The following is a 922,746-nucleotide window of genomic DNA, read 5'->3' as shown; positions in this document are numbered from 1 at the left end:
GTCGTAGTCTGGACCCGCATCCCAGCCGTCGTCATTTTCAATCACAAAGCCATTACTTTCATAACCAAAACCGATGGCAAGGAAGCTGCTTTTTGGCGTGGGTCTTTCAAGTATGTTTTGAACATAGCTATGTGAACTGGGATCAAGCTCAATCACTTCAGTAATGGAGCGAGCGAGATCCTTCTTTGCATTCATTTCTGATTGCACAGTGTTACCAACACTGGTCAATATCTCGTTGACACTTGAGTCGATTTGCTCCTGAGTTTGGGAGCGGATGGTCATAACTTGTTGTGTCGACAATAACGACACGGTAATTAGCAGCAAAAATGAAGAGGCTGTGACAACCTTATGTCTGAATTTCATGAGCTTTCCTCTGATTCTCCCGGTTGGTTCCACTTTGCTTTCGCCTCTTTTAAACCGAGCGAATTGGGCATAAAGAGAAACCTATTGTGTTTGGTTATATTTTTATCGACATCTTTGTCAAAAACATGAACTCATTTGTCGTCTTTTTTAACTAAATTTAAACAAAACGATAGTTTACGTTAAAACTTGTGAGTGTGATCATGTTTGCGAGCTCGATTAATGAAATCGTCATAATGAAAAGAATTGCTTAACAAACAGTGGCATTAACTGGCTTTACAGGTGAGGTGATGAAAATTTTGTTGGTGCTGAAAGGTGTTTTGTTGAAGTTTTGTCTTCGTAAATTATGAGCTTTTTACTAAAAGCCTAATGTGGACGGAGTTTTAGGTATAAAAAAGGCCCCGACGATGCGGAGCCTTTGTTAATTGACGTCTCGATTTTAGAAAATAAGATGAGCAACGCCAGCAATCACAGGTAACGTGATTAACGTACGTAAAATGAAAATTACGAAGAGCTCTACAATGTTTACTGGAATTTTGCTGCCTAATAGTAGGGCACCTACTTCCGACATGTAGATAAGCTGAGTTACTGACATTGCTGCAATAACAAAACGTGTCATTTCGTTATCGATTGAGGCCGCTAAAATTGCTGGAATAAACATATCTGCAAAGCCAACAACGATTGTCTGTGATGCTGCAACAGCTTCAGGGACTTGCAGTAGCTCTAGGTATGGGATAAACGGTTGACCCAGAATTGCAAATACAGGCGTGTATTCTGCAATCACCAATGCGACGGTACCAAGACCCATCACTACAGGTAGTACGCCAAATACCATGTCGACTGCGTTGTGTACGCCTTCTTTAAATACAGACTGAACCGATGTGACTTGACCAGCACGCTTAAGAGCTAGATCCATACCCCAAGAGAATGTGGTGTGGCCTTCTGGCACTGCATCTGCGTCTTTATCTGGGTTGCTGCCGTCAATGTAGCGATCTTTCTTCAGACTAAGCGGAGGCAGGCGAGGAATGATAATCGCAGCTACGATACCAGCTAGACAGATAGCGCCGTAGAAAGGCAAAAATAAGTGCTCTAGTTTTACCTGAGCGATAACAACTAAGCTAAACGTGATCGATACTGCTGAGAAAGTGGTCCCGACAACAGCCGCTTCACGCTGAGTATAGAACTTATTTTCGTATTGCTTGCTGGTTAGCAAGATACCAACACTTCCGTCGCCTAACCAAGATGCCATACAGTCAATTGCACTGCGGCCAGGTAGGTTGAATACCGGACGCATTATTTTACTGAGTAACGCACCAAATAGCTCCAGAAGACCGAAGTTCAAAAGAAGCGGAAGCAGTAAACCCGCGAAAATGAAAACGGCAAACAGAGTAGGTAGGAGACCAGTAAGAACAAGCCCGCCAGTGTTCTCTTCCCAAATTGCTTTTGGACCCACTTGGAAAAACGTCATTAACACGGCAGCGCCGCCGATTAAACGAACAACGAGCCAAAGTGGAGATGGGTTGAAGAGACCGTTTAAAAAACCATTACGTAAAATTGCAGCTGGCTTAAAAATTTTGCAAAGAACAGAAGCAACGGCCATGAAAGCGATGATACTGGTGACGATAGCAATCAAGGTATCGCCTAACACCGCTGGGATGACTTTTGCCATCACTGCAACGGGAATGGTTAGGCCGCCATCGTAAGAGATCGGAGCCATAAAGAGTAGAAGACCAATTAGGGAAGGGATGAAAAACATCCAAAAGTTGCCCTTAGGAGCTTCAGTAGCATTAGTGGTGTTATGCATAGTTGTCTCGTGTTACTACTAGTCAATACTTGCCATTTCCATGACATAAATATTCACTAAACATCCGTATTTAATCACAGTTTTGCGGAGGGTATCCGCAAACTGCATCCATTGCAATACTATTCATTAAATACATCTAGTTATTCAGCCGATTTGTCGGGTAATTGGTCAAATAACGTCTAAGTGTATGCGAATATGTTGCTTGTGTTAGAAAATTGTAGCACGAGAGGCGAATTGCGCAGTGAATTATGGGGCGCATTGTGACTGGAATAATAAAATGGTAAACAAATGTGATTTTGATCTGACTAACTTCTTAGCCAGAAATTCAGTTAGCCTTATCTATTCTAAGGTTTTTAGTGGTGTCAAAATACCGTTCAGCGTTTCTTGTACCGTTGCAGTGTGAACCTATTGAGCCAAATCCGATTGAAGCATGTCGCTTCAATCGGATCGAAATTTTATGCTTTTTGTTGACGGCTAAGTATGTATAGGTAACTCCAGTAAATCAGAGCCGTAGAAAAAGCCAATATTGCTGGGAAAACCAGCGTATATAAACCATATACCGTAAATAGAGCCGCTCCCGCGACGCCGCCAAACAAAAAGCCAAAGAAAATGAATAGGAATAATTTTGCTTTACGTCGGTCAAATTGACGACCTCTCAAGCTCTCTCCAATCATAATCCCTAGATCGGTGATGATTCCGGTCATATGTGTGGTTCTGACTACTGCGCCGCTAAACGTGGTGATCATTGCGTTTTGTAATCCACATGCTGCTGATGCTAGATATTGGCCGTACAAATCCCCTTGCACCAAAAAGCCCAAGCTGAGTAAGAGCAAGCTCCCTTCTATGCACAGTGCAACACCATATCTTCGCCCTAGTTTTAACGCACTGCTTTCAATAAAAAAGCCGCTAAAGGCAGCGCCAATCAAAAAGCTAAATACGATGAAGAGCAGGTGAATGGAGCTATCCACACCTGTTAGCAAGCTGTTCCCTAGCTGAGTTACGGTTCCCGAAAGATGAGTTATCGCTTGGTGTTGAAAGCCGAGAAGACCAACGGCGTTGACGCAGCCCGCGAGAAGAGCTAGTAGAAACGCGCCATATTCCACCCAACGAGGAAGTCTGGAAATCACAATAAACCCCCACCAAATATTAGGAGCCGATTATAACGCTCACACCGAGTTACGAAACCCTTTACAGTAAAACTCGATTGATCATTCTCAAAAAAATCTCACTTATAGGGCGGTTGTCCGAGCCAAAATAAATACGTGAACGCGGATTGCTCGCTAGCAGATGTGTTCCGTTGTGCATTCGAAACTCACCCACCCGTGTTTCATTTGTTCATAGACTGAAACGGTAGGTTGGTGGAACTCTTTATCGGTAAATAGACCGACGGGAATGATCATGATTTCTGGGTATGCAGAAACAAACAACCTCATTGTTGTGCCGCAGGATGGACAAAAGTCATACTGAACCTCACCGCCATCATCGCCAATTCGGGTATAGCTAGTGACTTCACCGTTTAAAGTGACGTGCTCTTTTTCAAAGCGAGCTTGTACCCCAAAAACACTGCCAGTTCGTTTTTGGCACTCGAAGCAATGGCAGACAGACGTATGGGTGGGCTCTCCCTTACAACGGATCTCAACTAAACCGCAGGCGCACTCGCATGTATGAATGGTTTTTGTCATCGTGATTACCTATTTGTCCCAATACACCAATAGACCTAGAGCACAGAGCTTATGTCACTAGCTCGTTATGAGCTCTGGACTTGAAACTATTTGGATACAATCAGTTTAGTTTAATTTTGAAACACTTGAAGAGGTGAAATCATTTGGGTATACAATGGTATACTCGCTTTTCGTTTATACCTTGAAACAAGGAAGTCTTCATGACTCACAAAAAAATCCTGCCGATACCACTTATTCTACTTATTCCAATCGTTTTATTGGTTGTGGTTGTGATCGCGGGTGTTTATCGCTTTAGTTTGTCTGATGACGAGATCATGGCTAAGTTTCCTCAAACAAAAGTAGAAACGAACGTTATTGTGCAAGAGACGCTTGGTATCACTGCACGTAATCCTTGGACGATCCAAGTCCCCGAGCAGGGTGCGGTCACTTTTCTTGATGAGTGGGATAAAGAAAACGGCTATTTGATAGGTGACTATGATGCAGGTGTGACGAAAGGTCAGGTACTTGTTCCAACTGCGTCGATTAGTCAGCGTGAGATTGAAGGTGTTTCATGGGTTGTTGCACCGATGATTGTAACGACACAAGGTAGCGGTTCGTTTAACTATGTTGGCTTGCTCAAGTTTGACCCCTTGCCGAGCCGAGTTGTCCTTTTAGACAGTATTTTTGTTGGTGACCGCGTGAAATTTACTCAGCTCGAATGGAAAAGTGATACAACTATCACGCTTTCATATTTAGCGCACGGTGACGATCAAGCAATGGCAGACACGCCAAATCAATTCAATTCATCCACATTACAGCGTGTAGGGAATAACTTACATATGCAACAGTGATGAATTTTTTTTGAGTTCTGTAAAAATTCAGTATTTTCTGCGCTAGATCTCGAAATTTCCTAGTGATTTCTTATTCGGGAATGCATAAGCTATGAGCCTTGTTTGAAAGGAGATAGTAATTCCCGTGTCTACAAATGAAATTACAAGACGGTTGCCGAATCTGACAAGTCGTAGAGCGCTGCTGTTATACTCCTTGCCAGTTTTAGTTGCGATTGGTGTTTCTCACTCTCTCAAAGAGTCATCTTTAACCAAAACCATCGCATTGAACCTACCTGAATCTCAGGTCGTTGAAAAAATTCTTGATGCGACAACTGCCGAAGTTGTCACTCCCCCGAACTTCGAATATCAAATCCAAACAGGTGACAACCTAAGCACTATTTTTAGTCAGCTCGGTTTCGGTTACAGCTCGTTAATGAAAGTAATGGAAACGGATTTGAACTACTTGGCACTTGATACACTTAAGCCGGGCAATACGCTCCGTTTCTGGCGTGATGATGCAACAGGCGAGTTAGCGAAAATGGAACTGCAATTTTCTATTGCAGATAAAGTGGTCTACAAGCTGAATAGTGATGGTAGCTATGACTTTACTGATATTTCCATTCCTGGCGTGTGGAGCCAAGAACCTTTAGTTGGCGTTATTCAAGGCAGTTTTTCTTCTTCTGCCAGTCGTTTAGGTTTAACGTCGGCGGAAGTGAGTCAAGTCGTAAGCTTACTCAAAGAACAACTTAACTTTGGACGTGATCTTCGTGCAGGTGATCGATTTGAAGTTGTTCGTCGCTCACAAAGCATCAATGGTGTACCAACAGGTAAGAACGAAATTGAGGCGATTAAGATTTATAATCGCGGCCGCGAGATCACCGCTTACCTTCATACTGATGGTCAATTCTACAATGCCAAAGGTGAAAGCTTACAGCGCGCATTCCAGCGTTACCCTGTAAGTAGCCGTTGGCGTATCAGTTCTGGCTTTAATCCTAATCGTTTACATCCAGTAACGGGGCGTGTTGCGCCGCACAACGGCACTGACTTTGCTGTACCAACCGGTACACCAGTCGTTTCTACTGGTGATGGTACAGTGATCATGACTCGTAAACACCCTTATGCGGGTAACTACGTGGTTGTTGAGCACGGCAGCAAATACAAAACCCGTTACTTACACCTAAGTAAGATTTTGGTGAAGAAAGGGCAAAAGGTTTCTCGAGGCCAGCGTATCGGTCTTTCTGGTAAAACAGGTCGAGTGACTGGGCCACACCTTCACTATGAGTTGATTGAATACGGCCGTCCAGTTAACGCTATGCGAGCAAATATCCCAATGGCGAGTTCTGTTCCTAAGAAAGAGATGGCTACTTTTGTCGCGAACAGAGATGAAATGGATAAACTATTACGCGATAAAGAGAAAGCAGTGCTGTAATAAAGTACTTCGCTCAAAAAACAAAAAGAGACTAAGCATAGCTTGGTCTCTTTTACTTTGTGCATTAACTAGATTTGAATTCTAGGACAGCAGTCTGTTCAGTACGTTAGGCACTCCGTACTTCACGTTCATTTATCAGGTGTACGATTTCTTCAACACTGTGTGGACGAGAGTAAAAATAACCTTGGATGTAGTGGCAGCCCATTTCAATTAACTTTTGTAGTGCTCTATCGTCTTCTACGCCTTCGGCAATCAAATCCACATCGAGCAGCTCTGCCAATTGCGCTATCAAAAACACTACTTGTTCAGAGGTTGTATTTGAGAGCATGTTCTGCACAAAGGTAGCATCGATTTTGATGCTATCAATCGGATAATTGTGTATATAGTTCAAGCTTGAGTATCCCGTACCAAAATCATCCAGTGCGACTTTAAAACCCAAGTATCGCAACGAGTTAAGTACCATCTGTTCACGGCCACTTTGTGAGAGTAAGACGGTCTCGGTGAGCTCTATAACAAAGTCTTTTGCTTCGTGCTGATACTTTTCAACCATGTTGGTTAAGTGATTAATATAACGGTTGGAATCAACCAACTCATACGCTGAGCAATTGATGGAGAGTTTGACTTTATAGCCTAGGTTCGCTTCGAGTTCTTGCTTTGCGATACACGCGAGTTCAATAATCCGTTCTCCTAACTCGATAATCAGGCCTGATTGTTCGGCAGCTTCAATGAACTCCGCTGGAGAGATATTTCCATAGATATTGCTATTCCAACGAGTCAAAATTTCAAAGTAATTCCAGCGGTCGCTCGTGATATCGACGATCGGTTGAACCACTACATACAACTCATCGCTGTCTTGTATATCAGTACTTAGCTGGATTCGCATTGCCTCAATAAGCTGCGTCCTACGGTGGTATAACGCACTAAGGTGTGTGTCGTAATGCTGAATCCGTGTATCGCGGTGTTTTTTACAATCTTTGAGAGCGAGACTGGCATTCAAAATCAGCTCATCGCTGTTCAACATATGTACTGGGGCACGCGCAATGCCAATACTAACGGTGAAAGAAATCCGGTTAGATTTGTCGCTGTAGCCACTTTCAATTTTGTCGAGTACTTCCTGACACACGGCTACAGGATCTTCGTCGTACGTGATGAAGGCGAATTCATCTCCTGCGACACGGAACGCATTGTTTGGCGACGACAAACTCTGTTGAATGGCGTTAGCTGTGAACTTAATGATTTGGTCGCCGATATAGTTTCCGTTGATATCATTGATCGATTTGAAATTATCGATATCAAGATACGCCAAACTGAATGGACGAGTCGCTTGCTGCGTTAATGTCTCCAAGGTATCAGCTAAACAGCTACGGTTGAGCAGTCCAGTTAGGTTATCATGCGATACCTCATAGCTAAGCTGATTAAGAAGCTTATCTGAACGTTCACTGACCCACTTTTCACGTAAGCTATGAATAATGACATTGGCATAAAATCGGTGGAAGTCGAGGATATCTTGCGCTTCTTTCGCGTGGATGCTTCGGGTAAAGGTAGACAGTAAAATTCCCAGAACTTCGCCATTTTGTGTCTTCAATGGCAGGCCAATGTAAGCTTGAATGCCATCTTCTTGAAACATCTGATCTTCAGGAAAACGCTTGTATACCTGGTCTTGATAGAAAATATGTTCGCCAATGTCTTTCGCCACTTTTTCACAGGGGGTGCCTGAAAGGTGGTAGCTTAGGTTGTCTGTAATTTTTCCATTGCTGGCGAAGGAAATGGTATGAGCCGAATGCTGAAGATGCGCAACTTCTACAACGCAAGTGCAATGGCTCTGCAAGTGTTGATGAATATCTAACGTGACTCGGTTTAGCTGAGCCGTGCCGTTTAGCTTCAATATCTCATCAATTTTGTGGAAACTGATTTGTACCTGACCCATCGAGCATTTCACCTAGCGTTGTTATTAACATATCGTGTAAGACACGACGAATTATTATTTGATATGCATCAAATAAACTATCGGTTACTAAGGCAGATTTTTCAAATTTTGTGAACGAACAAATCATTATTTTCATGTTTTTATGCTTGAACCTTTTAAAGGTATAGCGATAAAAACGCTAAGCTAGGCGCGCTTCTCCTCTTCTAATCGTGATTTGAGATAATCGAGGAATAGCTTAGTCCGGGTATGCTGATAATCCAGCTTTGGATAGTAGGCATATACAGTGGCTTTATCCGCTGTGATATCGGGCAGGATAGGGACTAACGCGCCGGATTTGAGATCATCTTTGATCATGACGTTGTTCGTCATCAAAATACCCATGCCTCTTTTGGCACCATGAAACAGCGCTTCTGGGTTGGTCGTGGCAAAGTTACCGGACAAGCTGATACGCTTACCTCGATTTGTTTTGATTTCTCGTGAGGGTTTTTCTCCCCAAATCAGGACATTATGCTCTGTCAGATCCTCAACGCATTGCGGTGTTCCATATTTTTTTAGGTAACTAGGCGCGGCGTAAAACTGTGCTTTATGTTCGAAAAGCGCTGTGGCTTTGAAACTTAGAGAGTTCAGTTGCTCTAATTCCCGGCTAATAAACAGGTCTAAGCTTAGCTCTGGCAATTGGCCTGGTAGCGTTGTTGTTAATTGAAGTGTGATGTCTGGATATTTCTCAAGAAAATCATCAAGATAATGAACTAGAAACTTGGATCCAACGGCCAGCGTTGCCCCAATTTTTAATAGCCCTGCTGGTGATTGGTTGACTGAGCGAGTCTCATCTAATACCGATTGCCATGAATCAAGCTGACTTTTTGCTCGTTGATAAAACAGAGCACCAGCTTCAGTTTGGCTAATTGAGCGGGTCGTACGTTTGAGTAGTTGAACGCCAATTTTATCTTCTAGCCATTGAACTCGCTTACTGATAGCTGAGCTGGTGGTATTGAGTTTCCGCGCTGCTGCATTAAAGCTACCTTCTTCGACCACACGAATATAACTCTTCACGCTTTGAATCCAGTCCATTGTATCTCCTTGGGAATTAATTCCTTTCCAACTTAGCTGATTATCATCTTTGAGTATCAAATATACACTGTTTGCCATCAATCTGTCACAAAGTAGGAGGAACGTTTGCGTAAAACACCATTGTTATTAGCGATGATGATCATTGCCACAGGCCAAGTTGGCGTTAGTATTTATCTTCCTTCTTTGCCATTGATTGGTCATGACTTGAATTTGCCGCAACATTCGATTCAGAATCTCGTCACGCTATTTCTCGTTGGCTTCGGTATCTCTCAGCTTTTTTACGGCCCATTGTCTGATGCGATTGGTCGTCGGCCAGTGTTTATTCTGGGGCAAAGTGTATATCTAGTTGGTACGGTTATTTGCATCGCGTTTTCGGACAACATTGTTGCCCTTGAAGCGGGACGGTTACTGCAAGGCCTAGGAGCGGGCAGCGCTTCGGTACTTGGTCGGTCAGTACTGCGTGATAGTTATGACGGTATGCAATTAACCAAAGCGCTATCTTATATTTCAGTCACGGCATCTGTGATGCCAATTATTGCTCCGCTGTTTGGTGGCTGGATCGCTTTTCACCTGAGTTGGCATGCTGTCTTCGTGTTTGTGCTGATTTATTTAATGGCAATTTTTACACTTGGTTTATTGGTGCTGCCAGAAACGCTGCCTTATCCGAAGAGAAAATTTAAAGTAGGCGAAGTAAGCGCGAACTATTTGCGTCTGTTAACGAATACACAAGTGATTGGTAGTGCGAGCTACAACTGGCTTAGTTATTTATCGGCTCTGGTTACGCTCTCCTTGTATCCATTTTTAATGCAACAAGAGTTAGGATTAACGGCGGCAGATTACGGCTCTTTGATGATCATACCATCAGTTGGTTTGCTGACGGGTAGCTTAGTGCTGAATTTGATCAATGCTCGTTACAAAGCTCAGCAAATCTTGCTGATGAGTTTCGCGATTGTTGCTGTTGCTGGCTTCATGTTGTTGGTTACCCCCTTCAGCGTATTTTCATTGCTGACGGCATTCACGTGTTTAAGTTTTGCTCAAGGAATGTCATTCCCGGTATCGATCAGTTTGCTACTTTCACCACATAAGCAACAGGCAGGCGCGGTTTCTGCGCTATCTGGTTCTATTCAAATGTGTTTAGCAGGTTTGTTTGGTGGGTACTTAGTAGACTCATGGGTTACGAATCAGCAGCAGCTTGGGGTGTTTTATTTGTTTATTGCGTTACTTTCTTGCTTTGTTCTTGTACTAAGCCAATTTCGTAAAGTTCCAGAAGGGACGGTTCAAGCAGAAACTTCCATCTGAATATACTTGCAACCAGAAGGTCGGCTTTCTAAAATGCGCAGCTAAATTAAGTCTGGCCTGTTGTGTATACTGAATGACTTGGTTTGAAAGGAAGAGGGCGAACCTTGATACTTCTCTCAAGCTTGGAATACATTTCTGCCCAATGGCTATCCGATCTCTAATCGTTAGGTGAAAGAATGCAACAAAACGAATTTGAAACACTGGTAAAAGAAATTACTCAGCAAGAAAGCATGCCAAAGGCACTTGAAATCTTCAAGGCGTGTGAGGAAGAAGAAGTTGCACAAACGGCGCAATCCCTAACGGGTCAGTTTGGCCTTGCAGAAGTTGATGGTGAGAAACGTATTTACCATATTACCACTCAAGAAGATGAATCCGGAGAAGAGCAAGAATACGTAGAGCACGTCATGAATGAAGGCGATCACTTGATCAAGTTTGCTGCGTGGTTCTTTGAAACATTCTTTGAAATCAAACAGAAAGATACGTACGTCGCAGCGGGTAAAACATACCAACAACCTAAGCGATAGACGCTCATTTCAAGAAATCCACGAAAATCAAACTGAAAGTTAATTACAAAATAAATGTGACTGGAGTCTTGTTTTTATCTAATTGTGGTGTAAAATTACTACATAGTTAAGTCAATACATTCAGGAGAAGGTCATGGGTAACGAACTTGGTGGTGCTTATATTGGCCAGATGATTGCAAAAGACGCGATGCACAAAGCGCTTTACGGTAAAGCGAAGAAGAAAAAAGCTTCTGTTTTTGCTCGTGTTATTAAAAAACTGGCGAAATAATTTAAAAAGCCCTGATTGAAAAATCAGGGCTTTTTGCTTTTCTCTGTTTTGTTGTTAGTAAGTAGCCAACATATTGCACAACATTGGCAAAACGCTACTCAAAGATTGATGACATTTAAATCTAGAATTACGCGGATTGGCTTGGTATCTCCACAACATTGTTAGGCACTTTATCTAGCCCCTTTGCTGATAACCACTTTTCTAAATCGTCAGCGCCTCCAATATATTTTCCATCTAACCAAATTTGCGGCACTGTTACCGGTGTTTTTTCGCCAATGATGGCTTTTACTTCAGGAATCATGCGGTATAAGGCGGCGCTGTCTTTAACTACATCATGGTACTCATACTGAACGCCAGCCTCGTCAAGTAATTGTTTGGCTTTGACACAGTAAGGGCAAGTTGCTTTACCATAAACAATGTTGCCTTTTAGCTCATCGCGTTTTACCCACTCAGCAATAACAGACTGTACAAGCACACCCCGATTCAATGCTTCTCCTTGGCTGATAACTTTCCCTTCGACAAGAAGAATGGGTGCATGCCAAGCACCAGCTTTTAATGGTTCCCACCAGTGCGATAACCAATCTTTTACTTCAAGTTCAACGGGCACATCGGCTAGTTCGTTTTCAAAAGTATCCTTTAAAATATCTTTGGTTAATGTACATTCACCACAAGGAATATTGACTTTGAATGGGCCCCAACTACCAGCCCAGCGATACAGTGTAATTTTGATTGGTTGACTCATATGGGTTCCTCATTTCCTTTCCTGAAAATATAGAACTTTTAAATTAGATTTTTCTTTCAACTAACTTTGTCTTTTTCGCTTCCCAATGCGTAATAAACGCAATAGATGCAATAATAATCGCAGCACCTAACCATAAACGACCAGGTGGCACCCAACCAAACACCAACCAACCAGCAACAACATTCAAAGGCAGTTTGGCGTGATCAAATGGTTGCACAAATGAGGCGTCTGCTACTGCATATGCTTTAACGATAGCCCATTGAGCGAGTGCTGTAAGTGCACCTGCGGCTAAAAGCACACCCCATATCGTCCACGTATCTGGCATAGTAAACGTCGGTATCGCTAACAAGATATTAAATGGTGTTATCAGCAGCAATAAATAGACAACCATGGTTGATGGCGGATCGTTTACCGACATTTTTTTAACCATTAATGAATACGCTGCCCAGAAAAATGCGGCGCCAACAGGGAGCAGGGTCGCCCATGTAAATGAGTCTGCCCAAGGCTCAAGAATGATCATGGCACCAACAAACCCCGTCAATGTCGCTAACCAGCGTGCAGTACCTACTTTCTCTTTGAGTAACAAGCCAGAACCAACTGTGGCAAATAACGGGGAGGTCATGAGAAGTGCAATACCTTGCCAAATTGGAACTGGGTAAGCGAGAGCCCATAACCAAAGTTGAATCCCGATAACAGAGAGAAAAATGCGGAATGCATGCCAGCCAAAGTGTTGGGTTCTTAAAGAACGTCTAATCCCAAGTGTACGTAGGTAGGGCAGAATAACAAATAAGGCGATTGCATATTGGAATAACGCAAATGTGGTGGAAGAGACACCAAAGTTGATGCTAGCAATTTGGGCGAAGCTGTTCACTATGGCGAATGCCAAGCCAGCTGTTAGCATCCAGGACGCACCTTGAACAGGATGATGATTCAATTGAAAAATTCCAGTTTGATAGAGGTGGCGGGATCATACGTCCTATTGTTTTTCGCGCCAATAAAAAAATGCCTCCCAGAGGGAGGCGACATTACCAATTCAAAGGACGTGCCTGTTATAACAGGTACAAAGAACGAGAAGCACAAACGCTGCCATGCATTTGCATAAATAATATTGCAGAACACGTGCCAACTTTTATCTGTTTGATTTTAAATGTTTTTTTTGGTTTTTCTATGTTGTCGATTAGATCAAACGCACTAACTTAGTGAGCAATCGCATTAAAAGAGGGCAGAAGTAGGCGTCGTTACGGTCGTTTTTCATTGCTGAGCGATGCTTCGATAGTGTGAAAACTTATCGAGTTGTGTTGGGTTACATAAAAAATGGCCAGCAAAGGTGCTGGCCAAGTGGACTCGCTCTTAGGACAAGAGTGAATTAGAAATCGTAACGTACGCCTAGGCGCAGTGTATCTTCGCCTTCTGTTACTAGACCTGTTGTTGCATCTTTTGCTTCATCAAGTTGGTTGATGTAGTAAGACAGGTAAGTACGGAAGTTGCTGTTTAGTTTGTAGTAACCAACAAGCTCGATACCTTCAACGGTGTCGTACTTTGAACCGTTGTCTGGATCATTCTCTTGAGCTGTGTATAGAGCTGCAAGCGTCACTTTGCTTGCTACTTTGTAGCTTGCGACTAGCTCGTAAGCCGTAAAGTCTTCAGAGTCAGTCAGGGAACCTTGAGAATAAGTACCTGCTAGGTATAGGTTATCCATCGAGTAAGCGATACCACCTAGAATTTGATCTTCAGAGTTATCTTTATCTACATCGCCACCAGAGTATGCAAGACCAAAGTCGAGGCCCATTGGTAGTGAGTACATTCCAGAGATGCCGTATTTATCTTCGTTATCGCTAGAGTTTGCTTGGTAGGTTGCTTGAAGTTGTAGTGCATCAAACGCACCACGGTATGCGAAAACGCTGTCTTGCTTATCAGAAGACGAATCAATAACTTGCTGAACACCAGAGAATTCAGTGATATCCGTCATGTCAGAGATGATGACGGCAGCCATGTCTTGACGACCTACAGAGAAAGCACCGATATCAGAGTCGACGCCTGCATACATGTAGCGGTTTTTGAATTCACTCTTGCCCGTTTTTTGTTCGGCTTCGTAAACACCGAAAGCAGAAAGGCCGTTGCCGATGTCTGTTTTACCTTTTAGGTTTAGACGAGCACGGCTTTTATCTTCCATGGAACCTTCAACTTCAGCACCGTCTGAACCGATGAAGTCACCACGAAACTCAACGCGGCCGCCAACTTTTAATTCAGTACCGTCGTTTTTGTATACAGTTGCTGCGAATGATGGTGCTGATACCAATGCTGTAAGAATTGCAGTAGTTAGTGCTGCCTTTTTCATTTTCTTATTACCCTAGTTGTAATCGATGGGCTTTCTTGCCCGATGTGTTGATGACGCTAAGGTAAAGGCTGAAAATGAAAGATAGATTTCTGTTAAGTTATGATTTGATTGCACTTTTATTGCTGGAAAGAATAAGTTCCCCTTCTCATACCACTTATAAAAAGAAAGGTTTATCTTTTTTGAGGTTTTTTCCTCTCCGTTAAAGACTGTGTTTTTTTCAAAAAGTTCCTGAATTGCTTCTTGACCCTAAATGTAAGTAAACATTTCAATTTGGCAGGGAAGTTTGGCCTAAAAATAGCGAATCATCAGCTATTTGTGAGCTAACTCTCTCTAAAGCATTTCTTATTGTAAGGTTTTTATTTCTCGATTTCTTAAAGACTAAGTAAACGATTGCTTTTTAGGTTTTGTCTGAGATCTTTTCACTCGGTTGTCAGGAACTAATCAAATAAAGTGTCGGCAGTTGTTACACAAAGGTAAAAGTAATCTGGTGGAAACGATGCCTCGGATAGCCTTTGTATTCCTCTCTTTGTTCATCATTTCGTTTTTACGAAAGTGAACCAAAGCCGGGTCTAAAACTGACTAACCAACTAATAAGTAATGGATTTAGAAATGAATAAAAAATTATTAGCAGCGGCAATCGCGGCAGCAACCTTCGGTACTCAAGCAGTTGCAGTGGAACTATATAATAACGATGGCACAACATTTTCGATGGGCGGCCACGTTTCTGTTAATTTAAATGGATCAGAGCAAGGTGACACGGATGTGGGTACTAACTCTCCTCGTATCAATATCTCTGCGACACAGGATTTGGGTAATGGCTTCACCGCAGACGCACGTGGTGAATGGGCGCTAAACTACTTAGACGGTGGTGAAGAGTCGTTTAAAACCCGTCTAGGTTACTTAGGTATAACACATGAGGTTTATGGTCGTGCAGTAGGTGGTACGCAATGGTCACCTTACTACGATGTCGCAGGTATTGCAGATATGCCAATCGCGTTTGCCAACGACTTCATCTATGACGATCATGGAAACCTTGGCACTGGCCGTGCGGATAAAATGCTTTCTTACCGTAATGCCATCGAGCTGGGTGAAGCGGGTGTGATCAACTTTGGTCTTGGTTGGCAGGGTGCAAACGATGATTACACGCGCAACGATGCTGGAGTTATAACTGGCGGTGCTAAATACGATGACCGTGTGCAAGCTGCGCTTTCTTACTCAATCATGGGCGCTAAAATCGGTTACTCTTACAATGGCGGTGATTTCCAGCACCCTGCATATGCAGGTAAGCACACGGCGGAATCACACGTTGTATCAGCATCTTACGGTGCGTACGGCCAAGGCCTATTCCTTGCTGCAGTTTATGGTTCAAACGAAAACATGAACTTCAGTGCAAAAGGTGACCGTTTAGAAGAAAGTGATGCGTACGAGGCGATCATCGCATACGCTCTGGCGAACAGCCTAAACTTGAGTGTTAACTATGAGATGGTGGAAGGTAAAGAGTTTAAGAACTCTAAAACAGAAACTGCTCGTGAAGAAATGGCACTACAAGCAGAATACAACTTCACGCCTAAATTTGTTGGTTACGCGGGTTACCAGTTTGACCTAAATGACGACAATGGTCGTGAAACTGATGACAAATGGGCGTTAGGTGCTCGTTACTACCTATAATAGGGTTTAGCGAGAACTATTATTCAAGCTCATTGATCTAAAGCCAGCCTCGTGCTGGCTTTTTTGTCTATTTGTTTTACAAATACTTTGCTGTTTCAATTAGATGATACAAAACTCAAAACGGGGTGAATGTCTTATTTTTTACACTAGAGGTTGCTATTTAGTGTCGTTAAGTCAATAGGTTAGATTATGATGGGATTTTTGTTTTGCAGGGAAGAATGATGAGTGTTATTCAAGTTGAAGAAAAGAAAGTAGAAGTGGGTAAAGTGCTTTGTGTTGGACGAAATTACGTTGAACACATTCATGAGCTTAATAATGCAATGCCTGAGCAAATGGTTGTATTTAATAAACCCGCAACTTCCGTATCAACAACTCTGCGTTCATTCCATCAAGAGCCCCTTCATTATGAGGCTGAAATCTGCTTTTTGATCAAGGATGGACGTTATTCAGCGGTTGGTTTGGGATTGGATCTGACCAAGCGTGGTTTGCAATCCTCGCTTAAAAATCAGGGGTTGCCGTGGGAGCGAGCTAAGGCATTTGATGGCTCTGCTGTGTTTAGTCGGTTTGTCTCTTTGGATAACATTGATATCAATGATCTTAACCTTGAGCTCTTAATCAACTGTGTTCGTGTACAAAAAGGTCACGTTAACCAAATGCTCTATCCGCCGCTAACTATCCTGGATGAATTAACCAGTTACACAACACTTCAAGATGGCGATGTAGTGATGACTGGTACACCAAAGGGCGTTGGTGAGGTACATGAAGGTGACATCTTCCTTGGTCGATTAAAGTGTGGCGATGTCACCTTGTTGGAGATTGAGTGGTTGGCGGATTAAAGCCAAATTCGTAGAACGAGAAATACCACCATACTGATAACCGTCGTTAAAAGAACATTTTTAGTAAAATACGCGATTAAAGCAGCCAGTACGGCAGCCAGTAAAAATGGGTTTTGCACATTGACGCTGAGCTCCCCATCGGGAATGAAAACGATCGGTGCCCAGATCGCAGTCAGTACTGCGGGGCTAGCGTAATTGAGTACTTTTTGAGTGCGCGTCCCTAATCGCAATGGTAGCTTGGGTTCTAAAAACAAGTAGCGGCTGGTGAAAACAAGTACCGTCATCAGCAAAATAGCCAACATGATCATTAGCGTTTCTCCTTTACTTGTTCCACAAAGTAACCAGTAAGCATGGCTAAAATGCTCGAAATCATCAAACTTCCCTCAATTTGATAATAGGTTAGGGCAACTGAGCTCACCAAAGCCACAATAACACTCGCGAGCACCGCTGCATTTTTAATGGTGGGTACTACTATCGCGATAAAAGTAGCGGCTACAGCAAATTCCAAACCCATTTCGTTCAGTTCAGGGATTAGACTTCCCGCAATAATGCCCGTCAATGTCGCGACATTCCAAAACAGGTAAAAACTCAGACCAGCCCCAAGTGCATACCAGCGATTAAATTGTTTATCGGAATGGTGGCCTACAATCGCAAACAGCTCGTCAGTAAGTAAGAAGCCGAGTGATAATCGCCATTTTAGAGGGAGCGGTGCAATTTTACTGCGCATCGATACACTGTAGAGGAAGTGTCGAGAGGTGATAAAAAACGTTGTCAGTAACATGGTCACTAGACCTGCTCCCGTTTTAATCATACCCATCGCGACGAGCTGTGCAGAACCTGCGAACAGAATGGCGGATAGTGCTTGTCCTTCCAAAGGGTGAAGCCCAGTATCAATTGCGAATGAGCCTGCGAGTAAGCCCCAAGGGAGCACTGCGATACTCAGAGGCATCATCGCAAGTGTACCTTGCCAAAATAGCGTGGCTTTTGATTCTTTTTGTAACGGCAAAGTGTGGTCCATAGTTTCTTCTTATTTATTCCTAAATCAGATTACCAAGATAGCTCGGTAGTCGCATAACGCCTTGTACAATATTGCTGCTTTAGCTGTGACGGACGTATTGGCCGGGAGTGACGCCCATGGCTTTTTTAAAGTGTCGATGCAGATGGCTTTGATCATGGAAGCCGCATTCTTGTGCCACGTCTGAAATTTTTTGTCCCATTTTTAGTAGCTTCTTCGCCATACGTAAACGTTGCTGAATTTGATAGGCATGAGGCGGAAAGCCAAATTGCTTTTGAAACTCTCTCAGCAGATGAAAAGGGCTTAATCCAGACAGTTTGGCGAGTTCTTCTAGTGAGACGTCCGTTTGTGGAAAGTCTTCCAAAAATTCTCTGACTAGCTGCACTTGTCGCTGAGCTCTGGTTGACTCTTTCAGTGGTGCCCGATGAGTGCTGTGTTTACTGGCTAGCTTGATCAACGTGCCGTAAACCAAAGTTTCTCTCAATAAACGGTTGTCTGATTGTTCTAGTGTTTCAAATACCAATCGTAACTGACTAGCCAGCTCAGGATCGTAAACCACAGGTTGAGGGAAATAGGGCAGAGCTACATTTGGTGAACCAAGCTCTTGTCCTAAAGTTTGAAACTGCTGAGGTACAGGGTACATTGCTTTGTATTCCCAACCGCCTTCCGAGGCTGAATGCCCGTTGTGTACTTCATCTGCATTAACAAGGATGATGCTGTCCTGTGGCGCGATATGATTCCCGCCCGTCCTAAAAAATTGTTGTGCCCCTTTTTCGATGACACCAATAGTGTAACCTTCGTGGCTATGGCGTGAAAAATTCTGCTTCTCATACTTTGCATCGAGAAGTTCTAAACCGCCGAGCTCTTGAGCTATCTTGAAGGTAGCGATTTCCTTATTCTTTTCTTTCATCTTTATCCGGTCTGCTCAAGAAAATCATTTTAGAAGTGTAACGGATCCATCGTGCTTATTTTTGTACAAAATTGCTATTCGATTTTGATAAACAGGCGAATTGATTGCTACTTTTCAACTGGGCAAACTATGATTTTTATTTTTTGACTTATCTTGGCTATTTTGGGCTGGATGATGTTATTTTGTTGGTATAACATTCGCCGCCTTGTTGTAGAAAAGCGGTTCCATCATGATTGATTTATCTGTACTTCCTGTTTATCTCACCGCAGTAGTGGCTTTGTTGCTGTTACCAGGGCCCGATATGTTGCTGATAGCGAGCTCTAGTATGAGTTACGGTAAGAAGGTCGGTCTTTTTGCTAGCTTAGGCAATGCGACGTCTGGTGTTATTCTTACTTTGCTTGCTGCGATGGGAGTATCTACCCTGATTGCCATGAGCCCAATAGCCCTTAAAGTCCTTCATCTACTAGGTGGCGCTTACTTGTTAAAAATGGGTTGGGACTGCTTACGAGCTGAGGCATCTTCGGCTCCAGAGCTTGATGGTCAAAACAAAATGGCATCAACTTATTATCAACGTGCTTTGATGAGTAATTTGCTCAACCCTAAAGCCTTGGTCTTTTTTGTAATGTTTTTGCCGCAGTTTGTCTCAAGCAATATCACGGCATCTTCCGGTGAGCAGATGCTAGCGCTAGGGTTATTGTTGAACGTTCTTGGCTTGTCATTCAATTTATTACTTGTTGGGTTAGCAGGCACATTGGGCAAAGGGCTGCTCGAGAACGAAAAATTCCGCACGTATCAACATAAACTAATGGGGTTAGTGTTTGTTATTCTGGCGTTGTGGATGCTGAGTAGTTTCGCCTTGTAAAGTTATCATATTCCATCAGAAAGCCAGCAATTGCTGGCTTTTTGTTTTAGGATATTGGTGTTTCCTAAGGAGAGGATATATGAAGCTTGAATTTTGTTTAAATCCAGATCAAACAGACCTTGATTTTGTTCGTGAAGGTATTCGATCTTATAACCGACTGCATTTACCTGAAGGGGAAGTGCATGCTGTAGGCTGTTTCGCAAAAGATGAGAATGGCAAGATCATGGGTGGCTTGACTGGCGAAATGTTTAAAAATACGGTGTTTGTGGAGTTTTTGTGGGTAGACGCTGAAAGTCGAACCTCTGGTCTCGGTAGTCAATTAATGTCGATGCTAGAACAAAAAGTAAAGCCTCATGGGGTTACCCATGTTTATTTGGATACCTACAGCTTTCAAGCTCTTGAGTTCTATCTCAAATTGGGTTTTGAGAAAGTGGGGCAGTACTCAGGCTATCCTGCAGAGGGCATCCACAAGTACTTTCTACAAAAGGAAATTGTAGGCTAGGGAAAGCACGGGTTAGCTTGACTTGTTCTAGTGAAAATCAAAAAAGAGGCGCGAATTTGCGCCTCTTGTTGTATCAAATATCTATGTTTCTCTTTGACTTACAAACTTTGCTGGTGCGCGTCGATAAGTTCGTTCATCTTCGCTTCTGCTGCTTGCTGTGCTTGCTCATAGCTCATATCCGCAGGGAAGAGGTTGATGACTTCGTAGTAACATTTTAGTTTTGGCTCAGTACCAGAAGGACGAACAATCACGCGTGATTGATCTTCTAGGTGATAAATCAATACGTCACTTGCCGGTAAGTCAATGGATTCTTCAGAGCCGTCGTCAAACATGCGAACCGATGTTTTTAGATCTTCGGTTACTGCAACTTTTTTACCAGCAATCTCTGTTGGTGGATTTGCTCGGAGTTTGTCGCCGATTGGTGGAGAGTTCGGGTCGAGAGCGATGCTGCGTTGTGCGTTGAAGTAGAAACCGTGCTCGCGGTACAGCTCTTCCAGTTTATCCCACAGTGTTTTGCCTTGCGCTTTAAGCTTGCCTGTTAGCTGTGAAAACGCGACGATTGCAGATAAACCATCTTTATCCCACACCTTGTTACCCACGGTATAACCGAGCGCTTCCTCATAAGCAAACAAGAATGGGTTGGTTTCTGTCTCTTGTTCCATGGCAACGTTAGTAAGCCATTTAAAGCCAGTTAATGTTTGATAGTATTGTGCGCCATGCGCCTTAGCGATGCTGCTCAGCATTCTTGAGGATACGATGGTGTTGCCAACCAAAGCGTTAGGTTGCTGTTCCAACAAGTAATCGCCAAACAGTGAGCCCACCTGATCACCCGTTAGCATTTGATACTCGCCATCTGGGCGTTTAACTGCCACGGCAAAACGGTCCGCATCTGGATCGTTAGCGCAAGCGATATCGGCATCTACGGACTTACCTAACGCCATCACCATATCCATTGCACCGGCTTCTTCAGGGTTTGGGAAGTTGACGGTTGGGAAGCTTCCATCAGGTTCGCGCTGTTCCTTAACACTTGCCACTTTTTGGAAGCCTGCGTCGGCAAGTAGCGTTTCCGCCATATTCGCGCCAACGCCATGCATCGCAGTGTAAGCGATAGAAATATCGGTGTTGTTGTCAGGAGTAAGCAGCGCGTTTTCATTCATTGTCTTACGGTAAGTTTGGTAGTAGTCGTCTTCCAACCAAACTAACAAACCGTGCTGTTTTGCATCATCGAGAGACATTAAAGGTAATGGCTTCGTTGTTGCGTCATCAATTTTCGCTGCGATTCCAGAGTCGTGCGGAGGAATAATCTGTGCGCCATTCTCCCAATATACTTTAAAGCCATTGTATTCTGGTGGATTGTGACTGGCAGTAACAACAACAGCGGCCGCCGCATTCAATGTACGGACACCAAACGCGACAATTGGGGTTGCTGCAACGTCATACGTTAGGTAAACCTTGATACCAAGGGCCGTCAGTACGGATGCGGTATCATGCGCGAATTGTTTTGAATCGGGACGACCGTCGTAGCCAATAACGACACCACGACTCGCGGCATCTTTGACTTGCTCAAGCAAATAGTGCCCTAAACCAGTGGCGGTCTCTTGAATCACCAAGCGGTTCATTCGGTTTGGACCTGCGCCCACTTTGCCACGTAAGCCTGCAGTACCAAAGGCAAGGCGTGAGCCAAAGCGATCAGTAAGTTCTTGTTCATTGTTCGTATCGACGAGGTGTTGTAGCTCTTCACGAGTCTTAGGATCAGGGTCTCGTTCTAGCCATTGCGTAATTAGTGCTGTCATATCAGTCATTCCTTAGTAGGGGGAGCCTACTTTCTTGGACACTTCGTTTGGTAAGTATCTCAATGTTTTCTTTTAAATCAATGTAAATGGTTCTCAATTACATTTCAAAGAGGGCAATCGATAAACCGAATTAATTTTTCTTATCCGAACAAAATTTAATCATATTTAATTTCTTGAAGAACCTTGGAACTATAACTAGCCTTTTAACATAAATATAACAAACCGTGTCGAAATCGTAGTTTTTGTGATTTTTCGTAAAGTTGTTCGATATTTGCATCGGGACGCAAGGAAGCTCGCGTAGGCGTAGCGGCTGAGCAGAGGAGAGATCTTTTGAAAAGATTAACGACTACTCTAGCCTTATCACTGAATGTGATTTTAATCACATTTTCCTCTTTTGGTTGGTCAAAGGAAAATGACTACAACATGACAAAAGGGGTCACAGAGATAAGTGGGCAAGTGTATGAATTACATATGCTGATTTTCTATATCTGCTGTGTAATTGCTTTGATTGTTTTTGGTGTGATGTTCTATTCCATCTTCCGTCATCGCAAGTCAAAAGGAGCAGTTGCCGCACATTTCCATGAAAGTACAAAAGTGGAAATTATTTGGACGGTCATACCCATCATCATTCTTGTCGCTATGGCGATTCCCGCAACGAAAACTTTAGTCGCAATGGAAGACACAAGCCAATCGGATATCACGGTCAAGATCACAGGCTCGCAATGGAAATGGCATTACAGCTATTTTGGCGAAGATGTTGAGTTTTTTAGTTTGCTTGCCACCAGCCAAAAACAAATTGATGGAATCGAAGCTAAAGGCGCACATTACTTACTGGAAGTAGACAACCCTTTGGTGTTGCCTGTGAATCGCAAAGTGCGTTTTTTGATGACTTCTGATGATGTCATTCACTCTTGGTGGGTACCGGACTTTGCCGTCAAGAAAGACACCATTCCAGGTTTTATTAATGAAGCATGGACAAGAATTGATGAGCCAGGCGTATATCGCGGCCAATGTGCGGAGCTATGTGGTCGTGCACACGGATTTATGCCAGTGGTGGTGCATGCGATGGAAGAAGAAAAGTTCGATGAATGGCTAGCGAGTAAGAAGCAAGAACTCGCACTTCAAAAAGCGGCGGCACAAGAAGCGCTCTCTCAAGACTTATCTATGGACGAATTGATGTCGCAAGGCGAATCGATATACACGGCGCGTTGCGCTGTGTGTCATCAGGCAAATGGTGAGGGGATTCCGGGTGCATTTCCCGCGATTAAAGGCAGTCCTATTGCAACCGGAGATGTTACAGAGCACATAGATATTATTGTCAACGGTCGCCCGGGCACCGCAATGCAGGCTTTTTCTAATCAGTTAAGTGACAAAGAAATTGGCGCGGTTATCACATATCAACGAAATGCATGGGGCAACGATACTGGCGATACAGTGCAAGCATCCGATGTGAATGCCTTTAAGGCACAAGGCAGTGCTAAGGAGGAAATATGAGTAAGCCAATAGATAAGGCAGTGAAGTCTGCGCCAGCAGAAGCCAGTGCGAACAGTACCATTGCGATCGATGATGGTCACGAGCATCATGCACCCCAGGGCATCACTCGTTGGTTGTATTCTACAAGCCATAAAGACATAGGCACCCTCTACCTTTGGTTTAGCTTTGCGATGTTTCTAACAGGTGGTGCGATGGCAATGATCATTCGTGCCGAACTGTTCCAGCCAGGGCTACAGCTAGTCGATCCGCAGTTTTTTAATCAAATGACCACGGTACACGGTTTAGTGATGGTATTTGGTGCGGTGATGCCAGCATTTACGGGTCTTGCTAACTGGATGATCCCGATGATGATCGGCGCTCCTGATATGGCGCTGCCGCGCATGAACAACTTGAGCTTTTGGATCTTACCTTTTGCATTTCTTATTTTGTTGAGCTCGTTGTTTTTACCTGGCGGCGGTCCTGATTTTGGTTGGACGTTTTATGCTCCGCTGTCCACGACTTATGGACCAGATAGCACTGCGCTGTTTGTATTCTCTGTGCATATCATGGGTATCAGCTCCATTATGGGCGCGATCAACGTTATCGTGACGATCGTAAATATGCGAGCTCCGGGAATGACTTGGTTCAAGTTACCAATGTTTGTTTGGACTTGGTTAATTACCGCTTTCTTGTTGATCGCGGTTATGCCGGTACTAGCGGGTGCAGTGACCATGGTTCTTACTGACAAATATTTCGGGACTAGCTTCTTTGACGCAGCTGGTGGTGGTGACCCGGTAATGTTCCAACACATCTTTTGGTTCTTTGGTCACCCAGAAGTGTACATCATGATTTTACCGTCGTTTGGAATCATTTCCGCCATTCTGCCTGCTTTCAGTGGTAAGAAGCTGTTTGGTTATCATTCGATGGTTTACGCGACGTGCAGCATTGCATTGTTATCTTTCCTTGTGTGGGCGCACCACATGTTTACCACGGGGATGCCAGTTTTTGCTGAGCTCTTCTTCATGTATTGCACTATGCTGATTGCGGTACCAACGGGGGTTAAAGTCTTTAACTGGGTTGCCACCATGTGGCGTGGAGCTCTGACATTTGAAACGCCAATGTTGTTTGCCATTGCCTTTATTGTGCTTTTTACTATTGGTGGCTTCTCGGGACTGATGTTGGCGATTGTGCCGGCGGACTTCCAATATCATGACACTTACTTCGTAGTTGCCCATTTCCATTATGTGTTGGTATCTGGTGCGGTATTCTCGATCATGGCAGCGGCATACTACTGGCTACCTAAGTGGACGGGTAATATGTACGACCACAAGCTGAGTTTATGGCATTTCTGGTGCTCAATTATTTCCGTCAATGTCCTGTTTTTCCCAATGCACTTCCTAGGCTTAGCGGGCATGCCAAGACGCATACCGGATTACGCCATTCAGTTTGCTGATGTTAATCAAATAGTATCAATTGGTGGGTTTGCATTTGGGTTGTCACAACTGATCTTCTTATGGTTGGTGATCAAGTGTATTCGTGGCGGGGAAAAGGCTTCTGCAAAACCGTGGGAACGTGCGGAGGGCTTAGAGTGGACAGTGCCAAGCCCTGCGCCACATCATACGTTTACTACACCGCCTGAGATTGACTAGCAAAGAGTGGGGTGAGTGACATGAAACCGAATCCATCAAACAAGAAGCTCACAGTGAAGTTACTTTTGGCGACCCTGTTAATGTTTGGCTTCGGCTATGCACTGGTCCCACTTTATGACGTGATGTGCGACGCATTGGGAATCAATGGAAAGACAAGTGAAGTGGCCGCTATTCAACCGACAGGTATGCAGCCGGACATGAGCCGAACTATTCGCGTGGAGTTTATGGCGCATGTAAGCCCAGATATGCCTTGGGAGTTTAGACCCAAAGTGATTTCGATGGATGTTCACCCAGGTGAAGTTGTGCAAACTGAATACCTTGCATTTAATGAAAGCGGGCAGAAGTTGGTGGGGCAAGCCGTTCCTTCTGTTTCTCCCGGGACTGGAGCTGCTTACTTCAATAAGATTGAGTGTTTTTGTTTTAACCAGCAGCCTCTGGATGGTAAACAGCAAGCTCAAATGCCGTTGATTTTTTATATCGAACCGGACTTGCCTGAGTCTATACACACGTTAACGCTGTCTTACACACTCTATAAACTTCCCCCTCCTACAGGCTCTTAGCCACTCAGGGAGAGAGATACAGACCAAGGTTGGTCAGTAAGGAGAGAAATTATGAGTAACAAGCCAGGAACATATTATGTTCCCGCTCAAAGTAGCTGGCCGATCATCGGTGCATTTGCTCTGTTTTTGGTTGCTGTTGGCGCGGGCATGACCGTCCAGGGGACACAAAGTGACGGTGCAGTGGGAACCATTGGTGGCATTGTGCTAGCGGTGGGCTTCTTGTTCTTGCTTTACATGTTGGCTGGTTGGTTTAGTAATGTGATTACTGAATCACTGAGTGGAAAATACAGCTCGCAAATTACTCGTTCTTTTCGCCAAGGAATGAGCTGGTTTATCTTTTCTGAAGTGATGTTTTTTGGTGCCTTTTTTGGTGCCTTGTTCTACGCCAGAATGATTTCTGTGCCTTGGTTAGGTGGGGCAGATAATAACTTCATGACTAACGAAGTCCTGTGGCCAACCTTCGAAGCGATGTGGCCACTCACACTGACACCGGGAGGAGAAACAACACAAGCTATGCCGTGGCAGGGCATACCCCTTACCAATACTATCTTGCTGCTATTGTCGTCTATTACGCTACATATGGCGCATATAAGCCTTGAACAAGACAAAAGAACGGCACTGATTGTTTGGTTAGAGATAACCATCGTACTTGCTGGCTTTTTTCTATATTACCAAGCGGTTGAGTATGTTCATGCTTATCAAGACATAGGGCTCACGTTGCAGTCCGGTATTTACGGTAACACGTTCTTCATGTTGACGGGGTTCCACGGTTTACACGTTTGTCTTGGGACTATCTTCTTGATCGTGCTGCTGTTCAGAATCGCTAAAGATCACTTTTCGCCAAAGAACCATTTTGCCTTTCAAGCCGGCAGCTGGTATTGGCATTTCGTGGATGTGGTTTGGTTATGTCTGTTTGTGTTTGTTTACGTACTTTAGGCGCAGTGTGAACTCTTGGTTCGACTAATAAGGGCGAGGGTTTGGTGCTAGCCAACCCGAGCTGAGCGCAATAAGCAAAAGGACGACCACCAAAGCTGAGAACATGACTCGACGGCCTAAGTAATGACTCATGGGTTTGTCTCTTTTTTCAGGATTATCTGGGTCTTCACGAACCATTTCGATAAGCGCTTTTGCGAGGTTGAAGATAATGAAAAGCAGCAAAAGGACAAGCGTCAGTTTGAATAGAAATACGGTGGACATGGCACCTCCGGTTTCATCATTGTTGTTATCAAGACAATTATGGCTATCGAAACGGTTTTGGGTTGCAGTTGGTTTAACTGTGGTTGTGTTTTCTCTTTTGGTCAAACTGGGTTTTTGGCAGTTTGAGAGAGGGCAAGAAAAACAAGCATTGGAACAAGCCATTCTCGCGCGTGCGGATAGTGCGTACCAAGCACTAAGCGTCGTTCTTGAAGACAACGACTGGCGAGAGGAAAGTATCCTCGGGAAAAAAGTGGAAGTTAATGTTGTTCCTCAGGCGTTTCCCGTAATTTTGTTAGACAACCAAACGCATCAAGGCAGTGTGGGATATTTAGCATTTCAGATTGTATTGACGAGCGATGAGCCTAGTACCTATGCGTTATTGGAGCTTGGTTTTGTCGAGGGAAGAGCAGATCGCTCAATGTTACCAACGGTCACCAAACTCGATAATTCGATTTTCATCACAGGACGCCTGTACCGAAAATCTACTAATCCACTGAGCTCAGAGTTAATGCCGGAAGTTGGCGATGTTATTCGCGTGCAAAACCTAAACATCGCGCAATTGAATCAGCTACTGAATATTGAACTTATGCCCGCAGTCTTGCAGCCAGACAATTTAACTCGTTGGCCCTATGACTTTCCTTGGAATCCATTACCACTCAATAGTGCCAAACATTTTGGCTATTCGATTCAATGGTTTTCGATGGCAGGTGTTTTCTTAATACTGACTTTAATTGTTTTTGTTCGTTGGCAAAAAAAGTTGCGTCACATGGAGGTGAAGCATGACATCTAAAGTAACCAAAGGACGACTAATGTTGATTGCGCTGGTTTGTACGTTCGCGCTTCCCGCTGTCATTGCAAAAGTCATTCTCACACAAGGGTGGTATCAAAGCGGAGTGACCAATAGAGGCGAGTTAGTCGAACCATACACGACGTTAGAGCAGCTTGGTCAAGAGTCACCTCTCAAAGACCATGGTTGGCAACTCGCTTATGTATTGCCTAACGAATGCACTGAACAGTGTAAACAGCAGCTTTACCTGCTTCAGCAAAGTCATGTTGCTTTAGGTAAGTATCAAGAGCGAGTAGTGCCAGTCGTTTGGCAGACTGAGCATTCAGATCCCATGGAAGTATCGATGTTAGCGATGCAAATGAATGAATTGGTTACCTCTAAAGTGAAACCTGGGCAAATGTTGATCGTTGATCCTCTTGGGCAGCTGGTGATGTCTTACTCGCCGAAACCAAATGAGGACTTAGTCCTATTGAATAAAGGTATGTTGGCGGACTTACGCAAGCTCTTAAAACTGTCACGAGTCGGTTAGAGGAAGTGCATATGAAATTAATTCAGTTGGTGAGATTCAGTTTGCTCCTAACTCTCGTGGTGATCATGTTAGGGGCATATACTCGCCTTTCAGATGCAGGGTTAGGTTGCCCGGATTGGCCTGGTTGTTATGGGCACTTTTCTGTGCCGCATCAAGAAGAAGACGTCATACGTGCTAACCTGAACTTCCCCGAGCGGGCAGTAGAGCATGAGAAAGCATGGCTTGAGATGATTCATCGCTATTTTGCAGGAACGTTAGGTTTAGTCATTTTTGCGATGGCAGCGATATCAGTAAGGTCTGAGCGTGTAAATTCAACCATTCCGATGTTGCTAAGCGTATTGGTGATTGGGCAGGCACTTTTGGGAATGTGGACAGTTACTCTTAAATTAATGCCCGTCATCGTGATGCTTCACTTGCTCGGTGGTTTTGTTTTATTGGCGTTACAGGCGATTTTTTACTGCCAATTAAAAGCGCAAAACAATCTCTATTTCTCTCCATCTTCTAGCTCTCTGAGAGGCTTTTCATTGTTGGTTTTCCTGGTTGTTTTGGTGCAAGTGCTCCTTGGAGGATGGACTTCGTCAAATTATGCTGCGCTGATGTGTACCACACTGCCGATTTGTGAGGGAGACTGGATGAGCCATCTCTCATGGAAAGAAGCGTTTTCTTTCTGGCAAACTGGATTCGAGAATTATGAATTTGGTGTCTTGGAGTATCCGGCAAGAATGACTATACACGTCACTCATCGTATAGGCGCTATTGTTACCGCCACCGTGGTATTGGCTTATAGTATTGGGCTTATGAGGCAAGATTCTCATCATTCACAGAGAATCGGAGGGTGGTTGTTATTCACTCTGGTGTGCCAAATTATGCTGGGTGTAAGCAACGTAGTATTTCAACTTCCTATCTATGTCGCGGTGGCGCACAACCTTGGTGCCGCTGTTATGTTGAGTCTCGTTTGTGTTAGCCAGTTTTACTTGTGGCAGGGTAAAACGGCTTGGAATTACACCGCGAAAGGAGTTCGCTATGAGTAAAGAAATCGCGCTGTCGTTAAATGGGCGAAAGCGACTAAGTTCCGTTTATTTGAAGTTAACGAAACCTAAAGTGGTGGCGTTAATGTTGGTGACGGCAGTAGTAGGGATGAGCTTAGCCCCGGTTGATGATTTCCCCTGGTTGCAGGCGGTAGTTGGCCTAACGGGGATTGGTCTGATGGCAGGGTCTGCGGCAGCGTTTAATCATCTAATTGACCGCCGAATTGATGCGAGAATGGCACGTACACACAAACGACCATTGCCATCGGGTGAGACTAAACCATCATCGGTGATAGCCTTCGCTACAGTTTTAGGTGTCTTAGGGTTTGTACTTCTCTATGCGATGGTCAACCCGCTGACGGCATGGTTGACTTTGATGAGTTTGCTCGGCTATGCGATGGTATACACAATGTACCTCAAACGTGCTACGCCCCAAAATATCGTCATTGCAGGGATTGCCGGTGCGATGCCGCCTCTTCTCGGTTGGACTGCTGTAACAGGGCAATTACATGCGAATGCTTGGCTGCTCGTAATGATCATTTTTATCTGGACGCCACCACATTTTTGGGCTCTGGCTATTCATCGTGTCGAGGATTACCGCAAGGTAGATATTCCCATGCTGCCAGTGACACACGGCATTGAGTACACCAAAACTTCTATTCTGTTGTATACGGTGCTATTGACTTTGGTTTGTGTCCTACCGGTTTTGGTTGGTATGGTCGGCGTGGTGTATCTTTTTGCCTCGCTACTACTCAATGCTGGCTTTATGTACCATGCATGGAAGCTAAAATATGCACCAGAGCCAAATACCGCGATGGAGACGTTTAAATTCTCTATCTATCATCTTTTGGCGTTGTTCATTGCATTGCTTTCGGATCACTATATTGGTTTTTAACCTCTCTTAAAACAGAAAACGCCGCGTGGTTCGCGGCGTTTTTGGTTTTGATACTTTGGCTTTAAGACAAAGCTTTCTAGATTTATTGAATTTCTAGCAGTTCAACATCAAAGATCAAAACACTTGCTGGTGGAATTGGGCCAGAGCCACTCTTACCATAGCCAAGCGTGCTTGGTACGAAAAGGCGGATTTTCTCACCTTCTACCATGTATTGTAGACCTTCTTGCCAGCCTTTAATGACTTGGTTAAGACCAAATGAAATCGGCTCACCACGATTAACAGAGCTATCGAATACCGTGCCATCAATCAAGGTGCCGTGGTAGTGTACTTTTACTTTACTTGTTGCCGTTGGGTGAACCTCACCTTCGCCTTTTTCAAGAACCATGTATTGAAGGCCACTTTCTGTTGTGATGACGCCTTCTTTTTTCGCATTTTCTAGTAAGAATGCTTGGCCTTTGGCAAAGTTTTCATCTGCTACTTTATGGTTTGTCCAAGTACGGTAAATGAAAAAGCCCGCCAAAATAAAAATAATAAGAGGAAACAAAAATTTAGACACGTAATCTCCTTGTCTATTTAGGTTGTTTTAGCAAAAAGTTGATGGTTTCTGCCATGGCTTCAACGCTGTCATGACCACCAGTAATCACTTGATATTTTCCGTTTACGATAAAGGCTGGAACGGAGTTAATTTGGCCGCGAGTCGTGATCGCTTCTGCCTTAGTGATGTACTCAAACAGCGCTTTTTGCTGTGCTTCATCTAAATGGTAAGGGCTGATAAGGTTGCGAGACTCAAAGGCTTTCTCTACGGCGATTTGGCGTTCCTCAGCCGTTGCATCGGCACCCATTTGCACAGCAGTAAAAAGATCCACCATAAACGCTTTATCTGGTGTTGATTCAAGCTGCATTACGGCAGTATAGAAGATGATGGCGCTCACTTGTGCACTTTCATTGAACGTTACATGCATTTTTTCAACGCTTTGATCGGTCAATGATTCAATTTGAGGGACAAACTCTTCCATTGAGCGGCAGTGGCCACAAGTTAAAGAGAATGCTTCAGTCAGGGGAGCTAAATCATATTCTTCAAGGGATACTGGCAAAACTTCGTATTGTTTGCCTTGCTGAGGCTGACTCTTGCCGCTATCGCATGCCGACAAAGCCATTACGGCAACAACAACAGCAAAGCCTTTCGATATGGTTTTTAACATAGTAGTGCTCTAAATGAGAAATTTGCGTTAGTTTATCGGTTAACGATAGTGACTAAAACCATTAAATAACAATAAAGTGAGACCATTGGTAACAGACTTAGCCTGACGTATGGGCTGCAAGGGTAGGGTATTTTAGTGTTGCGTTTTATTTGAGAGATGATTTTGCATTGACTCCAGTGGCATGAACGCTGCATAGACAAACCAATCGGTGGACAAAAGCGCTAAAGATTCGGCGTGTTTTGTCGACACAATGAACAAGAGTTTTTCTACGTTGGTAATGGTATGAAGCATTGGTTTTTAATTGTTTGTGGCATTCTGGCCGGGTGCAGTAGCCTCGATCAAGATATGGTCCCAGGTGGGGACATTTTAGATACAGCTCCTAAATCAAACACAGAGCTGAGACACCCAGAATGGGGATACCCGAGCGCATCCAATGTGGCTTCTTCCCCTCGTTCATATCAAACGGCGAGGGCGTCAGTAAAAAAGTCGCAAAACGTGACCTCTCTGGAAATGTTCCTGAGCAGGCATAACATTCCTCACGAGACGCTCAGTGGTGGTCACCTGATGATACGTTTGAAAGAGCAAGTGCATTTTCAAACGGGTTCTGCACGGTTATCGGCTCAATCTCAAGACTGGATTCGAAACATTGGTCACTATCTGGCGGGAAGAACTGATGTTGATGTCGTGATTGATGGTCATGCGGATAGCACGGGAGCTGAAAGCTTCAACGACACGCTATCTGAAAAGCGAGCTCGTGAAGTAGAAAAACAACTATTGGCGACGAGTATTCCACGTCAACGAGTGTTTTCTAGAGGCTTCGGAGAGTATGTACCGAAGTGCAGCAATGCGACAGCAAGTGGTAAAGCTTGCAATCGGCGCGTAGAGCTAACATTGATCGTGGATGAATAACGCAGACGTTGGGCGGTAATCTTCGTTGTGTTGTTCTCGCATACTCGTTATTTGCTTAATGGAGTTTAAGTTCGGAGTTGAGCAAGAAGACTGAATAAGGAAAGCTCGCACGGCAACATTTAGCTAGAAAAAATAGAAAAGAGGCACCGTTAGGTGCCTCTTTTACATCCGCCAATGTTCATAGGGGGAACTTAGGCAAATTCTTTTTCAACGTAAGCGACGATGTCAGATGACTCGTATAACCACTGTGTTTCGCCATCTTTTTCGATACGAAGACAAGGGACTTTAACTCGCCCACCACCTTGCTCTAGTTCAGCTCGATGAGTCGGGTTATTTTTTGCATCACGTAGCTCAATGTTCACCGATTGACGCTTCATTGCACGGCGGACCTTTACGCAAAAAGGGCAGGCTTCAAATTGGTAAAGTGCGTATTGTTTCGCTTTTTCATCAATACGTTGCTGTTCTTCTGCGGTGCGCTTAATACCACGAGGTGAGAACACCGCGTTCAGCAATAAGATAAACTTGCCTAAAATCCAACGGATAAACTTCATAATGATCCCTTGATGTTCATTGGGTAATTGTCCTTTAAGAATGCAATCATGATGCTTGTTGCACTGAGCGTGAAGTCTATCAGTTGTTTGAAATGGATAAAACCATGTATTTTATGAGGAAAATAGACGTTTAAACCAACCCCAAAAGCCACTTGCTGAAGCCGGACGGGCTTCTTTACCTTGATAAAAACTTTGCATGAGTTCGGTTCTGAATCCATCAACGTCCATGCGTTTCATGACAAGCTCATGCTGCAATGTATTTTGAGTCTGCTCGGCATGATCGTGCGCCAAGCTGAAATCCATATTTAAATAGCCTTGCGTGTATAACCAAAGGTGGGTGACTAAGATTAGGTCTTCAGCAGATTGGTTAGTAAACTTATCCGCGTGCTCATTACCCAAGGAGTCAGTCAGAACTTGCTGCATACGCTGGGTAGAGTGAGCATGTTGCTCGTAGTTAGCACTTGCTTCAATATGTGATTTGGTCAAAAGGCCAAGCAGGTGAAGAGTAGGTGCTGTTGTGGGTTTGTTCTCACAAACTTTTGTAAATAGTTGTGACTGTTCTTTTAACCAACGTCGCTTTGCTGCTTTATGTTCTTTAACAAAGGGGATTTCTTCAAATCCCATCTCTTGACTCAGTTCACTAAGAGACGTCATGGTTTTTTAGTTCCTTCACCGTTACTTCGATATGTTGATCATTGATATCAACAAAAATTGAGCTGCCAGTAATCATAACAGAAAGGCTAGTACCTCGGTCAAGGTGCTGACAAATCAAGTCGATAGCGTCATAGTCAAAGCTCTCTACGTTGACGGGAAGCATTGAGAACTTTCCTGACATTTTGTCCCACCAGACAGCCGCTTTGGTGTTATAAGTGTAAACTTTTACATGCTTTGCTAGGCGAGAAGCTTTCTTAATTCTGTCTGGTTCTGGTTCGCCAATTTCAATCCAGTGAGTAATGCTTTGATCATCGCCAACATGCCATAAATCAGGCTCTTCAATCGTAGAGAGTCCTTTTGTAAACTCCAGATTGCTTTGAGCATTTAAACAGTAAGCTAGAATGCGAGCCAACATTCGTTGCGGCTTTTCAGAAGGGTGAAGGGCGATAGTTAGATTTTTAGAATCGTAATAGTCATTATTCATATCGGAAATGGCGATACGAAATTTGTAAATGGTTGGTTTAAGAGCCATAGATTTATATCGTTTTGTTGGCAAAATAAGTTTTAGGCAAAAAAATAGCCAGCTTTAAAAGCTGGCTATCGTATCAAATTCTTTAAGAATTAAAGTACTTTGATTTGCTCTGCTTGAGGGCCTTTTTGGCCTTGAGAGATAACAAATTCTACTTTCTGGCCTTCAACTAGAGTACGGAAGCCGTCACCAGTGATTGCAGAGAAGTGAGCAAATACGTCAGGACCGTTTTCTTGTTGAATGAAACCGAAGCCTTTAGTTTCGTTGAACCACTTAACTGTGCCAGTAGCTGTGTTAGACATGTCTATTTCCTAAATATCTAAATAATGTAATCTTTCGCCTCAACGGCGCTTATAGCGTGGAAAAATAAATTGCTATTGCGTACCACAGGACGACGGGTTACAAGTAATCCAACGAAATGTGAAAACAAAGAACTTTCTTTCTAGCCGTGTTTGAGTCTAGGTTAATTCCACGAAGAGTCAACATATATTAGTGCTTTATGGACAAATATTTGTATTTAGTCACTATTTAACCAGCATGTTTTTGATTAAATTTCAAATAAATGACGGTGATGTGAAGTTTTTTAGCATAAAATTCAACTAAATCTATAAATTTGACTTATTTATATAATTATTGTCCAATCTGGTTCGACCATTAAGGAGGATTTATGGCAAAGCGTAAAATCAGTCCTCAACCGAGTGGCTCACAACATGAGACCGACTTCGGCAGAGGTGAAATCAAAGACAACGCGTTAAAAGCGGTTGTTACCAGTCAGCTGTTCCAAACACGAGTCGTTAAAGCGAAAAAAGGTAAAGGTAGCTTCAGCCGTAAAATGAAGCATAGAGGCAAAGAGCCCTATTCAAAGTTCTCCCCAAGGTGGATTTTGAATAGGGCTTTTTTATTGGTACTAGGTGTTTGCAAAACTGATGATATTCAATTTTTTAGTACCAGATAAGTTATTCCTAATTTATCATGTACTGCTTCAACTGCTTCAACTGCTTCAACTGCTTCAACTGCTTCAACTGCTTCAACTGCTTCAACTGCTTCAGCGAACCAGGCGTTGAAAGTACCAATTAAGTACTAAAACTTACTAAGTTAGATTCATATCAATAAGCGTCACTTCCTGTCTTATGCAACTCTACTATATCTTTAGTCTAATCAAACAGCCGAGATTATGGTTTAAAAAGACTGGTGAGAAGTAGGTATGTCATCGACGAGTTATGGTACTTATGGTTGCAAATGTAAAAAAGCGTGTGCTTCTTTATTACTACTGTGGCTGTCCATTTGTCCGATGGCGCATGCGCACAAATCAGAGTCTCATTCTTTAATTGTTGCTAACTCCAAAGCGTGGAAGCCGTTCTCTTACCTTAGCCCAGATGGTGAACCTAAAGGTATTTTAATCGACTTTTGGAAAGAGTACGCGGCGAACAACCAAATTGACGTTCAGTTTCTCCTTTTGGATTGGGATGCTTCTTTGCAAGCCGTAAAAGAGGGTAAGGCTGACTTTCACGGAGGACTTGTCTACTCGCCCGAAAGAGCGAAGTATATGGACTTTGGCGCCGTCATAATGCCTATCCAAACCAAATTGTACGTAAATAAAGATGTACTTTCGGTTGATATCAGGAGTGTTTTAACTGGCGAAATGACGATGCCAATTGGCGTTGTTAAAGGAAGTTACGAGTCTGAGTTTGTTCAGACGAATTATCCGAATGCACCTATCGCAGAATACATTAACAATGATTCGATGATACAAGCCGCCGTCGATAAAAAGGTGCTGTACTTTGTTGCAGACCTGCAAGTTGCTAACTTTTATATGGCAACCACGCCGGGAGCGGGTATGTTTGTCCCGACAATTAGCTTATATAGTAAAGATCTTCGGATTGCAGCAGGAATGCACAGTGCAACTTCCATTTTAGAGGTATCAAGAGCGTTTGAAAAAGTCATCGATACGGATCGTGAGCGGATCCTCACCCGTTGGAGTGTGGTGAAAACGGTTTATCCACTTTATCTTTTCCCTATTGCTATTTTCATTATGGCGATTGCAACGCTTTATCATATTTTTGCCCTCAAACGTATGGTTGCTCTTCGGACAAGGCAATTAACGATTGCCAATCAGCAATTGCTGGAGATGACGTTGACGGATTCTCTCACAAAGCTATACAACCGTAGACACCTGATTGAGCAATTGGCGCTACTGAATCATTTGAAGCGAAACTTAACGGTGATGGTGTTTGATATTGATGATTTTAAATCAATCAATGATCGATATGGCCACCTTGCTGGAGACCGAGCAATAGTTGCCATCGCAGAAGCCGCTAAGTCGATGACTGATGACCGAATGACATTGGCGAGAATTGGAGGAGAAGAGTTCGCACTCGTTACGTCGTCTCTGTCAGAGCGAGAAGCGCTCAATTTTGCCAATATGCTTTGTAAAGCCGTTTACGATCAGCCTGTTATACTGGGTGGACAAGCAATTCATTTGAGTATCAGTTTGGGCTGTGCTTACTATCCTGAGTTTACCCACATCGTGAGCTTGCAAGATGCTGACGAGTTGATGTATCAAGGTAAGTCTGAAGGAAAGAATCGTGCAGTTTTCCAAGTTATAACAGACTGTCAGCTTCAACCTGCGCTTCGTCAAGTGAATTAGATCTCGCTAATTCAACTGATGCTTCAAGCCATCCTCAAGCCTCAAAGTTTTAGTCAGAGTAACGTGGTAAGCGTTGACGATCACGTTGCGTTGTTTTCTTTGAGGCCAATTTGCGTACAAATACTATCACTTTCATATATATAACCCCCCGCCTGCTCACGTTTTTATCATAGAAGCAGTAATTGTTTTAAAGTGATAAGTGATTTCTTGGTAAAGATCAGAACCCCTGTCTACACTCAGTGTAAAGTAATGCATATAAAGCATGATGCATACAGTGTTGTACAAAAACAATTAAAGAAGATAAGAAATAAGTTGGCTTGAGAAGGACGGGGAATGAACAACGAATGCTTTGCTAGGTTCCGAGCTGTCACGGATGAACTGTCAATGAAAGAATCGTTGTCAGTTGGGAAAGACCCTTATGCTCACTATCTCAAAGATATTGTGGGGATTGATTTGTTGTCTCGTGAAGAGGAGTTGCATTACGCCAAACTTAATCGAGCTGGTGATGAAGAAGCGCGCGAAATGTTGATTGAGTCTAATCTTCGACTTGTTGTGAAAATCGCAAAAGGCTACCTCAAACGGCCAGGCAATAACTTTACTCTGCTCGATTTAATAGAAGAAGGTAATATTGGTTTGATAAAAGCGGTCGATAAGTTCGATCCTGAGCCAGGCTACCGTTTTTCTACTTATGCGGTATGGTGGATTCGCGAGAATATAGAAGCGGCATTAATGAACAATGGCCGCACGGTACGTTTACCTGCTCATGTGTGCAAAGAGATAAATAGCCTGGCTTTAAAAAAGCTCGATGCGTCAAAAAGTGAGAGCAAGGAGTTGTCTATTTCTGAACTCTCACGCTGCTCAGGGGTGAAAGCAGAGCGTATAGATGAACTTGTTGCGCTTAGTGGCTTTATTGATGTATCGACCACTGCGGACCTACATCGCGTTCCATTTGTTCTTGAACTGTGTGAAAGTGAGTATACGCCAGATCCACAACAAGACTGTGAAAATCAGTGCTTTACTCAAGCTATTGAAAATATTATTAAAACCTTGCCAACTAAGTTGCAAAAAGTCTTGATCCATCGATTCGGATTATTTGACCAGAGAGTGAAAACCTTGTCGGAAATAGGCCTGTTGTTAAACGTGTCTAACGAGCGTGTTCGTCAGATGCAGATAGAGGCGGTTGAACGCGTGCAGAAACGTCTCCGATTCGATGGTTGGGTTTAAGATTTTTAGCCCCTTATCCTAGCCGATTAATTTACTGGCTTGCTACTCTGTTCTTCCGTAAGTAACAGCAGCTCAAGCTGTGCTTTAGCTGCTGCCTCCAATCTCCATACACTCAATAATCGGTTAAGTGCTGCGCGATAAGCACGACTTTTGAGTAAAAAAGCGAGCGTACTTGTGTAGTTGTTTACGACTTGCGCTTGTGTCTCGACTAATGAGGTTTTGTTTTCGATGTCGATGTGTTGAAGGTTAAAGTCAGGAAGAAACGCACACTCATACCATACCTCTACAATTTCACGAATTTCGAGTTCTTCTTCAGGCACATCGAAGTCTTGTAACTGGTAGTTTTCTGGTATTGTTGATAAATAAACCACATCCAATTTGTCTGCAACAAATGTATACATCGGATTCCTTAGTGTACGCGCTTACAGAGTAAATAGTCTCATCGTTTACATTTTTGTCAATGACCGTGCTCAAGTATGAATGATGAACCACACCACATTCCGAACTTAACTTAGACTTTTTAAGTACTTATCGGTTAACCCGAAATATTTCAGGTTGCCATCTGGCTCCAAGACTAAGCTCATATTGGATGTAGAGATCATGCCCGGATCATTCGTTGAGAAAATAACGGTCTTATTGAGTAGTTTGTCGCTAAATAACCGCTTGAAATAGTGGGAGTTTTCTTGCTCTGCACCATTAAATGGCTCGTCAATGATAATCAAAGATTGTTCGCAGTTGCCTAGCCCTAATGCGAGCCGCAGTCTTTGTTGAATACCATTTGGTAAACTTTTACAGATATCAACGCTCAATTGAGTGTCCAGGCCTTGTGGTAACCATGTATCGAGCTCAAAGAAACTCACCATTTCACGCATTTTTTCTGTTGGGATTAATCCATTATGCAAGATGAAGTTAGTCTCCAAGGAGCCTTCAAAAATATGCAAATTAAACGGGATGTAGTTAATCGAGGTTCGGTAGCGATAGCTGTTGAACTGTTTGATGTTGTAACCGTCTACCGACACTGCGCCTTGGTATCTATCTTCTAAACCCGCAAGGATGGAAATTAGCGTGGTTTTGCCGCAACCAGTCGGTCCACAAATCACCACCTTCGCCCCTGGGGCAATTTTAAATCCGAGATTGGTTAAGCCCGTTGCTGCGCCAGTGTAGCGATGGCTTACACCGCTGCCGACAATGCTGCCTTGGAAGAGGCGAATAGGGGGGCTTTTCTCCAACGTTAGCTTGTCATCATTCATCGCCATAAGGTTGTTGATTTGCGCAGAGGACGCCTTAATGGATTGGAATTTGGAAATGGAGTTGTAGATACCCATTATCGGACCTAACGCCTTCCAGACTAGAATTACGGTTGCAAGCATGGCACCGGCATCAGATGTGCCATCCATTACGCCGATAACCGCAGTCACGATACTTGCGGTACCAATAACCTGAATCAAACTTCCGCCTGCTGCCTGAACCCTGCTATTAGTCACTGAAACATGTTCTGCATCGTTGGTGCTTTGTAAATGCGATGCGCTAAAGCGGGACTGGATAACACGCAACAATGGCAAGCCTTGGATGGTTTTTATACCACGAAGAATCTCATTCCATTGGTAAGAAACCATGGCGTTGGCGCGAGAGCTCTTGGACGTGGCTTGCGAGTAGATGTAACGAGAATAAACACAGAACACCAACATTAGAATCAACCCCGCCATAACGACTAGCGCTGCGGTACCAGACATAAGAGCAATGGCAATAATGAATACGATAACAAACGGCATGTCGAAGTAGCTTAATGTTGACTCTGCGGTTACCAAACGGCGGAAAGTGTCGATGTCTTTCAAACGTGCTAACTGAGAAGAGACACCAGCGGTAGATGTCATCGAATAAGGAAGCCACAACAGTTTGGATATTACGTTTTGAGAAATATGCACCGCCAAATCCTTCCCTGATGTGGCGATGATGTTGACCCGCATTTTCTTGAAAAAGTATTCCGAGAACCCAACAATCACAGCAAATAACGTGAGCCAATAAAGCGTGGCTTGCGAGCTAGAGGTTAAGGCGAAGTTGTACACACTCATAATAAAAAAGGGCTGGAGTGCGCCGAGAATACTGACCACGAAGCTGAGGATAATCAGGCTCTTGAGTTCATTGTTGTAGCGATAAAACGCGTATTTAATCCAGTTACTGCGGTCTTGAGATTCAGGTGGTGGCTCTCGGAACAAGCGCGAGTATTCGCTGATAGAGACCAACAAGCATGGCTTTTTGCAGAGCGGGTATTCAATGGTGTTGTTATTGGTGTAATCAAACAGGATCAGCTTGCCGTCTTTGGTGCCCAAGAAAATCGCAGTGAGGTTTTCTATCTCGATAAAACAAGGATGAGGGTGCCCCTCGATGTGCTCCAACGTTTTTAGTTTGGTGACGTCACAACGGTAACCAAGGCGTTCAATCGTAGCGATAAAACTGTCGCTGTCTTTTGGTTTAGGGATAAAAGCGTCGCTGAGGATAGAAGGTGTGCCTTCCCATTCAAGCGCTATGAGGGTGTAAGCTAAACCACGAATCAAAGGTGACTCATTGTATCGCTCGTCATAACTGCGAGCCTCAAAGTCCAACAAGCGCTGAGGGACATTATTAAAATCAACCAAAATACTCATTGGTCACCTCCGGTAAGTTTGACGCGTTTGAGGCGATGATTGAGTTTGTCCATCTTATTGCTGACGATGATGAGTATTTTGTCGTTGGCGCGATAAGCAGTACTGGTCAAAACCAATCGAGCAAAGTCGTCATCATAAACACAGTCGATGTCGTCGAAGATCAACACACGTTTGTTTGCGAGTAAGGCACGCACCAACAACAAGGCATAAGCGACTTGGCGCGAGAATGGGTTGCGTAAATGCCCTTTAAGCTCGGTGTAAAAACCAGCGGGAAGGGCATCGATTTGTGCTTTGATGTTCATGGTTTCGCAAAGCGCAAATGCCGTGTTATTTAAGCTTGGGCGGAAACAAGTCAAGTTGTCGATGATGGTGCCTTCGACGAACGAGCTGGTTTTGTCGACCATCAGCACGCTATTACGCCAGACGTTGTAATTGACGTCATCGAGCGGTGTCTCGTTGATTTGGATATCGAGCTTGCTGTCGGTGTTTTGCCGTGTAATGCAATTGGCAAGATGGGTTTTGCCTGCGCCGCTTTTCCCCGTTAGCAAGTAAGCCTGACCGCGTTCGAACTCGATGCGTTGTTTTTCCGAATACTTCACCGAGATGCGCTCGACTTCTGTCGTGTCATTTTGTTGTTCTACAGACGCAGCAAGCTCAAGCAACTCGGCGATTCGTTGAATATGAAGCTTGTTCAACTCCCAGCGACTCACCGTGCGCATCACTTGCTGGTATGGGGCGAAGTAGCGGTTGGTAAGCATGATGATGGCTGCCATGATGCCTTGGCTAGATTGCATGTTGATAACTGCCGTTGCTAAAACCACCACCACACAAGCGATGGAGAGCTGTTGTATGAGCGACAAGATAAGGTTGAAGTTTGATTCGATTTGCTCGTATTTGATGTTCTCGACTTCACGTTCTTCCACCATTTGTGTCATCAAGCTCTCGACGCGATATTCCATATTGCGTGCTTTGATATCGAGTGGGCTAGAGATGATCTCGATGATTTTCGAAGTGGTTAAGCCTTCGATGTCGGATTTGTTTTCTAGGCTGTTGATTTTTTGCTTGGAAAGACTGAGTGCGAACACCGCTAAAACTATGGAGGCGAGCAAGATGGTCACTCCCGCCCAAATGTTGATCAGACCGATAATCAGAATGGTCAGTATGCTGATGGCAAGGTTGATCAATGCCCGAACAGATTCTCCGCCAAAGAAGGATTTAATCTCTGGAATGGTGGCAATACGTTCTAGGTATTCACCGGGTTCTAGGCGACGAAACTTCGATATCTCAGCCAAACAGATGGATTGAAACACCTTGTTGGTTAGGTTGGTTTCGAACTGCTTCATGATCACCGACGAAATCTTCTCTTCCTGATTCTTTAAGTGATAGTCGAGGAAGATGGTGATCAAGATAATGGCAAACAGAAGAAACAGCGTGTCTTTGGCTTGGTTAGGTAAAACTCGGTCAAAGATAATCAGAATCGAAAAGGGCAGTACTAAACCAAACAGCGTCGAGATGATCGTTGAGAAAGTCAGGTAACACTTGTCAGCAAAGTTAATCCTTTGGGAAAAATGCTCAGTTTGCATTGCGACCTCCTTTCTTAATCGATGGTTTGGAGAGAAGGTGTTTTGGAACTAAGTCTTGATTGCTTCTGCCTTCGATATCGCTCATCAATTGCATGATGCTTTCGATGGACTGCACCGACAGCATGCCTTTGATTTGCTCAAGATTGATTGATTCAATGATGTAGTCATAACGCGCGCTCTCGTAATCACGTAGCGCGCTAAACAGTTTACTCTCCGCTGCCAGTAAGTCGGTAATGGTTCGCGTGCCAAGCTGGTAAGCGCGTTGAATGCCTTTGTAGGAAGCGTAGTTTGCACGAATGATGTTCTCGTAACTGCTAATAGCGCGGGAGAAGTCATTAATGTTGAGTACCGAGGTGTTAACGCTATTGCGCGTAGTGAACAACGAATCTTGGTAAAGTAGCTCGGTTCGCTCGATAGCAGTTGAAGATTTTTGATAACCGTAATAATCCGAACCGCCGGAGAAAATCGGCACATTCAAGTTCAAACCGACGCTGGTGGAGTTACTGTCCCCTGTTGCGGTTGGGTCGGTTCGGTCATAGTTGTTCGCATCGTCGTAACGGTAACTGGCAGAGAGCGACACGGTCGGCACAAAGTTTGAACCGCTTTCTTTCAAGCCTCTTCGGCTTCGTTCTACGGTCTTCTTCGCAACCAATAAGTCGTTATTGAGCTTCAAAGCTTGTTCAAGAATCGCGCGTTGTTCGGATTCGCTGATTTCCGCCAAGGGCACGCTTTCGTAGATGTCCTGCGATGGGGTGACCGGGTATTGAACTTGAATCTCTAAACCGTTCAAAATCACACGTCGGTCTTTCTCTAAGGTTCTTAAGCGATTGGCAATGCCTTCTTTCTGAGCAATCACCTCATACAACTCGCTCGCCGCAGTGTTACCAAGCTCCACGTTGCGACGCATTTGGCGTTCACGCGTTTCAGAAGATTTAAGCTCGACTTTGGTGGCTTTGATTTGCGCGTTGTTTTTCAGGTACTCGAAATATTGAGTCGCGATTTCAGAAATGGTGCTCTGGATTTTGTTCTCGTGTTTGATTTCTTCAATGTTGAAATCAAGCTTCGCGGTGCCGTATTTGAAGATGTCGCCAAGGTTAAACACCGATTGAGATAAAGACACGCTGTAGCTGTTTGAGTTGTAGCTAGAACGCGTATCCGGTGTTCCCGTTAATATGGTCTCGTTTTCATTCCATGTGGTATCAGCGGCACCGTTTAAAGAGGGCAGGAACTTAGAACGGCTAATGTCGATGTTGTATTCGTTTTCTTCCACGCCTTTGTCACTAGCGCGCAGAGATAAATTGTTTTCCAAGCCGAGTTTGACCGCCTCAAGCAAGGTGGTCGCCATTGCTGAAGGAGCATTGCTCAATGTAAGCGCTGCCAATACGCAGCTAGTTAAGTTTCTGTACCGCCACATACTTGTTGATCACCTTGATGATTTCGTCGTTTTTATAAGGTTTGCTGATCACGTAATCCATTCCAGCTTCGATACAAGCTTGGTGTTCATTACTGCTGGTCAATGCTGTCGCACCTATGATGGTGCAAGGGTTTTGTCCGCTCTCTTGTTCGTATTGTCGAATGCGTTTGGTTGCTTCAATGCCGCCCATACCCGGCATGATGCAGTCCATAAAAATGATATCCGAGCGCTGGTTCATGAAGTGCTGAACAGCGTCTGCGCCATCGCCAACGGTGTCGGCTTCGTATTCTTGCTTGCTCAAAATACGTTTGAGTAGAATCTGTTGAACACGGTCATCCTCAACAATCAGGAATGAGCTGTTCTCCATCTGATCTTCAGAGGCTTCCGCTTCCATGATTGCCAATAGGTTAGGGATGAACTCATACGGAATCGCAGGAGAGTTCAGAATCTTGTCGACAAAGGTATGGCTCTCTTGTGCTTGCTGAGTGCTAGTGACTGAAAGCAGCAATTTAGTATTTGGGTGATTGCGCAGTTGCGATTTCACCGTTTTGCTCAGTGAGGGCAGCTTGTTTGGCTCGAACGTGTCAGTCAGCATGATGGCATCGTATTCGCCAAAGGTTTTTGCCGCAGAGAAGAGCTCGTTTGGTGTGCGAATTGGCGTAATCTCTAAGCCCAAGTTGACTAACATTTTGTTCATCACATCAATGCGCAGCTGAGAGTTGGCACACAGTAATAGGCGCTTATTATCGAAGCGAGTTTTCTCGGTGTGGAAGCTTTTGGCTTTCAAATCGAGCTGAATTTGAAAACGTTCCTGATTGCCCGATTGATACCAATGGCTCTCGTAATAGCCGTAATCTTTCAGTACGCTTTTCGCCAAATCGTCTTTGGTTGCGGTGTGCTGTTTATGGTCGCTCCAGTGTAGTGTATTGAGCTTGGCAAACGGCACATCCAGTGTGGTTAAGAAGTTTAGATTGATGGTCAGGCGAGTGTTTTCAATGTCTGACGCTGCGCCCGATTCAATGGTGACAAACAGTTTTTTGTCGGCTTTGAGTTGGATGGCATTCGATAGCTGTAGGAACAACACCCAGAATAAGCTGGTGGATTGCCCTTCAACACGGTTTGGTAAGTTATCCGAGATAAAGCAGTCTAGCTCACCTTCATTTCGCTGCACTTTTGAACTGATGTGAATCATCAATTCAGACAGCACATTAAGCAGTGAAAACTCTTTCGATTTGCTCTCGGTCCCTTGTGAAATGAGTCGGTTATAGTTCTCTGCCAATTCAGACAGGGTATTGGCAGCCGAGGTTATATCTTGCGCCATCAACACGCCGCTCTCATCGGTCTCTTGAACGAGATATTGCACGCCGCCGTTAATAGTGTTGGTGATGCCACGAATCTCGTAACCAATCAGAGCATAGAGCTGCTTGTAGAGATCGTTATTACGTTTTTGCTCTTCGAGTTTGCTGAAAATCAGTTTTAGGTGAGAGTAGATCTGACGCTGCTTCGGATTGATGCTCACTTCATTGAGCAACTCTTCCAACCTCTGTAAATCCAGTTGTTTGAGTTCTTGATAAAGCCCGTCGAATTCTTGATCAATGTCACGCTCATTCGAGCTGGATTTTTTCAGTTTAAGGATTGCCACCAAGTTCGATAGCACTGCGATACCAACCAGTACGACAACGACCACAAACAACCAAATGAAGAACTCGTTTTTCTCCATCATTAGGTCGCTCGCATGGTTGTTAAATATGGTCCTGTAGTTGTCGTCCATTTGTAGGTAGTTATTGGTGAGCGAGAGGTACAGTGCCAACACATCGTCGCGTGTTTTTTGGCTGTCTGAGAACCGATTGATTGCCAGTTCAAGCTGCGTGTATTCGGTCGCGCCCACCAAGCTAAACTCGGTTTTGTTGAGTGACGCGAGCGACTTAAATTGGTCAATTTCGTCTTTCAGAACCTCAAAATCAAGCTCTGTTGTACTGCAATAACGTGCGCTTAAACAGCGTTGAAGCGTTTGAATATCAAACTCGATAGTTTGGTTGAGCTGTTGAGCTTGAACCAAAAGAGGCGCGTTTTGCACTTTCTCGACTGAATCCACTTTTTCCCAAGAGATATACAAATAAAAGGCGAGGGCAGCCAGCATCAAGCTGAAAGCGATGCTTAGGCGCATAACAGGAACGGAAATATTGTAAGAAGGTTTGCTACTCATCCATCACCTCTCATCGAATGCGTCTTCGATAGCCGACATAACCGGCTTCGCTGCGTATTCGATCACCCGGCGTGAACCTGTTTTCACGTCTGCGGTAAACTCCATATAAGGGGACAGCTTGTATTGTGTGCCTCCGCGCTCTAGATAGTTTTGACTGATTTGGATTTCCGCGAGGTAGAATTCAGCGTCTTCTTCTTCATAAGAAGAACGGCTGATCGATGCAATTCGACCTTCCAAAAATCCGTATTTGGCAAAGTTGTAGGTATCCATCTTCACTTTGACCGCTTGTCCGATTTCTACAAAACCCATGTCTTTACGCGGGATCTTCGCCTCTCCGTGAAGGGCGTTATTGATCGGTGCAATGTCCGCGATGCTTTCACCTGGCGGTATCACAGCGGAGCGGAAGTTGAAGTGCACTTTATCTACTACACCGTCAATAGGGGCGTAAACCACGAGGCGATCCACTTTATCTGAGTGTTGAGGACGTAATATACGTTTCAACTTTAAGTCCTTGTTTGCTTGAATGATTTGTGCTTGATACTCGGCATTACGATTCTCCACCAAGTCTCGGTACTGCTTCTCTAGTTTGTCGAGTTGGAAGCGCTCATTCATGACCGACTCATCAAGGTTTTCTATCTCACGCACCATGTTTGACTCTTGAACCTGCATATTCAGAACATCGACGTAAGACGCCATTTCCTCTTTGTACAAGGTGTTCTTAATATTGAGCTGCTTGCGTATCAAGGAGAGCTGGTTCTCGGAGCTTTTACGGCGCTTGAGCATTGAATCAATAAGCGAATTCTTATGTTGGATATCGTGAGTGATCAACTCTTCATTGGAACGGTTTTTAGAAAATTCTTGCTGCCAGGTATTCATGTTGACTTGCACTAATTCTGGGTACTTTTCGATGTAGGAAGAAAAATCGGGTTCCACCATATCGCGCAGGCTTTCGTAACGAATCTTGTCTAGCTCAAGCTGAATGATCTCTGTGTTTACCGTATCAAGTTGAGTGTTTCTATCCAGAGAGCGAAGGCGTGCAATAGGTTGACCTTCATAAACCACTTCGCCTTTGCGCACTAGCATTTCTTCTAGAATACCGCCTTCAAGGTGTTGCACTTTTTCGATGTCAGATTCGAGCAATAGCTCACCGCGCACCGACACCACAATGTCGATACGAGCCTGAGATGCCACGGCGATAGCCACCATGGAAAGCAAAAAGATAACCAGCAAGGTTTTGTGTACGCTGGTCATTGCACTTGCTAGCACGATTGTATCGTCTGCTGTTACCTTCGAAGCTTCGTTGTTCGAAACAAGCGCCTTTTTGAGGTGATGTTCTATTTGCTTATTACTCATGAGCCACCCCTATGATTCACTACCTGTGCGGCTATCGATTGAATTTTCGATTTTTAACAGCTGGCTAATTTGTTTGTTTACGTTGTTAAGCTCGGTTTTAACGTCCTCGATCAATTCATTAGGAGCAGGGAAATGGTGTTTGTTTAAGTGTTCAAGCTTTGCCAATTTTGGTGGTAAGTCGTCATCACATAACAAGACGAGAATGGTCTTTAGTCTTTTTGAATAACATCTGAGTGCTTCAAAACGGTTTTGTTTATGCAGCATCTCAATATCAATCCCTGCATCACTGAAATCTTGGTAAAAATCGCCTAATAGCAATTGCAGCCCTTTATGGCTGTTGTCGACTGAGCGCAACAGATTTGTCATATTTATCATTATCCCACCGCACTAATTGCTTTAATGACAACAAGTAAGGATCTTTATACTGGGTTTTCAAATTTTTTTGTTTTTATAGAACTCGAAAGGTATGAAAAAAGTTGTATAAAAAAGTTGGTTTCTAAAAATGGTGTCCTTTACTGCCTCTAAATACGATCAGTTAGCTAAAAGCAACGGAGGCTGTAATGGCAGGCGACACTAATCAAGAAAAAGACAATGAAAAGCTTAACGATGCGGTAGAGCAAACAGAAACGAAGGATACGGGGACAAAAGAAGAAAAACAGCAGTCGACCGTCTCTTCGACTGTAGCGACCGGTGCTGAAAGTGCAGATGCTGTTGATGAAGCCAATCGTGCGATGGGAGAAAATCCTAGTGGCGCGGGTACGGAAGAAGAAGCAGTGAGCTCGGGTGGCGCAGTTCAAGAAGAGGATACTGAAAGTAGCAGCGACTCTGACGCTGCACAATCCAATGTTGTTGATAGTGTAGCTTCTAGCGGAGAATCAGGTGACCAGGCTCTGGGCAGCGGTGGTTCGGATTCTGGGGCGGGTGCCCAAGCGGTCGGTGGTGGTGATGCCTCTGGCTCTGAAGGTGGTTCGGACGCAGAAGGCAATGAAGCGCAAGGACAAGCGGTACAAACTTCATCTGCGCCAAGTGCTTCTTCAGACTCTGAAGGTTCTCAAGGTGGTGACGAGCTAGATTCAGAAACCACTGAAGAGAGCTTCGCGGTGGATGTACAAGACACCAGCGAAGAAACCACGACGCAAGTAGAAGACGATTTCGACTCCGAAACTACGAGCGAAACGTTCCAAATTAAAGTCGAAGGTGAAAATGACGCGCCAGAAGTAGGGCAAGATCTGGCATACATCATGGATGAAGATGGCACTATTACCTTCACTCAAGAACAACTTCTCGGGTACGCGAGTGATGTTGATGGCGATGATCTTGCCGCATTCAACGTGCAAGTGGGTGCTAATGCATCCGTTGTGGATAATGGTGATGGCACTTATACCGTCACACCTGATACAGATTTTAATGGTGAACTCGACTTAACGTTTGATATCAGTGATGGTCAAGAAACCATTTCTAGCTCGATTGATTTAACTGTTCGTCCAATCAATGACGCACCAGTGCCTGAAGATAAAACCTTTGAGATTGAAGAGGATGGTACGCTGACCTTCACCGATGCTGACCTGCTTGCTGGCGCAACGGATATTGAAGGCGATAACCTCACAGTTGAAGGTGTAAGTTACGATGGTGGCGACGGCATCCTGACCGATAACGGTAATGGGACTTACACTTTCGCGCCAAATGAAAACTTCAATGGCGATGTGAACTTCAGCTTTGATGTGTCCGACGGTACAGATACGGTTTCTGCCAACATTGATGTTAGTGTTACGCCAGTCGATGACGCACCAGTATCTGGCAATCTTGCTTACTCGGTGGATGAAGATGGCTCGATTCGTTTGAGCCAAGAGCAGTTGTTGTCGCAAGCTTCCGATGTGGAAGGCGATGCACTGACGGCGTCTAACCTTTCGGTAGATGGCAATGCGACGGTGACTCAAAAATGACGATGGTAGCTTCACCATCACGCCGGACGCAGATTTCAACGGTGATATCGACATCAGCTTCGATATTTCCGATGGCACGAACACCGTTCAAGCAACCGCTGATCTAACCGTTAACCCAATAAACGATTTGCCGGTTCCTCAAGACCAGCAGTTCAGCGTGGAAGAAGATGGCACGCTGATCTTTACGGACGCTGACCTGCTTACTGGTGCTACTGATATTGAAGGCGATAACCTCACCGTTGAAGGTGTGAGCTACGACGGTGGCGATGGCATCCTGACCGACAACGGTAATGGGACTTACACTTTTGCGCCAAATGAAAACTTCAATGGTGATGTGAACTTCAGCTTTGATGTGTCCGACGGTACGGATACGGTTTCTGCTAACATTGATGTTAACGTTACGCCAGTTGATGATGCGCCAGTATCTGGCAATCTTGCTTACTCAGTGGATGAAGATGGCTCGATTCGTTTGAGCCAAGAACAGTTGTTGTCGCAAGCTTCCGATGTGGAAGGCGATGCACTGACGGCATCTAATCTTTCGGTAGATGGCAACGCGACGGTGACTCAAAACGACGATGGTAGCTTCACCATCACGCCGGACGCAGATTTCAATGGTGATATCGATATCAGCTTCGATATCTCAGATGGCACGAATACCGTTCAAGCAACCGCTGACCTAACCGTTAATCCAATCAACGATCTGCCTGTTCCTCAAGATCAACAATTCAGTGTGGAAGAGGACGGCACTCTTCAATTTACTGATGCAGATCTGCTTGCAGGTGCTACCGACATTGAAGGCGATGACCTTTCTGTAACGGGAATCAGCTATGAAGGCACCGACGGCGTTCTAACTGACAATGGAGATGGCACATATAGCTTTGCGCCAAATGAGAACTTCAATGGCGATGTGAACTTCAGCTTCGACGTATCTGATGGCACAGATACAGTTTCAGCGAATGTAGATGTGAGCGTTACGCCGGTGAATGATCCTCCGGTGGCTGGTTCAACGTCTTACACGGTTCACGAAGATAACTCTATTACCATTTCTGACGCGCAACTGTTGGCAAACTCTTCGGATTTAGAAGGGGATGTCTCGATTGATAGCGTGAGCTACTCTGGCAGCGATGGTGTGTTGCAAATCAATGGTGACGGTACGTACACCTTCTCTCCAAATGAAAACTTTAATGGTGAAGTGACGCTTGATGTTGTCGTCGCTGATGAAGAAGGCGCAACGGATGTCACCACTGCCGGCATTACAGTAATGGAAGTGAACGATCCACCAGTCGCAGGACCAACTTCTTACACCATTGATGAAGATTCTGTTCTGACCTTTAGTGAGTCGCAAGTGCTGTTGAATGCCTCTGATGTGGAAGGCGACGTAGAGCTTGTTGGCATTAGTTACGATGGTCCGGATGGCATTTTCACCGTTAACGATGATGGCACGTGCAGCTTCGCGCCAAACGAGAACTTTAACGGACAAGTTCAACTTGATGTGACCATTCGAGATGAAGATGGAGCAGAAGTTGATACCGTCATCAATGTGAATGTATTGCCAATCAATGATGCGCCAGTATCGGGTGATTTGGCTTATAGCGTTGATGAAGACGGTGCGATTACACTCAGCCAAGAGCAGCTTCTTTCTCAAGCGTCTGATATTGAGGGCGATGATCTGACTGCTAGCGATTTGACTGTCGATGGAAACGCAACCGTTACAGCGAACGATGATGGCAGCTTCACGATTACACCAGATGCGGACTTTAATGGTGACATTGATATCCAATTCAACATTACGGACGGCACAGACACTATCCAAGCAACGGCGGATCTAACGGTTAATCCGGTTAACGATCTTCCTGTTCCTCAAGACCAGCAGTTCAGTGTTGAAGAAGATGGCACGCTTCAGTTTACCGATGCAGACTTGCTTGCTGGCGCGACCGATATCGATGGCGATAACTTAACGGTTGATGGCATTAGCTACACAGGCAGCGATGGTGTGCTGACTGACCACGGTGATGGTACTTACACCTTTGCACCAAATGAAAACTTCAACGGCGATGTCAGCTTTAGCTTTGGTGTTTCTGACGGCACTGAGACCGTACCTGCCAATGTGGATGTGAGCGTCACTCCAGTGAACGATCCTCCGGTTGCGGGTTCAACGTCTTACACGGTTGATGAAGATAATGCGATTACGATTTCCGACGAGCAGCTTCTGGCTAACTCTTCGGATGTGGAAGGCGCGGTGTCCATCGATAGCGTGACCTATTCAGGCACCGATGGCGTATTCCAAGACAACGGTGACGGTACTTACACCTTCATGCCGAATGAGAACTTCAGTGGTGATATCAGCCTTGATGTGATTGTGGCGGATGAGCAAGGTGCGATTGACGAAACGACCGCAGGCATTACGGTCATTGAAGTGAATGATCCTCCAGTTGCCGGTCCAACGTCTTACACGGTTGACGAAGATTCAGTACTGACATTCAGTGAGTCACAAATTCTTGCCAACGCATCTGATATCGAGGGTGATGTAGAGCTTGTTGGCATCAGTTATGAAGGCTCGGATGGTATCTTTACCATCAATGGCGATGGTACTTGCAGCTTTGCACCAAACGAGAACTTCAATGGTCAAGTTCAGTTGGATGTGACCATTCAAGATGAAAATGGGGCAACCGTTGATACGCACATCAATGTCGACGTATTGCCAATCAACGATCCACCAGTATCGGGTGATTTGGCTTACACCATCAACGAAGACAGCTCAATCACGCTAAGCCAAGATCAGCTGCTTGCCAAAGCGGGCGATATTGATAGCGAGAATCTTGAAGCCATCAATCTATCGACAGATGACAACGCGACAATTCAATACAACGATGATGGCAGTTACACCATCACACCGGATGAAAACTACAACGGCGACCTAGATCTGACCTTCGATATCATTGATAACGATGGTGGCTCGGTACAAGTTGGTCTGGATATTACGGTTAATCCTGTGAATGACTTGCCACAAGCGCAAGATCAACAGTTCACGGTAGAAGAAGATGGCACCTTGCTGTTCACGGATGCAGACCTATTGGAAGGCGCATCGGATATTGATGGCGATGATCTGTCTATCGAAAACGTACTCTACACAGGTGCGGACGGTGTGCTTACCGATAATGGTGATGGCACTTATAGCTTCGCGCCGAATGAGAACTTCAACGGTGATGTTCAGTTCACATTCGATGTGTCTGACGGCACAGGTTCAACACCTGCATTCATTGATGTCAGCGTGACACCAGTGAACGATCCACCGGTGGCAGGTTCTACGTCTTACACGGTTCAAGAAGACGGTCAAATCACCATTAGTGACGAGCAGTTGTTAGCCAACTCTTCTGATGTGGAAGGCGATGTAGCCTTGGCGAATGTTAGCTACTCTGGTAACGACGGTAGCTTCGTGGACAATGGCGACGGCACATATACCTTCACGCCAAATGAGAACTTTGACGGTAACATTTCGCTCGACGTTACAGTTATCGACCAAGATGGTGCAACGGATACAACAACCGCAGGCATCGATGTTATCGCGGTGAACGACGCACCTGAAACATCAGGCATTCAAGCTGAAGTGGATGAAGATAATGCCATCACCATTACACAAGAACAGTTGCTTGCGAATGCGACAGATATTGAAGGTGATGACCTTGTTGCCAGCAATCTACAAACCAATGACCCAGATGCGACGATCGTAGCCAATGACGATGGTTCATTCACCATTACGCATACGGAAAACTTTAACGGAGAGTTGGACTTCACTTACAACATCAGCGATGGCGAAAATGATGTTCTGACCACGCTGGATCTGACCGTTAACCCTGTCAACGATGCGCCAGAAGCGGGCGACGAGATATTTATTCAAGCGGAAGAAGACCAAACCGTGGGTGTTTCTCTGCGTGAAGAGCCTGCGTTACGTCTCGACCAAGCCCCTGAAAACGGCATCATTGAAGCGAATCTAAATGACGAATGGGTACAGCTAGAAGTCGGGCAGGAGGTTCCTGCAGACACGGAAGTGCGCTTCATTCCAAACGATGATGCATTGGCGAACGGTACGCATACGAGTAAAATTGGTACCTTTGATGACAACGCTAGCCTCGATGATTGGGGTACAGCTGTTGACCCTTACACACGTGAGTTTGTTGATGGCGATTTGAAAGTTACTGTTCAAAGTAATGATGACCCACTCGGTGCGTGGAATGGTAAAACACACATCGGTCACGGTATTGGCGATACTGACCGCCAAGGCTTGAGCGGTGATGAAAAACTGACTGTGACCGTTGAAGGTCAAGACATCAACGAAATCAGCTTCCACCTAGATGGTCTAGGCGGCTGGTTTATGGAAGAGTCTCGCCACTTTACGGAAGTCGAAATTCGCGCATTCAACTCTGATGGTGACTTGATCGACTCGATGACTTATCACAAAGAAGATCGTGGTAGCTATGAGACGGATTACACCCTAACGGTGAACGAGCCTGTATCTTACTTCGAACTAGGTACGATTCAAGGTAACGGTACATACGTGGTTCAAAACATGACGGTTTCGCAAACTTGTCATGATGAAGCGGTGTTCACATCTATTGGCGTGGACGGCACGGAAATCACGGAAACGGTAGAACTGAATATCCGAGAAGGTGACAGTGAAATCGAACTGACGGCTGATCTGCCAAATGTGACCATTGATACCGAAGGTTCTACGCAGTTTGCCTCTGTGGTTATCACAGAAGAACAGCTTTTAGCACAAGCGAGTGATATCGATAGCGATGTTCTTGATATTCAAAACCTTGAGCTGGTGGGGGATAACGCGGAGCACGCTACGTTAACCGACAACGGCGATGGTACATGGACAGTCACACCAGATGAGAACTTCTACGGTGAGATTGAGCTTGGTTACCAAGTTACAGATGGTGAACTAACTGACGACAACATCATCAACATCAACTTCGAAGCAGTAAACGATGCGCCAATTGTTTCTGGTCCGATTGTGTTGTCGACTGATGAGGATGTGGGCATTACGTTTAGCGCGGACGATCTGCTTGCCAATGCAAGTGATGTGGAAGGCGATGCGCTGTCTATCTCTGATATCTCTTACAGCGGTGATAACGGTGAGCTTGTCGATAATGGCGACGGCACTTACACCTTTATGCCGAATGAAAACTTCAATGGTGAAGTCGATATCGATTACAAAGTCTTCGATGGCACCGATGAAGTCGATACTCATCTAGACCTGACCGTTATTCCGGTCAACGATGTGCCAGTTCCTGGAGCACCGCTGCATACTCAAATGCTAGAAAACGGCACCATCATCATCGAAGCAAAAGACCTGTTATCAGGTGCGACCGATGTGGATGGCGACATTCTTCATATCGAGAATCTACTGCTTGTTGACCAGTCACAAGGTACGTTGACAGACAACGGCGACAACACCTTTACCTTCGAGCCAACTTCGAACTTCTACGGTGAAGTGAACCTGACCTTCGACATCAGCGATGGTCAAGCAAGCGCACCAAGCACTGCGAAGATCGATGTTGAGATCGTCAACGAAGGTCCAGAGGTAAGCGGGCCTGTTGATGCGGTCGTCGATGAAGATGGCTCAATTACCATCACTCAAGAAGACTTGTTGGCGAACGCGACGGACGTGGATGGTGACAACCTTGAAGCGGTGAACCTGTCGACCAACGATCCTAATGCAACCATCGTTGAGAACGCTGATGGTAGCTTCACGATTACACCGAGCGAAAACTTCTTTGGTGAAATCGAATTTACTTATGACGTAACTGACGCGATTGAAACCGTCGCTGCGGATCTAAACCTCACCGTTAACCCAGTGAACGACCTGCCAGATGTACCTGATTTGTCCTTCACCACAGAAGACGGCGAAGCCATCACGATTACTGAAGCAGAGCTGCTGGCTCAAGCGACGGACATCGAAGGCGATGACTTATCTGTTGTGAACGTGACGAGCTTAAGCGATACGGTTCAAGTGACAGACAATGGCGATGGCACTTACACATTAACGCCAGAGCAGGGCTTCTTTGGTAATGTTGACCTCACGTTTGATGTGAGCGATGGCACCGATGTGGTGGCGGCAAACATCGACTTGAAAGTTGAGTTCGTCAACGACGCACCAGAAGCAGCGCCAATCGTGGCAGACGTGGACGAGGATGGCTCTATTCTCGTGACACAAGAAATGCTGCTTGAAAATGCCAGCGATCAAGATGGTGATGACCTATACGCAACGGCACTAGAAACCAATGATCCTAATGCCTCTATCGTGGATAACGGCGACGGCACCTTTACCGTTACGCCTTCACAGAACTTCAACGGAGACATCGAGTTTACTTATGAAGTGAGCGACGGTGAATTGAGTGTTGCCAATGAAATGACATTGACGGTGAACCCAGTCAATGACATTCCAATTGTTGCGCCTGGCATGTACCAAATTGAAGAGGATGGCAGCATCCTGTTCACGCAAGAAGATCTGCTAAGTGGTGCGATTGATATTGATGGTGATGACCTCACTGTTACGAGCATTAACTACTCGGGTGATGAAGGTACTGTAACGGACAACGGTGACGGTACATTTAGCTTCGTACCAGAAGAGCACTTCAGTGGTGACTTACAGTTCAGCTTTACGGTTTCTGACGGTACGGATGAAGTTGAGCAAGACATTAATGTCCATATCGAAGCCGTAGCAGATGCGCCAGACCTAGTCATCACTGATGGCGACGGTCGAAACGTGGATGACCAAGCGATCTTGGTTGAGCCAGGCGGTATTGTTGAAGTGAACATCGCCGCAGCATTGGTTGACCAAGACTTGTCAGAAACGCTGACTGTGACCGTTGATGGTGTTCCAGAAGGTTCGGTGATCAGCTACGACAACGAAGGGGTACTTAACGATCAAGACAACGGTATCACCAGTTTCAATGATACTGAAATCACGGTTACCTTTGAAGGTGAAACCGCGGGTTACCAAAACGCAGCTGGCTATTACAAAGTTGATGAAGACGGCAATATCACGGGCGTTGAAGTGGTGTACGAAAACGCCTCTCAAGTTGGCGGAGGCGGTGACCTCATTCCGGGACAAGATCAGTTCAGCTTCCAAATCTCGGAAGGGGAAAGCTTCAACCTATTCTTGATTCCTAACGGTCATAACTTCAATGACTTTGCGTCCATGCAAGATGGTCAGTATGAGTTCCGTGCGGCAGATGGCTCTCCTGCGAACATGGATACGGTCGACCCACAACTCGTGTTTGTGGGTGCTGATGGTTCTGAAACCGTGATTCAAAGCCAATTTGGTGATGCAGTCTTCCATGGCGGCACAAGCTCAGAGCTCAACCAAGATGGCATTGAACATACTCGAACTACTGTGAACGAAGACGGTGAACTGGTTTACGGCTTTGAAGATCTCTACGGTGGCGGCGATGCCGATTATAGTGACTTCAACTTCACCATTGATGTAGGTGAAGTGAACAGCCAGATCTACAGTGGTGAAGTAACAGTCGGTCCAGATGGTTCTGTAACGCTTCCAACCACAGCAATTGAACAAGAGCTACAGATTCAATTGCCAGAAGACTTTAACCAACAGCTAGAAATCAATGTAACGGCAACGGCGACAGAGCTATCAAATAATGATTCTGAAACCGTTTCTCAAACCATCTACGTCAATGCAACGGGTGCTCACATTGAACATACGCCTGAAGCATTGCCTGTTTCTGCTGTGGTTGAAGAAGATGGTTCAATCCTAATCACGCAAGAAGATTTGCTCGCTAATGCGCGTGACTTGGATGGAGACCAACTGACAGCACTGAACTTGGCAACGGATGATGAAAACATCACCATCACAGACAATGGTGACGGTACTTACACCTTAACGCCAGATGCGGACTTTAATGGTGACATCACCTTTACGTTCGATGTGTCTGACGGCGATGATGTTGTCTCAACCAACCTTGAGTTATTGGTGTCACCAGTTAACGATGCGCCTGAACCACAAGATCAAGCGTTCACCATTGGTGAAGATGGTGTGCTGACCTTTACTGATGCGGATCTCCTAACAGGCGCTACCGATATTGAAGGGGATGACTTATCTGTTGAGGGCGTCACTTACACAGGCGCAGACGGTGTTCTTACTGACAATGGCGATGGCACATATAGCTTCGCACCGAATGAGAACTTCAATGGCGACGTGAACTTCACTTTCGATGTTTCCGATGGCACGGATACCGTGACGGCGAATATCGACGTAAGCGTGACGCCGGAGAACGATCCACCGGTTGCAGGCAGCACGGCTTACACCGTTCATGAAGACAATTCGATTACCATTAGTAACGAACAGCTGTTGGCTAACTCGTCTGATATAGAAGGCGAAGTGGCGATTGATAGCGTGAGCTACAGCGGTAACGATGGCGTGCTGGAAATCAACGGTGATGGTACTTACACCTTCTCACCAAACGAGAACTTCAGCGGCGAGGTGAGCCTAGATGTTGTCGTAGTCGATGAAGAGGGTGCAACGGACTCTACCACTGCAGGCATTACTGTGATTGAGGTAAATGACCCACCAATCGCAGGTCCTACCACATACACTATCGATGAAGACCAAGTTCTAACCTTCAGTGAATCGCAAGTGCTACTGAATGCTTCCGATGTTGAAGGGGATGTCGAGCTAGTTGGCATCAGCTACGACGGTCCAGATGGTATCTTCTCAGTAAACGGTGATGGAACTTGTAGTTTTGCACCGAATGAAAACTTCAACGGTCAAGTACAGTTGGATGTGACCATTCGCGATGAAGATGGCGCAGAGGTTGATACTTACATCACAGTCGATGTCTTACCAATCAATGATGCACCTGTATCTGGTAACTTGGCGTACAGCGTTGACGAAGACAACTCAATCACGTTGAGCCAAGAGCAGCTTCTTGCTCAAGCATCGGATGTAGAAGGTGATGCGCTGACTGCGTCTAACCTAGTGGTTGACGGTGATGCAACGGTTACGGCAAACGACGATGGTAGCTTCACTATCACGCCAGATGCGAACTTCAATGGCGACATTGATATCACGTTCGACATCAATGATGGCAGCGACACTATTGTTGCAACGGCGGACCTAACGGTTAACCCAGTTAATGACTTGCCGCAGCCAGAAGATCAAGCGTTCACCATTGGTGAAGATGGTGTGTTGACCTTCACTGATCAAGACCTGCTGGATGGTGCAACGGACATCGATGGCGATGACCTATCGGTAGAAGGTGTCACTTACACAGGCGCAGATGGTGTCCTAACTGACAATGGAGATGGTACCTATAGCTTCGCACCGAATGAGAACTTCAATGGCGACGTGAACTTTACCTTCGATGTTTCCGATGGCACGGACACCGTGACCGCGAATATTGATGTGAGTGTGACGCCAGAGAACGATCCACCGGTGGCAGGCAGCACCTCTTACACTGTGCATGAAGATAACTCGATCACCATCAGTGATGAACAGCTACTAGCGAACTCATCGGATATTGAAGGTGATGTATCGATTGATAGCGTTAGCTACAGCGGCACAGATGGTGTGTTCCAAGACAATGGTGACGGTACGTACACCTTCTCGCCAAACGAGAACTTCAATGGTGAAGTGAGTCTAGATGTTGTCGTGGTCGATGAAGACGGTGCGACGGATTCAACTACCGCAGGTATTACAGTACTTGAGGTGAACGATCCACCAATCGCAGGCGCGACCAGCTACTCAGTGAACGAAGACGAAGTCATCACCATTAGCTCTGAGCAGTTATTGGCGAACGCTTCTGACGTTGAAGGTGAAGTTGCGATTGATAGCGTAAGCTACAACGGCTCTGACGGTATCTTTACTGATAACGGTGACGGCACATTCAGCTTCGCACCAAACGCCAACTTTGATGGCGATGTTAGCCTAGATGTTGTGGTTGTTGATGAAGACGGTGCAACTGCGGCAACTAACGCAAACATCGATGTATTGCCAATCAACGATGCGCCAGTATCGGGCAACTTGGCTTACAGTGTCGATGAAGACAATTCAATTACGCTAAGCCAAGAGCAGCTTCTTGCTCAAGCATCGGATGTAGAAGGCGACGCGCTAACCGCATCTAACCTAGTGGTTGACGGTGATGCAACGGTTACGGCAAACGATGATGGCAGCTTTACCATTACGCCTGATGCGAACTTCAATGGTGACATTGATATCACGTTCGACATCAATGATGGCAGCGACACTATTGTTGCAACGGCTGACCTAACGGTTAATCCAGTTAACGACTTACCACAGCCAGAAGATCAAGCGTTCACCATTGGTGAAGATGGCGTCTTGCTGTTCACTGATGAAGATCTGCTTGATGGTGCAACGGATATCGATGGCGATAATCTATCGGTTGAAGGTGTCACTTACACAGGTGCAGATGGTGTCCTAACCGACAATGGTGACGGCACTTACAGCTTCGCGCCAAACGAAAACTTCAATGGCGACGTGAACTTTACCTTCGATGTTTCCGATGGCACGGATACCGTGACGGCGAATATCGACGTAAGCGTGACGCCAGAGAACGATCCTCCGGTTGCAGGCAGCACGTCTTACACCGTGCATGAAGACAATTCGATCACCATCAGTAACGAGCAGTTATTGGCTAACTCGTCTGACGTCGAAGGCGAAGTCGCGATTGATAGTGTCAGCTACAGTGGCGCAGATGGCGTGTTCCAAGACAATGGTGACGGCACTTACACCTTCTCGCCAAACGAGAACTTCAATGGTGAAGTGAGCCTTGACGTTGTGGTTGTCGATGAAGACGGTGCGACGGATTCAACCACCGCAGGTATTACGGTACTTGAGGTGAACGATCCACCAATCGCAGGCGCGACCAGCTACTCAGTGAACGAAGATGAAGTCATCACCATTAGCTCTGAGCAGCTATTGGCGAACTGCTTCTGACGTTGAAGGTGATGTCGCGATTGATAGCGTCAGCTACAGCGGCTCCGACGGTATCTTTACTGACAACGGCGACGGTACATTCAGCTTCGCACCAAACGAAAACTTCAACGGTGATGTTAGCCTAAATGTTGTCGTTGTTGATGAAGACGGTGCAACTGCGTCAACCAATGCAAGCATCGATGTATTGCCAATCAATGATGCGCCAGTATCAGGTGATTTGGCATACAGCGTGGATGAAGACGGTTCTATCACGCTAAGCCAAGAGCAGCTTCTTGCTCAAGCCGGCGACGTGGATGGCGATGACCTAACTGCATCCAACCTCACTGTTGACGGCAATGCGACCGTTGTTGCGAATAATGACGGCAGCTTCACTATCACACCGGATGCGGACTTCAATGGCGACATTGATCTGAGCTTCGACATTACGGACGGCGATGCGACCATTCAAGCCACTGCCGATCTGACTGTGAACCCAGTGAACGACCTACCAACGGTTGGTCAGCCACAGTTCGTCACGCAAGAAGACACAAGCTTCACCTTCACCGAAGAGCAACTGCTGCAAAATGCAGGTGATATCGATGGTGATAACCTAACGGTTGAAAACGTTGCTTCTGACAGCGGTACTTTGGTTGATAACGGTGACGGCACGTACACCTTCGCTCCGAATGAAAACTTCGATGGCAACGTGAACGTGACGTTTGACGTCAACGATGGCACCGCAACCGTGCCAGCAGAAGCGAACATTGATGTTCAATCTGTGGTTGATATGCCAGAGCTGTCTATTGCTTCAGACTTGGTGATTGCCTCTGATAACTTCGAGTCTGGCTCGAACGGTTGGAACGCGAATACTGAAAGTTCACAAGGTTTCGAAACGGGCGATATGCTGGGTCGTATTGGTGGCACTGGCGGTGATGAAGCGGTCAGCAAAACCTACGAGATCCCAAGCGATGTCAATGAAGTGAATATCTCATTTAGCTTCTACGAAATCGATTCTTGGGATGGCGAGTCGTTCCAAATCTTTGTCGGCGGCGAACAACTAACCACCTTGGAAAACTCCGCGTTCCGTACTCAAGATGGCACGACAACGCTTTACGACTCAGATGGTAATGAAGTGGGTGAAGTGATCCACGGAGCCTCTCAACGTGAAGGCTTCAGTGGTTGGAACGACCAAGCTCACCAAATCAACCTGACGGTTCCTGTCGAGGATGGTGAACTGCAACTCGGCTTCGGTTCAACCTTGAATCAAGACGTTTGGGATGAATCGTTTGGTATCGACAACATCGAAATCACGGTAGCGGACGCGGATTACCAAATCATTGGTACCGAAGATACACCAGTGCCACTTGATATCGATGCAGCGTTAACCGATACAGATGGTTCAGAAAACCTCGCTATCTTGATTGAAGATGTGCCAGAAGGCAGCGCACTATCAGCAGGTGTTGATAATGGTGACGGCACTTGGTCACTACAACCAGGCGAGCTAGAAGGGCTAGAGTTTATTCCTTCTGCGGACTTCAATGGCGATGTGACGCTAACCGTGAACGCAACCTCTACGGATGTGGATACTGGAACCACGGCGACAGCGACGCAAGATGTGACGATTCATATCTCGCCAACCAATGATGCACCAGAAGTGACGGGTGATATCACTGCGGTAACCGCCGAAGACAACAGCATTACGCTGACTCAAGAGCAGTTACTGGAGCACGCTGTTGATATTGATGGTGACGACCTAAGCGCAATCAACCTAAGCACCAATGATGAAAATGCGACGGTTGAAATGAACGAGGATGGCAGCTTCACCATTACTCCGAGCGAGAACTTCTACGGTGATATCGAGTTCACCTACGATGTGACTGACGGGGAAGAAGTGGTCGCGGCTGGTCTCGACTTAACAGTAACACCAGTCAATGATGCGCCAGAGCCACAAGATCAAGCGTTCACAGTGGGTGAGGACGGTCTTCTTACCTTCACTGATGCGGACTTGTTAACAGGCGCGACAGATGTAGAAGGTGACAACCTAACAGTTGAAGGCGTGACTTACACTGGCGCGGACGGTGTCCTAACCGACAATGGCGATGGCACGTACAGCTTCGCACCGAATGAGAACTTCAATGGCGATGTGAACTTTACGTTCGATGTGTCAGATGGTACGGATACGACCTCTGCCAACATTGATGTGAGTGTGACGCCAGAGAACGATCCACCAGTTGCGGGCAGCACGTCTTACACTGTGCATGAAGACAACTCGATCACCATTAGTGATGAGCAACTACTGGCTAATTCGTCTGATATCGAGGGTGATGTTGCGATCAGCAGCGTGAGCTACAGCGGTAACGACGGTGTGCTAGAAATTAATGGCGATGGTACTTACACCTTCTCACCAAACGAAAACTTTACAGGCGATGTTAGCCTAGATGTTGTCGTGGTTGACGAGGACGGCGCGGTTGATACAACAACAGCGGGTATTACCGTTCTTGAGGTGAACGATCCACCAATCGCAGGCACAACCAGTTACACCATTGATGAAGATGAAGTCATCACCATCAGTGCAGAACAGTTGTTGGCAAACTCTTCCGATATTGAAGGTGAGGTAGCACTAGATAGCGTGAGCTACAGTGGCAGTGAAGGTATCTTTACCGACAATGGTGATGGTACGTTCAGCTTTGCACCAAACCCAAATTTCAATGGTGAAGTGAATCTTGATGTTGTAGTCGTGGACGAAGATGGTGCGACCGCTTCGACGACGGCAAACATTGATGTTCTGCCAATCAATGATGCTCCGGTATCGGGTGACTTGGCTTACAGTGTCGACGAAGACAACTCAATCACCCTAAGCCAAGAACAATTGTTGGCACAAGCAACGGATGTAGAAGGTGATGCACTAACTGCATCTAACCTAGTGGTTGACGGTGATGCGACGGTTACGGCTAATGACGATGGCAGCTTTACCATTACGCCTGACGCGAACTTCAATGGCGACATTGATATCACGTTCGATATCAACGATGGCAGCGATACTATCGTTGCAACGGCGGACCTAACGGTTAACCCAGTTAATGACTTACCGCAGCCAGAAGATCAAGCGTTCACTATTGGTGAAGATGGTGTGTTGACCTTCACTGACCAAGATCTGCTCGATGGCGCAACGGATATCGATGGCGATGACCTATCGGTTGAAGGTGTCACTTACACAGGTGCAGACGGTGTTCTCACCGACAATGGCGATGGCACGTACAGCTTCGCACCGAATGAGAACTTCAATGGTGATGTGAACTTTACCTTCGATGTTTCTGATGGCACGGACACCGTGACCGCGAATATCGATGTGAGTGTGACGCCAGAGAACGATCCACCGGTTGCGGGTAGCACGTCTTACACAGTGCATGAAGATAACTCGATCACCATCAGTGACGAACAGCTACTAGCGAACTCATCGGATATTGAAGGTGATGTATCGATTGATAGCGTGAGCTACAGCGGTAACGATGGTGTGCTGGAAATCAACGGTGATGGCACGTACACCTTCTCGCCAAACGAGAACTTCAATGGCGAAGTGAGTCTAGATGTTGTCGTAGTCGACGAAGATGGCGCGACGGATTCAACTACCGCAGGTATCACGGTACTTGAGGTGAACGATCCGCCAATCGCAGGTCCAACTGCGTACACCATCGATGAAGACCAAGTTCTAACGTTCAGTGAATCACAAGTGCTTCTGAATGCTTCGGATGTCGAGGGGGATGTTGAGCTTGTAAGCATCAGCTACGACGGTCCAGATGGCATCTTCTCAGTAAATGGCGATGGCACTTGTAGCTTCGCACCGAATGAGAACTTCAATGGTCAAGTATCGTTGGACGTGACTATTCGTGATGAAGATGGCGCAGAAGTCGATACCTATATCACAGTGGATGTATTGCCAATCAACGACGCGCCAGTATCGGGCAACTTGGCTTACAACGTAGATGAAGATAACACCATTACATTGAGCCAAGAGCAATTGTTATCTCAAGCTAGCGATGTGGATGGCGATGACCTTGTTGCTGAAAACTTGCTTGTAGATGGTAATGCGACAGTGACTGCTAACGACGATGGCAGCTTCACCATCACGCCAGATGCGAACTTCAATGGTGACATTGATATCACGTTTGATATCAGTGATGGTTCTGACACCTTGGTCGCAACGGCAGATCTAACGGTTAATCCAGTTAACGACCTACCACAGCCAGAAGATCAAGCGTTCACCATTGGTGAAGATGGCGTCTTGTTGTTCACTGATGAAGATCTGCTTGATGGCGCAACAGATATCGATGGCGATGACCTATCGGTTGAAGGCGTGACTTACACAGGTGCAGACGGTGTTCTCACCGACAATGGTGACGGCACTTACAGCTTCGCACCGAATGAGAACTTCAATGGCGATGTGAACTTCACTTTCGATGTTTCCGATGGCGCGGATACCGTGACGGCAAATATCGATGTAACAGTTACGCCAGAGAACGATCCACCAGTTGCGGGCAGCACGTCTTACACAGTGCATGAAGACAATTCGATCACCATCAGTAACGAGCAGTTATTGGCTAACTCATCTGACGTCGAAGGCGAAGTCGCGATTGATAGTGTCAGCTACAGCGGCGCAGATGGCGTGTTCCAAGACAATGGTGATGGTACGTACACCTTCTCTCCAAACGAGAACTTCAATGGCGAGGTCAGCCTAGACGTTGTAGTTGTCGATGAAGAGGGTGCGACAGACTCAACCACTGCGGGTATCACAGTACTTGAGGTGAACGATCCACCAATCGCAGGTGCGACAAGTTACTCTGTCAATGAAGACGAAGTCATTATCTTCACGGAAGAGCAACTGCTAGCGCAATCAAGCGATGTGGAAGGCGACGTGAGCCTAGAAAGCGTCTCTTACAGTGGTAGCGACGGCATTCTAACTGCGAATGATGATGGTACTTATAGCTTCGCACCAAATGAAAACTTCAATGGTGGCGTAAGCCTAGACGTAGTCGTCGCTGATGAAGACGGTGCAACTGCGACAACCAACGCGAACATCGATGTATTGCCAGTCAACGATGCTCCGGTATCTGGCGACTTGGCTTACAGCGTCGATGAAGACGGTTCAATCACATTGAGTCAAGAACAGCTACTGGCTCAAGCGGGTGATGTAGACAGCGATAATCTAGAAGCGGTGAACTTAACCGCGGTAGCCAATGCGACCGTTGTTGAGAACCAAGATGGTAGCTTCACGATTACGCCTGATGCGAACTTCAATGGTGATATCGACCTAAGTTTCGACTTGATTGATAACGATGGTGCGAGCGTGGAAGTGGGCGTTGACCTAACGGTGAACCCAATTAACGATGCGCCGCAATCAACGCCAGTGAATATTGCTGGCACCGAAGATACCACCATTCTTATCACGCAGGACATGTTGCTTGCTAACGCGACAGACATCGACAACACCTATGACGAACTGTCTGCTGTCGACCTAGTGATTGATGAGCAATACGGTGACTTGCTAGACAACGGTGATGGTACTTGGTCATTCACTCCAGCTGAGAACTTCAATGGCGATGTGCCAATGTCGTTCGGTGTCAGCGATGGTGATTTAGTTACGCCGGTTGAAGGCAATCTAAACATCGAAGCGGTTAACGATGCACCAGAAGCGCCAACCATCCAGATGCAAGGCGAAGAAGATGTGGTCATGGTGATTGACCCAGCTTACATCGCTGATCAAGTTACGGATCTTGATGGGGACGAAATCAGCGTAGAAAGCATCACGGTTCGTGCGCCTGCAAACGCGACATTAACTCAGCAGCCAGATGGTATGTACCACTTGGTAACCACTCAAGACTTCAATGGTTTGGTGGAACTGGGCTACACCGCGACAGATGGTGAAGAAGTGGTTGAAGGCTCGTTGAATGTGGATGTCATTCCAGTCAACGATGCTCCATTCAATGTGGGTAATGCCTTTATGGCAACCGACGAGGATGGCGCATTCACCTTCGACGCTGGCGACCTGATGAACTTGTTCGGCGATATCGACACTGAAAACCTAGTCGTATCACGCATTATCACCGCAGAAGGTGAAGATGGTGGTGAGGTAACAGACAACGGTGACGGTACTTGGACATTCACACCGACTGGCGATTTTGCAGGGGTTTCTGACTTACAAGTTGTGGTAAGTGACGGTGAGTTTGAGACGGTACTTGATGTACCAGTGTTTGTTCGCCCTGTTGCGGATGGCGCGGTCATCACAACCGACCATGATGGTCCGTTAGTCTTCGGTGAGGACGAAACGGGTCACCTAGGCTTGAATGTCGGTCTAATCGACGACTCAGAAACGTTAAGTAACCTAGTGATGACTGGTTTCCCTGTTGGCTTCGAAGTTACGGATGGTGTGAACACCATTACCATTACGGAACCGGGTCAATACATCGATTTGAACGAGTGGGATATTTCAGACCTGCAAATGACGCCTCCGGCTGACTTTAATGGCGAGTTCTTCGTAACCGTGACCGCAACAACGGTGGATTATGGTGACGAGCCAGAAGAGTTCGAAGATGGCATCGATTCAGGTGACTTCGAAACCCTAGCGGGTGAACCCGTTCTCCTAACCGCTGATGACCTAATCGGATTGGCAGAAAACGTAGACGCTGACGCGGGTGATGAAGTGAAATTCGTTCACCTAGCTGATCGCAGCCAAGGTGAGATTGTCGATAACGGTGATGGCACATGGACATTCAATCCAGCACCAGGCTTTACTGGTGAAGCGGATATCGCTTACGTGATTGATAAAGACGGTGTGCTTCATGATGAGCAAACAGGCGTGGTCGTGAAAGAAGACGCACCACAAGAGAATGCTTCACCAGAAATCGACAGCATTTCTACCACAGAAATGGCAGCGGATGGCTCCTTGTCGTTCACCAATGATGACATGCTATCGACCTTGAGCGATGCAGAAGGCGACAGCTTGAGCATTGAGTCAGTGAGCCTAATGGAAGGTCAAGGTGTGATAGAGACCGATAACCAAGGTAACTACCAATTCACACCAGCAGAAGGCTACACCGGAGATGTTCAAGTTGGCTTCATTGCAACTGACGGTGAAAACCGCATTGAGAGCTTCTTTAATGTCGACATCCAAGGTGAAGGTGAAACTACTACCAGCGAAGGCTACGCACTCGCTGATGATGGTTCACTAACACTAACGGAAGCACAGTTGATTGATGAGCTTGGCATTAGCCCTTCAGCAGAAGTGTTGGATGTCGCCGATGCAAACGATGCTGGTTTCTTCGCGAAATCAGGTGATGAAGAGTGGACATATTGGCCGAACGATGACTTCGATGGCAATTTGGCTATGGATGTTCAGGTCAACGATAACGGTGAAGTATCGACTCAGAATCTGAGCATCCAAGTTGCGGACGATTCAGCGCAAAGCGACGAGCCACAAATCCAAACTGCTCAAGCATCAGCAGAGCAGCAAGTTGGCGAAGCGCAACAACCTGAAGAGCAAGCAGCAAACGGTGCAGACAGTGAAGAGGAGAGCGCAGCTGATGTGACTGCAGCACCAGGCGATACCATTTCTATCTCGGTTCCAGATGAGGTCAGTGGTAACGAATCGGTGGATTATGCAGAAATGTCCGGTCTACCTGATGGTGCATCAGTAAGCAACGCACTGGATAATGGCGATGGCAGCTTCACATTAAGTGGCAACCTGAACCAACCAGTATCGGTTGACTTACCACAAGGTTACGAAGGTACGAGCGAAATCCAATTCCAAGGTTACGATGAGTTGGGCAGCGCAGTAGAAGGTGCGAGTGGCACAGTTGAAGTTGAAGTCGATGATCAATACACCATGCAAGGTTCTGCTCAAGATCAGCAACCAGACATGGCGGGTATGGAATCTGGCGGCAGCGACTGGACAAGTGCGGGAGGTCAAGATCAAGGTGTTGACTTCACGGATGACTCTGGCAGCTTCGACTCGGATACTCAAACAGGTACTGACCAAGGCAACGATTTCGATCAAAGCTCAATGTAACCAGTCCTAGACGAGGGCAGTGTCATTGCTGCCCAAACCCAAGCCATGCAGGGCCTACTTTGCATGGCTTTTTTGTTGGGTTTCTTTCTATGAGCTGTAGAAAAAAAACTTGGAAATTGAAAAAAGTATTCTTAGCTAGTTTATACCCAAGTAACCTCGAGATGTTAGGTTCAGCGAGAATGGCTTGGTTTGTAGACGCGGCGGCGATTTAAAGGTCTAGTGGGTCTAAATCAAGAATCGACAACAAAGTATACAAACCAAGACAGCTCGCCCTTCGGGAGCGTGTCATTGACTCGGCTTCTGTGTCAAACAACTTGGAAAGAGCTGACTATTACGCTGCGTTGTTTTCCTTGACCCCGAATCAATGACAACGCTCTGAATCTTGCATCTTGAAGTCACTTGGGTATAAGAGTCATTTATAAGGAGGAGCGACATGTACCGTTATGTCAGTTCGCCAAAAGCATCGAAGTACATAGTGCCACCACCACAGCATCGTGAGTTGTCGAGTATCGATGTGCCAGAATCGGAACTTGAGATGCGTGAAATTCTGAACAATTGGTTTGCCGATGGATTGGCGCCCATCATTCAGAATGAAGACAATTACATTTCTGCTAATGAGCAGCAGCGCTTTGAGCAGCTCAGCCGTACGGTGGGCGTGCTACTGCGTAACAAAGATTACTACTTCGCCACCAAGCGGATTCTTTCGTTGTGGGAGCAAGACTGCTTAGAAACCACTTACGTTAATTATCTGATTTTACGTAGTGAGCGCATACCATACTTCGAATAAGTCCCATTTCTTAGCTTGAAATAGTCGTTTACATGGTTTTCTTAGTAACTTTTGATACCTGTATTTAACATTTTTGTAAACATCGTTATATTTAAGGCTCATCGTTGTCAGGAGTTTATGGATGAACCTTACGATATCAGGGAAGTTGCAGCTCAGTTTTGTGCTGCTAGCCGTACTTTTTATGGCATCAGCGGTATTCACGTATCGCAACGTCACCACCGTAGAGCAATACGCCTCTTCGTTACTTAAATCCGATTTACCGACCGTAGACACCAGTCGCGGTATCCAACAGTCCGTTCAAGCGTCGCTGTCTTCTATTCGAGCCTACATGTTGCTAGGTGGGGATGAAGAGGCGAGCGCACGTCTGAGTGAGGACGTACGCAATATCATGGCGTCAACAGACGAGTCGCTTCCGACGCTGCAGGCTTTGATCTCTGAACAGGATTTTCAAGCGATTCAAAGTCAGTGGGACGCGGTAAAAGTCTCTTTAAACAAGTTGATTGAACTCAGCCACAGTGACGAGAACTTGCCCGCGCACAACCTCTTTATTAACGAAGCGGCACCCATTGCAGAAGTGGCACTTGATCAGCTTCAAAGCTTAATCAATGAAGAGTCAGGAAACCCATTTGGTGGAGACAGAAAACGTCTGTTTAAAGTCTATGCCGACAGTTATACCTCCCTCGCCAATGCACTGTCTGCTTTGCGAGATTTCCTGTTGTACGGCCAGCAAGATCATCTGGACAAATACCACGACTTGATTAAGTACCACAATCAGTCCGTGGCGGAAATCGACAGTAAACTCGACAGACTGACTGATAACGACCAATCATTGTGGTCCCTGTTTAAGGAAATGCAGCAGCTGTACTTTCCTTTAGCAGAGCAGGTAATTGCATTGCGTCAATCGCCAGAGTGGAACGAATCAAACTTGCTGATGGCGAACGAACTGTTGCCAGCAGCGGATGCACTAGACCAAAGCTTAGAAACGATCGTATTGGCTCAGCAAAGTCGTGCTGATCAAAGTGGACAGGGTATTAATCAGTCGATCAAGAACGTACTCACCACTATGTTGATTGCTGCGGCATTGGTTTTGATTGCCGCAGTAGCGATTTCAAAATACATGGGCAATACCATTGGTCGCCGAGTGAAAAACTTATCGGAGCGTGCAAAGACGATCGCTTCAGGAGATGTTTCTCAGCCTCCGTTAACTGTTGTTGGGAAAGATGAATTGGCAGACCTTACCGATTCGATTAACCGCATGAACCAATCGTTAGCGAGCATCGTGGCTGGGGTGAGCGAGAAAGCGCACCAAGTGGATACTAGCATGGGGGCTTTGTTGGAATCGGCGCAAGTCACCTCATCGAATGTAGAAAAGCAACAGGCCAGCATTGTTGAAATGGGAAGCCAATTGGATGAAATCGCTTTAGCCGCGCGTAACACTCTAGATCAAGCCAATCAATCGGTGCAGAAGCTTTCTGATTCAAAAGGCGAGATTGAACAAGGTCGCGATGCACTAGAGCAAAACAAAGTCACCATGGAAAGCTTACATGGCAGCATTGAAACCGCGAGCACGCAAGTGACGCAGTTAAGCAAAGAGAGCGAAGCCATTGGTCGAGTGACGGAAGTGATTGAAGGTTTGGCAGAGCAAACTAACTTACTGGCATTGAATGCCGCGATAGAAGCAGCGCGCGCAGGTGACCAAGGGCGAGGCTTTGCGGTTGTGGCGGACGAAGTGCGTATGTTAGCGACTCGCACTACTCAATCGACGACGGAAATCAACGGCATTATCAACGCGATTCAACGCTCGACCAATTCGGTGGTTGAGGAGATTGAACACAGCCAATCACTTGCGGAGCAGGGCGCTGAGCACATTGAAAAAGCGGTAACTCGTTTGCTTGTCACGACCGAGCAAATTGGTTCTTTGAATGAACAAATGGCAGAACTTGCGGCAGCGGCAGAGCAGCAATCTCATGCGACCAATTCGATCACTGGATTGATGTCTGGTATTACTCAATCAGTGGATGAGGTTTCGAATAACAGCCAACGCGCATCAGAGACATCATTGCAAGTAAAAGAGCAAGTTACCGAGCTGAATCAACAGATGGCAACTTTTAAAACGGCGTAGATAAGATTTACGTCTGTTCATCTACTTTTGAACGCTAACCAAATAGTAAAAAAGCCAACCCTTTTTACACAAAAAGGGTTGGGGCTTTTTGTTGGATGATACGCCGATATTCGTCTACTTGCTCATTGGATTTGGCTATTTAAATCATAGCTAAAACCAAATTCTCTTCGCCGAGCCGGAGTCGTAATATGACTCCATCGGCAGCAAATACTGCAAAAGAATTTTTAAACTTTATACCAATCCCGGTAAGAGAATCGTTCGTTACTACGATTGGTATCATCCTTCTAGGAGCAAGATTATGAACAAACAAGTAAGCCTAATTGGTCTAGACAGCGAACAATCAGCACAACTAGCTCAACAGCTCAATCAACTGCTAGCGCATTACCAAGTGTTGTACATGAACTCTCGCGGTTACCACTGGAACATTAAAGGTGCGCAATTCTTCGAACTGCACGTAAAATTTGAAGAGATTTACACTGATCTACAAACAAAAATCGATGAGCTTGCAGAGCGTATTCTAACTTTGGGTCATACGCCAGCGCACGCATTCAGCAACTACTTGGAAGCAAGTGAAATTAAAGAACATCAAAACGCGACTTCTGGTGAGGAGTGTGTACAAGGTCTGGTTCAAGGCTTTAGCGTTCTACTTCTAAAACAGCGTGAGATTCTACAAAACGCGGGTGAAGCAGATGACGAAGGTACAGCGGCATTGATGGGTGACTACATCCGTGAGCAAGAAAAATTAATGTGGATGCTTAACGCTTACCTACAAGGCTAAGCAGCGCATCACCCAAGCAATCCTTGGGAACGCATGAAACAATCGGGAATAAGTCATAAGGGGCACGTTGGTGCCCTTTTTTTGTTTTCAGCCCTAAACCACCTACTTCAGTAGGTGGTTATCATCCGTTTCGGCTTTGCCTGTAAAACTACTCATGCTAAATGCGTCTTTGATTTTTCCAGAAGTCAAAGAGGACAAATAACATGAGTAGATACAATCAAGCTTCCCACGTATTTTGGCGTTGTCAATACCATATAGTGTGGACGCCAAAGTATCGATTTAGGATCTTGAAGAACAATATAGGTAAAGAAGTTTATCGATGTATTTATGTTTACTGTAATCAACTTGGATGTGAAGTCGTAGAGCTAAACGTACAAGTTGACCACGTACATTTAGTTGTAAAGGTCCCACCAAAGCTTTCGATATCCAAGTTGATGGGGGTATTGAAAGGCAAAATAGCCTTAAAGCTATTTAGCAAGTTTCCTCACCTTAGGAAGAACAGGCTTTGGGGTAATCACTTTTGGCAAAGAGGCTATTTTGTCGATAGTGTTGGAATCAATGAAGAAATAATACGCCGATATGTAAGACATCAAGAGAAGCAAGAGCGAGTAGAGCAGCAGCAATTGGCGCTGGACTAAACAAAGGCCCCCTTTTAGGGGGCTCACACAAAGCCACCTTCTTTAGAAGGTGGTAATTTACTTGCGTATTTTATATGTGTGCTTTATTTGCGTGGTAAGGATTCGAAACGGCTCAATAAATCACTGAGTTCATTAAGCGCCAATGAGGCTGAATCATTGAAGGTTTCTTGATTACCGTGATGAACAAGGCAAGAGGGCATCTGCGCGTTATACGCTGCCTGCAAGTCGTAAAGGTAATCGCCGACATAAAGCACTTCATTAGGCATCAAACGCCACTCTTTCGCCAACACCTGCAAAGACAATGGGTCTGGCTTGGGCGGGAAGCATTCACGAGTGATGACTCGTTCCACTGAGATTTGGTTGTGCTCTAGTTTGCGCTGCGTGGCGATTTGGCAGTTGCGCGTCACGATAGCGGTTTTGATTTCATTTTGATGCAAGTGGGCGAGTAATTCATGGCAGCCAATCATTGGAGCAGACTGCTCAGCATCAGAAATCTCGTAATCAAATATCACGTTATGAGCGTGCTCTCGATGATGAGGGTGCTCAAGTGCGTCGACAAAATCCAATAGATCTTCACTCTGCGGACAGCCAAGCTGTTGTCGCAATTCGCCGAAGTTCATATCAGAACTCACCTAAGGTGTTGTCTAAATCAAACACCACGGCTTTAATTTTATCGAGCTGTAAAGGGAATGGAATCATAATGACCTCGTACAACTTAACCGAACTATCGTTTTAAAAAACAAAAGGTTATTTGTTAAGTTTAGATTCTTCTGCTTGGATTGTACGAAAATAAATCACTAGTACGTCACAAATTAAATAGTCTTAACGATTTTAGTGTTTGATTACCTTTCCTCAAGACGAAAGATTTTGCCGCTGTCGGTAGAAAAGTAGATATAACCATCGGGGCTGATGGTTATATCTCTTACTCGCTCACCAAGATTCTCCATCAATCTTTTTGATTCGGTGAGCTTGCCATTCTCAATAGAAACTACGTTGATGTGCGCCAGTTTCAATGCACCGGCGAGGATTTTTCCGTCCAATTCAGGGTACTTATCGCCACGGTACAAAATCATGTTACTTGGTGCGATAGAAGGGATGTATACCAGTTTTGGATCTTCCATTCCCGATAACGACTTAGCTTCCCCGACGTCCAACGGACCCCAATACTCTTTACCATGAGAGACTTTTGCCCAGCCGTAGTTCGCGCCTTTCTTGATTAGATTAATTTCATCGCCACCCCGTGGTCCATGTTCAATCGACCACAGCTGTTTTGTTGCTTCGTCGTAAAACATACCTTGTGGGTTACGGTGCCCGTAACTCCATATCTCATGACGAGCTTCGGAAGGTTTGAATGGGTTGTCTTGCGGAACCGAACCATCAAGATTAAGGCGTAGAATACTGCCAGCATGGGTTTGAGTGTCTTGTCCATTATCACGTTCGCCACGGTCACCGATTGAGAAGTAAACTTTATCGTCTACAAATGAAATTCGACTGCCGTAGTGGCGACCTGTATCGGTGAAGGCATCAGCAACAAAGAGATCTTTCCAACCTACAAGCTGATTGTTTTGCAATTGCGCCGTCGCTAACGCCACCGTATTGCCTTTACTCGTTCGCTTGCTGTAGGTAAAGAAGAGTTGCGGGTTTTGCTTATCGGCATTCGGTGCGAGCGCGACATCCAATAAGCCGGCTTGTCCACTGGTGTTCACATCGGGAACGTTAAACAGCTTTTGAGGTTTGCCTGTGGTGATATCCAGCAACGAAACCGTACCGTTCTTTTGATTGACGATAACGCGTTGATTATCTAAGAACTCGATCCCCCAAGGGATCTGAAATCCACTCGCCACTTCGTTGGCGCGGTATTCGGCAGTGTTGGCAGAAAAGGATAAACAAGCGAGTAGGGTAGCAGCAATCGTTCTCATGGTTCCTTCCAATATGAATCGTGTTAATACTTAAAAGCTAACACTAAAAGACTATGTTTGGCAGAGATTCACTTGTATATGAATGTAAAAAATCCCCGATACGAGATCGGGGATTGAATTAAGGCTAGAGAATTGTTTATGTAGCGAGATTACATCGCTTCTTCGAAGATCTTAGAGATTTCTTCGTGAGTTGCTTGTTTAGGGTTAGTGAAACCACAAGCGTCTTTCAGTGCGTTGTCTGCTAGTGTTGGGATGTCTTCTAGTTTCGCACCAAGCTCTTTAATACCTGCTGGGATACCCACATCTTTCGCTAGAGTAACGATAGCGTCGATTGCTGCCGCTGCACCTTCTTCAGCAGACATGCCTTCTACGTTTACGCCCATTGCTTTTGCTACGTCACGTAGACGCTCAGGACATACTTGCGCGTTGTAACGCTGTACGTGAGGTAGAAGAATCGCGTTACAAACACCGTGTGGAAGGTCGTAGAAACCACCTAGCTGGTGTGCCATTGCGTGTACGTAACCTAGAGAAGCGTTGTTGAACGCCATACCCGCCATGAACTGTGCGTATGCCATTTGTTCACGAGCTTCTAGATCTTCACCGTTTTTCACTGCTGTGCGTAGGTAAGCTTGGATAAGCTCAATCGCTTTGATTGCTACTGCATCAGTGATTGGTGTTGCCGCGATAGATACGTAAGCTTCAATCGCGTGAGTTAGGGCATCCATACCTGTTGCCGCAGTTAGCGAAGCAGGTTTAGCGAGCATTAGCTCTGGATCGTTTACCGAGATAAGCGGTGTTGTGTGCTTATCAACGATAGCCATCTTAATGTGACGCTCTTCGTCAGTGATGATGCAGAAACGCGTCATTTCAGATGCAGTACCCGCCGTCGTGTTGATCGCGATAAGTGGCATCATTGGTTTTGCAGATTGGTCTACGCCTTCGTAATCTGCGATTTTGCCGCCGTTAGAAGCAACAAGCGCGATACCTTTCGCACAGTCGTGTGGTGAACCGCCGCCTAGAGAGATAACGAAGTCACATTCGTTATCAGTAAGAAGTGCTAAGCCGTCGTTAACGTTGCTGATAGTTGGATTTGGTTGAGTGCCATCAAACACAACGGTTGCTACATCGCGCTCAGTGAGAAGGTCTTGAACTTGTTTGACTACACCGATTTGGTTAAGGATCTTATCCGTAACGATCAAACCTTTTTTAAAGCCTTGAGATTGGATGCTGTCTGCTGCGTCTTTCAAACAACCAGCGCCCATTAGGTTTACCGTAGGGATAAAAAATGCACTTGTCATATTGGATAGCTCCGTCGTTATTTTTAATAATCTTTCTTAATTTGCCATTTACTGTCGCACATTCGTTTCCAGATTGAAGTTGATCTAAAGCAAGTTTACCCACTTAGAGGTACTTGCAAGAGAAAAACTGTGACAGTGATCTTGTTGCACTGCGTATAAGTGCAACACTGATATAAAGTAGAACAAATATGAAACTATGGACGCAAACGATTGGCAGAAATTGACTTCTGACGCGGATATATCTCTAAATTCGACTAAAGTATAAAAAATCCCCATTAATAACTTAATTATCAATGGGGATAGGGAAGTGTTTTATAAGCTAACTACTAATAATTAAGCTATTTTAATCAGTTTTGATACTAACTTTTCGATACCTGAAGCCGCTTGAGAGATATTCTCTGCCAACATGTAAGCAGGGGTTGAAAGTACGAGGTGTTTTTCATCAAAAACGATGTCTTCGACAGGGCACGTGGTGTGTTCACCCCCCATTTGATTAAATGCTATTGAGACTGCCTCATCGTTGCCTACCGTTCCTTTCACGCCTTGCTCATAAATCATCGGAATAATGACAGGAGAAATACACAGATAGCCAGCTGGTTTTTTCGCATTAGCAAACGCGCGACAAGCTTGAGCTACGTGTGTGTTAATGGAGCACTCCGCACCCGAAACAGCGAAGTCGGTTAAGTTTTTCGCGGCACCAAACCCACCTGGAAGCAGTAGGGCATCGTATTCATCGACGTTAAGTTTGGCGACATCGTCAATATTTCCGCGTGCAATACGAGCTGATTCGATCAATACGTTACGTGTTTCATCCATTTCGTCACCAGTTAGGTGATTGATGACGTGGAGTTGGTCAATGTTAGGTGCAAAGCAGTGCCAAGTTGCACCTGCCTTCTCGATGGCGTAGAGCGCCAACACTGCTTCGTGGATCTCAGAACCGTCGTAAACGCCTGAACCACTTAAAATGACTGCGACTTTTTTCATGTTTGGATTCCTTTACTCTGAACGTTCCTTAGATTGCTCTTCGCTATCTAGACCATGCGTTTCCGAATGTGTTTTAACGTTTTCACTCTCGTTGTCATCTTCATCATAGTAGCGCACAACAAAGGGTGTAAGCATAACACTAGAGGGCAGAAAATGTTTCATATCAACTCCAACGGCTTAATAGAATGATTTTTATACTGATTTTTATAAAACAGTACGTTGAACCTGATCATTTTTGAGTTAAGCTGACGTTTCCTTTGGCATTCGTGAGTGGTAGGTCACATGAAATCAGTGCAATTTCGTTTCACACTTTATGGTTGTATCGCGATTCTCTCTTGGAGTTGTCTGCTTGGCATCGCGAGGTTGGTTACGGAGAGTTTAGGTCCTGTAGGCGGGGCAGCCATGTTGTACTCTCTTAGCTCTGTTTTCCTTCTTATCGTGGTCGGTATTCCAAAGTTGTCTTACTTTTCTCCCAAGTATCTTGCGCTTGGTGGTGCGATGTTCGTCTGTTATGAAATATTTCTCGCTCTATCTTTGGGATATTCCAACTCGCGCGCGCAGGCAATTGAGGTGTCGATTGTCAATTACCTTTGGCCCGCACTGACGGTTTTATTTGCGGTCCTTGGCAGCAATAAAAAAACAAACTGGTTGCTTTATCCCGCAGTTACGCTGGCGTTTGTTGGGGTTGCTTGGACTGTGAGCGGTGAGAATGGCTTATCCATAACTCAGATCATGTCCAATGTTAGTAGTAACCCTCTGGTGTATTTTATGGCTTTCGCTGGCGCGGTTATATGGGCTTTTTATTGCAACTTAACCCAAAGGCAGCAATCTAAACATAATGCGATTACCCTGTTTTTTATTGCAACAGCTGTTTCGCTTTGGGTCAAATACGCGTTTACGGATGAGCCACCAATGACATTCAGTTGGGAAGCGATGGGGTACTTAGTGGCCTCTGCGGCTTTAATGGCTGGTGGTTATGGTTTATGGAATATCGCGATCGTTGGCGGCAATATGGTTTTTCTCGCCACCTTGTCTTACTTCACACCCATTTTTTCCGCTTTATTTTCTTCCATTATTCTTGGCGTAACTCTGAGCCATAGCTTTTGGCAGGGCGTTGTGATGGTAACGGTGGGCTCGCTGATGTGTTGGTTAGTCACCAAAGAGAAGCGCGAAGCGGCTGGGTAAGTTACCAACGAGATCAGAGAATTTAAGTGAGCAACGAACAGATCTCCCTTGCGAGCTGTATTCGAATACGAAGAAACTAAATCGAAAAAATTAAAAAAGCTCCCGAGATTGGGAGCTTTTTATTGAGTTTTAACGGCTCTTTGGTGGCACTCTAATAAGCGACGTTCAAGTGTAGTTGAAGCTTGAATCTGTGCTTCGACAGTCGCTTTATAAGCTGCTTACGAGTGTGCTCTAGTGTATCAAGCTCCAATGTGTCGTCATCAATATGTACGTCCACATTTACTCGTAGCTCTTGGCCCACCTTCGTTACGCCAGCCAGTTTCAATTGATGCTCAGTTACTTTTTCAATCTCAAGAACATCTTTGCCAACGCTCTGACACAGCTCTTTGCTTGGTGCCATCATTAGTAGTTCACGTAAGGCACCTACTAGCATATCGAACGGTACTTTGAGGAAGTAAAAGCCCATTAAAACCATCATCATGGGGTCGGCATATACCGCATACTCAGAGAATGGCGTTAGTGAAACAGCCCAAGCCGAGATAAATCCTACGGTCACCGCCACACTCAACAAAGTATCCATTTGCCACTGTTTTTTCTCCGCTTCAATCAAGCCTGATGAGAAGCGGCGGCTGCGTTTCGCCATAAGCCACCAAGCGTAACCACAACCGATAACATTCACGATGCCGAATAAGGTCGCAATAGAAGCATCGACCTCGCGACCTCCAGACATCAATGCTGATATCGCAGAGTAGAGAGAGAAGCTTACAACCACTAAAATGACGGCTGCTTTTATCGCAATAACGATTGGTTCTAAGACCGCTTTTCCAAATGGGAATACAGATTTTGAAGGCTTGTTAATATAGTAAGAAGCGGCCAGTGACAATAAAGTTAACAGTAAGCTGACCAAAGAGTAAACACCGTCAAACACGATGACAATTGATCCTACAAGCAAGCCAAGTACCATACCACCAGCAGCGAACCCAGATGCCAAAAGGGCTGAAATGGTTAGAATACGGTTTTCGTTTTTGCTTGTCCTGTCACACATAAAAGATGCCTTTGAATTTTAATACCTTACTATTCTTCGCTCATAAGGTAATTTAGGCAACCACAAAGTGACCAGTAACTAATCTAAAAAATTGCGTTTTTATTTATATTCCTATAAAACAATGGCTTACTGTGATTTTTTGGTGTCAGTAAAATTGACGCTCACTGATAAAATGTTTAGAAGTCAAATAAATACTCGCTCAATTTATCTGCTAACCACGTCATTGCTGGATGCTCAGTATGGCCGTTAGGTGAAAACATACAGTAGTCTTCTTGCGTCAATCCGTATGTGTGTTTGATAACGGCGAGCTTCTGCTGACGAAGGTAATGGCGGATTAATGGTTCTGGAAGCACGCCCCAAGCGTCTTCTTCTAAGATGGTGTTCAGCATGTAGTCAAAACTCGAAAAACCAATATATCGAGTCGAGAAAGGTTGCAGTTCAGGGTTGTCTTTCTCATTTAGGTACACCATTAGTGCTTGCATCTGACTACGTAGATCTTCGTCTGAGACACGGCGCATCTTACTTAGGCGGTGTTCTACACTGCATACTGACATCATACGTATCTTGCCTAATGGGTTATATACGATACGAGGATCGTCTACTCGCTCATAATCAACGCCGAAAGCAAAATCTACTTGGTGGGTACTGACCAAGTTGGCTAAGTCGCCACTGGATGCCAAGATTAAGTTGAAGGTTGTTGAAGGAAAGCGGTTATTCAATGTATGAGATAATTCTTGCCAGAGATCATCAGGTAAGGAGTCGTCACGTGCTACCCAAACTTCCGCGTTAAACCCTTCCGAGATTTGAGCGCAGGTCTTTCTGACCCGTTGTGCGATGATAAGTAGGTGTTCGCAATCTTTGTAAATGGCTTTCCCAGCTTCAGAGAGGGTGAGCTGGTTGCCAGTTCGGTTAAACAATTCAACGTCGAGATCTTTCTCTAATGCCTTAATCGACATACTGAGTTTGGTACGATTGCAGTCGAGTTGCCTTGCCGCTTCAGAAACAGAACCACACTCAGCGATGGTGCAGAAGGCTTCTACTTGAGTTAAGTTCATGATTTGACACAACCAATAAATGAATTCAAATAATTTGGGTATTATGCAGATGCGCTCCCAAAGCCATGAAAGATTATCGAAAAAAACGCGAATCCGCCAGATAAGTCTATGGTCTTTTAACGGTTTTGCGGTAATCTATGTGGGTTACAAAAAGTGAACATGGAGGCCACGATGGCACAAGATTGGGACGGCTTAGCAAAAAACTGGGAATCAAATCCAGCAACAGAGCAATTTGCGCAGTCGGTGTTTGAGCAGTTACAACAGCTAACTCAGCTTGATGGCATTAAAGTACTAGATTTTGGATGCGGAACAGGGCAGTTAAGTCAACGATTGTCACCGATGGTTAAAGACATCGTAGCATTAGACGCATCGGAAGCCATGATTGAGGAACTCGATAAAAAAGAGCTCGTCAACGTAGAACCTGTGGTAGATGCATTATCTCGCGGCTTGGTCGCTCAGCACCCTGCGTTTCGTGGACAGTTCGACTTGGTGGTTGCATCATCAGTTTTAGCGTTTGTGGAAGACTTAGACGCGTCATTAACGATCTCGCATTCTCTACTTAACCACGGCGGCTATTTTGTTCATTTTGATTGGATTGCAGAATGTGAACAAGACGGTTTTACCCTTGCGAAGTCTGAGCGTGCACTGAAAGAAGCGGGTTTTACTGAAGTTGAATCGCAACACGTTTTTGACATTACATCTGATGGTAAAACAATGTCGGTATTAATGGGGCTTGGTCGTCGCTAATACCGCTGAATAAAGAACAAAAAATGACAAAAGCGAGCTAACAAGCTCGCTTTTTTCTTATCTGCTGAGGATATATGTAACTTCACTTGCTCTAAACAAGCGTCGTGGTGCAGGCAAGGACATACTCGAACAACTTAGTCTTCGGAGGTTATTTTGAGATGACTATCCTGCGTATCTCCTCCAGCACTTCAGGGTTGGCTATTGCGCCTAAATTTTCGACGCTTCGGTTGTTAACGACTTGCTTAACGGCTAACTCGACCAGCTTTCCTGAGCGTGTCTTAGGTATATCGCTTATTGCGTAAATTGCACTAGGTACATGCCTTGGAGAACATGCAGACTTTAGCTGTGCTTTGATGGAAGCGATCATCTCGTCATTGAGCTCTACCCCTTTGACTAATTGGACAAACAGCCATATTTGTTCGTTGCGATCGACTTCTTTTCCTACTGCGATCGAATCTAGAATACCGTCTATACAGTTCACTTGCTGATAGATTTCGGCCGTGCCGATTCTTACGCCACCAGGATTCAACGTGGTATCACTTCGACCATAAAATACGTATCCCCCAACGCGGGTCTGTTCAACATCATCGCCGTGGTGCCAAATATTGTCGAATTTATCCCAATAAGCACGATGATATCTCTCACCGGTGTCGTTCCAAAAGCCAGCAGGGAAGTTGGGTAATGAATTGGCACAAACCAACTCACCGCGCGCTCCCATTACGCTATTACCTTGTGGGTTAAAGACTCGGACATCGACCCCTAACCCTGCTGATTGGCACTCTCCCCGATAAACGGGAGAAATAGGGTTGCCCAATACAAAGCAGCCACAAATGTCTGTTCCGCCAGAAATCGAGGCGAGGTGTACATCTTCTTTAATGCGCTGATAGACATAATCAAACTGTTCTGGATACAGAACAGAGCCCGTTGAGCAAATGGTTTTCAGACTTGGAAATGCATCACTTTTCTGCGGAGAAAAAGGTGCTTTTTCCAGCGCCTCTAGGTATTTTGCTGAGGTTCCAAACAGCGTCACTTCGGCTCGTTCTGCGAGGTCCCAGAGCACATTATGAGTGGGGTAAACAGGGCTACCATCAAAAATCACCAAACATGCACCGCTCGCGAGTGAAGAAACGTGCCAGTTCCACATCATCCAACCGCAGGTCGTGTAATAAAACACTCGGTCGTTCGGTTGGATATCGCAATGCAGTTGATGCTCTTTCAAGTGATTAAGCACCGTTCCGCCGACGGAATGAACGATGCATTTCGGTTTGCCTGTTGTGCCTGAAGAATAGAGCACAAATAGCGGATCGTTAAAATTCACACGAGTAAAAGTCAGCGCTTCGGGGGTGTATTGATTCAGGACATTTTGCCAATCTTGGGTGCAGACATCGCATTCAAAAATGTGTGGTTTAAGGTAGCTAATTTGGCAAACTTGTTTAAGACCATCAAGATGATCCGCAATATGCTGGTTTTTCTTAGACATATCGAAAGTTTTGCCATTGAATGTATAGCCATCACAAGTAAACAGGATTTTGGGTTTCACTTGACCAAAGCGCTCCAAAACGCTTTCAACGCCAAAATCAGGTGAGGTAGAAGTCCAGGTTGCCCCTAAACTGGTGGTTGCTAACATGGCTATCACCGTTTGAGGTAGGTGAGGTAAATAACCAGCGACGACATCACCTTGCTTAATTCCACATTCTTTCAACCATTGCTGCACACTCGAAACTTCTTCGCACAATTGTTTCCAGGTGTAGGTCTGTTTTTCTTCACGTTCATTTTCAAACCAAATCGCGAGATCATCGGGTTGGTGACACGCGTAGGTTAGCAAATTTTCGGCGTAGTTAATTTGCGCGTTTGGGAACCATTTTATATCCCTATTTTCAACAGGTTGCTGCCAGCGACTTTCTGCTCGCTCTTTTATGGTCTCTCCCTGAGTGCCAATGACGTCGCAGAATAGCCAAACTTCTTGCCAAAATTTTTCTACATGATCGAGTGACCATTGATGCAGATCAGCGAAGCTTTCAAGGGTATTTCCTTGTCGATTAATGTGTTCAATAAACTGTGTAATGTTGGCTTCTTCGATACGACTTTCGCTCGGTTGCCATACTTTGCTGCTCTCGCGCATAGGTCCCTCTATAACAAAGTGATAACAGGTTTTAGTTTGAGAGGAATACACGATAAAGTCAAACAAGCCAGAGATTATATCGTGTCATAAAAATCATGCAGTTACGATGCATTGTAAACAATATGTTACATCGGGATGGTGCTGAGAAAATCGCGCAGGGATTGGAAGCTCTTAAGACTGAAGATAGGCTTAATGTAAAGGATTTGTTAATGGAGATGTGCCATGACTCAGTATCGTTCTAAACCCGTAAACCAGGAAGGCAGGGTTGAATGGAGCCGTGAAGAAGACGCCATTTGGCGAGATTTGGTAACACGACAAATGGGTGTGATCCAAAACAGAGCTTGTAAGGCTTATTTACACGGTTTAACGCTGCTTGATTTACCTCAAGACCGCGTTCCTCAATTGCCAGAAATTAATCGTGTCCTGATGGAGACAACAGGTTGGCAAGTGGAGCCCGTTCCTGCGCTTATTGACTTCGACCGATTTTTTAATCTACTCGGTAATAAGCGCTTTCCCGTCGCCACATTCTTGCGTACCAGAGAAGAGTTCGATTACTTGCAAGAGCCGGATTTCTTCCATGAAATATTTGGTCATTGTGCGATGTTAACCAACCCAGATTTTGCTGCATTTACCGAACATTATGGTCAACTAGGGCAAGCCGCTACCCCAAAACAAAGAGCCTATCTCGCTCGCCTCTACTGGTTTACCGTAGAGTTTGGCTTGGTGAAAGAAGGGGACAAAACCAAAATTTACGGTGGTGGTATTCTCTCATCTCCTGGCGAAACCCTCTACGCATTAGAGAGTGATGTAGCAATTCGCGACCCATTTGAATTACAAACTGTGCTGAGAACGCCTTATCGTATCGACATCATGCAACCGAAGTACTACGTGATTGATGACTTTTCTCAGCTCTTTAAAATCAGTCAGTTAAATTTATTGAAACAAGCCGATCTAGCGATTGAAGCTGGACTGCTTCCTCCACTTTTTGAACCAAAGGAACCTGCTCATGTTGAATGAACAAAAATGCGAAGCTTGTAGTATCGATGCCATTGCACTAAGCAAAGAAGAGCAACAGTCTCTGCTTCTGCAATTGTCTGATTGGCAGATCATTGAAAGAGAAGATATACCTCAACTAGAAAAGGTGTATAAATTTAAGAACTTCAAACAAGCATGGGCTTTCAGTAACAAAATCGCGGAACTGGCAGAAGATGAGTTCCACCATCCTTCTATTTTGTTGGAATGGGGTAAGGTTACCGTAACGTGGTGGAGTCACTCTATCAAAGGTCTGCATAAAAACGATTTTATCTGCGCATCAAAGTGTGACGCGCTAGCATCGGCAGAGTAGGACATTACCTCATACAAAAAAACGCCCGGCTTACGTCGGGCGTTTTGGTTCTAAATGACTTTTACATTACTTTATAGATTGATTCGGAAGACGGATGTCGTGCCCGATACCTCATTGCCAACGGCGATAAAATGACCACCATTACGGGTAAAGTAATTAATGGATTCTGGACCTAAATCGCCTGCTTTTGGATTGTATGTGTCGTTCATGCATTCGCCATCTTCGACTTCTGTACATACTGGCTGATTGTAATCACGGCGGTTGACGTAATGCATAAACTGCGCTTGTTTCGGGTCTGTGATGTCATAAATCATGATACCGCCTTGACGCTCCAAGCCAATAAACGCGTAATGACGACCGTTAATTTGTGCTACTTCAATCGCCTCTGGCTCAATACCTTTATCATCACTTCGGTCATCGCCACTATTATTGTTATCGTTGGTGCTGTTGAAGTTCTTGCCTTCATTCAGCAGCGCGATAGTCGCGAAATCGTCACCACTATCGAAGACCAACTTGCCGTTTTCATCCCAAATCGAGAATGAACGCGCGCCAAATGATTGAACATTCTCTTGTGCAGAAAGCGTTTGTTCCGGCTTAATCACTTTTAAACGCGCGAGTTGTTTGTTGTCTTTTAGTGCCTCTGCCAATGGGTGTTCTGCTGCCACTTTCAGCTTCTTACCGCGCACTTCATCAATATGGCTTAAACAGGTTCCTTGCTCAGATGTATATTCATCTGTACCGAGGTAATCGTCTTCATCCCACATAAAGCCAGCTTTGTCGCACAGTTCTTGAGTGGTTGTGAATCCGTACTCACGCCCGTCGCCTTCATTTGCAGATACGATGTAAGTACTCCCATTCACTGAGTAGCTGTCGATGGTGTCAGGCATAAATAAGCCAACCAGTTGTGGGTAGCTTTTCAAGTTCCCAATGATTTTGTCTTTGTTGGATGCATCGAGTTTAGCGCCCGACCAAGACTTCTCACCTAAGCCAACAATTTTTTCTACCGATTTGCTCTCTGGATTGACGATTGCCATGGCGTTATTTTCTTGTAGCGCGACATAGATTTTACCGTTATCTGCAAAAGTGAGGTATTCAGGCTCTAGATCTTGTGCGACGGTGGCGTTTGGCCCCGAAATACGCACATTCATTGGGAGCTCTGCTTTTCGTGAACCATCAAATTCGTTAAAGCCAATTTGTGTCACTTCTGCTTGAGTAACACCAAGGCTCAGAGCGATCAAAGTGATACTACCTTCAGGGTCAATGCTGTAATCGCTGTTTGGCTCTCCTTCATTAGCGGTTGCGATGTATCGGCCATCTTTCGAGAAGCCAACCATGTCTGGCAATGCGCCTGTTGGAAACGTCATGACTAATGACAAATCGTCGGAGCGGTACAAGCCAACAATACCATTCGCTTGTTTATTACTGTTTTCAATCGCAACTGCTACCAAACCATTGAATACAGCGACACTGTTTGCTGCGCCAATTTCAATGCCCGCTGCTTCGCCAGCGCTGTTGAGATCGATGAATGCGCTTTGCGTTGGTACGCCGTTGTCATCCATAGACATTACATCGACACGTTTTGCTTGAGCATTAACCACATAGAGCTTATCTGTACAGGCGTCATAACTCACGATTTCAGCTGCCGATGTGTCGAATGGTGCATCAGCAACGGATGTTCCGATAAAAGTTAAACCTTGAATTGACGTTTCCCCAGTAACGGGTGCAGTGGTAGGCTTGCATTGTGTAGCGAATGAAGCCACGGTATCTTCGGGTTGTGATGAACACGCGATGGCAAGTGATGACAATGCGAGTGCACCGATTGCCTTTAAAGGGGTGATCATGATATCTCCTTATCAATCCGATAGGTTGTCAATCAGCATGGGTTTTATGCTGCTGTCCATTTCCGCAACTGGAATGATAGAGCGCTGAATGACGTGTGATTTGGTAAGGCTCTGAATATATGTATGATTGATGACTCTTATATTGGCTTTTTATGAAACTAATGTGTCATCAATATGATGAAGTAGGGATAGAGGAATAATGGAATTAAAATCGTTTTTAGATTTATTGGCAGCGTCACCAGAGCAGGTCGAATTTGAAGCAACGATGGCGGTGATCGAAGATAACTATACGTTTGAGCCAACCGCTTTTGTAAATGGTGAGACACAAAACAATGCAGGCGAGAACAACGGTTCGTGTAAGATCTTCGCTTTCGGTTTGCTAAACAACCTAGACAAAGAAGCGACGCTAGCCTGCTTTGGCCGTTTTTATCGTGAAGATGTATTGCAGCATCCAGAGAACAGCGATCACCAGAATATTCGTAATTTTATGGTGACAGGGTGGGAAGGCATTAAGTTTGAAGCGTCCGCTTTAACCGCTAAATAAACACCAGTCAGAAAACGATGATCAGTAAGCCAGTCGTATTACGCGACTGGCTTTTTTTCTAGACATTTTCGGCACAAACACAGCTGGTTAGCGCTTGGCTTGGGTAAATTACGGGTTTCAATAGTAAAGCACCAGCATGTCTCTTTGCCTGCGGCGATATCACAATGGGCTTGAGTCCCGCATTCTGGACAACTGTGCGTTGAATCTTCTCCTGCGATTTGTTCGATAATCGCATCTCGTTGGAGATCGGTTTTGTCTTTCCATTGGATGATTTCATCCATCGTTCGGTGACAACCAGAGCATATTCCGGCGTTATTTTTACATGCTGCTCGACAAGGTGACTTCATTGCTTTCTCGTTCTCATTTTTTATGCCGCGTACTCTAGCATAAAGCGAGTCAAGGCCGCCAAAAATAAACGTGACTGCGATTTGCTGGTGAGGAGGGAGAACCAGTGTTACCCTTGGGCGAGTTACCTTAACTCTCTGTCACTTATGTTAGAAAAAGAAAACCTCATTAAACTCGCTAGAATGCAAATGCCATTTGGGAAATATGCAGGGCGAGTGTTAATCGACCTGCCTGAAGAATACTTACTGTGGTTTGATAAAAAGGGCTGGCCAAGCGGCGAGCTAGGGGATTTGCTCAAGCTATGTTTAGCGCTCAAAATTGAAGGCTTAGATAGTGTCGTGAAGCCTTTGAAGCGTATGTAACTAGCCACAGAAACTCCCACTCTTAATGAAAAGACTTATTATGAATTTTGATATCGATGCACTGAAACACCACCAATTGGTCGAAGATGGTAAACTAGAGGGATGTTACATTCATCAGCCAGCTCAAGGTAGCCAGCAAGATGACAAAGCTGTTTTGGCAGAGCGCCAAGCGTTGGAAAAGTTGGGATATAAGGTAATACAGGTTAAAGCTAAAGGCGGGACAACAACGTTTGCCGAGGCGATGCAAAAGCTAGCGAAGGAAACTGGTCACCTGCCTAAGGAGTAAGTGAGTGTAACCTGCCACAGACTTACAAGTTCTCCCACCAGACTATTTTTTCATTCAAAAGAGCCAGACCGTTAGGCTAACTCTTTATTGCCCCAAAAAAGAACTGGAATAAATACTCTACAAAATTTGGTTCGTACGTTTTACCCTACGAAAAGTTATCCGATTGAATGTAACTCAACACTATTGAGCCTTCATTGTGCTTGTTTGATTAGTCAAACTGCCTATTTAATTGGTTAAATCATCATGCAATCTTGTTGGGGATGATAAATCACTGAAAATATTGTTATTATCCTTTTTATTTATCAGTAAAACCGACTCCCATGAGATATGAATCCTCTCCTGTAGCCCCAGAAGAAAGACAAGAAACCACTAGAGAACGAGCAGCACGTCAACGCCGAGAACGTCAGGAAGAGCTGAGATCTACCGCGAGCGATGAGAAACGATGGACTGAAAATAGAGAGCGCGTTCTTGCTGAACGCAAAGCGGACCAACAAGCTTACGACCTAACAGAAAAAGAATGGAACGATGATTTACAAAAGCAAGCTAAAGAATATCAGTGGGACACCTCTCAACAAGAGAACGTGAGTATTGCGGTACTGACTGTTGAAGAAGGTAACGAGTATTTAGACTTGCTCATCAAAGACTCGCATGGACAACTTTCGAACGGCAAGGACTACACTGGCGTAGGCATGGGGCTTAAAGGCGCTTATGAGGTCGCTAAAGAGCTTGGCGCTTGGGGGGCAACCGCTAAAGCTGTCAATATCAATGGTGTAATGAATATTGTGGTTGAGAACTACAAGCCTAAATATTTAGACCTAGGTATCCGTTGGCAAGAAGCAACACCACAAATGCTTAAAATTGGTCATGCTCTAAATACTGTTCAAGGCAATGTCAGTTTCTTGAAAGGCAACATCTATGTTGAACTTGTGTTTAGTGGTGCGGTTAATGCGGTTGACTACATTCTACATGATGAAAAAACGCTAGGTGAAGTGGTCGGCCAATTTACAGCGGATATATCTAAGGGCATTGCCGCAGGAGTTATCGCTCAAGGAATAACTATTCTGGGAGTCGCAACATTAAGTACGGTACTTGTTGTGCCAACCGCTCTAACACTTGGTATTTTCGCTGTTACTGCGTTTATTGTAGGAAAGGAAATATCTAAACTAGATGACCAATTTAAATTCACGGAACCGATGAAGAATCAAGTAGAGAAAACTATTAATGATTTCTAATGAAAAATTTAACCGAAGACTAAAGATAAAGCGTTGGCTTAAAGTGATGGCTAGTTGGCCTCTTATGGTTTTTATGGTGTGGTTGAGCTACAGCTCAATTAATGAGTTAATTAGCATTAACAACTCAATCGGTATCATTCCTAAAGTAAAACTAGCAGGTTTAGTGAACAATGTTGCTTCTTTTGTAGGCCTTCTAATATTTGGTTTTATAGCGATCATTCCCATAGCTATGCTACACAGGTCAACAGAACTATTACTAAAAGTACCATTTTCGACAAAAACAGGGCTATATTCTATAGCGATAATAGTATTAAGTTCTATTGCCTCTGCCATATGGTTAGATAACAACACGAGAGAAAAAATAAAGCAATATGACTATATTGAATGTACTTCTGAACAAGAACTTACATTAAAATCCTCAAGTCGGACGTATGTTTTAGACCCTAGTTCGTGCGATTAAATCATCTTTCAAGCTCTTGGTACAAGCACCCTGCTAGCGTATGTACATGTCATGCGCTAGCTCTCAATACTTGAAGTTATCCATTAGTTGCTAATATTCTATTTGTCGTAACGCATTTTTGTCCAATTATAAGCTATAGGGTTTTCTCAAGCTGTATTTTGCTTTACAGGAGTCAGAGTGCCTGACTCCTTTTCCCTTTGCTTGTCGCGAACGCTACCATCTTGGTCGTAGAGTATTGGTTATCGAAACCGTTAACTCATGTTAGTGAAAGGAAATTCCTGAACTCTATAGTGCTTCTTTCACCAATCTTCTGTTTGGGCCATTATCTCTAACATCCAGACGCGAAATAGCATAAGATACACGGCCTTTACTAGCACTGAGCCACTCATCGTAATGACAGATAAAACACAGCAAGCGACATTTGCCGATCTTGGCCTGATTCCAACCTTAGTCGAGCGACTAGAAGCGTTAGAATACAGCCAACCGACGCCCATTCAATCCCGTGCTATTCCTGATATCCTTGAAGGGAAAGATATTATTGGTGGTGCCAATACGGGTTCTGGTAAAACCGCTGCTTTTTCGCTGCCAATCCTGCAAAAAATTGTTCAGCAAGACGGATCAAACAATCGCCGTGGTAACTTCGTTTCTCACCTGATTTTAGTTCCAACTCGTGAGTTGGCATCACAGGTGGCGTACAACGTCAAATCTTACTCATACCATCTTAGAGATAAGATCAAAACGGTTGCCGTATTTGGTGGTGTATCGGTGAACCCACAAATGCTAGCGCTTCGCGGTGGCTGTGACATTATCGTAGCTACGCCGGGTCGATTACTTGATCTGGTATCCAGTAACGCGATTAAGTTGAACCAAGTAGAAACGCTCGTCCTTGACGAAGCCGACCGAATGTTGAGCCTCGGATTTACCGAAGAACTGAATAAGATTCTTGCGTTACTACCAGAGAAGAAACAGACGCTGTTATTTTCTGCTACTTTCCCTGATAAAGTCACGACGCTGGCTCAGCAGTTGCTCCGCGACCCTGTTGAAGTTCAGTTGCAGAGCGCAGAAGCCAGCACTTTGGTGCAGCGCGTGTTTAGTGTAAATAAAGGTGAGAAGACGGCGGTACTCGCGCACTTAATCAAACAGCATCAGTGGCGACAGACTTTGATTTTTGTGAATGCTAAGAATGCCTGTAATCATTTAGCTCAAAAGTTGTCAAAACGCGGTATTACCGCTGAAGTTTTCCATGGTGATAAAGGGCAGGGCGCTCGTACTCGTGTCCTTGACGGTTTTAAGTCTGGCGAGATTCAAGTTCTTATTGCCACCGATATCGCAGCACGCGGCCTTGATATAGAAAAACTTCCAGTGGTGATTAACTTCGATCTTCCGCGTAGCCCTGCTGATTATATGCATCGAATCGGTCGTAGTGGTCGTGCTGGTGAAGTAGGTTTAGGGTTATCTCTTATCGATTACGACGACTACCACCATTTCAAAGTGATAGAAAAGAAAAATAAGTTCCAACTTGAACGCGAGCAGGTAGTCGGTTTTGAAGTGGAAGACGATCAGAGTGAAGTCTACTTTTTACCAATGAAGCCGCGAGCGAAGCCGGCAGGTACGGGTAAAAAGAAGAAAAAGCGTAATCAATAGAAAACGTAAACCACATGTGAGTTTACTTACGGGAGTTGTTAGAGAAAAGGAATGCTCACTAGCTTGAGTCTTCGCTTCTAGCCATTCCTTTAAAGAACAATAGAGCCCTGCTGGAGCTACCAGTAGGGCTCTATTGCTTTTCAAGATAGTGTTATTGGCGACGAGCAGGGCGTCCGCGAGGTGAACGCTTTTTAAATGCAGACGCTGCTTTGGCTTGTGACTTAAGAATAGAGTCAACGGTTAGCGGCATTGGCTCTTTAGGTTCAAGGCCATGAGGGAAGGTACGAGCTCTTGGTGGTAAGTTGTATTCTTCTTCGCTCGCGCGTGGCATGCGCTTAAAGCGATAAAGGTAAAAGTTTTCTAATTTTTCTCTCGCCCATTCGGTTTTCTTTAAATACTTCACGCTACTTGCAATCGAAGGCTTAGTGTTAAAGCAATTAAAACGCATTGCTGTATCTAGAATGTCCCAGCCGTAAAAATCCACTAACTCTTGCAACATAGTCTCTAGCTTTAATCCGTGCAGTGGATTGTTCTGTTGCAGCTCGATTCTCTCTTCGTCAGTCATCATTTTTAAGGGCCTTACTCATTAAAGGGCGGAGTTTAACAAAGTATACAATGTAGAGATATCGATAGTTACTTTGCGATGGATGCGAGCACAGTGCTCTCTACCTTGAAAGTATAAATCGGAATTAGCCGTTCTACTTGGCTCTCTGCTCAAAAATGACTCATAAAAGTTCAAGCGTCCTAGCTCGATGTTAAATTATTGTGTAATAAGTGAGATTTTTGTTGTTCTTTTACTAATGTCTAATATTCCTACCCATAGCAACACATGCTTAATAAGATCAAAATCAAAATTGGTTCATGCCGCTTTCTTAGTATGGCCTAGAAGTTTGATGTGGGTGTTGTCTCGTATTGGTCGAAGGCCTGTCTACCAAGCGAAACTCTAGTTGACGTAGTTCAACGTTGAAACATAAAAGGATGACTCAATGTCTGACAAAAGTAAGACTTTTTACAGGGATGTGCGCAAAAAACCGCATGAATTTGAAAACCGAGAAGACTTTCTAAATCATGATTTAACCGTCATGAGTTTCCGTCGCTGGGGAATTCATTTGCCCTCACGTGATTACAGTATTGAAATCGAAGACTGGGTACCGGCATTAGCAGCAACCATTGGTAAAGTGGTTATGGTCACTGCCATGGTTTCCGCTTTTGCTGCTCAGTTTGGTTTATCTCCGGAATTCATTGCAGAAAACGTGCGTTACGAATTACTTATCGCTGGAGCCCTGTTCGTCATCCTGTTTTCTGCCATACTAAACCCGAATGCAAACTTAGCGGGAACCCATGGCCCAATGATACCGCTGATTCCTATGATTGCAGCTGCAGGAGGGCACCCTCTCGCGCTAGGTTTGATGGTATGTGTTTTTGGGTTAATTCTCGCCTTAACCAAAGGTGGCTCTAAACTCATGACTCTGACTGGTATCGGGGTTCGAGGAGGGTTGTTGATCTACCTTGGTGCTGTTGGGTTGCTCGGGCAAATTAATAAGACGGAAGCGTGGGCTGCAAGTACGGACCAAGGTTACATTTCGTTTGTGGTCATAGGCCTAACCGTTATGGTTTACGCTTACTTAGCCAAGATCAATAAACGTTGGCTCGCTATCCCATTGTGCTCTGCACTCGCGGGTATTGTTGCTTATTTGATGGGCGCTGAGTTTGCCTTTACCACAGAACCGGGCCTGCCTAATTTCAGTCCATTCTACTGGTGGGGTGAAGATACAGGCTGGCAGCTAGGCTGGCCAACCCTAGAGCACTTTATTGCCGTGACTCCATTTGCTCTACTGGCAGTCGCTATGTGGTCCCCTGATTATCTCGGCCATCGTGTGTTTCAAGAACTTAACTACCCAAAAGAAGCGAAAGGTGTACTCATGGATGTCGACGACACGATGGTCGGAGCATCTGTTCGTCAGGGGGTTGGTTCACTCTTAGGGGGCGGAAACCTAGCTTCTTCTTGGGGAACGTACATGATTCCTGCCGCAATTGCCAAGCGTCCTATTCCAGGTGGCGCTCTGTTGACGGGTTTCATGTGTATTGCGGCGGCGGTAATTGGCTACCCAATGGATCTAGCAATGTGGGAACCTGTTCTGCGCGTTGCTTTGATTGTGGGTGTATTCTTACCACTCCTTGAAGCGGGTATGCAGATGATCCATAAGCATAAAGATTCACTCAGTGCAGGTATCTGTATTTTTGCCTGTGCATTCGTTAATCCAGTCTTCGGTTGGGCAATCACGATGCTGTTGGATAACCTCGGGCTTATCGGCGACCATGAGCGTGCTAACGAACTATCGCGCAAAGATAAATATCTGATTCCTGGCACTGCGTTTATCGTTTGTGCAGGCTCCCTTGCTATTGTTGGTCAGCTTCCAGGCATTCCAGCTCTTATCGGTTAATCGAATTATGCTCTAAAGGTATAGTGAGATCAGTGAGTAAAGGGACTTGCTTCTTAAAATAGTAGACAAAAACAAAAAGCTACCTAGTACCAGGTAGCTTTTTGCATGTAGGGTTAGGCTACGGAGTTAGGCTATATGAGTGATTCAATGCCGTATTTTGCGCCGTAGTGTTCAACGACAAAATCAATGTCTTTGTCACCACGGCCTGATAAGTTGATCAAAATCGAGCCGGTTTCTCCTTGCTGTGCGAGTTTAATTGCGTAAGCGACAGCGTGTGAGGATTCAATAGCAGGGATTATTCCCTCTTCACGAGACAGCTCAAAGAAGGCATCAATCGCTTCGTCATCACTGATTGAGCCGTAATTGACACGGCCAATGTCTTTTAAGTAACTATGCTGAGGCCCAACCGATGGGTAATCCAAGCCACTTGCTACAGAGTACACTTCCTGAGGTTCGTCTTGCGCATCTTTAAGCATGTAAGACTTAAATCCGTGCATGATTCCTGGCTCACCGAGTGTGAGTGTTGCAGCATGCTCGCCAACCTTTTGCAAAGAGCGGCCCGCAGGTTCAACGCCGTGAATGGCGACTTGTTCATCCTCTAAGAAAGCAGTAAATAGCCCCATCGCGTTAGAACCACCTCCAACGCATGCGACGAGATTATTGGGTAACTTGCCGGTCATTTCTTTGAATTGAACTCGTGCTTCGTTACCGATAATTGATTGGAAATCTCGTACCATTTTAGGGAATGGGTGAGGGCCAACGACAGAGCCTATCGCATAAAGTTGTGTATCAGGATCTTTCAGATAAGCTTCGAATGCAGAATCTACCGCTTCTTTGAGGGTTTTGCGCCCATGAGTGGCAGGAATGACATTAGCACCAAGGATTCTCATGCGGACGACATTCGGATGCTCTTTGGCGATATCAACTTCACCCATGTAAATATCGCATTTCAAGCCAACCAATGCCGCGGCTGTAGCAAGCGCAACACCGTGTTGCCCTGCGCCAGTTTCTGCAATTAGTTTCTTCTTACCCATCTTTTTAGCGAGAATGGCTTCCCCTAAGCAGTGGTTAATTTTATGTGCGCCTGTATGGTTTAAGTCTTCGCGCTTTAGGTAGATGTCTGCTCCGTATTTTTTAGACAAGTTTTCCGCATGGAAGATTGGGCTAGGTCGTCCAACAAAGTGCTTATACAGGCGAGCGAGTTCCGCTTTAAATTCAGGATCTTTGCTGCATTCCTCATAAGCTGCGTTGATGTCATGCATGATTTGTTCAAGCTCAGGTGGAACAAAACTACCACCGTATTCACCAAAGTATCCTTCTTCGTTGGGCATAGTGAGATCAAACGAGTTTTTCATTATTTACATCCTAGTTAGCGAAAGTATTGATACTTTTATACCCAAAATTTAGAAGTGGTTGTGTGATCAGTTGCTTAAATCAGAGTTCGCGATCTAGTGCACTAGTTAAAAAGTACAGCTTGTGTAGGGGATAATAGTTGTGATGTAGAATCAGGTGGTTTGAATAGGTGCAAAAAAGCCTCGAGAGATCCTAGGCTGTCATAAGAACCTCTCGAGGCAAACAGAGTGCTGGAAATACACTCTGCGATGGTGTCTGGAAACAAAAATTAGATTCGTTTCCTTTGTCAGATATTAGGGTTTTAGAATGAGTCGATGTCAGCGAAATGTCACAAGTTAATTGCGGTATTAAAAGCTTATTTTTTATTTTTGATTAATGGATTAGAAAGTAACCTAAAACAGACTAACCTACCGTGTGTTCTGCATCTTTTAAATTGAACATGATCTTTCTTTGTTTCGAATCGACGTTTTTAACCAATACGTGCACTTTAGTCCCTAAAGTAAACGTGGTGCTCTGGCTAGAAATTTTTTGTTTGACTGCATCAAATTCGAACTCACCATTTTGGAAACTTGATAAAGGAATGAGACCTTCGGTTCGGTTCCTCTAACTCAACAAATACCCCGAAGTGTGTGACTCCACACGCTGTCCCTATGAAGTGTTGTCCGATAAATGGCTTCATGTAATGACATTTCAGTGCTGACTCAACCTCTCAGCTAGGGATTATGTGCTCGTAGTTATTAGAATTTATTGATTGAGCAGATATGTTTAATTTCATTTTTTCTCTTATATTCGCCAATCGCTTTTATTTTATAAACTTTATTTTTATGAGCAAAGCATGAGGCGAAGTGATTCAGATATGAATGAGATTAATTTAGTTCCAAACTGGAATTGCAAGGTAGGCGGTGTGATTACCTAAAGATGTATACCAAAGTGACTTTATTGAAAGTGATTAATGATGGTGTGGGAGAGGTAAGTGATTTGGGTATATAAACTTAGATAGAGAATAGTAAGGGCAGTAATAAGTGGAAGGGGATTGTGGCACCAACAACATTGATGCCACACAAAGAATTACAGTGCAGTTACTTCAGCTGCTTGTAAACCTTTGTTACCTTGTTCAACAACGAACGATACTTTTTGGCCCTCAGTAAGAGTTTTGAAGCCTTCAGAAACAATAGAACGGAAGTGAACGAATACGTCATCACCGCCATTGTCTTGAGAAATAAAACCAAAACCTTTAGTTTCGTTGAACCATTTTACTGAACCAGTTAATTTATTAGACATAGATACCTCTATATTTGATTGTTTTAAATATTGAATTTTTAGCTAATATCAAGTGCTACTATATGATTTTAGAGATAACTATTTTGTCGCAGGAACGTAAACGAGGAATTCGATGTGGAACTGAGAGAAACTTTGATCTTTAATTACATTAATAGCTCTTTCCGTAAGAGCTGATGTGCAGTATACCGACAAAATTAATAAAGGCTAGCCTTTTCTTTTTATTTTTTGAGTACACCAAGCGCATTGCTTTCAAAGCATACGCTTGGTGTATAAGACGGCGTGATGTTATAGGTGGCGTCGAGCGCTTAGTGTTTTCTGGTTGGGCCGTTACGAACGATGTCTTTACCATTGTCATATACGTGCTGCGAAACCCAGCGACCGAGGAGCAATTGGTGCTTTTCTCCTAATACGGCAACAAATGGACGGCCATCGGTATTAGAGGTGGCTAGCGCAACGCCAGTGACACCTTCAAGACCCAGAGCGCCGCTTTCTACTAAATGCAGAAATGCCTCTAACTCTTCAATCGTTTCGATTACATGGTTATCAATATTCATTGTATTCAATCTCTTCGAATTGCATTGCGGTCGCGTACTCTACCTAAGTTAAGCGTGGAAACCAAGCTTCTACGTGCGTCATGTAATGAGAGAACCTTGCCCTGCCACTAATCATCAATAAGTTAGTCTCGATAGTCCGGAACTTGCCTAGATTCAATGAGGCAGAAAACACTCTCTGGTTAGACATGAGTCACATAATGTTGTCTGGTTTATCTCATCAATACTTTTGCTATTGGATGGGGTGAAGGGGAGTGCAATAATTTGTGAAACTCTTTTCCTAAAGGCTGTTATGAAGAAAGTCCTGATTACCGGTTTTGAACCTTTTGGTGGTGACGCCATTAACCCCGCCTTAGAAGCGGTCAAGCAATTAGAGGCCGCGGCCATAAAAGGAGGTGTGATAGTTACTTGCCCAGTCCCCGTAGTTCGATATGACTCGGTGAAAGTCGTTATTGAAGCAATAGAAGCGCACCAGCCAGACTGTGTGATTACTGTAGGGCAAGCGGCCGGGCGTAGCGCGATAACCCCAGAGCGTGTCGCAATCAATGTCGATGATTTTCGTATTCCAGATAACGCTGGTCATCAACCGATTGATGAACCCGTGGTGGCTGATGGTCCTGATGCTTACTTCTCGACACTACCGATAAAGCGTGTTGTGCAAACATTGCAAACGCAGGGTATACCTAGCCAGATTTCCAACAGTGCTGGAACATTTGTATGTAACCACCTTTTTTATGGCATCCAACATTACTTGAAAGACAATCCGATTCGTCACGGGTTTGTTCATATTCCATTATTGCCAGAACAAGCAGCAGATGGCAGTCAGCCTTCTATGTCTCTGGAGATGATAGTCGAAGGGCTAAGGCTGGTGGCGCAAGTTTGTATTGCCAATGAAAACGACATATTGGTCAGCGGCGGGTCGATTTGCTAGTAAGTGTTTTAAAATCCAGTAAGTATATGAAAGATAATAATAAGCTCGTCGTTTGATGTTGTAGTAAATGTTAGCTTTGTCAAATTTCACAAGTAGCGAAAGGAGTAGCATTGAATAGTCAGGTTGGATGTTGTTCAAACTGGCATTCCTCTAGTACAGGAGGTGTTAGGGGCTAACTTTACGAAAGGCGAGTTATTATGAAAAGCAACAAAAGTAAGTCAATCGCACTTATCTCTGTCGTTGTTTTCGCGTTGGCTATTGCTGCGCTTAAATTCGAAAACACGCTCGGAGTTCTTCCCATCGTAGTCGCTATTATCGCGTTTTTTACTTGCGTTATTTATACCAGTAGATACCTGTCTGATATGAAGCGTTCAGAGTTGATAAGTCAACCCAAACAAGCTCGAAAAATGTGTTCCAACGCATCACGCAATGAGCTTGATGCGTGCGATAAAAAGCGTTGAAGCGAGTCACATTCTCCGTATACTTTGCTGGAGCATTAATGCACTAACGTGTCGGAGATAAGCATGTCAAATCGAGTACCAACCAACATACTGACCGGATTTTTGGGTGTCGGTAAAACGACCACGATTTTAAATCTACTGAAGAACAAACCGGAAAAAGAAAACTGGGCGGTTTTGGTCAATGAATTTGGTGAGATTGGCATCGACGGTGCATTGATGACCGACCAAGGCGCGCTGATTAAAGAAGTGCCGGGTGGTTGTATGTGCTGCACTGCGGGTGTGCCGATGTCGGTAGGTATCACCGCATTATTGCGTCAAAAACCGGACCGTTTATTGATTGAGCCGACAGGCCTTGGTCATCCAAAACAGGTTATCGCGACGCTTACCTCACAGCAGTATGAACCTTACGTTGATCTTAAAGCGACGATTGCCTTGGTTGATCCGCGTAACTTAAGTGATGAAAAGTATCTTTCTAACCAAAACTTCGTGGACCAGTTAGACAGTGCAGATGTGGTTATTGGTAGTAAGGTTGACCTATGTTCCAGCCACGACCTTGATGTGTTTAATGACTGGGTGACGGACCAATCCCCTTCAAAAGTATTCAGTAAGCTTATTCATGACGGTGAGTTGCCGATAGAAGTCTTGGATATTGAGCGGGTTTACGGCAGCGCTTCTTCCCATATCGAGTCACATCATCATGACCACGCTCATCAAGAGCCTCAATTCCAATTGGCGCCTGGTGAAGCCTTTGTGCGCAAAGAGAACAAAGGGCAGGGTTATTTTAGTTGTGGGTGGTTGTTTGGGGCAGAGTATAAGTTTGATTTTGAAAAGCTTTTCTCTATGCTTTCGGACTTGACCGCAGAGCGTGTTAAAGCAGTGGTCAATACGGATCAAGGTTGTTACGCGTTTAATGTTGCCAACCGAGTCGTGTCGGTGAATGAAATCAGCTTAGAAGGCTTTGAATCACGATTAGAAGTGATAGATTCTCAGCTGTTGCCATGGGATGAGCTTGAGCGAATTCTCCTTCAGTTATCTGGCATCAAACATTAAATCGCGCAAAGGTTAAACGAAAACGGTGAACCACTAATATATCTGTGCTCACCGTTTTTTCTTTTGTAGGATTTCAATGAGAAAAGTGAGATAAATCACTCAAATTCGGGTATAGTGCACGGCTAAATTTTTAAAGCTATTTTTAGTGGTTTGTTTAAGGAATACGCTCAATGTCATTTTCATCTCAAGGTTTTGCGCCAGAAGTGGTTAAAGCACTGGCAGAATGCGGTTATGAAAAGTTAACGCCAATTCAACAGAAGGCGATTCCAATGGCTCGCAAAGGCCATGATATTTTCGCTACAGCACAAACAGGTACTGGTAAAACGGCTGCGTTTTCTCTGCCTATGATTCAGCAGTTGCTAGACAGTAACCGTAGCGCTTCTCGTAAGACTGCTCGCGCACTTATCTTGGCTCCAACTCGTGAGCTTGCTGAACAAATTGCTGACAACATCAAAGCTTACACGAAGTACACGAACCTGTCGGTGGCTGCGATTTTCGGTGGCCGTAAAATGTCTTCTCAAGTAACGGCATTAGAAAACGGTGTAGATATCCTAGTGGCTACACCAGGTCGATTGGAAGAGCACATTGAACAAGGTAATGTCTCGGTCGCACACTTAGAGTTTTTAGTGTTTGATGAAGCAGACCGTATCTTGGACATGGGCTTTATTCACGCAGTACGTAAGATCATGCTAGATGTGGATACTGATCCGCAAATTATGATGTTTTCAGCAACGACTTCGAGCCAACTAAATCTGTTAGCAAAAGATATCCTGCGTAAGCCTAAGCGTATTGAAGTTGAGCGAGCGAATACGACAGCACAGACAGTTGCTCACGTGTTATATCCAGTTGATCAAGAGCGAAAAACGGAACTGCTTTCGGAGCTGATTGGTCGTAAGAACTGGAAACAAGTGTTGGTATTTGTGAACTACAAAGAGACCGCAAACGAAGTAGTAAAAGAGCTGAAACTTGATGGTATCAAAGCGGTGGTTTGTCATGGTGACCGTGCTCAAAGTGCTCGTCGTCGTGCGTTAGAAGAGTTCAAGTCCGGTAAAGCACGTGTCATGGTGGCTACCGATGTCGCTGCTCGAGGTCTAGATATTGAAGATTTACCTCACGTTGTGAACTATGACATGCCTTTCCTAGCGGAAGATTACGTTCACCGAATTGGTCGTACAGGCCGTGCAGGTAAACAAGGTCATGCCGTTTCATTTGTAAACCGAGATGAAGAGCTCACGGTTGTTCAGGTTGAAAATCTAATCCAGCAGCGAATTCGCCGTATTGAGCTTGCAGGCTATGAACCAAAACAGCGTGAATCTTACATTGAAAAGCTGCACTCAAAACCAGCGTTTAAGAATCGTCAAGGTCGTCGTAATAACCCGAACCAGTCGGCAACAGACCAAGGGTCGGCAGAGCGTCGTCTTGCTATGGTGAAGCGCCTGAAAGCGCGTCGTGGCGCAAAGTAAATTACATCCGTTTTAGATGAAAAGAGCCCCTCAATATAGGGGCTTTTTTTGTTTTGTCGTTTCGCGTTAATTTAGGCCAAGCATATTTGGCTCACCACGATAAATAATGCGATCGTTTCCTCGGTGAACACCAAACGTAACTGTAACAGGTGGATTTTCCTCTTCACTTGTCGTGTTATCCCAATCGTATTTCAGCCAAGGGATGCGATTACCTGAGCCGTCTAAATCCAGGTGGAATTGTATTTGCTCGCGTGCTGAGTCAATTTGGCTTGCAACGATATCGGTCATTCTGCCAATACTCATCGTTCCAACGCCAGAAAGCAGGGCGTTGTTTGCTAGCGCATGAGACCAAATTGGCGTGCTGAAGTAATATTCACCACTCGCCGTTGTTGAGCTGTCATCGAAGTTAGTCGTAAATCGACCGTTTTGCCAAATTTCCACATCAAGTGGCACTTTGATCACCATGCCTTGGTTGCCACCTACATCTTGAAAGTTCAAACGACCGAATCGAATGTCTGGTTGTTTTGTAAGCACTTCGCTATCGTCGAAGAAGTTTACCTCATCAACGGCTTTAGTCGTGACTAAACCTATTTGGCTGCTGTCACTGTTAGTCCCTTTATTAAATGGGCCATCAGGGTATTGTTTATCTGTCGTGTTCTTTTTCCAACATGGGCTATTGTTACAAGTCGCATTGGTCGAGGGCTTCTCGATCACAAACGTTCCAACACTCGCGCTACCCAGTAGTTTCCAGTCTACCTTCTTAGGCTTAGGCGGCAAAAACCGATCGGAGTATGAGCTTAGCTCGCCTAAGTCGAAATGTTGTTGAAGGTTAGATGAAAAGTGGACGTAGTTCTTCACGTTTTCCTTATTCGCATTGAGTGCGACAACATCGTAAGTGACTTTCTCAAAAGGTTGATTCATGTAAGCAAAAGTTTGGCCATGTGGGTAGTGCCATTCTTGGTCTTGCACTTGAAAATATTTTGGGTAAAAACGACCGATGTAACGATAGCTTTCGTTAACAGTCATACCTAGATATTTACTTTCTAGGTTTGCTTTTACTCTCAAGCTCCCGACTTCTTCCCAATATAATCCATTAAAGACGAATTGATCATTCTTGGCTGAATTATGCGCCTGAGCCAGTGAGTCACTACTTTTTAGCAATTTTGAGGTTTGGTTCGCTGTCTCTGATGGCGTATGTTGCTCACTCGACAAGACAACCGATGCTGCTGGAGCGTCATCAAGCATAAAATTACGGGTGATAGAGGCATCACAATAACGTGCTGATTCAACAGAACCACTTACAGAGCCGTCAGTTTGCCAAATGATCGGCTTCACTGTTAGAGAGAAAAGTTCTCCGGCGGCAATAAACCCATCTCCTTGTTCAGAGGTGCCAGAAGGCAAAGCACGTTGGTTGTCACAGATAGCGAATGTCCATGGTCGCGAGTGCACATTAAATGTCCCTTTCACTTCCACTCTGCCTTCTTCAGGGCACTCTTCAAATCCCTCACATTCAAAATGATCGGACAATGTCACTTCAAATATGCCGGACTCGTTCGTGACAAGACCATGTTCAGACAAGCCGTCTTTAAATTCCGCTGAATAGCTAAAGTTTCCTTCACTTCCTCCTAATGGTTGAACCAATGGATGAAAAACCTTAGGCGTACCATTGTAGTTGCTTGCGACTACAGGTTCGCCGGTGGAAGCACAAGCAAGCAATCGCGTATGCACGTTTTCTGGTTTACCTGCAATAACGCGTATTTCATTTAAAGTGGCGCTTTTCGTCTTTGAGTAGGCCTCAAACATAAATGGCGTAAACATAAAGCGAACAGTTTGATGCTTGCTGGTGTCTTCTGCCATAGTGAAAGTCAGCGTGTAGTTAGTACCTAACGCGATGGTATCAATATCGTTCGGGACCACTCGAACAACGAGCTCACCATTGTCGTCAGACATAAATTGGTTTGCTTTTAATGTCTGCTGACCTTTGATCACCTCTAAAGTGAACAAGTCAGGGTGTGATAGGGCTGCACTGACTTCTGCGCTTACAACTTCTCCATTATTGGTTGTCATTGCTGTAAATTGCGGAAGATCGTCGCCGCACATCAGTGCCATGTCGTCCGATGGTGTGACGCTTAGGTCGAAGTCGTTCTCTGATGGTGGCTGCATGCTGCAATTCGGAACATCTTGAGGGGTGATTGGACAGACTTGGGAAGAGTAGTGACAATCAGCCTCGCCCAATCCACAGTATTGCGTGTATTTGTTGTCTTGTGCTTTCGTTTGTGCACTTCCTGGCGTTTGTTGGATTTCACCACAAACTTGACTAGGCTGATTTGGAGCGTTGTTGAAGTTCAATGTTTGGAAGTATTTAATTGCTGCGGTGGAACTATAGAATGAGCCACTTAATGTAGCTGACGATCCTACAGATTCAGCCGTACCATAGATCGACATATCTTTTATAATCAGAGAGTTGTGCGCAGAAACATCACCGACGACAAAATGGTCTTGTAAAGGATGGTTTGTTTTTAGGTGTAGTGTTTCGCCTTGTGATTCGACCTTACCACAGATGTTTGTATTAAATATATTGGTCGTGCTGTGAGTCAAAATGTCACCAATAATGGTGTTGTACTCACCATTAATATGAAGGGCCTCACCTGTTAGCTCTATATCCCCATCGATGAGAACGTTATGCAGCTTTGTTGGATAAGCCGATAGAAGATCACCATAGATAACAGTGTGCTTGTTTTGGTAATCGTCGAGGTTTGATGCTTTCTCATTGTTAACCGTTAATCCGGTAGCGAGGGCGTGTAGAGAGATACGTTTATTGGGTTCACCAATTGTATTATTCCCCTCTAACACAATTCCATAATCTGCTTTTAATGTTATCTCTTTTTCCGGTAATGAGGAGACAATTTTATCACCAGCGGGTAGGACTAGTTTCCCTGTACAGCGATAAGTCGTGCCATCGCTTTCGATACTAAAACTCTTGTGTGAGCAAAGTTGACCTAACTCAGATAGATCTTTTACGTCATAAGTGGTGGCGTGTGAGGTTAGCGGTAAAAAAAGAACCGCAGTGAAAATACTGCAAAGACGCATCATCAAATGTCCTAATGAGTGGAACAAGATGGCATCAAGCGAGCGTGAGCAAATGCTCACTGAAATTGGAATAGCTGCGGTACTTTTTTGTTCTGAAGCCGCTTAGTTATTGAACTTTGGTTATTTTTTATTTCGTATGTCATACCAAAGTTTAGCGGCCTTATTACAACGTAAGTGTCAGGTTAGTTCAAGAGGCAAGTGTGATGTGTGTCGATTTATATGTGTAACTATTTGTTAGTTAAGGATAATAAGTAAGCATGTTGGTTCAGAATCAGGAAGGACGCGATCCTGATTCTGAACGTTTATAACGCTAGGCAGCGTGAACGATGAGTGGAGCCATCTGATATAACTCTTCTAGTATGGCTTTCGTTTGTCTCGAATACACCAGACAATCTCGATCGCCAACGAGCTGAATTGCTCTCACTTTACCTGCAACCAAACATTGCCTAATCGTGCGTAGAACCATTTGGATATCAATTTCTGACGCGCCATCAAGGCTGTTTTTGGTTTTTAGAGATCCAAGGTCGATACTAATGATTATTTGGTCGCAGTGGTCTAGGTAATTGCCGATCTGTTGCTTAACGTTATTGCGATGACGAAAAGAAAACTCTTTATCGGTTACCCAGTCACAACCTTGATCCTCCGCGTATTCCCACGTTTCTTGCTTTGTATCTTGTTCGCTAACACCAGCAAAAAATAATCGCACGTTTTGATAGCGAGAAAGAGCAAAATGGAATGCCGAGTCTAAACGTGGTTCAAGTGTTGGTTTCAAGTTCATGTCATGTCCAATATTTACCACACCCACTTCGTCTCGATAGGACACGACCACAGGTAACATGGACAAGATTGCCTCGGTACAGTTAGTGACTAAAACAGGAATTGAGTGGCGAGAAAGCGAAAGGCTTAATGCTTCCTGAAACTCGCCATTTTCCAGCTTGTCGTGGTTGAAGTGCCCAAAGTTTTCAGCGGTTTCATGATCATGCTGTTGGTATAGCCAATCGCTAGCATTTTCCAAACTTTGATCAGCTAATTCAAACGCGCCCTTAGACATGGGTGGCAAATACTCACACACTGTCATAAAAGAAAAAGGGTAATGCTGCGGCTGTTTCACGGTGTGGTGGAGTTTATAGCGTTTGAAAAAGCTTAACATGATGAATTACCTTTCTGGTGGTAGTGCCCTTGCCGCTTGCAGTACATGTAAAATAATGCGCTGCTTATCCTTTTCGACTCGGTGGGCCGGAGCCATCACCGAGACTGCGCCAATCAGTTTGCTTCCTTTCATTACCGGTGCGCTAATACCTGAAACACCAGGGTCAATCTCAGAAGTACTGACGGCATATCCGTGTTTACGGATGGTTGTGAGCTCTTTTTCCCACTCGTCACGTCGGTGATCTTGATTAAAATATCTCAAGATTTTCTCGCATCGACTTTGAGGCATAAAAGCGAGCATCACTTTAGATGAGGCACCGCGCAGCAGAGGTTGACTTTGACCCTGGACGAAGCTGCAACGCAGCGCCTGCATACTTTCTTTCTGTCTGACACAAAGCGCACGATAACCAGCTGGTACCATATAAGCGGCCATTTCCCCGGTTTGTTGTACCAACCTAGCCAGTATGGTTTCGACCATGTCGAGCCCATGTTGCGCGGTCTCATAGCTGTGCATGAGTAACAATGCCGCCGGACCAACGACAAATGTCTTGTCGTGAACGCTTTCTTCGATCAAGTTCCACTCTTTAAGCAGTTTTAAGTGTCGGTAAAGGCTGCTTAGAGGAACGTTCAATTGCTCGCTTAGCGTTTTCGCAGAAACTGGGAACGGACTAACTGCAACTTGCATTAACAACTGCAGTGATTTTTCGTTTACCTGGTTAGCATTAGCTTTGTTTGTCGTCATGAGAGTGTTGTAACGTGTTGTAGGAGTTACGACAAATATAATTCTTAATCACTGAGAAAAGAAAAATATTTTTAATGGGTAATTCTTACATGATGAGAAACAGACAGGTAAAGACTTTCGCAAGTACCGATAGACATAACATGGTGTCGAATTAAAGTCTCAGGTTTGAGGCGCTTGATACTAAATTGGAACAGGAGTGAATAAGACATTGTTTAGTTTGCGGTATTACTCAGCGTTTCGCATACTGAGTTAATCCAAACAAATAATGTTAAAAAACGTGAGTTGCTAGCGGGTATCGGAATCGAGGTACCATCTCAGTAAATCGGTTTTATAAAAGGTTACTTTTATATGCTGAATAAGGCGATTTTTAAAAAAGCCATCATTTTTCTTCTGCCTATTCCCTTGGTTATTGGAGAGGTTTTGTATTTAGCTCGTGAAAGCGTGCAAAACAATCTCAATCATTTATTAGAAAAAAATGTGCAAATTGCAGATGAAATTTTATTCCAAATAGAGACAGAAAACCGCACGGCGCTGCTACACCCTGAGCGATGTGAAGAGCTCCAGCAAAGCTTAATGTTTGAACGAGATATTGAAGAAATGCTCATTGTGAAAGAGGGAGTCATTACTTGTTCTTCGAAATTGGGAAGTATCTCTAAACCGTTAGCTGAGCACATCACCTTTCCCAAGGGACAAACGCTAGCGCTTGGTAGTGTTGATAGCTTGTACGATCAGTTCTTGCTAGTGGTAACGGAAGGAGAGCGGGGTTATCAAGCCGTAACGATTATCGATCATGACTACTTTAATGCGACAATAGGGTTTAACAACGATTTACGCCTAAAACGCTCTGCGCTGTTTATCCATGATCAAGTTTCACCAGAAGGAGCATTAAGAGCGGGAAGTAATCCTATCGGTATCAAATCGTCGCAAATGTTTGAGTATGAAGCTTTGAGTGAAGCCAGCGATCTTTTCGTCAAACAGAGAACACTTTCCTATTTTTTGTACTCAATTCCAATTATTTTCGTGATCTACCTTTGCTTGTATGCGTTGAATAAGTTTATTGATCCTCATCGCAATTTGATACTGGATCTTAAAAGAGCGATAAAAAGAGGAGAGTTGACCCTGTATTACCAACCGCAAGTTAACGTTGATACCGGCCAGTTATTCGGGTTTGAAGCGCTAGTGCGATGGGAGCATCAAAGTAAGGGGTTCATTTCTCCGGACGAGTTTGTCCCTGCGGCAGAGCAAAGTGGATTGGTTTTTTTACTTACTGATTTCGTTCTGGATAAAGCGGCAGAGGACTTCAGTAAATTAGGCTTTGATCAGCCTGTCCACCTTGGTATTAACGTGCCGCCTGGTTATTTAGTCGGACCAAACGCGATCAGAAAAATTCAATTGCTCGACAGACAGTTGAGCCGAAACAAAGTCTCATTAGGGGTAGAGATAACGGAGCGTCAGCTCATTGATTCAGAGGCGAGAAAATGCATTGCAGCGCTGCGAGTGCATGGTATTGATGTGCTGATCGATGATTTTGGAACTGGCCAAACCTCGTTAGCATTTCTACAGCACATGCGCATAGATTACTTAAAAATCGATAAGTGCTTTGTCGAAACCATTGGTATTCCTAGCCTTAGTGCTTCTGTCTTAAAAGCGATGGTTCACTTCGCGGAAGAATTACAAGTACAATTGATCGCTGAAGGCGTGGAAACCATAGCGCAAGCTGAACACTTAAAGCAGATGGGAGTGAGATATCATCAGGGATACCTGTACTCCAAACCATTACCTTATGAGAAGCTTGCGCAGCGAAGTCATTATGATTGGTAGACGTTAGCTCTATAACACTGAGCATTTTCATCAAACACAAACTCTAACTCATTTTTGATGCTATCTAAGCGGTCTTCTTGGTAGTGAGACACATACAATAGTTGGCTTAAATTCTCTCTAGCGATGAGTTCAAGTGTGTTCTTAACTAACCGTCTACCCAAAAAATCTAACCCTTGATACGGCTCGTCCAAAATCAATAATGTGGGTTGTTTCACGATGGCTCTTGCAATCAGTAATAGTCGCTGCTGACCGTACTCTAATTGCTTGAATGAGGTTTTTTTGTACTGGCTCATATGTAAGATATCGAGCCACTCGTTTGCAATATTCATCTCTTTGCGAGTTGGCTGGTTATACAACCCAATCGAATCGTAAAATCCTGACAAAATGACTTCTAATGCGCTGCAATTGACTCGATATTGGAGGTGTAGCGCTGAAGACACCATGCCGATATGCTGCTTAATTTCCCAGATTGTCTCGCCAGTACCACGCTTTTTACCAAAAATATCAATGTCATTGCTGTAGCATTGCGGATGATCGCCAAAGATCAATCCAAGTAAGGTACTCTTTCCACAACCATTTGGACCTTTGACCTGCCAATGTTGGCCCTTGTCTATGCGCCAGTTCAAGTCAGTAAAAATCTTCTTATCGGTGTATTCGACAGCCCCATTCTTTAGTTCAAATATTGGGTTGTTGAATGGAGTCGAGTGCTTATGCTGACGTATCAAGCTCATCATTTCTTCACTCTGTTGCTTTGACTGAGATTTAATTTGTCCAATGATTGGATGATTATCCCAACTGGACTTATCCATTGTACTATCAAGCTTTCCTGCACTGAAAAGCGCGATGCTATTGAGCCACTCAGGCATGTCAGATTCGCGAGAGAAGGTTATGAGTAGTTGCACATTTTGAGAAAGCGAGTGTAAATAGCGAGCGAGGGCAGCTCGGTGCGCAATATCTAAGCCAGTAAATGGATTATCGAGTAATACTAAGTCAGGTTGTGTGGCTAAAGCTCGGGCGAGCATTACTCTTCTGGTTTCTCCGGTAGAGAGAACGCGGAAGCCACTATCTTTAAGATGACTTAGGTCGAGATCATTAATTAGCTGTTCAGTTAAGTTGGTGTCTTGGCTCTGCTCTAGGATTAATGAATAAACAGTGCTTCCTTGGTCGATACGATCAAGAAAATCCGTATCATCCTTTTCTAATTCTCTTTCCAGTAATCGCTGTTGCTCTGATAACGACACTTGCGCAACGGACAGCCCATTTAGCTCAATTTCCCCACTATCTGGTGACATTTCATCACAAATAAGGTCTCCAAGCAGAGAGCCAATATCTCCATCCGCGCTGAATATCCCCCAAGACTGCTGAGTGTTAATTTTCCAATCGTCAATAAACAAGTGTGTCGTGTTTCTCTTGGCTGCAAGCTGACGAAAGTGAATAGTCATTGTGTTTGTCTTCCTTGTTTTCGCTTTAGTGGATTACTTATAACAATTTACGAACTCAGTACGGAAGCGCTTTTGTGTATTAATTTTGAACAGCACTCAGTCTTGTGCATATTAACGAAGCCTTGTATTAGAGGATAAAAATGCGACTAGAGTCATTAAGTAACAAGTAAACCTATCAATAATTTTGTTTTATTTTTGAATCAACCTATCATTATGCATGTAAATGTTATGCTGATAAATTCATATTTGCCGTTTGTTAATTAATCAATGTTAGGACACATGTTTATGAGTGAAACGGAATACGATTACCCTTCGAGTTACAGCCTAGTTTCCATTACCGATACCTCCAGTTACATCAAATATGCCAGTGAAAACTTTAATGAAGTAGCGGGGTTTGATGAAGGGGAGCTTATCGGTAAACCCCACAATGTTGTGCGTCATCCTGATATGCCAAAACAGGCTTTTAAAGATTTATGGACTCACCTGAAAACTGGCAAACACTGGATGGGAATGGTCAAAAATCGACGTAAAAACGGTGGCTATTATTGGGTTGACGCGTTTGCTTCTCCTATAAAATCTAATGGTGAAGTTGTGGAATACCAATCAGTGAGATTTAAACCTGAGCGCATACACATCCAGCGAGCGGAAAAAGCGTATTCGAAGCTTCGAAATAATCGTAAGCCGTGGAAAATGTATCTTCCTCGTACACGTTTGTGGATGAGATCGGCCTTCTTCCTTTTAATTTCAAACCTTCTTGGCTTACTCACTCTACAAATGAATCAATCACCAGTGATAGCGTTTAGCGTTGTTGCGTTACTTTCCGTTTTCTCTATTTATGTATTAACCAGACCAGTTGAAAAGCTCGCTAAACAGGCTAGGCAAGACTTCAACAATCCACTCATGGAATATATTTATTGCGGAAGAATCAACGATCTGGCTGAGATTGAGCTGGGTATGAAGATGCGTAAGCAATTTGCCAATGCGCTATTGGGGCGCGTTGGCGTGTCTGTAAAAGATTCTTGCGAAGAAACGCGCGCAAGTGCTAACAGTGCTGCGACAAATAGCCAGCAAGTGACGGAGAATTTAAGCGCACAGAAAGTGGAGATTGACTCGGTCGCAACAGCGGTCAACGAGATGCAAGCCTCTTCATCTGAGATATCAAATAATGCTCAAGCGACCGCCGAGGCTACGTTAGAAGCGCAAAATACGATGATAGACAGCCGTAGCGTTATCGATAATGTTAACCAATCGGTACTAGAGCTGGTGGGTGAGCTCGGCGAAATATCTAAAGTGGTCATACGGTTGAACCAACAAACCGAGCAAATTGGAACCGTTGTTGAAGTCATCAATGGTATTGCCGAACAAACTAATTTATTAGCGTTGAACGCTGCAATTGAAGCCGCGAGGGCAGGCGAACAAGGCAGAGGGTTTGCCGTTGTAGCAGATGAAGTGAGAACCTTAGCTAAAAGAACTCAGGAATCGACAACAGAGATTAAATCGGCCATTGAAGGGATTCAAAATGGGAGCAAATCAGCGGTTTCTGCGTTAGAGAAAGGTAACGAAATGTCGACCGGAACGGTAACATTGCTGGGTACTGCTTTGGATAGCATTCAACAACTGGAGTCCCTTGTTCAGGACGTCGTCGAACGAAACCAACAAATTGCGGTCGCGATAGAAGAGCAGGTTTATGTAACGGATGAAATAAATGAAAACATCCAGTCGCTTAATTTAAAGTACAGTGAATCGTATGAACTGATGACTGAAACGAATCATATGAACACCAAAGTGCAAAATTGCACCAATGACCTGTCTGAAATGATTAAGAAGTTTGCTTAAACTTTAGAAAATCGGAGTTAAAAGCCCGCTAAACATTAGCGGGCTTTTAACTGGAATATAGTGAAGTGCCGGATTCGTTTACGATCGAGGATTTCTAAATCTCGTTTTTGTAAGAGCTAAAACGACGAAAGCTCGCAATAAATGCGAGCTCTCTAAATAAGTGGCGGAGAGATAGGGATTTGAACCCTAGATACGCTATTAACGTATGCCGGTTTTCAAGACCGGTGCTTTCAACCACTCAGCCATCTCTCCGTTGTGGGCGGTATAATAAGGAGCATAGTCCGACTTGTAAAGTGCTGAATTATAATAGAAGTACTGTTTGCTTGTTTTATGATCACTGATGTGATGTTGGACAGTTTGAAAACGGAGTGAAAAAGGGACAAAAAGTACCAATTTATAGAGTTTTTACTTTATATTGGTGCACGTCAATAAAATGGTGTTTTATTGTTATCTTGCTGATATATAAGACATAACATGCTTTTAGGGTACATGTGTTCGCCCGAAAGTATTTGCAAGACTTTGTGAACTAATTCAAAATTAACTGGTATAGCCAGTTGTGCTTAGAATTCTTAAGGGTGTTTATGAAGGTCACAAATCTATTTAAAGACAAAGTTGATGCGATTTCTGCTCATCAATCCGAGTTTATGAATTGGATGTCTCCAACGTTACGCGATTATTGGAGTGACTTTTTGGGGAAAGCTCAAAATAGCTTTCTTTTCTCAAAAGTTCGTGATCACCAGCAACCAGCCGTCAACGAAGAAGTTGCACCTCAACCTGCACCGATCGTAATGGCACCTGAGGCTCAAAAGCTTTATGACGAGTTAAGTGAAAAAATTGGCGAAGTTATTCACACTGGTGATTGGGTTCATGTGTCTCAAGAACGTATTAACCAATTTGGTGCGGTAACGGAAGACATGCAATGGATTCATACCGATCCAGAGCGTGCTTCAACTGAATCTCCATTTAAGACAACTATCGCTCATGGCTTTTTAACATTAGCATTGCTGCCTAAACTGACGGATTCAGTCGATCCAGACAAGCCAATGTTCCCAACAGCTAAAATGGTAGTTAACTTGGGTTTAAACCAAGTCCGTTTCCCTTACCCTGTCAAAGCAGGCAATAATGTTCGTGCAGTCAGCACGTTAACAAAAGTAACGCCAATCAAAAAAGGTTTGGAGATTGAGCGCGAAATTAAAGTGGAAATTGAAGGTATTCGTCGACCTGGTGCGGTTGTGGTCTCTGTAATTCAACTGCATTTCTAATTCCGAAACCGGATAGAACACGACATAGTAAAAGAGAGCATCAGGGTGCTCTCTTTTTCATTTTTACTGATTAAAGTTTTTTACTGGCGTATAACCGTAATCTGCAATCGCTTTTTGTCCCTGCTCTGAACGAAGGAAAGCGATAAAACCTTTACCTGCATCGCTAATCTTATCTACTTTGTATAGCACTAGGAATGGTCGCGCCAACTTGTACTTATGATTGCTAATGTTTGTCGAGGTTGGGTCAATACCATCTAACTGAATCGCCTTGATCGAGCGATCTACTGACCCTACAGAGATAAAACCAATGGCGCGAGTGTTATGGTTAACAATGGTTTTTACCATGCTGTTGCTGTTTACAACCAAGTTGTTTGGGCTGATATCCGAGACAAGGCGATCATTAACGATTTTGGTCAGTCCCAGCAAGCTTTCGAAGCTGTAACGTGAACCTGAAGACGCTTCTCTAGTAACCACCGCGATAGGCTGATCTGCGCCCCCGACCTCTTTCCAATTCTTAATCTTACCTTTGTAAATATCAAACAGCTGTTGCTGAGAAAGGTTTTCTACAGAGTTGGTACGGTTTACAACAACAGCGAGGCCATCATAAGCGATAGGGTATACATTGAGATCTTCACCTTTTTCGCTTTCAGTCAGATAGCGAGAGCTCATGCCTATTTCGGCTACTCCTTTATTGACCATGGTGATACCAGCACTCGAACCAATGCCCTGAACAGCAACGTAATCGTCTGGGTGTGTTTTGTTGTATTCCTCAGCAAGTACATCCATCACACGAGCAACCGACGTTGAACCCGAGATGTTGATTTCTTTTGCAATGGTAGGGAGGGAGACTGCTATGGCCAATAACGTCGCCACAGTAAAACGTAACATATTAAACTCCATATACGGGATAAAGCAGAGTTTATGATATTGCGTTCAGGTTACACTTTTGTGAACTGTTAGCGCTAAACAGGGGAATTGTTTCTAGTCAAGAGGTGATGGAGCTAGCGTTTCCAAGTGGACTGAGATGATAATATAGCTATCTTATACTTGAGTTAGGTAGATAACTACCATCGGTGATGATGTAAAGGTTATATACTAGGATCGACAGCTCTAACTATCATCCATCGGGAGAACGTTGATGTCAGTGTCCCAAATGGCGACAAGTCGTTTATACAAATCAGTTCAATCGCTCTGCTCTGCGCGTAATGCTAACTTGCCTGTCGAACAGGGCAAGTGCCTCTATGAGCTAGTAGAAAATGGCGTTGAGCTTCATCGGGCGCATTTTCTCCTCGACTCCCAGCATAGCGAGTATACTTCTCCCGTCGCGAAGATCATGTTTGATGAGGAAAACCAACTTTGGTATTTCTATGTTCCCACATATCACAACGAGCTGTTAAGGTGGGTGCCTTATAAGCCACTTCCATTTAGCCGAATGCTTGAGGACTTACTCAACGAGTTGGAGCGCGATCCTCAAGCGTGTTTTTGGGAATAGGGCGAGCCCAACGGATGCGAATGCCGACATGATTTATACTTTAGGCCTAACAACTTGGTTTCTAAAGTCTTTGGGGGTCATGTTGTAAACGGATTTAAATGCTGTACTGAAATGCGCTGCACTTTTAAAGCCAGACTCAAACGCTATTTCTGTTATTGATTTTTCTGACTTGCGCAGTTGGGTTGCTGCGAAGTTTATCCGTTTCACCTTTAATATCTGAGAAAACGAAAGATCATCTGCGGCGAGGCGACGTTTTAAGGTTGCGATGGACATGCTCATATGAGCCGCTAAGCCTTCTAGCGTGATGTCTTTTTCAATATTACCCTCAATGTACTTAATGGCTTTTTGAGAGTCGCTCAGGCTACTTGCATCATCTATGATAGATAGGATGTTTGGCTCTACCTCAACCATCAACGACAGCAATGCCATTGCGATATGGCTTTGTGTGTAGTCTGGAGCATTGCGACTCGCTAACTTAACCAACATGTCCTTCAATTGTGCTACTTCGCTACTGGATTGCGTTGAAAAAGGATAGAAGCGCCTTTCTTCCGTTTTGGAACGTAGCATCGGGTGCGCTTTCTTAAAGTCACAGAATATATTTGGATTGAAGACTAAAGCCAGTGCTTTAAAGCCTCCGTCACTAGAGACGGCTTCTGCACTGCTCAGATCTGCGGAGTTATAGAGTGTGAAATCTCCGGCTTTAAGTTCAAATTGCTCGCCATTAGGTTGATGAACTAATAGGGCACCTTCTTCAACAATATATAACCCATTATGTGTTGCAGTGTAACGCTCACTTTTGCGCGCAGTGAAGTGATTAAAGCGAATGATCTCAATGTTCGGCATACTCTTTCTTATCGTTTTACATAACAAATAAAAAAGGCGCTCAATAGAGCGCCTTTTAACTTCATTCGGTATTACTCACTTACAGTCTGTTCTGTTTGTGCTGCTGGTTGTTCAGCGAATACCTGGGTTGGCTTTGCAACTAAACTGCGGTTTTCTTGGTTTACGTCCGTAAGGACAATTTCCAATGTATCCCCAAGTTTGTATACGATCTCTTTATCGATAGAGATGGTACCGTTGTCGCCATTGCACTCAATTCTTTCTTTATTATCAAGAATTAGTGCACCAGGAATAAAGGCTGCTGCGCCATTTTCGAGAAGTCGGACACGTGCGCCTGCACGATTAATATCGAAAATCTCACCTGTGAAACAAGTTTTCTTACTCGGCTCATCAGCAAGCGTGCGTGCATATAGCCAATCTGAGACATTTCGCTCAGCGATTTTATGATGTTTACGATGTAGAGCTAGCTCTTCGCCTACTTGGTCATCTGGTTTTTGTACGGGTTCTTTACCAAGGATGACGGCCTTCAACATACGGTGGTTGATCATATCACCGTATTTACGAATTGGTGATGTCCAAGTTGCATAGATGTCTAAACCCATTGCGTAATGAGGCAGAGGCTGATTACCCACCTCACTGTATGCTTGGAACTTACGAATGCGGTTATCTAGATAAGACGTTTCTTGAGCTGCCAACCAGCGGCGCAACGCAGCAAAGCCTTCTAGCGTAGCAATAGACTCCGCTGTGAACTCCAACTGGCCTTCTGGATTGACAAGTTGAACCACTTCTTCAATCTTCTCGTTCTTGATACCTGCATGCGTATTGAAGACACCTGTTTCAAATTTATCGCGTAATGTACGACCTGCACAGATGTTTGCGGTAATCATGGATTCTTCAACAAGACGGTTTGCACTGCGGCGCATGTCTGCGTGGATAGCGATTACATCGTTATCTTCACTGAGCTCAAAACGGTAGTCAGGACGATCAGGGAAGACCACTGCGTTTTTCTCACGCCATTCAGCGCGAGCAAGAGAGAACTCATAAAGATCACGAACGATGGTCGCGATCTCTTCAGATGGCTGCCATGCTTCAGAGCTGCCGTTTTCTAACCAATCAGACACGTGATCGTATGCTAGGCGTGCATGTGATTTGATGTTTGCCGCGAAGAATTTAATATCGTCGCCAATCACACCATCTTTACTTACCGTTACGGTACAGCAAATAGCAGGGCGGGTTTCACCTTCAATCAGAGAACATAGGTTGTCCGCTAAATCGCGAGGTAGCATCGGGATGTTGCGTCCTGGAAGATAGATAGTATAGCCACGCTCACGCGCTACTTTATCCATTTCATCTTCAGGTGTGATGTAAGCGGTTGGGTCCGCAATAGCGATGGTGAGTTCGAAATCGCCAGATACGGTTTTCTTCGCGTACAGCGCATCGTCCATATCTTTAGTCGATTCACCGTCGATAGTGACGAATGGAACATGAGTCATGTCTACGCGTTCTAGCTCCGCGTCGTCTTTCAGTTCCCAGTTATCGATGCCTGCTGGCTCAGAGTTTGGTAGATCGTTTTGAGCAAGCGTTACCCACCAAGGCGCAATTTTATCATTCGCGTCAGTGATTTTTTCAGAAATTTCTACGAAGAAAGAGTTATCGCCTTTTAGAGGGTGGCGAATAAGATGTGCGACAACCCAATCACCTTCGGCGAACTCGTCAGGTTTTAGACCTTTCTTTAGTTTCGCTTTAAGAGATAGCTTTTTAAGCTGTGGGTGATCAGGTGCTACGTTGAGCTTGCCTTTGAACATTTTTACTCGACCAATAAAGCGAGTCACGGCTTGTTCTAGCAGCTCTTGTGGCTCTGCAACTTCGCGTTCATTTTCGGTGCGGATAATGGCGATGACTTTGTCACCGTGCATGCACTTTTTCATGTACGCAGGCGGGATGAAGAAGCTCGTCTTACTGTCCACTTCCAAAAAGCCAAAGCCTTTATCTGTGGCTTTTATTGAGCCTTCTTTTTTAGGCAGGTTTTCTTGGATTTGCTGCTTAAGCTGAGCGAGTAGTGGGTTATCTTGAAACATCTTTTCTTAAATTACCTATGGAGTTGGGCACACTATAATCATTGCGAGCTATTATTACTACCTGTGGAGCGTAATTTCGCCGTGAATTTTGCCAATTTAACCACGAGAAATTGGCTTAAATATTGATGAAATTCTCATCTGTGAGTTACGCGAATCTACGGGGAATGGTAGGGTTGGTGGAAAAATATGCTAAAAATACCATTGTTGAGAATAAATTGTGATGTAATTCAATTTTTTCTGGATTTTTTTATGCTTTTAAGGAATAATCCGCCTCCCTTAGTCGTCCCTAATGGCTTATCGCGGTTGTGTACTGTGCTGTGTTCCCGTCTGAATGGAATCAGTATCTGGATGGATCAGTATCGAATTGGAAGAGCATATGGGACTGTTTTTTTGTTTAATTAAGTAGGATCCCAATGCAAGATTCTGTTATTCAATTCAGTGATTTATCTCTGAATGATTCTATCCTTTCTGCTCTAGACGGAATGGGTTTCGTGTCACCAACTCCAATTCAGGCTGCGGCAATCCCACACCTATTGGAAGGTGCTGACGCGCTGGGTAAAGCTCAAACAGGTACAGGTAAAACAGCAGCGTTCTCTCTGCCTCTTCTCAACAAACTCGATCTAAACCAACGCAAACCGCAAGCGATTGTACTTGCTCCGACTCGTGAGCTGGCAATTCAGGTTGCAGCGGAAATGAAAAACCTTGGTAAAAACATCAAAGGTTTGAAAGTTCTAGAGATTTACGGTGGCGCATCTATTGTCGACCAAATGCGTGCTCTTAAAAGTGGCGCTCATGTAGTTGTCGGTACTCCAGGCCGTGTTCAAGATCTTATCAATCGCGAACGTCTACACCTAGACGAAGTTAGTACTTTCGTTCTTGATGAAGCAGACGAAATGCTAAACATGGGTTTCGTAGATGACGTAACTGCGATCATGGAGCACGCTCCAGAGTCAGCACAACGCGTTCTGTTTTCTGCAACTATGCCTCCAATGCTGAAGAAGATCGTTGAACGTTTCCTTCGTGACCCTGTAACGGTTGACGTTGCTGGTAAAAACCACACTGTAGACAAAGTTCAACAACAGTTCTGGGTAGTGAAAGGTGTAGAGAAAGATGAAGCAATGTCTCGTCTTCTTGAAACTGAAGAAACTGACGCGTCAATCGTATTCGTACGTACTCGTCAAGATACTGAGCGTCTGGCTGACTGGCTATCTGCACGTGGCTTCAAAGCAGCTGCACTGCACGGTGACATTCCTCAGTCTCTACGTGAACGTACTGTTGATCACATCAAACAAGGTGTTATTGACATCCTAGTTGCAACTGATGTTGTAGCTCGTGGTCTTGACGTTCCACGTATTACGCACGTATTTAACTACGACATCCCATTTGATGTTGAGTCATACATCCACCGTATCGGTCGTACTGGCCGTGCTGGACGTAAAGGTAAAGCGATCCTTCTAGTTCGCACTAACCAAATTCGTATGCTTCGCACTATCGAGCGTGTAACTAAGTCATCTATGGAAGAAATCCAACTTCCTCTACGTGACCAAGTTGCTGAAGCTCGTCTAGCTAAGCTAGGCGCTGAGCTTGAAGCAGAGAAAGAGCACAAAGCACTAGACAAATTTGCTGAGTTGGTAGAGAAACTACAAACTTCTCTAGACATCGACCCTGCAACACTTGCTGCTATGCTTCTTAAGCGTCAGCAAGGCAAACGTCCTCTGTTCTATATTGGCGAAGACCCAATGGTTGAAGCAATTGAGCGTGACAAGCAACGTCGTAAAGAGCGCCGTGAAGGTGGTCGCGACGGCGGTCGTAACTTCAACAACCAAGACTGGGATACTTACCAGCTTCAAGTTGGTCGTGAGCAAGGCGTTCAAGTTAAAGACATCGTTGGCGCTCTAGCAAACGAACTAGGTCTAGGTAAAGGTTCTATCGGTGCGATCAAACTAGCTCAAGGTCACACATTCGTACAGCTACCTAAAGCAATGACTTCAGACGCGGCGAACAAGCTAAGCAAACTACGTATCCGTCAACAAGATGTTGGTGCTGTAGTATGTGACTTCGATGATTTCCGCGAGTCTCGTGGTGGTCGCCGTGACGGTGGTCGTCGCGATGGTGGTCGTCGTGATGGCGGTGGTTACCGTGGCAACCGCGAAGGCGGCAATCGTGGTGGTGATCGTCGTGAAGGCGGTCGTCGCGAAGGTGGTTTCCGTGGTAACCGTGACGGCAACCGCGATGGTAATCGTGAAGGTGGCGAACGTCGTTTCGATCGCAACCGTGGTGGTGATCACCGTGGTGCACATCGTGGTGAACGTGGTCACGGTCGTGGCCGTCGTACAGACGCATAATCACGAGTGATTAAAGCGACGGTTTAAGTTGCTACAAAAAGAATTGAAAGCCGAGCAAAGCGCTCGGCTTTTTTATGCGCGTCTAATACGGTTTTGCTTTTCATCGTGTTTGTTTACCCAACTTATTACTTCGTCTAAGGGCAGGGCAGAACAAGTAACCCTGAATGATGTCACAGCCTCGACTTCTCAAAAAATGCAGTGTGTCCATGTCTTGAACGCCTTCTGCTACGACCGAATACCCTAATCCATGTGCTAGCGCAATCGTGTTCTCAACGATAGAGCGGGAGCCTTCAGTGCGGCTTGCTGTGAAAAGAAATTAACCAGCTTACCTTGAAACGTATTATCAATCTTTCGACGTTTTTGAGGTTATCTCATAATTTGAATCAGTCATTGGCCTTCAGGTTGTGTCATGTCTTCGATAGACTCAAAGTAGTATTTACGATAAGGGAGCCCAGTAAGAGCGTCATGGACGGCATTGCGCTTCTCTCTTTCAGCAACAGTATGAAGCTTTAATATCGAATCGTTGCTCCACTTAATCACCAGCACGACAAAGATACTGCCGCCAAAAAGTATAAGAGAAACCCCCGTTTCTAAGAGAGAAGTAATAGGTTTTTGCATGATAGCGTGCAAAAAAACGGCATAAGCAAAAATGAAACAGCTGATTAACAATAATAGGAAAGTCCACCCGGTTACGTCAGTTTTCGAGCAGATGTTTTTTGTCATCTGCCATCCCCAGCAGAGCAAAATCAAACCTAAGATCACTAATAGAAATGCAATAGTGGGCACATTATTACCCCGATTTATTGATTGGTTTGTTATTTTTGTTCACCCAATAAACAACGTAGCTTATATATCTGACTTTGTACAAATTGACCTATTCATAAATTATGTTTAACAAGTGATATTTTTTAGTCTTCAAATAAAATCAAAACTTGCTACAGATCAACAAAATTTGTTCAATCAAATCGCTTTTACTAAAAGATTGTTGAAAGATTAAAAAATTATTGAATAATAGAGGGGCAAACAAGAAGTACGCAGCGCACAAGCGCTATTACAACCTCTGCTCTACAACAGGATAACTATTTCATGTCTAATTCGTTTGTACTGGTGATCAACTCTGGTAGCTCTTCATTAAAATTTGCTGTTATTGATTCTGAAACCGGTGAAGCTTTGGTATCAGGTATTGGTGAGTGTTTTGGCCTACCTGAAGCTGAAATCAGTTGGAAATATCAGGGAGAAAAAACCGTTGAAGCAATTCCAGCTGGCGGTAACCATCATCAGTACGCTGTTGAGCGAGTGGTAAAACTACTCGAAACTCTAGGTTTGAGCTCAAAATTTGTCGCTGTAGGCCATCGCATTGTCGCAGGCGGTGAAACCTTTAAAGGAACTGTGAAAGTTGATGAAACAGTTATTCAAGAAGTAGAGCGCCTTGCTGAACTTGCACCACTTCATAACAAAGCGAACGCTGAAGGCATGAGAGCGGCAATGGCGGCGTTCCCTTCACTGCCTCAATTTGCTGTATTCGACACTGCTTTCCACCAAACAATGCCAGCCAAAGCCTTTATGTACGCACTTCCTTACGAGCTTTACGAAGAGCATAAAGTGCGTCGTTACGGTGCTCATGGCACAAGCCACTACTACGTAAGCCGTGAAGCAGCGAAAATGCTAGATAAGCCGGTTGAAGAAAGCAGCTTTATCACTGTGCACTTAGGTAACGGTGCATCAGTGAGTGCGGTTAAAAATGGCGAATGTGTTGATACAAGTATGGGTTTGACGCCGTTAGCTGGCCTAATGATGGGCACTCGCTGTGGTGACCTCGACCCAAGTGTTATCGAGTTCCTTTTCCGTAAAGGCTGGGAAAAAGACGAAGTGTTCGAGATGATGAACAAGAAGTCAGGTTTCTTAGGTGTATCTGGTGTGACAAGTGATGCTCGTGGCGTACTAGAAGCAATGGAAGCGGGGAATTCACGTGCGAAGTTGGCATTTGAGATCTTCACTTACCGCGTTGCGAAATACATTACATCCTACCTCGCGGCTCTGGATTCATTAGACGGCATCATCTTCACTGGTGGTATTGGTGAAAACTCACTACCAATTCGTCGTGAAATCTTGAAAAACCTAAAACTGTTAGGTTTTGTTGAAGATCAGAAAGGTAACGAAGATGCAAGATTTGGTAACGCAGGTGTTATTGCAACATCTGAGTTGTTAGGTGCCAAAGCTCTTGTTATTCCTACTAACGAGGAATTTGTGATAGCCAAACAATCGGTTGAGCTATTGTAATATATAACGAAAACAGAAAGTTAAAAGCGAGCCTCGTGCTCGCTTTTTTTACTTAAAGCAATTTGACAATTACTCTTTGGGTTTCAGAGCTTCGCGCTTTTCGATTAAAAAATCCATCAAGACGCGGATTTTTTTCGGCATATGCTCTCGTGAAGGTATATACAAATAAAACCCTGGAAACTCTTTGCACCAAGGTGTCAGAACTCGGGTCAATCTTCCCTCATTTATGTGCTTTTCCACCCATAAATCAATATGCTTCACTAAACCCACACCCTGTATTGCAGCTTGTAACATACTATAGTCATCATTAAAAATAGCATTGCCTTTAGGCTCGAAAACGAGGGTGCGCTTTGCAACATCTGGAGAGGTTAGCGACCAATGATCAATTGTTCCGCTAGAGGTAAAACGATAAGCAAGGCAATTGTGATCTTCTAAATCCTCAGGAGTTTGAGGTAGTCCATTTTGCCTAAAGTATTCAGGAGAGCTCACTATTGCCGTTGTTAACGGCGGAGTAATAGGGATCGCAACCATATGTTCATCTAAGCTTAATCCTAAGCGAATGCCAGCGTCAACGCCTTCTGCGACGATGTTAGAAAACCCATCATCCATGATTAGCTCTAGGCGTATTTTAGGATAACGAGAGAGGAACTCACCTAGATAGGGCTCAATAAGCAGCCGAGCAGCGGTTCTTGATACACTGATACGGATTAATCCCGAAGGCTCAAGATGAGAGTCGTTCAATTCGTTAACGACCTGCTCAATGTTCACCAATGAAGGTTGCAAAATATCAAGCAGACGTTGGCCTTCTTCCGTCAGCGACATACTTCTGGTGGTTCGATTAATTAACCGAACTTGTAGCTGTTGTTCTAACGCTTTTAGGTGTTGTGATAAGGCAGCACGGGTTACCCCCATTTCTAAGGCTGCTTTAGTGAAACTGCGATGGCGAGCAATATGTGCAAACCACGTCAGTGATGAAATTAAAGAAGGTTCTATTCTCATTTGTTAAGTATAACTAAACAGTCATGTAGATAAAACGATATTTATCCGAAACAGTGTGTTGACTAATATTACATCGAAGCTTAGGTCAGCCTGAGATGAACAGTTAACCTCTAATGGAGAATGTCGCTATGTCTAAAGTCACTTTCAAAAATCTCAATGGTCAAGGTATTGAGATTTCAGCGGTTATCAACTTCCCTACAGATTTTGATGCAAGTAAACAATATGCGGCGGTTGTTGTTTCACACCCAGGTGGTGGCGTAAAAGAGCAAACCGCAGGCCTATATGCGAGTAAACTTGCAAAAAGCGGCATAATTGCCATTGCGTTTGACCGTTCGTATCAAGGTGAAAGTACAGGTGAGCCTCGCCAAATGGAAAACCCTTACACGAGTACTGAAGACGTGAGCGCAGTCGTCGACTATCTGACAACGTTAGAGTACGTCGATAACGATAAAATTGGCGCAATGGGGATTTGTGCTGGTGCGGGCTATAGTGCAAATGCAGCGATCAATGATCGTCGAATCAAAGCACTGGGTATGGTTAGTGCCGTAAACATTGGCCAAATGTTCCGTAATGGTTGGGATAATTCGGTTAACGATGCTGACGCTGTTGGTTACTTAGAATTTGGTTCGAATGCTCGCACAACCGACACGAATGGTACAGAATTCGCGACTATTCCTCTAGCTCCGATGCGTGAAGAAGATGCCTCAAATGCAGAGCTACGCGAAGCTTGGGAGTATTACCACACACCACGTTGTGAACATCCAAATGCGCCGGGTTTTGCTCTAACTCGTAACTTAAACCAGATCATTACTTACGATGCGTACCACAAAGCGGAAGCATTCCTAACTCAGCCAATTCTTGCTGTCGTTGGTAGTGACGCAGGCAGCAAATGGATGAGTGATGACCTGATAGAACGTGCAGCGAGTTCAGATAAAACCTTGTATGCCATTGATGGTGCAAACCATATGTCGCTTTATGATGTTGCCGAATACGTCGATGACGCAGTATCCCAACTCGCATCTTTCTTCCAACGCACTCTTTAATATTCCCGATGAAAGGCTCAATTGCTTCGAGCCTTTCTGCTCTCAAGGCTTTTTACTCTTAAGGTATTGATTATGAATATGCAAAAAATCACTTTTAGAAATGCTGATATGGCTTGGGATATGTCTGCATTAATTTTATTTCCAGAAGGCTTCAATGAATCGAAACGCTACCCAACAATGATAAGCGTTCATCCTTTTGGTAGTTGTAAAGAACAAACATCCAGCGCTGTCTATGGTAAAGCCCTTGCTGAGTTAGGTTACGTCGTGATCGCATTTGACGCGAGCTTCCAAGGAGAATCGGGAGGATTGCCTCGCTACGTAGAAGACCCAAGTCAACGTGTTGAAGATATCAGTCGCGTTATCGACTATGCAGTAACTTTACCATATGTCGATGAGAATAGAATTGGTGGACTCGGTATCTGCGGCGGTGGTGGTTACATGATCAATTCAGCCCTAACCGAAAAGCGCTTGAAAGCTGTCGTAGGTATTACGCCTGTTAACTTAGGCCGCTTGTTCCGTGAAGGCTTTAGTATGTACGACCCTATCGCCAATCTTGAAGCTATGGCTGCACAGAGAACAGCCGAAGCTCGCGGCTCAGAGCTGAAAATCGATGAACTTCTTCCTCCAAATATTGAATTTGCAAAAGAAAATGGATTAACAGAACGAGACGTGTTCGAAGCTACTGAATACTACAAAACATCACGTGGACAAACCGAAGGTGGTGCAACTCGTATGCTGTTTTCACATGCACAGAAAACACTGAGCTGGGATGCCTTTGCATTTGCCGAAACGTTATTGACTCAGCCTGTTATGGCCGTGGTAGGGCAAAAAGTCGGGGCGTTTGGTGCTTATCGTGATGGGCAGGAAATTTATGGCCGCTCTGTTCAATCAAAAGACCGACAGCTGGTTAATTTGGAAAATTGGTCTCACTATGAACTGTATGACCATCCAGAAGCAGTCGGCATTGCAATGGACAAGGTTTCTGCATTCCTTGAAACACACTTAAAATAATCTAATAAGTTAGAAGCGTTTTGTAGAGTTGCAAAGCGCTTATTTTTAACAGCGTAAGATGTAGTTCGAAGCGAGTAGGTCGGTAAATCTTCGTGCGAATAACCTCATCTACAGGCTATTGACTAAATACCACTGCCAAATACTGTTTAAGACAATGTAGACTGAGACCTAATTAAAGGCGTTAGATAGGAAGGCAGTTTAATTCATGCGCAAATCAGATAAGAAGGTCGAGAATCTAATTAGAGAAGTGTTGACCGAAGTTTGTGAAGATACGCTAAAAGGCTACGATGGCTTTCTTTGGGTGACTCATACCGTCAAATTCTCTTCTTTTCCACAAAGTTTAGAAATAGTCTGTGTATTCGAAACGAAGCAAGATCGAGCTAACTTTTTTGAAGGAGAGGGCCGCCAGCATGTTTCCACAACTATTCAAAAGGCATTTAATAAGGTAGGAGTGCAACTAGAGAACGTCAGTAAGCAAATCAGTTACGATACAAAACAAAAGCATTAGCGCAGGCAGCAATGGTCCGTAATAAAATGGTGCTTGGCTACCTTGCTATAAAAATGCAAAGGGCACTGGATGGGCAATGAAGCTTCAGCTCACTTAGATATACATCGGTGTAACTATGAGTTATGGAGTTATGGAGTTATGGATTGTGAATACGGTTGGTTTTCTAATGTTGCCTTAAGAGGCCATGATTAGTCGTTTACAATGAGTAAAGTACAAACTTCTGCATGGTGGATATCCGCAGAAAATTATTGAAAAGAAAGGCTCTAGCTGGAGCGGTCTATCATTTTCTTTGGGTTACCTCGACTATGAATAGCTTAATTGCTATGTTTCGCAAAATATATGGAGAATCTCCTGCGCGTTATTTTTCTAGATGCCGTGCAGAATAATGTGTTGACCGGCTGAGGGAAAAATGAAAACCAAAATAATAATGTCGTTTCTACTCGCTACATTGTGTGTCAGTGCCAGCGCCAGTACGAATGAGCCGAAATACCATTCTGCGCTAACAATCAAAACGGGATTCAGTGAAGACAGAGATAAGCCAGTAGAAGTCTATTATTGGTATCCCACAACGAACGAAAAAAACAATTTCACGTTTGGTAGGGGGAACATTTTTAAATCAGTCGAAACGCAGTTAGATGCCCCTTTAGCAAGTGGAAAATTTCCCGTTGTGCTTTTGTCGCAGGGCGGAACACGGTCAGCGTTTTCCCACAGTGGTTGGATAGCCTCGAGCCTGGCGCAACAAGGTTATGTCGTTGTGGTACCAAAGCCTCCTGCACCGAACGAAATCAATGCAGAAATGGCTGTCGATGAAATCACATTCAGAACCAGTGATTTGGTGCTTGGGCTGAACGAATTAAGTTCGGTCGGGATACTGTCCGGAGGCGTAGATACTGATGCAGTGCAGGGGGTCGGCTTTTTTCTGGGCGGCACATCTATGCTGATGCTCTCCGGAGCGCAAATAAGCCCGGAGAAATATCGAACATCGTGTCACAACGCCACCAATGTAGACTGTCATTGGTTACGTGAAAATAACGTTGATATTACCAGCATCCCGGATCAAAAATTTCCCCGATTTCAGTCTGAAAACAAACTGAAATCGGTCGTCGTTATCAACCCTGAGCTAACGAAAACTTTTGTCCCTGAAACTCTGGCCTTGATGAACAATGCTATCACCGTGGTGGCGCTCTCTGATCGGCTATATCCCGCACTGACACCAGCTGAATCATTTGTTGCTCTTCCCAATGTGACGTTTCAAGAGATCCCCAGTGCGAGTCAGTTTAGTGCGTTCGCAGAATGTACTGAGCGTGGCATTAAAATTCTCGCATCAGAAGGGGAGGAAGCACTTTGCCAGGAGCGTGACGAGGTTTCCAGAAAGGACAATCATCAGCACATTTTGGATGTAATTCTGGCCAGGTTAACAAAGTCATAAGAGTGCAACAATGAGGAGCTTTCTTACACATTGTGTGCTTGGACCAGCAAAGCGAGAAGTAAGTTTTTGCAGGCTTATCCTTTCACCATAGTGCAAGGCCTACTAGTGACCGTGTTATTTGCTCTAACTAAGTACTTGTACCAACATTTTGAAACTTAGAAGAACACACAAAATACCAACGATTTTCTTAAGAACTTTATTTGGGAAATACTCTGCACAACGTACGCCGAGGCTAGTAGTTAAGTAGCTACTAATGGAGAAGCTGAGCATTGCAGGAAGGTATATGTATCCTAAGACTAAGTTGTTCCAATCTGTATTTTCCCATCCGTTTAACATGTAACCGAGGCTTCCTGACAGCGCGATAGGGAAACCTATCGCAGCAGAGGTTCCAATAGCACGTTTTACTTCAAAATTTTGCTGGACAAGATAGGGGATGATCAACCCCGCACCGCTTATAGAGACAAGTGCTGATACAGAGCCAATGACCGAGCCTACAGTGATATTACCGATAGCCCCATGTGGGTTAGGGTTGTACTCATTTTCAGTGTTGAGGAACATCTTATAAGCAACATACAACATGAATACGCTGAAAAAGCCTGCCAGATAGACGCCTCGTAGATACGATGCTACGAATGTGGCGCAAAATGTTCCGACTAGAACTCCGCTCAACATTTTTACTACCATTGTCGAGTCTACATTCTCTTTTTTGTAGTGAGCGCGCATGCTGCCCAATGTTGTAACAATCATCGAAGCCATTGATGTCCCCAACGCAAGATGCACTACTTCCGTATCAGCTATTCCCTGTAGTGAAAATAGAAACGCAAAAATAGGGACGGCCATTCCACCACCACCCACACCAACGAGTCCTGCGAGAAAGCCAATGCCCAAGCCTGCCGTAATGTAATAGATAATAAAGATAGGTTCGTTCATGATGGTTCTGCCTTCGATAAAATGGTCGTTGCTAAAATGTTACTCGAACGCTAACTTGCTATGGTAACGTTAAGAGGACAGAAAATAATGAATAATGGCCAAAATGGAATTGAGTAAATAAAGTGACAAACTCTGATTACAGCGAATGGAAAAATGGCGCCGCACTGATCGTTAAGGAGTGGCAGCATGAAAGGAGCGACTTCAACCATTTGGATCAACGGCCACATAATTGGCACAGTCATCATCGAGGCCAGTTACTGTGTATAGATGAAGGGCTAATTCAGGTCAAAACCGATGAAGGAACGTGGATACTACCACCTCACCGAGCTGGTTGGATCCCCCCGGGTGCGATGCACAGTGTTTATTTTTGTGGTTCTCTGAAAGGTCGTTCATTACTGTTTACTCCAGAGAGTTGTGAGCGGTTTCCAATGAGACCTTGTGTTATCCAAATGAGCGATGTGTTGAAAGCCCTATCGGTTAGAGCATCGATATGGAGCAAAACAGACGATCTATCCATACAGTCTTTACGTATTCTTGCCGTAATATCCGATGAAATCGTCAATAGCCCTCATGAGTCACTCCACATCCCGCTGCCCAGAGATCCGAGACTGCAAAAAGTTACTCAAGCAATTTTAATAGACCCAAACAGCAAACATTCTGTGGAGCATTGGGCCAATATTGGGGCAGTCTCATCTCGGACGTTAAGACGATTGATTCGAAGTGAGTTAAACATGAGTTTTAATGAATGGCGGCAACAAGTACTGCTAATACATTCATTAGAAATGATAGCTCGAGGGGAATCTGTAGGAGCGGTTGCACATGCTTTGGGTTATTCGACGCCCAGCAACTTTATCGCGATGTTTCGTCGGGTCTATGGCGATTCACCTACGCGTTACTTTTCTAATCGCGGAATATAATTTCCGTGCTCGCATGCTCATGATGTTCCCCTAATTATTTTTAATCAAAAAAGGTAAATATTGAAAAGATTAATTGTTATGTTATAACATTACTTTGTTTGGGGCTCTACAATTTGTTGTTTAAAGAATTGATCTCACAACCAGTAGTCTCCTATTGAGAGAGAGTAAACGTTGATTTCTTCACAAGCGTTGTCTGACTTGACTCTACATGGGGTGGGACTGTGTCAATATGTCCGTGAACTAGAGCGAAATCGTAACGATTACTAGGTCTCATAGCCCTAGAAAATCAACGTTATTAAAACCTTTACCTGACCTTTTTAACGCTTGGGAGGAAGATATATGAGCATTGATGTAGTTGAGAACCCGCTTCGTGTCCAAACAACATCATCGTTGGCGATATCGACAGCAGCGAACATACTTAGCGACATCTACAAACCAGAGCACAATATTGCCATATGGCAGCGAACGCTCTCGAAAGAGTTGACGAAGGACATTAATCTGATGCTGGCACAGGAGCCTAGATTGGCACTGGTACAAAGTGTCACGCCAGATGATGCTGCACAATGGGTACGAAGCAAGTTAAAGGGCTATGCGTGTGCTGATGCGCTGAGTGAAGATGTTGCTTTAATCGTCGATATGTTCTGCTGTTTGTTTGAGGTTAAAGAAGCAGGTTTGAGGCTAACTCGCCTAGACAGCCCGATGTGCCCGAAATTTCACTTTGATCGTGTGCCTTGCAGACTTGTCATAACTTATACCGGCCGAGCGACCGAATGGTTAACCAACGATACCATTGATCGCACTAAACTCGGTGCCGGTAGTCTTGGTCAACCTGATCACCTATCGGGCTTATACGACTCTGAAAGTGCCATACGACGAATGCAGCCTGGCGATGTTGCCCTGCTCAAAGGAAGTGGTTGGGAAGGCAATGAAGCCACTGGACTTATACATCGCTCTCCACATGTTGCAGACAATGAACGTCGCTTACTACTCACATTGGATTTCATCTAGAGATATGAGAAAGCTCAAAACGGTAGATGACGTCATGAAGCAGGTAGAGAAAATCTGCCTGCTGCGAGGTAAACAACTCACTACTAAACGGAAATTGATACTGACTTCACTGCTATATGCGGAGAAGCCGCTTTCTGCCTACGAACTAGTTGACTACTGCAATCACAACTTTTCTCAAAACATTCAAGCGATGTCGGTTTATCGAATACTCGATTTCCTTGAAGCAGAGCACTTTGTCCATAAGCTCAATACATCTAGTAAATACGTCGTTTGTTCTCAAATCGCGTGCGATCAGGAGCATGGCGTTCCACAGTTTTTGATTTGCTCTCAGTGTGGAAAGGTTAGTGAAATAGCGGTTGAAGCCAATGTTATTTCTAGCGTATGTGCGAAAGCCATACAAGAAGGCTTCACCGTTCTTAGCCCACAATTTGAGATTTCCTGTGTTTGCGATGAATGCGCAAACCGCCCCCTATGAGGCAGACACACGATCTCCCCTTATAGCTTCACAAGGTGACCGAGTATTGGCCACCTTTTCAAATTATCTAAAAGAATGAATTATGTCAGCAACATTGATTAAAAACGCTCGGGTGGTCAACGAAAGAGCCATTACCGAAACAGATTTACGTATTGTTGATCAAAGAATTGACAAGATTGCTACTAATATATCCGTACAACACGGAGATATTGTAATTGATGCTAAAGGGGCTTACTTACTGCCAGGCATGATTGACGATCAAGTGCATTTCCGAGAACCTGGGCTGACACATAAAGGCACAATTGCAAGTGAGTCGCGGGCAGCGGTGGCCGGCGGTATTACAAGCTACATGGAAATGCCCAATGTTAGTCCGGCTACAACGACTATTGACTCGTTAGAGCGCAAGTTCGCTCTCGCTAAAGAAAGCTCGTTTGCGAATTATTCTTTCTACCTCGGTGCAACCGAAGACAATCTTGAACAGATTAAACAACTTAACCCCAAACAACATTGTGGTGTGAAAGTATTTATGGGGGCATCAACAGGAAATTTGTTAGTCGAAGATCCGCAAGCGTTAGAGTCAATTTTTCGTGACTCTCCAGTACTCATTGTTACTCATTGTGAAAGTGGGACTGTTATTAAACAAAACCAGCAAAAGCAAAGGCTTAAGAAGCCAGGTTTCACTATCGAAGACCATCCCATTTTGCGTGACGAAGAGGCCTGTTACGCTTCATCTTCTTATGCGGTAGAACTTGCCAAAAAGTATCACAGCCAACTGCATGTGCTGCACATCACAACGGCGAAGGAGCTAGCACTTTTTGACGAGGGAGACATTCGAGACAAATCAATCACCGCGGAGGCTTGTGTTCACCATCTTTGGTTCAGCAACAAAGATTATGGCGCTCTTGGTAACTTGATCAAATGTAATCCTTCAATCAAGTTTCCTAGTGACCGCGATGCGTTGTTAAAAGCGTTAAATACGGGGCAAATAGATATCATTGCAACAGACCACGCTCCTCACACTTGGCAAGAAAAACAAGTGCCTTACGAGCAGGCTCCAGCCGGACTGCCGTTAGTTCAGCATGCGTTACTTACTCTCTTCGAGCATGTCCGTTTAGGTCATATGAGTTTGACTCAAGTAGTCGAAAAAACTGCGCACAACCCGGCCATTCGCTATGGCATTCAAGGCCGAGGTTTTATCCGTGAAGGTTACTACGCCGATTTGGTGTTGGTTGATGCTCATACCCCAACACGAGTTAGCAACGAAAACAGTTTATATCATTGTGGTTGGTCGCCTTTTGCTGGACATGAATTTTCAGCTCAAATTCAAAAGACTTGGGTCAATGGCGCGCTAGTTTATGCCAATAACAAAGTCATCGATAAACCAGCTGGAGCGATGCGTTTATCCTTCAATCGTTAAGTCGCTGACCGTAAAAAAAGAGCCATAAACAAACTGGAAGCATTATGTTAAGAAGAAACCCAACGGGCCATATGCCACAGGTGTCCTCAACAGCCTTTATCGATCCAACCGCTATTATCTGTGGCAAAGTCATTATTGAGGATAACGTTTTTATTGGACCCTATGCTGTTATTCGAGCTGACGAAGTTAATAACCATGGAGACATGGAAGCTATCGTCATCAAACGTGACACCAATATCCAAGATGGTGTCGTAATTCACTCTAAGGCAGGGGCTGCGGTGACCATTGGTGAGCGCTCATCCATTGCTCATCGTTCGATTATTCATGGTCCTTGCCAGGTTTGTGATGATGTTTTCATTGGCTTCAACTCCGTCGTGTTCAATAGCGTCATCGGTGAGAGGTGTGTTATTCGTCATAACTGTGTCGTCGATGGCCTCGATTTACCCGCTTATTTCCATGTACCACCGATGACCAATATTGGTGTCGGTTTTGATTTAGAGAGTATCTCTAAAGTGCCGCCAGAATATTCAGCTTTTTCCGAATCCGTCGTTTCTGCCAACCATGAACTAGTCCAAGGCTACCGGAGAATTGCCAATGAACTTTAATAAGCCACTGATTTCGCGAGTGCCGACTAACATCATCACTGGCTTTCTCGGGGTGGGGAAAACATCGGCAATAATGCACTTATTGACCCATAAACCGAGTCATGAACGTTGGGCTGTATTGGTCAATGAATTTGGCGAAGTTGGTATTGATGGCAGCTTGTTACAAGGCCAAAAAAACAACAAGACCAAGTGTTTATTCGAGAGGTCCCCGGGGGATGTATGTGCTGTGCAGCAGGTCTTCCGATGCAAATCGCCTTAAATCAATTATTGTCTGAAGCAAGGCCAGATCGATTGTTGATTGAACCTACAGGCCTTGGTCATCCTAAAGAAGTACTGCAAGTGCTATCGACCGAGTATTATCGTCAAATTCTCGCTTTGCAAAAAAACATTACTTTAGTCGATGCACGTAAACTATCGGATCCTAAGTACACTGAGCATGAAACGTTTAACCAGCAAATCACTATCGCAGATACAGTGGTAGGTAATAAGCGCGATCTCTATCAAGATGAAGATGAGCAAAAGCTGACGGCTTATATAGCAAAGCTCGGTCTGCGGGAAACAAAAGTGATTTTCGCTGAACATGGCGCTATCCCTTTTCATGAATGTGAGGGAGCGACTCGTATTGACGTGCAAAAAACGCCCTCTGTTCTTTATCGTGAAAGAGAGAAAAAGTCACTTGTTCCTGAGTTGCCTATGCCTGAGAGCGGCATTCTAAAAGCAACCAATCAGGGGGAAGGTTTCTACAGTATCGGTTGGCGTATATCCGCTGAAAACGTGTTCGATCATCAAAAGCTGAGATTATTGCTGCTCGACCTCAAGGTCGAACGAATGAAAGCGGTTTTTATCACGGGAAGCGGTATTTTTGGTTACAATCTAACATCAGATGGACTCACAGAGTTTGAACTAGACGAGTGTTCAGAAAGCCGCCTAGAACTGATCTCTTCCGGTCTAGATGACCAATTTGAAGATAGATTATTTCGATGTTTGGAGAAGGCATCATGATAGAAAAGAGAAAACTCTCCTTTTAACCATAATGTCTTACCTCCTTAAAATTCTAGTGGGGTTTCTTTTAAAGCTGCGCTTAGGGCACTTATGCTGCCGTATTAGGGTGGGGTTAGTACCCGTATTTTCTGCCTATGCGGTTCAGGCACAGTTTTATTCATGGGGTGAGGTATCCACGTTACACGTGGCCTAATTACTTGCTTTAAGTTACACGGAAGAAACACGTCTTTTTTTAGCGAGGGCCATTGCTATATTTGCGGTACTGTAGGCGCTCTCATTGATAAAGTGCGGGTAAATTTCCCCTTTGCCATTCCAATGGATATCATAACCAGCGAAAGTCGCTAATAAAGGTGCTCCTGGTTTGACCGCCTCAAAATCTCTGCCACAAATAGTAGGGTGTACTAGTGCTTGCCGCATACCCTCTTGATCAAGTGGAACCCTGATTTCTTCGGTGTAAAAAAACGCCTCATAATCGCTCAGTAAGCCTATTTGGTTGAGGTTGTGCTTTTCAACATAGTCCAATACTGCGGTAAGCATCTGTTTCATCAACTCCAACGTACTGTACTCTAGCGCACCATGTGCTTGCGCCCCGACCTCAATCATTATTCCATATTGCCCAGCAGTACAAAGGTAAGGTTGCTCTTGCCATTCTTTTCGCTCTTCGAAAAGGACATGTGCTGATGGCATTCGTTGTTTGACGTACGCGCCCAGTTTCCGATAAAACACATCGTTAGAAAGCAAAATCAACGTCGCTCCCATATTGCTTGTTGTATTGTGCAGGTCAACAATCAACAGTTTTTCTTGGTTTGCATATTTCTCGATAAATTGATGTGCAATCTTGCTTTCATGCAAATCAGGACAATGATTGCTATTCATTGCTGAGAACTCGCGATTTAAGTCTGTATCGATGTATCGGACGTTGTGTTTTGCTGCTTCGGAGTTCGCGATGATCGAGCAGGCTGAAAAGGTTGATCTATTGACAGAGTAACGTTTTTCTTTGATTAGTTTATGTAAATAAATACCAGAAAGTTCGTTTCCGTGTGTTCCTGCAACGATAAGTGCTGAATTGAATGTGTTCATTATTGAGCCTTCTCAAAGAGAATGGGTTGAATGACTGGTCTTCTCTTAGCCAATCCAGTGAACTGAATAAACGTTTACTAAACTGAGTAAAAACAATCCTAGATATGTTATAACATAACAATCGTTGTTATTGATACTTAGTTTCTCATGAGTCAGTTTAAATTTATTGCTTTAATCGTTGCTGTGTTTTGTTTTTCGGTCGCTTTGCTTCTACCTACAGAGGATGAGCCAAATCAAGATAGTCACAGCACTCAACTGAATCAAAGCAGTGATTCGTCACCACCTCCATCATCAAAGATAGTGGTTCCCTCAGATAGCAGTTTGACTCCGTTGCCTAAACCTAAACAAATACACTACATAGTTAAAGTGGGAGATACGCTCAGTGGTATCTTCGCTCAATTGGGTCTCCCTTACGGTATTTTGCAGCAAATTCTCTCAGTTGATCTTGATCACCTCCAGCTAGATATGATTGAGCCCGGAGAAGAGCTTGAATTAGTGATGGATGACATGGGGCAATTGAGTCGACTAATTTATCATATGAGCCTTGTAGAGAAGGCTATCTACACTAGAGAAAACGATGGCTCCTTCTCTTACGAATTTCAGGAAATTTCAGGGGAATGGCGTGAAACCTTATTTTCGGGAGAAATCAAAGGGAGTTTTTCAGTCTCGGCACATCGAGTAGGATTGGCATCAGGCCACGTCGCAAATATTACGCAGGTGATGAAAGATAAGATTGATTTTGCGCGATCTCTTAGAGCCGGTGACCGTTTCGATATATTAGTGAAACAGCAATATTTAGGTGAACACAAAACTGGCAATAGTGAGATTAAGGCTATTTCTTTTAACTTAGCGAAGGGCGAAGTCGCTGCATTTCTAGCCGAGGATGGACGGTTCTATGATAGAGCTAGTAACAGTTTGGAGCGAGCGTTTAACCGTTATCCTGTCGATAGGGCATACCGCCGAATCACCTCTGGGTTTAACCCTAAGCGTAAACACCCAGTGACGGGAAGAGTCACCCCGCATAACGGAACGGATTTCGCGACACCAATCGGTGCGCCAGTTTATTCTACTGGGGATGGAAAAGTAATTGCGGTCCGCAAGCACCCTTATGCCGGTAATTATTTAGTGATTGAACATAACAGTGTGTACAAAACTCGTTACCTACACTTGAATAAAATCTTGGTTAAAAAAGGTCAAGTTATAAAGCGTGGGCAAAAAATAGCCCTCTCTGGGAATACTGGTCGTTCAACCGGACCACATTTACATTTTGAAGTTTTAGTTCGTAATCGTCCGGTTGATGCAATGAAAGCCGACTTACCTATCGCGAAGTCGCTTCCTAACATCCAGAAACCTTCATTTTTGGCGCGAGTATCAGAGTTTGATTATCTAGTAGAAACGAAAAACTGAGTCCCGACAATTTGTTAGGGCTCAGTTATGCTATTTTGTGTTATGAGGTTGGAGCAATAGGTGAGTCTCAATATGTGTTCCTAGAAGAATAATGACTGCGATTTTTTCTTTTACGTGCGCCCACATCCGCAACATCGGACGCTTTGCAACAACCTCCGCCTTTGATCGGCCTACGTGAAAACATCACACCAATTGCGAGCATCGCAATACAACTTAGGAAAATAAGAACGGTAAGAACTAAAGTCATAACACCACCTCCTATAAATCGCTGTATTGTCATCTTTCTCCAATTTTATAAACAAAGCAATGGTCGTTTTGTAACCACTTATTATTTTTATCAATAGTCAGACCTTTGCTGGTGATGAAACGTGATGAGAAACGAAGGCGAGTTCTGAGAAATCAGCCCCTGTGATCTTTACCGATTCTAAGTTTTGGGTCTAAGACAGCAATTGGATTCCTTCTATAACTCAATACATTGTTATGTTATAACATGTGTTTATTCAGAGTTTGTAGGTCAAAGGTATGCCATCAATTCCAGTCACCATTTTGCATGGGTTTCTCGGGTCAGGGAAAACCACGTTTTTACGCAACATTCTTCAACAAGCCGATTCCTCTGGTATTGATCTTTCCGTTATTGTGAATGACATGAGTGAGTTAGACGTTGATGGCGTGCTTATCTTAAATACCGATGCGGTGAGTGAAGAGCAGGGCAACTTTGTCACGATCAGTGGAGACAGTATCAGCAGCCCGAGCGGTGTAAAGCAGCTCGATAAAGCCCTTAAAAAGCTCTGCGTAGAAAAATCGCCAGAATGGATTGTGATTGAAACGTCGGGCAGTAGTCATCCATTGCCTTTGGTTGAGTATTTCAAAAACAACGCACAATTCGCACTCAAAGACGTGATTACGTTGGTGGATGCAACTTGGTTGCGAGATGACTATCGACAAGGTTCTGCGTTAATTCCGAAGTGGCAGGAGAACGTACAGCTGGGTGTTCGCGGCGTTGAAAACTTGTTGGTAGAGCAAATCATGTTCTCAAACCGTGTCATGCTCACCAAGACGGACAAAGTGGATGACAATACCGTTCGCAACATCGCGCAGGCGATTCACCCGCTTAATGTTTACACCGAGATAATCAAAACGTCATGGGGAAACTTGGATATCCGCATGTTGAAAGGTGAGCAAGACTACAACTTCTTCCTCGTTGAGCAATTAATCGCCGAACTACGTGAGACGGTGAATGAGCCGTTGAATCTCTCTGATAAAGACGAACAAAGCCTTGTCGCGAAAGTGATCAAAGATGATCGACCTTTTCACCTTGCGCGTTTGTGGAATACCTGCCACCAGTATTTAACTAAAGGTGTGTTCCGCAGTAAGGGGTTCTTTTGGTTTCCAACTCGAGACGATGTTTCACTGCTTTGGAGCCAAGCAAGCGGCAATGTGGGGCTTGAAATTACAGGCTTTTGGCGCGCTTCGGTAATCAATGACGAATCGCAAAACTTCACTGAGGAACATCGTCAAATCCTGCAAGATAAGATAGACAGTGTTGAAAGCCGCTTTGGTGATCGTCGTTGTCGCTTAACGGTGATTGGGCAAGAAAACGAAGTCGATGTGTTTATTGATGCGCTGGAAAACTGCTTTTTAACGGATGCGGAATTGGAGCAGTGGCAACAGGGGGCAACATTTGAAGATCCTTGGCCAAAGAAAATAGCTAAGTTGAGCCAGAAGAAGACAGTTTGAATGTACTGGTGAGGATTCCCTTGGTGCATGTTTGAATCTCGGCTTGTACCAAGAACGGACTTACTGAATTGGCTCGGTATACCAAAATTGGCTCTGTGTAACGAAAAAGCCTCCCGAATGGTGGGAGGCTTTTTTGAATCTCAGTCGTTTACTGTTCCCATTCAGGGAAAGGGTCTTCCAGAGATAACCAATAGTCGAGCCCTTGCTCCATCTCATCTTCTGTTAACAAGCATTCGTTTAGACGAGCAATCAATTTCTCTTGCTCTAATCCCTGACCAATGAACACCAATTCTTGTCGCATATCGCCATAAGGTTCTTGCCAAATGTCGTTTATAGCATCTAAGTAATCTTGAGCCGTCGGCCATTCCTCTTTCGGAATTGCTTTCCAAAACATACCCGCAACACCATAACGTGCGATGCCTCCCGCTTGGCTCCATTGACCGACAAACTCTGGTCTGGTTGCTAGCCAAAAGTAACCTTTGGAACGAATCAGTTTGCCGTAATCTTTCGCATTGTGGAGGAAGTCGTAAAACTTCTCTGGATGGAAAGGGCGTCTCGCATGATAGGCAAAGCTGGAAATGCCGTATTCTTCGGTTTCAGGTATGTGCTCGCCTCGCATTTCTTTCAACCAACCTGGGGCTTGTTGCGCCTTTTCAAAACTGAAACTTTGTGTGTCGAGTACGGCATCAAGTTCTACTTCACCATTCGAGATAGGAAGAATAGTGGCCGATGTGTTTAGGGTTTTAAGAATCGCAAGAAGCCTTTCGATTTCTGATTTCTCAGCGAGGTCGGTTTTACTTATCAGGATCACGTCAGCGAACTCGACTTGATCGACGAGTAAGTCGGCGACGCTGCGTTCATCGTCTTCACCTAAGGATTCGGCTGTCTCTGTTAAGAACTTAGCTTCATCGTAATCACGCAGAAAGTTAATCGCATCAACCACCGTAACCATGGTGTCTAAACGTGCAACGTCTGAAAGTGATAGCCCGTTTTCATCAGCAAACGTAAAAGTCTCTGCAACGGGAAGTGGCTCGGCGATGCCAGTGGACTCGATAACTAAGTAATCGAATCTGCCTTCTTGCGCGAGTTTAGTGACTTCTTCAAGTAGATCTTCACGCAGGGTACAACAGATGCAGCCGTTACTCATTTCAACCAACTTTTCTTCACTGTGGTTGAGAGAAACTTCATTCTGAACAGTTGCCGCATCGATGTTGACTTCGCTCATGTCGTTGACGATGACCGCGACTTTTCTGCCTTGTCTATTGTTAAGAATATGACTTAAAACGGTTGTTTTTCCTGCGCCTAGAAAGCCGGATAAAACCGTAACAGGGAGTTTCTGGGTGTTCATGCTCATGCTCTTTATAGTGTAATGTTATAATGTAACAATTAATATAGTCGGTGATCTTAACTCTGGCATCAAGCAGTTTGTTACTGTGTCGAGTACTGCACCTTATTGGCGGCTTTATTTGTCGTTTAGTTGCACAGGTTCAGATGTCCGGAATTTAGAGATCGAACTCTTATCTCGGTGTGGAGGTTCTATGAACGAAGAGAAAAAGCATGTCATGACAGAAGAAGAAATTCTTGCAGCGCCCGAGGCGGATTATATGAATGAAGCTCAGCTCGCGTTTTTTGAAAACCGATTATTTGAGCTTTATGAATTGACGTTAGCGCATATTGAACGCGCGAAAGAAGAGATGATTGCGCCAATGGAATTCAGTGACGAAAGCGATAGGGCGTCCAGTGAGGAGCAATCTGCAATCGCATTAAGAATCATAGATAGAGAGCAAAAGCTGTTACCTAAGATTCAACGATCGTTGGCTCGCTTGAGCGCAGGGGAGTATGGCTATTGTTTAGAGTCCGGAGAACCTATCGGCATTCCAAGGTTATTGGCACGACCTACTGCTGAATATAGTGCAGAAGTAAAAGCTCAAATGGAGTCAAAAGAGCACTGGTATAAACACTAAAGCCTCACTATCTTATGACGTCGATATTCTTCTCGTTCACTTGTTTTTTTTGATGTTCTCTGAGAAGTCTAAAGCGATGGCGACTACCGTTAGGTATGGTAGTCATTACCTTTGAGATATTAATAGTTATCGATAGGATAGAAGTAAGTTCTGTATTGTAAATAACGCACCATTTTTGTTTTTCTGAATGAGCTCTCGCTATGTTAGCGTCAAACATTTTCTCTGCTACTTCAAGCTGATCTTCTATCCTTAAAGCTAAATTGGTACTGGAGAAGTAGCATGATTGACTTTGTGGCAACTTTTATCTTTTTCTTTGCTGTCATCGATCCCATAGGTACTGTGCCCGTTTTTATCGCAGCCACAAAAAGCTATGAAGAAGTGGCAAAGCGTAAGGTCGCTCTGTTTGCGACTCTATTCTCCGCTGCTATCCTACTGTTTTTTGTTGTTGCTGGTGAAATCATACTTACAGCAATGCGTATTCCCTTGTCTGCGTTTCAAATCTCGGGCGGTATCGTATTGTTCTTGTTTGCTTTGACTATGATATTTGGTGAGAGTAAACCAGCAGAAGAAATCAGAACGCTCAATAGTCATCATGATACAGCAGTTTTTCCTCTAGCCATTCCATCAATTGCTAGCCCTGGCGCAATATTAGCCGCCGTTTTACTCACAGAGAACGTGCGGTTTAATATTTGGGAGCAAGTCCAGACCGTGGCTATGATGCTGCTGGTACTATTGGTTGTTTATATCTTGCTATTAATGGCCAGCGACATACACAGGATTATTGGGAATACAGGAGCTAGTGCTGTAAGTCGGATCATGGGGTTGATATTAGCCGCTGTGGCCACGACCAACACTCTGAATGGGATTGAAAGTTACTTTGACCTTTAAGGCTTTTTCGCAAACTGAGCTGAAGGTATACGTTAAGAGCTAATTTTACGGCGAGATGACCGACCACCTGACAATCACTTTTCTGGCTGTTACTTCTAGCCGGATGTAATCCTTCAGGCTACTCGTGACGACCTTGTTTAAGAGGACCACGGAAAAGTTGAAAGTAAAATGCATAGATGTTGAGGGTATATATCAGATGGGGGAACTGGAGCAACACTTGCCCCCATTGAGCTGTGCCAATACTCAAAGATTAGCTGCTAGAAAGCAATATCGATAATTTCTCCGCCTAGGCACTACTCTATACTCTTGTAGTCTCGCAGTATATAGAGCCTAGCATGGAGGAATTTATTAGCTTCCAACGTGCTAAGACAAGACTTTTTCATGCCTTGAGAGTATCTGAAAATTCGGGAGGCTGAGAAGTTTATTCAGTATGGCTCTTATTGGGCAGTTTATGGATCAGCCAGTAACCAAGACTCATACTAAGAACTACAGCCGCAATTCCAATCAGGTACATTGGAGACAAGGTTTCAAAGTCTATAATAATGACCTTTCGGGAGATTGCCATCAGCGCGGTGGCCATGACGATTTTTACATGAATAACATTTTCTCTCAGGTAAATAGTTATATTGATGAAAATTTCAATAGCAATTAAAACGGCCATAAAAGCACCAAAAGTGGCTAGCATATCTGAAATCGTCAGAATGAGTTTAGGTGGCGTGATAAGTTTTTGATATATCGTCCATGCAACATCTATCACACCCATGACGATTACAAACAACATAACTATCGACAATACTCTTACAGACCAATGAATCACTATCTGTAATTTTTTTGTTAACTTATCATTTTTATCGACTTCCATGGCCCTGTTTCCTTCGCTTGTTTATGTTCACTTAACCTTCATATGTTGAAGCTAGACAATTGAATACATGTCGTTTAAAGCATAGTTGCTGTGGTGAGAGATAGAAGCGTCCGAGGGAAGGAAGTTATGAAACTTAGGAGTGGGCACAATGTTGGACACATAATGTAATCTCTGGTGTCATGCGTTATTACCTCATTACCTCATTACCTCATTACCTCATTACCTCATTGCCTCATTTCTGATCGTGACGAGTCGACTGGTGAGGTGGTGATTCATCACCTTCACGGCAAACTGAATGAGCGGATACCACAACGTATTGATACTGGGCAAATCGATGCGCTTGTTGCTGGTTCCTCCGTGCGCTATTAATAGAAATACAAGCGAATAAGGAGTGGGTAATCGCTCAAAAGTCGGGTGGAAAAGCGGTAAAACGGCGAAAATTATTGGAACTAAGTCAAGGCCCTTTTTTTAAATGAAAAGGCTTATTGATCTGAACACACCACTTCTCCATATAAGTATATCCACAAATACAAACCTCAAATTGGCGATAAAGAGCTTTAATATTGATAAATATATAAACAACTTGGGTGCTGAAGAAATTTCAGTATACTGCGCTTAGGTTACACTGGAGAAAAAATCGCCGTATTCCCAGCGGGGTCCTTTGATAAGAAATAGAAATCGCGTTTGAATATGCAACCAAACGATTTTGCCGCTTGCAGTTTATTCGGTATACAAATAATAAACCTTTGACTAATCCGAAGGTCGGTCAAATGAGAGAAAGTCATGTTTTTTAATAAGTCGCTTCAACAAGAAAATCAACGATTAAAGCAGGAGTTGCAAATCCTGCAGCAAATCCAAACCAGTTTAGATGAAGAGATGATCCGCTTAACATTGGATAGTAAAGGCCTCATTACTTCTGCAAATACCAAACTACAGCAAGAACTTTTCTTACATGATGATGAGATCTTAACGAAATCAATTACTGAATTGGTACCGTCAAATTCGCGCAATACAGACCACTTTCATCGAATGAAGAAAGCCGTCCAAGATAAAGTGTTCTGGAATGGGGCATTGCAAGTACGGAAAGGTAATGGTGAGGAAGCCTGGTTAAGAACGATTATCCAGCCTGTTTTAAATGAGCGCAGAGAAGTAGAAAGCTTTTTTGTTTTTGCTTCTGAACTTACGCGAACGATCAAATCATCCCGTGAGCAAGAGGACATGCTAAATGCATTAAGTCGTTCTATGGCGGTGATTGAGTTCACATTAGATGGCCATGTTTTAAAAGCCAACGATAATTTCCTAAACACAATGGGTTATACGCTTGATCAGATTCTAGGGAAGCATCATCGCATGTTTTGTGATCAGGAAGAGTCGAGCTCTCAAGCTTACCGTGAGTTTTGGCAACGTTTAGCAAAAGGGCAATTTTCATCAGAGCGATTCAAACGAGTTAACCGTTATGGTGAAGAGGTGTGGTTAGAGGCTTCATATAACCCTATCCATAACGACAGAGGAGAGCTCTACAAGGTCGTTAAGTTCGCGACAGATATTACCCAGCAGGTGATGCAGGAACAGAAAATGGCCCAGGCTGCGCAATTGGCGAACGAAATCTCCCAAGAAACTGGAACACAAACCCTGCAAGGGCAAGAGGTTATAGGCTCAACGTTAGAAAAGATGCAGATACTTTCCGAGCAAATGCAGCAAGCGAACACCGCGATTGACGAGCTTAAAGCGCACTCATCGCGTATTAGCGAGTTGGTAAATAGCATCAGTGGTATCGCTGACCAAACTAACTTATTGGCGTTAAATGCGGCGATAGAAGCGGCTCGTGCGGGTGAGCATGGTAGAGGTTTTGCCGTTGTTGCTGATGAAGTCAGACAGCTTGCTACAAGAACCAATGCAACCACCGATGAAATTGTCACAATGGTCAGTGAAAACCTACAGCGAACAGATAACGCAGTTAAGCTGATCGCTAAATGCCAAAAAGAAGCACTAGATACGCTAGAGCTCTCTGAAAAAGCAGGCAATGTGATGAATGAAATACAAGATGGCGCTAGCCGTGTTGTAGAGGCCGTGGAGCAATTTAACCGCTCGTTGTAGTCAGTTCTTCATGCCAGCACAGGCTTTTAAGTTCCTATATAATCAAATTGTTTACTAGTGCTACTCATCGCCAATCAAGCGTGTTTTGGTGATGAGAAAGCCAGTTCATTCCTTTCTTAATATTTCGTATTTCTATCTTTACGTGTCGCTATTTTACAACACTGTTAATAAAAAGTAGCGTAATTTAATCTCCTGTTAACTTGGTTGCGAATCACAGTTGGGGGAGACCTACTTGGACTTACTAAATTTCACCATAGATAACTTAGCGCTGCTAGGTACGCTTACCATGGAGCACATCTCTTTGGTTGCTCTGGCTGTTGGGCTTGCCATCTTAACTGGCGTACCTATCGGCATTCTTATCACACAAAATGAGCGCGCTGCGAAAGTGGTGCTTTACGTAGCGTCCATCATTATCACCATTCCTTCAATCGCATTGTTTGGTTTGATGATTCCTCTCTTATCGACCATTGGTCATGGGATTGGCTACGTGCCCGCCGTGATTACCGTACTGCTTTATTCTCAGCTGCCTATTATTCGCAACACTTATACCGCAATTCACAACGTAGAACCATCGCTCAGAGAGGCTGCTCGCGGTATCGGGATGACGCCTTTTCAACGTTTGAAAATGGTGGAAATTCCATTGGCGATTCCGGTGATTATGGCGGGTGTGAGAACGGCAGTAGTAATGAATATTGGCGTTATGGCGATCGCCGCGTATATCGGAGCCGGTGGGCTGGGCGTGTTTATCAGCCGTGGCATCTCGCAAAGTGATCCTCGACAACTGATCGTTGGTGCCATCGCCGTCAGCCTTCTGGCTATCATCGCGGATTACGGATTGATTCGACTACAAAAAAGATTAACGCCACCGGGCCTAACCGCTGCTCGATAAAGGACAAATAATAGGGACATTCAAATGATCAAAATTGACAAGCTAACCAAAATTTTTGAAACGCCTAATGGCCCGGTGACTGCCGCAGATCACATTGAGATGGAAGTTCACAGTGGTGAAATATGTGTGTTACTTGGCCCGTCCGGTTGTGGCAAAACCACCACGCTGAAAATGGTCAACCGAATTATTCCCGCGACATCGGGCAAGATCTATCTTGGCGGTGAAGATACTTCTGGGATGGATACAGTCACTCTGCGCCGCAACATCGGCTATGTTATTCAGCAAATTGGCTTATTTCCCAACATGACGATCGGCGAAAACATCGCGGTGGTTCCCAAGTTATTAGGGTGGGATAAGGCAAGATACATGACGCGTGCAAAAGAGCTATTGGAGATGGTTGCTCTTGATCCTAGTGTCTTTCTTAATCGTTATCCAAATGAGTTGTCTGGCGGACAGCAGCAACGAATTGGAGTTGCTCGAGCGCTAGCTGCGGATCCTCCCGTCATGCTGATGGATGAACCTTTTGGTGCGATTGACCCGATCAACCGTGAAGTAATCCAGGATGAGTTCCTTAAAATGCAGCAAGAGCTCAACAAGACCATCATGTTTGTCAGTCATGACATTGATGAAGCGGTCAAAATGGCCGATAGAATTGCGATTTTCCGCGATGGTCATCTGGTTCAGTACGATACGCCTGACGATTTGCTCGCACACCCGAAAGATGATTTCGTGAAAAACTTTGTCGGAGATGATCGCGCACTTAAACGTCTACGCTTAGTGACGGCTGAGTCCGTCATGCAGACCACCTTTGCGCACGTGAAACCTAACGAGACGCTTGCCGACGCTTTAACCAAAATTGACGCGTATGGGTATCGCGACGCCGTGATATTAGTAAATGGCCAACACCAGCCTATCGGTTATGTGCCAAAAGCTACAGCAATCAATATGAAGGGGTACTGCGGCGAACATTATGTCGGCCTGAAAACAATCGCCCGAACCACGGATGATCTGCGTAAAGTCGCGTCGAAGATGTTCACGCACGACATTGTTTGGATGCCGTGTGTTGACGAGAATGGCCGCTTAGTGGGCGAAGTCACACAGCGCGGCATTACTCATTATCTAGGCGCAACTTATCAGCGCGATACCTCTCTTAGTGAGCCACAGCCATTGCATCAGGCTAAGGAGGCATCGTGACCAATCAGCTAAAACAAACCTACTATTTCGTTTTATTGGCGTGTGTCTTTGCGTTGGGTATTTATTTACAAGGCGCGGGTACGATCGATGATTTCCTCTACTACCAAGAAGACATTGTTTATTTGACGGTTCAGCACATTGAACTGGTGCTGCTGTCTGGTGGATTGGCGATCCTAATCGCTATTCCCGTCGGCGTATTGCTCAGCCGTCCTCGTTTTCAGAAAGTCGCAGAATCGGCGATGCAGGTTTTGAATGTGGGGACCACGATTCCTACTTTAGCTATTCTTGCGCTGGCAATGAGCTTTCTTGGCATTGGCACCGTGCCTGCGGTATTTGGGCTGACGATTGCCTCGTTGTTGCCGATTGTCAGAAACACCTACATCGGGCTGAAAGAAGTGCCCGCTCATTTAAAAGAAGCGGCGTCAGGCATTGGTATGACCGAGTTACAAATGTTATTTCAGGTTGAAATTCCTAATGCGCTGTTCGTCACTTTTGCCGGTATCCGCACGGCGTTAGCTGTCAACGTGGGCACCGTGCCACTGGCCTTCTTAATTGGTGGCGGTGGGTTAGGGGAGCTCATTTTTACCGGTATTGATCTGGATGAACCCATCATGATGCTGGCAGGCGCTATTCCTACAGCGATGTTGGCTATCGCTATCGACAGTGTGGTAGGAGCCGTTTCCTATGTCACTGTACCTAAAGGCTGTAACCCTATTAGAGCTAGACAATAACAATCCTAAAAATTGAACACAGACAGGAGTCAAACATGTTAAAGCAAATTACTCGCCGCTTGCTGGCCGTTGGTGTACTGCTTTCAAGTTTTCACGCATCCGCGGAAATCGTCGTAGGTGGCAAAAACTTTACAGAACAACAGCTTTTAACGGAGATCACGTCTCAATATTTAACCAAAAAAGGCTACGACGTTGATAAGCGTTCGGGCATGGGCAGTGCGGTTTTGCGTAAAGCGCAAGAAAACGGCCAGATTGATCTTTATTGGGAATACACGGGCACATCACTGATCATTTACAACAAAGTCAAAGACAAGCTCCCAGCAGAGCAAGTGTATCAACGCGTTAAGGAACTCGATGCGAAGAAAGGCCTAGTTTGGCTTAACCCTTCAAAAGCGAACAACACCTACGCGCTCGCTATGCGCAGTGACGATGCGAAACAACGTGGCATCTCAACCTTGTCCGAGTTTGCCGAGCAAATGCGCCAAGACCCGCCAATGACCATTGCTTTGAATGCGGAATTCTATGCACGAAAAGATGGCTTCCGACCTTTACAGAAAACCTACAAATTCAAAGCTTCACGAGACCAAGTGAAACGCATGGATACTGGGTTAACTTATGATGCGCTAAAAGGGCAAGAAGTCGATGCTGCGCTCGTATTTGCAACAGATGGTCGTATCAAAGCATTTGGTTTTACCGTTTTAACGGATGACAAACAGTTCTTCCCTGATTACGCGATCACTCCTGTGGTTCGCCAAGAAACGCTAGATGCGAACCCAGACCTTGCCGAGCAAATGAACGCGCTTTCTGCGGCGATCGATGGCGATACGATGTCGACATTGAATCAACAAGTTGATGTGGAGCGACGTTCGATCTCAGAAGTCGCAAGCCAGTTCCTATCTGAGCATAACTTGGGGTAATACCATGACTATCTTGCAAGTCAGTGTGGCCCAAATCAACGCCCAGTTAGGCGATGTGAATGCCAATCTGAATACTCATCAGGATTACATAAAGCAAGCTGCGGCCATAGGGTCGCAGCTATTGCTGTTTCCTGAACTCTCCTTGACCGGATACCAGCTCCAATCCTCTGTGCGTGAAGTTGCCATGAAGCGTGATGATGCTCGGCTTAAAGAGCTTGCGCAACTTGCACCGCAGATGTCCGTGATTGTCGGCTTTGTTGAACAGGCCGCTCCGGGAGAATACTACAACGCGATGGCTTGGTTGCTCGGTGGTACGGTGGTTGCTGTGCATCGTAAAGTCAATTTACCAACCTATGGTGGGCTTGAAGAGGGTAAGTGGTTTCATTCGGGAGAGGCTACCACCAGCGTTTGTCTTGATGAAAATTGGCGAGGCTCGGTTTTAATTTGTGCCGATTTATGGAACCCACCTTTGGTTCATTGCGCGCTACTCGATAAGCCTGAAATCTTGCTCGCGCCGATCAACTCGGCCAGCAGTATTGTCAGTAAAGACTTTTCCAACGAAGACAACTGGTTAGTTAACGTTAAATTTTATGCGGTGCTCTACGGAACTCCAGTTTTGATGGCTAATCGTTACGGGCCAGAGGGCGAAGCGTGGTTTTGGGGAGGAAGCTGTATTTTGTCTCCAACGGGCGAGCTATTGGCGCAGGCAGAAGACGGTGAAACCTTGATAACTGCAACCTTGTCATTGGACGATATTGATAAAGCCAGGTTCGAGCTGCCTACCGTGCGAGACAGCAATACACCATTGATCACAACGCTATTGTCGAAGGCAAAACGCTAAAACTGGAGCAGTAGATGATGCAATCTATTCATCGATTTATTCACGAATTAACCTTTGAACAGCTTCCTGCTGACGTTATTGAACAAGCGAAATATTGCGTCTTGGATTTGTTAGGTGTCGCCGCAGCAGGTAAAGCGACGCAACTGCAAAATATGGTAGCTAAACTCGCGCAGAAGCAGTTTGCCGGTGATACGCCGATGCTGTTTTCTGATCACACGGCCAGTGGTTGTGGGGCGACTCTATATGGCGGCATGTTGATTGACAGCATGGACGCGCACGACGGCCAAGTCCTGACGAAAGGCCATGTTGGCGTCGCTGTTTTGCCGGGGCTGCTCGCCAGTATGCATGAGTCAGCGATCACGGGAGAAGAGTTATTAACGTCCCTCATCATTGGCTACGAAATTGCAACTCGCGCCGGAATCGCGCTGCATCAAACCGCTTGTGACTATCATACTTCTGGTGCTTGGAATGCGTTGGGCGTCGCTGCGGTGTCTGCAAGAAGAAAAGACTTAACGGATGCACAAACAGAGCATGCGCTCGGCATTGCCGAGTTCTATGGCCCGCGCAGTCAAATGATGCGTTGTATTGAACATCCAACCATGCTCAAAGACGGCTCTGGCTGGGGAGCGATGGCGGGCTTTGCCAGTGCAGAGCTGGCAGAAGAGGGCTTTACTGGCGCGCCAGCCGTGACTCTGCTGGACCAACAAACTCACGCTTTGTGGGCAGATTTAGGGCAGCGCTGGTATATCCTGGAGCAATACTTTAAACCGTATCCGGTTTGTCGTTGGGCTCAACCCGCGGTTGAAGCGGTGAGAGCGCTGCAACAAGAAAATAAACTAGAACCTGATGAGATTGAACTTATCGAAGTTCACAGCTTTCACCAGGCGGTGTGCCTGCATACCAAGCGCCCTGAGACAACCGAGCAGGCTCAGTACAGTTTGCCATTTTCAGTCGCGAGTGCGGTTATAGATAATACGGTCACGGTAGAAGCCGTCACCAAAGGACTGAACGATCCTGCTCGCTTGGCACTTACGGAACGGATGAAGTTAATTGAAGAGCCTGCATACAATGATAAGTTTCCAGCCGAACGTTGGGCGCATGTCGTGGTGACGTTGAAAAATGGCGACAAACTGACTTCACCTCCCTGTATTGCGCGAGGTAATCCTGAAAATCCGCTCAGTCGAGGCGAGATGCGAGGTAAGTTTCGTACTTTGGCAGAGAAAGAACTGCCCGCCTCGCACGTGTCAGCGATAGAAGAGGGCTGTTTGCAACTTGATAAAGCCAGTAAAGAGCAGGTAATTGCTTGGCTATCATTGCTTTACCAAGGCACGTTGTCCGATAAGCCGTCTGACACATCACGATGAGATCGAAGAGATTGAACTCCTTTCTCTTACTCAATCTTAAGCTAAACGTCGCTCTTCACGCGGCGTTTTTTCATAGCGTTTTTTGTAGCAGCGCGCAAAATACGATGTAGAACTGAACCCACAAGCCGTGCTGATTTGAGTGATGGACAGCATGGTTTGCAACAACAAATGTTGAGCGCGTTCTAAGCGCAATTGAAGGTAGTAATTGCCTGGTTTGTCTTGCAAGTATTGCAAAAATAACCTTTCCATCTGCCTGACCGATAATCCTACTTGTTCGCCAATTTCATAGCACTTTAGCGGCTCTTCCATGTTGGCTTCCATGATCTCTACAGCGTCGAGCAGGCGCGGGTGGCGGATGTTGTGCTTACGGATTAACGACATCCGCTGTTTATCATGCGCGGGTCGAATCGCAGGGTGAATGCATTGCTCTGCCACTTGATTCGCCAAGTCACTCCCATGTTGGTTTGTAATTAAATGAAGCATCATATCCAAACCGGCTAAGCCGCCCGAACAAGTTGGTGTGCGTGGGTCGAATTCGTACAACTCACTGGTCACGTTAATGTTTGGAAACTCCTCTGCCAGGCTGTTGGCGGACTCCCAATGCACGGTACACGTTTTGTTTTTTAACAGGCCAGCTTTTGCTAACAATACGCTGCCTGTCGAAGTCGAGCCCACGGCGATGCCTTGACGAAGCGCTTGCTTTAACCACTGATTCACCGAGCCACTCGCAGCAGCAACATGGGCGCCAATACCTGCCACAACCAGCAGCAAGTCTAAATGAGCAATGTTGTTGACTGACTGTGTTGGCGAGAATGAAACGCCATTACTGGCCGACACTTCTTTATCTTCGAATCCATAAATATCCCACTGATACAAATCGCAACCAGCGAGGCGGTTGGCCATTCGAAGAGGTTCGATAACCGCCGAAAAAGAGAGCATCGAAAAATCAGGAATAAGGAAAAAACCAATGCGATACGTGTGTGTCGTTTTCATTCTCTGTGGTCACCAAGTGGGCAGTTCATCTATGTCGTATTTCTGGATAAGAATGTCGCAATTGTTAAATTATTGCTATCAAAATTCGAACATGATGTGACTTAAGACAAGGACTTCTTTGTCGAGCATACACATTCATTTGGACGAGATAATTATGATTGAACAAAAAGCCCCAGTAATTAGTGATGGTCTACGCCTTGATGGCGCTTTCTTTACTGACGAGAACGTTAACAACCCAGACTTACCGATCGTTATTGTCTGCTCAGGCTTTACTGGGCAAAAAAATATTCACCCAGAGCGTTACGCGAGAGCCTTAACTGCGAAGGGCTTTACAGTATTCGGATTTGACTACCGTGGCTTTGGTGAATCTGAGGGTATTCGTGAGCGAGTTATCCTAGATGAACAAGTACGTGACATCGCGAACGCGGTTGCGGTTGTGAAACAGCGCGCTGACGAGGAAGGCCGCAAAGTCGTACTGGCTGGCTGGGGCATGGCCGGTGGATTAATTCTTGATGCTTACCGAGTTTGTCAAGATGCGATTGATGGCCTTATCTCCATGAACGGCTTTTATGATGCGGTACGTGTTCAGGTTGCTCAACGTGGCGAGCACGGTTGGAAAGCGTTCCGTCAATTTATGTTAGAAGAGCGTACACGTCTTGCTCTTGGTGGAGAAAAGCAGGGGATTGATCCATTTGAAATCTACCCGCTTGACCCAGTAAGCCGCGAATATGTATTCACTGAACTGGTCAAAGCACCGGGCTACGGCGTGACATCTGATCTGGATTTTGCGGATTCTCTCATCAATTTCAAACCGGAAGCCCTACTGGACGAGCGATTTGCAGACGCGCCAATCTTGATTGCGCACGGTGCAGAAAACGATCTTCACCCAGTGACCGAAGCAAAGTCGCTGTACGCGAAATACCCTGGGCCGAAATCTCTATTCTTACTGCCTGAAGGTGGTCACACCGAGTGGATGTTGGACGACGATCCTAAGTTTATTCAGTTCTCTGGCGTGATCGCGAACTGGTTGAGTGAGAACTTCAGTTAAGTCTTCAAGAGGTGCTTTCGTTGATGGCACCTCTACCTTTCTGACAGGATGATTTTCGATGAGCATAATTCCATTTTGTGAAGCGGCGGACCCATTTGTAAATAAACCAACAATCGCGATTCCTGAAGGCGCGGTTGATTGTCATGCCCACGTTTTTTCTTCACGTTATCCGTACTGTGAAACGCGAACCTACACGCCACCCGATGCCAGCGTCGGCGCGTACCTGCATTTGCACCAGCAATTAGGCATCCGTCATGGCGTGCTGGTTCAGCCGAGTGTGTATGGCAATGACAACCAGTTGCATCTTGATACATTACGGTATTTACGCCAGCAAGGTTACGACTACAAAGGCGTCGCGGTCGTGGATGCGGATGTGTCCGAGCAAACGCTGGATGAGCTACAAGAAGCCGGATTTTGTGGGGTGCGGATGAACCTGCTGTTTAAAGGTGGTATTGAGTGGCGTGATGTTGAGCGTTTAGCGGCTCGCCTTGCAGAGCGACACTGGCACCTTCAATGCTTAATTGATGTTTCGCAGTTTGATGACTTATATCAGCGATTAAGGGCTTTACCCGTGCCCGTAGTGATTGATCATCTTGGACATATGCCAACAAACAAGCTGATTTCTCATCCTGGTTTTCAAACCTTATTGAAGCTTAAGGCCGAAGGGAAAGTGTGGACAAAATTGTCGGCACCGTATCGTTTGTCGCTTCAATCTCCGCCTTATGATGACGTTTCTTCGTTTGCTCAAGCTTTGTTAGAAGCGAATGAAGAGCAATGCGTCTGGGGCTCGGATTGGCCTCATCCATGTTTTGCTGCTGAGATGCCAAATGATGGCCAGCTATTAGATACCTTGTGGCACTGGACGCAAGATACGACACTGTTTAGCAAGATTCTGGTCGATAACCCCAAGCGCCTCTACCGCTTTTAACTCCACATTCATGTTATGAACCTAAAAAGACAACCGTAAGGCACTGATTCAAATTATGCTTCCTGCACTTCCGCTACAGGTTTCCTCTGATCCTGTGGTTATCAAGTTCTTTAACACCCTTAAACAGCTTGGTTTCAAGGGGGATACTGATGCTCGCTATACCACTCGATTGAGTATGGCGACTGACAACAGCGTCTACCAGCAACTTCCGTTGTCGGTCGTCTTTCCTGCCAACCATCATGATGTGGTAATACTTGGCAAGGTCAGTGCTCGTGATGAATTTAAACACTTGACCTTTTCGCCCAGAGGAGGCGGAACGGGCACCAACGGACAATCATTGAACTCGGGGATCGTGGTTGACCTGTCTCGCTACATGAATCGAGTGTTAGAGATCAACGAGCAGGAAGGTTGGGTGAGAGTGGAAGCTGGGATAGTCAAAGATCAACTCAACGACATCGTTCGCCCTTATGGTTATTTCTTCTCGCCAGATCTGTCGACCAGCAACCGCGCAACATTAGGTGGGATGATTAATACTGATGCATCAGGCCAAGGCTCTTTGCAATATGGTAAAACCTCGGATCATGTGTTGGAGCTCAAAGCCGTATTGGCAGATGGCTCGGTGCTCGATACCGAAGCAATTCAACAAAACAAACGGTTAAACTGTGATGTAGTATCGCGAGCGTTAAAAATTACGGAGGAAGTTTGTCGAGACAAGCGTCAACAGATTCTGGATAAGTTTCCTCCTCTGAATCGCTTTCTTACTGGTTATGACCTAAAAAATGCCATCAACGACAAGAGTGAAGAGTTTGACGTCACGAGAATATTATGTGGCTCTGAAGGTACGTTAGCTTTTATTACTGAAGCCAAGCTCAATCTTACGCGAATACCTACTACGCGACGGTTAGTGAACGTTAAATACGATAGTTTTGATTCTGCATTGCGAAATGCTCCCTTGATGGTCGAAGCAGAGGCGCTATCGGTTGAGACAGTCGATGCAAAAGTACTCAACCTTGCAAGAGAAGACATTGTCTGGCACTCGGTAAAACACGCGATCTCAGACGTGCAGGGCAAAGAGATGCAAGGGATTAACTTTGTCGAGTTCGCAGGCAGTCAAAGCGATGATATTGAGGATAAAGTTGAACGCTTACTTTTAATTCTTGATAAAGAAATCGTTCATCGACGCAGTGGTATCATCGGCTATCAAGTCTGTCGCGACCCCAAAGACATCCAAGCTATTTATGTAATGCGCAAGAAAGCGGTTGGGCTGCTTGGCGCGACTAAAGGTCAGGCAAAGCCGATTGCATTCGCGGAAGATACCTGTGTGCCGCCTGAAAATTTGGCGGACTTTATCGCGGAATTTCGTACGTTGCTAGACAGCAATAACCTGCATTATGGCATGTTTGGGCATGTGGATGCAGGCGTTCTTCACGTGCGTCCAGCGCTCGATATGTGTGACCCCGAACAAGAAGCGTTGATGCATCAACTGTCCGATGATGTGGTCGCGCTGGTGGCAAAATACAATGGTTTAATGTGGGGAGAGCACGGTAAAGGATATCGCTCAGAATATGGACCTGCCTTCTTTGGTGATGAGCTCTTTACTGAATTAAGGCGTATTAAAGCGGCGTTTGACCCCGACAATAAAATGAACCCGGGCAAGATTTGCACGCCACTGAATAGCGACGCTGAAATGGTAAAAGTCACAGCGACCAAGCGTGGCTACTATGATCGTCAGATCCCCGTAGAAGTCCGAGAGTCGCTTAAGCCCGTACTGTCTTGCAATGGCAATGGGCTGTGTTTTAATTACGATGCTGATAGCCCAATGTGTCCATCATTTAAAGTGACAGCCGATCGTCGCCACTCTCCGAAAGGGAGGGCGGGGATAATGCGTGAATGGCTGCGTCGCCTTAATGACAGTGACTTCGATTTGCTCGCTAACGAACAGCAACTTCTCAATCAAACGTTATCGGTTAAGCTTTTGGCTCAGAAGCTGAGTAAGTTGATATCTCGCCCCGATCCTGATGATTTATCGCATGAAGTTTATGAGGTGATGAACGGTTGTCTAGCGTGCAAAGCGTGTGCGAGTCAGTGTCCTGTTAAAGTTGATGTGCCTGATTTTAGAGCGCGTTTTTTACACCTCTATCACTCTCGTTATCGTAGACCTCTGCGCGACTATCTGGTGTCGAATATTGAGCAACTGCTGCCGATTATGGCAAAAGCTCCCAAGCTGGTTAATCAAATTGCATCTAGTAGGCCTGTTACGCAAGTATTAGAGACATCCATCGGTTTTATTGATTCGCCAGTGCTATCGATCCCTACGTTGCAAAGTCGATGTCAGGCACTTGGAGTGAGCCCGTTTGACTTTGTGTATCTAGAATCGCTTTCCCCAGAAGTGAAGCAAAATTACGTCTTGATTGTTCAAGATCCATTTACCAGCTTTTATGAAGCCGAGTTGGTTGCGGACTTTATTCAGTTATTGCAGCGGTTAGGGAAACACCCTGTTGTTCTGCCTTTCAAACCCAATGGGAAAGCTCAACATGTAAAAGGTTTCCTTAAGGCATTCGCCAGAAATGCACAAAACACCTCGGATTTTCTCAAACAAGTTGCTGAGGTTGAAATTCCTATGATCGGTATCGATGCAGCCTTAGTGCTTTGTTATCGTGATGAATACCATCAGGTTCTAAAAGAGAAGCGAGGCGAATTTACAGTTTATACGGCTCATGAATGGCTGGTGGATACACTCAACGAATGGCCAGCTGTACGCGCATCAGATGAAGAGCCTTGGTATTTGATGGCGCATTGCACAGAAAAGACCAAAATACCGGAGACTGAGAAATCTTGGCAGTCTATTTTTCAGCACTTTGGCTTAAATCTGCAAGTCATACCTACGGGATGTTGTGGCATGGCTGGGACATTCGGACATGAAGTGGATAAGAAAAGTACGTCTGAAGCTATATATCAGCTTAGTTGGAAACCGAATATAAAGAACCTGCCCACTGAGCGTGTGTTAGCCACGGGGTACTCCTGCCGCAGTCAAGTTAAGCGTTTTGAAGGGGAGGTAGTTCGACACCCGGTACAGGTTTTAGCCAGTTTGCTTGCTGTATAGAATGCTAAAGTAATTTAGTATGCGAAAAGGCTTGCCTTAAGACTTTGCCTGCATTTAATGTATCTAGCAGCAGAACTTCAATCTGCGTGACAACAATACAGGAGAGGATCGGGCTTTCACTTTTTCGCTCGACACAAACCCCTTTCAAATTTACACAATAGCGCAGTAAAACTCTCTTGCTGCGCTATTGTGTGTTCCATATTTTGTGAGTACTTATGTTTAACTCAGAACGCAAAGCGACGGTTATTCTGGTTGCGACGACGATGATCGCTGCACTTGGCTGGATATTCTCTAAGGAAACAATACAGGGTTTACCACCTTTTGGCTTTATTGGGGCGCGATTTACTATCGCTTCGCTCTGCTTACTGCCTCTATGTTACCGACCTTTGCTGAAAGCAAACTTAAAAGATGTGCTTTCTGCTGGTGGTGTCGGGCTCCTGTTAGGCAGTGCCGTTATGACATGGATTTACGCTATTTCTATCAGTGATACTCTTGGGGAAGGCGCATTTATCATGAGCCTTTCCATGCTGTTTGTGCCGATTGTTGCATGGGTTATGTTTCGTCAACGACCACAACGAATTTTCTGGCTTTCTTTGCCTATCGCTGTATTAGGTCTTGCTTGTCTTTCTTTAGTTGGTGGCTGGAAACAATCGGCCAGTCAATTGTGGTTTCTTGGTGCAGCACTGGTTTTGGCGCTTCATTTTAATGTGAACAGCAAATACTCTCAAAAACTACCTGTGCTGCTGCTTACTTGCGTGCAACTTTTTTCAGCAGGTTGCTTAGGTTTGTTGGTTTCATTTTTTATGGAATCTTTCCCGGCTGAGGTGGACTCCTCTATTTGGTGGTGGTTTGCGTTGAGTACCTTATTAGCGACGAGCTTGCGTTACGTAATGCAAACCATGGGGCAAAAATTTGTTCAGGCAGGTAACGCTGCTCTAATTATGATATTAGAACCAGTTTGGACGGTTATTCTGAGCGTGCTGTGGTATGGCGAAGTGCTAACGGCAAATAAACTAGTAGGTTGTGTGCTTATCTTATTTTCTCTAATTATTTATCGTACTGGCGGGCGGTTTCGCTTCCCTACTCGAAAGTAGAGCAAATTAACTTGGGTTGGGAGAATTTGAGGTGCCGGATGGCCTTCTACGAAAGTGATAATACGCGGTTACGCAATGCTAATGACACTTTTGATGTAGGCTGCCGACCCAGCTCTTCGCTGATCATCCAGCCAGCTTTAGCCAGTAGCTCTAAGTCGATCCCCGTCTCTATTCCTAACCCTTGGCATAAATATAGTACATCCTCCGTTGCGACATTCCCTGATGCGCCATGAGCGTATGGGCATCCACCCAGCCCAGCCACACTACTGTCGATGGTGTTGATGCCCATACTCAGTGCCTGATAAATGTTGGTGAGAGCTTGTCCCCATGTGTCGTGGAAATGGACAGCAAGCTGGGGAAGAGGTGCAACCAACATGACGGCTTCTAGCATAGCAGCGATACGGTTTGGCGTGCCTGTACCGATTGTGTCGCCTAGAGACACCTCATAACACCCTAAATCGATGAGTGATTTGACCACGCTCGCCACTTGTTTAGGGGCTGTCGGGCCATCGTAAGGGCAGTCGGCAACGCAGGATAGATAGCCACGAACAGGGATGCCGTGTTTGGTGGCTAATCGCATTACAGGTTCGAAGCGAGTTAGGCTATCTGCAATCGAGCAATTGATATTGTGTTGGCAGAATCCTTCTGAGGATGAAGTGAAAATTGCGACCTGATTGGCGTCAGCCTCCAACGCTTGTTCTAAGCCTTTTAGGTTTGGTGTCAGGGCAGAGTAGGTAACATGATTTCGCCGTGTTATTGCTTTCATGACCTCTATTGAGTCCGCCATTTGTGGCACCCATTTGGGTGAGACAAAAGAGCCCGCCTCAATATGCGTTAACCCAGTATCAGAGAGTAAGTTGATCAGCCGGATTTTAGTCTGGGTCGCAACAGGAGATTCATTTTGCAACCCATCTCTAGGACCTACTTCGACAATCTTTACTTTGGAAGGTAGCATTACTTGTCCTGTGACTTGGTGACCCAACTTGGGCTACGTTTTTCAAGAAACGCTTGCAGCCCATCTTGACCTTGGGGTGATACTCTAATGTCCGCAATGAGCTTGCTAGTATAGTGAATCAGTTGTTGATCGATGGGGTTTTGATGACATTGATGGCAGAGCGTTTTCGCTTTACGCATCGCATCTGGGCTATTAAGTAGCAACGTCTTGATTACGCTATCGACCGCATTTTCAAGCTGTTTGGCTTCTTTCACTTCGTGCACAATACCAAACCGTTCGGCATCTTCGGCTGAAATGACTTCACCACTTAAGATATAGCGTCTAGCTTGTCTATTCCCCATCGCGCGCATGACGTAAGGCGCAATGGTCGCTGGAACTAAACCAAGCCTAACTTCACTTAAGCAAAAGTTGGCACTTTGGCTTGCGATGGCGATATCACTACAACAAATCAACCCCAAAGCGCCACCATAAGCGGAACCTTGAACAACTGCGATGGTGGGTTGAGGGAACGAATCTAATGTTTCCATGAGTCTTGCCAAGTTTTGGGCATCAACGAAGTTATCTTGCCTCGTGCTGTCGGCCATCGACTGCATCCAATTCAAATCGGCCCCGGATGAAAAATGCTTACCGTTACTTCTTAATACCAAGCACCGCACATCCGTTCGTAAAGCGAGATAATCTAGGCGGTGGATCAGCAAGTCGATCGTACAAGCGTCAAAAGCATTGTGTTTAGCTGTTCTGTTTAGGGTAATGGTCGCTACGCCATTATCATCGACATGCCAAAGAACATCATCTTGCCTTTGGGCGTTGGGAATAATGCTTGGTTGCATTTCCTGCATACTTACTTCCTTAATTCATCTTTGGATATTTACATTCTGAAGACGCCAAACTCGCTATCAGGAATGGGGGCGTTTAATGCTGCCATTAACGCTTGACTCAACACCTGGCGCGTTTTTTTAGGGTCAATAATTCCGTCATCCCATAGCCGAGCACTCGCAAAATAGGGATGTCCTTGTGTTTCATACAAGTCTATGATCGATTCTCTAAAAATGTGCTCTTCTTGCTCTGACCACGCTTCCCCCTGACGTTCCTTCGCGTCTTTTCGAACTTGTGTTAAAACGCCTGCTGCTTGTTCTCCGCCCATCACAGAAATACGCGCGTTCGGCCACATCCACATCATGGTTGGATCATACGCTCGGCCGCACATGCCGTAATTACCAGCGCCGTACGATCCACCGATGATCACGGTAAACTTCGGCACGTCAGCACAAGCGACGGCCATCACTAGCTTGGCGCCATGTTTTGCGATGCCTTCTTCTTCAACCTTTTTTCCGACCATAAAGCCGGTAATGTTTTGGAGAAAGAGAAGCGGTGTTTTCCGTTTGGCGCACAGCTCAATAAAGTGCGCGCCTTTTTGTGCCGATTCAGAAAACAAGATACCGTTGTTTGCCACAATACCAATCAAGTGTCCTTGAATACGAGCGAAGCCACACACTAGCGTTCTGCCGTACAAGGCTTTGAATTCGTCGAAATCAGAATCATCGACGATGCGGGCAATAATTTCTCGAACGTCGAATGACAGTCGTAAGTTGGCATTCACGATTCCGTAGATTTCTTCTGCGTCGTAGCGGGGAGGAAGTACGGTGTTTTCTGGCTTAACAGGTCTTGTTCTATTGGCATTGGCAATGGCTTCTCTCGCAAGCATTAGGGCATGTTCATCATTTTCAGCGTAATAATCTGCGACACCAGATTTTCGACAATGCACGTCTGCACCGCCGAGCTCTTCACCCGTCACGACTTCGCCAGTGGCCGCTTTCACCAAAGGTGGCCCCGCCAAAAAAATGGTGCCTTGCTCTTTAACCATAATGGACACATCCGCCATGGCAGGAACGTACGCGCCCCCAGCAGTGCAAAGCCCCATCACAACAGCAACTTGGGGGATGCTTTTCGCTGACATTCTCGCTTGGTTAAAGAAAATGCGACCAAAGTGTTCTTTGTCGGGGAAGACGTCGGACTGATGAGGGAGATTTGCGCCACCGGAGTCCACCAAGTACACGCAGGGGAGTTGGCAACGTTGGGCAATCTCTTGCGCTCTAAGGTGTTTTTTTACCGTGAGTGGGTAGTAGGTTCCGCCTTTTACCGAAGCATCGTTGGCGATGACCATGCATTGAATCCCCTCTATGATACCAATGCCGGCGATAACACCAGCGCAGGGGATCGCTTCGTCATACACTTGCCAGGCGGCAAACTGGCTGATTTCAAGAAAGTCAGTGTTGTCATCAAGCAAGCGCGCGATGCGTTCTCGTGCGGGGAGTTTTCCTTTTTGCCTCTGGTGCTCAATGGCTTTTTCACCGCCGCCCTGTTTGATGGTCTCGATGTGTTGATTAAGTTGAGTGACCAACGTTTCCATAACAGCTTTATTGGAAAGAAATAACTCGTCAGTTGGCTTAGTTTTACTTTTGATAATGGCCATAATGACTTCCTTGTCGTATGTTCCGTTAGCGAGATTCTTCGAACAGTTCTCGGCCTATTAACATGCGGCGAATCTCTGAGGTACCCGCGCCGATTTCATAAAGCTTTGCATCACGTAGCAAACGACCAGCAGGGTATTCATTGATGTAGCCATTCCCACCGAGCAGTTGTATTGCATCGAGTGCCATTTGTGTGGCGAGTTCTGCACTGTACAAAATCGCGCCAGCGGCGTCTTTGCGTGTTGCGTTACCTCGATCACAAGCCGCTGCGACGGTATATACATACGCTTTTGCTGCACTCATTCGAGAGTACATATCGGCGATCTTGCCCTGAACTAACTGAAACTCGCCAATGGATTTTCCAAACTGCTCTCGTTCATGTACGTACGGGACCACAATGTCCATGCAAGCTTGCATTATCCCGAGTGGTCCGGCAGCGAGGACGACGCGCTCGTAATCCAGCCCACTCATTAATACCTCGACGCCTTGATTCAACTCGCCAAGAATATTCTCTTTTGGCACTACGCAATGGTTAAATACAAGTTCGCAAGTATTCGAGCCTCTCATGCCTAGCTTGTCCAGCTTTTGAGCATGAGTGAAACCTGCGAAGTTACGTTCAATAATGAATGCGGTAATGCCACGTGAACCTGCGCTGACATCTGTTTTAGCGTAAAGCACCACTACGTCAGCATCGGGCCCATTTGTTATCCACATTTTGTTGCCATTCAGTACAAAATGGTCGCCCTTGTTCTCCGCTTTCAGTTGCATGCTTATCACGTCTGAACCGGCATTGGGCTCGCTCATCGCTAGGGCGCCAACGTGCGTACCATCAATGAGTTTTGGAAGGTATTTTTCGCGTTGAGAAGGCGTGCCGTTACGAAAGATTTGGTTGACGCACAGGTTAGAATGAGCGCCGTAGCTTAAAGCGACAGACGCAGAGGCACGGCTGATTTCTTCCATGGCAACAACATGAGCGAGGTATCCCATGCCTGCACCACCAAGCTCTTCATCGACGGTCACACCAAGCAACCCCATTTCTCCCAACAAAGGCCATAAATGATTCGGGAACTGGTTATCGCGGTCTATCTCAGCGGCGATGGGCGCGATATGTTCCGTAGCAAAGGCATTAACGTGTTCTCGGAGCATATCGATGGTATCACCAAGTCCGAAATTGAGTGGGGTATAGGTGCTTTTCATAACGTCTCCCGGTATCAGAGGTAAGGTGGAAAAGCCTGTAGCGGTGTTGCTAATTGAGTATAGCGTTTATGTCTGCTTGCTTTTGAGTGTTTGAATACAACGCTCCTTAGCGGCATTCAACTCTGCCATAACGACGCTGATGTCGTTGAGTTGTTGCTGTAGGACGGCTTGTTTCTCTTCAATGATATTGAGCATTTTCAATAACTGTCCTTCGGTTTGTTGCATGTCGTAGAGCTCGAAAAGTTCACGAATTTCTGCCAATGAAAAACCGAGTCGTTTCCCTCTTAAAATCAGTTTGAGGCGAATTCTATCCCTGCGTTGATAAACGCGCATATTGCCTTTTCGCTCTGGTTCAATCAGACCCACGTCTTCATAAAACCGGATACTGCGAGTAGTAATATCAAACTCCTTGGCGAGGTCACTGATCTTGTATTTTTCCATAACATACTTACCTCGAATAAAAATCCAGTTTCTGGAAATCGAACCTTAAATGGGAAGGCCGAACATCAACTTTGAAATATAAACGTCTGCTTGGTGTGTTTTTTCATCTCATTGTAAAGGCTAGTGCTATGCTTACGTAAACGTCAAGAAATCGCGGAATGAAAGTTTGTTAGTGAAAAAGGCGATAAAGGCTGGTGTGGCGCTTGGTGAGTAATTCTATGTAGGGTGTCATCAGTCTGCCAAGTGTTCACATATACCTTAAGGGAATGCGAATCATGGGAAAAGACATCTGGATTGTCAGCGCGAAAAGAACGCCAATTGGGCGCTTTCAAGGCAAGTTGCAAACTTACTCTGCTCCTCAATTAGGCGCACTGGCGATCAAGGCGGCAATGCACGAAGTGAATGTGACTTCGGTGGATGAAGTGTTCATGGGATGTGTGCTTCCAGCAGGGTGTGGACAAGCTCCTGCGAGGCAAGCATCTATGGGGGCAGATCTTCCTTTGGGTGTAGGGTGCACCACCATTAACAAAGTGTGTGGCTCTGGCATGAAGAGCGTCATGTTAGCGCACGATCTCATTAAAGCTGGAACGATTCGCTCTGCCATTGCTGGTGGTATGGAAAGTATGACCAATGCGCCGTATTTGCTGAGGGAGGCGAGAAAGGGAATGCGCATGGGGCACCAGTCTACGTATGACCACATGTTTCTCGATGGGCTACAAGATGCTTACGAAGGGCACTTAATGGGTGTTTATGCTCAGCAAGTCGCTGACAGGCTTAAGTTCACCAGAGAGCAAATGGATGAATGGGCCGTGATGTCGGCAAAACGTGCGTTGGAAGCTCAAGAGCGAGGCTTGTTTGCCGATGAACTTTCGCCGGTTTCACTCAATACCAAGTCAGAACAAGCGGTGCTGGACTACGATGAGCACCCTCGCTCGATTGACCTTGGTAAAATTCCTCAACTCAAACCTGCATTCGATGAAAAAGGTACGGTGACCGCTGCTAATTCGAGTGCCATTTCAGATGGCGCGGCGGCTCTGGTGCTTATGGATGAAGACACTGCGCGTCATCAGGGGCTTAAACCACTTGCGATCATCAAGGCGCACTCTACACATGCCAGAAAACCTGCAGAATTTACTTTGGCCCCCGTCTACGCAATTGAGCAACTGCTGTTCCAGCTAGATTGGTCAATTTATGAAGTGGATCTGTGGGAAATCAATGAAGCCTTTGCCGTCGTGACACAAATAGCGGTGGCGGAACTTGGGCTTGATACGAGCAAAGTAAATATTAAAGGTGGAGCCTGTGCACTTGGGCATCCGATAGGGGCTAGTGGCGCACGAATTCTGGTGACATTGATTCACAGTTTGCGTCAGCTACAAGCGCTAGGCACCAATGGTGATCTCGAAGCCAAAAAAGTGATGCGGGGTGTTGCGTCACTTTGTATCGGTGGTGGAGAAGCCACGGCGATAGGCATTGAAATACCGCTTTAATTGAAATCAGAAAGGAGTAAATGATGACTCGTTTGGTTCCCTTGTTTATTGGTGGCGAGTTTCGTGAATCTCAAACATCGGATTGGGTTGAGGTAACCAATCCTGCCACTAATGATGTCATTGCGTACGTTCCATGTTCCACAGAGCACGAGATGGAAGCCGCCATTGATAATGCGAAAGAGACATTCCAATCTTGGAAAGAAGTGGCGATACCCGAGCGTGCCCGAGTTATGCTGCGTTATCAGCACTTGCTCAAAGAGCATCATGATGAGCTTGCCACACTGCTTTCTCATGAAACGGGTAAGATTTTAGCGGATGCCAAAGGCGATGTGTGGCGTGGTATCGAGGTGGTTGAGCAGGCTGCAAACATTGCCAGCAATATTATGGGAGAAACCGTCGAAAACGTTGCCACGGATATTGATAGTTACTCAATGATTCAGCCCCTAGGTGTGTGTTGCGGCATTACGCCGTTTAACTTTCCAGCCATGATTCCGTTGTGGATGTTCCCAATCGCTATCGCTGCGGGCAATACGTTTGTGCTCAAACCCTCCGAACAAGTGCCATTGACCTCTATTCGTTTAGCTGAACTATTTGAGCAAGCTGGCGCGCCGAAAGGAGTGTTGCAGGTCGTTCATGGCCGCAAAGAGCAAGTCGACTTTCTTCTGGCTCATCCTGATATTCGAGCGGTGTCATTTGTTGGCTCGGTTCCCGTTGCCCGTTATATCTACACTACAGGGACTAAACATTTTAAACGGGTTCAAGCTTTTGCTGGTGCAAAGAATCACATGGTGATCATGCCTGATGCAAACAAAGATCAAGTGGTGAATAACCTAATCGGAGCCTCCGTAGGGGCTGCGGGGCAGCGTTGTATGGCAATTTCTGTTGCGGTATTTGTCGGCGATTCAAAACAATGGATTGCAGACCTGAAACTGGCGATGGCGAAAGTACACCCAGGGCCTTGGGATGATGAACAGGCTGCTTATGGCCCACTGATCAGTGAGCAAGCCAAGCAACGCGTATTGGACCTAATCGAAGATGGCAAACAACAAGGCGCAGTGTGTGAACTCGATGGCAGTCAGTGTGAAGTGGACGGCTTTCCCGATGGAAACTGGATTGGCCCAACCTTGTTTAGCGGTGTAACAGCGAACATGTCGATTTACACGCAAGAGATATTTGGCCCTGTTTTAGTTTGTATGGAAGTCGAAACGTTGCAAGAGGCCATTGAGTTAGTGAATCGCAACCCTTACGGCAACGGAACTTCTATATTTACCGCTAATGGCGCTGCTGCGAGAAAATATCAGCATGACATTCAAGTCGGTCAAGTTGGGATTAATGTGCCAATTCCAGTCCCTTTACCATTTTTCTCCTTTACTGGTTGGAGAGGCAGTTTCTATGGTGATTTACATGCGTATGGTAAACAAGCGGTACGTTTTTATACCGAGACTAAAACGGTGACGGCACGTTGGTTTGATGACGATATTCCGACGGGGCCCAATCTGACCATCCAACTGCGCTGAGTGAATAAAAGGAGCTTTTATGGACTTTGAACTTAATGAAGATCAACGTGCATTTGCTGATACCGCTCAGCAATTTGCCGATGAGTGTTTAGCACCGATGGCGGCGGAGTGGGATGAAAAGCAGATCTTCCCCAAAGACGTATTGAGAGAGGCGGGGGAACTGGGGTTTCTCAGTCTCTACACTCCAGAAGCGCAAGGTGGCCTAGGGCTGAGTCGCTTGGATGCTTCAATTATCTTTGAACAACTGGCCATGGGATGTACGTCCACTACGGCGTTTATGACGATTCACAACATGGTCAGTTGGATGATAGCCAGTTTTGCTACCGATGAAGCCAAAACGCAGTTCTGTCCGAAATTAGTTACGGGGGAGTGGTTAGGCTCCTATTGCTTAACCGAGCCTAATGCGGGATCGGATGCCGCTTCGTTGGCCACAACCGCGAGCAAAAAAGGTGATACTTACGTGTTGAATGGTGGCAAAACCTTTATCTCTGGCGCAGGAGAGACAGATGTTTTGGTCGTGATGGCGCGAACCGGAGAAGCGGGTGCCAAAGGCGTGTCCGCATTTGTTATTCCTGCTCACGCTGATGGTATCAGCTATGGGCGCAAAGAACCCAAAATGGGTTGGAACAGCCAACCAACACGAGCGGTTACTTTTGAAAATGTCGTTATTCCAGCTAGCCATTTACTGGGCGAAGAAGGGCAAGGTTTTGTCTTTGCGATGAAAGGGCTTGATGGAGGGCGTATAAATATTGCGACCTGTTCCGTCGGTACGGCTCAACAGGCCCTTGAACGGGCGGCACGGTACATTCAAGAACGTAAGCAGTTCGGCAAGTCGCTTGCGCAGTTTCAAGCCTTACAATTCAAATTGGCAGACATGGCAACAGAGCTAGTGGCTGCGCGGCAGTTAGTGCGCTATGCCGCCAGTAAACTCGACCGAAATGACCCGGATGCCACGGCTTATTGCGCGATGGCAAAACGGTTCGCAACTGATGTGGGCTTTCAGGTTTGCGACCAAGCGCTGCAGCTTTATGGCGGCTATGGTTACATCAAAGAGTATCCAATGGAGCGTCATTTCAGAGATGTGCGTGTGCATCAAATTCTGGAGGGAACGAACGAAATCATGCGCTTGATCATCGCGCGCCGTTTGCTCTCTGAGGAATCGGCCTTGCTGTAGCGAAGTATTGGATTTGCTCATTGAGAAAGGATTCAGATATGCCATTAACCCAAACTGCCATTCAACATACGATCGCTAATCACGTTGCGCTGGTGACGATGAACAACCCGCCAGCCAATACGTGGACAGCAGAGAGTCTCAAGGCACTGAAATCGCTGATACTCACACTTAACGATGATAACCAGGTTTATTCACTGGTTTTAACTGGCAGTGGAGAAAAGTTTTTCTCTGCTGGTGCGGATCTCAAGTTGTTTTCTGACGGTGACAAAGCGGTTGCGTCAGACATGGCGCGATGCTTTGGTGAAGCCTTTGAAACGCTCTCGGAATTTCGTGGTGTTTCCATTGCCGCCATTAATGGTTACGCCATGGGCGGAGGGTTAGAAGTGGCATTAGCTTGTGATATTCGAGTCGTTGAAGAGCAAGCGGTACTTGCTTTACCAGAAGCCAAAGTCGGACTTTTGCCCTGTGCTGGTGGTACCCAAAACCTCACAGCGTTAGTGGGGGAAGGCTGGGCAAAGCGCATCATTTTATGTGGAGAGCAAGTCAGCGCTGACAAAGCAAAAGAACTAGGCCTAGTTGAGGAGTTGGTTCCCAAAGGCGAAGCTTTAAGTAAAGCGCTGGAGCTTGCTGAATCTGTTGCGAACCAGTCACCATCTTCTGTCGCCGCATGTAAGGCGCTCATTCAAAATATGCGCTCTGCGCCACTTAAGCACGGCTTAATGAAAGAGCGAGAGTTATTTCTGAATCTTTTTGATACGGAAGATCAAGTTGAGGGTGTTCGCGCCTTTTTAGAAAAACGCCCACCGCAATGGAAAAACCGATAGGAGGCCACATGGCAGGGATGGTAACCATTAGTGAAATAGAGTGCTTAGATGGCGTGCACCGCATTGGTATCGCAACGTTAGAAAACACCGCTTCATTGAATGCATTGACGTATGACATGTTGGTCCAACTCAACGATCAGCTTATCAAGTGGCAAGATGATCCACATATGGCTTGTGTGGTACTGACTGGCGCTGGAGAAAAAGCATTCTGTGCTGGTGGTGATGTTCGAGCTATGTATCACGTCATGCATAACGAGAGTAAAGAAAAAATCGTAGAGTTCTGTACGAACTATTTCTCGTTGGAGTATGAGTGTGACTATCTCATCCACACTTACAACAAACCCATTATCGGTTGGGGAGAAGGTATTGTCATGGGCGGTGGGATGGGGCTTTTTATGGGAACCAGCCATAAAGTTGTGACAACAACATCACGCCTTGCTATGCCAGAAATCAATATCGGACTGTATCCTGATGTGGGAGGTACGTGGTTTTTAAGCCAGATAGATCCGCAAGTGGGCTTATTCCTCGGATTGACAGGTTCAATGGTAAATTCAAGTGACGCTGTCACTATTGGTTTGGCCGATTGGTTACTGTTGGAAGAGCAGTATCCCACCTTACTGGATGAGCTAAAGCGGCTCCAGTGGGGCAAAGAAGATGCGAAAGAGTTGGTAACTGCGCTACTACAATTAATGGAAGAACAGGTTATTGATAGCAAACCAACCACGCAAATTTGTCCATACTTAGATCAGATAGAGGAAGCGTGCAAAGGCTTTGATCTTAATGCGATAGCACAGCGAATCATGGCTATCGACGGGAACAGTCAGTGGATAGAAAACGCGAAACAAACGTTCGCATCGGGCAGTCCGATCACCGCGCATATTTGCTTTAGACAAGTGAAAGAGTACCACAGCTTACCGCTTGCAGATTGCTTCCGTTTAGAGTTGAGTTTGTCGGTTCGCAGTGCCTTATTAGGTGAGTTTAAAGAGGGCGTCCGTTCTCGGCTCATTGACCGGGATGGCGAGCCGAGCTGGATATTTAACAGTGTCAGTGAAGTCGATGAAGATGTTATCGATACTTTGTTTACCTCGCTTTGGTCAGATAACGAGCATCCGCTTGCTAATTTGGGTGAACAAACACTAGGTCAATAAGGAGAATGATCATGAGTACCATCGCATTTATCGGTTTAGGAAGGATGGGGCATCCTATGGCGCAAAACTTACTCGCGTCTGGATTTAACGTGCAAGTATTCGATGTCGATAGCGAAGCCGCAAAGCAACTAGTACCTTTTGGTGCGGTGGTGGCGAGCTCTATCGAAGAGGTAGTAGATGGTGCTAGCACAGTCATCACGATGCTACCAGCAGGGTCTCACGTTCGTTCCGTGTATCTTGGTGACTTACACGGTGGCGTAGGTGTCCTCAATCTTGTCTCGCCAAGTACCTTGATGATTGATTGTTCAACCATTGATCCGGACTCTGCGCGATTAGTCGCCAATGAAGCGGCAAATAAACGCGTGTTGTTTGTCGACGCGCCCGTTTCGGGGGGCGTTGCTGGCGCTAAAGCGGCGACATTAACCTTTATTGTTGGTGGTTCGGATCAAGCGTTTTCTAAAGCCAATGCGATTTTGCAGTATATGGGAAAAAATGTTTTCCATGCTGGCAAAGCAGGCGATGGTCAAATGGCAAAAATCTGTAACAACCTTATGCTCGGCATTTTAATGTCTGGTACGTGCGAGGCATTAAACCTAGGTATCGATCATGGACTCGATCCAAAAGTGCTATCAAACATCATGCTGCAAAGCTCTGGCCGAAATTGGGCATTGGAGCTTTACAATCCTTGCCCAGGCGTGATGGACAGTGCGCCAGCCAGTCACGATTACCAACCGGGCTTTATGAGCAAACTCATGCTAAAAGATCTCGGCTTGGGGTTAGATGCGGCGTTACAAACACATTCTTCGGTTCCGATGGGGTCGTTAGCGCGCAACTTATATTCTTTCCACAACGCGAGCGGCCACGGCGAGCTCGATTTCTCAAGCTTATTTGAGTTATACAAGAGTAAGAAAGGCTAGACCGAGTTTTGTGACAAACCAGCCCGAGATGGTGACGTAAAATGCGCATCATTTCGGCCAACTTAGACTGGTTGAGGTATAGAACATTACGAGCTATGGAGTGCACCAATATGGACATAAAAAGTAGTGTTATTGCCATTACAGGAGCAGGGCAGGGGCTTGGGCAAATGATGGCCATTACCCTTGCTCAAGCTGGCGCTGATTTAGCGTTATTGGATGTAAACGCCAGTGGCTTAATGGAAACACAAGAGCAGTGTCGAATGCTGAGTGCGAAAGCGTTGACATATCAAGTGGATGTCACCAACGAAATCGATGTTGAAACCACGTTTGAAGCGATTATCCAAGATTTTGGTCAACTCAATGGGTTAGTCAATAACGCTGGCGTGTTAAGAGATGGGTTACTTGTAAAAGCAAAAGATGGCGTGATCAGTAAGATGTCTTTAGATCAATTCAATTTGGTCATGAACGTTAACGTGACAGGAACATTTTTGTGTGGGCGTGAAGCTGCCGTCAAGATGATTGAGAGTGGCTCCCAAGGCGTTATCATCAATATTTCTAGTGTTGCGAGAGCAGGGAATATCGGACAAACCAATTATTCTGCGTCAAAAGCGGCGGTCGCGACCATGGCGACAACATGGGCCCGTGAGCTCGCAAGATACGGTATTCGCGCGGCGGCGGTTGCACCAGGTGTAGTACACACCGCGATGGCAGAGCAAATGAAACCCGAAGCCATAGAGCGATTAGAAAAGATGATCCCAGTTGGCAGGATGGGCGAAACAAGCGAAATCGCGCATGCAGTAAAATACATTATTGAGAGTGATTACTTTACTGGCAGGGTTTTAGAAGTGGATGGCGGTATTCGTATGTAAGTGACTACTGAAATAAGGCTCTGATAGACCTGAATAATAAGTTTCTTTCCATTTCAGCATTTTCTATGTTGTGGAGTGCCAATTCTGCGCAACCCAAATGTATTTACAACTTATGTTTGGATTTACCTTGAGAATGATTTCTCACAATCCAATAAAGAGATGTAAATACCACTCAAATATTAAGTGAAATCATTAATTTGATGTTGATCACACTTTTGGTTTTTTAGTTTCCGCTTCTCATTAAGGCTATCTGCGTAAATGAAGTTGATAGTCAGTCTCATCAATTTTAAGTTTCAACTATTTGTTTTTAAATAATTAATTGTTGAAGCACGAGAAATTCGTGTTGAGGTTAATATTCTATTTAAAGTGTGTAACTTCCATTAATGGAAGGTTAGTTTCCAGTTGTGGCTAATGAGCTTTAACTTTTTACTCCTCATAATGCGCCAAATGTAACATAGTGTTTCAAAGTGTAACAATAAACTCACACTAAGAGTGTGGTTTTGATCTCCACTCAATTCCGTTTTGTTTCGCTCTGAACCCGACGTTACTCATGCTCAACACATAAACATTCTAATGACTATAACAACTGGTTCTTGGCTTGATACCAATCGTATCGTAGCAAATAACGGTTCATTCTAGCTGGTTAAATGCTTGATGACGAAGTTGAAAAATTGTAAGTAGAATAACTACTTATCGAAGTTTCTTCTTGTTCTCATACATTACCTCTGCGCAATTTGTGAGCTCTTATTTACTTTGATTGGCATCTGTTTTGAAACCAGACAACCATCGAGAAAGTTAATGGAAGCCTCAAGATATAAACGCATCTTGTCGAGGGGAAGTTTGGCGTCCGTCATACTTATGCTCTCAGGATGTAATTCAGCTTTACTTGACCCCAAAGGTGCCATTGGTGTGCAAGAAAAAGAGTTAATTATTACTGCTCTTTTGCTGATGTTGATCGTTGTAATCCCTGTGATTTTAATGACGATTTACTTCGCTTACCGATACCGCGCCTCTAATACTGAAGAAGAGTACGCACCCGAGTGGTCACACTCGACCAAAATCGAAGTGGTGGTATGGACAATTCCAATCATCATCATTGCGATTCTTGCGACGATCACATGGCGTTCGACTCATGAACTAGAGCCATCCAAACCTTTGGAAAGTGATGTTAAACCAATGACCATCGAAGTGGTGTCACTCGATTGGAAATGGTTGTTCATCTATCCAGAGGAAAACATTGCGACGGTGAACTATGTGGCGTTCCCGAAAGACGTGCCAGTGCAGTTCAAACTGACTTCGGACAACATCATGAACGCGTTTTTCATCCCTCGCTTAGGTACACAGATCTACGCGATGCCAGGAATGGTAACCAAGCTCAACCTCATAGCGAACCACGAAGGTGACTATAAGGGTTTTGCATCGAACTACAGCGGCGAAGGCTTTTCGCAAATGAAGTTCACAGCTTCAGCAATGTCTGATCGTGCTGCGTTCCTAAATTGGGTGCAGAAAGTGAAGGCGAGCCCTGATCGTATTGAAGATTGGGAGCAATACAGCTCACTGGCAGCGCCAAGTATCGCAGAGCCAGTCACTTTGTTCTCTAGCGTTCCTCCGTTCTTGTTCACCGACGTTGTGACTCAGCATCCTGGTTCAATGAACTGTTTGCCTGAAAACCAAGGATAATCGTAATGTTTGGAAGATTAACTCTTGATTCAGTTCCATTCCACGAACCTATTATCGTCATCACCCTAGCGGTTGTGGCGCTGGTTGGTTTAGCCGTAGTTTACGCGGTGACCAAAGCCGGAAAGTGGCAATATTTGTGGAATGAATGGTTTACTTCAGTAGACCATAAAAAACTTGGCTTCATGTACATCGCAGTAGCGATGGTGATGCTTGTTCGTGGTTTTGCTGACGCAGTCATGATGCGTAGTCAGCAACTCCTTTCTTCTGCGGGTGAAGCAGGTTACTTGCCACCGCATCACTACGATCAAATTTTTACTGCCCACGGCGTGATCATGATCTTTTTTGTAGCGATGCCATTGGTCATTGGTCTGATGAACATCATCGTGCCATTGCAGATTGGTGCGCGTGACGTAGCTTTCCCGTATCTGAATAACTTGAGCTTCTGGCTGTTTGTTGTAGGTGTCATCCTAACAAACATGTCTCTCGGCTTAGGTGAATTTGGTCGTACCGGCTGGTTGGCGTATCCGCCGCTTTCAGGTATTGAGGCTAGCCCAGGAGTCGGGGTCGACTATTGGATTTGGGCGCTGCAGATATCAGGTGTTGGTACGACGTTAACAGGCGTGAACTTCTTCGCGACCATTTTGCGTATGCGTACACCGTCTATGCCAATGATGAAGATGCCAGTTTTCACTTGGGCGTCTCTGTGTGCAAACATTTTGATCATCATTTCATTCCCAATCCTAACGGTGACTATCGCTCTGCTTACGCTGGATAGATACCTAGGCATGCACTTCTTTACCAATGATCTTGGCGGCAACGTAATGATGTACGTCAACCTGATTTGGGCTTGGGGTCACCCAGAAGTGTACATTTTGATCTTGCCAATTTTTGGTGTGTTCTCAGAAGTCACCGCAACCTTCTCACGTAAAAAGTTGTTCGGTTACACATCGCTAGTTTGGGCTACCGTAGTTATCACGATTCTTGCCTTTGTCGTTTGGCTACACCACTTCTTTACGATGGGGTCTGGCGCGAACGTAAATGCCTTCTTCGGTATTGCCACGATGATCATTTCTATCCCAACAGGGGTGAAGATCTTCAACTGGCTATTCACGATGTACAAAGGCCGCATCCGCTTTACGACGCCAATGATGTGGACGGTGGGCTTCCTTATCACCTTTACTGTTGGTGGTATGACGGGCGTACTAATGGCTGTTCCGGGCGCAGATTTCGTTCTGCATAACTCAGTATTCCTTATCGCTCACTTCCATAACGTAATCATTGGTGGTGTGGTGTTTGGATGTTTCGCTGCGATCACTTACTGGTTCCCGAAAGCGACCGGTTTCACCATGAATGAAACTTGGGGCAAACGCGCGTTCTATCTTTGGATTATTGGTTTCTTAATGGCGTTCTTACCGCTTTACGCGCTGGGCTTTATGGGGATGACTCGTCGTTTAAGCCAAGACATCAACCCAGAATACTTCCCACTGTTGTCGATTGCCGCAGCAGGTACGGTTGTGATTGCGCTGGGCGTATTGTCTCAGTTCATCCAAATTTACGTGAGTATCCGTGACCGCGAGCAAAACCGTGATTTAACTGGTGACCCGTGGGGTGGACGTACTCTTGAGTGGGCAACATCGTCTCCACCGCCGTTCTACAACTTTGCGCACCTACCAAAAGGTGATGTGCTGGATGCCTTCTGGTACCAGAAACAAAGTGGCGAGTTCGATCCAACTAAAGAAGTGGAATACGAACGTATTCATATGCCAAAAAACACTGCAACAGGCATCTACGTGTCGGCTTGGTCGCTCCTATTTGGCTTCGGCATGATTTGGTACATCTGGTGGCTAGCGGCGGCAAGTTTGGTCGGTATTATCGTGACGTGTATTCAGCATAGCTATAACGATGATGTGGATTACTACGTGGAAGTTGAAGAGATCAAAGCAATTGAGGCCGAACGTCGAGCTCAGCTTGAAGAAGCGAAGAAAAACTCAGTGAAAGACAGCGAAAGTAAAGATGATCTGGAGGTGACGTATGCAAACTAATATCGCAGCACATCACGACCATGATCACCACCATGACACGAATGGCAACAAGCTATTTGGTTTCTGGGTTTACCTGATGAGTGACTGTGTACTGTTTGCGACCTTGTTCGCGACTTACGCTGTGCTGTCGAGCAATTCAATTGCGGGCCCAACAGGTAAAGACATTTTCGAACTTCCATTCGTTTTTGTCGAAACCATGCTGCTGCTGTTTAGCAGTATCACATTTGGTTTTGGCATTATCGCGATGAAGCGCAACAACGTTGCTGGTCTCAAACGTTGGATGTTAGTCACGTTCGCGCTTGGTCTTGGCTTTATCTGTATGGAGGTCTATGAGTTCCATCACCTGATTGAAGAAGGCTATGGCCCACAAACAAGTGCATTCCTGTCGGCATTCTTTACGTTGGTTGGTACGCACGGCCTGCACGTAACCTTTGGTCTGATTTGGTTAGCGGTAGCGTACCATCAACTGTCGACGAAAGGTCTAAACGACAATATGGCAATGCGCTTTAACTGCTTAAGCCTATTCTGGCACTTTCTAGATATCGTTTGGATTTGTGTCTTTACCATCGTTTACTTACTGGGGGTAATGTAATGGATCAACATGTAGAAACCAGTTCGTCAGATTACGTGAAAGGCTTTATTGCCTCACTGATTCTGACGGTAATTCCGTTCTACTTTGTTTGGACGAAATCATTACCAGATACAACGACCTATGCGATTCTATTTGGATGTGCATTAGTGCAGATATTTGTTCACTTTAAATACTTCTTGCACATGGAAACAAAAACATCCGACGGACGTTGGAACCTTGTATCACTGATGTTTACCGCCATTGTTGTACTTATCCTTATCGCTGGCTCGGTATGGATCATCTACAACATGAACGTCAACATGAAGTTGTAGGTCAAGGTATGCTGAAAAGTTATTTGTCTATCACTAAACCGGGCATTATTTTCGGCAACCTGATTTCTGTTGCGGCGGGGTTCTTCCTCGCCGCAAAAACAGAACCAGCCAGTCTAATGTTGTTCGTTACGACGTTAGTTGGTGTTGGGTTAGTCATCGCTTCAGGTTGTGTGGTGAATAATATTTTCGATCGTGATATCGACCAAAAGATGGCACGTACACGAAATCGTGAAACAGTGAAAGGCAACATCAATATCGATATTGCGTTTGTTTATGCACTTGCTTTATTGCTGGTAGGAACCGCACTGTTATTTATCCGAGTGAACCCACTATCCGCTGTCGTCGTGTTGCTTGGCTACGTGTATTACGTGTTCTTTTACACGATGTGGTATAAACGTAACTCGGTGTATGGGACCTTAGTGGGAAGTATCTCAGGTGCAGTTCCGCCATTGGTGGGTTACTTAGCGGTAACAAACTTCATTAGCTTGGAAGCGATTTTACTCTTTACCATGTTCTGTCTCTGGCAAATGCCGCACTCGTATGCCATTGCCATGTTTCGCATGCAAGACTACCGAGAAGCCGGGATTCCCGTATTGCCAGTTAAAGAAGGTATTCATAAAGCGCATCGACACATGAAAGCGTATGTCGTGGCGTTTGGAGCAGTATCGTTGGGGTTATTTTTACTAGGTGAAGCCGGGTATGAATACTTAGCGGTTGCAGCGGTTGTTTGCTTTATGTGGACGAAAGTGACCTTTCGCAGCATTGATGACAACAACTACATCGCTTGGTCAAAGTCGGTGTTTAAAGTCTCACTGCTAGTGGTGATGGGGATCAGTGGTGTGCTTGGTGTCGAGTTGATTCCTCTAGCTCTGTAACAACCAAACCTAAGCGTTTGCTAAACGCCAATATCTTTTGCTGCTGAATGCATGAATGGCCTTACCTGGAAGTAAGGTCATTTAACTTTCTATTGTCCTTTATTTTCACTGTTTTTCCTGTTCCTCCTCTAGCTTCACTATCACGTATTCATATCTAAAAGTAAAAACAACCAGTGTGTAAAACATAGTGGAGCACGTTTTTGCTGACGTGCAATAATGCCAAGAGATAGCGACTATTAAGCTAAAAAGTATAAACAGCGCAATAACTCTACTTACCATATGAGAATTCAATATCGATAGTTTGTAATGTAAACATTTGGGGTAGTGCTAGTTCCCATAGCAGCATACAAACTAACAATGTGAATGTTTAATTTGAATCACCAGCTAGCGAAATACACAAGTTTTACGACTGAAAGTGGGTGAGGAAGCATCTTAACTCCAGTGAAATGAACACGATTAAGAATCATCCTTTTACATAATCTAAAAACTCACTAAACCTTAACCCAGATTAAAGTTTTGTCGTCTCCGAGGCATTAAGGTGCGCCTGTAGTTTGCAGGTCTCAAGGATTCAGAGAAGGAACAGCCATACATCGTGTATCGCTGTTCCTTTTTCGTTCTTGTTTACTTGCGAAAAGATAAAACATAAAGACAACTTTAAGAGGACTGGTTTTGAGCATTTTGTTTTCCGAAGCCCGCATTGGCAACATGACCCTAAAGAACCGTTTTGTGCGAAGCGCAACGTGGGAGAACATGGCGACCGAAGATGGTCACATGACGGCAAAGCTTTACGATATTTACGAAACGCTTGCGAAAGGGGAAGTTGGGCTTATTGTTACAGGTTATGCCAATATCGTTGAAGAAGAGAAACCCAACGCAGGTATGATGGGGATCTACAACGACTCTTTTATTGAAGAATACAAAAAGCTAACAGAGCTAGTACATCAACAAGATTCTAAAATCGTGATGCAAATTGCTTACGGTGGCACCAAAACCACCCATAACGTCGGTGAGCGTGTCATCTTCGCTCCGAGTGACGTGCCTGAGCGTGGTACAAATACGCAAGGCAAAGCGATGACAAAGGACGAAATAGACTACATCGTAAAGGCATTCGCATTGGCGAGCAAACGTGCTCAAGACGCTGGTTTTGACGGCGTAGAGATTCATGCGGCGCACACTTATTTAATTAACCAGTTTTTAAGCCCGTACTATAATCGTCGCGAAGACGAATATGGTGGTGACTTAGAAAATCGCATGCGCTTTCTTTTAGAAATTTATTCTGAAACCAGAAAGCTGGTTGGAAGCGAATTTCCCATCCTCGTTAAACTGACGGCAACAGAGTTCTTTGACGGCGGTTTAACGTTCGATGAAACTCGCGTCGTCTGTAAGAAACTTGAAGAAATAGGCGTTGATGCGATCATCGTATCTGGCAATGTTCACGGCAAAGCAAACGAACTTGTTGGTCAAACGTTCGATGGTTACACACTACAAGAAGAAGGTTACTTTCACGAATATGGTCACGTGATCAGTCAGGACGTTAGTATACCGGTGATTACTGTCGGCGGGCTGAGCGACATTGATGCGATTGAGAAAATTGCAGAAAACACAGATATCCAGTTTTTTGCTGTGTCACGCCCTTTATTGGCTGAGCCACAGTTGATCAAACGTTGGAAAGAAGGCAATCGCGCACCAGTAGATTGTGAGCGTTGCTCAAAGTGTCGTACCAAGCGTGGTAACTTTTGCGTGGTGTATAAGAACCGAAATCGTCGCAAAAAATAGAACGAAGCGAATACACAAATACAAATTAGCCTCCACTCTGAATATGGAGGCTTTTAATTATCCGCATGTTAATCGAACCATTATTTATCTTCTTTTTGATAGTTTAAATAATGCACACAAAGATCGTGAAATGCTTTAGCTTGAGGCGAGATCGTGCGATCGGTTAACGTAAATATACCAATTTGCCTTTCAAGTGGTGGATCGATAAGCGGAATCCAAACCAAGCGTGTTTCATTGGTTGGGAAAGCAAGCTTCGGTAGGGTCGTGACACCAATCCCAAGTTCTAAGACAGAAAACAGCGAAGTAATATTTTCGACCGAATAGAGCGCTTGCTGACTCAGAGCTCTTGCTGGGGTTGGATCGAGAAGTGTACAAGTGCCGTTACGGATAAAGGGTTGTTCCAACAAAGTTTGCCACTCGACTCCTTCTGGATGACTCGCAATAGGGTTGTCCTTTAAACACACCACGCCTATTGGATCAGCTAACAGCGGCGTAAAGTCAATGCCGCCCTCATCGAGGTGAGAGGGGTTACCGAGCGCTAAGTCGACCTCACCGGAGAGTAGGCGAGCCTCGACACCAGCGGCATTATCGTCTATCAAGCTTACTTCTACATTTGGATACTGTTCGCAAAAGGCGCCCAACACGCTAGGAATGAGCTTTGCTGCAACAGAAGGAACGCTCGCAATTCGCACTCTCCCTTGCTGTCCGGCAGCGGCTGCTTTGAGATCGTTGTCTAGTGCACTGTAGATATTGAGAAACTGAACCACTTTGGGAAGACAAATTTCACCAAACGGGGTCAATTTGGTTTTGTTTCCGGGTTCAAACAGCGTTTGCCCTAGAATTTTTTCAAGCTCTTTTATCGATGTTGACAGTGCCGCCTGAGAACGATTTGCACGATGTGAAGCGGCTCGAAAGCCTCCTTCCTCGACTACCATCACAAAATGCATTAATTGTTGAAGCTTAATACTCATCCCTAATGCCTCTTAATCCCTTTATTTACGTTATTTTAAACAGAGTGATAAGTTTAATTTATCAAATGTCAAAAATTTACCGTTAGATTTATCGCTTGTCAATGTGCATCATTTAACCATATTGAAACAAAGCTGTTACAAAGGTTGAAAGGCACGTGAATACTCCTACTAAAAAACACCCAGTTAAAACCAGTCTATTTGCTTCTAAAGCGCCGCTTGAATGGGCGATAGTCAACAACGGAACCCTGTATACGGCTCAAATTCCTATTGATGACACAGGCGCGGTTGTGGAAGGCGGTATCGAAGCACAAACACGTCAAACCTTTAACAATCTCATTCACACCCTGGAGTGTGCAGGGGAGTCTTTGGACTCGGTGTTGCAGGTCCTGATTTATGTGACTGACAGAGAATACTTAAAGACCGTTAACCAAGTGTACGCGGAATATTTTGAAGCGCCGTACCCAAATCGCGCCGCCATGGTGGTTGCAGGGTTAGCGCGAGAAGAGATGTTGGTGGAGTTTGTTGTCTACGCGTCGGCAAGCCAACCAGAATAAATCCAACGAGAATAATTAGAGATCAGTGAGTGAGTGGCTTGCCATCACAAATCGGAAGAACAAGGAAAGAACCATGACTTTTATTAACAATGTTCAAGCAGAAAAATCCCTCTATATAGCGGGTGAGTGGCAATCGGGCATGGACACCATCGCCAATATTAACCCTTCTGATATCAGCGAAAACATTGGCGATTTCGCACAAGCGAGTGTGTCGCAAGTAGAGCAAGCGATTCAAGCGGCTAAATCAGCGCAGCCAGAGTGGGAAAAAACACCAATCGAGCGCAAGCAAGCAGTGCTACAAGCGATTGGTGATGAGCTCATTGCACGATGTGACGAATTGGGCACCTTGCTTTCGCGTGAAGAAGGTAAGCCATTTTCTGAAGGTCGAGGTGAGATTTACCGTGCTGGCCAATTCTTCCAATACTTTGCTGCTGAGGTTCTGCGTCAAATTGGCGATAGCGCTGCTTCCGTCCGTCCAGGTGTCTCCGTTGAAGTTACTCGCGAAGCCGTCGGCGTTATCGCCATTATCTCTCCTTGGAACTTCCCAACAGCAACAGCGGCTTGGAAAATCGCGCCAGCACTTGCGTTTGGCAACAGCGTCGTCTGGAAGCCTGCCAACCTAACCCCAGCAAGTGCCGTTGCGCTGACAGAGATTATCCATCGCCAAGGTTTACCTGCTGGCACGTTTAACCTCGTTTTGGGTAGCGGTTCGCAAGTCGGTAATACCCTTATCAATTCGAAGGATGTGAACGGCGTGAGCTTCACTGGTTCTGTGGACACAGGCCGTAAAGTTGCAGCGGCTACGGCACCAAACTTTGTACGTTGTCAGCTAGAGATGGGCAGCAAAAACGCGCTCGTAGTGGCAGATGATGCAGATATTCAAATTGCTGTCGAAGCGACAATCGCAGGCTCATTCTCGGGTGCGGGTCAAAAGTGCACCGCGTCTTCTCGTCTTGTGGTTATGGACGGAATTCACGACGCGTATGTTGAAGCGCTAATCAAACGCATGAGCGAACTTAAAGTGGGTCACGCTCTAGAAGAGGGCGTATTCATGGGCCCTGTTGTTGATGGTAACCAGCTGAATGCGAACTTTGAGTGGATCGAAAACGCACGCCAAGCAGGCGCGGAGCTGGCTTTCGGTGGTGAGCGTCTGAGCCTAGAGCATGACGGTTACTATATGTCACCAACCCTGTTCTTGAACACACAAAACAGCTGGGAAGTGAACCAAGAAGAAGTCTTTGCACCAATGGCAAGCGTGATTCGCGTTTCTGATCTGGATGAGGCAATTGCAGTCGCGAACGATACGCGCTTTGGCCTGACAGGCGGCATTATCACGCAAAGTCTGCGCAATAGCGCGATCTTCAAACAGCAAGTCCAAACGGGCTGCGTCATGGTTAACTTGCCAACTGCGGGTACAGATTATCACGTCCCATTTGGTGGCCGTAAAGAATCTAGCTTTGGCCCTCGTGAGCAAGGGCAGTACGCCAAAGAGTTCTACACCGTGGTGAAAACCGCTTATCAGCGCCCTTACTAAGAACAGCAGGGTAGCTGATGGTGTCAGTTACCCGCACTGAAAGGCTAAGAAATTGTTTAAGGAGTGGTTATGTACCAACAACGGATTGTGATTGACGGATTGCAGTACTGCAATTGGGATCGAGAGTATTTCCAAACGCTTAAGGCGAGTGGCATTACCGCCGTTCATGCCACCATCGTCTACCACGAAACTGCGCGCGAAACCTTAACGCGTTTTGCTGAATGGAACTTGCGCTTCGAGCAAAATGCGGACCTCATCATGCCTATTTATTCAATGGCAGATGTAGAAAAAGCCAAAGCAGAAGGCAAAGTCGGCATCTTCTTCGGCGCGCAAAATTGCTCACCTATCGATGATGAAATTGGTCTGATTGAAGTGATGCGCCGCCAAGGTCTGCTGATCATGCAACTGACCTACAACAACCAAAGCTTACTGGCGACAGGTTGTTACGAACAAAACGATTCCGGCGTAACTCGCTTTGGTAAGCAAGCGATTGAAGAGATGAACCGAGTCGGGATGATCATTGATATGTCCCACAGTGCAGAGCGTTCGACGTTGGAAGCCATCGATCTTTCTTCGCGTCCAATTTGTATCAGCCATGCTAACCCGACGTTTGCGCATGACGCACTGCGCAACAAGTCTAACACCGTGATCAAAGCACTGACGGAGCGCGGTGGTTTGATTGGATTCAGTTTATATCCGTTCCATTTGCCAAATGGCAGCCAGTGCACGTTGGATGATTTCTGCCAGATGGTTGCGAAAACCGCAGACATGTTTGGCGTTGAGCATTTAGGTATCGGTAGCGATTTGTGCCTAAATCAGCCGCAACAAGTGTTGGAGTGGATGCGCAACGGGCGTTGGTCAAAAGCGATGGATTACGGCGAAGGTTCAGCAAGTAACTCGGGATGGCCAGATGCGCTGCCATGGTTCTGCGGCAGCGCAGGGATGGAGAACATCTACAACGGATTAATGGATCACGGATTCAGTGAATCTGAGGCTGGAAAAATATTGGGTGAAAACTGGTTCAACTTCCTTAAAGAAGGATTAGAGCCTATTTCATAGCATTCCCCAAAGTAGGAACCGCCTGCCCACATAATAACAATACGGCAGGCGTAAAACTCACATTTGTAGCCAGTCTTTGGCTGCTGCAAAGAACCTCTGGAGCCAGAGTATGTCTGATTTAACCAATAGCATGAAAGCTTCCACGATGAGCGTGTCATCGGGCAAGTCAAAAGTAAAACACAACACATCAACAACAGAAAACACGATGGACAAATTAGGACTGAATAACCCGGCCTTTTGGTATAGCGGTGGTTTCATCGCGTTGTTCGTTGCTATTGCACTTTATGACGGCGAGCTGTTATCTACGATCGTTAACGCCGGTTTTAGCTGGGCAGTTCAGGTGTTTGGTCCATACTGGCAGTTACTGCTGCTTCTCACTTTTCTTATTGGTCTTGGCTTGGCTGCAGGGCGAACAGGCAAGGTGATGTTGGGCGGGATTGCAAAACCAGAAATGGATTCTTTCCGCTGGATGGCGATTATTTTCTGTACCTTATTGGCTGGTGGTGGCGTTTTCTGGGCCGCGGCTGAGCCTATCGCACACTATGTTAGCCCACCCCCTTTATACGGCGCGCAAGATAACCCGCAGCAAGGTGCGGTGAATGCGTTGTCGCAATCCTTTATGCACTGGGGCTTTCTGGCTTGGGCGATTGTAGGTAGCTTAACTTCGATCGTGGTGATGCACCTGCATTACGACAAAGGTTTACCACTAAAACCCCGTATTTTGCTTTACCCAGTCTTGGGCGAACGAGCACTTAAAGGCCAACTCGGTGCATTGATTGACGCGTGCTGCATTATCGCGGTAGCCGCAGGCACCATCGGGCCAATTGGGTTTCTAGGCTTGCAGGTTAGCTACGCGTTAAATGCGCTGTTTGATATTCCTGATGGCTTTACCACTCAGCTTATCATCATCTTGTTTGCGATTGCTCTTTACACCTTGTCAGCACTCAGTGGATTAAGCCGAGGCATGCAACTGCTTAGTCGTTACAACGTGATTCTGGCAATGGCATTGATGGTTTACATCCTGTTTTTTGGCCCTACGAATTTTATCTTTAACGGATACATTCAAGGTGTAGGAAGCATGTTGGATAACTTTATCCCAATGGCGACTTATCGCGGTGACGAAGGTTGGCTAAGTTGGTGGACAGTATTTTTCTGGGGCTGGTTCCTGGGTTATGGTCCGATGATGGCAATCTTTATTGCGCGTATTTCCCGTGGTCGAACTATTCGCCAAGTTATTTCCACCATCAGTATTGTGGCTCCGTTAACCACCTGTTTTTGGTTCACGATTGTGGGCGGCTCAGGTCTTGCGTTTGAAATTGCTGAACCGGGTAGCGTGAGTGCGGCGTTCGAAGGCTTTAACCTGCCAGGTGCTTTGCTTGCGGTGACTCAGCAACTACCAATGCCAATGCTGACTTCAATTCTATTTCTGATTTTAACCACGATCTTCATCGTCACGACGGGCGACTCAATGACCTACACAATCAGTGTCGTGATCAGTGGTGAAACGGAGCCGAATGCGATCATCCGTACCTTCTGGGGAGTAATGATGGGTGTGACGGCATTGATCCTGATTTCTCTTGGCTCTGGTGGCATCTCTGCACTGCAATCTTTCATTGTGATTACCGCGGTTCCGGTTTCGTTGATTCTGTTACCGTCACTTTGGAATGCGCCGCAAATCGCAATCAAAATGGCGAAAGAGCAAGGGCTATAACAATTATCTAATTCAAACAACGTGGAGCTTGTGCGGGTGTTTTCCTCCTGCATCCGCACAAACCCTAGTATTCTTACAATAACAAATAGGTGGTGAGCAAAATGGATGCACATCGTTCTACTTATACGGAAGCAACTATGCGCGATGCAGCGATTGTCATGGCAGCCGAAAGGCTTGGCGCAATGCACCAAAACCGAATCAGCTTTGTTCGCAGTCTGATTCGTAATATGGCAAGCCAAAACTGGCAAGTAACCAAGCATGAGTGGCAGCTTTGTCCTCGTGGTTATGGTCATGTGATTTACAAATTGACCACGCCAGAGCACGTTTATCATTTGGTGGTATTCTGTGATGAAATTGCCGACGACGAGCGTAATGATCGCGTAATTGCTGAAAAGTGGGACGTCACATTTGCACTGTTTCAAGGCGATGTTGATGTTACTTTGTTGGAAAGATTGCGAGAAAATGTACCGCTGCAAGAAGCGGGACGTAATCCAAACAACGTACTTGTTCTTGCTCGCGCAAACAAAAGTGTGCGCGTGTTTGAGCACATTGTTAGCGCGCTTTCTCAAGGCGAGCAGCCTGAGCCGAAAGAGTTAGCGGAAGTGGGTTATATCCTGCGTACCACAGCTGTTTATGGTAACGGAAAGTTTGGTATCGCCGATTTCAAACTGTTAGAGAACAACTCAGATTTCAGCCAGTCTTTTAGTGCGCAAATGTGTGCCGTATATATGTTGCGTGAATTCAGCCTAGATTGGGTGCACTATCTGGCACTTCAACAAGGTGGCGACAAGGCGGTGGCTTTGCATCGTGGCTTGCAGCGCTACCTTGGTGTCGGCAATGCGACTGGCTTAGGCATGGCTCCATACTTGATTCATCACCCGTGCATCGTTGACCAATGGATGACCTCTCGCGAACGTGCGGTAGCGCGAGTCTTTGCGATGCCATGTGAAGCTTCATTCCATGCTCCTTTGCAAGGATTGCTGCAAAAAGCACAGCGTCATTTAGAGCAAGTCATCACCATCAATGAACATCAAGACAGGCTCAATCATCAAGCGATAGCAGACATCAAACAACTGCTATCAGAGCTAACAACGTTAATGGCATCACATCCGAATTGGGCGAGTTTGGTCGAGCATAAGAAAACAATGAGTGTGGAGGCCCAAGAAATCCTCACCTCTTGCTTGATCGAACTCTACCCATCTTTAGTGGATGAATTTGCTAGCCAAATGAATACGGATGAAACGTTATCTATTCCGGGCGGGAAAAAGATCCAAGATTTACTGGAAGTGTTGCAAAGCAAGTACCGCTGGGCGATTGATGCGGATTACTCACTAGCCGAGAACAACTACTGGTTCTGGTATCGCTCACAAGATAAAGAAGAGCCAAGGCTTGGTGTTCGCGGGGAAGAGGCTGGAGAAGAAAAAGAACTGCCGCTTGATATCGGCAGACAAGTGAATCGCTTGTACCAGGCCTTGCTTGACTGTGATGTAGAAATGTCCGTAGCAGAGTTTCTATTGCAAAAACCGGCTTATCGTTCGATCACACGTCGCGTATGGACGCTAGGCAACCGTGCGATGGGGGATATTCAAATGAATGTGCTGCGTAAAGATGCGTTACCAATGCACTTACTGCGCTGTAAATTGGCGATCTTTGGCGCGACTAAGTTTGATCCGCGCTCGGATCGTTGGGTTCGAGTAACTTTCTTCCAAGGTGCGCCGTTGTTAGATGAAATTCACGACCCTAAACTGGCAGACACATGGATTTTCCCTAGCATGCCGCCACGTGACGAAATTGCGCAAAGTGACAATCAAAAAATCAGTGGAGGATTTGCATTATGATCGTCTCTCACAACGAATTGGTGGCCGCGGTTAATAAGGCATTTCTTGGCATGCGCCGTCACTGTGGTGAGGCGGATGTCATTGCGAACATGGTGGCGGACTTGCAAATGGTTGGCTTACATGGAGTTCGTCATTTTAATAACGCCAGTCTGTTTCTTGGGTTAGATTCAGACTGCGCCGTATCGGTGACCAACAGTACGCCGTCAAGCATAGAGGTAGAACTGCACAACGGGAGTGTAGCGTGTCATTTACCCGCGGTGTTGGATTTCGCGCTCGAGAAAATGATCAACCGTAAGTCGATTACCGTTACGTTGAAACAGTGTCATAACCGTTGGCTAGGTTTTAGTGAGTTGTTGAAGCTCTCTGCAAAAGGCATTGCGTGCCGTGCACAATGGGTCAATGGCTCTAGTCCCAAGCGAACGCTTTATGTGTTAAACCGTGGACGAATCGCGCCAGAAGTCTTTTTCTCGGATCAGTTTGATGGGCATGATACGGATTTGCATAGTATGGTTATCGAGCTCTCCGTGAACGATTTCGATATCGAGAAAAGTGCACAAGGATATACCACCCACATTGAAGGCGATGAGTTAAGCCGTACGCAACAAGCTTCTTGGCAAAATGGTATCTTTGTCGAAGACCAAGAATGGGAAACACTGAAACAAACCGCAACCGCGTTGCTGGTGGAGAACAGTGAGCGTTCTATGCTCGGTGCTGGTGGTGTGGTTTAAGCTATGAAAGGCGATGATTCCAAGTAGAAGTGATGAAGGCTGCTGTTTAGCGGCCTTTTTTGTGCGCGATGTTCAGTCACTTCTGAAGTTCAAAGACTATGATTACCGTTATCCGCAAGATGGAGCAACACAGGTAAGAAAAATGGATCTGCAAGAGAATAAAAGAAATGCCATTGCGTTTTACGAAACCGCCTATAGAGGTAACCCAAGAAAGGCAGTTGAAGACTACGTAGGTGATGAGTACATCCAGCACAATCCATTAGTTGGAAATGGCCCCGAGGCTTTTATCGAGTATTTTGAGCGGATGCAAAATGAGTATCCCGATAAAGATATTACGTTTGTGCGAGCCATTGCTGAAGGGAATTTGGTGGCACTACACACTCACCAAACATGGCCTAATGATATTGAATACGTGACGATGGATTTCTTTCGTTTTGATCACAATGGGAAGATCGTTGAACATTGGGACGCTCTGCAAGAGATACCCAAAGAAACATTGAATGGTCACACCATGTATTAACGAGTCGTTGATTAGCCTCCCATGCCGTTTATTCAAACGGTATGGGAGGTTAAATGATTTGTGGCACTCGAAGTATTAATCATCAAAGCGCTTTTTCGATTCTCACCGCGACGTCTTCAGATACCCAGCCTTTCCACAAGTCAGGGTAGGTATTAAAGAAGTAAAACATCGCTTCTTCACCGTCCGCGTAGTTATCTTCCATCCAGGCCAGCATTTCACTCATTTGCTCGTTGGTAAATCCGCGTTTCTGCAAGTACGCGAATGCTTGGGGTTCTTTGTTCGCAAATGCCTCAGTTGTTACTGTGCGAACTGGAGAAGGTGGGTACATTGTTACTTTGGGAGAAGTACAATCAGGCTGGGTGGTACAGTTGCGATACTCTTCCAGATCCGTTCCGCTACCAAAATCCACTTTGACCATATCATACTTGCCCAATACGGGTGTTGGTGACCAGTAGTAACCAAACCAAGGCATTTTGCGATCATAGGCTTTGGCGATGGTACCAGCTAGTGCAGCGCCAGAGCCTGGGTCAACCATCTCAAAGCCGTGCTCACTTAACCCTAATGCATTAAACAAGTGACCGGAGGTGATTTGGCATGTCCAACCAGCAGGGCAGCTATAAAACGCGAACTTGTCATCATCTTCTGGGTGTTCAAATAGTTTGGCGTGCTTGATGACGCCTTCTATCGTCGCGAGTTCTGGATACTGTTTTACCAGATAGGCGGGAACCCAAAACCCTTCTTCACCACCATTGACAAGCGATTCACTAGCGATGCGCAAGCGTTTATCCGCAATTCCTTTATCAAGTGCTTCTTTAATGCCGTTTGTCCATAACTCTGGCGCAACGTCAGGCTGCCCCTTTTCAATCATAGAGGTGCCCGTAGGAACGCTATCACCAGGGATCAATTCCGCATCGCACTGGTAGCCTTCATTTAAGACAAATTGGTCGATGTGCGCCATTAAGCTGGCCGAATTCCAATTCATATCCGCGATGGTTATTTTTCCACATTCATCCGCATTTGCATGAGTTGATAATGCTGAGAGCAGCATAACAGAGAGCATTGAAGGTGTCGTCTTCATGTGACTGAATTTCCTTGTCGTTGTCATTTACTTCAGTATATACATCGGTTTATAAAGATTCAGTGAACAAGTTTTTTTCAGTGACGTTGAGCATAAAAACGGCGATTTATGAAGCGTTTGGTGAGAGGGGTTTAAAGGGCGTTAATACAGCAAGAACACTCCTTCGTAGCCGCCAATCTCAATATGAGAAACATAGTCGCCGATGTTACCGTCTTGATCTACAGGTCGCATAGGCTCTGGAAGTGCGATAGTTATCCTCGGTGAGGAGAAGTAACCGATATTTTTGCCAAAAAATCAGTCCGATACAGCACTCGGCCTTTAGTGAATTCGCGGGCTAACACCATCTCCGTAGGACCATGCACCACCACCGTATCGTCTGAGTGATACGCAAAGTACGTATGGGTTGGTAACAAATCGATAGCGCCATTGGGCAAGTCAGGATGAGCCACTTTGCTCATAGAAGCATCTCCAATCACCGTGTAATCGGCAGGATAGGGCGTGCTGGTGGACATCATTACCGGAGTCGCCTGATACCCCTCTGGTATTTGATTGGCAGGCTCTCCCAAATCAACGGCAAGCAAGGTGCTAGGTTGATAAGCAATATTCTTTGGTACGCCTGCCTTCCAGAAGTTGTCACTTGTTGTGTTATTACTTCCATATAAGTAGCCATTGTTCCACTGATTAAAGTAACTGCGCTCAGGGTGATAGTTTAAGTAGAACACTGCTAGTGCAGAGTATTGGTCCTGTTTCCAATTGTCTTCTGTGTTCCCAAAGTATTGAACGCGACCATAACGCGTTGTCGCTTGATAAATCACTTTCTGGCCAGCTTTGGCGAGTGCAGAGTTATCCCAAAACTTAGCTAACCCAGCATAGCCACTAAAGCCGGTAGAAGGGAAAAGGTAGTGCTCGCGCAAGTACAAGGAGCCAGCGTCAACCAAGTGGTTTTGCCCATTACGACCGAATAAGTTTGCCGTACCTATGTTGAGGCCAATTAACGCATCTTCATCCTGCGTTGCCAGTTTATTCAAGAACGCCGAGAATTGCGCTTTGTACGCATCGTCAGCAGCTTGGCTACCCGCCACCAAACCAAGCTCACCCACTGTGCCTCCGGAATATATGTAGAACTGATTTGCACCGAGTAACTTATTCGTGTCGTCGTTGTACGCACCATTTAAACCTTGTTTCGCCCATTCAGCTTGGTAATAGTGGCGCATTGTATTGGTAAAAACGGGATTGCCGAGATTGGTCAATGCCCAAGAAGAGGTTTGATTCCACATACGACCAAGTGGAATAACCCGTGACTCCCAACGAAATCGTGCCGTTGCATTCTTATTCGAACGGTTTTTGTATTCATTCCAAGAAAGATAATTGTCTTGGTTTCGATCTGCAGATTTGTCGAAGCCACGAATTTTACGCCAGCGTTGAATGGTTTGACCTTCAGGTGTCTCCGTTGGTGCTCCTGAGATGTTGACGGCAGGGAAGCTATTTTTGAGTCGAATGTTTTCGAGACGTGGGCGGTTTTCTATGTTGTCGTCATGCCAAGTAATTTTCGCAAAGTAAAGGCGGCCGCCGTCGCGTAAAAAGGTGGAGCCAAAGTACTGACCGCCACCATAAGTTTTTCCGCTACCATCATGCGTTGTAGCGCGAACCCAATCCGAAGGAACAGACCAGTTTACTGTTTGGTCTTTGGTCATGCCCTGTGTTCTATCTTTCTTAATATCAAAGGGCTTCCACTCCGATACCTGACCAAACGAGTCGATAGCAGAAGGGTATTCAATTATGAAGTTGCCACCTTGAGCAAACTGGGAAAACGTAAGGGTTAAGCGGTCGAACTTCTCTGAGTGATAAACATAGAGGGCACCACCATTATTCGCCTGACCGAATACATCAGCATCCCATGGCGGTGGTTGATATAGCCAAAAACCGGCGTGGTCAGCACTAGCCGTATAACCAACAATCATCGGTTTTCGATTGAGCAGAGTATTCTCGCCATGGCTTGAGTCGACTTCAGCTAGGATAGTGTCTTCAGAAAAGTGGAGAAAGAAATCTTCGTAGTCAATTCCATTCAGTTCTGCTTGGTTACGTATATCGTTTTCCAGCCAACCTGAGTTAAGTTCCAGCTTTTGGTTGTACATGTAACCAAGTGCTTGTACACGCTCATTATGACTTTTACTTTCGTAAGCACCGAATAAGATATCAGCATAATCCAGTTCCCATTCACGTGTAGCCGCAGCAGAGATAGGCTTATCTTGAAGATCAATACCCTGTTCATGCAATCCAGGTAACACGATTGCTGTTCTACTCCAAACGTTGGGTATAGAAAGTAAGCTCAGAGAAGCAAGTGCAATGAGAGAAAAACAATGCGACTTCAACATGGAGTTATCTCACTCATACTTAGATGACTCAAATTAAGGGCCAGAATACAAAGAGAAATTATAGTCCATTCACAAAGTCCTAATCAGGAACCCGCCGATAGAAGGCTTTACCGGAAACCGAGGGGAGAAGCCCGGCAAAAATGAGAAGGTCTGCGTCGGGTGTAGTACGTTCAAAGACTCAAAATTCCGTCTACACAAGCACAAAAGTAACCAGAATTTTAACCTTGTTTCGATTGCCATCATATTGTTGGATTTTCATCAACAATTTCAGTTAAAACCAACTGATTAAACCAGTCATATTCTCTGTTGTATTGATTGCTCATCATACAAAAATTTAACAAAATTAATTTTTATACATTTTTATTGCATAAAAAATCCTTTTGAGTAATATAAATGCCAAGTGACAATTAATGCAGTATGGCAGCATGAGTATTCAAGTTAAAAGTATCAATAAGTCTTACGGCGATACCCAAGTTCTACACGATGTCAGTTTTAATTGTGAAAGCGGTGAAACGTTGGTGTTACTCGGTCCAAGTGGGGCAGGGAAGAGCTCTCTACTACGTGTTCTTAACCTTCTTGAAGGGGCGGATAACGGCCAGTTAAACATCGCTAATGACGCATTCGACTTTTCAACTGAAATCAAAGAGAAGCAAGGTTTAGCGCTTCGTCGTAAAGTGGGCATGGTGTTCCAACAGTACAACCTATGGCCACACATGACAGTGATGGAGAACCTGATTGAGGCTCCGGTAAAAGTCTCTGGCATGGATAAAGAAGAAGCGAAGAAGCAGGCAATGCAAATTCTCGCGACGCTGCATTTGGCAGACAAAGCGGATGCATGGCCGATGCAACTTTCTGGCGGTCAGCAACAACGTGTGGCGATTGCCCGCGCGCTGATGATGAAACCAGAAGTCTTGCTTTTTGATGAGCCTACCGCGGCGCTTGACCCTGAAATCACGAACCAAGTGGTCAAAATCATTAATGATTTAAGCGAAACCGGAATTACACAAGTAGTTGTGACACACGAAGTGGATTTCGCCAAGAAAATCGCTAGCCATGTTCTATACCTAGAACAAGGACACATCGTAGAACACGGCACGCACGACGCATTTGTTAATCCGCAAACCACTCAGTTTGCCGATTACCTAAATCACTAAATTACGTTTTTAAAGTTCAGTCTATTTAACAGATAAGCTCGGCTGTCATTGCGAGTGTCAGCCCACTAAGTACACACGGAGTATTGCAATGAAAAAGATTTTACTAGCTTCACTAATCGGTCTTGTCTCAGCAAATGCAGCAGCACAAGAAGAGATCAAATTCGCGATGGAAGCAACTTACGCACCGTTCGAATACATGGATGAAAACAACCAAATCCAAGGTTTTGATGTGGATCTGGCGAACGCACTATGTAAAGAAATGGAAGCAAAATGTACCTTCCACAACCAATCTTTTGACAGCCTGATCCCTGCATTAAAATTCAAGCGTTACGATGCGGCTATTTCTGCAATGGATATTACTGATGCGCGTTTGGAGCAAGTGAACTTTTCTGACCCTTACTACGACAACTCAGCAGCGTTTGTTTCTATCAAAGAAAAAGTGGCTGATCAAAAAGCACTAGAAGGTAAGCGTGTTGGTGTTCAAAACGGTTCAACACACCAAAGTTACCTAATTGAGCAAATGCCAGGTGTAACAGCGGTTCCTTACTCAAGCTACCAAGACGCATTCATCGATATGAAGAATGGCCGTATTGATTCTGTATTCGGTGACACAGCAGTCGTAGCAGAATGGTTCAAGAAAGAAGATAACCTAGCGTACGTTGGTGAGCACGTTACTAACCCTAAATACTTCGGTAACGGTTTCGGTATCGCAGTAAACAAAGGTAACGACGAGCTAGTGAACAAGCTGAACACGGCACTGAAAACAGTGAAAGCGAACGGCGAATACGACGTAATCTACAACAAGTACTTCGGTAAGTAATATGGCACTAACGGGTTACTCTTTATCGCTTGTTCAAGCTAGTTGGATGACTGTCCAGCTGGCCTTCACAAGCCTTTTAGTCGGTTTGATTCTGGCAGTGGTATTCGCCAGTGGTGAAATGTCTCGCCGCGTTTTCGTTAAATGGCCAATGACGGCGTTTGTGACGATTGTACGTGGTTTGCCAGAAATCCTTGTCGTGTTGTTTATCTATTTTGGTTCGACGCAGGTTCTGTTTTTAATCACCGGCGACTTTATTGAAGTTAGCCCGTTCTTGTCTGGCGTGGTGGCGTTGTCATTGATCTTCGCTTCTTATGCTTCTCAAACTCTACGTGGCGCATTAAAAGCCGTTGGAAGAGGGCAGAGAGAAGCAGCAAGTGCACTCGGCATCAGTCAAGCACACGCTTTCGTTCGCATTGTTTTGCCACAAGCAGTAAGACACGCACTACCAGGCTTAACGAACCAATGGTTGGTTTTGCTGAAAGATACCGCGCTTGTATCACTGATTGGTGTAACGGATTTGTTGAAGCAAGCGCAGCTAACATCTGCAGCGACGCATGAAGCGTTTACATGGTACGCAACTGCTGCGGCGATTTACCTAGGCATTACTTTGATTACACAACGTGCCGTCAAACTGATTGATAAGAAGTTCTCAATTCAAGGCATGAGCATGGGACAGGAGGCAACTGCATGAACGAACAACACGTTTGGCAAATGCTGGATGGCTTAGGCACTAGCCTTCAATTGACCGCCGCTTCCTTGGTTGTCGGCTGTCTCTTAGCTCTGATGATGACGCTGACTCTGATCCTACGTACTCCGGGTTTGCATTGGGTAAGTCGTGGCATCATCACCTTGTTCACAGGTACGCCTTTGTTGGTACAGATCTTCTTGGTGTACTACGGTCCGGGTCAGTTTGATGCTGTGAGAGAAAGCGTATTCTGGACATGGTTAAGCCAACCTTGGTTCTGTGCGATGTTGGCGTTAGCGTTGAATACCGCGGCGTACAGTACTCAATTGTTCAAAGGGGCGTTTAACGCGATTCCTTCCGGTCAATGGCAAGCGTGTCGTGCATTAGGCATGAACAAAACCGCCACACTGAAAGTGTTGTTGCCATACGCTATTCGTCGTGCTGTTCCGGCTTACTCGAACGAAGTGATTTTGGTCTTCAAAGGTACGTCACTAGCAAGCACGATTACGATCATGGATCTGATGGGTTACGCGCAGCGCATTAACGCACAAACTTACGATACGTTGACAGTATTTGGTATTGCAGGCGCATTTTATTTAACGGTAAATGGTGTGCTAACTCTCATTTTCCGTCAGGTAGAGAAGAAAGCATTGGCGTTCGAAGCCACATAAACTTTAAATCAACACTCATCATTTAGTTCCACAGTGCCTCTGCGAATGACTCTCTTGCAGGGGCATTTTTTATATTCGTCATGGCAAATTCCTCAAGTTCCACCAAACTTAATTCAACGCAATTGCATTGGTGGCATCATGGAAAGAAGACACTTTTTAGCGCTGTGGACATTGTTGCTCGCACCCTCTTTAAAAGCGAAAGCACCAATGCGGCCAACGCCAGCACAAACAGAAGGGCCATTTTATCCAGTGGTGGACATTCCTCTTCGTCAAAACTTGATTCTGCAATCGGAGGGCTTGCTTGGTGAACCTATTGTGCTGCAAGGCAAAGTTGTAGATACAACAGGAAACCCAGTTTCAGGCATCAAAGTAGAAATCTGGCAATGTGATGGGCAGGGGATTTACGATCATCCTAACCAGCCAAATAATGATAAGTTTGATGCTCACTTTGCAGGCTTTGGCGCAGTCGAAACTCAATCGGATGGTCGTTACTTGTTCCAGACTTTGTATCCTGTGCCTTATGCTTCTCGTCCGCCGCACATTCACGTTAAGTTGTGGCGGGATAACCAAGAGCTTCTGACCACTCAGTTGTACTTAAAAGGCAATACTGGTGATGAATGGTGGGGTGGCAAAGCCCGTGATTATCTGCAGTTTGAAACCATGCGAATCGACGGGCGGTTAACGGGAGAATTTAACTTTGTGATTGGCTAGCGAATCCGGTTAAGCTACTAACTCAACCAATTGCGCCAAGCATTCTTTGTCCAGTATTGGATGAGGCTCAACACCCGTGACCAGCACTATATCCACGGAAGGCAGTGATGGCATATCGTCTAAGATCTCGAGATCATCGCTAACGCTAATACTCCCCATCGCACCGATAGCCATGCCTGAACGTACAATTGCTCGTTGTGCAGAAGCCGTATTGCAACATGCCAGTAGTTGATAAGGAGTGCCACGTTTGGTTAATCCGTCTACTGCTGCCGCATGGTATTTACAGTCGGTTTGGAATAGGGCGAGAGGGAGAGGTTGGGCGCTCTCAATGTCAAAATCAGGATGAGCAATCCACACGCCTTTGTCGCTTGCTAGCCAGTAACCTTCCTCACTGTCCGGTGCTCTTGTCACAATAGCGGCGTCTAGCTTTCCTTCATCAAGTTTTTCTCTCAAGGTGATGCTCGGCTCACTAAAGACCTGAATCGAACATGTGGGCTCAGATTGCTGTAATACGCGGATGACTTTAGGCAAGATATTGTCGTTGTAATCTTCTGGGCAACCTAAGCGAAGAGGACGCTTATTTTCATAACGTTTCACTTGTTTCAGTGCTTGATTGTGCAAGCTAACCAATTGCTCTGCGTGAGAGCGTAGTGCTAATCCCGCTTCACTTAAGACAAGATTGCGACCTTCTTTTTCAAACAAACTGACGCTGAGTTCGTCTTCTAGCTTACGCATTTGCGCACTGAACGCGGATTGGGTGCGATTGATCTGCTTGGCTGCACGAGTGAAACTTCCCGTTTCGGCAAAAGCCAGAAAGCTGCGTAACGCATCGATATCCATATCTAAAACTCATCCATCGTTTTTGTTGAAGTGTTCCATCAAAACTATCCGTTAGTCCCCTTAAATACAATCAGATATTGTGAATGGGTACTCAAAACACAAACCGCATGGAGGCGTCATGAAACTGTTTATTGCTAATCAAAACTACTCAAGCTGGTCACTTCGCGCATGGCTGATCTTTTCTCAATTCAAACTAGATGTCGAAGTCACCAAGCTCAAATTATTCACAGAAGACTTTTATAAGACCTTGGAAGGTATTACACCAACCGCGAAAGTACCTACCTTGGTGGATGGTGACGCAACCGTGTGGGATTCATTAGCGATTTTGGAATACGTTAACGAGCAATACTTACAAGGTAAAGCTTGGCCAAGCAACTCCGCAGAACGAGCTAAAGCACGCGCCATTGCATCAGAAATGCATTCGGGTTTCTTTGATTTAAGAAACGAACTCCCAATGAACATCCGCGCACACAGAAAAGTCGACTTAACGAAGGGTGCGCTTAAAGATATTGCTCGTATTGACGCCATTTGGGCAGGGCAAGCAGAACTGCATCCAAACGGTTGGCTATTTGGAGAATGGTCGATAGCGGATGCTATGTATGCACCTGTGGCATTGCGTTTCCAAACTTACGGTATCGAGTTATCCGAAGGTGCCAAAGCTTACCAACAGAAGGTGCTAGCAAGTGAATCTTTACAGCAATGGTTGGAAGAGGCGAACCAAGAAACAGATATCGTAAAAGAGGACGAGGCAGGGGAAGAAGTATAAGCGCATCTTGCGATCGCCTGTAGCAAGGGAAAGCATGACAAAGCACGCTTTCCTCTTCTAGGATGGTTGTAGTTTCCGGCGCGTTTAAGCTAGGTGTTCAACAATCGCTCTGCCTACGCCGTGTGCGCTCGTTGGGTTTTGACCTGTGATGACTCGGTCGTCCACAATCACAAGCTCTTGCCATGGTTGCACTTTAGAGTATCGCGCTGCGCCACGAGCAAGAGACTCTTCCAACAGGAATGGGATGTCGTTGATAGTGCCGAAGTCGATCTCTTCTTCGCGAGTGAAACCTGTCACTGATTTAGACGCAAGTAGCTTCTCGCCATTGCTAAGCGTGATAGGAAGAAGAGCGCCCGGACCATGACAAACTGCTGCCACAATACCGCCATCTTCATAGTGTTTTGCGGAAATCTTGGCAAAATCTTCGTTGCTCGCTAGGTCTGAAAGAAGACCAAAGCCACCCGGATAGAAGATCGCATCATAGTTGTCACCGTTGATTTGTGATACTGGAATCGTGTTGTTGATGCGGTTCTGGAAATCATCATCCGCCAAAATTTTCTCGTTGACTGCGTCGCCTTCGATGTCGGTTCCGTACAGTGGTGCTTGTCCACCTTTGATAGAGGCAATGTCGTAATCGAAGCCTGCACCTAGTAGCTCGCTAAGGGCATGAGTGAGCTCTGGCGCGTAAGTTCCGTTTGCTTGGTCAGTTTCACCAAGAGTCGCATGGTTCGTCACAATGATGAGTACTTTCTTCATGATGGTTTCCTTTTTGGCTTACGTGTATTTGTTGAACACCTTCATACTAATTGCTAAATAAATAAGTGATAATACGATTAATTGGCAAAACATTATTGCTATATAGCAAAGGTAAGTATGGACAGTTTTGAAGGCATCAATGAGTTTGTTACGGTTGCTGAGAGCTTAGGGTTTTCTGCAGCGGCAAAACAGTTAGGTTGCAGTACCAGTCATGTCAGTCGCCAAGTCACAAGATTAGAAGAGCGATTAGGTGTCGCTTTGTTAGCCCGTTCGACAAGAATGGTGAGTCTAACGGAAGCGGGGCAAGCGTATTATCAGCAGTGTAAAGAATTGGTGATTGGGCTTCAGCAAGCCAATGAACAGCTCACCACGCAGCAAACTCAGTTGAGTGGTACGTTACGCGTGAGTGCCGCTGGTGCGTTTTCTGAGAACCATGTAGCGCCTGCCTTGATGGCGTTTGCCAAGCAACATCCTAATCTCACGGTTGAAATTAACTTCAACACCAGCATGGTCAACTTTATTGAAGATGGTTTCGATTTTGCCATTCGTTACGGCAGGTTGAGTGATTCAGGCTTGGTTGCGAGAAAGCTGGTGGATCGTCCCATGGCAGCGGCAGCCAGTCAGCGTTATCTCGATGAACATGGTTTACCAACGCACCCAGAGCAACTCAAGCGTCATAGCTGCATTATTGCCAATAAGGACGTTTGGTTGTTTGAAAAAGACGGCAAGCCTTTAGATGGCGTAAAAGTGCAGGGCAGATGGAAGAGCAATAACGCACACACGGTCTTGCAAGCCTGTGCAGAAGGATTAGGTGTGGCGTACTTACCGAAGAGTAGTTTCAACGATGCTATTTCGTCTGGTCGTTTGGTGCCAATACTAGAGCCGTATTGGGGAATCGGCAACAGCAGCTGGATTGTTTATCAGAATCGTCACTTTCTACCACTACGAGCGCGATTGGCTATCGACTTCTTGCTTGATCATTTTGTCGATTGGCAGGAGTAATGAGGCTCTGCCAATCGGTTTGTTTATCCATTTGTTAGATCGTCAACATACTAACGTATCTACATGTTTTGATAGCTTGGTCCGCCGCCACCTTCTGGTGCTTTCCACGTGATGTTTTGCGAAGGATCTTTGATGTCACAGGTTTTGCAATGCACACAGTTGGCGGCATTTATCTGAAACTTCAACTTATTGTTCACTTCCACCACTTCGTAAACCCCAGCGGGGCAATAGCGCTGACTTGGTTCGTCATACATACCTAAATTCACATCAATTGGAATGTGAGGGTAAGTCAGAACCAGGTGACAAGGTTGATTCTCTTCGTGCTGTGTTCCCGACAAAAATACCGACGAAGGCTTATCAAAACTGATTTCACCATCTGGTTTTGGGTATGCAATTGGGTGGCACTCTTGTTTAGGCTTTAACTGCTCATGATCGTGCGAATAGTCCTTGATAGACCAAGGTAACGGCTTCTTAACCAGTGGTTGCCACAGGTTGTGTTCAAAAGTCGAAAGAGCACCGCCAAGTATGCTGCCAAACTTATGAATGTTCGCGCCAAAGTTACGCGTTTCGGCGAGTTCGTCATACAACCATGATGATTCAAACAACGACTGGTAGTCTGGCTCAGAAGCTCCAGTTTGTCGGGCCGTATGTACCGCTTCTGCTGCAATGATTCCGGACTTCATTGCTGTGTGGCTGCCTTTAATTTTTGCGACGTTCAAAGTCCCCGCATCACAACCAATCAATAAACCGCCAGGGAATTGCTGTCTCGGCAGAGAGGAAAGCCCACCTTTCGCAATGGCTCTTGCGCCGTAAGCGATGCGCTGAGCACCTTTCAAATGTGGTTCAATAGCAGGATGGTGCTTAAAGCGTTGAAATTCGTCAAACGGACTCAAGTAAGGATTGCTGTAATTCAAGTCGACAATAAGCCCGACGGCGATTTGGTTGTTCTCCATGTGATAGAGAAAACCGCCGCCTGTAGTATTTGTTTCACTCAAGGGCCAGCCAGCGGAGTGGATAACACTGCCAGATACATCCTTACTGTCAGTGGGTAACTCCCATATCTCTTTTAGGCCAAGCGCGTAGTGCTGTGGTTGCTTTCCTGCGTCTAGGTCGAACCTTTGAATAAGTTCTTTACCCAGATGTCCGCGACAACCTTCAGCAAAAAGGGTGTATTTTGCCCTTAGCTCGATACCTGGTTCAAAGTTAGGTTTGGCCTGGCCGTTCTTATCTAGTCCCATATCGCTCGTGTTAATGCCTGTCACGGCGCCAGTCTGATCATAATTGATGCTTGCAGCGGCAAAGCCCGGAAAAACTTCCACCCCAAGATTTTCTGCTTGGTTAGCGAGCCAACGGCAAAGGTTGGCAAGGCTAATTACGTAATTATTCTCGCCATTTATCATTGGACGCGGTGTAAGGAAGTGGGGAACGCGAATATGGTTTTGTTCAGTAGTAAGATAAAGGAAATTATCTCGTTGAACCGAGGCTGCTAGCGGGGCCTCCATTTCTTTCCAATTGGGGAAAAGCTCATCTAAGGCACTAGTTTCAAAAACAGCGCCAGATAAAATATGTGCGCCCACTTCTGAGCCTTTTTCTACAACGCAAATTGAAAGTGCGTCACCTTCACTGTCTTGGCTGAGTTGAGCTAGCCGACAAGCGGCGCTTAAGCCTGCAGGTCCGGCCCCCACGATCACGACATCAAACTCCATGCATTCTCGTTCCATCTTTATGCTTCCTTTCTATTATCGTCATCTGCGTGACAGGTTTTGGTTTCTATACAGAAAACTATAGCTCAGTTGACGTTAACGTGAAGTGGACTAAGCTCAAGTAATGGATCTGACGTGTTATATGAGGCATGACCATGGAAGACCGACCATTAGCAACACTTGTGCTCGCAGAGCATGACAACCAATCGTTGGCTGTAGGGACGCTGTGTGCAATTAAAGCGGCATTTGAGATTAAGGATGATGATAAATCTCTTCCTGTTTCTGTGTTGCTTATTGGTTATCAGTGCCAATCAGTTTTGGATGAGTTGAATTGCGTTCAGGGTGTTGCAGAAATTATCTGGGTTGATGCGAAGGGATATGAACATGGATTAGCGGAAAATATCGCACCTTTGATCTCACAAGTAGCCAAAAACTACTCACACATTCTTTCTCCTGCCAGTACATTTGGTAAGAATGTGATGCCTCGTGTGGCGGCGTTGCTTAATGTTGGTCAACTTTCTGACGTGATGACAATCGAGTCTATCGATACGGTGATTCGTCCAATTTATGCTGGAAATGCATTGGCGAGAGTCACGTCGAATGATCCCTATAAAGTGATGACCATAAGAAGTACGGCTTTTGATGCCGCAGAGCTATCTGACACACCAGTTGTCCCTAAGCTTACTCAAGTCGACACGGTGATTATCAATAAACTTAGTGAGTTTGTTTCGCAACAAACGCCAGAAAGTGAACGACCAGAATTGCCAGCGGCTAGAGTAGTAGTGTCGGGTGGTCGTGCATTCGGGAGTAAAGAGAAGTTTGTTTTAGTAGAACAATTGGCTGACAAGCTAGGTGGAGCGGTAGGGGCGTCACGAGCGGCGGTCGATGCGGGCTATGTGTCTAATGACCATCAAGTCGGGCAAACCGGCAAAATTGTTGCACCGGAGTTATACATTGCCGTCGGAATTTCTGGCGCGATCCAGCATTTGGCGGGAATGAAAGATTCCAAGGTGATTGTTGCAATTAATAGCGATCCTGATGCGCCTATTTTTGACATTGCAGATTATGGATTGGTCGACGATTTGTTTGTGGTAATGCCTGAGCTGTTAGAGAAGCTGTAGATATAGTCTTGCTTCCTAAAACAAAAGGCTTCCGGACTGGAAGCCTTTATCATGTGATTTTTATAAGTTACTTTTCGCTCGGACGTTGCAGGTGCTCTGCAAGTACTTTCGTAAACCTTGCAGCTTCACCACCAGTACAAGCGCGATGATCAAACGTTACGGATAGCGGCATTGCTTTCACCGAAATTGCCTGACCATTTCTTATCACAACTCGGTCGAGTATTCGGCCCGCGCCTACAATAGCGACTTGTGGCGGTGTGACGACAGGTGTTGCGTAAATACCGGCAATCGCGCCGAAGTTGGAAAGCGTAATCGTCGCGTGCTGCAATTGCTCACGACCGATTTTTCTCTCTCTGATCCCTTCAACGGTTTGATCGAGCCAACGACGGACATCTTGTGGCTCGTATTCATCTGCGTGGCGCAAAACTGGTACGTACAATCCATGACGGCTATCTACTGCAATTCCTACATTGACCGTTGTGTGTACACAGCGTGTCATGGTTTCGGCATCAAACCAAGCGTTTAAAGCAGGCTCTTCTTGACACGCATGAACAATCGCTTGAACAAGGCGGATACTGATATCTTCGTTTGGCAGCCAATCTTCCAACAACGCTTCTTCCGTAATGGTTACGGCGGCAACATGTTCGTGCGACTCGGTCATAGACGATACCATGGTACGTCGAGCGCCTTTCAAAACTTCGGTGCCTGGACGCTGTTTTCCGGCTTCGTCGTAAATATCGGCATCTACGATAAGTCCGTTCGGGCCACTACCTGACACGAGGTTAAGATCTACCCCAAGTTTTTGTGCCAACAAGCGAGCCGAAGGCAGGGCGGTAACGAGGTTACTTTCTGTCGTGTTGTGGTTGCCACCAATCCAGAAATCATCAACGTTAACATGATGCGCTTGGTGAGAAACGCTACCGACGACGGTTGCGGCGTCAGCAGTGGCTTTTTTCTCTGCCGTTACTTCTCTCCCGGCACCTGTTTCATCAATCTCTAGCAGTAATGCACCAATATTGACGATTTCACCTTCCTCACCATGACGGCTGACCACACGGCCCGAATAGGGGGCAGGGACGTCTACCGTCGCTTTTGCTGTCTCTACGGTTAAGATCACTTGATCTAATTTAACCATGTCTCCGACATTAACGTGCCATTTGACAATTTCTGACTCAGCGAGACCTTCACCGAGATCGGGTAAATTAAACGTCTTCATTTCCAATCCTCCACGAGTTCGCGCGCCGCGGTCACAATGTCTTCTTCCTGAACCATGAAATAATCTTCGTTACGGTAATAAGGCATAATGGTGTCCATTCCAGTTACTCGTTTAGGTGGGGCTTTAAGTAAGCACATGGCATGTTCAGCGGTTCGAGCTAATAGCTCAGAGCCCACACCACAAGTTTTACTCGCTTCATGAACAACGAGTAAACGTCCAGTTTTTTCTAGTGAGCTGAAAATCGTCGCGGTATCAATTGGCTTAATACTCGCCAAATCAATCACCTCGACTTCAATTCCCTGACTAGACAAGGTTTGCGCGGCCTGAAGTGACTCTACGACGCATGCGCCCCAAGTAACGAGCGTGATATCTCGCCCCTTACGTAAGGTGAAGCAGGTGTCGAGTGGGAGTGCTTCGCCGTTATCGACGACTTCAGATTTAACGGTGCGATATATGCGCTTCGGTTCGAAGAACATGACGGGATCATTGCTTCTAATTGCAGCGAGAAGTAAGCCGTATGCGCGTTGTGGAGAAGAAGGAATCACCACTTTAAATCCAGCAGTGTGAGCAAATAGCGCTTCCACGCTTTCTGAGTGGTGTTCCGGAGCGTGGATACCGCCGCCAAATGGCGCACGAAAAACCGCGGGACAAGTGAGCCGACCGCGAGTTCTGTTACGCATTCGAGCCGCGTGGCACATTAAGTGCTCCATCGCAGGAAAAACGAAACCTTGAAACTGAAATTCGGCGACAGGTCGTAATCCTTGCGTTGCCATACCGACCGCAACCCCGCCGATTAAGGCTTCAGCGAGTGGCGTATCGATGACTCGTTTAAGACCAAACTCTTGCTTGAGTCCAACAGTGGCACGAAATACACCACCATTATCGCCCACGTCTTCACCTAGTACGACAACATTGGGGTCTTGTTGCATTTCGTGGTGCAGGGCAAGGTTTACTGCTTCAACCAACGTTAGCTCAGCCATGTCTGCCTCCCTGCATTCTCATTGCCTTGTTGATGAGTTCATCTCTTTGTGCATGAAGCTCTTGAGGTAGCGATTCATACAAATAATCGAAACCGGTTTCTGGTGCTTGTGGCGGTAAGCTCAGATAGCGTTCAACAGCTAACTCTACTTGCTCTTTACAGTAATCTAGCCATTGCTGTTCTTGTTCGTCGCTCCAAGCGTCTTGATTAAGGAGGTACGTTTTAAGACGTGCGATAGGTTCGTATTGCCATGCAGTTTGAACATCATCTTCTTTACGATAACGAGTCGCATCATCGGCCGTAGTGTGGTCACTCAGTCGGTAACTCACCGCTTCGATGAGTGTTGCGCCTTTCCCTTTTCTTGCTCTCTCAAGGGCGGTTTTAGTTGCATCATAAACGGCGACGACATCGTTACCATCGACAGTAATACCCGGTATACCTGCACCTTGCGCTTTTTCTGATAAGAAATCGGCGGCACATTGGAGACTACGCGGCACTGAAATTGCCCATTGGTTATTGTTTACGACGAAAACAAGTGGAATATTCCAAGTACCTGCGCAGTTTATTGACTCAAGAAAGTCCCCTTTGGATGTACCACCATCGCCGCACATGACTAGCGCAGCTTCATGGTTACCTTGAATTTTTAGCGCGGAAGCCACCCCGACAGCATGCGTACATTGCGTCGCTATGGGTACACAGTAGGGAAGGTCTCGGCTAGGAACCGGACTGCCTTCAGGAGCAAAATCACTCCCGCGCTCATCGCCACCCCAGTATTGAAGGTTCTTTTCCATGCCAATGCCACGACACCACATCGCAGGCATATCGCGGTAGTAAGGGACAAACACATCATCGGCTTTAAGTGCTCTGCCGACCGCAATGCCTATGGCTTCCGCGCCTAAGTGTGAGGGATAGGTCCCTAGCTTACCGGTGCGTTGCAAGGCAACTGCTTTGTTGTCGTAAGTGCGAGTTAATACCATATCTCGGTAAAACCCGACCAATGTTTCAGTGTCAGCCCAGTTGGGTAGTTGGCCGACTAGGTCCCCACGATGGTCGATAAACCGATGCATGGGTAATGCCTGAACGTTCATCTCAAGCTCCTTTTGACGCTGCGGGTCTTTTGGACTGCAGCTGTTCATACAAAACCAGAGTTTGTATGGGTACTCAAACTCTGATATCAGCGCAAAGGCCATACCTAAGGTTGCGTGTGCTTTCGATAGCGGTAGGCATCTGTTCGTCCCTTAAACTATTTGTCGATAACATCGCTGCGACTATTTCACCGCAAGATACAGAGAAAGGCTTTTCTGTATCTAACCCTCTAACTAAATCGTGGTATAGCCAGATACAATAAGTGTAAACAAATTGTTAAATTATGCTTCATTTTGACTTTCGCTCAGTAGTAAAGTTTTGCTTACACCCTGATTTTGCAGAGTAATATGCTGCCATTTTGTTGGTGGTATTTTTAAACTCGAATTTAATTACTGGTTAATGAAACATATTTGCAACAAAATTTGGCTGTAAAATTTGACAAAGTGAGTCATTATTAATGAATCAACTCAAACAGTTGCTATATGATGAATTGCAAATTTTTGTTGTGCTCGAAGCCTCGACCTTATGAGAATGCATAACTTCTTCCCAACTGAGTGGAATCAAGGTAGGGTGACGGCATTACAAATGTATACCCTCGGCAGTCCTTGAGCTTATCCAAAGTAGGTGGTGCTCAAGTGGAAGTGATTATGGAGAAGTTATGTACCACGCTCATGTTTATTTTCCCCTAAGAGAACAAGATAAAGCGCAAGCCTTGAACGAGATCATCCGTCAAGAGCGTCAAGATGTGCTGCGTGTGTTTCCATTAGTTGGAAGGTTAGTTGGCCCACACAAGATGCCGATGTTTGAAATTCACCTAGAATCATTGAGTGAAGAGTTCTTGGCGTGGCTTGATACGATTCGAGGCGATTTTTCTGTGCTTATTCACCCAGTAAGCGAAGAAGAGTTGCTCGATCACACAGAACGCGCGATTTGGTTGGGCAGAGAGATTGGTGTATTTGAAGAAAAGTTAGAGAAATAGTTGCTCTTCTCGCCCATGCATGACCGCTTTGAATCCTTCTCTTCTCATTGCGGTCGCAGCTTCTGCTTAACGCCTCATCTTCATTGATGGGTGAGGAATCCCTCTCTTACGCTTTGCTGTAGTTATTTTTGTGCTAAACCTAAAAGTAGGCTTTCGAACTTCACGCACAAAGCGTGAAAATGTTGCTGTTTAGCATGCCATTAAATGAATTTTGGTGGTAATAAAATAATAAGTCTTTGATAAATCAAATAGGTATAGCAGGGAAGTGCAGTTTACGACCCCAACGCCATTGGCAGTGGCGCCGATAATTTATGAGGGGGAAGGGTATGTTTTCAATACTCTTGGTTATACTTGCACTCTATATATTTTGGCTGTTGTTTCGCAACGGGCCTGCGTTTGCCGGGCGTACCGCCCCAAAAAAACGTGACTGGGTAGGGCCTACCGCCAACAAAGAAGAATGGCGAGGATTTTGTAGGGATGTATTTCAGCCGTTCAGTTCTCAAACGACTTTCTACGCTATTGCTTATTTTGCCAATTACGTAGCAGCAGCGAACGCAATATCTTGGTCAACGATATACGAAGGCGATTATCCGGTCATCATAAGCCGATTTGGTAGCTACTTCATTTTAAGCACGCATGATGCACTGGTCGTAGCTGGGTTTATTGCGCTTGCTTTCTTTATCATTAATTGGCAACTTGCCATGCGCTGCTCTGGTATTCTTAGCCAGTATCTAGTGCGGATTCTTATTATTAATCAAAAGCGCTTTGTCGCGATTAGCTTGGTGTTTTGCAGCTACTTTTCGTACCTACTGACGCTTGGTATATTCTGGCTGTTCCATGATGGGTATTCAATCTGGCATGGATTAATGCTTAGCCCTGTGTTCCTGCTGTTAGCTTTATTGGTAGCGGTTGTTGTGCCATCTGCAAAAAGAGAAAATAGTGTACCTAAGTAATCCCGAGATGGTTTGTTCAGAGGGAATAGTTTGGCTTGTAGACTAGGTAGTGATGTAAAGGTCTAGCCAGTCTAAATCACGAAGCGGCAACAAAGTATACGAGCCGAGATCTTTACTTCATCAGGTATTTGGATGGCTTTGGGGCGTTTACTTAAGCAAGGTAGGCTGCACTTTTAACTCGATCAGATTATCACGTTCTGGTTTAGCCTTATCGAATGACAAAATAAAGCTGCAATTCGATAACCCTAGACAAGATGATATGTCTTCGTAAAAGGGTGAAGTGTTCGTACTGGGAACTTAGAATTAAAAAACGCGGCCAAAGAATAGCCGCGTTTATTAGAATAAGAGATTTAACTTTCTGTCACAGGTTCAGAGGCTTGTTCAGCGCTTGAATCCACAGCTTTTACGAGTAGTAGACCAACACCTCCGACGATGGCACCACATAGAATAAACACTAAGCGCCCCCATACTGGGTTAGGTAGCAGAGCCATAAACATGACACCTATACCTGCGACCGCGATAAGTTTACCCAGCATTTGACGTTGCTTGTTATCGAGTTTTTTCTGTGCCACTGATTCCGCTACAAGAGGCGTTGATAGGTTTTCAAAGAACTTATCGACATCTGCTTGACGTTTGTCAGTTAGAGGCTTGTAGAATAGAGTCGACAACATGAAGAAGCCACCAGTTAGCGTCATGTGTCCGATTAGACCTATTGCTACTTTCACATCAGACCATTCTCGGCTAGTCAACTCCTCAAGGCCAAACGCCGATGACACCATATCAGCTGTGATAACAAACCCAACAAGGTAGGAAACGATGCCACCCACGACTAGAGTTCCCCAACCTGCCCAGTCTGGAGTTTTCTTGATAAAGAAGCCTAAAAACGCTGGAATTGTCATTGGGAATCCGATGAGCGCACCAACGTACATCATAGTGTCGAATAGACTCAGACCTTTTAGAGAGTTTATAAACTGCGCGATTAGAATAATTGCAACGCCAAATACCGCCGATGTTGCTTTAGAAACTGCGACTAGCTCTTTCTCTGATGCTTGGCCTTTACGAACGATCGGTTCATAAAAGTTCTTTACGAAAATACCTGAATTGCGGTTAAGACCAGAGTCCATAGAGGACATCGTAGCAGCAAACATTGCAGCGACCAGAAGTCCAACCATACCTGCTGGCATGTACTCTTGAACGAAGTATAGGTACGCGAAGTCGCCTGCTTTGTTACCAGCATCTGGATAAGCTGCCGCTAAATCAACCCCTTGGCCTGCAATATACCAAGAAGGCATGAACCAAATGAAAACCCCACCCAGCATCAATACACATGCTAGCAAAGCTGCTTTTTTTGCATTTTTAGAGTCTTTTGCAGCTAGGTAACGGTAAGAGTTCAACATATTGTTTGTAATAGAGAACTGCTTAACGAAGATAAAGAACGCCCAAATACTAAAGATGCTTAAGTAGTTCAGGTTGTTACCTGCAACAAAGCTGCCACTTTCTGCGACTGGGAAGTTAGAGATAATTTCAGTAACGCCACCACCTTGAACAATAGCAACGGCTGCACATGTGATCGTTACCGCCATGATGATGACCATTTGCATGAAATCGGAGGCGATAACCGCCCAAGAGCCGCCAGTTACCGACATCGCAAGTACAACTAAACCGGTAATCCAGATGGTTGCTGTCATATCAAAACCAAAAATACCTGAAGCTATAATAGCAAGAGCGTTAAGCCATACACCTGCAGAGACAACACTGTTTGGCATCGAAGACCATGTAAATACTTGTTCGTTTGTTGTACCAAAACGCATACGAATGGCTTCTATGACAGTTACGACGCGTAACTGACGAAATTTCGGTGCAAAGTAAGCGAAGTTCATGAAGTAACCAAACGCGTTTGCAAGGAAAATAATAGCGACAGCAAAACCATCATTGTAGGCTTTACCAGCGGCGCCAGTAAATGTCCAAGCAGAGAATTGAGTCATAAATGCCGTTGCTCCAACCATCCACCAAAGCATGTTGCCGCCACCTCGGAAGTAGTCGCTTGTAGTACTAGTAAAAGTTCTGAACATCCAACCTATTGCGATTAAGAATAGAAAATAGATGCCCACAATGAGAGTATTGAGTTCCATCTTTAGACCTTTGAAGTAGTTTATTGTCCCAAGTAATAGTAACGTTCGCCCCTCTTATTTGTAGTACAATAACTCAAAACCGTGACCAGTAAGGCGTAATAAACCCTTTAATTAATCATACAAGTGATCGGTGTCAGATATTGCTTTTCTCTGAAGCTGCTAAAAGTGTAGAGTTTAGGTATGGGTTCTATGAATATACTTATAAAGAATCTTAAGTCCTCTAATAAGAATGGACGCGGATTTATGCATATCTGGCAGAGGGATTTAACATCGATTGATGTAGGATTGTTAAAAAAAAGCCCATGCAAGCCTGTACTGCATGGGCCAAACGGTACTAGTACCGCGAGCTGTCGGCTGAAGTTCGCAACAGCGGCTTTACATGATTACTAACCACTGAAGATGACGTTCGAGGGGACATCACCTGAATTCGGTTGTTTATGTAACACTGCTAGATCTTCGACAATCATTGCGCACATGCAATGCTAAGCTCTCTAAAATGTAGTTATGATATGGAGCAACTAATCAGTTTACACTCGCTCTGATGTTGGCAAGTGACAATGGCTATTCGCTGCATTTTGCTAACGTCGCTCCATTAATGATATTGTATTATTAATTAAGGTAAATGCTGATGATACCAAATTGTGACAGAGAACATGTTTAGCAAATAGGCCTGTGATCTGGATGATTACAGGCTAAGCCGATAAAGGGGCCCGACTGTCGCGTTTGTCTGAGGTGCGATACGGGTTTGTTGAACTAATAGTAACTCTGCAGTTGCAATTGCATCTGCAAGTGCATTATGGCCGTTGTAAGCGGGTAACCCGTAACGTTCCCTTGTCGCTGCTAGAGTCACATCTGATTCATCGGAAGCATTGATAGCTCTTTGTAACCTTTTTTCTATTCGCAAGGTGTCTATCCAAATGAGCGGCAACTCTTTTATGTTGAAAACTCGCTGTAAATATTGATTAATAAAGCTAGTTTCGACTATACATCCGTGCGCAACAATAACTTTGTTTTCTGCTGCTTTAAAGAATGTCCGCATTGCTTCATGAATAGAGATTCCATCAGTCAGCATTTGTTGGGTAATATGGTTAACAACTATGGTTTCGGGCTTAATTTTTGAGTCGCTATGTACATAAAGGTGTTGGCTTGTTGCTAAGTCAATATGGCCTTGTCGAATCTCTACCCAGCCCATGGAAAGAATGACTTCTTCCTCACTGTCTAAGCCAGTTGTTTCAAGATCTAGAACGATGAACTCAGTGTCAAAAGCTCGTTGATTTACGTCCAGATTTGGCGAGCGAAGCAGCTTTTTAAGATAAAGAGGGATGTGCTTCTTTTTATAGTGCTTTTGTCTCTGACGATTTTTTCGTGTCAATGGATGAAAGTACTCAAGTAAGCGCTTCATTATCGGCTCCCAAAACGGAGTTTGGCGACTTCTTGTAGATCTGCAATGATGCGGAACGCGTCTTTTAAATGTTGACGTTCAAAACTACCGAACGTATTGGGGTCAATGTGGTTATTTGGCTCATCTCCACTTTTTAGTGCTTCTAATTGATGGGCAAATCGAAACGACAAGATGAATTGATATGCGTTTATTATATTTTTGTACGCGTCATGGCTGAGCAGTCCTTTTTCGTTAGCTGCTTTAAAACGCTCATCAGTTGCAGTGAGGTCACATTCAACTGCCAGACCATAAATCCTTGCAAGATCAATGATTAGATTAATCGCGTGTTTTTTTACGTCGAGCGTTTTCTTGTTCTCTCCCGATTTTTGTAATACTAGGCTATTGAATATTCCTAACGGTGGGTTTGTTTTCACCGCATCGTTAACTAACATCGTAAGGAATTCTCTATTAGCGTTGATGTTAGAGTGAAGCTCATCGCGAAGTATCTGTTCAAAGTCTTTGTTTCCATAAACGGTTCGGATTTCTAAAAAGACACTGATATTGAGGAGGCGCTCGTATTCAGGATTTGCCACCCATTTCTTATAGTACTTTTTCCAAACAGAGAGAGGCTGGCACCATTTAGGGGTCGCTGCCATAAACTTCCCTGGACACAATGGATAGTTACATTTATTCAGGCCATTACTTACTATCATTGCTAAATGTTTGAAGTAGATACGGTCGTTATCTGTTGCCGAATCATCTAATACGATGGCGCTATCTTGATCTGACAGCATATGTACTTCTTGGCGAGCATGAGAGCCTGCCACAATCCAAGAGAAGTCACAGGGAGGTGTTCCCAACTTATCAATGGCTATTTGTATTAACCTACGAGTGTACGCATCCATAATCATGGTCATCACTTTACCAATGATTTCTGGTGAAACCCGTCCTTCGACTAATGCTTCAAAAATAGCTTGGCGCTCAGACGTAAAACTAGACAAAGCTTTGACACTGCCAGCATATTTGATCTTTTCAATTAAAAATATTGCTTGGACTCGATGGTTTTGAACCAAGTGCGTTGTTGTCAAAACGCCAACGACGTTATTGTCTCTGACTAGGGGTAAATTTCTTATGTTGTGCTGCATCATAATGGAGGCTGCGTGCAGAACTAAATCGTCAGGATGAATTGTTTTAGGATCAGGCGACATGACTTCGACGACTGGTGTTGAGATGCTTAATCCTTTGGCGATGACTCGCTTTGTCATATCTCGGTCGGTAATCAGTCCAACTATTTTTTTATCACGATAAACGACAGCGCAGGGAGAGCACTTATCGATCATCTCGTTGGCGACTGACTGAATGGATTGCTCAGCGGTTACAATTGCAACTCGACCACTAGCAACTTCCTCTACACGCCGAATAAACAACCCTTTTTCTTTGTTAGACCACACGACATCTAATGCTGACTTTAGCCGTACCTGAGCTTGTGATGCAAAATGTTCAGCACATTCAGGATGAGAAGTGCACAACTTTTTCAGCGCAGCATTTGGAATTACATAAACTAATGAATTTTCGATTGCAATTGCTTTGTATTCTTTCCCGCTTTCGACTTCGTTACCAAGAAAAGTGAAGCCAAACAAATCTTCCGGACCAAGTTTAGCTCTCAATATGCCATCAGATTTACGCTGTTCGATAGAGCCAGTTCTAATAATATAAAGTGACTTTTCGTTCTTAGAAGAACATTGATCAACAACATCCCCCTTGCTTAAATAAGTGATCTTAACAGATGAAGCAAGCTCGCGAAGTGCACCTTTAGGTACCTTGTCAAACGGATCAATCTGGCTGATAAACTGTATGATATTTGGCAGTAGCGAGTCGGTCATAACACAACATTCTCAAAATACATTTGTATTACTATATATCAAAATATTGATGGTGTGCCATAAAGAATTGGAGGAAACGAAATTAAAAAAGCACGCGAGATGCGTGCTTTTGCCTAGTTATTAGATCGCCCAAGCCCTAAGCTTAACTGGCTTCGGGTAAGCGATGTTTTGACTCCAACAAGTGGTTAGCCGAAGCTTGACGTGCTTTTTCAGCATTGCCTGCCATTATTGCTTCATAAATCTCACGATGTTCTTCGATGCACGTATTGCCTTCCTCAGATGAGTGAGCAATAAAGTTAATGAACATTGTAGTCAGAACATGCCCAAACGGTAAGAAAAAGTCGTTTCCGGTTGAGTTAAAAATAATGCTATGGAAACGAATATCTACATCCATCCAGCGCGCTTTGTCCAGTTCGTCTGCTTTAGCGACTTCCAACATATCTTGGAATGCTTCTGATAGCTGAATTCGCTGTTCCGCAGTGGCATTTTTCGCTGCTAGTGCACAAGCTTCAGGCTCTATCGCGCGTCGTAACCCCAAAAATTGATGACAGAACTGATCTATCTCTGTTAGACCGTCCATCCATTCAATTAATTGTGGGTCTAAAAAGTTCCAGTACGCTCGGTTGATGACTCGAGTACCAACTTTTGGACGTGACTCGAGTAAACCTTTTGATGTTAAAAGTTTTACGGCTTCACGCAAAGCTGTGCGACTGATACCAAACTGTTCACACAGGGACATTTCTCCTGGAAGAATGGACCCTTGAGGGATCTTGCCTGACAAAATGCTACGAGCAATTTCGCGAGCTACTTGTACATGTAAGCTGCGCTTGGAACCGGAGATAGAATGAAATTCACCAGACATAAAATCACTTATCGTTAAAATTGTATTATTTAAGCTTGGACTATATCATCCAAAGTGTAGCTCACCAAGAAGATGTTTACGTAATAACAGCTGTCTTCACAAATCCATTTTGAGTCTCCGACTGCTTTATGAAGCCTTCATGATTATGATACTTAGCGTATAACAGATGAGGCCACCGATTCTTACATCATTCCTTATTTATTTGTTAGCTCAATATGTTAGTTAACTCTAGTCGCGCCTACTTATTGTACTCACTGATTTTCAATACACAGCACACAATTTGAATAGAAGATCAGGTTTCTTGTTAAATAAAGTGATATTGTATTATTATATACTAAAGATCGGTGTGCATGATGTTACTACTCGACCATTCAATATTGAGTTTGGCCAATATACCTCGCGAGTAAAAATCATATTCATAAGATCGTTAGATTTTAGACGCTAAATAACAGTGCTTTACATTTACACAGAAAGTCTCCGCCTTCAAAGCGTGTTTCATTTGGCCTTTTCTAATTATTAGCTAAACAAGTCGTTTAGGCTGCTGGCAATGAGGAATATAGATGGCAGAGTTTTCACTTCTCGGGAATTCAAATCACAAGATACATGTACAAGTAGCAAGACAGATTTCTCGCAAAATATTGTCAGGAGAATTAAGTCAAAATGAGAAGCTCCCGAGTGAAATAGAACTGTGTAAGTTGTTTGGTGTTAGTCGGACAGCACTACGAGAGTCGACGAAGTTGCTGTCTGCTAAAGGCTTAATTATCTCTAAACCAAAAGTTGGAACTACGGTACTACCAAGAAACTATTGGCATTTTCTTGATCCTCAACTCTTAGAGTGGATCCAAGATTTAGAAGATACTAAGCCGTTTCTATCTCAGTTTTTAGGATTGCGTAAAGCCATAGAACCAGAGGCGTGTGCGCTGGCAGCCCAAAATGCCAATGCTGAGCAAAGAAAGCTGTTGTCAATTGTATTTCAAAGAATGACGATGGCAGCACGATGTCACGATTATGACGAGTGGATTGCTAACGATCATTTGTTTCATCAAACGATATTCCTTTGTACCGATAATCAATTCTACGTTCCCTTCAGCAATATACTTTCGACCATATTTAAGGTGTTTATTGACAAGTCAGTTGAAGGAGGGAGGTTCTGCCTTAATGAGCACCGTGCAATTTATGATGCAATTATGGTCGGAAACTCATTTCAAGCTCGTTTAGCCTCTCAAACGCTGTTAAATGATGAGAATCAGAGGCTTTCCGACGCCGTGAATAGTTAAGAGCTTGCGTACACCTTTATTGACTAAAAAGATTTTTCTGTCGTTTCTTTTTGTCATGAACTTTGCCTAATGACCGAGCTCTTTAGTTTAAACGTTTAACCTCATTACAAAGGTTTACTAATGTTTTCCCAACCATATATAAAGAAAAATTTATCTCTTGCTTGGCCGCTCGCTCTTAATGCTTTGTTGATGCAATCAATGCTTATGATTGATACGCTGCTTGTTACGCCATTAGGTGAAGTTTCACTTGCTGCTATGGGGATTGCTACAACAATAGTTTCTTTCGTTTTAGGCATCCAAATGGCTCTAGCAAATGGGTCTCAATTGGTACTTAGCCGTGCCGTAGGCTCTGGTCATTATCTATCGTTAAATAAAGGTTTCTGGGCAGCTTTAGTTATCAACGTTCTAGTCGCATCCTTATTCTGGCTGTTGATTACTGTCTTTGATGAAGCGTTAATCAGTAAGTTGACGGATAACGTTGATCTCTATGCGGAGACAAAATGCTACCTTGCAATTGCTAAGTTCATCGTCATATTCAATGCCATTACTCAGGTTATGATTGCGGTGTTCAATGCGCTTGGACGGACCAAAGTTCCATTTAAAGGCTATTTGATTGAATTGCCAGTCAACGTGGCGATGTCTTATGTTCTGATTCACGGCCTGACTAATTTTGAAGGTATTGGCGTTCAAGGCGCCGCGGCGGGTAGTTTGGTTGCTATTAGTATTCGGCTGTTATATTTAACCATGTGCATTAAGCTTGATGATTCTATCATCTTGTCTATTAAGAAGCTTGATGCGTCATTGAAAAGCAATATACATAAGCATTTTAAAGAGATTTTCCCCGTCGCGGCGAACGTCACAATGTTACAAACTGGCGCAACGATATACATGTTGCTGTACTCGCAACTGACCTTAAATGCTTATGTCGCTATGACTATCGTGATGCCTTGGATCAAAGCGGGTACTCAGTTCATTACTGCTTGGGCGCATTCATCGGCAATCACGATTAGCCAAGCAATTGGATCAAGAAAAATGGATGAGCTGCGTAACAATGTCGATATTAGTATTGATATGGCCGTGATGATCTCGTTCGTTTCAGCATTTTTCTTTTTTGCACTTAGTTTCGTTCTTCCTGATTTGTATCCCGACTTAGACCCGAGTACTTACAAAGCGTTATCCGCGATTGCTCCACTTTACATACTGCTACCGATAGTACGTGGCTATAACACCGTTCATGGTCATATTTTGAGAGCGTTAGGTAAAACAACGGAGGTGTTTAAGATTAACTTTACCGGTCAGTGGGTAATCTCAATACCGTTATGTGCTTTGATGATTTTATACTTGGACCTTTCAGTGTTTTGGGTGTTTGCAATCATGCCGTTTGAAGAAATTGTTAAGGCATGGCCATTTAGGCATTTAGCACGTAAGTCTCTGAAAGATTTCGATATTAATAAGGCAGACAAGCTAATGTACGATTGATCCTATGACTTTCGGATTAGGTCGAAAAGATTCGTAGATGGTATGGACTAAAGAGGAGTATGTATAGCTTATCATTTTGGGGTTTATCGAGTTTATAAATTGTGATCAATAGAGCACATCATAACTTCTTTCCTCGAATCATTCCTTTGCAAACCTTATTATATGTATGACAATATTACATATAATAAGGTTTGAACATGAAACTCAATCTACTCGTAGCCGCAATGGCTGTTACCTTACCAACTCTTGCTATCGCTTCTGATTTAAATAATGGCGTTGATTATCCAGTCCCTGCCGATAAATTTGATATGCGAAACTGGAAGATCACTATTCCTTCCGATATCAATGAAGACGGAAAAGTGGACGAAATCGAGGGTGTGGCGATGCTGAGTTATTCACACAAAGACTTCTTCTTCTTGAACGAAGAAGGCAACTTGGTGTTTGAAGTGCAGAATAAAGCGGTAACGACAAAAAACTCGAAGAATGCTCGCTCTGAACTACGTGAAATGCCTCGTGGCGCTGACTTTTCTATTCAAACCGATGATTTAGCAAACCATTGGGCTTTATCGAGCCACCCTCAGGCTGCTAAACACAGTCGCGTAGGTGGAACGTTGGAAGCGACCTTGAAAGTGAACCATGTTTCTGAACACGCCAAATTTCCAGAAAAAGGGCCTGCTCATTCTGTTGTTGTCGGTCAAATCCACGCGAAAAAAATTGATGCAAGAATAAAAGAGGGTAAAGGTTATGGACATGGAAATGAACCCATTAAAATCTTCTATAAAAAATTCCCAGAACACAAAATGGGCTCTGTATTTTGGAACTACGAGCGTAACCTAGCGAAGGAAGATCCAAATCGTATTGATATTGCATATCCAGTATGGGGAAATACTTGGGATAACCTTGAAGAACCAGGCCAAGCTGGTATCGCTCTTGGTGAAGAGTTCAGCTACAAGATAGAAGTTCAAGGAACTATGATGAACTTGACGTTTGAAACAGAACGCCACGAGACAGTGAATTATTCCATAGATCTCAGTAAGGGGATTGATAGTAAGGACTTTGAGCATGGCTACGCAGAAGACATGTTCTATTTTAAAGCAGGAGCTTATGGTCAATGTAGCGTCAGTGAGTCTCACCCTGTGTGGGGTACAGGATGTGCGGGCACCGGTGATTTTTCAGTCGACAAGAAAAACGGTGACTATAACAGCGTGACATTTTCTAAGCTCAAGCTAAATCAAAATTGAAACTAATAGAAAACTAAGAGCTACTCGATTTCTACTTAAGCCTCATCGATTTGATGAGGCTTTTGTTTTCAGTGGAATTCTTTAAAAGGTAAGAAACAAGATAGAGCAAGCAATCACTGGGACTGGCTTGAATTTAGAGTATTGTGTTGAATTTTGTTCTTCTGAAGAGGTAAAAAATAAAGCCAGGCTCGAAAGCCTGGCCTAGTATCAAGTGCTACAAAATAACACTAGAGTTGCTTTGAATCGATGTTATCGAAATATGCTTTTGTTGAAGCACCACTTGTGTCCCCTACATAAATAGTCAGTTGTGATGGTGTATTCGTTGCGTCTAAGCCTGTTTCGGACTGGCTTGGCGCATCAACCGTTTTTCCATTAATAGAAACGTTAATCTCATCACCATCCCAAGCTAGGGACATTGAGTTCCAAGCGTCAGTCGTAATAGTGCCTATTTCTACGTCATCTGATCCTGCTTCGGCTTCAACTTTACCACTGCCCGAAATTCTCAATTCGTAGTAACGATCTGAGTTGTTTTTACCTGAGCCAACATTAATGTATGTAGTTTTTTCGTTGTCTGACGGAATGTAAACATCGAATGACACGCTACCGTTTGATGTTGCTCCGTTTGAAAACTCGCGCGTAACGTATGGTTTGTTGGTCGTATCTGTGTCGGATATTAGCAGAGAGTTAGCGCCGCTCTTTGATACATCATCACTTACTACAGCCACGGACGTCAAGGTGGAGGAGTCATCAGCAACCGTATTGTATTCTTTCCAACTAGAGTTTGCTGAACTGATATTTGTTCCTACTGGGTATGAGTCAAAGTTTTCACTCACGTCTTCTGACGGTTTATCAGGATTAGAACTTCCGTCTGAAATGACAACCGCTTCGCTTGATGCACTGTTGTAAATTGTCGCGAGGTCTAAGCCTGGAATGTAGTTGTCAAAATCCTCTTCTAGAACCAACACTTCAGAGCCCGAATCACTAGAGTAAATCTTCAAGTTGTCTGCATTTAATTCAAAGTTTGTAGTGTTGCCATTATCACCTAGTCTCAGTGATACATAAGTTACAGCGGTGCCATCAGCGACAGGTAACATTTCACCTATTTGTTTACCGTTAACCGAAAAAGAGAAGAAGTTTTCTACCCAACTGACTTCTATCGCGAGGTTTTCACCTAACTCAAACGTGTCGCCTGTTTCCGTCAAGTTTCCACTTGCATCGCGGTATTTGATTTTGCCGTTTTCAAATGCCACTTCGCCATGCAAGTTGGAATTCGAGGTTTTTGCTGCATAAAATGAGATGTAAGCATTGTCACCAGAACCGTCGGCTTCCTGTTCTGTTTCTTCATGATGCTGGTAAGTTAGATCTACAGTTAGTCGGCCTGTTGAAATTTCTGAAACACTCGTTGAATCAGACAGCTTGATTCGTAACTCACCGGTGTCTTCTTCTGTTCCACCTTTATTGGTATCCAAAATTTGTACGACGTTGTTATCGCCAGCGTCATTATTTGCCGCTGCAACTGCATCTTTCACCGCATCGTTTTCTGATTCATCGTTACCGGTGAAGTTTCCGTCATTTGTTCCTGAGATGGTTAACATGCCGTTTGAAACTTCATAAGTCCCTGTTAACTCGGTAGGGTTACTTAGATCGCTCTCGTCATAAAGGTTGAATGTAAGCGTCTCTGTATCTTTATCTTCGGTATAAGTTGAAGTGTAGATTGTGTAAGTACCGAAGTTATCATCATCGTTATAATACTTTTGCGTACCGTCTTCAAAGACATAGACGTTTGGCAGGTCGTGCTCATCATCGGATTTCGCCACAGTGGCTGGTGTTGAAATATCCCACATACCTTGGCTCAACTCAGACTCAGTTTCTGTTGGTGGGGGAGCCGATGGTGCATCCCTTAAATCAGTGTTACATCCGGTTAACAAACCTGTGGAAATAGCAATTGCTGCTGCAATTTTTGTTACTTGCATGGTAGGTACTCACTTCTATGTGTTTTTATTTATGTAATATTGTTAGACAAATAATTTCTGTCATCTAGATGGTTTTATCAATAGAATGATCCGACTCACACTAGATACAATGATTGCTCACTGAAGTGATGAATAAGTCACACAAAATAGTTGAATATCAACATCAATAAGAGCTGAACCTTTATGAGGTTGACAGCTTTCTTTATAGAGGAACAGCAAAAACTAAAGGTGATTTAGCAAGGGAATTTTGATTTTATGTCAAGATTTTTGGCTTTAAGTTATTGAATTTATTGTTTTTTATGTTTTTTTAATCTTCTTCTTTATCATATGAAACGAGTTAAAACATTTCTCTGTAAGTGATGTATACAAAGGTCGTTTTAGAATCAGACATAGCTAACACTTTTGAATATATAATAATACAAATTGTCAGTTGAGGGGCACTTACATGATTAATATCACAGAACTCTCATGATGAATTAACTAGTATTTGTCATACATTAATTCAATAGTGTTGAATCAAATCCAGGGATTTAAGTGGTATCCCAAAAAATATATACAGAGAGATATAATCATGAAAGCAGTTACAACAATGTCCCTATTCGTTGCTTCCACATTAATGGCGGGAGCGGTTTCCGCAGCAACTTTAGACTATCGCGCAGAATATAAGCATGAGAGTGAAACTTATGCCCAACGTATCAAAATTAGTGGTAGTTCTAAAATTAACGATCAGACCAAACTGAACTTTGGTGTAGAACAAAAATTCCATAGTTACGACAACTCGCATTTTTGGGATCAACTCGTTGCTGGTGATTCTGAGTTTGATTGGGGAGTTCGCTACCAAATAAATAAACAATGGTTTATCCAACCAGGGATGCCTATTACTTTTGGTGATGATGACGAAAAAACCACTTATAAACCACAAGTTCGTGTTGGTTACAAATCCTCTTTTGGCTTAAGTACCGCTTTACGTTACCGACACGAATTTCAAGTTTATTCAGATGGTGCAGGTAACAAAACACTAACGGATGGTACTTCGGTAAGCGTTGCTGGGAAAACAGTTGAACAAGGTAAGTGGACACTGACAGGCTCTTACGATATGCGTCAGTTTGATAACGAGTACCTTGATAACGTCAAGCTGAGCTATGAGATCAACTACAACAAAAACTATGACGAAGTGCGTTTATCTGATTGGAAAGATTCTGAGTGGGATGCTGGCTTAATTGTTGGTTACCAAATGGGAGATTTCCGTCCTTACTTTGAATTGTGGAATGTCAAAGGTAAGGATGGTTCAACCACGGATGACCGCCAATTGAGAACACGCCTTGGCCTTAAATACAGCTTTTAACCCGAGTGTTATTGCCTAATTGTTGTTACAGCAAAAGAGCTGTTAATTCATTTTTATATTGTAGGTGTTAGATTACATGAAGCATATTTTCTTCAAAAGCTTGTTAGCTTCTTCTATTTTACTTGCTGTGGGCTGTAATAGTACGGCGACCATGGTAGATCCATTTCCAAACAACCAAGAAACTGGTGCTGATATTCTGACTCCCGTTACGATAACGGCGAGTAGTCATGATGGTAATGTTCCAGAGCAGTTGTTTGACCAAGATATTATGACACGTTGGTCAGCAAATGGTGATGGTGAGTGGGCGATGTTGGATTACGGCTCGGTTTATGAGTTCGACGCAATTCAAGCCTCGTTCAGCAAAGGTAACGAACGCGTCAGCAAATTTGATGTTCAGTTTAGTACTGATGGTGAAAACTGGGTGACGGTTATTGAGGGTGCGCAAAGCTCTGGTCGCGCACTTGGCTTAGAGCGCTTCCAGTTTGAGCCTGCAGTAAAAGCACGTTATGTTCGTTACGTTGGCCACGGTAATAGCAAAAACCAATGGAACTCAGTTACTGAGTTAGCTGCAGTTAATTGCGGAATTAATGCCTGTCCGGCAAGTCACATCATTACTGATGACGTCGTTAACGCTGAAGCGGCTATGATTGCGCAAATGAAAGCGGAGCAAAAGGCACAAAAGGATTTACTCAAAAAGAATCGTAAAGGAGACTTTGGAGCACCAATCGTCCGTCCTTGTGAAACGACTGTGACGTGTGATCTTTCTAAAGCGATGCCTTACCCTACGTTACCGAAAGAGCCACTCGCTACAAATGCACCGGGTGAAAACTTTGACTTAACACGTTGGAAACTGACGACACCTTTCGACCATGACAAAGATGGTCGTGCTGATGATATTGATGAGTGGGACTTGGCTAACGGCTTCCAACACTCTGATATATTCTACACAGCAGATGATGGCGGAATGGTATTCAAGAGCTATGTGAAAGGCGCTCGAACTTCTGAAAACACTAAATACGCGCGAACTGAGTTACGTACCATGCTTCGTGCTGGTGATAAGTCTTACAGCACAAAAGGTGTAAATCCTAATAACTGGGTATTCAGTTCTGCACCAGTTGAAGATCAAAAAGAAGCGGGTGGTGTAGACGGTACGCTTGAAGCGACTCTGAAGATTGACCACGCAACCACAACTGGTCAGTCGCATGAAGTTGGCCGCTTTATTATCGGCCAGATTCATGACAAAGATGATGAGCCAATTCGTCTTTATTATCGTAAGCTACCAGACCAACCAACAGGTACAGTTTACTTTGCTCACGAAAAAACCAAAACTGGAACAGAGGATTACTACAGCTTAGTGGGTGATATGACTGGTGAAATCGGTGACGATGGCATCGCGCTAGGTGAAAAATTCAGCTACATCATTGATGTGAAAGGCAACACAATGACAGTTACGGTAAAACGTGATGGTAAAGATGATGTTGTTCAAGTCGTAGATATGAGTGACAGTGGCTATGACGAAGGTGGCAGATATATGTACTTTAAAGCCGGTGTCTATAACCAGAATATGTACGGTAATCCAGATGATTACGCACAAGCTACTTTCTATAAATTAAAACAATCTTTTGGTAAGTACCAAGGCTAGTTCTATCACTTTTAGTTGATTGAAGTCCTTTGCCCTCAGCTTTGTAGCTGAGGGCTTTTTTTTCTATAGAAGAATAAAACAGCTCAAATATTATTTTAATTGACATAGATAAATTAATTTAAAAATTTATCACCATAGATAGGTAATAATTATTGATTGCTTTTATCTTCTGACAATGTTTATTTTTAAGTGCGAATGTATATTAGAGTAGTTTAATTGGTTAAATTTAAAATAACTCAGCGTTAGGGTAGATAAATATCTCATGAAACTATAGAAGCTGTTTTTAAGCTGCCTAAGTGGAGGTTGATTTATATAATTATCGTAGAAGGAAACACTATGCGTGAAGCGAGTTGAATTGTGGTGTTCTAAAAATTTCCCGTGGCGGCAGTATGAGCTTTGTTCGTTGCTTTAGAGCAAAGTAGCAAGCCTATTGCTAAGAGATTGAAATGACTATTGATGAAGAGTGCTCAAAGCACTAAAGCTCACATCAAAGATTTCTCCTCGATATGCATTATCAGGTTTAAACTGAGGGTAAATTCCGGCTTTGAAGTAAAACGCAATATCAGGCGACGCCCATCTTTCAGTAAGAGTATAGGACTTGTTGTTAGCGGTGTCTGAGTATGCTTCTCCCCACTTCAGTGTGTGCGAGGCCATATTACTGCCATCTGCATCGTAGGTGGCTAAAAACAGTCCTTCCTTATCGGCACGGATCGTATATTGCCAGTCTTCGTTTACCGCGTAGGTACCAAGCTTAACACTGAATGCGTTGCAATCAGTACAGTCTTTGTTGTTATCAAGTTTGTAGTTATCGTTCAGAATAACTCGGACTGGCTTATTGTCACCTTCCCAAAGTAGCTTCACGAGTGCTTGGCTGATTTTCCAACCATGTATCTGGCCTACCACGACTTTTGGTAATTGACCGTCGATTTTAGGGTATTCGTTGATTCTTAGTGTTGCGTTTAGCGTATGCGAAGTTGCACCGGTACGACTATCTTCAATATACCAACTTGTCTCTTCATCGCTGGTGCTGCAATCCGGGGAGTTAGTACTGATGTAGAGCTCTCGCAACTCTGAACGGATGTAACTGGAGTTGGCCGTTGACGTGCCGTAACCCATATCGGCACGGAAATGCATGCTACCGTCAATAACATTGAAGTATGATAAATCAATCTCGCGTTGGTAAACGCTCTCTTCGTTAGACAGAGGATCTTTACTTGAATTACAACGCTCAGGCTCTAATTCAGCCGCGCTGTCACCGCCAAAACCATACCAATCATTTTTGCTTGCAGGAATGGTTAATTTCCAATCGTCAATATTCCAGGCTATTGAATCAGTATGGTCAGTTTTGGTTAGTCCTAGCTGCTTAAATTGTACCTTTGCTTCACCGTTTTCAAACTGGTTGTAAACTCCGGCTTTAAAGTAGCTCAGGAGGTGCTGCCAGTAGGATACATCTACATTTACCTTTTGCTCATCGTTCTCTTTAATGGTTAATGTGTTTTCTCCGATTTTTACTTCGAATCGCGTGAATGCGTTGAGATCGGCTTTTCCTAAATCATAACGATCATATGATGTTGCATAACAATCTGATGCGCTAGAAGGTAGACTGCAATCTATGGCATTGTTCTTTACTACCGCCCAGTAATGACCAGTGATACTGTTTCGCTCTTGTTCCCAAACGATCCGTAACAAAGGGTGTGGGATAGCACCTATACCAGAAGTATCTGTGCCTTTGTTATGAATTTGCAGGAAAGTGACTTCATCGTGGTTTGCAGGGGAGCTAGCCATTGCAAGGTTAATCTCTGGTAATCGAACATCTGCATACAAAGTTCTAAAGACGCCTTGTTCTGAAATGTTAAAGTTTTCTCGCTCACGAACTTCTGAGCGCATTTTGTAGTTCGACATTTTAAAGACAAGGTAATTGGAATCCTTTTCTGCGTAAAAGTGGTCACTCTTATAATCCGAGAATGCTCCATTTTTGACGTCACTGTTTTTGTTTCCCTCCTCCCCATTGGGATCTGATACTTGTAAATCTGAATTACTCAATATGTTTTGAAATTTTGCTATTGAGTATGGTGCTACATGCTCTTGGTGTGGAATATTTGGTTTATCATCTTGGCTTGTAGGGGAGGTATTTCCTCCACACCCTATTAATCCAAGCCCAGAGAAGCTTATTAGAAGCAATTTAGTTGATTTTATAAACACAGTAGTACGTCTCTTACACCATTTAATATTTGTAATACAATATCATTTTAGTGTTATTGGGGAGTAGTTTAGTCATAAGTTAAATAGTAAAAGTGTTAATTAAATCTCAGAAGAGTTCTATATCTATAAGTGGTGTCTTTGATAAGGCGTAAGGTTAAGTTATGTCTGTTTTTCCTAAGAGTTATTAACGGTTTTACTATGATTAAACGCTAATTGATAAGCTCATGTAGAGTCATGTAAACAATCAAAAAAAGCCGAACATGACGTCCGGCTTTGAATTAGTTCCCGATTTTTACATTAATTTTTAGTGACTAGCTAAAGATTAAATTTGTGCGAATGCGCCTTCCCAAGTGTAAGTCACACCGTCGAACTCAACGCGATGTGCGGCGTTCTGCTTGTCTTCATCTAGATTGCAGATAGCGAAGTGGTAAGCGTTGCCTGTGGTAGTTTGCAGACGAATCACGGTACCCACTTCGTTGTTGCCAACGACGGTTACTGACTCTACTAGACCACGAGCGCCAACCGATGCTTCGATAGACTCGTTGAAGTAACCGTGTGTCTCTAGAACAGAAGCAAACACGTGGTTCTGACCAGATTGACGTAAGATCAGTGCTGGTTCGCTCTTCAAGTTGAAGTCTGGATCATTTGCGCCTGTGCGAGTGAAGAACACTTTGCCGCCGTTTGTTGCGCTTGTGATTAGCGAGTAGTAGCTGTTGTCGTGCAACCAACTAACAAGCGAGCTGCCTTGAACTTGGCCTGAACCTACATTCCATAGATGTTGGTAGCCGTTGTCTTCACCCATTGGGCGCAGCGTGCTTTCTACATCGTATTCAAAATCCGTACGGATGATTTGACCAGAGTAGTGCACTGGCAGGTCGTATTGGTGCTCTTGATCTGCTTCGATGCGGTAAACATCAATCACAAGTGGTTTTTCGAATTCTGGCAATTCAGCAAGAATAATGCTGCGTTGCATGTCTACGCCATTGTAGTAACCAGAGATGCGACCGCTCATGCCTTGCAGTTTTTCGTCATCAGCTTTGAAGAAGTGCTTAGAACCGAACTTGGTTTCTGCTAGCGCTGTGTCGAAGTTGTTTTGTGTCTTTTGGTCAACCGTTACTGTGTTGTGAGCGACCGTCTGCTTACAGTAAGACTTGTTCTCTGGGATGTAACGACCGCCAAATTTAGGCTCAACGTTTACCCAGCGACCAAAGCCGTAATCGTGCAGCACTTCATGACCGCGGTTAAATACGCTCAGGTGCAGACCATCGTAGTGACCGTGGTCTAGCGCTGAGTGGTATTGGTGATCGCTGCCGTGTTGACCAAACCAGATAAGCGCCATGGTGTCGTCGTCTTGTTCATCACGGTGACGAAGAATGCTTACGCCACCTTTTTCGCCTTCAGGGCCGTCAGTAACGAATGGGCTACCCCAGTTGAATGGTTTGATGTTATCTGCGGCTGCAACCGCATCAGACAATGTTTTGCCTGAGATATGAACCCAAACGTCTTGTTGGTGGTCTGCCATGCCAAGTAGCGTTTCAGACTGCTCGTAACGGTGGAAGCATACTGACGTTGCCATGATTACGCCTTCATCGTTAATCGAAATCGTCTTCGATGAATCGTTCAATGCCGGCAAAGTACCATCTGGGAATGCCGTCTTAAATACCGCGTAAGACGTGGTCTTGATGACCGAGTCGTTGAACTCGTAAATACCAAGCTCAGGCTGACGACGTTCAATCGCTTCTGCGAATAGGTAGATTGGACGCAGCGAGAAACGGTGGTAGTAAGGACCTTCCATGTAGTAGCCATCTGGTGAGAACAGTTGGTCTAGCTGAGCTAGGAAGCCGCCGCTCACTTTGTCCAGTTTCAAGCCGTAAAGCGCTTTGTCTACTGCATCTTGATCGTTAATTGCGTAACCACATATACCGACTGCTGCTACAGCCCACAGACCGTGGTTGTGTACGATGTCAAAGTCGTGACCGTAAGTGACTACGAACAGCTCAATCATTTGTTTGAACAGATCGTTTTCAATCAGTGTTTTTTGCTCTTCTTCCAATGTGTGGTAAATGCAGCTGTACGCACAAGAGGCGTATAGCATCCACATGTTCTCGTTCAGAGTTTGGTGGAAGATCTTACCCGGAGGGTTAGAGTCACGGCTGGTGTTGCTTTCTAGCGTCGGGTAAACCTTCGCGTAAGCCGTTAGCATGTCCACGATGTAATCGCGGTATTTCTGTTCGCCAGTGATAAGGAATAGGCGACCCGCTAGATCAATGTGGATGTAGTTTTGCTTGTGGCGGTTGTGCTCGTAACCGCCGCCTTCGCCGTGACCTGGAACTTCAATGCCGACCTCGGCCATGTAAGCGTCAGTTTGTTTGATGTCACGTGCTAGTGCATTTCCTAATAGGCTATCCGTGCCAAGTGCTTTGCTTAGTTCTGCCGCTTCTTCAAAGTTCATTAATAGCGGTTGGTAAGACTGGGTTTGGTAGCTCATTATTATTTCTCCTGCCCGAATGCGTTCACTTCTAGAGAGTAGAAGCCATTCCAGCTGTAGGTTTTACCGTTCAATTCTACTTGGTGTGGGGTTTGGTCGTCAGCGCCTAGCACATTGCTGATCATCACAGTAACCAGTGATTTTTCAGTCGTGATTTCTACGATGCTGCCAACGGCGTTGTAACCCACGACGCGGATATCTTTCACCTGACCACGTGCATTCACCGATTGCTCAAACTCTTCGTTGAAGTAGCCGTGTGTTTCTAGCACAGAAGCAAATAGTGTCGATTCGCCCTTGCTGCGCAGAATGAATGCTGGCTCGCTACGTAGGTTAAAGCTTGGGTCATTGGCGCCAGTGCGAGTGAAGATCACTTCATTATCGCCGTTCTGTTTCGCGCTGCTGCTTGTGCCTAACCAAGTGTAGTAGGTGTTGTTTTGTAGCCAGCTAACCAGCGCCGTATCTTGCACTTTGCCGCTTGCTACTTTCCAAAGGTGTTGGTAACCGAAGTCATCGCCAAGCGTGCTCAGTTCACCAAAGCTTTGGTAATCAAAGTTAGTACGTACGATTTGACCATCGTATTGATGAGAGTAGTCGTACTGATGTTCGCCTTCACCTTCGATGCGGTAAAGGTCTAGCAGTAGCGGTGCTTCAAGCTCATCTAGGCTAAGCATGAACACACTGCGCTGCATGTCTGTATTTGGGTAATGGTCGTTCGCAAACGCGCTCATACCATTGATTTCAGTGCCTTCTACTTTGAAGAAGTGAGGCAAACCGTGTACCGAATCAGCGCGCTCTACATCGAAACCATTCTGACATTGCTCATCAATCGTTACCGCGTTGTGCGCGATAGTTTGACGTGCGTACGATTTGTTTTCGTCTAGGTAACGCCCGCCGAATTTAGGCTCAACGTTTACCCAGCGACAGAAGCCGTATTCACGCAGCACTTCTTGACCACGGTTGAAGAAGGTAATGCCAAGCGTATCGAAGTTACCATGTCCCATGCCGTGTTGACCGTAGTTCATCACAAGCTGTGACACATCACCGGTTTTATCCTGCATGCGGATAAAGCCTTGTGCTCCGTTGTTACCAGTTGGACCTTCGTTTAGTTCCACACTTGGCCAGAAAGGCATACCGATTTCACGGTCTGCGATGGCTTTATAGTAGGCTTGAGAAAGCTCAAGACCACAAGGGTGCATCCAAACGGCGTTTTGAATCTTCGCCATGCCTAGGATGTTGTCATCCATACCGTAGTGTTTGCTGTAAACGCTCACTGCAACTTGAACACCCATGTCGGTAATGCTCATGGTACGAGATGCGTCGTTTAGGGCAGGGAACTCACCATTCGGGTAAGCCGTTGCCAGCATCGCTTGTACTGTGTTGCCAATCACTTTGTCTTTGTGGTTGTAGATGTCTACTTCAGGCATGTGACGGTGTACTACTTCTGCAAATACACAAGTTGGACGAATCGCATAACGATGGTAGTACGGACCTTCCATGTAGTAACCAGAAGGGGCGAACAGTTGCGAGATTTGCGCTAGGAAGCCGCCAGTATCATCACGGTCTTGACCGTATACCGACATCTCTAGATATTCAGGTTTGCCAATAGCTAGACCACAAATACCAACAGCCGCAACTGCCCAGATGCCGTGGTTGTGAATACGGTCGAAATCGTGCGCGTATTTCACTGTGAACATGTCTAGCATTGGTTCGAAAATGCGCTCAACAACGGCTGTGCGCTCTTCTTCTGTCATCACTGATGCCACGCAAGAGTAAGCAAGGCTAGTAAACATTAACCAACAGTGTTCATTAAGGATCTGGTGGAAAAGACGACCTGTTGGGTTAGTGTTTTTCTGTACGTGGAAATCAAAAGTGAGGTACTTCTCTGCGTAAATAGCGAGAAGATCTTTAACGAACTGCGCGTACTTTTCTTCTTGAGTGATCAAGAACAAACGACCCGCTAAGTTCATGTAGGTATAGTTTTGTTTGTGGCGGTTGTGCTCGTAGCCACCCGCTTCGCCGTGACCTGGTACGTCTAGAGGCAGACGCATGAAGGCTTCAAGTTCCTTGCGATTCGCTTCAATGGATTTGCCCATTAAGCTCGGCTTTCCGACTTCCTTTCTTAGTAGTTCGACTTCTGCTTCAGTCAACAAAATCGGTTGTGTAGTCATTTCTTTACCACCCTCAGATGAAGTGTGTTGTTTTCTTAAACTTTCTATAAAGTAATACAATATTAAGTTTGGGTGTAGTTTTTGTGGCAAAAAGGGAGAGTGAAATCACGCGAATTTAGCTAACCCATTGATTTGTATTGTTGTGATAATCCTTGTTGTGACTGATGTTTCGGCGTTATCAATCGTTAAGTGGAATGCTTTAACGAGCACCGTTTGATGAATATCACATATTTTTAGATATATTGTATGACAATTAAAGAAGATCGGATATGCTCGTTACCAATTCGACAGCAGACCCTTTCGCTTCGCGTTTCACTTTTATCAATACGACGCTTTTTTAAGAGGACCTTTTAATAAAGCATGGTTAAGAATGAAGTGCCGTAGGGTTCGCTTTAATAGAGACTTTTTAGGAGTATGACGATGAATTCTTTCTTTGTATTAGATGAGAACCCGTGGGAAGAGCTAGGCGGCGGTATCAAACGTAAAATTGTTGCTTACACAGATGACCTAATGGCGGTTCACCTATGTTTCGACAAAGGCGCGATTGGCGCTCCGCATACTCACGAAATTCACGATCAAATCGGTTACGTGGTACGTGGCAGCTTTGAAGCAGAAATCGAAGGCGAGAAGAAAGTACTTAAAGAAGGCGATGCATACTTTGCTCGTAAGCACATGATGCACGGTGCGGTTGCACTAGAGCAAGACAGCATTCTTCTAGACATCTTCAACCCAGCTCGTGAAGACTTCTTAAAATAATCTATAGCGCAACCTCAGTTGCTAAGGTGACAACATGAAATCATTAAACATCGCGGTCATTGGCGAATGTATGGTTGAGCTACAGAAAAAGGAAGGTCAGCTAAAGCAGTCATTCGGTGGTGATACGTTGAATACCGCACTGTATTTATCTCGTTTGACCAAAGCTCACGATATCAAAACCAGCTATGTAACGGCTCTGGGTAACGATCCTTTTAGCCAAGAAATGCTATCAGCATGGCAAGAAGAGGGCATCGATACTAGTCTGGTTCTTTCCGTTAAAGAAAAGCAACCAGGTATCTACTACATCGAAACCGATGAAACTGGCGAGCGTTACTTCCACTACTGGCGTAACGAAGCGGCCGCTAAGTTCCTATTCGAACAAAACGAGTCTCCGCTATTAGTTGACAAACTTTACTCGTACGATGCGGTTTACTTGAGCGGTATTACATTAGCGATCCTTACTGAAGAAGGTAAGACACAACTGTTTGGCTTCCTTGAGCGCTTCAAGGCACAAGGTGGTAAGGTTATTTTCGATAACAACTACCGTCCTAAATTGTGGGAAAGCCGCGAGAATGCCATGTCTTGGTACCTTAAGATCCTTAAGCACACAGATATCGCACTGCTCACATTTGAAGATGAGCAAATGCTTTACGGTGACGAGCATCTAGAACAGTGCATCGAGAGAACCTCTGCACTGGGCGTGGATGAAATCATCATCAAACGTGGTAGCAAAGATTGCTTGGTTGTGGCGAATGGCGAAGCGCAATACGTGGCGTCAAACAAAGTCGACAACGTGATTGATACAACAGCGGCTGGTGATTCTTTCAGTGCGGGCTTCTTGGCGAAGCGCTTGACTGGCGGCAATGCAGCGGAATCGGCTTACTCTGGCCACTGTATGGCTGGCGCGGTAATTCAACATAAAGGTGCCATCATTCCACGTGAAGTGATGCCAGATCTTCCTTTGTAATTCTTTTGCGGAGCGTTGAGTAATCGGCGCTCCGCAGTGATTTATTGAACTCAAGTTAACGACGACGAGTACACTCTTATGACGACATTAAACGAACAATTAGCAAACCTAAAAGTAATTCCTGTTATTGCCATCAACAAAGCAGAAGATGCGATCCCTCTAGGCCGCACGTTGGTTGAAAACGGTATGCCTTGCGCAGAAATCACGTTCCGCACAGAGTGTGCTGCAGAAGCGATTCGTGCTATGCGCGCTGAGTTCCCAGAAATGCTGATCGGTGCAGGTACGATCCTAACTAACGAGCAAGTTGACCAAGCGATCGAAGCTGGTGTGGACTTTATCGTAAGCCCTGGCTTTAACCCTCGCACGGTTCAATACTGCCTAGACAAAGGCGTGGCTATCGTACCTGGCGTAAACAACCCAAGCCTAGTTGAGCAAGCGATGGAAATGGGTCTGCGTACACTTAAGTTCTTCCCTGCTGAGCCATCTGGCGGCGTTGGTATGCTTAAAGCACTAACGGCGGTTTACCCAGTGAAATTCATGCCAACAGGTGGCGTGAGCCTAGGTAACGTAGACGAGTACCTGTCTATCCCTTCAGTACTGGCATGTGGCGGCACTTGGATGGTGCCAACAAAACTTATCGATGAAGGTAAGTGGGATGAACTAGGGACACTGGTTCGCGACGCAGTAGCTCACGTAGCATAAGTGTCGTAACACCCCGATAAAACTAGCGAAAGAATGAAAAGCGAGCATCAGTGCTCGCTTTTTTGTGTTTGAAAGTTTGAAAGAGGCGAGAGTTAAGAATCGCATTCATATAAATCCTACTTTCTATCCAATTTTTTCGAAACATCTCATTACGTTTCCTTCAAAGAAATGCCGCGCATTTTTGATCTTCAGACAAAGCGCGAAGAAGAAAAATATTCCATACTCTAATAAATTTCAATTAGACAATTTGTATTACAATATGTTGAGGTGTTCTGAGTGGCAATTATCTCCTAGAAAGCCATTGGTCTAAGAAAGTAAGGGATTTGACGTGTTTTTTTCGTTGAATAACTTATGCTTTAGATCACAATTAAAGCCTATTGTAGTACAAATGGGGTTATGAGAAGAGTAGTCTAGACGTTAGAAAATGATCAAACTTGAAAGGCTGAAAAAATGACTATTGATACTCTTGTTGTTCTTGCCTACTTCTTCTTCTTAGTTGCAATTGGTTGGATGTTCCGTAAGTTCACTACCTCAACCAGTGACTACTTCCGAGGGGGCGGTAAGATGTTATGGTGGATGGTAGGTGCTACCGCCTTCATGACGCAATTTTCAGCATGGACGTTTACAGGTGCCGCAGGACGCGCGTTCAATGACGGTTTCGTTGTTGTAATCCTATTCTTAGCCAACGCATTTGGCTACTTCATGAACTATCTCTACTTTGCTCCAAAGTTCCGTCAGTTACGTGTAGTGACGGCGATTGAAGCAATTCGTCAACGTTTTGGTAAGACTTCAGAGCAGTTCTTCACTTGGGCTGGTATGCCAGACAGCTTGATCTCAGCCGGTATTTGGTTGAATGGTCTTGCGATTTTCGTGGCAGCGGTCTTCAACATTCCTATGGAAGCGACCATCATCGTTACGGGTTTAGTGCTAATGCTAATGGCGGTAACGGGTGGCTCTTGGGCAGTTGTTGCATCTGACTTTATGCAGATGCTGGTTATCATGGCAGTGACGATCACTTGTGCGGTGGCGGCATACTTCCATGGTGGCGGTATTGGCAACATCGTGTCGAACTTCCACGGCGACTTCATGCTGGGTAACAACCTGAACTACTTCAGTATCTTTATCCTTTGGGTTGTGTTCATCTTTGTTAAACAGTTCGGTGTCATGAACAACAGCATCAACGCTTACCGCTACTTATGTGCAAAAGACAGTGAAAACGCACGTAAAGCTGCAGGTCTTGCATGTGTGCTGATGATTGTTGGTCCTATCATCTGGTTCCTACCACCTTGGTACGTTGCGGCATTTATGCCTGATTTCGCAGAGCAATACGGCTCAGTAGGTGGTGATGCAGCTTACCTAGCATTCGTACAAAACGTAATGCCAGCAGGTATGGTGGGTCTTCTGATGTCAGCAATGTTTGCGGCGACCATGTCTTCAATGGACTCTGGTCTTAACCGTAACGCGGGCATCTTTGTGATGAACTTCTACAGCCCGATTGTGCGTCCACAAGCGTCGCAAAAAGAACTGGTTATCGTGAGTAAAGCAACGACTATCGTGATGGGCTTCATCATCATTGGTATCGGTCTATTCATTAACTCACTACGTCACTTGAGCCTGTTCGATATCGTACTGAACGTCGGTGCATTAATTGGTTTCCCAATGCTGATTCCTGTACTACTTGGTATGTGGATTCGTAAGACGCCGGATTGGGCTGGTTGGGCAACACTGGTTGTTGGTGGCTTTGTTTCTTACATCTTCGGTATCTCACTACAAGCAGAAGATGTAGAGCGCCTATTCGGTCTAGAGCAAGCGTTTACAGGACGTGAGTGGGCAGACCTAAAAGTTGGCTTGAGCTTAGCGGCACACGTTATCTTCACCGGTGGTTTCTTCTTGCTGACAACGCGCTTCTACAAAGGTCTATCACTTGAACGTGAGAAAGAAGTGGACCAATTGTTCGAGAACTGGAATACGCCACTTGTGGCTGACAGCGAAGAGCAGCAGAACCTAGATACAAAACAGCGCGGCATGCTTGGTAAGCTTATCAGCGTAGCGGGCTTCGGTATCCTAGCTATGGCTCTAATTCCAAATGAACCATCTGGTCGACTACTGTTTATCTTGTGTGGTGCGATTGTTCTCTCGGTGGGTGTTCTATTGGTGAACGCAGCCCGAGGGCCTAAAAGCCCAAAGTTAGCTAACGCGAAAAGCTAACCAAAGTTAAAGACTCTCAATGAAAAATCCCGCGGTGTTAAAGCCGTGGGATTTTTTGATCAAGCTGACTGAGAAAGCGTGGCGCATCGTTTGTTGTTATTCGTTGTATTGGGGAACTCCCAATAAGGTGCGACTATATTCACATTAGAGTCGTCAGCCTAAAGCGAAAAAGCAATCTAACTTTCTTTGCACGCCGTGTTTACACTTTACACCCCAAACCTGATGCTTTGTCTATTTAAATAAATATGTGTGCCTTCTTAGCAAAGAAAAAGCATTAAATCAGACGTAGCTTTAATGAGGCGTACGCCAGAAATAGGAGAGAGGTTTTGAAGTGTGAGTGGAAAATATATAAGAGAATTGGAAGAGGCTGCCCTGCAAAACTTTAAAGGAGTGGCTAGGGTATCAAGGAGTGATGAGCGTCTGGGGAAAAACAAAAAAAGCCCAGCTACATTGGTAGCTGGGCTTTTAGTTACAACTGAGTGTGACTAAGCTTCTAGCTCTGCGAAGTAATCAAAGATCACTGGTACGTCGTTTTGACCAAGACCTTGGTCCACTGCAGCTTGTAGACTCTTAGAAGTCCCTTCTGCGATAAGAGACTCAGTGCCTAGGTCTTTTACCATCTCTAAGAAGTAACCAAGGTCTTTGTTTGCGTTTGCAATAGAGAAACCAAGCTTCTCTTCGCCATCTACAGCGTAGAACTTACAGAACTGCATGAATGGTGAGTTTGATGGACCAGCAGACATGATGTCGAATAGTTGTTGACCATCAACGCCAGCACGTTTAGCAACCGCAAATGCCTGAGACATGGTCGCTACTGTTGTCATACCCATGAAGTTGTTTACTAGCTTAGTCACATGACCAGAACCTAGCGCACCAAGGTGGAATACGTTTTCACCTTGATCGTCCAGCACTGGCTTAACCTTATTGAATGTTTCGACGTCGCCTGCGGCCATGATGTTCAGTAAACCATCTTTTGCGTGGGCAGGTGTACGACCTAGAGGCGCATCAATCATACCAGCCCCTTTCTTAGCAAGGTCAGCGCCAATCTTCTTCGTTGAAGCTGGAATAGATGTACCGAAGTCGATGAGTGTTTTACCTTCTGACATGCCAGCTAGAACACCAGTGTCTCCGTAAACAACTTTTTCGACAACTTCAGATGTTGTTAGGCACAGCATCACGATATCACTTTTCTCTGCTAGCTCTTTACCTGAAGAAGCTTCAGAAGCGTTTCCACGAGCTAGTACTGCGTCAACAGCATCTTTATTGAGGTCCATTACAGCAACTTCGTAACCACGTTTCTGTAGGTTTTCAACCATGTTTCCGCCCATCAAGCCTAGGCCGATGAAACCAATGATAGGTTTAGTCATTTTAACTCCAAAAATACTATTGTATGATTATATTGCTTGTTAGTAATCATAATGACTATTGTGGCTTTTGCAATTGAAAATTATGAGCATAGCGGGCTTGGGATGGATTTTTTCTAAAAGTGAGATGTAAGTAAGGTTTGTGGGGGTTTTATTCATCAGTGTATATAAGAAAAGCGGATTCATCACGCTTCCATTTTATCGTGAACAAAGCCTTTAGGAGGCTTAAATAACGTAAAAATAAGATTTATTGTAATACAAGTGATTTTGTTTCAGCTAGAGGAATACTGTCTATACCAAAAATGGGTGAAACGTTCCAGATGGGGTGAAAGGCGAGGTGGTATAAGGATAAGCCGCAGTACAAACATACTGCGGCCGTTATCAAATCAGTACTAAAGCGTACTTACTGATAGGTAAAAAGACTTATTGGTACTAAATGCCTAAAGCTTGACCACCACCAATTTGCAGTGTTTCTGCGGTAATGAATGATGCATCTTTACTTACCAGAAAAGAGATAGCAGAGGCGACTTCCTCTGGCTGGCCTAGGCGTCCAAGCATAATACTGTCTGCCCAAGAAGCAAATACTTCAGGCTTGGTTGCTTTGATTTGAGCATGGAATGGTGTATCGATAGTGCCAGGAGATACTGCATTGACACGAATTCCAGCCGGAGCTAACTCTTTAGCTAAAGCGCGAGTTAATGTATGAACGGCGGCTTTTGATGTACCGTAAATACCTGCACCTGGACCACCTGCATTCCAAGCAGCGTTTGAAGTGAAGTTGATAATTGATGCATTATCAGACTTTCTTAGAAATGGAATCGCTGCGCGTGATACGAAGAATGCACTATCGAGGTTTAAAGCCATGACTTTACGGAAAAAATCAGTTTCCATACCTTCAATAGGACTACGACCACCAAGACCACCTGCGTTATTAACGACAACATCGATTTTGCCGTATTTTTCACCAATAGCATTGATGTTTTCATCGACGGCATGTTCATCTGTAACGTCAAAACCGTAGTATTCAGCCTCAATTCCTGCGTTATGTAGTTTGGAGACACACTCCGAACCTTTTTCATCTTCAATGCCGTTTAGAATGACCGTGTATCCATCCTGACCAAGACGCTTTGCTACTTGGAAGCCGATACCGCCAGTAGCACCAGAAATAAATGCAATTTTAGTAGACATAATGGTGTTCTCTCATGTTGTAGAGTTGGAAAGGATTTTTATTTAACATAGAGTATTATTGTAATACAAATGGTTTTAATAAACAGAGAAACACCAACAATGAGAAGTCGATCACGTACTTTCTTTAGATGCTGACTCATCCAGTGGCATATATCGACTTTTACGGTCGTGCATGATTTGTATCTAGTCAGGATAATCGGGATATATAAACAATTGAGCTTATAGCTGCGGGCTTAGCTCGTTGGGCCGAGGTTTGTTGCAAGTAGAAAGAAAGCCGATTAACAGTGGGTCTTTGTTGCCAAACTTATGATTTCATTTAGGCTTGCCAAGTGATGGTTGGAGAACTTTGTCGAGAGGTTGAGTTTTAAGCGGGTAGGGAACCTTTTTAGGATCTTAAGTCTTTCAAGGTCATTCTGAATAGTGAGGGACGAGCGTGATTTAGAATCTCTTGCCCGAGCACGCTGTTATGATATGTGACCCCGTTTCGCCGAGCGTTATTCATCACCATTATTCTGAAGAGTCGAGTTAGGATCTACCGGAATAATGATTTTGACTAAGCTGAGATAAAAATGCCCGCTAAATCAGCGGGCACTTTTGTTTACGTCATTAATGGTGCATGTGTTTTTCCATGTGACCTTGTTTTTCAACCGCCATTTCTACTTCCACTTTACCCGCGTTTTTGAATGTTAACGTCATAGGGAAGCGGTCGCCTTCTTTAAGAGTTTGTGTTGGGTTAAAAATCATTAAATGGAAGCTGCCTGGCTTAAACAACACTGAGTCATTGGCTGGAACGCGCACTTCGTCAATCTTAATCATTTTCATCACACCATCTTCTTTCTTATGCGTGTGAATTTCGACATGCCCTGCGATTGGGCTTTCTGCTGCGATCAATGCATCTTCACTGTCACCGTGGTTGGTTAATTGAAAAAAACCACCGATAACAGGTGCGTTTGGTGGCGCTTCGCGGCTCCATGGATGGTCGATATGAATTTTTCCTGCTTCATAATCGTGCGCTAAACTCAGTGGGCTAGCGATGACAGCAATAAGCGCGATAGCGGCGGTTTTTAATGATTTAAGCATGTGTTTTTCCTTTTGAATTAATAGCTTCTCTGAATGGACAACAAACAGAGTCATCGTTATTTTTGAATAAAGTTGTCAATGATTAGATGCCTGTTAGGCAGGAAAAACACTCGGCGGAGAGTGCTTAGGCGCGATGTGTTTGTAAACGAGCTTATCGCATTTTGAAAAGTGATAAGTCGTCAGTGCATACTTTACTCGGCGCAGCCAATGGATGGTTGTCAGGTAAAGCCCAATCGCAACCAGAAGAAAGAATTGAACAGCTTGAAGAAGCGGACATTCAAACTGAAAGCCGTCGTGTAAGTTAAGATCTTGGATGAGCTTAGAAGAAGATTGAGCGTTAGCCTCAATCAACGTATTGATATCCACCCATTTGAAACCATCTGCGGTACACAGTAAAACCTTTTCACTTTGGACTTTGTTGAGCCAAGTTGTGCTGTGAACTTGTGTAGGGTTAAGAGCGGCTGTGGACGCTAAATACAACTGAAACAACACCGCGATAATAACCGCAATAGCGTGCAAGCGATGGTGTTTGTGCTGTATTAGAGTGTTTTCCATACAATTGAGTGCTTATCTTCTTCGGCGCGGGATACTAACAAATTAACCAAACAATGTAATTATCAGTTTACTAAAAGGTGATGCAAGTGTGCATTATTTGTTTTATTGCCTATTTTTAACGCTTTAATGTTTTGATTCGGCTGACATTCACAACCTCCAATTCAACTTGTCAGTCTTGCCTAGTCGCTTTTGAAGATACCGAATTAATCTCTCTTATATGCCACTGAAGCTTCGGTTAGTGGGTGTCGTGGTGGTGTTTTTACGTGCTAGATTTGGCTGATATCGATTCAAAATGCACACCGAATCTTCACTTGTTTTCCATTAACGGAATTATGACAGTAATTTAATAAAGGATACGGTATTCTGCGCTCCTTTGTACATGCCAGAAACGTCCGTCCTACTTAGTCGGAGGGGCGATTAATCTTAAGAAATTTCTCAAATGAAATACGAACAACAGATTGGATATCGATACCCTAAAGGTCGATTTGCCATGGTGAGTGTATATGCATTCACCGGTGCTGCGATTTTAGCATCGACTATTTTTTCTCTATTGCTGTTTTTGTCGATCGACGAAAACCCGATGATGCAAACCTTATTTGGTGGTTTAGCGATCATTTTTGAAGCGGGTAAATTTTACGCTTGGTATGAATACGGTGAGCGCCGAGCCCATCGCAACTACACAGGAGCCGCAACCGCTCTCGTGTTTTATTTAGTCTTAGCTGCGATTTCCATTGGCGGTAGTATTGGTGGGATTAATAGTGCAACCAATAGTGCACAAAGTCATATTTCGGTAGAGCAGGCGAAAGTGGAAGCGTTTAATCGTCAGATTGCGGCAATCGATAAGCAGATTGAGCTCAACAATATGGCAGCGCAGAAATACATCGAGATGGAGCGTATCGCGACTGGTGTAACTCGCATTCAGGATCAAAACAAAGCCTTACGTGAAGAGCAGCAACGCTTGGCTATGGAGCGTGATAGTTTACCGCCGGTTACGCAAGGCTCAGTGATTGGTTTGATTGATAGCCTAGCCAACGCATTTGGTACCACCTCTCAGCAAGCTCAGCTTGGCTTGGTTGTATTTCTTTCGATTCTTTTGGACTTCTTTGCTGCATTTTTTGTTGGCTTGATTGGTGAAGAGCAACGGTTCCGATATTTCTATCGCAGAAATGAGGGCATGATATTGAAAACAGTTCGCGATATAGACCCAGCGCCTGCGGGTTATCTTCCTCATATAAAAGAGGAAGAAGAGCAAGAAATACCAGCTGCGCCGGAGCCAGAAGAACCAAAGGAACCGAAAACCTTGTTAGAGCAAGTTAGTGATGCACTTAAAACGCATCAAATTACGTGCACCAAAAAAGCCGTTGCTAAACAGTTTAGGCTGTCTGCGGAAGAGGTAGACAAGGTATTTGAAGAATTGGCAGAGCTCGGTTTAGTGGGGAAAAAAGCCAACCACCATTATCATTGGATAGGTGAAGCAGAAACCGCATAATTGGTTATCTATTAGAGTTCGGAAAGAGCGTCAATCGGCGCTCTTTTTTTTGGGAGTGTGCCGTCCTAAATAAGGTTGACACTTTCCCCCCAAAAAAATTGGAGAGTGTTATGAAATCAACAACTAAAAGAACTCAGCGCGATTACTCCCTCGCTTTTAAACTCACTGTAGTTGATGAGGTTGAAAAAGGAAGCCTCACTTACAAACAAGCCCAAGAGAAGTATGGCATCCAAGGTTGCTCTACGGTTTTGGTTTGGCTTCGTAAGCATGGTCGACTAGATTGGTCTAAAGGGACACCTAACTTTATGTCCAAAGGAGACTCTATGGCCGAGTTCAATTTACCTCCTACACCAGAGCAACGTATTAAAGAGCTTGAGAAGCAGCTCGAAGATGCTCAACTCAAAGCCGACTTCTTTGAAGCTGTCGTGAACGTTATGGAACGTGACTATGGTGTTAGAGTGACAAAAAAGCACAAAGAAGCGTTGTCCAAGAGAAAACCATAGTAGGTTTGAGCGTTACGAAGTTTTGTCAGTTAGTACAAATCTCTCGCCAAGCTTATTATAAGCAATGCCAAACTCAATCTCGTTGTGAACATCATGAGCATGCTGTCATTGGCTTTGTCCGTGAAGTCAGGCTGAAGCAGCCACGCATTGGCACGCGTAAACTGAAGTTCTTAGCAGCAACAAAGGGCATTCAAATAGGTCGCGATAAGCTCTTTGAACTTCTCAGAAAGCATCGGCTGTTAGTGAGAGCAAGACGAGCCTATCACCGAACGACTGACAGCCGTCATCGATTTTTCTGTCACCCAAACAAAGTGAAAGATGGGCTGACACCAACGAAGCCAGAACAACTGTGGGTTGCTGATATTACTTACTTGCCAACTCAAAATGGAGAGAGTTATCTCAGCTTGGTTACAGACGCTTATTCAAGGAAGATTGTTGGTTTTTATGTGGATGACAACATGAAAACTCAATCAGTTAAGCGGGCATTTATCTCAGCTCTCAGGCAACGGCAGAGTGAAGAAAAGCTAATACACCACTCAGATAGAGGCTCACAATACTGTTCGAGGGAATATCAAGATATCCATAAGAAACATAGAGTGACTTGCTCAATGACTGACGGGTATGACTGTTATCAGAATGCTTTAGCTGAGCGTGTAAATGGGATACTCAAAATGGAGCTCTTGCTGAAGAAACCGAAAGATCTGAAAGAAGCAAGGACGATGGTAGCAGAGTCCGTAGATATCTATAATCAAATGAGGCCTCATACGGCTTTAAAATACAAAACGCCCGATGAAGTACATCGAGCGTTTTAGTTAAAAAGTGTCAACCCATATCAGGACGGGTCAGAGGGGGGAGTTTCGCTATTAAAGTTAACTACAAGAAAGCGTATCAATCTTTATTGAGCTTTTTGGTTACATCTTTCACCGTTTTCTTCTCTTTTTCCGGTGTCATTGCATCAACAGCTTTACCCGCCACCCCTTCATCTGGCAATTTGTCTTTTCCTGCATCAACTGCGGTATCTTTCAGTGCCTCTTTAGGCGTACAGCGACCACCAACACCAACCACGGCTTTTGTCGCAGCGGCTTTAGCTGCCTTTTCTGCATCGCAGTCAGGATCCATAACGCTAGCTAAGCTCGTGGCTGAACCAAAAAACAAGATTAACAAAATGAGGTTGCGTTTTTTCATATTCGTCACCAATGTTGTGAAACATAGGTAAAGTGTAACGGAGAGAAAAGGCTTTGACTGAGAATTTGTTGGTTTGAGCTTGGGAAGCAAAGTAAGGTGAAAAGAACAAGTGCCACCGAAGTGACACTTTTTCTTAAGCGTAGAAGGGATTAGTTGTCGTAAACGTCTAACTCCACTTCACGGGCAATATTTTGCTCGTTAATGATCACACCTTCGACTTCGACACGAGCACCATTTAGGTTAAGTTCTTCAATGCCTTGGAAGCGTGTTTGTGCATCAATCACAACGGTGGTGTTAGTTAGTACTTGATCAGCATCATTCTCACAATGCTCGATTTCAAATGTTCTTGCTTCAGCATCGTAGTTTGATACGTATCCTTCACATTCAAATTCTTTACCTTGCCATTGGTTGTTATCGTCAAAGTCTGGTTGCTCAAACTCAATAACGGTAGCGATGCGTTTGCCATTTTTCATGACAGACGTTACTTCCACTTCTTGGCCTTGTTTTAGGTTCGCTTTGCTGCCATCTTCAAATCGTGTTGCGTTATCGATGAAGAATGCACCTCGGTAGTTTAGTGAGAACTCACTGTAGTCATTTGCAACCCAAGTGACGATGCCTTCCACATCGCTGTCATTGCTTATGACGTCGTAGCCTTCAACTTCTACCTCATGTGCCATGAAGATACCGTTTTGCATTTCACCTTCGGCTTCAATCCATTGACCAATGCTAAGCTGGTTAACGTTGTTATATGTCACCGTTACTTTTCCACCTAACTTAAATGTTCCAGCATTTGCATCGATACTGGTAATACGGCCTTCCAGTTCGTAGTCGTTATCAAGTGCTGGGTAATCGTTATCTACGTCGAGCTCGACCACAGACAACACTCGATAACCCGCATCAGCAGTTGGCAATGATGACACCATCACCCAGTCGTTGACCTCTATATCATCACTTAAATCGTCAAACTGCAGCTCTACGCCGTTTACCGTGAATTTTTTCTTCACATGATCAATTGCTGTCACACGTCCAGTAATGGTTGGTTCAAGTATGACTCGGACGCCATTGTCCGAAGTTTGCCGAATATCTGAACCCACGCGAACCACCATTTTTGGTTTTACATCGGCCAGTTGCACTTGTGTGTCGTCATAAACCACCTCAGACACACGATACGTATGTCCATTGACGGTTAACGTGCTTTCTTCAGCGTTGACCGCTTCAACAGAGCCAATCGCTACACTTGGTTTCACTGCTGGTTGAGTTGATGTGCTATCGCTATTGCTGCCACCACCTGAACCACCACAACCAGACAATGCCAAACCTACTACAGAAATAAGAGCGAGTTTTTTCATTGTATTAACCTCAATTTACGAGCGAGTTTAGGAAATTGCCTGTATCTTATTGGGCATATCGTGAAGAGATCGTGAAGAAATGTGATTTTATGAAAATTTTAATTGTAGATGACAACCATAACGTCTCGGAGACGATTGCAGACTATCTTGAGCTAGAAGGCATGATTATCGATTGTGCGTTTCATGGAGAGGCTGCGATTAAGTTAATCGAGGAAAATCATTACGATGTAATCATCATGGATATCATGATGCCGAAGCTCGATGGCATCAGTACGGTACAGAAGCTTCGACAAGATAAGTTATGTGGAACGCCAATTCTCTTCCTAACGGCAAAAGATACGCTAGAGGACAAAATCGCGGCTTTTAAAGCGGGGGGAGATGATTATTTAATGAAGCCATTTGCGATGGAAGAGCTCAGTTTGCGTGTTCATGCTTTGGCTAATCGTGGTCCAAGACAAGATATCGGAACGCTCAAATTTGCAGATATTTGTTTAGATGCGCGGACAGGAAAAGTAACGAGAAAAGACAAAGAAATTAAGCTGAGTCGAATTCAAACTAAAATTTTAAAATTGCTCCTCCAACGTGCTCCAGCAGCGGTCTCGCGCACAGAAGTGATCGATAGTGTGTGGGGAGACGAACCACCCGGAAGTGATGCACTTCGTAGCCATATTTACGGTTTAAGAACCGCGCTAGACAAAGGTTTTGAAGAATCACGATTAGAGACTATTCATGGACAAGGTTACCGACTTAAAGCATAACGAATATCCAAGCATTTATCGCAAGATCCGTTGGGGTTTTGGGGTCATGACGTTTGTGATGTTTACTCTTTTTTGGTCGCTGATTTATGTGGCAGAAAACAAACTGGAAGTGCTGAGTTTACATCACTGGCTAGATACTGAAGCTGCGCTTTATAGTGAGAATTTCGAGAAACAGGGCTGGGATGCGCCATTGCCAAACGTATTGGAATTCAACTCATATTGGAGTGAAGCACCGACACCCGATTGGTTGCTCTCTTTTACTTCACCTGGTTTTTACGAATACCTGCTTGGTGAAGAAGACAAACACTTTGTTGTATTGAACCACCCCTCAGGGAAGGGGCTTATGTACATTGTATTTCAAGATGACTCAGATGATTACTTGGACGAATACGAAAGCTCGCTGCATCAGTTTACGCTGCTGCTCGGTGGTTTGTTTTCATTTGTCATGGTTGGGTATGGCATTTACATGGTGCGAATATTGTCTCGGCCATTAGCGCAAATTGAAGACAAAATTAGCCAAATGTCACCGGATCAACCCGCTTTCCAAGTTGAAACTAAGTTCAGCGAAACACGCCAGATAGAGCAGACTTTGCTGGATAATAAGAACGATATCGCGGGCTATTTCAAACGAGAACAAGAATTTAGCCGTTTTGCATCGCATGAGTTGAGAACGCCAATCATGGTGATTAAAGGCTCAACAGACATTCTGACGCGTCTTCCTGATCAACCTCGAGTTGCGCAAAAAGCCATCACGAGGATGCAGTCAGCTTGTGACGAGATGCGTGTACTGACAGAAGCGTTTCTCTTACTTGGTAAAGAGAAAATAGAGCCTCAACATTACGGAGAGCATCAGCTTCTTACTTGTTTACAAAAACAACTGGAAGAGCTGGCTCCTTTATTTGCCAAGCAAGATTCGAACTACGCTTTGCACGAACAACATAGTGGTGTAGTGAAGGCACCAGAGAGTTTTGTGACCATTGTTATCAACAATCTGATTAAAAACGCCTTTAGCTATAGTGTGGGAGATATTGAAATTGAGTTGAAAGGTCATGCGCTTAAGATCCTAAACCGTCACGATGGCAACGAGACGTACAACGCTGGTTATGGTTGTGGGCTTGTTATCGTACAACGAATATGTGAACGGATGGGGTGGGCGTTAGTACTGGACGATGATGGTGTTCGATTTAGTGCAAAAGTGGAGTTCTGCTCTTAGCTTTGCGCGTATTGATTCAAGTGAGAATTAACGCTCTGGATTTTTCTTGTCGTACGCATCTAACCCGTAGTCAAACAAGAAAAAACTGGAATTTGAATTAGACTGAAGTTAGTGAAGCGGAAACTCGAGGAACCGTTATGCTCTCTTATCAGGTCAGCCGAAGTATTGAAATTAATAAGAATCAAAGTGAAATTATTGGCTATCTCAAGAACTTCAATAACTGGCCCAGCTGGTCACCATGGATCATTCTTGAACCAAGCTGCGAGCTGACATTCAGTGATAATCAGGGCCACGTTGGAGCTGGTTATCAATGGAATGGTCAGCGTATTGGGACTGGCGCGATTGTACTGGAAAGTACTCAAGAGCATCGATTAGATATGGAGCTACATTTCTTTCGCCCAATCAAGAGCCATGGAAAGGTGACTCTAATCGTGACGCCGTCACAAAATGGCTGTTTAGTCGAATGGCAAATGCAATCTCGCGTCCCTTGGTATCTGTTCTTTCTGAAAAGTATGTTTAAGTCGATGATAGAGATGGATTATCAACGTGGGTTACGCATGCTCAAAAGTAAGCTTGAAACCGGAAGAGTGCATTCAGACTTAGTCGAAATAGGTAACCGAACGTTGCCTCAAATTCATTACATTGGGATCAAGGGTGTGGCTAGCTTGCAGGAATTAGGTTCGGTAATTGAGAAGCATGTTCAGCAACTAGAACAGTTAATTAGTGACGAAACCCTATCCGTGAATGGTGAATTGTTTTGTTATTACCAGTCGATGGATATGCAGAAAGGTACATTCGAGTTTATCACTTGCTTTCCTCTTCATAACTCAGTACCAGCGCCTCAAGGGGCGGTTACCGGTACCATTCCTGAGAGTGAAACATTTGTCGTTGAACACCGAGGTGAATATCAGTTTTTGGGAAATGCATGGGCTTTAGCGATGAACTTGGTTCGTCAGAGTGGTATGAAAGTCAAAACCAGTCCTTTAGGAATCGAACGCTATCTGAATAGCCCGAAGGAAACCACGGAAGAAGAGCTAAGAACGGAAATTATTTTGTTTAAGAAATGACAGGCGCAGGCGAGTAGGGTGTTTAGGTATCATACTGGTTATGCGAAATGTTATTAAAGAATAATAGCCTATCTGTTCCTACCCATAAAAATGCCTCAGCAATCGCTGAGGCATGGTTTTACAGGCCAACTTCTCTTGTTAGAGAATTATTGTGCACGGTATTTACCGCTGTTTAGTTCAATTTTAGACGCTTTTACCCGGCTGTCTGCGTTTAGGTAGTCGCTAATACTTAGCAGATCTTGATCTTGAGATGCTTTTAACACCGCTGATTCCCCCTCTGCGAAGATAACTTCTAATTTTAACTCTTTGGCGACTGCTTTCGCTTCGTTAGGATTGTTTACGGTGATATAAACCAGTCCAGTGGCTTTGGATACGTTACTAAACGCATTCTTAAACACCTCATCACCCGCTTGAAGTTTTACGTCTTCAGATAGGGTTCTAATAGTGCCAGTTTGCACTTTTCGATAATCTTGGCCATTAATCTCAACCGCTTCTGATGGCACAAACAGTTCTGGTGCAGGCTGTTGAGAGAGCTGTTGCTCAGCGTATACACTCGACGTCATGATAACGAGAGCCAGCATAGAAAATGATTTGTATTTCATGTTATTGACTCCTTAGTGTCCAAATATGCGCATCGACCAGTTCTTAATAACACCGGGCTGAGCGTTGTTTGCCATCGGAACGTCATAGATGGTGGAAGAGTTGAAATATGCAATGTAAGAATAGACTTCATCGCCGTTCGTATCTATTGCTCGCAACGTCCATTCGCCTTTTGCATCTTCGCCATAAAATTGGTTAGACAACATTAATTGATCTTTGTAGCCAGTAATCGATGAATCAAGAGATTGACCAACAAGACCATTGCGCGGTGTTTGCAAAACGGAACGAGTCCCTGATGGCGAAATGAGCTCGATAGCTAAGTCGGGCAGACGAGCGTGGTCCAGTGTCAATGTCACTTGAACGGATTCTACTGTCAGCTCATCGGCAATGGCGATACTTGAAGAACCACCAACTAGACTTGCATCGGGTACACTTACTTCTGTAGCGTTATTAACCCATGGCGTAATGACTTGAGTTGGCAAAACACGATTCGTCATGCGAGCACGTTGCATCGCTTCATCTAAATCTACAGCGCCGAAGCCATAAAAAGTATGGAAATCTACGCCTGCTGCGTTTTTTTGCCAAGGGGCAATTGCCTCGTAGCTAACCTGTTCACCTTTATGGTTAGTAAATTCAAGCTGTACGCCTGGATGCGCTTTATCCGTTACTTTTGCTGTCTCCGCTAGTAAAGCACGTACATCACGAGCAGAAAGTGCGTGGTTGGTTGACATGATTGCCGCGATGGCACCCGATGTGTTCGGCGCAGCCGATGAGGTTCCGTTCATCGTACTGGTATAGTTACAGTTCGGATCGAGCTCCGTTCCGCCGTGTAACCCATTAATGCCAAGGCCATCACTGGTATTTTGCCCTTCTTCACAACCCATTAAATCAGTGGTGACCATAGCAGGGAAATCTTGCCCATATTCACCTGCTGGTGCTGCAACCCACACGTTCGAACCCACAGATGAGTAACTCGCTCGCGTACCATCCGCTCGTAGTGCACTAGTGACTAAATTGAAGTAATTGGCGTTATCATAAGACTGAGCAGAGTTGTGCATCGGTAAGCCTTGATTGTCTCCACCAGCAAAGAAGTTACTTGGCAATACGAAGAATCGCCCTGCATTGAAATAACGGTAACCATTACCTGCTGACTTTACAAATACAGCACCTCGACCCCAGGCGTTACTCTCGCTGACGTTTTTCATCACGTCCATTTCAAGTTTTAGTTGAGGGTCGCTTTCATCAAAAGTAATCGGGTTTATAGGGCTGAAACCGTAACTTTGGTTAAATACGCGAACATCACGTGTTGCTGGGTCCATGCCATGGGAGATTAACCAGCCTTCTAATGTCTGGTTGGCTAACCAGTTAAAACCGATGAGGGAAGAGAGAGAAGCGACACCGCGTCCGCCTTCACCGTTGTTGCCGACGGCGCTAATCAAACCGGCTACAGCAGTGCCATGACCATTAGTATCAACCGGATAACTTGGTGGGAATGAAGAGTCTTCGACGAAGTTTCTGCTACCTGTAACTATATTACCTGCAAGGTCGGGGTGATCGATCTGCACTCCAGAATCAATAACGGCAACTTTCACACCAACACCTGCAATCCCCATTGCCTGAGTGAGCTTAGTGTTTAAGTCGTTCCCAGCAACAGCAGGATTAGCCGCAAACGCAGTTTGCCCCGTGTTGTCTAAGTGCCATTGTTCAGAATAGAGTGGATCAAACGCCGAGACGGCAGGTGCAATGCCTACTGCCAACATAGCAGCAAATAGGCGATTAATGCGTATTTCCATTTTTGACCTCATGTCTTTGTTTGGAATTTTTTAGTTCCTGTTTCATATTCCGCTAACAGGAACAAACAAAGCTAACGACAAAGAATAAGGACGAAAACCATTTACAACTTGTTTACATTAAAAGTTCGATGGACAACATAAGTCTTTGTTAATTTACTGAAACTATGAGGTTTTTATATGTCGCATCGAGCATGCATGAAAAGTGAAAAGCAGAAAATACGAGTGTACCGTCTGCTTCAAGAGGGGGGGTTATTTAGTTGGAGCGGGTTGAATAGTTGCCATTGGTTTCTTAGGTTCGGCTTTTTCCTTAGGCAGCACGTTATCAATCCACTTTTTAATGTACAACTTATCGAATTCTTTATCACACCACTTTTTGTTTAATCCACGTCGATTGAACTCAGCACCAATCGCCACTTTGGTTTGGTTAGTTGCACGGTTGTAGTAGAGAGTTTCACATAGTTGAGTGTTACTCATTTGCTGGGCATATACGTTGACACTGCTGCTGCGCATTCCCAGTTGAGATGCTTGCTGATTACTACACGCCATAAGAAATAGAGGCGCAAAAGTAATAATGATTAGATTTTTTTTCATGTGTGCTTTTTTATGATGTAGGGTGAATGACGAACTGGTTTCTACCAGCTTGCTTCGCATCATACAAAGCTTGGTCTGCCAAGAAAAACCATTGATCCCATTCTTGTTTAATTATTTGTGCCGACAGTTTGTCCACTGCTCCAAGGGAAATTGTCGCGTTTAATGGTTTAGAGTCAACCACCAATGGCGTGTTTTCAACAGTATATCTCAATCGCTCCAAAAACTTAGCGCAATCTTCAGCTCGCTGTACTTCGAATAATAGGACAAACTCTTCTCCACCCCAACGAATGAGTAGGTCACCAGAGCGAGTGGATTCATTAAATAGCGTGGCAATATGAGTCAGCATTTTATCGCCAATATCGTGTCCATATTGATCATTAAAGGTTTTAAAATGATCAACATCTAAAACTGCTAAGGCAAATGTTCTATCTGGGCTTCTACGAGCCATTTTGTCCAGCCAAATGTGAAGATAGCGACGGTTATGCAGTTGAGTTAACGGATCGGTAGTATTTTCTTGAGTGAGTGCTTTATTAATACGTCTAACGCGCAGTACGTAACGAAAACCAACGACACCAATTGCCGTAATAGCGATAAAGTAGAACATTTCTCGATAGCGCTGCGAACGCAGTTCAGACGCTTGTAGCGCATTTTTTGTTTCTAGCAATTTGAGTTCTTTCTGGGCTAACTTAGCTTCGAGATCAAACTTAATGTTAATCATCTCTTCACCATGAATATGATGAGAAAACTCAGCCTCCAGCTCTCTTAATTGGGTTAAATAATGAAAAGCAGCTTCATAGTCATTAAGAATTTGATGAGCGTTTACCAGTACCGAAAGCATATCAATACGCTGCCGCAGCTCTAATTCACTGGTTGATTTGGTTTGTTCTAGAACGTTAAGCGCTGTTGTAATAGCTCTATCGTATTGTTTGTTTGCGAGGTAAGCCTCTGCAAATGCCTCGTAACAAGACGTTTTTAGCATTTCTAGATTTTTTGGAATGGGCAGGTCTACGCAACGTTGTGCGACCATTAATGCATCATCAATTTTTCCTACCGAGCTCAACATTTGTGAAAAGCTGGATAAAGAGTGGTGCTTGACTGTGTCCGACCCCGTTTGCATTGAAAGTCGAATGGCTTCATTGAAATAATATTCCGCTTTTTTGTTATCTCCGAGGCTCGAGTGAACGATGCTAAGGTTTGCGTAGATAACCCCCATAAAAAAGCTATTATCGTATTGATATTCGCTCTCTAGGTAAGTGTCGAGGGCTTGCGTTAGGTAGCTGTTGGCCCGAGCCCAATCTGATGCGTCGATGTAGACCGTCCCAATGTTGTTCAGTGTCATCGCGACTTGTATTTCAAATACTGTTTTTTCTAATAACTCATAGGCATTGCGATAATATTTTAGGCCACTGCGTAGTTGATTTCGAGATACTTCTAGATTGCCTAACCAGCGGTAAGCACGGCCTTCTAATGCTAGATAACCAAGATCACGGGCTGTAGAAACAACGTCATGGAGTAACAATTCTGCGTTCCAGTTATCGTCTTGCTCAATCATTGTTACAGCCTTATTGAGCTGTGCTTCAGCGACGACCCATTCCAAATGGTGCTTTTTACCGAATTCGATTAAATCGGGCATATCTTTCGGTAATGGAACGCCTTCGTAACGCTTAAGGTACTTTCGTGCAAAGTAATACAGAGCAAGAGACTCCGCTGATGCATTCTGTGGCGCATTTAACTCATCTTTTTGAATTGATCGCGGCTTACCCATCGAGCGAAAGTAGAGTTTTAACATGGGCTTGCTTTCTGCTGAAATGTGTTCTTCCAGATAAGCTTGCTTTTCGGTACTCGCCAGTACGTTGGTGGGATGCAAGAAAAGTCCAAGTGCAGTACAAAGTGCGCAAGCCAGTGTTTTAATTGAGAAGTGCATGAGCGTATTAATAAAATGTGATCTCTTAACCGAATACCAGTTAAGTCTACCATTTCTTGTTGGTTAAGTGCGGATGGATTCCCAGTGGCAAAGTGTTTTGGGAGTGAGATACGAGAAGTATCTCTATAATATTATGATTTATAAAAAAAATCTATTGAAAACTTATGTAATGATTGGAAGATGGCATAGGTAGGGTAACGATGGAAGGTAAGTGAGCATATTCGGTGGACTCAATCTAGTGGTTTAAGCCGCGGATTCATCGCTCGAAATCAGGGTGAAGTGTAAAAAATTACGTTTCTGTCATAAATATTTAATGTTTGTATGGGTTGTTAAAAAACTGGATATTAGACATAGTGTTACTAAGCCAATAAAAAATGGCTTTTATAATAAATAGGAGATTAACTATGCATAATGAAATGATTCAACCTTCGCACTTCGGCATTATCGGCCGTACCTGCATCGCTTCAGTACTTATGATTGCGGGTGTTTTCGCTCTTATTTAAGAGTCAAGGGTAACGATGATTACCTTTTAAAGAGTAAGAAAATTCAGGGAATCACCTTAACCTTGTGTAAGGTATTCCCCTGAAAATCCAAGCTAGTCTTTAGTTATTAGCTGAAGAAGCTAAAAATCAATGCACTTACCGCCACAATGCCTGCTGCTAGAACAAAGTAAGTAGAGACATTTCCTCGATATTGTTTCATCGCCTCGATTTTATACACCGCTAACATTGGCATAATAAATAAGATCATTGCAATAACAGGCCCTGACAATGCTTCCATCATACCAAGAATACTTGGGTTCATGATCGCGGCCGCCCAGATTGAGAAGAACAGTGCTGCCACGCTGATACGATCAACACGCTTCTCAGATAGGTTAAAATGCTTGTTAATTAAACCATTTAAGCTTTCACGCGCACCTAAAAAATGCCCAAGGAAAGATGAAGTGATAGCAACAAACGCTACTAAAGGACCAAGTGTTGCAATAAATGGATTATCGGTTGCGTTCGCTAGGTAAGACAATACGGATACGTTTTGTTCTTTTGCTTGAGCCAATTGTTCAGGTGACAGTGTTAGCACACAGGAAAATACAAAAATAAGAACAAAGGCAATCAGCATGATGCTAGTGCGGCGAAGAATAACTTCGGATTTGGCATCTGCCTGCTTACCGTAATGGCGACGTTGTACATTTGCAAAGCTTGAAATTGCAGCTGCGTGACTAAACGAGAAAATCACTACAGGAACTGCTAACCACATAGTGCTAGCAAAAGCTGACGCTTCTGGCACATCCATGACAGGCATGGTCCAGTTCGGTATTAAGTAAAATGATAGAAAGGCAAGAATGGCAACAAGTGGGAACACCATAATGGCAAAGGCCCGTAGCATTACTTTTTCACCCGCCATCATAATAGCAATTAGTGCAAACACTAGTACGCCAGAAAGCAAAGGTCTAGGTAAAGAAGCCATATCAGCCTGATTTACCATGAAGCTATCTACTGTGTTTGTTATTCCAACCCCATATATCAACAGGATCGGGAAGATCGAAAGAAAATACAGCAGTGAAATAGAACGGCCTGCTTTTGCGCCGAAGTGCTCTTCCACTACATCAGTGAAGTCTGCGTTTTTGATCTTAGAAGATAGTACAAAACGAGCTAAGCCACGGTGCGCAAGATAGGTCATTGGAAAAGCAAGTACTGCCATCGCGACTAAAGGCCAAAAACCTCCAATCCCAAGGTTAATTGGCAGAAACAGGATGCCTGCGCCAACGGCTGTTCCAAATAGGCTAAGAACCCAATGTGTATCATGTTTTGACCAAGCTGTGGTTGTGTTTATTTCACTAGGATTTAAGGCATTTCGAGATTCTTTCACTTTAAAACTCGCTTTTATAAAAATAATAATGCTGAAAATGGTAAAGGTTTTAGTGTTTATTATCACATGCGAAGATTGGTGAATAATGCTGTGGACTTGGGGTGGTTGTAAATTATCCAACTATGAATTTCTCAATAAACCAGAATAAAGTTCTTAATTTTAATGCGTTTAATGGTTGTATGTATTGAAATTTTCATCTTGTGTGGTTTTTGATTTTGCGGTTAAAACTTAATCACGGATGTATGTTCTAAGTGAGTTAGGCCTAATTTTCAGGAAGAATATTACATTTCTTAAGCACTTAATTGAGATGTTTGTGTCCCGTCATTTAGATGAGATTTAGGTATACTGCTGCCATTCATGTTAAAGAAGGAGTCATTGAATGGACATCTTGTCTGCGCAAAAAGAGGACTTATTTGCCATATATAAGCTCGAAAATACTTTATTTGGAGAACACGCCTATCCTCAATTTTTCTTTCGGCAAGCTTTTGATTGTTGGGGAGAGAGTTTACTGGTAGCAAAAGAGGGAGAGCAGGTCGCAGGGTATATATTGCTAACGACTAGCACAAATGCACATCAATATTGGATCATGTCATTGGCCGTCGATATTCAACATAGAGGTAAAGGTATTGCGCGTTCCCTCCTAGAAAACGTTATTGCGTCGTTGACGTTAGGCTCAAGCGTGAAATTGACTGTCGATCCTAAGAACCAACCTGCATTGTCTTTATACCTCTCCCTTGGCTTTAAAACGTTAGAAGAAGAAGCGCATTATTTTGGTGACGAAGAATCCAGGTTAGTTATGGAATTAGTAAAGTAATACTGCACGATAATGACCGAAATTTGCACACAATCAGTGCGTAGCATTACGTTGCTATAATTGGTTTTAATATAACCCGTTGTATAGTAAAGGTTTTTAATATTGGCACCTCACTTGCTTTACATAAACGTTCATCGATAACTCGATGCGCCGCTCTTAATAGCAGGCGAGAGCGGTATAGGGTATTACTTTTTGAAAATGTACTAACAGCGTTAAAGGCATTGCTGCCTCTCTCGATTCGGGAGAGGCTTTTTTTTGCTAGTAAGTTGGGCTGAATCGCACTGGAGGTGTTATGTCGCAAGGATGCAAAAAAACCACTTGTCCCTATTGTGGTGTTGGATGTGGTGTCGAGGTCAATGCGAAAGGAATCGTTGGGGATGCGTGTCATCCTGCAAATGCGGGATCACTGTGCGTGAAGGGTGTCGCGCTGGCAGAGAGTTTGAATATGCCTTCGCGCTTGTTGTATCCAAAGCTTATCACCAAGCAACGACCTCAAGGGCAAGAGGTGCAATGGCAACAAGCCACGGATCTGATTGCTGAAAAGATTCATCAAGCGAAAGCGGAGTTTGGACCGGATTCCGTCGCGATGTACGTGTCAGGGCAGTTGTTAACGGAAGACTATTACGTCGCCAACAAACTCATGAAAGGCTATGTTGGCAGCGCAAACATCGATACGAACTCGCGTTTGTGTATGTCTTCGGCGGTTGCGGCTCATGTACGAGCATTTGGTGAAGATGTCGTTCCCGTCAATTACGACGATATTGATAAGACTGAGCTATTGATCATTTGCGGTGCTAATACCGCTTGGACGCACCCTGTTTTATTCCGACGTATTCAACAAGCGAGAGAAAACAATCCTAACCTCAAGCTGGTGGTCATTGACCCGCGTGAAACGGTCACCGCACAGCAAGCGGATTTGCATCTACCGATTAAAAACGATGGTGATGTGTCACTCTTCAATGGGCTGCTCAAGTTTCTTATTGAACAACAATTGATTGATTCTGAATACATAAATTCTTATACCGACGGATTTAATGCACTTAGAGAAGAAGTTTCTGATTTGCGTTACAGTGTCGCTAATCTAACGTCTTCCATTGGCATTTCAGAGGAAAAACTCACGACATTCTTCCAATGGTTTGCGCAAAGCCCAACCGCAATCACGCTGTTTTGCCAAGGGGTTAACCAAGCCGAAAATGGTGTCGATAAAGGCAATGCCATTATTAATGCACACTTGGCGACAGGTAAAATTGCCAAGTCAGGTTGCGGGCCATTTTCTATTACAGGTCAGCCGAATGCGATGGGGGGCCGAGAAGTGGGTGGTTTGGCAAACCAATTAGCGGTTCATCGTGCTTTTGACGCAGAGTCTATCAAGCAAGTACAGGCGTTTTGGGATTCACCAGAGATTGCCACTCAGCCCGGTTTAAAAGCCGTTGAGCTGTTTGAGGCGGTAGAGCGTGGTGAGATTAAAGTTCTGTGGATCATGGCAACCAATCCGGTTGTCTCTTTGCCAGATAACCAATTGGTAAAACGTGCACTCGAGATTTGTCCGTTTGTGATTGTTTCCGATATCACAGCGGATTCGGATGTCGCGCATTACGCAGACCTGTTGCTACCCGCTGCTGGCTGGGGGGAGAAACAAGGCATGGTGACCAACTCTGAGCGTCGACTTTCAAGGCAGCGTCAGTTTCAAATGCCTCCGGGTGAAGCAAAATCAGATTGGTGGGCGATAAGCCAAGTTGGGCAAGCTCTGTGTGCATTGGAAAAGACACAAAATGGCTTTGCGTTTACTTCTGAGCGGGCGGTATTCAGGGAATATGCCGCGATGACAGGCATGAATGCAGATTCGCCATTGAAGCTAGATCTTTCTCAATACGCCAACTTAGCCGAGCAAGAATACGAAGAGTGGGTGCCGACACAATGGGGAGGAGAGCGTCCTTTTGCTGATGGAATCTATTCGCACCCAGATGGTAAAGCGCGTTTTGTCGTGACCAGTGAATCTCCAACGCGTTTAGAAAGAACAAAAGGCTGGTGGCTCAATACGGGCAGGCAACGCGATCAATGGCATACCATGACGCGCACAGGTCATATCGCACACCTTGCCGCCTCTGAGTTAGAACCAACCGTGTACATGAACACACTCTCTGCCACTCAAAATCGCTTAAAAGCAGGACAACTCACCAAGCTGTTCCAGCCCAATTCAAACACCAGTATTTATGCCAAAGTTGCCATTGATGAAGGTTTGGGTTTTCAGGAGCTGTTTATGTCAATGCACTGGGCGGGTCGATATGGCGGTGAAAGCGGTGTTAACGCGATAGTAAACAGCGCAAAAGACCCTATTTCTGGGCAGCCTGCATTTAAGTCGTCTTATGTTGAAGTGCAAGATACAGCAGTAAAAACCTACGGTATGTTCATCGGTACACAGTTTGATTCCGGCAAGTTTCTCTACAGCGCATTTCAAGCAGAAAGTAATCTGGGCATCTGGCGCTTTGCACACGATAAACGGCCAAAGAAGCAGAGTTTTTGTCGAACGGAAAAGAGCCGCAGGATTACGATAGATATTGCCCAGGGTTGGCTAGCGGTGGATTACGACCTTGTTGGAGACGTTCGTATCATTCGTTCTGTTTTAGTGGTGTCTAGTGAACCGATTCAAACCGACTACACCAACTTTACCGGCTTGATTGGCAAGCCAATGGAGCTATCGCAACTGCTTACCATCACTCAATCGCAAAGCAGTGCCAAACTGGTTTGTAGTTGTTTCCGTGTTACTGATAAACAAATACATGACGCGATGGAGAAGCAAGACTGCACTTCACTGACTCAACTTCAAAACAAACTCAAATGCGGCACTAACTGTGGCTCGTGCGTCTCTCAAATCAAACAAATGGTCGACAGCCATCAGCATCAAAAGGGCAAACAGCAAGCGAGCCAGCAAAGTCTGGCGATTCAAATAAAGTAAGTCATAAAGAGGATAAGCACATGGAAGCGCCTTATCAAAAGTCTTGGTTTAAGAAAGGACAAGCGAGTCAGAAACAAGAACGCTCGTCTCGCTTTTCTAAGCATGATCAAGCAAGCAAACTGAACCAACTTTTAAAAGACCATTCAGTAGACCTAGACGCGAGCCACAAAGGTTTTGTCTCGATTGTTGGAGCAGGGCCGCACGATCCTGACTTATTAACGGTGAAGGCAGTGAAAGCGATTATGTCGGCAGAGGTTCTGCTGTACGACCGTTTGGTTAACAAAGATATTTTGGAGTTGGCTTCGCCACAAGCTGATTGGATTTACGTGGGCAAAAGATGCGGACAACCTAGTATTGGTCAGGAAGAAATTTGTGACTTGATGGTATCGCTCGCTCAACAAGGAAAGCGAGTTGTACGCTTAAAAGGGGGAGATCCTTTTGTATTTGGCCGTGGAGGCGAAGAGGCGTTAGCACTCGTCAAACACTCAATCGCTTACGAAGTCATCCCTGGTATTACTGCTGCGATTGGATGTTCAGCAAACAGCTTGATTCCGCTGACTCATCGTGGCGTTGCTCGCAGCGTTACCTTTGTGACAGGGCAAGTGGTAACAGGCGCATTTGAAGCATGGAGTCAACTGATGCAAAGCGGACAAACGTTAGTCTTCTATATGGGGTTAGAAAAGTCATTGCAAATACAAACGGGATTAATCAACTCCGGTTTGAGAGCAGATTTCCCAGTCGCGATCATCACTCATGGTTGCAGCCCTCAACAACAAGTGCACGTTACACAACTCAATCAGCTCAATGATTTATCGATTACACTTAAAGGCGTGAGCCCAGCATTGATTGTGATGGGAGAAGTTGTCAAACTGCGCGAACAACTAATAGAAACCGTACAGTCAGTGACGGAATACGAGGGAATATGAGCAGCATTTTGGAATGTATTAGAACAGTCGGTCGTGGCGAACGTGGTAGAAAACCACTGAACTTTGACCAAGCGTTTCGAGTTATGGATGAATACCTAAACGGTGAGTGCGACGACGATCAGATGGCAATGCTGTTGATGCTGATCCGCGTACAGAACGAGACTCAACAAGAAATCGCTGGCTTTGTGAAAGCATTCCAATCCCGCATGCCAGCTATTGGTGCAGATATTGACTGGCCATGTTATGCAGGCAAACGTGAAGCGGCAGGGCAGCCTTGGCACCTGTTGGCAGCCAAGATCCTCGCCGATAATGGTCATAAAGTGCTGATGCACGGCTATCACGACCGTCAATCTGGTCGTTTGCATGCCGAAGATTACCTCGATAAGTTTTCTATCAACAAAGCGGAATCAGCAGAAGACGCAAAGCGTGTGTTAGAAACACAAAACATTGTGTATCTGCCGCTGAGTTCGTTTGCACCCCAAGCAGAAATCATGATCGGTTGGAAGAATCGTTATGGGCTTAGAACGCCGATTAATACCGTGGTTCGAGCATTGAATCCGGGGCAGGCGACGGTTGGTATTCGTGGTAGCTTCCATCCGGGATTCCAACAACTTCATGCTGAAGTCGAATACGAGATTGGTCAAACCGCTCATGCCGTTGTGTCATTCAAAGGACAATCTGGTGAGTCAGAATACAACCCGAAAGTAAGTCAAACCGTATGGTTAAGCCAAACAAGCGGCGTGACATCGCACTACTGGACGGAGCAAATGCTGTCTGAGGTGCCAATGCCTGCGAACTGCCCGTTTGGGACGTCAGAAGATGACATGAACCAAATGGCGAATACGGTTCTCGCTACGATGACAGTGGTCTTGTTTGCACAAATGCACGACAGAGAAAAAGCATTCGAACGCGCCTTCTCTTACTGGCAAGCCTATTGCGGCCAGCAATAACGAACTATTGTCAATTAATGTAAAACCAACGACGCAAAGTTGTTGAATCTGAATCCATTATCTATTGTTTGAAGAAGGTAAAAGATCCTAGCTCGCCAATGATGTGTTTCACCACCTTGCTCCGTATCAGAGTGGTGAAACCGCAGTTTTAGCCTCAATCGCGTTCGTTTCTCGCTGCGCTTTTGAGAATGAGAAATTCCCATATGGTAAGACACAGAGGACATGGATAATGGTTCTAAAGCATACCACTCCTAGTGAAAAGGCTTCTCATCCGATCCCGCAAGAAGCCTTCGATTGGTACGACGAATACGCCCACGGAAAAATCACGCGCCGTGAGTTTCTTAACAGGCTGGGTGGCCTTGCGGTGCTTGGCTTTAGCATGACAGCACTGGTCGATGCGTTAACCCCGAATTACGCACTCGCAGAACAAGTTTCATTTAACGATCCTGACATCAAAGCAACTTACGAAACCTTTCCATCTCCAAATGGGCATGGAGAAGGGCGTGGTTATTTGGTGATGCCACAGAAGAAGACCTTAAAATCGCCGACCGTGTTGGTGATTCATGAAAACCGAGGTCTGAACCCTTATATCAAAGATGTCGCAAGACGACTTGCAAAAGATGGCTTTATTGCTTTCGCTCCAGACGCACTTTATCCACTCGGCGGCTATCCGGGGAACGACGATGAAGGTCGCGCAATGCAGAAAGAGATGGACAGGGCCAAGATCGAACAAGACTTTATTGCAGCCGCTAACTTCCTTAAGCAATACGAGGGTGGCAACGGTAAATTGGGCGCGGTTGGATTCTGCTTCGGTGGATACATTGTCAACATGCTTGCCGCGGTAATGCCAGAAGATCTCGATGCAGGTGTGCCTTTCTATGGAACACCTGCTGCGCAAGAGATCCAAAAGCAAGTCAAAGGGCCATTGATGATTCACTTTGCAGGGCTCGATAAGCGTGTTAACGACACATGGCCTGCTTATGAGCAGCAATTGATCGCAACCGACGCACAGTATCAAGCGTTAATGTATGAGAACGTCAACCACGGCTTCCATAACGACTCAACAGCACGCTACGCACCGGAAGAAGCGGCGCTCGCTTGGGAACGTACACTCGGCTTCTTCAAAGAACATCTCGCCTCTAGTTAAAAGGCTTCTACTTTAGTTGGCACATTCTTTGTTATGTCTCTCTTAGTGAGTGAGATATAAACAAGGAATGTGCATGACTCAATCAACGTCAAAAACACCCATCATAGTATGCTGTGATAGCCTCCAAGAGCAGGCTCGATTGTCCGGCTTATTGAGCAAAGATTACGACAACATCATCGGCTGCCAATTGGCACAACTAGAAACGTTAATGCAACGAGAACCGTCGGCAAGCGTTGTGGTTGGATGGCAGCAACCAACCGCGGAACTGCGTTTGATCGTCGATTTCTGCCGCAGAAAATCGGCACCACTTCTTATCGTCTTAAAGCAATTATCATCCAATGATATCAATCGGTTATCAGAAAAAATGGACTATGTACTCATGCCGCACGATAGTGAATTTGCACTTCAACCTTGGATTGAACATGCGACATTAGTGAGAGCGAAATTCGAAAGTATGCAATCGGAAATTGAATCGCTGACCCACAAGATTGAAGAGCGCAAGCTGGTGGAAAAAGCCAAAGGTCTGCTGATGAAGATGCACAGCGTTGATGAAGAACAGGCTTATAAAGCGCTTAGAAATTCAGCCATGCAATCCAGCCAAACGCTCGCACAAGTTGCCAAGAATTTGATAACTACTTTGGAAGTGCTTGATTAGTTTTCTACCACTTTGGGGTTAAGGTGCGTTTTCTAACGTGGTGCGTGTTGCACTATCAGCAAGCAATAACAGGGAATTAGAAACGGTAGAATAAACTAATTCATTATATTTACAGTGAAAAATAAGTTGGCACAGTAATTGAATTAGAAGAATTGGGTTTATTGTTGAATCGCTTATCTCAATTATCAACGGCGGTAATTGTAGACTTAGCAACGGCGCTACTGCTCTTCGGAGTAGTGGCGCTTTTTTTATGGGAGCAAACCAATGAAATGGAGTTCGATGCTGAAAGTGTCAGCAATTTCGTTATCGGTATTCACCACGGTCAGCGTAAAGGCAGAGTTGGGTGAACCAGAAATTGAAGACCTGAAGTTTGGTTTTATTAAGTTAACCGATATGGCACCGCTGGCGGTTGCTTATGAGAAAGGCTTTTTTGAAGACGAAGGCTTGTACGTCACTTTAGAAGCACAAGCAAACTGGAAGGTGCTTTTAGACCGAGTCATCGATGGTGAGCTTGCTGGCGCGCACATGCTTGCTGGTCAGCCATTGGGCGCAACGATTGGTGTTGGCACAAAAGCAGAAGTAATTACCGCGTTCAGTATGGATTTGAACGGCAACGCAATCACGGTTTCCAATGATACTTGGGAACAGATGAAGCAGTACATTCCAAAACAACCAGATGGCAAACCAGTTCACCCAATCAAAGCGGATGCGCTGAAGCCTGTGGTCGACAGCTATCTGGATAAAGGCAAACCGTTCAACATGGGCATGGTGTTTCCTGTATCGACGCACAACTATGAGTTGCGATACTGGTTAGCGGCAGGGGGGATTCATCCAGGCTTTTACGCACCAGACTCAGGCGATAACAGTGGCCAGCTGGATGCTGATGTTCTTTTGAGTGTTACACCGCCACCACAAATGCCAGCCACAATGGAAGCGGGCACGATCAAAGGGTACTGCGTAGGTGAACCATGGAACCAACAAGCCGTATTCAAAGGTATTGGTACGCCAGTCGTGACCGATTACGAGATCTGGAAGAACAACCCAGAGAAAGTGTTTGGTGTTTCCAAAGCTTGGGCTGAGAAATATCCAAACACGCACATTCGCGTAGTGAAAGCCTTGATTCGAGCGGCACATTGGTTGGATGAAAACGACAATGCCAACCGCCAAGAAGCTGTGAAGATGCTATCAAAAAGCGAATATGTTGGAGCCGATGCCGAAGTTATCGCTAACTCAATGACCGGCACATTTGAATACGAGAAAGGCGACAAACGAGACGTGCCAGACTTCAATGTGTTCTTCCGTCATAACGCCACTTATCCGTATTACAGCGATGCGATTTGGTACCTGACCCAAATGCGCCGCTGGGGACAAATCTCAAGCGAGAAATCCGATGATTGGTACATGGATGTGGCAAAAGAGGTTTACCGTCCAGATATCTACCAACAAGCAGCTCAAGCGCTAATTGAAGATGGTGTGTTGAGCAAAAAAGACTTCCCAGACTTCAGCGCTGAAGATGGTTTTCGCGCGCCACAAACACACTTTATCGACAACATCGTTTATGACGGTCGCGAGCCAAATAAATATTTAGAGAAGTTCTCTATCGGGCTAAAAGGAAAAGACAAAGTTTAGGATGAGCAGTCCTACAAAAAATACAGCGGGCAGGTGAGTCTGCCCGCAATAACAAGGATGTAAATTTCTTAGGAGTGAGTATGTCTAGTAATGTCATTTCCCTTTTTCCTGCTAAGCAGGTAGTGAACCGAAGTCGGTTGGTGCTTTTGCCCGTCATTGGCTTGCTGATCTTTTTGGCAATGTGGCACTTAGCAGCGAGAGAAGTGCAAACTTCATTAGGTACGCTACCGGGACCTGTGCAAACTTTTCAGCAGTTCAGCAACCTTGTCGATGACCATTGGCAAGAACGAGAAAAGGAACAAGCTTTTATCGAGCGTCAGGAAAAACGCAATGCTGCGAAGTTAGCCAAGAATCCGGACGCGGAAGTGAAGATTCGCCCCTACACAGGTAAACCGACGTTTTTCGACCAAATCATAACAAGCTTAGTGACCGTAACTGCGGGCTTTTTGCTGGCGACGGTTATCGCGATTCCGCTTGGCATCGTGCTTGGTCTTAATCAAGGGCTGTATCAAGCGTTCAACCCAATCATTCAATTGCTTAAGCCTGTTTCACCTTTAGCTTGGCTGCCTATCGTTACTATGGTTGTAAGTGCCACTTATGTGAGTGATGACCCGATGTTTGCTAAGTCGTTCATTAACTCTCTGATCACAGTAGCGCTATGTAGCTTATGGCCGACGCTGATTAATACCGCAGTGGGTGTAACGAGCGTTGATAAAGACTTAATCAACGTGAGTAAAGTGCTTCAACTTTCGTGGTGGCAGCACATCCGCACCATCGTATTACCTTCTGCCATTCCAATGATCTTCACCGGTTTACGTCTCTCTTTAGGTATCGCTTGGATGGTATTGATTGCAGCAGAAATGCTCGCGCAAAACCCAGGGTTAGGCAAGTTCGTTTGGGACGAGTTCCAAAACGGCAGTTCGGCATCATTGGGTCGCATCATGGTGGCAGTCATCACTATTGGTTTTATCGGTTTGATGCTCGATAGAGGCATGCTGCAACTTCAAAAGTGGCTGTCTTGGAATAAACAACAAGCGTTGAGATAAGGGAAACGATCATGGAAAAAGCATTATTAGATCTAACGCGTTTAGGGATGCGATTCCCAACGCCAGATGGCGAGTTCATCGCGCTTAAGAACGTCGATTTACAAATCAATAAGGGCGAGTTTGTATCGCTGATTGGTCACTCTGGCTGTGGTAAATCAACGGTATTGAACTTAGTCGCGGGTCTGCACATGCCAACAGACGGCGGCGTAATCGTCGATGGACGAGAAGTTGCTGGACCGGGACCTGACCGCGCAGTGGTGTTTCAAAACCATTCATTATTACCTTGGCTCACCGTATATCAAAACGTTGAGCTCGCATTAAAACAAATTGCCGGTAAAAAGGGCAAAGCGTGGATTCAGGAACAAGTGAATCACTACTTGGAGTTGATTCAAATGCAGCATGCCGCGCACAAAAAGCCGGATGAAATCTCGGGTGGTATGAAGCAGCGAGTCGGCATTGCGAGAGCACTGGCACTTCAACCAAAGGTTTTATTGATGGATGAGCCATTTGGTGCGTTGGATGCGTTAACTCGTGCGCACTTACAGGATGCACTGATGAAGATTCAAGCCGAGCTAAACAACACCGTGATCATGATTACTCACGACGTGGATGAAGCGGTGTTGCTATCCGACAAAATCGTGATGATGACCAACGGACCGGCAGCGACCATTGGTGAAGTGTTGGAAGTGAATCTACCGCGTCCTCGCGAGCGTGTCGCACTGGCGGATGATGCGCAGTATCAGAAGTGTCGACAAGCCGTGCTGAAGTTCCTTTACGAGAAGCAATCCAAAGTCGAGATTCCTGCTTCGAAAGAAGACAAACCCAAAACCGCAGCGCAAACGGCATAAGGAGGCAGCGATGAACAGTCCTTTAACGATTCCAGTAAAGAACGCATTAAGCCACATCGTTGTGGTAGGCAACGGTATGGTCGGGCAACATCTCGTCGAGCAATTAGTGCAGAAAAACGCGCATTTGGAGCACAGAATTACCGTGATTGGTGCAGAGCGTTTTATCGCGTATGACCGTGTACAGTTGTCTTCTTTGTTTGCGGGTAAGTCTCATGATGATTTGATGCTGAGTAACCAAGAATGGTATGACATGCATGGCATCCAACTCGTACTTGGCAGCCAAGTAACAGGCATCGACAGAGAGCAAAAGCGCATTCTACTTGATGGTGAAGATGTGCTGGGTTACGACCAACTCGTGCTCGCGACCGGCTCGTACCCATTTGTGCCGCCAATTGAAGGTAAAGACCGCGACAACGTGTTTGTCTACCGCACGCTTGATGACCTTTCACAAATCAAAAAAGCATGTGAAGGCGCAAGAACGGGCGCAGTGATTGGCGGCGGCTTGTTGGGTTTAGAAGCGGCAAACGCACTTAAACTATTGGGGTTAGAAACTCACGTTATTGAATTTGCGCCTCGCCTGATGCCCGTGCAGTTAGACGATGGTGCTGGCTTAGTGCTAAAAGAGAAGATTGAAGCGCTAGGGCTAACCGTTCACACCTCAACGGGTACGGAACGAATCTGCGATGGTGAAACGGCTAAGCATCGTATGGTGTTTAAAGACAAAGATCCTCTCGAAGTGGATGTGATTGTCTTCTCCGCAGGCATTCGTCCTCAAGATGAGTTGGCAAGGCTGGCTGAGCTAGAAATAGGCGAGCGAGGCGGCATTGTGATTAACAACCAATGCCAAACCAGCGATGAGAACATTTATGCGATTGGCGAATGTGCCCTTTGGGAGCAGAAGATATTTGGTTTAGTCGCACCCGGTTGCACCATGGCGAGAACCACTGCCGATGTCCTGACTGGAATGCCAAGCGAAGGTTTTAAAGGTGCAGACATGAGCACCAAACTCAAGCTGCTTGGGGTGGATGTGGCGTCTATCGGCGATGCACAAATGCAAACCGAAGGCGCACAAGAAATGGTCTTGCAAGATGCGGTTGCAGGCATCTACAAAAAGTTGGTGGTTGATGCGAGTGGTACCCAATTACTTGGTGCGATTCTCGTCGGTGACAACAGTGACTACGATGCGCTTTTGCAGTGTTATTTGAACAAAACGGTCCTGCCAGATCACGCGGCGAACCTGCTGTTTGATACCGGAATGCTTGATGGAGAGATGCCAGACAGCGCCATTATCTGTTCTTGTCACAACGTCACAAAAGGTGACTTAGTTGCCGAGATACAAGCTGGCACCACCAACCTGACGGACCTTAAAGCCAACACCAAAGCCGGTACTGGCTGTGGTGGCTGTAACAATATGGTCAAGTCGGTATTGGATACTCAACTGGCAGCTATGGGGGTAGAGGTCAACAACCACCTTTGTGCGCACTTTGAGTTAAGTCGCCAAGAGATGTTCCATATTTGCCAAGTGGAACAAATCAAAGACTTCGACACCTTAATTGCACTGCATGGCAAAGGGCATGGGTGTGATATCTGTAAGCCGACAGCAGCATCTGTGTTTGCTTCTTTGTGGAATGAACACATCATGGAACCACAGCATCAATCTCTGCAAGATTCTAACGATGCCTTTATGGCAAACCTGCAAAAAGATGGCTCTTACTCGATTGTGCCTCGTGTTCCGGGCGGCGAAATTACACCAGACAAACTCATCGTGCTAGGCGAAGTTGCTCAGCAATATGATTTGTACACCAAGATCACTGGCGGTCAGCGCGTGGATTTATTTGGTGCGCAGTTAGAACAGCTTCCTGAAATCTGGCAAACCTTAATTGATGCTGGTTTTGAAACAGGGCACGCCTACGGAAAATCGGTCCGCACCGTGAAATCTTGCGTCGGTTCTACTTGGTGTCGCTATGGTGTTGATGACTCGGTCGGATTAGCTATTGAGTTAGAGAACCGCTACAAAGGATTGCGAGCGCCCCATAAGCTTAAGTTTGCCGTATCGGGCTGTACTCGCGAGTGTGCAGAAGCGCAAAGTAAAGACATTGGGGTGATCGCCACCGAAAACGGCTGGAATCTATACGTTTGCGGTAATGGCGGCATGAGACCAAGACACGCTGATTTATTTGCATCCGACTTATCCAAATCAGAGTTGATCACCATGATCGACCGAGTCTTGATGTTCTACGTCAGCACCGCTGATCGCTTGCAGCGCACGTCAGTGTGGATGGAGAACATGGAAGGGGGCCTAGATTACCTTAAACAAGTGATTTTGGATGACTCTCTGAATCTCTGTGATTCTTTGGATGAACAAATGGCGCGAGTCGTAGATACTTATCAATGTGAGTGGAAGAGTACGTTGGATAACCCTCAGAAACTGCAACGCTTCCGTCCTTTCTTGAACAGCACGTCGGGCAGTAAAGTCTTACCGTACCAACGTGTGCGCGGTCAGCGTATTCCAGTGAAACAGGAGGTGTAAATGGCAGCTTTAACCAAAGTGAAATTGTGTCAGCTTGATGACCTAATGCCGTTCATCGGTGCCACGGTGTTGATTGAAGGCGAGCATGTCGCGCTATTCTACATTCCTGATAGCGGTGTTTACGCCGTTCAAGATTGGGACCCAATTGGTAAGGCTTATGTGATGAGTCGAGGGATTGTCGGTGATATTGATGGTGAGATGTGTGTTGCATCACCACTGTACAAACAGCATTTCAGTTTAAAGAGCGGGCAGTGTTTGGAAGACGAAGCGCACTGTCTAAAAACGTGGCAAGTAACGGTTGACGATAATCAGGTTTGTTATTTAGTCGAAGAATGATCTCCGAAGTTAGCTTGCTCGATATGAGTGAATTCTTCGCGTGAGAGACATGCGAATAAAGCTCCAGAGACAGTACAGTATGGCTCTGGAGCTTTTTACTATTTGGAAGGATTCACTTGTAGTTCGGTATAGCCAGTCGAGTCGTCCATCGCCCTAGTGAACTCAAGCTCTGAGTAAGAATGGATGATCAATTCTGCGGTAGTATCAATCACTGTGCCTTCCTGCAAATGCCCACCCCAGACTTGTCCTTCACGATCAGACACTGAGATATGAACGTGCTGATGCTCAGGCGTTAGTGTCCCCATCACCGAGACGATTTCAAATGGCTCTTGTTTGGTTAACGTACTCTCTGCACCTGCCAAACGAAGGTTGAGGTCAGAGACACAGCCAACGCATGAGGCAATCGAGCCTGCTTTGATACCATGCTGCTCGACCAATTTCGCTAGGCTCAGTTTTAAGTCCATGCCTTTGGTAAGGCGTACTGCTATCACTTCAATCGACATGTTATTTCCTAATCAAAACCAGTAAGCAGGAAAGCGCGGTATCCAAGTCGGCATAACGTTTGGCTTTGCCAAGCACGCGCATGCCTTGCATGTTGTTGAGAACAAAACGAGCAAGCTCTTCTGGTTTCAGCGTTTTCGGCACTAAGGTTTCTTTTTGTGCATTGGTCAGCGCATCCGCAATGATGTCGATAAGATGGTCAAACAAAAAATGCCCTTTACGCAGTACATCATCGTCTTCACCAGCGTGCTCAATCAACGCATTTTGGATAAAACACCCACAGTTGCGTTTGCGTTGCAGCTCAGCAAAAGATTTAAGGAACGATTCCAACTCAGGTAAAGACGCATCGTCTTTTTCCAAATCATTCAGTGACGGTAGCGAGACCTTTTTTAAGTAAGTATCGAGCGCTTCGTAGTAGAGCTGTTGCTTGTCACCATAGGTGTTGTAAAGACTGAAGCGGTTGATGTTTAACTCGTCGGTGAGATCCGAGATCGACGTGTTCGCAAAGCCCTTGCGCCAAAACACATCCATAGCCACGAGAAGCTTTTCATCTCGGTCGAAGTTGGCTTTTCTTGCCATAAATTACCTGCCTGGGTCTGCTTATCGGGTAATTAAATTGCTTTGGAGGGATGGTACAGAGAACCTCTAGCGTTCGAACTGAACCAATATGATGAATACCCATCTATTCTTGGGTATCAGCCTCCAAATTCATGTGAACTCACAAACGGCATCAAAAATCTCGCTCAGCAAACAGACCCACAACTGTTTGAAAATTTTTGATAGTGAAGTTCTTGACTGATCGTTTATAAACTGGCTACAGTATATCCTAACCAATCGGTTAGAAAAAGATAAAAGGATGTGAAATGAAGCTCTATGAAACCGCAATGACTCCAAGTTGTAAGCGAGTTAGCATTTTTCTAAAGGAAATCGGTGGCGAGGTTGAGCGAATTGCGCTGAACGTTCGTGAGGGCGATAACCTATCTGAACCGTTTAAATCGAAAAGCGTGAACGGCAAAGTGCCTCTGCTGGAATTGGATGATGGTACGACGATCTGTGAAAGCGTTGCGATTTGTCGCTACCTAGATGAAGCGTTTGAAAATGATCTGGCGCTGTTTGGTGCTAACCAGCTTGAACGTGCTCAGGTGGAAATGTGGCATCGTGTGGTGGAGTTCCAAGGACTAAATGCGGCATTTCAGGCGTTTCGAAACATGACCGGAGTTTATGGAGACAGAGAACGTTGCGTTGAAGCATGGGGCGAAGAATCAAAACAACGCGTCTATGAATTTCTGCCTGTCTTAGACAAGCGGCTTGAACATAATTATTTTATCGCCGTAGACCATTTTACTATCGTCGATATAACAGGCTTTATTTTGATCAGTTTCGCAATTAAAGGCCTAGAAATTGATGTGCTATCGACGTCGCCAAACATTGCTCGATGGTATAACCAAATTTTAGCTAGACCTGCATTTCAGAGTTAATGTATTGCAGCGAGTGGATGATAGCTCGCTGCTACCACCTTACCGATTCTTAACTCAGCAGGATATTCAAATTTTTTCAGATTTTTCTTATTTTTTCTCCTATCGCCTATAATTGGAAAAACAACCTCAATTTGCTTCGTTGCGTTTTAGAGCCTTGGGCTCTTGGTCCGTAGACGCTCTCTTTCATCATGGAAAGTCTAATAATAGACAAGGAGAGGTCATGAGTATTCAAGTGAAAACTATCAATAATATTCTAATCGCCCTGTTAATGGTTTCGGTTTTTGGTCTATTCGCACTGTACCTCAATTACACACAGCAGAATGAACAGATTGAAAGGCTACAAAGTCAGTTAATCGAAAAAGAGCATCAGATACTAATTTCTAATGAAGCGTTGTCTTACACTCGATATCAACACCAATTATTAGCCGAAGACTACAGCCGTTTTAGAAATGAGCAGTCAGTGACTAGTGTTTTGCGTTAGCCAGTAAAGCAACCGTATTAAGGAGGAAGATGAAACCCATTCTTTTGGTCGATGATAGTAAAACAGTACTGCTTTACATCAGCAGTGCATTGGAAAAGCAGGGCTATGAAGTGGTTGCAGTTGAAGACGGAAGAGCGGCGCTTGAGGTGCTAACCCACCGCCCTGATATTCAGTTTGTGCTGAGTGATTTAATGATGCCTGGAATTAATGGTATTGAATTGTGTCGCCAATTAAAATCTAAAGTTAGCGAACGTTACATTTTCTTTGTTCTACTGTCTTCTAGAAATGACCAAAGTTCGATCGTGAAAGGCATTGATGCTGGCGCAGATGATTTCGTAGATAAGAAGACGTCTGTAGAGGAACTTCAGGCCAGAATCCGTGCGGGGTTTCGTACTTTAGAACTGCACAACAAACTCGTTGAGAGAAATAAAGAGCTAGATGCGGCCTATCAAACAATTCACCAAGACCTACAGTCTGCTAGTCATCTGATGGAGCAACTACTCCCTGCTGAATCAACTATCCAAAATATACAGTTTAGTTATGTCTACAAACCATGCTCCCAGATTGGTGGTGATATGTTGGGGTATTTGGAGCTCGATGAACAACATGTTGCGTTTTATGTATTTGATGTTTCTGGTCATGGTATTTCTTCAGCTTTGATGGCTTTTTCTATTCAACAGACGCTATCTCAAAGTCAGGGGCCTGATTCGATCACGATGGAGTTGAGAGATGACGGCTATTGCGTAAGTGAGCCTGCATCTGTGATTGAACGGCTAAATCGGCGTTATCAGCAAACTAGAAACAGTCAACTTTACTTTACTATGGCTTACGCCATTCTTAACACAAAATCAGGGCGACTTAGCTATTGCACGGCTGGCCACCCCAGGATCTTAGTTTGGCGAGCGAGTACGAAAACGATGGAACAGATAGGTGACGATAACTTTATCGTTGGTGCAATGCAGCCGATGGAATATATCGGTAACCAAATTAGTCTGGATGAGGGCGATGCATTGTGGCTTTATTCGGATGGTTTGATTGAAGCGAGGCAGGGTGAGGAGATGTTTTCACTACAACGATTGGCATCGAGTATAAAAGCTGTTTGCACGCTGACAGTTGAAGACCAAGTGGGAGACGTCTTTAAAAAAGTACAATCTTGGCATAGCGAAGATGAGTTTGATGATGATGCCAGCCTTTTACAGGTAAAATGGCATGGTGAGAGGCTCGATTTAAGGAAAAGAATGTCAAAGAGCGAATTTAAACGAACTTACGGGAGCTCCCTTACTCACTCACGAAGTGCGAGCAAAGACGTTGTTCGGTTTTTGATGGGTCATCAAATCCCCTTAAATGCAATTCAATCATTGGAGCTTTGTGTCGTTGAGCTCATGAATAACGCTTATATTCATTCTTACAGTGAAATAGAAGGCCTGCCAATTGAAGTGGAGTGTAGGGTTGGGGATGACCAAGTGTCCGGTTTCGTGGAACTGAGAGTCTCTGATTGCGGAGCGCCGATCAATGAAAAGACGTTCATCCAACATAAAAACAAACAGATTGAGGCACCTAACTTAATGGATGACGATAGTTGGTCCTCCTCTGGTCGCGGACTGATGTTAGTCGCTCAATTATCTGACCTGTTTAAATTGGAAAAAGGTTTCGAAAACAATACGTTTGTTGTAGTGAAAAGGAATAGGGAGAGAAACTAACAACCAAGCAAAGTCGATTTCCTTCACTTGGTCCCTAGCGTTAATCTGACGGTTGCGTTGTATATCATTGTTATTTTGTATTCGTTGTTGGTGCCGGTGATAGTAACGCCTCCAACTCTTCTGGTGTTAGAATATCACTGATGTTTAACATATTACTTTCATCATCTAGCGCCATCTTTGTACGGCTAAGTAAGTACCTTTTTTGAGTTGGTGTTAGGTCTTTGAGAGACTCAATCAACTCCCTGAAATTGCTATTATTCATTGCCATATTTCCCCCAGTTAAGCCTTGAATTTCTTTATTGCATATTCTTCAAGTAAGCGAAGATTTGTTGATTAATTGCAGCTAGCTCTTTAGTAACTATAGCTATATCTGAGCTATCTGGCGCTGTATCGTTTCTGGTTTTTTCTTCTATTCTTTGAAACGCAATGACCGCGGTGTCTTCTCCGAAACTCTCTAGAATGCCCTTTAAACTATGAGCTAATAGATAGAGTTCTGACCAACATCTGCTTGCATATAGCTCATCTATACGCTCTATATCACTCGTGTGATCTTCAAGGTATGTAGAAAAAACAGTGACGATGAGATCTACGTCGTTATCCATGTATGTATTGAGAACATCAAAATTAATCATGTATACCCCTATTAAACGTTGAGGTAGAGGAATGTTTCGGATAATGAAGGCTTAGCCGAAGGTATGAATGGCATAACCAGTATTTGAGCAGAAATAGTTTGCTTGTCGCTTGAGATAAACTTACAAAAAGAAAGTCATTGTTAAAGATATTTTGACTTATATCCAAACGGCAATGGTCGAAATGTTCCAAACGGCAATGGTCGAAATGTAGGGATGAAAAAACTTCAACTCGCGTGTTTTTAACACAAGTAGCAAAGGGGACGTTTCCACGTAAAACGCCGAGTCGGTAAGTGTCTTGCAGTCCTAGTTTAAGGCTATCGTTACATACGGACGCCAGACGTTCGCCAACTTTGACTATTCCTTCAGTCAAGGCTAACTCTCCTCATTAAGTACAAGTATAAACTAGCAATCTAGTTGCATATTGGCAAGTAATCTGCGGCAAAAAAGGGACTCGCGTCCCTTTTGTATTACTAGCTTTGCTTAGAGTCCTGTTCTATTTGCTTCATAAGCTCGTTGGCTTTCTTCATAGCGCGTCTTGCGCTTGAAGTCCTTCGCTTATTAAGTAGTATATCGGAGAAGCGTAAGTATTTATCAGCAGTTTTGAATCTTAAATCGTTAACATCCTGAAAACCAATAGGAAAGTTTTTCGAGAACAGATCCACATCCTTCACCAAGTTATCGAGATGAGTTGTCGTCCTTGCCTTTTCTAGGCGAGAATAAAAGTTTTCAAACTCTTCTTGGAACAGGATTCTAGCGGCATCTTCTGGAAACGGTAGAGGGCTGTTGGAATCTAGCGCTGTCTCATATAATTTCATTTCCAGCACTGCATCTTTCATCGCATTACTTATCTGTAAGTTCTCTTGATGCTCTTCTACGTTTGAAAAGAAGGTGTTCCCAACCTTAATAAGAGCAACAAGTGCAGCTGCGTCTTTCTTTTGGAGTGCTTCAGTGAGGTGCTGACCGAAAACATCGCTAGATAACGAACTTGGCGTGAAAGGATAACCTTGATGAATCTGATTTAACTCATCCTTGAGCTCATAGATGGATTTATTGCCGTCTTCTTTACTGTACCGAGACTTTTCAAGTTGACTGTTGATTTGCCTTGCTATCGAAAGTAACGTGGAGTGCTTGCTTGACTGAATATCTAAGGCAAGAACTTCTATTTTATGTGAGTCAGGGTAGTAGGTTTTTGCTTTATCAAGTATGGACTCAATTTCATCATAATTCGGGTAGTTGTTGGCATCAGAATTCAAAACCTGATCAATTTCAGATTCAAACTCGCTGAGAATATAGGTCTTGTGTAAGCGTAATAAGCCAGCCTTAACGACTGGATGTAAGCTTTTTTCACTATCAATCAGTGCCAAACTTTTTTCTGCTGGCGTATCAAGCTGCCACTCTTGTCCGGCAATTTGATCATTTTGCTTGCTAATAACGGTTTCCAAAGTTGCGATGGTTTCTTGTTGCTGCTGATAACCAAATACAATGCCGCTAACTAATAATATACTCGCTGCCGCGCCGCTAGCAATAGGCCAATAGCGCATATTCAATTTGCGTTTCAACTGCTCAGGGGTCAGCTCGTACGGAATGATGCCAGTTGAAAATACGCTTGAAAATATTGGCCACTTAGATGCAGGCATGTTAGTTGGTTTAGAGACCTTGATCTTCTTTTTGAGAGCTTCATTAACTGGAGTTCTTGCGTAAGGGTGTTTGCAACTCAATAACTCGTAAGCAATACAAAATAGAGCAAACATATCGTCGCTTAAGTTCGGTTCCTTACCGGATAACAGGTTGAGTGATGCATAGTTGGGAGTATAACCAAGCGTTTCAACATTTTCGGATTTACGTTTAGCCGCATATTGATCCTGCTTTAATTGATGAGTTTTAGATACACCAAAATCAAGCAGCTTAACGTTACCCTCAGACGTTAAAATCACATTAGCGGGCTTTAGGTCGGCGTGCACTACACCAAGAGAGTGAGCATATGAGAGTGCATCGAGTACCTGATTTAGGATTGATAAAGTTGCATTAAACTTCAGCCCATGGGGCCTAGAACGCTGTATTAAACTCTCTAATGTTTCTCCGTTAATATACTCCATAACTAAAAAGTATATTTCGCCATCAACACCAAAATCAAAAACCCTAATGATATTAGGGTGGCTTAACCTTTGAGTTTGTTGAGCTTCACGTATTAACATGCGTGCAGTCTCTGGTTGAGAAGCAAACTCTTTCTGTAATATTTTTAACGCAACGTAGGGTGTTTCTGAACCTGAAGATTCAAGAATCTTATCTTTAGCTAAGTAAACATCGCAAAGCCCACCATGCCCAATAACCGACTCAATTTCATACCGATTTTTAACGGTCGTTCCTATTAAGCTTTCGTTAATAACATCTTTGTTATTATTTAATGAGTCATCTTTATTGTTTTTTTTCTTATTAACTAACGGAGTGTTTTCTTTTTGAGACAGTTTTGTATTTGTTTCATTTTTATTTTTAACGGAGGTTTCATTATTAGTGAGTTTAGTTGTTTTAATTGCATTGTCTCGTTTTTGAGTCTTTACAATTTTAGTTTTATCTCCGCTTTCTTCGTTATTTATAGAATTGTTTTTATTACTGTCTTCCATCACAAGAACTCCGTATAAATGATGGGGGAATATATACCTTTCTGCTCAATGAAAAGTCATTATGTTAGAATTTCTCGGCCAAACTAACATTCGTTTTTTTATTGATGAAAGTCTAAGTGTCAAAAATTTGAACTTGGTTGGATAATTAAAATTGTTGAACAATACGTGATTGCTTTGATAAAAAAATGATTCATTATTCCGTGCATGATTTTCAATGGCAGTATTAAGGTTTTTATTAATCTTACTGTTAATAAGAAAGCGGTTAATAATAAAATTAAAAATAATATCTAGCAGGTCTTTGGCGAGGTTTACATGAAGTTGGTTTTAACCATAACAAGTTTTCACAAATTTACTCCAGAGATTGAGAGTGAGTTCGTGTTTGAATCAAGTGATGAACATGCCAAGGTTACATTTGGTAGGTCTGAACAATGTGATTGGACACTACCAGATCCTGAAAGAGTGGTATCCGGAACCCACGGAGAACTGATTAAGTTTGGTGACAAATACTTGATAAAAGACCTCTCAACGAATGGTACTTTTGTAAATAATGCTGTAACTCCTGTGGGTCAAGGAAATGAAATAGCACTAAGCAATGACGATATGGTTAGCTTAGGGGATTATCAAATTTCAGTTTCTGTTCAAACAGATACAGATGTATTCAGCCTTGAGACAAGTAAAAGTCTTTCTAGCGCCCCCCCTGAAGTAGTCTCAAGTCCATCGGAAGAGGAATTTGTTGACCTAGGCCTTAGTGCTAGTGAACTCTTAAACGAAAGTGTTCCTTCTGACTTTCAGCTAGATATTGGTTTAGTCGATGATTTTATTGATATCCCAAAGCCCAAAAAACAGAGCACCGTATCTGAAACTTTACCGAAAGTTAACCGACAATCAGAACACCTATCGACTCCCAACTTTGATACCAATGGGGGTGAACTTGCGGCTTTTGTTAGAGGGGTGGGTATAGATCCAATGATGATTCCCAGCGATAACCGAGAGGAATGGTTTGAACAACTGGGGGAGTCATTTTCTTTGATGCTAGTTGGTTTAATGGAAACACTGCATAACAGAGCAGTGTTTAAGCAAACAAATCGACTTAGTCATACCGCATTTCGTAAGTCAGAAAATAACCCTTTAAAGTTTTCTGCAAACTTAGAAGATGCGATTCATAACTTATATAACCGTCAAACGGCTAGCTTCTTAAAGCCAAATGCAGCCATTAAAGAAGCATTTAATGACATCGAAAGTCATGAGCAAGCCTTAATGAAAGGTGTTGAAGGTACGGTTTCGAGTGTTATGTCACTTGTTGAACCTACTTCTATATACTCAGATGCTTTAGCGAAAGACACGGTTATTAATAAGGTTATTCCAGCTAGAAAATATGCTCAAAGTTGGAAGAGGTTTGAGGATATTCATGAAAAGTTATCCGATGATATTATCAATAAAGAGTCTCCGTTCTATTTAGAAGACTTCGCTAAGCACTATGAATTAGCATTAAAAAACAAAGGCTAGGAATTAGGGTGATGAAAAAGTTTTACCAATATATTTTGTTATTAATTTCAATGGCTTTATTTGGGTGCTCAGCAGCGAACCTAGTTGTTGATCCATACTCAGATTTAGAAATAGCAGCAAGTCATAACATTAATCCTGATTCAAACGGCAGGCCTTCTCCTGTAGTGGTGTATGTATTTGAATTAACGTCAAATACCATTTTCGAAAGCCAGGACTTTTTTTCTATTTATGAAGAAAGTGAAAAAGTCTTAGGACCTGATTTAGTGAATAAATATGAAGTTTCATTAACTCCAGGTCAGAAAGAAACATATCAAGCAAGTATGTCTCCAAAGACAGAATATTTAGGCATTGTCGTAGCGTTTCGAGATATTGAAAACTCAAATTGGCGACAAGTCATTAAAGTGGATAAGACCGGTTACAACACATATCAAGTATTGTTAGAAGATCTGTCTTTGGTCGTTAAATAACGTTTAGTTGGCTAATTATAAATGACGCAATACTCCAAGACGGCTTGGTGCGAGGGAATGTTTTTACGTCCCCAGCACTTCCAACAACAAGAACGCGCAACCTCTCAAGAATTCAAAGGCTTACATCAGTTAGGTGGGGTTTACAATTGGGGAGTTTGCAAATGTCGAGTAAAAAAACACGCGCTAAAAGATGGTCTTATTGAACTTGAGCATCTTGAAGCTGTTTTGCCGGATATGACGTTGGTTAATACGTTAATATCCAACGATTCAGTTTCGCCTCTACTTATTGATAAAAACACTGAAAATACGTTAGTAAAAATAACTCTCCCTCTTTCAAGTGTTACAGGTAAAAACGTTTCGGATGTAAGCGAATCGATCGTCTCTCGTTATGTACTTCAAGATATCGACGTGATAGATAACCTTACAGGACAAGATGAAGAAACCATCCAAGTTGCAGCCCTCAACCTTGAGTTGAAAGCGAGTAATGACAAATTAGCGGGTTATGTGGAGTTACCTATCTTAAGGATCAAAGAGGTAACTCCTGAAGGGGAAGTTATACTAGACGATGAGTACGTTCCTCCGCTTATCAATCTCCTGAGCGATAAAGTTATGTCAGCTTATCTACGTAACGTTATCGCGATGACAAAGATGCGTGCTGACGTTATTGCGCAGCGCTTGATTAAGGGCAAATCTGCATCGGCATCTGCTGTTGATTTCATCATGCTCCAAATGTTGAACCGATATGAGGCGAAGTTAAAGCATTTCAGTGAGTTAGATAGGTTACATCCACTGGAATTAGCGACGACACTTAAAGGTTACATTGGTGAGTTAGCCACTTTTTCTAATAAAACTAAAAGAGTCCCAAGTTTGCTTGCGTATGATCACTTAGATGTATCAAGTGTTTATAGCGAGTTGAATCAGATACTCAGTCAGTACCTCAGTGTTGTTCTTGACCAAACTGCGACCAAACTTCCGTTGGAGCCTCGCCAATACGGTATTCAAGTGACGCCGCTTCCAGATAAACGCTTGCTTGAGTCATGCCAATTTGTGCTAGCAATTAAAGCAGATACCACAACAGATGAAATAAGACGCCTGGTCCCAGCGCAACTCAAGTTTGGCCCGGCAGAACAGATTCGCGATCTAATTAATAATCAGATCAACGGTATAAACGTAGTGCCGTTGAGTGTCGTCCCGAGACAGATTCCTTACCAAACGGGCTATGTCTATTTCGAAGTTGTCAAGAAAGGGCCATTTTGGATGAGGCTAAAAGATAGTGGCGGTATTGCGCTTCACCTATCAGGGCATTTTCCTAATGCTGAACTTGAGCTTTGGAGTATTAATCAATAGGCGCGCTCTGTATGGAACAAACGATAGTAAAACCAACACCGGGTGGAAGAGCACCCGCATCGAAACCACAATCAGAAAAGTTTGTGGATAATACCGTAGTTATCTCAAAAAGCCCTGAATTGGTGAACAATGATTCAGTGGTCGCTTATGGGAGTAACTCTCTACTAGCAGAGGCGAATGGCCTGTTATCTATTATCGGTCAAATTCGGTCGACAGCGACTCATTCCGATCCGTTGTTTCTAAAAGAGACATTGGCACAAAAGCTTAGAGATTATGAGAACCGATTACGTCAGCATGACGTTGATTTGGATACCATTGATACAGCTCGTTATTGTTTATGCTGTTCACTAGATGAAGTTGTCCTTAACACCAATTGGGGTGGGCATTCATTCTGGAGTCACGATTCATTACTTAGCTCCTTCTATGCTAGCAGTCAAGGTGGGGAAGCGTTTTTTAAGCATCTTGATAAGTGCATGGCGAAACCAGATGCGAACTTAGATTTGCTTGAACTAATGTATGTGTGCTTATCTCTCGGGTTTCTGGGTCAATACCGTTTAGAAAAAAATGGACTGGAATCGCACCGGAAATTGAGAAGACAGGTTATTGCTACTCTTAAGTCTTATGGGAGAGGAGTCCCTCAGGAGCTAAGTAATAGTATCGACCAACACATTTTGAATGGCTCAAAGGCTTCTGATAGAGCCCCTCTTTGGGTTGTATGTTCTGTAACGGCGGCATTATTGGTCTGCATATATATGTATTTTAGCTATGAGCTAAATAAGGCATCCAATCGCACCTTTTCTCAATTAGTCAATTTGATTCAACCGCAACAACTTAACCAAGATGCAACGTCAGAATCAAAATCAGCGCCAATTGCAGAAAAGATTTCAATGTATCTAGCAACTGAGATCGGTAAGGGGCTAATCAATGTTGAGCCGCTGCAAGACAGGGTAAGAATTTCGTTAAAGTCTCAAGATCTATTTGAATCAGGTAGTGCTGATGTTGTCGCTTACATCCAACCCGTTATTTCTAAGCTTGCGAGAACATTGGAGTCGACCCAAGGCAAGATCATTGTTACTGGTCACACCGACGATAGGCCTATTTTCACGAGTAAATATCCCTCGAACTGGCACCTATCATTAGCTCGAGCCACTGCTATGTCTGAACAACTGATCTCGAATAGTGCATTAGAAGGGCGAGTGATACCCGAGGGATTGGGGGATGCAAGACCATTAGTTGAAAACAGTAGTGATGAAAACCGAGCTATTAACCGCCGGATTGAAATCGACCTTCTTGTCGCGAATTAATAATAGGTAGATAGAGATGCGTATTAAAGAAATTGGCAGAATATTTACTCAAAGATGGTTTCTCGGTCTTATCGGTGTCGCTGCTTGTTCTATTTTCATTTGGGTTGTTGGTCCACTTATTGCGATAGCGGGATATGAGCCCCTAAAGAGTGACTTTCAACGGCTAGTCACTATTCTAGTGTTGGTGTTGCTTTGGGCGATATTTAACGTTACCAAGCAGCATAAGCAAAAGGTGAAAGAAGACGAAAGTATTCAAACGTTGCTTGAGGTTGATAGCCTATCAGATAAAGAAGCGGCAAGTGAAATTGACTTAATGCGCGAGCGTATTGAGCAAGCTGTCAAAGTAGTGACGAAAACACACAAAGGCAAGAGAAGCTTGTATGACTTACCGTGGTATGTGTTGATTGGCCCTCCTGGAACGGGGAAAACAACCGTATTAAAGCAGTCGGGGTTAGAGTTTCCATTAGGAGACAGCCTTGGCTCTGACTCTATTGCCGGTGTAGGTGGCACTCGCCACTGTGATTGGTGGTTTGCAAATAAAGCAGTTCTTATAGATACGGCTGGCCGGTATACGACACAAGACAGTCAAGAAAAGGTCGACTCTAAAGCGTGGCATGGTTTCTTAGGATTGTTGAAAAAGTATAGAACGCAAAGACCAATTAATGGTGCGATTGTTACGATAAGTTTAGCCAGCGTGATGTCTCAGACTCGAACCGAGCGAAGTCTTCATGCTCGAGCAATTAAGTCGAGACTTCAAGAACTGAAAAACCAGTTAGGCATGCAGTTTCCGATTTACGTATTGCTCACCAAAATGGATTTAGTTGCCGGTTTCAATGAGTTTTTTGCCGATTTAAGTAAGGGAGAGCGAGAGGAATTATTTGGTTTCATGTTCCCTCGTGAAGTGGATGATGAAAGAGGCGTTATTTCTCTATTCAACAAAGAATTTCATGGCATGTTGGAGCGCCTTGATGCCCGTATGCTTAGAATACTTGAAACAGAGGACGATTTAGATAAACGCGCGCTTATCTTTGAATTTCCAAAGCAATTAAGAGTGCTACAAGCTAATCTTGACGAGTTTTTAGCTGAAATTTTTGCACAAAACAGTTTTGAAGAGCCTGCCTTGATTCGTGGTGTGTTTATGTTGAGTTCGGTTCAAGAAGGCTTACCAGTCGATAAGCTGATGAATGAATCAACCAATGGACTTGGGTTAAATCGATTAGCTCTAGCAAAGAGTCAGACTGGTTCTCATAGTTATTTCGTAAAGAATCTTTTTGACAAGGTTATTTTCAAAGAGCAACTGTTAGGAACAGTTAATCGTCACTATCAAAAGCAGTCAGGTTGGATGCGTCGAGGTGTTTACATTGGGTGTACAACGCTACTGCTCGGAGCTTCTTCGCTTTGGTTTATGAGTTATAAGTGGAACTCACAGTTAATTGTCGACACCAATGAACAAGCTAGCCATATTGATGCAATGATTGGCGCTCAAAGTTTAGATTTTGAAGCAGATATTGTTTCAGCTGTAGAAACATTAGATAGGTTGATGACGCTTCCTCTCGGAAAGCAAAGCGACTACGGTGATGCCGACTCTGTAAAGAGGTTTGGTCTCTATCAGGGAGACAAAGTGTCTCAGGCGGCAAATAATGCATATTCTGATGCTTTGACCCAATATTACGCCCCTCTGCTTCTTGATAGCTTGGTGTCAGAAATGGAGAGCAATCAACAGCACCGTGAGTATTTGTACGAAACGTTAAAAACGTATTTGATGTTATTCAATCCAGACAAATATCAACAAGATGAAGTGTTGGCTTGGTTTAACTTTTATTTCGAACGTCAATATCCGGGTGAGCTAAACGCAGACTTAAGAAGACGCTTGCTACAGCACACTCAATATTTATTAGGCAACGATGGACAAGGCTTTACTTACAACACTGCTGCTGTGACGAGTGCTCGAGAAGTGTTGACTCAAATGTCTCTACCTGAACGTGCTTATCAGCGAATGAAAATACAATTTTCTAATAGTCATGTACCTTCATTTCGCTTGACTGATGTATTGGGACCTAAAGGGCTTGAGCAGTTCGAGCGAGCTAGTGGAAAACCGCTATCACAAGGCATTTCGGGTTTCTACACGTACAATGGTTTTCATAGCATTTTTCAGATTCAGATCAACCGTACAGTAAAAAGCCTAATGGAAGAGAACTGGGTTTATGGTGACGATCTTAAGGCCCATGAAATTGATCAAGATAGTGCCATCCAAGGCGTTCAGTCTCGATACTATCAAGATTATGTTAATGAATGGAAAACGTTGATCGAAGATATTCAATTGAAGCAGGCTCCGAGCCTAGAACTTGCGACAGAGCAAGCGAGGGTTTTATCTGGAGTTGAAAGACCAATCGAATCTTTGTTGAGAGCAATCCAAAAAGAGGTTGCTCTATCAAAAGTATCATTGTCAGAAAATCAAAAAGCCGCTTCTGAAGTTGCTGGTAAAGTTGCCAAAGTTAAGTTTTCAAATACGGCAGATAGACTAGACATGTATTTACCTGAAGAAAACGGTTTCAATGTTGCTCTGCCAGGTAAAGAAGTCGAATCGCATTTTTCAGAGATCTTACGCCTTGGTGAGCAAGACTTTGATGATATTCAACAAGCAATGGTTAACTTGCGTTCGTATTTAAGTGACTTATCAAGCTCTGGTAACAATCAGAAAATTGCCTACAAAAGTATTTTAGATGGAACCGTTACACAAGATGTCGCAGCTTCCTTTGCTCGTGCTAAAGAACTTTTGCCGAGACCATTTAATCAATGGCTAGGTGAGCTTTCTCAAGAGTCGGTCAAGTTTGCGGAGAGCGGTTCGAAGGATCATCTAAATCAACTTTGGGTAACACAAGTGGTGCGCCCTTATCAGCGGACTATTGCTGGCAGATATCCATTCGAGCCCAATGCGAGCAGAGAAGTCAGATTGAAAGACTTTAAGCGATTCTTTGGTTATGGAGGCACGCTTGACGCATTCTTCCAAGAATACCTCGAACCGTTTGTGGATACTTCGAAAAGTCGTTGGCGATTAGAAAAGGAAATTGGAGTTCGTCCAGAAACACTAATGGTCTTTCAAAGAGCGCAACGTATCAGGCAGTCTTTCTTTGAATCTGATAATTCCTTACGCGTAGAGTTTGGGATGAAGCCTGTTTATCTAGACCAGCACATTACTCGATTTGTCTTAGAGTTGGGTGGACAAGATTTGGTTTATAAGCATGGACCAGCAAGAGCTAAATCGTTGAGTTGGCCTGCCGGTCAAGATCAGACTCGAATTGTGTTCACACCACCTGAATCTAAACGCGAAATTGCGCATACCTATGAAGGTGAGTGGGGCATATTCAAGCTTTTGGATCAATCACTTAAAGCAAGGCCAGAATCGCGTAAAGACAATATAGTTATGATTGATTTAAAGGGAAATAAGGTGCAGCTAGAGCTTATTCCTTCTAGTGCCATTAATCCGTTTTGGTCAAATGAAATGGAGAGGTTCAGATGTCCACGAACCTTATAACATCAGGCTGGGGCTATATCGGTAAAATGCCTGCAAAAGGGGACTTTGTGAAAGATGGTTTATCACAAGATTTCTCGGAGCGTTGGCATGATTGGCAACAGGCGGTTATTGCAGTCAGCAGGGAACAACTGGGTGAAAGCTGGAATGAGCACTTTTTAACGGCTCCTGTGTGGCACTTTGCTTTGGATATTAGCTATTTAGAAGACTCAACCTACATTGGTAGCATGATTCCTAGTGTTGATGCATGCGGTAGATACTTTTTCTTTACTATAGCTCGTGCCGTAAAAGGTGAAGCTGCGCAATATTGGGGTGACAGAGCTTGGACAGAGGACAGTGCCGCTCTTGCTCTTTCAGTACTTGAGGACGACTTTGTCTTTGATGTTTGGCATAAGAGTACTCAAGAAAAAAATGACCTCGTTGCGAATGTAACAAGTGAAGTTAGGCCTCTAGAGTTTCTTTATCAAAGCCAAATATCTACAGTTTTTCATGATCACGGCAATACTGATCAAAATACGCTTTTGAATTACCTCATTAAAGAAAGATTGAGTAAACCATGTTTTTGGTGGACTGAAGGTTCAACGAAGGTTGAACCATGCATGTTCATTACTAGTGGATTTCCTTCAATTGGTCAGTTTTCAGCCATGCTTGATGGCGGCTGGAAAAAGTGGAATTGGTAGGATAGAAGAATGAATTGGAACTATTTTACCTTTGCTAAATCGCACGCAGGAAAAGTACGCCCTTATAACGAGGATGCTCTGTTGGATATGACAGAGCAGCATATTTGGGTGGTTGCCGATGGAATGGGTGGACACAGTGCTGGCGATATAGCAAGCCAGATGCTAGTGGATAGAGTCGCGCGCCACATGCAGGATGTCTCCAATACTAATATCGATGATATCCGAAGAGTGGTTCAAGAAGCGAACTTAGAAATTTACCAATACGCACAAAATCACTTAGACGGTAAAACGATGGGAACAACACTTGTTTTGTTGTTTATTCAGGATGGGTATTACCACTGTCTTTGGGTGGGGGATAGCCGAATTTACCAGCTTAGAAGTGGTAATTTTGTCCAAAAAACACGTGATCATAGTCAAGTCATGGACTTAGTGGATCAGGGCTTATTGGCATTTGAAGATGCCGAATCTCACCCTCTTGCAAATGTTATTACCAGAGCTGTTGGGGTCGACGAAAGTGTCACTATTGATCAAGTTTCAGGGCAGTTGGCTGACGGCGATCAGTTTCTACTCTGTAGCGATGGACTCTCTAAGGAACTTACGAGTGATGAAATTCATCGGACATTGTATGCAGACTCAGTCAACCAAGCTGGATTAGCGCTCATGCATTCGGCTTTGGTTCGGGGCGCAAGTGATAACGTAACTTGTGCTTTGATCAAAGTTCGCCAAGCGCAAACGGAGTGCGAAACAGTAGCTAGAGAAGACGCGACAATACCTGTCTTTCTAAGAGGGAGAGCTTATGAGTAATGAAATGTTTGATTGGTATGAACAAGCGTTGGCTCCTATATCTCAAGAAAATCCTACAGGTGTTGATCCTAGAGAGGATGTATCACCACAGTCTGCTTACTATCGGTTGAAAGATCAGCGTATGGCCGCCCGCAACGCTGAACGTAATGCTCTTATAGAAGAAGAAAGTATCTATACCCACAGTAATTTATGGCGAGTATTTATTGAAGATGTCCCAGAAATACTCACGAATCAGTCTAAAGATTTGGAATTTGTTGCCTGGCTTATAGAAGCCCTAACTCGATTGTATGGTTTTCGTGGTATGGGCGTTGGCTACAAACTCGCAACCAGTTTAATTGAGAACTTTTGGGATGATCTGTACCCAATGCCTGATGAAGATGGTATTGAGACAAGAATATCGGCGATTATTGGCCTCAATGGTATCGATAGTGAAGGAACACTTATTTTTCCAATTGCTTGTATACCATTGACTGACTTAGGCGTGGAGCAAGCTTATGCCTATTGGGAATATCAGCAAGCTATAGAGCTTGAGCGCTTAGACGAAGATAAGCGCCGAAATCGAGTCGAGCTTGGGGCTGTTGAGCTATCTGAAATTATAACTACGGTTAAGTCGACTTCTGATACGTTTTATCGAGAATTAATCACGGATTTGGAGTTCGCTACGGAATCATTTAATGAATTCAGTCAGCGATTAGATGAAGCGGTCGGTGATGTGACTCCTAGTTCTTATATATCAAAAAGACTTGAATCAATACACTCGGCATTAAGGCACCTTCTTGGAGATCGTTTTAATCAACCACAAGCAGTGATTGAAGAGCTAGAGGATCTTGATGAATCTTCTTCTGAACAACCGTTAAGTTCACAAAGTTGTGATGCATTATTAGCGACAAACATGAAATCACGAGAGCAGGCAATTAGACAATTGCAGCAAGTAGCTGATTTCTTCCGAGAGAGTGAACCTCACTCACCAGTTTCTTACTCCATCGAACAGATCATTCGTTGGTGTGGGATGCCTCTGCCGGAGTTACTGGCGGAACTTATCTCCGACGGGGATGCAAAGAAAAGCTACTTCCGTTTGGTTGGCATAGCAGAACAAAATGAAAATTAATAAAGGGAGAATGGTATGACGAGTATCCACTCGAAACTATCACGAGTACGGAAGCCTCGTGTCCACATTACCTATGATGTTGAAACTGAAGGTACAACTCTTAAGAAAGAACTGCCTTTTGTTGTAGGTGTAATGGGTGATTTCGCTGGTCAAAACACAGAAGCGTTGAAGCCATTAAAAGACCGCCGTTTTATTCAGATCGATCGAGATAACTTTGACGATGTACTCAAAAAAATGAATCCATCGGTGAAGTTTAAAGTTGCGAATAAGCTTGCGAATGACGATTCACAGTTTGAGGTCGATTTAAACTTTAAATCAATGCAAGACTTTGAGCCTGCTGCGATCGTAAATCAAGTTGATCCACTACGCCAATTGATGGAAACGCGTAATAAACTGCGTGATTTGATGACAAAAGTTGACCGCTCAGAAGAGCTTGAAAATATCCTAGAGGATGTTTTGAACAATACGGACAATCTGGCAAGACTTGCAGGCGAGTTAGATCTTGACAAGAAAGCGAAGTCAGACAGTACTGAAGGAGCGGAATAATGACGACTGAAGCTGAAAAACAGTTAGATCCAACAGTTAATGAACAGACAACTTCATTCTTAGATCAAGCTATTGGTGCGACTAAGCAGACCGAAGCTTCTCGTGCTGAGGAGCTGATTAAAACGCTCGCTGAAGAAGCAATGAAAGGGACAGTTACTTGGAACAAAAACCTAACAGTAACTTTTCGTGAAGCGATTAATTTGCTCGATAGGCAGATTTCTGATCAGTTGTCTGAAGTAATGCATCACCCAGAATTACAGAAACTCGAAGGTTCTTGGCGCGGCTTAAATTATCTAGTGATGAATTCAGAGACCAGCTCTACTCTGAAAGTTCGCATGATGAGCATGACCAAGAAAGAGCTACATAAAGACTTGAGCAAAGCTGTTGAGTTTGATCAAAGCCAGATCTTTAAAAAGGTTTACGAGTCTGAGTTTGGTAGTGCTGGTGGTGAACCGTATGGTGCATTGATTGGAGACTATGAGTTTACCAACCACCCAGAAGATATTGAGTCGTTACGCCTAATGTCAAATGTAGCGGCTTCTGGCTTCTCTCCATTCTTGTCCGCGGCTTCACCAGCACTATTCGGCTTTGATGAGTGGACTGAGCTGTCAAAACCACGCGACCTAGATAAGGTATTTGAATCACTAGAATACGCCCAATGGCGTTCGTTCCGCGAGAGTGCCGATTCGCGCTTCGTTAGTCTGACGATGCCAAAAGTCCTTGCTCGTTTGCCATACGGACAAGCTACCGCTCCAGTCGAAGAGTTTGGGTTTGAAGAGTTCGAAGTAGATCCTGTTTCAGGTATTGCTGTTAACGCTGAACATAACGACTACTGTTGGATGAACTCTTCGTATGTTCTTGGTGTTAAGTTAACCGACGCATTTTCAAAATATGGATTTTGTACTGCCATCCGTGGTGCAGAAGGCGGTGGTCGAGTGGATAACTTGCCAACGCATTTCTTCATGAGTGATGATGGCGACCCTGATATGAAGTGCCCAACAGAGATTGGTATTACCGACAGACGTGAGGCGGAGCTTGGTAAGCTTGGTTTCTTACCGCTTTGTCACTACAAAAACACCAACTATGCAGTGTTCTTTGGTGCGCAAACCTGTCAAAAACCAGCGAACCATGAATCCCCTGAAGCAACGGCCAATGCGGCCATTTCTGCCCGCCTACCTTATATGATGGCAACATCTCGTTTTGCGCATTATTTGAAAGTAATGGCTCGAGATAAAATTGGTAGCTTTATGGAAGCAGAAGACGTTGAGTCTTGGCTGAACCGCTGGATCCTAGGTTACGTCAATGCTTCTGAAGGCGGTGGTCAAGAGATCAGAGCGAAATACCCTCTAGCAGACGCTCGTGTTCAGGTTAAGGAAATTCCTGGCGCACCTGGTTCTTACAATGCCGTAGCATGGCTGAAACCTTGGTTGCAAATGGAAGAACTGACGACATCTTTGCGACTTGTGGCCAAGATCCCTCAGTCAGGTGGATAAGAAATGAATTGGCTGGTCGAAAGGCCAGCCATGACCAATCTTTATGTTCTAGATGGAATTAGCAGTGTCACTTAACTTTCGCGACCCTAGCAAGCTAAAACATGAGTTCAGTACCGGAGGCTACGCTGAACTTGATAGCCCGTGGTTGACTCGATTCAATGAATCTTCTGATCTTGTAGCGTCAGCGCGAATTTGGCTAGAAGGTACACGTTCAAGAGATTTGGACAGCTTTCGTCATAGTGTGATGAACACAATTAACCGCATTGATGAGCTATTAGAATCTCAACTAAATGAAATATTACATCATCCTGAGTTTCAACAGCTCGAAAGGGGGTGGGTTGGAGTTAGGTATTTATGTGAACAGGTTGATTCTCGTTCATCGGACTCTGTAAAAGTTAAGGTTTTAACGGCGACATGGAATGAAATCAGTAAAGATGCTTTAAAAGCCATCGAGTTTGACCAATCAGCACTATTTAAGTTGCTCTATCAAAATGAATATGGCATGGCAGGGGGAGAACCCTTTGGTGTGGTGGTTGGAGATTATCAGCTTCGCTGTGATCCTAGTAAAAATTATTTTGATAGAGATCTGTCTGTGTTGAGTAAGATCTCTCAGTCTGCAGCTGCAGCATTCAGCCCATTTATCATGTCTGCATCGCCAGAGATGTTTGGTGTTGATAGTTTCGCTCAACTCTCTGCGATAAGAGATATAGCAGCCCAATTTGAACAGGAAGATTATGCAAAGTGGCGTAGTTTGAGAGATAACGATGACGCTAAATTTATTGGTTTGACTGCACCTAACGTCTTGTTCCGTCAGCCATACAAAAGTGATGGCTCGCGGAATGATAAATTCAATTTTCAAGAACACATCTACGACTCCAACCGAGATTTGCTATGGGGGAGTAGTGCGTACTGTTTTGCTGCTGTATCAATTAGAGCATTTCAGGAACATGGTTGGTTCACGCATATGCGAGGGATTAAACAAGGCGATTACAGTCAGGGTATTATCGCCGCTCCTACAAGGAGCACGATGCGTGTTAATGGCAAGAATGATCGTGAAAGATGTCCGTTAAACTTGAAAATCACTGAGAGAAAAGAGCAAGAATTGTCTGAGTGCGGTTTTATTTCTATTTCTCCAATACCTGAGACTGATATGGTAGGGATGACCTCGAATGTATCTCTCTACAAGCCCAAACAATACGCAGAAAAGCATATTTCAACGAATGCAAAACTGACATCGATGTTGCAATACACATTGTGTGTATCGCGAGTCGCACATTATCTCAAGGTTATGGGGCGTGACAAAATTGGTGGGTATCAAGACGCAGAAAGCCTAGAGCGTGACTTTCAACGCTGGTTACATCAGTACACTACCGCATCAGATGAAGCGTCTGATGAGCTTCGAGCTAAATACCCCCTAAATGAAGCGAAAATTACAGTTCGAGAGAAAAGAGAAACTCCTGGACATTATTACTCAGTTATCCATTTGCGACCGCATTTTCAACTCGATCAAATGGTATCTAGCATTAAATTAATTACCGAATTATCACCAGAGCACATGGTGTAAGGAAATAACAATGACTCAATGGAAAAATGCTTTGTCCCAAGGCCTATTGCAACACGCTCTAGAGCAATTAATTGATGAAATTAAAGCAACCCCTAAAGATGCGAGCTTGAGAAGTTCCTTCATTGAGCTTCTTTGCATTGATGGGGACTTCGAGCGTGCGGACGCTCAGCTCATGCAATCGATTAAATTGTTTCCTGAGTATCTGCCTGGTGCAAGTCAGCTACGACATTTAGTGAAAGCAGCTCAAGCTAGAAAGGATTTTATCAATGGTGCGGCTAGTGCCAAAGTATTAGGTGATGAGGAATTAACTAAAGAGCTTGTTCGATTTAATCTTGCTCTCGGAAATCAAGAGTACGAAGAAGCGTCACGTCTATCGCATCGCATTGAAGAGCGTCGTACTATTAAAGGGTTTAACGTAAACGGCACAAACTACGAAGATGCTAGAGATATTGATGATCGTTTAGGTGGTTACATTGAACTGTTTTCTACAGCAGGTAACTATTTTCTTGTACCCATATCGAGCATCCATACGCTAGAAGTTAAAGCACCTACTTCTTTGTTAGAAAGTATTTGGCGACCTGTCGAGTTTGATATCGATGGACTTGGTGAAGGCGAAGGCCATATGCCTTTGACGTATGTCGACTCAGAGACCGATGCACAAAAGTTAGGCCGAGAAACGGATTGGAAGCAGATTGGTGAGCAAGAATCTTTTGTTGGCTTGGGTCAAAAATGTTGGTTAGTCGGTGACTCAGCGCTTCCAATCTGTGATTTGACTACATTATTAGAACAGAAACAAATAGCGTAGAAATATCATGTCGTTAACCGTTTCTCTGCTCGACAAATTGATAGATAGTGATCCTCTCACTCGAGATGAGAAAGACTTCCCTGCAAGCCAGCAACAGATGTTGAGCAGCTTACTTAGAGATCTAGAGTCGATGCTGAATAGTCGTATTGGATGGAAAAATATTCCTGATGATCTTCTAGAGGTTCGTTATTCAATATTGAACTATGGGCTGCCAGATTTTTCCTCAATGCCCTATAGCAGCCAAGAAGGGCAGAATCAGCTTTGCGACATCGTTCATGAAGCAATTAAAGAGTTTGAGCCGAGGTTAAGGAACCCTCATGTCCAGATTTCGGACGAGAAAAACGCTATTGATAGGGTATTGAGGTTACAGATAAATGCCACTTGCTTAATTGATAACAGTATTCATGAAGTGCGATTCAATTCTGAAGTAGAGCCGGTAAATTTAGGTATGAAACTGAGTAGAGCAAAATGAGTGAAGAGTTTCTCAAGTACTATAATCGCGAGTTAGCTTATTTGCGTCACAAAGGGCAAGAGTTTGGTGAGCAGTATCCCAAGATTGCCGCGAGACTTCGTATTAGTGAGGAACAGGTTGACGATCCACACGTAGAAAGATTGTTAGAAGGCTGCGCATTTCTAACAGCAAGGATTAGACAAAGCTTAGACAATAGTTACCCTCAGTTTACAGAGTCTTTGATGGGACAGTTATATCCGGATTTTCACGCCCCAATCCCGTCAATGTCAGTCATTAAAATGAGCTGTTCTAACTCCACTTCCTCTTATTTTGATGTAGAAGAAGGCGAGCGAGTTGTTATCGGTGCTACTGGATATCATGAATGCGAGTTTAGAACTTGTTATCCGGTCAGAATGTATCCTGTTGATGTGACCTCTGGCGTTTTTAAAAATGCGCCTTTCAAGCCAGTTGGCTCACGATGGGAAAGCAATGCTCATTCAGTTTTGAAAGTACAGCTCACGGCTCAAGATGAAGAGACTCCTCTTGGTGAAATGGGGATAGAACGGCTGCGCTTCTATTTAAACGGTCAATCTCAATTGACTTTTAAGCTCTACCAAATGCTGTTTCAAAACCTAATTGGTTTATCTGTTGTTGTGGATGGCAAAGAAGTTCGTCCTTTAACCAAAAGACATCTTTCTGAAGTAGGATTTTCAGAAGATGAGAAAGTTGTGCCATACAGTAAAAGAAGCTTTTCAGGAGCAAGATTACTTGTTGAGTATTTGCACTTTCCTGAGAAGTTTATGTTCTTTGATATCACCGAACTTGGATTATCTGAGCTAGATCTTGGAGAGCAAGTCGAACTGTATTTTTACTTTGATACCAACGATGACTGGCTTCCAAAGCAAGTGGACGAAGAAAGCTTAATGGTAGGTTGTGTGCCTGTAATCAACTTATTTAAAAGTATTATGGAGCCTAAGCGTATTCTACCAACTGAATACGATTACCACTTGTCTCCGCAATACCAAGAATCTGAAAGTAATGAGGTTGTCTCAATTTCTGACGTAACGTTGAGAAACTGGAACAAAACGTACCACAATTTGCCATGTTATCACGCTGGTGAGCACACGCATTATACAAACACTAGTGAGATTTATTGGTTGATGAGACGTGAGGATAAGAACTGGGCTGGTGGGTATGATGAGCCAGGTAGAGAAACTTACATTTCTTTTGTTGATAAAAAACATCAATTGTTCAGCCCGGATAGCCGGGAAAACTGGTTAATGTACGTGGAAGCTGAGTGCTGTAACCGCAACTTAGCGCAGAAACTTCCATTTGGAGGTGGGCTGCCGCAAGTATCTTTACCGGAGGTAAATGACAATTTCGAATCTGTTCGTTGTTTAGTTTCTTTATCAGAAACTATTCGGCCAGAAATGGATGAAAGCACACGATGGCAGTTAACTAAGCTTTTAACTTTAAACCATTTTACCGAGGAAGATGGTTTAGCAACTTTGAAGCAGACCCTTAATCTCTATGCATTTTCTGGGACAGCAGAAACGAAAGCGGTAATCGATGCTTTAACTAAGTTAGAGTTTGAGCCTACTACAGGAAGAATTAGTCAGAAAGGCAAAGTTGGATTTGCGCACGGTATAAAAATTATTTTGACGGTTTCTGATCAAATTTTACCTAAAGAGCAGATCTTTCTCTTAGGTAGTGTTTTATCTGTTTACTTCTCGCAATATGCTGAAATTAACATTTTTACGCAGTTAGAAATAAGAATTAAGTCCACGGGAAAGTCTTTCCACCTATGGCCCGCATTAACTGGCGATAAGGTGTTGCTATGAGCGCGGAACAATTTTATCGAGAATTAAAGCAACATCCATTGTTTGAAGCGATTCATCTTATTGAACACGAAGTTCTGCAAGCAGAGGCGCAAATAGGAACAGATGCGTTACCGAAGCATGAAAAGCTAAACTTAAAGGTTAATCCATCATTAGGTTTTGAAAATGCTCAGCTTTGTGAACTGAAAAATATAGATGACAGCAAGTTAGAGATTGAGACCAATTTAATAGGCCTAACGGGTGAGCAAGGTGTGCTTCCCCAGCACTATAGTGAATTAGCTTTACATCGCCAAAAAGAAGGCGATACGGCTATGGTGGACTTCTACGATATTTTCAATCATCGCTTATTATCTCTTTATTATCGATGTTGGCAACTGAGTCAGCTGACTGTTCAGTCTCGTGCGCATGCGCAGGGCGCGCGTTCGCCGTTAGAAAGCTGTAAATCGGCATTAACTGGGAAAGGGAGTTCACTGTCCCGGCACTATGGTGGTGTGTTTGCTTCACCAGTGAGAAGTAAAGGTGGACTGAAAAGTATTCTTGAATGTTTATCTGGATGCCAAGTAAAAGTTCATGAATTTCAAGGACAATGGTTACACCTTACGAAAGAAGAGCAAACACGCCTTGCATCCCGAACTATGCCTGAAGGGCAGTTTGCTCAACTTGGTTTAGGAGCGTCTTTGGGTTCGAAAGCATGGAACATCAACGCGGGGACAACAATAGAATTTCTGCCAAAAGATAAACAGCTAGTTAGTAAATTGCTTCCTAACCAACCCAATATAGCAATCATTAAGAACGCTGCTTATGAGTTGATTGGAAAACATAAACAACTGAAGTGGCAGCTCACCACCAAACATAGTTTGCTACCACAAGCTTGTTTATCGAAACAGCAGGGGCAGTTAGGTATTGGTTCTGTGCTTAAAAAACACGAACGTACAAAAGATCGAACTATAACAATTACTATTTAAAGGAAATGTAATGGCTTCACTCTCACTTTCAGCGTTGGTCGAAAGATTGTCTCCTCAGGCTAAGGAAACACTTGAACAGGCAGCTGCGATGGCAAGCTCCCGAACTCATCACAGTATTGAAATGTCTCACTGGTTAATGATGATTATCCGCCATCCTGACGATATTTACTCTGAAGTTTTTGACGAATTTGATGTCGATAAAATCAAGGTTGAAACCGATATTCAAAAGGCATTAGAAAAATACAAAACAGGATGCCAGTCGGTGCCTGGGCTATCAGCTCATACGGTGACTGTTATGCAAAATGCCTTGTTGTCTGCAACCATTGAATTCAATCAAGAACAGTTGGGGTGCATCCATCTTTTATTTGCCTACTTGTCTGATGATACGTTAGTCAACATGGCTGGTTCGATTAGTCCTGAACTAAACAAGATAGAACCATCTCGCTTATTGAACTTTAAAGAAAGTAATGCGCCTCAATCAAGATCGAATGACTTAGCGCAGTCAAACGCGAATTCCGCCTTGAATCAATTTACAACAGACCTTACTGAGCAAGCTAGGGAAGGTAAAATAGATCCGGTGATTGGTAGAGATAATGAAATTCGCCTAATGATCGATATTTTATTAAGACGCCGACAAAACAACCCGATTCTTACGGGAGAAGCTGGTGTTGGAAAAACAGCCGTTGTTGAAGGTTTGGCGCAAAAGATCATTGATGGCGATGTACCTCCCGCTCTGCAAAATGTGGCAATTAAGTCTCTGGATTTGGCGTTACTGCAAGCCGGCGCAGGCATGAAAGGTGAGTTTGAAAACAGGCTTAAGAACCTTGTTAAGGAAGTAAACGACGCTCCACAGCCTATTATATTGTTCATTGATGAAGCTCATGGCCTAATTGGCGGTGGTGGGCAAGCGGGCCAAGGTGATGCGGCGAATATTCTGAAGCCAGCATTAGCGAGAGGTGAACTCAGAACGATCGCAGCAACAACGTGGGCAGAGTATAAAAAGTATTTTGAAAAAGATGCAGCTTTAACTAGGCGTTTTCAAGTCGTAAAGGTTGATGAGCCTGCCCCTGAACTCGCGATCGAAATGTTACGAGGCTTACTTGATGTAATGGCACAACACCACGATGTTCATATCACTAACCAAGCTCTCAATGCAGCGGTCCAACTGTCAGCTCGATACATTAATGGTCGTCAACTGCCAGATAAAGCGGTTTCTGTTTTGGATACGGCCTGTTCTCGAGTTGCGTTAAGTCAGTCATCTACACCGGGAGGCCTAGATGCGAAAAGAAACAAACTTAAAGCAAAGCAAGCTGAGTATGAGCATCTTAGCCAAGAGAGTCGGCTAGGAGCATCTCTTGATGTGCAGCTGCAAGGTGTCCGAAAAGAGATTGATGCGCTATCTAATGACATTATTGAATTAGAAGTACTTTGGGAAAAAGAAAAAGAATGGGTAAATGAAGCTAAGTCACTTAGAACCCAAATAATCCAGGAGGGTTCTGAAACTGCTAGAGACAAGTTACAAGAGCTTGAAAATAACCTTTCCGCTAACTCACAGCCCTTAGTTTTTTCGCATGTAAATGAAGCGCTAATCGCAGAAGTTATTTCGGATTGGACCGGTATACCGCTAGGTAAACTTCAGGATGATGAAATCCAAGCAGTATTGGGTTTGAAAGAAAGTTTGTGTAAGCGAGTTGTCGGGCAGGATCACGCTTTAGAGCTCATGTCTGAAGTGATAAAAACCGCGAGTGCGCAGCTCACGGATGAGACACGACCAAATGGTGTATTTCTCCTAACCGGACCAAGCGGAGTGGGTAAAACCGAATCGGCTTTGGCGATTGCAGAGAAAGTCTATGGTAGTGAAGAAAATGTCACGACTATCAATATGTCGGAATTTAAGGAAGAGCATAAAGTCTCATTGCTATTAGGTTCTCCTCCTGGTTATGTCGGTTATGGAGAAGGAGGTGTACTGACTGAAGCTGTTAGACGTAAACCTTATAGTGTAATTCTCCTCGATGAAATGGAAAAAGCGCACCCTGGTGTTCAAGATATTTTTTATCAGGTGTTTGATAAAGGCTCAATTAAAGACGGTGAAGGTCGAGATATAGACTTTAAAAACACTATTATTATTATGACCGCGAACACAGGGACCGAAACGACGATGTCTTTGTATTCTGATCCTGATTTATCTCCTGAGCCGTCAGCACTAAAAGATGCTTTACGCGATGATTTGTTGGTCGACTTTAAACCTGCATTTTTAGGGCGTGTGAACGTATTACCTTATTTGCCTCTATCAAGAAAAGTATTGATAGAAATAACAAAATTAAAGTTGGATAAAATTACGACTCGTATTCGTAAGCACTATAACGCTGACCTGTTTTTTGATGAGGAACTAATTAATGATATTGTAGACAATAGCAATGAGTCTGGCAGTGGTGCGCGTGTGGTACAAACAACCATAGAAAATACATTGCTTCCGAAGATTTCTCATGAAATATTGCATGCAATTCTTAATGATAAGACGTTTGATGAAATTATTGTTAAAGGTACAACTAGTGGACTTGATGTCTCAATAGTTTAACATCCTTTACACTCTCAATAATAATTGGGAGTTGGTTCATATTAACTATTATTTTTTATAAAAAACGCTTAAATTAAATCTTATTTAAAGATATAACAGGGCGTATTTAAAATGAAGTTTTTGATACATTAATCACTAATTATCACCAAACGTCAGATAATTAAATTACTACGATATATGTCAATTAATAATGCTATAGGAGATTAGCATGCAGTCTAATACGTATCTTAAATACGCAGATATTAAGGGTGAGGCAACAGCCGAGCAATACAAAGATTTGATTACACTACTATCTGTAGATTGGAGTGTAGGTCGTGAGATCTCATCATACACTGGTACAGCGATGGACCGTGAAGCGAGCGCTACTCGTCTATATGATTTGACTATCACTAAACTTCAAGACCGTTCTTCTCCTGACTTATTTAAAGAAGCGACGATTGGTAAAGGTAAACCAGCGGTTTTCCATATTACTAAGCAGGGTGAGAAGGTTGAAGAGATCATGAAGATCGAACTGACTGATGCGATGATTTCTAACTACTCAGTTTCTATCCAAGACGATCGTCCAGTTGAAACTATCACAATTTCTTACACAGAAATGATGATGACAGTGACTCCTACTGACGATAAGAACAACACTTCTGCTCCATTGGTATACGGCTACAGCGGTGTTAAAGGTCAACAAATGTAATTTTCATGCGGGGGAGTATTCCTCCGCATTTTTTTGAAAGAAGTATTTAATGAAAAGAGCAACTCAAGATAACAATTTCATCCGAATTTCTTCCCCATTCGGTAAAGATGCCATCATACTAAACTCGTTTGAGTATAAAGAAGAGATCTCAGAACTTTTTTCATTGCGTGCTAAAGCTTACTTTAATGATCAACGAAGTGAGTTAAACGAAATTATTGGTAAGGAAGTTACCATTACCCTTGAAAATAATGAGGATGTTTCTTCAAATCCTCGTTATATGCATGGTTACGTTTCTGCTGCAAGATTAGAAGGGAAAAGGGTTTCTAATACACATAAAGGCGAAAATTATAAAAACATAGAATTATTAATAGAGCCTAAATTACGTTTCGCTGAATATCGAAAAAATTGCAGAATATTTCAGCATAAAGATATAAAGGAAATTATCTCTGAAGTACTATCGGAGCATAGTGTTGCCTTTAGTTTTGAGCTAACCAAGTCCTATCCTAAATACACGTACAAAGTACAATATGAAGAATCAGATCTTGAATTTGTTCGACGTCTGTTATCGGAAGAGGGGCTATCATTTTGTTTTACACATACTAAGTCTGCCCATACGCTCAATATTTTTGATGACATCAGTTTTTATAAGCCGGGTACTGAGTTTTTAGTCGATTTTGATACAGGTACGGCGAAATCTAGCCACATTTCTTCTTGGCATGAAACGCAAATTCTGACTACTAAAGCGAGTCAAAAGTCAGGCTATAACATGCTCAAGCCTTCTTCGAATCCTAAAAATACTGCAAAGGGTGAAAGTGATTTTTTTACAGTGCCTGAAAGCGAGTATTTTGAATACATGGGTGAAATGGAGAGCAATGATCAATACGCACTGAGAAACACGCATGCAATAGAAGCACTACAGCAAAATGCATATTTGTGTCGTGGCGAGGCTACGTGCAGAACATTCAGCGTAGGCAAGTGCTTCAAGTTTAAAAAACATGAAGATAAATCTCGAGTTGGCAAAGAATATGTACTGTCTTCTGTTTTTTTGTCTGCTGCTGTTTATAACCAGACTGGTCAAGGTGGCACCGGTGCGCAAGGTGTCAAAGTCTCGTTTAGTTGTGTTGACTCAAAGACAATCCTTCGTCCTTCAGTTAACTATCCGAAACCTCAGATGAAAGGTTTGCAAACTGCAATAGTTACGGGGAACAAAGATGGTGAAATTTACATAGACAAACATGGCCGTATCAAAGTTCAGTTTCACTGGGACCGTGTTGGTAAATACGATGTAAATAGTTCATGTTGGATTCGTGTTGCGCAAAATATCGCAGGTAACGGATGGGGGTCGGTGTTTCACCCTAGAGTCGGACAAGAGGTCATCGTCGAGTTTGTCAACGGAGACCCTGATCAACCAATCGTTACGGGGTCACTATATAACGGTAGTCAACTCCCTCCTTACGCTTTACCAGAGCAAAGTTCTCAGAGTGGTTATAAATCACGCTCTGTACAAAAAGGTACATCCAATTTTAATGAGTTGCGCTTCGATGATAAGCCTGGTGAAGAGCACATTTATCTTCATGCTGAAAAACTGTTCCAAATGCTAGTTGAAGACTGTGTTGATATCGCCGTTGAAAACAGTAAAACCGAAAAAGTGACCAATGATGTTAATCAAGAGGTTGGTCAGAACGCGAGCTTGAAAGTAGGTAAAAACTTTTCGAATGAAACGGGTGAAGTACTGTCTTTTAATGCAGGAAAGAGCGTCGAGATCAAAGTAGGTGGTGCTTCTATTCAGATGTCTAGCTCTGGAGAAATCAATATCAAAGGTAATAAAATATCCATTAACGGCTCAGCTATTGCTCTTAAAGCTGGGCAAATTTCATTGAACTAAGGTGATTTAAAGTGGGTAAACCAGCCGCAATTTTGGGCAGCTTTCATCTTTGCCCTAAAAAAACAGGAAAGATACCGCATGTCGGTGGTCCCGTCGTTGTTGGTTCACCAAACGTAACGATTGGCGGGATACCTGCGGCAAGACAAGGCGACAAGCTTATTTGTATCGGTCCTCCGGATAGTATCTCAGCAGGTTCTTCTAGCGTAACAATCAACGGTAAACCAGCCGCAAGAGTCGGCGATTCAACGTCTCATGGTGGCAAAATTCTATCTGGTATGCCTACGGTTTTAATCGGAGGCTAGATGCCACTCGCATTTCAAACGCATCTTCTATCCTTTAATGGCCGTTCACACACCGTTCGCGAGATAGCTGATGATTCTTTTAGATTGTCCGAGGAAATCCGACCCCCTGACTTTGCTCAATCAATAGATGAGCATATATTAAGCCTCGTGCGCTCTGAGCGCGAGAGTCTTGAGCAAGTTGATATCAAAGGGAATCTCTGTGTTCTTTTACCATCTTCGGTAGACAAAAGCTTGCTTAAAGCATTGATAAGCGAGCTTTCTATTTTCGTTGGCCAAACTGTCAATACTGAAATTTACTTTTATCCTTATGGCCAAGCTGCATTTTTGATGGCACTAAATCGGATAAATCGTGAAGTTAATGAAACGCAAGCGACTTGGATACTGGCTATAGAGGTTACGAGCGATGTAGAAGGGCATGTCGAACCTCAAAGCTCTATCATTTTAACCAAGTGTTTTTTTCGACATTCAGGTCTTGTGCCTGATGTTGTTCGAATTGATTTAGATGCCAAACAACAACGCATCGCCGTGGACAAGGTGTTTAAGCAATTAGGAGTAAGTTGTGAACATCCACTCAGTCAATTGTATTTATCCGTTAATGAGGAAGAGCCGCAATGGTTAAACTCAATGCAATTCTTGTCTCCGTGGGTGACCGATCAAACTCAGTATCAATTTGTTGATATAAAACTTGGCGGATTGGGTGCATGTGGCGGAGTTTTAAAAGCGTTAGTGATTGATGAGCTTCAAAGAAGCAGCCCCTGCCCAGACTTTCACGTTTTGCAAGCCGACATCGAGCCAGATGGCTATGCGGTAGGAGTAATATACAATTGGCGTAGCGAATAGGTCTGGCTATTGCTTTTCCTTCTAGTAGCTGAGGTTTTAGTGATGCAAATGTTATGGGGGATTGACTCGAAACTGGCCCTTTAATGATGTTTGGACAATGACTAGGCGCAGCTTGCTTTTCAAAATAGCTTTGCTCACCGCGTTTTTACAGTGTTCTTCTCGCTTTCTGATTAAATAGCCAGCCATAGAACACAAACCACATGAAAAGCTGTTCGACTCAAGATATCCTTACCGATATAAAATAACTTGAGTTTTGGCTTGTTCGAGATCCCACCCGTGACGCATTCCTTTTTATAAACGGTACATGGACTCTGACAGAAGCAAGCCTACTCATAGAATTGGCGGAAAGTGAATTCGAATGAAGTTTATCCACACCTCAGATTGGCATCTTGGTCGACAATTCCACAACGTATCACTACTCGAAGATCAACAAGCAGTACTCGAACAACTGATTAACTATATTGAACGCAACCCCGTCGATGCAGTTGTAGTGGCGGGAGATATCTATGACCGTTCGGTGCCACCAACGGTTGCAATAGAACTGTTAGATCGAGTCGTGAAACGCATTTGTACCGAGTTAGAAACACCAATGATATTTATATCTGGCAACCATGATGGTGCAGAAAGGCTAGGTTTCGGCTCAGAGCAAATGAAAAATGCAGGTCTCCATATTGTTAGCAACTTTGAAGATATGCTCACTCCCATAATCATAAAAACGGACTCTGCGGACGAGGTCGCGTTTTATGGTATGCCTTATAACGACCCTGAACAGGTCAGGTTTGCCTACAAAGCCTCGGTATCCACTCATGATGAGGCTCATCAATTGCTTGTTGAGCAAATTAAAGAGCGCTTTATCTCTAAGCAAAAGCGCGTGCTCGTGAGTCACTGTTTTGTTGATGGGGCTATCGAGTCAGACTCTGAACGACCATTATCTATTGGTGGTTCTGATCGCGTGAGTCATGAACACTTCTTAGATTTTGACTACGTCGCACTTGGTCATTTGCATCAGCCTCAAAAGAAAGGCGCAGAGCATATCCGTTACTCTGGCTCTCTCATGAAGTATAGCTTTGGTGAACAGAACCAGAGAAAAGGTTTCACGTTAGTTGAACTGGACAAGAAAGGATTCGTTTCTGCAAAGCATATTGATCTTACGGCTCCTCATGAAATGCGTATTGTAGAGGGCGAGCTGGATAAAGTTATTGAGCAAGGGAAAACAGACCCCAAGAATGAAGATTATTTGTTAGTTCGTTTGATGGATAAACATGCGATTTTAAACCCAATGGAAAAACTTCGTTCAGTGTATCCAAACGTTTTACACCTTGAGAAACCTGGCATGTTAATTGGGGTAGAGCAGGAAATGGCGCAAGCAAAGTTGGCGCGAAGCGAAATTGATATGTTCCGAGATTTTTTTATTGAGGCGCAAGATAGCCAGTTGTCTAAAGAGCAAGAGCAAGCTGTTACTGACATTATTAAGCAATTATCACAGCAATAGGGACCAAAGATGAAACCAATTAAACTAACCATGCAAGCCTTTGGTCCGTTTGCAAAAACTGAAATCATTCATTTTGAGAAGCTTGGCAGTAACCCTCTATTTTTGATTAATGGTCCTACAGGTTCCGGTAAAACGTCGATCTTAGATGCCATTTGCTTCGCCCTTTATGGTGAAACCACAGGTAATGAGCGACAAGGTATTCAGATGCGGTGTGACTTATCCGCGCAAGACTTACCAACCGAAGTAGTTCTCGAATTTTCGTTACACGGCAAACAATACCGAGTTGTTCGATCCCCTGAGCAGGAAGCGCCCAAGGCCCGTGGTGAAGGGATGACGATTAAAAAGCACACTGCGGCTCTTTATGAACTCGGTGAGACTGAAACGCTTATCACCAGCAAGACGACTCAGGTTAAAACTGAAGTTAGCAATATTATTGGCTTGAATGAAACTCAATTTCGTCAAGTTATGGTGTTGCCTCAAGGAAAATTCCGAGAACTGTTGCTTGCTAGCTCTAAAGAGCGTGAAGAAATTTTTGGCCAGCTCTTTCAAACTGACATATATAAAAAAATTGAGTACGCGCTCAAAGATAAAGCGAGTGCAATTAGTAAAGCGAAAGGCGAATTTGATAATCAAATTCGAGGTGCTTTACAAGTTGCAGAAGCGAGTTCTGAACAAGAACTATTACAACAACTGGAACAAGTAACTAAGCAATTAGAGTCTGATAAAAAGAATGAGCAAGCAGCGTTAGATAAGCTCAATACTGCTAAATCTGAATTGCAAAAAGCGGAAACCTTGAATGGAGAGTTTTCGAAACGAGAGCAAGCAGAAAGCGCACTCAAGCTGCATCTAGAACACGCAGATTCGATAAAAGCTCGTCAACAGCAATTAGAAAACGCTAAAAATGCCAATAAGATAGAGTTGCCCTACATCTCATTACAAAATGCAAAAGCTCAAACGCAAGAGCTTAGGCAAAAAATCGTAGCTTTGGAAGAGAGTCTCGAAAAAGCTAATGTCGTTGCGAGAGAACAAGAAAACTTGCAGCAAAGTGCAAAAGAGGCAGCGGCAAAGGTCCCGCAGTTAACGCAACTGCAGTATCAGCTTGAAAGTATGAAAAACAAGTTGGTCGAGAAAGACAATTTGGAAAGTAAAATAACGGCGGGTTATCAACAAAAACAACAATTTGAAGCAACGTTAAAACAGTACATAGAACTAAAAGATAAGTTAACGTTACAGGCCCAGCAGGGACAGAAGGAGCTAGAGAAAGCACGAGTTGATGTTGCGCTTATTGGCAGCATCGATGCGGAAATAAAACAAAAACAACGGCTGTTACAGGATCTACAAAAGCTGCATGATCTTACTTTAGAGCTCTCTAAACTCAATGCGCTAACTGTAGGCAAGCAGCAGTCACTACACGAAGCCAGTCAGCGCTATATGCAGCGTCAACAAGCCGCTGATACGATAGAGCTTAAGTGGCACAACGCTCAAGCGGCAGTATTAGCGCAGCGACTAAAAGCAGGTGAAGCATGCCCGGTGTGTGGTAGCGAAACGCATCCTAACCCCGCAACGTTTGTTGAAGAAGCCGTTACAAAAGAGCAAGTTCAGGCGGCTAGAGCTAAAGAGCGAGAAGCTCAAACCTTGTTGAACCAACTAAGCAATCAGCTAGAACAACATAACGTTGTCATTAGTCAGTATCAGAATCAGTGTAACCAGTTGAAAGAGGAGTTGGGTGAGTATGCTACATCTGAGATCTCGACGGTTCAAAATGATTTGCAAGCGATCAATGCTCAACTCCTACGTCTACAAGCTATTGATATTGAAAAGCTAGAAAAGAACGTTGAACAGCTTAATCAACGCTGCGTCGTGGGTGAAAATAAAATTCATGAGCTGCAGAATAAAATGGCGGCAAATGAATCAACCGTTAAAGCGAACCAAGAACAATTGGCTCAATTACAAGCTTCTATTGACCCAAAATACAGTTCCGCTGACTTGCTTGAACGTGAAATTTTGCTGACAAAAGAGCAAATTCTGAGTTTGAACACAGGCTTAGAAAAGGCGCAAACCGCTTTGCAGCAAGCGATATTGGAGAAATCAAATGCGGAAAGTCACTTAGCGACGAACAAGCAGTGGTTATCTGAGTCAGAGCAAAAACTTAGCCAAGCAGAATTAGCGTGGAATGAGGCACTACAGGCGAGTAAATTTGAGGATGAAAGCCATTATCTAAGTAGTCGAGTGGGAGATGATGAACTTCAAGCCTGGCAGCAAGAAATAGACAGCTTCAAACAGGCACAAACCAAGCTTGAGCAAACACTACATGATTTAAATCATGCATTGAAAGATCTTGAAAGGCCTAATTTAGAGTTGTTTAATGACAGGTTAACCACTCTGCAGGCGCAATATATTGAAGTAAGGAATCAACTTGATACCACACGCTCAATATTTGAACGTCTTGAAAAGGTTCGTAAAGATATTGCCGTGTTGCATGAGAAAAATAGTAAGTTAGAAGAAGAATACAAAGTCTTTGGTACGTTGTACGACGTTGCTAGTGGTAAAACAGGCAGCAGGGTTAGCCTACATCGCTTTGTTCTTGGTGTACTGTTGGATGATGTGCTGATTCAGGCCTCCCAACGTTTAAGCCTTATGAGTAAAGGGCGCTATATTCTTGCTCGAAAAACAGAGGGCTTCAAAGGTGCTGCGGGTCGCGGCTTAGATTTAATGGTTGAAGATGGCTACACAGGAAAAACGCGTGATGTTGCGACACTTTCCGGCGGTGAATCATTTATGGCAGCGCTTGCTCTGGCACTTGGTTTGTCGGATGTTGTGCAATCCTATAGTGGCGGTATTCGTTTAGACACTTTATTTATTGATGAGGGCTTCGGTAGTTTAGACCCAGAGTCTTTAGATCTTGCTATTCAAACGCTAGTGGACCTGCAACAGACTGGGCGCATGATCGGTGTTATTTCTCACGTTTCTGAGTTGAAAGAACAAATGGCGCAGAGGATTGATGTAGAACCATCAAGACTTGGTTCAACGGTGTCGATTAAATCTCAATGTCGCTTCGCTGTCTAATTCAGTGACTACTGTTAGATCAAAAAGCCCCTAATGTTGGGGCTTTCTGACTAAGTCGCTACTGTTCGCAAAAGTGGCCTTCTTTTGGCGATTGGGTAATCGCATATTCGCCATCGAGGTTGCGATAAACAATCGTGTTCCAAACAGAGCCATCATCCAATTCAAACTCAATAGCATAGTTGACGCCGCTAACGATTTGCGCGTGAACATTCAGTATTTGTTTAAACGACGCTATTGTGTCCATTTTCTTTAAAACAAAGGCCATTGCCTTTTGTGCATCAGGGGTCGCGTTAAACTCATTCCACCCACCTGGCATGTTTCCTTGTGCATTACATACATCTGCCGAGGTCGTTAATTGTGTCGTTGCGCTCGGCTTTTCCTGCTGACAACCTGCAAGTAACACCAAAAGTGCACAAACTGACACTGTTTTTAATTTCATAACAATAACCTCTGTCTATAACGCAACGTATTATAGGAGGGTGATATGCCTACGAATGTCTATGTTGTGCAAAGTTTCTATATGCATAGGGTTAAATGCTGACAAAATGTACAAGCATGGTCAGCTTGTAAGTCAAAAATAGAGCAATCTTGTTATCGATTTGCTGAGATGACGAGGTTTCGGTGTTCAGCGCGCTATTGATGATGAAGAATTGTGATGTGTACCTATGAGGGCGATGGTGCGGCTTAGTGATCGATTTGTTATCTTCTAGAGTAAAATCAATCACTAATTAAAATTTAGGTGTTGTATGAAATCGATAAAAATATTTTTACTTTTGTCACTTGCAACTTTATTTGGTTGTACTTCGAAGCCGGATGGGGTGGAACCCGTCAATAATTTCGATTTAGAGCCATATCTAGGTAAGTGGTACGAAATTGCACGCCTAGACCATTCATTTGAGCGAGGCTTATCCAACGTTACCGCTGAGTATCAGGTTCGCGAGGATGGTGGGGTTAAGGTGATAAACCGTGGATATTCCGAAGAAGAGCGACAGTGGTCAGAAGCTGAAGGCAAAGCTTATTTTGTTGAAGATAAAACGGTTGGACACTTAAAGGTTTCCTTTTTTGGGCCAATATACTCTTCTTACATTGTTTTTGAGCTAGGTGAAAACTATGACTATGCGTTTGTTTCCGGTTACAACCACGACTATTTGTGGCTATTGTCTAGAACGCCTAACGTTGATGAGAAAGTAGTGGAGCGCTTTAAGTACGTAGCTAAAGAGAAAGGTTTCGCTATCGACGAGCTCATTTTTGTTGAACAAGAGAAACAAAGACAGCTTTAAGTTCATCAGCGTGGCTGAAAAAGCGGACAGAGGGGAAGCTTCCTAATTAAGAGCTCAGTTTGTCATTTCGCTTAACAGTAATTTGTTACGGCGTAACTTAATGTGGTCAAAATGGACATAGCCCCATCATTTGTGATTACTCGTGATGGGGCTTATATAAATTTGAGTGAGCGTCGAAAGGTTGCTCTATCAACAAACGGTTATGGTTTACTTAATCAAACGAACGATCAGGGAACCTGGTGCTCGAATAGATTCAACATTGTGGCTAAGTACTGTGCCGTTTGTTGGGGCGGTGTAGCGTTTAATCTCAGCGCCAAAGCTGTCGTATTGAATCGCAAGAAGTTGGCCTTGCTCGACAAAATTCATCAAACTGACATGAGGCAGTACAAAGCCGCCGTGTGTCGCTTTCACACTGACGATTTCGTTTCCTTCCAAGCATGACGTAATAGGGTCCATATCACCTTCAACAATGCTATGCTTTTTCAGCACATTAAAAATGCCTGTTACAGTTCGACTGATAAGTTCTTGCTCGGTGTATCGCCCCATACCTACTTCAACAGTAATACTTGGGACACCATGGTTATTCCAAACCGTTTCAAGGACGCCAGCATCTCCAGGATCATTTAAAATCGCATCAGGATTAATGAGACGAGCCATTTCTAATGATTGCTCGATTCGGAAATCTGCAAACACGTAAAGTGGATAGGCCGCACCACTGGTTTGAGTGTGAAGGTCAATGGCTAAATCAGCATTTGGCTTGAGCAAATCATTCCACAATGCATATAAGTAACGTTGGGCCTCATTGCCGTTTTGGTCACCAGGAAAAAAGCGGTTTAAGTTTGCAGGAGACGCATCAGGATCTGCGGAATAGAAATCGCGGCTGTGGTTTAGCATACCTGGCATGTTAATGGTTGGAACAATAGTGACAGTACCAGCGACTTCAGTGCCGATGAGCTCTCGAGCAGTTTTCTGCGCTGCTAACACACCATTGTACTCATCACCATGAACCCCTGCGGTAATCATGATCTTCTTGCCAGGTTTTTCACCTTTGAACACTAGCACAGGTAGGTGTTGCCACTGAGAGAGAGCATTCGTTGCGATGCGAAACCAAAACTTATGCTCGCCCGAATTTAGGTCTGCTACATTGAGAGATTGAATCACTTGATGACCTTGAATCACGTCATCGAGAAATTGTGTTGCCATTAAAGTTACCACTCCAAAACCATAAGCTAATCTAAAACCTTAGCGTCGTCATACCATGAATATTAATAAGGCGAGAACATGTCTCGCCTTAATTACCAATTGGCTTCGTTTTACGCAAAACCCATAATATGAGCTGCGATAACGACGATACTTGATAGGGTAAAGAGTAATAGAATAAATCGCCAGCAGAATTTTGCCCAGTCACCCCAGTCGATACGGCAGACACCAAGCGTTGCCATGAGAGATGCCGAAGTAGGGACGATAACGTTAGTAAAGCCATCGCCAAGTTGGAATGACAAAACTGCCACTTGGCGCGTAACTCCTGCAATGTCTGCCAGAGGGGCCAGTAGAGGCATCGTTAGTGCCGCTTGTCCGGATCCTGAAGTGACGAAGAAGTTGAAGATAGATTGGAATACATACATTAACCATGCCGCAGCCACGTCAGGAAGCCCGCTAATTACGCCGCCAGCACTGTTTAGAATTGAATTCAGTACACTCGCTTCATCAGTTGTACCACCACCAAGGATCAACAATACACCTTTTGCACAACCCACTAATAGGGCAGGTGCAAGCATAATAGCTGCACCTTCTTTAAATGCATCAGCTGCGCAGTTTAGCGTCATACCGTTCAGGCGAAAAATCGTACCGATGATCGCGACAACAAAGCCCATAGTGAAAAATTGAGACGCGATTTCTGGGATGTACCATGCGTTAGCGACTACGCCCCAAACGACCCACACCGTGGTCGCAATAACCGTAAGGATAACGAGTGTGTCACCTAGGTTCCAACGAGAATCTTGATTGCCAAGCTCTTGCTGACGGAAATACTGGTCTGTGCGATGGCTGTAAGAAAGTTTAGGATTTGACTTCACACGAGCGGCGTAGATCATTGTGAAAGCGATACCGATTAACGTAAAGCCAGCCCATAACCCCATGCGTACTGTCATGCCGGATAAAACAGGTACACCCGCAATGCCTTGCGCAATAGCGACGGAGAAAGGGTTCATCCAAGAAGTAGCAAAGCCAATTTGAGTCGCAACATAGGTAACCATTACCGTAGTGATACCATCATAACCAAGGCGAACCATAAGCGGCGCGATAATAATCGCAAATGCTACGGCTTCTTCACCCATACCAAATACCGCACCGCCTAGCGAGAACAGCAAAAATAGCACTGGAATGAATAGCGCTTCGTTACCTTTGGTCTTATCGATAAGGCGCAGGATACCGTTATCGATTGTGCCTGTGCGCATTACAACGCCGAAAGCACCGCCGATAACCAACATGAACATAATCACGCCGATTGCGCTGCCCCATTTAGAGCCAGAAACTAGCCCTTCGAAAGGGAAGTTCATCAGACCAATGCCACCACCAGAAGCAAACAGGCCAACCTTGTTGTAAACCAATTCACCGTTTTCGTCGGTTGCATAAGAGAAAGAAGAAGGATCGATAACTGTGCGAGTTTTTTCTGCACCGTCGACCATGTAGGTCACCTGTTGGCTATCAAAATGACCAGCAGGAATTAAGTAGGTAAGAATCGCAGCAAGAATACCAACAATGAAGATCAAAATGAGGGTATCTGGCATCTGCCACGACTTAGGGGTAGCAACCGAGTCTGCTGGTTGCGCATGTGTGTGAGACATAACTTACTTCACGTCAAATTCAATAAAGCATGAAATATCGATAAAATAGAATAAAAAGTCAATATTAATGCTTATGTTGAACTATAAATTCATCAAATATTTGAAGTGAAGTTAATTTGATTGTTTTGTGGTCAAGTGTTGGGTTAATGTTTCAATATGCGTTGAGTTTGGATGATTCACGAGCTTTCATAGTCATCTACAGGTGATCTAATTACTTGATTTCTGTCTGTTCTGCATAAAAAGCAGCGACATCACGAAGGTCTTCATCATTTAACATTTTTAACTGTGCTGCCATCATTTCTGCAAGTGGCCCTTTACGCTCACCGGCTTGATAAGATTTCATTGCATTGTAAAGGTACTGAGCATTTTGACCAGCAAGGCTTGGATAGGTGTTGTTCGTTGCGATGCCTGTAACACCGTGACAATAGAAACAGCTAGGTGATTTGATTTTACCTTTATCAGCATCACCAAACGGCTCGGCATGGATAGCGGAAGAGAAAATAAAAGAGATTAGAAGTACAAATCTGAGCATGGAGGTTATCTATTCGCTAAAAATCATGCCGATACAATAAAGCTTCCCCTTAGGGGAAGCTCAATGATCAAAATCAAATTAAAGTAGAGATTTTATACTTGATAAGAAAGTGTCGATGTCTTTCGCTGAAATATCTTTATGAGTTACAAAACGAATTGGATTTCCAGGGGTTATCGTGATGTTTTGTTCCTTTAGTTTCGCAGCGATACTTACTATGTCCACTTGAGGATCAAGCTTCGCGAACACGATGTTCGTTTGAACAAATTCAGGGTTGACTGAAAAACCAGGCAGTTCTGCTAAACCTTCCGCTAAGGTTTTTGCGTTGATGTGATCTTGTTTTAGCTGTTCCACTTGTTCGGTAAGGGCAAGTTTGCCTGCTGCGGCAAGAATACCCGCTTGACGCATACCACCGCCGACCATCTTTCTTAAGCGACGTGCTTTTGCGATGTAGTCTTTGCTACCAAGCAGTAGCGAGCCAACAGGGGCAGCCAGACCTTTCGACAGACAGATCGTCATTGAATCAAAGTACTGACCGATCTCTTTTACCGGAACATCAAGTGCAACGGCTGCGTTAAAAACGCGAGCGCCATCTAGATGCACCTGCAAGTTATGTTTATTCACGAAGTCACGTGCTTCTGCTAAGTAAGACAGAGGTAGTACTTTACCATTAATTGTGTTTTCTAAGCTGAGAAGCTTAGTGCGAGCAAAGTGACAATCATCTGGTTTAATCGCAGCAGCCAGTTTATCAAATGGTAGCGTGCCATCTGGGTTATTTTCGACTGGTTGAGGTTGAATTGATCCCAAAACCGCCGCGCCACCAGCTTCGTATTTGTAGTTATGTGCTTGTTGCCCACATAGATATTCATCTCCCCGCTCGCAATGCGCCATTAAACCGAGCAGATTGGCTTGAGTGCCTGAAGTGGTAAACAAAGCTGCTTCGAAACCAGCAAGCTGCGCAGCAAATTTTTCAAGCTCATTGACCGTAGGGTCATCACCATAAACATCATCCCCAACGGGGGCCTTAAACATGGCTTCTCGCATGGCTTGGGTGGGCTGTGTAACGGTATCTGATCGAAAATCCATGAATGTCTCCTTGGTCAAAGTCCTAAATATATCCGCAAAGGCGCGCTTTGCTTAAGCAAGCGATCGTTTTGGCATCGGTGATCGTGCCATCGACAATCTTTTCTTCGAGTTGCTTGATTGACAAGGTGACGACCTCAATCACTTCGTCTTCATCGCACTCGTAACGGTTTGTTTTGTTGAGCTTTTCGGCAACAAATAGATACTGTATCTCATCACAAAATCCGGCAAGAGGGGTGACTTGGCCGAGAGACGTGAATTTCTCTGCACTAAACCCAGTTTCTTCCTCTAACTCTCTTTTGGCGCAGCAGAGTGGCTCTTCGTTGCCTTCCCTGGTACCAGCAGGAAGTTCCAATAGCCATTTATTAAGTGAAGGCCGAAATTGGTGGACAAGGACAATCTCACCCTCCGCTGTAATAGGGAGAATCACCGCAGCACCCGGATGATGGATTGTGGTGTGCGTAATTGCCTGTCCTGTAGGAAGCATAACGTCTTCTTCAATCAGAGAAATTTGCTTCCATTTATGAATTATCTTGCTCATGCAGTTATGAACCCTAGCTGTTACCGCATTTTTGACGTTTTTCGACATTAACCACAAATGGTGGGAAACAAAAGCAAAAAATACTGCAACACGACGAAAGCGTTTGCACTTTAAGTGAGCAATGTCTCATAAATGGAAACTTTGATTGCTTCGTCAAGAAGGGGAAAAGCATCTGCTATAAGGGGAATTCGACAAAATACATTTGTAACAAAGTCATAACAAGTGTATAAAAATGTTAACGCAATACTACTTCAGCAGCCGGAGAACGTATGACACAAACCTTATTTGCCTCAAATGCCGAAAAAGCGCTTCTCTCAGAACGCATCAATAAATTGGCGAAAGCGTTAACGGATGGCGTTTATGAGCGTGAACATACGATCAAGCTCTGCCTTCTTGCTGCACTTGCTGGTGAAAGTGTTTTTCTTTTAGGTCCCCCTGGTATTGCAAAAAGCTTAATTGCCAAACGACTCATCCAAGCGTTCGATAACAGCAGTTACTTCGAATACCTGATGACGCGCTTCTCAACCCCTGAAGAGGTGTTTGGGCCACTGAGTATCCAAGAGCTAAAAGACAACGGCCGTTATGTTCGCTTAACTAAAGGGTATTTGCCAACTGCACAAGTCGTATTTTTGGATGAAATCTGGAAGGCGGGCCCTGCAATTCTTAATACATTGCTGACAGTGGTTAATGAGAAAACATTCAAAAATGGCAGCGATATCGAGCGTGTGCCAATGCGCTTGTTGGTATCGGCTTCCAATGAATTACCCGATGAAGATAGTGGATTGGATGCGCTCTACGACCGTATGTTGGTGCGTGTGTTTGTGAATCGAATTCAGAATAAACAAAACTTTAAGTCGATGTTGACTGTGGGCACATCGCAAGAGGCACAAGTACCAGAAGGCCTAGCTATAACTGATGAAGAATATCATCAATGGCAACAACAGCTCGACAAATTGACGTTAACCGACAATGCATTCGAAAAGCTTTTCCAGCTTAAAACGATGTTAGAAGCCAAAGTTGAAGCTCAGTTTGATGATGTGGCCAAGACCGACATGTATGTCTCTGACCGCCGCTGGAAGAAAGCCGTGAAGTTGTTAAAAGCGAGCGCGTTTTTTAATGGTCGCGATGAAATCAATCCGCTTGACCTTCTACTGCTGCAAGATTGTTTATGGAACAGTCCTGAATCGCGAGATGTGGTACGTGAAGTGGTTCAAGAGTTCGCCTTAAAACATGCATTTGATCAACAAGACGCGGAGCAGGAAATTGAGTACTGCCGAGAGTCTTTGGTTGATGTTCAACATGAACTTGAAGATGCCTACCGCATGACGTTAACGTCTGAAGCGGCAACGGGTATTTTGCGTAAAGAAACCATGCGCTTTGATACCTCTAAAGCCAAGATGTACAAAGTTGGCGCAGCCGTTAACTTAGTTAAATTGGTTGTCTTGCAAAGCAACATGTCGGTTTCAGAATCAGAAAAAGGTGATAGCCGCTGGGTTTATGTACCCAAAGATGAGTTAGATCGAGTCATTAAAGAGGGAAGCGGTGATGTGTATGGTTACGTCAATCAAAACACCAACATGTGCCGTTTACGATTTGACATTGACGCGGCGAATAACCTAGCTATCCGTGATATCGCGAATCGAGGCATTTTGGTTAGCCTAGTGACTCAAGAGGGCTTGGATGTAGAGCTTTACCAAAAGTGGTTAACGCAGAGCGAAAAAGCCGTAAATCAGCTTAGTGAGGCAGAACACCATATGCGCAAGGTGAAAGCGAACTTTCATGATGCGCTTCCGCATAGCTTTGTTGATCCTGAACTACCCCGCCTAATGGAGTCGAGTCTACAACAGGTTAGTCAGAGACTTGAATCAATCCAAGCAGAAAGTGAAAAAGTTATCCAACGCTTTAAAAACTTACATCAGTTTTTCTCATAAGGAGACGACATGCTAGGTGCAGACGGACTTAACCTCGCGCTGATGGTGGCCGACTCTGGCATCATCGATAGCGCAGTTAATGATTTGATGGCGCGTTCACAAGTCATGATGATGGCAGAAAACCGAGGCGTTAAATCTTCGGTCAAAGGTCACTTGTTAAAGTGGCGAGGCAGCGTTAAAAAACGGATCACCAAGGTATGTGAGACAGAGCGTTTCCAACAAGAGCTGTCTTTATATCAAGAGGTCATTCACTGGGATGAAGAGGCGTTTTTTGAAAACATCGAAGATGTGATTAAAAAGCTGGAATGGCACTCTGCGTTTTACATGCAAGCTCGCCGAATGATGGAAAAGAACAAAGGGATGAATAACCCTATGTTCCCACATTACTTTTGTGATCAATGGTACCAAAGCCTCACCGATGCAATAAAACAAGCGCAAGTAAGCGAGCTTGAAGCCAATAAAGAAAAGGTGCTGAAAGACCTGTATCAACGTATGGAAACCATGCGTAATATGGATAAAGTCACGGAGTCGGGTGATGCTGAAAGTGTAGGGCGCCTGTGGGATATGGCATCTGCCAAGTTGAGTAAAACAGACTTAACGGTGATGAAACGCCATGCTGAGTTTCTGAAGAAGCACCAAGGCTTGCAAGAAATTGCGGAGCAACTCGGTCGTATGGCGGGGCAAGTAAATGATCCTGAACTAAATCGTGCGCCCACTGAAGAACTTCAATTGGTCGAAGAGAAAAGTGATGAGGCGACGGATGATATTGTTGGTATTCACGAAAGCGATGATCTAAATAAGCTACTTCCCAACGAAACGATGTTTTTGGCGTATCCTGAACTTGAAGTTGTGTTCTATAAACACTTAGTCGATAAACGGCTCATGAACTATCGTACACAAGGCAAATCGCGCACGTTACGTAAAGTTAAAGCTCACCGACCTGACCATAAAGCGGTAGATATCGAAAAAGGCCCCTTCATTGTTTGTGTGGACGCGTCCGGTTCCATGAGTGGCTTTCCTGAGCAATGCGCCAAAGCCATGGCTTATGCTCTGATGCAAATCGCACTAGCGGAGCAACGTGATTGCTATGTCATTATTTTTTCTACGGAACACATTACCTACGAACTAACCAAACAAGATGGTCTGCGCGAGGCGGCGGACTTTCTAACTTATAGCTTCCATGGTGGTACAGACTTAGAGCCAACTTTGATTAAATCTATCGACTTGATGAGCGGTGATAAATATAAAAACGCAGACATGGTAGTCATTTCCGACTTTATCGCGCCAAAACAACAAGACGAGTTACTGGCCAAAGTGGATGCGCTCAAAGCGAAGAAAAACCGTTTTCACGCGATTAGCTTATCGAAATACGGAAATCCTGCATTAATGTCGATGTTTGATCACACTTGGTCTTATCACCCTAATGTTGTGGGAAGATTGCTAAAAAGGGTCAGCAACTATTAAACGCCTTAATGTTTCATGGGACAAAACGAACTGAAAGCGAGATTTATATTGCTTCGTTTTAAGCCAATAAGATCGAACTTTGGTCGAATTGACTTAAAAGAAATCAAACGAACAGAAAATGAAATGTTTTTGTTTGACTATCTTCTCTCAATCCGTAAAGTAGCCACCAACGCAACGGGGTAGAGCCCTGAAGCGTAATAAAAAGGCGCCTTGGCAGAGTGGCTATGCAGCGGATTGCAAATCCGTGGACCTCGGTTCGACTCCGGGAGGCGCCTCCATTATTCTTTTGAGAGCGAATGGCTTTCGAGAATAAATGCGACACTAGCTCAGTTGGTAGAGCGCAACCTTGCCAAGGTTGAGGTCACGAGTTCGAACCTCGTGTGTCGCTCCAAATTATTCAGATATGGCCATGGCGGTATCTCGATGCCAAGTGCATCAACTTAAAACCAGCGAAAGCTGGTTTTTTTGTATCTGAAGACTGATAAATTCACACCATCTCTTTTTCATTACCTGTGAGCTTAGCAACCCCATCTCTGTCACGAGTTTCTGATATTAAGTGTGACCCGATGCTTCGCACCTCAGCCAATTTCAGTTTACAATACGGGCTTCCAAAGGATTTGACGAAGACGCATGAGAAATACCGACGATTACATCATTTTCTATCACTTGATCGAGCAAGGTTCATTCAGTGCTGCCGCTAGACATATGTCACTGACTAAATCGGTCGTCAGTAAACGGATTGCCAAGCTTGAACAAGAGCTTGGTGTACAGCTTCTCTACCGAACAACGCGAACGCTAACGTTGACTGAAGCAGGACGAGCGTTTTTTACTCATGCAAAAGCGGTTTATCAAGCAGTGGCAACGGCGGAAGAATCCATTGTGGGTTTAGGTAAAAACTTATCTGGACACATTAAAATTTCGGTGCCTACTATCTCTGGTGAATTAATTCTTCCTCAAGTGATTAATGAATTTAATCAGAAATACCCAGACATCAATATCGATATGGATCTAGATAATCGTTTCGTCGATATCATGAATGAACGTTTTGATTTGGCAATTAGAACGGGTGTGTTGCCAGATTCTAGTCTGATTGCAAGAAAGCTGGTGGATGCGAATTGGATCATTTGCGCGTCACCCCAATACCTAGCTAAACATGGCATACCTAAACAACCTCAAGCCTTGGCTAAACACAATTGTTTAGTCTATTCCTACCAAGAAACCGGAGCGCATGAGTGGGCGTTTAAAGATGGAGACGAGGTATATCAAATCACCGTCGACGGTAACCTCTGTACCAACAATTCTTCTGTATTGAGAAATGTAGCGCTGTTAGGGCTGGGAATCATCTATGTACCGCGTGTATTGGTTTATGAAGACTTAAAACAAGGCAGTCTGATTCAGTTATTTAAAGACGAAACAGCCAAATGTTTGGGTATTTATGCGGTGTATCCCTACACTCGTCAGCAACCAGAAAAAATTAAGATTTTTATCGATCATCTATACTCAAGCTTTCAAAGTCAAAACCATCGATTTTAAGCCAATAACTCAACACCGATCGTTATATTGGTGTTGAGCTTATGTTTCCATCTTCATTTCTAAGAATCCTCTTAAATTTAGGGGCTTACGCTTCTCCTCGTTTTCTTCACTAATATTGATAACAAGATACCCCGCACAACTGTTAACAAATGGTTTTGCTATTGTTTCTTTTAAGAAACGGTCTGTTTCTTACGTTAAATTTCTCAAATGTGAAAGATAAGTGACAGAAAAATAAAGAATTATTTTGTTTGTTGTTTATTGATTACGTATTGCTCGCCCGTCTGACATAGACGCAGAGAAATGGACTGCTTATAGTGGCTCAAACGCCATGCCTGCCGCTAAGCGGTGTTGTGAGCGAAGTACAATAACTAGAGATACGGATATGAAACAAAAGCAGCTGATTGAAGAATTTAAAGCCATCGTTGGGGAAGAAAATGTTCTAACCGACGAGGTTAAAACGAAATATTACCGCTCGGGGTTTCGTTCGGGTAGTGGTAATGCGCTTGCTATCGTGTTTCCTAACACTCTTCTAGAACAATGGAAGATTATTAAACAGTGTGTTGAAGCAAACTGCATCATTATCATGCAGGCGGCTAAAACAGGTTTAACAGAGGGCTCGGCTCCGAGTGGTAATGATTATGATCGCGATGTGGTTGTGATCAATATTACCAAAATCAAGAAGATTCACTTATTAGATGGCGGTAAGCAGGCGATTTGCTTGCCTGGTGCGAGCTTACACTCTTTGGAGAAAGAGTTGAAGGCAGTGAACCGAGCACCGCATTCTATCATCGGCTCTTCATCGCTAGGTGCCACTGTGGTCGGTGGTATCGCCAATAACTCAGGCGGTGCGCTAGTTAAGCGTGGTCCTGCTTATACGGAACTGGCGATCTATGCGCAGGTGGATAAGCAAGGCCAGTTACATTTGGTAAACCACCTTGGTATTGAAGGATTAGGTGAAACGCCAGAAGAAATTCTAACAAACCTGCAAGAAGGGAACTTTGACCCAGCGAAGATCATTCATGATGAGCGAATGGCGTCAGACAAAGAATACGATGAACGTGTTCGAGACGTGACTTCTGACATTCCTTCTCGCTTTAATGCCGATGAACGCCGATTATTTGAAGCCAGTGGCTGCGCCGGTAAGTTGGGGGTTTTTGCCGTTCGGGTTGACAGCTACCCAGTGCCCGAAAAAGAGCAGGTTTTTTACCTTGGCACCAATGACCCTGCGAAACTAACGAAGTTGCGAAAAGACTTCTTATCTACGTTTGATAACTTGCCTGAGATGGGAGAATACTTGCATCGAGATATCTTCAACATGGCAGAGAAGTACGGCAAGGATGTGTTCTTATCCATCGATTTGTTAGGCACAGATAAACTGCCAAAAATGTTCGCACTTAAAGCTAAGGTAGAAAATTTCTTAGAGCGCATCCCGTTTGTCAGTAAATATCTGCCAGACACCATTTTGTACTACGCGAGCAAGTTGTTCCCACAACATTTACCAGAGCGAATGCTGGATTTCCGTGACAAGTATGAGCATCACCTGGTATTGAAAATGAGTGATGGTGGTATTGCTGAAGCACAAAAATACCTCAAAGAAGTTTGGGCTGTTGAAGACGACTGTGATTTTTTCGAGTGTACGCCGGAAGAAGGTAAAAAAGCTTATTTACATCGCTTTGCAGCAGCAGGTGCAGCAATTCGTTACGAGACGATTCACCGAAAAGACGTAGAAGACATCGTTGCACTTGATATTGCATTGCGACGTAATGATGAAGAGTGGCTAGAAACTTTGCCTGAAGAGGTGAGTAAGAACCTTGTTCAAGCGCTCTATTATGGTCACTTTATGTGTTACGTCTTCCATCAAGATTACATTTTCAAAAAAGGGACTGACACGAAGTTGATGAAAAAGCTGATGCTAGAGCACCTCAATAGCCGTGGTGCCAAATACCCAGCAGAACATAACGTGGGTCACTTGTATGAAGCCGAAAACTCGTTGCAGAAGTTTTACCACGAATTAGACCCAACCAATACCTTTAACCCTGGTATTGGTAAAATGGACAAATATAAGCGCAATTGTAACTGCTGTGCGTAATGTGCTGTCTCACCATGATTAATAATCGTTGTTCATCGTTAAAATGATGAGCATAAGATAAGCCCTGATGACACTTGTGACATCAGGGCTTTGTGTTTTGGGTCTTTTATTGATGACTGGTATCGGCGTTGAAACAACGACTAAAGAGCACGTACTGCAGCGGCGGCGATGATGCCTGCTGCGATTGCGGGTAGAGGCTTTTTCACGATGAACATGACAACGGCAGTAGAAAACAGTGCTGCTCTAGCACCGTTATCACCCTCTACTGCTAGCGGAGCTAAAAGGGCAACCAATACGGAGCCTGACATCGCAGTAATGAAACGTTGAACCCGTTCGCTAATTGGAATGAATGACATAACATACACTCCGCCCCAGCGGGTTATGAGCGTGACTAACGCCATAGCGATAATGATAAGCAGTGTGCCACCTAAGGTTGTTTCGATGTTCATGCTTTCTTCTCCTTCCAACAAGCACCCAAGACTCCGCCAGTAATGGCGCCAACCACTACGTGGCTATTCTCTGGCAAATACCAATACGCCAACATAGAAGAGGCTGCTGCTATGGCCCAAATAGCAAAGATTCTTAAGTCTTTCGGCCCGGCCACCACCATAGACAGCAGGAAGCATCCCATAACCATATCGAGCCCTAGGCCCACCGGATCTTTGATTGCGCTACCAAAATAAATGCCGATCCAGGTGCCCACAATCCAAAAAGACCACATCGCTAAGCCGCCACCAACAAGCAAGCCAAAGCCTGGTTCTTTTCTACCAAATGCATTGAGTGCCATTGCCCAGTTAGCGTCTGATGCTACCAGCATTACACCGTAACGTTTTGTTGGTGGGAGTTGTCGTAACCATGGATAAAGTGTAGCTCCCATCAAGAGGTGACGAGCATTAATAGCAAATACAGTAATAAGAACTGGAATGAGAGGGACTTCTGCTCCCCACATTTCTAACGTGGCAAATTGTGAAGCACCGGCGAAGACCAGTGTGCTCATCAACATAGTGGGAAATACATCTAGTCCAGTCTGTACCGCAGCAACACCGAAAGCGAGGCCAAATATGACCACGAACATAGAGAGGGGTAAAAGTTGGGTGAAGCCGTTCCAGACGTCAAGCCGATTAAATTCGTGCAACTCAGTGGAGGAGCGTTGAAGATGTTGAGTATTTTCTGTCATAGAGATACCTAGCTAGCAGGCAAAGGGGCAGTGCCATACGAGTGTGTTTGTTATTCTTTTGTAAACTTCATGTTTAACATCAATTGGAGGGGCTTTCAAACTCTAAGTGCTATATAAAATTGAGCCATCCAAGCGGCTTTAAGAAACAGAGTGTAGAGAGTCGCGCTTGGTAGTGCTAAAGGAGAATAAAACAACAGAAATAGTAAGCTCTGTTTAATTGATAACATCACGAGCTAGTACAGATTAGTAAATAAGAAAGAAAGCGAGCACGAGGCTCGCTTTTTCGCTCTGTTACGAATAACTGAATAGGTTTATTTTACGTAGACACGAGGGTTCGCGCTTCCCCAAACCGTGTATAGTTCAGGGAAGATGACTTCTGCGTGTTTTTCCATCTCAGTAGCTGAAATCGTTTTGCCTTGTTGGGAGCCAAACAAAACAACTTCAGAACCAGGCTCAACATCTTTGATACCTGTAACATCTACCATAGTAGTGTTCATTGAAGCAACGCCCGCAACTTTTGCACGTTGGCCATTGATCAGAACTTCTGCCGTATTCCCCATTTTTCGTGGATAACCATCAGAGTAACCAACAGGAATGTTCGCCATTAAGCTTTCTTTGCTTGTTGTGTAGCTGCTGTCGTAACCGACTGTGCTATTTTTTGGCAGGTGGTGAACGGATGCCACGCGTGTTTTGAAAGACACGATAGAAGGGTACTCAGGGTTAGTTGGTAAGTCTCCGTATAAAACGCCACCAGGACGAACCATATCAAGCTGCGCCTCAGGAACATTAAGCGCGGTGTAAGAGTTTGCTACGTGCAGTAAAATGTTGTCGCGTTTTAGATTCGCTTCTTTAATCAGCCATGCAGAACTGTCTTTGAATGAAGCTAACTTTTGGCGCACGTCGTCTGCATTGTAGTTAGGGAAATGAGTCATGATACCAACAATATTTACGCCAGCTTGTTGAGCGATTTTTAGCGCTTCTTTCTTGCCCGCTTCTGTCGTCATATCAACACCATTACGTCCCATACCACCGTCGTTCAGAGCAAGGTGAGCTTTGATTTCTTTACCAGCTTTCTCGGCTAGTTTAGACAGTGCTTTAGCTTGCTCTGCTGTGCCTATCAACTCTTCGACATTTAGGTCGATTGCGGCTTCAATCTCGCCAATATCCGCTGAGCGTACACGCATAAGTTGGCCTTTAAAGCCACTGTCGCGAACAGTTTGTGCTTCGGCGTTACTTGCAACGGCAACGCAAGGAATTTGTTGTTCGATAATAGTCGGCATCAGGCCTGCGATACCATTACCGTATGCGTCGGCTTTCATCACGGCGCAGATTTTCGTTTTGCCATCCATGTGCGATTTAAACTGCTCAATATTATCGCGGAACTGACCTAAGTTTATTTCTAGCCAAGCGTTAGCACCTTGAACTTGCTCTGCTTTTGCTGCTGTATTGCTAATTTGAAGAGGAGCAGCAGTAGCTTGCATTACAGGAGCCGCGATTGCAGCAGCGATAGTCAGTGATAGTAAGGTTTTATTTAAGCGCATAAAGTCTCCGTACGCGTTTTTTGTATTGGTTATGTTATTGAGTACTTGGGGAAAGTACCTGACGAAGTAAAACGCTCCAAGTGGTGCTTTGGAGCGTTTATGAAGATAGTGATTTAATATATACCTAAATATACCTCAGTGATGACATTCAATTTAAGCAAATCGGGATTGATTTGATATCTACTAAGGTACCCACTGAGTTTAACTCAGTTTAAAGCGGCTCATTACATCTTTAAGAGAAATGGATAGCTGGCTTAGTTCGCGGCACGCCTGTGCGGTTTGCTCCGAGCCTTGCGAGACCTCTTGAGATGCCAAATGTATGTTTTCAATGCTGCGGTTAAGCTCTTCCGCAACAGAGTCTTGCTGGTTACAAGCCGTGGCGATTTGGGCACCCATGTCTGAGATGTCCGAAATCGAATGCTCAATGTCGCTCATCAGCTGTTTTGATTGAATGCCTTGTTCTGCACATTCTGAGATGCTGGTTCTAGAAAGTTCAGTAGCTGATTTTGCGTCTTTTGCAAGTGATTGTAGCTGCTCAATGATCGAAGTGATTTCACTCGTTGAATCTTGCGTACGGCCGGCAAGAGTTCGAACTTCGTCTGCAACGACGGCAAAGCCACGACCAGACTCACCAGCACGCGCCGCTTCAATGGCTGCATTAAGTGCAAGTAGGTTGGTTTGATCGGCGATGTCGCGGATAACATCCACGATCACGTTAATTTTATTCGATTGCTGTTCAAGCTCAGCTACGGTATCGCCTGCAGCGCCAATTACGTTTGAAACTTCTTGAATCGCGTCAACCATACCTTGGGTTTCACGAACACCGTGTTGTGTGCGGCGGTTTGCTTCGTTAGCTTGGTTCGCTGAGTCTTCAGTGTTACGAGCAACATCGGCTACGGCCGCTTTCATTTCTGTCATTGCTGTTGCGATGTGCGTAATTTGCAGCTGTTGATCTTTCATACCAGACGCAGAAATATCGGAGATTTGGTTCATCTCTTCGACAGCGCTGCTTAACTGAGTAACTGCAGCAATCACGTTATCGATAACTTGGCGTAAGTCATCTTGCATCTTAGTGGTCGCGTCTGCCAGTTCACCAAGCTCATCATTGCCGATTGCTTTACGGTCAATGTCACTTGATAGATCACCTGTTGCGATGGCATTTGCTTGCTCAACAACAAGTTTAAGTGGGCCACAAATTAGGCGAGTCAGCACGTATGTCATGCCTACCATGATCAGTAGAATAATCACGTTACTTGCAATTGAAGAATTACTCAATCCATTTACAGAGGACAGGATGTGAGTTTTGTTGCTGTCCATAGCTTCTTTAAGGAGACGGATTAGTTCGCCTAACTCTGAGTCAACCGCTTCGAAAGCAGACAAAGAGTTCGCCAAAATAGGGTGGGCCTTGCTTTTGTCGTTAGCTAGCATCGCTTCATTGTACTGGTCCATAGTAACCAAGTACTTTTTCCATTGACGCATAAGACGCTGGTAAGTTTGCTGCTCTTCGCCAGGCCAGATAGTTTCACCGTAAGCGTTGAGCTCTCTAGTGATCTTTTCGCGTTCTCTAATATTGTTAGAAATTTTAGTTTTGACTTGGTCTGCGTCTTCATAAGTGTACGCAGCAAATTGAGCTCGGCGCCAGCGAGACAAATGATCTCGAATCGAATCGACCCTTTCCATTGCAGGAAGCGTATCATCGGTATAGTTTAAAAGCTCAGATTTGATGCTTTTGAGCTCTGTAGATAAAAACACGCCAAATGCAATGTTGACGATGGCAATGAGTAAAAACGATAGCGATATCTTTTTCGCTATAGAAAGATTCTTGATAGACATTAGTGATATACCTTGTTTTTCTTATGTTGTGTCGCCAAAGTAAACCACATCCTTATATGTGATATATGTCCATTAAATTACTGCAACTCGTGTAACGTACCATTATTTATTGATATTTTCGATAATGAATTGAGCTTTGTTTGAAAATAAAAAAAGTCAATGATTTTATAAAGGTACGACCACATTCGATATAAAGTTATCAGTAACAAAATATGATGTTCTGTACGCAATCGTGCCAAGAGTAGGGAATTAAATTGTTACAGATGTTACAGCGGTGAAAAGATCAGCGTTCATAACGTGATAGTCGCGTGTTTACCTCGAAGCAGTTACGGACACTAGTATGCGTATGACTTCAGGGCTAATGAAAGGGAACGGGTGCTTATTGGTCTAATTGAATGCCAAATGTACTAGTCAGATCGCTTTTTAAGCACTTAAATAAAAAAGATAAAATTTATTGTTGACCAGATAAATTAATCCGTTAAAGTACGCCTCGTTCTCACGGCAAAGGTCGATGAGACAGATGGTGTCTAACCCATCGCATGATTGCGTTGCCCTGGTGGTGGAATTGGTAGACACAAGGGATTTAAAATCCCTCGGCGTTCGCGCTGTGCCGGTTCAAGTCCGGCCCGGGGCACCATCAAAATCTTTGGTGACAGAGATACAAAATCAGAAAGGCGCCTTGGCAGAGTGGCTATGCAGCGGATTGCAAATCCGTGGACCTCGGTTCGACTCCGGGAGGCGCCTCCACTATTTCGAAAGCCAGTCTTAAATGACTGGCTTTTTTCGTTTTTAATCCGCCTTTTCGTAACCCTTCGCGCTTTCCTAAAGTCTCCCATGTTTTGATCACCATTCAATATTTTTAACGCGCTAATTATTGATTTTATAAATGTTAGACAACTCAATAATTGTATAGTGTGATTGGTGATAGTTTCTCTTCGATTGTAATCCGAACTTTTTGTATTACAGGCAGCAACCTAGCTAGCGTCATAGTTAGTATCGCTTGGTGCGTATATGCAGAAAGGAGGATTCTAGTCCTTAACGTGAGAGAAAAATAATGAAAACATTCAACCTTAAACCTACACTTTTACCCTTAACTTTGCTGCTCAGTTCGCCTGTAATGGCGGCACAAAATGGCACCATGATGCAGTATTTCCATTGGTATGTGCCAAATGACGGTGCACTCTGGACACAAGTTGAAAACAACGCGTCGGCACTATCTGATAACGGCTTTACTGCGTTATGGTTACCACCCGCCTATAAAGGTGCTGGTGGTAGCAACGACGTCGGTTATGGCGTTTATGATATGTACGATTTGGGAGAGTTTGATCAAAAAGGTTCGGTGCGCACCAAGTATGGCACCAAAGATCAGTACCTAAGCGCCATCAATGCTGCCCATAAAAACAATATCCAGATTTATGGCGATGTGGTGTTCAACCATCGCGGTGGTGCGGATGGAAAGTCTTGGGTTGATACCAAGCGAGTAGATTGGAACAACCGAAATATTGAACTTGGTGATAAATGGATTGAAGCGTGGGTAGAGTTTGATTTCCCTGGGCGCAACGACAAGTACTCAAACTTTCATTGGACGTGGTACCACTTTGATGGCGTGGATTGGGACGATGCTGGCGAAGAAAAAGCTATCTTCAAATTCAAAGGTGAGGGTAAGGCATGGGATTGGGAAGTTAGCTCGGAAAAAGGCAACTACGATTACCTTATGTACGCTGATCTAGACATGGATCACCCTGAAGTGAAGCAAGAGCTGAAAGACTGGGGTGAGTGGTATATCAACATGACGGGTGTTGATGGGTTTAGAATGGACGCGGTGAAGCACATCAAATATCAATACCTGCAAGAATGGATTGATCACCTACGTTGGAAAACAGGGAAAGAACTTTTCACGGTCGGAGAGTACTGGAACTACGATGTGAATCAGCTGCATAACTTTATCACCAAAACTTCTGGCAGCATGTCTCTATTCGACGCACCGTTACATATGAACTTCTACAATGCGTCTAAATCGGGTGGTAGCTACGATATGCGTCAAATCATGGATGGTACGCTGATGAAGGACAATCCAGTCAAAGCGGTAACCTTAGTAGAAAACCATGATACTCAACCTTTGCAGGCTTTGGAGTCGACGGTTGATTGGTGGTTTAAGCCGCTCGCTTACGCATTTATCTTATTGCGTGAAGAAGGTTATCCATCCGTGTTTTATGCAGATTACTACGGCGCGCAGTACAGTGATAAAGGGCATGACATCAATATGGTCAAAGTGCCTTACATTAAAGAGCTAGTAACACTGCGTAAAGATTATGCGTATGGCAAACAACATTCTTATCTCGACCACTGGGACGTAATTGGTTGGACTCGAGAAGGTGATGCAAAGCATCGACATTCAATGGCCGTGATCATGAGTGATGGACCTGGCGGCTCGAAGTGGATGTATACGGGTAAACCAAGTGCTCGCTACGTAGACAAGTTGGGTATCCGAACTGAAGAAGTTTGGACTGATGCGAATGGTTGGGCTGAGTTCCCAGTAAACGGCGGATCTGTCTCGGTTTGGGTTGGCGTTGAATAATCCATTCCTGTGATTTTGATACAGAGTAGGCAATTCTTGATAAAACTTTTCAATGAATCAATGTGTTATTTGATATTCATTCAACAAATGAGTAACTTATATTTGAGCATAATCTAGAGGAAGATAAAGAATGGAATCTATTGCTGATGTATTGGTTGTGGCTATTGTGTTCGGTGCCATATTTGGGGGCGGGATAATAAAGTTAATCTTGAACCATCGTAAAGAAGTAAGAGCGTTGGAGATATCTGAACGTAATACGATGAGCCGAGAAGAACAAGATAACCTTAACAAGCAAATTGGTGACTTGAAGCGACGTGTTGAAGTGTTAGAGCGAATTGTCACAGATAACAAATATCAACTTGAAAAAGAAATTGCCTCTCTGTAGATCACCACTTAATCGTAAAGCCGGCGAAGTCCGGCTTTTTCGTGTCTATACTTCATACCTTTCGGATGTTTAACTCAGCGTTCATCAAAAAAGTCTTTGTCGCGAATGTATTTACTCATAAAGTGATAAGAGAACGGTCGCATTAACCAACTAAATAAGGAGCGCCCAAGCCGTATGAGCGTTGGGGTGTTCTCGTATATTCTCCCGTTATATAACCATAGCATTTTGCCTACATGCCAATACAAAAAAGGTACGGGCGGCATAAAGGTCACGATGTCGATGTCGCAACAAATCCTGTATGTTTTGTGCCCCAAACGGTAGCGTTTCTTAAACGTCCAATCCCCGACAGCGGGCTGTCCGAAAGTGACCACGCGTTTAATGCTTTTTGGGTATTTTTTCTCAATATAGTCAGCAAAAACACTGCCAATCGCGCCACCTGAAGAGTGGCCAGTAATAGTGATTCTTTTTCCCCTAAGAATGAGCGGTACAACGATACCTTCGAGGCGTTCGATCACGGTCAACCCTAACCGATCTTCATTCCGGCTCGGTAAACTTTCTTGGAACAACAGATGATAGAAACCCGCGTGAATGCGATAGTTTAGTCCCAACCTTCGACAGCTTCTCGTCCACATCGCGAAGTTCAACAACCAATCACTGATACTGTGTGAGCCTTTAATCACTACGACCACTTCACTCTGTTTTTTACTCCAGAGCACGCGAATCATAATCTTACCGTGTTCATTTCTAATGACTCGTTGCGCATTAGGATCGAATCCATATTGAGTTTGTCTGAAGACGCGAGGGTAGGCGAGATTACAAAGCACCGCATAGCGCTCGTATTGGTATCGTTTTAATGGTTTCACGTTATCTTTCTTAATGGAGCCCAACGATTGACTGTAATTAATGAATATTAAGAATACGTGAACCTTGATTTAGGGTCGGTAGAGATTTTGTGTATTGGAATCGCGAATGAAAGACTCAAACTGGCTTAAATGCGTCAAGATGGTTTGGCGAGAGAGTTCATGATGTTCGCTAAGCACGTTAATTAGCTTTTTCAAAGCCTTACGATCTTGTTTATTGAGATTTGCTGTTTCTTTGAGTTGTGCGAAAAATTCAATTTGACTTGAAGTGTCGTTAAAGTCACCGAGCTTGTCTTGCAATAGTTTTAGTTGTTTCACGTTGTTTTTGTGCTGTTGGGAAGGATAGAGCGTGGAAAATCCTTCTAACAAATAACGAAGCGCTTTGCACTTTATCCGCATCGAATGAATCACGCTGTCACGACTTTTGTCCGAGATTTTGCGTCGTGCTTTATCAACTTTTTTAAATTGAACGGAGATTTTTTGGCTTGCGAAAAGTAACGCAGGTACGTTGCTATCCACTGGTTCGTGTTGCGTACTTCGCAACATACTATTCCTGATCAAAGTGCAGTGCGTTGTGTATTCTTGTGTATCTAGCCAACGCGTAACTTTTGCTTGTTCGTAAGCACGTTCAGATTCTATAAAGCAAAAAAGTTGCTCAAGAGACGATTTGTGATTTGGGAGCATTTCAATGTATTGGTTTTTGTCCAAGATAAATACGTCCAAATCACGCAGCTTATTTGTTTTCTTCATCATTATTCTTAAATGAGGTTTCAAAATACGCTGTTCAAAAGGAGGGATCAGTTCGCGAAGTAGTGAGCATAGTGAGCGTATGCGCCTCAGTGTGACGCGATATTGGTGTGTATATTCAGGATCCAAGTCGTCGATGACTCCCTGCTCCAGAGAGCGTGCATAATCAAATTCAGTAAGGAAGAAGTGGGGCACTACGAAGTCGAGTTCGGAGTCGGCATGTAAGGGTAAGTGAAATGATGGTTTTCGAAACATGATGAGCGCTATTTTGTTCTCTGAAATACACGTTAAGTTTATACCCATACTGTTAACTTGCGCGATTTGTTGGCTCTTCATTGATATAAAATGAGAAGGTTAAAAGGCACGAAAGCAAAGCGTATTGATGATCAAATAAGCAAAATGATCGCCCTTTGTTCGTTAGAGTCGTCTTTTTAACCATTTGAATAAAAAAGACTAATTTTTTGTTGACCAGATAAATTAATCCGTTAAAGTACGCCTCGTTCTCACGGCAAAGGTCGCGAGATAGATGGTGTCTAACCCATCGCATGATTGCGTTGCCCTGGTGGTGGAATTGGTAGACACAAGGGATTTAAAATCCCTCGGCGTTCGCGCTGTGCCGGTTCAAGTCCGGCCCGGGGCACCATCAAAATCTTTGGTGACAGAGATACAAAATCAGAAAGGCGCCTTGGCAGAGTGGCTATGCAGCGGATTGCAAATCCGTGGACCTCGGTTCGACTCCGGGAGGCGCCTCCATTCTTTTACTTGTCCATGAGTTCCGATAGTAACCTGTAGGATCTCAACTTCTCAGATTGTTCAAACACCATCGTGTTTACCATAATTTCATCTGCCCCAGTGCGTTCCAAAAGTTTCTCAATTTTCTGTCTTACATATGTTTGATCACCATGGATAGATTCACGTAATTGAGTTTCAACGTGAAGCTTTTCCTGTGCTGACCATAGTGGTGCCATACTTTTCACTGGTGCGCGAAGTTTTTCGCGATTGCCGCGAATCATTTTTAAGAATTTTTGCTTCTCTGTTGTTGCGAGAAAATCTGCATGTGACTGAGTATCCGCTACGATAACGTTGGCACAAATCATCACATAGGGTTGAGCTAAATGCTCGGATGGGACAAACTCATCTCGATAAAAGTTTAGAGCACGAGACATTGCATCTGGAGCAAAGTGTGCAGCAAATGCGAAAGGTAAGCCTCTCTTAGCTGCTAAACGTGCGCTGTATGTACTCGACCCCAGAAGCCAAATCGGCAGAGATGTGTTGTTACCTGGATAAGCCGCGACTGGTTGATTTCGAGATACGGGACCAAGAAAGAAATTAAGTTCCTCCAACAGCTCTTCAAAGTCAGGATCCATATGCTCTGGTTCCCGCCTTAATGCATGCATTGTTTGGTAGTCGGTGCCTGGTGCGCGTCCTAATCCGAGGTCAATACGACCAGGGTATAATGCCTCTAACGTTCCGAATTGCTCTGCAATAACTAGTGGTGCATGGTTAGGTAACATGATTCCACCTGATCCTAAACGGATCGAGTTCGTGTGCGCTCCAATATGACTGAGTAATACACTGGTTGCGGCACTGGCGATGTCGGGCATGTTATGGTGTTCAGCCATCCAAAACCGATGATAGCCCCAGGACTCGATTGATTGAGCTAATTCAACGGAGCGTTCGAACGTTTCGGTGAAGTTTGTTCCGTCGGACACGGGTGCCAAATCCAGAACAGATAAACGAGGAAAAGACATAGGATAGTTATAGCCTGTTAATGAATCTTAACTATCATATGGTGGTGAAAGTTGACGTTTAAAAGGGGAGGATTAACCATTCACAATGGATTATTTTTCTTCAATGCCTGGAGAGCGTTTAGCTTACGAGTTTAGCTTTTGCTATGTGATAAAAGCGGCTTTATTACTGTAAGTGGCCACAGTGGTCGATGTCGTTGAATATTCGCATGTAGAACGTTTCCACAGCTACTTTAGATTAAAACATAGGCCTCTTTAACAGCGAACTGCTGTTGTCGACAATAGTGAACGAGCTAGCTTTAGAACGTTTTGACTGATACATAGACTTGTCTGCCGCTGTTAATAATTCATGTACATTCGACCCATGCTCAGGATAGAGTGCAATACCAATGCTAGCTCCGACGCATAACTCTTTACCTTTAAAATGAATTACTTTTTCTATTTCTTGGATATAGCGTAGTGCACATGCAGACAGAGACGTACCTGTTGTGTGTGAACGATGAATAATAATAAATTCATCTCCACCAAAGCGGCCTACCATGTCTGATTCGTCGATAATACTTGATAATCTACTAGCTACAGATTTTAACACTGCATCACCTGCCTCATGGCCATGGCTATCGTTAATATCCTTAAATAAATTTAAATCTATAAAAAACAAACTAAAACTATTCTCACTGCCTCTGAAATTACGCGTAAGCTGGATCAAATGTTTTTCTATTGCTCGACGATTGTAGATATTAGTTAAGGAGTCGTGCTCAGACAAAAATACCAAACTTTCTTTTTGACGATTTAGAACTGAAGTTTGATTCTCTACTTCTTCTTTAAGTTTTGATTTTGATATTGTTGTGTGGTTTAACAATGCCGCCATTTTATTGAAGTAACAAGACAGATTTTCAAATTCCGTGAATTGATTTTCTGAAGGGATTTTATAGTCAAAATTTGACCTGCTTAATTGTTTTATTCCATTTATAAACCTTTGAAAGCTTCTCTTGAACTTTATTTTTATATAAAAGCATAATAGCATAACAACCAGAGAGATAAAAATAATACCTGCTTGAGTGTAATAATTTAAATTTTGTAGTTTTGTAGACTTATTATTAAGTATTTTTTTATAAATATATATTATTTCATTATTCATATCCTGGGATACAATGTTTATTCTGGATTGTATGACAGGATTTGATTTATTATAATTTACGACTGAATCATAATGGCGATCTTTGTCTAGTAAATGATTATTTTCGTATTGAACTAAAAAATACAGTTCGAGATTCATTTTTTTTAGGTCTTTAGTAAGGTATAAAACATCTTCATTTTGAGATAATAATTCGTTTAATTTGTTATGAGAAATCATGAATTGTGTGAAATTGTTTTTTCCCCTATTTTGAGTGTAAGCCCAAAGATAACTACTTAATGACTCTAATGATATTTGTATGTCCATTATTTGGTTTAATTGTTTCTTGGCTTTATAATCTTCTATTTTTATGAAGCTTATGTATACTATAACGCTGATACATAGTATTACGCTTAGACTGAATAGTGATGCTAAATAGTGGTTTAACGAACGATGCATTTTAATCTAGACCATCAAAATATGAATTGATATAGTTTTCTTTAAATATTTTTCTGTAATTTGGAATCTGTCCTTCTACATAGTTTTGTTTTAATGCCCAATTAGCTTCTGATTGTAATGTAAATAATAAAGAATTCGTTAAATTTAATCGAAAGTTATAATCATCCCAACTCCAAGATATTTCTTCAACTGTTGTGTTAAGTTTTTGTGATAGTATTTTCATTGTTAAATGAGGGTTTTTATCCATCCAGTTAATTGAGTGATGAAGTGACTTTATTATTTTCATTACTTCTTGATCTGATTTTTCAATGTGTATTTCTTTTGATACAAGCAAAAAGTAAAGTTTATACACGCCAATAATTCCTATGTTCTTTACTTCTTCATTTATTCTATTCTTGGCCATAAATCCGTATGGCTCCCAAGTAGATATTGCATCGACGTTTCCTTGCATTAAATGATTTATAATAACCTGCGTTGTTGATGATATTTTTTCTACTTTTTCTAAATCAATGTCATTTACCTGTAGCAACAAGTCTAAGTAATATTCGCTAGCGCTCTTTTTTATTACACCAACCTTTTTTCCTGGTAATTTATCTATACTTTCTATGCCAGACCGCTTTTTAGTTAGCAGCTTAATATCATTCGTAGAAGATGCAAAAGAAGTGATTAATGCTAAATCTTTGTATTCAAAGCTTTTAAACATCAGTACGCTTTCAGAAAAAGTGGCGTAATTAACATGGTTTTCTAGAAGTAGGTTTGAACATTCGACCCCTCCAAAGCACATGATAAGTTCGACGTTTAAATCGTTTTCTTCAAACGCACCTATGTGCTCTGCAATGATAAAAGGGGCTGACAGAGGCGTCTTAGATATACCGATTGTTGTAGGTTTGTGGATAGCATTTGATACCGTTGTTAACTTTAAATAAGCAACTACTAATGCAGAAAGAACTAAAATTATGATAACTGTAGAAATCTGTTTTGTATCCATCAAAAACAACTCCCTTCATAATAGTAGTAATTAATCTATCAGTTAAATGAGTGTAGTTGCTTATTGGGTTGATGCTAGGAGAGGAGGGGATTTATTTGTATCGTGCCAAATTTATGAGTACCTAGGGGTAATTTCGGTAACTGGCTTAGATATAAAGAATTTATCTTGAGTTAGTTCAAGTTGTAGCAAATGACTGATTTCATAACATGATGATTTATGGAGAGATATCAACTTTTTAAGTTGAAAAATTGTACTCCATTTTTGCCATTTTTCTTTATCTCATACATTGCGTGATCGGCTTTTTGATACACTTCATTAAACGGTTGCTTTCCTTTGTTAAAGAGACAAACACCGATACTCATTCCTATCGTTACTTTATGTAAGTCTTGATTCATCGCTGGAATGATTGAATCTAAGAGTTGATTGCAAAGTTGGGATATTTCCTCTCGACTTGAATGCCAGTTTAAGATAACAAATTCATCGCCTCCTATGCGTCCAACTTGAGACTTGCTTGACGCAAGCTCTGTTAAGCTATTGGCGATATTGATGAGGAGGGTGTCGCCAGTATGATGGCCTAGCTGGTCGTTAACTGCTTTAAAATTATCTATATCAACAAACACTAAAGCAGACTGCTGAGACGGTTCGGTTTGAGGTTGATGATTAAAGTTTTCCTCAATTGCTTTTCTATTTAACAATCCAGTCAATGGATCACTCGAAGCCAACTTGGCCAGTTGCTGCTCATAACGCTTTTCTTTTGTAATATCGATATGAGTACCCATCATCCGTAGTGGTTCGCCATCAGAACCATACTCGACGATGCGCCCTCGATCGTAGACCCAGCTATCACTGCCGTCTTTATGAATCATGCGATGCACTACCTCATAAAGGTCGGTCTTGCCTGCTAGGTGATCTTCAAATGCACCCACCGCAAGATCATAATCTTCAGGGTGGAGATTGTTTTTCCACGTTTCAACCGTCGCGGTTAACTCATGGGGCTGATAACCTAGCATTTTTCCCCACTGCATATTGAATATCGTCAAAGTACCTGAAGGAATATGCTGCTCCCACAAACACAGTCCATTACTGTCGAGTGCAGCATTCAACTTTTCTTGTAGTCGCGCATTCTTCCGCTTCAGCTCTTCATTTTCTTTTTCTAAGCAGGCAATTCGAGTTAGATATTCTTCCATTTTGCGCATAATTTACGTCGTTTTCGGAGCGACAATATACGAAAAATACTTTGCAATTTCTATGATTGAGCTTGGAGATATAAATATTGAATATGCGGTAAATAATAAAGAATCGGTGATGTTACTTAAGAGCAGTAAAGTAAATGCTTGGAAAACAAAGAAGGAAATAGGGGGTAAGCGAGGGGCTCTCCTGGTGCAAAGTCTTAAATGGAGGCCTTTGCACCGGGACTACTGAGGGTTAGCGGTTTAGTGCACCACAACGCTCAGGTTGGTATGTGATATCGACAATTTCAATTGTCTTCACTTGATTATTTGGCATTGGCCAGTCAAGTTTTTGGCCGACAGACAAACCGATCAGTGCGCTGCCTACGGGTGCAAAAATAGAGATATCATCACTGCTTTTCAGTTCAGAAGGGTAAACCAGTGTCTTTGTCATGGTTCTATCTTCACCTGAAAATTTAAACTCTACAGTCGAGTTCATCGTGACCACGTTATCTGGCATTTGTTCTGGCTCAAGAACTGTTGCTCGGTCGAGCTCTGCTTCTAATTCCACAAGCTCCGCTGCGATGTTTGGCATTTTATCCAACAAAGCCGTGATTCGGTTCATATCTAAGCTTGAGATGTAGATAGAATTGTTTTCTGACATTTTATGACTCCCAAATAAAAGGCCGCCTCACAAAAATGGGACGGCACTCTATATGTCAATTACGGTATCAATCATATGGACGCTATTCCATATGAACTAAACCCGATTTTAGTCTTTATAGTGCGACTTAGCTAGTAAAAAATTTTTGTTGTGAAGCTTGATTTTTCTAAATCTTTCAATCACTTCAGATATTGTTCTCTGATCACCTTGAAACGGTGAAGTCAAGTGAGTGCGTCGTTTAGAAGCAAAACAGGATTTATCGTAGGTGTGCTCGGTTTCGATGGTCAGTCTTACTTCATAAAGCAAAACGGTATAGTCCGTTGCTAGCATGGCTTCGGTTATCTCAGTTTGTTAAAACTACCAATATCCGTTAATAAATTACTTTTTATTTCGCAATAGTCAGATAAATACGTTCATCTACCCCTTTAGGGTAGTTTGAAATTGTAATTGATTTACATCATGTATTAATTTTCTTTCACAATTAACAATGAGCTCAGTGATAAGAACCTAACCCTTAGGAATTATAATGAGCAAGTTGAAGCTAGTAGTCATCGGTAACGGTATGGTAGGGCACCGTTATATTGAAGACTTAGTCGAGAAAGCTGATATGTCTAATATAGACATTACGGTTTTCTGTGAAGAACCTCGTGTCGCATACGACCGTGTGCACCTTTCCTCTTACTTTTCTCACCATACTGCAGATGAACTTTCTTTAGTAAAAGAAGGCTTCTACGAGAAACACGGTATTAACATGCTGATCGGCGAACGCGCGATTAACATCAACCGTGAAAACCGCATTGTTTACTCAAGCACTGGCCGTGAAGTTCAATACGACAAGCTGATTCTTGCTACTGGCTCATTCCCATTTGTTCCACCTATCAAAGGTCACGAAAGCAAAGACTGTTTTGTTTACCGTACTATCGAAGATCTTAAAGCGATCGAAGCGTGTGCGAAGAAGAGCAAATCAGGCGTTGTTGTCGGTGGTGGTCTGCTAGGCCTTGAAGCAGCAGGCGCACTGAAAGCACTGGGTGTAGAAACGCACGTTGTTGAGTTCGCGCCAAAACTAATGGCTGAGCAACTTGACCTGGCTGGTGGTAACCAGCTTCGTCAAAAGATCGAGCGTATGGGCGTGAACGTTCACACCAGCAAAAATACGCTTGAGATTGCGGCAGAAGGCACAAACGCACGCAATGTTATGCGTTTTGCTGACGGTTCAGAGCTAGAAACAGACTTCATCGTATTCTCTGCAGGTATTCGTCCACAAGACAAACTAGCACGTCAAATGGAGCTAGAAGTGGCACCTCGTGGCGGTGTTGCTATTAACGACCATTGTCAGACTTCTGATGAGAACATCTACGCTATCGGTGAATGTGCGTCTTGGAACGAAATGTTCTACGGCCTTGTTGCTCCTGGTTACAAGATGGCGACAGTTGCTGTTGATCACCTACTAGGTAACACAGAAAGCAAATTCGAAGGCGCTGACATGTCTGCGAAGCTGAAACTTCTAGGTGTAAAAGTAGGTTCAATCGGTGACGCGAACGGTCGTACTGAAGGTTGTAAGAGTTACGTTTACCAGAACGAAGAACAAGAAGTCTACAAACGTCTTATCGTTTCTAAAGACAACAAGAAACTGCTTGGCGCGGTTATGGTTGGCGATACGTCTGACTACGGCGACCTGCTTCAACTTATGTTGAACGAAATCGACCTACCAGAACACCCAGATGCGTTGATCCTTCCTGCACACGCAGACGCTGAGAAACCAGCACTAGGTGCAGATGCTCTACCAGAAAGTGCAGTGATCTGCTCTTGTTTCGACGTAACCAAAGGCAAGATCGCACAAGCGGTTGCTGATGGTCACCACACATTGGGCGACATCAAAGCCGTGACGGGCGCGGGTACAGGCTGTGGTGGTTGTATTCCCCTAGTGACGTCTGTTCTAAATGCTGAGCTTGCTAAATCTGGTATCGAAGTGAAGAACGACGTGTGTGAGCACTTTGCATACTCACGCCAAGAGCTGTTCCACCTAATCCGTATTGAAGAGATCAAAACGTTTGATGAGCTTCTAGAGAAATACGGTAAAGGTTACGGCTGTGAAGTTTGTAAACCACTGGCTGGTTCTATCTTGGCTTCTTGCTGGGGTGAGCACATCCTTAAGCCACAACTGGTTAAGCTGCACGACACGAACGATAACTTCCTAGGTAACATCCAAAAAGACGGTACTTACTCTGTTATCCCACGTATGGCGGGTGGTGAAGTAACACCTCAAGCACTGAGTGCACTAGCGAACGTCGCAGCAGAATACAACCTATACACCAAAGTAACCGGTGCTCAACGTATTGGTCTGTTTGGTGCTCAAAAAGACGATCTTCCAGAGATCTGGCGCAAGCTTATCGACGCTGGTTTCGAAACAGGTCAAGCGTACGCAAAAGCACTTCGTATGGCGAAGACATGTGTGGGCTCTACTTGGTGTCGTTACGGTGTTCAAGACTCTGTTGGTCTAGGTTCTTACATCGAGAACCGTTACAAAGGCATTCGTACACCTCATAAGATGAAGTTCGGTGTTTCTGGCTGTACTCGTGAGTGTGCGGAAGCACAAGGTAAAGACCTTGGTATTATCGCGACTGACGCAGGTTGGAACATGTACGTATGTGGTAACGGTGGTATGAAACCTCGTCACGCAGACCTACTTGCAAGTGACCTAGATAAAGAAACGCTAATCAAGTACATCGACCGCTTCATGATGTTCTACATCCGTACTGCTGCGCCACTACAACGCACATCAGTTTGGATGGAAAACATGGAAGGTGGCGTTGACTACCTACGCGAAGTGATTGTTGAAGACAAACTTGGCATCAACGCTCAACTAGAAGCAGACGTAGCGAAGCTTGTCGACGAGTACGAGTGTGAGTGGACTGCGACCATCAACGACGAATCACAACTGACTCGTTTCGCGCACTTCATCAACTCTGACAAGCGCGATGAAAACGTCGTGTTTGTACAAGAGCGTGAACAGCACCGCCCAGCAACCTTCACGGAAAAACACCCTGAAGCGAAAGGCGACATCCTACACGTAGCGATCACTGAAGCATAAGGGAAGGTTGATTATGTCATTTGAAAAGATTTGCCAAATAAGCGACATCGTACCGGGCACGGGTGTTTGTGCACTGGTTGATGGTCAGCAAGTTGCGGTATTCCGCCCAACACAAGCAGAAGAAGTGCTGGCGATCAGCAACACAGACCCGTTCTTCCAATCAAACGTGCTTTCTCGCGGTTTGATCTGTGAGCACCAAGGCGAGCTTTGGGTGGCTAGCCCACTTAAGAAGCAACGCTTTAACCTGACAACAGGTGCGTGCATGGAAGACGAGCGTTTTAGCGTGAAAGCGTACAAAACCCGCGTAACAAACGGCGAAGTAGAAATCTCTGCGTAAGCTTGGTTTTCATTCCCTCCTCTTAGGGGAGGGAATGAACTGAAACCTAGATTTAATAGACAAAGGCTTTCCAAGCATCAACTCAGGGGAACAGGGAAGCGAGGTGTTGTAGACAGCGTTCAGGTGTCAACGGGAAGCCTTTCTCTATTAAATCTTTAACTTTTTAACTTTTTAACTTTCAATTTTGGATAAGGACACATTCATGTCTACTGATTTTAAGCCTGCAGAATTCGTGCAAACCATGATCAATGTTGGTGAAGCGAAAACCAATACAAGCACGCGAGATCTTCTGCTTCGCGGTACGATGGCTGGCGTTATTCTTTCGCTTGCGGTGGTGGTTGCTATTACCGCGATTGTACAAACGGGTATCGGTCTTGTAGGAGCACTTGTTTTCCCCGTTGGTTTCGTAATTCTAAGTGTGATGGGGTATGACCTAGTAACCGGTGTTTTTGGTCTAGCGCCTCTGGCTAAGTTTGCTAACCGTCCGGGCATCACTTGGGGTCGTATCTTCCGTTGTTGGGGGCTTGTAGGCTTGGGTAACCTTATCGGTTCTCTGATCGTTGCTTACCTAGTGGCTATCTCTCTAACAGGTAACTTCTCTCTAGAACTGAATGCAGTAGCGAAGAAATTTGTCGCTGTTTCTACCGCGCGTAGCCTTGGTTTTGAAAACATGGGTATGGACGGATGGATCACGTGTTTCGTACGCGGCATCTTCTGTAACCTAATGGTATGTCTAGGCGTTATCGGCAACATGACAGCACGTTCAGTATCTGGTCGCGTAGCAATGATGTGGTTCCCAATCTTCATCTTCTTCGCTCTAGTATTCGAGCACACAGTAGTAAACATGTTCCTATTCCCACTAGGTATGATTCTAGGTGCGGATTTTGGTATCGCGACTTGGTTGAACTTCAACCTTATCCCAACCATCCTAGGTAACATTGTTGGTGGTCTAGTAATGACTTGTATTCCACTGTACCTAACTCACGCTAAAACTGCGCCTTCTATCAATGCTGAAGAAGAAGTAAAAGCGCAACCTGCAATGGCTAAATAACCATTAACGGGTAATTCGCTTAATATGGTCCCGCTTCTGGATGGGCGGGACTATTCTCTAACTAGATTTCAATTTTTAACTTTCACTTTCGCGACATATTTTATTGATTTAGCTATAAAAAGTAATAACTCCTTAGAGTGGTTTTAGCCCTAAGTGCATAACGCGAGTGTTACTCTTTATATCTAAATTTTTCGATAGGCGTTGATATGACTACTGCTCACTCATCTTTAAACAGCGGCTTTGTTTCTCTTGTTGGTGCAGGTCCAGGTGATCCTGATTTGCTCACAGTAAAAGGCTTAAAAGCCATTCAAGCGGCTGAAGTTGTTGTATACGACCGTTTGGTGTCGAAAGACATTCTAGAATTGGCTCATGCATCAGCAGAGATGATCTACGTAGGTAAAAAATTAGACTTTCACTGTGTGCCTCAAGATCAAATCAACCAAATCTTGGTGCAGAAAGCACAAGAAGGTAAGCGTGTTGTGCGTCTGAAGGGCGGTGACTCATTTATCTTTGGCCGTGGCGGTGAAGAGTTAGAAGAACTAGCGGAATTTGGTATCAAATACGAAGTGGTTCCGGGTATCACAGCAGCAGCGGGTGCAACGGCTTATGCTGGTATTCCATTAACACACCGCGACCATGCGCAAAGCGTTCAATTCATCACTGGTCACGTACAAAAAGATGGTCGTGAGATTGAGTGGCATTCACTCGCGCAATCCAACAACACGCTTGTGTTCTACATGGGTTTGAAGCAAAGCGGCCACATTATGGATAAGCTGATCACTCACGGCTTAGATCCTGAGATGTCATGCGCCATTATTGAAAACGGTACGCGCCCGGAGCAGCGCGTGTTCCAAGGAAAGTTGAACGAGTTATCGAGCATGGCAGAGCAAGCTGTGAGCCCAGCATTGATTGTGGTTGGTAGCGTTACTCAGCTGCACAACAAATTGGATTGGTTCGCAAAGTAATACTGCCCAGAAGTGACTATATTTTACAGGGGCTTTGTTGCCTCTGCATTTCTTGCTTACGCATAGGCATTTGATCAATGAGGTTGTTGATAAACGGCCAGTCTGTTTCTGCGCCCCAACGGTGCTTTTCTAGACCATCTTTACCAAGCAAAATAGCAGTATGAGAACCTTTTTCGACCGCATAAAGACGAGCTAGCATTTTTAGGTCGAACTCTTCTTTAAGCCAAGCAGGAAAAGTATAACCTTGTTCTGTAATGACCAGTGTGACGACATCTCTGTCTTCCAACTCACACTCATTCATAAGTGTTTCTAGCAAGAATTGTTTGACGTATTCATCATTTTCCGGCGCAAAGTAGAGCACACTTCTATGTGGCCAGTATTTGGAGTGCGCTGGATAACCAAATGCTGTCGATGACAAGATACAAGAAAGCAGTATCACTAGTAACTTTCCGCCCATGACAGTTCCCCTAGAAACCCAAATAACTTTTTATACGTTAAGTTTAGTGGAATTGGCTCATTGTGCTTTTTCCAAAACTGACATAGGGTAGGCAGCAAATAAATTGAGCGTAGAAATAGATGAGTTCGGAAAGCAAACAAAAAATCGCCATTTTGGTTGATGTACAGAATGTGTATTACACCTGTCGCGAAGCGTATCGAAGCAATTTTGATTACAACCAGTTTTGGTATGTCGCCACACAAGGGAAAGAGGTGGTAAGTGCTCGTGCTTATGCCATCGCGAGTAACGATCCAAAACAACGTCAGTTTCATCACATTTTACGCGGTGTTGGATTTGAGGTGATGCTTAAACCCTACATCCAGCGTCGTGATGGCAGCTCGAAAGGCGATTGGGATGTGGGTATTACTCTCGATGCAATTGAAATTGCTCCCGAAGTTGAGGAAGTGATTCTAGTTTCGGGAGATGGAGACTTTAGTCTGCTAGTAGAGAGAATTCAGCAGCGCTTCAATAAAACGGTGACCGTTTATGGTGTACCTAAACTTACATCTCAAACTCTGATTGATTGTGCCGACAATTTTGTCGCGATTGATGACGATTTCTTGCTGTAGTTAATAGTGCAATAAAGAAAGGCGAGTCACTCAGGCTGTACGAAAACGTACAATGACTCGCCTCTAATTTATCGTTGATTTGGCTAGTTACGAAGGAATGATCATTTGCCCTAGCAAGTAACCCAAGCAACATGCACCAATCACGCCGATTAAGCCCACAGACATGAATGAGTGGTTGAAGTACCACTTACCAATCTTAGTTGTGCCCGAGGTATCGAAGTTCACAGTCGCGATATCTGAAGGGTAGTTGGGAATAAAGAAGTAGCCATATACCGCTGGCATCAAGCCGATAAGCAGCGCAGGTTCCAAACCTAAGCCGAGACCAACAGGCAGCATCATGCGAGCCGTTGCAGCTTGAGAGTTCACCACAACCGACACAATGAATAACGCAAGCGCGAATGTCCAAGGATAGTTGGTTACCATCTCTACGATGCCAGATTTAAATTGAGGCATAGCGTACTGAAAGTAGGTATCTGACATCCATGCAATACCGAAGATAGCAATCGCCGCCACCATACCAGATTTAAATACCACCCCATTTGGTACGTCACGCGGGTCAGTTTTGGTCGCAAGCAAAATGATACCGCCGAAGCAGAGCATCATCATTTGAATCACAACTGCCATGCTGATTGGCTTCGAGCCATCTACGATGGTACGAATGTCTGGCCACATCGCGATAACGACGATAACCAAGATAGAAGCAATGAACAGCAATACAGAGTTACGAGCACTTGTTGGTAGTACTTCATCAAGAGACGTTGCAGTTGTGTTGAGGATCTTTTCGCGCCACACAGGATCTTTCAAACGCTCTTGGTATTCTTTATCGTCGTCTAGCTCTTTACCACGCTTTAGGCTGTAAAGTGACATCAACAACGTACCGAATAAGGTTGCAGGCACAGTAACGAGCAAAATTGAGAGCAGAGTGATCTCGTGTTGAATATCAGAGAGTTGCGCCAAGTAGTAAACTACGGCCGCTGAAATTGGCGAGGCTGTGATTGCGATTTGAGACGCGACAGAAGCGGCAGCCATAGGACGCTCTGGACGAATGCCGTTTTTAAGCGCAACGTCGCCAATGATTGGCATGATAGAGTAAACCGCGTGACCTGTACCAAGTAGGAAGGTCATAAAGTAAGTCACGAACGGAGCAATAAGGGTGACGCGTTTTGGGTTCTTACGAAGCACACGCTCGGCAACTTGCAGCATGTATTTCAAACCGCCGGCGGCTTCAAGAATGGAAGCACATGTTACCACCGCTAAAATGATCAACATAACGGTGACAGGAGGAGAGGTTGGCGGCATCTTAAAGATGAAGACTTCAATCACCAAGCCAATTCCGGATACGACCCCAAGGCCGATACCACCATAACGTGAGCCGATATACAGCATCACGAGCAAAAATAGAAACTCAAGATACAACATGTGGATTTCCTTATTCAAAACAGAGGGCTACATAGCCAAATTACCTCTTTGTATTGTCTCGATATTCAGAAAGAAAATACTTCATGTTGTTCACAATCCGCTGGATAAGAAACAGCAATATTCAATTATTGGCAATAACTCACGCTACACAGGGAAACTGTTAACACAGTTTTATCAGGGTGTTTTTATGCTGTGTATTTTTGCGATCATGTGAGCGTTAAATGCGAAGAGGTTTAAGAGTTTGTTGCTATTCATCGCATACGTAACCAGACCTTACAGCTTCACAGAACTCGGAAATACATTCATAACTAACCCTAAGAGTGCTTCTTTGTTATGAAAACGCAAAGGATAATAGTTTGCATTACGATTGGTGCTTGGGTATAAAGGTGTCAGAATGACTACACCAACAATAAGCCATCATGTCTGAGCAATTTTTCCCGCAACTGTTTCAAACTTCGAGTGAGATTACACCTTACCTACACGGTGATATCGGCGAGATAGGGCAAGAAGCTATCCATATCGAGAATGATATCAACCCGATCATCCAAGGCCTTTACCAGCAAATCTCGGAGGCTCATCCGGAAGCGGGAAAAGCATATTGGTTGACAAGAACGTGGGATTTACTTTGTTGGCAGCCAGTTTATGTCGCATTCATCTCTATTTACGGTTACCACACGTTGCCAAACATTCGCGAGATAGCGCAGCACCTCAAACCTTGTTTTGTTTCTGGGTACCGATTCGCCGACGAAGCGCATATACATGGCGAGCCAGAAGCGTTGATAAAAGAGGCGGGGCGTCAAATCCGAGAACTGTTCGACTTCTATCAACAAGAGATGAGTCAATGGACACGCATTCGTCCTGGCTTCACCCATCAATTGATGTCGGACGGAATCATGGCTTGTTTAATTCGTCTCCAACAGCGCTTTCCGCAAATGACTAACTCGACACTTCAGGAGCATGCGGTCTTGTGGCTAAGCGCAATGGGTTTGGATGTTGATAATAGCCGCTCACTTCATGAGACGGGATCTGATCAGCCGCTAAAGTTAGTAAGAAAAAGTTGTTGTTTAGTCTATAAGTGTGAAGGCAGAAAGCTTTGTGCAGATTGTCCTCGTTTAGAGGAAAATCGACAACTTATGAGCAAGAAGGTTCTTAATTAACATTTATTTAACTTGTGTAACAGTGCTCGATTTGAGAGTGAGAATAAGTATCATTGCATGCTCTTGTTGACAACAAAAAGATAAATACAATGATGAAAAGGACGTTTTCTTTCAATCTCATCGTACTTGCGATGAGCAGTGGATACGCAGTTAGCTCAATAGCAGCAGAAGATCTTCAACAAACATCGACTCCGAGCGATGAGCAATTGGTTGTTGTAGGCAGTGTGATGCCGAAATCGATCTCCGATATTCCAGGAACGGTTTGGTTTGTTGGCCAAGAAGAGATTGCTCAGCAATATCGTGCGGGCAAGACACTGGGTGATATTCTATCTGCAACCATCCCTTCTTTAGACGTCGGCACCGGTGGTCGAACTAATTATGGTCAGAACCTTCGCGGTAGAGCAATGTTGGTAATGATTGATGGTGTCTCGTTACAGTCTTCTCGCCCGATTAGTCGTCAGTTAGACGCAATAGACCCATTCAACATCGAGCGAATTGAAGTACTATCTGGTGCAACCTCCATTTATGGTGCAGGCGCTACTGGTGGTGTTATTAACATTATCACCAAGAAAGCGTACTCGGATGACTTGTCGTTTGAATCCTACGTGAGTGGCACTACAGGCTTTAATAGCAGCGATGACTTTGATTACAAACTCGCTCAGTCTATCTCGGGTGGTAATGAGCGAATTACCGCTAGAGGTTCGGTTGTGTACACCGAGACACAAGGTGCATTTGACGCAAATGGCGACATTGTCACCCCAGACATTTCACAGGGCTCCTTGCAGTATAATTCAACGCTCGATGTTATGGGATCGACCGAGATTCAAATCTCCGATGCCGGCAAGTTAAACCTTGTCGCACAATACTATGACAGCCAGCAAGATTCGCCATACGGTTTGTACATTGTTAACAATAAATTTGTAGATGTACGAGAGGGGTTCGATTCCGACCGTGAACATGGTACAGAGCGAGTTTTCTTAAGTGCGAACTACGCTCACGACAGCGTATTCGGTCATCAACTGATAGGCGAGTTATCTTACCGTAGTGAAGACCAAACCTTTACTCCTTATTACCAAAGTGCCTCTCAACAAAAAACAGAAGTTTTTGCTGGGCGCTTAGCGTTAGCTAAAAGCTGGGAGTCATTCAAACTTGTTTATGGTGTCGATGCGTACTTAGACCGTTTTGAAAGTAACCAGGCTCTGTTCGATCCAACCATTGCGAACAGCTCTGGGAACTTAATTAATCGAACCTATGCCGAAGTGGGGCGTTACCCAGATGTTGATGTGGCGTCTTACGCAATATTTGTCCAAGGGGATTACCAAATCAATCAAGATTGGTCAGTACAAGCAGGCTACCGCTACCAATACATGGACAATAAGATTGATGATTTTGTTGCCTATAGTATACAAAAGAAGATCGCATCGGGTAATGGTGTATCAGCGGATGCGGTACCAGGTGGCAGCACTGACTACTCTGTGAGCTTATTTAATTTGGGCACTATTTATCAGCTTAACGATGAATCTCAGCTTTGGGCGAACTTCTCTCAAGGTTTCGAACTCGCTGATCCTGCAAAGTACTACGGCCAAGGTAGCTACGATGCCGCGGATGCAAATGGTCACTACGCGTTGAACAATAGCATTAATGTATCTGACTCAAAAATGTCGGGCATCAAAACGGACAGCTATGAAATTGGTTACCGATTAGATACGGATACTGTCGCACTGCAAGCGGCGGGTTACTACTCGGTTTCGGATAACTCAATCAAGTATGACAAGAAGACGCTCCTAATCACCAATGTTGATGACGAGCAACGTGTATACGGTGCCGAAGCAAACATTAACTACTGGGTAAACCGTGATATTTTGTTAGGTGCATCAGGTCACTATGTGGTTTCTGAGCTGAAAACCAACGGTAAGTGGGAAGATCTAAGCGCGGGTAAAGCAAGTACATCAAAAGCGAACGCGTGGGCGGCTTACTATCAGGATGGCTATTCAGTACGTTTACAAAGCCAGACGATGTTTGATTACGAAGATGACGCAAACAATAAACTAGATGGATACACTACGTTTGATCTTCTTGGTAACGTAACACTACCTATCGGGCAGTTAGGTTTTGGTATTCAAAACCTATTTGACGAAGACTACACAACCGCTTGGGGACAACGTGCGCAGATTCTTTATGCAGCACACTACGATGCTGCAGCGTACGACTACAAAGGAAGAGGTCGCACATTCACACTGAACTACAGTGTCGAATACTAAAGCTAACTATCTCCGAATATCAAAAAAGCCGCTTGAAGCGGCTTTTCTTTTAGGCTTGATCTGTCTGCGCTGTGTCTACAACGTTTTCCGTGTGTTCTGAAGCTTGGTTTTGTTCTTCAGCTTCCATTTTCGCGCGTTCAGCTTTGGAGATATAACGCGGCTTATTGCTCTTATGTAGCTTAGCATTATGCTTCTTCTGCTTCGCTTTCAAGATCTGATTGATTTTCTTCTTGCGGTTCATGGTGGTGGTCCTTTAATTTAGCGAGGCAGGATAGTTACTTTTTTATCAAGTTACAACTAAATAAGCGCCGGTATCGGTCGCAAAATTCAAGTACGTTCCTATGTCCAATCATCTATCGCGTTTTAATGGAGCCCAAATGAAAACACTGTACACCGAACGTTTGATACTGCGTCTTGTGAGTGTAGATGATGCACCATTTATACTAGAACTTTATAACCACCCAGACTTCTACCGTTTTGTCGGAGACAAACAAATTCGTACCGAATATGAAGCGGCGCGTTACATAAAAGAAAACATGCTACGCATGCAACAAATTAAAGGCGTGAGTTTACTCGTTGTAGAGAAGAAAGAAGATGGGCAACCCATCGGGATTTGTGGGTTGGTTAAACGTGACACATTACAACACTATGATCTCGGATATGGATTTTTACCTTCCGCTTATGGCTACGGCTACGGAACGGAGTCTGCAACCGCAGTGCTGGAATACGCTAGAGAGGAAATGAAACTCGATAATTTGGTTGCCATCACCAACAATGACAATATTCGTAGTATAAGTTTGCTCAAAAAACTGGGCTTTGAGTTTGAACGAGTTGAGCAGCAATATGATAATGGCCGCACGTTAGAACTTTACACAATGATGTTGTGATTTTTGGATAGCGCATGAGCGATATTTTACTTGGCAAACTCGCCACTGAATTTAAGACAGTAAAAGCCATGGTAGAGGTTTACTGTCATGACCATCATGGAACAAAACGTGACTTATGCTCAGAATGTCGTGAGCTGCTTGAATACGCAGAAGTGCGCCTCGACCGCTGTCCTTATGGAGAGAATAAACCGACGTGTAATAAATGTCCGATTCACTGCTACAAACCAGAGCCGAAAGAACAAATGCGTTTGGTCATGCGTTACTCTGGCCCCAGAATGTTACTGAAACATCCCATCTTGGCGGTTCGTCATTTGCTTCATGAAAAGCGAATGGTACCGGAAAAGCCTGCAGCGAACGCGTCAAACCGTCACAAGCGTTTATCTAAACAAAAATGCGAAGAATAAAAAAACGAGGGCGACATGCCCTCGTTTTCGTTGAGTAGAAGCGGCGTGGTTAGAGGCCAGCGGCCATACGCTGCTTGGTTTTGCTCGCAGCAAGTAGCATGTATACGCCCGTCGCAACCAAAGCGGCAAACAAGTAGCCTAGCAAGCCGTGTTCTTGGCCCATAAATTTATCAGCGACAACAGGACCAGCAACAGAGCCGATGCTGTAGCTAAACAGCATGACTTGTGTCGCAGAGACAATAAAGCGTTCATCAAGTCCTTCGCAACCTAAGTTGATTGCAATCGGGTACAAGGCAAAAGTAGCTGCACCTAAAAAGAATAATGCAGCAGCCAATACCACGGCTGACGAGGAAATAAACGTCATACCGATCGAAAAAATACCCAAAATACAGAAAAACGCCATTAGCACTGTGCGGCTCATGTATTTGTTTAACGCGGTCACCATTGGTTGAACTAGCATGCCACCTAGAATCACTAGCGCCATCAATGTACCAATGTCTTGATGGCTAATTTTACGGTTAGTTAACTCAACTGGCATTAATCCGTAGATCGCACCTAAGGTCAAACCTGAAACAACACAACCAATAATTGCTGCATGGTTTAGTTTGGCAATTTGCTTAAATGATAAAGCGGTTGATTCATGGCTGTTTGGCTGCTCACACTCAATGAACATTAGCACCAGCATCGCCATTAGGATCAACGTCGTGATCGCAATAAACGGAACGCCGCCACTTACGCCAAGCACGCCAATACCAAACTGGCCTAATGCTGAACCACCATAAAGCGATAGCATGTACAAGCTCAAACGTCTCGCACGCGATGCTTCGTCTCCAGACATTAGCCAAGATTCAACAATGACAAAAACACCAGCAACCGCGATACCCGCAATAAAGCGAGCGGCAAGCCACATCAATCCGTTAGCAAACACGGGTAGTGTGACGATAGTTAGCGAAAATACGGCCAAGCAACCAATAAACGCGTTACGGTGACCAACTTGACGTACGATACGTTCAATAAAAATAGCACCGGTTAATAAGCCGCCATAAAACACACTCGCCAACCAACTCGCGTAATCTGCTGAGATGTTGTATTCACCGAGCATGAGAGGGATCAAGCTCATTAAATAGCCCGAAGCCACCGCATAAAGAGACAGTGCGACGACTGGAACTGTAACTCGTGGTGATGCTGCAGGAACGACTGTGTTTTCCACTGTTTTGCGCCTATAAGTTAAATGAAATCTAAGGGTTATTCGGCGCGAATATGAGGCTAATAGTTAGGCAAGTAAAATGATAAATTTAAGTCGTTTCGACAAATAATATTTGTTAACTAGATAGGTTGATAAGTTGCATAAAAACGCCAACCTACAAACAAGGTTGGCGTGGAAGATTATTTAGTAAGTGCTTGATTTAACCATTGATCGAATTGAGTTTTAGGTAACGCACCATTGATCATATCAACGCGTTGACCATTCTTGAAAACCATAATGGTAGGAATACTGCGAATACCAAATTGCGCCGCAAGTTGTTGTTGAGCTTCGGTATCAATCTTAACAAAACGAGCCGTTCCGGCTTGCTCATGAGCAACATCAGAGAAAACAGGAGCAAAACCAACGCACGGGTTGCACCATGGGGCCCAAAAATCTACTACAACAGGCATATCACTTTGTAATAGAGCAGAAAAGTTATCTTGTGTACCTTCGATAGGCGAGCCGTCTAAAAGTGCACTTTTACATTTACCGCAAGTTGCAGATTCGGCAACGCGCTCATTAGGGACACGATTTAGACCGCCGCACGAAGGGCAGCGAGTTTTAAACGATGACATGACTTCTTCCTTTATTACGTATTGATGAAAACATGACTTACCAGTCAGCCTCATTATTTGTATACTTATTTTTTAACCTGCCGAAATAACGCAGCGCAGGTTTGTATTTGAGCCTAAGGTTCTAAGAAATTTTATTAAAATACAACAATAAATAGGTCTGCGATGACAAATTACTACGCTGAAATTACAGGTTGGGGGAAATGTGTTCCGCCAGCCGTGCTCTCTAACGATGATCTTAGCACTTTCCTCGATACTTCCGATGAGTGGATTCGTACCCGCACTGGTATCGAAAACCGCCGTATTAGTCATGTAAACACGTCAGACATGGCGACCGTTGCTGCTAAACATGCATTAGCTCGAGCAGGCGTCGATGCAACAGACGTGGATTTAATCATTGTGGCGACTTGTTCACCAGATTCATTGATTCCAAATATCGCGTCTAAGGTACAGCAGAACCTAGGTATTCGTGCAGCCGCTGCCTTTGACTTAAATGCCGCATGTACGGGATTTGTCTATGGCCTAGAAACGGGCACACGTTTGATTCAATCAGGTAACTATCGTAACGCGATCATTATTGGTGCGGAAAGATTGTCTTTCTACATCGATTGGGCAATGCGAGATACCGCTGTTCTATTTGGTGATGGTGCGGGCGCCGTTGTGTTATCAAGAACGGAAAAAGAAACGGGTTTACTACAGTCTCAAATCGGTTGTGACGCAAAAGGCCGCGATATTCTGTCCGTACCAAAGTTTGGTACTTGTATGGATCGCTTTGCGGAAGACAACGGTTACTGGGATTTCAACTTTGTAGGACAAGAAATTTTCAAACGTGCAGTAAAAGGCATGGGGCTAGCTGCGAAAACCGTACTGAAAGCATCACAGTTAACGACGGAACAAATCGATGTTGTGATTCCGCATCAAGCGAATATTCGTATTATTCAAACCTTGTGTGACCTGTCTGGAATTCCACACGACAAAGCGTTTGTTAACATTCAAAACTATGGCAATACTTCAGCTGCGACGGTGCCAATTGCATTGTGTGAAGCGGTAGAGCAAGGTCGAGTTAACCCAGGTGATAATATGCTTCTTGCTGCATTTGGTGCAGGTTTGACATGGGGTGCGGCAGTATTGAAATGGGGTGACCGCGTAACGCCAATTGGCGAAAGTGATGCGGTTCTGCCTGAATGTGAGCAATCCGCGTTAGAATTACTTGAGCGTGCCATTAAGCTGTGTAACGAACGCCGTCGCGACGAGGTGTAACGGACACTTTGCAAACATAAAATGAGTAAGGGAGCGCGAGGCTCCCTTATTTGATGATGTGTTCTACAGCTACCTGTAAAATATCTTACGACATAAAACCCAGGTTTGAATGAGTAAAATTACGGATGTTCGGGAACACGTATTCCAGTGCCGCGTTATCACTCACGCCCATCCACTGTGCTAGTGTTGAACCAACTTGATCAGCGGCAATTTTGGGTATGAGTCGGCCTTGAGAGTAATCATCGTTTCCGCCCAGTATTAGTTCCGGCCATGTACCGATAGGTTGTTTCCCATTTACCGCGCCTCCAATTAATAGTTGATGGCCACCCCAGCCATGATCGGTACCATTTCCGTTGCTCATCATCCGTCGACCGAAGTCAGACATAGTGAAAGAGGTGACTTGCTTGTTTAGCCCTAACCGTTCGACCGCACGATACATTGCTAAAAGGTTTGTCGCGAGATCCTCAAGTAACACTGGATGACGTGCCAGTTGCGAATCGTGTAGGTCATACCCAGAGTGTTTAACGAAAAAGACTTGTCGTTGCTGCTTCAATACATCTTGGCTTGCTATCAATTTGTACACGGTTTGCATCTGCTTGCCGAGCGTCGATGACGTAAACAGCGGCTCGTCAGCAATGTGGTTGAGTTGCTCGCTCAGGACACTACTCATTACCATCGACTCATCAACCATCAAATTAAAATGACCATTAAATGGATTGTCAGCTTGATGAGAGAGAAGGCGATCATAGATCCCCTTGTATAGCGGGTTATCAATCGCGGTAAGCTGAACTGCGCGATCTTTTTTCAGGACGGTTTGGCGGTGTTCCATTGCCCGTAACCAAAGCGAGTTGCCATGCACACTGTATAGCGGTGTTATTTCTGATTCAGAGTTTAATACATCCAACATTCTGCCAGCCCAACCAAGATTTTTAGACTCGCTCATTCCACCAAGTAACCAAGCGTCTGTTTGAGAATTATGAGAAAACAGTTGCTCGGGTAGTGATGCTTCACCTTGCTCAATAGCTTGTTTGGTGACGGGATGGTTGAGAATGCCACTATTGAGCACGATGCTGGCATCGCCTTGTTCGAAAACGGAAGTTAACGCATTTAACTTGGGGTGTAAGCCGAGCTTCACTGGGTGATTTGAGCTATCGACAGCACTCAAATTGATAGGGAGTATGTCTTCTTTGGCGACAGAGAGTGGCCCTCTGACTTTGGAATATTGATGATAGTGCGCCTCCGATAATGGCAGTACGGTGTTGAATGCATCGTTTCCGCCTGCTAAATACACACATATTAATGCTCGAAAGTCATTGGATGGCGCTGCGAGAGAGTAACCTGGCAGACTAAGAGAGGCTAGTGCGCCCATCGATAGCGTGCTTTGTATAAAATGTCGTCGTGAAATATCCATAATTCACTCCTAATCCTGAATATAGAATTCGTCGCCAGAAATGGCGGTAAATATCACTAGAGCGAGTTTTGTTGTTGGCACATAGTCCCCACGATAATCATTCAGGGCGGTGAGCATGAGCTCTTTCAATTCAGCAGAAGCCGTTCCAGCAAAGAAACGCAAGTTAACCAATTCGACTAAGGCACGGTGATCGTCCAGAAGAAGATAAAACTCGTTAAGATCGAAGTGGTAGGAATCACCACCTCCTCTACGAGTGCTGGTTAACATATAGTTGACCAAATCGGTATAAACAGACCAATTGAGAAGTTCATACTCTGGAGAGTTAATACCAGACTCCGTAAACTCGTTAGACGGCTGATAGTCTGGAGAGTAAAAATTAAACACGGAAGGAGAACGAAGCGGCCCTTGATTAGCGATGTTCATCATCGTTGTTGCGTCTTCGTAACGTGATCCTTTAACCGTAAAACCTGATGCTCGATGAAAATTAGTCAGGACCAGTATCGGTTCTTTCACTTTTATAGGCGGGGTATCCGTCATCCCTAATGCTTCAGGGTCGAGCAATATGGCTCGAACAACGGCGGTTAGATCGCCTTTTTCTCCTTCCCCATTGTTGTTAAATATCGTAGCAACACGCGCGACGTACTCTGGGCTTGGATTTGAACTGACCAAACGTTGGATAAGTAACTTTGAAACAAATGGAGCAACATTTGGGTGAGACATCAACATATCAATCACTTTTGAAAGCTCTTCTTGTGCGGTTAGACCCGATGGGATCACGTTCCCTAGAAATCGCTTCTCGCCGGTGTCGTGTCTTTGACTGATAACTCGCATCGGTTTCACGAATGCGATGTCGGAATTTTTCCATCCAGTTAATGCTCGCGCGAGCTCTTGAATATCAGTTTGATTGTACGTGGGGATAGGTTTGCCTGTTGCGTGGTTCAGCTTTTTACTGCCATCTAAATTGAGTTCATACAAACCGATAGTGAATAACTGCATTAACTCTCGAGCAAAGTTCTCATCGGGAAGCGTTCCTGTCGCACTATTTTCTTTTGCACTACCGAGCATAGACAAATAGCTCCCCATGACTGGATGGATGGAAACGTCATACAACAGGTCTCGGTAGTTGCCAAACGCATGCTCAACCAACAGATCGTAGTAATTCACTAACCCTGTAGGTTTGCTGGAAAGAACGCCGCCATAACGAGACACGACTACGATCTGACTCAATGCATAAGCCGTTCGCTGCCTAAGCTGATCTTCAGCAGTAACAACAATCTGATACCAAGCATTTTCTCGGTTTGACTGTAGGCCTTTAGAAAAAGGCGTTTGATAAAGTGGTTGATGGTAGGTTGCTGGCAGGTTGATTTGTTTCTGTATCCAATCCTCAAACCCGTTTTCCCTAACCTCATTAATTAACGCAGGTGTTGGTCCAAAAGAGGTTTGATAGAGAAAACGCGCAACGGTTTGATCGGATGGGGATTGCTGTATTTCTGCTGATACATTAGACACATGGCTCAGCAATAAGATAGCCAATCCTAGTACCCAAGCAGAGATTTTATTTAGCTTCTGACGTCTCATAGTTAACTCGCTTACCCGAAGTAACGATTTAAGTCCATTTAACGGGAGTTATTAAGCTCTTTTGAGCTGTTTAGTAAATTTATGAAAATCAAGCAGCTGCATAGGCGAGTATAGTAGCTATAAGTGGTGAACAAAAAACTCAAACGATGAATTTGGTACTATAGTACTAGAAGTTTTTGATGCTATTTTTTCTAAGATACTGATATTAAATATGGCCAATGAAGAGTAATAAGCAGAGGTATCGCAATGGATATAGAAGGGGGACAGCTAAAGTACTGTTAACAAGAGATTGGTATGTTTGTTAAGGCTTAAGTTAGTTTCAAGAAATTATTGAGCCAATAAATAAAGTCCATTGGTTTGCACAAGAGAAAACCACACGGATGTTCTCTTGTACAAAGCAACAAAGGTTATTTTCGGGCAAGCTTATGGTGAGCACGAGAAAAGTGATCGGCACAAAATGCGCCCACGATCGAGAGTTCGCCAGCCAGACAAAGCGCAGCTGCGACTTCGGCTAACGCTTTCGCATTGCCGTTGCCGTGCAAACCCAAAATATCCAAACATGCTTTTTGCGTTGGAAGGCCAGTACCACCACCAACCGTCCCCACCATGATGTTTGGCAAGGTCACGCACGCGTACAAGTTGCCTTGAGCGTCCACATCCATACGAGTGATTCCAATGGCAGACTCTGCAACGCAAGCGGCATCTTGACCACAAGCAATGTACAGCGCGGCAAGCGCGTTTGCGTAATGCGCGTTGACGCCAATTGTCCCGCTGAGTAAACCGCCCACTGTGGTCATTTTGCCAAATTGAACCATAGACTCCGGCGTCGTATGCAGATATTTTTCCACCAACTCAGCAGGAATGGTCACTTCGGCGGATACTTTCTTACCGCGTACCGAGCGCAGTGTGTGCGCGTTTGGTTTTTTGTCGCCTGATAAGTTGCCATCCAAGAATGCTTGAGTTGGTTTGATTGGGCTGGTCGCCAAAATATGATGGAACACTTCGTTTGTTGCGATGGTCACCATGTTTTGTCCGGAAGCGTCACCAGTCACGTATTCAAAGACCAAATAAACGTGGTTTCCTTCGATATTTACATTGATGTCTTTGAGTTTGCCATGTGAGGTGGTGGATTCCGCAATTTGACGAAATACGTCAAACTGGGTCACAACCCAACTGACGAACTGGCCGGCGTCAGCAAGGTGATTAAAGGCGAATACTGGTGTTCGGCTCACCCCTTCACTTAGTAACAATGCGCTCGCGCCACCAGCGGCGGTGATAAGATTTGCGCCACGGTTGTAGGAAGCGACTAACGCGGCTTCTGTCGTTGCGAGCGGAACCAAAAAGTCATCGTTCGCATACAAACCGTTGACGCGCAAAGGGCCTGCGATGCCGACCGGCACATTGACAGTACCAATGAAGTGCTCGATGTTGTTGGAGTAAGCGTCGCAATGTGACTGTGTGAAAGGATCAAGAAGATGATCTTTATTGGTCATTTGTTCCAATACTTGCCAACGGCGCGCCAAATGCTTATCCGATAGGCCAGGGCTTAAGCAGAGACGTTTCTCTGGCTTGTGAAACTTCGGTTCTAATGCCGATTGAATCTTACTGCTGGTTTCGATATCGGAAAGGGCGGAGCTTTGAACAGGGTTATCTTGGTTTAACTTCGGCATACAAACGTTAACTGAAAAATCGAACCAGAGATTGTAGTGATTGGGGCTTTGATTACAACGTTGATTATACGTTTTGCAACAAATACCACTGTGTGAGTGCCTTTGTTATCCAAGTAATTTGATATTGGAGCGGAGGATTTACCAGAAATAAATGGGTTTTGACAATGAATGTTGCAGTAAATGGCAGAGCCGGGGGGTTATGGCTCTTAGAGAAACTGGACTGTGAGTGTCTGGAGTCGACAAGGGATAAGCATGATTGCCTTAAAAGCGGAGAGGAATAAATTGTCTAACCCAGTCCCTTGGGTTAGACGCTAGTTTGAATCAGTTGTTCAAAAACTAGTTGAAGGCGCGAGCCACACGTCCCGCACTTTGAATACGGTAATGGCCAACGTAAGCAGGAACAAATACAGATTGTCCTTTCGAGGCAGTTAACGTCTCACCGTTATCACTGATGAGTGTCAGGTCGGCATCAATCGCCATCAAAATCTCTGCGCTATTGGCATCAACCACTTCATTGTTCGGTTGGTTAAGAATGCTGAAACTAAAGTCTGCCACTGGAACGGGGTAAAGGCTCTGGCAACCATCGGCATTGGGCTCTAGAACAAGGCTGTTAAACGGCTTAGGCACAAAGTCTGTGCATTTAGCCAGTTCTTCAACATCCATGTGTTTCGGCGTGAGTCCTGCACGCAAAACGTTATCTGAGTTCGCCATGATCTCTAATCCCGTACCTTTAATGTAAGCGTGTGGCGTTCTTGCGCTCAGGAACATCGCTTCGCCAGGTTGCAGCGTGATGACATTCAACAGCAATGGTGCAAACAAGCCGACATCGCCGGGGTATTGAGTGGATAGATCCAAGATGAGTTGGAAAACGTCGCTGTCAGTGCCATGCTCTGATTGACGTGAGGCGCAGGCAAGAAGCTGTTTCAGTGCTCGCTCTTTTGTTTCGCCTTCCATGGTCAGAATGTGCACAAAGAAATCTCGCAAACCTTGTGAGTTGATTTCGCGTTTGAATGCATCTAATGGTGCGCGTAGCTCATCGATATCACAAAGGCTAAATGCCTCAGTAATATCGGCATACGAGCGAAAACCGTTCATGGCTTGGTAACTTGTCAGTGCGTATACCAGCTCAGGTTTGTGGTTTGGATCCTTGTAGTTACGATGGCTCGCGTTTAGTGGGATCCCGGCACTTTGTTCTTTTTCGAAGCCTATTTCGGCATCTTGTTTGCTTGGGTGAACTTGAATCGACAGTGCATGTTCGGCCGCTAAGATCTTAAACAGAAAGGGCAGGTCGCCAAATTTCGCTGCGGTTTCTGCTGATAAGTAAGCGGGTTGGTTTTGTTTGATCAGTTCAGACAAAGGCAGCGTGTTCTGCTCAATCTGAACTTCAGAGCAGCCGTTTGGGTGAGTACCCATCCATACTTCTGCTTGAGGCTCATTCGTTTCGTTAGAAAAGCCAAACAAATCGTGAATAGAAGAGGTGCTTCCCCAAGCGTAGTTTTGGATTTTGTTGTTCATTTGAAAGAAGCTATGCGATGAAATAGTGTTCAAATTCATGAATTTTTCCCATAGTTAACCCTCCGAACTGAATCGGAAGAAAAATTGAGCAGAGATACGTTAAATAAGGTGGGCGAGCGCGGTTAGGTCACTCGCCAATTTGCCCGAAGGGCGATAAGTCGATTTACAACCGAGGTTTTGGTTCGAGTGGTTTTCGTGATGGTTGCGCTTGCAAAAATGGCAGCAACAAAAGGCCAATGACGGCTGCACAAACTGAAATGGTGATGAAGAAACCCGTCCAATGATATTCTTCAAGAATTAACGCCAGTGGATAACCAGACAATGCTGCGCCCATGTAGGCGAACAAGCCCACGAATCCTGTTGCCGCGCCGGCAGAATCTTTGTGAGAGCACTCCGCCGCCGCCATACCGATCAGCATTTGTGGCCCAAAGACAAAGAAGCCGATGGAGAACAATCCCGCCGCTTGGAATGCAAAGTTGGTCAGAGGCATCAGCCAAAGCGCAGAGACAGATAAGAAAATCCCAATCGCGAACAGCAAGTTCATTGGCCCACGGTTACCGCCAAAGAGTTTGTCTGAGCCCCAACCCGCAACCAATGAACCAACAAAACCGCCGATTTCAAACATCGACAGAGCAGCGTTGGCGTTAATCAGGCTATAGTGATGCTGCTCGGTCAAGTACAGGTTTCCCCAGTCATTGATTGCGGTTCGGACGATGTAAACCAACACATAACTGAACGCGAGCAGCCAGATGTATTTGTTGTTAAATACGTACGATTTCAGAATTTCTCGGTAGGTGAGGCCACGTCCATAATTTTCTTGCGCAAGTTCTAGTGCGTCGTTGCGCCATTGGCCGACACTTGGTAAACCCATTGTTGTGGGTTTGTCGCGCAATCGCCAACAAACGAATAGACCGAGCAACACCCCGATGATGCCGGGTAGAATAAAACCTTCACGCCAGCTGTAGTGCAACGTTAAATAGCCCACCAAAATAGGGATAAGCGCGCCACCAACGTTGTGTGCGGTGTTCCAAATCGCCCATAAGAAGCCACGCTCGGAACGTGAATACCAAGTGGTTAACAGCTTGGAGCATGAAGGCCAGCCCCAGCCTTGGAACCAGGCGTTTAAGATCCACAGAGTAATGAAAGCCGCGAGTGAGCTAGAAAAACCGAACGCGATATTGACCAGACCTGTCGCAATCAATCCTAATCCCATGAAATAACGAGGGTTAGAGCGATCCGAAATCGTGCCAGAAATAAACTTCGAACAGCCGTAAGTAATGTAGAAAAGTGTACCGATAAGACCCAAATCGCCTTTATCTAAGCCAAGATCGGTAATCATCGCTGGTGCGGCGTAGTTAAAGGTCTTACGGGTAAAGTAGAAACCTGCGTAGCCGATGTACATCCCCAACATAATGTGCAAACGCCAATGGTGGTAACGCTGGTCGATTTGCTCGTTGCTCAGGCTCGGTTGAGTAAATTTAGGTGAACGTAAAAATCCAAACATCTTGAGTTACACCTTAGGTAAAGTAATGCTGATTTGTGTGCCGATCACTTGATCGCTGGTGGAGTAGATAACCATTTTTCCACCTAACGCGTGCACACGTTCTTGCATGCCGCGAACGCCCATGCCTTTCATGCTGTCCTGAACTTTGAATCCGACACCATCATCGTGAATCATCAGTGACACCGCAGCTTCTCCAATTGTCAGTTCAATATTGATCAACTGCGCTTCTGCGTACTTGGCAGCGTTATTTAATGACTCTTGGCATAAACGGAATAGGGTGACTTTGAGTGTGTCACTCAGGCTGGTGTAATCGCCTTGCCAGTTCAGTTGAACAGTTGTTCCGTGATTGGCGAATTCCATCTCTCGCGTCAGTTGCTCGACGGATTCTTTTAAGTCCAAATCATCCAGCATTTTTGGTCTTAGCTTGCTTAACAGTCGCTTAGTGGTGTCGTACACGTTGAGGGAAAGCCCTTCGATCATGTCGGCGCAACCCACGCTTGTTTCGGCGTTATTTACCCGCTTAATGATGTTGGCTTGTGTGCGGATCGCCGTGATGTTCTGTCCAATTTCGTCATGTAGCTCGCGCGCAATATCGCGTCTTACCGATTCTTCCGCTTTGATAAGCTGGCGAGACAAATTCTGATTGCGTGCAAGTTCGCCGCGCAGTTTGTGATTGAGGTCTTTTGTTTCTGAACCCCTAAGCCGAGCATAATGCCGGTGATGGTTTGCGCCGAGAGAGATAATAACAAATCGGTGATTTCTAGATTTGATACGCCGCTGCGAGCCGCAATCAGCGCAATGCTGTTGAGCATGGTGGCGAGTAGAGCACCTTGCCAGCCGTAACGCAGAGCAAGCACGATGATTGGAATCGCCATACAAAACGGCGCAAATCGTTTTAACTCTTCAGGCAAACTCGTTTGCACTAGAATGCTGCCGATAAGAAGTACGGCGTAAAACACAATGTGGCGAATGCTGAACACCACAGTGTTGTTCAAAAGATGCGACGTCAGAGGCGACCATCGGCTTTGAAATAGGTAGTTCCACAGTAGGTAGCACATAGGAACCAGCATCAGCCCACCAGAAATACTGGCTAACCACACCATGTAAACAGAAGGCACGTGAAAGCCGACCGCCATTACGTTGATGAAGGCGGTAATGATGATCACAACGCCCATGACGGCTAAGTGGCGGTTTTGGTCACCGTAGTAGTATTTTTTCGCAATCAGTGTGACCGGGATACTGACAATGCTCGCAATCAGCACGGTAAGCCACTGCGGTTGACCCAGTAACATCGCAAGTGCGATGGAAAGTCCCCACTCCGAAAGGTAAATCGTCGGCCAATAAGCGGTGCGAGTGTGTAGGGTGACACCTAATCGTAAAGCGAAAGGAAACAATAAGATCGCCAACTCGGGATCATTGACAAAGTAATAGGCAATCACCCACAAGCAAAACCAGGCGCAAGCCATAACAAATAGTCCGCAAATGGTGGTAACAGCGTAAGCTCGCATTAAAAGGACTCTTGAGAAAATAGTTTGGCGAGCTCAACGTTGTTTTTCACGCCGAGTTTGTCGATGGCATTCGCACGATGCACATGCACGGTCTTGTGGCTCAAGCCAAGCTCTGCCGCGACAGACTTTACATCCAACCCGGTCGCAAGTAGCTGACATACCTCGTTTTCACGTTTTGTCAGTTGGCATAGAGAGGTGGTGTTGTCGCTAGGCGTTGCAAGTTTAAGTGCAATATCTGATGTGAGGTAACAGCCGCCAGAAGCACTGGTTCTCACGGCTTGAATAAGTTCGTCTGGGCTACAGCGTTTACTAAGATAGCCTTTTGCACCTAGCTTTAGTGATTTTTCCACCATCGCAGGGGAGTCATGCACGCTAAGCATCACGCAGGCAATGCCAGTTGGTATTTCGCTAAGAAAGTTTAAGCCGCTTTCATCTGGCATGGAGATATCTAGGATGACGACATGAGGGTGTACCGCAGGCAAGCCTTTTCGCGCTTCGGCGACAGAGCCGAATTCACCAACAACGGTAATATCACTTTCTAAATTTAATAATTGTGCGAAACCTGAACGCACGATGACGTGATCATCAACTAGAGCAACATGAATCATTATTACAACCAAATAGAGCAGACGACTAACAACAATAAGCTCCAACAGGAGCCAATAGAAAAACCTTTAATGATACTGAATTGATCAACTCATTTTAATGATCTTGCGCGCTTTACCGAAGTAAAGCGCGCAGAGAAGCTAGGCTTGGTTTTGTGCAAGTTGAAGCTTCTTCGCGTGTCGAATCTTCTTCTCTTCCGCGATAGCGACGAAAGCAAGCAAAACAATACAAATCATGGCGGAGGTATCTAGAGCTGCGAAGGTACCTTTCCAACCAGTTAAGCCGAAGATAGGTGTACCGTCTGCAATCATACCGAGACCAAGTTTCGCGAAGCTGTCACCGATTAGGTAAGCGAATGTACCTTTTACGCCGTCAGCCACACTGATTGCTTTTTTAGGGACAAAACCAACCGCGGCAACACCGATAAGAAGTTGCGGACCAAACACCAAGAAGCCCAATACAAATAGAGAGGCTAAGTACATGAACTCGCTAGTGGCGTGTTGGTAGAACTCAAGCGATACGATGATCAAACCAAGAGACACACAAGCAACCAATGCGCGGCGACCGTTTGCTAAGTCAGATAAGTAACCCCACATCAAAGTACCCACAAGCGCACCGACTTCGAACAGAGTAAAGCCAGAGATTGCCGTTTCTTTTGACAGACCAAGTTCTTGGTACGCGTATACCGTTGACCATTGGTCGATACCGATACGAACGATGTAAAGGAAGATGTTGGCAAAGCAAAGTAGCCAGATAACTTTGTTTTTAAGAACGTATTCAACAAAGATTTCTTTTTTGGTCATTTGGTTTTCTTCAGCGGCGGTGTCTTCTTCACTCACTGCTTCATCGAAAAGTTCTTCTACTTTACCTAGACCGTAAGCTTCTGGAGAGTCGCTACCAAAGCGCATACCGATAAAACCAACGATGATCGCGATGATAGAAGGGAACACGAACATGCCGATTACGTGGCCGTCGAATAGGTAGTTGGCACCGAAAAGAGCAACACCCGCTGCGCCCGCACCACCAACGTTGTGTGACATGTTCCACAAGCCTAGGTAAGAGCCGCGTTTGTTACGAGGTGTCCATTTTGTAATGGTTGAGTAACTAGAAGGGCCACCAGTACTTTGGAAGAAACCACTCAGAGCGTAGAAAGCCACCATCAAGAACAGGCTTGCACTACCGCCGCCCATGCTGAAGCTGAAACCAAGCATTGCAAGACCAGAAAGGATCAGCATAAAAGGGAGGAATTGCTTGGTGTTCTTACCGTCAGCGTAGTAAGAGACAACGGTTTTACCGATGCCGTATGTGATGGAGAAGCCAAGGCCAATAAGACCTAGGTCTGTCATGCTCAAACCGTAAGTTGAGATCATGTCGTTTTGCGCGACATTGAAGTTCTTACGAATCAAGTACATGGTTAGGTAGCCGATAAATACGACCAAGTAAGATTGGATGAACGGTTTAAACCACATCTTTCTTCTAACTTCGACAGGAAGATCGAGGGTCGGCTTCCGCACCTGTTCGAGGAATTTTAACATGATGAACTCTCTTGTAATTGTTTTAGAAACACAACGGAGGCCGTTATGCGCTCTTGTTACCTTTGACTGAGCGGAATTCTAGAGAGTGGTTTTGTGAGGCACATGAGATGGTTGCCTAGATCGGCTAGGAAAAATTCCTAGAAATGCCTAGGAAGGCGGAAAAGCGTGAAAAGAGTCACACAAAATCCTTACTAATTTATGGGTTTTTGACTGGTTTCTTATCGGATTGGAAAGCGTTCAAATGCAAGCAGGTTAATATACGCAAGCTTAGTGCTGACAAGGGGTGAGTACGTTTGGTTGGAAGAATAGTGTCTCGTTGCTAGCTATCAATCGCGAATGAGAAACAAACAACAGAGACCCAGAGGTCTCCGTTAGAAATATTAGGAATTCGGCTAGGTTGACGTGTTAAGGCGCAGGGCTGTATAGACGCGGCGAGCCGTGTTTTGGCAAGTGAATTAGGTTCAAATGGTTTCTTCTTGCCCATTCGACAGTTAACGCTGTAGGCGCAGATAAGCAAACCAGAGTGGGGATACGCGCGCGAACGGCTTTGTGGATCAACTCCAAGCTGCAACGGCTTGTCATGATTGCGAAGCCACTTTGAGGCTCGATGTGATTGTTGGTCAATGCGCCAATCAACTTATCTAGCGCGTTGTGACGGCCGATGTCCTCTCGGCACAACTTGATGTTGCCTTGTAAATCTGCAAATAAAGCGGCGTGTAACGCGCCAGATTCACGTGCGGCTTCTTGATGCAGTGCGACTTTGTCTCGCAGCCCTTCGAATACATCGGAGCGCGGAGGAAGAGACGGTGTTAGCGGTGCCAAATCAGGCAAAGCTTGTTCCAGAGCCTCTACACCACAAATGCCGCATCCGGTTGTGCCGGCAAGATTTCGGCGCTGTGTTTTTAACGCCCAGAAAGCGCGGTTGCTGATTTCCACTTCCGCATAGTGAGATTCGTGATCGCCACCAATTTCAATGTCTTTAATCTCTTTGAAATCGTGGACGATGCCTGTGCTTAGGCTAAATCCTTTCACGAAGTCTTCCAGATGGCCTGGCGTCACCATCATGACCGCTTGGCTAATGCCGTTAAAGCTGATAGCTAAGGCGGATTCACTCGCCAGCGACATTTGTTGCACTGGGCGGCCATCAATCAATTCTCGGTAATTGAACGCACTTGGTTGAGGTGGTGCTTGATTGAAATCGGACAGTTCTAAATAAGATTGAGTAGTACATCTCATGAAATCACCTCATAAGCCGTTATGTATGCCAAAAATTGACGTGTGGATTCTTGTTATCGATTGAATATGTTTTTTGCTTCTGCGAAGCACTGATCGGTTAGCGCGGAGAAGGGTTCTTGTTTTCGCTTTAACAAACCTAGCGGGGCGTGAACGGCGGCTTCTTCGATAGGGATAATGCGAAGCGTATCGTTCAACTCTTCCAATCCACAATTCAGCGGCATAATGGCGCAACAAAGGCCACTGGCTACTGCTTGGATCAAGTGAAAGGTGGAGTTACTTTCAATGACGGTTTGCGGAACCAGCCCTTTACTCACAAAGCTAAGATCAATGGAGTGGCGATAGTGCATGCCCTTCGAAAGCAGCCCTAGCGGAATGTTATTGAGTGACTCCCACAACACTTCAGATTCGGCAAAATCAAAATGACGCTCATCGAATAAAACGCCAAGTTTGGTTGAATCTAGTTCGATAACATCGAAGTAAGCGGTGTTGACTTGATCGACATAACACATCCCCAAATCAAGTTGATTGCGATTGAGTTGGTCTATGATCTGTTCGGTCGTCATGGAGAGTATTTGAAAGCGTAACTCAGGGAACTGTTGAGCTAATGGTTTAAGCAATTGCATAGGGTTTTGGCTGGCGAGTGGCACCATTCCAAGCCGAAGAGAGCCTACCAACTGACCACGGCAGTTGGCGGCTTCGGCTTGCAATCCATCATGAGCTGCTAAGACGGTTTTTGCCCAAGCTAAAATGCGTTCTCCGGCTTCAGTAAATCCTTCAAATCTTTGACTTCTTTGGATTAATTCGAGATCGAGCTCTTCCTCTAAGCTTCGGATTCTCATGGACAAAGTAGGCTGCGTAATGTGGCACAATGCGGCGGCTTGACCAAAGTGTTTGGTCTGTTCAAGTGCGATGAGATATTTAAGTTGTTTGATATCCATAATGGCTTGTTAACCTTGCGTTGTGAGTCACATGTACGGGGGAACTCCCTAAAAAGGCCACAGCACTACCGTACTTTTTAAGCGCTGGAGCGTTTTAACTGGGGAATGAAAAACCAAAACCAAGTCAAGAATAAAACCACACTCAAAATTGATCTGAATCAAGGCTATTCCTGATATTAATTAGGGTCAAATTTAAAGTATCTATAGTGTGATAGATATTATCTATTATCAAGAGTACCGATTTTATTGAGCTCGTTAAGCGAACTAGGTGGAATCGGATGGGAAAACGATTAACCTCATAAATTGTATTGATTAAAAATGTTATGACCGTCAGTGGAAAAATTCGTCATAGATTTTGTTTATCACTCGGTCAGGATTATCAATTGGACGCATATTGAATAACGACTTAATCTTTGATTTAGATCAAGACGCAACAATGCGAATTGAATCTACCAGTCTTAGAAACAGTAGGCGGGTATCCGATATCAAGAATCTAGATAAGTAAACGCTCGGACAAGCGAGAGCATGTTGAGTGGTTACTTATTTGGATTAAAAAATACATGGATTAGAAACTAAGCCCTTCAATACTTCCGCATTATCTCAATAAATAACGCGCTTGTTTTCACGGGCACCCTGCTTGCTGGTATATCTGCGAGGAGTAAAGTCGTGAGCCAAAAAGAACAAATAAAAACATACAAAGGTCCAGCTGGTGGTTGGGGTGCACTGAAAGCCGTAACCAGAAGTTGGTGGGGCAGTGAAAATGCAGTTAAAAACATTCGCACTATGCTCAAAACCAACCAAAATGGCGGTTTCGACTGCCCGGGATGTGCATGGGGTGAGTCGCCAGATAGTGGTAAAGTCAATTTCTGTGAGAATGGCGCGAAAGCGGTAAACTGGGAGGCGACTAATCGTCTGGTTGATCCTGAGTTTTTTTCCAATCACAGCGTTTCTTCTCTCTCAACTCAAACCGATTACTGGTTGGAATACCAAGGCCGTATCACGCACCCAATGCGATACGATGCTGAATCCGACCACTATGTGCCTGTCTCTTGGGATGAGGCTTTTTCTCTTGTGGCTAAACATCTCAACCAATTGGATTCACCACACCAAGCGGAGTTTTATACCTCTGGCCGTGCAAGCAACGAAGCGGCGTTTTTATATCAGCTATTTGTGCGCGCATTCGGTACCAACAACTTCCCAGATTGTTCCAACATGTGTCACGAAGCCAGTGCAATCGGGATGAAAGACACCATTGGCGTTGGTAAAGGCACAGTGATCTTTGATGATTTTGAAGAAGCCGACGCGATTTTTGTGATTGGTCAAAACCCGGGCACGAATCACCCACGAATGCTTGAACCTCTGCGCGAAGCGGTAAAACGTGGTGCTCAGGTTATCTGTCTAAACCCGCTGAAAGAGCGCGGATTAGAGCGTTTCCAAAACCCACAAATGCCGATTGAGATGTTGAGTAACGGCTCAGAGCCTACAAACACGGCGTACCTGCGTCCTGCTTTGGGCGGAGACATGGCAGTATTTCGTGGCATCGCGAAATTCTTGTTGCAATGGGAACGCGAGGCATTGCAAAACGGTGGCAAAGCGGTATTTGACCGTGAATTCATCAAGCAGCACACGATAGGTATAGATGACTATTTGGCTGAAGTGGACGCAACCGCTTGGGAACACATCACGGAACAATCGGGTCTTGATTTAAGTGAAATCGAGATGGTGGCGAGCATGTATCGACGTGCAGAACGTGTGATCATGTGTTGGGCGATGGGGTTGACTCAGCATCGTCACTCTGTACCAACCATTAAAGAAGTCGCAAACGTGCAAATGTTACGAGGTAACGTTGGTAAGCCGGGCGCGGGTCTTTCACCAGTACGTGGTCACAGTAACGTTCAGGGCGACCGTACGATGGGCATTGATGAAAAACCTTCAGATCTGTTGTTGGATCGCATTGAAAGTCGATTTAACTTTGCCGTCCCGCGCGGTGAAGGCCACAACACTGTGCAAGCCATTAAAGCGATGGAAGAAGGGCAAGCGAAAGTATTTATCGGTTTGGGCGGTAACTTTGCACAAGCAACGCCAGACACAGAACGTACGCACAACGCGATGCGAAACTGTAATTTAACCGTACACATTTCGACGAAGTTAAATCGTTCTCACCTTGTCACAGGTAAAGATGCGCTTATTCTTCCGTGCTTAGGCCGTACCGAGATTGATCAGCAAGCAACTGGCCCACAAGGCGTGACGGTTGAAGATACTTTCAGCATGGTGCATATCTCATTTGGTCAGCTAAAACCGCGTTCGGAGCATTTGCGTTCAGAACCAGCGATTATTGCCGGTATTGCCAATGCTACACTCGGGGCAAAACCAATTGATTGGTTGTGGGCGATTGAAGATTACGACCGTATTCGCGATTTGATTGCCGACACGATTCCGGGCTTTACCGACTTTAACCATAAGCTTAAACACCCGGGTGGATTCCACTTGGTAAACCCAGCTGCTGAGCGTCGATGGAATACACCAAGCGGCAAAGCACAGTTCAGCTCTAGCGAGTTGCCGAAGCAGTTGATCAGCGAAGCGATACTCGAAAAAGGCCAAAAGCCAGATTTGATCTTGCAAACCATGCGCTCACACGACCAATACAATACGACACTTTACGGCTTGAATGACCGTTATCGTGGAGTATTTGGTATGCGCGAAGTGCTGTTTATCAATGAAGCGGATATTCGTAAACTCGGTTTTGAACCGGGCGACAAAGTGGACATGGTGTCATTGTGGGAAGATGGCGTTGAGCGCCGTGTGAGCGGATTTACGCTTGTTGCCTATGATGTACCAGCAGGTCAGGCGGCGGCTTACTATCCAGAAACAAACCCATTAGTTCCTTTGGACAGTTATGGGGATAGAACGTTTACGCCAACCTCTAAGTTTATTGCGATAAAATTGGAAAAATCGACATCCGATAAGATCGCTTTGGTGGAAGCGGAATAGTGACCAAACCGGCACAACGACATTTCCGATAAGCAAACGGCTGATATTAATTATCAGCCGTTTTTAATTGCGCTCAGTCTGCATTTAGTGCGCATAGCTTGTGTATAATGTTAATGACATTATGCTGCTCGATAATAGACAGATAAGGCCGATTTGAATCTAATTTCAAGTAGTAAAACTAATAAGAAGATGCTTATGACCTTGAAAAATATAATTAAATTAACAATCAGTCACTTAGTGGCAGTTTCTATTGGCATTGCGATAGGTATCTATACTTTACCGATCCTTATTGCACCACCTGCGCCGACCGATGAACAAGTTGCTAAGAGCAAGCAAGGTGCAGAATACAGCGCAGTGTTTAAGAGGGAACTCAAAGGTAGCGATGCTTTTCATTGGGGAGAGGGAGAGATTCATTTGAGTTCTGAAGTCATTACGTTGGTAGGAAAACTCGCTCCCGGACCAGACTATAAACTCTATCTATCTCCTAAGTTTGTCGAAACGGAACAAGAGTTTAATGACCTTAAATCTGAGATGAGCTTAATTGGTGATGTCAAAACGTTCGATAACTTCGTTGTTGAGGTTCCTCAAAGCACTTCAATTTCTGAATACAATACGGTTGTTGTATGGTGCGAGACATTCGGTGAGTTCATTACTTCAGCAAAGTATCAATAAACCTTAGCAGTAGAGTGAAAGGCTTTTCTTTTCACTTTACGCTAGGATGTTGTTTCGCATCATTAGAAGGCAAAGACTCTTAAACATTCTAAATTTAAGAGTCTTTGTTTAGAGTTATTGACAGAACCATTCGACCTGTAAGTCGTTTGCACCTTTCAGGCTACGTTCTGGAAAAACAAGATTTCGAACTATTTAGAGTTATTCTCTGTTTGGCTTGTTTCGTTCGATGACGCTAATCGCAATGGCTAAAAATAGAATATCTTTTACTAAAAAGAAGTTTGTCACCAAAACCCCATCAGACACTTTCCATGTATTCGGTGTCGTAATTAGAAAGCTGAGTGTCGCAAGAAAAATAATTGCGGCGGCTATGCCAGAAAAATCAGCGACTCGTGTGTTTTTAAGGCCAACGATTAATCCAATAGCGACAATGATTTCTGTTGCGCCAATGATGTTTGATACGGCTTGAACTGACATCACATCATACAACCAACTCATCAGAAAATGATTTTCAACGAGCGGTTGTATAAGCTTGGCCTCTGTAGGTGTGAATTTATAAATACCAATCCATATTAGAACTAAAGAAACGCCGAAAACTCCGATAAGATATCCAATTGAGTCACATTGATGATGGCTTTTTACGTTTTGCATAATTAACTACATTCTCCTGTTCGTTAGCGCTTCCAACAAGACCTATAAGGTTGGTAGAAAATTTCATAGGTTTTTTTCGCTCAAACAACAGATATTAAAAATCACGTGATACAGAATTACGTGTTTGATAGAACTTAAGGATATTTCGTGGAAGTTAAAATTTTTCAGGTTGACTCGTTTACATCAGAGGTTTTCAAAGGTAATCCCGCGGGTGTTTGTATCACAGAGTCAAGCCTTGATGAGGAAACGATGTTGGCCATCGCGGCCGAGATGTCGTTATCTGAAACGGCATTTCTGTCACTCAGTACAATGCAACTTCGTTGGTTTACACCGAGGACGGAAGTTGCTTTGTGTGGACACGGCACACTTGCAACGGCGCACGTTCTGAAAGAGCAGGGGTTATATAATACTGGAGATACGATTGAGTTCGTTACGCTATCCGGGGTTTTAACTGCACAACTCGATCATGAAGAAATTCATTTGGTGTTTCCTGCTCCAACTTTAGATATGAGAGCTAGTATTAACAAAGACTTACTTCATGGCTTGGGGCTAGATGCCGCCAATGTAGCCGCCTACGCTCAGTTTGATAATAAGCAGTTGATCGTCATTAATAATGAATTTGTGCTTGAACAGCTCGACCCTGATTTTGGTGCGCTGCTTAAACAAAAAGGCCGTGGCGTCGTCATCACTGCTCAATCAAGCACTGACGCCGATTTTGTCTCTCGATACTTCGCGCCTTGGGTAGGTGTTAATGAGGACCCAGTTACAGGCTCTGCACATTGCGCTTTATGTGTTTACTGGGCTAAAGAGCTCAACAAAAAGCAACTGAAAGGCTTCCAAGCCTCCAAGAGAAGTGGGGTCGTCCATACAGAGTTGTTAAGCACTGAGCACGTTAAGCTTTCTGGAAATGCAGTAACGATATTGCGAGGATATATGAGAATCGCGTAGCGGTCCTTGTGGGAATGATTTTATTTTCGTGTTACCCAATGCTCAATAGTGAAGACGCTTGAATGCTGCTTATTTAAGTGGCTGATTTTTTTGTAAAAACACCCCTGGCACGGTGGTGTATAACGATTGGAGAGTTATATGAAAACTATCGGTCTTCTAGGTGGTATGAGCTGGGAGTCGACGCTTAGTTATTACAAATTGATCAACGAAGGAGTCAAAGAGGCGTTAGGCGGCCTAAATTCCGCAAAAATTTGTATGTATAGCGTGAATTTTTCGGAGATAGAGAAACTTCAACATCAAGGTAAATGGGAAGAAACGGCAAGCATTCTATCTGATGCTGCATCTTCAATAGAAAAAGGGGGCGCTGACTTCATTCTTATTTGTACTAACACAATGCACAAAGTTGCGCCTCAAATTGAAGCCAGTATTAATATCCCCATACTACATATCGCAGACGCGACTGCTGAGTTACTTCGTGAGAAAGGGGTTCAAAAGGTCGGACTCCTTGGTACTCAATTCACAATGGAGCAAGACTTTTATAAAGGAAGGCTTTCCGACCGTTATGGGCTTGATGTCGTCATTCCCGATCAAGACGACCGCTCTAAAGTACATAACATTATTTATAAAGAGTTATGCCAAGGTGAAATCAAAGAGGAGTCAAGGACGATATACTTGCAAATTATTGAAAAACTAAAAGAGCACGGAGCTGAAGCTGTGATTCTCGGGTGCACTGAAATTGCCTTACTTGTAAACCAAAGTCACACCGAGGTTACACTACTTGATACCACTTCTATCCATGCTCAAGCAGCAGTCCGTTTGGCAATTGAAGGTGAATGATCTACGCTTTCTTTCCTGCAAAAAAAGAGAAAACCAAGCACGTGGTTTTCTCTTTTTTATTATCAAGTTATAAGCGAGCAAATTTGAGAGTTCTGTATCCACCAATCAAGTTGCGGGCTTTGTAACCATTGTTGACCAGCTGACGGTATGCTACGTTACCGCGTAACCCAACTTGACAGTAAATCACGATCTCTTTGTCTTTAGGAAGTTCGTGCATGCGACGACGTAGTTGATCGACAGGAATATTAATTGCACCTTCAAGATAACCAACGGACTCCAATTCACCAGGATTACGAACATCAAGTAACAGTTGGTCTTCTGTCAGTGAATCCATTTCATCATAATGAATCGCGGTCGCATCGCCTTTGATGATGTTATTTGCCACAAACGCCGCTTGGTTAATTACATCTTTAGCAGAGCCATAAGGTGGTGCGTAAGTTAGCTCGAGGTGTTGCAGTTGCTCTACCGTCATACCAGCACGCTGAGCAACTGCCATTACGTCGATACGTTTATCAACACCGTCTTTACCTACTGCTTGTGCACCTAATATTTTACCTGTTACTGGATCAAACAGCATTTTGAATGACACGGTTTCTGCACCTGGGTAGTAACTCGCGTGACTTGCTGTATGCACATACACTTTTTCATAAGCGATGTTTTCACGTTTCAGCTGTTTCTCGTTTTTACCAGTAGAAGCGACGGCTAAATCAAAGATCTTACAGATCGCCGTGCCTTGCGTACCTTGGTAAGTTTCTTGGCGGCCAAGCATGTTGTCTGCTGCCATTCGGCCTTGACGGTTTGCCGGGCCCGCAAGTGGCACTAGAGTTTGCTCGCCAGTCACGAAGTCTTTCTCTTCTACCGCGTCGCCGACAGCGTAGATCGAAGGATCGCTGGTTTGCATGTATTCATTGGTATAAATACCACCAAGAGCGCCGATTTCTAAGCCAGCTTCTTTTGCTAATTTGGTCTCGGGGCGAACACCAATTGCCATAATCAGAATATCGGTGGTGAGTCTTTCACCATTGTTTAGTGTTAATTCCAATTCACCTTCTAGATGTTGGTGTTTTTCGCTCTCACCAGAGTCGAAACTTGCCACGTGCTCGTTAGGTACGAATTTCACCGACTCAAGTGCGACGCCAAGTTTAAGGTCGATGCCTTTCTCACGAATTTCAGCATGTGCGAAGCCAGCCATTTCACGGTCAACGGGCGTCATCACTTGATCCGCCATTTCAACTAATGTGGTTTTTATGCCTAGCTGGTGGAAGGCTTCCATCATTTCCAAACCGATAAAACCACCACCAACGACCGTAGCGTGTTCAACTTTGTTGGTTTCGATCGTTTTAATGATGCGATCCATATCTGGAATATTGCGCAGCGAGTGCGTTAACGGGTTATCAATACCCGGAATAGGCGGCACAACTGGACCTGCGCCAGGGCTGAGTAGAAGAAAGTCGTAGCTCTCTTGGTATTCAGAGCCATCAAGCAAATTGTTAACCGTAACCGTTTTGTCTTGACGGTTAATAGAAACCACTTCGTTCATCACACGGACATCAACATTGAAACGCGCTAAAAAGCTCTCAGGCGTTTGAAGAAGCAGTTTGCTGCGCTCTTGGATATCGCCACCAATGTGATAGGGTAAGCCACAGTTTGCAAATGACACAAATGGACCGCGTTCAAACATAATGATTTCTGCGTCTTCACTAAGACGACGAGCGCGAGCTGCTGCAGATGCACCGCCAGCAACCCCACCAATAATCACGATTTTGCTCATGGATTTCTCCTGCTGAATGATCGAAAACGCCTACACCTTACTTAAATAAATTAGCTAAGTCTAATGTTATTTAATCTACATTAGCATTGACTTAATAATATTAATTAGTAATATCTAATGAAATGTAATGTAGTAATGAAGAGGCATAAGAATGGGCGACAGTATGCTACAAAGTGCGACCGAAGCGAGTGAGCTGCTTAAAATTATGGCTCATCCAGAGCGCCTAATCGTGATGTGTAAGCTGATTGAAGGCGAGAAAGGGGTTGGTGAACTGTTTGAAGGTTCATCATTAAGCCAATCTGCTTTTTCACAACATCTCACCGTATTGAGAAAGCACGACATTATTAAAGCTAGAAAAGTTTCTCAGCAGGTATTTTATTCAATTTCTGATGAAAGAGTTGGTCCGTTGGTTGAGGCCTTTAAGCAAGTGTTCTGTAAGTAATTAGTTTGGCGGTTGCTATGTTTGAAGTTCCTTGGATGTCGCTGTTGGGCGGCATAATAGTTGGCGTATCAGCGATAACACTGATGCTATTTACTGGCAAGACTGCTGGGATCAGTGGGATCTTAAACGGTGCCGTTGAGAGCGCAGACCGCGTTTGGCGAATTGTTTTTTTAATTGCGATGGTATTAGGTGGCTTGTTTGCTGTTTATGTTCTTGGCGGGCATGTACCAGATCAGTACAGCGGTGATCTTATTTTAGTTATCGTTGCTGGCTTGTTAGTCGGTGTTGGTACGCGTATCGGCAATGGTTGTACTAGTGGCCATGGCATTTGTGGAATAGGGCGTTTCTCAATCCGTTCTGTGGTCGCGACGTGTACTTTTATGGCCACAGCCATGTTAACCGTCTTGCTAGTATCGTGAGGAATAGTGTCGTTATGAAAACTCACGTAATGAAAAGTATTAAGCAAATGTCCGTTGTTGCATTTTCTGGTGTGCTCTTTGGTATTGGTATGGTGGTCTCTGGTATGGCAGATCCGGCAAAAGTGATCGGCTTTCTTGATATTACCGGTTCATGGGACCCAAGCTTAGCCTTCGTTATGGGCGGAGCACTTGTTGTGTTCGTTCCTGCTTATCTTTTATTAATAAAGCCAAGAAGCGAATCTGTGTTTGGTGATGAGGTTGTCTGTCCGACTTCTAAAACGATAGACAAAAAGTTAGTCGGTGGTGCAGCACTGTTTGGTATTGGTTGGGGCTTACTGGGTGTGTGTCCTGGTCCTGCGGTTGCCAGCCTTTTTACTGGCAACACACAAGTTCTGCTCTTTATAGCGGCAATGTTGGTTGGGTCATTCACCGCTAAAAGAGTGGTTCGTCAATAAAGAAAGTACTTCAACGTTAAAAAGAGTACTTAAACGCTAAAAAGTGAGTGTCGTAGAAACCGGGCAATGGTCACTCAGTTTATAGTCGAGTACATCTTGTGTTTTGAAAACGGTTTGAACACCAGACGACGCCTTTAAATCACCACTCGCAATGATGTGGTCTATCACCGAGCGGAATTGGTGGGTTTTATTCGGATTACGATTAGAGCGCACTTTACATTCCGCTTTAGTGTCTTTAGTCACTAGCTTTGCACTAGTATTGTCCGATATCACGTCCCACAACCAATCTCCTTGATAACCCAAGTTGTGGTTAAAGTCGCCAAGCAGGACATAATGTTGTTTGTTGTCCTCGCGCGCCTTTATCCACTTAGCTAGTGCCTGTCCTTGTTGTTTCACTATCTTACAATCGCGGTTATTACGATACGCGCCACTGCAACCCGCTTTCAGATGTACAGAGAGTAGGTGAGTCTCGTTTTCTTGGTTTGGATTTAAAACAAGGTAGCTCGCGAAGCGAAGCTTGCTGTTGCCTCGTGTGATAGAGAAGTCTGGCTTGTCTAATACGCTTACGCCATTGCGCACGGCAAAGCCTGTGTATTGGTTGGTGTCGTTAAACTGAAGGTGTCGGTTGGAGGCGTTTGAACGATCGGAAAGATAAATAGTGAAGTCATTGCCAACGGCTTTTTGGATGGCAGCAGCACTTTCGACTTCTTGAAAAGCAAAAATGTCGGCTTGTGTTTTATCCACATAGTGGGTCAGCTTTTCAAAATCTTGTGGTGTTCTCGACACTTTTCCACCATCTATAGATAACCATTCTATGTTCCAACTGGTTAGATTGATGGAGTTTTGAGCAAATGAAAGAGAACTAAAAAGTAATATTAACGTAACAAAAAGTGATCGCATTTTGGCCTGTTGCACTCCTATCTTTTAGCGTATTCCTTTCCATCCTTTATCCTACAAGACCTCCAAAAATAGCAAGTAGATTTAGTACCAATTTTGCAATTTTCATGGTTTTCTTCGCAACTGAGATCAACGCCAATAAGATCGATTTCTTCTTGTTCGCTAGCCAATCTTTATTGATCAAAATCAATGTTTTCGAGTGGTGCTTCTCGTTAAATACGCCACAATATATTGTGTTGCCAGAATAAAAAATGACCCCATATAGTGTGTTTGTGGATAACTCTGTGAGTATGCTCGGGTAAGGAGAACAAAGTGAAACCAATCGTAATCAAACGCGACGGATCAAGAGCTCCGTTCAACAGGGATCGTATCCAAGCAGCAGTTGAAGCAGCAGCGGAAAACAAAGATAAAGATGTCGCTATTTATGCTCTTAATGTGGCTCTTGCTGTCGAGTTACAGTTAAGAGAACACGATGAAGTTCACATCCATGAGATTCAAGACTTAGTCGAAAATGAACTCATGCAAGGTCCTTACAAAGCCCTAGCGCGTTCTTACATTGAATATCGCCACGATCGCGACATCGCTCGTGAGAAGCAAAGTGTACTAACTCGCGAAATCGAAGGTTTGATTGAAGAAAGTAATCTGGATCTAATCAACGAGAACGCGAACAAAGACGGCAAAGTAATTCCGACTCAACGTGACTTGTTGGCTGGTATCGTAGCGAAACACTACGCGAAGACGCACATTCTTCCTCGCGATGTGGTTCAAGCGCACGAAGTGGGTGACATTCACTACCACGATTTAGACTACGCACCGTTCTTCCCAATGTTTAACTGTATGCTTATCGATCTTAAAGGCATGCTGACGCATGGTTTTAAAATGGGTAACGCTGAGATTGATACGCCAAAATCAATTTCGACTGCAACAGCGGTAACAGCACAAATCATTGCTCAAGTCGCGAGCCACATTTACGGCGGTACAACCATCAACCGTATTGATGAGGTTCTAGAACCGTACGTAATCACAAGCTACGAGAAACACCTAGAGATTGCAAAAGAGTGGAACATTGCTGAGCCAGAAGAGTTCGCAAAAGCGCGCACTGAGAAAGAGTGTTACGACGCATTTCAATCTCTAGAATACGAAGTAAACACGCTGCATACAGCGAACGGTCAAACCCCATTCGTTACGTTCGGTTTTGGTCTTGGTACAAGCTGGGCATCCCGCCTGATCCAGAAATCGATTCTGAAGAATCGTATTGCAGGTCTAGGCAAGAACCGTAAAACAGCGGTATTCCCTAAACTTGTATTCGGCATCAAAGATGGTTTGAACCACAAATCAGAAGATCCAAACTACGACATCAAGCAACTTGCGCTTGAGTGTGCGTCTAAGCGTATGTACCCAGACATTCTTAACTACGACAAAGTAGTGGAAGTAACCGGTTCATTCAAAACGCCAATGGGTTGCCGTAGCTTCCTTGGTACTTACGAAGAAAACGGTGAGCTGATTCACGAAGGTCGTAACAACCTTGGCGTCGTGAGCTTGAACCTTCCTCGTATCGCTATCCGTGCAAACGGAAGCGAAGAGAAATTCTACGAGCTTCTAAATGACCGCCTACGTCTTGCTCGTAAAGCACTAGAGACACGTATCTCTCGCCTTGAAAACGTGAAAGCACGTGTGGCCCCAATCCTATACATGGAAGGCGCATGTGGTGTTCGCTTGAAAGCAGACGACTCAATCGCAGATATATTCAAAAACGGTCGTGCGTCTATTTCTCTTGGTTACATCGGTGTACACGAGACAATTAACGCGCTATTCGGTACAGAAGCGCACGTTTATGATGACGCTGTTTTGCGTGAAAAAGCGGTCGCGATCATCAAGCATCTAAAAGATGCTGTGAATCAATGGGCTGACGAAACAGGTTATGGCTTCAGCTTATATGCAACGCCAAGTGAAAACCTATGTAGCCGTTTCTGCCGCATCGATGCGAAAGAGTTCGGCGTAATTGAAGGCGTAACAGACAAAGGTTACTACACCAACAGCTTCCACCTAGATGTTGAGAAGAAGGTGAACCCATACGACAAGATCGACTTTGAGATGCCTTACCCAGAAATCTCAAGCGGCGGCTTTATCTGTTACGGCGAGTTCCCGAACATGCAACGTAACGTTGAAGCACTAGAAAACGTATGGGACTACAGTTACACCCGAGTGCCTTACTACGGAACTAACACGCCAATTGATGAGTGCTACGAGTGTGGTTACAACGGTGAGTTTGACTGTACAAGTAAAGGCTTCACTTGCCCAAGCTGTGGCAACCATGATTCAACCAAAGTGTCAGTGACACGTCGTGTTTGTGGCTACCTAGGCAGCCCAGATGCACGCCCGTTTAACTTCGGTAAGCAAGAAGAAGTGAAGCGCCGAGTTAAACACCTGTAAGGTTAACTACCACTCGTTTTACACTTTGAAAATCAACTTTAAACAGGTTGATTTTCTCTTTCGCGATAACACAGAGACGCATTATGAATTACCACCAATACTATCCAATTGACGTTGTTAACGGACCGGGTACGCGCTGTACGCTGTTTGTGTCGGGTTGTGTGCATCAGTGCCGTGGCTGTTATAACCAGTCGACGCAACGTTTGGATTCTGGTGTACTTTTCACGCAAGAAGCGGAAGACAAAATCATCGCTGACTTAAACGACACGCGTATCAAACGCCGTGGCTTGTCGTTGTCGGGTGGAGATCCGCTTCACCCTGCTAATGTGCCTCATATTTTGAAGATAGTGAAAAGGGTGAGAGAGGAGTGCCCAGGTAAAGACATTTGGGTTTGGACTGGCTACACGCTGACGGAACTGAATGACGCGCAAAGGGAAGTGGTGCAATACATCGATGTTTTGATTGATGGTAAGTTTGAACAAGACAAGAAAGACCTCAATCTCGAATGGCGTGGCAGTTCAAACCAAATCATTCATCGATTTACGGACATCTAATCAAGCATTCTCCGCACATAAAAAGAGCTCACGCGTGCAGAACGGGTGAGCCCTTTTGGTGTGAGTTCGTTAATGTCTTTTTGGTTACGCTGTCACCGATTGGTCATCTTCAACCATATTATTTATCCAACGTTTAGATTGAATACGGTAAGTCGTCAGTACGCCTTTCACTAACTCTTCCGCGAGCAGAGACATCAAGACAAAATGCAAAGGCAGCCCTAACACCATGCCTGTGTAATAAGTAAGGGGGATGCCAATAGCCCACTGACCGAACGTGTCGATGAAAATGCTATAGCGAATATCAGCGCCACTCTTTAGTACGCCGCCAATCCCAACCATGTTAAACACCCTCAAAATCATACCTAGCGCCATGACTAAACATACGTTAAGTGCCATGTCTGCATCGGTTAACGGGCTCAGTACCAATAGGTGATGAATCATGGGCGAGCTCAACCACACTAGGAAAAACAGCAAGGTGGCTAAGATTGCGCTGGTTAACACATACCACCACGCCGTTTTCTCGACTCGGTCATAATATTTTGCACCAATATCATTCCCAAGAAGAACGGATGCAGCGACCGCAAATCCCATAAAGGTTGAAATCAGTACCCCTTCAATCGGTGATAAGAATGAGATGATCGCCAGTTCTGAAACGCCCAATTGACCATAGATGATGCTGTAAACGATCAATCCACCAGTCCAAAGCGCATCGTGGACCAACATGGGTAAAGAAACCTTAAAGTACTTTTTTCGATACTGTTTTAAGCGGCCTTGTACCCAATCGAACTTAGTCGGAATTAGGTAAGCATATCGTTTGTAGAAAAAATAAATCAAGACGGCCGTTTGGAAAAATCGAGAAACAAAACTACCTACGGCTGCACCAAATACGCCCCATTGAGGGAAACCAAGTAAACCAAAAATCAATACATAATTAAGCGCGACGTTAACGACAATGGCGGAGATACTAACGTTGGTTGCCAGTTTGGTTTGGCCCACGGAGCGCAATACCGCTTCAATCGGTACTACTATCGCCGTAGCAATGAGGCTAAAGCCCGTAACCACAAGATAATCACGTGCATAAGTGACGTATTCAGGATCGTCTGACATAAAAGAGACGATCTCTTCATCAAAAATCGCATAAAGAACGATAAACGGCAGCGTCACCAAAATGGAAATAAACCAAGATTGCGCCAACGTTCTGCGAATTCCGGCTAGGTTTCCTGAGCCGTAGTATTGAGAAGCAAGTACGGTAACTGCACCGCACAGGCCAAAGACAACCGCTAGGTTGAAGAAAAAGATACGATTTCCAACTCCAACTGCTGCCGTTGCAGATTCTCCGAGTAGGCTTACCATGAAAATATCCACGACGCCGAGCAAAGCAAAAAGCATGGACTGAAGTGAAACAGGTAGGCCAATCGTAATCAGCTTTTGCCAAAATGCTTTATCGATGTATTCGCGTGTTAAGAGCATCGCATTTCTCCTTAAAGATTAATGCGAGTAGTTTATCCTCATGATTTGGCGGTGTATTTTTCAAAGGAATCCAAAACCTTTGTAAAACTCTCTACTAACGCACATGTGAGCCAATAAATCATGGAAGATAAACAAGAACGCTACGCGATTTCAGAAAAAACTTATCAAGAGTTTATTGATCACAGTCGAGTATTAGCACTTGAGGAGAGAGGCATTGTGCAGTGCGGCATTGCCACTTGTCGTGACTTCTTCTCTGTTTATCGTAAAAACCAAAAGAAACACATGCTGCTCTATACGGTGCGTGGTAAAGGGTGGCTAGAGAGTGGGGCTTGTCGATACGATTTGGAACCGGGCTCGTTGATTACAGTACCCGCAGGTGTTGAAAACGGTTTTGGTATAGAAGAAGAACCTTGGCAGATCGCGTGGCTTTTTCTTGCTCCTGATAGAGAGTGGCCGATATTAGAATGCGATGTTCGCTACCAGCTTTCATCTACACCTGAAGTGATGTATGCATGTATCCAAACGTTACTACGCAGCATTAACCTTCCAATCGATTATGGTGGTGCGGTAGGTGAGCATAGTGTGGCTCAGTTAGAGCTGATGTTAAACATGCCGCCCTCAGAGTCGATATCACGCAGCCAATTGAGGCTTCGGCGTGTATTTGACCTTGTCCAACGTCAGCTCCATAAGGATTGGAGCGTTGAGCAGGTGGCGGCTCTATATCCATGTTCGGAGCCTCATTTGCATCGACTGACTCAAAAGCAGTTTGGTCGAAGCCCAATGGCACATTTAACGCGTATGCGCATGGAATATGCTGCTAGGTTACTTCGTTCAACAGAATGGCCAATTCAGCATATTGGAGAAATAGTCGGATATCCGACCAGCGCTAACTTTAGTACACGTTTTAAAGCGTGGTCGACCATGACACCAAGAGAGTTTAGAAAAAACGGTAGAGTGGGTTGGTACAACGAGGAGTGAATCGTTCTTTTTCTGAACGATAGAGCGCACAAAACTCACCGCAATCCAGAATTTTGTTCTCTAATTGATGAAATAAGTGAAAAATCATTTCGTCATTTTTTGCGATGGTGTTAACGTGAGGTTCGGTACTTGAATTTCAAAGGGTTATGACTTTCATGTTTTCTAATCTCCCAACTCCCGTATTAGATCCTATTTTATCTCTATCCGTTGCATACCGTAACGATGAACGTCCAAACAAGGTTGACCTTGGCATTGGCGTATACAAAAACAGCGCAGGCGAAACGCCGATTATGAAAGCCATTCAAATGGCGCAGGATGTCGTTGTTGAGACTCAAAAAACCAAGTCTTATGTTGGTCTTGCAGGTTGCGAAGAATTTAATAAAAGCATGATCGATTTGCTACTGACGGGAACGTCTGCAATGGATCGTGTTGCAGCTATTCAAACGCCAGGTGCAAGTGGTGCGCTGCGTATGCTCGGTGATCTAATGAAGATCGCACAGCCAGATACGACGGTTTGGATTTCCAACCCAAGCTACGTAAACCACAAGCCAGTGATGGAAGCAGCAGGCCTTAAAGTTAAGTTCTACCACTATTTCTCTTCGGAAACGAAACAAGTAGACACCGAAAAAATGATGGATGATCTTGCGAAAGCTGGGCCTTCAGATGTGGTACTTCTTCATGGTTGTTGCCACAATCCAACTGGTGCGGATATTGACTTATCTGCTTGGCAAGCCATTACAGAATTGTCGCAGAAGAACGGTTTCATCCCATTTGTGGACATTGCTTACCAAGGCTTCGGTGATGGCCTAGAAGAAGACGCAAAAGGCCTTCGTTTTATGGCAGATAACGTTGAAGAGATGTTGATTACTACTTCATGTTCGAAGAACTTTGGTCTGTACCGTGAACGAACTGGTGCAGCGATTGTGGTTGGTAAGAACATGCATGATGTAACCAATGCAAAAGGTAAACTCCTCACTCTAGCTCGCTCGACTTACACGATGCCACCCGACCATGGTGCAGCTTTAGTTAAGACCATTCTGCAAGATGACAATCTCACTTCCGTTTGGAAGCAAGAATTGAGTGAAATGCAACATCGTTTGGTTAGCCTTCGTCAAAGTTTGTGTAACGAGTTGAGAAACAACCATAATACAGATCAATTTGATTTCATTGAGGGTCACAAAGGCATGTTTACTGTGCTAGGCTTTAGTGGAAACCAAATGGCGCAACTGCGTGAAGATTATGGCATTTATGGTGTTGGCGATGGTCGAATTAACATTGCCGGACTTACCGAAACTCATATTCCATACGTAGCGGACGCAATTAAGAAAGTATCTCAAGCTTAATTGGAGTGTGGATGAAAAACTGGAAACTGATTCTGCCGCTTATGATGAGCGGCAGTTTAATTGCTTGTACGTCAACTCAAACGACGCAGGAACCTGTTGAGCCAGAGTCGCCAAAGGTCGAAGAGCCCGTTAAAGTCGAGCCAGAAGTGAAACCTGATGTAGATCCAAAGCCAGAGGTGGAGCCCAAACCAGAAGCGAAACCTGAGAAAAAGCCGGAACCAAAGCCTAAGAAGCCAGTCAAGGTCACAAAAACACCCGATGGCATGTTAATTCTTGGTTCTGAAGAATGGGTTTATGTTCCTGAAATTGACCAGACTTTCAAGGCTAGAGTCGATACAGGTGCGACAACATCATCAATTAGTGCGACTGACATTGTTCCGTTTGAGCGTGATGGTAAAGACTGGGTTAAATTTAAGATAGATTTAGGTGACAAAGACACCAAAGAATTTAAAGTACCCGTTGAGCGCTGGGCTAAAGTTAAGCAGTCTTCGTCAGAAGAGGTGGATAAACGAGCGGTGGTAAAAGCCTACATTACCGTTGGGGATCACAAAGAAAAGACAGAGTTTACGTTAGCGGATCGCGGACATATGACGTTTCCAATTTTGCTTGGTCGAAGCTTTTTTAGAGATATCGCCGTTGTAGATGTATCGAAAAAATATGTGCAAGATAAACCTAAAAAAACCGCTAAAAACTGATGTATTACAGCTAGTTTCTGCTACAAGCTAATAATTCGTGATTAACAAAAAATGGCCTCCAAAATTGGAGGCCATTTTTATTGAATCATATGCTTGCTTGTGATGCCCTGGTAGTCATAGTCATGTCCACTAAAATGCAAAACGAGCAGACATTACAATTTGCTGGCCATAGACACCATTATTTTTGAAATCTGCACCAAGCGATAGTTGCTGAGTTGAGTGGAATCGTGCGCCCAGATTGTAAATGGTGTTCGAATCGTCATTATCTATGATTTGGCCGATACGGCCATGTAGCTCAACATTTTGCATAAACCAAATACGAGTGCCAATATTCACTTCCGTGCGCCACTCGTCGCCCACTTTATCACTGCCGTTCTCTTTAATGTTGTGTACCAACATTTGGCCATAAATATCTGCAAATTGGCCTGCTGGCCCATTAAAGCCTATACCACCAGCAATGTCCCAGTCTCCGCTGAATTCACTGTCTGCGCGAGCAATGAAATGGGTATTCTCTGTAAAGTAGGTATTGAACTCGCCACCAAATGTACCAGGGCTAGTGCCCATGCGAAATTCCATCGTGTTGTAGTTGAAATTATTTGCGTGTGCGGAAAGTGGCAAAATAGCACACAAACCAAAGGCTGCAACCTTTAGAGCTTTACCTAGCATGGTGTCTCCGGGCAAGATGATTAAAATGAACAAAAAAATGGTCTGCAAAAAGCAGACCAAGATTGATAAAGCTATCATTTTAAGTGCTTGCCGTCACTATTTAGCTGTAATCGTCACTACATCATGTTGATATGCACAGCAATCGGGGTTTGTTTTACATGACCACGAGTTGTTCGACTTCAATCTCTGGTTTGTTCCCGCCTTCAAATTCGCCAAACAGACGGACTTTAGTCGTGTGATCAATCGGAGTATTTAGCTGAATATCGTCATCGAGTTCGACCATCACTTCACCGGAACCATCGCTAAAGACAAACTTATCCGCGCGAACTTGACGCAATAAGTTACCTTCAACGACCACATCTTTTTCAGTAAACATATTGGAGTCGTTTAGCAAGGCATCCAATTTTTCCACAGTGACAGGACCGTTAAACTGCAAGTTTGATTGGTTTTGAGCGTTATCTTTCGCGAACGCGATAGAAGGAGCAATAGCTAAGGCGGCGATTGTTGCGATAATTGTATTCTTTTTCATGTTACATCCTCATCGGTTTGTTTTGATGGGGTCATTAAAACAGGGCTTGTTTGAACCAATGATGATTTCAACATTCATATTCTATTCATTTGCTTGAGTAAGTGGGGACGATGACGTTATGATTGTTCATCTTCCTCTATTCCTTACAAACATTCATGAAATCAGCGATCCCATCTTTAATGGTTCAAGGCACCACTTCGGATGCCGGAAAAAGTGTCCTTGTGGCAGGTTTATGCCGTGTATTAGCACGAAAAGGGATAAATGTTGCCCCATTTAAGCCACAAAACATGGCACTAAATAGTGCGGTAACCAAAGATGGCGGTGAAATAGGTCGAGCACAGGCCGTTCAGGCACAGGCGTGTAATATTGAGCCAACTGTACATATGAATCCGGTTTTAATTAAACCTAACAGTGATACAGGTGCTCAGATCATTTTGCAGGGTAAGGCGATTTCCAATATGGATGCGGCTGGCTTTCATGATTACAAGAAAGTGGCGATGGATACGGTGTTAGATTCCTTCTCTCGTCTGACTCAAGAATTTGATTCGATCATTATCGAGGGCGCGGGGAGTCCTGCTGAAATCAATTTACGAGAAGGCGATATTGCAAACATGGGTTTTGCTGAGGCCGCTGATGTACCAGTGATCATTGTTGCTGATATTGATCGTGGTGGAGTGTTTGCACATTTGTACGGAACACTTGCGCTACTTTCTGAATCTGAACAAGCGCGAGTAAAAGGATTTGTTATCAACCGTTTTCGAGGTGATATTCGTTTATTGCAATCGGGCCTCGATTGGCTAGAAGAAAAAACAGGTAAACCTGTACTTGGTGTACTTCCTTTTCTCCATGGTTTGAATTTAGAAGCAGAAGACGCGATCACTGCGCAGCAAGAGTTGCACTCTGAGGTAAAACTGAATGTTGTTGTGCCTGTTTTAACCCGGATTAGTAATCATACTGATTTTGATGTGCTGCGATTGAATCCAGACATCAATCTACGTTATGTAGGTAAAGGCGAAAAAATAGATAAAGCCGACCTGGTTATTTTGCCTGGGACCAAATCAGTGAGAGACGATCTGGATTATCTAAGAAGCCAGGGGTGGGATAAAGATATCTTGCGTCATATTCGTCTTGGTGGAAAAGTGATTGGTATCTGTGGCGGCTACCAGATGCTTGGAAACTTGATTGATGATCCAAACGGCGTCGAAGGCCAACCAGGTCAAAGAGAAGGACTTGGCTTGCTTGATATCACTACGACACTAACTAACAGCAAACAGCTTACAAACACACAAGCACAGCTTTCTCTTAACGGCAAAACAGCCAATGTAAAGGGTTATGAAATCCACGTAGGGCGAAGTGAAGTACGGGGCCTGCAACCTCTTACATTCAGCTCCGGTGAAGCGGAGGGGGCGATCAGCGAGTGTGGCCAAATCATGGGAACCTACCTTCACGGGTTCTTTGACGAGGCAGATGTCTTAAGCCTGGTATCAGAATGGGTAAACGGCACCCAAATCAAACAACAAGACTTTGAAGAGTTAAAGGAGCAAGGCATTAATCGCATCGCAGATGCGATAGAACAACATGTGCGCCTTGATTTTTTGTTTAAATAGCCCATTAACTGATTGAACTTTATATTTAAATAACCTGTTCTTTCGCTTGCCTTGTATTGGAGTATCTCTATGAAAGCATGGAAACAGTATGCTTGCCTTACGGTAGTATTAAGCATTTCATTTTCAGCAAACGCAGCAACGAACCTAAAAGTGTATGCAGCCTCTTCTATGACGAATGCGATTAACGAGATCGCGCAAAACTTTGAAGAAAAGTATGACGTTTCTATCACTCCCGTTTATGGTGGTTCTTCTTCTATCGCTCGACAAATTATCAATGGCGCACCAGCGGATGTATTCATTTCTGCGAACACGAAATGGATGGATTATTTGGTCGATAAAGACGTCATTTATCGTGACAATGTCACAAATCTAGTGCGCAATAGCTTAGTGTTGATTGCTCCTCAGTCTTCAAAATTAACCTCATTTAACTTTTCTGATGCAAAGGCATGGGAGAAGGCATTGCATGGAAATCGTCTTGCTTTAGGCAATCCGACGTCAGTACCTGCTGGTATGTACGCGAAAGAGTCATTGACTACACTGGGTGTATGGAAAGCGGTTCAAACTCACGTCGCACCAGCAAAGAATGTGCGCTTAGCTTTGGCGTTGGTTGAACGTGGAGAAGCGCCTTTAGGTGTGGTCTACAAAACCGATGCTCAGTTAACTGATAAAGTCAAAATTCTCGGCGAATTTGCAAGTGATACGCATGCGGCTATTGTTTACCCGGCTGCAATTGTGAATGATTCTACTGAGTCAGAGCAGTTCTTCCAGTACCTAAAATCGGACGAAGCCGCACGCGTTTTTGCTCAATATGGCTTTCAGCAATAAACCGGCCTTCAATTATAGGAACGAAGCGTGACAGAACTGGAATACCAAGCCTTAATGTTAAGCCTCAAAGTAGGCGCGTACGCAGTACTTTGGCTGATTCCTCTCGGCGTTTTTCTTGCTTGGCTACTTTCTCGAAAAACGTTCATTGGTAAATCGATTCTCGATAGCTTAATTCATTTACCACTGGTATTGCCGCCAGTGGTAATCGGCTATTTATTGTTGATTTCTTTAGGACGACAAGGGTTCCTTGGAAAGTGGCTCTATGAAAACTTAGGGGTAGTATTTAGCTTTAATTGGAAAGGGGCAGTAGTCGCTTGTATTGTCGTGGCTTTGCCTTTGATGGTTCGTTCAGTACGCTTAAGCTTAGATAGCGTCGACCCTAAATTGGAGCACGCAGCCTCTACGTTAGGCGCTTCTCCTTTAAAAGTGTTTCTCACCGTCACGTTACCACTGACCATTCCCGGAATTATTACGGGCACGATGCTGTCATTTGCTCGTAGTCTTGGCGAATTCGGGGCGACGATCAGTTTCGTCTCTAACATTCCGGGTGAGACCCAAACGATTCCGCTGGCAATGTACAACTTTATTGAAACGCCAGGTGCAGAAATGCAGGCGGCTCGTCTGTGTATCATTTCTATCGCGTTAGCCTTGTCTACATTAATGATCTCTGAATGGCTAAATCGTAAAGCGGCAAGCAGATTGGGTGCGAAGCAATGACGATTAAAGTCCAATTTAAACAAATGCTTGGTGAGACTGACTTCGACATTAAACTTAAGTTACCCTGTAACGGAATTAGTGCCTTGTTTGGACGATCTGGTGCTGGTAAAACGACGTTGATTAACATCATCAGCGGATTGGTAACTCCAAGGCAAGGGTATGTTGCGGTTGGTGAGCATGTTTTGTTTGACAGTGAACAGGGAATCAACCTACCAACGCACAAGCGTGGTATTGGTTATGTGTTTCAGGATTCACGTTTGTTTCCTCACTATTCGGTTCAAGGCAATTTGTTATATGGCGTTAAAGAAAAAGATGACGAGTATTTTGATGCAGTCACCGAACTCTTGTCTATCAAACCGTTACTAAAGCGCTTTCCGGTGTCACTTTCTGGTGGTGAAAAGCAACGTGTTGCGATTGCGCGCGCATTGCTATCTAAACCCAATTTGCTTTTGATGGATGAGCCACTTGCCTCACTCGATATGCCAAGAAAGCGTGAGGTAATGCCTTTTCTCGAGGAGTTGTCGGAGAAGGTAAATATCCCTATTATCTATGTCACACACAGTCTCCAGGAAATTTTAAGGCTTGCTCAGCACCTTGCAATTATTGACCAAGGTAAAATTTCGAGTTCAGGTAAGCTTGAGGAAGTGTGGGCTTCTCATGCTATGCGTCCATGGCAATCTTTCTCAGATCAAAGCAGCTTATTTGAAGGCCGGATTGCTGAACATCATGAACGTTATGCACTGACTTGTATCAGCCTTGCACCTAATGTATTCCTGTGGGTGCAAAAGATTGACGGAACACCAGACACGCCAATACGCTTGCAAGTGCGTGCCAACGACGTTTCTATCACGCTCGAGCAACCCAAGGCGACGTCGATTCGAAATATTTTGCCTGCTATTGTCGATTCCATTGAGGCGTTTAACGCAGCCGATGACAAGCAGAGTATTAATGTATCACTCAAGCTAGACGAGAAATGTTATTTGTGGGCAACGATCACACCGTGGGCCCTTGATGATCTCAACCTAAAAGTTGGTAGCCGTGTTTTTGCACAAATTAAAGGTGTCAGTGTGACACAAAAAGATATGGCACTAGCGCCTCATTAACCGTTTAGACTGATTTACGCTTCATGATCAAAAAAGGCCGCAAAGTGCGGCCTTTGTTACTAGAAGAATGTCGGAATTACTTCGCGAATACTTCTTTGAATTCACGCTTAAGAAGTGGGTCACGACGTGCTTTCTTAAGTTGCTTAACCATGTCTTTCACACAGTTGTGAAGCACATTATCAAGTAGTTGAGCACGGTATTCTTCTTTATCTTCATCTGTCATGTTTTCTGGCAGATTAAGAGTCGGAAACTCTTCCATCACATTAATACCAGCGAATGCTTGGCCTACAGAAACTAGAGCATGAAACTGTTCAAAGTTGTCTAGAATGTTCTGTGCACTTGCTGGCATTTCGTCCCATGATTCACGTACCGCTTCTTCAGACACTTCATGGATAGAGGTAACCATTTCGAACATTTGCTCTGGAACTTCGTCAAATTCGATAACTTTACGTAGCTCTGGAGAAATGCTGGCTAGATCGATTTTTTTGCTTTCGCTGTTAGTTGCTTCTGACATGGTGTGTCTCTCATTACAAAAAGGCGGGAATATTAATACCAAATGCATCAAATAGCTATACCCATTAATCCACAAGATGACCAAAGTGAATGAGTTTGTTGAACTTCTGCTCACAGGACATGATTAGATAGGGTAACGTCCAGTCTAACTGCTTTATGCAATGGATTCCGTGATATTCAAACAAAAATATAGCACTTAATTATGAGTCGAATGCAACAACTCTATGAGTATGGTATATGTTTAATAAAGACATAATTAAAAATGGAACGCGTTATGCAACCGACAGGGACATCGATGCGAATCCTTCTGGTTGACGATGTTCAGCTAGACAGGATGCAGTTGGCTATTCGTCTAAAGCAACTTGGACATATTGTAAAAGCCGTAGGTAGTGGACTAGAGGCGTTAAATACCTACGAGAGTTTTGATCCGGAACTGGTGTTACTCGATATATCAATGCCAGATATGAACGGTTTTGAAGTCTCTCTTCATATAAGAGAAACGTTTCCGGATTGGATCCCTATTATTTTCTTGAGTAGTCACGAAGAGCCAGAAATGATTGCTAAAGCCATAGACGCGGGCGGTGATGACTATTTAATTAAGCCGGTAGATAAACTGGTACTGAACTCTAAACTTATCGCAATGCAGCGTATTGCTCATATGAGACGAGAGCTTAAGCAAGCGACAGCTCAATTGGAGCAAGTTAATCAACTTTTGACTCAGCAAGCGAATGAAGATGGCCTAACCAAACTCTATAACCGCCGTTATATCGACCATAAGTTGGAATCGATGGTTGCATGGCATGGCCGTCACAATATGCCAATGGCTTTGATTCTATTGGACGTCGATTTTTTTAAACCGTTTAATGATAATTACGGTCATATTGAAGGCGACCGTTGCTTGCAAGCGATTGCGAATCAACTAAAGGCGACGTTTTGTCGCTCTGGGGAATATGTAGGTCGATATGGTGGAGAAGAGTTTGTTGTGTTGCTAGGGTGTACCGACACTCAAACAGCAGAAAGAGAAGCCGAGCGTATACAAGAGGCTATGTATTTTCTCGATTACCCACATGAGTATTCTAGTGTGTCAAATAGAGTGACAGTGTCACAGGGTGTTTTTGTTTTTCAACCAACAGGGAAAGAAGTGCAATCAGACTTGTATGCAACCGTTGATAAAGCACTATATACATCAAAATCTTTGGGAAGAAACACACATACTGTAGTTAATTCTTTTTAAAACAAAGTCTTATGAATGCCACTTTTTTGTTGCGTTGTCACGTTTTGGTAATTCTTTTAAAGTTAACTCAAAGTAAGATAGGCAAACAGTGCGAACGGAATGTCGCAATCGGGCGTATACCTTATACCTTTGATTAGATAGATAACATCGGGATAGTGGCAACGATGAGTGCAGTTATTATGCTGATGGGGAAGTTCGGTTTTGTTTTAAACCCAGACAAGCTTGTTAACTTTCACGATTGGTGAGGGTCTAACGAAGCTTTATGCAGTTACGTCCGGCCTTTTTCGCTTTGTAAAGTGCTTCGTCCGCTGATTTAATAACGTCCAGAGGAGCTTGCCCATTCCGGCTATCAGCAACTCCGAAACTTGCGGTAACAAAAACCGACTTTCTTTTCGAACTGTTGCTACCACGACGTTTTTGTCCTTGTTTATGGTTCTCAGGGCGAGATTCTTCATCGCGTAATATCATCTCGTATTCTGCAATCGATTTGCGAGCTTCTTCCAAAAAGTTCTTACATTCGTCAGCGTATTTGCCTTTAAAAACGATGGTAAATTCTTCTCCGCCAAATCGATAAACTTTTGCGCCGCCTGGGGTTTTAGTGAGGCGCGAAGCGACCATTTTTAGAACGTCATCACCAGTATCGTGACCGTAGGTGTCGTTAAACTTTTTAAAATGGTCAACATCAAGCATTGCGATCGTGAACTTCTTACCCATGTGTTTTAGATCGAGATCAAGTGCACGTCTGCTTGGAATCAGCGTTAGGCTATCGGTGAAAGCCAGTTGATGGCTAGCGGAAGCGGCATAAATAATGATAAGCAGCCCTGTTAGCGTAAACATGGTGCTTGATATGTACTGCACATCAAAGAAAATGAACGTCGCAGACGCCAATACCATGGCAGAGTAGGTCATCGCATGAATAATTTCATTCTTCTTTAAAACAAGGATTCCAAGAAAACAGACAATACCCACGCAATATAAAACAAGAATTAAAGGCAGTTTAGAGACCGTAGGTACAATAAATAAAATACCGCTTGTCCATTGTTCAAACCCTCCTTCAACGTAATATGCTAGCGTTAGATAAGACCAAAGAACGAACATTGCTAACATCAAGATGTAAGTCAACATGGCTCTAGAGTCAAAACCTTCTTTACTAAACAAAAATACCGTAAGAAACGAGACAGGAAGTAACGTGGTTAAAATGGTTAGCTCAAGTAAAGCGGTACCACTTTGAAGCGGGACTTGTAGGCGGTGCTGTATCACAAAATAGGCTAGCAACATTGCCAAGCACACCATGGACTCTCTGCCTTGCTTAAATGAATAACAAAGGAGTAGCGCACAACCTAATAGTATGTACGGCAAGTTTGCGGCAATGCCCCAGTTTGCCTGAGTCATCTGAATAATGCTGTCCATGCCCGAACTCACTATGCCCAGTAGCAAAAAAGGGAATAAGAATCTGAAGCCTGATGAAGTCATTGACGATGAGGACATCTATTACAAACTGCCTGAAAATAGTTGACTATATAATTGGTTAGGTAAATCGTTTTATCAATATGGATATTTATCCGTTATTGAATTTCGAACTTTGAGAACTAGCAAGAATACGTCTATTTGTTCCTTTTCCCAAGTATTTTGGAAGACATTACGGCAAAAAGAGAGAGATTGATTAAATTAAGAGCAATCAATAAGTTGTTATAAACAAGTCGTTGCTATACTCATTTCATAGGAAAAAGGAGATTTACAGATGCAGATAAGCTCAGATGTGCACAATTACATGGAAACATTAGTAGGCCAGGTTCTCAGTTTGCCCGAATTTTTAGAACAGTATGACAACGAACAGTTAGCCGATATTGCTTGCCTTGCGCTTATCCAGCTCAAGCCTGTCTATATCCGTCATGATATTGATTTTTTGTCTTCACTTCCTGAACAAAAATTAAGCCAGTTTAAGCAAAGCGCGGATGTAGCGGTGAAAAACGCCGCAGAAATGGTGAAAGAAGACAGGCGTAAGAACCGAGAGTATGATGTGCCTGTAATTTTTTCCCATACTAGTTATGATGATGACAAAGAGTTGGATTGGTATGAAAAACCGATCCTTAACGTTAATATCAAGTAAGAGTCGCTCAGTTGACTAGTGAGTTGACCCAAGGAGGAATCGTGGGATTTTTTTCGCGTTTGTTTGGTGGTAGTGAGAAAACCGCTGAAGCTAAAACTATCGAGCCAGTTGAGTATAAAGGTTTCTTTATTTACCCAGAGAGCCTTTCAGAGGGCGGACAATATCGCATCGCTGGTCGAATAGAAAAGCATGACAATGATGAAGTGAAAACACATCGGTTTATTCGCTCCGATTTACTTGGCTCAGAGCAAGATGCCAATGACCTTATGTTGAAGAAATCTCAAATGTTTATTGATCAAATGGGCGATAAAATCTTCGACTAGCAATTTACTGCAATTTGATTCCAGTCATCTTAAAAAGAGCCATTAGTGTATATGCTAGTGGTTCTTTCTTTTTAACGCTTAAATCTCTATTAAGTCAGTATTTAATCGTTACCTGGTTAGACCTCAGTCTAGTACGGTGTTGCGTTGTTATTTTTCGAGCACAGAGCGACAATCATTCATTACTTAGCGTTATATGTAATGAAATTTAGTATTTAAATTACAAAACACTTGAAGTAATGAGACGCGTTCGATACAAACAGAATAATAACAGGGCTGTTAGTCAAGGTGTTATTGTGCAAATGGGTGTCCCCAAACATCATCTTTCGTTTGCAATTGTCTTGCGTGGTAAACAGATAGAAATAAAAAAGAATTAGAGTAGAGCGACGCTCTGTTTTGGGACTAATTTATTGATATGTATACAAGGAGTATGCGTTTTGCAAATCGGTGTACCTAAAGAGATACTCGCGGGTGAATCGCGAGTGGCTGCATCGCCGAAGTCGGTTGAGCAGTTAATAAAATTGGGATTCGATGTCGCGATTGAATCCCAAGCGGGGGTGCTAGCGAGTTTCGATGATGCCGCTTATGAAGCAGCTGGTGCGAAAATCGTTTCTAGTGAAGAAGTTTGGGCATCTGGCCTTATTTTAAAAGTTAATGCGCCAATTGTGGATGATGAGCAAGGCATTGACGAAATTGCGTTACTGCAAGATGGATCAACACTGGTTAGCTTTATTTGGCCGGCTCAAAATGCTGAGTTGATGGAACAACTTTCAAGTAAGAACATTAACGTTCTTGCCATGGATTCCGTTCCTCGTATCTCACGTGCACAAGCCTTAGACGCGCTATCTTCGATGGCTAATATCGCTGGTTATCGTGCAGTGGTTGAGGCAGCTCATGAGTTTGGTCGTTTCTTTACAGGTCAAATTACGGCTGCCGGTAAAGTACCTCCAGCGAAAGTATTGGTTGCGGGTGCTGGCGTCGCTGGCTTGGCGGCTATCGGTGCTGCAGGTAGCTTAGGTGCCATTGTCCGTGCGTTTGACGTCCGCCCAGAAGTAAAAGAGCAAGTTGAATCGATGGGCGCTGAGTTCCTGACCGTTGACTTTCAAGAAGAGTCAGGCTCTGGGGATGGCTACGCAAAAGAAATGTCTGATGACTTCAACAAAAAAGCGGCAGAATTATACGCAGAGCAAGCTAAAGATGTTGATATCATTATTACGACCGCGCTCATCCCTGGTAAACCTGCGCCGAAGTTGATCACCAAAGAAATGGTCGACAGCATGAAAGCGGGCAGTGTAATTGTTGACTTGGCAGCCGCTAATGGCGGTAACTGTGAATATACAGTGAAAGACCAAGTTATCATGACGGATAACGGGGTAAAAATTGTTGGTTACACTGACATGGTTGGTCGTTTGCCTACACAATCTTCTCAGCTTTACGCGACAAACCTTGTTAACCTTCTAAAACTGCTGTGTAAAGAGAAAGATGGCAACATCAATATTGATTTTGAAGATGTTGTTATCCGTGGCGTTACCGTGGTGAAAGAAGGTGAAGTTACTTGGCCAGCGCCACCAATTCAGGTTTCAGCTCAGCTGCAAGTGAAACAAGAACAGCCTGCGAAGCCAGAGCCTAAAGTAGAAGAACCTACGTCTCCAACGAAGAAAATTATTGGTGTGGCAGCGGCTGTTGGAGCCTTTGCATGGGTTGCATCGGTTGCTCCGGCAGCGTTTCTTTCTCACTTTACTGTATTTGTTCTAGCGTGTGTTGTCGGATACTACGTAGTATGGAATGTTACCCATGCACTTCATACTCCACTAATGTCAGTAACGAATGCTATCTCTGGCATTATTGTCGTTGGTGCATTACTGCAAATTGGACAAGGTAATGGCGTCGTTTCATTCCTATCTTTTATTGCCGTATTGATCGCGAGTATCAATATCTTCGGTGGTTTCACCGTCACCAAGCGTATGCTTGAAATGTTCCGCAAAGATAAATAGGAGTCACAATGTCTGCAGGATTAGTACAAGCAGCTTACATTGTTGCTGCATTATTTTTCATCATGAGTTTGGCGGGACTTTCAAAGCAAGAGTCTGCTCGTAATGGTAACTACTACGGTATCGCTGGTATGACGATCGCGCTGATAGCGACGATCTTTAGCCCAGATGCGCAAGGTTTTGGTTGGATCATTATCGCGATGGCGATAGGTGGTGCGATCGGTATTTTCTATGCGAAGAAAGTAGAAATGACCGAGATGCCAGAACTGGTTGCGATTCTACACAGCTTTGTAGGTTTAGCTGCGGTTTTAGTTGGCTACAACAGTTACCTAGATGCGCCAGAAGCAGCAACACATGCTGAGCATGTTATCCACCTTGTAGAAGTATTCTTGGGTGTGTTCATCGGTGCCGTAACTTTCACCGGTTCAATTGTCGCATTTGGTAAGCTGCGTGGTGTGATTTCTTCGTCGCCACTTAACCTGCCTCATAAGCACAAAATGAACCTCGCAGCGGTTGTTATTTCTACGCTTCTTATGATCTACTTCGTAAAAGCAGATGGCAGCATGTTCGCTCTTATTGTGATGACTTTGATCGCGTTCGCATTCGGCTACCATTTAGTCGCTTCAATCGGTGGTGCTGATATGCCAGTTGTTGTCTCTATGTTGAACTCATACTCAGGTTGGGCAGCAGCGGCAGCAGGTTTCATGCTCGCAAATGATCTATTGATTGTAACAGGTGCTTTGGTAGGTTCATCAGGTGCGATTCTTTCTTACATCATGTGTAAAGCAATGAACCGTTCGTTTATCAGTGTTATTGCCGGTGGTTTTGGTCAAGAGATAGTGATTTCAGGTGACGAAGAGCAGGGCGAATATCGTGAAACAACGGCTGAAGAAGTTGCAGAGATGTTGAAGAACTCAAAATCAGTAATCATCACTCCAGGATATGGCATGGCAGTAGCTCAGGCACAATACCCTGTTCATGAAATTACTGATGTACTTCGTTCACAAGGTATTGAAGTTCGCTTTGGGATTCACCCAGTAGCGGGTCGTCTACCGGGGCATATGAATGTGTTACTCGCTGAAGCAAAAGTACCGTATGATATCGTTCTTGAAATGGATGAAATCAATGATGACTTTGCAGAAACCGATACCGTATTGGTTATCGGTGCTAACGATACGGTCAACCCAGCCGCACTGGAAGATCCGAACAGCCCAATCGCTGGTATGCCCGTATTGGAGGTATGGAACGCGAAAAACGTAGTGGTATTCAAGCGCTCAATGAACACTGGTTACGCAGGAGTACAGAACCCACTGTTCTTCAAAGAAAATACATCAATGCTATTTGGTGATGCGAAAGAAAGTGTTGAGTCTATTTTTAAAGCACTTTAACCATTCTTGATTTAAAACTATACAGGGTCAGCAATCGCTGGCCCTTTTTTGTTCCGTTTCAATGTTATAGTAATGCAAATCCTTCTGTTAGCAGATGTCAATTGCTTGTAGATTGATGTATAGTTTTGGCTAATGTAACAAGTGACGGTAACAGTTTGATTAAAAAGTTTTTGCTCGGTTTTGCAACTGTATTGCCGCTTTTTTCGGCACCTGCATTTTCCGATTCACTACCAGAAAGAATAGATACGTTTACAGAGCTATTTAACTATGAAGTAGCTCTTAAGTCGTACGATATTCGTATTCTGCAATCAAATTATCCTACCAAGTTACTTGCGCCAGATTCGCTTCTGCCGCAAACGTCTGACTATCCGTTAAAAGATATCCAACAGCTTTACAGCTTGGCGAATACTTGTCGTGGCAAATTACCATTAAGTCCTTTAATTACTGAGCCTTTAGTATTTACAAGAGCGATTTGTAAAGGGACGCAGCTGACACCTCGTTGGTTCTCGCGTAGTGGTCTCATTCACCCTGGTGGTGGGACGTACGCGGCACGTTATGTGAATAAGTATCCAGAACTCAAACCCAAACTATCTCAGTACATGCATATAAAAGAGCGTGATAACGAGGAAGGGGATGAGTTGCTAGAAAGCTTGAAAAACATGGATGACGACGCCATTAATGCTTTGATTGCAGGCGCGAGCATGTTTATTGAAGGTAACGAACTTTGGCTAAGACGTGGTGACCGTTACTTTGTTTTCGAGAAAGATATCTGGCAAGAGAACGTAGCGAATGCGGGTCTGTCATACGCTCTAGCCTCTCAAAGCAAAAGTTGCTTTGTTAAACGAGGCAATATTTGTTGGGATGTAGAAGATCACTCGCAAGTTTTGCGGATCAGTATGATCATACTGGTAATCGCCAATATTCTTTTGGTGATTGGTTGGGCGGTGTACCGTTGGAATAGCAAGCGAGAAGAACTACGTAGTAGAATGCTCGTGTTGCAAATTTTAACGCATGAGCTCAGAACACCGATTGCATCTCTGTCACTAACGGTTGAAGGCTTTCGTCGAGAGTTCGAGCATTTGCCTGAAAGTGTGTATGACGAATTCCGCAGATTGTGTGAAGATACGCGCCGCCTGCGTCAATTGGCAGAAGCAAGTAAAGATTATTTGCAATCTGATAACCAAATGCTTGCAACAGACTGGGTACCATCCGTTGCAGATTGGTTAGAATTTAAGATCGAAGAAGAATTTGATAGTGCCGTGCTTTTTAACATCAATGAAGATGTGGCTGCTAAAGTTAATGTGTACTGGTTAGGAACTTGTATCGATAACTTGCTTCGTAATGCGCTTAAGTACGGTGTCGCACCGGTTGAATTGGATGTCTCAACTAGTGAAGAAAAAATAGTATTCCAAGTCCGAGATGCAGGAGGCCTAACGGCTAAAGATTGGGCAAATTTGAAGAAACCGTTCGTAAGTAAGAGCGGGTTAGGACTTGGATTAACAATCGTTGAATCTATGGTAGGCCGCATGGGCGGAAAAATGTCCTTAATGGGACCACCTACAACTTTTATATTGGAGATACCTTGTGAAACAGACACTGCTTCTCGTTGAGGACGATAAAAACTTGGCTGACGGCCTGTTAGTAAGCCTGGAACAAGCAGGATATGAGTGTTTACATGTGGAGCGTATTGCAGACGTAGAGCCACAATGGAAAAAAGCTGACTTGGTAATTCTCGATCGCCAACTCCCAGATGGTGACTCTGTACAATGTCTCCCAGAATGGAAACAGATTAAAGACGTACCAGTTATCTTGTTAACGGCACTTGTTACCGTAAAAGATAAAGTTGCAGGCCTTGATTCCGGCGCGAACGACTACTTAACAAAGCCTTTTGCTGAGGCGGAGCTTTTTGCGAGAATCCGTGCACAGCTACGAGCACCGGATTCAGCAGAACAAAGCAACGCTGATAAAGTGATTACAAAAGACTTAGAGATTGACCGCTCGACTCGTGAAGTGACTTATAAAGACGAGCTAATTACGCTTACTCGAACAGAGTTTGATTTGCTGCTATTTTTGGCGTCAAACTTAGGTCGCGTGTTTACTCGTGATGAGCTACTTGACCACGTTTGGGGTTACAATCACTTCCCGACAACACGTACGGTTGATACACATGTACTACAGCTTCGTCAAAAACTGCCAGGACTGGAAATTGAAACACTTCGTGGTGTTGGCTACAAGATGAAAGCATAAGTCGTAATGAAAATACTACTCCCTGTAGTTCTCTCATTAGCGTTAGTGAAACCAGTCCATGCAATGGACTGGTTTCAAACTAACACGCCTTTAACACAGGCACATCAACACTTACTTGAAGATGATCTTGCGGGTATGTTCAACTCTCTTGTTGAACTCTGGCAAACGGAACCAAGTAAAGATTTGACTCCTCACCTTAATGATCTTCTTGGTCAGTCACTATCTAAAAACTGTGGCAAGGCTCTCACTGGTGTAACGCTGCCTGATTGGATAAGTGGTGTGAACGTTATTCGTCAGACTATTCAAAGCCCTGGGCGAGATACATTTAGATTGGTGATCAAGCTAAGAGCTACAACTGACATCGAAAATATTTCATTTAATCGATGGGTGGATGATTCTATATCCGCGGACAGTTCATTCAGCTATGAACAACAGCCGAGCGGGACAGAACTTGCCAACGAGCGTAGCTACTCGAAACGCTATAACTTAACAGGTAAACTTGAAGCTGGTTTATATCACTTAACCGTTGTTTCTACTGATAAACAAGAGTATCGAACTTGGGTAATACTTGGAGATTCAAACTCTTCTCAATATGTTCGTTGGACATCTAAAGAGAATTGGAAAGTAGAAAAGAGCGCACTTCGTAATCCCCATTGTCCATTACCGCAACTTGAAGTCGGTTTGTATGACTACATTGATGGCCAGTACGAGCAAATGTGGAAAAAGACTTACGAGTCTAACTATCCAAATTCATTGGAGCTAGCGGGTGTCCCAAACGATAGATACGTATTGGCGGTAAGTATCAATAGTCGCCGTTGGCAGGGCGATATAATTGTTGAGCAGGCTCAAACTATTAGCCGAACCTATGATCTTTCCCAGGAAGAATAGTTAAAGAAATACTACTTGTGCCGATAAAGGTTCAGGACGAACTAAAATCACAAGTGTAGTATGAAAAACAAATATAAAATTCTTGCCACTTCTGTTGCTACTATTCTTTTCGCTAATGCTGCTTCTGCTGCTACTTATGCGATAGAGGCTCGTAGTGATGCAATGGGTGGCGTTGGTACCGTATCAGCAACTTATCTAACTGCGCCTTTTTTCAACCCTGCTCTTACTGCGATTTATCGCCGAAATGACGATGCAGGCATGATCGTGCCAAGTTTTGGTGGCAGCTACGATGATCAATATGATCTAGTTGATGAGATCGAACGCATCAGCAAATTGACAGACGTCGATGAAATCAAAAAATCGATGGATGCTATCGATGGGAAAAAGACAGACTTTGATCTTGGTGGTGTCGTTGCCATTGGTATTCCCAACAAATTCTTATCTGCAACTGCATACGGTAAGCTATACACTGAATCATTCGTACAACCAAATGTTGATACCTCAGGTACTAATCCATTAGATGATAGCTATGTACAAGGTGTTTCTATTGGCGTGGCTGAAGCTGGTATTTCACTTGCTAAATACACTAATTTCATGAACCAACACCTTTCTTTTGGTGTTACTCCTAAACTTCAGCGTATATACACATACTCATACGCCACGAGTTTTCAGAATTTTGATACTAAAGACTTACGTGAAAATGAGACCGCGGAAACGATGTTTAACTTAGACGCCGGCGCACTTTGGTTCTTTGGCCCATATCGTCTCGGTATTTCAGCGAAAAATTTGATCGGAAGAGACGTTAAAACAAAATCATTCCAATATGGCAGCGATACGATAAAATCATACGAATATAGCATGCGTCCTGTATACACCGTTGGGGCAGGGATTGTTGCCGATTACTTTACGATGAGTGTTGACTACGATCTTAACGAAGAAAAACGTTTTTCATCCTTTGATGATAATACGCAAATGATTCGAGCTGGTATTGAATTTGATATTTTGCGTCAAATGGCATTACGGGCAGGGTATATGAAGAACTTAGCTAGAAGTAATGACGAAGGAACCATTACTGCTGGTATCGGGTTGTCTCCACTTAAGTTGTTCGAATTGGATATCGCAGCTCAGTACACAAACGAGAACGCTATGGGTGCATCCATTAATTTCCTTGCTACCTATTGATTGAATCGTTATAGTCAGCTCCTCAAAATGAGGAGCTTTTTATGTTTGACGATTTACCCCCTCTATCTCACCAAGAGCAACAACAAGCTGTAGAGAGAATTCAAGAATTGATGGCGAAGGGCACAAGTACTGCAGAAGCTATCAAAATTGTTGCCGAACGGATTCGATCTGAGTACGCAGAAAAACAACAGCAACAAAACTAATCAATTCATGGACAGGGCATACGCCCTGTTTTTTTTGCCTTTCTATTTTCTATTCCTTTACATTCCCAAACACCACCCTGGTTACGCTGTAACTCAAATTTACTATACCTATATGATTTTAATCTTGTTCAATTGCCTTTAAGACTAAATAGCGAGTTAGTAAAATTTTACCCAATTGTGTTAACCTTAGTTTGCGTAGCACAGGCAATTAGGCATTTCTTAATGAACTCATAAATTAAACTCCATATTATCAATTATTTACCTCGGACTTTTAATCTGTCAACTATATTGGTCTTGATTGATCTTGTAATTTAATTACAAAGCGCGAAAGGACTTCGTTCTCAGGCAGAGGATTATGCTGAAAAAATAAAAAAGATACACCGTAACTTATAGCGGTAATTAAACTAGAGTTATTAAATAAGCGATATAAGAACAGTAAGCACTCGCAGACATATGTGATAGATGAATCGAAGTTCATCTTATTGAGCTGCTTTTTTTAGCCGAAATACGTCTCCTGGATTTGAGCGGAGCGTTACATGTTGAGCATGCTTAATCTAAAGTAGTTTTACTAAACTAGGCGACGTTGAAGTGGGTAATATGAAACCTCAAGAGTAGTAGAAATCAAGAGCAGTAACGCGTGTTACAACGTAATGTTTCCTGGCATCCTTCCTGTTAAATAGTCCGTCCGATAATTAGAGAAGAAATTGGAAAAACATCGTTGATCTTTGGATGAGAGGAAGCAACAAGGTTGCAATGAAAACTATTTGCCTGTTTTACACTAAACTCCTTTAACTATCATGTAGCAGTAGTTTTGATGTTGTGTTCGCTCTATGTGGACTAGACTTAATATGAGAACAAAAACTAACCAAGGGAGGAATGATGGGTTACAAGCACGTTTTGGTTGCTGTCGACTTATCTAAATCTAGCCAAGCCGTTATCGAAAAAGCAATAATGCAAGCAGATAACTCAAGCAGCAAACTCTCATTTGTTTACGTAGATGTTGATCGGATAGTCATGGAAGCGAAGGAAGAGCAAGAATTGGAAAGAAGGCTGCAAGAGCTCGCTGATAAATGCTTATACCCAGTAAACGAGACCATGGTAGTAATCGGCGATCTTCATATAAAACTATCGGGAATCGTCAAAAAAGAGGGGATAGATTTAGTTGTCTGTGGCCATCATCACAACTTATTGAGTAGCTTTTTTTCATCGATACCAAAGGTTGTGAACGAGGTTGAAGCTGATTTATTAATCGTCTATTTAGATGAGTGATCGACAACTCTTGTTCGCACTCATCATTTTTTTGTCACTAAAAAGCCGAACATAAACGTTCGGCTTGGTATATCGGTGAGAATAAAAGTTTTTAGCCAGGAATGATTGATGCCTCATGAGATAAAACAGATGCAGACTCCGCGTTTGACTGCAGATCAAAATGTACGTTAACTTGCACGCCTTCTCGCTCAAAAGTGACATCATCAAAATCGGTCATAGCGATTTTGAATCCATTTCTAGCAAAAAAGCCAGTCACCATAGTTCGCTGCTTAATTTCTAATGCAGACGCGAGTAGCTTATCCATGGCATTCTCCTTGGTTATTGTGGGGATATGGGTAGAAGATACACATAGATTGGTATGAAATCAATTTTATATAAAGTTGCTTTTGATGAAAATTTTAATGTAAGTCAATCTATCGTTTACCCCACGTGATTTATTCCACGCAAAACCTTGATAACAAGACGGCAGAGCATCTCACATTGTGATAGCAAGCATAAAGATGGGGGTGTTAATAAATACCGCCGAAACAATATGTTACAAAGATTAGCGTTAGGCCTAGTTGAGTAGACAACGCAAAATTCTAAATCTGAACAACCGCCCTAAAATGACTCACTCTTCAATACTTGTGATAACTCAGACCTAATAAAAGTAGATATCTCAGCTAGCTTTCTTGGCAAAGGGTTTTGATAAGGGTAGGCAATATACATGGAACGTTCTATATCAAAAGTTTGCGATATTCGGATGTTTTTGTCTATATAGTTACTTTTAATAAGATAGTTTGGAATGACACCAACCCCAACTCCCTCAGAAGCAAAGTTTATTAAAATAGAGGTGTTATCAACTTCGATAACATCAGTATATTGATTTTTAATTGATTCCTTATTCGAATGATGTTTGTAGATTAATAGTGTTTTGTTGTTGGCATTACTTACCCTAGATATCAAAACATCACTATAATCACCAATTTTATGTGCAATAAGAGTGTCATCAATAACATTATTAAGCCTAATCGCTAAATCTACGTTGCTTTCTAATAAATTTTCTACATTGTTACTTGACGATATTTCAAAATCAACTTTTGGATATCGTTCTTTTAAGTCTTTAAGAACAGAACCAAAAATAGAAGAGGCTATAGAGTTGGGCATTGTGATTTTAAACTTTCCATCAATGCATTCACTCAACGAGCTAGCTCTGTAATTTAACTCGTGCAAACTCTCTAACGTCTTGATAGCAAGCTCTCTAATGCTTTCGCCATGATCAGTTAAAACGAGTTTCCTTGTTGTTCTGTGGACGAGTGTTACGCCAAGTTGTTTTTCTAATGCTGCTAGCTGCCTGCTGACTTGAGCTTTAGACTTTCCAAGTTCTTTTGATGCCTCTGTAAGAGAGAGGTGTTTACAAATGGCTGCAAAGCAGATCAGCTCATTGTTCATCAATTCCATGATTGTTACCTTTTTGCAACTCTGAGTCACGTTGTCTTTTAACTGGTGGGAAAGTATAACTTGCATCATCGGAGGGGGACAATGATATTTAAAAGCCGCCATGAAATAATGGCAGACTACTATCTTAATAAAACCATATTGGATATTAAGTTAAACCGATATCCTGAAGGAATTAACTCAATCGGATTAAATATAGAAAATAAAGATTTAAAAATAGAAAGTTTGTCTCGTGAAATTACTAAGTTGGATTCGGGTGATTTAATTGTTGATTGTGCATCATTGATAATGACTCATTACATATCGAAAAAAGTAATAATAAAAGTTGAAATTGATTTTTTAAATTATAAAGTTAAACGTGTAAGGATATTAAAATATGAAGACTGCAATACAAAATTCGAAAAGATCTGTTTATCAGAAAGATACATTGTATAGAACAATAAATAATATTAGTACTTTGTATACCAAATCACTAGTAAAATTATTTGGTGAAGAGTTGAGAATCCATCATTGCAAACATAAGATTAATGTAAGAACCACTAACGAGTTGAGTGAACATATGAAGAAAGATCTAGGTATAGATTGAAAAGTAGAGAGTTTACATCTGTTAGATTCTTTGTTCCTATAAAGGTAATCTAGTACTTATACGTTTGGGTTAAGCAAATGCGTGTCCATGTTGACTCATGTTGAATGAGCAAGATGCAGAACCAACGTGTACAGTGTTGAACGTAACCCAAGATACAATGAAGGAACTTAATCAGCCACACGGTTTTAAAGTTGATGACTGGTTATTATCAAGTTGTCGCTGTGGTGAAATCGAAGTTCACGGTCCATACAAGACAGCTGATGAGGCTTGCAAAGCAGCAACAGCCAAATACGGTGTAACTAAACTGACTTCACCAATGCTAATCTTCTAACTCTTAAGTTCGTATTATGGGCGCTTATGTTGAATACGATTGCATATGCGTATCCTATAAAATGTCTCTCTTTTGAGGGACAATTCAATGAAGTATCACGAAATGACTAAAAACTATATTTTTCGTGAATTTGAATGTGGTTTAACCGTCGAAGAAGCTGCCAAACTTTGTTTAAAAACTGTGAGAACGGTCAAAGAGTGGGATAAAGGGAAATCCATTCCGCCAGAGTGTAAACGCTTAATGAGGATGAATAAGGGTAGGGAATTGAGCTCCTGTGAAGATTGGGAAAACTTCGTAATGAGGCATGATCGATTAGAGCTTCCAACAGGACAGTTGGTGACTGCGCAGCAAGTATTGATTGGGGTCGCTTTGCTAGAATTAGGCGCTTCAAATGATATGAAAATTGCACACCAAATCCTAAAATATGCAAGAGTATTAAAGGGGTTAGTGCAATAAAAAAGGCTCCTTAGGGAGCCTAATCAAAAAGCGAATTTAATATTGAGGGTATATGTTGCTAAGTTCCTCTATGAAGCGTTTAAAAATATTCACTGAACCAGAGGGGTAGCCTCGCAAATTTATCCTCTCATTCGATTCGATTTCATTTTTTCTTTCTGGCGCTGATAAATCGTATTCGATCTCTAATGCTAAATACTTAAGTGGATCTCCTTCAGAACGTAGGTTTTGGTTTGTTAGCTGAAGATGTTCAAGAACATCTTTACTCGACGCACGGCCATTCATAATATTATCTAGTAGTTTAGGGTTGGTAACTTTCAAGAAACACACAGTGCCCATAATATCCTGATAGAATTCGTTAAAAGCATAACTACGCGAATTTTCAATAAGGGCAAAGTAAGTTAATATCCGTTCAATGTCGCGAAATGAAGGCTTTAAGTGTCTTACTAAGTCTGTAATTGCTGATAATGCTCCTCTATTGTCTACGTTCCCTTCAGCTGCCATTAATTTAAAAGAATTAGTTAAATAAGTAACTCCGTCATCTTGTTCAGATAGAGCTGGCGTCTTACGAGGTAAAGATAGCCAAACATCAATGAACTTTTGTAAGTAAGTCACTGAGTCAATACCATTTCCATATCTGCATTTTACAGACTCTTCCAATTGCCTTCTGTTCATAACAAGTAAGAATGTTACGCCCGACACAGAGAATAAGTGTTTGATATTTTCTAATAAGTCTAGCGCAAAGTCTGGTCTGCAACGGTCGAGTTCATCAATCACAAATACAATTTTTCCGCTTGAAGTATGATTCAGGGCGATATCTGAAAGAAATTCTTTGAAGTTCTTAAGAGCCAATTTATCAGCTTTAGAACTCTCAAATTTAGAAGATATTATTGAATCAACTTGTTCTGACACTAGCTCTGAAATATCTTTTTCAGCTTGATCTAATAAAGTATCATTTACAAGTCCAGCAGTACCAATACGAACTCCTGTTTTGATCATGCCCCGACTAAACGTTTTAAATACTTTCGCTGCTTTTTTTTTGAACTCTGCCGTCTTAGTGGTTGCTTTATCTTCTAGTAACTCATAAACCTCTGATGCTAAAGCTAAAAATGGCTCTTTCTGGTAATCATTTTGAAATGCATCAAAGTATATAGTTTCTAAAGGTACCTCACGGTTATGTTTATTCTCATTAGTCCACATTTTTATGAATGTACTTTTCCCTTCCCCCCATTGTGAATCCAGAGCTAAAACCAAATTTTCCTCTGAATTATTAATTAAGTTATAAAGGTGATCTCCAAACGGCTTTCTATTGAATATGTCCCTTTCTGTCGAAAAGTACTCACCATCATTAAGCTGTAACTCTGGAACTGTTAATCTCACAAATCTCTCCAAATTATCTAATGTTATTCACGTTGCCATATGACTGATTTTACAGGATATGCTCAAAGCCTTAGTTACTAAATAAGCATATCAACAATTTAACTTTGTTGCATAGGCAGGGAGGAGGCTGAAGAAATCGTGGAATTTACCCCCGTAATACAGATTCGGGGGTTTGCTCCGCTTTTAGGTCCCTCCCGCAAAGCGGGCCCCTCCCAAAATGCTCGCAATACCGCGCACGTAATAAAAAAGGGCTCGTATAGAGCCCCATGATTAAGTTCGGTGTGGAAGTGCCAAGGTTTGGTGTCCTACATGTTCCGCTTCCTCGGTCTACGCAGACTGCGCTAGCTTCGACGCTGTGGCGAGCGGTCTAGATATGGACAGGCATGTTTTGCTGCAATATGTCTGATGGCTTTTCTCTTTGGCCGCACGTGAAGATCCTTTCTGTTTCTTCCCAAGTCACTCGATATACGCAGTCGCTCAACACTTCGAACTGATACCCAATCTTTACCAAGTCCAGATGATCGAAACTGAATAGCTTGTCGCGGCCATCGTACACATCGATGTATATCTTGTAGAACGTCAGGTCACGGTCGAGTTCGGCAGCATACTTCAGCCGTTTGGCGTAGGCGATTTGCTTTGCGTATCCGGTGATGTAGAAGTCGTAATCTTCCAAAGGCCCGAACCCTGATGCTTTCTTTTTCTTCTTCGCTTTGGTTTCTGCCGTATCTACCGTTGGCGTTCCGTCAGGCAGCTGCGCTTGTACTGGTTGTGGTGGTTTAACGGGGTCGGGCGGTTGCTCTGGCTCCGGCCACCAAGCCCAGATATTGAAAACCAATCCAAGCGATAGCAGCACCCCCGTTCCGACGACAGGCCAACGCTTCCAGAACGGGCGAATGTCTTTTGCTTCGGCTTCCTGCACTTGCTTGTTGGATTGCGAATGACTCTTATAGAACGGGAAGTACTCTGACTTATAAAATCGGGTAGAGGTGTTTACCACTTCACCGGCACAACCATCTTGCACTTTCTTGGTGTAAGAACTGGTTGAGCCCATGGCCGTGTTCTTTGTGCATCGGTAAGTCACTTCAATCATGTCCTTAATGTCTCGATGCACTTTGCGGATGTTCTGCGTGAGCAAGATGATATCGACACCGTAGTGACGGTGTATTGAGTACCATTCTAGAATGGGCGCGGCCAAGCCTCGACTTGGCAAGCTCATGTGCGCCTCATCGACCACATAAAGTGGTCCTTGTCCTTTTTCATTACGCCATTCGTCCGAGTAGTCTTCAATCTGACTGAACGGACGTGAGGTTGAACCAAAATCCGTTAAACGGCCATCCACGATTTTGATGAGCTCTCGAACGTCTTCACCAAACACCTTAACGAACCAATCAATGTTTAAGGTGATATTGGTAATGACTTTGCGGCCATCCTTAATGGCCGGAATAATGTGATAGGCAACCGCCTCATAGGTTTTACCGCCACCTGGTCTTCCTGCTATGGCGTATATCATGAGCCTAACCTCGTAAACGGAATCAATTGCAGCATCAAGCGCACAGTAATAGCGGCCAGAATGATAGACAGGCATTGAGGCACACCGACCGCCGCCATAACCCAAGCCACCGTAGGCGGAATGCTGGTCATGTACTGGCTCATATCGACCGGTGCGAATAGGGAGAACACACCAGAGAGCAACAGATTCACCATTGCCATGATTTGCTCAACCGCCCAAAAGAACAGGTCTTTGAGCATGTTGACCAGTGAGATTAAAAGCTGATAGAGGAACACCAACAGCTTGTTAAATAAATCGACTAACCAATCCATATTAACCTCCAAAAATAATACGACGCGCCGCAAACACTGACGTCATGATGAGCACCGCACGAATAAAACCGAACACCCAATCAAAGCTGATTTGCTCCTCAAAACTGAAGTCACCGAAGAACGGCACAGGGAGCACGAAAGAAGGGCGCTTGGCACTGGATAAGTCGAGGTCACCAAACGAGTTCACAAAGTTGTCGATGGTGTTGTGTTTAAGATCATCTAACTGACCGGACACCAAACCACCTAAGCCATCGGGATAGCCCGACTCATAAAATCCGGTACAACTTTGGGACTCGATACACGTACCACCCGTACCTGCACCAGACGTATCTGTGTTTGCGATACCGTCTAAGGTGTCAGAAATACCGGAAACTTCATCCGCGATACCATCCATTGCCCCTGCAATTTTCTCTACATCGTCACCCACACCATTAACGGCATTGGTGTTCTTGTTCATGGCCGTGGTGATGTCAGCATTCGCTTGTTGGATAAGGGCCTTAGTGTTTTCGTAAATCTTGTTGTCGTTGATTTGCTGCTTTTGAATGGCTTGCGTGTTGGTGACCATCGACGCATTCAGCGCAATGATTTGGTTTTGAACGTCAGCACTGGCTTGATTGATGTCGATGTTCATGTCGTTTAGTGCTTTGTTGACGTCCTTATTCATTCCAGTAATGGCTTTCAGAACTGCCGTGTCTGTCGATTCATCGGTGTCTGGCTCTTCCACGTCTGGCTCACTGTCGGTATCCGGTGGATTCACCGTATTGGTTGAGCCATCAGGTAATACGCTAGGGTCTTCGATGTCGCCTGTTGGGTCGTCAGGGTCATGAATGGGGTCATCAGGAATAATAGGGGTGTCAGGGCCATCTTTACCCCAGAAGAGTGTACCGCCTTCACACTGGTTGCCTGTGAATTGAAAGTTACCATGACAGATGGTGTTTTGTGTCCATTGGCCGGAATCAACACCCGTACACAGCGTACTATCACTAGGAGTACGCTCCAATTCACAACGGGTTGCGCCATAATCGCCGTAACATGACCCTGTCACTTGTTCGCCATAGACATAAGCCAACCACTGAAGCGATTTGATTTCATCAATGGACTTTTTAAACTGACACACGTCCATACAAGTGCCGTCAGGGTTCTTGCCATATTCACAAACCGATTTACAACGTAAGGTTGAAGGGTCAAATTCGCTATTTTCTGGACAACGAACCTCAGAATAAGAAAGACCGAGCCCATTATCACAAACTGTTTGATAGGGATCGCGAGCATTAGCATATGATGTCTTCTCAAATGTGCATGAGTCGAAATACCCAGTATCCAAAAAACAAGTATTCACCTTGTAAGGGTCAACCCAATCACCTTGAGAGCCACACCCCCTCATTTGCATATGACTAATACGTGCTTCTAAAGCATACGTATGATGACTGGCGCATAGAATAACAAGGGCAATAAAAAAACGGAGATAGTGATTCATTGTATTAAACCAATAAAAAAGGGAGCCGAAGCCCCCTTATCCTCTAAAGTTTTGGCTGGCCACGTATCCGGCAATGCCACCCAAAAGCACAAAGACGATGAGTTGGACATCGTGGAGAACGGCCAACATAAACTTAAGCCTTGTTCACAGCACGCTTAGCAAGAGTGATGGATTTGTAAGCCATAGTAATGCCGACAATCACCAGACCTGCCGCGCCGATTTTGGTTGCCACACCAGATAAGTCGATAGCGGAAAACGGGTCAGCGGCACCACCTTCCGCCGCCATAGCAGGGACAGAAAGCACCGCAACAGTGACGGTTGCCACCGCTTGTTTACCGAACTTTTTAAGCGCGTTTAGACGTTTCATAACAGATTCCTCAAAGTAGTTTTATTAAACGTATTGCCATCTTGATGGCGTAAGTTGAGAGATATCCGCCAACGAACACCAAGGTGAAACCCAAGCCGAACGCTTGAGATATCTCTCCTGGAGTCAGCTGTGTGTAGCTCATTAACGTGTCATATTCTTGAGCCGTGACCATGACATAACCACGGCATGAAGCCGCTTCAATGTCAGGAACGACAGCGAGAAAACCGTCCGCGTTAGGTAAAGCACACACAGGCATAACGAAATTCCTTATTTAGCCTTTAACGAGGCTTCAAAATGTTTCTTGATGTCGTCATCCACAGGGATGAGTTCCGTAACGATGGCGCCCGCCAATGGATCGTCTGGGTTAATCTCCAAACGCAATTGGTATTCACGGCGAGGAACGAGGGCGCCCGTACGTTCAAGTAATAGGGCGTATTGATGATCAATCATCAACGGTTGGTCCCACTGTGGATTCACATCACCGGATTCACCGATAGTGCGGCGTTTGAATTTCTCTGAGTTGATTTCACGTAGAGGTCGTGACACGTTCAGTTGAGCACTGTCACCACGTGCTGAGTTCCAAGTGATATCCATGCCAAGTACAAAAACGGATTTAGCCATTTGTTAAGTCTCCAATATGTGAGTCACCAACTTGCCGTAGGTATCGGGGAAGGTGAATTTAGTTCCATCACGGACAAGGGAACCGACCACGGTTTCAATGTCGCCCTCATGGAATTCGATTAAAGAGTTCAGAATTTTCCCGTACTGGCGGCGCATCCAGTGCGCAGAGGCCAACAGGTCTAACGCCGCGCGTTTCGTCGGGACAGGTTTGGTATTGAATTTCTTTGCAGTAGAAATCGAGGCTGCGAAATCATTGAGCGCGGCATACGCGCCAGCTGGATTCAGCAACACATCAACATTCCATTTTTTAAGCTCAACTTCAGAGCGATACCAGACAAGACCCGTGTTTGCGAGTTTCTGCTCAAGCGCCTTGTTGTAGATACGCCAGTAAATACGCGAGGTACGCGAACCAATCGAGTATTGTTCTTTGGTGTAAATCGGTTTGCCGTCTTTGCCGATACTGGCAATGGTCATATCTTCATGAAGCACAGGACCACGGCCACGTTCAGCCGTTCTGAAACAGTCGTCGCGCCACGCCTTGTAAGCGTATTCGCAATCGAAAATCCCGTCGTAATCGTCATAAGCCAAGTCAACACGCGCCAGAGTTTGCACACCAAGTACATTGGTCAGCCAGTCATGTAGCGACCACGTAGGACGACGGGCAAATACATGCTTGCATCCCGTTCCGTTGATTTGGAAATGCACCGTGTCATTGTTACCGCCGATACCAACGAAGCCGCAGAAGTCCTCACCATCTGGCGAAGTCAGTTTCATGGATTCGGTGTAGAACTGGAAACCCAAACCGCGAGGCGCAGACAGCGACAAACCAAGCACTTGATTGGTGAAGATGCGCAAGCAGTCTTCCAAGTAGTTGCGGTAACAGATATCAAATGCTTTGTTGTACGCTTCAATGTCTTCAGACGTCTTAGCGACGGTCGGATTAAATACAGGTGGAGCAGGGAACTTAGGCGCACGACAGTGACGCTGTAACAGTCCTGATTTGGCAAAGCCTTTGTATTCCTCATGCTTGTGCAATCGACGAACCGCATCATGACAATGACGTAAGTCTTTCACGGCAAACGTAAAACACAGGTAATCAATATGAACGCTTTGCTCATCGAACTTTTTGAGGATGTTAGTTGCAGTAGTCATCGAACACCCCCATATTGATACGTTGTTCAACGGTCGTGTTGGTGATGGACACCAACTCATAAGAAGCGAACTGAGACGAAGCCCAAGACTCAAGATGAGACATGGATTTAAGCAAATCCCATTCGTCGCAACCTTTGACCAACACAGAAACCGTGTAGTCAGGCAGCAAGTCGTAATAGATGATTTGAGCTTCGTTCATGGATTAAGCCTCTGAACTAGGCTTAGTGACGCTGTCACAGTTTTGATTGTTTTGGTTTTCAATCTGTGAGTTAACGGTGTGAATCAATCGACGAGTCATTTCACAATCAGCCAGTGCACGGTGCGCCGTTAAGTCAGACACATCAACATTCTGTTGAGCGCAAGCGTTGGAAAGTGCTTGCCACTTGTAATCTTCATGGTGTTCATTCCAAACACCAAAGAACTCTGCATACCAAAGCATTGCGCATTGAGGAACACAGAACTTGAAAAACAAATCGTGAACGGATTGGACGTAAGCAGCGTTACAGTGCTTATCCAAAGATTGGATAATTAAGCGCGTATCAAAATCTGAGTTGTAGATGATGATTGGACGACCGTTAAGAAGCGGAAGAAAATGGTTTGAGAAGACTAAATGAAAGTCGGGCGCATCCTTAACGTCTTCATCGGTGATGCCATGAATAGCCGTTGCGTCAGCAGGAATCGAACATGTAGGTTTAACAAGTTCGTTCACGATAACTTTGCCAGTGTGAGCACAGATAGCAGTGAACTCAACAATTTCTGCGTCAGCGCCTAAGCCAGTAGTTTCTGTATCGATAATGATCGCATTTTCAGTAGAAAGTTTTTTCATTGCAACACCTTGACTAGTTGAGAGAGCGACCGCCAAAGCCTAGCGCGAAAGCGTCAAGGGCAAACGCCCAAAGCTAAGGCGGTCTGATACAGTAAATTCTGTAGTGATTAAATACAGATATTTCTGTACCGTCAACACAGCAAAATCTGTACTAAAAGACTAAAATCAGTCCAATAGCGTGATTAGAGGAAAAGCAGAAATGTACACAAACAAGCTCATTGATGCTTATAAAGAGCAAATGAACTACATTCAATACAAGCAGATTGCTCATGACCTAGGTGTAAGCCCTCAAATGCTCACAGAAGTAAGAAAAGGTCGAAGTTATCTCAATGAAAATCAGATACTTATGCTTGCTGAAGCTATTGGTGAAGACAAAGAAAAGGCTCTGATTGGCTTAGCGATGGATAAAGCAAAAACGCACGAAGCGCAGACACTATGGCAGAACATAGGAAAAAAGTTTAACGGACTTGGATTATCAAGTATTTCAATGGCTTGTGCTGGATTGGCCTTAGTGATTGCAAGTCCACAGGAACCCCTATATCAGTGCGCATTATGTATATTATGTTAAATCACATATAGCCGTACGCTAAATGTTGTCTGAGTATGCTCCTATTCCCCTGCAGATTTTAAATTTAAGGGCCTTACGGTGAGCATTAAACATAATGGTTATTTACCATAAAATAGCTAATATCGATCTATCAATCTACGATTGCTTGCTCTTCAATTAGAAACTTATAAAAAATGGCGTCTATTTCTTTAGACGCCATTTTTGTTTACTGGAAATATTAAATTAGCCACCGGCTAATTTGACTGTCATGCCTTTCTTTTCAAGATGTGCCTTGATCTTGTCTCTAGCATCACCTTGAATCTCGATATTGCCATCTTTTACAGAGCCACCACAGCCACAGACTTTTTTGAGTTCTGCCGCTAATAACTTTAAAGGTGCATCATCCAAGTCTAAACCTGTAACAATGCATACGCCTTTACCTTTACGGCCTTTCGTTTGGCGCTGAATCCGAACAACACCATCGCCTTTAGGGCGAGATACTTTTTCTTCTTCCGGTTTAATTCGACCGGTTTCTGTTGAATATACCAGAGTCATTCTATTGTTTCTTTTGTTGTTGAGCTTGCATCGCTTTTTGCTTTGCAACCAAATAAGCTTCGATATGGCGTTGAATAGCGGCTTTACTGCCCTTAATCAGTTTACCATTAAACATACAGTACCAAGAGTTAGGTTGGCCTGTATCATTTTGAATAGTATAGCCGTTAAAGACCTCTGATTTTGCAACACCTGTTTGCTGCACTCTCTGTCCGAGTGAAGCAAACTCTTTGGGATCAATAATCGATGCGGTGTCACACCACCAATCAATGCTTTTCTTTACCGCCGTCAAACTTCCCTGTAAGACGTGGTTCTTGATTTTAACCTTCCAAACACTGCCATCTGATCCGACTGACTGCAGGTTAAAACCTCTATAATTTGAAATCGCCATACCACTGAGTCATCTGTTTAATGCGTTGATATAATCATAATTGCTACTGAGCAATATTCAAATACGGCTTGAATAATCCTTGCTCTAGAAAACAACTTGTATCATAAAACGCGTCTCGATAACGTTAATCACTTTGCACTGTTTATACAATCTTCCAAGAACTCATGAAATTTGTGCCCGTTGTTTTGAAGCATTTTAGGGAACATTGAGATCGGAGTCATTCCTGGAAATGTGTTTACTTCGTTTAAGTAAATCTCATCATCTTCCGTTAGGAAAAAGTCGATACGAGATAAATGACGAAGATTCATTTGTTTAAATACCGTCTCTGACGCGTGTTGGATGGAATCTAATTGTACTTGAGTTAGATTCTTCGCCTCAACTTCTGTGAGCGAGTGACTTGAACTGCTGTACTTTTCATCGTACGAGTAAAAAGCACCATCAGGCGCGATGACCTCGCCTGGCTTAGTGATATGTAGTTGGCCATTCATCTCATATGCAGCAACTTCAAGTTCTCGAGGTTTTACTGCTTTCTCAACCAACACTTGGTCAGAAAACCCAAAAGCATCATTTACTGCATTAGAAAGCTTGTCTTTTTCTGTGACACTGTAACAGCCAACGGAAGAGCCTTGGCGAGCGGCTTTAACAAAAACTTTTCCCCACTTTTCAAAGGCTTTATGAGCTTGAACGTGAGCTTCTTCATCGTTTCGCGTTAAGAATAAGTATGGCGTATTGGGTATGCCGATAGCGTCGTACCAAAGCTTAGATGTGATTTTATTGAAACTATTGCTACTCGCTTCTGGCCCGCAGCCAAGATAAGGAATACCTGCGATTTCAAACAGAGATTGAATGTCGCCTGTTTCGCCAGGAAAACCATGTATACAAGGCACGATGAAATCAATGGTTTGATTAGATTCACTTGAGCACAACTGCTTGGTATTGAGATCCAAGTAAACCAACTCACCTTGGTTGGTCATCCAACCTTCGTTTTTTATTTCTACGCGTGTAACGTGAACGTCTTCAATAAGATTTAGTTGTTGTTCGACAAAGTTTGCAGACAATAATGAAATCTCGTGCTCAGAAGAGCCACCGCCGCATAGTAAAAGAATATTTTTAATCATGAATCCATCTTTCCGTGACCTACAAAAGATACTATTTATTATGATAAACCTTTGAAGTGTGACGTACAGTAATTTTAGTGTGAGGAATTTTGTTCGAATAGGATTTGAGCAAATAAATAAGGGAGCTATTCGCTCCCTTATTTGATGTGTTAATTTAATTTGTTAAGCGTTGGGTAAGCTGAGTTTTTGATTGCATCAATGCTTTTAACAAATGGTCTTAACTGCTGAAATTGAGCTGGCAAAGTCGAAATCGCTTGCTTGGCTTCTGCGCTTGTTGCGTAGTCTCCGTATAAAACTGAGAACCACTTAGTACCGTTTACAACTTTGTAGTTTTCCCAAATTGGCTGACCGTTCTGTGGCAGCTTATTTGCAAACTGATCGACTTTAGCTTGGCTACCCACAGCTGCGACTTGAATGGTATAGCCGAATCGTTGAATGCCAGCTTGCTTTTTACTTGGTGGTACGATCTTAACTGGCTTCGCCTGCTCTTTTGGCGTTAGCTTGACTACTTTCTTTTCTTCAGGCTTTGCCGTCATTTTCACAACAGTTGGTTGTACGTCTTTTTCTACTACAGCGTTTTCAGACGCCATAATTGGTTTAGAGATACGATCTGATTTGTAGTCCTCTCGGTAACTTTCTGAGGTCACATCCGTGATGTAAGTTTCAGATGCACAAGCAGAAAGCAGAACTGACAAGCCGATGATTGCGATTTTTTTCATGAAGTAACAAATGCTCTGGATAAATATTACGATAAATCATGCCGATAGCAGGGCCGTTTATCAAGCATCAAATACAATAATCTGTGATTTTGATGTGATGAATAACACAAACTCCATAAGCATCGTACACATTTTCTGCAATGTCTGGTCTGAAGATGTTTTATCAGTAAATTATTCGTTTATGATTGATATGAAACCGAGAAGCCAACGTGACTTACAAACGGCCAGGAGTCAGCATGAATAAACTACATAAACTCTTTAAACCCAACTCTGTGGCCGTTATTGGGGCATCTCAAAAAGCATTGCGAGCAGGACATGTTGTGATGCGCAACCTTCTACAAAGTGGATTTGGTGGCGCGATTATGCCAGTAACGCCGCGATATAAAGCCGTATCTGGCGTGATCGCTTACCCTGATGTAGCTTCCCTGCCCTATACGCCAGATATTGCAATTTTGTGTACGAACGTTTCACGTAACGAGCAATTGCTTAAAGAGCTAGATGAGAGAGGCACACCGTTTGCGATTGTTATCTCTGATGACCCTAACCCTTTAGATATCTCATCATTGAACATTCGAGTCTTAGGCCCAAACAGCTTAGGTATCATCCTTCCTTGGCACAATTTTAACTGCACGTTTTCCCCTGTTGCAGCTAAACCCGGAAAAATTGCTTTCATCTCACAATCCGCGGCGGTTTGTACCACGGTTTTAGACTGGGCAAATGATAAGAACATTGGTTTTTCTTCGTTCATTTCGATTGGGCGCGGACAAGATATCGATTTTGCAGATTTGCTCGACTATTTGAGTATGGATGGAAACACTGAAGCTATTCTGCTTTATGTTGATAATATCCAAGACGCTCGCCGATTTATGTCTGCTGCGCGCGCCGCTTCACGTAACCGACGTATATTGGTGCTAAAAGCGGGCCGCTCTAAAGAGATGAATACTTTTGAGCAGCAAGACGGAGATACACTTGACGTAATTTACGATTCTGCTATTCGCAGAACTGGTATGTTACGAGTCAGCAATACGCATGAGCTTTTTGCCGCGGTAGAAACACTCACGCATTCTGTGCCACTTCGTGGAGAGCGTTTAGCGATCATCACCAATGGCGGCGGCCCTGCTGTTATGTCCGTTGATACTTTGATTGAACGTGGTGGCCAACTCGCAACGCTTGATGACGCTTCCATTGAGCAATTACAAGCAGTACTTCCATCCAACTGGCGTGCTCGAAATCCAATTGATCTGTCTGGTGACGCAACCCAAAAACGCTATATTGATACCATTAACGCACTGATGAATAACGACTGTGCAGATGCGATATTGATTATGCATAGTCCTTCTGCTGTTTCTGATCCTCTTGAAACTGCTCAAGTCGTTATTAATGCCATCAAATCTCACCCTCGGCATAAGCATTTTAATATCTTGACCAACTGGTCAGGAGAACAAACGTCGAGAGAAGCGCGACTGGCCTTTACTCAAGCAGGCATTCCAACCTATAGAACACCTGAAAGTGCGGTTGTAGCATACATGCACTTGGTCGAATACAGACGAAACCAGAAACAACTAATGGAAACGCCAACGACGGCAGAGCCATTACATTCTGGAAGTGTGAGTTCAGCAAAAGAATGGGTAAACGAACGACTACTGGATAAAAACACAGTCACCTTGGATACGCATCAAACCAGCCCATTATTTAAGCTGTTCGGGTTTAACGTTTTGCCTACGTGGATTGCATCTGACGACATTGAAGCCGTTCATATGGCAGAAAATATTGGATATCCTGTTGCGGTTAAATTGCGTTCTCCAGACATTCCTCATAAATCGGATGTTCACGGTGTCGCTCTAAATTTAAGAAACAGTCGAGAAGTTTCCAACGCAGCGCTATCCATTTTAGATACCGTAAAGCTCAGCTACCCTTCCGCCAATGTACATGGGCTGTTGGTACAAGGGATGGCAAAGCTCGGCAGCGCTGAAGAGCTACGGATTAGTATTGCAGTAGATAAAGTCTTTGGACCAGTGATCTTGCTTGGTCAAGGCGGCTCTGAGTGGAATATCGCCCAAGATGCCGTCGCTGCACTTCCTCCTTTGAACATGACGCTTGCGCGCTACCTTGTCGTTGTTGCCCTAAAGTCTGGAAAGATTCGCCTGCAGAAACACAAAGATGCGCTCGATATTACTGAGTTGTCGAAGTTCTTGGTTCGTATCTCCCAAATGGCAGTTGAGTTACCAGAAATACAAAGGCTGGATATCCATCCAGTGCTGGTATCCGGAAGCGATTTAACTATCCTTGATGCAGATGTCACACTGTGTAAATACGAAGGAGACGCCCAAAAACGGCTAGCGATTCGCCCTTTCCCGGCAGAGTTTGTCGAAACTGTAACGCTTCGAGATGGCCAACCTATCCTGCTTCGCCCTATCTTGCCTGAGGATGAACCGCTGCATGCTCAATTCATTAATAGCGTATCGAAAGAAGATCTCTATAAACGTTTCTTTTCTGAAGTTGGAGAGTTCAACCATGAGGCTTTGGCAAACTTTACTCAAATCGACTACGACCGCGAAATGGCGTTTGTTGCGGTAGCGTTTAATACTGACGGACCGTCTATCATAGGGGTAGCCCGCGCATTGATTACACCAGACAATAGTGACGCTGAGTTTGCTATTTTGGTTCGTTCAGATTTGAAAGGAAAAGGTTTAGGCAAAGTGCTGATGCAGAAAATAATCAGCTATTGCAAAATTAAAGGCACAAAGCAAATGTCTGGAATGACCATGCCAACAAACAGAGGAATGTTGATGTTGGCTCAGAACTTGGGGTTTGAGATCGATGTCCAGTTTGCAGACGGTACGGCAGATATGGTGCTCCCTTTAAATTGAAAAGCGCAGCATTAGCGATGACTTTTACTTCTTACATTCGATAATCAATGGGAATCTAAGAAGTAAAAGTTACGTTGTTACTTTAGTTTCCAATTCTTTTTTAAGTACTGAATACACCAGGATTTTGCCTCACCCATAGTGTTCCGGCGCCATGCCAAAATAATATCCATCGGCTGTTCTTCAGTGCCTTCGATTCGTTTCAATACACCACTATCAATAAGAGGTTGTGCAATTTGGCTTGGTAATGTACCAATGCCTAAACCTGCAGTTAGCGCTTCTACTTTTGCCGTAAAGTTGGTGACGGTCAAGCGAGGCTGTTTTTGAATGATATTAATTGAGAGCGCGGGTTGCTCACGTGCGGTATCTGCAATAGCAATAATCCGATACTTTTCTCGCGCTGCTTCATCAAACTTACCACTACGCTTGTGAACATAGTGATCAGCGGAAGCTACCCAATACATACTCATTTTACCAATTTTTTCTGACTTAACTTCTTGAGGAAGCGTATCCAGTGATGGGCAAATCAGTAAATCAGCTCTCCCCGTATTCAACGACTCCCAGCTACCAGCCAGAATCTCCTCTTGCAGCCTGACTCGAGTTGAGCTGACCTCGGCCAGCGCATCAACCATCGGGAAAAAATTGGATATAGGAATAATGCCATCAAAGGCAATGGTAATATCCAGTTCCCAACCATTCGCCAATAACGTTGCATCGTTCACTAACTTTTCACTGGCTTGTAAAATGGCTCTTCCTCTTTCAAGAATAAGCTTACCTGCTTCAGTAAAATGGGCTTTGTGACCAGAGCGATCGAAGATAATAATGTCTAAGTCTTGCTCGAGTTTCTGGATTTGATAGCTCAGCGATGACGGGGCTCTGTCTAACTCATTCGCAGCAGCAGCAAAACTCCCTCTTCGATCAATAGCATCTAGAATATGGAGTGCTTCTAACGTAATTGGACTCTGCACATGGCCTCCCTTAATGTGATATTCATCACATTCGTTGTATTTGGATGAACTTATCAAGAACTAACGACAAATAATATAACATATTGATAACTAAAGACTAGGAATGCTCATAGCCTAAGAATAAGATTCAATACAAACCAATAAATGACAATGGTAATGATAGTAATTACCATTTAGATCCATTAATATCCGCGTGTTGTTACCTATTATGGATCTAAGGTATTGAAGCCAATGTATAAAAAATCAATTTTGTCAGCCTCCATTTTAGTTGCCCTTTCCCATACTGCTTATGCGGAAGAAGCTTCTAAGTTTGAAGAAGTCGTTGTGTCGGCCACCCGTACCAACCAAACCATAAACACTGTTGCTGCTTCTGTTGCTGTTGTATCAGAGAAAGACATCGAAGAAAACATGGTAAAGGACTTGAATGATCTATTCGAGTATACGCCAGGTGTTACTGTTAATGGCACTCAACGCCAAGGCGTCCAAAGTATTAACATTCGCGGGATGGAAGGTAAACGAGTTAAAATCTTAGTAGACGGTGCATCTCAACCAGGTGTATTCAGCGGTGGACCATATTCGTTTATCAATTCTAGTGCTGTTACTGTCGACCCCGATATGCTAAAGAGTGTCGAAATTGTTAAAGGAGCAGCTTCTAGCCTACATGGTAGTGATGCAATTGGCGGTGTTGTCGCATTCGAAACAAAAGATCCGAAGGATTTCCTCAAAGATGGTAAAGACTTTGGCGGTCAAGCTAAACTCTCTTATTCATCGGAAGATAACTCTTTTAGTGAGCATGTAGCTTTAGCAAAGCGTTTCGGTAATACAGAAACACTTATAGCCTTTACACGCCGTGATGGTACAGAGCTACAAAATTTCTCTAAGGCGCCTTACGATAACTATTCTGTGGACAACCAAGATTATTACAAAAACGATCTATTGGTAAAACTTCAATCTCAATTGAATGACGCTCATCGCTTGGAGTTCTTGGGAGAAGTTATTTACAACGAGACTGACTCAGAGATCGCACATAAAAGTTACAAAAACTTCAACGCTGAAGACACAACCAAGCAAAATCGCATTGGGCTCAAGCACATTTGGTTTGCAGATGCAGCTATCTCGGATACGATCACGTCCAAGCTTACATGGATTGGTAAAGAAGAAAACGGCGTCTCTAATCGCTTTATCGAAGCCAGCCCTGGTTACCCACCTTACGTACCGCCTAGTGGTGACAACCAACAGAAAAAGATTACGAATATACTGAAGACAAATTTGAATTCGAAACTCAGTTAGATAAAGAGATTCAAAATCACTATATTGTTTACGGAATATCGTACAAACATAGTGAGATCAGTAATACCAATCGCGAGTTTAATTCCGATCCTGGCACGCCAGATACTGTTTACGTTTACACACCGGATGCAAAAGAAGAAAGCTTTGGTTTATTCTTGCAAGATGAAATTTCGCTTCTTAATGACAAGCTAATTCTGACTCCAGGTGTGCGTTACGATTACTTCTCTACTAATCCTTCAAATACTTCTGAAGAGTCATTCGAGAAGTTTAGCGACTCTGCATTAACTGGTCGTTTAGGAGCAACTTACTCTATATCGCAACCTGGCACGATCTTCGCGCAAGTGAGCCAAGGGTTCCGAGCGCCATCGTTCGACGAGCTTTACTACACCTACGATAATCCGGCTCATGGCTATACCAACCGCCCTAACCCAAATTTGGGATCTGAAAAGAGTTTGTCTTATGAGCTTGGTTACCGTCATAACACTGCAGCGTCGGCAACTGAAGTAGCGTTCTACTACAGTGATTACAGTGACTTTATTGAGCAAACGTCATCAAACAATGGTGGTTTAACTGAATTCACAAATATCAATATTAGTGAAGCAAACATTAAAGGGGTTGAGCTCTCTAACCGTCTTGATTGGCATGCTATTGCTGGTCTTCCATCAGGCGTGACAACTCGCTTTGTTGCAGCATACACAGAAGGTGAAGATGGTGATGGTAATCCTTTGAACAGTGTAAACCCATGGAATGCCGTGGCTGCTGTAAATTACGATTCACCAAATGCACTTTGGGGGACAAGCCTAAAAGTAAACTACACGGCTAAGAAATCGAACAGTGATATCAACTCTGATGGTGATAAAGGCGGAATCAAAGACCAAGTTGCTTTGCCGTCTGCGACAGTCGTTGACTTAACGGCGTACTACAAACCAATGAAAGATATAACCATTCGTGCTGGTGTTATGAATCTAACGAATGAAGAATACCATCTTTGGAACGATGTTCGCGGTAAGACTGAGTTAAGTCGAGACAAAACGCAAGCTGAGCGTAATTATAACATTAGTGTTAAATACGAGTTCTAAACCTTAAAAACACAAAAGCCAGCGTAATGCTGGCTTTTTTTATGGCTTTCATTTCAAAAATGTAAAGAAAAGTATGAAAAATGAAAGTTTACTGTTTTGCCATCTCTTTTTTCACCATTACTGCTGCTGCAATGATGAAAGTGATGATCAGACCGAGTTCCATGAACTACCCCAATAGCTATGAGAAAATTTATAACCCAAATTAAGAGTCGGGCATAGTTTAACAGCTCTATATATACTTGCTACCTTTTAACCAGTAATTTACGATTTTTTCCGATTTGGATCAAAAAAGACGCAATCACGCGCCTTTTTGTTACTATTATGTAAATTAAAGATTAGGCATCTGGATAACCTTGAGGGTTAGTAGACTGCCAGCGCCATGTATCGCCAGTCATTTCTTCTAGAGTGCGAGTTGCTTTCCAACCTAACTCATTCATCGCTTTTGATGGATCCGCCCAACACTCTGCAATATCACCTGGACGACGCTCAACAAGTTGGTATGGGACATCTTTACCACTTGCGGCTTCAAATGCTTTCACCATGTCCAGTACACTGTAGCCGTTACCAGTACCGAGGTTATAGATATGAAGGCCAGCTTTGCTACCTACTTTTTCTAATGCAGCAACGTGACCATCGGATAAGTCCATTACATGAATATAATCACGTACGCCTGTGCCATCTTTGGTCGGATAATCACTACCAAACACAGAAAGGAACTCTCTGCGCCCTACCGCAACTTGAGAAACAAACGGCATTAAGTTGTTTGGAATACCTTGAGGATCTTCACCTAGCTCGCCTGTTGGATGTGAACCTACCGGGTTAAAGTAACGAAGAAGTGTAATGCTCCAGTCAGGGTTCGCATTTTGGAAGTCGGTTAAACACTCTTCTACCATTAATTTGCTGCGCCCATATGGGTTAGTTGCGCTAGTTGGAAAGTCCTCTGTGATGGGTACAGATGCAGGATCACCATATACAGTCGCTGATGAACTAAATACCAACGATTTAACTCCGGCTTCACGCATTGCATCAACCAATACTAACGTGCCATTAACGTTGTTGTCGTAATACTCTAGAGGTTTTGCTACAGACTCACCGACGGCCTTTAAACCTGCGAAATGGATAACAGCTTCAATATTGTGCGACTTTAGTGCTTCTACCATCGCAAATTTATCTCTGATATCGGCTTGAATGAAGGTTGGCTTTACACCACATACCTTTTCAATTCGATCTAATACCGTAGATTTACTGTTGTACAGGTTGTCTAGAATTACTGGCGTCATGCCAGCTTCGATCATTTGAATACACGTATGACTACCGATATAACCCATACCACCCGTAACGAGTACTTTCATTTTATTATTCCTTCTGACGCGAATTGGGTTAGTTTAAAGCTTTGACGTTACGATTTAAACTGTCTCTTGTAATTCGCATCCCATTAATATTGCTTGGCCTTTTCCGGCTTTCTTTGCTTGATACATTGCCGTATCCGCACTTTTTAAAACTCGAGTAGCATCGCGCTCATTTACGCCGACTAATTTTACGCCGATACTAACGCCAACTTTGAGTAAGTGACCTTTGTACTCAATTGGAGCACATATGCTCTCGAGCAACTGTTCTGCTATTCGGGTGACCACTTTTTGATTGGCGGGATTAACCAACATGACAAATTCATCACCAGAAAGTCTTGCGATTAAATCACTATGTCTCGTCGCAGATGTTAGACGCTCGGAAACTTTTTTCAAAACTTCATCACCTGCATCATGACCGTAGGTATCGTTAACTTCTTTAAATCCATCCAGATCGAGGTACAAAACTGCAAATTCGTCACGCAAGTATCCAGAGCGTTGTACTAGTTGTTCCAACTCTAAATGGAACTTAGATCGATTGGCTAACCCCGTTAAAGCATCGTGATGAGCTAAATGCTCTAATCGTTCCATCTCTTTTGCGCCGGAAAGGTCGGTAAGAACAATAACCAGATCATAGAAACCATAGTCTTCACACTTAACGATACGATTGACTCGAGCAAACATCGGTACAAACTGACCAATATGGTTCTTCTCGATAACTTCACCTTGCCAAACGCCATAATTTTCTATCGACTCGATGATACTAGGCATCATTTCCTGTAACTTGCGCCACTTTAGCGTTTGGATGAATGACTTCCCAATAAGCTGATCCACCTCTAAGCCGACTAACTTAGTGACGGCAGGGTTTGCCATCGTAATGACACCGCGATGATTAAGAACAATGAGACCATCTTGGCTGCTTTCAAAAACACGTCCCGCAACACGTTGCCGGTTTATGGCTTCTTCAATTTCGGTGATATCTTGAATCGAAAACAGTAAGTATTCATGTGTCGAGAGGCGACGACTGGTTAGGCTCAACTGCTGTTCGTTATCTGCATTTTTGAGGTGAATATCATCGCACTCTAGGCCTCGACTCAGGATCTGACTCAGCTCATTCGGTGTTTTGGTTTTAATTAGATCACGAATATTGGCATATTTAAGTTCATCTAATTTTTTTTGAAATATTTGCTGGGTCGCCGTATTACAATGAATAACACGTCCGGAATTGTCTGTAATAACTAATGCATGCTGAACAGATTCGATAACCTCTTCTGAAAATGCGCGCTTTTGTTCTAGTGTGTCTAGCGAATGTTGCCGCTGCTTCTCACGTACTGTTAACCTATTCATCATTTGATTGAAAGAGCTCGCGAGGTCTCCAATTTCATCCTTGGCGTAATAGCGAGCTTGATGTTCCGTGTTTCGTCCGTGTGTCACATTCTCTATTACGCGGTTGAGTTCCATCACGGGCTTGAGAACAAGCCTCTCGATACTTATGTAAAAAACAGTGCCACCAGCGATAAGAAACAGAAGAAGTAAAGCGCCATCTTGAAGTAAAGATTGTATGGCTTCTACAATTGGGCGATGAGAAAGCGTAACTCTCATGCTACCAATGACATAGCCATCATGGATAATCGGCTCTAGAACATAAAGAAATTTGGTTGATAAGGCATAGCCTAGAGCGTGCAACCTACTTCTTTCGGTTTGACTTGGAACGGGTGCTAGTGCCCCACTTATCTCCATAACAGCGAATGGTTGGTCATCTTGGTCATAAAGTTTGACCCGCGTTACATTTGGCTGGTTTAAAAAGTTGGCGAGAATAGTTTGAGCTTTTTGCTTGTCCTTTGTTGTCAGCGCATCTTTAATTGAGAAAGAAACATTGTTAATCAGCTTTCTTGTCTGCTCGACCAGTTCATGCTTAGACGATTGGTATACAGTATACGAGGTGTAACCTTTTGAGATAACAAAGATAGCCGTTAAAAAGACCAGAAGAGGCCAAATAAGCTTCGCTCGTAATGACATATATATTCCTGTCGCAGACAACCACAAAAATGACAGAAGAACCATTATGCAATCTATCACCCATGAAGGGCGACAAGATTAACACGATGCTAATGCAAAATAACCTTAAATTCTCAAAAATTGGATGGAAAAGAAACGAAATACCTTAAAATTCGGATCAACTCAAATAACGGCAACATCTTTATGGACTAACGTGATCTTTTTCGTCAGCTATCTGCTCAAAAAGCTTCGTTTTCATGATAGAAGAATGAAGTGAGTCACTGAACCTAGATGCATTTTCCTGCATCGTAAACCCATTGCTTGTGTAGAAATAAAACGTATGACATTGAATAAACAGCAACTTACATTGAACTGTGATATGGGCGAGAGCTTTGGCTCTTGGAGTATGGGCGCAGATGAAGACGTGATGCCCCATGTTGATATGGCGAACATCGCGTGTGGTTTTCATGCCTCCGACCCTAATGTCATGCACGACACTATCACCCTAGCGAATGACAACGATGTTGATATTGGCGCACATCCAGGTTACGCCGACCTACAAGGCTTTGGCAGACGAAGCATAAGCATGACGGGTGATGAAATTACGAACATGGTTATATATCAGGTTGGTGCTTTACAAGCATTATGCCGGGCGCAATACACAGACATCAGTTACATAAAACCTCATGGCGCTCTATACAACGACATGATGAAAAGTGATGCGATATTTAGAGCGGTAGTAAAGGCGGCAGCACTGTTCAAAGTACCGTTAATGATCCTAGCTTCACAGGAAAACGAAAAATACTTAGAAATCGCAGACGATTATGATGTTCCCTTGCTATTTGAAGCATTTGCAGATCGTTTATACCAAGATGACGGCTTACTGACTCCTAGAACACAGCCCAATGCCGTGTTAAAAAGCGAGCACGCGATACTTGAGCAAGTCCGGACCTTAGCTGACTCTGGGCGTGTCAAAACCGCTTCAGGCGGTTACATATTATTGGAAGCCGACACAATTTGTGTTCATGGTGACAATGAAGAGTCGATCGCGCTGATCCAAAAGATCCGCCAAAGCCTATACGCTGGAGGAAATTAATGCATAAAGAGAAATTTAATATCTCTTTGATCTCCGAGTGCAGTATTTTCATTAAGTTTGATGAGAGTATTTCTGAAAATGCAGTCGGAGAGCTTGCTCGCAGCATAAGAGAAACTTTCGCTTCAATTGTTATGAACGTTGTCCCCTCCTATCAAACTATTCTCATTGATTACTTACCTTTTCGAATCAACGAAAAGAACTTAGTCAATGAGCTGCAACAAATCGTGAGCCAGTTTGATACTCAATCACTTAAGCTTTCCCAGCCGAATCACATTACTATCCCTGTATATTACTCTGAAGAAACCGCGTTAGATCTATCTCGTTTTCAAAAGCGAGGTCTGTCATTAGACGATCTTATTACCCTGCATACGAAAACCGAGTACGCGGTTTCTGCAATTGGCTTTGCTCCAGGCTTTGCATTTCTCTCTGACGTTGATACTCAATTGCACATGGCAAGGCTTGCCACACCAAGAACTCAAGTGCCGGCCGGAAGTGTAGGAATCGCAGACTCTAAAACGGCCGTCTATCCATCAGATAGTCCTGGCGGATGGAACATTATTGGTAAAAGCCCGCTTGCGCTCTTCTCCGACTCTCCTCCTTTTATACCGTTTGAAGTGGGTGACAAGGTCACCTTTAATGCTATTTCAAAACAAGAGTTTATCGATTTAGGAGGCGTACTATGAGTTACGGTGGATTACTGGTGGAAAAGCCAGGACCGCTCTCTTTAGTTCAAGACTTTGGTCGTTTTGGCTTAGCGCATGTCGGTGTGACTCAAGGTGGCCCGGTCGACGACTATGCTTACAGTTGGGCCAACCATTTGCTTGGTAACGTAGTCAATTGCGTTGCAATTGAAATTACTCTGGGTAACGCTTGTTTTATTGCATTGCATAACTGCCACCTTGCTATATGTGGCGGTGATTTAAATGCAAAAATAGATGGTGAACCTATTTCAAATTGGTCTGACTTTACGTTGAAAAAAGGACAGAAGCTTCAGTTCGGAGTCGCAAGGAATGGACTTCGCTCCTACCTAGCGGTTAAAGGTGGGTTCAATGTTGCTCAGCACTTAGGAAGCGCATCGACCGTCTTGCGAGAATCTCTAGGTGGTTATGATTCAAATGGTGGCGCTTTGAAAGCTGGCGATATTCTTCCCTTTGTCCCTCATAACTTACCTAAACGTAAACCAAGGCAAATGACGTTTCGCTTTAAGCCAGATTACAACTTACCCATTAAGTTGAGAGTGATTGAAGGCTATCAGAACGAGGACTTTGATGAAGACACTCGCCAAGCATTTTACAACAAAGCATTCATCATCTCCCCCAATTCGAATCGCATGGGCTACCGTCTTGAGGGCAATAACATTCGTCCACCTTACGAAGGCGTCCTATCAGAGGGAATTGCATTAGGTTCAATTCAAGTACCTAGCGATGGTAACCCTATTGTGCTGCTCAACGATCACCAGACTATTGGCGGGTATCCTAAATTTGGCTGCGTAGCTCGTATTGACTTACCTAGACTGGCACAGGCGAAACCCGGACAAAAAGTCAATTTTGTGAAAGGAGATAGACTAGGCTTGCAAGAAGTATGGTGCCAATGGGCTCAGTTTTTTGGGTATTAATACAACCACTGAGCCCAAACACAGCCGATTATGCAGGCATACCATAACGCACTGCTAAAGCTTGTGGATAGCCTCGCTCTTGAGTGAGTTTAATCGCGTACTGCTCGACCTCTTGTTCAGACCACTTTACAGCGACCGGATGCTGTGTTTCCACATTTTGGTTAGGATCGATGTCAAACCAGAATTGAAGCATTTTTTGCGCTGCGAGTAGTGTCGATGACGCTTTTACCACCTCTATTCTCGCGTAGTGGTTATCTTCAAAAGTCACATCTGCCGCTCTGAGTACTGGATCTGTGCCGGGAATTTGCTGAGCGCCAAATAATGCTTTTCCTCCTTTTACAGCAGAGTGATAGTCGGGAATGAACTGTGCCATGTGTTTGATGGCGTTGTTCGTTCGCTCTTCTAACACTTCTTCTCTCCAGCCGTTACGGATCTTCGAGAGTAAAGGCATAGGCAGTTCAGGTTGAGCAGATGAGTTCGTGCTCTCCACTAAACCATCTTCAAACAGCGTGATTCCTTTTGTCATACCATGAAGTTGAAAGTAACCATCGCCATAAGGCGTCAATTGAGCCATTCCTTTATCGGTTCCACGCGGGCCATGAAAAATAACTTCTGGCCATTGTTGTTGACAGTCTGCCCACCTCGTAACGTAAGCGGCTTTAAACTCCACCAACCTGTCTCGCTTGGCACCAACTGTGTTGTCAATTGAGCCTGTTTCAAAGCCACACGCGTTAACCAAGTAGTCGCATGTCATAAGGTAATCGATACCTTCACGTTCATAGCCAAGTTGCCAGTGTTCCCCCATCCAATCGGCTTGCTTAAACGTTGCTTGTGTGAAGACCGAAGCATTAGGAAGCGTATCTAGTGTTAAGTTGGCAATTGCAGCGAGGCGAAAAACACTCCAACCATATTCTTGAACTGCGACAACAGGATACTTTAGCGCTTCAAGATCAGCATGTTGAGCAAAAGGAATACACCACTCATCGAAGTTTGTAGGATGACTTGGTTGAGTACGTTGCGCGAGAGCTTCTAGCTCCGCTTTTGAATACAGTTTGTAGTATTCGCTTGGTTCGCCGAGCACTTTATTACTCTCATCTTTATCAACGAGCGTTTGATAAGCACTTTTCACAACCTCTAATCGCGGAATTAGTGTGGATGGGTCTCCACCATCGGAATGAGGAACCGCGATGATTGTCGGACGAATATTCAGTGAAAGCGGATACAGGCGAACAGTATCAATAGATTGTGCTAACAAGTCTAAGCATTGTTGCTCGGAAATCTCTCGATATAAATTACCACCAGCATGCAAATGACAAATGGGTGGACCATTTACTAGTGATACGCCCTTCTCTATTACGGAAACTTTAAAACCCAGCTCCGCAAAATGAATTGCTGCTGTTGCACCTGCTACACCGCCACCAACAACAGCGATATGCTTATCTTTATAACTTGGAAACTCAGACTTCATTGCTTCACTAAAAATTTTATAAGGAAAATTCTTTACTAACGGTGGATTCTACTCGTGTTTGGACTTGATTAAAATCACAAAAAGTTCATGGGTTTGCGAAATATCCAACAGCGCCAGTAAAGTGCATTAAAGTAGAAAAAATTTGCGAAAAAGTACTTGACGACATGGTTAAGAAGACACTTTTTTGTGTCTATGTGAATAAGAATTTCACTGTAAGACCCATGGCGCAAAGCCTGCAGAAACACCCCACTTTTTACCCCATTTAGTTATCCCAAAAGTTATCCACTGTTTTTGTGGATAACTAAAATAAAAGTGTCATGGAGTGTTCCAAACTTGATAACACTCGCTGCGATTAAGTGTTTACTGGCGTTAACAATCTTTTCAACAAACTCATCACTACAAGTGCCAACGTAACAAATGTTGCAAGCGGTAAAGCTATCCACAATTCGGGGTGAATTTGTGCATTGAGATCGAATCCATATGTCATGACTGCGGCCACACAAACTTCCGCAGCGAATACCGCAACACCACTAGCAATCAACGCCATAATTCCGTACTCGGCCCACAGGGTTGTGTTGATCCGTTTCTTACTTGAACCTAATGTGCGATACAAACGAATCTCTTGTTGGCGTTGGGACAAGCTTAACCTCAGTAGCGTAAAGATGAGCAGCAGACCAGCAACAACGCCTAAAAGAGCAAGGATGGTGATTGCTGATACGATTTGCTGAATCAAAGCCTGAATTTTCTCGCCCATAGTTCGGATATCTAAAACAGAGACCGTTGGGTGAGCACGTGACATTGACGTCAACAACGCTTCATTTCCTTCTTCAATCCTATAACTGATGAGGTAAGAACCAGGTAAATTAGCCATCACGTCAGATGAGAAAATAAAATAAAAGTTAGGCTTCATGTCACGCCATTCGACATAACGGATGGTATCTACTAATGCATCGTAATTCTGGCTGTTTATTACAAAGCGCAGCGTATCACCGAGTTTTATGCCTAAGTCATTTGCTACATCCGCTTCTACAGATACACTCCCTTTGTTTGTCCATTCACCCGAAAGCACATCATTATATTCTGGTAGGGTATCTCCCCATGTCAGGTTTAGCTCTCGACGTATCGCGTCAGAACCTTCTCCTTCGTAATCAATCTCTTTGACGTTTTGACCGTTAATCTCTGTTAGTCGTCCACGAATTATTGGATAAGCTTGTGACCGCGTAACTCCATTTTTATCTAGGGTTTCTAGGTAGTTATCGAGCTCATAATCACCAATGTTCAAAGCGAACACATTTGGCGCGTCTGCAGGTAAGGTTCTCTCCCAATCCGCGAGAATATCGCTGCGCACAAGCCAAATGATAGACAGCAACATCAAAGATAATGCCAAAGCACCAAACTGTAGGCCGCTGGTTACTGGCGTCCGGTTGATACGACTCAACGCAAGCTTCATTGCAGGATGGGTTGACACACGTGCAAACAGCTTTGTGAGTGTGACGCTAACTGCTGCGAGTACCACAAACAGTACCGCTATACCAGTGAGCACGATCCAAACTAAGGTGTTATCAGCATACAGTAAAAGTAATGGAATAACGGGCACTAGAACAAGTAACATTCGCTTCCAAGAACGTTGCGCTTTACCCTGCTGTAGCACTTCTAACGCGGGAGTTTTAATCAAGCCTAAAAGTGGTATACCGAGAGCAGGCACCGTAATCAAGACTGCTGAGATAAATGCCACCAAAAATGGTGTGACGCCGTAACTAGGGAGTGGGTCGGGTAATAAGTCTTTGAGTGGAATACGTAATAAATATTCCAGCCCGCTCCCTAACAATAGACCGACGACACTGGCACTAATGAGAAGGATTGTGACTTGAATAAATAACCACTTTTCAATCCATCGGCGGCTCGCACCAAGACTTTTCAACATCGCGATAGTTTGTGTCCGGCTGTTCACGTAATTTTGACAAGTAAGAACCAATGTTGTCGCTGCCATAATGATGACAATCGCTACGGTCAACGACAGATACTGCGTCGTGCGTTCAAAAACCTCATTACTACGACTGGCAGTATCTTGCGTGCGCCAGCGATCGCTCGGAGAAAGCTGCGTATCATTTTGTAAGCTCTTTAGTGTTTTATCATCGGCTTGTAAAAACAGACGGTATTGAACTCGGCTCCCAACTTGAATTGCTCCTGTTTTATCTACGTCACTTTGATGAATGTATGCAGAAGGCATTTGCTGAAATGGATTAAAGCTCAAGCCAGGTTCCATCAATACTGCGCCTGATACAGTAAACTCGGCATCGCCTATCGTGACGCTGTCACCTGAGTTTACGTTTAGTTGAGTCATAATCCGCTCATCAAGCCAGAGTTGGTTCTCTTTAACGCGACCGGCCGGATTATTTTCAAGAACGAGCTCTCCCATTAAAGGGTAATTATCATCCACCGCCCTTACAGAAATAAGCTGCATACCATTATCGCTAAATGCCATAGTGGCAAATCGCGTCATCATCGAACGTTCAAGGTTTTCAGTCGAGGTTAACAACGTGTCCGGAATGGGATTAGCAGACACAAACACCGCATCTGCCGTTAATGCATCCTTCCCCTGCTTGACGATCACCTGCTCCATTCGTTCTGCTAATGCAGAAAGCGCAAAGATACTCGCAATCACGAGAATAAGAGCAACGCTAATAGGCCAAAGGTTCCCCTGCCTTAATTCGCCGAAACTCCAACGTATCAAACTTTTATTCGGCGAGTGCTGTGTTGTACTGTTTTGTTCTGTGGATGTTGCTTCACTTGATGATACTGCAGACATTATATCTCCTCCTTAAGCTCACCCGCCTCCATACGATAAATACGGTCACATCGGCTTGCTAGATGACCATCGTGTGTTACTAAAATCAGAGTTGTCCCGTGCTGTTCATTAAGATCGAATAGCAGCTCAATCACTTTGTCTGCGGTTTGATGGTCAAGATTGCCGGTAGGTTCGTCTGCGAACAACAGTTCAGGTTGTGTCATAAATGCGCGCGCTAGTGCAACTCGCTGTTGTTCACCACCAGATAACTGGCTTGGTAGATGGTCGACACGTTTTTCCAATCCAACAGCAGCTAATAATTCCGCTGCTCTTGCTTCATCTTCGGCTTCACCACGTAAAAGACAAGGAAGCGTGACATTACGTAATGCACTCAAACTCGGGATTAACAAGAAACTTTGGAAAACGAAACCTAAAGAGTCAGCCCGGATTTTCGCACGTGCTTCATCGTCCAGTTTTGATAATTCATGACCTAATAAAGTAATTTCGCCTGATGTCGGCGTATCAAGACCAGCTAGCAACGTCATCAATGTTGACTTACCTGCACCGGAAGTTCCGACGATGGCGATTTTTTCTCCTTTTCGGATGTCAACATTTACGTCTTTGAGGATTGTTAATTGTTCTTGATTAGTAGAGACTTGTTTAGAAACCAAATTGGCTTGAACAATAGGTGCATTAAGTACAGGTGTTTGCATGATTCGTATACTTTCCTTAGTTCTATTTTTTGTTTTTCCGCTACTGCACATGCGAGCGAAAAGCTACTTGTCTTGGGTGATAGCTTGAGTGCAGGCTATCAGATGCCAATCGAAGAGAGTTGGCCTAGCTTACTCCCTGATGCGTTGTCAGAACATGGTCAAGATGTAACAGTTATTAATGCCAGCATTTCTGGCGATACAACCGGCAATGGCTTAGCACGGTTACCTCAGTTGCTAACTCAGCATAGCCCTGACATGGTACTTATTGAGTTAGGTGCCAACGATGGCCTAAGAGGTTTCCCTCCTAAACTTATTACGTCGAATCTTTCAAAAATGATTACCATGGTAAAAGATTCTGGTGCGGACGTTGTCATGATGCAAATTCGGGTTCCACCTAATTATGGTAAGCGCTATAGCGATATGTTTTACGATATCTACCCTAAGCTTGCACAGCATCAACAAGTTGCCTTGATGCCATTCTTCTTAGAGCATGTTGTCACCAAACCAGAATGGATGATGGATGATGGCCTTCACCCAAAACCAGATGCACAACCTTGGATCGCTGATTTCGTTGCTCAAGAATTAATTAAACATCTCTAATTTTAATGGTCTAGCTCAATAAGTTTTACGTAACTTTACGTTAATCTATTTTCAATTCCACTCATCGAGGATAGATAACAACATGCGAATAGAACCGTTAATTCAAGGTGTTGTTGCTCGCTCTGCGCACCCCAAAGGGTGTCATGCATCTATTAAAGAGCAAATTGAATACGTAAAACGCGCCCCACAGATCAAAAAAGGCCCAAAACGGGTTTTGATTATTGGTGCCTCCTCTGGTTTCGGCCTAGCGGCCCGAATAGCCCTAACGTTCGGTGGCGCTAACGCCGATACCATTGGCGTCTCATTTGAGCGTGGCCCTTCAGAGAAAGGGGTTGGGAGTGCGGGTTGGTATAACAACGTCTTTTTTAAGAAGGAAGCAAATCAAGCCGGGCGTACCGCAATAAATATTGTTGGCGATGCATTCTCTGGTTCGGTGCGCAATCAAGTGATTGAAGCCATTGAAACGTACTTTGAGGGTGAAGTTGACTTAGTCATCTATAGCTTGGCAACCGGTGTTCGACCTAAACCTGAATCTGATGAGTTTTGGCGCAGTGTCATTAAACCGATTGGTGAACCTGTCACTGGCGCTTCTATCATGCTGGAGAACGATAAGTGGATAGAAACCACCTTAACGCCTGCAACAGAAGAGGAAGCCAATGCCACCATTAAAGTAATGGGCGGCGAAGACTGGGAAAGCTGGATTGACACACTCATCAATAACGACTCTATTTCAAACGGCTGCAAAACCATCGCCTTTTCTTACATGGGCCCTGACATTACGCACCCAATTTATCTCGATGGTACGTTAGGTCGAGCGAAAATCGATTTACACCAAACCAGTCATTCATTAAACCTCAAACTCGCCAACTTTGACGGCGGTGCTTACGCAACCGTGTGTAAGGCGTTGGTGACGAAAGCCAGTGTATTCATCCCTGCGCTAAGTCCCTACCTGTTAGCGCTTTATAGAGTGATGAAGGAAAAAGGTACTCACGAACGCTGTATTGAACAAATGCAGCGACTGTTTACTACGAAGTTATACGATCAAGAGAAAGTGCCAGTTGACGGTGAACGCTTGATTCGAATAGATGACTTGGAACTTGAACCGCAAGTTCAACAAGAAGTCCACGCTCTTTTAGAACAGATGAATGCTGATAACTTTAAAGAGATTGGTGATTACCAAGGTTTTAAAGATGAGTTTATGAAGCTCAATGGCTTTAACTTTGAAGATGTCGACTATTCGCAAGACATTTCTATTGAATCGTTAATGTCGCTTAAGCCTTGATGCTTGTTACCTGTTTCAAGGATGAGATATGTGACAACTATTCCTAGTCCTGAACTCTTTTCAGGACTTTTTTTTGTTTCGAGCCCTAGCCACCCTATACTTAATTAAAAAGCGAGAACAAAATAGAGCAGTCTGCATTTTTAAATTCACAGGAAGTGAAACCACGTAAAGGATGACCTATATGGGGAGATTGCAAACATTAGACTACGAAATCCCTGAGTCTATGCGAAGAAGTTGGCAAGAAATCGTCAACTTACTGGCTCAAATAACACACGTACCCACCACATTAATTATGCGTATCCATCCGGATCGCATAGAAGTAAATACATCTAGCGAAACTCTAGGTAATCCTTATCGTACTGGCGATGCAGAGCAGCTTGGTAACGGTTTGTATTGCGAGCAAGTTATAGAACAGAAAGGCGAGCTTGTAATCCCCAATGCGCTTGAAGATGAAGAATGGCAAAATAACCCAGACATCAAACTAGGCATGATTTCTTATTGCGGCTTACCGCTATTCTGGCCAAATGGGGAGTCATTTGGAACAATCTGTATGCTTGACTCTGAGAGAAACGAGTACAACGATAGTTACCGTCAGTTGCTTGAAACTTTCAAAGATTCAATCGAAGCACAGCTTTCAGTTGTGTACCAACAACATAAACTTCAGCGACTTAACACCGAGCTAAAGAGTCGAATTGAAAATCGTACCACGGATTTAGCCCAGTTAAGTTACTCCTTAACACAAGAAATTGATCGCCGTAAAGCCGCGGAAAAACAAGTGAGCTACCAAAAAACACATGATCAGGGAACTGGATTTCTAAATCGTTCTGCACTTGAGAACATTGTCCAATACACCTTACAGTCCCTTGATAGTGATCAGCAATCGCTTGTGGTCATCAACATTGGTTTTAGTAACGCTCGCAGTATTCAGACCAGGCACGGGTTCGAGGTCTTTGACAACATTTTAAAAGAATTTCACTCCAGATTAACCAGACACGGTGCTAGCGGATTTATCACTGGTAGACCAAGTTCGAATGACATGGTTTTATTGATTTGGGGAGAGGATATTGAAGCTCGGTTAAATCAACTATTAGATGATATCACTAAAATTAGCGTAGATGGATTTGTCTTCAACAAAACAGAAATACATTTGCACACGTATATCGGTATAGTTCAAGCTTACAAAGATTGCAGCAATGCTAAGCGTATCCTTCAACATGCATGTTACGCGATGCTTCTATGTAAAGAATCCGGCGAACCTTTTAGTTATTTTAGAGAAAATCATTCGGCGGATCTCAATAGTCACAATGAACTGGAAAGTTACCTTTTACAAGCAGTGCGTAACGACGATTTAGTGTTGTACTTTCAACCTCAAGTAGACTCCAAAACACGTAAATGGATTGGCGCAGAAGCCTTGCTTCGTTGGAGACATCCAATACTTGGCGACGTTTCCAACGAAGCATTGATACATATGGCCGAACAAAACGGGCTTATCTTTGAAGTTGGCTCTTTTGTTCTGCGTACCGCGATAGACAAAGCGAAACAATGGTCTGAGTTAATCGATAACTTCAAAATTGCCGTCAACGTTTCTCCCATTCAATTACAAAACGTAAATTTTGCAGAACAAGTGCAACACCTACTCGACACTTTCCATTTGCCAGCACACTTTCTCGAACTCGAAGTAACCGAGAGCGCTCTAATTGCTGATGAAATAGTAGCACGCACAACGTTAAATAAGTTGCATAAACTAGGTGTGACATTGTCACTTGATGATTTTGGTACAGGATATGCTTCGTTCAGCTATTTAAAGAAATATCCGTTTGATGCCATCAAAATTGATAAAAGCTTCGTCCAGCAAATGGAAAAGTCAGATGATGATCGCGAGATCATTTGTTCAATCATACACATTGCAAAAAAACTGGAACTCCAAGTAGTGATCGAGGGCATTGAATCCCACCAACAAGAGCAGTTTCTTATTGGTGAGGGTTGTGATATCGGACAAGGTTTTCTTTATGGTAAACCTATGCCTTGTAATGAATTTGAGCAAAGTTTGTTTAATCAACGCCTTTCTGGCGGGCAATACGCCTACTCTTCCTAAGCATTCTCTTTACTATGAGGGCGGTGGTTTCTATAATCGCCGCCCGCTTCTATTAAAAGGCCAATATCTTCATGGATCAGTTGACTGCCACGCTTAAGAAAATTGAAAAGCAGAACTACCGAGCTTATCAGCAAATCAAAGGTCAATACGACTTCACTGATTTCACTTTGTTTATCGATCATGTACAGGGTGACCCTTATGCATCGGCGTCACGTTTTCGTGCGACTCGCGCATGGTCTTTGACTGGTCTTGAGTGGCTAAGAGACGAGTCTCCTGCATTTCAAAGAGCTGCACGTGATTTTATTGCGCGTAGTTTTGAACAGTTTGCTAAACAAGAAAACTCAGTATCAATTTCACTGACAGGCCAAACTGTACTGGATAGCACCGCGGTGTTGTTTACTGAAGAAGGTATTGAACTGCGTTTTCGAGTTAACTTACCAGCCGAAGGTCGTTCAGTATTGGGGAAAAAAGCCAACAACATACTGACTTTCCACCTGCCTAAGTTTATCCGTCGAGCAACTTTAGAGCGTGAACTCGACAAAGCCGCTTTAATTAAGCACTGCCAAGTTGTTGAAGACCAAGATGCCCTACGAGAACAGTTAGAGGCCAATAACTTAGTCGCGTTTGTCGCAAACGGCAGTATTCTTCCTCGAATTGCAGGTAATTGCGACCTTCCAATGAAAGAAGCCGTTGAGTTTAAAGCCCCTGAATCTCTACAAGTCACTTTACATGCGCCAAACAAGGGCCATGTCACAGGATTAGGAATTCCAAAAGGTATCACACTGATTGTAGGTGGTGGCTTCCACGGTAAATCTACCTTATTAAATGCAATAGAGCGTTCAATTTACGATCATATTCCAGGAGATGGTCGCGAATACATTGTTGCCGATAACAAGGCTATGAAGATTCGTGCCGAAGATGGCCGATGCGTACACCACTTGAACCTGTCAAACTACATCAACCATTTACCGATGGGTAAAGATACGGCGGACTTTTCTACTCAAGACGCATCAGGCTCAACGTCGCAAGCCGCTTGGCTTCAAGAGTCTATTGAAGCGGGTGCAAGCACATTATTGATTGATGAAGATACTTCTGCTACCAACTTCATGATTAGAGATGAGCGTATGCAGGCATTGGTGGCAAAAGGTGATGAGCCAATTACTCCTCTCGTCGACCGCATTGGTCAATTACGAGATGATCTTGATATCTCTACCATTATCGTTATGGGTGGGTCGGGCGACTACTTAGACGTTGCCGATACCGTCATTCAAATGCACGACTACCAAGCCGTTGATGTGACTGAAAAAGCGAAAGAAGTTATCGCTCAGCACCCTACTCAACGCCATAACGAGTCAGAAGAACGTTTACAGACCTTCCCACCTCGAGCACTGAACCGCGTTGCGTTGATGAATATTCTTACTGACGGCAAGTTCCGTGTGAATGCGAAAGGCAAAGAGTCACTTCGATTTGGTAAAGAGTTTACTGATCTTAGCGCTTTGGAACAGATAGAGTCAGCCGATGAAGTCAACACAATTGGCTGGTTATGGTTCCAAATTGCTCAACTTCCAGGTTGGTGTAATCATCCGGCGAAGGAGATTGAAGAAATGCTGTCTGGTGAGTGGCATGCCGCTCTTCCTAAGCAAGGCGACTTAGCCAAACCACGCACACTAGACGTTATGGCTGCCCTCAACCGCATGCGAAAATCTCAGTTTAAGTCATCATGCTAGTTTTGATACGCTGACAGAGACAGTTCAATCAAAAGGCAGCTATAGTTAGCTGCCTTCCTTTATCTTTATTCTTAGCGAATCATTCGTTTCTCAGTACATTCCACGCTTCACAAAGAACTCTAAATCTTTCTGCATCGCCATTTTCTCGATCAGGATGCCAACGAAGCGCGAGTTTTCGCCATTGTTTTCTAATTTCCGCAGGCGTAGCGTCAGTGTTAAGTTCAAATAGTGACAGTGCCTTTGTCTTATCTACGCTGGCTACTGACGAACCACCGATGAACTTTTGATAAGTTGTCCAAAATTCATTCAACAGTCGACGCACTTCATCTTCGTCCGCTTCGTAATTGCGCCAATCTAAGTAATACTCACGCAAAGGATCATGAATATCGATCTTATGCCTCAAAGCTTCCATCGAAGACATGAGCTGAATATCCATGGCTTCGACTTGAAGCCAGCTATCCGGATACAGAGTGTCTTGCAGTTGATATAATGCATTCATGATCAGGAAATTTCTTTTGAATAAATCCTTATCGGGAGAGTCGTCCAGCTTTGAAATATAACCTTGTTCACCCAACGAGCTTGCCAAGGTGTGCACTTTCCAATTAGAGGGCTGTTTTCTCAGAATTTCTAACATTGGCCAAAGCAGCGGATTTTCTATTGCATGAGGCTCAATACTATTGACAGTACGTTGTCCTTCCATTCATCCTCTCTGACACGAGTTTAGGGCCCCATTCACGGCACAAAAAACATAATTTCCACTTTGTAGCATAAATGCAAAAAGGCCGATAGTCATTCACCATCGGCCTTTGTAAGGAGATCACGTAAAGGTTAAATAACCCCTAGCTCACGTAAACGTTCCATAAGGTAGCTATGTGCAGTGTAGCGTTCAGATAACACCACTTCCGGCTTTGGATGCAGGAACAACGGTAATGAAATACGTGACTTTTCTTGACGGCCACCCGTAGGGTTGATTACACGGTGAGTCGTTGAAGGGAAATAACCACCTGACGCTTCTTGAAGCATATCACCAATATTGATGATTAAGTTTCCGAAGTCACATGGTACATCGATCCAATCACCCTCTTTACTCTTTACTTGCAGTCCAGGCTCATTAGCAGCAGGCAAAACCGTTAACAGGTTAATGTCTTCATGCGCAGCAGCACGAATAGCGCCTGGCTCTTCTTCGCCTGTCATCGGTGGATAGTGAAGCACGCGTAGTAATGTTTTGTCACTGTTATTGATCATTTCTGACAACGCGATAGAGAACTTCTCTTGAACGTCCTTAGGTGCGTACGCTTCAACCCAACCTAATAGCTCTTGAGCAAATGCATTGGCACGCTCGTAGTACTCTAAGATTTCAGCTTTAAGCTGCTCTGGGATCTGACCCCAAGGGTAAACATGAAAGTACTCTTTGATGTCTTTCACTTTGTGCCCTTTCGCCACTTCAGACACAGAAGGTGGGAAGTAGCCATCTTGGGTGTCTACGTTAAAGTGAAAATCATTCTTTTGTTCTGAACAGAAAAACTCATGCCAGTTTTTGTAAATTGACTCTACAAGCTCTTGTGGAATCGGGTGGTTTTTCAACACACCGAACCCCGTTTCGCGTAGAGAGGTAACGAACTGTTGAGCAGCATCGTCAGCAAGATAATCGACAGTTTCCAGTTTCATGGCTTTACTTCTTTTTATTAGACTGAATCATGGATTCTATGGATGGGCATGTTGTAAATCAAACTTTAATGAAAAGTGCACGCGCAAACGTTTTAATGTTGAGCAGTTTGCCAATAAATCAACATTTTCAGTGATCAAAAAACCCATTAAAATATCAATTGCACACCGTTCAATTAAGTGCAATCATTAACACAATCTATGGAGTCCCACTGTAAGATAAATTGAAGGATCAAATAACTCTATGAAAAGCACCTCGACACTCTTAGGATTAACGATTTTTTATGCCATCGTGTTTTTATTTTCTGCGTTGGAACCTAACTCACGTGCAGTTTGGTTTGCGGAGATTATCCCGGCGATTGGTATTCTTGTTGCTATTTGGGCGATTTCGATTCGCTATCAGTTCAGTAATACGGCTTACTTTTTAATGTTCATCTGGCTCTGTTTGCACACTATCGGTGCGAAATATACGTTCTCCGAAGTGCCGTTTGACTGGTTTAACGACATGATTGGTTCAGAGCGAAATAATTTTGACCGCATTGCGCACTTTTCAATTGGCCTTTACGCATATCCGATCGCTGAATACTTGATAAACAAAAAACGGTTCAACAAAGCGTTCTCTTGCTGGTTTGCTTTGTTTGCTATCATGTCACTTGCTGCTGGCTATGAGATTATCGAATGGTGGTATGCGGAATTGGCTGGTGGCGATGAGGGAATTGCCTTTCTGGGCTCGCAAGGTGACATATGGGATGCCCAGAAAGATATGTTGTGCGATACCGTTGGTGCAGTGTTGTCGTTATTCTTAATGTCGGCTCAACGTCGATTCTCTCAACCATTCTAAATAAGGGTTAAACCCATCAACAATTGGAACCTGTACGATTTGAGCGACCTCGTATTCGTGCAGGTTTTCTATTTTCTCTTCCACCAATTCATAGAGCTCTCGACGAGTTTTGATCACCAGCAACCATTCGTTGTCAGTACAAACCTCCCCTTTCCAAACGTAGTGGCTTTCAATAGGCATTGTTTGAATACACGCGGCTAATTGTGCATCTAGCAAACCTTTAATGATCTGATCTCGATTTTTTTCATTACTGGTTGTACTTAAAACCATGCAATAGTCATGTTTCATACTCATTTTCTAGCCCTTTATTATTTCATCGTCACTTTGCCGCCAATCATTTTGTAAGCGGGGGTTCCTCTTACTAAAGTATCTCTTGCAAACTCTTGTCCGCAAGCGGGGCAAATACATGGGGTTTGTGTGAAATCGTCAACAATGCGCTCTTTGAAGCATTTAACCAGTGCGCCTTTCCCGCCTTTACGGTACTTAAATAGTTGAGTTTTACATTTAGAGCAAAAGATATCGACGGTTTTCGTCGGTTGTTTTTTATTCGGTTTCGCCATGGTTACTTTCTATATCCGGTTTGACCCATACATTATTAAAATCAAACCAACCTAAGGCATTACACTTTGCATTTTGTAACGCACCGCTGTGGTCTTTATTCACGCCTAGCCAGCAGTGAAACATAGGAATCACCTGACAGCTTTTTACTAACTGTCGTCCTAGCTCACGCGCAGGAAAGTCTGTGTGCATGCCGGCACGCCATTGATCGACAAGTTTAGCCCATTCACTAAAATCGTAACCTGAACTGAACTTCTCAATATCACTGTAATCCAGGAGCCAGCCCGCCAACGCGTCATTTCGGTTCGTTGCAATGCCCATAGCTTTCACCCAGATATCCACTTCCTCCGGTGCGGGCGGTTGAGAATCATAACGAATAAACTCAACCTCTATACCGTGCGGTTTTAAGAGTGTCTTGATGGCCTTGGCAACTACTGGAAACATCGGATGCTTTTTCTGATACGCTACGGAAATTACCTTATTAGCCTGTGGTACGCTGCCCGCTTCTGCTGGCCTAAGATCAATCCAACCAGGCTTAAGGCCAAAGGCTTGCAATACTCCCAGTTCCATCACTTTATCTTGTGGAACATGCGAGTAAATCTGGTGACTGTTGAGGGTTTGCGAGAGGAACTCTGCCCAACGTGGATCTTTTGCAATCCCGGTGTTTTTGTTTAGTAATAGGAATGTACAGCCAGGGTCCAGCTCGACTTCATCGGATGAACCTTGTTTATCCATCTTCGGCTTTGACAGGCTTGGATAAACCATTGAAGAATAGGCTTCATCGATTACCCACACCTCCACTTGGTCAAGTAAAGGGCGAAAACCAAAGTAGCCATCAAAAGCAGTCAAAATAAGACGCTTATCATCATTCATTTTAACTTGGAACGGCCCTGTCCCTATCGGTTGTCTATCGAAGCTTTCAGAACGCAAAGCACTCGGTAGCAAAATTTTTGCTTGCGACTCACTCAGAGCCAGAGGAAGGTAGCGATCAGGACGGACGAGCTCAATATCAACGGTCCACTCTTGTGGTGAAGACACCCGCTTTATGTGAGAAAACAAGTTCAAGCCATTTAACGCAAGCACACTCTCAAGAACACAACTGGTTGTTAACGGTTCACCATTATGAAAGCGTACTCCACGACGAAGATAAAAACGCCAATGTGTATCAGAAATTGCTTCCCACGTGTGGGCTAAATCTGGTTGAAGTTGTTCATTTTCATCAAGGCGAGTGAGTCCGCTAAAAATTTGTCTGGCGATGTGCTGTTCAGAACGCCGCATCGGTTTCTGCGGGTTTAACATCGACAATGGTCGATAATAAGGCAAACGCACGACCTGCTCGCCCTGCCGATGTTGAAGCCCTAAATAACCTTGGATAACCTGCGTCAATCGTGCCGCATCGTTATCAAGCGCATCTAGAGCCTGACCGATTTTCCCTTCATCGAGATAACGCCTGGCGAGGTTTTCGCTGACATCGCTTCGATTACGTTTAAAAACGAGTTTCGAAAGTTTTCCTCGACCCGCTGCCGGATGCCACTCAATCCAGCCCTCTTCTTCAAGTTTATTTAGAACAATACGAGCATTACGACGTGTACAAAACAACGCTTCGGTGATGTCTTCGAGCTGAACGTCCGTATCGTGACCGGAAAATTTTTCAAACAGTGTTTCGAACTGAACACGTAAACGAGGGCTACTCATAAAGAGGAAATTCTTATCTTGTTGTCGATAAGCTAAGTTTCCTCATTTTTACCAAAAAGTGCAAACATCACACTATAAATTATTGAATATCGATACCAATTTCTCGCGAAAGTTCGGCCAGTTGTTCCTCGTTGTCCAGCTTGATAGACCATTTGCACTCTGCTCCATGAGATAAAACAACGTTCGCTCCTCTACCCAGCAACTGAATTGCATCGGTTTGCGCTTGCAAGGTTACCATTGCACTACCGGAGAGCTTAATCACTATTTCACGCTGGGTTGCAATGATTTTTCCTAATGAAAACTCAATCACCATCTTAGTTTATACCGACTTTGTTTTGTGTTGTTTCACAGCGATGGTCAAGCGACTGGTACACACTAAACGGCCTCGCTCATCAGTGATATCGATTTGCCACACTTGCGTTGAAATACCCAGATGAAGCGGTTTTGCCGTACCAATCACATGACCACTTCGCATGGCTCGCACATGGTTCGCGTTAATATCTAAACCGACGCAGTAGCTGCCCTCATCGACAGAGAAGTTTGCAGCTAATGAGCCTAATGTTTCTGCGAGCACGACTGATGCACCACCGTGAAGCATTCCTAAAGGTTGATGAGTAAAGCTGCATACGGGCATGGTTGCTGTAAGGGAGTCGTCAGTGAAATCTGTATATTTAATTTGTAGGTGCTCGATCAGGGTATTTTTTGACGTGGCATTCAGAATCTCTATGCTTACGGGCTTTTTCCATATACTCATTGTTTTACTCTTAGTTTCACAAACTGGTTTGTTAGGTTGTAACGATGTGCTAGGAAGCTAGCATAGACGCTACTTGGGCATAACTTCAAGACGTAACATCTCACCTTCTTTATTAATCAGATGAATAACTTGATCCATGCATCATGTTACTATTTGGGTATATACTATTGCTTCAAAACAAAAATTAAATGGAGCCTGTTATGAAGGTATGGATGAAAGCCTCTGCTCTTTTAACTATCGCGGGTTTAACAGCGTGTAGCGCATCACCGACGGGTCGCAACCAGATCCTGATGTTTTCAGATCAGGAAATGTCATCGCTTGGCGCTAAATCTTTCGAACAAATGAAGAAAGATATCCCAATCAGCAAAGACCGCAAAACGAATGCCTACGTTCAATGCGTTGCCAAACACATCACTGACACCATTCCCGCTCAATCTGGATTTAAAGACTGGGAAGTCGTTGTTTTTGATAGTGAACAAGTCAATGCGTTTGCTCTACCAGGTGGGAAGATCGGCGTGTATACCGGGCTTTTAGATGTCGCGAAAAACCAAGATCAGTTGGCAACAGTCATTGGTCACGAAGTCGCTCACGTCCTCGCTGACCACAGTAATGAACGTCTCTCACAAAGTCAGTTAGCAAATGCCGGGTTGTCTCTAGCAAACGTTGCCATTGGCGCTTCCGAGTACAAACAGTATCAACAAATGACGATGGCGGCACTTGGTGTCGGTGTTCAATACGGTGTTATCTTGCCATACGGTCGTACTCAGGAATCCGAGGCTGATATTGTCGGGCTGGAATTCATGGCAAAAGCAGGTTTCGACCCACGTCAAAGTGTCGATTTATGGAAAAATATGAGTGCTGCATCAGGTGGTTCTCAACCACCTGAATTCTTCTCAACCCACCCATCGCACAGTACGCGCATTAAAGATTTACAAGCAACCATAAATAAGCTGCCTGCGTATAACGCGAAAGCACCAAGATGTGGCTAATTCATTGCTACTATCGTCTACTACTTAAGCTTGCCAAATAAAAAGCTCCCTAGGGAGCTTTTTTATGATTCTAATCAAGTGCCCAATATCTGTAGCGGCAAACTTAACAAACTATCTCCGAGAGTGGCAAAATACCAGATGATAGAAACAAAACCTCCGACAGAGACCAAGTACCAAGCAAGTGAAAATAGTTGCCCATAACGGGTTAATGGCAATAAATGGCTTTGATGTCGAGCTCTCCATTCCATCACCACTTCCAACATTCCCATTAACAATAAAAACCCTAGCAACGTCAGACCGAAATAGTAACTGATAAAAATGCCTAATAAAGCGGTCGCAATACTGCCAACTAACCCGACCCAAGTATTCATTGAGAAGGTAATACTTTTGAGCACATGGCCACCATCTAATGGTAAAATAGGCAGCAGATTAAATAGGTTTAGCAAGGCGTTAAACACAGCAAGCCCAGCGAAGATCACCTCACCAGTCATCCAATAAAGCAAAGTAAAAACTATACTAAGTACTAAACCGAAAAATGGTCCCATGATTGAGATAACCACGTCCTGCCAGCGCGTGTTTATCTTTTCGTCACTTAGCGCCAAACCACCTAGGAATGGAATCAAATAGATCCCTTTGGTCTTCATTCCAAAATACTTCATCGCTCTAATGTGACCATATTCATGAAAAACCAAGCAAGCGATCAACGCTAGCGCGAACTCGATGGAAAATAGCCAAGAATATGCAGCGAGACTTGCAGACGCTAACGCCACTTTAATAACTTTCGCACTTTTAAGTGCTTTCATCCCAAGAGATACGAGGCCTATTACACTTAAACGCTTTTCGGATGGTGGCGTAACTTCTGGCACTTGGCGCTCGATGTCTTTTTCATTTCGACAACCTTCGTTGACGAGCTCACCGTTAATTGTGACCTTGTAACTCAATTCAAACGGTTGCCATGTTAAAGAACACTCTAAATGACAGTTCAGGATTTCCTCACCCGCAGAGAGCTTAAACTGGTGTAGACAAGTCTCTGCGGTATTGTCACTGGCATCGATTTGAGACACCAACGTATTATCCCAATATAACTGCTGCCACCCAGCCATCGATCCTTCGAGCCTTAGCGAACGACCTAAAAATTCAACATTCAGTAATTCCAATGCGGTTCCTATTGCGTCTATTGAATAACTACATAGCGAGCGCGAATTATGCCTGTGAAGTGAAGAAACAGCAAAGCGAGCTATCTCTTGATTTGATCGTTATTTAACTATAAAGCTCGCAAAACAATTCTGGTCGTACCATTCTCTTCAAAAATATAACGATAATACATGCCCTTACAAGCCATCGTTTGACCTATGCATCATATTTAAAACGCAAAATACGCTCAAACTTTGACAAGTTATTAAACATACAATTAACATTACATTTACATCACCGTTGTATTTCGCGTATTAACAATTGGTGTAAGTACCACACAACAATTACAAGGACTTCGGTCCAGCATTATGACACCCTAGGAGGGTCAAGGATGAACAAGAAGCACTGCTCTCTGCTTACAATTTCAATATTGTTTGCGTGTAATGCCCACTCAGCGGGCTTCCAGGTAGCTGAACATTCGGCATCTGGTCTTGGTCGAGCATTTTCAGGTGAAGGGGCTGTCGCAGATAATGCCAGCGTCCTTGCTCGTAACCCTGCAGCAATGACACTTTTCAAAGAAGCTCAATTTTCGGGCGCGTTATCTATCATCGACCCTGAAGTCGATGTGTACGACACTGTAAACAATGAACACGCGAAAGATGTCGCCCCTTTACAGATCGTGCCAGCAGGTTATTACATCAGCCCTATCAATGATAACTGGGCTTGGGGTATCGGTATGTTCACAACATACGGTGTTGCTACTGACTATCCAAATGATATTTCCGCAGGTGATATGGCGGGTGACACTTCCCTACTTTCAGTAAACATCAACCCTAATGTCGCTTACCGTATCAACGAGTCTTTCAGTGTCGGTGGTGGTATCAACCTCGTATACGCTGAAGCAGAGCTGACTCGCCACAAAGGCGCACTCGCCGGTATTTTAGGTGGTAATAAGTCCGATAACCTTGTCGGCATGGAAGGTGAAACTTTCGCTTGGGGTTGGAATGTCGGCGCTTTATTTGAGCTAAATGAAAACAACCGTTTTGGCTTTGGCTACCGCTCTAAGGTTGATCTAGATTTTGATGACGGTGAGTTTAGTAGTTACGACTCTGGTCGAGCTTCATCACCAAAAGTGGATGGCCGTTTAAAAATCTCTCTCCCTTCAATTATCGAATTATCGGCTTTCCATCAACTGAATGAACAATGGGCTGTACATTACGGCTGGCAACAAACCGACTGGAGCACATTTAAAGAACTAAAAGCGACCAGTAACGAATGTAATGACGGAGTATGTTTCTTTAAACCTGAGAAATATGAAGACAACAATCGCTACTCCGTTGGTGCAACTTACATACTTAATACAGACTGGACATTCCGTGCAGGCTTTGCGTACGACGAACAAGCAGGTGAAGCGACATTGAGTATCCCTGACAGTGACCGTTTTTGGTACAGCGCGGGCCTAACTTACGCAATGAGTGAGAATTTAACTTTCGATGCAGGCTTTGCACTTGTTAAGAGTAAATCAGGCTCTTTCACTGAGACAAATGCTCTGGGTGAAGAGATTAAGTTTGACTCAGAAGGTACTGCTTACATCAGCGCGGTACAGATGAACTACACCTTCAAATAATGGGATTACGGAGTAAACCAATGAAACACACGTTTAAATTATCAATGCTTTGTTCTGCAATCCTTCTTGCTGGTTGTGGTGATGATACCTCCAGCTCTGGTACTTCCGACAAAGTTCAATTTGAAGATGAAGTCCAAGCATTGCTTGATCGCGAAACATCCATCAGTTTTACGCTTCAAGGAGCGAACGCAGATGTACCGGCACCGTCTTACTTATTAATGGACACAAGCGATGGTACGCTTGGTCTGCCAACTGATGGCGATGATGCTTTAACCAACCCTAGAGCCTCAATGAACACGATGGATGGATGGTCAACGTCTATGCCAATCGTTCTTAACTTCAACGGCGACGGTTTTGCAACGGGCATGCTGTCGTCTGGTGTTAAAGTCATCAAGATTAACCAACGCTTAACCGAGTGGGACGGTAAATCTAACCCAATCGAAGAGGTACTCGTTCAGAATCAGGACTACGTAGTTCAAGCAAAAGGTAGCTCTCTATACATCCAGTTCTTGGCTGCACTTGATGAGTCAAGCGAGTACATTTTTGCGGTTACACAAGATGTTACTGACGTGAATGGTGAGCCAATTGGTACATCAGCAAGTTATGCGACTGGTAAATCGAAAGAAATCGTTTATGAAACTGGCGACCTTGCTTCTGTTCAAGCAGTCACTCAGGCGGTTGAAGGCATTTTTGGTCTAGCTCAAGTTAATCCTAACGACATCGTTTACTCCTCATGGTTCAGTACCCAGTCTGTAGGTGATACGTTAGCGGCAGTCAAAGGAGTAACCGCTACTGGTTTTTCTACTGGCACAAACACACTAAATACCGTTTACAAAAATGACTCAAACGAAGGTTCAGTAGACTTATCAACGGCCTACACAATAACGCTCGGTGAAACCCAAGACTTTAGCACTGCGCTAGACTCTGACGATGACTTTAGTAAATACATTAGCGATCTAGACGCAGCTAAAACGGCAATTAAAGGCCTTTACATGCAATCAGGTGCCGATGTAAGCGTGACACAAGGTGTGGTAAGACTGCCTCATTACTTGGAAAAAGGCGCAAGCTGGAACATGCAACCAATGGTATCTGCGATGCCAAGCCTAGCGAAGCTAAGCGCAGCATTAGCGGATCCGAACGAGCAAGCAAACATGGTTCAGCAGCTATCAACAGGCGTTTTTGCAAATGATCCTGTTGATGTGACAAAGCTTGCTACAGATCCTACAGAGCAGCTAAAACTTGTTGGAGCTAAGCTTACTCTTACCGATGGTACCCAGCTTGATAGTGAGCGTATTATTACTCGCTACTCGCCTGTTCCCGTAGTGAAATCGGTTGAAGATGTCGAAGTACTGGTCTTCACACCTAAATCTGGCGTCGCGACAGACGTTGTGATTTATCAACACGGCATCACCTCAGCGAAAGAGAATGCGTACGCGTTCGCGTTCAATATGGTAAAAGCAGGTGTGGCAGTTATCGCTATTGACTTACCTATTCATGGTACGCGCAGCTTAGATGAACAACGTTCCGCAAATGCGAATGTACTGGCTTATCTAAATCTTTCCAACTTAGCCGTTGCGCGTGACAACCTACGTCAAAGTGTTCTGGATGTGTTAGGTTTACGCGCTAGCTTGGTAGTATCTGCTCAAGGCGGTCTTTTAGCTGGAGGTCCTCTGCAAGGCTTCAACCCAATGACGGGTTCAAAAGTCAAAATGCTAGGTCATTCACTTGGCGGTATTGTAGCTACATCTGCCGTCGCAGCAGCAAACAATACATTGGGCAGCCCTACTGCGGATGCGCTGTACACCTTTAGTTCTGCATCAGTACAGAACTCTGGTGGACAAATTGGTAATTTGTTACTGGGTTCAGACAATTACGGCCCTCAGATCAAACATAACCTCGCTTATGCAGCATCAAAAGACTATGCGAATTACGCTGATGCATCATGTGCGGATCTAGAAGATAAAACATGTTACGAAGCATTTGAGGCTGCGGCAACGGAAGCTCAAGTAGCAGCGCTAGAAGCAGGTTTCTCACAATTTATCTATGCAGCACAGACTACACTAGACACTGTCGATCCGTTCACAAACGCTTCAGATTTAGTGGCATCTGGTTCGCTAACGACACCATTCTTTATGACAGAAGTGGATGGCGATAGCACAGTACCAAACAGCGTTCCAAATGCACCATTCGCGGGTACTGAACCGCTTGCTAATAAGCTAGGGTTGAAGACTGTGAACAGTACGGACACTACTGTGAATGCAACTGCGAGCTTTGTACAGTTTAATGCTACTGCATCGCACAGTACTTTTGCTTCGCCAAATGGCACTTTGTCTGATATTGATCATCATGTAGAGATGCAGATGGAAAACACTGACTTCTTAATGGATGACGCACTAACAGGTGTCACTAACACTTCTGTTTTGAAGTAATCGCAACGCCCTTCCTACCAAAGCCCAGTTTCTACTGGGCTTTTTCATTTCAATTGTATTCAAACCCACTCATATTTCCTCTGCTATAGTTAAAACGATGTCTTTGCCTAACTCACTTGTTTAAAAGGAAAACTCTATGCGCGTATTGACTGTTATTGCCACTGTATTACTTCTTGCTGCATGCGGAAGTAGCCAATATCTGATGTCGACAAATGAAGGGAAAATTATTACCTCTTACGGTAAACCAGACCTGAACGAGGAAACGGGTATGTACGAGTATGAAGACATGGATGGTAAAGAAATGAGTATTTCAAAAGAGCAAATTGTCCAGATTGTCGAACGTTAACGACAGGCCCTCTGTAAATTAGAGGGCTATGTTCTAGCCATCCTCTCTCTACATTTACCTCTTTTAGGTTTGTAATCGTTGTAGAAATTGACACAACCAATTCATAAACCAAAACAATTAATAGTGTCTTTTATACTTCCGTATTATTTATTTAGCGAATATTTTACATCTTCACCTTAATCAGGTTGGAGTATTGTAAAATCTAATCTTTAATTCGCTAACACCCTTTTATTTCTCAGGATAAAGTGGATAATACCGCCACAAAATAACATTACTAAGGTGAGTCCTTATGTCTATTGAAGCTACTCTGCTTGCGCGCTGCGAGTCAAAATGTGAACTGTGTTCTTCTGAATCTCAACTAACTGCATACGCTGTCCCACCTCACGGTAATGTGACGGTTGATACTGCCATCATGGTTTGTGATAAGTGTCTGGGTGAGATCGATGAGCCAAAAGACATTAACCACTGGCGTTGTCTAAACGAAAGCATGTGGAGCCAGGTTCCTGCTGTACAAGTGACTGCATGGCGCCAACTCACTCGCCTAAACACAGAAAGCTGGGCTCAAGATGCTCTTGACATGATGTACATGGAAGAAGAGCAAATGAACTGGGCAATGAAAGGGATGTCTGCTGACGATAAAACGGTTGACTGTAACGGCACTGAACTTAAGAAAGGTGACGATGTAACAGTAATTAAAGACCTACCAGTAAAAGGCACTAACCAAGTAATCAAACAAGGTACAGTGATTCGTGGTATTAGCCTTGGCGATGATCCAAAGCTAGTTTCGGGTAAGGCAAATGGTGGTCAGTCGATGTACGTGATCGCAGAATACTGCCGCAAGAAGTAATATCGCACTTCAGTCATGTCAAAACGGGGCACCAATGGTGCCCCGTTTTTCTATACAACACTTAATCTACTATCATGTCTACCTCCTCTAGAGTGTTTCTTTTCTAGGGCGTAGGTTGAGTAGGCATGTTTTACAAATAAAAAAATACCGGCTCATAGGCCGGTATTTCTTACACTATTTCAATATTAACGGTACATACCGATGTCTTTTTGAATATGTGCTGACAAGTCTTCTGCGTAGTAACTGCGTGGCGCAGTGTTATCTACAAATAGAATGTCCAGTAAGTGAGCAATCAGTCCTTTGAAGTTAACCGCGTAGGTTTTCTTATCCATAGAGGTTGGTAAAGCTACATTTGTCATTTGCATTGCTTGTGCCATGATTGCCTCTCTTTAAAAGCAGTAGTCTGTTTAGTTGGTTGTATATTAGTCAGTTTCTTATTGTTTAAGAAATGACAAATTTTACCCATTCAAATTAGAATTTCTAATAAAACAAACTCATTACAAAACTCAAAAATACAAATGAATAATAACGGCATAAATAATCACAATTGCTGTAATTACATTGAATAACTGAACATTACCTGCATAATCGCCCCTTAAGCAACAACATATATTTAACAATATTTTTCGTTACTTCTTTTGATTTTAGTGCTTACTTTATATTTTTTGATTAGTAATATTAACGCTAGTTTGACGCTTCGCTTTATTTTTTAGGAGTGATGCCACCACTGCCGATGTCATCACAACAACTAAAAATGTGAGAGACCATGCTGTCGGAATCTCATATTCTGTTCCAACCAATAGCATTTTTACCCCGATAAACATCATGATTACTGATAATGCTGGTTTTAAGTATACAAACTTGTCTAACATTGCTTGAAGAACAAAGTACAGCGATCGCAAACCCAATAATGCAAATACGTTCGCGGCTAAGACTAAAAATGGCTCTCGCGTTACCGCGAATATAGCTGGTATAGAATCCAACGCAAACATAACGTCCATTACTGCAATGACACCAACAACGATCAGCATCGGTGTTGCCACCCACTTACCAGCTTGCTTTAAGATTAAGTGATTTCCTTGGTAGTCATCTGTAACTGGCAATACCTTTCGAATCAACTGCTCCGGATATGGATTAACCTCTTGTGCTTCACCTTTGTCGCGAGCTAGCTTAACACCTGTCCAAATAAGGAAAGCAGCAAATAAGTACAATACCCAGTGATACTGTGCAAGTAACTGAGCACCAACCGCAATCATGACAGCGCGTAAAACTAGCGCACCTATCACCCCCCAAAGCAATGCTCTCGGACGCAAATGCTCCGGCACACTGTATTGTGCAAAGATGATGGCAAACACAAACAAGTTATCAACGCTTAACGACTTCTCTAGTAAGTAACCAGTTAAGAATGAAATCGTTGCTTTGTCGTTCGTATAAGCGCTATGTGGCGCGTAAAAGTCCCAGAATAAATAAATAGAACCTGCAAAAACAAAGGCAAGCAAGAACCAAAAAACACTCCAAACGATGGCTTTTTTCATCGTGATAACGCCACCACGTGTTTGATAGATATCAAGCGTAACAAGAACAAGGGTAAATAAACCAAAAGCACCATACATCGCTAATGATTCTTGAAGAGGCACCGATTGGCTCAATTGGGTGGTACTTTCGATAAGAGACATATTTCCTCCCATGGCGGAAGGACTTCGTTTGGTGACCTTCCGCATACAATAACAACCAACAGCCACATAACGATTATGTGCTGCTAGTCAATGAATGCGTTGGTCTCGTTGAAGTGTTGATGTGAATAAACCACGTAACACCTTTACTTACCGGATAAGCTGATGCTTAACGAGATGACGATAAGTAAACTTGCGCTAACTACTCCCCAAACGCCGACATAATAACGCCGAGCGTCAGGCTTTCCAACAAAAAAGCCTTGTCTTATCGAAATAAAATTCTTATCAAAAATCAGGAAGCACTATAAAAAGAAAGAAATGGATTCAACCACCTGAACTTTAGTAAACAGACAAAAAGCAGCAAATGGATCAAGACAAACTCTTCATTGGTTAGAGGCCTAACGGGGAAGATAGATACAAAAAAGGAGCATTACTGCTCCCTTTTGTAGCATCCACATTCTTAGCAATTCAAAAGCCGCTTAGAGGCACAAAGTAGACCAGTGTTGACCAAATTGCGATCCAGGCAACCACGACTGCCGTATCTGCCCAATCTTTATTCCACATACTGCCATCCTCATCAACCCATGTAGTAAGTGGAGAGCAGCAAAATCAATACCAATATCTATTATCGACGTCGCTTTGTGTAAAGTTTGTGACTTTGATTCAAACAGTTTGGCTCATCGGTCAGGAGTTCAATAAAACAATCAGCCATGGACAAACTGGTCACACGCCCTTCTCCTTTCATCTCCTGCAATGCGTCGTACCCCTCTTTCCCTTTCATCGTATAGGCAGAAGAAGTCCCTCGATACCAAACATCATCTTGAACACCTACCCATTGTTTACCATCAAAAATCACTAATGATTGAACTCTTTCACCTTTTGGGGCATCTGCGTGGTACTCGAAGTTTAAATTGTAAGTGTACGGATAACTGCCAGATCCAGTGCCTTCTACGCCATTGTTGAGTGCATTATTTATCGCGCCTTCAAGTGCACGGCGAATAGCGTTGCCTTTTACATCGTAAAAGCCGATAGGAACGGCAAAAGGCAACAGCCGTCCGGCAATGTCTGCCACTGTGATGTTGCCAGGGTTCAAAGAGGTTCGCACGCCACCCGCATTATGAATTGCAAATTGAACGTCATATCCACGTTTGTTTAAACAGTGCAGAAATGATCGGGCAACGGAGGAAGCCAACTCACTCTCACCAAATTCATCGGGAATTCTCACATGACGCTTTTTGGTGTCAACACTAGCAATGACTTGTGACTGTAACTGCCTGACCTGAGGAATATATTTATCGCTCAGGATCGCTTGAGTTTCCGGGTGTTTCTTACAAACCACGACATTCGGTTGACCATGGATGAAGTCGCACGCGGTTTCGAATACACCTTGGTCGAGCTGTTGGTTTAGCGTCGAGTCCCAAAAAATACGTCGACCAAGCAACAGTTCATTTTGTCCACTCAACATCGTTGCTTTACCGTGTTCATCAAACTCAATGACGCAGTGCCCCATTGTCAAAGCATGGAAACCCGCTTGCACCACATAGGTATCATTAATTTTGATACCGTAGGGATCGTCTTGTCCTAACCCTATTGATGAAAAATCACCTTGCAACCGGTGGCTGTGTCCACCAACAATTATACCAATACCTGCGACTTGCTCAGCTAACTCTAAATCACCTTCATAACCTAAGTGGCTCAGAAGAATAATATTTTTTATACCTGATGAATGGATTTGTTTTACGGTCGCCTTGGCGGTTTCAATTGCTGAGTGAAAAGGCGTGTCTGCATCAGGGTTTGCGATGTCGCTCATTTTATCTATGGATAATCCGAAAATCGCGACCCGCTCACCATGGAATTCTTTAACAATGTATTGAGCGCTCTGTGTATCCGGTTGGTAACTATATACATCCTTACAATCACTGATAAGGTGAGGTTTTTTAAGTGATTCATTGGATAAATCCCAGTTGCCAGCAAGCAATGGGAACTGAGTACGTTGGCAAAACAATGCAACTGGCTCATTCCCCATATCTAATTCATGGTTACCTAACGCCATTGCATCAATCTTTAATGCGTTCAATAAGTCGGCATTGGCTTTGCCTTTAAATAGTGAGAAATACAGCGTACCTTGGAAGCAATCTCCGGCATGGAGGAACAACATCCCATGACCTTGGCGCTGAGCATCATCTCTTAACTGCTCGACTCTGGTTGCGATACGAGAAAAGCCGCCAGCACTGACATAGGGTTCTAGCGTGAGTTCATTGTTTATCTTAAGCTTTAACTGTAATGACGTTGGTTCAAAGTAGGAATGTGTGTCATTGATGTGTGCCAGTTTGATTCTCACTGGCTTATGATTGTTATTCATCTTCATCTTCTCTTTTTTCATTCCTTATAATAATAAGAAGTGAATCATGACAGAATCATGAATTTTATGAAACTGCGATTTAGGATTTCATGTTTAAGTGATCACGATGCTGTCCCCCGGCTTTGAAAGCAAGCCTCGCTTGTAACGGTCTCTATTCAGTAAGAGGCTCTCGTAATTTTGTGAACTGAGCTTAACTCAAAAATTCCGAATTCATATATGCTTAGGAGTAGCAAAATAACTCTCGATAATTCAAATAATTGCAAGGAGGATTGAGATGAGACTAGAACGCATCGAAATCTCCGGGTTTAGAGGCATCAAACGCCTTTCACTCTCTTTTGACGAACTCACCACGCTCATCGGTGAAAACACGTGGGGCAAATCATCATTGCTCGATGCCCTTTCCATCGCACTACCTGCCAATGGCTCATTGTATCAATTCAAACTGAAAGATTTTCACGTTGACTACTCAATTTCTCATCCACAAACACAACACTTACAGATCATTGTTTGTTTTAAAGCACAGGATAAAAACGAAGTAAAAGCGGGACGCTACAGACGCATAAAGCCTACATGGTGCACCAACGAAGATGGTGAGCAAGTCATTTACTATCGTATTAGTGCGTCTCGCGATGAGCACGGCATTAATACAAAGTACGCGTTTTTGGATCATAACGGCAAACCCAAAAAACTTCACCACTCAGAGAAACTCGCTATTGAGTTAATGACACTTCATCCTGTAATCCGACTACGTGACTCCCGACGCTTCCCAGATTTAAACCATGTCAACGGCGATGGTAAAAATGCTCGGATTGAAAAACGAATCAACAACACCTGTCGACGCTTATTGGCTATGCCTGGCCATGTGAATAAAGGTGAGATTCGTAGTAGCCTCGACTCAATGCAAACGCTTGTTGAACACTATTTCGCGTTCAGAAGTGTCAGTAAAGGCAACCCACGCAAACCTCGTGATGGTCTTTTCTATACAAGCCCTTCCTCTGATAAAGGCTTGAGTCAGTTCTTGAAAGAAACCAATGACAAACAAAGCCGCTTGCTTTTAATGGGGTTACTCAATGCCTATCTTCAAGCTAAGGGTCCCACCGATTTAAGGCGCTGTGCGAGACCAATACTGATCATTGAAGATCCAGAAGGTCGACTGCATCCAACTCATCTAGCGAGAGCGTGGTCCTTATTGCAATTGTTGCCAATGCAAAAGATATTAACCACCAACAGTGGCACGTTACTCGGTTCTGTTCCACTGTATTCAATTCGACGTTTAATTCGGCTATCAGACAGAACCATCGCTAAGAGTTTAAACTCAACAAAGTTTGGTCGAGATGAGTTGCGCCGAATTGGTTTCCATATTCGTTTTCATCGTTCAGGCGCATTATTTGCGCGGTGCTGGTTACTTGTTGAGGGCGAAACCGAAGTTTGGCTTTTTCATGAACTGGCTCGTCAATGCGGGTATGACTTGGCTGCCGAAGGGGTTCAAATCGTTGAGTTTGCTCAATCAGGTCTAAAATCACTCATCAAAGTAGCAAAAGAGTTTGGTATTGATTGGCATGTCGTTACCGATGGCGACCCAGCAGGGAAAAAGTACGCGCATGCAGTACGAGCACAGCTCGACCATGATCAGGAAAGGCATCGACTTACGGAATTACCCGACCGAGACATCGAGCACTTTCTGTACAACAATGGGTTTGAACTTTTCTTTAAGGACATCATCAAAGTTCCTCATGACCACCCTATCCCTGCTAAAAAAGTCGTAAATCGTGTTTTGAAAAAACATGCAAAACCGGACTTAGCTTTGGCTATTGTTTCTCATTGTGAAGAGAAAGGCATGGAGTGTATTCCTGTTCTTCTGCGCTGGACACTTAAACGCGTTGTTACCATGGCCAACGGCAATACATGAGTTAGGCGTATTTTACACTCAGCGTATTGTCTTGTAATACAAAAAAAGCACACCAATTTGGTGTGCTTGTATCAAACATCATTAATTTTGATTAAGGGTATTGAGAGGGATAAAACTCAATACACAGTGGATACCAATAAGATCGGGGGTTCACTACTGTGCTTGTTCAGCAAGCGAAGAAGAAGTAGCGGTTGATTTCGTATGCAACCATAGCCCTGTCGCTTTCATTAGATAGCCAAACACACCACCTAGCAACAACGATGGAATGACAAGTTGCCAGTTTCCGTCAGCCGCAAATGTTGCGCATGAACCAATAAAAGTACCAGGGATGTACGCGAGCCAAGCCTGTTTAGCTTGAATACACATGAAGAATGCCACAATAGCGGTAATCACATAGCCAATAATTTCCAACCCCACGTAAGTGGAACCGTGAATAATTACCATTGCCCAGAATACGCCTGTCATATTGGTGATTAAGCTGATGCCTAGTCCTTTCAATCCGCTCGTTGGCGCTGCAAAGTAGCTCGTGCAACCTAAAAAACCAGCCCAAGAAAGCAAACCTAAAGAGATGGCGATCCAACCCCATACGCCAGATAAAATTCCAGTAGTGATAGAAATAGCTAAAAGTGTCGTCATGGTAGTCATACCTACTCGGCTATTATCGTACCTATATGGTTCAATAACTGCCTTCATACATTGAAATCAAGGACACATGTTAGATACATCAGCTCAGCTTATCGGTGATATTGATCACAATAAGATATTATTGTTTTCACAATTTACATTAAAAGTTTGACGCAACCGATAAATCAACAGATTCAGGGAATAAACCAACTCATCTCGTAGGCATATTTAATCAACCTTTAAAGAACTGAAGGCTTCCCTTTCATCATTCGCAGTCCCTCTCTTTTAATGCAGTCGACTAATGGGTTTTCTGCCATATCTGAACGCCATATAAATGAAAGCGTCCTTTCCATTTTTAACTCAGGTACATTTAATGCCACAAGGTGACCTGCTTCTATATATCGCTCTACATCTAAATACGGTAAGCAAGTAAGGTACTGGCCATTAGCAACTAAACTACGTAACACCGGAACGTGTTCGTACTCGCGCCACACATCCAAATCTTCAATAAGGTGGTGAATAGAACTATCAAATGTTTTTCGTGTGCCAGAGCCATGTTCTCTTAGTACCCACTTCGCTTGCTCTAACTGCGCAAGGCTAACAGACTGATTACGCGCAAAAGGATGATGAGAAGCTGCGACAACAGTAAGATGATCACGACACCATACTTCTTGGTGTAAACGGTTATCATCACAGCGCCCTTCAATAATCCCTAAGTCATACTTGTAATCTAATACCCCATCAATCACTCCTTTCGTACTTTGTACACCGAGAGAAATACGCATTTCTGGAAAGTCATTATCAATGATACTGATAAGGTCGGGAACTAAGTGCTCTGCTGGGGTTTGACTCGCTCCCATACGAATCTCACCACTCAATAAATGTTGCTCATAGAAGCCCATTTCAATCTGCAATGCGTCTTGTAGCAAGCGTTTTGCTTTTGGTCGTAACCACATCCCCCAATGGGTTAACGCCATTTGCTTGCCTTGCCTCTCAAACAACGGCCTGCCAAGCATCTTCTCTAATTGCGCAAGCGACATACTCGTTGCTGATTGTGTCAAAGCCAATTTTTCTGCGGCTTGGCTTACACTGCCGGTATCTGCAACTGCGTCGAAAACCGCTAATTGCTTAAGTGAGTAGCGCAAAGTGTCCTCCATTATTAGTGGGTATTTCCCAATCCCCACAATTGTTAAAGCATGCCCCAATAAGCAATAGAGTTCATTTTACCTGGCCTCGTAAAGTTATCAATTAATTTGATGAGGTTTCTAAATATTATCAATTTTACCTTACTAACCGTTCTCCCTATTCTGAGTACGCGGTTCGGGAACACCGCAAGCCTCAATGGTTTTGAAACCGAAGTCATTGAGGCTCTTAATAAAAACAACAATTTCATTTTTGAGTTAATAACCAAGGATTTTTTATGCGATTACAAATTAAGGAGTCAATATGGCGGTGACCAGTTCTCAAAATCACCAGTATTTTTCTCCAAAAGAGATGATGGTTGAAGCGGAAAAATTTGCGTTAAGTAAGGCAAACAAAACCAGCAGTATGACATTAAGCCTCGCCATTATGGCCGGCGCGTTCATCGGGTTAGCATTCTTGTTTTACATCACGGTGACCACCGGCAGTGCGGGCGCTGGTTGGGGCTTGAGTCGCCTAGCTGGTGGACTCGCATTTAGCATGGGATTGATCCTCATAGTGATCTGCGGTGGTGAATTATTTACCAGCTCCGTCCTATCCAGTATTTCTTGGGCCAATAAGCAAATCTCGTTCGGTAAGATGCTTTCGATCTGGGGCAAAGTTTACGTTGGTAACTTTATTGGTGCGATGTTCCTACTTGCGCTGGTTACTGCTGCTGGTCTTTATCAGATGGATGGCGGTCAATGGGGATTAAATGCGCTTAACATCGCACAACACAAACTTCACCACACTCTCATTCAAGCGTTTGCACTCGGTATTCTCTGTAACCTGTTGGTCTGCCTAGCGATTTGGCTGACATTTAGTTCTGCAAATGCAATGACAAAAGCAGCAATGACAATTTTGCCTGTGGCAATGTTTGTCAGCAGCGGTTTTGAGCACTGTGTTGCGAACATGTTTATGGTTCCACTTGGTATTGTTATCGCGAATTTTGCACCTGAATCTTTTTGGGCATCTGTCGGTGTGCCCGCGTCACAATACACAGACCTAAACATTAGCCACTTTATTACCGCTAACTTAATTCCTGTCACGCTTGGCAACATCGTCGGCGGAGCGGTATTAGTTGGCCTTTCAAACTGGTGTATTTTTCGCCGACCAGAACTAAAAGCAGCGAATATTTCTTCTATCACTACAACTACAACACTGTCGTCAGTTAAGGATTTCACCATGAAAAATGCCTCTTTTGTTAAAGACATTATGAACCCAAAACCAATCACCATTCGTGCAGAAACGCCAATTGCAGCCGCGCTGGATGTGTTACTTGATAACAACGTAACTAGCGCACCTGTTGTAGACGTACAAAATCGATTAGTTGGCTTCTTCTCTGCTCACGATGTGATGGTAGAACTATGGTGTGAGGACTACATTCCGGTGAAAGACCAAAAAGTCGTCGACATCATGAGCCGAGATGTGGTCGCAATTGACGCTGGTGATCGCCTCGTTGATGTTGTGGAATTCCTATGTATCGATAAAGAGCAGTTGTACCCAGCGAGCAGTATGGGTATTGCCACTCGCTTGACGTCTTTGTCTCTCGAAGAACGCGCTAAAAGTATCAAAGTAAGTAAGCCACAAGTGCTTCCTGTGCTTGAAAATGGGCAGATGGTCGGGGTGGTTACTCGTACTGAAGTATTAAAAGCACTACGCCCGATTTTTGGTGAGCGTTTAAACCTAGTGGAAAAAAGCGAGTTAGAAACAGCGTAATTCGCTAAACATTTACAACGTCTATTGGCTTTCAATCGCTATCACTGACGGGTTTATCGATGTTAGTGATGTGATTAAGATAATAAAAAAGCGCTCTTCAAGTGAAGAGCGCTTTTAGTGTATCTAAAAGGAACTAATTACTTCTTAATACCTTCGATATGAAGTTCCATATCGACGTAGCTTGAAGCACCCATTACTGGGATGTCAAAGTCAGCAAGCTCTAGGCGAGTGTTGCCAACAAAGCCAGCGCGCTCGCCGCCCCATGGGTCACTGCCAGCACCAACGAATTCAGCCTCAATAGTAATAGGCTTAGTAACACCGTGTAGCGTTAGATCACCAGTTACATCTAGTTTGCCATTGCCTTTATCAACCACTTTTGTGCTCGTAAAGGTTGCTTCACTGTATTTACCAGCATCGATGAAGTCACCACTACGAATGTGTTTGTCACGTTCAGCATGGTTTGAATCTAGGCTGGTTGTATCAACAACAACATTTACTTTTGAGTCAGCAATGTTGTTTTCATCAAAAGAAAAGTCACCAGAAAATGTATTGAAACGACCTTTGATGAAACTGTAACCCAAGTGGCTAACTTTAAAGTTGATTGAAGCGTGAGCACCTTTGGTATCGATGACATAATCTGCAGCTTGCGCACCAAATGGCAGTGCCATAGCGATAGCTAATCCTGTAGCGAAAAGTGACTTTTTCATTTTGAAGCTCCTAACATTTTTCTTAATGTGTTGTCTTTATCGATAAAGTGGTGTTTTAGTGCAGCAATAGCATGTAAACCTGCAATCAGGATGACTGCCCAAGCTGCATAGAAGTGAATCTCACCTGCAATATCTGATTGGCCTGGGAATAACTCTCCCGCTCCTGGCACGGTGAACCAATTAAACACTTCGATGCCGCGTCCATCAGACGTTGAAATGAGGTAACCTGAAACAAAGATGGTGACCAATAGTAGGTACATGACACCATGCGCTGCTTTAGCAGCAAGCACTTCGTAACGTTTGCCTTCTACCTTTGGTGACGCCGTCACATGTTTCCATACGATGCGTGTCAAAGTTAAAATAGCGAGTAAAATACCGACAGAGCGATGGTAATGCGGCGCAGTTCGATACCATTCGCTGTAATAGCTAAGGTCGACCATCCACAAACCCACTGCAAATAGACCAATAATGCACAGCGCTGATAACCAATGCATCACGCGTGCAGTAAGGTTGTAATTCTTTACCAGTGTATCCATCTCAAGTTCCTAGATATATTCCTAAGTTAATGCTGAGCAAGAAACACTACATTAACCTATTTACGTCATATGAAACAGATTATTTACCATCATTTACATCCAGCCAATGGTACCGTATCTATCAAGTTGTTCGAATTTTTTGAAGGAACTTTAAATCGTTTGTAAAACTGAAACTTACAGCTTAACTTCTTGTTCTATCTCATACAGCTCTTCGGAAACTTCTAACATTCTGCGTTCAACCAGTAACTTAGCATCTTCAACACCCTTGTTATAATAAATTGGTCCTAGTTTTTCTGTAATAAAATCAATTAGAAACTCACTATCGAACTGGCCAATTTCAACATCTAGCTCGTCTTGCATGTAATCTTGAATGGCGGTGGCCAACGCCTCTTTTTGTGCGCGTTCTAGCTTTATCATTTTTTCCCTTTCAAATTTTTGTTCAACTTCTGCTTCTTTCGTGTTGTTCTATTAAAGATTAGACACGGTCATTTGTGAGAAATTTGGTGTTTAGATCAAGAAGTTGCCGAAGTAAATTAGTCTATTCTCAAAAGACTATGCTAACCTTTTGCAGTTCGTTTTGTAATTATTAAGGGATATTCTTTGCTACTCGACCTAGTTATTCAAAGTGTTAATGATTTTCAAGACGACTGTCTTAAGCTGTGTGAAAAGCATTACCCTGCGGTGCATAACCAAGGCATGAGTGAGCATCATCTTGGTCTCGCGTTTTCAAGAAGGATGGAACATACTTTTCGTCACTTTGGATACAACTGCGTGATAAAGCCAATCGAAGTGTTGGATTCTCCAGACCTTCCCCATCACTATCGAATTTCATCCGACATTGGCACTGTCTGGGTTCTGAGTCACCATATGGTCAGTGCCGGAAAATCTTGCCGGGAAAACTTACTCTCATCAATTACGGAATGGCAGAGTGAATATGGCTATGCCTTACAGCCTAATGACCTACTCTTTTTGGTTTGCGATCATTGGATAAGTCGCAGCAAAACGAGCCGAGAATTACTTCATTGGTGGATGGGTGAACTACCCGATCAGATCAACGAATACACAGAACAAGGAATCACACTGTACACCAGCGAGTCGCAACTCACGCAATCTTTGGACACTCGATTCGGTATTAGCCCTTGTTACATTAAGTTTGGGCATCCTTTACGGCGTTCGAACAAACAGCAGTTAGTCAGAAAATATTTGCAGTTGTATGCCGTACTGCAATGGTAGCATCAAATTGAAGTGCTGAGATTATCAATTATTTCATCAATTTGTTTGATATCACTCGACAAAACTACCCATCCATTACCATCGTTCTTGCTTGAGTTAATGAGCACACTTAGATTCATTGCCAATGAAATAGAAAAATTAGCGCGATAACGCTGATGTTGAGACATTGATTTAGGTTGTGGTAACAATGATGAGCATCTCGCAACTACTTAGTTGCATCCGGAAACAAGCCGACGGGCAGTATATTGCGAAATACGCGAACTTCACTCTCCGCAGTGTCTTTCAACCCATATATAAGAACGATATTTCTATCGTTGGCCTTGAAGCACTGGTAAGAATTAGCAATGCCAATGGCACCATGGTTAGGCCAGATCAGTTTTTCCAATCCAAAGCGACTCCCACTCAAGATTTGCTCAATGTTGAACGCTTAAGTCGCCTAATCCATATCAAAAATTTCTCTCAGTCTCGCTTTCACACAAAACAATTGTTTCTCAATGTATTACCGGTAGCGGCAGAGATACTAGTCAAAGACATCACGTATAACCGACTGCTAAAACAAACCATTTATGAATCGCATTTGATGAATGAACAAATCGTCATGGAGTTACTTGAATTGAAGGTGGAGGATGAACTCTCTTTGTCGCAAGCAGCTCGTGAATTAAGCCAAGGCGGGTTTAAATTGGCGATCGACGATTATGGCGTCAATGCATCGACAACTGAGCGAGTGAGAAGCGTTTGCCCAGATATAATCAAGATGGATCGCTCTTTATTGCTAAGGTATGAAAACGGTGATTTTAAAGCGCTTAACGATGCATTATCACTCGCAAAAGCGTTATGCTCTAAAACCGTTATCGAAGGAATTGAAACCGAGCATCAACTTCGCTTAATGAAAAAGCTCGGTTTCGATATGTATCAAGGGTACCTACTTGCTATCCCCCAAACGTTAGACGTCTATGAAGAGGCAAAAACAGCCTGACTATGTAAGAACAAAAGTTTGCGCGGTTTAGCGAGAGCTACGTGATTTACCACGATTCTTATGAATCGCCAATTTTGCTTTTAGCTTACGCTTCTCAGATGAACGACTACGACGACGCCCACCCCCATTTTGTTCAGGCTCAATTTCTTCTACAAGACTTGGTTCGAAACCTGCCAGCCATTCTTGGGGTAAGCGTTGATCAAGCAGATTCTCGATAGCTTGCAACAAGTACTCCTCATCTCGACTCATCAGAGAAACCGCCAAACCTGAATTTCCTGCTCTTCCAGTGCGGCCAATTCGATGGACATAATCTTCTGCTTTGAATGGCATATCAAAGTTCACGACTTGTTCTAGCTCTTGAATGTCTAACCCTCGTGCTGCCACATCGGTTGCAATCAAAGCACGTACCTTACCTTGTTTAAATTCATCCAAAGCTCTTTGGCGGGCACCTTGTGATTTATCGCCGTTGATAGAAACCGCTTTGATGCCATCTAACTTGAGCTCTTTCGCTAACTCATCACTGCCTTGCTTCGTTTTTGTAAATACAAGCACTTGCTGCCAATTCCGCGAGCCAATTAAGTACGCTAGCAATTCACGTTTCCGTTTTTATCCACTGGATAAACCATTTGTGTTACCGTTTCAGCAGTCGTATTTGCTGGTGAAACTTCGACTTCAACTGGCGATTCCATGAGTTTATACGCAATAGTTTTGATTCGCTTCTCAAATGTCGCAGAGAACAATAGGATCTGTTTCTCAGCAGGCAAACGTCGGAAGATGCGCTGCAAGTCAGGCCAAAATCCCATATCTAACATACGGTCGGCTTCGTCTAACACGAGCATACCGGTTTTAGAGATGTTTACGTTACCATTAAACAGGTGATCCAAAAGGCGGCCTGGCGTGGCAATCAAAATATCAGCGCCCTCTTCTAACTTTCTCTTTTGTACGCCAATGCTTGTACCACCATAAACACACACGATGCGAAGTTCTGTTTCTGCCGAGTACTGATTCAAATTATCAAATACCTGCTGTGCAAGCTCGCGTGTTGGAACCAAAATCAATGCTTGAGGTGTGCCGTTAAGTTTCTTTTGCTGAACGGTTTGTATGATAGGTAAACCAAACGCAGCCGTTTTTCCCGTACCAGTTTGTGCAGCAGCAAGTAAGTTTTTTCCTGCAAGGACGTGTGGAATTGACTTTTCTTGCACTGGTGTTGGCGTCACGATATTTAGATTGCCTAGCGTCTCGATTAGCTTTTGTTCGATGCCTAAATCAGCAAAATTAACAGACATGTGTAACCTCATTATTTTTGGAGCGCAGAGTTTACCAGAGCCCCTAAAGCCATACTACTTTTCTATCTCATTGAGTTGAGTCATTAAGCTGTTGCTGAAAATCATACGACTGGCGCAAAACATCTCGATAAAGTGACGAGAACTTCTCTTCTAATTCGGTGTAATCACTTTCAATCACTTTAAATGTTGTAATTAAGTCTGCCATTCTAGGGCTTCTTTGCGACATCCGATGTAGTGCAAATTCTATATTGTCTAGATCTTGATAGGATTGAAGCCATCGGCCATGCCACATCCTACTGTGGAGCACCAAAAAACGTGGCGGCAAATGTTCATGAACCTCTCGGTTTACTCTCTCGTATGCCGTTTGTACAAAGTGTTCGAGAGGCACGGAATGAAAGTCGTTCCAGTGTTTTGCGAGGCAATGATCCCAAAACATATCCAAAGCGATAGGTGCAAAACGTCGCGCAACACCAGTGAAATGAGGCTTACATTCGTTGACGATTGGATGATGGTCAGTAATACGGTCAACAAATCTATGTAATCTGATGCCATTTGAGATATCGCGATCATACAGCTTGCTTGGATCTCCTTTTACGAAGTCTCCAAGCAAGTTTCCCAATAAATGGCTGTTACTGTGATCTGCGATATGCAGGTGGGCTAGAAAGTTCATTCGACGCCAGTTTTGGCCTCTAGGGCTTGGTGTGACATGAACCTAGTATAACGTCAATTACGACGAGATGAGAGTGTTCCGCTATTCGGCTTCGTTGTCTGAGCCAACGTATTCCGACAAGATAATGCCAATTTCAAGCGCATCTAGCAGCTCTAGGCTCTCATCGTTTTGGTATTGGTCGCTCATTGTGACCTCCTTTATTTTAAGCTCTCTTGCTTTTACTTGCTGACGGCCTGGCTCTTGCCATATCCACATCAGCAACTCCTTTTTATAGTCTTTATATGACACATTCATGACAGCGAGAAGTAAAGATTTAAAAACCTATGAGCATAATCAAAAGTAAACGATTGCAATTAGGTTTCATATCCACTTAACACTTTAGAGAAATGACTCTTTTATCAACATTCATGTCAATTTAAAGATATAACATACTGTTATAGGCGTCGTTAGATCTCATTTCTTAAACTAAATTTAGTATTCGTTACATATTTTGCTGATTAACTTCGCATATTTTGTTTCGATATAGCAATAGATTTGGTCAATATCTTTTATCTCTAATGGAGCTTTAAATGAGAGAAGTTGAGTTTAGAACGATAGACAGGCTGTTTATCAAGATGTCTATCAACGACAAAATGTGGGTTATATTCCTACTATTTTTAGTAGCCCTCACTTCAGTGGCTGGAAGCCGCTACTTCAATGAAATACAACAATTTGAGCAGCAAGCCATCTCGGCGAGCGAAGCGAAGCTTTCTGGTATCGTTGATGCTCAATCAAACCGCGCTACAGAAATTGACGGCGTATCGAAATCGAACCGCGTAAGCGAGAGTTCTTTTGTCGATGGGTCTGTCACCGCTTATGCCAAGTTGCATTCTGGGGAAGTGATTAAGCTGACTCAAAATGTGTCCACACAATACGAATCGTTAAAATCATCAGCTCTATCGTCACTATTACTCAGCTTCTTATGGGTTATTCCTTTTGCCCTATTCTCTTACTGGGTGGCAACGTTTATCGGAGGAGCTCTGTGGGTTTTATATACAACAACCGAAAAAATTGGTGACGGTGACTTAACCTCTCGTCTTGGTTTCCATCCAGGTCGAGATGAATTCGGTACCATCGGCTGTGCGCTAGACAAGTCTATGGATACCTTAAGTGAACTGGTTAATAGTGTTAAAAATAATGCAACGATGTTGAGCGAGACATCTTCTGCATTCGAAAAAGATATGCAGTTGAGTGAAACCCAGATATCTCATCAATATCAAACGCTTGATTCAGTCGCGACGGCAATGGAAGAAATGACAGCCTCTGCAAAGGAGGTATCAAGTATTTCTCAACAAGCAACGACGCAGTCAGACCAAGATGCCCAGAAGATCGAACTAAGCAGAAGCCGTGTACAAAACGTGATTGGCGAGATAGAGACGTTATCTAGCTATATTGAACAAGCCTCTACGTCAGTAACCAATTTAAACGAGAATACGACGCAGATTAATGACGTGATCACAACGATTAACGCCATTTCAGAACAAACTAATCTGTTGGCACTAAACGCAGCAATCGAAGCAGCCCGTGCTGGTGAACAAGGTCGTGGATTTGCAGTGGTTGCCGATGAAGTACGTACATTAGCAAGCAGAACTCAACAGGCAACAGTAGAGATCCAAGCCATGATTGAGAAGCTTCAAATAGAGAGTCAGAACATTGCTTCAATCACCAACCGAACCGTTCAGCAAGCTCAAACCAGCAGCCAGCTTATTGATGAAATCGGCCATGATGTTACCTCTATTGCCGAGTCAGCACGCTCATTAATGGACATGAGCATTCAGATTTCCACATCTGCTGAAGAACAAAGCGCAGTGGCTAACGATATTGCATCGGAACTTTCAGAAATTCGTAGTCAATCAAGCACAATCAGAGAAGTGGCGGAGCAATCTACCGCTGGCGTCGCTAATCTCACGCAAGCCTCCGTTTCTCTTGGTGAGATATTACAACGCTACCGCACCGCATAACGTTGTGGAACTCATGATCAACAAGGGCTCCTTAAGGAGCCCTTTTCTTTAAACCGTGTTCAACTATTACCTTCGATATTTCCTACGACATCCAAGTGGATATTTGAAGTGAATCTCAAGTTCTCGCTGTACCGGATGAAATAATGTTCTTAAACAAAGCGTTCCGCTATGCTTGATCTTGCCAATTCCAATTTGCTGCTGGAAAACAATATGAATAATTACAAAGACACAAAAGACATAGAGAACCTGAATTGCCCACTCTGCCAAGGAGATGAATATCTCATTTCATCGGATGGCGAGAAATTCACATGCGCTGCTTGCGGATTTCATACAAAAAACTTCTCATCTATCCAATGTCTACATCAAACGCCTTACCTACAGTCTAAACTTAAGCACATCCACAGCTTGAGTCCGGTTTGCCATTAGTAGGTCAAACAGAGCAGCCACACAGCTGCTCTTTTAATTCATCTAAATGATGGATGCGAATTACACGCTCGTCATCAACAAGATTGATAGCTTCACCATTAAATAACTGTATCGTTTTGATACCGGCGTTTAGTCCCGCCTCAACTCCTTTAGGCGTGTCATCAATATAAAGACAGTCACTTGGTAAAAAGCCCATGCTCATAGCACTGTACATGATTAAATCGGGCTCAGGCTTCCAACTATTCGCATCGAATGCCGAGAACACTTTCCCTCGGAAAGCATCGAGTAAACCGGTTAACTCCAAAGCGTATTCAATTTTATCTTTAGGTCCATTAGACGCCACACAATATTCGATATTATGCGAATCCAAAAACTGAATTAATCGTTTTGCGCCATCCATCGGCTGTAAGTGACGCACAAAAAGAGACTGGACTTCTTCTCGGTATTGCGGCTCTAAAACATCAATTGGGACTTTGATATCTTTCAATTCTTTAGTATCTAAAAGGATGTCAGCGAGCTTTCCTCCTTTAAAGTGAGAAACGCACTCTTCCATCGTTAACTCAGCCCCATGCTGGTTAAATACATTGACGAGCGCTTGGCAACACAGTCTTTCGCTGTCGACCAACGTACCATCACAGTCAAATATCACGCACTTAATATTGGTAATTGCCATAGCCATCTCCAGACGTCTTAAAGGCTCAAGCCCAAGCGATTTTAAGAATGTTTGGATTAATCTTATTTGAGTTTGGGATTGTTGAAACGACGAGCTTGGCATTTCATGGAAATAGAAGGGAGCAATTACAGTTTTTCTAAGCAAGATCACCCAACGTCATCTTGCTTTACTTTTTATGCACATTGATGTGTAAGTTAGTTTTCGATAACCACTGAGTCTAACAGTTTTTGCTCGGTGCTTAGTCTTTTAGCCAGATCAGCCACAAACGAGCTTTTGTATTTTGATTCAGAAACAGCAACATCAGAGATGAGTGTATTTCCTTCGAGATGGCTAACAATAGCAGCACCAATTGAGACTCCAGATTTAAAACCAACATATAATTCAAAATCTGGCGTGAGGATAATCTGTGTCAGATATTCAATGATCATATCTTTATCATACTGCTGTTCCCAGCGCTGAGATTGCAAGATAGAGAACATAATGGTCAGTCGATGAAAATCGACCAGAAAAATATCGTCGGGGTTAAATTCAGAGTCACTTTCCAGTAGTGTGTCTTTGTTGACTACTTGATACGTTGCTTTTTCTAGCGTTTTGAAATAGACATCGCGCCCTTTCAAACTCTCTGGTGTCGGAAATTCAACTTCGACCAGTTCATACAGCCATGTATTTTTACGCTCGATACTGGCTAACTGTTGTTCATTCATCTTGATACCTTCGTTTAGAGCAGTACATTAGCATGAAGCCCGCAACAAACCTAGCGCACATAGACCTTTCCGTGGCTAAATTTTGTTTTAGGTGCAAACCTCTGATAGATTTCATCAATATCTTTCCTAGTTAAGGACAAAAATAATGAAAAAGATGCTGTTAAGTGCATTGCTTGCTACTACTCTAGTTGGTTGTTCAGATAACGATGTTGCTGACGTGGGGCTCGGTTGGTTTACTTTGAAAGACATCAAAGTCGGTGAGTTGAAAGACGAGGTGGTAACAGGTGTCACATGTCACATCGCCTCTATCGAAGCGGATTTCAGCTTAGCAGATCCAAGTGATAGCTCAATATCATGTCGTCAGACTGGCGAAATCACACCGGAAATGATTGCAAAAATAGATAAGAGTAAGTCCGGTGAAATTGTATTTAAGAAGTCAAAAAGCATTTTCTTCAAAACAATGAAGGTTCGCCGTATTTATGATGCCGATAACCAAACCTTACTCTACTTGTCTTATACAACAAAAGAGACCGATGGTAGTTTTAAGCATAGCCTTTCGACAGTCCCACTTTGGGGTACCAAGGCTTACGTTGAGCCAACTGAAGTGAAAAAGTAACGCGGGTAAATTTAGTTAGCGCGGAGCAGGCTCTTTCCGGGCGCTGCTGAGCAACAAGTTTAAAAAACAACCCATTGCAATACGACAAGCGTCATAAATTGCAGCTGCTTTGGTTGCTATTTACTCAGCTCGCTGATTTTTTCAGCGAGCAGACTTCTTTGTAATAAATCGCCACGATTTTCATTTTTTTGTGATACAATCCCGCCTCTTTTTTTTTCTCACTCAAGAACAAGCATGAAGTTTCCTGGTCAGCGTAAATCTAAACACTACTTCCCAACTCACGCTCGAGATCCATTAGTAAACCAAATCCGACAGGCACCTAAGCTATATCGCCCAACTATTGTTGGTGTCGGTCAAACCATTGTAGATATCGAAGCACGTGTAGATGACGCGTTTTTAGAGAAATACAACCTGAGTAAAGGACATTCGCTCGTTCTTGAAGAAAGCAAAGCAGATGCACTTTACGAAGAACTGGTTGAGCAAGGCCTGATCACACACCAATACCCAGGTGACACGATTGGCAATACTCTTCACAACTACTCAGTTTTAGCCGATAGCAAATCCGTTTTGCTCGGTGTGATGTCTAAGAACATTCAAGTCGGTTCTTTTGCTTATCGCTACCTTTGCCGTACGTCTTCACGCATGAACCTTAACCATTTACAAACGGTAGATGGCCCTATTGGTCGCTGCTACACCCTAATTTCTCAAGACGGTGAGCGTACATTTGCTATCAACGAAGGTCATATGAATCAACTACTTCCGGAAAGCATTCCTGAAGAGATCTTTGAGAAAGCATCAGCCCTGGTTGTTTCTTCTTACCTAATGCGTGGTAAAGAAGAAGATCCAATGCCTAAAGCGGTACAAAGAGCGATCGACTTTGCTAAGAAGCACGATGTCCCTGTTGTACTTACGTTAGGGACGAAGTACGTTATCGAAGGTAACGCACAATGGTGGCAAGAATACATTCGCGAAAACATTTCTGTTGTCGCTATGAATGAAGAAGAAGGTGCGGCGTTAACAGGTGAAACAGAGCCGCTAGCTGCTGCTGATAAAGCACTTGAGTGGGTTGATCTCGTACTGTGTACGGCAGGACCAAATGGTCTGTACATGGCTGGTTACACCGACGAGAAAGTAAAACGAGAAACCACACACGACATCCTTGAAAGCTCCCTCGAAGCCTTTAACCAGTACGAGTTTAGTCGTGCGATGCGTAAAGAAGACTGTCAAAACCCAATGAAGGTCTACTCTCACATCGGCCCTTACCTTGGTGGACCATTAGAGATTAAGAACACTAATGGTGCAGGTGATGCAGCCCTTTCAGCCTTACTGCATGACATGGCAGCAAACTCTTTCCACCAAAAAGAAGTGCCTAACTCAGAAAAGCACGAAGTACGATGCTTAACCTACTCCTCGCTTTCTCAGATCTGTAAATACGCAAACCGAGTAAGCTATGAAGTGTTGACGCAGCACTCTCCTCGCCTATCGCGAGCGCTTCCTGAACGAGAAGATAGCTTAGAAGAGACTTATTGGGATCGTTAAAACGACAGCTTTAAAGCTAAAAATATATCAAGGTCACCATTTGGTGGCCTTTTTGTTTTTATCTAGCACTATAACGAGTAGATTTCGTTAGTATGTCGCACAATACGAAGCAGTAAACTCTTTACAAGCCTAACCGAAACAGTACCATCACCAAGCAGACCTTTGCCTCACAATAATACTCGTTATAACTTAGGTAGTTTTTCAACGCTACCTGTGTGCCACTTTGGGGACTCTCCATGCAGTCAGATATCGAAATTTGCCGAAACACACCACTTTCTTCTATTGATGTTATCGCGGAAAAAGTAGGACTATCACCCGAAGAGTATGACACTCACGGGAAGCACAAAGCCAAAGTCCACCCAAAATGTTTGGAACGACTCAAAGCAAATGATGACGGTAAACTTGTACTCGTCACTGCGATCACGCCGACTCCTCTTGGCGAAGGAAAAACCGTTACGACGATAGGCCTGGCGCAAGGTTTAGCAAAGCTTAATCAATCTGTGATTGCATGTATAAGGCAGCCTTCGATGGGACCCGTCTTCGGTATTAAAGGTGGCGCTGCGGGCGGCGGTTATTCTCAAGTAGCTCCAATGGAAGAGTTAAACTTACACCTTACTGGTGACATTCACGCAGTGACAGCGGCGCACAACCTTGCTTCAGCCGCTCTTGACGCTCGCTTGTTCCATGAACAACGCGAGGGTTATGATGCCTTTGAATCACGCACCGGGTTAAGAGCACTTAAAATCGACACGGCCAGTATTACTTGGAAACGAGTGATGGACCATAATGATCGTGCACTACGTAAAGTCAAAATTGGCCTCAATGATGCAGGAAAAACCATCAATGGTTTCGAGCGTGACGAAGGGTTCGATATTTCAGCCGCTTCCGAGTTAATGGCTATCATTGCACTAGCCAAAGATTTAAAAGATTTACGCCAACGTATCGGGAAAATTGTCGTAGCGTACGATTTGAACGGAAATCCGGTCACCACGGAAGATCTACAAGTTGCAGGAGCAATGGCAGTAACACTAAAAGAGGCGATTGCACCAACACTGATGCAAACTCTAGAAGGTGTTCCTACGTTGATCCATGCAGGTCCATTTGCAAACATCGCCCATGGAAATTCATCCATTATCGCGGACGATATTGCGCTAAAACTGTCAGGTTACACGGTAACTGAAGCCGGTTTTGGTTCGGATATGGGATTCGAGAAAGCGTGTAACATTAAAGCTGCTGCCGCCAACAAAGCTCCTGACTGTGTAGTGATCGTAGCAACATTACGCGGCCTCAAAGCGAATTCCGGACACTACGATTTACGGCCAGGTATGGCTATTCCAGATTCCATCTTTAATCCGGACCAAGCAGCATTGGAGGCTGGGTTTGAAAATTTAAAATGGCACATAAATAACGTTCATAAATACGGTTTACCTGCTGTCGTTGCCATTAACCAGTTTCCACAAGATTGTGTGAAAGAGCTTAAAGCTCTTGAAGATCTGATTCACCAATTTAATCCTGAAGTTAAAGTAGCCATCAGCACCGCTTTTTCGCAAGGCGGACAAGGCGCAACGGAACTAGCTCAACATGTTATTGATGCGTGTACCACGCCTGTAGAGTTTTGTCCGTTATACAACAAAGAGCAATCATTACTCGAAAAGCTCATGGCAGTATGTGAAGCGGGCTATGGCGCAACCAATATAGAAATGACTCCTATCGCGACTGAACAGCTCAACCATTTTGAAAATCTAGGTTTTAACAACTTAGCGGTTTGCATCGCGAAGACACCATTATCGATAACCACAGACTCCGCAGTCAAAGGCGCACCAACTGGTTTTACCGTCCCAATCCGTGAGCTGCGCTTGTGTGCGGGCGCAGGGTTCGTTTATGCATTATCTGGTACCGTGATGACGATGCCAGGCTTACCTGATAAACCCGCATTTATGAACTTAGATCTTGATGATGAAGGAAATATCGTCGGTCTCTCTTAGTGCAGTGATAACGTATCGCTATCAGTGAAGTGAGCATATTCATTGAGTGAGTGGTCTACTTACCTATCCACTCACTCTCAACAACTGTGAAAAGAGTTGTCTCAGGCCTTCTACTCTTGAATCGTTGATACAAAGCTCTCCTGCCTTACATCAACGCGCCTGTTTTAGACCTTTAGAGTTAAAACGCTAACCCTAAGCCTTGTTTAGCCATAGTTATTAAGCTAGAAAACCCTATTTATCTTCTTGTTTTGTCGCCACTTTACATTGTAAATCCATACTTGTTGACTTCTCCTTTCTACAATTTTGCGCCAATTTGATGCACGGGCTATTTAGCACTTCACTAATATGGTGCAGTTGTCTTACAGTGAAATTTTAACCTCCTTGATTTTTAAGGAGATATTCTATGGCTCGATTCTTGTAGTAGACTTTTCACTAATAAGCACATTAGCACATGCTTTTCAAAACCTCTGCGTTGCATACCACCTCCTTCAGGTTAGCACCGTTTTGATGCATGTCAGAAAAGGGAAAGGGAATACTATGGAAGACGCACTCGCCGTAATTTTAGCAGGAGGGATGGGGTCTAGACTCAGCCCACTCACCGATGACAGAACCAAGCCAGCCGTACCTTTTGGCGGAAAATATAGAATTATAGATTTCACACTAACCAATTGTTTACATTCGGGTTTACGCAAGATCCTTGTTTTAACCCAATATAAATCTCATTCACTTCAAAAACACTTACGAGACGGCTGGTCGATATTCAATCCAGAGCTAGGCGAGTACATCACTGCTGTTCCGCCACAAATGCGCAAAGGTGGTGCATGGTATGAAGGAACCGCCGATGCGATTTATCACAACATGTGGTTGCTATCGCGAAATGATGCAAAGTATGTGGTTGTGTTATCCGGCGATCATATCTATCGAATGGACTACGCCGCAATGCTTGAAGAGCATAAAGAGAAAGGTGCTAAGCTCACCGTTGCCTGTATGGATGTCCCCGTAGAGGATGCTTCAGCATTCGGTGTAATGGGCACCGCAGAAAACGGGCTCGTTACTTCGTTTATAGAGAAACCTGAAACCCCTCCTACCCTTCCAGGAAGCACGACCAGAAGCCTCGTTTCTATGGGAATATATATCTTTGATATGGATGTTTTGAAAGAAGCGCTTGAAGAAGACTCAAAACTCGATTCATCAAGCCATGACTTCGGAAAAGACATCATACCTAAGCTGATTGATACCGAATCCGTTTACGCTTATCAATTCTGTGGCAGTAAAGGGCGCGTCGATAAAGATTGCTATTGGCGCGACGTGGGTACCATTGATTCCTTCTATGAAGCGAATATGGATCTACTAGAACCTGTGCCGCCAATGAACCTTTATCAGTCTAATTGGGCGATTCGTACTTACGAGCCGCAGTTTCCACCAGCTCGTACTGTATCGTCGGCTACGGGTAATGAAGGCATTTTTATTAACTCCATCATTGCTACCGGTGTCATCAATTCCGGAGGCTCAGTACAGCACTCCATTATTTCCTCTAATGTACGCATTCAAGATAGTGCAACGGTAGTCGATTCCATCATTTTTGATGACGTAGAAGTCGGTGAAGGAAGTCAGTTGGTCAACTGCATAGTTGATAAACATGTTCGTATTCCGCCACATACTCAAATTGGCATCAACAAACTTGAAGATGCGAAGCGATTTAAAATCTCAGACAAAGGTATTGTCGTCATACCTGAAAGTTACCAATTCGATTAAACGACAAACTATCACAACAAAAAAGCGCACGATAATCATCGTGCGCTTTTGTTTAAGTGCCTGTAAACATTAGGCTATAAAAAGTAATCCATAATAATTAGATGTTACATACCGTTGACCAGCTACCATCTGTACCCGGTTCAGCCGCTGTCCACCAGTTCGCTTGGTAAACCACACCGTTGTGGATGATCTTATCACCTTGGTTAGCGTGGCTTGGATTACCTGCCCAATCCGTTTGTGGCAGAGCTGGGTATGTCACTAAACCTGTCGTATCACACGTACCTGGTTCAGTGGTACCACCACCCGTGCCCGCATTGAGATCACCAATTGGTAGATCTGGCTGTTCAAACTTAAACGCAAACTCTTTACCACCAGAAATCACTGAGTAGTTAGCAGGACCAGAGATTGGTAGATAGTAAACCATATCAAGCTCGTAAGTGCCGCCCGCTGGCAAGTCTTTCCATGCTGGTAGAGAGAACGACACACGGTGCATTACGCCATCTAAGCCACCAATGTTGTTTGCTCGAGTATGTCCAGAAGCAATCACTTTCAAACCACCACCTGATTGGTCTTTCGCATTGTCCGGCGCAGATACTGGGATATCGAATTGGAATTCAGTACCGCCAGGGATCGCTTGACCAGTGTTATTTGTAAACGTGATTTTCGGGTTAATTGGGTAGTTTTGGTCGCCAACTTTGAAGCCGCCAACACTAACAGTAATGTCTACTGCTTCAGTTGGTGTTGGACCAGTAGCTACTTTGTTACCGTAAGGCGTCGCAGACTTAAACTTGTCGTAGATAGCTTTGGTCATAGTGTTACCCATGTGGTATTCACCATTACCCGCCGCACAAGCTTGTTCAGTGGCATCTACTGCCGTACGATTACCATTTGCATCCAGGACGTAACAGTTGTAGTCACCTGCTAGTTCCCAGAACATGATACCGCCGATCTCTTTATCGATAACGTAATCGGCTTTCACCTCGATAGAAGCTTTATCTTCCGTAGATAGGAATACGCTCTTCTCTGCGTTCCACAACCAAGGTGCCACAGCAACGCTATCGTAATGACGAGTATAAGTACCAACAAACTTATCTGAAGGATCGTTGACAGGGTCAAGACCGTAAGCAGCTGCGTAAGAGCCCCAAATACCGTTTTCTAGGTTCTTAGCATGCCACATTGGGTTAGAACCAGCGCCCATTTCGTTTCCTTTAGGGTCGGTATCATGCCACATGTTGTCGATACCAATAGCGCCGTGACCACAGTTGTTCTTCTCACCTTCACCTGTGCCCGGTTGGCACTCTGCTTGGTTTGGTAGTGCCGCTCGGCCCCAAAGGCCATTTTCGCCACCAGTAACACCTTGCCAACCACGGGTGTAGTAAGGAACACCAATGTTGATACGACCTGCTGGCATAGAACCACGGAAGTAATGGTAAGCCCAGTCTGTGTTCAAGTAACCGATACCACCGTATGCAGCAGTGCCGTATACGTTCCACTGCGCTAGCTCCGAGTCTTTACCTGTATCGAATAAAGCCGCGTTGTGACCAACGTGATCATTCCAAGCCCCATGCAAGTCGTAAGACATGATGTTTACGTAGTCTAGGTACTTAGTTACATCGAAGGTTTCCATCCCACGTAGCAAGTAACCTGAAGATGGTGCTGCGATAGTCAGCATATAATGAATACCATCTTGCGCGGATGCCGCATCAAGTTTCTCACGCAATACTTTCATCAGCTCTTGGTAAGACGCCCATAAATACTGACGACGTGGTTCCATGAAGTCTTTGTCGTAAGGGTTACCAGCACCAGCCATTGACGTCGGGTATTCATAGTCGATATCCAGGCCATCGAACTTGTACTGACGCATCATTTCAACGGCTGAAGTTGCGAACTTCTCAATACCAGCATGATTAATAGAACCGTCCGCATTCGTCGTCATGGTGTAGAAGCCACCATCAGCTACACGATCGCCGTTCGTATCGAAGTGACCGCCCGTTTCAGCCCAACCACCAATCGAGATTAGCGTTTTAACATCATGTTTTTGCTTGTAAGTTGCTAGTGCACCAAAATGACCTTTAAAACCAAGAGCGGGATCTACCTCAACGCCTGGCCAAGTTTTACCTGTAGCAGGGTTGTTAGGATCATTTACGTCGCCAACGTTTACTTTGCCGTCAGAACCAATGCTCACAAACGCGTAGTTAATGTGAGTAAGTTGTTCCCAAGGAATGTCTTTAACAAGGTAAGTCGATTGTGGGTCGTCACCTGATCGCCAACTGGTGAAGTAGCCGATTACACGACGTGGGTGATCAGCCCCCATTTTCTCACGGCCTTCTTCGTCATAAATAGAACAGTAAGGAACATCTACACCCGTTGTTTGATAAAGACCATCAGGACGACAATTAGATGTCACTGCGCCGCCGTTTACTGTTAACGTCGCAATTGCAGAATCTGCTGTTGCTCCAGCATCATCGGTTGCTCTCGCATAAACACTTAATGAGCCAGCTTGTGAAGGGGTTACATCCAGCGTGTATGGCGCTGTTGTAGCAGTGCCAGCAAGCACACCTGCAACATAAAAATCAACTTTAGCAACGGTACCATCCGCATCCGTAGCATTTGCAGTCAGTGTTACGGAACCACCCAGGTCAATAGAGCTCGCAGAAAGCGCGACATCCACTGTCGGCGCTTCGTTACCAGGTTGCGCTGATGCCACAGTTAACGTCACAACACTTGCCGTACTAACGGCACCTGCATCGTCATAGGCCTTGGTAGAGAACTCGTGCTGTCCTTCAGTTGCTGTCCACGATGCAGCATACGGCGCAGACGTTGCCTGACCAACTAATACACCATCAACAAAGAACTCTACTTTGCTAACAGTCCCATCAGTATCTGCCGCATCTGCAGCTAGGTTAACAACATCACCCGCAGTCACAGAAGCCGACGCAGAAGGCGATGTCAGAGTAACCGTCGGGACTTCATTCTGAGGTGGATCAACCGGTCCAGTGCCATCACAAGCGCCAAGTGTTTCCCACTCGCCCCACTCACCAGATTGCGCTGGATTGTTGTTTTGCGTCCAGTAACGCGCTTTATAAGCATTACCTTCATGCTGAACTTGGTCGCCACCGTTATAAACTTTTGATGATTGCCAAGTTTCTAGAGGGGCACAGTCAACTGCTGCGTAGCTATTGAAGGCCATAAGACAAGAAGCGGTGAGTGTGCTTAGTGTGAACACGTTTTTCACTGCGTTGCCGTTTTTAAGGTGCATAATCGCTCTTCCTTAAGTTATTGTTAAAACAATACTAAATGCGCTAAACGAAGCGCATCTATACTTTTATTTCGACGTAAAATAACTTAAGTACAAGTTGGTGATTTCACACTATCTATTTACGAGTTTTCCACACCGCCTCGCAACAATCCACTAAATGATTGCAACAACGTACCTATTATTTGGCACCAGTAACTAATTTTATAACTCAAATAAATATGTCACTCGCAAATTAATAAAAAAGGTAAAAAAAGTCGCCATTTTGAAATAAAGATCACTAAGCCTTTGTTGACCTTGGCGTTTCATTAAAATGCCGCTTGTACTCGCGACTAAACTGTGATGGGCTCGTGTACCCGACCATTCTCGCTGCATCATTAACACGTCTCCCCTCTAACTGGATCAATTCGCGCGCTTTGTTAAGTCGAACTTTCTTAATATATTGCAGCGGAGATTCAAGCGTGACATTGCGAAATGCTTGATGGAAAGCAGACACACTCATGTTGGCTTCTTCAGCCAATGCTTGTACGTTCAACTGTTCATGATACGCTTGATGTACACGATTTAGTGCCTTAGCGACCCTCGCGTAAGAACCTTCTTGATGTGCTAGGTCAAATAAAACATACCCCTCTTTGCTCACCAAAGTACGATACACAATTTCCTCAAGAAGCAGCTCGCCAAGCATGATGACATCAAGCTCGTTACACATTGCTTTCATTAACCGCTTGCACGCATCCAACATACCTTCGTTCATACGTACCGACTTAAGGCCGCAACGGGTTGCATCCAGACACTTATTACTGAATTTCTCAGCCTCTAATTTTTTAACGAGTTTATGAAGAAGCGTTGGCGAAATATCTATCGAAATGCCAAGTAAAGGCTCATTGTTTGTAGCAAACGCTTCGCACTCTAGTGGCATGGGAACCCCGACAACAAGGTAATCTTCGGGCCCATATTGCACTGGTGTATCACCAATATGAATGTTCTTATGCCCTTGACCCAATACGATGATGCCGGACTGATAGACAAACGGCTGGCGATGATTCCCTTTGCTACTGCGATAAAACCATACGCCATCTATCGCTGTTTTCTTCATACCTTCTAGGTCATGCAGCCCCTGCTTTTCAACATATTGCTGCATGATATCTGCGAGAGTGTGCATTAGAGCGCTCCATCAATGACCAACGAGTTTGGTCTCTATTATCGTTTCGAGCACTATACTTCCTCTCGACTTTAACTTTCTAGCTCAAGAGCATTAATTTTGTAGAAATAGGCAAATTATTTGCAGAAATCGACCTGTTAACGATCGTCAATCAGGACTAATATGCATGTATTCAATCTCCTTCACTGGAAGCAAGAGGGCTAATAATGAACTTTTCTTATGTAAACCCAACCAAGATTTTCTTTGGTCAAAAACAAATCGCTGCAATCAAAGAAGCTATCCCATCCGACCAAAAAGTTTTAGTGGTATACGGTGGTGGCTCCATCAAAAAAAATGGCGTGTACGACCAAGTAGCAGAAGCTCTTGAGGCACATGAATGGCTAGAGTTTTCAGGTGTTGAACCAAACCCAACCAAAGAAACACTCGATAAAGCAGTCGCAATGGTAAAAGAGCATGGCGTTGACTTTATTTTAGCGGTAGGTGGTGGTTCAGTCATCGATGGCTCCAAATACGTAGCAGCGGCATCAAAGTATGATGGTGATGGTTGGGATATCATGATTGGTAAGCACCAAGTCACTGAAGCGACGCCTCTAGCTGCAATTTTGACATTGCCAGCAACAGGCTCAGAGTCAAACATGGGCGCAGTTATCACTAAAAAAGAAACTCAAGACAAACTTCCGTTCATGTCTCCAGCAGTGCAGCCAAAATTTGCCGTGTTAGACCCAGATGTAATGAAAACACTGCCAGAACGCCAGCTTATCAACGGCATTGTTGACGCATGGGTGCACGTATGTGAGCAATACTTGACGCTTCCTACCGGTGCAATGGTTCAAGATGGTTACGCAGAAACACTGCTGAAAACTTTAAAAACACTCGGAGAACAGTTTGCGGAACGAGACGACGATATGTGGCGCGCAAACTTAATGTGGTCTGCTAACCAAGCATTGAATGGGTTAATTGGTAGTGGCGTTCCACAAGACTGGGCAACACATATGATCGGCCATGAATTAACGGCTCTATGGGGCGTTGATCATGCGCGTTCTCTTGCAATTGTCCAACCGTCGTTACTTCGTAACCAAATGCAGTTTAAGCGCCCTAAGTTAGAACAAATGGGTCGCAACGTATTTGGTCTTGAAGCAGGTGAGGATTTAGCAGAGCGCACAATCGAATCTATCGAAGCGTTTTATCATCAACTTGATGTCGCAACTAAGCTCGAAAACTATGGTGAGAGCCGTGAACAAGCTATCGATGCCATCATTGCTCAACTAAACAAACACGGCATGACTGTTTTAGGTGAAAACCAGGCGATCACACTTGAACGTAGCCGAGAAATCTTAGAGTTAGCTGTCTCATAACTGCAACAATTCTTCACTGCCCTTCCTAGGGTTTAACGGTATTGTGACTTAACAGTCACAATACCGTTTTTTTATGCTATTTTGTAAGCCACATCACGTTCAAAACGAGGAGGCTTCTAAAAACAACGATTCCCTCCAGACAAAAAATCGGCCGTGTTGGTTAGTAAAGAGACAACTGTCCAGCTTTACACAAATAAAAATAATTGAGATCAAAGAACGAGTTAACTCGTTAATTAAGTTTTGATTTGTTGTAGTGATGTACTACATAATTTTGTCTGTTCGAGAAAACACTTTATGTGGCTAGTTGTTGTCGTATTAGCATTCATACATATCATCAGTATCCGTAAAGGCTCTAAATGGCTCTTTTACGTTTCTAAACCATTACCAGTGCTCTGTATGCTTGGTATTTTAATTCAGTCCCCGGCTTACCCAATGCCATATGCGCATTGGATTTTGATTGGCTTATCGCTCTCGTTGCTTGGTGACGTGTTATTAATGCTCCCTAGAGACAAGTTCATTACAGGATTAGTGCTCTTTTGCTCTGCCCATCTCTCCTATAGTTATGGTTTTGCCATCATGTCAGCGTGGCATTTTACACCTTGGCTCCCAATTGCCTTGTTCGGACTCGGTATATGCGTCTACTGGTTGTTCCGACCGGATCTCGGTAAAGAAAAACGGCCAGTTGCTAGTTATATATTGGTACTGATGACTATGTGCTGGGCTTCGATCGAGTATTATTTGAGTGGGAAAACACAATCCTCCTCTTTTGCAGTGCTCGGAAGCTTTATCTTTATTATCTCTGGCATCGTATTGGCTTTCGAACGCTTTGGAGGACGGTCAATATTTTCACGACAAGTTGTCATGGTGACCTACTATTCTGCACAGACACTAATGGTTATGTCTGTTGTTGCGATTGTTGTTCGTTATCCGTATCTCGTTGAACTGAGTTAGTCATACTCTAGACTCTAGACTGCACCAACATTAAAGAAACATGGATGTATCTTGTAAGCGATCTGAATAGAGTCTTAAAATCATCGCCTAAACATTAGCTTATTCTTAATGAAATTACGCGCACAACTTGCTATTGTAAAAGGATATTTTTCCGTTATAGCGTGCCCCTTTGAAAGAGAATACTCCCGTCGTTGAGTTTAGCGACGTAAATAAGTGGTATGGCGATTACCACGCTCTAAAAGACATCAACTTCTCCGTGCATTCTGGCGAGATCGTCGTGGTGTGTGGCCCTTCAGGTTCCGGAAAATCAACGCTCATTCGTTGCATCAATCATCTTGAATCGATTCAAGAAGGCCAGCTTCATGTGTTCGACCAGCCTTCTCACGCAAAATCTCTCAAGCCCGGTAAAATCGGCATGGTGTTCCAACACTTTCACCTTTTTCCTCATTTGACTGTACTGGAAAACCTCACCTTAGCGCCGATTCGCACACACAAATTATCAAAACAAGAAGCTGAAAAACGCGCAAGACATTACCTAAAGCGAGTCAATATTGAAGAGCAAGCGAGTAAGTATCCTATCCAGCTTTCTGGCGGTCAGCAGCAACGCGTCGCGATTGCCCGCTCCTTGTGTATGGAACCGGATTTACTCCTGTTTGACGAGCCAACTTCAGCGCTTGATCCGGAAATGATCAACGAAGTGTTGGATGTCATGGTTGAGCTGGCTCAAAGCGGAATGACGATGATTTGCGTCACGCATGAAATGGGATTTGCCAAAAAAGTAGCGAACCGCGTGGTATTTATGGATGAAGGCCAAATCGTGGAAATGAACTCTCCAGTCGCCTTATTTGAGACACCACAGCATCCACGCACCCAAGCATTTTTGAACCAAATTTTAAGTTACTGATGATAGTTCGCGTAATCAAACCTGTCCTTCAAGCTTTACTGCAAATGACGCTCCTCTTCATAGCGATTGTGTGGGTGTTGGACTCTGGTGCCGACGCTATGGGCTATCAATGGCAATGGGAGCGCGTACCTGATTACATCGCTTTTTATGAAGATGGAGAATGGTGGCCGGCAGAACTTATTGATGGGCTATTGGTCACGCTTAACATCTCGGCAATTAGTCTATTTTTTACCTTAGTATTAGGGTTGGTTACCGCGTTACTAAGGCTTAGCGATTCGAAAGTCGGCAATGTTATTGGTACCACTTATGTCGAAGTAATACGTAACACGCCGTTGTTGGTGCAAATCTATTTACTCTACTTCGTGTTTGGCCCCGTGATTGGTTTGGACCGATTCAGCACCGCCGTTTTGGCATTATCCCTTTTCCAAGGTGCCTACACCGCGGAAATATTCCGTGCAGGTTTAAACAGTATTCCTAAAGGGCAATTCGAAGCAGCACAAACTCTCGGGCTATCACCGTTTTACACCTACAAAGACGTAATTTTGCCTCAGGTTTTACAGCGCACATTACCGCCATTAACCAATGAAGTGGTTTCTTTGATCAAAAACTCTTCCATTGTAAGCGTGATGGCGATTTTTGATCTAACAACACAGGCACGCAACATCGTCTCAGAGACGGCGATGCCGTTCGAAATTTGGTTTACCGTGGCAGCAATTTATCTTGCTCTCACTCTGTCACTTTCTGGCTTGTCTGCATGGCTAGAACACAAACTCGGAGCCAGTTGGCGCAAATTATAAGGAGATAACATGAAGTTATTCAAAGCGACCATTACTGCATTATTAGGGCTAGCCATCGCTATGCCTACAATCGCGAAAGAAGATGTCGCCACACCCAATGTAGATCAAATCAAAGAACGAGGCACTTTGCGCGTTGGTATGTCAACATTTGTACCTTGGGCAATGCGTAACAAGCAAGGTGAGTTAATCGGTTTTGAAATCGATGTTGCCAAACGCTTAGCACAAGATTCAGGTTTGAAAGTGGAATTCGTACCAACTGCGTGGGATGGCATTATTCCCGCACTACTGGCGAAAAAGTTCGACGTGATCATCGGTGGCATGTCGGTTACGCCTGAACGTTCCAAAAGCGTGTTGTTTACTGAGGCCTACTCGCACTCAGGCGTTCAAGTAGCAGCAAACAAAGAACTCGCCTCTGGTTTTAGCGAATTTTCGGATTTTGACTCACGACGCGTAAAAATTGCGGCTCGTCGCGGCGCATTCACCGTTCAAGTAGCCAGAGAAACCTTCCCGAAAGCGAAGATCCTGCAATTTGATGACGACGTGCAAGCGTTCCAAGAGGTGCTGAATGGTAACGCCCACGCGGTCATTGCTTCTAGCCCAAAACCAGAACATGAGACAGTGAAACACAGCGACAAACTATTCCTTCCATTCTCTGAGCGACTATCACAAGGCAACGAAGCCTTTGCAGTTCGCTTGGGGGAAGAAGATAAAAAGGCCTTTTTCAATAAATGGATTGAAGCAAGAACCCAAGATGGATGGTTAAAACAACGTTATGAATACTGGTTCTCGACATTAGATTGGCAAGATCAAGTCGCGCAAGGCCAGTAATCTAAATGGCTCGTGGACGCCGCGAGCCTATACTCTCCAATCATCCATTTTACTTTTCCATAACTTATCGGAGTCAAATTTTTGGGCGAACACACTACCACTCGCACAGCACCCGCGAAATCCAGCACAGGCTACCTTTTACCACAATTAAACACACTAGACTGGGTACTACTTGTTATGTGCGGTATCGGTGGTGTTTGGCTGTACCATCGGTCCGCTGTTGGTGTGCATTATTTGTGGCAGTGGAAAGAGGCGCTTGAATTACTTTTCACGCCTAGAGCAGATGGTGGTTTGCCCTACTTCTTCCAAGGTTTGATTTCGACGTTAAGGCTCAGTATTTGGGGCATCAGCTTCGCATTAGTGTTTGGCACTTTGTTAGGCTTAGCACGCTTCTCTCGTTCCGTTTGGTTGCGCACACCTGCCAATGCGTTTATCCAGTTAGTGAGAAACATCCCTCCGTTGGTGTTTGTTTTTATTTTCTACTTTTTCATTTCTAACCAATTGATCCCGTTGCTCGGTTTGGAAGATCTTCTACGAAACTACAACGGCGAACCAAATGCGCTACAGCGCTTTCTGTTTGGGCCTTCTAACCTTTGGGAAAACCTTGCCTCTGGCGTGTTATGCGTCGGCTTACTCTCTTCTGCCTACATTGCAGAAGTTGTGCGCGGTGGTTTACAAAGTATCGACCAAGGTCAGTGGGAAGCGGCTGACTCATTGGGCTTGTCTCGATGGGTGAAATACCGATTTGTTATCGCGCCACAGGTGCTTAAATCAATAACACCTGCACTTGCCGGTCAAACCATCTCTTTGGTGAAAGACACCTCTATTGTTTCACTGATTTCGATACAAGAAATGACGTTTGTTGGGACAGAGATGGCAAATTCATCAGGGTATATATTTGAAATTTGGTTGATTGTCGGCCTTGCTTACTTCTTAATCTGTTTTGGTCTGTCACTTATTTTCCGCCATATTGAAGCAAAATCGGAAGCCATTTCAAATTAACTCGACCGCATATGTAATTAGGCACATTTGATTCTTCAAATCAGAATTGCACCCTGTTACATTGGCAAGATGCTAAATTTTCGGCGTTTTTCATGGAGTTAAAGAATCAATCCGACTACGAGCGATACATAAAACAAGATAATCTTGGTGAATATTACGTAGTTCTCAATCAATTCACTTTTCACAGTGTTTATCAGCCAATTTTTGATAGACGCCAACGTATTATTGGTATGGAAGCCTTACTGCGTATTCGTGGCATTGATGGTTCCCTAATTCGTCCTGACGTGTTTCTGGCCAATAATGGTCTTGATCCCTACTTTCGCTTATGTGTAGAGTTTTTATCTAGAGCAATGCACATTCGAAATTTCGCACGCTATTTCGCAGGGACGCCGATCAAACTGTTTCTTAACGTCATGCCTCAAACGCTACTCACACTAACCAAAGACATGGGCTTTAAAGATAACGGCCTGCTTTACAAACGCCTTTCCGAACTTGGTATGAGCCCATCAGACGTAGTTTTTGAAGTAGTCGAAGAGTCATGCGGAGATACGGATTTATTAATCAAAGCCGTACAGTTAATGAAAGCAAATGGTTTTATCTTTGCTATCGATGATTTTGGCGCCCAACATTCTGATATCGCACGTGTTCAGCAGCTCTGCCCTGACATCATCAAAATCGATCGTTCCTATTTGCTAGACTACTGCGCCGGAGAAACCTTTTCCATACATAGCGCCGTTGATCTAGCGGATCATATGGGAGCAAAAGTCATTATAGAAGGGGTTGAAGAAGACGTGCAGCTACAAGCTATGTATCAACTTAATTTGGATTATTACCAAGGCTTTTACTTAGGAAAGCCTTGCGCCATTCATCACTGGACAGATAGCCTAAACATCGAGACGACAGTGCATTAACACTGCCCACTTACAGCACAGTGAAACCAAAAAAGCGCCGATATAATATGCTCGGCGCTTTTTAGTTTTACTCAGATGTCACTTATTTAGTTAAGCGTTCATTTCCCTAGAAAAAATCAATAGAATTACGTCCGCTCTTCGGATCACGAGTCGCTTGCGGTTTGTCTTCTTTTTTGCCTTTCTTAGCAGACTGAGACAACGCTTCTTTCTGCGCTTTACGCTCTTTATGTGCCGCTTTACGGCCTGTTGATTTAGGCCCAGAAGCTTTAGGTGACTTACTTTGACGAGACTTATCTTTACGAGAAGACTGCGCTTCTTTTTTCGCTTTCTTTTCTGCTTTTTGCTCTGCCGTTTCAGGTTCGGTTACTGGCGCATCGCAAACCACAACATAATATTCCTGGTTAAACTCAAAAAAGTCACCATCATACATCTTGCGGCGCTTACGTGTTTCTAGTTCACCATTCACCGCGACGTAGCCTTCCTCGATGATATGTTTTGCTTCGCCGCCACCGCTGACCAAGTTTGCGATCTTAAAAAGCTTGTACAGTTCGATTGGATGCGCATCAACATCGATGCCAATCGCTTCGATCTCAATCTCTTCGCCTTCTAAATACTCTTCGTGGTCGTAATCTTGGGTCATGTTACTTACTCTTACTATTTGATGCCCTGAAGTTTAAACGCAATGCTTAAAAATAGAAACCTCTGGCGATGTTCAATCACCGATTCGCCTTGGCATTTGAGCACCTCTTAACCCATTTAACTTGTCGCTCGTTAGCTTGTATACCGATGCGTAGCTCAAACGAAGCTGCAATTACGCAACCTGAAGGTATATACTCTCTAAGTTATTGTTGAAAAGAGCGAATACTTTGTCTCAACCAAGTAGAATTACCTTTGTCACTGCGAACTTGTTTAATTTTGTCGCACCGCCTAACGCCTACTATGATTTCGAGAACATATACTCGTTAGAGCAATGGCAAGACAAACTTTCGTGGACGCAACGTCAAGTTGAAAAACTGGAAGGCGACGTGATTGGCTTACAAGAAGTGTTCAGTATCGAGAAGACCCAGGAATTTTTTTCAACCATCGGCTACCCCTACTTTGCGACCGTTGACACCCCACATGTTGAGGATGAGTACATTTACTCAAGCCCTGTTGTGGCAATCGCCTCTCGGTTTCCAATAGAAAAAGTACAAGCGGTAGAGTTTGACTTAGCAACGCTTGAGCCTTTTGGAGTAAGTGTTGCTCCAGAGTTCAGTCGCAAACCTATCTATGCCCAAGTAATACATCCTGTACTTGGTCATATCGCCGTTTACGTAACGCACCTGAAATCTCAACGCCCGGCCGACTCAGAACAACCAGAAACGTCTAGCACGATTATTGGGCGCTGGTTATCCACCCAGCAAAGAGGCTGGGAAGCAGCGATGTTAAGAGACGCGATGCAAAAGAGGTATCGAAAAGAACCAATGCCGACAGTGTTAATGGGCGATATGAATCAACCTATCACTCCTATCAGTGTTAATAGCGCATTGGTATCCAACACTGGTGACAGTGTCACTGAATTACAACTCAAAGATGGTTGGATATTGCAAAGTGACGCTCAGAAGGATGAACGCCCCGCCACGCATTATCATTTTTCCACTGGGAACGTACTCGACTATATCTTGCTCTCACAAGAGTTTGACACCTTATCAGATATATCGGTTGCCGAGGTTGTTGACTATCAGGTGTCTAACCAACATCTGATCAACCCGATTTATGACAGAGATAAAAACGCCAGCGACCACGCATTTGTGGCGCTGACGGCTGAAGTAAAGCTTTGAGCAACCTATTTAGTGACTTAGTGACGTTTCACAATTTTACGCGGGATAAGTTCTACGCCAGGCTTGTAACGCTTAGCGGAAGCGTTGAGTGCTAACTCCATTGCGCTGTCCGCGATCAACTCAAACTGTTGAGGCAAAGAGTTGATTTTCACAGGCAAGAAGTCCAGCAGTCGATTATCACCAAATGTTGCTAAACGCACCTTTCCCATCAGTTCTGGTTTTTCTAGCATTACATCCAACACACCTTCTAACAGTGTATATGACGTTGTAACAATGGCATCTGGCAATGCGTTCTCTGTTAACCATCTCTCTAAGACTTTCTTGCCTTCTTCCCGGGAGAAGTGTTGTCCATAACCCACTGTTGCCGTTTTACCACCTTGTTGAGAAGCAGATAGAAAACCCAGTTCGCGCTCTTTCGACACTTGCAGATCTTGCAACGCACCAATCAAACCAATGGTTTTGATCTCTGGTGACAGTACCGATTCTGTAAGCTCAAAAGCAGCATCAAAATCTTCACTGATAACGCAACAAAAATGCTCATCATCCATTGGACGGTCAAGTGCTATAACCGGAGTGCCCGAGTTTTGTAACTTGAGATAATACTCATTAGCCGATGGCATACCACTTGCGACAAATAGCGCGTCAATTCGGCGACTGATTAGCGCTTCAGCAACCTTTTTCTCCGTTTCCGGATCATCATCTGAGCAGCCAATTAGAATTTGATAACCCGCCTTACGCGAGTTTTGTTCAATCAGTTTTGCAAGGCGTGCGTAACTGGTGTTCTCCAAGTCTGGGATGATAAGCCCAAATGAGCGTGAATTACCTGCCCGCAAGGAAGACGCCGCATGATCTGGCTTATAATTGTACTCATCTACAACGGCCATCACCTTTTTCTGAGTCTTCTCGCTGATGCGGTATTTCTGCGCTTTTCCGTTAATCACATAGCTTGCAGTTGTCTTAGAAACACCCGCTAATTTGGCTATTTCATCCAGTGTCATATTCTAAACCTTATTCTGTGCGCGCGATCATATTAATACATCAACGATCTTTCGATAAGTTGAATTATAAGCTGAACCGATTCAGTATAAAAGCTGAAAGGATTCAGCAAAACTTAAAAATTGACGTAAATCACCCGAACACGCAACAAACCAATTTGTGAGCTAGGCTATAGGACAGCGGCAAAGGCTCGTTTGTTAACGTCAGTTTTTAAAACAGTTTTTCTGAGTCTTTTAAAAAATTTACCAACAAGCTGAATCGATTTAGCTTGAAAGATAAAAGGTTTGAGGAGTGATAAGCGCTCAGAAGAAGCGGCGTTCAACTTCTCACACAGAATACATTTTTAAATTGATACCTTAAGGCTGGAGAAGCACCATGCTTAAGCTAAATAAGAACGACATTACCCTCTCGCAATCAGCGACAGATAAGTTTGAAGCAATAAAGAGTATTGCTCATAGCCTGACTGATAAAGGCCTAGTTGAACGCGGTTACGTTGAAGGCATGCTAAACCGTGAAAACCAAAACTCTACGTTTTTGGGGAACGGTATCGCCATCCCGCACGGTACAACCGACACTCGTGCAATGGTGAAAACAACGGGTGTTGCTGTGCATCACTTCCCACAAGGTGTCGACTGGGGTGATGGCAATACTGTGTTCGTCGCTATCGGTATCGCAGCTAAATCTGATGAACACCTTGGCATTCTTAAACAGCTCACCAAAGTGCTAGGCGCAGATGGCGTAGAAGAGCGTCTGCGTAATGCAAAAAATGAAGACGAAATCATCGCCCTACTGCACGGTGATGTTCAGCTTGAAGCAGACTTTGACGCTTCTTTAATTCAACTGATGTTCCCTGCGAGCGACATGCTACAGATGAGTGCTGTTGCAGGTGGTCTGTTGAAAAATACGGGATGTGCTGATAACGAGTTCGTTGCCGATCTCGTTACCAAACAACCAACTCACTTAGGTAATGGCCTGTGGTTAATTGGCAGTGACAAACATGTCACTCGCACAGGTGTGTCATTTGTCTCGACGGCAAACGACTGCGAATATGAAGGTCAAAAAGTGCGTGCACTTTTCGCGTTCGCAGCATGTAACAATGCTCACCAACCTATCCTAAAAACGCTTTCTAATATTGTGTTTAACAATGAACACGGCAAGCTTTTAGATGCATCAGTAGAACAGATTCTTGCTTTGTTCAAAGGTGAAGAAGTCACAGCTGCATCTTCAGAAGAAGGCAATACCGCTGTATTTAAAATCAAAAACTCTCACGGCCTACATGCTCGTCCGGGGGCAATGTTAGTCGCAGAAGCGAAAAAGTTTGAATCCACTATACGTGTTTCCAACCTAGACGGAGATGGAAAAGCAGTAAACGCGAAGAGCCTAATGAAAGTTATCGCGCTGGGCGTTAAGCACGGTCACCAACTTCAATTTACAGCAGAAGGCCCTGATGCGCCGCAAGCCTTGGAGTCTATCGGAAATGCAATCGCTTCTGGCCTTGGTGAAGGTTAAGGATCCGATATGACAAACAAAACAAATAAGGTTGTCACTATTACGCTCAACCCAGCATTGGATTTAACAGGTTCAGTAAATGAACTAAACGTTGGTTCCGTGAGCTTAGTACAGCAAAGCAATCTCCACGCTGCTGGTAAAGGTGTCAACGTAGCAAAAGTATTGAGCGATTTAGGCGCAGACGTCACGGTTACCGGCTTTCTCGGTAAAGATAACCCTGAGCTATTTCATCAGCTTTTCAATGACATCAACGTTAAGAATGAATTTGTGGAAGTAAAGGGTGCCACTCGTATCAACGTTAAGCTGGTTGAGGCCAATGGCAACGTCAGTGATATCAACTTCCCTGGCGTTCAAGTAGCGGCCGACGAAATTACTCGCTTTGAGGAGACACTATTTCGTCTAGCGGAGACGCATGATTACTTTGTACTTGCAGGTAGCTTACCTGGAGGCGTAACCGCCGAACAATGCGCTGCATGGATAGAAGCACTGCATCAACAAGGCAAAAAGGTGTTGTTCGACAGTAGCAAAGCCGCATTGAAGTCAGGTATTGAGGCTCACCCATGGTTGATTAAGCCCAACGATGAAGAACTTGGTGATTTTGTTGGCGAACATCTAGCAACACCTGAACAATGCCAAGCTGCAGCGCAAACACTGAGCGACAAAGGCATAGAAAACATCGTGGTTTCTATGGGACCTGACGGTGTTATGTGGCTCAACCAAGGCGAATGGCTTAGTGCAAAACCGCCTCGAATGCATGTCGTGAGCACCGTTGGCGCAGGCGATACGCTGGTCGCTGGCTTGTGTTGGGGCCACATGCAACTGATGCCTAAAAACGATTTATTGCGCTTCGCTACGGCACTTTCTGCTTTGGCAGTTAGTCAAGTTGGCGTAGGGCTAACCAGTCAGGAAGAACTGGAAAATATCAAGCGACAAACTGAAGTTAGCGCGCTTTACCCTATTACAAACTTAGAACAAAACTAAGGAACAGAAGGTTATTGTATGAATATTGCCATTATTACTGCCTGTCCAAGCGGTGTAGCAAATAGCATCCTTGCGGCAGGATTACTAGAACAAGCCGCCGCAAAATTAAACTGGAATGCCAAAATAGAATGTCAATCAAGTGTGGTTGAACCAACACTATTGACGGAAGCTGACGTTGAACAAGCAGAAGTCATTGTCATTGCGGCAAATACTAGCGTCGACACTTCTCGTTTTGTAGGAAAAAAGGTTTACCAAGCGGAAATTAACGAAATAGCAAAAGACGCAACTGCGTTTCTCCAGCAAGCGGTTGAAAACGCCACTTTACTTGAAAAAGCAACCACACTTGCAGCCCCTATCACTGCAGATACAACATCAGCAGCGAAGAAAATTGTTGCAATCACCGCTTGCCCTACTGGCGTTGCGCATACCTTTATGGCGGCAGAAGCTTTAGAAGAAGAAGGCAAGCGTCGTGGCCATCAAATCAAGGTGGAAACTCGTGGTTCAGTTGGCGCTAAAAACCAACTGACTGAGCAAGAAATTGCAGACGCCGATCTGGTGATCATTGCTGCCGATATTGAAGTGCCACTTGATCGCTTTAACGGCAAAAAGATGTACCGCACGAAAACAGGCCCAGCTCTGAAAAAAACAGCCGAAGAGATGGACAAAGCATTCGAGCAAGCCACTGTGTATCAGCATTCTGGTTCAGCTAACTCTTCATCTACCACCGAAGAGAAAAAAGGCGCTTACAAACACCTAATGACGGGTGTTTCGCACATGCTTCCTGTTGTCGTTGCAGGTGGTTTGATCATCGCACTATCTTTCGTGTTCGGTATTGAAGCATTTAAAGAAGAAGGCACACTAGCAGCAGCCTTGATGAACATTGGTGGTGGCTCTGCATTCGCATTGATGATTCCTGTACTTGCTGGCTATATTGCGTTTTCAATCGCTGACCGTCCTGGTCTGGCTCCTGGTCTTGTTGGTGGTATGCTAGCAAGTTCTACTGGCGCAGGTTTCCTTGGCGGTATCGCGGCTGGTTTCATTGCTGGTTACGCAGCGAAACTCCTCGCAGATAAGGTGAAACTGCCACAATCGATGGAGGCGCTTAAACCGATTCTGATTATTCCATTTGTGGCAACATTGTTCACCGGACTTGTCATGATCTACATCGTAGGCGGCCCAGTTTCAGGCATCATGAACGGCCTGACTGACTTCCTAAACAACATGGGATCTGACAGTGCAGTACTACTGGGTATTATCCTTGGCGCAATGATGTGTTTCGACCTAGGAGGCCCGGTAAACAAAGCCGCTTACGCATTTGGTGTTGGCCTTTTGGCTTCACAAACTTACGCGCCAATGGCGGCAATCATGGCCGCAGGTATGGTTCCTGCGCTAGGTATGGGTTTAGCGACCTTCATTGCGAAGAACAAATTTGAACAAAATGAACGTGAGGCAGGTAAAGCATCATTTGTCTTGGGCCTTTGTTTCATCTCTGAAGGCGCAATTCCATTTGCTGCGAAAGATCCAATGCGCGTGATTCCATCTTGTATGGCAGGTGGCGCGCTTACTGGTGCCCTATCGATGCTATTCGGTGCGAAATTAATGGCACCACACGGCGGTCTATTCGTGCTGCTAATTCCTAACGCAATTTCACCAGTATTAATGTATTTAGTGGCTATTGCAGCAGGTACAGCGGTAACTGGCTTTACTTACGCATTCTTAAAAAGCAAAGCAGAAGCGAAACAAGAAGTCGCAGCTTAATTAGAGCGACTCCGGTTAACAATGCCACCCTCGAATTTGGCATTTAGCACCTCCCTTTAATTCCGGTTAAGGGAGGTGCTTTTTATTCCGCAGCCGGAACGGCTACAATGTCTACTTCCCCACTGCTCATATCCACCGTTGCTTGATAAGCGCTATGCGGGTCACCGTAGTGCTTGAAGGTAAAGTGGTAAACGTTAGCTGGCGTCCACAAGGTTTTTGATTCTGCGGGCAGAATGTCATAGCCGTCTTGCTGATAAAGCTCTGTCGCCATTACATTTGCGATTGCCGCCTGCTGGTTAGCGTCTCGATCCACCTTTGGCTCTAGTGACGGGTTACTTGGATAAGACTCACCGTTGTAACTCATGAGTCGATATGAGCCATTACTCCAAACGATAAAGTCCTGCCAACCATTACTGTAACTGTCGGCTAGTACAATAGGCGTGCGAGTTACCGACATTCGATTAATAACGTTTCCCTCATTATCAAACATATATGCAGAGCAGCCACCACTACCACAGAAATAGCGATCTTGAAGCAACACTATGTGTTCTGCCTTTCCGTCGCTGTTTAGGTCGGCGCTACCCGATAGATAACGTAGATTGTCTTGCTCGAGCGACAGCCCTTCAGGGGCTAAAACCTTACTATCAATCCAACTGGAAATGACTTCAGCACTAACACTGTTGACTTTAGGGGCAGGTTGTTTGGTTTCTGTCGGCATGCTATCCGTCGCGGTGCAGCCAACCAAGGTGAAAGAACCAACGAAGAAGAGTCCGTTTAATATGCGCTTATTCATGTAATCTCAATCTTTGATGTGTCGTTACATCAGTATACGCATGATTTGCATTGTAATCGTAAGAAAATCATTAAAATCAAGCAAATGAATGGTTTGGTATATATTAGTAAGATCAAAAAAGCCCCGAAGAAAACCTTCAGGGCTAGGCAGGAAGCTGGCAAATAGCCAGGAGTCCCTATGCAGTGGTCGGTTTTACCCTAAACAGAATTGCAAACATCACTGGCACCACTATCAGTGTCAGTACAGTAGCAAAACCAAGACCTGCCATAATCGTTATTGCCATCGAGCCAAAGAAGGCGTCGAAGACCAGTGGAATCATCCCCAAGATAGTTGTTAGGGCAGCCATACTTACCGGACGAACGCGGCTTATCGCACTATCGACAATCGCGAGGTAAGGATCTTTACCTGACTCCAACTCAAGGTTAATTTGGTCAAGCAACACAATACCGTTTTTCAAAATCATGCCACTTAGGCTTAACAAACCAAGGAATGCTGTAAAACTGAACGGCATGTTCGTGGTAAGCAAACCAAAAGCAACGCCAATGATAGCTAACGGAACGGTGAACCAAATGACCAACGGCTTTTTGATTGAGTTAAACAGTAAAATAGTAATGATGAACATCAACAAGTAACCCATCGGCAATGAACCGAATAGGCCTTCTTGTGCATCTTTGGATGATTCGTACTCACCACCCCATGTGATTTCGTATCCTTCTGGAACATGCAATGCCATCACTTTAGGCTGTACACGAGCAAATAAGCTTGCTGCCGTGTCGTCACTCAACACATCATGGTCCGCGAGAACGGTTAACGTACGCTTACGGTCACGGCGCTGAATTAGCGGCTCACTCCAATCCAGTTGAACGCCATCAATCACTTGATCAACCGGAATATACGTTTGCAACGAAGGACTCCAAATGGTCACGTTTTGTAGTGATTCAAAATCTACGCGTTCTTCTTCAGGAAGGCGTGTCATAATTGGCAACGTATGTGTACCATCACGCAAGTAACCTAAGGTGCTACCACCAAACGCCATTTGCAGTGTGCTTGAAAGATCTTCTTTCGAAATACCTAAGCGACGAGCTTTAGACTCATTGAAAACGGGTACAAGTTCCTTGGTGCGCTCTCGCCAATCGTGACGAATGTTTCGGGCACCAGGGTCGGTATGAAGGATGTCTTCAACTTGCACCGCCAAGTCACGTAAAACTTGTGGATCAGGGCCAGTAATACGCGCTTCGATCTTAGACGCTGGTGATGGACCAAACTCCATCAATTTAAACTGGAACGTAGGCGCATCAAATGTTTTCGCCAGATTCGCATCTAACTTATGCAGTAAACCAAACATTTTCTCACGATCAATCGCGCGAACTTGGAACTGAGCGTACGCTTCGTAACTTTTTTCTGGTTGATAGGTTAAAGCAAAACGCTGTAGGCCCTGCCCAATCGAAGCAGAAACAAAGTCAATATCATCTTGCTGACGAATGTAGCTTTCGACCTCTTCAGCTTTTTTGATCGTTTCACGGATGTCAGTACCCTCTGGCATCCACATATCCACGTAGAACATCGGCGTATTCGATGGTGGGAAGAACTGCTGTTTTACATTACCAAATGCCACGACAGCACCCACTAATAGCGCCACCATGCCAGCAACGGTAAGCCAGCGGAATCGCAATGCAAATTTCAGTGATGCCCCAAATACGACAAACAACCAGCCTTTATAAGGATCATCTTCGCTAGTACCCTGCTCTTTGTTTTCCTCTTTCAACAAAAGATCGGCAAGGAAAGGCGTCAGTGTAATAGCGGTAATCCAGCTTAAAAATAGTGAGAAACACAGCACCCAGAATAGAGAGCCCATGAACTCACCTGTCGCATCTTGCGACAAGCCGATAGGTGCAAAAGCCGTAATTGCAATAACAGTCGCGCCCAGCAAAGGCCATTGTGTTTGCTTTACAATATCGACAGCCGCTTGAACTTTGGTACGCCCTTTCTTTAGGCCAACCAATATGCCTTCCACGACAACAATCGCGTTATCAACCAGCATACCTAAGGCAATAATTAACGCGCCAAGAGAAATACGATGCAGTTCGATGTTGTTGTAATTCATCAAAATGAAGGTACCAAACACCGTCAATAACAACACAACTCCAATGATGACACCACTGCGTAAACCCATAGTAAACAGCAACACAATGATTACGATCGCCACTGCCTCCGCTAGACTAATTACAAACGCTTTAACAGATTCATCCACCTCATTGGCTTGGTTGTAAAAGTAGTTCATATCGATGCCAGCAGGCTTGATAGACTCTAGGCTCGCGAGCTCCGCATCCAAACGTTCACCAACCTCAACCACGTTCACACCCGATGCAAACGAGATACCGATATTAATCGCTTTTTGACCGTTAAAGAGTACGACGTTGCTTGGCTTCTCTTGAATACCGCGAGAAATCGTTGCTACGTCTTTTAGACGAATTAGATTTCCTGTGTCACGGCCATGAATGATCAGATTTTCTAGTGCTTCTACAGTGTTTAAGGTGCCGCTTGGGCGAATAACAAGGCTTTCGCCATTAACCATCACTTCACCTGCTGAAACCACATTGTTTTGCTGGTTCAACAAGCTCGAAACCACATTCATGTCTAAATTCAGTGCAGCAAGGCGATCAAGTGAGATCTCAACGAATAGCATTTCTTGCTGATCGCCCGTGATGTCTACCTTACCAACACCATCAACAAGCTCGATTTCACGGGTCAGGTAATCCGCATAACGTTTCAGCTCTACATAGTCGTAATCGTCACCAGTGAGCATTAACATCACGCCATAAACGTCACCGAAATCATCAATGATCTGTAAAGACTGAACACCTTGAGGCAATGATGGTCGTAAATCATTAATTTTACGGCGCATTTCATCCCAAATTTGCGGCAGTTCATCAGGACCATAGTCCATTTCCATGCTCACCGTTATTTGAGACATACCATTAGAAGACGTAGAGGTAATTTTGTCGATATAAGGGAGTTTTCGAATCTCTTTTTCTAGAGGATACGTCAGCTCTTCTTCAACTTCTTTTGACGTCGCGCCAGGGTATGTTGAGATGATCATGGCATCTTTGATCGTAAATGCCGGGTCTTCTAATCGTCCAAGCTCCAAAAATGACGTTAAACCACCAACAGCAAGGATAATAATGAACAACCAGCTGATGACTTTGTTTTTTATTGAATACTCAGCAATGTTCATTATTGGTTATTCTCCACAACATCCACATGTTTACCTTCGCGTAATTTACGCAGATTTGAATTAATCAGAATATCGCCCTGGCTAACACCTGACGACACAATGGCTCCATTGCCATTCACTTGAGAAATCATGACAGGCACTCGTGTGACAATGTCACCTTCTTTTTTCCACACAAAGAACTCATTCCCTTCACTGCCTGCTTGAAGCGCCGTGACAGGAACACTGTAACCATCAATAGAGGTAATGCCCGCCTTCACCATATCGACCAAAACGCTTACGCTGGTTCCCGGCAATATCTCTGTTTTTGGCTGTGGCATCGTCAAGTACATTTCGTAGGTTTGAGTTTCAGCGTTGGGTTCACTTGTGTGCTCTAAATAGTCCAAAGCAAATCTGCCATCGATGCCGGAGAAGGTTGCTCTAGGCTTGTAGCTCATGCTGTCTGAGTTTGGGTCTACCATCGCTAAAACATTGTCGGAAAGCTCAATACGCACGTAAACCAAATCGTTTTGGTATAGGTTTAACACGGGTTCACCAATTGCCACACGCTCAAAACGTTCTTTGAAAACATCAGATACTTTACCGGCGAACGGGGCGAATAAACGGGTGTAATTCAATTGATTGGTCGCGTTATAGAAAGTAGCCTCAGCTAGCTCTTTATTGGCGGTTAGCTCATCAAGTTCCGCTTTTGAAATCATTTGACGTGCATGCAAGTCTTCACCGCGTTTAAGCTGACGAATTGCGAGTGTGTATTGTGCTTCTGCGTCATTCACGGCTTGCTTCTCTTTGCTATCATCTAGCTTTGCGATCATTTGCCCCTGCTTCACAACGTCACCCGCTTTAACCAATACGTGCTGAACTTCCCCAGCGCGGCGAAATGCCATTGGCGTTTGCTCTGCAGGCACTACTATGCCTTTGAACGCGCGATGTTGACTTTCTACTGGTGCATCCACCGAGATAGTCGACACAAAAAGTGGCTGCTCGACGATAGCTTGGTTTTCATTTTTGCACCCTGTTAAAACTGCAAGTGCAATCGCAGAGATCGTAAGTAGAGAACGTTTCATTAAATGCCTCCCTCACGAACCCAAGCTTTCACCACTTGTCCTTCAACCAGTCTCTCAACACCAGCAATAACAACGTAATCATTGTTATCAAGCCCGGCTTTCACACCACCTGCTGCGTCAAGTGACACAGTGACTTTATTGACCTGCTGCGTGCTTCTGTCCATTACCCAAACTTCACCTTGCGTCCCATTTTTGTTGACCCAAGCAGACTGAGGTAACGTCATCGCGTCCGATACATGTTGTTTAGCAATGTGTACCTGCCCAGTCATACCTGTCAGCAAATTGCGATCTTCTGGTCGAGTGATGGTCACGATCGCCTCATAACTATTGGTATCGATGTTTGGCTGCGTCGAAATTTCTTTAAATTGCCCAGGGATACGTTTTCCTGGCTCGCTATCCATCGTCACCCACATATCGGAGTTTTGCAGTGACTCAAGTGATACAGATTCCGCATAACTTACTGGCAAGGTGAACGACACATCCAACGTCGTGTTATCAATGAGATTCAAGATCTCCTGCTTCTCTGCTACTACTTGAAACGGGTTGACATAGGTATATGACACAATGCCATCAAACGGTGCGTGAATTTTGGTATAGCTCAAATCGGTTTTAGCTTGTTCGTAGTTCGCCAATGCCGCTTTATATTGAGTTTCTTTCTGATCGTACTCATCAGTACTAATGAGTTTTTTTCCGTAAAGGTTTTTCGCGCGGTCCCATTGTGTTTTCGCTAACGCGTACTGCGCTTGAGCGGCATCTAACGCAAGCTGAAGATCTTTAGGGTCTAACGTTGCGAGCACTTCACCTTTTTGGACCTTTTGACCCATGCGTACACGTAATTCATCTACCTCTCCACCAACCTGAAAAGAAAGCTGCGCGCGATGTGTTGCATCAATACGCGCTAAAAAGGCGTGCGAGTCTTCAAGTTCTAGGTCTTTCACCGCCAGTAATTTTACAGGTTTGATTAAAGGTTCAGACGGCTCAGAAATGGCTTTATTACACCCAGTTAGCATTCCAGAAAGACTTAATGTCACCACTGCGCCAACTAAAGTGCGCTTTAAATATTGTTTTCGCACCCGCTTTCTCCGTAGGTTTTATATATTACACAGCCGTGCAGTATAAGCAGAATTTGAAATTGATCAACATATTTTCCAGGTGGATAGCAAATTAATTAGTCAAAGCGTTCGGTTTCTGGTAAAAGTAAGCGCGTGATTAATATTCGGGAAAATTCGAACTATGAATGAAAGAAAGCAGGGGCGTAGAAGTGCTGAAGCAGCAGAACAAACTAAGTGTCTGATCCTTAAAGTGGCAGCAGATATGTTTTGTGAACTTGGTTACGAGCGTGTCTCGCTGCGCAATATCAGTGAAAAGGCTGGTGTTTCACATAGTTTGATCCGTCACCACTTCGGCAGCAAAGAGAAAATCTGGCAAGCGGTTAGCGATGCAATGGACGAGTTCATGCAGTGCTATATGGCTGAACTCATCAATGAAATGCCGGAGAACACACCTTCGAATAGAAAAATTTATCTGTTTATGGTTCGCATGCTAGCATTTGCTCTCGTCAATCCTCATCCAGTACAGATGATCGCCGATGCCATTCGACAAGGCGATGACGGTGCTCTACTGCAGTATTTCTTAAAGTCAAAAGATGAGTTCGCTGCAATATTTACCGGAATTTTCGAGCAGTACAACAGCGAAAACCCTAATGCACAATTTGATCAGTGGGAATCAAAGTGGCAAATGTTGATCTTCGCACATGGTGCTGTCAGTCTCGCGCCAATGATGCAAGAAACATGGCCGGATATTGCAGATAATCGCGAAAAACTGCTGATCAAGCATTGGGAATTGTTTAATACCATTATGGCCTCTCAATTTGGGATCGCAAAAGAAGAGATGATTCATCCGGAAAAGCTTGAAGATATCGTTATTGATATGTGCTGTACTATTGATGAAGCAGTAAACTAAAAGCAAACAAGCGAAAAAATGCCGAGCTACAAAGCTCGGCATTTTTGTTTCAATTCGTTTTAACCACGGTAGTAGCGTTGTGGTACGAACGGCATTTTTTCAACTGTCATTGGTAGCATTTTGCCACGCACTTCAGCGAACACTTCAGTACCAATCGCCGCCAAATCCGCACGAACATACCCCATTGAGACTGGCTTACCTGCATTCGGGCCCGCCGTACCACTGGTTACAACGCCAATTTTAACGCCGTCAGCATCAAACAGTTCAACACCTTCACGCACTGGCGCTTTGGTTTGACCTACTAGACCCACACGCTTACGCGCCACATCTTTAGTCTCAATCTGCTTAAGAATAATGTCTGCGCCAGGGAAACCACCTTCACGTTCACCACCAATACGACGAACTTTTTGGATACCCCATAGCAAGCTCGCTTCAACAGGTGTTGTTGTTGTGTCTAGGTCATGACCGTATAGACAAAGGCCACACTCAAGACGAAGCGAATCACGAGCACCAAGGCCAATCCATTCAACTTCATCTTCCGCAGTCAGTTTCCGTGCTAGCTCTTCCGCTTTGTCAGCAGGAACCGAAATTTCGTAACCGTCTTCGCCTGTATAACCACTACGAGAAACAATGCACTCGGCGCCTAAAATATCGACTTTACGAATATCCATGAACAGCATTTCAGAAACTTCTGGTGCAAAACGCGCCAATACAGCCGCCGCTTTAGGGCCTTGGATTGCAAGTAGAGCTCGGTCTTCGATAATTTCTAGCTCAACACCAGATGGTAAATGCGCTTGTAGGTGTGCGATATCTTGCGCTTTACATGCTGCGTTCACAACCACAAACAGATGATCGCCTAGGTTAGCCACCATCAAGTCGTCCATGATGCCGCCCTCTTCATTAGTGAAAAAAGCGTAACGCTGTTTACCAGACTCAAGATCCACAATATCCACTGGAACTAATGTTTCTAGGAACGCAGCTGCACCGTCACCAATTAGGCGAAGCTGTCCCATGTGAGAAACGTCAAACAGACCTGCCGCATCACGAGTATGTAAGTGTTCCTTCTTTACGCCTAGAGGATACTGAACAGGCATATCGTAACCCGCGAACGGGACCATTTTGGCACCAACTTCAACGTGAAGTGCGTGTAGTGGTGTTTTCAGTAGTTCTTGAGTCATTTTCGTCTCCATTTAGATAGACCCGAGAATGCTATCGGCATTCGATGTGTTTCCAATAATAAACATGGCTCATTCTATTTTGCACGAACAAGACGTAGATCGACTTGCAAAAGTGTGACTCTTAACATTTTAATCACAACAAATCGTACAAAAAAAGCGCTTTAATGAGCAAGTTCTCATCAAAAAAGCGCCTTTTCATCATAACGACCACCAACAGCAATCGTTTGCTTTCACTATAGGAAATTTACAAGTATTTATCACTATTTGGCTGTCACCCACAAAATGAGCGCATCTTCCTCGCTAACACTGGTCAACATATGTCCCATATTTGCATCGTAATAAACGCTGTCTCCCTCGCTTAAAACAACAGGTTCGTAAAACTCAGAATAGAACATGACCTCACCAGATAAGATAAGCAGAAATTCTTCGCCATCATGACGAACCCAGTCTTTATATTCATCAAAACTACGAGCTCGAATTTGGCTCTTAAACGGCATCATTTTCTTATTGGAAAGTTGTGTCGCGAGCAGTTCATGTTCATAAGTTTGTGTTGGGTGTGGTTTACCTTCATTCTTCTTGGTAACATCCCTACGCCCTGTCGCTACCTTTTTTCTAGGTGGCTCAAAGAGTTGTGGCATGTCAATTTGTAAGCCTAGTGCCAATTTTTGCATCGCTTGAAACGTCGGGGAGATCTGCTCATTTTCTATTTTGCTCAGTGTAGATCGAGCAAGCCCGGTTCGCTGACTGGCCTCTTCTAATGTGATACCGAGTTTCGAGCGGATATCCTTAATACGCTGGCCCAGTTTTAACGGCTCAATATTTTGGTCATGTTGCTCTTTTGCCAACGTCATCGATGGGTATTCATCGTAAATACTTTCTGCCATAAATCCCTCTATAGATATCCATATTTTTTGTCTTACTCGCATTGTGCATGAAGCACATAGTGGATAGAAGTCCACCAAGTGAATTAAACCGTGCTCTTGTTAACAAATTTTGAAATCTTGTTTCCTATAGGAAATTTTTGGTTGATTGTTCCCGTCACAGGCGCTATGTTACCAACTTGTTAGATGTAGAGATGCATATTTCCGTAAGAGATTGGTAAAGGAAACACGCAATCCAACGGAGTTTTTGCCCAAATTTAGGGCCGGATGTTCACTCTGTTCTGCTACGCAGTTCAGCTGTTTTTGAGGACAAATGAACCACAACCGCAAATCATAACTCATCTATTGCGGGTTCATTTTCAGATTTGGAAGGTCAACTACCATGAATAAGAGTTACCCTAACCACAGCTTGGAAAACTTTTTCTCTACCAACCTCTCTGCGACAGATGATGCTGTCTTTGCTGGAATTCAAGCGGAATCCGCTCGCCAAAACGAACAAATCGAACTTATCGCTTCCGAGAACATTGTTTCTAAAGCGGTAATGCAAGCTCAAGGCACATGCCTAACAAACAAATACGCTGAAGGTTACCCAGGTCGTCGTTACTATGGTGGTTGTGAGCACGTAGATACAGTGGAAGCCATTGCTATCGAACGCGCAAAAAAACTTTTCAATTGTGAATACGCAAACGTTCAACCACACTCAGGGGCACAAGCAAACGGCGCAGTAAAGCTGGCACTGCTTCAACCTGGTGACACCATTCTTGGTATGTCTTTAGACGCAGGTGGTCACCTGACGCACGGCGCACGCCCTGCACTTTCTGGTAAATGGTTTAATGCAGTTCAATACGGTGTTGATCGCGAAACACTAGAAATTAACTACGAAGATGTTCGTGAGCTAGCACTTGAGCACCAACCTAAAATGATCATCGCAGGTGGTAGCGCTATTCCACGTACTATCGACTTTGCAAAATTCCGTGAAATCGCAGACGAAGTAAATGCAATTCTTATGGTCGACATGGCGCACATCGCTGGTCTTATCGCAACAGGCGCACACCCTAGCCCATTGCCACACGCACACGTTGTTACGACTACAACACACAAAACATTGCGTGGCCCTCGCGGCGGTATGATTCTTACTAACCACGAAGACATCATTAAGAAAATCAACTCAGCCGTATTCCCTGGCCTACAAGGTGGCCCACTGATGCACGTTATCGCAGCCAAAGCGGTCGCATTTGGTGAAGCGCTTGGCCCTGAATTTAAAACTTATATTGATTCGGTGATCAATAACGCAAAAGTCCTAGCGGAAGTATTGCAAACTCGCGGTTGCGACATCGTAACTGGTGGCACAGACACGCACCTAATGCTGGTTGACCTTCGTCCGAAAGGGTTGAAAGGCAATAAAGCAGAAGAAGCTCTAGAGCGTGCTGGGATCACATGTAACAAAAATGGCATCCCATTCGATACAGAGAAGCCTATGATTACATCGGGCATCCGTTTAGGAACGCCTGCGGGTACAAGCCGCGGCTTTGGCGCTGAAGAATTCAAACTCATCGGTAATTGGATTGGTGACGTACTGGACGGTTTAGTGAACAACCCTGAAGGTGACGCAGAAGTTGAAAAACGCGTTCGCAAAGAAGTAAAAGAACTTTGCAGTCGCTTTCCTCTATACCAGTAAACGATTTTTTTGAAATCATAATAATTCCTGACAAGTTATTCGGAGATTAAGCAATGGACAAAACACTGAAGTTTGCAGATAGCCACGAGTGGGTACGTGACAACGGTGACGGCACAGTAACAATTGGTATTTCTGAGCATGCACAAGAAATGCTAGGTGACGTGGTATTCGTTGACCTACCAGACGTAGAAGACGAAGTTGAAGCAGGTGAAAGCTTCTCTCTCGTTGAATCTGTAAAAGCAGCGTCAGACATCTACGCACCAATCACTGGTGAAATCGTAGAAATCAATGAAGAACTAGAAGACAGCCCAGAGCTAATTAACGAAGAGCCGTACGAAGGTGGCTGGATCGTAAAAGTGAAGATGTCTGATGTATCTGAACTAGATAACCTGAAAGACGCAGACGAATACCTAAACTCTATCGAAGAAGAGTAATTAGGATGTGACGAAAGCTGTTCCCTAGCCTGTTTAGAGAACAGCTTTTTTTCTAGGTTCGGACGTATAATTTAATTTATCAGTAACGCAAATCCGTTACCCGAACCAAGGAGTAGGTAAAGGACAATGACTGAATTACTTCAAAGCCTCAGCACACAAAACGAGTTCGTTGCTCGCCACAATGGACCAAACAAATCTGACCAACAGAAAATGTTGGAAGCGATCAACGCAGTTAGCCTAGATTCGCTTATCGACGAAACCGTACCAGCACAAATTCGCCTAGAGCAACCAATGAGCTTGGCAGAAGCGAAAAGCGAAGCAGACATGCTGGCAGCCATGCGTAAGTTCGCCGATCAGAACCAAGTTAAACGTACATTCATTGGTCAGGGTTACTACAACACCTTCACGCCGAACGTGATTCTACGCAACGTGATGGAAAACCCGGGCTGGTACACTGCTTACACCCCTTACCAACCAGAGATCTCACAAGGTCGTTTAGAAGCACTTCTAAACTACCAACAAATGGTGATGGATCTTACTGGTATGGAAATCGCGAACGCGTCATTGCTCGATGAAGCAACGGCAGCAGCAGAAGCGATGACACTTTGTAAGCGTGCGGGTAAAAGCAAGAGCAACGTATTCTTCGTTGCTGACGACGTTCACCCACAAACCATCGAAGTGGTAAAAACTCGTGCGAAATTCATCGGCTTTGAAGTCTTGGTTGGTTCTTTAGAATCACTACCAGAGCAAGACGTGTTCGGCGCACTAGTTCAGTACCCAAGTACAACAGGTGAAGTTCGTGACCTAACGGACATCATCGCTAAAGCGCAAGCAAACAAAACACTAGTGACTGTAGCAACGGACCTTCTTGCTTCTACCCTACTTAAACCTGCAGGTGAAATGGGCGCAGACGTAGCAATCGGTTCAGCACAACGTTTTGGTGTGCCGATGGGTTACGGCGGTCCACACGCTGCTTTCATGGCAACGCGTGATAAGCACAAGCGTACAATGCCTGGTCGTGTTATCGGTGTTTCTATCGATACCAATGGTAACCAAGCACTGCGTATGGCAATGCAAACGCGTGAACAGCACATCCGTCGTGAAAAAGCGACATCAAACATCTGTACTGCTCAAGCACTGCTAGCGAACATGGCGTCTTTCTACGCGGTTTACCACGGCGCAGAAGGTCTACGCACGATTGCTCGTCGTACGCACCACATGACAGCCATCCTAGCCGCTGGCCTAACTAAAGGCGGCTTCGAGCTTGCTCACAACAGCTTCTTCGACACCATCACTATCAACACAGGTGCACAAACTGAAGACCTATACGCGAAAGCACTAGCCGCAGACATCAACCTACGTAAGTTGGGTACTCAGCTAGGTGTGAGCTTCGACGAAACCACAACCGTGGCAGATGTAGAAGCCCTATTCGCAGTATTCGGTGTGAAAGAAGAAGTCGCAGCACTATCAACTGAAATCGCAGGCAACGAGTTTGCAGCCATTCCAGAAGCATTGCGCCGCACAACAGAATATCTAACACACCCTGTGTTTAACACGCACCACAGCGAAACACAGATGATGCGTTACCTAAAACAGCTAGAGAACAAAGACTTCTCACTCACGCACGGCATGATCCCACTGGGCAGCTGTACGATGAAGCTGAACGCAGCAGCAGAGATGATTCCAGTAACTTGGCCTGAGTTTGGTTCGATCCACCCGTTCGCACCAGCAGAACAAGCAGCTGGTTACGCTGCACTCGCAAAAGACCTTAAAGAAAAGCTATGTGAAATCACTGGCTATGACGCATTCTCACTACAACCAAACTCTGGTGCATCGGGTGAGTACGCAGGTCTTATCGCGATTCAACGCTACCACGAAAGCCGTGGCGAAGGTCACCGCAACGTATGTTTGATCCCAAGCTCTGCGCACGGTACTAACCCTGCGACAGCATCTATGGTGTCAATGAAAGTGGTTGTGGTTAAGTGTGATGAAGAAGGCAACATCGACATCGACGACCTAGCAGCGAAAATCGAGAAACACAAAGACAACCTATCAAGCATTATGATCACTTACCCTTCTACGCACGGCGTTTACGAAGAGAAAGTGAAAGAAGTGTGTGAAATGGTTCATGCCGCTGGTGGTCAGGTTTACCTAGACGGCGCTAACATGAACGCGCAGGTTGGTCTAACATCACCAGGCTTCATCGGTTCAGACGTTTCTCACCTAAACCTACACAAAACCTTCTGCATCCCGCACGGTGGTGGCGGTCCGGGTATGGGTCCTATCGGTGTGAAATCTCACCTAGCTCCTTTCTTACCAGGGCATATTGAAGACGGTGTAGAAGGCGCAGATTTCGCAGTATCAGCAGCAGATATGGGTAGCGCTTCTATCCTGCCTATCTCTTGGGCTTACATCGCAATGATGGGCGAAGCTGGCTTAACAGATGCTACAAAAGTAGCAATTCTGAACGCAAACTACGTGATGGAAACACTTCGCCAACACTACCCTGTTCTTTACCGTGGCAAAAATGGCCGCGTAGCGCACGAATGTATTATCGACATTCGTCCGCTGAAAGAAGAAACAGGTATCAGCGAAGAAGACATCGCGAAGCGTCTAATGGACTACGGTTTCCACGCACCAACTATGTCGTTCCCTGTAGCGGGCACGCTAATGGTTGAGCCAACGGAATCGGAAGATCTAGAAGAGCTGGACCGCTTCTGTGATGCGATGATCGCTATCCGCGAAGAAATGGAGAAAGTGAAAAACGGTGAATGGCCACTGGATAACAACCCACTTGTTAACGCGCCACACACACAAGTTGATCTTTCAGCTGAAGATTGGGACCGCCCTTACTCTCGCGAGATTGGCTGCTTCCCGTCTAAAGCGACCAAATCTTGGAAGTACTGGCCAACGGTAAATCGCGTGGATAACGTATACGGTGACCGTAACCTAATCTGTTCATGCCCAAGCATCGATAACTACGAAGATTAATTTTTGTAGTCTCTAAATCGACAAAGGCGAACCGTTTGGTTCGCCTTTTTGTTTTTGGTGTGCCGCCCTAACACTTGTTGATACATCGAGAAGGAATGATGGCTAGTTATTGTTTGCACAAAAGTGATTTAGAAATACAGTAACTTCTGAGAACCTTTGAATTAGCACTAATATCTCAGAGCCTTAAAGGCTTGTTGGAAACTCCTCATGAACACTATGCTATGCAGGTGCTATGTAGTTTCTAGTTCAGTTGCAGTAAGTCCCATTTATTACCATAGAGATCTTGGAACACCACCACTGTCCCGTATTCTTCCACACGAGGCTCTTCATTAAATACAACACCATTTTTCTTCATCAACTCGTAGTCACGCCAAAAATCATTAGTTTGCAGAAACAGGAAAACACGACCACCTGTTTGATTTCCTACTGCATGCGTTTGCTCCGGTGTACTCGCTTGAGCTAAAAGTAGGTTTGTACCATTGGAGTTTGGAGGAGAAACTTGAACCCAGCGTTTACCACCACCTAGGTTGGTATCTTCAACCAGAGTGAATTGAAGTTTTTGAGTATAGAACTCGATAGCATCGTCGTAATTTTCAACGACTAGAGCAATGTTTCCGATTTGCTGCTGAACAGTTTTGGCCATGATGATTTCCGCTGTGTCAAAACGCTAATTGTACGCTATTTTGAGACTTTTCCAGAAAGCACGTAACGCCTTGCAAAGGTTTAAGGCACACAATACGAATGTTTACGCACAGCGCCTTTGTCACTAGAACCGACAAACAATATAGCTGCCACCAGTGTCGAATCTTGATTGAGCAACTTATTAAAGCCTTAGCTATAACTCAAGAGTAAACCTCTAACCTAATAACGAAGGCTGCTCGTATACCATGGTATTATAGTTCTTCTAGTTTTCCCTTAGCTAAATCTTCTTGTTGCTTAAGGAACATGAAGAAGTTTGCCTCACTGATAAACGGGTTACCGCTTGTGCCGAGCTTCTTCCTATTTTCAAAAAGGAAATTTTTATGTGGATGGTTCGAAAGGTTAACGTTCACAATAGGTGCCTGTAGTGAAATTTTTCTAATTTTCTCCATGCTAGTCAGGAACTGGCCAATAACTTCTGGATCATTGCTACTTACGCTATGCCCACCAACGATAAAAGCACGATATTGTTCGCCATTATCTTCAACAGCGAAGTCTAAGGAATAATCACCTTCCGTGTGGCCAGGTGTGAGATAGAACTTAAACTCATGTCCACCAATAGCCATAGAGCTATCGCTTTTTATCTCTATGTCTAAATTTGGAGGAAGGAACTTGTTCTCACCTTCGCTTTTGTTTGATTGCTGTATAGATAGTTCATGAGCGCTTTTGGTCATCACAACTTTGGAACCATACTTCTCTTGAAGTAACTGGGCGCCTCCAACATGGTCAGAATGCCCATGAGTTACCAATATGTGCGTTATTGGCTTATCTTTTAGCCCTAGCTTTTCTAGGTTGATAGGTATCCACTCAGAGTAAGGGAAATCAAGCGTATCAATGATAACCAGTCCGTCGTCTGTAGCAATGGCATATGATGAGACCCACTTGTCTCCTACATAATAGACATTATCAAACATTTGAAATGGTTCTACATAACCGTTCTTATCATTCATTGCTGGAACATATTGACTTAAAGAAGCAAAAGACGAAGCACTTAAAAGTAAACCTACAACAATTTTTTTCACGAAATCACACACAAATATATCCTTAATAATTTCTTATAGAACCTCGCGGATGAGAAAGCTCTAAACGATTTTCAGACGCAAATACAACTGCAAATACTTTCTACTTAGCTTTAGTTTTAGCTGACCGAATCACTTGTAAACTCGAATCCCATTAACTGCCTATGTATTCATGATTCTTTTAGAGGTTAAATAAATGAACTCAATTGAAGCAGAGTCATGAAGCTTCAATTGAGGTTACCGGCACAGCACAATGTGATAAACCTCTTTCAAGCAAACATTTGAATGCGATTTTTCCAATTTAAGACATGTTCAATAAATGCATCAACTCTTGCAGGCCTTTTATCGCGGTCTCGATACATAATGAATACTTCTTTACCCGAGCATTGCCATTCTGGCAACAAAGGCAGCAGGTTATGTTGATCATGATTTAGCTCATGAAAGTAATAGGTTGGAATCCACGCAATTCCTAAACCATGGATGACGGCGTCTCTAACTAGCAGTACATCATTTGAAGTGAATTGAAACTTTAGCGGATGATCAAATGTTTCATTGGTGATTTGATTAACTAATTTCCATTGGCTGTCGTTGTTTACCGTAATTAGGCGATGATGAACAAGTTGTTCTGGATGGGTAATCGGTTGGTGTTGTTCTAAATAGCTTCGTGATGCACAAAGCGCAAATGGAATCGACCATAATTTCTGAGCAATCCAGTCTTGTTCAATAAGATCACCAAGACGAAAACTAACATCGACACGGTTAGATACAAGATTGATTTTTTCATTCTGTACATCTAAATCGATACATATCTTCGGATGTTGCTCTGCAAATTCATAAACGCACCGCTTTAACCACATCTGTGTCATGTTAATTGGCGCTGATATTTTGATCGTTCCGCTTAAAGACTGACGCTCAGTCGCAATTCTCGATGTCACATTATTTAAGCTAAGAAGTAACGGCTCACAGAGTTGATAATATTTTTCGCCATCAGTTGTTAACGCAAAGTGGTGTGCACTGCGGTTAAATAGTCTGCAATTTAAGTTTGTTTCCAGCCTTTTTAACTTCCGGCTTAGCGTGGCTAACGGGACATTAAGACGCTCAGATGCTTGTGTTAGGCTTTGATAGCGAGCAACAGAAACGAATAACAAAAGATCATCCAAAGAGTGACGTTCCATATTTGGGATTAACCCTCTTAAATTTGGCTATTAAAAATCAAATATGAAATATATAGCATTATCGCGTCAAGTTAATTTTTATCAGGAAGATCTATGTCTAAGCATTTATCAATTTGGTGCGGTGTTGTTGTCGCTATCTTTTTTTGGTCTAGTAACTTTAACGTAATAAAGGCTATTAATAGCGATGTCTCTCCTTTGGATTCAGCGACGTTACGATTTTCCGTTGCAGCTTTAATACTCTTACTGATAAGAGGTACTAAACGCTCTCCATATGGAGCCAAACTCACACGAAAAAGTATGTTGTCGTTGTTTGTTATAGCAACCGTGGGTGTAACTATCCAAAACTTCTCTATTTTCTCTGCAATGAGATTTACTACCCCAGTTAACGCAGCGGTTGTTCAGGCAAACCTACCACTTGTCACTATCTTGTTGTCGGGCTTTATTCTCAAAACTTCCATTTCGGTTAAAACTATTTTAGGTGCACTAATCAGCTTTTGTGGAGTGGTAATCGTCATTACAGGGGGAAATATTCATTCTATTAGCAGCAATAGTAATATTGGTGATCTATACATGTTATTTGCTTTAATTAGTGGGTGTTTATACACAATTCTAGCGAAGCGTTTAACATCTCATATCCCAGTAACTCAGCAGTTACGTTGGGTGTTAAGTATTGGTGCCATTCAAATGGTCGCTATAGCGATGTACCACGGCGACTTTAGCCGTAGCTTAAATGCCATAACATTTAAAGACCTAGCATTAATAGCTTACATGAGCCTGTTTGGAACTTTGATTGCTTATTACTTTTGGATGAAAGGCGCTATCGTTCTTGGTCCAGATAAGATGTCTCCATTATTTAATATTATGCCGGTATTCACTCTACTGATTTCGTTCATTTCTGGTGAGCAGGCTCAATGGGAAAATGTTTTAGGCGTCTTTATCGTTGCGGCTGGTGTGTATATAGGTAACTCAGCACCTTTTGCTCGTTTACGGAAGGTGGTGGAGTAAAAATAGACGCCAACCTTAAGTCGCATTATTTAGAGCAATACTTTGTTAATTGGCATAAGTTTTCTTGGTTTCCAATAGGTACACTTTTCGCTTTCGTCGTTCACTCTTTTATCTAATTTTATTGAGTGCATGTCGAAAATCTTCAATCTTTTGCTAAGAGCGTTTTTTACTATGTAAAAAACAGAGGAGAATGACCATGAAAAAACGACTCAACTATATTGAAGTAGCGCCAAAAGCAATAGAAATCCTATACGCTCAGGAAGCTTACTTCCATGAACAATTTAGCCAATCAGAAACTATGAACATGATCATATGGGAACTGGTTAAGTTACGCATATCGCAAATCAATCAATGTGCATTTTGTATCGACATGCATAGTAAAGATGCGCTTAAGTTAGGTGAAAAGCCGGAACGCATATGGGGGCTTAGTGCATGGAAAGATATGCCATTCTACAGCGATGCAGAACACGTTGCGCTTGGCTGGGCTGAATTACTAACTGCTGGCCTACCAGTAGATGATGATACCTATCAGCTGACCTTGAATACCTTTGGAGAAGAAGCTATGGTCAACCTAACAATTGCGATCAACGCGATCAATAGTTGGAACCGAATAGTTAAGGCATTTAAGCCAAAGGTTGGAGTCTATAAACCTCGATAATTCTATTTGACGGTTCTTACTTGTAAGCCACTGCTTATGCCTCAACTTTATATGATGAAAAGTACATGTGTATCACTTTCTCATTTAAGTTGAGGTTAAATAGGATGATTCATTTGAACTTAGAATTTGATATTTTAAAACCTCAAAAGGCTTTAGCTGGCTATGTTCAAGCCATTTGGTCAGCATCCGTCAAACCTGATACGACGCAAACCGTACGTAAACAATTACTCAGTGATGCTGGTACAGGTGTGGTATTCATTTTACAGAATGAAGTACAAATGGATGGTGAGTGGCAAACGCCGGGGGTTGTCCTACTGCCTATAAGCATTCTCGCACATCAGGTCTGCCTACCGCCAGGCGCGGTGATGACTGGCGTACGCTTTCATCCTGCTGTTGGTTATCAACTATTTGGTAAACGTCTAGAACAGCTATTGCGGATTCAAGACGACCACCCTTTGGCTTCTTCTGCGCTAGCAACATTTGAGTCTCTGCAAACAGCGCGTTCGCCATATGCAAGGATTTCTACGTTATATCGCTGGGTTCAAACACTGATTGAGGAATATGAACCGCAGTATGTCGGCCACATTATTGAACAACCTACAGGGACCATCAGTCAGCGCCAGAGAGAGCGCAATTTTCAGAAATGGTTGGGGATTACTCCTAAACATTACCAACGCATTAAACGAGTGAAGCACACTTTAGAGCAACTCCGAGCGCAACCCGATCTTACTTTATCGGAATTGGCGCTGGAGCAAGGTTTTTCCGATCAAGCACACATGACTAGAGAGTGTAAGCAGATTGCGCGCATGACACCGAAGCAGTATGTCCGAAAGAGAAACCTCTAAGCCTTATTAGCTTTCTACATCAAACCCAATTGATTCAGAACCGACGATATACTTGCTACAATGTTCGATCATATATCACCTACTTTTTAGAACGCTCATTCCAGCTTGATATGAGCTGGTTAGCTCGCTTTTGATGCCGCGTGCTGCTCTACCATAAACGCGATCACTTCTTCGTTTAAGCAAGATTTGCTGATGTATTGGCGTTGTTTACCAAGGTGAAGGATAAAGCCCAAATCAGTTTGTTCGAGTTGGTCGATTTCATTCCAAGCGAGGCTGCGGTCAACTTTACCGCTTTTGTAGCGCACGCCATCTGCATTCACTTCAAACACCACTTTACTGCCGCGGCTTGAGCTGATGGTTTGACGCCACAGCCACCAAGTTCTTTTGAAGTAAACGCTGCACGCTTCAATCACACTCAATACGATAAAGAACCAACCGACGTAACCGTTAGGTAGCAGTTCAAACTCCAATAAAACCACACCAAAAATTAGAAAGAGGATCCCTTTCAAATACGCTTGCGGGAACTTAACTGGCTGGCTAGTTTGATCATAACACTCAGCAAAAAATGGCTTGTCGAGTGTGTATTCTGTAGTGAATTCGAAATCTTTAGACATGTATGGTTACTTCAAGGCTTCTGTAAATGAGTATTCTTGGTTGCACTCTTGCAACGCGAGCATTGTAGCGCTTCTCTGGCTTTATCTTTAGCCCTTTTGATGCTGTTTTGTAAATCAATGATAACGAAACATTAGAAGACCTCGGTGCACTCGCCAAGATCAAACAAGGCGAACCATTTGGCTCGCCTTGTTAATTAATGACCTATATGACTTATGAGGTTTTCTACTTTAGAGGGTCGTTGTCTGGCAATGCACTGTGTATCCAGACTGCCAGTCGGTGTTTGATGCTTGCGCCGTCTAGCTTGCTTTCCGGTAATGGGGTGATCTGTTTGGCATCAACCAAGAATAGGTAAATCGCTTTTACTCTTAGAGGTTGTGGTGACTGAGGAAGGTCAAAGCCTTGTAGCTTCGCCATCTTCCCACCAATCTCTAGTGCCTTCTTAACCAGTTTGTCTTCATTGTGAAGTTTGGAGCTTTTTGACATTGATAAATCCTCTTCTTCGCTTCAATTAAGAATACATGAAGTGTCGCGTATGGCGTGTTAGTAAGCTCGCATATTGATAAGTTTATGCCTTCTTACCGAGTAACTGATTGAAAAACGACCTTAATTCGTCATCACCAAGATTGAGCAGGTAGTCACCAATATACCATTCAACAATCGATTGATTTGGATGTGCCGTGACTTGCGGGTTACCAAACCAAATGCCCTTTTCCGTGGCAAACGTGTGTTGGAGTTCTTTCAACTCTTCGCAGCTAAATGGCAGGATAAGGTGCAACATGTTTGCTCGAGGTGCTGCCGAACGGCATTGCTGCAGACACTACATAAGGTGTTCTATTAATGATTTATTTAGAACAAAGATCCTGTTCACCGTAAACGAGCCATTTCGGCAAATATGCGGTTTCTGGAATTGTCCAGCCATACTTATCGTATGCCAATGCAGCAAGACCAATCAGTTTCAAAGAAACATTCCCTTTTGGCGAATAACGAACATCTTCATTCATGTAGAACTGGTAATGCGCCTCTAACGCATCTCTCAGTGCTTCTTGATAATGCGCCTCATCGCCATCGATAATGGCAACAAACACATTCACAAATGGAATAAACAAAGAATGTACATAGGGCACTCTGGTTGATTCTAAGTATTGCGGAGAAGATTTCTCCATCACAGTTTGCAATAACTCAGGTAACGCTGATGAATTGCTAAATACACCGTTAACGAACTCGACTAGCGCAACATCGAATGGATCTTTTAAACGCACTAACGACTCATCCATGATGGTCATCAGCTCTACGCCGCGCCAATCTCTCGCGGCCATCGTTAAACAGATTTCATCCAACCAAGCATCCATCGTTCCCCCTGCAACAGAACGGTTACCTACTTCCGAAAAATGTCGGTGCCCAACGGAGAATTCAACAACTTGCTCTGAATGATTGGCCAGCAAGTACACGTTATTCAGTAACTCAAGCGCCCTTTTTATGTAAGCTGGCGAGGCCTGATGTTGTCCGAATTCGGAAGCGGTGAAGAATGCCTCAAGCGAATCCCAAGCATCGCCTTTCATTCTTTTAAGAGGTTGCTGATAAAAAGATTGTTTTTCATCAAGCATTTTTTCCCAAAAACTATAGAAACGTTCGTCTTCTTCACGAAAAATACGCAATTTTCTTTCTTCAGGTATCTCTAAATAGTGATTTTTCATTGGTTCCATCGTTCCCTAGCCTCGCATTATAAGTTGTTCTAATTTTTGCCGTGATGATAATCATCCTCAAAATCAAGCATTGAATGATGCCGAAGTTGTTTTATGAAATCAATTTATAATCAGTATCTTATATCGAAAAGCAATACTTAATTGAAATGAATCGAAAAGCCGCCTGTGTCCAGTTAGTTGTTTTGTAACAAGGTTTCGGCATAAGGCTACGATGATTAACTGATGTAGCCGATCAGATCGTAACTTCCTGATTTAGTTCCATCGAATTACGCAACAAAGCCCAATGATCTTGTAGATTTGTTTTGTTCGCTCAAACAGAGCCCGCAGCTGCGCCAACCTTTCATCGAACGGCATTGCCGCAGACACTACATAAGGTGTTCTACTAATGATTTATTTAGAACAGAGATCATGCTCACCGTAAACGAGCCACTTTGGCAAATATGCGGTTTCTGGAATTGTCCAGCCATACTTATCGTATGCCAATGCAGCAAGACCAATCAGTTTCAGAGAAACATTTCCTTTTGGCGAATAGCGAACATCTTCATTTATGTAGAACTGGTAATGCGCCTCTAACGCATCCCTCAGTGCCTCTTGATAATGTGCCTCATCGCCATCGATAATGGCAACAAACACATTCACAAATGGAATAAACAAAGAGTGTACATATGGCACTCTGGTTGATTCTAAGTATTGCGGGGAGGATTTCTCCATCACAGTTTGCAATAACTCTGGTAACGCTGATGAATTGCTAAATACACCGTTAACGAACTCGACTAGCGCAACATCGAATGGATCTTTTAAACGCACTAACGACTCATCCATGATGGTCATCAGCTCTACGCAGCGCCAATCTCTCGCGGCCATCGCTAAACAGATTTCATCCAACCAAGCATCCATCGTTCCCCCTGCAATAGAACGGTTACCTACTTCCGAAAAATGTCGGTGCCCAACGGAGAATTCAACCACTTTGTCTGAATGATTGGCCAGCAAGTACACGTTATTCAGTAACTCAAGCGCTCTTTTTATATAAGCTGGCGAGGCCTGATGTTGTCCGTATTTTGAAGCAGTGAAGAATGAATCAAGCGAATACCAAGCGTCGCCTTTCATTCTTTTGAGAGGTTGCTGATAAAAAGATTGTTTTTCATCAAGCATTTCTTCCCAGAAGTTGTAAAAATCTTCATCTTCCTCACGAAAAATACGCAATTTTCTTTCTTCAGGTATATCTAAATAGTGATTTTTTATTGTTTCCATCGTTCCCTAGCCTCGCATTATAAATTGTTCTAATTTTTTGCTGTGATGATATTCATCCTCAAAATCAAGCCGTGAATGATGCCGAAGTTGATTTATAAAATCAATTTATAATCAGTATGTTGTATCGAAAGTTAATGCTTAATTGAAATGAATCGAAAAGCCGAAAAACATTTGAAATATAAGGCTACCGCACAAGCCGCGATGGGTAAGCCAGAACGTACCTGTCCATAAACAGTGGACGACGAATACTGACTTTGTGGAGTAAAGATAGACAGATATTCACCATTGTGTTCGCCTTTCTTTTTCTGTCGCTTTCGATAATACTCTTGCGCAATATTACTCAGCTGGAAATTTTATGCCTCAAGCAAACTCTGTGGTCGTACTCGACTTTGAAACCACAGGTCTCTCTCCTACTTTAGGTGATCGCGCAATAGAAATTGGTGCAGTAAAGTTAGTCAATGGCGAGGTTGTCGATAGTTTTCAGCAACTCATGAATCCCGGTTTCAGAGTGAGTTCTTTCATTGAGAACTACACCGGCATTACCAACAATATGTTGCGATCGGCACCAAGCTGCGAAGAGGTAATGGCGTCATTTAGTGAGTTCATTGCTGGCGAGAACCTTATCGCTCACAACGCGTCCTTCGATAAACGATTTTTAGATGCAGAGCTTGAACGAATCAACTGTGGTTATTCGGGTGAGTTTGCTTGCACCTTACTGGTGGCAAGACGGCTCATTCAAGATGCCCCATCACATAAGTTAAGTGAACTTGTTCGCTATAAAAATATCGACAACGACGGCGTTTTCCACCGTGCACTAGCCGATGCGCAAATGACAGCCAAGCTTTGGCTCTTAATGGTCGAAGGGATAGAAAACTCAGGCGTCGAAAAACCAAGTTTTCAGTTGATGCAAACGGTCAGTAAAACAGCCAAAGGAAAAGTCGACCTGCTACTCGCCAAAAGCCGTGCGTAACCCCCTCCGAACTAAAAGCTGATTCTAGCCTCTTAGACGTTTAAGTGATTTTCGATATACATGCGATATTGGTTATCCCAGTTAATTTCCTAATCCGAAAGCGGCAGTTCGCTGGTCTCACCAACCAAACTGGCTTACTATGCCAGGTACCTAAAACGCTTTGTGAGTCACTCATGAGCAGAAAAAATAACAAAAATCTCAGCATTCTTCTTAAACTCAACACCTTTATTGCACCTTATAAATGGCGGGTTGCGGCAGCCTTGGTTGCCCTTGTCGCGACAGCAAGTTTGACGTTATCCGTTGGCTATGGAGTGCGCATTCTTATCGACCAAGGCTTTGCTCAGCAATCATTGCAAGAGCTCACCAATGCGATTCAGTTTATTGTCGGTGTCACATTGTGTATTGCCATTGGGACTTTCTTTCGCTTTTACCTTGTCTCTGCCGTAGGTGAGCGCGTTAGTGCGGATATTCGCCTTGCGGTGTTTAACCATGTGATTACGCTGCATCCGAGCTATTTTGAGACTAACAGTAGTGGCGACATAATGTCGCGCCTGACTACCGATACCACATTGCTGCAAAGCATTATCGGTTCATCGTTCTCAATGGCGATGCGTAGCGCTTTGATGTGCTTTGGTGCCATCATTATGTTATTCGCTACCAACGTTAAGCTCACGCTGATTGTGCTTGCTTCTGTGCCTTTGGTTTTGGTACCAATTTTGTTTTATGGACGACGTGTGCGTGCGCTCTCTCGTCAAAGTCAGGACTCAATGGCTGATGTTGGCAGCTACGCTGGAGAAGCGATAGAACATATTAAAACCGTGCAAAGTTTTAGCTCAGAGTCGCATGAACAAGCGGCTTTCGCTGTCGAGGTGGAAAAAGCTTATGAAATAGGCAGACAGAGAGTAAAACAGCGCGCGATCCTGATATCAGGCGTTATTGTGATTGTGTTCAGCGCGATTTCAGGCATGCTTTGGGTAGGCGGCAGCGATGTGATTCACGGAAAAATGTCTGCGGGTGACCTAGCCGCATTTGTGTTTTATGCCATTATGGTTGCCTCATCGACTGCAACCATTTCCGAAGTCATGGGTGAATTGCAAAGAGCCGCAGGTGCTACCGAACGGCTGATTGAGATCCTTCAAGTAGACAGTGATATTAAAGCGCCAAGCAACCATTTGCCTGTCCGTTCCGACATGCCTGCTGAGATTAACTTTAATTCGGTGAGTTTCAACTACCCTTCTCGCCTAAATCAACCAGCAATCAAAGAATTAAATCTAACCGCTGAACAAGGAAAAGTACTGGCGTTAGTCGGCCCTTCTGGTGCAGGTAAAACAACACTATTCGAACTGCTGCAACGATTTTATGACCCACAGCAAGGGCAAGTGTTATTTGGTGGTGAAGATATTCGACAGTTCGACCCAAACGAACTTCGACGTCAAATGGCGCTCGTACCACAACAACCAGCGCTGTTTAGCCATGATGTTTTCCATAATATTCGCTACGGTAATCCTAAAGCGACGGATGAACAAGTTATCGAAGCCGCGAAAAAAGCCCATGCCCATGAGTTTATTGAGAAGCTTCCCGAAGGCTATCACAGCTTTTTAGGCGAGCGCGGCGTTAGGCTATCGGGCGGACAAAAGCAGCGCATTGCGATTGCTCGCGCGATTCTAAAAGATCCAAAAATCTTACTGCTAGACGAAGCTACCAGCGCCCTTGATAGTGAAAGTGAACATCACGTTCAGCAAGCACTTGAAGCTCTAATGAAAGGACGCACAACGTTGATTATTGCTCATCGTCTTTCGACTATCCAACATGCGGATAAAATTGCGGTGCTCGACAATGGCGAGTTAGTCGATGTTGGTAACCACCAATCATTAATGCAAAGCTGTGAGTTGTATCAGCGACTTGTGGCATTGCAATTTAAGCACTTGGAGTAACGCCTAGTTAAGCGTTCAAAAGTAAGCAAAGGCGGACCAAATAATTTAATAACAGGAGTTTAACGATGTTTTTGTGTCAGTCCAGCGAGCCTTGGCGAGACTAAGAATCTAGCTCTGAGTGGTTAATGAGATAATTTAGACCATGAAGAGCTAGGATAGAAGATCCCACATCATGTCCCATCGTCGCTGTACAAGGTGACGAAATACAAAAGATGCCACTCGCAGTTAAACGAGCGGCATTAAACCAAGCAGCTCGCCTTTTAACAAAGGAATTCCAGTAAGAATCCAGTAACGAGCGTATTCTCCCTTCAACTAGAAACACTCGTTCACAACTACCATATAAAACCCAATCAACTTCATTTGTAACAATTAAGGTTTCAAAAATAGGAAATCATTACTGAAAAAGTTTACCGCGTTTTGTGTTGCTATCTATGGTTACAATGCTTGAGACATCAATGCCTTCAAACCAAGCAACACAAAAGCGGCACCGATATGAACAGCGAAGCGAAACAACTATTTTCTTATCTATGTCAGCGATACGATGCGCTTTCTCAAGAGCTTGAGTCTCGCCCTTTTCCTGAATTTTCTGAGACTATTACTCATCCTCTTGGGCACTGTTTAGTCCGTTGCCCAGCAGGTAGCCAACGCTTTTCTATTGTAGCAGTCAACTTTGCACCCTCCGTTCGCGGGCAAGGCGTGCTTACTGCATTTATCGACTACATCAAAAGCAATCCTTACCACTACCAAGGTGTTGAGGTTGCAATCATTGAAAACAAGAACTTAGCTAAACGGCTTTTGTCTCTTGGCTGGAAGTACAAGTCCCTGTTTGGCAAGATTTTCTTCGCTAGCAAGCCGACCCTAGTAAAGGACTTTCAGTCTGCGTAATAGTTATTACGAAACCGCATCGACATCCAAAGTAAAACCATCACTCAAAATCCGTAAGCATGTTGAAAAAAACTTGGCGATCTTCTGCAGTACTTCCTCGATGAGCAGTGTATTCAACGTGCGCGTCTGCGCTGGCTTTTGGGGATAGATTGATGCCCCATAACGCATTAATTTGGTTTGGTACGATGGAATAACGCATATCAACAATTCGCATTTCATTATTCGGATCCGTCGCTACAAAACCGTTTGAAAACCAACGGAAACGTTCGATGTCTCTTGCTTGTTGCGATTGCGGGTTTAGCCACGGAAATTGCTCTTTTATATTTAACTTTGGAGTTGATTCGCCAGGGTAAATTTTTATTGAACGCCCCACCCTTACGGCATCTACATAGTAGCTCTCTTCCGTTTCATAAATTAGTTTCCAAACCAAAAGATTGCTGAAACTTGGTTTGGCTTTTAATTGTATAGCGTTGTGTTGTCGCTCTTTGACGATTTCCCAACCAGCTACTTCTGCTCTATCTCGTTGTATCGTTCCAAGACTTAGGTAAGCCAGGCACCATAAAAATGCAATGCGGGCATAGTTTGGGCTTCGCTTCAGTGCAACAAACAAAAGCAATATTAAAATAGGGAGTGTGAACGCGGGGTCGATTACCGAAATAGTGTTCCAAGCATAACGCGTGTTGCTTATCGGCCATAGAAGCTGTGTTCCATAACTGGTGCATGCGTCTAATAACGCATGGGTACTATAACCAAGCGCGCAGTAAAACCAACTCTGCCGGAAGCTTAGTCCTCGCTTTTTTGCGAACAATGGATACAACAACAAAGCACAAATGAAACTACCAAACGGGATAAACAAGAGCGAGTGAGTAAATTGGCGATGGTATTCCAAATACAGCAAAGGATCAGTTGAAGAACGGATTAGCACATCTAAATCCGGAGCCATCCCAGAGACCACGCCCAACACGCCAACAACTGCAAGGTTTCGCTTGTTGCTCACCGCCAGTGGCAAAGCTGCACCCAATAAACCTTGCGTTAACGGATCCATCGTTCACTTCCTTTAGATAGATGAAGCTCAGCTGGAAAGCGTACACGCTCAATAGTCGGTTCCAATTTAAAAACCAGAAGGTTCTTCGACATAAATTATCCGCATTTAAGTGGAAAATAATACACGACTTAGTCATGCATTTGCTTGTTTAGCAACAAACACCTTGATTTAGTGTAAGAAGGAATCACGCCGTTCGCTAGTGAACGAACAAATCTGAGTCTAGGCTTGTTTGGTATTTCAAACCCGAAGGTTTATCTGACGCGAAAAAACAAGGCGATCCAAATGGCTCGCCTTGTTTCTAATTTACTGAACGATAAACGACAGGTGTTTAGTCTTGAGGATTCTCTTTCGCGTTGATTTCAGCGTAAGTGTGCAGCAGCTCCGTCAATGTTTTTACCCACGCAAAAACATCCGAAGGTGCATTTTCGATTAGTTTTTCCACTAGCGCACAGTGTGTTTCTAGCGTGATGGCCTCTTCCAAACGGAATGAGATCGCGTAGAAATGCCAAAGCACCAATCGCGTCATTCGCTCGCTATTTTGCTTTGCGTTGTCTGAGTCATCAAACGCTTGTTGAATTTCACTCAGTGCGATTGCTGTCATGCGTAGCATTGCATCAAGACGTGCAGACAACATGCGGTCTTCACTATCCACTTCTTCTTGATCAAAAGTGAACAGCTCATTCATCACGTCTTCTGGCACCATTTTACTGATCATACGAGCACTAAACTCTTCCAGCTCATGGCGAGGCATAGTTACAAGACAATCGAAGGTGTAATCACGAAGCATAAAATCACTCTAGGTTAGAAATCAATTTCAGCCTCGCATTCTAAATATTGAAATTTCAATTGCCAGTGTTAATTTCTATCCATCTACGAAAAACTACAAAACACCGTTGATTGCAATACCAACACCAATCCGCTGCTGATTATGATCATAGTCGATCAAGCTCTTACCATAACCCGCTGAGTATTGTGCGTACCCCTGAACTTTGCCCCAAATCGGAAATGACACACCCAGTTCTGCAAAACCCTTATGTGTTTGAAAGTTCTGGCGACCTAAAAAGGTAAACTCGTAACCATTCCACTTGTAAGCACTCGATAGCTCAAAGTGTCCCATATAGTCTTCGATATCCGGGTTATCATCACCTTTGGGATCATTAGGCGATGTCTTTTCATCTTCAGGTATACGCCACCAAGGCTGGATAGAAACCGCAAAATTGTCTTTTGCAAAGGTTAAGTTGGCATAGACACGGTTCCAACTGCGCGATAGCTCCTGTCTCTGACCGTTAGACTCATGTTCAATACCAAAACCTAACCAAGTCGAACCATCAAGTGGTTTCCAGTCTGTTGGGGTGTAGTAAAAAAGCTCTGGACGATAATTGGTTTCACGGAATGGACGAGATGCTGCACCCGTGTATACCTGCCAAAATGATTTAAGAGTCATTCCAAAAAACAGACCATCTCCATCAAACAACAAGTCATCATAGTTCATTGGTACTTTAAAACTGATTTGGAACTCCGCCTCTTCCTTACGCAGTTCATCGCCGTATTTGGTGTCGGCATACGCGCGTTTATTTACACGATCACTGTATGTAAACGGAAGAATATAGTTAACGCGATGCGCGACTAGGCTAAACGGTTCGAACGCGTTTTCTCGTTCTGATTCCAAACGCTTGTCGACCAAACTTTCCTGAAGTTCTTCAGGCTCTTCAATTTCTGGATCTGCGGGCACTGTGCTGGTTACTGTGTCAAGCTCACACTGCGCGCGAATGCTCTTTATGGTTTCTTCACCTTTGCTTTGCTTTATTTTGTCTAGCAAACATAAATCATAAGCACTGGCTGTTTCTCCCATCGCAACTGGCGCTGCCAATAAACTCAGTATTGATATCCCTGCCACTTTTGAAGCCATCTGAAACCCTTAATATTCTTTATGTCAAACCAGATAATTTTAGTTTTTCTTGGTAAACCGCTTGCCATTCTGACGTTAAGGCAATGTTAAATGTCCGCCGACTTTACGTCTTGGATAAATGCAACAGACTTTAGACATATCGGTCAACTATGATCAAAGCGCAAAAAACAACCAAGAGTTGAGCATCATAGATAAAAGCCACTCGTTTGCATGATGCTCATTTTATCTATGCAAAATACTGGCTCGTAACTTTGATTGCAAACCCGGCTATGAATAAACCCAAACCATAACCCAAATGCGCCAATGTGCTAAGAAAACGGGCTTTCCAAGGTGTTGGGGTTTTACTCGCAGCAAAACCAAATCCTAGACAAGGTTGAATGACCAAAAATGGGAAGATCAACGTTACCACGCCTGTAATTAAGCTGGGCATTAGACTGGGCTCTACCAACCAATGATGACCAAAAACAGTAACGTGAGCCAAAGCGAAAGTAACGCCGATGGCATAATGCAAAAACCAGCCAAGTGACTTTTCTCCCGGCATCGCCTCTGACGCCATAATTGGCGCATGCATAAGCTTTCCTTGGGGCATGTACAAAACCCAGCGCGCAACCAACGCATAGTTTAATGAAGGAATACCAAACACTCTCCTTTGTAACCATGCCCATAAATCCATTATCAAAGTGGCACCAATCCCTATTAGCACCGCTTGCAATCCCATTAAAAGCAGCATTTTTCTCTCCTCAAGTTTTTGATTTGTTAAGGTCTTAGTTGCATGCTACAACTTAAAGCCAACTTGAAGTCAATGGGGAATAATATGGATATTGCAGAAGTGGTTAGAAAATCAGGATTGCCGACTTCAACGCTCAGGTACTACGAACAGCTGGGGTTAATTCGCTCGATAGGAAGGAATGGATTGAGACGCCAATATTCACCAGAGGTACTCAATACACTCAATTTAATTAGTTTGGGGCGTATCGCTGGAATATCGCTTAACGAAATGGCAGAAATGTTGAATCAATCAGAAGTTTCAAAGCCATATATCGATCGTGACTTACTAACGAAAAAGGCACTTGAGATTGATGAGCAAATAAAACGTTTGAAAGCGGTGCGAGACAGCCTAAACCATGTTGCCACCTGCCCTCATGAGTCACATATGGACTGTTCTTCATTTCAAAGGCTTATGAAGGTCGTAAAGCGTTATGTCCCCCAAAAGCAGAGATAAACCGCTCTCCCTACCGTCCTATTCTTGATTTACAAGGAAGTAACTCGCGGTTGTGAGTTACTTCCTTTCATATTACTTAGCTTGCGATTTTACGTACTTCTTCACTTTTTTCATCGCCATTTTTTGCTTTAACGGTGAAAGGTAATCAATGAACAAGTTACCAGATAGGTGATCAATTTCGTGCTGCATCACAATCGCCAAGAACTCATCGCTCTCGATTGTAATCGGGTTGCCATCACGGTCTAGTGCAGAAACAACAACTGACGTGTAACGCTCTACATCTGCGTAGTACTCAGGAACAGATAGGCACCCTTCTTGACCAAGTGCTTTGTTTTCTCCGCTCACCACTTCTGGGTTAACCAAGATTAAAGGATCATTGCGTTCGTCAGAGATATCGATGACAACAACCGCCTCTTTTCTGCCTACTTGGGTTGAAGCTAAACCGATACCATTGCCCGTTGCGTAAAGTGTTTCTAGCATATCGTCTATCAGCGTTTGTACTGTCGATACATCAGTGACTTTTTCTGCTTTTACTTTAAGCCTTGGGTCTGGAATGGAGAGAATTTCGAGGACTGCCATACTTACCTTTCATATCTATAAATCGTAATTCGTGGCGAATTATACACACGTTTCTCGATACATAAACCTGCTAAGCTATCTTGCGCACAAGGCATAAACCATTAACTCAAACTACAACACAATAAATGGGTTTGCCTTTTAGATAAAAATCCTACAAACAGGAAACTAAAACGCCAGCACATTATGGCTGACGTCTTGTCATGATCCTAATTGAATCGTTTGTTGTATTTTATCTACTGACTTTCCTTGGCTTTGAGTAATACTCTAATCGCCATTTTCTCACCACTTTTTAAAATTAAGTAGGCGATGCCAATCGTTATTAGCATTATGATAGCAATAAAAATACTTACCCCACCGAGCTCAGATAATAAATAAAACGGAGAAATATCTAACGACATTAAGATAAGAGAGAACACTACCAAACTTGCTAAAGTCCACAGTAAAACAGCATACCATCTTGTTTTTGATGGCATTACATCTCCAGTCTTGTAGCCGAAGTAATAACCAACACTCATGGCTGGGATTAACGTGCTAAGAAAGCCTGTACCACTCATTTCTATCCCAACAATATATTCAATGGCCAACAGCAATGCAGCCCAACAAACGGACGCCAGACACAACAGAGACGTAACAAGAAGTACCGATGGTGGCTGGTTTATTTCTGATTCTGAATAGTTACTTTTTAATTCCACTTTCATTTCCTTCCATTTATTTGAATAAAATAAGCGTTTTAGATCATGCTTCCGCTTGGACAACCTAGAGAAACAACACCGCCATAACTCGTTGTTGGCGTAACTACCATGACTAAATCAACAGGAAGAAACACAACGTCCGTTGCTAACGACAAAGGAATGTCAATCAATGATAGTGGGTATAACGCGATAGAAGTAATATCAGCTCTTAAATAGCAAGGTTGTCGTGCGACTGATAACGCGGTGCCTGAAAACGGCTTTCCGTATCCGCCACCAGCATGCGCATCTATAGATGAACACCCCACCATTAAAGATGCTGACACCACAAGAAATACAACTTGTAGCTTTTTAAATAGTTTTATTTTCATTTAACCTAGATTCCAACTAACTGTTATTTTTTAAAACTAAACCCTCTCTCTCAAATTGTATATTCAATAAGTTTACTCATATGGGCCTAGTGCAACCATGTTAATACGTTCTATGTATCAGAAACAATTCATTTATTTCCAATGACACTAGTGAGATTATGCGACGTGATTGGAATCTCACTTAAGTTTTCATGGACCTATCGCGCTGAAAATTGAATCCTCTACCTGTCATAGAATAAAAAGCCCCGTGGGCATTACCTGCACCATTATTGCTTGAAGCTTATCTAGTGACAGACCTAGATAGCTAATAGTCGCACTTGCTGTCGGAGGATTTTATTGGCTTTTACGCGGACTTTAACCAACACATCACCATCGACCAACCTAAGGTCGAATATTGGTGAATGTCGCGATGGTGACTCCATCACTTTGTGACGACAACGATTTTACGTCTGCGCTAAAGTAATACGGATTAAGTGGCATTTTGCTCTCTGATGGTCGTGCGTAGTAAAGCTTGGCAGGCTGTTTTGCCATTTGTTGCGCGTACAAATACCCGACCAACGCATGTTCAAACTGGTGGTAACCATTTCCCCAATGGAACGCTTTGGTTGACTTAGGACTCAGACCGACTCCTCCATATTGATGATCCACCCATACGTCCATAAAAGTGGGTAACGTGTATTGAAGCGTTTCTTTCATCGAACCATCGACAAGAGAAACTGTCATTGCCGCTTGATCGAGCTCTGCCCATTCCCAAGACGAGCTATAGTGCTTGTATGGTCTTGATTGCCAAGCAGGAATGATCTCTTGCGTCCATTTACTCTGCCATTCTGGTGAGAAAAGCGCTTTGACTTGCTCAAAGTTTTGCTGGTATTGCGCTTGCTTAAGCGTGTGTTTCATTCCTTTGAAACCAAACTCTGTCCACTTTGAATTTTCCAACAACTGACCTGTCAGATACGTCATCCAATACGCCTTGATGGTGTGTCCAAAATCATTGTGTTTCGCATCTGGCATCATTACTGCTTTGTGGTGTATCGCGCCATAAAAGCGCTGCTCTTTGACGGAATGGTAGTTATCTATCATCACTTGCGTCAGCCATTGCAGATCTTGCTTCCACTTGGCTTGCGCTGGCGGTGGTAAAAGTGGCGCCGTTAACAACAGATAGCCATTGATCTGGTCAAGTTGAGCGACTAGCTCTTGCTGCTTCGCACTTTCCCCATCACCGTCTTTCAAAACCCAAGCCAGACCGCGATCATCGCTTCGTCGGTATTGTTTAAATATAAACGCTTGCTGGTCGATGAGCGCTTGTTCGACCTTTGGATCTTGAGTCAAGTAGTAATACATCGCCAAACCCACCAAGGCGTAAGCTTGGTCTTGAGAAGTTCGTTGTTGCCACTCCATCCCCGGTTTCCCACTACGCGTAAAGCTCACAAAGCCGCCGTTTTTCTCATCTTGTAGATGATCAATCAGGTAATAAGCCCCTTTCTTTGCCAGCTCTAATGCTTGCTTGTCACCCGTAAGATGAAAAAGCACGCCATAAGCGTAAGTTTGGCGCGATTTCATGCGGGTGTATTCGCGATCGAAGTGCGGGCTAATCCACCCTTTGTTTAATTCTCCACACGGCTTTTGTGGGTCGAGAATGACACCGTTATCACAACGAAAAGTCGGAAAATTCCCCGCAGGTTGTCCATGCGCGCTTTCCATCATCCAATATGGGGCTAGGCCATTCGTCACATGGTTTAACCAATCATCCCCCGAAGGCAGGCCTACATCAGCAAAGCTGCTCATGCTCGTCGTTGCGAGCAATAAGGTAAGATATTTAAAAGACATAACACTCAATTAAGTTATTGAATTTTATCCAGTATAAATAACTCCCTTTACGCATATTGTTGTCGTGCTCACAATAGCCTTACGCATTTGTTTGCATCAATCATCTTTCAGCCTTGTTCGATGACTGAGCCGAGAATAAACGCTACTCTGTCTTCGACTGACATTTTGGGCACTTCGATCAATTGATAACCAAATTTGTGATAAGCGTTGACCATCTGTTGATACGTAGCCACCGCTTCAGAAAAGTCTTGCTTTCGCTCTTCGTCGTTGCTGAATATCGACGTCCACGGTGGAAAAATGAATGCTTGAGAATGATAACGAAGCGTCTGGCAATGCGTGATGAGCTCATGCGAGATTGGCAGTTGTTCCAACTTACTGTAGCCATATACGTCCACAATACTGCGATCAAAAAACACATTCCCTTGGTGGACATTGAAAGCTCGGTAATTGCTCACTTCTGCCTTCATCATTTCGTCTCGAAAAGCTTGTTTGTCATTCCAAGGTAATGCTGAACCGTGATTGGCAACCTGCGTTTGTATTATTTGACGGCCGGTTTCTGGCGCGCAGATAAAACCTTGTGTTTTTAGCTGTTCGATTACCGAATTTTTCCCTGCACCGGGACCACCAGAGAATACGATGAGTTTATTCAAAATTGTTTCCTTATTTTTTGTTTGAGTGAAGTAATGCGTGTACAGCCAAGAAAATGGGCATCATCTGGCGTTTGAAATTGGAATTTGGCACGCCAGCGTTAAGCGAGATCGGTAGTGGGAAATTTGGGGGAATAGAACTGAGCAGTGAAGAGATTTACAAAGTAAGAACCGAAACGACGTGTTCATCGGTTATGGAAAACGGAGGAATGCTGAGCGAAGCAAGCTCGCCCAAAATACTGGGTTGGGAAGTGGTGCGATTGGTTCTGATGGTTAACGCGTCAATTGGATATCTATATCAAGAAAATGGCACCTAAGCCTAAGAACGCAAAGAAACCGACGACATCGGTAACGGTCGTCAATACTACCGAGCCAGCCACGGCGGGGTCAATGTTAAACTTCTTCAACGTGAATGGTATCAACGTCCCCGATGCCGCGGCCGCCAAACTATTGAGGAAAATTGCACAACAGATAATAAGCGCCAATGGCCAAGAGTCAAACACCATGTAGACGACACCCGCGATGACTAATCCCATGATCAAGCCATTAATGGTGGCGATTTTTAATTCCTTATTCACCAATAGCTTCAAGTTACTTTGGTGCAAGTGGTTTAGTGCGATACCTCGAATGGCCACCGCTAAGGTTTGGCTACCCGCGATGCCGCCCATGCTCGCCACGACAGGCATTAAGATCGCAAGCGCAACGACTTGCTCGACCACATTATCAAAAAGCCCAATGATGGCGGAGGCTACGAAAGCGGTCAGCAAGTTAATCACTAGCCAAAGTGCTCTTAACCTTGTCGCCACGCTTAATGGTGTGAACAAATCTTCTTCGCTTCGTACGTTTTCTGCCACTACAGCTTGTAGGCTGAGTTCGCGCAACGTAATCGCGATGGTCGCCATCGACAAGACGCCCATAATTTTGCCACCAGCCATGATAGGAAACCAATGTGCTCCACCATCAATCGAGACTTGTTTGCTGACGCTTTGAATCGTTTGAATATCTTCTAGAATTGGCGTAACTACGGTCAAGTCGGTAAGTTTGATATGATTTTCGTGCATCAACAGGGTTTGCGGCTCTATCGTACCAATCACACCACTCGCATCACGCACAATAATCAACCGCACTGGACTTTGCCCACGTTTTAGCAGCTCGGTTTTGATGCCTCCTACGCTGTTTTTAGGGTTTGCGACCAGAAAGTGAGGCTCGGCATAACGTCCAACTTTGTTGTCTTCATACGACAATGCTTGTTGGATATGCGCGACAGACTCTTCACTTTGATCAATAAGGTATTCATCTACAAATTCGGTCGGTAGAAAGTCCGCAAAGATGATCAGTTCTGAATCCGTTATGTACGCCAAGCGTTCATGTTGTAAGTCTTTATTGAGTGATTGATGAATGTGCTTGGCGGTGTCGTATCGGAGCAAATTTAATACCGTCCAATACTTCTCAGGCGGCACTGCTTCTATGACACGCTTACGGTAAGCAATGTTGACCGATTCCAAAATGTTCGCAATCTGTGCTTCTTGATAGTCTTTCAAAAAGCTCAAGTCTTCGGTCGATTCTATCGCTTTAATGATCTCAGCAAGCAAATGTGGCACTTTGCGGTTAATTTGCAATTGGTTGGAATCTATCATTACTTTTACCTATAGCTTTCACTACCACATTCGCCGTATTGACGATATGTGCTATCCGAAGGCATGAATTCTTGATGTTAAAATTCTAGGCGATAGTTGACTTAATTGCGGAATTTATATTTCGCTCGCAGAAACAAAACGCCTCTGCATCAGTTCATGGTATAGACTTGAATGTGTGTCAGGCTCATTCGCCTTGTTTGATAATGGAGTAATCAATGGCACCTGTATTTTTTCTGACTCAGCAGGCCGCCTTACCAAGTCGTAAGGTGCTTCGTAAAGTGATTCAATTTTCGACAGCGCTGGCTCAGCCTATTGTAGTTTTAGTGGAAGACCGTCGCCGAAGTGAAGATCACGCATTCGCTCATTTTCTCAGTTTCAACTCTGACCATATAGAAAAAAGACAAGCTGAGTTTGAAGCTTGGACCTTAAAGTTCAACGCATTAATTGTCGAACTTTGTGAAGAAGAAGAGCTTGAAACACCAACGCTCTCTTACGAGCATTTCAAAGGGAGCCATTGGGTTGAGCAAGTTGCGAAACGACTTGTTGACCACACTGACTTACTGCTCGTGGGACACTTTAACAAACACGAGATTCAAACGATGCTCACAGAACTAGCACAACAAGATTGCGACTTGTTGCTACTGAGTGAGCGTTCATGGCCTTCTCACGCCAACATGCTTTGTGCAATCGACCCACTTCATCGAGGGGATGAAAAGTCGATAGTAGATAAAGCCATCGTCTCGCGAGGCTCAAAATTAGAACAAACCTTAAGCGGGAAAATGACGCTCGTTTACTGCCGATACGTCGCGCCATACCTCTCTCGCTATCGTGCAGAGATATTAAGCAATCAAAAAGCAGGCATTACAGATTTTATTACTGCGCAAAAGTTAACGCGAGTTCCATTACTATTACCGGAAGGAAACCCTGAAACGGCGTTACCAAAAGCAGTTAAGCAATCACAAGCAGCGATTTTGATTATGGGGGCATGTAAACGAAGCATGTCATCTCAATTTTGGTCTGGCAGCACTGTAGACACGTTACTTGATCAACCACCTTGTGACCTACTGTTGGTCAACAGCTCCAAGGGCTGACTAGGTATTCTCTATTAACCTATCCTTTCAATACCAAGCGCAGTTATTGGCTCTTTACATCTTCTAACTGCGCGGCTTCATGCTCTGCGTTCAAGGCTTGTTTCTGCTGCTGTTTTATCTCATCCCAACTGCGTCCCGACTCAATCGCAGATACACGCTGATCGTATTTGTTGCAGGCTCTTTCGAGTACTTTCTCAGGATCTATACCCTTTTCTCTTTCCAGCGCTTTTAATACGTTAAGATAGTTCCACAACACATCGCCTAACTCGTCTTCCAAATGACAAAGGCGATCCTCACGAATCTCTTCGCGGACTTCATCAACTTCTTTGCCAATGGCCTCCAGATAAGTCTCTACGCCTTTAAACCAAGTGTTGGTTTGGTCATATTGAGATTTTCTCGTCGCAATTGCATACAGCTCATCAAATTTCTTCATTGCCTCTCCGTAGAACACGTTTTTATTTATGCCTTTTTAGGACGAATAAACTTCCCTTTAGCCGTCACTCTAACTTCGCTATTGACCCGCAATTGAGCCACCAGTTGATATATACCGCGTCGTTCACCTTCACAGTGTGCAGTAATCGTGACTCGATCATCTAACTGAATAGGTGCATGGTAGCGCACATCCAACTGCGCCGTAAGGGCTTGAATGTCTCTAGATAACAAACAATGCGTCATTGCACCATCGAGAAGCGAACTGGCAATACCACCATGCAACAGGTCTGTGTAACCTTGATGACGCGGTAAAACGTGAAACTCTCCGACAACAGAACCATCGGCTAGGTATTGGTAGTTCACGGCCAAAGAGTTCGGATTCACATTAATTGAAGAACAAACCGCACATTGATGATGAGATTCGTGAGTGTAATGACAATAGCTGTTTGTAGACATGATAGTTACTCGGTTTCTCAAAAGAGTAATTAGCATATGCCAACAATTAAAAAGAAACGGCGAGTAATCTTTGTTTGCATGTTGCAGGGCCAGCAACCTCGCTTTTCATAACACTAAATAATCATTTTAATAATTAACGATAATTTCCAGTTTATTTAGAGTGGCGATATGGTTTGCATAGTGATTACGCAACGTTATGAAAAGGCGACTTATGAAGTTTCTCCACACGATGATCCGTGTTGCTGACCTAGACAAATCGATCGAATTTTATACAAAGGTTCTGGGAATGAGTGTTTTGGATCGTTTTGAAAACCAAGAATACCGTTACTCACTGGTGTTTGTTGGTAACCCTGATCAACCAGATGGCGCGACCATCGAGCTAACTTATAACTGGGATACCGACAGTTACGACTTGGGTAACGCATTCGGACACATGGCACTAGGGTCTGAAGATATTTACGCCGCTTGCGAAAAAATCAAAGCGCTTGGTGGCAACGTTACTCGCGAGCCAGGTCCAATGAAAGGCGGAGAAACTCACATCGCCTTCATTAAAGATCCCGATGGTTACCAAATCGAACTCATCCAAACTCAAAAATAACGAGGTTTCCTATGACAGACGCATTATTTCAACCCATTCAACTTGGCTCTCTCTCATTAAAAAACCGTATCGTTATGCCTCCGATGACGCGCTCTCGTGCTTCTCAACCAGGTAATATCGCTAACGATATGATGGCGACCTACTATGCTCAACGTGCTGAAGCGGGCCTAATCGTTGCTGAAGGCACACAAATTTCGCCAATGGGTCAAGGCTATGCATGGACACCAGGCATTTACAGCCCAGAGCAAATTGCTGGCTGGAAAAAGGTAACTAATGCGGTGCACGAGAATGGCGGCACTATCTTCGCGCAATTGTGGCACGTTGGTCGCGTGACTCACCCTGATAACATTGGCGGTGAGCAGCCTATTTCTTCTTCTGCGCTAAAAGCAGAAAACGTGAAAGTATTTGTCGATAACGGCACAGACGAACCGGGTTTTGTCGACGTGGTTGAGCCACGTGAAATGACCAAACAAGACATCAAGAACGTTATTGAAGAGTACCGCCAAGCCGCCCTAAACGCGATAGAAGCCGGATTCGATGGTATCGAGCTTCATGCAGCGAATGGCTACTTGGTTAACCAGTTTATCGATTCTGAAGCGAATAACCGCACCGATGAATACGGTGGCTCAATTGAAAACCGTCTGCGTTTTCTTGGTGAAGTGGTAGAGGCGATGACGCAAGCTATTGGCGCTGAGCGTGTTGGTGTTCGTCTTGCACCATTCACTTCGTTAAATGGCACCGTTGATAGTACGCCAGTCGAAACCTACACCGCCGCTGCAGCGCTGCTTGATAAACTCAATGTGGTTTACATTCACATTGCAGAAGTGGATTGGGACGACGCGCCAGACACTCCGCACGACTTTAAAACCGCAGTTCGTGAGGCGTATAAAGGCACACTGATCTATGCCGGTCGTTACAACGCAGAAAAGGCGCAACACGCGATTGAAAGTGGTTTAGCCGACATGATTGGCTTTGGCCGTCCGTTTGTTGCAAACCCAGACTTACCAAGCCGCATCAAGCATGGCTATCCGCTGGCAGAACATGACCCTGCCACATTGTTCGGCGGCGGTGAAAAAGGCTTGGTGGACTACCCTGCGTATCACGCGGGTTAATTCATCTACGTAAAGCTGATTCGTAACTCGCGACAAACCAATAGCGAAACCAAAAGAACCTTGCTCTTCCCCCTGTGACACCAAGATGCAGGGTTCTTTTTAGGCAAGCCACCAGAATTAACGTCTTTGACAAGATGTACAACCTCGGCACGCAGAGCGCGTCGTTTTACTGAGCAAACTGCGTTGTACTTTACAGTAAGCATTCTTTAAAGCACGACGACCTGAAAACCAATCATCCGGTTTAGTGAGGATTAAGTAGCCGTGAAACCTCTTAACCAACTCGGTTCGATTGTTTTCGATAAATCGGCTATCAAACTCGATGTCGAAGTAATTCAAAGCCTCTTCGATACAAGTAAAGCTGGCAATTTTTTCCTGAATCGTATTCTCTGTCATCGTTTCTTTAGCGTAATCATTTTCAATGAAGTCTAAGTGCCTCGCGCTTTACGTTCTTTGATTTAGCGCTTCTTAAGATCATTCTTTATGGGGTTTCCATATTGAAATTCAATTTGGGAATTCGTTAACCCACCTAGCATTTTCATTTTGACAATCAATTTAAGGTACTGATTTAAATAAATATTATTTCTGGTTCATATTTTGCTCTACTTCATTAAACGGAATGTTGGAGCAACACGATATGACTTACAGAGCAGAAGTAGACGGATTAAGGGCGATTGCTGTCACGTTGGTGATTTTGTTTCATGCAGGAGTTGAGCAATTCGCTGGTGGCTTTATTGGCGTCGACGTGTTTTTTGTGATCAGCGGCTATTTGATCACCACCATCGTGATTAACGACTTAGAAAACCAGAAGTTCAACCTTGGTGATTTTTATGAGCGACGCATTCGTCGCATACTCCCCCTCTTACTGGTGGTGATCGCCGTCAGCTATTTGATGTCTTGGTGGCTATTTTTGCCGCAAGCACACAAAGACGTTGGTCAGTTTGCAGTATCTTCCATTCTTTCCTCATCCAACATTCTTCTGTATTTAAAAGGCCACAATTACTTCGGTTTAGAAGATCAAGCCAACCCGCTGTTTCACACTTGGAGCTTGGGCGTTGAAGAACAATACTACATTGTCATTCCTTTGCTACTCATGCTACTCGCTCGTGGCAAAAACGCGTTTTACCTGACTTTTTTCATCGCGGTATTTGCGCTGAGTTTGATGACTATTGTCTACGCGAGCAACGATCCTGATTTCGCTTTTTACATGATCTTCTCTCGTGCTTGGGAACTGGCAACCGGTTCATTACTCGCATTAGTGATGAGAAAAGTCCAAGTTCAATCTAACGATACGCTGGCAACCATTGGCATCGTTTTGATATTGGCTTCCGCGCTTTTGTTTGAAAAATCGCAAGATGGTGCGGGCATTACGCTGCTGGTGCCGGTCATCGGTAGCGCGTTGGTGATTTTGTTTGCCTCTAAAGACAATGTCTGCGGTAGATTACTGAGCCTAAAGTGGGTCGTGTTCGTCGGCTTAATCAGCTACAGCTTATACTTGTGGCACATTCCATTATTTGTCTTTTACCGCTACGTGTTGGATGCAACACAAGACATCAATATCCCACTTTACGTTGTCACTCTTTTTGTACTTTCTTACTTCACTTGGCGCTTTATTGAAAAGCCGTTCCGTAGCCGAAAAGCCATGAGTATGCGCACTGCGTCCGTGGTTATTGTGTTGTTGACGTTGCCCTTGCTAACGTTCGGCGTTATCGGTCATAAAAACGGTGGTTTTCCAGAAAGAAGCGCATTTTTCGAGGCCATGCGCGTTAACAACGGTTATGGTTTAGATTGCAACGGCAACACCAACGTTAACGATGTGTGCTCGTCTGCGCCGCAGCCCGACATCGCTGTGTTAGGCAATAGTCACAGCATGGTTTACGTGAAGCGTCTATCCGAAGTAACACCAACTGGCGTGGTGCAACTTACTCAAGATTCCTGTGCGGTCGGTTATGTCGACACCATCAAAGGTGCTGGCTCAGTTCCTTGCCGACAGTTCTTCAATGAGGCTGTCGATACAATTCTAAGTACCCCTTCCATTCGTCGCGTTGTTATCTCTTCTAATTTCAATAAAGAGCTTTCACAAGCCGATTATGAAGCATCATTAACCAAATTATTGAATGAACTGAAAGGAAAGGAAGTGGTCGTTTTCGGTCCAACCCCTTCTGCACCGTTTGCGGTAGGAGAATGCCTTTGGAAAGCGCGTTTGTTTGGCGAGACAGAAGAGTCTGCCTGCGACTTTTCTCCCAAACAACATCACCCTCAAAACGTGGCGAAGTTAGTGAACTACTTTGAGCAATTTGAGCACGTTGAGTTTGTCGACTTGACCGATGCCATTTGCAGAAATGGCGTATGTCGAATGAGAGTTGGAGCAAACAATGCGATGTATACGGATGACAGCCATTTATCTTACAAAGGTGCTGAGTTGGTGCTTGGGCATTACCTCAACACTACAAATGAAGCGCAACAGTTCACTTACGATCGACAATAACCAAGGAAATAAACTTTTATGCTGCAGCGCTTATCTCAGGTAAGCGCTGAATGCTTTAAAGCAAGACAAAGCTAGGCGTCTATTTGAAAATGCGCGGATCAAACGCGAAATCGAGCTTTTCGGCTTTCTTGATGATCTCTTTCATTTTGGGATGATTTGGATTCACCACGTAGTTTTTATCACGAGGTGAAATCGTTGAAGGCACTTGCAGCGCGGCAAACTCTGGATGAGGATCATTGAGAAACTGATCACCAATGTACTGCGTAGACTCGCTCGCCGGTATTGCTCGCCACGTCACAGGGAGATCTTCTTCATCTAAGGTGGCGATGAGGTATTCTGGCATTTCAATACGATATAAATCGTAAAGTTTGGTGATAGCAGGATCGTTGTTTACGTGAACAAACACTTCCAACGAACAAAGGGATTCCGATTCAGAGAAGTAGAGGGCTTCGGTTCCTTTTGAGTTCCATCGCCCTCCAAATAACTTTGCGCCAACGGGGCTGAATGGCGTGTCAGCAAATTTCTTTTGTGTGAGACGATAGAGCTTCATATTACGAGAATACCCCGTGCTCTAAACGGCCGATCAAATCTTTTACGATTTCAAAATCCACCGTGGTCGAGACCATATCAAGTGGACGTTTTCCACCTAAGCCATACACATTCTCTCTCATCCATTTTAACGCGCGCTCTTCGTCGTCAAACAGTTCTGTCGCGAGTTTCAATAACATCGCTAATCGATAGATTGCATCACTTTCTTGCGTATTGAAGCGCTCATCGTTTTTTAGACGACGCTTGATCGTGCTAACAGGTATCAATGTGACGTTTTGAAACTCACTCTGAGAAAGCTTCACACGCTCAACAATATTGCGATACACCTTTGGCTCAAAGCCTTTGTGAACCGCATCAGTGCGACCTGTTTCAGCGTCTTCAATACCCAACATAAACCAGAAATTGGCTTTATGAGGTTGTTTCGGTTTGAAGCTTTTTAATGCTGCAGTTGCCATATCAAGCTCCTGTGGTTCATATGGTCCGGTTATTATGGTTCAAATGAGCTTAATTTTCAATCAAAGTAACAATCAAAGTAAAAAGATAGGTAAAGAAAAAGGCGAGCTTTTCGCCCGCCTCTCTTACTTATTCATCAACTTTGTTTACGCATCTATCGATGAACATCGTTTCACTTATTGCAAGTCAAAACGATCCGCGTTCATGACTTTCGTCCATGCGGCGATGAAGTCATGGATGAATTTTTCCTGATTATCATCTTGCGCATACACTTCCGCATACGAACGCAGGATCGAGTTTGAACCAAAGACAAGATCCACTCGAGTAGCCGTCCACTTCACAGCGTCGGTTTTACGATCACGGATTTCATATTGATTAGCACTCACTGGTTTCCACGTATATGCCATGTCAGTAAGGTTCACGAAGAAATCATTCGACAAAGTGCCTACTCGGTCAGTAAATACGCCCTCTTTTCCACCGCCGTAGTTACTGCCTAGAACGCGCATACCACCGATAAGTACCGTCATTTCTGGCGCCGTTAGCCCCATAAGCTGAGCACGATCTAATAAAAGCTCTTCTGGCTTAACCGCGTAGTCTTTCTTCAACCAATTTCGGAAACCGTCAGCAACAGGCTCAAGTACTTCGAACGATTCCACATCCGTCATCTCTTGGGTGGCATCACCTCGGCCTGGCGCGAATGGTACGGAAACATCATGACCTGCGGCACGCGCAGCCAGTTCAATACCTACGTTACCAGCAAGCACGATAGCATCTGCAACACTACAGCCCTCTTCTGCTGCTATTTTTTCTAACACCGCAAGAACACGTCTTAGACGTTCAGGTTCGTTCCCTTGCCAATCTTTTTGCGGAGCCAAGCGAATTCTCGCGCCATTTGCACCGCCTCGGCGGTCAGAGCCACGGTAAGTACGCGCACTATCCCACGCCGTACTTACTAACTCACTAATGGATAGGCCACTTGCTTCGATTTTTGTTTTTACTAAATCAACATCGTAGTCTGTCTTACCTGCGGGCGTTGGGTCTTGCCAAATAAGATCTTCGCTTGGCACATCAGGGCCGAAATAACATGATTTTGGTCCTAGATCGCGGTGTGTCAACTTAAACCAGGCACGAGCAAAAACGTCATCAAAGTACGCAGGGTCATTTTGGAACTTTTCTGCAATCTTACGATATTCAGGGTCCATTTTGAGCGCCATATCGGCGTCGGTCATGATTGGATTGTAGCGCTTAGAACCGTCTTCAACATCGACAGGCTTGTCTTGTTCTTCAATGTCGATTGGCTCCCATTGCCATGCACCAGCTGGGCTCTTTTTCAGTTCCCAGTCATACTTAAATAGTAGGTGGAAGTATCCGTAGTCCCATTGTGTAGGGTGCGTTGTCCAAGCACCTTCAATGCCACTCGTTACCGTGTCACGGCCAATACCACGTGTTTTGTGGTTAATCCAGCCAAGACCTTGCTCATGAACGTCTGCTGCTTCGGGCTCTGGGCCAAGGTTTGCGGCATCACCATTACCATGACACTTACCCACCGTGTGACCACCAGCTGTGAGCGCGACGGTTTCTTCATCGTTCATTGCCATTCGCGCAAAGGTCACTCGCATGTCATGTGCTGTTTTGAGAGGATCTGGGTTACCGTCTACCCCTTCAGGGTTCACATAGATAAGACCCATCATTACCGCAGCAAGCGGGTTTTCTAAATCTCGCTCACCAGAGTAGCGGCTGTTATCAGCGTCACTTGTGGCTAACCATTCTTGCTCAGAGCCCCAGTAAGTGTCTTTTTCTGGGTGCCAGATGTCCTCTCGTCCAAACGCAAAGCCAAAGGTCTTAAAGCCCATGGATTCGTACGCCATGTTACCGGCAAGGACAATCAGGTCTGCCCAACTTAGTTTGTTGCCATATTTTTTCTTGATTGGCCATAAAAGGCGTCGAGCCTTATCCAGGTTGGCGTTATCTGGCCAAGAGTTGAGAGGAGCAAAGCGTTGGTTGCCTGTAGCAGCACCGCCACGGCCATCCGCAATACGATAACTGCCCGCTGCATGCCATGCCATTCGGATCATTAAACCACCGTAGTGTCCCCAGTCGGCAGGCCACCAGTCTTGGCTATCAGTCATTAAATCTTTTAAATCTTTTTTAAGTGCTTCGACATCTAGCTTTTTCAGTTCTTCTTTGTAATTAAAGTCCTGACCAAATGGGTTGGTTTTGGAGTCGTGTTGATGCAGGATGTCTAAGTTCAAGGCATTCGGCCACCAATCCATCACCGACTTATCTGTAGATGTTTGCCCACCATGCATAACTGGACATTTACCTACCGAACCGCCGTTTGCTTTGCTCATATAATGCTCCTTCGTGTCGTGGTTGTGGTAACCACTCTTTGTTATTCAATAAATCGAATATCCACCTCAAACAGCGTAGTTCATACACTGTTTTTTAGTTAACGCCAAGTCAAAATTTCAAACATTTCAGCGAATAAATAATTGTTATCAAACATGTACCTATATGTAGAAAATATGGATAGAGATCAGTTTAAGTCCATACCTGAATACTTAATCCCAGACAGCCTCGCCATGTTGTGATCCCAGGTAGCTAAATCATGATGACTAAATTCACTCAGAGCGTGATGACCACACGCCCTTGCCATAACTTGCATGAGCTCGACCGAGGATTCGAAGAAATTTTTCAGTTGCTGGGATGACTTTTCAACGTCGAGACGCTGCCTCAAATCGGCATTTTGTGTCGCAATGCCTGCCGGGCAATTATTGGTGTTGCAGATGCGAGCGGCGACACAACCGATCGATTGCATCGCACTGTTTGCTATCGCTACTCCGTCTGCTCCAAGTGCCAACGCTTTGACAAAATCCGTAGGAACTCGCAACCCACCGGTGATGATTAATGTGACGCGGTCACTTGCACCTTTTTCATCTAAGTACTTACGTGCACGAGCTAACGCAGGAATGGTGGGCACACTAATATGGTCACGGAACATAGTTGGCGCCGCACCCGTGCCACCACCGCGACCATCTAAGATGATGTAATCAGCCCCAGCATCAAGCGCAAACTGAATGTCTTGCTCAATATGGTTGGCACTGAGTTTAAATCCAATTGGAATGCCGCCTGTGATGCCACGAACTCTGTCAGCAAACTTTCTGAAATCGTGAGTAGTGTGAAGATCTTTGAACGTTGGTGGTGATATCGCTGGTTGTCCCTCGGGGATGCCTCTCACCTGAGAGATCTTACCTACATTTTTATTTGCAGGCAGATGACCACCCGTGCCCGTTTTTGCTCCTTGCCCACCTTTAAAGTGAAACGCCTGAACATTAAGAAGCTTAGATTCGTCGTAGCCAAATTGAGCACTAGCAAGCTCATAGAAATACCGTGAATTAGCGGCTTGTTCTTCCGGTAACATGCCACCCTCACCAGAGCAAATCCCAGTCCCTGCCAACTCTGCACCTTTTGCTAGTGCAATTTTCGCCTCTTCAGAAAGTGCGCCAAAACTCATGTCCGACACCAACAAAGGAATGGCGAGTCTGAGCGGCTTACGCGCGTTTGGTCCCACAATCAACTCGGTAGACACAGGAACGTCTTCCAACAACGGTTGTGTCGCCATTTGCGCCACCATGATTTGTATAGCATCCCAATGTGGTAGCAAATGCCTAGGAACCCCCATTGCAGCCATCGGACCATGATGACCGAGTTTAGAGAGTCCTTCTCTCGCTAATTGGTGGATAAACTCGAGGGTTGGTTCTTCTTGAGTAGCAGACGCCGTTGGTTTGTCTCTTTTCTCTCGCTTTTGTTCCGGTCCCTCTTTACCGACTTGCTCTGCGGTAAATCGCTTGTGTGTACCATCACAAAAAGGAGCATTGGCAGTATGCTTACATTGGCAGAGATAGGCATCTTCGTCTTTTTCCGCACTAAAGCTCATTGGCTTTAAGCCGGTTCCCGAATGAGACCCATCGCAGTAAGGTTGATTTTTAGAACGCCCACATCGGCAGAAGTAATATTCTTGCCCAGCTTTCAACTCTACTTTGATCGGCTTATTATCAGCGATGATTGGCTTGCTCATGTTGCCCCCTATTTATTATTGTTAACCATGCTTTCTCGCTGGCTTGCAATAAGCGTAGAACAGGAGCGTAAAGAGCGTCAGTGTCGCCGAGTAAAATGCGCGATTGTCGCCCGACTAACCTATACTTTTTATGGGTCTCATACACGTGGAGGCTATATGACGATTGCAACCCGATTAGATGAATATTTGACTGAGCATAACATTCACTTTCAAACCGTGAATCACAGCCACAGTCATAGCTCGCTACAAAGTGGTGTTGCAGCAGGTGTGCCTTTAATGAATATCGCAAAAGGTGTGATTCTAGAGGATCATGAAGGGCGTCATATGATGGCGGTCTTACCTGCCAACAACAAAATCAGTTTGTCGAGATTAAACGACGAATTTAATGCCACCTTCCACTTGGTGAAAGAGCGTATGGTTTACCGACTCTTCACCGATTGTGAACACGGCGCTATTCCACCGATTGGTAGCCCTTACCACATGTCGACAGTTTGCGATGAAAGACTAGCAAACTTGGAACATGTCTACCTTGAAGCTGGCGATCATGAAACTCTGATTAAGCTGGACCGAAAGGCGTTTAAAGAACTGATGAACGACTGTAGATATCTAAGATTCAGCAGTGAAGTTCTGCATTAAACTTGCCAAGATCTCTCGACACTTCCTGAACAAGGCTCTATCAACAAGAGCCTTTCTTTGTTTTGTTGGTAGCACGCGATGGAAGTTTCTCGGACTTTGGTGCCCAGCGTTTCAGAGCATATAGAAACAAAAAACCGCCTATTCGGGCGGTTTTTTATCAATCAAATCATAATTATTATCGAACAAAGATCTTTTGGATCGCTTTTATCGCCATAGCCCTACGGCGCATTAATACGCTCGTTCTTGGCAACCATTTCGGTGTGTGAAGAATGGTTTTCGCATGACTAAAAGTTCTGAATCCTTCCTCTCCGTGATAATGCCCAATACCCGATTCACCAACGCCACCAAAAGGCGCATCTTCAGCGCCAACATGTAAAACCGTATCATTAACGCCGACGCCACCACTGTGGGTGTTGCGTACAATATGTTTGATAGTCGATTTGTCGTCCGACATAACATACAGCGCAAGTGGTCTTTGGTGCTGATTAATGTAGTCAATCGCTTCATCAACGGCATTGTAGGGCTTAACAGGTAGAAATGGCCCGAAGATCTCCTCTTGCATGATTCGCATATTCGGCGACACATCCGTGACCAAATGAGGATACAGAAGTCGTTCCTCTTGGGGCGACGCCTCAACAGTGTGAAGGTTAGCACCTTGCGCTTTTGCATCCTCAAGTAGCGCAGTCAAACGATCATATTGTCGTTGGTTGACAATATGGGTCAGCTTTTGATTCTTGTTGGATTTTAGATAGAGCTTTTCAAAACGTTTTAAGAATAGCGAAATGAACTCTTCGACACGTTCTTGCGGTACAAATGCGTAGTCAGGCGCGACACAAATCTGGCCTGCATTAATGCATTTACCAAACAAGATAGCATCAACGGCTTTCTTCATGTCTGCATCTTTTGCAATGATCACCGGGGACTTTCCACCCAACTCTAACGTCACCGGGGTAAGGTTTTCCGCTGCCGCTTTTGCCACTGCGCGACCAACACTCGTAGAACCCGTGAACAAAAGGTGATCGAATGGCAGTTGGCTGAATGCTTGTGCGACGTCTGCTTCACCCTCAAAAACTTCGACATACTCAGACAACCCACGGCAAATATCGACGATGACTTTATTGGTTTTTGGCGTAAATTCGCTGAGCTTCATCATCACGCGGTTGCCAGCAGCCAATGCTGTCACTAAAGGCGCAAGGCTCAAAATCACAGGAAAGTTCCACGGTGAAATGATCCCGACGACACCTAACGGTTGATACTGAACGGTGACTTTAGAAGGTGCGAGCAATAAGCCGGATTCGCGCTTGCTGGGTTTGCACCATTTTTTTAGTCGTTTGAGGGTATAATTAATATGCGAGACCGTTGGCAAAACGTCGGTCATAGCGGTATCAAATTCTGAGCGATAGCCAAAATCGTCACTTAACGCTTCAACCAGCGCTTGTTTGTTCTCAAGCAGCGATTTTTTTAACAAAACGAGGCGCTGTTTACGTTCATCCAAACTAGGATAAGGCTCGGCTGCATATGCCGCTTTTAAGCGTTCGAGGCTTTGCTGTAACAAGTTATCTACTTCAACCTCTGTGATTGCGTTCATGATGCTTCTCCTAGCCTAGTTTCTACCAATGACGCTCCAAGTTAACACGAGCGCAACAATGTTACTATTGTAGCGCTCGTGAAGTTAGAGTTCGAACTCTGATTAAAATATCTCTGGGGTGGATACTACATCAAACGTAGTTCATAAATGCCTAGTCGTTGAGAGCGGTCAAGCATATCAAACTCATGATCAACGTATTCTTTTAATGTGGCGCCTGCACGCTCAGCAATATTGATGCTAGCGATGTTATCTTCCATACAATGGAACTGAATGAATTGTGCGTGCCCTTTCTGCTTCAAAAAAGGGATCAATACTGCGAGTACTTGATCAATCACACGATGGCCTCGCCCACTGTTGGCAAGCCAGTAGCCAATTTCAGTAACACGCGTATGTGAATCCACACCTTTAATGCCAATAACACCCGTAAGTTGCTCATCAAAATAAATTGCGCACCAGTGGGAATCCAGCGCGTTACTGTTCACTCGCTGGGAAATGTAGTTAACGGCCTCTCTATGATTCGTGACAGAATCCGTCCAAGGTAGATAGCCCTCAAGGCTCTCTCGGTGAGTGTTCACAACCTCTAGTAAAGCGGAAGCGTGTTTCGTGTTGAGGGGCTCAATTGAGACCCTTTGCGAGACGGAAAAACGCTTCTGTAAGTGATTTCCTTGATACGTCTCTTGGCATGTGACTTCATCCATAGATGTTATTCCTTTTTATTGTGAACGCTCAGCGCAAATCCTAACGCTTCATTTTATGAGAACAAACCTCTCTATAAAAACTAATCAAAGCCGTTGCCGTTCATTTAGCCCTTTTGATCGATCAGAGTAAATGGCGTTAGTGATGCCACATCTACATAATGTTTCCATACATGTTCATATAGGTGATGCTGATTGGCAAACGGAGCCAGCTGCTTAGCTTCTTCAAGCGTACACCAGCGATACTCTGTATGCTCTTCGTTAAGAACAACTGATTGGTTAGGCGGACAAAATAGCACAAAACATGGGATAACCATGATACGGTTATTTTTTGCTTCGTAGAACTGCTCTAGGAAGTCTGCTGTATGTAACTCAACTTGGTCAATTAGTGTCTCTTCTTTTAACTCTCTTAAAATGGTTTGCCACCCGGCTTCACCCGCTTCGATACCACCTGCAACATGGCACCAATAGCCACCTTTTACGCGTTTGAGTAACAGCATTTTTTCTATGCCATCAATTTTTGAAATGACAACGCCTGAAACATGCGTTGCTTTTATCGGGATCATGTAAGCTCCTTAAATATCGAGTTTTTATTGTTACGCTGAAGAGAGGCAGATTAATTGCTACGTATTCTACTGTTTATTCATCTTGTCGACAGAAGTGTTTGAGTTGAGAGGATTTAATCGCTAACTAAGTATGCTAAAGTGAGATCTGTCGCAACAAATGAGCAGTAAAATGTCCAATTCATTCAACACTATGATTCCCATCGGTGTGCGCTTTATGGTGCTTTCCGCGTTTGGCTTTGCTCTGATGTCGGCTACAGTAAAGCACGTCGGCAACTACGGTATCCCCGTTTTTGAAATCGTTGCAGCAAGAGCGCTCGTTTCACTTATCATTAGTTATTTCGATGTAAAGCGAAAACGAATTTCTGTATGGGGCAATAATAAGCCATTACTATTTGCACGCGGTGCTGTGGGCACGATGGCTCTGATGTGTGTATATTATTCAGTGACCACCTTACCTTTGGCAGAAGCGACGATATTCCAGTATATTCATCCGGTATTTACTGCACTACTCGCCGTATTTTTCTTGAAAGAGCGCATCCAGCCGTCAACTTTCCTTTGTATTGCGTTGTGCTTACTCGGCATCTATATCATGGTAAGCCCAGAAACTGGGCAAGGCTCAGATAGCGCTTTACCAATGTTTAGCGTCATGATTGCGATCTTAGGCGCATTTGGTAGCTCAATTGCCTACGTCATTGTCAGAAAACTGAGTCAGACAGAAGACAGCTCAGTGATCATTTTCTATTTCCCGTTGGTTGCTCTCCCCGCTTCACTCTTACTGATTGGCGACGATTTTGTAATGCCCGATCTATATCTGACTTTCATGTTGGTTCTAGTTGGTGTCTTTACCCAAATTGGACAATTGGGGTTAACCAAAGCGATGCAAACTCAACAAGCGGGTAAAGCCTCCGCTTATTCGTATATCCAGATCGTATTTTCTGTGTTGTTAGGCATCATTTTCTTTGGCGAGGTTCCGATCATTTGGACGTACGTCGGTGGCGGTCTGATTGTTACAGGCGCATTAATTAATGCGTTTGGTCATCACTTGCGATTACCTTTTATTAAGCGCAACGCTTGATATACCTACCCAGAACCGTAAACACGACATTTAGAAAAACAGCCAGAGTGACTCTGGCTGTTTTGTGTTTAGCCTAACGTTAAGCTGATATTTTTAACCCTGCGATACCAGCGACAATCATTAGCAAGCTTAAGGCTTTGATAAGTGTTGCTGGCTCATTGAACAGATAAATACTCACGACTGCCGTGCCTATTGCGCCAATCCCTACCCATACGCCATAAGCAATGCCTAAAGGCAAGGTTCTTAACGCAATGCCAAGCAACCAAAAGCTCAATAACATAAAGACAATAGTGAATGCCGAAGCACCGAATTTGGTAAACCCTTGTGAATATTTAAGACCGACAGCCCATGCGATTTCACACAAGCCCGCAATGAAGAGAATTCCCCAAGCCATGTCACATTTCCCAACGAGATGGGGTCGTCCCCGAGAAAAGATAGAGCGGTGAGGTCGTCCTCACTTCTGATTGACTGCTTATTATATACAGAAATTTAAACATAAAAAATAAAACACGGCGATAAGCATACAACTCAAACATCTCATGTACGCTTAAATTCTACGCTTTTCTTTTTAACGGTGGCGGACTCTCTATTTCGCATCAATAACGACACCGTTTTTTAACAATTTACATATAACCTTCTGGTGTTGAAAGTGTTGCATTTATTGCACAAATCACACAAAAACTAATTGAACATGTAAATATGAAAACGTTTGTGTGACTAATATCGCTTAAAACAATGACTGATGACTTTAATATTCAGCCGAATTAATTATAAGGTATGACGTACCCATGAAAGCAATCAAAACCTCTATCGCTGTCCTTGTTGGCGCCGCTCTACTATCTGGATGTAATGACGATACTGAATACGTCAATGTTCAGCCTAAAGAAGTAAAAATAGCGACTTACAACCTCTCTTTTGACCGCGCTACCTTCGAAACTTTGGTAGATGAAATGCAAATTGAACCAACGCAGCAAACTGCGTTGGTCACCTCTTATTTAGACGGTTCAATCGCAGCCGAAGACAAAACCACTGCGGAAAAAGTCATTCAAATTCGTAACGTTGCAGCAATCATTCAAAAGAATCGTCCTGATGTTCTTATGATGGCGGAATACAACAACGACGGAACAGGCGAAAACAAAGCAGCCATTGAAGGATTCCAGAAGAACTACCTGTCTGTCGCGCAAAGCATCAATGGCGCGGGCGGTGAAGCAAACCTTGAGCCTATTGAATACCCTTATGCTGAATCTTACTCAACTAATACAGGGTTGTTGAGTGAGTTTGATCTCGACAACAACGGTACCGCAGGTCAAATGCCAGGTGATGCATGGGGCTTTGGCATGTACCATGGTCAATATGCATTTGCCCTTATGTCTAAGTATAAAATTGACACGGCAAACACACGTACATTCCAAGCATTTAAATGGAAAGATATGGAAGGTGCGAAAATTCCAACCATTACTATCTGTGACGGTTCGCAAAAGATTCCAGACGGCATGAAGTGTGGTGATGAATGGTACTCAGCGGAAGAATGGGATCAAGTGCGTCTATCTTCGAAAAATCACGTCGACGCGCCAATCATCATTCCAACTCGCAACGGCGAAGAAGTTGTACACTTGTTGATGTCTCATCCTACTCCACCAGTATTTGACACCGGTAAAAACAAAGCGCAAAACGCAGCAGAAGTGGAGTTTTGGCATCATTACATTCAAGGCAAAGACTATTTTTACGACGATGCGGGTAAGACAGGTGGCTTAACGAACGGCGCTAAATTCGTAATGATGGGTGATCAAAACCTTGATCCAGTGGCTGGTGACGGTATTAGCTCTGTAATGCAAGAGCTGCACAACGATCCATTGGTTAACCAAACCGTGATGAATGGTGAGCTTTACCCAACAAGCTTTGGTGCAGCTGAACACGCTGTTGACCGCAGTTCAACTCACCCATATCCGAATCGCATCACTTCAACGTTTGGCTTAGGGGTAGACTATGCCTTGCCTTCAGCAAATTTGAATGTAATAGACTCTGGTGTGTACTGGTCAGCGTCTTATGAAGAAGGCCGTAAACTATTTAACGATGCACGTATCGGTAAGTATGGTGATGGTAAGGATGTATCTTCCGACCATCGCATGATCTGGATTAAAGCACAGTTCTAGACTGCATAAAAAAAAGCCAACCACAAGGAGTCGTGATTGGCTGTATATATTTGTGAACAAGATGGTTCACTAACAACGTCAGTTGGCTAGGTGACCCTCGGCTTAGAAAGGGTCACTCATACTAAAGCATGAGGCGTGCCAACTTTTAAGCGCACAAAAACAGGTTGTTATTTAATCACTTTCATTAAAACTTAACCAATAGCTACTGTTTGCTCACCGAATAAATTGCAATTTGCAAACTACCATTGGCATTTCGCAATAAACCTGATCTTTAGCTCTTGCTTTTATTGCTTCCTAGCTAAGTCGCGTGCAAGGATTAACGCAAGTCCGAATACTTGCAAGAAGAGTCCGATATTCTTGTACCAAGCGATCTTTTCATCCTGGTTTGCCATTACCTCATTGAGCTCTACATTCTCAATGTAGTAATTATCGATGCGGTCTCTATACGAAGCTTGTGCCTGATTTATCTTTGACATCAGTTGAGGAAGTTGATCAATTTTTATTTCATCCGACTCGTTGAGAACCCAAGAAGATAAATGCCCTGCTAATACCTCTTCTAGCTCTAAAGGTATCGCTACGCTCTGACTTATGTGCACATGCAGCAGTAAAGCTTCTCTTTTCCTTTCTAGGGTTTCCACACTGTTCCATGCGAGTTGGATGGAATACAAGTTTTTTGCTGTTTGCTCTGCGAGCTGCGATTGCTGTTTACCCAACTTATCAAGGACTAAGCTAGTAACGATGATCGCGCCAATATTCAGTACTAATCCAATCAGAACGAGTACCCAAGGTGGTGGAATGTAACGTCGCAGACTTACCATAACTTATCGTATGGCAGGTAAATCATATTTAACACAACCAATGAAAGTATCACCAGAAATGTCACCTGCATCCCTCTAATGCGTTTTTTCAAGTCTTTTTTCAATATGCCTTTAGCATGAATAACTCTACCAATTACAAAAATAATACCGGTGAGATGTATCCATGTTGGGTAAGCACTATTGAATTCTAAAAGTGCCATTAAAATCAGGGTGATGGGGATATATTCTGTCGCATTGCTCTGGGCACTACGAGCAATTTGTAGAACCTCTACCCCACCATCGGCATAAGCAATTTGATTTAAGCGACGTTGCTTAATTACTTGAACAGCCAACCAAATAATGAGTATTGCGAGAATGTTGGCATACAGAGCAGTGATCATATGTCGTCCTTCTTGATCTGGTTTTCACTTATATAAGCGTGTCACTTGGCTATAACTATAGCGGTATCATTATGATAATGCGTCAAATAATCTCAAGTTATGATTTCTATTCGGGCAAAAAACGAAAGCCAATGCTTCATGACATTAAAAATGCCCTCGAATGGAGGGCATAAGAATAAAGAAGCTAATATGTGAGAATATTGAAACCACTATAAGGGGTGTTTGACCAGCTTTTTGCGCCGATGGCCTTTGATAATACTTTCAAAAATTGTGAACAACAGCCCTACCCAAATAAATGCAAAGGTCACCGCTTTCACTTCGTCAAACAACTCGCCAAAAAACATAACTGCCAACACAAACTGCAAGCTTGGCTCGATGTATTGCATTAGACCGACAGTTGATAAATTAGTTATACGTATTGCGATAGAATAAAATACAAGTGGTAAAATTGTGATAGGTGCACTGCCAAAATACAAAAGCAATGTTGTGGTATCTGTGCCCGAAGCCAGTTCACCAGTTGCCCATTGTTTATAGAGCAAATATGCGAGTGCAACTGGAGTCAGTAACAACGCCTCAACAAACAAGGTTGTACTCCAGTCATAATTTATCTTCTTCTTGTACAACCCATACAAAGCAAAGAACAACCCCATCGTTAGTGCGATAACGGGTAGCTGACCATAGTGAATCACTTGATACATAACACCAATTGTTGCCAACACTATTGCAATAAGTTTGCCTTTTGAGAGCCTATCCCCAAGAATAAATACGCCCAGCGCAACAGATACTAATGGTCCAATAAAGAAGCCTAAGCTGGCATCGATGACCCGATGATGGGTCAAAGCCCAAGTGAACGCACTCCAAGAAATACACATCAAACTGCTCGCCACAAACGTGTACCACAAGGATTTTTTATCAAGCCAGATTTCTTTCCAATTCAGCCCTCGACGGGTTATCCCAAGTACAATTAGAAACCCGACAGGTACAGACCCAATGATTCGCCATGCTAGCAACTCATCCATAGAAGCATTTGGTAAATAACGATAATAAATTGGTAGCAATCCCCAGATCACAAAGGAGAATGCTGCCATAAAAGTGCCATAACGAGTGTTATTCATAAAACTATCGCCCATCTAAACGACCAATTTGGCGTAAGTAAACAAGTCCGCCATACATAAAAAGGAATGCAATCCCGCAGTGACTTTATGATGCAGATGGCATTATTGGCTCAACGCTTGTACGACGGCGGTAAAGCCACTCACAAAACACAACATAAGTGCCCCAAACCGAATCTTTTCTTTTGGTAACGACTGGGTAGTTTTCATTGCTAGCCAGTAACCAAGCGCCGCAGCAGGTAATAGAGGAATAGTAATGACCAAATGATGCAATGTGAAGAAGCCCACTGGGATTTGTACTATTAGTGAAATAATCGAACTGAAAACAAAAAAAGCCGATAAGTTGCCGCGTAACTGATTTGCTTCTTGATGCTGCAACAATAACGCCATCGGAGGGCCTCCAATCGCAGAACTGGTACCAAACAACCCAGAAAAGAAGCCAGCACATGTCATACGCGAAGGCGTAGGCTCAACCCGAAACGGTAAAACACTCACCAAGACTGCAAACAGCACCAACAAACCAATCCAAAGCGTGAGAGTTTGTGTAGATACAAAAAAGAGTAGCAAGCCACCAGCAATTGATCCCGGCACTCGCCCAATCAACGCCATCTTTAAGCCGCCGATTTCAACACTACTGCGGTGCTTCATCGCATTCATCAACGAAATAAATAACGCGACTAAACAGATTGGCGCAGGAACATATTCTGGCGCCCAAAGAATCAGTAAAGGTGCGGCAACAATAGCCAAGCCAAAACCGATTGCGGTCTGGACATAAGAGCCAAGAAATATCAAACCTATTGCAAGGAAGTTTATCGAATCGAATTCCATTTAGATTATTCTTATATTTGAAAAATAAACACAAAACCAAAGCACATTCGCATGACGAATACCTCAGGCACACTGCGATATGAATTCCGCGTAGCATTCATCAAAGTGAATAAAAAGACAATCCATTTGTGCGGTTCGCCCTCATTTGCATTTTGTATTTCATTCCGCTGATGTACATGTTTGCTTACATCGAAGAGGATTCATGCTCGCCTGTTCACGCAGCATTTCTTCAGCGGAATTAATGACCTCTTAAAATCTAGCAGAATTAGACCCGTGAATTCTCCATTGCATTTAATGGATTCAGTCAATTAGTACGGCGTCGGTATAGCACTTTACAACTCACCTCTTTATACTACTGATCGATTTATCATTACCGTACTTATTTACACAATAAACAAGTGTACGGTCAGTGTTTTTCTACCTTTAACTTGCTGTGAAAATAATATGAAAAAACAAACGGGATTTACTCTAATAGAGTTAGTCGTAGTTATTGTCGTGCTCGGTATTCTTGCTGTCACTGCCGCGCCACGCTTTTTAAACCTTCAAAGCGATGCACGTGAAGCACGTTTGGAAGGAATGAAAGGCGCTATTGCGTCAGCATTAGGCGTGGGTTATGGGAAAATGGCGATTGCGGGATTGGAAAGCAAGCCTTACGTTTCAAACTTCGTAGACAGTGCTTTAATGGCAGATTTACCATTTGACGGCTGTAATATTGGTGGTTCAAAGCGCTGTGTTTTTTTATATGGATATCCTGATTCTGATAGCGAATCGATGAAGTTACTCGTGCAAGGACTGAACGAAGAAGACTCGGATTGGAAAACATTTCATCACCCGGCTGGTTCAACAACTCGCGAAATGGTCATTGCTGCAGCCGACGAAAAAAGAGCTAGCCTTACACAATGCGGAATTTTATATGGGCCACCGCAGACTCCAAACGAGAGTTACACCTTAGATATTCTTCCCTGCCCTCAATAAAAATAAGGCTGCCAATCGGCAGCCTTATTTGTTTCATCTGATCGGTTTTTTACGCAAAGTTAAACACGTATTTATCCATCATATTCACCATGCGGCCAATCTCTGGCTTGGTAATCGTATCATTTGCGCCAAGAGATAGTGCTTTCGCTCGGTTATCCTCACTCATCAATGACGAGAACATAATGATCGGCATTTCATGAAACGCTTCGGTATCGCGTAGTCTCTTCACTAAGTGCATACCGTCCATTCGAGGCATTTCTACGTCTGTAACCACCGCATCTAATAGCTCTTTAACTGGCAAGTTTTCTTCTTTCGCGACCTCGATCAAGCTCATCAACTTCTCATGCGCCTCACCACCGTCTTTACATGTGATCACATTGTAACCTGAAGAAGCTAATGTCTCTTGGATCAAAGAGCGAATAAATGCTGAGTCATCCACCACCATGATCGTTTTAGCATTACGCTTACCGACCATTCTCTGGTTGAGATCCACCGACTTGTCCCCTTTCACATCGTATTTTTCCATACTCAATTCTGGGTTGATGTCTGCGATGATTTTTTCAAAATCGAGAATCATGATCAGGTTGCCTTCTTTACGGACAACGGCTACTACACAATCTTGTTCGCCCGCTTCCAAAAACTGACTTGGTGATTCCACATCATTCCAAGAGATACGATGAATACGCGAAATGCTGTCAATTAAGAAGCCATTGGTCATTTTGTTGAAATCCGTAACGATTACAAACTTGCGCTCCAGATCTTGTCGTGTTGGCACACCTAACCAACCAGCTAAATCCACTAAAGGCGTCAGTACATCTCTGGATGAGAACACACCAATCATATGAGGTTGTGCGTTTGGATAATCGGTTGTTTCTGGCACGCGAATCACTTCTCGTACTTTCGCAACGTTAATGCCGTAATAACAAGTTTTTGTGCTGCCATCTGGCAATGTTTTTTCTAAATGAAACTCGATGATTTCAAGCTCATTGGTACCACTTTCTGTCAAAATGGTGCTGGTTACGTTACTCATAAAGCCAATTATCCAACCAAAAATACGCATCAGAAAAAGTTTGATGCAAACGCCATGAGAAGCCATTCTCTGGCTAAAAATCCAAAAGTCCTTTTTAGTCGTTACAACAAAATTTGTAAACCATCAAAAGGACGGCTAACGCACATTTCCATACCAAACCATGTAAAATTGTCTCATTTTTGAACACGACATTATGAGTGGCCAAAGTGCGAATTAACACCTCCACTTTTAGCGGCAGAGTCAATGAAAAGTTTAGAAATAATTTGAAGTAATGTTCAGCGTCAATAGCCAAACCTATCTAACAGATATCATTACAAAGTTGGCTACCGTGCTCATGCCTGGTGTAGAACACGCTCTCTTCAAGTGGCTTGGTATAAAACTGCGCTTGCTAACACACGGGTTTAAATCGAAGCGCTAGAAACATCACAAGAAAATCTGAAGGCGTAGAACACTGAAAGAGCACTTTCAGTTTGTTAATTTTTTGTCAGCGTAAGTTTTAAGCAATTATCCTATCACTAGGTATTTCAATACCTGACATCGCTATTCCCATAATCAAGACACTGATTTTCACTTTTGGAAAGAGTCATTTTCCTTCCTCTTAGCAAGGTTTTTCCTACAATCCTATTCATCCAATTGCGCTGTCGCCTGACAGCACACTAGTTGATGTATTAGGTGAGGTTAACTTTGAATAATGTTCTTATTATCGACGCTCAACCATTGTATAGCGAAGCACTTGCTTCTCTAGTTGAATCTGTAATCAACGCAGCTGAAGTGATTCAAACCACTGACAGTGCGGAAGTGATGGATCTTGTCCGAGGCCAAAAGATTGATTTGATTATTCTAGACGTAGTGCTTGGCGACCGCGATGGTATGCGTTTAGCCAAAAACATTTTAGCGACGGGATATCGTGGCCGACTGTTATTTGTTTCTTCACGCGACTACTCGAGTCTTTCTAAAGCAGCGTACGAAATGGGCGCAAACGGCTTCTTAAGCAAGCATGAAACAAGAGAGACCATTATCGACGCAATTGTGAGTGTTTCACGCGGTTACTCAATGTTTAAGTCGACTCACACACCATCGTCGGGTAACGTAACACTTTCAAATCGCGAAGCCATGGTGTTCCATTATCTTGTACAAGGCTACTCAAATAAGAAGATTTCTGAACAACTTTCACTCAGCGCTAAAACAATCAGCACCTACAAAACGCGTATTCTGAAAAAGTACCATGCGGACACGTTGATTGAACTTCTGCATACTATTCCTCAGTCAGAAAACATTGAGTTTTGCCGCTAAGCGCTCATGTATTTTGCAATAGCACCGATTAACAACTGGTGCATTGCATCATGTCTTAAGCTTTGCTTCACCTGTACAACCACTTTTGGCCAGCCATCTGGGTAAAAATGCTCTGGCACTCTTATAAATTTATATCCATCAATTGGCGCCTGATATTCAAGTAATACGGTTGCGGCGCTTTTTTGTTTAATTAGCTTCAATACGCTGCTTACGTTGTCTAGAGCCGCAATACGGTTGATGACCATACCGTGGCTTTCCATTGCACGCTTAACGAGCTGCTCTTTCTCTTTCCAACCGATAATCTCTAACATGATAAAGGGAAGTTTGGCTGCTTCTTCTAGGGTGGTAATTCCCAGCTCTTCAGGGACAACTACCACAGCAGGCGCATAGCCGATGAACTTCTGATAAACAGATTTCGGAACATCCTCGTTGAAGTAATGTAACTGCGCATCCACTTTGCCTAGGATTATCTCTTCTATCGTATACTCTGTAATCGTTGCTATCGAAATGTGCGCCTTGGGAAACAGCGCCATTAAATCCATTGCAAGTAAATGCCCAAATGAGTATTGAGCGGTTTGCGGTAAACAAATGGTGATGTCTTTTTCGTAATTTTCCGGTTCAAACTCATCTCTAATTAGACAAGTTTCAAGCTTCTCGAGTGCATCGGAAATTTTAGGTAATTGACGTTTTAAATAGTCCGTTGGTTCCATGTGATGAGGATGCCGAATAAACAATTCATCGTTTAGCTGGAGTCGCAATCGGGCAAGGTATTTGCTAATTGACGCTTCACTCTTCCCCATCGCTTTAGCAACGGGTTTGAGCTGACGGTGCTTATCCAGTAAGACAAGTATTTTAAGTAAGTTTAAGTCGAGATCTTTGTTCACGTGCGACACCAGATGTAAGGTCGAGAATAAATAGAGCAATCACTATTTGTTGACTGCTCTAATATAAAAGACCAGTCATTCTGTTTGGTCAAATTAATCAAACAGTTATGTCATGGTTATGTTCCGTAACTTAACATTGAGTCAATACTAGCGCTGCTTAATGGGACTTTTGTCTGTGTTTTTTCATCTCATAGAGATCTTCATCTGCACGTACAATAACGTCCTGAAGCGTTTCGTGTAATTCATTCGCCGCGATACCAGTACTCACACTAACTTCGATATCCAAGGTCTTTAGTCGGTTATCTTTAACGACACTACGAAGCTTCTTCGCCAATATTGAAGATTGACTGATACTGCAACCCGGCAGAATCGCAACAAACTCATCACCACCAGTTCGAACTAGATAATCACTATTTCGAAACACTTTAGACATAGCATCAGCAATAATTCCAATAACTTCGTCCCCTACATGGTGACCGTAATGGTCATTGATTCGCTTGATCCTATCGCCATCTATTGCAATGACGGAATATGGCGCGGTTTCCAAACGACGTTTGAACTCGCTATCTTGAAAAACTCTGCGGTTAAACAATCCCGTTAAATCATCTTTCGTCACGTTCGTCAGTGCTTTCGCGAGGCGAAGTTTGCTCTCTTTAGATTCATAAGCTTTGTTGTAATACGCTAAGGTTACGAAAAAGAAGATGATAAACAAGAACACGTAATCCAATACAATTTTACTGAATGGGTACATGTAAACGATAAGATTGTTGTTGTCTGCGACATATGATTGGGTGTACGCGAATGATGGAAAGGGGTAGCCAGCGAAATAAATCACCATTTGTTTGTTCCCATTCGCTATTTGAACATCCACCGCTTTCCCATCATTATAAAGCGGCGAGAGGTATAATTGTTCCGAGAACTCTCCCACTAACTCACCTTGAAAGTAAACCGGACTCATGATGCTTATCGCCATGTCATCGGAGTATGTCGTTTTAAATGGTAGGGAAAACAATACCCGGTCCGTTAGTTGCTCTTTCCACGCGGCTAACACACAAGAATAGTTACTTTTACACCAATCAACATCAAATGTGGCTTTCACTCCCTCTAGCGCTTCAATCGGTCTCTCTAAGATGAGTTTGTTTCCAGTATAAGAACGAAAATACATAACGGCATTTTGTCGATTGAACGCATTTGATAAATACGCTTCAGCCTGATGAAGCGATTTCCGTGCAACAGCTTCAACGTAATTGAGTTTTTCATAAGGTGACAGGGAGTAAATCGCATCTTGAAAGCTCAGCTCTGTTTGCGCTTCTACTTCACTCACGCTCATGCCTTTGTATTGCTCGAGCTGCGCTTCCGTCAATAGCCCCATGAGAATTACTTTTTGTTTTATTTTGGCTAAATTATTCGCGTAAGTGTTGAACTGCTTTACTTCATAAGAAATTAACACCGCACCAATCATTGTGACAGAAGTGACGAATAGTAATGTTGCGATGAAAAGAGACAACGCGATACTTTTAAGTGTCATGATGCGGTCTTACGCCCCCGCCACTCTTGTTAGCTCAACAATGTTCTTTACGTTAAATTTATCCAATAGACGGCGTTTGTATGTGCTGACTGTTTTGTCACTTATTGATAGCACTGAAGCGATTTCTCTATTGGACTTTCCTTGTAGTAAATACTTCATTACTGCACTTTCTCTGCTTGAAAGTTGTGGCATTTCTCGAACGCTGTTAACAACTTGCTTAAATTTGAAGAAGGTATACCCCTTCTCTACCGCTTCTATCGCGTCTTTAAGAATGTCGTGATTTTCCGATTTACACACATAGCCATCAGCGCCAGAACGAAAAGCCATTTGGCTGTACATTTGGCTAGTTTCAGCGGAGAAGAAAATGACTTTGCCTTCATAACCATGGGATTTGATACGTTTGTAGAAATCAAACCCATCGCAATCTGCCAAGTTCACATCTAAGATCAACAGTTGAATTTCTTCCTTTTTCAATATTTGTAATGCCATCTTCGCTGATGTTGCAGTAAATACCCCATTTGTTTTCCCTAACTCTTCCAACAACGATTTGATTGCAACACAAACGAGAGGATGATCGTCAAAGATCAAGTAATTCAATTTATTCATATCTTTCATTTAGTATGGTTATGGCTTCTAGTGGCATGGGTTTATCAATGTAGAAGCCTTGGCAAAGATCAATCCCATACTCACGTATCGCTTGCAGTGTGACTTCGTCTTCAATACCTTCCGCGACCAGTCGTATATTCAAACTTTTCGCTAACGCGCAAATAGCAACAACGATGTTGCGTTTTTTGATGTCGCATTCGACACCTTGTACAAACGAACGATCGATTTTTAACTCGTTGAATGGCAGTTGAGCCAGTTTTTCAAACGTTGATGAACCCGTGCCAAAATCATCTATTGAGACAGTGACACCGTTCATCCTCAACTTGAGTAAATTCTTGTACAGGGACGCGCTAGTCTGAAATGTATCTCGCTCTGTAATTTCAATGGTGATTTGTGATGGGTCAATCTCGCTCTCTAAACATTGCTGTAAAAAGTAATGAGAGAACGCCGTATCTTCTAAATTTTCATGGTCTACATTGATGGATACGTTTTGCGTCAATCCGCGGTGTTTCATGTCATAGATAACATTACTCAATACAGCTTGAAACAACTCTCCAGAAAGGCGGCAACGCTCTACAATTGGCAAAAAATAATGAGGGGGTAACACACCATAAATAGGATGATTCCAACGCGCGAGCGCTTCATACCCAAGCACTTCCCCACTTTGCACATCGACTAAAGGCTGGTAATAATTTTTCACTCGCCCTTCAGCCAGAGCAAACAGGAATTCTTGATCTTCCACTTCAATAGGTTGAGCAAAGCTGACTTGTTTCGCTTTTTCATCTTTTATTTTACCCAACAAATCAACGACTTCATTTTCATCGTATGGCTTAGGCAGCTTCCCTAATACTTCAAAGCTAAATCCCTCGCACATGGCTCTTACCGCAGAAATAATGGTCAATTCCATTGCACTGACCAGTACAACTTGCCCCTGGTACTGGACTTTATCGAGCATTTCCATCATATCGATGCCGTCTTTTCCGGGCATTTGGATATCACAAAAAATTACGTCAAAATGTTGTTCCTGCACACTCTGAATAGCGGCATCCACACAGTTAAAAGGGATGACTTGCGCGCAATAGCGATCCAATATTTGCGTAAGTATTGTGGTTTGTAGCGGATGGTCATCAATCACCATCACATTAAATTGTGTATTCATTTGTCTCTACCCAATAGTTTATGTTTTCGATCTCCTGCTCGATTCGTAAAATTAGCTCCGCTGTTCGCCTGTCAAACTCCGCAGCAGTAACTCGTTCTGCCTCAATGCAAAGCTCAGTCAGCATGCTTACCCCTATCGCCCCAACCGCTCCTTTGATGCCATGAATGACCCGTTTTTTGTCTCGCTCAGTCGATGCGGCGTTTAAGTTTTTTATATCTGTAGACATTGATTGACTAAACACGCGCGCAATCTCTTTTGCGTCCTGTGCTTTGAACCGTTTAATCCAGCCGGGCAGCCTACCCCTCTCTTTTTCGCCAATAAATGGAATCAAAACGGTTTTTAATTGATTAAGGTCATAGGGCTTGTAGAGCACATCATCAATGCCGATATCCTGTGTACGTTCAATGGCAAGACGAGCATCTTCTGCTGTCACACCGATGATTGGAATTGCTTTAAATTCGGAGTTTTTCACGTGCCTAACAAGCTCATAGCCATCCATTTCTGGCATATGAAAATCGGTCAGCAGCAACACAACGTTTTCATCTTGGTTGATGTATTCCCATGCTTCGCGGCCGTTATTCACAATGACAGGTTCGATTCCAAGTTCATGAAGCTGCATTGCTATCACACTTTGGTTAATGGGATTATCTTCTGCGACCAGTACCGTGCCGAGAACCCAAGAAACCACTTCTTGATTTACGTCACTAAGCTTGGTTTCTTGCTGCGTTTGGCTGAGCAAATTGAACAATGTATCTGGATATTGAATCTCTCTTAGCGTAAGACTGCCAAGTACCCTTTGTTCGTCACGCAGCATTAGGCCATTAAAACTGGCATCGCTGTCGTGTATAGGGTGAAGGTTCGCCACCATTGTTTTTAACGTCGCTGGACGCATTTTCCACGCGTCACACCACTGGCGAATATTAAGTGGTAAGCTCTCGCTATACGTCCAGTTCAAACAAACGTCTGGCTCAGAGTCGCAATGCTCAATTGGCAGTCTGACAGTAATCGTCGTGCCCAAGCCAAATTGTGAATCGATGCAGAGCACGCCGCCCATGCAGTCGATCAATCGGTCAACAATGCTTAGCCCCAATCCAGTACCGCCATATTTACGCGTAATAGTGTCATCCGCTTGAACAAAAGGATTGAGAATGCCTTCGAGTTGGTCATCCGTCATGCCGATACCTGAATCCGCCACTTTCAAAATAAGCTGCTTTTCATGAAGAATGACACTGATTCCAACTTCTCCTTCGGCAGTGAATTTCATCGCATTGGAGAGTAGATTGGTGGTAATTTGCACCAATCGCAGCGCGTCGATTTCAATGAAAGCATTCGAAAATGGTTTGATTGTCACTTTGTAATCCAAACCTTTCGCAAGCGCTCGTGGTTCAAAGCTTCGAAACACATCGCACAAGGTTTTAAGCAAGTCGGTCTTAACTGGGGCGACGGTTAAGTGCCCTGCCTCTAATTTTGAATAATCCAGTACTTCGTCTACTAGCGTATTCAAATGATTGAGCGAGCGTATGGCTTGGGCAATTAACTCGCGATTTGAATCTGTCGTCACTTGGCGATTTAGCAAATCGAGGATGCCGTGTGCTGCCGACAATGGCGTTCTTAATTCGTGACTCATGGTTGCCAAAAAGTTTTCGCGCGCACGTACCGCGGTTTGCGCTTCTTTTTGCGCATCGATTAACGCCTGCTCACGTTCTTTTTGCTGGGTAATATCTTGAATAACAGTCAGTACAAACTTGTTCTTACCGCTAGGAGAAGCGATGACTTTGCGTTCTCGATATACATGTTTAATATCAAGTTCACAGCCCGACGAGGCAACCTCTTCTGAAATACGCTTTCCAGCGATAACAGTGGTCAGTTCATCAAAATTATTCACCAGAGGAGCGTGCGCAGAATCACTTTTCAACTTACATTGTTGGCACTGTTTACTGTTGTAGTTGGCACAATTGCTCATCTCCATATGGTTATTTTCACTATGGATAAAAACCAAGCTATTGATCTCTTTGATGATGTCCATCAGCCATTGCTTTTCCGCTTCCTCATTGTCAGCATTAAATTCGGCTAACCTCACTTTAAGTCGCATGTGAGATAAGATGAAATACGCCGCAATTAACATGAGACAGAATATGAATGAACCAGCAACAACAAATGTAGCGATCTGCTCCGCGTCATAGCCATAAGTCAGTTTGAAGCTTCGGTGAGAACGCAGCAGTTTTTCGATCTCGTTAGAATCAATGGTTTCGATGATGCTGTTCAACATGTGTTGAAGTTGTGTATTGTGGTTTGCAACCGCAAATGCATTAGAGAACGTCAAAACGTCCTCCGCATTGATCACCAAGCCATCGACTTGATCTTGTGCAATCATGTTGTGAACGATGTCGTCAGGAATGTAAGCCACATCCAAAACGCCCGATTTCAAATCGGTAAGCAGCTTTTTCAAATCATCATAATGATCAACTTGGCCTTGCTGCCAAGTGCCCAAATGAACTAACCCTTGCTTTTTCAAAGTGAGCAGAATACCCGCTTCTTTCAGTGCAGATTTATCGCGCTTGCTCTGCTCCGCTTGGATAGCCACGTAATTACTGTGCATGAATGGTTTAGTGAACAACCAATCTGACTTAGGTAGCTCACCCACATAAGAGATGGGGACTATATCGGCATCAAATGCCGTTAATCCATTTGAAAGGCTCGACGTCGGCTTCACATACTTAAAGCTCAAGCCAGTACGAGACTGCAATAAGTCGACAAAATCTGGAAAGAAGCCATCTAACTCGCCCGTTTGCGAATCTCGGTAGAGAAACGGATAAGCTTCGTCACTGCTGCTGTAAGTTATCACTAGTTTGTTTTGATGATTACGTCGGTAATCTACCAATAACTTATCACTGATATGGTAAGGATTTTTCGAGGCGACGGAGCGAATGTTTTTTCCATTTTGCTCCCACTGAAGGATTTTGTTGATGTCATCGATCAGACTCTGTTTGTCCAACGAAGCGATAAAACTCACCTCTTCGTTTTTCAACCAACTGGGAATATCGACAACCCCTTTTACAATGTCATTCAAATCCAAATATTGGGTAATACCAACATAAGTGTAAATCAGCGCGTTCGCTTTACCTCGCTTAACTTCATTAAACGCCTCTAAACGTGTTTTAACATAATGTATCTTATCGATACCACGTTCAGTGAGGTTGTCACAATACACACTGCCCTCAACACACACCCATTTAAGATCACGCGCATCACTATCTCGGTAAGTGGCATTCCGATACCAAACAGCGATAGTGCTCGAAAAGAAAGGCATCGAAAACAAGAAACGCTTTTCTCTTGCTGCTGTTTTACTAAATCCAACCGCACCATCAATCTTCTTGCTTTCGACATCCGCAAGTAAAGACGGAATATGCTTGTAAGTCCGAAGTTCTAACTCATAATCCAAAGCTTTAGTAATGTTAGACAAATACTCAAGACTAATTCCGTACGAAGGACCAACGCTACCGTCAAACGAGTCTTTAGCTTCGTCTTGCGCAATAACACCAACGATGACCTTCGGTTTAGGACTCTGTTTGGCAGTTGAGCAAAAAGAACTCGCTAAAAAAATTAAGGCGACGGACGATACCGTAATACTTCTAAGAATACTGAGCATGACTGCTTCCTCTGAATGGAAGCTCAGACTAGTTTTTGTCAGATAAAAGTCAAACTTAGCTCAATAGTGAAATAAAAATAACACTCTGATATAAAAGTAAAAAACCAAAATTCGTCAGAACAATCTGACAACACAATCCACCTTTGACTACACAGCGTTTGCGTTCGGTCTCTCACCCAGACGGATATTCACTGCGAGTCGGTATACATAAGGGATGTGTGCTTTTAGGTTTGCACGCCATAGCTTTTTACTTTCATCTTGAATGATTCATCATCATTCCATGATAAACTGGCGTATTAACATGAAAGAAAGCTCAACTCCGCGGTTTCGAGCAGCTTGAAGTAAACACAGTTTTAGAAAATGCGTTCTAGTATTGTATTACTCAAGACTCACATTGCTACTTTTACAACCGCTGGAGCATTAGAAAAATTAAGGTATTAAATTCAAATGGTTAATAACTCAATCCAGTGGTTTCCTGGCCACATGCACAAAGCACGTAAAGAGATCGAAGAAGCAATCCCTCAAGTGGATGTGATCATCGAAGTACTGGATGCTCGTATTCCTTTCAGTAGTGAAAACCCTTTGATTTCTCAAATCCGTGGCGACAAACCTGTCGTTAAAGTTTTGAACAAACGTGATTTGGCCGATCCAGAATTAACTCAACTGTGGATTGAGCACTTGGAGCAAGAGCAACATGTAAAAGCAATGGCGATCACGACTTCTGAACCACAAGAAGTGCATCGAATCATGGAGCTTTGCCGCAAACTTGCCCCACACCGAGAAGAAATTGGTAAAAACATTCGCACCATGATCATGGGCATCCCAAACGTTGGAAAATCGACGATCATTAACACCCTCGCAGGTCGAACAATCGCTGTAACAGGTAACCAACCCGCGGTTACACGTCGTCAACAACGTATCAACCTGCAAAATGGCATCGTATTATCTGATACTCCAGGAATTTTATGGCCAAAAGTGGAAAATCCACACAGTGGCTTCCGCCTTGCGGCTACCGGCGCGGTAAAAGATACAGCGATGGAATATGACGAAGTCGCATTCTATACCATTGAATACCTAGCAGCTCATTATGCAGACAAGCTTAAAGAGCGTTATCAAATTGAAGAGCTTCCAGAATCAGATATCGAGATCATGGAAGAAATTGGTCGTCGCCGCGGTGCACTACGTGCAGGTGGACGTGTTGACTTGCACAAAGTATCAGAGATCTTATTGCACGAACTTCGTCAAGGCACTTTGGGCCAAATTACATTAGAACGCCCAGAAATGATCACTCAAGAGCTGATTGAAGTCGAGATTGAGACCGCCCGTAAAGAAGAAGAAAAAGCGAAGCGTAAAGAAGAGCGTCGTAAGCGCTATTTACGTAATAAGCGATAAGCTTGTCTCTTATCTACTCATGTTTCAAGGCGCGATTTTCGCGCCTTTTTTGTTATCTAATGCGCCCATTTTTTTCACTTTTCAAACTTTATATTCCTCATCCAAAATCCCAGATATGAAGCACGAAAAAACACCGCAAAATCGCCGTATAAACTTTAAGCACAAACTAGTTTAGACCCCGGGCCCCTATAGAGTTACAGCCACCATCCAACCCTCAAATGTCGAGTTTGCAAGGGTCTGCAAACTTATGCAACCTGGTTAGTGACACTCTCCCCAAAATCCGCAATATGAATAAGTGTCAGCGCTGGCGTTTTTCCATATGAAGAAGAGATTTATTATGAGTGAAACTATACAAAGCAAACCACTTCCCTCCTTTATCGAGGAACGCCTAGATTTTTATATTCAAGATCTAATCGAACCGAATGAGAACAAAAAACACCTTGTTCTTGGTAAACGCCCACCGTGTAATGCCGTTGTCCTGCAAAGCAATGATTACCTTGCACTGTCTCATAATAAGGAGATTCAAAACGCGCATCGTGATGCGATTTCCCAGCACGATGACAACGTCGTGATGTCCGCGATTTTCTTACAAGACGATGAATCGAAACCTGTATTTGAAACGCAACTAGCCAGTTTCGTTGGTATGCCTAGTTGTCTACTTTCTCAATCTGGTTGGGCTGCGAATGTCGGTTTATTGCAGACTATTTGTGCACCGAACATACCTGTGTACATTGATTTCTTTGCACATATGTCTTTGTGGGAAGGCGCACGTATTGCCGGAGCACAAATTCATCCGTTCATGCATAACAACACCAGTCACCTAAGAAAACAGATTTCACGTCACGGTTCAGGGATCATTGTTGTGGATTCGGTTTACAGCACTATCGGGACCATCGCTCCTCTACGTGATATCTACGAAATAGCACAGGAGTTTGACTGCGGCCTGGTTGTAGATGAATCACACTCTTTAGGTACACACGGTCCACAAGGTGCGGGGATACTGCAGGGTCTTGGCTTAACTCATAAGGTAGATTTTATTACCGTTAGTCTTGCCAAGACATTTGCTTATCGTGCTGGCGCGATTTTAGGCCCAGAAAAACTGGCGAAGACGCTTCCATTTGTGGCGTACCCTGCAATATTTAGTTCTACCGTATTACCGCAAGAGATCATTCGGCTAGAGAAAACACTGGACGTCATAAGAAAATCAGATGATAAGCGAGATATTCTGTTTGAAAGAGCCAAGTCTTTAGCCGTTGGTTTAAAACGCATTGGATTTACTATTCGCAGTGAATCACAAATTATCGCATTAGAATGTGGTAACGAGAGAAACACTGAGCGAGTCCGCGACTTTCTCGAAGAGCGAAATGTTTACGGCGCAGTGTTTTGCCGCCCTGCAACTGGAAGGAACAAAAACATCATCCGTTTTTCAGTCAATGCAGACATGACAGCTGCTGAAGTTGATCATGTACTCACTGTCTGCCAACAAGCATTTGCACACCCTGACTTAGAGTTTGTGTAAGTTAGTGTGTAGATAAAACTAAAGAGCTCAACAGTTTTGCTGAGCTCTTTATTCGTATTATTCGTTGTGAGCAACTCGCCTCAAGAAAACAAGTCGCGAATGATTAGATCCAGTTTGCGATTTTATCGAACAAACGATTTTTATCCGCCGGTTTTACGATGAAGTCAGACATACCCGAAGACCCAATTTTGTCCAACGTGACAGGTGAACTATCCCCTGTATGTGCAATAATAGGTACCGACGCATAGTTTTTATCCGAGCTTCGAATTCGCCTAGACGCTTCTACACCATCCATAATTGGCATTTCGATATCCATCAGAATGAGATCAACATCTTCTTGCTCTAGTGTATCCAGAGCCTGCTGCCCGTCTTCTTTCTGAATCACTTCAAAGCCTTGCTTTTCAAGTAACATTGCCGTGAATTTACGCAAAGATTCATTATCATCCACGACCATAATTGTGCGCTTATTTGAATTATCTAACGTCACCGAGGCCGTTGGTGTCGATACATAGCTTGAATCATATAAGAGACGCTCAATAGTTGGTTTAGTATTCAATAACCAGGCTTGCGTTTCGATCCAAATAGGTTCATATGCAGCCTTACGTGCTCTCTGAGTCGGATGATGCTCAAAAAGATAAACTATGCGTGCTTCAGTGAAAGACAAGAGAGATTCTAATCTATCCAATTGGTTTGCTCTTGGATCTAAGCTCTCAAGATCGACAAAAATCAGATCGAATTCGAACTCGTACTCTTTCTTTTTGAGTACTTGGTTGGCATCTAAAATCGTCGAGTCAAAGCCCATAAAACGGCTAATATCTGTTACTTTAGACACCAAGATATCTTGGCTAGTCACCGTTAGAATGGTTTTGAGTTTAGTCAGATCGTTTTTGATTTCAGTAACGGTATCAGATGTCGTTAGTGGGAAAGTTAACGTAAATTGAGACCACTCCCCTAACTGAGATTGACACTCAATGTTCCCCCCAAATGAACGCATGACTTTTTTACAAAACGGTAGACCCAAACCATAACTTCCTGATTTGCCAGTGGTGTAAAAGTCTTGAAAGATATTGCGTAGAACATCAGGAGCAATGCCAGCACCATTATCGGTTACAACAATTTGATTAAAGCGTTCTGAACTTATCATGGATACATGTATGTGAAAATCTTCAGATTTACGGTGATGGAAGGCATTCTTGAAGAGGTTATACATAACGTATTTAAGTAATGTATCACTACCTAGAAACTCAAACTCACTTCTCGCATCCAGCGATATGGCAAATCGATCAGTGGCACGTTTATAACTGAAGCTTTCAATTGCCTGTTCAACGACCGAGTGAACTGAATATTTTTTGAAGCTAGAACGAGAAACTCGATTTTCATCAATCGAAGTCAGCAATAAATCGATGGTTTCATTACCCGATTGGATAATGTTCATTGCATCCTGACTCACTTCACGTAATAAGGTGACATCCTCTACACTCATGACGTACTGCTCTTTTCCTGCCTCTTTCATGTTGGGCAAGATCGACTGGATAACATCTATTGAAGTGCAAAGCCCACTCAACGGGTTACGCATTTCATGTGCGATCCCTGCCCCGAATGATTTTGCCAGCGAGACTTTCGCTTCATGTTCAACTTGGTTACGAAAATAGAACAAATTACCGAAGACATAAATAAACAGAAAGATTGGCACATGAGTCCAATCCATGGTCAAGTCAAGATGGAACCCTTTTGCAACCCAAGCGAAGAATGTTGCTAAACCTATCCCAGCAAAGGTTTGAGCAAACATGACCCTAGTAACATGAACCAGTAAAATGTGTAAGAAAATTGCAGACATAAACGACATAACCCATACATTGGACCAGTCATTCATCAGTAACATATAAAAAAAGAAAAACGGTAAGCACAGCGTTATCGTCACTTGGTAGTAAATAGGAACATAATCTCTCCAAGTCGATGATAAGCGGTTTCTAAAAATGATGCCGAAAAACAATAACGAGCAAAACAATCTAAGAGGTAAATTTTCATAAGCCTGTGGAAAGGCAAACTCCCAGACAAAGTAGTACAGCGGAAAGCCAAGAAACCCCATCCAGCCAACGAGAGTTAGGTTTGGTTCTGCATATTGATAAACCTTACGTATCGAGTCCATATAATCTGTTTTGCTTACTCCGCCTGACGCACAATAGTGTGATTTTGATTCACTTTTATCGTTTTATTATTAACTAATTATATATTAATCATCATTTATAAGCAGCGCGAAATGACGTAAACAGCTCGCAATACTTATCTTTAGTTTCAATCTTTTAAGACAGCTACACTTGATTTACAACCAAATAAACAAAGTTGCATATAGTTTAGTGCAATTTTGCGATAATCGCTCTGTATCCAATTGGATGTTAATCTCATTTTGTGTAAGAAACTTAAGTCGCGCCTTTGGCACGACTTTCCAACGATTCAAAAACAGCACTCACCGCATATAGCGTGGTGAAGAACAATTGGCTTGGGGTGTGTTATGAATTCTGTCCAGATAAAAAATGTCATTTTTGATGTAGGTAATGTGTTGGTACGCTGGTCTCCAGTAGAAATCGTTCGCTTAACATTTGGTGGTTCCGTAGAATCAGAGAAAATGGCTCAGATGCTATTTTCATCACAAATCTGGAAAGATTTAAATAAAGGGACGATCTCCGAAAGGGAAGCAAAACAGCGTTATCAACGTGAACACCAAGTAACGACGGAAGAAATGGACCGCTTCTTTTATTATGTAAAACACACTCAAATATTACTTTACGGCAGTATAGAGCTGTTAAAACGAGTAAAAAGAGCCGGATATGGCGTATATGCGCTCACAGACAACATCAACGAAATTGTGGAACATCTTCGTACTACCTATGAGTTTTGGCCACTGTTTGATGGAGCAATCATCTCTTCTGAAGTTCAATTACTAAAACCACAAGCGGAGATCTACCAAACTCTACTTTCAAAGTATCAGCTTAACCCCGAAGAGACAGTATTTCTTGATGACATGCCTTACAATGTTGAAGGTGCCCGAGCAGTTGGCATGGCTGCTATTCAGTTTGAAAATGCTCAGCAATGTGAGCTCGAACTAAAAGCCATGGGGGTTAACTTCTAGAAAGCTTTCATTAAAACATAACGTTAGGGTGCATAAACAAAAAAGAGCAGTGTTGAGACTGCTCTTATCTAATGTTTTAGAACGCTAGGTTAGGAGTAAATCACGTTTTCCTCAATCCCACTAACTAATGACTGGGCGTTCTTCCAACGGAATACTTTTTCTAACACCTCTTTGCCATCAGGTGCGCGCCAAGTTCGCTCTTGATCCTCTTGACCACCAATGTGGCGATAGAATTCAATCGCAGAAATGTTTTGCGACACAACTTCTAAATAAAGACCTGTGTCTTTAAAGTACTGCTGTTGCCATTCTGCGACAGCAAGTAATAGCTGCTTACCAATCCCACGACCACGGTAACTGTCATCAACATGCAATGCGTCAATAAAGGTTCCACGCTCGAAATCATGGTTGCCGAACACACAAACAAAGCCAAGTAGCAAACCTCCCTCCTCCGCCAAGACAATGTGCTGATTGAATGGTGGGTTGGTCAAACGGGTTTGCCAAATCAGTAGTTTGTCGTCAATCGCTTCTTTCTCAAGATAGTTATCACTAAGAATGCCACGGTAATGACGCTTCCAGCTATCCGCATGAAGATGCGCAATGCGCTCGTAGTCCTTATATTCCGCTAATCGTAAATCCATTACGTATTCCTATTTTCTTACATTTTTGCTTCTTTATAGAGTCTCGGTATATTCCACCTTTATAACACTTGTTTCTTGGCAGATTTTATACACCTTAAGCCAGAGCTCATTTTTTAATACTACTCATTATTCAATTAAAAGCAAAATATCCCATCAAGTTCCTTAATCTACACCCAAAGGAATCATCACATTTGTCTAACTTTAATTTGACTTACATGTGTACGCTGATATTCTGGCGAACAGTTGTTAGCTCAAAGTTAGGGATACACCTGTGACTCAAAACAAACCACCTGTTATCTGGTTGAATACATTAATATTTTCTGCCAGTTTTGTTCTAACTTTTATTGTAATGCCTTGGTATGCATATCATTTTGGACTGGGTTGGGAACATCTAATTTGGGGAGTGATTGCATTTAGTTTTACTAACCTTTCTATTACAGCAGGCTATCATCGTCTCTGGAGCCACAAAACATACGAAGCTCATCCTATTTTGCGCGCCATTTTTGCGATTGGAGGAGCATTTTCTTTGCAAAATAGTGCATTACATTGGTCTTCTGATCATCGTGTGCATCACAAACATGTCGACAATAACGATAAAGATCCGTACTCAGCCAAGCGGGGTTTTTGGTATTCTCACATTGGGTGGATGTTACGTGATTACAATAAATCAAAGGAAAACGAATATACAAACTGCCGTGACCTAAAGCGCGACAAAATCGTCATGTGGCAGCATAAGTATTATGTTCCACTTGCCCTACTGACTAATATTGGTTTCCCAGTCATGCTCGGACTGATCTACGGTGATATCTGGGGGATGTTATTGGTCGTTGGTGCGGCTCGACTCTTTATGAGTCACCATACGACTTTTTTCATTAACTCCCTCGCACATATTTGGGGTAAGCAAACTTTCACAGACAAAAACACTGCTCGCGATAATGGTGTACTCGCCTTTTTCACATTTGGAGAGGGTTACCATAATTTCCATCATATTTTCGAGAATGACTATCGCAATGGCGTGTATTGGTGGCATTACGACCCAACGAAGTGGTTGATAAAGTCATGTTCTTGGCTAGGACTCACATCTAAGTTGCGCACAACGCCTACATTTAGAATTGAAAAAGCCCGTGCGAGTCAACTTTTGAAGAAAGCAAGAGAAAAGCTAGAATCGAAACCGAACACGCAAACAATCCTCGATCAGCTACAGCACGAGTTTGATACTTTAGTTCATCACATGCAGGAATACTACGAGATGCGCAAAGAAGTACTCGGTGCCAAAACTGCCAGTGTGGTAAAAAAATACGAATGTTCTGTAACGAAAATGAAGTACCAGCAAATTAAAGCAGAGTTCGAACGGCAGCAGCGTAGTTGGAACCTTATGGTTCGTCGATACGCATAGTTTATCCTCATTCTTACGATTACTTAGCTTCGCTTCGGCGAAGCTTTTTTGTTGTGAAGAGTGTTTTCCAATAATTGCTTACTGAGTAAAGTCTTTTTCCTATTGTGAATCAATTCACTCTTTATTCATTCACTTTCCTAGTCATATTTTCCTTCCTATAAATAGCTTCAAACCAGCACATAACACTTAGAAAACCAAATTCCAACAATACAATCTAACGAAATTATTTATTAAATTATTATTTGTCTCAGATCATGCAAGCCCCATATTTGTCTCGTGCCACAGCTAAGAATTCTGTAAATTCCTTGTCATAAACTGAAACAGTTTCTTTCTTTTTCACATAACATTCGGAGATCCCTATGTTAGAGCTCTTAATTGGCTTAGTGGTTACCATTGCGGTGGGTTACTTTATTGTCAAAGGCTATAAAGCTGCGGGCGTGTTACTGACCGCTGGTATTGCTTTACTTCTTATGACTGGCGTTTTGGGGCACGACGTGCTGCCGTCAAAAATCACCTCAACTGGTAACATGGTGACAGATGCGCTTGAATACGTGAAATACATGCTTCAATACCGCGGTGGCGGTCTTGGTATGCAAATCATGCTGCTTTGTGGTTTTGCGTCATACATGACTCATATCGGCGCGAACAACGTGGTAGTGAAACAGTTCTCTAAACCGCTTTCTGTCATCAAGTCTCCTTACGTCCTTTTGGTAGCGGCTTACATTGTGGCGTGTTTAATGTCTCTTGCGGTAAGTTCTGCAACAGGCCTTGGCGTACTATTAATGGCGACATTATTCCCAATGATGGTCGCGATGGGCATTTCTCGTCCAGCAGCCGTTGCAGTGTGTGCCTCTCCAGCGGCAATCATCCTTTCTCCTACTTCTGGTGATGTTGTTATCGCAGCAGAAAAGTCTGGTTTAGAGCTTGATGTGTTTGCGGTACAAACTGTGTTGCCTGTTTCTATTTGCGCAATCATCGTCATGGCAGCGGCAGCGTTCTTCTGGAACAAATACTTAGATAAGAAAGAAAATACACCAATGGAAAAAATTGATGTATCAGAGATCAAAGCTGACGCACCAGCGTTTTATGCAGCTCTTCCTTTTCTACCTATCATCGGCGTTTTCCTATTCAACGGTCGTACCATTCCAGGACTTAGTCTAGACATCTACACTATTGTGGTTGGTTCGATTTTCCTTGGAGCTCTGATCCATTATGTTGTAAATAAGTTCGATGGTAAGAAATCACTAGAAGATTTAGATTCTTGTTACGCAGGCATGGCTGACGCGTTCAAAGGCGTTGTGATGCTTTTGGTTGCCGCTGGGGTTTTTGCACAAGGTCTGATGTCTATCGGAGCTATCGATAACCTACTTCATCTAGCAGATAATGCTGGTGCAGGCGGCGTTGCTTTAATGCTTATTCTAACTGCATTGACAGTTGCAGCAGCAATTGCAACGGGTTCGGGTAACGCGCCTTTCTATGCGTTCGTGGAGTTAGCACCATCTTTGGCTGCGAAAATGGGATTAAACCCTGCTTTCCTAATTATCCCGATGCTTCAAGCATCAAACCTAGGCCGTACTATCTCACCAGTATCTGGCGTAATCGTTGCGACATCAGGTATGGCAAACATCAGCCCGTTTGAGGTTGTAAAACGCACATCCGTTCCAGTTCTAGCAGGCCTTATCACGGTGATTATTGGTACTATGGTGCTTGTTCCAATGAGTGCCTAACGGTATTGCCACGATCAAACTAAAAGCAATATCCGAACAAAATTACGTTTAATTAAAAACGCCAGCAAATGTGCTGGCGTTTTTTTTATTCTAATGTGTTGATTTACGCTGACTTAAATCGGTCAGGAATCTTAGTGATGCTCTCTCTGTAGCTAAACCATAAGTAGGTAACGGCAAGCGAAAAGAATAAATATGAAAGTGCGAATACGATTGGAGACGTGATTAATTCCGCGGACATTCCCCACATCACACCGACTACGGTTATCGTCAACTTAGAAAGCATACCGCAAATGAGTAGGAATAAAGCAAGCTGTGGAAAGCGCGAGCTGCGAAATGCGAAGAAATAACAGCTACCTACCGCTAAAGAAGCAATAGATAAGCCCAACATAAATGAATGGATGTGGTCTGCTGATGCGATACCAGCGGATACCGAAGCCATGAGTAATAGGAACAGTTTCATAAGTCACCTCACAACAAATCTAAAAAGCATCCCTTCATAAATGAAAACTCATTTTTCACTATATTCTGCGCCTAAAATCAGCAATTACAAGTTACTTTTTTGCTCACTTAATGAACATAAAAGCTAATCAGCTTCAATTATTACAAAAGGTTAACAATTAAAAATTAAGAAACCCTTTGCATCTGATACTTACGACAGTTAGATGATAAATTCGCCATTTTTGTTACAGATGGTTAACATGGAAACATTTTGAAATTTTTTATTTGAAATGTGAACTGTGCACTCAACAGCGTAAAACCTCTCTGTCTTGACTCATCATTCGTTATTAGCGAACAAAAAATATCACTTTTTTACAACGTTCTTACTACATACAAAACCATGAATTCACATCCACTTTTAATGTTGCAAATTATTTTATCAGTAACCGTAAAAAGAGATTCCAATCACATATTTATTGGTTATAATCCGCGCTCATTGCGTTAAACGTTGAAAAACGCAAACTAATTTTGAGAAAAAACATCTTTAAACCAACCTTCTTTGCGGCATTGCCAATAAGAGGAAAAACTGAGAATAAAAATGAGCAAGATTGATAAAGCTATGCGCATCCTGTTAGCAGGGTTCTGTATCAACCTTTGTCTTGGCATCCTGTATGCTTGGAGTGTATTCAACAAGGCACTGGTAACTGAATCAGGCTGGAGTGCTGCAGAAGCTTCTGCACCTTACGCAACTGCAACCATCACTTTCTCTATCTGTCTTCTTATTGCAGGTATTCTTCAAGACCGCATGGGCCCTCGAATGATCCTTATCCTAGGTACTGTTCTTACAGGTCTGGGCATGATCGCGTCTGGCTTTGTTGACACTCCACTCATGCTGAACATTACCTTCGGTGTGATCACAGGTGCAGGTATCGGCTTTGGTTACGCATGCCTATCACCTTCTGCGATGAAGTGGTTCCACGCTTCGAAGAAAGGTATGGTTAACGGCATTATTGCGGCAGGTTTTGGTCTAGCGGCTATTTACCTTGCGCCAGTAACTTCTGCGCTAATAGACAGCATGGGCATTCAAACTAGCTTTATGGTTCTTGGTGTTGGTATCCTAGCGATTGCGGTTCCTCTTGCAGCAACCATCAACAACCCACCAGCAGACTACACACCTGCGGAGCCTAAAGTAAAAGAAGGCCAAGCACCTAAAGCGGTGAAAAAGTCAGATGACTTAACTTGGAAAGCAATGTTGAAAACGCCACAGTTCTACTCTCTATGGATCATGTACGCGTTTGCAGCTTCTGTTGGTCTAATGATCATTGGTAACATCACGACAATCGCAAGCGTTCAAGCAAACTTGCCAAACGCGGTTTACCTAGCGTCTATTCTTGCTGTATTTAACTCTGGCGGTCGTGTTGCCGCGGGTATGCTTGCAGATAAAATCGGCGGTGTTCGTACGCTTCTACTCGCGTTCGTTCTACAAGGCGTAAACATGGTGCTGTTCGCGACGTTCGACTCTGAGTTTACACTGATCATCGGTACAGCAATCGCAGCGGTAGGTTACGGCACACTTCTAGCGGTATTCCCTACTCTAACGGCTGAGTTCTACGGTCTGAAAAACTACGGCACTAACTACGGCGTGCTTTACACAGCATGGGGTATCGGTGGTGCAATCGGCGCAGCGGTTGTTGGTTTCTCGATGACAAATGGCGACGGCTACACCTTGGCTTACACAATTTCTTCAGCAATGATGGCAGTATGTATCGTACTAGCGTTCATCACTAAGCCATTGTCTGAAGCGAAAGTAGCACAGCTAAAAAACGCATAATTGCGAATTGATTTGATAGCGAAAAGGCTTAACCTATGGGTTAAGCCTTTTTTGTTATCGGTCGTTTATGGAAAGCCCTATCGAACTTGCACCAGACTACTATCTAGAGAACTTCTTCAAGCTGACTCATCACGCAATAACTTGGTACAGCGATTTACTGACCAAGGAAGAACACGCATGGCTTTGCTCGTTTGATTCTTTGAGCAAACACGCCCAGTGCCTTTTGGTGCGTTTATACAGCCGAAAGGGATGTTGGTTTCGAAGTGATAAGCTGAGTTATCAAGAAATACCTTCTATCAATGAAGCACTGGCAGAATTGAGTCAGCATGAGTTTGTAGCCCTTTCCCCACCCCTTTCTCATCAAGAGTTAGCGGCTAATTTACTGACCAAACCAGAAATCTCCGCGCTTTATCCCGAACTGCCGAAATCACTCAAGAAAGACGCCCTTGTCGAACATTTGAGTAATACGGAATTTGATCGTATAGAGCGGCTTGAGTTTACGATCGTCAAACTCAATTCTGCTCATATGATCGACGTGTTACTCACTCTGTTTTTTGCCAACACCCATCAAGACTTAAGTCAGTTTGTGCTTGATGACTTAGGTTTGCATCAGTTCGAGCAATATCAATTGAGTAAAGTGCGCCGTTTCTTTGATTCACGTGAGCAAATAGACCGCTTAATTGAACTGAGCCAGTTGGCCAACCTGTACTGGCAATTTGACCGAAAAGACAAAGCCAATCTCGACTTATTAATTGAGGCAATGCCTCAGCCCGTTAAACACCGTTACGTAGATCGTAAACGCGAGCACATGTTGAATGACATAGCACGTGATTACGAACGGCTTAATGATCTAGAGACCGCCCTATCTCTATTTGGCCAAACTCAACTCACACCGAGCCGAGAACGACGCGCACGTATCTATGACAAATTAAACCATGATGATTTATTTGGTGACATTGTCACAGATATGCTTAACTCACCGATCGATGTGTCTGAGCTCGAAGTTGCACAAAAACTTGAGCAACGGTTAAAACGAAAACAAGGCGAGAAAGTGCCAAGAGTGACGAAGCCAACCTGTACGGAATACCGCCTTGAACTGGATTTATCTCAACAGAGAGTCGAACTCGCCAGCAAAGCGTATTTTGAGTCCTTAGGCTGGACTGTATTTTACGCCGAAAATGCACTGCTTAATGCATTACTTGGTCTCACTTTTTGGGATGCGATTTTCGCTCCCATCGAAGGCGCATTCATCAATGCCTATCAACACCGTCCTTTAGATTTGTACCATTCTGATTTTGTTACCAAACGCCAAGCTTTGATAGATGCGACGTTTGATGAGTTGGAAACGGGCAATACTCATACGTTGTTAACTAGGTACGATGAGAAGTTTGGTATCAGCAATCCATTTGTGCATTGGAGCTTAATAAGTAAAGAGCTACTCGAAACGGCACTCGATACAATCCCAACTAGCATGTTGGTGGCGCTATTTAAAATACAATTGAGTGACCTAAAGCTTTACCGCAATGGGATGCCTGATCTGATTGCTTTCAAAGGAAACGAGTTCGAATGGATTGAAGTAAAAGGCCCAGGAGATAAACTCCAAGACAACCAATGGCGTTGGATTAAAGAGTTTACTCGCCTTAATGTGCCATTTGCGGTGTGTTACGTCGCCGCAAGTTAACTCTCTTTATATAAAGAGCTTGGCGCATATTCATTAAAACAATTTCTTTTTTACCGCACCTTGCTCTTTTTCTGAAATATTTTTGTTTCTTCACGATCACTTCACGCTTCATCACACACAATGCGCTTCTACTCATTAAGTTGATTTGAAGAGGCAAAATAAAATGAACAAAACCATTCTTGCGTTACTCGTTACCTGCTCAGTTTCGGTATCTGCGGCTCCTTATGTAGGTCTGGAATATGGACTAGGCACCACTGACCATGACTTGGAACCTCACTTTTCATCTGAAAATGTAACGCTTAATCCAGAACTTGAGGGTGGTATCTTCTCAGGTTTTATCGGTTACTCGTTTAATGACAATTGGGCAATTGAGCTAGGTTACAGCCAGTTTGACCTTGATGACGGCCGTTCTAAGAACCTTGGTATCAAGACAATTGATGGCAAAGATTACCATCATGAAATGGATTGGGATGCCTCTATCACAGCCAAACAAGTCTCGCTAGCACCAGTGTTTAGCTATGCATTAAGTGATAAATGGACAACAAAATTCAAAGCGGGTTTAACTTACACACAATACGACGCCAAGGTTGCTCAACATCAAGAATATGAGCTTGTCGCGAATGACGATGTGGAAATAAGCAACACGCTTTTCCATAGCTCGGAGAAAAGCAACGAGTTAGGCGCAATGTTCTCTGTGGGCGCGGAATACCAAGTGTTGCCAAAGCTCACCATTGGCGCAAACGCTAAATACCAACTAGACAGCTACGCAAACACTGCATCCTTTAACGTAGGCACAACTTATTACTTCTAATATAAGGAGATGATAATGAAAAGAGTATTGTTAACATCCATGCTTGCCCTACTTTCAAGCTCGGCTTTCGCCGCGTTTAATGGTCCAGAAGTCAGTGCAATCAATACGGTGAAAGAGGCGCGCAACGCAACCGACGACAGCGCTGTAGTGCTAACCGGGCATATTGTTCAATCATTTGGTAACGAGACTTACTTGTTCAAAGACAACACTGGTGAGATCGAAGTAGAGATCGACAACGAAGATTGGATGGGTCAAGAAGTGACACCAAAAGATACCGTAATGATTCGAGGAGAGGTTGACTCAGATTGGACAACTACGCAGATAGACGTTGAGACCATTCAAAAACGTTAAGAGGTTGACTGATACCTCAACACAAGCAACACAGCCACATTTTAGTGGCTGTGTTAAGCAATAATCATGGAAAACGCTCGTTTAGCTAGTCAAGCAAGGGCAATCTTGCGGTACGACTAATCGTATACTCTTAGGCTGAACATCAAATCTAATGGTTCTCGAATGATAAGGTTCTCCATCTAAATTAAGAGGCAATGGATTCGGGAAGTCTATCTCCAACCAGCTTGCTCTTGTGTACTTCACAAACTCTCCTTTCTCACTCGGGTTATTGATCTCGTCGATTACTTTAGGCAGCTCATGAGGTAAAAATGGGCGCACCAATGTTAGATCCATCAGCCCATCATTAATCATCGCTTTTGGAGCTAACTCTTGCCCACCTCCAGCAAGGCGCCCATTACAAAACGCACCGAGCAACATTTCTCCCTGATACGCACCACCTTCAATCGTTATTGTTCCGTCATATGGTTTAAAGCCAAGTGCTTTTACAACACCAGTTAGCGTGTAAGCTCCGCCGCCAAGAAAGTTTTTGAGTTCAACAGGCGTTTCTGCTGTAACTTCTGCGCCAAACCCTGCTGTTGCCACGTTAATAAAGCAGCGATCGTTCGCTTTGACGCAATCGACCAAAGCGGACTGCCCCTCAACAGCAAGAGATAAAGACGCCTTAATGGAATTAGGTACTTGAATAGCGGTAGCAAAGTCATTGGCGGTACCAAGTGGAATAATTGCTAACTCAGGACGTTTTTCTTTGTCAATTTGAATAATCGCAGAAGCCGCCTCATTGACGGTCCCATCGCCACCAGCGACAACAATACGTTCAATGCCTTCATCAACCGCTTCTTTTACTAGCCGCGGCATGTCTTGAGATTCCCACGTCACACGCACCTGTACGTCGATGCCTTTGTCTCTCATTTTCATGATTGCATCTCTTAACTCTGGATTCCCAGCTTTTTTTCCGTTAAGGATGGCACGTATTGTCTTTTTCATTGCACTTCCTATTGGTTGATGACTTTTCCTGCTTGCTTAATCTGTGAACGCAACCACTGATGGGCGCTGTCGTTTGTGCGACTAGGATGCCAGATTGTGCAAAGCTCATACATTTGTTCATCAAATGGCATTGATAAAGATTTAACATGATAGGTGTTATTGAACAAGTTGATCATCGACTCTGGCATTAAACCAATGTATTCACTACCACAAATAATTGGGAGCATTTCTAGTACGCCTGAGGCTCGATACTTAATCTTTCTCTTATCCAAGTCGACAATGTCATCGGCGTTTAACAAGCTCTTACGACTCTGCCACTGCGAAACCACTACGTGTTCTTCTTCAAAAAATTGTTCAGCCGTAATCTCGTCATTCAGGCGTGGATGCGCTTCGCTACATACCACCACCAAACGCTCCGTAAGTACAGTTTCCAGTTTTAACACCGTTCTTGCTCTTGGTGTGATATCAATGATCAAATCGTATCGTTGTAACCGCAGATCACTTTCAAAATCTTCCGTAAAAAGCGGATGTACTTCTAATGCAACATTTGGCGCCGACACACGGATTTGTTTCATGACTTGAGGTAGCAACTCAAAGCTTGCAACGGACACACAGGCAATAGAAAACACTCTATTCGACACTTTAGGGTCAAACTCACTAGAGGCCGATAATGTCGAAGTGAAATTTTGTACTGAAGCTAGAAGAGCAGGATAAATATCCATCGCAAACGAGGTAGGCTCGACACCTTTAACGCAACGATGAAACAATGGGTCATCGTAGATATCACGTAGCCTTGCTAGCGCTTTACTCACCGCAGGCTGGGTGATGTTTAAACGCGCCGCCGCCCGAGACAAGTTACGCTCTTCATAGATGGCAGTGAAAATGGGAATAAGATTAAGGTCGGTCGGTTTCATGCTATTAAATTTTTCAAAAGTCACTTTCTCTATTTTAATCTAACAGCATGATCCTTCACGTAGCCAAGTGCAATAAATGGGCGGTATCGCTTGTTTTAATGAGTTTTAACTCAATTTTGACGCACTTCATTCACCACATAAACTGGCACCATAGTGCAACGTAAAGCTTGACTTAGGCTTTGCCTAGGTAAGGGGTAAGAAACTCGCTGACTTCCTCGCCGCACAAACCCGTTTCTACCTCTATACCTGCTTGTTTTAGAATCTCGATACCTCGACCACTGTTGCGCGGGTCGGGGTCCAATATGGCTACGACGACTTTGCTTATGCCGGATTTGACTAATGTCACCGCGCAAGCTGGCGTGCGACCAACAAACGAACACGGTTCCAGCGTAACGTATGCCGTCACCGATTCTAACGAGCCTTGATACGCATTCAGCGCTTCCACTTCCGCGTGATTGCCACCAATCGCTTGAGTATGACCTTCAGAAACGATTTGATTGTCTTTCACTAACACGCAGCCAACCGGCGGGTTGGGTTGACATTCAGGAAGCGCATTTTTGGACACTTCCAATGCGCGGCGCATAAACTCTTGGCTCATTTGAACTCTATTCTCTAATAAAAACGAGGCGCTATATTAGCGCCCCGTTTTATTCATTGCCATCTCTTCCAATGACTTTGTCCAGTTCTGGTAACGCTCGCGGAATACGGAATTTAAAGCGTTTTTGTTTGGTCTGGACTTTGCGCCACATCGACTTCAGTAAATGAGCGCTATTTTCACCATTTTGCATTCGCGACGCACTTTTTTGCCACGATTCACTCGTATCGGCTTTGGTCATTTCTAGCTCGGCCGTATTTAAACGCAATTGTTTGTACAATATGGTCCTTGCTTCAGACCAACGTTTAGCCTTTAACAAACGGTGGAACGTCAGCCATGCTGGTGTCGGTCTGTTGCGGTAGTAACGTTTAATGGCTACCAATGAAATAATCACAAAACCCAGAAATACAAGCGTGGATACAATCCATGCAAAGTACGTTTTGATGAAGGATTTCAACGTGTGCTTCGCAGCAAATGTTTTGCCCTCTAACACCACCGTTTCCACTTGTTGAGTCTTACTGTTCCACCAACGGAACTCATAATCTGGCAGGGTTAATTCACCACCTTGTTGAATCACGTACACACTCTCTTCTGTGCGTGTTGACTGGTAGTCACCACGTGTTTGCGTATCTGTAAGACGGTGCGGTTGAGGATACGCTTGGTAACGGGTTGTTGATTCTCCTTTCAACAAGTCTGGTAGCAACACAGATAGCGAATCATGAGCCAAAATGGTGATTTTACGCGTGATTGCATCCCCAACTTTGAGTGACTCAGTGGAGGTTTCCCACTCTTGTTTTACGTCTACGTGCGTTGCAGAAAACCAAGGCGTATCACCGCTCAACAATCCCGATGGCAAGACAGTTTTGAACTTAATCGGCTGCGTATAAAGTGTGCCTGACACCTTCTCGCCATCCGGCGCCGACACCTGAACGCCCACAGCGACAGGTGGAATCACAAAATCACCAGATGCTTGTGGATACAAAGTCACTTCCCAGCGTTGACGCGACCAAGTTTGTCCCTCTTTTTGCTCAGTAAAGTTGGTTGCTAGTTGATTACGCTGTTTGGCGATAACATTGGGTATTTCAATATTGCCAATTCTCGTACCACCCGTAAACCAACGCGGCGTTGCCACTTCGATGGTTAAAATAACTTGCTCATTGACGCTAAAACTTGGTGTTTTACGCTTCTCCCCAGCCGTTGGTTGTTTACCAACCCACGCTAGTAACTCTACACCATGCTCTCGTTGAACGTCACGAATATCTTGAGCCAACACACTACTGCTCAGGAGGAAACCGAAACAGATAACTAACCACAAGGGTAAAGCAAAGGGCGTAAAACGGTGGCTTTTCATCATTGCACCGCCTCCTCTGTATTTTCGTTCGCAGTAGAAGTTGATTCTCCGGTTTCTATTGAACGCAATTGAATCTGAAACTTCGCATTTAAGAAGTATTTAGGATCCGCTTCGACTCGCTTTAACCATTTGTCGGCTAATTCTTGGCTACCTAAGATGTCGTCTGCACTTAACGTCTCTTTAATCATCAACTCCGCTGACGTTTTTTCATCCGCCCCTTCTGCGGTTTGAGGGTTATCGCCTAGCTCGGTTGATGCTTCTTGCTCCGTTCCTGCCTGACTCTCACTCATCCGGTTGATGTCCTCTACAATACCACCAATCACTTTCAAGTTATGCTCAACATCCGGTCTTAGCCTCTCGCTTAATGTTGGCTTGTTGGCTAGGGATTTTAACAAGTCACGTGCAGCCAAATATTCACGCTGACGCGCCAATGCACTCGCCGCATTATAAAGACCGTAATCTCGAACCTCTTCGGACGGGTCGTTTTGCATTTCCAAAAACGCACTGTGGGCGAGTTCAAACTCGCTAGCGTAGTAGTACGCCGTCCCTTTGCGTAATGGATCGACAAAGTGTTTCGCGGCTTCTAAATACGCTTGTTGGTTGAACAAACGCTGTCCTTGTTGATCTGGCGTTAGCCACAAATCCCACCACCATTGCGTCACCTTGTCGAAAGCCGTCACTTTTTGCACAACTTGTGGCTGCTCGGCTTTAACTGAAATGTTCTCGGCCAATGCACTTGTTGGCATCAATAACGTGCCGCTCACCATTACAATCACGCACCACTGCACTAACCACCCTTTTCTAAACCACAGCATCATGATCAGCGCGATTGGGAACAGAAGTTGATACCCCATGTCTTTCCAAGGCATTGAAGATTCGCCATTAAGCTGCATATTGCGCTCAACGTATCGATTCAGTTGCTCGATATCACTATTATCGACGGTCACTTCCACCAATCGACCGTTAGTCTGACTAGCCAGTTTTTGTAGAGAATCCAAATCCATTGGGTTGTTACTCACAATGTCAGCATTCCCTGCCGCAAGAATTAACAGTTGATAAGGTTTGCCCGAGAAATACGCTTGGTATTGCTCAATCGTGGCTGGATTAACGCCATCACTCACCAACAGAACAGTGGAGCCTGGTTGACCTTGCAATTGTTGGTCAATTAACGGCAATGCTTTTTCGGCAAGCTTACCTTGCACGGGCATAATTTCTGGCGTAATGGCCGCCAAAAACGGGTCAAATACTTTGCTGTCTTGAGTTATAGGCATCGCGACATGAGCACTGCCCGCGAACACGACTAAACCCGTTTTTCCGCCTTTTCGCGCGGCTAGCAAATCGCGTATTTTCTGTTTGGAACGCTCAAGGCGGCTTGGTGGGAGATCTTTTTGCAGCATCGAGTCACTGTTATCAAGCACCACAAGCATAGAGGCTTTATCTTCGCCAAAGGGGGAAGATTCACGTTGCCACGTTGGGCCTGCACAAATCACAATGGCGATGAACACAATCAGCATCAAGAGCTTAAGCGGCAGTTGCTTACGCCAGCCTCGCTCACCTATCGTCAAAGCATTGCGTAAATGTTCGGGCAGAATATCCTTCCAGCTTGGCTTGCTTTCTTCTCGCCAGCGTAACCACACCAAGAAAAACATGGGGACCAAAGCCAGTAACCACTGTGGTCGAATAAAATGAAACTGCGTAAAGAATTGCGTCCAACTAAGAGAATCAAACATCGCTCTCTCCTAATGATGATCGTGTAACAGCCCTTCTTTTGAGTGTTGCGACGCTGAACGCGAGCAAATGCATGATGACCACTAACGCCATCAAGTAATGATGAAGGCTTTGTTTTGGGCGGTATGTAGTGCTTTCGTAAAGTTGAGGTTCCAGTTTGCCAATTTCGTCGTAGGCAGCCGATAGTTCATCACGGTTGAGTGCTTCAAACGCTTCACCGCCGGATTCTTTCGCAATGCGATGAATCGTGTCCATATCCAACGCGGTTTCACCTATCGTTTCCGGATCGCCCATCGCAATGACGTGTACTCTCACGCCTTTGGCTTTCGCAACTTTCGCCGCATCAATCGGTTCAACAAAACTGCCCGTGTCGTTACCATCGGTTAATACAATCGCGACTTTTTCACGGTTTTGGTCTTGTTCTAAAGCACTACGCGACTTATCGCTTTGCTCAAAAACTTTAATCGCTAAGCCAATCGCATCACCAAGATGGGTACTCTGCCCTGCCATTGCCACATCGGTTTGGTTAAGCAGTTCGAGCCACACTTTTTGGTCTGCGGTAAATGGCGTTTGCACGAAAGCAGCATCACCAAAAAGCACCAAGCCTAATCGGTCACCTTTACGAGACTGAACAAACTCCGACAGCACTTCTTTTGCCGCATCAAGACGAGAAATTTTTTCGCCTGTACGTGAGGTGAAATCTGGCTCGGCCATGGAGCCCGAAAGATCCACCACCACCATCACATCGCGGCCTAAACTCTCGCGAACTTGAGGCTCGCCTAACACGGTGGGTTTTGCCATCGCACACACCACCAAAAGCCATGAAAGAATTAACGTTGCTCGTTGCCACCAACTCGGGGTCAACTGGCTTGCACCTTCTGATGGCGTCTCGCCAATCGCTTCCACCAGCTGACTAAAAAACGGCACTTTGATCGCCATTTGCTTAGTGCGATATGCAGGCACCAAGTAGTACACCACCAACGGCAAGGGCAAAACCAGAAACCACATTGGGTGAGTAAATTCAAAACCAGACAAACCAGTTATCGATGCAAGAAGATCATTCATGTTGACCTCCCTGATGTGCTTTGCGTTTCAATCGTGGTGATTTATTTGCCGCGCTTTTTTGAGCATCACAACGGTGCTCACTCACCCAGTTTTTCGCACGAGCAATAAGCGTTACTCGCTCTTCGTTGGTTAGCGTAACGCTTGGGTCAACAATACTTTGTAGCCAGCACTTTGAAAGCTCATCGTTAAAAACCATTTGCGAGTTTGCTTGAGAGTCTCTGGTTTGCGGATACAGCGCATCGAGCTTGCGCAGAAAGGCGGTATCAAACAATTTCGCGTTGCGGCTATCAATATGAATCAGCACTATTTTAAGCACAGAGAACAATACTTTTGGCATGTCTTTGTCGCTCGGGTTGATTTGCGAAATCGCCAGTAGAGCTTCTTTTCGGTAACGATTATGCCACCATTGCCGAGCCAAGCGATATGCGAAATATACCAATGCAATGAACGCAACCGCCGCTAAAATTTTCCAGCCAATAGTTTGCGGGTACCAACTCACGCTAGATGGTACGGCCACATCATGCAGCTCTCTGAGTATGTAGGTACTTGGAGGCGTAGGAAGATCACTCATTTAACGCCCTCCTACCAGTTTTTGGAATTGTTTAATGTGCTCACCTGTCGTATCGAGTTCGATGTGCGGAAGGTGTTTCATCGCCATAAGTTGAGAGAGTGATTGACGCTGTAAGCTAGTTCGAGCCTCAAGCTTTGCGCTCGCAGCTTCTACCTTTGCTTTGCTGTCTAAATTGAGTTGATACTGCCCGTCACCAACCACCCATTTCGATTTTGCCAAATCGTCTGGTAGCGCTTGTTCTAATGGGTCACTGACCATCACTGCAAGAACATCGTTGTGCTGTTGTAGCTGTTTAAGGTGATCAAGGTGGTGCTCCTCGCAGTCGCTCCAGTCGCTGATAAAAATCAAAGTGGATTGCTTGAGCTTCATGCGTTTAATAAGCTCAATCCATTGACTGAACGTTACTTTTTCGGAATTGCAGGAGTCCACATTGAGCGATTGATTGGCTTTAGCGAGACGTTTAAGTTGCGCCAGAAGATCGTTTTGCGAACGCTGTGCCTTGCTGTGAAACAACGCCTGCGGGGATGCGATGACAAAACCGACTCGGTCGCCATCTTTTAATACTCGCCACCCACACATCGCTGCGATCTCTGCCGCGACAACTGATTTCATTACTTGCGTCGAAGCAAAAAACATTGTGCTTCTCTGGTCGACACACACGATTACGTTGCGATCTTTTTCTTCTGTATAGCTGCGCACGTGCGGCTTACCTGTACGCATCGTAACTTTCCAATCAAGGTTACGAATATCGTCACCCAATTGGTAATGGCGCAGCTCTTCGAAGTTCAATCCACGACCGCGAAACAACGAATTGTGTCGGCCAGAGAGTACGCTACCCGCTTTTAGATGAGGAAGTAAACTGAATGATTCTGCTTGTGCTTGCAGACGTACTAAACGAGCATAATCGCAGTACAAACGGGGATCCATCCCCTGTGATTTTGGCGCAAGAGTTGGCTTAGCCATAATGCCTCCCACTTACCCAATTTCTACACAATCTAGCAGCTCTTGTACGACTCGTTGGTGATCGACTCCGTCTGCTAGTGCGTCGTAGGTCAAAGAAAAACGGTGGCCCAATACAGACGGAACCACGGCACGCACATCGTCAGGAGTCACATGGTCACGTCCTTGCATCCACGCATACGCACGAGCGCATTTGTCGAGTGCGATGGAAGCACGAGGACTAGAGCCAATCTCAATCCATTTTGCTAAGTTTGAATCGGCATAACGCTCTGGCTTACGAGTCGCCATCACCAACGCAACGATGTAGTTTTCCACTAGGTCCGATACCAAGATGTTTGGTAACTGACGGCGCGCTTCTAGCACCACGTCTGGCTCGATGTGTTTTGGCGTAATAATTTCGCTGCTGGTTTCCGCACCCAATTCTTCACTGCGCACCAAACGAATGATGTCACGTTCGGCGTCATCTTCTGGATAATCGACGGTAACCTTCATGATAAAGCGGTCCATTTGCGCTTCTGGCAGCGGGTACGTGCCCTCTTGCTCTACAGGGTTTTGCGTTGCAAGCACCATAAATAAGTCTGGCAATACGTGAGTTTTATCGCCTACTGTGATTGTGCCTTCGGCCATGGCTTCAAGCAGTGCCGCTTGTACTTTGGCTGGTGCACGGTTGACCTCATCAGCAAGTACAATGCTGTTAAAAATTGGCCCTGGTTGAAAGTGGAGTTGCGGCTTACCTTCCAGCTCTTGATAAACCTCAGTACCCGTCACGTCGGATGGTAAAAGATCCGGCGTAAACTGGATTCGACCAAAACTGGTGTTTAACAAGTTCGCCAACGATTTTACGGAACGTGTTTTTGCCGTTCCCGGTAAACCTTCTAGTAGAATATGCCCATTTGTTAATAACCCGATGACTAAAGCTCGAACCACGTGGCTTTGTCCAATGACGCTTTTTTCTGTTTGTTCGATGAGTTCTTTTATCGCTTGTTGTGCGTGGTTCATAGGATACCTTTTCAATGGTTTAAGCCGTCTTTTCGATAGTTAAGTATAAGAACAAATGAAATAACTTAAGGTTATATTCACTATGTTATCTTTGCGGTTCTTGAGATTGGAGAAGTTGTGCAAGACCAACCAACATCGGTAACGCATAATCAAAGAACATTTTGATTCCCGAACACAAATAGTTTAGACCACTCTCACCATTCGGCGTTTTGATCAAACGGTTTTTTGGGCACTCACCCCAACAATAAGGCAAGTAAGGGCATTGCTTACAATACGTCGGCAATGAATCGCGTTTTGCGATGCCAAAAGTATATTGTCTTGTAGAGAAGGCCATTTCATTCAGTGAGTGTTCATGAATGTTGGCGAGTTTGTATTCTGGATACACATAGTGGTCGCAACTGAACACGTCGCCATTGTGCTCAATCGCCAACCCTTTGCCACAAAACTCCGCCGTCACGCAAAGCTGAGACGGTTTCCCCATTACTTGCGCCACCGCGGTTTCAAACAGATTAACCAGCACACGGCCAAGATCGTTATTCACCCACTCTTCAAAGGTCGCCATTAAAAAGCGTCCCCAGTCTTCAGGATCGACTGACCAATCCGTTACAATCGACATTGGATGCCCCGGTTTAGCCAGATCACTGCCTTTGGTTGGGATCATCTGTTCGTTCCAAAACTGCGGCGCGGTTGTTTGGAAGTTGTTGGCTTCTACCACCGGCGCAAACTGAATATAAGTCACACCCAATTCTTGGGTTAAAAATCGATATACTTCGAGCGGGTATTTCGCATTGTGACGATTCACCGTGACCAACGCGTTGAATTTCACGCCATGCGCTTTGAGCTTATCTACCGCTTTCATCACGAGATCAAACGTTGGCTTACCGCTGCGGGTTTTGCGATATTTGTCGTGCAGCTCTCGTGGTCCATCAATCGACAAGCCAACTAGGAAGTTGTGCTCTTTTAAAAACGCACACCACTCATCGTTTAGCAAAATGCCGTTGGTCTGAAGGTCGTTTTCAATGCGAACGCCTTTCGGCTGATATTTCTTTTGCAAAGCTACGACATTGCGGAAATAGTCCAACCCAAGCAGCGTCGGCTCCCCGCCCTGCCATGAGAATACAATTTCTTCGCCATCCTGACTTTCGATATAGCTTTTCACGAACGCTTCCAGTGTTGCGTCGTCCATTTTTGGCTGCTTTTCTTGGTGCAGTAGATTTTCTTTATGCAGATAAAAGCAGTACTGACAATCGATGTTGCACTTTGCTCCGCCTGGCTTTGCCATCACATGGAATCGACGGTCATACGCGCCCAGAACAGGCGCTTTAGACGCCGTTTTAAGAGGAACAATAGGCATAGTAGTAGAATGGCGAGGGGAAATCTTACTCATACGTTTCTCACTATTACATATACCCAAATAACCTCGTGAGCGCTGTACAGCAAAAGTGAAGCTATTTGGGTATATAGCGCTCCAAAAAGCGCTATATAATCTTAATTTACTTAGAAGACTTAGGTACGAACGAACCTGCTTCCATACGAGGCGGGAATTCTTTGAATGTACCCATCACCTCTTTCACTGTATCCATTGCTGGCATCATTAAGAATGAACGCTCGTACATCCAACGAGAATAACCCATGCCTTGATCGCCTCGTTCAAATGGATCAATGCTCAAGTCAAAGATCAGTGGCACACGAAGTTTAGTGAACGGCTTACGCCATACATCCATACCCGTTTCATTCTCTTGAATCATAAAGTGGAACTTGTACTTTCCTTGGCGCAATGCCACAAGATCGCCGTCGTCGCTCCAGTAAACGAACTCATTTCGTGCGGATTTGTCTGACTTACCCGTTAAATATGGCAGTTGGTTGTAACCGTCTAGGTGAACTTTGTAGTCCATATCGCCAACTTTTTTGCCTTTTAGCAGTTCGTCTTTAACTTTGGTATCACCTGCCGCAGCAACTAGTGTCGGGAAAAAGTCCTCTAATGACATCATGCCGTTGAATGTTTTACCTGCCTCAATTTTTCCAGGCCATTTAATCAACATTGGCACACGGAAACTCCCTTCCCAGCCAGTGTTTTTCTCTGAGCGGAACGGTGTCATCCCTGCATCCGGCCACAAATCCACCATAGGGCCGTTGTCAGTGGTGTAAACAATGATTGTATTGTCATCCACACCTAACTCTTTGATCTTGTTAAGTAGCTGACCGATTTGGTCATCGTGCTGCTTAACACCATCCGCGTAGAAACCGGCACCTGTTTTACCTTGGTATTCTTCAGGAACATGTGTGAAGTTGTGCATGCGAGTGGTGTTAAACCAAGTAAAGAACGGCTTGTCCGCTTTTACTTGCTTTTCTATGAAGCTCTCTGCGGCATCAAGAAACTCACCATCAACATTTTCCATACGCTTACGCGTTAGTGGACCGGTATCTTCGATTTTGCCGTCAGCGTAAGAATGGATAACGCCACGAGGGCCAAATTTCTTCTTGAACTCCGGATCTTTAGGGTAATCCACGTTCTCTGGCTCTTCTTCTGCGTTCAAGTGGTATAGGTTGCCGAAGAATTCATCAAAACCGTGGTTGGTAGGAAGATGCTCGTCTCGGTCACCTAAATGGTTCTTACCAAATTGTCCGGTTGCGTAACCCATTTGTTTAAGCACGGTTGCAATCGTCGGATCTTTTTCCGAGATACCTTCCGGAGCGCCTGGTAAGCCCACTTTTGATAGACCTGTACGTTTTGGCATTTGACCAGTGATGAATGCAGAACGGCCTGCTGTCGAGCTTTGCTGTGCGTAGAAGTTAGTGAACTTCGCACCTTCTTTAGCAATGCTATCGATGTTTGGCGTGTTGTACGCCATCATGCCTTGGTTATAGGTACTAAGGTTCCAGTAACCAACATCATCACCAAAGATGACAAGAATGTTGGGTTTGTCCGCTGCATGTGCAACTGCAGATGCAGCGCCCAAAGCTAACGTACATGCGTTAAGTACGAGTTTTTTACTGCTCGTTTTGGTCGCATTTTTCATATTATCTCCAAGAGTTCGCTAGTGCGTAAAAAACGGTATTCGCTTTTCAATACCATTGTTGATATAAGATAAAGCACTAATTTCAGGCGATAAATGCAGTCAAAATTAGTTAACCTATAAATTAAATTTATGAGTGACGTTATGGACTTGAATTTGATCCAAACTTTTCTTGTTGTTGCGGAGTTTCAATCTTATACAAAAGCCGCGGAACAATTAGGGCTTACACAACCTGCTGTGAGCGCTGCAATAAAGCGTTTAGAGCAAGTCGTAGATAAGCAATTATTCGTTAAAAAAGGACGAGGTATCGCACTAACCTCCACCGCTTATCAATTACTGCCGCAATTCCAGCAAGCGGTTAGTATTATTGACAATGCGATATCTGATAGAAATCATTTTGAAGTGTGTTGTTCGGAAATTTTGTTGCACATTATGGACCCGATAAAGAACACTATTTTTTATGAATCACCACCCGAAAAATTCCTATTATTTGAGCTGTTAAGACAACAAAAAGTCGATCTAGTAATCGATACGGTGATCACGAAAGATGCAGCGTTTATTATTGAAGATGCCTATGAGGAAGAAGCCGTGGTTATCTGTCGTGAGAACCATCCCCGTGTACACGGCACGCTCACAAAAGAGCAATTTTATGAGGAAACTCACTGTTTATTTTCAGGAAAATGGAACAACATGTCGGGGTTCGAGCAACTAGCAAAGGAAACAATTCAAGAAAGAAAAGTCGACTTGATCACATCTTCGCTAGCGGGCATGGCGCTGTATGTCGCCCAAAGAGACAGTTTAGGGATCGTGTCTCAATCTTTTGCAAACAAGTGGAGCAAAGCGCTCAAACTTCAAATTTTGCCCTGCCCCATTTCGATACGCTCTATCCCTTACAAGTTCGTTTACCATAAGCGAGAGGTAAACAACCCAGCCCACATCGCTCTACGTGAAAAAATCAAAGCCAACTTAACGGCAGCCCACTACGAACCAATTTGTTTATAAATCTTGTCAATTGAAGCGTTAGGCGTTTTCGTCATCAAGCTTTCTACAAACCTTAATAGATAGAATTTTACAGATAAAAAAAGAGGCTCACGTTAATGAGCCTCTTTCTAGATGTGGAACTTCACTTAGCTTTTCTTACTTATTTGGGTTCTCTTTTAGTTTCTCCATCACTTGATCGAGCGAGAAGCTTGCTGCTTTTTGCCTTGGTGGGAACTCTTTAAACGTTTCAAGGAATCTGCCAACGTAAGCTTGCGCAGGAACAAGCATGTAAGCACGGTCTAGCATCCAATCATAGTAAGTGTTAGAAGTGATATCAGCCACTTCGTAAGGATCCATACGCAAGTTGAAGATCTTAGGAACACGAAGTGTGGTGAATGGTTCAGCCCAAATACGCAACGTGCCTTTTGCTCGTTGCTCCATAAAGACCAGCTTCCATTTGTTATAACGAAGTGCAGTTAAGTCTCCATCATCTGAGAAGTAAAAAATTTCTTCACGTGGGGCCTTATCCTCTTTACCAGTCAAATATGGTAGGAAGTTATAGCCGTCTAGGTGAACTTTGAATTTCTTACCATTCGCACTATAACCTTTGAGCAATTTCTCTTTGATATTGTCATCACCCGCGGCAGCAACGAACGTTGGCATCCAGTCCATGTGATGCATGATATCATTCGAAACAGAGCCAGCTTTAATTTTACCCGGCCAACGTACCATCGCAGGAACTCGGTACGCACCTTCCCAGTTGGTATTTTTCTCTCCACGGAATGGCGTTGTGCCTGCATCTGGCCACGAGTTCATGTGTGGGCCATTATCGGTGGAGTAAAAGACGATTGTGTTGTCTTTAATACCCAAATCATCCACTTTTTTCAGCAGCTGACCTACATGATTATCATGCTCGACCATACCATCTGCATACTCGCTGATGCCTGTTTTTCCAGAGTTCTCTTCTTTCACATGAGTACGGAAGTGCATACGAGTTGCGTTCCACCAGACAAAGAAAGGTTTTTCAGCCTTGACTGCACGATCCATAAAGTCGAGTGCCGCATCTAACGTCTCTTCATCCACGGTTTCCATGCGCTTGCGGGTTAGAGGTCCTGTATCCTCAATTTTGCCATCAGCGTACGAACGGATAACGCCGCGCGGACCGAACTTTTTACGAAACTCAGGATCTTTAGGATAATCGACGTTTTCTGGCTCCTCCTCGGCGTTCAAGTGATAAAGGTTGCCAAAAAATTCATCGAAGCCGTGATTAGTAGGAAGGTGCTCATCTTTATCACCTAAGTGGTTTTTACCAAATTGCCCTGTCATATAGCCCATCGGCTTCAGCATTTCGGCAATGGTTGCGTCCTCTTCCTTCAAGCCAAGATCAGCACCTGGAAGCCCCACTTTACTCAAACCTGTTCTAAGAACGGTTTGGCCCGTAATGAAAGTAGAACGGCCCGCTGTACAAGATTGCTCACCGTAATAGTCAGTGAACATCATGCCTTCTTTGGCGATACTGTCTATATTTGGTGTTTTGTACCCCATCAAGCCAAACGTGTAAGCACTGAGATTGGACTGGCCAATATCATCACCCCAAATGACGAGAATATTTGGTTTCTCTGCTGCGATACTGCTACTTGTCGCACCGATTAAAGCGGCGGCAAGAATCGCTAATCGGCGTTTAACGCCATATTTCGCTGTCATATAAACCTCTGTGTGTATTAGAAAAGTGCTTCCTGCAACAGAATGTATAGTTCACAAATAGCGGATAAGCGAATTTACTAAATGAGAATTCTTTCTATCTTCGCCTAACATTACACCGTTATTTGTAGCTAATACGCACTCCAATAGCACTTTAGTTCAGAGCGCCATCGCACCATTCATCACTACTGTTAATCTCAAATATTAAGATTGTCTACGCATATCACAGTGCCCATAAAGTACCTGATTGCTTTTATATAAATATTAATGATAATACGTTTTACTACTATTAATAATTAAGGTACCCGTGTGCTTGACTCCAAGGTTTCAAATGGAAAAACTTACCAATGCCAACACAACGGCGTTCACCATAATGATGAGGAGCTATTACTAGATAAGCGCACTCACTCTGTGGTACTCAATTACTTGCCAAACAAGAAATCTGTTCAGTTAACAAGCATTCAATTTAAGCTGCTGCAAACTCTCACTCACCATCAAGATCAAGTACTAAGTAAGCATTTTCTTTACGAAACAGTACTAAAACGTGAATTTACTGAACATGATCGAGCACTCGATATGCACATGAGCAGAATGAGAAAGCGTCTAGTTCACGAAGGCGTTCCAACAGACAGAATTCAGACAGTCCACCGCCAGGGTTACATTTTCAAGCGCTCAGACAATCAACAGAAAAATTAACGCTAATTGGCCCAACTTTTGGTAATTGACCGCTTATTTTGCTTTAATTAATGCAAATTCGAATCACGTAAAATAACTCAATGAATTTGCGCTTAATTTTTACACTTTGCATTGCTACTTTGTTTGCCGGCTGTGCAACCTATGCTGGTCTTAACTATGACCAACTGTTTGGTCCACAGCTCGTGCGTGAACGCACAGTTGACGTGGAAACCCCTCAAGCAAACTTCTTCCAAAGCGAAGTTAAACCCATTATGGATAACCGCTGTGTCGTCTGCCACGCGTGCTACGATGCACCATGTCAGCTTAAGCTCTCTTCTGTTGAAGGCATTGACCGTGGTGCGAGTAAAGCACTGGTATATGAAGGAACAAGACTCACAGCCGCAGCACCAACACGCTTATTCGAAGATGCAGAAACAACCCAAGAGTGGCGCGATGCGGGTTTTCATCCGGTTCTCAACGAACGTGATCAAAGCATGGCAGCCAACATTGATGCAGGCCTTATCGCACGTTTGCTACAACAAAAAGAGCGCCACCCATTGCCTGACCAAGTCCAGTTAGAAGGCTTTGACTTTTCGATAGACCGAGAGCAAACCTGTCCAACGATTGAAGAATACGAGCAATACGAAAAGGATAACCCGACCTGGGGAATGCCTTTTGGTATGCCAAACCTATCAAACAGTGAATACCACACACTCATGACTTGGTTGGAAAACGGCGCAATAATGAACGTTCACCGACCTGTTAGTGAGAAAGAGCAAGCGCAAATAGATAAGTACGAAGCATTACTTAACCACTCTGATTTGAAAAATCAGCTGATGGCTAGGTATATATATGAGCATTTGTTTTTATCTCATCTCTACTTTTCGGAACTCGATGAAGATCCCCGATTCTTCACGCTCGTCCGCTCTGCTACACCACCAGGACAGCCCGTCAAACGTATTTCAACGCGTCGCCCGTACGATGATCCAGGGGTTGAACGTGTGTTTTATCGAATTATTCCAGAGCAAGGGACCATCGTAGATAAAACTCACATGCCATTCGCGTTAAACAAGCAACGCATAGAGAACTGGAAAACTTGGTTTATTGATGCTGATTACATGGTTAGTCAGCTACCGAGTTATGAACCAGAAGTTGCTGCAAACCCGATGACATCATTCATCGACCTTCCAGTGAAGTCGCGCTTTAAGTTCATGCTAGATAATGCACAAAATACAATAATGGCATACATCAAAGGCCCAGTTTGTCGTGGCCAACTGGCATTGAATGTTATCAATGATCGCTTTTGGGTGTTTTTCCTTGATCCAGATAAAGCAGACATCCCAGAAGTAAATGAGTTTTACCGATCTCAGGCTGATAACCTAAAACTACCGGCAGAACAAGAAAGTAACACGCTACCTGTTACCAACTGGGTCAAGTACGCGCGCCAGCAAGCTCGCTACCTAGAGGCTAAATCTGAGTTCACTAATAACTGGTTTAAAGAAGGTGAAAACCTATCCACTGATGTAATTTGGGACGGTAATGGCACCAACCATAATGCGGCATTAACGATATTCCGCCATTTTGATAGTGCTTCTGTTGTTCAAGGGTTAGTTGGTGAGCAGCCTAAAACAGTGTGGATTCTTGACTACGCGCTACTAGAGCGTATCCACTATTTGCTTGTTGCTGGGTTTGACGTTTACGGTAACTTCGGCCACCAGCTCATGACACGAATGTTTATGGATTTCTTGCGTCTAGAAGGCGAAAGTAACTTTATCTCGTTGTTACCCGCCGATATGCGCCATGAACTTCAATCTAGCTGGTATAAAGATCAAAGCCCGCAGCTGAGTGACTTTTTACAACGAAATGTGAAGCCGTTTAACCAACCAACCAGCGTTCAGTATAAGAGTGATGATCCAAAAACGGAGTTGGTGGAGTTGTTGAGAGAACATGTCTCAGATGTGCTTCTGCCTCGCTACGAAATTCAAGACACGGCTCTTTCTGCGAGTAGTGAAAAGCAACTAAAACGTATTGACCACGTTCGTGGTGAAGGCCTGAAAAACCGTTCCGCAAATCACTATGCTTATGGTGAGAAGTAAATCAGGGGAAGATGAACTGTTCACCTTACTTCACAACAATGCACACACAAACATCTCTAGCTTGTTTGATGAAGAAAGTAACCGTGACTTTGCTAACGATGACATGACCATTGTACGCGGCGTTGTGGGAAGCTACCCTGCGGCATTTTTCTCGATCAACGAAAACCAAGTAAAAGATTTTGTCGATCAATTTAGTGCCATCCAAAACGAGTCCGATTACGTTAAGTTATTGGATAATTTTGCGATTCGTAGAAGCTCAGAAAAATTCTGGTCATTTAGCGATCGTTTACACAATTGGTACCGTACAAAACAACCGATCGAATTTGGATTACTTGACTATAATCGTTTTGAGAATCGATGATGATTTAAGGGGGTTCTCATGGGTATCCGAGATAACATTGCCGCTCTTGAACAACAGATTTACGTTGCTTGTTCTGAGGGAGACTACGAAACGGTCAATATGCTTGAGCATCAACTCGAATACTTGCGTGGCAAAGTGGAACATCCTTTTGATGATGACCCTTATGCCCTAGACACTCGATTCGAGTGGGAAGATGACATGACCGAATAGAAAAAACCTCCGGAAAGCCGGAGGTTTTTTTATTTTCAATGCTCGATGGATTACTTCGCCATTAACTCATCCAGAGCTTGAATTGATGCAGACACTTGAGAAACTAAATCATCTTTAGTCGCATTATAGGTATCTAAAGGTTGAGCCGCGGCTTCAATTGCTTGGCAAGCGTTCATTAGCGCAGTTAGTCCTAAACTTCCTGCACTGCCCTTTAATTTATGGGCAAGGTTCTTTACTTCTTTACTATCATTGTCCTCAGCAGACGCTTGCAGTTTGCTTAATACATCAGTGCTGGTGGATCTAAACAGATTAATAATGTGCAACATCTTATCTCTGCCCAAGATTTTCATATCGGACTCAATCACGCTCGGATTAATGATGACCACATCGGGTTCCTTTTTTTGGGGTGCTTGAACGACCTTTGATTGTAGCTCTTGTTCTTGAGGTGAAATTTGATCAAACGGGGTACAGTCGGCATTTTGTGGCAACAACAACGGCTTTCCGTCTAGCGCATCCTGAATCAATGCCGCGAGTGCCTCTTTTGCTAATGGCTTAGGCAAGTATCCGTCAAAACCAGCGGCTAGATAGCGCTCAACTTCTTCCGCAAAAACGTGTGCAGACACTGCAATCATTGGCGTGACAGCAAGCGCTTTATTGGCCGGCTTATTACACTCAATCCGCTTTAAGCGTTGGATCAACTCAGTTCCATCACAATCAGGGAGGTTGATGTCGACCAAAGCGATATCAAAATCTTGTGTGCTGATCAGTTGCTCTGCTTGTGAGCCGTTTTCTGCCATCACGACTTGATGCCCCATGCTTTCTAGAAAGCCTTCCGCGACCACTCGGTTGACTTCATTATCTTCTACTAGCAAGACCTTTGCTTTCACTTTGCAACGTGCGGTTGCCACGGTTCCTGTTTCAACAGGTTCGCTTTCCTCTAACGGAATAGAGAACCAGAATCGGCTACCATTTCCCTCTTCGGAATCGACTTCTAAAACACCGCCCATCGCTTCAATGATTCGCTTACTGATGGCAAGTCCAAGCCCCGTACCTCCAGTTTGGCTCATCCCACCTTCAGCTTGCGTGAAGGCATCAAACAACGTTCTCTGATATTTTTTGGCAATTCCTATTCCAGTGTCTGATACTTCAAACAGGACTTGCGACTCGTCCTCAGGGTTCAGGCTAACGTAGATATCAATTTCTCCTTCGTCAGTGAACTTAATCGCGTTACCAACAAGATTGTTCAGCACCTGACTGATTCTGGTGACATCCCCTTTCCAGTAGCGACTAACATCACTTTCAATATGGTAGGAGAACAGTAGCTTCTTCTCTTGTGCTCGACTGTTCATTAACTGGAAAGTGTCCTCCACCATTTGGTGTAAATCAAAGCCCATGTGACGAATTTCTAAATGCCCCGCTTCAATCTTGGAGTAATCCAGTACATCATTAAGGATCGCGAGCAACGTTTTACCACTACGATTAATGATTTCCGCATAACGCTTTTGAATTGGGTTGAGGCCTGAGTCAATCAACAAGCGTGCTGTCCCCAACACTCCGTTCATTGGCGTTCTTATCTCATGGCTCATCGTCGCCAAGAATGCCGATTTTGCTCGGCTCGCTTGCTCTGCTTGCTTGCGAGCTTTAGCGTGATTCAAAACCTCTTCATTCAAACGGCGGTTTGCTTGTTTTAACTGCGAAGTGCGCTGCTCAACGAGCTCTTCTAAATGCTCTTTATGCTCCTCAAGCTCTCGCTTGGCTTGAGCTTCACCCTCTGCTACCACTTTTAGTGCTTGCGCGGTATTACGAGCCGTGATGATGGCCTGCCCCATATGCGCCAACTCATCTTTGCCTTTCACTTCCAACTCAACCGCTAAGTTACCCTGCGCCACAGACAGCAACGCAGCGGAATATTCAGCTAACCGCTTCACAACAGAAAGGTACACCACACGCCATAAAATCAGCACCAATACAATCAAACCAACAATTGAAATAACGGTTAAAGACCACTGAGCGAATTTCAGTGTGCTGGTCAATTGGTCTACAGCGACGGTAGTGGTTTTGTTTGAATCATCAACCAATTTGTTGACCGTGCCATTCAGCTCTGAGAACAACTCTAATGTCTTTTGCATCAGTTGTTGTGACTGTTCGTTATTCTCGTATTGCTGCATCAGTATAGAAAATACGACCTGACGCTTACCAAGCTCTATGAGCAGTTGGCTCATTTGCTTAGAGCGCGTAGGATCTTCCACAGCGAGTACACGGCGTTGCATAATTTTGAGGTTGCTATCGAAATCACTTTGAACCTGTTGAATTCGCTCAATATTCGTTAATGTCCGAGCCTCTTCAATCTGATTCAACATTTTAAAGGCCAACAAGTGCAGTTCATGCAATCGCTCAGTCAGATCAAGATCGACCTCCACCAGTGCATCTAGCGCCTGATAAACTTGCGATTTTTTATTCGATTCTAATAAGTCATAAATATGCGTGACGTTAGCAACAGCAATGGTGCTTGTATTCTGAACTTGCGTACGAGTTAGTTGTTCTAGCTCTTCACTGAGCAGACGCATTTCTTCAACACGAGTATCTATCTCTTTTGCAAGCCACAGCTTTTTTTCAACCGAAACACCGAGTTCTGCCAAATTGTCGATAACGTTCTGGACGTTATTCTCTAAAGCTTCTAACAATTGAGAATCGAACGACTCACTCCCGAGCTCCTTGATGTGAGTGAGTAAAGACTCGAGCTGTTCGAACAGCACTCGCCCTGACTCCTTTCTTTCCTGCTCGTTTCTTGCGTTCGACAACATTTGTACAGACGAAATAATACGAGTACTCAACTCAGAGACTTGCCTCGCCTCAATCATGGCGGGAATCGCAGAATCCACGACATTTCTTTCGGTTTTGGCAACCAAAGAAAATCCAGACACACCAATAAGTGCCGATAACATGACCAGTATTGCCATCGCAATGAAAGACAACAAAAGTTTACGACCGATGCTTGCAGTTGCTAGCAGCATATTTTCATGACCTTAATGTTCGTGTTCAGCGACATATTACGTTATATTTTGCAGTGTTTACTTAATCTATGCCAACGAACTTCATTTCATGGTTAAAAATCAACACGCATTTCGCACATTTTTCAAACATTCTGCAGCCACTTTAACCCTCGTTGCTTCTTTGCCAGCGGTTGCCGCAGAGAAAATATGTGCAATATACCCTCACCTAAAGGATTCATACTGGTTGTCAGTAAACTATGGAATGGTGTCCGAAGCGAAAAGAGAAGGTGTCGAGCTACGAGTCCTTGAAGCGGGCGGCTACCCAAACAAAACCCGTCAAGAACAACAACTCGCACTGTGTAACCAATGGGGAGCAGATGCGGTTATCCTTGGGACCGTGGACCCACAGGCTTACGAGCATTCACTTAAAAATTGGGTGGGGAATACTCCCGTTTTTGCTACTGTGAACCAACTCGACTTGGATGAAGAACAAAGTGAGTTGCTAAAAGGGACTGTCGGTGTTGACTGGCATTGGATGGGATACGAAGCGGGTCAATATTTGGCCGCTCGCCATCCAAAGGGGTCAGGAAAAACCAACATTGCCTTACTTTTGGGGCCGCGAACTCGTGGTGGTACGAAACCCGTTACTGCCGGATTTTATGAAGCGATACAAGGAAGTGATATCAACATTGTTGACTCATTTTGGGCAGACAACGACAAGGAGTTACAACGTAACCTAGTTCAACGTGTGATCGATATGGGAAATATAGATTACATTGTTGGCAGTGCAGTGGCGATTGAAGCGGCCATCAGTGAGCTGCGCAGTGCCGGCAAAGCTGAGGAGATCGGTTTAGTTTCTGTGTACTTAAGTCATGGTGTATATCGAGGCCTGTTACGTAACAAAGTACTCTTCGCACCAACAGATAAAATGGTGCAGCAAGGTCGGCTTTCCGTGATGCAAGCAACGCATTACTTAAGAGGTGAAGCTTATGACAAACTTGCCTCACCAACCATCAAACCACTGACTCCGAAGACGCTTCATGACGACACGATCGAAGAATCGTTATCTCCGTCAGAATATAGGCCGACATTCCGTGTTAAGGCTGTTGATTGAAAGACCAAAAACGTGTTCTATTGAGGCACAACAATTTTAAAATCATACAAACGGAAACATCTTGATGCAAAAAACCATTCGTACCATGCCAACCCATAAACATGTGGCTTTGGTTGCTCACGACAACTGCAAACCTGAGCTACTTCGCTGGGTAAAAGAAAACAAAGAAAAGCTACAGAGTCACTTCCTTTACGCAACTGGCACGACAGGACACATGCTGAGTAAAGAAACTGGACTTGCGATCAAGAGCATGATCAGTGGTCCGATGGGCGGTGATCAACAACTAGGCGCTCTCATTTCAGAAGGCAAAATCGACGTTCTCGTTTTCTTTTGGGATCCACTGAATGCCGTACCTCACGACCCAGACGTTAAAGCGCTTCTTCGTATTGCTAGTGTTTGGAATATTCCTGTAGCAACGAACCGAGCCACCGCTAAGTTCCTGTTTAACTCCCCTCTTCTTGAGCAAGAAGTAGACATCGAAGTGCCGGATTACGAAGCCTATCTTGCTGAGCGTATGTAAGCTTTGATGCCAACCAAATAAAGCAAAGGCGATACCAAGTATCGCCTTTGCTGTTTTTAACATTCTAAACGCTGCATTTAACGGGAAGTCACGATGGGATAGTCACCATTAACGAGCTCTTGAACGAACGCAGACCCCGCACCAGTATGCGTGATCCAAACCTTCTCTTTTGCACGTGTAATCGCCACGTAAAATAGCCTGCGCTCTTCTGCGTAAGGGAATTTGTCTTTGGACTCCGTCAACGCACCATCAATGTGAATTTGCTTCTTCTTAGCGGGGAATTGCCCCTCATCCACAGAAAGAATAATCACAAAGTCAGCTTCGCGTCCTTTACTCGCATGGCAAGTCATAAAGCGAATATCGAGATTAGGGAAACGTCGCAACCAATCGTCGAACAAATCGGGCTTGTGATAATGGTTACGTCCTAGCAATAAAACTGACTTGGTTTGCTTGGCTTGTTGATTCAAGTGATCCAAGATCTTTTCCACTTGATTGCTCGGCGCGGTATGTACGCTCTTCTGCTTGCGTTGTTTGTGGCTGTTTAGTGTTTTCGGCAACTGCGATGGGTTTTGCTGCACGAATGTATTCGCTACATCACCAATCTGATTGTTGAAACGATAAGTTGTATCTAAGTGATGAACGGTTGAGTGAGCAAAGCGTTCTTTAAAGCCAGTGATAAGATCGACATCCGCTCCTGCAAACTGATAGATCGCTTGCCAATCGTCGCCAACAGCAAATAACGTCGCACCTGCTTGTTTCTGAGTGGATTCACACAGTGCTTCAATCAATGCCAGACGGTCTGGAGAGATATCTTGATACTCATCGACCATAATAAAGCGCCATGGCGAGACAAACTTTCCTTTATTCACATAATCTGTCGCACGACTGATCATGGTTGGGAAATCCACTTGGTTGCTTTCTTTAAGCATTTTCTGCCACGCTGTAAAACATGGCCAGCATAAGGCGAGTTCACTATTTAAACGCGTATAGTCTTGGTGGTTTACGAGCTTTTCTTGTACTTGCTTTTTGGTCAACCCTACCGCCGCTAAATGAGACAGCTGCGAATCTAGCCAAGCGATCAGTTTTGGATTTTCTGAATGGCTTCCTAACTCATCATCCCCTTTTAGGTACGCAATCGGCCATTTGTCTAAATGTTTTTGCCAACGTTTAAAGTTGGTGGGTGTCATCCAATGTTTTTTCAACCAGTCTACACACCATGCCGTTCGTTGATTTTCGTCCAACGCTAAAGGGCTAATTTCGACAGGTTGCTGTTCGACTTGTTTAAGAATATACAAGCCCAACTGATGGAATGTGTTGACGCGCACACCGTCTGCCGCCATGCCCACTTTATCTACTAAGCGTTCTTTCATTTCAGTCGCCGCATCACGACCGAACGCTAACATGAGAAGCTCTTCTGCTTGAGCCTGATGGCTTTGCAACAAATAGGCAACTCGTGCGGTTAAAACGCTGGTTTTGCCCGAGCCGGCACCAGCAAGAACTAAGTTGTGGTCGTCGTTGAGTAATACCGCATATTGCTGGGATAAATTCAAAGGAGAGGATTCAATTTGATTAAACAGCACTTCCCAATTTGGACGTTCTGCTTCTAGCCAATCGCGATTACGCTCACCAAGCGCCTCAGAGGTATCAATGAGCCAAGGCTCTATTTGCGACATACGATTCGGCATTCGCATTTTGGCTTCTTCTAGGGTGGTTTTCATCTCGCTTAACTCTTGGTTAAGACTTTCAACCCAGGAGACCACTTGAGAATGCGATAAGTAAGCAGGCAAGTGCTTTAGTTTGTAAAGCTCTTCTTCCCACTTAGGTAGATACTCAGCCAGTTTTCGGCACTGAGTGTTGTGCCACTCTTGATATTGACGAACGGCCTCAAGCGCGAACTTTCGGCATTGTGGCCACGGTAAACCTTGGACTAGCCAGCTTTGTTGTTTGCCTTCGTGTTCATGAGCAAAAAACTGTAAAGAGCTCCATAATAACCCACGCTTTACGCTAACTTTGCCATTCCAGATCGTAAAAGGAATATGTTCTTCACTGCCTATCGAGCTTAATAAAACACTGTTCTCTTTTATTTCGACGTGATGGTACTCATTTTGAATAAAAAACTGTGCTTTGCTAGTGGCAGTAAGCTGCATGAAACGTGCGCCTTTTAGTTTAGAAGTTGTCGATTTATATCATTTTAAGGTGCTAAATTGTAGCAACGGCGAGCACCTAAGTAAGCTTCTTCTTCTATTCTTTAATAAAATTCACATTACTGTCGATTTAATAACCTAAAGCTGAGGTTATTTGAAGCTGGCTTTACAATCCTCAATACATGACCTGGCAGTTTTAATATAAGTCGATGACATCCCTGCTGATTTTATCAGCAACCACGAATTTTTCTTAAAGTAAATCATAAACGCGCTATAGTGGGTCTGGTAGTATTCCCCCTGTTCTTCATCGGAAACATAAGGCGCATTGTGCAAGCAACTTCTAAATTTCGGCTATATTGGGCAAACAAGACGATAAATTACAGCGTTCTTATCCTCATTACCTTACTGGGTGTGGTTATCCCAACTTGGTACTTCGAGCAAAACACGCTGATAACGCCATTAATATTAGGCGTTATTGCTGCTGCTTTGGCTGAAAGTGATGACAGTTTCACTGGACGCATTAAGGCTCTGATTCTCACCTTTCTCTGTTTTGCGCTTGCTGCTTTTTCAATTGAAATCTTGTTCGATACCCCTTGGGCTTTTGCGTTGGGATTATTTATCTCAACCTTCGGCTTCATCATTCTTGGGGCGATAGGTCCTAAGTACGCGAGTATTGCTTTTGGTTCGTTGCTGATCGCTATTTATACTATGCTTGGCGCACATGAAAGCACCAACATTTGGTTTCAGCCACTACTGCTTTTAACTGGTGCCGCCTGGTATTACTTCATGTCCATGATTTGGCAGATATTTTGGCCCCTTCAACCTGTGCAACAAAGCCTAGCCAATGTGTTCTTCCAAATGGCGAATTATCTTGATGCGAAAGCCAAGCTTTTTCACCCTGCGACCAACTTGACGCCACAACCGCTACGGATTGAAGCTGCAAAATGCAATGCTGCCACGGTTACGGCACTAAACGCTTGTAAAACCACATTACTTAACCGATCGAAACGGGGTCACATTGATGGGCCTAGTGACCGATTTTTAAATATTTATTTCATCGCTCAAGACATTCACGAACGAGTCAGTTCTAGCCATTATCGCTATCAGGATTTAGCGACCGAATTTGAACGTTCTGATGTGCTGTTTCGTTTTAAATATCTTTTGGAGTCTCAAGCCCAAGCGTGTCGTGATATTGCACTAGCCATTCAGCTAGGAAATGAATACTCCCATACCGATCAATCGATTCTGGCATTAGCTGAAGTACAGAACTCTCTTGCTTATCTAGAAGAACAAAAGCAAGGGCACTGGAAACGTCTGCTGATGCAGTTAACATATTTATTCAACAACTTAGCGACGGTAGAAAAACAACTTAATAACATTAACAACCCAGATGTTGAAGGCCTCGAAGAAGATACCCTCGTCGATACCAACCCACACACGCTAAAGGCGATGTGGCAGCGTATATCAGCAAATTTACACAAAGATTCGATGCTGTTTCGGCATGCATTACGTATGTCAATTGCCTTAACGATTGGCTATGGAATCATTCAAATATTCAACATCGACCGAGGTTACTGGATACTCTTAACCACTTTATTCGTATGCCAACCGAACTACAGTGCCACTCGCCAAAAATTGACGGCAAGAGTAATAGGTACATTAGCTGGTTTGTTGATTGGTGTACCATTGCTGACTTTTTTCCCTTCTCAAGAAAGCCAGTTAGTATTTATCGTTATCTCTGGTGTGATGTTTTTCGCCTTCCGGATGAACAACTATGGGTACGCGACTGGTTTTATTACACTGCTCGTCCTCTTCTTATTTAATCAACTAGGTGAAGGTTACGCAGTTGTCCTTCCTCGACTAGCAGATACCCTCATCGGGTGTGTGCTTGCAGTAGGAGCAGTATTAGTTATTTTGCCCGACTGGCAGTCGAGAAGGCTTCACAAAGTTATGTCGGATGCGATAGAGGCGAACAAGCAGTATCTCGATCAGATCATTGGTCAGTATAGAATCGGCAAGAAAGACAATTTGAGTTACCGTATCGCTCGCCGCCAGGCCCACAATAATGATGCCTCACTATCTTCTGCGATTAGTACGATGCTGGCGGAGCCTGGCAAATATCGCGCAGCTGTTGATGAAAGTTTTCGCTTCCTAACGTTAAATCACGCAATGTTGAACTATATTTCTGCATTAGGCGCGCACAGAACTCGCATCGAAGATGAGTCAATTCATAAACTCGTTTTAGATGCTCACCGTTGTATTCATCAGCATCTGGATGTACTTCATAAACAGCTTCACCAGCATTGTGAGGAGTGTGACCTATCTAATATTGATGATGCTGGACTCGAGCAACGCTTAAACGAATGGCGCGATGAAGACGACAGCTCTGCCCGCATGGTATTGCAGCAACTTCATCTTATCTATCGCATGCTCCCAGAGCTTCATTCACTTGCTAGTAAGTTTGCCGTCAGGGTAAGTTAGTAACATTCAAACCATATGTAAGAGGGAAGCGCTATATCGCTTCCCTTTTTCTTTTTACGTTTCCATCTACCCCAAAGTGGGTAATTATGTACCTTCTTAGGAAAAATCTGACGTATCACTTAACACACCTTGACAATATTCGGACAAAAAGCAATCGATCAAATTCTAATCTATTTTGGTTGAATAAATATGTTGTATCCAAAGGATGAAGAATTTCGGGCAACGACGGATAAACCGAATCATGACGAAGGTATTGAGATGAACGCACAACAATTTAATGAACTTAAGCAAAAGCTCAGTGATTTAACGGCAAGTCAGTTAAAGTCATTACAAGGTGAGATCAGCGTGAAACTAAATAAAGCGCAAAAACCGGTTCTATCTGGTGAAGAAAGAGAAATGCTTGCCAAACTGTTTGCCTAATCAAGTCATTGATATAAAACACTTGAACGTTTTATAAACTCCACCTATGCTCTCACTATCATAATGTTGGGAGTAGTGATATGCCTGTATCGGGAATTCAATCTGGACACCACATCGTTCAGATGTCACAACAAATGGCCGAGAAAGCTGCACATGGCATTAGCAATAATGTAAGTAAGGTAAAAGAAGAGCTTTCTGATCACAACATCGATTTAGCTGCGGTTGCGGATATCGCAATAACAGCCTCAACACCTAGCCTTCCCTCTCAAAAAGTTGAATCTCTCATCAACCTCGCACAAGCCGCTGGTTATAACCGAGTTGGCGCGTCTGTCATAGAGAAAAACAATGAAATCATTGGCAGCTTGCTAGACATCCACGTTTAGGCGATTTAACGTCAAATTATCGCTATTTTAATTTCCAACTATCACTATAACGTCGTAACAAGATAACCCCTTTGCTTCGCTCTTTATTTCTATTTCGATTCAAATATCTCCTGTTTAAAATCAAGCTTTCCCGAAAAAAATGGGCGGCTTATCAGAGCCGCCCATTTTTGTGTTGTATACAGGTTTATCCGTTATCAATAACACCGTTGTTGAGCAATGACTCTAAAATTTCGTTGGAGCTGAGACCGTTGAAGTCGATTGAAGTACCTAAGTTTTCCACGACAATAGTCTGTTGAACATTTGCATCCGTCGTAATGTTCAGAGAAACACTTTCCGTCGATGCATCGTAGTCTGCCGAAATGTGACCAAGCAGATCATCCATGTCGATCATTGAGTTATTGAGATCAGAGATAACTTCACGTAAATCGATACTGTCTTCGTTAACAGTGAAGTCAGTAATGGTATCCACTGCCCCTTCATCAACGGAATCTACCGTCCACTTGAAGATATCGCTGCCGTCTCCACCCGTTAAGATATCTGAGCCTAAGCCACCGATAAGCACGTCATCACCATCACCACCCAGAATAACGTCGTCACCGTCTCCACCAATCAAGTTGGTACCTGTGTCTCCGCCGACTAAATAGCTGTCGTCCACTGCGGTTGACTGGTCAATATCGTCGCTATCACTACTCACATCCAAACTAATTTGGACAGGTGAAGACTGCGCTTCATCGCCATTAGATTCCGTTGATATCGCCGTAAGCGAAATATCGTAAGAACCGACATCAATACCACTGTTAGTATCTGTTGCGACAATTTCTAGCGTATCAATTTCATCGCTTGGTACTGTCCAAGTGGTACCATCGAAGCTAATGCCTGATGGAGAAACGCCACTTGTTACCTCAGCACTAGCTGGTACGCCCGTTAGCTCCAAAGACAGCACCTCGTCAATATCAGTAAGCGCCGCCATGATTCCGACAATCGCTAAACCTTGACTGCTCGCGGTTTGGCTAGCCGTAATTTGACGAATGTAATTAAACTGAGGATTGATATTCAATGTAGGTGCATCAGCTACAGGTGTCACATTGATAGTGAAGTCTTGATTCGCCTCCAATGCGGAACCCGATGCATTTTCGAAGTACACACCGTTGTCTTCGACTTTCACCGATAAAGTGATTGAAGCTGCGTTGACATCTCCTGCATCCACAAATACACCCTCAGAAGCGTCTGTTGCTCCAAGAACGGAGTTAATATTATCTGGTGTGCCCATTAGGGTTATTTCACCAGCCATCCCCGCCCCAACAGTCACACCACTACCTGTTGGCGGCTCGACACGAAGGTCGCCCTCGGTAACTGTAAGAGTCACGGTCATGATTTCATTCGCCTGTGCACCAGTGAAGTCGATGTCACTTACACTAATACCCGTTATTTTCTGGCCATCGGCTTCGTTGATCGTATCCGTTACCGACGTTGCAGTGATTTCAGGTGCGTCATTGGTCGCTTCAACATTCAACACTGCTGTGCCCGCGATTGTAATTGGGTCTGGAGCGCCGTTAGTGGTTCCGTCATCTGTGATTTCATAAGTGAAATCAACGTCACCAAAGAAATCTGCTGCGGGTTCAAACGTCCACTCTGTCGCACTCACTTGAGTCAACGTGCCGGAAGTTGGGTCCACTAACGCAACATTATCGACGGTCAAGTTGTCTGACTCAGGATCACTTGCGTTGCTCAGCAACTCAGTAGCCGTAATAGTTACCGAACCACCATCTTCTTCGGTACTACTCAACGTTACCTCTGATGTTACCGGTGCATCGTTCACCTCAGTGACTTCGAAGGTCGCCGTTCCTGACACCGTTTGAGGATCTGAAACACCGTTCGTTGTACCGTTGTCGGTAATGTCGTAGGTCAGATCGACCTTGCCGTTGTAGCCAGGCGCAGGAGTAAATGACCATGTACCTGTTACGTTGTCGAAATCCAATGTGCCGCTGCTTGGATCAACCAACTGGACATTGCTCACCATCAAGGTGTCGTTTTCAATATCAGACGCATTCGCCAACAAATCAGCTTGGGTAATATCAACCGCCGTACTGTCTTCTGCGATATCAGAAAGTGTCACTTCAGACGTCGTTGGAGCATCATTGACTTCCGTTACGTTGAACGATGCGCTGCCGTTAACCGATTTAGGATCGGATGCACCATTTGTCGTGCCATCATCTGTAATGGTGTACGTGATTTCAACTGGACCGTTGTAATCTGGTGCTGGGGTAAATTCCCACTCTCCCGTGCCACTGTTGAAAGTAATGCTGCCCGAATTCGGATCCGTTAACTGAACATTGCTAACCGTGAGATTATCGTTCTCTACGTCTGTCGCATTCGCAATAAGATCCGCTTCAGAGATGGAGAACACACCACTGTCTTCTTCAATATCCGGTAGCGTCACTGGCGTAGTTTCTGGGGTATCATTCACCGCTGTTACTTCAATATTGAAGCTGCTGCTGTTGGTATTTAGGGTGTCATCTACCCCACCAATTACGATACCTTCATTACCTTGGTCATCGACTGTCACGTCCACCTGAACGTCACCAAAGAAGTTCAGCTCTGGATTAAACTCAATCAGACCGTCTGCAATGGCATTGTTTAGATCGGCCACTGTACCTTTCAGTTCAACGGAGTCCGTACCATCACCGCTCACGGTTAGGTTGTAAGTAGCGATGAGCGTTGGATTAAGCTCCAAGATACCGCTGTCGACGTTCACATTGAGTACATATTCAGCATTCGGATCATCGAGTACGGCATCAATATCGGTAATGCTGAAACCATCAAGCAGCATTGGCGTATCTTCTGGTGTTTCCACATCCACGGTATTGACGAACTCTGGACGATCGTTCACTGCTTCAACATCAACAGTGACATCAAACTCCTCTGCGGAGCCCAAGCTTTGACTGCCATCGAGCCCAGTATCAACGGCTTGCACTTTGAAATGCAGCGAACCATCCCATGAGTTATCATTGCGATCCCCTGAATTAAACACCACTTGATCCAAATCTTGAGCATTGATTTCTAAGACAAAAATGCCGCCGCCTTGGTCAGTAAATACTGTCCCATCAGGTAATGAAACGCTCGCCCCATCAGGGACATTTGAGACCTCAACTCTCAGCGTCTCTGGATCATTTTCCTGGTAGTTTGCACCATCTCCGATGGACTCTTTGTTATCAACCACTAACGCATTTACATTAATAACAATGTCTTCGCCCTCATTACCTGCAGCCGAAGTGTCGGGGTTCACATCAACATCATCACCAATAGGATTGACAATAAGCGTAAAGTTATTGTTTCGTTCCGTTGGTACTTGTAGCAACTCCTCTTGAATGAAGACCGTAATACCTATCTCAGCCTCGCCACTAAAGTGTTTTGGCGGTTTAATTTGGATGTCACTCAGGTCAATGGACGTCTGAGTGAGATCTTTTAGTTGAATACTCCATTCGCCCCCACCGTTATTCTTAACAACATAATCAGAGGAATTGGATTTAACGATAAAGTCATCAGGAAGCCCCGTTAACTTGAGTGAAACGAAACTCTCAGAACCGTCATTATCGTTCAGGCTGATCGAAACACCAGAGCCCGATTGATTCAGCGAAATTAAAGTATCTTCGTCACCAATCACCGTGATTGGCTGCGTCGGATCGGCACCTGTAATGGTAATGTCATCAACGACTGGCGTAACTTCAAATGTGACATCGTCAGTGAAGGTTCTCACATCTATATTATCGCCAGAGTTATTCAAGATAGACTGATCAAACACAGCTTCATCAGTAATTTCTCCCTCGATATTAATCTTGACGGTATTTTGGCCACCACCTACGGGGTAATTTTCTTTTGGCTTAAACAGAACATTGTCAAGCGCACCAGCTAAAATCTCAGCTTCATTAAACTCAATACTGGTTCCTAAGCTGTTACCATTGGCATCAACAAACTCACCTAATGTTGTGTCATCAAGCTCTAACTTGATGTTCGTTAGTGTTTCTCGACCACCTTGAGTGTTGTTAAATTGATCGGCAAAATCAACACTCAAGTTAAGTTGGATTAAGCCATCTTCGTAACCAACACCATCCGCCGTGGGAACGTCGTTATTTAGATCAGTTACAGGTTGTTTGTTTGCATCCAAGCCGAAAGTACCAACGATATCTACTTTTACATTCGGTGTGACATCGCTATCCAACGGCTGATCCCCGGCTGAACTCGGAACGTCTGCAACCGGTAAAACCTGAACTGGAAACTGGACATTATTTTCTTTTTCATCACCGGACTCAGTGTCTTTAGTGACAAACCGAATTGGTAATTCGAAATCACCTGCGTAATCTTCTGCCAAGTGCATCGTCAAGCCATCAAGGCCAGTAATATTTCCACTCGCATCGATATGGGCTTGGAACACGTATTTACCATTGACAAAATCAACATCCGTCCCCGTGATCACCAAATCAGGAGGAATGCCAGGAGCTGAAGGATCGACGATAATAGTTAAGACATCTTCCACACCATCTGCATTAATCGCATCGACTTTCGACGTCAACTGAGCACCAAGGTTAATAGAATTGTCTTCCAACGCTTGAATTTGGACATCATCAGCCACCTGAATCTCTGCCGCTACACTCATTTTCGGTGTGAGGACGGTTGGAAACTCTAGTGTCACATCCGTTTGACGCACGACCGTCGCATCTTTTTCGTTGCCCAAATCTTCGCCCAAATCATTCACTTCTGCGTAAATGGTTAAGCCAATTTGAGAGAGACCACCGTTATCGCCATCGTCACTGTCATCGTTTGGTGTTAAATCAAGTCCAGACGGCGCTTTAATTGAGAAGTTGTCTTCATTAGTTACTGTCCAACGACCTCCACCTTCATTTAGTGCACCGACGATAACCAATTGGTTGAGGATCTCAGGGTCCACATTGTGAAATTGAACAACAAGTTGAGTCACCACTTCATCTGAAGACGCATCAAACTCTTGGTATTTAATGATATGAGCGCCAGATTCGCCCCCCATAGAAGTGTTGATCGTAAAGTCAATGTTACCTTGATCATCTGACTTCACGATATCGGTAGCACCACCACCACTTTCAGTGACAAGCAGACGGGTTTGGTCATCTATTGCCCCCGTCTTATCCTCTGGCTCAACGATTGGATTAACTTGGACATTCACCGTACCATTGATGGTTTTCTCAGCGATACCTTCACCGGGATTCGAAGCGTCAACATATTCATGGTCAATCTCTTTCACAGTGACGGTCGTGGTCAAGTCAAAGTCAGTACTTGAATCCTGCTCCAACTGGACTTGAACATAGCCACTTTGAGAGATTTTAGCGGAAAAATCTTGCTCTGATTCACCGGCTTGCGGTGAAAGCGTTAGTGTTCCAGAAACAAGCGCTTGTGCCACACCATCTACATAGACCGTGCTGCCTGGAGGAAATCCAGAGATGGTTACATCACTAAAGAATTCATCGGTATCAGGGCTTTGTACGAGCGTCGGTTTCCAATCGATGTCAAAGCGCGTATCTTCATCTCCCTCCGATCGAACAACGTAGTTATCTTGAGCATCAATAACGGGTTCGACCTTGATCCTTACCTCTCTTTCAATCACACGACTATGACCATCATTCTCGGTAACAATGATCGTCCCTGTAATCGCAATGTTTTCGGTTGAAGAGGCTTCTGGAATAATTTGAATACCGGAATTAAAATTCAGCCCAGTGATGTTTGCTTCGTAAATCGGTTGACCGTTACCATCATAGCCAACAAAGGTGAGGTCAACGCTTGAACCGTCTGAATCTACGACACGAACACCGTCGGGGATGTTGGACAGGATAACAGTAATGGCTTCTGAATCATCCTGTGGTCTATCGGCAACTTCACCAGATACAACCGAGAAGTTGAGGTTTACAACACCATTCTCTTCAATAGTCGTCTCTATTCCGGCCACATCTCCGTCTACGAATCGGTTCCAAACGTTCCCCGCGTCAATTAATACCGTGTCTGGTATGTCAGCAACACCTTTTACACCAACGATGACGGTCTTACTGCCCAGTGACAACACATCTTCTGTCGTACCGGTAGACAATGATGCTGTGTCTTTCACAATGCCTTCGACATTGAAAGTAAAGTCATCATTGCTGTGCAACGGAGGAAGAACTTCGACGTTCGCTAATTCAGACTCTGGCACTTCGTAATAAAGTACATTGCCGCCTGAATCGGTCACTTCTACTATCTGACTTGGGTTTGCTGAGTCCAGCCACACCAAAGTAACCCCATCAATTGAGAAGTTAGAAATGCGCACAAATAACGCTTCAGAACCATCTAAGTCCGCTGATGGTTTCATGGTGATCACTTCACTTAATTGGAGTGGATCGTGATCAGTGACAGGGTCTACCGTATTTTGAGTTCGAGCATTATCCTCAAACACATTAATTCGGTTTACAGTAAAACTACCTTTATCCGCAACTGGGTTTACATCAATAATGATGGTTTCGGTTTCTGAGCGAGCGGTATCTTTCCCAAGCAGTGGATTGTTGTTTTCCGTCGTAATAGCGGTGACATCAATTCTGATTTCGCCCGAGAAGTTATCTATCGGATCAACTTGAACTTCATCAATTCGGCTTGCATCCACCAGATAAACACCACCGGATTTTGGTATCGCACTACCATCTGAATAGACTAACTCTGCGTTACCTTCTCCTTGTGTAAAGACAAGCTCGTACACAATGCCTTCTGGGTTACTAGTGTCTTGGGTTTCAGCCGCGATGTTAAGTGCGACATTGTTTCCATCTTCATCAACCGAGTAGTTAAATTCGCTGCTTGCCGTCCACGTTGCAATATCTGCGACAGCAGCAACTTCAATGTCTAAACGACCATTAATCGTATGATCTGGCGTACCATTGTTAAGAATTTCCACGCGGATACGAGGATCGATACCAGAAGCATCGGTTGATGTATGACGATCTGGTACGAAGTACAAGTTATCTAACGAGACAAGCTCACCATTGAATGACTGCTCAACATTTGATGCGTCGAGAACAACCGTATTGCCCACAGATGTTAATTCAATGTAGTTGCCACTGCCGTCTCTGTAGTAGAACGTACCGTTGTGAGTATCAGCATCTCGAATAGTGATGTCACCTAAGCTCTCGTTACGGTCGATATCGTGTAAATTGATAACCAAGTCGACTTTCGCAGGGCTAACATCCAGCGTCGACAAGTTGTCCTGAGTATTTGCAGAGTCAACGCCCACAACGACACCATCACGCCCTTGGTCTTCGAACGCAGTAACGGTAGACGTGTCAATTTGCGCATTGCGGTCTCTTATCGAGATATCCACATCGGCATCTGCGATATCGCCATCACCATCGGTTGCAACAACGTTGATGGTGAAATCAATCGAGTCGGTTTCGGTATGGTCAAGGTCGTCATTCGGACGGAATGACACACTGCCATCGGTTCGAACAACCAAACGACCGATTTCAGTATCCACTCCGTCAAGAACCTTGTGAACAAATACGACTTGGTCGCTGCCGTTCAAATCGACAGAATCAGAATCAACACCATTTTGCTTAAAGTAAATGCCTGAATCATCAGCCGAGAATGAAGTCACTTGTGCGCCGTCAGCACCAAGGTCATCATCCCCCTCTACAGGGTCTCGGAATAAACGAACCGTGCGGCTGCCTTGCCCCTCAACACGCGAAATAGATGCATCGTGCAAGGTTGGAACATCATCGGTAATCGTCACTGGTAAGTTAATACCTGCCGTATCACCATCGACATCGGTCGCAAAGACTGGGAGATCAAGTATGAGTGTATCTTCGCCTTGAGTTGAGTGATCTAGCGCACCCTCAAGCGTAAACTTGTAAGAGCCGTCAGCGTTCAAAACTAGTGTGAACACTGAGTTACCATCAGGTGTTTGACCTTGATAAGTAAAGTTGTTGTTGCTTACCGCGGTTTGAACTAAAGTCACCGCAAAACCACCTGAAGTTACTCCTGGTATCGGGTTAGAAGTAAGATCCAGCTGATAAGAGACAACGGTATCTGCCCCTTCCACCGTATCGAAATTGCCCGTTGCTTCTAGGCTGTCTTTGTTGGTTGCCTGAGAGCCGTTGGCAAGGTCATCCTCATCAACAGCCAAAGCATCTGCTGATTTAATTTCGGGAATGTCATCAACTACGGTAATTGGAAGATTCAGTGATGATGACGTGTCACCATCAAAGTCTGTTACTGTAATTGGAATATCAATGACAAGGTTGTTTTCACCTTGAACAGCGTCATGGTCGATTGGTCCCAACAGCTCAAATTGGTAGCTGTCATTATTCGCATCAAGAGACAGCGTGAAGATCTTAGTTGATGTGCCAGTAATAACCGCTTCGTAACTGGTTACTCCACCATTCGTGCTTACTAGATTCAACTCGATGCTGCTGCCGTTCGACGTTAAACCAGACACGACTGCATCGAGGTCTGAAACTTGGTAGCTGACAATCTTGTCTGCACCAGCAACGACCTCAAATCCGCCGTTCAATACCGTTGAATCACTACTTGTCGTGTCAGAGCCACCGGAAAGATCATCTTCATCAACGGTTTGTTGGCTAGAGTCTGTCACTTTCACAATAGCTGGGACATCGTCCACCACGGTGATCGGCAAGGTGATGTTATTGGACACATCGCCATCAAAATCAGTCGCGTTGACTGGGAAGTTAATGACCAACGAGTTTTCATCGTTACCCGCAGGATGATCAAGTGCACCCAACAGTTCAAATTCATAACTGTCTGCTGAACCATTTAGCGTCAGTTTAAAGACGGTGTCCGTCGTACCTTGTACATAAGCTCGGTACTCAATCACACCGTTTGAATTTGAAAACTCAACCAACTCAAGCGGTTGACCACCTGAGGTAAGGCCAGAAACAGGCGATGTTAAACTATCCAACTGGAAGCTAACGATAGAGTCGGCACCATCAGTAACGTCAAAGTTGCCACCAATGATATTGGATTCTGGCGTGTCGTCCGAACCTTGGCTTGGAATATCATCCTCATCCACAGACAAGGTACTACCAGAGCTAATAGCATCAATGGTTGGTTTGTCATCTACGATCGTAACTGGCAAGGTCGCAGTGATGGTATCGTTGTCGCCATCCGTGATCTTCACAGGTAGATTCAACAAAATCTCATCAGAGTTAACCGCGTGATCTAACTGACCAGATAACTCAAAGTCGTATTTACCATCTTGATGAAGTGTCAACGTGAAGACCGTCACTCCACCCGGAGTTTGTCCCACGTAAACAAGCGCGTCAGCAGTTGAAGCGCCAACGTCTTGAGAAAGTGTTACCTCTTCTCCACCCGATTTCAGGTTCGGAATAGGATTTGAGCTCAGATCCAATTCGAAAGCATCAATACCATCTGCGCTAGTGACTTCGAATTCACCTGATACCGTTAACGGCTCTTTAGTGCCATCAGAACCAAGAGGTAAGTCATCTTCGTCGACACGTAGACTTTCAATATTGGTAACAACTGGAACATCGTCCACAACGGTAATTGGCAATGTGAAGGCTGGTGAAGTATCACCATCATTATCTGTCGCCGTCACAGGGAGGTTAATAACAATCTCGTTTTGCTGATTACCATCTGGATGATCAAGCGGCTTCTGTAAATCGAACTCGTAGGTGTTGTTCGTTGCATCCAACGTCAGTTCGAAAACCACTTCAGCAGGATTGCCAGCGACACCTTGGTATACGTTCACGCCGTTTGCGCTAGAAGACAGAACTAAGGTGATAGCGTCACCATCTGAAGTCAGTGACGCAACTGGCGTGGTCAGGTCACTCAGCTGAATAGAAGCAACTTGGTCAGCACCTTCGGTGATATCAAAAGTACCTGAAATAACAGTATCTTCTGCACTTGCAGCATCCGTACCTGCTGGTAGGTCATCTTCATCAACGGTTTGTTCGCTGCCTGCTAGCAAACCATCAATGGTCGGAACATCATCCACAACCGTAATTGGTAAGGTGATGTTGTTCGACACGTCTCCATCAAAGTCAGTCGCGTTTATCGGTAAATTTATGATCAGTTCATTCTGGCCATCAGCATTTGGATGATCGAGACGAGCGAGCAAATCGAACGTGTAGCTGTCATCAGAGGCATCGAGGGTTACACGGAATACTGGTGTCGTCGTGCCATCAATACGAGCTTCGTAAACTGAAACGCCACCTGCGTTTGATACTTCAACCATAACCAGAGATTGACCACCAGAGGTCAGGCCTTGTACTGGCGTCGTTAGGTCAGAAACGCTGTACTCGACAATGCCATCAGAACCATCAGTCGCGATGAAGTTACCGGCAATGCTGTTCGACTGTGTACCATCAGATCCGATTGTTGGGATATCGTCCTCATCAACCGTTTGCACACTTGTTGCTTCGATTCCACCAAGTGTCGGCTTGTCATCAACGATCTTGACAGGAATTGTCTCAGCAGAGGTATCGCCATCAAAGTCTGTTGCGATGATTGGGAAGTTGAGCGTTAACTCATCACTATCAACAGCATGATCGATTGGGCCTTCAAGCGTGAAGTTATAAGAGCCATCAGTGTGCACTGTCAGTGTAAAGACCGACTCGGTGCCTGCTGTTGCTTGATAGGTAAAGCTGCCGTCGCCATTTGCGGTTTCAGCCAATGTGACTGCCACGCCTTGTGATGTGAGTCCAGCCACTGGTGTTGCTGAAGCATCAAGCTGATAGCTCACCACTCGGTCCGAGCCTTGTGTGGTGGTAAAGTTACCATCGATTGAAATCGGGTCAGTTTGGTCTGAGCCAATCGTACTTAAGTCATCTTCATCAACGGTAATCGCATCGACATCAGTAATGGTCGGTTTATCATCCACGATGGTGACTGGGATCGTTTCTGTGGTGGTATCACCATCAAAATCCGTTGCGATGATTGGGAAGTTCAGCGTCAGCTCATCACTGTCTACCGCATGGTCGATTGGCCCTTGCAGCGTGAAGTTGTATGAGCCATCCGTGTTTACTGTTAGCGTAAATACGGCTTCAGTTCCTGCTGTCGCTTCATAAGTGTAGCTACCGTCGCCGTTTGCGGTTTCAGTCAGCGTGACGGCCACACCTTGTGATGTTAGACCGTCAACAGGCGTTGCAGCAGCATCCAATTGGTAGCTTACTACCCCATCAGAACCTTGCGTTGTAGTGAAGTTGCCATCGATTGAAATTGGATCTGAGCCGTCAGAGCCAATCGTCGCTAGGTCATCTTCATCCACACGGATTGCGTCTACGTCAGTGATGGTTGGTTTATCATCAACGATAGTGACAGGTAACGTCTCCGATGAGGTGTCGCCATCAAAGTCTGTTGCGATAATCGGGAAGTCGATTTGCAGACTGTCGCTATTCACCGCATGGTCTAGTGGACCTTGCAGTGTAAAGTTGTAGCTGCCATCTGGCTTCACAATCAATTCAAATACGGCATTGCCATCTGCCGTGGCTGTGTAAGTAAAACTACCGTCGCCGTTAGCAGTTTCAGCAAGCACGACAGGCTCACCATGAGAGGTCAACCCAGATACTGGATCTGCTGTTGCATCAAGCTGGTATTTAACAACGCTGTCTGAGCCTTCAGTTGTGGTGAAAGAACCCGACATAAACGCATCATCGTTTTGGTCTGAGCCAATTGAGGCGAGATCATCTTCGTCCACCGTGAGTGGAACAACGTTGTCGATAGTTGGAACGTCATCAGTAATCGTGACGGGAATGGTCGCGGTCGTCGTATCGCCGTCAAAGTCTGTTGCAATGATTGGGAAGTTCAGTACTAATTCATCGCTGTTTAACGCGTGATCGACCGGCCCTTCCAGACGGAAGTTGTATGTACCGTCAGCATTCACATTCATGGTGAAGACAGGATTGCCATCCGCGGTAGCCACGTAAGTAAAGCTGCCATCAGCATTCGCAGTCTCTACCAAAGTAACAGGCTCACCTTGAGAAGTTAAACCTGCGACAGGATCCGAAGTTGAATCAAGTTGGTAGCTCACCACACGGTCTGAGCCTTGAGTGGTCGTGAACGCGCCTTCCACAAACACAGCGTCAGTTTGGTCTGAGCCAATACCTGATAAATCATCTTCGTCTACAGTCAGAGGCACAACATTATCGATGATTGGTGCATCATCCGTAATCGTGACTGGAATGGTTGCCGAAGTCGTATCACCATCAAAATCGATGGCAATAATTGGGAAATCAATCGTCAGGCTGTCGCTGTTAGCGGCATGGTCAATCGGGCCTTGCAGCGTAAAGTCGTACGTACCATCTGTTGCGACATTCAACGTGAAGACAGGATTGCCGTCTGCGGTCGCCACATAGGTAAAGCTGCCGTCACCATTCGCGGTTTCCACCAAGGTAATCGCCTCACCTTGAGATGTCAGACCCGCAACAGGATCAGCGGTTGAATCTAGTTGATAGCTCACCACTCGGTCAGAGCCTTGAGTGGTCGTAAACGCGCCTTCAACGAACAGATCGCCGCCAGGGTCGGAACCCACACCACTAAGATCGTCTTCATCAACACTCAACGCATCCACCGCTGTGATGGTAGGTTCATCATCAACAATCGTGACTGGAATGGTTTCAGTAACGGTGTCGCCATCAAAGTCGGTTGCGATAATTGGGAAGTTCAGTGTCAGCTCATCACTATCAACAGCGTGATCAATTGGCCCTTCTAGCGTGAAGTTATAAGAGCCATCAGTATTCACTATCAAAGTAAATACAGGGTTGCCACCAGCTGTCGCTTCATAAGTGAAACTGCCGTCACCGTTTGCCGTTTCAGTCAGCGTTACCGCTACACCTTGCGATGTTAAACCGTCAACTGGTGTTGATGTGTCATCGAGTTGGTAGCTCACCACTCGGTCTGAACCTTGTGTGGTGGTGAAGTTACCATCAATAGAAATTGGATTGCTTTGGTCTGAGCCAATTGAAGCTAGATCATCTTCATCAACGGTAATTGCGTCGACGTCGGTAATCACTGGCTTATCGTCCACAATCGTCACAGGGATCGTGGCATTTGTGGTGTCGCCATCAAAGTCGGTCGCGATGATTGGGAAGTTGAGCGTCAACTCGTCGCTATCAACAGCATGATCAATTGGCCCTTCAAGCGTGAAGTTATAAGAGCCATCAGTATTCACTGTCAGCGTAAAGACCGCTTCACTCCCCGCCGTCGCCTCGTAAGTAAAGCTGCCATCAGCGTTTGCGGTTTCAGTCAGCGTGACGGCCACGCCTTGTGATGTAAGGCCATCAACTGGTGTTGAAGAAGCATCGAGCTGATAGCTCACCACTCGATCAGAGCCTTGTGTAGTAGTGAAGTTGCCATCGATTGAAATCGGGTCAGTCTGATCTGAGCCAATCGTACCTAAATCATCTTCATCAACGGTAATTGCATCGACATCGGTAATGGTCGGCTTATCATCCACGATGGTAACAGGCAGTACGATTTGGCTTGTGTCACCATCGAAATCGGTAGCAATAACGCTAAAATCAAGGGTTAAGCTGTCGGTATTTGCCGCATGGTCGATTGGACCTTGCAGCTCAAAACTGTACGAGCCATCAGTATTCAAAATCAATGTGAAGACTGCACTACCATTTGCCGTTGCGCTGTAGGTGTAACTACCGTTTGCATTTTGCGTTTCGGCAATGGAGACGGTTTGCCCTTGAGATTGCAGGCCATTTAAAGGATCAGCATTTACATCCAACTGATACTGTACGACGCCATCAGAGCCCTGAGTTGTCGTAAACTGACCTTCGACCAGCGTTGACTGTGATTGGTCAGAGCCTACCGAACTTAAATCATCTTCATCGACGGTAAGAGCAACAACATCGTTAATGGTTGGCACATCATCAGTAATGGTAACCGGCAGAACAAGTGAACTGGTGTCACCGTCAAAGTCAGTTGCGACAATAGTGAAGTCTAGCGTTAAGCTATCACTACCCACAGCATGATCGATTGGACCTTCAAGGGTAAATGAATAAGAGCCGTCAGGGTTCACTTGTAAGGTGAAGATAGCATCCCCTTCTGCCGTCGCAGAATAGGTAAAGCTGCCATCTGAGTTGGTTGTTTCCGTCAGAGAGATAGATCGACCCTGTGATTCCAACCCATTGAGTGGATCAGTGCCGCTCTCTAATTGATAACTTACGACACGGTCTGAGCCCTGAGTCGTCGTGAAGTTGCCTTGCGCGAGCACAGAGTCGCTTTGATCGGAGCCGATGCTTGATAAATCGTCTTCATCGACGGCGAGTGCATCAACGCCATCAATCGTAGGAACGTCATCTTGAACTTGAATGACAATTTGCGCAGCTTCTGGTGTGTTCGAACCTTCGGTAATAGAGGAGCGGTCACCATCCGCATCTACCGCGTAAACTGGCAATGAGAAAGTAAGCGAGTCGTCGTTAGCCCCCGTATGGTCAAGTTGTTCATACAAGTTGAATTGGTATTCGCCCAATGCAGGTGCATCAATCGCCACATCAAATACGGTAATACGCACACCATCCAGCTCGATGAAGCCTTCGTAAGTACGTACGCCGTTACTCTCGGACGCTAGTTCTAGTTGAACAACCTGCCCTTGAGATTGGAGTTCTCCACCAACATTGAACTCTGTAGGTTCCAACTCATAGTGATCAATGATGTCACTTCCGACCGCTGTCGTGATCGACCCAGTACCACTTGTTACTGCCGCGCCTTCCTGTGAACCTTGGTCAACCCCCGCCTCGTCTAAAGACAAGCCCGTCACGTTCTCAATCACTGGATTATCGCCATCGAGGATGGTCATCGTAAAGGTGTTGCTTGCCGTATCTTGGTCGAAATCGACGATTGTGGTTGGCAAAGAGAGCTCAATCGTATCTTCACCGTTTGTTTGTTCTAACGGCTTAAATTGCTCAAATTGGTAGGTACCATCAGTATTCAAACTGATGGTTAAGACGGTTTCATTCGAGCCCGCAATGGACAAGGTGATAGTACTGCCGTCTTCAGAGAGTACCGCTTCTGTCGCCTGATTATCACTCAGTAGGCCATCGAACTGACTAAGTCCTTCTTGATTAAACGTGACCGTTGCCAATTGATCACTACCAATATCAACAAAAGTGCCAGTAATTGGTGTAGAAGAAGATTCAACGTTTTCAAAAGTAACGTTCTGCGGCGCAGGATCATCGCCATCAATAACGGTTGTCGTAAAATCGATAGGCGCTTGAATGCTATTACCACCAATATCTGCGCCTGTAATGTCAAAAGTAATATTGATTTGATCACCGACGATCGATACTTGGCCATCAGCAACAGACGCAACATGGTCAATACCCTGGCTAATCGTGGTAACGACCTCTAACTCTAAATCACGGCCTAAAGATGTCGCTTCGATCTCGATACGAAGTACTTCGTTACCTTCTTGGGTGCCGATAATGGCATTTTGCGCTTCGTCATAAACGAACGCCACTGGCTGACCACCAGAGGTAATATCACTGTTAAGCTCAGTCAACAAAGACTCTAAAGAAGACGTTTCGGGTACAAATGAAGCAGTATCAAGTGCGAGATCCCCTGCTTCAACCAGCACACTAGAAGAAATGGTTTGCGGGTAGCTAGATAGAGAAATTGAGCCTTCTGTTACGCTAGATTGCAGTGACTGCCCACCATCAGCAAAAATCGTGACATTCAAACCGTCATCTTCGTCGCGATCATCTTCTCCGCTGCGAGTCGCAGACGTTTCAAAAAAAGTAGAAGCGAGTACTTCCGGGTTATTATATTCAACCGTCACGTAGCCAGCATTAGCCGAGCCTTCAGCACCTGCGCCAGCAGCTGTTGCTTCTAAGATAGCGGTAGGGTCAGCTCCGTCTAAAATAGCTTGCTGGATAGCGGCAATATCGTTGGCGTCGAAGTCAGCACTTCCAATAGCCGTTGGGTCAAAAGTCACTAAGCCATTAACTGGAGATTGTACCAATACTGGTTCTAACGGTTCAGAAGAAGGCACAGGAAGACAAGCAACACAATTTGCATCGACCAGATAAAGCTCATTATTTATCTGTACGTCGAGAGAAGCATTATTTTCTGTGATAATAATCTCGCCAGGTCTTAACTCATCCCCCGCTTTTATGACCTTAACGTTTCCATCCAGGCCCAAAACCAAAACTTCACCTTTGACAGCATTTACAATCGCGCTCTGCGGTACCGTGTGCGTACTCATCTGACCTCCGCTAATGGCTTACGTTTCCCATTAACCTTTTTAGATAATTTCTTATTAATTTAGTGCGGCATACTGCACACCTTTATACGATTAAACTAAGTATTGAATCATTAAACAATCGATAAATACCCTACTACCAAGCAACATAAGTAAAACTTACTCGTAGTCACAGAAATGTGACACATGTGCTGACGCGTAGATATCGAATAATTATATGAAATTGATACCTTATTCTGATTAAGTGTAGTTGTTTTAAGAAAAGAAGAGAGATGAAATCATTCAGCTAAACGCCAGACTGCCGGTTGCGATCAATAATGGAAGAAAAGCAATGAGAATGTTGTATACACCGGAGCGTGATGACAGCTTAATCAATATCGGTGACGAAAAAAACGTAACGATTAAATATTGAACAACATAAATTGCAGGACAAAATGCAACGATAAAAATGTGGCTTACGATATGAATCCCCGCACACCACGAGTTCGGTTTTGTTCTGATATACAGCAAAAAAAACACGAGCAAGCTAATAATAAAATACATAAACACAGCACTTGAAAATAATTATCATTTTCAATCATATGTAAATATTCCCTTACTTTCAATGGTGTTTGAGCTATTAATGTCATCGTTATTATCAATCAACACAATAAGTAAAATTATCAGTAATTCCAGTCCTAAACGTTTGCGTAATCGCTAACCTTCTCTTAACCTTGATTTGAGGCTTTTATCACGGTTTTTCCATTGATATAGTGCGTCCATACAACAAAAAAGACCATTCGAGGCATGGAGCTTCCTCATTAATCTCAAGATGAGAAGAATTGGTACCGACAAAATTCGGCAGATTTTAAGAGGGTCAAAAAATGGACATGAATATGGTTGAGATTTTAGGTTATGCAGCTTCAATCATGGTCGCTATTTCGCTAACTATGAAAGATATTGTTAAGCTTCGTATCCTTAACTTTATTGGTTGTGCGCTATTTACTGCTTACGGACTAATGATTGATTCTTGGCCTGTAGTACTAACTAACGGTTTTATAGCTTGCGTTAACATCTACTTCCTAGCAAAAATGCAGCAGGAAAAAAAAAGCCTAGAGCCTGAGAAAGCGCAATAGCATTCAAACAATAAAAGCCCGCAAATCATAAGATTGCGGGCTTTTGCTTTTAACATTCCCTTTCTATCACAGCATCCTTAAACGAGCGCTAACGAACCCAGCTAAGTGCTAATGTTTCTCGACGAGAAAACATGTCCACATGCGATGAAATGATCGCCTTAACCGTATTCAGTTTCTCTTCTGAATCCGCCTCACAGGTTATAGTTAAGCTAGATGCACAAAGGTTAAACTCCGCTTTTCCCGTCGGAAATGTCACCAAACCGCTATTTTCATTCCAAGTAGCAGGAACTTTTCGTCCAAAATGCCGACAAAGCGTCACTAAGTATTTGTCAGCGTGTTCGCTATCTATTCGGGTGCTTTCTTTAATCATGAACTTACTCGTTACTTTGAAACGTCCTATGAAGAACCTTGTTAGAATTGATAAGCTGCAGAGAGCTTGAAGTTGCGACCCGGCTCGTAGTCATCAAGCGTGAAGCCACGTGCAGTACCCGAACGAGACGCATGAGAGCTGTACAACTCGTCAAATACATTATCAATACCAAAGGTCACCGACAGTCCATCAATATCAGACGGCACCCATTGAGCGTATAGATTATGCACATCATAACTTGCTTTCTTTGGCTGACCATCAAAGACGTTGTCTTCCTCTAGAACAAACATTGAGTTCCACCCGAAGATCGTTTCTAAAGCGTCTGACTGGTAATCCAAAGTTAAAGCAATGCTATCACCCATATCAATGCTACGCCCATTGCCCCCAGCAACAGGACCACCAGTATTCTTGTTTTTGGTGTCCGACTTAGAGTAAGAAAGTTTGCTGTTAAACTTGTCGTAACCATAAGAAGCACTTGCCTCAAAGCCTTTAATCTCAACATCACCTAAGTTGTAAATCAGGTAAGTTTGAGTCGCGTTTTGGTACTGATCTGCAATGTAATCATCAATTTCCGTTTGGAATACCGTAATATTCGCCCCAAAGAAATGCTTATCAAAGGTTTTATCAAAACGAACACCACCCTGCGTGTTCAATCCCGTTTCTGGCTTTAACCCATCCTCTAAAAATGCAACGTCTTGGTAAGCAATAAAGGTTTCCATTAGCTCTGGACCTTTAAATAGAGAACGTGCACTCGCAAACAACGTCCAATCTTGAGTCACCGCCCACTCTGCTGCTAGAGCCCAAGTCACATCATCATAATTACTGGTTCCTGTCTCAGCTTTGCGTTTGTAATCATCAAAGCGCATACCTGCGGTAATAAAGAAGGCATCAGAGAAGAAGAACTGATCTTCTACAAACAGTGCGGTTGAAATCGCCGATTCGTCCATAAACTTACGACTACCGTAGTAACTCGAAGACGTTTTATCCATGTAGTCGAAGCCATAAGTGACTCGATTATCAAACTCACCTAACATAACATCTGACTGGAATTTGCCATTCAAACCAAAGTTTTGGTTTTTGGCGGTGTTCTTTGATAAACGGTTCGAGGGCCAACGAGGGGCCATCACCGTTTCGTCACGTTTAATTTCTGTCTCGGTATTATAAAGAGTGACGTTTCCTTGGTGTTGTTCGCCTCGCAACTCGTAACTCAAAGTAACGGTATCGCGGTCATAATCCGTAGGGATAAGTAACTTGCTCGACAGGCTATTATTTGCACTACCAGACATATCAGGACGCGGACTGTAATCTCCACTGTCTCGGTACATGTCATAAGAGAGCTCAAAACGATGGATGTCATTTAGTTCATACCCCAGCTTAGCCAGAATGTTGTAAACATCACCTGCAGCACCATAGGTTTTATTGCCATCACTATCTTCAAAATCATCACGCGTAACGTAATGGCCATAGACCATCGCATCAATGTTTTCGGACAAAAGTCCGTACAGTGTCAACGAACCTTGTTGGTTGTCGTTGGATGCATAGCCGCCATAAACACGCGCACCAAACTTTTCATCGTAACGAAGTAAGTCACGAGCGTCTTTCGTTTCAAAGTAGACCGAACCGCCTAACCCGTTTTGAGTCACAGAGTTATTACCTACCTTAATGTCCGCAGATTTGAGAATGTCAGGGTTCAACGTCAAGTTACCAATATGATGGAACATGCTCGCATGCTGAGAAGCACCGTCAAGACGAATGTCCAAATCGGTTTCGCTCAAACCACGAATCGTAATACGTTGATTCACAGAGTGTGTGCCACCAACATCCACACCGGGAATATCGCGCAGTAAATCAGACATGTGATCCGCTTGCTTCAGTGACATGTCGTCCGCAAACATCGACTCAGTGTTGCTGGAAACTTTCGTTCCCCATACAACGACCTCTTCAAAATGTGACTCAGTATCTTGAGCTAAAACAGGGGTTGATAGCGCCATTCCCACTGCAAGGCAAAGGCTTGAAAGCTTGATAGGTGAACAAGCAGGGCTTTCCATAACTTAATTCCTAAATATTAATGATAATAATTCTCAGGTATAATAAGCATGAGTTTTATAAATACAAAGGCGATTTGGTTATGCGAAATCGCACAAGTGTTATGAGGAAGTGTCAAATGCAGGAAGTCACAACAAAACGAACTAAAATTGCCAAGATAGCTTTAACCCAAAGACTAGAGGCGACAGAGAAACAATGGATTGTCACGCAAGGCCAACCTTATCAAACTCAACTGGCCGAAGGTAAGTTCCTATCATATCAGTACAATGATCAAATTTTTGTTCATGGCGGGCGTTGTCTAGAACTTATTGATTCGAATATTGTTTCTACTGCACACGCCTCACTGCTGGTCACTATTCTTTTAGAAGGTAGACTCTCGTTTGGCTACGACGATTTGCAATTTGATTTAGACGCGAGCGACGGCCCTAAGGGTGTAGTGGTGAACTTACTCAAACCTGCAAATTTTCGTCGTTCACTGCTCAAAGATAACCTCATTAATAAGATCAACATATTGGTTAAGCCCCAATGGCTAGAGGCCCGCCTTGAGCAAAATTGTAGCCATCGAGCCTTTTTTAACTCTCATCAGGCGTTTCAACAGTTGGAGCTTAACCAGACGCTATGCGAGCTGGCTGACACGTTAACAAATAGAGAAACACCGCAAGAGTTCCAAGAGAAGCTAGAGGTCGAAAGCTTGATCTATCAAATTTTACATCAAGCCACCAAGCAAATTCCTAAGAATTTCAGTGCTAAAAACAGCAGTATTGAACGACACATTGATGGTCGGATTGAGGATATTGTCAGCTATATTGAAACTCACCTTGATCAAGAACTACGCTTGGAAAAGTTGGCGAGCCAATTCTCAATGAGTGTTTCAAACCTGCAGCGCCGATTTAAACAATCACTTAATATGACCATAAACGGCTACATTCGTTTTCGACGTCTTGAGATTGCTAGGCAACATTTGGAACGTGGCCTAGTGACGATAACAGAAGCCGCCTATGAAGCCGGATACCACCACCCTTCTAACTTCACTTATGCCTTCAAAAAGGCATTTGGTGTGCCACCACATGAAGTGATTAAAGAGTAAGGGGACTCTAGGTAACTGACTGTTATTTAGGAGTGTCTTATCCACAACATCGGTATATACTCGCCTTAAACGTTATGGAGGTTAAACATGAATATTGGTGCTGTCGCGAAGCTCACAGGGCTTTCATCTAAGTCGATTCGATTATATGAAGACAAAGGGATCATATCTCCACCAGCGCGTAGCGACTCTGACTATCGCGAATATTCAGATAATCATATTCAAGAGCTTAACTTGGTATCACGCGCAAAAAGCGCAGGCTTTTCATTGCAAGAATGCAAAGAGTTCGTACAACTTGCTCATAACCCCAACCGCAAAAGTAGCGAAGTAAAAGCAAGAACCATGGACAAACTGAGAGAGGTTGAAGAAAAAATTGCACACCTCATGGAGATCAAAACACAACTTGAAGGTTGGGTTTCTTCTTGTCCTGGAGATGCAGAGAGCCGATGCCCGATCATAGACGAGCTCACCAAGTAAGCCCGCCTATCTATTGATCTCGTTAAAAACGAACTAGCTCGCTTAATGATAGGTACACATGCGCTTACCGTTTAACTCTATGATGTTAAATGGCGTTTCATAGATGTCCTCTAGCGTAGACGCTTGAATAACCTCTTCAACCGCACCACTCGCCACAACCTTGCCTTTCTTAAGCGCCAATATGACATCTGAGTAACACGCCGCGAAATTAATATCATGAATCACGACCACCATGGCTTTATTCATGTCATGGGCTAACTGCTGTACAACTTTCATGATCTGAAGAGAGTGTTTGATATCTAAGTTATTAAGAGGTTCATCAAGAAAGACATAATCTGTATCTTGTGCAATCACCATAGCAATAAATGCAAGCTGTCGCTGACCACCACTTAATTCATCCAAGTATTTGTCTTGAATATCTTGCAAATCTAAGTAGTCGATCGCTTGTTCTATGACCTCATGATCTTCTTTAGTCAGATTTCCTTTAGAGTATGGGAAACGACCAAAAGAGACTAACTCTTTTACGGTAAACCGCATTGTAATCGAGTTAGCTTGGCGAAGTACTGCCAGTTTTTTCGCTAGCTCTTTTGTGTCCCATTCCGCGATTTCCTTGCAATCAATGATAACACTACCGCCATCTCGCTCCGTTAAGCGCGAGGCCATAGATAACAGCGTGCTCTTTCCCGCGCCATTTGGACCGATAATCGATGTTACCTTGCCCTTTTCAAACTGAGTATTGGCCTCGTCTACGACTTTGTTTGAACCGAAAGCCTTCGTTAATTTGTCTATTACTATCATATTTATACAACTTTGTTTTTCAGCAGCAGGTATAAGAAATACGCACCGCCGATAAAGTTAATTACGACACTCAACGTCGTCTCAAAACTGAACACGTTTTCGATTATCCATTGCCCAGCAAGTAATGAACTGATGGATAGAAACGAACATCCGACCAATAGCGTTTTATGTTGGTAACTTCGGAACATTTCTCGGCTTAAGTTGGTCACTAGTAAACCAAAGAACATGATTGGCCCTACCAAAGCCGTAGAAATAGCAATCAAAACCGCCGAGATAATAAACACATTTCTCGTCACTTTAGGTACATCAACACCCAAACTTTTCGCATTGTCTTGGTCGAGCCAAAACACATCTAAAGTGCGATGCATCCTAAACAACAACCAACATGCAAACATCAAAGCCGGAGCACTAAAATAAACCAAGTTCACTTTGACATTATTGAAACTGGCGTACAGTTTCGACTGAACAATTGCATATGTGTTTGGGTCCATCAGCAAAGAAAAGAATGACGCCGCATTGGAAAATAGCTGACCAAAGATCAAGCCGACCAATAGCAACGTAATCAAGTTCTTGCTGCCTTTTGAAAAGTAAAACCCAAACAGCAGTAGCGAAAACGACACCATTACAATTACTGCAATCGCGAAATTTACGTACAAATTAAGAACTAAGGTACTCAACCCACCAAAAATCAACACGATCAAAATTTGGGTTAACACATACAGCGCATCAAAACCCATGATACTTGGCGTTAAAATTCGGTTGTGCGTAATGGTTTGAAATACAAGTGAAGACTGAGCAATGGCCACACCCGCTAGCACTATCGCCAATACTTTAGGAACTCTACGAGACAAAAAATATTGGTAGTTGTCAGCCGTTAGCCCAATACCAATAAACAGACACGCGAAAAGAATCGCAATGCCACCTAGCAGCAGGATTTTCGTTGAATCACGCATGTTGCTTACCTCGCAACAACATTGCGATGAATACCACGCCACCCAATATGCTAATCACGATAGAGATTGGCATTTCATGAGGGAAAATAATTAAACGACTCACCAAATCGCAACACAACACTAAAATGGCCCCATACATGGCCGTAAGCGGAATGTTCTTTTTGAGGTTATCGCCATAAAAGTGACTCACGAGATTCGGTACAATCAGCCCTAAGAATGGCAACTGGCCAACAATCATCACGACACTTGCTGACATGATGGACACCAATAGCACGCCAATCGTCACAACCTGCTGATAATTCAAACCCAAGTTAATCGCGAAATCTTTTCCGATACCTACGGCAGAGATCCTTGCGGCAAAAAGATAGCTGAGGATAACCATTGGTACCGCGATGTACAGCAGTTCAAAATCACCACGCAAGATGTTGGCGAAGTTTGCGACTGTCCAAGCATTCAGACTTTGAAGTGCATCATATTTGTAAGCGATAAACGTAGTCATGGATTGGATGACATTGCCGAAAATAATCCCGACAAGTGGCACAAAAACCACGCTCTTAAATTGAATGCGCTGAATAAAGAAAACAAACGCTAGCGTCCCAAATACCGAGATGCCGAACACGAGCCAAAGGTGATTATCATTACCAAAGAAAACCACGCTCAGTACATAGCCCAGCATGGCACATTCGATCGTACCAGTTGTAGAAGGTGCCGCAAATCGGTTCTGGCTGATTTGCTGCATGACAAGACCCGCAATACTCAAGCCAGCACCAGCAAGCAATATGGCAAATAAACGTGGTATACGGCTGGTAAAGAAAAGTTCTAATGCTTTCTCATCACCTGAAAAGAGTTGTTGGGGCGTCATGTTTGCCACCCCAACAAATAACGAAACCGTGCTTAAAACCACAAGGGTTAGCAATAACTTCTTCAAAGTTAACCTCTGCTATCTTGGATTACAGTTCAACGGTTTGCTTTATCTCACTGACCATTTTTTCTGTTGCTGTCACACCAGACATCGACAAGTACCACGCGTCCACATCTAAATAAGTGATTTTATGATTTTTATATGCCGCAGTCGCTTTGACTAAGTCGTTATCCATGGATTTACGAATATCGTTATCCGGCGTACCTGTCAGAGAATTTCGGTCAACCACGAGAATATTTTTCGGGTTAGCTTCACGAATAAACTCATAAGAAATGACATCTCCGTGAGTGCCCGTTTTCACGTGCTCAACCGTTTCCAAGAAGCCAAAGTCGTTATAAATGACGCCAAATCGCGACTGGGCACCAAACGCGCTGATGTTGTCACCCATGCTCAAAATCGTTAATGCATCATTTTTGTTCGATTGGTTGTAGTCACGGATTGCTTTAAATTGAGCATCTAGCGCTTCAATTTTCTGCTCTACTTTTTCTTCGATATTGAAGATCTTACCAATATTGCGCCATTGCGCTTGCGTGCCTTCCCAATAGCCTTGGTTCTCTTTCGCCGCAAAAACAACTGTAGGGGCAATTTCACTCAGCTCTTCATATTTCGCAGACGCTCGCGGACCAACCAAAATCAAATCCGGTTTTTGCATGTAGATGGTTTCAAAATCAGGTTCAAACAAACTACCCGCAGAGGTGTAGTTATCTTTGCTGTATTTTGAAAGGTAACTAGGAAGATTAGAAGAGTTAGATACTGCAACAGGATCGATACCAAAGTTGTCCAACGCATCTAGCGGGCCAAAGCCAATCACAACCACACGCTCTGGGGATTGTTCTAGCTCTGTTTGACCCATGTAGTGGTCAATCACAACTTTAGCAGCGAAAGAAGGAGAAACAGTAAATAACGACAGCATAGCCGCACCAACGAATTTTTTCATTTTGTTAAGCCTTAATGAGATCTATTATCATACGCGTTCGCAATATAACGCTACTCTTTAATGCATTCAACAAAATTTAAGGTACTTTACATTAGTTACGTTTACTCAAGACTTAGATATATCAAAGACTTATAAAACCCATCAGTTCCAATACCTGGGCGTATCATTCATGCGCTTCAATAAACGCTTTGAGTGCCAGCTCATCAATAATCTCCAAACCGTTGTCCGTTTTTGTAATCAATCCCTTTTCAATCAAGTCCTTAACTGCACGTCGATAGACTCGGCCTGAGGTACCAAACCGCTCAGCCTCTTGGTTCACTTTATCAAAACCACCAAGCAACTTATCCGTCTGATTACGGACGAGAAGATCATAGGCAATGTTGTAAGTAATGGGATGCAACAAACGGTTAGTGTAGATATCCATGGAGTCTTGATAATCCTCAGCCAATGCTGAAGCGAAGAACACCATCATTTGGGGATGATTTTGCAGTGCTTCGGTTAGTTTTTGGATACAGATAACATCAACCTGCATATGTTCATCTGCTATCACATTCCATTGACAAGGAGTCTGAGTGAAGAACTCCATTTCACCATAAATATGATAGTCGCAGTTAGCTTCCCCTAATTGAAAACGTCGTCCATTTGCGGCCAATATGTTCATCGAGACTCGACCTACTGGCACAACATACAAGTACTGAAGTTGCTCACCTTGGCGGAGAATTGCTTCCCCAGCATCAAAGTAACGCGAATTTATTTGGCATTGATAAATCAAATCGCGAAAGGTGGCACTCTTTTCTTCAAGGTATGTTTTGAAGCGACCAGTCGGATAAGGGCTGATTTTCATTTTCTGCTCTCTCAGAAAAAGTTACGGACAACTATTTAAGGTGGATTGTACCCCGTAACTCCAAATAAAAAAGCGACAGTGACCTGTCGCTTTACATCTATTCTGTTTATGTGACTTACTGAGATAGAGACTGGCTAACGCTGAGCAACCAAGGCTTCTAATGCCGTAATCGCGGCACTCTTCTCACCTTGCATCATTACTTTGGCCTCATCAACGTACTGACCAACACCTTCTTTCACATCTTGTTGATACAGCACCACGTTGTTTAATATCGAAGCCACATGAAGGCCTCGTAGTCGACCGACCGTAAACAGCGCAGAGGTTTCCATATCGGCACCTAAGATGCCTTTCTTGTTCCAATGTTGGCATATTGCATCCTCGTCATCGGTATAGAAACTGTCGTGAGAACGCACCACACCAAAATGATAATACACTTTTTGCATCGACAAGTAACGCTCAACTTCCTTTAACAGTGAAAAGCTTGCGTAGGCTGGATAAGACGAATCGACATACGCTTTAGAGCCGCCCTCATCTCTTACCGCGCCTTCGGCAATGATCAACTCGCCAAGATGAATGCCTGATTGCATTGCCCCCGCCGATCCAACGCGTACCACATGAGTCACACCGCACTGTTTTAGCTCTTCCACTGCGATGATCATCGATGGCGCACCTATACCTGTACTACATACTGAAACAGGCTTGCCTTTGTAGTTGCCGGTAAACACACGGTACTCGCGGTTTTCCGACACCATTTCTGCATCATCAAATAATACCGCGATACGATTCGCTCGATCTGGCTCGCCGCATACAATAACGAGGGGAGCGATTTGTGTTTCATCCACTCCGATATGAGGTTGTTTGGCCATTTTTCGTTCCTTACGCAGCAGCGTGCGCTAAGGTTTTATCGCCATTGCGCTTAGCGCTACGAGCCCACTCACGCGTGCCATTGGCAGCGATGAACATAAGAATCGCGTACTGAACAGACATTGCGTAAACACCTTGCGTCGCGTAGATACCCACACTGATAATATTAATCACAACCCATAGAATCCAGTTTTCGACGTATTTACGTGTCATCAGAATTTGTGCAACAACAGAAAGTACTGTCATGGTTGCATCCCAGAACGGGAACGCGTCAGGTTCAAGCACCGGTTCAGCCAAGTCAGCACCAAAGAGATTCAAGCTATCAACAGCAATGTTTGCTAGCGCAAAGAAAAATGGGTCGATATAGATCGTTAATAATGCGATACATGCAACGCTAATAGAGGCAGTAGTAATAAGTTTCTGTTTATTTAACCAGCGAACCTCCAGCGTTTCACCTTGTGCGTTTGGACGAGTCCACGCATACCAGCCGTAAATGTTCGCACAGAAGAAAAACAATTGAAGAAGCAATAATCCGTATAACTGAATTTGAAAAAAGATAACGGCAAAAAGCGTGACATTCAGCAAACCGAATAAGTAGTTGATGGTTTTTTCTTGGCTGGCAAACCAAATGCAAAGCAGTCCAAAAACGGTACCGAAAGCTTCGATCCAGCTCATTGCGTAGCCGTCGCCAATCGGAATGTTAACGAGAGTATTATTAATATCGAGTAAGGCAAAGAGGTCCATAACATGTCCTTTATTATTTTGTTTGGAATACGCTTATATTAGAGCGTGATCCCCAACAAAAAGGAGGACATTTGTCCTCCTCTTGATGCACTCGATCATAATTCAGTTCAATGTTTACTTGAAAGCAATAAATGATGCTATTGAACGGTGTTGGAAATAGACGTGCCTATGAGTCCAAGCCTAGATAGCGTTTTTTGAATGCAGAAGCTGATGCAAATAAAGCTGACGCCAAAAGTGTAATAATAAAGCCAATTGCGTACTCAAATGCTTCATTAACCAGTAGCTGATAGCAGCTCACAAAAAAAATCAATACAACTGTAATAACATTAACTCGGTGAAACCAAGGGTGTTTTACAGATAACTTAGCGTAACCTTTTGATAACATTCGACTAATCCGCCAGACAACAATTAATAGTTTTATTTATAATCAACGACGATAGTAAGGCTTTATCGTATAAAGAGAAACGACTTTTTTAATTTTTTAGCTCAACATCACACGTCATTTAGTGAGGTTTGACTTTAACCTCTTGACGCTTTTTCGTTCCACTAGAGTCGGCTCTAATTGTACGACCTGTGCCTCTGTTGATTTTTCATCCAACTTTCGGACAAGAGTCTCAACGGCAGCCTGCCCCAAACGGTACTTAGGCTGATGAATGGTAGTTAGCGATGGCGACATAAATTTCGCGATATGGATGTCATCGTAACCAATAATGGATAGGTCGTCCGGCACTTTAATACCGAGCTCATTTGCGGCGTTAATCACACCCATCGCCATCATATCGTTAGAGACGAAAATCGAGCTGGGTAATGCGCCACGCTGAGCCATTTTTTTGAACGCTTGATACCCACCCTCACATTCGAAGTCAGACTCAATGATCCAATTGGCATTAAATTCCAAGCCAGCTTCGTTCATTGCTCGCTTATAACCTTCGTATCGCATTTGCGCTTGGTGTTTAATCAAAGGGCCAGTGATGCACCCAATTTCGGTATGGCCGCAATCAATTAAGTATTTCGCCGCTAAGTAACCGCCACGAAGTGAGTTGTCTTGGATTTTATCGCTTGTAAATAGCATCGGCCCCCAGTCCATTACCACAACTGGGATATCTGGGTAACGCTCAAATACATCGATACGCTCTCCTTCTAGCGACGAGCACATCAAGATCAAACCATCGACACGCTTTTGCAATAGCGTATTAATGGATTGACGCATACGTTCGTTATCACCCTCGGTGTTACATAAAATGAGGCTGTAGCCTTTTTGGTAGCAGCTGCGTTCGACGCCTTTTACGACTTCGCCAAAGAATGGGTTGGTTGAGGTTGTCACGAGCATACCAATGGTTTTGGTACGATTGACTTTGAGGCTACGCGCCAACGCAGAGGGCGCGTAGTAGTTAAGCTCTTTTGCGGCATTGTTAACGCGTTCAGAGATCTCTTCGCTCACAAAACGCGTCTTGTTAATAACATGGCTCACTGTTGAAGTGGAAACCCCTGCCAGTTTTGCGATGTCTTTCATCGTCGCCATGTTACTACTCCTATTTTAATGAGGCGTTGTGCGCCTTATTGTTCAGCGAGAAACGCGTCCACCTCTTCGCGGGTTGGAATCGACGTTTGCGCGCCAAAGCGGGTCACAGAAATTGCAGCCGCCGCATGTGCAAACTTAATCGCTGATTCTAAAGGTAAACCTTCTAGGAGACCAGTGACGAATGCCCCATTAAATGTATCGCCCGCTGCGGTAGTATCCGTCGCTTCAACGCGGAAACCCGAGATGATTTCGCCTCGACCGTTTTGGCTTAGCCAAACGCCTTTTGCACCGAGTGTGATCATGACAATTTCTATACCTTTACCATGTAGCACATTCGCCGCTTCTTGCGCGCTTTCGTTGTCTGTTACAGTAATACCTGTCAGAACTTCAGCTTCCGTTTCATTTGGCGTAATCACGTCAATGTAAGACAGTAATTCATCTGACAATTCACGAGCTGGCGCTGGGTTCAGAATGACATTGGTTTTGGCATCTTTCGCTACACGCGCAGCTTTCTCAATGCCGCACATCGGCGTTTCCAATTGCATTAGCAAGTAATCTGCTTGGCGAATACGCTCTAAATCTGGCTCAATCGCTTCTGCTGTCAGTTTGGCGTTCGCTTCAGCTGAAATGCAAATGCTGTTCTCCCCACTGTCCGACACTTGAATCATCGCGATACCTGTCGGGCAATTTGGCTGCATCTTCACACCAGTGATATCGATGCCGTCCATTTTGAAGTTTTCGCGAATGTTAATGCCGAATGAGTCGTCGCCCACACAAGCGATAAAACCGATGTCTGCATTTAATCGCGCCGCCGCGACGGCTTGGTTGGCACCTTTGCCACCTGGGATAACTTGATAGTTGCGACCATGCAGCGTCTCGCCTGGGCGAGGGAAAGAAGGCACTTGAAGAACATGGTCAGCGTTTACACTACCTAACACCACTAACTTATTCATACGGTTATCCTCGGTTCTGAATGAACCCTTTTTAAAAACTGTTTAGGAAAATACATTAGATGACTTTAACTTCTCTTCCTGACGAAGGAGTCTCGATAAAAAGCCAAAGGCATCTATACCCCACACTTTGCAGTATTTTGGGTAAATTTGCCCTCACCTCCTAAACGACAGATATAAACGGAGGAGAGAGCAAAATTTAGGATGATTTATTGGAACTTGAAACTTACTTAGTGACTACTTTTAGTGGTACTGGGATGTACTCTTCTACTTCTTCACCTTTCAAAACTTTGTCAGCCGTTTCAACACCTAAAGCACCGATAAGGTCTGGTTGCTGAGCAATAGTTGCCGCTAGTTTGCCACGGTTAACTGCTGCAATGCCGTCTTCCGTACCATCAAAACCAACGATAACGACATCTTTGCCAGAAGCTTGAACTGCGCGAAGTGCACCTAGCGCCATTTCATCATTCTGTGCAAATACCGCTTGTACATCCGGGTTAGCCGCTAGCAGGTTTTCCATTACGTTTAGACCTTTTGTGCGGTCAAAGTCAGCTGGTTGGCTAGCAAGAAGATCCATATCGCTGCCCTTCACGGCATTCATAAAGCCTTCACCGCGCTCACGCGCTGCCGATGTGCCCGCAATACCTTCAAGTTGAATGACTTTTGCTTTTTCGCCGACTTTTTCCATGATGTAGTGGCCTGCCATTTCACCACCAATTACGTTGTCCGACGCGATGTGACTCACAACTTCACCACGGCTTGCACCACGGTCTAATGTCAACACAGGGATCTTAGAACGGTTCGCCATACGAATTGCATTAGACACTGCATCAGAATCCGTTGGGTTGATAAGAATTGCTTTTACGCCGCGAATACTTAAATCCTCGATGTTCGACAGTTCTTTACTCGGGTCATTTTGCGAGTCCAGTACAATTAAGTCGTACCCCAATTCTTTCGCTTTTGCTTCCGCACCGTCTTTCATCGTTACGAAGAACGGGTTGTTTAGCGTCGAAACCACAATCGCCATGGTATCTTGAGCTTGCGCCGCTACCGATACGGTTGAAGAAAGAAGTGCAGCAGAGATAAGAGTTGCAAGTTTTTTCATCGTTCTAGTCCTTTGTGTAGGGTGAGCCAGTACACGTCCCCTGACTCGGTTTGTATTCACTGTTTTATATATACAGATTGTTATGAATTACTTGTTTTTGTTGTCTACCAATACCGCCAGCAAGATAACCACTGCTTTTGCAATCATTTGGTAGTAGGAAGAAACATCAAGTAGGTTAAGTGCATTGTTCAAGAAACCGATGATCAGCGCACCAATCAAGGTACCCATGATACGGCCTTTACCGCCCATCAAGCTGGTACCGCCAAGAACAACCGCTGCGATAGCGTCTAGCTCGTAGCCCATACCTGCTGTTGGCTGCGCCGAAGAAAGACGAGACGTTACAATAATGCCTGCAAGCGCTGCTAACATACCGCAGATGGCGTAGACACCAATCTTCACTCGGTCTACATTGATACCTGATAGGCGAGTCGCAGACTCATTGCCGCCTAGTGCGTAAACATAGCGACCAAAGCGCGTGTGGTTAAGTAAATACCAAGCCGCAGCGAACACAACCACCATTAACCAAACAGGAACTGGAATGCCTAGCGCGTAGCCAGTACCAAACCATGCGAACGCATCCGCGGTGTCAGTAAAGCCTGTCGAGATTGGTCGACCTTCGGTGTACACCATGGTCACACCGCGTAGTAACGTCATGGTAACCAGCGTAGCGATAAATGCCTGCACCTTACCCTTCGCAATAATGATACCGCTGATCGCACCTAACGCTGCACCTGCGACTAAAGCAGTTGGAACCGCCACCAGCACCGGAACCTCAAGCGCAATCATGCTTGCCGCAAAGGCACCACACAATGCCAATACCGAACCAACACTTAAGTCGATGCCTGCTGTTAAAATAACTAATGTCATACCCACTGCGATAATGGCATTCACGGAGGTTTGACGAAGAATGTTGAGAATGTTGTCGACCGTAAAAAAGTTCGGGTTCAAAAATGACACAACAACGATCAGAAAGATCAAAGCTATCAGTGATTTTTGCTCAATCAGCCACTCTTTTGTGAACAACTTCTTGTTGCCAGTTTCGGTTGGTTTGCTCATGGTATTCGTACTCATGCTGCTTCCTCATTGATCTCTTTGCCTACGGCACAGGCGAGTAATTTTTCTTGATCGGCGTCTTTCGCATCAAATTCGCCGGTGATACGACCTTCATGCATCACTAAAATACGGTCGCTCATGCCGAGCACTTCAGGCATCTCGGAAGAAACCAAGATGATGCTCATGCCTTCGGCCTTAAACTTGTTGATGAGCTGATAAATCTCTTTTTTTGCTCCGACATCAACACCACGTGTCGGCTCATCCAGAATCAGAACTTTAGGTTTCGTCATTAACCCTTTCGCTATCGCAACTTTTTGCTGGTTACCACCAGATAAGTTGCCGATGATTTGATCTCGCGTTGGGGTTTTAATGTTGAATAACTTAATAAAATCTTCCACTGCAATCACTTCGTCGCTGTGTTGAATCTGGAAGCCTTTGGTCAGCTGGTTTAGCGAACAAAGTGACATGTTATCCTTAACTGAAAGACCTAAAACCAAACCATCGCCTTTGCGATCTTCAGAGATGTAAGCGATACCATTTGCCAAGCCATCTTGCGGGCTAACCGGGTTAATAGTTTTGTTATCAAGATTGATAACACCATGCTCACTAGGTAATGCGCCGTAAATGACTTTCATGAGTTCAGTGCGGCCTGCGCCCATCAAGCCAGAAATTCCAAGAATCTCACCACGCTTGAGAGTAAAGCTCACATCCTGAACGCCAGACCCAGTCAAACCAATGACTTCAAGACAAGTTTCGCCATGTTGGACATCAATACGTGGATATTGCTCTTCTAATTTTCGGCCAACCATCATTTCAATTAGGCCATCTTCATCAGTGTCGGACACCTTGCACTCACCGATAAACTTACCATCACGAAGCACGGTAATGTCGTCACAGATTTCAAAGATTTCTTTAAGACGATGCGAAATGTATACGATGCCGCATCCTTGCTCGCGAAGCTCATTAATCACTTTAAATAGTGATTCCGTTTCGGTATCGGTCAATGCGTCCGTTGGCTCATCCATAATGATGACTTTCGACTCAAACGAAAGTGCCTTTGCAATTTCCACCATTTGTTGTTCACCAAGGCTTAAATCGCCAAGCAATGTTTTTGATGAGTGCTTTACATTCAGACGTTTTAAAAGCTTGTCAGCTTCGTCATACATTTTGCCCCACTGGATACGCCCTAAGGAGCCAGTGAACTCTCGTCCCAAGTAAATATTTTCGGCAATCGTCAGTTCAGGAATCAGGTTCAGCTCTTGGTGAATAATGCTAATACCAGCTTCCTGTGAATCGCGTGGACCTTTAAAGGCCGCCGGCTGACCTTGATATTGAATGCTCCCCGCATCCATGTGGTAAATGCCTGTCAACACCTTCATTAACGTTGACTTGCCTGCTCCATTTTCACCCATCAGCGCCATAACACGGCCTGGATAAACATTCAGGCTTGCTTTGTCGAGTGCTTTTACGCCCGGAAACGCCTTCTCAATTTCGCTTAGTTGTAGAATGGCTTGAGTCATAATCTGTCCTCAATATCTCTGGCTTAAAAAACCACGCCCGCTTGGAAAATAACGTTCGCATATGGCGAGCATTCGCCGGTTCTTACGATAGCGCGACTTTGGGCCGTGCGTGCTTTAAACGCTTCATGTGACACGTAGCTCACCTCAATAGATTTGCCCGTCTCTTCACTCTCTTTGCTCAGTTCGTTGAGCAACGCTTCATGCAAAACTGGGCTTGCATCAGAGAACTCTTCCGCAATGATGACCCCTTCGATTTGGGACTCAGATAGAATTACGCGAACAGTATCAAGAAAACTTGGTACCCCATGCGTTAGCGCCAAATCGATTCGCTGAACATGCTCTGGGATTGGTAGACCAGCATCACATATCGTGATCTCGTCGGTGTGGCCTAGCGTCGCCACCAAGTAAGAAATATCTGAGTTAATTAGGGTACTTTTTTTCATCTCATCGACCTTTCGGTTACACGTTCATACAACCATGAGCGCCTGTCTTAAAGTGTTTTCGTTATTAACAGAAAACTCATCGAAACGTTTCGATGAAATAATAATTCGTCATCGCAATTTGACCAGTGTGAGATCGATAAGGTGTGAGAATGATCTGTAATTCAATTGTCATTGAATAGGAAAAGTGCACTTGAGTCACACTTTACCATCGAAACGTTTCGATGATGGTATTTCCCTGTCATTACGGTTAGGTTTTATACAGGGAGGAAGGAAAAGAGACGTCCAACTACTGAGAAAACCTCTAGTTAATAAGCTCGAAACCTTTCACGTCATCACAATTCTTAGATAGCTGCCTGATTTTGGAGAACGCTCACCTTACAATCTGGTTACAATTTGCCAAAACACATCATCCGTTCAGTACCTTACCTGGTACGCGACGTTTGTAGGGACACAAACGGAAACTAAGAACCATAATGAAGTTAAGCAATAGAGTCATTTTGCTTGTCGCGCCAGTGATCTTATTAAGCGCGTTAGTATCTAGCTATATTATTTATAGCATTCAAAAAGTGACGCTCATCAAGCGGGAAGACAGCTATATTCAGTTGCAGATGGAAAAGCTGGCCGGGCAGTTTCGACAAGCGAATATTTTTCTTAATAGCTATGCCTATACGCTCAGTAAAAGTGATGTATTACAAGACTATTTGGTTAATCATAACAACCCCTATCGTGAGCGAGTCTTGTTTAATCGATTAGACGAGACCGCTGAAGTATTAAGCCATGGTTACAAAGGCGATGCGAGCATGGCGATCCTCGACGGCAAACAAAACCTTCTCTACTACACAGAAAACAAATATTACGAATCATCGGGCGTGGTCGACCCAAAGGTATTAGAGTACATATCACGAAGTTTCAATGACAGAGAGGCTTTCAGTCACACTGGCTTTATTTATAACTCCAGTGGACAAAGCATTCTTCTTCAATATGAGGTCGTCGACAAAAGAACGGGGACTCACCCTTTGAGCTTTGACTCGAAAAATGTGTTTTTTGTGGTAGTTTCCGTATCACTTGAAGCCTTTAACGAGATTAAGCATGACATCGAGTTTGACACACACAGCGTGATTACTTTCGCCGACAAACCCATTTATCTTGATATTCCTCTCGCTCAAACCATTGAGCTGCTGCCGCACTTTTATGCCGTGCTTTCTCCTGCCGAATATTTAATGTGGAATAAAGTCGATAAAGTGTGGCTAGAACTTGCTTTCTCCTTTGGCGTAGCGGCGTTTTTCACCATCACATTAATCATTTTGGTGTTGTACCGCTATGTGTTGCGCCCTGTTTCTCGCCTTGATAAGCAGCTGAACGAACTTGAATCTAATCAACGTGACAATATTGAAAAGCTAGAAACAAACGATGAAATAGGGCGCCTCTCTGCACGCTTTTTTGATATGTATGAGGAACTTAATGTCATCTATAAAAAGACAAAACGCCTAGCTGAAACGGATCACCTGACGCAACTCGCCAATCGCCATCGTTTTCATGAGCTTGCCACTCGTGAACTTATCTCCCCTTCGCAGTTTCTGTGGGTTGTTTACGTCGATCTTGATAACTTTAAATACGTGAATGATAAATACGGGCATGAATTGGGAGATAACTTATTAAAAGTGTTCTCATCACACATCAAGAATGCTTGTCAAAAGTTCTCGCACGATTACAACAGCCCCTGCTTTGCCGCCAGGTTATCTGGTGACGAATTTGCAATTTTGCTGAGCTCAAATCAAGAGGTAAAACGCTTGCCTGATTTGCTTGCATCAGAGTTACTAAAACCGATTAGTAATCTCAGTTCATCTTGGAGTAATTCATTTCCCGTTACGGCAAGCGTAGGTATTGCACAATATCCTCAAGACGGTACTGACATCGCGAAGTTACTCTCCAGTGCCGATGCGGCTATGTATCAAGCAAAACGGGCAGGGAAAAATCAATACGCCTATTATTCAGCCGCTCTCAATATTGAGTCTCAAAGACGAAGTCAGCTTGAACGTGCGCTCCGAAAAAGCAATGTAGAGGAAGAATTTCACCTTGTTTTTCAACCCTATATGAACAATCGAAGCAACGAAATTGAGGGGTTAGAAGTCTTGTTGCGCTGGGAAGCCGAAGGTATCGGCCCTATCCCTCCAAAGGAGTTTATTCCAATTGCAGAGCAAGCCGGATTATTTGATAAAATTGACCGCTGGGTTTTCGCCAATGCAACGGCGGAATACCATCAATTAAGGAATATTTTCGGTAAGGATATTGTTCTTTCGGTCAATCTTTCATCAGCAGAGCTAAACTCGATAGAAATGGCAAACTACATCCATGAACAAGCGACACTGCACAGTGTTAAACCAGAATGTATTGAGATAGAAATAACCGAAACCTTTGCCGCAGAACAACAAGGCACGGCTCTACTTGATGAGCTATCAAAACGTGGCTACCGTCTTGCAATTGATGACTTTGGTTCTGGTTACACATCGTTAACTCAGCTCGTTCAGTATCCGGTTCAAAAAATCAAATTTGATCGAGAGTTCCTCGTTACATTGATGAACACCAACAACGGCCATGTGATCAAACCTATCATTGAGCTATGCCATGCCCAAAATAAAACGGTTACAGCAGAAGGTATTGAACACAATATGATGCATGAATGGCTATCCGCATACCGCTGCGACTATATGCAAGGCTATTTATTTGGCAAACCAATGACTAAAGAACAATTGAGCTTGTGGTGGCAATCGGCAAATGACGACCGTCGATTTGATGCGTCCATGGTCAGCTCAATTAGGGTTTCAAGAACATAAGTTAAGGGGAGAAGTACAACAGTCACAACTGTGGGCGGCTGTATTTAGCTGTATATGAGCTTCATTGATAGATGCTCAGCTTTTGTTCCCCCATACCTATATCTATGACTTTAGTTGAGTAAATCACTATTTATTCGTTTTTAAACCAGCACTTCCTTGAAATCCAAACCGGTCAAATTCAGCGCTTTGACGCTATCGTACAAGCCACCTTTTTTGTCCGTGCAAAACGTTCTGAGCCCAGCACCTTTTACTCTGAACAAGTCAGATTCATTAACGACTTCTCTATTCAAAACGAGTTTCTTAAACGGTCTAGCACGACTTAGCTTATCATGACGAAGATTATACTCGGTAGCAGAGGTATCAATGGCATCAATTTGAGTGACAATGTTTAATGCTCGCCAAGGCTTTCCTTGTAGATTTAATGGTAAAAATTCGACATTCTCGCTCAACACATCGAGCTTATCCGCAATAGAAGCGGATACAGCAAGAGTAAAAGATCCCCATGCTGCAATATCAGGCCTGGGCAATGGCTTTTCACCCATAACGTCTAACCATTCAATATCAATACTTTTCCAACTGGCTTTAACAGACTCTCCATAGAGTTGGATAGGTTTGCTTGCCGTTACTTGAAGAGACATTTCCAATGGCGACTCTTGCAACATTGCAAAATCATTAACATTGGGAGTGACAATAAACACTTTATTAAATGCTGTCATAACCGTCCTTAAATAAATTTGAGCGCTTTTCTTAATGAGACGATCGCTTTCACACCAAACCAAACCAAACCAAACCAAACATAATAGATAGAGTTTACTTTCATGTTCAAAAATTTAATGAATCAATATCTGGCGTTCTTATCTTTTAATTTCTAAGTTTTATTATTTATATATTTTAATCCACACGATAGAATTATTTTTTCAATTTTTACTATGTACCCTTCCTTATGTAATCGAATAAATTAGAGAATAAACAATAGCACGCATCACTTCACTTTTGTCGAGCTCATCACTCTCACTTAAACGATACATTCACAAGTTCAATTTTTGTACGACTTAGACTTAGCTTTGTCAATCGTGAATTAAAAACAACCGATTCACCGCTGTTTTACTGCCTTTTCTTACCACCCTGTTGTTTATTCATACATTATAAATGCACTTATACACATAACGATTCGGCGTTACGATTTGTTACGAGTTAAATCACAAACTTTTGAGGTATTGGATAAAGCGTAGAAAAAGAAAACACATTGAAATAAAAAGAGTTTCTAAAGTACGAAAAATAAAACGCCGTTTTTATAAATTGGCAACTTCACAAATATCCTTAAACACAGTTTTATTAATTACATATATCAGATATTATTTACGCCGAAGTTTATAGAAACCATCGTTAAACTTCATATTTTATATAAGTTTCAAACAGTTAGTTTTTAACTCGAGAAATTATCGTCAACCCAATATCAAGCACCTAAGCGTGCAATAAGAAACATTGGGAATAGAATTATATTGATGTGCATGTTGTTTTAACGAGTGCATGAAGCAATCGGTAAATTTGTAACACCATAGAGTTTTATTTAGCCAAGATGAAAAAGTTAATTATATTATTTACATGTGCGCTGTTGTCTGTCTCACCTTTTGCTTTTGCAAAACAATCAGATAACGAACCCAGGGATCATTTACGACCAAAGCAAGTTGAACATGTGTTTAAACAAGCCAAGCTAGATGGCATAGTAGACTTTAAGTTGTTCAGTGACGCTTACATCGCTTATCAGAAGACACCCGATAGAAAGAAGTCGGTACTAACGATCATCGACTATAGTAAACCATCAACTGAAAAGCGTTTTTATGTGGTTGATTTAGATAAAAAGAAGCTAATTTACAATACGTATGTTTCTCACGGCGTGAACAGCGGAAAGAAAACAGCGACACAGTTTTCAAATGTCGTGAACTCGCGAAAAACATCATTGGGCACTTTTTTGACTGATACCACTTACTACGGCTCAAATGGCTATTCACTTCGATTAGATGGGCTAAGCTCTGGATTAAACGACAAAGCTCGCGAGCGTTACATTGTCGTGCACGGTGCCGATTACGCAAACCCTTCCTTCATCAAGAAGAATGGATACCTCGGACGCAGTTGGGGTTGCCCTGCTTTGCCAGAGAAGTTGTCTCGCGAGATCATTGACACCATAAAAGGCGGCAGCGTTATTTACGCAAGCGCATAATATCGATGCGACGAATATGGGGAAGAAAAAGAAGATTCTATTTCTTCCCCAGTAATAATCCTGTTAGCTTAATCGTCCTTGTGCAACGACTCTCTTTCCATTTTCGCTTACTCGAAAGCGAAAAATTATTGTGTTATTCGCTCATATGCCTAAGTGCGATCAGAAAACTCTGTTCATCCCCCTTCCATCTCGTTAGTATACGCTGAGTTCATCAGACACTGGCTTTCATCGTTATCATAGTTCCACTAAGATTCCTTAATCATGGTGGGTAACTGTGGCTTTATATGTTTAGGGTTACTTCTTGCGTTATCTACACCGTATATTATTGATGCTTTCTTTGTCCCTGCTTTCAGGGCTCATCACAGCTTCATATGCGCATGAGTGGCACCACACCAAACATTACACTTCCGAGCGTCTACTTAAACTCTCTCAACAAGACGATTTTGAGCTAGCACACACTGATTTTCATGCCTCAGCTTCTCTGAGCTCTTGGGGTTCAGAAAGTTACTACCTACATATAAAGCGCGAGTTGTTCGGGCTTGTTTCCTGTCGCCGAACATCAGCTACTGATGGCGTTTTATCATCAGATTTTACTCCTGATTATTTTTTACTTATTGCTTTCTCTTCTCCACCACTACTGGAGTTGGCAAAACAAGCATCTCGCTTACCTCTAGACAGTTATGGCGGACTCATGAGTCAACGCTCTCTTTATCGCCTCTCAGGAAGAAAGGAAGCGAACTTAATGTTCGTCTTTACTCATGGTCGCAACGCCTTCTCTGTTGTTTAACTTTTTATGACATACAGAGAACACGAAAATGTAACGATAAGAGCCAATATGCTCATTGTTACTAGAACCAATTTGAGGTCCATATAATGACAAGAATCGCTACAACCATCGCACTAGCATTACTATTTTCAGCGGGCTCAACCTTAGCAAACACAGAAACTAAGCCAGAAGAAATGAGTAACGACACTCTGTTAGAGTGTGCCAACGTTTCTAACGCACGTATTGCAGTTCCGGAACACAGAGCGATGTTCAGACACTACTTAATGTCTGAGAGAGACTACAGCTTTGACCAGCTATCGTCTGCCGAACTTGAATTTAAAGCAGCAGATAAGAATAAGTCTGAAGTAGAGAACATCTACAAGTCTCAGTGCAAAGAAGTTGGCGAATACCTATATAGCATTGGCTATTAAATTCGAAACCCTAACGACACTCAAAAAGAAAGGCGCATACATTGCGCCTTTCTTTTTACTGACAAAAACCTGTCGATTAGATGTCTAATCTGCATACAAGCTTAAAAGTGCAAATCAAAGTAAACTTACTGGGAAAACTCTGACACATCCTTGGGTTTACAGAACGCTCGACGTGCTTTAACAAACAAGAAACTAAGCACTCCTATCACAAGAGTAATTATTGGTGCCGCCATTAATAGCATTGTGATTGCTTTGCTCATATTTTCCGGTAGCAAAGGAAGTAATGAACCAAAACCGCATAATATCAGCGTCCATAAAATCGCACTCAGCCACGCAAAGTAATGGAATTTACTAATACGTTTCACTCGCAACCCCATCATTAATGGCAATAGGGAACGAACAACCGGAATAAACCGCGCGCACAAAAGCGCAATCAATCCATGTTTACTGAGTAATACGTCGACTTGTTCCAAACGCTTTTGAGGAACCGCACTCACCCAGCCTTGGACCTTAGGTAAGCGATTTAGCCACTTGCCTTGTAAATAAGCCGCCCAACTTCCCAACCCCGCACTAACAGCTATCACCAACATGATCATAATTGGGTCAAGGACGCCAACCGCCGCCAGCGTACCGGATAATACGACGACACTGTCGCATGGGAAAGGTGCAGCAGGAATAAAACCACTTTCCAAAAAGATAATCACTGCAACAACAAAATAAACCAAACCTGCACTGCCTGGCGCCATTAACGCCGTGAAATCTTGATGCCAAAAAGCACTCAAGACCTGAATGATCGAATCAAACATAAACCGCTCCTAAGCATAATTAACCAAAAGTTGCAAAAACATGGAATGTGTTAGCGAGCATGTATAAAGCGGTATATCAAATTCGATTCTTTTCTCACGCCGATTCTGTATTTAAAGTGAGTAAAAATACTTTCAATACAACAACCTAAAGCCTCATTGCCGATGCGTTTTAGCCGCTTCATCGAGTAAATTGCCGAACGATGCGCCCACCATGCTACATCAAGCATTTCAAACCATTCGGGTTCTACATCGTCGTTCGAGCTCATTTCCTTAGCATGGCTAACCCTCAATACATTCCGGCTGTTTAAACTCGGGTAGTCTAGTTGTATTGGAGAGATAGGATGTTCTGAAAAGTGCTTCGACTTAGCGTCAACAGCAATATTCTGGTTATGAAAGGAAAGAAAATTTGGGTGTGAGTGCGCCAGGCTCATGCTCGGAGCCAACAAGCAGAAAAGTAGTCCGAGTAAAGCAATCAGGGTCGTACGCACAAAGGTAACCAAAACCAAAATAATAAGTTCTTTTAACCCTGTGCGTAACTATTGGCAATTAGTATTCTTGATCGTTAAGAATACTAATTATTTTTCACCGTAAGGGTAGCTTTCAAACATCTTCGCGATTTCTTCTTGGATGAGAGATTCTCTTTTCTCAGAGCTCATTGACTCAGACAGTTTACGACTTGAAACGCCTTTCCAAACGACTTGATTAGCCTTTGCATCAACCAGTTCAACCACCAACTTCCCATACTTACGTTCTTTATATCTTTCTGGGCTTGAAGTGATCACACCAAAGCTATTCCAGCCATAGCCAAAGCTCACCGACGATCCTGAAGAAACAAGCTCGGATTCTTCTACGATATCATGATGTACGTAAAGGTCACCGCCACTATTTACCTTAATTAAACCCTTACCCTCAAGCTGTTCAGCAAGCCCTTGCTCAATACGTCGACCATCAATACTGGTAGGAGCTTCCGCCTGAGCACCGAAGTCAAACGTTCTGTAAGCTGAAAAGTCGGCTTGTTTATCTACATCGGTTGTAACGGTAGTACAAGCAGATACCAGCATCACCACCAGCCCTAATATCAAACCTCTCATCATGTTAAATCTCCTTTGGTTAAGCTGACTGTTTCAGCAGAATTACCCTGTGTTATACATACGCATCAACAGTAAAAAGTAATCATTTCAATATCTAGTCTTGACCATGAAACGTGACTGTTCAATAAACGAGATTAACCTTTACACAGAAAATCTTGAATATCATCAACATCTAAACACCTAAGAATTCGGTGTTTACGACCTAATTGGAAGCCTCTAGGCTTAGTAACGAAATCGCGAGTGCCACAAAAAACCAGAGACAATGAACACTTTAACATCAGTCCGCTACTTTTTTAGGCAACTGACAAACATTTGATGAGAAAAGACTTTTCTTTTTCGTCCAGTGTGGCATATTAACCGAGTCCTATCGATGCGCGGGCATCGTATAATGGCTATTACCTCAGCCTTCCAAGCTGATGATGCGGGTTCGATTCCCGCTGCCCGCTCCAATCTCTTTATCTCAATTTACTCATAAAAATCCGATGGCGGAGCGAACAAACGGCGGCAGCGTTGTTTCCATGATAAGTTTGGTCGAGTTACGTCATAAAACATGTCTTTCCATTCTGCAAACGTCACGCGGATGGGATTAAAGCTGTTTACAGGTTTAGAAACCCCATACCGAACCGTTTCCACCTCTGGTTCAAACGTTCCGAACATTCGATCCCAAATAATTAATACACCCGCATAATTTTTGTCGATGTACTGACGGTTCACACCATGATGAACGCGATGGTGAGACGGCGTGTTAAATACCCACTCTAGTGGCCCGAGCGAACGAATTGATTGGGTGTGAACAAAAAACTGTAAGCCCAGATTAAACAACACAACGAAGACAACCCATTTTGGCTCAAAACCAATAATCACCAAGGGCAACCAAAAAATCCACATCCCCGCTAGCGGATACATTAAACTTTGACGAAAGGCGGTACTGAAGTTCATTCTTTCCGAACTGTGATGAACAACGTGCGCGGCCCACATCCAACGAATACGATGGCTAGCCCGATGAAACCAGTAATAGAAAAAATCTTGCAGGACAACAAGTAAAAGAAAAGCTGAGACGCTCATTTCGATATCAAACAAACGCCAATCGAGCCACCACAAATACAACTGAGCAATCAGTAAACCCGTGAGTATGTCTGTCGCTTGGTGTAAGCCCGCAAGAACAAAATTACACGCTACTTCAGGGAAGTAATACGTCGCGCTTTCAGGCAAGCGTCCCCTTCTTTGTCCGAACCAATATTCGGCAAGCATGCAGAAAAAGAAAACTGGAGCCAGAATCATCAGAAGTAATTCTGGGCGGTCCATCAACTGCGTCCAATCCATTGTGTTTCTACCATTTTGCATAGTGATCTTCAGTAAGACCCATAACTTCTTCTAACTGATGTTTGATGCCATTTCCATCGATAATATAGCCAGAGAAATAACCGATGTACTGACGAAAGTTACTTTTGAGAAGCCAAAAATTTTTCTTCTCTGAGCGTCGATTCAAAGGCGTGAACTGTAAGTTAACTCGTTTATCTTCCGACGTAATATGCCACTTTTGTCCTTCATCACTTCGTGAAAACTGAAACTGCACAGGTTGCAAAAAGTGACGCTGACCATTAATCCACAATACATTTTCGCAATAGCCAGTTTCATTAACGCCAGCTGCCAAGTTCAACCCCAGACGCCTGTCATCCTCAAAGCAATTGATACTCGCCCAGCGCCAACTTGTTTCTCGCCGCATGTACCCAGCGGAAAAATCGTAACCAGCAGCCACCTCTGAAAGATCTTGCTCTTTTCCTAATATGAACAAGTTACCGTCTACTGCTAACGCATTGTGCTTCTGAGTATATGTCCAACCCGCATAACCTGTTGGCGTACACAACATTAATGGCAAACTCATGTTTTCTGGACGTAAATAGAGATCCGCATTGACTGACTCTGTCACAAAGTGGACGTGCCAAATACCATCCTTAATAGAAAACTGAACTCTTTTGTTAGCAAGATGGGCAAGACTGCACCAACTGGAAGGCTGAGTTTGATAACCTATATTAAAAGATTTCAACCATTGTTGCTCAATCAACTTATTCTTTTTAATATCAAATAGGTAGCAAAAGCCGGATGCTAAATACCGTATATCAGCAATCGCTACTCCAATGACGTAATCAGGTGTGACCAAATTGACGAACTGAAACTGCTTATAATCGCGGTAACGGCGCCACTTAGACACTGGCTTATCCATCTCATCGAGGTAAGTAAATTTATCTAGCTGTAACGATGTTGGAATTCCATCAAGGTGGCCAAACGCTGGTAGACCATTCTGCTGAATAAACGAGTTCAGAACCTTAAGCTCATCCATATAGTTGTCTTTTCACAAGTTATCACACACACAAACTTTAACATGACGTTAACATAAACAATTTGCGTAACTGCACAACAACATCGACTAAAGTGATTTCTGCTTGTTATATGTGAAACTGATCACTCAACCACCCGCTTACTTAGCTCGCCCTACCTATCTCAACCAACACTGCCTGGGTTAGAAGCTGCACATTCTCATCCGCAGGAAAGACCACTACAACCATTGAATCTTGGTCAAAATCACTATTTAATGGAAATACATTCATATAAACTGATTGCTTATTCACATCAAGGAAGAAATCTATGTCATACATACACGATACTATTGTTGCGTTGCAACACAGTAGCCCTGCGCAAAAAGAATTTTACCAAGCGGTAGAAGAAGTATTAACTTCTCTCGCGCCGGTAATAGAAGGCAATAATAAATATAAGGAACAAGCGATTATCCAGAGGATCGTCGAGCCAGAACGTCAAATCATGTTTCGAGTTCCTTGGGTTGATGATGCTGGAAATGTACAAGTAAACAAAGGTTATCGAGTTGAATTCAACTCTGCTTTGGGGCCGTACAAAGGAGGATTGAGATTCCATCACTCAGTCAATGCGAGCATCATAAAATTTCTCGGCTTTGAGCAAATCTTTAAAAACGCACTGACTGGCCTTCCTATCGGTGGCGGCAAAGGCGGTTCAAACTTCGATCCTAAAGGAAAATCCGACGGCGAGATCATGCGATTTTGCCAATCATTTATGAACGAGTTGTACCGTCACATCGGTCCTACCACCGATGTGCCCGCAGGCGATATCGGTGTCGGGGCGCGCGAAATTGGCTATATGTTTGGTCAATACAAACGATTGACGGGCCGCTACGAAGGTGTGCTTACAGGCAAGAGTCTTCTTTGGGGTGGCTCACTCGCCAGAAAAGAAGCGACAGGATATGGCGCCGTCTATTTTGCAGAATGCATGCTCAACGACCGCAACGATTCATTGAAAGGGAAAACTTGTCTCGTTTCTGGTGCTGGCAACGTGGCTATCTACGCCATTGAAAAACTGTACCATATGGGAGCAACGCCAGTTACATGCAGCGACTCTCGAGGTACGATCTATCATGAGCACGGTATTGATCTTAAGCTCCTAAAACAACTGAAAGAAGTGAAAAGAGCAAGCTTAGAAGAATATTTAGAAACTTACCCTGAAGCAGAATACACACCAGAGGGCGACTATCCTAATGAAGGACATGCTGTTTGGCGATATCAGGCTGATGCTGCCTTCCCTTGTGCGACTCAAAATGAACTAACGTCAGACGACGCACTGGCTCTTATCGAAAACGGATGTATTTTGATTAGTGAAGGGGCGAACATGCCAACCACCCGTGATGCTGCCAATATTATCGTGGACTCAGACATAGCTTATGGGCCTGCCAAAGCAGCCAATGCAGGCGGCGTTGCAACCAGTCAACTTGAAATGGCGCAAAACGCCAGCATGCAAAACTGGACGTTTGAACAAGTGGATAGTCAGTTGCAAACCATCATGAAAAATATTTTCATCAATGCAAACGAAACCAGTAAAGAGTTTGGCCAACCTGGAAATTTAGTTTTAGGCGCCAACATTGCAGGCTTTAGAAAAGTCGCTGATGCAATGATTGAGCAAGGTGTCGTCTAGATGAACGAGCCAGCAGGATGACTGCTGGCTTAATATAACTCCGCAATAGGCCGCGCTTTTGATAAAGAGCTTCACTTAATTCGCAATAAGCGTTGTCACTTCTGTTTTAACGGAGTTGGCGATAAAGCAATTCTCATGGGCCATGTGGTGCAGTTTTTCTAATTGAGATGGTGTCGGTTGTTTTTCACCTGAAAATGTTATCTTAGGGTTTAACGTTACCTTTGATACCCACTCTTTTCCGTTTTCGCCTTTTTCAAGCTCCCCTACCGCTTCATCGAAGTAACTGTCCACAACATAACGTCGCTTTGCTGCAATAGACAGGAAAACGAGCATATGACAACTAGAAAGTGCCGCGACAAACGCTTCTTCTGGATCAACGTTTTCTTCTACGGATAGTGGTAATGGTACTACGTGGGGAGATGGAGATGCTGGGACTTGCAACCCTCCATCAAATTGCCAAATGTGTGCCCGACTATACTTATTATCACTAAACTCTTCGCCAGCTTTACGATGCCATTTGATTAAAGCGGAATGCTTACTCATTCTAACTCCCTGATTTTCCGACGACGAATCAACACTATCCGTCCTTGCCACAGTAAACCACAACAAAATGAGTTAAGGAAAGCATCGCACTCACAGGGACTATAAAATCTGTTGAGGATCGGCATTGTTCTTCTGGATATCATCCAAAAGTCTATGAGACTGATGGATGTTGACCTGTAACCGATTGATCAGCATCTGCAACTGCTCAATCTCGGGACTTTGGTTGGCTTTAAGTTGAGTTTCCAGGGCCTCCGTTTGGCTCGCCAAAATAGGTAAACTTAGGTTCAGTGCCATCCCTTTCGTTTTGTGCAACGTCAGCTCTAATGAAGCAAAGTCTTCAGCCATAAAGTATTCAATAAGTTCATCAACAGAAGTCTCAAAATCGACAATAATGCTTTTTAGCAACTCGTCGAGCGCTTCTGGCTCATCTCGTAAAGAAGTAAACATGCCTGAACGGGAGAGTTCTTCCTCTGTTAACCTTAAGTTCTCGATTGGCTTACGTTGCAATTGAAGCACATTGCTGTCACTCGTTAGTGGCGGATTCTGTTTCGGTTCGAGTCTGGCGGCAAACTGTTTGAGAGCGTCTGAAAAGCTCTCATGCTGTAGCGGTTTTGTCAGCACATGGTCTGCTCCTGCTTCAATAAAGCTATCGTGAGCTTCACGAAATACGTCTGCCGTGTACGCAAAGAGTAATGTCTTAATACCTAACTCTTGTCGGATAACGCGTGTCGCCTCAACGCCATTCATCTCGGGCATATGGTTGTCCATCAAGATCAGGTCGTACTCGTTCTCTTTCGCCTTTTTAACCGCGATTAATCCATTTTCTGCAACATCCACTTCATGCCCGAGCTTTTCGCAAAACCCTTTTGCCACAATGGCATTCACACGATTATCATCAGCAAGTAGTATCTTTAAATGGTGTGATTTTGCGCGAGGTTTCGGTGCTTCTTGCTGCTTTTTCGGAGCAGATTCTACCCAAGGAATCGGCAACTCAACGATAAATTGACTTCCAACGCCTTCTATACTCTTCAGAGTAATATGGCCACCCATCAAATCGGTTAGTTTTTTGACGATGGCTAACCCAAGCCCTGTTCCGCCGAACCTTCGAGTCGTTGATGAGTCTGCTTGCTCAAACGAGTTAAAAATATGCTCGTGCTTGTCTGGCGCAATACCAATACCGGTGTCGCTCACGCACATGACCAACAACTGATTCGATTCATCTAACTCGGTTCTAACCAGCACATGCCCTTCATTGGTAAACTTCACCGCGTTACCGGCGAGATTAAATAAGATCTGTCGTAAACGCGCACAATCCCCAGTAAATTCAGTATATTCAGAAACCTCGTTTTCCAAGATTAGCTCGATATTTTTTTCATCAACAAGTGGTTTTATTGCGCTACACACCGGAGAAAGCACTTGATCGAGCTTAAACTTAGCTTGCTCAAATTCCAGTTTGTTTTCTTCAACTTTAGAAAAATCCAAAATATCGTTGAGGATAGTCATCAGATGCTGGCCAGAGTCAAGAATAACCCTAATGTGCTCTTTCGTCGTCGGCTCTTTGGTCTCTTCTGCAATCATTTGAGAAAGCCCTAGTACGCCATTCATCGGCGTTCTTAGTTCGTGACTCATTGCAGCAAGAAAATTTGATTTCGCTTTTGCCGCTCGCTCGGCTTTGTTTCTCGCCTCTTCAATTTCAAGATTCAACTGTTTTAAGTTATGCATTCGGTGATGTGACTGATAAACAAACGCGCTAACTAGAAACATCACCGCGATAAATACAAACAACCACGTAAAACGCGCCTCACTTTGAGCAATATTGAGTAACCGATGCTCTGAGCTTTCGACAAACTCAATATAAGTGTGATCAAGCAGTTCATTCGTCAGCAATTCAATTCTTTTATCACTCGTTTGAAGCCGTTTAAGGAAGTTCGCTTCTTTTTCACTCTCAACTTCAGTTTGTGTTAGAAGCAACTGGTTGAGAAATTCAAAATAACGACTGCCACCCAATGATTGACCGCTCTCGGTAGAAACCTCTTGCTGATATAAATTGAACAACATGAGTAATGCATACCGATTTTCTACCTGAACACCAATTAACATATCAAGCTTCAACGTTGTTTGAAGCACTCGCTCCTTAAACTGTTCAAGCGTATCCCTAACTTTTATACGATTGGGTGTCACGGGAAACCAAACTGATGCCTTTGATGATTCCAACAGTGCCTGTGCTGCGATTTCTATCTCTACTAAAGATGTTGTTAACTCATAGTTTTTCCTATCTTCAACGGCATATCGGTTCACGATAACATCACGCTCTTCAATCAACTCATGTCCGATATTCATTAGCCCTGCATGAAATTCTTGAGCGTTTTTTGAATTCATATACGACATATACGCCAGTGTGCAGCACGTCAGTATCCCAATAAAAAAGCAAAAGTTGATCAGTTTGAATTTATTCATTTTCCAACACCTCTAAAATTATGGGTCTAGGTGCTGTCAACGACTGCAAGAATGCTTCAATGTCCGCGACATTCTCATCGTTCATCGTTATACCGAGCTGGGTTTTAGCCATGATTTGTATCGCGTCGGATAACTTATCGACTTGCCCATTATGAAAATAAGGACTCGTTAGCGCGACATTGCGTAAACTGGCTACTCTAAAATAGAATCGCTCTTCATCTTCTATCGTAACGAGTTGCCTGCCCGAGTCCTCTACTACTGGCTTATCCTTGAAATAGGCGAACCTTTGGATCATCGCTCCGCCGATATTTTTGCCCTGATGACACTGCACACAACCTGAAGTCTGAAATGTTTTCCAACCTCTGATTTGCTGTTCACTCAGTACATGCGTGTAACCCAATAAGTAAGCATCGAATGGTGCGCCAGGCGTCTGCAGCCCTTCAACAAACTCCACAATAGCGGACTTGATATTATGAACGTTAATCGGCAATTCACCGTCACGATTAAATAGAGCTTGATAATGTTCACTCTCTTTTACATATTGCTCTATTGTTTGCCAGTTTGAGTCCATTTCCATTGGATTATGGATTGGACCATCAATCTGAGCCATCAAGGTGTTTTCCGTACCATCCCATAAAAAACGATAATTTAACGCTGCATTAAACACTGTTATAGAATTTCTAATTCCATCACCTTTCACCCCCGTAGAGACAGGTGTATTTTCAGCGCCATTGGTTTGCAGATTGTGGCATGTCGCACAGCTGACATTACCATTTGACGATAATTGAGGATCGCGGAAGAGATGCCAGCCAATTCTCGCTAGCTTAATATCCACATTAGGATCACCCTGTATGGGCTGAACTAGGGAGATATCACCTAACATCTTCGCGTTTCTTGCGGTTGTTGTTTGGCTCAAAATGAGTGTTACAACAGCTAGTGCGATTGCGCTGAATTGCCTCATCAACTACATACCTTAAACTTGTCATTGATATGAATTTAGTTGCATTTTGGCGTTTTTTCCACCGACAGGAAGTTGAAAAAACGAGTTAAGTATTGCTTTGTTTAAGGCTTTGGTTGAAGAGGGAGTAATAAGGCGAATAGGAAGAAACCTATCGCCTTATGAGTAGCTAACGTATTGAAATCTGAGTTTAGTGTAGAAAAGCCAAAAACCGTTGAAACCAAGTCACCTCTCCATAGGAGATCAGATCGAAAATAGTAAAGAAAACGGCACAGATAACGGCCAACTTAATCAAACGCTGAACAATAAACATAAACATCACAATTACCAATAATTTGCTTTAGTTTACTATCTCACACAGCGTTTATATATAAAAAAGTAGTCTCCTAATTAGCCTCGGCAACTTATTCATTAGAACCTATACTCAAGCATCTCTAAGTTATTTGGATATACTTGAATTAGGATTTCAAAAAGTCCCTGTGACCACACAAGGAGGACTGCATGAAACGACTATGGATATGGTTCTTACCTTTACTCTTGATTGCCAGTCAAGCACTGGCGAATACCGTTTGGATTGTTCCTGTCAAAGGCGCTATAGGGCCTGCTACTAGCGACTATTTATCTCGTGAAATAGAAGAAGCTCAACTAAACGGTGTCAGTTTAGTGATCTTAGAGATGGACACACCAGGCGGCTTAGATAGCGCAATGCGAGATATTATTCACGCGATTACCACCTCCTCGACTCCCATTGCAACTTGGGTCGGCCCATCTGGTTCTAGAGCTGCCAGTGCAGGAACATACATCTTGCTCGCTAGTCACGTAGCCGCCATGGCTGAAGCGACAAACCTCGGAGCTGCAACGCCCGTCGCGTTAGGTGGTACGCCTCAACCTCCTTCATCGGATGATGGCAAAGATCAAAACGCGGAAGAAACGCCAGAAGGAACCAACGAAAGCTCAGAGAAAGTTCCCGCTAAAACCGCAATGGAGAAAAAGGTAATTAACGACGCCAAAGCCTACATTAAAGGCTTAGCAAAACTTCATGGACGAAATGCAGAATGGGCAGAGAAAGCAGTAAGCGAAGCGGCGAGCTTGGATGCAACAGAAGCATTAGAATTAAACGTGATCGATTACGTCGCCAATTCTCCAGAGGACTTAGTCAAAGCCATAGATGGGCAAACAGTTAAAGTAAACAATCGCACTGTGACATTGTCACTTGAAAATCCAACATGGGTTGAAAGAACGCCAGATTGGCGAGCAGAAATGTTAGCCGTTATCACCAATCCAAACGTTGCCTACATTCTAATGCTCATCGGCATCTACGGTTTACTTCTTGAATTTTACAACCCAGGAATTGGCTTACCCGGTGTGCTAGGTGGGATTTGTCTGCTTCTTGCCATGTACGCATTACAAATGATGCCCGTCAACTACGCAGGTCTTGGTCTGCTGTTACTCGGTATTGCACTAATGATAGCGGAAGCATTCAGCCCGAGCTTTGGTATTTTGGGCTTAGGCGGTGTTGTCGCCTTTGTACTCGGTTCGATATTTCTCATGGACAGTGAGTTACCAGGGTTCCAGATCGCCCTTCCTTTGATTTTTGGTATTGCCATATTTTCCGTAGCTCTAATCGTGCTGACCGTCGGCCTGCTGCTCAAAATTCGCCGCCGGCGTGTAACGACGGGTTTAGAGACTTACCCTGGGAAGGTCGCTGTGGTAAGCGATGACTTTATCGATGGCGAAGGACGCGTTCAACTCAACGGTGCTTTATGGCGAGCTAAAGCCAAAGACCATCAACAATTCAAACAAGGTGATCACGTCACCATTGTTAATGTTAAAGGGCTGACCTTAACTGTGATGCCTGATGACCGCCAAAATAAATAGGAGGCGCTTTATGATGCTCTATACCGTTGCGGTGATCGTGGTGCTGCTGTTCGCACTAGCGACCCAAATGTTCAAAGTTTTGAGAGAATACGAACGTGGGGTTGTGTTCTTTCTTGGTCGATTTCAAGAAGTCAAAGGACCTGGTTTGATCATCCTTATCCCATTTATTCAGCAAATGGTGAGGGTTGATTTACGTACTGTCGTTTTGGATGTGCCGACACAAGATTTAATTACCAAAGATAACGTTTCTGTGCGCGTCAACGCGGTCGTTTATTTTCGCGTAGTCGATCCTCAAATGGCGATTAACAATATTGAAAGCTACAGCGATGCCACCAGTCAGTTAGCACAAACCACGCTGCGCTCGGTATTGGGTCAGCATGAACTCGATGAATTGCTATCAGAGCGAGAACGCCTCAATAAGGATTTACAATCCATTCTCGATCAACAGACTGATGACTGGGGAATCAAGATTGCTACGGTTGAAGTCAAACATGTTGATTTAAATGACAGCATGGTCAGAGCCCTAGCCCGTCAGGCAGAAGCAGAACGTAACCGTAGGGCGAAGATCATTCACGCTACTGGTGAGTTAGAGGCTTCAAATAAATTAAAAGAAGCAGCGCAAATGCTCAACGAAGCACCGAATGCACTGCAATTACGTTACATGCAGACACTCACTGAAATCACTACAGACAAAACATCCACTATTATTTTTCCAATGCCGATCAATCTTGTCGAAGCTGTCAGTGATATCGCCGAAGCGGTGAAAAAGAATAAAGAGACACAAGATAAGTAAGATTCTGCCCCTAGGAAGTAACGACCACTCACGTTACTTCCTTATTTGGTACTCGCTTTAAGGATGTGCCCATCTTCTTTATCACATTCTTGTTTCATTACTTCTAAGCCCGTTTTAAAGCATGTTCGCCAAGCGGTTTCAACATCGGCATCGTACCCAGAATCACACTGCCGAACCGTTTCTAACAAACTCTCAAGCCAAACATCAAAATCCTGCGGCTCTATACCAATATCTGCACTTGCATGCTTTTTCCCATACTTTTCCACCATTTTGTGCGCTTCGGTCGAGGTATCTGCCATCATAAAAAACACGATAGACCCTCTAAGCATTCTCACTTGTTGGTGCATGTCTATACCGTCAAACTTCTGTCTAAAGTTGGCGCTTTTCGACCATAAATTTTTGTAGAACAAGTCGAAAAACTCCTGATCTGAAGTACAACGTTCATAGCTATCATTAAAAACTTCAATCACGTTCATGTTGCTTTCCCCTACGCCTCAATATGAGTTTAATTTAATATCAAATAAAAGCTTCCAAATAAGGACTTTTAAGTTTCAAATCGATCAACTCACATCGATTTTCAACAAAAAGTAAAAAGTGATTTAAATAAACACCCTCTTATCAATGAAAAAATATCCATTATCATGAACCCATATTCGAGGTACGCATGGTTTTCGATGCTAGTGCATCCTCATCTGTCATCACATAAAGAGGATATAAACGTGTCCCATCAAATCATTACCGATCTAAATAACCGTTACACTGCAAAAAAATATGATGAAACCAAGCGCGTTTCTCAAGAAGACATGGCGATAATCAAAGAAGCACTGCGTTTGTCGGCGTCTTCTATCAACTCACAACCATGGAAATTCATCGTTATTGAAAGTGATGAAGCGAAGCAACGTTTCCACAATACGTTTGCAAATATGCACCAGTTTAACCAACCACACGCGAAAGCCGCATCACATACGATTCTGTTTGCTTACGATCCTAAATTTACTAAAGAGAAATTTGCGAAACGTGTGGATGCAGAAGTAACATCTGGCCACTTGCCAGCGGAGATGTACAACAACTTTATGGGTGCTTACGCTTTTGCCGATGCAAATACGGACGAAAATGGCTTCAACGGAAACTGGACAAAAGCACAAGTCTATTTGGCACTAGGCAACCTACTACACACATTGGCACGACTAGGCATTGATTCAACACCGATGGAAGGTGTCGATCCGGCTCTGATTGGAGAAGAGTTTAAAGAAGAGCTCGAGGGCCATATTTGTGAAGTTGCGCTGGCGATTGGCTACCATAAAGATGGGGAAGATTACAATCATGGTCTTCCAAAAGCACGCCTTGCAATGGATGAGGTAATTACGACTCTATAGTCGACCATTGTCTTAGCTTAGCGACTTAACTCATTGTTTAAACTAAAAAGAGCCGCATTAATGTGCGGCTCTTTTTTACTTGGTTCTGCGTCAACGTTACGCAACTTGCTCTGACTTAAAATTACCAAGCAATGCATCGTAAAGCTCATTGTCGCTTAACACACCAACCAGCTTATTATCTTCAACCATAAGCAGAGGCTGATTGCTGCGCTGTTTAAGTTCAATCGCTTCTCGCATACTGATTTCTGGGCTAACCTGAACCAGAGAGTTTTCATTAACTTCATCAAGGTTCGAAGAATCGCTCTTCCATTGAATCAACGATTTACCTTTATCCGCTAAACTTAACCCCTTGCTCTCTTGTATCACCCAAATATCTTTATCAGGGCAAATCAGAACACGCGTATCTTCGCGAACCAAATCGTCACGCATTAAGGAACGTCCCTTCAGCACATTTAATGGATTAGTGTGAGCAACAAAGTCCGCCACATAATCGTTTTCTGGAGCAAGAATGATCTGTTCTGGCTTGCCATGTTGAATCAGCTTTCCTGATTCCATAATGGCGATGTTGTTGCCGATTTTAAGCGCCTCATCCAAGTCGTGACTCACAAAAAGAATGGTTTTGTTTAGCTTTTCTTGCAGCAGAATCAATTCATCTTGAAGCTGAGCACGAATCAATGGGTCAAGCGCTGAAAACGGCTCATCCATTAACAAGATATCTGTGTCCATCGCGAACGCTCGCGCTAGGCCAACACGCTGCTGCATACCACCAGAGAGCTCGTGCGGGAATTTCGTTTCCCACTCAGACAAACCGACCATTTCGAGCTGTTCACGCGCTTTTTTACGGCGCTCAGCTTTACCAATGCCTTGCATCTCTAGACCAAACGCTACATTGTCTAACACCGTTAACCATGGCATCAATGCAAACTTCTGAAACACCATGGACACGCGGTGCGTACGAAGGTGGCGCAGCTTCTGTTCGTCACAGTTAGAGAGCTCAACCATATCGTCGCCATCTTTGATTTTCAGAGAGCCACGAGAGATATCGTTCAATCCGTTAACCGTTCGCAGCAAACTTGATTTACCCGAGCCCGAAAGCCCCATCAAGACACAGATCTCACCCTGTTTCACGTTCAGCGAAACATTATCAACCCCAACCACTTGGCCAGTTTCATCAATGATTTCTTGTCGAGACTTCCCTTGATCTAGTAGTGCTAGCGCCTGTGCTTGTTGCTGACCAAAAACGACATCAAGATTTTTAATAGTAATAGCGTCCATGATTATGCCTCCTTCTGGTTTGGTGCTTTACACAAGCGATCAAGAATGATGGCAACGAGTACAATCGCTAAACCAGCTTCAAAACCTTGCGAGATGTTTACCGTATTCAGTGCGCGTACGACTGGTTTACCAAGTCCATCAGCACCAACAAGCGCCGCAATGACTACCATAGACAGAGACAACATAATGCACTGCGTAACGCCAGCCATAATACTTGGCAATGCCGCAGGTAACTCCACCTTAAACAGTAGCTTCATGCGGCTGGCACCAAATGCTTTACCCGCTTCAAGTAGCTCCTCCGGCACTTTAATAATGCCGAGGTACGTCAATCGAATGGGTGCAGCGATAGCGAAAATGATGGTCGAGATTAGACCAGGGACAATACCTAAGCCAAACAGAACCAAGGTTGGAATTAGGTAAACGAATGTCGGTACGGTCTGCATTAAATCGAGTATTGGCCGCAACAAGGTGTATAACCAAGGACGGTGCGCCGCCATAATGCCCAACGGCACGCCAATTAATACGGAAATCGTTGTCGCTGCAAACACAAGGACAAAGGTTTCCAGCATTTCTTGCCAGTAACCAAGGTTGAGAATTGCGAGTAAGGCCAACACGATAAATACGACAAGAGGAATGCTGCGATGTAAGAACCAAGCAATTGCCGCCGTCATAATGATTGGCGCTGCAGGTGGCATCCATTTAAAAATGTCCACCACGAAAAGAATGATCGTTTCAAGTGTAATAGAGATTGCATCGAAAAAACCCGATGCATTGATGGTTAACCAATCGACGCCAGTTTCCATCCATTGGCCCAACGGTAGTTTGTTGTCCGTAATAAAATTCAAAATAAAACCTTTGTGTTAATGAAGCGGGCAAAACTGCCCACTTTCTTTTAAAAAAACGAGCTCAAATACTGCTTATTAAGCGTTTGTTTTTAAGTAGTTTGTAATAGCTGTTAGCGCATCTTGGCCATCCACCGTTTTCACGCCTTCTAGCCACGCTGCAATTTGCTCTTGGTTTGCATTCAACCATGCTTGCGCTGCTTTTGATGGCTTCTGTTTCTGGTTAAGAATCGCTTCCATCAGTTCATTTTCCATTTCTAGGTTAAACTCTAGATTTTTCACTAGCTGACCTACATTTGGACACTCAGCGAGGTAATTTTTACGTACGTTTGTGTAGACGTTCGCGCCGCCGTAGTTAGGACCGAAGAAGTCATCACCACCCGCTAGATATTCCATTTCAACGTTACTATTCATTGGGTGCGGCGCCCAACCTAGGTACACAATCCATTGATTGCGGCGTGCGGCACGTGATACTTGAGACACCATGCCAGCTTCACTGGACTCAACTAGGCTGAAATCTTTTAGGCCGAATGCGTTGCTATCAATCATTGACTGAATTAAGCGGTTGCCATCGTTTCCTGGTTCAATGCCGTAAATGCGGTCTTTAAATTTGTCGGCATGTTTTACTAGGTCAGCGAAGTTGGTTACGCCTGCGTCATAAACGTATTTTGGAACCGCTAGCGTGTACTTTGCGCCAACGAGGTTCGCGCGTACGGTTTCAACAGTACCTGCATCACGGTATTTCGCGATATCACCTTCCATCGTTGGCATCCAGTTACCTAGGAAAATGTCGATATCGCCATTAGCCATAGAGGAGTAAGTTACAGGCACAGACAGAAGATCGGTCTTCGTTTTGTACCCCAACCCTTTAAGTAACTCTGATGTAACGGCAGTGGTCGCTGTGATGTCAGTCCAACCTACATCTGCGAAACGAACCGTTTCACATTGGTTGGCGTAAGCGCCTGTTGCTAAAGTACTTAGTGCAATTGTTGAGAAGATTTTTGTCATCTTAGACATGTTGAATTCCTTGTAATGATTACTGACTTTTTCATTTTATGAGATCGAATCGAGATCTCTTTTTGGCGGATGCATTCGTTGCATCTCTTGCCAGTCCGGTGCAATCCAAACTGGTACGTTGTTCGACGTTTCTAGGGCGTTATCCAAAATCATATCCGCGGCGCGTTCTGCCACCATAATCGTTGGCGCATTTAAATTACCGTTCGGAATGGTTGGGAAAATAGAAGAGTCCACCACACGCAAGCCTTGAATACCGCGTACTTGGCATCGCTCATTTAAGACGGCTAATGGGTCATTATCTGCGCCCATTTTGCAGGTACAAGATGGATGGTAAGCACTCTCGACGTTTTGCTTCACCCATTCATCAATCTGTTCATCCGTTGTGATGTTCAGACCGGGTTGGATCTCATCCCCACGAAACTCATCCATGGCTGGCTGATTGAGGATCTCGCGAGTAAGGCGAATACAATCACGCCAATCCTGCTTATCTTGTTCAGTGGAAATGTAGTTAAACTCAATCTTCGGCTTATCATTCGGATTCGCAGAGACAACTTCGACCGACCCGCGACTTTCTGGCTTGTTAGGTCCAACGTGCACTTGGAAACCATGACCATCAAAAGCAGCTTGCCCGTCATAACGCATTGCCGCTGGCAAGAAGTGATATTGAATATTTGGCCACTTTAGCCCTTCTCGAGAGCGGATAAACGCACACGATTCAAAGTGGTTAGTAGCACCAAGGCCTTTGCGAGTTAATATCCACTCAGTACCAATCAAGCCCTTGCTCACCAAACCTAATTTGCTGTTGAGCGTGATAGGTTGCTTACAGTGATATTGGAAGTACACTTCTAAGTGATCTTGCAGGTTTTTACCTACCCCCTCCAACGAGTGTTTCACCTCAATGCCCGCTTTTTCTAATACTGCCTTAGGGCCAATGCCTGAAAGCTGCAACAGCTGAACGGAGCCAACCGAACCCGCACTCGAAATCACTTCATTATTCGCAAAACATTGCTGAATTGAACCTGACTTTTCAAATTCAACGCCTACCGCTTTCTTTCCTTCTGAACCAGTTTCTTCTAATAAAACTCGATGAACCGTCACCCTCTTCATTAGGGTGAAGTTTTTGCGTTTTTTAGCGCGGCTTAAGTATGCATTAGAGGTCGAAGCGCGTACGCCTTTGTCGACGGTCATATGCATTGGGCCAAAGCCCTCTTGCTGATAACCGTTGTAATCTTTTGTTTCTGGGTAGCCCGCTTCTTTGCCTGCATCAATAAAAGCTTGGTACAGTGGATTGAGCTTCATATCGTTGCCGTTACATGTGCCGACTGGACCGTGATCGCCCCGATATTCATCAGCACCACCAATCCAAGACTCTGCTTTACGGAAATAAGGCAAACACGACTGATAATTCCAGCCTTTCGCGCCTTCCTCTTCCCACTGGTCAAAGTCACAAGCGTGTCCGCGAACGTAAACCATGCCGTTGATAGATGAGCTACCGCCCAGAACTTTTCCGCGAGGACAATGAAGTTGGCGACCATCCAACCCTTGCTCTTCAACCGTCTCAAACTGCCACGCGTATTTTTCAGTGTTCATCGGGTAAGAAAGCGCTGTTGGCATTTGGATAAAAATACTTTTATCCGACCCACCCGCTTCGAGTAATAGGACCGAATTTTGACCACTTTCACTTAAGCGATCCGCTAACACACAGCCGGCCGAACCCGCACCGACGATGATGTAATCGTAGTGTTGTTGCATTTTTATTCTCCTAGGAGTTAATACTAATCACCCTAGATAAGTGAACGAAATTAGCGTAGGAAAAATGCTTGAGAACAAGGCGGAAATTTTCGATAAGTAGTTAACCTACAATCAAAATTGACAACGTAGTTATCGAGCATTTTAACAAGCTAAAGTGGTCAGTTATCTACTATGAGTAGTATCATTTGTAAGGGCTTTCGAAGTCGCTTAGCTGAACCAGAACACTCTTCGTTTGTGTGTAATGCTTAAGGGTCTCAACTCCGTTTTCACGGCCAACACCTGATTGCTTGTAGCCGCCAACTGGCATTTCTGCAGGTGAGTCACCCCATGTGTTCACCCAACAAATACCCGCTTGAATTTGATGGATCACACGGTGCGCACGAGATAGGTTTTGAGTAAATACACCTGCCGCTAAGCCATAATCTGTGCCATTTGCACGCGCAATCACTTCCGACTCATCGCGGAATTTTAGGACTGACATTACCGGGCCAAAGATTTCTTGTTGAACGTGGCTCATGTCATCATCGCAATCGACAAATACGGTTGGAGCAACAAAGTTACCATTAGCTAGGCCATTGTCTGTTACTTTGTAGCCGCCAGTGAGTAACGTCGCGCCACTCGCTTTCGCGGCTTCAATCGCTCCTAGAACTTTCGATTCATGATCTTTAGAGATTAGCGCGCCAATTTGCGTGTTCTCATCAAGCGGATCGCCGACGACTAACAGGTCGGTTCGGGCTTTAAGCTGTGCGATAAAGTCGTCATAAATACCTTCATGGACAAATACACGTGTACCGTGCGTACAAACCTCACCTTGGGTGTAGAAGTTCGCCACCATGGCCGCAGAAACGGCATCGTTTAACTTCGCATCATCAAAAATAATCAGTGGAGACTTACCACCAAGCTCCATCGTTACTTGTTTTAGTGTCTTAGCGCTGTCACTCATGACGACTTTACCGGTGCCTGACTCACCCGTGAATGAAACTTTTGCGATATCAGGATGCGCCGTTAGCATCTGTCCTACTCGGTAATCCCCTTGCACGACATTAAATACGCCATCTGGCATGCCCGCTTCTGAATAAATTTCGGCGAGCTTAAGCGCCGTTAATGGTGTTTCTTCTGATGGCTTGAAGATCATTGCGTTGCCCGCAGCCAGTGCTGGCGCCGATTTCCACATCGCAATTTGAATTGGATAATTCCAAGCGCCAATACCCGCGCAAATGCCCAATGGCTCACGACGTGTATAGAAAAACTGATCGTCGCTGAGCGGCTGCTGTTCACCTTGTAGACTTGGAGCAAGGCCAGCGTAGTACTCAAGAACATCGGCACCTGTTGTGACATCAACCGCGATAGCTTCTTGAATGGGCTTACCAGTATCTGCCACTTCCAATGCAGCCAACTCGTCATTACGCTCACGTAAAATGGCAACGGCTTTGTGTAAAATACGGCTGCGCTCAATCGCAGTCATCGCCGACCATGCAGCAAAACCTTTTTTTGCCGATTCAATCGCTGCTTGAAGATCGTCTTGGTTCGCTTGTTTAATGTTGGCCAATGGCTCACCATTCGCCGGATTGTAAGTGGTGAAGTGTTCATCTGAACACCCGTCGTACATCGCACCATTGATATAGTGTGCTTTCATTTCCATTTTGAAGACCTGTAACTTTTATATTTTTTCAGAATAAAACGTAAGTTGTTTTTCGAGATAATCGTTGATGATGATTCTCGCTCTTTCTGCATCAATGCCTTGCGGGTTGAGCGTTCCGCGCAGCCAAATTCCATCAATAAGTGATGCAATACCATGAGCAACCAATTCAGCCTGCTCTGCATTTAATAATGCTTTGAGTTCTTTTCTTAGGTGGGACAATAGACGTCGTTCGTTGACACGCTGTAAACGCTTGAGCTGCTCGTCATGCATTGAGTACGACCAAAACGCCAGCCAAGTCTTAGCAACTTGGTTTTCTGCCTGATAGCCGACAAAGTTACCGTCAATGATTGCATTAATTCTTTGGTGATGAGCATCACTTGGCAGCTCACGTAACTTCTGTGTGATAGTGGACGAAAGCTGACGCAAGATTTCTCGCATCGTTTCCTCCAGCAATCCGTGCTTACCACCGAAATAGTGGTTGATAATCCCCGTTGATACACCGGCTTCTTTGCTGATTAACGAAATACTCGCCGCGTGTAAACCGACTCTATCAATCACTGACATTGTCGCTTTCACAAGCTGCGGTTTTCTGATTTCAGGCATCCCCACCTTTGGCATTTTGCGTCCCTGTTATTTTTAATTGAACGGTTAGTTAAATATAAAATGCCTGAAAATTAATTCGAACTCAAATTATTTTTAAAGAAAAATGTTAGTAAAAAAGGATGAAAAGTTGAGGGTGTACGAAAAATCGCTCGGTAAGAACTTGTCGGGATAACTAGATTTCAGTTTAAGAACAAACAAACAAGAAAAACAAAATCAAACACTTAAATCTTTCTCTATTTTTAAAACGATGATGAACGAGTTGATTTTTGAACAACAAAAATCTGTGCCACAAAAAATTTATATCGACCACTAATCATTTCACCTGTACACGGTTTATTTGTACAAAGAATAGACACACTAGTTTGTTATAGTTTTGTAGACACAAGTGGCATTCGCACTTTGAAGGTGAAGGAGGCAAAAAGAGAGGTTATGTTGAACGCCATGAATATGCGATTCGATATCCTTAAGCCATTTTTAAGTAATATCGCCAAGTGACTTTAAGATGTTAGATTCAGCGTTTTATATTCGAAGCAAGGATCTCAAAGTCACTTGGCTATCAAAGTAAATGGGAGGGATAAGTTCAGATTCATCGTGCGATGAGCCTGAACTCTTGATTTCTGTTACGCTAGCGAGCGACCTTTCACGCAGTTGCGTCCGTTCGCTTTCGCTTGATAAAGCAATTTATCGGCCTGATCGCAAAGTGATTTAAAGCTCATCTCATTATCTTCAGTGGTAACGACTCCAAAACTACAGGTCACTCTCACTTCTTCTTTCTGTTCCGTAACAAAGCCATGTAGGGATAAAGCGCTACGTAAACGTTCGGCAGTAATAAGGGCGTTTTCATGGTCTGTATTGGGCATAACAACAACAAACTCTTCACCACCAAAGCGAGCAACAATGTCGTTTTCACGTACAGTTTCCTCCAACACTTTGGCAACGCCCGTTAGTACGGTATCTCCAAACACATGCCCATAGGTATCATTTACCTGCTTGAAATAATCCACATCGATTAACGCTAAAGTTACTGGCCCCGATTGTGGTTTATTTGGCACCATTTTCTGTTTATCGAGTTTGCTATCTACCCATTTATTTAAAGCTAGATAACCGTACTTAACTTGCTCGACTTGCTCAAAAACAAAGTGTTGTATTTTTTCTTGCTTAGATTGAGGTACCGGTTTCTCTTTTCGCTCACGCCTCACTTCTACTGGCATAGTGAACCAGTCCTCTAAAAAACGGCGATTGAACAACCCTGTCAATGTGTCTGTCTTTGCGAGGCGACGCATTCTCAAACGCGAGCGATTGACGACGAGAAATACTACCGCCATCAAAAATAGAACACCGATGAGCGCAAGTAGCGCTTCACCCAATAAGTAAAAAGTACGACGGTTATTTTCTAGCTCCATACGCTGCAACACATTGTTCCAATTGAGATCTTCGTTTTCATATTCAAGTCGTTCCAACTCAAATAACGTCTGCTGGCGCTCAAGATTTTCAACTTCTCTTTGATTGCTAAATTGGATAAATTTATCGTGATAGTTACCGTAAGTTTCGAATGCTAGTTTAAAGTCATTGCTTCCCGCATAGGCCATAGCGGCGACTTTTAGTAGCTCCATTTGCTGTTGCTTGACGTATCGACTATCTATAATCTCCGGCAGCATTGGTGCGATCATCGCTAAAAGTATTTCAAATTGCTGCTGCTCTAACATATATTCGGCTTGTAACAACTTAAATGTTGCCAAATACGCGCTAGACGTTTCTCTGTACTGTAAATTCTCCGCCAGCTTCAAGTGGTTAACCATCTTCTTTTCTTGATTCGTCTCGCGATATAAAGCTGCAAGTTCAAGGTTAACTCGAAATCTAAAGCGTCCATCACCGATAATTTGAGCCAGCTTTAACGCTCGCTGATATGACGCTATCGCCTCTTCGTATTGGAACTGTGCTTTATGAAGTTTCGCTATCGTCAAAACGCTCAACAACTCATTGAACGACATACGCCTATCCCTAAAATAGCGATATGCTTGTTCCAAAAGCGCCTCAGATCGGTCGTAACCCTGAATTTTGACAAGTACGTCACCTAGCTCTAGTGCTGCACGTTCGACCAGCCCGTGAACACCTGAAGATTCAGCCGCATCCATGGACGACATAAGTGCAGCATAGGATTTTTTAAACTCACCTTGCTCATCGTAATAGCGTCCTTTTAGCAACAGGATTTCTGATTCAAGTTGCTTATCACCATTCTCACGCGATGTTTCCAACAAGCTATCCAACGCAGAAAGCGCGGTATCGATATCGCTCTTTCCAACCATAGTTCGCATCTGAATCAGCTTAAACAGGAGATACTCATGGCTCTGTGGACGCACAAGCTCCAATCCTTTTCGAACGACACTCTGACTCTCTTCTAAGCGCCCTAGCAGCTCTAAAACCGTGGCCTTGGCAAGCCAGTAACGCACCAACAGCGCTGTTGGTTGGTTTTGTAGTAAAGACTCTTCTTCTAACGCTTCAATCAAAGCTAAAGAACTCTGAGGTAATGCGTAAATTTGATTTTCGATGCCTTCTAACGACTGTAAAAACTTACCTTCCTGTTCCACCTTTTCTGTGGATGCCTGAACAGAAAAACACAGACACCCCAATAATAGCGGCATCGTCCTAAGCGAATGAAATAGTGACATTATTGCTCTTCCCTAATGGGTAGTTACTTCAGTGTAATTGAGAATTCTGATTATTTATTATTAAGACAACTGAAGGTTATTCAGTCAGCCTCATATTCCCATGTATTTTGCGCTGAATAATAAATCACCATCTTTAGATGCCGAAATAGTTTTCGGTCACAATATAACCAATGAGAGTATTTTTTACACACCAAGAATAATGATCTCGTTAGTGAGACAAAAGATCGTCTTAGTTGTGAGTTGATACATTTACATGACAAGCAATATAGAACTAACCATTCACATTAGAAATAGAATAAATTTCTATACCGTTCGATGAGATAACAGTCGACCATGCATCCAATACATTTTTCAGATAGAAGCAATAAAAGAAAGGAGAAAGTGGAAGGAAGCGGACAATCAAACTCGCTCCCCTTTTTTATGTTGCAGAGGGGGTTACATTCGCATTCCGCCATCGACTTCGAACACTCGTCCGGTCACGAATTCGTTGGTTAACACGTATTTTATGGTCGATGAAATTTCATCCGCCAAACCTAAACGTCCAACCGGAATCATTCCGATTAAACGTTCCATCGCTTCAGGTTTTATTTGGTCTGTCATGGCAGTTTTGATGACACCCGGAGCAATCGCCACTGAGCGAATTCCGAAACGCCCTAACTCTTTCGCCCACACCGTTGCCATGGTGGCTACCGCCGCTTTAGATGCTGAATAGTTGGTTTGACCAATATTCCCGGCACGCGCAACGCTGGATATGTTGATCAGAACCCCTTTGCTATCGGTGTTCAGCATTACCTTGCTCGCTTCACGGCCACACAGGAAAGTGCCTGTTACATTCACATCTAGAACAGACTGAAATTGTTCCAGCGACATCGTGTTAACCTGACCATCTTTGACTTTAATGAACATACCATCACGCATAATACCTGCGTTATTGATAACGCCATTGAGCTGCTTGAAATCTGCCTCAATTTGCTCAAAAGCAGTGCATACCTGCTGTTCGTCAGTCACGTTCGTCACATAAAAACGAGCGGTAACGCCGAGAGATTCACATTCCGCTTTCGTTTCAGCCAGTTGCTCTGAATTGAGGTCGATAAGCGCAAGATGAACGCCATGTTCCGCCAGTGACAGTGCCATTTGTTTACCCAGCCCCTGACCAGCCCCCGTGATCGCAATAACCTTATTTGCTAGATCCATACGCACTCCTTAGGCCTGATTTTGCTTTTGGTAGAACTCAAACAAGCTTGAGAAATCTTTTTGCCCGTTGCCCTGACCGTTGTGAAAATTAAACAGGTTACGAGCCAAGCTGCCCATTGGCGTCGATGTTTGACTGGCAACTGCCGCTTCCATCGCAAGACCCAGATCTTTAGCCATTAACTGGCTCATAAAGCCGCCTTGATAACCATTGCTTGCAGGCGTATTTTCCATCACACCTGGACAAGGGTTATAAAGCTCTAGCGCCCAGTTACGTCCTGAACTTTGCAACATGATGTCGGAAAGCACTTTGGGATCGAGTCCGTTTTCCATCCCTAAATTGAGTGCTTCACAGGTGCCGCTCATCAAAATGCCCAACATCATGTTATTGCAGATCTTCGCCACCTGACCAGCTCCAGCATCACCAGCATGGAAGATGTTTTTACCCATGTGGCTAAGCACCGCTTTGGCTTGAACAAAGTTCTCTTGTGAGCCGCCAACAATGAAAGTTAACGTACCTGCTGCTGCGCCCGCAACGCCACCAGATACTGGTGCATCAACAAAACTGATACCAAGTTGCGATGCTTTTTCGCCAACCAAACGAGCAGTCGTAGGATCGATGGTGGATGAATCAATCAGCAAGGTGCCTGATTCGACGCTATCTAAGATGCCATCTTGACCAAGATAAACGCTTTGAACGTGTTGGCTCGCTGGCAGCATAGTGACAACCACCTCCACACCTTGTACTGCCTGGTGAACGGAATCGGCACTTGAAGCGCCCAATGCGGTCAACTCCTCAACTGCGCTTGGGTTCAAATCAAATACTTCGACATTCAAGCCCGCTTTGAGTAGATTCTTAGCCATAGGCGCACCCATGTTACCAAGGCCAATAAATGCAATTTTGTCCATATCGTATTTCTTCCTTGTACTAAAGTGCCGCTATAGCTACCGACGATGCGGTCAGTGGGTATTCTGCTGAGTCAATTGGCGAGAAGAAGCGCTCCAAAACTTGTGGCGTTACGTCAGAAACCGTGCGATGTTGCCAAGTCGGTTGATTGGTTTTATCAATAATCAGCGCACGAACCCCTTCTCTAAAATCACCTTCTAAGCCACAACGTAGTGTTAGGTTAAATTCCATATCAAAACACGCTTTCAAAGAGAGGTTTTGATACTGCGTTAACTGCTGATAAGTGATACTGAGCGACAACGGACTGCCATAGTTCAGTGCTTTTTGCGCATTGACGAACCACTTGCTATCAACGTTAGCACGGCTGATTGCATCAACAATTGACGCTAAGTCACCCGAACATAACTGCTCAATCAATTCCGCATAGGGCATCAACATCCCTTCGGTTGGCTCGTCCACGTGTACCGAACGCAGCGTAGTGGCGATTTTTTCGTTGATGTTCGCTTCACCTTTCCAACTTACCGATGCAAGCAGATCCAGCAGCACTTGCTTGTTTTCTGGCTGTGCAATCCATTGGCTTAACCCCAACGCTTTCATATCTGTTGCGTTAATTTGGCAAGCTGTCAAACTCAGGAAAAGTGCCAAATGTTTTGGCAACTGGTTTAGGAAGTACGTCGCGCCTACATCTGGGTAAAGGCCAATTTTAATCTCTGGCATTGCAAAGCGTGTGGTGGTATCTGCTACGCGATGGCTGGCACCCATAAACAGGCCAACTCCCCCGCCCATCAAATAACCATGTCCCCACGCGATGATCGGTTTTGGATAAGTATGAATAAGATGATCACAGCGATATTCGAGGTCAAAGAAGGTTTCCATCGCTGAAAACGCAGAATCAAAATCTTGCTCTTTGTTTTCAAGTGCACGATAGATCGCTTGAATATCTCCGCCAGCACAAAACGCTTTTTCACCTTGAGCATGCAAGAATACCGCGACGACGCTGTCGTCCGTTTGCCATTCACTAAGCTGTTTGTACAACTTCTCAATCATCACGTAACTCAACGCGTTGAGAGCAGCTGGATTATCAAGCTCTAGCACACCAATAATAGAGCCATCAGCGCACTTAAGTTTTGAAACATTTACTGTACCTGTCATTTGGCCTCCGCTAGCTGTTTGTCCATTGTGGCTTGCGCTTTTGCAAGAACGCATTCACACCCTCAGTCTGATCGTGTGTATTGAACAGCTGTAAAAACAGTTCACGCTCTAAAACCAATCCAGCTGCGTGAGTTTGGCTGCGTCGACCTTGAATGAGCGTTTTGCACGCAGAAATGGATTTCGGTGATTGGCCCGCAACACGCTGCGCTAGTTCCATAGCCGCTTCGAGTGCTTGACCTTTCGCCACCACCTCTTCGACTAAACCAATTTTTTCCGCTCGCTCGGCCGTCACTCGTTCGCCACATAGAATCATACGCTTCGCCCAGCCTTCACCTACCAACGCGGTCAGGTTTTGTGTCCCACCCGCACACGGCAACAAACCTACCGATGCTTCAGGAAGTGCCATTTGTACTTGTTCTTCTGCGATACGAATGTCACACGCCATCGCCACTTCCAGACCGCCGCCCATCGCATAGCCATTAATCGCTGCGATAGAAACCCCATCGAATGCAGAAAGCGCTTCAAACGCTTCACCAAATGCGAACGCCATGTCTGCTGCTTGTGATTTATCACCCGATGCAAAGTTATTAAGATCTGCTCCAGCAGAGAAGAACTTCTCGCCTTCGCCTGTTAAAACCAACGCATAAATAGAGCGATCATTGCTAAGTTCAATCGCCAACTCTTTTAGCTGATTCAAAGACTCAAGTGTCCAAGTGTTCGCTGGCGGATTACTAATCGTGAGCTTGGCAATATGCGCTTCGCGCTCTAATTTGATTTGTGCCGTCATAATCTTTCAGTCCTTTTTAATTTCTTTAGGTAAGGCTGTGTCTCGCTGACTAAAGCAGCTCAACGCCTTCCGTTAGTAATCGTCTTGCGACGATCAGACGCATGATTTCGTTGGTACCTTCAAGAATTTGGTGAACACGAACGTCTCGGAAATGGCGCTCGACTGGATATTCTTTTATGTAGCCATAGCCACCGTGAATTTGCAGCGCCTGATCGCAGACTTTAAAGCCCACATCAGTAGCAAAGCGTTTTGCCATGGCACAGTACGCACTTTTTTCTGCGTGCTGGGCATCGAGTTTAGCGGCAGCGAGTCGCACCATTTGACGCGCAGCGACCAGCTCAGTCGCCATATCAGCAAGCTTGAACTGCAACGCTTGAAATTGCGCCAGTGAACGGCCGAACTGTTTGCGTTCGGTCATGTATTGTTTGGCTTCGTTCAGTGCTTGTTGCGCAGTACCGACGGAACAAGTGGCGATATTGATTCGGCCGCCATCCAGACCAAGCATGGCGAACTTAAAGCCTTCTCCCTCTTCACCCAACAGATAGTCAGCCGGAATGCGGACATTTTCGAAGGTAATCATGCGAGTTGGCTGGCAGTTCCAACCCATTTTGGCTTCTTTTTTACCGTAGCTAATGCCTTCGCAATCAGCAGGAACAACGAATGCAGAAACGCCACTCGCTCCTTCACCACAGGAACGCGCCATCACGACGAGAACATCTGTATCACCCGCACCCGAGATAAACACTTTTGCGCCATTGAGGACAAACTCATCACCATCACGCACTGCGCTAGTCGTTAGAGAAGCGGCGTCAGAGCCGGCATTAGGTTCGGTTAAACAGTAGGAAGCGAGCTTTTCACCCGAAATTAGATCCGCGCTAAACTGCTGCGCCACTTCGGCTTTGGCAAAGCTGGTGATCATCCACGTCGCCATGTTGTGAATGGTCATAAACGCAGTAGTCGCGGTACAACCCATAGCCAACTGCTCGAAAATGATCGCCGCATCCAAACGAGATAACCCCAAGCCACCGTGCTCTGGTGGCGTGTAGATACTCAAAAAGCCCAGCTCACCCGCCTGACGCAGTACATCTTTAGGGAAGTGATGGTTTTCATCCCACTCGGCCGCGTGCGGCGCTAACATTTGGTCTGCAAACTGCTTTGCTACTTCGGCAAACGCGAGTTGATCTTCGTTTAATTCAAAATCCATCTTGAAGTCCTAAGGTCTAATTCGTTGCATTTGTATCCGAGCCAAGCCCTCTAAAAGGATGAAGGGCTTGGCTAGAGGTGTCGCTAATCCAGTAATTAGCTAAGTTGAATAGTCATGTTTGGACCGCTTGGAATGTCATCTTCAAACCAACGCGCGGTGACAGTTTTCGTCTCGGTGTAGAAGCGAACCGCTTGTTTACCGTAAGCATGCAGGTCGCCGTAGAAGCTGCCTTTCCACCCAGTAAACGAAAAGAACGGCAATGGCACCGGAATCGGTACGTTGATTCCTACGTTACCTACTTCGATATTGTGTTGATACTTTCTCGCGGCAGCGCCGTTCGCCGTGAAAATAGACGTACCATTACCAAAGCGGTTTGCATTTACCAGTTCAATCGCTTCATCTAGGTCATCCACTTCCATAGTTAACAGTACAGGCCCGAAAATTTCTTCCTGATAAATCGACATGTCTGTGGTCACGTTGGTAAACAGTGTTGGCCCCACCCAGTTACCGTTCGGGAAGCCAGGTACTTGGCAGTCTGTCCCGTCCAGAACACAATTCGCGCCTGACGCTTTGCCTTCATTAATCAGATTCACCACTCGCTGCTTCGCTTGAGGGCTAATCAGTGGACCATAACCGGCGGTTTCATCATCCCACGCGCCAGGCTGAACCTGAGCTAACGCCTCTTTAAGCTCTGGAATCCATTCTTTGGTTTCGCCGACAAATACGGCAACCGAAATCGCCATACAGCGTTGGCCTGCAGCACCAACTGACGCGCCAACTAGGTTATTGATGACTTGCTGTTTGTTTCCATCCGGCATGATGACCATGTGGTTCTTAGCACCTGCAAATGACTGCACGCGTTTCAGGTTGTCTGTACCTGTTTTGTAGATGTACTCACCAACGGGCACAGAGCCAACAAAAGAGATCGCACGAACAACTGGATCAGTCAGAATGCGGTCGACTTGCTCTTTGGTACCGTGAACAACTTGCAATACGCCTTTTGGTGCGCCAGCTTGTTCAAACAGCTCCGCCAGTTTCATTGCCGTTAGTGGCACTTGCTCTGACGGCTTCAAAATAAAGGTGTTGCCACAAGCGATCGCCATCGGGAACATCCACAATGGGATCATCGCAGGGAAGTTAAACGGTGTGATGCCAGCACAAACACCGAGCGGTTGAATGTAAGAGTAACCATCAATATTGGTCGCGACGTTTTCCACCGTTTCGCCCATCATTGAGCTACAAATGTTTGCAGCTTGCTCTACCACTTCAATTCCGCGCCAAATGTCACCCTTTGCATCCGCGAGGGTTTTGCCTGTCTCACTTGAAAGCAGTATCGCCAACTCATCGTGTTGCTCTTTTAGCAAATGTTGGTAACGCAACATCAATCTAGCACGCTCCGGCGCTGCAACTTCTTTCCAGCGTTTGAACGTTTCTGTTGCGCTGGCAATCGCCGCATTCATTTCCGATTCCGTGGCACAAGGTACTTGTGCAATCACTTCGTTGGTTGCCGGGTTGGTTACATCTAGCCATTGTTTTGAATCGGAGATGGCAAATTCACCACCGATATACTGCTTTACTTGTTCTGTCATGATGACATCCTTGTATTTTTCAGCTTGTTACTGACTACTGTTATGTAAGTGAAACTTTGTTGAGAGTGATTTAGCAGATTTCAATCGCGATAGCGGTAGCTTCGCCGCCGCCAATACAAAGCGATGCAACGCCACGCTTACCACCAGTTTGTTTTAGCGCATGAATCAAAGTGACAAGGATTCGATTGCCACTTGCGCCTATTGGATGCCCCAGCGCACAAGCCCCTCCGCGAGGGTTCACTTTGCTCTCGTCCAGTTCGAGAGCTTTCACCGCGTATTGAGTCACGACAGCAAAAGCTTCATTGATTTCCCAAAGGTCCACGTCTGATTTGTCCCAGCCCGTTTTTTCCAGCAGCGATTCAATCGCGAAGACTGGTGCGATGGTGAACTCATCAGGCTGTCTTGCATGCGTGCTGTACGCGACAATTTTGGCTAGAGGCTGAAGGTTTTCCTGACGACCAAACTCACTATCGACTAAGATCATTGCCGACGCACCATCCGAAATGGAACTAGAGTTTGCTGCGGTTACCCCGCCATCTTTGGCAAACGCAGGGCGTAAGGTAGGAATTTTAGTGACGTCGAGTTTGCTCGGTTGCTCATCATCTACAACCAAGGTTTCGCCGCGTCGACTTTTTACGTTAACGGGCACGATCTCTTCTTTGAACAAACCTTGTTCGATTGCTTGCTGCGCACGAGTCACCGACTGCTGCGCCCAGGCATCCATACTTTCACGGCTGAACTGATACTTTTGCGCCGTCTGTTCTGCAAAGACACCCATCAGCTCGCCTTGGTAGGCATCCTGCAAACCGTCATAAAACATATGATCAAGCACTTGCTCGTGACCTAAACGGAAACCATCACGCGCTTTCTTTAATAGATAAGGAGAAGACGACATGTTTTCCATGCCACCAGCGATGACAGCATGCGCATTACCAGATTGAATAAGGTTATATGCCAGCATCACGGTTTTCATACCCGATCCACAAACTTTGTTCAGTGTCGTACAACCAATCGATTGTGGCATTTCAGCTTTAAGGCTTGCTTGTCTTGCAGGCGCTTGCCCCACACCAGCGGGTAAAACGCACCCCATCAACACTTCGTCTATTTTGTGCACATCGAGTTGGCTTTCGGCTAGCGCCCCTTGAATGGCTTTCGCACCGAGTTCCGTGACATCTGTTGAAGCTAATGCACCTTGAAAAGAGCCGATAGGCGTTCGCTTAGCGGCAACAATCCATGTTTCATTTTTCATTCCATTAACCTTTTGTTGACGTTTACGTCATAACTATACTAACATTTACGTTAACGTCAAGTTTGAGGTTATTGTTTGTTCGAGTGATTCTTTGATTTCGAGTAAATGCGAGTGATATCAAGGCTCAAGAGTGGATGTTGTTTGTTTACTTTAACGTTAACGAATTGTATATTCATGTAAATGTTATACGAAAGTCGTAAGGTTAAGGAATGAACACATTTAAGATCAGCGAGCTCGCGAAAGAGTTCGACATTACTACTCGAAGCATTCGCTTCTACGAAGATTTAGGTCTCCTAACTCCAGAACGTAAAGGCAACACTCGAATCTACAATGGTCGTGATCGAATTCGACTAAAACTGATTTTGCGAGGTAAGCGATTGGGCTTTTCTCTTGCAGATATCAAAGAGTTATTTGAACTCTACGATACCGATCAAAGTACTGAGCAGTTGAACTATATGATTCGGTTGATCGAAGAGAAGAAGGCAGCATTGCAACAGCAAGCAAACGACATTCAAGCGGTAATGATGGAGTTAAATGCTGCGCAGTTGCGATGCCAAAACACACTGAGATCCATGAAAGGCGAAAAAGTCACCTAACACCTCAACTCTGGGATGTAGGTGACGTAAAGGCAAGGACACGCAATGAAATCTACCTACTCTTCCCTGAACTTTGTTTATGACGAAAATACCGATTTGCTTCGCGAGCAAATCAATAGTTTTGCTGCAAGAGAAATTGCGCCGCTAGCGCAATCTATCGACCAAACTAACGACTTTCCAAACCATCTTTGGTCCAAATTAGGTGACATGGGTCTTTTAGGTGTGACCACCAGCGAAGAGTTTGGTGGTGCAGGCATGGGCTATCTCGCCCACGTTATCGCTATGGAAGAAATCAGCCGAGCATCCGCTTCGGTTGCGTTAAGTTACGGCGCTCACTCCAACCTTTGCGTCAACCAAATCCACCGTAACGGTACACAAGCGCAAAAAGAGAAATACCTACCTAAGCTCATCTCCGGTGAACATATCGGCGCCCTTGCTATGAGTGAACCCGGCGCCGGCTCTGATGTGGTCTCTATGCAGCTTAAAGCCGAACGTAAAGGCGATATTTTCCTATTAAATGGCAACAAAATGTGGATCACCAACGGCCCTGATGCACACACCTATGTTGTCTACGCAAAAACCGACCCAAGCCAGCACTCCAAAGGCATCACGGCATTTATTGTGGAACGCGGATTCCCTGGATTTACTCAAGCCCAAAAACTCGACAAGTTGGGCATGCGCGGCTCGAATACGTGTGAGCTGGTCTTCCAAAACTGCGAAGTCCCTGCGGAAAATATTCTCGGCGAAGAAAACCAAGGCGTGAAAGTATTGATGAGCGGCCTCGACTACGAACGTGTGGTGCTTGCAGGCGGCCCACTTGGCATCATGCAGGCGTGTATGGATATCGTTGTGCCTTACATTCACGACCGTAAACAGTTCGGTAAATCCATCGGTGAATTCCAGCTAGTTCAAGCAAAAATCGCGGATATGTACACACAAATGAATGCCGCTAAAGCGTATGTTTACGCCGTCGCTGCCGCTTGTGATCGCGGTGAAACCACACGTAAAGATTCTGCTGGCGCGATCCTCTACAGCGCAGAGCTGGCAACCAAGATGGCACTGGATGCGATTCAACTACTTGGCGGTAACGGCTACATCAACGAGTTTGATACGGGCCGTTTGTTGCGAGATGCCAAGCTGTATGAAATCGGTGCGGGCACTTCAGAAATTCGCCGCATGCTTATTGGTCGCGAATTGTTTAACGAAAGCGCCTAATCAACATACCTAGGCGTTCTGAATCTAAATAAATTCCTTATTCAACCTAAATCTTATTCAACATAGATAAAGGCGGGTGGTGTCACCCGTCTACCGAATGGAGATCGGCTATTTATGGCTTGTTTGACGACCAATATTAATACCCATTCAGAGCAGTATCAGGAAAACTACCGCTCTATGGCGTCACTTGTAGATCAACTTTATACCGTGACTGCCCAAATAGAAGATGGTGGCGGTGAGAAAGCCCGCGAGCATCAGCAGAAGAAAGGCAAACTTCCGGTACGTGAGCGCATTCTTGCCCTACTCGACCCTGGTTCGTCCTTTCTAGAAATTGGTCAATTTGCTGGCTGGGATGTGTATCCAGATTACGTTCCATGTGCTGGAGTGGTTGCAGGTGTGGGTGTGATTGACGGCACTGAGTGCATGATCGTCGCGAACGACGTGACGGTAAAAGGCGGCAGTTACTACCCACTCACCGTGAAAAAGCACTTAAGAGCACAAGAAATTGCAGAAAAATGCCAACTGCCGTGTGTTTACTTAGTCGACTCTGGCGGCGCTAACCTACCCCGCCAAGATGAGGTATTCCCAGATAAAGACCATTTTGGCCGTATTTTCTACAACCAAGCCCGTATGTCGGCCAAAGGCATTCCACAAATTGCGGTGGTCATGGGGCTATGTACCGCTGGCGGCGCTTATGTTCCTGCCATGTGTGACGTATCCATCATAGTCAAAGAACAAGGCACGATTTTCTTGGCAGGTCCACCTCTTGTAAAAGCAGCGACTGGTGAAGAAGTCAGCGCGGAAGATCTTGGTGGCGCAGACGTTCACTGTCGCACTTCTGGCGTGGCCGATTATTATGCAGAAAACGATCACCACGCATTAGAACTGGCAAGACAAGCCGTATCTCAAATCAACCACTTAAAACCCGTTCAACTCAAGCAAAAAACGCCACAGGATCCACGTTTTCCTGCCCAAGAGCTGTACGGTATCGTCGGTACTGATCTTAAAAAGCCGTTTGATGTTAAAGAGGTCATTGCCCGAATTGTTGATGATTCCCAGTTCGATGAATTTAAAGCCTTGTTCGGCGAAACCTTGGTCTGTGGCTTTGCCCATATTCACGGTATGCCGATTGGCATTGTCGCTAACAACGGCATTCTATTTTCGGAATCAGCACAAAAAGGCGCGCATTTTATTGAGCTGTGCGCACAACGCAAAATTCCTCTGCTTTTCTTGCAGAATATAACGGGCTTTATGGTCGGTCAGAAGTACGAAGCCGAAGGCATCGCCAAACATGGTGCGAAAATGGTAACTGCTGTTGCGTGTGCAGACGTGCCGAAGTTTACCGTAGTGATTGGTGGATCGTATGGCGCAGGGAACTACGGCATGTGTGGCCGCGCTTATGATCCAACCATGATGTGGATGTGGCCAAACGCGCGCATCTCCGTCATGGGTGGAGAGCAAGCGGCTGGCGTGATGGCGCAAGTGACCCGCGATATCAAAACTCGCAAAGGTGAAAGCTGGAGCGTAGAGGAAGAAGAAGCGTTCAAACGTCCAATTGCGGAGCAATATCAGACTCAAAGCCATGCATACTACGCCAGTGCTCGTTTGTGGGACGACGGCATTATTGACCCTGCGAAAACCCGTGATGTTGTCGGCATTGGTCTGTCTGCTGCGCTTAATGCGTCGATACCAGACAGCAAATTTGGCATCTTCCGTATGTAGTCGGATGCAAGGCAAATCTTAACTCCTCGCAAATACCGATGTTCGTAAAGTATATGGTTAGCGAGTATTGGAATATCAGACAAAGGAAGTCACATGACCGGACTACTGCTTGAAAAAGACAGCAATGGCGTTGCCTGGTTGAGCCTGAATCGGCCAGAAAAACACAACGCGTTTAATGATGAATTAATTGCTTCACTTATCGAAACCTTGGAAAAACTTGAGAGAGACGACTCTCTACGTGCATTGGTACTAACGGCGCAAGGGAAACACTTTTCTGCGGGAGCAGATCTGGGCTGGATGCAGTCAATGGCAACCAAAACCGAGGGTGAAAACCTGCAAGATGCACAGCAACTAGCAAAACTTTTGCATACGCTGGATACCTTTAGCAAACCGACTATTGCTATGGTGCATGGCGCTGCATTTGGCGGCGCACTTGGGCTTATCTGCTGCTGCGATATCGCTATTGGTACACCTGAAAGCCGCTTCTGTTTGAGTGAAGTGAAGCTCGGTTTGTTACCCGCCACCATCGGACCTTACGTAATCCGAGCGATTGGACAACGACAAAGCCGACGCTACTTTTTAACCGCGGAACTGATTGATGCCGAAACCGCGCTATCGATGAGTATTCTTCATCAGATAGACGCTCAACCACGTGAAGCCGTCAATCGCACCATTGATCACCTGCTCAACAACGGTCCACAAGCCATGCAGGCTGCAAAAGCACTTTGTTTACGCTGTGATAACCAACCTATCGATCATTCATTAATTGAATACACCAGCCAAGCTATTGCAACCGCTCGCGTGTCCAGTGAAGGACAAGAAGGACTAGCTGCATTTTTTGAAAAGCGCGCCGCCAATTGGAGGAATCATGTTTAAAAGAATACTGATCGCAAACCGCGGTGAAATTGCCTGCCGAATCATTAAAACCGCAAAAAGCATGGCTATAGAGACGGTAGCCGTCTATTCCGAAGCGGATCGCAGCAGCTTACATGTTAAACAAGCGGATTTCGCTGAATTCATTGGCCCCGCTCCGGCGAGTGAATCGTATCTCGATATCGATGCGATTATCGGCGCTGCGAAAAAATGGCAAGCCGATGCTATCCACCCTGGGTATGGTTTTCTTTCCGAGAACCCGAAACTGGCGAAAGCGTGCAGCGAAAATGGCATTGTTTTTATTGGCCCTTCCACCAGCGCAATTGAAGCAATGGGTTCGAAGTCGCAAGCCAAAGCCATCATGTCTGAGGCGAACGTGCCCTTGGTTCCGGGCTATCACGGCACAGACAACAACGTAGAGCACTTATTAGCGGAAGCTGAAAAAATCGGTTACCCAGTGATGCTTAAAGCAACCCAAGGGGGTGGCGGTAAAGGCATGCGAGTGGTCAATAGCGCAGCCGAAATGCCTCTGGCCATCGACGGTGCGCAGCGTGAAGCACTTTCAAGCTTTGGCGATAAGCAGCTTCTAATCGAAAAATGCATATTGCAGCCTCGCCACGTTGAAGTTCAGGTATTTGCTGACCAATATGGCAACTGTGTCTATCTTTCTGATCGCGATTGCTCCATTCAACGCCGTCACCAAAAAGTAGTCGAAGAAGCACCAGCTCCCGGTCTTAGTGATGCACTGCGTAAACAAATGGGTGAAGCTGCGGTTCAGGCCGCTCAAGCGATCGACTATGTTGGCGCTGGCACGGTGGAGTTCTTACTCGATAGCCGAGGTCAATTCTACTTCATGGAGATGAATACCCGTCTGCAAGTTGAACACCCTGTCACTGAATTGATCACCGGCGTTGATTTGGTGGAGTGGCAATTCAAAGTCGCAGCTGGCGAGCATTTACCTATTTCGCAATCTGAAATCACCCACAACGGTCATTCAATTGAGCTGCGAATTTACGCAGAAGATACAGACAATGACTTTATGCCGTCGACTGGCCGCATTGACTACTTAAAAGAACCCGTATCAGACAGTAATGTGCGCCTAGCGTGCGTACGCGTTGATAGTGGTGTTACCCAAGGCGATAGCATCAGCGAATATTACGATCCAATGATCAGCAAACTGATCGTCTGGGGGCAAACTCGTGATATCGCGCTAAAGCAGCTTAAGCAGGCGTTAACTCAATATCACGTACGTGGAGTAACGACAAACATTGGTTATCTGCACAGCATTATTTCGCAGCCAACCTTTGCCGAGATTGAGCTCGATACAGGTTTCCTCGTAACACATCAACAAGGCATAAATGAGCAGCAAGACGTGTCGGATTCAATCTGGCTTACATTGGCGGCGGTTGCTCGTTGGAATGATCTCATTTCAAAATCAGACAGCTCAACGTTACCCGCGCCAACCAAACGAGGTTTTAGACTGTCAGTTGACAACGTTTACCGATTTAACTTCACGGATGCCAAAGCCAACCATCAGGCACGTTTGCAACAATCATCGCAAGATACAGGATCTCACTTCACTGTCCGATGTGGTGAGGAGCTGCATCAAGTCATCCTGCTTGAAAGTGGCAACCAGTTTATCGTCGATATTGATAATGTGCGTTACACCTTGAATGCACTTAGCGATGAGCAACAGACAACACTGTTTTATCTTGGCCAGCAACGCACGTTTGCTCATCAACCTAACTTTGACTCTGCAAAAGATATTGACGATGAACTAAGTCCAACCGCACCACTCAACGGCATAATTTCAGCAGTTATGGTGGCTAAAGGTGACGAAGTGGCGGCGGGCGATCCGCTTTTGGTACTCGAAGCAATGAAAATGGAATACACCATCACGGCTCCGGTAGCAGCAAAAGTCGACGAATTGTTTTATCAGCACGGGGACCAAGTACAGCACGGTTCCATCCTGCTGAATTTGGCTTTGATATCGGATAACGTCAGTGAAGATAAGGAGCGCGAATATGCTACCAGCGAAGGTTAATATCGTCGAAGTCGGCGCTCGTGATGGTCTGCAAAATGAAACGTCAGTGACGCTGGTTGATAAAATCCGTTTGATTAACCAACTAAGCAGCAGTGGCTTAAAGCATATTGAGGCGGGATCTTTCGTCTCTCCAAGGTGGGTGCCTCAAATGGCCGATTCCGATCAGGTGTTTGCTGGTATCTCAAAAAAGCCTGACGTGGTTTATAGCGCTCTCACACCAAATCTCGCAGGGTTAGAACGTGCGCTGGAAAGCGGTGTAAAGCAAATTGCGGTATTTGGCTCCGCTTCAGAAACGTTCAGCCAGAAGAACATCAACTGCAGCATTACCGAAAGTCTCGCTCGATTTGAGCCCGTTATCGAATTGGCGAACCAGCACAACATTCCTGTACGCGGGTACTTGTCTTGTACCATGGTGTGTCCATATGAGGGAGTAATCAAGCCAGAGCAAACTACCAAGGTCGCCAATACGTTGTTTGATATGGGATGTTATGAGATTTCGCTCGGTGATACTGTCGGTAAGGCAACACCTAATCGCGTTATCGCCATGCTGGATTCGTTGTTAACGCTACTGCCAAAAGACGCGCTCGCAGTACATTTTCATGACACTTATGGACAAGCATTAGCCAATATCTATCAAGCCTTGTTAATGGGCATCAACACCATTGATAGCGCAGTAGCGGGGCTCGGCGGCTGCCCTTACGCGAAAGGAGCCAGTGGCAATGTTGCAACGGAAGATGTACTTTATCTGTGTGAGCAACTTGGGATTGAAACAGGCGTTGACCTTGGCGTCATCAATGAAGCGGGTTGGCAAATTTGCCGTGCGTTAGGAAAGTCTCCTGCTTCTAGGGTCGCATTGGCTCTAGGCGATCCGTATAGCTTGTAAATCATCAACTATCATAATCAAATAATGTATTTAAACGGGCATGCAGACGTACGTGCCCGTTTTTTATTGTTACTCATAAAAACCTTAACGCTCAACGGTCTTCATCACATTAATTAGTGCCTGATTTCAGCTACAATTTAGTTTCAAAGCGAACGTATAAAACAGGATCAGGTAAATGCTCATAACATTTCGTTGTCGAAGCCACTCAAACGTCACAATGTTTGGTGATATTGCATTAGATATGCTCAAAATGATGGGTCACAGCGGCACTGTGCCGGGATCAATTTCCGCTCAAGATGTTCCTAACGCGCTATCAAGGTTAACTTCTGCTCTATCTGCGAAAAATGCAGCTGAAGAAAACCTCCCTACTGATGTAGACGAAGAGGAAGAACAAGCAGAGCCCGCGGTAAGCCTAGGACGCAGAGCTTTTCCACTGATTGAGTTGCTAAAATCAGCAATCAAAGAAGAATGCGAAGTCATGTGGGACAACCAATAACGCCTTCAAACTGGTTTCTAGCGAGGTGAATCCGTGTTGTGACCGCCTCGCTATGGTTACTCGACACCAAGATAAGAACACCAATACCGCTTATCGCCCTATCCGTTTCTCTCCCTAGACAACTTGATTTGCCCATCAATGTGCACATCTCGTTGTGGAAACGCGATTTCAATGCCGTGCTTTTCGAAAGCTTCGTAGATTTCAAAACGCATGGCACTTGCGACCGAGCGAATACCGCCCTCAACCGTTGAGTTAATCCAAAAATAAGATTCGAAGATCAAAGCATTGTCACCAAAGTCTTGAAAAAACACATCTGGCGCTGGCGAACTCAGAACTTGCGCTTGCTGCGAAGTCACTTCCGCCATTAAGGCAGCAACCTGTTTGACATCGCTCCCATACGCGACACCGACGACGACAGAGCCACGAACTAATCTGTCGCATAACGTCCAGTTGATCACCACGTTCTCAATCAACTGACTGTTGGGTATGAGCATATGAACACCATCGGTTCGTCTGATTCTCGTTGAGCGTGTATTTATTTGCTCGACAGTGCCTTTGGCGCCCTCAACCTCTAAAAAGTCCCCAATTCGGATTGGCTTTTCACCAATCAAAATCCAGCCACTTATGAAGTTGTTAATGATGTTTTGCGCACCAAAACCGAAGCCGATAGCGATGGCACCAGACAGAAAGGCAAACGCGGTAATTGGCACATTTATCATCGAAAGTGTGGTCATAAAAATAATGGCGAGAGCGATGACAAATAATATCCGTTTAACCAAATGAATCACGTTTGGGTCTTTCCCCGATGAAGACATTCTTGACGTAACGGTTTTGATCAAAATTTTGGATAACCATAAAGCGACAATGACCCATGTCGGCACCATCAATATCGCCCACAACGTGATAGGTTGTTCGTTAAAGGTAAACAGTGTTGTTTCTAAAAATGAAATGACCCGTTCGAACATAAAGTGCTCACTCTTGATTCATCGTTATCAGCAAGCCAGAGCGCATAAGTCTTATATTTTTAGCCCAATCGATAGCGCAGCGGCTCAATTAAGTTCTTCCTATTAACTATATTGTAATCTACGTAAAACGCTTCGAGTGGTTTCCCACTTTTTCAACCGATTAAGCCATTTAGGGAATACGTCTTTGTGAACTAAACGAGCCAATCAACCAACTGGATACGCAAGGTAAATCAGTGATAACTTTCTGATTTTTAAGCATCAAATTTTCACTTCGAATCACTCTCACCTATTATGCACCTTATTGCAAATAACATTGATGGAATGATTGTTATGTCAGAACTGACTCGGATGCGCTCTGGAGAAGCCTATAATTGTCTGGATGAAGAACTAAAGCTAATGCGCGCCAAAACTGCGCAGCTTGTCTTCCAATTTAACCACGAGCCAAACCCAGATATCCGTAGACAACTATTGGCGGAAATGGGCGTCCAATTAAAAAACAGCGCCTGTATAGAGCCACCGCTACAACTTACCTACGGTTGTCACTTGTCCATCGGAGAAAACACCTACATCAACTGGGATGCCATTATTCTGGACAATGGGCAGGTTGAGGTTGGCGCGAACGTCATGATTGGGCCTAGAGTGCAAATTTACACAGCCGCTCATTCACTCGATACACAAAGACGCTTAGCCGGAGATGAGATCGCCAAACCGGTAACAATTGGCAATAACGTTTGGATTGGTGGGGGCGCAATCATACTGCCGGGCGTGACCATTGGCGATGAGGCCGTCGTCGGCGCTGGCTCTGTCGTAACCAAAGACGTTGCGCCGGGCGATCGAGTTGTTGGAAATCCGGCGCGCTCCATTAAACCAAAAAACTGAAGAAAGTCGCTATTTCGCCAAATGCTCGCGAATAATATTAGCGAGCAGATTGAGAGCATGAACATATTTGTCATTGAGCTCAAAAGAAGCGTTAAGACGAATACAGTGATCGTATTGTTCTGTCAGGCTGAACATCTTTCCCGGTGCGATGCTGATATTACCTTTTAGCGCTTCTCGATATATCGGCAAGGCATCAATATGCTTGGGAAGCTCTAACCAAATAAAGTACCCACCGCTTTGGCTTAACACTTTGACTGCTTCAGGTAACAGCTCACTAAGCAGAACCGTCATCTTACTTTTACGTTCAAACAGCTTTTTCCGTAACTGCTTCAAATGAGATTCATAATTGCGGCTTGTTAAATAGTGTACCAATGTCATTTGCACTGGTGCACTCGTCGCTAATGTACTCATTAACTGTAACTTTTGTACCTCTAGCGCCCGCTTTCCCGCCGCAACCCAACCAATACGTAGCCCTGCGATTAATGATTTTGAAAACGAGGAGCACAACATGGTATTGCCCGTGTCATCAAACATTCTTAGTGGATAAACCGAGTCATTCCCTGCATGCAGTTCGCTGTACACGTCATCTTCAATCACTGGCACGTTATATCGCTGTGTCAGTTCAATCAGCTTTTGTTTTTTCTCGTTAGAAAGCGTAAAACCCAGAGGATTCTGGAAGTTCGACATCAGCCAGCACGCTTTCACATCGTGTGTTTGCAGCGCTCGTTCCAATGAGTCTAGGTCAATGCCCGTGACTGGGTCTGTTCTTACTGAGAGCGCTTTCAAACCTAACCGCTCTAAGGATTGCAATGCACCATAAAATGCAGGCGACTCCACAACCACCCAATCTCCCGGTCTTGTGCAGGCTTGCAAACTGAGCGTTAACGCCTCCAGCGCGCCTGCCGTAATGACAATTTCATCGGGTGAAATTTCAATGCCTTTCGCAGCATAACGCTTCGCGATGATGGTGCGTAATTGCTCGTTTCCCGGCGGTAAGTTATCAAAGGTGGTGGAAATCGGCATATTGCGAGCGGCTGCGCTCATCGCCCGATTCACGTGATATCGTGGGTACAAACTTGGGTCTGGATAGGCAAAGCCAAAATTGATCATGGATGGATTTTTACTCGCCTGCAGAACATCAAAGATAAACTCATTGATGTCTACCTGCTCAGTCCACGAAACCGCGGCTGGCGCTTGGGGTTCATTTGAGCTCTTAATATTGGGCGCTACTCGATAACCAGATCGCGGCTGTGACGTGACCCAGCCTTGAGATTCCAGAATTTGATACGCGTGCAACACCGTCATCAAGCTCAAACCCGAGTGTTCAGATTGGCGACGCAGCGAAGGCAGCTTGTCACCCGGATGCCATATCCCCGATTTTATCTGCCTTTTAAGCTGTTCCACTAACTCTTGATACTTCGCCAAACGCAAATCCCCTTCCATAAAGCCGAATTCAAAATAATAACACTTCAATATTTAATCTGTTATAGGTTTATAGTCACTGTCTGTACCTACTTCCCTCATTCCGCTCCTCTTAAAATAGCTCTCTCATAAAACTTAAAAGATCAAAGGAAGTTTAATGTTTGGCCTCGACGCATTTATGCTTGCACGGATACAGTTCGCCTTTACGGTATCCTTTCATATTATTTTCCCCGCTATCACCATAGGTTTGGCCACCTATCTCGCCGTGCTGGAAGGCTTATGGCTAAAAACACGCAATCCCGATTACCAAAAGCTCTATCACTTCTGGTCGAAAATTTTTGCGGTTAACTTTGGAATGGGTGTTGTATCTGGTCTTGTCATGGCCTATCAATTCGGCACCAACTGGAGTGGTTTCTCCGACTTCGCTGGTTCTATCACTGGCCCATTACTGACTTATGAAGTGTTAACGGCTTTCTTTCTCGAAGCCGGATTTCTTGGCGTAATGCTGTTTGGGTGGCGTCGCGTCGGCGAAAAGCTGCACTTTTTTGCAACCTCGATGGTGGCGTTAGGCACGATCATTTCGACGTTCTGGATTCTCGCCTCCAACAGTTGGATGCAAACGCCACAAGGCTATGAAATTGTCGACGGACGTGTGGTGCCAACCGACTGGTTTGCTATCGTTTTCAATCCTTCATTTCCTTATCGTTTGGCGCACATGAGCGTCGCGGCTTTCGTCAGTTCAGCACTCTTTGTAGGCGCGTCAGCCGCTTGGCATTTATTGAGAGGCAATCAATCGACTGCGGTAAAAACCATGTTTTCGATGTCGCTCGGGATCTTAGTGTTCCTTGCGCCACTCCAAGCCGTGATTGGCGATGTGCACGGGCTAAACACTCTGGAACACCAGCCCGCCAAAATCGCTGCCATCGAAGGACATTGGGATAACAGCGATGGCAAACCAACCCCATTGATATTGTTCGGCATGCCAAACATGGAACAAGAACGCACAGACTATGCCTTAGAAATTCCTGTTTTAGGAAGTTTGATCCTACGCCACAGTTTAACTGAGCCAATCCCGGCGCTGAAAGACTTCCCGAAAGAGGAACGACCGAACTCACCTATCGTCTTTTGGTCATTTCGAATCATGGTCGGGCTAGGACTTCTGATGATTTTTCAAAGCTTCTACAGCATATGGTTACGAAAAAAGAACACGCTTTATACTTCGCGTTGGTTCCTCAAGTTTTCATTGTTTATGGGGCCATCTGGTCTTATCGCAATACTCGCTGGCTGGTTTACGACAGAGGTTGGTCGGCAACCTTGGGTCGTGTATGGCGTACAAAAAACGCGTGATGCGGTTTCTGCACACGGAGACCTACAAATGAGCATCAGCCTGCTGTGTTTCCTTGTTGTATACAGCTTGGTATTTGGTTTTGGTTATTACTATATGATCCACCAAATCAAGAAAGGCCCCGATGCAATCGAACACGATGAGCACGACATGACGACCGTTTCAGGTCGCATTTAGAATTTGTCACAAAGTGAAGGTAGAGAATATGCATTTTGATTTATCCGTGATTTGGTTCGCGATCATCGTTTTTGCCACTTTGATGTACATCATCATGGACGGCTTCGATTTGGGTATTGGAATACTGATGCCCTTCATCAAGGATGAAAAACAAAAAGACGTCATGGTCAACAGTGTCGCGCCAGTTTGGGACGGCAACGAAACTTGGATTGTGCTTGGAGGCGCATCTCTATTTGGCGCTTTTCCGATGGCTTACGCGGTGATTATTGAAGCGCTAACCATCCCTTTAACGTTGATGTTGATTGCTTTGATCTTTCGTGGCGTCGCGTTTGAGTTTCGCTTTAAAGCATTGGAAAGCCACTTAAAGTTCTGGGATCGCTCTTTTATGGTCGGCTCGATTTTAACCACGTTTTTCCAAGGCATCGTTGTTGGCGCGGTAATTCAAGGCTTTGCGGTGGAAAACCGCGTCTTCGTAGGTAGCCAACTCGACTGGCTCAGCCCTTTTCCCATCTTTTGTGGTTTGGGTTTAGTCGCAACGTACGCGCTGCTTGGTAGCACATGGCTCATCATGAAGACGGAAGGTGAACTGCAAAACACGATGTACCGCTTCACTAACAAAACACTACTGGCAATGATCTCCGCATTAGTCATTGTGAGCGCTTGGACTCCACTTGCTTACCCTGCCATTGCGGAAAGATGGTTTTCTCTGCCTAATTTGTTCTACTTACTGCCCGTACCTGTCATTACTGGGCTGGTCTGTTTGAAGATTGCCGACTCCGTTAAAAAGCGTAAAGAGCGCAGCCCTTTCGTGATGGCATTGGTGATCGTGATTCTCGGGTTCGCTGGGCTTGGCATCAGTATCTGGCCAAATATCATTCCTCCTAGCATATCGATATGGGAAGCAGCGGCTCCTGCAAGCAGTCAGCGCTTTATGCTCGTTGGAGCGGTGATCATCATCCCGATCATTCTGGCTTACACCTTTTGGAGTTACTACGTCTTCTCCGGAAAAGTGAAAGAAGACGAAGCGTACCATTAACGAGTTGATAAGGAGTGAGTATGAAAATCAAAAATTGGTGCCGCCAGTGGGCTTGGATGGTTGGAATTTGGGTCGTTAGCGTCGCTGCATTAGGGTTAGTGTCTATGTTATTTCGCGTCATGATGACCGCTGCAGGGTTAAAATCTTAGCTCGACACGTTTAAGTCAATAAAAAATGGATGCCTCTAGATCTTGTGTAAGAGCTAGAGGCGTTGAACCTAATACTCAATCTTAATGAAAAAGCCAAGCGTTAAGAATCTACTCAAAACATTCTTTCATAAGTCTACATTGCCTGAAGTCGTTCATGCATGCTTACGAGATCAAAAGGTTCAAGCTTTTTCGCAATGCTCAGTAATGCTTCCTTTTTATCTTGCGGTAAACTTTGAAACTTCGACTCTAAACGTAAATCCACTTTGCTAAAAAGTAGCTTTCTAATTTGACTAGCTTTTGCCTTTGATAATTGCAATCCATCATTATCGGAGGTTTCAATTATCATGATAATTCTTGCTAAATCACTGAATTCATCATCAGAGCATAAATAAAGTGATTGTTTGTATAAATAGCCAACCGAAATTTCAAAATCAATATTAAGCGCTTGAATCTGACCGACAATGTTTTCACTCATATCATTTTGAGAAGCAGAGTTGATACAATCATCAAATCGCCTTTCAAATGTAACAAATCGATTATTGAGCTCGTCCAACATAGTCGTATCTTTTGCGAATGATTCTATAGGTAAAACCAATAAGAACATTGGCAGTAGGTATTTTTTCAGCGACCGACTATTCACAATCAAGTCCTTCTTCTAAAAAACTTTCATGCGGTGTTGGTGCAATTGTTTCTTTCAAATTCAAGTCCATTAAACTCGCCAAATGGCTTTCATTAAACTCTGATAGCTTTTGCAGCTTTAGACTGGCTTCATTAAACTCTTGGTAGAACTTATCAGGTTGAGGTATCACGACTGTTTTTATGTTTGCTCGTGTTGCCGCAAGCATACCCGAATAAGAGTCTTCAAAGGCAATACAGTTACTTGAATTTACACCTAGTTTATTGATTGTTAAAAGGTAGACATCTGGCTCTGGCTTACCCTGCTCTACATCGTCTGACGATGATATCGCGTCAAAGTAACTGGCAATACCGAGTTTGTTCAAAATGATGGGAATGAGTTGATAAGGTGAATTAGTAGACAACCCTATCTTAAACCCTTTTTCCTTAAGCAATTTGAGTGTTTCTGTAACACCCTCTAATTCGCATCCTTTTTCAATTATTAATGCCTCCACTTTATCCACAACAGCATTCTCTACTTCCTCTAGGCTCTTTTCTTGCCAAGGATTACGTTCATACCAAAACCTTGTTACTTCACCTGTCGTCATAGTTGCAGTCTGCTTTGACAGCACTTCGGTCACTTGGACACCAACTGATGAAAACACCTGCTTTTCCGCTTCCTTCCACAAAGGTTCTGAATCAATCAGCAACCCGTCCATATCAAAGACCGCAGCGTATATCATTGGTACATCCTCAGTAAGTTCTATTCGTTGAGTAAGATTTGTCTATTCAACCAAAGCATAGCTTTGCATATAACGAGTGAGAGTATCACATTTGCCTGTGGCTATCAGAGCCAGTTCGATGACTCATCTTTAAGCCTCAACATGACCGATGTGCATGGCTACTTTTAGCGCTTGTTTATTGAGATTAGATGCCTCCCAAGCAACAACAACACGACTAGTGAGAGGGATATCCTCAATCTCGGCGACTGTCGCGGAATCATCGAGATGTTCAGCCAGTGAGCGCGGAACGAGAGCAATACCTAACCCGGCCTGCGCCATGGCAATCGTCGTACGAAGTTGCGGTGCTGCGAACTGTGGTTCGAGCCTTACTCCTGCGTCGGCAAAAAGTGTACTCATGCCATCAAACAATGCGGGTCCAGTCTCTCGTGGAAACAGTAAAATTTTATGGCCTCTCAACTGTTTCATCTGGATACAGGGATACTTTGCCAGTTCGTGGCCCGCCGGAATCACCGCGACAAACGGGTCGTTAAACAACACCTTGTGCTCAAAAGGCTCACTGGCGTAACAGGGTAGCCGCATGATTGCGAGATCAAGTTGTTTGCTTTTTAACTGAGTGGCAAGCTCTGGCATTGACAGTTCCGCCGTCTGTAAATGAACCCCATTCTCTTGAATACGCCCAATCCTCTCCAATACCTTAATGCAGGTTGATGTTGACGTCGCGAACCCAATTTTAACCTGCGTATTTTCACCACGGGCAATCTGTCGGGCTTTTGCTTTAGCGCGTTCCACATCAGCAAGAATATTTACCGCATCCGTATAAAAGACTTGCCCTGCATGGGTCAGTTCTACTCCTCTAGACAAGCGCTTAAATAAGTCCACGCCAAGCTCGTGCTCTAGCTTTTTGATTTGTTGACTCAAAGGAGGTTGCGCAATCCCTAACCGTTCAGCTGCTCGGGTAAAGTGACGAGTCTCGGCGACCGCGACAAAATACTTCAGGTAGCGAAATTCCATATATTTTCCATATCAAAATAAATCTTTTTTATATTGGATTTAGCACCGTGTAGAAGTCAATCTAAATATACTCTTCATTGCATAACTGGTCTTACTCATGCGTGGATTTTATAACCCTCTATGCGCTTGTTCGCTTGAAGTAGCGAAAGAATTTTCTGAATACCATCACGTTACCGGAGATGGTGAGATTTATCAGACTTCGTTAATGAGTGCTTTGATCGCTGGTGTTTACGAAGGCTCGACAACCATAGAAGAACTGCTGAAACATGGGGATTTTGGTTTAGGTACGTTCAATGAATTGGATGGTGAGTTGATTGCTTTTGATAAGGAAGTTTTTCAACTCAAGTCGGATGGCTCCGCAAACCCGGCAGACCTAGAGCAAAAAACGCCCTTTGCTGTCATGACTTTTTTTAAGCCTGATATCGAGCTGCCATTGACATCGCGCATGTCACGTCATGAAGTCCATAGCCTCATAGACGACCTGGTTCCAAGCGATAACCTATTTTGCGCAGTGCGCATTGATGGTGTTTTCGATTCAGTTCGTACTCGTACCGTACCTAAACAAACACGCCCTTATCGACCAATGCTTGAAGTGGTCAAAGAACAACCAACATTCCGCTTCACGCATAAGCAAGGCGTGGTCGCCGGCTTTCGCAGTCCTAAATATACGACTGGCATCAATGTACCCGGCTATCACGAACATTTTATTACCGATGACCGCCAAGGAGGTGGTCATATCCAGGATTACAGCATTTCGTCAGGATTTCTCCAGATTGGCAAAGTCTCACGGCTAGTGATTGATACCCCAGTATCGACAGACTTCCTCAACGCCAATTTGGCTCCGGAAGATATAAATACCGCCATAGAAAAGGCGGAAAAGTAACAAAGTCAGGCAAATAATAAGGACAACAAATGCAATCCAAACCTTCAAATAAAAATGGAGCTCAGTTGATCGCTCAACAGCTAGAGTCTCTCGGCATTAAGTACATTTTCGGTATTCCCGGTGCAAAAATCGATCGACTGTTCGATGCGATTGAAGACACTAACATCCAAATGATTCCGGTACGCCACGAGGCTAACGGCGCATTTATGGCGGGCGTTATGGGAAGACTAACCGGCAAAGCAGGCGTCACAATGGTTACGTCAGGCCCTGGCTGTGGAAATCTAGTTACGGGGGTGGCAACAGCAAACTCCGAAGGCGATCCGCTGATTGCTATCGGTGGTGCGGTGAAACGAACTGACCAGCAAAAACAAACACACCAGAGCATGGATACCGTCAGTATTTTTCGCTCTATAACTAAGTTCAGTGCTGAAGTGCAGCATGTGGACGCCGCAAGCGAGATCATGGCGAACGCATTTCGTATCGCAGAGTCAGGTCGTCCTGGGGCTTGCTTTTTGAGTCTCCCCCAAGATGTTTTATCCGAGCAAACCCAAACGGACATTATTGTCCCCTCGCCTTACACACAGCCTGGTTGCGCAGACATCGTAGCAATCGAAGAAGCGGTCAGTCGAATCAGTAAAGCAAAGCGCTGTGTGGTTTTACTTGGCCTTCACGCGAGCCGCAGTCAAAACGCTGCTGCTATCGCCCGATTTCTTCAAAATACGCAGCTACCCGTTGTCGGCACTTACCAGGCCGCCGGCACGGTAGACATCAATTACTATCATCACTTTGCTGGGCGTGTCGGTTTGTTTAATAACCAACCTGGCGATGTTTTACTGCGGGACGCCGATTTAATTCTCACCATCGGCTTTAGCCCAATAGAGTATGACCCTGAGCTTTGGAACAGCCACCGCAACCCAGTGATTCACCTCGATATTGAACCAGCAGAATACCAACTTAATTATCAACCTTGTGTTGAAATCGTCGGAAACATTGCGCAGTCATTAGATAAAATGGGCAGCTATATCTCTGAATATGCTCGCCTTTCCCCAACGGCACTTTCAATACTGGAAGAGGTAGCACTGCAACGGCAAGTGATCAAGGCTTATCCCAAAGTCTATAACAAGCAAGGGTTTCATCCACTGGCGCTAATTAAAGCCATGCAATCTATCATCACACCAGATACCACGCTATGCCTTGATATGGGGAGCTTCCACATCTGGATCGCTCGTTACTTAAGCTGTTTTCGAGCTCGCCAAATGCTGGTGTCTAACGGCCAACAAACGATGGGCGTTGCACTGCCATGGGCCATTGGTGCCAGCCTACTAAAACCTGGTAGCAAAGTGGTATCGATATCAGGAGACGGCGGTTTTATGCAATCGAGCATGGAGTTAGAAACCGCGGTTAGACTGAACTGCAATATCGTCCATATTGTGTGGGTTGATAACGCCTACAACATGGTAGAAATGCAAGAGATCAACAAATATCAGCGCTGCTCTGGTGTGAAATTTGGACCAATTGATTTCAAGGCCTACGCCGAGTCATTTGGCGCGAAAGGCTTCGCAGTGACTAGTCAACACGAATTGCTACCGACATTGAATAAAGCCATGGACGTTGAAGGACCAGCAGTGGTGGCTATCCCCGTAGATTACAGCGACAACGACAAACTGATGTTGCCGCGCACAGAGAAAAATCAAGATCCCGTTTTTGTAAGTTTCGAAGGAGAAATCGCATGAGAGGATTAAAAAATAAAGTCGCACTCGTCACTGGTTCTGCCAATGGCATTGGTTTGGCCATCGCAAAACGTTTGTATGAAGAAGGCGCAAACGTCGCTCTTGCCGATTGGAATGAAGAGCAGTTGGCAAACGCCGTTGAGGGCTTTGATAAACAGCGTGTGTCTGCGCATTCTATTGATGTTTCTGACCCAGAAAAAGTCGCAGCACTGATTTCTGATGTTGTTACCCGTTTCGGTAAACTGGATATTTTAGTAAACAATGCTGGCGTACATGTCCCTGGTTCCGTGATTGAAGGTAGTGTGGAAGACTGGAAGAAGATCTCTGGTGTAAACATTGACGGCGTCGTTTATTGCGCGAAGTTTGCTTTGCCTGAACTCTTAAAAACGAAAGGTTGTATGGTAAATACCGCGTCCGTTTCCGGTTTGGGTGGTGACTGGGGTGCCGCATTCTATTGCGCGAGTAAAGGTGCAGTGGTGAACCTTACCCGAGCGATGGCATTGGACCATGGTGCGGATGGGGTAAGAATTAACGCCGTATGCCCAAGTTTAGTAAAAACCAACATGACAAACGGCTGGCCGCAGGACATCCGCGATAAATTCAATGAGCGCATTGCGCTTGGCCGAGCAGCCGAACCTGAAGAAATTGCGTCTGTCGTGACTTTCTTGGCAAGTGATGACGCATCTTTCATTAATGGCGTAAACCTACCTGTAGACGGCGGTGCCACCGCATCAGATGGTCAACCTAAAATAGTATAAGCATGAAATAGACAGATCAGTAAGAGACGTTCTACTACCTTTCGGATCGATGCTGATCTGTCGCTTTACGCTCTGAGCACACAACCCATGCCAGCAATAAACTCAACCACTCAACCGCTGTTAGAGATATCTCAACAACTTAAACCAGCAACGAGAAATTAATGTTTCACACAAACCGACAAACTATGTGAGCATTCCATCAGGTATAGAGTGAAGACTTATGTATCAGCGATTCACAAAGAACCAGACAGTTTCCGCGAATACTTTCTAAAGAAGTCTCAGTGACGACTAACGTTTCTGCCACACCATCCATTGCTCTCTGCCTTTAAAAACCTCAACACTGTTTACCACCACTGAGGATTCCACAAGTTCAAACGTGGGCTCTAGAAAAGATGCCAGTTCCCCACTTCTCAAACAAAATGGAGGGAAGCGTGATAGGTAATTATCATCAATGACGAAAAAACCAATTAGAAAACCTCCGCTTGGCAATAATTTATCCACCATAGCAAAGTATTCTGACCACATGTCTCTTGGTAGTGCTGCGAGAAAGGCCCGCTCGTAAATGACATCAAACGAGTGAGAAAAATCGGCATTAAATACATCACCCAATACGACTTTATCTTTGTAGTTACCTAACGCTGATTGCGCCATTTTTACCGCTTCTTGGCTGTAATCCATCGCGATCACGTCATGCCCATATTGAATAAAAGTGCTCAGTTCATAAGCGGCACCACACCCAGGAATAAACACTGACTGGCCTACATGAAGTGAATTGTCGAGATAGTCCTTGAGTTCTTGAGGTGTCGATTGGGCATCCCAAGGCATAGTGCCTCGGATAAACAAATCATCCCAGAATTGTGTGTTAATCATTGGTGCCTGTTTCATTTACCCGCTCCCTGATTGCGGTAGTAAAAAATAAAGGGATACGCAGCGCAATGTGGTATCCCTTTTCTAGCCTTTTGTCTGACGTTGTTAGTTTTTTATGACAACCACTTTCTACTGCACTTATGCCACCAATGAGTTAACTGCGAAGATCATTGATTAACGGCTGCTCCACTTGGTTCGGTACAAACTGGACATTGCCTTTCAGTTTAGTGACTGACTGTAGTGTTGCTTGAATGTCCTCTGCTGATACATGCACATCATGACAACAAAAAGTAATGGCATCGTTGAAGCCATCGCGCTCAATTTTCAAGGAGCCTTTAATATCGTGGCGACGACAGACTTCTTGGATTTGATGCGGATAAACAAACAGCCCTTTTACTTTCACCGCGGAGTCTGCTCGTCCCATCCAGCCCTTAATTCGTGCATTCGTGCGTGAAGAATCAGAACTTGTCTCTAGATATGCCGATAAATCTCCCGTTGCGTAGCGAATCAGCGGGAACTTCTCATCGAACGACGTTACAACGACTTCACCGACTTCTCCCGGTTGTACAGGAACACCATCAGGATCAACGATTTCAACAATAATATCTTCGGCAATCACTAATCCTTGTTCACCAGACACTTGATAAGCAATCAAACCAAGCTCTGCACTTGCGTAGGCTTGAAAGACTGCAATGCCTTTTTCCTCAAACATCTGTTGCATGCCTGCTGTAACCGCTTCACCAGAGACCAGAGCTTTCTCAAAGCTAGGCAGCTCATTGTATTTCTCTTGGTACTTTTGTAGCAACGTCAGCAAATAAGAAGGTGTGCCAGTGTAACCATTAGGTTGAAGCTGTTTAATTGCCTCTATTTGCGCTTCGGTATTGCCTACTCCAGCCGGAAATACCGCACAGCCACAAGCCCTTGCGCCACCATCCATAATAAATCCGCCAGGAGAGAAATGGTAAGAGAGCGTGTTATGCACTAAATCACCCGCACAGAACCCAGCAGCGTGAAACGCGCGCCCCATACGCCAGAAATCGGCCTCATCCGTTTGAGCCTCATATAAAGGCCCAGGAGACTGAAAAACACGCGCCATTTGACCAATGGCAACGCTATTTAAGCCACCAAACGGCGGTTTAAGTTGCTGCTGATTAGGTACATTGAACTTACGTGTAATCGGGAACTGAGCAAGCCCTTCACGATTGTTTGCCAATGTAGGCTCTAACCCAGAAAAATGCGCCGCGTAATGTTCGCTATTGACTTTCGAATTTTCAATCAACGTTGGCAGACGTTGAAACAACGACTCTTCTCGCGCCTGTAGAGACAACGATTCTTTCGCATCAAATAGTTCGTTCATCCTTGCTCCTTACAACCAACGCTTACGACGTTTGTAAGATTTCAGATTCTTAAAGCTCTTGCGATCTTCATCGCCGCCGCCAAGGTAGAATTCTTTTACGTCTTCATTGTTTAGCAATTCGTGCTTGCTGCCATCTAGTACGATTTTGCCTGATTCCATGATGTAACCGTAATCGGCCGCTTGAAGAGCGAAGTTGGCATTCTGTTCAACCAAAAGCATGGTAATACCTTGCTCTTTGTTGATCTTGTTAATAATGCTGAATACTTCTTTAACTAGCAGTGGAGAAAGCCCCATAGACGGTTCGTCCAACAAAATCATCTTCGGTCGAGCCATTAACGCTCGGCCAATCGCTAACATTTGTTGCTCACCGCCAGACAAATAGCCCGCCAGGCCAGTGCGCTCTTTGAGTCGCGGGAAATAGTCAAACACCATTTCGATGTCTTGTTCAACTTCGTTGTCAGTGCGTGTATAAGCGCCTAAGCGAAGATTTTCTATTACCGTCATATCTTCAACAATTCGGCGCCCTTCCATAACTTGGAAGATGCCCGAACGGACGATCTCTTCCGGGCTTTTGTTGTCTATACGCTCGCCCATGAAGTTGATTTCGCCGCGCGTCACTTCACCATCTTCGGTTTTCAATAAACCAGAAATGGCTTTCAACGTTGTGGATTTACCCGCACCGTTGGCCCCCAGTAAGGTCACAATCTGCCCTTTTGGAACTTCTAAACTCACACCGCGAAGTACTAGTATTACTTCGTCGTAGACGACTTCAATGTTGTTCACTGAAAGCAGTATTTCTGCCGGTTCGATATTCGTTGCTAATTCAGCCATCAAGCTACTCCTTGCTAGGGTGAGAGTGTTCTCTCACCCATCCTTATTTTCAGTAAGCTTTGTTATTAATAAGTCGTAGATTAGTAACCTAGCCAATCGTCACGACGTGACAATGTCACCTGTGATACTTTCTTGATATCAACTGCGCCGCCATCGTTGTTGCCCATAAAGACGTTCACGGTTGTTGTGCCTCGGTGATCTTCCGGTTTCCAGTTCGCAGGGACACAAACACCTTCTAAGCCTTGTGGTACCCAGTTGTCATGGACATACATGCCCTTCTTGATGTTTTCACCTGTGATACCACCGTTGTCTTTCGCCCACTCCATTGCTTCTTTCATATAGAACGCAGAACAAATACCGCGAATGTAATGGTGAGTTCTGAATTCGCCCGGCTCTGATTCAGACTGCTTAGAAATCTCACGGACCAGTTTCATGCCTTCATTATCATCTCCCCAAAACGCTGTCATACCTGGGAAAACGTAATCTTTAAGGCCATCGCCTGCTGCTTCAAGCACTGGCTTATCGCCGCCCCAAATGTTTGCCATGTACTGGAACTCTGTCCCAACCGTGTTACAAGACTTCACTAGTGAGATAACCGAGCTACCGATATTAGCAATGTAACCGTAGTTGGTGCCTGACTCTTTCAGCGACAAACATTGCGCTTTGAAGTCCCCTGGTTTTAGTGACACAACGACTGGGTTTTGCACATCAAAACCAAGTTCTTTGGCGTACTCTGCACACGCTTCTTTTGGCGCATTCGGGAATGGATGGTTATCGCCAATGTGCGTAAATTTCGGCGCACCTTGATTGCCCTTAGATTCCCAATCTTCTTTCGCCCACTTAACTAGCGCACGACACGCATCTGAGTACGACGCACCATAAAAGAAGTTATAAGGCGCTGGTTTCGCGGTTTTTGGGTTTTTGCCAGTTGGGTCAGTTAAGTGACCAGAGTAAGAAGCAGAGAACACCGGCACTTTGTCTTTGGTAACAAACGAAATAAGTGCTTCGGTATCCGCCGTACCCCAACCTTGCAGCGCAACCATGTCTTTACGCGCCACCCAACGTTTATAGTTAGAAATCGCCACTGGTACTTTGTACGCCATGTCTACTGTTTCAAATTCGAGCTCGGTACCGTTAATGCCACCGTTTTGGTTAATCCAACGCAATGCGTCTCGCACGCCAGAACCATAAGGCTTGCTCACATAAGCCGTTGGTCCAGAAAAGTCGACTAATTGCCCGACAAACACAGAATCTTTTGCCCAAGTTGCGGTAGTAAACAGTGCAGATGACAGCACCAACGTTGTCGCTAAATGTCCTTTGTTCATAACTCGTTGTCCTTGTTATTGAGGTATATTCCACTTAATTCCACGTTAATATGAGAACGGATAATGTTTCCAATATGCTCGAATCTGTTGCCAGCGATGCGATAATCCTTGAGGTTCGAAAATGAGGAACAGCATGATGACTAAACCAATCGCCATCTCTTTGAAGTAAGCCAGACCATCAGTGAAAGCGGTGGTATCACCAAACGCTGAAAGCCCCGTTACGCCAAACTCTAAAACTTCAGGCAGCAATACGATAAATATCGTCCCCATCAGCGTACCTTTGACTGAGCCTAAGCCACCAATGATGATCATTGCCAAGAACTGGATAGACATCATGATGGTGAAGCCTTCTGCTGATACAAACCCTAGATAATGTCCGTAGAGTGCACCCCCGATGCCCGCATAGAATGCACACACTCCAAATGAGAGCAGACGATACTTGGTTAGGTTGATGCCCATGATCTCTGCTGACAGATAGTGATCTCGTACTGAGACAAACGCGCGACCGTCACGAGAACGGATTAAGTTTGATGCCCACATATACATGAAGATCAGCGCAAACAGAGCGATGTAGAAGAAGCTTTCGTCAGTCGTAAACTCAAAACCAAACAAATTAATTGGGTTCGCGCTTGCACCGTATGAGCCGCCACTGAACCAATCTGCGCGAGCAAAGAAGTCCTCTAAAATAAACTGCGCCGCCAACGTTGCGATAGCTAGATATAAACCTTTAATTCGAGCCGCTGGCAGACCAAACAGCATCCCCACAATCATGGTTAAGTAACCCGCAAGCGGAATCGCAAACACGACTGGAATGTTAAACTGGTTATTTAACCAAGCCGATGCAAAGGCGCCAAAACCAAAGAACGCACCGTGACCTAGCGAGATTTGTCCGGTAAAACCAACCAAAATGTTTAAGCCCAATGCCGCGATACCGAGGTATGCAATCTGAATAAACAGGTTTAGGAAGTAAATATCCAAGACCAGCGGTGCTGCCAGCATGGCGATGACACCTGCAATCGCAAGGCTTCTGATGGTTTTGGTTTCAAAAATTGGCGTATCGCTTTTGTATGTGGTTCGAAAATCCCCACATGGGCGCATGCTAAGTTGAGCCATGTTATTTCTCCTTAAATACGCTCAATATCTTTGGTACCAAACAGGCCATATGGCTTGAAGGCAAGAATGATTAACAGCACATAGAATGGTGCGATGTTGTATAAGTTACCCACTTGCAGGTATTGGCTATCAAAAAACTCAGCCAAGTTTTCTAGCACCCCGATGGTGATACCACCGACAATTGCGCCGACTACCGAATCTAAGCCACCTAAAATAACGGCTGGGAAAACTTTGATACCAATAATGGATAGCGCGTCAGATACGCCGTTAACGATACCGATAACAATCCCTGCTGTTGCAGATACCATTGCCGAAATGGCCCAACTGATGGCGAACACTTTCTTGATGGAAATGCCAAGACTCTGGGCTACTTGCTGGTTGAATGCCGTTGCGCGCATTGCCAGACCCATTTTGCTGAATTTGAAGAACCAGTAGAACGCGCCCATGATGAGCATTGAGAAGATCAAGCTCAGAATGTAAGCAAACTCAACATTCAAACCTCCGATATTCACCACGTTGGTTTCGAACACTTGCGGGTACGACACAGCAGAGACACCGAATATCCACTTCATCAGCGCTTGGAAAAACATCGATAGACCAATGGTCACCATGATCACAGAGATAATCGGTTCACCAATCAACGGTCTGAGCACAATGGTTTGCACGGCGATACCAAAAATCATCATGAACGCGAGCGTGAGTAAAAAGCCTATAAAAAACGGTAACTGTAGGTGTACCAATGCCGCCCAACATACCCATGCGCCAATCAACAGGAACTCACCCTGAGCAAAGTTGACCACCTGGGTCGATTTGTAAATCAATACAAAGCACATGGCGACAACGCCATACAACATGCCAACGATCACGCCATTAATGACGAGTTGCAGTAATAAATCCGTATTCACTATGCGATCCTCCGTTGTTCGCTATCCACTAGTGTTGGCTCATGCTCAATAAGCGTTTCAATAACTAGCGACGTTTGAATGCGTGTTTTGGTGCCATCTTGATAAGTGATCACTGTATCGACATCGACTTTTGGATCGTCGCTGTAGATGGTTTCGATGATGTCTCCGTATTTCTCTGCAACCACACCACGGCGTACTTTACGTGTGCGAGTTAGCTCTCCATCGTCGGCATCCAGCTCTTTGTAAAGTAGAATGAATTTGCTGATCTTCTGTGCATCCGGTAGGGATTCGTTCACTTTTTGAACTTCTTCACGAATCGCTTGGTACACTTCTGGTTGAGCAGATAAGTTGGTGTAGTTGGTAAATGCCAAGCCGCGTTGCTCTGCCCACTTCGCGACGATCGCATAGCGAATACAGATGATGGCAGACAGCCAAGGTCGACCTTTACCTACCACCACGGCTTCTGCAATAAACGGCGAGAACTTGAGTTTGTTTTCGATAAACTGTGGCGAATAACGGTCGCCATGGCTGGTTTCCGACATATCTTTCAGACGATCAATCACCACCAAGTGACCGGAATCTTTAAAATAGCCCGCATCGCCTGTGTGCATCCAACCATCTTGAACATCTTCATCATATGCTGCTTGGTTGTTTAAGTAGCCAGTAAACATGCCTGTACTTTTCGCGATGATTTCACCAACGCCATTGCTGTCCGGGTTGATGACTTTCACTTCTGCATTATCAAACGCAACACCAACGGAATCGTAATCCACATCATCCGCTTGGTGCACGGTGTATGCGCCACACATTTCGGTCTGACCATAAAGCTGCTTAAGTGGCACACCAATAGCTTGTAGGTAACGGAAAGTATCCGGTCCCATCGCCGCACCGCCGGTTGCCGCAGATGTCAGGTTCGAAAACCCTAAACGGTCACGCAGAGCACGCAGAAGAATCCATTCAGCCAACTTAGAGCGTTTACCCTGCTCCAGCGCTTTGTTGGCTAAGCTCATGCCCAGTTTGTACATCTTTTGCTTAAACGGTGTCGAATCCATCATTCGTGCAGACACGTCTGCCACAATGTTTTCCCACACACGTGGCGCTAACAGCACAAAGTTTGGACCGATTTCACGCAAGTCGGACATCATGGTTTCTTGTTCTTCCACAAAGTTAACGATTTGACGAGAAATCAACGCCTGACCAACCACGTAAACCTGCTCCATAATCCAAGGCAAAGGCAGAACAGAAACGTAGTTGTCGCCTGGGGAACGAGGGTCTGCACGCAAGTAAGCCGCACAGTGATCCAAGAACGTGCCACTGTGTAGCTGAGCCAATTTTGGTTTAGAAGTCGTACCGGACGTAGTACAAAGAATTGAAAGATCGCTGCCTTTGGTTTCAACAACCATATTGAGATATTTGTCTGGGTCCGCTTTATCAATCAGCTGACCTTTTTTGTAGACCTGTTCAACATCAATTAATCTTGGATCATCGTATTTACGCATTCCACGAGGATCGCAGTAAATAATGTATTCAACGCTAGGAATTTCATCACCAAGCTCAAGCAGCTTGTCGCATTGCTCTTCATCTTCGGCAATCACGACTTTTGCTTTTGCATAGTTGATAAGGTACGCCACCTCTTCGTGCATAGAATCTTGATAGATGCCCAGCGAGAAACCTTTGATCGCATGTGCCGCTAACTCGCCCCATACCCATTCAGGGCGGTTATCACCTAGCAAACCAACGACATCTTGCTCACCAATACCCAAATCTCGTAGTGCCAGTGCCATCCACTTGACGCGGTTTTCATAATCCTTCCAAGTGAACTCTCGCCATATACCAAACTCCTTTTCACGCATTGCGACTTGTTCGGGCCAGTTCTTGGCATTGTGTTGCAACACTTTTGGAAAGGTATCTAAGCGGGTTATATCTGCCCAATCATTATGTTGCTGTGCCATTATGCACTCTCCTCTAATGTCGGTAACTCTTCGCCTAAGTACGCTTGTTTCACATGTGGGTTGGCCATCACTTCTTCAGGCTCACCCGTAGCAATGTGTTTACCGAAATCCAAAACCAAAACGCGATTAGAGATGTCCATGACCACGCCCATGTCGTGCTCAATCATGATGATCGTGATATCTAATTCTTCATTCAGATCCATGATGTAACGTGCCATGTCTTCCTTTTCTTCCAAGTTCATACCTGCCATTGGTTCATCAAGCAGCAGTAACTTAGGTTTTAAGGCAATGGCACGAGCAAGCTCTACACGCTTACGTAAGCCGTAAGATAGGGTGCCTGCAGTCGCTTTTCGGATGTGCTGGATTTCTAGAAAATCGATCACGTCTTCCACATATTTGCGGTGCGCCATCTCTTCTTTCTGCGCATTGGAGAACCAATAGAGTGGCCCCGTGACGAAGTTATTTTTCAGTAGGTGGTGTCGGCCAACCATGATGTTGTCCAGTACCGACATATGAGAAAAGAGCGCTAAGTTTTGGAAGGTTCTTCCCAGCCCTAACTCAGCTCGTTGGCTTGGTGTACGTTTAGTTACGTCATCTCCAGCGAAGATTACAGAGCCTTTGTTTGGTGTGTATCGACCAGAGATGCAATTGAGCATTGAGGTTTTACCTGCACCGTTTGGACCAATGATTGAAAAAATTTCCTTTTCATTCACATGGAAGCTCACGTCAGTTAAAGCTTTCACCCCACCAAAAGCCAATGAAATATCGTTTACCTGCAACAGAGGCGATTCCGATACCATAGTTGATCTCCCTTTCGTTATTTTAAGTGCGTTCCATTGAGCACTATTTGATCAAACCTAACTTTGATACTGGTAACCGCTTTTACACCTATGCATCAACTTTGTATTCAGTTTACGTAAACGTCAATTTAAAATCAGAATAGTGCCTGAAAGATTAAGTTGCAATCGAGTTCATCGAGAAAGATTTGAACTAACGCAAACTTTAAGTAAATAAATTGTTAATAAAAATTATTCTCAAACGCTTACATATTTGGATAGTTCGGACCACCACCACCTTCTGGCGGAATCCAGGTAATATTTTGACTTGGATCTTTGATGTCGCAGGTCTTACAGTGGATACAGTTGGCCGCATTTATTTGCAGCTCTGGCTGCTGCTCCCCCTGTACGATTTCATACACGCCAGCCGGACAATAGCGCTGTGCTGGCTCTGCATATAATTCAAGGTTCTGCTCAATAGGGATCCGCTGGTTCTCCAGTCGTAAGTGGCATGGTTGATCTTCCTCATGGAAGATATTGGATAGATAAACAGAAGAGAGGCGATCGAAACTTAACACGCCATCAGGCTTCGGATAGACAATTTCATTGCTGTTTTCCGCCAATAACAGAGACTGATGATCAGGCTTATCACAGCGGATATGCCACTTAGCTTTGCCTTTTAATACGTTATGTTCCAGCAGCGCTAAACCACCGCCCAGCCACGATCCAAAGCGGTGAATACCACTTGAGAAGTTACGTGCTTGATAAAGCTCTTCATACAGCCAAGACTGTTTGAAATGCTTTTGATAATCAGCAGTAACTGACTGACTCTCAAGGGCTTCACATACTGCTTCAGCGGCAAGCATGCCAGATTTCATTGCGGTGTGTGTGCCTTTGATTTTAGCGCCGTTAAGTGTTCCTGCATCACAGCCAATTAACAAGCCACCAGCAAACTGTTGCGTGGGAAGCGAATGAAAGCCGCCCTTGGTGATCGCTCTCGCGCCATAGCTAATACGCTTCCCATTTTTGAGGTATTGCTCAATCAACGGGTGGTGTTTAAAACGTTGAAACTCATCAAATGGACTCAAGTGCGGATTCTTATAATTCAAGTCAACAATCAACCCGACGGCAACTTGGTTTCCCTCTAAATGGTAGAGATAACTGCCACCTGTAGCTTCATTTGATAACGGCCAACCTAATCCGTGCACTACTAAACCTTGCTGATGCTGCTCTGATGGGATTTCCCACAGCTCTTTAAAACCGATAGCGTAGTGTTGAGGCGTTTTCTCTTCAGCAAGATTAAATCGGTTAATCAACTGCTTACCAATATGCCCCCGTGCGCCTTCAGCAAATAAAGTAAACTTCGCTCGTAGTTCAATACCAGGTTCGAAATTTCCTTTTTGTTCACCATTTTTATCTAATCCCATATCGCCCGTGATCACGCCACAAACACGACTATCTTCATCGATGATCGCTTGACTGGCGGTAAAACCTGGGTAGACCTCCACCCCCAAGTTCTCAGCCTGCAACGCCATCCATCGGCATAGACTGCCCAAACTTATGATGTAATTACCTTTGTTATGTAACGTATTAGGCACCGCCCAAGAAGGCAGTTCATGACCATTGATGTCATTGCCTAGATAGTAGGTTTTATCTTGGTTTACTTTGGTATTGAGCGGCGCGCCTTTCTCTTCCCAGTCGGGAAAAAGCTCATCCAAACTCCGCGTTTCAAACACCGCACCCGATAAAATATGCGCTCCAACTTCAGAACCTTTTTCTACCACGCAAACAGAGAGGTCTTGTTTTTTTTCTGCTGCTAATTGTTTGATTCGGCATGCCGCAGACAAACCTGCGGGACCAGCGCCTACAATCAGAACATCAAATTCCATGCAGTCTCTTTCCATGATTGCATTCCTTTTTCTTTGCATGTTGCCAACTTGTTAATCAACAATATATTTAAAGTTGACGCAAACGTAAAGGTAAATTAACATCATTTTAAAGACGTCATCACATCGTCTTCACTGTAAACACATAGTCTTCACTGTAAAAGGAATCTAACGTGAAAATACTAGTGCCAATCAAAAGGGTCATTGATCCCTACGTTAAAGTTCGCGTGAAAGCGGACCATAGCGATGTTGAAACCAATAACGTCAAGATGACGATTAATCCATTTTGCGAAATAGCCGTTGAAGAAGCCGTACGACTAAAGGAGCAAGGTATTGCAGATGAAGTCATCGTTGTCAGTGCCGGCGGTAGCCAGTGTCAGGAGCAACTACGTACTGCGCTTGCGTTAGGTGCCGATCGCGCTATTCATATCGATACTGAAGACAAAATAGAGCCATTGGTCGTCGCTAAGCTGCTCAAAGCTCTGGTTGAGCAAGAACAAGCACAGCTTGTGATTACGGGTAAACAATCCATTGATACTGACAACAACCAAGTGGCTCAGATGCTGGCCGCCCTACTTGACTGGCCTCAAGCAACTTTCGCTTCCGACGTGAAGATTGAAGATCAAAAAGTTCAGGTCGTGAGAGAAGTGGACGGCGGCTTGATGACGGTCGCGATGAACTTACCTGCGGTGATCAGTACTGACTTACGCCTGAATGAACCGCGTTTTGCCTCTTTGCCTAATATCATGAAAGCTAAGCGCAAGCCGTTAGATACCATCACACCTGACAGTCTGGGTGTTGAAGTGGTATTTAGCCAAACCATTCAAGAAATCACACCGCCAGCGCAAAGAAAAGGTGGCATCAAGGTTGAATCTGTCTCAGAGCTTCTCGATAAGCTGCGTAACGAAGCGAAGGTGATTTCATGAAGAACTTAATCATAGCAGAGCATGACAATAACCAATTGCATGCGGACACACTCAAAGTGGTTAATGCAGCAAAACAAGTCAGCCAAGACAATGTTTTGATCGTAGTGGGCCACCAGTGTGAAGAAGTCGCTCAGCAAGCTTGTCGCGTTGATGGTATATCAAACGTAATTTGTGTCGATGATGAGCAACTTAAGCATCAATTTGCCGAGAGTATCGCACCTATTGTAGTGAGTATTGCTGAAGGTTTTGACGCAATCTGGGCTAGCTCATCATCAAAAGGGAAAGACCTTGCACCTCGAGTAGCAGCGAAGTTCGGCGTTGGGCAAATTTCCGATATTGTCCAAGTTATCGATGAAAACACTTTTATCCGCCCTATTTACGCAGGAAACGCATTTGCCAAAGTGACCACCAGCGACAAGGTTCGCGTCATCACCGTGCGCGCGTCTGCGTTTGAGCCGGTTACTTGTCACAACCAAGCTGATATTAAGCATCAGCAGGTCACTATCTCAGCTCCAATGGTTGAATTGGTTTCTGTCGATAAAACCGTGTCAGAACGTCCTGAATTAAGCGCGGCAGAGGTGGTTGTGTCAGGTGGACGCGGGGTCGGTAGCAAAGAGAACTTCGCGTTGATCGAACAAGTAGCCGATAAACTAGGTGCTGCCATTGGCGCTTCTCGCGCGGCGGTTGATGCCGGGTTTGTTGCCAACGACTTACAAGTGGGTCAAACCGGTAAAATCGTTGCACCTAAGCTTTATATAGCGGTTGGGATTTCCGGTGCCATCCAGCATCTTGCAGGAATGAAGGAATCCAAAGTGATTGTCGCGATCAACAAAGATCCAGAATCTCCTATCTTTGAAGTTGCCGACTATGGATTGGTTGGTGATTTATTTGAGGTACTACCTCAGCTTGCCGAACAACTTTAAACGATCAGATAAGGGGCGAACACTGCTATGTTCGCCCCTTTATTTTGTTTTTGGTCATATTCAAAAGAATTGAAATTAGAGGGACCTATGCCAAATTCTGCACCTATTTGGTCACCATCTGCTGAGCGCGTCAGCAATAGCAACTTATTACGGTTCATCGAAAAGGTTAATAAAGACAAAGCCGAAGGTACCGTAATCAACAATTACACGTCTCTACACCAGTGGTCCATTGAGCACAATGATGAATTTTGGCGACATACTTGGCAGTTTTGCAACGTAATCGGAGATATAGGTTCGCAAGTCAAGAGCCTTGGCAGTCCCAAATGGACACCAACAGGTTCTAATCATCATCATGTAAATAGAGACACAGTATGGTTTGCTGACGCCACGCTGAACTACGCAGAGAACCTCCTATCTCAGGCTGAACAATCACCAGAGCGTGAGTTTATTGTTTTTAGCAATGAAAGCGGTGAACACCGACAACTCACCGGTAAACAGTTGCTTGAACAAGTTTCTGCCATTCAACAATGGCTACTCAATTGTGGTGTCGGTAAAGGCGATGTCGTTGCGGGTTATTTGCCCTACCTTCCTGAAACCGTTATTGCCATGCTGGCCACCACCAGTCTTGGTGCCATTTGGACTTCAACCTCTCCTGATTTTGGTATCGATAGCGTCGTAGAGCGTTTTGGTCAGGTCAAACCGAAAGTTCTTTTTTGCTGTGATGGCTACCAGTTCGGAGGCAAAGCTTTCGATATGACGAACAAGAACACCACTCTTAGTAGTAAGTTAAGCAGTGCCTCCGAAGAGACTACTATTAGCGTATGCCAAATCGAATATTTACAAAACGCTGAGAGTGCTAGCACTTCTGAGTTTGTTTCTTGGTCCGATATTACTCACCACTTTTCTCCACAATCAATTCAATATCAACCAACGCTGTTTAATGACCCGTTGTTCATTTTGTATTCTTCTGGTACAACAGGTCAACCTAAGTGTATTGTCCATTCCGCAGGCGGTACCTTGCTCAATCACCTCAAAGAACATCAACTGCATTGCGACATCAAATCGCAAGACAAGGTTTTCTACTACACAACATGTGGTTGGATGATGTGGAACTGGCATGTTTCCGCTCTTGCGAGTGGTGCAGCCTTAGTGATTTACGACGGTAGTCCGGTTTACCCTGATCACTCCGTCTTATGGCAATTAGCAGAAGAACATAGCGTGTCGCTGTTTGGTACTTCAGCGAAATACTTAGAAGCACTGGAACAGGCAAACTGCTCTCCAAAACTAGAACATAACCTGAAGTCACTCAAAACTCTTTGCTCAACTGGTTCGGTGCTTTACCCAGAACAATTTAATTATGTCTATCAGCACATCAAGCAGGACTTGCATCTCGCTTCTATCGCTGGCGGCACAGATATTTGCGGATGCTTTGTACTTGGAAACCCTATTTCACCAGTTTACAAAGGTGAATGCCAAGGCGCAGGGCTGGGAATCGACGCACGTGTTCTAGAGGATGGTGGACATACTATTACGCAAAAACGCGGCGAACTGACTTGTAATAACTCGCTACCTAACTTCCCTATTGGCTTCTGGAACGACAACGGCGAACGCTATCACAACGCTTATTGGAGCAAGTTTACCGATATCTGGCACCATGGCGACGATGTGATGCAAACCGAACATGGCGGCTTCATTTTTTATGGCCGTAGTGACGCAACCTTAAATCCAGGCGGCGTACGCATCGGTACCGCTGAAATCTATCAGCAAGTGAACGCGTTACCCGAGGTTGAAGACTCCATCGCTGTCGGCAAGTTAAACCAGCAGTCTGAAGAAATCTGGTTACTAGTAAAACTCGCTCACAACGTCGAGTTAACCCAACAACTCACCGATTCAATTCGCCAAACATTGAAAACAAAATGTTCACCGCGCCATGTCCCACGACAAATTTTTGCCATCAGTGATATTCCTAAAACGCGCTCAGGCAAATTGGTTGAGCTAGCAGTGAAACAATTGGTAAACGGACAAGCTGTAAAAAACATTGGTGCTATTGCTAACCCAGAAGTGCTGGAAGAAATTAAAACGCTTTTCAACATAGAAAGTGGCGCCACTGTCAATTAGAGACTCAACAAGTCTTCCAACAATACAGACGGGTATAACCTAACTGTATTTTTAGCTCGCTCGATAACTCCTCCCCACTTTCGTGGAAACTGCGCGAAATATGCTTCATGTACACAAAAAAGGTGAGATAATTCTATCTCACCTTTGAGCCATATGAGCGGGAGCATTAGTTTGGGGGTTAAGCTTTTATCAGTTGGCTCATATCTTCGCGAACTTGTGGCACCGTTAAACCAACGATGATTTGAAGGCTCTCTTGATTTCTAACAATATTCACCGCTCCGTACTGTGTGAAAAATGCGTTCTCCTTTACAAGAGAGACATCTTTAACTTTAACACGCAAACGCGTCGCGCAATTAGTTAACAATTCAATGTTTTCTTTTCCACCCAGACCTTCAATAAAGGCACTAGCTTGTGACGGACTTGCGCTACTGTTATGGACCGCTTTCGCTTCTTTGTAGTCAGCTTTGGAATACAACTTACTATCTGCACCTTCACGTCCCGGAGTAAGTATGTTGTATTTTAAAATAAGCGCGCGAAACGTAACAAAGTAAACACCAGTAAACATGAGACCAATAATAATCTGAATCACGTATGTTCCTGCATGGTTACCAGCCAAAGGCAACCAGTTTTGGAAAATGAAGTCTATCAAGCCAGTCTGAAAGTTACCGGAAACACCAAACATAAAGGCGATCGTTGCCATTGTCGCAGATAACAACGCATGCAAAGCAAACAGCGCAGGTGCGATAAATAAGAATGTAAACTCTATTGGTTCGGTTATCCCTGTAAGAATTGCTGTGATTGCGGCTCCGAGCACTAACCCCATCACCATCTTTTTATTTTCTTTTTTCGCAACTGAATAGAGTGCTAGTGCGATACCCGTACAACCAAACACTTTACCCATTCCCGTCAACATCAAACCACCCTGAGGAAATTGTGTCGTTAAACTTTCCGAGCTCTGGGCGAATGTCTGTATATTTTGAATCCAATAGGCAACCGTTCCGCCATCGACTGCAACTGGCCCATAAAAAACGGGACCATATACGAAATGATGCAACCCCGTTGGTATCATGATTCGCTCTAAAAACGTAAATAGCCATACCCCTAACGATCCAGCAGAAACCAAAAATGATTGCAGATTGTTAATACCATGCTGAATACTTGGCCAAGTCAAACAAGTTAGAATTGCCATCACGACCATAATGGGGAAACTAATGATCACAACCAATGGCGTTCCGCCAAATACAGCCGCCCAATCCGGTAGCTTTTTATCAAAGAATCGGTTGTGAACCCAAACAGAGAGACTTGCAATTAAAATGGCACCTAGTAAGTTGGTATCAAGCGTTAGAATGCCACCAACTTCAGTCAAACCTCGCTCACCTTCCGTATAGTTCACGCCCAGTTCTGGTCCCCAAAATTGAAGGATTCCACCAATAACGTAGTTAAACGTAATGTAGGAAACGAGTGTTGCAAGTACAGCGCGACCAGATGCTTTTTTAGCTAAAGCGATAGGTAACCCAACGGCAAAAATAAGTGCCATATTTTTAAATACAGCGAGAGATGCCTGTAAAATGATCGTCGAGACTTTAACCCAAGCACTCCCCTCTAGTGCCCAAGGAAACACTTCTTGATTTAACAGCACAACAGAGAAACCCAATAACATGCCCGCTGCTGGAAATAATAGAACGGGAACAAACATCGCGGCTCCGAACCTTTGAATAATGTCTTTCATATAAACCTCTTGTTTCATTCACGGAGCCTACAAGTAGGCCCCGAACGTCCAGTTGTTATTGAAAAAATTGAGGAAGGTAGGCTTTATTTTCTTCTAGTAATTGTTTTGTTATTTCTTTAGCTTTTGGCACATTAACCACGGTACGGTTAAGTGTGAGTGCATTAATCAGCTTTTGCTGACTTCCTTCGTACCAAGCATCCACAACTAATTTCTCGTAACCAAGTTGGCTCTCAATCATGGCTTTTTGGAAGGTTGGGATTTTTCCTACAGTAAAAGCTTTCGGTCCATCACTAGTTAGCGCAGCTGGAACTTCTACCATGGCGTCATTTTGTAAATTTGTAATAGCACCATTATTCGGTACGATGACGAGATACACATCGCTCAAGTTGTAGGCAAGCGAAGCCGCAACTCTCACCATGTATCGACCATGGATATCGGCATGCAGTGTTTCGTGCTTCGTGGTGCCCGCTTCAATTATTCTTGCGTTCAATTCGAACACTCGTTTCTCACGGCCGTTAATTACCTGCCTTGCGCGGGTATTGTTGATATCCTCTTTCGCCACCATTTTTTCAGGGTACAAATAGTACTGAAGATACGTATTCGGCAAAAACTCTGGATTATCAGCAAGCATTGTTCTCATGTTTTTGAATGTGGCTTGCCACGATGGGTCATCCGCTATTTCCGCATCAACCGCACTGATCCCTTCTTTTAGGATGATATTTTTAATTTTGTCCGTTAAGTCTTCACCCTGTTTGTTACGAATTTTGGTAAACCAGCCATAGTGATTAAGCCCAAAATATTCAGGAACGAAGTCCCAAATTTCACATCCTAACAATTGCGCATAGCTGACCATAATCGCTGCTGGCATATCACAGATATTTAGAATTCGCTTATCATGCGGAAATTCACGATTTAAAGCTTCAGCGACAATTGCCGCCGGGTTGGTGTAATTAAGAATCCACGCATCTGGACACGTTTGTCGGATCTCGTTCACTAGCTGGATCATGTCGCCGATAGAGCGAAGTCCATATGCCATTCCTCCCGCGCCACATGTCTCTTGCCCAACACAAGAGTTGGATAGCGAGATTTGTTCATCGCGCTCGCGCATGGCCAACCCACCAGTGCGGATCTGGATAAAGAAAAAGTCCGAATCTGCGAATGCGACAGATTTATCCGTTGTATAAACAAACTCTTCAACTTCTGGATAGTGTTCTCGCAATAGAATTTCAGTAGCTAATGCATTCGATTCTTGGCGTTTCTCATCTATGTCGTAAAACACGACTTTTGCGAGTGGAAAGTTATCTTTTTCGGCAATAAGGCTGTTCATCATACCAAGTGTGTATGTACTGCCAGCACCAACAATCGTTAATTTTTGATGTTTCATTTCGCTACCTCAAATGTTTATCCTGAAAATGTATAAAATAAGTATTAATACTTTTATGATACATTTAAAGTGTAAGCACAAAGATACGAGATAAAAATCACACAAAGATCCTAAGGAAAAGTATTAACTACATCTCAGATCACATTCTTGCTATCATGATCCAAGACTTAGCGAGGTATTATGAAACCCAAATACATAGACATTGCGGAACGATTAGAAAAAAAGATCAAAGATGGGGAACTACAACCTAAATCGATGCTTCCAAAAGAGAGTGATTTGCAAGAAGAGTTTTCCGTAAGCCGCGTAACCATCAGAAAAAGCTTACAAATTCTGGTCGACAATAATTTAATTAGTCGGACAAGAGGTAGTGGAACTTATGTAAACGATCTAAAAGCCCAACATGATGCCTTACATTTGCTGGGTTTTATCGAGGAAGTCAGTAAACAGGGGAAAACGCCTAGCTCTCAAGTCATAAAGTTCGAACTTAAAAAACCGAATGAACAGGTTGCTAAGCAGTTAAATCTCTCGCCCAATGATGATACATATGAAATACATAGACTCAGATGTATTAATGATGAGCCTGAAATTTACGAAGTCACTCATATGCCAGCAGTGTTATTTCCAGACTTGAGCATAGCCATAATGAATGGTTCTAAATATGAGTACATTGAAAATAGCAAAGGATTGAAAATTGCGAAAAGCAGTCAGTCTGTCAAACCGTATTTGTTAGATGCAGAGACGGCCTCATACCTGAATGAATCAGAAGCTTCCCCTATTCTAAAAGTTGAGTCCACTGGTTACCTAGAAGATGGTCGTGCATTTGAATATACCGTCAATTACTTCCGACTTCATCAATACAGCTTCGAGTTTATTTCAACTAGGACGTAGTACTATTCGACGCTAATGGTTAATCATTGCGCCAAATCTTATATCCGACCTCTCGCATTGCTCTGCCGAGCAGGTGGGAGGCGACTGGCGCAGTGAGAACGATAAACAACATCGTACCGATAACCCGAGAGATCACGGTAACTTCAGGGAGTGAGAAAGCGACCGCTAATAACAAGCAGCTCACTCCGACAGTTCCAGCTTTGGTCGCTGCATGCATTCGGGTATACAAATCAGGAAGCCTCAGGACACCTAGACTTGCAACCAAGGTCAACAATGTTCCTAAGCATAAAAATAGTCCAATCAACACGTCCATTATTCTTTCTCCTTTCTTTTAACGATCAAACGTGCAAATGCGATCGTGCCGAGAAATGCGACCAAACCTAATGTAATGGCGATGTCTAACAGAGCGTCCTCACCGCTGTCTAAGGTGTAAACCGTAATAAATCCGATAGTGATAAATGAAATCAGATCTAACGCCACAACTCGATCAGCTAGCGTTGGTCCTAGAATTAAACGAGCAAAAGCCATAACAAAGCTGAGTAGTAGCCCAGAATAGGCAAAAGTGACCGTTATTTGCAGCCAACTATCCACGCGTCACCTCCAAAATTCGATGCTCTAACCCATCTTTAATTCCGCGAATAACCTCTTCATGTTCAGGTGCAAACATGGCATGAACGATAAGATACTTTTTATCAGCCGTAACATCCAAACTAAGCGTACCCGGTGTTAAAGAAACCATGTTCGCCAGTAATGTGATTTCTAGATCAGAATCGACCTCCAGAGGGACATAAACGATATCAGGCTGACTCAAATGAGTAGGTGTCACGACGTCCCACACCACTTTCGCAACCGATATAACCATTTCATAAGCGAAGTACACCAATAACTTCAATGCAGATGCAAAACGTTGAAAATAGCTCGTTTTCAATCCAAATGGTTGACTCAACCTTAAAGCAAAAAAGCCGACCGTAAATCCGACAACAAAATTCAGACTCGAATAGCTGCCATTAAGCATCATCCACGCTAACGCTAAGAAAAAATTGAGGAATAGATAGATCATGCATTTCCTCCTAACACCACTCTGATGTATTCAGTCGGATTTAACAGTTGTTCTGCAGCTTGAACGGAAAATTGATAAAAAGGCTCCGCCACTAAGCCAATGATTAGCGTCAACGTTGTCAATACAATAATTGGAACGCAGTACAACCAATGTACTTTGGCCTGCAGAGTCTGTTCTGGCTTCTCTCTAAATGGCTTTTTCCAAAATGCCTCACTCCAAATTTTCGTCATCGAGTAGACAGTAAGCAACCCCACCAATAACGCGGTACCTGCTAACCAGTAATACTCAGCCTGTATGCTCGACTTGATGACCAATAGCTTTCCCCAGAAACCCGATAGCGGTGGGAAACCGGCCAGAGAAAACGCAGGGACAAGAAACAAGAACGCTAACCAAGGCATAGCTTTGTATACCCCACCCAAATGTTCAAGTTGACTAGAGCCATATTTGCGCTCGATGAATCCACCTATTAAGAACAAATTCGCTTTTACAATGATGTGATGAACAATGTAGAAAATGGCACCGGCTAAAGCTAAGGGAGTGTAAATAGCCAACCCCATGATCATATAGCCTATTTGGCTAATAATATGAAAAGAAAGAATTTTCTTAATGTCGAATTGGCTAGCCGCTCCTAAAACGCCCGTTAACATGGTTAGCCCTGCGACCCAAATTAACGTCGGTTGCCAACCACTCTCGGCGAGCGGAAATACCAAGGTAAAGACTCTTATCAACGCGTATACACCGACTTTAGTAAGCAACGCGGCAAACAGTGCCACCACACCGCTTGGTAACGTGTGATAAGAAGCTGGCAACCAAGCAAATAAAGGAAAGAGTGCCGCTTTAATAGAAAAGGCAAACAAAAATAGCGCGGACAGCATCATGTTGATGCTCAATTCATTTTCCCCTACTTTGGTGTAGAGATCGGCCAAGTTCAAGGTGCCCGTTGCTCCATACAATAAACCGATAGCAAGCAAAAATACCAGCGTCGAAATCAGGTTCAACATCACGTACTTTACTGCACCATCAACTTGAGTTTTCGTTGCATCTAACACCATTAAACCAAATGATGAAATGAGCATGACCTCAAACCAAACATACAGATTAAAAATATCTCCAGTCAGGAAAGCGCCATAAACGCCAGCAAGCAACATGTGCATTAACGCATGGTAATTGCTATAGGAGGGCTTTCGGTGAAGGTCCGCCATCGCGTAGAAAACACATATCGCACCAATCACCGCCGTGATCATCACCATAGCAACGCTGAGGTAATCTGCGACAAACACGATACCAAATGGCGCACTCCACTGACCAAAAGCAACGGCTTGAATACCATTATTTATGATGTTTTCTGTGAGAAAGCCCGCAACGAAAAGGTTCGAAATCGCACTTACACCGCTCAACCACTCAACACTTTTTGTTGAGCGACGGACGAAGAAGATAATCAACGCCGTACTCAGCGAGAGAACTACCGGTAACGTAAGCAAAATCGAACTCATTGACCCTCCTCAGAACGTTGCATTTCATCGACGTTTGCAGTTCCAGTGTCTTTATAAGCTCGATAGAACAGCATTAAAGAAAAAATAAGTAGTCCAAAACCGATGACTATCGCAGTTAAGATAAGCGCTTGAGGTAAAGGATTTGCCGCGCTATCTGGTGGTAAAAGAGCATTATCGCCAATCAATGGCGGCTCTCCAGGCGTCAGCCTTCCAGCGGTAAAAATAGCAAGGTTAACCGCACTACTGAGTAACATGATGCCGAACAAAAGGCGCAAGATATGCTTTTCAAGCATTAAATAAACACCTGCTGCGACAAATACTCCAACGACAACACTCCAGACTATTTCCATCACTCTAGCTCCTCATTAATACGAAGCAGCATACCCATCACGCCACCTATAACGGCAAGGTAAACACCAACATCAAAAACCAATGGCGTCCCTAGTGGTATCACGTCTTTCCACCACAGTCCGGTCAAAAACGGTTTATCAAACGCAAAGCTCAAAGCACCAGAAACTAAGCTCAATGCGATGCCAGATAACGCAATGAGAAACGGTTTGAAATACAACCTAGAACGAACGTATTTCGGTGATTCCGCGAACATGAGAAGTGATAAACCAATAACGGCAATCAACGCACCAATAAAGCCACCACCCGGTTCGTTATGACCACGTAACAACAGATACACTGAAAATACGAGCATGAGTGCCGAAACAATGTGTGCCGTGGTTGCAAAAATTAATGATTGGATACGATTTTGCTTTTTCGCTCTTGTCTTAAGCAAACTCACTGCAGCAATCCCTGCAATAACAACGACAACAACTTCTCCCAATGTATCAAATGCGCGAAAGTCGACCAGAATAACGTTAACAATGTTTCGCCCATGTCCACCCGGGACACTGTTTTCTGCAAAGAAATCTGACACCGAAGAGTCCATCGGCTGAGACGTGATTCCTAACAAAAGTAAAGTAACCGAAACACCTATCACACCTGCTATGCAAATATTCGCTACTTTACGTTTTATTGAATGCTTGGGCACGGTGGTTAGACGTGGCATATGACGCATTAACAATGCAAGAAAGACCACCATTAATGTTTCCACTAACAGTAAAGTCTTCGCAACGTCCGGGGCGCTATAAATCATAAAAACAAGCGTGGTCATGAAACCAATCATACCAAGCGCAGAAATCGCAAGAAGTCTTGCGTGGGACAACGTACATACGAGCGCAGCACCAATCAACAATAAGGCAATACCAATCTCATAGAAAGTGACACTTGAAAGTTCGCCAACCAAAGGCAGAGGAATAAGCGCTACCTGACTCAGTAACGCAACGGCAAGTACCGTGAAAAATAATAGGACATAGCGACTCAATTTCTTTTGCTGTAACCGCGCCGTTTGCCACTTCGCCACTGTCATCATGCCATCTAATAGTCGTTCAAAAATATTCTCCGCTTTGGGGACGAATAGATGTAGCCGCTGAAAAAATGCAGACACAGTAGGATAAACACGGTACACCACATACCCCAACGCTAGCGTAATAACGCTTAACACTAACGGTACATTCACGCCATGCCATAGTGATGTCTCTTTAAGAGTTGCTGTGGGCAGAATGTCAGCAGAGCCCGGAAAAATAATATTGCGATCTAACCAATTCAAACCGAATAACGGAACTAGGAGGCTGCCAACTGCCAAGAGCAAAGGCGAGATCCACATGGCTTTTTTTGTCTCAACTGGCTTAGTTTCAATCGGCACGAGATCACGGCGAGCAAAGAATGGTCTCGCAATAAGCATAATGGTTAGCGCGACCATCAGTATATTCACGATTAAAAGTACAAAGGCGATCCAGTTATTGAGCTCTACTGCGGACTTGTACATGTATTCTTTGCTCAAAAAGCCTAACAACGGCGGGAACCCCGCTTTAGACAATGCAGCCAAACTCCCCGCAACCATGCTGATGACGAGAACTGACTTCAGGCCGTACAATTGATCAATATCTCGTGTTCCTGTCGCTTTGTCGATATTACCCACCACCATAAACAGCGCAGCTTTATAGAAAGAGTGAGCGAGAATAAACATCAATACTGCACTAACGGCCAAATCTGTGCCCATACCTAGTAATAATGTTAATTTACCCAAAGCAACATTCGTGCTGTAGGCTAGCATCAGCTTCAAGTCAGTTTGTTTTAATGCGACAAATGTGCACCAAATGGCCGTGATACTCCCAGTGATGACTAAAGCATAAAACCAGATCTCGCTGTGGGCATAAACTGGCGATAAACGTGCTAATAGGTAAATGCCTGCCTTTACCATTGTTGCCGAGTGTAAATACGCACTGACCGGAGTGGGAGCTGCCATCGCGTTAGGTAGCCAAAAATGAAACGGGAATTGCGCAGATTTAGTAAATGCACCGAGTAGTATGAGCACTAGAGATGGGATAAACCATTCATGCTGCGCAATAGTGTCTGCCTGCTCGATAATGGTATTTAGCTCATAACTCCCTGCCATTGCTCCCAGCAAGATAAGACCAGCTAGCAACGCTAGTCCACCAGCACCAGTAACAATCAGCGACTGCAAGGCGTTTTTCCGAGACGTTTTATTTTCGTGATTAAACCCGATCAGTAAATAAGAAGTGATGGTGGTGAGTTCCCAGAAAACAAATAACAACAGAATGTTATCGCTCATCACAATCCCTAGCATGGCAAGCATGAATAGGGTTAGATACAAATGAAAGGAAAACCGGCTATCACTTTCTCGTAAATAAGCCAAAGCGTAGATTTGAATCAGTGCGCCAATCCCACTGATCAGTCCCGCAAAAAGAAATGAAAGACCATCTAATCTAAAGCTAAGGTTGATATCGAGGCTTGGTATCCATTCCGCATTCCAGCTCACGCCTGCAGGAGTATAGATATAGAAGAGAAAAGAGAAGATTAAAACTGGCAGCGCAGGGAAAATCAGTAAGACCAACTGATTATCTAGGTTTTTCGGCAGGTTTTCTTTACCCGTTATGTTATTCAACATCGCAGCCCATTCGTTATTATAAGAAGGTACGCCCTATTCGGCGCAAATGACAAACTCCACTGTATTGTTTTAACCCAAGCGCTTCAAAAACGATCATGAAACCAAGGGAAAAGTAGCAAACAGTAATCACTGAGTGCTACTTAGAGGAACGCCGATACAAACCGCTATTTGCTGTCTGCTACGGCATAAGAACGTAGGTCACTACTTACGTGTTCTTGGCTGAATGTATATGGATTATCGTCATCAGCTAACTCGAATGCATCGTAGGTGCAGTCACCGATATCATTTCTCGGACAAACATAAACATTCGAACGTTCTATCATTTCTGTGTGGCATTTCGGGCATAGGTTTTTCATGTCACTCTCCTCTGATAACTTATTGATACATTGATAATTCCATGTTCTAGAGATCCATCTCCCTCCTTTACCTAAAACATCACTTAAACCCAACTTTGTTACACCCCAATTACTGAATCGGTGAGACAAAGCCATCGGGCTTAAGAGCGACCAAACTACAGTTAATCGATTGCAAAATATTTTCAGCCGTATTACCAATGACATAGCCAGATATACCAGTTCTCGCTAAGGTTCCCATTACCAGCACGTCTACCTCAATACTCTCTACGTAATCTGGAATCTTTTCGTCGGGTTTTCCATGCAGGTGGTGAATCACAATTTCACCTGTAATCCCAGACTCCTCCAACAGCTGTTGCAGAGCTTGTTTATGATCGGCTTTTGCTTTGTCGAGTTCATGTTTCAACTCAGCATCATCGACTTGAATCCAAGCGTTACCATTAAGGTAGTTTTCTAAGTAATACTCCCAGCAAGAAATCACGTGTAAACGACTATCGCAGGTGTCGGCTATCGAACGCGATAATTCGAGTAAACGCACGGCTAATGAGTGCTGTTCATCGCTTGCCGTTAATGGGTCGATAGCCACAGCAACACGGCGCTTATCTCTTGGCTTATCAATTGGTCGGTGCAACCAAAGCGGACAAGGGCATTTTCGTAACAGAGTCATATCAATAGCTTTGAAACCCTCAGCACCTTCACCGAGCGGTTCAGCTTCTTTGATGATGAGATCTTTGTTATCAGCTAATGCTTCTTGAATAATACAGACAGCGGGCTTTTCACTGCTTTTCACAGTAAGAGGAAATGCGAGATCCTCTTCAGAGAGTCCCAGCTTCTGTCTGTATTCGTGAATACTTTGTTTGAGGGAGTCTTGCAGCGATTGCTCATAACTTTGCTGATACTGGATCATGTCTGTTGGGAAATCAGGACACGCTATTAGCCCTGAGACAGGCACTTTGTTGCTAGATGCAATCCTCATCGCTTGTTCGAGGGCGTCACTATGGCCTGGCAATCCTTGTGTTGCAAAAAGTATGTTTGCGAATCGTTTCATACACACCTCCTTGTTTGGTTAAATATTAACCATCCACAAAGTATAATACCTAACGGATAATTGTAACGGCTTGTGACGTTGATGAAATCAATTCTCATTAAGAGACGGATATTGCTTCATTTTGTTTTACGTCACACTCTCCTTTCTTCACAACTATCGCCTTCGACCTAAATAAATTCCGCTACCTAAAATTGAGACCAAATAAAAACCCAAATTACTCAAAGTTTTTTCTCACCTTGAGTAACTTGGGTATAAGCAATAACACACTTAGTGTCCGGATTTAAATGGATGACCTAAATTTTCACGCAACTTAGTTTAAAGATGCCATCTCAATCACGAATCGATATGCAAAGTTTTACGGCTTTAGTGACCTAAAATCGCCGTAACTCAATGTTAAGGTTGTTGTTTTGTCGGTGCCAAAGCAATTTCACGAACACATACACCTTGCGGTTGCTGATAAGCAAACAGCACTGCTCGTGCAATGTCGTCTGCTGCCAACACGCCGCCCATATCCACCTTCCAAGCGTCATAGCCATCTTTAATATCTTGAGACGTTGTATGTGAAAGTAATTCCGTTTCCACTGCACCAGGTGCAATCGTCGTAACGCGAACATTCGATGACGCAACTTCTTCACGTACGTTTTCAGAAATAGCATGAACCGCAAATTTGGTACCGCAATAAGCAGCATGATCAGGGAATGTTTTCTTGCCCGCGATAGAGCTGATGTTAATGATCGTACCACTGTTACGTGCTTTCATCGGTGCTAGGACGGACTGCATGCCATTGAGTAAGCCAATTACGTTCACATCAAACATGCGCTTCCACTCCGATGCTTCCTGAGTATCTATCTGACCTAGAAGCATAACGCCTGCGTTATTTACAAGTGCATCTACCGGACCATACAACGCTTCAGCTTTCTCAATTGCAGCCTCAAAAGAAGCTTTGTCGGTCACATCTACCTTTTCACAAAGCGTATTTGGTAAGTTTAATGCTTCCAAACGTTCTACACGTCTTGCTAACAAAAGAAGAGCATGGCCCTGTTCACTGAAGTGACGTGCAATCGCTTCACCAATGCCTGAACTGGCGCCTGTAATAACAATTAACTTTTTCATTTTGAATCCTTAATCGAACGGTTTACATCAGTGGCGGTAAGTTTAAGAAAACTTTGTTTGTTGATATATACCGACCTAGTTGAAACACTGTTGTTATACTGCAACAATACTTTTTTAATTATGAAGAAGTCATCATGCAAACACACATCAACCTTGCGGATATTCGCTCTTTCGTCCTAATCGCTCAACTAGGAAACTTCACGAAAGCAGCAGAGCAACTTGGCGTTTCTCGCTCACACGTTTCACGTCAAATAACAAATCTGGAGCAACAGATTGGTGTCACTTTGCTACAAAGGACCACTCGAACACTGAACCTCACCGAAGCAGGCAAGGTTCTGTATAAACAGTGTGAAACTGCCCTTCACAATATTGATCAAGCTGTTATGGCAGTGGTTGATGATGTAGAAGACTTAAGAGGTGACATTCGTATCAACTGTGTGGGGGGCTATTTAGGAGAAGACGTTGTCGCAGATATCGTTGCTCAGTTTCTAATCCAACACCCACAAGTGAGCATTAACTTAGATTTTAGTAGCCATCGTGTCGATTTAATCGCGGATGAATTCGATATCGCTTTTCGAATGGGAAAGTTAGACGACTCCAACTTTATCGCTCGCAAACTGATCGATGTGGAAATGGGGACATACGCAAGCCCAAACTATTTAGAAACATATGGCTATCCTTCGCATCCAAAGGACTTAGAAAAACACGTTTGTTTGACAGGTAGTGTGACACGGTGGGCATTTGAGAACACGAATACAAAGCAGTCAACGGAACACCAGATACGTGGACAGTTACGATGTAAGAGTGGCAGAGTAATGATAAAAGCAGCCTTGGCGGGAAATGGCATCATCCGTGTGCCAGCACTTTATTGTCAACAAGAACTCCAGACAGGCAAGCTAAAAGAAGTGTTTACCAATTGGAGCATTCCGAGTGTGGAATTTTCACTCCTTTATCATCACGACCGACATCAACCAAAACGCATCCGAGCCTTTGTTGATTTTACCACGCAATACTTTCGCAAACTGCAGAGTAAAGACAAGTAACCTGCACGTTGGTACCTGTCTATGTATGCTTTATAGGCTGAGCCTGTGAACCTGGGGGTTGTTCTAGAAAGAGTGTGAGCATTTTGACTCTTAAGGCTTGGTTTTCATAAACGTCAGAGGTGTTTGTCCAGTTTGCTTTTTGAAAAATGCAATAAATGCACTGTCTGACGAAAACTCCAGCCAATCGGCAACTGCGCTGACTGGCATGCCCGTTGATAACAATTCAACTGCTTTTAAAAGCCTCCACTGTTGCCGCCAATCTTGATAATTCATGCCCGTTTCCGACTTAAATAATCGTGTTACCGTCTTGGTGCTTGCCCCAACTTTGCTTGCAAGAGTAGTAAGCGAAGGAGCTAGAAATGAAGGTTCAACCAACTCTCGACGAAACGTTGTTAAGCGCCGATGCGATGGCAAAGGCAACTGAAACGAATAACGTTTCGCAGCATAAAACTCCTCCCAAAAAAGCGCCGTCGTATTTACCATCTCGCTGCTAGGCTTATCCCACTCCCAAAATGACATTTTATCAATAAGAGCTTGGAGTAAATTATTCACTTCTATCATCGCGATCTTACTCGGACAGGCAAACTCCTCACAATCAAAATACAAAGATCGATACGCCACCACATTCGTCATTAGTGCACGATGCGGCGTATTAGGTGGGATCCAAACCGCCTTTGTCGGTGGCAAAATACAAATCGAGTCTTCCAGAGCAAAACTCATACAACCTTGAGGTGCGTACAATAACTGCCCTTTCTTGTGCATATGCATACCTGAGTCGTGCTTGCCAATATCCGCAGCAATTCCCACTACATAATTAGTAATCTTGTCTGCATCAAATTGTGTTTTTTCGTTAATAAGCGCCATTTTGTCCGAATATTGATGTATTTGGTTTTTATGTTGTTATTAGATCAATCATAGCCTCATTTATACTGCCCGCCAACTTCATTAACGATGGGTAACAATATGAATACTAAGCCCTCTTTATGGCTCATGCTGGTTATGTTGATGTTTCCGCAAATTGTAGAAACCATCTATAGCCCAGCGTTGAGCTCAATCGCTCTATCATTTGATGTAAACCACGCACAAGCAGCCCAAACATTGTCGATTTACTTCCTAGCTTTTGCCATTGGCGTTGTAGTTTGGGGAGTTCTCGCAGATAAACTGGGAAGAAGGCCCACCATGCTTATTGGGCTCTTTATCTATGGTTGCGCATCTTTACTCGCAACTCAAACCGAAAGCTTTGCTGTTGTCATGGCCGCGCGAGCCCTAAGCGCATTTGGTATCGCGGTAGGATCCGTTGTCACACAGACCATGCTTCGTGACGCGTTTGACGGTCAAGAACTGAGTAAAGTCTTCAGCTTAATGGGGATGGGTATATCAATCAGCCCGGTAGTTGGCATGCTATTAGGCGGGCAGCTTACAGCGCTTGGTGGATACCGTTATGTATTTTTTGCCTTGTTTTTAATCGCGTTAGTATTGTTCGCTTATAACGTCATTAAGCTTCCTGAAACACAGAAGGAACAGACACCAGTACGGTTGCATCAACTTAGCTGGAAAATGGTAAGAGACGCGCGAATTTGGCGCTCAGGATTACTGGTTGCTTTGTATAACATTGCTCTATTTTCTTATTACCAGCTTGGCGCATTTACTTTCTCGGTACTTGGGTATAACTCCGAACAATTTGGATACAGTGGCATGGTACTGGGGTTAGGCACTCTGCTTGGGAGTTGTTTAAACAAATCCCTAGTGTCTAAAAATGTTCGAAAAAGCCAACTACTTTGGCTCTCAGCAGTATTGCTTAGTTTGGGATCAGTCGGTGTGTTGATTCTGAGCCAATCAATCTGGTTTGTTGCTCCAATGGTGTTAGTCGTCATGTCTTATGGGATTGCGATACCCAATATACTCAGTGACGCACTCGTTGATTATAAACAACAGGTAGGTAGCGCAGGCGCTTTATTTGGGCTCATGTACTACATCATGATCGGGACGGGATTAGCGATGGCTGGAACAGTACAAAACTTAGGTGTCGTTCTATTATCATGTAGCTGTTTAGCGATTTTATTAGCGTTTTCTAAAAGGCAAGTTCATACCAACTTGTGACCAGATACTACGCATTGCTTGCCTAATCTTCCGAAGATTGGTCTACATCTTTTCTAACGGTTAACTAAAACGTAAATAAAAAGCGCCTGTCGGCGCTTTAATTATCCATAGATCTTATTGCCATGTTGGCTCGCCAAACTCTTCACAACGTTGCTTGTCGTAATTTTCAATGCGCCCGCGTTTACCTACAAACTGAACCTGAACAACCATTCCAGCTTCAACATATTCACTGAAATAATCGCAAGAAACACGAAAACTAGTATCGCGTATCACAATTGGTACCCATTCATAGCCGCCGCTGCGTGGTAAGTAAGACTTGAAGGTAATGACACCGTCATCTGAAACGTTGATTTCTTCATCATATTCATTCAACTTATAAAAACGTTGTCCATCAAACTCTGCCTTTGCTTTTTCAATTATTTCCTTCGTTGCTGTCGATTGCATCGGCGTATTTGAGACCAGTTGACACCCAACAACAGATGTCAATACGGACAAAGTCAAAGCGAGTTTAGTTATTTTATTCATTTACCTAACCACTGTTGAATTATTCAACACTTACCATTTTAAAAGGAGGGAGACCATACTTTATTTTAAAGAAAATAAAAAGCGCCTTTCGGCGCTTTTTATCTGAACGTTTCTTATCCAAACGTCTCGAGTAAATTTTCTAGAAAAGCTAACTCTTTATTACAATGAATTTTATTTAGGCTCTCACTGGAATCTATTGCTATTTAATCCCAAGCTTCAAACCCATTGGGCTTTACGTGTTTTATTTTTAATCTAACGTTGGGATCCAGAGCTGTTTCAGTTTCCCATTCACAGTAGTACTCAACAGCATTTTCATCTTCAATCATGTCAACGAAGCTAGCAACGACACTCAACCGTCCACCACCTCTAGTCAATGAAAAGTACGCATTCTTGTTTTCATTTACTTCAAATTTCAAAGGAATGAATTCAGGTTCTTCAAGAGAAATATCTATCCATTTATAATTATCTAAACTCTTCCCCTTTCGTGGGGCATAAACTGTTTTCAATCCATTTTCGTCAACAACGAAGTACATCGAATTCTCGGCTTGATTAAAACAAGCTTTCAAGCCACTGTCTTTATTTTCCAAATTACATGTGAATACAACTGAGCTTTGCTCACACGCAGCATTTACTTAGAACGGAAGAGAAGAAAAATAGTAAGGATGTAATCTGAGTAAAGTTAAGGAACATATGAAACATTAACCAAATTGACTCCAACTCTAATTACATTTATTAATAGTGACTATTCCTTATAGGAATATATCTGCCCGTAATCACTGTATAAAACTAATTACTAAATAAACAGCTATTTTATTTCTTCTACATTAAAACCCAAAGTCTAAATCGGTATAATTACTTACACTCTTGGTTTGAAGAAGTTGGGTCCAATGCTAAAGCAACAAAATCATTCCCATATCTTCTAACAACAATAGGTTGCACAGAGTCATAAGTGCCGACCTTAGATTTATCATGAAAGCAAAGGTACACATTATCACCTTTAATTTCCATTAACTCAATCTTGTAATACCAATGGTCATCATCTATTACAATCTCATCTTTTGTTATTTTTGGTACTGCAAGTTTGAATTCACCTTGAAAATCAGAAAAATGCCTTTCTTCGATGCTTTTGGGGTTCAGTGAGTTAGGGAATGATGTAAAGTCTAACAATTCATAAATATCCGTCATTGAAGCTGCACTAGTCAAACCTGACCAAATCACAGCCAAAGTAATTAATAGTCTATTATAATTCATTCAATAATTTCCTTAAGTAATAACGCTTCTTTTTTTCTGCGTGTTGGATATAGATCCCTAAAGTCCATTAGATTATCATACATTTCTTCCCACTTCTGGTTTACAGCTTGAAACCAGAACTTTCTAGTTTCACGAGGTAGATAACCATATTGATAGGCAACGGAAGCAATTACAGTTTGAGCTTGACTTGGTAAGCAGGCAAATTCAATCTGAGAATTTTTATTATACAACGCTATGATTTTTTCAGTTTCATGCTTTTTAACTACGTGATTAATTAAAAGCAACTCATCTTCATTAATAGTTAACGGATTTTTTTTCAAAAAAGATTCTGCTTCAAATTTCTTCATACCTAGATATGGGGTGAGCTTTGTTATAAGGTCACTCGGTAGTTCGAGTTTTCTCAAATCAACTATGTTTCTTGCTCCTAAATCGAAGCCAGTAGCAATAGTTACCCCACTCTTACTATTCTTAGGGTCAGGAACATATCCTTTTTTTCTGCTACCTTCAAGTTCACCTATAAACTCGTGGTCAATTGATAATTTACATTCACTTAATTTCGTAACATTCAATGTAAAAGGCCAATAATGCCAAAGGCTCTTATCATCGCTTAGTTGCAAATCACCATGTAAATCTTGCATCCATGAGAACTTATCTGCTCTTTCCAGTTCGAATTGTGAGAAAAGATCAAAGCTATCCATCACTTGATCGCGCCATGGGGAGTTACGGTAGTCCTCTATAGTCACAAAACCAGCGGAGCACTTAATATCTAGAGCTTCCTTTGCGGTCTGATGGATTGATTCATAAAGACTTTGTGACGACTCTGTATGCCAATCTGTAGGATGTTTCACAATAAATCGCTCAAAGTGTTTACGCTTACCGTCTAAGTATACTTTGGCATCGCGAGCAGTGAACGAGGAGAAGTCCGTTACTTGATCTTCTGTCACAGATTCAAGTAATTGCTGAATAAACGAATTACTCATATCAACGGCACCGCTACTATCGGCCCCATCGAGAACAACAAGTGGATTTTCTTCCGCATTTTTGGGAGAAATCTGTTTTTTGAAAAATTCGGGCGGCTCCTCAAAAGAGAACATCTCGATATGCACACGATTATCTTCTTTCTTAGTTCCAATTGCATCGTTACTGTACTCATGCAGTCCCATGTAACCGATATCTTCCCCAGCTGAAACCTTTATCCCCTCTCTAAATAGGAGTGGGAGTAAAGAAACCACACTACCGTCCCTAATCATTGCCGCCTTGTCCGACATCCATTTAGGTTCTGAAACTGGTTCTGATAGGACAGCAGAGGAATCTTCTAAAATGTCAAAGTCACTATTGAGACCCGAAGCAAACCAAACAATCTTGTTTAACAGTGCTTTTTCGCTACCACTTGCCGATTTACCATTCTCTACCACACGGCACTTTATCATTTTGTAGGTATTTTTGTCGATCTGGTATGGATGGGTCTCCTTCTCTTCTGCATACAGGTATTCAAGTAATGTTCCTTTAGACATCGACTGTTTTTTTTCACCAGAATTAGTAGGCACATCACTATGTTTGAAAGTGCGTACATTTCTCGCTTCTTGTAAACGGTAACGCGTGGTTATAGATGAATTGGCGCCAATATCTGAAGGTGGCGCAAGGTGCATATAAAGTGTATAGAACTTAAATACATCTTCATTATCTTCGGGGTTTACAGCCTCATGCTCGATAAGCACAAAGTTATTACTATACTTAAACTCTTGCTCTTGGTACGTTGATGTTAGGTAATCAGGATTTATGCGAAATGCCACTATTTTTCCATCAAGCATCGCTTGAATAGGTCTGAGCCCTTTCCCCCACGGTAACATTTTTGATGTTAAGTGAATGCCACTATGCCAACCGTACCCTTGTCCTATTAAATAACGACCGCTCTTAGCTTGATCAAACAATTTCGTAAAATCACTGAGCGTGTAGTAAGCGTCACCTTCTCGTTGCGCTATCGGAAAAACTGCATCCATGATTTAAATGTCCTAGTCAGAAAAGTTATCGTCAAAAGTGACAAATGATGGGCGGTTCAAGTTGTTTGACTTCGTGTACACCACCGCATTAACCCTACCTAAATTAGTAGCAAAGCTAGATTGGCTCGCTATGTTAACGGTACTCCCAAGGGCCATTGCCGATATAGAAATTAGGGTGTCATTTTTGGTTTCGAAAATTTGGCTAATGACGTCAGGAAGTGCTTGTTTGAAGTGGTTAAGTGCTTTTTTATAACCGTTTATACCCTCTTCAACAGAACTCAACGATCTTGCAGAAGCTTGGCTTTGTATGAAATCTAAACGACCGATGATTTCACTGTTTAGCTCATCGATGTATGAACAGATTTGATTGTTTATCAACGTCCATAAAACAAACTGCAAATACTTCACAGTATTCCCAGTCCCTAAAAAGCGAAGCTTCGCTAATAATTCATAGGGAGGCTCAAACACATCAGCTTGATATAAGACTCTCAATATATCGCCATTTTCGTGCACTTGCTCCAAGAGCAGTTCAACTAAAGGTTCATATTTCTCTAGCGCAGTAGTATCAGTTTGGATGTGATAAAGTGCCGAAACATAAGCATCAGAAAAGTCTTTAGAGTGATTTTGACTAATCGCATAAGGAGACGATATACGGCTTTGCTCTAACACAATGTCTTTAAAGTCATCATCACTGAAGGATGGGGACATCAATATCCCCCAGTCATTAGCAACCCCAACACGATCTTCCCAAAATGGTGAGCGGCGACCTGCGACAAACGTACAAAAATCATTCGGATCAGGGTAAGTTTCCGTCACAATATTTTCAGCTAAAGATTGGTTCGGGGTGTAAGAGTCTTGAGTTTCGCTGAGCACTAACCTGCATTCTTTTAGAGCGAGACCATTAACAGATGCTTTTCCGCTAGAGTCCAGCACTCCACTCCCAATGACAGCACCTGAAGGTTCGACTAAAGAAAATTTTGCATTAGAGTAAGGGAGCCCATTTGGATATTTGCATTCTATATCCAGCGTATACGTCCCTTCCTGCTCTTCAGTCACAGAAACCGATGGGTTTTGTGCGCCACCCAAACACATAGTGTTGGCTTTGTTCATGGTCATTTGATCGGACAGGCGACATACGCCCTTGCCTTCAAACTTGACTGTTGGTGAGGCTGAAATGAATTTTGCTTCGGCTTCTATCGTGCCTGAGGAAACGCCTTTTCTGTCACCGCCCGCATCGCCGGTACTTTTTGAGAACGTACTGCCCTTGATAGCGACACTGTTACCGCCATCCATAGAGACTGTCGTAGTCCCACCAGCAAGGTCTGCTGATTTAGCATTGTTGCCATAAGGGATAGGGACGACTGGCTTGCCGACCTTAGTTAAACAAACATCTGGGAGCGTTGCATTCGCTTCACCACCTGAGCCTTTATGAACTATCGAAAGTCCATTCGCACCAACTGTTACGCCCATAACCAATCCATTTGAATTTTATTGATTGAATGATAAAAGAGATCGCAAACTGCAATCTCTCTAAATAACTAGTGAATTTCACTAAAAGACCAGTGATATTCACAATAAACCCTAAAACTGGCAGAAGATCTCATTTTAGATCTCTGGTTATCTATACATTTCAAGCAGTTGCTGAAATTTTAAGTCTATGACGATGTAGGTTGCCGCATACATAAGCGCAAACGTCATCGCACTAAGACTTAAGATCAGCTTGGGTGAAATTACCCTTTTTAACGGCTTCTTTAGATATTTAGCTTTAAGGTTGATTAAAGAAACTTTTTCTTGTTCTGCTAGGCGGTCATCTCGCACTAATCGATAAATGGTGCTGCCAATTTCCGCTAGCTTTTCGTTGCCACGCTCTTCACGGCCGTACTTGCCTTGGAAACCAAGTTGAAGCAATAAATAGAGAAACTCTATAACGTGACGGTATTTGCGAGGGTCGGCTTTTAAGCGGTCGAGAATAACGAAAAACTTGTCACCACCAGATGTCTCGTTGTGGAATTCAGACAGTAAGCTGTTCTGGCTCCAGTGACTATTTGCCCCCCACTCTTGTCGACAAACAGATTCATCAATCGCCGCACACAAGCAGTAACGAATAACAAGAACCGAAGCACGATCGAGCTCCATTTCATTAAGTTTTCGTTCACCTTTTCGAATCTCACGTGCCACTTGTTCACGAAATGGCATCGGGTCATCAAGCCAAGGGATCGAAGACATACAAGACAGACTGGCGATCAACCATGAGAACTGGTCCACTAGCGGGTTAATACCCATGTTGTCGATAGATAGATCTTGTACTGCGATGTTTCTCGACAAGTCAGGCGCTGGCATTACCTCCATTGGTTTGCCAGGCTCTGGTTGGAATAAGACTACGGTGACGTCGGTTTCTGCGTAACTCATAGACGAACGGCCCAAAGTTGCAATGATAAGTTAGCGAAATCGCCCGCAACGTGAATCGCAATCGCAGCAGTGTTCTTCAACGCCATCCACTCTTCGCCCGTTTTATCGAGCTCGAAATAGGTGTAGCCAGCATGATACGGCAGCGCGCGTGGCACAACTGGCATTGGTTTGATCTCAATCCCAGGCAGTTGAAGGTTAATCAAGTCACGTATGTTATCGATAGAACCGATCTTCGTTTGGCTGACAAACTGGGTATGCAGAACATCCAAGGTCACGTCGGCTTTAACTGCGAGGATAAAGGTTGTCGTATCAATGATCTTATTGTCAGGGATTGCTGCCGTTCTGATGCCATAGTTCTGATCTTTTAAGGTCAGTGGAATTGCTCTTTGCTCAGACATCACGCTCAATGTCATTTTCGCACTGTCTAGGACGCGAGAAAGACAGCTAGTAAGATCACCATGATTGTACTTCGTAAACTCAATAGGTCGGCGTGTCGTTGAGCACAGCGTCGAAAGCTCACCCTCTGCCTGAAGAAGAATTCGATACAAAGACTCAGGATGCACAGCTTCTGTGCTTGCGAAATGCCAAAACAAGGGTTCGTATCGGTTGAGCGCTTGCAATAGCATAAAGTCAGAAACCGATGATACGCCTTGTTGATCCACCACCCCTAATCGCTGAACTATCGATTCCGCGCGATGCTTCAACATAGAAGCAAACTCGGTCGCAAATTTACTCAGTACTGTCGACGCATGAATATCGATGCAGGTAGGAATGAAACTATCATCTAAGATCACGCTGCCATCAGGCTTCACTTCTGAGATCTTTAAGATCGGAATAGACGTGTAAGCACTCTTATCTTCATGATCGTACATTAAGCAAAAGTTAAGCTTACCGACGACGATATTTGCCATGTCTTCCGAATCATAACAAGCGTCAACCGCTTCTTGAGATTCCATCGTATAGCGCGCACCGTCTTTTTTGGTACCAAATAACTCAGAGCGTTCCGATGGTAACGGACAGCACAAATAAACGACTTTATCGGCAATCGAAGGATCTACATCTTTCACTTCAGGCAACTCGGCAAGCAACGGAAGCTCAAATGGTGTCCGGTCTTGTAAAATACCTTCAGCACGAGTAATACCGATTTTACCCAGTGCTAGTAACTGAGAGTTGATTTCTAAACGTTTAATTCCCCAATGCAAAGGCGATGCATTGGCACTCAGTAGGCTCGATAGTTTACTTTGCGAACGATCGAGTTGTTGAAAATGCTGCGGCTTCATGAACATTCCATCTTGCCAAACAACTGGATTGTATAAAGACATGTTTCTATCCCTTAAAAGTAAACCTGTTCAATGCCGCGAGTGTTATCAGAAATTAACTCACTGCCCTCTAACTTGAGCTTGATGTAGTACTCGCTCTTCTCTTCAATAACTTCCACTTTTCGCCAAGACGAACCATCAATATCACGAAAAGCCACTGAAAAACCGACGGCACGAGTGTCAGGGTCTAGAGTTAGCATTTCATGAACTTTTCCACCTGGCTGTATTTGATATTCGTAACGTTTGATGTACTCATCACCCAACGACGCTTTATCGCTCTCAAACAAGGCAAAGAAATCTAAGCTTCGGAACAATACTGGCGAACTTAATTCGTGAAGACGGAGAATAACTGGAGATGACTGGCCCCCATTTCTCACATTGAGTACAGGTGATGCCTCAATAACCAATTCAATCGACGAAGTTTCTGGTGTGATACCAGTGGACTCTTTAAATTGATCCCACATGGAACAACCGGACAACATGGCAAATCCGAGTAATACGGCGATACTACGCATGGTTTCCCTTAATCACTTTGTTATAGTTTTTCTTAATCAGCCCTTTTAAGGATGTTTCATTAAGCAGGCGACGATTATTAGTGTAGAAATCTAGGTATTCGGCCCACAGCTTTGACTTAGTTGAGAACAAAGACTGGCTAGCGACCCTGTTAGCAAATGCTACGGGATCGTTCGTTTCTGACTGTTCTAAAATGAGCTCATTCAGTGCTTTGTTAAACATAACTTGGTGGTCGTTCAGCTCATCGAGCATTTGTTCAACCAGTTCATTTGGAGCCAGTAATTGCTGACTATTCAAAGTAAGCATTAGCTCTGCAATGTTCGAGTTAGCCTCACTCGCACTCTGCTCATCTTTTAACGATTCCACTTCGTGCAACTCTTTCTGTAGGTTATCAATACATAAACGCAAGCAAGTGCCCATTTGCTTGAATAACTGCGCCTCGTTTGTCATCAACTCTGGGTTTCGAATACCCAAGCCATCAAAAAACGCTTGCGCTATATCTTGAGAGCAAACGGCCGCATCAGTATCGACTTGTGCTTTCGTCGTACTGTTTATCGCGTGCTCTGCCGTAGGTATTTGAAGTTGCTGATTAGTGTTAGGAGAAGGCGTAAAAGATTGGGTCATCTCTTCCCATTTTGACCCTGTGTTAGCCTGTTCTACGACCATCTCAGTAACATTATGCGTACGATGTTGTCTTTGAATCGTGCTATCTGGGGCTACCGTGCCAGGTTGCATCACCTCAGCTGAGGCAATATCGGCTCTATGTGCCTTACCGCTTTCTGGCGCTAATGCATCATTGACTGATGCGTTACTCTTGGTTTCCGCAGCCATCCAGTCTTCAGGGATTAGGCTTGGCTGATCGAATTCGGAATATATGCTGAAACTGTCATCGACCACCTGACGCGTGCTTTCCACGGTTCTAGGTTGTTCAGAATCTGTACGCTCATTATCACGAATTAAGTAATCGTCATCTCGCTGCATCGAAAAGTTAAGGTGAGCAACAGGATCATGACAATCAATGTCATCCTGTTTAGTCTCCATAAACAAATCTTCTAAGGCACCGACTTTTTCTTCCTCTTCGACAACCGCATCTCCTAGACTAACCAGAGGATCGCTAGATACTCGCTCAGGAGCAATATCAGCGGCGATGTCTAGTGTTGAGGTAACGTGCTCAAGAGAAACACCAATCTCATATTGCCCTAAAGAAATGATGTCGCCATCAACTATCGCAACGGGTTGATTTTTTAGTATTTTATTCCCATTTACCATTGTGCCGTTAGTTGATACGTCACTTATATAGTAGGTATCTCCATACACGCTGAGCAAACAATGAGTGCCCGATATAAAGCGGTTGTGATCGGCTAAAGACACGCTACAGCTTGGGGAACGACCTATCGAACCACCACTTTCAGGCATTTCAATATGCTTTGCACCGGTGTATTCCTCTGGACACTTTGAGATAAATAAAACTAGCTGATTTGAGTACATTTACGAACCTCAAAAGAGCAAAGAAACTGATAGTTCAAGCCCACCAATTCCATCATTTACAACCGGAAGGATATAAGAGGCCTGCGGGATAATTTGTATATGGGCGTCAGGATTACTGCCTAACTTTATAGCACTACCAAGGGTCACAACCGCACCTAACTCAAACTGGTCGATATCTTCAACACTCTCATAACGATAGCCCTCTTGGTCTACTTGCCAACGATTAGAATATTGCGAGTAACCGACAGACAAGCCCGCACCAACATATGGCGTGAAAACACTCCAAGAAGTCAACGCATATTGAGGAACAACACGAAGTTCATAGTTCGTCGCTTCTTGATATAAGCCGTTTGCTGGCGCTTCAATATCTTCTGCTAGATAGTTTAGCCCTAACCACCAACGCCAACGGTTATTGTTTTCATCAATAGGACGAGTATGAACCAAGCCGAACCTAAGCGTATCCTGCTCACCACTTTTACCTTCATCGTATTTAATGCTATCGATAGTCAACATACTGGTAGAGAGTCCATATCGCTCCCCTTTTGCCATTGCAACAGAAGAAAATAGACACATGGCTGAAATCAGCCCAATTTGACTTGGTTTTAGCATTTCGTCCCTCTAGGAAAACCGATATTCTACTTAGAGGCGAAAGATATCAATTATATTCTCTTTTTCAATAAGCCTAAAAAAACACCTATAATTTAATACATTTCAACTATCAGGTTGGTTGTTTTACCTACAAACAAAAACTAAAGAACCGACTACAGATTAAGTGACGAGACAGTAAATCTTTCTATTTAAATAGAAGTAACAGAATTTGATTGCTAATTGAACAAAACGTAATCTCCGATAACAATTTAGTTACTTTTTAATCAACGTTCTCATCTTCATATATAAGTTTCTTCTTATAAATAGACTTAACTATTGATATTAATATTATGAACAAAGATCACACTAAAAGTAATTTAATTTCTTTTAATGAATTTTTATTATCTAATCCGCTTATTTTGTCTATAGAATTGCGGCAGATGTGCACTGCTTATAATTTAATATAACAGTAGTGAAATCCTATATAACTTAATACTTCTATATGATCAGTTGGAACTTTCCTTATGTTTTTTACCGACTTCGCTCGAAGACCAATCGATGAAAATAACCCAAGCGGCTCTAATCCTAATGGTTCTGAGGATTTTGACGAAATTAAACGTCAAATAAACAACCTGAATAAAGTCACAGGGAGAGTCTCGTGGAAAACGGTTCAAACACTCTCAAAAAAGATCTTGAGTACCCAAGCGAAAGACCTACGTTGTTGCTGTTACTTTACCGTTGCATCAACCTATAACGACGGCTTAAGAGGCCTTGTTGAAGGGTTAAACTCAATACTTGATGTGTGTGTCGTATATTGGTTCAACGCGTATCCAGAGCATTCAAAGTCAAAGGCACGAATGAGCGCTATTGAATGGATGGTAGAGCATACTGAAAAACGAATTAATAAGCATCGGGCGTTACCAGAAGAGCTTCCATTGATAGAGGCAGCACATCAATTATGCTTGAGGATTGAGGAAGAGCTTCGTCTTCATTACGGTATTGAAGCGCCGTCATTAGGTCGCATTCGCCGTATTTTGAATCAATGGATTGAGCAGATAAAAGAACAACAGATTGCGGCTGAGTTACGCGAGAAAAAACAAGCCAACACTAGCGCTCCTGCAGCAACGCAGAAGGCACCTGAAATTAAAGTGAATGTGTCTCCCTCTCCAGCACCGGTGTCATCACCCAACCTAAATAGCCAAGAGAAAGCATCACCGGCAAAGTCTGGTCGATTTATGATCTACTTCGTTATTGGTTTGATTGTTACTGCGATATGTTCACATTTCATGTACGAGCAACAACGTTATCGAACATTGGAACAAAAAATTAATCAAGCTTCACTTAATGAACTTGTAAATTTGGTCGCCTCGTTAGATTACGAAAATAAAAAATATGCTCAGTCATTGAAAACGCAGGCCATTAATCGTGTCGATATTATGATGAATAACTGGTTTTTAGACTCGGCAAAAGTAAGTAACGTCAGCGAGCTCGATAGCTTGACCAATGAATTAATCGCGATCTATCCGGATTCGTCTTCTGCACAGCAACTACGTCAAAACTTTTTGACACAGAGCGCCCATTTAGAAGACCAGTTTATGGATGTTTATAAGCGATTCTCAGACGCAAGAACGGTGTTTGCCAACGTAGCTAGACAGAATGTAGATAAGAACTCTGAAAAGGCGTACGAATACAGTAACTCGTTATTCCCGCTTTTAGGTCGTATTGAATACGCTGAAAAGTATTCACAGCAAAAGGAAATTGACCGCGCAACCCTTTTACTGAACATCTACCTATATAAATTGAGTCAGCTACAAGCTGAAAAAACTGACAATAAATAACAATACAATTAAAGAAGTTTTAGGCTTATGTTCAAACAAAAACTGTTTAGAAATCCAGTGGTGATTTCTACTATATTGATGTTTTTAGTGGCTGTAATTATCACCACTATTTATCTGCTTTTTCTTGACGAAATCGATCAACTTTATCTTTGGCTGACCCTTGGTGCTATCGCCATTGTTTACGTCACTTTTCAATTCACATTATGGTTGAAGAAAAAGAACAACGCTAAAGCTCAACATTTGGAAACCGAGGAAGAAGCACTTTCTATGGTTATCCAGCCTCTTCTTGCTAACTCAGGCAAGAAACCAATTTACCTGATGCTTGGTAATAAAGGGTCAGGGCGACGTCAATTTTTATTTAATTCTAGTGCAATCAAACCGATGGATCGCACTAGAACCGCTAAGAATGACTTTTTTGAATGGTACGAATCTGACAGCGCTGTATACATCAAACCAGACCAACGCTTAGTGTTCCAGGAAGTATCAAGCAGTGATGCTTCTTTATGGAATACGTTCATTGAAGAAGTTATTCATCATCGACCTCGAAAGCCATTTTCTGGGTGTCTATTCTTCACCGATTTCGAGTTCATGATCGTCTCTGAGCCAGAGCAAAAAGAGTACACCATTTCGTCGTTATTGGCGCGCTTGAGTACCATCAACTCTAAAACGTCTTCAGCATTGCCAATCTATTTGATTATGTCAAAGCTAGACAAGTTAGATGGCTTTAAAGAATACATGCACTTTAGCTCTCTCAAGACACGTGTTGAGTTCCTCTCTATCCCACTAAAAGAAGCCAAAGGTGTATTTGCAGAGTACTACCGCGATAGCTATCGAAATCTAGTGAGAGTGCTTGAAAGTAATGCGCTAGATGCATCCGCTAATTCAACGGACATTGATGAGAAACAAGCAATACTCGCTTTCCCTAAGCAGTTTGAGCTATGTCAGTCTGAAGTCTGCTATGTGCTTGAGCGTCTATGTGATGTTAACAACGGTGTCTATTCACTAGACATCCGTGAGATTTTCTTTAGTTCGAGTCTGCAAGGCGGTCGCAAGTACAATTTACTTGCAAAAAGTTGTAGTAATTACTTCAACTTACCTATTATCGCGTCAGAGCATACTCAGTTAACAGAAACGCCTTATTTCTCTCGTTTTCTGATTGATTCACAAATATTGCCGGAAAGCGACTTTGCGGGCGAAAACAAGACGTATCTTCGTCTAATTCAGAGGCAAAGCCGTTTGGCAATACTCGGCTCTATTATCCTGCTTACTGGGGGCAGTTACTTCTTTTTCACGACATTAGACAGTAACTTACATGTGATGAATCAACTCTTGAGTATCGATGACAAATCACAAGTAGAGCAAGATGCAAAATTCAATGAGCTTTTAGCGAAGGCGACGAAAGCAATAGAGCCTTCTTATGGGGCGTGGCTTAAAGGTTCTAAGGCTTTGGATGAAGAGATATTACCACTCAACATTAGCCGTTTGGGTCAAAGCACTCGCATCGCTTACGAAGCATTACTTAAGGACGTTGCTCAACAGTTGATACCTCTCATTGAGAAAGGTTACCGTCTACAACTGACACAAAATCAAAACACTTTTACACGCGCTTTACCTCTATTGAAGGGGTATCTAATGCTAAACGATCCAACAAAGCGTGATATCCGTTTTTTGCGTCATCAAACTCTCCAAATGATGAACGATTTGAGCAACCAAAGTGACGTCGTCAATCAGGCGATGCGCTATTTGGACGCTTACTTTCGCACGCAGTTTGATCCAATTGATATCAATATGGATCTTGTTCGCGCAACACGTCGCTCATTGCTAGCAAATTCGAATGTTGATCTCGTTTATGCAGGCATTTTAAACGAAGCAAATTCGATTGATTTAGGAACCCTAGATCTGCAACGAGCTGTGGGTTTTGAGTTTAGCAATGTATTCAACACACCAATCGATAGTGAACGCTTGATCGTAGATAAGATCTATACCTCCACTGGCTTTAGCACTTTTTATCGACCACGCGTGGACCTAATGTCACAACAAGTCATCAGTGACAACTGGGTTTTAGGTCTGTCACAACACGTTATTCCTACTAGTGAAGAACAAGAAGCCTTCAAAGAGGAAGTACGTAAAAAATATACTGACGACTACATCAGTAATTGGCGCAATGCGCTGAGTGAACTAAAAGTCCAGAACTATGACAATGTCGGCGATCTAACGAACGCGATAGACTTAATCTCGGGCCCTTCTTCACCAATGACAACCGTACTGAAGCAGGTCTATGCCAACACACAATTTTCACCCGTTGGTGAAAAAAATGCTCTGATTTCAAAGCTAGACCCGAAACTCGTGGCAGCGGCAGACTCCGCATCAGACGCAGTAGAGGAAGTAGTTAAGCCTGATTACTTGTTGATGAAACGTGTTGAACAAGCTTTTCACTTATTAAACCAACTTCAGGTCAGTGAAACACCAAACTCCCCTACTCCTTGGGATGAGACCGTAGCTGCGTTAAGCCGTGTTCGCACATATATGAAAGACATAGCTGATGCACCTGACCCGCAAATGGCGGCGCTAGCGGCAGCTCAGCATCGAATGAACAGCAGTGAAGCTGACCCATTAATAAAACTTAAACAGATTGCCCAAAAATCACCGGAACCCGTTCGTAGCTGGTTGTTAGATGTGGTTCAACAAAGCTGGTCAGTCATGATTAAAGAGTCCGCTAAAGGCATTCAAACCCAATGGTACAGCGAGATTTACACCAAGTTTAAAGAGATAGGGCTGGGACGATACCCATTTGATCTAACAGCGACCGAGGAAATCTCAATTGAAGATTTTGAATTACTGTTTGCTTCAGGTGGCTTGTTAGACACATTTATTCAGAAAAATTTTGCACCGTTCTACGATACCAATTTGTGGACGCCAAAACAGGTGGATGGCGAGACGATGCCAATCTCTCCGGCTCTGTTAGTGCAACTGCGTAACTATAACGTTATTCGAGACACATTAATTAATAAAAGCACTAACCGCGTTCATATTCCGTTTAGTGCAAGAGTACTCGATCTTGATTCTAGTGCGATTAGAGCGAGCTTAAAAATTGCAGATACCAATATAAGTTACTACCACGGTCCAAGCCGCATTCGTGAAATGGCATGGCCACCGCAAAATGGTGACTTCAATATTAGTATCACACTCCAGGATGTAACCGATGAAGGCAGACAGCACGTTTTAAATAAGAGTGGTCAATGGGCGATATACAGATTGCTAGGTGACTCGACCTTGACAAACACTCATAACGGCAGCTTTGTCAGTGACATAAAAGTGTCAGGGAGGGACTTGAGCTTACGCATCACTCCGTTGACACAGAAAAACCCATTCACTCTTGCTGAGCTGTATAACTTTACGCTCCCTGAGTCGATTTAATAACAATATAAAAACAAAATAGGCAGAACACATGATTTCAAACATGACTTTACAAGGTTTAGATAAATTAGATCGAAAAATACTTTCAAGTCTATTGTCGAATGGGCGAGAGTCGATTGCGAATCTATCCCGAAACATTGGTTTGTCTCGAACAGCAGTAGCAGAAAGAATTAATCGTTTAGAAAAGACCGGTATTATCAAAGGCTATACCGCACAGATTCGTGTAGAAAATGAAGGGCGAAAAGCCGCTAGTTATCTACTGATTTCTTGTGAAAAGGGTAAGAAGAATGATGTAACGAATGCACTTAAAGAAATTCCTGAGGTTCGCTTAACGAGCGTTGTTGGTGGCAACTTTGATATTATTGCCCTAATTGAAGCGCCCGACCTGCAGTCTATTCATCATCTTTGTAATGAAATTGAATCATTTAACGGCATTCAAAGGCTTGATACTACCGTTGTACTGCATCAGCCGATCAGTCGTTAAGCTTTTCTGACCTCTTTGAGGAAAACATAAAGGGCCGCTCGTTGAGCGGCTTTCTTATATGCTTCCGATAAGTCGAATTTTGGCGTCTTTATCACCTGGGTTGCCAAGCCAGAACGTTTGACCTAGTTGGTTCCCTTCTCCATTACCCAGTTTGTTTTCTGGAATACTGTCTAGGTTAACTGTCAACTTTAGGTCCCACGACATTGGGTCACGCAGAATAAAGCGCATCAAGCCCACCAGCGTCTTATGTAACTCACCATCGTAGGAAAACTGCTTAAACGTTTCAAAATCAATGTTGTCGATACACAAGTTAAACTTGCCGTTCAAATCCGCAATGCTTTGTCCCAAGTGTAAGCTTTGCCCCAATATACAATTGGAGCGGTTGAGTTTGTTACGTTGGCTTTCTGCAATCTCGACCCGCCGATAAACCCATTCTTCGATTCGCACATTCGGCAGTGAAAAGTAGTGCGAAACAATACCGGAAATAAGCTTGGGTGAGCGTGTACGCGTAGATAACTGGTTCACGTAAGACAGAACTTTCGCTCGATCTAACTCCGCTACTTCACAATCTTGCATAACGCTAGACAGACCAGCCAAATGCAGTATGCGCCCAGAAAACGCATCGCTCGCCCCGCTTTTGTACTGCACGTGATATCGGTATTTCTTCCAAACACGATACAGTAAGCTTGTATAGCGGTTGTGGAAAAAGTCGAAGAAGTCCTTCACTGGGTTATCATCGGGATCACGACCGACGAGTTTCTCAGTGTAAGACGCAGGTAGGGGCGAGCTTGAACCATGCAAGCCAAGAAAGTTCGTCTCAATACGTGAATATTGCTGTCCGTTTCTTTCCATATGAGTAATAAAATCCATATCACTCTTTGGAAAGCACAAGTTTGGCGACACGCTGAACTCAATTCGTTCTTGGTGGAAGTATTTGTTCTCGCCCACGGCAACAAAGTTTGAGTTTGGCTCCAGCTGGTAGTGTTTCTCTAACAGCAACACCGCTTGGTAGAAACTAAACTCATTCGACTTATCAGAAAGTGTGTTAATCATAGTATCGTCTGCTGCCCGATTAGGCTTGCCCAGTTGTAAACCTCGCCCGTCGCTTCATCGAACACCTCTAGTTCGGTAAAGGAGTTCACACTCGAATACAAACGGATAAATTCATTCAATACCGTGGCCATAAGGAACATATCGCCTTCATTTACGAAGAACTTAGAGTCCGTCACGAGCTTGAATTGGTTACCACGCACAGATACACCACGAAATACGCGATCGATTGGTTTCATCTCTGACGAAATAATGCCATCAAGTCGATGAATCGACGCGCGGTGGGCTTGTCTATCGACTCGAGAGTGGAAGTCGTAAGTCGAGAGCAACACTTTCAACACATCGATATTGGCCAAAGACAAGTAGTTGAGCGACATGTTGGCAATCAACTGCCATTGAAGTTCACCATTAACCTGAGGACTTACTGACTGTGTTGGCTTAGTAATGTTTTTAAACGTCGCATACGTTGGCGATTTGTGCGTCGCGTACGTGATATCTCCTACTGACAGGCGCTCCGCTAAGTCTGCGTTACTGCATTGCAGTTTCATCAATACTGTTTCAGTCCCTAAATCCGCAATGTCGCCATTGTGAGTATGGAATGAGATATAGCGCTCTAACCCTCTTCCGCTTACTCGCTCACCCACTTTGGATTTGTAGAACTCTCGCTTATCACGCTGGTTGATTTGGTGCTCAAACGATTCAAATTCAATCAGTGGTTTTCGGCGACGCTCGTCTTTACTCCAGCTCTCCACTTGCTCAATGGAATAAACCTCGTAATGCTCCTGAGTGTTACTTTGTGGACGCACCTTGTACTCGTTTCGTCGATGCTCTAAACGGATTGGATCGCCGTCTTTTTCAAACAAGTTGACGGCAGGTGTGCAGTGCAACCTTAAGTGTTTATCTTTAAGCACCACCTCTGAAGGCAAAGCACGCTTAAAGTGGAATTTGATTTTGACCGTACTGCGCTGTGGAATGCCTTTTAGCCACTCTAAGCCTTTAATGTCGAAGAACATGAACTTATCTGGCAAAGAGAAGAATTCTTGCAGCAAACGGTAGCCTGCAAAGGAATTTTTGCTGTAAGGCAACAGCGCCTCGTCCTCTTCATGCCCGACTGGCTTAACGTATTCTGGCCCTAAACGATGTTTGTAGCCGCCACCAACATCCAACTCGACGTGATCTAGATAACGGAACAGCCATAAGAAGACAGTGCGAGTAATATGAATCTCACCATGCAGGTGCAATCGCAGCGTGTCTAAACCTATCCGAGACAGCTCAAGGCCATGCTCCGTCGATAACGTCACATCAATCATCGAGCTGGTGCGGCTGTTAGTTTGTTCGATGTTAGTAATCGTAATTGGGTATAGATTGACGTCATAACAAGTACGGAACAAACACTGCGTGCCTTCTACCTGCTCGCTGGCCATTTCCGCACCACGTTTCACCACGGTTTTCTCAGTAACACTTCCGGTATGCGGTTTTAGTTCGCTAATACACAAAGACGGAATCGAACGCATGTAATGTGGCCACAGCAAAGTCATCAGAGATTGCGTTAGCTCAGGAAGTTCATCGTCAATCTTTTCGCGGATGCGTCCGGTCAAAAAAGCAAAACCCTCCAGCAATCGTTCGACATCTGGATCAAAAGTTCCTTCAGAGAGAAAGTGAGTTAACTTCGGATGATATTTGGCAAACTCACTACCCGACTCGCGTAAATACGTGAGTTCATCTTGAAAGTATTTACTGTTACTCAAGTGGCACCTACTAAACGTTAAATTGGCCGTCGGTTCCCATGTAGACATCGATCGACATTGGGACTTTACCGCCGTTATGGGAAACTTCGCCGCGAATACCAAAGCCGAGTTGTAATGGATTATGGTGATCTTCACGGTAATGAACCTCGACATTAAGCAGTCGGGGCTCAAAGCGTTCTATGGTTGACGTAATGTTTTTTTGAATATGGCGAACGAGGTTTGTGTTGTTAGAAAGTACGTCGTTAAAATCTGGCAGACCATACTCATTGTCGATCATTGCGTTGCCGGAATGCGTATTCAACAAGTCAGCGAGATGCGAGTGAATGGATTCAATCAAATGCTTATGAGACACCACTTTCTCGTAGCAGTTTTTTGGTTCTCCTAGCTCGATCCGCTCTAAAAGACGGTAACCTTTTTCCATATGCGGTCCTACGAAAAAAGCAGCCAGTCTTCACTGGCTGCTTGATGGTTTCAGTAATGGGTTATTGGTCTAGCTTACCAACTAGAGACAAGTCGAAGCTTGCGCCCATGTACTTGAAGTGAGGACGTACAGACATCGATACTTTGTACCAACCTGGATCGCCTTCTACGTCTGATACCTCTACCTTCGCAGCGCGAAGTGGACGACGACCACGGACTTCCGCTGGCGGGTTCTCCTGGTCAGAAACGTATTGACGGATCCACTTGTTCAATTCGATTTCTAGGTCAGAACGCTCTTTCCAAGAACCAATTTGCTCACGCTGTAGCACTTTTATGTAGTGCGCTAAACGGTTGATAATGAACATGTAAGGAAGCTGCGTACCTAGCTTGTAGTTCATCTCGGCTTGTTTGCCTTCAGGCGTGTTCGCAAACACTTTTGGTTTTTGAACAGAGTTTGCAGAGAAGAACGCCGCATTGTCAGAACCTTTACGCATGGTTAGCGCAATGAAGCCTTCTTCCGCTAGCTCGTACTCACGACGGTCAGAAACCAGGATCTCGGTTGGGATCTTAGTCTCGATTTGACCCATAGCTTCAAAGTTGTAAACCGGTAGATCTTGTACAGTACCACCGCTTTGAGGACCAATAATGTTCGGACACCAACGGTACTTAGCAAATGATTCACTGATCTTAGACGCCATCGCGTACGCTGAGTTGCCCCATAGGTAGTTATCATGGCTGTCTGTGACTTGCTCATCGTAGTCAAACGCCTTGATTGGGTTATCTTCAACAGAGTAAGGCGTACGTAGCATAAAGCGAGACGTACATAGACCTAGGTAGCGCGCATCTTCGTGCTCACGCAGACCACGCCATTTCGCGTACTGTGGACCTTCGAATACAGACTTCAGATCTTTTAGGTTTGGCAGCTCTTCGTAGCTGTCTAGACCAAAGAATTTAGCCGATGCCGACGTGATGAATGGTGCGTGAGACATTGCACCTACGTTAGCCATGTATTCCATCAATTTGATGTCAGGCGACGAAGCTGACATAGCGTAATCACAAATGACGGCGCCAACAGGTTTACCACCGAACTGGCCGTATTCACGTGTGTAGATCTGCTTGTACAGGCCAGACTTCACCACCTCTGGCGCGTCTTCGAAGTCATCAAGAACTTCGTCTTTCTTCGCAGAGATCAGTTCGATTTGAATGTTCTCGCGGAAGTCAGTGTGATCAACCAGGTACTTAAGGCCACGCCACGTTGATTCAATCGCTTGAACTTCTTCGTTGTGAAGAATTGCATCAACTTGCTTAGACAATTTTTGGTCGATTTCAGAGATCATCAGATCAACCAGAGATTGGTCGACTTTCTCTGTGTTCGAACTGCTTAGTAGCTCACTGATGAATGCTTCTACGCCGCGCTTTGCAACGTCAAAACCTTCATCACTTGGCTTTAAACGTGTTTCGTTAAGAATGCTATCCAGAAGTGAACCTGATTCAACTAAGGCTGCTTCTTGTTCTGGCGCTTGTGCTTCTGCAGACATGATATCCCTTACTCTTCTTTCGCGTCTTGGTCGTTGCCAATGCTTAGTTCATCCAACAGTTTCTTTCTCGCTTCTTCATCTTGAAGAACCGATGCGATCTTCTTACGGAACGCAGGAACGTTTCCTAGAGGACCTTTCAGTGCAACCAAGGCTTCGCGAAGCTCAAGTAGGCTGTTTAGTTCAGGTACACTTTTCGCGATCGCTTCAGGAGAGAAGTCCTTCATGTTTTGGAAGGTCAGATCAACACCTATCTGGCCGCCTTCTTCATCAGAAAGACGGTTTTCAACGTTGACTTTAACGTTTGGAGACATGCCCTCTAGCACTTCGTTAAAGTTGTCTTTGTCGATGTTAATTGGAGTACGTTCTTCAATTGGTGTCTCATCTGCACGCGCAGTAAAGTCGCCAACTACCATCATGCTTAGCGGCAGCTCTACGTCTTCTTGCGTATCGCCAGTTGCTGGAACATAACGGATATTAATTCGCTCTTTAGGAGCCACCGAGCCGTCACGTGACATAATTCGTTCCTTATCTAACTCTTTAATTAGTCGTAAATTGCTTTCCACTCTTCATACTTCTCAGGTAGAAGATCCTTGCTTCCAAATAACCGATGGAGTGTTTTTCGAATTAGGTCTTCTAACTGTGACGATAAGTGGGGTTCCCAGTTCGCGAGATTAAACGCTTTTTGTACTTCCCACCCCTTCTCAAGATACGGCAAACACAACGGGTATAATCCAACAGACTGGTAAGCTGCTATCAATTGTAAATACAGCATGAACTGCCCACGTCCCGAGCTATCCAGCTCAAGTTTGTGGGCAAGCTCTGCGGCACATTCCCCTAGATTTTCTAGAGTGATATCCTCCATTGGCAGCGAGTCTTCCTGCGAAATCACAACCGTTTGAACAACGGGTTGAGAAGTCGAAGAAGTAGTATCTTGAGTCGATAACCAGCTCAAGGTCGCTTCATCTGCAAATGGTATAGAATTCTTAAATGAGAGGTGCTCGATGCCCTCTAGCGATTCAACAAAACGCGTCACTTCTTGTTTCACAGCAAGCGCTGCATCATCAAAGCCCAAGTTATTAAGCATCGAATACACGAAGTAATGGCCCGTCAGCCAAAACGGCGCATCCGTTAATGTGCGCTCCAAACGCTTAATCGTGTCGATGTCGCTTTCTTGGTCAGCTTTATCTCGGTATTCCGCTTGTTGATCGGACGACACTGCCAAGCTCAAAGGCGTTTGATTGTTTTGGTGGTCGGGTAGACCATCAATGTCATCCCAAGTCAGATGACGATAAATCCGGTAAGCCAGCGGATCACTTGGGTTCGCATGAAGCATGACTTCCGCCACCTTCTTCAAGGTGCGCTTAGAAGCCGTAGGCGAAGAGAAGTCCGTATCGACATCGACTTCTTTTGCTACCGCTTTCTTAACTGGCGCAGGTTTAGGGGCCGGCGGAACCGCCTTCACCGGTGCGGTTTGCACTTCACTCTGCGCTGGCGTTTCTGCGGCAGCAGGCTGCGTAGCTGGTGCAGGCGCCGCTTGTTCGACGTTAACGACTGCATCATAGCTCTGCTCATCAGCCACCGCTTGTTGAGATAAGACATTGAGTTGAGTGCGAATCTCAAAGAAATCCGCTTCTGAGTCTTGGTAAACCTCGTCGTACTGGCGCTGCACTTCTTCAATAGTCGAAATGCAGTTTGATACCAAATCCCATGACTGAGCGCTTTCCGCTAACTTGCTACTGACCAGTTTAAACTGATGGTTCAACCATTCAACCGCGCCATCTCGACCCCGCTTTCGCGAAGGATACAATTCAACGCCAAAGCGACTTAACGCCTCACTAAGCAGCTTTAGACCTTGTTCAAAGCCTTGCAGACCAAACTCTTCTGTTAGCGCGCGAACGAGGTAACAAATGGCTTTTAAGTCTTTACTGTGGTGCTCTAGAACTTCAGTCGCGTGCGTTTTTACCACGCTCCAATCTACTGTTTCGCCAAACAAGGAACCGAATTTCTTTACTTCAGATTCCATCATCTCGTAGCAAAACTCGTAACGGGCATCGTTTCCCACTGGAGATTCATCAGAAATAGGATTAAGCAGACGATCGATATCAATGTTGGACAAAATTCACGTCTCCTTCAGTCAAGTAATCTCTCAACGCACGCGCTACCGCAATTGCGCCATTTGCTGGCTTAGATAACCGATGGCTCTGCTCTATCGCATCCGACGCCATGCTATCTAGAATTTTCGTGATTTCTGTAAATTTGCTTGGTGCATTCCGTTCTAAATCGGCAAGGGATTCATGTAGCTTTTGTTTGTCGTAAACGGATTGCTCCATCACGGTGCTAAACAAAATAAATTCGCTTCTTGCGACGATTAAATCCTTTATTTTTTTGTCTAGTTCTGGCGTATTACCGAAGTAGGCTTTGGCTAATTCAGCTTCTTCAATTGCTTTGGTGTAAAAGTGCGCCTCTGCATGTTTATCGATGGAGTCATTAATATTTTCCATCACAGCCTTTGGTAAGATTTGGTTGTAGAAATAGGCTTGTGACTGGTTTAATAACCATGCCTCTTTCATTTCATTTTCTGCGAGCTTAGCTTCACCATCTAAAATTAAACGAGCAATCTGCTTATCTCGACTGCCAGCTATGGCAGATACTTTCATGGAATCGATAGACGCGACATTTAACCCAGACATCACTTTAGTCAACGCCTCATCCGCATATGGAAACAGAGCACCGTCACGAACAAGGGTTTCTCGCAAGGTGACAAGCTCCTTACGTAATTCGACTAATGCCATTGGTAAGCCATCCGCTAACGATTGATACGACGTTAACTGAGCCTGTTTTTCTTCATATAAATTCGAGAGGCTTAACTGCTGAGCTTGATATGCTGTTCGATAAGCTTCTGTCATATCAATACTCTGAGTAGCTTGAGACAATTCTTCTTTGATTTTCCATGGAGGCTGAGCCAAAAAAGAAGCCGTTTCAGAGGGCGTAATAACGTGAGTTATAGTAGTGACACCTTGGGAAAAAATAGCATCCAATTGATCTTTATTCTGTTGATATAAATAACTTCCTGCTGTTGCCAGCACACTCAACACTAAGCTCGCCTCTAATATTTTAAAGCGACCATACGCCGTTTTATCATTTGGCTTACAGTGTGTAAGCAGCAAGTCCGCGTTACGCAAGCTACTGAAAATTGGTGCGTTAGAATTTGAGCTAATTGATTGCGTATCGATTCGCGCTAACTGTTGAGCAAAAGAAATAGCGGTATAGCCATGCCCTCTTGGTTTGTTGATGACTTCTTTCAGCAATTTCCAAATATGAACCGGGATCAAAGCCGGACGCTTTCGGTCTTCTAACTGCTTATTCCAAGCATCACCAAATATTGATCCTAAAAATAGATGTCCAGCGAGCAAAGCGAGAGAGTAAACATCATCTTGCGGTTCCGCGATGCCAGTTTCTATATAAAGAGGGGAAGCGTAGCTCAAGCTTGCTTCTGCGTAAGGTTCTGTCTCTCCAATGTAACGAGCAGCGCCGAAATCAATGAGCTTAACGTAATCGCCTTCGCTAACCAAAACATTTGATGGTTTGATATCAAGATGGCAGATACCTCTTGTATGCATAAACTCTAGAGCGCCAGCGAGTTGATACACCAACCAAGCGATGTGGTCGTGGCGGAAGCCTTTAGAAGAATGACGCTCCATTTTTTCTGCCAGTGATTCACCTTGGATCCACTCGTACATCAAATATGGGCGTTCGAATTCGTTGCCGATTTTTACAAAGTTAGCCACGCTAGGGTGTTGAGAAAGCTCCAGCCTGCTCGCTTCGTTAATCAACATTTTGCTCGCAAATTCTGGCGAGTCATCATTGATAACTTTGCAACAGATTTGCTTCTCTGGCTGCCCTTTTTTTGCAAGATGGTAAACCGTTGTCTTACCATTTTTAGAAGGAAGCTTGTCTAATACATCAAACTGTGAAAAAAGCACGTACTCAAGCTTCGGCTTATTTTTTTCTGCTAGCCTTTGCTCATTCAGTTTCTTTTTCTCAATAGCTTTAACAACCAACTGATCGATATATCCTTTGGCTGTACTCTGATTATTAGACACTTAGTACTCTTTCATAGAATAAATATTATTAGAGTTGAATAATATTTTCTTGAACGTACTTGTATCAAGGTTGGTATTTAAAACAAACAGTAAGCCTATTATTTTAGTTATTATTACTAACTTATTAGACCTTTTTACTTACGCTTTCACTGCATGAGTTATACGCTTTTTCGTGTTACAAACTTCAACCTAATAATATGAGTATATTTTCATTGCCATTTGATCGATGAGCGCCCACTAACATTGCAGTAATTGGAGAACTCCTTTGTCACCATGAAAGTCGAACATTAACAACGTAGTTGGTTGCTTAAAGTGGTGCTCTCTGACCGCAAAGGCAATTAAAGCGAGAGAAGAACAACTGCCCATTGTGCCCCACAACTCATTGATAAGCTGCGGTTGTTCTGGGTTCGTGAATCGTTCTGCTTTCGCCCCCAGAGCAAAGCCGTAATCTTCCGAATGCATGCGCAGGTTCGTCATATCGGAATACACTTCACCAAATGAATCGAGCTTTTTACTCGCACGTTGAACAAGTCGAAACATGCCTCTTCGGTCTGAAGTGTTTAATTCCGTATCAATGTAGCCAAGCTGCGCTTGAGGCTTAAGTTTCAATGTTTCTACGGTATTTCTTCGACAAAGAATTAAACCCGCCCCACCCTCACTCGGAATAACGCCCCATGGATTATTGGTACTCATTACCATCGCATCGTCGATGAGTGTTTGCATCGAACTCACCAAGGAATCGACACTGATACACATCATAGCATCATATTTATCCAATGATTTCATGGCCTGGAGAACGAAACTGGGCCCACTGGCATGAACAGCATTCACCACAGAGAGAAATTCAGCATAGTTACTTTCACCAAGCCATTCTTGCACCTTTACTAGTGAAACAGACGCAGGCACCGCTATAAGCAAAGGTATTGGTCTCAATGAACGTGGTAACTGTGCTAACAATGAATCAAGCAAGTGGGTGATTAACTCACACGTTTTCTCAAACTGCTCACTTTCTTTGGTGTATTCGATTTTGGCGTAAGTAAAACGCTCGATACCATCATCCCCTACACATTGGTCGAATCTTCCTAAGTCAGCATACGAAACTGCACTAGCAATATCTAAATTCATACCGGTTGGCGTCATCACTTCCATCCCTAGCACGTAACGGCCTGTTGAATTATGCATGCTCGCTTACCTCTTCCAACTTAGTGATGGATGTCGACACCAACAAATGCTCCTTGCCCTGACAAGGAAACGCAGCGGTGTAACTGATTGATATAGTTTTCTTTTCCGCATCAACGAATAAGGTGTACATCGCCATATCAGCTTGATAACTTTGATCTTTGAACGTCGCGATCGCACGGTATTTTTCTTTAGGAATTCGAAATGAAAGCGTGTCATCATGACAAAAGCCACTCATCATCAAACGCTCCCCTCCATGAAGGAAGCCTTTGCACTGTTGATCAATAGGCGCGCTTTGGAAGAACCGCTTATCAAAATCGAGTGGCAACATTGGCTTGCGATTCTCAATCCAATCGTCATCGAACGTGCCGGCCAGCTTCTGGCGCGACTCAAAGAACGGAGGCACTGGCCCGAACCCCGCAACGCGTAGTTTTTTCGCGGCGGCACTCCAGTCCTCTCGGGGATAAAAAATCGAGGGTACTTTCTGTTCAAGCAATTCTTTGTTGGAGTAGGCAACCCCACCACCTATTCGGTTACGTAAATCACCGCCTACCGCGCAAGTGTAATCAATGTCTTTTTCAATAAATGGGACTGGATTGCTCAGCGTGATACTGCCAGCATGCTCAACCCATACGCGCTCCCCGTGAATAGCGAGAGTCTTATCGATATGACCATCAATCAACACACGACATTCTTGGTATGTCACTGGCTTTTTCGCGTAGCTGCGCGCTTTGCCGTAAACAAGTACATCTGTGTTGTCTTTGGTATACGCGAATTCGTGGTCAACTTTCATCGCAGAGAAGCCTTCTTCGCCCAAATATTGGGGATCATCGAAGATTTCACTTTCACCTAATTCGTGCCAAACCACACCATCGAATTGCCATGTGCGTTTGGCGACAACAACCCACACTTCATCGCCGTTTTCGTCACGTTGAAAACGACCTTTAAGTGATAGCTCAGGGTGCGCTTCAATATCCCATAACTGCATTGCTATTCCTTAAGTTGAATCGTTCGCTCGCAGAAGGTGCGGCCTTTAAATTGTTGAAGTTCCAGTCTTGTTGATGAATCGGCATCGCCATATCCCAAGGCACGTAGGCTCTGGATTGAATGCAGATTTGGCGCCATAGCCAGTCGCGGAACAGCACATCAACGTTAGAATCTTGCATCGCAGCTAACGTAGACTCGAAGCTCAATGCGTAACCCAAGCGGCTTGGTAGATTTTGCATATATTTTTCATCTTCCACCCACTCATTGAGCAGATCGACGATCTCTTCCCATTCATACTCGACACCAACATCTTGCGGATTCAGAGGAAGAAGCTTTCCGTAGACGACATACAAGGCTTGAAGCCAAACTTCACCTTCAGCTTCCTCCAGACTTTCCAAGTGCTCGATGATTTGGGGCACCAGTTTCCAATCGCCACTCAGCGCAAAATCAACAGGTGCTAATGAAGAAGAGATATCAAACGCCTCAAACTCTTTTAACTCAAGCAACTTGGCATAAGTAAGCACTTGCGCTGATGGTAATCTATTTGGTTCGATGCCAAAGCTCTGACGGAACCAAGTGCCTCTGTCACGTTTGGTAATCAAACGTTCAAATAGGTATTGTTCGCTGCCTGCATTGTCATTAAGCCAATCAATCCCCTCTTTTACGTCTTGTAAAGCGAGCAGTGGCAAAGCAACTTGAGAGCTGATGATGCTGACATTGTGCCAGCGCTTGATGAGAGAAACACTTAATGTTTGACGTACACGTAAGCATTCAAAGTAAAACGCACTGGATGTCGCATTACCCTCAATAAGCTCCGAAAGCGTGCTATCCATAGATTCAACCGAAGATTGCACGGCAACGACCATTGCAGTTTTAGTGTCAATATCTTCGAGTAAACTCAATCCGCACAAAAGGTTATCCAACTCTGAGCCCAACTCGCCCTGTAGCATCAGCCAGCTGTAGATTTCTGGCTCCTGGTCTCTTAATTGATGAATCAACCCCGGTGCTAAGCGATAAAACGACAAGTACACCTGCTTCAGTTCTTCAATTTGGCGTTCAATCAGCTTGAGATACGCCAACTCACGACTTGGATAACCCCTTTTGTGAATTTGAACTCGCTGCCTGATTAAAAAACCGATACTTTCAGAAGCAATGGACAGCTTTTCATTACAGAAATCCAGCCATGTTACTGGCAATTGGGAAAGGTCGTTCACAGCGCGCTCAGCTTTTGCTAACGCGCCTTCGACTTCTTGATTGGTTATGGGTGCCTTTAGGTGCTCGACACCGATTCTTTGTCGCATCTAGTTATCCGTTATTAGCGTGCCATAACGCGATTGCAATTAGTTAATACAAAGTAATTAGCTAACTCGACGTAAATTAGCTAATGCTAGGTAATTAGTTAATTGCGATCGTTCCGCCTTGAATTTTTTGTGCTTTTTCTGCTTGAGAGGTGACGTACTTCGCTTTAGTGGTAATTCGTCCATCGCGCCCGCTATAGCGAGTTTCTGTCTCACCACTTTTGACTACCAACTCTTGTTCTGTCTCGATAACCATCTTCTTCGCTCGCAATACAAACTCGTCAGAGTCATCCAGAATGGAGAAGAAAATGTCCGTCACAAGAGGCAAGCTTAAGTCGTCGTTCAAAAATTCAACTCGACAACTTAATCGATTATCGATAGCCATTTGCAGCTCAGAACGACGAAAGCCACGTCCTAGTCTCGCAGTGAGTGGCTGATTAAATGGGTTACCATCAAAATCAACTCGCACACTGCCCGTAGACTCATTGATAGCCACTATTCTTCCAAAACGCGAAAAGCAAGCCGTTGATTCGGCTTGCTGCTCTGATATTACTTCTGTTGTAAGAGGTTGTTTTTCCATTGTTAGTTAACCACTACGTTGCCACCTTTCACGACGACTTTGTCACTGCCTTCGATCGTAATAGCCGAGCCTGATAACTTTATTGAACCATCACTGTTCATCACTAAAGAGGAACCACCCGTTTTCAATACAATCTTGTCGCCACTGATAATTTGCGTTGCACCATCAGCTTTATAAGCGGTGTTCCCTTTCACTGATACCGTTAAGTTGCCACCAACCGTCTGGTTATCATCCGCACCAATATCTGAACTCTTAGACGCACCGATAGTAAGGTTACTGTTTTCGCCAATATCTAAGTCATCATTTTTACCGATCTTAGTCGTACGGTTATCACCAATTTCTAAGTCAGAATTGTTTTTCACATACTGGGCTTCGTTCGCGTTGTATGTGACGGTAACGTCTTGCTCGACTGTCTCGGTAAACGTACTGTTTACTTGTGTCGTTTTATGTCCATGAATGGTTTCTTTATGGTCACCATGAACTTCATTCGTTTGGTGACGTGCAACTTTCAAGAATTCATCTTGACCGATATCACGGTAACGGTTGTTGAGCACCTTGGTCGACATGTCTTTTTGAGCGTGAATATAGACTTCTTCTTGGTTCGCTTCGTCTTCAAAACTCAACTCGTTGTAACCTGTTCCTTTGTGCGTTTGCGTGCGGAACGTGGTACGAGTTTTGTTTTCTGGCAAAGAGTACGGTGGGAAATGCAAACCGTTGTAAACTGCGCCCGTAACTAACGGACGATCTGGGTCCCCCTCAAGGAAAGTCACTACGACTTCATGGCCAATACGCGGCAAATAAACTGCGCCCCATGTTGGCGCCGCCATGGATTGGCTTACACGAATCCAACAGCTTGAATGCTCGTTGTTATCACCGTAGCGATCCCAATGGAACTGTACTTTCACTCGACCAAGCTTGTCGGTGTAAATCTCTTCACCTTCTGGTCCTACAACGACCGCCGTTTGAGGGCCATCCACTACTGGTGCCGCTAGTTTAGGCGCTTTAAACACCACATCACGTGGAATACACGAGAACTGGTTGTAGTAAGTGGTTGGCATACCACTCGCTTCATCTTCATGCACTTGCGGATCTTGACCTGTGTGCATTACAGACAACATAAGGTAATCGCGGTTAATCTCAGAACGCGGGTGGTCACTGACGTTAAAGCTGTAACCAGATGCTAAGCGCATTACGTCACTCGTTGCTTCCACTTGTTGATTATCGACTATGTGTTCCGACATCCACTCCGTGGTTCTCACCTGACCCATCAGCGGGTCGACGTATCGTCCAGGATAATCAAACTGCTTGAGATCTTGGTCTAGCTCGCCAGCCTGTGTCATCTCTTGTGGAATTTTAGGGTGTTCGTAGTTGTAATCTGTGTACGTAACCTGTCCCGTTCTAACGCGGTTAACTAACTCGAGATCAGAGATATGTTCGCGATCGGCAACACCGCCACCATCGGCATGATAAACAATCGGCCCAATGTAAGAAGCATTTAGTGGCGAGCTTATCAAAGGTGCAATCGCGTCATTACTGTCGACAATGACCATCGTATGATTTGAATCGCTATGGTCAAAGTAATACCACATACCGTGTTCAGCCATCATACGCTGCACGAAGTGCAAGTCAGACTCACGGTATTGCAGAACGTATTCTTTTGGAGGATAAGTACCCGACACTTCAAATCGGTAATCGGTGACTGTCCCATCATCGAGTACTTCTGTGATGATGTCTTGCGCTGACTTTTGCTGGAAAATACGACAATCTTGGCGCTGAGATAAGAACCAAGCTTGAGGAACCAAGACTAATTGATAACGAGAAAAACGACGTCCAGTCCCTAAGTAACGAACTTCATTCACCACGCCGTTGAACACACGCGCAGCCCCAACACCTTGTCCGTAAAGTGTCAATGTTCCTGCTTTACGTATTAACTCATCGAACGAGATATCTGGATCAAGTGAAAGTAATGAGAGATTGATGTGGAAAGGCTTAGATAACTCTTCATGAACATGAAAGCTCTCAACCCGAAATTCATGCCCACATCCAGGCACTTCAAATTTAAATTCTACGTCATTCACCATATCTTTTACCTGATACAAATAATCGAATTAGGGCCAACAATCGTTGGCCCTGAATCTTTACGCGACGAGCAATTAAGCTTCGCGTGGAGCACGCCAGTCGTCGTTACCCGCAGTACCACAGTTTTCGTGAGTTACTTCGATCGCACGGTAAGTGAACTTAAGCACTTCTTCTGTCACGCGGTCAGCTGTTGCTGCGTCTTGACAGTGGTTCATACGAGTTTGGATATCGACAAGTAGCGCATCAATCAATTTGATTGAGTAGTAGTGCTCTTGTTTACCTTGAACTGAAGTACGGTAGAAGCGGATCACACACTCAGGAAGTTTTTCGCCAGATACTAGTGCGTTGAATAGTAGTGGAGATGAGCGATCTTGAACTTTAGTTACAACAAGTGGACGGTGTACACGTTGACCAGTTGGCTGACCACTTTGTGGATCACGTGGAACAGTTAGCACGTGATCAAGTTCTTGTACTAGGAACTCATCAACGTGAGCTTCTTGCCATGTGTTACCTACTGAATCTGCAGAGTAAGTATCTTTAGTAATATGGCCTTGAGTCTCACCTTGGATAGACATATATGCTGGAGTTGGCATCGCTATTTCCTTTTCTAAAATCTGTTTTGTTTAAATCACCAAATCGCTTATCACCGCGACTACTTGGTATAATCAAAGTCCGTGCCAACTTTAAAAATGCAATAAAAACAACAATTTAAACAAATAAAGACATTATTCACTAATATCTTGAGTACAATTTATTGGATAAAAAACCAAAAAGTTGGATTAAGATAATAATAAATTGTTCTAACTTTAAAAAGTGAAAATAACCATATAAAACCGTGTAAATAAAGTCATTAAAACTAATAAATCCGACACTTTTACTATCAATTAATTTAGAATAACAACGCCATTAAAATAACCACAAACATTAATGTCACAATAATCATTAAAAATAACCAACAAACGATAGTCAAAATATCTTGATAAAAAAAGAACGCAATCACTTTTAGTATAATAGCCGCTACCTCTTTTCCTCTAAAGAATAAAATGGCTATGATAAATATAAACCTTTCTTCATTAATTCAGCGTCTACACCCGATTGCAAAAGTAGCATTAGAAGACGCCGCTGCACTTGCAGTCTCTGAAAAAGCAAACGAAGTTCAAATTGAGCATTATTTACTGAGTCTATTAGAAAGGCCAAATAGTGATTTTGACGTCTTATTAAGTCATTTTGATTGTTCTGAGAACTTATTAAGACAATCGGTTCGATCCACACTCGACACCAACGCCAAAGGAAATGGCAGCAAACCTGTTTTTTCTGCTTTATTAATCGAATGGTTGCAAGAAAGCTGGCTGGTTTCTTCTTTAGATCTATCCGAAACACAAATCCGCTCTGGCGCCCTGCTCCTTACTCTTGTTAGCAATCCTCTCCGTTACGGCCAACATGGTTATGCCTCTATCCTTGAGGCGGTAAATCCTGACAGCCTTAAGCGTAACTTTGCAGAACTAACAAGCCACTCTATTGAGGCGCAAGTTGCTAATTCAGAGAAAACACAAGCTCGTGAGGATGGCTCAGCACTGAGCAAGTTCACGACAGACTTCACTGGTAAAGCACGCAAAGGCGAAATCGATCCTGTTTTCTGCCGTGACCAAGAAATCCGCCAAATCGTGGACATTCTTGCTCGTCGCCGTAAAAACAACCCTATTGCTGTTGGTGAACCGGGCGTTGGTAAAACCGCAGTAGTAGAAGGCTTGGCACTTAAGATTGTACAAGGTGACGTACCAGACAACCTCAAAGGTGTTGAGCTTTACGGCCTGGACATGGGTCTTCTGCAAGCTGGTGCAAGCGTAAAAGGCGAATTCGAAAAACGCCTAAACGCAGTATTGGATGAAGTGAAAAACTCGCCAACCCCTATCATTCTTTTCATCGATGAAGCACACACCCTTGTTGGCGGTGGTAACCAAGCGGGCGGCAGCGACGCGGCAAACTTGCTAAAACCAGCCCTAGCGCGTGGTGAAGTGAAAACCATCGCTGCGACAACATGGTCGGAATACAAGAAGTACTTCGAGAAAGATCCTGCTCTTGCGCGTCGTTTCCAATTGGTGAAACTCGACGAACCGTCTCCTGAGCAAGCAGCATTGATCATTCGTGGTCTGCGCCCAGCATACGAGAAGTCACATAACGTTTACGTGCGTGACGATGCTATCACTGCTGCGGCAGCACTTTCTGCTCGTTACATCTCTGGTCGTCAACTGCCAGACAAAGCGATCGATGTACTAGATACGGCGTGTGCACGAGTGAACATCAGCCTTAATGCCATTCCTGCTTCTGTTGAGACTCTGCAACAAGAACTTGCAGCTCAACAGCGCGAGCTTGAAGCACTTGAGCGTGATGCTCTGCAGCAAACTGGCGACAAGCACAGCCTTGCTAACATTCCAGACCTAAAACTGGCAATGGAAACAACGAAAGAAGAGCTAGCAGAACAAGAAGCGCAATGGCACAAAGAAAAAGAGCAGATCCAAGAGATGATTGCTCTACGCTCTCGCTTACATGAACTGGTCTTTGGAGAAACAAATGAAGAAGAGCTTGTTGCAGACGAAGATTCAGAACAAGAGCAAGACGTTTCTCCATATGCAGAAATGGATGAAGAAGCCGTTCGCATTGCCATTTCGGCCTGCCAAGAACAGCTAGATGTAATCCGCAATGGCAACCCACTGGTTCACTTTGAAGTGGGCCCAGATGAAGTTAGCCACGTCATCTCGGACTGGACTGGTATTCCAATGGGTAAGATGCTTCAAGACGAAGCAGAAACCACGCTAAAACTGAAAGAAAGCCTAACACAAAGCATCAAAGGCCAAGAATACGCTATCGATGCACTGTCTGAAGGCATTCAAACTGCGAAAGCTGGTCTAGGTAACCCAGACGCACCAACAGGCGTATTCCTGCTGGTTGGCCCAAGTGGCGTGGGTAAAACCGAAACGGCTCGTGCGATCGCTGATCAAATGTTTGGTGGTGAGCGCTTTATGACGACCATTAACATGTCTGAGTTCCAAGAGAAGCACACGGTATCTCGCCTAATCGGTTCTCCTCCGGGTTACGTAGGTTACGGTGAAGGCGGCATGCTGACAGAAGCGGTTCGTCAACGTCCATATTCTGTTGTTCTTCTTGATGAAGTGGAAAAAGCCGACCCTGAAGTGTTGAACCTGTTCTACCAAGTGTTCGACAAAGGCACGCTGAACGACGGCGAAGGCCGCACAATCGACTTCAAGAACACGCTGATCATCATGACCAGTAACCTTGCGACGCATGAGATCGAATCTTTGGTTCATCAATCCAAAGACATCGATGCAAACATCATCGCAGAAGCTATTCGCCCTACTTTGAACCAACACTTCAAGCCGGCGCTGTTGGCACGTATGTCAGTACTACCATTTGTTCCGCTGTCTGATGAAGCAATGACAGAAATTATTCACCACAAGCTGAACAAAGTTTCTCAGCGTCTACAGAGTCATCACAAGTTGTCTCTGAGCTACGAAGAAAGCTTGGTTGAGTTCGTACTAGGTAACTGTCGCCTTGCTGAAACGGGCGCGCGTAACATCGACGCGGTCATCAACCGTCAGTTGCTGCCGCAACTATCGACTCAGCTATTAGTGCATGACAAGGATGATTCACATACGCAAATCGAAGTGTCTGTCGATGAGCAAGGAACACTAACCTATGCGTTCAGCTAACCATAGCGAACTTAGTAACGCCCTACTTGCGATCAGTCAGTCTTTGGCTGATCGCAGCCAGCTTACCCAAACGTTGGATGCTGTGTTGACCGCTGCGAGACAAATGACCCTCGCAAAGCACGGCATCATTTACGTTTTGGACCAGACTGGGCAGGCGTTGATTCCAAGTACCGCTCACCATAACGATAAAACTATCGTTTCCCACCCTTGGGAAGCATTACAGTTAGACTCAGCCAGTGAGAACGACCCATTTAACTTTGCCATTCGTAATGGTGAAGTGGTGTTGATTAACGAGTTGTATAAGTACAACGGCTATGACTGCGAAAGCATCTATCAAACTGAGCAGACACTGGGATTAAAAAGCGAGAACTTATTGGCTTGGCCTTTGATTGATAGCGAAAGCAAAACCATTGGACTGTTAGTCTTACTCGATTTAAATGTTATCGACAATGAAGCTGCATTGACTGAGTTTTGTCGTATGGCCGCGAGTAATATTCGCCAAGCTGTGTGGTTAGAGCAATACGGGCAAGTAATAAAAAATCTCAATGCCGACAATCAAGCCCTAGTGCGCGAGAACACTCAGCTCAAAAAACGTACCCAGAAAGCCTATCAAGGTCCTATTGCAGAGAGCGAAGAAATGCTCAATGTCTTGAATCGTCTTGATAAGGTGCTATCTCTTCCTGTCGACGTTCTGTTGCGTGGTGAAACGGGCGCTGGTAAAGAAGTGATCGCGAAATACATTCACGAAAACTCTAATCGTTCAGAACAGCCTTTGATCGTTCAGAACTGTGCGGCTATTCCAGAGCAGTTATTGGAATCTGAGCTTTTTGGGCATAAGAAAGGTTCATTTACGGGCGCAGACAAAGACAAAGTCGGTTTGTTTGAAGCAGCCAACGGCGGCACGCTTTTCCTAGATGAAATTGGCGATATGCCAATGCTACTGCAGGCAAAGTTACTGCGTGTACTACAAGAACGCAAAGTTCGCCCTATCGGTACCAGCAAAGAGATTGAGGTGGACGTTCGCGTTATCGCCGCAACCCACTGTAATCTTATGCAGCAAATCAAAGATGGCGGATTCCGTGCCGATTTGTTCTATCGTTTGAATGTGTTCCCTATTACATTACCACCATTGAGAGCTCGCAAGTCAGACATTATTCCCCTTGCCGAACATTTCGTGCAACACACAACCAACACGCTAGGTCTGCCGCAAGCGCCAGGGTTAAGTGCCAACGTACGTAAACAGCTGCTTGCCTACCAATACCCAGGGAACGTGCGTGAGCTTAAGAACATCATCGAGCGCTCGGTGCTACTGTCCGATTTTGAAACCATTACTCACATTGAGTTTGGCGAACAAATCCCAGAAGATGTACCAAGTATCGACATGAAAGCAGCTTCACCTACCCCAGAGCAACCTGCTTACGAGCAGCAAGCACAAGCGGATTTAGAAGACGTTTCAAAGAGCCTTAAGGACGTTGTCAGCCAATACGAGCGTACAGTGATCATCGATTGCTTAAATGCGTGTAATTGGCACACCAAGAAGGCCGCTGAGCAATTGGCGCTGCCAATGAGCACACTCAACCACAAGATGAAGAAATACGACATTTCTGCAGCTGGTTGATGGGGGTTAAAAAGAAACTTCTAAATTCAGTATGAAGTGATAAGAAAAGAAAACCGCCCGAAGGCGGTTTTTTTGCACCTAGGAAGGGTTATCAAGTGACTTTTCCAAGGGCTTGGGTGCTTGAGTTACCGCAGGTTGTTTCTCAATCCAATCTTTCAACCATTTCTTGCGTTGAGATTCGTTATACTGCTTCCAAGTTTCAGCCGCAGACTTGTCTACGCCTTCCTCTGTCGACTCTTTCTCAATTAACCAAGGCATATCACTAAAGAAATTACCAGCCAAAGCACTATCCGCATTTAAAGAAGGAATAGAAATTACAGCATCACGACCAATATCATAGTCATCAGCTCCATTTAATCCGACTTGTTTTAGATGAGCAACCGAAAGCTCCAAGTTCGCTTTACCACCAATTACACCACCAAACGGTCTTAGACCTTTTAACCTAACTCCCGTTGGTGCAACATATTCCAAGTTAAACCTCATGCAGTACATCGTATAGTTTTTGCTCTTAGATAGTTCATTCTCTTTAGTGAGACTACCTACAGCTTCACCTATAAACTCACTCATGGCATCAACTTGTTCTCGATGGTTTTCGGAAATAGATTCAGTAAACATCCATTCTTCGTTTTTATAGGCAAACTCACCAATATGATACATATCGGTGAAGTAAAGAGGACCTTTAACTGGCTTGCCATCATTTCCGTCGAGCGCCAGTTGAATGCACATATTCACTGCTTCCCACGGCATACCCAAACGTTCATAAAGTGCTTTTTCATGACTTTCACCCAAAATCAGTACATAAATACTGGCAGGATCGTCTTTCTTTTTGTTTCCCCATGAGAAACCATCACGCCAGATATTATCAGCCGATTGGTACCACTTTCTTTCACTGAAAAAGTTCAAACCAGACGCTTTGGTGTCTATAGCCACCAATTGCTGTTTAATGCCATGAAGTATAGGGATGGTATTTTTGTCTCCCTCACCTGCCATTAAGGTAAAGCTCTCTACCATAAGGTCCTGTTCACGTAGACGCAGTTGCTGCTCTCCCAAGTAGGTATCAAGCAAAACCAGTCTAGTTTCTGTACTTAAAGCGCCAATCTGCAACTCATCTTCAGCATCATCAAACTTCTGCCCCAGACTGTACTCTTGTGGTAAGTAAAAACTATGTTGCCCTTGATTCGTTCTAATTCCCAAGCAGTAACGCATATTTTGGAAGCCTCCGCCTTTTACATAGCGCTTAAAGGAATCCGCTTCTGCAAAATAGTCGCTTGGCTGACCCGATATCGCTGCTCCGGAAACTGCCATACTGAACATTGCATCAGAGAACATTAGCTTTGCTTTAGAGGTCATTGGTTTCATACCGTCGATCATCACATCACCGAAGCGGAATGAGGGAATATGCTCAATAGCAATCAACGTAGCGCCGTCATCAATCCCCTGTTGCTTGTAAAAAGCACTTATTCGCCCATCAGGATCAGTTTTGAAGTCACTAACCTTCATTGGCAGCATCCAGTCACTGAAAGCTGGGCCTTTAATATTTTCGAGCCCGTCAACGCGATCGTAGCCAATCGTAACTGGCTTCGCATACTTGTGTTCTTTTTTAAGTATCAACTGCACTTTCACTTTATCGTATGGACCTAGGCGACTGTTGCTAGATTGCTGAATCCAACTATCATATGACATCCATTCTGGTTCATCACTTTCAGTATAACGAGCTGACTGAACAAGTATTCGACAATAGCCGATTTCATCTTTCTTTAACTCACTTCCCTGCGGGTTAAATGACTCGGTAAAGTTATCAAACATCGTTTCATTTGGGTGTTCAAACAACATGGTTTGTATCGGGAAGATTTGATTAAATGCACCTGACGCTTTAAAGCTATCCCTGTTTTCGGTTATAGAGAGATGAGAAACTTTGCTATTAGTTGTTATTGGAGCAGGCCAATGCTGCGCACCTTGTGGCATCTTTGTCGATAATTCGGTGTAGTACTCGTTATCACAACGGTTCTTCCAGTTAGCCGCTAAGGTGTTTCCTTTGATCGTATGTACAGACCAATCATCGCTCAAAATGTAGTTCTCAATGTATTCCTTCACCTTGTAACGCTCAACCAAAAACCTAAACGAGATATTAGAATTCCGTTTGGTTTGAGATCCTAGGTCAGCGAGTAATAACACTAAGCCATTAATAGCAAGCGCTCGTAGTTGGTAGCGTTTTAACACCTCCTTACGAACTTCTTCGCTCTCAAGGTGAGTAATGAGTTCCTGATAAGACCTACATTCAATACCTACATCTACCTTACTGCGTCGCAAATCGTTAAGTAACTCGATATGTATTTTTGCCAGCCTTTCAAGCTCACTGACAACCTCATGGCTTTGCTTTAACTCTTCTAGGAAGGAGTCCAACATTAAACTATCAATCACTTTCACCGCAGATATTGCTGTCTTTGACCCCTCTATGGCAAGCATAAACCCTCTTGCCGCAGGAGCTATAGCAGGAATATAGGAAGCGACGTCAACGACACTGTCAAAAATCGCCATTCGCAGTGCGACTTCTGCTTTATCTTGCGCAACCATCTCAGCTTCTAGAGCAAGCCTAGAGCGTTCCATTGCATGCGAGCCATAGCGACTGGGATGAAAGAATATGTTCAGGGATTGCAGGTAAATACGGATTACAACCCGACGGTTTTGTCTTAGATTAAGGTTATTGCGGTCGACTTTTTCACCTTGTTTGGGAACATAGACAGGTTTACTTTCACCAAAAGCGGCTACCGAAACACGACCTTCAAAAACAGGGAACTCCTTCATGAGCAGTTTTTTCGCATATTCTGCGCGCTCTGCCGAGACCTGCATATTTGCTTTCTCGGTACCGACTTGGCAAGCATGCCCTTCTATCTCTACTCTAAGGTTTGGCTCATTCTCTAAAACGTTGGCAAGAGAAGCAGCAAGCTGTTTAAATATAGGTGCATGCTCCTTTAACTCTTTTTCACGCGAGTTAAAGGCAAATTCTATTTTTATTCCTGCGCCTCTAGAGCTATTTACGAGAATGGCGTCAATCTGATTGCCAGATTGATCACGCGCATCTTTTAAAGCCTGTTCTAGTTTTTCTTCCTGGATATGGTTAGCTGTCTTCCAAACTGGAATTTGAGCAAGGTAGTCTTTTGTAACTTCTTCTGTTCCTTGCTCTGCTTTATCAACCTTTTTATTTTGATTAACCAGCTGTTTAGCTTTTTTATACAAACTAAGTGCTGTCAATCCCGTTCCGAAGCCATTAAAACCAACGGTTTTACCACCAGAAAGCCAAGCTTCCGCAACTCGCCCGGCAACCACACGTCGGTTACCCAGACGTGATTCTAAAGAAAGTGCAAGTGCGCTTGACCGAGCTTCATTGGTGTTAAAAACCTTATCGTGAAATAGCGCCTTCCAACCAACACCCGCGATAGTTGGAGTGTGGAGTTCCTGCAACTTATCAAGCGCTTCTTTCGTACTGTAAATACCGTAATACAATTCGCCCGCCGCTTTCATCGCAGGCGGCATCTCGGACTTAACTGCATCCCAATACAGTTTCGAGACGTTATTAAACACCGCTTGGCGGCCATCACGGTCTAAAGTGTCTTGCAAGCTACCGCTCAGCAGCCCTGCTCCTAGCTGAGCAGACACATCTCGGATATTCTTGAGTAACGCAATACTCCTTGAAGCTGGCGTATCGGCTGTTACACCTTGTACATTACCGTGAAGGTAATGTTTCATATTTCCAAAGTACTGAGGGTATTGATAAATCAAGGATTCCTCAAGGGAGATCATATCGCCACTGACAATGGCAAATTTCCCTAACGGAGTGCTTGAAGAAAAGGTAATCTGTTCACGTAGCTCGTAAGTATAGACTGTATCTAAGCCTTCAGAAAATTGCTGAATATGAGCGTCTTTAATGAACTGTGGAACACCATTTTTCATCTGGCTTGGAATAAATTCGACACGGATACTATATAAGCCTTCTTTAAAATCAGCAGGATCAACGTGAAACATCGCGCATGGATATTGCTTAGCATTTTCTTCTGAAAGCTCATCTTCAGGTAATGCCGCTTGTACTGAAGAGCCTATCGTTTTGTATTCCCCACCTTCTTTGGTTGAGTCAAACTTTTGCAAAGTAACCGTCGCACTTTCATAGCCTTGATCAGAAAAAACCACCGCGCAACTCGCCACAACAGGTAAAACGAAGCCTTTTAGTGTCTCTCCCGATTCACTTACATCTTCATACCACTTATTATATTCTGCCTGTTCTTCGCTGAGCCCCCCGTTCGCAGCTGGTTCGTAAGGCTTAGCCAATTGTTCAATGCTGACCTCTGTCAAGGTGAGTTTTGCTTCGCTGTTTTCCAACTGGCTACTCAACTCTGCAACTTTTGTAGCTAACTCTTTGGGGTTTAACTCAGAAAGTGAAGCTATTAAAGGCAAGGGCGGAAAGCGGAAAGTGAAGGTCTGCTCACCCTCTTTGGGTAGATCCCTACCTAACGCATGAATTGTGTGCTCTGGTGTCAGGACCTCAAAAGCCCCATATTGATCGGGCTTTCCGTTACCCAGTGAACATAACTTAAATTTATGGTCGGTAGCCCAAAGCTTAGGGCTATCGCTATCAGTGACGTTAAGCATCGGCACTTTCGCTAAAGGGCGAATATTAGCGATTTGTTTTCTTACCAAGCTTTCCTCTGAATGCCAAGATGGGAATTCAGTTGTTTTAGTTTGAGAGTTAAATTCCCCCTCATAATAAACACCAAACAAATAGTAATTTGCACACAAAGGTATCGCGTTACTGGTATCATGAGTGCTCACAGTTCATCCCCTTTAACAAAACCACCATTGTTGGCAAAGGCGTTGTAAAGAGAAGAGTTACTGGCACTATGGCCCGTCCCTATTTGCTCCCATTTTAAATAAGAACCAAATTCTTTATTTTCTTTTAGTTTACTGAGGATGGCCCGCGCCGCTCCATCCCGAGCATAATTCGCATCTTTACTCAAAATTTCAAAATAGCGCAGTTTACCTACCGCTCGCGGTACAATTTCTTCTTGTTGAAATGAATCCTGCTCGATATCAATTAGATAACGAAACTTCCTACTTTCACCCCAAGCGTACTTACCGTCTGGACTAATACTACGTTTGTTAAACTTATAATCACCCAGATTTTGTTCATCAGGATTAATTCCCGTGCTAAAGAGAAATTCGTCTTTTGCCTCATCATAAACTGCAACGCCAAAGTCGTTTAGTACGTATCTTTTTCCTTTTTGAATCACGGAATACTCATTAAACTCTGTGTCTACTTGCTGTTTGTCGCCTGTCGCTAAGGTGTACTTCCAGTCTTTAAACTTGTCTACGTAGTAAAGATAGCTGCTGTCTTCTGCCCATAGAAACTCTGGGTAGCCACGTGAACGACCTAGTTCAATATACTCACCCGTCTTAAGATCTTTAATTACTTTAAACATCCCTTCTGAGGCCGAATAGGCCAAAGCCAAGTAGCGATTATTTGGAGAGACACGCATTAGACGAACTTTGCCAACAAACTCATCTGCGACCAGACGCAAGTCCGTCCCATCCGTTTTGATACTCCACACTTTATCCCTTTGATCATAGTGGTCTTTCGCTTCATTTCGGGCGTTATCCCAACGAAACACTACACGTGGTAAATCATAAGAGCTTTCATTGGTGAGATCTTCACGTGGCCATTCTTTAGCTTTAAAAATAAAGTGTTTAGGTTTACCCGTCTCTTTGTCATAAATAACGTAATTGTTTTCTGTAATATAAACACGACCATCTTCCCACTGTTGAGCATTTTTTTCTGCGATTCGGTCTTGAACCGTCTGAGGTTTTGGCGCGTGTTGTTCTGGTTCCTTGGCTGATTCTTGATTACAACCAGATAAGACCGCTAAGGTAATCAAGCATAATGTATGACGTAGGTTCATCTTATATTCTCTTCGTTATCTTTCTCGATCGCGTTTAATAATGTGACAACGCAACCCGAATAAGTTGTTTTGTTAACTTGGCTGATCTTTTTTCTTGTAAGCCAGTAAATCCGCAATGGGTGTTTGAGCAAAAATGACCGTTTTATTATCTCTTCCGTGATGACTATTGCCCTGATAACCACGGAGAAGATCCACTTCTTTAACCTCTGCAGGCCAACCAGTAAAACGAATCAACCTAGAACCATTCTCTTTTTTTATACATTGGCGCAAGCACACTCGCTGCGACCAATCACCATCGCTTTGCCTTAACTCAAAGTAATCATCTGACTCGTCCAGCGTCGTATAGCCCGGATATTCGAAAACTATCTCGACAGATTTAAGTAAATACACGACCGCTACATTTTTATTTAGCTGGCTTCGTAACATTGCGTATTTTTCAGGTTTTGAGGTCGCAGCACTTGGTAATACTGAGAGCAGACGAACAGAACCGTCTCCAATTTTAAAGCTTTTCTCACTGCTATAATGGTTAAGATCAGTGACTTTTATGGCCTTGGTTCCGGGATCACTTTCTAGTTCAGATAGTTCACTCTCGCTCAATCGTTTACTGTTATAAGCCAAATATACTTCTTGAGGCTCACCTTTAATCTTGTAAGGAAGCCATATATGCGGGAGAGGGTAACCTTGCGCGCTCCGCTCCACTGGGCTAGAAGCATTAATAGGGCTCAAATTTGTTTCAATCTTTTCTTTGATTTGTGGTTCATAGCCTGTCATGACTATCTCAACTTCTTCCTCAACTAAGTTGAACACTCGAGCCTCTCCAGAGCCATTCAAAGAGCCTTCACTTACCACCTTGCCGTTCTGCACGATTTGGAAAGGCTCATAAGCGAAAACACCGCCTGTTTCAGGATTGGTCATATAGATATCGGCGTGCCTTTTGGGTCTAGAGCCTTCACGAACACTATTAATGTCCGTATCTGAAAAGTAACCATTTTCCGTAATTGCCACTTCGCGCCAAATTTTATTGTTCCAAACAACATACACGTAGCCTGATTTAAACACTTCTGCAGCTTCATCTGATTTATCGCTACTAGGGAAGTGCAGCGGAACCACAGGCACCAACACGTTATCCCACTCATCCATCTGAGTATCTTTACCAACGGGTTGCAGGTTTTCGGCGAGTTTAAGCAAAATTGGCTGAGGCTGGTCAGTGCAAGGGATCTTGATATAGAGCGTTTTGCCCTCAGCTTCGAGATCTTTAAATATCGCGAGGCTGCGGTGTTTGTTTTCTGTATCAGCCTTGCCTACAGTCACTTTTTCTTTTTGAGCTTCGGTTTTTCCCAACATCAAACATGCCGCGTTGCTAGACCACTGCCCTGCAAACTCGACAACGATTTTTTGATCTAGACTTGGCTCAGAGGGGACATGCGTGTAACTACGAACTAAAGCAACATCGTCGGTAACCTGCTTGTATCCTGCTTTAAAAGCTTTGCTTTCATTCGAAGCAGATACAGAGTCAACGAGTGATTTAAGTCTAGGGAAGCTTTGCAGCTGAGAGTCCGTCAATGGCGACCGACGAGCAACGGTAGATAATGACACCCAATTGCCTTTTCCCAATTCGATTCTTATAGCAGCTAGCAATGCGCTGGTCGTTTTTTTGGCAGAGATGGAAATCTTTTGCGCCAACTCTTTAGGGAGGTTTCTAAGGATGTCATCTGAATTTCGCAAACGCGAAAGCTGCCCTATACACTCGTCCGGTGTAAGAACATAAGATAGCTCGTTGGAGGATAGCTTCGAGCTAGGTATAAATTTGCAAACTAAATGCATTTGAATTCTCCACAACCAACATCGTAAATATGGCTGCGGTGACAATTAAGCTGATAAGGCTTACAAGTACGATTTGGTCTGCGTATCCTACTTACTTAGCCATTTATTTTCAACGAGATAGAAAAATCGCCCGAAATCAAAAACACCAAAAAAATGGTGACTTTTGCTATCAAAACATGCGATTTGACCACAACAAAAGCCAGTAACATCACCCACTCTGTCAAAATGGTAAAATCTTACTATCTAAAAAAATTTAATTTATGGACTGAAGTTAACAAAAATCGTAGTAACGTGCGCTTCAGGTAAGCACGAGGAAATTCAGAAGTTTATGAGGTGCCCTCCTCAGCAACAAACAACAAATTGACTGTTACTGAGGAAGTTTAAATAAAAAGGTGAGCGCATTACGCACTCACAAAAGTAACTGCTCTGAAGCTTGCTAGGATTAAATTTGCTTCATCGCGAGTTAAAGAGGTGAGGTATTACCCATCGACCTCATGCAGAACACTATACTCAGAGTATAGAAACGATCGTAAATATATAATATTTAAAAAGATTTTCAACGCGACACATTCACCACAGCACCTGCCGAGCGACCATCACAATCACGTCATACACACCTAAAAGCAACATTGGCCTAGTTATTATAGTTATTCAGCCTTGTATTAAGACGATTCATTAATTCGAGTAACTTATCAATAAAGGCAATTATTTTGATAAATATCACAAAAAGTCCCAAAGAAATAAAGCGAGCTAAACGCTCGCTTTATTTATGCCGCATTTTTTAAAGTTTTGTTATCACTAAAATATCGGTTGTAAACAGCACCTAAGGAGGCTGTACTTGCGAAACGATCATAGTTAAATGTTGCTTGAGCCTCTTCGGCAGAGGCGGAAAGCTTGTTGGTACCATTTACATAAATCGTCACTACCCCCTCCTTCAGTCCTGAAAGATCTAAATCAGTTGTCCATGAGTCTGAAAGCACGGTTGCCATGCCTGTGGCTTCTGTACCATCAGCGTCGACTACTTTGATATCTATGAACTCACCATCTTCAAATCGTTCACTGCTACCACTTACTGTCACGCTTTCCACTCCAGTAACATCGTTGATAACGTCTAGGTGTATTGTCGGTGTAATTGGCATGGAGTAAGCCGTGTTCTGGCTACCGGTATTCCCTGATAAGTCTTGGTAGTCACGAACAAGCAACCCCACATTGAGCTCTGACGTGCTTGGTACCACCACATCACCAGTCCAAACACTTGGGTCCGCGGTTGCCACTAATGAAGTGATCGTCGTGCCACCTAACTCCGCTGCGACGGATTGCAGATCTTTATCGAATTCCAGCGTTACCGTCACGCTTTGGCCGATGGCTTGGTGCTCAGGCGTAAACGTCACGTTAGTCAGCGTTGGCAGAGACTGCGCCAGTGTAAAGCTCTGGCTTTCACTCACTTCAATGCCCGCTGAGTTCGTCCCCGTCACCATCACAGTATAAGTGCCATTGGTTTGGTGACTCATATCCATTGCGTCACTGACCCAAGTGCCACCAGCTTGTACCGTTGCACTGCTGCTTTTTAGTACCGTCGCGCTGCCTTGGGCTTTCACTTCAAGACGCAGGGACTGACCGTCAAAACGTGTCGACGTGCCTTCGAATTGTAGTGTGGCGGCATGCGTTTCATCCACATTGCCCACTGGCGTAATAGCTAAGGTCGGCGTGATCGGCATGGAGTAAGCCGTGCTCTGACTTCCGGTATTCCCTGAGAAGTCTTGGTAGTCACGAACAAGCAACCCCAATTTGAGCTCCGACGTGCTTGGTACCATCACATCACCAGTCCAAACGCTTGGGTCCGCGGTTGCCACTAATGAAGTGATCGTGGTACCACCTAACTCCGCTGCGGCGGATTGCAGATCTTTATCGAATTCCAGCGTCACCGTCACGCTTTGGCCGATGGCTTGGTGCTCAGGCGTAAACGTCACGTTAGTCAGCGTTGGCAGAGACTGCGCCAGTGTAAAGCTCTGGCTTTCACTCACTTCAATGCCAGCTGAGTTCGTCCCTGTCACAATCACGGTATAAGTGCCATTGGTTTGGTGACTCATATCCATTGCGTCACTGATCCAAGTGCCACCGGCTTGTACCGTTGCACTGCTGCTTTTTAGTACCGTCTCGCTGCCTTGGGCTTTCACTTCAAGACGCAGGGACTGACCGTCAAAACGTGTCGACGTACCTTCGAATTGTAGCGTGGTGGCATGCGTTTCATCCACACTGCCCACTGGCGTAATAGCTAAGGTTGGTGTGATCGGCATGGAGTAAGCCGTGTTCTGGCTACCGGTATTCCCTGAGAAGTCTTGGTAGTCACGAACAAGCAACGCCACATTGATCTCCGACGTGCTTGGTACCACCACATCACCAGTCCAAACACTTGGGTCCGCGGTTGCCACTAATGAAGTGATCGTCGTGCCACCTAACTCCGCTGCGGCGGATTGCAGATCTTTATCGAATTCCAGCGTCACCGTCACGCTTTGGCCGATGGCTTGGTGCTCAGGCGTAAACGTCACGTTAGTCAGCGTTGGCAAAGACTGCGCCAGTGTAAAGCTCTGACTTTCACTCACTTCAATGCCCGCTGAGTTCGTCCCCGTCACCATCACGATGTAAGTGCCATTGGTTTGATGACTCATATCAATCGCGTCACTGGTCCAAGTGCCACCGGCTTGTACCGTTGCGCTGCTGCTTTTCAATACCGTCGCGCCGCCTTGGGCTTTCACTTCAAGACGCAGGGACTGACCATCAAAACGTGTCGACGTACCTTCAAATTGTAGCGTGGCGGCATGCGCTTCATCCACATTACCCACTGGCGTGATGGCTAAGGTCGGCGTGATCGGCATGGAGTAAGCCGTGTTCTGGCTACCGGTATTCCCTGAGAAGTCTTGGTAGTCACGAACAAGCAACCCCACACTCAGCTCTGACGTGCTTGGTACCACCACATCACCAGTCCAAACACTTGGGTCCGCGGTTGCCACTAATGAAGTGATCGTCGCACCACCTAACTCCGCTGCGGCGGATTGCAGATCTTTATCGAATTCCAGCGTCACCGTCACGCGTTGGCCGATGGCTTGGTGCTCAGGCTTAAACGTCGCGTTAGTCAGCGTTGGCAGAGACTGCGCGAGTGTAAAGCTCTGGCTTTCACTCACTTCAATCCCCGCCGAGTTCATCCCCGTCACCATCACAGTATAAGTGCCATTGGTTTGATGACTCATATCAATCGCGTCACTGGTCCAAGTGCCACCGGCTTGTACTGTCGCGCTGCTGCTTTTTAGTACCGTCGCGCTGCCTTGGGCTTCCACTTCAAGACGCAGGGACTGGCCGTCAAAACGTGTCGACGTACCTTCGAATTGTAGCGTGGCGGCATGCGTTTCATCCACACTGCCCACTGGCGTAATAGCTAAGGTTGGCGTGATTGGCAATTCGTGAGCGGTGTTATCCTCACCTATGTTGCCAGTCAAATCTTTAAACTGACTAACAACCAAGTCGACACTTAACAGCGCGGTGCTCGGAACTTGTACATCACCAACCCAGACCTTTTTATCTGCCGTTGCTGACAGAGAACTAATGCGATTGCCGCCAAGCGTAGCGGTCGCCTCTTGGATCTCTTTGTCAAACTCAAGCGATACATTCACGCTTTGACCCGCACTCTGATGCTCGGGGTTAAATGTCACATTGGTTAGTTTTGGTAAGGTTCCTTCAACCGCGATACTTAAGCTGCTTCCTTTTCCAGGAATGGTGTTGGTACTTTGGTAGCTATCGTCCTCTACCTGTATTGTTATGTTTTTATCTTGCTTTTCTGGACTGATGTAATTAACCGTCCACGTAACGTTGTCTGAAGTGGACCACGTATCTTGCTTTAACGTTCCTGTTGCGCCGTTATCACTAGCGACAAGATGGACATCTGAGATATCAAAGTTCGTAACTTCTTCTGTAAAGTTAAACGCAAGCGTAATCTCTTCGCCTCCAAAAAGAGGGGCGCTTGAGGCGGTAGAGATACTTAGCCCGGGAACGGTTGCCGCTTCCACATGCGCGTCAATAGAACTTTCACTCTTGTTATCCACCTTGTCTGTTGCTGCCACCGTGATCGTATGATCGCCTTTCGGTAACAAATAGCTTATGACATAAGGCCCCGCTTCGGTTGTCGGCTCAGTAATCGCTTGAGGAGCCACTGTGCTACCACCACTCACCGCTTTTGACGTGACGAGATTTAAATTTTTATCTGTAATGTATGCACTAATTTCTAGTTGATACTTATCGTTTGTCGGCACCTTAGAGGTTTGATTAGCACTTAAGCCCGAAATACTTGGAGCGTCATAATCAACAATAGACTCGATCACTTGTCCATCATAACTTTTGCCTAGTAATTCAAAGCTTGTATTCTCTCTTCCAACTGAGTCCGTCACCGTCACCTTAAGGGTATATGCCCCTTGGTTATCGACGGCAAAGTTCATCATTCCATTACCACTAGATGAGATAACATCACCTGAGTAACGCAAGGAATCACCGAGGCTTGGAATAAGCTCCACAGAATATTGTGAAGCTTTCACTCTTTCTCCTTCCACCGTAGATACCGTAAACGGCTGGCTTGCCTTGGTTAAAAACAGTTTCCCACCCTGCAAACTCGTAATTCCATCGAAATCAACTGTGACTTTAGGAACACTAATATCAATGACTTTTCTGATATCAGAATACAGTCCGACGCTATCTGTCGCTTTGATATCAACCGTGATTGAACCACGCCCCTCTAACTGAGATTTCGGTAGTTCAAAGTACGTAGATGAACCGTTCCCATCCTCTACTCTTTCTTCTTGATAGCTTGGGTTTAAAACCGAATAGTTTACTTTTGCCAGGCTGCTACCAGTGTCCGTTATGTCGAAACGAAAACGAACATTATCTGGATTTGTTGGCGATTCAGTTACGATAATCTCATCGCCAACACTTGGAGGTGTGTTGTCAACTTTAATATCAACGGTCGCTTCACCGACTCTCGACCACACATCCGTTGCAGTAATCGTTGTCCTGATCGTTTTTCCATCCGCATCGCTAGGAAGTTCACTTGTAAATGTTGAACACTTGTAGGTTGGATCATCTGCACACACCTCTAATTGTGCAAACTTCTCCGGATTATCTTTATAGTTGTAGGATTCCGTTCCAAATCTGGCCATCACATTGTCTAGTCTAGAGTTTTCATACAGCTTAATTCTGAACTTGGCGACAAGCTGCTGACCATTAATGGTTGTGTTTCCAACCGGATCAGTAATTTCAACGACTACCGAACCTTTAGGTAATTCAAGCAGTAGATCGTGCTCTGGCGTCAAGTTTCCTGCTAAATCAGATAAGTTCTTGATTTTGTATTCTTGAGTTGTACTCAGGCCATCAATAATATCGGCATAGGATTCAGAATACGTACACTTGATATTTCCAACACCTTTGGCACAAGTCGTTGGTGTATAAGCTTTGTTGCCAAGATTACGAACCAACTTTGGATATTCATCTGAACTTTCGGTATTCACGCCTGATAAAGCATCATTAAAAGAGAGCTCAAATGTGAGCATCTTCTTCTTCAAAGCTTCATCAAACCAAACATCACTTCCTTTAAAACTGTATGAGTTACCATCCACGACTGTCGGTGCATCAATATCCACCATCGAGAAATTGAACTTGTTGATCGTTTCACGCCCATTTGTACCCAAGGTTTTAGTGATCAAAGTGACAGGTGCTTTGGTCATGTTTTGCCCAACATTGACACTACAACTGTAAGGTTCTTGCGATACGTTGATAACACCAGAAGTTGGTTGCTCATTAGTTGGTGGCGCATCTAGAGAGTTGTATTCTTCACGAACCCAACACTCTAACGTTTTGGCTTTGACCGCACTCATTGTAGTAAAGGTGACATCAAGAACACCATCAGATAAGTAATTTTGGAAGTCCAGCGGGCTTTCAACTGTTAGAACCACGCCTTCACGCTGTACGCTAAAGGTTTGGTTTACTTTTCCAACCTTTCGGTCTTTTTCATCAAGGTAACGAACTTTGTTATAAACTTTGATATCAAGTTCATAATTACCATCTTTGGCAATTTGTGTAGAAAGCAACGTTGCAGTCCAAGTGCCATCTGCGGTTTCTGAGAACGTAAAGTTAGTCCCGTTTTGCTCTCCAGAGAATCTATACGTTGAGTCAATTCGATCAACGCCACTATCATCAACAATATCAAGCGTAAGTACGATATTCCCATCTTGATAGATGGTGTTGTTTGTAATTGGCGTTCCATCCGTGTAACTCATCGCCAGCGTCACCTGCGGGATTGAGTTGTACACTTTGACGGTAAAATCTTGCTCATCACTGGTTAAGGTTGTGTTGCCACGAACATCAGACCCTTTTAAACGAATCTTGTGTGTACCCGTACCTAAATCACCAAGGCTCACTTTGAGATCCTCATTGATTTTTGTACCAGGAGAGCCAGGTAATGGTTCCAGATCGCTAAACGTCCAATACTCTAGGCTTTCTCTATTTACGCCATTAATTGAAACATCACCGTTAGCATTTAGGTCTAGCGCCGTTAGGTCAAAGACATAGTTACCTAAGTAGTAGTCATTCGCATTGAAACCACTTAATCCTAATGTTGGCCCATCACGATCAAGAATAACCTTGTGCGTGTTAGAACTAGACTCAAAACCATATATATCGGTTGCTTTTACATACAATGACGTTGTTTTTTCATCTTCAGAAATGTCTATTTTATCTGTGTCACTCTTGATAAGAGACATGACAAACTCTTTAGATGAATCCGTTGGCACAATTGTCTTAATTGGCGAATCTTTACCACTTTGATACAGCGAGACTTGCTCAAGGTCTGAATCGTCTATTACGGATTTAAATCGCACATTGAACTCACGCCCTATGACATAGTTCTCTTTAGACAATGTGTCTTCAACCCAAGGCGTGTTTAGGATGATTTCAGGGCCTTTGTTATCGACTTGGAAGGTAAATTTCCCTGTTGTACTAACATTGGCAGGGTAAGCGTTGTCCGTCGCAGTGACGTAAAACTCATTCCATTCATCGTAATCAAATGCTTTTGAAACCAGTTGGACTTTGACGTCAGGCTGTTCACCAACTAGGTATGGTACGTCACACTCCTCTGTTAGAGGGTCACAGCTTTCTAATGTCAGAGCCTGACCAGATCCGCGGCGCAAATCTATTTTTACGTTATTGCCAGAGCTTAACGTCCCCCAATCAATGACAGGTGTCCATTGGTTATTACCACCTAAACGGCTTTGAACCTGCTCACTTTTTACAATAGGAGCTTCAGAGTCGATACGAATATTGAATCTCGGAGCGGTGCTAGTTAACTCTGAAACGGAGTTACCTAAGTTGTCCTCTGCTGCGGCAACAACTAACCAATCTCCATCACCAGGATAAATCGTAGAGCCTTGATTTGAACAAATCTCTCCCGTACATAGTTTGACTTTAAACGCGTCTTTCGAGTTACTTGCAAAGTTTTCTGGTGTGTATGTTACTTTTTCACCGGTTTGCTGGTAGAAAACAAGGCCCCTCGAGGCAAGCTTATCACCAACAATATCCTCAACCTTGAAGGTTAATTCATGAGTATTGTTCGCATTTAAATAAATACCGTTTTCTACAGGTTTACCATCGACATCATTGGGTGGAAGGTAACTGGCCTTAGGGAAATCGTTATCAATAAACACCGATTCTATAAACGGAGATTTACCATTATAACCATACGCATTGCCATGTGGGTCAATAGCACTGGTCTCCACGGCAAACTCTATAATGTCTTTTAGTTCACTAGACTGGGAGTTAAGGGTGAAGAAGTACTCTTTTCGATAAGCATTGCTGTTGCCTGAGTTTTCTACGATGTTGATGTCCAGTGGTATTTCAATATTTGGCTCATTGGCTTGATACCACATCGTGCTAAACTTCGGACCGTAAGCGTCGGTTCCTACAATACCAGAAGGATCGTCTAGGACAATTTTAGAAACAACCTCGCCAGCGATATAAAGCCTATTACCAACCATCGTCTCTCTACCGCTTTCAATGGTTAATTTTGGCTGCGGAGGCAAGGTATCGATACTGCTACCCTCTGTATCAAAAATGTTCTTACCATTTAAGTCAGGATTAGCCATCGAAATATCATCAGCATAGAGCTGCGCGATATTGGTCTCAATACCGTATTTGCTCGCCATGATTTCATAATAGGATTGCGCCAGATCTTTTCGGTAAGTTTCAGCGCCAAACGTGTAAGAATCGAGCGTAACTTGACTTCCTCCGGCCCCTATACCATTTGCTTTTCCATCGTAGCTAAAATCATCGTAAATAGCAGATGCAAAATCTAATGAGTTATTTCTTGGCATTCTCTCGGCAATACTATCAATTGCTTCAACAAGGAATCGGTGTAGATAGTCATTTGATGGCTTGTCTGGAATCGCTTTAGTCGTAAGCATTTCATTGGTTGCATAAGACACAACCGTTGGGTCAAACCCAAAGAATGAGTTGTTATTCGTACCTGATAACGCGTAGCGCACCTCATCAAGAATTTGAATCGCACGTTCTGAAGTTTTCTCTCCCGCTGTCACTTGATCCCACTGGAAATCAAACAAACCAGTCTGATATGTCGATAGTTCAGTAATATAGTAAGTTTGAGAACCGTTGAGCTTAAAATACACACCAATATTGGCCTTGTTTAAGTCAACCGTTACTTTCTTGGTCCCTGGATCTCTTTTCCATTGGTAATAGTATGGCTCACTACCTTCGATACCAATTAAACGAACACGCATGAAATCATAATTCACTACGTCAGTTGTGGTTTCACAGCTCGCTACGTCAAGAGCCATAGACTGGTCACTTTCCAGTTGCTGGATAGTGGTACAACTTGCAAGTGAAGTGAATTCACCACTTGGGCTCAACCCTTCAAGTTGAGCTCGCGCACCAATAAATGGTGTCACCACTTTTATGGTTGGTAGGTCAAAGCTACTTCTAAAATATACTTCTCTTGGAGTGCTTTCGTTATCAGACTCATCGACGGTTTGAATGACTAACTTTTGACTACTGTTTTCTGATACCGATTTAAAGCTGTCACCCAAAATATCTCTTACAAAAGGAATGTAATAGATGACATCCTCTACTCGCCCATTGCTATCTAACAGCGTTTCGTGCGGAATTTTTGCGATGTAATCGTTATCTGATGCGGTTGTGTCAATAACTTGCTGAAGTGAGTAGTTGTTATCGTTGTTTTGGCTTACGTAGTACTTGACGACGAGCTTTAGCTTATTAGCGTTGGAGCCTAAAACCGTATCGGTATTTACGTCTGATACTTTCACACGAACATAAGGGATTTTATTCTCTTTCAATAAATTAGCGTTGAAGTTACTAAAATCTATCCCTTTTAATGAGTTCTGAATCCCTAAACTTGCGTACGCATAGTCAATCTTCAGGAAATCGCGGCTTGCTTGAACATTGTCTGGGGTGTACGTATCTTGAGAGTAGATACCATCGTAAGTGGTTCGTTCACCATCTAAACCCACATTTACGTACGTCATTGACGTACCTTCAGGATAGGTTATCGTCTGTGCTGGCGCTTGATCGTCACGACTTACTGCATGCTGCGCAGAGCCCGTATTGCCTTTGCTATCCTTCGCTCGAACCTCAAAGACCGTCGTAGATAGGAATTCATCAGTTGGGTAAGCCTTACTAAACTCACAAGCATTTCCAGACTCTACAGTGACAGGAGAACATGTGACGCCCTCATGTAAGCCATCTTTAAATGAAATACTGACCGAACTAATCTCTTGCGAGCTTTCTTTTACAACTCCTTTCAGAACGTATTCTTTAAGTTGGTTATTAATTGCACTCGCCGATGTAATATCGATAACAGGCGCATCGTTATCCCATTCAAAGTTGATATGAAGACCCGAATGGCTGCCTGGAATTAACTCATTACCCAGTACATCCGCTGTATACAAGACTAACCGTGCTGCTGTTACGTTTGAGAGCCCTGTGGCAGGGTTCATATCTACACTATCGATCTCTTTGGTATTAATGTTAACTTTAACGTTGGTCTCTCGAAGGCCAACTTCAAAATCATCAAATTCAACCGAACAGAATGTGCTTCCAAAATCTTGTATGTCGTTACATTGAAATTCACCAGACCACGAGCCATTAATCTGATACTGAATAAAGGCGGATACGTCTTCTACACCGATATCATCAACAATTTTTAGGTCAACTTTATCGGTGCCTGCAAGTACATCACGGTCAATGCGTGTCACGATAGGCGCTGTGGTATCAATCTCCGTCCCATCTCGCGGTGGAATGACGCCATCTGTACTGCCATATGTACCTAAGTCATTAAGCTTCTTACTAAAGTCGACATAGTCGGCAGCATCAGTACCAGAAATATTGATACTTGGGTCGTTTACCACGATCAAAACGTGCTGAGATAAGTCACGTGTGTAAACGTCGCTGTTTATCTTTTTCTGTCCAAAGCTGAGGGGAGTCACTGCTCCTGAAGTCTGGCTCACTTCAAGACCATCAAGAACACCATCTGCAATAACATCCCGATATTGGATGTCAGCGAAATGCATTGAAGTGTAGACGTTATCGCTGTTGCCGTATTTTTTTATAAGATCGTAAGAGTAAGACGAGTATGCAGTTAATAAAGCGCCGTATTGATGCCCAGCACTAGCAAAACTGCTTTGCCCACCTTTGGTTATATCAATAGGTTTGGTCTCATTTACGTCAAAACCATACATGCTATTGATACTACCCAAAGCGGTTGAAAAGGCACTTTCATCTGTGGCCCCCTGAGAAATTTTGTACTTTGCCAAGCCTGCTGCCAAGTTCGACAGCGGAGTAAGCATTAACTTTTGCTCACTCCCCTCTTTAAAGTTCACAACACCTTCAAATTTAAGTGTCTTCGCATTGCTCACAGATACCGTTTCATTTGTAAACGGATCGGTATAACTCCCCTCTTTTGCAACAACAAAAAGAGGCATTGACGACGATTCAAACTCTAGCAGATAGTTTCCGAAGGCATCAGACGTCGTGTTAGCCAACTTCCGACCTAAGTTTCCATTTTTGAACTCGAAAACCTCAATCTTGGCGCCATTGACTGGGGCGTCAAACACCATACCGGAAATGCTTCCTTTGCTTCTAGCTGGAGGTGTGTTGTCTCCTCCATCACCACCACCACATGCACTCAATAAAAGAGATGTAAGCGTAAGACCTAATGTTAATTTCAGCGTATTTTTAGCGAACATAGTAATTTGGCAAAATATATTTTCCCGAGATTATATTATTGAAAAATATTTTCTCAACGTGACATTAACACCAACAAAATAGGCATAAACACCAAGCCAACCGTCACTTTGACTGAATTATTAAAATTATTTTTACATCCTATAATTATTAACTTAGTTAAAACAGAGGAATTACTCATGCTTTAATGCTAGTTTTTATTTAAAATATTATACTCTACGCACAACTGTCAGTATTGATAAACCAACAAAACTAATGACTATTTTAATAATAAAAAGGAGTGTGCAAGCTCCTACCGTAGCCCTTATCACTACTGCGTTAATCATATTGATTAGCGTATCGCTTTCTCACTACTTCCTCACTCCTGTGGATAGGCTACCTACCATCAAGCCTTTAGAATTCGAAAGTGAGAATGTGCAGCCATCAATTAAAAAGAAGACTCGTAGGCAAAAAATCACTACCGGTGTTGTTGAATACTCTTTTGTCGCTTCATTATTAAAATCAGGAGTGAGTCAAAAAGAGATCAACTTGCTATTAGCACTTATCAAAAGCAAGTTTAATATTATTGACTCTATTAAAAGAGGTGATAACTTTATCTTAAGAACTAAATTAAATAGTAAAAATGAAACTTACATTAGTTCTTTTTACTATTTAGGCAGTAAAACTGATTTATTTATTATCAATGATGGTCACGGTAACGTATTTGATGAGCATGGTGTGTCGATAAATAATCAGTTCATGTTTTCTTCACCCTTTGATAAAAACTACAGAGTGAGCTCTGACTATGACTTAAAGCGAACACATCCAGTGACCAATATAACGACTCCGCACTTAGGCACTGATTATGCCACACCTGTAGGTACACCGATTCGTAGTATTGCTGATGGCATCGTTTTAAAGTCCCGCTACAACCGTTTTGCAGGCAACTACATTAATATCCGCCACACAAATGGCTCTGTATCACGCTACCTACACTTATCTCAGCGCAACGTCCATGTTGGAGAGAAGATCAGCCGAGGACAAGTGATAGGGAAAACGGGTAACACAGGAAGAACAACAGGGCCGCATTTACATCTTGAACTGCACATCAATGGTGTTCCGGTTGATTACGAGCGATACATTCAAAGGCACCCAAACACTGACGTAAATATAGAAATGCTGATTGCAGCGAGAAAAGAAAAAGCAGAGTTAACAGCGGAATGGCAACGGTATGAGCAGTCAAATAGGTAACAACAGCCACTTCGATTCGCTCTTTCTTCATTTATCTGAAGCGAGTCCTCGTAACCTTCTGAGCGCTTCGTAGTCTGTCGCCACTAACCAATTTCAGGATCAAAAAGAGCCGCCACATGCGGCTCTTAATGATTATAATTTCCCGATATTCCATCGGTTTCCCCTTAACCAAACACGTTGTCCTCTTGTTCTTGAACGCAAATGGTACGCGCCCTATCATGTTCACGTAAAAGATCAATAAAAGAATAAAATGATTACTCATTGTATTGGCTAGATATCTAATACAAAGAGGCCCAACAATACCTCTTTCTTACTTTCTAAACAGTGACGCTGTCACGATTATGAGTGGTTTCTATCATATTCAGCGCTTGCCTTTCTCAGCCCTTCTAAATCGTCTGAACATAAAAATCTCTTCAGGCTGTCGATTTTCTTATCAGGCCAATCATATATCCTAAGAGCAAGCAGTTCGTCTATCGTCTCTCGAGAAAAGCGATATTTGACATGCTTAGCTGGTGACCCCGCAACCATGCTGTAAGGCTCAACATCTTTCGTCACCACACTGTTTGCCGCAACGATTGCTCCTTCTCCGATAGTCACACCCGGCATTATCATGGATCGCATACCGAGCCAGGCGCCATCGCCAATATGAGTATCTCCTTTCCCGACGTACGCTTCTTCAATAGAGTCCATAAATGGGTACAAGGAGAACCAATCAGCTCTATGTGTACTGTTTCCCCCCATAACAATGACAACTTCCGCTGCAATACAGACAAAGTCACCTATATGTAACTTATCAATCTTCCATTTTGGTTCCCAATCTCGGCTGAACTCATCGCCTTGTAGATATCTTACAACAGACTCTTCAAAACCGGCGTCCCAACAATCACTGTAATAACTATGTTTACCTTTAATCGTTATATTTGGGTTCGTAACAACTTCATGTAGCAAAGTCACCTTAGACCAATGCTTAGTTTTCATGAATACTCCTATAAATACTATCTAATAAAACACTGTAGATAGTATGTATCTAAATAAGCTCTAATAATTACGTAGTGCCTATTACCACTAAAATTTACTTCACCACTGAGCTAATAATATGGTAAGCAGCCTCTACTCTTTCTGCATTAGGGTAGTTTTTATTCGCCAGAATCACTATGCCTATTTTTTCAGAGGGTACATACGCGACATATGCCCCAAAGCCACCTGTTGAGCCCGTTTTGTTATACCAAATGTCTCGACCGAGAGTACCGGATTCACTTGCTTGAACCGGTTTAGCGTTGAGAATTACGTCGCTGGAGTTACCTTTCAATAATTGTGAAAGTGAGACGGGATAATCATAACCTTCCCACCCTACTGCTTGCGTAAATGTATCGGTATTAAAATACTTAATGTGAGTTTGCTCTAGCGCATTCTCCATATCATTATTCAGTTGCGCTTGCCCCATATTTGCTTCGATATATTGAAGCATATCTGAGCTCGTTGATTTAATACCATAGGCTTGCGCATCAAGAATACCTGGATTAACTCTAACGGGGTTTCCCTCAGAACTATAACCAAAAGCATAGTTATTAAGCTTATCCTTTGGTACATCGACAAAGGTATTGGTCATACCGAGCTCAGGCAGGATGACGGTTTCCATCATTTCCGTATAGTCTGACTTCATACTCAAGGCACCGATGTAGCCAAATAGACCAATACTAGGGTTTGAGTACTTCCTCTTAGTACCGGCTTCGTACTCCGGTTTCCACGTTTTGTAGTACTGCATCATTTCAGCGTCGTTCGTTACTTCGCTAGGGAATTGCAATGGTAGACCACCTGCAGTGTAGGTGGCGACATTAACTAGCTTGGTATTACCCAGAGCACTATTCTCTAATTCTGGAATATAATCTTTGACCTTGTCATCCATGTTTAGCTTACCTTTTTCTTGGGCGTACCCAGTCAAAGTAGCAGCAAAAGTTTTACTGATAGAGCCGAGTTCAAAAATTGTGTCGTTGGTGACTAAACTCCCCTTACTTACGTCAGCCAAACCGTAATTATAAAAATAACGTTTACCATCAATCGTTACTGCAACAGCCAACCCCGGAATGTCGTATTCGTTGATTAATCCTTTAGCGCATTCATCAACTACGCTCTTTAATTGACTGCTAACCGTTAACTCCGTTTTCGCAAACGTGACGAAAGAAGTGAGCGATAAAATGGCCAGCAAGGCATTGTTTAACTTCATTGAACCCTCAATTTTTTAATTTTAACTTATAATTAATTTCTAGTTTATTCCAAGGCTTTTAACTTTTTATATAAAAGTAATCCTGACTTGAAGAACTCCAATCGTTAACCCTCGATGAATAACACTGTGTCTTCAAATTTTTAGTGCGATATAAACAGGTCTAAACCTGATCACCGTTGATAGGTAGGCCGGTTAGATACGAATGTAAGTAACATCCGTTTCCAAAATGGGGAAATAGTGTACTCAATTACGCTTTCTCCATATCACGATAACGGTATACTAGGTAGATATACTTGGTATATACAGATCCACATCCTCACAACGCTTTAGAACCACTTTTCAACGTCTACAGAGAAAACGATGCCATTTTCACTACACTTCGAAACTGGAAAAGTCACCAGCCAACAACTTTACTCCGAGATATACCAAGGGATATTAGAAGGCAGATTACGATCAAATGAGAGATTACCGTCAACCCGCATGCTGTCGAAAAAGTTAGGCATAGCAAGAAACACTGTCATTTCGGTGTATGAGCGACTTCAGTTCGAGGGGTGGATAGTAAAAAAGGCAGGATCTGGCACGTACGTAAGTAATGCTCTAGAACAAACGGTGAATCAAGATAAGAGACCAATAAAACACTACCAACTAGGGGTGTTTGGCACTAACGCATCGAAGAAGCCAGAGATCATCGCACCAAAGAATCTAGACTATGACTTCACTTTAGGCGTTCCTGATCATCAGAGAATAGCAAAGCATATTTGGCGACACTCAAGACTGAGTAGGCTCAATGCATTAACTCCAGAGTTTGCACATGGCGGTGATTTACAAGGGTTAGCTTGTTTACGAGAGTCTATCTGCGAGTATGTGAGACACTCGAGAGGCGTAATCTGTGACCCTGAAGACATCATCATTACTCAAGGGTGCCAGCAGGCAATAATGACGACTCTCCTTACATTACTCTCTCCCGGGGATCTCGTGTCGACGGAAGATCCAGGATATCCTGTTTTTCGAAATCAAGCTCGATTACTTGGCGCGCAAATAGGCTCCGTGCCGATGGACGACCAAGGTGTTGTCGTTGAATCAATCGCTTCTAATGCCAAAATTATTTATACAACGCCTAGTCATCAGTTCCCTTTAGGCTTTAGCTACTCAGCTGACAGGAAGTTAGAACTGCTGAGATGGGCAGAAGTTAATAACGCAATCATTATCGAAGATGATTATGATTCGGAATATCACTATCTCAATACCAGTAAGAAAGCTCTCAAGTCACAAGACAAAAATGACTGCGTCGTTATGATAGGCAGTTTCTCTAAAATACTATTTCCCGGCATACGCATTGGCTATATGATTCCGCCAAAGTCTTTAATAGAGCCAATTTCAAATATGTTATGGCACTTGGGAAGAAGTACATCTGTAGTGTCTCAAATCCTACTTGACGAATTCATGCGTGACGGTCATTTCTCTCACCATTTACTCAATATGAATAAAATCTACAGCGAAAGGTATAATAAGCTAACTCAATTAATTGACAACATAGATTGCTTACAACGTATTCCAAGCCAAGGTGGATTGCATATAGCAGCTGAAGTATCGGGATGCGCGACACAAATGATGAATAAATTTGCTTCATCAAATGTAGCGGTTTACCCATCATCGCATTTTTCTATCAACAATCATTCTAATGCCCTCTTATTTGGATTTGGCATTATTCCTACCCAAAAAATAGAAAAAGCATTTGATATTATTCAATCAATATTGGATTAAAACAGATATAAAATTATCGTTTTGCTCGGTATCAATTTATCGTCGCAGTTATCAGCATCAGGGCGACAGCCAGCGTGGAACGCTTTTCAACCCAATAAGGGTTCAATACGAACTGTGTCGCTCTGACACGCTTGGTTTGGCTTCAGCCCCAACACTATATTTCTTCGACTGTAAACGTACTAGGTTCAAAGTAAAGCGACGTATCACGCTGACATTTGCAGCACTACCAGCAACCCTATTGCGTAAATCATCTTCTTTTAAGTTCACATCGAGCATTCAATGAACCTTATTTTTCTAATATCGAACAGTAAGTTCTGCTTAACACTCTATCAAAACACTATCTTTCGCTAGATGTTAAAGAAGAAAAGACTTCAAGGTAATTAAGGATTTGTTATAGAGTATTGACCTATATAATAAAGATCACAATCACGACATTAATCTCCAGTAATTTACCATATCGCTTCATGATCGCTTAGGATACAAATTATCGAAAAATACCAAACCCTAGGTTAATACGCTATTAACGGCTCAAAAAAATAACGAAGTTGTACCGCAATTATATCAACATCATTTTCATGTAAAAAATAACGAGCGCCTTGGATACCGATCTCCCAATTATCTGAGAGGTTGTAGCCAACTTCTGCACCAATATATCCATCAAAACCATCCACTTCCGTCGTTATCTTGCTGCCTTGATACGTACTTTCAATATCGGTATCCCAGAACAAGCCCCCCAAACTCAGTTTTGCGGACCATGAATTGTATTGCCAGAACTTATAACCGATGTCGAAGCCCATGCCCTTAACAAGGAGTGGGGCTATAGATGCGACATTGGCGTGATAGTCTTCTGGTGAAGTAGTAGCACTACGCAATGTAGCACTACCTTCACCCATATCAATATAACGAATAGTTCCAGACCATTGATCAGAAAAAGTATATCCCAACCCGACAGAGCGATAGAACCCGGTGTTGTCAGTAGAGATTACGTTATCACCTTTAACAGCATCACGCTCATCTGCATGGCTTGACCCCATTTGAACATCAACATACCAGCCCGCTTGACTACTAAAACTAAACACAGCAATTAGTGCTAGAGCACTGTTTCTTCCATAACGTTGCATGGCTCCTAACAAAATCAAAAGCATCAACACCATGCCACCCAATGATCCTGCTGAAGTATTTTCAACCTTTACATCTCTTACCAACTTAACGGTCACTATAACTTTCCCCGCGTCTTGCAGGCCTTGGCTATCCTGAATGATATATGTCAACACATCATTGCCTTCAAACCCTGAGGTAGGGGTATAGGTCACGCTCTGATCTGCATTCATGACCGCCTGCCCATACTGCGCTTGGACTGAAACCAACTTCAATGTGTCGTTATCCGGATCGGTATCGTTAGCAAGGACATAAACCGTGACAGGGGTACGATCATCGGTGGTAATATTATCGTCCACCGCATTCGGATTCTGACTGTTTACCACATTTACCGTCACCTTCGCCGATCCCGTTCCACCATTACCATCCGTTACGCTATAAGTGATCAAAGCCTCCCCGTAGTACTGTGGTTGAGTGACATAACTTAGTTTGTTATCAACCACACTAACACTACCAATATCTACAGAAGCGCGACTTACCTTCAGCCCATCACCATCAGCATCAGCATCATTGCTCAATACATCGATCGTCACCGTACCATTGAGACTAACAAACGCATTGTCGTCAATCGCTTGAGGGAGTGTATTATTGCTTACACGAGCGGCAACGACGCCAGGGTCAACGACACTGCCATTAGCCAATCCGTCATCATCGTTCGGACCACCGTCTTCAATGGTAAGTTGTACACACCAGTCACCTTCAGTCAGGCCCTGTGACCATGAACTGTGCCCTGGTGGCGGACAATAACCAGCCTCGCCAGCACTAGAAGAAACCGTGTTTTGAGCATCCTCAATAAAGTCTATCCACCCCTGTTCAGCGTTATACTTTCGGTACACTGCATTTGCTGGAACAGGTAAACGCTGAGGCAAAACTAATTGATAGCTTTGGCCGGGCAGCGGCAAATTAGTTACTACAAAATCAAAGATTCCCCCTATGCTCTTCATGTTGATATCTTTAGGAAGCTCCTCATCCAGCAATAAAGCTCCTCCTGTTGCGTTAGTCAGAATGGTTATTCCTTTGCGTAAACAGACACCTGGCTGCCCCTCAATGAGGAAGCGATCTTTTTCTGACACAACCTGTTGAATTACGTTACAGTCAGAAATTGCATCAAGATAATCAGGGATACCATCACCATCACCATCACTATGACCTTCTTGATCATCCGGGATTAAGTCGCCATCACTGTCTTCACTCCCGAGCTCCGCCAATGTTTGTACCACTTCTAAATAGACATTCCGTGTCACTGATAATGGTGGAGTGCCATTGTCAGTAACTGTCAATTGCAAATTGTAAATCGCTGAACTCAGTAATTGCGGAGAGAAAGTCAATGTTTCGCTGTACATCTGCCCCGCAATCGCTTGGTTAAGTACATCGCTATCACTACTCCATCTGAAACTGTGTATATCGGACATATTGGCATCACTAACACTGCTCGTGATTGTGACCGGTTCAACACCATTTTCAATTTGGCTCCGCTGCTCCCCCGCCTGAGATACACTTACCTTGACCTTCGGAGCCACATTCTCTTCAAAGATTGTCAAGGTGTAACGACGCTTACTACCTAGATTAAGGGTGCTGTCCAGATCAATCACTAAGGTTTCAACGCCCTCATTTTGTCCATCATTAAGTAGTTCGAACGAAAGTTTGCCTTCGGTACCACTAGGTATCACCACTTCACCAGAGGTGAGCGTGTGGTCATCACTGTCCGTGCTTCCTGAAACCGTATAAGGTATGATTACTGGGTAGCTCGGCGAAGGACCGTTAAGGTGTATCGATACGCTATGATTGGTGCCTTCCGTGGTTTGCGCATCTTTGGAGATACTTATCAGTGGATACACTGTTACCGTTTGACTAGCTTCAGCGACGTTTCCATCAGAGTCTTGAGTGCGCCAATAGACCGTATTAGTTCCAGGTCGGAAAAAGGTCGTGCTGTCGACCAATGAAACAGGTAATAGCTTGCCTGTACTATCTCGTGCCACAGCAGAGCCTAATGCAACTTTAGTAAAGAGCGAAGTTGCGTTCACTTCGATATCTGAAGGTGCGGCTATTGTTGGTGCGTCCAATTTCGCACTTTTAATTGTCACGATTGCTTTCGCGGTGGCCTTTCCACCGTTACCATCTTTCACACTGTATTGCACTGCCACTGTACCAATTGAGGTCGTTACCAATTGGATTTGACTGCCCACAATCGTTGCCGTTCCAGATGTAGGTTTAACCCATTCCAGTTGTAATGTATCTAGATCAACATCGCTGTCGTTGCTGAGTACATCCAATAAGTAGCTACCATCGTTACTCTCGGTAAAGACATAGGTATCATTAACCGCCACTGGCTCATCATTAACGTTGATTACCGTGATGCTAAACGCTGCTAAAGATGTGCTTAGCTCACCGTCTGAGACACTAATAACAATATTATTGGTGCTGCCAACATGCTCATTTTCCGGCGTACCACTTAGCAACCCAGTTGCTCTATCAAAGGTTGCCCATGATGGTTTATTGCGGATTGAAAAGCTCAAGCTACTACTATCAACATCCGATGCCTGCAGCGCAAAGCGGTACGTACTGCCTTCGTTGACGGTAAGAGCAGGAGTGCCACTGATCACTGGCGCGTCATTGACATTGTTAACCACAATACTGAATCTATTGAGCATTGTGGTCGTGAGACCATCAGAAACCGAGATAACAATGCCCTGATATTTGCCAACATCACCATTATCTGGTGTACCACTAAGCGTGCCTGTTGATGCATCAAAGCTAGCCCAAGATGGCTTGTTCACGATACTGAAGGTGAAGGCTTGGCTGTCAACATCTGACACTTGTGGCGTGAACAGATAGGTGCTGTCTTCATTCACTTGTGTTGCTGGTGAACCAGAGATAACGGGTGCATCGTTAACGTTATTCACAGTAATCGAAAAAGCTGACAATGAGGAAGAAATAGTGCCATCGGATACGCTAATCACGATACCTGGATAAGTCCCCACATAACGGTTACTTGGCGTGCCAGAAAGCGCTCCTGTTGTCTTGTCAAATGTAGCCCAAGGTGGCTTGTTAGCTATCAAGTAGGTCAGAGTATCCGCTGGGTCATTGTCCAATGCCGCGGGCACAAACTGATACACACTATCTTCATCAACTTGCGCCGATGGGGTACCCGTAATCACTGGCGCGTCATTAACGTTATTCACCGTGATGGTCACTAACGCCACTCCAGAGGTAAGTTCTCCGTCACTTACGCTGTAAGTGAAACTGTCCTGACCAAAGAAGTTACTGTTACCCGTATAAACCGCGTGATTGCCTGTGACGGTAACATTACCGTTGACTGGCGATTTTACAATTTGATAGCTCAAAGATGAGCCTTCTGCATCGTTACCATTTAAAGTAATGGTCAGCGGTATTTCTTCCTCTCCCGTAGCACTGATATCGGTCGCGGTTGGTGTATCGTTGACTGCATTAACCGTCAAATCGACACGAACCTCTGTCGAGTCGAGATCACCGTCGTTGACCTTGAACAAGAAGAAGTCGGAGCCATTGAAGTCCGCTTCTGGTGTATAGCGCCAACTATTATTGGTCAACTGCTCTAGCACGCCATGACTGACTTGCTCAGTGATAAGATACTGCAGAGTGTCATCATCGTTATCAATATCTGAACCAACCAGCGTGATCACCAAACTATTGTCTTCATCAAGCGTTTGTGACTGTGCTTGCGCCATTGGTGCGTCGTTGACTGGTGTTACTGTCATGGTCACTGTTGCGGCGTTAGATACAGCACCTGCTAAGTCTGCCACCGTATAGGTGAAGCTATCTTCACCGAAGTAGTTCTCATTGGGGTTGTAAACAATCGCTCCTGACGCCGTCACGTTCACACTGCCATGTGCTGGCGTATCGACGACTGTGACACTAGTGAGTTCAAAACTGTCTCCAACATCGGCATCACTATCATTGCCTAATACATTGACCTCGAAGGAGCCTCCCTCTAGTAGTTGTGCACTGTTATCAACAGCAACGGGGGCATCATTCACTGGCGTAATATTGAGCGTGACGGTTGCAGGCACTGAGACTGCTTGACCACTATCGGTTAGCATGTAGGTAAAGCTATGTTGACCATTAACGTTCGCTGTTGGCACAATCTTTAAGGTCCCATCGACATTGACACTGATCGTGGCAAAACTGTATACCCCCTCTCCTTGACCAAGATCTTGCAGGGTAATACTACTCGGGGTGAATGACCCATCTTCAATATCACTGTCGTTACTTAAAATATCGAGTGTCGATGTGATATCTTCATCAAAAGTAAAACTGTCTTCCTCCGCTACTGGTGAGTCATTGACGGAACCGATATTGACGCTGACCGTGGCCGCAAGAGAAACGCCGCCTTCACTGTCTGCGATCGTGTAAGTAAAGCTATCGCTACCATTTTCATTCGGATTCGGCGTATATACAAAAGTGCCTACAGTTTGATCAATGGCTACTTGTCCTTTTTGAGGCAAACTAACTAACGATAAATCACCCGTTGGGATGCCATCTTCAACATCCTCCGCTTGACTACGCGCGCTGACTGCTGCGCTTGCGGTATCTTCGTCGGTGTTGATGGTCAGCGCTTTAGCGACTGGCGCATCATTTATAGCCATGATAGTGACGGTCACTGTCGCCTCTTGCGACTCCTGCAGCAGGGCATCTTTCACGGTATAGGTAAAGCTATCTGTGCCTGTCTCATTATTATTTGGCGTATAGGTAACAACGCCGTTGCTGATCGACACCTGACCTTTAATTGGTTGCGTTTTAATCGTTGTAGAAGAAGCGACCATGTCATCATTAACATCGGAATCGTTGGCTAACAGATTAAATTGTTTCGCCGTATCTTCCTCAGTCGAGAAGCTATCATCAACTACCGTTGGCGCGACATCGTAGCGTTTGGTCACAGTATCCGTCACTGCATCAGATGCGTTGCCTGCGGCATCGGTTACCACCACGCTTACTGTCAACGTCCCCTCTTGCAAAATAGTGACGTCAATGCCCGTTACTTGCATGGTCTCCGAAGAAATTGTTTGACTAGCGCCGTCAATGGTCGTGGTACCGTCGGTCACGCTATAAGTGAACATCGCGTTCACTTCAGCTGCTGCGAAGGTAAAGCTCATCGCCTGTTCGTTGGTTTTGTTAATGCTCTCCTGATCAATGCTGATGCTATGTCCAGTCGGGATCCCCGTATCCACTGAGATCAACAACTGAGTCGCTGCTGTATTGAGGTTGCCAGCTGCGTCGCTAAATTTCTCGGCTGCAACATCAATAGTTGCATCCTCAGTGCTTTCTTCTGCAGGTGTAAAGGTAGCCGTGTAACTGGCGCTACTGCCCGCAAAGTTAGAAAGAGTTCCTCCAGCCACGGTCACATCGGCTTCGGAAAAATCAGTTGCGGCTTCACTCAAGGTAAACGTGAGTGTTGCCGTTTCACCCGCTTTCAACGCAGCGCTAGAGCTAGTGATACTAACGGTTGGAAGCACAGTATCGACGCTGATGGAAAGTGGTGTAGCTGCACTATTGGTGTTACCAGAGGCATCGGTAAATGTGCCTGTGGCAACTTCAATAGTACCGCTCGTCGCACTCTCTTCCGTTGGTGTAAAGGTCGCAGTGTAGCTGCTACCACTGCCAGCAAAACCAGACAAAGTACCGCCACTAACCGTGATATCCGCCTCGGTAAAATCGCTCGACGCTTCACTTAAGGTAAAGGTAATGGTCGCCGTTTCGTCCGCTTTCAGCGCCAATTTATCACTGGAGATAGTCACACTCGGCACTAAACTATCAACGGTTATAGACAGTTGAGGCGCAGCAGTGTTGCTATTCCCGGCAGCATCGGTAAAGAAATCTGCCGCCACGTTAATCGTCGCTGTACTTGTACTGTCTCTATCCGGCGTAAAGGTGGCCGTGTAATTGTCACCGCTGCTCGCAAAGTTAGACAAACTGCCGCCAGTGACGGTGACATCTGACTCAGTAAAGTCACTTGAGGACTCACTTAAGGTGAACGTGATACTCGCCGTTTCGCCAGAGATCAAATCAAGGTCTGAGCTGCTCAAAGAAACAGTTGGCCTCACGTTATCTAACGTAATTGTTGTGCTATCTATACTGGAGGTGTTGCCCGCCGCATCGCTCTGGCTCGCCGCGACCGTCAGGGTGCCGTTGTTAAACGCACTTACATCAAACTCACTGCCAATAGTCGTCCAAGCCCCGGTATTGTCGGCCGTCACCGTACGACTGACTGAGTTGTTATTGTCCGTGATGGTCACGGTCACACTATTGCCAGCCTCCGCGCCGGAGCCAGCAATCAGCACATCATTGTCTTCTGCCGCATTGACGATACCGTCGATTGCAATCGGCGTGGAAATGGTAACAGCGGATGGCGCTGCGTTATCTAGGGTTACGCTCTGGGTGGCTACGGTGGAGATATTACCTGCTATATCTGCTTGGGTTGCAGACACAGTCAGGGTGCCATTGCTCAAGCCACTGATATCCAGCTCGCTGCCGCTCAACGTCCAGTTGCCTGAGTTGTCGGTCGTCACCGTACGACTGACAGAGCTGTTGTTATCCGTGATAGTCACGGTCACGCTGTTGCCTGCTTCCGCGCCGGAGCCAGCAATCAACACATCGTTATCTTCCACTGCATTAACAATACCATCGGTTTCAATCGGTGTAGTGATGGTCACAGCTGATGGTGCGGCGTTATCTAAGGTAATGCTCTGGGTGGTCACTCTGGAGGTATTACCCGCCGTATCCGATTGCGTCACAGCAACTATGAGTGTGCCGTTGTTCAAGCCACTGACATCAAGCTCACTGCCGCTCAACGTCCAGCTGCCTGAGTTGTCGGCCGTCACCGTACGGCTGACAGAGCTGTTATTGTCCGTGATAGTCACGGTCACGCTATTGCCTGCTTCCGCACTGAAGCCAGCGATCAGTACGTCGTTGTCTTCTGCCGCATTGACGACCCCATCAGTTTCAATCGGCGTATTGATGATTACAACAGATGGGTCTGCATTGTCCAGAGTAATACTCTGGGTGGCTGCGGTAGAAGTATTACCTGCTATATCTGCTTGGGTTGCAGACACAGTCAGGGTGCCGTTGTTAAACGCACTTACATCAAGCTCACTGCCGCTCAACGTCCAGTTGCCTGAGTTATCGGCCGTCACCGTACGACTGACAGAACTGTTATTGTCCGTGATAGTCACGGTCACGCTGTTGCCTACTTCCGCGCCGGAGCCAGCAATCAGTACGTCGTTGTCTTCTGCCGCATTGACAATACCATCGGTTTCAATCGGCGTGGTGATGGTCACTGCTGATGGGGCTGCATTGTCTAGGGTAACACTCTGGCTAGCTGCGGTGGAGATATTACCTGCTATATCTGCTTGGGTTGCAGACACCGTCAGGGTGCCATTGTTCAGGCCACTGACATCCAGCTCGCTGCCGCTCAGCGTCCAGTTGCCTGAGTTGTCGGCCGTCACCGTACGACTGACAGAGCTGTTATTGTCTCGTGATAGTCACGGTCACGCTGTTGCCTGCTTCCGCGCCGGAGCCAGCGATCAACACATCGTTGTCTTCTGCAGCGTTGACGATACTGTCAGCCTCAATCGGCGTGGTAATGCTCACTACGGATGGTGCTATTGTATCAATGGTGACACTTAACGCGTTGGATGCCGAGCTAACATTATCATCGCTATCAGACGCTTTAGCACTTATTGCATGTGTAATACCAGACGCCAACTCATTGGTTGTTATCTGCCAGTTTCCTCCAGTAGCAGTGCCTGTGCCAATAACCGTTGCACCTCCACCGACTTGATCACTGTATAAAGTAACGATCGATCCACTCTCAGAAGTCCCACTAAACGTTGGTGTAGTGTCACTGGTAATATTATCAGTATTTAATGGCCCGGTATCCGAACTAGCATCTAAATCGGGTGTAGATGGCGCATTTGGCGTGGTATCGACTGTCGTAAAGTTAAATGTGGCATCATCGATGATCCCAGCGAAGCTATTATTTGCGCTGTCAGCCACGGCACTGGATTCAATATGAATGGCGTAGGTCCGGTTCCCTGCCAGATCACTGGTTGGGTTTAAGTAAACTTTATTGTTGGTAACACTGATGCGACCAGCGCCTGGTGATGTTGTTGTGCCATCGCTTTCAGTGGCAACATTAAATACTTCAAAGTCGCGACTGTCGGTAACATTACGAATGGTAATATTGCCGCTCTTCAGCTCAATATTTTCATCGAAGGCAATCTCGATGTTGTTGCTAACAGAAACATTGGTTGCATCATCAGTGGGAGTTGAGCTCGCACTGACAAAAGTAGGCGCGGTAGAGTCTGAAACCGCAGCGTCATCAATCTTGATACTTCTGATAAGATAACGAGAGTCAGCACCCGGACTTCGGGTAAACGCCATAGTCACTGTATCAACGTCCTGCCATGCCGAATCATTAAAATCTGTACCACGGGTCAGGGTAAACAAGTCCTGTAACCCTGAGTTTGCTTCACCACCTTTTGGCAAGGTGACAGTTTCGGTCACTGTTTGAGTATCATTAGAGAAGCCAGTTAACACAAGTTGATACGTTTTATCTGAGTCTCGGGCCGACCCCTGCATAAAGGTAATTTCGTCGAAACTGAAGTTAGTACTTGATTTCTCAAAAAAGCGGAAGCCACGATTGTTGAACTCATTAATCATGGTATTTGAGTAAAGAACACCAGCTACAAATCCGAGGTCATTTAGGCCAGTAAACGGAGTGCCATCCGAGCTAGTGCCCGCATCTAATACCATAGATACAGTACCTGCATTGGTAAGAGTGACTGAGGGCATACCCCCTGTGACGCCGGTCTCCACCTCACTAAAATTGGAACCTGAACCATTAGAGTAGTTAATCGTTTGCTGTGCAGCCCAGGCTCCACCGGAAAAAAACGCTGAGAACACCCATGCTGTTGTAATTGCGATCGCAACCTGACGATGTAATCTCATTTTCCTCTCCTGAAGATGACGGCCTTATCAACATGGCCGGGTTATCATAATCAACTTAAATATTTAATTTTTTATAGGAAAGGATTAGCTAAAGATTCAGCCAATTCTTTCTTGGTTGATTAGCTGTGCGGTGGGTATACTCCCGCAGTGGCAATTAACCAATTAATCGGCAATACCGGGCTCAAAATATTAAGTGGCATTGAACCGCCTGTTTCAGTCACAGTTACAGTACCTCCGCCCGAGCCACTACCAGACACACTTAAGCCTTCGATCTCGGTCAAATCTGGTTGCTGAAACGTCGGTTTATAGAACCCGGGGGTAGAGTTTTGCGCTATATACGAATTACTATCGGGTACCTGTGTATTTGCAGCATTGGTAGCAACCTGCATCCTGCCTGTTACAGTTGCAGAAGTGCCAAGAGGGGTAAAAATTGCCGTATGTAAGTGTGCTGGCATTTGAGTTATATCAATAGTTACCAGTTCAGTACCCAATCTTTCTCCCTGATGATAATCCATCCCCCCAGGTCGTGTGCCTACACCAACTGGACTGCGGCCACGCAAATCAGGTAAACCAAAGGTAGTTCGGGCGTCACCTCCGTATAGAGTGCTAACTAGAGAGAAGAGCGCTGGATTATCTTCAATTGCCTGCATTTGCCCCGAGCACATTGCCCAATTTCTAATTGCAAAATTGCCACCAAATGCGGTTAGTGCCCCAAGATACGGTTCTGTAGCCATACTGTTCTTCCTTTCAACGTATACACTTAAGTTAAAACCAGCTCATAACGAAATTGGTGTGGTTGGTTAAAACTTTCCAATCTCGCATTACTAAATACCGTTACGGGCTTCATCACTGCCGCAAAGCACCGTATTGAGATATTTATTTACTCACAAGTTGAAGCGTGCTGGAGCAATGACATCCCAGCATCTAGCCCAGCCATTTGCGCATAGCGATAACCCGAAAACACGCCTTGCGGTGTAGCAATAACATCTATTGATATGGCGCTATCTAACGTTTTCACTTGTAACCCATGTTGTGGGCTGATCTCGAGAATGCTCCCCGCCTCAACACCGACTAAAGAAGTCTCCATTGCGCTTGCTTGCAAAACATTGGCGACACCACTTGGCAAGCTCAACATCGCACCACCGAAGTCATGATTGCCTGCTCGCACTAAGTTGACGATTTCGCGACTCGTTTGCACGTTCCAACGAATGTGCAGATCATGTTGGTTTACTGCTCGTGCTACTTCGTTGGGGTTTGATACTTGTTCACACCAAACCAGCCCTTGCTTTTGTTGCGCGATGAGGAAGTCATACATCAGCTTAGCCGTCATTTGTGACGCTTTTTTCTGAGCACTGGTTAAGGTCTCAAACGGGTGAAATGGTACCTCTAACTCCATTCCTATAGCGCCGGAATCAGCCGATGCCTCAAGACGATGCAGGGTGAGGCTAAAGGTGTCTAAACCGTCTCTTAATTGCCAATAGAGAGGCATCGGGCCTCGATACTCGGGCAGCTTTCCCGGATGAATGTTGTACAAGTTTCCGTTGAAAAACTGACACAGCGAGGAATGAACTATGTGCCTGAACAAATAGATGACGCCATCCGTGACTCGCCAAGCATCGAGTTGCGCTATCAAAGCACTGCTATCATTGGCGGTATACTGAGCAATATGAATCGATTGAGCGCTCAGATAGCTCTGTAGCTGCTGTAAGTCTGGATTTAGTTCTCCTTCCGGTACTACCACGCCCGCCAATTTATGTTGTTGTGCCAACAACTGAATGATGGGCAAGGCGTAACAACTTCCTGTAAAAACGACGTATTTTTGCTGCATATCGAAATCATCCATGGGTGGCGACAAAACCTGGCAATCCGGTTAACTGATAATAGAAACAGACCTTATCGCCTCCCTTCGCTTCAAAGTAATGGTGTTCAACGGCTTTGGGCTTGGCATCCACATAAAAAGTCATGTCGGGTTTAGGATGGGTAATACCAGAGTCGTATTGTCCGACCATCGCATCTCCGTAAGTATCGATATGGCTGTAAATGGCGAGGATACGTTTTGCCATATCTGGCACATCTTTCGGCAGCTCAATGGTGTTGCCTTGCAGCATTTTTATTCCACCATCTAGCTCAAAAATCTCGCTTCTGAGCAACATGGCTTTATTGACGTTAAGAATTTCTCCCAGATCAATTCGATCATCGATCGCTTCCGGCTGGCAATGGTTGGAATGTGCATACTCTGCTTTTTCCCATTGTTGATTAAATTCCGTCTCCCCGATGACCATCATGGCGCGCACAGATACCTGATTGGGGATCATTTCGCCTTGAATATGTAAATATTGAACCAAATGTTTCGCGATGCTGAGGAACCCTTCCCGACTAAAGCCATGCTGCATCGCTTCAAGTATCAGGAGATCAAACGTTTGAGTTGGCGAAAATTGGGTAGCATCTTCTTCCACTAAGGCTTCAATGTAGTCTGCGATATCGAGATCCGCGATCAATTGATTGAGTGCTTTAATGGCTCCGGGGTGAATATCTACTAGTGTCACCTGAAGCTGCTCTGCGCTAATTCGATCACTTTGTTTGTAGTGAGCAAGTAAAGGCAGCAGCAATGGTGCAAAGGGGCCGCAAGCTGGATAAAGCACTTTAACCTGTGACTTGTTGGCAAGCATATGTTGGATAGCTTTGTTTATACCACACGCAAAGCCTTTAATTCGGTACACATCTTTGATGGTGTGTTTACAGTTAAGTGGGGACATCACCAGCCCAGACGTGGAAATGTACTGTCGAGTCAGTTCCTCTTGAGTGAGTTTAGCCAGAGAAAGAGATTGGCAAGCGTTGCCATACATGCTCTGAAAGGCTTGCACCAGTGTTCGGTGCTCAACTTTCGTCTCCTTCAATACGAGCTCAACTGCCGCAGCGAAACTCTCTTTCAGTTGCCGTTGGCGTTCAGCCGTGCTGAGTTGGTTTTGGAGCATAGCCTCAAGTTGAGTCCGTAATGAGTACTTAAGCAGCTCATCCATTTCGGGTTCAGCAAAACCAAACTGTTGAGTTTGTTGCTGCACTTCTTCAACACCGACCGTCTCACGAGATTGAGGACGTTGCTGGTAGAATTCTATAGATGAGCCTTTTTGCATAATTCATGAACCTCACTTGCCGCTGTAGCAGTAGTTAATGATGTAACACACCTGTACTTGAGAAAAACATATGCCAGAGGTCCACGTTACAATATCTCAGCTCCCGGCTCTAACTTCATAAACCGTACTGACAAAATTGGGCAGAAAAATTGAGATAAAAACAGTTCTAATCCTGTAAATTCAGAGAGTAGTAAATAGTTAGGGTAATAGGCCTTTCGATGTGATTCTTCTAAAGCAAGCGCTTGCCAATCCCCTCGATGGCAAGATCGTTTTACATATGGCAGCCACGCAGTCTCCTTAATAGAGGTAAGCGCGGCACTCAAGTGTGGTGTAATATGAAAGCCTTTTAACAGGCAGAAAAAGCCAATATCCATAGTATAAAGCCAACTATTTATAATATTGAAATTAAAATAATTTTTTCGGCAGTTATTTTGAAATTGCCGATATTTGATTTATAGACTAGAAAAAATCAGTTAGCCAGAATAGAGATCAAAAAAAACACTAAAAATAAGATTGTCAATTTATATCTCTAAAATTAAAGAATTTAATTTTTAAAGTTTAATGAAGTCCAATATAAGTTTAAGGTGTGCAATCTTTTAAAAGATATAAGTTTAAAGATATTTCAAAAAACTTATTAAGAAAAACATGAACTCACAAAAATAAATATCAAAATTATTAATAAAAAAACACCACTAATATAACAATGAATTAAGGTGGTTTGAAGATTAAAATGCCCATTTCATTTTCGTATATAACATTTTAACTACTAGTATTATATATGTAGTGAAATAAGATAAATTTATTCACTCAACATATCCAATCGATTCAGGTTTACTGGGAAAAGCTATACGTTACAACGGAGTGAAATATGGCAAATAGGGATGGAAGAATTCCACTCAACGTATTACGACTCAAAGAACTGAGAAAGAAATTAGGACTGAGCCAAGAAAAACTGGCGGAAGAATGCTTTCAACAGGGTTTTGTCGTATCTATTGCTTCTATAAAGCGAGCAGAGTCTGGGGCGAATGTGCTGTATCGTACCGCATCCAATCTCGCGGAATACTTTTCTGTCCCCGTAGAGGACCTTTTAATAGATCGGGCCTCAGAACCATTATTTACAAATGTATCTTCATCACCACCATATTTTTTTATTTTTGCAATCGAAGCAAAGTGTGATTTGACCGCAAAGGCTCTGCAAACCTTACTTCTCAGCCAAAACACTACACCCATAATACAAAACCGAACGTTTGTTCTTACTTGGTCTTTACAGGAATCGGACGAATATATTTTTGAGCGAATTCGACAACTAGCCCTTCAATTAAAGGTTGCTCTTTCGGCTTCGATTCGGTCTTTTATCAATGTGAAATACATGCATCGAATCACTGAGCTATCGGAACATCCGAATGCGATAACCCCAATCAATGAAATCCTAGTTAAAATCCCTTGGGGAGAAATAGCTGCTTGTCCTTGCTTTATCTCGTCCAATTGTGCCAGACCAATAAAACCTTTTCTAACAGGAGAGCCAGACTTCAACAACTGGCATTTTGTATCCTTACACCAAAACCATACTGACTGTTTCGTAGGGCGTAAACTTGAACTAGAAACATTGAATAGCGGAATCAAGCGATGGCAAAAACAAGAAGCAGGCCAAACGTATTGTATTACTGGTACCGCAGGGATAGGAAAGACCAGCCTACTCAACCAGGTCATTTCGTCTTTGAGTCGTTCTTCGTGTTTAACCACAGAGATTCAAATCCTGAATCATGGCAGTGCTGATCTCTTGTCCCCTCAAAATATATTCACTCGGGCAATTTGTTCATTTACTCGTGAAGATACCGATGATTCTATTCGTCAGCAGACTGTCGAGTCATCAATTCCCTCCTCTTTCCACCTCTGCCTTTATTGGTTAATGGGGGTAACACTCAACGAATCAGAAAAACAGCTGCTGAACTTAATGGAGTTCCAAACGCTGAAACAAACGATAGAGCAATCTATCCCTTTCTTAATTCAACAACGGCAGACCAGCAAACCGCATTTGATTATTGTTGAAGATGTCCATTGGGCCGACGAGGTAATGTTGGCATTTCTTGAGACACTGCTACCTTATATTACAAACACCAATATTTTACTCTTTCTGACGTTTAGGCAGCAAAAACGACTTAGTTCCAAACAATCTTGGTTTGCCAACGTGAATCTAATCGAACTTAGGGAGTTATCATCTGAAGAGTCTTACGAGTTAGCTTGCTCAATCACATGCCAACAGAATAAACATATCAATGACTGTATAAAGCTTGCGAAAGGCCATCCTCTATACTTACGCCAAACACTACTTTGTTCTCAGTTTGATAAAGACGTTCCGGAGTCATTGGAACATTTAGTTTCGATACAATTAGCTCAACTTCCAGCCCAAGATCGCCAAGCACTCTGTACTGCATCTGTGTTGGGGCAGTACTTTCAACTGGAGCAACTGCGTGAAATCACTCGAATTCCCGGCTACGTACCAGATAAGTTAGTCGACGCTGGCTTAGTAAAACTCAATGGCGATCAATACCTTTTCCATCATGATTTGATTTGTAATGCTGTTTTCCGTCAAATAGACAAGTCACAGTGTTCAAAAATACACATGGCCTGCGCAAAATGGTATGAGAACCGAGATCGGTTCTTATATGCAGTCCATATCAATCATGCCAAGGGCGAAGGTGTATTTACTGTTCTTGACCAGACCGCCAAACATTACCTGAGCAATTATCAATTTGAAAAAGCACTGACTCTTATTGAATACGCTATTAAAGAGTCACCTAAAGCACAGATGGCGTATGCACTAAATATGAAAGGAAACTGCCTGTATTCGATGGGACGCATCAAAGAGAGTATTGAGGTTCTTGAGCAAGCGATTCATCACACAGAAAATGATTCTGAACGTGTTCAATACTATTTAGACCTCATTAACCCCTACCGTTTAACCGACAACTTTGTACAAGCGATGTCGATTTTAGACCAAGCCCAAGCCCTGTGCGAAAAGCTGACGTTAAATAAATCTTTGTGTGAAATTCACTCGATGAGAGGTAATATGCTGTTCCCCACTGGGCAGCTAGACGAATGTGAGAAAGAACATTTACTTGCATTAGATTACAGTCAACGAGCAAACTGTTTTCGCGCGAAAGCAAAATCGCTTGGCGGCCTCGGTGATTGTGCCTACGCACAAGGAAAAATGGCTCGCTCATACGAGCACTTAACCGAGTGTTTGCAACTGTGTGAAGAGCATCAGTTGCTTTCGATTGAAACTGCCAATCGCTACATGCTGGCAACAGTGATGATCTATCAACTGCAATCTGACGAAGCACTAAAACAGGCTCAGCATGCCTCGAATCTTGCCTATCTCACGGCAAACCGCCGAGCAGAAATTGTTTCTAGGCTTACGGCTGCATGGATCTTTCTCGACCGTAATGTCTTGGTGCAAGCTGAAAACGAAATCTCGACCGCTCTACAACTTTCAAAACAGCTTAATGCTCATCGATTTGTCGCTTTTCTTTTGGAGTCCAGTGCAAGATTGCACTGGTATCAGGGAAAAGAGGAGAAAGCCCTTTCGGACATCGACACGGCTCTAGATCTTGTTCATATCAATAAGCTACACAATTTTATTGGTCCTTGGCTCGTATCTACCAAGGCACTTATTTGTGGCGATGAATCAACGGCCCTCTCCGCTTTGCGCACTGGTGAGGCTTGGCTAGAATCTACCTGTGTTGGTCATAACTATTTACGCTTTTACCAACAAGGAATCCAAGTAGCGTGGCAGTATAAGCAGCCTACGCTACTTCGAAAATATCGCGATAAGCTGTCTAACTTCACCCAAGAAGATCCGCATCCATGGGGTGATTTTTATATTGAACAAGCGAATCTGATGCTTGCCTTACTCGACCAGTCCAGCTCCGTCTCTGAGTTGTTAAACTTCAATCAGGCCGCGCGTAAGCATCAACTGAATCAGGCTCAAATAAGTGTTGATGAGCTCGACCATTGGCTCTCCACATCTACTCAACCATGAAATATTCAATAAACGAAGAAAGTCGATTAATTGCACCGTCAAGTCATCGTGTTTACTCGATTTACCTCGTCAAACACAGATATTCGAAACCATCGAATATCTGTGTTTTGGCACAGTGTCATCGCTGATGAGATTTATGCTGGCGCAAGATCATTTTGCTCCACCTTAAAGTTCTCGATGCTAGGAACATGCTCAGGCAAAAGTAGAGTAACGCGTTGATTTGCTGCTTCAATCCATTTACCTGAACTATTTTTATATCGATAGAATGCCACGCCTGACTTCCAATCATCATTAAGTAGGAGGTTGAGCGTTACGTTATGAAGATCAGCTCCTAAAGGAGCAATGCCTAGATAAGGCTGGTAGCCCTGCAACGTCACCATGATATGACAATCACGCATCGTGCATTGATAGTTGAAACTACCATTGAGATCAGACACCACATTTAACGGTGGGTTAACGGCCTGAAAGATATGTCCTTTACCCACTATTGATTTGTCTTCGCTGGCCACGAGTAGATTAACATCGAAGCTCACTCCTCCAGGTAAGCCGTTACCAATTTGATAATGAGCAGTAAAAATTGCTTGTGATTCTTTTGAGTCCATTTTCATTGTGTTCTCCAACTGAATTTATTGTCGTTAGTGACCCATTCAATGTAGATAACACGTCATTCTGGTTCAGTATCAATTTAGGCTCAGATCTACTTGACTACATAAATTATCCACGGTCACGCAGATGCCGATCGTTCTTTTCATCAACCAGATATTGTTGCTCTCTCGCTGATGCTTTTGGCGATTTGTACAGAACAACTGATACCAAACTGATATGGTGAATGTATGCATTTGGTTTAATATTTGAACAACTATTCAATACATAAGCCAAATGGAAAAAATAATGGAACATGAATGGATGCAGGGAACTAAAGAAAACCAAGTGGTAGAACAGCACCCTAACCCTCAAATACAACGCCTCGCTGTACTTAGCGCGTACTCAATCTCAGGCAATAATGCCAAACTGTTTATTCAGAAAATGGATAAGTGCGGTTTTCCTAAAGAACGATTACTGACACCTCTTGAAAACACGGTTTCACCGGTTCCCGGTTTGAACCAATATCAAGTCGAGTCACTCATCTTCAATACTCGCTATCAACACCAACCCTTTGTCATTGTCATGTGCGAAAGTACGCAAGAAGTTCAGCAAGCCTATCTAACAGCAACTCAATTCAATCTCCCGATTCGTGTTCGCTCAGGAGGGCATGATCACGCAGGTGAATGCAGTGGTGACAACGTCATTTTGATTGACGTGAGCAGAATTAAGACCTTCCAATTGTGTGACAATATTGCCACCATTGGTGCTGGCTATCGCTTCTATCAACTGACACCAAAACTTGCAGAGCATGATCGAATGATTGCACATGGAACCTGTGCCACAGTTGGGTTGACTGGCTATATTCAAGGCGGAGGATGGGGCCCTTGGACGCGAAAATACGGCATGTGTTGTGAGCACCTAGTGAGTGCAACCGTGGTATTGGGTGATGGTACGATCACAGAAGTCTCAGCAGAGTCCAACCCTCACCTATTTTGGGCACTAAGAGGCGGCGGAGGCATGAGCTATGGCATTGTTACCGAGCTACGCGTAAAAACATTCCCTTTACCCAAAGAGATCCACCGCTTCGAGCTTCAGTGGAACCTCTATCCAAAAATCAACGGTATGCTTCAGCCAATACCAACGCACCCTACCATAGATGTGCTAAAAAATTGGGAGCAGGCTATAAAAAGCCTCGATACGCCTAAACTTCTTGGCACCAACTTGCAAATTGATGCTCTGCCTGAATCATCTAACCACTGTGATATTGAAACCATCAGCCATCACTGCACCATGTATGGCTACTGGGAAGGAACAGAACAAGATCTTCACCAATTTATAGCCGTTCAATTTGGCGCTTGCTTCCCTGATTTAGTTCAAGTCTATGAAGCACATGGCACTGACTTTGACGGGAAGAAATACGATCACTCCCTGATGAGCACATGGGGGCGCGATTCTTTGTGTCAAAACGGTTCTCCTTTCCCTCCCGATTATGACGCCCCAGCACCTCACAAAATCACTTCGCGATTGGTGTCAGAGCGAGGTCTTAAACCAGAAGGCTATACTGCACTTTTGCAAAGCTTAACTTCACCTTTGATAAAGCCAGAAAACCGCGATCAAGGGCTATTTAGTTACGTAACCTTAGGGGCGATCACTGGCGGTTTTTATCATCACTCAGACGACCTTGAAGACATATCTTTCCCCTACCGCCAGTGTCAATATACAGTCCAATACCAAACCTGGTGGAATGAAGAGATAAAGCAAAAACTAGAACTACAAAATAACCCAGTACTTGTTGATGTAAACAGAGCCATGGACTGGATTGATAAAGCCAGAGAAGCTGATATACCGGGAACCTATGGTGCCTTCATCAGCTTTAAAGATCCGGCAATTCCGACAAGCGTTTATTTTGATCGAAGCTACCGCGACTTAATCGGTATAAAAGAAAAATACGCTAAGGATAAGTTTAATCACCTTAGAACTAATAAGACCATCATTTAACATCAATATGCATCTTAAAAAGCATATATTAACAGAACGTCATTTGGCCGTTCTATCACGTATAGAAATTAAAAAAGAGGAAAAATTATGACAACTAAGGGTTCATTTTACGTTAAAAATAACTCCAACGATAAAATCACCGGATATGTGAGATTTAAAGACTCTCCGGAAATGGAGGTTCATTTCGACTTGAATATTGGCGAACAATCTGAATCTGCTAGTTTTGAATCCGGTGCCGCTACCCATGACTCCTGGTATTACAGTTTCAAAAAGGCAGGTAAAACCTATACTGGGGACAAGTCCTGTGCATACTATGCAAAAGATGAAAATAAAGGCCCCGTCGTTGTAGAAATCTTTAATGATAATTTAAAAATATCTCCACCACTTAGCGGTTCTTGTGAGAAAACTTTATAGCTGCTCACCTGATTCATCACTTCGCCCGAGACAGTTGCACAACTTCTCGGGCAGTTTCATTTCTCGGTATTTGGATTGAAGACTCTCCCCATTTTCAATCACAATCTGAAATTGTTAACTTTATGTTCTCACTTTATATCACCACTGCAAGATAATCGAATAAATACAAATCACTTTTAAAATAAACTTTAAATCTAGAGTAACCAAGATTGAAAAAATAAATATATTATTAATTTCTAAGATCAAAGAGTTTTACTTAATACATCACTTTTTATTTTAACTCTATCAACTGATACTAAACTGCTACTGACGTTTTTTGATTGAATGCTTAACTTAATAGCATGCGCTTATCTCAATGGCTAAAACCATTACTAAAGCGCAATTCATCTATATCCACGTAATCTCTAAGCATTTGATTCAGAGGGTTTCTTGGATATTCATCATTCAAGATAAACAACGGAAAGCATGGCTATGTGTACAGATGTTAATATCAATTATGGTTGCAACAACCAAACCTTATCCGCTAGAACCATGGAGTTTGCAGTTAACCTTCAGACCGAGATTTGGTTTAGAGCCCAACAAACTTACCAAATTACGACCTTTACTTCCGACGGAAAAGCCGACCGTGTTTTCAATGGTCAGCCGCCAAAACGTCACAGTAAAGAATGTGAGTTTCGAGCAAATTGGCAGGGAGAGTTGAGCTTCATACACTGCAATGCCATTACCCGGTATAATAACCCTCTTTTAACAGCTGATGGCATTAATGAATCTGGCCTTTCTGTTGGGTCACTGTACTTGCCCATTCTCAATCAAAATGTATCGACCTCTCACATCCCTGATGATGCCTTTGCATTAGGCAGCGGCCTGTTTGGTACTTTTATCTTGTCTACGTTTAATACTGTGGACGAGATGGTGACCTACTTCACCACCCACCCCGTTTACGTGTTTAACTCGACTATTTCAACTGGTGAAACAGAGAGTGACAACATGGCTTTGGACCAGCATTTCGTGATTCACGATGCAAATAATGACAGTGCCGTCATTGAGTTTCTTAACGGTAATATGCATATCTATCGAGCATTCAAAGAAAGCGATATGTTCAGCAAAGAGGAAAATCAGCAAGCACGCTATCAATGTACCGAATACGACTTTGATGATTATAAAGTGGTTGTGGACCACTCCTACGTTGGAGTAATGACTAACTGCCCAAATTACCATTGGCATGTCAATCACCTCTCTTATTTTTCCAATTTGCGCAACTACAACCCAGAACCGAACAATGAAGCAACCATGCAACGTCATGTCCAAGTGCCTGGCCCACTTCAATCAATCAATGGCGCTGGCTTGATGGGTCTACCCGCCGACCCAACACCGCCGTCTCGATTTGTACAAACCTATGCAATTAAGCAGTTAAGCGAACAACCAACTAACTTCGACGAAGCCTTCTCACTCGGACAAAAGCTACTTAATCGCGTTGATATACCTTTGGGCATCATGGCGAATGAGTTTGAGACATCCGATAACCCTGAAGTCTTTTTTAGTGATATTACCCAATGGAGCGTTATTAGACATAACAGTCATCAATCACCCGCGTTCTATCTGCGTACTTACGGAGACATGACTTGGCGAGTCGCTAATGTCAAAGACTATATTGGGTTAAATAGAGACTGTCAGATTTCAAGCGTTTTACAGCTCATGCCAGTTACAACATCATTACCGTTTGAACAAGTCGAATCTCGACCAACTATTAAAATCGCTTAGAGTTAATTTTGAAGCGCAAACAAATGAGAAGCAAAAAGCCAGAGTAAGAAATCAATCTCACTCTGGCTCATAGCTGCATATAGTATAGTTTTATCTGCTATAGATATAACGTATGGTTGCTTTTACACTTGTTACATTCAGTCGATTTACTCTTTACCGAACACGTTGTTCTCTTGTTCTTGAACGCGGATGAATGTAGTACGCTTGGTTAGCTCTTTAAGCTTTGCTGCACCTACGTATGTACATGTTGAGCGAACGCCTCCAAGGATGTCTTGAATAGTGCCGTGAACGCTACCACGGTATGGCAATAATACGGTTTTACCTTCAGCCGCACGGTAGCCAGCGACACCACCTGAGTGCTTATCCATCGCGCTCTTCGACGACATGCCATAGAATTTCATGAACTTCTCGCCGTCTTTCTCGATCACTTCGCCGCCTGACTCTTCGTGACCCGCTAGCATCCCACCTAGCATTACGAAGTCCGCGCCACCACCGAATGCTTTCGCTACGTCACCCGCACAAGAACAGCCACCGTCACCGACGATCATGCCACCAAGGCCGTGCGCTGCATCACCACACTCGATGATTGCAGAAAGCTGCGGGTAACCAACACCCGTTTTTACACGAGTTGTACATACAGAGCCTGGGCCGATACCCACTTTAACGATGTCTGCACCAGCTAGGATTAGCTCTTCACACATATCACCAGTAACCACGTTGCCTGCAGAAATGACCTTGTCTGGGAACTCAGCTCGCACGCGTTCAACATACTCGACCAAATGCTCTGAGTAACCATTTGCAATGTCGATACAAATGAAAATAAATTCATCTGAAAGTGCCATGATGTCTTTGGTTTTTTGGAAGTCTGCGTCAGATGTCCCAGTAGACACCATAACGTTATTCATGGTTACTTTATCTGCTGATTTAGCAAACTCAGCCCAATCTTCTACCGTGTAATGTTTGTGAACAGCGGTCATTACACCATGCTCAGCCAGGGCTTTAGCCATTGCAAAGCTACCAACCGAATCCATGTTTGCTGCGATTACTGGCACACCAGACCATTGACGACCACTATGCTTGAATGTAAAATCGCGGGTTAAATTTACTTGAGAACGGCTCTTAAGGGTAGAACGTTTCGGGCGAAACAGTACATCTTTAAAACCTAACTTAAGTTCTTGTTCGATACGCATTGTGTAATTCCTTGATTCATATGTATATGTGTCATCTCAGAGTGCGTAGTGATTTCGTTGGCAGACGAGTTCACTGTTCTTCGGACACAAAAAAACCGGAGCGTTGGCAGACGCTCCGGTTTTCAGCATTATAGGCTGTGATTTATTTCCTACAAGTCTGATATTTGAATTTTTTTGTGATACCATCTTGATAATCGCATATCAAAAACACTCCTCAAGTCGTTATTTTTTCTCATTATTTATAATTATCAACAACTTAAGAAAACGTTTAAGTTAACCTCTTGCGCAAACCTTTGCGTCATCCCTTTAAAATGAAAACGCATCACCTCTCAAATCTGCCTAAAACTCAATCACCTAATACTAAGATGCCCTGCTAATTCGTAAAAAAGTACTCAAAAAAATCGACCAATTTTCTCAAAAATGCATGAAATCTAATTAAACTCGATAGAGCTCTTGGGTGATAGCGGTACGAAGAGTGCTAACGACATCACTTGCCAAAAGACCAATTTGACCATGCTGACTCACGTTTATATCGGCAGCATGACTGTGAAGTACCACACCTAAACGTGCGGCAACAGAAATTGGTAAACCTTTGGCTAGTAATGCACCAATGACTCCAGATAACACATCTCCCATTCCCCCCGTCGCCATTCCGGCGTTACCCGCTAGACAGACGTACATTCTCGTTCCATCGTAAACAAGCGTCCCCGCGCCTTTTAAAACCACTACACCGCCATAACGCTCTTGCAGTTGTCTTGCAGCAGAGTATCGGTCACTTTCTATTTGTTGAATGGTTACATTTAGTAGTCGAGCTGCCTCTCCAGGATGCGGCGTGATCACTCGATGGTTGTCGCACACCAGAGTGCTATCGCATCGCTGGCTCAGCATCGCTAGAATATTGAGGCCATCAGCATCAACAACTTTAGGTTTCTGCTCTTGAGCCAGATATTGATAGGCTTGATAAGCCCACTCATCATCTCCAAAGCCAGGACCAAACACGAATACATCAGCCCAGCGAATGCGTTTAGTTAAGTCGTTCTCAGTATCCCTGAGTAAGTCAGCGGTGATGCTCTGGCTCATTACTTCTGGGCAACCAACCTGCAGTGGAATAAGGCTACTCGTGTGAGTAATTGCGGCAGTTAAACCCGCTCCGGCTCTAATCGCAGCGGAGGAACATAAACGAATCGCTCCAGACATCCCTTGGTTGCCACCAACACAAAGCAACTTCCCGTTGTCACCTTTATGGACCGTTGGATTTGGCTTGGGCATTAATCTTGAAACAACCTGATGATCAATACCTAATGCACTTTCTACTTCGATAGTATCAAACTTAGTATTGACGCCTAAACCACAAAAGTAGAGCTCGCCAACTCGATCTCTCGCTTGTCCAGTGCATAAGCCTTGCTTAACCCCAATGAAGGTTACAGTATGCTCGGCACGAATAGCATCACCTAAAACTGCACCTGTATTAGCACACAGACCAGAAGGAACGTCGACTGCAATCACAGGGGTATGAATTTGATTAATTTGGTCAATATAGCGACGATACTCCGAACGAACCTCACCGCTTAAACCAGTGCCTAACATGGCATCGATGATCACATCTGCTTCTAGCAATGCGGTATTCCATTCATCCCAATCATTGTTAACACCGTCGATTGACTGCCAGTCTTGGTATGCGCGCAAAGCATCACCTTTTAGCACAGATACATCACCAATTTGGAAAACATGTACATTGAGTTGAGCTTGTTTCGCAAGAGATGCAAATACGTAACCATCGCCACCGTTATTCCCTTTACCGCAAATCACTAAGATATTTTTTGATTTAGGATACAGATGTAAAAAGCGCTCATACACGGCCATACCAGCGCGTTGCATTAAGCTATACATAGAAACACCAGCCATTTGCGCAGCCAGCGTTTCACCGTTTTTTACTTGCTCTGCGGTGTAGAGTTTTAGGGCGAGATTAAAGTCCATATTCACGTTCTACGCATTGGGAAACACAATTATAAGTATACAAAAAAGCCAAGGCGGACCTTGGCTTTTGAGAAAGTTTTTTATCGCTATTGATTCTGAGACATCAGAGCTTCAGCCGTCGCGTCTTGTATAGACAAAAACAACGAGTTGATTTTTCCAGTCGGTGTGCGCATTGGGTTCAACGTAACATTCTGGTACATAAACTCCGCTTGCTGCGTAACTGGTCGAACATTACGACAGCAGAATAAGTAAGGTCGTTGTCGCCATGTGATGAAGCTGCGACAGCCTAGGTCATACACTGGTTTTGTTTTTAATTTAAACCACTCCTGTGGGATTTCAGGGAAGATATCAAATATAGAACGACCAATCGCATCATGAGACTGCAAACCACTGTGATGAGTCATAAACCCATTCCAGACCTGTACATTGTAATCTCGATCAATGACCACTAAGCCCATGTCGACGTTTTGTACCATATCCACCATCCAATGGAATTGTTCAAACTCTGCTGGCATATTCAACATTAGAACTCCTCCATTAGATAAGACAGTTTGTTATCAAGCAGCGGCAAGGATTCATCCACAAACATAAACAACAAGTCACAACGAATCGACGTTCCTTCAATGTTGTAGCTCACTTCGAATGTCATCGTGCGGCTGAATGCTCCAGTTGTAGATTCAATGATCGAGTCAATTGAGATATGCTGACCAAGGAGTACTGGTGGACTTTGGAAGAATCGGACTTCAGACTGCTCGCCTAAACCATTTAAGAACGACCCCACCAAAATATTAGAAATATCCATTAGCAGCTCAAGCTCTTCTAGCTCTTCGCTGTCTGCTGGTACTTTCATCAACTTTTTGAGATCAGATACGCTTGAATCACTCAAAATCACTAGCGCTTCGCCAGCAATACCTTCGCCACAAAATCCCTGACAAACACCCGATACGTTGTCATGCGACGCCAAGTCGCGTAGCGCCATGTGAAGTTCGCTCACTTCAAAGATATTGACGTTCGGCAGAGGTAGTTGCACAAACACGTCAAAGTGACGCGCCAACGCATCGGCTGCTCGACCAATTGAAACGTTAGCCACTTCCATGTAAATATCGCGACGACGTAAAATCGGTAACTCAATAGAGACAGGCGTGATAATTTGAGGACGAGGTTCTGGCTCGACCAACTCTTTAAGCGCCCTCTTGAGTTCATCTTTGGCGATCGGTTTTTGAATAAACGCTTTTGCACCCAGTGCGAACACGCGCTCTTTCGCTTTAGGTTGGATATCCCCCGACACAACAACCACCGGAGTTTTATCCCCCAACCGTTGCATGTGCTCTAGTGTTTCAAAGCCATCCATTTCTGGCATGGTCAAATCAAGAAACATCAATTTAAACTCGTTTTTTTCGAGTTCTGCTAGCGCGTTTTTTCCGTGGATAGCAAACTTAATATCGGCATTCAATGTGGCTGGTAGTGATCTCGCCATCTGTTTGCGTGCTAACGCTGAATCATCACAGATGAGTACGGGAAAAGACATTCAATCACCTTTTTATATTCCACAATCTGCGCCGGAGTCTAACAGATTGTTACAGCATGTAATACGAGAAAACTGACGAGTTTTTTATTTCTTTATTATTCAATAAGCATACGCAATATGAATGAATGAGTGAACAAAATGACTAAAAAGCAAGCATCACATTCGCTGTTTAGTGACATAAAACAAACATGGGTAAAACTCCTCCACCCAAAGTAAGCAAAAAGTTGCAGCTAACATCCAAAGCCCATTTTTGCTCGAATTTCATTCTTTCCATTTCCATAATGGGTAAACAGTAACGCGCTAAAACTAAAAAGGCACCCTGCTAGAGGATGCCTTTAATAACAATTTCATCGATAAGATATCAATTCTATGGCACACCATGACCTTTAGAAGCCACCCATACGCGATACCATTGCTCTCGAGTAAGTTCGATGTTCAATGCATTAACTGCTGTTTGCACACGCTCGATTTTACCAGAGCCAATGATTGGAATAGGGTTAGATGGCAAACGACGTACCCAGGCATAAATTACTTGGTCAATACTCGCTGCGCCCACTTCTTCACGAATTGCTTCTAATTCGTTACGGACACGAACAGCTTGCTCACTGTCACCACTAAAAATTGAACCTCCACCGAGGCAAGACCAAGCCATTGGTCGCGTACGCAACATTTGCATTTGGTCAAGCGTTCCATCGTGAGCAACCTCAAAGTTAAGTGGGTTGATTTCCACTTGGTTAGTAACCAACGGCTTACCTAAGCGAGATTGCAGCAGTTCAAACTGGCGTGGAGTGAAGTTAGACACGCCAAAGTGCTTCACTTTGCCGACTTTGTGAAGCTCAGAAAATGCTTCCGCAACCTCGTCCGCATCCATTAACACGTCAGGACGATGAATTAAAAGTACGTCGATTTCATCCACATTCAAACGTTCTAGCGAGTTATTCACCGATTGGTAGATATGTGCTGAGCTCGTGTCGTAGTGATTGATCTTACGCTCTGGCGTTTTATCGCCACACAAATTGATGTCGCATTTCGTCACGATCTGAATTTGCTCACGAACACTCTTGTCTAAAGCTAACGCTTCACCAAACAACGCCTCACACTCGTAATTACCGTAGATGTCGGCGTGATCGACTGTCGTAATGCCTAACTCAATGTGTTGCTTAAGAAATGACAAACGCTCTTGAGCCGTCATTCCCCACTCAACTGCACGCCAATATCCTTGAACCAGCTCTGAGAACTCTGGGCCTTTTGGTGCAGTTACTACTTTTGCAACCATGGGTTTTCTCCTTCAATTGATCTGCATTCATCGTAGTCTTGTTTTCGTACCGGCTCAACGGGTAAACTTTCGCAATTCGAACTGGAGTACGAAATATGTCTTTTGCCCAACGCCTAGCCACCCTGATCGGAGAAGAAAGCATCAGCGGGTTCGCTCGACGCGTCGATGTGTCTGAAGCTTTAATACGCAAATACCTTAAAGGCAGTGAACCTAGCCTAACTAAAGCAAATCAAATTGCAATGCGCGCCAATTGCTCTCTTGAATGGTTAGCAACGGGATGTGGTTATTTATATCGCCGTGCTGAAGTCGTGGATATGGATGCGTACAAACTTGCCTTTCAACACGTTATGAATCAGCCGTTGTCAGACGATGCAGAAGAGATACACCGCAAGCTAATCGCAGGCTATCAATACCTGCGCGCTCACAAAAAATCGGATGGTTTTTTGGATGAGTCTGCAATGGCGACCTTCCTATCTCTCCATAAAGAATCTAAAAACGAGTCACTTTGACCTCGATAATTTCGCCATCACTGCGCAATTGCACATTTAAGGACGGTGATGGCGTCAGAAACTCGTCCGGTTTTACCCAAAGCAAACTTCGAATCGTTTCTTGTGGATAGCGGTTCATCAACAAAATAACTTCTTTATCGACAAGCTCGGAAGATTTCTTTTCCAGAGCTTCAACGACATCATAGTGTTCTTGTCCGATAGTAACTCTGCGTAAAACTAACCCATCCTTTCTTAAGTTGAGAAGTAAGTCATTCAGACGCTGCCACTCGTATTCAGTGAGAAACGAGAACTGAGCACTTTCTCTTCTCAAAACCACTTCACCATACAAGTGCTGCTGGTAGTACGAAAAATCATCCAAACAAAATGCGCTGATAAACGTTGAGTTGTCTCGCAACTGCACTTCGCAACCATACCAGCTTCCACTTTTTTCTATACGTTCTTTTAGATTGGAATATGGCATTGCTGACAACGTGTCTTGCCACCAGCTCGGCGTTGAAAGTGCCGGAAACGTTACCGAACAACAACATAAAGAAAGTAAGAGTCGAAGATAAAAGCGCATGCACTGCTCTAGTTGGTTGACATCGAACCAAGACATTACTAACTACAAGAAAATGTTCAAGAGAAAAATAGTGGCAGGTGGCGATGAAAGTTATGGTGATGAAAGTTATAACGCAGAAATTAAGAAGGCGCACATGTGCGTGCGCCTCTACCTCGTTACTCAATCGTGAGTGTGCGAATCGGCGATGTCTATTGATGCATCCCGAACATAAAACGAGGACTTACCGTAGGGTTTGAATCCATCCAAATTGTGTGTAAAACCTCACATCCCTCCTTCTGAAGCAGTCATGTTGCTTTACAATTAAAGCATGGTTCATTTTTCTCAAAAAACAAGTTTTTTATCCTAAATTATGAGAGCAATAGCACAATCTGAGTGAATGAATAATATCGCGACACTTCGAACACTCAATAGTGAAAAGCTAAATTGCATCTTTATTGATTAGGTCTAGACTCTGCGAAGCGTATACTTTCTTTCGTCCCTTCCCCCAGCAACAGGAGAGCTTTTTAATGACCAAACGCGAGAGAATTGTGAAATCTGTGTTGGCGCACGTACCGAAAGATGCGATTAACCAGTTTGTCTCTCGAGGGTCAACACCATTTTCTGTTCTCATTATGGCCGCCATTGTGGGTACGTTGGCTGGTTTTGTCGGTACGTATTTCGAGCTTGCCGTTCATTTCGTTTCTGAAACACGAACAGAATGGTTAAGAAGCGAAATTGGTAATGTTCTACCGTTGTGGCTGGCAGCGGTTCTCATTAGCGCACTTTTAGCTTTTATTGGCTATTTTCTTGTGCACCGCTTTGCGCCAGAAGCGGCAGGTTCTGGTATTCCTGAAATCGAAGGGGCAATGGATAATATTCGTCCAGTGCGCTGGTGGCGAGTTCTACCAGTAAAATTCTTCGGCGGCATGGGCGCACTTGGCTCAGGTATGGTGCTGGGTCGTGAAGGCCCAACCGTTCAAATGGGGGGCGCTGTTGGTCGAATGGTGACCGATATATTCCGGGTAAAGGATGACGATACCCGCCACTCCCTGCTCGCTTCTGGTGCTGCTGGCGGTTTGGCTGCGGCTTTTAATGCCCCACTCGCAGGCATTATGTTCGTTGTGGAGGAAATGCGACCTCAGTTTCGCTACTCTTTGATCTCAATTCGCGCAGTGATCATTTCTGCCATTATGGCGAACATAGTGTTTCGCGCCATCAACGGGCAAGACGCCGTTATCACTATGCCGCAATACCAGTCGCCAGAGCTTCAAACCCTATGGCTGTTTTTATTGCTTGGCGCATTGTTTGGCGTGTTTGGCGTGATCTTCAATAAACTGATTACCGTGGCACAAGACAGTTTTGTCGCAATTCACAAAAACGATCGTAAGCGCTACTTGATTGTGGGTTCGCTACTGGGAGGCGTGTTTGGTTTGCTTCTTTTGTACGTACCCCAACTAACTGGTGGTGGTATCGGCCTTATTCCTGACATTACTAACGGTAACTACTCGGTATCTATTTTAGTTTTGCTTTTCTTTGGTCGTGTAATTACAACCCTGCTCTGTTTTGGTTCTGGTGCGCCGGGAGGCATCTTTGCACCTATGCTTGCTCTGGGAACCTTATTTGGTTATGCGTTCGGAGCAAGTGCTGATGTCTTGCTCCCTGCGCTTGATATCGAGCCTGGTGTATTTGCGATTGCGGGCATGGGTGCCCTGTTTGCAGCAACGGTACGTGCACCGATTACAGGTATTCTGTTAGTGATTGAAATGACGAATAACTACTACTTAATCCTGCCATTGATCATTACTTGTTTGGGCGCTGTGATTATTGCTCAATTGTTGGGTGGACAACCTATTTACAGCCAGCTGCTGCATCGCACAATCAAAAACGAAAAGTTACGCCAACAGGATCTACCGGAGAATCAATCAACATAACATTCTCTTTGTTATCACTTCGCTCCAGACTATCAAAGGGTTTGGAGCGATAAACTCTGCATTTTTACATCTTTTCCCAAATATTCGATACCAAACTCACAAAATTATCATTCTCTGATATTTGCTCACCACCTTTCATGAGAAACCCCTCTCCATACTTGTTAGTATTTGCTACTTAAATAGAGCATTTCATCCAAATCGTCATGTTTCGTTTCATTCAGGCAAAAATCAAATGGAGTAGATTTGAACTGGAGAAGACTTGTGCAGTTTTATAGTGTCCCGCCGTCTCAAGCCGCGTTGGCACTAGGTATGATAGGTTTAGGGCAAGCTTGGGCACTCTATGTTCCTGAGATTGGTGAACCGATACGCCCATTTTTGGCGTCACTCGGCGCACTTTTACTCGCCCCTGTACTCATAAAATATGCCGCTAATCCACGATTATTCATGGTCGACATTCGTCACCCGCTGAGTGGTAGTTTAATGGCACCAATGAGTATGGCGTTACTGATCCTTGCAGATTATCTTGCCGCTGTAGCGCCTATCATCGCTTATCCACTTTGGTTTATGGCGCTTTTGCTGCATTTTACTATGATGGTGCTGTTTTTTAGCTTTCAGCTAATGAACTTCAAAATGTCCAATATCGTACCGAGTTGGTTTCTTTATCCGGTGGGGCTAATCAGTAGTTCACTAGCCGGTTCTCAACTAGGTCACAACTTATTCTCCGAAACATTAGCGATGATGTGCATCGGCATTTATTTCTTCATGCTGCCACTCGTGTTGTATCGTTTGGTGTTTTTCGGCTCTCTACCAAGGCGAGCAAGACCGACCCTCGCGATTATGGCCGCGCCGGTAAACTTGTCATTAGCAGCATACTTGGTGAACTTTCCCTTACCTGATCCGATACTGACAGGCGCATTGGCCGGGATCGCCATCACTATGACTTTATTGATCTACTTATGTTACTTCCGCTTACTTCGCTTGAAGTTTCAACCTTCTATCGCGGCAGTAACCTTTCCTTCCGTGATCAGCGCTATCGCAATGCATCGCTTAACCTCTTTTTTTGCCGAATCGCACCCTCACTGGCACTGGCTACACGACTTTGGTTTTCTAGAGCTCAGTATCGCGACTGTATTGGTTGTTTGGGTATCGGCAGGTTACGTCAAAATGTATTGGCCAGAAATCATGAAGTCATTTTCTAAACAAGTATAAAAAAAGGATGGCGTTTGCCATCCTCTTAGCATAGTGCTTTGTTACTTAACGTAAACCGTGCAGAAATTCGGCACGTGTTGCTGGGTTGCTTTTGAAGATACCACCCAACGCTGTCGTCGTCGTTTCGCTGGTTGCATCCATCACACCGCGAGATTTCACACAGTAGTGTGTTGCGTCAATTGTCACTGCTACATCATCAGACTCAAGCAACGTTTGAAGTGCAACAAGAATCTGCTGAGTCATACGCTCTTGAACTTGTGGACGCTGGGCAAAGAAGCGAACGATACGGTTGATCTTTGATAGGCCAATGATCTTGCCACGTGGAATGTAAGCCACAGCAGCTTTGCCATCGATGGTCACAAGGTGGTGTTCACAAGTGCTGGTCACGGTGATGTCCTTCACGCGAACCATCTCGCTCACGTTCATCTTGTTCTCAATCACTGTGATTTTAGGAAAGTTGGAGTAATCCAGACCAGAGAAGATTTCGTCAACGTACATCTTAGCAATGCGGTGAGGGGTTTCTTCTAGGCTATCGTCGGTAAGGTCAAGTTGAAGTAGACCTAAGATCTCACGCATGTGGTGTTCGATCTTCTCTTTCTTCTCTTCACGACTTACGTTGTTTGGACGCATTGGCGTTTCCAAACCGCGTTGCTCTAGCGCTTCTTTTACTAACTTCGCTGACTCGCTAAGACCTGACATTCCACTTCCTCTTTTGTTACTTCCGCTTTAATACAAACCCAATCAAAATTGCATTCATATTTTTCGCTTTGAGTTGCTCAGTTTCGTGTCTTTACACCAAGTCACATCAAATATAGGTACTGAGCTGATTTTATTGAGCTCCGCGGGCTTTTTTACCCCTTTCGGATGGCTGACAAGGATACTCGGATTTTTGAATAATTACACCCATATTTTATAGGTGGACATTCTTACTCAGTCCCCTTTTTATGGTAAAGTTGCCACAAAACAAAAGAACACAGGATTTTCTCAATGGGCTGCTGCGACGCACCTGGCTTGATGCCAATTGAAGAAGCGATGGACAAAATGCTATCGCGAATCAAACCTATCCAAACAACGCTTTCTCTTCCACTTGCTGAAGCACTCGGTTTTGTACTGGCAGAAGACATCCTTTCTCCTATTCACGTACCGCCATTCGATAACTCAGCAATGGATGGCTACGCTATTCGCATTCAAGATCTTGAGTCATCTTCTGTTTTGCCTCTGGCAGGTAAATCATTTGCAGGACAACCTTTTGAAGGTGAATGGCCTCAAGGTACCTGTGTTCGCATCATGACTGGCGCAAAAATCCCACAGGGTTGTGATGCCGTTATCATGCAAGAAAACACAGAAGTAACGGATGCTGGCATTCAGTTCAACCAAACCGACGTGAAGCCGCAAAACAACATCCGCCCAACAGGTGACGACATCAAGCAAGGTGACATCGTACTGGCAAAAGGCGCACGTTTAACACCTCGCGATATTCCGATGATTGCGTCTCTTGGTATAAGCCATGTGACAGTAGTGCGTAAACCCAAAGTTGCGTTCTTCTCTACTGGTGATGAACTTAAACCACTAGGCGAACCGTTAGACGAAGGTCAGATCTACGACAGCAACCGTTACGGTATTAAACCGCTTATCGAGAACTTCGGTTGTGAAGCCGTTGATCTTGGTATCATTCCAGATTGCCCAGAGACTCTAAAAGCGACCTTTGAGCAAGCGCAAACATTGGCAGATGTGGTCGTGACCTCAGGCGGTGTCAGTGTAGGCGAAGCAGATTACACCAAAGACATTCTTGAAGAACTTGGTGAAATTGGCTTCTGGAAGCTAGCAATCAAGCCGGGTAAACCTTTCGCATTTGGCAAGCTAAGCACTGCTTGGTTCTGTGGTCTGCCAGGTAACCCGGTTTCTGCAGTTCTTACTATGTACGTGCTTGTTCAACCAATGCTGGCAAAACTTGCAGGTCATACCGAATGGAAAGCACCCGAGTCTATTCCAGCAACAACCAAAACCGCATTTAAGAAAGCGCCAGGTCGTACCGATTATCAACGTGGTATCTACACATTGGAAGATGGTAAGTTTGTGGTTGAAACAACCGGCAACCAGAGCTCTGGCGCGTTCCGCTCAATGAGCCTAGCGAACTGCTTTGTTGTATTGGAACGCGAACGCGGCCGAGTTGAAGTGGGCGAAACGGTTCAGATTCAACTATTCAACTCAACCCTTTACTAGGAAGTCGTTGTGGATATTCTTTCCGATCAGGAAATGCTGCGTTACAACCGCCAAATCATTCTTCGTCAGTTTGACTTTGAAGGACAAGAAGCACTCAAACAAGCATCGGTATTGATGCTTGGTGCTGGCGGTTTAGGCTGCGCATCAAGCCAATATTTGGCCACTGCTGGTGTCGGTAAAATCACACTGATTGATGATGATATCGTCGAATTGTCTAACCTTCAGCGCCAAGTGCTGCACCACGATGCAGATATTGGTCGTAAGAAGGTAGAATCAGCGGCAGATGCACTACGCGAACTTAATCCGCACATTATTGTAGATACCATCGCAAAGCGTCTTGATGATACAGAACTAAAAAGCTTGATCGAACAGCACACAATTGTTGTTGATGCATCAGATAACGTCGATACGCGCAATCAACTTAACCGCCTATGTTTTGCGACTAAAACACCGCTAATTTCAGGCGCGGCCATTCGTATGGAAGGCCAAGTGAGTGTGTTTACTTACGACGACCCAACACAACCATGTTACCAGTGCTTGAGTGCCCTTTTTGGCAATGGCGCGTTAAGCTGTGTCGAAGCCGGAGTCATGGCGCCTGTTGTGGGTATTGTTGGCGCAGTACAAGCGATGGAAGCGATCAAAGTGATTGCTGATTACGGCCAACCAAAGAAAGGCAAAATTTTGATTCTTGATGCGCTCAGCATGTCTTGGCGAGAAATGAATCTGATGAAAATGCCCACCTGTCCGGTTTGTAGTTAGTTCTAAACCTCTAATCATTCCCAAAAAGCCCAACTCAATGTTGGGCTTTTTCTCATTTTGACAATCAGATTTACAACCCTTCTTCTTACAAATATTAAATCAATAAAATTCAACAACTTAAAACTTGGCACATTCCTTTCATTGCATATATCACGAACCAATGAGAGGGCGAATTATGAAAAGGACATCACTACTACTTGGGTCTCTAATAGCGAGCGCTTACGCACAAGCGGCGCCATTTGATACGTGCCCAAGCCAAGCATACCTGTTCCAATCAACCCCGGTTCAAATCTATGGCGTCAATTTGGTTACAGGCTCTACGACTCTTTTAGAGGACGACACAGGTTTGGCTTCGGGCATCAACGGTGTAGGCTTTAACTTCACTGACCGTTATATCTACGGCTACGACACCACAAACAAAAAGATTGTTCGTCTTGGTAAAGACTTCCAAGCAGAGACGCTTGATGTTTCGGGCCTTCCTACCGACCACACGTTTTACGTAGGTGACGTTTACAACCACGTCTACTACTTGTACCGCAAAGGCAAAGGACTTTTCTCCATTGACCTTTCTCCGCTCGATTCTGATCCAAATGCGACATTGAGCATCGTGAAAATCAGCTCAACAGCGACAGTGAACCTAACCGACTTTGCATTCCATCCAGGTGATGGCTCCCTTTACGGCATCGACAACAACTCTGGTGTGCTATATCAGTTCAACCCATCAAATGGTAGCGCAACTGCGATAGGTGACACAGGTGAGAAAGGCACATTTGGTGCTGGCTACTTCGATGTAAACGGCAACTACTATGTGTCACGTAACCAAGATGGCAAAATCTATCGCGTTGACCTTTCGGAAGGTAACGCAGCCAATATCGCAGCAGGTATCGTTCCTGCGGTTGAGTTTGTATCCAACGGTCCAAGCTCAAGCCAAAATGACGGTGCACGTTGTGCAAATGCTCCGGTGATTAACGAAGACGAGCCAATTGATTTTGGTGATGCTCCAGACAGCTACCACACAACACTTGCGTCAAACGGTCCTCGTCACGAAGTGGACGGTGTAACTTGGCTTGGTTCCGTCGCTCCAGATGGTGATGCCGACGGACAGGCAAACGATAACTCTGTGGGCACAGCCGATGAAGATGGTGTTGGTTTTGTATCCGCACTTGATCCTGGCTTAAGCTCAATTGTGAATGTGACAGCTTCTACTTCTGGCTACCTATCAGCATGGTTTGACTGGAACCGCGATGGTGACTTTGATGATGAAGGCGAACAGGTCTTTACTGACCAATTACTGTCTGCGGGTAATAATCCCCTACCGTTTGTCGTTTCAACCGCTGCAACGGAAGGTTCAAGCTGGAGTCGATTCCGCTTTAGCCAACAAACCGGATTAAACTACGATGGTGGTTCGACATCTGGTGAGGTGGAAGATTACCCAATTACCATCACTGGTAATGGCTACTCAGTGGAATATTTCCCGAGTGCAGAAGATTACGCCACCGTGGCTTATGAAGATAATTGGCCATACACCGCAGACTACGACATGAACGATGTGGTCGTGAAATTCCGCATCACTGAAACCAGTCTTGCTGGTCATGTTGAGAATATCCAGATTACAGGTGACCTAGCGGCCTACGGCGCAAGTTACAAAAATGGCTTCGCAATCCGACTACCGGGTGTATTGAGAAGCTCGATTGAAAACGGATTAACAACGCTATCCTTCAATGGTGTAGAACAAGCATCTAATGGTTTGGAAAGTATTTCTGATGAAGCCATTTTCATCATCAGTGAAGACTTAAGCACACACGCGGCTAGCAGCTGTAGCTACTTCCGTACCGAGTCTGGCTGTGATGATAACGTCTCACTCACCTTTACCTTGAATGTGTACTTCACCGAAGGCTCTGACCGTTCAGCCATTCAAGCCATGCCATACGACCCGTTCATCTTCGCAACGCCGGGGACTTACCATGGCGATGGGATTACCTTCCAACCAGGCCGTAAATGGGAAGTTCACTTAGCAGACCAAGCACCAACAGAACAGTTTGATGACCAAAACCTCTTCGGTGTCGGCGTCGATGCAAGTGCCCCTGCGCAAGGTGTGTACTTCAAAACAGCAAACAACTTACCTTGGGCACTGTTGATAGTAGAAGATTGGGATTGGCCGCTAGAGCGTGTAGACATGGTCGATGCATACCCTCAATTCCAAACTTGGGCTGAGTCTGGTGGCGAACGAAGCACAGATTGGCACACCGCTCCAACACCTAACAAATGCTACATTCCATAGGGAGATAACATTATGAAAGCACTTATCACAATCATCATGGGATTAGCACTAACGGCTTGTGGCGGTGGCGGCGGAGGTGGTAACAGTACACCACCTTCACCAACCCAAACCACCGTTGCAGAGGAAGACACAACCCAACAGGAAGAAACAACCGTAGAAGAGACTACCGTAACTGTAGAAAATGCAACCATGCAGGACCTAGTAGTACCGGATGGCTTTAGCTACAACTCAGTGACGGAGGGTACGCTCAATGTAGACATCAGTGGTTTCTCTTCACAACGTGCACACCTAAGTGTGTACAAAGAGTTTGTCGAGAACAGTTCAGGTAACTACGATGCAAAATATCCAAGCAAAGTCGCATCGGTTCCACTCAACAACGGTACAGCAAACGTCGACTTTAATGTTTCTGATAGCCAAGGTAGCCTACTTGTTGAAATTTGGTTCTATGACGGCAGTGACCCAATTCAGAAAGTGATTACTTCTGGAGACAACACTTGGACCATGTAACTAGATAGATTGAAGGCATGGCGAAAGCGACCTTTCATCATAAATCTTCAATCTCAAGCTTAAAAATCGCATCGTTCTTTTGAACATGCGATTTTTTTGTTGTAAAACAGTAAGATTATCCACCTAGCAAACTAAAGACAATGCAAGCACTGATTAGTACTGATGAACTCAATAGCCTTCTCGGCCAACCTAACGTCAAGCTCCTCGACGCTAGTATTGCGTTTCAAATCCCTTCTGAAGGCAAAAAGATTCAAGATAAGTGGATTCCAAATACTTTACGCTTCGATTACGACAATGACTTTTGCTTACCCGGTTCTTCCCTGCCGCATATGATGCCAACAGAAGAAGGCTTCAACCAAAGTGCGCAACAACTCGGTTTGAACAACGAAGATTTGATTGTGGTTTACGACAACTCTGGCACTTTAGCCGCGCCAAGAGCTTGGTGGATGTTCAAAGCTATGGGACATGATAATGTTCGAGTCTTAAACGGCGGCCTTCCCGCTTGGGTTGAAGCCGGATTCCCTGTTGAAAGTACCCTATCGCAACCAAGCGAAGAAGGTAACTTTGCAGGTAAGCTCAACCAAAATGCCTTTTTGAGTGCACAAGATGTTCTTGCTCATTCAACCAATAAAAGTGCCAACATCATCGATGCCAGAGCCAAAGCACGATTCCTTGGTGAAGTGCCTGAGCCACGAGAAGGTCTACGTAGTGGGCACATTCCAAATTCGGTTTGCTTACCGTTTCAAGAACTCTTGACCAACGGTCACATTAAACCAAACTCAGAGTTGCAACAGATATTTAGCGCACTAACGATAGATAGTGACAATTCGATTATTTTTAGTTGCGGTTCCGGTGTAACCGCATGCATTTTATTACTCGCGGCGTATCAAATTGGTCTAGACAATCTGTCGGTGTACGACGGTTCTTGGACCGAATGGGGTGCTGACCACTCTCTACCTATCGAGCGTTAAGACAAGTGTCTGTTTAACAAAGTATCTTACGTTTATCTAAAGATGATGTGTTCCAATAAACTAAACGCAGCTTCTAAACCAAACTTGTCATTTCGAAATAGAAACTGGCTATGAGTGATTTGTCCCTCCTCATAGCCTGACTACATCAAAAGCCGACTATTTCCGTTAGCGTTCAGATGTCGCGTTACCGTGCATTTGCTCATCTAAGTTGAGCACGGTTAATGCGTTACTAACGCTCGTGGCGATCACGTCTATCGCTCCAGTTCTTAATGCTCCGAGTAGAGCGAGTGGCTTGCTGTTCTCAGCTGCGATCGCAATGACTTCCGAGATCGGCCGAAACTCTTCAATACCAAGTCCAATTACTCGGTCACTCATTACCGTGTTCGCTACATTACCGTGAATATCAAAGAAGTCATAACCTGCAAAATCCCCTACCACACCTTGTTGAAGTCTCGACTGAACCACTTCATCAGGCGTAAACCAACCTAAGTCGACCATGTAACTGTTTTCGCTCATGTCACCAATACCAACCAAAGCAACATCGGCTTTACGTGCTAGGTCGAGCGTTTGTTTCACGGTTGCATTTTGCATGAAGGCCAACTTCTGTTCTCTATTTTCTGCGTATGCCGGCGCATAAAGGGTTTCAGAGGTTCCCCCATATTTCTTCGCCAACTGACGACAAATATGGTCGGCGTTATACATACCGCCACGCGGGTGAATACCACCAATGCCACACACAAATTTACAGTCACGCGGCGTAATAACACCAATATGGTGAGCGACAGACGACACGTTGCGCCCTTGTCCGACCGTCACCACCATGCCGTTTTTGAGCGTGCTAGTGAGATAATTGGACACCAATCCCGATACCTGTAGTCGTTGCGCTTCTTCATTCGGTTGATCAAGAGCAACAAGCGCGCGCTTAACGCCGAATCGCTCGATCAAACGTTGTTCAATCTTGGCGCTGAACACCGGATGGTATTTAACGGTAATTTCAACAATGCCTTCATCACGCGCCTGCTTGAGCATTCGCCCGACCTTTGCGCGTGATATGGCAAATTTTCTCGATATCTCTTCCTGAGTCGCACCGTCTTGATAATACGCGACGGAAATCTCTGTCAACAAATCCGTGTTTTCAATGGAAATATCTTGATTAGAACTGCTCATGGTTTCTCTCGCCCTTTAAGAGGATCGATATTGTATGCAATAAGTGAACATATGCTCATTGACTTAGCATATGTTCTTTATCAATTTAAACGCTACATTTGCTCATCGCAATAACATTTTCTCACTACAATTTTTTACCCTCTTGGACAACGCTCAAGCTTTGAACAATAAGGGCAAACGTTTATTTGGGTTAACCACTAAACACACAGTAAAAAAACGTTGATGAAGTTCACTATAAGTCCATTTCAGCGATTGACTTTCAGCATAGATAGGATAAATATGGACACATCATTTACTCAGCTATCGATCAAATGTTCATAGCATTTGTTCGGTAACGAAATTTTCCGTAGTTGGCTGAGCAGATGTCTCATTAAATGCGATGAGACGGTTAGCTAACTCGCTTGCAAATGCACAAGCTGTGATAACAAAAATCACGCTTAAGCCCATTTAAATAGGATGATCGATTATGAGCAACAAGTTAGAGCAACTTCGTAAACTAACGACTGTAGTAGCAGACACTGGCGAGATTGATGCAATTAAAAAGTATCAGCCAGAAGACGCAACAACTAACCCTTCTCTTATCCTTAAAGCCGCTCAAATCGCAGAGTACGCACCTCTAATCGATGCTTCAATCGAATACGCTAAAGCACAGAGCAACGACAAAGCTCAACAAGTTCAAGATACTTGTGACATGCTTGCAGTAAACATCGGTAAAGAAATCCTAAAAACTATCCCAGGTCGTATCTCTACAGAAGTAGACGCTCGTCTATCTTACGATATGGAAGGCAGCGTAGCGAAAGCTCGTCAACTAGTGAAAATGTACAACGATGCTGGCATCACTAACGACCGTATCCTTATCAAACTGGCTTCAACTTGGGAAGGCATTCGCGCAGCTGAGATCCTAGAAAAAGAAGGCATCAACTGTAACCTAACGCTTCTATTCTCGTTCGCTCAAGCACGTGCTTGTGCAGAAGCGGGTGTATTCCTAATCTCGCCATTCGTTGGTCGTATCATGGACTGGTACAAAGCGAAAGAAGGCCGTGACTTCGAAGCTCAAGAAGATCCAGGCGTACTGTCTGTAACTAAGATCTACAACTACTACAAAGAATACGGCTACAAAACTGTAGTTATGGGCGCAAGCTTCCGTAACATCGGTGAGATCTTAGAACTAGCTGGTTGTGACCGTCTAACTATCGCTCCTGCTCTACTTGCAGAACTAGAAGCAGCTGAAGGTGAAGTAATTGAGAAACTAGTTGATTCTAAAGGCGCAGCTGAGCGTCCAGCACCAATGACTCACGCTGAGTTCCTATGGGAACATAACCAAGACCCAATGGCTGTTGAGAAGCTGGCTGAAGGTATCCGCAACTTCGCCGTTGACCAAGGCAAACTAGAAGCGATGATCGAAGCTAAGCTTTAATTGCTTACCAAAAGCGAGTAGCCCGTCTACTCGCTTTTACCATCAGCGCTATTTTCAAAAAATTCTATTTGAACTTGTTTCGACGAGTTCCCTCTATTTAAATCAAATATCGAGAAGTAATCACTATGGATCGTAAACATCTAGCAAATGCAATCCGTGCGCTAAGCATGGATGGTGTTCAACAAGCTAACTCTGGTCACCCAGGTGCACCTATGGGTATGGCTGACATCGCTGAAGTTCTTTGGCGCTCTCATCTAAACCACAACCCATCAAACCCTGAGTGGGCAGACCGCGACCGTTTCGTACTGTCTAACGGCCACGGCTCAATGCTGATTTACTCTCTACTGCACCTTGCAGGTTACGAGTTGTCTATCGACGATCTGAAAAACTTCCGTCAGCTTCACTCTAAAACTCCTGGTCACCCAGAGTATGGTTACGCGCCAGGTATCGAGACCACAACGGGTCCGCTAGGTCAAGGCATCACTAACGCGGTTGGTATGGCTCTAGCTGAAAAAGCGCTAGCAGCGCAATTCAACAAAGAAGGCCACGACATCGTTGACCACTTCACTTACGTGTTCATGGGCGACGGCTGTCTGATGGAAGGTATTTCGCACGAGGCATGTTCTCTTGCAGGTACTCTTGGTCTAGGCAAGCTGATCGCATTCTGGGATGACAACGGCATCTCTATCGACGGTCACGTTGAAGGTTGGTTCTCTGACGATACACCTAAACGTTTCGAAGCTTACGGCTGGCACGTAATTCCAGCAGTAGACGGTCACGATGCTGACGCAATCAACGCAGCAATTGAAGCGGCGAAAGCGGATCCACGTCCTACACTTATCTGTACTAAGACTATCATCGGTTTTGGTTCACCAAACAAATCTGGTTCACACGATTGTCACGGTGCGCCACTAGGCGCTGAAGAAATTGCAGCAACACGCAAAGAACTAGGTTGGGAGCACGGTCCTTTTGAAATTCCGCAAGAAGTCTACGCAGAATGGTCAGCGAAAGAAACAGGCGCAGCTAAGGAAGCAGCGTGGAACGAGAAATTTGCAGCTTATGAAGCAGCGTACCCTGAGCTGGCAGCTGAATTTAAACGCCGCGTAAACGGTGAGCTTCCTGCACAGTGGGAAGAGAAAGCAAGCCAAATCATTGCTGATCTTCAAGCTAACCCAGCAAACATTGCATCACGTAAAGCGTCTCAAAATGCTCTAGAAGCATTTGGTGCTCTACTACCAGAGTTCATGGGTGGCTCTGCTGACCTAGCACCTTCTAACCTAACAATGTGGTCTGGTTCTAAGTCTCTAGAAGCAAGCGACTTCTCTGGTAACTACATCCACTACGGCGTACGTGAATTCGGTATGACAGCGATCATGAACGGTATCGCGCTACACGGTGGTTTCGTTCCTTACGGCGCAACATTCCTAATGTTCATGGAGTACGCACGTAACGCAATGCGTATGGCTGCTCTGATGAAAATTCAGAACATCCAAGTGTACACGCATGACTCTATCGGTCTTGGCGAAGATGGTCCAACTCACCAACCAGTTGAGCAAATGGCATCGCTACGCCTAACACCAAACATGAGCACATGGCGTCCATGTGACCAAGTTGAGTCCGCTGTAGCTTGGAAACTAGCGATTGAACGTAAAGATGCACCGACAGCACTTATCTTCTCTCGTCAAAACCTTGCGCAACAAGCGCGCACAGCAGAACAAGTAGCAGACATCGCGAAAGGTGCTTACATTCTGAAAGATTGCGAAGGCAAGCCAGAGCTAATCCTTATCGCAACAGGTTCTGAAGTTGAACTAGCAGTAGAAGCAGCAGCACAGCTAACTGCTGAAGGTAAGAAAGTACGCGTTGTTTCAATGCCATCAACAGACGCATTCGACAAACAAGACGCCGCTTACCGTGAAGCTGTACTGCCATCAGACGTAACAGCACGTATCGCAATTGAAGCAGGTATTGCTGACTTCTGGTACAAGTACGTAGGCTTCGACGGTCGCATCATCGGTATGACTTCATTCGGTGAATCTGCACCAGCTGGCGAACTATTCAAAATGTTTGGTTTCACGACTGAAAACGTAGTGAACACAGCAAAAGAGCTACTCGCGTAATTGCAGTAAAAAGATAGTCAGTTTTCTCTATTGCGAATGTGAAAACTGAAAAGCCCCACCAGCAATGGCGGGGCTTTCTTTTATCTGGCTCCTATTCGCATAAACGCAGCCAGGACATAAACATCACAACTTTCGTTACGACTATTTGTCTTCAAATCGAAGTGCGAGCTGATAGAAATCTTGTACTTGGTCTTTCAACTGTCGGCTATTTTGCTCAACTGAATGTGTTGCTGCCAAGTTTTGTTCTGCGGTCGAAGCAATAGAATGAATGTGCTGGTTTACATCACTAGATAGCTTTAACTGGTTATTCGCCGCTTCTGCTACATCAACCATCAGCCCACTCATGGTTTGCATCATCTGTTCAACTTCAGACAAACGCAACGCGCTTTGTTCTGCTACTTGAGAACAGGCATCGGTTTGCTCTTTGTTTGCCAGAATATCTTTCTGCCAACTTTGAATCGTTGCCAACATAGTGGAGATAGAGGCTTGGATTTGTTCAGTTGCATTGGATGTTCGCCCAGAAAGCGCGCGGACCTCATCAGCTACAACAGCAAAACCACGACCTTGCTCCCCTGCTCTTGCCGCTTCAATCGCCGCGTTGAGTGCCAGTAAATTGGTTTGCTCTGCGATCCCACCAATCTCTTCCATCAAATGGTTCACCTTCTGCGCCTGATCACTCAGTTGATACGTCGTTTCCGTCGCTTTTTCAGCTTGAAGGCTTAACTTCGCTAGATTGGTGTGCGTTTGATCAATGGTCTCCTTCGCCATCAAGCATGACTTCAATGTATCATCAATCAACATATGGGCATCATTGGTACTCGAAGAAACCGAATTTGCCGACGACTCCACCTCTTGGGTAGCATCTCGCACACGATGAATATCGGTATTTTGCTGATTTAATGCAGCCGAGACTTCTGCCGTTGTTTGACTGAGCTCTTCGGCGCAATGCTGCAAAGGCAATGCGGAGTCAGTCATTCTTCCTAACACGGTTCGAATTCTTGCGGATAGCATTTTGATATGGAAATCGGCAATCGAAAATGCCGTGTTACCGGAATAGATCAAGCGACTTACGCTGTCATATTGCTTTTGTAACTTTTTAAGTTGCTGAGGTGTATCAATTAACTCTTGGCGGAATAACAGAGCTAGAACACTTGCAGGTAACGCACTTGCAAGCCAAGCCAACGGCCCTTCAACAGACAACGCATATGCGGTTGCAGGTGCGGTTAGTGCACCAAGTAGAATCGCATAGCGAATGGTTTCATTGATTTTCAACGACCAAGTTCGGCCAGACTTCTCTGCAGCACGCATACTTTTGTAGGCTTTTGTCGCAATATCAACCCACTCTCGCTTTGGTTTCACGCGCACTGATTGATACCCAACAACATGGTTGTCTTCGTAGATAGGGGTGACATAAGCATCAACCCAATAGTAACCGCCAGACTTAGTGGCATTCTTAACCATTCCACGCCAGGCTTTACCTTGTTTAAGGCGTGCCCACATGTCACCGAAAGCGGCTTTAGGCATATCATTATGACGAACTATATTGTGGTTCTGACCGACAAGTTCTTCGTGAGTGTATTCAGCAACGCGGCAAAAGGCTTCATTACAATATGTAATAACACCTTGTAAGTTCGTTGTTGAGACGAGTTCCTCAGACTCCCTCACGAGAGTTTCTTGAGCTTTATGAGAAATATTGGCTGACATAGACGAAACTTCTTTAGTTTTTATTGATTTTCGGCAAGATATATACAGGATTTTTATTTTTATTACAAAAAGTTAGATAAAAAGTCTTATCAAATCGACATTTTTATTGTGGGAATTCACATTATCGATAAAAAGATAAAGAAGAGATTGTTGATTTGAGCTAATAAACAAACCCGACACGATCGGCCGGGTTATATATTAAGCCTTAATTAAGCGGTTTGTGATTCTGGCTTTTTATTCGTTTTTAACGCAAACATCGCGATAACGAGTAACACAAATGGAAGAACATACAAATTAAGATTCTGCCAACCTACGGTAGACTCAAGCCAACCAGATAGTAATGCGGTGATGGTGACACAACTGAACACGAAGAATTCATTAAACGCTTGAGCCTTGCTTCTGTTTTTCGCTTCATAGCTTTGACTAAACAGCCCGGTTGCTGCGATAAACATAAAGTTCCACCCTATTCCTAACAGGATTAAAGCAAGGCTAAAATGCCAGATAGACACTCCATGTATGTTAATTCCAATACAAGCAACAAATAGCAATCCACCCGCTAAAATCATATTCTTAGCGCCAAACCGCTCTATCAGACGGCCCGTGACAAACGCAGGTGCAAACATACCCAACACGTGCCATTCGATCACTCCCGCCGCTTTATCAAAATCAAAGCCACAACCAATCATCGCTAAAGGAGTTGCTGTCATTAAAATGTTCATCACCGCGTACGCAACCATTGCCGCGATAACTGCCAGCATGAAATTAGGTCGACGAATAATCAGTCTCAGCTTATCCGCCTTAGCGTGTAGCGCCTGCGTGTGTGCAGGTGGAAAACGAATGGTTTGTAGCACAACCAACGCGGTTATATAAAGCACGACAAGCACAGCAAATGCACTAATGTATAAGCCATCATCTGACCACTGCTGCGAGTACACGGCCAGATTAGGCCCAAGGATCGCCGCTAACACCCCACCCGCCATAGATATCGAAATCGCCCTATGCCTTGCCGACTCTTCACACACTTCAATGGCAGCAAACCTGTATAGAGTACCGAAACCTATACCAACACCAAGCAAAAACGTAGACATGCAGAACAGATAGAAGTTTTGTTGACTTAATGCATACGTCGCTAGACTAGCACCCAAAATGCCAATGACATTACCAAGGCTAAAACCAAGGCGACGCCCTAACTTGCCCATAATTAGCGACGCAGGAATTGTCGCGGCCATCAGTCCCAAAAACTGCAGTGCAACTGGTAATGTGATAAAACTTGATGACGGCGCAAGTGTTTTGCCAATAAGGGCAATAACAGATATGAGTAAAATATTCCCTGTCATTAATAAGGCTTGGCAGAGGGATAGAAGCCATACATTACGATTCAATTCCAAATTCCTTTTGGTTACAACGTATACAGATAACATATAGGAAAGCAGAAACAATAGAAAGATATGAGAGTAATTCTCAACAAAAAGAGCCAGAGGCATAGTACCTCTGGCTCTTCACTATTCACTTTTCGCTTTTATAAAGTTTTTCTGTTGAGCTTACTTGTTGCGGCGCGCTTTTACTGCATCAGAAAGCTGACGAAGTACCGTTTCCGTGTCTTCCCAGCCAATACATGCATCAGTGATCGACTGACCATAAGTGGCTGCTTTACCATCCACTAAGTCTTGGCGACCTTCAACTAAATGAGACTCGATCATCACTCCAAAAATGGCTTCTTCGCCACCAGAGATTTGCTCGGATACATCATCAGACACCAGCATTTGACGCTTGAACTGCTTCGAGCTGTTAGCATGGCTAAAATCAATCATCACTTTTTTCGGCAGACCTGCAGTGTCCAGCTCATCTTTAATTTGAGCTACATGTGCTGCACTGTAGTTTGGTTCTTTACCGCCACGTAGAATAATATGGCAGTCTGGATTACCAGCGGTTTCTACGATCGCGGAATGACCGTATTTTGTTACTGAAAGGAAGTGATGGGAAGCGCTTGCAGAACGAATCGCGTCGCTCGCTATTTTAATATTCCCGTCAGTACCGTTTTTGAAACCTACAGGACAAGAAAGACCAGAAGCTAGCTCGCGGTGAACCTGAGATTCTGTCGTACGAGCACCGATAGCGCCCCAACTGATCAAATCCGCCACGTACTGAGGTGTGATCATATCTAAGAATTCACTTGCCGTTGGCAAGCCCATATCGGTTAGATCAAGAAGAAGTTTACGTCCGATACGTAGACCATCATTTAGCTTATAGGTGTCATTTAAGTAAGGGTCATTGATAAGGCCTTTCCAACCAACGGTTGTACGCGGCTTTTCAAAATAAACTCGCATAACAACCTCAAGCTGCTCGCCCAGTTCATCACGTAGTACTTTTAGCTTTTTACCGTACTCAACCGCGGCAGCCGGATCGTGAATAGAACACGGGCCAACGATCACGAGTAATCGATCGTCTTTTCCTTCAAGAATATTGTGAATGGCGTTACGGCAATCAAAAGTGGTCGAAGAAGCGGTTTCAGTCGCTGGGAACTTCTCTAATACTGCAACAGGTGGCAATAACTCTTTTACTCTATTTATTCTTACATCATCAGTTTGAAACATTACTTCTACTTCCTGGTTTTATTTCCGACCCCATTTTTACCAACTGAACTCATTGCAACATTGTTCACAAAGCGAGCAGCATCAAGGGCTGTGGTCATTTTCTGTCTAGCGTTTAAGTAACTTATCGGCTTAGGCGTAGACTTGCAATCAGTTTTTGCAAATAAATGCAAATAAAAACCACCTGTTAACCACCACGCACAATGTAAAGTAAAGTTTACGAAAAAAAGTTCAAAATAATCATCAATTTTCTTATGCACCAAAAAATCTTTACTACAATGTAAGAAATATCAGAAGTTTGTGAGGTATTTTTGGGTAGTAAATGTTGATCAAGTTCAAATATATTGTTGCTTGATATGAAATGATTAGAATATTAAACTAATTTCTTATAAACGCTGGTTTTTTCTAATTTTTTGATAAAACGAAGTAGAAGTTAATATGCAATCAATACAAGGAAACATTATGAACAAAGTAGCAATTGCAGTAGCAGCAGTGGTAGCTGGTAGTAGCGCGCTTTTAAACTCTGCTCAAGCTGAAATGTACATCGGGGGCAAAGTGGGCATGACTACACTTGACGACGCTTGCTATCTAAATAGCCCTTGTGATGATGAAGCGTTCGGTGCAGGACTACATATCGGTTATGACTTTACCGATATCATTGGGCTAGAGTACGGCGTAGACTTCTTAGGCGACTACAAAGCTAACTCGATGTCAGGGGCTAACACGGTTAATACGATTGACGGCAATCTAACGGCTTTAACACTTGCACCTAAATTCAACTGGCACTTAAACGACTCTTGGAATCTGTTTGCTAAGATCGGTGGTGCTTACATGATGTCTGATGACGAAACAGACTTTGTCCCAACAGGTTCTTTGGGGGCTGAATACTCGATCGATAGAAACTGGAGTGTTCGCGCTGAATACCAACGCTACCAAGACATGTCTGACGACGTGTGGGACGACATGGATGCTAACTTCTTTGGTATCGGTGTTAACTACAAATTTGCAGCAGCTCCAGTTGTTGCAGCAGTTGTAACGGAAGAAGTGATCGAGCCAGATCCAGAACCAGTGATGATGAGCAAGGTGCACAAAGAAGAGTACGGTACAGGTACGTTTGAATTCGATAGTGCTAAGTTAACAGAGTCCGTTTCTGAACGTCTGGACAACTTTGTTTCATTCTTGAACGAATATCCTCAAGCTCAAGTAGAGATTACTGGTTACACGGATAGCTCAGGCCCTGCGGCATACAACCAAAAACTGTCTGAGCGTCGTGCTCAATCTGTTGCTGATTACCTAACCGCAGCTGGCATTGGTTCAGATCGTTTGACAGTTAAAGGTATGGGTGAAGAAAACCCAGTTGCTGACAACAGCACTCGCGAAGGTCGTGAGAAAAACCGTCGCGTAGAAGTTGTGGTACCTTCATTTGAATACCAAGAGCTAGTTCAACCAGAATAAGCATCTATGATTCATGATCGATGATGTGGTAAAAATTAATGGGGTGCATTTGCACCCCATTTTGATCTCATATTAAGGGATATTGCCACTATGGTTTTGGGAAAAAGATCAACTCATTATCTTGCACCATAACGCAATCCATACCAGCTGCATGCGCCGCTCGCTTCCCCAACTCAGTATCCTCGAACACAAGACACTGTGACGCCTCCAAGTCGAGTTGTTCCGCGGCCACCAAAAAGGTATCTGGAAAGGGTTTATGGTTCTCTACATCACTCGCGGTTACTACAACATCCAACTTGTCTAATAAACCTGCATGACTTAATAAGCGCATGGCACTTTCTCGTTGGCTGCCAGTCCCGACTGCAATTTTCTTATGGCCTAAATATTCCTCTAACACGATGTTCGTGCAAGGAATAACGTCACCATGAAGCTCCATAGCAGCGAATGTTTCCATTTTAAATGTCGCGACAGTTTTAGGATCTAACGAAAGCTCATGCACACGATTTAGTTCCTCAACAATTTTAAAGCTCGGCATCCCTCCCAAACTGTGAAACCATTCCTGGCAAAACGGAAAATCAAAACGCTCAGCAGTTGCTTGCCAAGCTGCCAAGTGGGCTGGCATGGTATCGATTAGAGTACCATCCATATCAAATATGAATCCCTCATAGGGTCTAAAATCAATCGTGCTCATGTCTTTTCTTCTATTTGTGCATCTGTAATGTTAATTTATCAGCTCTTTCAATCGTCCTTACCGGCATTTACTTATCATGCTCAAAATTTCGAACTCCGTCACAATTCAAGAGTGGGAAATTCAATTATCCCCAATTAGAGCTCAAGGAAATGGTGGCCAGAACGTTAACAAGGTAGCGTCCGCTATACACCTGCGCTTTGATATCCGGAATTCCAGCTTACCTGACTTTTACAAAGAGCGATTACTTGCACTTTCTGATAGTCGTATAAGTAAAGATGGCGTGATCATCATCAAAGCGCAACAATTTCGGACACAAGAACAAAATAAGGAAGACGCCCTAAATCGGCTTCAAGCATTGATAAAAGCTGCCGCTTTACAGGAGAAGAAGCGTATTAAAACGAAACCAACCCGCGCTTCTCAACGCCGACGACTTGATACAAAAAACAAGCACGGAGCGAAAAAACAGCAACGTAAAAAAGTGCTGTATTAGTGCATGTCGTTTTCTCGACATGTTAGTTGAACAACGTTTGCTAGCCCTTGGAAATCTCATTGGATTTCTCTTTTTAGTTACTTATTCAGGAAACAACAATATGACTATTAGGCAAAAACTCTACTTCCTCGGAGTTATCGCCATTTTAGGCATCGTGGCCCTTTTGGGTACGTCATCCCATTTTGAAAATAAGAGCAATGACCTTAATCACGCCATCAAACTCGTTGGTGATCTAGAAATACGCTTACTCAACTTACGCAGAAATGAAAAAGATTTCCTACTACGTAGTAATGACAAATATCTAAATAAGTTTGACGCCAATGTTGACAAGTTTACAGACACAGAAAAAGAGCTTGCGAATATACTCAAGAGTAATGAATTACCTTCCAGTCAACAATTTAAGCAAGACTTGCTCGCATACCAAAGGGGCTTTCAGAATCTGGTCAGCGCTTACCAACGATACGGGCTTGATTCAAAGAGTGGGCTTCTCGCTGGTTACGAACAAGCACTATTAGAAGCAAAACAACGTTCAGACCACCAGCAGTTATTGGCATTAGTCCGTTTTGACTCTGCGGTAAAAGCAGGACTATTCAATAGTGACTTGCTTGAGGGGCAATATGCTCCTGAGCTTATCAAAACAGGTAAGCAATTGGCGGCCCAAAAGCAAGTTGTTGGGGTTGCTTATGACAAAGGCCTACTCGGTGAAACTCGCGCATTATCTCATGCCGTAGAAGAGCAATTTGAAACCTTTTCCACAGCCCTTAGCTCTGCTGCCGCACAACGTGATGAACAAATGTCGACCATCAAGCAGGTCATTACAGCTCTGATCTTAGTCGTTATTTTCGCATTGATTTGGCAAATTTCACGTTCAATCAATACGCGAGTGAATAGCTTACTTGGCACCATTCGAAGTATCAGCGAAACGAACAATATGGGACTTCGATCTGATTTGAAAGGTCAAGACGAGCTATTTGATATCAGTCATCACCTCAATGACCTATTGGATAAGCTTGAGCATCTAATTAGTAGTACCCAAGAAAAATCGGCGCAACTCACTGCAAGTACCGATAATATGCATCGTGAGTTAGAAGGCGTTATGGAGCAATTCCACACTCAAACTGACCACACTGCATCAATGGCGACGGCAGTTCAGCAAATGGTTGCCACAATAGGTGAAATCTCTGAAAGCACATCAGTTGCGGTAGAAGGCGTACATCAGGCAGCGAATAATGCCGAACAAGGTCGAGGAGTTGTTGAGGCGACGGTAACCAACATCGGTCAACTAACCACGATTTTATCAAACAGCCAGCAGTCGATTGGCTCGCTGAATCAGCATGTAGATAAAATTGGTGGTGCCGTGAACATCATCCAAGAAATTGCAGAGCAAACCAACCTACTAGCTCTCAACGCAGCAATTGAAGCCGCGCGAGCAGGCGAACAAGGCCGCGGGTTTGCAGTTGTCGCCGATGAAGTACGCGCCCTAGCTAGCCGAACTCATCAATCCACTGAGGAAATCACGCGGGTCGTTGCAGATATTCAAACTCAAATGTCTACAGTTGTTGCTGATATTGATCAATGTAACGCTCAAGGGCAACAAACACTTAATGCTTCTGAAAAACTGGATTCTAGCCTACAGCAGATCATCACTGACATGCATTCAATTCAAGGTAATTCGGAGCGCATAGCTTCAGCAATTGAAGAACAAGGTATCGTTATGAACCAAGTTAGCGGTTCAATCACCGAGCTAAACGCAATATCTGAGAATAACATGCAATCCGCTCAGGAATGCTTGCATGAAGTGAACTCTGTCTCTGCTCAAGCTCATGATATGGATGAAGCCGTTGCACAATTCAAAACTGCGCTAAAATAACCCTTTTTCAAAATAGAAAGCCCGAGGCAATCATTGCTTCGGGCTTTTTTCAATTGTCACTTCGTGCTTACTGCGCACTTCGGATGTGATTATTCATCATCAAGAGGAACCAGCTTGGTGTTGCCACCATGAACTTTCTCACGCTGTCTTTGCACCAGAGCGTAGAAGCCTGGGATCAAGAATGTACCTGCTAGAAGCACACACAATAGACCACCAATCAGCGACACGCCGAGTGAGTTTTGACTCACGTGCCCCGCGCCAGCGGCAAAGATAAGCGGGAAGATACCCAGAATAAATGACCAAGATGTCATATTCACAGCGCGGAAACGTAACGTGCCTCCTTTAACCGCTGCACTATCGATATCAGCATCTTTTTCTTCTCGCTCTTGCTTGGCGAACTCCACAATCAAAATTGCGTTTTTCGCCGCCAAGGCTATGAGCAAGACAAGACCAATTTGGGCATACAAGTTAAGCGGCGTGCCAGTTAGATTCAACGCAAGGAAGGAACCTAACGTTGCTACTGGGACCACCAAAATAATAGCCAGTGGAATACTCCAACTCTCATACTGAGCCACCATAAACAAGTAAATGAATATCAAAGCCAGCGCAAACGCATAAATGGCTTGGTTGCCCGCAAGCACTTCCTGATAAGCCATACCTGTCCATTCATACGTATACCCTTGTGGAAGAACTTCAGCAGCAACGCGTTCCATTGCGGCAATCGCATCACCACTAGAGTAACCCGGTGCTGGTTGGCCTTGAATGATAGCACTGCGGTACATGTTGTAACGCCACGCCACATCAGGCTCAAACACTTGCTCGTAGCTCACTAGCGTACTTAACGGAACCATATCACCGTTCGAAGAACGAACATGGAAACGATCTAGATCTTCCATGCTGCTACGGTGCTGGCTATCAGCTTGCATGGTTACGCGGAAGTTCTTACCAAACATGGTGAAGTCATTCACATAAAGCGAACCTAAGTTGCCTTGCAAGGTTTGGAAAATAGACGACAGCGAAATACCTAATTGCTGCGCTTTCTCACGATCGATATCAACGTAGTAGTGCGGAACATTCGCGCGGAACGTGCTAAACGTGTAGGCAATTTCAGGCGCTTGGTTAGCCGCTTGGATCATTTCTCCCATGACCATCGACAAATCGGTACGACTTCGCCCTAGCGTGTCTTCAAGCACAAACTCAAAACCAGACGCAGCGCCCATACCAGGAACCGCCGGTGGTCCCATCGCAAAAACAACCGCTTGAGGTAGCTCTGTCGCCGCTCGACCGTTAATACGTGCCGCGATAGCATTAGCAGAGTGCTCTCCTTGCAGCGAGTTACGAGTATCCCAGTCATGCAATTTGATAAATACAGAAGCACCGTTTGATGCTGCTGCGCCTGTCATAAACGAGTAACCGTTCGCAACCGTCACACCATCCACACCAGGTTCTTCACCGATCATTTTCATTAAATCATTGGTGACTTCTTCAGTACGTGATAAAGAGGCTGAATCTGGTAGCTGTACGTTAACCAGCAAAATGCCTTTATCTTCTTGAGGAACAAACGCTGTAGAGGTGGTTTTCGCAAAGAAAGTGACCGCTGCGATAGCAACTATAAAGAACGTCACGAGCAGTAAAGACTTCTTCACCAAGAAACCAGCGATCTGGCCATAACGCGTAGTGATGCGCTCTAAGCCTCTGTTGAAAGCCTGGAACCAGTTAGCGGTATTGCCCCCACCCTGCTTCAATACCAGGGAACAAAGTGCTGGAGACAGCGTCAATGCATTGATGGATGAAATAACAACCGAAATACAGATGGTCAAAGCGAACTGGCGATACATGATACCGGTGATACCTGGCAGCATGGCTACGGGTATGAATACCGCAAGTAGAACCAAGGTCGACGTGATGATTGGGCCCGTTACTTCTTTCATCGCTAGCAACGTCGCTTTACGCGGTGAGATGGTTGGGTCTTTCGCCATGGTAGTATCGACGTTTTCGATAACCAGAATCGCATCATCCACCACGATACCAATCGCAAGGATCAAGCCAAACAAAGTAACCGTATTAATGGTGAAGCCCGTTGCCTGCATGATGGCAAACGTACCAATCAGAGAAACGGGGATCGCGACAACAGGAATCAACGTTGCACGCGCACTACCTAAGAACAAGTAAGTTACAGCAATCACCAATAGAATCGCTTCAATCAGTGTTTTTACTACCCCTTTGATCGATTCAGATACGAACACGGTTGTATCGTAGCTGGTCTCGTATTCCATTCCCTCTGGGAAGTTTTTGCTCAAGCCTTCAAGGAGCTCCATGACGGCCTGACCACTTTCTAACGCATTCGCATCCGATTGAAGAGACAACGCAACGATTGACGCGTCCTGGCCACGGAACTTACCGTTACCATCGTAGAACTTTTTGCCTAGTTCAACGCGAGCAACATCTTTCAGATAAACCGTAGAGCCATTGGGATTAGCTCGAAGGACTACGTTCTCAAACTCACTCACGCTTTCCAAGCGACCTTTGGTCACAAGGTTAAACTGAACTTCTTGCGGATTGTTGTATGGTGCTGCACCTACACGCCCTGCCGCAACTTGAACGTTCTGTTCAGCCAAAGCGGCGTATACGTCTGACGTGGTTAGCTTAAGGTTGGCCATTTTTTCAGGATCTAACCAAACACGCATTGCGTATTCGCCACCACCAATCACGTTAACTTCACTGATACCTTTCGCACGAGCCAACTGATCTTTTACATTCAAGTTAATGTAGTTAATCAAGAACTGATCATCGTATTTGCCATCAGGTGAATAGAAGTTAAGTACCATCAGCAAGTCAGGTGAACGCTTTTTCACCGTCACACCAACCATGCGAACTTCTTGAGGCAGTTTTGACTCAATCTGTGACACGCGGTTTTGCACGTTAACTTGCGCCATATCTGGATCGGTGCCAACATCGAACGTGACGTTTAGGCTGTAAGAGCCATCGTTCGCGCTCTTTGAAGACATGTATATCATATCCTCAACGCCGTTGACTGAGGTCTCTATGGGGTCCGCAATGGCCTGCTCGACAACTTCCGCACTCGCGCCAGTGTAGTAAGCCGAAACGCTTACTGATGGCGGGCTTATCTGTGGATACTCAGCCACTGGCAAAATCGCCAGTGAGATCGCGCCGGCTAGCGTTAATATGATCGAAATAACCAGCGCGAATTTAGGTCTCTGAATAAAGAAACGACTTAACATAGTGCCCCCTACTGCTTATCTTCAGCAGGTGCTTGAAGGCGCACTTCTACACCATTACGCACACGTTGTAGGCCTTGTGTAATAACCGTATCTTCCTGATCGAGCCCTTCTCGAATGATAATGCCTTGTTCAACCTGAGGGCCAAGCTCGACGTTACGACGCTCTGCCACACTTCCCTCAGCCATCACCATCACAAAGTCACCTTCTAAGTCAGTCTGTACGGCACGTCGTGGGATAACAATAACGTCTTTCGTGTTCTTATCTCTCAAGTTCACTTTGATGTGTTGACCCGGAAGTAACTTCTGCTCTGGGTTTGGCACTAGCGCGCGCATAGCAATCGTACCCGTTTTGGTGTCAATACGATTACCTAAGAAATCAAGCTTACCAAGATGCTCAAAAAACTGTCCATTTTCCAGTTCAAGCTGAACTTCAACGCGGTTTGATTCAGCCGAGCCATCACCTTTTACTTGATCCATACCCATAGCTAAACGCTCACGCTCACTCACACTAAATGAGGTATGAACTGGATCTAAACTCACCAGAGTTGTCAGCACGCCAGATGACGGAGAAACCAGATCACCCGTACTCACTTTGGTATCACTAATACGTCCGCTAAAAGGTGCTCGGATTTGAGTATAGGAAAGGTTAACTTCAGCAAGTTTAAGTTGAGCATTTGCCGCTTCTAGCTCTGCTCTCGCACCAAGAAGTGCCGCAGTTAAAGCATCAAACTCAGATTGAGAGATACTACCGCGAGGCAACAAGTTTTTACCTCGAGTATGATCTAATTCGGCTTTTTTTAGCGCCGCTTTAGCTTGTGCAAGTGCGGCTTTAGCACTCGCGACTTGGGCTTCAAAAGAAGATGGCTCGATAGAGTAAAGGAGCTGCCCTTTTTCTACCATTTGCCCCTCTTCAAAGTGACGAGCTTTTAAGTAGCCAGAAATCTGCGCGGTAATATTGGTATCTTCTACTGCTTCAATGCGACCGATATAAGACTTGCTCGGTTGATAGTCGATAACCGTGACATCCTGAGTCACTACGAGAGGCGCTTGACCTTTCGTTTGGGCATTATTAGCTTCCCCGCATCCAGCGAGGATTGCTGTAGCCGCCATTAGTGCGACAAGTGGTTTCTTTTGCATGTATTTACCGTCTTTATAGAACAGGATATTGTTGAATTCCTATCAACCTTACTCCTTGCTGCCACTGAAAACTTCACTGAAAAGCGCCCAAGGTGTTTCTAAATGTAAACATGAGAAACAAAAGGAAAATAAAGTAATTTAGTTAACAGTGGTATTCAATGAGCAATATACATACAACTCAATCATAACTATTTAATATACGCCTTAGGAGATCGCGAATTTTAGCGTGTGCTTGGAAACACTAACGGGAGTATTGTATTCGGGCGTAAAGTGAGATTCAGTGCTCAAGATAAGAACGTTTTGTGGCTAAAAAGGTAAAAAGTGACGCCTTCATACTCAAGACCCCGATTTTGACTATTTTTTTAATATAAATGGGTTATCATTCAATTAATTCAACGCCTTCGACAGAGAGGATGACTATGATTTCTAAATGGGCGAAACGCTTTTACCAGATGGCAGAACTAGTGGCGTCTTGGAGTAAGGACCCATCAACACAAGTCGGTGCCGTTATTACTAAACAGAATCGCATTGTATCTGTTGGATTTAATGGCTATCCGCATGGTGTTTCTGACAGTGTCGACACCGATGAGCGCGAGTTGAAATACCTTAAAACACTGCACGCGGAAGAGAACGCAATTTTGTTCTCAAAACGTGACTTAGACGGATGTGATATTTGGGTAACGCATTTTCCTTGCCCTAACTGCGCGGCAAAGATCATTCAAACAGGGATCTCACACGTACACTGCCCTGAGCAGTCTGAAGACTTTTTATCTCGCTGGGGAGATAAAATCCAAGTCAGTCAAGATATGTTCGATCAAGCGGGTGTGAAAGTCGACTGGTTACCACTAGAAGACATTGAAATTGAAGACAAAGACGTGCGCTAGTATTCCATCTTAATATTTAAATAGCCCAGGAAGATCTGGGCTATTTTGTTATTAAATCTGCAAGAGGTCTCGACGTAGTCTTTTAACTGTGTTTTTTCGCTGTGAGCTCAGCAATTTTGACAATAACGAGTACTGATTTTTCCATCATTTCAACAGAAATAAACTCATGAATTCCGTGGAAGTTAAAACCACCGGTGAAGATATTCGGGCACGGCAAACCCATAAAAGATAAACGAGCACCATCTGTACCACCACGAATAGGTTTTATAATCGGTTCCACATCACACGCTTCCATCGCTTGCTTTGCCAGCTCAATGATATGAGGGTAAGGCTCAACCATTTCTCTCATATTGTAATAGCTGTCTTTTATTTTTAGCTCTACAGAACCATGGCGTAAACCCGTGTTCATTTCATCGACGAGTTTCTGCATAAAGGCTTTTCGATCCTCAAGTCTTTGACGGTCAAAGTCTCTAATAATGTAACCTAGCTCGCTTCGTGCAACGCCCATTTCTGCCGATTTTAGATGGAAGAACCCTTCGTAACCTTCGGTTGTTTCCGGAGTTTGATCTTGGGGCATTTGAACTTGAAATTTCGCAGCCAAGTTCATCGCATTGACCATTTTGCCTTTTGCAGTACCTGGATGAACGCTAACACCATGAAAAATTACATCAGCGTTTGCTGCATTAAAGTTTTCGTATTCCAATTCACCTTGCGGGCCACCATCTATAGTGTATGCCCATTTCGCGCCAAATTTTTTAACATCAAACAAATCTGCACCACGACCGATTTCTTCATCCGGAGTAAAGCCGATACAAATGTCGCCGTGTGGAATGTCTGGGTTTTCCAGTAGCAGAGCTACCGCGGAAAGAATCTCTGCGATACCGGCTTTGTTATCCGCGCCAAGTAATGTAGTGCCATCGGTAGTAATAAGATTGTGGCCATGTAGGTGATGTAAATCTGGGTATTGCACGGGAGATAACACTTCATCCCCCAACCCTAATGCAATATCGCCACCCTGGTAATCTTCGATGAATTGCGGCTTTACGTTTTTGCCAGATGCATCCGGCGCGGTATCCATATGGGCAATGAAGCCGATAGGAGGAACCGCATAATCAACATTGGCTGGCAGTTTAGCCATCAAGTAGCCATTTTTATCCAAAGTCACGTCACTTAAGCCAAGTTCGAGCATCTCTTTTTTAAGTAACTCAGCAAACACAAGCTGGCCAGGTGAACTTGGGCAAAGCGTCACATGTGGATTGGATTGGGTATCAAACGTGACGTATCGAAGAAATCTTTCAACTAAATGTTTCATATTTATTCTCATTGTTTTGTACGATGAGGCCTTATCACGCATTGATAATCTGACGTTGCCTCATCAAACCTCACGCTATGTTACGCTCATAGCTCAATAAGAATTTGCTTTGAATCATTTTTTGATAAGAAAGGCTTTTGCGCTTTGCTTTCGCTCATTGAAGCATGAATTTAATCTAAAAGTTCCTCAGCCAGTACTCGCCACTCTTTAACCTTTTCACGAAAATGACGCCATTGCTTATCGGTCATCGAACGAGAAACATCTAATGTCAGTTGATCAACCAATGCAAAGTTAGAGTCAATATTCAGAGAAAGCTGCTCACTATAATAACTCTCTGGTTCGAACAAGAGTCGCATAAATATATCTTGATAAGTCACAACATTAGATTTGTTGTCGAACAAGTATTCGAGCTCTTGATATACCGTGGCTCGATAATCTCTCCATAAAGGGCTGTTTAAAATAACTTGCTGAGAAAATGTTTGAGCTAATTGACGCTGATTTCCTGATAGATTCCCTAGCCATTCTTCCATCCACTCTTCAGTGTTATCCAGAATAATTTCACGCACTTCGTCTTCTGTCTTATCGGCATATTTTGCGTTTCGCTCTTGATAATGTTCTTGTACATTACTCAAAAACTCGCGTTCTTGATCTTTCGTTAATTGCAAACTTAACGCAAAAAGATCTGGTGCTGCTTTGCTGACCACTCTATCGTAATGCGCTCGCATTCTATCTCGATTTTGTTGCAAGTAATTTAAGGTGATATCGCTCGCTTTTAATCTCTCAAGGTCTTTTAAATGTTCGATATATATTGGTAACTCCTCTTTCTTGTGCCAGTCTGCCAACAATAATAAGCGCTCTTCCACCAGGACTTCTTGTTCCCCTTGCAACGAGACATAGTCCTCTAAGTAATCGAGCACGAACCAATCGATATTGCTGTATAAAAACTTTTTCGCACAACCGGCAAGCAGAAATACGAAACAAAATAGAAGGCCATAACGAAGCGCCTTATTAGATACATCCTTTAATTTAGTCACTTATTCGTATTCCCTTTTCTGTTGATTAAGTTCTATACTCAACCTGTATCACTTAGTATTGCGGCAAACTTACACCAGTGTGACAAATATTGATTGCCACCTTAATAATATATAGAGTTTGAAATTAACTTTTTGATCACAGCTATCCGCAAAAAAGTGAGTTAGAGCGCAATTATCGGCTAAAAAACGTACCGAACGACGCTCCCTATAACGGCATATAATTTGCATGGATGTTTTTTGGATGGTTTATGGAGGCGAAGTATGGCAGCCGCTGAGCAACTTGATACCAGTGTAGAATATGAGATTCGATATTTTGAACAGGGGAAAATGCACTGCATGAGAGTCATTGCTGAAAGCAAAAAAGTGGCTTATCAGTACTATTTGGAGTGTGGTAAGCACAACAGTGACTTGTACTCTATTCGCCCAGACAAGTAAAAAAAACCGCCTAACAGGCGGTTTTTTTATTTGTCAGAATAAATATAACTGTTTGATTTTATTTATTATTACAGATTCAAATCCAACAATGTTATTTGATGTCGCCAAAGCGCTCAAGATAAAGGACGGTTGCTGCAGTACGAGAAGGAACTTGAAGCTTTTTAAGTAAACTCTTCATATGTACTTTAACCGTAGACTCAGAGATAAAAAGACGATCGGCAATTTGCTTGTTGCGGAAACCTCTTGCCACCTCTCTTAAGATCTGAGATTCACGATCGGTCAGTGTATCAAACACGTCCTCTTGCTCTGAACGTTCACTCAAATACTTAGAAACTTCTTGGCTGTATGCCTTGTCCCCTTGGTGCGCTTGTTTTAGCAACTCAACCAACTCATCGGGCTCAGTGTCTTTCAATAAATAGCCATCGGCACCACTTCGAACTATTGCTTCGATATCTGCTGGGCTATCTGAAACGGTTAGAATGACAATTCTGGCTTCACAGCCATCTGCACGCAGTGCTTGCAAAGTATCAAGGCCAGACATGCCTTTCATATTAAGATCAAGAAGTACAAGATCCAGTTCCAGCTCATGCGCTTTCGCTACTGCATCCGCGCCATTACTTGCTTCTGCAATAACCTCAAACTCAGGCTCAAAGCTTAAAAGCTGGTGGATACCTCTTCGCATGAGTGGATGATCATCCACCAGCATTACTTTACACACTGTCACTGTTTACTTCCTTACTATGTTGGAATTCTAATTTTACGGTACAACCTTTGTTTATCGATGCTTCGATGTGCAGATCGGCATGCAGTCTAGCGGCCCGCTCTTGCATGATACTCATACCGTAATGATTTAATTTTTCGTCTTGATGTTCAAAGCCTATTCCATCGTCGCTAACGGTTACTGTGACTTTTCCATCATTATCGAGACATTGAATGTGAATATTATCTGCTTGCGCATGTTTGATAGCATTAATTGCCGCTTCTCTTATCAACTGTAGTAAATGAACCTGCTGATGTGCATCCAGTTCAGTTGATGAAAGTCTATTTTTTAGCGTAATGTCCGCAGCAGTTTGTTCACTGAGCGTTTCAACCATGTCTTGCAATGCTTGGCCAAAACTGCCCTCTTTAATCGTAAGACGAAACGTCGTCAGTAACTCGCGTAACTGCGTATAAGCGGCAGATAAGCCCGTATCTAGCTCGGCAATAACTTGATTAGCCTGCGCGATCGCCTTTTCGTCAGGCAAGTTCTTTACGCTTCTCTTCAACAAAGCGACCTGAATTTTTAAGTAAGAGAGTGCTTGAGCCAATGAATCATGCAACTCCCGAGCAATAGTGGCTCGCTCTTCCATCAGCAGAATTTGTTCTGCTTGGCGCTGCGCCCGATTGTAATACACGGCGCGTGATAAAATCTGCACGAAGTTGTCAATAAGAGCCTCGTTCGGACAAGGTAACCCTGCTTTCCAATATAAATAACCCAAGTGCTCACCATCTAGCATCAGGGCTTTACCGTGGCAATCTTCATCACAATCTTGGCAGCATTCTTCTCCTTCCATCAATATCCAGCTCGGTTCTCCCAGCTGCTCGATTTCAAGTTTGACCGCTTTAATGCCCTCAAGACTGACGATATGCTGCAAAATCGCCTGGAAATTGTCTTGATTAATACGCGACGCCGTGAGTTCTTTTGACGAGTCATACAGCACTTCTAAAGACTGGTTGGCATGCTGCAATTTACGTGTTTTCTCATCAACCGCTTGTTCTAATCCTCGGTACAACTTACCAAGGTCTGTCGCCATCCGGTTAAAGGTTCGAGTCAGTATTCCCATTTCATTGTCGCTAGATACATTGAGCGATATATTGAATGAGCGATTTTTAATTTGCTCGCTAGCAAAAACTAAGGCACGCAGAGGCCGAACAACTTCGAGGCGCACAAAATGAACGACAAACATACTGACACAAAGGATGCCACCCAACCCTAACCCGCCGATCCAGGCTAAGTTAATCAGTTTTTGCTCCGAAAAGCTTTGCAGCTTAAATACAAACTCATCGATTTGTTCAACAAAACCGGCCACTAGGAGTTGATATTCTGCCGGGTTGTCTCCTCTCAGCACCGCCTTGAGTTCATGCCATCTGATAATAAGACGGTAGTAATCGTGAGTGATGTCTTCAGGCACAGACCAATGCTGAAGCGCTTTCATTGAAGGTGAATATATCGAATGTTCAAATGCGTCAATATGTGAAGAATAGTCAACAGATTTAACCTGAATATCATTCGCCAGACGGTAGCTTTGCATTCGCATCGAGCCAGCAACATTGACGGCTTCAGCATCGTTCAAACTGGACGCTAACGTAAAAATCGCAAAACCAGTCGTAGCGACTGAGAGCAGCAAAATAAGAAGCATCGCGGACGCAATCGTGCGCGTCACTGACTTTTTCACATTTTTAAACAATCTGAGTTCCTCGCCCATTAACAATCCTATTTGTACGTGCAATGAACCCATTACCTTTCAACTTTATCAATATGTGATCACCTGCGACGGAATTTATTGATCCAAAACAATATTGCATACCATTTACCCCCTAAGAGGTATTTATACAAATATGTCAAAAACTACAATTTCGTTAGTTTAAATGACAGTTTATTAATGAAAATTGTGGACTATGCTTAGTTTGGGTTCCAAGTTTCGAGGTGACTAAGTGGTAGACCTTTCCAGAAGAAGACTCTTTGCAAGAAAAGCGCACCCCGACAACGCCGTACGTTTGCCTTGGTTAACTAAACCGCAACAGTTTACGGACGATTGCACTCGCTGCGGTAAATGCATTGAGGCCTGTGAAACAAAGATTATAACCAAAAGTGATGGCGGATTCCCCTCGGTCGATTTTTCCATCGATGAATGCACATTTTGCTATCAATGTGCAAACGCCTGTCCTGAGCCCCTTTTCTTGCCAGAAACAGAACAACCTTGGCAAGCAAAAGCAAGTATCAACGATAACTGCTTAGCAAAACAAAATGTCGAATGCCGAAGCTGTGGGGATATGTGCGACCCGATGGCAATTCAGTTCAAATTAGAACTGGGGAAAGTAGCACAACCCAATTTAGACCTTGATGAGTGTAACGGCTGCGGCGCCTGTGTTTCAGTTTGCCCGACTTCATCCATCAATGTGAGCAATACAACAGCCTAAGCCGAATGTCGTCGGCCAAAGGCAATAAAAATAAATGAGAGAGCTATATGTCACTAAATGAAGTGCATATTTCAAGTTTGGTAGTACATGTGCTGCCGGAACATTTGGACGAAATCAAACAAAAGATAGAAGCACACGAAAATGCGGAAATCTATGGTGACAGTCCTGAAGGCAAGATTATCGTCGTACTTGAAACTGAGAACCAAGGTTTCATCACAGACACTATCGATGCCATTAACAATTTACCGAACGTCTTAAGCACGGTATTGGTTTATCACCAAATCGAAACTGGGCTTGAAGAAACGGATGAAGAAGACACTGGAACACAACATTCCCAAATCGAGGGTGAAGTATGAAAATGACAAGACGTGCGTTTGTGAAAGCAAACGCGGCTGCATCAGCTGCTGCTGTCGCAGGTGTGACACTACCAGCATCTGCAGCCAACCTGATTGCAAGCTCTGATCAAACCAAAATCACATGGGACAAAGCACCTTGTCGTTTCTGTGGTACAGGCTGTTCTGTTCTTGTTGGCACTCAAAACGGCAAAGTGGTAGCAACACAGGGTGACCCAGAAGCACCAGTAAACAAAGGTCTGAACTGCATCAAAGGTTACTTCCTTTCTAAGATCATGTACGGTCAAGACCGTCTAACTCAACCGATGCTACGAATGAAAGATGGCAAATTCCACAAAGATGGTGAATTTACACCTATCTCTTGGGATGACGCTTTCGACATCATGGCTGAGAAATGGAAAGCTTCCCTCGAGAAAAAAGGCCCAACAAGCGTAGGTATGTTTGGCTCAGGCCAATGGACAGTAATGGAAGGCTACGCTGCATCAAAGTTAATGAAAGCAGGCTTCCGATCAAACAACATTGATCCAAACGCTCGCCACTGTATGGCTTCTGCCGTTGTAGGTTTCATGCGCGCATTCGGTATCGATGAGCCAATGGGTTGTTACGATGACTTTGAGAACGCAGACGCTTTCGTTCTTTGGGGCTCAAACATGGCAGAGATGCACCCGGTTCTATGGACTCGCATTACTGACCGCCGCCTAAGCCACCCTCACGTTAAAGTGAACGTGCTTTCTACTTACTACCATCGTTCATTTGAGTTGGCAGACCACGGCTACATTTTCAATCCTCAGTCTGACCTTGCAATTGCTAACTTCATCGCAAACTACATCATCGAAAACGATGCAGTAAACTGGGACTTCGTGAACAAACACACGAACTTCACTCAAGCAGACACTGACATCGGCTACGGTCTACGTGACGATGATCCGCTACAAAAAGCAGCGAAGAACCCGAACTCTGGCAAACTCACTTCTATCTCATTCGAAGAGTACAAGAAATCAGTAGCGCCATACACAGTAGAGAAAGCATCTGAAATCTCTGGTGTTGAGAAAGAGAAGCTTATCGAGCTTGCGAAGCAATACGCGGATCCAAACACGAAAGTGATGTCTCTATGGACAATGGGCATGAACCAGCATACTCGTGGTGTATGGATGAATAACTTGGTTTACAACATCCACCTACTAACCGGTAAGATCTCGACTCCGGGGAACAGTCCATTCTCACTAACGGGCCAACCATCAGCATGTGGTACCGCTCGTGAGGTTGGTACGTTTGCTCACCGCCTACCAGCGGACATGGTGGTTGCTAACCCTAAACACCGTAAGATTGCAGAAGACATCTGGAAACTGCCAGAAGGTACGATTCCACCAAAACCTGGCTTCCACGCCGTATTGCAAGACCGTATGCTGAATGACGGCGTTCTGAACTGTTACTGGGTTCAATGTAACAACAACATGCAAGCCGGTCCAAACATCAACACAGAACGTCTTCCAGGTTACCGCAACCCAGAAAACTTCATCGTTGTGTCTGACCCATACCCGACAGCAACAGCACAAGCAGCAGACCTTATTCTTCCTACCGCAATGTGGATTGAAAAAGAAGGTGCTTACGGTAACGCAGAGCGTCGTACTCAAGCTTGGTACCAACAAGTGGGCACAGTCGGTCAAGCAAAATCCGACCTGTGGCAGCTAATGGAGTTCTCGAAACGCTTCAAAATGGAAGAAGTGTGGCCTGAAGAGCTTCTAGCGAAAGCGCCTCAATACCGTGGTAAAACAATGTACGACGTACTTTACCGCAATGGTAACGTCGACAAATTCCCTATCGAAGAAGCTCGTGAACTGAATGACGATGCTCACCACTTCGGTTTCTATGTTCAAAAAGGTCTGTTTGAGGAATACGCAACATTTGGCCGTGGTCACGGGCATGATTTGGCTCCATACGACCGCTACCATCAAGTACGTGGTCTACGTTGGCCTGTTGTTGATGGTAAAGAAACACAGTGGCGCTTTAAAGAAGGTTCAGACCCATACGCAAAAGAAGGTTCTGGTTGGGACTTCTACGGCAATGCTGATGGCAAAGCGAAGATCATTTCCGCGCCATACGAAGCGCCACCAGAAGTACCGAACGATGAATTTGATATGTGGTTATGTACTGGTCGTGTTCTTGAGCATTGGCACACAGGCACCATGACTCGTCGTGTACCTGAATTATACAAAGCAGTACCAGACGCAGTGTGTTACATGCACCCAGAAGACGCAAAAGCACGCAATGTTCGTCGTGGTGAAGAAGTACTCATGGCAAACAAACGCGGTGAAGTACGCGTTCGTGTTGAAACTCGCGGTCGTAACCGTCCGCCAAAAGGCTTGGTATTCGTACCGTTCTTTGATGCACGTATTTTGATTAACAAGCTTATCCTAGATGCGACTGATCCACTGTCTAAACAGACAGACTTTAAGAAGTGCCCAGTCAAAATCACTAAGATTGCTTAACCTTCAGATACTGAATGCTACGGCCGTCATTATGGCGGCCTAATAAAGAATTTAAGCCATAAAGGCGGAGATGAAATGATGAAAAAATTACTTGTCGCAGTTTTATCTGTAGGTGCGTTAGTGACAGGCATTGCGCAAGCTGAGTTGGATAATCCAGGTGGTATTGGAGGTCTAGAATCTTTACGTGGAATGTCTCAATTGGAAGATACGCGTCCAGCAGACGAGTTCAAAGACTTCCCTAAAGATCAAATTGTTGAAGACAGCTATGTTTATCAACCACCGTTGATCCCACACAGCATTCGTCACTACGAAATTTCGTTAAATGCTAACAAGTGTCTTGCATGCCATAGCTGGAAAAATGCAAAAGAGTCAGGTGCGACTAAAATTAGCGTAACGCACTATGTAAACAGAGAAGATGCGGTACTGGCAGATATGTCTCCTCGTCGTTACTTCTGTTTGCAATGTCACGTTCCACAAACGGATGCAAAACCACTAGTGGAAAACGAGTTTAAGGCAGTCGATTCGCTTCAGTAATTGAAACGCGAGTACTAAGAGGTTACTTATGAAAATACTTAAAGCGTTTTGGAAGAGACTGTCGAGCCCGAGTAAAGCTGCCGCTGGTGTGGTTTTATTTCTAGGCTTCGCTGGTGGCCTTCTATTTTGGGGCGCATTCAACACAGGTATGGAAGCAACCAACACAGAAGAATTCTGTTCTGGCTGTCACGCGCCGATCGTTGCTGAAATTCAAGAAACAATTCACTACTCCAACCGTTCTGGTGTTCGTGCGATTTGTTCAGACTGTCACGTTCCTCATGAATGGACGGATAAGATCGTTCGTAAAGTACAGGCATCTAAAGAGCTATTTGCACACTTCGTAACGAAGACGATCGATACGCCAGAGAAGTTCCAAGAGCGTCGTGGACACCTCGCAGAGCGAGAGTGGGCACGTATGAAAAAGAATGACTCTCTTGAATGTCGTAACTGTCATGAGTTTGATTTCATGGATTACTCTCAGCAAGGATCACGTGCGGCAGAACAGCACTCCACCGCTCTCGCTTCAGGCGAGAAAACATGTGTAGACTGTCACAAAGGTATTGCGCACAAACTACCAGACATGAGCGGCGTTGAAGGCTGGCACTAAGGAGACTTACCATGAGTACATTAGAATCTGTAATTTGGCATATCCTTGGCTACAGTGCTATGCCAGTGATTATTCTTTCCGGCTTTGTGGCGGTAGCAGCAATCTCTCTCTGGCTGCTGTCATTTGGTAAGGATAAAGAGGTGTAACGTAACGCATCTCTACTCGTCAACTAGCCTATTTGTTGACACTGAGCGCCGAGCAAATGCTCGGCGCTTTTTATTTATTACTCAATGGTACTTGCCAACAATAAACAAGCAATCATACATAAAAAAAGCGACCATAAAGGCCGCTAAGATTTACTGCTATAGGGAGTTGTTTAAGATTCTTTTACTGGCAGAACCTGTTTGACGTATTGTCCTGGCGCCTCATCAATAACCGGATGGTTTTCTGAGCCAATAGGGAAAGGCTCAACTTGCTCTTTAGGGTTGAATTGGAGTAACCACTCGTTCCAGTGTGTCCACCACGATCCCTCTTTGTGTTCCGCGTTATTCAACCACTCATCAGCAGAGTCATCCAAATTATCGTTCAACCAATAACCATACTTATTTTTAGCTGGAGGATTCACGATGCCCGCAATATGACCAGACTCACCGAGGACAAATGTTTTGTTACCACCCGTGTTCAGCGCACCACGGTAAGTTCCCTGCCATAACGCAATATGGTCTTCTTTCGTTGACACAAAATAGCTAGGAATTTTGATCTTATTTAGATCAATCCATACTCCACCAATTTTGACGCCTTTATCTTGCACCAGCTTGTTCTCTAAATAGAGCTCGCGAAGCAAGAAATTGTGAGATGCAGCGCTGACGTTGGTGCTGTCACTATTCCAGTACAACAAGTCAAAATCGACTGGGCTATTGCCTTTCAAGTAGTTGTCTACGTAGTAGTTCCAGTACAAGCTGTTTTCACGCAGTAAACTAAACGTCACGCTTAAGGAACGGCCGTCCATATACCCTTTCGCGTTATTTTGCGCTTCAATTGCACTAACAATGGTGTCATTGATATACGCGCCGACTTCACCTGGTTGAGAGAAGTCGAGCAACGTGGTGAAGAAAGTGGCAGACTTAATGCGCTTCTTCATACGTTTTGCAGCGTAGTACGCAACCGTGCTTGCTAAAACAGTACCACCAATACAATAACCAGCAGCATTGATTTGCTCTTGTCCTGTTATATCTTCAATTGCAGCGACGGCTTTCACTACGCCTTCTGTCACGTAGTCACCAAACTCTATGTGCGCTTGTGCCTTGCCTGGATTGCGCCAAGACATCATAAATACACTGTGCCCCTGCTCTAACAACCATCGAACCATTGAGTTCTTTGCCGTTAAATCAAGGATGTAGTATTTATTGATGAAAGGTGGGACGATGAGCAGCGGCGTCGCATTCACTTTCTCTGTTAGAGGTCGATATTGAATCAACTCAAACAATTCGTTTTGAAAAACCACATTGCCCTGTGTCGTCGCAACGTCATCTCCCACGCGGAATGCATTGTTATTCGTCATACGAATTTTTAAAATGTCTGCGCTCGACTCAACGTCTTCTTTCAACTGCTCTAAGCCTGCCAGTAAGTTTTGACCGTTTTGCTCAAGTGTCAGCTTCAAAAGCTCTGGGTTAGTGGCGATGAAGTTGGAAGGAGAAAGGGCGTTAATGGCTTGGCGAGAGAAAAAAATAATACGTTCTTTCGTCTTTTCATCTAAGCCTTCCAAAGACTCGATGGTGTCCAGATAGGTCTTACTAAATAAAAGGTAGGATTGTTTGATGAAGCTATACATGGCTTCATTTTGCCACGCTTCGTTTGAGAAACGCTTATCCCCTTTTTCAGCTTCGACGATTTGTGCTTGGTTCCCTGCCAATGCAACATTCTGCCAAATTTGCAGCTGCTGTTCCCACCACTGTGCTTGCAGCTTTAAAATCGCAGCAGGCTGATTCGCAGCTTGTTCGAACAGTTTGGCAGTATCCTCAAAGTTCACTTCTTGCATGGCCTTGTTTAAAGGAGAGTTCACGACTGCCTTGTTCACTTCGAAATCATGCCACCACTGATGATTGGTTTCCTGAAGCTTCACAAGATAGTCCGAAAAGAAGTGTTGAAACATAGTCTTACTCCTATATTCGGAAAAAACAACGCCGCCCAAATCTAGGGGCGGCGAGAATCGGACAAATTACGCTGGAGTAACAGTCTTTAGATTTTCCGAAGTCATTTTCTCAACGTCTTCTTTGAACTCTTTTGCAATCGCTTGAAGCTTGTTGCTGTCATCCATCATTTGTTGAGAAAGTTTAGTAAGTACGCTTAGTTGCTGACTGTTGAAAGCAGTCAATGACGTTACGTCTTTGATTTCTGTCGCTGCTTTCATCTGGTTTAGACCCACTTCACTGTATGTGCGAATGGCGTTCAATTGAAGCTCGGTCAACACTTCTACGTTTTTTGTCACTAGCTTGTTGAACTTCAAGTAAGGTTCTAGATTTTTTTCAGTTTGATCGCTAAATGTTTTGAAGAAATCTGTGTACATGGTTTGTCTCCTAGAGAAAGAATTAAAAAATGTCCGTTTAAATAATTACTTAACTGTCTTTACAACCACAGCCGTGCCCATGCCGCCGCCCACACAAAGTGAAGCAACGCCATATTGACCATTTTGCTTATGAAGCTCGTGAACCAGCGTGACTAAGATTCGGTTTCCAGATGCACCAAGCGGGTGTCCTAGCGCGATAGCACCACCGTTAAAGTTCGCTTTATCTTGAATCGCGTTAACTGGAACTTGGTTTGTTTCCGCCAACTGATGAATCACGCCAAGTGCTTGCGCTGCAAATGCTTCGTTTAACTCGTAAACGTCGATATCATTTACTGTGAGTTCTGCTTTTTCGAGTGCTTTATTGACCGACTCAACAGGACCTAGGCCCATGATCTTCGGATCAAGACCCGATTGCGCATAGCTTACGATCTCAGCAAGCGGCGTTAATCCATGCGCTTTAACTGCGCTTTCAGACGCCACGATAATCGCACTCGCTCCATCGTTAATGCCTGATGCATTACCCGCAGTCACAGTGCCTTCGCGGTCAAAAGCAGGACGTAGCTTGCTTAAGGCTTCCATTGTCGCGTTCGCTTTTGGGTATTCATCCGTATCAAACATCACGGTTTCACGGCGTTGCTTTACTTCCACTGGCACAATTTCGTCTTGAAATTTGCCAGCTTCGATAGCGGCTACCGCTTTCTGTTGGCTAGACAGCGCGTATTCGTCTTGCTGCTGGCGAGTTAAGCCGATTTGTTTTGCTACGTTTTCTGCCGTCACACCCATGTGATATTGGTTGTAAACATCGGTTAAACCGTCCGCTACGAGCAGATCTTTTAGCTCCAGATTGCCCATTTTGTTGCCATCACGAATGCTGCTTGGTGCGGCAAACGGAATCTGAGACATGACTTCAACACCCGCTGCAACAACGATCTCAGCATCGCCACTACGGATATGGGACACGGCATCCATGACCGTTTTCATGCCACTACCGCAAACCATGTTTACGCCATATGCAGGAACAGATTCAGGAATCCCCGCAAACAGTGCCGCTTGGCGGCCAACACCCATTCCTTGACCTGCACCAACAACGTTGCCAACAATCACTTCGTCAACCTTGTCGCCAGGCAACTTTGCCGCTTCCAACGCGCCTTTAATCGCTACTGCTGCCAGATCGCCAGCAGAAGTATTTTTCAGGCTGCCACCAAAAGCACCAATTGGAGTACGCTTCGCCGCTACGATAAATACTTTTTCCATCATCTTCTCTCCTTAGTGCATGTATAGGCCGCCGTTCACCGACAAAGTCTCTCCGGTGATGTAGGCGCCCGCATCGCTGACCAAGAAGCTCACTGATGCTGCAATTTCTTCTGGTGTCGCAAGACGTTTCATTGGAATTTGGTTCGTGATGGATTCCAGCACTTCTGGCTTCATTTGCTCAACCATTGGCGTACCCGTGTAACCCGGAGCGATAACATTAACTGTCACACCCGAGCGAGCACCTTCGTATGCTAAGGCTTTAGAGAAACCGATCATCCCAGCTTTCGCCGCCGAGTAGTTTGCTTGACCAAACTGCCCTTTAAGACCATTGACTGAAGAGATATTGATGACACGACCACCGCCTTTTTCGCACATTGCTGCAAAGAGGGGTTGCGTAACGTTGAATAAACTATTGAGGTTGGTATTGATGACATCATTCCAAGCTTGCGCAGTCATCTTTTTAAACACGCCATCACGTGTGATTCCTGCGTTGTTGACAACAACATCAATGGTTCCTTCCTCCCCAAGCAATTGCGCCAATTTCTCTGCACACTCTGTCGTGTTTGTTACATCCAACTCAAAAAGGCGAACCTGATCTTTGGTAAACCCTTTGCTGTTGAACCACTCCAGCGCACATTCGTAGTTACCTGTGAAATAAGTAGCGATTACACGGTAACCGTCATTGACTAATTGAGAGGAAATAGCAGAACCAATTCCGCCTTTTGATCCAGTGATCAAAGCGACTTTCTTCATTGAAGACTCCATTCTTAACGGCATTTAAAAAGCAAACTTAATACACTGATGAAATAGTTCACCAACTGACGTGTTTATTTATTCTTTTGACAACCAATCCCGTGCTGCCTTTATTTTAAGTTAACCTAGAAATATTACATTTCAAATAAAAAACTCACCCAATTGCATAAGATTGATTTAGATCTCATTACCCGTGAAATGTTATAAAATGGTTAACTTTACATAAGTCATTGTTTTAAATCACACTTCCACAAAAGCTACACCAACAGAAATAGAAATATAATTATTAAATATCATACACTTACATACAGAATGGTAGACGTTACATTATGTCATGATTTAAGATCTGAATTTTAAGCCTATATGATTACAACAAACTTGAGATTAGAATAATAATTCAATTATCAGTAAAAATAATTATCAAACATATCATTTAATTACTGCATTTAATGATAATTTAGTTATCAATTCGATTATTTTAACACAGTGATGATTAATACCGATAAAATATAATAAATTAAATATATTTAATCTAAAAATGATATAAGAGCTTGTCTCATACTGGTGCAATACGCACTATTATGACGCATAGATTAAAATATAATTTCATTTTAAATTTATATATTCGAAGAACATCAACTAGCTACTAGTGAAAGTAATCGCTCGCTTTGTAGTAGCATCCTTTTCCACTTTGCACTATCTTTGTGGCTTCTCTTTAATCACTAAATCATCAACAGATATGAATCTTGCATTGCTCAGTATGTTCATCCCTACTTTCTTTTTTGTCTCAATCACGCCTGGTATGTGCATGACTCTCGCCCTAACGTTAGGTATGAGTATCGGTTATCGTCGCACGTTATGGATGATGATAGGAGAACTTCTCGGTGTCGCGCTGGTGTCAGTCTCTGCGGTGTTAGGTATCGCTGCGATTATGCTCAATTATCCTTGGATGTTTATCGCGTTAAAGTTCATTGGTGGCGGTTATTTACTCTATCTTGGAGTTGAAATGTGGCGGTCGCGAGGGAAACTTGCGATTAATGTCGACAACTTAGAAACACCAAAGAGTGACAATATCGCACTTATCATGCAAGGCTTCGTTACCGCAATCGCAAACCCAAAAGGCTGGGCATTTATGATTTCTCTTTTACCGCCTTTTATAGACCAAAACGCAGCACTTGCACCGCAACTGATCATACTTGTCTCCATTATTTTACTGTTTGAGTTCATTTGCATGTCTCTGTACGCTACTGGTGGTAAAGGGTTGAAACACGTATTAGGTCAGTCTAAGAATGTACGCCTAATGAACCGTATCGCAGGCACTTTAATGATGGGAGTTGGTGTCTGGTTGCTACTAAGCTAAGGCAAACTGGAAACAATGAAAAATATTCTGAATAAAATCGCTAAAGTCATGGGTGAAGTATTGGACTTTCAAGCCCGAGTTTGGGTTGTGAACGTCTATAGCGGTGAGCATAAAGGCGAGTCTTATGTCGTTAATGAAGATACTTTCTCTGTACCTCTTCAGTGGATGAAGAAGAAAGGCTACCAAGAGTCGATGTTGAATAAAGTCGAAGCAATGAAGCGCTCACAAGTCTTAGAGTTCGATTTGGGACTTGTGAAACATCGCTTGATGCGCGTGAAATAAGCACAAAAAAGCGCCACTCAAGATGAGTGGCGCAAGCACTTTTACCTTAAAAATAATGCTACGGCGCTGCGTCAATCTCAACTGGAAGATAATGTTTCGGCTCCAGTTTCAACCACTCCGGCAGCACAGTACCAATCGAAATCGAAGACCATGTACCCGACAGAACGCCAATAAACATGGCGGTTGAGAAACCAGCCAAAGGCGCTCCTCCCATAATCCATAATGCACCAACAGTGATCAATGTCGTACCAGATGTCACCATAGTGCGTGAAAACGTCGCGATAACAGCTTGATCATTGATGTCTTCTGTTTTCCAACTCTGTTTCGCAATCAACAGCTCACGGATTCGGTCTGCAATGATGATCGAGTCATTCAATGAGTAACCTAAAATCGCCAGCACAGCAGCAAAAACGGTTAAGTTGAACTCCATTTGAGTAATTGCAAAGAAACCAAGCACTAAGATCACATCATGAGCCAAAGCAAACAGTGAACCGCTTGCCAAACGCCACTCAAAACGGAAACACAAGTAACCGAGAATACTCAACACACAAATCAACAATGCTAAGCCACCTTGTTCAAACAAGTCTTGGCCAACTTGAGCGCCAACTATACTGTTGCTGACAACATCAACTTGGTGAGAGATTGGCTTCAACACCTCTTCTACACTTGGCAACGTTTGTCCATCTTCCGGCGCAGAGTAACGAATCACCCAACGGCCATCTTCACCAGAGCGTGTCACTGACGCAGATTCACCAAGCTTTGGTTGCAGAACGTCAAGCAGATCATGGTTAGTTAGCTGCTTATCTACCTTTACTTCTGTCACCATACCGCCAGTGAAGTCCAAACCTAGGTTCAACCCTTTAAAGCCTAGAGCGACGATCGCGATCACCGTTAAAATGATGGAAACTAGCGTAGTAAAGTAGCGAATTTTACGAATATTTTGTTTTAGCATTTCGACCATGATTAAACCCTCACATCACGACGGGCATCGCGGCCCCAAATTAAATTGATCATTGCTCGAGAGGCAAATACGCCTGTAAACATACTGGTTAACAAACCTAATCCGAGTGTTAAGGCAAAGCCTTGGATTGGGCCATTACCGATGGCGTACAAAATCACGGCGGTGATCATGGTAGTAATGTTGGCATCAAGGATGGTCGAGAATGCGCTGTCAAAGCCAAGATCAATCGCTTGAGCGAAGCTGCGGCCTTCACGCATTTTGTCCTTAATACGTTCAAAGATAATAACGTTGGTGTCTACTGCCATACCGACGGTTAACACTAAACCGGCAATACCTGGAAGCGTTAGAACCGCTCCTGGTAACAAGGCGATTAAGCCAAGTAAACAAAGCATGTTGGCACAAAGCGCCACATTTGCTACCCAACCTAAGCGGCGGTACCAAAGTGCCATAAAGGTCAGTGTTAGTCCCATACCTAAAGCCAGTGCTGCAAAACCGTTTTCAATGTTTTCTGCACCCAGAGAAGCACCGATTGTTCGCTCTTCCACAATAGTAACTGGCGCGGTCAGTGACCCCGCGCGAAGCAATAGCGCCAACTGCTGCGCATCGTCCATGCTACCTGCCCCAGTAATACGGAACTGGCTACCAAGTTGAGATTGAATAGTTGCGACGCTGATAACGCGCTCACTACGCTCAGTTACACCGCGATCGTTTGTTTTGTACTCTCGGTAAACGGTCGCCATTGGCTTGCCGATGTGAGTTGCTGAGAAGTCACTCATTTTCTTACCACCAGCGTGGTCAAGAGAAATATTTACCTCTGACATGCCCATTTTGTCGACACCAGCACGAGCGTTCACGATGTGCTCGCCCGTTAGAACTGGTCGTTTTGCCAAAATCACAGTACGACCATCATTATCTTGAAGAACAAGATCTTGGCTGCTGTGTGCTTGGCTCGCATCTTTCACTTCATAAAACGCCAAGCTTGCTGTTGCACCAATAACGTTTTTCGCTTGAGCAGGATCTTGTACACCAGGGAGCTCAATTCGAATGCTCTCTTTACCTTGGCGTTGCACTAGTGCTTCTGTGATACCAAGTTCTTCAATACGACCACGCATGATCTTCAGGTTTTGTTGAAGAGTCGACGATTGAAATTCTTGGATATTTTGTTCACTCGGTTCAAGCACAAAGCCACGAGATGAACTTTTTGAAATCCAGCCCGGGTAATTTTGACGCAAGAACTTGTTCACTTCCGACAATGCTTGCTCGCTGTCACTGTTTACCGTAATTCGGTTGCCGTTCTCTGCTCGAACTTGCACACCACGAACACGTTGATCACGCAGATTCGCTTTGATTTCATCAATCAACGCATCACGTTGTTCTTCAAACGCTTTATTCACATCAACATTCAACAAGAACTGAACGCCACCACGAAGGTCAAGACCGAGCTTAATTGGGCTAAAGCCCATCTCATTTAACCATTCTGGCGCAACCGATACGTATGAGAAAGTGATGCTGTCGTCTTTATTTAGCTCTTTGTTTAACAACGCACGAGCTTTACTTTGCGCATCTTCACCATCGAATACAATGGTTGTTTTGCCGTCTTTTTCGATGATTTTGTCGGCTGAAATATGGTTGGTTTTTAGCAGTTGATTCAGATGAACAACCGACATTTCACTGTTGTTTTGCTCCGAAAACGTCAACTGGATAGAAGGCTGTTCGCCAAACCAAGTTGGTATAGCACTTAGGGTTAAAATAATGACCGTCGTGATTAATACTACATATTTCCAAGCTGAGTAGTGATTCATCAGCTTTCTGTTCTTTTGCTGCTTTGGTGTTTTTTTCATGTAAACATCATCCCTTCACGATGAAGTGAAGCTTTTAATAACAAGGCTTAACACACGACAGGTGCTCCCAGAATAAATTCAAGGTATGAAATGCTCAGAACGCTCACGTCCTGTCGAATACAATCGTCGTGTTAAGAGTGCACAATGGTGCAAATAAATGGTGTTTAGGCAGAAAACTGACTATTGAGTGCGACGTACATGGCATTGGTCTCTTTCCAACCAGAAATGCGATGATCGCTTGTGAAATGATAAAATGTGGACTGGTTGTGACGCCAGTTAATGTCCATCAAGCTGTATGCGTAACCCGCATCAGCGTAAAACGGAGTAGTGAGATCGCCGACAAAATCTACGTGCTCGTCATCAAGCCCTTCCCGTAAGTAAGACGTCCAGCGCTGAGAGTTAAACAAAGCAACGGAATCGAGACTTGCATGGCCTTCAGATACTGGAGATTGAGAGCTTTCTTCTGAAGCTTCAGAAAAATCGACGGAAGAGTTTGGCGATACACTTACGGCTACAAAAGGTTGTAGCTTAGAAAAGTGCGGTACGTGAGCCTTGTGATCGATTTGCGCAGCAGATACATGCACTGGTAGCAATACCATTGCAAATAGCAGCAAAATCAATTTTCTAAGGTAAATCCAAGGCATAGGAACTCACTAAAAAAACAAAGAACCAAGTTAGGTCACTTGGCTTAATGATAGTATTCCTATTGATTATGGTTCACAACTAAAAAGTTATAAATCTCTGATTTCAGGTTTGCATCGTTATTGCTTTTATCAAAACGTCTTTAGAGAACGAGTGTAATTAGTGGTGAGCTATCGATAAAAAATCTCGCCCTTATCAACATCTAAGTAGATCTTATTCTCTTGCTCCAAACCGCCACAATAGATGAAGTAAACGTTGCGCTTTTTGAACGTCACAGAACGCACCCAACCACCGAGCTCCTCAAAATCACTCGGATCACAGGTTTCATCGTCTAACAATTGCTGTGTTTTCTTACGGAAAATATCCAAGTGAACTTTTAAATCATCCGACTTCTGTAGGTATTCATCCAATATCTCTAAGCGCTCTTGCTCTTTAATAACTGGCTCTGCATCCGATAACCCTTCAGCATTCAACCATTCGGCTTTTTCTTCTCCACCCTCTTCATAGACAAGATAACCGGAGATTCGGTACCACCCATCTACTTTTTCTAACACCGATACTTTTTCTCCCTTATAGAGCGTATCGACAACTAAAGCATTAAGGTTAGGCTTGTTGTAAACATTGACACGACGCTCAATAACGTAGTACTCGGTAACTTCCGGGGGAGCGACTTCTAAATCCAGAATCGGTTTGGATGTTTCTTTTTGCAGTGACGATTGCTCGACTTGTGTAGCCTTTGGTGCTTCAGGTTCATCTTTCTGCATAAAGAAGAAATAGTATCCAGCCCCCGCTCCGCCGAGCAACAGCATGACAATCAATGCGACGAGAATTTTCTTCATGCCCTTTTCCTTTTCATTCTTTATTCTTATCCCACCAGCAGCACGCATGTCGTAGAAATTTGGGTATATACTCAAAAGAGCAGGTCAACTAACGCGAGCAATAATGATCAACAGACTCAATTGGATACTACTATTTCTTCTGTTCCCGATAACGGGGCACGCCAATATTCAATGTAACCCATCGTCGTGGAATGACAATCTTACCCAATTCAATCGTTTAGAGTCCAATTACAATCAGCATGTTGAGGTATTCAATACACTTTTGACCGAACATAAACAGCGTCAGTTATTGTCCGAAACCTTTTCACTGCATGAGCTCGTGCTACTTTGGCGTGCCAAGTCGAACCAAAATGTGTTCAAAGCGCAATTAAAAGCATCGATTCAATACAAAGAAGAGCTCACAACTAAAGCGAATCAGCTGCTTAAATTGAGCACACAATCCCAATGGTCAGCAAATGGGTGGGAGATACTGGCCCAGAAGTGCCGCGAGTCAAACAAAACAGCCAATCAAATAACTGCGGAATGGTATAACACCAACGCTTTGGAACTTGCTGAAGATTACAAGCGCCTCTCTTCACAATATCAAACTCTGTCACAAGTCTATGATAAAGAAGCTCGAGCGCTTCAATACGCTCAAGATGTTTCGAAGTAAAAACAGAGCCAGTTTTGAATAGACGATGTTGGTTTTTCACTCCAATATTGGACGTTATTCGTGCTTTTTATCTTTCCTTAGTCGTGAATGATATCAAATGTAAATAATGGGATTGTTCCCTTTGACAAACTTGACTAAACCATGACCAAGACAATCAATTTATAGAGACATACGTCACATTAATGCTTTACTTATGGACATTTTTTGGTTAGTTTAGCCATTAATAAAATTTAATAAAAAGTCACATTTGGCTGGAGATGATGCTACAAACATGGTTATCAATCGATTAAGTAACAGGGAATGTCCTAATGCTACCAAAGCCAAGTTTTTGTCAGTAGTTAGGCACGTAAAAGAGTTCGGTTCAATCAGTGATTTGGATCTGTGTAAAATCTTCGGAGAAACAATATGGAGTGATGGGAGGGAATACCATTCAGCCGCGTTCTCATTCAAGGTTGATAGATACACAGGTAACTGTGAAATCTCACAATACAAAAACCAATAAGGCTTAAGAATTTATAAAGCGGAGTCAGGAAACGGACTCCGCTTTTTTGATCATGGCAATCGTAAAGTCGTGCTCGGAGTACCCCTCAATCAATCGTGTATTCGGACACAGCAACCGACAATAGCGAAAGACACCTTCTTTATTGTGCGACGCTAACATTTTCATGCTGGGTAGTTTGGATTCATCCAACAAGTTAAACACACAACCTTTCTCTGTCGCTCGGAACATTTTATCAATCATTTCAATGGCATGATTTGGGTTGGTGGATTGATAGTTCAATGATCCGGAAGCAAAAACAAAATCGCAACGAGGCAATACCAACGTTGAAAAGTCGCCACATATAAACTTACTTTGCGTACGAAAATCTCGTTTTCTGGCTTCAGAGATAAATTGTTTTTGCTGATCAATGCCAATATAGCTTTGAGGAAGCCCCCCCGTAAGTTCGATAAACGCTAACAAGTCTCCGTAGCCGCACCCAATATCTAAAATACTTGAACCGTCTAACGTTAACCCTCGACACAACGCCTCAAAACGGCTGATCTGACTATACTTATCTGCCCATCCCAGAGTTCGGGCTCTGTCTTTACCAAACTGTCTATATCGCTTTCGATGATAGTGGGCAATCTTAAGTCTATCGAAAAATTTCATCTTTCTTATGCATAAATCGGCAAACTGCCATTTCCTTTCACTTGTCTAATCGCCAGGTGGGTATGAATATCTTTCACATTTTCTAATCGCTGTAACTTTCTAGTAAATGTTTCATAACCAGCGAGATCTTTACTGACCACCTCTAACAGGTAATCATAGGCCCCTGATACGACATGGCATGAGATCACTTCATCCATCTCAACAACGGCATGTTCAAACTCATCAATCGAAGAAGCTTGGTGGTTATTTAAACTCACTTCAACAAATACAGTCATCGCGATGCCTACAGTGTCTCTGGACACAATAGCTCGATAACCACTTATTACACCTTCCTGCTCCAAACGCTTAATGCGTCTTGCACAAGGTGATGCCGATAGCCCTACTTGGTCAGCAAGTTCTGCAGTTGTCAGAGTGGCATCCTTCTGCATTAGGTTGATAAGTTGCCTGTCAATTTTATCCATTTATTCTTCCGTGCCTTTAATCACTAACAATTAACATTTATACGCAATTTATCACCAACATCAAGCCTAATTACGTCAAACTTTGCCTCCCTTTGGCAAGAGTTTTATTCAACAATTAACACATCATTTACAAATGGACATGTCGATAATGATCTTGGGATACGCAGCTATATTAACGACCTTACTGCTTTGGTCTGGTTTCTTTATTTCTTTAAAAGGGGGCGCAATTTCTGCCTTGCAGCCAGCCGATATCGCGTTAGTTCGCTTTCTCATCCCAAGTATAATTTTATTACCATTTGTGATTAAGCATAAACAGTCGCTGCGCGTCGTGCCTAAACGCTACCTGGTTGGTGTTGTGGTTGGAAGCGGCCTTCCCTATCTTCTGGTCGTCGGAACGGCTATGCATTTCGCTCCCGTGGCGCACGGCAGTGCATTAGTACCTGGCACTTTGCCATTGTTTGTTTCTGCTATCGCGGTACTTTGTTATCAACAGTCGCTGAGTGCTCACCGCTTAATCGGGCTTTCTACGGTGTTGTTAGGGATTTTCGTATTCCTTCTTTCTAATAGCGGCGCAGAGTACAACTGGTCTCAATTACAAGGGCATATCCTGTTTCTAACTGGCAGCATCATGTGGGCTGCTTTCACCATCAGCGCTCGTGTCGCCAATCTTAATGCACACGTCTGTGCAGGATTCGTTGCAATTGCGTCTTTGGCTCTGCTCATCATCGCCGTTGGTTTCGGGTGGGTAGACAGTTATTTGGTGGTAACACCGTTCAGCCAGTGGCAATGGGAGGAGTTATTTGGCCACGCGATGCTACAAGGTGTTGGCGCAGGTTTAATCGCTTCTTTCACTTTCATTTATGCAATTAGGATCATCGGTGCCGAAGCCAGCGCAGCTTTTGGTTCATTAACTCCAGTCGTCGCGACACTTCTTGCCGTTCCAATTTTTGGTGAACAACCAGATTCTCTCACTTGGTTAGCGCTGATGTTGGTCACATGCGGCAGTATTGTGGCAAGCCAAATCTTTATGAAAGGTGGAATGAGCCAAACTTATCGCCCACCACTTCACAGATAGCGATGATTTTACAAAAACTTATGCCTTACTATCTTGAATAACAAAATGGCGTTTTGATAGCCTCAGCTCAACTAATAATTAAAACGCCAATGTGATGCCAGCCACTCATACTAAAGATGAACTGCATAGGTTTCTCAAACCGGGAATGAAACTTTCTACTAATTTCGAATTTGGGCCTAAGGATCAATATACGTATTCCACCACCTATCTGGGGATGAAAGAAAATGCTTATTTGATTCTTGATATACCAATGCGTTTGCTTGAAGAGCAAGTGATGAGAAAACTCCCCAACGCCGATGTCATCGTGCGTGGTGTATCAGATACGGAGTTAGGCCATGTCATTGCGTTTAAGTCCAGCGTACTGACGACGACCGTTCGACCATCCCCCCTTTTGTTTATCCGCATTCCAGGAACATTTGCAACCAAACCAGTTCGAGAACATGAGCGTTACAAGTTGCAAATGGACTGTAACGTTATTCATGCAGGGAATGTCTACGACGGTAGCCTTATCGATTTCTCTCTAGCAGGTGTTGGTATATCAACCTTGATTGAGCCCGAATTCAACGTGGGTGAGAGTGTTACCATCGAATGCCCGTTAAGCCACTATATCGGAGAAGAAAATCGATGTGTCATTGCCAACATTAAGAAATTGGCGAAGGGATGGGTAGTTGGAATTAAGTTTGCTAGTTCCATTGAGATGACTCACGAACTAAAAACAGAGTTACTGGAGCAATCCTTTCTAACCAGTAACGTCTGAAATTACTGCTCGCTAAAGCGCGTCGCCTCAAAGCTGTTGAGTATTCTGTGAACCGTATAGGTCACAAGCAGCGTCGCAACAATAGCAAACAAAATACTGCTCACGCGATACAGCGCACTGAACATTAAGTCACCATCCGGAGTAAGATATTGGCCGAACAAAATGCCTAATGTGGTTAAGCCGCCAAATCCGGCTCCCGAACCGCTAGATTCTTTCACGTGCATATAGCTGAACATCATAGCCCCAATCCAAAGCAATGGGACGATAAACAATAAAGTATCCGACCAATCGTATAATACAAGTTGTCCGACGATACCAAAGGTCACCCCCATCAAGGTTCCCATTGCTCTTTTTCGCGCATACCCTAAAGCACCGTTCCAATGCATAGGAAACAATAAAAGCAAGGTTGTCGCCTGAGCAGACATAGAGTCACTGAGGTCAAATAGCTGGAATACAAGGAAAGACATTGTAGCGATACTCGCCCCCATAAGGGCTTCATGACGCATTCGATGACTCTGTTTAGGCTGCGACGGTTTCGCTGGTGGCTGACGAGGTTCCGCATCGGGAATCAAAAATGTCACCACATAAGCAACGATCACTGAAATAACATTCGCTTGCAGGTTGCTAAATATTAGGTCATTTAAGTCAGTGGTTGGATAACTCGCAAAGTGCAGCATGATGCTTAAGCTCAGTACGCTGTTCGCTCCAAATAAGAATAAGCTCCCTTTTGACATACAGGCGAATTTATACAGGAACAACCCGAATGCAATGATTGTCATCATGCCTGGGTGCCCACCAAATAACCCACCAAGCACACCAACTTCTAATCCACACACAACCGCTGAAAAAATCAGTTGTCGTGCGGCATGTAGACTCATGACTGGCACCATTCCAAGTAACAGCATCGGGGTTACAGTAAAGAATACGCCATAGTTCCAACCAAATACTTTACACAAAGTGAAACCAATGGTCGCACCAGTTGCAATGCGCAAACACTGACGGAAGTCGTTTTCCGACATGGGGTGGTCCCATAACTTCATATCGCCTCCTCGTTAATAAATATAATGAAGAAGACTCAAGAATTGGATCTGGCACCTCGCTAACCAACCAGATAATGAGTTTTCTGGCAACAACTGCACGGTTGCTCGTGCCCCTGCTGGAAATGCGCGCTGCTGAGGTTCATCGATAGCTAAATGTAAACGTAAGCGCTGCGCGTCTCTCACCCAACGGTTTGAGTCAGTTGGTGTTGCTAAGCGACCATCCGCATCGAATTGACCCGAGCTGACCCCGGCATCCACACTCGTAATACGAGCTTCAAATACATCACCAGGTAAGCTATCAAAAGCCACTAACGCACGGCTGTTCTGATTAAAGTGTCGTAAACTCTTTTCACGAAAGTCGGCAATGATATCCACGTCATCGGAGACTAAAGCGACAAGAGGTGTACCAGCTGCCGCATAGGCCCCCGTCTCCAGCTGCAAGTTAGCGACAACGCCATCATGTTCCGCCGAGACTTGAGTGTAAGACAGATTAAGTTCCGCTTGTTTTAGCTGGTTTTGCGCTACGCGGATATTCACATTCGTCGCGCCTAAATCACCGCGGTTTACTTCCAACTCTTTTAAACGAGCACGTGCGGCCAGTAAGTTCGCTTTAGCTGCCGTTGCACTGCTCTGTGCGTCATCGCGCTGCTGTTGCGAAGTACCATTACGGTGAAACAGGGTATTAAGACGTTTTGCTTCGCGAACTTTTTGTTCCGCCACGATTTTGCTCGCTTCAACGTCTGCTTTTGCCGCAGCAATAGAAGCATCAAGTTGTTCGTTGTTTTGAATCACACGCTCAAGGTTAAGTTGAGCCTTTTCTACGGCGAGCTGATAAGGCTGGGGATCAATCTGAAATAGTAGATCGCCTTGGCTTATTTCTTGGTTGTTGGCAACATAAAGATGCGTAATCTGCCCACTCACACGGGGGGCCACTTTAGTTACCACACGCGTTGCCATTGCCTGAGGCGTCAACGGCATGGCGAGATCTGCAACTAGAAAATAGGCAAAGACAAGGACAAACGCGACGCAAGAATATTTGATCCAACGTGCGAATTTTTGATCTGGAGTCATAGGCGTTTACTTCTCTTTTTATTCGGTTTTCTGACTTATTCGCTAAGTGAATCAAGCGCATTGTGAGCAATCTGATCAAGAATCAATGAAAGCTGCTGAAGTTCCTGGTCGTTGATGTCCGTTAGGAGCTTGCTTCGAACTTGAAGAATCCGAGCCTCCATTTGCTTTAGTAGGGTTTTCCCCTCTTCTGTGAGGCTAACAATACGTGCTCGCTTATCGTGTTCACAGCAATGGCGAGTGATCAGAGATTGCTCTTCTAATAATTTTAATGTTCGCATCAACGACGCTAACTCGATCTCAAGCGCTTCAGCCAAATGCTTCTGACTGATGTTGTCACCCATTCGATAAAGCTTCCATAACGCAGTCCAACGCGGATACGTCAGGTTTAAAGGCTCTAACTCGCGATCTGCAACCATTTTCCACAAACGAGCAACACGAGATAATTTTTCAGCCAGAGAAAGGTCTCGCAAACTGTTGATGTCTTGAATCATAAGATCTACTCAATTACTTAGCGTGCTAAGCAATATAAAATAGTTAGCACGCTAAGTAAATATCTTTTTGTGATTGAAATCACGCTGGGTGTGTCAGTGAAGGGGCAGAAATCTAAGTAACACAACACTATGTTTGAATTTGAAATGCAGCGATGTACACAACAAACGTCGAGACCAATAAAGTCTGATTTGTATAAGAGTAAAAGGGTCAGATACAAAAAAGCACAACCCACAGTCATGGTGTTGTGCTTTTCAGATAATGAATAATTGGGTTATCCCGTAGTGAGCCAATTATTCATGTTCGCTCGACTAAGAACCGCTGCTTAAAATCCACAAATGCTTCATGGAGCGCATTTTCTTTAATCGGCTTGAGAAGCACGTAATTCGCACCCGATTCCATAAAGGCGTCACTGGTTTCTTTCGCGGTGTCAGCAGTACACGCATAAATTGGCGTGCCTAGTTTTAGCTTTTGTCGGATCTCTTTGGTCGTTTCAATTCCACCAAGATGCGGAAGTTGGTTGTCCATCAGTATCAAATCGTAAGTATGATCTTTTAAGAATTCCATTGCTTCTAACCCATCTTTCGCCCAATCAACCTGCATTTTGTACTTGTTACAAAACGCTTTTAGAATGAATGCGTTAGTATGGTTATCCTCTACCAACAACACTTTGAGACTCTCTGCAAATAGTTCACCTGGCTTAACTCGCAAACTCGAATCAAGAGGGGTGAGTACTCGCTCACGATCTTTCACTGGCATTGTAATGACAAAAGTCGTTCCTAAGCCTTTCTGACTGCGGACTTGAACTTCACCTTCCAGCATATCGACAAGGCTCTTCACAATGGTCAGCCCTAAGCCACTGCCACCGTATTCTCGAGTCGTTGTTGCTTCTTCTTGAACAAAAGGTTCGAACATTTGGTCGAGTTTGTCAGACTCGATGCCGATACCTGTATCCGTAATTTCCACGACCAGCACGCTATTGTCAGCGCCATAGAACTGCTCAAGTTCAGCATGCAAGCGCACGCTACCCGAGGGCGTAAACTTTACTGAGTTACTGACTAGGTTGAATAAAATTTGGTTCAGACGAACTTGGTCAGTAAAAATTTCAACATTGGGATCTATTTTGTTTTCAATGACAAGGTTGACGCCTTTACTTTCACAAATAGGACGATAAATGTTTTCTAACGTTCGAATTGTATCAGTGAAAGAAAACGGGTGCTTTTGGATATTAAACTTACCCTGCTCAATCTTCGAAAAGTCCAAAATATCATTCAAAACAGCAAGTAAGTGCTCACCACTATGCCGAAGTACGTCAATTTGGTTATTCTGCTCTTCTGTTTCCACAGAGTCTTTTAGCAATTGAGCAACCCCTAAAATTCCATTGATTGGCGTTCGGATCTCATGGCTCATTTTAGCCAGAAAGTCGGCACGGGCTTGAGCAGATTTTTCTGCTTCTTTGCGCGCCAAGTTACTCTGTTTTTCCGCCTCAATAAGCGTGGTTATATCCTGACCTTGAACAATAATACCGCTAATATCTCCATCAACTCGAATCGGCGATAAGTTCCAGCGATATACTTTGTCTCCAATTGGCACATTAACGCCTGTCAACGTAGCTCCCTGAGCCGCCATGCGAAGGTGTGGCATCAACTTTTCTTTGAAACCTTTGAACACTGGGTGCATGGTTTCAACATCGTTTTCCATGACTAACTCTTTGCGTGCTGCCGGATTGATTTGGACAAGTACACCCGATTCAGACCACACCATAATAGGTGATAACGCAAAGTTAAACAGGTCGCGGAAAGACCGCTTTTGTGCTTCAAGCTCTTCAAAAGTGTTTTCTAGTGTCGAACCAATATGATCGAATTCCTCAATATCTGACCCCTCAAAACGCTCAAATCCTTTTTCTTCACGAGCCGATCGGGTATATGCCATCAGGGATCCTAACTCTTCAACTACTCGATTCTCGATCCATTCTTTAGTCATTAGCGCAATCATGACCATACCGATAACTGAGGCTAGCATTGCTAGCAGGTGTTGGATTTGCAATGTCACCACGCTCTGATTGTCTTGCACAGTAAGCAAGCACAAGTCAGTCTCGGCGGCATTTACCTCAATAGGGGTTTTGATGATCAATAATTGGTCAAGCTTGTGCTGGGACTCTCGTCGTTTGAGTACGTCAAATATTTGATAAGCCTCATCTCCTACTAATGAGCTTGCCAATGGTGTGTTGTTAGCGACCAACACAACATTGTCGACGTTGCCTTCATTTTTTAACCTTTCCATCAACCCAAAGTTATTATCTAAAACAACAACATTGTAAGAGTACCCCATCACTTCACCGGTTTTAGGTTGTAAAACGGGTACACGACGAAGTAAAAGATGGCGAGTTCCCATCGGGGTCTGTGAGGGTAGATAATACCAGTTGTTGCTAAAGGTCACTTGACTGGCAAGTCGGCTAAGTATCAGGTTGTTGATGCCATAGAAATGCGCGTTGCCATCGTCCCAAATAATACCTTGATGATCGGTTAGGAAACGAAACTCTGGTGTATGGGAAGGATCACTCTGGTCAATACTCATGAAAAAGTAATTGAGTGCCTCTTCATCACGTTCTGTATAAAAATCCAATACAACATCACTTTTCGAATTGCTGTTGTGATGAATCTGAATCGCTGCAAAATGGCTATCAAAAATGTTCAGGATCAGGGCAGAGGTCTGCTGCTTGGTTCGGTCGACTTCCTGCCAAATAATCTGCTTCGAGAAGTAATAACTCTGAACAAAGATGCCTAGAATGATCGGAGCAAGTACGAGAATAATTATTTTGGTAATAAGCGTCGACAGTGAGCGACGCTTTCTTGTTTTTGATGTAGTTGTCATCAATTATCTGAGTATCTAAATGCACGTTTTCTTAATGCTTCAATTCTTTCTGGAGAGTCCGATTTGGTAACGACTTCAAAATCACCAGAGTAAACGGTGGGAACTGGCTTTCCTTCTAAATCCCACTTAATGGCCTCAGCCATTGCAATACCTGTATCATCGTTCATACGCATAACGGTAACGTCTAACTCCCCTTTAGAAAGCGCCTCTAACTCTGCTGAACCGCCGCCCCAACCATTGATCATGACATCATCACGACCTAACTCTTTAAGAGCGTCAACAGCACCTAATGCTACATCGGTAGAACACGCGTAAATGAAGTCAACGTCCGGATACTTCTCCAAACTGGCTTTTGCAGCTTCATACCCAGATTGCTTTGTTGCTTTGGTGTAGTAAGCAGATTGTAGTTCAAATTGATTATCGCGGTTCACTTGGTTGATAAAAGTGTTGCCTCTGATGTCACTAATGTAGCCCTCTGAGAAGTAGAGAACACTATAGTGGCTATGTTTAGGGAAACGCTTGCCAAACTCAACGGCCAATTCACGACTTCCTTCTGCGTGGTCGAAACCAACATAAAGAAACGGCTGATGATGTTCCCAATCCCTAACAGGTGTGGTGATATTTTGTAAAATTAACTTGGTTTTCTTTGAATCTAAGACATGCTCAACAAACTTACGATGTCTTGTGGTATCTAGAGTAAAGATCAAGTAATCGGAGTTGCTTTTCAGCGCCTCCATTAAAGACAAACTTTGCTGCTTTATATCTGCATTAGGACGAGTAAACACTTGATTTAGTTGATAGTCGATATCAAGCTTATCTAGGCGTTTTTCAAACGCATCGATGTTTCGAATCCAATAATCAGAGATCTGCTGCCCTGGATAAACAACAGAAATTTTCAGTGGACGCTTTTTGTCTTTTGCTACGGGTACAGGGGTTTCTCTTACCACTTCAGCCAACGCACTAGTTAACTGCTTCTGTTGTGGAAACTGGTCTAAAAACTCTTGATATGCCCAATACCCATTAAGAACTTGGTTCTTGGTCTGAGTGGATGCAAATAAAGTACATTGAGTCGCTTCCTTTGTCTCGATGACGTAGAGACATTTCGCGCTTTTCATATTCAGGACCTTTAAACAGAACACCAACCCATTATGCGTCAGTTTATTCCTACATGGTACTCCAAAAACAAAAAGAAACCGCCAATGTGACATAGGCGGTTTCCGTGTATCTTTGCGTAGCAAGGGCTTATCAGAGTGCCACTATCTCTAACATCATTTGTTGATGTTCGTCGACGACAATATTTGCTTTTGACATAACGAGCAGCTCTTTTTTCGCTTTAGTTAGTTGCTTAATATAGTACTCTGCTCGCATGGCAAGCGTCTTTGAGTCAAAATCCGATGACCATTCCAATACCAAAGGGCCTTTTCCCTTCAAAGCTTTCGCTCCTTTTCCGGTTTGGTGCTGATTGAATCTTCGTTCAACATCATTGGTAACACCACAATACAACGCGTTGCGGTTATTTCGTATCAGATAGACACTCCAACGCTGCGTTGTATTTTCCATCATGAAAGCAGTGACTCAACCTTAGCTTTTAATTCATCCAGCTCTTCTTTCAGCTGAGCGACTTCGAGCTCTAGCTGACTTACTCGATCGGAGCTCGAGCTTGCAGCAGACACAGGCGCTGCAAGTTCGGACGCATCAACATCACCACAGAACAAATGCATATAACGCGACTCCCGCTTACCAGCCTCACGTGGTAATTTGACCACTAATGGTCCTTTCTCTTCGCTTGCTAAATGCTCAAGGACCGTTTCCACTTCTTTTACATCATGAAATGTCGCGAGACGATTAGTACGAGTACGAATTTCCCCAGGTGTTTGAGCACCGCGCAAAAGCATACAGCATACAATGCCCTTCTCCTGCTCTGTCAGCTTTAAATCACCAAATTCCGTATTACAGAAACGGTGTTGATACTTGCTGACGCGGCTGTTGAACGCACTTTCGTCACTGACGAGCCTGCGCTCAATAAGAGCATCAACGGCATCGAGAACGTCTGACTCAGAGAGTGACATCACGGGATCACGGTTGCTTTTTTGATTACACGCGTTGGTTAATGCGTTTAGGCTGAGGGGGTAAAGATCTGGGGTAGTGACTTCTTTTTCGATCAAGCAACCAATAACTCGTGCTTCAATTGCCGTTAGCTCAACTTTCATAATGCATTTCCTTATTATTTTTGCATTTGACTTTGTACCTAAATCGCTTCGAAATCATACGCCATAAATTCACACAGCAGTGCAAGAAGCGTTAGCGGTTCAGGTGTTGGTGTCAGGCTAAAGCATAGCGTAAGACCTGACACCCCTTACGAATAGGGTCAGGTATCAATGCTCCGAGAGAATCGGCACTCTCGTCAAATTGCCATCTTGGTCGACCATCATTATTTTTGAACGATTAAGCTCAACTTCGATGATTTCGAGTTGCTCACGGGCGTTGATATACGCCGTTTTTAACTTTTCAGCCACAGAGCGAGTGACTTGCTCATTATCTTGACTATTTACTTGCTCCGCAGTGTTACCAGAGTCCATATCAAGTTCATCATTTTGCATTCAATGGTGTTGATAATATAGTGAAGGCCACGTTATGACAATGAATCGATGGATTCTACGATGTTGGCCAAAACTCGAAGAAAGCAGCACGATTATATGTACACAGCGCAATTGGTTGAGAAATGTTCAACTCTGCATTGCTATTGATCTAAAGACTGTTATGCCACTGGATGTTGTGCTTTAATCGAGGAAGATATTCATAAAATTAGGAAAGAGAACTATGAGTAGCGTATTTGAAATCGTTAACCAAGCTCGTCGTAAAAACAAACTAAAACGTGAGCTTCTTGATAACGAGAAGAAAGTTCGTGATAACCGCAAACGTGTTGATCTTCTAGAAAACCTTCTAGACTACATCAAACCAGAAATGACTCACGATGAAATCGTCGCAATCATCAAAAATATGAAAGCAGACTATGAAGATCGTGTTGATGACCACATCATTAAAAGCGCTGAGATCTCTAAAGCACGTCGTGACATCAGCCGTCGCATTCGTGAGCTGACTGAAGAAGACAAGCAAACTAGCGGCAAAAAATAAACGCGTAAGCTAGATTTTCGAACCCCGAGCAAGAATATCTTCCTCGGGGTTTATTTTTGTCTCTAAACTAACCGCCGTGTACAATCAATCTAACTCTTATTCCTAACGCATTCAGCTTTCTATGTCTTCAACTACGACAAGTACACAACCAACGCTTGCAAAACAATTATTTACGATGACCTGGCCAATGCTTTTTGGCGTTCTGTCTTTAATGAGCTTTCAGCTTGTGGATAGCGCGTTTATCGGTCAGCTCGGCGTTTTACCGTTAGCCGCTCAAGGTTTCACTCTGCCTTTGCAAATGGTCATTATCGGCATTCAAGTCGGTCTAGGAATCGCAACGACAGCGGTCATTTCTAAAGCTCTTGGAGCGAATGAAAGTCGGTATGCCAAACAACTTGGCGGATTAGTATTGATGATCGGCTCAATTGGTGTCGCTATTTTTGGCGGGCTAATTTGGCTTTTGCGCTCCCCCATTTTAGCTCTATTAAGCGCTCCAGAATCTGTTATGCCGATAATCGACAGTTACTGGCCTTGGTGGTTATTAAGCTCATGGACTGGTGCGGTTTTGTATTTTTATTACAGTATCTGCCGAGCTAATGGCAATACAATGTTACCTGGCACAATGATGATGATAACCAGCGGCGTGAACCTTGTACTCGATCCGCTATTTATTTTCACGTTTGACTTGGGTATTAACGGAGCGGCAATAGCAACCATCGTCGCTTTTGGGTTTGGTATTTTAGTCGTCGCTCCTCGCGTGAAGAAGAATCACTGGGCAACGACACAATGGCAAGATCTTAACGTAGCCAAAAGTGTTGCATCTATCGGTAACATTATGGGCCCCGCGATGATTAGCCAACTGCTGCCACCGTTGTCTTCCATGCTAGCAACAAAATTATTGGCGAGCTTTGGAACCGCAGCAGTCGCCGCTTGGGCGCTTGGTTCACGCTATGAGTTCTTTGCTATCGTTTCGGTCTTGGCGCTGACAATGTCTATGCCTCCAATGGTTGGACGCTTACTTGGAGCAAAGAACTATGAAGATATCCAAAGGCTCGTCAGTATTGCCGTAAAATTCATTCTAGGTTTCCAACTTTTGATTGCTGCCATTACATTTGCCGTCGCAAAACCACTCGCATTATTGATGACAAGTGATGTGCAAGTGGAGCAAGTCTTGGAGATGCATTTACTGATAGTGCCGATCAGTTTGGGTTCATTAGGGGTTTGTATGCTAATGGTTTCTCTTTGTAATGCATTAGGCAAATCTTACACCGCGCTCACTATTTCAGCGCTGCGCTTGTTTGTCTTTTTCCTACCGTGCTTGTGGGTTGGCGCTCAAATGGATGGAATCCGAGGTTTACTCTTAGGCGCTTGTATCGGCAACCTGTTAGCTGGTGTTTCCGCATACCTAACCTATCGCCAAACCATACGCAAACTCGCAGGCGCTCAAGCCAGCGCACAACAATGAATAATCAGAACTAAGCCCCTGAAGTGGGGCTTTATCGTTTTGACACCTTGTCTAAGTTGAAATGTTAGCTAGGCGAGTTTTAATTCACTAAAGAGCTCAAATAACTGGTTCGATTTATACGGCTTAGGTAAATAAGCATCCATGCCTGCCGCAAAACAGTTGTGGATGTCTTCTTCCAAAACACTCGCAGTGAGTGCGATAATCATCGTTTTTTCGCGTCCTGCTTTCTTTTCCCAACGACGAATTTCTTTCGTCGCGGTCAGTCCATCCATCACGGGCATCATGCAGTCCATTAAAATTGCATCGAATTCTTCTCCCTTTGTGATGGCTTCTAACGCTTCTTGACCGTTGCTTGTTATCAAATAGTCATAACCTGCTTTATCCAGAAAAAAACTCGCTATTTTCTGGTTCATCAAATTATCCTCCGCAATTAAGATCCTCCGATGAGAGCGCGACGCTCGATATTCAGAGCTGACAACATTATTGGTGACATTGTCACTTGATATAGTCTTTTCAACCTTAGCTAAATCATCAATGACATGCTTAAATCGATTGCCAAGGAAAGGTAATGTGAGTACGGCATGTACTTTTTCTGCATTTTCGTAGGGAGTGGATAAATGATGCTGGCAAATAATCACACGGCGAAGATCGTAATTAAATGATAGATTATCCAAGATTTCATCGGTATTAGCGTCGTTACTGTGGCACAGAAATATGACATCAAAGTCATCATTTATCGCTTGCACTTCATTCACATTATTAACACCAAAGAGATTGATTTTCGCTAAGCGACACTCTTTTAATACTTGGTCGGCGTAGTCGTAATTTGAGCAGATCAAAAGCCCTTTATTAATCATCTCCGAACGCCAGCCAAACACCGGAATTGCTTCAACCTCAATCGAGAATTCAAAGCATGTGCCCACTCCTTTTGTAGATGTTGCTACGAGCTTGCCCCCCATCATCGACACAAGCTGACAACAAATTGCCAAACCCAACCCTGTGCCGCCAAATTGCCTCGACACTCCTTCATCTTCCTGAGTAAAGGGTTCAAAAATCGTGGTTAACTTATCTTGATCAATGCCTATTCCGGTATCTTCTACTTTAAACGTCAGCACTCCACGTTCTTTCTCAAGTAACTCCTCATAACTAACATCAACGCATACATGCCCACTTTCGGTAAACTTAACCGCATTCGATACCAGATTCGTAACTACCTGTTTGACACGATGATCATCGACCATCACGCGAATGGGGATATTTTCAGCTAAATTAATACCTAACTTTAGCTGTTTAGATGTTGCTTTGGATTGGAATAAAATCATCGACTGATACACGACTTCTCGGATATCCGCTTCTACTAGTGACAGCTCCAATCGTCCAGACTCGATTTTAGAGAGATCCAATATATCGTTAAGTAAAGTGAGCAGTGTTTGAGATGAGGAGTCAATGTCATCAACAACTTCTTGTTGATGCGAAGACAACTCACTTTGAGAGAGTATTTCTGTCATGCCCATGATCCCGTTAAGGGGCGTGCGTATTTCATGTGACATGTTGGCAAGAAACACAGATTTTGCACGATTAGCCGATACTGCTGACTCTTTTGCATGCAGTATTTCTTCAGTTTGTCTCTGCATTTCTTCAACCACTCGATTCACTTGCTGAGCAAAAATGGTCAGTTCATCACTTCCATCAACTTTGACTTTTGTTTGCTTCTCTTCGGAGTTGATCAACGCGTTTAAAGTATGAATGATCGCATCGAGTTTGCTGTTAACTCGGAACCAAGTACTAAATCCGAGCCAACAAAGCAGGATAACCACTAAGGCGACGCCAAAACTGATCATCGCTATATTGGCCTTTTGTTCATGAACCTGCGTGAGAAGCGACTGCTCAGTTTGTTTGGTGAACCCATCAATGAGCACTTGTAAGCGCTGCACACGAAAATCGAGTTCTTTTAAATACGCGGCGTAGTCACTTTGTGACATGTCTCCTGAGATTAATTGTCCGCGAGACGCCAAGTTTCTCTGATATCTCGGCGAAGTAAACAAGCCAAGCAATTTATCCACTTGCTCGTATGACCCACCTAAGTTTAAAAACGCATCCAAATTTTGCTGCTGTCGGTCAATCGCCTGATAAAACATACTTTGACTTAGCCAACTCTTAGGGTCTTGGACTAAACGGTTCGTCAGCCAAGCTTCTTTCTGTGTCCAAAAAGAGAGCTGAGCAAAGTAGGCAATAAAATTTTGCATGCGAATGCCATCGTCACTGCCATACCATTGATGATTTTGCAACAAAGAGCGCGACATATTTTGGAGCTGTTGAAATGCCCAATCACCCAGGTCGTCCATCTCACTCAATCTACCTGACAATACCCCCAGCATGGCTTCTTTCAGTTCATCAGCATACTCAGCAGTATTAGGGTTACTCACAAACTTTTGATGCAAAGAAGAAATAACTTCACCTTGCTCTTCAATATTAATGGCTGCAGAGACTTGAAGATCAGGCTGTCGGCGTACTTTCTCTATGGAGTAAATAAAGTGGGAGGCCTTGGATATCAATTGGAAACCTTGAATATTGCTAACCGTTTGATTGAGACGGCTCACGCGCAACGCATTATCAGAAAACTGCTGAACTGCAAATACCACTATTACCACAGCGGGTAATAGTGCGAGGAGTGCTAAGCGTGTTTTTATTGATAATCTCAACATCCATCAGCCTAATGGTTGATTTCATCCGTTTATTTAATATTAGACTAGTTTCTTGCATTGAAAGGCATATACGACATTGTTACTTTCAAACAACATTCACCTACCTAGACTATGGTTATTGTGAGTGTTTTATCATCGGCTAATGCAGTAAAAATTGTGATTTAAGTCATATTTTTTGATCTTAAAGTTGGATGCAAACAATAAAGTTTCACTCACAACTAAGAGTCGCATCACTTTTCAGGAAATCATCTATTGTATGTTTACCTATTGAGTTGCCTTGTCGAGTCAAATCACACAAAAATGCAAAATATCCATTTTTGTCAACAAAACTAATTTGAAAGCAAACGTTATCATCGCAAAAAAAGTAAGTTACTTTCTAAATGTCAATACGTGAAAACCACTGCTTTAGTCACATTAATCCACCACTAACGTCCCCTTAAGTAGTGTTTTACACTGGATTTAATTTTCCTAGCAGAATAAGGACTCCGACCTTAGAATCCGCACACATAACTATTACAACCCGATTACATAACCCACCACACTCTTGCACGCTGCCGAAGAGGCAACAGCAGAGAGTATGGTTAGCCCCCAAAACGTGAAAGGTCTAATACAACAATGAGTCCAGAGAAATATCTCCAAGACTGGCAAACTAGCCAAACGATTGCTGAATCTATTTCCCCTCTAATTGGTAAGCTATATCGTCAAAAAGGAATCGAAGTGGTTCTGTTTGGTAAAACGCTTATTAATGCTACTACTATAGACATTCTCAAAACTCATCGCGTTGCAAGACGTTATACCGGTAACCCACTTTCGCTTGAGCACACGATGCCTATTATTCAAGCGCTTTGTGAAATGAGCATTTCTTCATGCCGTGTCGATGTTGGCCAATTGGCAACTATGTACTGGAATGAACATGACGATACAAGCTCTCTAAACGATTTCCTTATCACTGCACTTGATGGCGCTCGCGACGCAGATTCTTCATTGAAAGCGCGTGATGTGGTTCTTTACGGGTTCGGTCGCATTGGTCGACTACTTACTCGCCTTCTCATTGAGAAAAGTGGTCCAGGTTACCCACTAAGACTACGTGCGATTGTGGTTCGTGGCGGTAAAAAAGGCGATTTGGGTAAGCGTGCTAGCTTGTTGCGTCGTGACTCAGTTCACGGTCAGTTCAACGGTAGCATTGTTATCGATGAAGAGCGTAAAGCACTGATCGTTAACGGCAACTACATCCAAATCATCTACGCAAATAACCCAAGCGAAGTGGATTACTCAGCTTTCGGTATCAATAACGCGCTAGTTGTTGATAACACAGGTGTTTGGCGTGATTCTGAAGGCCTGAGCCAACACTTAGCGTGTCAAGGTGCAGAGAAAGTACTGCTAACAGCACCAGGTAAAGGTGACATCAAAAACGTTGTATTCGGTGTAAATGAGTCGGTAATTAAAGAAGATGACACCATCATCTCTGCGGCAAGCTGTACAACAAATGCAATCACGCCAGTCCTTAAGGCTCTGAACGATAAATATGGTGTTCTTTCTGGCCATATTGAAACCGTGCACTCATACACAAACGACCAAAATTTGATCGACAACTTCCACTCTGGTGACCGTCGCGGACGTAGTGCTTCACTAAACATGGTTCTGACTTCAACAGGTGCGGCAAAAGCAGTTGCTAAAGCATTGCCAGAGCTTGCAGGCAAGCTAACAGGCAACGCGATTCGCGTACCGACACCAAACGTTTCTATGGCAGTCGCTAATCTAAACTTAGGTGAAGACGTAGACCGTGATTCACTGAACGATTACTTGCGTGAAATGGCGTTGAACTCTGAGCTTTCGGCACAGATTGACTACACCGATTCAACAGAAATTGTATCAACTGACTTAGTTGGCTCTCGCCATGCAGGCGTCGTAGATGGTCAAGCGACTATCGCACAAGACAAGCGTTGTGTACTTTACATCTGGTACGACAACGAATTCGGTTACAGCTGCCAAGTTGTGCACTGTATGGAACAAATGATGGGTGTTCGTTACCAAACATTCCCTCGATAGGTGAACTTTGCTCCACAACGTTAACCACATAGCGTAGCGGACAATATCTCATATTTGTTCTAAATAATAAGCGCCATGCGCATTACTAATATTTTTCCCCGTTTATACGCCTGATCACCCTCAGGCGTTTTTTCGTTTCATTCATTTGACACTCTCCGGACAAAGTGAACGTCAGCATTCATGTTTTGTTCATGTTCACAGCATTAATCTGAGCACATAAATTACAGAGAGGTCATGATTATGAATCGGATTATTGTAACTGCACTAGCACTGATTACCGGCTTTTTTACGTTAGTATTTAGCTTGATCATTGCGATTCCGTTGACCATCGCAGCATTAATTACCGGCAAGCGTATTGAAAATCGCGTCAAGAAAATGCAGAGAGAAATGCACGAAGAATATGAATTTAATACAGGTAAAGCAGATGCGATTGAAGGTGAATTTGAAGAGGTTCGCCGGTAAGTAAATAAGATTTAGATGAGTTTCTCTCCCCCGACCGCTCCTGAGAAACTTCTTGCTTTCACCCTGTCCTTAAAATGGCAGGGTGCTTTTTTGAAAAGCACAATATTGAATAAACACCTAGCGGTTTATTGCTTTATCTTTTTGTTGTAGGAGGCTGTGTAACCAGCCTCCCATAAATCACCATCGACACCAGAGTATGGGTTGGATTCTTTCGGAGCGCCGCTTAGGCAAGCATCTTTGCCTTCCTTCTTAATTTCATCGATGTGGTTTAAAACAAAGTCAAAGTGTTTAGGATCAGCCTTTTGTAGTAACCCGTACAAAAGGCCAAAGCCAAGCATCGTAAATACAAACAGTTCAAAAAACACCCAAATGCTCTTTGTTGAAAAGAATATCCAAGCAACGCTGCAAACACTGGTCAAAATTACTACTGGAGCTAAATCTACTATTCTTTGCATATTGCTCTCACCTTCTAAACGGTCATGGAGTCTCTACCCCTTTCATAGGGTAAGTAAGAGGAAAGTCCGTTTTTATCCAATAAAGCACTCTCGACTTAATATGCGACACTGTTAGTATTAACGTTAAGTGGCTATCGTTCTCATTATAACAATGCGTTGGAAAGTAGCTTTCACAGCAAATGAGAATATGAACCAAAGTAACACTATTGATAATATTAATTTTAGCAACGTTTAGCGTCAGAATTACGTAAATTGTGTAAGGGTTACTGAGAGTAGACAAAAAAGCAGCCACACGGGCTGCTTTTAGTATTTCTGTCTTGCGAGCTTGTCTATACCGTTACGACCACTCTAAGAGCCAGCAGCATGAGTACTACCCCTGACAAACGATCAATCAACACTGCCTTAGAGCGAATTCTGTCAACGACTTTAGAGCTCGATAGCACTAGGGTAATAAAGGTGTACCAAAGCCCATCCACAACAAACGGCGTGGCAACAATGATCATCTGATTACTCAAATCATTACCGAGCGCGACAAACTGACTGAATAATGCGATAAAAAACAAAGCAATTTTGGGACTTAAAATCGAGATAAAAAAGCCTTCTCGCGCAGACTGGATTACCGTTGTCTCCTCACCTGACTCCAACTTCGCAGCCACACCACCTTTTGAACGCAAAGCATTAAACCCTAAATACGCAAGATATGCCGCACCCACAAGGCTAATCGTCTTGAACAGCATCGGGCTTTGCTGCAAAACAACAGCGAGACCAATCAAGGTAATAAACGCATATATACCAATGCCAAACGCATGAGCCCAAGCCGTAGCTAATCCATGGATACGTCCACCAGCCAACGAGTGCTTAGCGACAATAGCTAAGCTGGGACCTGGTGACATAGCCCCTAATAAACACACGGTAAAAAGTGATAACCAAACTGTTAGTGTCATAAGAATCTCCCCTCTTTGAAGCTCACTCTATCAACGGAAGAGGTATAATTAGAAATCAAAGTTATTCATACTAATCATGACTTCAAGTCATAGCTAAACGGTGTACGTATTAGCGAATGGAATATTCAGAAATTTGCATTACTGAGCGAATCTCTTCTCGCACCCATTTATGCGCAGGATCCGTGTCGTATTTGGGGTGCCACATTAACCAATATTGATGAATAGGTGTTTCGAGTGGTAATGCTTTATGGGTTAAGTCCCAATGCTTAGCGAGGTTAACGGCAATATGTTCAGGAGCCACCATCAGGTGCTCACTTGCAACTAAGCGATTGATCGCAGCAGAGAAGAATGGAACCTTAAAGGTAACGTGGCGGGTGTGCCCTAGCTCTTTCAATGCTAAATCAGTGTAGGAATCTTTGTCTCCGCCGCCAGTCACTTTGATGTGTGAATATGAAATCAAGTCTTCAATACTGATCTGGTCCTGCTTTGCTAACGGATGAGAAGATTTCATCAAACAAACTGATGAATCCTCACCAATTTTAACGCTCGACACACTCTGTGGTTTTTCTGGATACATAGAAGACGCGATATGGATGCCCGTCTCATGAAGTTTATCAAGAAAGTTGGGTTGCCACAGTCGGTACGCCATATCTAACTGTGGCGCTTGTTCACCCAAGTGAGAGGCAATATCGGGCAATACGTATTGCGCCACGTAGTCACTAGAAGCAATAACAAGCTCACCTTGCCACTGCCGCGGCTCAAAAGGTTGGTCATCGAGTAAATGGTCAAACTCAGCCAGTAATGCATCAAGCTTTGATTTTAACGCTATTGCTCGTGGCGTTGGTATCAGTTGATTACCTTGACGAATAAGCAGTGGGTCACCACACAGATCGCGCAATTGTGCAAGCTGTCGACTGACGGCAGACTGCGTAATGTGCAAACGGTCTGCGGTCCGGCTGACATGACACTCCTCTAAAAGTACATGCAAGGATCTAAGTAGATTCAAATTAATGTTGTTTAACATATTCGCTCAGAAGGGTTTTCAACATGGCATCCATTCATGGTCACTTCACAAACAGGTTCCCAGTCGTGTTAAAGAATTCAGCTAAGACGGTATGAGTCATCAGGTTTCGAAGCTCTGGATATCGTTGAATTTGATCTCTGATTTCGTTCAAGCGAGCCATCGTAGGCACTTCGACAAAAACCATCATGTCCGTCTCACCGCTGATCGCATGACACCATTTTACGCCATCAATTTTGTATAACTCGTCCGCGTATGATTCGCAATAATACGTAGAGGTTGATTTATCGAACTTTAAGGCAAAATAGGCGCAAATCGAATCCCCACCCGAAGGTGCAATTTCAGCGTGATACCCTAGAATCACTTTGTCATGCTCTAGCTTACGAATACGGGCCGTTACCGCAGAACGAGAAAGGTTTACTTTATCCGCAATTTCAGTCACCGACAGCCGAGCGTTGTGCCTGAGCAGATCCACAATCTTATGATCAAACTTGTCCATACCGTTACCAAGCTTTCCTTATTTTTCTCATTCTATACCGATTCTAACTGCATAAGAAACCAACATTTTGTTGGAATTATTTAAAACAACCGTCATATTGACGGTTTAGTAAATCATTTTGTTATTAACATTTTGGATATGCTATTTGGCGGGCATGAGATGAGTGCTGTTATCCATTTCAACAGAAAATAGATAACACATTGAAATCAAATTCCCAACTTAAGTGCTCAGCACATAAATAGCATCGCTTAAACACATAAAACGAAATAACCAGAAGCCACAAGCTTTTTCGTAATAAGCCTCATAACATTGGATGAATCAATTCGCATGGAAGAGCTCAAAAAAGACATTTCACTCACATCAGGTATCGCACAGTTATCCACCACATTAATGGGAACTGGGCTGTTTATGATCCCGGCTATCGCAGCAGGTATAGCTGGCCATTTTTCACTATGGGCTTGGATTTTATTGTTCATCGCGATTTGTCCTATTGCGCTGACTTTTGCTCAACTGGGTAAACGATACCCCAACGCGGGCGGAACAGCCTTTTTTGTACGCAAAGCCTTTAACGCCAAACTGGAAAGTAGTGTCGCTTGGCTATTTGTTAGTGTCATTCCGGTAGGGGTTCCGGCCGCGATTGCACTCGCCGCAGGCTTCCTACAACAAATATTGCCAGAGCCTATTAGCAACAATCTGTTTGCACAAATTCTGACGGTAGTACTACTTGTGTTCGTCAACTTGATGGGCACAAAATCATCAGGTCATTTACAAACTCTTATTGCTTTGAGTGTCTTCGCACTTGTTGGCGCATTTTTATGGAAAGGCGACGTTAACAGCGCCGATCTTGTGATGCCCGCCATCACACAAGAGTCAATTTGGCCTATTACCGCAGCGTTAGGCGTGATGTTCTGGTGTTTTGTTGGCATAGAGGCTTTTGCCCATATGGGGGAAGAGTTCAAAAACCCTCAAAGAGATTTCCCTATTGCCATTGTGGTCGGTTGTTTTGTAGCAGGGGCTACCTATTGGGCATGCTCTGTCGTTATTTTAAAATTTGGCGCGTATGGTAACGCTCAATTTGATAACGCATCCATCCCCTGGCTTAGTGCCCAACTACTAGGCGATGGAGCCAAATGGATAATCAGCTTGATAGGTTTCTCCGCTTGTTTCGCGAGCGTTAACTTATACACACAGAGCCTAGCGCGAATGGTCTGGGCTCAAGCTCGGGAACATCGTCCTTCTAGTCCACTAGCCAAGATTTCGCGTCGTGGTGTCCCTTTCTCAGCCACCATATTAGTTGGCGGTATATTATTGATATCTTGTGTGATAGGAACCCTATCACAGCTCGATCTGGAGTTTTTCCTAAAACTCGCAAACAGTGTATTCGTTCTGGTTTACATGTTGGCGATGTTAGCCGCTTTTAAATTGCTTCGAGGATTTGGTAAAACACTTGCGGGACTGTCCCTACTGCTTTGTACCGGTGTTTTTATATGTTTAGGCTGGTCAATGTTTTATGCACTTGGCATTTTTACTCTACTTTTACTGCCTTGGAAACAGTGGCGACATAAGCGACAAACACGTGTAGTTGAATAGTCATCGCTTCCCATTTCGAAATATGTGAGCTAAACGTTGGATACCAGCGTCTATGTTCTCTAACGCGATATTGCCGTAACCAAGCACGGCACCATGCCAGTGACGTGCTTGAAAATCTGGGTGTTCATAATAGCTCAAAGGTCGCAAGATGATCCCTTCATGCTCTGCTAGTTTTATAAAACGCTGCTCATCCATACCGTCTTGCCATTTCAACGTAACATGAAGCCCCGCCGCTTGGCTAACGACGCAAACATGGTCGCCAAAATGCTGTTGAATGGATACATGCATCTGTTCATGCTTAGTTTTGTAGAGTCGACGCATTTTTCGAATATGACGTAATAACCCACCTTCAGTAATAAAGTCTGCCAATGCTTCTTGTGTATGCGTCGGCGAATCACCACTTAACGCATCCTTAACCACTAAGCATTGCTCTACTAAACGTTCAGGAACTACAAGGTAGCCAAGCCGCAATCCGTTAAACATCACTTTACTGAAGGAACCCACATACAACACGCGATCATCTCGACCCATTTGAGCTGCTAGCCCCTGTAAACTGGTATAGGGACGATGAGCAAACTGAAATTCGCTGTCATAATCGTCCTCGATGATCCAACTTGATTGTTCGACCGCCCAGTTGATGATCTTTCCTCTTTGCTCGGTATTGAGTGTGGTGCCCATCGGATATTGATTACTTGGTGTAATATACAGAGCATCGGCATCGCTTGAGGTCACCGCTTCCACATCAAAACCTAATTTCTCTCTTACGAACAAAGGCTCAAATTGATAGTTTTGGAACTGAATCAACTTCCGCATTTGCGCGTAACCTGGTTGCTCCATCAGAACCTTATCACCTTGTTTGAGCACTACCATCGTCGCAATTGACAACGCTTGCTGCGCCCCAGAGGTAATAATAATGCGCTCTGGAGAACAATTCACTGAACGGCTTGATGCGAGGTAGTCAGCTAAAGCACAGCGCAATGCCCAACTACCCTGAATATCTTGATTCCCCAACAAGCAAGTACGAGACATATGGCGAGTGAGTAACTTTTGCCATTGCGCCATCGGAAATGCGTCCAAATCCGGCACACCCGGTGCAAATGCGCGGTTGATATCAAAGTGAGCTTTCGGTGATGAGTCTCTCTGAACTGAACTAGGTTCAGGCAAGTACTGCTCTGGCAGTTCTACGGCAACATAAAAACCAGAACCTTTTTGGCTGTTCAAGTACCCTTCCGCCACTAACTGTTCGTAGGCAGAAATCACGGTATTCCTACTTAGATTAAGCTCTTGTGAAAGCTTCCGCGTAGAAGGCAGCTTCCCATTCTTCATCCACAGTCCTTGAACAATTTTCTTGCGAATAGCAAAAAACAACGCTTGCTGACGCGTTCCATCACTGTCTTTTAAATGCAGGTCACCGATATCAATCAAAGACAAACTGGATCCATCCATTAGTTAAAACTGGCTCTCTTTAAGCTACCAGTTAAACGCTACATTGCAATCAAAGAATGAGGATAAATCGCTCGTAATCGTGAGCAAGCAAGGAGAGAAAATGCTATCCAACACCAATAGAACGGAAATTAAGAAAGGCGCACATAAAGCTGCCTCTGATGTTAGCAAACTGCACGCCATCATAGATGAAAGCCTAATCGCTCATATTGCGATAACCAACGAGTCAGGCCCTGTGGTCATCCCTATGCTGGCATGGCGTGTCGATGATTACGTGTATATCCATGGTGCCAACAACAGTCGACTATTACGCTCACTCAAACAAGGAGTGCAAACGTGCTTAACCTTTACTTTGTTTGATGGTTGGGTATTGGCTCGAAGTGCGTTTCACCACAGTGCGCATTATCGCAGTGTTGTGGTCTTTGGCCAGTTTGAGATGGTGGAAGATAACCAAGAGAAAGACAGGTTGCTGAATCACTTTATTGAACAGATCGCTCCGGGGAGAACAGAACAAGTCCGTTTGAGTAATGAAAAAGAACTCAAAGCCACCATGCTGCTGCGTATTCCACTCCTAGAAGCATCAGTGAAAATCAGCAATTTTGGCGTCAACGACGATGCGGAAGACATGGACATCCCTGTTTGGGCAGGTGTCCTACCCTACCGAACCGTCGTAGGTCCGCTGCAAGCTTGTGACGATTTGTATGAAGGTATCGCAGAGCCAGACTACCGCAGTGCCTACTCTAACCGTTGGCAGGAATAAGCACCGTAAAACGTGCGCCGCCTAAGTGACTCTCGCCGACAGAAAGCTCCCACCCCAGTTGCCGCGCTGCACTGGTAGCGATGGCAAGCCCTAAACCAAAGCCTTTCATGTCGGCGTTGCGGCTTTTGTCTAAGCGCGAAAATGGCATAAATACTTCTTCTCGCATCGCCTCAGGGATGCCCGGACCATCGTCCTCAATATCGATGCTCCAGCAATCCGCTACCGTTCGAATCGTCACCTCAACGCAGGACTCACCGTAACGCTTGGCGTTTTGCAGTAAATTATCGAGGACGAGGTTACCCAAAGTAGGCTGAAAGTGAATCAATTGGTTCGCGAGTTCATTTTCTGCTCTCAACATGGCGGACTCTAAGCCTAGGTAATTCATGCGGCTTTTACACCAAAGTGGCAGTTCCATGGTTTCAACAGAATCGATCCATGAGTGGTTTTTCACACTCAAGCGAGACAGCATGACGATGTCGGATGTTAAATCCGTCACTACATCAACGTATCGTTCAATATCGTCATGTAACTCTGCCTGCATTTCACCACTCGTGCGTCGAGCTAAATCCGTCGCTAGCTGAATACGACTCAGCGGAGTGCGCACTTCATGAGGAATAGCTTGAGTAAAGATGTGTGTTTGGCGCACTCGTCTCTCAATCTCTTCAGACATGCAGTTGAAGCCTTGGGCGAGCTCTTTCACGGGTTGCGAAAATTGCTTTAGCTCGACTCGCGTATTCAACTCACCAGAACCAAATTGTTGTTGCGCAGCCGTTAGTTGCCGAATTTGGCGGTCAAGACGTCGTACAGGTATGTAAACCATAATGCCTAAACTGCATACAACAACCAAAAGTAGAGTAAGTATAAATACAATCTCAGAATCTTCATTCCAATCAACGTGTGGGCTAAAGAAATCCGTTTTTTCTTTGAAAACTAAACTCTTCGAAGTGTTAGGCAAAGGGAATACCGCAGCATAGGTACTGCCATCAATAAGATAAACAGGTATCCCTTGCATACGGTACAGCAGATTACAATCTCGACAAGGCGGTGATCCGTCCCAGTTTTCAACCAATGTTAAATCAAAGATAAAGAAATCTTGCTTGCCGTTTTCGGTTAACTTCTTGTAGAGAGAATCCGGAGTGCCTCGTTGCTCAATGTATTGATCGACAAAATAAGCACCGTCACTCAAAAAAACACCGACTTCTGTTTTGCGCATGTACTCTTCCCCCATAAAGAGAAACAAAGCAACAGTCAGCGCAAGGCCAGTTACTAACCCCACATATAGACGAGTAAACAGGGAAAACATGCGTCATTTACCTGTCAGCATGTAGCCGTGGTGACGTATGGTTTTAATGGTAGCCGTATGGATATGAGCCTTAGAGAATTTCTTCCTTAGTGAGGATATACGCATATCAATCGAACGATCAGTAATACAGTATTCAATGCCTCGGGCAAGACGGCAACATGATTCACGAGATACTGGCTTATCGACATTCAGCATCAGGAGCTCTAAAATTTCAAACTCAGAACTCGTTAAACCAATATCTTTTTGCAAATAAAATGCTTGGGAGCGACGAAGACAAAGACTAATGCCATATCGGCTCAGCTTTTCTTCTTCAACGATATCAACTTGACGACAATAGCGACGCAACGCTGCTTCAATACGGGCGAGAAGGATATTGCCTTTTATCGGTTTGGTAAGGTAATCATCAGCACCAAACTTAAATAAGCTCACCTCGCTCATTTCATCATCGGTCGCAGTCAAAACAATGATAATACCATGATAAAACTTACGCGCCTCTTGACATATTTCTGCGCCATTTTTTCCTGGTAACATCAAATCTAACAGCACTAGGTCCGGCTTGAGCCCCTTAATCGTTTCTAATGCATTTTGACCGTTATCGATGACAGTTACCGTATATCCTTCGGCTTCGAGGTACATTTTGGTTAATCGAGCAATCTCTGAGTCGTCTTCTACCAGTAAGATTGTATTACCCACCATGAATCATTTACTCCACCAATATGATGGAGGGAGTATATCGCTCGTCCTATACTGCGCAACCTACTTAAATGATAATTTTAATAAAACGCAGGCTTACATACGCTTACAAACCATACATATACGATAATCCTAATCATTCTATACCCCTAAAACCATGCAATAACCTGAGGTTTTATTCATTACCAGAATATAGCTTCACATAGAAAATAAAATTCGGAATAAAAATCCACTATATTTTTAAATATATCGAATAATAGGTCTTACCAAAAACAATATCAACATATATGACTTAGTTTGCTTATATAGACAGGACTTTATGTTGCTTCTAAGTTTCCTGCTCTAATAAAGTCTACGAGTAACATGAAATGAGATATTCCAAATTAACACCTTTAGCCATATTTTGCGCGATAAGTCTAACTGCTTGTGGCGGCAGTGAATCTAATTCGAAACCATCGACAACGACACCTCCAACACCACCAATGCCTACATTGAGCACTGTCACAATCCCAACTGTCGTTTCTACAGAGTTTCCGGCCAAGTTAAAAGTGGCTGCTGATTCGGGCTTCACCCACTATGTGAAAATCTCCCTTTCCGAAGCAAACAACAACGATACATTTCACATTGTGGCTGTTGATGACGGTGCGAATAATGAAAAAATCTTTCGTGCAGCCAAAATCATCCAACACCTTCTCACAAACCAACCAGACTCTAAGTACGGTGCTGACAAGTCTCGTATCGCTAAGACATTAGCCGAGCGTGATGCCACACTAATGCTGACCGAAAACGACGAACAGAATGATGAGATGTTAACCAAAATCTTTATCAACGAACTGATTCGCCAAGGCAAATTGAACGATGCAGTTACAAGCTCGGGCTTAGCACACTCTTTTGATACTAGTTCTCTAGAAAAGTTTGTTGTAAGCATGATGGTACTTAACGAAGATGATATGGATACACTTGTCACATCTATCGCGTCAACATTAGTAACTAGTAAAGAAACACCAAACTGGCTAAGGAATAGCCAATCTTTAATGTATCGAGAACTGACAGTTGAAGGCGATTGCCATTACATGAGTAATTTTGCCGATTACTGCGCCAATCTTGGTAAAAAAGCCGAACGAGACGCCGCTTTTGAAGAAATTTTACACTTGGTCCAAGCGCAAGGTATTGCACCTAACACGGCGACTGCGGCACTGCAAAATGACATTCAAGCTCATGCGTTAAGCATCTATAACGATATTCAATCGGGCAAACCGACGGTGTGGCGCCCTACTCAGTATGACTGGGACGATTGGAAATCGGACGACTTCGATCCTGAAAGTGTGAAACAAACGGGCCCTTCATATTCCCACGAATATTTTGCTGCCGCTTTTGAAGCTTACATGGGTGTAGCAAAAGCAAACGGACATGGTTTAGATGGCTACCAAGCGTTAACGCGTGAAGAAATGCAAACCCAAGATCCACAAGCCGTTGATTGGATCAGTGGCTTATTCCACGGATACTTGCAATATACCGCGAATATCGACTCTGCGGGCGTCAAGCTCTACACAGAAAAGACAAGTCCAGGCACAGTACCTACCTTCCGTATGGCTCCCAACAAAGACGGTTTGATAGAAGCGTACACCTACAAATCTCAGTGGCTAACAAAAGTGAAGATCATTGGCGGCGACGCGATGAATGTGATCGGTAATGATCAAAACAATACTTTTGAAGGCAACAGCAAAGACAACAGCATTTATGGTGAAGGCGGTATCAACACCTATATCGTGCCACACAAACTGGCGGAATGTACTGTTATTAAAGCAAAGAGCGTTTCTGTTGAGTGCCCGAGTACAGGCACTGACGAGTTGTACGACATTCAGAACATCCAATTCACCGACCAAACCCTAGATGTAACCAAGCTATAAACAATGAAAAACATGAAGAAACTTATTCTATTCGCTCCCTTGCTCCTTGTTGGTTGTGGTGGCCTAGCCGTCATGGATCGTACTGATGCCGTAAAAGCACAACCAGAAATGCTGATCAAAACCGACGGTGATTTTTGGGGATTCGGTGCAGATGGCCATTTTGATTTTGCTGGTAAGTACAAAGGCAAGTATTCACGCAGTGCTTCTAACTCAAGTTGGTTTAACCGTATCTCTTTCAAAGAAGGTTCAATGGGCGCAGAAGTGACTCGTATCGACAGCGGGGAAACTTGGCTTTTGAACTGCACCGGAGGCGGTATGTCGGTTAACTACATGGGCGTCGATTTTGGTGGGAATGATCCTTACACCTGTGACATTACTCAAGATGGTAAAAAAGTCGGTGAGTTTGCGATGGAGCCAAAATCGGCTCTCATCGACATCAGCTTTGAGAAAAAAGAGACAGGCATAGTGCGTATTGGTAGCACCCACTTTAATGTAGAAACTGTACATACTAGTCCTGACGCCATGATGGCGGTAGACATTCCATTGGGTTATAGCTTTAAGGAAGGCACACAAGAAATTGCCGCTGTGCAGACGAACGGTACCATTGCGGTACAGATGCTCCCTGAACTTAGCGAACAAAAAAAGGATGTAGTTGCCATCGGCGCTGTTGCAAGTGCACTAAGTTGGCGCCCTAAAAAATAGCCATTACATAAAACAACAACACACAAAAAACAAAGCCCTCTACTTTTTTGAGGGCTTTTATTGCTTGTACTCATAGAAATAAGTGGAGCACTACTTCTCTAATCTTCCCATATACTGCTTGGGCGTTAATCCACGATGTTTCTTAAACATACGATTGCAGCTCGCCACATTGGTGTAACCAAGGCGCGTGGCAATGTCATCAATACTCACGCGCTTACTCAACAAACCAGCTGCAATATTACTCAATACATAGCCAGAAACCGTCGAAAAATTGAGCCCTAATTTATGCAAACGACGTTGAAACTGCTGTTCAGATAAATCAAGCAGAGAAGACACGCGCTCTAACGTTGGCAATCCATAATGGCTGCTGTAATTCACCACTTCATAAATCACTTTCAACTCATCTTCTGGGTCGGGCATATTAAGCAAATCATCCAAATCGGAAAAACTCATCGCTAGACGGCTGTCTTCTCGATGGCTCACTTGGCGAGAAGCTAGTCGGTCATCTCCCGGGATCCATATCTCTGTTTTTGGCTGACTCCATTCCACCTCGCAGCCGAAATATTCCCGGTATCGCTCAGTATTTTTTCTCGAGCCTGAAACCTTGACACGTAAAGGCTGGTAATCTTTGCCAAGAAATTCGCGTAACACCTTAATCATAAATACCGCACAGCGGATACTATCGTGCACCTTTACTGACGTTTCTATAAACGGGTTGTGGTAAGTCCATTTGATGATTTTACCCGACTGTTCGCCAGCAAAAAACGCCCCTGATTGTAGGTTGCTCACACCATAATTCACTCGCCGAATGGTACTGGCTAAATCATTGCCGGAGAATAACCAGCGTCCCACTGGCCCTAGCTTTTGCAGTTCAATACCTCGGCTGAGACTCAACACCACATCCGGGTCACCACTGGCTTGTTCAACACAACGGTACCATTCCGCAACGGCTTTTAGCGGGATCAGTGTCATTGGGTTACGAAACACCGATGCTGGGATCCCTAACTCATCCGAGTCCAAATTGTATTTAGATAACGCGAGGTTATGCATGTTTAGAATGCCCATCGCGCGAATAAACCGAACCGTTTTCATAACCAATCACATCAAATTTAATCCTGTAGTGATTGAATCTGTCACAAAGAAAGCCGCAAATCAAATTCAGATCACAATACGCCAACAGTTTGATAGAGGAGTGTTTAATGAGTTTACTGAGTGTCCCGTTTGTCGGTACAGGCGCAGATACGGCGTTACATGTTGTCGCTGCTGTCGTTTTAATTGCGAGTGTCGCGGGCGCGTGTTACGGCTTTTGGAAAATCCATGAATTGCCTATCAATAAAGCACACAGCAAAGACCATCATCAGATAGGGCTCATCACTGCGCTGACCTGGATAGGGTTTGTCTGGCACTGGGTTTGGGTGCTAGCCGTGATCTTTGCATTCGTTGATATGGAAAAAGCCATCATCAATCTGCGTGATACATGGAAAAGTAAACCGCAAACAGAAACACAGCCAAAAGAGGAAGCATAATGTTAGAAGGTTTAGCGGTATGGGCACTCTTCATCTATCTGTTGCGTTTGGTTGGCATGCCTTGGAACAAAGCAACCAAATCGTTCGCTTATCTTGGCGGCTTGGGTTGGCTAATGTTCGTCTGGGTAGGTTTGATTAACTTCACCCCGATGGATTTATCCGGCGGTTCTGTCGTGCAGTCGCCACACATCCAATTGCGTCCAGATTCAACCAATGTAAAAGGTAAAGTTGACCACATTTACATTGAGCCGAATCAGCAAGTTAAAGAAGGTCAGCTCATTTATGAACTTGACCCAACGCAATACAACATCGCATTAAATCAAGCGAACGTATCCGCTGATTCTGCTCGCGTTGCATTAGCTACAGCAATAGGCGACATCGAGATTGAAGAAGCTAACCACGAAGCGCTAGTGCAAGATCTAGAAACATCAAAGAGCCAGTTGGAAGCGGCGAAAGTTGACTACAAATTGCAGAAAAAAATGCTAGATCGTTATGTTGAGCAAAACCGAGTAGTGCACAACACCATCACGGAAAGCGATATCGACAAACAATCGAGTGCGGTTGATATGGCACGTCACAACGTGTTAACCCTTGAGTCTCAAATTAAGAAGAAACAAGTCGATATTTCCCGTGCAAAACTGGCGATTCATAAAGCGGAACTTGCAGTTGAAACCAAACAAGCCGAACTGCGCCAAGCTGAAGAGCAAATTGCAAAAGCGCAATGGGATTTGAATAGCACAAAAGTTCATGCCCCAACAGATGGCTTTGTCACCAACTTTATCCTGCGTGAAGGTCAGCGTGTATCGATGATGCCGCGTATCAACATGTACACTAACGAGAAGTATGTGCTGATGCGGGTCAACCATCAGGCGATTCGTAACATTAAACCGGGTCAGCCAGCGGAATTCTCTTCGTCCGTTTACCCAGGAAAGATCTTCTCAGCGACCGTCGAAGGCATTGTTGAAGCAACAGGTGAGTCACAAGGTAATCTGCTGGGTTTCGATGATTCCGTACGTGTCACCACTGGAATGAACTTACAGAACAAACACCACTTTGTTCGTCTTAAGATTGATGAGCCAGAAGGCTACGACATCCCTGTTGGCTCTGTTGGCCTCGCATGGGTCAGCGGTGAAAAACCGATAGGCTTCATGGCCTTCTTAGATGTAATTCGCGGGATCATCATCCGAATGAAGTCTCAACTGTACTTCTTCTACTCTATCTAAACTCGCAAACCGCCAGTTACGCTGGCGGTTTTCTTTTCATTTGTATCCAAACATATCCTTTTCCCGTATAACAATTAGTTAGTAAATAGCGGAGAAGATTCATGTCGGCAAAGGAAAGAAGCCTACCTACCCATCGCATCTCAAGATTCAGCAAGTTCGCTTCACTTGCTACCCGTGTCGCAGGCAATGTGATTGCAGAAGGCACAAAGCAGATAGCCAAAGGCAACAAACCAAAAGCGAAAGACCTCTTGCTGACGCCACAGAACATCGCGCGTTTAACTGACCAACTTGCTCACCTACGTGGCGCTGCAATGAAGCTTGGACAAATGCTCTCAATGGATGCTGGTGATGTTTTAGAACCTGAACTTGCCGATATTCTTTCCCGTCTTCGTTCCGACGCAGACCCAATGCCTGCAAAACAACTCAACGCAGTAATGGAAAGTTCGCTAGGAACGAATTGGAAAGCTGAGTTTCTGTCATTTAACTTCAAACCAATCGCCAGTGCATCAATAGGACAAGTGCACCAAGCCTACAGCGATGCGGGCGATAACCTAGCCGTCAAAGTGCAATATCCGGGCATACGGAAAAGTATCGATAGCGACGTCGACAATGTCGGTACACTGCTCAAGGTCGTTGGGTTGATTCCCGAGTCTGTCGACTACAAAGGATTGCTCGAAGAAGCGAAAAAGCAGCTACATGATGAAGCCGATTACGCACGAGAGGCGCAATTTGCCATTCGTTATCATGACGCTTTGAAGGAGCACCCTCATTTTGTCGTACCAAAGATTCATACTGGAAGTTGCTCAGACTCCGTTCTCGCGATGGAATTCATTGATGGTAGTCCGATTGAGCAAATCGAACATTATGATCAGAGTACGCGAGATTTTGTCATGCACAGCCTACTCGAATTACTGTTCAGGGAGCTGTTCGAATTTAAGATGGTGCAAACCGATCCTAACTTCGCCAACTACTTATATATCGAAAACACTCGTCAAATCGGCTTGCTAGACTTTGGTGCGACCCGCGAATACAGCGAACGGTTCAGTACCGGCTATCGCCAAGCTTTCGCATCTGTCGTTAACAATGACGAACAAGGCTTGAATAATGCGCTTGAACAAATAGGCTTCTTCAGCCAAACCATCCTTCCAGACCAACGCCAAGCGATTCTCGATCTAGTGAAAATGGCATGTGAACCTATGTTGGTCGATGAGCCCTATGATTTCAAAGCCAGCGGCTTAGCACAAAAGCTTCGCGAGGCTGGCACCATTCTAAGCATGGAGCAAGAATACTGGCATACTCCACCAGCAGATGCCCTATTTTTACACAGAAAAATCGGCGGAATGTACTTGCTGGCAGCCCGTATTGGCGCAAAAGTGAACATTCGCCAATTGGTACAGCCATATCTCACCATCAACAGCGAATAGCCTATTGTTTTTCTGTTACTTTCAAGTACCTTGAGCAAGGTTAAGATGCATAGTTGTGCATCTCAATAACATGCCATACTTCCATAAAACGAATTAACTATCGGGGTACTCGGTGAGCAAGTTTCAAGATCTCTCCACTCTAATCCAGCAAATTGGCCAAGCCGAAGAAGCGGATCAAGTCGCAACGCTCAATGAATCTATTGAAGCGGGCCTCGAGCCCGGCGCGGTTGCCCTGATTCTAGAAGCATTTCCAATCGACGATCGTGTTCGCTTATGGCGAGCTTTACCACTAGAGCTACATATCGACGTGTTAACGGAAATGCGTGCGGACGTACGTTTCTCTATCATCAATGCGTTATCTGAAGTCGAGCTAAAGCTCACTCTCGCTAAACTCGACAACTTGTCGCTCATCGAATGGGCCGATTCGTTGCCAGAGTCGATCATCAACGAAGCGCTCTCGTTGATAGAAAAAGATGAGTTGGAACTTTACGATCAAGCAAACGAGTATGCTGATGAAGAACTCGGCCACTGGGCTGAACGTAAGATCATCACCCTGCCCTTCAACATTACGATTGGGACAGCTAAGCAGTTAATGGAGCGCTATAGCTACGACACGCCTCAACAGGTGTATCTGATTAATCGTAATAAACAGTATCGTGGAACGGTCAACTACTTCGATATCTTGCGTGGTGACCCCGATACTCGCTTAAAAACACTCGTTATTGAGGCTGTGACGGTGCTAGACAGTAAAATGATGCTTCCTGAAGCGGTAGAGGCATTAGAACACAGCACACTGCCCGCTCTCCCTGTAACTGATGCAGACCAAACACTGATCGGTGAAGTCGATTGGCAGTTTGCATTGAGTACACAGCGTGAAATCTACGAAGCACGTTTGATGGCCGGTACAGGTATGGATGAAGGCGATGACTTGTTTGCGCCAGTATTAAAAAGCTCGCAAAAGCGCGGTGTTTGGCTAGGCATCAATTTGCTTACTGCGATTTTGGCGTCTGTCACTATCGGACTATTTGAAGATGTAATTGCGCAGGTGGTGGCTTTGGCGGTGCTCATGCCAATTGTTGCATCCATGGGGGGCATTGCTGGCAGCCAAACGCTCACTCTAATGATTCGTGCGATGGCGCTTAATCAGATCACCCCAGGTAACCGTTTCAAGCTATTGAAAAATGAGCTGGGTATTGGCTCTCTGAACGGCATTGCTTGGGCGTTAATCATCGGCGGGCTCGCCGGATTGTGGTTTCAATCTCCGGTTCTTGGGGGAACCATCGCGCTGGCCATTATCGTCAATATTATTACCGCAGCTTTATTTGGTGTGCTGATTCCCATTATTCTGGATAAGTTTAAATTGGACCCCGCTTTGGCTGGCTCGGTGATTCTAACAACAGTGACAGATGTAGTTGGTTTTTTCGCCTTTTTAGGAACGGCGAGTTTAGTCATGCTTTAAAAGGTTCATTGTTTATTAATCAATCATTAGCATAATAGAGTCAAATTGCATAACGCAGTTGCAAATTGCAAACATACTCAAACTTTAAGCAACGCATGTCACAGAAACTACGTATTTTAGGGCATATTAAAGTTGGCACAGTAACTGCATTATATAAATCGACCCTTCTTAAGCCGAGGGTCACCTAGCCAACTGACGTTGTTAGTGAACTTGATTTTGTTCACATGTATATAAGCCAATCGCACTCTTTGCGGTTGGCTATTTTTTTATGTGGCTATTGCCCTCTTATCCTCTGACCGAGCTCGGTTGTACTTTTCTTACCCACAACAGATTGTTTACTGTTTATAAAATTCAAATATTCGCCCACTAAACCATTAGAAATGCCAGCTTCAACAAAAATAAATTACCTACATAAAATAAAACCAAGAAAACACACCCAAGAAAAGAACAAATAACGTCCAAACCAAAAACCTCATCATGAAATCGTTTTCTTTTCATAGAAATCGACTGAACAATCCAGAGTTATAGATAAATTTAATCCATAAAAACAAATAGCAATTAAAAACATTAATTTCACATAGAAAACCTGTCTATAAATCATAGAAAATACGTAAAAACAAACTTTCCACTTTTAGAATTTAAAAACCAAACAATTGTTATTAAAAGAAAAAATACACATAAAAAACCAAGCAAACGTTTAAATTTCAATTTTATCATTGACTATTAAATTTACATCACGATAATACGCGCCGTTTGCCTGAAAATCAGGTGCTATAATTTAATATTTCAATGTGCGGAGGCAATAATGGCTGGAGACAATAACTACAGTCTTGGACCAGTTCCCAACACGGCCAGAAAAGGCGTGGCGTCACTAACCATGGTGATGTTAGGACTCACTTTTTTCTCCGCAAGTATGTGGACAGGTGGTTCTCTCGGTACTGGGCTCTCCTTTAATGATTTTTTCCTCGCTGTTCTCATCGGTAACCTAATCCTCGGTATTTACACTTCTTTCCTCGGTTACATCGGCGCTTCTACTGGTCTCTCTACCCACCTTCTTGCTCGTTTCTCTTTTGGTTCTAAAGGCTCTTGGCTTCCTTCTGCTCTTCTTGGCGGAACTCAAGTTGGGTGGTTTGGAGTTGGTGTCGCGATGTTTGCGATTCCGGTGCATAAAGCAACGGGCATCGATACCAATACTTTGATCCTTGTCTCCGGTTTGCTCATGACCGCGACCGTTTACTTTGGAATCTCAGCACTGATGGTGCTGTCAGCAATCGCCGTTCCCGCGATTGCACTACTTGGCGGCTACTCTGTCATCGAGGCAGTAAAGAGCGTTGGCGGTATTGGCGAACTACAACAAGTTCAACCAAGCGAGCCACTCGATTTTTCAATAGCACTCGCGATGGTTGTCGGCTCTTTTGTTAGTGCAGGTACGTTAACGGCGGATTTCGTACGCTTTGGCAAAAAGCCGCGCAGCGCCGTGATGATCACCATGGTGGCATTTTTCATCGGTAACTCGTTAATGTTTATCTTTGGCGCGGCAGGTGCGTCGGTGACGGGTCAATCAGACATCTCTGAAGTGATGATCGCGCAAGGTCTTCTTATTCCAGCTATCATCGTTCTTGGCTTGAACATCTGGACCACCAACGACAACGCGCTCTACGCATCGGGTCTTGGATTTTCCAACATCACAGGCTTACCAAGTAAATACATCTCAATGGCGAACGGTCTTGTTGGCACACTTTGCGCTCTCTGGCTCTACAATAACTTTGTTGGCTGGCTGACCTTCTTATCGTTGGCAATTCCACCGATTGGCGGCGTGATCATCGCTGACTTCTTCACGAACCGTAAACGCTACGCAAACTTTGAAGCCGCCCAATTCCAAAACGTTAACTGGGCTGGCATTATCGCTGTCGTGATTGGCGTTGGTGCGGGACACTTCCTGCCTGGCGTAGTGCCGATTAACGCTGTACTTGGCGGCGCAATTAGCTTCCTGATTCTTAATCCTATTCTTAACAAAAAAGCACTGGCTACACAGCCAGCGTAAGGAACCATCATGACAACACTACTGATCAAAAACATAACGCTAAAAGGACAAGAAGGTCTGCAGCAAATTTTGATTGAAGATGGTCAATTCAAGCGCATTGAAAGCAACGATGTGGAGCTTAGTCATAACGGTGACATCATCGATGCTGAAGGCGGTATGGCGGTTGCGCCTTTCTGCGAGCCACACATTCACTTAGATACAACTCAAACCGCAGGCGAGCCTAGCTGGAACATCTCTGGCACATTGTTTGAGGGTATTGAACGTTGGGCTGAGCGCAAAGAAATGCTGTCGATTGAAGACGTGAAAGCGCGCGCAAAACAAACCTTAAAATGGCAGATAGCAAACGGCGTACAACACGTTCGTACCCACGTCGATGTTTCAGACCCTACCCTAATTGCCCTAAAAGCGATGGTAGAAGTGCGTGAAGAGATGAAAGAGTGGGTAGATATCCAAATCGTCGCCTTCCCGCAGGAAGGAATTCTCTCTTATCCAAATGGCAAAGAGCTGCTAGAAGAAGCCGTCAAATTAGGTGCGGACGTGATTGGCGCGATTCCACACTTTGAATTCACACGCGAATATGGCATTGAATCGCTGCACTACGTATTCGAGTTAGCGCAAAAATACGACCGCCTGATCGACGTGCATTGTGATGAAATCGATGACGAACAATCTCGCTTCGTTGAAACACTGGCAGCATTAGCGCACAAGTTTGATATGGGGAATAAAGTCACGGCCAGTCACACCACAGCGATGGGTTCCTACAACGGTGCATACGCATCTCGCCTGTTCCGTTTATTACGCATGTCCGGTATCAACTTCGTGGCAAATCCATTGGTGAACATTCACTTACAAGGCCGTTTTGATGATTACCCAAAACGTCGCGGCGTAACACGAGTGAAAGAGATGCTGAATGCCAACATCAACGTCTGCTTTGGACACGATGATGTATTTGACCCTTGGTACCCACTAGGCACTGCAAACATGCTGCAAGTGCTGCATATGGGTCTGCACGTGTGTCAGGTGATGGGTTACGACCAAATCAACAACTCACTGGATCTGATCAGCAACAATTCAGCACGTACACTGAACATTCAAGACAAGCACGGCATTGAAGAAGGCAAACCAGGTAGTTTACTGATTCTTCCCGCAGAAAATGGTTTTGACGCAGTACGTCGCCAAGTGCCGGTTCGTTACTCTGTTCGTCACGGTAAAGTGATTGCAGAAACACAGCCTGCGACAACTTATATTCATCTTGAACAAGCAGAGCAAGTAACGTTCAAACGCTAAAAAGATCGGCGAAACGAAAAAGGCCTGACGACATCGTCAGGCCTTTTTTCTACTGGTAAACATCACTGCTCGCTCTGTCTATTCTTGTCTCATAAACCACTGAACACATTGAAAGGCCATATAAAACGGCTCAGTACCAAACGTTGCAAAAGGTTCTGGTGGCTGAATCTCAATTACACCATCGCACTTGGAAATTATTCTAAGCGTTGGGCATACTTCTGACTTCATTTTAGTTGTAGATATGAACCATGACGTCATTAAGCCAGATAGAACCGCAATTTTTGGAATTTATGCAGCAAGAGATGCAAGTAGATGCAGCTCATGATCTTAAACACGTAAAACGCGTGGTCAAAACAGCGAAACAGCTCTGCAAAGAAGAAAATGCAGACATCGCGATTGTATTACCGGCTGCCTATTTGCATGATTGCTTTACTTACCCGAAAGATCACCCAAATCGTAAAGAGAGCTCAATCATCGCAGCCAAAAAAGCGGTCGCATTTTTAGAGAGTATCGATTATCCGCAGCAATATCATGATGCCATTGCTCATGCGATAGAGGCACACAGCTTTAGCGCCAACATCAGGCCAAATACGTTAGAAGCCAAAATCGTCCAAGATGCCGACCGTCTGGACGCTTTAGGCGCAATTGGCGTGACGCGATGCATTCAAGTCAGCACTCAATTTAACGCGCAACTTTACAACGACAGCGATATATTTGCCGAAGAACGTGAACTTAACGATAAACAATTCACTCTGGATCACTTTCAAACCAAGTTATTCAAAATCGCTGAAACCATGAACACGGAGTCAGCGAGACGCGAAGCGCAAAAACGCAAAACCTTTATGCAAACGTACCTAGAGCAGTTACACGACGAGGTAACAGCGTAAATGTCAGAAAGCTATACGTTAATTAAAGAGCTTAAACGCCAACTAAAGTTAGCTGGGCTGCATTATGCGGATGTTGCACAACACCTTAATTTAAGTGAAGGAAGCGTCAAACGTTTACTCGCTGAAGGTCAGCACATTAGCCTTGAGCGCTTAGAACGCATTTGCCAATTGATTGGTTTAGAAATGGCGGAACTATTTAAGCTCGCGGCTGCGCACAATAAGGGTCTAGAGTCGCTAACGTTAGAGCAAGAAAAGCAGCTGGTTGACGATAAAGCCCTGCTGCTCGTGGCGATCTGTGTTGTAAATGGCTATCAGTTTGAGCAAATCGTTCAGCAATACACCTTCAATGAGTTTGAACTGGTGCAAAAGCTTGCTCATTTGGATCGGCTGAACATCATCGACTTGCAGCCAAATAACAAAATTCGTTTGCGTATATCTCCGACATTTAAGTGGCAGATGGGCGGCCCTATTCAACGGTTCTTCCAACAGCAAGTTCAAGACGCCTTTTTCCAAAGCTACTTTTCTGGTGAAGATGAAAAGTTCTCCATGGCAACAGGACTGATGAGTGTACCAAGCAACAAGAAGCTACAACAGAAACTGCAAAAGGTCATCGATGAGTTTTATCAGGCTTGCCAAAGTGATAGCTCTCTCGATATGGACGAAAAACACGGCACCTCTCTGATTATTGCGATGCGTCGCTGGACGTTCCCTTTGTTTGAACCATGGGAAAGAAAACCTGCTCAGAAGTCTCGCAATTAGTAACTCAATAAACAAATGGAAATAAAAGTAACGAATTTCGTTACTTTTGGTGGCATACAACGTCACTTGAAAGAGAAAGCTGGTTTAATCGTTCATTGAGCATAAAGTGCTCCCATCTCATTCGACTTTGTTTAATCGGGGCCCGTATGTTTTTCTCAAAACGCTTTTTTCCTTACTTTGTGACGCAATGCCTTGGCGCACTCAATGACAACATCTACAAAAACGTTCTGTTATTGATGGTGACATACAGCCAAATTGATAACCTACCAATATCCGTCAATCTATTCGTTAATTTGGCGGCAGGCTTATTCATCCTACCTTTCTTTCTATTCTCAGCGCATGCTGGTGCCGTCGCTGACAGCATGGACAAAGCCAATTTAATCCGACGTCTAAAGCTCATCGAGCTGGCTATCATGTCTTGCGCAGCAACCGCTATTGCCACCCAAAGTGCCATGCTGATGCTGGTTCTGCTGTTTATGACAGGCACTCAATCGGCCTATTTTGGTCCCGTGAAATACGCCTTGTTACCACAAGCGCTCAAACCAAATGAGCTTGTTAAAGGAAATGCTTGGGTTGAAATGGGCACGTTTCTTTCGATTCTTATAGGTACGCTTAGCGCAGGCCTGCTGCTAGCCATTCCTAATGGTACCTTGATTGCTTCTTGTACCGTGATTGCCTTGTCTTTGCTTGGGTTCATGAGCAGCGTGAATATTCCAACGATGCCTAGCCAATCGAATGACAAAGCGAAATTTGAACCGATTTCTGGTTTAAAGAACACGTTAAAAGTGGCAAAAAAACAGAGAGGCATCTGGATGTCTATTCTTGCCATCAGTTGGTTCTGGTTCATGGGTGCGACTTACCTAACTCAATTCCCTAACTTCGCACGCGAACATTTGTTCGCAGATAGCACTGTCGTTTCTTTACTGTTGGCATTGTTTTCGATTGGTATCGCGACAGGCTCTTGGTTGTGTGAAAAACTTTCTTTCAACCACGTTGAGCTTGGTATTTTGCCATTCGGTATCCTTGGTCTGACAGTCTTTGGCGTCGACTTGCTATGGGCAGTCCCAAGTAATCCATCACTTCCGGTGCACTTTTATGATGTGCAAAGCTTCGTTGCTGAATCAAAACATCTGCGCGTCATGATTGACCTTTTCCTTGTTGGTGTAAGCGGCGGTGTCTTTATTGTTCCTCTTTATGCGTTCATCCAATCGCGTTCAAACAAAGGGGAATGTGCACGTGCCATTGCTGCTAACAACATCATGAATGCGTTGTTTATGGTGGTGTCTGCTTTGGTTTCGATCGTTGTACTCAGCGTACTAGAGCTTTCTATTGTGGAACTGTTTGCCATGATGGCAATAGGTAACTTCTTCGTGGCAATCTATGTCTATCGCCAAGTACCGGAATTTACACAACGCTTTATCAGTTATTTACTCAGCCATTGTATGTATCGTGTGTCAGTAAAGGGGCGCCAACATATTCCTGAACAAGGCGCTGCGTTAATCGTGGCTAACCATGTTAGCTATGTCGATGCATTGATTTTGATGGGAACCTCTACTCGCCCGGTTCGTTTTGTGATGGACAAGTCCATCAGCGAGCTACCTGTTCTTAAATATGTATTCCGTCATGCCGGTGTTATCCCGATCTGTTCTCCACGTAAGTGTGCCGACACTTACCGTCGAGCATTTGAACAGATTGAACAAGCGCTTAACGACGGTGAGGTTGTCTGTATCTTCCCTGAGGGTCGTTTAACGTCTAACGGTCAATTGGGTGAGTTTCGCCCTGGTGTAGAGAAAATCCTCGAACGTAACCCTGTTCCTGTCATCCCTATGGCGTTAAAAGGGCTTTGGGGTTCTTTTTTCAGCCACAAAGGCGGACATGCTCTCACAAAACGACCGACTCGTTTTTGGTCAAAAGTGGATGTTGTTATCGGTGAAGTGTTAAGTCCTGCGTCTTTAAATCGTCATCAATTGCAACAACAAGTACAGGATTTACTGGGCTGAGTCGCTTGCTACAGCAGTCAAACTTTGCAGCAAAACGTAAATATGCACCACAAAGCACAAGTAGTTCTTTGTTAATTAGAGTAGGATATCTACGACGTCATAAATCTAGGAGGTATTATGAAAATCATCATCTTACATGGTCTTTATATGCATGGGCTGGTCATGCAGCCTCTTAGCCAAAAGCTGAGAAAACTCGGATACGAAACGCAAGTACTCAGCTATAACACTGTTGCTATCGATGAGTCTTCACTGTTTGATTCTATTGATCACTCGCTTAATCCACTGACCACAAACGTGCTCGTGGGACACAGCTTGGGAGGCTTGATGATTAAGCGCTATCTCGCCAACAGAAAACCGAGTACTAACTTAATCTCTCATGTTGTCGCTATCGGTTCGCCTCTTAAAGGCGCGTCCATTGTAGGTCGAATTCAAGATCTCGGATTGGGTGCAATTTTAGGCAATTCGCCACACCACGGATTAAACAAACATGATGACGCCTGGGATTTCCCTCAAAAACTCGGCAGTATCGCAGGAACGATGCCGATTGGCGCTCGCCCATTGTTGATCCGTAATGACAACACCATGTCGGACGGTACCGTTACCGTAGAAGAGACAAGACTGGACGGTATGCAAGATCATATCGAAGTGAAGCAAACGCATACAAGCCTGATTTACAACACCTTCGTGCCGCAGCAGATTGATCACTTTATTCGCACAGATTATTTCCGTCGATAGCACACTTTTCCATCATACAGATGGAATCGACTTTCCAAGCTATTCAGTTCGCAGTACTATCCTAGCTCCACTTCTTCACAACTTGGATGAAGTGGTGCATTTTTAATTGTTCTCAGGGCGGGGCGAAATTCCCCACCGGCGGTATACTTTTTCAAGTGAGCCCGCGAGCGCTCGATTCGTCGAGGTCAGCAGATCTGGTGAGATGCCAGAGCCGACGGTTATAGTCCGGATGAAAGAGAATAAGAATACACCAGCATAGCGAGTCAGATCGCTAAGAATGCTGGTGCACTTCTTTTTGATCGTATTTTACGGCGATCTCTCATACCGCCCTGATTCTGGTGAAATTTAGGAGTTAACCATGAATCAGTCATCACTACTTGCCGAATTCGGCGACCCAATTACTCGCGTTGAAAACGCACTTATCGCTTTAAAAGAAGGCCGTGGCGTACTGCTTCTTGATGATGAAGATCGCGAAAACGAAGGCGATATCATTTATTCAGTCGAGCACCTCACTAACGAGCAAATGGCATTGATGATCCGCGAATGTAGCGGCATCGTTTGTTTGTGCTTAACAGATGCTCAAGCAGACAAACTGGAGCTGCCTCCAATGGTGGTAAACAACAACAGCGCAAACCAAACCGCATTTACGGTTTCTATTGAAGCGAAAGTTGGTGTAACAACGGGTGTTTCAGCAGCAGACCGCGTAACGACCATTAAAACGGCGGCAAACCCGCACGCAAAACCGGAAGATCTTGCTCGCCCGGGTCACGTATTCCCTCTGCGCGCACGTCCAGGTGGTGTAATGACTCGCCGTGGTCACACAGAAGGTACGATTGATCTGATGCAAATGGCAGGGCTTCAACCCGCTGGCGTACTGTGTGAAGTGACCAATCCAGATGGCACGATGGCAAAGGCACCGGAGATCGTAGCATTCGGTCGCCTGCACAACATGCCGGTACTGACGATTGAAGACATGGTAATGTACCTGAACCAGTTCGAGTTGAAACTGGCATAGTCAGATCTCAGCTCTTGAAAAAGCCGCGCATTTGTGCGGCTTTTTTGATCGATCCTCTTTGCACTTAAGTAGTTATACTTATTGAAAACAAGGGGAACAACACCATGAAAGGATTACTGAACTTCGCCGCTCTCGTTAGCTTTCTCTCCATGAATTCGCTTGCTCTTGCATCTGAGTGCCCTGATATTCTTCAAGGTAAGCAAAGGTTGTTAAACTCAACGGAAGAAGTCGATCTATGCGAAAGCTTTAAGGGAAAGACACTACTAATCGTCAATACAGCAAGCCAGTGCGGCTTCACTCCTCAGTTCGAACAGTTAGAAACCCTCTATCAAACTTACAAAGACCAAAACTTCACCGTTATCGGTTTCCCGAGCAATGACTTTCGACAAGATAGAGGAAGCGAAACGAACACTGCGAAAGTCTGTTATCTCGATTACGGGGTAACCTTTCCAATGATGGCTCGCTCTTCAGTATTAGGTGTAGATGCGAACCCAGTCTTCAACCAAATTACCAACCAAGCAGGCATAAAACCAAAATGGAACTTCTACAAGTTTCTGATTAGCTCTGAAGGTAAAGTTATTGCTACTTTTCCAAGCTCCACATCACCGACAAGTACTACGCTTACCAATATGATAGAGCAACAATTGTAAGGTGACGACCATGACAACACGCTCAACCATGCTACAACTCGGTTACTTAGGCCTGGTTCCATTTGTGTTTAGTTTAGGGCTGATTTTCACTGACATCTCACTCTTCAATTTAAGTGGTCAGCAATTTTTCATCGCATATAGCGCCGTTATATTAAGTTTTTTATCTGGCATCCTTTGGGGTAATGGCATTGAGCATTACTACCACCGCCTTAGCCGAAATGTATTAATTCTCAGCAACCTTTTTGTCTTACTGGCTTGGGGCGCATTACTGCAGGGCCACAAACATTACGCGGTCGCTACCCTACTCTTAGCAATTGGGTATCTTGCTGTTTGGTATGCAGAAAAGCTCGTGAGGAAAGTCGAACAAGACGCCGAGCCCAAGGGATATCAAGGAATGAGGAGCAAACTGACCTTCGGCGTAATCGTAATGCACGGATTGGCTTTAGTTTCATAACCTGGTCTGTCCAGTACTAAGATCACAAAAAAACGTCTTTTTATAAAACAATGTTCATTTCGTGAATGCACACATATTTTGAACACTGTTTTGTTTCATTTATGAATCAATCCACATATAAGTAATTCAAAGCATTCACAAAGGATATGAATATGTTTTTTCGCAAACTTTTGTTTAGCACTGCGATGATCAACGCAACGACAGGTTGCGTGTCTTACCAGGCACAACAAGCCGCCGCTCAAACAGTAAATAATACAGGCACTGTGCTTACCAATGTGATTAAAACCACGATTGCTCAGCCATGTAATGTTGCAATCACTGCTGCTAGCTTGTTTTATCCGCATGCCATATTTATGACTAGTGTTCCGACTCAAGCATGTACAAGCGTTCTTAGATAATACGAAAGTGATAAGCATAAAAAATGGCGACTCTACCGTCGCCATTTTTAAGCTTCAATGCTATTTATAGTTACAGAGTCAATAAGTAATTAACTAATTGATTGTACTCGTCGTAAGTACGAATTTCGTTGGCCAAAACAATGTATTTATTGTTCACAACCACACCCGGAACCCCTCTCAACGTGCTAGCAGAGAATTGCTTATCAAAACCTTTCTGCATTGAGTTTACGGCGAAACTATTGTACGCCGCATCAAACTTCTTACCTTCGACGCCATTATCAACGAACAGCTGTTTCAGCTCAGCTTCGTCTTTTGGCGCTTGTCGCTTTTGATGAATTTGGGCAAACATGGCAGGAATCATTGTATCTTCAACTCCTAGCGACACCATCGTCGCGTAGGACTTGGCCATCGGAATCGCCATATCTCCGCCCATGAAGCCCACATGCACCTTTTCAAACTTTGCCTCTTTTGGCAGAGCAGGTTTTAAACGCTCAATAAGCGACTCAAACTTGTAGCAATGTGGGCAATAAAAAGAAAAGAATTCCGTCACAACAGGTTTCGATGCTTTCTTAACATCCAGAACTTTGTAGTGCTTCCCTTCTTCAAATTGCGCTGCATGAGCGGTAAAAGTCAGTAAAAGTGCACTACATAAGGCAAGTAGTTTTTTCATTGTTTATTTCCTTGTGGCATTCAAATGCCAAATCATTTCATTTGGTAAAAAGGGGTAAACCCCAAGTAATTTGAGATGAGGAATTAAACAATCGGAGGACGATAAAGCTTGGTGATCACAGTCACTACTTTTTCGACTAGAGGCCTATCAATCAATGCAAGGCTATAAGGAAGAAGCAGTAAGTCGTTTTGAGATAAGTTGGCGGGAATTTTGACCATGCAGGAAGAGCTACAACTCGTGTGAGATTGTTGTGCCTTATTGATGGCTGACTCATCGTGATGTGATTCTACGCAGTCGTCATTGACGCCAAGTTGTTTGTGCAGAGCAGCCTGTTGAACAATAAGATCGCGTACTTCAATTGTTTTCATCGGAGCGGAAGCCTGCGCCACAGGAGCGACACTACTCAAAAGCATAGCAACTAAGCAAACTATCGCAGTCAACAATGTACGGTTAAACTTCAACATAGCTACATCAAGGAAAATGGTGATTTAAGATAATACATGATAACGGTTTGACTTCAAGATACGGACTCTCGGCTCGCTAACAAACTCTGTTCTTTGACTATTTTAGGCTAGTGAATTTTCTCTCTAACGCTCCCTCAGTACACGAAACCAGCACAACGAGCTATTCACCGTTCGGATACTCCCCTCATCAGATACCAGCAACAATTCGATAAAACTTGAAATCATTATGAAACACGAGTAATAGTTAGAACGGTTTTTGTACGAACAAGGAAAGATCAATGCTTAAAAAAAGATTCTTTAAGACAAAAGATGAAGTCGAAGTCACGTTCGAGCTAGATAAAGATCAGTGGGACTCTGTCCAAATTGCTGGAGACTTCAACAACTGGCAGCCAGAGCCGATGAAATTAGTGAAGAAAAGTCGTCAGTTTAAATTTAAAACCCGCTTACCTAAAGCGCGGAATGTTCAGTTCCGTTACTTGCTCGATGACTCGAAGTGGGAAAATGACCCACAAGCTGATGCTTACGTTCCAAATGCATTTGGCAGCGACAACAGCGTCGTATGTACCACCGAATAAGCGGTAATTTCGCTTTAAGATTCCATACCTAGGCGCAAACGTTGCGCCTTTTTGCATCTCTCGAAATGTGATTGGTGATTAGATTTAAATCATTAATTGGCAATTTTATCCAATTAACTCATCCGATAACCTTATTCTGAGAAAGCTTTATTTGAAATAATTCGTAAATTTGTTTAAGTTCCATTGATATTAAATATTGTATACATCACTTAAATGAACGCACAACAAATCAAACCATCTCTAATCATTGTGGAAGACGATCCCAAATTACAAACTATGTTGGGTGAGTATTTTGTTGAACAAGGTTTTCAGGTCAAATGTATCGACAATGGGACGGACGCACCCAATGCGATTATTGACACACAACCAGACGTGGTGCTGTTAGATTTGATGCTACCCGGGCAAGATGGTCTGAGTGTATGTCGTCAAATCCGAGAATGCTACAAAGGCAAAGTGTTGATGCTAACAGCAAGTGATGATGACTTCGATCATGTCGCCGCATTAGAAATAGGCGCAGATGACTTTGTTACTAAACCCATCAAACCTCGCGTATTGCTGGCTCGTATTCGCATGCTATTAAGAAGAAAAGAGGCGGCGCCTACCGAGTCCGAAAACGGCCTACAAATTGGTGTTCTGTGTTTAAACCGATTGCGTAAATCGTGCGTAATGAATCAAGAAGAAATTGCGCTGACAGACGGCGAGTTCGATTTGTTGTGGGTTCTTGCAACGCATGCTGAAAAAACACTATCACGCGAGTGGCTGACCAAAACACTGCGTGGTATTGAATACGATGGAACAGACCGCACCATTGATAATCGCATAGTGACACTGAGAAAGAAGCTAGGCGATGCTTCTTGCTCACCACAAAAAATCATTACCGTTCGCGGCAAAGGCTACCTATTTATGCCTGATGCATGGAATGAATAATGAGACGGATTTATCTGGAAAGCTTTGTTGGCCTTATCATTCTGTTTATGGCTAGCTTGTGGGGATACGAATTCTTAGTTTATGAGATCAACACAGATTATGACTACCTATTACAAGAGCATGAGGGTCAAGCTTTTCACGATCTGATCTACCCTATCTATAAAGAACACGGATTAGAATATACTCAACAACAGTTGGAACAATTTGCCACATCAAGCCATCGTTTGTTGGTGCCTCATACGCTTGAAGAGCTTCCAACAGACATCAAAAAGGCGTTTGAAAGTGATACCTCCGTTAACGTCGCTTACGATGAAGAAAGGGATATCTGGTTCCGCCTAGATGCGAGCACGCCTATCTTTAAAATGAGCGATAATCCGAATAGTCCTGTGGTTAAAGCAGCCAACTTTGATGACAATATCGTTTGGTTGTTCTTTTTAGCTGGATTTGCTCTGTATTGCATATTGTTGATCTGGTTCTTAAGCCGTCGGATTCGAGAGCTAGAGAGAGTGACCGTTGAGTTTGCCTCAGGTAACTTCAAGGCTCGAGCTAGTACCTCAAGCGCTAAGTCTGTTGGGACGTTAAACAAAAGCTTTAACACGATGGCCGATAAAGTATCTCGCTTGATCACTAGCAATAAAATGCTAACTAACGCCGTTGCACATGAATTGCGTACCCCAATCTTCCGCTTACAATGGCAAGCAGATTTGTTATCGGATTCAACCTTAACTGAACAACAGAAAAAGTATGTTTACAGTATCGTCGAAGACATTGACGAGATGGAAGAAATGGTTGAAGAATTGCTTTACTACGCAAAGATGGAGCGTCCTGACACAGCATTACAAACTCAAGAAGAAGTCGTCCTATTCAACTTAGTCAAAGAATTACGACAGAGATGGCAAAAAGAGACTACGCTCGGTATTTCGCTTCAAGAAGTAAACTCAGAAAACGTTCTCGCGTTTGCTGACCCAAAATTGTTAAAGCGAGCCTTAGATAACTTGCTGCGCAATGCAATGCGGTACGCGGATAAGCAGATTTTAGTAGAGATAAAACACGATCAGCACCGCTGCTTCATCAATGTTCATGATGATGGCATAGGTATTGAAGAAAAGCATTGGCCTCATCTATTCGAACCATTTTACAGCGCGGATGAATCTCGCAACAAAAAGACGAGCGGGTTTGGGCTCGGTTTGGCGATTGTCAGACAGATAATGGAGCTTCAACGTGGAGAAGTTTCGATTTGCCATAGCCCTCTTGGAGGAGCTTGCTTCACACTTAGCCTCAAAAAATCAGACAGTTAACTTATCCTTCCTACCCCATTTACAGAAGACGACACTTCAATACACTCAAGCGACAGAGCCCAACAATAAAACAGTGTACATTTAATCCATAAGATTCACACACTAAATGGATAGTACTCATGTATAAATCTTTTATCCTGATTATGGCGCTTACTTCTACGCTTACAGCTTGCGCCTACAACCAAAAACCTGTCGTCGACATGACCAATGTTGACCCTAGTACATATGAACAAGACTTTCTTTACTGCCAAGGCTATGCAGAAAATGTCGACAAATCAGAGGCAGCGAAATCTGAAGCCACTAATGGGGCAGTTACAGGCGCATTGATCGGCGCAGCTGCTGGTGCGCTAGAAGACGGATTAGGTGGAGCGGCTGTCGGTGCTGCTGCCGGCGGTGCTGTAGGAGCTGGAGCTGGTGCTTTGAGTGGAACAAATGATTCAACCAAAACTCAATCTCTCGTATTGCGTAAATGCCTCCAGCACAAAGGCTATACCGTCTACGATCTTGATTAAATAAGCACTTTTCTTAAATTATCGCGCGATGGATTCTATTCACAAATGTTTCACGCTGTAACGATTAATCTCGTTACCTCTCTGGGATATGTGTTCCATCCCAATGCTTAAATAGTAAGGTCATATTTTGAAGCCAGGTAAAACAGGTATACGCCGTGTCATGGATGCGACCGGCTATTCATTTCAAGGATTGAAAGCCGCATGGACACACGAAGCCGCTTTTAGACAAGAATTGATTCTCGCCTTGGTGCTTTCCGTCTGTGCTTTTTTCCTTCCTGTCACCACATACGAAAGAGTGCTGATGATCAGTAGCCTGTTCTTGGTATTGATCGTCGAACTCATTAATTCCGCCGTAGAAGCGGTTGTCGACCGTGTTAGCGATGACTGGCACGAGCTCAGTGGTAGAGCCAAAGATATTGGCTCAGCAGCAGTATTTGTTGCGTTAACTCTTGCCCTTTTTATTTGGGCTTCGTTCTTGCTCTAATTTTTATTCAAGACACTCATTATGAAGACACATGATTTACAACAGAGAGGTATCTCTTACGTTACCTTTACTTTCCTGTTGGCGCTGTATTTCGCTCTCGTCGTAAATATCCCTATTTATAAAGAACTGATCGGCATCTTTACACACTTAGATAATGTCAAGATTGGATTTATTATCACAATACCAATTTTCTTTCTTGCCGCGCTCAATTTCCTTTTTAATTTATTTAGTTGGCCTTGGATCGGCAAGCCGTTCTTTATAATTTTAATCATTGTTTCAAGTATGGTGAGCTACGCAAGCTATAACTATGGCACACTTTTCGATTCTGGAATGATTGCCAATATTGTTGAAACCGATTCGAGCGAGGCGAGTTCTTACCTGAGTGCTCACTCTGTAATTTGGACGCTGATTATGGGAGTTATCCCAGCGATAATTGTCTTTAAGGTCAAGCTGCAATCTCAACGTCACCAATTACTGTACTTCTCTGTTACCAAATTAGTATCGATGCTGTCGTCGCTAGCTGTCATCGCCGTCATTGCCAGCGTGTACTATCAAGACTACGCATCTGTAGGGCGCAACAATAGCCACCTAAAAAAAATCATCATACCCACCCAGTTCGTTTACAGCGCGACCGGGTATGTGAAGGAAAAATATTTCACCACGCCAGAGCCATATCGAGAAATCGGCACAGATGCAAAGCAGTCAAATAGCGCCGTACAGCAAGCACAGAGCAAACCAACACTACTGGTTTTTGTCGTAGGAGAAACCGCTCGAACTCAGAACTACCAACTCAATGGCTATACACGAGAGACAAACCCTTATACTAGTAAACTGGATGTTATCTCATTTCAAGACGTCGCGTCTTGTGGCACCGCGACTGCTGTATCTGTGCCTTGTATGTTTTCACAGCTCACGCGAAACGAGTTTGAACGCGCCAGAGCGGATAACCAGGACAATGCTCTCGATATAATGCAGCGCGCCGGGGTTGACCTCATTTGGAAAGAAAATGACGGTGGGGATAAAGAAGTAGCCCACAAGATCAAGAAAATCGAAGTGGATCGAAAGCAAGTAAGCCCTATGTGTAATGGCCAAACTTGTTACGACATGGCGCTATTAGATCATTTTGATCAGGAAGTCGCGGATATGCACGGTAACCGAGTGGTCGCCATGCACCTTATAGGAAGCCACGGTCCGACCTACTTTCAGCGTTACCCAAGAGACAACGCCTTCTTTAAACCAGACTGTCCACGTGCAGATATCGAAAACTGTAGCATCGAACAAATAGTGAACACATATGACAATACAATACGCTACACCGATCTTGTATTGGCAGAAACCATCAAAAAACTTAAAGCGTTAGAGTCTGAGTATAATACCGCGCTAATTTACATATCGGATCACGGTGAGTCACTAGGCGAAAACGGATTGTTCTTACATGGTATGCCTTATGGCCTTGCACCAGATTTCCAAAAACGCGTTCCTTTGATTATGTGGCTGTCTTCGGGCTTTAAACAAGCGAAGCAGATCAATACCGACTGTTTGTATATACAAGCACAGAATGCAGGCCAATACTCACATGATAACGTGTTCCACTCTTTATTAGGCATTATGGATGTACAAACTCAAGCCTACGATAGCAAGTTAGATATATTCAAAGCCTGCCGAGCCGTTTCCTAAATCATTCAATAAAGCCTGGCTCAAAGTGTGAATCAGGCTTTTTCTAACAAGGTATTTAAACTCATCGCCGAGCCAAGCGTTATACTGACAGTCCGCGATCCATACATCGAGATAAGGACTAGGATGAAAATTGGTATTATTGGTCTAGGGGATATCGCTCAGAAAGCATATCTTCCTGTTATCACTCAGCTTCCAAATATCGAACTTGTATTTTGTACCCGCAACCCAAACACACTTGAGAGCCTAGCTAGGCAGTATCGAATCTCAGAGATCTGCCAAGACTACCAGCAACTTCTGCACTTTGGCGTCGATGCCGTCATGATTCATGCGGCAACAAGCGTACACCCTCAAATAGCGGCATTTTTTCTGCAGCATGGAATTCCAACCTTTGTCGACAAACCATTAGCGAATAGTGCTGATGACGTGGAAAAGCTGTACGACATTGCCGAAAAAGAGAGACAGCCACTCTATGTGGGCTTTAACCGTCGTCACATTCCACTTTACAACCAACATATGCCACAAGTGCAGCAAGGCAACATATCTGACTTAAAGTCGCTACGCTGGGAAAAGAACCGTCACCAACTACCGGGGGATGTTCGTACCTTTATATTTGATGATTTTATTCACCCATTAGACAGCGTTAACGTCACAGCCAAAGCCGATCTAAAAGATGCTTATGTAACTCATCAACTTGAAGGTGGTCAGTTGGCGCGTTTAGATATTCAGTGGCAACATGGAAATACTTTGCTCCACGCCTCGATGAATCGCCACTTCGGTATCACTACAGAGCGCGTTCAAGCTTGTTATGCAAACAAGGCAGTTGAGTTCGACTCCTTCGTTGAAGGCAAACTATGGCAAGCTAACCAAGAGCAAAAAATCAATTTGAAAGACTGGACGCCAATGCTGACGAGTAAAGGTTTCCATTCGATGTTGCTCGATTGGTTTGGCGTCGTTGAGTCTGGAAATATTGCTGATGAAGTAGTAACACGCAACATTGCCAGCCATCGATTGGCAGAGCAAATTTGTCAATATCTCGAGAAAGTTGTCTCTAGATAATGCGATTCTTGGCTATATGCTTGATTGAGTATTACGCTTTATACTAAAAAGACTTGCATTAAGGAAGGCATTCATTCTCTGTTAAGACTACGGCGATTATTCTATCAATCAGGTGAATGAGGGCACAAAAGCACACATTGACAAAACAGACGGTTTAGATTTGTTTTACGGTGCTCTCAGGTATCTGAATCATCACATTCAAGAATAAAGGAAATAGAATGAGAACACTTGGTAACATCATTTGGTTTGTATTTGGTGGCGTATTTATGGGGTTGCTATGGTGGTTTTTTGGTATTTTGGCCTTTATTAGCATCATCGGAATACCTTGGGGGCGTGCGTGTATCGTTATGGGTAATTTTTCCTTTTTCCCATTCGGTAAAGAGGCCATCTCACGCGATGAATTGACCAATGAAATGGACATTGGCACGAGTCCGCTCGGCGTTATTGGTAACGTCCTTTGGTTTGTATTTGCAGGCCTTTGGTTAGCTATCGGTCACGTACTTTCTGCAGCAGCATGCTTTGTCACCATAATCGGCATTCCGTTTGCGCTCCAACACCTCAAACTAGCGGTTATTTCACTCGCACCAATTGGTAAAACGGTTGTATCGTCTGAAGAAGCTGCAATGGCTCGATATAACATCAATCGTTAGCGATCGGCTAATGCACTTTCTATCCTCTGGGCAGTCATGCTCAGAGGGTAACGCCCGTCAAAAGTAAGCCTATAATCGCTATCGCATATTCAATAATGGCTGATTGTATATTCATACCGTCACCTTTACGTTGAAGTTTATCCTAGCTCAGCACTGCTTTACTTTTATAATTAATACACCCAAGTGAGTTCAAGATGCTAGACTCATAGCGTCGTCACTGACTCAAACTCCAAGAACGACGTAACGAAAAAGCGAGCTATCCTATGCTCGAAATATGGGTTCTTTCCCCCTCGAAGTAGAGTTCAACAACAAAAAGACGAACTATAATCATAGCCAAGATTAATACTTTTCGACCTAAAATATCTCACATCAATCAAAGAAAGCTTCTAAGATTTTCTCTTTTTGAGTAAATATAGAGAGTTACAGTAGCGAGATTCTTCTCGGTAAAACTCCCCACTCAATCTCATGATCAGTTTTTTTAAAAAACAACAAAAATTCGTTGTTATCTAGAGTAATTATTTTATTTGTCGCAGAGCAATTCCATCAATATTATTTGCGACATCGGAGCACTAGAGCATTGAACTTTTTAGCATTTATCACAGGAATAGAACGTAAAAAACCTTTTATTACTTATTTTTCTTTTTTACATATGTTCTAACTCAACGTCTGTTCAGACAGGAATATACCGTGGATAAATATCAAACAGCTTATGCTAAACGTCTAGAGAAATTAAATGGGGATCCATCTCCTAAAACAATAGCCCGCCTCTCGGCTTGGGATGCGTTTTTTAACAAGGAGTACGAGCTCCAAGACTTGGAATACCAACTATCGGACGCAGCGCACCAGCACTATGAACAGTCGCATGCGAAGAGCGACATTAGCTTCAAAGAATTCAAACGAGTGTTTTATAATGAATCCATCAAAATTTACAATTTAACTGATGGCGCCTCTATCCAGAAAGTATTCACCCCATTACTTTTGCTTACAACGCTCTGGATAGTGTTTGTATGCCTATTTAACAAGTGATCATCAAACTATTCCAACAACGATCAGTATGGGACTACAGGTATGGCTCTATGTAAGGGGGCTAATTGGCTCGGTCTCCTTCACTAAATTAGCGACTCAATTACCCGCAATTCCATAGGCTAAAAGTGACAAGGGCATCCATTGATGCCCTTTTTATTCAAAGGAACGCAACCTAGACCTTTGGCCCACTTGGGTATAAAACCATTATGCGTTAAGCTGCACGCTATTATCCGATTGATAAAGAGTGGAGCGAAGTGATGGAAAAAGTAGGCTCTCGAGCATTGATTGTCGAAGGTGGAGCCATGCGAGGCATATTTTCATGCGGCATACTCGATCATTTTCTTGCTAGCGAGTTTTCTCCATTTGATAGCTTTTGGGGAGTGTCTGCGGGTGCTAGCAACTTGGCTGCCTACTTAGCTAAAATGCCCGGACGTAACTTAAAAATCTACCTCGATTACAGCTTAAGAAAAGAATTTATCTCTCCATCTCAACTTCTACGTGGTGGTGATATGATGAACTTAGACTGGATGTGGAATGTCACCCTCGAAGAACTTGGCATCGATAAATCTGCGCTCAAAGCCGATTCACGAGCTTTCTTTTTAGGCGTGACGCGTCAAGACAATGGGCAAGCGGAGTACCACCTTCCTGATGTCGACGACTTGGCAGAAACAATGAAAGCCAGCAGCGCACTGCCTGTACTTTACCGAAATGGCGTATCACTGAACGGAATTAGATACGTTGATGGTGGCGTCTCAGACGCACTTCCTGTTGCAGAAGCAATAAAGCGAGGAGCCAAAAAGATTATGGTTTTACGCAGCCAGCCCGCAAGCTATCAAAAGCCAAGAGGAAGATTCAGCGCCCTAACTAGGAGGATGTTGAAAGAAACGCCCGGATTAATTGAACCGATGTTGACACGTGAAGTTCGCTACAATCAGACCTTAGCGCTGATCAACAACCCACCACCTGGTATCGAAATCATTCAAGTGTGTCCTCCTGAAACATTCAAGTTGAAACGGCTGAGTCGATCGCCAGCACCACTGCGTCATGCTTATGAGTTAGGAATTGAAGCAGGAAAGGAAGCCATCATACGATGGAGTCAGAAGTAGAAAAAAGCCACGTGGATTAAACGTGGCTAACGCAAATTCGATGGCAGTGGATTATCGTATTTGCTTCTGGTCGAGCCCAATATTCAGGCTCAAAACTGTTTTAATTTGCTCGCTAACTGAAAAAGCGAGTAGGCAGTCCAAACTAGTAAGTTTCAAACAACCCAGAGTTGTAATCTTGGATGGCTTGTTCTATCTCTTCCATGCTATTCATGACAAAAGGGCCATAATGCACCACGGGTTCATTAATTGGCTCACCAATAAAGATCAGTGCACCACTCTCTTTTTCGGCCTGCAATTCAACCCATTCACCTTTCGATAAAATGGCCATTTCGCCTTGATTGATCTCACGACCTTTTAATTGAATACGACCTTTATAGACATAGAGCATCATGTTGTTGTCTTGATCCGTGTTCAAATTCAAAGCTTGCCCCCCCATCGCTCTCCAATCGGCTACCGTGGCAGCAACACCTGTCTCTGTTAGCGGCCCCTGAATTCGTTCGTTGTTTATAGTCATATGACCCGCAATCAAACGTACAACCCCCGTATTCGGAGTATCAAACTCAGTGATCGTTTCAGGTTGAAAGTCATGATATTGAGCTGGCTGCATCTTATTTTTCGCAGGCTGGTTAATCCAAATTTGGAAACCATGCAATTCGCCTTCCTTCATAATAGGCATTTCGCTATGGATGACGCCTCTTCCTGCCGCCATCCACTGTGCACCACCGGAACGAAGCTCACCAACATTATCCATATGATCACGATGCTGGAAATGACCTTTCAACATATAAGTAAGCGTCTCAATACCGCGGTGCGGATGCGGAGGGAAACCGCCGATATAGTCAGCGCGGTCTTCTGATTTGAGTTCATCCATCATCAAAAATGGAGAAAAGCTAGCATGATTGAAACCCGCTACACGGCGAATTTTCACTCCATCACCATCAGCAGTAGGTTGCGCAGGAATAAGCTGACGAATTTCTCTGAATGTACTCATACTAGTTCTCCTAGTTTATCTTTGTGACCGCTTGCAAGTCGCATGTTCAATCTATGGCTATCGATAAGGTTCTATTTTAGGTTGATGAGCTAAAATTATGAGCCATACTATTCGTTCTACTTATTCAACTTTTTCGAACAATACAATTTATCGAGTTAATAATGAGCACATTTAATTTATCTAAAATAAATGTAGCTATTTTCTAAACAAGGTGTATAGTGTGCCTTGGCTCTTAGAAGAGAGCTGTTAATGCAACATTTAGTTTAAGTTTCCTCTCAGTAAAATCTTGAATCCCCAATTCAGACACCTGCGTACAACTTCCTCTTGATTGAACATTCAATAGCTTAGAAAAGATCCACAAAACAAATCATAATTTTAATGTTTAATTCAAAGGTATTTTTATGTCTAAAGTAACTGGTTCAGTAAAATGGTTTAACGAAACTAAAGGCTTCGGTTTTCTATCTCAAGACAACGGCGGCCAAGATGTATTCGTACACTTTAACGCTATCGTTTCTGACGGTTTCAAAACACTGACTGAAGGTCAGAAAGTAAGCTTCAATGTAGAGCAAGGTAAAAAAGGTCCTCAAGCGACTGAAGTAACTCCTCTATAAGACTGCTTTTCTTGGTGTAGCATGCCCATGCTGCACCAAACCTCTCTCCTTCAAAAATATTCTTTCATCAATCACTCAGCCTAATTTTAGGCATTGCTTTGTGCTATCTAAAATAAACTGAATAGTACTGCTTAATTTATTATTTATAGGAAAAATCATGTCCTCAAAAAGAACTGGCCGTCAAAGGCATTGGTATCAATTACTTAACAAAGAGAAAATCACTAAAAAACAGGAGAATAAATGTTAGAAATTGAATTTAATTTAGAACAACCTCAAACCTCTTGGAACGCTAAAATACATCAATTAAATGGTGATATTTTACGAAGGCACGTATTACCGAAACTTCTTTCTCATAGCTTCATGATCGATTTTGAATATTGTGAGAAAACGCAATCTGGAACTATTCTCTGTGATTCAGGTTCAAAGTTAGGAAGTTTTACTGTTAACTGATTCAGTTTTCATGCATTAATGGATAATGCAACTAATTTGGAAGGTATCCAATGGCTAGAAAAAGTAAGAAGCAGTCAGAAAAAGACAAAAAAGAGTCTGAACAAAACGCGGCGGCGGTAAAGCAGAAAACTCGACGCCGCATAGAAGACATTATGGAACAAAGAGAATTTGATAAGTTATTCGATCTATAAATGCTCTCTAGTGCTTTCTCTGCCTTTATCGTTGTGCAAGGTACCGCCACCTACCTTTGCTCAAACGAATCTCCACTCTTTTAGACTACTCTTCTAATTACACGTGCCTCTCACACGCGCAAAAACAACTGGCTCCTCTATACTCAAGTGACTTGCAAATAGTCGTTTCGCTCACAGGAAAACCCGTGACTAATGACAGTTAGGTTATTTGCGTATAGCCAAAGCGATATTTTTGCGTATAATCCCTCTCGTTTGCTTCGTATAACCCCAATGATATGGTTTGGGGGTCTCTACCAGTTCCCGCAAAGTGCTGATTACGAAGAGTTGAGATCATCGTGGGTCTTACTCTTTGTGATAGCGTTCGATTTATTTCTATCTATACCTATTCTTAGAGTAACTGCATCCACAATACACATAAGGTGGAATATGAACGCATTTATTCAAGGTCTTCCAAAAGTAGAGCTGCACTTACATATCGAAGGTTCACTTGAGCCGGAACTCTTATTCAAATTAGCAAAACGAAACGGCATCGAGATCCCTTACTCTTCTCCGAGTGAACTACGCAGCGCATATCAGTTTACAGACTTACAATCATTTCTCGACCTCTATTACCAAGGAGCGGGAGTTCTGCGTACGGAGCAAGATTTTTACGATCTCACTTGGGAATACTTACTGCACTGTAAAGAAGACAACGTTATTCATACCGAAATCTTTTTTGACCCTCAAACACACACAGAACGCGGCATAGACTTTGACACTGTTATCAATGGAATCGCTCGTGCGCTAAAAGATGGTCACGAAAAACTTGGCATTACCTCGCAAATTATTGCGTGTTTTCTCCGTCACCTTTCAGAAGAGAGCGCCATAGAGACCCTACAGGCTATTCTGAAACACCGTGATAAGATCATTGGTGTTGGACTAGATTCTTCAGAACAAGGTCATCCGCCAGCTAAATTCAAGCGCGTATTTAAACAAGCAGTAGAAGAAGGCTTACTTACCGTTGCTCACGCAGGTGAAGAAGGCCCCGCACAAAATATTAGCGATGCAATTGAAATGCTTTACGTGAGCCGCGTGGATCACGGTGTTCGCTGTGTTGATGATGAAGCATTAGTTGAATCCTTAATCGAAAGCCAAATGCCACTGACAGTGTGTCCGTTATCGAATCTTAAGCTATGTGTATTCGACGATATGAAAGATCACAATATTGTGGATTTGCTACGAAAAGGTGTCGCTGTAACGATTAACTCAGACGATCCTGTGTACTTTGGTGGCTACATGACGGATAACTTTCTGGCCGTCAACAACGCACATCCAATGAGTAAGAGTGAACTTGCCCAATTTACAATGAACGCGATTGATGCCAGCTTTATCGATAACGAGTTAAAGGCGAAATATCGTCACCTTGTTAGCCAATACGTAAACCAGCACGAAGCGTTGCAATAAAGGCATCAGTGCCACGCCTTAGGTCAAACGCGTAGGTATTAAAACCCTACAAAAACTCTGTGGTTAACCGCATTTATAAACGCTAGACTGAGAAAGCTAAACTAGCACACAAAAAGGAATATAATCATGATTCAACAAGGCCAAGCTCTACCAGTTGCAACTCTAAGTGAGTTGACTGCCGATGGTATGGTTAACCACGACGTTACAGAACTGTTTGCGAACAAGAAAGTCGTACTCTTTGCTGTACCTGGCGCATTCACCCCTACCTGTTCAGAAGCTCATCTACCAGGCTATGTGGTATTAGCTGATGAGCTAAAGGCAAAAGGTGTTGATTTAATTGCGTGCGTTTCTGTAAACGATGCATTTGTGATGCAAGCGTGGGGCGAAGCTCAAAACGCTTCTGAGATTCTGATGTTGGGTGATGGCGACGCTAGCTTTACTAAAGCATTAGGTCTTGAAATGGATACAGGCGGCTTTGGTGGTATTCGCTCACAACGTTACGCGATGATCATTGAAAACGGCACAGTGACTAAGCTTAACGTTGAAGAGCCAAAAGAGTTTGAAGCAAGCAAAGCAGAAACGATTTTAGCGGCGCTTTAAGCTTACTCCTAAATACAAAAACGGAAGCCATCGCTTCCGTTTTTTGTTGGCTAACGCATTCTCACAACACTCGTTTGTTGCTTACGCTGCATTTCCGCAAAAGTCAGCACAAACGGGGATGACTGCTTTACACGGCTTGGTAATGAAGAAAGCGCATTGTAGGCATCCTGCTTCGTTTTAAAATCACCAACAGTTACCGTATACCAACGCGTGCCTCGGCTGTTTTTCCAGTTAACCCAAACCGGATGCTTGGGATCGATATAGCGAATATAATCTTTCACATCTTTTTCTTGCTTTAGCGCGAGTACCTGCATCGTGTAATGGTTTGGGTTTAAATAACCATATGCATCCTGAGAGGTCATGACTCCAACACATTGGCCGCTATCGACCTCCTGCTGGTAAGGCATAGCGCAGCCCATGAGCGATAAAATCAATGTCAAAGATAAAATCTTGTGCACGTGTCACTCCATTCTTGTTCTAGTTTCTTTTCTCTCGCACCCAAAAACACAAAACGCTCTTGGTCAGGTAAAAACACACCCTTACAAGAGGGCCTGTGTTTTAACGCAACGAGTATTCCAAAAACGTAAGGCGACCACGTTGGTCGTCTTAGTAAATTGATTTAATAGAACATTAACAAGATAGAGTGATATAGACAGAAGTTCGCTACTGTTTAAAACCAGCTAGCGACCAATTGCTTAAACCAGTCTAAAATTCGCTTGAATAAACTGCCTTCCTCCACGGACTCCAATGCAACGAGCTCGGCTTCATTTACGACCTTACCGTCGACTTTGTAAAGCACTTTACCAACCACTTGTTGCTCAGAAATTGGCGCAACTAAATCACCGTTGTATTCAACTTCCGCTTGCAGATTTTTTACATCTCCTTTTGGCAAAGTGAGATAAACATCGTTAGCTACGCCGACAGTAAGCTCGTCTTTTTCGCCCATCCAAACTCGAGCTTTCGCAAGTTCCGCACCCGCCTCAGTCGGCATTACCGTATCGTAAAAGCGGAAGCCATAACTCAACAGCTGCTTGCTTTCTGATTCACGAACATTCTCACTCTTCGCTCCCATCACTACGGCAATCAAACGCATATCACCTTGTGTTGCAGAAGTCGCTAGACTATAACCCGCGCCGCTTGTATAACCAGTTTTCATGCCATCGACATTCATACTACGATCACGAAGCAAGCCATTACGGTTGTATTGAGTGATGCCATTGTAAGTAAACGAGGTTTCGCTATACAGCGGATAGATATCAGGTAAGTCACGAATAATCGCTTGGCCCAACTTGGCAATATCATAAGGTGTCGAATATAAACCGTCACTGTCTAGGCCGTGAGGGTTGGTGAATGCCGTGTTAGACAATTCAAGCTTGGCGGCCCAACTATTCATCAAACTCACAAACCCTGATTCACTTCCCGCAACATGCTCAGCAATAGCGACACTGGCATCGTTACCAGATTGAACAATCAGACCACGGTATAAGTCAGACAAAGAAACGGAAGTATTGACTTCAATAAACATTTTTGAAGAATCTGGGAAATTTTTTGCCCAAGCATTTCGGCTGATGACAACCTCATCATTCAACGTAATATTGCCTGTATTAATTTCTTGACCAGCTACATAAGCAGTCATCAACTTCGTTAAACTCGCGGGGTTTAAACGTTTGTGGGCATCACGTTCAACCAGTACTTTCCCCGTATGGAAGTCCATCAAAACATAACCACGAGAACTGAGTTCCGGCGCATTTGGCACAACTGAAGGCGCAGCATAAGCCAACGAGGATACAGCAGCGAACCCTGTAATTAACACTGTGTGTAATATAGTACTTTTTCTCATCATGACATCTTATCTTAGTAGCATTTAAGGCTTACAAACGGTACCCGAATGAATTCAAAGCGCGGGATTACCTAGTTAAAAAACGAGTATATTGAAACGGCGCTCAGTTACAGCCACCTTGTTACGATTGGTTACTTTTACTCAATGTTTGTCGAAAATAATGAGAGGTAGGTAGAGCTTTCGTCTTGAAGAATGAAACAGGAGCAAAAATAATTCCGTAACGCTATGTTTTTTTAGAGGGGAGAAAAAGCGCGCAAGCCAATTCAGGGAGTAAGTTGGTATAGGAAAAGTAGTTGAGCTTTTATCCATATCTAAATAGGAAACAACAAAAACAAGCAACAATAAGCCCAGCTAATTATTTACCAAGAAAACATATTGAAAACGCATCATAAAATCGTAATTAATTATCGATAAATTTAAAAACCTAATATTATAATTTATGCAAATTTCATTTATTATTAAACTGGAGAAAAATACAGCTTTCCTTTTTTAAAACTAAGAGACGATTTTTTCGATGTTTTTAGGTTTATCTCATCAGAGAACTTGGTATAACAGTGAGGGATAAGGCATCCGGACTTAGCGCGAAAGGATAACCCACTGTTATTTAAGTTCACACGCTGCTTTTTAATGACTAGAGACTTTAAACTGCGGTTACCTTCGGTTTGTGCGGCTATTCTTTGACGTATCCCAGCCCAGTACGACTCAAACGACGACATCATACATATCCTCTTTCATGATATAAGCATTAATAATTAAACATCGCTAAAAGCTAAGCTTGTCTTAAATAAAAGTACTAGAAATTAATTTTATTTCTTCAAAACAAATCAACCCGCATATTCCACATAAATTTAGTGGTTATGTCAAATATTAATTATCATTAATTTTATTTATAATGGATATAAAATCAGTTTATAATTTTTAAATAATTTAATTATTACAAAGCAGTATGACCAGTCCATATTTAACATGGAAATATGAGCTTTGTTTTGCATCATAATATATAAATACATTAAAGATTCATCTACGAACTAAATGCTCTTCAAGAGGTGATATAAATTAGCATTTCGAGACTAAATGAGAATAAAAATAGCGCACCGTATATGGTGCGCTATAGATTTGATTAAGGTCACTGTATAAGCATAGATAAAACTAAACTCATTTGACGTAGCTAGGCCAAGATTGCTTATGGTTTAAGTTTCAATACTTTATCAATATCTTCTGCGCTGTGGCGCTCAGGTAACTGCTCCCATTCTTCACCCCATGAACGGTTCACAATTCGACCACGTTTTACCGCTTCACGCTCATCAATTACTTTTGCCCAACGCACAACGTTTTTGTAGCTTTCTACGTCTAAGAATTCAGCCGCATCGTAAGCACGACCCAACACAAGGTTGCCGTACCATGGCCATGTTGCGATATCAGCGATGCTGTACTCATCGCCACCTAGGAATTCATTGTTCGCAAGACGCTTGTCTAATACATCTAACTGACGTTTTGCTTCCATTGTAAAGCGGTTGATTGGGTACTCGAACTTCTCTGGTGCGTACGCGTAGAAGTGACCAAAACCACCGCCTAGATATGGCGCAGAACCTTGCAGCCAGAATAACCAGTTCATTACCTCAGCACGCTTAGCGCCTTCTTTTGGTAAGAAAT

Annotated in this window: 767 protein-coding genes, 8 tRNA genes, 16 pseudogenes and 2 riboswitches (2 of these 793 only partly in view); of the genes and pseudogenes, 392 read left to right on the top strand and 399 right to left on the bottom strand. The window is 44.1% G+C overall.

Annotation, left to right across the window (positions count from 1 at the left end):
* The 4 genes from N646_RS22915 to N646_RS22900 all read right to left on the bottom strand — a co-directional run.
* A protein-coding gene (locus tag N646_RS22915; RefSeq protein ID WP_017821611.1) for a methyl-accepting chemotaxis protein crosses the window boundary here: on the bottom strand, positions 1-363 show its 5' end (the start). The gene continues 1,509 nt to the left of window position 1, outside the view; 363 of the gene's 1,872 nt are visible here — the first part of the coding sequence; the start codon lies at positions 361-363; its stop codon lies off the left edge, out of view.
* Between the two features lie 436 nt (positions 364-799).
* Positions 800-2,164: a YjiH family protein gene (locus tag N646_RS22910; RefSeq protein ID WP_017635848.1), complete on the bottom strand. Its 1,365-nt coding sequence runs from the start codon at positions 2,162-2,164 to the stop codon at positions 800-802.
* A gap of 455 nt (positions 2,165-2,619) precedes the next feature.
* Positions 2,620-3,291, bottom strand: coding sequence for a YoaK family protein (locus N646_RS22905; RefSeq protein ID WP_005375484.1), 672 nt, complete (start codon positions 3,289-3,291; stop codon positions 2,620-2,622).
* 153 nt (positions 3,292-3,444) lie between these two features.
* Entirely contained in the window at positions 3,445-3,846 is a 402-nt protein-coding gene (locus N646_RS22900; protein WP_017821610.1) for a GFA family protein, read from the bottom strand.
* Between the two features lie 200 nt (positions 3,847-4,046).
* Between N646_RS22900 and N646_RS22895 the strand changes: the two genes are divergently transcribed.
* Together N646_RS22895 and N646_RS22890 are read left to right on the top strand one after the other, a co-directional pair.
* Positions 4,047-4,676: a hypothetical protein gene (locus N646_RS22895; RefSeq protein WP_017821609.1), complete on the top strand. Its 630-nt coding sequence runs from the start codon at positions 4,047-4,049 to the stop codon at positions 4,674-4,676.
* 124 nt (positions 4,677-4,800) lie between these two features.
* On the top strand, positions 4,801-6,084 hold the full coding sequence (locus N646_RS22890) for a peptidoglycan DD-metalloendopeptidase family protein (RefSeq protein WP_017821608.1): 1,284 nt from the start codon (positions 4,801-4,803) through the stop codon (positions 6,082-6,084).
* 106 nt (positions 6,085-6,190) lie between these two features.
* Here N646_RS22890 and N646_RS22885 read toward each other — a convergent pair whose 3' ends face one another.
* Both N646_RS22885 and N646_RS22880 read right to left on the bottom strand, forming a co-directional pair.
* A complete protein-coding gene (locus N646_RS22885) occupies positions 6,191-8,011 on the bottom strand; it encodes a putative bifunctional diguanylate cyclase/phosphodiesterase (RefSeq protein WP_005375494.1) in 1,821 nt (606 codons plus the stop codon).
* A 183-nt stretch (positions 8,012-8,194) separates the two neighbouring features.
* On the bottom strand, positions 8,195-9,082 hold the full coding sequence (locus N646_RS22880) for a LysR family transcriptional regulator (protein ID WP_017635852.1): 888 nt from the start codon (positions 9,080-9,082) through the stop codon (positions 8,195-8,197).
* Between the two features lie 105 nt (positions 9,083-9,187).
* On the opposite strand from N646_RS22880, the gene N646_RS22875 reads away from it, so the two are divergent.
* From N646_RS22875 to N646_RS25070, 3 genes are all read left to right on the top strand, one after another.
* Entirely contained in the window at positions 9,188-10,381 is a 1,194-nt protein-coding gene (locus N646_RS22875) for a multidrug effflux MFS transporter (protein WP_017821607.1), read from the top strand.
* 176 nt (positions 10,382-10,557) lie between these two features.
* Positions 10,558-10,905, top strand: a complete 348-nt coding sequence (locus N646_RS22870; RefSeq protein ID WP_017821606.1) for a hypothetical protein — start codon at positions 10,558-10,560, stop codon at positions 10,903-10,905.
* A 133-nt stretch (positions 10,906-11,038) separates the two neighbouring features.
* Positions 11,039-11,173, top strand: a complete 135-nt coding sequence (locus tag N646_RS25070; protein WP_017635854.1) for a hypothetical protein — start codon at positions 11,039-11,041, stop codon at positions 11,171-11,173.
* Between the two features lie 127 nt (positions 11,174-11,300).
* Here the strand turns inward: N646_RS25070 and N646_RS22865 are convergent, their stop codons facing one another.
* The 3 genes from N646_RS22865 to N646_RS22855 form a co-directional block, all read right to left on the bottom strand.
* The gene (locus tag N646_RS22865; protein ID WP_005385185.1) at positions 11,301-11,915 is read right to left on the bottom strand and encodes a glutaredoxin domain-containing protein; all 615 of its coding nucleotides are present in this window, start codon (positions 11,913-11,915) and stop codon (positions 11,301-11,303) included.
* Between the two features lie 43 nt (positions 11,916-11,958).
* Positions 11,959-12,816, bottom strand: a complete 858-nt coding sequence (locus tag N646_RS22860; protein ID WP_005375542.1) for a DMT family transporter — start codon at positions 12,814-12,816, stop codon at positions 11,959-11,961.
* Positions 12,817-13,281: 465 nt separating this feature from the next.
* Entirely contained in the window at positions 13,282-14,253 is a 972-nt protein-coding gene (locus tag N646_RS22855; RefSeq protein WP_005375535.1) for a porin, read from the bottom strand.
* Between the two features lie 609 nt (positions 14,254-14,862).
* On the opposite strand from N646_RS22855, the gene N646_RS22850 reads away from it, so the two are divergent.
* The gene (locus tag N646_RS22850; RefSeq protein WP_017821605.1) at positions 14,863-15,921 is read left to right on the top strand and encodes a porin; all 1,059 of its coding nucleotides are present in this window, start codon (positions 14,863-14,865) and stop codon (positions 15,919-15,921) included.
* 221 nt (positions 15,922-16,142) lie between these two features.
* Complete coding sequence (locus tag N646_RS22845; protein WP_017635857.1) at positions 16,143-16,757, top strand: fumarylacetoacetate hydrolase family protein; 615 nt, start codon at positions 16,143-16,145, stop codon at positions 16,755-16,757.
* On the opposite strand, the gene N646_RS22840 is transcribed toward N646_RS22845, so the two are convergent.
* The 3 genes from N646_RS22840 to N646_RS22830 form a co-directional block, all read right to left on the bottom strand.
* Positions 16,754-17,065 carry an AzlD domain-containing protein gene (locus N646_RS22840; RefSeq protein WP_005385193.1) on the bottom strand — a complete coding sequence of 104 codons (312 nt, stop codon included), beginning with the start codon at positions 17,063-17,065 and terminating at the stop codon, positions 16,754-16,756. The genes N646_RS22845 and N646_RS22840 overlap by 4 nt on opposite strands.
* Positions 17,065-17,775, bottom strand: a complete 711-nt coding sequence (locus tag N646_RS22835) for an AzlC family ABC transporter permease (RefSeq protein ID WP_005375526.1) — start codon at positions 17,773-17,775, stop codon at positions 17,065-17,067. The genes N646_RS22840 and N646_RS22835 overlap by 1 nt, the downstream gene beginning before the upstream one ends.
* Before the next feature lie 79 nt (positions 17,776-17,854).
* Positions 17,855-18,682: an AraC family transcriptional regulator gene (locus N646_RS22830; RefSeq protein WP_017821604.1), complete on the bottom strand. Its 828-nt coding sequence runs from the start codon at positions 18,680-18,682 to the stop codon at positions 17,855-17,857.
* A 229-nt stretch (positions 18,683-18,911) separates the two neighbouring features.
* Between N646_RS22830 and N646_RS22825 the strand changes: the two genes are divergently transcribed.
* Together N646_RS22825 and N646_RS22820 are read left to right on the top strand one after the other, a co-directional pair.
* Positions 18,912-19,544: a LysE family translocator gene (locus tag N646_RS22825; protein WP_005375522.1), complete on the top strand. Its 633-nt coding sequence runs from the start codon at positions 18,912-18,914 to the stop codon at positions 19,542-19,544.
* A 79-nt stretch (positions 19,545-19,623) separates the two neighbouring features.
* Positions 19,624-20,046: a GNAT family N-acetyltransferase gene (locus tag N646_RS22820; RefSeq protein ID WP_005375519.1), complete on the top strand. Its 423-nt coding sequence runs from the start codon at positions 19,624-19,626 to the stop codon at positions 20,044-20,046.
* Positions 20,047-20,144: 98 nt separating this feature from the next.
* On the opposite strand, the gene N646_RS22815 is transcribed toward N646_RS22820, so the two are convergent.
* Positions 20,145-21,839, bottom strand: coding sequence for a phospho-sugar mutase (locus N646_RS22815; protein WP_017821603.1), 1,695 nt, complete (start codon positions 21,837-21,839; stop codon positions 20,145-20,147).
* 330 nt (positions 21,840-22,169) lie between these two features.
* Here N646_RS22815 and coxB point away from each other — a divergent pair, with 330 nt between their 5' ends.
* From coxB to N646_RS22795, 4 genes are read left to right on the top strand one after another with little or no spacing between them, the layout of a single operon-like run.
* A complete protein-coding gene (coxB, locus tag N646_RS22810) occupies positions 22,170-23,333 on the top strand; it encodes a cytochrome c oxidase subunit II (RefSeq protein WP_017821602.1) in 1,164 nt (387 codons plus the stop codon).
* Positions 23,330-24,961, top strand: coding sequence for a cytochrome c oxidase subunit I (gene ctaD / locus N646_RS22805; protein ID WP_017821601.1), 1,632 nt, complete (start codon positions 23,330-23,332; stop codon positions 24,959-24,961). Before coxB ends, ctaD begins: the two co-directional genes overlap by 4 nt.
* A gap of 20 nt (positions 24,962-24,981) precedes the next feature.
* Positions 24,982-25,521, top strand: a complete 540-nt coding sequence (locus N646_RS22800) for a cytochrome c oxidase assembly protein (protein WP_017821600.1) — start codon at positions 24,982-24,984, stop codon at positions 25,519-25,521.
* A 51-nt stretch (positions 25,522-25,572) separates the two neighbouring features.
* The gene (locus N646_RS22795; RefSeq protein WP_005385214.1) at positions 25,573-26,457 is read left to right on the top strand and encodes a cytochrome c oxidase subunit 3; all 885 of its coding nucleotides are present in this window, start codon (positions 25,573-25,575) and stop codon (positions 26,455-26,457) included.
* Between the two features lie 24 nt (positions 26,458-26,481).
* On the opposite strand, the gene N646_RS22790 is transcribed toward N646_RS22795, so the two are convergent.
* Entirely contained in the window at positions 26,482-26,718 is a 237-nt protein-coding gene (locus N646_RS22790; RefSeq protein WP_005375504.1) for a DUF2909 domain-containing protein, read from the bottom strand.
* On the opposite strand from N646_RS22790, the gene N646_RS22785 reads away from it, so the two are divergent.
* The 4 genes from N646_RS22785 to cyoE (N646_RS22770) are packed head-to-tail and all read left to right on the top strand — an operon-like array spanning position 26,717 to position 29,957.
* Positions 26,717-27,508: an SURF1 family protein gene (locus N646_RS22785; RefSeq protein ID WP_031777208.1), complete on the top strand. Its 792-nt coding sequence runs from the start codon at positions 26,717-26,719 to the stop codon at positions 27,506-27,508. The two genes, N646_RS22790 and N646_RS22785, sit on opposite strands and share 2 nt — an antisense overlap.
* Complete coding sequence (locus N646_RS22780; RefSeq protein WP_017821599.1) at positions 27,498-28,034, top strand: hypothetical protein; 537 nt, start codon at positions 27,498-27,500, stop codon at positions 28,032-28,034. The genes N646_RS22785 and N646_RS22780 overlap by 11 nt, the downstream gene beginning before the upstream one ends.
* Positions 28,035-28,045: 11 nt before the next feature.
* Positions 28,046-29,065 (top strand): COX15/CtaA family protein, encoded by a 1,020-nt coding sequence (locus N646_RS22775; RefSeq protein ID WP_017635865.1) that lies wholly within the window; start codon positions 28,046-28,048, stop codon positions 29,063-29,065.
* Positions 29,058-29,957, top strand: coding sequence for a heme o synthase (cyoE, locus tag N646_RS22770; protein ID WP_005385222.1), 900 nt, complete (start codon positions 29,058-29,060; stop codon positions 29,955-29,957). The genes N646_RS22775 and cyoE (N646_RS22770) overlap by 8 nt, the downstream gene beginning before the upstream one ends.
* A gap of 82 nt (positions 29,958-30,039) precedes the next feature.
* On the opposite strand, the gene N646_RS22765 is transcribed toward cyoE (N646_RS22770), so the two are convergent.
* Both N646_RS22765 and N646_RS22760 read right to left on the bottom strand, forming a co-directional pair.
* Positions 30,040-30,513, bottom strand: coding sequence for an FKBP-type peptidyl-prolyl cis-trans isomerase (locus N646_RS22765; protein WP_005375638.1), 474 nt, complete (start codon positions 30,511-30,513; stop codon positions 30,040-30,042).
* A 13-nt stretch (positions 30,514-30,526) separates the two neighbouring features.
* On the bottom strand, positions 30,527-31,159 hold the full coding sequence (locus N646_RS22760; protein ID WP_017821598.1) for a thiol:disulfide interchange protein DsbA/DsbL: 633 nt from the start codon (positions 31,157-31,159) through the stop codon (positions 30,527-30,529).
* 282 nt (positions 31,160-31,441) lie between these two features.
* Between N646_RS22760 and N646_RS22755 the strand changes: the two genes are divergently transcribed.
* Positions 31,442-32,068 (top strand): OmpA family protein, encoded by a 627-nt coding sequence (locus N646_RS22755; protein WP_031777209.1) that lies wholly within the window; start codon positions 31,442-31,444, stop codon positions 32,066-32,068.
* 191 nt (positions 32,069-32,259) lie between these two features.
* Here the strand turns inward: N646_RS22755 and N646_RS22750 are convergent, their stop codons facing one another.
* From N646_RS22750 to N646_RS22735, 4 genes are all read right to left on the bottom strand, one after another.
* Positions 32,260-32,619, bottom strand: coding sequence for a glutaredoxin family protein (locus tag N646_RS22750; RefSeq protein WP_017821596.1), 360 nt, complete (start codon positions 32,617-32,619; stop codon positions 32,260-32,262).
* 111 nt (positions 32,620-32,730) lie between these two features.
* Positions 32,731-33,273 carry a hypothetical protein gene (locus tag N646_RS22745; protein WP_017821595.1) on the bottom strand — a complete coding sequence of 181 codons (543 nt, stop codon included), beginning with the start codon at positions 33,271-33,273 and terminating at the stop codon, positions 32,731-32,733.
* Positions 33,260-33,805, bottom strand: coding sequence for a YaeQ family protein (locus N646_RS22740; RefSeq protein WP_005375627.1), 546 nt, complete (start codon positions 33,803-33,805; stop codon positions 33,260-33,262). Before N646_RS22740 ends, N646_RS22745 begins: the two co-directional genes overlap by 14 nt.
* An 89-nt stretch (positions 33,806-33,894) precedes the next feature.
* Positions 33,895-34,104, bottom strand: a complete 210-nt coding sequence (locus N646_RS22735) for a cold-shock protein (RefSeq protein WP_005375625.1) — start codon at positions 34,102-34,104, stop codon at positions 33,895-33,897.
* A 365-nt stretch (positions 34,105-34,469) separates the two neighbouring features.
* On the opposite strand from N646_RS22735, the gene N646_RS22730 reads away from it, so the two are divergent.
* The 3 genes from N646_RS22730 (at position 34,470) to N646_RS22720 (ending at position 37,673) form a co-directional block, all read left to right on the top strand.
* Positions 34,470-34,757 (top strand): alternative ribosome-rescue factor A, encoded by a 288-nt coding sequence (locus tag N646_RS22730; protein ID WP_017821594.1) that lies wholly within the window; start codon positions 34,470-34,472, stop codon positions 34,755-34,757.
* A gap of 249 nt (positions 34,758-35,006) precedes the next feature.
* Positions 35,007-36,449 carry a transporter substrate-binding domain-containing diguanylate cyclase gene (locus N646_RS22725; protein ID WP_017821593.1) on the top strand — a complete coding sequence of 481 codons (1,443 nt, stop codon included), beginning with the start codon at positions 35,007-35,009 and terminating at the stop codon, positions 36,447-36,449.
* Positions 36,450-36,782: 333 nt separating this feature from the next.
* Positions 36,783-37,673: a sigma-70 family RNA polymerase sigma factor gene (locus N646_RS22720; RefSeq protein WP_017635872.1), complete on the top strand. Its 891-nt coding sequence runs from the start codon at positions 36,783-36,785 to the stop codon at positions 37,671-37,673.
* A 26-nt stretch (positions 37,674-37,699) separates the two neighbouring features.
* Here N646_RS22720 and N646_RS22715 read toward each other — a convergent pair whose 3' ends face one another.
* The 7 genes from N646_RS22715 to N646_RS22685 form a co-directional block, all read right to left on the bottom strand.
* Positions 37,700-38,074 carry a hypothetical protein gene (locus tag N646_RS22715; RefSeq protein ID WP_017821592.1) on the bottom strand — a complete coding sequence of 125 codons (375 nt, stop codon included), beginning with the start codon at positions 38,072-38,074 and terminating at the stop codon, positions 37,700-37,702.
* Positions 38,075-38,179: 105 nt separating this feature from the next.
* Positions 38,180-40,318, bottom strand: coding sequence for an ATP-binding cassette domain-containing protein (locus N646_RS22710; protein ID WP_017821591.1), 2,139 nt, complete (start codon positions 40,316-40,318; stop codon positions 38,180-38,182).
* Positions 40,315-41,901 carry an ATP-binding cassette domain-containing protein gene (locus N646_RS22705; protein WP_017821590.1) on the bottom strand — a complete coding sequence of 529 codons (1,587 nt, stop codon included), beginning with the start codon at positions 41,899-41,901 and terminating at the stop codon, positions 40,315-40,317. Before N646_RS22705 ends, N646_RS22710 begins: the two co-directional genes overlap by 4 nt.
* Positions 41,891-43,315, bottom strand: a complete 1,425-nt coding sequence (locus N646_RS22700; protein ID WP_017821589.1) for a TolC family protein — start codon at positions 43,313-43,315, stop codon at positions 41,891-41,893. The genes N646_RS22705 and N646_RS22700 overlap by 11 nt, the downstream gene beginning before the upstream one ends.
* Positions 43,290-45,521, bottom strand: coding sequence for an ATP-binding response regulator (locus tag N646_RS22695; protein ID WP_017821588.1), 2,232 nt, complete (start codon positions 45,519-45,521; stop codon positions 43,290-43,292). The genes N646_RS22700 and N646_RS22695 overlap by 26 nt, the downstream gene beginning before the upstream one ends.
* A gap of 3 nt (positions 45,522-45,524) precedes the next feature.
* The gene (locus tag N646_RS22690) at positions 45,525-46,874 is read right to left on the bottom strand and encodes an HlyD family type I secretion periplasmic adaptor subunit (RefSeq protein WP_017821587.1); all 1,350 of its coding nucleotides are present in this window, start codon (positions 46,872-46,874) and stop codon (positions 45,525-45,527) included.
* Between the two features lie 9 nt (positions 46,875-46,883).
* Positions 46,884-47,252 carry a hypothetical protein gene (locus N646_RS22685; protein ID WP_031777210.1) on the bottom strand — a complete coding sequence of 123 codons (369 nt, stop codon included), beginning with the start codon at positions 47,250-47,252 and terminating at the stop codon, positions 46,884-46,886.
* A gap of 182 nt (positions 47,253-47,434) precedes the next feature.
* Here N646_RS22685 and N646_RS25230 point away from each other — a divergent pair, with 182 nt between their 5' ends.
* The 8 genes and pseudogenes from N646_RS25230 (at position 47,435) to tnpA (ending at position 72,161) form a co-directional block, all read left to right on the top strand.
* A complete protein-coding gene (locus tag N646_RS25230) occupies positions 47,435-48,817 on the top strand; it encodes a cadherin-like domain-containing protein (RefSeq protein ID WP_017821586.1) in 1,383 nt (460 codons plus the stop codon).
* Between the two features lie 16 nt (positions 48,818-48,833).
* A pseudogene (locus N646_RS25225) lies at positions 48,834-48,908 on the top strand (cadherin-like domain-containing protein); the annotation flags it as partial.
* Between the two features lie 36 nt (positions 48,909-48,944).
* Positions 48,945-59,795 (top strand): tandem-95 repeat protein, encoded by a 10,851-nt coding sequence (locus N646_RS25125; RefSeq protein WP_457785814.1) that lies wholly within the window; start codon positions 48,945-48,947, stop codon positions 59,793-59,795.
* On the top strand, positions 59,746-67,836 hold the full coding sequence (locus N646_RS25120) for a tandem-95 repeat protein (protein WP_021036027.1): 8,091 nt from the start codon (positions 59,746-59,748) through the stop codon (positions 67,834-67,836). The genes N646_RS25125 and N646_RS25120 overlap by 50 nt, the downstream gene beginning before the upstream one ends.
* 433 nt (positions 67,837-68,269) lie before the next feature.
* Entirely contained in the window at positions 68,270-68,623 is a 354-nt protein-coding gene (locus N646_RS22670) for a hypothetical protein (RefSeq protein WP_005375589.1), read from the top strand.
* Positions 68,624-68,744: 121 nt separating this feature from the next.
* Positions 68,745-70,745: a HAMP domain-containing methyl-accepting chemotaxis protein gene (locus tag N646_RS22665; RefSeq protein ID WP_017821960.1), complete on the top strand. Its 2,001-nt coding sequence runs from the start codon at positions 68,745-68,747 to the stop codon at positions 70,743-70,745.
* A 298-nt stretch (positions 70,746-71,043) separates the two neighbouring features.
* On the top strand, positions 71,044-71,523 hold the full coding sequence (locus N646_RS22660) for a Dps family protein (RefSeq protein WP_005388254.1): 480 nt from the start codon (positions 71,044-71,046) through the stop codon (positions 71,521-71,523).
* 203 nt (positions 71,524-71,726) lie between these two features.
* Positions 71,727-72,161, top strand: a complete 435-nt coding sequence (tnpA, locus tag N646_RS22655) for an IS200/IS605 family transposase (RefSeq protein ID WP_017633711.1) — start codon at positions 71,727-71,729, stop codon at positions 72,159-72,161.
* A gap of 83 nt (positions 72,162-72,244) precedes the next feature.
* Here the strand turns inward: tnpA and N646_RS22650 are convergent.
* From N646_RS22650 to N646_RS24805, 5 genes and pseudogenes are all read right to left on the bottom strand, one after another.
* Positions 72,245-72,860, bottom strand: a pseudogene (locus N646_RS22650) (HAD family hydrolase).
* Between the two features lie 143 nt (positions 72,861-73,003).
* Entirely contained in the window at positions 73,004-74,080 is a 1,077-nt protein-coding gene (locus tag N646_RS22645) for a PQQ-dependent sugar dehydrogenase (RefSeq protein ID WP_017821102.1), read from the bottom strand.
* Positions 74,081-74,229: 149 nt separating this feature from the next.
* Positions 74,230-75,378, bottom strand: a complete 1,149-nt coding sequence (yiaY, locus tag N646_RS22640) for an L-threonine dehydrogenase (RefSeq protein ID WP_005388247.1) — start codon at positions 75,376-75,378, stop codon at positions 74,230-74,232.
* Positions 75,379-75,711: 333 nt separating this feature from the next.
* Positions 75,712-76,362 (bottom strand): isoprenoid biosynthesis glyoxalase ElbB, encoded by a 651-nt coding sequence (gene elbB / locus N646_RS22635; protein ID WP_017634378.1) that lies wholly within the window; start codon positions 76,360-76,362, stop codon positions 75,712-75,714.
* A gap of 12 nt (positions 76,363-76,374) precedes the next feature.
* On the bottom strand, positions 76,375-76,524 hold the full coding sequence (locus tag N646_RS24805; RefSeq protein ID WP_017634379.1) for a hypothetical protein: 150 nt from the start codon (positions 76,522-76,524) through the stop codon (positions 76,375-76,377).
* A 120-nt stretch (positions 76,525-76,644) separates the two neighbouring features.
* On the opposite strand from N646_RS24805, the gene yddG reads away from it, so the two are divergent.
* A complete protein-coding gene (gene yddG, locus N646_RS22630) occupies positions 76,645-77,547 on the top strand; it encodes an aromatic amino acid DMT transporter YddG (RefSeq protein ID WP_005389394.1) in 903 nt (300 codons plus the stop codon).
* A gap of 151 nt (positions 77,548-77,698) precedes the next feature.
* Here yddG and N646_RS22625 read toward each other — a convergent pair whose 3' ends face one another.
* Positions 77,699-78,592 carry a cation diffusion facilitator family transporter gene (locus N646_RS22625; RefSeq protein ID WP_017821101.1) on the bottom strand — a complete coding sequence of 298 codons (894 nt, stop codon included), beginning with the start codon at positions 78,590-78,592 and terminating at the stop codon, positions 77,699-77,701.
* Positions 78,593-78,768: 176 nt separating this feature from the next.
* Positions 78,769-79,647, bottom strand: a complete 879-nt coding sequence (locus N646_RS22620; RefSeq protein ID WP_005375568.1) for a LysR family transcriptional regulator — start codon at positions 79,645-79,647, stop codon at positions 78,769-78,771.
* A gap of 171 nt (positions 79,648-79,818) precedes the next feature.
* Here N646_RS22620 and N646_RS22615 point away from each other — a divergent pair, with 171 nt between their 5' ends.
* A complete protein-coding gene (locus N646_RS22615; protein WP_017821100.1) occupies positions 79,819-80,394 on the top strand; it encodes a class I SAM-dependent DNA methyltransferase in 576 nt (191 codons plus the stop codon).
* 148 nt (positions 80,395-80,542) lie between these two features.
* Here the strand turns inward: N646_RS22615 and N646_RS22610 are convergent, their stop codons facing one another.
* Positions 80,543-82,516, bottom strand: coding sequence for an acetoacetate--CoA ligase (locus N646_RS22610; protein ID WP_017821099.1), 1,974 nt, complete (start codon positions 82,514-82,516; stop codon positions 80,543-80,545).
* Between the two features lie 222 nt (positions 82,517-82,738).
* Between N646_RS22610 and phhA the strand changes: the two genes are divergently transcribed.
* Both phhA and N646_RS22600 read left to right on the top strand, forming a co-directional pair.
* Positions 82,739-83,533 carry a phenylalanine 4-monooxygenase gene (gene phhA / locus N646_RS22605; protein ID WP_005391119.1) on the top strand — a complete coding sequence of 265 codons (795 nt, stop codon included), beginning with the start codon at positions 82,739-82,741 and terminating at the stop codon, positions 83,531-83,533.
* Positions 83,523-83,861 (top strand): 4a-hydroxytetrahydrobiopterin dehydratase, encoded by a 339-nt coding sequence (locus N646_RS22600; protein WP_005375563.1) that lies wholly within the window; start codon positions 83,523-83,525, stop codon positions 83,859-83,861. The genes phhA and N646_RS22600 overlap by 11 nt, the downstream gene beginning before the upstream one ends.
* Before the next feature lie 71 nt (positions 83,862-83,932).
* Here the strand turns inward: N646_RS22600 and N646_RS22595 are convergent, their stop codons facing one another.
* A complete protein-coding gene (locus N646_RS22595) occupies positions 83,933-85,702 on the bottom strand; it encodes a choice-of-anchor I family protein (protein WP_017821098.1) in 1,770 nt (589 codons plus the stop codon).
* Between the two features lie 199 nt (positions 85,703-85,901).
* Here N646_RS22595 and N646_RS22590 point away from each other — a divergent pair, with 199 nt between their 5' ends.
* A complete protein-coding gene (locus tag N646_RS22590; protein ID WP_005375560.1) occupies positions 85,902-86,246 on the top strand; it encodes a HopJ type III effector protein in 345 nt (114 codons plus the stop codon).
* A 38-nt stretch (positions 86,247-86,284) separates the two neighbouring features.
* On the opposite strand, the gene N646_RS22585 is transcribed toward N646_RS22590, so the two are convergent.
* Positions 86,285-86,593: a cysteine-rich CWC family protein gene (locus tag N646_RS22585; protein ID WP_017821097.1), complete on the bottom strand. Its 309-nt coding sequence runs from the start codon at positions 86,591-86,593 to the stop codon at positions 86,285-86,287.
* 144 nt (positions 86,594-86,737) lie between these two features.
* Between N646_RS22585 and N646_RS22580 the strand changes: the two genes are divergently transcribed.
* The 5 genes from N646_RS22580 to N646_RS22560 all read left to right on the top strand — a co-directional run bounded on the left by N646_RS22580 (position 86,738) and on the right by N646_RS22560 (position 90,575).
* Positions 86,738-86,953 carry a DUF3820 family protein gene (locus N646_RS22580; protein ID WP_005375557.1) on the top strand — a complete coding sequence of 72 codons (216 nt, stop codon included), beginning with the start codon at positions 86,738-86,740 and terminating at the stop codon, positions 86,951-86,953.
* Positions 86,954-86,993: 40 nt separating this feature from the next.
* Positions 86,994-87,239 carry a hypothetical protein gene (locus N646_RS22575; RefSeq protein ID WP_017821096.1) on the top strand — a complete coding sequence of 82 codons (246 nt, stop codon included), beginning with the start codon at positions 86,994-86,996 and terminating at the stop codon, positions 87,237-87,239.
* Between the two features lie 320 nt (positions 87,240-87,559).
* Positions 87,560-88,471, top strand: coding sequence for a hypothetical protein (locus tag N646_RS22570; RefSeq protein ID WP_017821095.1), 912 nt, complete (start codon positions 87,560-87,562; stop codon positions 88,469-88,471).
* Complete coding sequence (locus N646_RS22565; RefSeq protein WP_017821094.1) at positions 88,461-88,931, top strand: hypothetical protein; 471 nt, start codon at positions 88,461-88,463, stop codon at positions 88,929-88,931. The genes N646_RS22570 and N646_RS22565 overlap by 11 nt, the downstream gene beginning before the upstream one ends.
* Positions 88,932-89,324: 393 nt before the next feature.
* On the top strand, positions 89,325-90,575 hold the full coding sequence (locus N646_RS22560; protein ID WP_017821093.1) for a DEAD/DEAH box helicase: 1,251 nt from the start codon (positions 89,325-89,327) through the stop codon (positions 90,573-90,575).
* A 151-nt stretch (positions 90,576-90,726) separates the two neighbouring features.
* Here N646_RS22560 and N646_RS22555 read toward each other — a convergent pair whose 3' ends face one another.
* A complete protein-coding gene (locus tag N646_RS22555; protein WP_005375544.1) occupies positions 90,727-91,143 on the bottom strand; it encodes a VF530 family protein in 417 nt (138 codons plus the stop codon).
* Between the two features lie 418 nt (positions 91,144-91,561).
* Between N646_RS22555 and N646_RS22550 the strand changes: the two genes are divergently transcribed.
* A complete protein-coding gene (locus N646_RS22550) occupies positions 91,562-93,019 on the top strand; it encodes a DUF3360 domain-containing protein (protein ID WP_005375642.1) in 1,458 nt (485 codons plus the stop codon).
* A 131-nt stretch (positions 93,020-93,150) separates the two neighbouring features.
* Here N646_RS22550 and trpB read toward each other — a convergent pair whose 3' ends face one another.
* From trpB to N646_RS22535, 4 genes and pseudogenes are all read right to left on the bottom strand, one after another.
* Positions 93,151-94,374 (bottom strand): tryptophan synthase subunit beta, encoded by a 1,224-nt coding sequence (gene trpB, locus N646_RS22545; protein WP_017821092.1) that lies wholly within the window; start codon positions 94,372-94,374, stop codon positions 93,151-93,153.
* A gap of 400 nt (positions 94,375-94,774) precedes the next feature.
* A pseudogene (locus N646_RS25115) lies at positions 94,775-95,081 on the bottom strand (S1 RNA-binding domain-containing protein); the annotation flags it as partial.
* Positions 95,082-95,440: 359 nt separating this feature from the next.
* The gene (locus N646_RS22540; protein ID WP_005375644.1) at positions 95,441-95,653 is read right to left on the bottom strand and encodes a cold-shock protein; all 213 of its coding nucleotides are present in this window, start codon (positions 95,651-95,653) and stop codon (positions 95,441-95,443) included.
* A 305-nt stretch (positions 95,654-95,958) separates the two neighbouring features.
* Entirely contained in the window at positions 95,959-96,207 is a 249-nt protein-coding gene (locus N646_RS22535) for a hypothetical protein (protein WP_005375646.1), read from the bottom strand.
* Positions 96,208-96,496: 289 nt separating this feature from the next.
* Here N646_RS22535 and pcp point away from each other — a divergent pair, with 289 nt between their 5' ends.
* The 4 genes from pcp (at position 96,497) to N646_RS22515 (ending at position 100,109) form a co-directional block, all read left to right on the top strand.
* On the top strand, positions 96,497-97,135 hold the full coding sequence (gene pcp, locus N646_RS22530; RefSeq protein ID WP_017821091.1) for a pyroglutamyl-peptidase I: 639 nt from the start codon (positions 96,497-96,499) through the stop codon (positions 97,133-97,135).
* Between the two features lie 197 nt (positions 97,136-97,332).
* Positions 97,333-97,596: a hypothetical protein gene (locus tag N646_RS22525; protein WP_005375648.1), complete on the top strand. Its 264-nt coding sequence runs from the start codon at positions 97,333-97,335 to the stop codon at positions 97,594-97,596.
* A 63-nt stretch (positions 97,597-97,659) separates the two neighbouring features.
* Entirely contained in the window at positions 97,660-98,646 is a 987-nt protein-coding gene (locus N646_RS22520) for a CobW family GTP-binding protein (protein ID WP_017821090.1), read from the top strand.
* A 170-nt stretch (positions 98,647-98,816) separates the two neighbouring features.
* Entirely contained in the window at positions 98,817-100,109 is a 1,293-nt protein-coding gene (locus tag N646_RS22515) for a DEAD/DEAH box helicase (RefSeq protein WP_005375652.1), read from the top strand.
* A gap of 66 nt (positions 100,110-100,175) precedes the next feature.
* Here N646_RS22515 and N646_RS22510 read toward each other — a convergent pair whose 3' ends face one another.
* From N646_RS22510 to N646_RS22500, 3 genes are all read right to left on the bottom strand, one after another.
* Positions 100,176-103,202: a DUF6701 domain-containing protein gene (locus N646_RS22510; protein WP_017821089.1), complete on the bottom strand. Its 3,027-nt coding sequence runs from the start codon at positions 103,200-103,202 to the stop codon at positions 100,176-100,178.
* A gap of 307 nt (positions 103,203-103,509) precedes the next feature.
* Positions 103,510-104,349 carry an arginase gene (locus N646_RS22505; RefSeq protein WP_017821088.1) on the bottom strand — a complete coding sequence of 280 codons (840 nt, stop codon included), beginning with the start codon at positions 104,347-104,349 and terminating at the stop codon, positions 103,510-103,512.
* 6 nt (positions 104,350-104,355) lie between these two features.
* On the bottom strand, positions 104,356-105,090 hold the full coding sequence (locus tag N646_RS22500; RefSeq protein ID WP_005386192.1) for an IclR family transcriptional regulator: 735 nt from the start codon (positions 105,088-105,090) through the stop codon (positions 104,356-104,358).
* A gap of 348 nt (positions 105,091-105,438) precedes the next feature.
* On the opposite strand from N646_RS22500, the gene N646_RS22495 reads away from it, so the two are divergent.
* Entirely contained in the window at positions 105,439-106,911 is a 1,473-nt protein-coding gene (locus N646_RS22495; RefSeq protein WP_017821087.1) for an EAL domain-containing protein, read from the top strand.
* On the opposite strand, the gene modF is transcribed toward N646_RS22495, so the two are convergent.
* The gene (modF, locus tag N646_RS22490) at positions 106,899-108,353 is read right to left on the bottom strand and encodes a molybdate ABC transporter ATP-binding protein ModF (protein WP_017821086.1); all 1,455 of its coding nucleotides are present in this window, start codon (positions 108,351-108,353) and stop codon (positions 106,899-106,901) included. The two genes, N646_RS22495 and modF, sit on opposite strands and share 13 nt — an antisense overlap.
* Positions 108,354-108,638: 285 nt before the next feature.
* On the opposite strand from modF, the gene N646_RS22485 reads away from it, so the two are divergent.
* Positions 108,639-110,189: a methyl-accepting chemotaxis protein gene (locus tag N646_RS22485; RefSeq protein WP_017821085.1), complete on the top strand. Its 1,551-nt coding sequence runs from the start codon at positions 108,639-108,641 to the stop codon at positions 110,187-110,189.
* Positions 110,190-110,350: 161 nt separating this feature from the next.
* Here the strand turns inward: N646_RS22485 and N646_RS22480 are convergent.
* Positions 110,351-110,441 (bottom strand) — tRNA-Ser (locus tag N646_RS22480).
* Between the two features lie 329 nt (positions 110,442-110,770).
* Here N646_RS22480 and N646_RS22475 point away from each other — a divergent pair.
* Positions 110,771-111,451, top strand: a complete 681-nt coding sequence (locus N646_RS22475) for a MaoC family dehydratase (protein WP_005375670.1) — start codon at positions 110,771-110,773, stop codon at positions 111,449-111,451.
* 63 nt (positions 111,452-111,514) lie between these two features.
* On the opposite strand, the gene N646_RS22470 is transcribed toward N646_RS22475, so the two are convergent.
* Positions 111,515-112,339, bottom strand: coding sequence for a phosphate ABC transporter substrate-binding protein (locus tag N646_RS22470; protein WP_017635752.1), 825 nt, complete (start codon positions 112,337-112,339; stop codon positions 111,515-111,517).
* A 250-nt stretch (positions 112,340-112,589) separates the two neighbouring features.
* On the opposite strand from N646_RS22470, the gene N646_RS22465 reads away from it, so the two are divergent.
* Entirely contained in the window at positions 112,590-112,943 is a 354-nt protein-coding gene (locus N646_RS22465) for a DUF3024 domain-containing protein (protein ID WP_017821084.1), read from the top strand.
* A gap of 33 nt (positions 112,944-112,976) precedes the next feature.
* On the opposite strand, the gene N646_RS22460 is transcribed toward N646_RS22465, so the two are convergent.
* Positions 112,977-113,786 (bottom strand): helix-turn-helix transcriptional regulator, encoded by an 810-nt coding sequence (locus N646_RS22460; protein WP_017635750.1) that lies wholly within the window; start codon positions 113,784-113,786, stop codon positions 112,977-112,979.
* Positions 113,787-113,857: 71 nt separating this feature from the next.
* The gene (rnb, locus tag N646_RS22455; protein WP_017821083.1) at positions 113,858-115,861 is read right to left on the bottom strand and encodes an exoribonuclease II; all 2,004 of its coding nucleotides are present in this window, start codon (positions 115,859-115,861) and stop codon (positions 113,858-113,860) included.
* 413 nt (positions 115,862-116,274) lie between these two features.
* Between rnb and N646_RS22450 the strand changes: the two genes are divergently transcribed.
* A complete protein-coding gene (locus N646_RS22450; protein ID WP_005375680.1) occupies positions 116,275-118,206 on the top strand; it encodes a DEAD/DEAH box helicase in 1,932 nt (643 codons plus the stop codon).
* A 72-nt stretch (positions 118,207-118,278) separates the two neighbouring features.
* Here the strand turns inward: N646_RS22450 and N646_RS25195 are convergent.
* Both N646_RS25195 and N646_RS25190 read right to left on the bottom strand, forming a co-directional pair.
* Positions 118,279-118,522, bottom strand: a pseudogene (locus N646_RS25195) (EAL domain-containing protein); the annotation flags it as partial.
* 71 nt (positions 118,523-118,593) lie between these two features.
* Positions 118,594-118,824: a hypothetical protein gene (locus N646_RS25190; RefSeq protein ID WP_224721257.1), complete on the bottom strand. Its 231-nt coding sequence runs from the start codon at positions 118,822-118,824 to the stop codon at positions 118,594-118,596.
* Positions 118,825-119,292: 468 nt separating this feature from the next.
* Here N646_RS25190 and N646_RS22435 point away from each other — a divergent pair, with 468 nt between their 5' ends.
* A complete protein-coding gene (locus N646_RS22435) occupies positions 119,293-120,486 on the top strand; it encodes an acetate/propionate family kinase (protein ID WP_017821080.1) in 1,194 nt (397 codons plus the stop codon).
* 69 nt (positions 120,487-120,555) lie between these two features.
* Here the strand turns inward: N646_RS22435 and N646_RS22430 are convergent, their stop codons facing one another.
* Positions 120,556-121,485, bottom strand: a complete 930-nt coding sequence (locus tag N646_RS22430; RefSeq protein WP_017821079.1) for a LysR family transcriptional regulator — start codon at positions 121,483-121,485, stop codon at positions 120,556-120,558.
* Positions 121,486-121,613: 128 nt separating this feature from the next.
* Here N646_RS22430 and N646_RS22425 point away from each other — a divergent pair, with 128 nt between their 5' ends.
* The 4 genes from N646_RS22425 (at position 121,614) to N646_RS22410 (ending at position 125,476) form a co-directional block, all read left to right on the top strand.
* Positions 121,614-122,528, top strand: coding sequence for an alpha/beta hydrolase (locus N646_RS22425; protein WP_017821078.1), 915 nt, complete (start codon positions 121,614-121,616; stop codon positions 122,526-122,528).
* A 72-nt stretch (positions 122,529-122,600) separates the two neighbouring features.
* Positions 122,601-123,539 (top strand): alpha/beta hydrolase, encoded by a 939-nt coding sequence (locus N646_RS22420; RefSeq protein ID WP_005375705.1) that lies wholly within the window; start codon positions 122,601-122,603, stop codon positions 123,537-123,539.
* A gap of 205 nt (positions 123,540-123,744) precedes the next feature.
* Positions 123,745-124,047: a hypothetical protein gene (locus N646_RS22415; RefSeq protein WP_017821077.1), complete on the top strand. Its 303-nt coding sequence runs from the start codon at positions 123,745-123,747 to the stop codon at positions 124,045-124,047.
* A gap of 409 nt (positions 124,048-124,456) precedes the next feature.
* Positions 124,457-125,476: an alpha/beta hydrolase family protein gene (locus tag N646_RS22410; RefSeq protein ID WP_017821076.1), complete on the top strand. Its 1,020-nt coding sequence runs from the start codon at positions 124,457-124,459 to the stop codon at positions 125,474-125,476.
* Positions 125,477-125,599: 123 nt separating this feature from the next.
* Here N646_RS22410 and N646_RS22405 read toward each other — a convergent pair whose 3' ends face one another.
* Positions 125,600-126,406, bottom strand: a complete 807-nt coding sequence (locus N646_RS22405; protein WP_017821075.1) for a sulfite exporter TauE/SafE family protein — start codon at positions 126,404-126,406, stop codon at positions 125,600-125,602.
* Positions 126,407-126,528: 122 nt separating this feature from the next.
* On the opposite strand from N646_RS22405, the gene N646_RS22400 reads away from it, so the two are divergent.
* The 6 genes and pseudogenes from N646_RS22400 to N646_RS22375 all read left to right on the top strand — a co-directional run bounded on the left by N646_RS22400 (position 126,529) and on the right by N646_RS22375 (position 131,830).
* Complete coding sequence (locus tag N646_RS22400; RefSeq protein WP_005375710.1) at positions 126,529-127,323, top strand: AraC family transcriptional regulator; 795 nt, start codon at positions 126,529-126,531, stop codon at positions 127,321-127,323.
* A 339-nt stretch (positions 127,324-127,662) separates the two neighbouring features.
* Positions 127,663-128,331: a DUF1826 domain-containing protein gene (locus tag N646_RS22395; RefSeq protein WP_017821074.1), complete on the top strand. Its 669-nt coding sequence runs from the start codon at positions 127,663-127,665 to the stop codon at positions 128,329-128,331.
* 4 nt (positions 128,332-128,335) lie between these two features.
* Entirely contained in the window at positions 128,336-128,806 is a 471-nt protein-coding gene (locus N646_RS22390) for a Fur family transcriptional regulator (RefSeq protein WP_017821073.1), read from the top strand.
* An 82-nt stretch (positions 128,807-128,888) separates the two neighbouring features.
* Positions 128,889-130,223 (top strand): dihydroorotase, encoded by a 1,335-nt coding sequence (locus tag N646_RS22385; RefSeq protein ID WP_017821072.1) that lies wholly within the window; start codon positions 128,889-128,891, stop codon positions 130,221-130,223.
* Between the two features lie 44 nt (positions 130,224-130,267).
* On the top strand, positions 130,268-130,828 hold the full coding sequence (locus tag N646_RS22380; protein ID WP_017821071.1) for an LbetaH domain-containing protein: 561 nt from the start codon (positions 130,268-130,270) through the stop codon (positions 130,826-130,828).
* A pseudogene (locus tag N646_RS22375) lies at positions 130,818-131,830 on the top strand (CobW family GTP-binding protein). The gene N646_RS22380 and the pseudogene N646_RS22375 overlap by 11 nt, the downstream one beginning before the upstream one ends.
* 207 nt (positions 131,831-132,037) lie before the next feature.
* Here N646_RS22375 and N646_RS22370 read toward each other — a convergent pair.
* Positions 132,038-132,910: an aspartoacylase gene (locus N646_RS22370; RefSeq protein WP_017821070.1), complete on the bottom strand. Its 873-nt coding sequence runs from the start codon at positions 132,908-132,910 to the stop codon at positions 132,038-132,040.
* Between the two features lie 147 nt (positions 132,911-133,057).
* On the opposite strand from N646_RS22370, the gene N646_RS22365 reads away from it, so the two are divergent.
* A complete protein-coding gene (locus N646_RS22365) occupies positions 133,058-134,317 on the top strand; it encodes a peptidoglycan DD-metalloendopeptidase family protein (protein ID WP_017821069.1) in 1,260 nt (419 codons plus the stop codon).
* Between the two features lie 522 nt (positions 134,318-134,839).
* Positions 134,840-136,054 carry a CobW family GTP-binding protein gene (locus N646_RS22360; protein WP_017821068.1) on the top strand — a complete coding sequence of 405 codons (1,215 nt, stop codon included), beginning with the start codon at positions 134,840-134,842 and terminating at the stop codon, positions 136,052-136,054.
* A gap of 148 nt (positions 136,055-136,202) precedes the next feature.
* Here N646_RS22360 and zigA read toward each other — a convergent pair whose 3' ends face one another.
* Positions 136,203-137,402 (bottom strand): zinc metallochaperone GTPase ZigA, encoded by a 1,200-nt coding sequence (zigA, locus tag N646_RS22355; protein WP_017821067.1) that lies wholly within the window; start codon positions 137,400-137,402, stop codon positions 136,203-136,205.
* A 190-nt stretch (positions 137,403-137,592) separates the two neighbouring features.
* Between zigA and N646_RS22350 the strand changes: the two genes are divergently transcribed.
* Together N646_RS22350 and N646_RS22340 are read left to right on the top strand one after the other, a co-directional pair.
* Entirely contained in the window at positions 137,593-138,018 is a 426-nt protein-coding gene (locus tag N646_RS22350; RefSeq protein WP_017821066.1) for a TraR/DksA C4-type zinc finger protein, read from the top strand.
* A gap of 279 nt (positions 138,019-138,297) precedes the next feature.
* Entirely contained in the window at positions 138,298-138,906 is a 609-nt protein-coding gene (locus N646_RS22340) for a MarC family protein (protein WP_017821065.1), read from the top strand.
* Between the two features lie 421 nt (positions 138,907-139,327).
* Here N646_RS22340 and N646_RS22335 read toward each other — a convergent pair whose 3' ends face one another.
* Positions 139,328-139,768 (bottom strand): phosphate-starvation-inducible PsiE family protein, encoded by a 441-nt coding sequence (locus N646_RS22335; RefSeq protein WP_005375731.1) that lies wholly within the window; start codon positions 139,766-139,768, stop codon positions 139,328-139,330.
* 174 nt (positions 139,769-139,942) lie between these two features.
* Between N646_RS22335 and N646_RS25185 the strand changes: the two genes are divergently transcribed.
* The 9 genes and pseudogenes from N646_RS25185 to N646_RS22300 all read left to right on the top strand — a co-directional run bounded on the left by N646_RS25185 (position 139,943) and on the right by N646_RS22300 (position 147,801).
* Positions 139,943-140,137 carry a hypothetical protein gene (locus N646_RS25185; RefSeq protein WP_021036014.1) on the top strand — a complete coding sequence of 65 codons (195 nt, stop codon included), beginning with the start codon at positions 139,943-139,945 and terminating at the stop codon, positions 140,135-140,137.
* A gap of 414 nt (positions 140,138-140,551) precedes the next feature.
* Positions 140,552-141,331, top strand: a pseudogene (locus N646_RS25180) (PAS domain-containing protein); the annotation flags it as partial.
* Positions 141,329-141,865, top strand: a complete 537-nt coding sequence (locus N646_RS25175; RefSeq protein ID WP_372036153.1) for a methyl-accepting chemotaxis protein — start codon at positions 141,329-141,331, stop codon at positions 141,863-141,865. The pseudogene N646_RS25180 and the gene N646_RS25175, both read left to right, overlap by 3 nt.
* Before the next feature lie 286 nt (positions 141,866-142,151).
* Positions 142,152-142,754 carry an ABC transporter permease gene (locus N646_RS22325; RefSeq protein WP_017635730.1) on the top strand — a complete coding sequence of 201 codons (603 nt, stop codon included), beginning with the start codon at positions 142,152-142,154 and terminating at the stop codon, positions 142,752-142,754.
* A 24-nt stretch (positions 142,755-142,778) separates the two neighbouring features.
* Positions 142,779-143,948 (top strand): ABC transporter ATP-binding protein, encoded by a 1,170-nt coding sequence (locus N646_RS22320; RefSeq protein WP_005375741.1) that lies wholly within the window; start codon positions 142,779-142,781, stop codon positions 143,946-143,948.
* Positions 143,945-144,679: an ABC transporter permease gene (locus N646_RS22315; protein WP_005375743.1), complete on the top strand. Its 735-nt coding sequence runs from the start codon at positions 143,945-143,947 to the stop codon at positions 144,677-144,679. Before N646_RS22320 ends, N646_RS22315 begins: the two co-directional genes overlap by 4 nt.
* A 35-nt stretch (positions 144,680-144,714) precedes the next feature.
* Entirely contained in the window at positions 144,715-145,596 is an 882-nt protein-coding gene (locus tag N646_RS22310) for a glycine betaine ABC transporter substrate-binding protein (protein WP_005375745.1), read from the top strand.
* A gap of 4 nt (positions 145,597-145,600) precedes the next feature.
* Positions 145,601-146,437, top strand: a complete 837-nt coding sequence (locus N646_RS22305; RefSeq protein ID WP_005375747.1) for a nitrilase-related carbon-nitrogen hydrolase — start codon at positions 145,601-145,603, stop codon at positions 146,435-146,437.
* 14 nt (positions 146,438-146,451) lie between these two features.
* A complete protein-coding gene (locus N646_RS22300) occupies positions 146,452-147,801 on the top strand; it encodes an MmgE/PrpD family protein (protein ID WP_005375749.1) in 1,350 nt (449 codons plus the stop codon).
* 36 nt (positions 147,802-147,837) lie between these two features.
* On the opposite strand, the gene N646_RS22295 is transcribed toward N646_RS22300, so the two are convergent.
* On the bottom strand, positions 147,838-148,794 hold the full coding sequence (locus N646_RS22295; RefSeq protein ID WP_005375751.1) for a GlxA family transcriptional regulator: 957 nt from the start codon (positions 148,792-148,794) through the stop codon (positions 147,838-147,840).
* Positions 148,795-148,948: 154 nt separating this feature from the next.
* Between N646_RS22295 and N646_RS22290 the strand changes: the two genes are divergently transcribed.
* From N646_RS22290 to N646_RS22275, 4 genes are all read left to right on the top strand, one after another.
* A complete protein-coding gene (locus N646_RS22290; RefSeq protein ID WP_005375755.1) occupies positions 148,949-149,842 on the top strand; it encodes an alpha/beta hydrolase in 894 nt (297 codons plus the stop codon).
* A gap of 58 nt (positions 149,843-149,900) precedes the next feature.
* Entirely contained in the window at positions 149,901-150,770 is an 870-nt protein-coding gene (locus tag N646_RS22285; protein WP_017821063.1) for an amidohydrolase family protein, read from the top strand.
* Positions 150,771-150,825: 55 nt separating this feature from the next.
* Positions 150,826-153,873: a D-2-hydroxyglutarate dehydrogenase YdiJ gene (gene ydiJ / locus N646_RS22280; protein WP_017821062.1), complete on the top strand. Its 3,048-nt coding sequence runs from the start codon at positions 150,826-150,828 to the stop codon at positions 153,871-153,873.
* A 215-nt stretch (positions 153,874-154,088) separates the two neighbouring features.
* The gene (locus N646_RS22275) at positions 154,089-154,967 is read left to right on the top strand and encodes a DMT family transporter (RefSeq protein WP_005375761.1); all 879 of its coding nucleotides are present in this window, start codon (positions 154,089-154,091) and stop codon (positions 154,965-154,967) included.
* A 46-nt stretch (positions 154,968-155,013) separates the two neighbouring features.
* Here N646_RS22275 and N646_RS22270 read toward each other — a convergent pair whose 3' ends face one another.
* From N646_RS22270 to N646_RS22250, 5 genes are all read right to left on the bottom strand, one after another.
* A complete protein-coding gene (locus N646_RS22270) occupies positions 155,014-155,922 on the bottom strand; it encodes a hydroxymethylglutaryl-CoA lyase (RefSeq protein WP_017821061.1) in 909 nt (302 codons plus the stop codon).
* Positions 155,922-156,761 (bottom strand): enoyl-CoA hydratase-related protein, encoded by an 840-nt coding sequence (locus N646_RS22265; protein WP_017821060.1) that lies wholly within the window; start codon positions 156,759-156,761, stop codon positions 155,922-155,924. Before N646_RS22265 ends, N646_RS22270 begins: the two co-directional genes overlap by 1 nt.
* A gap of 29 nt (positions 156,762-156,790) precedes the next feature.
* The gene (locus N646_RS22260; protein ID WP_021036013.1) at positions 156,791-158,395 is read right to left on the bottom strand and encodes a carboxyl transferase domain-containing protein; all 1,605 of its coding nucleotides are present in this window, start codon (positions 158,393-158,395) and stop codon (positions 156,791-156,793) included.
* A 25-nt stretch (positions 158,396-158,420) separates the two neighbouring features.
* Positions 158,421-159,590, bottom strand: a complete 1,170-nt coding sequence (locus N646_RS22255) for an isovaleryl-CoA dehydrogenase (RefSeq protein WP_005387610.1) — start codon at positions 159,588-159,590, stop codon at positions 158,421-158,423.
* Positions 159,591-159,656: 66 nt separating this feature from the next.
* Positions 159,657-160,031 carry a MerR family transcriptional regulator gene (locus N646_RS22250; RefSeq protein WP_017821195.1) on the bottom strand — a complete coding sequence of 125 codons (375 nt, stop codon included), beginning with the start codon at positions 160,029-160,031 and terminating at the stop codon, positions 159,657-159,659.
* Positions 160,032-160,306: 275 nt separating this feature from the next.
* Between N646_RS22250 and N646_RS22245 the strand changes: the two genes are divergently transcribed.
* The 13 genes from N646_RS22245 (at position 160,307) to N646_RS22185 (ending at position 175,243) form a co-directional block, all read left to right on the top strand.
* Entirely contained in the window at positions 160,307-161,518 is a 1,212-nt protein-coding gene (locus N646_RS22245) for an acetyl-CoA C-acyltransferase (protein ID WP_017821196.1), read from the top strand.
* Between the two features lie 23 nt (positions 161,519-161,541).
* Entirely contained in the window at positions 161,542-163,035 is a 1,494-nt protein-coding gene (locus N646_RS22240; protein WP_017821197.1) for a CoA-acylating methylmalonate-semialdehyde dehydrogenase, read from the top strand.
* 19 nt (positions 163,036-163,054) lie between these two features.
* On the top strand, positions 163,055-164,209 hold the full coding sequence (locus tag N646_RS22235) for an acyl-CoA dehydrogenase family protein (protein ID WP_005375772.1): 1,155 nt from the start codon (positions 163,055-163,057) through the stop codon (positions 164,207-164,209).
* A 38-nt stretch (positions 164,210-164,247) separates the two neighbouring features.
* Positions 164,248-165,033 carry an enoyl-CoA hydratase gene (locus tag N646_RS22230; RefSeq protein ID WP_005375773.1) on the top strand — a complete coding sequence of 262 codons (786 nt, stop codon included), beginning with the start codon at positions 164,248-164,250 and terminating at the stop codon, positions 165,031-165,033.
* 8 nt (positions 165,034-165,041) lie between these two features.
* Positions 165,042-166,181 (top strand): enoyl-CoA hydratase/isomerase family protein, encoded by a 1,140-nt coding sequence (locus N646_RS22225; protein ID WP_017821198.1) that lies wholly within the window; start codon positions 165,042-165,044, stop codon positions 166,179-166,181.
* 11 nt (positions 166,182-166,192) lie between these two features.
* Positions 166,193-167,098 (top strand): 3-hydroxyisobutyrate dehydrogenase, encoded by a 906-nt coding sequence (gene mmsB / locus N646_RS22220; RefSeq protein WP_005375775.1) that lies wholly within the window; start codon positions 166,193-166,195, stop codon positions 167,096-167,098.
* A gap of 110 nt (positions 167,099-167,208) precedes the next feature.
* Complete coding sequence (locus N646_RS22215; protein WP_005375778.1) at positions 167,209-167,967, top strand: SDR family oxidoreductase; 759 nt, start codon at positions 167,209-167,211, stop codon at positions 167,965-167,967.
* Between the two features lie 798 nt (positions 167,968-168,765).
* The gene (gene cyoA / locus N646_RS22210; protein ID WP_005388604.1) at positions 168,766-169,647 is read left to right on the top strand and encodes a ubiquinol oxidase subunit II; all 882 of its coding nucleotides are present in this window, start codon (positions 168,766-168,768) and stop codon (positions 169,645-169,647) included.
* 5 nt (positions 169,648-169,652) lie between these two features.
* Positions 169,653-171,689: a cytochrome o ubiquinol oxidase subunit I gene (cyoB, locus tag N646_RS22205; RefSeq protein ID WP_005375781.1), complete on the top strand. Its 2,037-nt coding sequence runs from the start codon at positions 169,653-169,655 to the stop codon at positions 171,687-171,689.
* Positions 171,679-172,281, top strand: coding sequence for a cytochrome o ubiquinol oxidase subunit III (gene cyoC / locus N646_RS22200; protein ID WP_005375782.1), 603 nt, complete (start codon positions 171,679-171,681; stop codon positions 172,279-172,281). The genes cyoB and cyoC overlap by 11 nt, the downstream gene beginning before the upstream one ends.
* A complete protein-coding gene (gene cyoD, locus N646_RS22195; protein WP_005375783.1) occupies positions 172,281-172,592 on the top strand; it encodes a cytochrome o ubiquinol oxidase subunit IV in 312 nt (103 codons plus the stop codon). The genes cyoC and cyoD overlap by 1 nt, the downstream gene beginning before the upstream one ends.
* Positions 172,553-173,467, top strand: a complete 915-nt coding sequence (gene cyoE, locus N646_RS22190; protein WP_017634257.1) for a heme o synthase — start codon at positions 172,553-172,555, stop codon at positions 173,465-173,467. Before cyoD ends, cyoE (N646_RS22190) begins: the two co-directional genes overlap by 40 nt.
* 669 nt (positions 173,468-174,136) lie before the next feature.
* Complete coding sequence (locus N646_RS22185; RefSeq protein ID WP_017821199.1) at positions 174,137-175,243, top strand: NADH:flavin oxidoreductase; 1,107 nt, start codon at positions 174,137-174,139, stop codon at positions 175,241-175,243.
* 80 nt (positions 175,244-175,323) lie between these two features.
* Here the strand turns inward: N646_RS22185 and N646_RS22180 are convergent, their stop codons facing one another.
* Positions 175,324-176,214: a LysR family transcriptional regulator gene (locus N646_RS22180; RefSeq protein ID WP_017821200.1), complete on the bottom strand. Its 891-nt coding sequence runs from the start codon at positions 176,212-176,214 to the stop codon at positions 175,324-175,326.
* Between the two features lie 155 nt (positions 176,215-176,369).
* On the opposite strand from N646_RS22180, the gene N646_RS22175 reads away from it, so the two are divergent.
* From N646_RS22175 to N646_RS22145, 7 genes are all read left to right on the top strand, one after another.
* On the top strand, positions 176,370-176,768 hold the full coding sequence (locus tag N646_RS22175) for a RidA family protein (RefSeq protein WP_005375789.1): 399 nt from the start codon (positions 176,370-176,372) through the stop codon (positions 176,766-176,768).
* 73 nt (positions 176,769-176,841) lie between these two features.
* On the top strand, positions 176,842-178,302 hold the full coding sequence (locus N646_RS22170; RefSeq protein WP_017821201.1) for an aldehyde dehydrogenase family protein: 1,461 nt from the start codon (positions 176,842-176,844) through the stop codon (positions 178,300-178,302).
* 69 nt (positions 178,303-178,371) lie between these two features.
* Positions 178,372-179,361: a membrane dipeptidase gene (locus N646_RS22165; protein WP_017821202.1), complete on the top strand. Its 990-nt coding sequence runs from the start codon at positions 178,372-178,374 to the stop codon at positions 179,359-179,361.
* A gap of 109 nt (positions 179,362-179,470) precedes the next feature.
* Entirely contained in the window at positions 179,471-181,072 is a 1,602-nt protein-coding gene (locus tag N646_RS22160) for a BCCT family transporter (RefSeq protein ID WP_005375792.1), read from the top strand.
* 101 nt (positions 181,073-181,173) lie between these two features.
* A complete protein-coding gene (locus tag N646_RS22155) occupies positions 181,174-182,910 on the top strand; it encodes a hypothetical protein (RefSeq protein ID WP_017821203.1) in 1,737 nt (578 codons plus the stop codon).
* Positions 182,907-183,638 carry a DUF3726 domain-containing protein gene (locus N646_RS22150; RefSeq protein ID WP_017821204.1) on the top strand — a complete coding sequence of 244 codons (732 nt, stop codon included), beginning with the start codon at positions 182,907-182,909 and terminating at the stop codon, positions 183,636-183,638. Before N646_RS22155 ends, N646_RS22150 begins: the two co-directional genes overlap by 4 nt.
* Before the next feature lie 142 nt (positions 183,639-183,780).
* A complete protein-coding gene (locus N646_RS22145) occupies positions 183,781-184,158 on the top strand; it encodes a nuclear transport factor 2 family protein (protein ID WP_031777276.1) in 378 nt (125 codons plus the stop codon).
* An 82-nt stretch (positions 184,159-184,240) separates the two neighbouring features.
* On the opposite strand, the gene N646_RS22140 is transcribed toward N646_RS22145, so the two are convergent.
* Together N646_RS22140 and N646_RS22135 are read right to left on the bottom strand one after the other, a co-directional pair.
* Positions 184,241-185,236: an ABC transporter substrate-binding protein gene (locus N646_RS22140; RefSeq protein WP_017821206.1), complete on the bottom strand. Its 996-nt coding sequence runs from the start codon at positions 185,234-185,236 to the stop codon at positions 184,241-184,243.
* Positions 185,237-185,377: 141 nt separating this feature from the next.
* Positions 185,378-187,611 (bottom strand): annotated as a pseudogene (locus tag N646_RS22135) (hypothetical protein).
* Positions 187,612-188,036: 425 nt separating this feature from the next.
* Here N646_RS22135 and artP point away from each other — a divergent pair.
* The 5 genes from artP to N646_RS22110 all read left to right on the top strand — a co-directional run bounded on the left by artP (position 188,037) and on the right by N646_RS22110 (position 191,652).
* A complete protein-coding gene (artP, locus tag N646_RS22130; RefSeq protein ID WP_009704632.1) occupies positions 188,037-188,765 on the top strand; it encodes an arginine ABC transporter ATP-binding protein ArtP in 729 nt (242 codons plus the stop codon).
* Positions 188,766-188,853: 88 nt separating this feature from the next.
* Positions 188,854-189,585, top strand: coding sequence for an arginine ABC transporter substrate-binding protein (locus tag N646_RS22125; RefSeq protein ID WP_005443853.1), 732 nt, complete (start codon positions 188,854-188,856; stop codon positions 189,583-189,585).
* A 1-nt stretch (position 189,586) separates the two neighbouring features.
* Positions 189,587-190,276 carry an arginine ABC transporter permease ArtQ gene (artQ, locus tag N646_RS22120; protein WP_005388570.1) on the top strand — a complete coding sequence of 230 codons (690 nt, stop codon included), beginning with the start codon at positions 189,587-189,589 and terminating at the stop codon, positions 190,274-190,276.
* Positions 190,273-190,941: an arginine ABC transporter permease ArtM gene (artM, locus tag N646_RS22115; protein ID WP_017821207.1), complete on the top strand. Its 669-nt coding sequence runs from the start codon at positions 190,273-190,275 to the stop codon at positions 190,939-190,941. Before artQ ends, artM begins: the two co-directional genes overlap by 4 nt.
* Before the next feature lie 138 nt (positions 190,942-191,079).
* Complete coding sequence (locus N646_RS22110) at positions 191,080-191,652, top strand: dioxygenase family protein (RefSeq protein ID WP_017821208.1); 573 nt, start codon at positions 191,080-191,082, stop codon at positions 191,650-191,652.
* A gap of 9 nt (positions 191,653-191,661) precedes the next feature.
* Here N646_RS22110 and N646_RS22105 read toward each other — a convergent pair whose 3' ends face one another.
* The gene (locus N646_RS22105; protein ID WP_017821209.1) at positions 191,662-192,492 is read right to left on the bottom strand and encodes a LysR family transcriptional regulator; all 831 of its coding nucleotides are present in this window, start codon (positions 192,490-192,492) and stop codon (positions 191,662-191,664) included.
* Between the two features lie 118 nt (positions 192,493-192,610).
* Between N646_RS22105 and N646_RS22100 the strand changes: the two genes are divergently transcribed.
* The gene (locus N646_RS22100; RefSeq protein WP_017821210.1) at positions 192,611-193,258 is read left to right on the top strand and encodes a glutathione S-transferase family protein; all 648 of its coding nucleotides are present in this window, start codon (positions 192,611-192,613) and stop codon (positions 193,256-193,258) included.
* Between the two features lie 84 nt (positions 193,259-193,342).
* Here the strand turns inward: N646_RS22100 and N646_RS22095 are convergent, their stop codons facing one another.
* Positions 193,343-194,014: a type 1 glutamine amidotransferase domain-containing protein gene (locus N646_RS22095; protein WP_017821211.1), complete on the bottom strand. Its 672-nt coding sequence runs from the start codon at positions 194,012-194,014 to the stop codon at positions 193,343-193,345.
* 117 nt (positions 194,015-194,131) lie between these two features.
* Here N646_RS22095 and N646_RS22090 point away from each other — a divergent pair, with 117 nt between their 5' ends.
* Positions 194,132-195,016: a LysR family transcriptional regulator gene (locus N646_RS22090; RefSeq protein ID WP_017821212.1), complete on the top strand. Its 885-nt coding sequence runs from the start codon at positions 194,132-194,134 to the stop codon at positions 195,014-195,016.
* A gap of 59 nt (positions 195,017-195,075) precedes the next feature.
* Here the strand turns inward: N646_RS22090 and N646_RS22085 are convergent, their stop codons facing one another.
* Positions 195,076-196,737, bottom strand: coding sequence for an electron transfer flavoprotein-ubiquinone oxidoreductase (locus tag N646_RS22085; protein ID WP_017821213.1), 1,662 nt, complete (start codon positions 196,735-196,737; stop codon positions 195,076-195,078).
* 137 nt (positions 196,738-196,874) lie between these two features.
* Between N646_RS22085 and N646_RS22080 the strand changes: the two genes are divergently transcribed.
* Positions 196,875-197,840 (top strand): electron transfer flavoprotein subunit alpha/FixB family protein, encoded by a 966-nt coding sequence (locus tag N646_RS22080; protein ID WP_017821214.1) that lies wholly within the window; start codon positions 196,875-196,877, stop codon positions 197,838-197,840.
* A 67-nt stretch (positions 197,841-197,907) separates the two neighbouring features.
* On the opposite strand, the gene N646_RS22075 is transcribed toward N646_RS22080, so the two are convergent.
* Genes N646_RS22075 through pdhA form a run of 3 tightly spaced genes read right to left on the bottom strand, consistent with a single transcriptional unit; the run spans position 197,908 to position 201,123 of the window.
* Positions 197,908-199,056: a dihydrolipoamide acetyltransferase family protein gene (locus tag N646_RS22075; protein WP_005375831.1), complete on the bottom strand. Its 1,149-nt coding sequence runs from the start codon at positions 199,054-199,056 to the stop codon at positions 197,908-197,910.
* Positions 199,053-200,036 carry an alpha-ketoacid dehydrogenase subunit beta gene (locus tag N646_RS22070; protein WP_017634235.1) on the bottom strand — a complete coding sequence of 328 codons (984 nt, stop codon included), beginning with the start codon at positions 200,034-200,036 and terminating at the stop codon, positions 199,053-199,055. Before N646_RS22070 ends, N646_RS22075 begins: the two co-directional genes overlap by 4 nt.
* Entirely contained in the window at positions 200,029-201,123 is a 1,095-nt protein-coding gene (gene pdhA / locus N646_RS22065) for a pyruvate dehydrogenase (acetyl-transferring) E1 component subunit alpha (protein ID WP_017821215.1), read from the bottom strand. Before pdhA ends, N646_RS22070 begins: the two co-directional genes overlap by 8 nt.
* Positions 201,124-201,188: 65 nt before the next feature.
* Between pdhA and N646_RS24630 the strand changes: the two genes are divergently transcribed.
* The 3 genes from N646_RS24630 to N646_RS22055 all read left to right on the top strand — a co-directional run bounded on the left by N646_RS24630 (position 201,189) and on the right by N646_RS22055 (position 203,053).
* On the top strand, positions 201,189-201,383 hold the full coding sequence (locus N646_RS24630) for a hypothetical protein (RefSeq protein ID WP_127891143.1): 195 nt from the start codon (positions 201,189-201,191) through the stop codon (positions 201,381-201,383).
* 396 nt (positions 201,384-201,779) lie between these two features.
* A complete protein-coding gene (locus N646_RS22060; RefSeq protein ID WP_005375836.1) occupies positions 201,780-202,100 on the top strand; it encodes a DOPA 4,5-dioxygenase family protein in 321 nt (106 codons plus the stop codon).
* 326 nt (positions 202,101-202,426) lie between these two features.
* The gene (locus N646_RS22055; RefSeq protein ID WP_017821216.1) at positions 202,427-203,053 is read left to right on the top strand and encodes a hypothetical protein; all 627 of its coding nucleotides are present in this window, start codon (positions 202,427-202,429) and stop codon (positions 203,051-203,053) included.
* A gap of 350 nt (positions 203,054-203,403) precedes the next feature.
* Here the strand turns inward: N646_RS22055 and N646_RS22050 are convergent, their stop codons facing one another.
* From N646_RS22050 to N646_RS22035, 4 genes are all read right to left on the bottom strand, one after another.
* Positions 203,404-205,185, bottom strand: coding sequence for a sodium:solute symporter family transporter (locus N646_RS22050; protein WP_017634233.1), 1,782 nt, complete (start codon positions 205,183-205,185; stop codon positions 203,404-203,406).
* 685 nt (positions 205,186-205,870) lie between these two features.
* The gene (locus N646_RS22045; RefSeq protein ID WP_017821217.1) at positions 205,871-206,587 is read right to left on the bottom strand and encodes a 3'-5' exonuclease; all 717 of its coding nucleotides are present in this window, start codon (positions 206,585-206,587) and stop codon (positions 205,871-205,873) included.
* Complete coding sequence (locus tag N646_RS22040; protein ID WP_017821218.1) at positions 206,587-208,449, bottom strand: putative nucleotidyltransferase substrate binding domain-containing protein; 1,863 nt, start codon at positions 208,447-208,449, stop codon at positions 206,587-206,589. The genes N646_RS22045 and N646_RS22040 overlap by 1 nt, the downstream gene beginning before the upstream one ends.
* Before the next feature lie 142 nt (positions 208,450-208,591).
* The gene (locus tag N646_RS22035) at positions 208,592-209,311 is read right to left on the bottom strand and encodes a FadR/GntR family transcriptional regulator (protein ID WP_005388529.1); all 720 of its coding nucleotides are present in this window, start codon (positions 209,309-209,311) and stop codon (positions 208,592-208,594) included.
* A 560-nt stretch (positions 209,312-209,871) separates the two neighbouring features.
* Between N646_RS22035 and N646_RS22030 the strand changes: the two genes are divergently transcribed.
* The 3 genes from N646_RS22030 (at position 209,872) to N646_RS22020 (ending at position 213,308) form a co-directional block, all read left to right on the top strand.
* Positions 209,872-210,588, top strand: coding sequence for a FadR/GntR family transcriptional regulator (locus N646_RS22030; protein ID WP_017634231.1), 717 nt, complete (start codon positions 209,872-209,874; stop codon positions 210,586-210,588).
* 189 nt (positions 210,589-210,777) lie between these two features.
* Positions 210,778-212,067: an MATE family efflux transporter gene (locus N646_RS22025; protein WP_025998585.1), complete on the top strand. Its 1,290-nt coding sequence runs from the start codon at positions 210,778-210,780 to the stop codon at positions 212,065-212,067.
* 197 nt (positions 212,068-212,264) lie between these two features.
* Positions 212,265-213,308 carry a polysaccharide lyase family 7 protein gene (locus N646_RS22020; RefSeq protein WP_017821219.1) on the top strand — a complete coding sequence of 348 codons (1,044 nt, stop codon included), beginning with the start codon at positions 212,265-212,267 and terminating at the stop codon, positions 213,306-213,308.
* A 227-nt stretch (positions 213,309-213,535) separates the two neighbouring features.
* Here N646_RS22020 and N646_RS22015 read toward each other — a convergent pair whose 3' ends face one another.
* A complete protein-coding gene (locus tag N646_RS22015) occupies positions 213,536-215,281 on the bottom strand; it encodes a LamG domain-containing protein (RefSeq protein WP_017821220.1) in 1,746 nt (581 codons plus the stop codon).
* Between the two features lie 571 nt (positions 215,282-215,852).
* Between N646_RS22015 and N646_RS22010 the strand changes: the two genes are divergently transcribed.
* A complete protein-coding gene (locus N646_RS22010; protein ID WP_017634227.1) occupies positions 215,853-216,626 on the top strand; it encodes an oligogalacturonate-specific porin KdgM family protein in 774 nt (257 codons plus the stop codon).
* Positions 216,627-216,702: 76 nt separating this feature from the next.
* On the top strand, positions 216,703-218,268 hold the full coding sequence (locus N646_RS22005; RefSeq protein WP_017821221.1) for a polysaccharide lyase family 7 protein: 1,566 nt from the start codon (positions 216,703-216,705) through the stop codon (positions 218,266-218,268).
* A gap of 450 nt (positions 218,269-218,718) precedes the next feature.
* On the opposite strand, the gene N646_RS22000 is transcribed toward N646_RS22005, so the two are convergent.
* The 3 genes from N646_RS22000 to N646_RS21990 all read right to left on the bottom strand — a co-directional run bounded on the left by N646_RS22000 (position 218,719) and on the right by N646_RS21990 (position 225,126).
* Entirely contained in the window at positions 218,719-220,470 is a 1,752-nt protein-coding gene (locus N646_RS22000; RefSeq protein WP_021707800.1) for a polysaccharide lyase family 7 protein, read from the bottom strand.
* A gap of 322 nt (positions 220,471-220,792) precedes the next feature.
* A complete protein-coding gene (locus N646_RS21995) occupies positions 220,793-222,958 on the bottom strand; it encodes a heparinase II/III domain-containing protein (RefSeq protein ID WP_017821223.1) in 2,166 nt (721 codons plus the stop codon).
* 2 nt (positions 222,959-222,960) lie between these two features.
* On the bottom strand, positions 222,961-225,126 hold the full coding sequence (locus N646_RS21990; protein ID WP_017821224.1) for a heparinase II/III domain-containing protein: 2,166 nt from the start codon (positions 225,124-225,126) through the stop codon (positions 222,961-222,963).
* A gap of 420 nt (positions 225,127-225,546) precedes the next feature.
* On the opposite strand from N646_RS21990, the gene N646_RS21985 reads away from it, so the two are divergent.
* From N646_RS21985 to N646_RS21970, 4 genes are all read left to right on the top strand, one after another.
* Positions 225,547-225,882, top strand: a complete 336-nt coding sequence (locus N646_RS21985) for a cupin domain-containing protein (RefSeq protein WP_005450851.1) — start codon at positions 225,547-225,549, stop codon at positions 225,880-225,882.
* A 34-nt stretch (positions 225,883-225,916) separates the two neighbouring features.
* Complete coding sequence (kdgK, locus tag N646_RS21980; protein WP_017821225.1) at positions 225,917-226,849, top strand: 2-dehydro-3-deoxygluconokinase; 933 nt, start codon at positions 225,917-225,919, stop codon at positions 226,847-226,849.
* Positions 226,850-226,927: 78 nt separating this feature from the next.
* Entirely contained in the window at positions 226,928-227,551 is a 624-nt protein-coding gene (locus tag N646_RS21975; protein WP_005388506.1) for a bifunctional 4-hydroxy-2-oxoglutarate aldolase/2-dehydro-3-deoxy-phosphogluconate aldolase, read from the top strand.
* 450 nt (positions 227,552-228,001) lie between these two features.
* Complete coding sequence (locus N646_RS21970) at positions 228,002-229,759, top strand: sodium:solute symporter family transporter (RefSeq protein ID WP_017821226.1); 1,758 nt, start codon at positions 228,002-228,004, stop codon at positions 229,757-229,759.
* 485 nt (positions 229,760-230,244) lie between these two features.
* Here the strand turns inward: N646_RS21970 and N646_RS21965 are convergent, their stop codons facing one another.
* The 4 genes from N646_RS21965 to N646_RS21950 all read right to left on the bottom strand — a co-directional run bounded on the left by N646_RS21965 (position 230,245) and on the right by N646_RS21950 (position 233,946).
* Positions 230,245-231,141, bottom strand: a complete 897-nt coding sequence (locus N646_RS21965; protein ID WP_373921478.1) for an NAD(P)-dependent oxidoreductase — start codon at positions 231,139-231,141, stop codon at positions 230,245-230,247.
* Positions 231,142-231,555: 414 nt separating this feature from the next.
* Complete coding sequence (locus N646_RS21960; RefSeq protein WP_017821229.1) at positions 231,556-232,311, bottom strand: SDR family NAD(P)-dependent oxidoreductase; 756 nt, start codon at positions 232,309-232,311, stop codon at positions 231,556-231,558.
* Positions 232,312-232,917: 606 nt separating this feature from the next.
* Entirely contained in the window at positions 232,918-233,391 is a 474-nt protein-coding gene (locus tag N646_RS21955; RefSeq protein WP_005375841.1) for a copper chaperone PCu(A)C, read from the bottom strand.
* Between the two features lie 93 nt (positions 233,392-233,484).
* Positions 233,485-233,946 (bottom strand): hypothetical protein, encoded by a 462-nt coding sequence (locus N646_RS21950; protein ID WP_005388493.1) that lies wholly within the window; start codon positions 233,944-233,946, stop codon positions 233,485-233,487.
* 439 nt (positions 233,947-234,385) lie between these two features.
* Here N646_RS21950 and N646_RS21945 point away from each other — a divergent pair, with 439 nt between their 5' ends.
* Together N646_RS21945 and N646_RS21935 are read left to right on the top strand one after the other, a co-directional pair.
* Positions 234,386-235,435: a hypothetical protein gene (locus N646_RS21945; RefSeq protein WP_017821230.1), complete on the top strand. Its 1,050-nt coding sequence runs from the start codon at positions 234,386-234,388 to the stop codon at positions 235,433-235,435.
* A 110-nt stretch (positions 235,436-235,545) separates the two neighbouring features.
* Positions 235,546-236,750, top strand: a protein-coding gene (locus N646_RS21935; protein WP_102949714.1) for an IS3 family transposase whose coding sequence is annotated in 2 segments (ribosomal slippage) — positions 235,546-235,897 and positions 235,897-236,750 — 1,206 coding nt in all. Because the reading frame shifts where the segments join, the coding sequence is not laid out codon by codon here.
* 76 nt (positions 236,751-236,826) lie between these two features.
* On the opposite strand, the gene N646_RS21930 is transcribed toward N646_RS21935, so the two are convergent.
* Both N646_RS21930 and N646_RS21925 read right to left on the bottom strand, forming a co-directional pair.
* Positions 236,827-237,123 (bottom strand): hypothetical protein, encoded by a 297-nt coding sequence (locus N646_RS21930; protein WP_005375845.1) that lies wholly within the window; start codon positions 237,121-237,123, stop codon positions 236,827-236,829.
* 149 nt (positions 237,124-237,272) lie between these two features.
* Positions 237,273-238,472, bottom strand: coding sequence for a DUF5666 domain-containing protein (locus N646_RS21925; protein ID WP_017820243.1), 1,200 nt, complete (start codon positions 238,470-238,472; stop codon positions 237,273-237,275).
* 89 nt (positions 238,473-238,561) lie between these two features.
* On the opposite strand from N646_RS21925, the gene N646_RS21920 reads away from it, so the two are divergent.
* The 3 genes from N646_RS21920 (at position 238,562) to N646_RS21910 (ending at position 241,510) form a co-directional block, all read left to right on the top strand.
* Complete coding sequence (locus N646_RS21920) at positions 238,562-239,230, top strand: response regulator transcription factor (RefSeq protein ID WP_017820242.1); 669 nt, start codon at positions 238,562-238,564, stop codon at positions 239,228-239,230.
* Entirely contained in the window at positions 239,202-240,443 is a 1,242-nt protein-coding gene (locus tag N646_RS21915; RefSeq protein ID WP_017634216.1) for a sensor histidine kinase, read from the top strand. The genes N646_RS21920 and N646_RS21915 overlap by 29 nt, the downstream gene beginning before the upstream one ends.
* Positions 240,444-240,580: 137 nt before the next feature.
* Positions 240,581-241,510: an SRPBCC family protein gene (locus N646_RS21910; RefSeq protein ID WP_017820241.1), complete on the top strand. Its 930-nt coding sequence runs from the start codon at positions 240,581-240,583 to the stop codon at positions 241,508-241,510.
* Between the two features lie 146 nt (positions 241,511-241,656).
* Here N646_RS21910 and N646_RS21905 read toward each other — a convergent pair whose 3' ends face one another.
* The 5 genes from N646_RS21905 to N646_RS21885 form a co-directional block, all read right to left on the bottom strand.
* On the bottom strand, positions 241,657-242,112 hold the full coding sequence (locus tag N646_RS21905) for a hypothetical protein (protein ID WP_005375850.1): 456 nt from the start codon (positions 242,110-242,112) through the stop codon (positions 241,657-241,659).
* A gap of 12 nt (positions 242,113-242,124) precedes the next feature.
* Positions 242,125-243,903 (bottom strand): S8 family peptidase, encoded by a 1,779-nt coding sequence (locus tag N646_RS21900; RefSeq protein ID WP_017820240.1) that lies wholly within the window; start codon positions 243,901-243,903, stop codon positions 242,125-242,127.
* 249 nt (positions 243,904-244,152) lie between these two features.
* A complete protein-coding gene (locus N646_RS21895; RefSeq protein WP_017820239.1) occupies positions 244,153-244,494 on the bottom strand; it encodes a hypothetical protein in 342 nt (113 codons plus the stop codon).
* A gap of 10 nt (positions 244,495-244,504) precedes the next feature.
* Positions 244,505-246,418 carry a tetratricopeptide repeat-containing diguanylate cyclase gene (locus N646_RS21890; RefSeq protein WP_017820238.1) on the bottom strand — a complete coding sequence of 638 codons (1,914 nt, stop codon included), beginning with the start codon at positions 246,416-246,418 and terminating at the stop codon, positions 244,505-244,507.
* 609 nt (positions 246,419-247,027) lie between these two features.
* Positions 247,028-248,284, bottom strand: coding sequence for an aromatic amino acid transport family protein (locus N646_RS21885; protein ID WP_017820237.1), 1,257 nt, complete (start codon positions 248,282-248,284; stop codon positions 247,028-247,030).
* 379 nt (positions 248,285-248,663) lie between these two features.
* Between N646_RS21885 and N646_RS21880 the strand changes: the two genes are divergently transcribed.
* The 11 genes from N646_RS21880 to nirD (N646_RS21830) all read left to right on the top strand — a co-directional run bounded on the left by N646_RS21880 (position 248,664) and on the right by nirD (N646_RS21830) (position 262,121).
* A complete protein-coding gene (locus N646_RS21880; protein ID WP_017634213.1) occupies positions 248,664-249,098 on the top strand; it encodes a GNAT family N-acetyltransferase in 435 nt (144 codons plus the stop codon).
* 292 nt (positions 249,099-249,390) lie between these two features.
* Positions 249,391-252,054, top strand: coding sequence for a nitrate reductase (locus tag N646_RS21875; protein ID WP_017820236.1), 2,664 nt, complete (start codon positions 249,391-249,393; stop codon positions 252,052-252,054).
* A 20-nt stretch (positions 252,055-252,074) separates the two neighbouring features.
* A complete protein-coding gene (gene cobA, locus N646_RS21870) occupies positions 252,075-252,980 on the top strand; it encodes a uroporphyrinogen-III C-methyltransferase (protein ID WP_017820235.1) in 906 nt (301 codons plus the stop codon).
* Positions 252,977-253,930, top strand: coding sequence for a glycosyl transferase family protein (locus N646_RS21865; RefSeq protein WP_017820234.1), 954 nt, complete (start codon positions 252,977-252,979; stop codon positions 253,928-253,930). The genes cobA (N646_RS21870) and N646_RS21865 overlap by 4 nt, the downstream gene beginning before the upstream one ends.
* Before the next feature lie 229 nt (positions 253,931-254,159).
* Entirely contained in the window at positions 254,160-255,077 is a 918-nt protein-coding gene (locus N646_RS21860) for a dienelactone hydrolase family protein (RefSeq protein ID WP_017820233.1), read from the top strand.
* Positions 255,078-255,150: 73 nt separating this feature from the next.
* Entirely contained in the window at positions 255,151-255,732 is a 582-nt protein-coding gene (locus N646_RS21855; protein ID WP_012842515.1) for an ANTAR domain-containing response regulator, read from the top strand.
* Positions 255,733-255,996: 264 nt separating this feature from the next.
* The gene (locus tag N646_RS21850) at positions 255,997-257,361 is read left to right on the top strand and encodes a CmpA/NrtA family ABC transporter substrate-binding protein (protein WP_005375887.1); all 1,365 of its coding nucleotides are present in this window, start codon (positions 255,997-255,999) and stop codon (positions 257,359-257,361) included.
* Positions 257,362-257,441: 80 nt separating this feature from the next.
* Complete coding sequence (locus N646_RS21845; RefSeq protein WP_005375889.1) at positions 257,442-258,407, top strand: ABC transporter permease; 966 nt, start codon at positions 257,442-257,444, stop codon at positions 258,405-258,407.
* Between the two features lie 11 nt (positions 258,408-258,418).
* The gene (locus N646_RS21840; RefSeq protein ID WP_017820232.1) at positions 258,419-259,255 is read left to right on the top strand and encodes an ABC transporter ATP-binding protein; all 837 of its coding nucleotides are present in this window, start codon (positions 258,419-258,421) and stop codon (positions 259,253-259,255) included.
* Between the two features lie 10 nt (positions 259,256-259,265).
* Complete coding sequence (nirB, locus tag N646_RS21835) at positions 259,266-261,785, top strand: nitrite reductase large subunit NirB (protein ID WP_017820231.1); 2,520 nt, start codon at positions 259,266-259,268, stop codon at positions 261,783-261,785.
* Positions 261,786-262,121 carry a nitrite reductase small subunit NirD gene (gene nirD, locus N646_RS21830; protein ID WP_017820230.1) on the top strand — a complete coding sequence of 112 codons (336 nt, stop codon included), beginning with the start codon at positions 261,786-261,788 and terminating at the stop codon, positions 262,119-262,121. It begins immediately after the preceding gene.
* 98 nt (positions 262,122-262,219) lie between these two features.
* Here the strand turns inward: nirD (N646_RS21830) and N646_RS21825 are convergent, their stop codons facing one another.
* Together N646_RS21825 and N646_RS21820 are read right to left on the bottom strand one after the other, a co-directional pair.
* On the bottom strand, positions 262,220-262,624 hold the full coding sequence (locus N646_RS21825) for a PPC domain-containing DNA-binding protein (protein WP_017820229.1): 405 nt from the start codon (positions 262,622-262,624) through the stop codon (positions 262,220-262,222).
* Position 262,625: 1 nt separating this feature from the next.
* A complete protein-coding gene (locus N646_RS21820; protein WP_005375904.1) occupies positions 262,626-263,201 on the bottom strand; it encodes a TetR/AcrR family transcriptional regulator in 576 nt (191 codons plus the stop codon).
* A gap of 284 nt (positions 263,202-263,485) precedes the next feature.
* Here N646_RS21820 and N646_RS21815 point away from each other — a divergent pair, with 284 nt between their 5' ends.
* The 3 genes from N646_RS21815 to N646_RS21805 all read left to right on the top strand — a co-directional run bounded on the left by N646_RS21815 (position 263,486) and on the right by N646_RS21805 (position 266,281).
* A complete protein-coding gene (locus N646_RS21815) occupies positions 263,486-264,100 on the top strand; it encodes a glutathione S-transferase family protein (protein ID WP_005387550.1) in 615 nt (204 codons plus the stop codon).
* A gap of 220 nt (positions 264,101-264,320) precedes the next feature.
* A complete protein-coding gene (locus tag N646_RS21810) occupies positions 264,321-264,581 on the top strand; it encodes a hypothetical protein (protein WP_017820228.1) in 261 nt (86 codons plus the stop codon).
* A gap of 29 nt (positions 264,582-264,610) precedes the next feature.
* Positions 264,611-266,281, top strand: coding sequence for a SpoIIE family protein phosphatase (locus N646_RS21805; RefSeq protein WP_017820227.1), 1,671 nt, complete (start codon positions 264,611-264,613; stop codon positions 266,279-266,281).
* Between the two features lie 70 nt (positions 266,282-266,351).
* On the opposite strand, the gene N646_RS21800 is transcribed toward N646_RS21805, so the two are convergent.
* The 3 genes from N646_RS21800 to N646_RS21790 form a co-directional block, all read right to left on the bottom strand.
* Positions 266,352-266,543: a hypothetical protein gene (locus tag N646_RS21800; protein WP_025767706.1), complete on the bottom strand. Its 192-nt coding sequence runs from the start codon at positions 266,541-266,543 to the stop codon at positions 266,352-266,354.
* Between the two features lie 34 nt (positions 266,544-266,577).
* Positions 266,578-266,913: an Hpt domain-containing protein gene (locus N646_RS21795; RefSeq protein WP_017820226.1), complete on the bottom strand. Its 336-nt coding sequence runs from the start codon at positions 266,911-266,913 to the stop codon at positions 266,578-266,580.
* A 470-nt stretch (positions 266,914-267,383) separates the two neighbouring features.
* Positions 267,384-269,534, bottom strand: coding sequence for a serine/threonine-protein kinase (locus tag N646_RS21790; RefSeq protein WP_017820225.1), 2,151 nt, complete (start codon positions 269,532-269,534; stop codon positions 267,384-267,386).
* Positions 269,535-269,846: 312 nt separating this feature from the next.
* Between N646_RS21790 and tagH the strand changes: the two genes are divergently transcribed.
* From tagH to N646_RS21680, 22 genes are all read left to right on the top strand, one after another.
* Positions 269,847-271,040 (top strand): type VI secretion system-associated FHA domain protein TagH, encoded by a 1,194-nt coding sequence (tagH, locus tag N646_RS21785; RefSeq protein WP_017820224.1) that lies wholly within the window; start codon positions 269,847-269,849, stop codon positions 271,038-271,040.
* Between the two features lie 11 nt (positions 271,041-271,051).
* Positions 271,052-271,507 (top strand): type VI secretion system lipoprotein TssJ, encoded by a 456-nt coding sequence (gene tssJ / locus N646_RS21780; protein WP_017820223.1) that lies wholly within the window; start codon positions 271,052-271,054, stop codon positions 271,505-271,507.
* A 21-nt stretch (positions 271,508-271,528) separates the two neighbouring features.
* Complete coding sequence (gene tssK, locus N646_RS21775; protein WP_080659252.1) at positions 271,529-272,854, top strand: type VI secretion system baseplate subunit TssK; 1,326 nt, start codon at positions 271,529-271,531, stop codon at positions 272,852-272,854.
* A gap of 11 nt (positions 272,855-272,865) precedes the next feature.
* Positions 272,866-274,158, top strand: a complete 1,293-nt coding sequence (gene tssL, locus N646_RS21770; RefSeq protein WP_017820221.1) for a type VI secretion system protein TssL, long form — start codon at positions 272,866-272,868, stop codon at positions 274,156-274,158.
* A gap of 16 nt (positions 274,159-274,174) precedes the next feature.
* A complete protein-coding gene (gene tssM, locus N646_RS21765; RefSeq protein WP_017820220.1) occupies positions 274,175-277,693 on the top strand; it encodes a type VI secretion system membrane subunit TssM in 3,519 nt (1,172 codons plus the stop codon).
* Positions 277,675-278,370, top strand: a complete 696-nt coding sequence (tagF, locus tag N646_RS21760) for a type VI secretion system-associated protein TagF (protein WP_017820219.1) — start codon at positions 277,675-277,677, stop codon at positions 278,368-278,370. Before tssM (N646_RS21765) ends, tagF begins: the two co-directional genes overlap by 19 nt.
* A 9-nt stretch (positions 278,371-278,379) precedes the next feature.
* A complete protein-coding gene (locus N646_RS21755; RefSeq protein ID WP_017820218.1) occupies positions 278,380-279,174 on the top strand; it encodes a PP2C family protein-serine/threonine phosphatase in 795 nt (264 codons plus the stop codon).
* Entirely contained in the window at positions 279,167-280,282 is a 1,116-nt protein-coding gene (tssA, locus tag N646_RS21750; protein WP_017820217.1) for a type VI secretion system protein TssA, read from the top strand. The genes N646_RS21755 and tssA (N646_RS21750) overlap by 8 nt, the downstream gene beginning before the upstream one ends.
* A 15-nt stretch (positions 280,283-280,297) precedes the next feature.
* On the top strand, positions 280,298-280,828 hold the full coding sequence (tssB, locus tag N646_RS21745; RefSeq protein ID WP_005387524.1) for a type VI secretion system contractile sheath small subunit: 531 nt from the start codon (positions 280,298-280,300) through the stop codon (positions 280,826-280,828).
* A complete protein-coding gene (gene tssC / locus N646_RS21740) occupies positions 280,828-282,321 on the top strand; it encodes a type VI secretion system contractile sheath large subunit (RefSeq protein WP_005375950.1) in 1,494 nt (497 codons plus the stop codon). Before tssB (N646_RS21745) ends, tssC (N646_RS21740) begins: the two co-directional genes overlap by 1 nt.
* A gap of 52 nt (positions 282,322-282,373) precedes the next feature.
* Positions 282,374-283,885 (top strand): type VI secretion system contractile sheath large subunit, encoded by a 1,512-nt coding sequence (tssC, locus tag N646_RS21735; protein ID WP_021707734.1) that lies wholly within the window; start codon positions 282,374-282,376, stop codon positions 283,883-283,885.
* A 10-nt stretch (positions 283,886-283,895) separates the two neighbouring features.
* Positions 283,896-284,690 carry a type VI secretion system accessory protein TagJ gene (locus N646_RS21730; RefSeq protein WP_017820215.1) on the top strand — a complete coding sequence of 265 codons (795 nt, stop codon included), beginning with the start codon at positions 283,896-283,898 and terminating at the stop codon, positions 284,688-284,690.
* Between the two features lie 7 nt (positions 284,691-284,697).
* Positions 284,698-285,162, top strand: a complete 465-nt coding sequence (gene tssE, locus N646_RS21725) for a type VI secretion system baseplate subunit TssE (protein WP_017820214.1) — start codon at positions 284,698-284,700, stop codon at positions 285,160-285,162.
* A complete protein-coding gene (gene tssF / locus N646_RS21720) occupies positions 285,159-286,982 on the top strand; it encodes a type VI secretion system baseplate subunit TssF (protein ID WP_017820213.1) in 1,824 nt (607 codons plus the stop codon). The genes tssE (N646_RS21725) and tssF (N646_RS21720) overlap by 4 nt, the downstream gene beginning before the upstream one ends.
* A complete protein-coding gene (gene tssG / locus N646_RS21715) occupies positions 286,979-287,944 on the top strand; it encodes a type VI secretion system baseplate subunit TssG (protein ID WP_005375963.1) in 966 nt (321 codons plus the stop codon). The genes tssF (N646_RS21720) and tssG (N646_RS21715) overlap by 4 nt, the downstream gene beginning before the upstream one ends.
* 10 nt (positions 287,945-287,954) lie before the next feature.
* On the top strand, positions 287,955-290,522 hold the full coding sequence (gene tssH, locus N646_RS21710; RefSeq protein WP_017820212.1) for a type VI secretion system ATPase TssH: 2,568 nt from the start codon (positions 287,955-287,957) through the stop codon (positions 290,520-290,522).
* A 208-nt stretch (positions 290,523-290,730) separates the two neighbouring features.
* The gene (locus N646_RS21705) at positions 290,731-291,210 is read left to right on the top strand and encodes an Hcp family type VI secretion system effector (RefSeq protein ID WP_005375967.1); all 480 of its coding nucleotides are present in this window, start codon (positions 290,731-290,733) and stop codon (positions 291,208-291,210) included.
* Between the two features lie 49 nt (positions 291,211-291,259).
* The gene (gene tssI, locus N646_RS21700) at positions 291,260-293,095 is read left to right on the top strand and encodes a type VI secretion system tip protein TssI/VgrG (RefSeq protein WP_017820211.1); all 1,836 of its coding nucleotides are present in this window, start codon (positions 291,260-291,262) and stop codon (positions 293,093-293,095) included.
* Positions 293,096-293,106: 11 nt separating this feature from the next.
* Positions 293,107-293,397, top strand: a complete 291-nt coding sequence (locus tag N646_RS21695; RefSeq protein WP_005375969.1) for a PAAR domain-containing protein — start codon at positions 293,107-293,109, stop codon at positions 293,395-293,397.
* Positions 293,398-294,237, top strand: a complete 840-nt coding sequence (locus N646_RS21690) for a hypothetical protein (RefSeq protein WP_017820210.1) — start codon at positions 293,398-293,400, stop codon at positions 294,235-294,237.
* Between the two features lie 358 nt (positions 294,238-294,595).
* Complete coding sequence (locus N646_RS21685; RefSeq protein WP_017820209.1) at positions 294,596-295,729, top strand: exonuclease SbcCD subunit D; 1,134 nt, start codon at positions 294,596-294,598, stop codon at positions 295,727-295,729.
* Positions 295,730-295,738: 9 nt separating this feature from the next.
* Positions 295,739-298,795, top strand: a complete 3,057-nt coding sequence (locus tag N646_RS21680) for an AAA family ATPase (protein WP_017820208.1) — start codon at positions 295,739-295,741, stop codon at positions 298,793-298,795.
* Between the two features lie 58 nt (positions 298,796-298,853).
* Here the strand turns inward: N646_RS21680 and N646_RS21675 are convergent, their stop codons facing one another.
* The gene (locus tag N646_RS21675; protein WP_017633640.1) at positions 298,854-299,234 is read right to left on the bottom strand and encodes a cystatin domain-containing protein; all 381 of its coding nucleotides are present in this window, start codon (positions 299,232-299,234) and stop codon (positions 298,854-298,856) included.
* Positions 299,235-299,541: 307 nt separating this feature from the next.
* On the opposite strand from N646_RS21675, the gene N646_RS21670 reads away from it, so the two are divergent.
* A complete protein-coding gene (locus N646_RS21670) occupies positions 299,542-300,075 on the top strand; it encodes a lipocalin family protein (protein WP_017820207.1) in 534 nt (177 codons plus the stop codon).
* Positions 300,076-300,282: 207 nt separating this feature from the next.
* On the opposite strand, the gene N646_RS21665 is transcribed toward N646_RS21670, so the two are convergent.
* The 5 genes from N646_RS21665 to N646_RS21645 all read right to left on the bottom strand — a co-directional run bounded on the left by N646_RS21665 (position 300,283) and on the right by N646_RS21645 (position 305,074).
* Complete coding sequence (locus N646_RS21665; RefSeq protein WP_017820206.1) at positions 300,283-301,278, bottom strand: succinylglutamate desuccinylase/aspartoacylase family protein; 996 nt, start codon at positions 301,276-301,278, stop codon at positions 300,283-300,285.
* Positions 301,279-301,388: 110 nt separating this feature from the next.
* Entirely contained in the window at positions 301,389-302,921 is a 1,533-nt protein-coding gene (gene yfcC / locus N646_RS21660) for a putative basic amino acid antiporter YfcC (protein WP_005387492.1), read from the bottom strand.
* A 211-nt stretch (positions 302,922-303,132) separates the two neighbouring features.
* Entirely contained in the window at positions 303,133-303,453 is a 321-nt protein-coding gene (locus N646_RS21655; protein ID WP_017820205.1) for a c-type cytochrome, read from the bottom strand.
* A gap of 78 nt (positions 303,454-303,531) precedes the next feature.
* Positions 303,532-304,536, bottom strand: a complete 1,005-nt coding sequence (gene ltaE, locus N646_RS21650; protein WP_017820204.1) for a low-specificity L-threonine aldolase — start codon at positions 304,534-304,536, stop codon at positions 303,532-303,534.
* 22 nt (positions 304,537-304,558) lie between these two features.
* Positions 304,559-305,074, bottom strand: a complete 516-nt coding sequence (locus N646_RS21645) for an NUDIX hydrolase (RefSeq protein ID WP_017820203.1) — start codon at positions 305,072-305,074, stop codon at positions 304,559-304,561.
* Between the two features lie 269 nt (positions 305,075-305,343).
* Here N646_RS21645 and N646_RS21640 point away from each other — a divergent pair, with 269 nt between their 5' ends.
* From N646_RS21640 to dld, 6 genes are all read left to right on the top strand, one after another.
* A complete protein-coding gene (locus N646_RS21640) occupies positions 305,344-307,005 on the top strand; it encodes an ATPase RavA domain-containing protein (RefSeq protein ID WP_017820202.1) in 1,662 nt (553 codons plus the stop codon).
* Between the two features lie 9 nt (positions 307,006-307,014).
* The gene (viaA, locus tag N646_RS21635; protein WP_017820201.1) at positions 307,015-308,469 is read left to right on the top strand and encodes an ATPase RavA stimulator ViaA; all 1,455 of its coding nucleotides are present in this window, start codon (positions 307,015-307,017) and stop codon (positions 308,467-308,469) included.
* Between the two features lie 204 nt (positions 308,470-308,673).
* Positions 308,674-308,747, top strand: a tRNA-Cys gene (locus tag N646_RS21630).
* 37 nt (positions 308,748-308,784) lie between these two features.
* A tRNA-Gly gene (locus N646_RS21625) sits at positions 308,785-308,860 on the top strand.
* Positions 308,861-309,099: 239 nt separating this feature from the next.
* Positions 309,100-310,002, top strand: coding sequence for a LysR family transcriptional regulator (locus N646_RS21620; protein WP_017820200.1), 903 nt, complete (start codon positions 309,100-309,102; stop codon positions 310,000-310,002).
* Positions 310,003-310,384: 382 nt separating this feature from the next.
* Positions 310,385-312,091, top strand: coding sequence for a D-lactate dehydrogenase (gene dld / locus N646_RS21615; RefSeq protein ID WP_017820199.1), 1,707 nt, complete (start codon positions 310,385-310,387; stop codon positions 312,089-312,091).
* 140 nt (positions 312,092-312,231) lie between these two features.
* Here the strand turns inward: dld and N646_RS21610 are convergent, their stop codons facing one another.
* The 4 genes from N646_RS21610 to N646_RS21595 form a co-directional block, all read right to left on the bottom strand.
* Positions 312,232-312,540, bottom strand: coding sequence for an AzlD family protein (locus N646_RS21610; RefSeq protein WP_017820198.1), 309 nt, complete (start codon positions 312,538-312,540; stop codon positions 312,232-312,234).
* Entirely contained in the window at positions 312,537-313,268 is a 732-nt protein-coding gene (locus N646_RS21605; protein ID WP_017820197.1) for an AzlC family ABC transporter permease, read from the bottom strand. Before N646_RS21605 ends, N646_RS21610 begins: the two co-directional genes overlap by 4 nt.
* A gap of 311 nt (positions 313,269-313,579) precedes the next feature.
* A complete protein-coding gene (alr, locus tag N646_RS21600; protein ID WP_017820196.1) occupies positions 313,580-314,809 on the bottom strand; it encodes an alanine racemase in 1,230 nt (409 codons plus the stop codon).
* Between the two features lie 201 nt (positions 314,810-315,010).
* On the bottom strand, positions 315,011-316,642 hold the full coding sequence (locus N646_RS21595) for a methyl-accepting chemotaxis protein (RefSeq protein ID WP_017820195.1): 1,632 nt from the start codon (positions 316,640-316,642) through the stop codon (positions 315,011-315,013).
* Between the two features lie 550 nt (positions 316,643-317,192).
* Here N646_RS21595 and N646_RS21590 point away from each other — a divergent pair.
* The 4 genes from N646_RS21590 (at position 317,193) to N646_RS21575 (ending at position 319,605) form a co-directional block, all read left to right on the top strand.
* Positions 317,193-317,279: transfer RNA gene (locus tag N646_RS21590), tRNA-Leu, on the top strand.
* Between the two features lie 36 nt (positions 317,280-317,315).
* Positions 317,316-317,389: transfer RNA gene (locus tag N646_RS21585), tRNA-Cys, on the top strand.
* Between the two features lie 307 nt (positions 317,390-317,696).
* Complete coding sequence (amyS, locus tag N646_RS21580) at positions 317,697-319,220, top strand: alpha-amylase (RefSeq protein WP_017820194.1); 1,524 nt, start codon at positions 317,697-317,699, stop codon at positions 319,218-319,220.
* Positions 319,221-319,350: 130 nt separating this feature from the next.
* A complete protein-coding gene (locus N646_RS21575; RefSeq protein WP_005375990.1) occupies positions 319,351-319,605 on the top strand; it encodes a hypothetical protein in 255 nt (84 codons plus the stop codon).
* A 74-nt stretch (positions 319,606-319,679) separates the two neighbouring features.
* Here the strand turns inward: N646_RS21575 and N646_RS21570 are convergent, their stop codons facing one another.
* Positions 319,680-320,468, bottom strand: coding sequence for a lipase family protein (locus N646_RS21570; protein WP_017820193.1), 789 nt, complete (start codon positions 320,466-320,468; stop codon positions 319,680-319,682).
* Positions 320,469-320,537: 69 nt separating this feature from the next.
* Positions 320,538-321,467 (bottom strand): CHAD domain-containing protein, encoded by a 930-nt coding sequence (locus N646_RS21565; protein ID WP_021707732.1) that lies wholly within the window; start codon positions 321,465-321,467, stop codon positions 320,538-320,540.
* Positions 321,468-321,768: 301 nt separating this feature from the next.
* On the opposite strand from N646_RS21565, the gene N646_RS21560 reads away from it, so the two are divergent.
* Together N646_RS21560 and N646_RS21555 are read left to right on the top strand one after the other, a co-directional pair.
* Positions 321,769-321,855: transfer RNA gene (locus tag N646_RS21560), tRNA-Leu, on the top strand.
* A 36-nt stretch (positions 321,856-321,891) separates the two neighbouring features.
* Positions 321,892-321,965: transfer RNA gene (locus N646_RS21555), tRNA-Cys, on the top strand.
* 5 nt (positions 321,966-321,970) lie between these two features.
* Here N646_RS21555 and N646_RS21550 read toward each other — a convergent pair.
* The 5 genes from N646_RS21550 to rnk all read right to left on the bottom strand — a co-directional run bounded on the left by N646_RS21550 (position 321,971) and on the right by rnk (position 327,357).
* Entirely contained in the window at positions 321,971-322,963 is a 993-nt protein-coding gene (locus tag N646_RS21550) for an LLM class flavin-dependent oxidoreductase (RefSeq protein WP_005376038.1), read from the bottom strand.
* Between the two features lie 235 nt (positions 322,964-323,198).
* Positions 323,199-324,404 (bottom strand): GGDEF domain-containing protein, encoded by a 1,206-nt coding sequence (locus N646_RS21545; RefSeq protein ID WP_226977227.1) that lies wholly within the window; start codon positions 324,402-324,404, stop codon positions 323,199-323,201.
* Positions 324,405-324,537: 133 nt separating this feature from the next.
* Positions 324,538-325,524, bottom strand: coding sequence for an ABC transporter substrate-binding protein (locus N646_RS21540; protein WP_005376042.1), 987 nt, complete (start codon positions 325,522-325,524; stop codon positions 324,538-324,540).
* Between the two features lie 227 nt (positions 325,525-325,751).
* On the bottom strand, positions 325,752-326,711 hold the full coding sequence (locus N646_RS21535; RefSeq protein WP_031777243.1) for a GGDEF domain-containing protein: 960 nt from the start codon (positions 326,709-326,711) through the stop codon (positions 325,752-325,754).
* Between the two features lie 238 nt (positions 326,712-326,949).
* A complete protein-coding gene (gene rnk, locus N646_RS21525; protein WP_005390213.1) occupies positions 326,950-327,357 on the bottom strand; it encodes a nucleoside diphosphate kinase regulator in 408 nt (135 codons plus the stop codon).
* A 526-nt stretch (positions 327,358-327,883) separates the two neighbouring features.
* On the opposite strand from rnk, the gene nirB (N646_RS21520) reads away from it, so the two are divergent.
* The 4 genes from nirB (N646_RS21520) (at position 327,884) to cobA (N646_RS21505) (ending at position 332,801) form a co-directional block, all read left to right on the top strand.
* Positions 327,884-330,448, top strand: a complete 2,565-nt coding sequence (gene nirB, locus N646_RS21520; protein WP_017820189.1) for a nitrite reductase large subunit NirB — start codon at positions 327,884-327,886, stop codon at positions 330,446-330,448.
* 13 nt (positions 330,449-330,461) lie between these two features.
* A complete protein-coding gene (gene nirD, locus N646_RS21515) occupies positions 330,462-330,785 on the top strand; it encodes a nitrite reductase small subunit NirD (RefSeq protein WP_005387969.1) in 324 nt (107 codons plus the stop codon).
* A gap of 202 nt (positions 330,786-330,987) precedes the next feature.
* Entirely contained in the window at positions 330,988-331,836 is an 849-nt protein-coding gene (locus N646_RS21510) for a formate/nitrite transporter family protein (RefSeq protein WP_005387971.1), read from the top strand.
* A 206-nt stretch (positions 331,837-332,042) separates the two neighbouring features.
* Positions 332,043-332,801, top strand: a complete 759-nt coding sequence (gene cobA, locus N646_RS21505) for a uroporphyrinogen-III C-methyltransferase (protein ID WP_017820188.1) — start codon at positions 332,043-332,045, stop codon at positions 332,799-332,801.
* Positions 332,802-332,817: 16 nt separating this feature from the next.
* Here cobA (N646_RS21505) and N646_RS21500 read toward each other — a convergent pair whose 3' ends face one another.
* The gene (locus N646_RS21500; protein ID WP_017820187.1) at positions 332,818-333,258 is read right to left on the bottom strand and encodes a DUF4174 domain-containing protein; all 441 of its coding nucleotides are present in this window, start codon (positions 333,256-333,258) and stop codon (positions 332,818-332,820) included.
* Between the two features lie 119 nt (positions 333,259-333,377).
* Here N646_RS21500 and N646_RS21495 point away from each other — a divergent pair, with 119 nt between their 5' ends.
* On the top strand, positions 333,378-333,866 hold the full coding sequence (locus N646_RS21495; protein ID WP_005387978.1) for a LabA-like NYN domain-containing protein: 489 nt from the start codon (positions 333,378-333,380) through the stop codon (positions 333,864-333,866).
* An 87-nt stretch (positions 333,867-333,953) separates the two neighbouring features.
* On the opposite strand, the gene N646_RS21490 is transcribed toward N646_RS21495, so the two are convergent.
* Entirely contained in the window at positions 333,954-335,285 is a 1,332-nt protein-coding gene (locus N646_RS21490) for an anaerobic C4-dicarboxylate transporter (protein WP_017820186.1), read from the bottom strand.
* Positions 335,286-335,704: 419 nt separating this feature from the next.
* Here N646_RS21490 and N646_RS21480 point away from each other — a divergent pair, with 419 nt between their 5' ends.
* Complete coding sequence (locus tag N646_RS21480; protein ID WP_017820185.1) at positions 335,705-336,442, top strand: siderophore ferric iron reductase; 738 nt, start codon at positions 335,705-335,707, stop codon at positions 336,440-336,442.
* 89 nt (positions 336,443-336,531) lie between these two features.
* Positions 336,532-338,703: a TonB-dependent receptor gene (locus N646_RS21475; RefSeq protein WP_017820184.1), complete on the top strand. Its 2,172-nt coding sequence runs from the start codon at positions 336,532-336,534 to the stop codon at positions 338,701-338,703.
* A 49-nt stretch (positions 338,704-338,752) separates the two neighbouring features.
* Here N646_RS21475 and N646_RS21470 read toward each other — a convergent pair whose 3' ends face one another.
* Complete coding sequence (locus tag N646_RS21470) at positions 338,753-338,944, bottom strand: DUF2986 domain-containing protein (RefSeq protein ID WP_005376066.1); 192 nt, start codon at positions 338,942-338,944, stop codon at positions 338,753-338,755.
* Positions 338,945-339,080: 136 nt separating this feature from the next.
* Between N646_RS21470 and N646_RS21465 the strand changes: the two genes are divergently transcribed.
* Together N646_RS21465 and N646_RS21460 are read left to right on the top strand one after the other, a co-directional pair.
* Positions 339,081-339,590: a GNAT family N-acetyltransferase gene (locus N646_RS21465; protein ID WP_005387984.1), complete on the top strand. Its 510-nt coding sequence runs from the start codon at positions 339,081-339,083 to the stop codon at positions 339,588-339,590.
* Positions 339,591-339,604: 14 nt separating this feature from the next.
* Positions 339,605-339,994 (top strand): nitrous oxide-stimulated promoter family protein, encoded by a 390-nt coding sequence (locus N646_RS21460; protein ID WP_005387988.1) that lies wholly within the window; start codon positions 339,605-339,607, stop codon positions 339,992-339,994.
* Between the two features lie 49 nt (positions 339,995-340,043).
* Here N646_RS21460 and N646_RS21455 read toward each other — a convergent pair whose 3' ends face one another.
* Both N646_RS21455 and trxC read right to left on the bottom strand, forming a co-directional pair.
* Entirely contained in the window at positions 340,044-341,204 is a 1,161-nt protein-coding gene (locus N646_RS21455; protein ID WP_017634647.1) for an MFS transporter, read from the bottom strand.
* Between the two features lie 176 nt (positions 341,205-341,380).
* Positions 341,381-341,815 carry a thioredoxin TrxC gene (gene trxC / locus N646_RS21450; protein WP_005376074.1) on the bottom strand — a complete coding sequence of 145 codons (435 nt, stop codon included), beginning with the start codon at positions 341,813-341,815 and terminating at the stop codon, positions 341,381-341,383.
* 162 nt (positions 341,816-341,977) lie between these two features.
* On the opposite strand from trxC, the gene N646_RS21445 reads away from it, so the two are divergent.
* On the top strand, positions 341,978-343,072 hold the full coding sequence (locus N646_RS21445; protein WP_005387993.1) for a ketoacyl-ACP synthase III: 1,095 nt from the start codon (positions 341,978-341,980) through the stop codon (positions 343,070-343,072).
* An 85-nt stretch (positions 343,073-343,157) separates the two neighbouring features.
* On the opposite strand, the gene N646_RS21440 is transcribed toward N646_RS21445, so the two are convergent.
* The 10 genes and pseudogenes from N646_RS21440 to N646_RS21395 all read right to left on the bottom strand — a co-directional run bounded on the left by N646_RS21440 (position 343,158) and on the right by N646_RS21395 (position 356,573).
* Positions 343,158-344,483 (bottom strand): DUF1501 domain-containing protein, encoded by a 1,326-nt coding sequence (locus N646_RS21440; protein ID WP_017820183.1) that lies wholly within the window; start codon positions 344,481-344,483, stop codon positions 343,158-343,160.
* 9 nt (positions 344,484-344,492) lie between these two features.
* Entirely contained in the window at positions 344,493-346,061 is a 1,569-nt protein-coding gene (locus N646_RS21435) for a DUF1800 domain-containing protein (protein ID WP_017820182.1), read from the bottom strand.
* Between the two features lie 407 nt (positions 346,062-346,468).
* The gene (locus N646_RS21430; RefSeq protein WP_017820181.1) at positions 346,469-347,731 is read right to left on the bottom strand and encodes a hydroxymethylglutaryl-CoA reductase; all 1,263 of its coding nucleotides are present in this window, start codon (positions 347,729-347,731) and stop codon (positions 346,469-346,471) included.
* 336 nt (positions 347,732-348,067) lie between these two features.
* Positions 348,068-349,285, bottom strand: coding sequence for a mannose-6-phosphate isomerase, class I (gene manA / locus N646_RS21425; RefSeq protein WP_017820180.1), 1,218 nt, complete (start codon positions 349,283-349,285; stop codon positions 348,068-348,070).
* Positions 349,286-349,409: 124 nt separating this feature from the next.
* The gene (gene uhpC / locus N646_RS21420; RefSeq protein ID WP_005376086.1) at positions 349,410-350,750 is read right to left on the bottom strand and encodes an MFS transporter; all 1,341 of its coding nucleotides are present in this window, start codon (positions 350,748-350,750) and stop codon (positions 349,410-349,412) included.
* Between the two features lie 6 nt (positions 350,751-350,756).
* Positions 350,757-352,258 (bottom strand): annotated as a pseudogene (gene uhpB / locus N646_RS21415) (signal transduction histidine-protein kinase/phosphatase UhpB).
* Positions 352,258-352,866: a transcriptional regulator UhpA gene (gene uhpA / locus N646_RS21410; protein ID WP_005376090.1), complete on the bottom strand. Its 609-nt coding sequence runs from the start codon at positions 352,864-352,866 to the stop codon at positions 352,258-352,260. The pseudogene uhpB and the gene uhpA overlap by 1 nt, the downstream one beginning before the upstream one ends.
* A 138-nt stretch (positions 352,867-353,004) precedes the next feature.
* On the bottom strand, positions 353,005-354,399 hold the full coding sequence (uhpT, locus tag N646_RS21405; RefSeq protein ID WP_021707729.1) for a hexose-6-phosphate:phosphate antiporter: 1,395 nt from the start codon (positions 354,397-354,399) through the stop codon (positions 353,005-353,007).
* A 405-nt stretch (positions 354,400-354,804) separates the two neighbouring features.
* On the bottom strand, positions 354,805-355,635 hold the full coding sequence (gene fdhD, locus N646_RS21400) for a formate dehydrogenase accessory sulfurtransferase FdhD (protein WP_017820179.1): 831 nt from the start codon (positions 355,633-355,635) through the stop codon (positions 354,805-354,807).
* A 53-nt stretch (positions 355,636-355,688) separates the two neighbouring features.
* Complete coding sequence (locus N646_RS21395; protein WP_017820178.1) at positions 355,689-356,573, bottom strand: LysR family transcriptional regulator; 885 nt, start codon at positions 356,571-356,573, stop codon at positions 355,689-355,691.
* A gap of 666 nt (positions 356,574-357,239) precedes the next feature.
* Here N646_RS21395 and N646_RS21390 point away from each other — a divergent pair.
* Complete coding sequence (locus N646_RS21390; RefSeq protein WP_017820177.1) at positions 357,240-359,564, top strand: FdhF/YdeP family oxidoreductase; 2,325 nt, start codon at positions 357,240-357,242, stop codon at positions 359,562-359,564.
* Between the two features lie 195 nt (positions 359,565-359,759).
* Positions 359,760-360,236 carry a DM13 domain-containing protein gene (locus tag N646_RS21385; protein ID WP_005376099.1) on the top strand — a complete coding sequence of 159 codons (477 nt, stop codon included), beginning with the start codon at positions 359,760-359,762 and terminating at the stop codon, positions 360,234-360,236.
* Positions 360,237-360,434: 198 nt separating this feature from the next.
* Here the strand turns inward: N646_RS21385 and N646_RS21380 are convergent, their stop codons facing one another.
* Positions 360,435-360,884: a YkgB family protein gene (locus N646_RS21380; protein WP_017820176.1), complete on the bottom strand. Its 450-nt coding sequence runs from the start codon at positions 360,882-360,884 to the stop codon at positions 360,435-360,437.
* Between the two features lie 147 nt (positions 360,885-361,031).
* Between N646_RS21380 and N646_RS21375 the strand changes: the two genes are divergently transcribed.
* Together N646_RS21375 and N646_RS21370 are read left to right on the top strand one after the other, a co-directional pair.
* Positions 361,032-361,832 (top strand): PhzF family phenazine biosynthesis protein, encoded by an 801-nt coding sequence (locus tag N646_RS21375; protein ID WP_017820175.1) that lies wholly within the window; start codon positions 361,032-361,034, stop codon positions 361,830-361,832.
* A gap of 138 nt (positions 361,833-361,970) precedes the next feature.
* Positions 361,971-362,669 (top strand): aspartate/glutamate racemase family protein, encoded by a 699-nt coding sequence (locus tag N646_RS21370; RefSeq protein ID WP_017820174.1) that lies wholly within the window; start codon positions 361,971-361,973, stop codon positions 362,667-362,669.
* 67 nt (positions 362,670-362,736) lie between these two features.
* On the opposite strand, the gene N646_RS21365 is transcribed toward N646_RS21370, so the two are convergent.
* On the bottom strand, positions 362,737-364,440 hold the full coding sequence (locus N646_RS21365) for an FAD-dependent oxidoreductase (protein WP_017820173.1): 1,704 nt from the start codon (positions 364,438-364,440) through the stop codon (positions 362,737-362,739).
* Positions 364,441-364,591: 151 nt separating this feature from the next.
* On the opposite strand from N646_RS21365, the gene N646_RS21360 reads away from it, so the two are divergent.
* From N646_RS21360 to N646_RS21350, 3 genes are read left to right on the top strand one after another with little or no spacing between them, the layout of a single operon-like run.
* The gene (locus N646_RS21360; RefSeq protein ID WP_005376206.1) at positions 364,592-364,882 is read left to right on the top strand and encodes an ArsR/SmtB family transcription factor; all 291 of its coding nucleotides are present in this window, start codon (positions 364,592-364,594) and stop codon (positions 364,880-364,882) included.
* A 5-nt stretch (positions 364,883-364,887) separates the two neighbouring features.
* A complete protein-coding gene (locus N646_RS21355) occupies positions 364,888-365,301 on the top strand; it encodes a YeeE/YedE family protein (RefSeq protein ID WP_373417491.1) in 414 nt (137 codons plus the stop codon).
* Positions 365,302-365,315: 14 nt separating this feature from the next.
* Positions 365,316-365,756 carry a YeeE/YedE family protein gene (locus N646_RS21350; protein ID WP_017820171.1) on the top strand — a complete coding sequence of 147 codons (441 nt, stop codon included), beginning with the start codon at positions 365,316-365,318 and terminating at the stop codon, positions 365,754-365,756.
* 36 nt (positions 365,757-365,792) lie between these two features.
* Here the strand turns inward: N646_RS21350 and N646_RS21345 are convergent, their stop codons facing one another.
* The gene (locus N646_RS21345; RefSeq protein ID WP_017820170.1) at positions 365,793-366,656 is read right to left on the bottom strand and encodes an endonuclease/exonuclease/phosphatase family protein; all 864 of its coding nucleotides are present in this window, start codon (positions 366,654-366,656) and stop codon (positions 365,793-365,795) included.
* Between the two features lie 309 nt (positions 366,657-366,965).
* On the opposite strand from N646_RS21345, the gene nrdD reads away from it, so the two are divergent.
* Both nrdD and nrdG read left to right on the top strand, forming a co-directional pair.
* Positions 366,966-369,086 carry an anaerobic ribonucleoside-triphosphate reductase gene (nrdD, locus tag N646_RS21335; protein ID WP_017820169.1) on the top strand — a complete coding sequence of 707 codons (2,121 nt, stop codon included), beginning with the start codon at positions 366,966-366,968 and terminating at the stop codon, positions 369,084-369,086.
* Between the two features lie 83 nt (positions 369,087-369,169).
* Positions 369,170-369,640 (top strand): anaerobic ribonucleoside-triphosphate reductase-activating protein, encoded by a 471-nt coding sequence (gene nrdG, locus N646_RS21330; RefSeq protein ID WP_005376213.1) that lies wholly within the window; start codon positions 369,170-369,172, stop codon positions 369,638-369,640.
* 84 nt (positions 369,641-369,724) lie between these two features.
* On the opposite strand, the gene N646_RS21325 is transcribed toward nrdG, so the two are convergent.
* Positions 369,725-371,110: an MATE family efflux transporter gene (locus N646_RS21325; protein WP_017820168.1), complete on the bottom strand. Its 1,386-nt coding sequence runs from the start codon at positions 371,108-371,110 to the stop codon at positions 369,725-369,727.
* Positions 371,111-371,230: 120 nt separating this feature from the next.
* On the opposite strand from N646_RS21325, the gene N646_RS21320 reads away from it, so the two are divergent.
* From N646_RS21320 to N646_RS21310, 3 genes are all read left to right on the top strand, one after another.
* Positions 371,231-372,088 carry an AraC family transcriptional regulator gene (locus tag N646_RS21320; RefSeq protein WP_017820167.1) on the top strand — a complete coding sequence of 286 codons (858 nt, stop codon included), beginning with the start codon at positions 371,231-371,233 and terminating at the stop codon, positions 372,086-372,088.
* Positions 372,089-372,243: 155 nt separating this feature from the next.
* Positions 372,244-373,431, top strand: coding sequence for an amino acid aminotransferase (locus N646_RS21315; RefSeq protein WP_017820166.1), 1,188 nt, complete (start codon positions 372,244-372,246; stop codon positions 373,429-373,431).
* An 11-nt stretch (positions 373,432-373,442) separates the two neighbouring features.
* The gene (locus N646_RS21310; protein ID WP_005388032.1) at positions 373,443-374,126 is read left to right on the top strand and encodes an ATP-dependent zinc protease family protein; all 684 of its coding nucleotides are present in this window, start codon (positions 373,443-373,445) and stop codon (positions 374,124-374,126) included.
* A gap of 129 nt (positions 374,127-374,255) precedes the next feature.
* Here the strand turns inward: N646_RS21310 and N646_RS21305 are convergent, their stop codons facing one another.
* Both N646_RS21305 and N646_RS21300 read right to left on the bottom strand, forming a co-directional pair.
* Positions 374,256-374,792 carry a hypothetical protein gene (locus N646_RS21305; protein ID WP_017634623.1) on the bottom strand — a complete coding sequence of 179 codons (537 nt, stop codon included), beginning with the start codon at positions 374,790-374,792 and terminating at the stop codon, positions 374,256-374,258.
* A 154-nt stretch (positions 374,793-374,946) separates the two neighbouring features.
* The gene (locus N646_RS21300) at positions 374,947-375,321 is read right to left on the bottom strand and encodes a YgiW/YdeI family stress tolerance OB fold protein (protein ID WP_005376220.1); all 375 of its coding nucleotides are present in this window, start codon (positions 375,319-375,321) and stop codon (positions 374,947-374,949) included.
* 155 nt (positions 375,322-375,476) lie between these two features.
* Between N646_RS21300 and N646_RS21295 the strand changes: the two genes are divergently transcribed.
* The 4 genes from N646_RS21295 (at position 375,477) to modC (ending at position 379,573) form a co-directional block, all read left to right on the top strand.
* Entirely contained in the window at positions 375,477-376,928 is a 1,452-nt protein-coding gene (locus N646_RS21295; protein ID WP_017820165.1) for a cobyric acid synthase, read from the top strand.
* A 69-nt stretch (positions 376,929-376,997) separates the two neighbouring features.
* Entirely contained in the window at positions 376,998-377,753 is a 756-nt protein-coding gene (gene modA / locus N646_RS21290) for a molybdate ABC transporter substrate-binding protein (protein ID WP_017820164.1), read from the top strand.
* Between the two features lie 27 nt (positions 377,754-377,780).
* A complete protein-coding gene (modB, locus tag N646_RS21285) occupies positions 377,781-378,470 on the top strand; it encodes a molybdate ABC transporter permease subunit (RefSeq protein ID WP_017820163.1) in 690 nt (229 codons plus the stop codon).
* Complete coding sequence (gene modC, locus N646_RS21280; protein WP_005388041.1) at positions 378,467-379,573, top strand: molybdenum ABC transporter ATP-binding protein ModC; 1,107 nt, start codon at positions 378,467-378,469, stop codon at positions 379,571-379,573. Before modB ends, modC begins: the two co-directional genes overlap by 4 nt.
* Before the next feature lie 76 nt (positions 379,574-379,649).
* Here modC and N646_RS21275 read toward each other — a convergent pair whose 3' ends face one another.
* Complete coding sequence (locus tag N646_RS21275; RefSeq protein ID WP_005376232.1) at positions 379,650-380,087, bottom strand: DUF3069 domain-containing protein; 438 nt, start codon at positions 380,085-380,087, stop codon at positions 379,650-379,652.
* A gap of 273 nt (positions 380,088-380,360) precedes the next feature.
* On the opposite strand from N646_RS21275, the gene N646_RS21270 reads away from it, so the two are divergent.
* Positions 380,361-381,320 carry a GGDEF domain-containing response regulator gene (locus tag N646_RS21270; protein WP_017634619.1) on the top strand — a complete coding sequence of 320 codons (960 nt, stop codon included), beginning with the start codon at positions 380,361-380,363 and terminating at the stop codon, positions 381,318-381,320.
* A gap of 249 nt (positions 381,321-381,569) precedes the next feature.
* Here the strand turns inward: N646_RS21270 and N646_RS21265 are convergent, their stop codons facing one another.
* A complete protein-coding gene (locus N646_RS21265) occupies positions 381,570-382,808 on the bottom strand; it encodes a GGDEF domain-containing protein (protein WP_031777241.1) in 1,239 nt (412 codons plus the stop codon).
* A 253-nt stretch (positions 382,809-383,061) separates the two neighbouring features.
* Here N646_RS21265 and N646_RS21260 point away from each other — a divergent pair, with 253 nt between their 5' ends.
* The 10 genes from N646_RS21260 to N646_RS21220 all read left to right on the top strand — a co-directional run bounded on the left by N646_RS21260 (position 383,062) and on the right by N646_RS21220 (position 392,918).
* Positions 383,062-383,430 carry a late competence development ComFB family protein gene (locus N646_RS21260; RefSeq protein ID WP_017820161.1) on the top strand — a complete coding sequence of 123 codons (369 nt, stop codon included), beginning with the start codon at positions 383,062-383,064 and terminating at the stop codon, positions 383,428-383,430.
* A 41-nt stretch (positions 383,431-383,471) separates the two neighbouring features.
* Positions 383,472-383,753: an HlyU family transcriptional regulator gene (locus tag N646_RS21255; RefSeq protein WP_017634616.1), complete on the top strand. Its 282-nt coding sequence runs from the start codon at positions 383,472-383,474 to the stop codon at positions 383,751-383,753.
* A 434-nt stretch (positions 383,754-384,187) separates the two neighbouring features.
* Positions 384,188-385,744 (top strand): Re/Si-specific NAD(P)(+) transhydrogenase subunit alpha, encoded by a 1,557-nt coding sequence (locus N646_RS21250; protein ID WP_017820160.1) that lies wholly within the window; start codon positions 384,188-384,190, stop codon positions 385,742-385,744.
* 8 nt (positions 385,745-385,752) lie between these two features.
* Positions 385,753-387,129, top strand: a complete 1,377-nt coding sequence (gene pntB / locus N646_RS21245; protein ID WP_005376248.1) for a Re/Si-specific NAD(P)(+) transhydrogenase subunit beta — start codon at positions 385,753-385,755, stop codon at positions 387,127-387,129.
* 155 nt (positions 387,130-387,284) lie between these two features.
* Positions 387,285-388,739, top strand: a complete 1,455-nt coding sequence (vxrA, locus tag N646_RS21240) for a sensor histidine kinase VxrA (RefSeq protein WP_021035990.1) — start codon at positions 387,285-387,287, stop codon at positions 388,737-388,739.
* Positions 388,714-389,376 carry a response regulator transcription factor VxrB gene (gene vxrB, locus N646_RS21235; protein WP_005376251.1) on the top strand — a complete coding sequence of 221 codons (663 nt, stop codon included), beginning with the start codon at positions 388,714-388,716 and terminating at the stop codon, positions 389,374-389,376. The genes vxrA and vxrB overlap by 26 nt, the downstream gene beginning before the upstream one ends.
* 6 nt (positions 389,377-389,382) lie before the next feature.
* Positions 389,383-390,264, top strand: coding sequence for a DUF2861 family protein (locus N646_RS21230; protein WP_017820158.1), 882 nt, complete (start codon positions 389,383-389,385; stop codon positions 390,262-390,264).
* A 60-nt stretch (positions 390,265-390,324) separates the two neighbouring features.
* Positions 390,325-391,446: a conjugal transfer protein TraF gene (locus tag N646_RS21225; protein ID WP_005388052.1), complete on the top strand. Its 1,122-nt coding sequence runs from the start codon at positions 390,325-390,327 to the stop codon at positions 391,444-391,446.
* Positions 391,447-391,487: 41 nt separating this feature from the next.
* Positions 391,488-391,649 carry a YoaH family protein gene (locus N646_RS23980; RefSeq protein WP_005376257.1) on the top strand — a complete coding sequence of 54 codons (162 nt, stop codon included), beginning with the start codon at positions 391,488-391,490 and terminating at the stop codon, positions 391,647-391,649.
* 879 nt (positions 391,650-392,528) lie between these two features.
* A complete protein-coding gene (locus tag N646_RS21220) occupies positions 392,529-392,918 on the top strand; it encodes a universal stress protein (protein WP_017820157.1) in 390 nt (129 codons plus the stop codon).
* 91 nt (positions 392,919-393,009) lie between these two features.
* Here the strand turns inward: N646_RS21220 and N646_RS21215 are convergent, their stop codons facing one another.
* Together N646_RS21215 and N646_RS21210 are read right to left on the bottom strand one after the other, a co-directional pair.
* Positions 393,010-393,222, bottom strand: coding sequence for a hypothetical protein (locus N646_RS21215; protein ID WP_005376260.1), 213 nt, complete (start codon positions 393,220-393,222; stop codon positions 393,010-393,012).
* Between the two features lie 296 nt (positions 393,223-393,518).
* Complete coding sequence (locus tag N646_RS21210) at positions 393,519-394,358, bottom strand: LysR family transcriptional regulator (RefSeq protein WP_017820156.1); 840 nt, start codon at positions 394,356-394,358, stop codon at positions 393,519-393,521.
* A gap of 81 nt (positions 394,359-394,439) precedes the next feature.
* On the opposite strand from N646_RS21210, the gene N646_RS21205 reads away from it, so the two are divergent.
* From N646_RS21205 to N646_RS21195, 3 genes are all read left to right on the top strand, one after another.
* Positions 394,440-394,790, top strand: coding sequence for a hypothetical protein (locus N646_RS21205; protein ID WP_017820155.1), 351 nt, complete (start codon positions 394,440-394,442; stop codon positions 394,788-394,790).
* A gap of 248 nt (positions 394,791-395,038) precedes the next feature.
* Positions 395,039-395,272: a hypothetical protein gene (locus tag N646_RS21200; RefSeq protein ID WP_017820154.1), complete on the top strand. Its 234-nt coding sequence runs from the start codon at positions 395,039-395,041 to the stop codon at positions 395,270-395,272.
* A gap of 87 nt (positions 395,273-395,359) precedes the next feature.
* Positions 395,360-395,728 (top strand): phage protein, encoded by a 369-nt coding sequence (locus tag N646_RS21195; RefSeq protein ID WP_017820153.1) that lies wholly within the window; start codon positions 395,360-395,362, stop codon positions 395,726-395,728.
* 36 nt (positions 395,729-395,764) lie between these two features.
* Here N646_RS21195 and N646_RS21190 read toward each other — a convergent pair whose 3' ends face one another.
* From N646_RS21190 to N646_RS21145, 10 genes are all read right to left on the bottom strand, one after another.
* The gene (locus N646_RS21190) at positions 395,765-397,105 is read right to left on the bottom strand and encodes a KAP family P-loop NTPase fold protein (protein WP_021035987.1); all 1,341 of its coding nucleotides are present in this window, start codon (positions 397,103-397,105) and stop codon (positions 395,765-395,767) included.
* 367 nt (positions 397,106-397,472) lie between these two features.
* Positions 397,473-398,615 carry a zonular occludens toxin domain-containing protein gene (locus tag N646_RS21185; RefSeq protein WP_021035986.1) on the bottom strand — a complete coding sequence of 381 codons (1,143 nt, stop codon included), beginning with the start codon at positions 398,613-398,615 and terminating at the stop codon, positions 397,473-397,475.
* Positions 398,612-398,926 carry a DUF2523 family protein gene (locus tag N646_RS21180; RefSeq protein WP_017822026.1) on the bottom strand — a complete coding sequence of 105 codons (315 nt, stop codon included), beginning with the start codon at positions 398,924-398,926 and terminating at the stop codon, positions 398,612-398,614. The genes N646_RS21185 and N646_RS21180 overlap by 4 nt, the downstream gene beginning before the upstream one ends.
* 1 nt (position 398,927) lies before the next feature.
* Positions 398,928-400,403 (bottom strand): methyl-accepting chemotaxis protein, encoded by a 1,476-nt coding sequence (locus N646_RS21175; RefSeq protein ID WP_017822025.1) that lies wholly within the window; start codon positions 400,401-400,403, stop codon positions 398,928-398,930.
* Between the two features lie 133 nt (positions 400,404-400,536).
* Complete coding sequence (locus N646_RS21170) at positions 400,537-400,770, bottom strand: membrane protein (RefSeq protein WP_017447548.1); 234 nt, start codon at positions 400,768-400,770, stop codon at positions 400,537-400,539.
* A gap of 10 nt (positions 400,771-400,780) precedes the next feature.
* The gene (locus tag N646_RS21165) at positions 400,781-401,026 is read right to left on the bottom strand and encodes a hypothetical protein (protein WP_017822034.1); all 246 of its coding nucleotides are present in this window, start codon (positions 401,024-401,026) and stop codon (positions 400,781-400,783) included.
* Between the two features lie 11 nt (positions 401,027-401,037).
* Positions 401,038-401,391, bottom strand: coding sequence for a DUF1293 family protein (locus tag N646_RS21160; protein WP_017822035.1), 354 nt, complete (start codon positions 401,389-401,391; stop codon positions 401,038-401,040).
* Positions 401,392-401,394: 3 nt separating this feature from the next.
* Positions 401,395-402,543 (bottom strand): replication initiation factor domain-containing protein, encoded by a 1,149-nt coding sequence (locus N646_RS21155; RefSeq protein WP_021033877.1) that lies wholly within the window; start codon positions 402,541-402,543, stop codon positions 401,395-401,397.
* Positions 402,527-402,742, bottom strand: a complete 216-nt coding sequence (locus N646_RS21150) for a hypothetical protein (RefSeq protein ID WP_005488200.1) — start codon at positions 402,740-402,742, stop codon at positions 402,527-402,529. The genes N646_RS21155 and N646_RS21150 overlap by 17 nt, the downstream gene beginning before the upstream one ends.
* A 3-nt stretch (positions 402,743-402,745) precedes the next feature.
* A complete protein-coding gene (locus N646_RS21145; protein WP_021035985.1) occupies positions 402,746-403,369 on the bottom strand; it encodes a 3'-5' exonuclease in 624 nt (207 codons plus the stop codon).
* Between the two features lie 199 nt (positions 403,370-403,568).
* Here N646_RS21145 and N646_RS21140 point away from each other — a divergent pair, with 199 nt between their 5' ends.
* Entirely contained in the window at positions 403,569-403,937 is a 369-nt protein-coding gene (locus N646_RS21140; protein WP_017821895.1) for a DUF3693 domain-containing protein, read from the top strand.
* Between the two features lie 222 nt (positions 403,938-404,159).
* Here the strand turns inward: N646_RS21140 and yciH are convergent, their stop codons facing one another.
* From yciH to N646_RS21120, 4 genes are all read right to left on the bottom strand, one after another.
* Positions 404,160-404,471, bottom strand: a complete 312-nt coding sequence (gene yciH, locus N646_RS21135) for a stress response translation initiation inhibitor YciH (RefSeq protein WP_005376292.1) — start codon at positions 404,469-404,471, stop codon at positions 404,160-404,162.
* Position 404,472: 1 nt separating this feature from the next.
* Positions 404,473-404,859 carry a DUF3319 domain-containing protein gene (locus tag N646_RS21130; protein WP_005376294.1) on the bottom strand — a complete coding sequence of 129 codons (387 nt, stop codon included), beginning with the start codon at positions 404,857-404,859 and terminating at the stop codon, positions 404,473-404,475.
* Positions 404,860-404,987: 128 nt separating this feature from the next.
* The gene (locus N646_RS21125) at positions 404,988-405,977 is read right to left on the bottom strand and encodes a D-alanine--D-alanine ligase (RefSeq protein ID WP_017821896.1); all 990 of its coding nucleotides are present in this window, start codon (positions 405,975-405,977) and stop codon (positions 404,988-404,990) included.
* A 149-nt stretch (positions 405,978-406,126) separates the two neighbouring features.
* A complete protein-coding gene (locus N646_RS21120) occupies positions 406,127-406,696 on the bottom strand; it encodes an SPOR domain-containing protein (RefSeq protein ID WP_005390018.1) in 570 nt (189 codons plus the stop codon).
* Positions 406,697-406,932: 236 nt separating this feature from the next.
* Here N646_RS21120 and N646_RS21115 point away from each other — a divergent pair, with 236 nt between their 5' ends.
* Complete coding sequence (locus N646_RS21115; RefSeq protein WP_017821897.1) at positions 406,933-409,566, top strand: bifunctional acetate--CoA ligase family protein/GNAT family N-acetyltransferase; 2,634 nt, start codon at positions 406,933-406,935, stop codon at positions 409,564-409,566.
* 77 nt (positions 409,567-409,643) lie between these two features.
* On the opposite strand, the gene N646_RS21110 is transcribed toward N646_RS21115, so the two are convergent.
* Positions 409,644-410,531, bottom strand: a complete 888-nt coding sequence (locus N646_RS21110; protein ID WP_017634152.1) for a LysR family transcriptional regulator — start codon at positions 410,529-410,531, stop codon at positions 409,644-409,646.
* 231 nt (positions 410,532-410,762) lie between these two features.
* Here N646_RS21110 and N646_RS21105 point away from each other — a divergent pair.
* Positions 410,763-412,900: pseudogene (locus N646_RS21105) on the top strand (TonB-dependent hemoglobin/transferrin/lactoferrin family receptor).
* A gap of 335 nt (positions 412,901-413,235) precedes the next feature.
* Here the strand turns inward: N646_RS21105 and galE are convergent.
* Together galE and N646_RS21095 are read right to left on the bottom strand one after the other, a co-directional pair.
* A complete protein-coding gene (galE, locus tag N646_RS21100) occupies positions 413,236-414,252 on the bottom strand; it encodes a UDP-glucose 4-epimerase GalE (RefSeq protein ID WP_017821898.1) in 1,017 nt (338 codons plus the stop codon).
* Positions 414,253-414,306: 54 nt separating this feature from the next.
* Entirely contained in the window at positions 414,307-416,265 is a 1,959-nt protein-coding gene (locus tag N646_RS21095; protein ID WP_017821899.1) for a diguanylate cyclase domain-containing protein, read from the bottom strand.
* A 319-nt stretch (positions 416,266-416,584) separates the two neighbouring features.
* On the opposite strand from N646_RS21095, the gene N646_RS21090 reads away from it, so the two are divergent.
* Genes N646_RS21090 through N646_RS21080 form a run of 3 tightly spaced genes read left to right on the top strand, consistent with a single transcriptional unit; the run spans position 416,585 to position 418,955 of the window.
* Positions 416,585-417,340 carry a 5-oxoprolinase subunit PxpA gene (locus N646_RS21090; protein ID WP_005386314.1) on the top strand — a complete coding sequence of 252 codons (756 nt, stop codon included), beginning with the start codon at positions 416,585-416,587 and terminating at the stop codon, positions 417,338-417,340.
* Positions 417,340-418,023 carry a 5-oxoprolinase subunit B family protein gene (locus N646_RS21085; protein WP_005386313.1) on the top strand — a complete coding sequence of 228 codons (684 nt, stop codon included), beginning with the start codon at positions 417,340-417,342 and terminating at the stop codon, positions 418,021-418,023. The genes N646_RS21090 and N646_RS21085 overlap by 1 nt, the downstream gene beginning before the upstream one ends.
* Positions 418,020-418,955 carry a 5-oxoprolinase subunit C family protein gene (locus N646_RS21080; protein WP_017821900.1) on the top strand — a complete coding sequence of 312 codons (936 nt, stop codon included), beginning with the start codon at positions 418,020-418,022 and terminating at the stop codon, positions 418,953-418,955. Before N646_RS21085 ends, N646_RS21080 begins: the two co-directional genes overlap by 4 nt.
* A 28-nt stretch (positions 418,956-418,983) precedes the next feature.
* Here the strand turns inward: N646_RS21080 and N646_RS21075 are convergent, their stop codons facing one another.
* From N646_RS21075 to N646_RS21065, 3 genes are all read right to left on the bottom strand, one after another.
* The gene (locus N646_RS21075; protein ID WP_005376318.1) at positions 418,984-420,423 is read right to left on the bottom strand and encodes an FAD-dependent oxidoreductase; all 1,440 of its coding nucleotides are present in this window, start codon (positions 420,421-420,423) and stop codon (positions 418,984-418,986) included.
* A gap of 352 nt (positions 420,424-420,775) precedes the next feature.
* A complete protein-coding gene (locus N646_RS21070; RefSeq protein WP_017821901.1) occupies positions 420,776-423,232 on the bottom strand; it encodes an ABC transporter permease in 2,457 nt (818 codons plus the stop codon).
* The gene (locus tag N646_RS21065; RefSeq protein ID WP_005376323.1) at positions 423,232-423,924 is read right to left on the bottom strand and encodes an ABC transporter ATP-binding protein; all 693 of its coding nucleotides are present in this window, start codon (positions 423,922-423,924) and stop codon (positions 423,232-423,234) included. The genes N646_RS21070 and N646_RS21065 overlap by 1 nt, the downstream gene beginning before the upstream one ends.
* Here N646_RS21065 and tesA point away from each other — a divergent pair.
* From tesA to N646_RS21045, 4 genes and pseudogenes are all read left to right on the top strand, one after another.
* Positions 423,923-424,524: pseudogene (gene tesA / locus N646_RS21060) on the top strand (multifunctional acyl-CoA thioesterase I/protease I/lysophospholipase L1). The gene N646_RS21065 and the pseudogene tesA overlap by 2 nt on opposite strands.
* Positions 424,525-424,606: 82 nt before the next feature.
* Entirely contained in the window at positions 424,607-425,806 is a 1,200-nt protein-coding gene (gene fabV / locus N646_RS21055) for an enoyl-ACP reductase FabV (protein WP_021035980.1), read from the top strand.
* 181 nt (positions 425,807-425,987) lie between these two features.
* Positions 425,988-427,901, top strand: a complete 1,914-nt coding sequence (locus N646_RS21050; RefSeq protein ID WP_017821934.1) for a bifunctional diguanylate cyclase/phosphodiesterase — start codon at positions 425,988-425,990, stop codon at positions 427,899-427,901.
* Between the two features lie 71 nt (positions 427,902-427,972).
* A complete protein-coding gene (locus N646_RS21045) occupies positions 427,973-429,628 on the top strand; it encodes an ABC-ATPase domain-containing protein (protein WP_017821933.1) in 1,656 nt (551 codons plus the stop codon).
* Between the two features lie 79 nt (positions 429,629-429,707).
* Here the strand turns inward: N646_RS21045 and N646_RS21040 are convergent, their stop codons facing one another.
* The gene (locus N646_RS21040; protein WP_005376328.1) at positions 429,708-430,328 is read right to left on the bottom strand and encodes a DNA-J related domain-containing protein; all 621 of its coding nucleotides are present in this window, start codon (positions 430,326-430,328) and stop codon (positions 429,708-429,710) included.
* A 128-nt stretch (positions 430,329-430,456) separates the two neighbouring features.
* Positions 430,457-431,296 carry an isopenicillin N synthase family dioxygenase gene (locus N646_RS21035; RefSeq protein ID WP_005386285.1) on the bottom strand — a complete coding sequence of 280 codons (840 nt, stop codon included), beginning with the start codon at positions 431,294-431,296 and terminating at the stop codon, positions 430,457-430,459.
* A gap of 241 nt (positions 431,297-431,537) precedes the next feature.
* Between N646_RS21035 and N646_RS21030 the strand changes: the two genes are divergently transcribed.
* A complete protein-coding gene (locus N646_RS21030; protein WP_017821932.1) occupies positions 431,538-432,134 on the top strand; it encodes a DUF2238 domain-containing protein in 597 nt (198 codons plus the stop codon).
* On the opposite strand, the gene cutA is transcribed toward N646_RS21030, so the two are convergent.
* The 5 genes from cutA to N646_RS21005 form a co-directional block, all read right to left on the bottom strand.
* Positions 432,096-432,428, bottom strand: coding sequence for a divalent-cation tolerance protein CutA (gene cutA / locus N646_RS21025; protein WP_017634166.1), 333 nt, complete (start codon positions 432,426-432,428; stop codon positions 432,096-432,098). The two genes, N646_RS21030 and cutA, sit on opposite strands and share 39 nt — an antisense overlap.
* Before the next feature lie 14 nt (positions 432,429-432,442).
* Entirely contained in the window at positions 432,443-432,694 is a 252-nt protein-coding gene (locus tag N646_RS21020) for a hypothetical protein (RefSeq protein WP_005376334.1), read from the bottom strand.
* Positions 432,678-434,387, bottom strand: coding sequence for an SgrR family transcriptional regulator (locus N646_RS21015; protein ID WP_017821931.1), 1,710 nt, complete (start codon positions 434,385-434,387; stop codon positions 432,678-432,680). Before N646_RS21015 ends, N646_RS21020 begins: the two co-directional genes overlap by 17 nt.
* A gap of 79 nt (positions 434,388-434,466) precedes the next feature.
* Positions 434,467-434,700, bottom strand: a complete 234-nt coding sequence (locus N646_RS21010) for a DUF3389 domain-containing protein (protein WP_005376338.1) — start codon at positions 434,698-434,700, stop codon at positions 434,467-434,469.
* Positions 434,701-434,706: 6 nt separating this feature from the next.
* Positions 434,707-435,141 carry a hotdog fold thioesterase gene (locus N646_RS21005; protein WP_005376340.1) on the bottom strand — a complete coding sequence of 145 codons (435 nt, stop codon included), beginning with the start codon at positions 435,139-435,141 and terminating at the stop codon, positions 434,707-434,709.
* A 200-nt stretch (positions 435,142-435,341) separates the two neighbouring features.
* Between N646_RS21005 and N646_RS21000 the strand changes: the two genes are divergently transcribed.
* Positions 435,342-436,130 carry a M48 family metallopeptidase gene (locus N646_RS21000; RefSeq protein WP_017634168.1) on the top strand — a complete coding sequence of 263 codons (789 nt, stop codon included), beginning with the start codon at positions 435,342-435,344 and terminating at the stop codon, positions 436,128-436,130.
* A 74-nt stretch (positions 436,131-436,204) separates the two neighbouring features.
* On the opposite strand, the gene N646_RS20995 is transcribed toward N646_RS21000, so the two are convergent.
* A complete protein-coding gene (locus tag N646_RS20995) occupies positions 436,205-437,233 on the bottom strand; it encodes a site-2 protease family protein (protein WP_021035977.1) in 1,029 nt (342 codons plus the stop codon).
* Positions 437,234-437,655: 422 nt separating this feature from the next.
* Between N646_RS20995 and N646_RS20990 the strand changes: the two genes are divergently transcribed.
* The 4 genes from N646_RS20990 to N646_RS20975 all read left to right on the top strand — a co-directional run bounded on the left by N646_RS20990 (position 437,656) and on the right by N646_RS20975 (position 442,513).
* Positions 437,656-438,891, top strand: coding sequence for an outer membrane protein transport protein (locus N646_RS20990; RefSeq protein ID WP_017821929.1), 1,236 nt, complete (start codon positions 437,656-437,658; stop codon positions 438,889-438,891).
* A 20-nt stretch (positions 438,892-438,911) separates the two neighbouring features.
* Complete coding sequence (locus N646_RS20985; RefSeq protein WP_017821928.1) at positions 438,912-441,320, top strand: VolA/Pla-1 family phospholipase; 2,409 nt, start codon at positions 438,912-438,914, stop codon at positions 441,318-441,320.
* 136 nt (positions 441,321-441,456) lie between these two features.
* On the top strand, positions 441,457-441,666 hold the full coding sequence (locus N646_RS20980; RefSeq protein ID WP_005376349.1) for a YgdI/YgdR family lipoprotein: 210 nt from the start codon (positions 441,457-441,459) through the stop codon (positions 441,664-441,666).
* Between the two features lie 289 nt (positions 441,667-441,955).
* On the top strand, positions 441,956-442,513 hold the full coding sequence (locus N646_RS20975; RefSeq protein WP_005376350.1) for a PhnA domain-containing protein: 558 nt from the start codon (positions 441,956-441,958) through the stop codon (positions 442,511-442,513).
* A gap of 185 nt (positions 442,514-442,698) precedes the next feature.
* On the opposite strand, the gene N646_RS20970 is transcribed toward N646_RS20975, so the two are convergent.
* The 3 genes from N646_RS20970 to N646_RS20955 form a co-directional block, all read right to left on the bottom strand.
* Positions 442,699-442,890, bottom strand: a complete 192-nt coding sequence (locus tag N646_RS20970; protein ID WP_005376351.1) for a hypothetical protein — start codon at positions 442,888-442,890, stop codon at positions 442,699-442,701.
* Positions 442,891-443,169: 279 nt separating this feature from the next.
* Positions 443,170-444,189, bottom strand: a complete 1,020-nt coding sequence (locus N646_RS20965) for a TerC/Alx family metal homeostasis membrane protein (protein WP_017820941.1) — start codon at positions 444,187-444,189, stop codon at positions 443,170-443,172.
* A 622-nt stretch (positions 444,190-444,811) separates the two neighbouring features.
* On the bottom strand, positions 444,812-446,554 hold the full coding sequence (locus N646_RS20955) for a bifunctional metallophosphatase/5'-nucleotidase (protein ID WP_017820942.1): 1,743 nt from the start codon (positions 446,552-446,554) through the stop codon (positions 444,812-444,814).
* A gap of 268 nt (positions 446,555-446,822) precedes the next feature.
* On the opposite strand from N646_RS20955, the gene N646_RS20950 reads away from it, so the two are divergent.
* Positions 446,823-448,457, top strand: a complete 1,635-nt coding sequence (locus tag N646_RS20950) for an ATP-dependent endonuclease (RefSeq protein ID WP_017634174.1) — start codon at positions 446,823-446,825, stop codon at positions 448,455-448,457.
* 153 nt (positions 448,458-448,610) lie between these two features.
* Here N646_RS20950 and N646_RS20945 read toward each other — a convergent pair whose 3' ends face one another.
* A complete protein-coding gene (locus N646_RS20945) occupies positions 448,611-449,093 on the bottom strand; it encodes a DUF1097 domain-containing protein (RefSeq protein WP_017634175.1) in 483 nt (160 codons plus the stop codon).
* Between the two features lie 227 nt (positions 449,094-449,320).
* Positions 449,321-450,226 carry a LysR substrate-binding domain-containing protein gene (locus tag N646_RS20940; RefSeq protein ID WP_005376369.1) on the bottom strand — a complete coding sequence of 302 codons (906 nt, stop codon included), beginning with the start codon at positions 450,224-450,226 and terminating at the stop codon, positions 449,321-449,323.
* A gap of 301 nt (positions 450,227-450,527) precedes the next feature.
* Between N646_RS20940 and focA the strand changes: the two genes are divergently transcribed.
* Positions 450,528-451,979, top strand: a complete 1,452-nt coding sequence (gene focA / locus N646_RS20935) for a formate transporter FocA (RefSeq protein ID WP_017820944.1) — start codon at positions 450,528-450,530, stop codon at positions 451,977-451,979.
* A gap of 137 nt (positions 451,980-452,116) precedes the next feature.
* Here focA and N646_RS20930 read toward each other — a convergent pair whose 3' ends face one another.
* The 3 genes from N646_RS20930 to N646_RS20920 form a co-directional block, all read right to left on the bottom strand.
* Entirely contained in the window at positions 452,117-452,686 is a 570-nt protein-coding gene (locus N646_RS20930; protein ID WP_017634178.1) for a YceI family protein, read from the bottom strand.
* The gene (locus tag N646_RS20925) at positions 452,683-453,222 is read right to left on the bottom strand and encodes a cytochrome b (protein WP_017820945.1); all 540 of its coding nucleotides are present in this window, start codon (positions 453,220-453,222) and stop codon (positions 452,683-452,685) included. Before N646_RS20925 ends, N646_RS20930 begins: the two co-directional genes overlap by 4 nt.
* Before the next feature lie 174 nt (positions 453,223-453,396).
* A complete protein-coding gene (locus tag N646_RS20920) occupies positions 453,397-453,639 on the bottom strand; it encodes a DUF2164 domain-containing protein (RefSeq protein ID WP_005390155.1) in 243 nt (80 codons plus the stop codon).
* A 183-nt stretch (positions 453,640-453,822) separates the two neighbouring features.
* Between N646_RS20920 and N646_RS20915 the strand changes: the two genes are divergently transcribed.
* Positions 453,823-454,455 (top strand): hypothetical protein, encoded by a 633-nt coding sequence (locus N646_RS20915; RefSeq protein ID WP_005376385.1) that lies wholly within the window; start codon positions 453,823-453,825, stop codon positions 454,453-454,455.
* Between the two features lie 187 nt (positions 454,456-454,642).
* A complete protein-coding gene (locus N646_RS20910; RefSeq protein ID WP_017820946.1) occupies positions 454,643-455,431 on the top strand; it encodes an EAL domain-containing protein in 789 nt (262 codons plus the stop codon).
* Between the two features lie 27 nt (positions 455,432-455,458).
* Here N646_RS20910 and N646_RS20905 read toward each other — a convergent pair.
* The 3 genes and pseudogenes from N646_RS20905 to N646_RS24730 form a co-directional block, all read right to left on the bottom strand.
* Positions 455,459-456,717: pseudogene (locus tag N646_RS20905) on the bottom strand (DEAD/DEAH box helicase).
* Between the two features lie 67 nt (positions 456,718-456,784).
* Entirely contained in the window at positions 456,785-457,387 is a 603-nt protein-coding gene (locus N646_RS20900; RefSeq protein WP_017820947.1) for an acyl carrier protein phosphodiesterase, read from the bottom strand.
* An 81-nt stretch (positions 457,388-457,468) separates the two neighbouring features.
* Entirely contained in the window at positions 457,469-457,642 is a 174-nt protein-coding gene (locus N646_RS24730; RefSeq protein WP_017820948.1) for a hypothetical protein, read from the bottom strand.
* 314 nt (positions 457,643-457,956) lie between these two features.
* On the opposite strand from N646_RS24730, the gene N646_RS20895 reads away from it, so the two are divergent.
* Entirely contained in the window at positions 457,957-459,387 is a 1,431-nt protein-coding gene (locus tag N646_RS20895; RefSeq protein WP_005376380.1) for a methyl-accepting chemotaxis protein, read from the top strand.
* A gap of 430 nt (positions 459,388-459,817) precedes the next feature.
* Here N646_RS20895 and N646_RS20890 read toward each other — a convergent pair whose 3' ends face one another.
* Entirely contained in the window at positions 459,818-460,486 is a 669-nt protein-coding gene (locus N646_RS20890; RefSeq protein ID WP_017820949.1) for an HAD-IA family hydrolase, read from the bottom strand.
* 194 nt (positions 460,487-460,680) lie between these two features.
* Positions 460,681-461,190, bottom strand: coding sequence for a hypothetical protein (locus tag N646_RS20885; protein WP_017820950.1), 510 nt, complete (start codon positions 461,188-461,190; stop codon positions 460,681-460,683).
* A 145-nt stretch (positions 461,191-461,335) separates the two neighbouring features.
* Here N646_RS20885 and N646_RS20880 point away from each other — a divergent pair, with 145 nt between their 5' ends.
* The 4 genes from N646_RS20880 (at position 461,336) to glgC (ending at position 467,085) form a co-directional block, all read left to right on the top strand.
* On the top strand, positions 461,336-461,806 hold the full coding sequence (locus tag N646_RS20880) for a CreA family protein (protein ID WP_005397614.1): 471 nt from the start codon (positions 461,336-461,338) through the stop codon (positions 461,804-461,806).
* 234 nt (positions 461,807-462,040) lie between these two features.
* On the top strand, positions 462,041-463,345 hold the full coding sequence (locus tag N646_RS20875; protein ID WP_005376376.1) for an inosine/guanosine kinase: 1,305 nt from the start codon (positions 462,041-462,043) through the stop codon (positions 463,343-463,345).
* Positions 463,346-463,581: 236 nt separating this feature from the next.
* Positions 463,582-465,330 (top strand): formate--tetrahydrofolate ligase, encoded by a 1,749-nt coding sequence (locus N646_RS20870; protein WP_017820951.1) that lies wholly within the window; start codon positions 463,582-463,584, stop codon positions 465,328-465,330.
* A gap of 537 nt (positions 465,331-465,867) precedes the next feature.
* Positions 465,868-467,085, top strand: coding sequence for a glucose-1-phosphate adenylyltransferase (gene glgC, locus N646_RS20865; protein WP_017820952.1), 1,218 nt, complete (start codon positions 465,868-465,870; stop codon positions 467,083-467,085).
* Between the two features lie 97 nt (positions 467,086-467,182).
* On the opposite strand, the gene N646_RS20860 is transcribed toward glgC, so the two are convergent.
* Positions 467,183-470,344, bottom strand: coding sequence for a chitinase C-terminal domain-containing protein (locus tag N646_RS20860; RefSeq protein ID WP_017820953.1), 3,162 nt, complete (start codon positions 470,342-470,344; stop codon positions 467,183-467,185).
* Between the two features lie 277 nt (positions 470,345-470,621).
* Positions 470,622-471,503, bottom strand: a complete 882-nt coding sequence (locus N646_RS20855) for an AraC family transcriptional regulator (RefSeq protein ID WP_005386077.1) — start codon at positions 471,501-471,503, stop codon at positions 470,622-470,624.
* A 206-nt stretch (positions 471,504-471,709) separates the two neighbouring features.
* Between N646_RS20855 and N646_RS20850 the strand changes: the two genes are divergently transcribed.
* The 7 genes from N646_RS20850 to N646_RS20820 all read left to right on the top strand — a co-directional run bounded on the left by N646_RS20850 (position 471,710) and on the right by N646_RS20820 (position 478,251).
* Positions 471,710-472,858, top strand: coding sequence for an iron-containing alcohol dehydrogenase (locus N646_RS20850; protein ID WP_017820954.1), 1,149 nt, complete (start codon positions 471,710-471,712; stop codon positions 472,856-472,858).
* Between the two features lie 294 nt (positions 472,859-473,152).
* The gene (locus N646_RS20845) at positions 473,153-473,809 is read left to right on the top strand and encodes a lysoplasmalogenase (RefSeq protein ID WP_005376394.1); all 657 of its coding nucleotides are present in this window, start codon (positions 473,153-473,155) and stop codon (positions 473,807-473,809) included.
* Positions 473,810-473,978: 169 nt separating this feature from the next.
* On the top strand, positions 473,979-474,713 hold the full coding sequence (locus tag N646_RS20840) for an amino acid ABC transporter ATP-binding protein (protein ID WP_017820955.1): 735 nt from the start codon (positions 473,979-473,981) through the stop codon (positions 474,711-474,713).
* On the top strand, positions 474,713-475,510 hold the full coding sequence (locus N646_RS20835) for an amino acid ABC transporter permease (protein ID WP_005376396.1): 798 nt from the start codon (positions 474,713-474,715) through the stop codon (positions 475,508-475,510). Before N646_RS20840 ends, N646_RS20835 begins: the two co-directional genes overlap by 1 nt.
* A gap of 9 nt (positions 475,511-475,519) precedes the next feature.
* On the top strand, positions 475,520-476,338 hold the full coding sequence (locus N646_RS20830; RefSeq protein ID WP_017820956.1) for a transporter substrate-binding domain-containing protein: 819 nt from the start codon (positions 475,520-475,522) through the stop codon (positions 476,336-476,338).
* 81 nt (positions 476,339-476,419) lie between these two features.
* On the top strand, positions 476,420-477,340 hold the full coding sequence (locus N646_RS20825) for an amino acid ABC transporter permease (protein ID WP_017820957.1): 921 nt from the start codon (positions 476,420-476,422) through the stop codon (positions 477,338-477,340).
* Positions 477,341-477,432: 92 nt separating this feature from the next.
* Positions 477,433-478,251 (top strand): EAL domain-containing protein, encoded by an 819-nt coding sequence (locus N646_RS20820; protein WP_017820958.1) that lies wholly within the window; start codon positions 477,433-477,435, stop codon positions 478,249-478,251.
* Positions 478,252-478,357: 106 nt separating this feature from the next.
* Here the strand turns inward: N646_RS20820 and N646_RS20815 are convergent, their stop codons facing one another.
* Positions 478,358-478,891 carry an RNA-binding S4 domain-containing protein gene (locus N646_RS20815; RefSeq protein WP_005376400.1) on the bottom strand — a complete coding sequence of 178 codons (534 nt, stop codon included), beginning with the start codon at positions 478,889-478,891 and terminating at the stop codon, positions 478,358-478,360.
* A gap of 226 nt (positions 478,892-479,117) precedes the next feature.
* Between N646_RS20815 and N646_RS20810 the strand changes: the two genes are divergently transcribed.
* Positions 479,118-480,071, top strand: a complete 954-nt coding sequence (locus N646_RS20810) for an endonuclease/exonuclease/phosphatase family protein (protein WP_017820959.1) — start codon at positions 479,118-479,120, stop codon at positions 480,069-480,071.
* Between the two features lie 17 nt (positions 480,072-480,088).
* Here N646_RS20810 and cra read toward each other — a convergent pair whose 3' ends face one another.
* A complete protein-coding gene (cra, locus tag N646_RS20805) occupies positions 480,089-481,069 on the bottom strand; it encodes a catabolite repressor/activator (RefSeq protein WP_017820960.1) in 981 nt (326 codons plus the stop codon).
* 373 nt (positions 481,070-481,442) lie between these two features.
* Between cra and fruB the strand changes: the two genes are divergently transcribed.
* From fruB to fruA, 3 genes are read left to right on the top strand one after another with little or no spacing between them, the layout of a single operon-like run.
* On the top strand, positions 481,443-482,576 hold the full coding sequence (fruB, locus tag N646_RS20800; protein ID WP_017820961.1) for a fused PTS fructose transporter subunit IIA/HPr protein: 1,134 nt from the start codon (positions 481,443-481,445) through the stop codon (positions 482,574-482,576).
* Between the two features lie 9 nt (positions 482,577-482,585).
* Positions 482,586-483,557, top strand: coding sequence for a 1-phosphofructokinase (gene pfkB / locus N646_RS20795; RefSeq protein ID WP_017634191.1), 972 nt, complete (start codon positions 482,586-482,588; stop codon positions 483,555-483,557).
* Between the two features lie 18 nt (positions 483,558-483,575).
* Positions 483,576-485,315, top strand: coding sequence for a PTS fructose transporter subunit IIBC (gene fruA, locus N646_RS20790; RefSeq protein WP_017820962.1), 1,740 nt, complete (start codon positions 483,576-483,578; stop codon positions 485,313-485,315).
* Between the two features lie 82 nt (positions 485,316-485,397).
* Here the strand turns inward: fruA and N646_RS20785 are convergent, their stop codons facing one another.
* The 4 genes from N646_RS20785 to N646_RS20770 all read right to left on the bottom strand — a co-directional run bounded on the left by N646_RS20785 (position 485,398) and on the right by N646_RS20770 (position 491,477).
* Positions 485,398-486,108, bottom strand: a complete 711-nt coding sequence (locus N646_RS20785; RefSeq protein WP_005376411.1) for a hypothetical protein — start codon at positions 486,106-486,108, stop codon at positions 485,398-485,400.
* A gap of 175 nt (positions 486,109-486,283) precedes the next feature.
* A complete protein-coding gene (locus N646_RS20780; RefSeq protein ID WP_017820963.1) occupies positions 486,284-489,343 on the bottom strand; it encodes an efflux RND transporter permease subunit in 3,060 nt (1,019 codons plus the stop codon).
* Positions 489,343-490,404 carry an efflux RND transporter periplasmic adaptor subunit gene (locus N646_RS20775; protein ID WP_017820964.1) on the bottom strand — a complete coding sequence of 354 codons (1,062 nt, stop codon included), beginning with the start codon at positions 490,402-490,404 and terminating at the stop codon, positions 489,343-489,345. The genes N646_RS20780 and N646_RS20775 overlap by 1 nt, the downstream gene beginning before the upstream one ends.
* Entirely contained in the window at positions 490,404-491,477 is a 1,074-nt protein-coding gene (locus N646_RS20770; protein ID WP_017820965.1) for an efflux RND transporter periplasmic adaptor subunit, read from the bottom strand. Before N646_RS20770 ends, N646_RS20775 begins: the two co-directional genes overlap by 1 nt.
* Before the next feature lie 160 nt (positions 491,478-491,637).
* Here N646_RS20770 and vdeR point away from each other — a divergent pair, with 160 nt between their 5' ends.
* The gene (vdeR, locus tag N646_RS20765) at positions 491,638-492,366 is read left to right on the top strand and encodes an efflux transporter transcriptional repressor VdeR (protein WP_017820966.1); all 729 of its coding nucleotides are present in this window, start codon (positions 491,638-491,640) and stop codon (positions 492,364-492,366) included.
* Between the two features lie 59 nt (positions 492,367-492,425).
* Here the strand turns inward: vdeR and gcvT are convergent, their stop codons facing one another.
* Positions 492,426-493,544, bottom strand: coding sequence for a glycine cleavage system aminomethyltransferase GcvT (gene gcvT / locus N646_RS20760; protein WP_017820967.1), 1,119 nt, complete (start codon positions 493,542-493,544; stop codon positions 492,426-492,428).
* Between the two features lie 260 nt (positions 493,545-493,804).
* Positions 493,805-494,428, bottom strand: coding sequence for a helix-turn-helix domain-containing protein (locus tag N646_RS20755; protein ID WP_005376429.1), 624 nt, complete (start codon positions 494,426-494,428; stop codon positions 493,805-493,807).
* Positions 494,429-494,807: 379 nt separating this feature from the next.
* On the opposite strand from N646_RS20755, the gene N646_RS20750 reads away from it, so the two are divergent.
* The 3 genes from N646_RS20750 to gcvP all read left to right on the top strand — a co-directional run bounded on the left by N646_RS20750 (position 494,808) and on the right by gcvP (position 499,528).
* A complete protein-coding gene (locus N646_RS20750; RefSeq protein WP_005376430.1) occupies positions 494,808-496,103 on the top strand; it encodes a serine hydroxymethyltransferase in 1,296 nt (431 codons plus the stop codon).
* Positions 496,104-496,156: 53 nt separating this feature from the next.
* Entirely contained in the window at positions 496,157-496,537 is a 381-nt protein-coding gene (gcvH, locus tag N646_RS20745; protein WP_005376432.1) for a glycine cleavage system protein GcvH, read from the top strand.
* Positions 496,538-496,663: 126 nt separating this feature from the next.
* Positions 496,664-499,528: an aminomethyl-transferring glycine dehydrogenase gene (gene gcvP / locus N646_RS20740; RefSeq protein WP_017820968.1), complete on the top strand. Its 2,865-nt coding sequence runs from the start codon at positions 496,664-496,666 to the stop codon at positions 499,526-499,528.
* A 241-nt stretch (positions 499,529-499,769) separates the two neighbouring features.
* On the opposite strand, the gene N646_RS20735 is transcribed toward gcvP, so the two are convergent.
* From N646_RS20735 to N646_RS20725, 3 genes are all read right to left on the bottom strand, one after another.
* A complete protein-coding gene (locus N646_RS20735; RefSeq protein WP_005388788.1) occupies positions 499,770-500,171 on the bottom strand; it encodes a VOC family protein in 402 nt (133 codons plus the stop codon).
* Between the two features lie 250 nt (positions 500,172-500,421).
* Positions 500,422-501,249, bottom strand: coding sequence for an MBL fold metallo-hydrolase (locus tag N646_RS20730; protein ID WP_172462914.1), 828 nt, complete (start codon positions 501,247-501,249; stop codon positions 500,422-500,424).
* Positions 501,250-501,515: 266 nt separating this feature from the next.
* Entirely contained in the window at positions 501,516-502,421 is a 906-nt protein-coding gene (locus N646_RS20725) for a LysR family transcriptional regulator (RefSeq protein WP_005376440.1), read from the bottom strand.
* Positions 502,422-502,514: 93 nt separating this feature from the next.
* Here N646_RS20725 and N646_RS20720 point away from each other — a divergent pair, with 93 nt between their 5' ends.
* The 3 genes from N646_RS20720 to N646_RS20710 all read left to right on the top strand — a co-directional run bounded on the left by N646_RS20720 (position 502,515) and on the right by N646_RS20710 (position 504,929).
* Positions 502,515-503,426, top strand: a complete 912-nt coding sequence (locus N646_RS20720) for a DMT family transporter (RefSeq protein ID WP_005388780.1) — start codon at positions 502,515-502,517, stop codon at positions 503,424-503,426.
* A gap of 196 nt (positions 503,427-503,622) precedes the next feature.
* Entirely contained in the window at positions 503,623-504,084 is a 462-nt protein-coding gene (locus tag N646_RS20715; protein WP_005376442.1) for a carboxymuconolactone decarboxylase family protein, read from the top strand.
* 104 nt (positions 504,085-504,188) lie between these two features.
* Complete coding sequence (locus tag N646_RS20710) at positions 504,189-504,929, top strand: helix-turn-helix domain-containing protein (protein WP_005376444.1); 741 nt, start codon at positions 504,189-504,191, stop codon at positions 504,927-504,929.
* 119 nt (positions 504,930-505,048) lie between these two features.
* Here N646_RS20710 and N646_RS20705 read toward each other — a convergent pair whose 3' ends face one another.
* The 6 genes and pseudogenes from N646_RS20705 to N646_RS20685 all read right to left on the bottom strand — a co-directional run bounded on the left by N646_RS20705 (position 505,049) and on the right by N646_RS20685 (position 508,498).
* Entirely contained in the window at positions 505,049-505,543 is a 495-nt protein-coding gene (locus tag N646_RS20705) for a YcxB family protein (RefSeq protein ID WP_005388773.1), read from the bottom strand.
* Between the two features lie 223 nt (positions 505,544-505,766).
* Entirely contained in the window at positions 505,767-506,027 is a 261-nt protein-coding gene (locus N646_RS20700) for a DUF5062 family protein (RefSeq protein ID WP_005376453.1), read from the bottom strand.
* 82 nt (positions 506,028-506,109) lie between these two features.
* Positions 506,110-506,334, bottom strand: a pseudogene (locus N646_RS20695) (Low-specificity L-threonine aldolase); the annotation flags it as partial.
* A 52-nt stretch (positions 506,335-506,386) separates the two neighbouring features.
* Positions 506,387-507,247 (bottom strand): immunity 49 family protein, encoded by an 861-nt coding sequence (locus tag N646_RS20690; RefSeq protein WP_017820972.1) that lies wholly within the window; start codon positions 507,245-507,247, stop codon positions 506,387-506,389.
* Between the two features lie 282 nt (positions 507,248-507,529).
* A pseudogene (locus tag N646_RS25170) lies at positions 507,530-507,637 on the bottom strand (threonine aldolase); the annotation flags it as partial.
* Positions 507,638-508,498: an immunity 49 family protein gene (locus tag N646_RS20685; protein ID WP_017820973.1), complete on the bottom strand. Its 861-nt coding sequence runs from the start codon at positions 508,496-508,498 to the stop codon at positions 507,638-507,640. It lies immediately after the preceding pseudogene.
* Between the two features lie 355 nt (positions 508,499-508,853).
* Here N646_RS20685 and N646_RS20680 point away from each other — a divergent pair, with 355 nt between their 5' ends.
* The 3 genes from N646_RS20680 (at position 508,854) to N646_RS20670 (ending at position 512,287) form a co-directional block, all read left to right on the top strand.
* On the top strand, positions 508,854-509,468 hold the full coding sequence (locus N646_RS20680; protein WP_017820974.1) for a 3'-5' exonuclease: 615 nt from the start codon (positions 508,854-508,856) through the stop codon (positions 509,466-509,468).
* A 173-nt stretch (positions 509,469-509,641) separates the two neighbouring features.
* Positions 509,642-511,402 (top strand): ABC transporter ATP-binding protein/permease, encoded by a 1,761-nt coding sequence (locus tag N646_RS20675; protein ID WP_017820975.1) that lies wholly within the window; start codon positions 509,642-509,644, stop codon positions 511,400-511,402.
* A gap of 492 nt (positions 511,403-511,894) precedes the next feature.
* Positions 511,895-512,287 (top strand): hypothetical protein, encoded by a 393-nt coding sequence (locus tag N646_RS20670; protein ID WP_005376463.1) that lies wholly within the window; start codon positions 511,895-511,897, stop codon positions 512,285-512,287.
* 40 nt (positions 512,288-512,327) lie between these two features.
* On the opposite strand, the gene N646_RS20665 is transcribed toward N646_RS20670, so the two are convergent.
* The 4 genes from N646_RS20665 to N646_RS20650 all read right to left on the bottom strand — a co-directional run bounded on the left by N646_RS20665 (position 512,328) and on the right by N646_RS20650 (position 515,971).
* Positions 512,328-513,332: a metal-dependent hydrolase gene (locus tag N646_RS20665; RefSeq protein WP_017820976.1), complete on the bottom strand. Its 1,005-nt coding sequence runs from the start codon at positions 513,330-513,332 to the stop codon at positions 512,328-512,330.
* Between the two features lie 328 nt (positions 513,333-513,660).
* On the bottom strand, positions 513,661-514,119 hold the full coding sequence (locus N646_RS20660; RefSeq protein ID WP_005388759.1) for a hypothetical protein: 459 nt from the start codon (positions 514,117-514,119) through the stop codon (positions 513,661-513,663).
* A gap of 93 nt (positions 514,120-514,212) precedes the next feature.
* Positions 514,213-515,241 carry a phospholipase A gene (locus N646_RS20655; protein WP_017820977.1) on the bottom strand — a complete coding sequence of 343 codons (1,029 nt, stop codon included), beginning with the start codon at positions 515,239-515,241 and terminating at the stop codon, positions 514,213-514,215.
* A 226-nt stretch (positions 515,242-515,467) separates the two neighbouring features.
* On the bottom strand, positions 515,468-515,971 hold the full coding sequence (locus N646_RS20650; protein WP_005376471.1) for a DUF2938 domain-containing protein: 504 nt from the start codon (positions 515,969-515,971) through the stop codon (positions 515,468-515,470).
* An 84-nt stretch (positions 515,972-516,055) separates the two neighbouring features.
* Between N646_RS20650 and N646_RS20645 the strand changes: the two genes are divergently transcribed.
* Positions 516,056-516,463 (top strand): helix-turn-helix domain-containing protein, encoded by a 408-nt coding sequence (locus tag N646_RS20645; protein WP_021707542.1) that lies wholly within the window; start codon positions 516,056-516,058, stop codon positions 516,461-516,463.
* A gap of 72 nt (positions 516,464-516,535) precedes the next feature.
* Here N646_RS20645 and def read toward each other — a convergent pair whose 3' ends face one another.
* The 5 genes from def to N646_RS20620 all read right to left on the bottom strand — a co-directional run bounded on the left by def (position 516,536) and on the right by N646_RS20620 (position 520,579).
* Complete coding sequence (gene def, locus N646_RS20640) at positions 516,536-517,042, bottom strand: peptide deformylase (RefSeq protein ID WP_005388756.1); 507 nt, start codon at positions 517,040-517,042, stop codon at positions 516,536-516,538.
* Positions 517,043-517,275: 233 nt separating this feature from the next.
* Positions 517,276-517,740 carry an ABZJ_00895 family protein gene (locus N646_RS20635; RefSeq protein WP_017820978.1) on the bottom strand — a complete coding sequence of 155 codons (465 nt, stop codon included), beginning with the start codon at positions 517,738-517,740 and terminating at the stop codon, positions 517,276-517,278.
* A gap of 32 nt (positions 517,741-517,772) precedes the next feature.
* The gene (locus tag N646_RS20630) at positions 517,773-518,102 is read right to left on the bottom strand and encodes a YceK/YidQ family lipoprotein (RefSeq protein ID WP_017820979.1); all 330 of its coding nucleotides are present in this window, start codon (positions 518,100-518,102) and stop codon (positions 517,773-517,775) included.
* Positions 518,103-518,483: 381 nt separating this feature from the next.
* Positions 518,484-519,929, bottom strand: a complete 1,446-nt coding sequence (locus N646_RS20625; RefSeq protein WP_017820980.1) for an AGE family epimerase/isomerase — start codon at positions 519,927-519,929, stop codon at positions 518,484-518,486.
* 107 nt (positions 519,930-520,036) lie between these two features.
* Positions 520,037-520,579, bottom strand: coding sequence for an AAA family ATPase (locus N646_RS20620; protein WP_017820981.1), 543 nt, complete (start codon positions 520,577-520,579; stop codon positions 520,037-520,039).
* Between the two features lie 53 nt (positions 520,580-520,632).
* On the opposite strand from N646_RS20620, the gene N646_RS20615 reads away from it, so the two are divergent.
* Positions 520,633-520,893: a hypothetical protein gene (locus N646_RS20615; protein WP_005376483.1), complete on the top strand. Its 261-nt coding sequence runs from the start codon at positions 520,633-520,635 to the stop codon at positions 520,891-520,893.
* Here the strand turns inward: N646_RS20615 and N646_RS20610 are convergent.
* The gene (locus N646_RS20610; protein ID WP_005376484.1) at positions 520,870-522,213 is read right to left on the bottom strand and encodes a magnesium transporter; all 1,344 of its coding nucleotides are present in this window, start codon (positions 522,211-522,213) and stop codon (positions 520,870-520,872) included. The two genes, N646_RS20615 and N646_RS20610, sit on opposite strands and share 24 nt — an antisense overlap.
* A gap of 215 nt (positions 522,214-522,428) precedes the next feature.
* On the opposite strand from N646_RS20610, the gene N646_RS20605 reads away from it, so the two are divergent.
* Positions 522,429-523,304 carry a universal stress protein gene (locus tag N646_RS20605; protein WP_017820982.1) on the top strand — a complete coding sequence of 292 codons (876 nt, stop codon included), beginning with the start codon at positions 522,429-522,431 and terminating at the stop codon, positions 523,302-523,304.
* A 43-nt stretch (positions 523,305-523,347) separates the two neighbouring features.
* Here N646_RS20605 and N646_RS20600 read toward each other — a convergent pair whose 3' ends face one another.
* The gene (locus tag N646_RS20600; RefSeq protein WP_005376487.1) at positions 523,348-523,737 is read right to left on the bottom strand and encodes a MazG nucleotide pyrophosphohydrolase domain-containing protein; all 390 of its coding nucleotides are present in this window, start codon (positions 523,735-523,737) and stop codon (positions 523,348-523,350) included.
* A gap of 26 nt (positions 523,738-523,763) precedes the next feature.
* Positions 523,764-524,192 (bottom strand): PaaI family thioesterase, encoded by a 429-nt coding sequence (locus N646_RS20595; RefSeq protein ID WP_017820983.1) that lies wholly within the window; start codon positions 524,190-524,192, stop codon positions 523,764-523,766.
* A gap of 211 nt (positions 524,193-524,403) precedes the next feature.
* On the opposite strand from N646_RS20595, the gene gloA reads away from it, so the two are divergent.
* Positions 524,404-524,790, top strand: coding sequence for a lactoylglutathione lyase (gene gloA, locus N646_RS20590; RefSeq protein WP_005376490.1), 387 nt, complete (start codon positions 524,404-524,406; stop codon positions 524,788-524,790).
* 11 nt (positions 524,791-524,801) lie between these two features.
* On the top strand, positions 524,802-525,902 hold the full coding sequence (locus N646_RS20585) for an alkene reductase (protein WP_017820984.1): 1,101 nt from the start codon (positions 524,802-524,804) through the stop codon (positions 525,900-525,902).
* A gap of 117 nt (positions 525,903-526,019) precedes the next feature.
* Here N646_RS20585 and N646_RS20580 read toward each other — a convergent pair whose 3' ends face one another.
* Positions 526,020-526,295: a nitrogenase-stabilizing/protective protein NifW gene (locus N646_RS20580; RefSeq protein ID WP_017820985.1), complete on the bottom strand. Its 276-nt coding sequence runs from the start codon at positions 526,293-526,295 to the stop codon at positions 526,020-526,022.
* Between the two features lie 241 nt (positions 526,296-526,536).
* Here N646_RS20580 and N646_RS20575 point away from each other — a divergent pair, with 241 nt between their 5' ends.
* Positions 526,537-528,387: an acyltransferase family protein gene (locus N646_RS20575; RefSeq protein ID WP_017820986.1), complete on the top strand. Its 1,851-nt coding sequence runs from the start codon at positions 526,537-526,539 to the stop codon at positions 528,385-528,387.
* Between the two features lie 79 nt (positions 528,388-528,466).
* Here N646_RS20575 and N646_RS20570 read toward each other — a convergent pair whose 3' ends face one another.
* The 4 genes from N646_RS20570 to N646_RS20555 form a co-directional block, all read right to left on the bottom strand.
* A complete protein-coding gene (locus N646_RS20570; RefSeq protein ID WP_005376497.1) occupies positions 528,467-528,937 on the bottom strand; it encodes an RES family NAD+ phosphorylase in 471 nt (156 codons plus the stop codon).
* Position 528,938: 1 nt separating this feature from the next.
* Positions 528,939-529,391: a type II RES/Xre toxin-antitoxin system antitoxin gene (parS, locus tag N646_RS20565; protein WP_017820987.1), complete on the bottom strand. Its 453-nt coding sequence runs from the start codon at positions 529,389-529,391 to the stop codon at positions 528,939-528,941.
* Between the two features lie 174 nt (positions 529,392-529,565).
* Positions 529,566-531,740, bottom strand: a complete 2,175-nt coding sequence (gene katG / locus N646_RS20560) for a catalase/peroxidase HPI (RefSeq protein WP_017820988.1) — start codon at positions 531,738-531,740, stop codon at positions 529,566-529,568.
* Positions 531,741-531,925: 185 nt separating this feature from the next.
* Entirely contained in the window at positions 531,926-533,467 is a 1,542-nt protein-coding gene (locus N646_RS20555) for a glutamate synthase-related protein (protein WP_017820989.1), read from the bottom strand.
* 156 nt (positions 533,468-533,623) lie between these two features.
* On the opposite strand from N646_RS20555, the gene N646_RS20550 reads away from it, so the two are divergent.
* Positions 533,624-534,103 (top strand): aminoacyl-tRNA deacylase, encoded by a 480-nt coding sequence (locus tag N646_RS20550; protein ID WP_005376501.1) that lies wholly within the window; start codon positions 533,624-533,626, stop codon positions 534,101-534,103.
* Between the two features lie 175 nt (positions 534,104-534,278).
* On the opposite strand, the gene N646_RS20545 is transcribed toward N646_RS20550, so the two are convergent.
* From N646_RS20545 to N646_RS20535, 3 genes are all read right to left on the bottom strand, one after another.
* Positions 534,279-535,691, bottom strand: a complete 1,413-nt coding sequence (locus N646_RS20545; protein ID WP_017820990.1) for a coniferyl aldehyde dehydrogenase — start codon at positions 535,689-535,691, stop codon at positions 534,279-534,281.
* A 125-nt stretch (positions 535,692-535,816) separates the two neighbouring features.
* On the bottom strand, positions 535,817-536,389 hold the full coding sequence (locus N646_RS20540) for a GNAT family N-acetyltransferase (RefSeq protein WP_017820991.1): 573 nt from the start codon (positions 536,387-536,389) through the stop codon (positions 535,817-535,819).
* A 104-nt stretch (positions 536,390-536,493) separates the two neighbouring features.
* Complete coding sequence (locus N646_RS20535) at positions 536,494-536,952, bottom strand: NUDIX hydrolase (protein ID WP_005376504.1); 459 nt, start codon at positions 536,950-536,952, stop codon at positions 536,494-536,496.
* Between the two features lie 169 nt (positions 536,953-537,121).
* On the opposite strand from N646_RS20535, the gene N646_RS20530 reads away from it, so the two are divergent.
* The gene (locus tag N646_RS20530) at positions 537,122-538,027 is read left to right on the top strand and encodes a DMT family transporter (protein WP_005376505.1); all 906 of its coding nucleotides are present in this window, start codon (positions 537,122-537,124) and stop codon (positions 538,025-538,027) included.
* A 79-nt stretch (positions 538,028-538,106) separates the two neighbouring features.
* On the opposite strand, the gene N646_RS20525 is transcribed toward N646_RS20530, so the two are convergent.
* On the bottom strand, positions 538,107-538,421 hold the full coding sequence (locus tag N646_RS20525) for a DMT family transporter (RefSeq protein WP_005376506.1): 315 nt from the start codon (positions 538,419-538,421) through the stop codon (positions 538,107-538,109).
* Between the two features lie 394 nt (positions 538,422-538,815).
* On the opposite strand from N646_RS20525, the gene N646_RS20520 reads away from it, so the two are divergent.
* Complete coding sequence (locus N646_RS20520; RefSeq protein ID WP_017820992.1) at positions 538,816-540,180, top strand: endonuclease/exonuclease/phosphatase family protein; 1,365 nt, start codon at positions 538,816-538,818, stop codon at positions 540,178-540,180.
* Positions 540,181-540,464: 284 nt separating this feature from the next.
* Here the strand turns inward: N646_RS20520 and N646_RS20515 are convergent, their stop codons facing one another.
* The 4 genes from N646_RS20515 to N646_RS20500 all read right to left on the bottom strand — a co-directional run bounded on the left by N646_RS20515 (position 540,465) and on the right by N646_RS20500 (position 543,318).
* Positions 540,465-540,998, bottom strand: a complete 534-nt coding sequence (locus tag N646_RS20515) for a hypothetical protein (RefSeq protein ID WP_017820993.1) — start codon at positions 540,996-540,998, stop codon at positions 540,465-540,467.
* The gene (locus N646_RS20510) at positions 540,992-541,378 is read right to left on the bottom strand and encodes an MAPEG family protein (protein WP_017820994.1); all 387 of its coding nucleotides are present in this window, start codon (positions 541,376-541,378) and stop codon (positions 540,992-540,994) included. The genes N646_RS20515 and N646_RS20510 overlap by 7 nt, the downstream gene beginning before the upstream one ends.
* Positions 541,379-541,587: 209 nt before the next feature.
* Positions 541,588-542,493 (bottom strand): EamA family transporter RarD, encoded by a 906-nt coding sequence (gene rarD / locus N646_RS20505; RefSeq protein WP_021707544.1) that lies wholly within the window; start codon positions 542,491-542,493, stop codon positions 541,588-541,590.
* A 102-nt stretch (positions 542,494-542,595) separates the two neighbouring features.
* On the bottom strand, positions 542,596-543,318 hold the full coding sequence (locus tag N646_RS20500) for a sulfite exporter TauE/SafE family protein (protein WP_005390054.1): 723 nt from the start codon (positions 543,316-543,318) through the stop codon (positions 542,596-542,598).
* Positions 543,319-543,762: 444 nt separating this feature from the next.
* Between N646_RS20500 and N646_RS20495 the strand changes: the two genes are divergently transcribed.
* On the top strand, positions 543,763-544,293 hold the full coding sequence (locus N646_RS20495) for a prepilin-type N-terminal cleavage/methylation domain-containing protein (RefSeq protein WP_005376513.1): 531 nt from the start codon (positions 543,763-543,765) through the stop codon (positions 544,291-544,293).
* A 49-nt stretch (positions 544,294-544,342) separates the two neighbouring features.
* Here the strand turns inward: N646_RS20495 and N646_RS20490 are convergent, their stop codons facing one another.
* Complete coding sequence (locus tag N646_RS20490) at positions 544,343-545,323, bottom strand: chemotaxis protein (RefSeq protein ID WP_021707545.1); 981 nt, start codon at positions 545,321-545,323, stop codon at positions 544,343-544,345.
* A gap of 684 nt (positions 545,324-546,007) precedes the next feature.
* Between N646_RS20490 and N646_RS20485 the strand changes: the two genes are divergently transcribed.
* Positions 546,008-546,616, top strand: a complete 609-nt coding sequence (locus N646_RS20485) for a response regulator transcription factor (RefSeq protein ID WP_017821556.1) — start codon at positions 546,008-546,010, stop codon at positions 546,614-546,616.
* Here N646_RS20485 and N646_RS20480 read toward each other — a convergent pair.
* The 5 genes from N646_RS20480 to N646_RS20460 form a co-directional block, all read right to left on the bottom strand.
* The gene (locus tag N646_RS20480) at positions 546,613-547,500 is read right to left on the bottom strand and encodes a LysR family transcriptional regulator (RefSeq protein ID WP_017635345.1); all 888 of its coding nucleotides are present in this window, start codon (positions 547,498-547,500) and stop codon (positions 546,613-546,615) included. The two genes, N646_RS20485 and N646_RS20480, sit on opposite strands and share 4 nt — an antisense overlap.
* Before the next feature lie 157 nt (positions 547,501-547,657).
* The gene (locus N646_RS20475) at positions 547,658-549,028 is read right to left on the bottom strand and encodes a GGDEF domain-containing protein (RefSeq protein WP_005376517.1); all 1,371 of its coding nucleotides are present in this window, start codon (positions 549,026-549,028) and stop codon (positions 547,658-547,660) included.
* 9 nt (positions 549,029-549,037) lie between these two features.
* Positions 549,038-549,634: a response regulator transcription factor gene (locus tag N646_RS20470; RefSeq protein WP_017635347.1), complete on the bottom strand. Its 597-nt coding sequence runs from the start codon at positions 549,632-549,634 to the stop codon at positions 549,038-549,040.
* A complete protein-coding gene (locus tag N646_RS20465) occupies positions 549,627-550,793 on the bottom strand; it encodes an EAL domain-containing response regulator (protein WP_017821555.1) in 1,167 nt (388 codons plus the stop codon). The genes N646_RS20470 and N646_RS20465 overlap by 8 nt, the downstream gene beginning before the upstream one ends.
* Positions 550,777-554,442: an ATP-binding protein gene (locus tag N646_RS20460; protein WP_017821554.1), complete on the bottom strand. Its 3,666-nt coding sequence runs from the start codon at positions 554,440-554,442 to the stop codon at positions 550,777-550,779. Before N646_RS20460 ends, N646_RS20465 begins: the two co-directional genes overlap by 17 nt.
* A gap of 447 nt (positions 554,443-554,889) precedes the next feature.
* Here N646_RS20460 and ylqF point away from each other — a divergent pair, with 447 nt between their 5' ends.
* The gene (gene ylqF, locus N646_RS20455; protein WP_005376521.1) at positions 554,890-555,834 is read left to right on the top strand and encodes a ribosome biogenesis GTPase YlqF; all 945 of its coding nucleotides are present in this window, start codon (positions 554,890-554,892) and stop codon (positions 555,832-555,834) included.
* Positions 555,835-556,171: 337 nt separating this feature from the next.
* Positions 556,172-557,353 carry an alpha-hydroxyketone-type quorum-sensing autoinducer synthase gene (gene cqsA, locus N646_RS20450; protein ID WP_017635350.1) on the top strand — a complete coding sequence of 394 codons (1,182 nt, stop codon included), beginning with the start codon at positions 556,172-556,174 and terminating at the stop codon, positions 557,351-557,353.
* A 103-nt stretch (positions 557,354-557,456) separates the two neighbouring features.
* Here the strand turns inward: cqsA and N646_RS20445 are convergent, their stop codons facing one another.
* A complete protein-coding gene (locus tag N646_RS20445; protein WP_017821553.1) occupies positions 557,457-559,502 on the bottom strand; it encodes a hybrid sensor histidine kinase/response regulator in 2,046 nt (681 codons plus the stop codon).
* Between the two features lie 363 nt (positions 559,503-559,865).
* Here N646_RS20445 and N646_RS20440 point away from each other — a divergent pair, with 363 nt between their 5' ends.
* A complete protein-coding gene (locus N646_RS20440) occupies positions 559,866-560,483 on the top strand; it encodes an HAD family hydrolase (protein WP_017635351.1) in 618 nt (205 codons plus the stop codon).
* An 89-nt stretch (positions 560,484-560,572) separates the two neighbouring features.
* Here the strand turns inward: N646_RS20440 and N646_RS20435 are convergent, their stop codons facing one another.
* On the bottom strand, positions 560,573-561,121 hold the full coding sequence (locus tag N646_RS20435) for a GNAT family N-acetyltransferase (RefSeq protein ID WP_005376525.1): 549 nt from the start codon (positions 561,119-561,121) through the stop codon (positions 560,573-560,575).
* A 271-nt stretch (positions 561,122-561,392) separates the two neighbouring features.
* Here N646_RS20435 and N646_RS20430 point away from each other — a divergent pair, with 271 nt between their 5' ends.
* Both N646_RS20430 and dcuC read left to right on the top strand, forming a co-directional pair.
* Positions 561,393-562,517 carry an acyl-CoA desaturase gene (locus tag N646_RS20430; RefSeq protein WP_017821552.1) on the top strand — a complete coding sequence of 375 codons (1,125 nt, stop codon included), beginning with the start codon at positions 561,393-561,395 and terminating at the stop codon, positions 562,515-562,517.
* 359 nt (positions 562,518-562,876) lie between these two features.
* On the top strand, positions 562,877-564,244 hold the full coding sequence (gene dcuC / locus N646_RS20425) for an anaerobic C4-dicarboxylate transporter DcuC (protein ID WP_005376528.1): 1,368 nt from the start codon (positions 562,877-562,879) through the stop codon (positions 564,242-564,244).
* A gap of 103 nt (positions 564,245-564,347) precedes the next feature.
* Here dcuC and N646_RS20420 read toward each other — a convergent pair whose 3' ends face one another.
* Positions 564,348-564,704, bottom strand: coding sequence for a hypothetical protein (locus N646_RS20420; RefSeq protein WP_005376535.1), 357 nt, complete (start codon positions 564,702-564,704; stop codon positions 564,348-564,350).
* 576 nt (positions 564,705-565,280) lie between these two features.
* Here N646_RS20420 and N646_RS20415 point away from each other — a divergent pair.
* The 4 genes from N646_RS20415 to N646_RS20400 all read left to right on the top strand — a co-directional run bounded on the left by N646_RS20415 (position 565,281) and on the right by N646_RS20400 (position 569,356).
* Positions 565,281-566,513, top strand: coding sequence for an L-lactate MFS transporter (locus N646_RS20415; RefSeq protein WP_017635352.1), 1,233 nt, complete (start codon positions 565,281-565,283; stop codon positions 566,511-566,513).
* A gap of 67 nt (positions 566,514-566,580) precedes the next feature.
* Positions 566,581-568,194 (top strand): VRR-NUC domain-containing protein, encoded by a 1,614-nt coding sequence (locus N646_RS20410; RefSeq protein ID WP_017635353.1) that lies wholly within the window; start codon positions 566,581-566,583, stop codon positions 568,192-568,194.
* A gap of 163 nt (positions 568,195-568,357) precedes the next feature.
* Positions 568,358-569,005 (top strand): AcfA family outer membrane beta-barrel protein, encoded by a 648-nt coding sequence (locus N646_RS20405; protein WP_017635354.1) that lies wholly within the window; start codon positions 568,358-568,360, stop codon positions 569,003-569,005.
* Positions 569,006-569,020: 15 nt separating this feature from the next.
* Positions 569,021-569,356, top strand: coding sequence for a YgiW/YdeI family stress tolerance OB fold protein (locus tag N646_RS20400; protein ID WP_017635355.1), 336 nt, complete (start codon positions 569,021-569,023; stop codon positions 569,354-569,356).
* A gap of 81 nt (positions 569,357-569,437) precedes the next feature.
* Here N646_RS20400 and yegS read toward each other — a convergent pair whose 3' ends face one another.
* The 11 genes from yegS to N646_RS20345 all read right to left on the bottom strand — a co-directional run bounded on the left by yegS (position 569,438) and on the right by N646_RS20345 (position 581,543).
* Entirely contained in the window at positions 569,438-570,340 is a 903-nt protein-coding gene (gene yegS / locus N646_RS20395) for a lipid kinase YegS (protein ID WP_017635356.1), read from the bottom strand.
* Positions 570,341-570,348: 8 nt separating this feature from the next.
* Complete coding sequence (locus N646_RS20390; RefSeq protein ID WP_005376541.1) at positions 570,349-571,254, bottom strand: LysR family transcriptional regulator; 906 nt, start codon at positions 571,252-571,254, stop codon at positions 570,349-570,351.
* A 172-nt stretch (positions 571,255-571,426) separates the two neighbouring features.
* Complete coding sequence (locus N646_RS20385; protein WP_005376542.1) at positions 571,427-571,852, bottom strand: bifunctional diaminohydroxyphosphoribosylaminopyrimidine deaminase/5-amino-6-(5-phosphoribosylamino)uracil reductase RibD; 426 nt, start codon at positions 571,850-571,852, stop codon at positions 571,427-571,429.
* Positions 571,853-571,901: 49 nt separating this feature from the next.
* Complete coding sequence (locus N646_RS20380; protein WP_017821551.1) at positions 571,902-573,203, bottom strand: BatD family protein; 1,302 nt, start codon at positions 573,201-573,203, stop codon at positions 571,902-571,904.
* Positions 573,200-574,930, bottom strand: a complete 1,731-nt coding sequence (locus N646_RS20375) for a VWA domain-containing protein (RefSeq protein WP_017821550.1) — start codon at positions 574,928-574,930, stop codon at positions 573,200-573,202. The genes N646_RS20380 and N646_RS20375 overlap by 4 nt, the downstream gene beginning before the upstream one ends.
* Positions 574,923-575,993: a vWA domain-containing protein gene (locus tag N646_RS20370; protein ID WP_017635360.1), complete on the bottom strand. Its 1,071-nt coding sequence runs from the start codon at positions 575,991-575,993 to the stop codon at positions 574,923-574,925. The genes N646_RS20375 and N646_RS20370 overlap by 8 nt, the downstream gene beginning before the upstream one ends.
* Positions 575,986-576,564: a DUF4381 domain-containing protein gene (locus N646_RS20365; protein ID WP_017635361.1), complete on the bottom strand. Its 579-nt coding sequence runs from the start codon at positions 576,562-576,564 to the stop codon at positions 575,986-575,988. Before N646_RS20365 ends, N646_RS20370 begins: the two co-directional genes overlap by 8 nt.
* Positions 576,565-577,527 carry a DUF58 domain-containing protein gene (locus N646_RS20360; protein WP_017821549.1) on the bottom strand — a complete coding sequence of 321 codons (963 nt, stop codon included), beginning with the start codon at positions 577,525-577,527 and terminating at the stop codon, positions 576,565-576,567.
* Between the two features lie 12 nt (positions 577,528-577,539).
* A complete protein-coding gene (locus N646_RS20355) occupies positions 577,540-578,523 on the bottom strand; it encodes an AAA family ATPase (RefSeq protein ID WP_005390126.1) in 984 nt (327 codons plus the stop codon).
* A gap of 85 nt (positions 578,524-578,608) precedes the next feature.
* On the bottom strand, positions 578,609-579,910 hold the full coding sequence (locus N646_RS20350; RefSeq protein ID WP_017821548.1) for an anaerobic sulfatase maturase: 1,302 nt from the start codon (positions 579,908-579,910) through the stop codon (positions 578,609-578,611).
* A gap of 106 nt (positions 579,911-580,016) precedes the next feature.
* Positions 580,017-581,543: an arylsulfatase gene (locus tag N646_RS20345; RefSeq protein ID WP_017635363.1), complete on the bottom strand. Its 1,527-nt coding sequence runs from the start codon at positions 581,541-581,543 to the stop codon at positions 580,017-580,019.
* A gap of 141 nt (positions 581,544-581,684) precedes the next feature.
* Here N646_RS20345 and N646_RS20340 point away from each other — a divergent pair, with 141 nt between their 5' ends.
* A complete protein-coding gene (locus N646_RS20340; RefSeq protein WP_005376559.1) occupies positions 581,685-582,542 on the top strand; it encodes a LysR family transcriptional regulator in 858 nt (285 codons plus the stop codon).
* Positions 582,543-582,677: 135 nt separating this feature from the next.
* Here the strand turns inward: N646_RS20340 and N646_RS20335 are convergent, their stop codons facing one another.
* Entirely contained in the window at positions 582,678-584,225 is a 1,548-nt protein-coding gene (locus tag N646_RS20335) for an arylsulfatase (RefSeq protein WP_005376560.1), read from the bottom strand.
* Positions 584,226-584,531: 306 nt separating this feature from the next.
* Here N646_RS20335 and N646_RS20330 point away from each other — a divergent pair, with 306 nt between their 5' ends.
* From N646_RS20330 to N646_RS20320, 3 genes and pseudogenes are all read left to right on the top strand, one after another.
* A complete protein-coding gene (locus N646_RS20330) occupies positions 584,532-584,918 on the top strand; it encodes a winged helix-turn-helix domain-containing protein (RefSeq protein ID WP_017635365.1) in 387 nt (128 codons plus the stop codon).
* 80 nt (positions 584,919-584,998) lie between these two features.
* Positions 584,999-587,354: pseudogene (locus N646_RS20325) on the top strand (fatty acid cis/trans isomerase).
* Positions 587,355-587,372: 18 nt separating this feature from the next.
* Positions 587,373-587,564 (top strand): hypothetical protein, encoded by a 192-nt coding sequence (locus N646_RS20320; RefSeq protein ID WP_005376565.1) that lies wholly within the window; start codon positions 587,373-587,375, stop codon positions 587,562-587,564.
* A 50-nt stretch (positions 587,565-587,614) separates the two neighbouring features.
* On the opposite strand, the gene torS is transcribed toward N646_RS20320, so the two are convergent.
* On the bottom strand, positions 587,615-590,578 hold the full coding sequence (gene torS / locus N646_RS20315; protein WP_017821547.1) for a TMAO reductase system sensor histidine kinase/response regulator TorS: 2,964 nt from the start codon (positions 590,576-590,578) through the stop codon (positions 587,615-587,617).
* A gap of 43 nt (positions 590,579-590,621) precedes the next feature.
* On the opposite strand from torS, the gene torT reads away from it, so the two are divergent.
* Together torT and N646_RS20305 are read left to right on the top strand one after the other, a co-directional pair.
* Positions 590,622-591,671, top strand: coding sequence for a TMAO reductase system periplasmic protein TorT (gene torT / locus N646_RS20310; protein WP_080659226.1), 1,050 nt, complete (start codon positions 590,622-590,624; stop codon positions 591,669-591,671).
* 64 nt (positions 591,672-591,735) lie between these two features.
* Positions 591,736-592,191 carry a methylglyoxal synthase gene (locus tag N646_RS20305; RefSeq protein ID WP_005376571.1) on the top strand — a complete coding sequence of 152 codons (456 nt, stop codon included), beginning with the start codon at positions 591,736-591,738 and terminating at the stop codon, positions 592,189-592,191.
* Between the two features lie 77 nt (positions 592,192-592,268).
* Here the strand turns inward: N646_RS20305 and helD are convergent, their stop codons facing one another.
* The gene (helD, locus tag N646_RS20300) at positions 592,269-594,338 is read right to left on the bottom strand and encodes a DNA helicase IV (protein WP_005376572.1); all 2,070 of its coding nucleotides are present in this window, start codon (positions 594,336-594,338) and stop codon (positions 592,269-592,271) included.
* Positions 594,339-594,662: 324 nt separating this feature from the next.
* Here helD and yccS point away from each other — a divergent pair, with 324 nt between their 5' ends.
* The 3 genes from yccS (at position 594,663) to N646_RS20285 (ending at position 597,619) form a co-directional block, all read left to right on the top strand.
* On the top strand, positions 594,663-596,816 hold the full coding sequence (gene yccS, locus N646_RS20295; protein ID WP_017821545.1) for a YccS family putative transporter: 2,154 nt from the start codon (positions 594,663-594,665) through the stop codon (positions 596,814-596,816).
* A 189-nt stretch (positions 596,817-597,005) separates the two neighbouring features.
* Positions 597,006-597,236 carry a hypothetical protein gene (locus tag N646_RS20290; protein ID WP_005376575.1) on the top strand — a complete coding sequence of 77 codons (231 nt, stop codon included), beginning with the start codon at positions 597,006-597,008 and terminating at the stop codon, positions 597,234-597,236.
* An 80-nt stretch (positions 597,237-597,316) separates the two neighbouring features.
* Positions 597,317-597,619: a hypothetical protein gene (locus tag N646_RS20285; protein WP_017821544.1), complete on the top strand. Its 303-nt coding sequence runs from the start codon at positions 597,317-597,319 to the stop codon at positions 597,617-597,619.
* Between the two features lie 184 nt (positions 597,620-597,803).
* On the opposite strand, the gene N646_RS20280 is transcribed toward N646_RS20285, so the two are convergent.
* Complete coding sequence (locus N646_RS20280) at positions 597,804-613,850, bottom strand: retention module-containing protein (protein ID WP_021035964.1); 16,047 nt, start codon at positions 613,848-613,850, stop codon at positions 597,804-597,806.
* 860 nt (positions 613,851-614,710) lie between these two features.
* Here N646_RS20280 and N646_RS20275 point away from each other — a divergent pair.
* Positions 614,711-614,962, top strand: a complete 252-nt coding sequence (locus tag N646_RS20275) for a YgjV family protein (RefSeq protein ID WP_005376619.1) — start codon at positions 614,711-614,713, stop codon at positions 614,960-614,962.
* 88 nt (positions 614,963-615,050) lie between these two features.
* On the opposite strand, the gene N646_RS20270 is transcribed toward N646_RS20275, so the two are convergent.
* Positions 615,051-615,332 carry a DUF2218 domain-containing protein gene (locus N646_RS20270; protein WP_005376622.1) on the bottom strand — a complete coding sequence of 94 codons (282 nt, stop codon included), beginning with the start codon at positions 615,330-615,332 and terminating at the stop codon, positions 615,051-615,053.
* A gap of 41 nt (positions 615,333-615,373) precedes the next feature.
* Positions 615,374-617,380 (bottom strand): TonB-dependent siderophore receptor, encoded by a 2,007-nt coding sequence (locus tag N646_RS20265; RefSeq protein WP_017820303.1) that lies wholly within the window; start codon positions 617,378-617,380, stop codon positions 615,374-615,376.
* 116 nt (positions 617,381-617,496) lie between these two features.
* Here N646_RS20265 and N646_RS20260 point away from each other — a divergent pair, with 116 nt between their 5' ends.
* Positions 617,497-618,465 (top strand): helix-turn-helix domain-containing protein, encoded by a 969-nt coding sequence (locus tag N646_RS20260; protein ID WP_017820304.1) that lies wholly within the window; start codon positions 617,497-617,499, stop codon positions 618,463-618,465.
* Between the two features lie 87 nt (positions 618,466-618,552).
* Positions 618,553-618,939 (top strand): Cu(I)-responsive transcriptional regulator, encoded by a 387-nt coding sequence (gene cueR, locus N646_RS20255; protein WP_017820305.1) that lies wholly within the window; start codon positions 618,553-618,555, stop codon positions 618,937-618,939.
* A 42-nt stretch (positions 618,940-618,981) separates the two neighbouring features.
* On the opposite strand, the gene vctC is transcribed toward cueR, so the two are convergent.
* From vctC to rbsD, 13 genes are all read right to left on the bottom strand, one after another.
* Positions 618,982-619,737, bottom strand: a complete 756-nt coding sequence (gene vctC, locus N646_RS20250; RefSeq protein WP_017635379.1) for an iron chelate ABC transporter ATP-binding protein VctC — start codon at positions 619,735-619,737, stop codon at positions 618,982-618,984.
* Positions 619,738-619,739: 2 nt separating this feature from the next.
* A complete protein-coding gene (gene vctG, locus N646_RS20245; protein ID WP_005376631.1) occupies positions 619,740-620,690 on the bottom strand; it encodes an iron chelate uptake ABC transporter permease subunit VctG in 951 nt (316 codons plus the stop codon).
* A complete protein-coding gene (gene vctD, locus N646_RS20240; protein WP_017820306.1) occupies positions 620,683-621,618 on the bottom strand; it encodes an iron chelate uptake ABC transporter permease subunit VctD in 936 nt (311 codons plus the stop codon). The genes vctG and vctD overlap by 8 nt, the downstream gene beginning before the upstream one ends.
* Before the next feature lie 22 nt (positions 621,619-621,640).
* Positions 621,641-622,549, bottom strand: a complete 909-nt coding sequence (locus N646_RS20235) for a siderophore ABC transporter substrate-binding protein (RefSeq protein WP_005376635.1) — start codon at positions 622,547-622,549, stop codon at positions 621,641-621,643.
* A gap of 163 nt (positions 622,550-622,712) precedes the next feature.
* Entirely contained in the window at positions 622,713-623,393 is a 681-nt protein-coding gene (locus N646_RS20230) for a Crp/Fnr family transcriptional regulator (protein ID WP_005382613.1), read from the bottom strand.
* A 134-nt stretch (positions 623,394-623,527) separates the two neighbouring features.
* Positions 623,528-624,259 carry a nucleoside phosphorylase gene (locus tag N646_RS20225; protein WP_017820307.1) on the bottom strand — a complete coding sequence of 244 codons (732 nt, stop codon included), beginning with the start codon at positions 624,257-624,259 and terminating at the stop codon, positions 623,528-623,530.
* 10 nt (positions 624,260-624,269) lie between these two features.
* Positions 624,270-625,001, bottom strand: coding sequence for a nicotinamide riboside transporter PnuC (pnuC, locus tag N646_RS20220; protein WP_017820308.1), 732 nt, complete (start codon positions 624,999-625,001; stop codon positions 624,270-624,272).
* A gap of 499 nt (positions 625,002-625,500) precedes the next feature.
* On the bottom strand, positions 625,501-626,523 hold the full coding sequence (locus N646_RS20210) for a substrate-binding domain-containing protein (protein ID WP_017820310.1): 1,023 nt from the start codon (positions 626,521-626,523) through the stop codon (positions 625,501-625,503).
* A gap of 35 nt (positions 626,524-626,558) precedes the next feature.
* The gene (rbsK, locus tag N646_RS20205; RefSeq protein WP_017820311.1) at positions 626,559-627,476 is read right to left on the bottom strand and encodes a ribokinase; all 918 of its coding nucleotides are present in this window, start codon (positions 627,474-627,476) and stop codon (positions 626,559-626,561) included.
* A 223-nt stretch (positions 627,477-627,699) separates the two neighbouring features.
* Positions 627,700-628,578 (bottom strand): ribose ABC transporter substrate-binding protein RbsB, encoded by an 879-nt coding sequence (gene rbsB / locus N646_RS20200; protein ID WP_005373143.1) that lies wholly within the window; start codon positions 628,576-628,578, stop codon positions 627,700-627,702.
* A gap of 87 nt (positions 628,579-628,665) precedes the next feature.
* Complete coding sequence (gene rbsC / locus N646_RS20195) at positions 628,666-629,649, bottom strand: ribose ABC transporter permease (protein ID WP_005382618.1); 984 nt, start codon at positions 629,647-629,649, stop codon at positions 628,666-628,668.
* Positions 629,646-631,151 carry a ribose ABC transporter ATP-binding protein RbsA gene (rbsA, locus tag N646_RS20190; RefSeq protein ID WP_017820312.1) on the bottom strand — a complete coding sequence of 502 codons (1,506 nt, stop codon included), beginning with the start codon at positions 631,149-631,151 and terminating at the stop codon, positions 629,646-629,648. Before rbsA ends, rbsC begins: the two co-directional genes overlap by 4 nt.
* Positions 631,152-631,174: 23 nt before the next feature.
* Positions 631,175-631,594 carry a D-ribose pyranase gene (rbsD, locus tag N646_RS20185; RefSeq protein ID WP_005382620.1) on the bottom strand — a complete coding sequence of 140 codons (420 nt, stop codon included), beginning with the start codon at positions 631,592-631,594 and terminating at the stop codon, positions 631,175-631,177.
* A 473-nt stretch (positions 631,595-632,067) separates the two neighbouring features.
* On the opposite strand from rbsD, the gene N646_RS20180 reads away from it, so the two are divergent.
* Positions 632,068-634,428: an EAL domain-containing protein gene (locus tag N646_RS20180; protein WP_017820313.1), complete on the top strand. Its 2,361-nt coding sequence runs from the start codon at positions 632,068-632,070 to the stop codon at positions 634,426-634,428.
* Between the two features lie 140 nt (positions 634,429-634,568).
* Here N646_RS20180 and N646_RS20175 read toward each other — a convergent pair whose 3' ends face one another.
* On the bottom strand, positions 634,569-635,144 hold the full coding sequence (locus N646_RS20175; RefSeq protein WP_017820314.1) for an imm11 family protein: 576 nt from the start codon (positions 635,142-635,144) through the stop codon (positions 634,569-634,571).
* An 863-nt stretch (positions 635,145-636,007) separates the two neighbouring features.
* On the opposite strand from N646_RS20175, the gene N646_RS20170 reads away from it, so the two are divergent.
* From N646_RS20170 to N646_RS20160, 3 genes are all read left to right on the top strand, one after another.
* Positions 636,008-636,649: a murein L,D-transpeptidase catalytic domain family protein gene (locus N646_RS20170; protein ID WP_017633652.1), complete on the top strand. Its 642-nt coding sequence runs from the start codon at positions 636,008-636,010 to the stop codon at positions 636,647-636,649.
* Positions 636,650-636,977: 328 nt separating this feature from the next.
* On the top strand, positions 636,978-637,436 hold the full coding sequence (locus N646_RS20165) for a hypothetical protein (RefSeq protein ID WP_017820316.1): 459 nt from the start codon (positions 636,978-636,980) through the stop codon (positions 637,434-637,436).
* An 86-nt stretch (positions 637,437-637,522) separates the two neighbouring features.
* Complete coding sequence (locus N646_RS20160; RefSeq protein WP_005382624.1) at positions 637,523-637,846, top strand: hypothetical protein; 324 nt, start codon at positions 637,523-637,525, stop codon at positions 637,844-637,846.
* Between the two features lie 125 nt (positions 637,847-637,971).
* Here N646_RS20160 and N646_RS20155 read toward each other — a convergent pair whose 3' ends face one another.
* The 3 genes from N646_RS20155 to N646_RS20145 form a co-directional block, all read right to left on the bottom strand.
* Positions 637,972-638,652, bottom strand: coding sequence for a DedA family protein (locus N646_RS20155; RefSeq protein WP_017820317.1), 681 nt, complete (start codon positions 638,650-638,652; stop codon positions 637,972-637,974).
* A gap of 50 nt (positions 638,653-638,702) precedes the next feature.
* Positions 638,703-639,140, bottom strand: coding sequence for a hypothetical protein (locus N646_RS20150; RefSeq protein WP_226977231.1), 438 nt, complete (start codon positions 639,138-639,140; stop codon positions 638,703-638,705).
* An 87-nt stretch (positions 639,141-639,227) separates the two neighbouring features.
* Positions 639,228-639,746 (bottom strand): DUF4136 domain-containing protein, encoded by a 519-nt coding sequence (locus N646_RS20145; RefSeq protein ID WP_005382627.1) that lies wholly within the window; start codon positions 639,744-639,746, stop codon positions 639,228-639,230.
* A gap of 371 nt (positions 639,747-640,117) precedes the next feature.
* Between N646_RS20145 and N646_RS20140 the strand changes: the two genes are divergently transcribed.
* Positions 640,118-640,192, top strand: a tRNA-Gly gene (locus N646_RS20140).
* 16 nt (positions 640,193-640,208) lie between these two features.
* On the opposite strand, the gene N646_RS20135 is transcribed toward N646_RS20140, so the two are convergent.
* Together N646_RS20135 and N646_RS20130 are read right to left on the bottom strand one after the other, a co-directional pair.
* Positions 640,209-641,066, bottom strand: a complete 858-nt coding sequence (locus N646_RS20135) for a sterol desaturase family protein (RefSeq protein WP_017820320.1) — start codon at positions 641,064-641,066, stop codon at positions 640,209-640,211.
* Between the two features lie 7 nt (positions 641,067-641,073).
* Positions 641,074-642,084 carry a DUF2804 domain-containing protein gene (locus N646_RS20130; RefSeq protein ID WP_017820321.1) on the bottom strand — a complete coding sequence of 337 codons (1,011 nt, stop codon included), beginning with the start codon at positions 642,082-642,084 and terminating at the stop codon, positions 641,074-641,076.
* Positions 642,085-642,389: 305 nt separating this feature from the next.
* On the opposite strand from N646_RS20130, the gene gdhA reads away from it, so the two are divergent.
* Entirely contained in the window at positions 642,390-643,742 is a 1,353-nt protein-coding gene (gdhA, locus tag N646_RS20125; protein ID WP_005373174.1) for an NADP-specific glutamate dehydrogenase, read from the top strand.
* Between the two features lie 75 nt (positions 643,743-643,817).
* On the opposite strand, the gene N646_RS20120 is transcribed toward gdhA, so the two are convergent.
* The 3 genes from N646_RS20120 to N646_RS20110 form a co-directional block, all read right to left on the bottom strand.
* Positions 643,818-644,285, bottom strand: a complete 468-nt coding sequence (locus N646_RS20120; protein ID WP_017820322.1) for an OsmC family protein — start codon at positions 644,283-644,285, stop codon at positions 643,818-643,820.
* A 99-nt stretch (positions 644,286-644,384) separates the two neighbouring features.
* Complete coding sequence (locus tag N646_RS20115) at positions 644,385-646,742, bottom strand: ATP-binding protein (RefSeq protein WP_017820323.1); 2,358 nt, start codon at positions 646,740-646,742, stop codon at positions 644,385-644,387.
* The gene (locus N646_RS20110) at positions 646,735-647,703 is read right to left on the bottom strand and encodes a cytochrome-c peroxidase (RefSeq protein WP_017820324.1); all 969 of its coding nucleotides are present in this window, start codon (positions 647,701-647,703) and stop codon (positions 646,735-646,737) included. Before N646_RS20110 ends, N646_RS20115 begins: the two co-directional genes overlap by 8 nt.
* Positions 647,704-648,201: 498 nt before the next feature.
* Here N646_RS20110 and N646_RS20105 point away from each other — a divergent pair, with 498 nt between their 5' ends.
* Both N646_RS20105 and N646_RS20100 read left to right on the top strand, forming a co-directional pair.
* Positions 648,202-649,578, top strand: a complete 1,377-nt coding sequence (locus tag N646_RS20105; RefSeq protein WP_017820326.1) for an NfeD family protein — start codon at positions 648,202-648,204, stop codon at positions 649,576-649,578.
* Between the two features lie 10 nt (positions 649,579-649,588).
* Entirely contained in the window at positions 649,589-650,371 is a 783-nt protein-coding gene (locus N646_RS20100; RefSeq protein ID WP_005373196.1) for a slipin family protein, read from the top strand.
* Positions 650,372-650,412: 41 nt separating this feature from the next.
* On the opposite strand, the gene N646_RS20095 is transcribed toward N646_RS20100, so the two are convergent.
* On the bottom strand, positions 650,413-650,847 hold the full coding sequence (locus N646_RS20095) for a globin (protein WP_017633662.1): 435 nt from the start codon (positions 650,845-650,847) through the stop codon (positions 650,413-650,415).
* A gap of 243 nt (positions 650,848-651,090) precedes the next feature.
* On the opposite strand from N646_RS20095, the gene N646_RS20090 reads away from it, so the two are divergent.
* Complete coding sequence (locus N646_RS20090) at positions 651,091-651,747, top strand: NAD(P)H-dependent oxidoreductase (protein WP_017633663.1); 657 nt, start codon at positions 651,091-651,093, stop codon at positions 651,745-651,747.
* Between the two features lie 96 nt (positions 651,748-651,843).
* On the opposite strand, the gene choV is transcribed toward N646_RS20090, so the two are convergent.
* From choV to N646_RS20020, 14 genes are all read right to left on the bottom strand, one after another.
* The gene (choV, locus tag N646_RS20085) at positions 651,844-653,022 is read right to left on the bottom strand and encodes a choline ABC transporter ATP-binding protein (RefSeq protein ID WP_017633664.1); all 1,179 of its coding nucleotides are present in this window, start codon (positions 653,020-653,022) and stop codon (positions 651,844-651,846) included.
* Positions 653,023-653,024: 2 nt separating this feature from the next.
* Entirely contained in the window at positions 653,025-653,867 is an 843-nt protein-coding gene (choW, locus tag N646_RS20080; RefSeq protein WP_005392552.1) for a choline ABC transporter permease subunit, read from the bottom strand.
* A gap of 75 nt (positions 653,868-653,942) precedes the next feature.
* Positions 653,943-654,881 (bottom strand): choline ABC transporter substrate-binding protein, encoded by a 939-nt coding sequence (locus tag N646_RS20075; protein WP_017820327.1) that lies wholly within the window; start codon positions 654,879-654,881, stop codon positions 653,943-653,945.
* 36 nt (positions 654,882-654,917) lie between these two features.
* Positions 654,918-656,633, bottom strand: a complete 1,716-nt coding sequence (betA, locus tag N646_RS20070) for a choline dehydrogenase (RefSeq protein ID WP_005382647.1) — start codon at positions 656,631-656,633, stop codon at positions 654,918-654,920.
* Positions 656,634-656,814: 181 nt separating this feature from the next.
* Complete coding sequence (gene betB, locus N646_RS20065) at positions 656,815-658,275, bottom strand: betaine-aldehyde dehydrogenase (protein ID WP_017820328.1); 1,461 nt, start codon at positions 658,273-658,275, stop codon at positions 656,815-656,817.
* Between the two features lie 18 nt (positions 658,276-658,293).
* A complete protein-coding gene (betI, locus tag N646_RS20060; protein WP_017820329.1) occupies positions 658,294-658,893 on the bottom strand; it encodes a transcriptional regulator BetI in 600 nt (199 codons plus the stop codon).
* Between the two features lie 605 nt (positions 658,894-659,498).
* Positions 659,499-661,520 (bottom strand): tetratricopeptide repeat-containing diguanylate cyclase, encoded by a 2,022-nt coding sequence (locus N646_RS20055; RefSeq protein WP_031777149.1) that lies wholly within the window; start codon positions 661,518-661,520, stop codon positions 659,499-659,501.
* A 462-nt stretch (positions 661,521-661,982) separates the two neighbouring features.
* Positions 661,983-662,741, bottom strand: coding sequence for an SDR family oxidoreductase (locus tag N646_RS20050; protein WP_017820331.1), 759 nt, complete (start codon positions 662,739-662,741; stop codon positions 661,983-661,985).
* Positions 662,742-662,750: 9 nt separating this feature from the next.
* Complete coding sequence (gene mmsB, locus N646_RS20045) at positions 662,751-663,647, bottom strand: 3-hydroxyisobutyrate dehydrogenase (protein ID WP_017820332.1); 897 nt, start codon at positions 663,645-663,647, stop codon at positions 662,751-662,753.
* Between the two features lie 19 nt (positions 663,648-663,666).
* Complete coding sequence (locus N646_RS20040) at positions 663,667-664,797, bottom strand: enoyl-CoA hydratase/isomerase family protein (protein WP_021035958.1); 1,131 nt, start codon at positions 664,795-664,797, stop codon at positions 663,667-663,669.
* A 10-nt stretch (positions 664,798-664,807) separates the two neighbouring features.
* Positions 664,808-665,584 (bottom strand): enoyl-CoA hydratase, encoded by a 777-nt coding sequence (locus N646_RS20035; RefSeq protein WP_017820334.1) that lies wholly within the window; start codon positions 665,582-665,584, stop codon positions 664,808-664,810.
* 49 nt (positions 665,585-665,633) lie between these two features.
* Positions 665,634-666,788 (bottom strand): acyl-CoA dehydrogenase family protein, encoded by a 1,155-nt coding sequence (locus tag N646_RS20030; protein ID WP_017820335.1) that lies wholly within the window; start codon positions 666,786-666,788, stop codon positions 665,634-665,636.
* A 95-nt stretch (positions 666,789-666,883) separates the two neighbouring features.
* Positions 666,884-668,377 (bottom strand): CoA-acylating methylmalonate-semialdehyde dehydrogenase, encoded by a 1,494-nt coding sequence (locus N646_RS20025; RefSeq protein ID WP_017820336.1) that lies wholly within the window; start codon positions 668,375-668,377, stop codon positions 666,884-666,886.
* Between the two features lie 70 nt (positions 668,378-668,447).
* Positions 668,448-669,626 (bottom strand): thiolase family protein, encoded by a 1,179-nt coding sequence (locus tag N646_RS20020; protein ID WP_017820337.1) that lies wholly within the window; start codon positions 669,624-669,626, stop codon positions 668,448-668,450.
* 209 nt (positions 669,627-669,835) lie between these two features.
* Here N646_RS20020 and N646_RS20015 point away from each other — a divergent pair, with 209 nt between their 5' ends.
* The 7 genes from N646_RS20015 (at position 669,836) to N646_RS19985 (ending at position 677,455) form a co-directional block, all read left to right on the top strand.
* Positions 669,836-670,222, top strand: coding sequence for a MerR family transcriptional regulator (locus tag N646_RS20015; protein ID WP_005373242.1), 387 nt, complete (start codon positions 669,836-669,838; stop codon positions 670,220-670,222).
* Positions 670,223-670,267: 45 nt separating this feature from the next.
* The gene (locus tag N646_RS20010) at positions 670,268-671,437 is read left to right on the top strand and encodes an isovaleryl-CoA dehydrogenase (RefSeq protein WP_005373245.1); all 1,170 of its coding nucleotides are present in this window, start codon (positions 670,268-670,270) and stop codon (positions 671,435-671,437) included.
* Between the two features lie 114 nt (positions 671,438-671,551).
* The gene (locus N646_RS20005; protein ID WP_017820338.1) at positions 671,552-673,159 is read left to right on the top strand and encodes a carboxyl transferase domain-containing protein; all 1,608 of its coding nucleotides are present in this window, start codon (positions 671,552-671,554) and stop codon (positions 673,157-673,159) included.
* Between the two features lie 93 nt (positions 673,160-673,252).
* A complete protein-coding gene (locus N646_RS20000; RefSeq protein WP_017820339.1) occupies positions 673,253-674,035 on the top strand; it encodes an enoyl-CoA hydratase-related protein in 783 nt (260 codons plus the stop codon).
* Positions 674,028-676,076: an acetyl/propionyl/methylcrotonyl-CoA carboxylase subunit alpha gene (locus N646_RS19995; protein ID WP_017820340.1), complete on the top strand. Its 2,049-nt coding sequence runs from the start codon at positions 674,028-674,030 to the stop codon at positions 676,074-676,076. Before N646_RS20000 ends, N646_RS19995 begins: the two co-directional genes overlap by 8 nt.
* Positions 676,057-676,959: a hydroxymethylglutaryl-CoA lyase gene (locus N646_RS19990; RefSeq protein WP_017820341.1), complete on the top strand. Its 903-nt coding sequence runs from the start codon at positions 676,057-676,059 to the stop codon at positions 676,957-676,959. Before N646_RS19995 ends, N646_RS19990 begins: the two co-directional genes overlap by 20 nt.
* Positions 676,960-677,134: 175 nt before the next feature.
* Positions 677,135-677,455 (top strand): DUF1840 domain-containing protein, encoded by a 321-nt coding sequence (locus N646_RS19985; protein WP_017820342.1) that lies wholly within the window; start codon positions 677,135-677,137, stop codon positions 677,453-677,455.
* 98 nt (positions 677,456-677,553) lie between these two features.
* Here N646_RS19985 and N646_RS19980 read toward each other — a convergent pair whose 3' ends face one another.
* A complete protein-coding gene (locus N646_RS19980; RefSeq protein ID WP_005373258.1) occupies positions 677,554-678,420 on the bottom strand; it encodes a mechanosensitive ion channel family protein in 867 nt (288 codons plus the stop codon).
* Between the two features lie 330 nt (positions 678,421-678,750).
* On the opposite strand from N646_RS19980, the gene N646_RS19975 reads away from it, so the two are divergent.
* Positions 678,751-679,299: a sugar O-acetyltransferase gene (locus tag N646_RS19975; protein ID WP_017820343.1), complete on the top strand. Its 549-nt coding sequence runs from the start codon at positions 678,751-678,753 to the stop codon at positions 679,297-679,299.
* A gap of 9 nt (positions 679,300-679,308) precedes the next feature.
* Here N646_RS19975 and N646_RS19970 read toward each other — a convergent pair whose 3' ends face one another.
* Positions 679,309-680,724, bottom strand: coding sequence for an aminotransferase-like domain-containing protein (locus N646_RS19970; RefSeq protein WP_021707553.1), 1,416 nt, complete (start codon positions 680,722-680,724; stop codon positions 679,309-679,311).
* A gap of 154 nt (positions 680,725-680,878) precedes the next feature.
* Between N646_RS19970 and N646_RS19965 the strand changes: the two genes are divergently transcribed.
* From N646_RS19965 to N646_RS23960, 3 genes are read left to right on the top strand one after another with little or no spacing between them, the layout of a single operon-like run.
* Positions 680,879-682,243, top strand: a complete 1,365-nt coding sequence (locus N646_RS19965) for a cytochrome ubiquinol oxidase subunit I (RefSeq protein ID WP_005373264.1) — start codon at positions 680,879-680,881, stop codon at positions 682,241-682,243.
* 28 nt (positions 682,244-682,271) lie between these two features.
* Complete coding sequence (gene cydB, locus N646_RS19960; protein ID WP_017820345.1) at positions 682,272-683,279, top strand: cytochrome d ubiquinol oxidase subunit II; 1,008 nt, start codon at positions 682,272-682,274, stop codon at positions 683,277-683,279.
* Between the two features lie 20 nt (positions 683,280-683,299).
* Positions 683,300-683,428, top strand: coding sequence for a DUF2474 domain-containing protein (locus N646_RS23960; RefSeq protein WP_005373267.1), 129 nt, complete (start codon positions 683,300-683,302; stop codon positions 683,426-683,428).
* 133 nt (positions 683,429-683,561) lie between these two features.
* Here the strand turns inward: N646_RS23960 and N646_RS19955 are convergent, their stop codons facing one another.
* The 3 genes from N646_RS19955 to N646_RS19945 all read right to left on the bottom strand — a co-directional run bounded on the left by N646_RS19955 (position 683,562) and on the right by N646_RS19945 (position 685,797).
* Positions 683,562-684,068: a hypothetical protein gene (locus tag N646_RS19955; RefSeq protein ID WP_020480907.1), complete on the bottom strand. Its 507-nt coding sequence runs from the start codon at positions 684,066-684,068 to the stop codon at positions 683,562-683,564.
* On the bottom strand, positions 684,061-684,786 hold the full coding sequence (hxpB, locus tag N646_RS19950; protein ID WP_017820347.1) for a hexitol phosphatase HxpB: 726 nt from the start codon (positions 684,784-684,786) through the stop codon (positions 684,061-684,063). Before hxpB ends, N646_RS19955 begins: the two co-directional genes overlap by 8 nt.
* 129 nt (positions 684,787-684,915) lie before the next feature.
* Positions 684,916-685,797 (bottom strand): LysR family transcriptional regulator, encoded by an 882-nt coding sequence (locus tag N646_RS19945; protein ID WP_017820348.1) that lies wholly within the window; start codon positions 685,795-685,797, stop codon positions 684,916-684,918.
* 97 nt (positions 685,798-685,894) lie between these two features.
* Here N646_RS19945 and budA point away from each other — a divergent pair, with 97 nt between their 5' ends.
* From budA to N646_RS19930, 3 genes are read left to right on the top strand one after another with little or no spacing between them, the layout of a single operon-like run.
* Positions 685,895-686,680, top strand: coding sequence for an acetolactate decarboxylase (gene budA / locus N646_RS19940; protein WP_017820349.1), 786 nt, complete (start codon positions 685,895-685,897; stop codon positions 686,678-686,680).
* A 29-nt stretch (positions 686,681-686,709) separates the two neighbouring features.
* The gene (gene alsS, locus N646_RS19935; protein ID WP_017820350.1) at positions 686,710-688,413 is read left to right on the top strand and encodes an acetolactate synthase AlsS; all 1,704 of its coding nucleotides are present in this window, start codon (positions 686,710-686,712) and stop codon (positions 688,411-688,413) included.
* A complete protein-coding gene (locus tag N646_RS19930) occupies positions 688,410-689,168 on the top strand; it encodes a meso-2,3-butanediol dehydrogenase (protein ID WP_017820351.1) in 759 nt (252 codons plus the stop codon). Before alsS ends, N646_RS19930 begins: the two co-directional genes overlap by 4 nt.
* A 288-nt stretch (positions 689,169-689,456) precedes the next feature.
* On the opposite strand, the gene N646_RS19925 is transcribed toward N646_RS19930, so the two are convergent.
* The 9 genes from N646_RS19925 to N646_RS19885 all read right to left on the bottom strand — a co-directional run bounded on the left by N646_RS19925 (position 689,457) and on the right by N646_RS19885 (position 700,198).
* Positions 689,457-690,053, bottom strand: a complete 597-nt coding sequence (locus N646_RS19925) for a methyltransferase domain-containing protein (protein WP_017820352.1) — start codon at positions 690,051-690,053, stop codon at positions 689,457-689,459.
* Between the two features lie 136 nt (positions 690,054-690,189).
* On the bottom strand, positions 690,190-691,392 hold the full coding sequence (locus N646_RS19920; protein ID WP_017820353.1) for a phenylacetate--CoA ligase family protein: 1,203 nt from the start codon (positions 691,390-691,392) through the stop codon (positions 690,190-690,192).
* Between the two features lie 9 nt (positions 691,393-691,401).
* Entirely contained in the window at positions 691,402-692,223 is an 822-nt protein-coding gene (locus tag N646_RS19915) for an ABC transporter ATP-binding protein (RefSeq protein ID WP_005373283.1), read from the bottom strand.
* 80 nt (positions 692,224-692,303) lie between these two features.
* A complete protein-coding gene (locus tag N646_RS19910) occupies positions 692,304-693,548 on the bottom strand; it encodes an ABC transporter substrate-binding protein (RefSeq protein WP_005373285.1) in 1,245 nt (414 codons plus the stop codon).
* A 45-nt stretch (positions 693,549-693,593) separates the two neighbouring features.
* Complete coding sequence (locus tag N646_RS19905) at positions 693,594-694,661, bottom strand: branched-chain amino acid ABC transporter permease (protein ID WP_005382737.1); 1,068 nt, start codon at positions 694,659-694,661, stop codon at positions 693,594-693,596.
* Positions 694,662-694,672: 11 nt separating this feature from the next.
* On the bottom strand, positions 694,673-695,566 hold the full coding sequence (locus tag N646_RS19900; protein ID WP_005373295.1) for a branched-chain amino acid ABC transporter permease: 894 nt from the start codon (positions 695,564-695,566) through the stop codon (positions 694,673-694,675).
* Entirely contained in the window at positions 695,566-697,518 is a 1,953-nt protein-coding gene (locus N646_RS19895) for a long-chain fatty acid--CoA ligase (protein WP_005373296.1), read from the bottom strand. Before N646_RS19895 ends, N646_RS19900 begins: the two co-directional genes overlap by 1 nt.
* Positions 697,518-698,318, bottom strand: a complete 801-nt coding sequence (locus N646_RS19890; RefSeq protein WP_005373297.1) for an ABC transporter ATP-binding protein — start codon at positions 698,316-698,318, stop codon at positions 697,518-697,520. Before N646_RS19890 ends, N646_RS19895 begins: the two co-directional genes overlap by 1 nt.
* A gap of 242 nt (positions 698,319-698,560) precedes the next feature.
* Positions 698,561-700,198: an electron transfer flavoprotein-ubiquinone oxidoreductase gene (locus N646_RS19885; RefSeq protein WP_017820354.1), complete on the bottom strand. Its 1,638-nt coding sequence runs from the start codon at positions 700,196-700,198 to the stop codon at positions 698,561-698,563.
* 155 nt (positions 700,199-700,353) lie between these two features.
* Between N646_RS19885 and N646_RS19880 the strand changes: the two genes are divergently transcribed.
* The 3 genes from N646_RS19880 to N646_RS19870 all read left to right on the top strand — a co-directional run bounded on the left by N646_RS19880 (position 700,354) and on the right by N646_RS19870 (position 704,147).
* Complete coding sequence (locus tag N646_RS19880; RefSeq protein ID WP_005373300.1) at positions 700,354-701,106, top strand: electron transfer flavoprotein subunit beta/FixA family protein; 753 nt, start codon at positions 700,354-700,356, stop codon at positions 701,104-701,106.
* A complete protein-coding gene (locus tag N646_RS19875; protein ID WP_017820355.1) occupies positions 701,103-702,029 on the top strand; it encodes an electron transfer flavoprotein subunit alpha/FixB family protein in 927 nt (308 codons plus the stop codon). Before N646_RS19880 ends, N646_RS19875 begins: the two co-directional genes overlap by 4 nt.
* Positions 702,030-702,116: 87 nt before the next feature.
* Complete coding sequence (locus N646_RS19870; protein WP_017820356.1) at positions 702,117-704,147, top strand: acetoacetate--CoA ligase; 2,031 nt, start codon at positions 702,117-702,119, stop codon at positions 704,145-704,147.
* A gap of 178 nt (positions 704,148-704,325) precedes the next feature.
* Here N646_RS19870 and N646_RS19865 read toward each other — a convergent pair whose 3' ends face one another.
* Complete coding sequence (locus N646_RS19865) at positions 704,326-705,876, bottom strand: alpha-glucoside-specific PTS transporter subunit IIBC (RefSeq protein WP_021707556.1); 1,551 nt, start codon at positions 705,874-705,876, stop codon at positions 704,326-704,328.
* Between the two features lie 55 nt (positions 705,877-705,931).
* Positions 705,932-707,260, bottom strand: a complete 1,329-nt coding sequence (locus tag N646_RS19860; protein ID WP_017820358.1) for a 6-phospho-alpha-glucosidase — start codon at positions 707,258-707,260, stop codon at positions 705,932-705,934.
* A gap of 180 nt (positions 707,261-707,440) precedes the next feature.
* Here N646_RS19860 and N646_RS19855 point away from each other — a divergent pair, with 180 nt between their 5' ends.
* Positions 707,441-708,148, top strand: a complete 708-nt coding sequence (locus N646_RS19855) for a GntR family transcriptional regulator (protein ID WP_005373312.1) — start codon at positions 707,441-707,443, stop codon at positions 708,146-708,148.
* Between the two features lie 19 nt (positions 708,149-708,167).
* Here the strand turns inward: N646_RS19855 and mnhG are convergent, their stop codons facing one another.
* From mnhG to N646_RS19810, 9 genes are all read right to left on the bottom strand, one after another.
* Positions 708,168-708,461 (bottom strand): monovalent cation/H(+) antiporter subunit G, encoded by a 294-nt coding sequence (gene mnhG / locus N646_RS19850; RefSeq protein ID WP_005373314.1) that lies wholly within the window; start codon positions 708,459-708,461, stop codon positions 708,168-708,170.
* The gene (locus N646_RS19845; protein WP_005373317.1) at positions 708,461-708,739 is read right to left on the bottom strand and encodes a cation:proton antiporter; all 279 of its coding nucleotides are present in this window, start codon (positions 708,737-708,739) and stop codon (positions 708,461-708,463) included. Before N646_RS19845 ends, mnhG begins: the two co-directional genes overlap by 1 nt.
* Entirely contained in the window at positions 708,732-709,208 is a 477-nt protein-coding gene (locus N646_RS19840; protein ID WP_005373320.1) for a Na+/H+ antiporter subunit E, read from the bottom strand. Before N646_RS19840 ends, N646_RS19845 begins: the two co-directional genes overlap by 8 nt.
* The gene (locus N646_RS19835; protein ID WP_017820359.1) at positions 709,205-710,701 is read right to left on the bottom strand and encodes a Na+/H+ antiporter subunit D; all 1,497 of its coding nucleotides are present in this window, start codon (positions 710,699-710,701) and stop codon (positions 709,205-709,207) included. The genes N646_RS19840 and N646_RS19835 overlap by 4 nt, the downstream gene beginning before the upstream one ends.
* The gene (locus N646_RS19830) at positions 710,698-711,051 is read right to left on the bottom strand and encodes a Na+/H+ antiporter subunit C (protein WP_017820360.1); all 354 of its coding nucleotides are present in this window, start codon (positions 711,049-711,051) and stop codon (positions 710,698-710,700) included. Before N646_RS19830 ends, N646_RS19835 begins: the two co-directional genes overlap by 4 nt.
* Positions 711,051-713,720 (bottom strand): hydrogen gas-evolving membrane-bound hydrogenase subunit E, encoded by a 2,670-nt coding sequence (gene mbhE / locus N646_RS19825; protein ID WP_017820361.1) that lies wholly within the window; start codon positions 713,718-713,720, stop codon positions 711,051-711,053. Before mbhE ends, N646_RS19830 begins: the two co-directional genes overlap by 1 nt.
* Positions 713,721-713,884: 164 nt before the next feature.
* Complete coding sequence (locus N646_RS19820) at positions 713,885-714,076, bottom strand: hypothetical protein (protein WP_005373328.1); 192 nt, start codon at positions 714,074-714,076, stop codon at positions 713,885-713,887.
* A gap of 109 nt (positions 714,077-714,185) precedes the next feature.
* Positions 714,186-715,121: a universal stress protein gene (locus tag N646_RS19815; RefSeq protein WP_005373330.1), complete on the bottom strand. Its 936-nt coding sequence runs from the start codon at positions 715,119-715,121 to the stop codon at positions 714,186-714,188.
* A 393-nt stretch (positions 715,122-715,514) separates the two neighbouring features.
* Positions 715,515-716,234 carry an SDR family oxidoreductase gene (locus N646_RS19810; RefSeq protein WP_005373333.1) on the bottom strand — a complete coding sequence of 240 codons (720 nt, stop codon included), beginning with the start codon at positions 716,232-716,234 and terminating at the stop codon, positions 715,515-715,517.
* A 134-nt stretch (positions 716,235-716,368) separates the two neighbouring features.
* Between N646_RS19810 and N646_RS19805 the strand changes: the two genes are divergently transcribed.
* The gene (locus N646_RS19805) at positions 716,369-717,277 is read left to right on the top strand and encodes a LysR family transcriptional regulator (protein ID WP_005373334.1); all 909 of its coding nucleotides are present in this window, start codon (positions 716,369-716,371) and stop codon (positions 717,275-717,277) included.
* A 90-nt stretch (positions 717,278-717,367) separates the two neighbouring features.
* Here N646_RS19805 and N646_RS19800 read toward each other — a convergent pair whose 3' ends face one another.
* Positions 717,368-718,141, bottom strand: a complete 774-nt coding sequence (locus tag N646_RS19800) for an AraC family transcriptional regulator (protein ID WP_017820362.1) — start codon at positions 718,139-718,141, stop codon at positions 717,368-717,370.
* A gap of 99 nt (positions 718,142-718,240) precedes the next feature.
* Between N646_RS19800 and N646_RS19795 the strand changes: the two genes are divergently transcribed.
* Positions 718,241-719,377: a multidrug effflux MFS transporter gene (locus N646_RS19795; RefSeq protein WP_017820363.1), complete on the top strand. Its 1,137-nt coding sequence runs from the start codon at positions 718,241-718,243 to the stop codon at positions 719,375-719,377.
* A gap of 114 nt (positions 719,378-719,491) precedes the next feature.
* Here N646_RS19795 and N646_RS19790 read toward each other — a convergent pair whose 3' ends face one another.
* The 10 genes and pseudogenes from N646_RS19790 to N646_RS19740 form a co-directional block, all read right to left on the bottom strand.
* Positions 719,492-719,902 carry a hypothetical protein gene (locus N646_RS19790; protein WP_017820364.1) on the bottom strand — a complete coding sequence of 137 codons (411 nt, stop codon included), beginning with the start codon at positions 719,900-719,902 and terminating at the stop codon, positions 719,492-719,494.
* A gap of 203 nt (positions 719,903-720,105) precedes the next feature.
* On the bottom strand, positions 720,106-720,435 hold the full coding sequence (locus tag N646_RS19785) for a hypothetical protein (protein WP_021707559.1): 330 nt from the start codon (positions 720,433-720,435) through the stop codon (positions 720,106-720,108).
* A gap of 319 nt (positions 720,436-720,754) precedes the next feature.
* Positions 720,755-721,153, bottom strand: coding sequence for a hypothetical protein (locus N646_RS19780; protein ID WP_017820366.1), 399 nt, complete (start codon positions 721,151-721,153; stop codon positions 720,755-720,757).
* Positions 721,150-723,153, bottom strand: a complete 2,004-nt coding sequence (locus tag N646_RS19770; protein ID WP_017820367.1) for a pesticin C-terminus-like muramidase — start codon at positions 723,151-723,153, stop codon at positions 721,150-721,152. Before N646_RS19770 ends, N646_RS19780 begins: the two co-directional genes overlap by 4 nt.
* Positions 723,154-724,175: 1,022 nt before the next feature.
* Positions 724,176-724,623: pseudogene (locus N646_RS25165) on the bottom strand (DUF4150 domain-containing protein); the annotation flags it as partial.
* Between the two features lie 147 nt (positions 724,624-724,770).
* A complete protein-coding gene (gene icmH, locus N646_RS19760; protein WP_005373354.1) occupies positions 724,771-725,562 on the bottom strand; it encodes a type IVB secretion system protein IcmH/DotU in 792 nt (263 codons plus the stop codon).
* Positions 725,559-726,884 carry a type VI secretion system baseplate subunit TssK gene (gene tssK / locus N646_RS19755; protein WP_005373357.1) on the bottom strand — a complete coding sequence of 442 codons (1,326 nt, stop codon included), beginning with the start codon at positions 726,882-726,884 and terminating at the stop codon, positions 725,559-725,561. Before tssK (N646_RS19755) ends, icmH begins: the two co-directional genes overlap by 4 nt.
* A gap of 11 nt (positions 726,885-726,895) precedes the next feature.
* On the bottom strand, positions 726,896-727,396 hold the full coding sequence (gene tssJ, locus N646_RS19750) for a type VI secretion system lipoprotein TssJ (RefSeq protein WP_005386118.1): 501 nt from the start codon (positions 727,394-727,396) through the stop codon (positions 726,896-726,898).
* A complete protein-coding gene (locus N646_RS19745) occupies positions 727,389-728,882 on the bottom strand; it encodes a type VI secretion system-associated FHA domain protein (RefSeq protein WP_017820369.1) in 1,494 nt (497 codons plus the stop codon). Before N646_RS19745 ends, tssJ (N646_RS19750) begins: the two co-directional genes overlap by 8 nt.
* 9 nt (positions 728,883-728,891) lie before the next feature.
* Positions 728,892-729,491, bottom strand: coding sequence for a hypothetical protein (locus N646_RS19740; RefSeq protein WP_017820370.1), 600 nt, complete (start codon positions 729,489-729,491; stop codon positions 728,892-728,894).
* 503 nt (positions 729,492-729,994) lie between these two features.
* Here N646_RS19740 and N646_RS19735 point away from each other — a divergent pair.
* Genes N646_RS19735 through N646_RS19725 form a run of 3 tightly spaced genes read left to right on the top strand, consistent with a single transcriptional unit; the run spans position 729,995 to position 735,209 of the window.
* The gene (locus N646_RS19735; RefSeq protein ID WP_005386112.1) at positions 729,995-731,308 is read left to right on the top strand and encodes a type VI secretion system ImpA family N-terminal domain-containing protein; all 1,314 of its coding nucleotides are present in this window, start codon (positions 729,995-729,997) and stop codon (positions 731,306-731,308) included.
* A 27-nt stretch (positions 731,309-731,335) separates the two neighbouring features.
* On the top strand, positions 731,336-734,725 hold the full coding sequence (tssM, locus tag N646_RS19730; RefSeq protein WP_017820371.1) for a type VI secretion system membrane subunit TssM: 3,390 nt from the start codon (positions 731,336-731,338) through the stop codon (positions 734,723-734,725).
* A 31-nt stretch (positions 734,726-734,756) separates the two neighbouring features.
* Entirely contained in the window at positions 734,757-735,209 is a 453-nt protein-coding gene (locus N646_RS19725) for an Lrp/AsnC family transcriptional regulator (protein ID WP_005373369.1), read from the top strand.
* Positions 735,210-735,263: 54 nt separating this feature from the next.
* Here the strand turns inward: N646_RS19725 and tssG (N646_RS19720) are convergent, their stop codons facing one another.
* From tssG (N646_RS19720) to N646_RS19660, 13 genes are all read right to left on the bottom strand, one after another.
* A complete protein-coding gene (gene tssG, locus N646_RS19720; protein ID WP_017820372.1) occupies positions 735,264-736,262 on the bottom strand; it encodes a type VI secretion system baseplate subunit TssG in 999 nt (332 codons plus the stop codon).
* Positions 736,259-738,007, bottom strand: a complete 1,749-nt coding sequence (gene tssF / locus N646_RS19715; protein ID WP_017820373.1) for a type VI secretion system baseplate subunit TssF — start codon at positions 738,005-738,007, stop codon at positions 736,259-736,261. Before tssF (N646_RS19715) ends, tssG (N646_RS19720) begins: the two co-directional genes overlap by 4 nt.
* 10 nt (positions 738,008-738,017) lie before the next feature.
* Complete coding sequence (gene tssE, locus N646_RS19710) at positions 738,018-738,428, bottom strand: type VI secretion system baseplate subunit TssE (protein ID WP_005373376.1); 411 nt, start codon at positions 738,426-738,428, stop codon at positions 738,018-738,020.
* A gap of 61 nt (positions 738,429-738,489) precedes the next feature.
* On the bottom strand, positions 738,490-739,965 hold the full coding sequence (gene tssC / locus N646_RS19705) for a type VI secretion system contractile sheath large subunit (protein ID WP_005373378.1): 1,476 nt from the start codon (positions 739,963-739,965) through the stop codon (positions 738,490-738,492).
* An 8-nt stretch (positions 739,966-739,973) separates the two neighbouring features.
* Entirely contained in the window at positions 739,974-740,480 is a 507-nt protein-coding gene (gene tssB, locus N646_RS19700; RefSeq protein WP_005373381.1) for a type VI secretion system contractile sheath small subunit, read from the bottom strand.
* Positions 740,481-740,506: 26 nt separating this feature from the next.
* Positions 740,507-742,081: a type VI secretion system protein TssA gene (gene tssA / locus N646_RS19695; protein WP_017820374.1), complete on the bottom strand. Its 1,575-nt coding sequence runs from the start codon at positions 742,079-742,081 to the stop codon at positions 740,507-740,509.
* Entirely contained in the window at positions 742,068-744,068 is a 2,001-nt protein-coding gene (locus N646_RS19690; RefSeq protein WP_017820375.1) for a serine/threonine protein kinase, read from the bottom strand. The genes tssA (N646_RS19695) and N646_RS19690 overlap by 14 nt, the downstream gene beginning before the upstream one ends.
* 237 nt (positions 744,069-744,305) lie before the next feature.
* Positions 744,306-745,250, bottom strand: coding sequence for a hypothetical protein (locus N646_RS19685; RefSeq protein ID WP_017820376.1), 945 nt, complete (start codon positions 745,248-745,250; stop codon positions 744,306-744,308).
* A complete protein-coding gene (locus N646_RS19680; RefSeq protein ID WP_017820377.1) occupies positions 745,243-746,235 on the bottom strand; it encodes a DUF2169 family type VI secretion system accessory protein in 993 nt (330 codons plus the stop codon). Before N646_RS19680 ends, N646_RS19685 begins: the two co-directional genes overlap by 8 nt.
* The gene (locus tag N646_RS19675; RefSeq protein WP_017820378.1) at positions 746,216-747,535 is read right to left on the bottom strand and encodes a hypothetical protein; all 1,320 of its coding nucleotides are present in this window, start codon (positions 747,533-747,535) and stop codon (positions 746,216-746,218) included. The genes N646_RS19680 and N646_RS19675 overlap by 20 nt, the downstream gene beginning before the upstream one ends.
* 94 nt (positions 747,536-747,629) lie before the next feature.
* On the bottom strand, positions 747,630-748,112 hold the full coding sequence (locus tag N646_RS19670; RefSeq protein ID WP_017820379.1) for a hypothetical protein: 483 nt from the start codon (positions 748,110-748,112) through the stop codon (positions 747,630-747,632).
* A 2-nt stretch (positions 748,113-748,114) separates the two neighbouring features.
* Positions 748,115-750,193, bottom strand: a complete 2,079-nt coding sequence (gene tssI / locus N646_RS19665) for a type VI secretion system Vgr family protein (RefSeq protein ID WP_017820380.1) — start codon at positions 750,191-750,193, stop codon at positions 748,115-748,117.
* A 72-nt stretch (positions 750,194-750,265) separates the two neighbouring features.
* The gene (locus N646_RS19660) at positions 750,266-750,784 is read right to left on the bottom strand and encodes an Hcp family type VI secretion system effector (protein ID WP_005373415.1); all 519 of its coding nucleotides are present in this window, start codon (positions 750,782-750,784) and stop codon (positions 750,266-750,268) included.
* A gap of 456 nt (positions 750,785-751,240) precedes the next feature.
* Here N646_RS19660 and tssH (N646_RS19655) point away from each other — a divergent pair, with 456 nt between their 5' ends.
* Together tssH (N646_RS19655) and N646_RS19650 are read left to right on the top strand one after the other, a co-directional pair.
* Complete coding sequence (gene tssH / locus N646_RS19655; RefSeq protein ID WP_021035954.1) at positions 751,241-753,919, top strand: type VI secretion system ATPase TssH; 2,679 nt, start codon at positions 751,241-751,243, stop codon at positions 753,917-753,919.
* On the top strand, positions 753,906-755,537 hold the full coding sequence (locus N646_RS19650) for a sigma-54-dependent Fis family transcriptional regulator (protein WP_017820382.1): 1,632 nt from the start codon (positions 753,906-753,908) through the stop codon (positions 755,535-755,537). Before tssH (N646_RS19655) ends, N646_RS19650 begins: the two co-directional genes overlap by 14 nt.
* A 78-nt stretch (positions 755,538-755,615) precedes the next feature.
* On the opposite strand, the gene N646_RS19645 is transcribed toward N646_RS19650, so the two are convergent.
* The 4 genes from N646_RS19645 to N646_RS19630 all read right to left on the bottom strand — a co-directional run bounded on the left by N646_RS19645 (position 755,616) and on the right by N646_RS19630 (position 774,618).
* A complete protein-coding gene (locus N646_RS19645) occupies positions 755,616-760,361 on the bottom strand; it encodes an OmpA family protein (protein ID WP_017820383.1) in 4,746 nt (1,581 codons plus the stop codon).
* Positions 760,358-761,485: a beta-propeller domain-containing protein gene (locus N646_RS19640; RefSeq protein WP_017820384.1), complete on the bottom strand. Its 1,128-nt coding sequence runs from the start codon at positions 761,483-761,485 to the stop codon at positions 760,358-760,360. Before N646_RS19640 ends, N646_RS19645 begins: the two co-directional genes overlap by 4 nt.
* Before the next feature lie 72 nt (positions 761,486-761,557).
* Entirely contained in the window at positions 761,558-763,309 is a 1,752-nt protein-coding gene (locus N646_RS19635) for a hypothetical protein (protein ID WP_017820385.1), read from the bottom strand.
* A gap of 767 nt (positions 763,310-764,076) precedes the next feature.
* Positions 764,077-774,618 (bottom strand): tandem large repeat, encoded by a 10,542-nt coding sequence (locus tag N646_RS19630; RefSeq protein WP_021035951.1) that lies wholly within the window; start codon positions 774,616-774,618, stop codon positions 764,077-764,079.
* Positions 774,619-774,871: 253 nt separating this feature from the next.
* Between N646_RS19630 and N646_RS19625 the strand changes: the two genes are divergently transcribed.
* Positions 774,872-775,846, top strand: coding sequence for a peptidoglycan DD-metalloendopeptidase family protein (locus tag N646_RS19625; RefSeq protein ID WP_021707562.1), 975 nt, complete (start codon positions 774,872-774,874; stop codon positions 775,844-775,846).
* A 339-nt stretch (positions 775,847-776,185) separates the two neighbouring features.
* Here the strand turns inward: N646_RS19625 and N646_RS19620 are convergent, their stop codons facing one another.
* Both N646_RS19620 and ampC read right to left on the bottom strand, forming a co-directional pair.
* Positions 776,186-776,824: a CatB-related O-acetyltransferase gene (locus N646_RS19620; protein WP_017821905.1), complete on the bottom strand. Its 639-nt coding sequence runs from the start codon at positions 776,822-776,824 to the stop codon at positions 776,186-776,188.
* A 94-nt stretch (positions 776,825-776,918) separates the two neighbouring features.
* The gene (gene ampC, locus N646_RS19615) at positions 776,919-778,070 is read right to left on the bottom strand and encodes a class C beta-lactamase (RefSeq protein WP_017821906.1); all 1,152 of its coding nucleotides are present in this window, start codon (positions 778,068-778,070) and stop codon (positions 776,919-776,921) included.
* Positions 778,071-778,430: 360 nt separating this feature from the next.
* Between ampC and pdxR (N646_RS19610) the strand changes: the two genes are divergently transcribed.
* Positions 778,431-779,834: a MocR-like pyridoxine biosynthesis transcription factor PdxR gene (gene pdxR / locus N646_RS19610; RefSeq protein ID WP_017821907.1), complete on the top strand. Its 1,404-nt coding sequence runs from the start codon at positions 778,431-778,433 to the stop codon at positions 779,832-779,834.
* Positions 779,835-780,343: 509 nt separating this feature from the next.
* Here the strand turns inward: pdxR (N646_RS19610) and N646_RS19605 are convergent.
* The 5 genes from N646_RS19605 to N646_RS19590 form a co-directional block, all read right to left on the bottom strand.
* Entirely contained in the window at positions 780,344-788,473 is an 8,130-nt protein-coding gene (locus N646_RS19605) for an Ig-like domain-containing protein (protein ID WP_021035950.1), read from the bottom strand.
* 19 nt (positions 788,474-788,492) lie between these two features.
* Positions 788,493-789,977: an Ig-like domain-containing protein gene (locus N646_RS25025; RefSeq protein WP_017819917.1), complete on the bottom strand. Its 1,485-nt coding sequence runs from the start codon at positions 789,975-789,977 to the stop codon at positions 788,493-788,495.
* A gap of 119 nt (positions 789,978-790,096) precedes the next feature.
* Positions 790,097-790,711, bottom strand: a complete 615-nt coding sequence (locus N646_RS19600; RefSeq protein WP_017819916.1) for a phage tail protein — start codon at positions 790,709-790,711, stop codon at positions 790,097-790,099.
* A gap of 146 nt (positions 790,712-790,857) precedes the next feature.
* Entirely contained in the window at positions 790,858-791,805 is a 948-nt protein-coding gene (locus N646_RS19595; RefSeq protein WP_226977233.1) for a formyltransferase family protein, read from the bottom strand.
* 7 nt (positions 791,806-791,812) lie between these two features.
* On the bottom strand, positions 791,813-793,111 hold the full coding sequence (locus tag N646_RS19590) for an SAM-dependent methyltransferase (RefSeq protein WP_017819914.1): 1,299 nt from the start codon (positions 793,109-793,111) through the stop codon (positions 791,813-791,815).
* A gap of 868 nt (positions 793,112-793,979) precedes the next feature.
* Here N646_RS19590 and N646_RS19585 point away from each other — a divergent pair.
* The gene (locus N646_RS19585; protein ID WP_017819913.1) at positions 793,980-797,153 is read left to right on the top strand and encodes an AAA family ATPase; all 3,174 of its coding nucleotides are present in this window, start codon (positions 793,980-793,982) and stop codon (positions 797,151-797,153) included.
* A 134-nt stretch (positions 797,154-797,287) separates the two neighbouring features.
* Here N646_RS19585 and N646_RS19580 read toward each other — a convergent pair whose 3' ends face one another.
* Positions 797,288-797,761, bottom strand: coding sequence for a DUF1842 domain-containing protein (locus tag N646_RS19580; protein WP_005373450.1), 474 nt, complete (start codon positions 797,759-797,761; stop codon positions 797,288-797,290).
* 283 nt (positions 797,762-798,044) lie between these two features.
* Between N646_RS19580 and N646_RS19575 the strand changes: the two genes are divergently transcribed.
* The 3 genes from N646_RS19575 (at position 798,045) to N646_RS19565 (ending at position 801,911) form a co-directional block, all read left to right on the top strand.
* Positions 798,045-799,736, top strand: coding sequence for an FAD-binding oxidoreductase (locus N646_RS19575; RefSeq protein WP_017819912.1), 1,692 nt, complete (start codon positions 798,045-798,047; stop codon positions 799,734-799,736).
* Between the two features lie 87 nt (positions 799,737-799,823).
* Positions 799,824-800,150, top strand: a complete 327-nt coding sequence (locus N646_RS19570) for a hypothetical protein (RefSeq protein WP_005373454.1) — start codon at positions 799,824-799,826, stop codon at positions 800,148-800,150.
* Positions 800,151-800,621: 471 nt separating this feature from the next.
* Positions 800,622-801,911: a linear amide C-N hydrolase gene (locus tag N646_RS19565; protein WP_017635214.1), complete on the top strand. Its 1,290-nt coding sequence runs from the start codon at positions 800,622-800,624 to the stop codon at positions 801,909-801,911.
* A gap of 146 nt (positions 801,912-802,057) precedes the next feature.
* On the opposite strand, the gene N646_RS19560 is transcribed toward N646_RS19565, so the two are convergent.
* The 5 genes from N646_RS19560 to N646_RS19540 all read right to left on the bottom strand — a co-directional run bounded on the left by N646_RS19560 (position 802,058) and on the right by N646_RS19540 (position 807,882).
* The gene (locus tag N646_RS19560; RefSeq protein ID WP_005373458.1) at positions 802,058-803,101 is read right to left on the bottom strand and encodes a GMP reductase; all 1,044 of its coding nucleotides are present in this window, start codon (positions 803,099-803,101) and stop codon (positions 802,058-802,060) included.
* A 435-nt stretch (positions 803,102-803,536) separates the two neighbouring features.
* Positions 803,537-805,078 (bottom strand): bifunctional ADP-dependent NAD(P)H-hydrate dehydratase/NAD(P)H-hydrate epimerase, encoded by a 1,542-nt coding sequence (locus tag N646_RS19555; RefSeq protein ID WP_017819911.1) that lies wholly within the window; start codon positions 805,076-805,078, stop codon positions 803,537-803,539.
* Between the two features lie 86 nt (positions 805,079-805,164).
* On the bottom strand, positions 805,165-805,602 hold the full coding sequence (locus N646_RS19550; protein WP_005373463.1) for a PAS domain-containing protein: 438 nt from the start codon (positions 805,600-805,602) through the stop codon (positions 805,165-805,167).
* Complete coding sequence (locus N646_RS19545; protein WP_017819910.1) at positions 805,602-806,606, bottom strand: response regulator; 1,005 nt, start codon at positions 806,604-806,606, stop codon at positions 805,602-805,604. The genes N646_RS19550 and N646_RS19545 overlap by 1 nt, the downstream gene beginning before the upstream one ends.
* A gap of 367 nt (positions 806,607-806,973) precedes the next feature.
* Positions 806,974-807,882 (bottom strand): aldo/keto reductase, encoded by a 909-nt coding sequence (locus tag N646_RS19540; protein ID WP_005387688.1) that lies wholly within the window; start codon positions 807,880-807,882, stop codon positions 806,974-806,976.
* 95 nt (positions 807,883-807,977) lie between these two features.
* On the opposite strand from N646_RS19540, the gene N646_RS19535 reads away from it, so the two are divergent.
* The gene (locus tag N646_RS19535; RefSeq protein WP_005373470.1) at positions 807,978-808,391 is read left to right on the top strand and encodes a helix-turn-helix domain-containing protein; all 414 of its coding nucleotides are present in this window, start codon (positions 807,978-807,980) and stop codon (positions 808,389-808,391) included.
* Here N646_RS19535 and N646_RS19530 read toward each other — a convergent pair.
* Positions 808,372-808,986, bottom strand: a complete 615-nt coding sequence (locus N646_RS19530; RefSeq protein ID WP_080659228.1) for a hypothetical protein — start codon at positions 808,984-808,986, stop codon at positions 808,372-808,374. The two genes, N646_RS19535 and N646_RS19530, sit on opposite strands and share 20 nt — an antisense overlap.
* Positions 808,987-809,456: 470 nt before the next feature.
* Here N646_RS19530 and clcA point away from each other — a divergent pair, with 470 nt between their 5' ends.
* Positions 809,457-810,860: a H(+)/Cl(-) exchange transporter ClcA gene (gene clcA / locus N646_RS19525; protein ID WP_005373473.1), complete on the top strand. Its 1,404-nt coding sequence runs from the start codon at positions 809,457-809,459 to the stop codon at positions 810,858-810,860.
* Positions 810,861-811,103: 243 nt separating this feature from the next.
* Complete coding sequence (locus N646_RS19520) at positions 811,104-812,069, top strand: TDT family transporter (protein WP_086047496.1); 966 nt, start codon at positions 811,104-811,106, stop codon at positions 812,067-812,069.
* A 45-nt stretch (positions 812,070-812,114) separates the two neighbouring features.
* Here the strand turns inward: N646_RS19520 and folE are convergent, their stop codons facing one another.
* Positions 812,115-812,768, bottom strand: coding sequence for a GTP cyclohydrolase I FolE (folE, locus tag N646_RS19515; protein WP_005373478.1), 654 nt, complete (start codon positions 812,766-812,768; stop codon positions 812,115-812,117).
* 288 nt (positions 812,769-813,056) lie between these two features.
* Here folE and moeA point away from each other — a divergent pair, with 288 nt between their 5' ends.
* From moeA to N646_RS19490, 5 genes are all read left to right on the top strand, one after another.
* Complete coding sequence (gene moeA, locus N646_RS19510) at positions 813,057-814,292, top strand: molybdopterin molybdotransferase MoeA (protein WP_017819906.1); 1,236 nt, start codon at positions 813,057-813,059, stop codon at positions 814,290-814,292.
* A gap of 9 nt (positions 814,293-814,301) precedes the next feature.
* Positions 814,302-815,051 carry a molybdopterin-synthase adenylyltransferase MoeB gene (moeB, locus tag N646_RS19505; RefSeq protein WP_017819905.1) on the top strand — a complete coding sequence of 250 codons (750 nt, stop codon included), beginning with the start codon at positions 814,302-814,304 and terminating at the stop codon, positions 815,049-815,051.
* A 175-nt stretch (positions 815,052-815,226) separates the two neighbouring features.
* Entirely contained in the window at positions 815,227-817,332 is a 2,106-nt protein-coding gene (locus N646_RS19500) for an LruC domain-containing protein (protein ID WP_017819904.1), read from the top strand.
* 12 nt (positions 817,333-817,344) lie between these two features.
* Positions 817,345-817,839 carry a hypothetical protein gene (locus N646_RS19495; RefSeq protein WP_017819903.1) on the top strand — a complete coding sequence of 165 codons (495 nt, stop codon included), beginning with the start codon at positions 817,345-817,347 and terminating at the stop codon, positions 817,837-817,839.
* Positions 817,840-817,979: 140 nt separating this feature from the next.
* Positions 817,980-818,810, top strand: a complete 831-nt coding sequence (locus N646_RS19490; RefSeq protein ID WP_017635204.1) for a sulfurtransferase — start codon at positions 817,980-817,982, stop codon at positions 818,808-818,810.
* A 165-nt stretch (positions 818,811-818,975) separates the two neighbouring features.
* Here N646_RS19490 and N646_RS19485 read toward each other — a convergent pair whose 3' ends face one another.
* Complete coding sequence (locus N646_RS19485) at positions 818,976-819,977, bottom strand: sugar-binding transcriptional regulator (RefSeq protein ID WP_005387670.1); 1,002 nt, start codon at positions 819,975-819,977, stop codon at positions 818,976-818,978.
* Positions 819,978-820,443: 466 nt separating this feature from the next.
* On the opposite strand from N646_RS19485, the gene tal reads away from it, so the two are divergent.
* Together tal and tkt are read left to right on the top strand one after the other, a co-directional pair.
* Entirely contained in the window at positions 820,444-821,394 is a 951-nt protein-coding gene (gene tal / locus N646_RS19475; RefSeq protein ID WP_017819902.1) for a transaldolase, read from the top strand.
* A gap of 125 nt (positions 821,395-821,519) precedes the next feature.
* The gene (gene tkt / locus N646_RS19470; RefSeq protein ID WP_017819901.1) at positions 821,520-823,511 is read left to right on the top strand and encodes a transketolase; all 1,992 of its coding nucleotides are present in this window, start codon (positions 821,520-821,522) and stop codon (positions 823,509-823,511) included.
* Positions 823,512-823,652: 141 nt separating this feature from the next.
* On the opposite strand, the gene N646_RS19465 is transcribed toward tkt, so the two are convergent.
* The 4 genes from N646_RS19465 to N646_RS19450 all read right to left on the bottom strand — a co-directional run bounded on the left by N646_RS19465 (position 823,653) and on the right by N646_RS19450 (position 828,066).
* Positions 823,653-825,215, bottom strand: coding sequence for a methyl-accepting chemotaxis protein (locus N646_RS19465; RefSeq protein ID WP_017819900.1), 1,563 nt, complete (start codon positions 825,213-825,215; stop codon positions 823,653-823,655).
* Between the two features lie 209 nt (positions 825,216-825,424).
* On the bottom strand, positions 825,425-826,597 hold the full coding sequence (locus N646_RS19460; RefSeq protein ID WP_021035943.1) for an MFS transporter: 1,173 nt from the start codon (positions 826,595-826,597) through the stop codon (positions 825,425-825,427).
* A gap of 159 nt (positions 826,598-826,756) precedes the next feature.
* The gene (gene aroG / locus N646_RS19455; RefSeq protein WP_005389030.1) at positions 826,757-827,809 is read right to left on the bottom strand and encodes a 3-deoxy-7-phosphoheptulonate synthase AroG; all 1,053 of its coding nucleotides are present in this window, start codon (positions 827,807-827,809) and stop codon (positions 826,757-826,759) included.
* A 5-nt stretch (positions 827,810-827,814) separates the two neighbouring features.
* The gene (locus tag N646_RS19450) at positions 827,815-828,066 is read right to left on the bottom strand and encodes a hypothetical protein (protein ID WP_017819898.1); all 252 of its coding nucleotides are present in this window, start codon (positions 828,064-828,066) and stop codon (positions 827,815-827,817) included.
* Between the two features lie 202 nt (positions 828,067-828,268).
* On the opposite strand from N646_RS19450, the gene N646_RS19445 reads away from it, so the two are divergent.
* A complete protein-coding gene (locus N646_RS19445; protein WP_017819897.1) occupies positions 828,269-829,261 on the top strand; it encodes an OmpA family protein in 993 nt (330 codons plus the stop codon).
* A gap of 88 nt (positions 829,262-829,349) precedes the next feature.
* Here N646_RS19445 and N646_RS19440 read toward each other — a convergent pair whose 3' ends face one another.
* Positions 829,350-829,952 (bottom strand): beta-phosphoglucomutase family hydrolase, encoded by a 603-nt coding sequence (locus N646_RS19440; RefSeq protein ID WP_017819896.1) that lies wholly within the window; start codon positions 829,950-829,952, stop codon positions 829,350-829,352.
* Between the two features lie 76 nt (positions 829,953-830,028).
* On the opposite strand from N646_RS19440, the gene arfB reads away from it, so the two are divergent.
* Both arfB and N646_RS19430 read left to right on the top strand, forming a co-directional pair.
* Positions 830,029-830,442: an alternative ribosome rescue aminoacyl-tRNA hydrolase ArfB gene (arfB, locus tag N646_RS19435; protein WP_005389036.1), complete on the top strand. Its 414-nt coding sequence runs from the start codon at positions 830,029-830,031 to the stop codon at positions 830,440-830,442.
* 100 nt (positions 830,443-830,542) lie between these two features.
* Positions 830,543-832,312, top strand: coding sequence for a methyl-accepting chemotaxis protein (locus N646_RS19430; RefSeq protein WP_017819895.1), 1,770 nt, complete (start codon positions 830,543-830,545; stop codon positions 832,310-832,312).
* An 89-nt stretch (positions 832,313-832,401) separates the two neighbouring features.
* On the opposite strand, the gene vmeZ is transcribed toward N646_RS19430, so the two are convergent.
* Together vmeZ and vmeY are read right to left on the bottom strand one after the other, a co-directional pair.
* Positions 832,402-835,554 carry a multidrug efflux RND transporter permease subunit VmeZ gene (vmeZ, locus tag N646_RS19425; RefSeq protein WP_017819894.1) on the bottom strand — a complete coding sequence of 1,051 codons (3,153 nt, stop codon included), beginning with the start codon at positions 835,552-835,554 and terminating at the stop codon, positions 832,402-832,404.
* Between the two features lie 8 nt (positions 835,555-835,562).
* Positions 835,563-836,690 (bottom strand): multidrug efflux RND transporter periplasmic adaptor subunit VmeY, encoded by a 1,128-nt coding sequence (gene vmeY / locus N646_RS19420; RefSeq protein ID WP_017635193.1) that lies wholly within the window; start codon positions 836,688-836,690, stop codon positions 835,563-835,565.
* Positions 836,691-837,109: 419 nt separating this feature from the next.
* Here vmeY and N646_RS19415 point away from each other — a divergent pair, with 419 nt between their 5' ends.
* Positions 837,110-837,574, top strand: coding sequence for a dCMP deaminase family protein (locus N646_RS19415; protein WP_005373515.1), 465 nt, complete (start codon positions 837,110-837,112; stop codon positions 837,572-837,574).
* Positions 837,575-837,656: 82 nt separating this feature from the next.
* Here the strand turns inward: N646_RS19415 and pepT are convergent, their stop codons facing one another.
* Both pepT and N646_RS19405 read right to left on the bottom strand, forming a co-directional pair.
* Positions 837,657-838,886 carry a peptidase T gene (gene pepT, locus N646_RS19410; protein ID WP_017819893.1) on the bottom strand — a complete coding sequence of 410 codons (1,230 nt, stop codon included), beginning with the start codon at positions 838,884-838,886 and terminating at the stop codon, positions 837,657-837,659.
* 170 nt (positions 838,887-839,056) lie between these two features.
* A complete protein-coding gene (locus N646_RS19405; protein ID WP_017819892.1) occupies positions 839,057-839,920 on the bottom strand; it encodes a DUF6279 family lipoprotein in 864 nt (287 codons plus the stop codon).
* 261 nt (positions 839,921-840,181) lie between these two features.
* Between N646_RS19405 and N646_RS19400 the strand changes: the two genes are divergently transcribed.
* A complete protein-coding gene (locus tag N646_RS19400) occupies positions 840,182-840,355 on the top strand; it encodes a hypothetical protein (protein WP_005373524.1) in 174 nt (57 codons plus the stop codon).
* A gap of 91 nt (positions 840,356-840,446) precedes the next feature.
* On the opposite strand, the gene N646_RS19395 is transcribed toward N646_RS19400, so the two are convergent.
* Positions 840,447-841,061 carry a response regulator gene (locus tag N646_RS19395; protein ID WP_031777156.1) on the bottom strand — a complete coding sequence of 205 codons (615 nt, stop codon included), beginning with the start codon at positions 841,059-841,061 and terminating at the stop codon, positions 840,447-840,449.
* Between the two features lie 4 nt (positions 841,062-841,065).
* Complete coding sequence (narQ, locus tag N646_RS19390) at positions 841,066-842,802, bottom strand: nitrate/nitrite two-component system sensor histidine kinase NarQ (RefSeq protein WP_025767926.1); 1,737 nt, start codon at positions 842,800-842,802, stop codon at positions 841,066-841,068.
* Positions 842,803-843,049: 247 nt separating this feature from the next.
* On the opposite strand from narQ, the gene napF reads away from it, so the two are divergent.
* The 6 genes from napF (at position 843,050) to N646_RS23950 (ending at position 847,664) form a co-directional block, all read left to right on the top strand.
* Positions 843,050-843,535, top strand: a complete 486-nt coding sequence (napF, locus tag N646_RS23955; protein WP_005373529.1) for a ferredoxin-type protein NapF — start codon at positions 843,050-843,052, stop codon at positions 843,533-843,535.
* Between the two features lie 47 nt (positions 843,536-843,582).
* Positions 843,583-843,891 (top strand): chaperone NapD, encoded by a 309-nt coding sequence (locus N646_RS19385; protein ID WP_005373535.1) that lies wholly within the window; start codon positions 843,583-843,585, stop codon positions 843,889-843,891.
* Positions 843,888-846,377, top strand: coding sequence for a periplasmic nitrate reductase subunit alpha (napA, locus tag N646_RS19380; protein WP_005389060.1), 2,490 nt, complete (start codon positions 843,888-843,890; stop codon positions 846,375-846,377). Before N646_RS19385 ends, napA begins: the two co-directional genes overlap by 4 nt.
* A gap of 78 nt (positions 846,378-846,455) precedes the next feature.
* The gene (locus N646_RS19375) at positions 846,456-846,911 is read left to right on the top strand and encodes a nitrate reductase cytochrome c-type subunit (RefSeq protein ID WP_005389061.1); all 456 of its coding nucleotides are present in this window, start codon (positions 846,456-846,458) and stop codon (positions 846,909-846,911) included.
* 28 nt (positions 846,912-846,939) lie between these two features.
* A complete protein-coding gene (locus N646_RS19370; RefSeq protein WP_005373542.1) occupies positions 846,940-847,518 on the top strand; it encodes a NapC/NirT family cytochrome c in 579 nt (192 codons plus the stop codon).
* Between the two features lie 11 nt (positions 847,519-847,529).
* Positions 847,530-847,664 (top strand): TIGR02808 family protein, encoded by a 135-nt coding sequence (locus tag N646_RS23950; protein ID WP_005373546.1) that lies wholly within the window; start codon positions 847,530-847,532, stop codon positions 847,662-847,664.
* A gap of 170 nt (positions 847,665-847,834) precedes the next feature.
* Here N646_RS23950 and phaC read toward each other — a convergent pair whose 3' ends face one another.
* From phaC to N646_RS19350, 4 genes are all read right to left on the bottom strand, one after another.
* Entirely contained in the window at positions 847,835-849,610 is a 1,776-nt protein-coding gene (gene phaC, locus N646_RS19365) for a class I poly(R)-hydroxyalkanoic acid synthase (protein WP_017819891.1), read from the bottom strand.
* 66 nt (positions 849,611-849,676) lie between these two features.
* On the bottom strand, positions 849,677-850,024 hold the full coding sequence (locus N646_RS19360) for a phasin family protein (protein WP_005373550.1): 348 nt from the start codon (positions 850,022-850,024) through the stop codon (positions 849,677-849,679).
* A 45-nt stretch (positions 850,025-850,069) separates the two neighbouring features.
* Entirely contained in the window at positions 850,070-851,278 is a 1,209-nt protein-coding gene (locus N646_RS19355; RefSeq protein ID WP_031777157.1) for an acetyl-CoA C-acetyltransferase, read from the bottom strand.
* Between the two features lie 12 nt (positions 851,279-851,290).
* Positions 851,291-852,031 carry an SDR family oxidoreductase gene (locus tag N646_RS19350; protein WP_005373555.1) on the bottom strand — a complete coding sequence of 247 codons (741 nt, stop codon included), beginning with the start codon at positions 852,029-852,031 and terminating at the stop codon, positions 851,291-851,293.
* Positions 852,032-852,770: 739 nt separating this feature from the next.
* On the opposite strand from N646_RS19350, the gene N646_RS19345 reads away from it, so the two are divergent.
* Together N646_RS19345 and N646_RS19340 are read left to right on the top strand one after the other, a co-directional pair.
* Entirely contained in the window at positions 852,771-853,391 is a 621-nt protein-coding gene (locus N646_RS19345; protein ID WP_021035942.1) for a LysE family translocator, read from the top strand.
* A gap of 15 nt (positions 853,392-853,406) precedes the next feature.
* Complete coding sequence (locus N646_RS19340) at positions 853,407-853,673, top strand: hypothetical protein (RefSeq protein ID WP_017819888.1); 267 nt, start codon at positions 853,407-853,409, stop codon at positions 853,671-853,673.
* A gap of 58 nt (positions 853,674-853,731) precedes the next feature.
* On the opposite strand, the gene secF is transcribed toward N646_RS19340, so the two are convergent.
* The 4 genes from secF to N646_RS19320 form a co-directional block, all read right to left on the bottom strand.
* Positions 853,732-854,634: a protein translocase subunit SecF gene (secF, locus tag N646_RS19335; protein WP_005373567.1), complete on the bottom strand. Its 903-nt coding sequence runs from the start codon at positions 854,632-854,634 to the stop codon at positions 853,732-853,734.
* 2 nt (positions 854,635-854,636) lie between these two features.
* Positions 854,637-856,475: a protein translocase subunit SecD gene (gene secD / locus N646_RS19330; protein ID WP_017819887.1), complete on the bottom strand. Its 1,839-nt coding sequence runs from the start codon at positions 856,473-856,475 to the stop codon at positions 854,637-854,639.
* Positions 856,476-856,639: 164 nt separating this feature from the next.
* Entirely contained in the window at positions 856,640-857,119 is a 480-nt protein-coding gene (locus tag N646_RS19325) for a hypothetical protein (protein ID WP_017819886.1), read from the bottom strand.
* 168 nt (positions 857,120-857,287) lie between these two features.
* Positions 857,288-857,956 carry an SH3 domain-containing protein gene (locus N646_RS19320; RefSeq protein ID WP_017819885.1) on the bottom strand — a complete coding sequence of 223 codons (669 nt, stop codon included), beginning with the start codon at positions 857,954-857,956 and terminating at the stop codon, positions 857,288-857,290.
* Between the two features lie 103 nt (positions 857,957-858,059).
* Between N646_RS19320 and N646_RS19315 the strand changes: the two genes are divergently transcribed.
* The gene (locus N646_RS19315) at positions 858,060-858,608 is read left to right on the top strand and encodes a hypothetical protein (RefSeq protein ID WP_017635183.1); all 549 of its coding nucleotides are present in this window, start codon (positions 858,060-858,062) and stop codon (positions 858,606-858,608) included.
* 526 nt (positions 858,609-859,134) lie between these two features.
* Here N646_RS19315 and N646_RS19310 read toward each other — a convergent pair.
* Together N646_RS19310 and N646_RS19305 are read right to left on the bottom strand one after the other, a co-directional pair.
* Positions 859,135-859,758 carry a class I SAM-dependent methyltransferase gene (locus N646_RS19310; protein WP_017819884.1) on the bottom strand — a complete coding sequence of 208 codons (624 nt, stop codon included), beginning with the start codon at positions 859,756-859,758 and terminating at the stop codon, positions 859,135-859,137.
* 5 nt (positions 859,759-859,763) lie between these two features.
* A complete protein-coding gene (locus N646_RS19305) occupies positions 859,764-860,219 on the bottom strand; it encodes an Lrp/AsnC family transcriptional regulator (RefSeq protein ID WP_005373581.1) in 456 nt (151 codons plus the stop codon).
* Positions 860,220-860,367: 148 nt separating this feature from the next.
* Between N646_RS19305 and N646_RS19300 the strand changes: the two genes are divergently transcribed.
* Together N646_RS19300 and N646_RS19295 are read left to right on the top strand one after the other, a co-directional pair.
* Positions 860,368-861,294 carry a DMT family transporter gene (locus tag N646_RS19300; RefSeq protein ID WP_017819883.1) on the top strand — a complete coding sequence of 309 codons (927 nt, stop codon included), beginning with the start codon at positions 860,368-860,370 and terminating at the stop codon, positions 861,292-861,294.
* 94 nt (positions 861,295-861,388) lie between these two features.
* Positions 861,389-862,051, top strand: coding sequence for a flagellar brake protein (locus tag N646_RS19295; protein WP_017819882.1), 663 nt, complete (start codon positions 861,389-861,391; stop codon positions 862,049-862,051).
* Positions 862,052-862,053: 2 nt separating this feature from the next.
* Here N646_RS19295 and N646_RS19290 read toward each other — a convergent pair whose 3' ends face one another.
* The 8 genes and pseudogenes from N646_RS19290 to N646_RS19255 all read right to left on the bottom strand — a co-directional run bounded on the left by N646_RS19290 (position 862,054) and on the right by N646_RS19255 (position 870,125).
* The gene (locus N646_RS19290) at positions 862,054-863,091 is read right to left on the bottom strand and encodes a DUF2955 domain-containing protein (protein WP_017635179.1); all 1,038 of its coding nucleotides are present in this window, start codon (positions 863,089-863,091) and stop codon (positions 862,054-862,056) included.
* A 12-nt stretch (positions 863,092-863,103) separates the two neighbouring features.
* Positions 863,104-864,162, bottom strand: coding sequence for an HlyD family secretion protein (locus N646_RS19285; RefSeq protein WP_017635178.1), 1,059 nt, complete (start codon positions 864,160-864,162; stop codon positions 863,104-863,106).
* A 35-nt stretch (positions 864,163-864,197) separates the two neighbouring features.
* Positions 864,198-864,653, bottom strand: coding sequence for a transcriptional regulator SlyA (slyA, locus tag N646_RS19280; protein ID WP_005373589.1), 456 nt, complete (start codon positions 864,651-864,653; stop codon positions 864,198-864,200).
* A gap of 295 nt (positions 864,654-864,948) precedes the next feature.
* Positions 864,949-867,525: a quorum-sensing autoinducer 2 sensor kinase/phosphatase LuxQ gene (gene luxQ / locus N646_RS19275; RefSeq protein WP_017819881.1), complete on the bottom strand. Its 2,577-nt coding sequence runs from the start codon at positions 867,523-867,525 to the stop codon at positions 864,949-864,951.
* Positions 867,525-868,553 (bottom strand): annotated as a pseudogene (locus N646_RS19270) (autoinducer 2-binding periplasmic protein LuxP); the annotation flags it as partial. The pseudogene N646_RS19270 and the gene luxQ, both read right to left, overlap by 1 nt.
* A gap of 217 nt (positions 868,554-868,770) precedes the next feature.
* Positions 868,771-869,088, bottom strand: coding sequence for a GIY-YIG nuclease family protein (locus tag N646_RS19265; protein ID WP_005373593.1), 318 nt, complete (start codon positions 869,086-869,088; stop codon positions 868,771-868,773).
* Positions 869,085-869,735, bottom strand: a complete 651-nt coding sequence (locus N646_RS19260; RefSeq protein WP_005373594.1) for a YceH family protein — start codon at positions 869,733-869,735, stop codon at positions 869,085-869,087. Before N646_RS19260 ends, N646_RS19265 begins: the two co-directional genes overlap by 4 nt.
* Positions 869,736-869,900: 165 nt before the next feature.
* Positions 869,901-870,125 carry a hypothetical protein gene (locus N646_RS19255; RefSeq protein WP_005385630.1) on the bottom strand — a complete coding sequence of 75 codons (225 nt, stop codon included), beginning with the start codon at positions 870,123-870,125 and terminating at the stop codon, positions 869,901-869,903.
* A 220-nt stretch (positions 870,126-870,345) separates the two neighbouring features.
* Between N646_RS19255 and N646_RS19250 the strand changes: the two genes are divergently transcribed.
* Positions 870,346-870,660, top strand: coding sequence for a DUF496 family protein (locus tag N646_RS19250; RefSeq protein WP_005373603.1), 315 nt, complete (start codon positions 870,346-870,348; stop codon positions 870,658-870,660).
* A gap of 121 nt (positions 870,661-870,781) precedes the next feature.
* Positions 870,782-872,125, top strand: a complete 1,344-nt coding sequence (locus tag N646_RS19245; RefSeq protein ID WP_017819879.1) for an MATE family efflux transporter — start codon at positions 870,782-870,784, stop codon at positions 872,123-872,125.
* A gap of 68 nt (positions 872,126-872,193) precedes the next feature.
* Here the strand turns inward: N646_RS19245 and N646_RS19240 are convergent, their stop codons facing one another.
* Positions 872,194-874,830 carry a hybrid sensor histidine kinase/response regulator gene (locus N646_RS19240; protein ID WP_017819878.1) on the bottom strand — a complete coding sequence of 879 codons (2,637 nt, stop codon included), beginning with the start codon at positions 874,828-874,830 and terminating at the stop codon, positions 872,194-872,196.
* Positions 874,831-875,445: 615 nt separating this feature from the next.
* Here N646_RS19240 and N646_RS19235 point away from each other — a divergent pair.
* Together N646_RS19235 and N646_RS19230 are read left to right on the top strand one after the other, a co-directional pair.
* Positions 875,446-876,879 (top strand): glyceraldehyde-3-phosphate dehydrogenase, encoded by a 1,434-nt coding sequence (locus N646_RS19235; protein WP_017819877.1) that lies wholly within the window; start codon positions 875,446-875,448, stop codon positions 876,877-876,879.
* A gap of 240 nt (positions 876,880-877,119) precedes the next feature.
* A complete protein-coding gene (locus N646_RS19230; RefSeq protein WP_021035939.1) occupies positions 877,120-877,341 on the top strand; it encodes a hypothetical protein in 222 nt (73 codons plus the stop codon).
* Positions 877,342-877,466: 125 nt separating this feature from the next.
* Here the strand turns inward: N646_RS19230 and N646_RS19225 are convergent, their stop codons facing one another.
* The 4 genes from N646_RS19225 to N646_RS19210 form a co-directional block, all read right to left on the bottom strand.
* Positions 877,467-877,796, bottom strand: a complete 330-nt coding sequence (locus tag N646_RS19225; protein WP_005373609.1) for a hypothetical protein — start codon at positions 877,794-877,796, stop codon at positions 877,467-877,469.
* A 329-nt stretch (positions 877,797-878,125) separates the two neighbouring features.
* On the bottom strand, positions 878,126-878,740 hold the full coding sequence (locus tag N646_RS19220; RefSeq protein WP_017819876.1) for a LysE family translocator: 615 nt from the start codon (positions 878,738-878,740) through the stop codon (positions 878,126-878,128).
* Positions 878,741-878,849: 109 nt separating this feature from the next.
* Positions 878,850-879,764: a LysR family transcriptional regulator gene (locus tag N646_RS19215; RefSeq protein ID WP_017819875.1), complete on the bottom strand. Its 915-nt coding sequence runs from the start codon at positions 879,762-879,764 to the stop codon at positions 878,850-878,852.
* A gap of 40 nt (positions 879,765-879,804) precedes the next feature.
* Positions 879,805-880,260 carry an Lrp/AsnC family transcriptional regulator gene (locus N646_RS19210; protein WP_005373615.1) on the bottom strand — a complete coding sequence of 152 codons (456 nt, stop codon included), beginning with the start codon at positions 880,258-880,260 and terminating at the stop codon, positions 879,805-879,807.
* Between the two features lie 327 nt (positions 880,261-880,587).
* Between N646_RS19210 and yjeH the strand changes: the two genes are divergently transcribed.
* Positions 880,588-881,850, top strand: a complete 1,263-nt coding sequence (gene yjeH / locus N646_RS19205; RefSeq protein ID WP_017819874.1) for an L-methionine/branched-chain amino acid transporter — start codon at positions 880,588-880,590, stop codon at positions 881,848-881,850.
* Here the strand turns inward: yjeH and pdxR (N646_RS19200) are convergent, their stop codons facing one another.
* On the bottom strand, positions 881,851-883,296 hold the full coding sequence (gene pdxR, locus N646_RS19200) for a MocR-like pyridoxine biosynthesis transcription factor PdxR (protein WP_017819873.1): 1,446 nt from the start codon (positions 883,294-883,296) through the stop codon (positions 881,851-881,853).
* Positions 883,297-883,396: 100 nt separating this feature from the next.
* Here pdxR (N646_RS19200) and N646_RS19195 point away from each other — a divergent pair, with 100 nt between their 5' ends.
* A complete protein-coding gene (locus N646_RS19195; protein ID WP_017819872.1) occupies positions 883,397-884,053 on the top strand; it encodes a pyridoxamine 5'-phosphate oxidase family protein in 657 nt (218 codons plus the stop codon).
* On the opposite strand, the gene N646_RS19190 is transcribed toward N646_RS19195, so the two are convergent.
* Together N646_RS19190 and N646_RS19185 are read right to left on the bottom strand one after the other, a co-directional pair.
* The gene (locus tag N646_RS19190; RefSeq protein WP_017819871.1) at positions 884,034-885,356 is read right to left on the bottom strand and encodes an ATP-binding protein; all 1,323 of its coding nucleotides are present in this window, start codon (positions 885,354-885,356) and stop codon (positions 884,034-884,036) included. The genes N646_RS19195 and N646_RS19190 overlap by 20 nt on opposite strands.
* A gap of 3 nt (positions 885,357-885,359) precedes the next feature.
* On the bottom strand, positions 885,360-886,052 hold the full coding sequence (locus N646_RS19185; protein WP_005373624.1) for a response regulator transcription factor: 693 nt from the start codon (positions 886,050-886,052) through the stop codon (positions 885,360-885,362).
* A gap of 365 nt (positions 886,053-886,417) precedes the next feature.
* Here N646_RS19185 and N646_RS19180 point away from each other — a divergent pair, with 365 nt between their 5' ends.
* Entirely contained in the window at positions 886,418-887,959 is a 1,542-nt protein-coding gene (locus N646_RS19180; protein WP_031777160.1) for a hypothetical protein, read from the top strand.
* A gap of 12 nt (positions 887,960-887,971) precedes the next feature.
* A complete protein-coding gene (locus tag N646_RS19175; RefSeq protein WP_017635164.1) occupies positions 887,972-888,661 on the top strand; it encodes a VV20781 family protein in 690 nt (229 codons plus the stop codon).
* 90 nt (positions 888,662-888,751) lie between these two features.
* On the opposite strand, the gene N646_RS19170 is transcribed toward N646_RS19175, so the two are convergent.
* Positions 888,752-889,753 (bottom strand): AraC family transcriptional regulator, encoded by a 1,002-nt coding sequence (locus N646_RS19170; protein WP_017635163.1) that lies wholly within the window; start codon positions 889,751-889,753, stop codon positions 888,752-888,754.
* A 107-nt stretch (positions 889,754-889,860) separates the two neighbouring features.
* On the opposite strand from N646_RS19170, the gene N646_RS19165 reads away from it, so the two are divergent.
* The 14 genes from N646_RS19165 (at position 889,861) to N646_RS19100 (ending at position 904,522) form a co-directional block, all read left to right on the top strand.
* Entirely contained in the window at positions 889,861-890,187 is a 327-nt protein-coding gene (locus N646_RS19165; protein ID WP_017635162.1) for an MFS transporter, read from the top strand.
* The gene (locus N646_RS19160) at positions 890,187-891,410 is read left to right on the top strand and encodes an HlyD family secretion protein (protein WP_017819868.1); all 1,224 of its coding nucleotides are present in this window, start codon (positions 890,187-890,189) and stop codon (positions 891,408-891,410) included. The genes N646_RS19165 and N646_RS19160 overlap by 1 nt, the downstream gene beginning before the upstream one ends.
* A gap of 101 nt (positions 891,411-891,511) precedes the next feature.
* Positions 891,512-892,834 (top strand): ABC1 kinase family protein, encoded by a 1,323-nt coding sequence (locus tag N646_RS19155; protein WP_017819867.1) that lies wholly within the window; start codon positions 891,512-891,514, stop codon positions 892,832-892,834.
* A gap of 112 nt (positions 892,835-892,946) precedes the next feature.
* Entirely contained in the window at positions 892,947-894,293 is a 1,347-nt protein-coding gene (locus tag N646_RS19150; RefSeq protein WP_005373641.1) for a magnesium transporter, read from the top strand.
* An 805-nt stretch (positions 894,294-895,098) separates the two neighbouring features.
* Positions 895,099-896,337: a cytosine permease gene (gene codB / locus N646_RS19145; protein ID WP_017819866.1), complete on the top strand. Its 1,239-nt coding sequence runs from the start codon at positions 895,099-895,101 to the stop codon at positions 896,335-896,337.
* Between the two features lie 9 nt (positions 896,338-896,346).
* Positions 896,347-897,624 carry a cytosine deaminase gene (locus N646_RS19140; protein WP_017819865.1) on the top strand — a complete coding sequence of 426 codons (1,278 nt, stop codon included), beginning with the start codon at positions 896,347-896,349 and terminating at the stop codon, positions 897,622-897,624.
* A gap of 248 nt (positions 897,625-897,872) precedes the next feature.
* Complete coding sequence (locus N646_RS19135) at positions 897,873-898,511, top strand: HD domain-containing protein (RefSeq protein WP_017819864.1); 639 nt, start codon at positions 897,873-897,875, stop codon at positions 898,509-898,511.
* Entirely contained in the window at positions 898,512-899,270 is a 759-nt protein-coding gene (locus tag N646_RS19130) for a helix-turn-helix domain-containing protein (RefSeq protein ID WP_017819863.1), read from the top strand.
* A gap of 146 nt (positions 899,271-899,416) precedes the next feature.
* Positions 899,417-901,270 (top strand): MFS transporter, encoded by a 1,854-nt coding sequence (locus tag N646_RS19125; RefSeq protein WP_017819862.1) that lies wholly within the window; start codon positions 899,417-899,419, stop codon positions 901,268-901,270.
* 117 nt (positions 901,271-901,387) lie between these two features.
* Positions 901,388-902,005: a lipase family protein gene (locus N646_RS19120; protein WP_005373653.1), complete on the top strand. Its 618-nt coding sequence runs from the start codon at positions 901,388-901,390 to the stop codon at positions 902,003-902,005.
* 104 nt (positions 902,006-902,109) lie between these two features.
* A riboswitch (FMN riboswitch) is annotated at positions 902,110-902,250 on the top strand.
* Positions 902,251-902,363: 113 nt separating this feature from the next.
* Positions 902,364-903,020 carry a 3,4-dihydroxy-2-butanone-4-phosphate synthase gene (gene ribB / locus N646_RS19115; RefSeq protein ID WP_005373655.1) on the top strand — a complete coding sequence of 219 codons (657 nt, stop codon included), beginning with the start codon at positions 902,364-902,366 and terminating at the stop codon, positions 903,018-903,020.
* A gap of 104 nt (positions 903,021-903,124) precedes the next feature.
* The gene (locus tag N646_RS19110) at positions 903,125-903,670 is read left to right on the top strand and encodes a glutathione peroxidase (RefSeq protein ID WP_005373657.1); all 546 of its coding nucleotides are present in this window, start codon (positions 903,125-903,127) and stop codon (positions 903,668-903,670) included.
* A gap of 10 nt (positions 903,671-903,680) precedes the next feature.
* A complete protein-coding gene (locus tag N646_RS19105) occupies positions 903,681-904,124 on the top strand; it encodes a DUF3429 domain-containing protein (RefSeq protein ID WP_017819861.1) in 444 nt (147 codons plus the stop codon).
* Between the two features lie 152 nt (positions 904,125-904,276).
* Complete coding sequence (locus N646_RS19100) at positions 904,277-904,522, top strand: hypothetical protein (protein ID WP_017819860.1); 246 nt, start codon at positions 904,277-904,279, stop codon at positions 904,520-904,522.
* A gap of 70 nt (positions 904,523-904,592) precedes the next feature.
* Here the strand turns inward: N646_RS19100 and N646_RS19095 are convergent, their stop codons facing one another.
* Complete coding sequence (locus N646_RS19095; protein ID WP_005373667.1) at positions 904,593-905,192, bottom strand: thiol:disulfide interchange protein DsbA/DsbL; 600 nt, start codon at positions 905,190-905,192, stop codon at positions 904,593-904,595.
* Between the two features lie 83 nt (positions 905,193-905,275).
* On the bottom strand, positions 905,276-905,656 hold the full coding sequence (locus N646_RS19090) for a hypothetical protein (RefSeq protein ID WP_005373669.1): 381 nt from the start codon (positions 905,654-905,656) through the stop codon (positions 905,276-905,278).
* 278 nt (positions 905,657-905,934) lie between these two features.
* Between N646_RS19090 and N646_RS19085 the strand changes: the two genes are divergently transcribed.
* The 10 genes from N646_RS19085 (at position 905,935) to N646_RS19040 (ending at position 914,967) form a co-directional block, all read left to right on the top strand.
* On the top strand, positions 905,935-906,231 hold the full coding sequence (locus N646_RS19085; protein WP_017819859.1) for an isoamylase early set domain-containing protein: 297 nt from the start codon (positions 905,935-905,937) through the stop codon (positions 906,229-906,231).
* A gap of 213 nt (positions 906,232-906,444) precedes the next feature.
* Positions 906,445-907,158 carry a response regulator gene (locus tag N646_RS19080; RefSeq protein ID WP_005373673.1) on the top strand — a complete coding sequence of 238 codons (714 nt, stop codon included), beginning with the start codon at positions 906,445-906,447 and terminating at the stop codon, positions 907,156-907,158.
* Positions 907,158-908,456: an ATP-binding protein gene (locus tag N646_RS19075; RefSeq protein ID WP_017819858.1), complete on the top strand. Its 1,299-nt coding sequence runs from the start codon at positions 907,158-907,160 to the stop codon at positions 908,454-908,456. The genes N646_RS19080 and N646_RS19075 overlap by 1 nt, the downstream gene beginning before the upstream one ends.
* 119 nt (positions 908,457-908,575) lie before the next feature.
* Positions 908,576-908,968, top strand: a complete 393-nt coding sequence (locus N646_RS19070) for a hypothetical protein (protein ID WP_005385575.1) — start codon at positions 908,576-908,578, stop codon at positions 908,966-908,968.
* A 127-nt stretch (positions 908,969-909,095) separates the two neighbouring features.
* Complete coding sequence (locus N646_RS19065; RefSeq protein WP_017635149.1) at positions 909,096-909,452, top strand: diacylglycerol kinase; 357 nt, start codon at positions 909,096-909,098, stop codon at positions 909,450-909,452.
* 21 nt (positions 909,453-909,473) lie between these two features.
* Positions 909,474-911,129, top strand: a complete 1,656-nt coding sequence (locus N646_RS19060; RefSeq protein WP_017819857.1) for a phosphoethanolamine transferase — start codon at positions 909,474-909,476, stop codon at positions 911,127-911,129.
* Between the two features lie 123 nt (positions 911,130-911,252).
* Complete coding sequence (locus N646_RS19055) at positions 911,253-912,185, top strand: Gfo/Idh/MocA family protein (RefSeq protein WP_017819856.1); 933 nt, start codon at positions 911,253-911,255, stop codon at positions 912,183-912,185.
* Positions 912,186-912,403: 218 nt separating this feature from the next.
* Entirely contained in the window at positions 912,404-912,835 is a 432-nt protein-coding gene (locus N646_RS19050) for a YccF domain-containing protein (protein WP_005373685.1), read from the top strand.
* 687 nt (positions 912,836-913,522) lie between these two features.
* On the top strand, positions 913,523-913,861 hold the full coding sequence (locus N646_RS19045; RefSeq protein ID WP_017819855.1) for a hypothetical protein: 339 nt from the start codon (positions 913,523-913,525) through the stop codon (positions 913,859-913,861).
* Positions 913,862-914,118: 257 nt separating this feature from the next.
* Entirely contained in the window at positions 914,119-914,967 is an 849-nt protein-coding gene (locus N646_RS19040; RefSeq protein ID WP_017819854.1) for a patatin-like phospholipase family protein, read from the top strand.
* A 142-nt stretch (positions 914,968-915,109) separates the two neighbouring features.
* Here the strand turns inward: N646_RS19040 and N646_RS19035 are convergent, their stop codons facing one another.
* Positions 915,110-915,958, bottom strand: a complete 849-nt coding sequence (locus N646_RS19035; RefSeq protein WP_017635146.1) for a pirin family protein — start codon at positions 915,956-915,958, stop codon at positions 915,110-915,112.
* A gap of 401 nt (positions 915,959-916,359) precedes the next feature.
* On the opposite strand from N646_RS19035, the gene cspE reads away from it, so the two are divergent.
* From cspE to N646_RS19010, 5 genes are all read left to right on the top strand, one after another.
* Positions 916,360-916,569: a transcription antiterminator/RNA stability regulator CspE gene (gene cspE / locus N646_RS19030; RefSeq protein ID WP_005373691.1), complete on the top strand. Its 210-nt coding sequence runs from the start codon at positions 916,360-916,362 to the stop codon at positions 916,567-916,569.
* Between the two features lie 240 nt (positions 916,570-916,809).
* Positions 916,810-917,019 (top strand): hypothetical protein, encoded by a 210-nt coding sequence (locus N646_RS19025; protein ID WP_005373692.1) that lies wholly within the window; start codon positions 916,810-916,812, stop codon positions 917,017-917,019.
* A gap of 50 nt (positions 917,020-917,069) precedes the next feature.
* Positions 917,070-917,210: a PA3496 family putative envelope integrity protein gene (locus N646_RS19020; protein WP_017633782.1), complete on the top strand. Its 141-nt coding sequence runs from the start codon at positions 917,070-917,072 to the stop codon at positions 917,208-917,210.
* A 237-nt stretch (positions 917,211-917,447) separates the two neighbouring features.
* Positions 917,448-917,547, top strand: a riboswitch (purine riboswitch).
* An 89-nt stretch (positions 917,548-917,636) separates the two neighbouring features.
* Positions 917,637-918,653: an adenosine deaminase gene (locus tag N646_RS19015; protein ID WP_017819853.1), complete on the top strand. Its 1,017-nt coding sequence runs from the start codon at positions 917,637-917,639 to the stop codon at positions 918,651-918,653.
* 126 nt (positions 918,654-918,779) lie between these two features.
* Positions 918,780-919,253: a peroxiredoxin gene (locus tag N646_RS19010; RefSeq protein WP_005373699.1), complete on the top strand. Its 474-nt coding sequence runs from the start codon at positions 918,780-918,782 to the stop codon at positions 919,251-919,253.
* A 50-nt stretch (positions 919,254-919,303) separates the two neighbouring features.
* Here N646_RS19010 and N646_RS19005 read toward each other — a convergent pair whose 3' ends face one another.
* The 3 genes from N646_RS19005 to yghU all read right to left on the bottom strand — a co-directional run.
* Positions 919,304-919,711: an SPOR domain-containing protein gene (locus N646_RS19005; RefSeq protein ID WP_005373701.1), complete on the bottom strand. Its 408-nt coding sequence runs from the start codon at positions 919,709-919,711 to the stop codon at positions 919,304-919,306.
* A gap of 212 nt (positions 919,712-919,923) precedes the next feature.
* Positions 919,924-921,093: a D-alanyl-D-alanine carboxypeptidase family protein gene (locus tag N646_RS19000; RefSeq protein WP_017819852.1), complete on the bottom strand. Its 1,170-nt coding sequence runs from the start codon at positions 921,091-921,093 to the stop codon at positions 919,924-919,926.
* 1,183 nt (positions 921,094-922,276) lie between these two features.
* Positions 922,277-922,746: the 3' portion of a glutathione-dependent disulfide-bond oxidoreductase gene (gene yghU, locus N646_RS18990; protein ID WP_005373705.1), read on the bottom strand. The gene runs 388 nt beyond the window's last position; 470 of the gene's 858 nt are visible here — the last part of the coding sequence; its start codon lies beyond the right edge, outside the window — the gene reads right to left on this strand; the stop codon is at positions 922,277-922,279.

It is taken from the genome of Vibrio alginolyticus NBRC 15630 = ATCC 17749, assembly GCF_000354175.2.
Taxonomy (GTDB): Bacteria; Pseudomonadota; Gammaproteobacteria; order Enterobacterales; family Vibrionaceae; genus Vibrio; species Vibrio alginolyticus.
This window is presented reverse-complemented; position numbering and strand designations above follow the sequence as displayed.

Coding starts and splice junctions, on each gene's coding strand:
- N646_RS21605 (WP_017820197.1), bottom strand. CDS start 313,268: ATGACAGAAAATACTCAACATCTTCAACGCTCCTCCACTGAGTTGCAC.
- tnpA (WP_017633711.1), top strand. CDS start 71,727: ATGAGTAGATACAATCAAGCTTCCCACGTATTTTGGCGTTGTCAATAC.
- N646_RS22585 (WP_017821097.1), bottom strand. CDS start 86,593: ATGAAGTCACCTTGTCGAGCAGCATGTAAAAATAACGCCGGAATATGC.
- N646_RS21930 (WP_005375845.1), bottom strand. CDS start 237,123: ATGAAAAAACGCAACCTCATTTTGTTAATCTTGTTTTTTGGTTCAGCC.
- tkt (WP_017819901.1), top strand. CDS start 821,520: ATGGATCGTAAACATCTAGCAAATGCAATCCGTGCGCTAAGCATGGAT.
- N646_RS19640 (WP_017820384.1), bottom strand. CDS start 761,485: ATGAACCTACGTCATACATTATGCTTGATTACCTTAGCGGTCTTATCT.
- mmsB (WP_005375775.1), top strand. CDS start 166,193: ATGAGTACCATCGCATTTATCGGTTTAGGAAGGATGGGGCATCCTATG.
- N646_RS20350 (WP_017821548.1), bottom strand. CDS start 579,910: ATGAGTAAGATTTCCCCTCGCCATTCTACTACTATGCCTATTGTTCCT.
- N646_RS19785 (WP_021707559.1), bottom strand. CDS start 720,435: ATGTACTTCGTTGTTGACGAAAATGGATTGAAAACAGTTTATGCCCCA.
- N646_RS21670 (WP_017820207.1), top strand. CDS start 299,542: ATGAAATCGATAAAAATATTTTTACTTTTGTCACTTGCAACTTTATTT.
- ctaD (WP_017821601.1), top strand. CDS start 23,330: ATGAGTAAGCCAATAGATAAGGCAGTGAAGTCTGCGCCAGCAGAAGCC.
- betB (WP_017820328.1), bottom strand. CDS start 658,275: ATGGAAATGAAAGCACACTATATCAATGGTGCGATGTACGACGGGTGT.
- N646_RS22645 (WP_017821102.1), bottom strand. CDS start 74,080: ATGAGAACGATTGCTGCTACCCTACTCGCTTGTTTATCCTTTTCTGCC.
- N646_RS20210 (WP_017820310.1), bottom strand. CDS start 626,523: ATGGCGACGATGAAAGACATCGCAAAACTGGCAGGGGTTTCCACTTCA.
- N646_RS24805 (WP_017634379.1), bottom strand. CDS start 76,524: ATGAAACATTTTCTGCCCTCTAGTGTTATGCTTACACCCTTTGTTGTG.
- N646_RS22665 (WP_017821960.1), top strand. CDS start 68,745: ATGAACCTTACGATATCAGGGAAGTTGCAGCTCAGTTTTGTGCTGCTA.
- N646_RS21175 (WP_017822025.1), bottom strand. CDS start 400,403: ATGAATCACTATCTCCGTTTTTTTATTGCCCTTGTTATTCTATGCGCC.
- N646_RS21970 (WP_017821226.1), top strand. CDS start 228,002: ATGACTATTGATACTCTTGTTGTTCTTGCCTACTTCTTCTTCTTAGTT.
- N646_RS19000 (WP_017819852.1), bottom strand. CDS start 921,093: ATGAGAAAAAGTACTATATTACACACAGTGTTAATTACAGGGTTCGCT.
- N646_RS20820 (WP_017820958.1), top strand. CDS start 477,433: ATGGAGTTAAAGAATCAATCCGACTACGAGCGATACATAAAACAAGAT.
- N646_RS22010 (WP_017634227.1), top strand. CDS start 215,853: ATGAAAGCAGTTACAACAATGTCCCTATTCGTTGCTTCCACATTAATG.
- phaC (WP_017819891.1), bottom strand. CDS start 849,610: ATGTTTCAACACTTCTTTTCGGACTATCTTGTGAAGCTTCAGGAAACC.
- icmH (WP_005373354.1), bottom strand. CDS start 725,562: ATGAGTTACGCAGAAACCGACGTCACCGTAGTCTTATTCCAACCAGAG.
- vmeZ (WP_017819894.1), bottom strand. CDS start 835,554: ATGTTAAGTCGTTTCTTTATTCAGAGACCTAAATTCGCGCTGGTTATT.
- N646_RS22830 (WP_017821604.1), bottom strand. CDS start 18,682: ATGAAAGAAAAGAATAAGGAAATCGCTACCTTCAAGATAGCTCAAGAG.
- N646_RS20585 (WP_017820984.1), top strand. CDS start 524,802: ATGACAGACGCATTATTTCAACCCATTCAACTTGGCTCTCTCTCATTA.
- N646_RS20750 (WP_005376430.1), top strand. CDS start 494,808: ATGAATAAGAGTTACCCTAACCACAGCTTGGAAAACTTTTTCTCTACC.
- N646_RS20655 (WP_017820977.1), bottom strand. CDS start 515,241: ATGGCTTCAAAAGTGGCAGGGATATCAATACTGAGTTTATTGGCAGCG.
- N646_RS20625 (WP_017820980.1), bottom strand. CDS start 519,929: ATGTCTTTTAAATATCTTACCTTATTGCTCGCAACGACGAGCATGAGC.
- N646_RS20015 (WP_005373242.1), top strand. CDS start 669,836: ATGAACACATTTAAGATCAGCGAGCTCGCGAAAGAGTTCGACATTACT.
- N646_RS22465 (WP_017821084.1), top strand. CDS start 112,590: ATGTCAGTGTCCCAAATGGCGACAAGTCGTTTATACAAATCAGTTCAA.
- N646_RS21665 (WP_017820206.1), bottom strand. CDS start 301,278: ATGGCAACACAATTTCTCGATGACGTGATTCAAGGTCATCAAGTGATT.
- N646_RS19055 (WP_017819856.1), top strand. CDS start 911,253: ATGAAAATTGGTATTATTGGTCTAGGGGATATCGCTCAGAAAGCATAT.
- choV (WP_017633664.1), bottom strand. CDS start 653,022: ATGGACGCTATTACTATTAAAAATCTTGATGTCGTTTTTGGTCAGCAA.
- N646_RS19075 (WP_017819858.1), top strand. CDS start 907,158: ATGAGACGGATTTATCTGGAAAGCTTTGTTGGCCTTATCATTCTGTTT.
- cobA (WP_017820235.1), top strand. CDS start 252,075: ATGGAAGCGCCTTATCAAAAGTCTTGGTTTAAGAAAGGACAAGCGAGT.
- N646_RS22015 (WP_017821220.1), bottom strand. CDS start 215,281: ATGCAAGTAACAAAAATTGCAGCAGCAATTGCTATTTCCACAGGTTTG.
- N646_RS20335 (WP_005376560.1), bottom strand. CDS start 584,225: ATGACAGCGAAATATGGCGTTAAACGCCGATTAGCGATTCTTGCCGCC.
- N646_RS22170 (WP_017821201.1), top strand. CDS start 176,842: ATGACTTTTATTAACAATGTTCAAGCAGAAAAATCCCTCTATATAGCG.
- N646_RS21470 (WP_005376066.1), bottom strand. CDS start 338,944: ATGAACCGCAAGAAGAAAATCAATCAGATCTTGAAAGCGAAGCAGAAG.
- N646_RS20955 (WP_017820942.1), bottom strand. CDS start 446,554: ATGAAGATGAATAACAATCATAAGCCAGTGAGAATCAAACTGGCACAC.
- ltaE (WP_017820204.1), bottom strand. CDS start 304,536: ATGGATTTTCGATCAGATACCGTTACACAGCCCACCCAAGCCATGCGA.
- N646_RS22900 (WP_017821610.1), bottom strand. CDS start 3,846: ATGACAAAAACCATTCATACATGCGAGTGCGCCTGCGGTTTAGTTGAG.
- pdxR (WP_017821907.1), top strand. CDS start 778,431: ATGCCATTTTCACTACACTTCGAAACTGGAAAAGTCACCAGCCAACAA.
- N646_RS20040 (WP_021035958.1), bottom strand. CDS start 664,797: ATGACAGGTACAGTAAATGTTTCAAAACTTAAGTGCGCTGATGGCTCT.
- N646_RS19020 (WP_017633782.1), top strand. CDS start 917,070: ATGGCTAGAAAAAGTAAGAAGCAGTCAGAAAAAGACAAAAAAGAGTCT.
- N646_RS25190 (WP_224721257.1), bottom strand. CDS start 118,824: ATGCAAAAACCTATTACTTCTCTCTTAGAAACGGGGGTTTCTCTTATA.
- N646_RS19385 (WP_005373535.1), top strand. CDS start 843,583: ATGTCACTAAATGAAGTGCATATTTCAAGTTTGGTAGTACATGTGCTG.
- yciH (WP_005376292.1), bottom strand. CDS start 404,471: ATGACTCTGGTATATTCAACAGAAACCGGTCGAATTAAACCGGAAGAA.
- N646_RS19980 (WP_005373258.1), bottom strand. CDS start 678,420: ATGTTCGAACGGGTCATTTCATTTTTAGAAACAACACTGTTTACCTTT.
- rbsA (WP_017820312.1), bottom strand. CDS start 631,151: ATGACTCAAGCCATTCTACAACTAAGCGAAATTGAGAAGGCGTTTCCG.
- N646_RS19895 (WP_005373296.1), bottom strand. CDS start 697,518: ATGGCACAGCAACATAATGATTGGGCAGATATAACCCGCTTAGATACC.
- N646_RS22105 (WP_017821209.1), bottom strand. CDS start 192,492: ATGGATATCGATGCGTTACGCAGCTTTCTGGCTTTTGCCGAAACGGGA.
- helD (WP_005376572.1), bottom strand. CDS start 594,338: ATGCAGCTTACTGCCACTAGCAAAGCACAGTTTTTTATTCAAAATGAG.
- vctC (WP_017635379.1), bottom strand. CDS start 619,737: ATGATAGTAATAGACAAATTAACGAAGGCTTTCGGTTCAAACAAAGTC.
- N646_RS22180 (WP_017821200.1), bottom strand. CDS start 176,214: ATGAGTATTAAGCTTCAACAATTAATGCATTTTGTGATGGTAGTCGAG.
- N646_RS19215 (WP_017819875.1), bottom strand. CDS start 879,764: ATGTTAAACAACATTAATTTGAATCTACTTAGATCCTTGCATGTACTT.
- hxpB (WP_017820347.1), bottom strand. CDS start 684,786: ATGATATACGCTGCGGTCTTTGATATGGACGGGTTGCTGATTGATTCA.
- N646_RS22290 (WP_005375755.1), top strand. CDS start 148,949: ATGATTGAACAAAAAGCCCCAGTAATTAGTGATGGTCTACGCCTTGAT.
- N646_RS19920 (WP_017820353.1), bottom strand. CDS start 691,392: ATGAACGAACTATTTGATGCGAAAGAATCGTTGTCTCTACAGGCGCGA.
- N646_RS22750 (WP_017821596.1), bottom strand. CDS start 32,619: ATGAAGTTTATCCGTTGGATTTTAGGCAAGTTTATCTTATTGCTGAAC.
- N646_RS19595 (WP_226977233.1), bottom strand. CDS start 791,805: ATGCAGCAAAAATACGTCGTTTTTACAGGAAGTTGTTACGCCTTGCCC.
- pcp (WP_017821091.1), top strand. CDS start 96,497: ATGAAGAAAGTCCTGATTACCGGTTTTGAACCTTTTGGTGGTGACGCC.
- N646_RS22365 (WP_017821069.1), top strand. CDS start 133,058: ATGAGTCAGTTTAAATTTATTGCTTTAATCGTTGCTGTGTTTTGTTTT.
- N646_RS20550 (WP_005376501.1), top strand. CDS start 533,624: ATGACGATTGCAACCCGATTAGATGAATATTTGACTGAGCATAACATT.
- N646_RS19125 (WP_017819862.1), top strand. CDS start 899,417: ATGTTTTTCTCAAAACGCTTTTTTCCTTACTTTGTGACGCAATGCCTT.
- N646_RS20920 (WP_005390155.1), bottom strand. CDS start 453,639: ATGATAAAGCTAGAACGCGCACAAAAAGAGGCGTTGGCCACCGCCATT.
- N646_RS22735 (WP_005375625.1), bottom strand. CDS start 34,104: ATGTCTAACACAGCTACTGGCACAGTTAAGTGGTTCAACGAAACTAAA.
- N646_RS21490 (WP_017820186.1), bottom strand. CDS start 335,285: ATGTTGTATCTTGAGTTTCTATTTTTGCTCGTGATGCTGTATATCGGC.
- N646_RS20165 (WP_017820316.1), top strand. CDS start 636,978: ATGCTTTCTTTGTCCCTGCTTTCAGGGCTCATCACAGCTTCATATGCG.
- rarD (WP_021707544.1), bottom strand. CDS start 542,493: ATGAATAACACTCGTTATGGCACTTTTATGGCAGCATTCTCCTTTGTG.
- N646_RS20260 (WP_017820304.1), top strand. CDS start 617,497: ATGCAGGAAGTCACAACAAAACGAACTAAAATTGCCAAGATAGCTTTA.
- N646_RS19360 (WP_005373550.1), bottom strand. CDS start 850,024: ATGTACACAGATTTCTTCAAAACATTTAGCGATCAAACTGAAAAAAAT.
- N646_RS20725 (WP_005376440.1), bottom strand. CDS start 502,421: ATGGAACGTCACTCTTTGGATGATCTTTTGTTATTCGTTTCTGTTGCT.
- N646_RS22100 (WP_017821210.1), top strand. CDS start 192,611: ATGAAACTGTTTATTGCTAATCAAAACTACTCAAGCTGGTCACTTCGC.
- N646_RS21130 (WP_005376294.1), bottom strand. CDS start 404,859: ATGGCGATTTCAAATTATAGAGGTTTTAACCTGCAGTCAGTCGGATCA.
- N646_RS20715 (WP_005376442.1), top strand. CDS start 503,623: ATGAAAAAACGACTCAACTATATTGAAGTAGCGCCAAAAGCAATAGAA.
- N646_RS21180 (WP_017822026.1), bottom strand. CDS start 398,926: ATGGATTGGTTAGTCGATTTATTTAACAAGCTGTTGGTGTTCCTCTAT.
- N646_RS20055 (WP_031777149.1), bottom strand. CDS start 661,520: ATGCCGCTATTATTGGGGTGTCTGTGTTTTTCTGTTCAGGCATCCACA.
- N646_RS19725 (WP_005373369.1), top strand. CDS start 734,757: ATGATTTCAAACATGACTTTACAAGGTTTAGATAAATTAGATCGAAAA.
- N646_RS19670 (WP_017820379.1), bottom strand. CDS start 748,112: ATGGAAAAACAACCTCTTACAACAGAAGTAATATCAGAGCAGCAAGCC.
- N646_RS19105 (WP_017819861.1), top strand. CDS start 903,681: ATGACAACACGCTCAACCATGCTACAACTCGGTTACTTAGGCCTGGTT.
- N646_RS22240 (WP_017821197.1), top strand. CDS start 161,542: ATGACTCGTTTGGTTCCCTTGTTTATTGGTGGCGAGTTTCGTGAATCT.
- N646_RS21260 (WP_017820161.1), top strand. CDS start 383,062: ATGCAGATAAGCTCAGATGTGCACAATTACATGGAAACATTAGTAGGC.
- N646_RS20230 (WP_005382613.1), bottom strand. CDS start 623,393: ATGAAAATCAGCCCTTATCCGACTGGTCGCTTCAAAACATACCTTGAA.
- N646_RS21385 (WP_005376099.1), top strand. CDS start 359,760: ATGACCTTGAAAAATATAATTAAATTAACAATCAGTCACTTAGTGGCA.
- N646_RS19650 (WP_017820382.1), top strand. CDS start 753,906: ATGCGTTCAGCTAACCATAGCGAACTTAGTAACGCCCTACTTGCGATC.
- N646_RS19790 (WP_017820364.1), bottom strand. CDS start 719,902: ATGAATAAAATAACTAAACTCGCTTTGACTTTGTCCGTATTGACATCT.
- tssC (WP_021707734.1), top strand. CDS start 282,374: ATGGAATTAGCAGTGTCACTTAACTTTCGCGACCCTAGCAAGCTAAAA.
- N646_RS22470 (WP_017635752.1), bottom strand. CDS start 112,339: ATGTTACGTTTTACTGTGGCGACGTTATTGGCCATAGCAGTCTCCCTC.
- N646_RS21125 (WP_017821896.1), bottom strand. CDS start 405,977: ATGATTAAAAATATTCTTTTACTATGCGGCGGTGGCTCTTCTGAGCAC.
- N646_RS19400 (WP_005373524.1), top strand. CDS start 840,182: ATGGCAGCCGCTGAGCAACTTGATACCAGTGTAGAATATGAGATTCGA.
- N646_RS20545 (WP_017820990.1), bottom strand. CDS start 535,691: ATGAACGCAATCACAGAGGTTGAAGTAGATAACTTGTTACAGCAAAGC.
- ampC (WP_017821906.1), bottom strand. CDS start 778,070: ATGAAGTTAAACAATGCCTTGCTGGCCATTTTATCGCTCACTTCTTTC.
- N646_RS20595 (WP_017820983.1), bottom strand. CDS start 524,192: ATGTCTACAAACAGCTATTGTCATTACACTCACGAATCTCATCATCAA.
- N646_RS20775 (WP_017820964.1), bottom strand. CDS start 490,404: ATGAAACGTTCTCTACTTACGATCTCTGCGATTGCACTTGCAGTTTTA.
- N646_RS20130 (WP_017820321.1), bottom strand. CDS start 642,084: ATGGATGAGCTTAAGGTTCTGAACTCGTTTATTCAGCAGAATGGTCTA.
- N646_RS19770 (WP_017820367.1), bottom strand. CDS start 723,153: ATGGATGCAGTTTTTCCGATAGCGCAACGAGAAGGTGACGCTTACTAC.
- N646_RS19930 (WP_017820351.1), top strand. CDS start 688,410: ATGAGAGGATTAAAAAATAAAGTCGCACTCGTCACTGGTTCTGCCAAT.
- N646_RS21655 (WP_017820205.1), bottom strand. CDS start 303,453: ATGCTCAGATTTGTACTTCTAATCTCTTTTATTTTCTCTTCCGCTATC.
- codB (WP_017819866.1), top strand. CDS start 895,099: ATGGCTGGAGACAATAACTACAGTCTTGGACCAGTTCCCAACACGGCC.
- N646_RS20530 (WP_005376505.1), top strand. CDS start 537,122: ATGTCCAATTCATTCAACACTATGATTCCCATCGGTGTGCGCTTTATG.
- N646_RS19635 (WP_017820385.1), bottom strand. CDS start 763,309: ATGCATTTAGTTTGCAAATTTATACCTAGCTCGAAGCTATCCTCCAAC.
- N646_RS22575 (WP_017821096.1), top strand. CDS start 86,994: ATGAATTTTGATATCGATGCACTGAAACACCACCAATTGGTCGAAGAT.
- N646_RS22265 (WP_017821060.1), bottom strand. CDS start 156,761: ATGCAGGAAATGCAACCAAGCATTATTCCCAACGCCCAAAGGCAAGAT.
- N646_RS22040 (WP_017821218.1), bottom strand. CDS start 208,449: ATGACCGACTCGCTACTGCCAAATATCATACAGTTTATCAGCCAGATT.
- N646_RS19090 (WP_005373669.1), bottom strand. CDS start 905,656: ATGTTGAAGTTTAACCGTACATTGTTGACTGCGATAGTTTGCTTAGTT.
- vmeY (WP_017635193.1), bottom strand. CDS start 836,690: ATGCAAAAGAAACCACTTGTCGCACTAATGGCGGCTACAGCAATCCTC.
- N646_RS19415 (WP_005373515.1), top strand. CDS start 837,110: ATGATTTCTAAATGGGCGAAACGCTTTTACCAGATGGCAGAACTAGTG.
- N646_RS20705 (WP_005388773.1), bottom strand. CDS start 505,543: ATGTCTAAAGATTTCGAATTCACTACAGAATACACACTCGACAAGCCA.
- tal (WP_017819902.1), top strand. CDS start 820,444: ATGAGCAACAAGTTAGAGCAACTTCGTAAACTAACGACTGTAGTAGCA.
- fruB (WP_017820961.1), top strand. CDS start 481,443: ATGCTTAAGCTAAATAAGAACGACATTACCCTCTCGCAATCAGCGACA.
- manA (WP_017820180.1), bottom strand. CDS start 349,285: ATGAATTTGAACACTATTTCATCGCATAGCTTCTTTCAAATGAACAAC.
- N646_RS22745 (WP_017821595.1), bottom strand. CDS start 33,273: ATGACGTCTCTTAGTGAACTGAGTCAAGAGATGGGATTTGAAGAAATC.
- N646_RS20120 (WP_017820322.1), bottom strand. CDS start 644,285: ATGAGTAAGCATTCCGCTTTAATCAAATGGCATCGTAAAGCTGGCGAA.
- N646_RS20880 (WP_005397614.1), top strand. CDS start 461,336: ATGAAAAAGATGCTGTTAAGTGCATTGCTTGCTACTACTCTAGTTGGT.
- N646_RS22760 (WP_017821598.1), bottom strand. CDS start 31,159: ATGTTAAAAACCATATCGAAAGGCTTTGCTGTTGTTGTTGCCGTAATG.
- N646_RS20645 (WP_021707542.1), top strand. CDS start 516,056: ATGGATATTGCAGAAGTGGTTAGAAAATCAGGATTGCCGACTTCAACG.
- N646_RS21990 (WP_017821224.1), bottom strand. CDS start 225,126: ATGACTACACAACCGATTTTGTTGACTGAAGCAGAAGTCGAACTACTA.
- N646_RS19530 (WP_080659228.1), bottom strand. CDS start 808,986: ATGTCTTGGTTCGATGTCAACCAACTAGAGCAGTGCATGCGCTTTTAT.
- N646_RS19990 (WP_017820341.1), top strand. CDS start 676,057: ATGCTACCAGCGAAGGTTAATATCGTCGAAGTCGGCGCTCGTGATGGT.
- N646_RS21900 (WP_017820240.1), bottom strand. CDS start 243,903: ATGGAAATACGCATTAATCGCCTATTTGCTGCTATGTTGGCAGTAGGC.
- N646_RS20870 (WP_017820951.1), top strand. CDS start 463,582: ATGCAGTCAGATATCGAAATTTGCCGAAACACACCACTTTCTTCTATT.
- N646_RS22595 (WP_017821098.1), bottom strand. CDS start 85,702: ATGATCACCCCTTTAAAGGCAATCGGTGCACTCGCATTGTCATCACTT.
- N646_RS21325 (WP_017820168.1), bottom strand. CDS start 371,110: ATGCTCTTAACACGCGAATACATCGATAAAGCATTTTGGCAAAAGCTG.
- dcuC (WP_005376528.1), top strand. CDS start 562,877: ATGTTAGAGCTCTTAATTGGCTTAGTGGTTACCATTGCGGTGGGTTAC.
- ribB (WP_005373655.1), top strand. CDS start 902,364: ATGAATCAGTCATCACTACTTGCCGAATTCGGCGACCCAATTACTCGC.
- N646_RS21540 (WP_005376042.1), bottom strand. CDS start 325,524: ATGGATACAAAACAGATTTCTACAGTTATCATAATTTTAGTTCTTTCT.
- N646_RS21825 (WP_017820229.1), bottom strand. CDS start 262,624: ATGTCGATTGAAGTGATAGCAGTACGCCTTACCAAAGGCATGGACTTA.
- N646_RS19010 (WP_005373699.1), top strand. CDS start 918,780: ATGATTCAACAAGGCCAAGCTCTACCAGTTGCAACTCTAAGTGAGTTG.
- N646_RS21920 (WP_017820242.1), top strand. CDS start 238,562: ATGAAAATTTTAATTGTAGATGACAACCATAACGTCTCGGAGACGATT.
- N646_RS22800 (WP_017821600.1), top strand. CDS start 24,982: ATGAAACCGAATCCATCAAACAAGAAGCTCACAGTGAAGTTACTTTTG.
- phhA (WP_005391119.1), top strand. CDS start 82,739: ATGACTCAGTATCGTTCTAAACCCGTAAACCAGGAAGGCAGGGTTGAA.
- N646_RS19490 (WP_017635204.1), top strand. CDS start 817,980: ATGCAAGCACTGATTAGTACTGATGAACTCAATAGCCTTCTCGGCCAA.
- N646_RS20525 (WP_005376506.1), bottom strand. CDS start 538,421: ATGGCTTGGGGAATTCTCTTCATTGCGGGCTTGTGTGAAATCGCATGG.
- N646_RS19170 (WP_017635163.1), bottom strand. CDS start 889,753: ATGAAAACGGTTCGGTTTATTCGCGCGATGGGCATTCTAAACATGCAT.
- N646_RS19565 (WP_017635214.1), top strand. CDS start 800,622: ATGTGTACAGATGTTAATATCAATTATGGTTGCAACAACCAAACCTTA.
- N646_RS19250 (WP_005373603.1), top strand. CDS start 870,346: ATGAGTAGCGTATTTGAAATCGTTAACCAAGCTCGTCGTAAAAACAAA.
- gdhA (WP_005373174.1), top strand. CDS start 642,390: ATGTCATACATACACGATACTATTGTTGCGTTGCAACACAGTAGCCCT.
- amyS (WP_017820194.1), top strand. CDS start 317,697: ATGAAAACATTCAACCTTAAACCTACACTTTTACCCTTAACTTTGCTG.
- alr (WP_017820196.1), bottom strand. CDS start 314,809: ATGCGCTTAAATAAAACCTTACTATCACTGACTATCGCTGCTGCAATC.
- N646_RS22615 (WP_017821100.1), top strand. CDS start 79,819: ATGGCACAAGATTGGGACGGCTTAGCAAAAAACTGGGAATCAAATCCA.
- N646_RS21910 (WP_017820241.1), top strand. CDS start 240,581: ATGCTCTCTTATCAGGTCAGCCGAAGTATTGAAATTAATAAGAATCAA.
- N646_RS19350 (WP_005373555.1), bottom strand. CDS start 852,031: ATGAAGAAAGTCGCTTTGATCACTGGATCAAAAGGCGGAATTGGTTCT.
- N646_RS21500 (WP_017820187.1), bottom strand. CDS start 333,258: ATGGGCGGAAAGTTACTAGTGATACTGCTTTCTTGTATCTTGTCATCG.
- yfcC (WP_005387492.1), bottom strand. CDS start 302,921: ATGTCTCACACACATGCGCAACCAGCAGACTCGGTTGCTACCCCTAAG.
- cyoC (WP_005375782.1), top strand. CDS start 171,679: ATGCAAACTAATATCGCAGCACATCACGACCATGATCACCACCATGAC.
- N646_RS19620 (WP_017821905.1), bottom strand. CDS start 776,824: ATGAAAACTAAGCATTGGTCTAAGGTGACTTTGCTACATGAAGTTGTT.
- N646_RS22060 (WP_005375836.1), top strand. CDS start 201,780: ATGTACCACGCTCATGTTTATTTTCCCCTAAGAGAACAAGATAAAGCG.
- N646_RS21095 (WP_017821899.1), bottom strand. CDS start 416,265: ATGTCATTACGAGCGAAGCTTATTTGGCCTCTTCTGGTCTTTTTAACG.
- N646_RS19830 (WP_017820360.1), bottom strand. CDS start 711,051: ATGGAAATAGTCTGGAGTGTTGTCGTTGGAGTATTTGTCGCAGCAGGT.
- N646_RS19290 (WP_017635179.1), bottom strand. CDS start 863,091: ATGAAGTTATGGGACCACCCCATGTCGGAAAACGACTTCCGTCAGTGT.
- N646_RS20285 (WP_017821544.1), top strand. CDS start 597,317: ATGCCTGTATCGGGAATTCAATCTGGACACCACATCGTTCAGATGTCA.
- N646_RS20635 (WP_017820978.1), bottom strand. CDS start 517,740: ATGAAAGTGGAATTAAAAAGTAACTATTCAGAATCAGAAATAAACCAG.
- N646_RS21185 (WP_021035986.1), bottom strand. CDS start 398,615: ATGATATACGCCATAGCAGGAAGACCAGGTGGCGGTAAAACCTATGAG.
- N646_RS25070 (WP_017635854.1), top strand. CDS start 11,039: ATGGGTAACGAACTTGGTGGTGCTTATATTGGCCAGATGATTGCAAAA.
- N646_RS21475 (WP_017820184.1), top strand. CDS start 336,532: ATGATGAAAAGGACGTTTTCTTTCAATCTCATCGTACTTGCGATGAGC.
- N646_RS21000 (WP_017634168.1), top strand. CDS start 435,342: ATGAAGGTATGGATGAAAGCCTCTGCTCTTTTAACTATCGCGGGTTTA.
- pdxR (WP_017819873.1), bottom strand. CDS start 883,296: ATGGATGGATCCAGTTTGTCTTTGATTGATATCGGTGACCTGCATTTA.
- N646_RS21955 (WP_005375841.1), bottom strand. CDS start 233,391: ATGCTTAAATCATTAAAAACCGCCGCTATCGCGCTTATTGCTGTCATC.
- N646_RS22885 (WP_005375494.1), bottom strand. CDS start 8,011: ATGGGTCAGGTACAAATCAGTTTCCACAAAATTGATGAGATATTGAAG.
- yjeH (WP_017819874.1), top strand. CDS start 880,588: ATGGAAGAGCTCAAAAAAGACATTTCACTCACATCAGGTATCGCACAG.
- N646_RS22005 (WP_017821221.1), top strand. CDS start 216,703: ATGAAGCATATTTTCTTCAAAAGCTTGTTAGCTTCTTCTATTTTACTT.
- focA (WP_017820944.1), top strand. CDS start 450,528: ATGGCGGTGACCAGTTCTCAAAATCACCAGTATTTTTCTCCAAAAGAG.
- N646_RS20495 (WP_005376513.1), top strand. CDS start 543,763: ATGAAAAAACAAACGGGATTTACTCTAATAGAGTTAGTCGTAGTTATT.
- N646_RS21045 (WP_017821933.1), top strand. CDS start 427,973: ATGGATCAGTTGACTGCCACGCTTAAGAAAATTGAAAAGCAGAACTAC.
- N646_RS22340 (WP_017821065.1), top strand. CDS start 138,298: ATGATTGACTTTGTGGCAACTTTTATCTTTTTCTTTGCTGTCATCGAT.
- N646_RS21890 (WP_017820238.1), bottom strand. CDS start 246,418: ATGCACTTCTCAATTAAAACACTGGCTTGCGCACTTTGTACTGCACTT.
- N646_RS21595 (WP_017820195.1), bottom strand. CDS start 316,642: ATGTCTATCAAGAATCTTTCTATAGCGAAAAAGATATCGCTATCGTTT.
- N646_RS21840 (WP_017820232.1), top strand. CDS start 258,419: ATGGAAAAAGCATTATTAGATCTAACGCGTTTAGGGATGCGATTCCCA.
- N646_RS22570 (WP_017821095.1), top strand. CDS start 87,560: ATGAGATATGAATCCTCTCCTGTAGCCCCAGAAGAAAGACAAGAAACC.
- N646_RS22580 (WP_005375557.1), top strand. CDS start 86,738: ATGTTAGAAAAAGAAAACCTCATTAAACTCGCTAGAATGCAAATGCCA.
- N646_RS20100 (WP_005373196.1), top strand. CDS start 649,589: ATGATGCTCTATACCGTTGCGGTGATCGTGGTGCTGCTGTTCGCACTA.
- N646_RS20860 (WP_017820953.1), bottom strand. CDS start 470,344: ATGCACCTTAAAAACGGCAACGCAGTGAAAAACGTGTTCACACTAAGC.
- cyoD (WP_005375783.1), top strand. CDS start 172,281: ATGGATCAACATGTAGAAACCAGTTCGTCAGATTACGTGAAAGGCTTT.
- N646_RS19660 (WP_005373415.1), bottom strand. CDS start 750,784: ATGCCAACTCCAGCATATATGTCTATCCAAGGTGAGACTCAAGGCCAT.
- N646_RS22390 (WP_017821073.1), top strand. CDS start 128,336: ATGAGAAAGCTCAAAACGGTAGATGACGTCATGAAGCAGGTAGAGAAA.
- N646_RS19675 (WP_017820378.1), bottom strand. CDS start 747,535: ATGCGACAAAGAATCGGTGTCGAGCACCTAAAGGCACCCATAACCAAT.
- N646_RS21030 (WP_017821932.1), top strand. CDS start 431,538: ATGAAAAGCACCTCGACACTCTTAGGATTAACGATTTTTTATGCCATC.
- zigA (WP_017821067.1), bottom strand. CDS start 137,402: ATGAACACCCAGAAACTCCCTGTTACGGTTTTATCCGGCTTTCTAGGC.
- N646_RS22270 (WP_017821061.1), bottom strand. CDS start 155,922: ATGCTACCTTCCAAAGTAAAGATTGTCGAAGTAGGTCCTAGAGATGGG.
- N646_RS19315 (WP_017635183.1), top strand. CDS start 858,060: ATGATCAACAGACTCAATTGGATACTACTATTTCTTCTGTTCCCGATA.
- N646_RS19230 (WP_021035939.1), top strand. CDS start 877,120: ATGAATCGGATTATTGTAACTGCACTAGCACTGATTACCGGCTTTTTT.
- N646_RS21295 (WP_017820165.1), top strand. CDS start 375,477: ATGAAATCAGCGATCCCATCTTTAATGGTTCAAGGCACCACTTCGGAT.
- artP (WP_009704632.1), top strand. CDS start 188,037: ATGAGTATTCAAGTTAAAAGTATCAATAAGTCTTACGGCGATACCCAA.
- tssF (WP_017820213.1), top strand. CDS start 285,159: ATGAGTGAAGAGTTTCTCAAGTACTATAATCGCGAGTTAGCTTATTTG.
- N646_RS20995 (WP_021035977.1), bottom strand. CDS start 437,233: ATGGCTGGGTGGCAGCAGTTATATTGGGATAATACGTTGGTGTCTCAA.
- N646_RS19135 (WP_017819864.1), top strand. CDS start 897,873: ATGACGTCATTAAGCCAGATAGAACCGCAATTTTTGGAATTTATGCAG.
- N646_RS21995 (WP_017821223.1), bottom strand. CDS start 222,958: ATGAGCTACCAAACCCAGTCTTACCAACCGCTATTAATGAACTTTGAA.
- N646_RS20370 (WP_017635360.1), bottom strand. CDS start 575,993: ATGAATGATCTTCTTGCATCGATAACTGGTTTGTCTGGTTTTGAATTT.
- N646_RS22430 (WP_017821079.1), bottom strand. CDS start 121,485: ATGAGAATAGAACCTTCTTTAATTTCATCACTGACGTGGTTTGCACAT.
- N646_RS21925 (WP_017820243.1), bottom strand. CDS start 238,472: ATGAAAAAACTCGCTCTTATTTCTGTAGTAGGTTTGGCATTGTCTGGT.
- N646_RS20650 (WP_005376471.1), bottom strand. CDS start 515,971: ATGCTGCTTTTAATGGGATTGCAAGCGGTGCTAATAGGGATTGGTGCC.
- cydB (WP_017820345.1), top strand. CDS start 682,272: ATGCATTTTGATTTATCCGTGATTTGGTTCGCGATCATCGTTTTTGCC.
- N646_RS21690 (WP_017820210.1), top strand. CDS start 293,398: ATGCCACTCGCATTTCAAACGCATCTTCTATCCTTTAATGGCCGTTCA.
- rnb (WP_017821083.1), bottom strand. CDS start 115,861: ATGTTTCAAGATAACCCACTACTCGCTCAGCTTAAGCAGCAAATCCAA.
- N646_RS19840 (WP_005373320.1), bottom strand. CDS start 709,208: ATGATCTATCTATTCCTCAATTTTTTCTTAGCGTTAGCGTGGATGATG.
- N646_RS22160 (WP_005375792.1), top strand. CDS start 179,471: ATGTCTGATTTAACCAATAGCATGAAAGCTTCCACGATGAGCGTGTCA.
- N646_RS21065 (WP_005376323.1), bottom strand. CDS start 423,924: ATGCAAACACCTGTACTTAATGCACCTATTGTTCAAGCCAATTTGGTT.
- N646_RS22285 (WP_017821063.1), top strand. CDS start 149,901: ATGAGCATAATTCCATTTTGTGAAGCGGCGGACCCATTTGTAAATAAA.
- N646_RS20465 (WP_017821555.1), bottom strand. CDS start 550,793: ATGAATACACAATTTAATGTGATGGTGATTGATGACCATCCGCTACAA.
- fabV (WP_021035980.1), top strand. CDS start 424,607: ATGCGAATAGAACCGTTAATTCAAGGTGTTGTTGCTCGCTCTGCGCAC.
- N646_RS19995 (WP_017820340.1), top strand. CDS start 674,028: ATGTTTAAAAGAATACTGATCGCAAACCGCGGTGAAATTGCCTGCCGA.
- N646_RS22710 (WP_017821591.1), bottom strand. CDS start 40,318: ATGAGTATTTTGGTTGATTTTAATAATGTCCCTCAGCGCTTGTTGGAC.
- fdhD (WP_017820179.1), bottom strand. CDS start 355,635: ATGAGATGTACTACTCAATCTTATTTAGAACTGTCCGATTTCAATCAA.
- elbB (WP_017634378.1), bottom strand. CDS start 76,362: ATGAAAAAAGTCGCAGTCATTTTAAGTGGTTCAGGCGTTTACGACGGT.
- tagH (WP_017820224.1), top strand. CDS start 269,847: ATGAAGTTGGTTTTAACCATAACAAGTTTTCACAAATTTACTCCAGAG.
- N646_RS20605 (WP_017820982.1), top strand. CDS start 522,429: ATGGCACCTGTATTTTTTCTGACTCAGCAGGCCGCCTTACCAAGTCGT.
- N646_RS20305 (WP_005376571.1), top strand. CDS start 591,736: ATGCAAAAAACCATTCGTACCATGCCAACCCATAAACATGTGGCTTTG.
- N646_RS21395 (WP_017820178.1), bottom strand. CDS start 356,573: ATGGATATCAAACAACTTAAATATCTCATCGCACTTGAACAGACCAAA.
- N646_RS25025 (WP_017819917.1), bottom strand. CDS start 789,977: ATGAGATTACATCGTCAGGTTGCGATCGCAATTACAACAGCATGGGTG.
- N646_RS19865 (WP_021707556.1), bottom strand. CDS start 705,876: ATGAAAGACATTATTCAAAGGTTCGGAGCCGCGATGTTTGTTCCCGTT.
- ylqF (WP_005376521.1), top strand. CDS start 554,890: ATGGTTAATAACTCAATCCAGTGGTTTCCTGGCCACATGCACAAAGCA.
- N646_RS20570 (WP_005376497.1), bottom strand. CDS start 528,937: ATGAAGCTCTATCGTCTCACACAAAAGAAATTTGCTGACACGCCATTC.
- artQ (WP_005388570.1), top strand. CDS start 189,587: ATGGCACTAACGGGTTACTCTTTATCGCTTGTTCAAGCTAGTTGGATG.
- gloA (WP_005376490.1), top strand. CDS start 524,404: ATGAAGTTTCTCCACACGATGATCCGTGTTGCTGACCTAGACAAATCG.
- N646_RS22495 (WP_017821087.1), top strand. CDS start 105,439: ATGCTGAATAAGGCGATTTTTAAAAAAGCCATCATTTTTCTTCTGCCT.
- tssE (WP_017820214.1), top strand. CDS start 284,698: ATGTCGTTAACCGTTTCTCTGCTCGACAAATTGATAGATAGTGATCCT.
- N646_RS22380 (WP_017821071.1), top strand. CDS start 130,268: ATGTTAAGAAGAAACCCAACGGGCCATATGCCACAGGTGTCCTCAACA.
- napA (WP_005389060.1), top strand. CDS start 843,888: ATGAAAATGACAAGACGTGCGTTTGTGAAAGCAAACGCGGCTGCATCA.
- N646_RS20985 (WP_017821928.1), top strand. CDS start 438,912: ATGAAACACACGTTTAAATTATCAATGCTTTGTTCTGCAATCCTTCTT.
- N646_RS20670 (WP_005376463.1), top strand. CDS start 511,895: ATGAACAGCGAAGCGAAACAACTATTTTCTTATCTATGTCAGCGATAC.
- yiaY (WP_005388247.1), bottom strand. CDS start 75,378: ATGACAAGTGCATTTTTTATCCCTACGGTAAACCTAATGGGCGCTGGT.
- N646_RS22540 (WP_005375644.1), bottom strand. CDS start 95,653: ATGTCTAATAAATTAACTGGTTCAGTAAAATGGTTCAACGAAACTAAA.
- N646_RS19745 (WP_017820369.1), bottom strand. CDS start 728,882: ATGTACTCAAATCAGCTAGTTTTATTTATCTCAAAGTGTCCAGAGGAA.
- cspE (WP_005373691.1), top strand. CDS start 916,360: ATGTCTAAAGTAACTGGTTCAGTAAAATGGTTTAACGAAACTAAAGGC.
- N646_RS21310 (WP_005388032.1), top strand. CDS start 373,443: ATGAAAAACTGGAAACTGATTCTGCCGCTTATGATGAGCGGCAGTTTA.
- N646_RS20835 (WP_005376396.1), top strand. CDS start 474,713: ATGATAGTTCGCGTAATCAAACCTGTCCTTCAAGCTTTACTGCAAATG.
- arfB (WP_005389036.1), top strand. CDS start 830,029: ATGCTCAAAATTTCGAACTCCGTCACAATTCAAGAGTGGGAAATTCAA.
- N646_RS20975 (WP_005376350.1), top strand. CDS start 441,956: ATGTCTATTGAAGCTACTCTGCTTGCGCGCTGCGAGTCAAAATGTGAA.
- N646_RS20895 (WP_005376380.1), top strand. CDS start 457,957: ATGAGAGAAGTTGAGTTTAGAACGATAGACAGGCTGTTTATCAAGATG.
- N646_RS20180 (WP_017820313.1), top strand. CDS start 632,068: ATGAAGTTAAGCAATAGAGTCATTTTGCTTGTCGCGCCAGTGATCTTA.
- N646_RS20320 (WP_005376565.1), top strand. CDS start 587,373: ATGGGTATCCGAGATAACATTGCCGCTCTTGAACAACAGATTTACGTT.
- uhpC (WP_005376086.1), bottom strand. CDS start 350,750: ATGTTTGGATTTTTACGTTCACCTAAATTTACTCAACCGAGCCTGAGC.
- N646_RS20075 (WP_017820327.1), bottom strand. CDS start 654,881: ATGTCTAAGATGACAAAAATCTTCTCAACAATTGCACTAAGTACTTTA.
- N646_RS19965 (WP_005373264.1), top strand. CDS start 680,879: ATGTTTGGCCTCGACGCATTTATGCTTGCACGGATACAGTTCGCCTTT.
- N646_RS22045 (WP_017821217.1), bottom strand. CDS start 206,587: ATGAAGCGCTTACTTGAGTACTTTCATCCATTGACACGAAAAAATCGT.
- N646_RS20050 (WP_017820331.1), bottom strand. CDS start 662,741: ATGGATCTAGCAAATAAGGTTATTGCGATCACGGGGGCTGGTCAGGGG.
- N646_RS19015 (WP_017819853.1), top strand. CDS start 917,637: ATGAACGCATTTATTCAAGGTCTTCCAAAAGTAGAGCTGCACTTACAT.
- N646_RS22795 (WP_005385214.1), top strand. CDS start 25,573: ATGAGTAACAAGCCAGGAACATATTATGTTCCCGCTCAAAGTAGCTGG.
- N646_RS19210 (WP_005373615.1), bottom strand. CDS start 880,260: ATGGACAAGTTTGATCATAAGATTGTGGATCTGCTCAGGCACAACGCT.
- tssA (WP_017820217.1), top strand. CDS start 279,167: ATGAGTAATGAAATGTTTGATTGGTATGAACAAGCGTTGGCTCCTATA.
- N646_RS25120 (WP_021036027.1), top strand. CDS start 59,746: ATGAAGTCATCACCATTAGCTCTGAGCAGCTATTGGCGAACTGCTTCT.
- N646_RS19835 (WP_017820359.1), bottom strand. CDS start 710,701: ATGAGTTCGATTTTGCTTACGTTACCGGTAGTTCTCTCGCTGAGTACG.
- N646_RS21495 (WP_005387978.1), top strand. CDS start 333,378: ATGAGTTCGGAAAGCAAACAAAAAATCGCCATTTTGGTTGATGTACAG.
- N646_RS21810 (WP_017820228.1), top strand. CDS start 264,321: ATGAGTATTCAAGTGAAAACTATCAATAATATTCTAATCGCCCTGTTA.
- N646_RS21220 (WP_017820157.1), top strand. CDS start 392,529: ATGGGTTACAAGCACGTTTTGGTTGCTGTCGACTTATCTAAATCTAGC.
- N646_RS21165 (WP_017822034.1), bottom strand. CDS start 401,026: ATGCCTGTGTGTGCTTTACCTAACGCGGACGGTTTTCTCGCTGTCGTT.
- N646_RS22275 (WP_005375761.1), top strand. CDS start 154,089: ATGTTTAACTCAGAACGCAAAGCGACGGTTATTCTGGTTGCGACGACG.
- N646_RS19805 (WP_005373334.1), top strand. CDS start 716,369: ATGCAAACACACATCAACCTTGCGGATATTCGCTCTTTCGTCCTAATC.
- N646_RS22500 (WP_005386192.1), bottom strand. CDS start 105,090: ATGACGACAAACAAAGCTAATGCTAACCAGGTAAACGAAAAATCACTG.
- N646_RS21800 (WP_025767706.1), bottom strand. CDS start 266,543: ATGAATAATAGCAATTTCAGGGAGTTGATTGAGTCTCTCAAAGACCTA.
- N646_RS19155 (WP_017819867.1), top strand. CDS start 891,512: ATGTCGGCAAAGGAAAGAAGCCTACCTACCCATCGCATCTCAAGATTC.
- N646_RS21040 (WP_005376328.1), bottom strand. CDS start 430,328: ATGGAAGGACAACGTACTGTCAATAGTATTGAGCCTCATGCAATAGAA.
- N646_RS22215 (WP_005375778.1), top strand. CDS start 167,209: ATGGACATAAAAAGTAGTGTTATTGCCATTACAGGAGCAGGGCAGGGG.
- N646_RS22020 (WP_017821219.1), top strand. CDS start 212,265: ATGAAACTCAATCTACTCGTAGCCGCAATGGCTGTTACCTTACCAACT.
- tssC (WP_005375950.1), top strand. CDS start 280,828: ATGACGACTGAAGCTGAAAAACAGTTAGATCCAACAGTTAATGAACAG.
- N646_RS20510 (WP_017820994.1), bottom strand. CDS start 541,378: ATGATCACTGCTCTGTATGCCAACATTCTCGCAATACTCATTATTTGG.
- N646_RS21795 (WP_017820226.1), bottom strand. CDS start 266,913: ATGATTAATTTTGATGTTCTCAATACATACATGGATAACGACGTAGAT.
- N646_RS20420 (WP_005376535.1), bottom strand. CDS start 564,704: ATGAAACTGTTCCTATTACTCATGGCTTCGGTATCCGCTGGTATCGCA.
- N646_RS20845 (WP_005376394.1), top strand. CDS start 473,153: ATGTGGCTAGTTGTTGTCGTATTAGCATTCATACATATCATCAGTATC.
- N646_RS19575 (WP_017819912.1), top strand. CDS start 798,045: ATGGAACATGAATGGATGCAGGGAACTAAAGAAAACCAAGTGGTAGAA.
- N646_RS21010 (WP_005376338.1), bottom strand. CDS start 434,700: ATGGTGATTGAGTTTTCATTAGGAAAAATCATTGCAACCCAGCGTGAA.
- N646_RS20555 (WP_017820989.1), bottom strand. CDS start 533,467: ATGAGCAAGCCAATCATCGCTGATAATAAGCCGATCAAAGTAGAGTTG.
- N646_RS21020 (WP_005376334.1), bottom strand. CDS start 432,694: ATGGCGAAACCGAATAAAAAACAACCGACGAAAACCGTCGATATCTTT.
- N646_RS19685 (WP_017820376.1), bottom strand. CDS start 745,250: ATGCATAATTCAACAGGCCGTTACGTGCTAGGGATGGAAGTGATGACG.
- N646_RS21820 (WP_005375904.1), bottom strand. CDS start 263,201: ATGGCAAGAAAAGCCAACTTCGACCGAGATGAAAAGCTTCTCGTGGCT.
- pdhA (WP_017821215.1), bottom strand. CDS start 201,123: ATGAACGTTCAGGCATTACCCATGCATCGGTTTATCGACCATCGTGGG.
- N646_RS22145 (WP_031777276.1), top strand. CDS start 183,781: ATGGATCTGCAAGAGAATAAAAGAAATGCCATTGCGTTTTACGAAACC.
- cyoE (WP_017634257.1), top strand. CDS start 172,553: ATGGATCATCTACAACATGAACGTCAACATGAAGTTGTAGGTCAAGGT.
- cobA (WP_017820188.1), top strand. CDS start 332,043: ATGACTACTGCTCACTCATCTTTAAACAGCGGCTTTGTTTCTCTTGTT.
- N646_RS21845 (WP_005375889.1), top strand. CDS start 257,442: ATGTCTAGTAATGTCATTTCCCTTTTTCCTGCTAAGCAGGTAGTGAAC.
- N646_RS20235 (WP_005376635.1), bottom strand. CDS start 622,549: ATGAAAAAATTCGTTGGTGCGGCTATGCTGTCGTTATTTACTGTTTCT.
- N646_RS21380 (WP_017820176.1), bottom strand. CDS start 360,884: ATGCAAAACGTAAAAAGCCATCATCAATGTGACTCAATTGGATATCTT.
- N646_RS22715 (WP_017821592.1), bottom strand. CDS start 38,074: ATGTATACATTTGTTGCAGACAAATTGGATGTGGTTTATTTATCAACA.
- N646_RS19320 (WP_017819885.1), bottom strand. CDS start 857,956: ATGAAGAAAATTCTCGTCGCATTGATTGTCATGCTGTTGCTCGGCGGA.
- nirB (WP_017820189.1), top strand. CDS start 327,884: ATGAGCAAGTTGAAGCTAGTAGTCATCGGTAACGGTATGGTAGGGCAC.
- N646_RS19550 (WP_005373463.1), bottom strand. CDS start 805,602: ATGTTGAATATGCCAGCAGAGTTTGAACAATTCCATTGGATGGTGGAT.
- alsS (WP_017820350.1), top strand. CDS start 686,710: ATGCAATCCAAACCTTCAAATAAAAATGGAGCTCAGTTGATCGCTCAA.
- N646_RS22505 (WP_017821088.1), bottom strand. CDS start 104,349: ATGTTAAGCTTTTTCAAACGCTATAAACTCCACCACACCGTGAAACAG.
- N646_RS22825 (WP_005375522.1), top strand. CDS start 18,912: ATGATTGATTTATCTGTACTTCCTGTTTATCTCACCGCAGTAGTGGCT.
- N646_RS21370 (WP_017820174.1), top strand. CDS start 361,971: ATGAAAACTATCGGTCTTCTAGGTGGTATGAGCTGGGAGTCGACGCTT.
- N646_RS22350 (WP_017821066.1), top strand. CDS start 137,593: ATGAACGAAGAGAAAAAGCATGTCATGACAGAAGAAGAAATTCTTGCA.
- N646_RS19195 (WP_017819872.1), top strand. CDS start 883,397: ATGCTATCCAACACCAATAGAACGGAAATTAAGAAAGGCGCACATAAA.
- N646_RS20970 (WP_005376351.1), bottom strand. CDS start 442,890: ATGGCACAAGCAATGCAAATGACAAATGTAGCTTTACCAACCTCTATG.
- N646_RS19600 (WP_017819916.1), bottom strand. CDS start 790,711: ATGGCTACAGAACCGTATCTTGGGGCACTAACCGCATTTGGTGGCAAT.
- N646_RS19810 (WP_005373333.1), bottom strand. CDS start 716,234: ATGAAAAAGTTAATTGTTATTACAGGCGCCAGTTCAGGCATTGGTGAA.
- N646_RS21535 (WP_031777243.1), bottom strand. CDS start 326,711: ATGGAAGAATATCTAACTCGAATTGCCTGCTTAGAAAAAGAAAATGAA.
- N646_RS22815 (WP_017821603.1), bottom strand. CDS start 21,839: ATGACAGCACTAATTACGCAATGGCTAGAACGAGACCCTGATCCTAAG.
- N646_RS20005 (WP_017820338.1), top strand. CDS start 671,552: ATGGCTTGTTTGACGACCAATATTAATACCCATTCAGAGCAGTATCAG.
- N646_RS21140 (WP_017821895.1), top strand. CDS start 403,569: ATGTACACAAACAAGCTCATTGATGCTTATAAAGAGCAAATGAACTAC.
- N646_RS20500 (WP_005390054.1), bottom strand. CDS start 543,318: ATGGAATTCGATTCGATAAACTTCCTTGCAATAGGTTTGATATTTCTT.
- N646_RS21875 (WP_017820236.1), top strand. CDS start 249,391: ATGTCGCAAGGATGCAAAAAAACCACTTGTCCCTATTGTGGTGTTGGA.
- N646_RS22245 (WP_017821196.1), top strand. CDS start 160,307: ATGGGAAAAGACATCTGGATTGTCAGCGCGAAAAGAACGCCAATTGGG.
- nirD (WP_005387969.1), top strand. CDS start 330,462: ATGTCATTTGAAAAGATTTGCCAAATAAGCGACATCGTACCGGGCACG.
- N646_RS20900 (WP_017820947.1), bottom strand. CDS start 457,387: ATGAACTTTCTAGCCCACCTGCATATCGCAGATCACAGTAACAGCCAT.
- N646_RS21305 (WP_017634623.1), bottom strand. CDS start 374,792: ATGCTAGGTAAAGCTCTAAAGGTTGCAGCCTTTGGTTTGTGTGCTATT.
- tssL (WP_017820221.1), top strand. CDS start 272,866: ATGGAACAAACGATAGTAAAACCAACACCGGGTGGAAGAGCACCCGCA.
- tssG (WP_005375963.1), top strand. CDS start 286,979: ATGAGCGCGGAACAATTTTATCGAGAATTAAAGCAACATCCATTGTTT.
- N646_RS20950 (WP_017634174.1), top strand. CDS start 446,823: ATGAGACTAGAACGCATCGAAATCTCCGGGTTTAGAGGCATCAAACGC.
- N646_RS21225 (WP_005388052.1), top strand. CDS start 390,325: ATGAAAAACAAATATAAAATTCTTGCCACTTCTGTTGCTACTATTCTT.
- N646_RS21315 (WP_017820166.1), top strand. CDS start 372,244: ATGTTTTCTAATCTCCCAACTCCCGTATTAGATCCTATTTTATCTCTA.
- N646_RS22055 (WP_017821216.1), top strand. CDS start 202,427: ATGTTTTCAATACTCTTGGTTATACTTGCACTCTATATATTTTGGCTG.
- N646_RS22405 (WP_017821075.1), bottom strand. CDS start 126,406: ATGAACGAACCTATCTTTATTATCTATTACATTACGGCAGGCTTGGGC.
- N646_RS22110 (WP_017821208.1), top strand. CDS start 191,080: ATGGAAAGAAGACACTTTTTAGCGCTGTGGACATTGTTGCTCGCACCC.
- N646_RS20460 (WP_017821554.1), bottom strand. CDS start 554,442: ATGCTCAGTATTCTTAGAAGTATTACGGTATCGTCCGTCGCCTTAATT.
- N646_RS22420 (WP_005375705.1), top strand. CDS start 122,601: ATGAATATGCAAAAAATCACTTTTAGAAATGCTGATATGGCTTGGGAT.
- N646_RS21545 (WP_226977227.1), bottom strand. CDS start 324,404: ATGGACATACAAATATCATTAGAGTCATTAAGTAGTTATCTTTGGGCT.
- N646_RS23980 (WP_005376257.1), top strand. CDS start 391,488: ATGTTTGACGATTTACCCCCTCTATCTCACCAAGAGCAACAACAAGCT.
- ydiJ (WP_017821062.1), top strand. CDS start 150,826: ATGCTTCCTGCACTTCCGCTACAGGTTTCCTCTGATCCTGTGGTTATC.
- N646_RS21755 (WP_017820218.1), top strand. CDS start 278,380: ATGAATTGGAACTATTTTACCTTTGCTAAATCGCACGCAGGAAAAGTA.
- N646_RS20675 (WP_017820975.1), top strand. CDS start 509,642: ATGAGCAGAAAAAATAACAAAAATCTCAGCATTCTTCTTAAACTCAAC.
- N646_RS21205 (WP_017820155.1), top strand. CDS start 394,440: ATGATATTTAAAAGCCGCCATGAAATAATGGCAGACTACTATCTTAAT.
- N646_RS19585 (WP_017819913.1), top strand. CDS start 793,980: ATGGCAAATAGGGATGGAAGAATTCCACTCAACGTATTACGACTCAAA.
- N646_RS19370 (WP_005373542.1), top strand. CDS start 846,940: ATGAAAATACTTAAAGCGTTTTGGAAGAGACTGTCGAGCCCGAGTAAA.
- tssJ (WP_017820223.1), top strand. CDS start 271,052: ATGAAAAAGTTTTACCAATATATTTTGTTATTAATTTCAATGGCTTTA.
- rbsC (WP_005382618.1), bottom strand. CDS start 629,649: ATGAGTACGAATACCATGAGCAAACCAACCGAAACTGGCAACAAGAAG.
- N646_RS22300 (WP_005375749.1), top strand. CDS start 146,452: ATGATGCAATCTATTCATCGATTTATTCACGAATTAACCTTTGAACAG.
- N646_RS20660 (WP_005388759.1), bottom strand. CDS start 514,119: ATGCTTCGTGATTACACCTTCGATTGTCTTGTAACTATGCCTCGCCAT.
- N646_RS22910 (WP_017635848.1), bottom strand. CDS start 2,164: ATGCATAACACCACTAATGCTACTGAAGCTCCTAAGGGCAACTTTTGG.
- N646_RS20540 (WP_017820991.1), bottom strand. CDS start 536,389: ATGGATGAAGTCACATGCCAAGAGACGTATCAAGGAAATCACTTACAG.
- aroG (WP_005389030.1), bottom strand. CDS start 827,809: ATGTTTCAAACTGATGATGTAAGAATAAATAGAGTAAAAGAGTTATTG.
- N646_RS21085 (WP_005386313.1), top strand. CDS start 417,340: ATGCATAAAGAGAAATTTAATATCTCTTTGATCTCCGAGTGCAGTATT.
- N646_RS19140 (WP_017819865.1), top strand. CDS start 896,347: ATGACAACACTACTGATCAAAAACATAACGCTAAAAGGACAAGAAGGT.
- N646_RS20780 (WP_017820963.1), bottom strand. CDS start 489,343: ATGAACATTGCTGAGTATTCAATAAAAAACAAAGTCATCAGCTGGTTG.
- N646_RS22360 (WP_017821068.1), top strand. CDS start 134,840: ATGCCATCAATTCCAGTCACCATTTTGCATGGGTTTCTCGGGTCAGGG.
- N646_RS20520 (WP_017820992.1), top strand. CDS start 538,816: ATGAAAGCAATCAAAACCTCTATCGCTGTCCTTGTTGGCGCCGCTCTA.
- N646_RS22660 (WP_005388254.1), top strand. CDS start 71,044: ATGAACAAACAAGTAAGCCTAATTGGTCTAGACAGCGAACAATCAGCA.
- N646_RS20290 (WP_005376575.1), top strand. CDS start 597,006: ATGTTGTATCCAAAGGATGAAGAATTTCGGGCAACGACGGATAAACCG.
- mbhE (WP_017820361.1), bottom strand. CDS start 713,720: ATGTTGAATAACATAACGGGTAAAGAAAACCTGCCGAAAAACCTAGAT.
- N646_RS21790 (WP_017820225.1), bottom strand. CDS start 269,534: ATGGAAGACAGTAATAAAAACAATTCTATAAATAACGAAGAAAGCGGA.
- N646_RS19180 (WP_031777160.1), top strand. CDS start 886,418: ATGAGATATTCCAAATTAACACCTTTAGCCATATTTTGCGCGATAAGT.
- N646_RS22880 (WP_017635852.1), bottom strand. CDS start 9,082: ATGGACTGGATTCAAAGCGTGAAGAGTTATATTCGTGTGGTCGAAGAA.
- N646_RS21680 (WP_017820208.1), top strand. CDS start 295,739: ATGAAACCAATTAAACTAACCATGCAAGCCTTTGGTCCGTTTGCAAAA.
- N646_RS22260 (WP_021036013.1), bottom strand. CDS start 158,395: ATGGCCATTATCAAAAGTAAAACTAAGCCAACTGACGAGTTATTTCTT.
- N646_RS19925 (WP_017820352.1), bottom strand. CDS start 690,053: ATGAAACAGGCACCAATGATTAACACACAATTCTGGGATGATTTGTTT.
- moeA (WP_017819906.1), top strand. CDS start 813,057: ATGGGCTGCTGCGACGCACCTGGCTTGATGCCAATTGAAGAAGCGATG.
- N646_RS20875 (WP_005376376.1), top strand. CDS start 462,041: ATGAAGTTTCCTGGTCAGCGTAAATCTAAACACTACTTCCCAACTCAC.
- N646_RS20615 (WP_005376483.1), top strand. CDS start 520,633: ATGGGCATCATCTGGCGTTTGAAATTGGAATTTGGCACGCCAGCGTTA.
- N646_RS20000 (WP_017820339.1), top strand. CDS start 673,253: ATGACCGGACTACTGCTTGAAAAAGACAGCAATGGCGTTGCCTGGTTG.
- N646_RS21115 (WP_017821897.1), top strand. CDS start 406,933: ATGAATAAACTACATAAACTCTTTAAACCCAACTCTGTGGCCGTTATT.
- N646_RS22030 (WP_017634231.1), top strand. CDS start 209,872: ATGGCAGAGTTTTCACTTCTCGGGAATTCAAATCACAAGATACATGTA.
- N646_RS19120 (WP_005373653.1), top strand. CDS start 901,388: ATGAAAATCATCATCTTACATGGTCTTTATATGCATGGGCTGGTCATG.
- N646_RS22485 (WP_017821085.1), top strand. CDS start 108,639: ATGAGTGAAACGGAATACGATTACCCTTCGAGTTACAGCCTAGTTTCC.
- betI (WP_017820329.1), bottom strand. CDS start 658,893: ATGCCAAAGGTGGGGATGCCTGAAATCAGAAAACCGCAGCTTGTGAAA.
- N646_RS20680 (WP_017820974.1), top strand. CDS start 508,854: ATGCCTCAAGCAAACTCTGTGGTCGTACTCGACTTTGAAACCACAGGT.
- N646_RS20735 (WP_005388788.1), bottom strand. CDS start 500,171: ATGGCCAAAACTGTTCAGCAGCAAATCGGAAACATTGCTCTAGTCGTT.
- budA (WP_017820349.1), top strand. CDS start 685,895: ATGCGTGGATTTTATAACCCTCTATGCGCTTGTTCGCTTGAAGTAGCG.
- N646_RS19870 (WP_017820356.1), top strand. CDS start 702,117: ATGCCAAATTCTGCACCTATTTGGTCACCATCTGCTGAGCGCGTCAGC.
- N646_RS21675 (WP_017633640.1), bottom strand. CDS start 299,234: ATGAAATTAAAAACAGTGTCAGTTTGTGCACTTTTGGTGTTACTTGCA.
- N646_RS22450 (WP_005375680.1), top strand. CDS start 116,275: ATGCAAGATTCTGTTATTCAATTCAGTGATTTATCTCTGAATGATTCT.
- N646_RS21345 (WP_017820170.1), bottom strand. CDS start 366,656: ATGCGATCACTTTTTGTTACGTTAATATTACTTTTTAGTTCTCTTTCA.
- N646_RS22095 (WP_017821211.1), bottom strand. CDS start 194,014: ATGAAGAAAGTACTCATCATTGTGACGAACCATGCGACTCTTGGTGAA.
- N646_RS22535 (WP_005375646.1), bottom strand. CDS start 96,207: ATGAATATTGATAACCATGTAATCGAAACGATTGAAGAGTTAGAGGCA.
- N646_RS21445 (WP_005387993.1), top strand. CDS start 341,978: ATGACAAATTACTACGCTGAAATTACAGGTTGGGGGAAATGTGTTCCG.
- N646_RS22070 (WP_017634235.1), bottom strand. CDS start 200,036: ATGGCTGAGCTAACGTTGGTTGAAGCAGTAAACCTTGCCCTGCACCAC.
- mmsB (WP_017820332.1), bottom strand. CDS start 663,647: ATGGACAAAATTGCATTTATTGGCCTTGGTAACATGGGTGCGCCTATG.
- clcA (WP_005373473.1), top strand. CDS start 809,457: ATGACCAAACGCGAGAGAATTGTGAAATCTGTGTTGGCGCACGTACCG.
- N646_RS20630 (WP_017820979.1), bottom strand. CDS start 518,102: ATGAAAATAAAACTATTTAAAAAGCTACAAGTTGTATTTCTTGTGGTG.
- N646_RS19485 (WP_005387670.1), bottom strand. CDS start 819,977: ATGAGCAGTTCTAATCAAGATATTTCCATTGAAAACACGGATTTGTTG.
- N646_RS19265 (WP_005373593.1), bottom strand. CDS start 869,088: ATGATGGAAAATACAACGCAGCGTTGGAGTGTCTATCTGATACGAAAT.
- N646_RS19070 (WP_005385575.1), top strand. CDS start 908,576: ATGTATAAATCTTTTATCCTGATTATGGCGCTTACTTCTACGCTTACA.
- N646_RS20095 (WP_017633662.1), bottom strand. CDS start 650,847: ATGAACGTGATTGAAGTTTTTAATGATAGCTATGAACGTTGTACTTCA.
- folE (WP_005373478.1), bottom strand. CDS start 812,768: ATGTCAGGTCTTAGCGAGTCAGCGAAGTTAGTAAAAGAAGCGCTAGAG.
- N646_RS22740 (WP_005375627.1), bottom strand. CDS start 33,805: ATGGCTCTTAAACCAACCATTTACAAATTTCGTATCGCCATTTCCGAT.
- N646_RS20390 (WP_005376541.1), bottom strand. CDS start 571,254: ATGAAACCGACCGACCTTAATCTTATTCCCATTTTCACTGCCATCTAT.
- N646_RS19820 (WP_005373328.1), bottom strand. CDS start 714,076: ATGAAAAACCTATGCCCGAAATGCCACACAGAAATGATAGAACGTTCG.
- N646_RS19740 (WP_017820370.1), bottom strand. CDS start 729,491: ATGCTAAAACCAAGTCAAATTGGGCTGATTTCAGCCATGTGTCTATTT.
- N646_RS22075 (WP_005375831.1), bottom strand. CDS start 199,056: ATGAAGACGTTTAATTTACCCGATCTCGGTGAAGGTCTCGCTGAGTCA.
- N646_RS19440 (WP_017819896.1), bottom strand. CDS start 829,952: ATGAGCACGATTGATTTTAGACCCTATGAGGGATTCATATTTGATATG.
- N646_RS20030 (WP_017820335.1), bottom strand. CDS start 666,788: ATGGATTTTGAATTAAACGAAGATCAACTCGCGTTTGCCGAAGTAGCA.
- N646_RS20980 (WP_005376349.1), top strand. CDS start 441,457: ATGCGCGTATTGACTGTTATTGCCACTGTATTACTTCTTGCTGCATGC.
- N646_RS21430 (WP_017820181.1), bottom strand. CDS start 347,731: ATGCCGAAGTTAAACCAAGATAACCCTGTTCAAAGCTCCGCCCTTTCC.
- rbsK (WP_017820311.1), bottom strand. CDS start 627,476: ATGAATAAGTTAGTGGTGTTAGGTAGTGTAAACGCTGACCATGTTCTT.
- tssJ (WP_005386118.1), bottom strand. CDS start 727,396: ATGCGTAGTATCGCCGTATTACTCGGATTTGCCATGTTGTCCGGTTGT.
- N646_RS19560 (WP_005373458.1), bottom strand. CDS start 803,101: ATGCGTATCGAACAAGAACTTAAGTTAGGTTTTAAAGATGTACTGTTT.
- tssB (WP_005387524.1), top strand. CDS start 280,298: ATGACGAGTATCCACTCGAAACTATCACGAGTACGGAAGCCTCGTGTC.
- N646_RS22155 (WP_017821203.1), top strand. CDS start 181,174: ATGGATGCACATCGTTCTACTTATACGGAAGCAACTATGCGCGATGCA.
- tssK (WP_005373357.1), bottom strand. CDS start 726,884: ATGTCTTTATACAATCCAGTTGTTTGGCAAGATGGAATGTTCATGAAG.
- N646_RS22235 (WP_005375772.1), top strand. CDS start 163,055: ATGGACTTTGAACTTAATGAAGATCAACGTGCATTTGCTGATACCGCT.
- N646_RS20785 (WP_005376411.1), bottom strand. CDS start 486,108: ATGAATAAGCGCATATTAAACGGACTCTTCTTCGTTGGTTCTTTCACC.
- luxQ (WP_017819881.1), bottom strand. CDS start 867,525: ATGACAACTACATCAAAAACAAGAAAGCGTCGCTCACTGTCGACGCTT.
- N646_RS20385 (WP_005376542.1), bottom strand. CDS start 571,852: ATGAGCCAAGAGTTTATGCGCCGCGCATTGGAAGTGTCCAAAAATGCG.
- N646_RS20175 (WP_017820314.1), bottom strand. CDS start 635,144: ATGACAGCATTTAATAAAGTGTTTATTGTCACTCCCAATGTTAATGAT.
- rbsB (WP_005373143.1), bottom strand. CDS start 628,578: ATGAAAAAACTTGCAACTCTTATCTCTGCTGCACTTCTTTCTTCAACC.
- torS (WP_017821547.1), bottom strand. CDS start 590,578: ATGCTGCTAGCAACTGCAAGCATCGGTCGTAAACTTTTGTTGTCTTTC.
- N646_RS20850 (WP_017820954.1), top strand. CDS start 471,710: ATGAACTTTTCTTATGTAAACCCAACCAAGATTTTCTTTGGTCAAAAA.
- N646_RS19100 (WP_017819860.1), top strand. CDS start 904,277: ATGTTTTTTCGCAAACTTTTGTTTAGCACTGCGATGATCAACGCAACG.
- N646_RS20470 (WP_017635347.1), bottom strand. CDS start 549,634: ATGAATAAATTGAATTACTTGATCTTTGACGATCATCCTCTCGTTTGT.
- N646_RS21905 (WP_005375850.1), bottom strand. CDS start 242,112: ATGAAATACAAATCATTTTCTATGCTGGCTCTCGTTATCATGACGTCG.
- N646_RS21685 (WP_017820209.1), top strand. CDS start 294,596: ATGAAGTTTATCCACACCTCAGATTGGCATCTTGGTCGACAATTCCAC.
- N646_RS19300 (WP_017819883.1), top strand. CDS start 860,368: ATGATCTTGGGATACGCAGCTATATTAACGACCTTACTGCTTTGGTCT.
- N646_RS20685 (WP_017820973.1), bottom strand. CDS start 508,498: ATGGAAACAATAAAAAATCACTATTTAGATATACCTGAAGAAAGAAAA.
- N646_RS24630 (WP_127891143.1), top strand. CDS start 201,189: ATGGGTACTCAAACTCTGATATCAGCGCAAAGGCCATACCTAAGGTTG.
- N646_RS20280 (WP_021035964.1), bottom strand. CDS start 613,850: ATGAGTACGCACACGGTACCGCAGAGCGCGATTGTAAATGCTGTCAAA.
- N646_RS19165 (WP_017635162.1), top strand. CDS start 889,861: ATGAGTTTACTGAGTGTCCCGTTTGTCGGTACAGGCGCAGATACGGCG.
- nirB (WP_017820231.1), top strand. CDS start 259,266: ATGAACAGTCCTTTAACGATTCCAGTAAAGAACGCATTAAGCCACATC.
- N646_RS22150 (WP_017821204.1), top strand. CDS start 182,907: ATGATCGTCTCTCACAACGAATTGGTGGCCGCGGTTAATAAGGCATTT.
- N646_RS21865 (WP_017820234.1), top strand. CDS start 252,977: ATGAGCAGCATTTTGGAATGTATTAGAACAGTCGGTCGTGGCGAACGT.
- N646_RS20145 (WP_005382627.1), bottom strand. CDS start 639,746: ATGATGAGAGGTTTGATATTAGGGCTGGTGGTGATGCTGGTATCTGCT.
- N646_RS20225 (WP_017820307.1), bottom strand. CDS start 624,259: ATGGCCAAACAACCTCATATCGGAGTGGATGAAACACAAATCGCTCCC.
- N646_RS21155 (WP_021033877.1), bottom strand. CDS start 402,543: ATGACTACTGCAACTAACATCCTCAAAAAGTTCGATGAGCAAAGCGTT.
- N646_RS19625 (WP_021707562.1), top strand. CDS start 774,872: ATGACTATTTTAATAATAAAAAGGAGTGTGCAAGCTCCTACCGTAGCC.
- N646_RS19535 (WP_005373470.1), top strand. CDS start 807,978: ATGTCTTTTGCCCAACGCCTAGCCACCCTGATCGGAGAAGAAAGCATC.
- N646_RS21610 (WP_017820198.1), bottom strand. CDS start 312,540: ATGAACATCGAAACAACCTTAGGTGGCACACTGCTTATCATTATCGCT.
- N646_RS20410 (WP_017635353.1), top strand. CDS start 566,581: ATGGAAAGCCCTATCGAACTTGCACCAGACTACTATCTAGAGAACTTC.
- N646_RS21880 (WP_017634213.1), top strand. CDS start 248,664: ATGGACATCTTGTCTGCGCAAAAAGAGGACTTATTTGCCATATATAAG.
- N646_RS20170 (WP_017633652.1), top strand. CDS start 636,008: ATGAAAAAGTTAATTATATTATTTACATGTGCGCTGTTGTCTGTCTCA.
- N646_RS20405 (WP_017635354.1), top strand. CDS start 568,358: ATGAACAAAACCATTCTTGCGTTACTCGTTACCTGCTCAGTTTCGGTA.
- tssM (WP_017820371.1), top strand. CDS start 731,336: ATGTTCAAACAAAAACTGTTTAGAAATCCAGTGGTGATTTCTACTATA.
- N646_RS19035 (WP_017635146.1), bottom strand. CDS start 915,958: ATGAGTACATTCAGAGAAATTCGTCAGCTTATTCCTGCGCAACCTACT.
- N646_RS20270 (WP_005376622.1), bottom strand. CDS start 615,332: ATGATTAAAGAAAGCACCCGAATAGATAGCGAACACGCTGACAAATAC.
- N646_RS21075 (WP_005376318.1), bottom strand. CDS start 420,423: ATGAAGTCTGAGTTTCCAAGTTATAAAGATAAGCATATCGCTGTTGTT.
- N646_RS22140 (WP_017821206.1), bottom strand. CDS start 185,236: ATGAAGACGACACCTTCAATGCTCTCTGTTATGCTGCTCTCAGCATTA.
- N646_RS20575 (WP_017820986.1), top strand. CDS start 526,537: ATGACTTACAGAGCAGAAGTAGACGGATTAAGGGCGATTGCTGTCACG.
- N646_RS19050 (WP_005373685.1), top strand. CDS start 912,404: ATGAGAACACTTGGTAACATCATTTGGTTTGTATTTGGTGGCGTATTT.
- N646_RS22520 (WP_017821090.1), top strand. CDS start 97,660: ATGTCAAATCGAGTACCAACCAACATACTGACCGGATTTTTGGGTGTC.
- N646_RS22085 (WP_017821213.1), bottom strand. CDS start 196,737: ATGGAACGAGAATGCATGGAGTTTGATGTCGTGATCGTGGGGGCCGGA.
- N646_RS20855 (WP_005386077.1), bottom strand. CDS start 471,503: ATGCACACTCTCGCAGATATCATGCAGCAATATGTTGAAAAGCAGGGG.
- N646_RS22305 (WP_005375747.1), top strand. CDS start 145,601: ATGACTATCTTGCAAGTCAGTGTGGCCCAAATCAACGCCCAGTTAGGC.
- N646_RS19465 (WP_017819900.1), bottom strand. CDS start 825,215: ATGTCAGCCAATATTTCTCATAAAGCTCAAGAAACTCTCGTGAGGGAG.
- N646_RS21050 (WP_017821934.1), top strand. CDS start 425,988: ATGGGGAGATTGCAAACATTAGACTACGAAATCCCTGAGTCTATGCGA.
- N646_RS19285 (WP_017635178.1), bottom strand. CDS start 864,162: ATGACTCCAGATCAAAAATTCGCACGTTGGATCAAATATTCTTGCGTC.
- N646_RS22410 (WP_017821076.1), top strand. CDS start 124,457: ATGAAAACCAAAATAATAATGTCGTTTCTACTCGCTACATTGTGTGTC.
- pfkB (WP_017634191.1), top strand. CDS start 482,586: ATGACAAACAAAACAAATAAGGTTGTCACTATTACGCTCAACCCAGCA.
- N646_RS20035 (WP_017820334.1), bottom strand. CDS start 665,584: ATGACGGCACAAATCAAATTAGAGCGCGAAGCGCATATTGCCAAGCTC.
- galE (WP_017821898.1), bottom strand. CDS start 414,252: ATGAAAGTACTCGTTACGGGTGGTATGGGTTATATCGGTAGTCATACG.
- N646_RS22700 (WP_017821589.1), bottom strand. CDS start 43,315: ATGTGGCGGTACAGAAACTTAACTAGCTGCGTATTGGCAGCGCTTACA.
- pntB (WP_005376248.1), top strand. CDS start 385,753: ATGTCTGCAGGATTAGTACAAGCAGCTTACATTGTTGCTGCATTATTT.
- N646_RS21160 (WP_017822035.1), bottom strand. CDS start 401,391: ATGGCTAAATCCGTTTTTGTACTTGGCATGGATATCACTTGGAACTCA.
- dld (WP_017820199.1), top strand. CDS start 310,385: ATGAAACAAAAGCAGCTGATTGAAGAATTTAAAGCCATCGTTGGGGAA.
- parS (WP_017820987.1), bottom strand. CDS start 529,391: ATGGCAACTGCAGCATTAAAAAGCTTCAAACCGAAACAACCTCATAAA.
- N646_RS20265 (WP_017820303.1), bottom strand. CDS start 617,380: ATGGAAAGCCCTGCTTGTTCACCTATCAAGCTTTCAAGCCTTTGCCTT.
- tssI (WP_017820211.1), top strand. CDS start 291,260: ATGAAAAGAGCAACTCAAGATAACAATTTCATCCGAATTTCTTCCCCA.
- N646_RS21080 (WP_017821900.1), top strand. CDS start 418,020: ATGAGTTACGGTGGATTACTGGTGGAAAAGCCAGGACCGCTCTCTTTA.
- modF (WP_017821086.1), bottom strand. CDS start 108,353: ATGACTATTCACTTTCGTCAGCTTGCAGCCAAGAGAAACACGACACAC.
- uhpA (WP_005376090.1), bottom strand. CDS start 352,866: ATGATTCATGTTGCTCTAGTTGATGATCACGTCATCGTGCGTTCAGGT.
- cyoE (WP_005385222.1), top strand. CDS start 29,058: ATGAGTAAAGAAATCGCGCTGTCGTTAAATGGGCGAAAGCGACTAAGT.
- N646_RS24730 (WP_017820948.1), bottom strand. CDS start 457,642: ATGTGGATATGGCAAGAGCCAGGCCGTCAGCAAGTAAAAGCAAGAGAG.
- N646_RS19630 (WP_021035951.1), bottom strand. CDS start 774,618: ATGTTCGCTAAAAATACGCTGAAATTAACATTAGGTCTTACGCTTACA.
- N646_RS20580 (WP_017820985.1), bottom strand. CDS start 526,295: ATGACAGAGAATACGATTCAGGAAAAAATTGCCAGCTTTACTTGTATC.
- N646_RS21705 (WP_005375967.1), top strand. CDS start 290,731: ATGCAGTCTAATACGTATCTTAAATACGCAGATATTAAGGGTGAGGCA.
- N646_RS22775 (WP_017635865.1), top strand. CDS start 28,046: ATGAAATTAATTCAGTTGGTGAGATTCAGTTTGCTCCTAACTCTCGTG.
- cueR (WP_017820305.1), top strand. CDS start 618,553: ATGAATATTGGTGCTGTCGCGAAGCTCACAGGGCTTTCATCTAAGTCG.
- N646_RS19085 (WP_017819859.1), top strand. CDS start 905,935: ATGCTTAAAAAAAGATTCTTTAAGACAAAAGATGAAGTCGAAGTCACG.
- N646_RS22560 (WP_017821093.1), top strand. CDS start 89,325: ATGACAGATAAAACACAGCAAGCGACATTTGCCGATCTTGGCCTGATT.
- N646_RS19220 (WP_017819876.1), bottom strand. CDS start 878,740: ATGACACTAACAGTTTGGTTATCACTTTTTACCGTGTGTTTATTAGGG.
- N646_RS21360 (WP_005376206.1), top strand. CDS start 364,592: ATGGGCGACAGTATGCTACAAAGTGCGACCGAAGCGAGTGAGCTGCTT.
- N646_RS22525 (WP_005375648.1), top strand. CDS start 97,333: ATGAAAAGCAACAAAAGTAAGTCAATCGCACTTATCTCTGTCGTTGTT.
- N646_RS19260 (WP_005373594.1), bottom strand. CDS start 869,735: ATGAAAGTTGAGCTAACGGCAATTGAAGCACGAGTTATTGGTTGCTTG.
- N646_RS19500 (WP_017819904.1), top strand. CDS start 815,227: ATGAAAAGGACATCACTACTACTTGGGTCTCTAATAGCGAGCGCTTAC.
- N646_RS19890 (WP_005373297.1), bottom strand. CDS start 698,318: ATGGTATCGGAATCGCCTCTGTTGCAGGTAAACGATATTTCATTGGCT.
- N646_RS20755 (WP_005376429.1), bottom strand. CDS start 494,428: ATGGCAGAAAGTATTTACGATGAATACCCATCGATGACGTTGGCAAAA.
- N646_RS22625 (WP_017821101.1), bottom strand. CDS start 78,592: ATGTGTGACAGGACAAGCAAAAACGAAAACCGTATTCTAACCATTTCA.
- N646_RS19190 (WP_017819871.1), bottom strand. CDS start 885,356: ATGTTTTCCCTGTTTACTCGTCTATATGTGGGGTTAGTAACTGGCCTT.
- modA (WP_017820164.1), top strand. CDS start 376,998: ATGAAAGCATGGAAACAGTATGCTTGCCTTACGGTAGTATTAAGCATT.
- def (WP_005388756.1), bottom strand. CDS start 517,042: ATGGCAGTCCTCGAAATTCTCTCCATTCCAGACCCAAGGCTTAAAGTA.
- N646_RS21465 (WP_005387984.1), top strand. CDS start 339,081: ATGAAAACACTGTACACCGAACGTTTGATACTGCGTCTTGTGAGTGTA.
- N646_RS21090 (WP_005386314.1), top strand. CDS start 416,585: ATGACATTGAATAAACAGCAACTTACATTGAACTGTGATATGGGCGAG.
- N646_RS19235 (WP_017819877.1), top strand. CDS start 875,446: ATGAGTCCAGAGAAATATCTCCAAGACTGGCAAACTAGCCAAACGATT.
- N646_RS22370 (WP_017821070.1), bottom strand. CDS start 132,910: ATGAACACATTCAATTCAGCACTTATCGTTGCAGGAACACACGGAAAC.
- N646_RS22785 (WP_031777208.1), top strand. CDS start 26,717: ATGGCACCTCCGGTTTCATCATTGTTGTTATCAAGACAATTATGGCTA.
- N646_RS19860 (WP_017820358.1), bottom strand. CDS start 707,260: ATGAAACATCAAAAATTAACGATTGTTGGTGCTGGCAGTACATACACA.
- N646_RS19555 (WP_017819911.1), bottom strand. CDS start 805,078: ATGGACTTTAATCTCGCCCTAAAACTCTACACCGCAGAGCAAGTAAAA.
- N646_RS21985 (WP_005450851.1), top strand. CDS start 225,547: ATGAATTCTTTCTTTGTATTAGATGAGAACCCGTGGGAAGAGCTAGGC.
- N646_RS22335 (WP_005375731.1), bottom strand. CDS start 139,768: ATGGAAGTCGATAAAAATGATAAGTTAACAAAAAAATTACAGATAGTG.
- N646_RS22025 (WP_025998585.1), top strand. CDS start 210,778: ATGCAATCAATGCTTATGATTGATACGCTGCTTGTTACGCCATTAGGT.
- N646_RS22690 (WP_017821587.1), bottom strand. CDS start 46,874: ATGAGTAATAAGCAAATAGAACATCACCTCAAAAAGGCGCTTGTTTCG.
- N646_RS21120 (WP_005390018.1), bottom strand. CDS start 406,696: ATGAAAAAAATCGCAATCATCGGCTTGTCAGTTCTGCTTTCTGCTTGT.
- N646_RS19875 (WP_017820355.1), top strand. CDS start 701,103: ATGAAGAACTTAATCATAGCAGAGCATGACAATAACCAATTGCATGCG.
- N646_RS19905 (WP_005382737.1), bottom strand. CDS start 694,661: ATGGCTCAACTTAGCATGCGCCCATGTGGGGATTTTCGAACCACATAC.
- N646_RS19395 (WP_031777156.1), bottom strand. CDS start 841,061: ATGCTGGTGGATGATCATCCACTCATGCGAAGAGGTATCCACCAGCTT.
- N646_RS20345 (WP_017635363.1), bottom strand. CDS start 581,543: ATGAAAAATGCGACCAAAACGAGCAGTAAAAAACTCGTACTTAACGCA.
- N646_RS22460 (WP_017635750.1), bottom strand. CDS start 113,786: ATGCCGAACATTGAGATCATTCGCTTTAATCACTTCACTGCGCGCAAA.
- N646_RS22255 (WP_005387610.1), bottom strand. CDS start 159,590: ATGAAAAGCACCTATACCCCACTCAATTTCGGACTTGGTGATACCATC.
- N646_RS19540 (WP_005387688.1), bottom strand. CDS start 807,882: ATGGTTGCAAAAGTAGTAACTGCACCAAAAGGCCCAGAGTTCTCAGAG.
- nrdG (WP_005376213.1), top strand. CDS start 369,170: ATGAATTACCACCAATACTATCCAATTGACGTTGTTAACGGACCGGGT.
- N646_RS19060 (WP_017819857.1), top strand. CDS start 909,474: ATGAAGACACATGATTTACAACAGAGAGGTATCTCTTACGTTACCTTT.
- tssC (WP_005373378.1), bottom strand. CDS start 739,965: ATGTCTGCAGAAGCACAAGCGCCAGAACAAGAAGCAGCCTTAGTTGAA.
- N646_RS20010 (WP_005373245.1), top strand. CDS start 670,268: ATGAAATCTACCTACTCTTCCCTGAACTTTGTTTATGACGAAAATACC.
- N646_RS19040 (WP_017819854.1), top strand. CDS start 914,119: ATGGAAAAAGTAGGCTCTCGAGCATTGATTGTCGAAGGTGGAGCCATG.
- N646_RS21915 (WP_017634216.1), top strand. CDS start 239,202: ATGGACAAGGTTACCGACTTAAAGCATAACGAATATCCAAGCATTTAT.
- N646_RS22395 (WP_017821074.1), top strand. CDS start 127,663: ATGAGCATTGATGTAGTTGAGAACCCGCTTCGTGTCCAAACAACATCA.
- N646_RS19340 (WP_017819888.1), top strand. CDS start 853,407: ATGAAAAATATTCTGAATAAAATCGCTAAAGTCATGGGTGAAGTATTG.
- tssB (WP_005373381.1), bottom strand. CDS start 740,480: ATGTCACGTGACGGCTCGGTGGCTCCTAAAGAGCGAATTAATATCCGT.
- N646_RS21565 (WP_021707732.1), bottom strand. CDS start 321,467: ATGTTTCGAAAACCATCATTTCACTTACCCTTACATGCCGACTCCGAA.
- tssE (WP_005373376.1), bottom strand. CDS start 738,428: ATGGAAAAAGGTTACCGTCTTTTAGAGCGGATCGAGCTAGGAGAACCA.
- glgC (WP_017820952.1), top strand. CDS start 465,868: ATGGAAGACGCACTCGCCGTAATTTTAGCAGGAGGGATGGGGTCTAGA.
- N646_RS22225 (WP_017821198.1), top strand. CDS start 165,042: ATGGCAGGGATGGTAACCATTAGTGAAATAGAGTGCTTAGATGGCGTG.
- tssH (WP_017820212.1), top strand. CDS start 287,955: ATGGCTTCACTCTCACTTTCAGCGTTGGTCGAAAGATTGTCTCCTCAG.
- N646_RS22855 (WP_005375535.1), bottom strand. CDS start 14,253: ATGAAAAAGGCAGCACTAACTACTGCAATTCTTACAGCATTGGTATCA.
- N646_RS22705 (WP_017821590.1), bottom strand. CDS start 41,901: ATGCAAACTGAGCATTTTTCCCAAAGGATTAACTTTGCTGACAAGTGT.
- N646_RS22035 (WP_005388529.1), bottom strand. CDS start 209,311: ATGTCTGGTGAATTTCATTCTATCTCCGGTTCCAAGCGCAGCTTACAT.
- N646_RS21460 (WP_005387988.1), top strand. CDS start 339,605: ATGAGCGATATTTTACTTGGCAAACTCGCCACTGAATTTAAGACAGTA.
- trxC (WP_005376074.1), bottom strand. CDS start 341,815: ATGTCATCGTTTAAAACTCGCTGCCCTTCGTGCGGCGGTCTAAATCGT.
- N646_RS20910 (WP_017820946.1), top strand. CDS start 454,643: ATGATGAGCATCTCGCAACTACTTAGTTGCATCCGGAAACAAGCCGAC.
- N646_RS22425 (WP_017821078.1), top strand. CDS start 121,614: ATGTCTAAAGTCACTTTCAAAAATCTCAATGGTCAAGGTATTGAGATT.
- N646_RS22755 (WP_031777209.1), top strand. CDS start 31,442: ATGAAGCATTGGTTTTTAATTGTTTGTGGCATTCTGGCCGGGTGCAGT.
- N646_RS23960 (WP_005373267.1), top strand. CDS start 683,300: ATGAAAATCAAAAATTGGTGCCGCCAGTGGGCTTGGATGGTTGGAATT.
- N646_RS20890 (WP_017820949.1), bottom strand. CDS start 460,486: ATGGCAATTACCAATATTAAGTGCGTGATATTTGACTGTGATGGTACG.
- N646_RS21275 (WP_005376232.1), bottom strand. CDS start 380,087: ATGTCAGAAGCAACTAACAGCGAAAGCAAAAAAATCGATCTAGCCAGC.
- N646_RS19445 (WP_017819897.1), top strand. CDS start 828,269: ATGAACAAAGTAGCAATTGCAGTAGCAGCAGTGGTAGCTGGTAGTAGC.
- N646_RS20830 (WP_017820956.1), top strand. CDS start 475,520: ATGAAGTTATTCAAAGCGACCATTACTGCATTATTAGGGCTAGCCATC.
- N646_RS22555 (WP_005375544.1), bottom strand. CDS start 91,143: ATGATGACTGACGAAGAGAGAATCGAGCTGCAACAGAACAATCCACTG.
- secF (WP_005373567.1), bottom strand. CDS start 854,634: ATGGTCGAAATGCTAAAACAAAATATTCGTAAAATTCGCTACTTTACT.
- secD (WP_017819887.1), bottom strand. CDS start 856,475: ATGAAAAAAACACCAAAGCAGCAAAAGAACAGAAAGCTGATGAATCAC.
- N646_RS21480 (WP_017820185.1), top strand. CDS start 335,705: ATGTCTGAGCAATTTTTCCCGCAACTGTTTCAAACTTCGAGTGAGATT.
- N646_RS22860 (WP_005375542.1), bottom strand. CDS start 12,816: ATGCTAACAGCTGGCTTGGCATTCGCCATAGTGAACAGCTTCGCCCAA.
- N646_RS22610 (WP_017821099.1), bottom strand. CDS start 82,516: ATGCGCGAGAGCAGCAAAGTATGGCAACCGAGCGAAAGTCGTATCGAA.
- N646_RS21170 (WP_017447548.1), bottom strand. CDS start 400,770: ATGAAACGTCTAAACGCGCTTAAAAAGTTCGGTAAACAAGCGGTGGCA.
- N646_RS25175 (WP_372036153.1), top strand. CDS start 141,329: ATGCAGGAACAGAAAATGGCCCAGGCTGCGCAATTGGCGAACGAAATC.
- tssG (WP_017820372.1), bottom strand. CDS start 736,262: ATGATTAACACACTTTCTGATAAGTCGAATGAGTTTAGTTTCTACCAA.
- N646_RS19945 (WP_017820348.1), bottom strand. CDS start 685,797: ATGGAATTTCGCTACCTGAAGTATTTTGTCGCGGTCGCCGAGACTCGT.
- gcvT (WP_017820967.1), bottom strand. CDS start 493,544: ATGACTCAAGAACTACTGAAAACACCACTACACGCACTTCACGTTGAA.
- N646_RS20355 (WP_005390126.1), bottom strand. CDS start 578,523: ATGAACCACGCACAACAAGCGATAAAAGAACTCATCGAACAAACAGAA.
- N646_RS20990 (WP_017821929.1), top strand. CDS start 437,656: ATGAACAAGAAGCACTGCTCTCTGCTTACAATTTCAATATTGTTTGCG.
- N646_RS21265 (WP_031777241.1), bottom strand. CDS start 382,808: ATGTCCTCATCGTCAATGACTTCATCAGGCTTCAGATTCTTATTCCCT.
- N646_RS19355 (WP_031777157.1), bottom strand. CDS start 851,278: ATGGAAAAAGTATTTATCGTAGCGGCGAAGCGTACTCCAATTGGTGCT.
- N646_RS20435 (WP_005376525.1), bottom strand. CDS start 561,121: ATGGATTTACGATTAGCGGAATATAAGGACTACGAGCGCATTGCGCAT.
- rbsD (WP_005382620.1), bottom strand. CDS start 631,594: ATGAAAAAAAGTACCCTAATTAACTCAGATATTTCTTACTTGGTGGCG.
- cqsA (WP_017635350.1), top strand. CDS start 556,172: ATGAGTGAAACTATACAAAGCAAACCACTTCCCTCCTTTATCGAGGAA.
- N646_RS19915 (WP_005373283.1), bottom strand. CDS start 692,223: ATGGCTGAATTAGCAACGAATATCGAACCGGCAGAAATACTGCTTTCA.
- N646_RS21210 (WP_017820156.1), bottom strand. CDS start 394,358: ATGGAATTGATGAACAATGAGCTGATCTGCTTTGCAGCCATTTGTAAA.
- cra (WP_017820960.1), bottom strand. CDS start 481,069: ATGACACTGGATGAAATAGCCAAATTAGCGGGTGTTTCTAAGACAACT.
- N646_RS19495 (WP_017819903.1), top strand. CDS start 817,345: ATGAAAGCACTTATCACAATCATCATGGGATTAGCACTAACGGCTTGT.
- N646_RS22080 (WP_017821214.1), top strand. CDS start 196,875: ATGGAAGACCGACCATTAGCAACACTTGTGCTCGCAGAGCATGACAAC.
- N646_RS22250 (WP_017821195.1), bottom strand. CDS start 160,031: ATGGAAAAATACAAGATCAGTGACCTCGCCAAGGAGTTTGATATTACT.
- gcvH (WP_005376432.1), top strand. CDS start 496,157: ATGGACAAAACACTGAAGTTTGCAGATAGCCACGAGTGGGTACGTGAC.
- N646_RS21320 (WP_017820167.1), top strand. CDS start 371,231: ATGGAAGATAAACAAGAACGCTACGCGATTTCAGAAAAAACTTATCAA.
- N646_RS21145 (WP_021035985.1), bottom strand. CDS start 403,369: ATGAAAAAACTTTCTACTGAAAATGCGATCATTATCGATACAGAAACT.
- N646_RS22895 (WP_017821609.1), top strand. CDS start 4,047: ATGACTCACAAAAAAATCCTGCCGATACCACTTATTCTACTTATTCCA.
- N646_RS20600 (WP_005376487.1), bottom strand. CDS start 523,737: ATGAAGAAATTTGATGAGCTGTATGCAATTGCGACGAGAAAATCTCAA.
- N646_RS19795 (WP_017820363.1), top strand. CDS start 718,241: ATGAATACTAAGCCCTCTTTATGGCTCATGCTGGTTATGTTGATGTTT.
- N646_RS22295 (WP_005375751.1), bottom strand. CDS start 148,794: ATGAAAACGACACACACGTATCGCATTGGTTTTTTCCTTATTCCTGAT.
- tssH (WP_021035954.1), top strand. CDS start 751,241: ATGATAAATATAAACCTTTCTTCATTAATTCAGCGTCTACACCCGATT.
- N646_RS21620 (WP_017820200.1), top strand. CDS start 309,100: ATGAGAAATACCGACGATTACATCATTTTCTATCACTTGATCGAGCAA.
- N646_RS19780 (WP_017820366.1), bottom strand. CDS start 721,153: ATGAATTATAATAGACTATTAATTACTTTGGCTGTGATTTGGTCAGGT.
- N646_RS19375 (WP_005389061.1), top strand. CDS start 846,456: ATGAAAAAATTACTTGTCGCAGTTTTATCTGTAGGTGCGTTAGTGACA.
- N646_RS20110 (WP_017820324.1), bottom strand. CDS start 647,703: ATGAGGCAATTCAGCGCAATCGCACTAGCTGTTGTAACACTCATTTTG.
- N646_RS20930 (WP_017634178.1), bottom strand. CDS start 452,686: ATGAAAAAGTCACTTTTCGCTACAGGATTAGCTATCGCTATGGCACTG.
- N646_RS22670 (WP_005375589.1), top strand. CDS start 68,270: ATGTACCGTTATGTCAGTTCGCCAAAAGCATCGAAGTACATAGTGCCA.
- N646_RS21645 (WP_017820203.1), bottom strand. CDS start 305,074: ATGAGCAAGATAATTCATAAATGGAAGCAAATTTCTCTGATTGAAGAA.
- N646_RS19430 (WP_017819895.1), top strand. CDS start 830,543: ATGACTATTAGGCAAAAACTCTACTTCCTCGGAGTTATCGCCATTTTA.
- N646_RS21300 (WP_005376220.1), bottom strand. CDS start 375,321: ATGAAAAAGAATACAATTATCGCAACAATCGCCGCCTTAGCTATTGCT.
- N646_RS20365 (WP_017635361.1), bottom strand. CDS start 576,564: ATGAGTGATCTTCCTACGCCTCCAAGTACCTACATACTCAGAGAGCTG.
- N646_RS20115 (WP_017820323.1), bottom strand. CDS start 646,742: ATGAATAAATTCAAACTGATCAACTTTTGCTTTTTTATTGGGATACTG.
- N646_RS22620 (WP_005375568.1), bottom strand. CDS start 79,647: ATGAACTTAACTCAAGTAGAAGCCTTCTGCACCATCGCTGAGTGTGGT.
- N646_RS21730 (WP_017820215.1), top strand. CDS start 283,896: ATGACTCAATGGAAAAATGCTTTGTCCCAAGGCCTATTGCAACACGCT.
- N646_RS21805 (WP_017820227.1), top strand. CDS start 264,611: ATGAAACCCATTCTTTTGGTCGATGATAGTAAAACAGTACTGCTTTAC.
- N646_RS22310 (WP_005375745.1), top strand. CDS start 144,715: ATGTTAAAGCAAATTACTCGCCGCTTGCTGGCCGTTGGTGTACTGCTT.
- N646_RS22515 (WP_005375652.1), top strand. CDS start 98,817: ATGTCATTTTCATCTCAAGGTTTTGCGCCAGAAGTGGTTAAAGCACTG.
- N646_RS20415 (WP_017635352.1), top strand. CDS start 565,281: ATGAGCAAGATTGATAAAGCTATGCGCATCCTGTTAGCAGGGTTCTGT.
- N646_RS19245 (WP_017819879.1), top strand. CDS start 870,782: ATGTCTTCAACTACGACAAGTACACAACCAACGCTTGCAAAACAATTA.
- N646_RS20135 (WP_017820320.1), bottom strand. CDS start 641,066: ATGGATTGGACGCAGTTGATGGACCGCCCAGAATTACTTCTGATGATT.
- N646_RS20380 (WP_017821551.1), bottom strand. CDS start 573,203: ATGATGAAAAGCCACCGTTTTACGCCCTTTGCTTTACCCTTGTGGTTA.
- N646_RS22510 (WP_017821089.1), bottom strand. CDS start 103,202: ATGATGCGTCTTTGCAGTATTTTCACTGCGGTTCTTTTTTTACCGCTA.
- N646_RS19240 (WP_017819878.1), bottom strand. CDS start 874,830: ATGTTGAGATTATCAATAAAAACACGCTTAGCACTCCTCGCACTATTA.
- N646_RS19800 (WP_017820362.1), bottom strand. CDS start 718,141: ATGGCGCTTATTAACGAAAAAACACAATTTGATGCAGACAAGATTACT.
- katG (WP_017820988.1), bottom strand. CDS start 531,740: ATGAGCAAAGCAAACGGCGGTTCGGTAGGTAAATGTCCAGTTATGCAT.
- N646_RS19580 (WP_005373450.1), bottom strand. CDS start 797,761: ATGAAAATGGACTCAAAAGAATCACAAGCAATTTTTACTGCTCATTAT.
- N646_RS22600 (WP_005375563.1), top strand. CDS start 83,523: ATGTTGAATGAACAAAAATGCGAAGCTTGTAGTATCGATGCCATTGCA.
- N646_RS20610 (WP_005376484.1), bottom strand. CDS start 522,213: ATGATAGATTCCAACCAATTGCAAATTAACCGCAAAGTGCCACATTTG.
- N646_RS19080 (WP_005373673.1), top strand. CDS start 906,445: ATGAACGCACAACAAATCAAACCATCTCTAATCATTGTGGAAGACGAT.
- yegS (WP_017635356.1), bottom strand. CDS start 570,340: ATGAAAAAGACAATACGTGCCATCCTTAACGGAAAAAAAGCTGGGAAT.
- N646_RS19885 (WP_017820354.1), bottom strand. CDS start 700,198: ATGGAAAGAGACTGCATGGAATTTGATGTTCTGATTGTAGGCGCTGGT.
- N646_RS20440 (WP_017635351.1), top strand. CDS start 559,866: ATGAATTCTGTCCAGATAAAAAATGTCATTTTTGATGTAGGTAATGTG.
- N646_RS21435 (WP_017820182.1), bottom strand. CDS start 346,061: ATGAGACGTCAGAAGCTAAATAAAATCTCTGCTTGGGTACTAGGATTG.
- N646_RS21365 (WP_017820173.1), bottom strand. CDS start 364,440: ATGAGCAAAATCGTGATTATTGGTGGGGTTGCTGGCGGTGCATCTGCA.
- N646_RS22840 (WP_005385193.1), bottom strand. CDS start 17,065: ATGATCATGTTGGCTATTTTGCTGATGACGGTACTTGTTTTCACCAGC.
- N646_RS20105 (WP_017820326.1), top strand. CDS start 648,202: ATGAAACGACTATGGATATGGTTCTTACCTTTACTCTTGATTGCCAGT.
- gcvP (WP_017820968.1), top strand. CDS start 496,664: ATGACTGAATTACTTCAAAGCCTCAGCACACAAAACGAGTTCGTTGCT.
- N646_RS19295 (WP_017819882.1), top strand. CDS start 861,389: ATGCCAGCCACTCATACTAAAGATGAACTGCATAGGTTTCTCAAACCG.
- N646_RS22565 (WP_017821094.1), top strand. CDS start 88,461: ATGATTTCTAATGAAAAATTTAACCGAAGACTAAAGATAAAGCGTTGG.
- N646_RS21035 (WP_005386285.1), bottom strand. CDS start 431,296: ATGAAACTGGAAACTGTCGATTATCTTGCTGACGATGCTGCTCAACAG.
- N646_RS19975 (WP_017820343.1), top strand. CDS start 678,751: ATGTCAGAACTGACTCGGATGCGCTCTGGAGAAGCCTATAATTGTCTG.
- N646_RS21975 (WP_005388506.1), top strand. CDS start 226,928: ATGACGACATTAAACGAACAATTAGCAAACCTAAAAGTAATTCCTGTT.
- N646_RS20815 (WP_005376400.1), bottom strand. CDS start 478,891: ATGACCCAAGATTACGACCACGAAGAGTATTTAGAAGGCGAAGAGATT.
- N646_RS19590 (WP_017819914.1), bottom strand. CDS start 793,111: ATGCAAAAAGGCTCATCTATAGAATTCTACCAGCAACGTCCTCAATCT.
- N646_RS20025 (WP_017820336.1), bottom strand. CDS start 668,377: ATGACAGAACAAGTAAAGCAGTATATCGGTGGTGAATTTGCCATCTCC.
- yddG (WP_005389394.1), top strand. CDS start 76,645: ATGAAATCAGTGCAATTTCGTTTCACACTTTATGGTTGTATCGCGATT.
- N646_RS20945 (WP_017634175.1), bottom strand. CDS start 449,093: ATGACGACACTTTTAGCTATTTCTATCACTACTGGAATTTTATCTGGC.
- tssI (WP_017820380.1), bottom strand. CDS start 750,193: ATGGTGAATGACGTAGAATTTAAATTTGAAGTGCCTGGATGTGGGCAT.
- N646_RS20475 (WP_005376517.1), bottom strand. CDS start 549,028: ATGACACTTAAAAGTATCGCGTTGTCTCTTTTCATCGCAACATTACTA.
- N646_RS22870 (WP_017821606.1), top strand. CDS start 10,558: ATGCAACAAAACGAATTTGAAACACTGGTAAAAGAAATTACTCAGCAA.
- vdeR (WP_017820966.1), top strand. CDS start 491,638: ATGAATGAAAGAAAGCAGGGGCGTAGAAGTGCTGAAGCAGCAGAACAA.
- N646_RS21860 (WP_017820233.1), top strand. CDS start 254,160: ATGGTTCTAAAGCATACCACTCCTAGTGAAAAGGCTTCTCATCCGATC.
- N646_RS21510 (WP_005387971.1), top strand. CDS start 330,988: ATGTCTACTGATTTTAAGCCTGCAGAATTCGTGCAAACCATGATCAAT.
- nirD (WP_017820230.1), top strand. CDS start 261,786: ATGGCAGCTTTAACCAAAGTGAAATTGTGTCAGCTTGATGACCTAATG.
- N646_RS21895 (WP_017820239.1), bottom strand. CDS start 244,494: ATGAAAAAAAATCTAATCATTATTACTTTTGCGCCTCTATTTCTTATG.
- N646_RS21440 (WP_017820183.1), bottom strand. CDS start 344,483: ATGGATATTTCACGACGACATTTTATACAAAGCACGCTATCGATGGGC.
- N646_RS20535 (WP_005376504.1), bottom strand. CDS start 536,952: ATGATCCCGATAAAAGCAACGCATGTTTCAGGCGTTGTCATTTCAAAA.
- fruA (WP_017820962.1), top strand. CDS start 483,576: ATGAATATTGCCATTATTACTGCCTGTCCAAGCGGTGTAGCAAATAGC.
- N646_RS21005 (WP_005376340.1), bottom strand. CDS start 435,141: ATGAGTATATGGAAAAAGCCCGTAAGCATAGAGATTCTGAATGCCACG.
- N646_RS20490 (WP_021707545.1), bottom strand. CDS start 545,323: ATGAGTAACGTAACCAGCACCATTTTGACAGAAAGTGGTACCAATGAG.
- N646_RS21270 (WP_017634619.1), top strand. CDS start 380,361: ATGCAACCGACAGGGACATCGATGCGAATCCTTCTGGTTGACGATGTT.
- N646_RS22835 (WP_005375526.1), bottom strand. CDS start 17,775: ATGGACCACACTTTGCCGTTACAAAAAGAATCAAAAGCCACGCTATTT.
- mnhG (WP_005373314.1), bottom strand. CDS start 708,461: ATGGACGTGTTGATTGGACTATTTTTATGCTTAGGAACATTGTTGACC.
- N646_RS22090 (WP_017821212.1), top strand. CDS start 194,132: ATGGACAGTTTTGAAGGCATCAATGAGTTTGTTACGGTTGCTGAGAGC.
- N646_RS21850 (WP_005375887.1), top strand. CDS start 255,997: ATGAAATGGAGTTCGATGCTGAAAGTGTCAGCAATTTCGTTATCGGTA.
- modC (WP_005388041.1), top strand. CDS start 378,467: ATGACGATTAAAGTCCAATTTAAACAAATGCTTGGTGAGACTGACTTC.
- N646_RS22415 (WP_017821077.1), top strand. CDS start 123,745: ATGCGCAAATCAGATAAGAAGGTCGAGAATCTAATTAGAGAAGTGTTG.
- N646_RS19175 (WP_017635164.1), top strand. CDS start 887,972: ATGAAGAAACTTATTCTATTCGCTCCCTTGCTCCTTGTTGGTTGTGGT.
- viaA (WP_017820201.1), top strand. CDS start 307,015: ATGCTAGGTGCAGACGGACTTAACCTCGCGCTGATGGTGGCCGACTCT.
- N646_RS22730 (WP_017821594.1), top strand. CDS start 34,470: ATGGCAAAGCGTAAAATCAGTCCTCAACCGAGTGGCTCACAACATGAG.
- N646_RS21575 (WP_005375990.1), top strand. CDS start 319,351: ATGGAATCTATTGCTGATGTATTGGTTGTGGCTATTGTGTTCGGTGCC.
- N646_RS22850 (WP_017821605.1), top strand. CDS start 14,863: ATGAATAAAAAATTATTAGCAGCGGCAATCGCGGCAGCAACCTTCGGT.
- pnuC (WP_017820308.1), bottom strand. CDS start 625,001: ATGGACCTCTTTGCCTTACTCGATATTAATAATACTCTCGTTAACATT.
- N646_RS20700 (WP_005376453.1), bottom strand. CDS start 506,027: ATGTCAAAAAGCTCCAAACTTCACAATGAAGACAAACTGGTTAAGAAG.
- N646_RS20665 (WP_017820976.1), bottom strand. CDS start 513,332: ATGGATCCGTTAACGCAAGGTTTATTGGGTGCAGCTTTGCCACTGGCG.
- N646_RS19025 (WP_005373692.1), top strand. CDS start 916,810: ATGTTAGAAATTGAATTTAATTTAGAACAACCTCAAACCTCTTGGAAC.
- N646_RS22550 (WP_005375642.1), top strand. CDS start 91,562: ATGTCTGACAAAAGTAAGACTTTTTACAGGGATGTGCGCAAAAAACCG.
- N646_RS21945 (WP_017821230.1), top strand. CDS start 234,386: ATGAAATACGAACAACAGATTGGATATCGATACCCTAAAGGTCGATTT.
- N646_RS21200 (WP_017820154.1), top strand. CDS start 395,039: ATGTTGAATGAGCAAGATGCAGAACCAACGTGTACAGTGTTGAACGTA.
- N646_RS21950 (WP_005388493.1), bottom strand. CDS start 233,946: ATGGAAAACACTCTAATACAGCACAAACACCATCGCTTGCACGCTATT.
- N646_RS21230 (WP_017820158.1), top strand. CDS start 389,383: ATGAAAATACTACTCCCTGTAGTTCTCTCATTAGCGTTAGTGAAACCA.
- N646_RS22325 (WP_017635730.1), top strand. CDS start 142,152: ATGGAGCACATCTCTTTGGTTGCTCTGGCTGTTGGGCTTGCCATCTTA.
- cutA (WP_017634166.1), bottom strand. CDS start 432,428: ATGAGTATGAAACATGACTATTGCATGGTTTTAAGTACAACCAGTAAT.
- N646_RS20925 (WP_017820945.1), bottom strand. CDS start 453,222: ATGGATACACTGGTAAAGAATTACAACCTTACTGCACGCGTGATGCAT.
- N646_RS22780 (WP_017821599.1), top strand. CDS start 27,498: ATGACATCTAAAGTAACCAAAGGACGACTAATGTTGATTGCGCTGGTT.
- N646_RS21550 (WP_005376038.1), bottom strand. CDS start 322,963: ATGTCTTTTCCTCGTTTATCTGTTCTGGATTTGGCACCCGTGTCCGAC.
- N646_RS22725 (WP_017821593.1), top strand. CDS start 35,007: ATGTCATCGACGAGTTATGGTACTTATGGTTGCAAATGTAAAAAAGCG.
- N646_RS20720 (WP_005388780.1), top strand. CDS start 502,515: ATGTCTAAGCATTTATCAATTTGGTGCGGTGTTGTTGTCGCTATCTTT.
- N646_RS21150 (WP_005488200.1), bottom strand. CDS start 402,742: ATGAACGAAGCTCAAATCATCTATTACGACTTGCTGCCTGACTACACG.
- N646_RS19225 (WP_005373609.1), bottom strand. CDS start 877,796: ATGCAAAGAATAGTAGATTTAGCTCCAGTAGTAATTTTGACCAGTGTT.
- artM (WP_017821207.1), top strand. CDS start 190,273: ATGAACGAACAACACGTTTGGCAAATGCTGGATGGCTTAGGCACTAGC.
- cyoB (WP_005375781.1), top strand. CDS start 169,653: ATGTTTGGAAGATTAACTCTTGATTCAGTTCCATTCCACGAACCTATT.
- N646_RS22720 (WP_017635872.1), top strand. CDS start 36,783: ATGAACAACGAATGCTTTGCTAGGTTCCGAGCTGTCACGGATGAACTG.
- N646_RS22385 (WP_017821072.1), top strand. CDS start 128,889: ATGTCAGCAACATTGATTAAAAACGCTCGGGTGGTCAACGAAAGAGCC.
- tssM (WP_017820220.1), top strand. CDS start 274,175: ATGCGTATTAAAGAAATTGGCAGAATATTTACTCAAAGATGGTTTCTC.
- N646_RS22320 (WP_005375741.1), top strand. CDS start 142,779: ATGATCAAAATTGACAAGCTAACCAAAATTTTTGAAACGCCTAATGGC.
- N646_RS22050 (WP_017634233.1), bottom strand. CDS start 205,185: ATGGAACTCAATACTCTCATTGTGGGCATCTATTTTCTATTCTTAATC.
- N646_RS22435 (WP_017821080.1), top strand. CDS start 119,293: ATGTCTAATTCGTTTGTACTGGTGATCAACTCTGGTAGCTCTTCATTA.
- N646_RS20375 (WP_017821550.1), bottom strand. CDS start 574,930: ATGTTTGATTCTCTTAGTTGGACGCAATTCTTTACGCAGTTTCATTTT.
- N646_RS20690 (WP_017820972.1), bottom strand. CDS start 507,247: ATGGAACCAATGAAAAATCACTATTTAGAGATACCTGAAGAAAGAAAA.
- N646_RS19545 (WP_017819910.1), bottom strand. CDS start 806,606: ATGTCTTTTCCCGTACTCATCTGTGATGATTCAGCGTTAGCACGCAAA.
- N646_RS21215 (WP_005376260.1), bottom strand. CDS start 393,222: ATGGATAAGCTACTCGCGTCTGCATTAGAAATTAAGCAGCGAACTATG.
- N646_RS19095 (WP_005373667.1), bottom strand. CDS start 905,192: ATGAAAAAACTACTTGCCTTATGTAGTGCACTTTTACTGACTTTTACC.
- N646_RS19160 (WP_017819868.1), top strand. CDS start 890,187: ATGTTAGAAGGTTTAGCGGTATGGGCACTCTTCATCTATCTGTTGCGT.
- N646_RS19815 (WP_005373330.1), bottom strand. CDS start 715,121: ATGAAACGATTCGCAAACATACTTTTTGCAACACAAGGATTGCCAGGC.
- cyoA (WP_005388604.1), top strand. CDS start 168,766: ATGGAAGCCTCAAGATATAAACGCATCTTGTCGAGGGGAAGTTTGGCG.
- N646_RS20020 (WP_017820337.1), bottom strand. CDS start 669,626: ATGAAAAATGAAACATGGATTGTTGCCGCTAAGCGAACGCCTATCGGC.
- N646_RS19305 (WP_005373581.1), bottom strand. CDS start 860,219: ATGGATAAAATTGACAGGCAACTTATCAACCTAATGCAGAAGGATGCC.
- N646_RS22475 (WP_005375670.1), top strand. CDS start 110,771: ATGAAGGTCACAAATCTATTTAAAGACAAAGTTGATGCGATTTCTGCT.
- N646_RS21640 (WP_017820202.1), top strand. CDS start 305,344: ATGACACAAACCTTATTTGCCTCAAATGCCGAAAAAGCGCTTCTCTCA.
- N646_RS19855 (WP_005373312.1), top strand. CDS start 707,441: ATGAAACCCAAATACATAGACATTGCGGAACGATTAGAAAAAAAGATC.
- N646_RS22165 (WP_017821202.1), top strand. CDS start 178,372: ATGTACCAACAACGGATTGTGATTGACGGATTGCAGTACTGCAATTGG.
- N646_RS19185 (WP_005373624.1), bottom strand. CDS start 886,052: ATGGTGGGTAATACAATCTTACTGGTAGAAGACGACTCAGAGATTGCT.
- N646_RS19735 (WP_005386112.1), top strand. CDS start 729,995: ATGTTTTTTACCGACTTCGCTCGAAGACCAATCGATGAAAATAACCCA.
- N646_RS20965 (WP_017820941.1), bottom strand. CDS start 444,189: ATGTCTCTTATCGAAAGTACCACCCAATTGAGCCAATCGGTGCCTCTT.
- N646_RS19255 (WP_005385630.1), bottom strand. CDS start 870,125: ATGCAAAATGATGAACTTGATATGGACTCTGGTAACACTGCGGAGCAA.
- N646_RS19985 (WP_017820342.1), top strand. CDS start 677,135: ATGCTCATAACATTTCGTTGTCGAAGCCACTCAAACGTCACAATGTTT.
- betA (WP_005382647.1), bottom strand. CDS start 656,633: ATGCAACAACACTACGATTACATCATCGTCGGTGCGGGTTCGGCCGGC.
- N646_RS19345 (WP_021035942.1), top strand. CDS start 852,771: ATGAATCTTGCATTGCTCAGTATGTTCATCCCTACTTTCTTTTTTGTC.
- N646_RS20360 (WP_017821549.1), bottom strand. CDS start 577,527: ATGGCTAAGCCAACTCTTGCGCCAAAATCACAGGGGATGGATCCCCGT.
- N646_RS21350 (WP_017820171.1), top strand. CDS start 365,316: ATGAAAACTCACGTAATGAAAAGTATTAAGCAAATGTCCGTTGTTGCA.
- N646_RS20515 (WP_017820993.1), bottom strand. CDS start 540,998: ATGGTAAGTCTGCGACGTTACATTCCACCACCTTGGGTACTCGTTCTG.
- N646_RS22230 (WP_005375773.1), top strand. CDS start 164,248: ATGCCATTAACCCAAACTGCCATTCAACATACGATCGCTAATCACGTT.
- N646_RS19680 (WP_017820377.1), bottom strand. CDS start 746,235: ATGCAGTTATGGGATATTGAAGCGCACCCTGAGCTATCACTTAAAGGT.
- N646_RS22790 (WP_005375504.1), bottom strand. CDS start 26,718: ATGTCCACCGTATTTCTATTCAAACTGACGCTTGTCCTTTTGCTGCTT.
- N646_RS25230 (WP_017821586.1), top strand. CDS start 47,435: ATGGCAGGCGACACTAATCAAGAAAAAGACAATGAAAAGCTTAACGAT.
- N646_RS19130 (WP_017819863.1), top strand. CDS start 898,512: ATGTCAGAAAGCTATACGTTAATTAAAGAGCTTAAACGCCAACTAAAG.
- vctG (WP_005376631.1), bottom strand. CDS start 620,690: ATGCGTGATTCAACGAAAATCCTGCTGCTAGGTGGCATTGCGATTCTT.
- N646_RS21815 (WP_005387550.1), top strand. CDS start 263,486: ATGAAGCTCTATGAAACCGCAATGACTCCAAGTTGTAAGCGAGTTAGC.
- N646_RS20155 (WP_017820317.1), bottom strand. CDS start 638,652: ATGTTTGATTCGATCATTCAGGTCTTGAGTGCTTTTTGGCATCAAGAT.
- N646_RS22590 (WP_005375560.1), top strand. CDS start 85,902: ATGGAATTAAAATCGTTTTTAGATTTATTGGCAGCGTCACCAGAGCAG.
- rnk (WP_005390213.1), bottom strand. CDS start 327,357: ATGTCAGAAAACAATTCTATCTACATCTCAAGCTTAGATATGAACCGA.
- N646_RS21195 (WP_017820153.1), top strand. CDS start 395,360: ATGAAGTATCACGAAATGACTAAAAACTATATTTTTCGTGAATTTGAA.
- kdgK (WP_017821225.1), top strand. CDS start 225,917: ATGAAATCATTAAACATCGCGGTCATTGGCGAATGTATGGTTGAGCTA.
- N646_RS19110 (WP_005373657.1), top strand. CDS start 903,125: ATGAAAGGATTACTGAACTTCGCCGCTCTCGTTAGCTTTCTCTCCATG.
- N646_RS20400 (WP_017635355.1), top strand. CDS start 569,021: ATGAAAAGAGTATTGTTAACATCCATGCTTGCCCTACTTTCAAGCTCG.
- N646_RS23950 (WP_005373546.1), top strand. CDS start 847,530: ATGAGTACATTAGAATCTGTAATTTGGCATATCCTTGGCTACAGTGCT.
- N646_RS19910 (WP_005373285.1), bottom strand. CDS start 693,548: ATGAACAAAGGACATTTAGCGACAACGTTGGTGCTGTCATCTGCACTG.
- N646_RS20445 (WP_017821553.1), bottom strand. CDS start 559,502: ATGGACTCGATACGTAAGGTTTATCAATATGCAGAACCAAACCTAACT.
- N646_RS22695 (WP_017821588.1), bottom strand. CDS start 45,521: ATGAGTAGCAAACCTTCTTACAATATTTCCGTTCCTGTTATGCGCCTA.
- N646_RS22845 (WP_017635857.1), top strand. CDS start 16,143: ATGAGTGTTATTCAAGTTGAAGAAAAGAAAGTAGAAGTGGGTAAAGTG.
- N646_RS22820 (WP_005375519.1), top strand. CDS start 19,624: ATGAAGCTTGAATTTTGTTTAAATCCAGATCAAACAGACCTTGATTTT.
- N646_RS20160 (WP_005382624.1), top strand. CDS start 637,523: ATGACAAGAATCGCTACAACCATCGCACTAGCATTACTATTTTCAGCG.
- N646_RS21855 (WP_012842515.1), top strand. CDS start 255,151: ATGACTCAATCAACGTCAAAAACACCCATCATAGTATGCTGTGATAGC.
- N646_RS20275 (WP_005376619.1), top strand. CDS start 614,711: ATGGACATGAATATGGTTGAGATTTTAGGTTATGCAGCTTCAATCATG.
- tssK (WP_080659252.1), top strand. CDS start 271,529: ATGACGCAATACTCCAAGACGGCTTGGTGCGAGGGAATGTTTTTACGT.
- N646_RS22865 (WP_005385185.1), bottom strand. CDS start 11,915: ATGAGTCAACCAATCAAAATTACACTGTATCGCTGGGCTGGTAGTTGG.
- N646_RS21960 (WP_017821229.1), bottom strand. CDS start 232,311: ATGTCTACTAAAATTGCATTTATTTCTGGTGCTACTGGCGGTATCGGC.
- pepT (WP_017819893.1), bottom strand. CDS start 838,886: ATGAAACATTTAGTTGAAAGATTTCTTCGATACGTCACGTTTGATACC.
- tagF (WP_017820219.1), top strand. CDS start 277,675: ATGTCCACGAACCTTATAACATCAGGCTGGGGCTATATCGGTAAAATG.
- uhpT (WP_021707729.1), bottom strand. CDS start 354,399: ATGTTAAAATTCCTCGAACAGGTGCGGAAGCCGACCCTCGATCTTCCT.
- trpB (WP_017821092.1), bottom strand. CDS start 94,374: ATGAAAAACTCGTTTGATCTCACTATGCCCAACGAAGAAGGATACTTT.
- slyA (WP_005373589.1), bottom strand. CDS start 864,653: ATGATTCAAGACATCAACAGTTTGCGAGACCTTTCTCTGGCTGAAAAA.
- N646_RS19310 (WP_017819884.1), bottom strand. CDS start 859,758: ATGAAATTTTTCGATAGACTTAAGATTGCCCACTATCATCGAAAGCGA.
- N646_RS19325 (WP_017819886.1), bottom strand. CDS start 857,119: ATGCCTTGGATTTACCTTAGAAAATTGATTTTGCTGCTATTTGCAATG.
- N646_RS20885 (WP_017820950.1), bottom strand. CDS start 461,190: ATGAATGAACAACAGTTAGCCAGTATCGAGCGTAAAAATACATGGCTG.
- N646_RS19570 (WP_005373454.1), top strand. CDS start 799,824: ATGACAACTAAGGGTTCATTTTACGTTAAAAATAACTCCAACGATAAA.
- N646_RS22125 (WP_005443853.1), top strand. CDS start 188,854: ATGAAAAAGATTTTACTAGCTTCACTAATCGGTCTTGTCTCAGCAAAT.
- N646_RS21070 (WP_017821901.1), bottom strand. CDS start 423,232: ATGTCTGCAGTATCATCAAGTGAAGCAACATCCACAGAACAAAACAGT.
- N646_RS20340 (WP_005376559.1), top strand. CDS start 581,685: ATGGACTTGAATTTGATCCAAACTTTTCTTGTTGTTGCGGAGTTTCAA.
- N646_RS20710 (WP_005376444.1), top strand. CDS start 504,189: ATGATTCATTTGAACTTAGAATTTGATATTTTAAAACCTCAAAAGGCT.
- N646_RS21015 (WP_017821931.1), bottom strand. CDS start 434,387: ATGAGTAGCCCTCGTTTACGTGTTCAGTTCGAAACACTGTTTGAAAAA.